The sequence below is a fragment of the Thermus sp. NEB1569 genome, assembly GCF_022385295.1.
Taxonomy (GTDB): domain Bacteria; phylum Deinococcota; class Deinococci; order Deinococcales; family Thermaceae; genus Thermus; species Thermus scotoductus.
Map to the genome: position 1 here is coordinate 1,142,308 of NZ_CP092445.1, position 864,928 is coordinate 2,007,235.

Here is an 864,928-nt window from a genome sequence, read left to right on the forward strand (position 1 = left end):
CCATTACGAAAAGTACGCCCACTACGTGCCAGGTCTCGCCGTCTTAGACAAATACACAGGAATCATTCCCAGGCTTGCCAAGGCTTTTTACAACCGGGTGGAGGTGGTCATCGCCCCCACCGAACCGGTAAAGCGGCTGGCAGAGGGCTACGGCATCCAAAGGCCCATACGGGTTATTCCCACGGGTATTGACAACCGTATCCTGGAAGAAGCACCCCTTCCCTCCCCCTCCCCCTGGCCCGAGGGAAAAAGGCGCCTCATCACCGTGGGCCGGCTGGGTAAGGAAAAGTCCTTTGACGTGGTCCTCAAGGCGGTGGCCGAGATGGCCCGGGAAGAGGATGTCTTCTTGGTTCACATAGGCGAGGGGCCGGAACTGGAAAACCTGAAGCGCTTGGCAGCCCACCTGGGCATACAGGACCGGGTGCGCTTCTTGGGCACGGTGCCCTACCGGTACATCGGGGGCTACTACCGGATGGCGGAGCTCTTCCTCTTCGCCAGCGAAACAGAAACCCAGGGGCTGGTGATCTGGGAGGCCCAGGCCATGGGGGTGCCGGTGGTGGCCGTGGGGGCAGAAGGGGTACTGGAGGGGGTAGTGGACGGCCAGACCGGGTACCTGGTGGCTCCAAAGGACTTCCAAGCCCTGGCAGCCAGGGCCTTGGAACTTCTGAAAGACGAGGAGAAGCGCCGACGCTTCAGCCTCGAGGCCCGAGCCTGGGCCATGGAACGCTCTGCGGAGCGGATCGCCGAAAAAATCGTGGCCGTATACGACGAAGCCAACGAGATCGTGCGGGTGGAACCCCGGAGGCTCATCTTTCCCTTCCCCCGTCTTCCCCAAAGTAGCCTCGAGGATCACCCAGGAGGTTTTTAACCTGCTGGGCCAAAAACCTGCCCCACCCTCCCTTTAACCTTCTGGGCGAGGTTAAGACCAGGGCCTCAGGTACATACCTGACCCTTCCCATCCGCTTGAGCTTCCACCCTAAAAGCACGTCCTCCCGGGCCTCCACCTCGGGAAATCCTCCCACCTCCAGGGCGGCTTCCCGCAAAAACATCATGTTGGCCCCGGCCAGGTTGGGCTTTCCCAGGAAGGCCATGAGGTTCAGGAAAGCCCGGTAGCCCCACTCGGAAACAAAAGCCGTCCAGGGAGAAACCCCATAGAACCGCAACGGACCGTAGAGGGCCACCACCCCTTCCCCATGCCGGGCTAGGGTCTGAAGCCAGGTGGGAAGGGGGATGGAGTCGGCATCGGTCATGGCCACCCACTCCCCACGGGCGGCCAGAAGCCCCGCCTGGCGGGCGTAGGCTACCCCCTTCCGGGGGCAATACACCACCCGCACACCAAATCCCTCCGCCACCTCCCGGGTGCGGTCGGTGGAGGCATTGTCCACCACGATCACCTCAAAAGGCGGCAGCGTCTGCGCCAAAACCGCCTGCAAGGCTTTGGGCAAGAGTTCCTCTTCGTTGCGGGCGGGGATCACCACGCTGATGCGCACAGGTATACTTTAGCGTGTTTCGCTATCTGCCATGGGCCAGGGAGGGGCTTTTCGTATTCCTTCGCCTGGTCCTAGCTGTAGGCCTCATGGAGGGGGTACGAAGCGGTTATTTCGCGGGTCTTCTCCCCTTCTACGCTCCCGAGCACCTGGGGCTCGGCCCAGCGGCCTTCACTCTGGCCTTTACCTTTCACCAACTCTCGGAAAACCTCTCCAAAACCTTTGGCGGCCTCCTGGCGGAAAGGGTGGGGTTCGGGAAAACGGTAAGCCTGGCTGCCTTTGCCGGCTTCCTTACCCTCCTCCTCACCCCCATGGCCCACGCCGCTTGGCTCCTATGGGTCCTGGCCGTACTTTGGGGGCTTAGCATGTCCACCCTATACCCTGGACTCATGACCCTGGCCAGCCGCATCGCCGTGCCCGGGCGGGAGGCACGTGCCCTATCCTTTACCCTGACCCTGGTTATGCCCTGGGTGGGCATCGGCCTGGTGGGGGTGGGGCAGGTGGCCCAGAAAGAGCCGGAAGCCGCCCTCACCCTGCTCATGGTGGCCCAAGGCGTGGTCCTCCTCCTTGCCCTAAGCCTCTTCCCCTTCCGCATCCCCATTCCCAAAGCCGTGCGGGAACCATACCCCTATAAGCGGCTTCTATTCTTTCTGCCCGCCGCCTTTGGCCAGACCTTCGCCCCCGCCTTGGTTTCCCTCTTCATCCTTCGCCTTGCCAAGGAAGAACTGGCCCTAGAACCCATCGCCCTGGGGGGGCTTCTTTTGCTGGGGGGGGCCCTGGCCCTGGGCCTCCTCCCCTTGACCGGCAGACAGGTGGACCGCAAGGGCTACCGGTTCGCCCTGGTGGGCGGGCTTTTCCTCCTGGGGGTGGTAATGGTGTGGTTAGCCTTCACCCCAAGTTTCATGGAGCTAATCCTCCTTGTCCTCCTGGCCGGGGTGGGCTATAGCCTGTTTCTTCCCGGCTGGAATGGCTTTCTGGCCAAAAACCTGCCCCAGGAAAACCGGGCTGCCATCTGGGGCGGGCTGATGACCGTGGAGGGGCTAGGGATAGCGCTGGGACCAGCGGTGGGGGGATTGCTCTGGGAGGCCTTCGGGCTACGGGCCCCGCTCCTCACCGGAAGCGCCGTCTTCTTCCTGCTAAGCCTTTTCTATGCCGTTCTTTTCTGGAGGATGCGATGGAGCTGATCTTTGGCCTCGTTCTCCTCCTCTACGGGGTTTCCGACCTACTCTTTCGCTTTCTGGGCCTCGGAGCCTATGCCCACGCCTCGAGGCGCACCCCCAAGGTGGCCCTGACCTTCGACGACGGCCCCTCGGAGAGGACGGAAGCCCTCTTGGAGCTTTTGCGCCAGCACGGGGTCACGGCCACCTTCTTCCTGACCGGGGAACGGGCCAAGGCCCGGCCGGACCTGGTGGAGGCCATCAAGCGCGAAGGCCACCAGGTGGAGGACCACGGGGAGTGGCACCAGGCCTGGAGGCTTTTCCTGCCCTGGGTGGAGTGGGAGCACATGCGCCGGAACCCCGGGCGCTACTACCGGCCTCCCCATGGACTCCACACCCCTTTTACCCGCCTCTTTGCCCGCCTCCTGGGCAAACGCATCGCCCTGTGGGACCTGGAAAGCAAGGACTGGCTGGACCTTCCTCCTGAGGCCCTGGCGGAAAGGCTTCTTTACTACCTGCGCCCAGGGTCCATCATCCTCCTCCACGACGGGCCGGAGCGCACCCTCAGGCTCCTGGAGCGGGTGCTTCCCGAGATGCTACGGCTGGGATACCAACCCGTCACCCTGGACGGCCTCGCCCCCTTACCCCTCACCCCGAGGCTCGCCCTTATCCGGGGGCTCCAGGGATTTGAGGAACGGTACAACGCCAAGCACCGGGTGGCCCGGGCGGGATACGGTCCCTTCGACCTCTTCCGGGTGGAGAAGAAGCCTTTTCCCGGACCCGATCTACCCGGGCTACCCCGGGGCACCCCCGCCTTGGAGCTCCATCTGGAAAGCCAGCGGAGCATGGAACTCTCCCCCCTCGAGGCCATCCGATACGTGCGAGAAAGCCTCAAGAAGGTGGCGGAACGGGTGGCTCAAGACCCCGAGGTGCGCTTGGTCTACGGCTACAGCTACCTGGCCCAGGGAGCCAGGCTCTTTGGCTTCCACACCCATCCCCTTCCCCCTTGGCCCCGTCTCGCGGCCACCTTGAGCAGCGCCTGGTTCCTTTGGCTGTACCGGGGGGAGCTGCCCAAACCCGACCGCTCCTGGGCCGAGCTGGCCTACCTCAGCCGGGAGGAAATTTTAAGGCGATTCCCACCGTCCACTCCCGCTTCCCCACCCCAGGCACCCGGTGAAGGGCAAACCCCGCCTCCTTGAGGGCCCGGCGGAAAACCCCTTGAGCGGAGTAGGTGGCAAGCCTTCCCCCACGCCGCAAAGCCCGGTGAAGCCCCTTTAGGACAGGCAAGGACCAAGGCCCCGGGTTCACCCGAGGGCTGAAGGGATCCAGGTAAACCGCCGTGGCCCAGTCCTGGGGAAGCTCAAGAGTTTCCACCTCCCCGAAGAAAATGCGAAGCTCACCCCAAGGCCCCACGAAGCTGGCATCAGGCCAGCCCTTAAGGATTTCCGCAAACACCTCCTCCGCCCTGGGAAGAGGGAGGTGCACCCGCGCGAGCACCTCCCAGGGTAGCGGCTCCCGTTCCACGGCCCAATAGCGAAGGTACACCCCCCGACCCAAAGTGCTTTCCAGGGTCACGCGGAAGTTCACCAAAAGCCCCAGGCCCACCTCGAGGACCCTGGGAGCGGGATGCAGATGGGTGAGGCTCTTCTCCAGGTAAAGCCGCCTGGCCTGGAGTAAGGCTCCCTGCCGGGGATGGTAGGCCTCCCCGTACCCTGGGTGGAAGAGGGTGGGGGTTCCATCCTGGGTGAGGATAAGCTTCACTCCCGTAGAATAGCCCCCATGGAGCTCAGCCTTCTGGACAAGCTCTCGGGAACCCTGGCCAACGCCGCCACCGTGACCCTGGGCACAGGGCTTGGCCTCATGCTTCGGGGCCGGCTTCCCGAGCGCATGGCCCGCATCATGGTCCAGGGGGTGGGGCTCACCACCCTTTTTATTGGGATCTCCATGGCCAGCGCCCTGGGGAAAGCCAGGGGTGGGGCCATAGACGGGGTGGTCCTGGGGCTCATCGCCCTGGTGCTGGGAGGGCTACTTGGGGAGTGGTGGCGGATTGAGGAGGCCCTCGAGGGCATCGGCGAAAAGATCAAGCAGGCGGTGAGGGGTGGGGGAAGCTTTACCGAAGGCTTCGTGGCGGCCAGCCTCCTCTTCTGCGTGGGCCCCATGACCCTTCTCGGCTCCATCCAAAACGGCCTCACCGGGGATCCCAGTATCCTTCTTCTTAAGGCCACCCTGGACGGCCTTTCCGCCATCGCCCTCACCAGCTCCTTCGGCCTCGGGGTGGGCTTTAGCGTCCTGGTCATCCTCCTGTACCAAGGAGGCATCGCCCTCCTGGCGGGTACCCTGAGCCAGGTTCTCCCCGACCCCGCCCAGGACCCCCGGGTCCTCCTGGTGACCGGGGTGGGAGGGCTTATGGTCCTGGGGGTGGGGATCAACCTCCTGGGCCTCACCAAGGTGCGGGTGGGCTCCTTTCTTCCCGCCCTTCTCCTGGCCCCCTTGGTCTGGGCTTTGGCCAACTGGCTTTCGTAGGGCTTCCCGAGGGTAAAATGCGGGGCATGGAGCTATCCCTGGAGCTTCTGCGCAAGCTGGAAAGCCTGGCCAAAATCCGGCTTTCCCCCGAGGAGGAAGCCTTGCTGCTATCGGATCTCAAGCGGATCCTGGAGTTCGTGGACGCCCTTCCCCAGGTGGGGGAAGCCTGGGAGGAGGAAGCCCAAGGCCGCCTCAGGGAGGATGAGCCCCTTCCTTCCCTTTCCCAGGAAGAAGCCCTAAGAGTAGCCCCCGAGGCTGAAGAGGGGTTTTTCCGGGTGCCTAAGGTGCTGGAGTAGCCATGGTGGACCTCAAGCATCTCCGCCGCAACCCCGAGGTCTATCGGGAAGCCATCCGCCTGAAGGGGGTGGCCCTGGATCTGGATGCCCTTCTGGCCCTGGACGCCGAGGTACAGGGCTTAAAGGCCCGGCTCCAGGAGCTTCAGACCGAGCGCAACCGCATCGCCAAGGAGGTCCCCAAGGCACCCCCTGAGGCGAGGCCCGACCTGGTGGCCCGCGGCAAGGCCCTGGCGGAGGAGGCCAAGAGGGTGGAGGAAGCCCTGCGGGAGAAGGAAGCCCAGCTCTGGGAACTTCTCCTTAAGGTACCCCTTCCCCCCTGGCCAGGGGCTCCGGTGGGCCCTGACGACTCCGCCAACGTGGAGATCAAGCGAGTGGGAGCCCCACCGGAGTTTTCCTTCCCCCCCCTGGACCACGTGAGCCTCCTGGAGAAAAACGGTTGGTGGGAACCCAGGATCAGCCAGGTTTCGGGAAGCCGCACCTATGCCTTGAGGGGGGACTTGGCCCTTTATGAGCTGGCCCTCATCCGCTTCGCCATGGACTTCATGGTGCGAAAGGGCTACACTCCCTTGACCCTTCCCTCCTACGCCAGGGAGAAGGCCTTCATCGGCACCGGGCACTTCCCGGCCGCCAGGGACCAGGTCTGGCCCATCGCCGGCACGGACCTCTACCTCACGGGCACCGCGGAGGTGGTCTTAAACGCCCTTCATAGCGGAGAGATTTTGCAGCAGGAAGAGCTTCCCAAGCGGTACGCCGGCTACGCTCCCGCCTTCCGCTCGGAAGCGGGCAGCTTCGGCAAGGACGTGCGGGGCCTCATGCGGGTGCACCAGTTCCACAAGGTGGAGCAGTACGTGCTCACCGAGGCGAGCCTCGAGGCCTCGGACCAAGCCTTCCAGGAGCTTTTGCAAAACGCCGAGGAGATCCTTAAGCTTCTGGAGCTTCCCTACCGCCTCCTGGAGGTGTCCACCGGGGACATGGGCCCGGGCAAGTGGCGGCAGGTGGACCTGGAGGTCTGGGTCCCCTCGGAGGGGCGGTACCGGGAAACCCACTCCTGCTCGGCCCTTCTGGACTGGCAGGCCCGGAGGGCAGACCTCCGCTACCGGGACAAGGAGGGCAGGGTGCAGTACGCCTACACCCTGAACAACACGGCTTTGGCCACCCCCAGGATCCTGGTGATGCTTTTGGAAAACCATCAGCTTCCCGATGGACGGGTGAGGGTACCCGAGGCCCTTGTTCCTTACCTGGGCAAGGAGGTGCTGGAGCCATGCGTCTAGAAGCTGCAGAGCTTAGGATCCTGGAGCTACCCCTGAAGTTCCGGTTTGAAACCAGCTTCGGGGTGCAGACCAAGCGAACCATCCTCCTCCTGAGGCTTTTCGGAGAGGGCCTCGAGGGCCTAGGGGAAGGGGTGATGGAGAAGCTCCCCCTCTACCGGGAGGAAACCGTGGCCAGCGCCCGCTACCTCCTGGAGGAGGTCTTCCTGCCCCAGGTTCTGGGAAAGGACTTTCCCAACCCTGAGGCCCTAAGCCAGGCCCTCGCCCCTTTCCGGGGAAACCCCATGGCCAAGGCGGTCCTGGAGATGGCCTTCTGGGACCTCTTTGCCAAGGGCCTGGGGAAGCCTCTTTGGCAGGTCTTGGGCGGGGTACGGCAGGCGGTGGAGGTAGGCGTCTCCCTGGGCATCCAGCCCACAGTGGCGGACACCCTGAAGGCAGTGGAACGGCACCTTTCCGAGGGGTACCGGCGCATCAAGCTCAAGATCAAGCCGGGCTGGGACTACGAGGTGCTGAAAGCCGTGCGCCAGGCCTTCCCGGAAGCCACCCTAACCGCCGACGCCAACAGCGCCTACCGCCTCTCCGACTTTCCCCGGCTGAAACGGCTGGACGAGCTCTTCCTGGATTACATCGAGCAACCCCTGGGCTACGATGACCTCCTGGACCACGCCCGGCTTCAACGGGAGATCGCCACCCCCATCTGCCTGGACGAAAGCCTCACCTCCGCGGAAAAGGCGAGAAAGGCCATGGAGCTCATGTCAGGAAAGGTGTTCAACATCAAGCCGGCCCGGCTTGGGGGCCATGGGGAAAGCCTCAAGGTCCACGCCCTGGCCCAAAGCGCTGGGATTCCCCTTTGGATGGGAGGAATGCTGGAGGCTGGGGTGGGCCGGGCCCACAACCTCCACCTGGCCACCCTGCCCGCCTTCACCAAGCCCGGGGACGTGAGCTCGGCCAGCCGCTACTGGGAGGAGGACATCGTGGAGGAGGCCCTCGAGGCGGAGGAGGGCCTTATGCCCGTGCCCGAGGGTCCAGGTATCGGCGTGCACCTGAAGCTTCCCTTGGTGGAGCGGATCACCCTATGGCAGAGGTACATGTCCGCGAGCTAAAGGGCCCTGAGGAGATGGAGGCCGTGGTGGAGCTCCAGCGGGAGGTCTGGGGCCGTGCGGAAAGCGATCTGGTGCCAAGGGGCCTTCTCATTGCGGTTCAGGATGAAGGGGGCCTGGTGGCGGGAGCCTTCGTGGAAGGGCGGATGGTGGGCTTCGTCTTTGGCTTCCCCACCCAAGACCCCACCCTGCAGCACTCCCACATGCTGGGGGTTCTGGAAGCCTACCGGGGCACGGGGGCCGCGCTTTGGCTAAAGCGCTTCCAGCGGGACTGGTGCCTGGCCCGGGGGATAAAGAAGGTGGTCTGGACCTTCGACCCCTTACGGGGGGTAAACGCCAACTTCAACCTGAGGAAGCTTGGGGCCACCGCCAAAACCTACCTTCCCGACCACTACGGCCCCATGACGGGCATCAACGCCGGGGCCCCCTCGGACCGGCTTCTGGCGGAGTGGGAGCTCCTTTCGGAAAGGGTCTACGCCCGCATCTACACCCCGCCGCCTGAACCCCTGCTGGAGGGGTTGCCCCAGACCAACCGGGTGGAGGCGGAAAAGCCCGTGGAGGCCTTCTTGGACCTCGAGGGCCCCCGTCTCCTTTTCCAAATCCCCGAGGACTGGGGAAGGATCCTGCGGGAAGACCCAGCCCTGGCGCTGGCGTGGCGGGAACATAGCCGCCTGGTCCTAGGCCACTACTTCGCCCAGGGCTACCGGGCCGTGGACTTCGCCCGAAACCCCAACCGCTATGTTCTGGCTAAGGACTGAGCTCTGGACCGCCGAGGTGGTCTACACGGGTTTCGGCACCCCCATGCTCCGGGGGGCCATAGCGGTCCAGGGACCCACCGTGGTGGGCCAGGGAAGCCTGGAGGAGCTTCGGGCGCGCTTCCCCCAGGCGGAAGTGGTCCCCAAGGGAAAGGCCCTCTTCCCACCCCCCGTGAACGCCCACACCCACCTGGATCTTTCCCTACACCCCCTTTACCGGGGTCCCTTTTCCGGCTTCATCCCCCATGTGGTGGCCCATAGGGAAAAGCGGGGCCTCGAGGCGGCAAAGCAGGGCCTGGAGGAACTCCTGCGCTCCGGGGCAGGGGCCTTCGCCGACGTGGTGTTCAAGGATGAGGTCATGGAGTTCCTGCTTCGGGAAAGCCCCCTGCCGGGGGTGGCCTTCTACGAGGTCTTCGCCCCGGATCCCGAGGACGCCGAGGAAGTGTTCCAGCAGGTCCAGGCAAAGGTCAAGGCCTGGCGGCGCCTGGAAGGACGGGTGAGGGTGGGGCTTTCCCCCCATGCCCCCTACTCGGTGAGCGCACCGCTGTTGCGGCGGCTCGCCCAGTACGCCAGGGCTGAGGGCCTTTCCCTCATGATCCACGCAGGGGAAAGCCAGGAAGAAGCAGCCTTCCTGCAAAAAGGAGAGGGGTTTTTAACCCAGATCCACGGACGCTTCAGCCGAACCCCCTTTGAACCCCCGGGCCTAACCCCTATCCGCTACCTTCAGGCCCTTGGCGCCTTGGGCCCCAACACCCTTTTGGTCCACGGGGTGCAGGTGGACGAGGAAGAGGTGAGGATGCTAGCGGATTCCGGCACCAAGGTCATCCTCTGCCCCCGGTCCAACGCTTACCTGCAGGTGGGGGAGGCTCCCATCCACCTCTACGCCCGCCATGGGGTGGAGCTGGCCCTGGGCACGGACTCCCGGGCCAGCAGCCCAGACCTGGACGTGAAAAACGAGGCCCTTTTCCTCTGGGAGAAGGTGGATCCCCGGGTTCTCATTCGGGCCCTGACCCGGGGAGGGTACCGGGCCCTGAGCCTTCCCACCCCCCGCCTGACCCGGGGAAGCCCCGCCAGTCTGGTACACTCCCTCTGATGCGCCCCTTGGGCCGCGGCCCCCAGCTCGGCTTCCCCTCCCTCTGGGACCAGGAGGTCCGGCATACGGGACCTCTCATCCTCTATAGCGCCTTCACCGGAGCCTTGGCCGGGCTCCTCCTGGCCTTTCTGAACGCCTTGCTTAGAGCCTTGACCGAGGCCTTGGGCCTTTTCTTCGGGTACCTGGCCCCCGAACCCCCCGGGGAAGGAGGCCTGGCCCAGGTCTTCACCGGACCATCCCTCTGGCCCCTTGCCTTCCTCCTGCCCCTCCTCTTCGCCCTCACCAGCTTCCTGGGAACCGGCCAGGGGCTTGCCGCCTTTCTTCTCCAGGCCCGGGAGGACCGGCCAAGCCCCCCCTCCTCCCACCTGCGGGCCGTGTTGGGAGGGATACTCCAGCTTTCCCTCTACTCCCCCATGGGGCGCGAGGGTCCCTTTGGGGTGCTGGGGCTTTGGCTGGGCCGGGGGCTGGACCGGCGCTTTCCTCGACTGGGTGGGGGGCTGGCCTTTGCCGGGCTCGCCGCCGGGCTTGGAGCCAGCCTGCACGCTCCCGTGGCCGGAGCCCTCCTGGCCACGGAGATTCTTTACCGGAGCCTGCTCCTCGAGGCCCGGGCCCTTACCCCAGCCTTGATCGGGGCCTTGGCGGGTTTTGCCGTCTACGGGGCCTTCTACGGCTACACTCCCCTTCTACCCTTCCAGGCCCAGGTGGATATGGGTGCCCTCCCCGCCGGCGCCCTGGTAGGGCTGGTGGCCGCTGCCCTGGCCACCCTTTGGGTGGAAGGTTCGCGCTTTCTGGAAGGCCGCATCCGCCCTCTTCCCTACCCCTGGCGCCATGCCCTCCTGGGCCTGGCCTTGGCCCTGGCCCTCCTCATTCTGCCCGAAGCCTTGGGGAGTGGCCTGGGCTGGGTAGCCGTGGCCACCACTCCCCTTCTGCCCCCCCTAGCCGTGCTGTCCCTCCTTTTCGCCAAGCTCCTCCTTCTCCTCCTGGCCAGCGGGATAAGGGCCTACGGGGGCCCCTACACCCCTGCCCTGGTCCTGGGAGGGCTCTTGGGAGCTTTCCTGGCCCATCTGCCGGGCCCGCTGGCCCTTCCTCCTGAAACCCTGGCCCTGGCCGGGGGTGTGGCGGTGCTGGCGGGGGTAGCCCGCGCTCCCTTCGCGGCCACCGTTCTGGCAGCGGAGTGGGGCGGGTACGCCACCTTGCCCCTGGTCCTTCCCGCAGTGCTCTTAGCCTACGTGCTCACCCCTGCCTACAATCCTGCGGAAGGCGTTAGGGAAGAGCAGGCCACGCCGGAGGGGAGTCCGTCTGAAACGCCTCCGCAAAGGGAACCCCCGTCTCCCGACCCCGAAGCCGCCGCTGAGCCCGAAAATCCTCGAGGGTAACCGGCCAGCCATAGAACTCCTGGTAGAAGCGGAACACCGCCTCCGCCACCTCCTGGGTGGTGGAAATGTCCACGTACACATAGGGCCGGCTAATATCCCGCCTCGGGTAGTGGTAAAGGCGCACCGGCTTCCGGTGCGCCTCCCCCACCAGCTTGGGAATCCGGCAAAGCTTCAGGGCGGAAAGCACCGCCCTATGGGTGGCCCGGTGATCAGGGTGCACATCCCAAGGGTCCCAGGTGATGACCGCATCCGGCTGGAACTCGGCCATCAACCGAGCCAAGGCCAGGGCTTCCTCCCTGCCCCCGGTGAGAAAGGTATCGCGAAAGGGTAGAAAACGGTACTCGGCCCCGATCAACCGGGCCACATGGGCCCCGTGCCCCTCCCGTATCTCGGCCACCCTGTCCTCTTCCAGCTCCCCGAACTGGCTCGCCAACTCCCCCTTGGTCATCCAGACCAAAAGCACCCGGTCCCCCCGCCGGGCGTGGAGGGCCAGGGTGCCTGAAGCCCCGATCTCGTCATCGGGATGGGCGAACACCGCCATCAGATTCACAACTCCCAGTCTACCCGTCTTGTGCCAACGGCCTAAACCCCTTAGCATGGAGCCCAACTATGGTCCGGGGCATCAGGGGTGCCATCACCGTGGAGGAGGATACGCCGGAGGCCATCCATCAAGCCACGCGGGAGCTTCTCCTTAAGATGCTGGAGGCAAACGGCATCCAAAGCCACGAGGAGCTGGCAGCCATCATCTTCACGGTTACGGAGGACCTACATTCGGCCTTTCCCGCCGAGGCCGCCCGCCAGATAGGCATGCACCGGGTTCCCCTGCTGTCCGCCCGGGAGGTGCCGGTGCCGGGAAGCCTCCCCCGGGTCATCCGCGTCCTCGCCCTCTGGAACACCGACACACCCCAGGACCAGGTGCGCCACGTGTACTTAAGGGAGGCGGTGCGGCTTAGGCCCGATCTGGAAAGCGCCCAATGAGCCTTGACACCCTGGCCCCTTGGGCGTACCCTAAAAAGGGAGGTGTAGGATGAAAAAGGCATATCTGGCTTGGGGGATAGCGGCGCTTCTCAGCCTAGGAGTGGCCCAGCAGGCGGGGGGCCTCACCCTGGAAAGGGTGGAGGCCCTGCGGCAGGAAGCCCGGAAGGCCTACCCCGTAGGATTCGTGGACCTCGCGCCCTGGAAGCGGGCCTTGGAGGCCGCGGAGGCCCTGGCGAAGCAAAACCCCAACGACCTCCGGGCCCTCCGTCTTTTGGCCGAGATCTACACCGAGACCCAGTGGGCCATCCGCGCCTGGGAGGCCTGGATGAACTATCGGGAAAAGGGGGGCACCTGGGACGAGGCCGCCAGGCAGGCGGCGGCCAAGGTGGCCCGGACCCTGGCCTTCTACGCCAACCAGCGCGGGGACCGGGCCGAGGCCGAGCGCTGGGCAGCCCAGGCCCAGGCGGTGGAGACGGGCCAGTAGGCCTAGGGCAGACGGAAGAGGAGGACCCGACCTTCCCCCCCACTTGTGGCCAAGGTGGGGGTTTGGGGGTGGAAATCCAGCCCGTACACCGGACCGGTATGCCCCACGTAAACCCGCTCCAAAAGGCCCGCCTCGAGGTCGTAGAGGCGCACCTCCCGGTCCTGCCCTCCGGAGGCTAGGTAACGGCCGTCCGGACTGAAGGCCAGGCTCAAGGTCAGGTCCTTGTGGGCGTAGAGGAGCCGGGGTTCAGGCCCGTCCGGGGCCAGGAGGTCCAAAAGCCTCACCCCCCCGTCCGCCGAAGCCACGGCGAGGTAGCGGCCGTCGGGGCGGAAGGCCAGGGCGTAGACCGGCCCTCCCGGGACCCGGATCTCCCCCCGCTTCCCTGGGAGGGTGAGGTCCCACACCTCCACCCGGCCCACGGAAAGCCCCAAGCCGAGAACCCTCCCCCCGGGGCTTTGGGCTGCGGAGAAGAGGTAAGGGCTTAAGGAGCGAGTGGCCAGGACCTTTCCCGTGGCAGGGTCAAACAGGGTGAGGTTTCCGCGGAGCTGGAGGCCGAAGAGGCGGCCCCTTGAGTCAAAGCCCACCTTGAGGAAAGCCGGCCCCTTGCCCAAAGCCCGGAGGAAACGGCCCTGGGCATCGTAAAGGCGCAGCGTCCCATCCCCCGAGGCCGAGGCGAGGTAGCGGCCGTCGGGGCTGAAGGCCAGGTCGCGCACGTAGGAGGCGTGCCCCTTGAGGTCCAGGGGGGGGCGACCCGGGGGGAGGAAGCGGACCTGCCCGGCCTCATCCCCCAGGGCCAAGACCCCCTGGGGACCGTAGGCCAAGGCGTAGACCAAGCCCTTTCCTCCCTTAAGGGCTTCCCCCTGGGGGTCATAGCGCAGGAGTTCGGCGGTGAAGGCCCCCAGGCCCCCTTCCCCCACCTCCACCCGGGCCTCGTAGGCCAGGTAGGTCCCCCCAGGCTCCTCGAGGCGCAGGCGGAGAAGGTGGCGGCCCGGGGCGGCCTGGACCTCGAGGGGGCAGGTCCCCAAGAGGCTACTGTCCCAGAAGACCTGGGCGGGCCTGGCCTCTCCCCGGAAGCGGCAGTCCAGTTGAAAGGCCGGGGCGAGGGTCTGGGCCAGGGCCGGGAGGAGGAGGGGCAAGAGGCCAAGCGCCCTCATCCCAACACCTCCCCCCAGGGGGTGGGCGCCTTGGGGCGCACGTAGCCCGTGTCCATCTGGGCCAGCTGGAGGCGGCCCGAGTACTCCTCGTTCACCGCATGCCAGTAGGTGTACTCCTCTATGACCCAAATCCCGGATTCCCGGGCCCCGTTGCCGCTGGCCTTTACCCCACCGAAGGGCAGGTGGGCCTCGGCGCCCACGGTGGTGTTGTTGATGCTGGTCATCCCCGCCCGGATGCCCACCTTGAAGAGGTACGCCCAGTGGCGGTGGTTGGTGTAAATGGCGCTGGATAGGCCGTAGGGTGTAGCGTTGGCCACCTCGATGGCCTCCTCGATGCCGTCCACCTTAACCAGGTTGATGGTGGGGCCGAAGATCTCCTCGGCGAACTGGCGCATGCCGGGCTTGGCCTCCCAGACCGTGGGCCAGCCGTAAAGACCCGCCTCGGGGTCGCCCTGGAAGCGGGGGTAGGGGTTTTGCCGGGTGATCCGCCCCTTGCCAAAGAGCAAGGTAGCCCCATCCTCCTGCCCCCAGGTGTAGTGTTCCAGCCAGCGCTGGAACAGGCGCTCGTTGATGAAGGGGCCGTAGGTGACCTCGAGGTGGAGAAGAGGGTTTCCTACCACCGTGGCCTCGGTCCTTTCCAGGAAGCGCTTCTTGAACTCCTCGTAGATGGGGGCATCCACCAGGATGTTCCCCGCCGAGGTGCACCGCTGCCCCCCGGTGGCAAAGGCGCTCCACCAGGCCCCTTCCACCGCCAAATCCAGATCGGCATCCCGCATCACCACCAGGGGGTTCTTTCCCCCAAGCTCCAAGGTGGGCCGGATCAGGTTCCGCCCCGCCACCTCCCCGATCCAGCGCCCCACCTTGGTGCTGCCGGTGAAGGCGAACTTGTTGAGGACACCCTCGTCCATGAGCTCCACCAGCCACTGGCCCGTGGAGTCCTTCCCCCCTCCAAAGACCACGTTGATGACCTCGGGAGGGAGGCCCGCCTCCTCAAAGAGCTTGACGAAGATATAGGAAAGAACCGGGGAGTCATCGGAAGGCTTCCAGACCACGGTGTTGCCCGCAAGGACCGCAGGGATCAGCTTCCAGCTGGGCACGGCGATGGGGAAGTTCCCGGCGGTGATCATCCCCACCACCCCCAAAGGCCTGCGGAAGGTGAAAAGCTCCTTATCCCGCATCTCGCTGGGAACGGTCTGGCCGTAAAGCCTCCGGCCCTCGGAGGCAAAGAATATGGCGGTGTCTATGGCCTCCTGGACATCTCCCCCCGCCTCCTTGAAGGTCTTCCCCACCTCCCTGACCATGAGCCGGGTCAGGGTGGGCTTCTCCCGTTCCAGAATCTTGGCCAGGTTGAAAAGCACCTGCCCCCGCACGGACGCAGGGGTCTGGCTCCACTCCTTGAAGGCCTCCCGCGCCTTTAGGGCGGCTTTCCTCAGGGTTTCCTTGCTTCCCTCGGGGAAGCGGGCCACCAGGTCCTCGAGGTCCGAGGGATTCCGCCTCTCCAGAACCCTCCCTTCAAAGACCTCCTCCCCCCCGATGAGGTGACCGAACTCCAGGGTGTTCCCGTACTTGCTGGAAAAAGCCCTCATGACAACCTCCAAGGGGATTTTACCCCTGGCCGAACTTGGCCTTGAGGGCCCTTAGGGTGGCCGGGGGCACCAGCCTGGACACATCCCCCCCGTAGCGGGCGATTTCCTTCACCATGGTGCTGGAAACAAAGGAATAGCGGGTGGCCGCCAGGATGAAGAGGGTTTCCAAGCCCGGCAAAAGCTGGCGGTTCAGGTGGGCCATCTGGAGCTCGTACTCGTAGTCGGAAACCGCCCTCAGGCCCTTGACGATGGCCTGGGCCCCCACCTGCCTCACGAAATCCACCAGAAGGCCGGAAAAGGTGCGGGCCTCCACGTTGGGCAGGTGGGCGGTGGCCTCCCGCACGATGTTGAGCCGCTCCTCGGCGGTAAAGAGGTACTGCCCCCGCTTGTTGGGGTTTTCCAGCACCGCCACCGTAACCCGGTCAAAGAGGCGGCTTGCCCGCTGGATCACGTCCAAATGGCCGTTGGTAAGGGGATCAAAGCTTCCGGGATAGACCACGTGCATCTAAGCCTCCACCAGGGTGAGGGCGTTTTCCCCGTAAACCCGCCGCTCCCCGAAGGGCAGGTGCAGGTCCTTAGGGTGCTGCAGGATGTAAAGGCCCCCCTTCTCCACCAGGCCGCTTTCCAGGAGGGCCTGGAAGGCCTGGACCAGGTCCAGGGGATAGGGCGGGGCCATGAAGGCCACGGTGTAGCGCTCGCCTTTAGCCTTGGCCTCCGGCAGGAAGACCTCCACGGGAAGGGGAACGATCCGGGCCCGAAGCCCCGTGCGGCGGAGGTTTTCCTTAAGGAGGGCCACCGCTTCCTGGTCCTTCTCCACCAGGGTGGCCTCAAAGCCCTCGCTGGCCGCCTCGAGGCCCACCGCCCCGCTCCCCGCATAGAGGTCCAGGAACCGACCCCGCTTGGGGTAGCGCAGGCGCAGGTAGTCAAAAAGAGCCTTCCGCAGGCGCACGGGGGAGGGCCTGGCCGAAGCCGGCACCTTCAAGGGCACCCCCTTGGCCTTGCCGCCCAGGATCCTCACCACGCTTCCTAGCTTAAAGCTCCAGGACCAGGCGGCAAAGCCTGTCCACCCCGCTGGAAACCTCCTCCAGGGTGATGAGGAGATCCAGGTGGGCCAAGGTGGTGGCCCGGCTTTCCGCCCGGCCACTCTCCAAACGGCTCAGGTGGGCCCGGCGCAGGCGATCCAGAAAGGCCGCCACCTCCCTTTCCTCGGACAAAACCCCCTCCGCCAGGGCCTTGTCCCCCGTGGCCAAGGCGGCCGCCATGCGCTCGAGGCGGCCCAGCACCAACCTTCCCGCCTCCAAAAGGTCCTCCTTGCCTTCCGGGCTAAAGGTCAGGCCCTGGGCCCAAAGCTTCTCCGCCTGGCGCACCACCCTTCGCACCAGATCCCCCAGGTGCTCAAGCTCACTGGCCGCCACGAAGAACCGCACCGCCCGTTCCTCCTGGGTGCGGGTGGAAAGCTCGGCGGTGTAGAGGACCACCTCCCGGGTAAGCCGGTCCACCTTGTCCTCCAGCGCCTCGAGCTCCGCCTCGCCCCCTTCCTCCTGGGCCAGGATCCGCACCGCCCGCGCCAGCATGTTCCGCACGGCATCCGCCACCCGGCCAAGCTCCCGCTGCACCAGGGCGTAGGCCAGGCTAGGGGTTTCCAAAGCCTCGGGGGAAAGGTACTTGGGGCTTACGGTGCGGCGGGGAAAGAGACCTTCGGTAAGGCGCAGGTAACGCCCCTGGAGGGGAAGAAAGGCTATGGCGTAGGCCAGGTGGCTTAAGAGGTGGAGCCCCACCACCCCCACGCTCCCAAGCGGCCCAAGCAGAACCAAAAAAGGCAGGGAAAAGAGAAAGCGATGCCCCAAAAGGGCCACCCCCAAGGCCCATCCCTCCCGCCTGCCCCCCAAGGCCGCCAGAAAAAGGGCTCCCGAAACCCCCACCCCCGCCCCCAGGGTCAAGGCCATGCTCCCCCCCTGTCCCAAAAAGGGCATAAGGGCAAGGGCCAAGGCCGCCACCCCGTTGGCGGTTCCCAGGAAAAAGGCCAGGACGATCCCCACCAGGTACAGGGCCCATGGACCCGGATTAAGCAGGCTCAAAAGGGGCGCAAAAGCCTTGGCCCCCTGGCCCATCTCCAAAAAGCCCAGGAAAAGAAGGCCCAAGCCCAAAAGAACCAACCCGCCGCTTCGGCTTCCCCGGAAGAGGAAAAGAGGGAGGCCCAGAGCCAGCAGGACCTCGGCCACCTCCCTTTGCGCCAGGGCCACCACCCCCACCCAGGCGCCGGCCCCGGCGGTGGCAGCCAGGGAAAGGAGGGCGGCCTGCCCCAGGGAAAGTATCCCCCCTTCCAAAAGCCCCAGGGCCAGGAGGGAAAGGCCGGTGCCGCTACCCGAAAGAAGCCCCAGGAGAAGACCGGAAAGCAGAAGGCTCCCCGGCCTGGAAAAGGCCCGGGCCAACAGGTACCTCTTTCCCTTGACCGAGGAAAGCCCTTCCCCGATCAGGTGCAACCCCAAAAGCAAAAGGGCAAGGCCCGCCAGAAAGCCCACGGGAGGAGTATACGAAAAGCCGGCCCGAGGGCCGGCCTTCTGGTCGGGGAGACTGGATTTGAACCAGCGACCCCCTCGTCCCGAACGAGGTGCGCTACCGGGCTGCGCTACTCCCCGTAGCGGAGTTCAGTATAGGGGAGGAGGGCCAAAAGGTCAAAGGGTGTTGACGGCCAAGCCCCAAACCCCTACACTGACCCTTAACCGCGCCGGGGCGCGGCGAAAACCAGCCCGTTCTCTTATCCAGAGCGGTGGAGGGTACGGCCCTGTGAAACCGCGGCAACCTCCCATCCCTTCCGTTTCATGGCCGGATGCGGGTGGGGCTGGTGCCAAGGCCGGCCCGGGTGGGGGAAACGCCCGGGGACGATAAGAGAGGGGGGTAAGCGCCACGCCCAACCCCTTCTAGGCGAGAGAACGGTGCCCTTGCACTTCCCGCCAGAAGGGGCCTTCTTATTGGCCCCTTCCCAAGCGCCCCAGGCGGGTTCTTGGAAAGGAGGCCAAGGATGCGCTTTGAAACCTTGCAGCTCCATGCCGGCTACGAGCCCGAGCCCACCACCTTAAGCCGCCAGGTGCCCATCTACCCCACCACCAGCTACCTTTTCCAGAGTCCCGAGCACGCCGCCAACCTCTTCGCTTTGAAGGAGTTCGGGAACATCTATAGCCGCATCATGAACCCCACGGTGGAGGTGCTGGAACGGCGTCTGGCGGCCCTCGAGGGGGGCAAGGCTGCGCTGGCCACCTCTTCGGGCCACGCCGCCCAGTTCCTGGCCCTCACCACCCTGGCCCAGGCGGGGGACAACATCGTTTCCACTCCGAACCTGTACGGGGGCACCTTCAATCAGTTCAAGGTAACCCTGAAGCGGCTTGGGATAGAGGTGCGCTTCACCTCCAAGGAAGAGCGCCCCGAGGAGTTCTTAGCCCTCACCGACGGGAAAACCCGGGCCTGGTGGGTGGAGTCCATCGGCAACCCCGCCCTGAACATCCCGGACCTCGAGGCCCTGGCCCAAGCCGCCCGGGAAGTGGGGGTAGCCCTTTTCGTGGACAACACCTTCGGCATGGGGGGCTACCTCCTTAGGCCCCTGGAATGGGGAGCGGCGGTGGTAACCCATTCCCTCACCAAGTGGGTGGGAGGGCACGGGGCGGTGATCGCCGGGGGCATCGTGGACGGGGGGAACTTCCCCTGGGACAACGGCCGCTACCCCCTCCTCACCGAGCCTCAGCCCGGGTACCACGGCCTCAGGTTGGTGGAGGCCTTTGGGGACCTGGCCTTCATCGTGAAGGCCCGGGTGGATGGGCTTCGGGACCAGGGACAGGCCCTGGGGCCCTTTGAGGCCTGGGTGGTGCTTCTCGGTATGGAAACCCTTTCCCTACGGGCGGAGCGCCACGTGGAAAACACCCTCCACCTGGCCCACTGGCTTGCGGAGCAACCCCAGGTGGCCTGGGTGAACTACCCGGGCCTCCCCCAGCATCCCCACCACGCCCGCGCCCAGAAGTACTTCCGGGGGAAACCGGGAGCTGTCCTCACCTTTGGCCTGAAGGGAGGGTACGAGGCCGCCAAGCGCTTCATCTCCCGCCTTAAGCTCATCTCCCACCTGGCCAACGTGGGGGATACCCGGACCCTGGCCATCCACCCCGCCTCCACCACCCACTCCCAGCTCTCCCCGGAGGAGCAGGCCCTGGCGGGGGTTTTGCCGGAGATGGTGCGCTTGAGCGTGGGCCTCGAGCATGTGGACGACTTGAAAGCGGAGCTTAGGGAGGCCCTGGCATGAGCGAGATCGCCCTGGAAACCTGGGGGGAGCACGAGGCCCTCATCCTCAAGCCTCCCCGCTCCCCCCTTTCCATCCCCCCTCCCAGGCCCCGCACCGCCGTGCTCTTCCCCAGGCGGGAAGGGTTTTACACCGAGCTTGGGGGCTTCCTGCCCGAGGTGCGCCTGCGGTTTGAAACCTACGGCCGGCTTTCCCGGCTTAGGGACAACGCGGTCTTGGTCTTCCACACCCTCACGGGAAGCGCCCACTTGGCAGGCACCTACGACGAGGCCACCTTCCAAAGCCTCTCCCCCCTGGAGAAGGCCTTCGGCCCCCAAGGGTGGTGGGATTCCCTGGTGGGCCCCGGGCGGATCCTGGACCCTGCTCTCTACTACGTGATCTCCGCCAACCACCTGGGAAGCTGCTATGGCTCCACCGGACCTCTCACCCTAGACCCCCGCACGGGAAGGCCCTACGCCAAGGAGTTTCCTCCCCTTACCATCCGCGACCTGGCCCGGGCCCAGGCAAGGCTTTTGGACCACCTGGGGGTGGAGAAGGCCATCGTGATCGGGGGAAGCTTGGGCGGCATGGTGGCCCTGGAGTTCGCCCTCATGTACCCGGAAAGGGTGAAGAAACTGGTGGTCCTGGCCGCTCCCGCAAGGCATGGCCCCTGGGCCCGGGCCTTCAACCATCTAAGCCGCCAGGCCATCCTCCTAGACCCTGAGTACCATGCCGGTCATCCTGCCCCCAAGGGCATGGCCCTGGCCCGGGGCATCGCCATGATGAGCTACCGGGCACCCAAGGGCTTTGAAACCCGCTGGGGCCAGGAGCCCGAAAAGGGGGAAACCTACCTGGACTACCAGGGGGAGAAGTTCCTTAAGCGCTTCCATGCGGAAAGCTACCTGGTTCTCTCCCGGGCTATGGATACCCACGATGTGGGCCGGGGAAGGGGTGGGGTGGAGGAAGCCCTGAAGCGGCTAAAAAACCTGCCCTCCCTCTTCGTGGGCATAGACACCGACCTCCTCTACCCCGCCGAGGAGGTGCGGCAGGTGGCCCGCTTAAGCGGAGGAAGGTACCGGGAGATCCGTAGCCCCCACGGCCACGACGCCTTCCTGATCGAAACCGACCAGGTGGAGGCCATCCTGGATTCCTTCCTGCCCTGAGGGGCCCGGCTACTTCCCCACGCAGAAATTCTGGAAAACCCGGGCCACCACCTCCTCGGAAACCTCCTTCCTGCCCCTCAAGGAAGCCAGGGCCTTGAGGGCCTCCTCGAGGGCCAATCCCATAAGGTCCTCCGGGAGGTTTTTCGCCTCCAAAAGCCTCTCCCTGGCCTGATGAAGGGCCTCGATCTGCCGCTCACTCAGGAGGTACTCCCCTCCCCCCCTGCCCAAAAACGCCTCCCGGATGGCCTCCTTAAGCTGGCCTAATCCCTCCCCCGTCACGCTGGACACCGGGATAAACTCCGCATCCTCCCAAAGGGGAGGTAGGTCCGCCTTGGTGGCCACCTTCAAGGTCCTTGGGGGTAAGGGAGGAAGGGAAGGCCTGGGAGCCGAGCGGTCGGCCACGTAGAGCACGAGATCGGCTTCCTCAGCAATTCTTAAAGCTCTTTCCACCCCTGCCCGCTCCAGGGGATCCAAGGTGTCCCGAATGCCCGCTGTGTCCACCGCCACCAGGGGGATGCCGAAGAGCTCCAAAGGCGCTTCCAGGTAGTCCCGGGTGGTGCCGGGGATGGGGGAAACCAAGGCCCGCTCGTAGCCCAGAAGGGCGTTTAGAAGCGAGCTTTTGCCCGCATTGGGAGCTCCGATCAAGGCCAGGCGGGCCCCCCGTTGGGCCAGGCGGGAGGACCTTGCCTGGGCAAGGAGGGCCTCCACCTCCTCCAGCACCTCCCCAATCACTCGTCTAGCCTCGAGGGGCTCCACCCCCTCCTCGGGATAGTCCAGAAGGGCCTGGATGTGGGCAAGAAGGGAAAGAAGCCTATCCTCCAAGGCGGCGATTTTCCGGGAGAAGCTCCCCTCGAGGCTCCTCAAAGCCTGGCGGCGGGCCAGGTCCCCTTCCGCCTCCACCAGGGCCAAGACCGCCTCCGCCTGCGCCAGGTCCAGCTTCCCGTTCATGTAGGCCCGGAAGGTGAACTCCCCAGGACCAGCCAGCCGGGCTCCCGCCTTCACCAGGGCCTCCAGGACCCTCCTCAGCACCGCCATCGAACCATGGGTGTGGAACTCGCAGGCATCCTCCCCCGTGTAGGACCTGGGGGCTCGGAAGACCAAAAGCAGGGCTTGGTCCAACACCTCCTCGGTTTCCGGGTCCACCACCTCCCCCAGGGTAAAGCGCCCCCCTTTCAGCTTCCTGGGGTCCTTTCCCCGCCACACCCGGCTTGCCACCTCCAGGGCTCCCTCCCCGGAAAGCCGCACCACCCCGATGGCCCCCTTGCCCAAGGGAGTGGCGATGGCGCAGATGGGGTCCTTCAGGGTCATGGGCTAGAGGGCTTTCTCCAGGGCCTCGAGGGTAAGGGCCACATCCTCCTCCTTATGCGCCACAGACAGAAAGGCCGCCTCAAAGTTGGAGGGCGGCCAGTACACCCCCCGGTCCAACAGGCCGTGGAAGAAGCGCTTGAAGAGCTCCGTATCCGTGCGCCTGGCCTCCTGAAAGGTGGCCACGGGCCCTTCGGTGAAGAAAACCGTGATCATGGAGCCCAGGCGGTTTACCGTGTGGGGAAGACCCTTTTGGGAAAGCACCTCCTTGAGCCCTGCCTCCAGCCTGGCCCCCAGGGTTTCCAGGTACCCGTAGTAGCCGGGATTCCTCTCCAGGATCTCCAGGGTAGCCAGGCCCGCGGCCATGGCCAGGGGATTCCCCGAAAGGGTTCCCGCCTGGTAGACGGGTCCCAAGGGGGCCACCTCTTCCATGATCTCCCGCCTGCCCCCGTAGGCGGCGACGGGAAGGCCGCCTCCCAGGATTTTGCCCAGGGTGATGAGATCGGGCTTAAGCCCAAGCCGCTCCGTGGCCCCACCGAAGGCCAGGCGAAAGCCCGTCATCACCTCGTCGGCGATGAGGAGGATTCCGTACTCCCGGGCCTGGTGCAAGGCCTTGAGGAACTCCTCCGTGGGGATAAGGACCCCGGCGTTGCCCACCACCGGCTCAAAGATGATGGCGGCGATCTCCTCACCCCGTACCCTAAGAAGCTCCCTAAGCCCCTCGGGATCGTTGTACTCCAGGACCAGGGTAAGGCTGGCGTACTCCTCGGGCACCCCGGCGCTGCTGGGCACGCCCAAGGTGAGGGCTCCACTTCCCGCCTCCACCAAAAGGCCATCCGCATGCCCGTGGTAGTTGCCCCGGAACTTGACAACATACTTTCTCCCTGTATATCCCCTGGCCAGGCGCAAGGCGCTCATGGTGGCCTCGGTCCCCGAGTTCACGAAACGCACCAGCTCCACCTGGGGGTAGGCCCGCTTCACCGCCTTGGCCAGCTCGGCCTCGAGGGGATGGGGAGCCCCGAAGGTCAGGCCCTGCTCCGCCACCTCCTTCACCCTCCTGACCACCTCCGGGTGGGCGTGGCCCAGAATCAAGGGCCCCCAGCTCAGCACGTAGTCCACGTACCGGTTCCCATCGGCGTCCCACACGTAGGCTCCCTCCCCCCGCACCAGGAAGGGAGGGGTACCCCCCACCGCCTTGAAGGCCCTAACGGGGCTGGAAACCCCGCCCGGGATGTGGGCTTGCGCCTCGGAAAAAAGCCGCTCGGAAATGGGCCTCTCCATACCCTTCACTTTACGCCAGTGGAAAGCCGTGGCCAAACCCCCCGGCCATGTAACCAAAGGATGCCCAGCCCCTGAACCTACGTGGTAAGGTTCCTTATGAGCATGCGGGGCAAAGATGGCCTTTTCAGGGTCGAAAAGGCCCATACTCCTAGGCTCCTCGTCTACATAGACGGCAGCTGCCCTCTCTGCACCAGAGCAGGGCACTTAATCCTGCGCCTGGACCTTCTTGGCCTCTGCCAGGTTACCTCGTACCGCAAAGACTCAGGCTTCGAAGGCTTCGGCCTCACATCCCAAGCCCTAGATCGAGAAATCCACGTGGTATGGCAAGCAGGGGAGAAACATGAGGTTGCCCGAGGCTTCGACGCCCTCGTCTTGCTGGCCAAATTCCTTCCTCCCCTCTGGCCTTTCCTGCCTGCGCTTGCCCTCCTCAAGTTAACCGGCCTCGGGCCTAAGGTGTACCGCTGGCTTGCGGAAAACCGAACACTTATCCCAGACATAGGATGTAAGGGTGGAGCGTGCACCCCAAAGGACACGCGGTTTCCCCTCGAATAAGGGCACTACCCCCCTGGCTCGTCGGCTCCCCAGCCGCGCCCAAGCCTCTTGAACTGGACCGCCCTAGTAGGTGAGCACCCGCCTTAAGGCCGCCAGCACCCGGCGAGCGTTGGGGCGATAGTGGTGCTCGATGGCGCTGAAGGGAGGATAGGGGGCATCGTAACCCGCCACCCGCACCACAGGAGCCTGGAGGTGGTCGATAGCCCCCTCGGCGATCCGGGCAGCGATCTCGGCCCCAAATCCTCCGGTGCGCATGGCCTCGTAGACCACCACCGCCCGGCCGGTTTCCCGAACGGCTTCCAGAAGGGTGTCCTCGTCCAAAGGGACCAGGGTTTCCAGGTCCACCACCATGACCTCCACACCCTCCCGAGCCGCTACTTCCGCCGCCTCCAGCATCACCTCCACCATGCCCCCGTAGCCGATCAGGGTGGCATGCTTCCCTTCCCGCACCACCCGGGCCCTGCCCAAGGGGAGGGTATAGTAGCCCTCAGGCACCGCGGCCCGGGCTCCCCGGTAAAGCTTGATGGCCTCCAGGAAGAAGACGGGGTCCTCGTCCTCTATGGCGGCGAGGAGGAGGCCCTTGGCCCTTTCAGGGCTCGAGGGAATCACCACCTTAACCCCAGGGGCATGCGCCAAAAGGGCTTCAGGGGAGTCCGCATGCTGTTCGGGAGTGTGCACCCCTCCCCCATAAGGAGCCCGCACCACCACAGGGAGACCCACCCGCCCCCGGGAACGATGGCGCCAGCGGCCCAGGTGGGAAAGGATCTGGTCCAGGGCTGGGTAGAGAAAACCAGCGAACTGGATCTCCGCCACAGGTCGCATCCCTCCCATGGCGAGGCCAATGGCCAGGCCCAGGATGCCGCTTTCCGCCAGGGGGGTATCGAACACCCGGCCCTCGCCGTATTTGGCCTGGAGGCCCTCCGTAACCCGGAACACCCCCCCAAGCCGTCCCACGTCCTCCCCGAAGACCAAAACCCGCTCGTCCCGAGCCAAGGCCAGGTCCAGGGCCTCGTTGATGGCCTGGACCAGGTTCAGCACCCTGGCCTTTTCCGCTACCATAGCTCCTCCACGTGCTTCCCTTGCCTCAAGGCCTCCCAGGCCCGCTTCTGGTCAGGACCCATTTCCTTGTAGACGTGCTCCACAATCCTCTCAGGGCTGGGCTCGGGAGCCTGGTCGGCCAAGGCCAGCTCCCGAGCAAACTCCTCCTCCAGCTCCCTCAAAAGAACCTCCTCCGCATCCCCATCCCAAAGCCCCGCCGCCTCCAGGGCCTTGCGGAGGCGCAGGATGGGATCCTTGGAGCGCCAGGCTTCCTCCTCCTCCCGGGTGCGGTAGCGGCTCGGGTCGTCGGAGGTGGTGTGGGGGGCCAGGCGGTAGGTGAGGGCCTCGAGGAGGGTGGGGCCCTCCCCCTTCCGTGCCCGTTCCACCGCCTTCCTGGCCTCCAGGTAAACGGCCACGGCGTCGTTGCCGTCCACCACCACCCCGGGAATCCCATACCCCTCCGCCCTCCTGGCGATGAAGTCCACCCGCATCTGCCGGCTCCGGGGCACGCTGATGGCGTAGCCGTTGTTCTGCACCAGGAAGAGGACCGGGGCATCAAAAACCGCGGCAAAGTTAAGCCCCTCGTGGAAATCCCCTTCGCTGGTCCCGCCATCCCCGATGGAGGTGGCCACTACCCAGTCCTCCCCCCGGTACCGGCCCGCCAGGGCCAGACCCACCGCCTGGGGAATCTGGGTGGCGATGGGGATATAGGGATTCACCGCCCGTACCTCCTCGGGAAAGCGCCAGCCTGCGGGGTGGGCCCGCCAGTAAAGGATCAGGACGTGGATGGGAAGCCCCCGGGCCAGGAGCAGGGCGGACTCCCGGTAGCTGGGCACCACCCAGTCCCTCTCCCCCAAGGCCAGGGCCACCCCCACCTGGGCCGCCTCCTGGCCCATAAAGGGGGCATAGACCCCAAGCCGCCCCTGGCGCTGAAGGGTCAAGGCCTTCTCGTCGAAAAACCGGGCCCGGCGCATGGCCCGGTAGAGGGCAAGGGCTTCCCCCTCCTTAAGGGGAAGCTCTCCTCTATCCAGGTACTGGACCACCTTGGGTTTCACGCAGGGGAGTTTACCACGGCGGCCAGGCGGCCCAGGGCCAGGGAGATCTCCTCCTCGCTCTTGCAGAAGGCAAAGCGGAAAAGCCCAGGAGGAGGGTCTTCCCGGTAGAAGGCGCTGGCGGGAATCAAGGCCACCCTGGCTGCTTCCACCAGCTGGAAGGCATCAAAGCCGGGAAGCTCGGCCATGAGGAAGTAGGTACCCTCAGGCTCGTAAGCCTTGAGGCCCATGGACCTGAGCCCGGAAAGGAGCAGGTCCCGCCTCTTCCGGTAGCCTTCCCGCAGGGCCTCGTAAAACCCCTCTTTCCGGGCCAGCCTCAAGGCCTCCGCCACCCCCGCCTGCAGGGGGCTTGGAGCGGAGAAGCTGGTCCACTGGCGCATCCCCGCCAGGGCGGGCATGAACTCCTTGGGCCCCACGATCCAGCCCACCCGGTAACCCGTGGCCTCGAGGCGCTTCCCCGCACTCCCCACGGTAAAGGTGCGCTCGGGAGCGAACTCCCTCAGGCGTCTTGGCCTCTGCCCAAAGTAAAGCTCGTCGTACACCTCGTCGGAAACCAGGAAGAGGTCGTGCCTTTGGGCCAAGGTTGCCAGGGCCCTTAGCTCCTCCTCGCGGAAGACCAAGCCCGTGGGGTTCATGGGGGCGTTGACCAGAAGTAGGCGGGTGCGGGGGGTGATGGCTTTCTCCAAGGCAAAGAGGTCCAGACGGAAGCCCTTTTCCCCAAGTTCAAGCCGCACCAGCCTGGCCTCGGCCCCGGCCAGGAAGGCATCGGGCAGGTACACGTCGAAGAAGGGCTCCAGGACCACCACCTCGTCCCCGGGACCCACCAGGCTCTGCAGGAGAACATGTATGGCCTCCGTGGCCCCGGAGGTGACCACCACGTGCTCGGGCTCCACCCCGAACTCTTCCGCCAGGGCTTCCCTGAGCAGGGGAAGCCCCGCCGGGGGAGCGTACTGGTCGTAGCGCCCTAAGGCCTTGCGCACCGCCTCGAGGAGGAAGGCAGGCGGTGGGTTGGAGGGAAAACCCTGGCCCAGGTTTACCGCCCCAAGGCGCTGGGCGAGCTGGCTCATCCTGGGGAAGATGCTCTCCTTGGCCGCCTCGGTGCGGGGGTGGAGGCGCATGGGGATAGGGTAGCGCAAAGTTATGCGCTGGGGGAAGGGCGGGCCTCCCCGAAGAGGTGGAGGAAGAGGGCCTCGAGGCTCGGCGTCCCCCGGGAGACCTCCAACACTTCCACGGGGAGGGTTCCCAAGACCTCCCGCAGCGCCTCCCACGGCCCCAGGAAGAAGAGGACCTCGGGGCCTTCCGCACTCCAGCCGGGGCCCAGGGCCTTGAGGAGGGCCTCCGCCTTGGGCTCGGCGAGGCGCACCCGGTACCCCTCCCCGGCCCAGTCCCGGAGGAGGGCCCGGGTGGGGCCCTGCCGCCGCACCTCCCCCCGGTGGAGGAAGGCCACCCGGTCGCTCACCCGCTCCACCACCTCGAGGTCGTGGGAGGTGAGGAGGATACCCCAGCCCTCCTTCTTAAGCTCCAGGAGGATCCCCTCAAACTCCCTCCGGCTCACGGGGTCCAGGCCCAGGGTAGGCTCGTCCAGGAGGAGGAAGCGGGGCTTGAGGGCCAGGGCCAGGGCCAAGGCCGCCTTCTGCTGCATGCCCCGGGAGAGGGAGGCGAGGGGGGCGTGGAGGCGGTCCTTTAGGCCGAAGCGCTCCAGCCAGGCCTCAAACCGGGGGCGGACTTCCTTTGGGGGAAGCCCCCGGATGCCCCCGAAGTAGAGGGCGTTCACCAGGAGGCTCAGGTTGACGTAGAGGTTGCGGCTTCCCTCCAGGAGGACGCCGAACTCGTGGCCCTGGGGCCTGCGCCGCGCCCCGCCCTCTTCCAGGACCACCTCTCCCGCGTCGGGGAGGAGGAGGCCGAGGACGACCTTGATGAGGGTGGTCTTGCCCGCCCCGTTGGGGCCCAAAAGGCCCAGGATCTCCCCGGCCCCAAGCTCCAGGCTCACCCCCTTGAGGGCCTCCAGCTTGCCGAAGCGCTTGTGGACGTTCTGCACCAAAAGCCGCATCAGTACCTCCCTAATAGGCCCCTCCGCCGCACCGCCGCGTAGACCCAGGCCATGGCGAAAAGCCCCGCCCCGAGAAAGAGGAGGGCCTGCACGAAGGCGAGGAGGAGAAGCCCGGGGAACGCCCCCTCCCCGGTGAGGGCGAGCTTCAGGAGCTGCGTCCCTGGGGCAAAGGGGAGGGGGGTCATCCAGGGAGCGAAGCGAACCAGGGAGAAGAAGTAGGGCAGGAAAAGGAACTGGACGATGGTGAAGAAGCCCTCCACCCGCTTGAAGTGAAGGGCGAGGGCCCCCATGCCCAGAGCGAAGCCTAGGGCGGCGAGGTAGAGAAGCAAAAGGCTCAAAGGCCACCAGGGGGCGGGGGCGAGCCGCACCCCGAGGAGAAGGGCGAGGGGAAGGAGGACAAGAGCGCTTGTGGTGATGCCCTGAAGTCCCCGTACGAGGGCGCGCAGGAGGAGCTGTCGGAGAAGCCCTCCCCGGGCCAGGCCCAGATGCTCCAGGGTGCCTAAGGCGGCCTCGGACTGGACGGAATAGGCGATGGACTGAAAGGTGCCCACCACCAGGTTGAAGGCGGCGAAGACCAGGAGGAGGGGGCCCAGGTCCAGACCTAGGCTCGCCAGCCCCTCGGGGGTCAGGTTCTCCAAGCCGAGGACCATGGAGTAGAAGAAGAGGACGGAGGCCAAAAGCCCCGCCAGGGTGTCAAACCAGTAGCGCCTGGTCAGGTTCCACTCCAGGAGAAACTCGCTCCAGAGTTGCCAGCAGAGCATCACACCTCCTAGAACCTCCCCAATATACCCCGCCTGCGCACCAGGCGGTACATGTAGGCCATGGCCCAAAGCCCCAGGGCGAAGAGGAGGAGCCCTTGAAAGAGGGCCAGGCCCAACAGGCCCCAAGGCGCCTCCGCCCCTGAGAGGCTAAGCCGCAGGAGGTGCACCCCGGGGGCGAAGGGCAGGTGGGCCATCCAGGGCTCAAACCGGACCAGATAAAAGAAGTAGGGCAGGAAGAGGAACTGGACGATGGTGAAAAACTCGTCCACCTGCTTGAAGTACAAGGCAGTGGCCCCCATGAGGAGGCCGAAGCCCAAGGCGGCCAGGAAAAGGGGCAAGAACCCCAAAGGCCAGCGGGCCAGGGGGCCTAGGGTCACGCCGAAGGCCAAGGCCAAGGGTAGGAGGACCAAAAGGCTCCAGAGAACCCCGAATAGGCTTTGCACCAGGGCCCGAAGGAGGAGCTGGCGCAGGAGGCCTCCCCGGGCCAGGGCCATGTGTTCCAGGGTCCCCAGTTGCGCCTCGCCCTGGACCGTGTAGGCGATGGACTGGAAGGTGAACAAGGTGAGGTTGAAGGCCGTGAAGACCAGAAGCAGGGGGCCTGGGTCCAAGAAGCGGGCCTCCTCGGGGGTAAGCCGGCTAAAGCCCAAAAGGATTGCGTAGAAGTAGAGGAGGCTCCCCCCCAGGTTTGCCAGCGTGTTGAACCAGTAACGCCGGGTTCGGGCCCAAGAGAGCAGGAACTCGCTCCAAAGCGGCCAGAGCATGCAGACCTCGCTAAAGATGTGGATGGCAGCAGGAAGTTTCTTGGCACCTGGTAGCCTGCTGCCATCCAGGACTTGGCTACATTAGCCCTATTATCTTTGAGGGCAGGGCGCGGGCATCCTTCCACCGCAACCCGGGTCACCCAAGGGCTGCACCCGGGAAGGCTTTACAATCCACCGCATCTTTCCTCACCTCCTTTCCCTAGCCCGTGCAGGGCCGAGGTGCCGGCTCCGCCTCGCCTGCACGTTCGGCTAGCAAAGTAAAGGTACGCTTCCAGTTCCACTTGAAGGTGGTGCACTCCAGCTCCACCTTCCCCTCAGGCATGGCCTCGGGGAAGACCACCTTCAAGGGGCACCCCCCCATGCACGCAGGAAGCCAGGTGCAACGGGAGCAGGCGAGCTCTTCGGAGAAGGGGTCCCAGGACATCCAGCGCTGGTAAACGGGGTTCTCCGCAAGTTGCAGGGGATCGTATTCCAGGAGGTTGCCCACGGCGAACTCGGGCTGCCCCACTGTGTCCCAACACTTCTGCAGGGTGCCGTCGGGCTCCACCACGAAGCCCTCCGGATGGGCAGCCACGCACCCTCCAAGCTGAAGGGAGGGGTAGGGAAGGGTGGCCAGGCCTAGGCTTTCCGCAAGGGTGAAGTACTCCGGCTCAATCCGGGCGAAGTCCTTGCGGGTAAAGCAGAACCCCTTGACCCCGTGGCTGGGCGGGGCGGTGGAGGTTACGGGGGCAAAGTAGACCCGCAGGTTCTCCTGGTGGGCCAGCCCTTCCTCGGCCAGACGCTTCAAGAGGGCGGGCACACCCTCGCGGTTCCGGACGTCCACGTTGACCCGGATGTGGACGAAGACAGGTTTCCCGAGGAAGAGGCGCAGGTTGGCCAGGATGCGCTCAAAGCTCCCCTCCCCGGTAAGGAGGTGGCGGCGCTGGTCGTGGTAGGGAGCGTCCCCGTCCAGGGTGATCTGGACCAGGTGAATGCGGTAACGGACCATGTCCGCCACCTTCCCTTCGTCCAGGAGGTAGCCGTTCGTGATGAGGCTCGCGCTGTACTCCACGCGGTTCCTCTCGGCTACCTCCAAGAACCCCTGGGATAGCCTCTGGACGACATCCCAGGCCAGGGTAGGCTCACCGCCAAACCAGGTGACGAAGAACTTGCTGAGGCGGGGGGCTTTTTGAGCGAAGACCTCCAGGAGCTTGGCCTGAACCGCTTCGGTCATGCGGCTCACCCGGTGCCGCTGGAAGCAGTAGTCGCAGCCGAAGTTGCAGTCTATGGTGGGACAGATCGTTAGGCTCCAGGCCTCCGTGGTGTAGCGCTGCCGCAGGTGGAGGGTCTTAAGGTAGGCCAGCTCGTCAAAGTTCTCGGGAACGACGAAGCGGCCTTCCACGAGCCCCTGGTCTACAGGGTTCTTGGGGTCCAAGGGCTCCCCCTTGACCAGGGCCGTGTAGCGCGCCCATCCTTCTGAATCCAAGACGGCCAGGCCACCGGAGAGGGAGTTGAAGGCGAGCTTCTCGCCCGTGAGCAGGGTGTGGAAGTGGTTGAAGCGGCTCGGCTTATAGGCTGCCCCTCCCCGGGCTGGTGCCTGGGCGGGTTCATGGAGGTTCACCACGAGTAGCTGCAACATCCCGTCTTGCATGCCCTTTCACCCCTCTCGGCCATCCTCAGGCTGGCCTTAAGGTAGCAAGGGGATGGTAACGCTCGCGTAACTCAGAAGACTCTCATAAAGACCCCAGGGCGTTACGCGGAGGTTACGTAAGCCTGGGTAGCCTTTAAACATGCAGTTCCTGTGGCTTCTCCTCGCCCTCCTCGGGGGCTCTGGGGTCCTTCCCCAGTGCCTCGCCCCCCACTGCCCGCCCCCGGGGCTTGGGCTCTAAGCGCCACTTCGGCTTTGCAACATGGGATGCCCAAGCCGGGGCTGTGGGAATACCTTTTGGGGCCCCCACCGCGGCCAAAGCTGCGGTGGGGTACCTTAGAGGCCCCACTCCCTCCTGAGCCTTTCCACCCGGGCCTGGGCGATGGGAAGGCGGGGGTCTTGGGAGGGTAGCCTCTCCAGGAGGGCCTCCCAGACCCCCAGGTCCTCCCCCAGGCGCTCGGCCAGGAGGAAGAGGCTTTCCACCTCGCCCTGGGCCAAGACCGCCCGCCTCAGGGCCTCTTCCAGCTCCGCCCTCAGGGCCTCCACCCCCGGGGCCTGGCTCTGGGGGAGGAGGGGGCCCCGGTAGCGGGCAAGGGCCCCGCTCAGGTCTCCTTGACGCAGGGCCCCCCATACTTCCAAGAAGTCCGCCTGTAGGGCCTGGGCCAGGCGGTAGGGCCGGCTTTTCACGGCAAGCCCCCGTTGCCTCAGGCGGAGCACCTCCATGCGGAGGGCGGGCCCGTTGGCCTCCCCGTAGAGGGCCAGGGCCAGCTCCTCCCCCCTCCACCCCTCCTTCCGGGCGAGGAGGAGGACGAGGAGCTCCGCCTGGCGCAGGGGGAGGGGCTTGCCCCCAAGCCTTGGCTCTCCCAGGGCCTGGAAGTGGGCCGAGGGGCTTGCGGCCCAGAGGAGCTCCTGCCCCCTCCGGGAGAGCTCTCCCAGGAGGGGGTGGGGCCTTCCCAGGAAGAGGAGGCCCCGCATGGCCTCCTCCGCCACCTCCTCCAGGAGGAGGGGCAGGGTCTTGGCCACCCCTTCCTCGTCCTCCCGGTAGAGCCCTTCGGCCAAGGCGAGGAGGGCCTGGGTGAGGGGCTCCTTGGCCCAGGGCCTCGCCGCCAGGAGGAAGGGGAGGACCTCCTTCCCCAGGAGGCGCACCCCGGCGGGGGCGAGGTAGGGAAGGGCGGGAAGAGGGGCCTCGCCAAGGGCCTTCCGCAGGTAGGCCCTCCCCGAGGCCTCCTCCCCCTGGAGGAAGCGCAGGTGGGCCATGAGGAAGCGGGCGTAGAGCCCCGTGCCCCCCTCCAGGGCCAGGAGTTCCACCTGCCGGAGGAGGTCGGGGAGGGGAGGGTCCTCCTCGGCGAGGAGGGCGAGCCAGGCCCACTCCAGGAGGGCGAAGGGGCCAAAGCCCCGGGCAAGGGCAAGAGCGGCGTAGCCCAGGGCCTCCCTGAGGCGGCCAAGCCCCCTTAGGGCGCGGGCCAGGGCGAAGGCGAGGCGGGCCTCGGCCTTGGGGTCTCCCTGGAAGCGGTGGAGGGCCTCCTCCAGGGCCAGGGCCCCCGCCTTTGGAGGGAGGGCCAGGCCCAGGTGGTAGAGGGTGAGGGGGGTCTGGGCCCTTCGGGCGGCCTCCAGGGCCAGGGCGCGGTAGGCCCGAAGGTTCCCCTTACGGGCCTCTACGAAGCCTAGAAGGGCCAGGCGCTCGGCCTCCGGGAGGCCTTCTTGGGAAGTTTGGAGGAGGGCTTCCGCCTCCCGGTCCCGCCCTTCCTCCAGGAGGCGGAGGGCGGGGGCCAGGGGGCTTGCCGGGAAATCCAGGGCCATGGAGCCATTTTAGACGTGTGAGGGCCTGAGCTTCCGCCCCTGCGGCTCTGACCCTCGAGGTCCGCTGACGACACCTACCATATAAGGTGTACAGTGAAGACATGGAGAAGACGACCCTCTACCTCCCCCCTGAGCTTCACCGCGCCCTAAAGGAGGCCGCGCGGCGGGAGGGCAAAAGCCAGGCAGAGCTCATCCGGGAGGCCTTGGCCGCTTACCTTACCCAGCGCCAAAGACCCGCCTTTCGTTCCCTAGGCGTGGGCGAGGACGAGGAGCTCTCCGGGCGCGCCTCCGAGGGGTGGCTGGAAAGGGTCTGGTCCGAGCGATGATCACTCTGGACACCTCCGCCCTCTTCGCCCTCCTGAACCGGAAGGACCCGGACCACGGCCGCGTTAAGGCGCTCCTTCTTTCTGATCCAGGTCCCTACCTGGTGCCCATGGGCATCCTCGCCGAGATCGCCTACCTCGCGGAAAGGCGCCTGGGCCTTGGGGCCCTCGAGGCCTTCCTCCAAGACCTCGAGGCCGGGGCTTTCTCCCTGGAATGCGGGGAAGAAGACCTGCCCCGGGTCAGGGCGCTCGTGGCCCGGTACCGGGACCTGCCCTTGGGCTTTGCCGACGCCGCGGTCGTCGCCGTAGCCGAGCGGAACGGGGGCCTGGTCCTAAGCTTGGACCGGCACCTTCACGTGGTGGCGCAGGAGGGGACCATCCGGGTACTCCCCTAACCCGCGATCCGGAGGAGGGCGAGGAAGCTTTCAAGCTCCAGGCTCGCCCCGCCCACGAGCCCCCCGTCCACGTTGGGCATGGAAAGGAGATCGGCGAAGTTCTTGGGGTTCACGCTCCCCCCATAAAGGATCCGCACCCTCCTGGCGAACTCCTCGCCGTAAAGCTCGGCCAGGGCCTGCCGGATGGCCTGGTGCATGGCCTCGGCGTCCTGTGGGGTGGCGTTCCGCCCGGTGCCGATGGCCCAGACCGGCTCGTAGGCAATCACCAAGGCCTCAGGACCCGGGGGGTTCACCCCCTCGAGGCTCCCCCTCAACTGGGCCAGGGTATAGGGCACCGCCTCTCCCCTTTCCCTCACCTCCAAGGGTTCCCCCACGCAAAGGATGGGGGTAACCCCCTCCTCCAAAAGCCTTTTCGCCTTCTCCGCCACCAGGGTATCCGTCTCGTGGTGGTAGCGCCGCCTCTCCGAGTGCCCCACGATGGTGTAGCGGCACCCGAGATCGGAAAGCATCCGGGCGGAAACCTCCCCCGTATAGGCGCCTTCCCGGTGGGGGGAGACATCCTGGGCCCCGTAGGCCACCTGGGCACCGGAAAGCACCTCCCTGGCCACGGGAAGCATGGGAAAGGCAGGCAGCACCGCCACCTCGGACTCTAAAGGAGGCAGAAGCCTCCTGAGCTCGGCAAGCCAGACCCTAGCCTCCGAGGGCACCTTGTGCATCTTCCAGTTTCCTGCCACCAAAACCCTGCGCATGCCGCTATCCTACAGGAAAACCCCGCCCCAGGGGGCGTGGCCGGATTAGGTCTTCCTACTCCAGGACCTCAATCCCCGGGAGGGTGCCTTTCTCCAGGTACTCGAGGCTCGCCCCACCCCCGGTGGACACGTGGCTAAACCGGTCCTTAAGGCCCAGGCGGTTCACCGCCGCCACGGAGTCGCCCCCTCCCATCACGGTGAAGGCTCCTTCCAAGGCCGCCACCGCCCGGCCCACCGCCAGGGTACCCTCGTCGAAGGGCGGCACCTCAAAGACCCCCATGGGCCCGTTCCAGAAGACTGTTCTCGCCCCCTTCAAGGCCTCGGCGAAGGCCACCTGGGTCTTGGGCCCGATGTCCAAGCCCATATAGGGCACGGGAATGGCGTCCGCAGGGAAGGTGCGGGTTTCCACCCCAGCCTCAATCCGCTCGGCCGCCACCACATCCACGGGCAGGTGCACCCTTACCCCCAAGGATTCCGCCCGCCGAAGCAGGTCCTTGGCCAGATCCAGCCGGTCCTCCTCCACCAGGCTCTTTCCCACCTCGCCCCCAAGGGCCTTGATGAAGGTGAAGGCCATGGCGCCGCCGATGAGAAGGCGGTCTATGCGGGGAAGGAGGTTTTCTATGACCCCGATCTTGTCGGAAACCTTGGCCCCCCCGATGACCACCGCATAGGGCTTCTCCGGATCCCGGAGGAGCCGGGAAAGAGCCTTCACCTCCTTTTCCATGAGGAGCCCGGCAAAGGAAGGGAGAAGCCTCGCCACCCCCACCACGCTGGCGTGGGCCCGGTGGGCACTACCAAAGGCATCCAGGACAAAGGCCTCCCCCAGCCGGGCGTAGCGGGCGGCAAGATCGGGATCGTTCTTCTCCTCCCCTGGCTCGAAGCGCACGTTTTCCAGGAGGGCCACCTCCCCCGGGGCCAGGGCTTCAACCGCCTGGTGCGCCTGGTCGGAACCGGGGCTATGGGGCACGAAGCGGACGCCGGAAAGGTAGCGGCCCAAAGCCTCCGCCACCGGGGCCAGGGAGTACTTGGGGTCCACCCCCTTGGGCCGGCCCAGGTGGGAGAGGAGGACCAGGGAAGCCCCGGCCTCGAGGAGGTGGCGGAGGGTGGGAAGGCTTTCCTGGATGCGGGTATCGTCCTGCACCACGCCCTCCTTGATGGGGACGTTGTAGTCCACCCGCACCAGGATGCGCTTCCCCCGGGGGTCCAGGTCCTTTAGGGTGCGCATCTAAACCCCCTTCTTCAGCACCAGCTCCACCAGATCCGCCACCCGGTTGGAGTAGCCCCACTCGTTGTCGTACCAGGCAAAGACCTTCACCAGGTTGCCCAGGGCCTTGGTGAGCTTGCCGTCCACGATGGAGGAGTGGGGATCCATCACGATGTCCTGAAGGACGATCTCATCCTCGGTGTAGGCCAGGATGCCCTTCAAAGGCCCCTCGGCCGCCGCCTTGAGGGCGGCGTTCACCTCTTCTGCGGTCACCTCCCGCTTGAGAAGGGCGGTGATGTCGGAGATGCTCCCCGTGGCCGTGGGCACCCTCAAAGCACTTCCGTCGAAACGGCCCTTCAGGGAAGGAAGCACCAAGGCCGTGGCCTTGGCGGCCCCGGTGGTGGTGGGGATGATGTTGATGGCCGCCGCCCGCGCCCGGCGCAGATCCTTGTGGGGCAGATCCAGGACCCGCTGGTCGTTGGTGTAGGAGTGAACGGTGGTCATGAGGGCCTTTTCCACGCCAAAGGCCTCCTCCAAAACCTTCATCACCGGGGCCAGGGAGTTGGTGGTGCAGGAGGCGTTGGAGATGATGTGGTGCCGGGCCGGGTCGTACTGCTCGTGGTTCACCCCCATGACGATGGTGATGTCCTCCCCCTTGGCCGGGGCGGTGATGATGACCTTCTTGGCTCCCGCCTCGAGGTGGGCCTTGGCCTTGTCGGCATCGGTGAACACCCCCGTGGACTCGATGACCACATCCACACCCAGGCTTCCCCAAGGAAGCTCCCTGGGATCCTTGATGGCGGTGGCCCGGATGGCCTTGCCGTCCACGTAAATGTTCTCGTCATCGTAACCCACCTCGCCGGGGAAGCGGTGGTAGATGGAATCGTACTTGAGCAGGTGGGCCAGGGTCCGGTTGTCGGTAAGGTCGTTGATGAGGGCTACCTCCACCCCTCGCCCGTGGAGGATGCGAAACACCTGACGGCCGATTCTGCCGAATCCGTTGATGCCTACCTTCATAGCTTACCTCCCCACGTGGCTCCTCGCCCCCTTACCGTAGAGGTCAAGAGCCATGCCTTCAGTATATCGGCTTTCTCATAAGTGATTGACGGCACTTGCCTTAAGCAAACCCTCCCCCTTGACCCGTCAACCCGAAAAGCGTATTTTCGTTGACGACCACCCCGCGTGGTCCGGGAGGTACGAACGATGAAAACCGAGGTTCTCCCCTATCCACCCCTGGTTAAAACCCTCTGGCCCCACCGCACCCTGGCCCGGGACCTGGCCCTGATCCTGGCGGGTAGCCTCCTGGTGGCCCTGGCCGCCCGGATCAGCCTTCCTTTGCCCTTCACCCCCGTGCCCATCACCGGCCAGACCCTGGCGATCCTCCTGGTGGGAGCAGCGTTGGGAAGCCGCCTTGGCTTCCTGTCCCTCTTGGCCTACCTGGCGGAAGGAGCCATGGGCCTACCCGTCTTTGCTGGGGGTACAGGGGGCTTGGCCAAGATTCTCGGCCCCACCGGGGGCTTCCTCCTGGCCTTCCCCCTGGCCGCAGGCTTGGTGGGGCTACTGGTGGAGCGGTTCGGCCTGGACCGGAGCTTCCTGGGAACCCTTTTGGCCATGCTGGCGGGCAACGCCCTGCTCTACCTGGTGGGGCTTCCCTGGCTTGCCGCCTGGCTCATGGGGGCAGGCAAGTTTGCAGGCACCGGCGCCCTTTTGGCCATGGGGCTTTTCCCCTTCATCCCCGGGGACCTGGTGAAGGCGGTGGTGGCGGCCTTGGTCCTGCCCTCCGCCTGGAAGGTCCTGGGAAGGCGCTAGCGTGCGGCTGGCCCTGGCCCACCTTGGAAGGCAGGAAAGCCTACCCAGGCTTTTAAAGATCCTCGCCCCCCTGGTGCACCAGGCCCGGGAGGAGGGGGCCTTGGCCCTCCTCCTCCCCGAGCTGGTCCTGGGGAGGCAAGGGGAAGAAGACCTTCCCCAAGCCCTCGAGGCCCTGGCCGAGGAAAGCCGCATGAGGGTGGTGGCGGGCTACCTGGCCCAAGGCCCCAGGAACCGGCTTGGCGTCTTCCCCCAGGGCCCCTTCTACGACAAGGTGCATCCCTTCCTGGCCCTGGGGGAGGAAGGGGACGAAGGCGTTGAGCCTGGGGAAGGCCCCGTAATGTGGGAGTTCCAGGGACGAAGGTTCGGGCTTGCCCTTTGCTATGACCTGGATTTCCCCGAACTTTTTCGCAGCTACGCCCTGATGGGCGCCGAGGTTTTTCTGGTGGGCTCGGCCTGGCCCGGGGAGTACCAGGAGCTTCTTGCGGTCCTGGCCCGGGCGAGGGCGGCGGAGAACCAGGCTTACCTCCTCCTCGCCAACCGGGCGGACACGGGAAGCCCCTCCTTCGCCGTGGCCCCGGACGGGCACCTTTTGGGGCTTAAGGATGAGGAGGGGCTTCTGCTTTTTGACCTGGACTTTGCCTTCCTGGAGGCGTACCGCACCCGGTATCCCATCCTCCGCCACCGGCGGCCAGAAGCCTACCGCCTCTGATAGCCGGGGCCCCCACCCTGGCTTTCGCCAGGGTGGGGTGGTATAAGATGGCTTTCGTGCTGGAGAACCGCCGGGCACGGCACGACTACGAGATTCTGGAAACCTACGAGGCGGGGATCGTCCTGAAGGGAACCGAGGTCAAATCCCTCCGCGCCGGTAAGGTGGATTTCACGGGCAGCTTTGCCAAGTTTGAAAACGGCGAGCTTTACCTGGAAAACCTTTACATCGCCCCCTATGAAAAGGGATCCTACACCAACGTGGACCCCAGGAGAAAGCGCAAGCTTCTCCTTCACCGCCACGAGCTCAACCGGTTAAGGGGCAGGGTGGAACAGAAGGGCCTCACCCTGGTACCCCTTAAGATCTACTTCAACGAAAGGGGCTACGCCAAGGTGCTCCTGGGCCTAGCCCGGGGCAAAAAGGCCTATCAGAGAAAAGAAGACGACAAGAAGCGGGCCGTGCGCCGCGCCCTGGAGGAGCTATGAGGTTTTTTGCCCTAGCCCTGGTTTTCCTTCCCGCCTTGGCCCAGGCTCCAAGACCCCTTCTGGTGGGGGGTGAGGTGGGCCAGGCCCTTTACCCAGGGGGGCGGGGCGTGGCCTACGGGGAGGTGCGCTTGATAGCCCGGGGCCTGGGGCTCGCCCTGTGGCAAGGGGAAGGCCAGGTGGCCCTGGGCCTGGGAAGCCGCTACAAGGTTTTCCCCCTGGTGGAAAACGAGGCCCAGGCCGCCGCCCGGGGGGCCGGCTGGAAACGGGGGCAGGAGGTCTTCGTACCCTTGCGGCCGTTAAGCGAGGCCTTGGGCCTGGAATACCGGGCCCAGGAGGGCATCCTTCTCCAACTGCCCTGGGCCAGGCTTTTGGGGGTGGAGCGGAGGCCGCTCCAGATCCTCCTTCGCTTCTCCCGGGAGGTGAACGCCCTGGTGGAGGGCAATAGCGTCCTCTTCCTCCTGGCCCAGGGAGAAGGAGCGGGCCTCAGCCAGGAAGCCCGGGGACTTCGCCTCACCCTGGAAACCCCACCCACTAGGCTTTACTACCCCGGAGGAGGCCAGGTGATCCTGGAGTGGAGCCCCCCAGCCAGACCCAGGCCCACGGTCCTCCTGGACCCCGGCCACGGGGGGAAGGACCCGGGCATCTCGGCAGGGGGGCTTTTGGAGAAGGACCTCACCCTCGACCTAGCCAGGCGGGTGGCCGCCCGCCTGCCCAACGCCCGGGTCTCCCGGCAAGGGGATGAAACCGTGCCCCTCGAGGCCCGCTTGAGCCTGGCCCAGGCAGCCTCGGTGGTGGTTTCCCTCCATGTCACCCAGGGCAGTGCGGTGAACCTCTACCTGCCCAAGGCCCGTTCCACCCCCTTAGCCCAAAACGCCGAGGCCCTCCTGGCCTCAGCCCCGGCAGAGCAAGCCACCTTGCTAAAGGTCTACGCCGGCGACCCACGGCGCCTGGCTGAGGCCCTGGAAAAGGCTTTTTCCGCCCTGGGCATCGTGCTGGCCCGGGCGGAGGGTCCTTACGCCCTCACCGACATTCCCGGTGCGGGGGTGGTCCTGGAGGTGGGGGTGGAACGGTTGAAGACCCCTGAGGCCCGCAACCAGGTGGCGGAGGCCATCGCCCAGGCCATCCGCACCTATCTGGAGTAGCCATGCGCCGACTCTTGACCTTCTGGAACCTCCTTGGCCTCGTCCTCTTTACCTTGGGAGCCCTGGTCTACTGGCAAAGCCAGGGATGGCGGGCTTCATCCGCCCTGCCCTTGCCCTCGGAGGAAGCCTCGGCCGCAAGCAGCCTGCCCATGATCCTCTACCTACCCAACCCGCCCCAGGGCCTCCTGAAGGAAACCCGTACCCTCGAGCTGGCCCCCGGGGATACCCCGGAAAACAAGGTCCTGGCCGCCTGGGCCGAGGCCCTTCAAGCCCCCAAGCCCCGGGCCCTCTACCGGCTGGGCAACCTTTTCGTGGTGGATCTTCCCGCCGACTTTGCCCTGGGTCTGGATGCCAGCCAGGAAGCCCTGCGCCTCTACAGTCTGGCCTATACCCTCCTTTCCACCTTCCCCCAGGCCCAGGAGGTGCGCTTCCTGGTGGAGGGAGAACCCAAGCCGGGCCTAGCCCATCTGGATCTAAGCCAGCCTTTCCGCCTGCCATGAGGGATACCTGGCGCATCGACCGCCTCGTCCTCCAGGGGTTCAAGTCCTTTGCGGAGCGCACCGCCTTGGACTTCCCGGACCCCATCACCGGGATCATCGGGCCCAATGGCTCCGGCAAGAGTAACCTGGTGGAGGCCTTGCGCTTCGTGACCGGAGCCCGCGCCCATGAGCTACGCGGGCAGGAACTGGGCACCTTTCTCTTCCATGGGGGCGAGGGCCGCCCGCCCCAGGCCATGGCGGAGGTCCGCCTGGAGCTTTCCCGGGGAAGGGAAAGGCTTACCGTGGAACGGCGCATCGAAGGGGACCGCTCCCTCTTTCGGGTGAACGGCCGCCCCTTAAGCGCCAAGGCCCTGGCCCTCCACCTTGCGGGCACGGGCCTCGGCCGAGGGGGGTACGCCATCGTGGGCCAGGGGGAGGTGGCCGCCCTCCTGGAAGCCCCCGAGGAAGTCCTGCTGGCCCACCTGGAGGAGGCCGCCGGGCTGAGGCCGGTGGCGGAAGCCGCCCGGGTGGCGGAGAAGGAGCTGCAAGAGGCAAGCCGCCTTCTGGAAGAACGCGAGCGGGAACTCCAGGAGCTTAAGGCCCAGGCAGAACGGCTTAGGGGGGAAGCAAAGCGGGCCAGGCAGGCCCAGGCCCTGGACCTCGAGGCCCTGGCCCTCAAGGTAAGCCTCCTGGAAGCCCGCATGGAGGAAGCCCAAGCCGAGATGGCGAGGGCCGAGGAGCGGCTTAAGACCCTGGCCAGGGAGGAGGAAACCCTGGAGAGGGAGCGCCAAGCCCTGGAGCAAAGGCGCCTGGCCCTGGCCCGCGAAGAGGAATCCCTGCGCCAGGAGCTGGAAGCGGTGCGCCTGCGCCTAAAGGAGCGGGAGGGCTTCGAGCGGGAGCTTAAGGAACTCGCCCGGCTGCAAAGGGCCCTGGACCGTCCCCCTCCTGAAGACCCTGGCCCCCCAATACCCCCTCCCCCCCGGCCCCTCGAGGAGCTTCGCACCCAGCTTAGGCATTTGAAAGCGGAAGAAGCCCGCCTGCTGGCCGCCAAAAAGCGCCACGAGGAAGCCTTCCGCCGGTACCTGACGGAAACCGCCCGCTACGAGGAACGCCTGAAGGCCTACCAGGAAGCCCTGGCGGAACGCACCCGCTTGGAGGAGGAGCTTGCCCAAAGGCTTGAGGAACTTCGGGACCTCGAGGGGAAAATCGCCGAAAGGAAGCGGTTGGAAACCCGCCTCGCCGAACTGCGCGCCCAGGCCCAGGGAGCCCTTAGGGAGGCCGAGCGGCTCAGGCGGCTTCTGGAGGCCGGCAGCGACCTGCACGAGGGACCCCGAAAGGTGCGGAAGCTTCCGGGGGTGCTGGGGGTGGTGGCGGACCTGGTCCGGCCCGAGCCGGGGCTGGAGCTGGCCTTGGAGGTGGCCCTGGGCCCCCGGCTCCAATGGGTCCTCACCCAGGACGAGGAGGCCGCCAAGGCCGCCATCGCCCTCCTGAAACGGGAAGGGGGCCGGGCCACCTTCCTGCCCCTAACCCTTCTGTCCCCGCCACCTCCCCCCTCTCCCCCTCCCGTGCCCGGCCTCCTGGGACCTGCCTTTCGCCTGGCCCGGCTCCGGCAGTCGGGCCTGCCCGAGGAGAAAATCCTCCTGGCCCTCCTGGGGGATACCCTGGTCTTCGCCGACCTGGATGCAGCCCTGGCTTACCGAAGGGCTTCGGGCCGGGAAAGGGTGGTCACCCTAGAAGGCGAGGTGCTGGAACGCCTGGGAGCCCTATCCGGTGGGCGCCTAAAGGGCGGTGGGGAAACCCTCCTCTTAAGGCGGCGCCTGGAGGATCTGGAAACCGAGCAGGAGCAGCTCGCCAGGGAGATCAAAGCCCTGGAGGAAGCCCTGGCCTCCTTTCCTCCCCATCGCCGCCTGGAGGAAGCCCGGGCCCAGGTGGGAGCCCTGCAAGCCAGGCTTCGCTCCCCCCTACCCCCGCCTCCCCAACCCCCCACACCGCCTCAGGAAACCTGGGAGGAGGCCCAGCTTCTGGCCCTGGAGAAGGAAAGAGAGGAGCTGGAAGGAATCCTGGCCCAGGCGGAGGCCCACGAGCGCTGGCGCCTCCTCTCCCAGGCCCGGGAGGCTTGGGCGGCATCCCAGGAGGAAGTGCGCCGCATCCAGGCCAGGATGGAGGAACTGAGGGCCAAACTGGCCGCCACCCAGCCCCTTCTGGCCAAGGCCCAGGAGCTAGAGGAGCGCCTTAAGGCCGTGCGGGCGGAAAGGACAAACCTTGAGGACCAGCAAACCCGGGCCCTCACCCGGGCCAACGCCCTCTTGAGCGAGCGGGAAAACCTCCGCCTGCTCCTGGCCCGCAGGGAAGCCCTCCTGGAGGAACTGGGCCGGGAGAGGGCCTCCCTTCCCACCTTAGACCGTCTGCCCGGCACGCCCAGGGCCCTCCAGGCCAGGCTAGCCCAGGTGGAGCGGGAACGGGCAGCCTTGGGACCCGTAAACGCCCTGGCGGAAAGGGAGCTAATGGAGTTGGAAGCCCGCCTCGAGGCCCAGGTCAAAGAGGTGCAGGAGGCCACGGAAGCCCTCCTTCGCCTCGAGGCCGAGGCCAAAGCTGTGGAAAAAGCCTACGGGGAGAGGCTGAAGGAAAGCTACCAGGTTTTCCAAAATGCCTTTCAAAAATACGCCCTAGCCCTCCTCGGGGCCCGGGCCGAGGTGAAGCGGGAAGGGCAGGGGCTAAAGCTGGTGGTGATTCCGGCGGGAAAGCGCACCCAGGACCTCCGCCTCCTCTCCCTGGGGGAAAAGACCCTGGGAGCCCTCGCCTTCCTCTTCTCCCTGGGTGAACTCCAGGGTGGCCTTCCCTTGGCCGTGCTGGATGAGGTGGACGCCGCCCTTGACGAGGCCAACCTCGTCCGCTTCACCCGCTTCCTCAACTCAGGCAAGCAGTTCATCCTGGTCACCCATCAGAAGCGCACCATGGAAGCCTGCCACGCCCTCTATGGGGTCACCGCCCAAGGGGGCGTGAGCCGGGTGTTCTCCATCCGCAAGGAGGCTAGCCGTGACCCTAAATGAGTACCAGCAGGAGGCCCAGAAAACCGCCCTTTACCCCGAAGCCTACCGGCTTCTTTACCCCACCCTGGGCCTGGCGGGGGAAGCTGGGGAACTGGCCAACAAGGTAAAGAAAATCCTCCGGGACCATGGAGGAAACCTCAGCCAGGCCGCCCGGGAGGATCTGGTGGCAGAGCTCGGGGATGTGCTTTGGTATGTGGCCCAGCTGGCCACCGACCTGGGGGTGGGCCTGGAGGAGGTGGCTCAAGGCAACCTGGCCAAGCTTCGCTCCCGCCTGGAACGGGGGAAACTGGGGGGCTCGGGGGATCATCGCTAGCGCAAGGGCGCCGACCCCTGCGCGAAGAAAGGGAAGACCTCAATCCCCCGGGGTAGGGTCCCCGGGGGATTGGCCTTCAGGCCTAGTCAAAGAGGTCGAAGATTTCCAAGAAGCCCTTTTTCTTGCGGTAGGGCTTCCCCTCCTTTCGGAAGTACGCCTCCCGCTCCTCCTCGTAGGCCCGGTCCACCTCCTTGGCCTCCGCCAGGAGTTTTTCCAGCTCCCCCCTATCCAGCCACACCCCCCCGCACTGGGGGCAGACGTCGATGAGGACCCCCCGCCTTTCCACCTCCTTCATGCCCACCTGGCAGCTTGGGCAAAGGAGAAGGGGCATCTACTCCTCCCTCCGGCCCATGAGGAGGCTGGCGTAGTAGAGGATGGCGGCCAAGGAGCTGGCCAAGGCAGCCACGTAGGTGAGGGCTGCCCAGGTGAGCACCTTTTGGGCAGGGGCCATCTCCTCTCGGGAGAGGAAGCCCATACGCCGCAGGAACTCCAGGGCCCGCCTGGAGGCGTCGAACTCCACGGGGAGGGTCACCAGCTGGAATAGGGCCACCGCCAGGTAGAGGTAAAGCCCAAGCTTGGCCAAACCGATGGCCCCCAGCATCAACCCGCCCACCACCAGGATCGGGCCCAGGTTAGTGCCCAGGCTGGCCGCTGGCCACAGGCTGGCCCGCACCCGAAGCCAGGTGTAGCCATGGGCATCCTGGACCGCATGCCCCACCTCGTGGGCGGCCACCGCCAGGGCCGCTAGGCTGGGCGAGGCGTAGTTGGGCTCGGAAAGCCGCACCGCCTTGGCGTGAGGATCGTAGTGGTCCGTGAGGGCCCCGGGCACCGGCTCCACCCGGACGTGGGTGAGGCCATGGGCATCCAGGATGGCCCGGGCCACCTCAGCCCCCGTAAGCCCCCGGCTGTTGGCCACCCGGCTGAATCGGGCGAAGGTAGCCTGAAGACCGCCTTGAATCACCAGGCTGGCCACGAAGACCAACCCCATGAGCAAGAGCGCCAATATGTCCATTCCCGTCCACCTCCTTCCGAGGAGTAGCAAAAACCAAGGCCACCCATACAGGTGGTCTTGCCATGCGCCCTCAGGCGCCCCAGCCGACCGGGGATTGCTCCCGTACTGACGACCGGCTGGCCCCACAAGGGGCGGCTACTCCCCGCGGTTCCCGTTATACCAGACTCGGCCCTTTCTGGCAAGGAGCGGGGCGGGAATGTGCACGGACCCTCTTTACTCTCACTCGCTCAAGGGTATCCTGTAGGTGGGAGGTGAGGTATGGGCTACGCGCATCCCGAGGTTCTGGTGAGCACGGACTGGGTCCAGGAGCACCTGGAGGATCCCAAGGTGAGGATCCTCGAGGTGGACGAGGACATCCTGCTTTACGAAACCGGCCACATTCCCGGGGCACAGAAGGTGGACTGGCAACGGGATTTCTGGGATCCAGTGGTGCGGGACTTTGTGGACGAGGAGGGGTTTGCCAACCTCATGGAAAGGCTTGGGATCTCCAACGACACCACCGTGGTCCTTTACGGGGACAAGAACAACTGGTGGGCCGCCTACGCCTTCTGGTTCTTCAAATATAACGGCCACCAGGACGTGCGCCTCATGAACGGGGGGCGGCAAAAGTGGGTGGAGGAAGGCCGTCCCCTTTCCACCGAGGTTCCCACCTACCCCAAGGGGAGCTACCGGGTACCCTACCGGGACGAGTCCATCCGCGCCTACCGGGATGAGGTCCTCAAGCACATCCTCAAGGTTAAGGAGGGCGGGGGTGCCCTGGTGGACGTGCGGAGCCCCGAGGAGTACCGGGGGGAGCTCACCCACATGCCCAACTACCCTCAGGAGGGCGCCCTGCGGGCCGGCCACATCCCCGGGGCCAAAAACATCCCCTGGGCCAAGGCGGTGAACCCGGACGGCACCTTCAAGTCCGCGGATGAGCTAAGGGCCCTCTACGAGCCCCTGGGCATTACCCCGGACAAGGACGTGGTGGTCTACTGCCGCATCGCCGAGCGCTCCAGCCACTCCTGGTTTGTCCTCAAGTACCTCCTCGGCTATCCCCACGTGAAGAACTACGACGGCTCCTGGACGGAGTGGGGCAACCTGGTGGGGGTTCCGGTAGCCAAAGGGGAGGAATAGCTCAATCCTCGGAAGCCTCCCCCAGGGCCTGGGCGGCCAGCCGACGCCCCGTGGGGGTGTCCGCCAACCCCCCCAGGCCTGTTTCCTTGAGCTCCAAGGGCAGAAGGCGGCCGATGCCCGCCATGGCCAGGATCACCTCGTCGGGGGGGATCACGCTCCTTATCCCCGCTAAGGCCATGGAGGCGGCGCTCACCGCATGCACCGCATAAAAACCATTGCGCATCACGCAGGGCACCTCCACAAACCCCCCCACGGGATCGCAAACCAGGCCCAGGGTGTTCTGCAGGGCCAAGGCCGCCGCATGGGCAGAGGCCTCCGCACTCCCCCCGAGAAGCTCGGTAACGGCGGCCGCCGCCATGGCCGCCGAGGAGCCGATTTCCGCCTGGCACCCCCCGCTGGCCCCGGCGATGTAGATCTGGCGGTTGATGATCTTGGCCACCCCGGCGGCCAGGACCATGGGCATGAGGAGGTCCTCATCGGGGATGCCCAGGTGATCCGCCACTCCCAGCAAGGCCCCGGGAAGCGTCCCGGCGCTACCCGCCGTGGGAGCCGCCACAATCCGACCCATGCGGGCATTTTCCTCGTTGACCGCCATGGCGTAGGCCTGGACCCGCTTTAGAAGCGGATCCCGCAAGGGATCCGGGGCTTCCCACAAGGTCTTGGCATTCTTCCCCACCATTCCCGCCACGCTGGGGGCATCCGAGGCGAGACCCCTCCGGATGGAATCCCGCATGATGCCAAGGCGCTCCCGAAGCTTATCCAGGATGGTCTCGGGAGCCAGCCCGGTTTCCTCCACCTCCTCGCGGAGCAGGGCCTCCGACGCCCGGCCAGGAAGGGCGGCAAGGTCGTTCAGGGTCAAGGGCATAGCTTAAGTATAGGCTTTGGCCTCGTTTTCACACCGCAGGCCTATGCTAAGAGCCAGGATGGGCAACCCTGGATCCCGCCTCCGCGTGCTGATCGCCGACGACCACCCCCTCTTCCGCCTGGGGCTTAGGGCGGGCCTCGAGGGGGAAGGGCTCGTGGTGGTGGCCGAGGCCCAGGATGGAAAGGAGGCCTTGGAAAAGACCCTGGCCCTGAACCCGGAGGCAGTCCTCCTGGACCTGAGGATGCCCGTATTGGATGGGCTAGAGTGCACCCGAATGCTCCGGAAGAAGGGGTATTCCGGTCTCGTCGCCCTCCTCACCACCTACCAGGAGCCCGCCCTGGTGCGGGAAGCGTTTTTGGCCGGGGCTGACGCCTACTTTTCCAAGGAGCTCTCCGCTCCCGAGCTCAAAAGGCGCCTTCTCCGCGTGGCCCAGGGGGAGGAAAAACTGAAGCCCCCCGACCTGCCCAGCCTCACCTCGAGGGAGGAGGGAGTCCTCCGCCTCCTGGCCCAGGGGCTTTCCGTGAAGGAGATGGCCAAGGCCCTGGGCCTTTCCCCGGACACGGTGAAGGACCACCTGGAAAGCCTCTACGGCAAGCTTCTGGCCCGAAACCGGGTGGAAGCCCTGGAAAAGGCAAGGTCCCTGGGATTCCTGGCGAAGAAATAAGGAAGGGCAGGCAAGCCCACCCTTCCCATAGCCCCCGGTTTACTCGGCGGAGGGTTCCCCTTCGGAAGCCGCCTCTGTAGCGCCCTGGGCAGCTTCCGCCTCCTCCTTGGCCACCCGGGCCCTTTCCTGGTCCTGGCCGATGCGCTTGCGGTCGGCGCGGAGCTTGCGGCGGATCTCCCTTTCGGAAAGCTCGCGGATGAAGTAGAGCTTGGCCCGCCGGGCCCGGCCCCGCTGGACGATCTCGATCTTCTCGATGAGGGGGGAGTTCAGGGGGAAGATGCGCTCCACCCCCACGCCGTAGCTCACCTTACGCACGGTGAAGCTGGTGTTGTACCCGTTCCGCTTGATCTTGATGACGATGCCCTCAAAGTTCTGCACCCGGGTGCGGTTGCCTTCCTTTACCCGGTAGGCCACCCGCACGGTGTCGCCGGGCCGGAACTCCGGGAGATCGGTGCGGGTATACTTGGCCTCCACTACCTTAAGCAGCGCTCCTCGGTTCATGTTCTCCTCCCTCCCAGAGGAACCCCGAGGGGTTCATGGGCAACAGACCTAAGTCTAGCCCTCGCGGTCCATTTCCGCAAGCCAGGCCACCTCGAGGGGCCCAAGCCTGGCCTCCCGCACCAGCTCTGGCCTCACGGCAAGGGTCTTCCTCAGGGCTTCCTGCCTGCGCCAGCGGTCCACCTCCGGGTGGTTTCCCGAAAGGAGAACCTCCGGCACCCGAAGCCCGCGGAACTCCGGGGGACGGGTGTAGTGGGGGTGGTCCAGGAGCCCGCGGACAAAGGAATCCCTCCGGTGGCTTTCCGGATCCCCGATCACCCCCGGAATAAGCCGGGCGGTGGCCTCCAGCACCGCCAAGGCCGCCACCTCCCCCCCCATGAGCACGTAGTCCCCGATGGAAAGGGAGCGGGTCACAAAGGCCTCCACCCGGGCGTCAAACCCCTCGTAGCGCCCGGAAAGAAGGACCAGGTGATCCCTTTGGGCCAGCTCCTCCGCCACCCGCTGGGTGAAGGGTTCCCCCGCCGGGGAAAGGAGGATCACCTCATCCGCAGGCAAAACGGCCTCCAAGGCCGCCACCGCCACATCCGGGCGGATCACCATTCCCGCCCCGCCGCCATAGGGAGTGTCGTCCACGGTGCGGTGCCGCCCCAGGCCATAGGCCCTGAGGTCCACCACCTCCACCTGGATGAGACCCCGCTCCTGGGCCTTCTTCAGGAGGGATTCCGAAAGCCAGGGGCGTATGAGACCGGGGAAAAGGGTGAGGATAGTGTAGCGCATTCAGTCAAAGAGGCCGGGGATGGGCTCCACGTGGATGCCCTCCTCCTCCACCCGCACGTAGGGCGCCTGCAGGGGTACCAGGCGCTCCGTCTGGTCGCGAAGCCTTTCCCCCACGCCCTTGATCACCAGGACATCCTGGGCTCCTGCGTCCAGGATGTCCACCACCTCCCCCATCTTCAAGCCCCCCACGTAAACGGGTAGGCCAATCAGGGCAAAGTAGTAGTACCGGCCCTCCTCGAGGGGGGGAAGTTCCTCCACCTCGGCATACACCCGGAGGCCCACCAAGGGCTCGGCCAGCTCCCGGCTGGAAACCCCTGCCAGGTGAACCACCAGGTCATCCCCCACCTGGTAGAGGTCCTCCACCGCCCGCCAGCCATGCCCTTCCACGTAGACCCGCTCCAGGTGAGCCACCACCGGCTCACCCCGGAACTTCAGACCCCCGCGCAGGGCATAGGGGGCACCGAACCGACCGATTTCCACCAGGCGCATCCCTAATCCATTATGCCAAAGCCCCGCGGGCCTAGCGCACCTCCACCCCCACCTTGCGCTTGGCGTAGGCCCTTACCAGGGTACGGATGGACTCGATGACCCGGCCCTGCTTGCCGATGAGCCGACCCTTATCCTCCGGGACCACCTCCACCACGTAAAGGGGACCTTCCCGGGTACGCCTTTCCTGCACCCGAACCCGCTCCGGCTGGTCCACCACGCTCTTGGCCAAGTACTCCACCAAGTCCTTCATGGCCCCATGTTAAGGCAAAGGCGCCGGGTGGGTACACCCACCGGCGCCCTCAGGGGCCCTAACCCCTAGCCTTCCTTCCGGAAAACCCCCGCCTGCCGGAGAAGCCTCCGGGCGGTGTCCGTGGGCTGGGCCCCCACGGAAAGCCAGTACTTGGCCCGCTCCACGTCCACCTTCAGCCACTCGGGAGTGGTCTTGCGGGGATCGTAGTACCCGATCTTTTCGATGTAGGCGCCGTCGCGCTTTCTGCGGCTATCGGTGACCACGATGCGGTAGTGAGGGTTGTGCTTGGAGCCGAAACGAGAAAGCCGGATCTTTACCATTCTTTCCTACCTCCTGAACATTCCCATGAGTCCCCGGCCCTTGTTCTTCTCCAGGGACTTCATTAGGGCCTTGGTTTCCTCGAAGGCCTTGATGAAGCGGTTGATCTCCTGCACGCTGGTGCCGCTTCCCCTGGCGATGCGCTTGCGCCGGGAGGCGTTTAGGATGCGGGGGTCCTTTCGCTCCTCGGGGGTCATGGAAAGGACGATGGCCTCCAGGCGCTTGATGGCCTTATCGTCCACCTGGACCCCAGCGGGCAAGGCCTTACCCACCCCGGGAAGCATGGCGAGGATCTCCGAGAAGGAGCCCAGGCGCTTCAGGTTTTGCATCTGCTTGAGGAAGTCCTCCAGGGTGAGCTCCTTGGCGGACTTGGGGGTTTCGGCCTCGAGGCCCGCAGCCCGAACCTTCTCCGCCAGGGTGGCCACATCCCCCATGCCCAGGATCCGGCTCGCCAGCCGGTCGGGGTAGAAGGGTTCCAGGCCCTCGGGGCGCTCGGAAACCCCGGCGAAGTAGATGGGCTTCCCCGTCACGTGCCGGGCGGAGAGGGCCGCCCCACCCCGGGCATCCCCATCCAGCTTGGTGAGGATGAGCCCCGTGACCCCCACCCGCTCATCGAAGGCCTTGGCCACCGAAAGGGCCTCCTGGCCCGTCATGGCATCCAGGACCAGAAGCACCTCGTCGGGGTTCATGGCCTTCTTGAGTCGGGCCAGCTCCGCCATCAAGGGCTCGTCGATCTGCAGGCGCCCGGCGGTGTCCACCAGGATGAGGTCGCGAACCTCCTGCCTGGCCCTCTCCTCCACCCTACGGCGGATGGACTCGGGGCTCTCCCCATCCTGAACCTCCAAAACCGGTACCCCGATCTTTTCCCCCAGGATGCGAAGCTGCTCCCGGGCTGCCGGGCGCTGGGTGTCGGCCGCCACCAGCAGGGGCCTCCTTCCCTTCCCCTTGTAGAAAAGGGCCAGCTTGGCCGCGGTGGTGGTTTTGCCGGAGCCCTGGAGGCCCACCAGGAACCACAGGTTCTGGTTCTTCAGGGTGGGGAAGCGGGGTTCCCCGCCCAAGGCCTCCTCTAGGGCCTCGTAGACCGTGGCCAGCACCACCTCGGCCGGGGTGAGGCTTTCCAGGACCTTCTGGCCCAGGGCCTTCTCCCGGACGCTTTCCACAAAGGCCCTCGCCACCTCCAGGTTCACGTCGGCGTCCATCAGGGCCCGACGGATCTCCCTGAGGGTAGCCTTCAGGTCCTCCTCGGTGATACGGCCCCGTCCCCTTAAGCGGTCTATGGCCTCCTGCAGTCTTCCTGCCAGCTTCGCAAACATGAGCCTCCCGGCCGCCAGGCCGGGCTTTAGAATAGGCCAGACCCCTTGAGCGTGTCAACCTCAATTTTTCCCACATTTCTAGTGGGCGCGGTTGACGGCCCCGACCGGGAACCCTAGGCTAAGGAAGGTATGCTAGGGGCTTTGCCCTCGAGTCCTAGGCCCTGAAGGCCGCCCAGCAGGCGGCCTTCGGGTGAAAGGAGGCCGCCTGTGGAGACGAGCCTTTCCCCTCTGCGCCAAGCCCTGCAAGAAGGCGACACCCTGAAGCTACAGAGGCTCCTGGAGGAAACCCATCCCCAGGACCTTTTGGCCGTGTGGGATGACCTCGAGGGGGAGCACCGCTACGTGGTCCTCACCCTCCTTCCCAAGGACCGGGCCGCGGAGGTCTTCGCCAACCTCCCTGCGGAGGAGCAGGCGGAGTACTTGAAGACCCTTCCCCCCTGGCGGGTGCGGGAGCTTTTGGAGGAGCTCTCCCTGGACGACCTGGCCGACGCCCTCCAGGCGGTGGAGGAGGAAGACCCCGACCTGGCCCGCCGCCTTAAGGAGGCCCTGGACCCCGAAACCCGGGCCGAGGTGGAGGAACTTACCCAGTACGAGGAGGACGAGGCAGGCGGCCTCATGACCCCCGAGTACGTGGCGGTGCGGGAGGGCATGACCGTGGAGGAGGTCATCCGCTTCCTGCGCCGGGCCGCCCCCGATGCGGAAACCATTTACTACATTTACGTGGTGGACGAGGCGGGCCGCCTCAAGGGGGTCCTGTCCTTAAGGGACCTCATCGTGGCCGACCCGAAGACCAAGGTGGCGGAGATCATGAACCCCAAGGTGGTCTTCGCCCGCACGGACACCGACCAGGAAGAGGTAGCCCGCCTCATGGCCGACTACGACTTCACCGTCTTGCCCGTGGTGGACGAGGACGGGGTGCTGGTGGGTATCGTCACGGTGGACGACGTGCTGGATGTTTTAGAAGAGGAAGCCACCGAGGACATCCACCGCATGGCGGCGGTGGACGTGCCAGACCTGGTGTACAGCCAAGCCTCCCCCATCGCCCTCTGGATGGCCCGGGTGCGCTGGCTGGTGATCCTCATCCTCACGGGCATGGTGACCAGTTCCATCCTCCAGGGGTTTGAAAACCTCCTGGAGGCCGCCACCGCCTTGGCCTTCTATGTGCCTGTACTCCTGGGCACGGGAGGCAATACCGGCAACCAGTCCGCCACCCTCATCATTCGGGCCCTGGCCACCCGAGACCTGGACCTCAGGGACTGGCGCCGGGTAATGGCCAAGGAAACCGTGGTGGGTAGCCTTCTCGGCCTCACCCTGGCCGCTTTACTCCTGGGCAAGGTTTTTCTGGACGGGCACGCCGCCTTGGCCCCGGCGGTGGGCTTGGCCCTTTTCCTCCTAGTGCTCTTCGCCAACCTGGTGGGGGCCATGCTCCCCGTGGTGTTAAGGCGCCTTGGCGTGGACCCGGCCTTGGTTTCCAACCCCCTGGTGGCCACCCTTTCCGATATCTCGGGCCTCCTCATCTACCTCTCGGTGGCCCGGCTCCTCTTGGATCTGGGATGATGCGGCTTCGCATGGTGGTGGAGTGGAGCAAAGGGAGCCCCTTCCGCTACGCCTGGAAGGAAGGGCACCTGGCCCTGGTGGCCGTGGACCAACCGGCGCCGGTGAACTATGGCCTCATCCCTGGCCTCATCAACCCCGCCGACGGGGAAGAGGTGGATGCGGTCTTCCTGGGACCTCCCCTTTTTCCGGGAACCGAGGTGGAGGGGGAAGTGATGGGCATGGTGTGGCTGGCGGATGGGGACCACAAGATCCTCCTCGAGGCCCAGGGGCAAGGGCCAAGCCCAAGGGAAGCCCAAGAACTCCTCGCCTGGTTCCACCGAAGCCGCAAACCTCTTGTCCTTGGCCCACAGGAGGCCAGGGACTGGCTGGAGAAGTTGCTCAGAGGATAAGCATAGCGTCCCCCAAAGAGTAAAACCGGTACCGCTCCGCCACCGCAAGCCGGTACGCTTCCATGGTCTTTTCGTAGCCCAAAAAGGCGGCCACCAGCATGAGCAGGGTAGAACGAGGTAGGTGGAAGTTGGTGAAAAGAGCGTCTATGACCTGGAAGGCATAGGGCGGGCGGATGAAAAGCCGGGTCTCCCCCATCCCCGGCACCACCCCTATCCCCTCCTGGAAGGCGCTCTCCAGGGCCCGGGCCACGGTGGTGCCCACCGCCACCACCCTCCGGCCCTCCTTCTTGGCCCGGTTGATGGCTTCTGCGGTTTCCTCAGGGATTTCGTAGGGCTCAGGGTGCATCTCGTGCTTCTCGGGATCCCCCTTCACCGGGCGAAAGGTGCCGGGGCCCACGTGCAGGGTCAGGAAGCGGAGCTCCACCCCCATGTCCCTCAGGCGGGCCAGGAGCTCCGGGGTGAAGTGAAGCCCGGCGGTGGGGGCGGCCACGGAACCCGGGCGCCTGGCGTAGACGGTCTGGTAGCGTTCCGGAGGGATTCTGGCCTTGATGTAGGGGGGCAGGGGCACCTCCCCCACCTCCTCCAGGTGGGCCATCAGACCCCCCTGGAAGCGGAGAAGCCGCACCCCATCCTCCTCCACCCCCACCACCTCCGCCTCGAGGTCCGGAACCACGTGGAGGTCCCGGGGAGATAGAAAGCGGAGCCTGGTGCCGGGCTTGGCCTTGCGGCCGGGCCCCACCAGGGCTTCCCAAAGCCCCGGAGCCCGTTCCCGCACCAGAAGCACCTCCACCCTTCCCCCCGTGGGCCTTTGGGCCAAGAGGCGGGCGGGGATCACCTTGCTCTCGTTAAACACCAGCACATCCCCCGAGCGAAGGTATTCGGGAAGGTCCCTGACCTGGCGGTGCTCCGCACGAAAAGGCCCTTCCCTATGGACCATCAGCATCCGGGCCCTATCCCGGGGTTCCATCCCCTCCTGGGCGATGAGTTCTTCGGGTAGGAAGTAATCGTAGGCCTCGAGGCTCATCGCTCGGTGTTCTTGGGCTCCATGAAGGCATTGGGGATATCGGGAAGGTGCACGAAGCGGTCCACGGCATCGATGAGCTTCTGGGCGGTGGTCTCCCGGAAGGCGATCACCTCCACCCGGATGCCCCGTTCCATGAGGACCTCGAGGATCTCCACAAAGTCCCCATCCCCGCTTCCCAGGACCACCACGTCCAGGTGAGGCATAAGCCTCACCATGTCCGCGGCGATGCCCATGTCCCAGTTCCCCTCGTAGATGGGCTTGCCGCCCTCACCCACCTCCTTCACCGTGAGATACATGCGCCGCACCCGGTAGCCGATGGTGGAAAGCTTGTAGATGAAGGGCCAGGCGGAGGTGTCCCCCTCCTTTTCCACCACGTAGGCGGTGGCCCGCACCAGACGCCTTCCCCCCACGGCAAAGCGCAGGAGGCTCTCAAAGTTCACGTTGCGCTCGTAGTAGTCCCGAGCGGAGTGGTAAAGGTTCTGGGTGTCCACGAAAACGCCCACCCGCTGGTCAGGATGCTGGCCAAGCTCCATCGGCCTCCATCTTAACCCGCATTTCTAAGGCCCGCCGCCACCCCCAGGATGGAGAGGAGAAGGGCCTTCTTCAAGGCTTCATCCTCCCGGCCCCCAGGAGCGCGGTAACGGCGGAGAAGCTCCACCTGCACGAAGTTGATGGGGTCCACGTAGGGGTTGCGCAAGGCGATCTGCCTTTCCAAGGTCCTCTGGTTGTGAAGGAGGGGGGCCTGGAAGATGTCCTGCAGGAGGGCCACCGTCTTCTGGTACTCCTGGGCGATGCCGTAGAAGAGGGGATGAAGCCTTTCCGGCACCAGGCGCAAATAAAGCTCCGCCACCCCCAGGTCCGCCTTGGCCAAGGCCATGGCGGCGTTCTCGAGGGTGGTGGCAAAAAAGGGCCATTCCCGGTACATCTGCCTGAGGAGGTCCAAGGGCAGGGTTTCCAAGGCGCTAAGGCCATACCAGCCCGGCAGGAGCAGGCGCACCTGAGTCCAAGCCATCACCCAGGGAATGGCCCTGAGGTCCTGGATCTCCCGCACCCGGCCGTGGCGGTATACGGGGCGGCTGGCGATGGGGAGTTCCCCGATCTCCCGAATAGGGGTGAGGGCCTCAAAGAAGGGGAAGAAGCCCTCCTGGGCCAGGAGGGCCCGGTAGCGGCGCATGCTCTCCTCCCCCGCCTGCCACAAAGCCTCCCGCCACTCGGGTCTAGGCTCCACGCCCTCCCCCAAGGCCGCCTGGGCGAAGTGAAAAAGAAGCTGCTCCAGATGCCGCACCGCCAACTCCGGATGGGCATACCGGTCCGCCAGGGCCTCGCCTTGCTCCGTGAGGCGGATGCGGTGCCCCACGCTCCTGGGGGGCAGGCTGGCGATGGCCCGGCCCGCAGGCCCCCCGCCCCGGGCGGTGGAGGTACCCCGGCCGTGGAAGAAGAAAACCGGCAGGCCGAAGCTCTGCCCCACCTTGGCCAAGGCCTCCTGGGCCTCGTAAAGGGCCAGGTTGGCGGCCAGGAAGCCAGCATCCTTATTGGAGTCGGAGTAGCCGATCATGATCTCCACCCCGCCCCGGCCCCGGGCGTGGGCCAGGAAGACGGGGTTGGCGAGAAGGCGGCCCAAGACCTCCGGGGCCCGCTTCAGGTCCTCGAGGGTCTCAAATAGGGGCACCACGTCAAAGGGCAGGGCCGCCCCAACCCGGTAAAGCCCTACCTCCCGCGCCAGGAGGAACACCGCCAGGATGTCGGCGGGATGGTGGGTCATGGAAACCACATGGGCCCCCTTGTCCCACCAGGCCCGAAAGGCCCCCAACGCCACCCGCAGGGCCTCCCCCTGGGGCTCATGGCCCACGGGCAGAAGGGGACGGGCGCTTCTCAGCTCCTCGGTGAGGAGGGCCTCCTGGGCCTCAGGGGGCAAGGAAAGGAAATCGGGGTGGACCCCCCCAACCCTGAGGAGTTCCGCCGCTGCCTCCAGGAGTTTCCCGGACTCCTCCCTCAGGTCCAAGGGCGCAAGCTCCAGGCCGAAGGCGAAAAGGCGGGCCTCGAGGGGACGGAGGAAGGAGGCCGCCACCTGTTCCAGGCCCACGGAGGCCAGGCCCTCCTCCGCCACCCTCAGGGCTCGCAAAAGCTCCTCCGTGCTCGCCTCACCCTTCTCCAGGCGGGTATAAAGCCTGGCGAAAAACCGCCGGTAGGGCTCCCCGGGGAAGCGCTCCGTTCCCTCCCCTCCCTCCCGCACCCCCCTGGGCACGGGAACTTTAGTTTCGGAAAGGGAAAGGTCCCGCACCAGGTTTTCCAGTTCCAGCAAAAACCGCTCCCGGGCCACCTGGCGGGCATACCGGGCGGCAAAGGCGGTCACCTCAGGGGTGACGAAGGGGTTGCCATCCCGGTCCCCTCCGATCCAGCTCCTGAAGCGCACCGGGCTCTTTAGGCGGGGACGTTTGCCATAGACCTTCTCCAGGGCGGCCTCGAGGCCCTCCACCACTCGGGGTACCGCCTGCCAGAGGGTGGTGGGCAGGTAATAAAGCCCGCCCTTGATCTCGTCCTCCACCGTGGGCCTGGCCTTGCGCACCTCCTCGGTGGCGTAGAGCAGGGCCACCCTGGCCGCCAAGCGGGAACGGTCTTGGGCCTCCAGCTCCTCCTGTAACTTTTCCAGATGGTGCCTTAGGGTTCGCCTGCGGGTCTCTGTAGGATGGGCAGTAAAGGTGAGCCATAGCTCCAGGCGGTTCAGGTGGGCCTCCACCTCCTCCAGGGAAAGCCCCCTTTCCTTCAAGGCCTTGGCTAGGGCCAAGAAGCCCTCGGGCCTCGGGCTCTCCGGGGTTTCCGCCTGGGCCCTAAGGCGGTTCACCCGCACCCGGTGCCTCTCCTCCGCCAGGTTCACCAGGTGGAAGTAATGGGTAAAGGCCCGCACCAAGGCCTCGGCCTCCTCGAGGGAAAGCCCCTCCACCCGCTTCAAAAGGGTGGCCCTCGCTCCTTCGTCCCCCTGTCGTCGGGCCTTGGATAGGAGGCGCACCTCCTCCACAAAGGCGAAAAAACGCTCCCCCGAAACCGCCCGGATGGCCTCGCCCAGAAGGCGGCCTAAAAGGTCCACCTCTGCCCGCAATAGGTCAAAGGTATCCTCCTTCGCAGGCTTCACGGCTCCTCCCACACGTAAGGGCCTATGGAAACCCCTTTGCCGCCCTCCAAAACCAGCTCGGTGGCGTGGAAACGCGCCCTTCCCTGGGCAGCCCGAAAAGGCTGGGGCCTGCCCGTAAGGAAGCGGGCCAGGAAGGTCTCCACCTCCCCGCCGATGATGGATGCATACGTGCCGGTCATGCCCACGTCGGTCTGGTACAGGGTGCCCTTCGGCAGGCGCATGGCATCCAGGGTGGGCACGTGGGTGTGGGTGCCCAGCACGGCCGTGACCCGCCCATCCAGGTAGTGGGCCAGGGCCATCTTCTCGCTGCTGGCCTCGGCATGCACCTCCACCAGGATGTAATCCGCCTTCTCCTGGGCTAAAAGGGCATCCAGGGTGCGGAAAGGATCGTCCAGGGGATCCATGAAGATCCGGCCCATCACCTGCACGAAGAGAAGGCTCTCCCCACCTGCGCTAAGCCGCCACCACCCCCGCCCTGGGGTGCCAGGAGGGTAGTTGAGGGCCCGCACCACGGGTTCCCGTTCCAAGAGCTCGTAGACCTCCTTGTGATCCCAAGCGTGGTTTCCCAGGGACACCAGGTCCACCCCCGCCTCGCGTAGGAGGCGGTAGGAACGCCGGTCCAGACCCTTACCCCGGGCGGCGTTCTCCCCGTTGGCTATGACCAGGTCGTACTGGTCCCGGATGTCCGGCAGGTGGAGGCTCACCGCCCTCAGGCCGGGCTCAGCCATCACGTCGCCGATGAAGAGAACCCGCATGGGGGCATTATACGCACCCATGCGGGTCCTTTCAGGTTCAGCCTACCTTGATGTACGCGTACCCCTTGGCCTGAAGTTCTCCCAAAGCCCCCACCCCGGAAGGCACACACCCTAAGGATAAGCCCAGCCCCTCCAACGGGGGCTGGGCGCTTATTCCGGGTTATCCCCAGGCTTTCCTCGAGCCGCTAGCCTATGCGGTGCGCTTCTGCAATAGATAAACCACACCGTAGCCGATGGCCGCCAGGACCAGCAAGGGGATGGCGAACCGCAAAAGCTCCCAGATGAGGCCGGAAAGGGCCAGAAGCACCCGGCCCAAGAAGGTGAAGACCCATCCCCCCACCCAGAGGGCCAAAAGCACCCCCACCACCACCAAGAGGCCCAAAACCACCCATTCCAGGATGTCGCGCAGGCTCCGTTCCATACTCTCAGCATACACTGGAATGGTGGAGCGGTACCGCCTGGAGGAAGGCATTGTGGTGGGCCGGAAGGCCCTGCTTCAAGGGGACCTCCTTTTGCGGTTCCTCACTCCCAAGGGAAGCCTGGAAGCCGTGGCCCGCAAGGGGGTGCGCCCTTCGGGGCGCTCGGGCAGACTCTCCCTGTTCCACCATGTGCGCTTCCAGCTTTACACCAAGGGGGAGGGCCTTCCCACCCTTACCCAGGCGGAGCTCCTCGGGAGGCTACACGGCCTGGAGGAACCCAGGCGCTTCCTTCTGGCCTCTTTTCTGGCGGAGCTCTCCTACCGCCTGGCCTCCCCGGAGGCCGCCCCCAGGATCTACCCGGTCTTCATCTCCGGCCTGAGGGGCATCGCCAAGCACCCCAGGCCCCTTCTGCCCCTGGTATGGGCGGGATGGCGGGTGGTGAAGGCCGGGGGCTTAAGCCCACACCTCCTGGGGCCTGGCCTATATCTGAAGGCAGGCCGCCTGGTTCACGGGTCCGGCCCGTACGGGGAGGAGGGCATCTACCTGGGGGAAAGGGGCGTGGAGGCCCTCAGGGCCATCCTCCATCTTCCGGGTAGCGAGGCCCTTTCCTACCTGGAAGAAGCTCCCCTGGAAAGGCTATTCCTAGCCTTGAAACACCATGCGGAAGAGGCCCTAGGCCCCCTCAAGGCCACACCTGCGCTTACCGCCGAACTATAGGGGCTTGATCTCCAGGATGGTGTAGACCTGGGCTCCCTTCTTGCCCCTTATCTCCACCACGTCCCCCACCTTCTTACCCAAAAGGGCCTGGCCAAGGGGGGACTCGTCCGAGATCTTGCCGCTGAAGATATCCGCCTCGTGGCTACCCACGATGGCCAACGAAAGCCTTTCCCCGGATTCGGTTTCCAGCTCCACCTGGCAGCCCAGGGCCACCTGGTCGTAAGAGCCGTTCCCCTCCACCACCACCGCCCGGGCCAAGAGGTCTTCCAGCTGGGCAATGCGGGCCTCGTTCTGCCACATGGCCCGGCGCGCCTCGTCGTAACCGGCGTTCTCCCTTAAATCCCCTTCCTCCAGGGCCTGTTCAAAGTCGGCGGAAATCTCCTGCCGCTTGGTGGTCTTCAGGTGATGCAGCTCCTCCTGAAGGCGCCTAAAGCCTTCTGGGGTGAGGTAGACCGGCTTCTTCATCCCATCCCTCCGCGTAAAAAGGGGCACCAGCCCATGGCCATGGGCTGGAGGTACCGCTATTCAGTATAGCAGGCGGGGAGGAAGCGCTCCATCAGGGGAAGCAACTCTTTGGGCAAGGACCCCACCGGCAAAAGCCCCACCCCGCTTCCCGCCAGGAGCAAACTGCCCCTTACCCCTTCCTCCTCCCCTCCCCGGCGGCGCAGGGCCTGGTGGGGGGGAAGAGGAGGGGGCGCAGCCAGGGGAAGCTCCCAGGGGTAAAGCCGCACCCGCTCCACCCTAAGCCCCAGCTCCCGGGCTGCTTGGGCCACTTTTTCCCGGGTGATGCCCTCGAGGCCCCCCTCCAAGAGAAGGAGCGTCCCATCCCGGTAAAGGAGCGGGCTGGTGCGGCTTCCGTCCACCACGTAGCCCTCGCCATCCTGCAAAAGCCCCTCAAAGGCCCCTTGCCCCTCCGCCTCCTTCAGGGCCAGGCGGTAGGGCAGGTAGTTTCCGGTCTTGAAGCGGGCCAGGTCGGGGTGGACCCGGTAAGGGGTGAGGGCCACCTTCACCCCCTCCTCATAGGCCGCCAAGGGGGGCGGGGTATACGGACGAGCCTCGGAAAGCCAGACCCCCTCCCCCGCGGTGAAGCGGAGGCGGAGGCAGGGCAGGTGGGAAAACTCTTTTTTAAGGGCCTCGAGGTCCCGGAGAAAAACCCCATCCCCCGGGTAGGGAAGCCCCAGGGCGGCGGCGTGCCGCCTCAGGCGGTACAGGTGCTCCTCCAGCCAAAGGGCCTCCCCCCTCTCCACCCTCAAGGTGGTGAAAACGCTAAGGCCATGGTATAAAAACCCCTCCGGAAGGGGCTCGCTGAAAGGCTCCCCTTTCAGGAGAACCCGCCTCAGGCCTCCTTGAGAAACCGGGCCAAGAGCTCCATCCCCCACGGGGACAGGATACTCTCCGGGTGGAACTGCACGCCATACGCCCGTCTCCCATCCCCGATGGCCATGGGCACCCTCTCCGCCGTCCAGGCCAGAAGGCGCACCCCTGGGGGGAGGCGCCTCAGGGCTAAGGAATGGTAGCGGGCGAAGGGGAGGGGGTTCGGCATCCCCTGGAAGAGGGCCTCTCCGGCGTGGTGGACGGCATGGGCCTCCCCGTGCACGGGGGCTTCCCGGTAGAGTTCAGCCCCCAGGGCCACCCCCAGGGCCTGGTGGCCCAGGCAAACCCCGAGGAAGGGAACACCCTCCTCCAGGGCCCTTCGGGTCCACTCCAAGACCCTTCCCGCCGTAAAGGGGTCCTTGGGTCCTGGCCCCACCACCAGGTGGCTGAATCCCCGGAGGTTCGGAGGCTCCTCCTGGTCCACCACGACCACCTCCGCCCCCAGGGCCCGCAGGTAGTCCACCAGGTTGTAACTAAAGGAGTCGCGGTTTTCCAGGAAAAGCACCCGGGCCCTCACCCTCCTTGGAGGAGGGGGCGGGACCCAGGAAGCCATGGGCTTGGGAGGCAAAGGCTTGACCCCAGGCCGGCCCCGGTTCAGGGCCAGAAGGAGGCTTTCCGCCTTGTAGAGGGTCTCCTGGTACTCTGCTTCCGCTTCCGAGGCGATGACGATGCCTGCCCCCGCGGAAAAAAGCACCTCCTCCCCCACCTGCTGGAAGGAGCGGATGAGGATGTTGAAGTCCGCTCCCCGGCCCGACACGTACCCCAGGCTTCCCGTGTAGGCCCCCCGGGGTACGGGCTCCAGCTCGCGGATGGCCTCCATCACCGTGGACTTGGGAGCCCCGGTGATGGTCCCCCCCGGGAAGAGGCTGGCGAAAACCTGGCCCAGGGAGGCCCGGGTATACCCCTCCACCTCGGAGACCAGGTGCATCACATGGGCGTAGCGTTCCACCGTAAATAGCTCCCGCACCCTCACCGTCCCCAGCAAGGCCACCCGGGCCAGGTCGTTGCGCAGGAGGTCCACCAGCATGGCGTGCTCGGCCCGCTCCTTGGGGGAAGAAAGGAGTTCCCTTTCCAGGGCCAGGTCCTCCTCCTCTCTCCTCCCCCTTGGCCGGGTGCCGGCGATGGGACGGGCCCGGATGCGGCCACCCACCTTCTGGAAAAGCCTCTCCGGGCTTCCCGAGACCACCGCCCATCCCTCCCCCTCCACAAGCCCCATAAAGGGGGAAGGGTTCAAGGAACGGAGGCGGGCGTAGAGGAGGAGGGGATCCACACTCCCGAGGAGCCGGAAACGGTGGGAAAGGTTCACCTGGTAGACCACCCCGGCCCGGATCCTCTCCTGAACCGCCCGGACTCCCTGCAGGAAAGCCTCCCGGGGGAAATCGGAAACCAAAGGATGCGGGGGCAAAGGTGGAGAGGTGTAAGGTAAAGGCCCAAGGGGCAATGAAGGCCTTTCCACAAGCCGCCCCTGCAAAAGGGCAAATCCCTCGGGATAGTAAAAGAAGGCCGCCTCGGGCAGGCCCGGCAAGGGCCCATGGGTGGCGAGGCCCAAGTGGCGGGCAAACTCGTAGGCAAAAAACCCCATCCAGGCCGGGAAATACCCTTTCCCCAGGCCCTTCTCCAGGTAGGCAAAGATGTCCAGGGCCTCCCCCACCCGCCTCCCATTCAGGTAAAGCCAGCCCTCCCACACCTCGAGGCGGTGCGCTGGCTTTAAGCCCAAAAGGGAAAGCCGGGAAAAGGGCGCCCTTATCCCCAGGGACTCCAGCAGGGCTGGCCGTAGGCCCAGGCTCCTGGCGGCGTGGTAAAGGCCCAGCACGGGGCCAAGTATACCGGGCTTGGGGGGATGGCCAGATTCCGCTTCCCCAGTGAGGCCTACCTCAAGGCCGGGAGCAGGCTCCCCTTTAATCCACGTTGAAATACCGCGCCTCCGGGTGGTGGACCACGATGGCGCTGGTGGCGTGCTCGGGATCCAGCTGGAAGTTCTCCGTGAGGCGCACCCCAACCCTGCTGAAGTCCATGAGCCGGTCCAGCTTGGCCTGGTCCGCCAGGTCCGGGCAGGCGGGATAACCAAAGGAGTAGCGGGCTCCCTGGTAGCCCTGCTGGAAGAGCTTGCGGATCTCCGTGGCGTCCTTCCCGGCGATGCCCCACATCTGGCGCATCCTCTTGTGCCAGTACTCCGCCAAGGCCTCGGTCATCTCCACGCTGAAGCCATGCACGAAAAGGTAGTCCTGGTAGGCCCCAGCCTCAAAAAGCGCCTTGGCCTTCCTGGAAGGCTCCTCCCCCATGGTTACGAGCTGCACCCCCAGGACATCCCTGGCCCCCGCTTCATAGGCGGGAAGCCACCTTTCTTCATCCCCCAAAGGAGGAGCGAAGCGGGGACGGAAGTAGTCCACCAGGCTGAGGCCCCCACCCTTCTGCCGGGGGAAGGCAAAGCGTTCCAAAACCTCCCCGGTCTCGGGGGAGAACACCAAAAGCTCCTCCCCTTCCCGGGCCACGGGAAAGAAGCCGTAGAGGACCTTGGGCCTGAGCCACCCCTCCTCCATGGCCTCCCTAAGCAGCCTCCGGAAGACCGGCTCCGCTTCCCGCTCCACCAAAGCCTGCCACTCTTCCTGGGTGAGGCCCCTGCGGCTGTACCCCCACTGGCCGCGGTAGAGGGCGAGCTTGTTCACGTAGTGGGCGATGGTGGCCAGGTCCAGGTTCTCCTCCACCCGCACCCCGAAGAAGGGGGGGCGGGGAACGGAAGGAGCCTCCCCCACAGGCTTCGCCTTGGGTACCGCCTTGGGAGCCTCCACCCTGGGCTTTTGGGCCTCCTTCCTTACCAAGGTGGCCTCCCCGCTGGTGAGGGCTTCCATGAGCCTAAGGCCCTCGAAGGCATCCTCCGCGTAGTAGACGTTGGGGTAGATGGCCTTAAGCTCCTCCACATAGGAGCGGGTCAGGGCCGCCCCCCCCAGGATCACCGGCAGGGTATACCCCCTATCCCGCATGTACTCCAGGTTCTCCTTCATGACCACGGTGCTCTTAACCAGGAGGCCGGACATGCCCACCGCATGGGGCTTGTGCTCCTCCACCGCCTTCAGGATCTCCTCGATGGGCACCTTGATGCCCAGGTTGATCACCTGGTAGCCGTTGTTGGTGAGGATGATATCCACCAGGTTCTTGCCGATATCGTGCACATCCCCCTTCACCGTGGCCAAGACCATCTTGCCCCGGCCCTCGCCCCGCCGTTCCATGTGGGGCTCGAGGTGGGCCACCGCCCGCTTCATCACCTCAGCAGCCTGGAGGACAAAGGGAAGCTGCATCTTTCCTGCCCCGAAAAGCTCCCCCACCTCCTTCATGCCCGAAAGGAGGGGCCCGTTGATGAGGTCCAGGGGCTTATGGCCTTCCCGCAAGGCCTCGTCCAGATCCAACTCGAGGCCCCCTTTCCTCCCCTCCACCACCCGGTGCTTCAGCCTCTCCAGAACGGGCAGGGCCTGGAAGGCATCCTCCTTGAGGGCCGGGTCCTCCCGGTGGGTTTCAAAGTAGCCCATGAAGGCCAAGAGGGGATCAAATCCCTCCCGCCTCCGGTCATAGATCAGGTCCAGGGCCAGGGCGTAGGCCTCCTCGGGAATCTGGCTTATGGGAAGGATCTTGCCCGCATCCACAATGGCGGCGGTGAGACCCCTTTTTCGGGCCTCGTCCAGGAAGACCGAGTTGAGAACCCGCCTGGCCCTAGGCTTCAGGCCGAAGGACACGTTGGACACCCCCAGGATAAACCCCACCCCCGGAAGCCTCTCCCTAAGCTCCTCCATGGCCAGAAGGGTTTCCTTGGCCAAAGGGCGGCTTTCCTCGTCCCCTTGCGTGATGGGGAAGGTGAGGAGGTCAAAGAGGAGGTCCTCCGGGCGGAAGCCGTGGTGCTCGGTGAGGCGCTCGTACATGCGCAAGGCCACCTGCACCTTCTCCTTCTGGGTCTTGGCCATGCCCTTTTCGTCAATGACGAGGGCCACCAAGGCCGCCCCGTGAGCCTTGGCCAGGGAGGCCACCCGGTCAAACTTCTCCAGGCCGTCCTCGAGGTTAGCGGAGTTCAAAAGGACCCGGCCCGGAAGGTGTTTAAGGGCAAACTCCATGGCCAAAGGGGAGGTGGAGTCCACCATGAAGGGCACGGTGACCGCGGTGGCCAAGTGGGGAAGGAGCCAGGCGAGGTCCTGAAGCTCATCCCTTCCCGTCCAGGCCACGGAAAGGTCCAGGGCGTGGGCACCCTCCTCCACTTGCTCCCGGGCCAGGACCAGGATGCCCTCGAGGTCCCGGGCAAAGAGCATCTCCCGGAAGCGTTTGCTGCCGGTGGCGTTCAGGCGCTCCCCCACCAGGAAAAGGCTGGTTTCTTGCCGAAGGGGAACCGCCTGGTAGAGGGAAGCCACCTGGGGCGGGAAGGCCTCCTTGCGCTTGGGGGCAGGCTTCCCCTTGACCGCCTCCGCCACCTTGCGGATGTGCTCCGGCCCCGTGCCGCAACACCCCCCCACGGCGTTCACCCCGTACTCGGTCACGAACTTGAGGTGCCACCTGGCCAGCTCCTCCGGGGTCAGGTCGTAGACCACCTTGCCCCCCTCGTTCCGGGGCAGGCCGGCGTTGGGCAGGCAGCTCACGAAGCGGGTGGCGTTTTCCGCAAAGTAGCGGATCTTGGAATCCATGAGGTCGGGGCCCGTGGCGCAGTTCATGCCCACCACATCGATGGGCAGGCTCTCCAACGCCGCCAGGGCCGCCTGCTCGTCGGTGCCCACTAGCATGGTGCCCGTGGCCTCCATGGTCACCTGGACCTGCAAGGGTACTTCCCTACCCACCTCGGCCATGGCCTCCCGGGCCGCCAGGACCGCACAGCGCACCTGGAGGATATCCTGGGCGGTTTCCAGAAGGATCAGGTCCACCCCGCCCCTAAGAAGCCCCCGCACCGCCTCCTTGTAGGCGGCAAAAAGATCATCCCAGGTGATCTGTCCCAGGGAGATGAGCTTGGTGCCCGGCCCCAAGGCCCCCGCCACGAAGGCCCCGTAGGGCTCGGCCACCTCCTTGGCGATCCGGGCCCCCAGGTAGGCAAGCTCCTCCGCCTCCTCCTCGAGGCCATACTCCGCCAGCACGTGGCGCAAGGCGCCAAAGGTGTTGGTCTCAATCACCTCGGCCCCGGCCTCCAGGTAGGCCCGGTGGATCTCCTGGATCACGTCAGGCCGGGTGCGGTTCAGGACCTCCGGGCAGCCAAAGTAGGCTTCCCCGCCGTAGTCCTCGGGGGTAAGCTCCCGCTTTTGTAGCTCGGTGCCCATGGCCCCGTCAAAAACCAGGGGTCTCTGCAAGAGGGCCTTGAGGTAAGGGAACTTCTCCGCCCGGGCCTCCTTGTTGTAACCCAGCCGCACTAAGGGGGCATCCCCAAAGCCCGCCCCTCCGAGGTGGTGGCGGCAACCAGGGCTACAGGTGTGGACCTCCACCATATCCCGCTAGTGTAGCGAAAAAAGGCGGGCTATGCTAGGCCCATGGACCCCTTCGGCATCCTCTACACGGACCTTTACCAGCTCACCATGGGCCAGGTTTACTTTAGGCTTGGCCTTCACGAGAAGGAGGCCCTCTTTGAAGCCTTCTACCGCAAGAACCCCGACTATGGGGCCCACCAGGCGGGTTACACCATCTTCGCCGGGCTAGATCCCCTCCTGACCTGGATGGAGGAAGCCCGCTTCGGCGAGGAGGAGCTCGCCGCCCTGAGCGCCCTGAAAAGCCGGAGCGGGAAACCCCTTTTCGCAGAAGACTACCTGCGCTACCTCAAGGGGATAGGGGGCTTCCAGGGCCTGACCCTTAGAGCCCTTCCCGAGGGCCGGGTAGCCCATCCCCAGGTGCCCCTCATCAGCGTGGAAGGCCCCCTCCTGCAGGCCCAGCTCCTGGAAACCGCCCTCTTAAACCGCATCAACTACGAAACCCTCATCGCCACCAAGGCGAGCCGGGTGCGGGAGGCTGCCGGGGAAGCGGTGGTGCTGGAGTTCGGCCTCCGCCGCGCCCCCGCCAAAGGAGGGGAGGCGGCCACCCGGGCTAGCCTCATCGGGGGAGCCAACCGCAGCAGCGCCGTGAGCCTTTCCCACCTCCTTGGGCTTCCCTCCTCGGGTACCCATGCCCACAGCATGGTCCAGGCCTTCTTGGCCCTGGGCCACTCCGAGGAGGAAGCCTTCCAGGCCTTCGCCGAGGTCTTCCCCGACGACACCATCCTCCTGTTGGATACCGTGGGCACCTTGGACTCGGGTCTTCCCAACGCCATCCGGGTCTTTGAGCGGTTGCGGCGCAAGGGGCACAAACCGGTGGGGGTGCGCATAGACTCCGGGGACCTCGCTTACCTGGCCATACAGGTGGCCAGGGAGCTGGACAAGGCGGGCTTCCCCGACACCCTCATCGTCCTTTCCGGGGACCTGGACGAGCTGGCCATCTGGCAGATCAAAAGCCAGATCCAGGAGGAGGCCCCCCGCTACGGGGTGGACCCGGACCGCCTCCTCAAGCGCCTGGTCTACGGGGTGGGGACCCGGATGGTGGTTTCCTGGGGTTATCCGGCCCTGGGAGGAGTCTATAAGCTGGTGGCCATCCGGGAAAACGGCACCTGGGCCCCGGCCATAAAGATCTCCGATTCCCTGGAGAAGGTGCTGAACCCCGGGCACAAGAAGGTCTATCGGGTATACGACCGCCGGGGCCTGGCCACCGCTGACCTTTTGACGGCCCACGATGAGGAGGTGCGGGAGAACCAGCCCCTTTGCCTGCGCCACCCCACGGACCCCACCAAGCGCCGCACCCTCCGCCCGGGGGAGTTCACCCTCGAGCCCCTATTGGAGGAAGCCTACCGGGGCAAGAGGCTCTTTCCGCCGTTAACCCTGGAAGTGCTACAGGAAAGGCGGCGAGGGGACGTGGAACGCCTGGACCCCGGGGTGCGCCGCCTGGTAAACCCCCACGTCTACCATGTCTCCCTCAGCGAGAGGCTCTTCGCCCTGAAGGAGGAACTGGTGGCCCGCCTAGGCCAGGGGTAGCTCCCTAGGAGGCCTGGCGGAGTTTGGCCTCCTCGAGGGCCTTCAGGGGCTGGTCCAAGTGGGGAAGGTCGATCACCAGCTCGCGGACCCCGCTTCCCGGGGCCTCAAACATGAGGTCCACCATGGTCTTCTCCAGGATGGCCCTGAGGCCCCGGGCCCCTGTGCCCCGCTTCAGGGCCCGGCGGGCGATCTCCTTCAGGGCCGCCTGGGTAAAGCGAAGCTCGATCCCCTCCAGGCGCATGAGTTCCTGGTACTGCTTCACCAAGGCGTTCTTCGGCTCGGTGAGGATGCGCACCAGGTCGTCTTCCGTAAGGGGATGAAGCTGGACGATGAGGGGGGCCCGCCCCACAAATTCTGGAATCATGCCGAACTTAACCAGGTCCTCGGGGATAACCTCTAAGGGCTCCTCGTGGGCTTCCTTGGTCTTGCCACGGGTAAAGCCAATGGTGGTGCGCTCGGTGCGGGCCTTGACGATGTTCTCCAGCCCCTCAAAGGCCCCGCCCAGGATGAAGAGGATGTTCTTGGTGTTCACGGGAATGAACTCCTGGTGCGGGTGCTTGCGCCCTCCCTGAGGAGGCACGTTGGCGATGGTACCCTCGATGATCTTCAACAGAGCCTGCTGCACCCCTTCCCCGGAAACGTCCCGGGTCAAGGAGGGGTTTTCCGACTTGCGGGCGATCTTGTCGATCTCGTCGATGTAGACGATGCCCATCTCCGCCCGCTCCACATCAAAGTCGGCGTTCTGCAGAAGGCGGAGGATGACGTTTTCCACGTCCTCCCCCACGTACCCCGCCTCGGTCAGGGTGGTGGCGTCGGCGATGGCAAAGGGCACATCCAGGAAACGGGCCAGGGTTTCCGCCAGGAGGGTCTTACCCGTACCCGTGGGGCCGATGAGGAGGATATTGGACTTACCGATCTCCGCCTCCGGATGGAGGAGGCGCTTGTAGTGGTTGTAGACGGCCACGCTCAAGGCCCTCTTGGCCGCCTCCTGCCCCACCACGTACTGGTCCAGGTGGGCCTTGATCTCCTGGGGCTTGGGAAGGCGTGTTGGCCCCTTGGGCCCCCGCTTCTCCTGGCGCAAGAGCTCCTGGGCCCGCTCCACGCAGTCCTCGCAGATGTAGACCTCGGCGATGGGGCTTTCCAGAAGCCGCCCCGTTTCCGGCGGACGCAGGCCGCAAAAGCTGCAGTAGGGTCTAGGCTTCCTCACGGGTCACCACCTGGTCGATCAGGCCGTACTCCAGGGCCTCCTGGGCCGAGAGATAGTAGTCGCGATCGGTATCCTTCTCCACCTTCTCCAGGGGCTGGCCAGTGTGCTTGGCCAGGATCTCGTTCAAAAGCTTCTTGGCCTTCAGGATCTCCTGGGCCTGGATGGCGATGTCGCTGGCCGTGCCCCGGACCCCGCCCCAGGGCTGGTGGATCATCACCTTGGAGTGGGGCAGGGCGTAGCGCCGGCCCTTCTCCCCGGCGGCCAGGATCACCGCGGCCATGCTGGCCGCCATGCCGATGACGATGGTGGAAACCGGGGCCCGGACGAACTGCATGGTGTCGTAGATGGCAAGCCCGGCATCCACCTCGCCCCCGGGGGAGTTGATGTAGAGGCGGATCTCCTGATTGGGATTCTGGGCATCCAGGAAAAGTAGCTGGGCCACGATGGTATTGGCCACCTGGGAGTCTATGGGGGTGCCTAGGAAGATGATGCGGTCCTTGAGGAGGCGGGAGTAGATGTCGTAGACCCGCTCGCCGCGGGCGGTCTGCTCTATGACGTAGGGTATGACCATACCAGTCCCCATTGTAGCGGCAAGCCCAGGGGGAAAAGCCCCCTGGGCCACCATGACGCTTCTACAGAAGCTTGGCCAAGGCCTCCTTCACGGCTTTGTCCTGGATGTAGGCCGCCCGCAAGCGGGCAAGGCCCCTCTCCCCAAACTCCCGCCTCAGCTCCTGCAAGGAGATTCCGTAGGAGCGGGCCACCGCCTGCAGGTAGGCCTGCCACTCCTCCTCGCTCACCTCGGGCTTGAGCTCCTCCGCCAGGCGCTCCTTGGCCAAGGACCGCTTCACCCGCTTCAAGGCCTCCTGCCTCAGCTCCTCCCGGAACTTCTCAAACTCCCCCTTCTCCTCCAGGGCCTTGAGGTAAGCCTCGAGGGGAATCCCCTGCCGAGCGAGGTCCTCCGCCAGGTGCTCCAGGAGGTGGCGCTCCTCTGCCTCCAGCATGGAAGGGGGTATTTCCGCCTCCAACCCCTCGGCGAGCTTCTCCAGGAAGGCCCGCTCCCGCGCCTCCTGGTACCGGGCTTCTGCCTGGCGCTTTAGGCTTTGGCGCACCTTCTCCCTCAGTTCCTCCAGGCTCTCCGCCTCGAGGGTCTTGGCAAACTCGTCATCCAGCTTGGGAAGCTCGAGGGTCTTCACCTCCAGGATCTCGGTGCGCACCTCCCGCACCTTCTCCCCCTTCTCGTTCAAGACGGGGACCATGACCACCTCCCCCGCCCGCTTGCCCAAAAGGGCCTCCCGCACGTGGGGAAGGGCCTTGGAGAGGTCAATGGGGAACTCCGACCCCTCCTCGGTGCGCACGAAGACGTGGTCCTTCTCCTGGGCCTCCCGGTCCACAGGCACCAGCTCGGCGTAGCGATGGCGGAGCTCCTCCAAGGCCTTGTCCACCATCTCTTCCGTGACCTCCTCCTGGGCCACCTGGAGGTCAAAGCTCCGCCAGTCGGGAAGCTGCACCTCGGGGTAGTTCTCCACCTCGGCCACGTAGCGAAAACCCTCCCCCTCGCTCAGCTCCTCCTCCACCACCCTCGCCGCCACGGGCAAGAGGCCCAGCTCCTGCACCGCAAGGGGATAGGTCTCCTCCACCAGGCGCTCCTTGAGGTCGGACAGGAGCTCTTCCCGCCCGATGCGGGCCTCCACCACCTTCAAGGGGGCCTTTCCCGGGCGGAACCCCGGGATCCTCACCCGCTTGGCCACGTCCCTAAGGAGGGCCTGGTACCTTTCCTCCACCTTCTCCTTAGGTACCTCCACCCGGACCTTTACCCGATAGCCGGAACGTTCCAGGATTTCCGCCACGCCTCACCTCGCGCTTCAAAAAGGGGCCCCGCCCTTGTGGTGCGAGGAGCGGGACTTGAACCCGCACGGGTTACCCCACCGGATCCTAAGTCCGGCGCGTCTACCGGTTCCGCCATCCTCGCAAAAGGAGGGCGAGGCCCCCCTTTAAAATACCACCCCTTGCGGGGTGGCGGGATTGGGGTGAGCGATGGGACTTGAACCCACGACCCCCGGATCCACAGTCCGGTGCTCTAACCAGCTGAGCTACGCTCACCACGCTCAGCATCCGCCATTCTAAGGGCCTAACTACCCTCCGTCAAGGCCTGCAACCCGCCCTCCAGACTTGACCGCTATACCGCATAGAGCCCCAGGAAGCGCAGGGCGGAGAGGGGGTTGAAGGAGAAGGCCTCCAAGGCCGCCTTCTTCTCCCTGACCCCTTGGCGGTGAAGCATGGAGACCAGAAAGGCCCGGAGGGCCGCCAAGACCTGTGCCCCCACCCCCCGCACCTGGCAGGCATCCTCGTGGAGGAGAACGTCCCGTACCCAAAAGGACCGGTTCTCTACCTCCCACCGGTAAAGGAGAAGCTCCCCAAGCCGCCTCGCCTCCGCCTCCTCGGCTCCCAAGCTGGTGAGGGCGTAGCTCACCGTCCGCCGCACCTCCCCCGTCCCCTTGTGCCTCACCTCCCGCTCCATCCGCACCACCTGCCGGCACCCGGGAAAGGCCCGCACCTCTTCCGGCAGGTAGGGGGAAGCCCAAACCCGGTAGGTCCACACCTCCCCATCCCGCACCAGATTCCACACCGCCTCGGTCTCGCCAGGAAGCCGCCTCTCCTCCATGCCCTTGAACACCTCCAAGGCCCACTCCAAAAGTTCCCCCTGGTTAGCCTTCAGGACAAAGAGGTACGCCCCCCTTTTTGCACCACCTTCCCCGCTAACTCCGGGTACAGGTACCCCGCGTCCCCCACCACCACCTTCCCCTTGAGCCCCTCCGCCCCCAGGCGGTCCAGGAGCTCCAAAAGGGCTTGGTCCTCCCTCCCCTCCGCCCGGGCCTGGGCCAGGGTGGTATGGAGGTGCAGGGCCAGGACCTCCACCAGCTTCACCTGGGCGCTTTTCCCCTTGCCGCTTCCCCGCAGGTGCTTCCCGTCTACCACCAGGACTTCCCCAAGGTCGGCTTCGGGGAAGACCTGGAGGAGGGCCGCTTGGAGCTTTTCAGGATCCAGGCGGTGAAGGAGAAGGGTGATGGCGGTGTGGCCTGGGGCCTTGCGCAGGCCCAGGTGGGGCAAGAGGTGGGGGTTGGCGCGGGCGAAGCGTTCCACGCCCCTCAGGGAGTCCACGCGGGAAAGAAAAGCCACCAGGATGAGGGCCAGGAGGCCCCAAAGGGGGTACTGCCGGTTGCGGGCCCGGGGGTCGGGGATCTGGGACAGGGCTTCGCGCAGGGTCATGCCCCCTCTTTACTCCAGGAGCCGCATATAGGTCAAGTCTGACCCGCCCTCCTATGTACACGTCAAAACCTCCATAGGGCATAACCCCAAGGGACTTCCGCGCCTTCCTCCCCCTGCACCCCAGAGGGCAAGCGCCCAAAGGGTGAGCAGGTCCAGCCCCGCCCGGAAGAGGCTCTGTCCCAGCCTCCCGTGCTTCTTGGGCCTCACCGGACGCACCCGGTGCAGCACAAGCCCCGTCCGAAACGCCCACACGAAGGCCAGGCTCAAGGGGACCAAAAGCCGCGAAAGCCTCTCCCCCCGCGTCACGTGCGTGGCCTCCAGGTCAAATCCCCGCCCCTTCAGGGCCCCAAAGAGCCGCTCTATCCCCCACCTGAGCCCGTACACCTCCAGCACCCGGTGAGGGTCCAGGTCCGTAGCCACAATCAGCCACTCCCGGACCCCAAGGCGCAACCCCACCACCCACATGCGCCGCCCGTAGACCCAGTACCGCCGCCTGGGCACCCGGCTCTCTCCCACCTTCAGGGAGGCAAAGAGCTCCCAGGCCCGAGGGCCCGAGCCCAACCGCCACATCCGGGTGTTGGCCTTGATTCGGATGCACCGGGGGATGCCCTTCTCCTCCAGGTACCGGAACCACGCCTCCCCTATGAACTCCCGATCCGCCAGGAACCCCTCCACCCGGAGGTGGGGGAAGTGGGCCCTCAGGAAAGCCAAGGCCCTCTCCATCAGGGCGATGCGTTCGGGGGTGGAGGAGTTGCCGTCGTGGGGAAGGAAGCTCCAGAACAGGGGGACGGCCAGGCCTTGGTACAGGAAGGCCAGCATCAGGAGGTTGACCTTGCTCTTCCCCAGCTCCCACTCGGTCCGGTCCATGACCAGGAGGAGCCCTTGGGGTCGGAGGAGGGCGAAGATGAAGCGGGCATAGCCCTCCCCGTCCAGCCCCGGCCAGGCCAAGAACCGCTGGAACCTTCGGTAGGCGGAGCGGGGGTCAGGGCTGGCTATGGAGCCGAGGGAAAGAGCGAGTCTGGGGCCGCTTGTGGTGCGGGCGGTGACCAGAGCCATCACCAGGGCGGCCAGGAAGGTGAGGCGCCTGAGGTCGGCCTTCCAGTATCGCTTCAAGGCGTTGATGAGTGGGGTAAGCTGTTCCATGGGGACCACCTCCTATGGGTACCTGCCCATCCACGTGGGCGCAGGTCCATCCTAAAGGGGTGGTCCCACGTTTTGACGTGTACTGAGCCCGCCCTCCAGGCTCATGGCCTCGTACCCTTCCGCCTCCAGATACAGGGCCGCCACCTGGCTGATGAGCCCCTTTTCGCACACCAAGAGCAAGGGAACCTTGGGCAGGTGGTGCTCCCCCGCCTGGATTTTCTCCAGGGGCACCCACTCCGCGGGAAAGGGCAAGGGGGTATGGCGCTTGTCCGCCGGGCGGACGTCCACCACCTTCACCCCCTGGTTCAGGAGGGCCGGGAGTTCCTCGGGTTTGACCCTGCGCATACCCTTGATTGTACCAGGCGAAGGCGGGACCTCTGCGCAAAGTTATGCAGTTAAGCCCGGGTACTTTGCATAAGAAGTGGCATTCTCCTTGGACAACCCGGGCCAAGTATGTTATCCTCGCCCATTGGGTACGCGATGCCGCCGAGAAGAGACCTCAAGAAAATCCTCATCATCGGTTCCGGCCCCATCACCATCGGCCAGGCTGCGGAGTTTGATTACTCGGGCACCCAGGCGGTGAAGGCCCTCAGGGGGGCAGGGTACGAGGCCATCCTGGTGAACTCCAACCCCGCCACCATCATGACCGATCCCGAGCTGGCCGAGCGCACCTACCTGGAGCCCCTCACCCTGGAATACCTGGAAAGGGTGATCGCCGAGGAGCGCCCGGATGCCCTTCTCCCCACCTTGGGGGGGCAGACCGCCTTGAACCTCTCCATGGCCCTTCACGAGGAAGGGGTACTTGCCCGCTACGGGGTGGAGCTCATCGGGGCCAAGGCCGAGGCCATCAAAAAGGGAGAGGACCGGGAGGAGTTCCAAAAGGCCATGCGCAAGATTGGCCTCGAGGTGCCTCGAGGCCAGATGGTGGGGAGCGTGGAGGAGGGCCTCCACTTCGCCCGCGAGGTGGGCTACCCGGTGGTGGTCCGCCCCTCCTTTACCCTGGGGGGCACCGGGGGCGGTATCGCCCGGAACGAGGCCGAGCTAAGGGAGGTCCTCGGCCGGGGCCTTCTCCTCTCCCCGGTGCACACCGCCTTGGTGGAGGAATCGGTTTTGGGCTGGAAGGAGTTTGAGCTGGAGGTGATGCGGGACCATGCGGACACCGTGGTCATCATCACCAGCATCGAAAACGTGGACCCCATGGGGGTCCACACCGGGGACTCCATCACCGTGGCCCCTGCTCAAACCCTCTCCGACGCGGAGTACCAACGGATGCGGGACGCCGCCAAGGCGGTGATCCGGGAGATCGGGGTAGACACCGGAGGTTCCAACATCCAGTTCGCCGTGGACCCCAAGACGGGCCGCCAGGTGGTCATCGAGATGAACCCCCGGGTCTCCCGTTCCAGCGCCCTCGCCTCCAAGGCCACGGGCTTCCCCATCGCCAAGATCGCGGCCCTTCTGGCGGTGGGCTACCGCCTGGACGAGCTTCCCAACGACATCACCCGCAAGACCCCGGCCTCCTTTGAGCCCACCATCGACTACGTGGTGGTGAAGATCCCCCGCTTCGCCTTTGAGAAGTTCAAGGACCTCCCCAACACCCTGGGGGAGCTTAAGGACGAGCTCGGCACCCAGATGAAGTCCGTGGGGGAGGTGATGGCCATCGGCCGCACCTTCAAGGAAGCCCTCATGAAGGCCCTGAGGGGTCTAGAACGGGACGTCAGGGCCCTGGCCCAGGTGCGCACGGAGGACCTGGAGAAGAAGCTCTACCCCAACCCCGACCGCATCTATGCGGTCATGGAGCTCCTGCGGCGGGGGATGCCCATAGAGGACCTGTACCAGGCCACCCGCATCGACCCGTGGTTCCTGTACCAGATACAGGAAATCGTCCAGGCCGAGGGGTGGCTCCAGCTTCATCCCCCCAAGGACCGGGAGGACTGGCGCTTCTATAAGGGCCTGGGGCTCACCGATGCCCGCATGGGCGAGCTCCTGGGCAAGGGGGAAAAGGAGGTCCGCCAGGAGCGGAAGGCCCTGGGGGTGGTGCCCGTGTACAAGACCGTGGACACCTGCGCCGCGGAGTTCGAGGCCTACACCCCCTACCACTACTCCACCTACGAGCTGGAGGACGAGGTCTGGCCCTCCAGCAAACCCAAGGTGGTGATCCTGGGCTCAGGGCCCATAAGGATCGGCCAGGGGGTGGAGTTCGACTACGCCACGGTGCATGCGGTCTGGGCCCTGAAGGAGGCGGGGTACGAGACCATCATGGTGAACTCCAACCCCGAAACGGTGTCCACCGATTACGACACCGCCGACCGCCTTTACTTTGAACCCCTGACCCTCGAGGATGTCCTGAACCTGGTGGAGCATGAGAAGCCCATCGGGGTCATCGCCACCCTGGGCGGCCAAACCCCCTTGAAGCTGGCCAAGGGCCTCGAGGAAGCCGGGGTAAAGCTCCTCGGCACTCCCTTCGCCGCCATCCACAAGGCGGAGGACCGCCACGAGTTCAACCGGCTCTGCCGGGAGCTGGGTATCCCTCAGCCTGAGGGCCGGGTGGCAGCCACCCCCGGGGAAGCCCTGGAGCTTGCCGAGGAAGTGGGCTACCCCCTCCTGGCCCGGCCCAGCTACGTCCTGGGGGGGCGGGCCATGCGGGTCCTCCAGAGCCGTGAGGAGCTAGAGCGCTACCTGGAGGAGGTCTACGAGCCCCTTCAGGACAAGCCCTCCATCCTCCTGGACCGGTACCTGGAAGGGGCCTTGGAGCTGGATGTGGACGCCCTTTCCGACGGGGAAGAGGTGATGATCGCCGGGGTGATGGAGCATGTGGAGCGGGCTGGAGTGCACTCGGGAGACTCCGCCACGGTGCTCCCCCCGGTGCACCTTTCCCCGGGTGCTCTGGACAAGGTCAGGGCCTACACCCGGAAGCTGGCCTTGGCCCTGGGGGTGAAGGGCCTTTTGAACGTGCAGTATGCCGTTTTGGGGGAGGAGGTGTACATCCTCGAGGCCAACCCCCGGGCAAGCCGCACCGTCCCCTTCGTTTCCAAAGCCATCGGGATACCCCTGGCCAAGCTGGCCGCCCTCATCGCCGTGGGGAAAACCCTGAGGGACCTGGGGATCCGGGACCTGGACCCCATACCCCCCTACTACGCGGTGAAAGAGGTGGTCATCCCCTGGCTCAAGTTCCCCGGGGTCATCCCGGTTTTGGGTCCCGAGATGCGCTCCACCGGGGAAAGCATGGGCCTGGACGAGGACCCTTACCTGGCCTACTACAAGGCAGAGCTGGGCGCAGGCCAGAGGCTTCCCCTAGAGGGGCGGGTGCGCTTCATCCAAGAAGGGCTTCCCCCCAAGGAAGCCCGTCGGCTGGAAGAACTCCGGCAAGTCTACCTCGAGGCGGGCTTTACCCTCTCCGAAGGGGAATATGACCTCCTCATCAGCCCTGTCCCCCACCCCGAGTTGAGGCGGGCGGTGGAAAAGGGCCTTCCCTTCATCACCACCTTAGAGGGTGCTTGGTGGAGCTTAAGGGCCATTCTGAAGGCCAGGGAAAAAGGCCCCGAGGCCAGAAGCCTACAGGAATGGCACGGCATCTTGCAGAAAGCCTGAGGGCAAGGAGGCCCAGCAGTGTACAATGAAGGCCAATGAAGCTCATCGTGGCCATCGTGCAGGATACCGACGCCCCCGGGCTCACCAAAGCCCTCTTGGAGCGGGGCTTGCAGTCCACCAAGCTGGCCTCCACTGGCGGCTTTCTGCGGGAGGGGAACACCACCTTGCTGATCGGGGTGGAGGACGAAAGGGTCCAAGAAGTGCTGGAGCTGATCCGGGAAAAATGCCGCACCCGCACCCGCCTGGTCACCCGGGGTTTTCCCCTTTCCGAGGCCCCCGACCCGTTCCTGGCCCAGCCGGTGGAGGTGCAGGTGGGCGGGGCCGTGGTCTTCGTCCTGCCGGTGGAAGGGTTTTTCAAGGTGTGAGGGGCTAGGCCCTGTGCCTTGGCCTGTGGGTATCCTTCGTACCCTTGCGGGATCCCACGGGGCTTCCAATCCCTGTGAGCTGGAGAGGGTCCTGGACTCCAGGGCCCTGACCCGCTAAAGTGTTTGGGATGGAAGGTGAGCTCTTTCTTCTTAAGGACGCCAAAGGCCGAGCCTTCCTGATTCACCTTAAGGAGGGTGGAGTCTTCCACCACCACCGGGGCACCGTGCCTCACGAGGAAATCCGCAAGGCCGGCCCGGGGGGAAGGGTGTGGACCCACCTGGGGGAGGAGCTTTCCGTCCACCACCCCACCCTGGAGGAGTACCTCCTCCACATGCGGCGTAGCGCCACCCCCACGTACCCCAAGGACGCCAGCGCCATGGTGACCCTTTTGGATCTGGCCCCGGGGATGCGGGTCCTCGAGGCGGGCACGGGCTCCGGGGGACTCACCCTCTTCCTGGCCCGGGCGGTGGGGCCCACGGGACTCGTGGAAAGCTACGAGAAACGGCCCCAGCACCTGGCCCAGGCGGAGGCCAATGTGAAGGCCTTCTGGCAGGTGGAAAACGTGCGCTTTCACCTGCAAAGCCTGGAGGAGGCCCAGTTGGAAAGGGAAAGCTTCCACGGGGTGGCCCTGGACCTCATGGAACCCTGGAAGGTCCTGGCCAAAGCCACGGAGGCTCTTAAGCCCGATCGTTTCCTGGTGGCCTACCTCCCCAACATCACCCAGGTGCTGGAGCTGGTACAGAGGGTAGAGGGCCTGCCCCTCAAGCTGGAGCGGGTCCTGGAAGTAGCCTGGCGGGAGTGGGAGATCCGGCTTCCCGTGGCTCATCCCCGGTTCCAGCAGGTGGGGCATACCGCCTTTTTGGTGGTCTTTAGAAAATGGAAGGATTGCTGATCCACGCCTTCCTGCGGGAGCTACGAAAGGAGCTTCCCGCTTTAAACCTGGGCCTGGCCTTTCCCGAGGAAGGCAGTCTGGCCATTCTCCTCAAGGGTCAATCGGGCCGCATCTTCAACCTGGTGGCCCGCTACCGCCCCCCGGCCCCCAGCCTGACCCTGGAGGAGGGAAGCCTCTTGGGAGAGCCCAAGACCCCTTTCCAGCGGCAGGTCCAGGCCCGGGTGAAGGGCCCCCTGCGGGAAGCGGAGCAGATCAAGCTGGACCGGGTGGTCCTCTTCCGCTTTGCCGGGGAAAAGGGGTTCGTGGATACCCCACCCGCCACCTTGGTCCTCGAGGCCACGGGGCGGAACGCCAACCTTATCCTTTTGGATGAAGAAGGGATGATCCTGGGGGTAGACCGCCCCATCACCCGCGAGGTGAACCGCTACCGCCAGGTAAAGCCCGGCCTGCTTTACGTGCCCCCACCCCCTTACGAGAAGCTGGATCCCAGGACCCTGACCCTGGAGGAACTCCGGGTCCTTCTGGGAAAACCCCTTAAGGAAGTGGTGCGCCATGTGGATGGGATAGGGCTGGAGCTCATGCGGGAGCTGGCCAAAAGGGCGGCCCTCACCCCGGAAACCCCCTTGGACGAGGCTGGCCTGGCCAGGGTTTTCCAGGCGCTAAAGGATCTTGTGGAGAATCCCGCCCTGGGCACCGCTCTTTCCCAGGAGCTCCGGGAAAAGTGGGCCGAGGAGGAGAAAGAAGCCTTGAGGAAGCCCCTCCTCGAGGCTCTAAAGCAGGAGCAGAAGACCCTTTCGGCAAGGCTTGCCGACTACCACCGGGCCCTCGAGCGCCTGGAGGAAGCGGAAAGCCTGCGGCAGAAAGCCGATCTCCTCCTGGCCCGGCTTAAGGAGGTACCCCGGGGTGCGGAAAAGGCGGTTCTGGAAGGGTTTGACGGCAAGCCGGTGGAGATCCCCTTGGACCCCACCCTATCCCCCCAGGAAAACGCCAGGAAGCTCTACGACCGGGCCCGCCGCCTGGAGGAGCTGGCGGAAAGGGCCCTAGAGCTCATCCCGCAAACGGAGGAGAAGCTAAAGGCTCTGGAGAGGGAGATGGAGCGGGTCAGGCAGGCGGACCTCCAGGAGCTTTTGGACCTTTCCCGAAAACCCAAGGAGGGGAAAGGACCCAGGCTTGGCCTGAGGTACACCTCCCCCTCGGGCTATCCCGTCCTGGTGGGCAGAAACGCCAAGGAAAACGACCTCCTCACCCGTATGGCCCACTCCGAGGACCTGTGGTTCCACGCCCAAGGGGTGCCGGGAAGCCACGTGATCCTTAAGGCGGAGGGAAAGAATCCCCCCCTGGACGACCTTCTCTTTGCCGCCAGGCTCGCCGCCTACTACTCCAAGGCCAGGGGGGAAAACCAGGTCCCCGTGGACTACACCCGCAAAAAGCACGTGTGGCGCCCCAGGAAGGCGGCACCCGGCCAGGTGCTCTACACCCATGCCAAGACCCTCTTCGTGGAGGGGACGCTTCCCAAAGAGGCATCGGAAGGGTAGACTTGGCCTTTGTGAAAAGGGTGATGTTCCACGCCAAGATCCACCGGGCTACGGTTACCCATGCGGACCTCCACTACGTGGGCTCGGTCACCGTGGACCAGGATCTTTTGGATGCCGCCGGCATCCTGCCCTACGAACAGGTGGACATCTACGACATCACCAACGGGGCCCGGCTCACCACCTACGCCCTACCCGGGGCGAGAGGATCAGGGGTGGTGCAGATCAACGGGGCCGCCGCCCATTTGGTGCGCCCAGGGGACCTGGTGATCCTGGTGGCCTACGGCATCTTTGAGGAGGAGGAGGCAAGGAACCTCAAACCCACCGTGGTCCTGGTGGACGAGACAAACCGGATCGTTGAGGTGCGACGGGGATGAGGCGGCTTCGGCTTTATCTAGACCTAATCCGCTTCGAGCACACCCTCTTCGCCCTTCCCTTTGCCTACGGGGGGATGCTTCTTGCGGCGGGGGGCTGGCCGGGCCTTCGCACCTTCCTCCTGGTCACCCTGGCCATGGTGGGGGCCCGGACCATGGCCATGGCCTTAAACCGCCTTATAGACTGGAAGATCGACGCCTTAAACCCCAGGACCCAGAACCGGCATCTGCCCAAAGGACTGGTCAAACCCTGGGAAACCCTTTTTTTGGCCCTGGTGGGCCTCCTCCTGTTGACCCTCGCCGGGCTATCCCTTAATCCCCTCACCGCCCGTCTCCTTCCGGTGGCGGTCTTCTTCCTCACCATCTACAGCTACACCAAGCGCTTCACCTGGCTTTGCCACTACGTGCTGGGCCTCACCATCGGGGCTGCCGCCGCAGGTGGCTGGATCGCCGTCACGGGAAGCTTCCACCCCACTGCCTACTGGCTCTGGGCAGGGGTGGGGCTTTGGATCGCCGGGTTCGACATCCTCTACGCCACGCAGGACTACACCTTCGACCGCGCTTACGGGGTAAAGAGCATCCCGGCCCGCTTCGGCATCCCCTTGGCCCTCTGGATTGCCCGGGCCACCCACCTTACCGCCTGGCTGGCCTTCCTCCTGGCTGGCCTTAGCTACGGGGCGGGAAGCCTCTACTTTTTGGGTCTCCTCTTGGTGGGAGGGCTCCTCTTCTACGAGCACCGCCTGGTGAGCCCCCAGGACCTAAGCCGGGTGGACCTGGCCTTTTTCCAGGCCAACGTGGGGGTGAGCCTGGGGATGTTCCTCTTTATCGTGCTGGATCTCTGGATGTGACGACTCCCCGGACTAAAGTCCGGGGCTTCTCGGGATTGCTCCCGAAGGCCCCGTCCAGGCCCAGAAAAACCTTGACTCCGTATCGGCAGGCGAGCGCAATGCTTCTGGCTCTGCCACGGGTGTTCGTTTGGAGTTTTACCCATCGGACTACCCGATGGAACCCCCTACTCCAAGTTTCAAGGTCCACGGGGAACTTTGTCCCCAAGAACATTGTACCAAATCCGTGTCCACCTGTGGTGGACGTGGGGGAGCTAAGCTCCCTTCGGTCGCATGTAGCTGCAAGGTACGCTGCAAGGTACGCTGCGCGTGACCGCGTGACCGCTGACCCATGTATCCCCGGTTTGAAAACCGGGGGATTATAGCTCCCCCACACCCCCACTTTTCTCTAAAATCGCAGTGGAGGCCAGGTCATGGAGGGCATCCGCAAGGCGGCGGAAAAAGCGATTTTGGAGTTTCTGGACCTCTTCCCCATGCCCAGGGGAAGCCTCTTCGTCCTGGGGGGGTCCACCAGCGAGGTCTTGGGGGAAAAGGTGGGAACGAAGCCCAGTCTCGAGGTGGCCGAAGCCATCCTCGAGGGGCTCCTTCCCCCTCTCCTCGAACGGGGGATATGGATAGCCGTCCAGGGATGCGAGCACCTGAACCGGGCCCTGGTGGTGGAAAGGGAGGCAGCCCGGACCTACAGCCTGGAGGAGGTCACCGTCTTCCCTCATCCCAAGGCGGGAGGGAGTCTGGCCACGGCCGCCTTTCTCCGCTTCCAGGACCCCGTGATGGTGGAATCCCTAAAGGCCCAAGCCCACGGGGGAATGGACATCGGGGGCGTTCTCATCGGCATGCACCTGCGGCCCGTGGCCGTACCCCTTAGGCTTTCCCTGCGCAGGATTGGCGAGGCAGTACTCATCGCCGCCAAAACCCGTCCCAAGTTGGTGGGCGGGGCCAGGGCGGTCTACACCCAGGAGGAGATGCTCAGGAAGCTGGAAGAATATCGGCAAAAGCTTCCCTGAAAAGGGCCGCCACCCCGAGGGCCTCGTAGCGGTTGTAATAACCCATAAGGGAAAGGCGGAATACCCTGCCCTTCAAGGGCCCCTGGCCCCCGGCGATCACCGCCTGCCTTCGGGCAAAGGCCTCCTTCACCTTCTGGTAGGAAACCCCTTCGGGCAGGTAAAAGGCGGCCACCGCCGGGCTTGGCACCTCGGGCACAGGGCTTAATCCCAGCTCCGCCCCAACCCGGTACAGAAGGTCGTTCTGCCAGGCCTTTAAGGCCAGGTGTTCGGGAAGCTTGGGCAACACCTCCTCCAGCACCGCCGCCACCGCTCCCACCAGGTTGATGGCCGGGGTCCAGGCGCTTTCCCCTTCCCTCTGGGCTTTGAGCTCCCGGGAGAGGTTCAGGTAGTAGCCCCGGGGGCGCAAACGTTCCAAGGCCCAAGGGCTTAGGGCCACAAAACCCAGCCCTGGGGGGCACATGAGGCCCTTCTGGCTACCGGAGGCCGCGGCGTCCACTCCCCAGGCCTCGAGGGCCACCTCCCGTACCAGCAAGCTGGTCACCATGTCGGCCCCCACCAGACCCTCGGGGTTGGCCTCCTTAAAGGCTCTTGCCAGGGCGGGCAGGTCCACCATGGCCCCGGTGGAGGTCTCCGAGTGAACCAGCAGTAGCCCTTGGTAACCGGGCCTTGCCACCTGGTCCGGGCTCGGTACCTGCCCGTAAGGGAGCTCCAGCCGGTCCACCTCGAGGCCCCCGCTTTCCGCAATCTCGGCGAAGCGCTCGGAGAACTTGCCGTAGACCGGTACCAAAACCCTTTCCCCTGGGACGAAGAGATTCCACACCAGGGCCTCCATGGCCAGGGTGCCGCTTCCCGTGAGGATGAGCACCTCGCCCTGGGTGCGGAAGGCTTCCCGAAGAAGGCTTCGGGCCTTGAGGAAAAGCGCCCTGGCGGGCTCAGTCCGGTGGTGAAGTTGAGGGCGGGAAAGAGCCTCTAGCGCCTTGGGATGAAGCCGCACAGGACCCGGAGTGAGGAGCCAGTCCATGGCAAGAGCTTAGCGCAAAACCCCCCCTACCAGCCGCTGGGTCATGCGGCCCACCAAAAGCATCAAGCCGTGGAGGATGGCTCGAGGCCTCGGCGGATCCCCAGGCACGTACACGTCCACAGGTACCACTTGGTCCACGCCGGACAGAACCTGGGGACTTCCCACAAACACCCCACCCGAAATGGCCTCGTTCCCCACAGCCACCACCCCCTTGGCCTCGGGCATGGCCTCGTAGGTGCGGCTTAGCGCCTCGGCCATGTTGGGGGTCACGGGGCCGGTGACCAGAAGGGCGTCCGCGTGCCGGGGCGAAGCCACCACCTGGAACCCAAAGCGGCCCATGTCGTTAAAAGGATTGCCAAGAAGGGCGATCTCCGAGTCGGCAATGCCTGTGTCCCCGGCGCTCACCTCGCGAAAGGCCAGGGTGGGTAGGCGAAGCTCTGTCCGAGGGGAAGGGGGAGGGCCTGGGTCCAGAAACCCTCCCCTGTCCAGGTCCACCCGCTGGACCAGGTCCTCCTTACGGGTCACGGCCACCTCCAGGGACCTCATCTCCCCCACGGCCTCCGGGTATGCCAGGGCACACCGCCCACATCCCACGCACCGGGCCAGGTCCAGCTGGAAAACCCCGCCCTCCTCCCGGAAGGCCCCGCTCGGGCAGAGGCGGAGGAGGTGGGCCCGGGCCTTGAAGAACTCCGCCTTGTAGCGGTGGAGGGTGCTAGGCATACTTCTTCCTTTGGCTATATGCATATAGCCACATACTTCCAACCTTAGGCCTCTTCGCCCCCCTGTCAACATCCCCACGTGGTATCATGTCCCGCCGGCGGCCCCTTTATGCCAGAGCCCATGTTTCGCCTCCGCTACCGAAGCCCAGGGCAGGAAACCCTCCTGCTTCCCCTGCCCCAAAGCCTTCCCGGGCAGAAAGTGGGGGACCTCTTCCTCTCCCGGCGGCCCGAGGAGGTGTACGAGGCCCAGGGGAACCTCCTGGCCCGCTTTTCCCTCTCCGAGGGGGAGATCCTCGAGGTGCGCTTCCCCTTGAAGACCGAACCCCTGAAGCACCTCCCCCCCTGGGGGAAAACCCTCCTCTTTGAACCCCCGGAGGCCTGGCCCGGCATCCTGGCCCACAAGGGACACAAGGTAGAAAGGGCCTTTGGCTTTCTCCTCTCCGGCCAACCCCACGCCTGGTACCTGGTGGACGGGCTTCCCCTGGATCCCCTTCTCTACCAAACCCTCCAGGAAAACCCCACCCACCTCCTCCCCTTGGGGGTAGCCCCCGAGCCCCACCTCTACCTGGGGGGGCACGAGGGGAAAAGACTTCTCCTTTTAAGAACCCCCTGGCCAGGAGGGGAGGAACCCCTGTGGCAAGAGCTCCACCCCCTGGGGTTCCAACCCCTGCCCTTCCTTCGGGGCCTGGCCTTCGCCAGCCTGGGGGTTTCCGCCCTGGGCCTGGCCACCGGTCCTTGGTTCTACCTTCCCTACCTGGGGGCGCTGATCCTGCAGCAGGGGCCTGCCCTCAAAAAGCTTTTCCTGCGCACCCCGCGCCACGTTTTGGAAAGCCTGTTCTTCCACGCCTTCGCCCTTTCCGTAACGGTAAACCCCAGGCCGGAGCTCGGCCTGGGGTACCTGGCGCTCTTCCTCTGGAACCGGCTTAGGCCTTCCGCCGCAACTCCGAAAGAATCTCCCGAAGAAGCTTGACCTCCTCTGATGGCTCGGGAGGAGGGGGTGGGGCCGTCTCCTCCGCCTTCTTGCGCCGCTTTTCAATCTCCTGCATGGGCACCACGATCAAGAAGTAGATGGCCACCCCCACCACCAGGAAGTTCACCACGGTGTTGATAAACTTCCCCAAGGCGATGGGCCCCAGCTTGATGGCGGAAAAATCCGGCGCCCCTCCCAAAGCCCCGATCAAGGGGGTGAGGATATCCGCCACCAAGGAGTTCACCACCTGGCCGAAGGCCCCACCGATGACCACGGCCACCGCCAGGTCCACCACGTTGCCCCGCATGATGAAATCTCTAAAACCCTTCAACATACGTACCTCCTTGCACGCTCCCTAACGCCAAACCCGGTCCGAGTTCCTGGACCGACGGCCACCCTACCCGCTCCCTTTGAAAATCTTGTGAAAAGAACCCTCGCCTGAAAGGCCAACCCCGCCCTTCTCCTGCCTTCCAGACCTGGCCCGCTTTGGGAAAGACCCTCACCGAAGGGAGAAGCCCAGGCGGTATATAATGCCCCCGAACCCCCGATGGGCCAAGGTCAGCCCGAAGGGCTGCCTTGCGGGCTCAAAGCGCGGGGCCTAGGAGGTAAAGCATGGCCAAGGTTAGGCTGGAGCACGTTTGGAAGCGCTTCGGCAAGGTAGTGGCGGTCAAGGACTTCAACCTGGAAACCGAGGACGGGGAGTTCGTGGTCTTCGTGGGGCCTTCGGGCTGCGGCAAGACCACCACCCTGCGCATGATCGCTGGCCTCGAGGAAATCTCCGAGGGCCGCATCTACATCGGTGACCGCCTGGTGAACGACGTTCCTCCCAAGGACCGGGATATCGCCATGGTCTTCCAGAACTACGCCCTTTACCCCCACATGAACGTCTATGAGAACATGGCCTTCGGCCTGCGCTTAAGGCGCTACCCCAAGGACGAGATTGACCGCCGGGTGAAGGAAGCCGCCCGCATCCTCAAGATTGAACACCTTCTAAACCGCAAGCCCCGGGAGCTTTCTGGCGGCCAGCGCCAGCGGGTGGCCATGGGCCGGGCCATCGTGCGGGAACCCAAGGTCTTCCTCATGGACGAGCCCCTTTCCAACCTGGATGCCAAGCTCCGGGTGGAGATGCGGGCAGAGATCGCCAAGCTGCAAAGGCGGCTTGGGGTCACCACCATCTACGTGACCCACGACCAGGTGGAGGCCATGACCCTGGGCCACCGCATCGTGGTCATGAAGGATGGGGAGATCCAGCAGGTGGACACTCCCCTAAACCTCTACGACTTCCCCGCCAACCGGTTCGTGGCGGGCTTCATCGGTAGCCCCTCCATGAACTTCATCCGCGCCCAGGTGGAGGTACAGGGGGAGAAGGTTTACCTGGTGGCCCCAGGCTTCCGGGTGCGGACCAACCCGGTCCTGGCCCAAGCGGTGCGTCCCTATGCGGGTAAGGAGGTCTGGATGGGTATCCGCCCAGAGCACCTGGGCCTTAAGGGGTACACGGCGATCCCGGAGGAGGAAAACGTGCTAAGGGGCGAGGTGGAAGTAGCCGAGCCCTTGGGGGCAGAAACCGAGATCCATGTGAGCGTAGACGGCACGGTGTTGGTGGCCAAGGTGGACGGCCACGCTCCGGTGAAGCCCGGGGATAGGGTGGAGCTTCTGGCCGACACCTCCCGCCTCCATGCCTTTGACGTGGAAAGCGACCAGACCATCGGCCACGCCCAGGAACGGGAAGCGGTGGCCCGCTAGGAATAGGCCTTTGGGCGGGGGATGCCCTCCCCCGCCCTTATCATGGAGGGGTGAGCCGGCGGGATAAGCCCTTCATCATAGGCATCGCTGGGGGAAGCGCCAGCGGCAAAACCACCCTGGCCCGCTCCCTGGCCAAGGCCTTGGGGGAACGGGTGGCCCTGCTCCCCATGGACCACTACTACCGGGATCTTTCCCACGTGGCCTTCCCGGAGCGCCTCCAAGCCAACTACGACCACCCGGAGGCCTTTGACCTTCCCCTCTATCTTGAGCACGTGCACACCCTTCTTTCCGGGCAGGCGGTGGAAATGCCCCTTTACGACTTCCGGGCCTATACCCGAAGCCCGAAGACGGAAAGGGTCCTGCCCGCTCCCGTCGTCATCCTCGAGGGCATCCTGGTCCTCTACCCCGAACCCCTAAGGGCCCTTATGGACCTCAAGGTCTTCGTGGATGCGGACGCCGACGAGCGTTTCATCCGGCGGTTGGAGCGGGACGTCCAGGAACGAGGACGTAGCCTGGTAAGCGTGGTGCGCCAGTACTTGGAAAAGGTAAAACCCATGCACCTGGCCTTCGTGGAACCCACCAAGCGGCATGCGGACGTGATCCTGCCCGGTGGCGGGCAGAACCCGGTAGCCTTGGAGATGCTCAAGGCCAAGGCCTTGGCCCGCCTGGCGGAGATGGGGGTAGCATGAAAAGGTTCCTCCACCTTCTCCTCCTCCTGGCCCTGGTGCCCTCCCTCCTGGCCCTTCCACCCCGCCTGCGGGCGGAGCGGCCAGGTCCCGTGGTGCTCCTCCTGGATGCGGAAGCCCTGCAGGAGGAAGCCCAAAGCCAAGGGAAAAGCCTTCTAGAGGTGCTGGAGTCCTACCGCCCCCTGGGGGTCAGAGGGGTGGCCTTCCCGGAACGGCTTGTGAAGGACTGGGTGGGGCAAGGGGAACTTCTTTACCGGAGCGGGAGGGAGCTTTTGGAAGCGGGGCTACCCGCCAAACCCAACTGGTACTACCTCCGGGGCAACCGGGAGCTTCTGGAGCTCTTACAGGCGGCCTATGACCTTCCCCACGAATGGGTGGGTCCTTGGCTGGGCTTCCCCCTGGATGTCCAGGCCTTCCCTGCCTTTTATCCCTTGGAGGAGGTCCGGGCTGCCAAGGAAGCTGGGTTTTTCGTGGCGGTCCGCCCCATCAACCAGCGTTACCGCCGCCTGGATGCTTCCCTGCCCATCGTTCCCAAGGAAGCGGACGCCGTGGTCTTCGCTGGCCTCGAGGCCCTGGGCTACCCCTACCGCCTGGAGGAAGCCCAAGAGCGGGTCCCGGTACCCGTGGCCCTCATTGAGGGCACGCCCCAGCCCGGGCTTGCCGCCTACCGGGAAAAGGGCATCCTGAGGCTTTTCAGCCTACGCTACGAGTGGCAGCTCACCCTGACCCCCGAGGAAGCCGCCGACAAGTACGTTTTGGCCGCCAGGGAACGGGGGCACCAGCTCCTTTACTTAAGGCCCTACCCCTACCGGCAGGACACGGAGCGCCTCCTAGCGCGGATCCAGGAGGGGCTCGCGGCTAGCGGCATCCCCCTGGGTCACCCCAAGCCCCGGGAGTTCACGCCAAGCCCCCTCCGCCTGGCCGCCTGGGTGGGGGTGGTATCGGGGCTAGGGCTTTTGGCCCTGGGGCTATCCGTGTACGGGCCGGGGGTGGCCTTCCTCCTTCTTCTCCTGGCCCTGGGGTATGCGGGAAGCCAGGCGGGAGCCCTTCTAGCTGCTTTGGTCTTCCCCGTGCTGGGCTTTTTGGGTCCCCGGAATGGCCTTTGGATGTGGCTTCGCACCCTGGGCTACGCCCTGGCCGGGACGGTTTTCCTCTCGGCCCTGGGCTCCACCCCGGAGACCATCCTGGGGCTTCAGGCCTTCAAGGGCGTTTCCCTCACCCTCCTGGTGCCTCCCCTCCTGGTGGCCCTCAGCTTCCTGGACAGGAACTACAAGGAAACCCTGACCCGGCTTTTCCTGCATCCCCTGCGCCTGGGGGAGGTGGCCCTGGCAGGGATGGCCCTCGCCCTTCTCCTGTTGGCTCTCCTGCGCCGGGGCAACGAGGCCCCCTTGGTCCCGGACCTGGAGCTAAAGCTTAGGAGCCTCCTCCAGGACCTCATGGTGCGCCCCCGCTTCAAGGAGGTCTTCGGCCACGCCCTCTTCCCCCTGGCCCTCCTCCTTCCCTGGCCGAGGTGGGTGCAAAACAGCATGCTCTTCCTTGCCGCCCTCGGGGTGGCCTCCATCCTGAACACCTTCAGCCACTTCCACACCCCCCTTCCTATCTCCTTCTTCAGGGTGGTGAACGGGGCGCTTTTGGGCGTTTCCCTCGGGCTTCTCGGGGTTATGCTGGTAAGGAGGCTTCGGGCATGGTGGTTGGAGTAGCGGGGTACTACGGGTTTAAAAACGCCGGGGACGAGGCCATCCTCGAGGCCATCGCCCGGGAGCTGAAAGCCCGGGGGCACCAGGTTCTCGCCCTTTCCGGCGATCCCAAACAGACCGCCAAGGAGCACGGGATCCGGGCCGCCCATCGCCTAAACCCCTTGGCTCTTCTCCAGGCGGACCTCTGGCTTCTGGGGGGCGGAGGGCTTTTGCAGGACGCCACCAGCTCCCTAAGCCTTCTTTACTACCTGTCCGTGCTCCGGACTGCCCGCTTCTTCCGCAAGAGGGTGGTGGTATTCAACCAGTCCCTCGGCCCCCTCACCCCCTGGGGGGAAAAGCAGGTGAAACGGGCCTTGCGGGGCGTGCCCATAATCCTTCGCGACCAGGATTCCTGGGAATACGCCAAGAACCTCGGCCTTTCCCCCGCCTTGGGTGCCGACCCTGCCCTCCTCCTCACCCCGCCCCCTGTAAAGCGGGAAGAGGACCTGGTTCTCGTCATTCCTCGGGCTGGGGTGGACCAGGAAGCCCTCACCAACCTCTACATCACCGCCAACCACCTGGTGCACGAGGGAAGAAGGGTGCTGGTCCTCCTCCTCCAACCCGGATACGACGACGAGGTCATCGAGATCTTCCGCCTGCACCGGGTGGAGAAGACCGCCGATCCCAGGCGGGTCCTCTACCTGGCCGCCCAGGCGGGTTACGTGATCTCCATGCGGCTTCACGGGCTGATTCTGGCGGCGGCGGCGGGCACCCCCTTCGCCGCCCTCTCCTACGACCCCAAGGTGGCCGCCTTCGCCAAGGAAACCGGGGCCTACTACCAGGAGCTCCCCGGCGACCCCATCAAGCTTTCCAAGGCCGCCATGTATGGCCGCTACCCCGACTGGGAAAAGGTGGCGGCCCTAAAGGAAAGGGCCCGGCAGAGCTTTGACCTGGCCCTGGGGGAAGCCAGCCTGGTCAAAAAGACCCACGGACGCGGTTCAAGCGGCCCCTAAGCCCCTGGGCAAAGGCCTCCAGGTCCCGAAGGGCCTCCTCCACCTCCTGCCGGAGGAGGAACTCCCCCGGGGAGAGGCGCTTGAGCACGAGGAAGGGAGGCTGGGAAAGCACCTCCACCCCCTGGCGCACCACCTCGGGGATGAGGCCTTCCTCCACGGCCTCCGCCTCCAGATCCGCCAGCAAAAACACCTCCCCCATGGACTTGCGGGAAAGCAAAAGGAGGAAGGCAGCGAAGGCCCCGCGCTCGGAAAGCTCGGCCACCAGCCGGTCCTCCAGGGACTCCACCGCCTCGATGTCCACAAAACCTTCCCGAAGAAGGTCCTCCAGGTCCAAAGGCGAAAGGGGAAAGCGGGCCTTAAGGCGCACCAGGCGGCTCACCGCCTCCGGGGACAGGTATCCCACTCCCTCCGGCACCCCTTCCTTGTGGGATTCCGGCGCCAGGATAACCACGTACGCCCCTTGCTGGCGGTAGGACTTGAGCAGGCTGGGCTCCCCTTCCCCCGGACGCAGCAGCACCAGAAGCACTTGGCGGCGCCCCAAGGGGGCTTTGTACACCCACGGCGGGCCGCCTTCCAGGAGAAAGCCAAGCCGCCTCAAGTCCTCGGTAACCCCAGGGGGCTCCAAGGTCCTTTGCGGCTCGTTGGGGAAAAGCACCTCCTTGGGATAGGGTGTCACCCGCACCCGCCGCTTCTCCGGCCTGGGATCCCCTGCCTCCTTGGATTCCCTCCCGGAAGCAGCCGGCCTCGCCTCCCGCCTCTCGGGCTGGGCAGGTTCCCTGGACTCCGCCTGCCCAAGCCGGGGGAGGCCCCTAGGGGTGGCCTTAAGCTCCACTTCCTCCCCGCGGAAGTGGAGAAGGATGGTCTCGTTCACGGCAAGGCGGCGCTTTTGATAGTAGGGCAGAAGCCCCCGCGCCACCCCCTGTTTCCAGTCCACCTCCACCTCGTACACCTCCCCATCCTCGTCCACGAAGCGCACCCGCTCCTTGCCGAGGAGATGCTGGCGGAGGGAGACGGTTAAGGTCATGGTTCCCGTTTGGATACAGGTGCTGGTCAGCACATAGCGTGCGGTCATATCACCTCCCGAGGTCCACCAAGGGACGGGGAATCCCTGAAGTGAGCATATAATACACCTCGTAGGCCACGGCAAGGGTACGCTCCACATCCCCAAGGGCCCGGTGGGCTTCCCTGGGAGGAAGCTCCAGGACCTGGGAAAGAGCGTCCAGGCCGTAGCGCCTGAGGCCAGGCATGGCCCTTTTGGCCAGGCGGAGGGTGTCCACCACCGGGTTCTCCAGGGAATAGCCCATGCCCTCCAGGGCAGGCCGCAGAAACCCCAGGTCAAAGCTGGCGTTTTGGATCATCAAGGTGGCACCCCGCAAGAGGGGGTAGGCCTTCTCCAGAACCTCCTCGAGGGAAGGAGCCTCCTCCAGCTCCCAAGCGCGAATCCCCGTAAGCCTCTCGATAAAGGGGCTGGGAGGGCGGCTTGGGCGCACCAGGCTCTGAAAGCTCCTGCGCTCTCCCTGCTCCAGCCGCACCAAGCCCACTTCGATCACCTCGTTGAGGCCGGGGGAAAGCCCGGTGGTCTCCAGGTCCAAGACCACCACCGCCTCCCCGGAATAGGGGAAAGGGTAGTGCCACTCCCAAAGCCCCACCTCCTCCCCCAAGCGGAAGCGCCCGTCCAAGAGGGGCCGCACCACGGGCTCCACCGGACCCCTTAGCCCCAGGGCCTCCCCCAGGGCGGGAAGGGGCAAGGGCCTGCCCTCGGCCCTAAGCCTTCGGGCCAGGCGGGTGGCCAGGCGGTGGCGAAAGAAAGCCTCCACTACAAAGCCTCGCCCAAAGGGGTACGAAGGAAAACCCGGTCGGTAGCCTCCTCAAAAGCCAAGGCCGCCTGCAGGAGGAGTTCATCCCCCGCCCAGGGAGCGAAAAGCTGAAGGCCAACAGGAAGGCCATCCTCAAAGCCGGCTGGGAAGGATAGAGCGGGAAGGCCCGCCAGGTTAGCCCCCACGGTGTAGAGGTCCTCCCGGTACATGGCCAGGGGATCGGGCCTGCCTCCCAGGAGAAAGGCAGGATGGGGGGTGGTGGGGAGGAGGAGGAGGTCCACCTCCTGAAAAAGGGCTTGGGCCTCCGCCTTAAGCCGCCTGCGGAAGGCCTGGGCCCGGCCGTAGTAGGCCTCGTAGTACCCACTGGAAAGCACAAAGGTGCCCACCAGGATGCGGCGCTTCACCTCGAGGCCAAATCGGGCCCGCGTCTCCTCCAGCACCCGCCACAGCTCCTCCCCTTCGGCCCGATAGCCGAAAAGGGTCCCGTCGTAACGGGCCAGGTTGGAACTGGCCTCGGCGGGGGCCAGGATGTAGTAGGCGTTTAAGGCCAGGGGCAGGGAAGGCCAGGAGACCTCCTTCACCTGAAGGCCAAGCCCCCGGAAAACCTCCAAGGCCTGCCGCAAAGCCCCCTCCACCCCGGGGCTATTCCCGGAAAGGGCCTCCCGCACCACCCCAAGCCGCAAGGAGGGCAAGGGCTCCGCCAGGGCCTCCTGAAACCGGGGCTTCAGGTTCAGGCTGGTGGCGTCCAGGGGATCGGGACCGGAGATGGCGTCCATGACCAGGGCGAGATCCCGCACCGAGCGGGCCATGGGGCCGATCTGGTCCAGGCTCGAGGCGTAGGCGATAAGGCCATAGCGGCTTACCCGGCCATAGGTGGGTTTAAGGCCATAGATCCCGCAGAAGGCTGCAGGCTGGCGCACGCTTCCCCCGGTATCCGACCCCAAGGCCAAAGACGCCAGATCCGCCGCCACTGCCACCGCGCTTCCCCCGCTGGACCCCCCGGGCACCCGGGTGGGGTCAAAGGGATTCCGGCTGGGGAAAAAGGCGGAGTGCTCGGTGGAGGAACCCATCCCAAACTCGTCCAGGTTGGTCTTGCCTATGACCAGGGCGCCAAGGGCCTTTAGCCGGGCCACCGCCGTGGCCTCGTAAGGGGGCAGGAAACCCTGCAGAAGCCGGCTTCCCGCCGTGGTAGGGATTCCCTTGGTGACGATGTTGTCCTTAACGGCCACGACAAGCCCCGCAAGGGGAAGGGAAGGATCCAGGGAACGGGCCTCCTCCAGCACCCCCTCGTTTACCGTGAGGAAGGCTCCAAGGCCTGGGTCCAAGGAGCGGATCCGCTCCAGGTAAACCTGGGCCACCTCCAGGGGAGATACCTCCCCTTGCGCCACCTTGGCGCGGATCTCGTGGGCCAACATGCCCCTACTATAGCCCGAAGTGGAGATCAAGCCAGTCCCGAAAGCCCCGGTAAGCCTCCTCCCCTCCCCTCGGCAAATAGGTGACGTCCCCGGGTTCGTGGCGGAACCAGGTGTACTGCCTTTTGGCGTAGGCCTTCACCGCCCGGATATCCCGGGCCAGGGCTTCCTCCAGGCTGTACGCACCCTGAAGGTACCCCACCACCTCCTTGTAGCCGATGGCCTGAAGGGCGGTCGGCATGGCGGGGTACCGCTCCAACAGGCGCTTCACCTCCTCCACCAGACCCCGGGCGAACTGGCACCTGGCCCTTTCCTCCAGTTTGGGAAAAAGCCAGGTGCGCTCAGGCCAGAGAACCAGTTTCCTGTAGGCGAACCGGGGTGGGCGAAGGGGAAAGCGGGCAGGGGGCGTTCCCGTGCGCCTTACTACCTCCAAAGCCCGCACCAGCCGCCTAGGGTTCCTATCCACCCGCAGGGCATCCTCCGGGCTAACCCGGGAAAGCTCGGCCACCAAGGCCTCAAGACCCCTTTCCTCGAGCTCCCGCCGAAGGGCCTCTTGGACCTCTGGATCGGGTGGGGGCAGGGTGGGAAGCCCCTGGGAAAGAGCCCGGATGTAGTACCCCGTCCCCCCAACCACCAAAGGCACCTTTCCCCGGGCCAGGATATCGGCGATGGCCGCCTCCGCCAGCTCCACCCAGCGCACCACGCTCAGGGCCTCGGAGGGCTCCAGGATGTCCACCAGGTGGTGGGGAACCCTTTGCCTTTCCTCCGGACTGGGCTTGTCCGTGCCGATGTCCAGGCCCCGATAGACCATGGTGGCGTCGGCGGAAACCACCTCGAGGGGAAGCTCCTCCCCAAGCCTCAAGGCCAGGAGGGTCTTCCCACTCCCCGTGGGGCCCGCCAGGACCGGGATCGCCTTCACATCCCTTATGCTAAGGGCATGCTGGAGCGCTTAGACCGCCTGGAGACCCTGCGCAAGCTGAAAGAGCTACAGGAGCGCATCGCCGAGCTGGCCTACCAGCTCACAGGGGAGGAACCCGCCGCCTGGACCCCCAAGGTGGACCTCCTCGAGGACGAGGACCACTACGTCCTCCTCGTGGACCTCCCCGGGGTGCGCCCCGAGGATTTGGAGCTTCTGGAGGAGGGAAGCCGCATCACCCTGGCCGGGATCCGCCATCCCCTGCCCGGGGTCTACCTCCTGGAGGAACGGCCCATGGGCACCTTCCGCCGCACCCTGGACCTGCCCGGCCCCATCGAGGAGGGCACCGCCCAGGCAAGCCTCCGGCAAGGGGTGTTGGAGGTGCGCTTCAAGAAGCGCAAAGGGGCTCCCCTGCCCCTCTCTCAGTAGCGCACCTGGTGGCAGGCCCGGCAACGGGGCTCGTAGTGCTCCTTGGCTCCCACCAGGATCACGGGGTCCGTGTAGCGGGCGGGCTTCCCGTTCACCAGGCGCTGCGTGCGGGTGGCAGGGGCTCCGCACTGGGCGCAGATGGCCGTAAGCTTCTCCACGAACTCCGCCTGGGCCAAAAGCTCGGGCATGAGGCCGAAGGGCTCACCCCGGAAGTCCAAATCCAGCCCCGCCAGGATCACCCGTACGCCCTGGCAGGCCAGATCCTCCGCCAGGGAGAGAAGGCCGGCATCCAAAAACTGGACCTCGTCCACCGTCACCACCTGGGGCAAGGGGGATAGGTACGCCTTGATTTCCCTGGCATCGCCCACGGGGATGGCCTCCACCCGCTGGCCGTCGTGGCTCACCACCTGGCTTTCGTGGTAGCGGGTGTCCAGCCGGGGCTTGAACACCAAAACCCGCTGCCGGGCGATGAGGGCCCGCTTGACCCTGCGGATGAGTTCCTCGCTCTTGCCCGAGAACATGGGCCCGGTGATAACCTCAATCCAACCCTGACGATGCAGTACCGGGGGCATCCTGGCCCAGATTCTACCCGGGCATAGGATATACTTTCTCCAAAATGGCGGCCTTGGACCGGGTTCGGAGGATGCTGGAGGAAGGCTCTGAGGGGAAGGCCCTGGTCTTTCTTTGCCAACTCCCCTCAACCCCCACGAAGAGGCCCTGGCCCGCGCTTATGACGAATAGCTAGCGGAAGGAGCGATCCTGGGGAAGAGGGGACGATAAAAGCACATCTGCCCCATTCCCCCTATGTACACGTCAAAACCTCCATAGGGCATAACCCCAAGGGACTTCCGCGCCTTCCTCCCCCTGCACCCCAGAGGGCAAGCGCCCAAAGGGTGAGCAGGTCCAGCCCCGCCCGGAAGAGGCTCTGTCCCAGCCTCCCGTGCTTCTTGGGCCTCACCGGACGCACCCGGTGCAGCACAAGCCCCGTCCGAAACGCCCACACGAAGGCCAGGCTCAAGGGGACCAAAAGCCGCGAAAGCCTCTCCCCCCGCGTCACGTGCGTGGCCTCCAGGTCAAATCCCCGCCCCTTCAGGGCCCCAAAGAGCCGCTCTATCCCCCACCTGAGCCCGTACACCTCCAGCACCCGGTGAGGGTCCAGGTCCGTAGCCACAATCAGCCACTCCCGGACCCCAAGGCGCAACCCCACCACCCACATGCGCCGCCCGTAGACCCAGTACCGCCGCCTGGGCACCCGGCTCTCTCCCACCTTCAGGGAGGCAAAGAGCTCCCAGGCCCGAGGGCCCGAGCCCAACCGCCACATCCGGGTGTTGGCCTTGATTCGGATGCACCGGGGGATGCCCTTCTCCTCCAGGTACCGGAACCACGCCTCCCCTATGAACTCCCGATCCGCCAGGAACCCCTCCACCCGGAGGTGGGGGAAGTGGGCCCTCAGGAAAGCCAAGGCCCTCTCCATCAGGGCGATGCGTTCGGGGGTGGAGGAGTTGCCGTCGTGGGGAAGGAAGCTCCAGAACAGGGGGACGGCCAGGCCTTGGTACAGGAAGGCCAGCATCAGGAGGTTGACCTTGCTCTTCCCCAGCTCCCACTCGGTCCGGTCCATGACCAGGAGGAGCCCTTGGGGTCGGAGGAGGGCGAAGATGAAGCGGGCATAGCCCTCCCCGTCCAGCCCCGGCCAGGCCAAGAACCGCTGGAACCTTCGGTAGGCGGAGCGGGGGTCAGGGCTGGCTATGGAGCCGAGGGAAAGAGCGAGTCTGGGGCCGCTTGTGGTGCGGGCGGTGACCAGAGCCATCACCAGGGCGGCCAGGAAGGTGAGGCGCCTGAGGTCGGCCTTCCAGTATCGCTTCAAGGCGTTGATGAGTGGGGTAAGCTGTTCCATGGGGACCACCTCCTATGGGTACCTGCCCATCCACGTGGGCGCAGGTCCATCCTAAAGGGGTGGTCCCACGTTTTGACGTGTACTGAGCCATTCCCCATAGAAGTGCTGGGAATAAGCCGAAGGGAGCCGCCACGGGAAACCCTGTTCCTGACCCTAACCACGGAAACGGCGAGGCCCTTTAAGGCCTCGCCGGAGACCAAAAACCTGCCCTTACCGTCCCTTGCGGTAGGAATCCCCGTAGCGGCGCTGGAAGCGTTCCACGCGGCCTTCCGTGTCCACGAAGCGCTGCTGCCCCGTGTAGAAGGGGTGGCAGTTGCTGCACACTTCCACGTGGATCTCCGGGCGGGTGGAATAGGTGTGGATGACGTTGCCGCAACCGCAGATGATGCGGGCGGGAACCAGCTTGGGGTGGATGCCTTCCTTCACGTTTCGCCTCCTTTCGCACGGTCTTGGCCGTGCGCAAAACCATCTCCTACTCTACCAGGACCCCGGGGCATCCCGCAACCTCAAGGCGGGGGCAGGCGACGCCACCTGGGTCCGAAGAGGCGGCGGCGTAGCCGCTCCCAGGCCATCCAGAACACCCCTACCCCCACGCCCAAAACCGCCAGGAGCCAGAGAATCCCCAAAACCCCAAGCCCCACCAGGGCGAAAAAGAGGAGGAGAAGGGGCAGATACCAGGGAAGCCTCACGCCTTCACTTTACTCCCTAACTGGACTAGAATAAAGGATGCCCCAGGACAGGGGGGCGGTCGCGCCCGGGAGCCGAACCTCCCGGGTGAGGAAAGTCCGGGCACCATAGGGCAGGGTGCCAGCTAACAGCTGGGCGGGGTAACCCGACGGAAAGTGCCACAGAGAAAAGACCGCCAGCGGCCAGGCCAAGGCCTGGTGCGGGCAAGGGTGAAACGGTGGGGTAAGAGCCCACCGCGCCTCCTGGAAACAGGGGCGGCACGGCAAACCCCACCCGGTGCAAGGCCCAGTAGAGGGGAAGGGCTTGCCCGGCCCGCCACAACCCCTGGGATGGGCCGCTTGAGGCCGGCGGCGACGCCGGTCCCAGAGAGATGACCGCCGAAAACAGAACCCGGCTTACGCCCTATCCTGGGGCTCCCCAAGCTTCGGCTTGGGGTTTTTCTTTGCATCCGGGGTGGGAACCAAGTGGGACCTAGGTGGGAGGTAGTGGAAAACTGTGGGGAATCCGTGCTATACTCCTGGGCAAGAACTCCTCTGCGGGTAAGGCTCCAAACCGGACGCCCAAGCCCAGCCAGCCCCAGAGGGTGGGACCAGGTGGGAAATGCCCTTCGGCGAGTATCAGTACAGCCTGGACGACAAGGGGCGGGTGGTGATCCCCGGCCCCTTCCGGGATTTCCTCGAGGACGGCCTGGTGCTCACCCGCGGAATGGAGGGCTGCCTCTACGTCTTTCCCTCGGACCGCTGGCGCAAGATTGAGGAGCAGCTGGTCAACCTCCCCCTCACCGACGCCCAGGCCCGGGCCTTCGTGCGCTTCTTCTACTCCGGGGCCCACAAAACCCGCATGGACAACGCCTCCCGGGTCCTGATTCCCCCACCCCTCCGCCAGTTCGCTGGTCTTCAGGAAGGTGGGGAGGTGGTGATCGCCGGCGCCCCGGGACGGCTGGAGATCTGGAGCCAGGAACGCTGGTGGAAGACCATTGAGGAGATCATGCAAAACCCCCCGGCCCCCGAGGCCCTCAAGGGGCTTATCGGATAGGAGACTATGGACGCCATTACCGAGCACATTCCCGTTCTTTACGAAGAAGTTCTAAACCTCCTGCAAGTCCGCCCGGGGCAGGTGTACGTGGACGCCACCTTGGGGGGGGCTGGGCACACCAAGGGCATCCTGGAACGCGGAGGCCTGGTCATCGGCCTGGACCAGGACCCCGAGGCCGTGGCCCGGGCAAGGGCCCTGGGACTCCCTGGGCTTAGGGTTTTTCAGCGGAACTTTCGCCATCTAAAGGAAGTCCTCCAGGAGGCCGGGGTTAGCCAGGTGGCGGGCATCCTGGCGGATCTAGGGGTGAGCAGCTTCCACCTGGAGGATCCCAAGCGGGGCTTCAGCTACCAGAGGGAAGGTCCCCTGGACATGCGCATGGGGGAGGAGGGCCCCACCGCCTACGAGGTGGTGAACACCCTTCCCTTGGAAGACCTCCGGCGGATCCTGTTGGACCTGGGGGAGGAGAAGCAGGCCCATCGCATCGCCAAGGCCATCGTGGAGAGAAGGCAGAAAGCCCCCATCCGCACCACCCTGGAGCTGGCCGAGGTGGTGCGGCGGGCGGTGGGCTTCCGGAAGGCAGGACACCCCGCCCGTAAAACCTTCCAGGCCATCCGGATGTACGTGAACAACGAGCTGGGTGCCCTGGAGGAGTTCCTCAGGCAAGCCGAGGAGGTTTTGGCCCCTGGAGGAAGGCTTCTGGTCATCACCTTCCACTCCCTGGAAGACCGGGTGGTGAAGCGCTTCCTGAAGGAAAGCAGCCTCAAGATACTCACCAAAAAGCCCATCACCCCAAGCCCAGAGGAGGTAGCGAAGAACCCCAGGTCCCGTAGCGCCAAGCTCAGGGCGGCGGAGAAGGAGGTGGCCTGATGCACCGCCAGGGAAGCCTGGGCACAACCCTTCGCTTCGGCCTCCTCTACCTCCTAGCCCTCCTTCTGGTCTTCGCCGTGGGCCACCGCAACCAAATGGAGAAGGCGCACCTGGCCAAGATGGAAGAGGAGCTCGCCAGGTTCAAAGCCCGGGAGGAAGCCTTGCTCAAGGAGAGGTGGCAGGCCAACGAGCCCCACCGGGTGCTCTCCTGGGCCAAGGAAAAGGGCTTCGTGCCCATGAGCCAAGGGAGGTGGGGGGAGTGACCGTAGGGGTAAGCCGGGTCTCCTGGGTTTTTCTGGGATTCGCCCTCTGGGTGGCCCTCTTCGGCTTGGGCCTTTACAGCCTGATCGCCCGCCCTCCAAGGCTCTCCGCTCCCTTGCCTCCCGCCGCTCCCCCTCGAGGCACCCTGTATGCCCAGGATGGCACCCCCTTGGCCCTGGACCTCGAGGAAGGGCGCTACTACCCCCTGGGAAAAAGCGCCAGCCAGCTCCTGGGCTTCGGGGAACGGGGCACGGGGAAGGGGCTTGAGGGGCTGGAACGGGATTTGAACGGGGCCCTGGAGGCAGGCCGCTCCTTCACCCTCACCCTGGACCCCTGGATCCAAGCCCTGGCGGAGAAGGCCCTCTGGGAGGGCCTGGCGCGAAGCCGGGGAGCCTTTGGCACCCTGCTGGTCATGGACCGGGAAGGCAACCTCAGGGCCGTGGCCAACGGGCCAGCCTTTGATCCCCTAGCCCCCAGGGGGGATCCCAACCGGGACATCTCCTGGCGGAACCACGCCTTTCTCGTACCCCTGGAGCCCGGTTCCACCATGAAGGCCCTCACCGCCGCCATGCTCATAGAAGAAGGAGCGGCCAGCCTCACCACCCCCGTGGAAGCCCCCATGCAGAGAGTGGTGGACGAATGGACCATCCGGGATGTGATTCCCCACCCTTCCGTCCTCACCCTGGCCGAGGTGCTTCGCTACTCCTCCAACGTGGGCATCAGCCTGCTGGCCGAGGCGATGCCCAAGCAGGAGTTTTACCGTTATATGGAACGACTACACCTCACTGACCCCACCCTCCTGCCCGGGGTCAGGGTGGCTAGCCCAGTCGTTACCCCTCCCCGTACCTGGAGCTCCGCCGCCTACGCCAACCACACCTTCGGCCAGGGTTTCCTTATCACTCCCCTTCACCTCACCGCTGCCTTCAACACCCTGGTGGACGGCCTCTACCGCCCACCCAGGCTCTTCGCCCAGCAAGAAGGCCAGCCTGAGCGGGTCTTCTCCCCCGCCACCGCCAGGGCCATCCGCCAGGCCCTGAAAGAAGGCCTTGCTCCCCGTGCCTCCCTAGCAGGGTACCCCTTGGCGGGCAAGACCGGAACCGCCCAGGTGGTGGTAAACGGAAAGTATTCCAAGGAGGTTTTTACCGCCTGGTTCGCCGGGTTCGTTCCCGGGGATGAGCCCCTTTACACCGTGGTGGTGGCCGTACACCACCCCAAGGGGGAGATCAACGGCAGCCAGGTGGCCGCCCCCATCTTCCGGGAGGTGGCCGCCGGGCTCTTGGCGTACCGGGGCATACCCCCCTATGCTGAAGGGCGGTGAGTGGCTTGTGTATCTTCATCATGTTAGGGAAGTAACGCCGGAGTGGGTGGCCAGGGCCACCGGGGGAAGGCTTCACCCTGGGGGAAAAGCCGTGCACGACCTCCACTGGGATAGCCGCGAGACCACCCCCGGCAGCCTCTTCGTGGCCTTGCCCGGGAAACGGGTCCATGGACGGGAGTATGTGGACGAAGCCCGGGCCAAAGGAGCCCACCTGGTCCTCTCCGACCGTCCAGGACCCGCCACGGTGGAGGTGGCGGACACCCACCAGGCCCTTCTCCACCTGGGAAGGGCCTTGCGGGAGCTTTTCCCCGGCCAGGTGGTGGCGGTGGGAGGCAGCTCGGGCAAAACCACCACCAAGGAAGCCCTGGCCCAAGGCCTGGGGTTCCCCGCTCCTCCGGGCAACCAGAACACGGCTCCGCCTCTCGCCCGCTTTCTCCTGAGGCTGGATCCCCAGGCCCCGGGCTGCGTGGTGGAGCTCGGGGTGGATCGGGTGGGCGAGATGGCCGAGCTCATGGGCCTGGCCAGGCCGCACCTTGCGGTACTCACCGCCTTGGGAGAGGAACACCTGGAAGCCTTCGGCAGCCTCCAGGGAGTGGTGGAGGAGGAAGCCGGCCTGCTCTCCGCCCCCCAGGCCCTGGTGAGCCTCCAGGCGGCCGAGGTCCTGGAGCGCTTCGGCCGGGGCCGGGGCCTTCCCACTTACGGCTTTGGCGAGGCCACCTTCCGGGGAGAGGACCTGAGGCTTCTCCTTCACGAAAGCCGCTTCCGCTACGGGGCCCTCGAGGTCCATATCCCCTACCCCGGCATGGGCCCGGCCCTGGCCGCCTTGGCCGCCTTGGGGGTGGCGGAGATGCTGGGCCAGGATCCCAAGGAAGTGGCGGAGAGGCTAGCCCACCTGGTGCTTCCCCCGGGGCGGATGGAGCGGCGGGAAAAGGATGGGGTGGTGTTCTTGAACGACGCGTACAACGCCAACCCCCTTTCGGTGAAAGCGGGCCTGGCCTGGCTGGCCCTGCAACCCGGCAGGAAGTGGGTGGTCCTGGGGGAGATGCGGGAACTGGGGGAGGAAGCCCTAAGGCTTCACCTGGAAGTGGCCCAGGAAGCAGCCCGGCTGGGCCTTAAGCCCCTGTACCTGGGTCCCTACGCCAAGGCCCAGGCCTCCTTAGACGGGGAAGCAGCAGAGGGCCTCGAGGAAGCCGTAGGTTGGCTCAAGGAACGGGTTCAGCCTGGGGACCTGGTCTACCTGAAGGCCTCGAGGAGCGTGGGTCTGGAAAGGATTCTGGAGCTATGGGACGCCTGAACGCCCTGGCCCTTCTCGCCCTCCTCAGCGCCTGTGCTCCCCTCCAGGCCACTGCCCCTGTGCTTTCCTACCCAGGCGGCTTTGCTGAGGGAGGATGGGTGACGGGCCGCTTCTTTGTGGCCCTGCCAGGACCTCCCCTCTTGCTGGATGCTGACCAGCAAAGCCTCTACGCCGCCTACCCGTACCAGCTTCTCATCTACCGGGATGGCTATTGGCAAAGCCTTCCCCTGCCGGGCATCCCACGATTTCTTAGGGCCTCTTCAGGGAAAGTGGTCGTGGGGCTAGGAGAAGGCGTGTACACGGAGGAAGAATTTCTCCCCTACCCTGCCCGGGACGCCGCCTGGAGCCATGAAGGGCTCTTCTGGGTAGGAGAAAAGGGGCTTTACCGGGAAGCCACCCTTCTCCGCCCGGGGGCTTTCTCCCAGGTAGTGGCCTTGGACGCCGGGGTGGTGGCCCTGGGCCAGGAAGCCTACTTCTACCCGGAGGGCCTCCTCCTCCCCCTGCCCCAGGTTGTCCGCAAAGCCCAGCCCGGGGCCTGCGGGGTGGTGGCCCTCATGGAAGGCTGGGTCTACTTGGTGCGGCCTGAGGGAGCCAAACCAGTGGCGGAAGCCCAGGACTTTGCCGCCTGGGGAGAAACCCTCTACCTCACCCCGGGCAGGCGGGTGGTTTCCTGCAAGGAGGTGGTATGGCCCTAGCCCTTCTCCTCTCCTGGTTCCTCACGGCAGTCTGGATCGTGTTCATGAGAAGCCTGGGCCTGGGCAAGAAGGTGCGTACCGACGGGCCTCAAAGCCACCTGGCCAAGCAGGGTACCCCCAGCATGGGGGGTGTGGCCTTTCTCCTGGCCGGCTTTCTGGCCTACAGCCTGATAGGGCGGGACGGGTTCGCCGGCCTTTGGCTCCTGGGCCTGGGCTTCGCCCTCCTGGGGCTTTTGGACGACCTGGGGGGAAGCCTCGCCCGGCCCCTAAGGGCCCGCGAGAAACTCGCCCTGCAGACCCTCATGGCCCTGATCTTTGCCCTTTGGGCGGTGCGGGAGGTGGCCTACACTCCCTGGCCCCTTGCGGATGTGCTCCTCATCCTCCTGGCGGTGGTGGGCGCGGCCAATGCCTTCAACTTCACGGATGGTCTGGATGGGCTTTTAGCCAGCATCGCCGCCGTGCTCCTCCTTCCCTTTTACCCTTACCCCTTTGCCCAAACCCTCCTGGGCGCCCTCCTGGGATTCCTCTGGCACAACGCCCCCCGGGCCAAGGTCTTCATGGGGGACACGGGAAGCCAGGCCCTGGGGGCCATGCTGGCCGGGCTTTTCACCCTTACGGGAAAGCTTTGGCTTCTGCCCTTGGCAGGCATCATCCCCGTACTGGAGGTGCTCTCCGTGGTGGTTCAGGTCCTCTACTTCCGGAGGACGGGGAAGCGCCTTCTGCGCATGAGCCCCCTGCACCACCACCTGGAGCTTTCCGGATGGGAGGAAAGCAAGATCGTCTTCCGCTTCACCGTCCTCACCGCCTTGGCCACGGCCTTGGCCTTCAGCCTGGGGGGAGGAGCATGATCCTGGTCTATGGGCTGGGACGAAGCGGACTTGGGGTTCTGCGCTTCTTGAGGAAGCGGGGACTTCCCGCCCGCTTCTACGACGACTATTCCAAGGAAATAGAGGTGCAGGAGGCTTTGAACCTGGGCTTTACTCCGGACTGGAACCTGGAGGGGGACTACCCGGAGGTGGTGGCCGCCCCTGGGGTACCCTTTTTCCACCCCCACCTCGAGGCCCTGAAGGCCCGCGGGGCCCTGATCCTTGGGGAGGCCGAGCTGGCCTACCGCCTCTCCTCCACTCCCATCATCGGCATCACCGGCACCGCCGGCAAAACCTCCACCACCCTCTTCACCGCCCATCTCCTTAGGGGGCAGGGGCTTAAGGCCCTGGAAGGGGGCAACGTGGATCCCCCCTTGGTAAGCGTGGTGGACGAGGCTGAGGTGGCGGTGGCCGAGCTTTCCAGCTTCCAGCTGGAAAGGATCCACGTCTTCCGCCCCCGGGTGGCGGTCCTCCTTAACCTGGGGGTGGACCACCTGGACCGGCACGGAAGCGTGGAAGCCTACCACCAGGCCAAGCTGAACCTCCTCAAGAACCTCACCCCTGAGGACGCCCTGGTCTACAACGAAGGGGACCCCAAGGTGCGGCAAGCGGCCCTGGCCTCCCCCGCCCGGCTCTACCCCTTTACCCCGGGGAACTCCCCCAGGGAAACCAACCTAAGAGCGGCCCTCGAGGCGACCCGGGCCTACCTGGAACTCCTGGGCCGCCCCTTGAACACCGATCTTCTTCAAGAAAGCTTAAAAACCCTCCCCTCCCCTCCCCATCGCTTCCAGATCTTTGCCCGGAAGGGGGAGGTGGTTTTCATCGATGATTCCATCGCCACCCGCACTCCCTCGGTGGCCGCTGCCCTGGAGGCCGCCCCGGCCCCCATCGCCTGGATCCTGGGCGGGGAGGACAAGGGAGCCGACCTCGAGGCCCTACGCCCTCTCCTTTCCCGGGTACGGGTGGTTTTGGCCACCGGCCGGGATGGCCCCAAGATGGCCGAGGCCTTAGGGGGTGGGGTGGAGGTGGTGGTCCTCCCCCAGACCGATGGACGGGCCGCCCTACGGCAGGCGGTGGCCGAGGCCTTAAAGCGCCTGGAACGGGGAAGCGTCCTCCTGGCTCCCCTGGCCGCCAGCTTCGATCAGTTCAGGGACTACCAGGACCGCGCCCAAGCCTTCCGGGAAGCGGTCTACGCCCTAGGAGGTGAGCCATGGATCCCATCCTCCTCCTAAGCGCCCTTCTCCTCATGGCCTTCGGCCTCCTGGGGGTGGGGGTGGCCGAGCCAACCCTCCTTCCCAACCATCTCCTTCGCATCAGCGTGGCGCTTGGGGCCATGATCCTGGGCCTTCTCCTGCCTCCCGCAAGGCTCCTTCGCCACGCCCGCTTCCTGCTTGCCGCCACCTTCGTTCTCCTCGCGTTGGTCCTCATGGTGGGAAGCGGCCCGGGAGGGGTGCGGCGGTGGTTTTACCTGGGGCCCTTAGCCTTCCAACCCTCGGAACTCGCCAAGGTGGTGCTGGTTTATTACCTGGCTTCCTTCGTGGGGCGGAAGGGAAACGACTACCCCATCGTGGGCGCCGCAGCCCTGGTGGGCCTCACCGCAGGGCTGGTGCTGGTGGAACCCGACTTCGCCACTGCCCTCTTCCTGGTAACCCTGGCTGGCCTCCTCTTTATCCTGGCGGGGGTACCCTGGCGGAGGCTCATCATGGTGAGCCTGGCAGGGACCATGGTCCTAGCCCCCTTTTCCGGGATCTACTTCGCCCGCTTCCGCTATGTGTCCGAGCGCTTTACGGGCTTTGTGGATTACCTTCAAGGTGAAGCCAGCCCCTCCCAGACCGCCTACCAGGTTCTCCAGGCCCAGAAGGCCCTGATCCTGGCCGGTCCCCTTGGCCAGGGTCCTTCCGGCAACCTGCCGCACCTGCCCGAGGCCCACAACGACATGGTCTTTGCCAGCGTGGTCTTCGCCACCGGCTGGCTGGGAGGGTTCATGGTGCTCTTGCTCTACTTCCTTCTCTTCGCCCGGGGGCTCTCCCTGGCCCTCAGGCTCCCTGGACCCTTGGGGTTGGTGGCCCTGGGCCTTACCCTTTACCTCACCCTGCAGGCTGCTTTGAACATCGGGGTGACCGTGGGGTTCCTGCCGGTCACGGGGGTACCCCTTCCCCTGGTTTCCTATGGGGGAAGCTCCCTTTTGGTTTCCAGCTTCGCCGTGGGCGCCCTGATGCGCCTGGCCCGGGAAGCGTCCAGGAAGGGGGTGGAGCCATGGTCCTCCTGACCGGGGGCGGAACCGGGGGGCACCTTTTCCCCGCCTTGGCGGTGGCGGAGGAACTTAGGAGGCGGGGCCTCGAGGTCTTCTACCTGGGAAGCCAAGGGGGCCTCGAGGCCCGCCTCCTCCCCGAGACCTCCCTCCCCCACGCCTTGATCCCCGCAGGCAAGCTGGACCGAAGTGCCTTCAGGCCAAAGGAAGCCCAGAAACTCCTCCTAGGCCTTAGGGCCGCCTGGCGCCTTCTTGTTGGGACAAGGCCCAGGGCCATCCTCTCCACCGGAGGGTACGCCGGGTTTCCCGGGGCCATGGTGGGGGAACTTAAGGGGATTCCCGTCCTCCTCCACGAGCAAAACGCCAAGCTGGGTCTGGCCATAAGGCTCCTCGCCCCCCTGGCCCGGGGTCTCGCCCTCTCCGTGCCGGTAACCCTTTCCCCCGGGCTTGCCCGCAAGGCCCGGGTCACCGGTTACCCCGTGCGGGAGGTACGCTACCCCAAGGCCGAGGCCAAGGCCAGGCTGGGCTTTCCCCCGGACAAGCCCTTGCTCCTCATTCTCGGGGGAAGCCAGGGCAGCCTGGAGCTCAACGAGAAGCTCCCTCCCCTGCTGAAACCCCTACGCCTCCCTGTCCTTCACCAGGTGGGGGAGCGCTGGCTGGAGCGTTACCGGCATCTGGAGGAAGATGGCTACCGGATTGCGGGGTTCGTGGACGCACCCCTGGCCATGAGCGCCGCGGATCTCCTCCTTGCCCGGGCCGGGGCGGGCACCCTGGCGGAGGCTGCCTACCACCGCCTCCCCGCCTTGCTGTTTCCCCTTTCCCCCAGCCTGGACGGAGGTGCCCAGGCGGCCAACGCCCAAGCCTACCGGCAGGCAGGTGGGGCGGAGCTTGGGGATCTGGCGAGGCTTGCCAAGCAGGTGGAAGGGATCCTGGCCCACCCCGAGCCCTACCGGGAGGGTATGGCCCGCCTTTCCCCTGAGGGCGCCGTGGGCAGGCTGGCGGATTGGCTGGAGGAATTCCTATGACACGGGTACACATCATGGGCCTCGAGGGAGTGGGCATGAGCGCCTTGGCCCGCCTCCTACGGGGAGAAGGAATAGAGATAACCGGGTGCGACCTAGCCCCTGGCCGGCGGGCGGAAAGCCTGGGGGTCCCGGTCCATAGGGGCCATGATCCCGGCCATCTCCAGGAGGAGGACACCCTGGTGGTTCCCACTCCCATCCCCCTGGACCACCCCGAGGTGGAGGAAGCCAGGCGCAAGGGGATGCAGGTGCTGAGGAGGATGGAGCTTCTTGCCCATCTGCTAAGGCAAAGACCCTCCTTGGGGGTTACGGGTACCCACGGCAAGACCACCACCACGGGGATGCTGGCCAGCATCCTCCTGGCCGCGGGCCTGGATCCCTGGGTACTCCTCGGGGGCGAGCTTTCCCTCCTACCTGGAAACGCCCGCTTCGGCCTCGGCCCCCGCCTGGCGGAGGTGGACGAGTCCGATCCCCTCTTCCAGGAGGTGGAGGTGGCGGTGGCGGTGGCCACCAACCTCGAGGCGGACCACATCGCTCCCGCCGGGCAAAGGGCCCCCAACTACCATGCGAGCCTGGAGGAGTTGGAAAAAGCCATGCGGGGCTTTTTGAGCAGGGCCAAGACGGTGGTGGTGCCCACCTTCGACCCCAGGCTTCTAAGGCTTTCCCAGGGATTCCCCAGGAAGCTTTTCGGGGAGGGAGGGGATCTTTGGGCCGAGGAAACCGAGCTTGGACCCACGGGAAGCCGTTTCCAGCTCGTGTACCAAGGCCGGACCCTGGGGGAGGCCAGGCTCCAAGTCCCGGGCGCTCACAACGTGCAAAACGCCCTGGCTGCCGCCTTAGCCGCTCTAAGCTTCGGGGTGGAACCCAAGGCCATCCTCGAGGGCCTGGCCCGTTTCCCGGGGGTGGGGCGCCGGTTCCAAAAAATCGGAGAAGTGCGGGGTGCGTGGGTGGTGGACGATTACGCCCACCATCCCACGGAGCTAAAGGCCACCCTGGCCACCGCCAAGCTCCTGGGCCGCCGGGTTCGGGTGCTCTTCCAGCCCCACCGCCTCCTCCGTACCCAGGAGCTTTGGGAAGGCTTTGCCGAGGCCCTATCCTCCGCACACGAAGTGGTGGTTCTTCCCGTGTACACCGCAGGGGAAAAGGCGGGTATCACCCCCGAAGCCCTTTCCCGAAGGATCGCCGAACGGCTTCTGGCCCTGGGGAAATCTGCCCGTTTTCTGGACAAGGAGGAGGCCTTGGCCTACGCCAGGGCCACCGCCACCCCAGAGGACCTCTGGCTCACCCTGGGGGCCGGGGACGTGACGGAGCTCGCCTGGAGGCTCGTCCATGAGGATTGAACAGGTGCTTCTTAAGGACTACACCACCTTAGGGGTGGGAGGCCCGGCGGAGCTTTGGACCGTGGAAACCCAGGAGGACCTCCTTAAGGCCACGGAGGCTCCTTACCGGGTCCTGGGGAATGGCTCCAACCTTCTGGTAATGGACGAGGGGGTGCCCGAAAGGGTGATCCGCCTTGCAGGGGAGTTCGCCACCTATGACCTAAGGGGCTGGGTGGGAGCGGGGGTCCTCCTTCCCCTCTTGGTACAGGAGGCTGCCCGCCAAGGGCTTTCCGGCCTCGAGGGCCTCCTCGGCATCCCCGCCCAGGTGGGGGGTGCGGTCAAGATGAACGCGGGCACCCGGTTCGGGGAGATGGCGGATGCCCTCGAGGCGGTGGAGATCTTCCACGAGGGCCGTTTTCACATCTACCTCCCCCAGGAACTGGGCTTCGGCTACCGCCAAAGCCGCCTCCCCCCCGGGGGCATCGTAACCCGGGTCCGCCTGAAGCTGAAAGAGCGCCCCCTGGAGGAGATAAGGCGGCGCATGGCCGAGGTGGACGCCGCCAGGAAGGGCCAGCCCAAGCGGAAAAGCGCCGGCTGCGCCTTCAAAAACCCCCCGGGCCACTCCGCAGGAAGGCTCATAGACGAACGGGGCCTCAAGGGCCTCAGGGTGGGCGATGCCATGGTATCCCTAGAACATGGAAACTTTATCGTTAATCTGGGACGGGCCACGGCCAAGGACGTGTTGGAACTCCTAAAGCGGATCCAGGAAGAACTTCCCCTGGAGCTGGAGTGGGAGGTGTGGCCTTGAGGTTTAGTGGCTTTTTCACAGGTGGGGATTAAGATGTGGGGGATGAGGCTTCTGCTGGCCTTGCTCCTCGCCGCCACCATATATGTGGCCAGCCTGGTGCTCTTCCCCGTGGAACACATCGTGGTGATGGGCAACCAGCATCTGAAAACCGAGGAGATCCTCGCCCGCACCCAGCTCTATGCGGGCGAGCCCTGGCTTTGGATTCGCTCCGACCGCCTCCAAGGCCTTCGGCGGGATCCCTGGGTGGCGGAAGCCCGGCTGGAGAAGCCCCGAGTAGGAGAGGTTCGCCTGATCCTGAGGGAACGGGAGCCCTTCCTTCCCCTGGCGGACGGCAACGCCTTGGCCACCGACGGGACCGTGCTTCCAGGAGGGGCCCCCATGGCCAAGGGCCCCCGGGTGGAGGGCGAAGGTCCCCTACCGGTCCAAGACCTCCTGGCCTTAGCCCGCGCCTACCCCGAGGCCACCCGGCTTCGCTACACGCCCGCCGGGTTCTGGGTGGAAACACCCCAGGGCGTGGCCTTTGCCCCGGAAGCCCAGCTTCTAATAAAGTATGCCCAGGCGGGCGTACCAAAGGGCAGGGTTTACCTGTATTCTTGGGGGGTGAGTGTAAGCCCATGATTATCGCTGGATTGGACGTCGGCACCAGCAAGGTCACCACCGTGATCGGGGAACTGGCCCCCGATGGCGTGCTGGATATCATCGGCGAGGGCAACGTGCCCTCCCAGGGCTTGAAGCGGGGCGTGGTGGTCAACCTGGAGCGCACCACGGAGGCCATCCGCCAAAGCGTCCACCAGGCGGAGAGGGTGGCCGGGGTGAAGGTGGAGCGGGTCATCCTGGGGGTGGGAGGACCCCATCTCAAAAGCGTGACCAGCCACGGCCTGGCCGCCATCCGCCGGGGTCAGAGCATCAGCGCCGCCGACGCGGAGCGGGCCATCGAGCAGGCCAAGGCCTACCCCTTTGACACCGACCTGGAGCTCCTGCACGCCCTGCCTCTGGAGTTCAAGGTGGACGGCCAGGAGGGCATCCGCGATCCCGTGGGCATGGCGGGAGTGCGCCTCGAGGTGGACGTGCACCTGGTGGCCGCAGGCCGTGGGCCTTTGGCCAACCTGCGCCGGGCGGTGGGGGAAGCGGGTCTGGAGATCGAGGCCCTGGTGGCCCAACCCCTGGCCAGCGGTCTCGGCGTGCTGTCCCCCGAGGAGGAACACATGACCGTACTCCTCCTGGACGTGGGTGGGGGCACCACCGAGGTGGCGGTCTTCCGGGAAGGCCGTCTGGCCCACTCCTCCGTTCTGCCCTTGGGTGGGGATCACGTGACCCAGGACATCGCCCAGCTCCTCAAGATCCCCTTCGAGGAGGCAGAAAGAGTGAAGCGCAAGTACGGGGCAGCCTTGCCGGAGCTGGCGGATCCCGAGCTGGTTCTGGAGATCAACCAGGAAGGAGGGTCCTTGGGCGAGGTGCCCGCCCCCGAGCTCGCCCGCATCATCCGCCCCCGCCTGCGGGAGATCCTGCACCTGGCCCGCCAGTCGGTGGACGAGGCCCTAGGACCCTTGGAGATCAAGGTCAATCGGGTCATCCTCACCGGGGGAAGCGCCCTTCTTAAGGGCTTTGACCTCCTGGCAAGGCAGCAGTACGGCCTTCCCGTGCGGGTGGGTAAGCCCCATGGGGTTTCCGGGCTCACCGACGTGGTGGCCACCCCCGCCCACGCCACCGCCGTGGGCTTGGTCCGGTACGCCACCACCTTGCCCCTCACCGCACCCGAGCCCCGGAGGGCCCGGGAAAGGAGGGAACGGCGTGAGGAAAAGGCTAAGGGTGAGGGTCTTTGGGCGAGGATCAAGGAGATTCTGAATAACCTGTTCTAGTTCTGGATCTATTTGGGGAGAGGAGGCAGAGATGGAGGGAGCGGTTATCAAGGTCATCGGTCTCGGGGGAGCGGGGAACAACGCGGTGAACCGCATGATTGAGGCGGGGCTTTTGGGGGTGGAGTTCATCGCCGCCAACACCGACGCCCAGGTGCTGGCCAAGAGCCTGGCCGACCAGCGGATTCAGCTTGGGGAGAAGCTCACCCGGGGCCTTGGGGCCGGGGCCAACCCCGAGATCGGGGAGAAGGCGGCCCTCGAGGCCGAGGACCTCATCGCCGAAGCCTTGGACGGGGCCGACCTGGTCTTTATCACCGCCGGCATGGGGGGAGGTACCGGAACGGGAAGCGCCCCGGTGGTGGCGGATATCGCCAAGCGGCTTGGAGCCCTCACCGTGGCCGTGGTGACCCGCCCCTTCAGCTTCGAAGGCCCGAAACGCCTCAAGGCGGCGGAAGAGGGTATCAAGCGCCTTAAGGAGCGGGTGGACGCCATGGTGGTGGTGCAAAACGACCGCCTCCTCTCTGCCGTGGACAAGAAGGTAAGCCTCAAGGATGCCTTCCTCATCGCCGACCGGGTCCTCTACCACGGGGTCAAGGGCATCACCGACGTCATCAATCTCCCGGGCCTCATCAACGTGGACTTCGCCGACGTGAAAACCCTTTTGGAGGGGGCAGGCCAGGTGCTCATGGGCATCGGGGCGGGACGGGGGGAAAACCGGGTGGAGGAAGCCGCCAAGACCGCCACCCACAGCCCCCTCCTGGAACGCTCCATTGAGGGAGCCAAGCGGATTCTCCTCAACGTGGTGGGCTCCGAGGACCTCTCCCTTATGGAGGCGGCGGAGGTGGTGGAGCGGGTGCGGGAGGCCACGGGCAACGAGGATGTGGACATCCTCTACGGGGTCACCTATGACGACCGGGCCCAGGACGAGCTCAGGGTGATCCTCATCGCCGCAGGCTTCGGGGAAAGCACCGTGGTGCCCAAGCCGCTTAGGCCCGTGGACTTCCCGACCCACGCCGATCCCTATAACTTCGACATCCCCGCCTTTATCCGCTACGGGGATGCGGACTACCCCCCTAGAAAGGGAAACTAGGAACCTCGAGGCATGGTGGTTTTGGGCATAGACCCCGGCATCACCCATCTGGGGCTGGGGGTGGTGGAGGTGGAGCCCAAGGGCACCCTAAAAGCCCGCCTCCTCCACGGGGAGGTGGTGAGGACCTCCCACAAGGAACCCGCCCAGGAACGGGTGGGGCGCATCCACGCCCGGGTAAAGGAGGCCCTTGCCCGCTTCCACCCCGAGGCCCTGGCGGTGGAGGAGCAGTATTATTACCGGCAACACGAACTGGCCTACAAGGTGGGCTGGGCCCTGGGGGCGGTGCTGGTGGCGGCCTTTGAGGCCGGGGTTCCCGTTTACGCCTACGGCCCCATGCAGGTGAAGCAGGCCCTGGCCGGGCACGGGCACGCCGGTAAGGAAGAGGTGGCCTTGATGGTCCGGGGCATGCTGGGCCTAAAAGAGGCCCCCAAGCCCAGCCACCTGGCGGACGCCTTGGCCATCGCCCTCACCCACGCCTTCTACGCCCGCCTGGGGGCGGCTAAGCCCCTTTGAGCTCAGCAGCGGAGGTAACCGGGCAGGACCTCCTCCAAGGGGGTGAGGCGGGGGAGGAGGTGGGCGGGAGGGGGAAAGGGAGCAGTGTTTCCCTCTTTGAGCATGGCGTACTGGTCCTGGGTCAGGGGGGCAAAGGGGAGGCGGCTCAGGAAGGGGACCACCCGGTCCAGGAGGGAAAGGGGGATGGGGAGGAAGGGCTTCTCTCTCCCCACCACCTGCATCACCAGGGCGAGGAGTTCCCGGAAGGTGTACTCCCTTGGCCCCACCAGGTCAAAGGTACCCTCGAGGCCCCCCTCCAGCGCCTTCACAAAGGCCTGGGCCACATCCCCCACGTAGATGGGCCGGAAGGGAAAGCCCCCATCCCCAAGAAGGGGGATGAAGGGAAGGGGAGAACAGACAAGGCCCTTGAGGACCTTCCCAAAGAACTCGTCCCCGGGCCCGAAGATGAGACTAGGTCGGAAGATGGCGTAGGAAAGGCTACTCTCCCGCACGAGCGCCTCCCCTTCCGCTTTGGTCTCGTAGTAGCGGCTTGGGGTGCCCCGCCTCGCCCCCAGAGCGGACATGTGGAGAAGCCGCCCCACCCCAGCCCTCTTTAGGGCCACAAGGAGGTTCCTCACCCCCTCCACGTGCACGGCCCGGAAGGTCTCCTCCCTCTCCCGGATGATGCCCGCCAGGTAGATGGCGGCCTCCACCCCCTCCAGGTCCGGCACCTCCCGGGTGATGTCCCCGCGGAGGAAGACCGCCCCCGGGGGGAGGTCCCGCGGCCTTCGCGCCAGGACCACGGGGGTGTGGCCCTGCTCCAGGAGAAGGGCCACCAGGGCCCGCCCCACAAAGCCCGTACCCCCTACCAGGAAGACCCGCATCCTAAGCAGCCTCGAGGGCGCCTTCCGCCTCTTCCTCCAAGGCCCTCAGGTCCAAAAGGTAGACCCGGCGGTAGGCGGTGGCGATGAGCCCCTCATGGCGGAGGTCAGAGAGGATCTTAGAGACGGACTCCCGGGTGGAAGCCGTGGCGTCGGCGATCTCCTCGTGGGAGGCCGTGACGTAAAGCCCCCTTTCGTCCCGGAAGGAGGCCGGGGTATCGGCCAGGAAAAGGAGGTAGCGGGCGATCCTGGCCCTGAGCTCCCCCATCTGCAGGTGGGCCTCGTAAGCGTGGACGCGGCGCATCTGCCGGGCAAGGTTTCTCGCCACCTGGCGAAGGGCCTCGTGGTCCATGGCCCTGGGGTCCAGGCCCCAGACCACGGCCTCGGTCATGGCCTCGGCGGTGTAGCGGTACCCCTTGCCCTCCAGGGCCTCCTCTCCAAAGTAGTCGCCGGGAAGGACGTGGCGGAGGGTGAGAAGGCGTCCATCCGGGAGAAGCTCCACGATGCGCACCAGCCCTTCCTCCAGGCGGTAGAGGGTGTTGGCGCTCTCTCCCTTAAGGTAGATGGTCTCCTTGCGGCCGAACCTTTTCATACTCCCTTCCCTTCCCCCCTTTCGGGGCTTTGGAGCTCCTCAGCGAGGGCCTCGAGACCCTCCACAAACCGCGCGCCAAGCCTTTGGGCTTCCTCGGGGCTTGCCCCTTGCCCCCCCAGGTAGACCCTGGGGGCAAGGCGGGAAAGGGCCCCTTGGGGCAGGGCCTTTAAGGGCTCGGAGAGGAGGGCAGAAAGGACCACGGCCCTGGCCTGAAGGCGCTCCCCCAGGCGCTTAAGGTCGGGCAGGGGGGTGTCGGGGCCCAGGTAAAGGGCGGGCAGGCCCCGCCGCCTGAGGCTGTAGGCCGCCAGCATGGCCCCGATCTCGTGCCGCTCCCCGGGCGGGGTGGTCACCAGGATGGGGGCACCAGGGGGAAAGCCCACCAGGTCCAAAAGCTCCTGCAGCCGGGCACGGAGGAAGGTGGTGGTGAGGTGTTCCTCCGCCACCCCTACCTCCCCTTCGTGCCAGGCCTCCCCCACCCGCCTAAGAACCGGCACGAGGAGCCGGTTTAGGGCCCCCTCCGGGCCCAAAAGCCTCACGGCGCGGCGGAAAAGGGTCTCCGCCTCCAAAAGGTCCGCGGAAAGGAGGGCCTGGTAAAGGGGCGCCTCGAGGGCCTCGGGGTGCACCTCCTGAGCAAGGTAGCGCCGGATAGCGGCCTGGGGCGTGGCGCCCTCCTCCAGCCAGCGGCGGATGGTCCTTAAGGCCTCCACCTCTTCCTGGCGGTAGAGGCGGTGGCCCCCAGGGGTGCGCTCGGGCCGGGGGAAGCCGTAACGGCGCTCCCACTGCCTAAGGACCTCGGCGGAGAGACCCGTCATGGCCTCTACCTCGGCGATGGTGTACACCCCGGCACGGGTCATAGCCTTAGCCTAGTGGGTTGTTCATCATTTGTCAAGTCTTTGTAGAGTTTTGCCCAGTGTGGGCGGGGCAAACATCCCATCCCGGGGCTATACTGAAGATAGATTTCATATGGAGCCTGATTGGAAAGCCCTATCCCGGGTAATCCGCCTCTACTCCACCACCTTTTACTGGGGAAGCCTCCTCTTCCCCAAGGAGGAAAGGCGGGGGGCCTGGGCCGTCTACGCCGCCTGCCGCCTAGGGGACGAGGCCGTGGACGGGGAAGGAGGGGGGGAAGGGGCCCTCGCCCGCTGGTGGGCAGGGGTGGAGCGGGCCTATGGGGGAAGGCCAAGGGAAGCCTGGGAACAGGGCTTGGCCTGGGCCCTAGAGCGCTGGTCCATCCCCTTTGAAGCCTTTTTGCATATGAGGGAAGGGTTCTACACCGACCTGGGCCCCGTGCGCCTGGACTCCGAGGCAGAGCTCCTCACCTACTGCTACCGGGTGGGGGGCACCGTGGGCCGCATGATTGCCCCCATCGCCGGAGGGAAAGGGGAGGCCGAGGAAAAGGCCATCCGCTTGGGCCAGGCCATGCAGCTCACCAACATCCTCCGGGACGTGGGAGAGGACCTGGTACGAAACCGCCTCTACCTCCCACGGGCCCTCCTCCAGGCCCATGGGGTGCGCCTGGAGGACCTGAGGGAGGGGCGGGTCACCCCGGGATACCGGGCCCTTATGGCCCACCTCGAGGGGAGGGCCCGTAGCCTCTACCGGGAAGGGTTCTCCGGCCTTCGGCACCTCCGGGTGGGCCGGGCGGCCATCGCCTTTGCCGCCTTGCAGTACCAGGGCATCCTGGACAAGCTCCGACTCCAGGGCTACGACAACCTGCATAGACGGGCCCACCTCAAGCCCTGGGAGCGGCTTTGGCTCCTCCCCAAGGCCCTATGGGCGGTGCGTGGGTGAACCTGGTCTGGCACCGGGCCGACCTCCGCCTTGCCGACCACCCGGCCCTCCTCGAGGCCGCCAAGGGGGGCCGGGCGGTGGGCCTGGTGGTCCTGGACCCCAACAACCTGAGGACCTCCCCCAGGCGGCGAGCCTGGTTTTTGGAAAACGTCCGGGCCCTCCGGGAGGCCTACCGGGCACGGGGTGGGGCCCTTTGGGTCCTGGAGGGCCTCCCCTGGGAGGAGGTGCCCGAGGCGGCACGGAGGCTCAAAGCCCGGGCCGTCTACGCCCTCGCGGGCTACACCCCTTACGGCCGCTACCGGGACCTTCGGGTGAGGGAGGCCCTTCCCGTCCCCCTTTACCTCCTTCCCGCCCCCCACCTCGTCCCTCCCGACCTCCCCCGGGCCTACCGGGTCTACACCCCCTTCGCCCGGCGTTTCCAAGGGGTAGGAACCCCTCTCCCTGCCCCCGAAGCCCTACCCCGGGAGGAGGAGGAAGGGAAGGTGCCCAGGGTCCTAAGCGACATTCCCCTTCCCGAACCCGGGGAAGAGGCGGCCAGGGCAAAGCTTGGGGCGTTTCTTGAGACCAAGCTCGCCCGCTACGCCGAGGAAAGGGACCGGCTGGACGGGGAGGGGGGCTCGAGGCTCTCCCCCTATTTCACCCTAGGGGTCCTTTCCCCGCGGGAGGCCGCCTTCCGGGCCTTGGCCCTGGGGGGGGAAGGGGCGAGGAAGTGGGTTTCGGAGCTCCTTTGGCGGGACTTCTCCTACCACCTCCTCTACCACTTCCCCCACATGGCGGAAAGGGCCCTGGAGGGGCGCCTGGAGGCCCTTCCCTGGCAGGAGGAGGACCTCTTCCAGGCTTGGTACTGGGGGAAGACGGGCGTCCCCCTGGTGGACGCCGCCATGCGGGAGCTCCACGCCACGGGCTTCCTCTCCAACCGGGCGCGGATGGTGACGGCGCAGTTCGCGGTGAAGTACCTCCTTCTCCCTTGGAGAAGGGCCGAGGGGGCCTTCCGCCACCTCCTCCTGGACGGGGACCGGGCGGTGAACCTCCAGGGGTGGCAGTGGGCGGGGGGCCTGGGGGTGGACGCCGCCCCCTACTTTCGCCTCTTCAACCCCGTGCTCCAAGGGGAAAGGCACGACCCCGGAAGGCGCTGGCTAAGGCGCTGGGCCCCGGAGTACCCCTCCTATGCCCCTCAGGACCCGGTGGTGGACCTGGAGGCGGCGAGACGGCGCTACCTCTCCCTGGCCGGGGACCTCCTGGGGAAAGATCCCCCAGCGGCCCCACCTTCCCCTTAGGATAGGCCCATGAAACGCCTCTCCCTAAAAGAGGCCCTGCCCCACCTGAAGCAACTCCAGAAAGATCCCTTAACCGTCCTCTTGGAGTGGGGCCGGGCCCATCCTAGGCTCTTCCTCCCCCTCCCCAGCCTCCCCTTGGCCCTCGTCTTTGACCCCGAGGGGGTAGAGAGGGTACTCCTTGCCGAGGGACCCACCAAGGCCACCTTCCAATACCGGGCCCTGGCCCGGCTCACGGGAAGGGGGCTCCTCACCGACTGGGGGCCCAGCTGGAAGCAGGCCCGGAGGGCCCTCAAGGACCCCTTCCTGCCCAAGGCGGTGGGGACCTACCGGGAGGCCTTAGCGGAGGAGGCCGAGGCCTTCTTTGCCGGGTGGGAGGGGGAGGAAAGGGACCTGGACCGGGAGATGCTCGCCCTTTCCCTGAGGCTTTTGGGCCGCGCCCTCTTCGGCGAACCCCTTTCCCCGACCCTGGCCCAGCTGTCCCTCGAGGCCCTGGACCGGATCATGGCCCGGACGCGAAACCCCCTCGCCGCCTTGCACCTCCTGGAGGAGGCCCGCTTCCAAAGGAACAAGGCCGCCCTCTACCGGGAAGCGGCGGCCCTCCTCCCTTACCCCCCCCTAAGCCGTCTGCCCCGGGAGCGGGCCCTCTCCGAAGCCGTGACCCTCCTCGTGGCGGGGCATGAGACCCTGGCGAGCGCCCTCGCTTGGGCCCTCCTCCTCCTTTCCCACCGCCCGGACTTTCAAAAAAGGGTGGCCAAAGAGGAAAGGGTGGCCCTCGCCGCCTTCCAGGAGGCCTTAAGGCTCTACCCCCCGGCCTGGATCCTCACCCGCAAGGTGGAGGCACCCTTCCCCCTCGGGGAGGAGGTCCTCCCCCGGGGCACCACCCTGCTCCTCTCTCCCTACGTGACCCACAGGCTCTTCTTCCCCCAGGGGGAGGCCTTCCGGCCGGAGCGCTTCCTGGGAGAAAGGGGCACCCCCTCGGGGCGCTACTTCCCCTTTGGCCTGGGCCAGCGGCTCTGCCTGGGGCGGGACCTGGCCCTCTTGGAGGGGCCCCTCGTCCTCCAGGCCTTCTTCCGGCGCTTCCGGCTTGACCCCCTCCCCCTTCCCCGGGCCCTGGCCCAGGTCACCCTGCGGCCAGAAGGGGGCGTCCCCGCCAGGCCAAGGCTATGGGTGAGGGCATGATACCGCCCCCTGCGGGCTTAGGGCCCGCCGGGGGGCCCCGGTAGCAAGCCCTCGTGAAGTTTTTTGGTAACCTAAAGGCGCAGATATGACCTATCTAGAGTTCCACCTCTTCTTCCTCCTGCCTCCCCTCCTCCTTCTCCTCCTCTGGGCGAGGCCCAGGCCCCCCAGGATCTGGGCTTACCTCCTCATGCCCCTCATCGCCCTCCTCTATACCACCCCCTGGGACAACTACCTGGTGTGGAAGGGGGTCTGGGGGTACCCGGAAGGAAGGGTGCTCTTCCGCCTAGGCTACGTGCCCTTGGAGGAGTACCTCTTCTTCCTCCTGCAACCCCTCCTCACCGGGGCCCTCCTCTTCCGGCTGGCGCCTACCCCTCCCCCGGGGGGGCCCGGCCTGGCCCGGGTGGTGGGGGGAGGGGCGTGGCTTCTCCTGGCGGCCCTAGGGGTGATCCTCCTGGCCCTCGGGGAGCGGTTCCTCTACCTGGGGCTCATCTTCGCCTATTTCGCCCCCGTTTTCGTCCTCCAGTGGGCCTACGGCGGAGACCTGCTTTGGGCCTGGAGGAGGCCCCTCTTCCTCGGGGTGGGCCTCCCTACCCTGTACCTGTGGGGGGCGGACGGATGGGCCATCCTCCGGGAGGGCATCTGGTGGATCGCTCCCCAGTACACCCTGGGCCTAGGGGCCTTCGGGCTTCCCCTGGAGGAGATGGTCTTTTTCCTCTTCACCAACCTGGCCGTGGTCCAAGGCCTCCTCCTCGCCTGGCACCCCGAGGCCCTAAGGCGCCTAAGATAGGCCCGTGGCCGAGCTTTGGCCGAACCTGGAGACGAGGCCCACCGGCAGGCTCCTCCGCCTGGCGGTGGAGGCCTTTCTCCTCCGTAGCCTCAAGGGGAGCCTCAGGGGGGTCTACCTCCGGGGAGAGGTACCGCAGGGCCCCTTGGTCCTGGCCCTGAATCACCATAGCTTCTTTGACGGGCACCTGGTTTGGCTTTTGGGGAAGCTCTACCGTAGGCCCACAAGCCTCCTGGTGGCGGAGGAAAACCTAAAGGGCTTCCTTGTCTTAAAGCTTGCCGGGGCCCTCGAGGCGGGCCGGATCCGGGAGGCCCTGCGAAGGCTTAGGCGGGGGGAGTGGGTGGCCCTCTTCCCCGAGGGGGCGCTGGTCTACCCCGGGCCCCTTCGTCCCTTGCGGCGGGGAGCGGGGTGGCTGGCGGAGCGGGCCGGGGTTCCCCTCCTGCCCGTGGCCTTAAGGGTGGTCCTCCGGGGTTTTGAGCAGCCCGAGGCCTTCCTCTGGATGGGAAGCCCCCTGGCCCCAGAGGAGGACCTCGCCGGAGCCTTGGGGGGGCTTTTAGAGGGACTTGACGCCCTCCTCGCCCAAACCCACCCCAGGGAGGTACCCGAGGGCTTCCGCCAGGTGCTTCGGGGAAGGCGGAGCCTGGAGGAAAGGATCCTCCCCTTGGTCAGGCTCTTTCGGCCATGACAGGGGACTTCTTCTTCGGCGTCTTCCTCTTCCTCCTCCTGAGGTGGCTTGCCCTCCTCTTTAACCTCCTGGCCTTCCCCCGCCTTAAGGCCTGCCCCACGCCCCAAAGGCCCACGGCCTCCCTCCTGGTGCCGGCAAGGAACGAGGCGGAAAACCTCCGCAAGACTCTTCCCCGCCTCCTCCGGCAGGGGGCCCTCGAGGTCTTGGTGCTGGACGACCTTTCCGAGGACGGCACCGCCCAAGCGGCCCTGGAGGCAGCGGGGAACCACCCCGCCTTCCGGCTCCTCCGGGGCACCCCCCCGCCCCCGGGGTGGAAGGGGAAGAACTGGGCCTGCGCCCAGCTGGCGAGGGAGGCCCGGGGGGAGGTCCTGGTCTTCACCGACGCCGATGTCCTCTGGGAGGAGGGGGCGTTGGGGGGGGTATTGCAGGCCCTGGAGGGCAAGGGGATGATCTCGGCTTTGCCAAAGCAGGAGGTAGGCCTGGGGGAAGGGGTCCTGGTGGCCTTCGTGATGAACGGGCTCTATTCCTTTCTGCCCCACCCTTTCCTAGAATGCCTACGGTTAGCCAACGGGCAGGTCCTGGCCTTCCGCAAGGAGGCCTACCGGGCCTTGGGGGGGCATGGGGCTGTGAAGGGCGAGGTCTTGGAGGATGTGGCCCTGGCGAGGTGGGCAAGGGCCTATGGGCTTTTCCTGGGCGGGGGACTCTTCCGGGTGCGCATGTACCGGGGCTATAAGGAGGCGGTGGAGGGCTTTGGGAAAAACTTCCTGGACATCCACCTCAAAAACCCCGCCCTGCTCCTAGGCTCGGCCTTTTATCACCTGGCCCTCTACACCCTGCCTTGGCTCTTCGGCCGTTGGGATCTGGGGCTTATGGGGCTATTGGAGCGCCTGGCGTTGCAATGGGTCCTCGGGGGACCCCTCTGGCCCGGCCTTCTCGCCCCCCTCGCCCCCCTCCTCCTCCTTCCCGTGTACCTGCGGGCCCTCCTCCCGGGGAAGCGCTGGAAGGGGCGGGAGGTGTAGGGTCCCGCCCGTAGGCAGCCTGTGTGTGGGCCAAGCCCAACTTGGCAGGGGAGGCATCCTGGTAGACTCCTCCCCATGCGGGCCATTGTCATCGGAAGCGGAGTGGGGGGGCTCTCAGCGGCCATCCGGCTTGCCGCCATGGGCCTCGAGGTCCTGGTCCTGGAAAAGCTCGGGGGCCCGGGAGGGCGGGCCTCCGTCCACCAGGCCCAAGGGTTCACCTTTGACATGGGCCCCACGGTGATCACCGTCCCCCTCTTTCTGGAGGACCTCTTCGCCACAAGGCCCGGCGACCCCAGGCTTTACCCCGACTTCCCCGAGGAGGAGGGCCTGGCCCACACGGAGCGCTACGTAAAGCTCGTCCCCTTGGATCCCTTCTACCGCCTCCACTTTCCAGACGGCACCCACTTTGACTACAAGAATGACCCCGAGCACCTGCAACGGGAAGTGGCCCGCCTCGCCCCCGAGGACCTCGAGGGCTACCGCCGCTTTGAGGCCCACGCCCGAGCCCTTTTCCAGAAGGGCTTCCTGGAGCTCGGCTTCACTCACTTCGGAAGCATTCTTGACCTTCTCAGGGTAGCCCCGGACCTCCTGCGCCTAGACGCGGTGCGGCCCCTTTTTAGCCTGGTCTCCCGCTACTTCCAAAACCCCAAGACCCGGCAGATCTTCTCCTTTGAGTCCCTCCTCATCGGGGGAAACCCTCTCGCCGTGCCCGCGCTTTACGCCATGATCCACTTCGTGGAGCGCCGCTGGGGGGTGCACTTCGCCATGGGGGGAACGGGGGCCTTGGTGCGGGGGCTTTTGAGGAAGCTAGAGGAGCTTGGGGGGAAGGTGCGCTTTCACGCCCCCGTGCGCCGCATCCTCACCAAGAACCGCCGCGCGGTGGGCGTGGTCCTGGAAGATGGGGAGCGGCTCGAGGCCGACCTTGTGGTCTCCAACGCCGACTACGTCCACACCTACGGCGAGCTCCTCCACCCCGAGGACCGTTTCTGGCACGCCGACTGGCGCCTTAGGCGCACGCGGCTTTCCATGAGCCTCTTCGTGGCCTACTTCGGCTTCCGGGCCAGGGGGGACGAGGGAGAAAGGCTTAGGCACCACAACGTCCTCCTCTCCCACCGCTACGAGGGGCTCCTTAAGGATATCTTCCAAAAAAAGATCCTCCCCGAGGACTTCGCCCACTACCTCCACCTCCCCACCCTCACCGACCCTTCCCTGGCCCCCCCGGGCCACCACGCCGCCTACACCCTGGTCCCTGTTCCCCACAACGGGAGCGGCCTGGACTGGGGCAAGATCGGCCCCGGCTACCTGGAAAAGGCCCTCCGCTACCTGGACGAGAGGGGCCTTCTCCCTGGGCTCATGGACCGCCTGGTCTACACCCACTACATCACCCCGGACTACTTCCAGTGGACCCTGAATAGCCACCTGGGCAACGCCTTCGGCCCCGAGCCCGTGCTCTGGCAGACAGCAAGCTTCCGCCCCAAGAACCGCTCGGAGGACGTCCGGGGCCTCTACCTGGTGGGCCAGAGCTACCAGCCTGGGGCGGGCCTCCCCAGCGTCATGATGTCCGCCAAGATGACGGCGAGGCTCATTGCCCATGACCTGGGGCTAGAAAGGATGCCGAAAAGCCTGCAGGAGGGCCTGGCGTGAACACCACGGAGCGGAAGCGGAAGCACCTGGAGGCCTGCCTCCAGGGGGAGGTGGCCTACCAGAGGACCACCACGGGGCTAGAGCGCTTCCGCCTCCGCTACCAGGCCCTGGCGGGCCTGGCCCTTTCCGAGATTGACCTCACCACCCCCTTCCTGGGGAAGACCCTGAAGGCCCCCTTCCTCATCGGGGCCATGACCGGGGGGGAGGAAAAGGGGGAAAGGATCAACCTGGCCCTGGCCGAGGCCGCCGAGGCCCTAGGGGTGGGGATGATGCTGGGCTCGGGCCGAATCGTCCTGGAGCGCCCCGAGGCCTTAAGAAGCTTCCGGGTGAGGCGGGTGGCCCCTAAGGTCCTCCTCATCGCCAACCTGGGCCTGGCCCAGCTCAGGCGCTACGGGCGGGAAGACCTCCTCCGCCTGGTGGAGCTTCTGGAAGCGGACGCCCTCGCCTTGCACATCAATCCCTTACAGGAGGCCGTGCAGAAGGGGGATACGGACTTCCGGGGCCTTCTTGCCAGGCTCGAGGCCCTCCTCCCCCTCCCCTTTCCCGTCCTGGTGAAGGAGGTGGGGCACGGCCTCTCCCGGGAGGCGGCCCTCGCCCTCCGGGGCCTCCCCCTTGCGGCGGTGGACGTGGCCGGGGCCGGGGGAACGAGCTGGGCCCGGGTGGAGGAGTGGGTGCGCTTCGGCGAGGTGCGCCACCCGGAGCTTTGCGAGATCGGGATCCCCACGGCGAGGGCCATCCTGGAGGTCCGGGAGGTCCTGCCCGAACTCCCCCTCGTGGCCTCGGGCGGGGTGTACACGGGGACGGAAGCCGCCAAGGCCCTGGCCCTAGGGGCGGACCTTTTGGCGGTGGCGCGGCCCCTCCTGAGGCCTGCCTTGGAAGGGGCGGAGAGGGTGGCGGCCTGGATCCGGGACTACCTGGAGGAGCTCCGGGTGGCCCTCTTCGCCATCGGGGCAAGGACGCCTAAGGAGGCCCGGGGGCGGGTGGAGGCGGCGTAGGGTGGCGATACCCTTTACTTTTGGTTCCTGCGCTTCCGGGTTCCCCAAACCATGCAGGCCCAAGCCTGCATGGGGTGGCATGAGGGTCTTTCCCGCCTCCCCAGGCCGCCTTCCCCTTTGGCGCCCCCGGAAGGGATACCACCCTCCGGGCCCAGGAGAGGCCCTGAGGTGGGGGCTTGGCCCACCTCAAGGACCGCTTTTCCCCTCCCTCTAGGCCCCGGAAACGCGCATCAGGGTCCGGGGATAGGGCTCCAGGAGGGCCTGGGCCTCCACGTAGGGCTCGGCGAAGCGCCGGGCCCAGGAGGCGAGGAGGGCAAGGGGGGCCTCGAGGGGAAGGCGCTCCTCCCGGAAGTCCAAAAGGAGGTCCAGGAAGTGGGCCTTCTCCCTGGGGGAAAGGGCCCTTTTGTAATGCCCGAAGGCGTGGAGGAGGGCGTCGGCCATGGCCCCGAGGCGGTAGGGCCTATCCGTGGCCCGCAGGAAGCCCTCCTCATAGGCCCGCAAGACCTCGGGGAAGGGCCTTCCCTTGGCTTCGGCGAGGAGCCTGCCCAGGGCCCTCGCCTCCTTCTGGCTGTAGGCCATGAGGAGGAGCTTGTAGCGGGCGTGGAAGGCCTGAAGGCCCGAAAGGTCCTGCGCCTCCCGGAGCCTGGCCAGGCCGAAGACCCGGGTGAGGAACTGGGCCCGGATCCTGGCATTGGTGAGCCGCCCCTCGTCCTCCTTGGGGAGGAGGGGGAAACGCTCCTCCACGAGTCTGGCGAAGAGGCCCGCCCCCTTCCCCACCACCCCGCCCCCTTCGGGATGGGCGTAGACCTTGGCGTCTTTCAGGGCGCAGCTGGGGGAGCGGTTTTTTAAGAGGAAGCCTTCCACCTGGCCCAGGCCCTCGAGGAACCCCCGGGCGAAGGCCTGCATCCTCTCGGTGAGGTCCTCCCCGGTCCGGGGTTGGACCATCCTCGCGCCCTCTTCCCCCCGCACCAGGCGCACCACCGGCCTCGGCACCCCCAGGCCGATCTCCACCTCGGGACAGACGGGAACGAAGTCCACGTGCTCCCGCAGGGCCGCCACCCCCTTGTCGGGGATGAGCTCCCCGGAATAGCGCACAGCGGCGAACCCCAAGCAGGCGCTTACCACCAGGCGAGGCTTGGGCCAGGAGGGCTCCATGGCCCCATGGTACCGGGCGACGGAAGGGGGGCGCGGGCCCTGGCAGCCCCAGACTTGACCTATATGCGGCTCCTGGAGTAAAGAGGGGGCATGACCCTGCGCGAAGCCCTGTCCCAGATCCCCGACCCCCGGGCCCGCAACCGGCAGTACCCCCTTTGGGGCCTCCTGGCCCTCATCCTGGTGGCTTTTCTTTCCCGCGTGGACTCCCTGAGGGGCGTGGAACGCTTCGCCCGCGCCAACCCCCACCTCTTGCCCCACCTGGGCCTGCGCAAGGCCCCAGGCCACACCGCCATCACCCTTCTCCTTCACCGCCTGGATCCTGAAAAGCTCCAAGCGGCCCTCCTCCAGGTCTTCCCCGAAGCCGACCTTGGGGAAGTCCTGGTGGTAGACGGGAAGCACCTGCGGGGAAGCGGCAAGGGGAAAAGCGCCCAGGTGAAGCTGGTGGAGGTCCTGGCCCTGCACCTCCATACCACCCTGGCCCAGGCCCGGGCGGAGGGGAGGGAGGACCAAGCCCTTTTGGAGCTCCTGGACCGCCTGGGGGCGGAGGGGCTCAAGGGGAAGGTGGTGGTGGGGGACGCGGGGTACCTGTACCCGGAGTTAGCGGGGAAGGTGGTGCAAAAAGGGGGGCGTACCTCTTTGTCCTGAAGGCTAACCAGGGGGAACTTTTGGAGTGGGCCTTGGAGGTGTTCAAGGGCATGGAGGAGAGGCGGCTTCCTGGCGAGACCGAGGCGGTGTGGAATCTGGTGCGGGATGGGGAGGTGTGGACCTACCGGGTTTGGGCTTCCCCCTACCTGCCGGAAGAGGTGCGGGCCTTTCCCGGGTGCCGGCAGGTGGTGCGGATGGAGCGGGAGGTGAGGCACAAGGGGACGGGGGAGGTGCGGCGGACGGTGAGCTACGCCCTCACCAGCTTGGGAGCCGAGGAGGCGGAGGCGAGGCGGCTTGGGGAGCTTCTCCTTTACCGGTGGGAGGTAGAGAACCGGTCCTTTTGGGTACGGGACGTTCTCCTCCACGAGGATGCCTGCCAGGTGCGGGGGGTGGGGGCACAGGTCTTGGCGGCCCTCCGGGCCTTTCTGGTCTCCATGCTTCACCGCCAAGGGGTCAGGGAGAAGAAGGCGGCCTTGGAGGCCTTCTCCTTCAACCCCCTCTCCGCCCTGCGCTTCCTGGGGCTCTATGCGGTATAGCGGTCAAGTCTGTGGCAGCCCAAGGCGGCCCCCAGGGGGCTTGGGCAAGGGGTAGAATGGAGAGGTGGCGGAAATCCGCGTGGGCACGGCAAGCTGGACCGACCCCACCCTCCTCGCCTCCGGGTGGTATCCTCCCGAGGTACGCCACCATCCCGAGAAGCGCCTCCGCTACTATGCGGAGCACTTTGACACCGTGGAGGTGGACAGCACCTTCTACGCCCTACCCCGGCGGGAGGTGGTGGCGAAATGGGCAGAGAGGACCCCAGCGGGCTTTCTCTTCCACGTGAAGGCTTTTTCCGCCTTTACCGGGCATGGCCTCGAGGCCGCCACCCTTCCCAAGGACCTTCGCTCCCTTCTCCCCAAAACCGAAGGCCACCTGGCCCAGCGGAAAATCCCCCAAGAGGTTCTGGAGGAAGCCTGGAACCGCTTCTTCGCCGCCATCACCCCTTTAAGGGAGGCGGGCAAGCTGGGGTACCTGCACTTCGGCCTTCCACCCTGGACCGAACCCAAGCCCCGAAGCTTTCGCTACCTGGAGCGCCTGGCGGAGAGGACCCAGGGCTACTGGGTGGCGGTGGAGTTTCGCAACCCCAGGTGGTACGTGGCCTGGGGATTCGTGAGGAAGGAACTGGAGCGGCTCGGCCTCATCCACGTGAGCGTGGATGCCCCACTCCATCCCGAGGCCCCACCCCGGGTCCTGGAACCCACCCACCCCGTGGCGGTGCTTCGATGCCACGGAAGAAACGCAGAGTCCTGGAAAGGCCCTCACCAAAAGCCCTACGAGCGCTTCAACTGGCGTTACTCAGAGGAGGAGCTTCAAGACCTGGCCCAGGCTACCCTGACCCTTGCGGAGAAGGCCGAGACGGTTTTCGTCATCTTTAACAACAACTATGGCACCCAGGGCGTGGAGGCAGCCCTGGGGCTTAAAGGCCTCCTGGGCCTAGGCCCTCCTCCCTGGGCCAAGAAGCTTCTTTAACCCCTAGGGTTTCATGCTACCTTGAGGGGGATGACGCGCCCTCCCCTGTCCGAGGCCCAGGAGGACTACCTGAAGCAGCTTTTCCTCCTGGAGGCGGAGCGGCAAGGCCCGGTGCCCACCCAAGCGCTTGCCGAGCGCCTGGGGGTTAAACCCCCCTCGGTGACGGAGATGCTCAAGAAGCTCACCGCCTTGGGCCTGGTGGAGCATGCCCCCTACCAGGGGGCCCGGCTCACCGAGGCCGGGCGGCGGATCGCCCTGGAGGTCCTAAGGCACCACCGGCTCCTCGAGGCCTACCTGCACCAGGCCCTCGGCTACGGTTGGGAAGAGGTCCACCAGGAAGCGGAACGGCTGGAGCACGTGATCAGCGAGGCCTTTGAGGAAAGGATCGCCGAGCTCTTAGGCCACCCTCCCTTTGACCCCCACGGGGACCCCATCCCCACCAAGGACCTGGCCCTGCCGGAAGCCCCAGCCCTCCCCCTCTCCCAGGCTCCCTTAGGGGAGGCCCGGGTGGTGCGGGCCTTGGCCCAGGACCGGGGCACCCTCAACCTCCTGGCCAAGCTGGGTCTGGTTCCCGGAAAGGTCCTTAGGGTGGTGGAGAAAGGAGACGGGGTGGGCATCGAAATGGCAGGGGAGGTATTGCGCCTTCCCGAGGAGCTGGCCCAGGCCGTTGGGGTAGAGGCCCTTCAGGAAAGGGCCCCGTAAACCAGGGTGCGGAAGGCCAGGCCAAGCCGCTGCCCAAGCCGGGAGTGAAGAGCCCTTTCCGGCTCCAGCACGGAAAGGAGATTGGGGGCCTGGGTGAAAAGCAAGGCGCTCAGTTCCAGGGCGGGATCCACCAGGAAATACGTGCCGGCAAACCCCCACCAGTAGAAGTCCCCGGGGCTTCCCGGCGCCAGACCCCCAGGGCCCAAACGCACCGCCACCCCCAGGCCAAAGCCGTAACCCGGACCTGGGGTGTACTCCAAGCCCCGCCGCAACCCGGCTTCGTAAAGGGGACCCAGGTGGTCCTGGGTCATGAGGCGGCACAGGCTCGGGTGCAACACACCCCGGCCCATGCGCAGGGCCTCCAGGAACCGCAGGTAGTCCCAGGCCGTGCTTACCCCGCCCAGGCCCCCCGCATACCGGGGGGGCTCCGCCTCCACGGGGATCAGGCGGATGGACCTACCCGTTTCCGGGTCCTGGGGGAAGGGCCTTGCCAAACGGGTGGGATCCCTGGCCAGAAAGCCCGAGTTCCGCATCCCCAAGGGGGCGAACACCCGTTCCTCCAAGAGCTCCGCCAGGCTTCTCCCCGAAAGCACCTCCAAAAGATGCCCCAGCACATCGGTGGAAAGCCCGTACTCAAAGGCTTCTCCCGGCTGGAAGCGCAGGGGCAAAGAGGCCAAGCGGGTAAGGAACTCCTCCCGGGGAAGGTCAAACCGATCCACCCCCGCCTCCAGGTAGAGCCGTTTCACCGGGGAGCGGAAGAAGACCCCATAGGTAAAGCCCGCCGTGTGGCGCAGGAGGTCGTAGACGGTGAGGGGCCGCCTAAGGGCCTCGAGGGCCACCTCCTCCCCCACTTCCCGCCCCACCTTGACCCCGGCGAACCCCGGCAGGTACTTTTCCACAGGGTCCAGAAGGGAAAGGCTGCCCTCCTCCACGAAGGTGAGGGCTAGGGCGGAAACCCATGGCTTGGTCATGGAGTAGATGCGGAAAAGAGCGTCTTCCCGCATGGGAAGAGCCCTTTCCGGATTCAGATACCCCCCCACTCCCTGGTAGATCACCTCTCCCCCCCGGGCCACCAGGGCCACGTACCCGGGAAGAAGACCCTCAGCCACCTGCCTTTTCAAGAATTCATCTAGTCGGGAAAAGTCCATGCTCGCCTCTCAAGCGGGAGCAGCGCCGATGGTTCTACCCCCGTCCACGAAGAGGACCTGGCCGGTAATGAAGCTGGACTCATCCGAAACCAGGAAAAGGGCAGCGTAGGCCACCTCAATGGGCTTCCCCGTGCGCCCCAAAGGGGTGGCGGCGATGGCCTTCTCCCGCACCTTCTCCGGCACCTTAGCCGTCATCCGGGTCTCAATGAAGCCCGGAGCCAGGGCGTTCACCCGGATCCCCCACCGGCCAAGCTCCAAGGCCAGGGTCCGGGTCAGCCCCACCACCCCCGCCTTGGAAGCCGCATAGTTGGCCTGCCCCAGGTTACCCAGGTACACCCGGGAACTGGTGAGCACAATGGAACCAGGGTTGCGCTCCCGCATGGCCTCGGAGGCCGCTTTGGCCACCAGGAAGCTTCCCGTGAGGTTCACCCGGATCACGGCCTCCCAGTCCTCGAGGGGCATCTTCCAGTGGAAGTTGTCCCGGGTGATGCCGGCATAGTGCACCAGCCCGTCCAGGCGGCCCATGGCCTGAAGGGCCTCCTGGAATCCCCTCTCCACGGAAAGCGGGTCGGCCACGTTCATGGGAAGGGCCAAGGCCCCCGTGGCCGCCGCCGCCTCCCTTAGGGGCTCCTCCTCCAGATCGCAGGCCACCAGCCTGGCCCCCTCCTGGGCAAACAGCTCCAGGGTAGCCCGGCCGATCCCGTGGGCCGCTCCCGTGATCAGCACCACCTTGTCCTTTAGCCGCATCCGCCACCTCCTGTGTCTGGCGACCGAACGGTCGGTAAGTTCACCCTACCCCGTGGCGGGGTTTCCGTCAAGGGCTTCTTGGCCTCACCCCAGCCGCCAGGCGTAGTAAGGGGTTTCCACAAAGGCCGGAGGCCCTCCCAGATACACCCTGAGCCCCGGAAGGATCAGGGTTTCCCCCTCCCACTCAAAGGCCAAGGGGTCCACCGGCAAAGGGTAGTGGAGAACTCCTTCCCGGGGCAGGCCAAGCCGCAGGCGCTCGGGCAGGGAAAGCTTACCCACCAGGAGGTAGCGGGCCCTCTTGGGTCCGGATTCCGTGTAAAAAGCCACCTCCTCCCCTAGGTCCAGGAGGAAAGCCCGGCCCCGGATGTAGAGCCTAGCCCTATCCGTCCAGGTAGACATGGGGCCTCCCCATGAGGTGGGCCACCCGCACCCCTGGGCCGTAGAGGTTTTGCAGAAGGGCTTCCGTGAGCACCGCCTCCGGCCTTCCTTCCGCCAAAAGCCGTCCCCCTTTCAACACCGCCACCCGTCCGGCCAAAGCCGCCTGGTTGGGGTCGTGAAGGACGGAAAGAATCCCCATCCCCTTGGCAACCAGGTTTTGGAAGAGGGCCAGAAGCCCACCCTGGTATTCCAGGTCCAGGAAGGTGGTGGGTTCGTCCAGAAGGAGGTAGCGGGGCCTAGCCACCAGGGCCCGGGCCAGAAGAACCCGCTGGCGCTCCCCGCCGGAAAGACTGCCCAGGTACCGGCCCCGGAAACGGGAAGCCCCCGTAACCTCCAAAGCCCACTCCACCGCTTCCACATCCTCCCGCCCTTCCCGCCCCCAAAGGCCCAGGTGGGGAAGCCTCCCCAGACGCACCACCTCCTCCACCAAGAGCCCCTCCGGGTAGGGGCCTCCCTGGGGCAGGTAGGCGAGGAGCCGGCCCCGGGCATAGCTTCCATAGGCCCGAAGGGGCTTTCCCTCCAGAAAGACCCCCCCTGCCCTGGGCCGGAGGAGCCCCGCCATAACCCTCAGAAGGGTGCTCTTCCCCGATCCATTGGGGCCCAAAAGGGCCACCCACTCCCCCGGCCTTACGGCCAGGCCCACCCCTAAGAGGGCATAGGGCCCCACGATCCCCTTGGCCTCAAGCCCTTCCACGCCGCCTCCACATCAGGTACAGGAAGAATGGCCCCCCGAGAAGAGTGGTCACCACCCCCACGGGAAGCTCCGCCGGCCGGGTAAGGGTGCGGGCCAGGAGGTCCGCCAGCGTTAGGAGAACCGCCCCGCCTAGGGCAGAAGCAGGCAGAAGCAACCGGTAATCCTCGCCCAAGAGGCGCCGGAGGAGATGGGGGGTAATCAGGCCCACGAAACCGATGATCCCCGCCTGGGCCACGGCAGCAGCCACCAACAGGCTTGCGGCAAGGAGGAGGAGGAGTTTCAAGCCCTCGAGGGGTAGCCCCATACTCCGGGCCACCTCCTCCCCCAGCTGGAGGGCGTTCAACACCCGCCCTAAAAGCAACAGCGGGGGAAGGGCCAGAAGGAAAAAAAGGACCATGGCCTTCACCGAAGGCCAGCCCATGAAGGCCAGGTTGCCCAGGGTGTAGGCGAAGACCGCCCGCACCCGGTCGGCGTCCTGCATCATCAGGTAGGTGGTGGCCCCAGTCAGAACGCTCCCCACCACCACCCCTGCCAGAACCAGCTCCCCCGTCCGGGCCGCCCCCCCTGCCAGAACCAGGGTGAGGAAGCTGGCGGAGAGGGCCCCGAGGAACCCGAAGAGGGTAGCGGAAAGGGGCAGGCTTTGGAAGATGGCGTGCTGGGCAAAGGCGGGGGCCAGGCCCCCCAGCAAGCTGGCCAGAAGGGCCACGGCGAAGGCCGCCCCCGCCGCCGAGCCCATGAGGTAGGGGTCGGCCAAGGGGTTGCGGAAAAGCCCCTGGAAGCTGGCCCCCGCCATCCCCAAGGCCGCCCCCACCAGCATCCCCCCCAGGACCCTGGGAAGCCGCATCTCCGTGACGATGGGATTCTCCTTTAGGCCCAAAAGGGCCTGGAGCACCTCGCCCGGCGGCAGGCTCACCGCCCCCATGGCTACCCCCAGCACCAGGGCCAGGAGGAGCAGGAGGAGGAGCCAGAAAAAGACCAGGCTCCGCCTAAGGGCCAGGGGGAGGGCCCGGGTCATGGCCTAACGCCCATGGAAGCAATCCACCAGAAGCCTAAGCCCTTGGGCCACCCGGGGGCCTGGGCGGGAGAGGAGGCTATCCTGACCCTCGGTAAACACGCAGATGCGCCCTATCTGCACCGCCTTCACCCGGCTCCAGCCAGGCCTGGCCCGGATGGTTTCCAGGGCACCCGGGTAGGTGGCCACGATCACCTCGGGGTTCTTCTCCACCACGAACTCGGGGGCGATCTTGGGGAAAAGACCCAGCTCCTTGGGGATGATGTTCACCCCCCGGGCCTTTTGGATCAGGACCCCGATGAAGCTCTCCGGACCCACGGTGTAGGGAGTGGGGTCGATCTCATAGTAAACCCGGGGCCGGGTCGTGGCCTTGGCCGCACGGGACTCCTCCTGGTACACCTCCCGCTGGATCTGGGCCACCAGGCGCTCCGCCTGGGCCTCGAGGCCAAGAAGCTTCCCCAGGGTACGGGTGGTGCGGAAGATATCCTCGTAGGTCTCAGTGCGCACCGCATACACCGTTAGGCCCGCCCGCTCCAGGGTTTCGTACAAACGCCCGTACTTGGAAACCAGAACCAGATCCGGCTTCAGAGAAACGATGAACTCGGGGTTGGGATTGTAAAGCCCCCCCGCCTTGGGCAGGGCCTTCACCCTCTCGGGCCAGTCGGAGTAGTCGTCGGTGGCCACGATGCGGTCGCAAGCCCCTAGGGCGCAGACCGTTTCCGTCACCGATGGGAGCATGGTAACGATGCGCTTTGGGGGTGCCTTGACCGTGACCGTGCGCCCTAGGTCGTCGGTGAGGGTAAGGGGAAAAGCAAAGGCCAGCGCCAGAAGAACCGAAAGAACCGAAAGAACTCTCCTCATGCCTACCTCCCTAAGGCCGCTAGGGCCAGGCCCGGGGGAGGTAGGGAAAACCCCTGCCGGAAAGCGGCAGGGGCGCAAATGGCTTTGCAAACCCCCATCGCTCCCCCATCCGCGTGAGGTGCCCGCCTCGGGGTCTGGCGGGCGGCCCTGGCAGGTATTCGGGCTTCCGGCCTGCGAAGCTTAAGCCCAAAGCATGGCCGGTTACCGTTGCGGGACAGCGCCGGACTTGCACCGGACTTCCCCACTTTAAGCCTGGACTACGCGCCCAGGCACCAGGGCAACGGACCTGGCTTTGAGGCCCTAGCGGGCCTTAAGGCCAGGCTAAGCCTAATGGGGCAAAAAGGCAAGGGCTTGACACATTCGGGGACGGGTGATTTACTTAGTCCCGAGAACGAACTAAAGGGAAAAGGGAAAGGAACTGGGATGCGCAAAGGGGACACGCGGGAAATCCGCAGGCTCAACCGCCGGGCTATCCTGGCCCACCTGAGGCGGGGCCCCCTTACCCGGGCGGAGGTCGTGTCAAGAGTTATGTGTAAGAGTCTGTGTACGGGGGGCATACCGCTCCTGAAGCATCTTCTCCAGCACCTCCTTCACCTCCGAGAACCCCTTTAGTTTCCGTTCTGCCCACCTCCCTTCCTGCCTCTCCGACTCCAGGTAAAGAAGCTTGTACACCGCCTCTTCCTTAGGAAACTTGTGGTCCCGCACCTTCGTCCCCCGCCGTAGCTCCCGGATAAACCGCTCCATCAGGTTGGTGCTCCGCAGGTACGGCCAAAGCACCTTGGGGTACCCGTAGAACCGCAGGAAGGCCCCCGAATCCTGTACCCAAAGCCCCACCACCCCCGGGTACCGCGAACCCCAGGCGGCCTTCACCTCCTCCAAGGCCCCAAGAGCTTCTTCCCGGCTCTCCGCCCCGTACACCCGCCTCAGGTCCTCCGCCAGCAGGGCCCGGTCCCGGGAGCGCACCTGGGACAGGCTCCACCGCACCCCGTGCACCACGCACCGCTGCCACTCCGCCTGAGGGTAGACCCTGCGGATCGCCTCGGGAAGCCCGGGCAGCCCGTCGGTGATGAAGAGCAATACCCGCCGCAGGCCCCGCTGCCAAAGCTCCCCCAGGACCCCCTCCCATCCCAGGGCGCTCTCCGTGGGCAACAGCCAAAACCCCAGGACCCGCCTCTCCCCATTAGGGGCGATGCCCAGGGCCACATACACGCTTTCCCGTACGATCCCTTCTCCTTCCCTGAAGACCTTTAGGGAAAGCCCGTCCAGGTAGACGAAGGCCATCTCCTCGGGCAAAGGCCGGGTGCGGAAGGCTCCTGCCGCCTCCAGGACCTCGTCCGTCAGGGCGCTCAGGGTCTCGTGGGAGTAGCGGTGGCCTAAGAGCAGGCTCAGTATCTCGGCCGCCTTGCGCTGACTGACCCCGGCGGCGTAAAGGGCTACCGCCACTTCCCCCACGTCCACCAGGCGGCGGACGTAGGGCTTAAGGAAAGCCGGGTAATACCGAGATTCCCGATCCCTAGGGACCTTCAGGTCCACCTGGCCGAAGGCGGTCTCCAGCTTGCGGGGGTAGTAGCCGTTCCTGCGGCCTCCGTGCACCTGCAAGAAGGCCGTCCGGTCCAGCTCCAGAACCGTCTGCAGAACCTCGGCTACTGTCTCCCGCACCGCTTCCCTCAGCAAGATCCGCAAGGTATCCTGGTCCACGGGGCACCTCCTCGTGCTAAGGTGTGCCCCCCTATTAAACACGGACCCTTACACATAAATCCTTACACGACCCGGGCGGACCTTTCCCGGCTTACCGGTTTGGCTAAAAGCGCGGTAAGCCGCCTGATAGATGAGCTTTTACAGGAGGGCCTTCTGGAGGAAGGGGCCTTTACCTCTCCCCCCGTGGGCCGGCCCGGCACCCTCTTGCACCTACGCCCTGGCGCCCGCTTTGCCCTAGGCGCGGAACTGGGGGTGGAGGAAACCGTCCTTCTGGCCCTGGACTGGCGGGGAGAGGTTCTATGGGCCAAGGAATGGAGCCACCCCCGGGAGGCCGGTCCCAGGGAACGTCTGGAACGGCTTCTGCAGGAGATTCTTCCCCATGTACCGGGGCCCTTGGGCCTGGGGTTCACCCTGCCTGGGGTGGTGGTGGAGGACCGGCTCCTCCTGGCCCCCAACCTGGGCTGGAAAAACCTGGACCTCCGGCCCCTGCTTTCCCACTTTCCCCTGCCCACGGCCTTGGAAAACGATGCCAAGGCCTCGGCCCTGTCCGAGGTCTTCTTTCACAGCGAGGCTAACCTCGCCTACCTGGTGCTCAGCACGGGCTTGGGAATCGGGGTGGTATCGGATAGCCGGATCCTGCGGGGAGCGGGTGGGGCCGCTGGGGAGCTGGGCCACTGGCTCGGCCAGGGGCACAAGCCCTGCGCCTGCGGCCGGGTGGGGTGCCTGGAAACCGAACTGGGCCTCGGTGCCCTCTTGGAGCATTACCGGTCCCTGGGCGGAAAGGCGGGGGCCCTCGAGGCCCTGCTCCAGCAGGCCAAGCAGGGGGAGGCTTTGGCCCTCGAGGCCATCCACCACTTGGGCGAGGCCTTGGGCCGCTTCCTGGCCAACCTGGCTGGGGCCTACGACCCGGCCCGGGTGGTCATAGGGGGCAAGGCAGCCGAGTTCTTCCCCTACCTGGAGCAATCCTTGCGCCAGTCCTTGGCGGCCCATGCCTTCCTGGAAGCCCATCGTTCCTTGCCCGTGCAACCTTCCCTTTATGGTCACCTGGCCCCGGCGGTGGGTGGGGCTAGCCTCTTTTTGGTGAGGTTTTTCGAGCTGGGCGGCCTGTGGGCAGAAAGCCCACGTCGCAATGGAGGTAGGTATGAGGAAGTGGCTTTTGGCGATCGGCGTGGCCTTGGGGCTTAGCGCCCTGGCCCAGACGGGCAAGCTGGAGATCTTCTCCTGGTGGGCGGGAGACGAAGGCCCGGCCCTCGAGGCCCTCATCCGGCTTTATAAGCAAAAGCTCAGTACACGTCAAAACGTGGGACCACCCCTTTAGGATGGACCTGCGCCCACGTGGATGGGCAGGTACCCATAGGAGGTGGTCCCCATGGAACAGCTTACCCCACTCATCAACGCCTTGAAGCGATACTGGAAGGCCGACCTCAGGCGCCTCACCTTCCTGGCCGCCCTGGTGATGGCTCTGGTCACCGCCCGCACCACAAGCGGCCCCAGACTCGCTCTTTCCCTCGGCTCCATAGCCAGCCCTGACCCCCGCTCCGCCTACCGAAGGTTCCAGCGGTTCTTGGCCTGGCCGGGGCTGGACGGGGAGGGCTATGCCCGCTTCATCTTCGCCCTCCTCCGACCCCAAGGGCTCCTCCTGGTCATGGACCGGACCGAGTGGGAGCTGGGGAAGAGCAAGGTCAACCTCCTGATGCTGGCCTTCCTGTACCAAGGCCTGGCCGTCCCCCTGTTCTGGAGCTTCCTTCCCCACGACGGCAACTCCTCCACCCCCGAACGCATCGCCCTGATGGAGAGGGCCTTGGCTTTCCTGAGGGCCCACTTCCCCCACCTCCGGGTGGAGGGGTTCCTGGCGGATCGGGAGTTCATAGGGGAGGCGTGGTTCCGGTACCTGGAGGAGAAGGGCATCCCCCGGTGCATCCGAATCAAGGCCAACACCCGGATGTGGCGGTTGGGCTCGGGCCCTCGGGCCTGGGAGCTCTTTGCCTCCCTGAAGGTGGGAGAGAGCCGGGTGCCCAGGCGGCGGTACTGGGTCTACGGGCGGCGCATGTGGGTGGTGGGGTTGCGCCTTGGGGTCCGGGAGTGGCTGATTGTGGCTACGGACCTGGACCCTCACCGGGTGCTGGAGGTGTACGGGCTCAGGTGGGGGATAGAGCGGCTCTTTGGGGCCCTGAAGGGGCGGGGATTTGACCTGGAGGCCACGCACGTGACGCGGGGGGAGAGGCTTTCGCGGCTTTTGGTCCCCTTGAGCCTGGCCTTCGTGTGGGCGTTTCGGACGGGGCTTGTGCTGCACCGGGTGCGTCCGGTGAGGCCCAAGAAGCACGGGAGGCTGGGACAGAGCCTCTTCCGGGCGGGGCTGGACCTGCTCACCCTTTGGGCGCTTGCCCTCTGGGGTGCAGGGGGAGGAAGGCGCGGAAGTCCCTTGGGGTTATGCCCTATGGAGGTTTTGACGTGTACATAGAAGCAAAAGTATCCCGGTGTGGAGGTCATCAACGCCACGGTTACCGGCGGGGCAGGGGTGAACGCCAAGGCGGTCCTGAAGACCCGCATGCTGGGCGGTGACCCGCCCGATACCTTCCAGGTGCACGCCGGACAGGAACTCATCGGCACCTGGGTGGTGGCCGACCGCATGGAGGACCTCACCAGCCTCTTCCGGCAGGAGGGTTGGCTCCAAGCCTTCCCCAAGGGCCTCATCGACCTCCTCTCCTACAAGGGAGGCATCTGGAGCGTGCCCGTCAACATCCACCGCTCCAACGTCATGTGGTACATCCCCGCCAAGCTGAAGGAATGGGGGGTGACCCCGCCCAAGACCTGGGCGGAGTTCCTCGCCACCTGCCAGACCTTGAAGCGGAAGGGCCTTGAAGCACCCTTGGCCCTGGGCGAGAACTGGACCCAGCAGCACCTTTGGGAAAGCGTGGCCCTGGCCACCCTGGGAGCCGACGGCTGGAATAACCTCTGGAGCGGCAAGCTAAAGTTCACCGACCCCAAGGCGGTGGCCGTATGGGAAACCTTTGGCAAGGTGCTGGATTGCGCCAACAAGGACGCCGCGGGGCTTTCCTGGCAACAGGCGGTGGACCGGGTAGTCCAGGGCAAGGCCGCTTTCAACATCATGGGCGACTGGGCCGCCGGCTACATGAGCACCACGCTGAAGCTGAAGCCCAGTGTGGACTTCGCCTGGGCCCCCTCCCCCGGCACCCAAGGGATCTTCATGATGCTCTCCGACTCCTTTGGCCTGCCCAAGGGAGCCAAGAACCGGCAAAACGCCATCAACTGGCTCAAGCTGGTGGGCTCCAAGCAGGGCCAGGACACCTTTAACCCCCTGAAGGGCTCCATCTCCGCCCGGCTGGACTCCGACCCCGCCAAGTACAACGCCTACGGCCAGTCGGCCATGAAGGACTGGAAGTCCAACCGCATCGTGGGCTCTTTGGTGCACGGGGCCGTAGCACCCGAAAGCTTCATGAGCCAGTTCGGCACGGTGATGGAGATCTTCTTGCAAAGCAGGAACCCACAAGCGGCGGCCAACGCCGCCCAGGCCATCGCCAACCAGGTGGGCTTGGGCCGCTAGAACCCCTCGGCCCGTGGGGGCAAAAGCCCCCACGGGCTTTTCCCGGAGGCCTCATGCGCGACCGGATCGTAGCCTTCCTGGTCCTCCTTCCGTCCTTGGTGGCCGTGGGCATCTTCGTCTACGGCTTCATCGGGCAAAACCTCTGGGTTTCCCTCACCGACTGGGGAAAGAACCCAGCCCAGGCCCTGGCCCTGAGGCCAGAGCTCCACTTCGTGGGCCTGGAAAACTACCGTGAACTCTTCACCGGCTTCGTGGACGTGCGTTTCCGCCAAAGCGTGGTCAACCTCATCTTCTTCACCCTCTTTTTCATGGGGGGAAGCCTGGGCCTAGGCCTCCTCCTGGCCATGGCCCTGGACCGCGGGCCCAAGGGGGAAGGCTTTTTCCGCACCGTCTTCCTCTTTCCCATGGCCCTCTCCTTCGTAGTCACCGGCACCATCTGGCGCTGGCTCTTGCAGCCCCAAGGTGGGATCAACGTCCTGCCCACCCTCTTTGGCCTACCCCCCTTCCACTTCCCCTGGCTCACCACCAGGCAGCAGACCTGGGTCTTTGACTGGAACCAACTGCCCTTTTACACCGCCTTGGCGGTGGGCCTAACCCTCTTGTACGTGGCTTGGAAAGCCCACCAGGAAGGGGAAAGGAAGCGGCTTTTCTGGAGCCTGTTGTCCAGCGGGGTCCTCCTGGTTTGGGCCTTCACCCTGGGCAGGACCACCCACCTTCTCCCCTACCCCGAGCCCCACGGCTTCAGCCTAGCCCTGGTGGGGGTGATTCTGGCGGCGGTCTGGCAGATGTCCGGCTACACCATGGCCCTTTATCTGGCGGGTCTAAGGGGAATCCCCGTGGAGGTGCTGGAAGCGGCCAAGGTGGACGGGGCCAGCGAGTGGCAGACCTACCGGCACGTCATCTTTCCCCTCCTCGCCCCCATCACCCTTTCCGCCATGATCGTCCTGGGGCACATCGCCCTGAAGATCTTCGACCTCATCTTCGCCATGGCCGGGCTGGACTACGCCCCCACCGATGTACCCGCCATCTACATGTACCTCCTCGCCTTCCGCGGGAATCAGTTCGCCAAGGGGGCGGCCATCGGCATACTCCTCTTGCTCTTGGTGGCCTTGGTGGTCATCCCCTACCTGGTAAGCCAGCTTCGGAAGGAGGTTAGGCGCTGATGGGCCGGTTCTTCCTGTACGCCTTCTTACTCCTCGCCACCCTCTTCTTCCTTCTCCCCGTCTATCTGGTGATCCTCACCGCCCTGAAGGAACCCGCCAAGATTACCCTGGACACGGTCTGGCGCTGGCCGGACCCCGTGTACTGGGAAAGCTTCAAAATCGCCTGGGATGCCTTCCGGCCCAAGTTCCAAAACAGCGTGGTCCTGGCCCTTTCCGCCACGGCGCTGTCCGCCCTGGTGGGAGCCCTCAACGGCTACGTCCTGGCCAAGTGGCCCTTTAGGGGTTCTAACCTCCTGTTTGCCCTCATGCTCTTCGGGATGTTCATCCCCTACCAGAGCATCCTCATCCCCCTTTTCCAGTTCGTAAAGGCCATAGGCCTTTACGGCACCCTATGGGGCCTCATCCTGGTCCACGTGGTCTACGGCATCCCCATCGTTACCCTTATCTTCAAGAACTACTACAGTGAAATCCCCGATGAGCTGGTGGAGGCTGCCCGCATAGACGGGGCAGGCTTCTTCGGCATCTTCCGCCACGTAATCCTGCCCCTTTCTGCCCCCGCCTTCGTGGTGGTGGCCATCTGGCAGTTCACCCAGATCTGGAACGAGTTCCTCTTCGCCGTGACCCTGACCCGGCCGGAAAGCCAGCCCATCACCGTGGCCCTGGCGCAACTGGCAGGCGGTGAGGCAGTGAAGTGGAACCTGCCCATGGCCGGGGCCATTCTGGCCGCTTTACCCACCCTTCTGGTCTACATCTTCCTGGGCCGGTACTTCCTTCGGGGGCTCCTGGCTGGCTCGGTAAAGGGGTAGACTCCTGCTATGCGCGCCTGGGTGCAAGAACGCCTTCAAGGCCCCATGACCTTTAAGGAGATCCCCGACCCCACGCCGGGCCCGGGAGAGGTAGTGCTGGAAGTGGAGGCGGTGGGCCTGAACTTCGCCGACCACCTCATGCGGCTTGGCGGATACCTCACCCGGATTCATCCGCCCTTCGTGCCGGGCATGGAGGTGGTGGGCCGGGTGGAGGGGCGGCGCTTTGCCGCCTTGGTAGGGCATGGGGCCCTGGCGGAGAAGGTAGCCGTGCCCAGGGAAGCCCTTCTACCCGTGCCCGAGGGGCTCTCCCCGGAGGAGGCCGCCGCCTACCCGGTTTCCTTCCTCACCGCCTACCTGGCCCTGAGGCAGGCGGGGGCCAAGCCCGGGGAAAAGGTCCTGGTGCAGGCAGCGGCGGGAGCTTTGGGAACAGCTTCGGTGCAGGTGGCAAAGGCCATGGGCCTAAAGGTGCTGGCCTCCGCCTCGAGGCCCGAGAAGCTGGATTTTCCCCAGGCCCTGGGGGCTGAGGCCGTCGCCACCTATGCGGAGCTCCCCGAAAAGGCCAAGGCATTCGGCGGGGTGGATATCCTTCTGGAGGTGCGGGGTAACCAGCTGGAGGAAAGCCTTTCCCTTCTGAACCCAGGGGGAAGGCTGGTCTATATTGGGGCCGCCGAGGGAGAGGTGGCGCCCCTGAATCCCTTGCGCCTCATGCGGAGGAACCTCACGGTAATGGGCTTTTGGCTTGCTCCCCTCCTCAGGGAAAAAGCCCTGGTGCAGGAGGCCTTGCGGTTTCTCCTGCCCCGTTTGGGCAGGGAGCTCAAGCCCGTGGTGGGAAGGGTTTTCCCCTTCCCCGAGGCTGAAGCCGCCTTCCAAGCCCTCCTGGACCGGGGCCATGTGGGCAAGATCGTCGTCCGCCTTTAGTCCAAGCCCAGGAGGTGCCGCACCGCCGCCAGGTCAAAAAGGGCGTGGCCCACGCTCTTGAAAAGCACGGGGTCCCCTTCCGACCGCTTGCCCAAAAGGGCTTCCCTTAAGGTCACCACCGGCTTGGAAAGACCCTGAAGCTCCCCGGCCTCCACCAGGGCATCCTCCGTGTCGCAATAAACCGCCGCCCGCTCCACCAAGGCCCTTGGCACCTCGCGCGTCTCCGGGCGGAAGCTCCCCACGGCGGCGATGAAGGTGCCCTCCGGCACCCTCTCGGGTAGGACGGGGGTGGAGCTCGATGTGGCCGTGACGATGAAGGCCACCTCCTCAGGCACCTCAGGGGCCACCCACTCCTCCGCCTCGAGGCCCATACCCCTGGCCTTGGCCAAAAGGGCCTCGGTCCGCTCCCTGCTCCTTCCCCGGATCCACACCCGGCGCAGGGCAAATCCCTCGGCGAAGGCCTCGAGGTGGGCTTCCCCCTGAACCCCAGGCCCCACCAGGAGCAGGGCCCCCTCTTGCCTGGGAGCAAGAAGCCGGGCCGCGAGAAGGGAAAGGGCAGCGGTGCGCCTTTTCGTGATCTCTTCCCCCGGCAGGTGAACAACCTCCCCGGTATCCAGCCTCCTGACCCAGACCTCCGCCTGCACCGCAGGCTGGCGGTGGGCCTCGGGCTGTTCCCTTCGGGAAGCCTCCACCGTGACCAGCTTGCAAAGGGCCACCTCTTGGTCTGCGGCGGGCATCACCAAAAACCGCCCTCCCGGGATGGGAAGGACCTGCCTTCTCGGAACCTCCGCCTTCCGGAGAAGCACCCTTTCTATAGCCTTGGAAAGCGCCAGATAGCCTGCCATGCCTTTAGAATGCCTCACATGCAGGCCCTTCTCAACACGGTTCTTCCCGTGGCCCTGGTGATCTTCTCCGGGTATCTGATGGGAAAGCGCATCCCCATGGACCTCACCACCTTAAGCCGCCTTACCCTCTACCTCCTGGTGCCCGCCCTCATCTTCGACGCCATGTACCGGGCGGAGTACTCCCGGGAAGGCCTGGTGGGCCTTGCCTTGGGCTTTACCCTCACCTACCTCCTCCTCTTTCTGGCCATCACCGGGATGGCCAGGCTCCTTGGCCTCTCCCCCGAGGCCGCCAAGTCCCTTCTCGTCTGCAGCCTGTTCCCCAACTCCGGCAACATGGGGCTTTCCCTGGTCTACTTTGCCCTGGGAGAAGAGGGCCTGAGACGGGCCGTAGTGTACTTCATCCTCTCCAGCGTGGTCATGTTCGGCCTGGGACCGGCCTTCATACGGGGAGGCGGCCTCAAGGAAGGGCTCCTTTTCACCCTGCGCCTGCCCCTCTTTTACGCCCTCCTTCTGGGCCTGCTGCTGAAGACCCTGGGGGTAAGCCTTCCCTTCCGCCTGGACGAGGGCCTACGCCTCATGGGCCAGGCGGCCATCCCCGTTCTCCTCCTCACCCTGGGAATGCAGATGAGCCAGACCCGCTTCCAGGTGGGGGCCTTTGAGGGAGTGGCCAGCAGCCTGCGGCTCCTTGTGGCCCCCCTTCTGGCCTACGGGGTGGGGTTCATCCTGGGCCTTCCCCGCCTGGAGCACCAGGTCCTGGTCCTGCAGTCGGCCACCCCAGTGGCGGTGAACGCCTTCCTCCTCACGCGGGAGTTTGGGGGGGAAGCCTTGCGGGTGGCCAGGAGCGTGGTGGTTTCCACCTTCCTAGCCTTCTTGACCATTCCCCTTTTTCTCCTCCTCATCGGGGTCCGGTAGCCTGGGCATCCCCAGGTCCAGCTGGAAAAGAACCCCCTCCACCCAAAGCCCCACCAGGCGGTGGTAGCCCTGGCTCAAGGGAAAGGAAACCCGGTAGGAGCCCACCTCCTCTAGAAGGAGGGTTTTCTCCTGGAGCAAGGCCTCCTCCCGGAACCACTTGAGGTGAAGGTAGCCCGGGGAAGGAAGGCGCTCCACCCTGAGGACCAGGATGGCCTCCTCCGCGCCCTTCTCCAGGCGGGCCACCACAAAAGGCCTTTCCGGGGGCAGGGGCTTGCCCGGGTCCAGGGGGAGGAAGGTGTAGCGGCAGCCCGCAAGAAAGAGGAGGACCACACCCCCAAGCCAGCCGAAGGTCTTCATCTCCCCTCCCCGGCGGTGCACAGGGCGAGGAGGGCGATGGCTGCCGTTTCCGCCCGCAGAATCCTCTGGCCCAGGAAGACCGGGGTAAAGCCCTTTTCCTGCAAAAGCTCCACCTCCTCCTCCGCAAATCCGCCTTCCGGTCCCACGGCCAAGGCCAGGGACTTCCCAAGGTCCAGCACCTCCCGAACCAGGCTTCTTGCTCCCACATGGGCCACCATACCCTGCTCCACCTTCGGAAGGGCGTTCAGGGGAATGGGAGGCAGGACCTCGGGCACCCTTAGCCTTCCCGACTGTTTGGCTGCCTCCACGGCGATGGCCTGAAGCCTTTTCAGCTTCCCCTCCCCCATCTCCTTGGGCACGGAGTGCCGGGTGACGAGGGGTTGGATGCGGGTGGCCCCGAGCTCCGTGGCCGCGCGCACCACCTCGGCAAGCTTGTCCCCCTTTAAAAGAGCGGGGTAGAGGGCCACCTCCACCCCCACCTCCCGCTCCGGGCGCCGTTCCTCCAGGATGCGGTAGCGCACCGGTGGCCCCAGCTCCACCACCTCCGCCAGGGCCTCCCGGTCCACGTCAAAGACGGTGAACCGGTCCCCCACCTTGGCCCGCAGCACCTCCAGGAGGTGCCGGCTTTCCCTTAAGGGAAGCACCCCGGTAAGGCCTGGGCTATGGGCGCGGTGCGGGCGCATGGCTCAGATCCCGTAGGCCAGCAACACCCACTCCCCTTCCCTCTCCTCCTCCAGGAGGGAGAAGCCTTCCCTGGCCATGGCCTCCTTCACCAGGGAGGCCTTTTCCAAAAGGATCCCCGTGAGGAGGAGCCTCCCCCCAGGGGCCAAGGCCTTTGGATAAAGGGGGGCCAGCTCCCGGTGAAGCTCCGCAAACAGGTTGGCCACCAGGAGATCAAAGGGCCCGTGAGGTAGGGCTTCCTCGAGGCTACCCGGGAGGAAGCAGACCCCGGCCCCGTTTCTTCTGGCGTTCTCCTCCGCCTGGGGAAGCACGGTTTCGTCAATATCTACCCCCAAGGCCTTGCCCCCCAGCTTGGCGGCGGCGATGGCCAGGATGCCCGAGCCCGTGCCCAGGTCCAGCACCCTTTCCCCAGGACGCAGGTGGCGGGCCAAGGCGGAAAGGGCCAGGCGGGTGGTCTCGTGGTGCCCGGTGCCGAAGGCCATGCCGGGCTCGATCACCAAAGGAATCCCCTCCCCCTCCCAGGGGTGCCAGGGAGCCAGCACCACGAAGGGCCCAGCCCACACGGGCTTAAGGTCTCGCCGCCAGGCGGAAAGCCAGTCCTCGTCGGGGAGCTCCTCCCATACTCCCCCAAAGGGGAGGTCCAGAGGAGCAGGGAAATAGGCCCACACCTCCCCCTCCCGCTCCTCGAGGCCCCGGGCCCCCCGGTCGAAGAGATCGGGGATCAAGGGGTCCAGTTCCGCCGCCGTGCCCTTTAGGCGGTAAACCCACACCCCGCTATTCTACCCGGTAGCGGCAACAGCTTCCCCCCTCGGCCAGCCTCTCCTCCCGCACCAGGGGCAGGCCTAAAAGCTCCTGGTAGGCAAGGAGCTCGCTTTGGCAAAGGGCCTCGTGCTCCCGGGAGAGGGCCAGCTTGGGGCAGCGCTTCTGGCAAAGGTACAGCCTTCCCCCTTCCTCCACCACCTCCGCCTCATAGCCCTGCTCCCTCAGGAACTGGGCCAGGCGGGCGAGCCGTTCCCTGAGGGGAAGGGCCTCCAGGTTCAAGGAAGCAAACAGGCTACGGTTCCTTTCCAAAAGGAGGCGCACCACCCCCTCCCGGCCCAGAACCCTCTCCATCTCCCTAAGCACGTCCCCGCAAAAGGCCGCGTAAGGAGCTTCCCCGTCCGAGGCCCGGTACACCCGGTAAGGCCGGCCCCGGCCCGGGCATTTCCGCACCTCCGAGCGCACCAGGCCCCGGGCCTCGAGGTCCTGTAGGTGCTTCAGAACCGCCACCCGGCTTACCCCCAGGGCTTCGGCCAGCTCCTTGGCGGTATAGGGCCTTAGCCTCAGGAGGTCCAAAACCCGTTCCTTGGTGCCTTCCAGAACTAGGGCCATGTCAGGCCATGGGCAAGGCGATAAAGGCCTGCACGCTCAAGGCGGCGGCCAGCTCCCGGGCCGCCCTTCTGAAGGCCTCCGCCTCCGGGCCTTCCGGGTTCTCCACCAGGATGGGCCTTCCCCTATCCCCGCTCTCCCGCAAGGGCATGGTAAGGGGAATCTCCCCTAGGAAGCGGGTCTTGAGCCGTTCCGCAAGCCGCCGGCCCCCACCTTCCCCAAAGATGGGGGTGGGCTTTCCGCAGTGGGGGCAGAGGAAGTGGCTCATGTTCTCCAAAACCCCCAGGATGGGCACCTGCACCTTCTTGAACATATCGGCAGCCCTTTCCGCATCGATTAGGGCCACCTCCTGCGGGGTGGTCACGATCACCCCGCCGGAAACCTTGGTGAGCTGGGCCAGGCTAAGCTGCACATCCCCGGTACCTGGGGGCAGGTCCACCACCAGGTAGTCCAGCTCCCCCCAGTTCACCTCCTCCAGAAACTGTTTGATGGTTCCGTGGAGAATGGGCCCCCGCCAGATCATGGCCTGGCCAGGGGGAACGATGTTGGCGATGGAAAGGACCTTAAGGCCAAAGGCCTCGAGGGGAAGGATCTTCCGGTTCTGGTCCACCTTGAGCCTCTCCCCCTCCAGGCCGAACATCTTGGCCTGGCTGGGCCCGTAGAGGTCAGCGTCCAAGAGGCCCACCCGGGCCCCCTCCTGCAAGAGGGCCAGGGCCAGGTTGGCGGCCACGGTGCTCTTGCCCACCCCCCCCTTGCCGGAGCCCACCGCCACCACGTACTTCACCCCGGGGATGGGGTACTGCTCGGGAGCCTTAACCCCACCGCCGAAACGCACCCGCACCTCCTCCACCCCCAAAGGATGAAGGGCCCGCCTGATGTCCGCTTCTATCTGGCCCTTTAAGGGACAGGCGGGGGTGGTGAGGTTGATGAGGAGGTCCACCCGGCCCCCCTCCAGCCTCACCTCCCCTACCATGCCCAAGGAAACCAGATCCTTGCCCAGCTCGGGGTCCATCACCGTGCGCAGGGCCTCGAGGACCCGCTCTTCCGTAAGCGCCATACCGGGCTCAGGGTATACCCGGATATGGTTTTGGGCAAGGGGGGGACTCACAGTTTTCATCAAAACCCTCCTGAGGCCTGGGCTAATATGGATCTGCATGTACCCTGAGTGGCGGAAGCAACCCTTCTTTGAACTCCACCTGGCCTGGCTGATTCAGGGACCCAGGGGCTACGACCTTCTCTTCAAGATCAACCCCTATAGCCTTTACAAAACCCGTGAGGAAGCCCTGGAGGCCGCCAAAACCCTCCTTAAAGGGGAGAGGCTGGACCAGGATCCCAAGGTGGGAAGAAACCAGGCTCCCGTGCTTCTTTCCCCGGAGGACCGCACCCGCTTCCTGGTCCTTTTGGAAAGCGGGAAGGCCCTCGTGCCCCTGGACCGCTACGCCCTTTTGGGGGAGATCGTCTTGGTGGAGGAGCGCCTTCTCCACCGGGCTCCCTTCCGGGACCCCAGCAACGTCCTCTATAGCCTCGAGGGGCTTCCCGTCCGGCTCCTCCACACACCCGTCAACGACCCCGAAGCGGATTCGAGGGAGGTATCCCAGGGGATCCTCCAGCTGGAACCGGAAGGGATCCGGGTGGGGGAAACCTTCCTGGCCATCCCTGGGGAAACCCCGATAGAGGGCCTGGCCTACGAGGATGCCTTCTTCGACCTGGGGGAGGGCCACTACTACCTCTATGCGCTTTCCAGCTCCACGCCCTCGTAGGGGGCTTCGAGGTCCAAGGCCGCTTCCGGGCAAGGCAGAACTACCCGCCCCACCGCGTAACGCCTCCCACCTGAAGCCTCCTTCCCCCCTACGGGAAAGCTCCAGGCGCGGCTCCCGGGTGCTCACCAGAAGATACGCCTGAGGTTATGGGTCTTGCTGGTCCCGGCCATAGCGTGGGGGAAACCGCCCATCAGCCCATGGCGCACGGGGCTTCCTTCCTCCATTTCTAGGTAGGCAGTGAAGGACATGGGCAAGGCCCGAGCTACTTCCCCCATGCCAACCTCATCCTAACACCCCCTGAACGCACCCCACCCAGCTTGGGTAAACTATCGGACAGCATGGACCTACCCAAGGCCTACGACCCCAAGACCGTGGAGCCCAAGTGGGCGGAGAAGTGGGCGAACAACCCCTTCGTGGCCAACCCCAAAAGCGGCAAGACCCCCTTCGTCATCTTCATGCCACCCCCCAACGTGACGGGAAGCCTCCACATGGGCCATGCCCTGGACAACTCCCTACAGGATGCCCTCATCCGCTATAAGCGCATGCAAGGGTATGAAGCCGTGTGGCTTCCCGGAACCGACCATGCGGGCATCGCCACCCAGGTGGTGGTGGAAAGGCTTCTCCTGAAAGAGGGCAAGACCCGGCACGACCTGGGACGGGAAGCCTTCCTGAAGCGGGTTTGGGAGTGGAAGGAGGAATCGGGGGGTACCATCCTAAAGCAACTCAAACGCCTTGGGGCCAGCGCTGACTGGAGCCGGGAAGCCTTCACCATGGACGAAGCCCGCTCCAAGGCGGTGCGCTACGCCTTCAGCCGCTACTATCACGAGGGCCTGGCCTACCGAGCCCCCCGCCTGGTCAACTGGTGCCCCCGGTGCGAAACCACGCTTTCGGACCTGGAGGTGGAAACGGAGCCCACCCCGGGCAAGCTCTACACCCTGGCCTACGAGGTGGAAGGCGGCGAACGCATCGCCATCGCCACCGTGAGGCCGGAAACCGTCTTCGCTGACCAGGCCATCGCCGTCCACCCCGAGGACGAGCGCTACCGGCACCTTATCGGCAAAAAGGCCCGCATCCCCCTCACGGACATCTGGATCCCCATCCTGGCGGACAGTGCCGTGGAGCGGGAGTTCGGCACCGGGGCCCTCAAAGTGACCCCAGCGCACGACCCCTTGGACTACGAGATCGGGGAACGCCACGGACTCGAGGCCATCTCCGTCATCAACCTGGAAGGCCGCATGGAAGGGGAACGGGTGCCGGAAGCCCTAAGGGGCCTGGACCGGTTTGAGGCCAGGAAAAAGGCCGTGGAGCTTTTCCGGGAAGCGGGGCACCTTCTCAAGGAGGAGGACTACACCATCCAGATGGCCACCTGCTCCCGCTGCGGCACCCCCTTGGAGTACGCCATCTTTCCCCAGTGGTGGCTTTCCATGAAGCCCCTGGCGGAAAAGGTGATCAGGGGCCTGGAACGGGATGAGATCGCCTTCGTACCCGAGCGCTGGAAGAAGGTAAACCTGGACTGGCTGAAGAATGTCCGGGACTGGAACATCTCCCGCCAGCTTTGGTGGGGGCACCAGATCCCTGCCTGGTACTGCCAGGACTGTCAGGCGGTGAACGTGCCCCACCCCGAGCGCTACCTGGAAGATCCCAGCACCTGCGAGGCCTGCGGAAGCCCAAACCTCAAGCGGGATGAGGACGTCTTTGACACCTGGTTCTCCTCGGCCCTTTGGCCCCTTTCCACCCTGGGTTGGCCCGAGGAAACGGAGGACCTCAAGGCCTTCTACCCCGGGGACGTCCTGGTCACGGGCTACGACATCCTCTTCCTATGGGTGAGCCGCATGGAGGTCTCCGGTTACCACTTCCGGGGGGAAAGGCCCTTTAAGACCGTACTCCTCCACGGCCTCGTCCTGGACGAGAAGGGACAAAAGATGTCCAAATCCAAGGGGAACGTCATAGATCCCCTGGAAATGGTGGAGCGCTATGGAGCGGACGCCCTCCGCTTTGCCCTCACCTATCTGGCCACCGGAGGCCAGGACATCAGGCTGGACCTCCGCTGGCTGGAAATGGCCCGGAACTTCGCCAACAAGCTCTATAATGCCGCTCGCTTTGTGCTCCTGAGCCGGGAGGCCTTCCAGGCCAAGGCGGAAGAGCCCACCCTGGCCGACCGCTTCATGCAAAGCCGCCTGAGCCGAGGGGTGAAGGAGATCACTGCCCTTTACGAGGCCCTGGACCTGGCCCAGGCGGCCCGGGAGGTATATGAGCTGGTCTGGAGCGAGTTCTGCGACTGGTACCTGGAGGCCAGCAAGCCAGCCCTCAGGGCAGGGAATGCCTTTACCCTACGCACCCTCGAGGAAACCCTCGCCACCCTCCTGAAGCTCCTCCACCCCATCATGCCCTTCCTCACCAGCGAGCTCTACCAGGCCCTCACCGGCAAGGAGGAGCTCGCCCTCGAGGCCTGGCCCCAACCCAAGGCCACGGACGAGGAAGCCGAAGCCCGGTTTGAAGCCCTCAAGCAGGCGGTAACGGCGGTGCGGGCCCTGAAGGCCGAGGCCGGGCTTCCCTTGGCCCAGGAGGTGCGGGTCTACCTGGAAGGGGAAGCCACGCCGGTGGTGGAAAACCAGGAGGTCTTCCGCTTTCTGGCCCGGGCCGAGCTGTTACCCGAGCGGCCCAACAGGGCCCTGGTGAAGGCCATGCCCAAGGTGACGGTGCGCATGCCCTTGGAGGGCCTTCTCGACGTGGACGAGTGGAGGCGCCGGCAGGAGAAGCGCCTGCAAGAACTCCTGGCCCTGGCGGAAAGGAGCCAGAAAAAGCTTTCCGCCCCCGGCTTCCGGGAGAAGGCTCCCAAGGAGGTGGTGGAGGCCGAGGAGGAACGGCTTAGGGAGAACCTAGCCCAGCTGGAGCGCATCCGGGAGGCCCTCAGCCAAATAGGGTAAGCCGGGGGTCTTGGGCCTCCCCCGGAGCCTCGGCCACCGCCTCGGCCAGGCGCAGGTGCACGGTCACGAAGGGGAAACGCTCCAAGGGCTCCAGCTCCACGATGGGACGGTCGGGGAGGAGGGGGTAAAGGCCCGCCTCCAGGAGGGTTTGGAAGGGCTTGGCCTGGGAAAGGAAGTCAGAAAGCCTGACTCCCCGGGGCAGGAGAAGCTCTCCGGCCAGGAGGTAGTCCCCAAAGAGGAGGGCCAGGCGCCTCTTCTCCAGGAGGGCGGGGCTGGTACGGGGCTCGCTGGGCTTCCCACCCACCACCCACTGGATCCGCTCCTTCCTCAAGGCCAGGAATCCGGTGCTGGCCTTGAGCTCCCCCGCCTCAGGGGGGTGGCGGAACCCCGGGGCGTAGACCAAGGCGCCGGTCACGGGAAGGTAGGCCCTGTCGGCGTTGAGGAGGTCCGCGGTGCCCGCGCCAGGCACCAGGTAGATGAGCCCGTAGACCCGGTAAGCCTGGGTGTAGATCCTGGCCTCATGTACCTCTCGGGGCTGCTTGTACATCCTTCACCCCCTATTCGGCAATGCATCTGCCCTATCGGGCAAAGCCGCCCAGTAGGCCAACAAGGCCTCGCTGAAAAGGGGGGCATGCCCCCTCTGGTAAGCAAAAAGGAGTCTCTGGGCCACCAGGGCCCTAAGCCGCTCCTCGTCCATGGGGAGCATGAGTGGAGCCAGGAGCTTGGCCCGGGCACCCGCCCCCAGGGCCACATACACCGGACCGCGGGGAACCCCCACGGGGATGGGGGGTATCCCTAGCCAAAGCGTAGCTTCCTCAGCGCTTACTAGGCGAAACCCCGCCCTCTTCACATACTCCAGGCCCTCGGGGTTATCCTCGGGAACGTATACCCCCTCCCCCATCCTGGCTCGGGCCAAGGCCTCGGGCAAAGGAATGGGATAGGCAAAGGGCTCCACCCCTCCCTCAAGCTCCCCGGGCTCGCGGAAGTCCAGGGCCTGGGCCTCATAGGACACGGTACCGTTCCAGCGGTTTTCCACCAGTAAGACGGCGGCTTCCAACTCCGAGGGCATAGCGGCCGCCCGCTCCCCCATGCGCCAGGCCACCACCCTAACCCCCTGCAGGCGGAAGGCGAGGTGCTTCCCCTCCCCCATGGACCGGGCCTCCTCCGGGGAGCCTTGGAGAAGGAAAAGGGGCTCGGGATTCCCTTCCCCAAAGGGCTCTAAGGCCAGCAAGGCTTGGTGAAGCTCCGGAAGTGACGTCAAAGGGGGTAAAAGCCCTACAAGGGGCACTTCCCGCACGGGGTCGGGGAAGGAGGCGGCAAAGGCCTCCACCCGCTCCTTAAACCGGGGGAAATAGGCCTCATCCACGGCAAAGCCCGCAGCCTCCCGGTGGCCTCCATAGCGGAGAAGAAGGTCCTCGGCACTCCTTAAGGCCTCCACGGCGCTGATGGGGAGGAGGCTTCGCACCGTGCCCTTCCCCTGGGCCACGATGAAGACCGGGCGCAGGGTGGCCTCGAGGATCCGGCTCGCCACGATGCCCATCACCCCCGGATGCCCCTCGGGATCGTGCAGAACGATGGCCTTGGCCTCGGGATCCGCCTGGGGAAGAAGCCTTTTAAGCATCTCCTCCTCTATGGCCTGGCGGCGGGCGTTCAGCCGGTTCAGCTCCTCCACCAAACCCCTGGCCTCCTCCTCGTCCTCCGTGAGGAGAAGCCTAAGGGCTTTCTCCGCCTCCCCAAGACGGCTTGCGGCATTGATGCGAGGGGCGATGCGAAAGGCCACCTCGCTGGCCTTTCCGGAGTAACCCACGCTCTCGGCCAAAAGCCTTAAGCCCAGGGTAGCGGAGTCCCGAAGGCGCTCCAGCCCTAGCCGCACCAAGGCCCGGTTCCAGCCCCAAAGGGGAGCCACATCGGCGATGGTGCCCACCGCCGCCAGGTCGGCGTACTCCAGGGGCGGGGGCAGGCCCAGCCGCTCATGGAGGGCCCAGAGGAGCAGGAAGGCCACCCCGGCCCCCGTGGGGTGCTCCTTAAGGTCCGGGGTGTAGGCGGGATGGAGAATGACACCCGGCGGCGGGGTATCGCGGGGCGTGTGGTGGTCGGTCACCAGAACCTCCACCCCGTTTTCCACCAGCTCCCGAAGCTCGGCATGGTTGGCGATGCCGCAGTCCACCGTCAGGAACAGATCGGCGGCTTCCAGGTGCTCGGGGATGCGCTTGGGGTGGACTCCATACCCTTCCTCGAGGCGATGGGGGATAAAGGGATGCACCTCCGCCCCCAAGGCCCTGAGGCCCCGCACCAGGATGGCGGTTCCGGTGAGGCCATCCGCATCGTAGTCCCCGTGGATGCGGATGCGCTTCTTCCCCTCTAGCGCCCAAAGGAGAAGCTCCACCGCCTCCTTCAGGCCACTGAGGGGAAGAAGGCCCAGGGAAGGCTTCAGGTCCTCTGGGCGGCGCACCCCCCGGTGCCAGTAGGCTAAGGCAGCCTCCGGCCCCACCCCAAAGGCCTCCATCACCTCCCGCCACTCCTTTAAGGGCGGCAAGGGAAGAAGACGCCAGCGCACCCTGTCTTTCATATAACCCCTTAAGCCTCCCTCCCCTATCCCCCAGAGGGGGAATCGCTACACCTCTTCCCGATCAGGGATTCTGGGAATCTCCTCAATGCGCTCCCGTTTTAAGGCGTTGACCTCGCCCTGAAGCCGCCGCACCTCCCTGAGAAGGGCGCGCCTTTCCCCCACACCCCAAAGCCAAAGAACCAGGGCATACACTCCCCCCACCAAAAACCCCAGGGCATAGGCCCCCGGAAGAAGGTAGTAAAGGGGCCAGGAACCCAAGGGTGTGGGCACCTCCAGGAAGGGGAAAGCCAGGTACAGGTAAAGCCCCGCTCCCGCCACCCCCAGGGTGACGAGGAGAAACACCCAGTGGGCCAGCTTCATGGCCTTAGAATACCCCCTCTTTGTAGTCGGAAAGGCGCACGCGCCCCTCGTATAGGGCCTTGCCCAAAAGGGCACCCTCCACCCCCAGGCGCTTTAAACCCAGAAGGTCCTCCGGGCCAGCGATCCCCCCGCCTGCAATGAGCTCTTGGGGCCAGGCCTCCCGTACCCGGGCCACCACCTCCAGGTCCAAGCCCTTCAGGGTCCCATCCCGCCGCACATCGGTGTAGATCACCGTGCGCACTCCCATGGCTTCCCAACGCCCAAGAAGGTCCAGGGCGGAAAGGGAAGCGGCCTCCTGCCAACCTGAGACCACCACCTCGAGGCCCCGGGCATCCAAGGCCACCGCCAGCCTTTCAGGCCCCACCTCCGCCAACATGGCTTCCAAGAGGGCAGGATGCTTCACCGCCACCGTGCCCACCACCACCCGGGAAGCACCCAGCAGGAGGATCTCCTGGAGAACCTCCAGGGAACGCACCCCGCCCCCCACCTGGAAGGGAATGCGGAGGGCTTGGGCTAGTTGGCGGAGGGCCTCGAGGTTATCCCCCCGGCCCAGGGCCCGGTCCAGGTCCACCAGGTGCAGGAGCCTGGCCCCCTCTTCCTGCCAGCGCAAGGCGGCCGCCACCGGATCCCCGTACGGGGTTTCCCGCCCCGGGTCCCCCTCGTAAAGCCGGACCGCCTTGCCCCCCTTCAGGTCCACGGCGGGAATCAGCAACATGGGGCTATCCTACCAGCGCCCTCAGGGCTTCCTCCAGATCGGGGCTTTTCATAAGGCTGGTGCCGATGAGCACGGCGTCGAAAAGTCCCTCCAAGGGCCTCAGCTCCTCCCGGTTGGAGTACCCCGACTCCGCCACCAGCACCCCCTCAAACCCCTTCTCCCGAGCCAGGCGGCCCAGGCGGGGGGCCGTGGCCAGGTCAATGCGCAGGGTCTGAAGGTCGCGGTTGTTGATGCCTATGATATCCGCCTCCGCCTCGAGGGCCAGCTCCAGCTCCCTTTCCGTGTGCACCTCCACCAGGGCATCCAGGCCAAGGCGCCTCGCCTCCTCCAGGTAGACCCCGGTGAATTCCCCCAAAAGGGCCACGATGAGGAGAACCGCACTGGCCCCGTAGGCCCTGGCCTCCTGGAGCATGAAGGGATCCACCACGAAGTCCTTGCGCAGCAGGGGTAGGTCCACCGCCTGGCGGACCCTAAGAAGGTCCTCGAGGCTGCCCCCAAAGTAATGGGGTTCGGTGAGGACGCTGATGGCCCGGGCCCCGCCCCGCCGGTAGGCGCGGGCGGCCGCCACGGGATCCAGCGCCCTTATTCTCCCTTCCGAGGGGCTCGACTTCTTCACCTCGGCGATCACGGAAAGCCCTGGCTGAAGCAGGGCCTCCCGGAAGGAAGGCACCGTCTTAGGCGCAGGGGGAAGGGGATAGGGAACCACCTCTTCCGCCCGCCTGCGGGCAATCTCCCCTAGCACACCGGGAACCCTACTCAAGTGGGGGCGCATGCCCTCGTTATACCATGCCTTCATACGATGCCTTTTTACGTATAGGATAAGGATTATGCGAGGGGTAGCCTTGGCCTTAGGAGGGGGCGGCGTTCGCGGGTACGCCCACCTGGGGGTGCTGGCGGTTCTGGAGGAAGCCAAAATCCCCATCCGGGGCCTTTCCGGAAGCTCCGCGGGCGCCTTGGCGGCTGCCGCTTACGCCTTTGGCCATAAGGACCCCTGGAAGGTGCACGAGGCCATCTTTGACCGGGAGATCGCCGGCCGCAAGGGAGGAAACCTCCGCACCCTGGCCAGGCTCTTCACCGCCTTCCGGCGCCCCCATCTTTTTGAAGCGGAAAGGATCGCCCTGGGGTTACAGCGCCTCTTCGGAGAGGCCCGCCTCGAGGCCAGCTCCATCCCCTTAGCCATCCAGGCGGCAGACCTCCTCACGGGGGAACGGGTAGTCCTCCGCCAGGGCCCGGTGTGGAAGGCGGTTCTCGCCAGCATGGCCATTCCTGGCCTCTTCCCTCCCGTGCCCTGGGAGGGAAGGCTTTTGGTGGATGGGGACGTGGCGGAAAAGGTGCCGGTGCGGGCGGCCAAGGAGCTTTTCCCCAAGGTGGTGGCCGTGGATGTATCCAACCCTCCACCCAAGGAAGGGCCAAAAACGGCCCTGGAGGCAGCGCTTTTAGCCGGGGAGGCGAGCCGCAGGCGCCTGAAGGACCTGGCCCTACAGGAGGCTGACCTGGTCATCGCCCTTAATCCCCCCATGGCCATAGACACCTTTGACCACGAAAAGCTACCCCTGGTCTACGAGTTGGGCAAGAAACGGGCCCGGGAACGGCTCAAAGAGGTCCAGGCTCTGGCCCGGGTACGGCTTAAGGACCTAGCCTGGGCCTTGCGATTCAGGCCTTAGGCCTTGTTCCGACCCAGCAAAATCCGCTCGGAGCGGCGCCAACTATGCGCAAACCCCAAGGCGCCCAAAAGGAGGAGAAGGAAACCCCAAGGCCAAAGAAGCAATCCCATCACCCCCAGGAAGAAGAAGAGGGCCGCCCCCAAGCCCACCGCCAGCAAGGGAGCCAGGGATTCTTCGGTCCTCGAGGCGGCCTCCGCCTGGGCAAAAAGCCATACACCCCCTGCCAAAGCTAAAGCCCAAAGGAAAGGGTGGGCCGCCCGGGGTAGCAGCCAAGCCAAGAGAAGGAGCGCACCCCCTTGAAGCAGAAGAAGGAAACCCGCGTAGAGCCTGAGCCCCCTAAGGCGCGAGGTTAAGGGGGCCTTGGGGTCTAAAAGGGCTGCCAAAGACTCCCAGGGACCCTGGCCAGACGTAGGCGTGGGCATGGCCTAATGATGGAGCACCCGTTGCAAAAAGGCCTTGGTCCTCTCCTCCCTGGGGGAGGTGAAGATCTCCTCCGGCCTCCCCTCCTCCACAATCTGACCCCCGTCCATGAAGATCACCCGGTCCGCCACCTCCCGGGCAAACCCCATCTCGTGGGTCACCACCAGCATGGTCATACCCCCTCGGGCCAGGTCCCGCATCACGTCCAACACCTCCCCCACCATCTCCGGGTCCAGCGCACTGGTGGGCTCGTCAAACAGCATCACTTTGGGCTCCATGGCCAAGGCCCGGGCAATGGCCACCCGTTGCTGCTGGCCCCCGGATAACTGCCCCGGGTACTTCCTCGCCTGGTCCAGGATCCCCACCCGCTCCAAAAGCTCCAAGGCCTTCCGCTCCGCCCGCTCCCGGGACCAGCCCCTCACCCGCATGGGGGCCAGGGTGATGTTCTCCAGCACCTTCATGTGGGGGAAGAGGTTGAACTGCTGGAAGACCATCCCCACCTCCCGCCGCACCTCCTTGAGGGCCCGCTCCTCCTTCACGTTGTGGCCGTCCACCACCACCTCCCCCTCCTGGAAGTCCTCCAGGCGGTTGATGCAGCGGATCAGGGTGCTCTTCCCCGAGCCCGAGGGACCGATGATCACCAGCTTCTCCCCAGGGGCCACCTCCAAATGGATCCCCTTGAGCACGTGCAGGGTACCGAACCACTTGTGCAGGTTGTGGATACGGATGATGGGGTCCACCGCCTTCATTTTCGCACCCGTTGCATGGCGTAAACCAGGAGGAAGAGGACCAGACCGATGGCATCCGTAAGAAGGCCCGGTATCACCAAGGTGAGGGCCGCCGCCATGAGCAGGGCCCTCTCCAAGAGGGTGGTGCGCTTGTGCAGGAAGCCCACCAGGCTGGCGCTGAAGGCCGTCATGCCCAAGAGGGCGGAAAGAACGATCCACACCCCCTCCGCCACGCTTTCCACCCCCAACAAGAGGAGCTCGGGGTTGAAGAAGAACATGTAGGCGAGGAGAGCGGTGCGAAGCTCGTACACGAAGCCCTGAACCGCCGTCTTCCAGAAATCGGACCTGGCGATGGCGCTGGCCGCGTAGGCGGCCAAGGCCACCGGGGGCGTGGAGTCCGCCATGATGCCGAAGTAGAAGACGAACATGTGGGCGGCCACGGGCGGCACCGCATAGCCCGCTTTCTCCGCCAGCTGAAGCACCACCGGTACCACCAAGGAGGCCATGACGATGTAGTTGGCGGTGGTGGGAAGACCCATGCCGAGAAGGAGGCTGGTGAGCTGGGCCAGGATGAGGACCAGGATCAGATTCCCCCCCGATAAGCGTTCCACGATGTCGGTGAGGCCAAAGCCGATCCCGGTCATGGTGACGATGCCCACGATGACCCCGGCGCTGGCCGTGGCCAAGGCGATGCCCACCATGCCCCGGGCGCCCGCCTCGAGGCCCTCCAGAATGAGCCTTCCCCCCCTAAGAAGGCCGAAGCCGAGCCCGGTTCCCGCCCGATAGGCCCGCCACACCTCCTGGACCAGGATGAGGACCAGCATGAGGAAGATGGTGTTCAAGGCTGCCCGCTCGGGGGTCAGGCGCAGGGCCACCAGGGCGTAGATCAGGTAGACAAGGGGCAGAAGGTAGTGAAGGCCCGAGCGCAGAATAGGACCCACGGGGGGTAGCTCCGACCTGGGTACCCCCTTGAGGCCCAGCTGCAGGGCCTCGAGGTGCACGGTGATGAAAAGGGTGGCGTAGGCCAGAATGGCGGGGATGACCGCGATCAGGATGAGCTGGCTATAGGGGATGCCCAGGAACTCCGCCATGATGAAGGCCGCAGCCCCCATGACGGGAGGCATCAGCTGGCCATTGGAGGAGCTGGCCACCTCCACCGCCCCCGCCTTCTCCGGCGGATACCCCACCCGCTTCATCAGGGGAATGGTGAAGGTACCGGTGGTGACCACATTGGAAACCGAGCTCCCCGAAACCACCCCGGTGAGGGCACTGGCCACCACCGCCGCCTTGGCCGGCCCTCCACGGAAGTGGCCCAGGAGGGAATAGGCCAACTGGATGAAAAAGTGCCCGGCCCCCGCTTTCTCCAGAAGCGCCCCAAAGAGTACGAAGAGGAAGACAAAGGTGGCGGAAACCCCCAAGGGCACCCCCCAGATGCCCTCGGCGGTGGTGTAGAGCTGTCCCATGAGCTGCCCCCACTGGCTGCCCGCATGGAGCTGGAGCCAGGAGGGAAGGGTAAAGGGTAGAAGCCCCTTGGGCCCGGTAAGGGCGTAGAGGACGAACACCGAGGCGATGATGGGCAGCGCAGGCCCCACCACCCGCCAGGCAGCCAGGAAGAGAACCCCAAGGGTCAGGGTCCCCATGAAGACATCCCGCTGGCTGGGGATGCCCCCCCGGAGCTGGGTGATGCCGTAGTAATCCAAGACCACGTAAAGGGCCCCGCCTACCCCCAGAAGGGCCAGGATCCAGTCCAGGAAGGGAATCCGATCCCTGGGTCCCCGTCTTCCCGGATAGGCCAGAAAAGCCAAGGCCAGGGCAAAGGCCAGGTGCACCGCCCTAAGCCGCAGGGGGTCCAGCGTGCCCAGCTCGGTGGCCCAAAGCTGAAAGAGGCTCCAGGCCACCCCCAGGCCGAAGAGCACATACCGGCCCGCCCCCTTGAGCCTTCGCCCCCCTAGCTCGGTTTCCTCCACCAAAAGCGAGGCGTCCTTCTCCATACTTCCTCCAGGCAAAGGGGGCCCCAGGCGGGGCCCCCTGGGCTCAGCCAGGAGCTTACTTGAGGACTCCTACCTCCTTATAGAACCGCTCCGCACCAGGGTGGAGGGGAATGGGCAGACCCTTCGCCGCCTTCTGGAGGCTGAAGAAGCGCTCCAGATTGGGGTGGATCTTCTTGAAGGCCTCCTGGTTGCCGAAAACCGCTTTCATGAACTTGTACACGGTGTCAGCGGACAGCTTTTCCGAGGCGATCAGCATGGCCTGCACCGCCACCGTGGGCGTGGTGACCTCCGCTCCCTTGTAGGTACCCCCGGGGATGTTGAAGCCCACGTAGAAGGGGTACTTCTTGGCGATGGCCTGGATCTTGGCGAGGTCCACCGCCACCAGGGTGATAGGGGTGGTGAGAGCCAGCTGCTGGATGGCGCTGGCCCCCAGGCCCACGGTGTAGAAGAGGGCATCCGCCCGCTTATCCTGCATGAGCTGGATGCCCTGGGTGGCGCTCACCCGGATGGCCTGGCCCAGGTCCTCAAACCGGAGGCCGTAGGCCTCGAGGATCTGCCGGGCATTTTGCTCGGTACCCGAGCCCACATCGCCCACCACCACCCGTTTGCCCTTGAGGTCCGCCACGGTGCGGATGCCGGCGTCGGCCCGGGCCACGATGTGGACCACCTCCGGGTACAAGGCCGCCAGAGCCCGGATACCCTTCACCGGCTTGCCGTCAAAGGCGGTAATGCAGCACCCCTGGAAGGCGTAGTAGGCGATGTCGTTTTGGGCCAAGGCCATCTCAAACTCCCCGGCGGCGATGGCGTTGATGTTGGCGATGCTCCCGCCGGTGGAACGGGCGTTGGCCCGAATGCCCACACCCGCATCGTTCACCAGCTTGGCCATGCCCGTGGCCACGGGAAAGTAGACCCCCGTGGTGGAACCCGAGCCAATGGTGATAAATTCCTGAGCCAGGCCCAGACCTAGGAAGGCGATCCCTGCCAATAACGTATTCCTTAGCCGCATAACCTTACACCTCCTTTATGCCGCAGGCAGTATACCCCTAGCCCCTTCCCCTCCACAAGCCCTACCTCCCCGCCACCTGGAGCCTCCGCTCCAAAAGGTTTGTGAAGAAGGTGAGCACGGTGGTCAGGAGGAGGTAAATGGCCGCCACCGCCAGGTAGACCTCCACGGGTCGGAAGGTAGCCGAGATGATGCGCTGCCCGGAGAGGGCCAGCTCGGTAAGGGCGATGACGCTGGCCAGGGAGGAATCCTTGAGAAGGGCCACCACGTTGTTGACCAAGGGAGGTACCACGATGCGCAAGGCCTGGGGCAGGATCACAAAGCGCATGGTGTCCACCGGGGAAAGCCCGAGGGACCAGGCCGCCTCCCACTGCCCTTTGGGAATGGCCTGGATGCCCGCCCGGACCACCTCGGCGTTATACGCCCCCACGTTGAAGGAAAGGGCGATGAAGGCCGCCCAGTAGGGGGTGAGAACCTGCTGGGCCTCGGGCCAGAGGGGCTGAAGCAGGAGGGGCAAGGCATTGTAGGCAAAGAGGATCTGCACCAAAAGGGGCGTGCCCCGGGTAACCCAGATGTAAAAGCTGGCGGGAAGCCGCACCCACAAACGCCGGGATAGGCGGAACATCCCGGCGAACACCCCGATGACCAGCCCCGCCAGGCTGGAGATCAAGGTGAGCTTTAAGGTGATCTCCGCACCCAAGGCCATGGCCTGGCCCGCGGAAGCCGCCCGGTCAGGTCCAAAGCCGGTAAGAAGGAAGTAGCGCTCCAGCACCACGCCCAAAAGGGCGAACAAGCCGAAATACCCCCCAAGGAGGAGGGCCAGGAGCAAGAAGACCCGCAACCAAGATGGCATCTTCACGGCAGGAAAAGGGCCCAGGGCAACCCCTTCACCCCGGGCCCGGGACTGGCTTACTTACAGCGCACGTCCTCGCCGAACCACTTCTTGCTGATCTGGGCGTAGGTACCGTCCTTCATCAGGTCGGCCAGGGCCTGGTTAAGAGCCTGGAGCACGCTCTTGTTGCCCTTGGCCACGGCCATGGCCACCCTTTCCTGGAAGACCAGCTCTCCAAGCTGGAGGGTATTCTCCAGCTTCCGCTCCTTGATGGCCTCCTTGGCCACGAACCGGTCGGTGATCCAGGCGTCCAGGCGGCCCGAGAGGAGGTCCTGAAGGGCATCGGGGTCTTTCTGGTAGGTGCGGACCTGCTTGATGCCGGGAATCTTCTGAGCAGCTTCCATGTAGGTGGTGCCGATCTGCACCCCCACCACCTTGCCCTGAAGCTCCTTGGCCGTCTTGGGGCCTCCCTTCTTGCTCACGATGATGCCGCCCGTGCAGTAATGGGGGTTGGTGAAGTCCACGGCCTTGGCCCGTTCCTCAGTGATGCCGTGGGAGGCGATCACGAAGTCAAACCGGCCCTGGTTCAGCTGGATGAGAAGGCTATCAAAGGCCTGGGTGATCCATAGGGGCTTCAGCCCCAGTTTTTGGGCTATGGCGTTGCCCAGGTCGATCTCAAACCCCACCAGCTGGTTCTTCTCGTCAAAGTAATTGAAAGGGGGGAAAGCCCCTTCCGTGCCGATGCGGATCTCGCTCGAGCGCTTGATCTGGTCCAAGGTCCGCACCTGGGCGAAGGCCACGGCCAACCCTAGTACCCCAAGCAGCAAAAGAATCCTTTTCATGCTCACCCTCCCTGATGCACGGGCCGATTATACCCTAGGCCCACCGCACCCACTCCACCCGGCCCGTCACGGGATGCCTGAGGGCCATGCGCACCCCGTAGGCGTAGCTTCCCGGCCGGGAAGGGCGGTAGGCCACCTCGAACCATCCCGAGGCCTCCTCCATGGGCACCACTTCCAGCCCCCCGCCTGCGCGGCGCACCACCAGCTGGACCTCGAGGAATGGCCTTAGGGCCTCCGGCACCTCCCCCTCCAGGTAAGCCCGCGCTCGCAAGGGGTCCCCATTCAAGGTCAGGTCCCCTGGAACCTCCACCCGGAGGGCCAGGCCGTAAAAGGCAGGCAGGGCCTGGTGGAAGGCGCGCAGCACCTCCTCTTCCCCTCTGGCCTTCCCCGCCCACTCCTGCCCCCTTTGGTAAAGGGCCAGGTACTCCCGCACCATGCGGGCGGCGCTGAACCTCGGCCCCACGGTGCGGAGGCTTTCGTGGACCATGGAAAGCCACCCCGAGGAGTAGCCCTCGGGCCCCTTGGCGTAGAAAAGGGGGAACACCTCCCCCTCCAGCACGTCGTACAGGGCCTGGGCGTCGGCCATGTCCTGGGCTTCCTCGTTCTCGTAGACCCGTTCGTCGCCGATGGCAAAACCGTTCTTTCCGTTGTAGGCCTCAGCCCACCAGCCGTCCAGGACGCTTAAGTTCAAGACCCCGTTCAACGCCGCCTTCATCCCGCTGGTGCCCGAGGCCTCCATGGGCCTCCGGGGCGTGTTGAGCCAGACATCGCTGCCATGGACCAAAACCCGGGCCAGGTACATGTCGTAGTCCTCCAGGACCACCATGCGGTCCTCGAGGCCGTACTCCTTGATCCTGGCCACCAGCTCCTGGAGGTAAGCCTTGCCGGGCTCGTCCTTGGGATGGGCCTTGCCCGCAAAGACAAACTGCACGGGATAAGGCCCCTGGAGGATGCGGAGGAGGCGCTCGGGATCCTTGAACAGCAACACGGCCCGCTTGTAGGTGGCGAAGCGGCGGGCGAAGCCGATGGTGAGGGCCTCCGGGTCCAGGATGCGCTCCGCCTGGCGGAGGCGGCTTGGGCTTTCCCCGTTCCGGCGGCGTTGCTCGTAGAGGCGGGAGCGCACCTCCCGCACCAGCTCGGCCCTGAGGTCCCGGTGGATGCGCCAAAACTCCTCCCCCAACCCCTCCACCCTCCAGGTGGCGGGGTCCTCAGGATGCCGCAGCCAGCCAGGACCAAACACCTCCGCATAATGGCGGCGGAGCCTGGGGTGGAGGAAGGTCCAGGTGTGGACCCCGTTGGTGATGTGGCCGATGGGCACCTCCTCCCGCAAAAGCTCCGGCCAGAGGTGGTGGAACATCTCCCGGGAAACCTCCCCGTGGAGGCGGGAAACCCCACCCGCTTGGGCGCTGGTCCTAAGGGCCAGGTTGGACATGGAAAAGACCTTGCCCCAGGGCTTCTCCTCGAGGCCCAGGGCGAAAAAGCCCTCCTTGTCCACGCCCAGCTTTTCCCAGAAACCCAAGAGATACCGTTCCACAAGCTCCAAAGGAAAGGCATCGTGCCCCGCAGGCACCGGGGTGTGGGTGGTGAACAGGGCCCCGGCCCGGGCCAGTTCCAAAGCCACCGGGAAGGTGTACCCCTCGGCCACCAGCTCCCGCACCCTCTCCAGGCCCAGGAAGGCCGAGTGCCCCTCGTTCATGTGGAAGACCTGGGGGTTAAGCCCCAAGGCCCGTAGCAGCCTGATTCCCCCGATCCCCAAGACCATCTCCTGCTGGATGCGCATCTCGAGACCGGGAGCGTAAAGCCTGGCGGTGATGGCCCGATCCTCCGGGGCATTTTCCGGTAGATCGGTGGTGAGGAGGTACACGGGTACGGCACCCACCTGTACCTGGAAGGCCCCAAGCCACACCGTACGCCCGGGAAACTCTACCCCCACCCTTAAGGGATGACCCTCCCGGTCCTGCACGGGCAGAAGGGGTAGCTCTTCCGGATGCAGGGTTTCGTACACCTCCACCTGGGCTCCCTCCGGGGAAAGGCGCTGGTGGAAATAACCCTCGTGGTAGAAGATCCCCACCCCCACCAGGTTCAAGCCCAGGTCGCTGGCCGCCTTGATGTGATCCCCGGCCAGCACCCCAAGCCCCCCCGCATAGATGGGTAAGGAACTGTGGAAGCCGTATTCCGCAGAGAAATACGCGGTGAGAGGCCCTTGCTTTACCTCCCGTTCCTTGAGGTAGGCCTCCAAGGCCGCCACCACCGCCTGGACCCGGGCGGGATAGGTGCTTCCCGCCAGGGCCTCGAGGCGGGCGGGGTCCACCTCCAAAAGCAACTTGACCGGATTGCCGCGGAAACGCTTCCAAAGCGAGGAATCGATCTCCTGGAAAAGCTCTGCCGCCTCCGGATTCCAGCTCCACCACAGGTTATAGGCCAGCTTCCTCAAGCCCCTAAGGGCCTCGGGAAGCTCAGGCATGGCGGTAAGGCGCCCCAGTACCCTCATGGGGTGGATTATATACCCTCACCGAAGCCGCCGCCAGAGCTCCGGGCTGAAGAGGAGGACCACGGGAAGGATCTCTATCCGCCCCGCCCACATCTGGAAGATGAGGACCACCTTGGAAACAGGATGGAGTTCCGCATAGGAACCCATGGGGCCCACCGTCCCCAGCCCCGGCCCGATGTTGCCGATGGCCTGGGCGCTGGCGGTAAAGGCCTCCACAAAGTTCCCCTCCAAAAGGGCCAGGGTCAGGGTACCGAAGCCAAAGAGAAGGGTGTAAAGGAAGATGAAAACGGAAACCTGCCGCAAGGCCTCCTCGGAAACCACCCGGTGTCCCAGGCGCAGGGGAAGGACCGCCCTGGGGTGGAGGGTGCGGGTGATCTCCCGCCTGAGAAGCCCGAAAAGCAAAAGCCAGCGCACCACCTTGATGCCCCCCGCCCCCGAGCCCGCGCTTCCCCCCACGAACATGAGGAGCACCAGGATGGCCTGGGCCGGCACCACCCACTGAGCGAAGTCCACGCTGGCAAAACCCGTGGTGGTCACGATGGAGATCACCTGGAAGAAGGCATGGCGGAGGCTGGCCTCGAGGCTGTACATCTGGTGGGTGTAGAGGTAAAGGGAAAGCAGTAAACCCGCAAGGAGCACCAGCAGGGCATAGGCCCGGAACTCCGCATCCCTGAAGAGGGGTTTGACCTCCCGTCCGAAGCACAGCCGGTACTGGAGAAGGAAGTTCACCCCCGCCAGGAACATGAAGAGGCTACCCAGCCACTGGGCCAGGAGGGGGTAGGCGGCAAAGCTTTGCGGGTTGGGGCTGAACCCTCCCGCCGGGGTGGTGGTGAGGGCGTTGGCCAAAGCCTCAAAGACGGGTACGCCCGCCCACCAGTAAGCCAGGAAGGCCAAGGTGGTCAGGGTCAGGTACACCCGCAAGACCGCCTGGGCGGTGTGCCGTAGCCTGGGCGTAAGCCTCTCCTTCTCCACCCCCGTGCTCTCGGCGAAAAAGGCCTGGCGGCCCGCCACCTGAAGCTGGGGAAAGACCACCAGGAAGAGCACCACGATGCCGATACCCCCCACCCACTGGGTGAAGCTTCTCCAGAGAAAAAGGCTCTTGCCAAACTGTCCGAAATCCGAAAGCACCGTGGCCCCGGTGGTGGTAAAGCCGGAAACCGCCTCAAAAAGAGCGTCCAGGTAGTCCAGCCCCCCCGAGATCCAGTAGGGTATCGCCCCCAAGGCGGGCACCAAAAGCCAAAGCAGGGCCACTGCGGCGAAGACCTCGGCCCGGTGCGGCTGGGCCTCCGCATGCCCCACCCCCTGCAGGGCCTTGCCCAACCCCACCCCCAGCACCGTCCCCAAAAGAAACCCCCGGGCGTCCTCCCCCCAGCCCAGGGCCAGGAGGGCAAAGGCCAGCATGAGAAGGCCAAAGCCCTGGTAGGTAAGGCCCAGGAGGTAGAGGCTAGAGCGAAACCCCTGCCTAGCCGACGATGCGGGCCACGGCTTCATCCGCCACCTCCCGGGCTACCACCAAGAAGAGCCGATCCCCGGGGAGGACCTCGAGGTCCTCCCGGTAAAGCATCACCCGGTGATCCCGTTCCAGGGCTATGGGAGCCACCTGGGGTGCCGCCAGGGCCCTTAAGGGTTTGGGCCGGAAGGACCCCGGAAGCTCCACTTCCAAAAGCTCGATGTTCTCGTCCATGGTGGACACATGCTCCACGTTCTCGGGTCCCAGGTAGTCCAAGACCGCCCGCACCGCCGCCTGGCGGGGCGTGAGGGGCAGGTCTATGCCCACCTGCTCAAAGAGCCTTCGGGTTTCCGAGCGGGACACCCGGGTGATCACCTTACCCACCCCAAGCTGCTTGGCCAGGAGGGAGGCCAGGAGGTTCTTCTCGTCGTTGTCGGTCACCGCCACCACCGCATCGGCTTCCTGCAATCCCTCCGCCTCCAGAAGCTCCAGGTCGGTACCATCCCCTTGGATGATGAGGGCACCGGGAAGCTCCTGGGAAAGCCATTCGCACCGCTCGCGGCTGGGCTCGATGATCACCACCTCGAGGCGCCGCCTTAAAAGCTCCTGGGCCACCATGAAACCCACGTTCCCCCCACCGATGACCATCACCCTGCGCACGCCCCGCCCCGTGGCGAAATAGGCCTCCAGCTCAGGGAAAGCCCTTAGGGTGGTAACGAAAAGGATCTTGTCCCCGGGCTCCAGGATGACCTCGGGATACTCCGGGTGGGCGAAACTCCAAAAGGCTCCATCCCGCACCAACCCCACCACCAGGACCCCCTCCGGCCAGGGAAGCTCGGATAGAAGCCGGTGAGCGTAGGGCCCTCCTTCCTTCACCCGGTACTCCACGAAGCGGAGCCGTCCCTCCGCCAGCACCTCGGTGTCCACGGCTCCGGGAACCAGGATCACCTCCACGATCTCCCTGGCCATGGCCCTTTGCGGCCAGAGGACCTTGTCGATGCGGGTACCCAGGATCTCGGCGGTGCGGGGATCGGTGAGCACCTCCACGTACCCTCCCTTGCCCACGAAGCACAGGGTTTCCTTGGCCCCAAGGCCCTTGGCCAGAAGGGAGGCCAGCAGGTTCACCTCATCGGAATCCGTGCTGGCGATGAAGAGGTCCGCCCGGTCCACCCCGGCCTCCCTAAGGGCATCGGGGTCGGTGGCCCCGCCCACCACCACCTTCACGTCCAGATGGGCGAAGCGCTCCTTGGCCTGGGGGTTGCGGTCCAGAACCACCACCTCATGGGCTTTTTCCAGGGTGCGGGCCAGCTCCCCGCCCACCTCCCCGCCCCCGGCGATGACGATGTACATACCGCTCCTATCCTAAACCTGGACCCCGTAAAGGTCGTAGGTATCCGCCCGGGTTATCCGAACCGGGATCCTCTCCCCCACCCGGGCCGTGCCGTCGGTTTCCACGTAGACCAGCCCGTCTATGCCCGGGGAATCCCGATAGCTCCGGCCCACGGCCAAGCCGGGCTCCGGAAGCTCGTCCACCAGGACCTCGAGGGTCTTCCCCACGAAGCTTTGGTTCTTTCGCAGGCTGATTTCCGCCTGCACCTCCATGAGCCTGGCCTTCCGTTCCTCCTTGACCTCCTCGGGGACATGGCCCGAAAGGGCGTTAGCCTCGGCTCCCTCCACCGGGGAATAGGTGAAGACCCCCACCCGGTCCAGCTCCGCCTCCTGCAAAAAGTCCAGGAGGATCTGGAAGTCCTCCTCCGTTTCCCCTGGGAAGCCCACGATGAAGCTGGAGCGGATGGCGAGCTCCGGCACCACCTCCCGCCAGGCCTTTAGGGTCTTCAGGTGGCTTTGGTACCCCCCCGGACGGCGCATGAGGCGGAGGATTCGCTCCGAAGCATGCTGGAGGGGCACATCCAAATAGGGAAGCACCTTGCCCTCGGCCATGAGGGGAAGAAGCTCCCGCACGTGGGGGTAGGGGTAGACGTAGTGAAGCCGTATCCAGGCTTCAAGCTCCGCCATGTGGGAAAGAAGGTCCTTAAGCTCCGCCTTTACCAGGCGGTCACCCCAGAAGCTTTCCCGGTGGCGGAGGTCCACCCCGTAGGCGGAGAGATCCTGGGCGATGAGGAGAAGTTCCCGGGTGCCCGTGGCCACCAGCCGGGCGGCCTCCGCCAGGACCTCCCCGGCGTCGCGGGAGCGCAAACCTCCCCTCAGCTTGGGGATGATGCAGAAGCTACAGCGGTGGTCGCATCCCTCGGAAAGCTTCAGGTAAGCGTAGTGCCGGGGAGTGAGCTTCACCTGGGGCGGGATGAGGTCCAAAAGAGGATTGCGAGGTGCGGGAAGCACCTCCTGCACGGCCTGCAAAACCCGCTCCACCTCCCCCGGGCCGGTGACTTCCAGCACATTGGGGTACCTTTCCCGGATCACCTCGGGCCTGGCCCCCAGGCATCCCGTCACCACCACCTTGCCGTTTTCCCGCAAGGCCTCCCCGATGGCCTCGAGGCTCTCCTCAATGGCCGGGGTGATGAAGCCACAGGTGTTCACCACCACCAGCTCCGCCTCCTCGTAGGTGGCGCTGGTTTCGTAGCCGAGGGCCTTAAGCCGGGAAAGGATCTGTTCCGAGTCCACCAGGGCCTTGGGGCAGCCCAGGCTCACAAAGCCGATCTTCGCCATAGACCTCCAGGAGCCCCATCAGCCCAAAGGGCCATCCTCGGGGCTCCAACGAACCAGTATAGCCCCCTTCCAAGCTTCCGCATCAAGGCGCCTCAAAGCGGCGGGTAAGGGGCTTCCCCGGCTCCCCCAAGGGCCCAAGGTCCTTGCCATCCAGGAAAACCCGCACCGCCCCGGGATTCCCCGAGCGCACCTCCACCGGAAGGTCAAAGCTAAGCTCCGCACCCACCTCGGGGATGCCCTCGTACAGGCTCTTCTCCCCCTGGGTGACCCTGAGCCAGCTCCGGCCCTCGAGGCGAAGCACCAGCTTCCCCGGGGAAACCTCCACTTGGGGATTGGAAGAGGTGGGCGCAGGGGAAGGCCTGGGAACCAGGCGGTAGCTTAAGGAGAGGTTCCGGTCCAGGTTCACCTCCTCCTCCACCGGCTCGTACCCGGGTAGCTCCAGCCTGAGAAGGCGCCTGCCTCCTTCCAGGGGTGGCGAGGCCAAGGGCGTCTGACCCAGGTAGAAGCCATCCAGGTACACCCGGGCTCCCGGGGGCTCGCTCACCACCCGAAGCCCGTAGCGCTCCGGAGGCTTGGGCGGGGGCTCAGGGGGCAGGCTTACCGTCTGCACGGGTGCCGGACGCAGGACCAGGTAGGCCCCGTACCCCAAGGCCCCCAAGAGGGCCAAGGTCAGCAAAAGCAACCAGGGGAAAGGGCGCCGGGAAGCTGGCGGGGGTGGGGGCGGAAGGGTGGGGGCCAAAGGATAAAGGGCCAGAAGGGGCTCGGGATCCAGCCCCAGGAGAAGGGCGTAGCGCCGGAGGTATCCCCGGGTCAAGGCTGGCTCGGGAAGCTCCTCAAAACGGCAGGCCTCGAGGGCCTCCAGCACCTTGGCCTTCAAGGCCAGCCGCGCCGCCGCCTCCTTAAGGGAAAGCCCCTTCTCCTCCCGGGCCCGCCTTAACCTTTCCCCCAGTTCGCACACAAGGCTATTCTAGCCCGGCAAAGGCCAGGGCCACCCGGGCCGCCAGGCGGGCGTTTTCCAGGAGAAGCCTCTCGTTGACCCGGTCGGTCTCCCCTTGGGAAAGCTCGGAAAGGCGCCTCAGGAGGTAAGGGGTGAGGGCCTTGCCAAACACCCCTTCCCTGGCCGCTTGGTGGTTGGCCTCCTCCACCCAAAGGGCCACCTCCTCGTAGGGCAGGCCCTGGGACACCGGGTTCACCAGGAGGACTGCCCCTAAGCCCAGCTCCCGGGACTTGCGGAGGATCAAGGCAGCCTCGAGGGGAGTTTCCACCCGGGCGGGCACGGGGAAGGGGGAAGAAGGGGAAAAGAAGGCGGGCAGGCGGTCCGTGCGGTAGCCCACCACGGAAACCCCCAGGGTTTCCAGGCGCTCCAGGGTGGCCCTCAGGTCCAAGATGGCCTTGGGCCCGGAGGAAACCACCAGGATGGGGGTGCGGGCAAGAGCCCAGAGATCAGCGCTCTCGTCAAAGGGCTCGGGATGCACTCCCCCGATCCCCCCGGTGGCGAAGACCGCTATCCCGTGGCGGTGGGCCAGGTGGACCGTGGCCGCCACCGTGGTCCCGGCGCTTTTCTTCTGGACCAAGAGGGCAGGAAGGTTCCAGAGGCTCGCCTTCTCCGCACCCCCCTGGGCCAAGACCTCCATCTCTTCCGGGGAAAGGCCAAGGCGCACCTCTCCCCGCACCAGGGCGATGGTCTTGGGGATGGCCCCTTCGGCCCGTACCGCCTCCTCCAGGGCTTTAGCGGTGCGCAGGTTCAGGGGGTAGGGCAACCCATGGGTTAGGAGAGCGGACTCCAGGGCCACCAACGCTTCCGCCATGGGGGAAGGATACCATGCTTCACACTTCCGGCCACACCAAGACCTCCTCCCCCACCTGAAGCCCGTGGAAGAGAAGCAGCTCCGGCGCAAGGCGGATCTCCACCCCTAAGCCCTCCGCACCTTCCACAAGAAGGAGTACTTCTTTCTGGGCCTTCGCCCTTACCCGCTGAAAGGGGCCGTAATGCTCCCGCCAAGAGGAAAGCAGCAAGGCATCCACCTGCGCCCCCTGCCGCCCCAGGGCCACCCGAAGCCGGGCCGTGCGCGGCACCCGGGGGAATACCTCCACCAGGCGCAGCCGGGCCAGGTGGCCCAGGCGCCTCAGGACCTCCCCCAGGGACAGGGCCAGGCGGGAGGCCAGGTCCAGGGGGCTTTGGCCACTGCCCAGGGCCAGGAGGAGGGAAAGCTCCACGGGGTCCAGGGTGCTTTGGACCGCCTGGGCCCGGGACCCCGGCCGCACCAGGTCAAAGGGACCCACCTCCACCCGCTCGTCCAGGAGGCGGATCGCTTGCAAGAGGGAGGCCTCGAGGGGGCCTTCCAGGGAACTCAAGGGAGGGCGCACGGCAAGCAAGAAGCGAAAGCGCCCCTCCTTCAACGCCAGCACCTCCAGCAAGGCCTCCTGCCCCACCTTCTCCCCGAACACCGCATGGACGGGCCGGCCCTGCTCCAGGTAAACCTCCCCCCTTCCACCCCCTGCCTCCACGGCAAAAACCCCGGTCTTCCCCCCCTGGGCGAGGAGTTGCAGCCAGTCAATGGGACCTAAGAGGCGGAAATCGCCTTCCATAGGGAACCGAGGTAGCCCTTGCCGAAGAAGTGCACGTGGGCCAGGAGGTAGTAGACCTGGTACTGGGGCAGGGCCTCCTCCACCTCCTCCGGAATGGGGTATAGTGCCTGGTAAGCCTGCCAGAAAACTTTGGGAAACCCTCCGAATAGGCGCATCATGGCCAGGTCCACCCCCCGCTCCCCCACGAAAAAGGAAGGATCCAAGAGGGCAGGTCCCTCCGGGGTAAACCGAAGGTTGCCGTGCCAAAGATCCCCGTGCAGGGGTGCAGGCCCCTCGGCGGGCAGGGGCCTCTGAAAGAGGGCTTCCACCCTGGGACCAAGGCCCTCGAGGCGGTCCCAAGTGGCCTGCAAGAGAGGCTCTATGCGCCGCGAAAAGAAGAACTCCGTCCACTCCCTCCCCTCCCCGCCCGGCAGGGGAAAGGTGCCCAAAAACCCCGCCTCGGCCCGGTAAACCGCTTCGCGCTGGCGGTGTAGCCCCGCCAACATGCGGGCCAGGCCCTCCCAATCGGGTGGTCCTTCCGGCAGATATTCCAGGATCAATCCCTCTTCCGAGGCAAAGAATACCCGGGGCACCCGCACCCCCCGCTCGGCCAGGGCCTTAAGCTCCCGGGCTTCCGCGGGGAAGAGGCCTAAAGGTGGGTTCGGCGCAAGCTTCACCACATAGGCCCCCAGGCGGTATACCCGGGAAATATCCCCACCGTAGAGGGACTGAGGCACACCCTTGGCCTCAAGCCCCGCCCGTTCAAGAAGTTTCCTGGGGTCCATCCTCCCCCAAAAGGCGGTTCAGGAAAGCCCTGGCAGCCGCTTCCACCATCCAGTAGACCTCTTGGCAGTCCTCCAGGTCCCCGTAGTACGGGTCCGGCACCTCCCCCCCGCCCAGGTAGTCCAGGAGGGGGTGGACCTTCTCCCTGGCCTCGGGGAAACGCCTTTGTACCTCCACCAGGTTCTCCCGGTCCATCACCAGGATGTGGTCGTAGTGGAGGGCATCCTCCCGGGTCATCTGCCGGGCCACATGGGGAAAGTAGGCCCCTTCCCGCTCCAGCACCTTGCGGGCCCGGGGATCCATGGGCTCCCCGGCGTGCCAAGCCCCCGTGCCGGCGGAATCCACCTCAAACCGGGCCTCGAGGCCCCGCTCCCGGATGAGTTTGCGGAACGCTCCTTCCGCCATGGGGCTTCGGCAGATATTCCCCAAGCAGACAAAAAGCACCCGTACGGGACGGTCCATGCCTCCCATGATACGCAGGTCCTCAGTAAGGAACCTCCGCCACCACCTCCGTACCCTTTCCCGGCTCCGAACGCACCTGGAAGCGCCCACCCCGGGCCTCCACCCGCTCCCGCATCTGCGTGAGGCCAAACCCACCTAAGCCCTGGGCCTCGGCGTTTTGGAACCCCTTCCCGTTGTCCCGCACCACCAGCCGCGCCCCCCGCTCCCCCAAGGAGAGGAGTTCCACCTCCACCCGGCTGGGCTTGCCGTGCTTGGCGGCATTGGTGAGGGCCTCCTGCAGAACCCGGAAGAGGACCAGCTCGCTGGCCTGGGAAAGCCCCACTCCCTCCGGCAAGGCAAGCTGCACCCGAAAGCCCGCCTGCTCGGCAAAGGCCTGGGCGTAGCGGCGCACGGATTCCAGGAAGCCGTAGCGCTCCAGGTCGATGGGCCTCAGGGCGAAGATGCTCCGGCGCACCTCCCGGATCTGCGCCCTCAGGGTCTCCTTCACCTCGGCCAAGGCCTTCAGGGCCGCCTCCTGGTCCTTGGCAAGAAGCCTCTCCGCCAGATCCAGCTTCAAGGCCATGAAGGCCAGGCTCTGGGCAATGCCGTCGTGGATCTCCCGGGCGATGCGGGTGCGCTCCTCGTTGATGGCCAGCTCCTCCGCCCTGAGGTACGCCTGGGCGTTGCGCACCGCCAAGGCCACCTGGGAGGCCAGGAAGGAGAGGAAAGGAATCCGCCGGGAAAGGCCCTTGCCCTTAAGGACCAGCACCCCCACCGTCTCCCTGGCCTTTAGGGGCAGGGCCAGGGTTTCCTCATCCACGAACACCGGCCCCTCGAGGCTCCCCTTCCAAACGCCATCCGGCAGGAAGGGATGGGAGGGCAGGGCCAGGTTCCGCACCACCCGGGGTACCAAAAACCCCTCCTCGTCCATCAGGAGAACCCCACCCCCCTCCGCCTCCGCCCAGGCCTGGATCCGCTCCAGAAGCCCTTCCAGGAGGCGGTCCAGGTTGGCCTCCGCCTTAAGGGCCTGGTCCACCTCAAAGAGGGTAAGGCGGTCCCGGCTTCGGGCCACCACGGATTGCAGGGCCCCGGCCACCTCGTGGGCCAGCACTTCTAGAAAGACCCTTTCCGGCTCCGGAGGGCAGGCTTCCAGGTACCCTTTCAAACCCGGAAGCTCCACCCGCATCCCCCCGCATTCCTCCCCGGCATGGACCCCCTCGGCCTCGAGGGCCACAGGGTACCCCAGGGTCTCCCCCAAAGCCCGGGCGATGCGGGAGACCGCCTCCTCCAGGTTCTCGCTCTCCAAGGCCTCGCGGAACACCCGCCCTGCCGCCAAAAGGCGGCGGTTAGCCTCCTCCAAAGCCCTTCCCGCCCGCACCTTCTCCAGGGTTTCCTGGGCGATCCACTCCAGCACCGCATAGGTGACCAGAGGCCCCACCAGGCCGTAAAAGCCAAGCCGTAGCCAGAGAAGGCTATCCACGTGCCGGTAGGGCAGAAGGGCCAGCTCAAAGACCACCACCACCGAGGCGATCAGGGGCGGCAAAAGCCGCTGGGCCAGGCGCACCAATCGGTAAAGGCTGTGGCTAACCATCCTTCCCCTTCGTACCCTTCTTTTTCAGGGCGGAGGCTACCGCATACCGGCTTTGATGCAGAAGCCCCCTGAGAAGCTGCACCTCCCCAGGGGAAAGCTGGGCCTTGTGGAAGATGCGCCGCAGGCGGCGCATGGCGTAAGGGTGGCGGTGTTCGTCGGTGAACCCGATCTCCAGCACATACCGCCCCAAATCGGCGAAGAATCCCTCGAGGGCCGCCACATCCGCCAGTTCCCCCTGGGATACCGTACTGCCCTGCTGCAACCAGGCCTGGTAAAGCTCGTAGGCAAAGACCACCACCGCCTGGGCCAGGTTCAAGGAAGGCTGCTCAGGAGCGGTGGGGATGGTCCCGATGAGGTGGGCCAGGTCCAGCTCCTCGTTGGTGAGCCCAAAGGTTTCCCGGCCAAAGACCAGGGCAACCTCTCCCCTTATGGAAAGCACGTGGGCCGGCACCTCCCGGGCCGTCACCACCGGGGCCGGGTAGAGTTCCCGGGGCCTTCCCGTGGTGGCCACCACGAAGCTCACCCCCTGGAGGGCCTCCCCAAGGCTTCCCACCGCCACCGCCCGGTCCAGCACCTCCTCGGCATGCACCGCCAGCCAGTAGGCCTCCCGGGCCCACGGAGGGCCCACCCGGGGCGAGGGATTCACCAGGTAAAGCCGCGAAAGGCCAAAGTTCCGCATAGCCCGGGCCACCGCCCCCACGTTCATGGGCTCCTGGGGTTCCACCAAGACGATGCGCACGCGTTCCAGCACAGCCTCCTCCTCGAGGTCCTCACTGCCCAGGTGGGGGAGTAGGGGAAGCCTCCTCGTTAGAACCCGGAGGGTAGTCCGTAGGCGCCACCCCAGCCGGGGGGGCTTCCTGAAGAAGCCCCGTTCCCTCCGAGGGCGAAGCCTGCAGGGGAAGCACGGGTACCTTCCCCTGGGGGAACCAGACCTTTACCCCTTCCTGGGAAGGCTGGCCTGAGAGGAGATCCATCCCCACCTGCACCAGGCCTGCAGGCGGGGGGAAATCCCCTCCAGGCCTTCCCCTCAGGGCCCCCGCCACGAACTCCCGCCAGATGGGGGGGTTGACCACGGAGCTGGAAGGCTCCCTCCCTCCCATGCGCAAGGGCTTGTTGTCATCCCGGCCCACCCAGACCACTGCGGAAAGCCCTCGAGTCACCCCGGCAAACCACAGGTCCCGGGCCTCGTTGGTGGTGCCGGTCTTTCCCCCCACCACCCGCCCGGGGATGCGGGCCCCTTTGGCCAGACCCTTTTCCCCCAGGTCGTAGACATATCCCTTCAGGAGGTCCCACCCCTGGTAGGCCACCTGGGGATCAAAGAGGCGCTGCCGTTCCGGAAGAGCCTGGTAAAGCACCTGCCCTTGGGCATCCTCCACCCGCTTCACGTAGATGGGAGTAACCCGGTAACCCCCGTTGGCAAAGGCGGCATAGGCCGCCGCCAGGTCCACCGGGGTGATGGAGGCTCCCCCGATGGCGATGGCCAGGGTGGGATACTTCACCGCAAAACCCGCCTGGGACAGTTTTCTCGCCACCTTCTCCACCCCTATGGCCTGGGCGGTGTAGATGGCGGGCAGGTTGAGGGAGAGGTCCAAGGCATAGCGCACGGTGATCTCCCGGTTAAGAAAGGTGCCGGAGAAGTTCTTGGGCCGCCATACCCCTCCCTTCTGGCTGGGATCGGGAAACTCCAGGGGGCGATCGGGAACCAAGGTGGCCTGGGTCCAACCCTCCTCCAAGGCGGTGGCGTAGACAAAGGGTTTCACCGCACTCCCGGGGTTGCGCAGGGCCCGGGTGGCCCGGTTGTACTCATCCCCCTCCCGCCTTACCCCCCCCACCAGGGCCAGCACCTCCCCCGTTTCGGGATCCAGGCCCACGATGGCCAGCTCCGCCCCCTCCGGCAGCCTGGCTCCCTTGGCCGCGGCCTCCGCCGCCCGTTGCATGGCTGGGTCCAAGGTGGTGTACACCTTAAGCCCCCCCTCGCCGTAGACCTTTTCCTTCCCGAAGCGGGCCTCGAGGAAGCGGCGCACCTCGAGGACGAAATGGGGGGCCATCCGGTAGTCCAGCTGCCTGAGGATGCGGGCCTCAGGATCCACCAGCCTGGCCTCCAGGAGGTTTCCCTCCCCGTCGTAGCGCACCTCCCACCCCTTGGGGGCAAGGGGCTCCCGCCAGGCAGCCTCGGCCACCTCCGGGCTCACCCAGCCCTCGGCCACCATCTGGTCCAGAAGCAGGCGCATCCGCTCCCGCACCCCCTTCAGGTCCTGGTAGCGGGCGTTGGGAGCCGGGATCAAGGAGGCCAAATAGAGGCCTTCTGCCAGGGTCAAGGCAGCAGGGTCCTTACCGAAATAGGCTTCCGCCGCCCCCTTGATGCCCACGGCGTTGCCTCCCCAGGGCACCACGTTCAGGTACATCTCCAGGATCTCCTCCTTGGTGTAGCGCCTCTCCAGCTCGAGGGCCAGGGCCCACTCCTTGAACTTGCGCTCCAGGGAACGGGCCTGGGCCAGCTCCTTGAGGAGGGTGTTTTTGATCACCTGGGTAGTGATGGTGCTCCCCCCCTGAAGATCTCCCCGAAGGATGGCGTAGAGAGCCCCTAGAAGGCGCACGAAATCCACTCCATAGTGCTGGAAATACCGGCGGTCCTCCGAAAAAACCACCGCCGCCACCGCCGCCGGGGAAACCTCAGAAAGCCGCACCAGGCTCCGGTGGATGGCCCTTCCCTCCTCCACGCTGGCGATCTGGGCCAAGGGGGTGCCGTCCCGGGCGTAGAGGGTGGAGGTGGCGGTGAGGTGCAGCCGATCAAACTGGGAGAGGTCGGGAAGCTGGCGGGTGTAGGCGTACGCCAGATACCCCAGGGCCAGGCCTGCGCCCGCAAGAAGTCCGGCCAGGGACAGGAGGAGGAAGCGGAGCACCCGCACGGCCCTCAGTTTACATGGGCCTACCCCAAACCCAAAAAGCGGAATAGCTTGTCCCGGGTGAGGGGTTTTTCTATGGCCATCACTCGCACCACCTCGGCGGTAGTCCTAAGCTTTTCGGTGGGCTCTATGAGCACCGCCAAGGGCACCTCCTTAAGCCGGCGCACATGCCGGATGCGCGCGGCCACGGCAAAGGGATCCACGTCCAGATCCTGGTCCAAAAGCACATACCTGGGCGTGTGGTCCAACAGCCAAAAGAGGCCTTCCCGGGCCAGGTTAAAGTGGCGTACGGGCACATCCCGCTCCGAGAGAACCAGGTCCACGTAGGCCCGTAGGGCCTCGTTGCGGCTTAATAGGAGAAGGCCCGGATAATCCGACGCCACGGGGCCAGTTTATGTGACGACTCCCCGGACTAAAGTCCGGGGCTTCTCGGGGTGTTTCCCTGCGGGAAAGCACGCGGGGTCTCCCCCGAAGGCCCCGTCCAGGCCTTTGCCAGGATGTTTTGAGCGGCGGCCACATCCCGGTGGAGAAGCGCCCCACACTGGGGACAGGTGTACGCCCGCACCCAGAGAGGCTTCTTCTCCCTATGGCCGCACACCGGGCAGTCCTGGCTGGTGTACTTGGGGTCTACCTTGATGACTCGCCTACCAGCTTCCGCCGCTTTGTAGGCGAGGATTGCGAGAAACTGGGCCCAGCCCGCATCCTGTACGCCCTTGGCTATATGGGAGCGGGAAAGGGCTTGAACGTTCAGGTCTTCGTGGACGATGGTTCCATAGCGGTTTACCAGCTTTCTGGCCACCTTGTGGTGGAAGTCCCTGCGCTGGTTGGCGATCTTGCGGTGCAGTCTGGCTACCCGCCTTCTGGCCTGACGGCGGCGGTTACTGCCCCGCTTTTTCCGGGCAAGGCTGCGCTGGGCGGTGGCGAGTTTAGCCTGCGCCTTCTGGAAGTACCGAGGGGCCTCGACCATCTCCCCTTCCGAGGTAACGAGGAAGTGGGGGTTGGTGCCCAGGTCTATGCCGATGGCCTCCTCGCTTGGAGGCAAAGGCTTGGGGTCCACCTCGGTGATGAAGATAATGTACCAATGCTCGCCTTCCCGCTTAACCGTCGCCGTCTTGATCTTCCCTTCCAAAGGGCGGTGGAGCTTGACCTTGACGGAGCCAATCCCGTAGAGGAGCACCCGCTTCCCGCCCTCCTGGAGCTTAACCCCGGTTACGTAGGCCTGGGGGAAGGTAAAGGAGTCGTAGCGCCCCTTCCCCTTGAAGCGGGGGTATCCCGCTTTCTGTCCCGCCTTGACCCTACGGAAGAAGCCCTTGAACGCCAGGTCCACCCGTTCGATGACGTTCTGCAAGACCTGGGAATGAATGTGCTTGTACTCCGGCAGCTCGGCCCGTATCTCGGGCAGATACCTCTTCTGTTCGTAGAAGCCGACAGTCCTCCCGGCCTTCTTGTAAGTATCCCTACGCTCCTGCAAGGCCGCGTTGTACAACTGGCGGCACAGTATCAGCGTCTTGTTCAAGTCCCGCTGTTGGGGCTGGGTGGGGTACAGGCGGTATTTGAAGGCTTTGCGCATGGCTGGCTTCTTCTACACAGTACCAAATCCGTGTCCACCTGTGGTGGACGTGGGGGAGTCCATGTATCCCCGGTTTAAAAACCGGGGGATTATAGCTCCCCCACACCCCCTCTTTTCTCTAAGGGTTGCGAAAAGGATGTGAAAAAATCTGGCTGGGGCGCGTGGACTCGAACCACGACCGGCGGATCCAAAGTCCGCTGTCCTGCCATTAGACGACGCCCCAGCGCACAAGGTGCCTGCCCTAAGGGGCAAAGCCACCCAGATTGTAGGGCAAAGAGGACCTCCCGTCAAATCCCCTTTTGAAGTTCGCCTTGACCCAAGTCCGGATGGGATCACACGTTGAAGAGAACGTAGAGGACATCCCCATCCTGGACCTCGTACTCCTTGCCCTCGAGGCGCACCCAACCCCTTTCCTTGGCCTTGGCCCATCCAGAAGCCTCCACCAGCTTGTCCCAGGGAATGACCTCAGCCCGGATGAAGCCCTTCTCCATGTCGGAGTGGATCTCCCCCGCCGCCTCCGGGGCCTTGGTTCCCCGGCGCACCGTCCAAGCCCGCACCTCCTTCTCCCCGGCGGTAAAGAAGGTGATGAGGCCAAGGGCCCTATACCCCGCCTGGGCCAGGCGCTGGAGGCCACTTTCCCTTAAGCCGTAGGCGGCGAGAAGCTCCCGTGCCTCCTCTGGGGAAAGCTCGGCCAGCTCCGCCTCCAGCCGGGCGGAAACCACCACCACCTCGGCCCCCTCGGCCTTGGCCCTTTCCCGCACCGCCTGCACATGGGGGTTGCCCTCCCCCTCGGGTAGGTCCTCCTCACCCACGTTGGCCACGTAGATCACCGGCTTGGCGGTGAGGAGGGGGGTTTCCTTAAGCAGGCGGCGAAGCTCGGCATCCTCTCCCTGCTCTCCGTTTAAGAGGAAGGTGCGGGCGGGCTTTCCCCCTTGCAGGTGGGTGTAAAGGGCCTCCGCCACCTCGAGGGTGGGGGCCAGGTCCCGGTTGGCCCGGGCCTCCTTCCTAAACCGCTCAAGCCGCCTTTCCCAGGTGGCGAGATCGGCCAGGAGAAGCTCGGTTTCCACCACCTCCGCATCCTCCAGGGGATCCACCCGGCCCATCACGTGCACCACATCGGGATCGGGAAAGCACCGGAGCACGTGGGCGATGGCCGCCACCTCGCGGATGTGGGCCAGAAACTGGTTGCCCAGGCCTTCCCCCTTGTGGGCTCCCTTGACCAGGCCCGCGATGTCCACAAACTCCACATGAGTGGGGACAACCGGAGGCTTGCGATCCCCCTTGGCAAATACCTCCTGCAAGGCGTAAAGCCTTTCGTCCTCCAGGGATACCACGCCCACGTTCTTGTCGATGGTGGCGAAGGGGTAGTTGGCCGCCAAAGCCTGTGCCCGGGTTAGGGCGTTAAAGAGGGTGGACTTGCCCACGTTGGGTAGACCGACGATTCCCACAGCCAGCATCTCGACCTCAAAAAAAGCCCCACCAAGGGGCCTCTTTTCATCCTATCACATCCCTTGCGTATGATGGCAGGGTATGGACCTGGCCGCCCACATTGACCACACCCTCTTAAAACCCACCGCCACCCCGGAGGAAATCCTGAAGGTGGCGGAGGAAGCCCTGGAACACGGGTTTTTCGGCCTCTGCATCCCTCCATCCTATGTCCCCCTGGTGCGGGAGCGTTACCCCCATGCTCCCTTTCGCCTGGTAACCGTGGTGGGCTTTCCCCTGGGCTACCAGGCCAAGGAAGTCAAGGCCCTCGAGGCAGCCTTGGCCCTCGCCCAGGGAGCCGATGAGGTGGATATGGTGATCCACCTGGGCCGGGCCTCGGCTGGGGATTACGCCTATATCGAGGAAGAAGTCCGCACCGTGCGCCAGGCAGCACCCAAGGCGGTGCTCAAGGTGATCCTGGAAACAGGCTACTTCACCCCTGAAGCCCAGGGTCAGCCCCGTAGGGGCTATCTTGAAAACCTGGCCGAGGCGGCCATCCAGGGCGGGGCCGACTTCCTGAAAACCTCCACCGGCTTTGGACCCCGGGGGGCCAGCCTGGAGGACGTGGAGCTCCTGGTAAGGGTGGCCCGGGGCCGGGCCCAGGTCAAGGCCGCAGGCGGCATCCGCAACCGGGAAACCGCCATCAAGCTCCTCGAGGCGGGGGCCACCCGGCTGGGTACCTCCAGTGGGGTGGCCCTGGTGAAGGGGGAAGATGGGGATGGGTACTAAAAGACGGCGGAAAAGGCCCACCCTGGCCGGGGTTCCTGGGTATTTAATACTCCTGGTCATCCTCCTCCTTTGGCTTTTCCAGGAGCTCCGTCCAGGCCTCCCCCCACCTCCCCCACAGGCGGAAGCAGGGGGCGTGGAGGTCTACTTCATGCCCCGGGAAGGGGAGGCGGCCAAGGCCCGGCTCATCGCCCTCATGGACGGAGCCAAGGAAAGCCTGGATGGGGCCTTCTACGAGTTTCGCGACCTGGAGATCGCCAAGGCCTTGCTCAGGGCCAAGGAGCGGGGGGTGAGGGTAAGGCTCTACGGGGAAAGCGATTACCGAAACGACTTCCGCCGCTACCTGGTGGGTGGGGCCTTGGGCCAGCAAGGGGAAACCCCCCGCATACCCCAGGCGGCCCTACGGGAGCGCATCCGGCCTTTGTCCCTGGACTGCGAGGAGATCGTGGGGATCCCTGTGTGCTTTGACGAACAGGGAGGCTTCATGCACCACAAGTTCTTGGTGGTGGACAGGCAGGCGGTCTGGACGGGAAGCGCCAACATGACCTGGAATGCCTTCGCCCGGAACAACGAAAACAGCCTCCTCCTGCCTTCTTTCACCCTGGCCCAAGGCTATGCCGGGGAGTTCACCGCCCTCTTCGAGGGCACCAAGGAAGGCCTAGGAAAACCAGTTGCCTTCCACCTTTCCCCGGAAAAGGGCATACCGGCCGAGGGCACCGCCTACTTCAGCCCCAAAGGGGGTGCGCTGGGCCGGGAGGCTCTTCTGGAAAGGCTCAGGGCTGCCAGGAAAGAAATCCTGGTGGCGGCCTTCGTGCTCACGGACCGGGGGGTGGTGGAATCCCTGGTCCAGGCCCAGAAGAGAGGGGTGGGGGTGCAGGTCCTGTTGGAAACCCGCAACCTTGGGGATAGCCGGGAAGAGGACCTCCTGCGGGCCGGCGTGGCGGTACGGAAGGACGGCAACCCCTACACCCTCCACCACAAGGTGATGGTGATCGACGGTACCTTTGTGATCACGGGAAGCTACAATTTCACCGCCAGGGCCTGGCAAGTGAACAACGAGAACCTTCTGATCCTGCAAAGCCCCGCCCTGGCGGAACGCTACCGGGAGGAGATCCTAAGCTTATGGCGGGAAGGGCAACCCCTTTAGTGCTGACCCTGGCCTCGGGAAGCCCCAGGCGCAGGGCTCTCCTCGAGGCATTGTTCGCTACGCGAAGCAGCGAGGCCCTGGGCTTCCCCCTTAAGGTGGTGCCCCCAAGGGTGGAGGAAGCTGGGGAAGACCTTCCCCAAGACCCCAGGGAGCTGGCCCTAGCCCTGGCCCGGCGCAAAGGGGAGGAGGTGCCGGGGGAGTGGGTGCTGGCGGCGGATACCGTGGTGGACCTGGACGGCCAGGTCCTCGGTAAACCCAGGGATGGGGTGGAAAACCACCTCTTCCTCCGCCTCCTCTCCGGGAGAACCCACCTGGTCCACACCGCCATCTACCTGCGCACCCCTCAGGATTTGGTGGTGGAGGTGCACACCACCCGGGTCCGCTTCCGCAACCTTTCCGAAGAAGAAATCGCCTGGTACGTGCAGAGCGGCGAAGGCCTGGACAAGGCAGGGGGCTACGGGGCCCAAGGCCTGGGAATGGCCCTCCTGGAGGGAATCGAGGGGGATTTCTACACGGTGGTGGGCCTGCCCGTGGCCCGGGTCTTCGCCCTCCTCTGGGAAAGGGGGTTCAGGCCGTGAGGGAAGTGGCCTTGCGACGGGGGATCTTCCTCCTCCTCCTGGCCTTGGGCCTGGCGATGGCGGCCCTAACGCGCCCCCTTGCCCCCCGCCTTTCCCTCACCCTTTCCCCCCTCACCGCTCCCCTGCCCGCCCTGGGCCACCGCCTAGGGCAGAACTTGAGGGCTGCCTCCGCCATTCTGCTGAACCGCCAGGACCTCTACGGGGAAAACCGCTCCCTGAAGGCCCAGCTCGCCCAGCTGGAAAGCGAGAATCGAAGGCTTCGCCTCGAGGTGGAACGCCTTTCCCGGGCTCTCAAGGTGCAGGCCTCGCAGGCCCCCGGGGTGGTGGCGGTGGCCCCGGTGGTGGGGGAGGACCTCTCCGGCCTTTACCGCCGCCTGATCCTGGGCCTAGGGGAGCGGGATGGCCTCCGGGTGGGCATGCCGGTGACCGCCCCGGAAGGGCTGGTGGGGCTCATCGTGGAGGTGGAGGAACGCCGGGCCCTGGTGCGCACTCTCCTGGACCCGGAAAGCCAGGTGGGCGTGCGGCCGGAAAAGGCCCCGGGGCGGGGAGTGGCCCGGGGGGTTCCCCCTGACCACCTGGTGGCGGAGTTTCCCCCCACGGTCCAGGTGGCTCCGGGAGACCTCCTGCTCACCGGAGCTCCCTTGGGCCTTTTCCCGGACGGGATCCCCGTGGGCCGGGTGGAACGCCTCGAGCGCGTCCAAGGCGGTTTAAAGCTACGGGCCTGGGTCAAGCCTCTGGTGGAGCTTTCCCTACTGGAGGAGGTTATCGTGCTGAGGCCCTTATGATAGGGATTCTTCTCCTTTTCACCCTTGTGCTCTCCGGATTCCTAGGAGCCCTCTGGCCCCAGGGGTTGATGGCCCCGGACCTCTTCCTGATCCTGGCCCTCCTTTATGCCCGTAGCCTTCCCTATTACCTGGGCCTCCCTTGGGCCTTTTTCCTTGGGCTTGTGCAGGACCTCTTGGGCTACGGGCTTTTGGGCCTCCATGCGGTGGGGCTCCTGAGCGCTAGCTACGCCTTCTATGCGGCAAGCCGCCGCCTGGCCCCCGGTGAGGCCCCCGGGGTCCTCTTCGCCTACCTTTGGGCCTTCCTGGCCAAGTGGGGAGGGTACTTCTTGGTGGCCTACTGGCTCCGCCTCGAGCTTCCTCCCCTAAGCCTTTTGGACCTCCTCCTCGAGGGGCTTTTCACCCTTCCCTTCGCCCTCTTGGCCTGGCGCCTTCTGCCCTCCCCCCGACGACCATGACCAGCCGGCTTTACGCCCTCATGTTCTTCTTTCTCTTGGCCTTCGGCCTCCTGGCCCTCAGGGCCTGGCAGCTTCAAGTATTGGAACACGAGAAATACGCTCTGAGGAGCCAGGGCAACTACCTGAAGACCGAGGGCATTCCTGCCCCCAGGGGCCGCATCCTAGACCGCAAGGGGCGGGTGATCGCCCAGGACCGGCTGGTGGTGGACCTGGTGTACGAGGGAGGCGAGGTGGCCTTCAAGGAAAGGCTCCTCCCCCTCCTGGGCTTGAAGGAACTCCCCAAGGTCCAAGGCCCCACGGTCCTCAAGGCAGGGGTACCCGAACACCTCCTGCCCACCCTGGCGGAGATCGCCGCTGGGCAGAAGAACCTCAAGCTGGTGGAGCGCATCGAGCGCTCCTACCCTAACCCCATCTCGGGCCCCGTCCTGGGGTATGTGCTTCAGGCCAATGCCGAGCAGGTGAAGCGGGGATATAGCCCCGACGAGCAAGTGGGCCAGGCAGGCCTCGAGGCTGCCCTCGAGGCCTACCTCCGGGGCAAGCGCGGGGTGAAGGCGGTGGAGGTCAACGTCCGGGGCGAGCGCCTCAGGGAAACCATCCTGGAGGAACCCACCCCGGGGCAGGATGTGGTCCTCACCCTGGACCTGGACCTCCAGCGAGCAGCGGAAAAGGCCCTGGAGGAAGCCCTGGCCGACATCAACGCCGGGCGGAGGTCCAAGGGTCTTCCCCCCGCCACCCGGGTCAAGGGAGCCATCGTGGCCCTGAATCCCAAAACGGGAGAGGTTCTGGCCATGGCCAGCGCCCCATCCTTCGATCCGAGCCTTTTCGCCAAGCGGCCCGTACCCCAGGAGGTCCAGACCCTTCTTAAGGACAAGGACCTTCCCCTTCTGAACCGGGCGGTGCAACCCTACACTCCAGGATCCACCTTCAAGCTGGCCACCAGCTACACCCTTCTGGAAGAGGGGTACGTGAGCCCCTCCACCACCTTCCGGTGCAGCCCCTACATCGTCTTTGGAGGCCAGGTGCGCCGCAACTGGGCCACCCGGGATATGGGCCCCATGACGGTCAAGGAGGCCATCGCCTGGAGCTGCAACACCTGGTACTACCAGGCGGTGGCCCAGGACCCCCTGGGGGTGGTGGACCGCCTGGCGGCGAGGGCCCGCCTTCTGGGCCTAGGGGAAGCTACCGGGCTGGAAATCGCCGAGCGAACGGGGCTTCTCCCCACCCGGGTATGGAAGCGGGAGACCTTCAAAGAGCCCTGGTACCCGGGGGAAACCCTTTCCCTGGCCATCGGGCAGGGCCCCCTCCTCACCACCCCAGCCCAGGTGGCCCGGATGCTCTCCACCATCGTCAACAGCGGAGAGAAACCCACCCTCCACCTGGTCAAACGCCTCGGCCCAAGGGAGGTGAAACCCCGTCTTGAACCGATTCCCGGACGTTTCTGGACAATCCTTCAAGAGGGCCTACGAAAGACCGTGAAGGAGGGTACCGCCCGCCATATCCTCGGGAACTTTCCCGTGCCCACCGGCGGCAAAACGGGCACCGCAGAAACCCCAGGCAAGCGGGCGGGCCTCGAGCACGCCTGGTACATGGGTTACGGCCCCGCTGAACCTGGCTCCCCCTACCCTCCCCTGGTGGTGGTGGCCTTCTTTGAAAACGGGGGAGAGGGAAGCCGCGTGGCCCTTCCTGCGGTGCGCAAGGTCATGGCCGCCTACTGGCAGGTGGAGGAAGCTCAGGCCAGGTAGAATAGCGTCATGCGCCTCCGCGCCACCCCCAAAGCCTTAGCCCTGCGCCTGGATGGGGGGGAAACCCCGGAAGAAATCCAGAACCTCAAGCTGCCCGAAGACCTTCCCCTCGAGGTGGAGGTGGCCGGGCCTGTATCCGGAAAGGTGCTGGAAGCCCTCCTGGAGCTAGGCCGGCCCCTTACCCTGATCCCTCCCAGAAACCGCCTTCCCGCAGGCACCCTGGTCCTCAGCAAGACCCTGCGTTCCGGCGAACGGGTGGAGCACCCCGGCACCGTGGTGGTTCTGGGCGACGTGAACCCCGGGGCCGAGGTGGTGGCGGGAGGGGATGTCATCGTGGTGGGCAAGCTGCGCGGCCTCGCCCATGCCGGCGCTGGTGGGGACGAGGAGCGCTTCATCTTCGCCCTGGAGCTGGCCGCCAAGCAGGTGCGCATCGGCGCCCACTTGGCCCAGGCACCAGAGGAACAGGACACCCAGAGCCCCGAGATCGCCCGGGTCCAGGAAGGAAAGATCGTGGTGGAGCCTGCTAGAAAGCGATAGTGCCTGTCTCCACCCCGTAGCGCTTCAGCACCAGGTAAATAACCCAACCCGATACAGCCACATACAGCCAAATGGGCACCAACACCCTGGCCCAACGCTTGTGCAGGATGAACTCCCCCCTAAAAGCCCTCCAGATCACGTAAAGGGCCAAGGGGCCGTTGATGGCGGCCAAAAGGGTGTGGGTGATGAGGAGGAGGTAGTAAGCCCCCCGCCAGGCCTCCGGCCCCCCGTAGGCGGTGGTGCCGTAAAGGGCCCACCTGGCAAGATAGAACACCAGGAAAAGGAGGGCCAAGGAAGTGGCCGTCAACATGGCCCGATGGTGGGCCACCCTGTTCCCCTTCTTGATCAGGACGACCCCCGTCACCAGGGCCAACCCGGAAAGCACGATGCTCCAAACCGCCAGGAAACCCAAAAGCTCCTTCACCGCTTTCCCTCCCCTAGCCGCTCACCCAGAAGCCGAACGGGCTCCAGCTTCGCCGTGCGCGCATAGCTATAACCCCTGAGGAAATCCTCCTCCTGGCCCAATAGCTGGTACAGCCTAAGGTAGGCCACGGCCAAAAGTCCATCCCGCTCCCGCCCTGGGGGAAGCCGGTGGAGAAGCCTGACGATCTCGCGGAACCTGGGAACCTGGCTGGCCTCGAGGGAAGTTCCCCTCAACGCCCGGGCCAAGTCCGCCAAGGTATCGCCGTTAGGCCTCATAGCCCCCAGGAGTGTACCACACCCTGCCCCTAGGGAATGCGCCGGCTGGTGCGGTTTCCAGCGGCGTCCACCGCAAGCAGCACAGCCCCGGCCGGCACCTCCGCGGAAAAGGCCACCGTGGCCTCCTTGGGAAGGGAAAGGGGATTAAAACGACCGCCTACCCGCACCACCACCCGGTCCACCTGGACGTTGTCCTCCACCCTTCCATAAACCCGGTACAAGCTCCCCTCCCGCTCCACCCGCTCCACCACGATGCGGGGAGGCGCCGCATCCAGCACCAGGGGGACCCGCTTTTCCCCCCGGTTTCCCCGGGCATCCTCCGCTTCCAGGAGAAGCTCCACCTTCCCGGAGGCCGGGGCCTGCAGGCGGAAGCGAAACTGAGCCAGCCGCTTACCCACCTCCCCAGAGGAAAGGACCTCTTGTCCGTTCGCCCGGACGCTTACCACCCCCGAGGGATCGAAGGCATAGCCCTGCACCCTAACCTCCCTCCCCGGGGCCACCGCTCCGCCCAAGGGCTCGGTAAGCCCCACCTCAGGGGGGGCGGTGTCGGGCCTGGTGCAGGAGGCAAGGGCAAAAACAATAAGAAAATAGAGGGGATGCACGCGCATCTCCTCTATCCTAAAGGGCAAGCGCACTTCAACGCAGAATCACACCCACACGCCCAGCAAAATACGGGGAAAAAGCAGAAGAAGGAAGCACACTGGCGCCAAGCTGACCTTCAAAGTAGAGATTAATGGCTGGATCAGGAAGCTGGACCTCTACCCCTGCAAGAGCGTGGGGGTGAACGCCAAAACCGGATGCGTCCATGTAAACGCTCGCCCCTAAACCCAGTCCGTAGTACCAACTCATCCCAAGGCCCGAAGAGCTAGGCAATGGAGCCTTAGCCAGGATGAAAGCAGCATCTCCCGCAACGCCCCGAAAGCCAAACCCAGCCCCTAGGCGGAGATTGGCGCTCTGGTATTGGAGGCCGATATATGTGGGATAACCCGAATAGAAACCAACGCCTGGGGACTGACCAAAGCCAAAAGATAAAGCAGCGATTCCCAATAAGCCCCAAAGAACTTTTTTCATCGTAAACACCTCCTCTTTAAGGTTAGGAAAACAACCGACGAATGTCAAGTAGTATATAAAGCGTTTATCTTAACGTACCCCTCCGTCAGGTCGCACCCCCAAGCCACCCCTTCCCCCTGACCCTCTCCCAGGTCCACAAAGACCTCCACCTCTTCCACCCGCATGGCCTGGCTAGCCCTTTCCCGGTCAAAGGGGAGGGCCCCGCCCTCGTAGAGGGGGATCCCCTGTAGGGCGATGCGCACCCGAAGGGGATCAAACCGGGCCCCCGAGTTTCCGAGGGCGGCCAGGATGCGGCCCCAGTTGGGGTCGTTCCCGTAGAGGGCTGCCTTCCAAAGGGCGCTTCCCGCTATGGTCCTTGCCGCCCGCCTGGCTTCCTCCTCCGTGCCTGCCCCCACCACCCGCACGGTCATGAGCTTGGTGGCCCCTTCCCCATCCCGGGCGATCCTCCTGGCCAGGTCCTGGGCCACCCCCTCCAGGGCGGAAAAGAAAGCCTTCATAGGCACCTCCCCAAAGGCTCCGTTGGCCATCACCAAGGCCAGGTCGTTGGTGGAGGTGTCCCCGTCCACGGTAACCTGGTTGAAGGTGCGGTCAACAACATTCCGCCAGGCTTCCCGCAAGATGCCTTGGGGAATCGCCGCATCGGTCACTATAAAGGCCAGCATGGTGGCCATGTTGGGATGGATCATGCCGCTTCCCTTGGCGATGCCCACAATCCTGGCCCCCTCCACCTCGGCCTCGCTCACCTTGGTCACCAGGTCAGTGGTGAGGATGGCCTCGGCAAAGGCATCGGCGTAAGAGGTCAGCTCAATCTGGGGCAGGCCCGCCTCCACCTTCTCCAAAGGAAGGGGTACGCCGATGACCCCGGTGGAGGCGGTCAAGACCTCCGCCGCAGGAAGCCCCAGGCGCAAGGCGGCCGCTTCGGCCATACGCCGGTCGTCCGCAAAGCCCCGTTCCCCGGTGGCGCAGTTGGCGTTGCCGGCGTTGACCACCACCGCCCGCAACGCACCTCCTTGGGCATAAAGAGCCCTACCCCGGTGAATGGAAGGTGCGGCAGCCCGGTTCTGCGTGGCCACATAGGCCCAGGAAGCGGGAAGGCCGGAAACCAACAAGGCCAGATCAGGCTTGCCGGAAGGCTTGATGCCCGCCCGGGTAGCCCCGGCGCGAAAACCCCGGGGAAGCCTTACGGCCATAGACCCTCCTTGGGAAGTGCGGTCTCCTCAGGCAGATCCAGCATCAGGTTCAGGTTCTGCACCGCCTGCCCCGCCATCCCCTTCACCAGGTTGTCCAAGGCGGCAAACACCATAACACGCCCCGTTCTCGCTTCAAAAAGAGGCTTCACATCCACCCGGTTGGAAGCATAGGTGCCCTTGGTTTCCGGCAAGGCCTCGGTGACCCGCACAAAAGGTTCCTGGGCGTAGAAGTCCTGGTAAAGCTCGTCCAGGGCCTTCTGGCTCCAGTTCCCTTCCACCTCCGCCTCCACCGTGACCAAGATGCCCCGGGTCATGGGTACCAGGTGGGGGACGAAGGAAAGGCGCACCTCTCCCAGGGGCCCATGGGTGCGCACCGGGTGCCCCTGGGCCAAAAGGCGGCCCAGGTTCCTTTCCATCTCCGGTATATGGCGATGGACACCCCCCACCTTGTAGGGCTTAAGGTTCTCGTTCACCTCGGCAAAAAAGGTACCCTCCCCCTCCCTGCCCGCCCCGGAGACCCCGCTTAAACCCACCACAAAGGCCCCCCGCAGGACACCTTCCGCCGCCAGAGGGGCCAAGGCCAAGGTGGTGGCCGTCACGTAACACCCGGGGTTGGCCACCAGGCGCGCCCCCCCAAGCTCCTTCCGATGCAGCTCGGGAAGGCCATAGACTGCCTCCCGGTAAAGCCCTGAGCTCTTGTGGGGGATCCCGTACCAGGATTCGTAAACCTCCGGAGGAAGCCGGTAGTCCCCGGAGAGGTCTATGACCCGTTTGCCCTCCTTCAAGGCCCTTGGAGCAAGCTCCATGGCAAGCCCGTTGGGCAAGGCCAAAAAGACCACATCCGCCTGCTCCAGTACTTCCTCCAGGGTGGCAAAAAGCCCTTTATCCCATAGCTGGGGCCAGGCGGAGGAAAGGGGTTTCCCCTCGTGTTTGCGGCTGCTAAACCCTACCAGCTCCACCCCGGGGTGGGCCTTAAGCAGGCGAATCAGCTCCCCTCCCCCATACCCCGAGGCCCCGATGATCCCCACCCTTACCACGGCACCTCCAAAGGAATGTCAGGGAAGGCCAAGGGAGCCAGTTTTTCCCCAGGGGAAAGCCAAAGCTGCTCCCGGTAGTGGTCGCCCGCAGGACCCCGGAAGACCAAGAGGCGAGAGGCGTTCAAGTCCACCACCCAGACCTCGAGGATCCCCGCCTCCGCATAAAGAGGTAGCTTCTTCTCCAGGTCATAGGCCAAAGTGGCCTCAGCCACCTCCACCAAAAGCAACACATCCCCCGGCTCAGGCAAGGCTCCTCCATAGTCCTTAGGCCGAAGCAGAAGCAGGTCGGGCTCTACATAGGTATCCTCACCCAAAGCCAAAGGACCCTGGGGCTGTACCAAAGCTTGGGGGAATGTCTGCACCAGGAGCCGGTTGAGCCGGTTGACCATGTACGCATGCCGAGGACCTATGGGTGCCATCTGGTAGATCTCCCCCCTCAAAAGCTCCACACCCCGCTCGGGCAGGGGAAGCCGTAGAAACTCCTCGAGGGAGAAGCGGTAGGGCCGGACCATACCCCTAGCTTAGCAGGCACAGGAGGACGGCCTTAGCGGTGTGAAGACGGTTTTCCGCCTGATCAAAGACCCGGCTCCGCGGCCCGTGCACTGCCTCCTCGGTGGTTTCCTCACCATAGTGGGCCGGAAGGCAGTGGAGAAAAACGCCCTGGGGCCGTAGCAGTTGCAAAAGCTCCCCGTTTACCTGGAATCCATTGAAGTCCCTAAGCCGCCTTTCCCGCTCCGCTTCCTGGCCCATGCTGGTCCAGACATCGGTGTAAAGGGCATGGGCTCCCAAGGCGGCTTCCTTGGGATCATGGGTAAAGAAGGCCCCCGCTTTCTGCAAAAGGCCAGGATCCGGTTCGTACCCCCTTGGCGTGGCCACCCTGATCCCAAGGCCCACCAGGGGAGCCACCTCAAGAAGGGAGTTCAGCACGTTGTTGCCATCCCCCACCCAGGCCACCTCGAGGCCCTCCCATCCCCCGAAGGCCTCCTTCAAGGTGAGGAGGTCCGCCAGAGCCTGCAAGGGATGGGCCCAGTCGGAAAGGGCATTGATCACCGGGATGCGGGCGTGGCGGGCGAGTTCCTCCACGGTCTCGTGCCGGTATACGCGGGCGGCGATCCCCTCCACGAAGCGCTCCAGGTTCTTGGCTATGTCCCTCACAGGCTCACGCTCGCCGATGCCCACCTGTTTCTGGTCCAGGTAGACGGCGTGCCCTCCCAGGTGAAGCATGGCCACCTCGAGGGTAGTGCGGGTGCGCAAGGAGGGCTTCTCAAAGAGAAGGGCCAGGACCTTTCCCTTAAGGTCCTCCCCGCGGTAGCGCTCCCTTTTCAGCCTCTCCGCCAAGGCCAAAAGCGCCTCGATCTCCTGGCGACCGTAGGCCGAGAAGTCCAAAAGATCCTTGGGCCGGGTGAGGGCGTCTCCCACCATGAGGCCTACAGGATACTGCACCCTTGCAAACTTATGCAACCCCGGGCTCTGGTTGACACGGGATGAGCCCGCGGGCTAGCATCCCCTTAGCCTCCGAGCCCGGATAGACCCCATGGGCCTTCCGGGCCGGGCTTATGGCCCCGGGGTGGTGGGGGCAACCCCGCCGCCTGCCGCGGTTGCAAAGGAGGTAAGGGTGAACAAAAAGGTGCTGTTCCTGTCCTCGGTGCTGGCTTTTGCCCCGGCTTGGGCACAGAGGACGGTCCAGGTGGTGGCGGCCGCCGACCTGCAGTATGCCTTGAAAGAAGTAGCCCAAGCCTTTGAGGCCAGGAACCCGGGGACACGGGTCTTTCTAAGCCTCGGTTCCTCGGGAAAGTTCTACACCCAGCTCACCCAGGGCCTCGAGGCGGACCTCTACTTCTCCGCGGAAAGGCTCTACCCCGAGCTCCTGGAAAAAAAAGGCCTGGCGGAGGCCGGAACCCGCAGGCCCTACGCCATCGGGCGCATGGTCATCTGGCTGGACCGGAAGTTAGGCCTTGAGCCTAGCCCCGAGGCCCTCAAGGACCCCAGGATCACCCGGCTGGCCATCGCCAACCCGGTGCATGCTCCTTACGGCCGGGCCGCCGTCACCCTCCTGGAACATTACGGCCTTCTAAGGCGCCGGGCCGATGCCCCGCTTCCCGGCTTGAAGAAACCCTTTCCCAACCTCTCCTGGGAGGAGATTCCCTGGGAACGCCTCTCCCAGGGGGTGGAGGCCTACTGGGATGCCACGCCCCTCCGCCAGGGCAAGCCCCGCTTTGAGTTCGTGTACGGGGAGAACATCTCCCACACCGCCCAGCTGGCCCTAAGCGCCACCCAGGCCGGCATCCTGGCCCTCTCCCTGGCGGTGCACGAAAGCCTTTCCCGCCCCGGGGTGTACTGGCTCGCCCCCTTGGGAAGCCACCTCGCCTTGGAGCAGAACTACGTGATCCTGAAAGGGAGGAAGCGGCCCGAGGTGATGGCCTTCTACACCTTCGTGGGAAGCCCTGAGGCCCGGCGTATCTTCCAGCGATACGGTTTCCTCCTACCCGGGGAGTAGCATGGACCCCTCCTTCTGGATTGCCCTTCGCCTTTCCTTAGAGGTGGCCCTTCTCGCCTCCTTCCTCCTCCTCCTCGTGGGCGTTCCCCTGGCCTGGCTTCTGGCCTTTCGCCGCTTCCCAGGCAAATCCATCCTGGAGGCCATCTTCCTCCTACCCCTGGTCCTGCCCCCCACGGTGCTGGGCTTTTATGTCCTACTCTTTCTGGGCCCCGAGGGACCCTGGGTCCGAATCACCGGCCTCTCCTGGGCCTTCCGCTTTGAAGGCCTGGTCTTCGCCAGCGTCCTTTTCAGCCTGCCCTTTGCCCTCACCGCCTACCGGGAGGCTTTTTTGGCCTTGGACCGCAATCTTCTGGACGTAGCCCGCACCTTGGGAAGCCCCTGGTGGAAGGTCTGGAGCAAGGTGGTGTTCCCTCTCGTGTGGCCCGGGCTGCTATCCGGCACGCTTCTGGCCTTTGCCCACACCTTGGGGGAGTTCGGGGTGGTGCTCATGGTGGGTGGTTCCATCCCCGGGAAAACCCAGATGGTGAGCATCTACATCTACGACCTGGTGCAGGCCCTGCGCTTTGAGGAAGCGGCCCGGGCCTCCTTGGTCCTCCTGGGTCTGAGCCTGGCCCTCCTGGTGCTGGTACGGCTATTGGAAGCTAAGGGGCGGGCATGGAAGTCCACTACCGCATAAGGAAACCTTTAGCCCTCGAGGTCCGCTTCCGCATCCAGGACTTCACGGTGCTCCTGGGGGAAAGCGGGGTGGGCAAGACCACGCTCCTCAAGGCCCTTGCCGGCCTGGTGCCGGCGGAAGGCAGGCCCTATGCGGGCCTACCCCCAGAAAGGCGGCCCGTGGGTTACCTGCCCCAGGACCTGGCCCTCTTCCCCCACATGACCGCTTGGGAGAACGTGGCCTTTCCCCTGGCGGGAGGAAACCGCAAGGCTAGGGCCCTGGCCCTCCTGGAGCGGGTTGGCCTCGAGGAGCACGTCCACAAGCGCCCGAACCAGCTTTCCGGCGGCCAGAAACAGCGGGTCGCCATGGCCCGGGCCCTGGCCAGGGGTCCGGAGCTTTTGCTCCTGGATGAACCCACCAGCGCCCTGGATCCCCTCACCAAGGACCAGGTTCTGGGGGAGCTGGTGGAACTCATCCGTCGGGAAGGAATCCCCACCCTGGCGGTGAGCCACGACCCCATCCTGGCCCGCATGGCCGACTGGCTTGTGGTGATGGGGTCGGGAACCATCCTGCAAGAAGGCCCTCCCGAGGAAGTGCACTCCGCCCCAAGCCAGCTTCTGGTGGCCAGGCTGCTGGGCTACGAAAACCTATTCCCGGCCTGCATAGAACCTGGGGGCGTGGAGGTCAACGGGGTTCATCTCCGCCTTTCCCTCCCCCCCTGGGCCCAGCCCGGGGATACCGCCTGGGTGGGCATCCGGGCCGAGGAGGTCATCGTGGTGCGCCAGGACCGGCCCCCACCCCCGGAAAACATCCTAGAGGGCGTGCTGGTAAGCCTTCATCCCGAAGGCCTCGCCTACCGGGGCGTGTTCCAGGGATCCATCCGCTTGCAGATCCTGCTTCCCAGGCACGTCCAGGCCCGGTTGAACCTGCACCCCGGGCAGAGACTCCAGGTGGTCCTTAAGCCCCATTACCTTCACCTGATGCCGGGCCAGATGGACTAACCCTTCCTCCCCGAGGCCAAACTTGTTGATGACTCCCTTCAGGAAAAAGCGGGCCCGGTCCCGGGAAAACCCCAGGGCCTGGGCCAAGGCCCCCACCCTCGGGGGAATCCCGTTTCCCACCGCCCACAACACGGCCTTTTCCCCTGGAAGGAGCCGCAGGCCCACCCGTCCCTCAAGGCCTGAAGCCAAGGTCCTGGGATCGTCCCGACGGGTGAGGAAGATCATGCCCCAAGGGTCATAGGCCCTAAGCCCCCAAGGGGTAGTCCAAAGAAGCACCTCGCCCTTTTCCATCTGGTCCAGCCCCGCCAGGGCCAGGCCACGGCCTTCCTTCCAGTACACCTTCCAACCCGCTGGGCCAAGCGCCCCGTGCACCAGGGCATAAAGCTGCAAACTTTCCGTGTACACCACTGCTTCCAAGATTCTCCCCTCCTCTTGCCCAAAGAGCCTTTGCCCAACTCAAGCGACGATCTTCAGGGCAAAAGGAGGGGAGCGGGGAGAAAAAGCCCTTCCCTGGGGTTCCGGATAGCCGGGCACGGGGGCAACCCTGGCCCGGAGCTCCCGCACCAGCGCAGGAGGCGCCACCTCCCCTATGGGGGGCAGACCTGGAGAGACCTGCAGGCCACAGAAGAGGGAGTGGTCCACCTCCCTCTCCTCCCCAGGGGCCTGGCAGAGATCCGTCCGGAGGCCGGGGTTTTGCACCTGCATGAGGTACATCTGCAGGGCCACCCCGGTGGAGGCGGTGAGGGTGAGGAGGAGGTAGAGGAATACCAGAAACCCCCGTACAGAACCCCTCGAGGGCATGGCTGCAGTATAGCCTTCGCCCTCGGGTAAAGTGAAGGGGTATGGCCGTGCGCGGCACCAAGGACCTTTTCGGCAAAGAGCTAAGGCTCCACCAGCACATCGTGGCCACCGCCCGCCGGGTGCTGGAGGCGGCGGGGACCCTGGAACTCATCACCCCGGTGTTTGAGGAAACCCAGGTCTTCGAGAAGGGGGTGGGGATCTCCACCGACATCGTCAGGAAGGAGATGTTCACCTTCCAGGACCGGGGTGGGCGTTCCCTCACCCTGCGCCCCGAGGGCACCGCTGCCATGGTGCGGGCCTATCTGGAACACGGGATGAAGGTCTGGCCCCAGCCCGTGAGGCTCTGGATGGCGGGGCCCATGTTCCGGGCGGAGCGCCCCCAGAAGGGGCGCTACCGCCAGTTCCACCAGGTGAACTACGAGGCCCTGGGCTCGGAAAGCCCCATCCTGGATGCGGAGGCCGTGGTGCTCCTGTATGAAAGCCTTAAGGAGCTCGGCCTAAGGCGCCTCACCGTCAAGCTCTCCTCCGTGGGGGACCCCGAGGACCGGGCCCGCTACAACGCCTATCTACGGGAGGTCCTCTCCCCCCACCGGGAGGCCCTCTCCCAGGATTCCCAGGAGCGCCTGGAGCTCAACCCCATGCGCATCCTGGACTCCAAGAGCGAGCAAGACCAGGCCCTCCTTAAGGAGCTCAACATCCGGCCCATGCTGGACTTCCTGGGGGAGGAAGCGAAGGCCCATCTGAAGGCGGTGGAACGCCATCTGGAAAGGCTTTCCGTGCCCTACGAACTGGACCCAACCCTGGTGCGGGGCCTGGATTACTACGTGCGTACCGCCTTCGAGGTGCACCATGCGGAGATCGGGGCGCAGAGCGCCCTGGGGGGTGGGGGAAGGTACGACGGGCTTTCCGAGCTCCTGGGGGGGCCGAGGGTACCCGGGGTGGGTTTCGCCTTCGGGGTGGAGAGGGTGGCCCTGGCCCTCGAGGCGGAGGGCTTTAGCCTCTTGGAGGAGAAGGGGCCCGATGTCTACCTGATCCCCCTGGTGGAGGAAGCCGTGGCCGAGGCCTTTTATCTGGCGGAGGCCTTAAGGCCCCGCATACGGGCGGAGTATGCCCTCAGCTCCAAGAAGCCTGGCAAGGGGGTGGAGGAAGCCCTGAAGCGGAACGCGGCCTTCGTGGGCTTCTTGGGGGAGGATGAGTTAAAGACCGGTGAGGTCACCTTGAAGCGCCTCGCCACTGGGGAACAGGTGCGCCTTCCCCAAAGGGAGGCCCTGGGCTTCCTCCTTTCCGCCCTGGCGTGAGAATCCGTTAAGATTTGGGGGATTATGCGCCGTACCCACTTCGCCGGAAGCCTAAGGGAAGAACACGTGGGGGAGGAGGTGGTCCTCGAGGGGTGGATAAACCGCCGCCGGGACCTGGGGGGGCTCATCTTCCTGGACCTCCGGGACCGCGAGGGCTTGGTCCAGCTGGTGGCCCACCCGGAAAGCCCCGCCTACAAGGAAGCGGAACGGGTCCGCTCGGAGTGGGTGGTGCGGGCCAGGGGCACCGTGCGCCTACGCCCGGAGCCTAACCCCCGCCTGCCCACCGGAGCGGTGGAGGTGGCCCTTACCTCCCTCGAGGTCCTCTCCGAGGCCAGAACACCCCCCTTCCCCGTGGACGCCGGCTGGCGGGGAGAGGAGGAAAAGGAGGTTTCCGAAGACCTCAGGCTCAGGTACCGCTACCTGGACCTGCGCCGGAGGAAAATGCAGGAAAACCTGCGCCTCCGCCATCGGGTCATCAAGGCCATCTGGGACTTCCTGGACCGGGAGGGCTTCATCCAGGTGGAAACCCCCTTCCTGACCAAAAGCACCCCGGAAGGGGCCCGGGATTTCCTGGTGCCCTACCGCCAGCAACCCGGCCTTTTCTACGCCCTCCCCCAGTCGCCCCAGCTTTTCAAGCAAATGCTCATGGTGGCGGGTTTTGACCGCTACTTCCAGATCGCCCGCTGCTTCCGCGACGAGGACCTACGGGCCGACCGCCAGCCCGACTTCACCCAGATGGACCTGGAGATGAGCTTCGTGGAGGTGGAGGATATCCTGGAGCTTAACGAAAGGCTCATGGCCCACGTGTTCCAGGAAGCCCTGGGGGTGGAGCTTCCCCTCCCCTTCCCCCGCCTCACTTACCAGGAGGCCATGGAGCGCTTCGGCTCGGACAAACCCGACACCCGCTTCGGCCTGGAGCTCAAGGAGGTGGGGCACCTCTTCCGGGAAAGCGAGTTTCAGGTTTTCCGGGAGGCGGAAAGGGTAAAGGCCCTGGCGGTGCCCGAGGCCCTATCCCGCAAGGAGATCGCCGACTTGGAGGAGCTGGCCAAGCGCCACGGGGCCAAGGGCTTGGCCTTTGCCCGGGTGGAGGAGGGAGGCTTCGCAGGCGGGGCCGCCAGGTTTCTGGAGCCCGTGCGGCAAAGCCTTCTGGAGGCCACGGAAGCCACTCCGGGGGACACCCTTCTCTTCGTGGCCGGGCCGGCCAAGGTGGCGGCCACCGCCTTGGGGCAGGTGCGGCTTAAGCTGGCGGAGGTCTTAGACCTCCCCAGGGAGGGCTTCCGGTTCCTATGGGTGGTGGACTTCCCCCTTCTGGAGTGGGACGAGGAAAGGGGCCAGTACACCTACATGCACCATCCCTTTACCAGCCCTCATCCCGAGGACCTACCCCTCTTGGATACCGATCCTGGGAAGGTGCGGGCCTTGGCCTACGACCTGGTGCTGAACGGCACCGAGGTGGGGGGCGGCTCCATCCGCATCCACGATCCAAAGCTGCAGGCCAAGATGTTCCGCATCCTGGGCATTGCGGAGGAGGAGCAGCGGGAAAAGTTCGGGTTCTTTCTGGAGGCCCTGGAGTACGGAGCCCCACCCCACGGCGGCATCGCCTGGGGCCTAGACCGCCTCCTGGCCCTCATGACGGCCAGCCCCTCCATCCGCGAGGTCATCGCCTTCCCCAAGAACAAGGAGGGCAAAGACCCCCTTACCGGGGCCCCAAGCCCGGTGTCCGAGGAGCAGCTTCGGGAACTCGGCCTCATGGTGATCGCCCATGGCTAGGATTCCCTATGTGATCGTGGACGCCTTCGCCTCCACCCCGGGAGCCGGGAACCGGGTAGCCATCGTGCTGGACGCCCGGGGCATGGACCTGGAGGAGATGCGAAGCCTAGCCCGGCGCCTGGGCGAACCGGAAACCGCCTTCGTAACGGAAAGGCAAGGGACCCTGTTCGCCGTGCGCTTCTTCACCCCTTCGGGAGAAGTGGAGTTCTCCGGCCACGCCGCCATAGCCCTGGGCCTCACCCTGGTGCGCCTGGGCCTGGCTCCCGAGGGCAGCAAGCGGCTTTTCCTGCACACCCCCACGGAGGCCCTGCCGGTGGAGATCCTGTACGAGGCCGGAGAACCCCGCAAGGCCCTGGTGAGGGGTCCCGCCCCGAGGTTCCGGGACCTGCCCCCTTACCAGGTGCTTAAGGAGGTCCTCGAGGCCCTGGGCTCAGACGAACGTTACCTGCACCGCGGCCTGCCTTACGGCATCGCCTACACCGGGCTTTGGAGCCTCTTCGTCCCCCTTGTTGCGCCCGGGGTGGTGGATGCCCTGGAGCCAGAGATGAAGACCCTGGCCGAACTTTCCCACCAGCTGGAGGTGGCCACCGTCCATGCCTACGCCCCCATGGGCCCGAGGAGCTTCTACGCCCGGGACTTTGCCCCCATCCTGGGCATTCCCGAAGACCCGGTGACGGGCTCCGCCAACGCCGCCTTGGGCGCCCTCCTGGCCCGGGCAGGGGTGGTGCCCAGGCGGGAAGGCCGGGTAGCCCTCACCATCTACCAGGGCCACCGCCTGGGCAACCCAGGGGTGGTGGAGGTGGTGGTGGAGTACAGCCCCACGGGCCAGCCCTACGGGGTGCAGATCGGGGGGGAGGCGGTACAGGTATCCGCTGGGGAAGTTTGATGGTGCGGCTGGTCTTCGTGGACGTGGACGGCACCCTGGTGGGCAAGGAGGGGGTACCCGAATGCGTGTGGCCAGCGGTGGAGGCCTTAAGGGCCAAGGGCATCCGCCTAAGCCTCATCACCGGCCGGCCGGGCCGGGGGCACGCCCTGGCCTACGCCCGCAGGCTGGACCCCATGGGCCTCCACGTGTTCGAGTCGGGGGCGGTGGTCCTGGCGTTTTCCCGGGATCCCCACTCCCCTCCCGCCCACCCCCTCCTGGTGGAAGCCCTGCCCCAAGAGGCGGCCCGGGAAGCCATCCGCCTGGCCCGCAGGCTCGGGCTTCCCCTCGAGGGCTACACCGCCGATGGGGGCTTCTTCATAGAGGGGGATAGCCCTCTCCTAAAGGCCCACCAGGAACTCCTGGGCGTGGTGGCCGAGGAAGCGGACCTGCTAAGGCTTCCTGCCCCTTTGGTCCGCCTCCAGGTACTGGCCGAGGCCCAAGCTCCCCTGGGCGCCCTCATGGACCCCTTGCCCCAGGAACTCCAGGCCCACGTGGCGGAAAGCCCCAGGATGCCCGGGGTGCGCTTCGTCTCCCTGACCAAGCGGGGGGTGAGCAAGCTCTCGGCCGCCCGTTTCGTGGCGGAAAGCTACGGCCTGACCCTGGCCCAATGCGCCATGGTGGGGGATGGGGAAAACGACCTGGAACTCATCCAAGGAGTGGGCCTAGGCATCGCCATGGGGAACGCTTCGCCCCAGGTCAAGAAGGTGGCCCAACGGGTGGTGGCTCCCGTGGAGGCATGCGGTTTGGCGGAGGCTCTTGCCAGCCTATTACCGGCAATACGAGAAGCGCGCCGGGGCCACAATGCGTAACTCCAGGAGGCGAAACCCCGCTCCCTCCCAACTTCCCTCCACCTCCACCGCCATCCCGGGAACCAGAAGGGCCATCCAGGGGGAGGAGCCAAGGAGGGGAACGCCGCCCACCAAGAGCGCCTGCCCATCGCTGAAGGTGACCTGACCGTAGAAGCGTTGCAAGCCCTGGTCGGAAGGAGAAAAGACCAGAAGCTCCCTTTGGACCGTTGCCTCAGCGGCGCGCAACAAAACCCAGTACCCCAGGCCCAGCTGGGCCAGGGCGGAGATCCCCACCGCTACCCCCACCCCGAGGAGCAGCCTATTCCGGAAGCCCCAGGCCATACCCTCCTGCCCCCGCTGACGCTCACGTCCACCAAGGTGCTCCCCGCATGGTGGACCTGCAGGGTTCGCTCCTGGCCGTTCAGGATCAGGGTCACCTGGGTTGCCCCCTCGGCGGACACCCAGGCGTTAGGGTTCACCTCCACCAGGCCCACCACCCGGCCCTCCTTCCAGAAGACGGCCAGCTCCTTCTTGCCCCCCAGGGCCATGCGAAGCTCCGTGGCCACTTGGGACAAAGCCGTTGGACTCTAGACACCGAAGGCCACCGCCAACAACCTAACCAGCCACTGCTTGCTCATACCTTCACCTCCCATGCCCAGGGTAGGGAACAGAGGTAAATGCCAGGCAAACACCTCAAGGCCCCTTTAGGATAGAAGGGTATGCGGGTCTTTATTGATGAGATCGCCAAATACGAGGGCCAGGAGGTGGAGCTAAGGGGCTGGCTCTACCAAAAACGCTCCAAGGGCAAGATCCACTTCCTCATCCTCCGGGACGGCACGGGGTTCCTGCAGGCCACCCTCTTCAAAGGGGAGGTACCGGAGGAAATCTTTGAGCAAGCGGATCACCTCCCCCAGGAAACCGCCCTCAAGGTCCATGGCCTGGTCCGGCGGGACGAGAGGGCCCCCGGGGGCTTTGAGCTTTCGGTGCGGAACCTCGAGGTGGTGAGCCTTCCCCAGGGGGAGTATCCCATCGGTCCTAAGGAGCACGGCATCGACTTCCTCATGGACCACCGCCATCTGTGGCTCCGCCACCGCCGTCCCTTCGCGGTGATGCGCATCCGGGACGAGCTGGAAAGAGCCATCCACGATTTCTTCGCCGAGCGGGGTTTCCTGCGCTTTGACGCCCCCATCCTCACCCCGAGCGCCGTGGAGGGCACCACCGACCTCTTCGAGGTGGACCTCTTTGACGGGGAAAAGGCCTACCTCTCCCAGTCGGGCCAGCTTTACGCCGAAGCCGGGGCCTTGGCCTTCGGCAAGGTCTACACCTTCGGCCCCACCTTTCGGGCGGAAAGGAGCAAAACCCGCCGCCACCTCCTGGAGTTCTGGATGATCGAGCCCGAGGTGGCCTTCATGACCCACGAGGAGAACATGGCCCTACAGGAGGAGCTTTTGCGCTATCTGGTGGGCCGGGTGCTCACGCGAAGGACCAAGGAGCTGGAAATGCTGGAACGCGATCCCAAGGCCCTGGAGCCTGCCGCGGAGGGCCGCTATCCCCGTCTGACCTACAAGGAGGCTGTGGCTTTGGTGAACCGGCTGGCGGAGAAGGACCCCGAAATCCCACCCCTTCCCTACGGGGAAGACTTCGGCGCCCCCCATGAGGCCGCCCTCAGCCGCCAGTTTGACCGGCCCGTCTTTATAGAGCGCTATCCTGCCCGCATTAAGGCCTTCTACATGGAACCCGACCCCGAGGACCCGGAGCTGGTCCTAAACAACGACCTCCTGGCCCCCGAGGGCTACGGGGAGATCATCGGGGGTAGCCAGAGAATCCACGACCTGGAACTTCTACGCAGGAAAATCCAGGAGTTCGGCCTCCCGGAGGAGGTCTACGACTGGTATCTGGACCTGAGGCGCTTTGGCAGCGTGCCCCACTCGGGTTTCGGATTGGGCCTCGAGCGCACCGTGGCCTGGATCTGTGGCCTTAACCACGTGCGGGAGGCCATCCCCTTCCCCAGGATGTACACCCGGATGCGGCCCTAGAGGCCTGCCAGCTCCAGGAAGTAGCGGTGAAGCCTGGGGTCCTGGGTGAGCTCGGGGTGGAAGGCGCTGGCGAGGATCTTGCCCTGGCGTACCAGGACGGGAAGACCATTCAGCTCCGCCAGCACCTCCACTCCTTCCCCCAATTTGCGGAAGGCTGGGGCTCTAATGAAAACCCCGTGGAAGGGACCCAAACCCCGGACCTCGAGGTCCTCCTCAAAGCTTTCCACCTGCCTGCCAAAGGCGTTGCGTTCCACCCATGCCTCCAACACCCCCAAACGGGGTTGCTCAGGGTAGCCCACGATCTCCTTGGCCAACCAGATGGCCCCGGCGCAGGTGCCGAAGAGGGCCAGGGAACCCTCTTCCACCCGCTTGCGCACCTCGTCCTCGATTCCGTATTCCCGGGCCAGCTTGCCGATGGTGGTGGACTCCCCGCCAGGCACGATGAGGGCCTTGAGCCCCTCCAGGTGCTCCCTCTTGCGCACCTCCTTGGCCTCTATCCCCAGCCGCCTTAATGCCTCCTTGTGCTCGCGGAAATCCCCCTGTAAGGCCAAAACGCCAACCACGCCCCTCATCCTGGACTTAGGCTCCCGCCCTGTCAAGGGAAGCCCCCCGCCAGAAGGGAAGCGGAGGGCACCCCCACCTTGGCCTCACTCGCAAGGAACTGCTCCAGAAGCCTGGGATACCTGCGCCTGGGCATGGGTCAACTATACTCTGCTCCTCAGGAGGCGCAAGCTGTTCGCCGTCACCAACACGAGTGCTCCACCGTCCGCCAGCACTGCGGTCCAAAGCCCCGTGTAACCCATGAGGGTGGTGAGGAGGAAAAGCCCCTTGAGCCCCACCGCCAAGGCCACGTTCTGGCGGACCACGCCCAGGGTCAGGCGGCTTAGCCGGAAGGCCCGGGGCAAGGCGGCAAGGCTCAGAAGCCCCACGTCTGCACTCTGCAGGGCCGCTTCCGTGCCCTCGGCCACGGCAAGCCCTACCGTGGCCTTGGCCAGGGCTGGGGCGTCGTTCACCCCATCCCCCACCATGGCCACGCCACCCCTACCTTCCATCTCCTCCACCAGGCGGAGCTTGTCCACGGGAGAAAGGCCAGCCCGGATTTCCTCAGGAAAAAGCCCTATGGCCGTGCCCAAAGCCAAAGCAGAGGTCTCCCGGTCGCCGGTAAGCAGGAGGGGCTTAAGGCCCAGTCGGCGCAGTTCGGCCAAGACTTCCCGGGCCTCGAGGCGGGGGGTATCCTGGAAGGCCAAGAGGGCCAAGGGAACCCCCTCCCTAACCAAGAGGGAAAGGCTGAAGCCTTCCTCCGCCAAGGCCTTCACCTGGGCCTCTACTTCCGGGGGCAGGTCCCAGGCCTCGGGCCGCACCAAACCCACCTCCTTCCCCTCCACCCGAGCGAAGGCCCCGAGGCCCGGCACCGCCCGATGCTCCTCCGAGGGCAAGGCCTTGGGGCCCGAAGCCTCCCGCACCGCCCGGGCTAAGGGGTGGGAGGAACCCTCCGCCACCCCCTTCGCCAGGGCCAAGGCCTCCTCCGTCGAAACCCCAAAGGTAACCACCCGCACCAGCGTGGGCTTTCCCAGGGTCAGGGTTCCCGTCTTGTCCAAAGCCACGTAGCGAACCCCAGCCAAGCGCTCCAGGGCCGCCCCGCTCTTAAAGAGCACCCCCGCCCTGGCTCCCCGGCCCACCCCTGCGGCGATGGCCGCAGGCACCGACACCACCAGAGCGCAGGGACAGGCGATGAGGATAAGGCCCAAGGCCTTGTAGACATGCCCCAGGAAATCCCCCCGGAAAAGGGGAAGGACCAGGGCCACGAAGCCTGCCAGGGCCAGGACCGCCGGGGTGTAGCGGCGGCTAAAGGCATCCACCACCCGCTCCACCTGGCTCTTCTTAAGCAAGGCCTCCTCCGCCAGGCGTTCCATCTCCGCCAGGAAGCCCTCCTCGGGAAGGCGCTCCACCTTTACCACCAAGCTCCCCTCCTGCACCAGACTGCCCCCGTAAACCCGGTCCCCTATCCCCTTGGGCCTAGGCAAGGGCTCCCCGGTGAAGGCGGCCTCCTCCACGGAAGCCTGTCCAGACACCACCACCCCGTCGGCCGGTACCCGCTCCCCCGGGGGCACCCTCACCAGGTCCCCCACCCTCAAGGCCTTAAGGGGTACCTCCTCCACCCCACCCTCCTTCAGGCGGTAGGCCCGCCTGGGAAGAAGCTCGGAAAGGGCGTAAAGGGACCTGCGGGCCTGGGCCACGCTATAAGCCTCCAGCACCTCCCCCACGAGGAAGAGGAAGACCACCAGCGCCGCCTCGGCCTCCGCCCCGATGAGCATGGCTCCCAGGGTAGCCAGCGTAACCAGGGTTTGCATGCTGAAGGGGTTTTGCCGGAACGTAGCCACCGCACGACGAGCCAGGGGGAAAACCCCTATCAAGGCCGCCAGCCGATAGCCCCAAGGGGCTAGGCCGGGGAGGAAGAGCGAAGCCAAAAAGGCCGCCAGGAGAAGCCCTCCGGAAACCAAGGCCCAGCGCCAGGGTCCCAAAACACCCCTGGTCGTGTCCCCTTCAGGCTTCAAACGGTAGCCCAGGGCGGAAACCACCCTTTCCGCCTCCTTCTCCGCCCCGGGAACCTCGAGGTGCAGATACGCCTTACCGCTGGCAAAGCTGACCTGGGCCTGCACCACTCCAGGCACCCCGGAAAGGGCTTTCTCCACCTTTAAGGCGCAGTCGGCGCAGTCCAAACCCTCCACCCGGAACACGCGAACCCTGTGAGCATCCATGTTCCCATGGTAGCATCATTTGAGTAGCTAGTCAAGTGTTCTCTTCCGCGTGCTCCAAAGCCCCCTCAAGAAGCCGTTCCACGTGCTCGTCCGCCAAGCGGTAGTAGACCTGCTTTCCCTCTCTCCGGAAGGCCACCAGCCTTGCCTGGCGGAGAAGCCTGAGCTGGTGGCTCACCCCAGAAACCGAAACCCCAGCGAGGAGGGCTAGATCGCACACGCAAAGCTCCCCCGCCGTCTTCAAAGCCAGAAGAAGGCGCATCCGGGTGGGATCGGCCAGGGCCTTCAGGAGGAGGGCAGCCTCCTTCAAGACCCCTTCCTTGGGCAAGGCAGCCCGGGCTTTTTCCACCTTCTCCAGGTGGATCCCATAGGCCCCGCAGACCACCCGCGACACCATCTCACCAGCCCCGTTTGGCCAGGCGCTCCTCTTCCCTCAGTTGATCCAGGTTAATGCCCACCATGGGCTCGCCCAGGTCCTCGGAAACCTCGGCCAGCACCTCAGGATCGTTGTAGTGGGTCACCGCCCGCACGATGGCCCGGGCCCGCTTCTTGGGGTCCCCGGACTTGAAGATGCCGCTACCTACGAAAACCCCGTCCATGCCCAGGTGCATCATGAGGGCCGCGTCCGCTGGGGTAGCGATGCCCCCGGCGGCGAAGTTCACCACGGGAAGGCGGCCGTGGTGGTGGACCCACCTCACCAGCTCCAAGGGGGCCCCGATCTCCTTGGCGTAGGCCACGAGCTCGTCCTCCCTTAGGGACTGGACGTAGCGGATCTGCTTCCACATGGTGCGGGCGTGGCGGACCGCCTCCACCACGTTGCCCGTGCCCGCCTCCCCCTTGGTGCGGATCATGGCCGCTCCCTCAGCGATGCGCCTTAAGGCCTCCCCCAGGTCCCGGGCCCCGTTCACGAAGGGCACCTTGAACTTCCACTTGTCGATGTGGTGCTCCTCATCCGCAGGGGTGAGGACCTCGGACTCGTCGATGAAGTCCACCCCCAGGGCCTCGAGGATCATGGCCTCCACGAAGTGGCCGATCCGCACCTTGGCCATCACGGGAATGGAAACCGCGGCCATGATCTCCTTGATGACCTTGGGGTCGGACATGCGGGCCACCCCACCCTGGGCCCGGATGTCGGCGGGGACCCTCTCCAGGGCCATCACCGCCACTGCCCCCGCCTCCTCGGCGATCACCGCCTGCTCGGGGGTGGTCACATCCATGATCACCCCACCCTTGAACATCTCGGCGAAGCCCGTCTTGATCTGAAAGGTTCCCTTCTCCATCCCGTCCTCCATCCTCCAGCTTACCGCCCACCGGGTCAAGCCAAAAGAAGCCGGGGGCCCAAAGGCCCCCGGGGGGCACTAAAACTTACTCAAGGCAAATAAGCCAAGGGGTTACGGACCACCCCACCCACCCTCACCTCAAAGTGCAGGTGGGGCCCGGTGGACCAGCCGGTGGAGCCCACGTAGCCGATCACCTGCCCGGCCTCCACCCACTGGCCGGCCCGCACAGCGATGCGCGACATGTGGGCGTAAAGGGTTTCCACCCCGCCCCCGTGGTCCAACACCACATGGAAGCCATAGCCCACGGAGCTCCAACCCGCCACCTCCACCTGCCCCGCCTTGGCCGCCACGATGGGGGTGCCGTACGCTGCAGCTAGGTCAATCCCCGTGTGGAAGCGCTGAAAGACTCCCCGTTCGCCGAAATAGGTGGTGATGCGAAAGCCCGAAAGAGGCCAGCGCATGGCCCCTTCCTGGTAGCTCACCCGGCGCACCTGGGGCCGCTGGGTCTGGGCCTGCTGCACCTGCCGGGTACGTTGCTGGGCCAAGGCCTGCTGCCTCCTCCTCTCCTCCGCCAGGCGCCTAAGCTCCTCCTGGCGCCGGCGCTCCGCCTCGAGGCGGGCCCTGCGCTCCTCCTCCTGTTTGGCGAGAAGCCGCTCATAGGTGGTCTTGGCCTGGATACCGGGGAGGAGGACCAGGTCCCCGGGCCTGAGCTCCGCGGGGTCCTGGATGCCGTTGGCCCGGGCCACCGCCACTGGGGAGAGGCCGAAACGAGCCGCCAGGTCCACCAGGGTCTGCCCCTCGGGCAGGGATACCACCAAGCCCTTAGCTTTTCTTGGAATGTACAGGACGCTCCCCGCCACCAGCCGGTCCAAGCTCTCTAAGGAAGGGTTGGCGGAAACCAGTTCCAGAACGCTTACCCCATAACGGCTCGCCACTCCCTGCAGGGTATCCCCCGGGCGCACGCGGTACACCTCCACCCCCGGGGGTACCCGGGGGGAACGGTCCTCCACGGCCACCAAGGGGATAAGAAGCCTTTGCCCCACCTGCAAGCGATCGCCTTGCAGGTTGCTGGACCACATGATGTGCCGGGGATCCACCCCGTAACGAGCGGCAATCCCCGCCAGGGTATCCCCGGGCTTCACCTCATAGACCACCCATCCCTTTTTGACCGCCTGGCCCACCTCCACCGTGTTCGCGGGAAGAGGAAGGGGGCTAAGAGCAGGCAGCTTGGCGAAGGCCAAAGAGGAAACCAAGAGCCATAAACTTCCCCATACTCCCCGCAATGCTCACCTCCCAAACCCCACCAAAACCTCGCGGGGATTATACCAGGACCAAGCGGGGAAAAGGCAAGGGGCAAAAGGCCTTGGGGGGCGGGCTTTCCGCCCCCCAAGGGAAAATCCCGCCTAACGGGCGGCCAAGGACGCCAGAAACTCCTTGTTGTTCTTGGTCCGCCCCAGGCGGGCCAAAAGCATCTCCATGGCCTCCGCCGGGTCCATATCCGCCAGGACCTTCCTGAGAAGCCACATCTTGTGCACCACCTCCTCGCCCAAGAGGAGCTCCTCCCGACGGGTCCCGGACTTCAGGATGTCGATGGCCGGGAAGATGCGGCGCTCCTCGAGGCGGCGGGAAAGGTGGAGCTCCATGTTGCCCGTCCCCTTGAACTCCTCAAAGATCACGTCGTCCATGCGGCTTCCCGTTTCCACCAGGGCCGTGGCCAGGATGGTGAGGCTACCTCCACCCCGGATGTTGCGGGCCGCTCCCAGGAAGCGCTTGGGGAAGTACAGGGCAGCGGAGTCCAAACCGCCCGACAGGGTACGGCCCGTGGGCGGGGTTACCAGGTTGTTGGCCCGGGCCAGGCGGGTGATGGAGTCCAGGAGGATCATCACATGGCCGCCCTCCTCCACGATGCGCTTGGCCCTCTCATGGACGAACTCCGCCACCCGGATATGGTTCTGAGGCGGTTCGTCAAAAGTGCTGGCGATGACCTCGGCTCCCTGGACGCTTTCCCGGAAGTCCGTGACCTCCTCGGGGCGCTCGTCTATGAGCAAAACGATCACCTTGATGTCGGGTTCGTTCTTCAGGACCGCATTGGCGATCTTCTTGAGGAGGGTGGTCTTACCCGCCTTGGGCGGGGCCACGATGAGCCCCCGCTGCCCCCGGCCGATGGGGGCCAGCAGGTCGATCACCCGGGTGGAAAGCTCATCAGGGGTGGTTTCCAGCTTGATCTGCCGGTCGGGGAACTGGGGGATGAGCTCGTCAAAGCGGGGCCGGTTCTTGGCCGCCTCAGGGTCCAGGTCGTTCACCGCCTCCACCTTGAGGAGGGTGCCGTAGCGCTCGTTCTCCCGCGGAGGTCGCACCCGGCCCACGATGTAGTCCCCGCTCCTCAAGGCATACTGCCGGATAAGGCCGGCGGAGACGATGGCCACACGGGATTCCAGGTTGTACAAGCTCTCGGTGATGAAGCCGTACCCATCCGGACTGATCTCCAGGTAACCCTTGACCAGCTGCAGGCCCTCCCCTTGGGTCTGCCGCTCCAGGAGGGCCATAATGAGCTGGTCCTTCTTCATGCGCTTGTAGTTCTCTATGCCCGCTTCCTGGGCCAGGAGGTGCAGCTCCGGCAGAATCTTGGCCGAAAGCTCCTGGTAAGTGAGGGGCGCTTCTTGTTGGGTATCCGCTTTTCTCCTCATGGCTTGACCTTCTCCCAGTCCTCCATAAAGCGTCTAAGCCCTATGTCCGTCAAAGGATGCTTAAGAAGCTGCTTGAAAACCGTATAGGGCATGGTGGCGATGTCCGCCCCCAGAAGGGCGGCCTCCGTCACATGGCGGGGGTGACGGATGGAGGCAGCGATGACCTTGACCGGCAGGTTCTGGACCTGGATCAGCTCCACGATCTCCCGCAAAAGCTCTCCCCCGTCCCAGGAGATATCGTCCACCCGGCCCAGGAAGGGGGAAACGTAGGCCGCCCCTGCCCGGGCCGCCAGAAGAGCCTGGTTGGCGGAAAAGATCAAGGTCATGTTCACCTTCACCCCCTGGGTGGAAAGGCGCTTGCAGGCCTTCAGGCCCTCCTCGGTGGTGGGCAGCTTGACCACGATGTGAGGGTGGATGGCGGCAAGCCGCAGGCCCTCCTCCACCATGGCCCCTGCCTCCAGCGCGGTCACCTCCGCCGACACAGGTCCCTTCGCCACCTCACATATGGCCCGTAGGTGAGCGAACAGAACCTCCTCGGTCAGCTTTGCTCCTCGGCCCGCATACTCCTTAGCCACCAAGGTGGGGTTGGTGGTCACCCCAGAGAGCACCCCCCAGGCAGCGATCTCCTGTATCTCCTCCAAGTTGGCGGTATCCAAGTACAGCTCCATGGACGCTCCTTTTGCGCGGAAGGGGAACCGGCTTAGCCTGAGTCTAGCAGACCCGATGGGGGCGTTGTCAAGCCAGGGGAAAGGCTGCTAGCATGGGCTTAGCCGCCAACGGGGGATTTTACCCCAGGAGGCGGGAGCTGTAAAGGCGAGGATGGGGAGAGTACCCCTTTCCAATAGCCCCAAGCGAGCCGGGGAGGGTGGAAGCCCGGTGGTGAGGAAAGGCGGGAAGATCACCCCGGAGCCGCGGGAGGAAAGGGGCTAAGGGCCTCGAGTAATGCCCGCCGGGTGCGCCCGTGATCGCGCGCAAATGAGGGCCTGGAGGCTATCTCCAGGAAGCGCGGTGGTACCGCGGAAGCCCTTGCGCTTTCGTCCGCGCCCAAAGGGCGCGGACGTTTCTTTAGGGAGGAGCGTATGTTCAAGGAGGTCGGCGAACCCAACTTTCCCAGGCTGGAAGAGGAGGTTCTGGAGTTTTGGCAGCGGGAGAGGATCTTTGAGAAAAGCGTGGAAAACCGTAAAGGGAGGCCCCGCTATACCATTTACGAAGGCCCCCCCACCGCCAACGGCATGCCCCACGTGGGCCATGCCCAGGCCCGAAGCTACAAGGACCTTTTCCCCCGGTACAAGACCATGCGGGGCTATTACGTACCCCGCCGGGCCGGCTGGGACACCCACGGCCTCCCCGTGGAACTGGAGGTGGAGAAGAAGCTGGGGCTAAAGAGCAAACGGGAGATCGAGGCCTACGGCATCGAGCGTTTCAACCAGGCCTGCCGGGAGTCGGTGTTCACCTACGAGAAGGAGTGGGAGGCCTTCACCGAGCGCATCGCCTACTGGGTGGATCTCAAGAACGCCTACGCCACCCTGCACCCCACCTATGTGGAAAGCATCTGGTGGAGCCTGAAGAACCTCTTCGACCGGGGGCTCCTCTACCGGGACCACAAGGTGGTGCCCTACTGTCCCCGGTGCGGCACGCCTCTTTCCTCCCACGAGCTCTCCTTGGGGTACAAGGAGATCACCGATCCCTCGGTTTATGTACGCCTTCCCCTTAAGGAACCGGAAAAACTGGGCCTGAAGCAGGCTAACCTCCTCATCTGGACCACCACCCCCTGGACCCTCCCCGGGAACGTGGCCGCGGCGGTGCACCCCGAGTACACCTATGGGGCCTTTGCCGTGGGGGAGGAGGCGGTGATCATCGAGGAAACCCTGGGGCGCAGGCTCCTCGGCGAGGAAACCCCCATTCTCAGGACCTTTTCGGGTAAGGAACTGGAGGGCCTGGCCTACGACCCCCCTTACCCCCAGGCCCTGGAGAAGGGGTACCTCGTGGTCCTGGCCGAGTACGTGAGCCGGGAGGACGGCACGGGCATCGTCCACCAGGCCCCCGCCTTCGGGGCCGAGGACCTCGAAACGGCCAGGGCCTACGGCCTTCCCCTCCTCAAAACGGTGGACGAGGAGGGGAGACTCCTGGTGGAGCCCTTTAAGGGCCTCTTCTTCCGCGAGGCCAACCGGGCCATTCTGAAAGACCTCCGTTCCCGGGGGCTTCTTTTCAAGGAGGAAAGCTACCTCCACAGCTACCCCCACTGCTGGCGGTGCTCCACCCCCCTCATGTACTACGCCACGGAAACCTGGTTCATCAAAAACACCCTCTTCAAAGAGGAACTCATCCGCAAAAACCAGGAGATCAACTGGGTCCCGCCCCACATCAAGGAGGGACGCTACGGGGAGTGGCTCCGGAACCTGGTGGACTGGGCCCTAAGCCGCAACCGCTACTGGGGCACGCCCCTTCCCATCTGGGTCTGCGGCTCTTGTGGAAAGGAAGAGGCCATCGGCAGCATCCAGGAGCTGAAGGAAAGGGCCACCCATCCCCTTCCCGAGCCCTTTGACCCCCACCGCCCCTACGTGGACGCCGTGGAGCTCCGCTGCTCCTGCGGGGGCACCATGCGCCGGGTGCCCTACGTGATCGACGTGTGGTACGACTCCGGGGCCATGCCCTTTGCCTCCTTGCACTACCCCTTTGAGAACCAGGAGGAGTTTAAGGAGGCCTTCCCCGCGGACTTCATTGCGGAAGGCATCGACCAGACCCGGGGCTGGTTCAACTCCCTGCACCAGCTTGGGGTGATGCTCTTCGGCTCCATCGCTTTCAAAAACGTCATCTGCCACGGCCTCATCCTGGACGAAAAGGGCCAGAAGATGAGCAAGTCCAAGGGGAACGTGGTGGACCCCTGGGACATCATCCGGGAGTTTGGGGCGGATGCCCTCAGGTGGTACATCTACATCTCCGCTCCCCCGGAGGCGGACCGCCGCTTCGGACCCAACCTGGTACGGGAAACGGTGCGGGACTACTTCCTCACCCTCTGGAATGTGTATAGCTTCTTCGTCACCTACGCCAACCTGGACCAGCCAGACCTTAAGAACCCGCCTCCCGTGGAGAAGCGGCCCGAGCTGGACCGCTGGCTTCTTGCCCGGCTCCAGGATCTGATTCAGAGGGTGACGGAGGCCCTCGAGGCCTACGACCCCACCCAAAGCAGCCGGGCCCTGCGGGACTTCGTGGTGGAGGACCTCTCCCAGTGGTACGTGCGCCGGGGCCGCAGGCGCTACTGGAAAAACGAGGATCCCCTGGACCGGGAGTCCGCCTACGCCACCTTGTACCAGGCCCTGGTCACCATCAGCCAGCTCTCCGCCCCCTTCACCCCCTTCCTGGCCGAGGTGCTTTGGCAGAACCTGGTGCGCTCAGTAAGCCCCGAGGCCCCCCTTTCCGTGCACCTTTCCGACTGGCCCGAGGTGGACCCCTATCTGGTGGACGAGGAGCTGGTGGCCAAGATGCGGGCGGTGCTCAAGGTGGTGGACCTGGCCCGTTCGGTGCGGGCTAGAAGCGGGATCAAGACCCGCATCCCCCTTCCCCTTCTCCTCATCACCGCTCCCACCGCCCTCGAGCGGGAGGGCCTGAGGCACTTCGCCTCCGAGATCGCCGAGGAGCTCAATGTGAAGGAAGTGCGGGTCTTGGAACCAGGGGAAGAGGTGCTCCGCTACCGGGTCCTGCCCAACCTGAAGCTCCTCGGCAAGAAGTACGGCAAGCTTCTTCCCAGGATCCGCGAGGCCCTGGAAAAGGAGGCCTCGAGGGTGGCTAGCCTGGTCCTGAAGGGGGAAAGGGTGCCCCTGCGTTTGGAGGACCAGGAGGTGGTCCTGGAGCCGGAGGAAGTGCTCCTCGAGGCCCAGGCCCCCGAGGGGTACCAGGCCCTGGAAAAGGAGGGGTACGTGGCCGCCCTGGAGGTGCGGGTCACGGAGGAGCTAAGGCTTGAGGGCCTGGCCCGGGACTTGATCCGCCACCTGCAACAGACCCGCAAGGAGATGGGCCTCAAGGTTTCCGACCGCATCCGGGTGGGCTACGAGGCGGAAGGCGCCTACCTGGAAGCCCTGAAACGGCACGGCAGCTGGATCGCCGAGGAGGTCCTGGCCTTAGAGTTTGCTGAAGGCCTCTTCCCCGGCCACACCACCCTCCTGGAGGACGAGGAAGGCCGGGTGCGCTTCAGCTTGGCCAAGCTAGAATAGAGGCCAGCCCGCCCGAAAAGCCCTCAGCCTCGAGGCCTACCTCCAGCTGGAGGAAAAAAGCCCCAGCCGCCATCACCTGGTGGAGGGAAACCAGTGGACCTACCTCCGCCTGGGGCCAGGGGAGAAGCTTCCTCTCCCCTGCCCCACCCTGGAGTTGGCCGTGGACGACCTCTACCGGGGCGTGAATCTAGAAGAGGGTTAACGGGTGGTATAGTAGGCCCCGTGCTGGACCCGAAGACCCTCCTCGATCCCCTAGGGCTGGATGCCCTTTACGTGACCCGTCCCGAAAACGTTCGCTACCTATCGGGCTTTCCCCACCCCGAAGACGCCCAGGTCCTCGTTATCCACGAAGGAGCCTTCCTCCTCACGGATCCCCGCTACCCCGAGGCGGAGCAGGAAAGCCAAATCCCCGCCAGGGTGCTGAAGCGGGAGGAAAAAGAGGAGGTCTTCAAGGGCTTGAAGGGCCGGGTGGGCTTTGAGGCGGAACACCTCCCCTACGCCGCCCTGGAACGCCTGCGGGAGCTTGCCCCCGCGGAGTGGGTGCCCACCAAGGGGGTTATCGAGCGGCTGCGGCTCAAAAAGACACCGGAGGAAGTGGAAAGGATCCGCAAGGCCCAGGCCCTGGCGGAGGAAGCCCTGGCCCACGCCCTTACCCTGCTCAAGCCAGGGGTTTTAGAACGGGAAGTCGCCTTGGAAATAGAGTTCTTCCTGAAACGGCGGGGGGCCGAGGTGGCCTTCCCCCCCATCGTGGCCTCGGGGGTGCGGGGAGCCTTGCCCCACGCCAGGGCCTCGGAAAAAGCCCTCGAGGCGGGGGAGCTTGTCACCCTGGACCTGGGGGCCAGGGTGGAGGGGTACCACTCGGACATGACCCGCACCCTGGCCTTGGGAAGGGTGGACGGGGAACTCAAGCGGGCCTTTGAGGCCACCCTGGCCGCCCTGGAACGGGTTCTTGAAGTTCTGGGCCCAGGGAAGAGCACCAAGGAGATGGACGCCCTGGCCCGGGAGGAGCTTAAGCGCTTTGACCTGGACCGCTACTTCGTCCACTCCCTGGGGCACGGGGTGGGGCTTGCCGTGCACGAGGGGCCGGGGCTTTCCCCCTACACGGAGGAGACCCTCGAGGCGGGCATGGTGGTCACCGTGGAACCCGGGGTCTACCTGCCGGGTATAGGCGGAGTGCGGATTGAGGAGCTCGTCCTCATCCAGGACACAGGGATTGAGCTTCTCTCCCGCTTCCCCCGGGGCTGGCAGGAGGTTTAGTGCGCACCCTCATCCTGGCCCTTTTCCTCTCCGGCGCCCTGGCCCAGACCTACACGGTAAAGAAGGGGGATACTCTCTTCCGCATCGCCAAAGCCCACGGCATGAGCGTGAGGGAACTGAAGGAGCTCAACGGCCTCACCTCGGACCTGATCCATCCCGGCCAGGTCCTGAGGCTTACGGAAAAGGAGCCCCCAGCCAAAACCCGCTTCCTGCAGGAGGGGCTTGCGGTCTGGTATGGCCCCGGCTTCCACGGCAGGCGCACGGCCAGCGGGGAACGCTACGACATGCACGCCCTCACCGCCGCCCATCCCTCCCTGCCCTTCAGCACCCGGGTGCGGGTCACCAACCTGAAAAACGGCAAAAGCGTGGTGGTGCGCATCAACGACCGGGGGCCCTTTGGGGGAAGGTATATCATCGACCTCTCCTACGCCGCGGCCAAAACCATCGGGGCCCTTTCCGCCACCCGGGTACGGGTGGAGGTTGTGGAGGAGGAGTAGCATGGCGCGCTACGGCTTCCACCTCTCCATCGCCGGAAAAAAGGGGGTGGCCGGGGCCGTGGAGGAAGCCCAGGCCCTGGGTCTTTCCGCCTTCCAGATCTTCGCCAAAAGCCCGAGAAGCTGGAAAACCCGAGCCCTCTCCCCAAGCGAGGTGGAAACGTTTCGCGCCCTCAGGGAGATGGCCGGGGAGCTTCCCGGGGTTATCCATGCCTCCTACCTGGTAAACCTGGGAGCGGAAGGGGAGCTTTGGGAAAAGAGCGTGATGAGCCTGGCGGACGACCTAGAAAAAGCCCGCCTACTGGGCCTGGAGTACGTGGTGGTCCATCCGGGCTCTGGAGACCCCAAGCGGGTCAAGGAAGGTCTCCTGAAGGCCCTGCACCTGGCCAGGGTCAGGGAGCGCCCCACCCTCCTGGTGGAGAACACCGCTGGTGGCGGGGAAAAGGTGGGGGCTCGCTTTGAGGAGTTGGCCTGGCTCATAGAGGACACGCCCTTAGGGGTCTGCCTGGACACCTGCCACGCCTATGCCGCCGGGTACGACGTGAAGGGGGATCCAAAGGGGGTTTTGAGCGAGCTGGACCGCCTCGTGGGGCTCGAGCGGGTGCCTGTGGTACACCTGAACGATTCCGTGGGGGGCTTGGCTAGCCGCATCGACCACCACGCCCACCTCCTCCAGGGCCAGATCGGGGAGGGGCTTAAGGGCGTGCTCCTTGACCCCCGGCTGAGGGGCCGGGTCTTCATCTTGGAAACCCCAAGGAGCCCGGAGGAGGACGCCTGGAACCTGAGGATCCTGCGCACCTGGCTAGAGGAAGCCTCCCCCTAGAATAAGGCGCAAGGCGGAAACCACCATCAGCAGAAGCCCGAGCTTAAAGGCCCGCTCCTCTCCCGAAAGCGGGCCGAGCCCTGCGGCCAGAAGGGCCAGGGGCAGGACCACCCAGTTGAGCCAGCCCAAAAGGGGCAGGAGGGCGGGGAGGAGGAGCAGGAGGGCCACCACGGCCAGCACCAGGCTCAGGGTGCGCATGACCCCAGTCTAGCCGAAGAAAAAGCCAAAGAACACCCGCCGGGCCAAGCGCAACACCTCCTGGATAGGCCCCCGCAACACGGTAAGGATCAGAAGAAAGGAAAGCCAGGCGTACTGCTCCAACCGCCACAAAAGGGGTTGCCAAGAAAGGGGAAGAAGGCTCTGCAGGATCTTGGAACCATCCAAAGGGGGGATGGGCAGGAGGTTGAAGACCGCCAGGACCAGGTTAATGGAACTGGCGAAAAAGGCCGCCAGGGCCAGCAGGCCGAGCTCAGTCTGCCCCTCCCCCCGCAGGGTCATCACCACTCCCACGGGATCCAGGGTAAATAGCCCCCGAACCAGGAGGGCAAAGAGCACGGCCAAAACCAGGTTGATGACGATCCCGGCAATGGAAACCACGAAAAGCCCTAAGCGGTAGTGGCGGAAGGCCGGAGGGTAGATGGGCACGGGTTTGGCCCAGCCGAAGCCCACCAGGAGGAGAAGCACCGTCCCCAGGGGATCCAGGTGCCGCAAGGGGTTAAGGGTAAGCCTCCCTTGGCGCTTGGCGGTGGCGTCCCCGAAAAGGTAGGCCGCGTAGGCGTGGCCCAGCTCGTGAAGGACCAGGCTGAACACCAAGATGGCAAAGGTCAAAAGAAAGGCCAGGGGATCCCGCTGCAAAAGAGCGATCATAGCCCGATGACCCGGTATAGCGTGGCCAAGAAGCCCGCAAGCCCTTGGACCACCGCCCCGGTAACCCCGGTATAGGAGAGCACCAGAAAGATCAGGATGAAACCCAGGGGTCCGTAGGCCGCAAGCTGCTCCAGAAAGCGCCGGGCCTCATACCCGCCCACGGCGTAGAGGGCCTTGGCCCCATCCAAGGGAGGCACGGGGAAAAGGTAGATGGCGGCGTGAAGGAGCATGAGCCTTTGGGCCAGCAGAAGTCCTTCGCCAAAGGGATAGGGCAGAAAGCGGGCGAGAAGGCCATAGAGGAAGGCAGCCACAAAAAACCCCAAAGGCCCCATGAGGGCCACCATGGCCCCCTTCCTCCCGGGAAGGTTCGTGGGCACGGTTCTCGGCCATCCGAAACCCAAAAGGAGCAAAAAGACCAGGCCTAAGGGTTCCAGGTGGACCTTTAGGTCCAAGGAGAGGAAACCGTAGCGGCGGGGAGCCGTATCCCCATACCGGTCCGCCAGGTAGGCCTGGAACAGGTTGTGGACCACGAGGCCAAAAACAGCAAAGGCGAAGGCCACCAGGAAGACCGGGGGGTCATTGAGGTACGGAAAAAGACCCATCGCCTATCAGTCTACGGGCTAAGGCCAGTTCCTCCTCGAAGGTCCTTACCTCCCCCCGGGCCCGCGCCTCGGCCACCTGGCGCAGGATCTCCCCCACCCTGGGGCCAGGCTTCAAGCCCAGCTGCAAAAGGTCCCGCCCCATGAGGACCCGCCTTTTTTCCGTAAGCCAGCCCTCTTTCCCGGGGAAGAGGGCCAGAAAAACCCCGCGCAAGGGCTCCTTCCCCAAAGCCTCCTTGTCCACCTCCTCCCAGGAGCCTTTGAGAAGCAGGGCCAAGGCCTCCTGCAACCGCTTGGGAAGCCCCAGGGCCAAGGCCTTTTCCAGGGGGTTTTCCTGGAAGTAGAGGAGAAGGAGGAGGCGAGCTTCCACCCTAGCCCGCCCAGGCGGAAACCCCTCGTCTTCCAGAGGCCCCCACCTAAGCCGTACAAAGGGGTCCCTGGGTGGAAGCTTTAGCCCGTAGAGGGGACCCAAGGCCCCAAGCTCCTCCAAAAGGGAAAGGGCCTCGAGGAAGGTGTCCTCCTCCAGGGTCAAGAAGAGCTCGTCGCGCAGGCGGCTCTTGCTGGCACCCTTGAGCACCTCGGGAAGGAGGGCTGGGGGCAAGGCCTTTAAGGCCTCCTCGGAAAAACGGAAGGCCAACCGGGCAGCCAGGCGCGCCCCCCGGACGATGCGGCTCGGGTCCTCCACGAAGGAAAGGGGATGCAGGGGACGGAGGAGGCGGTTCCTTAGATCCTCGAGGCCCCCATAGGGATCCAAAAGCTCTAAGGTGGCCAAGGACAGAGCCATGGCGTTCACCGTGTAATCCCGCCTCTCCAGGTCCTTGGCGATGGGGGCCGGACGCACCTGGGGCAAGGCGCCGGGATAGGGGTAGACCTCCTCCCGGCTTTCCGCCAGGTCCACGGTAAGGCCAAAACTCACGCGCACCCGGGCGGTGCCAAAGGCATAGTGGAGGCCAAAGCTGCCCCCGAAGCGCTCCACCAGAAAGCGGGCCACCTCCCCCACCCTGACCCCTGGTTCCAGAACCAGGTCCAGGTCGGGGCCCGACCGGTCCAAAAGGGCATCCCGCACCGCCCCCCCCACCAGGTAGATCCCTTGCGGAAACGCCTTCCTAAGGGCCAGGACCACCCGCCTGGCCCCTTCGGGTAAGGCTTCCAGGATCCGCTCCCCCAGAGGCTTCTCCAAAGCGGGCTTCTTGCGGTAGAGGTCGGTACGGGTGAAGATCCCAAGAAGCTTAACGCCCTCCCCCAACCTCTCCCCCACCAGAACCCTTCCCCCTCCCGCCTTCAAGTGGGGCTCCACCTCGGAAAGGGGGGTCTCCGGGGGAAGGACAAGGGCCCGGGCCAAAAAGCCCTCCACGGGATACTCCGCCAGGCCAAGTCTTTCCGCCTTCCTAAGATCCCTTCTCCGGGCCAGGCCCAAGACCCGCACCCTTCCTCCCTCCAGGGGCTCCACCACCGGCATGGCCCCGTACCCCCGCTCCTCCAGGATCCGCAGGGCTTCCCGCACGGTGGTGGGGCGCAGGGTTTCCACAGGCGCGGACATGACCTCGGCTAGGGTGGACTCGGGCTCCAGGTACTGGGGAAGGCTTTCCAGAAGGCGCCGCACCGCATTGCGTACCCCCCGCACCCGGGCAAAGGCCGCCCGGGGGTGCCCCCCACCTCCCACCTGGGAAAGCCAGCGGCCCACATCCAACCGCTCCCGGCTCCGGGCGATGAGGAGGACCTCCCGGGCAAGCCGAAGCACCAGCAACACCCCATGGGCCTCGTGCAGGTCCAAAAGAGCATGGGCGAGGGGGGCCAAGGCCGGCACATAGCCCTCCTCCTGAGCCCGGGCGAGGAGGAGCCGGAACCCCTGCCGTTCCACCACCTTGGCGGTGCGGATAAGGCTCTTCAGGACCTCCCGGGCCTCCTCCCCCAGCTGGGGCCGTACCCACTCCCGCACCCGGGGGATCTCCGCTCCTTGCTGGGCTAAAAAGTAAGCGGCCTCGAGGTCCTGGGGCGTGGTGGAGGGAAAGCTGAACCCCCCGGTATCCTCCCAGATCCCCGCATAGGCCAAGGTGGCCTCCAAGGGTGTGAGGGTCAGGCCCCGCTCCCGGATCAGGGGAACCAGGAGGCTCACCGTGGCACCCACCTGGGCCACCCTCCCCCCCACCGCGGGCACATCCCCCGGTGCCCGCGGGTGGTGGTCGAAGACCAAAAAGGGCACCCGGCCCACCAGGGCCTTAAAGGGACCGATGCGCTCAGGCCGGGCATTGTCCACCAGGACCACCTCGGTCACCCTTTCCACGGGGATCTCCGCAGCCGGAACCAGATCCAGGCGATCCTCCAAAAGGGGGGCGATCTCCTTCAAGGGCCCCTCGAGGCCCCCAATCAAGGCCAGAACGCTTCCCGGAAAGAGCCTTCCCGCCAGGACCATGGAACCCAGGGCGTCAAAGTCCAGGTTCTCGTGGGCCACCACCACCCGCACACCTTCAGCTTACTGAACCCGGACAGACACATGTGAGACTGGACGAGTAAAAATGTGGGGACCACTCCAGAAGAGAGGGGGTCCCCACGGATGCAGCTTACCACGGTTGGCAAAGAGGTTTTGCGGGGAGCGCGGAAGGCCCGGGAACTCCAAGAGGCCGGGGCCGGCGATCCCACGGTTCAGGACCGCTTACGGAAGCTCAAACAGGTGGAGGCGCTCAGGAAATACCGGGTGGGCTGGCCCGAGATCCAGGAGCTTTTGGGGATCAGCCGGGCCACCTATTACCGCTGGCGGAAACGCCTCAAGGAAGAGGGCCTTGCCGGTCTTAAGCCTCGGTCAAGACGTCCTCAGCGCTTGCGGCGGAGGATTTACTGGTCTTCGGATCTGCTGATCCGGGTGGAAGCCCTAAGGAAGGAGAACCCCACCTGGGGCCGCTGGCCGATTTGGCTGACCCTAAGGAAGGAGGGCTTTGCGGTGAGCGAGCGTACCGTGGGGCGGATCCTGGCCTACCTGGAAGCACACGGCTGCGTGGAAAGCGTAGCGGCCTTTCTGGCCCAGGCCCGGCGGGGGAAGGGGGGGCGAAGACCCAGGAGGCCCTATGCGCAAAGGAAGCCCAAGGGATACGAGGTGGGTCACCCTGGCGACCTTATCCAGGTGGATACCCTCACCGTGACCCTGGGCCCTGGGGAGACGATCCAGCACTTCTCGGCCGTCGACCTCTTCACCCGTTTCTCCCTTGCGGAAGTCCACACCCGAGCCACGGCCAACCTGGCGGCCAGCTTTCTTGCCCGCCTGATGGTGCGAGCGCCTTTTCCTATCCGTGCGGTGCAGGTGGATGGGGGCAGCGAGTTTATGTCCGATTTTGAGGAGGTCTGTGAACGTTTGGGCGTTAAGCTCTTCGTTCTTCCTCCGAGGAGCCCCAAGCTCAATGGTCACGTGGAGCGGATGCAGCGGACCTTTAGGGATGAGTTCTACACACGACCGTTGCCTTCACAGATCCCCGAGCTCCAAAGGGAGCTTGACGCCTACCTGGACCACTACAACCGCCGGCGACCCCACCGGGCCTTGGGGGGCCTGGCCCCTTTAGAGTACCTGGCTAGAATACGGGGGGAGGCGGTCCCCACAGAGTCTCAAATGTGTTGACCGACTACACTTACTTGACGATAAAAACGGGCCTTGTTAAACTCAGGCTTGGCACTTGGAGAGGTGCCCGAGTGGCTGAAGGGACACGACTGGAAATCGTGTAGGCGGGCTTAAACCTGCCTCGCGGGTTCGAATCCCGCCCTCTCCGCCAAAGATCCCCTGCCCTTCAGGGCAGGGGATTTTCTACTTGAACCACCCTCCCCTCCCTCCTGGCCTCCTCCGCTAGGAAGGTGAGCCGGTGGGCCTGCACCGCCTCGGAGAAAGGCTCCACAAGGCTTTCGTCCTCCCGGGTTAGGGCCTCCAGGAAGGCCCGCACCAAACCCAGGTCCCCCCCCCCGTGCCCGCTTCGGATGGAGCCCTCCCGTTCCGTCTCCAGGTCAAAGACCCTCTCCCCCTCCCCGAACCGGTAGAGCCTCAGGTACCTCCCGTCCCCAAAGAGCTCCCCCCGGGTGCCGAAGACCCGGGTTTCCCGAAACCGCATCCGGCTTAGGCCCTCCACGTGCAAGCTGGCCGTGCGCCCGTCCCGGTATTCCAGCATCACCACCTGGTGGTCCGCCACGTCGTTTTTCCCCAGGTACACGCACTCCCCGTAGGGGCCTTCCGCCAGGGCCATTACCAGGTTCTCCCAGGTCACCGGGTAGGCCACCACGTCCAGGGGCCAGCCCCTTTCCCCCTTCTCGTAGGCTTCCAGGTAGATGCGCCTGGCGGAGAAGGGGCAGTTCCTCTCCACCTCCTCCGGGCATTCCAGGCATCGGGAGGCCGCCTTATTAGGTCGGTTCTCCGGGCGGAAGTGGAAAAGCCCCCCGAAGGAAGCCACCCGGTTCACCTCCCCCGGCATCACGAAAAGCAGCCAGTCCAGGTCGTGCACGCTCTTGGCCAGGAGAAAGGGGCTGGACTCCTCTTCCCTTCGCCAGTTTCCCCGCACGAAGCTGTGGGCGTAGTGCCAGTGGCCCACGGGTTCCAGGTGCTGGACCGACACCACCTCCCCCACGGCCCCTTCCCTTAAGAGAGCCTTCAGGGCACGGGCGTAAGGGGTGTAGCGAAGCACGTGGGCCACGGCCACCAGGCGTCCGGTGCGTTCCTTGGCCTGGGCCACCCGTTCCACCTCGGCCCAGGTGGGGGCGATGGGCTTCTCCAGGAGGAGGTGGTAGCCCTTCTCCATCAGGGCCACCGCCGCCTCGGCGTGGAGCCGGTCGGGCAGGGCGATGACCGCCGCCTCCCCCAGAAGGGGAGCCTCCAGAACCTCCCGCCAGTCGGCAAAGGTCCACTCCACGGGGAAGGCTTCCCGGAAGGCCTGGAGGCGCTCGGGGCGGGGATCCGCCACCCCGGCGATGCGGGCGCCCAGGGCGTGGGCGTGGTGGGCATAGGCCATGCCGCGGTTGCCCGCTCCCAGGAACACCAGGCTGGGGGCCATGGCTCCATCCTGCCATGGCCCGCCCCCTTTGGAAAAGGCTCGAAGAGCGATTCCAAGGCCTTTTCAACCAACAGCCGCCCGATCGCGCCTAAGGGCCCAAACCCAAGGGCCCCAGCCTGCCGGGGATGGGAGCCCAAAACCAACCCATCCCATAAGCCCTCGCGAAGCAGTAAAAACCACCCCCCGGCCATGCTACCGGGGGGTAAAGCTTTGTGTCCTGGACTTGGTGGAGCGGAGGGGATTTGAACCCCTGACCTCCCGCTTGCAAGGCGGGTGCTCTCCCTCTGAGCTACCGCCCCAAGCCTAGGGGAGTATAGCCCAAAAGGGGGGGTTACGCAAAGCCCCTTTTCCCCCTATAATCGGGAAGGTGTGCCGGGCCAGCCCGTAGGCAGGGGAAGGTCCTGCGGGAAAGAGGACGGCACACAGGAAACGCCAAGCCCAACCTTCCCCGAATGGGAGGAATATGCCTGTAAACATCAGCATCAAGGAGCTTCTTGAGGCAGGGGTTCACTTCGGCCACGAGCGCAAGCGCTGGAACCCCAAGTTCAGCCGCTATATCTATGCGGAGCGCAACGGCATCCACATCATCGACCTGCAGAAGACCATGGTGGAGCTGGAGCGCACCTTCCGCTTCCTCGAGGACCTAGCCATGCGGGGAGGCACCATCCTCTTCGTGGGCACCAAGAAGCAGGCCCAGGACATCATCCGCATGGAAGCGGAGCGGGCCGGGATGCCCTACGTGAACCAGCGCTGGCTGGGTGGCATGCTCACCAACTTCAAGACCATCTCCCAGCGGGTGAACCGCCTGGAGGAGCTGGAGAACCTCTTCGCCTCCCCGGAGATCCAGGACCGGCCCAAGAAGGAGCAGGTGCGCTTGAAGCACGAGCTGGACCGCCTGCAGAAATACCTTTCGGGCTTCCGCCGTCTGAAGCGCCTTCCTGACGCCATCTTCGTGGTGGACCCCACCAAGGAGGCCATCGCCGTGCGGGAGGCCCGCAAGCTCTTCATCCCCGTGGTGGCCCTGGCGGACACCGACTCCGACCCCGAGCTGGTGGACTACATCATCCCCGGCAACGACGACGCCATCCGCTCCATCCAGCTCATCGTCTCCCGGGCTGTGGACCTCATCATCCAGGCCCGGGGCGGGGTGGTGGAGCCCTCCCCCTCCTACGCCCTGGTGGAGGAGGCCGAGAAGGCGGAAGCCCAGGTCGAGGGGGAATCCGACTTCGGCGAGGACGAGGTGGAAGCATGAGCCAGATGGAACTCATCAAGAAGCTGCGCGAGGCCACGGGGGCCGGCATGATGGATGTGAAGAAGGCCCTCGAGGACGCCGGCTGGAACGAGGAAAAGGCCGTCCAGCTCCTCCGGGAGCGGGGGGCCATGAAGGCGGCCAAGAAGGCGGAGCGAGAGGCTCGGGAAGGGGTCATCGGCCACTACATCCACCACAACCAGCGGGTAGGGGTCCTGGTGGAGCTCAACTGCGAGACCGACTTCGTAGCCCGGAACGAGATCTTCCAGAACCTGGCCCGGGACCTGGCCATGCACATCGCCATGATGAACCCCCGCTACGTCTCCGCCGAGGAGATCCCCGCTGAGGAGCTGGAGAAGGAGCGGCAGATCTACATCCAGGCCGCCCTCAACGAGGGCAAACCCGCCCAGATTGCGGAGAAGATCGCCGAGGGTCGCCTGAAGAAGTACCTGGAGGAGGTAGCCCTTCTGGAACAGCCCTTCGTCAAGGACGACAAGATCCGGGTGAAGGAGCTGATCCAGGAGGCCATCGCCAAGACCGGGGAGAACATCGTGGTACGGCGCTTCTGCCGCTTTGAGCTGGGGGCATAGGTCATGCGGGAAACCGGGGCCCTTACCCAAAGGGGCCCCGGTTTTGTTAAATCAGGTTGTGGGGCCAGATAAGCCATGAAGTACAAAAGGGTTCTCCTTAAACTCTCCGGCGAGTTTCTGACCGCAAATGGCTTCGGCATCGAACCCGAGGCCACCAAGGCCCTGGCCAAGGAGATCAAGGCCGCCTACGACACGGGAGTCCAGCTGGCCATCGTGATCGGGGCGGGGAACCTCTGGCGGGGAGCAAGGCAGGGGGTGGGTATGGACCGGGCCACCGCCGACTATATCGGCATGCTGGCCACCATCATGAACGCTTTAGCCCTGCAAGACGCCCTGGAGTCCCTGGGGATCCCCACCCGGGTCCAGACCGCCCTCACCATCACCCAGGTGGCCGAGCCCTACATCCGCAGGCGGGCCCTGCGCCACCTGGAGAAGGAACGCATCGTCATCTTCGGCGGGGGAACGGGCAACCCCTTCTTCTCCACGGACACCGCCGCCGCCCTAAGGGCCCTGGAGGTGGGGGCCGAGGTGGTCCTCATGGCCAAGAACAAGGTGGACGGGGTTTATTCCGATGACCCCCGGAAGAATCCCCACGCGGTCCGCTTTGACGAGCTCACCTACCTGGAGGTCTTGAACCGGGGCCTGCAGGTCATGGACACCACCGCCATCACCCTGTGCATGGAAGCGGGGCTTCCCATCGTGGTCTTTGACATCTTCAAACCCGGCGCCCTGGTGGGTATTATCCAGGGGGAAAAGGTGGGTACCCTGATCCACACCTGAAGGAGGTGCCATGAGCCTGAAAGAGCTTTACGCGGAAACAAGGGCGCACATGCAAAAGAGCCTCGAGGCCCTGGAGCACAACCTGGCGGGCCTTCGTACCGGGCGGGCCAACCCCGCCCTTCTCCTCCACCTCAAGGTGGAGTACTACGGCACCCATGTGCCCCTGAACCAGATCGCCACCGTAACCGCCCCCGACGCCAAGACCCTGGTGGTGCAGTCCTGGGACCAAAACGCCCTGAAGGCCATAGAGAAGGCCATCCGCGACTCGGACCTGGGCCTGAACCCCGCCAACAAGGGGGATGCCCTGTACATCAACATCCCCCCCCTCACCGAGGAGCGGCGCAAGGAGCTGGTGAAAACCGCCCGCCACTACGCCGAGGAGGGACGGATCGCCATCCGCAACATCCGGCGCGAGGCCCTGGAAAAACTCAAGAAGTTTTCCAAGGAACTCCACCTCTCGGAGGACGATACCAAGCGGGCGGAGGCCGAAATCCAGAAGATCACCGACGAGTTCATTGCCAAGGCCGACGAGCTTCTGGAGAAGAAGGAGCAGGAGATCCTAGGCTAGGAAGCCCCTTAGGACCCACCTTTTGTCTGCTGTGGACGGCTTGCCCAAATCTTATGGGCCCCTTACCCGGGGGCCCACGGGAAAGGAGGGGTGATGGAGGGCAGGGACGACCTGCCCACCCGGGTCCTCTCCGCCCTGGTAGGGGTTCTTTTGCTCCTATGGGTGCTGTGGGGGGGACTCGCCCTAATCCTGCCCACCCTAGTTTTCGTCCTGTGGCTGGGGAGCCTGGAGCTTAGGGACATGCTGGCCAAAAGGGGCATCCGGCTGAACCTGCCCTTCCTGGTGGGCGGAGGGGTACTCCTCTTCTTTTTCTCCTTGCCCCAGCTCTACTGGCACTTCCCCCAGGTGCCCTGGCGGGAAGTGGCCCTGGGGCTTTTCCTATTGGGAAGTTTCAGCTATGAGCTGCTCAGAGGAGCCGACCTCACCCGCTTCGCCTTCACCCTCATGGCCTTTTTGTACCTGCCCTGGAGCCTGGGGTATGTCCTCCTCCTGAGGGAGATCCCGGACAGCACCCTGGGCCTTTGGACCCTTTCCCTGCCCCTGGTGGCCAGCTTCGCCACCGACATCGGCGCCTACTTCGTGGGCCGGACCCTGGGCCGTCAAAAGCTGGCCCCGGAAATCTCCCCCGGTAAGACGGTGGAAGGCTCTCTGGGGGGGATTGCGGTAAGCTTCCTGGCCCTGGCCCTCTACACCGGGCTGGTGCGGGAGGTCTTCCCTTTCGGCCTATTGGAACTTTGGCTTTTCAGCCTCCTCCTTTCCCTGGCCGCCCAGCTTGGGGACCTGGTGGAGTCCATGCTGAAGCGGTACTGTGGGGTGAAGGACTCGGGGCACTTCCTTCCCGGCCACGGCGGCCTTCTGGATAGGATCGACAGCCTTCTCTTCACCTTCCCCCTCACCTACTTTTTGGTGGTGCTCTTCACATGAAACGGGTGGTGATCCTAGGCTCCACGGGTTCCATAGGGCGGCAGGCCCTCGAGGTGTGCCGCTGGCGGGGCTACCGGGTGGTGGGGCTTGCCGCCGGGCAAAACCTGGAGGAGCTCTCCCGCCAGATCCAGGAGTGGAGGCCCCTCCTGGTGGCCGCCCACGAAAGCCTCCACGAGGAGCTAAAGGCTCGCTTCCCCGGGCTAAGGCTTGGCACCCCGGAGGAGGTGGCCTCCTTGGAAGCGGAGGTGGCCGTGGCCGCCATTCCGGGCCTTGCGGGGCTTGCTCCCACCTGGGCTGCGGCCAGAACAGGAAAGCGCCTGGCCCTGGCCAACAAGGAGGCCATGGTGGCGGCAGGGCCCCTCCTCTGGCAGGAGGTGGAAGCCCAGGGAGCTGAGATCCTCCCCGTGGACTCCGAGCACTCGGCGCTTTTCCAGGCCCTCCTGGGGGAAAGGCGCGAGGATGTGGCCGAGCTCATCCTCACGGCAAGCGGAGGACCTTTCCTTTGGGAGCCCGAGGATCTCTCCCAGGTTACCCCAGCCATGGCCTTAAACCATCCCCGCTGGTGCATGGGCCCCAAGGTGACGATAGACTCCGCCACCCTCTTCAACAAGGGCCTCGAGGTCCTCGAGGCCAAGGAGCTTTTCCGCTTTCCCCTGGAGAAGATCAAGGTCCTGGTTCACCCCCAGGCCTATGTCCACGGCCTGGTCCGCTTCGTGGACGGTAGCCTCAAGGCCCAACTGGGCCCCACGGACATGCGCCTTCCCATCCAGTACGCCCTCACCTACCCCGAAAGGGCGGAAACCCCTTTGCAGAACCTCCCCTTCCCTGGGGTGCTGGAGTTCTTCGAGCCGGACCTCAACCGCTTCCCCGCCCTGGCGGTGGCCTACGAGGCGGGAAGGCGGGGCGGGGTGGCCCAGGTGGCGGTTTCCGCCGCCGATGAGGTGGCGGTGGAGGCCTTTCTTTCCGGAAAGATTCCGTTTACCGAAATTCCAAAGATCCTGGCCCGGGTCCTGGAAAATACCCCTTCCCTTCCCCTAACATGGGAGAACCTCTTCGCCGTGGATGCCTGGGCCCGGGAAGAGGCCAAGAGGTGGGCATGAGCTTGGTCTGGTTTCTGATCATCATCGGCGTGAGCATCTTCGTGCACGAGCTGGGGCACTACCTGGCAGCACGGGTTCAAGGGGTGCGGGTCAAGGCCTTCAGCCTGGGCTTCGGCCCCGTCCTTCTCAGGCGGCAGGCCTGGGGAACGGAGTGGCGGCTTTCCGCCATCCCCCTAGGGGGGTATGCGGACATCGAAGGCCTCCTCCCCGAGGAGCGGGGCCGGGGGTACGACGCCCTGCCCTTCCTGGGCAAGCTTTTGGTCCTGGTGGCCGGGGTGCTCATGAACATCCTTTTGGCCTGGGGACTCCTTGCCTACCTCTTCAGCGCCCAAGGGGTGCCGGAGGCCACGGGAAGGGCCATCATCCTGGAGGTCCTGCCGGGAAGCGTGGCGGAAGAAGCGGGGCTACGGGCCGGCGACATCCTGGTAGCCATAGACGGCACCCCCCTGGCCCAGGCCCAGGGGATCGAGCGGGTCAAGACCCCAGGGGAACATACCCTCACGGTGCTCCGCCAAGGCCAGGAGCTCACCCTCTCCCTCACCTGGAAAGAGGGCATGGAACGGCTTGGGGTGGTGTACCAGCCCGAGGTAGCCTTCCGCCGGGTGGGACTCCTGGAGGGGCTTGGGCTAGCCGTAAGCCGCACCCTGGCCTTCGGACCCCAGATGGTGAAGGCATTGGTGGGAGGGCTTTTGAGCGTGCTGGCGGGAAATCCCGACAACGGGGTCATGGGACCGGTGGGCATCGTGGCGGAAACAGGCCGGGCAGCCCAGGAAGGCCTTTTCCGGTTGCTGGAGCTTACCGTGGCCATCAACCTCTCCCTGGCCCTCTTCAACCTTTTACCCATTCCTGCCCTGGATGGCGGGCGTGTTCTCCTCCTCTTCCTCTCCCGCTTCCTGCGCATCCGCCCCGAGCAGGAGGCGATGGTCCACTACCTGGGCTTTCTCTTCCTCATCCTTCTGGTCATCCTGGTCACCTTCCAGGACCTAAGGCGGCTTCTCGGGGGCTAAATGGAGGCCACGGTCCTCATCCCTGCCTACAACGAGGAGGCCTCCATCGCAGGGGTGGTGCGGGTGGCCAAGGAGGCAGGTTTCCCCGTGGTGGTGGCCGATGACGGCTCAGAGGACCGCACCGCCCAGGAGGCCGCCAGGGCTGGAGCCCAGGTGGTGCGCCTGCCCCACAACCGGGGTAAGGGCGGGGCCATCGCCGAGGGGCTCAAACGGGTGAACACCCCCTTGGTCCTCCTCCTGGATGCGGATCTTCTGGGTCTTGCCCCGCACCATCTGGAGTCCCTGCTGGACCCTGTGGCAAAGGGGAAGGCGGAGATGACGGTGGGTGTCTTCCAAGGGGGAAGGCTTTCCACGGATCTCGCCATGCGCCTTACCCCCTTTCTCTCCGGACAGCGGGCCCTGAAGACGGAGGATTTGCGAAGGGTGCCGGGCCTCGAGAACGCCCGATACGACTTGGAGCTCCTCCTCACCCGCTACGCTAAAAAGGCGGGCTGGCGGGTCCTCTACCTGCCCCTTCCTGGGGTGAGCCAGGTGATGAAGGAGGAAAAGCGGGGGCTTCTACCGGGATTGTTCCACCGCCTGCGCATGTACCGGGAAATCCTGCGCTACTACCTCAAGGCCAAGGCTTAAGGCCCCTGCCTGGGCGTAAGGGCCTGTGGGAGCCTTAAAAGCTCCACCCAGTCCTCCCCGGTGCGGTAGGCCACCACCCCGAGGCCCGGAACCAGGAAGATCTCCTTGAGGTCCGTACCCCCTTTCTCCGTGGTGTAGGCCACCCGCACCCGGTAGGCGTTGAAGGCCCCGGCCTTTACCCTTACCCCTTCGATTCCCTCCACCCGGGCGGAAAGGGCCACCCGCTGCCCGCGAAACCGGGCGCTTCCCCCCCAGGAAAGCCCCAGGTCCAGCCTCGAGGGATAGAGAAGAAGGGGGGGCGTAAAGGGAAAGTACCCCTCGGGCAGGCCCACCCCCAGGAGAAAAAGCCCCTCGGCACCCCCTTTGAGCCGGTCCTCCCGGAACACGCGCCCCTCCTTCCAGTAGCGGAGGCGATACCCCTCCTGGGTGGGAAGAAGCTCCTGCTGGGTGCCATCGGAGTACAGGTACCGTCCCCCTCCCTGGGGAAAGACCTGGCCCAGGGCCAGGGAAAGGAAAACCGACACCGCCCAGAGGAACCGCCAAAGCCCCCTGCCCTTAGCGCTTTCCATACCCTTACTCCGCCTCTCCCAGCTCGTGCCCGCGCCGGGTGGCGGCCTCCACCGCCTCGTAGAAGGCAGCTCTCAAGGAGCGGGCCTCGAGGGCATGGAGGCCATGGATGGTGGTTCCCCCGGGGCTGGCCACCTCGTCCTTGAGCTGGGCGGGATGGCGGCTTTTCAAGAGCTCCCCCGTGGCCGCCAGGGCCTCCGCCGCCAGGCGCAGGGCCAGGGCCCGGGGCATACCCATCTTCACCCCAGCATCGGCCAAAGCCTCCGCCACCACCGCCAGATAGGCGGGGGCGGAGGCGGACATGGCGGTGAAGGGGTCAAAGAGGTGCTCGGGGATCTCGTACACATCCCCCACGGTGGCGAAAAGGGACCGGGCAAACTCCAGGTCCCCTGCCTCCCGGGCCTCCCTCAAGGCGGTAAGGGCGGTGGAGCTCTCCCCGATCACCGCCGCCAGGTTGGGCATGGCCCGCACCACCCGCCGGGTGTCCAGCCTGCGGGAAAGCACCGCCGTGGATACCCCGGCCATGATGGAGATGTATCCCACCCCGGGGTGGGCGATCTCCGGGGCCAGATGGGGAAAATCCCGGGGCTGGACCGCCAAAAGCACCCGCTCCGCCTGGGCGAGTTCCTTAAGGGCCAAAGGACGAAGCCCAAAGGCCTCGGCCAGCTCCCGGGTGCGCTCCGGGGTGCGGCCCACCACCCCCACCTCCCCGGGCCTGAGGAAACCCCGGTCCAAGGCTCCCTTCAGGATGCTTTTCCCCATCTTGCCCAGGCCCACAAACACCAGCTTCATGATCTAGAGTTTACCTTCCGCAGGCGCAGGTAATAAAACCCATCCAGGCCTCCCTCCGGGGCCACATAGACACCCAGGCCCGACCGAAGCGCGGGAAAGGGGCAGGCTATGGGCTCCGGCACAAACTCCGGGTGCCGGGCAAGAAAGGCCCGGGCCACCCCCTCCCCTTCCTCCTCCGTCAGGGTGCAGACGCTATACACCAGCACCCCCCCTTCCTCCGTAGCCCGGGCAGCGGTCTCCAGAAGCTTAAGCTGCAACTCCGCCATGCGCCTCGGATCTTCTGGAGCCAGGCGGTAGCGGAGCTCGGGATGGCTCCGGAAAGTCCCGGTTCCGGTGCAAGGAGCATCCAGAAGAACCTTTTTGGCCTTCTCGGAAAGAGGTTCCCTCAGGTCCTGGGTGAGGTAGATGACCCTCAGGCCCAGCTTCCTCGCCGTCTTCTCCCCTGCCTCCTGGCGTCTGGGGTTCAGGTCGTAGGACACCACCTCCGCCCCCTTGGCGGCCAGGTAAAAGGCCTTAAGCCCCGCACCCCCGCACAGGTCCAGCACCTTTTCCCCGGGGACAGGGCTAAGAAGCCGGGCGGCAAAGAGGGAAGCGGGGTTTTGGGGCTGGAGGCCTAAAGCAGAAAAGTCGGTTTTCCCTCCCTCCCAGAGGTAGCTATCAGGGATGGGCCCTGGCTTCAATCCCTCCACGGAGCGGTACGCGGTGACGAAGAGGGGAGCGGGCTCGTTGAACCCCTCCGCGAAGGCCACCTGGCCGAAGAATCCTTGCCAGGCTTGGCAAAGCCAGTCGGGCAGGCTGAGGCGTACGCACTCCGGGGCCTCCCGCAGGCTCAAACGACGGAGCACGGCGTTGACCAGGCCGACGAGGCGCGGGGAAACCTTTTTGGCCTCCTCCACCCAGGGGCTCACCCGGGCATGGTCCGCCTTGCCCGCAAGCCACTCCCAGGCCCCCAGGCGCAGGATCCAGCGCACCTGGGGAGGAAGCCTCTCCGGCTTCCTGAGGTGGGGCTCCAAGAGAAAGTCCAAATACCTCAGGCGGCGCAGGACCCCGTACACCAGGTGGGTGGCGTAGGCCCTGTCCCGCTCGGGCCAGGACAGGCGGTCCAGAGCCCGGTCCAAAAGCAGCTGGGCCCTGCCGCCCCGCTCCACCTCGAGGAGGATGCGAACGGCCAGGGCCCTGGGGCTTCCCGGCCTCAAGACTCCAGGGGATGGGCCTTGATGCTGAACTTAAGGGCGGTCCGCTCCTCGTTCTCCAGGTCCAGCTTGACGAAGGCCGGCTTGACCACCAGGTCCAGGTTGTCGGGGGCGATGTACCCCCGGGCGATGGCGATGGCCTTCACCGCCTGGTTCACCGCCTGGGGCCCGATGGCCTGCACCTCCACCTCCCCCTTGGTGCGCAAGAGCGCCGCAATGGCGCCGGCCACGGAGTTGGGGCGGGACTTGGAAGACACGCGCAACGTTTCCACTTTGACCTCCTGAAAGCTCTTGGGCCACCCCGCTTTGGAAGGACATGGGCGGCTTCAGGCCCATGGTAGAGCAAAAGGGCCCTATGTGCAACTAGGAAGCCAGAACCCGTTCCTCCAGGCCCTTAAGAAGGCTTTCTATGTTCTCCTGCATGAGCTTTTGCACCAGCTTCTGCAAAAGCCCCCCGAAGATGGGGATGGTGAGCTCATAGGTCAGGCTCAGGACCACCCGGGTCCCCTCCCCCTCCGGCAGGAAGACCCAGGTGCCCTCGTACCGGTCAAAATCCCCTTCCGGGGAGTAAAAGCGGTTCCTTAGGTTCTGGTCGTCCCACTCCTCCTCCTCCAGCCAGCGCACCTTCTTGCCCATGGCCACCGCCACCCATTCGCTTCGGGTGCGGTTTCCCTCCTGGGAAAGAACCTTTAGGCTTTCCACCTCCTTGAGGTAGGGCTTCAAGCCCTCCAGGTCCTTGGCCAGGGCATACACCTTTTCCGCTGGCGCCTTGATCAAGCGTTCCGCGCGCACCTCGGGCATGGGCTCTTTTTACCCGCTTTCCTCCTCCTTGACAAGCCGGTAGGCCTCTAGGGCCACGGAAAGGGGGAAACCCCGGCCCCGAAGGAAGCGCACCGCCTTGGCCTTGTCCTGGCGGCGGGAGTAGCGGCGGAGGACCTTAAGCGCCGCCTCCAGGCTCTCCTCCTCCCCATAGGCGGCAAGGACTTCCTCCACCACCTCCTCCGGCACCCCCTGGGCTTTCAGGAGAAACCGGAGCTTATGGGGGCCGTACTTCCGCCTGCTGGCCACGAAGGCTTCCGCAAAGGCCCGGTCGTCCAGATAGCCCAGCTCCTCGAGGCGGGCCAGGGCTCCTTCCACCTCCCCCTCGGGAAAGCGGCCGAGAAGCTTCTCCCGCAGGCGGGCCCGGCTCATGGCCCTTTGGGAGAGGAGCCTTAAGGCATAGGTCAGGGCCTCAGCCTTTTCCATACCCATAGGGTACGCTAAAGCCCATGCGGGTCTTCGCCATCGCCGACCCCCACCTCTCCCGCCTGCACTCCAAGCCCATGACCATCTTCGGCCCCAACTGGCAGGGCCACCCGGAGGCCTTCTTCCGGGGCTGGCGGGAGGTGGTGGCGGAGGGGGACCTGGTGATTGTGCCTGGAGACATCTCCTGGGCCATGCGCCTGGGGGAGGCCCTGCCGGACCTCCTGGACCTGGCCGCCTTGCCCGGCAAAAAGGTGCTCCTGAAGGGGAACCACGACTACTGGTGGCCCTCCATAACCCGCCTGAGGGCCGTTTTGCCCGAGGGCATGTACGCCCTGCAAAACGACGCCCTGGTCTTGGATGGGGTGGCGGTGGCGGGAAGTAGGGGCTGGCAGTATCCCCCCGCCACCCCGGAGGACGAGCGGATCTTCGCCCGGGAGGTGGAGCGGCTCAAGCTCTCCCTACAGGACCTCAAGGGCAAACCCTACCGCCACCTGGTGGTGGCCTTCCACTTTCCCCCCTTCGGCCCCAAGGGGGAAGCCACCTCCCTTCTGGAGCTGGCCGCGGAGGCCAAGCCCCAGGCCATCGTCTACGGCCACCTGCACGGGGCCGACCCGGAAAAGCTTCCCAAAGAGTACCGGGGCATTCCCCTCCACCTGGTGGCCGCCGACGCCCTGGCCTTCCGGCCCAAGCTGATCCTGGAGGTAGGATAAAGGGGTGATCACCGCCTTCGTACTCATCCGTGCCCGCGGGGACCGGATCGCCACCCTGGGCGAGGCCATCGCCGAACTCCCCCAGGTGGCCGAGGTCTACTCGGTTACAGGCCCCTTTGACCTGGTGGCCCTTTTGCGCCTGAAGGACCTCGAGGAACTGGACGATGCCGTCACCCAGGGGATCCTGGCCCTGGAAGGAGTGGAGCGCACGGAAACCCTCCTGGCCTTCCGCGCTTACCCCAAGAAGCTCCTGGACCAGGGCTTCGCCCTGGGCGGGGAGTAGGCCTTAAGGCCTTGGTTCCCCCACCCCTGGGCTTCCTCCTGGCCCTCCAAGGAGGGCTACTCCTCCTTGGGGCTTCGGGCATGCTCCTCTTGGGCCTTCCCTTCGGCCAGGCGGGTCCCAAGGAGCTCTTCTATGCCCTGGGCCTCTTCCTGGCCTTGGCCGCTTTGGAAGAAGCCTTCCGGCACCTTTTCCCCGCTTCCTTCCGGGAGGCGGAAAACCTCCACCGGGCCTTGGGAGAAGCCCTGCGCCGGGCTGGGGTAGGACCCGCGGTCCTCCTTCTCCTCGCCCTCCTTTCGGGGGTGGCCGAGGAAGTCTTCTTCCGGGGCCTTCTGCAAAGCCTCCTCATGGCCTGGCTGGGGCCCTCGGGGCTCTTCCTCCAGGCCCTGGCCTTCGCCCTCCTTCACCCCGCCCCCAGGCGGGCCCTCGCCTACCCCGTATACACCGGGCTTGCCGGGCTCCTTTTCGGGCTCACCTACCTTCTCACCGGAAGCCTTCTCCCCGGCATCCTGGCCCACTTCCTCCACAACGCCCGGGGGTTCTACGAGATCTCAAGAAGCTAGGGAAGCTTAGCGCAAATCCCCTTCCCCGGCTAGAACCAGGGCCACATTCTCCGCCCAGAACCTGCTACAATAAAGGCAAAGCTATCAAAAGCCGTCCCTGGCCGGTATGAAGGAGGGCGTCCATAAACGAACTGGAGCGCATCCGTCGCCGTCAAGACCTCGAGGCCTACCGGGCCCTGAGCTGGGGGGGACATCAACTACCGCAAGGTGGCCATCTACGGCTCCGACTCCGACCCCAGGGCCTTCAACTTCGACGGGGAACTCAACATCGCCAACCGGGGCCTGGTGGAGTTCATCGAGATCCTCAAGCTGGACGTGACCTTCCTCTACGACCTCCTCACCGCCAGCCAGGAGCACAAGATCAAGTCCAAGAAGTTCGCCCAGACGGATATAGATGAGATTGTGCTTGGGCACAGGAACGAGCCTGAGTACCGAAAGCTCCAGGCCAACGAGTACATGGAGGCCCTCCGGGACCGCACCATCAAGATCGACGGGCTGGGCCACCTACTGGCACACCCGCCTCCTCCTCCCCCTCCTCTCCCCGGAGGAAGCCCTGGAGTTCGCCGAGCTCCAGGCCGGGCTTCTCGCCCCACACGGCTTTAACCCTTACCGCCTGGGCTACCTGCTCCTAAAGGAGGTGGAGGAACGCTGGGATAAGGGGCGGTTCGGCCCCGAGTACGAGGCCCTGCCCCTAGGGGAGCGGCTCACCTACGAGAGGCCCACCGGCCTGGGGCTCAAGCAGCTTTTCCAGGTGCGCACCGTCCACACGGACCTGAGCTTCCTGGATAGCTTCCTGACCCCCGAGTTCGCCCTCAGGCAGAGGCTCCTCAACCCCGAGGACCTTCCCCGCTTCACCGAGGCCAAGAAGGCCCTCCTCTTCCGCCTCACCAACGGGAGCTACCCCATCGTGGAGCTGGTGGACGCCAACTACGGGAACCGGGGAGAGCTCCTTCTGGAACACGCCTACGAGGGCGTGGAGCTGGACCTGAAAAAGACCCAGGCGGTGCTGGAGAACCTCTACCGCCTGTGGGGCCGGCCGGTGCACCTGAAGACAGTGGTGGGGGAAAAGGAAACCCTGCTTTCCGCGGGAAGCTAGCGCAAAACCCGGAGGTAGCCCAAAAGGAGGGCCTCGGAAAGCTCCCCCAGGTGCCGGGCCACCAGGCGCCCCTCCCGGTCAAAGAAAAAGGTGGTGGGAAGGCCCTGGGTCTTCAGGACCTGGGAAAGCTGGGTTTCCGGATCCAGGAGAACCCACTCGGGGGCCAGCTTCTCTCCCTCTAAAAAGCTCCGCACCACCGCCGGTCCCTCCCCCTGGCTGGCGAAGGCGAAGCGCACCTCGGGGTGCTCCTGGCTCAGGCGCACCATCATGGGTAGTTCCCGCCGGCAAGGAGGGCACCAGGTAGCCCAGAGGTTCAGGACCAAAGGCTTCCCCCGGAAGTCCTGGAGGTTCACCGGGGTACCCCCCAGGGTGGCGAGGGTGACCGAGGGCAGCCGCACCTCCTCCCCCCCTCGCCTCTGCACCTGGAAGACCCCGAAGACCAAGCCTGCCGCCAGTGCGGAGAACAAGGCATACCGCCAAAGGGTCTTGGGCAAAGCCATCAGCGTGTACCCTCCCGCAGCCAGGATACCCCAAAGGGGAGTAAAACCTCCTTGCCAAACGTAAAGGACGGAAAGGGGATCCCGGGTAAAGACCGAAGCGTTTTCCAGCACAAAGCCAAGCCGCGCCCCCACAAAGCCCAGAAGAATAGCATTGTACGCCCAAGGGGCCAGCCGCCGGTCCACCCGACGTGCCGCCACCTCGGCCACCGCCACCAGGGCCAAAAGGGCCAGGAACACCTGGAACCTGACCCAGGGGATGGCGAAGGGTCCTACCTGTACCGCATCCATCAGCGAACCAGAGGAAAACCCGCCCTTTCAATGGCCAAAACCCCGCCCTCCAGGTTGTAGAGGTTGGTGTACCCCTTTTTCTTCAGGTACTCCGCTGCCTGGCGGCTGCGGTTGCCGCTACGGCAGTAGAGGTAGACGGGCTTGTCCTTGGGGAGCTTGTCGGCCCAGGCGGCGATCTCCTGAAGGGGCAGGTTTACCGCGCCCGGCACGTGGCCCTGGGCGAACTCCTGGGGGGTGCGCACGTCCACCACCCAGGCCCCGGACTCGAGGGCCCGGTAAAGCTCTCCTGGATCCACATCCTGGTAGCTCCCCTTGGACCCACAGGCCGCAAGGACCAGGAGGGCGAAAAACCCAACAAGCGCCCGGCGGGTCATGTTAGGCGCTCACCCCCACGGCCTTGCGAATGGCCTGGAGGAACTGGGAAAGGGGCTGGGCCCCGAGAATCCTTTCCTTGCCGTGGTTCACGATGGTGTCGGGAACCCCGTGGATGTGATAGCGGCTGGAAAGCTCGGGAAACTCGTTGGCCTCAATCATCTCGCCCCACACCTTGGGGGAAGCGTAGGCCAGGCGATGGGCCGTGCGCACCGCCTGCGGGCAGTAGGGGCAGGTGGGGGTGACGAAGACCTGGAGCACCACCTCCTCGGGGAGGTTGTTGAGCTCCTCCACCACGTTTTCCGGCAGGCCGTGGCCGTCGCGGCCCAGCATCTCGATGTCCTCGAGGAGGCTTGCGAACTCGTACCCCGCCGGGATCCCCCGGTAGCGGAGGTTAATGGCCTCCGAGCCCTTCTCCCGGAGGATCAGGGTGGGGGCGGCCTCCACCTTGTACACCTGGGCCTTTTCCTTCCCCTCGGGGGTGGCCAGGTCGTAGACCACCAGGTGCAGCTTATCGGAAAGGGCGGAAAGCTCCTCCAGAAGCTGCTTGGTCTCCTTGCAGTACAGGCAGGGCTCCTTGCCCGGGGCGATCAGGGTGGAGGTGTCGGTGAAAAGCACCATCTCCACATCCCGCATCAGGCTGGAAAGCCTCTCGCGCACGATCTCTTGCTCCTTGGGTCCCAAAAGCGCCATGCTTACCTCCAGAATACCCCAGTAGGGGTACATCCAGGTCCTCACCATATCAAAAAAAGGTTTCCCGGGATAGAGCCTTCCTTCACGTTCGCGTGCCTTGACACCATTACCCCCCATGGGTATACTGACCCCCTGAGGGACAAAGCTCCCTCGCTGGAGGTGAAGGGATGATCTTCCGCCAAATCTACGAGGAAGGCCTAGCGCAGATGAGCTACCTTCTGGGCTGCGCCGCCACCGGGGAGGCCTTGGTGGTGGACCCTAGGCGGGACGTGGACGTCTACCTGGAGCTCGCCCAGAACCTGGGCCTCCGCATCACCGCCATCGCCGAAACCCACATCCATGCCGACTACCTCTCGGGGGCCAGGGAGCTGGCCAAGGCCACCGGGGCCACCCTTTACCTCTCCGACGAGGGGGATGAGAACTGGAAGTACAAGGGGCTGGAAGGGTTCTCCTATGTCCTTCTCAAGGATGGGGACGAGTTCAGGGTGGGAAACATCCGCATAAAGGCAGTGCACACCCCCGGCCACACCCCGGAGCACATCTCCTTTCTGGTGGCGGACGGGGCGGTAACCGACGAACCCCTCCTCTTCCTCACCGGGGACTTTGTCTTCGTGGGGGATATCGGCCGGCCCGATCTCCTCGAGGAGGCCGCCGGGATCAAGGGCACCGCCTTGCCCGGGGCCCGGCGCATGTTCCAAAGCCTTAAGGAGAAGTTCCTGACCCTTCCCGACCACGTGCAGGTCTGGCCTGGGCACGGGGCCGGCTCCGCCTGCGGCAAAGCCCTGGGGGCCCTTCCCGCCACCACCGTGGGCTACGAGAGGCGGCACGCCTGGTGGGCGGAATACCTGGAGAGGAACGATGAGGAGGGCTTCGTAAAAGCGCTTCTCGCCGGTCAGCCGGAAGCCCCCACCTACTTCAAGGAGATGAAGCGGCTGAACCGGGATGGCATGCCCATCCTGGGGGGTATCCCGCACCCGGGCCGCCTCACCAAGGCCCAGTTTGACCGCTACCTGGGAGAAGGGGCCATCCTGGTGGACACCCGGGACAAGTTCGCCTTTGCGGGAGGCCACATGCCGGGATCCATCAACATCCCTGCGGGGAAGAACTTTTCCACCTGGGCCGGGTGGCTCCTTCCCTACAACCGGCCCCTCATCCTCCTGGCCCATCCCTCCGAGGTGGAGGCCCTGACCCGGGCCCTGATCCGCATTGGCCTGGACGAGGTGGTGGGGTACATCCCAGGCCTTTCGGGGTATGCGGAAGGGGAGCTGGAAACCGTACCCCAGATTACCGCCAAGGAGGCCCATGCCCTTTGGCAAAAGGGCGAGGCGGTCATCCTGGACGTGCGGGGCCGGGACGAGTACCTGGCGGGGCACATCCCCGGCGCCCTGAACATCCACGCGGGCCGCGTCCTGGCCCACCTGGACAAGCTCCCCAAGGACAAGCCCCTCATCGTCCACTGCGTGGGTGGGGACCGCTCCAGCACCGCCATCAGCGCCCTCCTGTCCCATGGCTTTAGGAATGCCTTGAACCTCACCGGGGGGATCAAGGCCTGGCAGGAAGCCAGCTTCCCGGTGGAGAAGGGCGAGGAGCTGGTAAGCGCCTGAGTGTAGCGCCGGGGAACTGGGGTTCTGCCCCAGTCCCCCAAACATCCCAAGGAGGTAAACATGTACGAAGCCGAGGTCAAGGACCTGAGCCCAGAGGAAGCCAAAGAGCTCTACGACCAGGGCGTGGCGTTCATCGATGTGCGGGAGGTGGAGGAGTACGCCCAGGCCCGGATTCCCGGGGCAGGCCTAGTGCCCCTTTCCGAGTTCATGGCCCGCTACGGGGAGATCCCCAAGGACCGGCCCGTGGTCCTCTACTGCCGCACGGGAAACCGCTCCTGGCAGGCGGCCGCCTGGCTCACCGCCCAGGGCTACGGGAACATCTACAACCTCGAGGGGGGCATCGTCCGCTGGTACAGGGCAGGCCTCCCCGTGGACACCAGCCCGGTGGAGGTGGGCTACACCGCCACCCCGTACCAGGAGGTGGGCCCCCACGAGGCGGAAAAGCTTTTGCAGGAAGCCTTGGTGGTGGACGTGCGGGAGCCCTGGGAGTACGCCGATGGACACGTGCCCGGAGCGGTGAACATCCCCCTCTCCTCCCTGCCGCAAAGGCTTAAGGACCTGCCCAAGGACCGGCCCATCCTCCTGGTCTGCAACTCCGGGAACCGCTCGGGGGTGGCGGCGGACTTCCTGGTGGGCCAGGGCTTCCCCGGGGAACGGGTGTACAACCTCGAGGGGGGCACCTACGCCTGGATGGGCGCGGGCTTGCCGATCGAGCGATGAGTCTGGCCCTTCTTGGCGCTCTTCTCATCGGGGTTTCCCTGGGGCTACTGGGCTCAGGGGGGTCTATTCTTACCGTGCCCGTGCTGGTCTACCTCCTGGGGGAGCCTCCCAAGCAGGCCATCGCCGAAAGCCTCCTCATCGTGGGAGGGATCGCCCTTCTGGGAGCCCTGCCCTACGCCCTAAGGGGCCTGGTGGACTGGCGCAACGTGCTCTTCGTCGGCCTTCCGGGCATGGCGGGCACCTACCTGGGGGCCTGGCTTTCCCGCTTCGTTTCCGGGGAGGTGCAGCTTCTCACCTTCGCCCTGGTGATACTTCTTGCCGCCTACTTCATGGCCCGGCCAAGCCCCCTAAGGGCCGAGGGCAAAGGGTGCCGCAAGCCCTGGAAGATCGTCCTGGACGGGCTAGCGGTAGGGGCCCTCACCGGCTTCGTGGGGGTGGGCGGGGGCTTTCTCATAGTGCCCGCCCTGGTCCTTTTAGGACGGCTTCCCATGCACCTGGCCATCGGAACCAGCCTCTTCATCATCGCCCTCAAGTCCTTCGCCGGCTTCTACAAGTACCTGCACCTTCTGCCCGAGCTGGGCCTGGCCGTCAACTACGGGGTGGCCCTCCTCTTCGTTGGGGTGGGAACCCTGGGAAGCTTCCTGGGTAGCCGGCTGGCGGTGCGGCTACCCCAGGGGGGCCTGCGGCGGGGGTTTGCCCTTTTCCTGGTGGCCATGGGGGCCTTCATCGTGGCCCAGAGCCTGGCCCAGGGGCATTAGACTGAAGGGGTGCGCTTCCGCACCCTCTTGGCCATCCAGGCGGAGGTCAAGCCGGACTTTTATCGCACGGAGGAGGCCTTCCGGGAGCGGGTCTTCTCCTTGCTGGAAAGCCTCGAGGGCACTTCCTCTCCCCGCCTGGTTGCCTTCCCGGAGCTCTTTGGGCTTCCCCTCCTCCTCCACCTGGAGGGGGATTTTCATCCCAGGGACCTCCTGAAAAACCCCCTTCTCCCCTGGAGGCGGGCCCGGCGGGCCTACGGGGTTTTCCAGCAGGTAATGGCGGAGGCCGCCCGGGCCTTCAGCACCTATCTTCTGGCGGGCACCCTGCTCTCCCCGCCCTACGAGGAGGAGCTGGCCCGGGGGCGGTTCGCCCGCACGCCCCTTTTTCAGAACCTCGCCCTTTTCCTCAACCCCGAAGGCCGCTTGTTGGCCCAGGTGCCCAAGATGGAACTCACACCCCCTGAGCGCTGGCTCAGGCGGGGCACCTTCGGCCCCCACCTGGTGGAAACCCCGGCAGGCAGGGTGGGCATCCTCATCTGCCTGGACGGCTTTTTCGAGCGGTACCTGGCCCGGCTGGACGCCCTGGAGGCGGAGGTTCTCCTGCAACCCTCCGCCAACCCCGCCCCCTGGGACCGCCCCTGGCCCTGGGATGGATCCCGAAGGGAAGGGGAGGTCTGGAGGGCTTCCGCCCAGGAGAGGCTTGTGGGCCGGGAACACCTCCGGCTCCTCCTGAACCCCATGCTGAACGGCGAGATTCTGGGCCTCACCTTTGAGGGGCAAAGCGGCATCTACGCCCCCGGGGAGGCCCTAGCCTTGGCCCCTGCCCCAAGGGGGGATGCGGCCCTCCTCCTAACCCTATAGGCGCTCGGGGAAAAGGGTGATGGGATAGGGGCGGATCAGGAACTTGACCAGCCTTTCCCAGGCCTTGTCCTTCACCCCCTGGGCCAGCTCCTCCGCCACCTCCTCCAAGGGGTAGCGGCCCGGGGGTACCAGCCTTTCCAGGAGGATCACGTGGAAGCCAAACTCCGTCCCCAGGGGAGGGGAAACCTCCCCGGGCTTCAGAGCCAGCAGGGCCTTTTCAAAGGCGGGGATGTAGGTGCCTTCCGGCTCGCAGCCGAGATCCCCCCCGGCTTCCTTGGAGCCCGGGTCCTGGGAAACCTCCTTGGCCACCTGGGCGAAGGCCTCCCCCTTGGCCAGGCGGGCCAGGACCTCCTTGGCCGCCTCGAGGGTGGGCACCAGGATGTGCCGGGCGCAGTAGAGGGCGGGGTGGCGGTACTCCGGGGAAAGGAGCCAAAGGGCCTTCAGGGCCGCTGGGGAAACCTTAAGCTCCATGCGGTAATGGGCTTCCAGAGCCTCGAGGGCCATGGCCTCGGCCAGGAGGGTGCGGTAGGTGGCCAGGTCGGGCACCCCTGCCCCTTCCAGGGCCTTCCGCAGGGCCTCCTCCTCGGGAAAGGCCTTCACGAGCTCCGCCACCTGGGCCTCCACGCTGTCGGGTAGGGGCCAGAACCCCTGGCGCCTGGCCAGCAAAAGAAGCGCCCGCTCCTCCGCCAGGGCCTCCAGGTATGGAGCCCGGTACTGAGCCAGGAGGGCGCGGGTTTCCTCCGAGTCGGGGAGGCCAAGCTGCCGGAGTGCGCTTTTGGCGAAGAGGCCAAAGCGCATCTCAAACTGGCTTCTTGTAATGCTTTCGGGCCCCACCTGGGCCACCACGGGGTCCTCCTGGGCCAGGGCTAGGGGGGCAAGGGCCAAGGAAAGGGCGAGGAAAAAGGCGCGCATGCCCCATGCTACCATGGGGGGCGTGAACGACCTCATCCTGAGGGCCGCCCGAGGCGAGCCCACCTCGAGGCCCCCCGTCTGGTTCATGCGGCAGGCGGGGCGCTACCAGAAGGAGTACCAGGAGATCCGGCGGCGCTACACCCTACCGGAGATCGTGCAGAACCCCGAGGTCTGCGCCGAGGTGACCCTTCTTCCAGTGAAACAGCTTGGGGTGGATGCCGCCATCCTCTTCGCCGACATCACCACCCCCCTCTACGGGATAGGGGTGGAGCTGGACCTGGTGGAGGGCAAAGGCCCCGTCATCCACCGGCCCATCCGGGACTCCAAGGGGGTGGAGGCCCTAAGGCCCCTGGAGCCGGAGGAGGCCGTGCCCTTTGTCCTGGAAACCATACGGCTTTTGAAGGGGGAGCTTAAGGTACCCCTTATCGGTTTCGCCGGGGCCCCCTTTACCCTGGCCAGCTACCTTATAGAGGGGGGGCCGAGCCGCCACTTCCAGGAGGTCAAAGCCTTCATGTACCGGGAGGAAGCCCTTTGGCACCGGCTATTGGAAAAGCTAACCGAGGCCATGGCCCGCTACCTGAAGGCCCAGGTGGAGGCGGGGGCCGATCTCCTCCAGGTCTTCGACTCCTGGGTGGGGGCCCTATCCCCCGCGGACTACCGGCGGTACGTGAAGCCCCACATGACCAGGCTCTTCCAGGAGCTAAGGCCCCTTGGGGTACCCGTGATCCACTTCGGGGTGGGGACCATGGGCCTTCTTAAGGAGATGCAGGAGGCCGGAGGGGACGTGATGGGCCTGGACCACCACACCCCCCTTCCCTGGGCCCGGGAGGCGCTGGGGCAAACCCCCATCCAGGGCAACCTGGACCCCGTGGTCCTCTTCGCCCCCAAGGAGGTAATCCGGCGGGAGGTGGAAAGGATCCTTGCGGAAAACGCTGGCCGGCCCGGGCACATCTTCAACCTGGGCCACGGGATCCTGCCCGGCACCCCGGTGGAACACGTGCGCTATGTGGTAGAACTCCTCAAGGAAAAGGAGGAAGCAGCATGAACGTACTCCTCATGGCCTACGGCACCCCCTACACCCCGGAAGAGATCGAACCCTACTACACGGACATCCGCCGGGGAAGGCGTCCTTCCGAGGAGCTGGTGAGGGAGCTGGAAGAGCGCTACCACGCCATCGGCAAAAGCCCCCTGAACGAGATCACCCTGGTTCAGGCCATCAGGCTCCAGGCGCTTTTGAACCTCGAGGCCCCCGCCTACCCCAAGCGCCTCCTGGGCCCCTTCGGCCCCCGCATCCCCCAGGGGCCGGCCCGGGTCTACGTGGGCACCAAGCACTGGCATCCCTCCATCGGGGAGGCCGTCGCCACCATGCACGAGGATGGGGTGAGGCGGGCGGTGGCCATCGTGGCCGCCCCCCATTACTCCCTAAGGAGCGTGGCGGAGTACCAGGAGAAGGTGGAAGCCGCCCTAAAATCCCTCCCCGAGCCCATCGAGATGGTCTGGGTGGAAAGCTACGAGGCCCATCCCAGCCTGATTGCCGCCTACGCCAGGAGGCTTGAAGAGGCCATATGGCGGCTTAGGGAGCCCAGGAAGGCCGCCTACGTCTTCACCGCCCACTCCATCCCCCTCTCGGCGGTGGAACGGGGCGACCCCTACCCCCGGCAGGTGGAGAGGACGGCGGAGCTCATCGCCAAGAGGCTTGCCCTGCCCCGCTTTAGCGTGGCCTACCAGTCCGCAGGGCGCACCCCCGAGCCCTGGCTTGGCCCCGACATCAACGAGCACCTTAAGTCCTTGAGGGAGGAGGGCTTTGAGGAGGTGGTGGTCCAGGCGGTGGGCTTCCCCGCCGACCACCTGGAGGTCTACTACGACCTGGACCTCGAGGCCCAGGCCACCGCCCAGGAGGTGGGATTAAGGCTCATCCGGGCCCGGAGCCTCAACGCCGATCTGGACTACATCCAGGTGCTTAAGGAGCTGGTGGAGGCAGCGTGGCTCAGGTAGCCGTGGTGGGAGGAGGATGGGCGGGGCTTTCCGCCGCCTTGGCCCTGAAGGAGGCGGGGGTGGACTTCCTCCTCCTGGAGGCAAGCCCCCGCCTGGGGGGCAAGGTGCGCACCCACAAAGGGGAGGGCTTCTTAGTGGAAGGGGGGCCGGACGCCAGCGTGCGCTACAAGAAGGAGGTCCTGGAGCTTAGCGAGCGCTTCGGCCTCACGCCCATCGGCACCCTTCCCGCCAAGCCCGCGGCCTACATCCTGCGCAAGGGAAAGGCCCACCCCCTCCCCGAGGGGCTTCTGCAGATCATCCCGGGGGACCTCAAGGGGCTCTCCCGCACCTCCCTCCTCTCCTTTTCCGGGAAGCTCAGGGCCCTATACGACCTTTTCCTCCCCCGGGGGGCCAAGGAGGACGAGAGCCTGAAGGAGTTCGTGGAACGGAGGCTTGGCCCCGAGGTCTTCGCCGCCCTGGTGGCACCCCTGGCGGGAGGCATCTATGGAGGGGAACCCGAGGAACTCTCCATGCGGGCGGCCTTCCCCCAGCTTTTGGACCTGGAGCGGAAGCACCGAAGCCTCATCCTGGGGGCCATGCGGGCGAAAAAAATGCGGGGAAGCCGGGAAGGGGGAAGCCTGTTCTTTTCCTTCCAAGAGGGGCTTTCCGCCCTAACGCGGAAGCTTGCCGAGGAGGTGGTGGAAAGAATCCTCCTGGCCACCCCTTTATTAGCCCTCGAGCCCCTGGGTGGCCGGTACCGCCTCCACACCCCCAGGGGACCCCTGGAGGTGGAGGCAGTGGTCCTGGCCACCCCCGCCCCCATGGCGGCCCACCTCCTAAGGCCCTTCCTCCCCGAGGCCACGGCCCTTCTCAAGGGGATTCCCCACACCCCGGCGGCCACGGTGAGCCTGGCCTTTAACGAAGCGCTTCCCGTATTGGGGCATGGCCTCCTCATCGCCAAGGGGGAGGGCTACAGGGCCAGGGGGTTTACCTGGACGCACCAGAAATGGCCCGGGAGGGCCCCGGAGGGGTTCAGCCTGGTGCGGGCCTACTTTTCCGGGGAGGTGGCCAGGCTTTCCGAGCCGGAGCTTGCCCGGGTGGCCCTCGAGGACCTCCGCCGCTTCCTGGGCCAGGAGGTGCGGGCGGAACGCACCTTTGTCTTCCGCTTCCCCGAGGGCATGCCCGCCTACCGGGTGGGGCACCTGGAGCGGGTGGAGCGCCTGGAGATGGCCCTCCTCAAGGCTCCGGGCCTCTTTCTGGCGGGGAACTACCTCATGGGGGTCGGCCTCCCCGAGGTGGTGGGCTCGGGGAGGAGGGCCGCGGAAAGGGCCCTCGCCTACCTGGCCCTGGCCCCTGAACCCGGACAGACACATGTGAGACTGGACGAGTAAAAATGTGGGGACCACTCCAGAAGAGAGGGGGTCCCCACGGATGCAGCTTACCACGGTTGGCAAAGAGGTTTTGCGGGGAGCGCGGAAGGCCCGGGAACTCCAAGAGGCCGGGGCCGGCGATCCCACGGTTCAGGACCGCTTACGGAAGCTCAAACAGGTGGAGGCGCTCAGGAAATACCGGGTGGGCTGGCCCGAGATCCAGGAGCTTTTGGGGATCAGCCGGGCCACCTATTACCGCTGGCGGAAACGCCTCAAGGAAGAGGGCCTTGCCGGTCTTAAGCCTCGGTCAAGACGTCCTCAGCGCTTGCGGCGGAGGATTTACTGGTCTTCGGATCTGCTGATCCGGGTGGAAGCCCTAAGGAAGGAGAACCCCACCTGGGGCCGCTGGCCGATTTGGCTGACCCTAAGGAAGGAGGGCTTTGCGGTGAGCGAGCGCACCGTGGGGCGGATCCTGGCCTACCTTGAAGGGAGCGGACGCGTGGAGAGCGTGGCCAGTTTTTTGGCCAGGAGGGGAAGGGGAAAGGGAAGGGGAAGGCCAAGGAGGCCCTATGCGCAAAGGAAGCCCAAGGGATACGAGGTGGGTCACCCTGGCGACCTTATCCAGGTGGATACCCTCACCGTGACCCTGGGCCCTGGGGAGAGGATCCAGCACTTCTCGGCCGTCGACCTCTTCACCCGTTTCTCCCTTGCGGAAGTCCACACCCGAGCCACGGCCAACCTGGCGGCCAGCTTTCTTGCCCGCCTGATGGTGCGAGCGCCTTTTCCTATTCGTGCGGTGCAGGTGGATGGGGGCAGCGAGTTTATGTCCGATTTTGAGGAGGCCTGTGAACGTTTGGGCGTTAAGCTCTTCGTTCTTCCTCCGAGGAGCCCCAAGCTCAATGGTCACGTGGAGCGGATGCAGCGGACCTTTAGGGATGAGTTCTACACACGACCGTTGCCTTCACAGATCCCCGAGCTCCAAAGGGAGCTTGACGCCTACCTGGACCACTACAACCGCCGGCGACCCCACCGGGCCTTGGGGGGCCTGGCCCCTTTAGAGTACCTGGCTAGAATACGGGGGGAGGCGGTCCCCACAGAGTCTCAAATGTGTTGACCGACTACAGGGGCTTTCCCTAAAGCGGCCCCTGGGGTATCCTAAGGCAAGGGGCGCTAAGTGCCAACCCCTTATCATCTCAACATGGCGGCCCCACTTCGGATCCAGCTGACCCCTGAGGAGGACCGGCTCCTCCTGGAGCTCTCCCTGGACCCAAGGACCCACAAGAAGACCCGCCTGTGGGCCATGATGGTCCGCCTGGCGGCCGAGGGCTGGACCGCCCCAAAGATCGCCCAGCACTTCCACAAGGACCGCACCACGGTCTACCTCGTCCTCCGGCGCTTCGTGAGGGAGGGTCTCCAGGGCCTCGCCTACCGCAAACCCCCGGGAGCTCCCAGGAAGTTCACCCCCGAGATGGCCGCCTTCGTGGAGGAAAGGCTGGCCGAGGATAGGGTCTGGACCGCCCCGCAGCTTGCGGCAGCCCTAGCCGAGCGCTTCGGGGTCCGCCTGGCCCCCAAGGTGGTGGCCCGGCACCTGAGGGCCATGGGGTACGTGTGGCGACGGACGCGGTACGTGCCTCCGGGAAAGCCCACGGAGGAAGAGGTGAAGGCTTTCGCGGAGGAGGAAGAGGAAGCAAAAAGGGGGCGGAGGAGGGGGTGATGGAGGTGGGGTACCTGGATGAGAGCGGGTTTTCCCTGACCCTTCCCCCTACCTACGCCTGGGGTCGGAGGGGGGAGGCCAAGGGGGTGCCCCGGGCCTGGGGTTCCCGGGGGCGGGTGAACGTGGTGGGGCACTTGGTGCGGGGACGGGAGGGGGAGCGGCTTTTCTTTGCCCTTTTGGAGGGGCCGGTGCGGTGGGAGGTGGTGCGGGGGTATCTGGACCGGGTGGCCGAAGGTTTAGCCAAGCCCCTGAAGGTGTTCATGGACAACGCGCCCTTCCACCGGTCCCGGGAGGTGGAGGGGAGGAAGGAGGCGTGGCGGGAGCGGGGGCTTATGGTGGCCTACCTGCCGCGGTACAGCCCGCATCTGAACCCCATGGAGAGCGTCTGGCGGCGGGTGAAGGGGTTCCTGATGCCAAGGCGGCACTACGGGAGCGTGGAGGAGCTTAAGGAGGCGGTGGCGCAGGCCCTGAAAGCCCTGGGGGGTGTGGAGTTGAAAATCTTGGGGGAGGGTACTTAGCCCCCCAAAGGCACCTCGGAGGCGAGGAAGCCTGCCCTGCAATCTGGGCGCCTGGGGCAGGTGGAGCCAGTGGCGCAACCGGCCGAGGGCGGTTGGGGTTTACCCTTCTTTTCCCTCTGCCGGCCAGGCGCCCAGCCTGGCCCTAAGGTTTTTAGGGCGTTCGGAGGCGAGGAACCGTGAGTCCCAAGATGGGCGCCAAGGGACACGGGGAGCCAGTGGCGCAACCGGCCGGACGCATGGGCTTGCCCCTTTCCTCAACCCCCGCCCCTGCTCCCCGGAAGCCCCTAAGGAGGGGGGGAGCATGCGGGCGTGGATCCTAGGGGTTTTCCTTCTGATAAGCCCTTGGGCCGCCGCCCAGAGCCCCATAGACCACACGGTGAGCCTCCGCATCCCGCCGGTGGCCTACCTGCGCCCGGAGGGAGCGAGAGGAGAGGCCGCTTCAGCCCTGGAGCTGGGGGCTGGCCTTCATGGGGTCCGCCTCCTGGCCAACACCCGGTGGACCCTCTCGGTGGAGGTACGGGGCGAGGCCGTGCTGGCCTCGAGGCCCTTAGCGGAGGGGCTTCACCTTTTCCTGGGCCAAGGCTCCCTTACCCTGACCCTCTGGGTTCCCCCGGGAAGCAAGGTGCGGCTAGAGGTGGAGGTGGGCCCCCCTACGCCCCAGGCCCCGGGAAAAGCCCTTTCAGAGCCCGGATCGTTAGATCCATCCCAGTAGGCGGCGGGCTTTTTCCGAAAGCCTCTCCGGGGTCCAAGGAGGCTCAAAGGTGATCTCCACCTCCACCTCCTCCACCCCGGGAAGCCGGGAGAGGGCCTGCCGCACCGCATCCCCCATGCTGTCGTGCAAGGGGCAGCCCGGGGTGGTGAGGGTCATGCGCACGTAGGCCCGGGGGGGCTCCACCACCAGGTCGTAGACCAGGCCCAGGTTAACCACGTCCAGGCCAAGCTCCGGGTCGTAGACCATCTCCAAAAGCGACCACGCCTGCGCCTCCAGCGGGTTCCTCGCCGTCATCGCCGCATCACCTCCCAAAGGGCATAAACATGGGGGAAAACCCCCAAGAGGTAGACCCAGCCCGCCCCGGGAAAGAGGGGAAAAAGGAAGGCCCCTAGGGCCAACAAGGCCCCTGCCCCATACCCCGCCCCTTCCGGGAGCATTTCCTTCAACAGGGGCACCTTTTCCTTTCCTGCCCTTGGGGCATACCGGTGGGTCCAGACCAGAAAGGGCAGGATCTTGTAGAGCATCCCCGTGACCACCAGCCCCACGAAGCCCAAGGCAAACCAAAGCGCTGCCCATACGGGGTTAAAGGGCAGGGCCAAGAGGGCCAGGCCCAGGAAGAGGAGGCCAAGGAGGTAGTGCCGCACCCCGATATCCAGGGCTTTTTTCATGCGGTTTTTGAGGATGCGCCAGGTGTCGTAGAGAGCCAGGGCGTAGGAAAGAAGAAGAAGGAGATAGCCCAACCTCTCCCCCATGGCCAAACCTAGAAACCCAAGATTGGCCGCAAAGAGGAGAAGCCCCAGAACCCGCTCGTCCACCCCGTGGGTGAGGGTGAACATGGAAAGGAGCTTGTAGCCCACGCCCAGGATGGAAAGGAGGAAAACCCCGCCCAAGCCCGCAAGGAGGTGCCAGGTGAGCCTTTCCGGGTCGTAAAAACCATAGCGCTGGGAAAGAGCCTGCAAAAGCCCTAGAAAGGGGGTGAGGACCAGGTAGAAGACCACCCAGGCCAAGGCGGTGGCCACCCGGTTCCAGCGGGGAGCCTGGCGGAAGGTGAGGTAGACGTGGTAAGCGAAGAAAAGAAGGGCAACCAGGACCAAGCCCCCACCCCAGGGCACAAGGGAAGGAACCCAGGCGAAGCCCGAGGCCAGGAGGACTACCCCCAGGCTCCAAAGAACCATCACCGGATACCCCCACCCCGGGCGGTAAAGGGGAGTCTCCAGGACCACCGGCAGAAGCTGGTGCATGGCCCCAAGGAGCACCCCCACCCCGAAGCCCAGGAGGAAGAGGTGGGCCCCGGCCAAGCCCAAAGGGTGCCGGGGAACGGCAAAGGCCTCGGGATGGAGGGCAAATAGGAGGCTTGCCGCCAGGAAAAAGGCTTCTCCCAGGAAGACAAATCCGGCGGGGATGGAAAGGGGAATCACGCGGTTATGGGCCGTGACCAGCATCGTCTTAATCCTGAGCCTGCTGCCCGGGATTAGCCATGATCCAGGTCATGGCCACCCCCTGGGCGGTCAGCGGCCCGGGGGCAGAAGGGTGAGGAGGTCCCCTTCCCGCAAAGGAGTGGCCAGGCCCTCGAGGTAGCGCACATCCCGGCCGTTGAGAAGCACCGCCCAGCGGGGCCTGAGCCGCCAGAGGGTCTTGGGCTCCAGCCAAAGCCCCACCTCCTCCTCGGCGGCCAGGGCCTCGAGGGCAAGGTCCCTTAAAGCAGGGTTCACGGCAAAAGCCTTGAAGAGAGCTTCCCCCACGCCTCCCGCCCGCAAGGCGAGGGGCCTGGGCAAGGCAGGGTGGGCCAGGCCCAAGGCCTGAAAGCGCACTGCCACCTTCCCCTCCCTGAGGGCAAGGGCGGCGTCAAACCCTTTCCGCATCACCTCCTCCTGGACGGAAAGGTAGACGAGCCAGGGGCGCACATCCCGCACCCTCTCCGCCACATACCGCCCCACCTGGGCGAAGGAAAGCCCCACGTACTCAGGGGGGATCAAGGCCCCCTTGGGGCCCAAGCCTCCGTGCCAGAGGCCCGCCCGGTACACCTCCCGGGCGAACTCCGCCGAGGTATCCACCCCGATGGTGCGGGCCAGCCAGGCGGAGAAAAAGGCCCGCCTTGTGTAAAGCTCCTCCTCCGGCACCCTTCCCTCCCAGCCCAGGGCCCGGGCGGTGCCGGGGTGGCGGCTTAGGTGGTCGTAAACCCCAGCCACAAAGGAAGCCGCTTCCTCAAGGAGCCTTTCCGCATCCAGGCGCATGGCCCTCTTCTCCTCCTCCCCAAGCCCGCCAAAGGCGAGAAGGTCGGCAAAGACCTCCTCGGGCAGGGGCGGAAGATCCAGAACAAGGGCTTCCTCAGGCCGTGAGGACACCTGCTTCATCCTCCCCTCCGCTCCCGCTCCTCCCGAAGCCGCCGCAGCATCTCTGCCGTCAGCACCCGCCTCCCCATGGCGTGGGCGAAGACCAAGGTGGCGAGGACCTGCAAGACCCCGGAAACCCCAAGCCAGGGGCGGAGGCCTGCGTGGCCTGAAAGGGAAAGGGGCTCGAGGACAAGCCGCAGGAGGAGCCCAGTGTTTAAGAGGACGAAGGTGATCCCTTCCAGCCGATCCTGGCGGAGCCCACCCGGCCTCGGCATCATCCAGTAGGCCACCCCCATGACCATCTGCAGGAAGAAGCCCACGAGGCCAGCGTGCACATGGCTTGGGCGGAAGGGACCGACAAGCCCCGGAAAGAGGTAGAAGAGGGTGCCGAGAAGGGCAGTATAGACCAGGTAAACCAGGGCCGCCCGGATGAAGAGATAGTGCCAGAAGCCCACTAGCCCCCCTTGCGGATAAGGAGCTTGACCCTCCCCGGGCCCAGGTCCTTGAGGGCGTAAGCATGCCCCTCCTCCTCCAGGCGGGCCAGGAGGTGGACGGGCCTGCGCACGTGGTGGACCAAAAGCTTCTCCCCCGGCTTAAGGGAGGCCAGGGCCTCGAGGACCCGCATCATGGGGAGAGGGGGTTCCAGGTTCTCCTCGATGGTCACCTCAGCCTGGACCTCTTCCCAATCAGCCTCGGTAAGGGGAGGTGCCTTGGCTAGCCCCTTTTCTGCCGCCGTGCCTTGGCGGTAGAAGTGGGCCCGGTAGTGGCGTTCCCCAACCTTCTCGCACCAGGCGAGAAACCCCTGCTTGGCCAGCACCCGGTAAAGGGGGATGGGCTCAAAGAGTACCTCTAGAACCAGCCTTTCCCCCGGCTTCACCTCCCTGGCCGCGGCCAGGATGCGGGAAAAGGGTTCCCCGCCCGCCTCGAGGATGGGCCGCACGTCTAGGTGGAAGCCCACCGGGGCGGCAAGCCAAGGGGGGGGAGGGGTCCCGAGGAGGCTTTCCGCCCCTCCCCCACCTCCCGGAGGAGCTCCCTCCTTCCCCAGGGCCCGGTTGAGGCGGGCCACCAACTCCTCCGGCTCCAGCCCCCCGATCCTCGCCGCCTGGGCCACGGTCACCAAAGCCGGCATGGTGCGGCGGAGGAGGGGGTTTCTAAGCTTCTGGAAGGCAGGGCTCGCCTCCACCAGAACCTCGAGGAGATGGGGCCAGCGGGCGAGAACCTCCGCCACCTTCATCCCGGGGTGCACTACCTCTTCCCGATCCGCACCCGCCATACCTCGGGGCCCTCCTCCAGGTAGGTCCAGTCCACCTGCCCGGGCCTTTCCGCCATGAGCTGGTAGTAAAGGGGCTTAGGGTCGTGGTCGTTGATGAGGACAAAGGCCTCGCCCGGGGCCAGATCGTCAAAGACACGGAAAATCCTCGGGTGCCTCTCCCTAGGGGGAATCTCGCGTACGTCCAGCTCCATACCGCCTCCAGTTTCCCAGGCCTCGGGCGAGGTAGCCATGACCTGGATCAAGGCGAGTCCCTGGGCGGGGCTTTCCCACCCAGGGACTTTCCCACCTCAGCAGGGCTTCTCTGCCCCCTTGCGGGCATAATAATACCAATTCAGAAAGAGATTAAGGGCATAGAAGACCATGAGTCCGTAGAAGAAGGCGGTGAAGCCCCCGGTGGCCTTCTGGGTGTAGCCCGCCAAGGCAGAAAAGATGAAAGGCCCGTAGGCGGCGATGGCCGCGGTCCAGCCGATGACCCCTCCCGCCTGGCGGGGCGGGAAGATCATGGGTATCTGCTTAAAGGTGCTGGCGTTCCCCACCCCGCTGAAGAAGAAGACCAGGAGCATGGCCAGGAGAAAGAGAGGGAACTGGTCCAATGAGGTGGGCCGGGTGAAGAGGGTCACCAACAGAGCAGAAAAGAAAATGCCAATGGCAGACACCTGGGTAACGATAGCCCCACCAAAGCGGTCGGAAATGGGACCGGCAATAATGCGGGCCAAAGAGCCCACCAAGGGCCCCAAGAAGGCATACTTCAAGGGATCCGGGGCCCCGTCAAACTTCCCGTAGACCTCCCCGATCAAGAGGGGAAAGATGGCGGAAAACCCGGAGAAGGAGCCGAAGGTCATGATGTAGAGGCTGGTCATGACCCAGGTGTGCTTGTCGCGGAAGATGTCAAACTGCTCACGAAGGTTAGCCCGGACCGGAACGCTTCTCAAGTACACCCAGGCCAGCCAAGACCCCACCAGCACAAAGGGCACCCAGATAAAGGTGGCGTTTTGCAGCCAGATGGGCTGGGACACCCCGGGCTTGGGGGTGAAGGTTTGGGGCCCGCCCAGGAGGGAACCAAAGAGGGCGAAGCCGATGACCCAGGGGGTCACGAACTGCACGATGGAAACCCCAAAGTTTCCGATGCCCGCCTGCAAGCCCAAAGCCGTCCCCTGGAGGCGCTTGGGGAAGAAGTAGCTGGTGGAGGGCATAAAACCGGAAAAGTTCCCCCCGCCGATCCCCGCCAGGAAGGCCAGAAGCAGGAGGATCCAGTAGGGGGTGTCCGTCTTCTGCACAGCAAAGCTCCAGCCCAGCAAGGGTATGAGCAAGAGCAGGGTGGAAAAGGTCACCAGGTGCCGGGTGCCCAAGATGGGCGGCAGGAAGGTCCAGATGATGCGCAAGGTCCCCCCCGCCAACCCCGGCATGGCCGTGAGCCAGAAAAGCTGCAGGGTGGAAAGCTCAAACCCCACCTTGGGCAGGCGCACCACCAGGGCGCTCACCACGAACCAGGTGATGAAGGCCAGGGTGAGGTTGAAGGTGGTGATCCAAAGGGTGCGCCAGGCCAAGGCGGGATCCCAGCGCTTGGGGTCCTCCGGGTTCCACTCGGGAATCCAGGTATCCTTGTAGGTCTTCAGCATGGGCGGTCCTCTTTCAGTTCAAAATCGTTTCTTAGGTGCTTGGCCTCCTGCTGCAGGAGTTGCAACACGGTGAGGTGCATCCAGAGGAAGCTGATGGCCGTTAAGAGGAAAAGCACGAAGAAGGTCATCTGGGGGAGGCCCGTCCAGGCCTGGGCGTAGGCAAAGAGGGGTGGCAGGAAGAAACCTCCCAAGGCCCCCAGCATCCCCACCAGGCCCCCCACCGCCCCCACGTCCCTGGGGAAGTAAGTAGGGATGTGCTTGTAGACTGCCGCCTTGCCAATCCCCATCCCCACGCCGACCAGGAAGACCAAGAAGGTGAAGAGCCAGACGTTCATGGTGAACTGCATGACCTCCTTGGTCCCCCCCTTGGTGTAAAGGACGATGTGCCCCTCGGGCATCATGAGGACACCAGTGGCCAGCAGGATGATGCCAAAGGTCCAGTACATGACCCGCCGGGCCCCAAGGCGGTCGGAAAGGTAGCCCCCAAGGGGCCTCAAGAGGCTTGCGGGGAAGATGAAAAGGGCGGTGAGGAGGGCGGCTTCATGAAGGGGCAGGCCGAAGACATCCACGTAGTACTTGGGAAGCCAGGCGCTTAGGGCCACGTAGGCCCCAAAGACCACCACGTAGTAGAGGCTGAAGCGCCACACCCGTACGTACTTAAGGGGCGCCAGCATCTCCAAGAAAGGCCTCCCCTGCCCCGGGCGCTTATCCTCTCTGGGGGTACCGAACCACATGAGGAAGCCCATGAGCACCAAAAGCACCGCGTCTCAGTACACGTCAAAACGTGGGACCACCCCTTTAGGATGGACCTGCGCCCACGTGGATGGGCAGGTACCCATAGGAGGTGGTCCCCATGGAACAGCTTACCCCACTCATCAACGCCTTGAAGCGATACTGGAAGGCCGACCTCAGGCGCCTCACCTTCCTGGCCGCCCTGGTGATGGCTCTGGTCACCGCCCGCACCACAAGCGGCCCCAGACTCGCTCTTTCCCTCGGCTCCATAGCCAGCCCTGACCCCCGCTCCGCCTACCGAAGGTTCCAGCGGTTCTTGGCCTGGCCGGGGCTGGACGGGGAGGGCTATGCCCGCTTCATCTTCGCCCTCCTCCGACCCCAAGGGCTCCTCCTGGTCATGGACCGGACCGAGTGGGAGCTGGGGAAGAGCAAGGTCAACCTCCTGATGCTGGCCTTCCTGTACCAAGGCCTGGCCGTCCCCCTGTTCTGGAGCTTCCTTCCCCACGACGGCAACTCCTCCACCCCCGAACGCATCGCCCTGATGGAGAGGGCCTTGGCTTTCCTGAGGGCCCACTTCCCCCACCTCCGGGTGGAGGGGTTCCTGGCGGATCGGGAGTTCATAGGGGAGGCGTGGTTCCGGTACCTGGAGGAGAAGGGCATCCCCCGGTGCATCCGAATCAAGGCCAACACCCGGATGTGGCGGTTGGGCTCGGGCCCTCGGGCCTGGGAGCTCTTTGCCTCCCTGAAGGTGGGAGAGAGCCGGGTGCCCAGGCGGCGGTACTGGGTCTACGGGCGGCGCATGTGGGTGGTGGGGTTGCGCCTTGGGGTCCGGGAGTGGCTGATTGTGGCTACGGACCTGGACCCTCACCGGGTGCTGGAGGTGTACGGGCTCAGGTGGGGGATAGAGCGGCTCTTTGGGGCCCTGAAGGGGCGGGGATTTGACCTGGAGGCCACGCACGTGACGCGGGGGGAGAGGCTTTCGCGGCTTTTGGTCCCCTTGAGCCTGGCCTTCGTGTGGGCGTTTCGGACGGGGCTTGTGCTGCACCGGGTGCGTCCGGTGAGGCCCAAGAAGCACGGGAGGCTGGGACAGAGCCTCTTCCGGGCGGGGCTGGACCTGCTCACCCTTTGGGCGCTTGCCCTCTGGGGTGCAGGGGGAGGAAGGCGCGGAAGTCCCTTGGGGTTATGCCCTATGGAGGTTTTGACGTGTACATAGGCACCGCGTAGAGGAAGGGAATGAAGCGCCAGCCCCCGGGAATTAAGCCTCCCAGGTACCCTGCCGGCGGGATGCTGGCGATGAGGGCGGGCCCGATGAACTTGGTGACGCTGGCCCCCACGTTCCCTGCCCCAAAGACCCCCAGGGCGAAGCCCTGCTGCTCCTTGGGGAACCAGGCGGAGTTCCAGGCGATGCCCACGCTGAAGGCATTGCCGGCAAAGCCCACCAGGAAGGCGTAAAGAAGAAGCTCCTGGTAGCTTCCCGCCCGGGACACCAGATAGGCGGGGATGGCGGTGAAGAAGAGCATGAGGGTGAAGACCAGCCGCCCCCCGTACCGGTCCGTGAGGATACCGGTGAAAAGCCGCCACAGAGAGCCATTCAGGATGGCTACCGCCGAGAGCCAGGAAAGCTGCACATCCGTAAGGCCAAACTCCTTGCGGATGGGCACCCCCAGCACCCCGAACATCAACCAGACCGCAAACATCACGGTAAAGCCGATGGTGGAGAGCCAAAGCACCCGGAGGCGGTCAGGGCGTTCCTGTTCCAGCTGAACAGGATCGTGGACCATTGGTTCACCTCGCCAGCTTGCGCACCCAGATGACGATCTGCCAAGGCCTTAGCACGTAACCCAGGGGAACGGTGATGATGTGCACCAACCGGGAGAAGGGGAAAACCGCCAGGAAGACCCAGAAGTTAAAGACGTGGAGCTGGGTCCAGAAGGGCAGGTCGGCGAGGAGTTCCGGCCTGGGTTGCAGGGTGAGGATGGACCAGAGGTAAGGGGTCATGACCGCAGGGAACCAAAAGCTGCCGTAGCGGTAAAAAAGGGCGGTGAGGACCCCGGAAAGGGCCGACACGAGGATCACCACCAGGACCACATAGTCCATGGAGGTGGAAGCTGCCCGCACCCGCGCCACGGAAAGCCGTCGAGCAAGGAGCACCCAGGTGCCCACCAGGGCCCAAAGCCCCAGGCCGAGCCCGGTGATCTCCAAGAGGTAAAGCCTTAAGGGCACGGCGTTCCAGAGGAGAAGCCCCTTGGGGATTAAAAGGGCCAGCAGGTGGCCAAGGAGCACCAGAACCAACCCCCAGTGCATGGCGATGGAGCCATAGAAGAGGCGCTTCTGCTCCAGAAGCTGGCTGGACTGGGCGGAAACCGAGAAGGGCCTGTAGACCATGCGGTAGGCGGTGACCACCACCGCCAGGGTGAGGGCGATGTAGGGGAAGATGCCGAAGAGAATCGTATTCCAGTTCATCCTTCACCTCCTCGCCAAATCCCCCTGCAAGGCCTCCTGGACCCCCTCGAGGACCAGGAGGTAAGGGTTCTTGGCATCCAGGGTCTTGAGGGTCTTGTGCATCTCCTGAAGGGCCTTGGGCAGGATCTCCAGAAGCTCGGGAAGGGGGTTTTCACACCGGGCCAGGTAACGGAGAACATTGGCAAGGTGGTCGGGAAGCTCGCTTCCCGGGTCCAGGTTGATCTCCCGGAACGCCCGCACCAAAGCCGCCAGAAGCTCTCCCCGCTGGTAGCTTTCCCCGTAGACGGCAAACCCCACATAAGGGGCGGTGGTGGGGGTGAGGTCCAGGGTGCGGGTGTAAAGCTCCTCCCACTCCCCCAGGGAAAGCTCCTCCACCTGGCGCAGGAAGCGCTCCAGCTTCTGCTTGGCAGGCCCCCGGGGGCAGGCGATCCAGCGCCGCCAAAGTTCCTCCAAGCGCCCCGGCATGGGGTAATCCAGGGCCAGGGCCAGGGTTTCCAAAAGGGTGGCGTTGCGCATGGCTTCCTCCTACTCCCCCCTCAAGGGCGGCTGGATGTAGCCGAAGCCCGTCTCCCCCTTGTGGGCCAAGGGATCCTTCCACACCTCCGCCGCCATCTCCCGGTGGTAGGGGGGCAGGACGAAGCGTTCCTCCAGGGTGGGGAGGGTGGTGAGGCGGTAGATGGCCTCGGCCTCCTCGAGGGTGAGCCCGGCATCCCGCAAGACCTTCCGGGCCTTTTCCGTCACGCCGCCTTCCAGGCTTTCCTGCCTTTTCAGGATGCGCACCGCCAGCATCTTCTTAAGGGCGGGCACGATAAGGCTTTCATTGCCGGCGGTGAAGAGGTTGGCCAGGTACTTCACCGGCATCCTCGCCTTTTCCAGGCTCTCGTACACCTCAAAGTCCAAGTCGGTTTCCGGAAGGTCAAGCCGCACCAGACCCTCCCTCCCCTGGCTAGCCCTTAAGGCCTTCTCCAAGGTGGAGACCACCGGGGAAAGAGGCGGAACGTAGAACATCATGGCCAGGGTGCGGTATTCGGGGTGCAGGGGGAAGGCCAACCCCCAGACCTTCACGAACTTGTAAATGGGGGAGTTCTGGGCGGCCTTAATCCAACCCTCGTCAATCCCCTCAGCCTTGGCGGCGGCGATGACCTCGGGGTCAAAGGGATCCAGGATGATCCCAAGCTGGGACTCCACCAGCCGCTCGTCGGGCACCATGGCCGCCTCGGGGATGCGGTCGGCATCGTAAAGAAGCACCCCCATGTAGCGGATGCGGCCCACGCAGGAGTGGGCGCAGGCCGGGGCCTGGCCCGTCTCCAGGCGGGGGAAGCAGAGGATGCACTTCTCGCTCTTCCCCGTGGCCCAGTTGTAGTAGACCTTCTTGTAGGGGCAGGCGGCCACGCACATCCGCCAGGCTTTGCATTTGTTCTCGTTGACCAGGACCACCCCGTCCTCGGCCCGCTTGTAGATGGCCCCGCTGGGGCAGGCGGCCACGCAGGAGGGGTTTAAGCAGTGGTTGCAGATGCGGGGCAGGTACTGGAAGACCACCCCCTCAATCTCGGAAAGCTGGGCCCGCACCTCGGGGTCCAGCCCCTTTAGGTTGGGGTCGTTGGCCGCATAGAGGGGGCTTCCCGAGAGGTCATCGTCCCAGTTGGGCCCGGCCCCTGGGGTCATGGGCTCCCCCGTGATCATGGAGATGGGGATGGCGGTGGGCTGATCCTCCCCTTCGGGGCTGGTGAAGAGGTCGCTATAGCGGAAGGTGAAGGGCTCGTAGTAGTCGTCCAGGGAGGGCAGAGCGGGGTTGAAGAAGAGGCGGAAAAGCCCCTGGGTGCGGGAGTGCAGGCGGAGGTCCAGGTGGCCATCCTTATACTCCCAGCCCCCCTTGAAGCGCTCCTGGTCCTCCCAGCCCGTGGGGTAGCCGGTGCCGGGGCGGGTTTCCACGTTGTTCCACCACATGTACTCCGCGCCCTTTCTATCGGTCCAGAGGTTCTTGCAGGCGATGGAGCAGGTGTGGCAACCGATGCACTTATCCAGGTGGAAGAGCATGGACATGTGGGCTCTAACCTTCATGGCGTTCCTCCTTTACCACTCCGGGGACTTCTCCAGCTTGCGCACGAAGACCCAGGTGTCCCGGTTCACCCCCACGGGCCCCCAGTAGTTGAAGGCGTAGGTGAACTGGGCGTAGCCGCCCGACATGAGCACGGGCTTGAGGCGGGCCCGGGTGATGGAGTTGTTCATCCCCGCCCGCTTGCCCCGCAAGGGGCTTTTGGGGATGCCCACCGTGCGCTCGGTGGCGTGGTAGACGAAGACCGTGCCCCGAGGAATGCGGGCCGAGACGATGGCCCTTTGCACGAAGACCCCGTTGTCGTTGAAAAGCTCCACCCAGTCGTTGTCCTTGATGCCGAGCTCGGCGGCGTCCTTGTCGTTGAGCCACACCGGGTAGCCGCCCCGGGAGAGGGTCATCATGCGGTGGTTCTCGGAGTAGGTGGAGTGGATGGACCACTTCCCGTGGGGGGTGATGTAGTTGAGGAGCTTACCCTGGGCCTCCTTGGCGCTCTTTTCGGTCTCCTGGAGCATCTGGACGTCGGGCCGGGGCTTGTAGGTGGGCAGGTGCTCGCCGAAGGCCAGGTAGTTGGGGTGGTCCAGGTAGAAGTGCTGCCTGCCCGTGAGGGTGCGCCAGGGGATGAGGCGCTCCACGTTTAGGGTGTAGGGGCTATAGGCCCGGCCCAGGTTGATGATGGCGCTCCAGGTGGGGGTGGTGAGCTGGCGCCGGGGCTGGGCCACCAGGTCTTTGAAGGAGATGCGCACGTGGCGGTTGCCCTCGGCGAGGTCGGCGAGCCTCACCCCCGTTTTCTTCTCCTCGTCCAGGAAAGCCCGATAGGCGAGCTCCCCGTTGGAGACGGGGTCTAGGAAGAGGATGGCCTCCGCTACCTCCCGGGCCTCCTCGAGGCTCGGCCGCTTCTCCCCCTGGAAGAGCCGGGGTTGGCGCTCGGCGAGTTCCTTGTAGAAGTCCTCCACGGGGATGGTGAGCCCGTGCATCCCCACCCCCACCTTCTCCACCACCGGCCCCAGGGTGACCATCTTCTCGTAGATCTGGGTATAGTCCCGCTCCACCACCCGGAACTTGGGCATGGTCTTGCCGGGGATGGGCGCTACCTCGCCCCGCTTCCAGTCCCGGTCCTCGAGCTGGGCCATCTCATCCGGGGTGTCGTGCTGGAGGGGGATCATGACCAGGTCCTTCACCGGGGTGGGCAGGTGCACCCGTGCCAGTTCCGAGACCTTCTTGGCAATGGCCTTGAAGATCTCCCAGTCGGGCTTGGACTCCCAAGCGGGGGGCACGGCCGCCTGCAGAGGGTTGATGAAGGTGTGGAGGTCGGTGGTGTTGATGTCGTCCTTCTCGTACCAGGTGGCGGCGGGGAGAACGATGTCGGAGTAGAGGGCACTGGTATCCATGCGGAAGTTGAGGTCCACCACCAAATCCAGCTTCCCCTCGGGGGCCGGCTTGCGGTAGACCACCTCCGTCACGTGCTCTGCAGCCACCTCCTCGGCGATGGCGTTGGTGTGGGTTCCCAGGTAGTGCTTGAGGAAGTACTCGTGCCCCTTGGCGCTGGTACCGATGGCGTTCCCCCGCCAGATGAACCAGACCCTGGGCCAGTTCTCAGGAGCGTCGGGGTCCTCCACCGCGAACCTCAGTTCCCCCCGCTTAAGGGCCTCCACCACGTACTGGACGATTTCCGCCTCGGTCTTGGCTCCCCTGGCCTCCGCCTCCTTGACCACCTCCAGAGGACTCTTGTTGAACTGGGGGAAGAAGGGAAGCCACCCCTTGCGCACCGCCCGCACCTGGTGGTCTATGGTGTGGTCCGTTAGGCCGGCCGCCGTCTTGTCGTAGGCGGAGAAGCCCCGCTCGTAGCGCCACTGGTCGGAGTGGACGTAGTGGAAGCTCGGGGTGTTCTGCTGCCTTGGGGGGTAGCCCCAGTCGGTGGCGAAGGCAATGGGACCCCAGGAGGCCTGGTTGGCCAGCTTCTCCTGCCCCACGTAGTGGGCGAGGCCCCCGCCGTTCACCCCCACGCTTCCCGTGAGCATCAAAGCCACAATCCCCGCCCGGTACATGAGGTTGTTGTGGTACCAGTGGTTGATGCCAGCCCCGATGATGATGAGGTTTTTCCCCTTGGTCTTGAGGCCGTTTTCCGCCCAGGAGCGGGCGTACTTAAGGAGGGTATCCCGGTGGATCCCGGTCCACTTCTCCTGCCAGGCAGGGGTGTAGGGAAGTTCATCCCCGTAATCCCTGGGGTAATCCCCCGGAAGACCCCGCCCCACCCCGAACTGGGCCATGAGGAGGTCAAAGACCGTGGCCACCGCCACCTTTTCCCCCTCCTTGGTCACCACGTACTTGACGGGCACGCCCCGCTTGAGCTTTTGGTCGGAGGAGAAGTCGTCGAACTCCACAAGAAGGACCTCGTCCTCCGCCCCCAGGAGGCTCAGGCGGGGGTTTAAGGGCTCCCCGGTCCTAGGATCCTCCAGCTTCAGGTTCCACTTGCCCTTCTCCTTCTGCCAGCGGAAGCCAATGGTGCCCCCGGGCATCCTGGGGCCTTTCTCCTCATCCCAGAGGAGGAGCTTGAAGTCCCCGTTCTCCTCCTCGGCGTACTCCGAGAGGCGGTTCGCCCTCAGGTAACGCCCCGGGCGGCCGTCCGTAATCTCCACCAGGAAGGGGGCATCGGTGTAGCGCTTTAGGTAGTCCAGGAAGTAGGGCACCTCCCGCTCGGCGTAGTACTCCTTGAGGAGCACGTGGTTCACCGCCATCCAGAAGGCCCCGTCCTGGCCGGGGTTGATGGGGATCCACCAGTCGGCGTACTTGGAAACCTGGGAGAAGTCGGGGCTAAAGACGGTGAGCTTGGCCCCGGCGTGGCGCACCTCGGCGACGAAGTGGGTGTCGGGGGTGCGGGTCATGTTGAGGTTGGAGCCCATCACCGCGATGAAGCGGGCGTTGTACCAGTCGGCGGACTCGTGAACGTCCGTCTGTTCCCCCCAGATCTCGGGGGAGGCGTTGGGCAGGTCGCAGTACCAGTCGTAGAAGCTCATGGGCACGCCGCCCAAGAGGGAGAGGAAACGGCTACCGGCAGCGTAGGAGATCTGGCTCATGGCCGGGATGGGGGAAAAGCCGATGACCCGGTCCGGCCCGTAGCGCTTCACCGTGGAAACCACGGCAGCGGCGATGAGCTCCAGGACCTCGTCCCAGCTCACCCGCCTGAAGCCTCCCTTTCCGCGGGCCTTCTGGTAGCGCTTGCGCTTATGAGGATCGCTCTGGATGGCCTCCCAGGCAGCCACGGGGTCGGGATGTTGCTTTTTGGCCTCCCGCCAGAGGTCCAGCAGGGCCCCCTTGGCGTAGGGGTACTTCACCCGGATGGGGCTATAGAGGTACCAGCTGAAGCTGATGCCCCGCTGGCAACCCCTGGGCTCGTAGGGGGGCAGGCCCGCCTCGAGGCTCGGGTAGTCCGTAGCCTGGAGCTCCCAGGTAACGATCCCATCCTTGACGAAGACCTCCCAGGAGCAGGAACCCGTGCAGTTCACCCCGTGGGTGGTCCGCACCCTCTTGTCGTGCTGGAAGCGGTTGCGGTAGAACTCCTCCCACTTCCTTTCCGCCGGGCTTTCTATTTCCCTGATCCAATCCTTCATGTTTACCTCCTAAGCTGGCTTTGGATGCGCTCCGCCAGGCTCCTGGGCCTTAGCCGCCAGAGGATGGCCTGGTAAAGCAACAAGAGTCCCAAAAGCACCAATCCCGCCACCAAGAACCGGCCCAGATACAGGGAAGCGGGCCTTGGAACTTCATTGGAGACCTGCACCAAGAAAGCGGCCAAAGCCGCGGCCTCGGCCTCGGTCAAAGGCTTGCCCTTGTAGGCTTCCCGCATCACGGGGAAAGCGGGGTTTTGTAACAAACCGGTAAGCCCCGCCTCGCCCCCCAGGCGCTTGGCGGCATCCGTGAGGTCCTTGCCCAGGGACCCCCCGCCCAGGAAGCCTACGCCCGCCACCGTGTGGCAGGCCTGGCAGGGGGCCCCGCCGTTCTGCAAGGGCTTCTGGCCCAGGTATAGGGCCCGGCCTAAGGCGGGATCCCCTTGGACCTGAGGCGCGGGCGCCGGGGCCTCGGCTTGGGTACCCGATAAACCCTTTAGATACTGGGCGATGGCTTGGGCCTCGGCCTCAGACACCTGGGGCATGGGAGGCATGACCCCGCTATAGCTCACCCCATTTACCTCCAGGGGGCCGGAAAGCCCCTCCCGCACCACCTTCACCACATAGGCCTCGTCCTGTACCCGTGGGTTCCCCGCCAAGGGGGGGATGGCCCCGGGGATACCCTGTGCCTCTGCGCCATGGCAGGAAGCGCAGTACTGGCCGTAAAGGGCCTTCCCCTCCTGGGCAAACGCTGGGAAAAGAGCCAGGAACAAGGCCAGGGGAAAGAACCTTTTGCCCTTCATCCTCACCTCCGGCTTGCAGTTTGGAGGGAGGCACTGGCAGGCACTTTCCGGATGCGGGACATTTGTCCTAAGAGAGGGCCCTTAGGCTTAGGGCAGATGAAGCCCTTGGCCCGGATCCGACTGGATGCGAAGGGCCTGGTGCGGGAGGTTCAGGCCGACCCTTCCTTGGACCTGGAGGGGAACGGCCTCCCCTGCGCCCTTTTGGTCCAAGGACAAGACCCCTTTGGCCGACCCCTTTGTCCCCGCTGCCCCGTGCAACGGGAGCTGAGGAGGGGAGCCTACCGGGCCAGCACCCCATTGCTGGTCAAGGGGCGGCGCCTCCGCTGCCAGGGATACCGGGAAGCGGAGGGCTTCCTGGTGGAGCTTTACCCCGAGCGGGCCGAGCCCCCAGATCTCCTTCTGGAGCTTTCCCGCCTGACCCAGCACCTTCTGCGTAACCCCGAGGGGTTCCCGCAGGCCCTCGAGGACTTCCTCCGCGCCCTACGCCTGGCCCTAGGCATGGAGGCCGCCGAACTCTTTCTGATAGACCCCGAGGGCCATCACCTGATCCTCACCGCCTACGAGGGCCTTCACCGCGAGGCCTTCCTGGAAAGGCCCTGGTTCCAGTTGGGGGAAGGCTACCCCGGGATTGTGGCCCTGAGGCGCGAGCCCCTCGTCACCCACGCCCTGGGGGAAGATCCCCGCTACCTGAGGCAGAAGGTGAAGCAACTGGGCTACCAAACCTATGTCTGTTGCCCCCTGGAGCTTCCCCACAGCCTCATCGGCGTCTTAAACCTCGCCTCCCGCGACCCCCGGTTGGACCACGAGGCCCTTTTAGACAGCCTCGGCCGCATAGGCCCCCTCTTTGCCAGCACCCTCTACACCCTCCTGACCCGCTTGGGGGAGGTAGGGCTCGAGGCCGTCGCCCAGCACCTCCTCCGGGGCGAGGCCTCCGAGGCCCTCCTCACCTTCCTCCAGAAGGTACGCCGCCTCACAGGGGCCACGGGGGTGCAGGTGGTGGCGCGGGAAGGGCGCCGGGTGGCGCTGGGCTGGGTCCCGCCCTGCACCATGAAGAACTGCCCCGCCTGGCGGGGGGAGGTGGCGGGCCTGAAAAACGGTCTCCCCGACTGCCCCGAGGCCGAGGGCCGTCCCCGGATCTGCCTTCCCCTCTGGGCTAAGGGAGAGGTGGTGGCGGTCCAGACCCTCTTCCACGCCCGTCCCCCACGCCCCCCCACAGGCCCCGCGGCCCCTGCCCTCTGGCTGGAGCGGCTGGTCCTTCCCCTGCTCTTTCCAAAAGAGGAGGCCAGGCCCATCCCCGAGCTGGAGGTCTATGCCCTGGGGGGCTTCCGGGTCCGCTACCGGGGGCGGGAACTCGGTCCTCGGGACTTCGGACGGCGGGGAGCGTACCAGCTCCTCAAGCTCCTCCTTGCCAACAAGGACCGGGCCCTGTACGCCGAGGACCTCGCCGAAACCCTCTTCCCCGAGCTCCCTCCGGAGAAGGCCCGGCAGGAGGTCTACACCCTGGTCTACCATCTGCGCAAGGCCTTGCCGGGAATCGTGGAGCGGGAGGGGGAGTACTACCGGCTAAGGCTCCCCGAGAACCGCTTCCTGGACTTTGAGCGCTTTGAGGCCCTGATGCGCAAGGCGGACCTCGAGGAAGGCCTCGCCGCCTTCAAGACCCTGCGCCAGGCCCTGGAGCTCTACAAGGGCCCCCTCTTCGGCGATGACCCCTACGGGGAGTGGGCGGAGGCCGAGCGGGCCTACCTGCAGGAGAGGGCCCTCTCCGGCCTTCTGCGCCTGGGGGAGCTGGCCGAGGCCCTGGGTTACCTGGAGGTGGCCAAGGAAGCCTACGCCAGGGCCTTAAAGCTGGAACCCTTCCTGGAGGAGGCACAAAGGCGCCTGAGCTTCTTGAAGGGGTAAGGAATGGATCTTAAGCAGGTTCCCCTCTTCCGAGACCTGAACCCCGAGGACCTCAAGGCCTTGGAAGGCGAGGCCAGGGCCAGGCGGCTAAAGCGGGGGGAGGTGCTTTTCCTCGAGGGGGAGCCCGTTCATTCCCTCTTTGTGGTGGAGAAGGGCCTCATCAAGGTGTACAAGCTGGACCCGGAGGGGCGCAAGCAGGTGGTCCTGCACGTGGAAGGCCCAGGGCGGGTCCTGGCCGAGGTGGCCCTCTTCCTGGAGCGCCCCACCTACCCCGCCAGCGCCGAGGCCCTGGAGGAAAGCCAGGTCCTGGCCATCCCCAAGGAGCGCTTCTTCCAGCTGGTGGAAGCCCGCCCGCCTTTAGCCCGGACCTTGATCCGGTACCTGGCCCGGCGCCAGGGGCAGCTTCTCCACCTTCTGGACCGTCTGGTCTTCCACGAGGTGCGGGAAAGGCTGGCGGAATACCTCTTGGAAACCCTGGCGACGGAGGGCCAGGGCTTCCTCCTTCCCACCAATTCCGAGCTTGCCGCCCTGCTCGGCACCGTGCCCGAGGCGGTCTCCCGCAACCTGGGAGAGCTCTACCGGCAGGGGCTCATCCGCCTCCAGGGGCGAAGGGTATATGTGGACCGCCTCGAGGACCTAAGGTCCCTCCTCTCCTGAGGCGGGCACCCCCGCGAAGCCCCCGCCCAACGCTTCGCCTCAAGGCCCCTTCCGCCCGATGAACCCCTGGTGCGCCAGGGGCGGGAAACCGGCCTCTCCCCCACCTGCCGCGACCCTGCCCCGGCCTAAGGGCGGGTCTTGGCCACATCCTGGGGCTTTAGGGGGCTCGCCCGAAGCTTCTTCACTTCTTCCGGAGATATGGGCCTCGGGTTCTTGTTGCCGAAGGAGGAGAGGACGTAATTGAGAAGAGCAGCCACCTCCGCGTCGGAGAGCTGGCCGTAGCCCGGCATCACGCCGTTATAGGTGGCGCTACCCACCTTTAGGGGCCCTTGGAGGCCGAAAAGGACCACGCGGATTAGGTAGACCCGCCCCTTTTCCTCCTTGGCCAGCTGGTCTAGGCCCTTGAGGCTGGGGAAAACGCCGGGAACCCCAAGCCCTGTGGGTTGGTGGCAAGCCTGGCAGTACTGGCCGTAGAGCTTGGCCCCCTCCTGGGCCAAGGCCAGACCCAAAAGGCCTAAAGCCGCAAGCGCGCCAACCAAGAGTTTCTTCCTCAGCATACCCTTCACCTCCCGATCACGTGCTTCCCCACCTTCTCCAGCCAGGCCGGGGGCACGTAGGCGCACCGGGGCTCGCTTTGCAGGTAGTCCCCGGTCTCTGCCCAGGCCCGGGCCCGGCTTCCCCCACAGACATAGCGGTACTCGCACACCCCGCACTTTCCCTTGAGGAGATCCTTGTTCCGGAGCTCCTGGAAAAGGGGGCTATTTCGGTATATCTCCAGAAGAGGTTGTTCCCGGATGTTCCCCGCATAGAGGGGCAAAAACCCCGAAGGGGCTACATCTCCGGTGGCGGAGACGAAGACGAAGCCGTTTCCGTCCGTAACCCCTAGCCGGGAGTGCTCCATACCGTCTTGGAAGTATTCCCGATAGAGGCTCTCCCCCGCGGCCAGCGCCCGGTCCTCTACCCCTTCCTCCTGCCGCCTTTGCAGGACCACCCGGCGGAAGTGGTGGGCCTCCGTGGTCTTGACGTGGAAAGGATAGGTCTTGGAAATCTGGTAAAGCCAGTGGAGGACTTCCTCAAACTGTTTGGTGGAAAGCTGCCGAAGAAGCCCTCCCCGGCCCACTGGCACCAGGAAGAAAAGGCTCCAGAGGACCACCCCCTTCTCCGCTAAGAGATCGGGAAGGGCTTGGATCTCGGGCCAGTTATCCCGTGTGACGGTGGTGTTCACCTGGGTGGGAAGCCCCGCCTCCCGGGCCCAGGAGAGGGCCTCGAGGGTCCTTTGGAAGGTCCCCTCCGCCCCGCGGAAGGCATCGTGGCTTTCGGAGGTGGCCCCGTCCAAGGAAAGGGCCAAGCGAGTCACCCCCGCCGCCTTAAGGCGGAAGACCATCTCCCGGGTGAGAAGCGGCGTAGAAGCTGGGGTAAGGCCCACCTTGAGGCCTAAGGCCTTGGCCTTCTCCAGGATCTGAAAAAGGTCCTTCCGGGCCAAAGGATCCCCTCCCGTGAGAAGGAGGAGGGGCTTGGGGTGGTAGGTGGCGACCTCCTCTACAAGCCGAAGCCCCTCCTCCGTCGTCAGCTCCCCCGGAAGAGGGTGAGGCTCCGCCGAGGCCCGGCAGTGCCGGCAGGCCAGGAGGCAGGCATGGGTCATCTCCCAGGCCACCAGGTAAGGGTAACGGGCGAAATCCGTGGTCTCTATCCCGCTGATCTCCATCCACCCCTCCCTCCATCCCCGGCTCATACACTGGGACCTCCAAATCCCTGTTTCCATGACCTGAGTCAAGGAGAGAGGTCCCCGGGCGCTTCGGTTTCCCCGGGGACCCCTACCCGGTTTAGTGGTGATGCCCGGGTTGTGACCCGTTTGCCTGCCGGTCCACGGGCGCGTACACCCGGATGATGCCCTTCATGTAAGGGTGGATGCTACAGATGTAGGTGTACTCCCCGGGCTGGGTAAAGGTGATGCGGTACCGGTCTGCGTGGCCCAGCTTGGGGGTCACGAAGGGCTCGGGTCCCCGGACATCAATCACCACGGCGTCGTGGCGGCCGGTGCGCTCCCCGTCCAACAGGTCAAACACGTCCTCGTTGACAAACTCCACGGTGGTACCGACGGGGATTTCCAGAACCTTGGGATAGAAGGAGTTGCCCACCATCTGCACCCTCACGGGAAGGGACTCTAACGCCCTTGACCCCACAGCCAGGGGTTGGCCCTGGGCCGGGTCGGGAGGCACGCGCACCGTGTGGTCGTGGTCGGGGATTCCCAGGCCGTAGGGATCCAGGACCCGCTTGGCGTCGGCAGGGATGGCGGCTAGGGCCTTAGGCCCTTCGGCCCGGACCTCCTCCACGCGGGGAGCCTCTTTCTTGGCCCGAAGGATGCCCAGAGCCCCCTTGATGGCGGTGTTGAAGACGTGGGTCACCAGGGTGTAGTCCCCTTCTACGGGAGGCACTCGCCACTCTATCACCCAGGAATCCGAAGGTCCCGCCAAGACGGTTTGGCTGCCCTTCATGACGTTGTCGGGGTTCCCCTGGTAGTAGATGTACTCCCAGATGCCGCCCACCACGTGGAAGGTGCTGGTGAGGTTCGGTCCGACGTTCAGGAAGTAGATGCGCACGTAGTCTCCGGGGCGCACGGGGATGGGCTCGTTCACGTAGCGGAGGTTGAAGCCGTTGAAGACCACGTAGGTAGCCCTGCCGTCAAAGAAGTCCCTCCCCGAGGCGTACCACTCGCTTTGCACGATGTAAAGCTTGAGGTCGGGCTGGCGCCCGAGCTCCGCCTCGAGGCGGTACTTTTTCTTGGGCTCCACTACAATCATCCCGTGCTGGCCCCCCATGGTGTGGGTCATGATCCCGTGGCCTCCAGGAGCACAGTGGTACATGAAGACGCCAGGAAAATCCGCAGTGAAGCGGAAGATCCGCTCTTCACCAGGCTGGACGTTGCCCAGGAACTTGGAGGTCTGGGTGTTGGCCGCGTGGATGGAGAGGCCGTGGGCCACGCTATCGGCATTCTTCAGCACAATCTCCACCGTGTCCCCTTCCTCCACCAAAAGCATGGGCCCAGGGCTCATACCGTTGAAGGAAAAGCCCTTGACGTAGACCCCCTCGTCCACCGGGAAAACGCTTCCTTGCGCCACGAGCTCAAAGCGCTTCACCGTAGCCAGGGCAGGCGCCCCTAGGAGCACCGCCGCCATCAGGAAGAACCTCGCACCCTTCATCGCCTTTCCCTCCTTCGGATCCTAACTCGGATCCTTTCGTCCTCGTTTTAGCATCGCCCCCCAAGGACAGATGTCCTTGTGACAAATGTCCCAAACCTGGCCCTCTAGGGACCTGCCGTTTTACCTCTTGCCGCTTTCCCGTTACCATCTGGCTATGACCCCACGAAGCCTTCTGAAGCGGGAGGAGTCTTACGCCCTTCACGCCCTTCTCCTCCTGGCCCAGGAGCCGGGGATCTCCGCCCAGGAGATGGCCACTAAGCTCAAAGCCCCCCCTGCCTTCATGGCCAAGGTTCTCGCCAAGCTGGCCAAGGCGGGCCTGGTGGAAAGCCGGGTGGGCCGGGCAGGCGGGGTACGGCCCAAGCTTCCCCCTGAGAAGGTCAACCTCCTCCAGATCATGGAGGCCCTATCGGGGCCCGTGACCCTGGATCTCTGCGCCACCCTGAAGTGCTGCCCCACGGAGGAGAGGCAGGGGTTCTGCCACCTCAAGCCCCACCTGGCGCGCTTAAACCGGGAGATTCGCCAGGCCCTCGCCTCCCTAACCCTGAAGGACCTCCTGCCCAAGGCCCCTAAGGAGGCTTGACCCAGGTCATGGCGGGGAATCCCCCGGACGGCAAGGCTTAGGGGTATGGAAGGCATCACCTTAAGGACCACGGTGAACGAGATCCTCGAGCGTTTCCCTGAGGCGGTTAGCCTTTTGAGCCAACTGGGCCTGGACACCTGCTGCGGCGGGGCAGAGCCTTTGGAGGAGGCGGCCAAGGCCGCCGGGCGGGACCCTAGGGAGGTTTGGGAGGCGCTGCGCTCCCTTCTAAGGGAGGAGGCCCGGTGAACCTCCTGGAGAGGGCCCGCTATGGGGAAGTCCGGGGGGTGGAGGTCCTTGCCGACCACCCCGAGGTCCGCCTCGTCCTCTTCAGCCTGCAGAAGGGGCAGGAGGTGCGGGGCCGGGGGGAACCCCGGGTCCACCTCCTCTGCCTCGAGGGCGAGGGCACCCTGTGGGCCGGGGAAAGGACGATCCCGGCAAGCCCTGGAACCCTCCTCGCCTGCCCACCCGGTGAACCTCACGGGGCCAGGGCCGGGGAAGGGCGGTTTCTGGTCCTTGGCATCATCACCCCCAGGCCATGATCCTGGCAAGCCGGCTTGCCCTCACCACGGCCCTCCTCTGGTTTGTAGCCGCCAACCTGGTGGGACTCCTGCTCGGCCTGGGTGTCCTACCCTACAATTGGCGCCCTGCCCACGCCCACATGCAGCTTTTGGGTTTTGTGACCCTCATGATCTACGGCGTGGCCTACCACGCCCTGCCCCGTTTCCGCGGCGTGGTCTTCCGCAGGCCCGGGCTCGCCCTCTTTCAGGTAGGCCTTGCCAACCTGGGCCTGTTGGGCATGGCCCTGGCCTGGGGGCTTGGCCTGGGAACGGGCATCTGGGGAGCCTTCGCCGCTCTCTCCTTAGCCGCAGGCCTCCTCTTCACCCTCCTGGCGCTGGAGATCCTCTGGGGCTAAGGAGTCCTGTCCACGTTCTAGGGAGGTGAGTATGCGCACGACCCCAAGCGTGCCCTTAAAGCCGGTAGCCCTCCCCACGGAGCACGGGGGCTGGGGGTTCACCCTCGAGCCTCTCCTCCTCGCCCTCCTCCTCTCCCCTGGGCTCCATACCCTAGGCCTCTTCCTCCTAGGGCTCTTCGGTTTCCTGGCGCGGCACCCTTTGAAGCTCGCTTACCAGGACCTGAGGCGGGGAAAGCGCTACCCGAGGACCGAGCTGGCCCTGAGGGTGGGTGGGATATACCTCGGTTTTGCCCTCTTGGGCCTCCTCCTCACCGCCCTAACCGCTAAAGGGCCCTTTCTCTACCCCCTCGCCCTGGCCTTCCCCCTGGGGGCCTACATGGCCTACATGGATGCCCAAAACCGCTCCCGGGACCTTTTCCCCGAGATTGCGGCCGCCCTCTTCATGGCAGCCTTCGCCCCCGCCGGGGTCTTGGCGGGCGGGCTTCCCGGGGAGGTGGCCCTGGGAAGCTTCCTGGCCCTGGCCCTAAGGGATGTGGCCGCCCTCTACTACGCCAGAACCCAGGTCCTAAGGGCCCGGGGCCAAAGCCCCAAGGTCTATCCCGCCCTCCTCGCCCTCGGGGGTAGCGCCCTTTTGGCCCTCTTCCTTTCCCGGCAGGGCCTCCTTCCCCTCCCTACGCTCCTCGCCCTCCTCCTCCTCGCCTTCTTCGGGGGCTTCACCCTCTTTTTGCCTCCCGTCCCCGCCCGGGTGGTGGGCTGGACCCAGATGGGTTTCGGCCTCCTCATCGTTTTGGCCACTGCCTTGGGCTACACCCTCCAGGGCCTCCCCACGGCCCTTCTTGGCGTGCCCGCCCTTCACCGGGTGCTGGGCCTACCCCTTGTGTTCCTGGCCTTCCCAATGGGCTTCTACCTCCTCTTTCGGCGGGAGGTGCCCCGCCTGGCCCGGGCGCTCCTTGGCCTCTACGACCTGAACGTCCTCCTGGGCCTGGTCTACCTGGCCTTGGTGGGAAGGCTCTCCCCCCACCCCCTCCTGGCCCTCCTGGGGGTAGGCCTCCTCCACCTCCTCCTGAAGCGGCCCTATCCCTGGCCCGGTCTGGGGTTTCTCCTCTTGGGGATGCTTCTCCTCTGGCACTAGGCCGTCCTGGCCGCCAAGGGACCGCTGGCGCCGCACCCTTTGGGAAGGACTTGGGAATCGGGCAAGGGGCTTGGGGCCCGCCTTGACCTGGGTCATAGACGGGGAGGGAGGGTAGGTGAAGGCTGGAGGCCTGGGCGGCCCCCCCGCCTAAAGGAAAGGAGGCAAGATGATTTACCCCTTTGAAGGCAAAGGGCTAGTGAGGCCAGGGGGTCAGGTCCGGTGCCTGGACCTAAAGCCGGGGGAGAAGCAGACCCTGAAGGTGGAGCGGAGCGAAGACGCTCTCCTGGCAGTTCTCAAGGGGGTTATCGTCGTGCGGTTCTGGGGGCGCTCCCTCCGCCTCCAGCCGGGCCGGACCGTGAGGGTCCGGACTGGCCAGCTCCACCTGGAGGCCCCAGAAGGCGGGCGTATCCTCTGGATCACCTTGGGGCTTCCGCCAAGTGAGCTCGCCCGGGACCACAAGGAGCTTGAAGCGCTTCTGGAGGCCCTGCCCTCCCAAGGAGCAGCCGAGGCCCTGGTTCAGAGGCTCCAGGCCCACATCGCCCTGGAGGAGGCCCTCTACTACCCCACCCTAAGCCCCGGAAACCGTCGGGATCGGCTCCTGGAGCACCGGCTTCTCCTGGAACTTCTGGGAGAGCTCCAAAGCTCCCTCCGGGAAGGCCGGCCCGTGGATGGGGTGGTGGAACGCCTCAAGATCGCCCTCCAGGCCCACAGCGAGGCGGAGCTAAGGGCCTAGTCGGGGAGGATCCGCACCCCGGGTTCCCGGAAAAGATAGGTGTAGGCCCAGTCCAGGAAGACCAGAAGGCGGTTGCGGAAGCCCACGAGCTCCCTCAGGTGCACGAAAGCCCAGAGGAGCCAGGCGGGAAGCCCGGCCACCCCGAGGCCCCAAAGCTCCGCCACCGCCCGATTGCGGCCGATAACCGCAAGCTGCCCCCGGTCGCGGTAGCGGAAGGGGAGGGGGTCCTGCCCCCTTAACGCCCGGAGGAGGTTTCGCGCCGCCCACCGCCCCTGTTGCAGGGCCACGGGTGCGAGCTGGGGGAAGCCCAGCCCGTTGAGGTCCCCCACCACGTACACCTCGGGATAACCGACAAGCCGCAGACAGGGGTCCGTGGGCACCCGGCCCCGAGCGTCCGCAGGAAGCCCAGGAAGGGGGTTCCCCCGCACCCCCACTGCCCAGAGGACGAGGTCCCCTTTAAGCCGCTCGCCCCCGGAAAGCCTTACCCATCCCTCCCCCACCTCGGCCACCTGCGCCCCCAGGCGCACCCTCACGCCAAGTTGGGCCAAGGCCCCCTCCGCATACCGGCCGAGGGCCGGCCGGAAAGCGGAAAGGAGCCGGGGCCCCGCCTCCAGCAGGGTGACGGTCCCCGCGGGCACCTCGGGGAAGTCTCTGGGCAGGGCGTAGCGCAAGAACTCGGCCAGGGCCCCGGCGAGCTCCACGCCCGTGGGCCCGCCCCCCACCACGAGGAGGTCCAGGGGGCGCCCCCTGCGGGCCGCTTTTTCCAGGGCCTCGAGGAGGCGGTACCGGACCCTTAGGGCCTGGCCCAGGGTCTTGAGGAAGAGGGCATGCTCCCTCGCCCCCGGCACCCCCAGGTCGCTAGGGAGGCTTCCCGTGGCCACAACAAGGAAGCGGTAGGGAAGCGCATCCCCGCCCTCCAGGAGGAGCCTTTTCCCCTCGAGGTCCACCCGCTCCACCCGGCCGAGGAGAAACCGGCCCCGGCGCAGCAAGGCCCGCAAGGGGTAGGCCACGGCCGGCCCCTCCAGGAAGCCGGTGGCCACCTGGTAAAGGAGGGGCTGGAACAGGTGGTGGTTCCGGGCGTCCAGCAAGAGGTAGGGAACCCGCGCCCTTTCCAAAACCCGGGCGGCGGCAAGCCCTGCGAAGCCCCCGCCCAGGATCACCACCTCTGGCCAAGCCCCGCCCATGCCCGCTTCCGCATTTTAACCCGGCCGTAGCCCCCGGGGGGTCAGAAGGCCTCCTCCAGGATCCTCCGCTTGACCTCGGTGATGAGCCGGTTCACGTCAATGCCCCGCGGGCAGGCCTCGGTGCAGTTGTGGGCGTTGCGGCACCGCCACACCCCGTTTCGCCCGCCGAGCCAACTGGAAAGCCGCTCCTCAGCCCCTCGGTCGCGGGAGTCAAAGAGGAAGCGGTGGGCCTGCACGATGGCCGCCGGGCCGATGTAGTGCCCGTTCACCCAGTAGACGGGGCAGCTGGAGGTGCAGGCGGCGCAGAGAATGCACCGGGTAGCCTCCTCATAACGCGCCCGCTCCTCAGGGCTCTGGAGCCTCTCCCGCTCGGGCGGGGGCTCGTCGTTGATGAGGTAGGGCTTGACCGCCCGGTAGGCGGCAAAGAAGGGCTCGAGGTCCACGATGAGGTCCTTCCGGGCGGGGAGCGCCCGCAGCGGCTCCACGGTGAGGATCCGCCCCAGGTCCTTCACCAGGGTCTTGCAGGCGAGGCGGTTTCGGCCGTTGATGGTCATGGCGTCCGAGCCGCAGACCCCGTGCCCGCAGGAGTAGCGGAAGGCCAAAGTCCCGTCCACCTCGGCCTTGACCCTGAGAAGCAGGTCCAAAACCCGCTCCCGGCCCTCCGTCTCCAGGGAGAAGGCCTGCCAGTAGGGCCCTCTGCCCGGCGCTCGCCTGAGGATGCGGAGTTCCACCCTCACGGCTTCTCCACCAGGAAGCGGTAGTAGCGGAAAGGGAAAATCCCCCGCTGCTCCTGCTTCAGGATGCGGTAGCCGTACTTGCCCGCCCAGGCAGGGACCTCGTAGGGGGCGTAAACATCTTTGGAAAGGAGTTCCAAGACCGCCCCCGAGGGCAGGGCCTCCATGACCTCGGTGGCCCGGATGAGCCCCAGGGCGCAGGGCGTGCCGCGGTTGTCCAGGCGATGGAGGGGTTTCACCTTGAGGTCCTCGAGGCGGCACACTCCCTTGACCGGGGAGCACTGCAGGGGAACCTCCTGCCTTACCTCCACCACCAGGCCGGGCGGCGCGGTCATCGCCCCCCCTCGAGGACGTGCACGTTGGGCAGGGTCTGGGCCCAGGTGCGGTTCTTCTCTATGTAAACCTTCCACTGCTCCGGGACGTCCTCCTCGGGGTAGATGGCGTTCACCGGGCAAGCGGGCACGCAGGCCCCGCAGTCAATGCACTCGTCGGGGTGGATGTAAAGCTGCTCCCCGGCGTCGTAGATGCACTCCACGGGGCAGACCTCTTGGCAGGACCGGTCCTTCACGCCGATACAGGGCTCACAGATCACGTGGGGCATAAGCACCTCCAAGCCCCAGCCTGCCCCCTCGCCTTCCCCTCGTCCATGACCCGGATCAAAGGTTTTTCCCTCAGGCCAACCTCCACCTGCACCGCTGAGGACCGCTCCCGGGAATAGGCTCCTTGCCCGGCATCACACTCTGGAGCTCAAAGGAGGAGGAAACTGTGGCTATGGTCTCCCTGAGAAAACCCCTACCCCCATATGCCCTCCACACCCCAGGGGGGCAAAGGGTGTACCTACCGGACCTCAAGGGAAAGATCCTGGTCTTGCTTTGCGACCTGGATCTGGCCCGGGCCCTGGCCACCCGCCAGGAGGAGCTTTCTGCCCTCGAGGCCCAAGCCTTTTTCCTTTCCCAAGAGGCCCGGGAAAGCCCCTTGCCCCTCCTTCTGGACCGGGAAGGGAACCTGATTCAGGCCATCCCCCACCAGGGAACCTTAATCGCCGACCCCTTCCTGGAGGTCTACCACCTGGGCCCGGTGAAGGATGTGGAGGAACTCCTAGACTGGGTGCGGTTTGTGGGGGGGCAGTGCCCGGAGTGCGTCCTGCCGGAGGCGGAATGGCTCTAAAGGTCAAGGGACCGTGACCCTCCTTTTTGACGCCAAGGAGGAGCGCTGTAACAACCCCAAGGCCCTTCAGGCTCTCCCCCTCGCGGCCACCAAGACCCCTTGACCCAGGTCATGGCGGTCTAGCCCCCCGGGTGCCAGGGTTAAGGGGTATGCTGGAACCTACCTTGAAGAACACGGTAAGCGAGGTCCTCCAACGCCACCCAGAAGCGGTGAGGCTGCTTAACCAGATGGGTTAAGCCTGGGCTGGAGCTATCTTTATGATGCTGGAAGTACCCTTGCGCTAAGGAGCCTACGGCTAAGGCTCATTTGGGAGAACCCTATGCGCACCTCAAGTATCCCACTGAAGTCGGTAGCCATCCCCACGGAGCACGGGGGCTGGGGGTTTACCCTAGAACCCATCCTCCTGAGCCTACTCCTCTCGCCAGGACCCCACACCCTGGGGCTATTCCTCCTGGGCCTTTTCGGGTTTCTGGCCCGGCACCCCTTGAAGCTGGTCTACCAGGACCTAAGGAAGGGCAAACGCTACCCCCGCACCGAGCTGGCCTTAAAGGTGAGCGGGGCCTATTTGGCCCTGGCCCTTCTGGGCTTTCTCCTTACTGCCTTGACCGCCAAAGGCCCCTTCCTCCTCCCCCTTCTTTTGGCGGTGCCCTTGGGGCTCTACATGCTCTGGGCGGATACCTCAAACCGCTCCCGGAACCTTTTCCCCGAGATCGCCGCTGCCTTGGCCATGGCTTCCTTGGCCCCTGCGGGGGTTTTGGCAGGAGGCTTGGAGCCGGGGATCGCTTTGGGAAGCTTTCTCGCCTTGGCCATCAGGGACATCGCCGCCCTCTACTACGCCCGCACCCAGGTGCTTAGGGCCCGGGGCAGAAACCCCAAGCATTACCCCGCCCACCTGGCCCTCTGGACCTCCTTCCTCCTTGCCCTCCTTCTTCAAGGCCAAGGGCTTCTAACTGCTCCCACTACCCTTGCCCTTTTCCTCCTGGCCTTTTATGGAAGTGTCGCCCTCTTGAGACCCCCGGTGGAGGCCAGGATCATCGGCTGGACGCAGATGGGCTTTGGCCTTTTGGTGGTCCTGGCCACCGCTTTGGGCTATACCCTTGAGGGCCTTCCCACCGCCCTTCTGTGGGTGCCGCTTCTGCACCGGTTCCTGGGGTGGACCCTGGTGGGACTGGCCTTTCTGGCAGGGCTTTACCTCCTCCTGCGGAAGGAGGTAAACAGGCCCGTTCGCCTTCTCCTGGGGCTTTACGACCTGAACGCCCTTTTGGGCCTCCTCTACCTGGCCTTTCTCTGGAAGCCCCTCCCTCACGCCCTCCTGGCCCTCATCGGGGTGGTCCTCCTCCACCTCCTCCTGAAAAAACCCCATCCCTGGCCCGGGATTGGCTTCCTCCTCCTGGGATTCCTCCTTCTTTGGCACTGAGGCCCATGGTGGGCGGAACCACCCTTTTCCCCCGCCACCGGGGAAAATGGAAGCATGAGGAAAGCCTGGGGGATCCTCCTCCTTCTTCCCTTGGCCGGGGCCCTCTACGCCCTGTGGAGCCGGCCCGTACAGCTTTGGGGTAGGCCAGAGAAGAACGTAACTTGGGAACTGGCCCAGGCGCCTCCTGAACGCCTGCAGGAGGTCTACACCAGGGCCCATCCCGCCGTCTTGCGCATAGACGGCCCGGAGGGAAGCCGGGGCACAGGGTTCTTTTACCGGGAGGGCCTCGTCCTTACCGCCTACCACGTGGTGGCCGAGGGCGGGCCTTATACCCTGGTGCTCTCCAACCAAAAGCGGGCCACGGCCACCCTTCTCGGTTTCGCCGAGCCCATGGACCTGGCGATCCTAGCCACGGAGGCCCGCGCCCCCGCCCTCCTTTCCCTGGAAACCCAAAGGCGCCCGCAGGTGGGGGAAGCGGTCTTGCATATCGGCAACGGGCGCAACCAGTTCATCGCCCCCCGGTATGGGCGCATCACCCGGCTTTTCGTGGACCCCTCGCCTTTTCTTCCCCAGGGCCTGGTGGGAACCAGCCTCCCCCTTTCCCCCGGGGATTCGGGAGGACCCGTGCTGGACCTCGAGGGAAAGGTGGTGGGGGTGGCGGTGGCCATCGGCCAAACGGAGGAGGGCTTCCGAAGTTTCTTCACCCCGTTGCTGGGCCGGGGCCAGGTCCTGGCAGAGATGGAAGGGGGTAAGCGAAGCTACTGGCCCTACCTGGGCCTGAGGGGTCCAAGGGGCTTAACCCCGGAGCTGGCCCGGGAGCTGGGCCTGCCCCCCGGGGGGGTGGTGGTGGGGGAGGTGGTCCCTGGGGGGGCGGCCCACCAGGCGGGGCTTAGGGGCCTGGAAGCGGGCGGGGTGCCGGATGTGATCCTCGAGGTCAACGGGGTCAAGGTGAACAGCTTCGAGGACCTCCTGCGGGAGGTGCGCCACCACCAGGTAGGGGACAGGATCCGCCTTAGTGTGCGCCGGGGCGGGGAGGTCTTTCAGGTGGAGGTGGAGCTCGCTCCCTTTCCCGGAAGGTGATCAGCCCATGAGGTCCCGGTAAGCGGGAATCCCCGGCGCACTCCCCGAAAGGAGCACCGCCCGAAGGATCGCCCGGGTTACGGCGTCGGCGGCGTAGGCCCCGAGGCGCAAGAGGATGTAGGCATCCACCCCCCTTCCTTCCCCTAGGGCCAGGGCGAAGACCAGGTCCCCGTCCAGGGGCGTATGGGCCGGGCGAATGGCCCGGGCAATCCCGTCCTGGGCCATGATGGCAAGCCTCCTGGTCTGGGCCTTGCTGAGGGGGGCGTCCGTGGCCACCACCGCTAAGGTGGTGTTCTGGCCCAGAAGGAAAGGGTAGCGGTAGTCCTCCGGGCTTCCCCAGTAGCGGGAGCGATCGGGAAGCAAGGCCCGCTCCCCTTCCGCCAGGAACTCCTCCCCGTAAAGCCTTCCCGTAAGAGGGTCAAAGGGGCGGCCCAGGCTGTTCACCGCCACCAGGGCCATGACCCGGTAGCCCTCTTCCAGGGCGTACCCGGCTAGACCCACCCCGCCCTTGACCCCGCCCGCCACCGCCCCGGTGCCCGCCCCCACGCTACCCTCCTCCACCCTTTCCCCTGCGGCCAAGGCTGCCTGGTACCCTGCCTCCACCCCGGGCGGGCGGTGGACCTTTCCCCGGCCCAGGTCGTAGAGGACCGCTGCGGGCACGATGGGCACCACCCCTCCCGGGGTGGGGAAGCCCTTCCCCTTTTCCCGGAGGTAGCGTACCACCCCCTCCGCGGCGGCGAGGCCCAAGGCACTCCCCCCGGTGAGGAGGACGGCCTGGACCCTTTCCACGGTGTTCTCCGGGGCCAGGAGGTCCGTCTCCCGGGTGCCGGGGGCTGCCCCCCGCACGTCCACCGCCCCCACCGCTCCCTCCTCCACCAGGACCACGGTGGAGCCGGTGAGGGCCTCGAGGTCGGTGAAATGCCCCAACCGTAGCCCCGCAAGAAGGGCAGAACTACCCCACAAGGCTTCCGCCATAGGACCAGTATGGGGTAGGCTAAGGACCAGAGCAAGGAGGGCATATGTGGGAGTACATGATCCACGGTGAGCCTTCTCCTAACGTCCGGGCTTTTCTGGAAGGACTGGGGAAAGCCCTGGAGGCCCAGGGGTTTCGCCACAACCCTCAGGCCGAGGCCCCAAACTTGGTACTGAACGCCATTTCCCCGGAAAACCCCCGCCCCTACCGCCGGCGGGCCCAGGCCACCTTCGTGGCCTCGGTGCTGGAGCTTCCCGCCTTCCCCGAAAACCCCCTCCAGGCCCTCTACCCCTACTTGGTCCGGGCTCTTTCCAACGTGCTCCTGGCCTATGTGCCCCACCAGGGGGTCAAGTTCCTCACCCTGGAGCTAGGACACTACGACGAGCCCAACGGGGAGGGGTTTTACGAGAGGGTGGCCGACCGCCTGAAGCCCATCGCCTGTAGCCGCCTGGTCATCAACAACATCTTCCATAGGGACCTCGAGCCCGAGCTCTGGCAAGGGGACGAGCTTACGGAAAGCATGTACCGGGCAGGGAAGAAACTCAAGGAGTGGGACCTCCTTCCTGCTCCCTTCCCCATCGAGGAGATCCTGCCCCCCGAGGACCTGCGGCATGTCAAACGGCTTTACGGTATCGGGGGTCTTTCCTATGGAAACCTCTCCGTGCGCAAGGACGAGCGCCGCTTCTGGATGTCCGCAAGCGGGGTGGACAAGGCCAACCTGAAGGAGATCGGCCGGGACATCCTCATGGTGAAGGACTACGACCCTGAGCAAAACGCCATCCTCCTCTCCGTGCCCCCCCACGTGGAACCCAGGCGGGTCAGCGTGGATGCCATCGAGCACTGGATGATCTACCGGGCACACCCCGGGGTCGGGGCCATCCTGCACGTGCACGCCTGGATGGAAGGGGTTCCCGCCACCCCCTTCAACTACCCTTGTGGCACCTACGAGCTGGCCCAGGCGGTGGCGGAAAAGGTGCGCCAAGCCCCTGACCCCACCCGGGCGGTGGTGGGCTTGAAAAACCACGGCCTCACCATCACCGGGCGCAGCCTGGACGAGATCATGGAGCGGATAGAGGGTAAGCTCATCCGCACCGTGCCCATGTCATGAAGGCCCTCCTCTACACCCCTTCCCTTCCCCGCTTCTTCGCCGCCAGGGTCCTGGGCAAGCGATTTTCCAAGGGCCTCCTCCCCCTAGCCCTCACCCAGGTGCCCCTTCCCGAACGGCAAGGCTTCGTACGGGTGAGGGTCAGGCTAAGCGGGGTCTGCGGCTCGGACCTGGCCCTTCTCTACGGGAAAAGCCCCCCATCCATCAGCCCCTTTTTCTCCTTTCCCGCCGTCCTTGGCCACGAGATCCTGGGGGAGGTGGAGGGAAGCCTGGTGGCGGTAAACCCTCTCCTCACCTGCGCCGACCGCGGCCTTCCCCCCTGCCCAAAGTGCCAGGAGGGCGAGGAAGGCCTATGCCAGAACGTAGCGGAAGGATCCCTGGCCCCAGGGATGCTGGGCTACAACCGGGACCTGCCCGGGGGCTGGGGAGAGTGGATCCTGGCCCGGCCCGAGCGGCTTTACTCCATCCCAGCCCACGTCCCCGAGGAACGGGCGGTGCTCGCCGAGCCCCTGGCGGTGGTGGTGCGGGGCCTTAAGAAGCTGAAGCCCTGGCCCAAGGAGGTCCTGATCCTGGGCATGGGTACCTTGGGCCTTCTGGCCCTCAAGGCCCTTAGGGCCCTGGGGTTTTCCGGAAAGGTCTACGCGGTGGCCAAGTACCCCCACCAGGCGGAGCGGGCTTTGGCCTTCGGGGCCGATGGGGTCTTTGGAAGCGCCAAGGAAGCTCTGGAAGCGCGGGCCAGGCGCTACCGCTACCTCCTCTTCCAGGGGTGGCGGGGTGGGTACGAGGTAGTCATAGAAGCTTCAGGAAGCGGGCTTGGCTTCCGCCAGGCCCTCACCCTGGCCCAAGAGGGGGGCAGGGTCCTGCTCCTAGGGGCCCCTGGGCTGGACTGGGCCGACCTCTCCCCCTTCTGGTTCAAGGAGGTGGGCCTGGTGGGAAGCTACACCTATAGCCTCGAGGAGTTTGCCCAGGCGGTGGGACTCCTTCCCGAGCTGGTGGGCCTCGAGGCCCTCATCGGGGGCATCTTCCCTCTTACCGACTGGCAAAAAGCCCTCTCCGCCAAGGGCAAGGCCCTGTTCCGGCCAAATGTGTCCTGAAGGGGAGTATCCCCTGGCCTGGGGGCTATACTCCAGGGAAACCCTTAGGGGGTGGGCATGGCCTGGGAAGAGGAACCCTTCTTGGCGGCAGGGGAAAGGCTTCGGGCCCTCCTGAAGGAGGTCAAGCGGGTCATCGTGGGCCAGGACCACCTCCTGGAGAGGATGCTGGTGGCCCTTCTCGCCCGGGGCCATGTCCTGATCGAGGGGGTGCCGGGGCTGGCCAAGACCCTGGCGGTGAAGACCCTGGCCCAGGCGGTCGGGGGGGGAACTTCAAAAGAATCCAGTTCACTCCCGATCTGGTGCCCGCCGACCTCCTGGGAACCCGCATCTATAACCCCAAGGAAGGGGAGTTCAAGACCGAGCTCGGCCCCATCTTCGTCCACCTCCTCCTAGCGGACGAGATCAACCGGGCCCCGGCCAAGGTGCAGTCGGCCCTCCTCGAGGCCATGCAGGAGCGCCAGGTGACCCTGGGCAAGGAAACCTACCCCCTACCCAAGCCCTTCCTGGTGCTGGCCACGCAAAACCCCATAGAAAGCGAGGGCACCTATCCCCTGCCGGAAGCCCAGCTAGACCGCTTCCTCCTCAAGGTGGTGGTGGGCTACCCTGCCTTCCACGAGGAGCTCCTTATCGTGGGGCGCATGACCACGGGGGAGGAGATCCAGGTGGCCCAGGTGCTTTCCCTGGAGGAGGTTTTGGAGCTTTCCCGCCTGGCCGACCGGCACGACCTGGTGGGGGTCTTGGTGGAGGACCCCTTGGAACGGGCCCTGCCCCGGGCAGGGGTGCTCTCCTTCGTGGACCCGGAAACCGGGGCCCAGGTGGAGGTGAACACCCTGGACCCAAGGGTGCGGGAAGCCTACCGCCTCCGGGCGGAGGCGGCTTCTCTCCGCCTTGGACCCTGCCTTCCTCCCTGGGCCTAAACCCCTAAGGCCCGCCTGCCCCAGCCACCCAGGCCGCCGAGGCCCCAAGGAGGCCTCCGAAAACCAAGCCCAGAAGAAAAGATTCCTTCGTGTGCTACCTCATATCTCCACCCCAGCCATCTTGAGAAGCACCCGGCTCCGAATCAGGTTGTGCACCAGCAGGATGAGATGGACCCGCGCCACCAAACCCCAATACGACCGCACCTCCATCCGGTGAAGCCCCAAAGACCTCACCATCACGCTAAACCGCGTCTCAATCCAGTTGCGCACCCTCCCCATCCAGGCTCGCCACCCCGTCTCCACCACCTTCCCTCCCCTGAGCCGGTAGGGCGGCGTCTTCACCCCCTGGACCCAGCGAAAACCCCGGTCCCCAAGAACCGCAGGCAAACCCTCAAGGACCTCCCTCCCCCAGGTCTCCCGGGCATTCCCGGGCAGAAGAACCCAGCGGAAAAAGAGGCCCCGCTCGTTCATCACCGGCATGAGGGCGTATCCGCCAAAAGCCCCCAGGGGTCCTTTCCCCACCGCGGCCTCAGGGAGGGAGAGGCTGTGGATGCGCTGTCCGTGGGCCAGGGGAATGGGCTTCAGGTCCACCACCTGTAGCAAGCCTTCTCCTCCGGAGAGCCTGAGGGCGAGGTGGGCCAGGAGCCCATGAGCCTTTTGAAGGACCCGGTAGAAGCGGGAGAGGTGGGGGAGGGAGGGGAAGTAAGGCTTCAGGGTAGTTTTGGCGGCGAGGTAGCCTTTGGCGAGGTCCTGGCCCTGGAGGAGGAGGAAGATGGCGAGGGTTAGGAGCTCTGCCAGGGTGGCCTTTTGGTGCTTTTGCTTTTTTGGGAGCTTGTGACCTTGGGCGACGAGGGCCTTGAGTTCGTCATCCACCCAAACGTAGGTGGCTACGAGAAGGGTTTCTGCGTCAAGATAGTAGAGGGGGTGCTCACGGTTTGGATGCATAGCACCCCCTTTTCTTTCACACCCTAGGGGTCCAGATCAAGTAGCACACGAAGGGATTTCATACCCTTACGGTAGCAGGCCAGGAATCGGGCGCAGGGAAGTGGGCACGTTTCCCCCATGCCCCACCTCGAGCCCACCAGACCGGCCAGCTCCAAGCCATCCCTCAGGGAAGGGGCGTAAGATGTAAGCCATGTATGCCTTGCGCGAGGGCCTGCGGCAGATCCTGCGTCATCCCACGGCCAGCCTCGCCACCTTCTTCACCGCCTTGGTATCCTTTGCCCTCCTGTATTTTCTGGGTCTAGTCCTTTGGAACCTGGAGCGGGTGGTCCAGACCCTGGAACGGGAGCTGGAGGTGGCGGCCTTTCTGCAAAAGGAAGCCAACGTGGAGGCCCTTCTCACCGAGATCCAGGGCTGGACCGAGGTGGGGGAGGTACGGCTCCAAAGCAAGGAAGAGGCTCTGGCCCAGCTGGTCCTGGACTACCCCTACCTGGCCGAGGCCAAGGACCTGGTGGAAAATCCCCTGCCCGACACCCTGCGCCTTAGGCTAAAAGCGCCGGAAGCGGTCCGCACCGTAGCGGAAAGGCTCAGGAAGCTCCCCGGGGTGGAGGGGGTAGAATATGGGGGAGAGCTTACGGAAAGGCTGGTCCAGGTGCTATCCGGAAGCCGGCTGGCCATGGGGGTCCTGGTGGGGCTCCTTCTCCTCAACACCTTCTTCAGCGTCATGGGCTCCATCCGCCTATCCTTAGAAAGCCGCAAGGAAGCCCTGGGCATCATGCTCCTGGTGGGGGCCACCCGGCGGTTTATCCAGGCTCCTTTTGTGGTGGAAGGAATCCTCCTCACCCTTGGGGCAAGCCTCCTGGCGGTGGCCTTCGGTAGCCTCCTCTACCTAGGCTTGGCGCAGGCCCTCCAGGGGCTACTTCCCTTCCTCCCCGTGCTGGGGGTCAAGGACCTCTGGCAGACGGGCCTCATGGTCCTGGCCCTGGCAGTGGTTCTAGGCGCCGGGGGAGCCTTCATGGCCACCCGGGCCTACCTGAGGGAAGTCTAGGATGCGCCCCAGCTGGCTTCTCCTCTTCTTGCTTTTGTGCCAAGGCCTTCTCCCATGGGCCTTGGGCCAGAACGTACCCGCCCAGGAGCGCACCGTGCGCAACCTGGAAGGCCAGCTGAACCGGGCCAAGGCCCTCGAGGAGCAAAGCCAAAGGCGGATCCGGATCCTGAACCAGGAGCTTTCCCGCCTCTCCACCCGGGTGGAGAACCTGCTTAAGGAGAAGGCCCGTCTGGAAGGGGAGATCACCCGGTTGGAGAGGGAACGCGCCGCCTTAAGCCGGCAGATCGCCCAGCTGAAAGAGGAGATACGCCGGACGGAAGGGCGCATCGCCCAGCTGGAAAAGGACCTGGAAAGCCTCAAGGAGCGGCTCCAGGCCCTGATGCGAAGCCTCCACCGGGAAAAGGCGGGCCGCTACCTACCCCTCCTCAGGGCCCAGTCCTTCACCGACCTGGCGGTCCGGGCCCGCTTTGTGGGGTACATCTCAAGGCAGGATGCGGACCTGGTTCGCACCCTCCAGACCACCCTGAAGGCCCTAAGGGAAGAGCGGGAGCGCTTAAGCCTTCTCCTCGCCGACCTCACCGCCAAGGAAAAGGCTCTCGGGGAAACCCAAAGGGCCCTCGAGGAGCAGAAGAAGGAGCTGGAGGCTACCCTCTCCAGCCTGGAGCGGGAAGCCCAGGGCAAACGAGCCCTCCTGCGGGAGGCTCTGCAGGAAAGGCAACGCCTGCAAGCGGAGCTGGCCCAGCTCCAGGCCCGGGTCCTGGCGGAGAGGCAACGCCTCCTGGAGCTCAAGCGCCTGGAGGAGGAGCGGCGAAGGCAGGAGGAGGAACGGCGTAGGCGGGAAGCCGAGCGCCGCCAGGCCGCGGCCCAGCCGGCACCCCGGGAAGCCAGCGTGGTGGTGCCCCCTCCCCCCTTACCCGCCGCCGTGGGCCGGCTGGCCTTCCCCGTCCCCGGGGGCAGGATCCTGGTGCCCTACGGGCAGGAAGGACCTTTCCAGGTCATCCAGGGCCCAGCCCCGGGAAGCCCCGTCCAGGCGGCCGCCGAGGGCTACGTGGCCGGAATCCTCTACCTGCCCAACCTGGGCTACACGGTGATGCTGGTGCACACGGAAACCCTCTCCACCGTCTATACCAACCTGCAAGAACCCCTGGTGCAGGAAGGGCAAAGGGTAGAGCGGGGCCAGCTCCTCGGCTACACGGGGGGAGGCCTTCTCATCCGCCCGGAGGAGCTGGAGTTCAGGGTGGCGGTACGCATAGGCGGAGAGACCCGCTTCGTGGATCCCTCCGCCTACTACTAAGGGCCTTGAAGGCTATGCGGGCTCGATAAGCCCGTAGTTGCCGTCCTTACGGCGATAGATGACGTTGATCTCCTCGGTCTTGGCGTTGCGGAACACGAAGAAGTCGTGGCCCAAAGCCTCCATCTGGAAGGCCGCCTCCTCGGGGTCCATGGGCTTCATCTCGAACCGCTTGACCCGGACGATTTTGGGACCCTCTTCCTCCTCGGGCTTGCGCAGGGCCTCGAGGTCCTGCACCTCGGGAGGCGGAGGCCCCTGGTACGAGTGGCGCTTCCCGATAAAACGGCGCTCCTTAAAGCGCTTGAGCTGGGTTTCCAGGCGGTCCACCATGCGGTCGATGGCCGCATAAAGGTCGGGATCCTCCTCCTCCACCCGGATGAGCCCCCCGGGGAGGTCCACCTGCACCTCGGCCTTGGCCTTGCGGGCCACGTGATTGCTACCCGCCAGGGAGAGAACCACCTTGGCCATGAGCTCCCCGTTCTGGTAGCGGTCCAGGCGGGAAAGCTTCCGCTCCACGTAGTCCCGGATGGCGTCGGTGATCTCCAGGTTGCGACCGATGAGTTTGTAGACGTTCATGCTTCCTCCTTTCCGCCCCGGTCAGGGCTTTCCCTTACCCTTATGCTACCACCTTCCCCCGGACGTTCGTCCCGCACCACCTGCCCGGCCTTCAGGACCACCACCCGCGCCGGATAGGCCTCCAGAAGCTCCCGGCTGTGGGTGGCCACCACCACCGTGGCCCCCCGCTGGTGAGCAGCCTTGAGGATATCCAGTACCTGGAGGGCGTTATCCAGGTCCAGGTTCCCCGTGGGCTCGTCCGCCAGGATGACGGGAGGGTCCAAAAGCAAGGCCCGGGCGATGGCCACCCGCTGGGCCTCCCCCACGGAAAGCTCCTCGGGAAAGGCCCTTTTCTTGTGGGCAAGCCCCACCCGGCGAAGGGCGGTGGCAATCCGCTCCCCCCACTCCCTGGAAGGAATCCCCTGCACCCTGAGCACAAAGGCCAGGTTCTCCTCCACCGTCATGTCGGAAAGGAGGCGGTGGTCCTGGAAGACCATGCCGATCCGGCGGCGGTGCAGGGCCACCTGGTCCCCCCTGAGGAGCTTGAGGTTCTGCCCGGCAAAGTACACCGCCCCCTGGGTGGGAAGAAGGCGGCGGAGGATAAGGGCCAGCAGGGTGGACTTCCCCGCCCCGGAGTGGCCCACCACGTAGACGAACTCCCCCTTCTTCACCTCGAAGCTCACGTTGTAAAGCGCCTTGGTCCCCGTGCGGGGGTACTCCAGGCCCACCCGGTGGAAGGCGATCATGCCCCTACTATACGGAAGGCAGGCCAGACGTTCTTCTCATGGAAAGGCGCTATAGTGGAAGCTAGGTGAGGGAAGAGATGAAAAAACGCGCATGGCTCATCGCAGGGCTTGGGGTGGTCCTGGCCCTGGTATACGCCCAGCTTCCTCGTCCCCAGGCGGAAAACCTCCTGCAAAACCCCAACGGCCAGGCCCTCCTGGAGGTCTACCAGAGGATCCAGCAGGACTACCTGGAAACCCTGCCCCGGGACAAGCTGAACGCCCTCCTAGAAGGGGCCATTGGCGGCATGGTCTCCGCCCTCAAAGACCCCTTCACCAGCTACTCCCCGCCCCAGCGGGCAAGCCTCCGGCAGGAGGACCTCAGGGGAGAGTTCTTCGGCATCGGGGCTACCCTCTCCCCCGCCAACCCCGACGGCACGGGGGCCAAGATCGAAGGGGTCATGAAGGGCCTGCCCGCCCAGCGGGCCGGGATGCGGGCCGGGGATGTGATCCTGGAGGTGGACGGGGAGGATGTGACCGGCCTGCCCCTCCAGGAAGTGGTGGCCAGAATCCGCGGCCAAGAGGGCACCAAGGTCACCATCAAGGTGCGCCGGGAGGGTGTGCCCGCTCCCTTGGTCTTTGAGCTCATCCGGGAGAAGGTGGAGATCGTCTCGGTTTCCACGGGCAGGATCGGGGACATCGGCTACATCGCCTTGGAAACTTTCGCCAACTTCAAGGTGGAGGACCAGCTGAAGCGGGCCATAGACGAGCTTAAGGCCCAGGGCATAAAGAAGCTCATCTTTGACCTTAGGGATAACGGAGGGGGCCTCCTGGACCAGGGTTGCGCCGTGGCCAGCGCCTTCCTGAAGGAAGGGCCCATCGTCTACACCCGCACCAAAAACCTCACCCGGGTCTGGTGCGAAGCCTCGGGGAAGCCTTTATGGGATGGCCCCATGGTGGTCCTGGTGAACGGGAACTCGGCCTCCGCCAGCGAGATCGTGGCCGGGGCCCTCCAGGACTACGGCCGGGCCAAGGTCATCGGGGAGAAGACCTTCGGCAAGGGCGTGGGCCAGACCCCCTACACCCTGGCCAACGGGGGCGAGCTCACCCTGGTCACCTTCGAGTGGCTTACCCCCAAGCGCCGGGCCATCAACAAGGAGGGCCTGAAGCCCGACATTGAGGTGAGGGACACCCGCTTCCCCACCCCCTTCTCCCTGCAAGGGGCCGGGGCCCCGCCGGGGGCCGAGGTCAGCGTAACCCTAAACGGCAAGACCGTGAAGGTGAAGGCCGACGCCGAGGGCAAGTTCACCTACGCCGAACCCCAGCGCCAGCGGCCCCTTCCCGAGGACCGGGGGCAGGCGGTCTTGGACCTGGAGCAGGACGCCATCCTCAAGCGGGCTTTGCAGGAGCTTAACGCCACCCGTTAGCCTGGGAGGCAGGCTAAAGGGGCCGGGAAAACCCGGCCCCTTTTAACCACCCTACCCTAGCTCCGTCATGGTGGGGGCTCAGGTACTTCCCCTACACCCCTCTTGCGCCAAGGGCTATTTCACCACCGCCCCCGGGGGGATCTCCCCCTCCACGGTGACCAGGGTGAGCTTATCCCCTTCCGAAGCCGCCAGGATCATTCCCTGGCTCTCCACGCCCCGGAGCTTGGCGGGTTTCAGGTTGGCCACCAGCACCACCTTCTTCCCCACGAGCTCCTCGGGGCGGTACCAGCGGGCGATGCCGGAAACCACGGTGCGCTCCTCGTTCCCCAGGGAAAGCCTAAGCACCAGAAGCCTGTCGGCGCCCGGGTGCTTCTCCGCCGCCACCACCTCCGCCACCCTCAGCTCCACCTTGGCAAAGTCCTCTATGCTGATGGAGCGATCCTCTGCGCTATCCTCCATTTTGCCCTCCCCGGAGCCCCTGGCCTCCTCCCTGGGAGCCTCCTTGGGAAAGAGAACCCCCGCCTCCTGGGGAAGGGGAAGGGGTTCCGCCAGACCCCAGCGCTCCGCCTCCTCGAGGCGCACCTCCTCCCTCAAGCCCAAAGCCCGGCGCAGCTCGGCCATCTTGTCCGGCATGGCCGGGGTAAGGAGGATGGAGGCGATCCTGAGGCCCTCCACCACCCGGTAAAGCACCGCCTTAGCCTCCCTCGGATCCTCCTTGAATAGCTCCCAGGGACGCTTTTCGTTAATGTAGCGGTTCAGGGCCTTCACATAGGCCATGGTCTCCTCGAGGGCCACGTGGAAGCGGAGGTCCCGCACCAGCCCTCTTAGACGCCCCGCAAGCCGTGTGCCCTCCTCCAGCTCCTCCCCGGGAACCGGCTCGGGGATGCGCCCGTCGGCAAAGCGGAAGAGCATGGCTCGGGTACGCTGGAGAAGATTGCCCAGGTCATCGGCCAAATCCGCCTCGTACCTGGCCCTCAGGGCCTCCTCGCTCACGGGCGTATCCTGGCCATAGGGAATCTCCCGCAAAAGGTAGTACCGCACCGCATCCCGGCCATACTTCTCCGTGAGGGCAAAGGGATCCACCACGTTCCCCAGGGTCTTGCTCATCTTCCGTCCATCCGGCCCCAGCAGAAACCCTCCCACGTTCAGGTGCCGGTACATGGGAATCCCTGCCGCCTTCAGCATGGTGGGCCAGAAGACCGCGTGGGGCTTCAGGATGTCCTTGCCGATCAGGTGCCAAGCCTGCGGCCAGAAGGTGGCGTAGCGGGGATCATCGGGGTAGCCCAGGGCGGACACGTAGTTGAGGAGGGCATCAAACCAGACGTAGGTCACGTGGACTTCATCCCAGGGCAAGGGGATCCCCCAGGGAACCCGGGCCTTGGGCCGGGAGATGGAAAGATCCCCAATGGGCTCGGAGAGCATGGAGAGCACCTCGTTCCTGTACCCTTCAGGACGGATGAGGTCCGGGTGGGTCTGGAGGTAATCTATGAGCCACTCCCGGTACTTCTCCATGCGGAAGAAGTAGTTCCCCTCCCGCCTCCTCTCCACGGGCCGGCCGTGAATGGGGCAGAGGTCCCCTTGAAGCTCCTTCTCCGTGTAGAAGCGCTCGCAGCTTACGCAGTAAAGCCCCTCGTACTCCCCGTAGTAGATGTCCCCGGCCTCGTAGACCCTTTGCAACACCCTTTGCACCACCCGCTTGTGCCGCTCCTCGGTGGTGCGGATGAAATCGTCGTAGGCGATGCCTAAAAGCTCCCAGGCCTTGCGGAAGCGCTGGGATACCCGGTCCACGAAGGCCTGGGGTTCCTCCCCTGCCCTCTGGGCTGCCCGGTACACGGTCTCCCCGTGCTCATCCGTGCCGGTCAGGAAGAAGGTTTGGTACCCGTCCAACCGGTGCCAGCGGGCCAGGAAATCCGCCACCACCGTGGTGTAGGCGTGGCCCAGGTGGGGTTCCGCGTTCACGTAGTAGATGGGGGTAGTGATGTAAAAAACCTTTTCCATCCCTCCTCCAAGAAAAACCGGGGCATGCGCCCCGGGCGGGAAGGACCTTCCCGCCCTAGCCCAAAGGCATGCCCTTCACAACCCCGATTCTACACCCAACCCTAACCTTGCTGCAAAACCCGCTCGACCCAGGCATAAAGCTGCGGCACCTTGTTCCTCACCACGTCCCAGACCAATTCCAGGTCTACACCAAAATAATCGTGGACCACCACATCCCGAAAACCGGCCATCTTCCGCCACTCCACCTCCGGGTGGGCAAGCTTAAAGCCCCCAGGAAGCCGCTTCACGGCCTCCCCAATCACCGTGAGGTTGCGGAGGACAGCGTCTACGGTTCGCTCGTCCTCCAAAAAAGCCTCATACGACATCCCCTCCGTGTAGCGCACAATCCGCTGACATGCCAAGAATATGTCTTCCAACAACAAGGAGGGGTCACGCGACACGCAGGCCTTCCCGCTCCACGATTCGCCGCAAGGAGGGCTTTAGCGCCCTCAAACGAACCACGTCCACGGGTACACCCAAAAGATCTTCCAGGTAAAGCTTCAAAGCCATGAGGCGATCAAAGGAAACCGGCTCTATAAGCTCAACAGCCACGTCCAAATCGCTTCCAGGGCCGGCCTCTTTTCGTACAAAGGACCCAAACAAGAAGAGGTCCTTCACACCCAGGGCCTGCAGTTCGTCCCTATGAGCACGCAAGCGAGCCAGGATCTCCTCGAGGCTCATGGCAGAATCTCCTCCACCCCCATGGGTCCCGCCACCAGGGCCCGGGTGGCAAGCCCCACGAAGATCCCCGTTTCCACCACCCCGGGGATCTCCAAAAGAGCCTTGTGGAGGCCCAAAGGATCCCCAATGGGGCCAAAGCGCACATCGGCGATGAGGTGGCCCCCGTCGGTGAAATAGACCTCATCCCCGTTCATCCTCAGCTCCGGCTCCCCCCCAAGGGCGCGGATGGCCCTTAGGGTGGCCAGGTGGCCAAAGGGCACGATCTCCACCGGCACCACCCCGCGGCCTAATACCGACACCTTCTTGGTGTGGTCGGCGATGACGATGAACTCCTTGGCGTTGCTCTCCACGATCTTCTCCCGCAAAAGAGCCCCGCCAAGGCCCTTGATAAGGGAGAGGTCCGGAGCGATCTCGTCAGCCCCGTCAATGGCCAGGTCCACCCCCTCTGGAGGAAGATCCACCAGGGGGATCCCCTCCCTCAGGGCCAGGTCCTTGGTGGCCTCCGAGGTGGGAACTCCTTTAACCCCTCTAAGCTCCCCTTCCCGGAGGCGCCGGGCCAGCTCCAAGACGGCATACCTAGCCGTGGACCCCGTGCCCAAGCCCACCACCATGCCATCCTGCACAAAGGCCACCGCCGCATGGGCCGCCTCTTTCTTGTAGCTTTCCAAAGGCCTTTCCATCCTCAAGACCCCCTCAGGGCCCGCAGGGCTTCCGCCACCTCCTCGGCGTGGTCCTCCGGGGATACCTTGCGCCAGACTTTGGCAATCCGGCCCTCGGGATCGATCAGGAAGGTCTGGCGCAAAACCCCCTCGTACTCCTTGCCGTAAAGGTTCTTCTTCCCCCAAGCCCCGTAGGCCAGGATGACCTTCCGCTCGGGATCAGCGAGAAGGGGAAAGTTCAAACCGTACTTCTCGGCGAAGCGCTTGTGGCTTTGGACATCGTCCGCCGACACCCCAAGCACCACGGCCCCCAGCTCCTGCAGATCCCCCATGCGGTCGCGGAAGCCGCAGGCCTCCTTGGTGCAACCCGGGGTGTCGTCCTTGGGGTAGAAGTAGAGAACCACCCACTTCCCCCGGTAATCGGAAAGCCGGTGAATCCGCCCCTCCTGGTCCGGCAGGGCAAAGTCTGGCGCAGCAGTTCCAGGCTCCATGAGGGCATCTTACCCCAAGCCCCCAAAGCGGGGATAAGGGGGCGCTAAAGTTTGTAGCCGAAACGGCGGAGAAGGTCCTTGCGCCAGGCCACCTCGGCCTCGTCCTCCACCCCCAGGGGCTTAAAGCCGTCCATGACCCCCAGGATGGCCCGCTGCTCCCCTTCCTCCGCCACCACCACCTTGAGGGGATTGGCGGTGGCGGCATAGATGCGCACCACCTCCGGGCAGGCCTTCACCGCATGGAGCACGTTGATGGGGTAAAACCCCTCCCCTAAAACGATGAGGAAGCTGTGCCCCGCCGCCAGGTTGAGGAGGTTCTTGACCGCAAGCTCGGTAAGCTCGGGATCGGTGCCCGAGCGCCGCACCAGGCGCTTTCCGCTGGCCTCGGAGAAGGCCAGGCCGAACTTGATGCCCGGCACGGCGGTCACCAAAGCCTCGTGCAGGTCCTCCACCGTCTTGATGAAGTGGGCCTGGCCCAGGATGACGTTCAGGTTTTCCGGCTTCTCGATGGGGATTACCTTGAGTTCCATGCCTCCATTTTACCCGTGGCCCAGCCTCCAACCGGCGAAGCCCTAAGGGTGTAGCATAAGGCCCATGGATGTGCTGGAAAAGGCCGTGGCGGGAGAAAGGCTTTCCGAGGCGGAGGTCATGGCCCTCTTTGACCTGCCCCTTCCCGAGCTGGCCGCCGCCGCCCACGAGGTGCGCTTGCAGAAGACCGACCCCGAGGTGGTCACCTTCCTCATAGACCGCAACATCAACTACACCAACGTCTGCACCGTGGCCTGCGCCTTCTGTGCCTTTTACCGCACCCGGCGGCAAGAGGACGCCTACACCCTCACCTACGAGGAAATCGCCAGGAAGGTGGAGGAGCTCTACCAGGTGGGGGGAAGGCGCATCCTCATGCAAGGAGGCGTTAATCCGGACCTGCCCTTGGAGTGGTACCTGGACCTCCTGCGCTACCTCAAGAACCGCTTCCCCGACCTGCGCATCGATGCCTTCAGCCCCGAGGAGATCCTGGGGCTGGAACGGCTTACCGGGCTTAAGGCTGGGGAGATCCTGGAAAAGCTGATGGAGGCTGGCCTGGACGGGATGCCGGGGGCCGGGGCAGAGATCCTGGTGGACGAGGTGCGCCACAAGGCCGCCCCTGCCCGCATCCAGACCGCCGACTGGTACCGCATCGTGGACGCCGCCCAGGCCCTGGGGCTTTACACCCTGGCCAGCATGGTGATCGGTTTCGGGGAAGGCCCAAGGGAGCGCACCCTTCACCTCTTAGGTATCCGCGCCCAGCAAGACAAGGCCCTGAAGCAGTACCGGAATGGCTTTGCCGCCTTCGCCCTTTGGACCCTGCAAGTGGAGCACACCCGCCTGAAGGGCAAGGCTCCCGGGGCCACCGCTCACGAGTACCTGAAAACCCTGGCCATCGCCCGGCTCGCCCTGGACAACTTCGCCCACCTCCAGGCTTCCTGGCCCACTCTGGGGTTCAAGGTGGCCCAAGCGGCGCTTTACTACGGGGCCGACGACTTCGGCAGCACCATGCTGGAGGAAAACGTGGTCTCGGCGGCCGGGGGGCACGGCCGCACCCACGCCACCGTGCGGGAGATCGTGCGGCACATCGTGGACGCAGGCTTCCGACCGGCGGAGCGGGATCCCCTCTACCGCATCCTGCGCTACCCCGACCCCGAGGCCATCCTTAAGGAGCCTGAGCCCTTGGAGCTCCCCCTGGCCTAGGGGCACTGGCGGGACCGGTAAAGGTCGTAATCGCTGTAGACCGAGGCCTGGTAGGGGTCGCCCCCCTTCTGGGCGTCGTACCCGTTCCAGCCGTGCTTCACCTTGAGCTGCTTCGGGCTTCCCACCCAGTAGAGCTTGGTACCGGAGCCGTTGGCGTAAAGGAGGTACTTGTCGCAGGTGTCGCCCAAGACCGTGTCGCCATCGCTGTAGCGGCCGTTGTTGTCATCGTCCCGGTAGGCCACCACCCGGTAGCTCCCTTCCGTGGCCTTCGAGGGAAGCTCCATCAGGTACCCCTTGGTGAGGCTTGGGTCTTTGATCTCCAGCTGGTTGCTGTAGTTCACCCGCCCCTCTGTGGTAAGGCCCACCAGGGCCAGGCGCAGGCCCTGGGCCACGTCGGACCAGTTGCCCTGAAACTGCCCGGAAACCTTAGGCCCCCCAAAACCTGGAATAAGCCCACAGGCTCCGAGGAGAAGGCCGCCTGCCAAAACTAAAGTCCACTGTCGCATAGGTTTGCCCTCCAAGGTTCAGGATAGCGGTTTCTTATTAAAACGAAATTAACCTTCTCTCAAGCCGGGGTTGGCCTCGAGGCGCTGGAGGCCCTGGCGGATCTCCTGGAGAAGGGGCGCAAGGGGCCTCCCTTCTTCCAAGGCCCGCACCAAGGCGCTTCCCACCACCACCCCGTCGGCCACCGCCGCCTGGGCCGCGGTTTCCCGCCCCGAAACCCCAAAGCCCACGGCCACGGGCAAGGAGGTTTTGGCCTTGATCCGCCGCACCAGGTCCCGCACCTCGTCGGGCAGGCGCTCCCGCTCCCCGGTGACCCCGGTGACGGAAACCGCATAGATGAACCCGGTGGCGTAGCCCACCACGGTTTCCACCCGCCGATCCGTGGAGGTGGGGGCCAGGAGAAATACCGTTTCCAGGCCGATCTCCTGCGCCAGGCGCACCAGGGAAGGATCCTCATCGGGAGGAAGGTCGGGCAGGATGAGGCCCGTGGCCCCCGCCTGCTTGAAAAGGCTGAAGAACCGCTCCGGCCCCCAGGCCAGCACGGGGTTCAGGTAGGTCATGAGGAAAAGGGGCTTTTCGGTGAGGGCCCGCACCTCCCGGAAGAGCTCCAAAACGCCCTGGACGCTCATCCCCTTCCTCAAGGCCTCCTCGCTGGCCCGCTGGATCACCGGGCCGTCCCCCAGGGGATCGGAGTAGGGGAGGCCAATCTCCAAAAGATCGGCGTAGGGCAGCACCTCCTTCACCGCCTGCAAGAACCCTTCCCGGCTGGGGAAGCCCGCGGTGAGGTAGGGGATTAAGGCGGCCCGGCCCTCGGCCTTGGCCCGAGCGAAGGCTTCCCTAGTAGTCATAGCTCCCCTCCCAGAAGGCGCATCACCTCGGTCACGTCCTTATCTCCCCGGCCCGAGAGGTTGATGACCACGATCTGGTCCTTGTCCATCTCCGGGACCACCTTGGCGGCGTGGGCGATGGCATGGGCGGATTCCAAGGCGGGGATGATCCCCTCGAGGCGGGCGAGGAGCTTGAAGCCCTCGAGGGCCTCCTCATCCGTCACCCCAGCGTACTCGGCGATGCCCTGGTCGGCATAGTAGCTGTGTTCCGGTCCCACCCCGGGGTAGTCCAGCCCGGCGGAAACCGAGTGGGCCGGGGTGATCTGGCCATCGTGGTCGTAGAGGAGGTACATGTAGCTTCCGTGAAGCACCCCCCGCTTTCCCGCCCCGATGCTGGCAGCGTGCCTGCCGGTGGAAAGCCCTTCCCCGGCGGCCTCCACCCCAATGAGCCGGGGGCGCTCCTTCTCGGGAAGGTAGGCAAAGGGAGCGAAGAGGCCGATGGCGTTGGACCCTCCCCCCACGGCGGCGATGAGGACATCGGGGTAGCGGCCAAAAAGCTTGAGGCTTTGCTCCTTCACCTCCTCCCCGATCACGCTTTGGAACTCCCGCACCATCATGGGGTAGGGGTGGGGGCCCACCACCGAGCCCAGGATGTAGAAGGTGGTGCGCACATGGGTGAGCCAGTCCCGGATGGCCTCGTTGGTGGCGTCCTTAAGGGTACGGCTTCCCGCGACCACGGGCCGCACCTCCGCCCCCAGAAGCTTCATGCGGAAGACATTCAGGGCCTGCCGCCTTACATCCTCCTCCCCCATGTAAACCACGCATTCCAGGCCAAAGAGAGCGGCCACCGTGGCCACGGAAACCCCGTGCTGCCCGGCGCCGGTTTCGGCGATGACCCGCTTCTTGCCCATGCGCCGGGCCAGGAGGGCCTGGCCCAGGGTGTTGTTGATCTTGTGGGCCCCGGTGTGCAAAAGGTCCTCCCGCTTCAGGTACACCTGGGCCCCGCCCCAGTACTCGGAAAGCCTCCTGGCGTGGTACAGGGGAGTGGGCCGGCCGGCAAAGGTCTTGAGGTAGTACTCAAGCTCCGCCAAGAATGCCGGGTCCTTCTTGGCCTCCCTGTAGGCGGCCTCCACCTCCTCCAGGGCCGGGATCAAGGTTTCGGGAACGTACCTTCCTCCGTAAGGACCGAAGCGTCCTCGAGGGTCGGGCAGGGGAAAGTCTGGCAACCTCAACATACTCGCTCCGAAAATGGGCGCACTGGCGCCACAAAGCCTATCCATCCTACATGCCGCAAGCCCTTAGAGCCAAGGTCAAGAGGGCCTGTAGCGCCCGTGCCGCCACTTGTAGGCAAAGGGGGTGCGGACCCGCATGAGCTTAGGGTAGATCCCTTTGGGCCAAAGGGCAAGTAGACTCAAGGACATGGAGATTGCGGTTTTAGACAAGGGGTTCGTGCGCCTGGTGGAGGTGATGGGAAGCGATGCCTCCATCGTCCAGGCAGCCAGGGTTTCCTACGGCCCCGGCACCAAGACGGTGCGGGAGGATGCCGCCCTCATCGACTACCTCATGCGCCACCGCCACACCAGCCCCTTTGAGATGGTGGAGTTCAAGTTCCACGTGAAGGCTCCCATCTTCGTGGTGCGCCAGTGGTTCCGCCACCGCACCGCCAGCGTGAACGAGATCTCCGGTCGCTACTCCGTCCTCAAGGAAGAGTTTTACGAGCCACAAGCGTGGCGGAAACAAGCCCGGCGGAACAAGCAAGGCTCCGAGGGGGAGCTTTCCGATGAGGAAGCCTCCCTTCTCCTCAAAGGGGTGGAGCGGGAAGCCTACCAGGCCTACCAAACCCTTCTGGAAAAGGGGATCGCCCGGGAGATGGCCCGCATGGTCCTGCCCCTAAACCTCTACACCGAGTTCTACTGGAAGCAGGACCTCCACAATCTTTTCCACTTCCTGGCCCTGCGCCTGGACCCCCATGCCCAGTGGGAGATAAGGCAGTACGCCAAGGCCATCGCCGAGATCGTCAAGGCCCATGTGCCCCTGGCCTGGCAGAGCTTTGAGGAGCACGTATTAAAGGGAGCCCATCTCTCCCATACGGAGATTAAGGCCCTCCAGGGGCTTCTCACCCCGGAGCTTTACGAAAAGGCCCTGAAAGAGCTTGGTTTGTCCGGTTCCAGGCTCCAGGAGGCCCTGGAAAAGATCTTCCCACGCAGCCACCAGCTCTAGGAAGCTAAGGTTTCCACAGGCTTCCCCGTGCGCTCCTCTATGAGCCTGTACAGCTCCTCCTCCGTCAAGGTGGGCACCCCCAGGGCCCGGGCCTTCTCCAGCTTGCTTCCAGGGTTCTCCCCCACCACCAGGTAGCTGGTCTTGCGGCTCACGGAATCCGTCACCTTGGCCCCCAGGCGCCTCAAGAGGGCCTTCACCTCCTCCCGGGGGCGGGAAAGCTCCCCGGTGATGACGAAGGTAAGGCCCTTTAAAGCCTCTTCCCCCCGTTCCTTGGCCTCCATCTCCACCCCAGCCTCCTTGAGGCGCCTCACCAGGTCCCGGAAGGCAGGGTCCTGCAGGGTTTCGTAAATCCCCCGGGCAGTGAGTTCCCCCACCTCCTCCACCTGGAGGAGTTCCTCCAGGCTGGCCTCGAGGAGGCGGTCCATGGTGCCGAAGTGGGCTGCCAGGTTGCGGGCCAGCACCTCCCCCACCCCCGGCAGTCCCAAGGCGTACAGGAGCCGCTCCAGGCCCCGGGCCTTGCTCTTTTCAATCTGGCGGAGGAGGTTTTGTGCGCTCTTCTTTCCCATGCGCTCAAGGTCCAAAAGGTCCTCCTCCCGAAGCCGATACAAATCGGCCACATCCTTTACCAGGCCCTTTTCCAGAAGCTTCTCTATAAGCTTCTCCCCTAAACCCCCTATGTCCATGGCCTTGCGGGAGGCGTAGTGGCGGATGGCCTCAAAGCGCTTGGCCGGGCACAAGGGATTGGGGCAGCGGTGCACCTTGCCCTCCTTGACCAGGCGGTGGCCGCACTCGGGACAGGTTTCCGGCCAGCGAATGGGCCTCTCCTCCCCGGTCCTCTTCTCCTTCAGGACCCTGAGGACCTCGGGGATCACCCCCCCCGCCTTGTGGACGAGAACCCAGTCCCCAATGCGCACGTCCAGCTCCTCAATGTAGCTTTCATTGTGCAGGGTAACCCGGCTGACCTCGCTTCCCTCAATGAAGACGGGCTCCAGGATGCCCACCGGCGTCACCCTGCCCGTGCGCCCCACCTGGAAGACCACCTGAAGCAGGCGGGTTTCCTTCTCCTCCGCGGGGAACTTGTAGGCGATGGCGAAGCGGGGGGCCCGGGCGGTGTAGCCCAGCTCCCGCCAAAGGGCAAGGTCGTCCAGCTTCACCACCACCCCATCCGCCTCAAAGGGCAGGCTTCGCCGCTCCTTCAGCCAGCCCTGGTAGATCCTTTCCACCCCCTCTGCCCCTTCTGCCCGGGCGAAGCCGTGCTCCACGGGAAACCCCTTCTCCCTAAGCCAGTGAAGGAGGTCCAGCTGGGTCTTGAGCCCGCTTTCCTCCAGGCCGAGGCCCAGGGCGTAGAAGGTGGCCCTGAGGCCCCTCCTTGCGGTGATCCGGGGGTCCTTCTGCCTGAGGGAGCCGGCGGCGGCGTTTCTGGGGTTTTTGAAGATCTTCTCGCCCTTCTCCTCCAGCTCCTCGTTGAGGCGGAGGAAGGCCTCTATGGGCATGTACACCTCGCCCCGGACCTCGAGGCGCTCCGGTACCCCTTTAAGCCTTCGGGGAATGGTGGGGATGGTGAGGAGGTTCTGGGTGACCTCCTCCCCTGTTTCCCCGTCCCCCCGGGTGGCCCCCCATACCAGAATCCCTTCCTCGTAGTAGAGGTTCACGGAAAGGCCATCCACCTTGTGCTCCACCGTGTACACGAAGGGCCCCTTCCTCCCCAAGGCCCGCTCGATCCGCTCCTCAAAGGCCTTGACCTCCTCCAGGGTGAAGGCGTTATCCAGAGAGTACATGCGGGTGGGATGGCGGATGGGGCGGAAGGTGGCCTCGAGGGGCTTAGCCCCCACCTGCTCCGTGGGGGAATCCGGGCTTTTGAGCTCGGGGAAGCGTTCCTCAAGCTCCTTAAGCTCCCGCAAAAGCCGGTCATATTCGGCATCGGAGATCTCCGGGGCATCCAGAACGTAGTAACGGTAGTTGTGGTAGCGGATGAGGTCCCGGAGCTCGTTGATCCGTTTGCGAGCCTCCTCCAGGGTCATGCCTTGAGTTTACCGAACCGGGTATAATGCCCTACGGCGAAATGCCATAGGAGGTGGCAGATGAAACGTATTGTGGCCCTTTTGGCGGTATTGGCCCTAGGTTTGAGCCTGGCCCAGGTGCGCGTGGGGATCGCCTTTGATGCGGGCGGCAAGTTTGACCGCTCCTTCAACCAGTCCGCTTGGGAAGGAGCCCAGAAGGCAGCCAAGGATTTCGGGGTCAAGCTCTTTGACTTTGAGCCCGCCGACCCCTCCCAGGTGGGCCAGGGCATCCGCACCTTCGCCGAGGAGGGCTTTGACCTGGTGATCGGGGTGGGCTTCGCCAACGAGCCCGCCATCACCGCCACCGCCAAGGAGTTCCCCAAGGTGAACTTTGCGGTGATCGACGCCGTTCCCGGAGAGGGCAAGCTGCCCAACGCCGTGGGCCTGGTCTTCCGGGAGCAGGAGGGAAGCTTCCTGGTGGGCTACATCGCCGGCAAGATGAGCCGCACCGGGGTGGTGGGCTTTATCGGCGGCATGGACATCCCCCTCATCCACAAGTTTGAGGCGGGCTTCCGGGCCGGGGCGGAGTACGCCTTCAAGGAGGACAAGATCCAGGGCAAGGTCCTGGTGGGCTACGTGGGCAACACCCCCGCCGCCTGGAACGACCCCGCCAAGGCCAAGGAGATCGCCGCCAGCCAGGTGCGCCAGGGAGCGGATATCATCTACGCCGCCGCGGGCGGTTCCGGCCTAGGTCTCATTGACTACGTGAAGCAGGCCAAGTGCCTCAAGGAGGGCGGGGCCATCCGCTTCGTGCGCAAGGCCGACCCCTACGCCAAGGTGCCCAAGTACGCCGACTACACCAAGGCCTGCGGCACCGACGGCACCAAGGCTACCCCCCTCTTCTTCATCGGCGTGGACGCCAACCAGAACTACCTGGGGGACACCGACAACAACCCCAACACCCTGAACCACGGCCTCACCTCCATGCTGAAGCGGGTGGACGTGGCCACCTACGAGGTCATCAAGAGCGTGGTGCAGAAGGCCTTTAAGGGCGGGGTGCGGGAGTTCGGCCTGGTCAACAACGGGGTGGACTACGCCCTGGACAAGTACAACAAGGCCCTGATCCCCGCTGCGGTGGTGAGCAAGCTGGAGGTTTTGAAGCAACAGATCATCAAGGGCCAGCTCAAGGTGCCTGAAAAGCGCTAAAAGAAGGGCTCTCTAGGCCGGGGGGTTCCCCCGGCCTTTTTGTATACTCCGGGCGTGGAGGCTAGCGGAACCATCGCAAAGGCCCTGGTGCTCAAGGACATCACCAAGCGCTTCCCCCTGGTCCTGGCCAACGACCACATCAGCCTGGACCTGAACTGGGGCGAGGTCCTGGCCCTGGTGGGGGAAAACGGGGCGGGCAAGTCCACCCTGATGAAGATCGTCTATGGGCTACAACCGCCCGACAAGGGGGAGATGTGGGTGGATGGGAAACCCTACCGCCCCAAGAGCCCCCTGGACGCCATCGCCCACGGCATCGGCATGGTGCACCAGCACTTCATGCTGGTGGAACCCTTTACCGTGCTGGAAAACCTGGTCCTGGGCCTGGAGCCAGGAAGCCCCCTCTTCCTCAACCTGGACGAGGCCAGGAAGCGGGCCACCGCCCTCATGGAGGAGCTGGGCTTCCAGGTGCCCCTGGACGAGCGCATAGAAAACCTCCCCGTGGGCTTGCAGCAACGGGTGGAGATCCTCAAGGCCCTTTACCGCCAGGCCAAAATCCTCATCCTGGACGAACCCACCGCCGTCCTAACCCCCCAGGAGGCAGAGGAGCTTTTCCGCTTCCTTAGGGCCTACGTGGCCAAGGGAAACGCCGCCATCTTCATCAGCCACAAGCTGAAGGAGGTGCTTTCCGTGTCCGACCGGGTCACGGTGATCCGGGATGGAAGGGTGGTGGGCACAGTGAAGACCTCGGAAACCTCCTTGGAGGAGCTGGCCCGGATGATGGTGGGCCGGGAGGTGGTCCTGAGGGTAGAAAAGGGCCCTGCCCGGCCCGGCGAGGTGGTGCTGGAGGTGGAGGGCCTCGAGGCGCCCCCCAGGCTAAGGGGGGTGAGCTTCTTCGTGCGGGCTGGGGAGATCGTGGGCATCGCCGGGGTGGAAGGAAACGGCCAGACCGAGCTGGTGGAGGCCCTGGCGGGCCTGCGCAAGTACCGGGGAACGGTGCGCTACCTGGGCCATCCTCTTCCCCACCTGGCCCTCAAGGTACGGGAGGCGGGCGTGAGCCACATCCCCGAGGACCGGCTTGCCCGGGGGCTGGTCCTGGACTTCTCCGTGCGGGAAAACGCCATACTGGGGGACCAGCACCGCCCCCCCTTCCGGGGCTTCCTGGGCTTCCTAGACGGAAAGGCCATGGAGCAGCACGCCCGGACCCTGGTGGAAACCTTTGACGTCCGCCCTCGCTCCACGGACCTCTCCGCCCGGCGCTTCTCCGGGGGGAACCAGCAGAAGATCGTGGTGGGCAGGGAGCTTTTGCGGGGGCCCCGCCTCCTCATCGCCGCCCAGCCCACCCGGGGCGTGGACGTGGGAGCCATAGAGTTTATCCACCAGCGCCTGGTGGAGGCCCGCGACCAGGGCCTGGCGGTGCTTCTGGTTTCCGCCGACCTTTCCGAGGTGATCAGCCTCTCGGACCGCATCCTGGTCATGTACGAGGGACGCATCGTGGGGGAACTCAGCCCGGAAGAAGCCAAGGAAGAGCGCCTGGGCCTTCTGATGGCGGGCGTGCCCGCCTAGTCGCCGCGGAACTCCCCGGCCACCCCGCCCAGGACCACCACCTCCCCGGTCTTCAGGGCGTAGCGCACCCGTTCCCCCCGCACCACACCCCTTTCGTCCCGGCTTTCCACCTTCCCATACAGGAAGGCGTACCCTTCCTTTTCCCGGAGAAGCGCCCGCTCGGCCCTGGTGGTGCGCCCGCCCTGGGTAAGCTCCACCCCTCCGAGAAGCCAAAGCCGGTCCTCATCCAGAAGATAGCGCAAGGAACCCGCCTTGCCCGAAAGGGGTTTTTCCCCTTCGCGGCGCACTTCCAGAGGACCCTCCAATAGGGCCTCCCCGGTGTCGTTTTGGTAGCGGAGCCTCTGCCCCTCCACCCATACCTGCCCCTGGGCCACCGCCACCTTTCCGGGAGCTGGCCTTAGCTCCAGCCGGCCTTCCTCCTCCAGGTACCGGGCCTCTCCCCCGGAGAGGAAGAGCTCCTCCACTCCACCCCGCTCCACCACCGCCAGGGGCCCCCTGGCCTCCACCTCCTCCCCCAGGCGCACCTCCACCCCCTTGGGGTCAAAGAGGACGAGGCGGAGGTAACGCTCCCCCTTCCCTTCGCCAGCCCTTCGCAAACGCATCAGGTAGGGAAGCCCCTCCTGTTCCCAATCGGGGTTATAGGCCACCTCCACCCTTTCCCCCACCTTCAGCCCCTCCTCCACCGCGCTTCCCAGATCCCGGAAGAAGGCTCGGTTCTCCACCTGGACCCTCTCGGGGGAAAGGGCTTGCAGCTCCCCCACCAGGAGGTCCCCGTAGTCCGCGTAGAAGAGGCTTCCCTCCTCCCCCCTCACCCAGGCCACCACCTTCTTCTCCTTGCGGGTGAGCTCCACCTGGGGGTGGAAGACCTCCTGGGCCAGGGCGAGGAGGCAAAGGGCGGCCACCCCAAGGAGGAACCTTAGGGCATGGCGGCAAGGGCGAGAGGGGAGCACCTTAAACCCCGCTTACTTCTCCCCAAGCTTCCTAAACTCCCCCACGGGCAGGCGGAACTCCTTGCCATAAACCCGCACCTGGTGGCGGTTTACATTGTGCTGGAGCGTGTTCCCGGAAAGCCTGAACCCTTCCTTCTTGTTCTCGCTCACCGCCGGCCTGCCCAAAACGATGGCCTCCCCGGTGGTATCGTCGTAGTAGAGGCTCTCCCCCGTGGTGACCAGATCCCCGTCCTGGAGCCGCACCCCCCCGGTGGCGATGAGCTTTTTGGGTCCGATGAGGCTTCGCACCTCCTTGGCCCGGATCACCAGGTCCCCGTCCTTGCGCTTGCGCACCAGGACCACCTCCTTGGAATCGGTGAACACCGCCAGGCCCTTCTCCTCCTCGTAGTAGACAAAGGCGGCCCGCCCCTCCTGGTTCCCGCTTTTAAGAATGGCGTTTTCGCTGCTGGAGGTGTCCGTGTCCACCTGGAAGGTCATGCGGCTGGCCTCCACCTCCACCGGGTCCTCCCCCGGCTTGGGCTCCTGGCGCATACGGGCCGGGCCCAGAAGCTCTCCCTCCCCGGTCTTCTCCCGGTAGACCAGAACCGGCCCCCTGGCCTCCACCCGGCCCCGGCGCACCACCACCCCCCCCTCAAAGCGGGCCTCCCGCTCCCCTTCCGCCTCCTGCATGGTCTTGCCCTTGGGAGCGGTGAGGGTGGCCTTGGAGGAGCGGATCTCCAGGTCCTTCACCCGGCCCCTCACCTCCCCCTCAAAGGTCCAGGGGCCGTAGCGCAGGTCCCCCGAAAGCCGACCCCCTTCCACCTGAATCACCCGGACGCCGGAAGCGGCTAAGGCCAAACCTAACAGGGACAACCAGACCCACCTTCTCATGAGCTACCTCCTTCCACGGTACAAGGACCAAAGGTGCCACCCGCGGGAAACTCAAACCGCGGGCTTTCCGCTTCTATGCGCTCCATGCCGAAATCCGAGCGAAAGCCCTGGGCCTCTCCCCTAAGGTTAGGAGCCTCAATCCGCACCCAGGGGGCGAAAAACCCCTCCTTCTGACGGATGAGGACCTCCCCCCTGCCCGGGGCGGAGAGCTGGAGGCGGAAGCATCCCTTCAGGATCTCCACCCGGGCGAAAGGAGCCCGCAGGTTATCCCCTGGCTCCACCGCCACCTCGGGGGCGAAAAGGCGCAGGTCCAGCCGGTCCTCCACATAGCGTTCCCCCTTAAGCCCCCCCTGGATGCGGAAACCTCCTCCCTCCTCCACCATCTCCTGGGCGGTGAACCGCCACTCCACCGCCTCCTCTTCGGGGAAAAGGTAGAACTCCACCCCCTTAAGGCGCACGCCTTCCGTGGGCAAGGGCCTTGGCGGGGGCCGGAGGAACCAAAAAACCATACCGAAGACGACAACAAGAAGAAGGAGGAGCCGCACCACCTTCCCACCTTACCCAAGGCCCCTTGAGAAAGATGACAAGACCCGCAAGCCCTTTCAGCCCAGGACATCCCGCGGGTTCCCCCGTACCCGCAGGTTCACCCAGGTCTTGCGCAAGCGCAGGAGAAGCTTCAAGGGACGGTAGAGGGGGGAAAGGGGCAGGGTGTAGGCGGGAAAGTGGACGCGCCTACCCCCAAACCCCTCCTTGAACCGCCATATCCCCTCCGCATGGCTGCCCTCCGGGGTCCTGGGCACGCCCCAGAGGTCGTAGATGCGGTAGCCGCGTCCGATCCCATGGCGGATGGCCGCCAGGTGCATGCCCATGGGAGCCTTGGCCTCGGGGTGGGCGCGGCTGCTTCCTCCATAAAGGTAGTCCACCTTGCCGGCGAAGGCCACAAAAAGCCCCGCCGCCAAGGCCTCCCCACCCTTACGGGCCACGGCCAAGAAGGCCTCCCCATAGGGCTGGTTCATCTCCCTGAGCACCGCCTGGTAGTACTCCTTGGCGTGTTGCAGGAGCTTGGCCCGGCGGTTGGTCTCCTCAAAGAGGCGGAAAAACTCGGGAAAGGCCTCCTCCCCCTCCACGCCAAGCTCCGTGCGCTTGAGGGCCAGGCGGGCGTTGCGGCGGTGCATCTCCTTCATCCCCTTAAGGAGGGCTTCTTCCCCTTGGGTGAGGTCCAGCCAGAGGGAGTAGGCGGGCTGGATGGGTTCTTCCGGTAGCAGGCCGGGAAAGCCAGGAACCGGCTCCTCTGCGGGAAGCCCGGCCTCGGGCTCTAGGACCAGGTGGGTACCCCGCACCCCCTGGGCCAGGGCCTTGGCCACCAGGGGGAGGTCCTCGAGGCGGGAAAGGGCAGGTCCCCTAGGGGCATAGGCCAGGCGGAGGCCGCCGGGCAGGGGGCGCAGCAGCACCTGGGCTGCCCCCAGAAGCCCCTCCTTTCCGTAGACCGCAAACCGTCTGGGCACCCAGCCGGAAAGCCGCTTCACCTCCCCCCAGCCCCAGGACTGCAGGGCGCTGGTGATGGGGAGGCTGGAAACCAGCCGGTTCCAGGCCTCAGGATCGGTGATCTCTAAAAGCTCGGCCACCCCCTAAGCGTACAGGGCCTGGGCCAGCTCTTCCAGAAGGCCATTCCCCTCCAGGGGTAGCCGCTTCTCCTCCAGATAGGCCTCCAGGTGGGAAGCCAGGCGGGGGTCCTGCACCCGGGGGATGCGGGGGTCGTCGTCCACCACAAGCAGCCGCGCCACAAGGGCCATGCTAAGGGAAGCGCCTTTCTCCTGTCTACGGGAAGCGGTAGGATGAAGGGCATGAGGATCGCCTTCCAGGGAACGGAAGGAGCCTATAGCGAGGAGGCCCTGCTCAGGAACTTTCCCGGCTCCACCCCCATAGGCTTTCCCACCTTCCACCAGGTCTTCGAGGCGGTGGAAGCAGGCGAAGCGCATCTCGGGGTGGTGCCCGTGGAGAACACCACCGCAGGCAGCATCAACCAGACCTACGACCTGCTTCTGGAAAGCGACCTCCACGTGGTGGGGGAGATCATCCACCGGGTGGAGCACTGCCTCCTCGCTCCCGAAGGCACCGAGCTCAAAGACCTCAAGGCGGTCAAAAGCCACCCCCAGGCCCTGGCCCAGTGCGACGGCTTCCTGGCCCGCATGCGCCTTACTCCCATCCCGGTTTTTGATACGGCAGGGGCAGCCCGGTCCCTGTCGGAGAACCCCGAGCCCGGGGTGGGGGCCATCGCCAGCCGGCGGGCCGCGGAGCTTTACGGCCTAAAGGTGCTGGCGGAAAACATTGAGGATTACCCCCACAACTACACCCGGTTCTTCGTCATCGGGCGGGAGGAAGCCCCTAAGGGGGAAGGCCCCCACAAGACCAGCATCGTCTTCGCCGTGCGCCACCGGCCCGGGGGGCTTCTGGAGGCTCTTTCCGTGTTCGCCGAGGCCGGGGTGAACCTCACCAAGCTGGAGTCCCGGCCCAGGCGCGATAAGCCCTTCAGCTACCTCTTCTACCTGGACCTCGAGGGCCACCTGGAAGACCCCGGTCCCGCCCAGGCCCTTCTGGGCCTTCTCAGGCGGGCCGCCTTCCTCAAGGTCCTGGGCTCCTATCCCGCCTACCGCAACGGCACCTAACCGGGGCGGACGTCCACCACCCTCTCCCCAGCGGCCCTTAACCGGTCGGGAACCCCCTCCACATCCTCACCCACCACCCTGAGGACCAGGCGCTGATAGCCATCCAGATGAGCGGCGGTGGCGATGGAAACGATGTTGGCCGGGGGAACCGCCCGGGCCATCTGGGCCAGGGCCCCGGGCACATCCGGGATGTCCACGGTGATGCGCAAGCCCCCCATCTTAAGCCCCAACACCTCAATAAAGGCCCTCAGGACATCGGTCACGGTGATGATGCCCACCAGTTTCTCCCCATCCATCACCGGAAGGCCGCCAATCTTCTTCTCCTCCATCAAAAGGGCTGCCTTCTCCAGGGGTGCGTCGGCCTCCACGGTGATCACGGGCTTGGCCATGACCTCCTGCACCGTGAGCTTGGAGAGGAGGTAGTTCATCTCCCAAACGGAAAGGGTGGTGGCCTTGGAGGGCATGGCGTCCTTGAGGTCCTTGTCGGTGACCAGCCCAACGAGCTTCCCGCCCTTCACCACTGGCAAGCGCCGGAAGCCCTTGTTCCTCAAAAGATTGATAGCTTCCAGCACCGGGGTATCCGGGGCCACGGTGAGGGGGTCCTTGGTCATCCAGTCCCTGACCAGCATGGCTTCACCTCTGGTTTTCAGTCTACCCCGTGTCAAAAAGAAAAATGTCCCCGCCCAAAGCTGGGCGGGGGATGAGGGATGGCTTTAGCGCAGATTGGCCCCGATTACCGCGCGAGGGAAGCGGCCTCCACCAAAGGCGTAAAAGTACTCCCCGTCCAGGAAGATCCCCGTGTTGGCATCCAGGAGGAACTCCACCCCCAGGGACAGGTGAAGCCCCACCTCGCCCGCGCCGGCAAAGTACCCGGCAAGCCCGCCGCCAAAGTAGGGGCGTATACCCCTAAGGTCCCGGTCCAGCTGGCCCAGGTCCGGCTTGAAGAGAACCTCCCCCGCCGCCAGGAAACTGGGCCCACCAGGAAAGAGATCCACGAAGCCCCGGAAAGCCAGGTTGCGCTCCAAGGGCGCCTCGAGGCCCAGTCCCAGCCCCGCCGGGGGCAGGGAAAGGCGGAAGGAAACCGCCCGCTGGGCAAAAGCCCCCGTGCCCAAAGCCAACAATGCCAAAACCAGAAGCATCTTGCGCATAATCCACCTCCTCCAGGTATGATACCCCTATCCGGGCCCAAGCGAAAGATAGGCTTCTCTCACACACCCTTCACCCTAAGGCCTTAGGCTTTCTCCTATGAAACGCTTTCCCCTAGTGGCCCTTGCCCTGGCCCTCGGTGCCCTCCTCACCCCCATGCTGGCCCAGAACCGAAACGTGGCCACCCGCGTGGGCTTCGTGGACGCCGATGCCCTGGTCCAGGCCCATCCCGACTATAAGAAAGTGCAAGACCTCCAGGCCCAGGCCCGCAAGGAGCTCACCCCTCTGGAGGAGAAGCTCAAACCCCTGGACCAGAAGGTGCGCTCGGGGCAAGCCACCGCCAAGGAGCGCCAGGACTACGAGGCCCTCCTCAAGACCTACCAGGACACCCTGAAGAAATGGCAGGACCGGCAGAACCCGGTGCTCAAGCCCATCCTGGAGGAGGTGGACCAGGCCATCGCCAAGGTGGCCAAGGCCCAGGGCTTCGCCGTGGTCATGAGCCGCCAGGTGGCGGCCCAGTCGGGGCTGGTGGTCTACGCCGACGAGGACACCGACCTCACCCAGGCGGTGATTAAGGAGCTGAAGAAGTAGCCCCTTAACCTCAGGCCCGGGGGAGGTATGCCCCGGGCTTTCCTTTGCCCTTCCATGCCGCCAGGTTATAATCCTTCCGATGGCGAAGCGGAAACCGGCTAGGCCCAGCCGAAACCGCGACCTCGAGGCCCTGGGTACCGTGGCCTTGGGGGCGGGGGTCTTCTTCGCCGCTCCCCTTCTCCCCTTGCCCACAGGGGCCTTCGGGTCCTTCCTCCGGGAAACCTTCTACCAGACGCTGGGCCTACCCGCCTACCTCCTTCCGCCAAGCCTTTTCCTCCTGGGGGCCTTCCTCTTCCGGAACAAACCCCTAAAGCCTCTTCTTCGCCACCTTCTTTTCCTTTACCTCCTGGCCTTCGCCCTCCTTCCCCTCCTGGGGCAACCCCTTTCGGGCCGGATGGGCGAGGAAGTGCGCTCCTTCCTGGAAGCCAAGGCAGGGGCCTTGGGCTTCCTCCTTCCCCCCATCCTGGCCTCCTTGGTCCTGGACCTCTGGCGGCGAAGACCTCCTTTTCACCTCCTCCTCACCGGCCTGCACCTGGGGGTGGAGGGCGTGCGCCGGATCCGCCACCGCCTGAAAGCCCTTCTTCTCAGGCAAAGGATCGGCTTCCTCGCCCGCCTTTACCCTGAACACACCGCCCTAAAGGCCCTGGCGCAGAACCTCTCCCCTGCGGAACTCCCGGGGGTGGAAAAGGCTTTAAGGGAGTTCCTGAAGGAACGGGCCGCCGAGCTGAAGCGGCAGATGGAAGAGGACCAAAGGCCCCTGGAACCCCGGCTCCAAGCCCTCCTCCAAGGCTTGAAAACCCCTGTGCCGGGGGAAGGTCCCCTGCGGGATGCCCTGGAGGAACGGCGGGCAGCCCTTCACCTCGAGGCCCAGGCCCTTTTATCCCGCTTAAAAGCCCTTCTCACCTTTCCTGCGCCGAAGCCCAGCGTGGGAGGCCTGGTCCAGGGCCTAAGGCTTCGGGAAGAGCGCAAGGCCCGTTGGGAGGAGCTTTCCGGTCTGGTCCTGGACCTCGAGGGGCGCTACGAGGAGCTTTCCTCTTGGCTATCCTTCCTCTCCCGGCATCCCGAGGCCCAGGCCGAGGGGCTCAGGGCCCTCCTCACGGGGAACCCCCCGCCCGCTATTTCTCCCCCACCCGCTGCCCCTGAACCGGAACCCTTTGACCTGGACCTGGTCTTCCCCGAACCCTCCCCAGCCCAGGTCCAGCCGGACCCTCCTTCACCGCCCCGCTCCCGTCCCCAGAGCACGGCCCTGGCCCTCCCCACCCCGGACCTCCTGGACCCCCCGGAGCTCAAGGGAACCGCCCGGGGCCTCGAGGAGGAAGCGGAAAGGCTCAAACGCACCATCGCCGACACCCTCAAGCACTTCGGGGTACAGGCGGAGGTGGTGGGCCATGCCCGCGGCCCCTCCGTGATCCGCTACGAGCTTCTGCCTGCCCCCGGGGAAAAGATCAGCCGCATCCAGAGCCTGCAAAACGACCTGGCCCGGGCCCTGGCGGTGGGGGCGGTGCGCATCGAAGCCCCTATTCCCGGGAAGAACACCGTGGGCCTCGAGGTACCAAACCCCAAAAGGGAGCTGGTGCGCTTCTCGGAGGCGGTCCTCTCCCCTGCCTTCCAAAACGCCAAGGCCCTTCTGCCCCTGGTCCTCGGCAAGAGCATCGAGGGGGAGATCTGGGTGAGGGATCTCGCCAAAATGCCCCACCTCCTCATCGCCGGCTCCACGGGGAGCGGCAAGAGCGTGGCCATCAACGTCCTTATCGCAAGCCTCCTCTTTAAACACCTCCCCACCTCCTTGCGCTTCCTCCTCATCGACCCCAAGATGGTGGAGCTCACCCCCTACGAGGGCATCCCCCACCTGGTGCGCCCCGTGGTCACCAGCCCCGAGGAGGCCGCCGGGGTCCTGCAAGGAGCGGTGGCCCACATGGAACGGCGCTACCGCCTCCTAAGCGGGGTGGGGGCCCGCAACCTGGAACAGTACAACGCCAAGATGGAGAAGGAGGGCGGGGAAACCCTTCCCTATCTGGTCATCGTGGTGGACGAGCTGGCCGACCTGATGATGACCGCCCCCAAGGAGGTGGAATCCGCCATTTTGCGCCTGGCCCAGATGGCTCGGGCCACGGGCATGCACCTTATCCTGGCCACCCAGCGGCCCAGCGTGGACATCCTCACCTCCCTCATCAAGGTGAACATCCCCGCCCGCCTGGCCTTTGCCGTGTCCAGCGGCTTTGACTCCCGCACCATCCTGGACACCCAGGGAGCGGAAAAGCTCATCGGCCAGGGGGATGCCCTCTTCTACCAGCCCGGGCTCACCAAGCCCGTGCGCCTGCAGGTACCCTACCTCTCCGAGGAGGAAGTAGGGCGCCTGGCTGGCTTCCTCAGGGGCCAGAGTTACGAGGACCGCTTCGCCGAGGCCTACGGCCAGGACTTTGAGCCCCCCAAGGGGCCGGAGGGCGCGGGCCCCGGCGAGGTGGACTTCTCGGATCCCCTTCTCAAGAAGGCGGCGGAGATCGTGGTGGAGGAGGGCTACGGCTCCGTAAGCCGCCTGCAACGCCGCCTTTCCATCGGCCACGCCCGGGCCGGGAAGCTGATGGATGCCCTCGAGGCCATGGGCATCGTGGGTCCCTCCAAGGGTTCCAAGCCCCGGGAGATCCTCATCAGCAAAGAACAGCTCAAGGACTTCTTCGGGTAAAGGTGTGCTATCATGGTCCTTTGTGGAAACGGTGCCGGGTGGGCGCTGGGTGGCGGAAATTTATGGCTGCGACCTGGATGTCTTGGAAAACCCCAAGATGGTGGAGGCAGCTCTTTTGGATGCGGTCCTACGCCTGGGGGCACCCAAGGACGCGGCCCAGGCCGTGGTGTACAAGTTCCAGCCCCAGGGGCTTTCCGCGGCGGTGGTAAGCCCGGTGGCGGCGGTGATGATCCACACCTGGCCCGAGGACAACGCCTCCGCCACCTTGGACCTCTACTTCTACCGGGACGGGGTAAACCCCGAGGAGGTCCTGAAGGGGCTTTCCCGGGCCTTTGGGGCCAAGGAGGAGTCCGCCTTTCGCTACTGGCGGGGAGGGGAGCACGCTATCCGGCGCCGGAGCCTTGGCGAAAAGAACGGAGGTTAACCATGGACTACGGCATGTACTTCTGTGAGCACATTACCCCCTTTGAGACCATGGTGCGGCGCATGGAAAGGGTCATTGCCTCGGGCCGCACCCAGTACCAGGACTACTTCCTGTTTGAAACCAAAGGCTTTGGCAAGGTACTGGTCCTGGATAAGGATGTCCAGAGCACGGAAAAGGACGAGTACGTTTACCACGAAACCCTGGTCCACCCCGCCATGCTCTCCCACCCCGAGCCCAAGACGGTGCTCATCGTGGGAGGCGGGGAAGGTGCCACCTTAAGGGAGGTCCTCAAGCACCCCACGGTGGAAAAGGCGGTCATGGTGGACATCGACGGGGAGCTGGTGGAGGTGGCCAAGCGCCACATGCCCGAGTGGCACCAGGGAGCCTTCGAGGATCCCCGAACGGTCCTGATCATCGACGATGCCCGGGCTTACCTGGAGCGCACCCAGGACACGTACGACGTCATCATCATCGACCTCACGGACCCCGTGGGGGAGGACAACCCCGCAAGGCTTCTCTACACGGTGGAGTTTTACCGCCTGGTGAAGGCCCACCTGAACCCAGGCGGGGTCATGGGGATGCAGGCGGGGATGATCATGCTCACCCACCACCGGGTGCACCCTGTGGTCCACCGGACGGTGCGGGAGGCCTTCCGCTATGTGCGGAGTTACAAGAACCACATCCCGGGCTTCTTCCTAAACTTCGGCTTCCTCTTGGCCTCCGACGCCTTCGACCCCGCCGCCTTCTCTGAAGGGGTCATCGAGGCCCGCATCCGGGAGCGGCAGCTGGCTTTAAGGCACCTCTCCGCCCCCTACCTCGAGGCCATGTTCGTTTTGCCCAAGGATCTCCAGGAAGCCATAGACAAGGAGACCCTGGTATCCACCGACCAAAACCCCTTCTACGTGACCCCGGAGGGGGAGGCCCGGCAGGCCCCCTACCGGGGCCAGTAAAGCCTTTTTCTGGCCCACCGGGTCGGGCTTGAGGCTTCTCATCCGGGACGTGGTAGAGTAAGCCCATGCAGCGCGCTATAGTTCTCGTAGTGGTGGCCCTGGCCGTTCTCGGCTTGGGCTGGATCCTTTGGGGTCCCAAGGGGAAAGCCGGGCTGGACCCCGCCCAAGGTGCCCGCTTTGCCCTGGGCGACCCCAACGCCCCCGTGGTGGTGGTGGACTTCTCCAACTACCTCTGCCCCCACTGCCAAAACCATGCCCTAAACGTCCTTCCCCGGCTTAAGGCCGAGTACATAGACACCGGTAAGGTGCGCTACCTCTTCCGCGACTTCCCCTTCCCCGGCCAGGCCAACGTGATCCGGGCCAGCGAGGCCGCAGCCTGCGCCGCCGACCAGGGGCGCTACTACGAGTACCACGAGGTCCTCTTCCGGACAGCCTCCAGCTGGGCAAACCTGCAGGGGAGCGTGTTGGACCGTTACCTGGTGGACCTGGCCGGACAGATGGGTATGGACGAAAACGCCTTCTCCCAGTGCTTGGCTTCCGGAAAGCACCGCGAGGGGGTCCTGGCCGACCAGAAGCTGGCCTCGGACCTGGGCCTCACCGGTACCCCCACCTTCTTCATCGCAGGGGAAAAGCGCACGGGCTTCCTGCCCTACGAGGAGTGGAAGACCCTCTTGGACAAGGCCCTGGCGGAAAAGAAGTAAGCCTTTCGGTGTAGGGACAAGGGGGGGTACACCCCCCTTGTCCCATGTGGGTCTGCTACCCATGGAAGCCATGGAAGCCCTCTGGGTGGCCGCTGCCTTCACCCTGGCCCTAGGGGTGGCGCTTTCCATGGCCCTTTCCGCTCCCCTCGCCCGGTATAGCCATAGCCTTTACAAGCGCCTCGAGGCCCGCCTCCTTCCCCTGGAGCGCAAGGTGGCCCACCCCGACCGGGAACCCGAACGCCTGGATGGGGCCACGGTGCTCATCGTGGGCATGGGGCGCACCGGGGGAGCGGTCTACCGCATCCTGGAGGCAAGGGGGGAACGCCCCGTGGGCCTGGACGCCGACCCCGAGAAGGTGGCCCGCCACCAGGCCAAGGGGCGGCGGGTCCTCTACGGGGATGCGGAGGACCCCGAGCTTTGGGAGCGCCTGGACCTTACAGGGCTTAAGGCAGTGGTCCTGGCCCTGCCGGACCTCGAGGCCAAACTCCTGGCCGCCCGCTGGCTTAAGGAGCGGGGCTTCCGGGGTCTGGTGGCCGCCACCAGCTTCTACCCGGAGGAGGACCCGGCCCTTGAGGGGGCGGGGGTTACCCTCCTTTTCCACCCCTTCCGCGAGGCGGGGGAACGCCTGGCGGAGAAGGTGCTGGAAAGGCTGGCTATAATGGGTGGGGTGAGCCATGGCCGGTCATAGCAAGTGGGCACAGATCAAGCGTAAAAAAGCCGCCAACGACCTCAAACGCGGCAAGATCATCTCCAAGCACCTACGGGCCATCCAGGCGGCTGCCCGGGCGGGGGGAAGCCCCTACCCCGAGGCCAACGTCCAGCTTCGCAACGCCATTGAAGCCGCCCGCGCCGACGATGTCCCCATGGAAAACATCGAGCGCCTCCTGCAGAAGCTGCAAGGGGGAGGGGAAGGAGCCGAGCAGTACGAGGAGATCATCTACGAGGGCTACGCCCCGGGCGGGGTGGCCCTTTTGGTCTACGCCCTCACGGAAAACCGCAACCGCACTGCCGGCGAGGTGCGCCACGTCTTCAACAAGTACGGCGGCTCCCTGGGGGCCACGGGCAGCGTGGCCTGGCAGTTTGAGCGCAAAGGCGTGATCGTCTGCCAGAACACCGAGGCCGCCCAGGAGGCAGCCATAGAGCTGGGGGCCTTGGACCTCGAGGAGGAAGGGGAAAGCCTCACCATCTACACCGATCCCGCCGAGGCCTACCGCATGGCCGAGGAACTTAAAAGGCGGGGCATCCCCGTGGAGGCGGTGGAGGTGGTGCAGCATCCCCAGAACACCGTGGCCCTGCCTCCTGAGGAGGCCGCCAAGGTGATGCGCCTGGTGGAAGCCTTGGAGGACCTGGACGACGTGCAGCACGTCTACACCAACCTGGACCCCGCTAGCCTCCAGGTGGAGGCCTAGCCGAACTAGCTTTCCGGCCCGGGGGTAGTCCCGGGCCGGCTTCCTCACTCCTTCTTGCGCTTCTTCTCCTCCCGCATGAGCCTTCGGCGCTCGGCCCGGGAAAGGCCGGGCTGGGGCGGTGGGGTGGTGGGGCGCTTCTTCTCCACGCCGAAGGGCCGGGCCTCCTCCTGGGGAGCGGGCACGGGCACGTAAGGAGCCTCCCGCACCGGGCGCACCGGCTCCGCCTCCACCTTGAGGCGGAAGAGGAACTTGGCCACCTCCCCCTTGATGAAGCCCACCATGTCGTTGAAAAGCCGGGTGGCCTCGATCTTGTACTCCTGGAAGGGGTCCTTCTGACCATAGCCCCGCAGGAAGATGCCCTGGCGGAGCACGTCCAGATTATGCAGGTGCTCCTTCCAGGCGGAATCCACCACGTTGAGGATCACGAAGCGCTCCACCGCCCGCATCAGAGGAGGGGAAAGCTCCTGCTCCCTGGCCTCGTAGGCCTTCAAGGCCGCCTCCACCAGGCGCTCCACGCCTTCTTCGGGCTTTAAGGTGCGAAGCTCCTCAAAGGGGAAGTCCGCAAGCTGGGGCACGGTGTCCAGGAGGGTGGCCTTTAGGGCATCCAGGTCCCAGTCCTCGGGGTGCACCTGGGGATTCAGGATGTTTTCCGCAATCCCCGCCACCGTTTCCTCCACCATGCCCAAGGCCGCCTCCTTCACCTCCTCATCCGTACCCAGAAGGATCAGGCGGCGCTGGGCGTAGATGACCTCCCGCTGGCGGGCCATCACGTCGTCAAACTGCAAAAGCTGCTTGCGGATGGCGAAGTTGCGGTCCTCCACCCGCTTCTGGGCCCGCTCGATGGAACGGGTCACCATGGGGTGCTCTATGGGCTCGGAATCGTCAAAGCCCATGCGGTCCAGCATGGCGATGACCCGGTCTGAGGCGAAAAGGCGCATGAGGTCGTCGTCAAAGCTCACGTAGAAGCGGCTTCCCCCCGGGTCCCCCTGGCGCCCGGCCCGGCCCCGAAGCTGGTTGTCGATGCGGCGGGACTCGTGCCGCTCGGTGCCCAAAATGAAAAGCCCTCCCAGTTGCCGCACCCGTTCCTCGTCCGCCTTGCACTCCTCCCGGATCTGGCGGATCTTTTCCTGAAGCTCTTCCTTGATCCCCAGCTCCTGGGCCAGGGCCCGGGCCTCCTCCTCCTGGCCCGCCACCATCTTCTTGATGAAGAGCTCCACCTTCCACTCGTACCGGTCAAAGCCCTCCTTCTCCAATAGGGCTGCCGCCAGGTACTCGGGGTTCCCCCCCAGCTTGATGTCCGTGCCCCGGCCCGCCATGTTGGTGGCGATGGTGACCGTCTTGCTCCGGCCCGCCTGCGCCACGATCTCCGCCTCCTTGGCGTGGTGCTTGGCGTTCAGGACCTGGTGGGGAATGCCCTGGCGCAGGATGCCCAGGGTATGCACCGCCCGCTTTAAACCCTCCCAGGCAGCGCGCAGGTTGCCCTTCGGGGGAATGAGGCCCTCAAAGGCTGCAAGGTCCTCATCCTTAAGCTGGGTGGGCTTTTCCAGCAGCTTCCTTAGGCGCTCCCATTCCTCCCCCTGCTGCTTCTGGCTGGCCTTCTTGAAAAGCTCCAGGCGCATCTCCAGCCGGGGCAGAAAGAGGCGGGGCTCCTTGAGCATCTGGGAAAGCCTTTCGGACTTCTCGATGCTGATGGTGCCCACCAGGACCGGCTGGCCCCGTTCGTACTTCTCGGCGATCTCCTCCACCACCGCATAGAACTTTCCCTTTTCCGTCCGGTAGACCACGTCGGGGAAGTCCTGCCGGATCATGGGGCGGTTGGTGGGCACCACCACCACGTCCATGCCGTAGATCTCCTGGAACTCCTTCTCCTCGGTCTTGGCGGTGCCGGTCATCCCGGCCCGCTTCTCGTAGAGGCGGAAGAAGTTCTGGTAGGTGATGGTGGCCAGGGTCTGGTTCTCCCGCTCAATCTTGACCCCCTCCTTGGCCTCAATGGCCTGGTGGAGGCCTTCCCCGTAGCGCCGCCCTGGCATCAGGCGGCCCGTGAACTCGTCCACGATGATGACCTGGCCATCCTGGACGATGTAGTCCCGGTCCCGGTGGTAAAGCTCCTTGGCCCGGATGGCCTGGATGAGCATGTGGGCGAGCTCCATGTTCTCGGGGCTAAAGAGCCCCTCTACCCCAAGGAGTTTTTCCGCCTTGGCAATGCCCTGGAGGGTGAGGTGCACGGAGCGGTTCTTCTCCTCAATGGTGTAGTCCCCCGTGGGCTCCTTGCGCACTCCGGGCTCCGGGGGAAGGCCTCGCTCCAGCTTCTTGGCGATCTCCGCCATCTTGTAGTAGAGGTCCGTGGCCTTCTCCGCCGGGCCGGAGATGATCAAAGGGGTGCGGGCCTCGTCGATGAGGATGGAGTCCACCTCGTCGATGATGGCGTAGTGCAAGGGAGTGTCGTGGCGAAGCACCAGCTGGTCGGGGCTAATGGCCATGTTGTCCCGGAGGTAGTCAAAGCCCAGCTCGGAGTTGGTCACGTAGGTGACGTCGGCCAGGTAGGCCTTGCGGCGCTCCTCGGGGGTGGAGCTGTGCTGGATGACCCCCACCGTGAGGCCCAGGCCCCGGTACACGGGCCCCATCCACTCGGCGTCGCGGCGGGCCAGGTAGTCGTTCACCGTGACCACGTGGACACCCTTACCCCTTAGGGCATTCAGGGCCACGGCCAGGGTGGCCACCAGGGTCTTGCCCTCCCCGGTCTTCATCTCCGCGATCTTGCCCTCGTGGAGCACCGCCCCGCCGATGAGCTGCACGTCAAAGTGGCGCATGCCCAAATAGCGCTTGGCGGACTCGCGGGTCAAGGCGAAGGCCATGGGGAGAAGCTCCTCCAAGCTTGCCCCCTTCTCGTGCTTGTCCTTAAGCTCGGCGTAGGCCGCGGCCAGGTCAGCGATCTTCTCCACCTCCGGCTCCAGCCGGTTGGTGGGCTCCACCACTTGCTTGTAGTAGCGGGCAATCTCCCGCTCGTTGTTGTCAAAAAGCTTCCGTATGAGGCCCAGCATCCTAAGGCCGATTGTACCCCTACAGGATGAGAAAGCCTTCAGGCCTCCTCGAGGGGCCAGTAGGCGGTGGCCCCAAGCGACAGGGGGCTAGGGGGAAAGCCTGCTTCGTAACGGCGCCAGGCGGCCAAGGCCACCATGGCCCCGTTGTCCTGGGAAAGGCCCCTGGGGGGGAAGTACACGGTGAGCCCCGCTTCCTGGAAGCGAGCCTGCAAGGCCCGGTTGGCGGCCACCCCTCCCGCCACCAGAAGCACCCGGTGGCCCGTGTCCTGGGCAGCCCGGATGACCACCTGGGCCAGGTGCTCCACCGCCGCCTCCTGAAACCCCCTGGCCAAGGCCGGGGCGGGATGCCCAGCCTCCACCAGCTGCACCGCCTTGGTCTTGAGGCCGGAGAAGCTGAACTCATACCCCTTCTGGTCCTTGAGGGGGACGGGGAAGGGCACCTTCTCCCTGGCCTCCTGGGCCAGGCGCTCGATCTCGGGTCCCCCGGGAAAGCCCAGGCCGAGAAGCCTCGCCACCTTGTCAAAGGCCTCCCCGGCGGCATCATCCCGGGTAGCCCCGAGAAGCCGGTAGCGGCCCAGGGCCTCCACCGCGAAAAGGTGGGTGTGCCCACCCGAGGCCACCAGGGCCAAGAAAGGGGGGTTCAGGCCAGGAGGCCAGGCAGCGGCGATGTGGGCCTCGAGGTGATGGATGGCATAGAAGGGCTTCCTCAAAGCCCAGGCCAGGCCCTTGGCGAAGGTGTACCCCACCAGCAGGGCCCCGATGAGCCCAGGGCCACGGGTGGCCGCCACCAAGGAAAGATCCTTGGGCCCTATCCCCGCCTCGGCCAGGGCCTTTTCCGCAAGAGGGCGGATGACCTTCAGGTGCTCCCGGCTGGCCAGCTCGGGCACCACCCCGCCGAAAGCCTGGTGCAGGGCCACCTGGCTGGCCACCAGGTTCACCACCACTTCCCCGTCCTTCACCAGGCCCACCCCTGTGTCGTCGCAGGAGGTGTCAATGCCCAAAATCCACATGGTTACGCCTCCCTAGGGTCCACAACCGGGCCTGGGTAGTGGCGGGCATTGGAGCTCACCAGGACCAGACCATGCACTTCCGCTACCGCCCATTGCAGCAGGTCCACCAGAGGGAGTCGGGTTCCCTGGAGCCTACGCTCCCAAAAAAGCCTGGCAGCCCTCTCCGCCACAGGGAAATCCAAAGCCACGAAACCCAGTTCCTGAAGAAGCCGGCGTGGGGCCTCCAAGCGGGCTTCCGGCACACCCGCCAACACCTCCGCCACCGTGATGGGCGTAACCCACAGGGTAGCCCCCTGGGCCACGGTCTGCTGAATCCAGGCCACCACCTTAGGATGGCCCCGCAAGAGGTCTATGACCACGGTGCTGTCCAGGAGATAACGCATCCTAGTGGAGCCCTGCCTCTTCCCTTAAAGTCCGAACATAGTCCAGAACATCCTCCGTCGTAGCCCAGTGAGGAGCCTCTTCGGAGCCCACGGAGCCCGCCACCTCTTCCACCAAGGAGAGAAGCCGCTCCCGCTTCAGGTAGGCCTCGAGGGCCTCCGCCACCACCTCGCTTCGGGAACGCCCCTTCCGCTCCTCGTCCAGGCGCTTTACAAGCTCTTCCGGAAGCCTCAAGTGCACCAGCACCCCGGGCATGGTATCACCTCCTGTTACTCTAGCAGATACCCTCAAGAAGGGACTAGGCTAAGGGCAATGCTTTGGCTCCTCCTTCCGGTGCTCCTCCTCGTCTACCTCCTTTACCGGGCGAGGAGGCCCAGGGTGCGCCCCTGGGCCGGGGTGTGGCTTTGGCAGAGGGGCAGGAGGAAGCGCTTTCGGCCCCGGCTGGACCTAAGGCTTTTCCTCCTTCTCCTGGCGGCCGCCTTGATGGTCTTGGCCCTCGAGGATCCCCCCTTGGGTCCCTCCCCCATGATCTTCGTGGTGGACGCCTCCGCCAGTATGGCCACTCGGGAAGGAGCCAAGACCCGTTTGGACCTGGCCAAGGAAAGGCTTCTCCCCCTTTTGGAAAGAACCCCGGAGGCCGTCTTGGTGCGGGCTGGGGAAAAGCCAGAAGCCTATGGCCCTGCCCCCGGCATCGCCCTGAGGACCCAGCTCCTGGCGCTGGAGGCAAGGGACCGGGAAGCCCGGCTGGAGGAGGCCATCGCCCTGGGACGGAGGCTTCTAAAGGCTCCGGTCCTGGTGGCGAGCGACGGCCCCCCGCCCCCTGGGGCAGAGGGGTACATCGGGGTAGGAAGCCCCAGGGAGAACCTGGGGATCGTGGCCGTGGCCCAGGGGTTTTTGGCCTTAGGGAATAGCGCAAGCCGCACCCTCGTCGCCCAGGTAGAGGTGGGGGGCAGGGTGGAGGAGGTGCGGGTTCCGGCTCGGGGCTTCGCCCAGTTGGAGAACCTTCCCTCCACCTTTACCGCCCGGCTCCTGAATGGAGGTGCCCTGGACCTGGACGACAAGGCGGGCTTCGGCCTAAAGCGGCTTGGGGTGGCCTACCCCAAGGCCCCCGCCTTGGAAAGGCTCTTCCTCCTCCTGGGGGTGGTTCCCGGGGAGGAGGTGCGGGTGCGCATCGGGGTACCCCAGGGGCTTCCCGATAGGCCAACCCTCTACCTGGCCCCCTCTGGGGGAAACCCTATCCCGGTTCTCCTCGCTACGCCTCATCCCCTCCTGGAAGGAGTGGCCCTTTTGGGGGAGCGCCTGCCCCCTCCTCCCCCGCCCCCCAGTTCCTGGCGGCCCCTGGTGGAAGGGGAGGATGGGGTGGGCCTTGTCTACTTCGCGGAAGGAGGGCTTTACCTGCCTCCTTTGGCCGCCATCCAGGAGCGCCCCTTCTTCCCCCTCCTGGTCTACAACTTCCTCAAACCCTACCGGGAGGTGCGCACGGGCCTCCTTGCCCCTGTGGAAACCCTTCTTCCCACCCCCGGACCCAGCTTTCTTCCTCCAAGCCAGGGAGGGACAGGCCGGTTCCTCGCCCTCCTCGCCGCCTTGGTGCTCCTCCTCGAGGCCCTTCTCTTCCGCCCCAAACCCCGGGCCCAGGAAGCATAATGGGCCCATGCGCTTCCGTCCTTTCACCGAGCTGGATCTGCACCTCCTCAACCGGGTGGCGGGTAGCCGGCCCTTGAGCCTGGGCGCCGTGCGCTTTTTCGCCCGCACCGGCCACTCCTTCCTGGCGGAAGAGGGGGAGGAGCCCATGGGCTTCGCCCTGGCCCAGGCGGTGTGGCAGGGGGAGGCCACCACGGTTCTCGTCACCCGGGTGGAGGGCAGGAACCAGGCCGTTCTGGAGGGCCTCCTGGCCGCCGTGGTGAAAAGCGCCTACGACGCTGGGGTCTACGAGGTGGCCCTGCACCTGGACCCCACACGGGAGGACCTTCAGGCGGCCTTACAGGCCCAGGGATTTGCCATCGGACCCTTGGTCCTGGCGGTGAGGGTCCTGGGAAGCCGGGGGCAAAGGGGAGAAACCCGGGGCGTCCTAGAATAGGGACCATGAACCGGGTTCTCATCGGCATCCGGGGAGAACCTACCCCCGAGGGGATGGAGCGGATCCTTAAGGCGCTACGGGACCTCGAGGGCACCTCCCAGGTCCAGGCCACCGGCCCTGCCCAGGTCCTGGTGGAGTACGACCCCCAGGTCCTGACGGTGATGGACCTCCTCCGCACCATCCGGGAAGAGGGCTTTTTGGCGGGGATGCTCTGATACCACCCCACCTTGGCTTTCGCCGAGGTGTCATGAGGGGCTATTCCCCCTCCTCTTCCGGTAAACTGCCCCTCGAGGTGCCCCATGCTGGACTTCTACGCCCTAGAAGACCTCCTCACCCCGGAGGAGAAGGAGATCCAAAAGGCCGCCCGTCGCTTCCTGGAAAAGGAGGCCCTGCCCTATATCCGGGATTGGTGGGAGGAAGGAGTCTTCCCCACCCACCTCATACCCCGGTTCGCGGAGCTGGGCTTCCTAGGCCCCACCCTGCCCCCGGAGTACGGAGGGGCAGGAGTTTCCAGCGCCGCCTACGGGCTCATCGCCTACGAGCTGGAACGGGTGGACTCGGGGCTTAGGAGCTTCGTGAGCGTGCAAAGCTCCCTGGTCATGTACCCCATCTACGCCTTTGGCAGCGAGGAGCAGAAGCGGGAGTTCCTGCCCAAGCTGGCCCGGGGGGAGATGGTGGGGGCTTTCGGCCTCACCGAACCCGATGGGGGGTCGGACCCCTACGGCAACATGAAGACCAAAGCCCGCCTCGAGGGGAACACCTGGGTCCTGAACGGCACCAAGATGTGGATCACCAACGGCAACCTGGCCCATATCGCCATCATCTGGGCCAAGGACGAGGAGGGGCGGGTTCTGGGCTTCATCGTTCCCACCGACACCCCGGGCTTCCAGGCCCAGGAGGTGAAGCACAAGATGAGCCTGAGGGCCTCGGTGACCAGCGAGCTGGTGCTGGAGGAGGTGAGAGTGCCCGAGGCCCTGCGCCTGCCCAAGGCTGAGAGCCTCAAGGCCCCCCTTTCCTGCCTCACCCAGGCTCGCTTCGGCATCGCCTGGGGGGTTCTGGGAGCCTTGGAGGCGGTGTACACCGAGGCAGTGGAGTTCGCCAAAAGCCGGAGCACCTTCGGCGAGCCCATCGCCAAAAAGCAGCTGGTGCAGGCCAAGCTGGCGGAGATGCTGGCGGATCACACGGAGGGGCTGCTTCTCGCCTGGCGCCTGGCCCGGCTAAAGGACGAGGGGAAGCTCAAGCCGGCCCAGGTTTCCCTGGCCAAGCGGCAGAACGTGTGGAAGGCTCTTAAGGCCGCCCGCCTAGCCCGGGACATCCTGGGGGGAAGCGGCATCACCCTGGAGTACCACGCCATCCGCCACATGCTCAACCTGGAAACCGTCTACACCTACGAGGGCACCCACGACATCCACACTCTGGTCCTGGGGCGGGAGGCCACGGGGCTGAGCGCCTTCTAAAGCATGGTCATCGCCTTCACAGGGGATCCCTTTCTGGCCAAGGAGGCCCTCCTCCAGGAGGCCTCCCTTCGGGGCCTCACCCACTTCAGCGAACCCACCCCGGAAGCCCTGGCGGAGACCCTAAGCCCCGGGCTTTTCGGGCAAGCCGGGGCCATGCTGGACCTGAGGGAGGTGAGCGATGGGGAGTGGAAGGCGTTAAAGCCCCTTCTGGAAAACGTCCCCGAGGAGGTGGCCGTGCTTATCCTTGATCCCAAGCCCACCACCGCCCGGGCCGCCTTCTACCGCACCCGGGAGCGGCGGGACTTCCCCACCCCGAAGGGCAAGGACCTCGTCCGCCACCTGGAAAACCGGGCCAAGCGGCTGGGGTTCAGGCTACCCGCCGGCATCGCCCAGTACCTGGCCTCCCTGGAAGGGGACCTCGAGGCCCTGGAACGGGAGCTGGAGAAGCTCGCCCTTCTCCCACCTCCCCTCACCCTGGAGAAGGTGGAACGGGTGGTGGCCCTAAAGCCCCCCGTAAGCGGGTTTGACCTGGTGCGGGCGGTTTTGGAAGGGGAGGCCAAGGCCGCCTTTCGCCACCTAAGGCGGCTAAGGGAGGAGGGGGAGGAGCCCCTAAGGCTCCTTGGGGCCTTCGCCTGGCAGTTTTCCCTTCTGGCCAGGACCTGGATGCTCCTTGAGGAAAACCCCAGGCCCACGGAAGCCGACCTCGCCCGCCTCGAGGCCCATCCCTACGCGGCCAAGAGGGCGCTGGAGCTGGCTCGAGGCCTCTCGAAGGAAGCCCTCGAGGCCAGCCTGGACGCCTTGATCCAGGCGGAGCGCCGGGCCAAGGAGGGCAAGGATCCCTGGCTGGCCCTGGAAAGGGCGGTCTACACCCTCCTCCACCTCACCCCGGCAGAACCTGCGTGAGACTCCCCAAAGGAGTCCTCCAGGGAATTCTTCCCTAAGGAGTTGACCCGCGGGTCAGTCCTGGGTTAGCCTCCTTCCATGCTAAGCCCAGATCTGGTGGAAACCCTCCTGCGGCAAGCCCTAAACGGCGGAGCCGACTTCGCCGAGATCTATGCGGAGCGCTCCCGGAGGCGGCGCATGATCGTGCGTTCGGGCCGCCTGGAGGAGGCCATCTCCGGCCTGGACTATGGGGCGGGCCTCCGCCTCTTCTTCGGCACCGAGGTGGTCTACGCCTACACCAACCAGCTCACCCGCGAAGGCCTTCTGGAAGCCCTGGAAACCCTCCTCCGGGCCAAGGGAGCCCTGGGCCAGGTGGACGAGCGGGGTGCCGGGGGCCTGGACTTCCGCAAGGCTTTGCCCAAGGGCCTTCACACCCCCAGAACGCCCTACGGGGAAAAGGACAAGCACTACCGTCTGGAAAGGCTTCTGGAGGCGGAGGCCGGGGCCAGGATCGCCCCGGAGATCAGGCAGGTGGAGGCCAGCCTCCAGGAATGGGAGCAGGAAGTCCTGATCGCCAACACGGAGGGCACGTGGGCCGAGGAAAAGAGGGTCCGCACCCGGCTTTTCGTGCTGGCGGTGGCCCAAGACGGCACGGAGGTGCAAACGGGCTACGCGGCCCCTGGCAAGAGCGTGGGGCTGGAACTCTTCGACCTCTTCCCCCCCAAGGAGGTGGGGGCCAAGGCCGCCCGCCAGGCCCTCACCAACCTGCGGGCCAAGCCCGCCCCCGCCGGGACCATGCCCGTGGTGGTGGGGAACGCCTTCGGCGGGGTTATCTTCCACGAGGCCCTGGGACATCTCTTGGAAACCACCAGTGTGGCCAAAAAGGCCAGCGTCCTGGCCGATAGGCTTGGGGAGGAGGTGGCAAGCCCCGCGGTGACCTACATCGACGACGGCACCCTCCCCCACGCCTGGGGTTCCACGGAGGTGGACGACGAGGGCCGCCCCACGGAGCGCACGGTGCTCATCGAAAGGGGCATCCTCAAAAGCTACATGGTGGACCGCCTGGGCCACCTTCTCACCGGCTACCCCATGACCGGCTCGGGCCGCAGGCAGGACTACACCTTCGCCCCCACCTCGAGGATGCGCAACACCTTCATCGCCCCGGGGGACAAGGAGGTGGAAGACCTCATCGCCAGCGTGGAGTTCGGCCTCTACGCCAAGGAGTTGGGAGGCGGCCAGGTGAAGCCGGGCTCGGGGGAGTACAACTTCGCCGTGCAGGAGGGATACATCATCCGCCACGGGCGCCTGGAAGAACCCGTGCGCGGGGCCATGCTGGTGGGCAAGGGGCCGGAGACCATCAGGAAGGTGGTGGCCGTGGCCAAGGACTGGGAAAACGCCCCCGGGATGTGCGGGAGCCTCTCGGGAATGGTGCCCGTGGAGGTGGGCCAGCCCCATGTGCTGGTCTCCGAGATCGTGGTGGGAGGTAGGGCATGACGCTGGAGGAAGCCAAGCGGTACCTGTTAAGACGGGCGAAGGAACTGGGCCTCGAGGCGGAAGTCCTCTTCCAGGAGGAGCGGGAGCTTTCCCTAAGGGCCCGGCAAGGTACCCTGGAGGAGATCAAGGAGGCCCGCCAGGGGGGAATCGGCCTCAGGGTGGTGGTCCAAGGCCACGTGGGCTACGCCTACACGGAAGAGCTTGCCCCGGAGGCTTTAGAGTGGGCCCTATCGGAGGCCAGGGATAACGCCCTTCTTGCGGGAAAGGAGGGCTTCATCCCCCCGGGCCAGGCTTTGGGAAGCCACGACCTTCTGGGAGAGGGCCTTTCTGCCCCCCTGGAAGCCAAGAAGCAAAGCGCCCTAGAACTGGAAAGGGCCTTACGGGACGACCCCCGAACCCGAAGCGTCCTCATGGGGGGCTACATGGAAAAGGAGGTCCGGATGGCCCTCTCCAGTACCTTAGGGGCCGAGGGTGCCCTCCGCACTGGACTCGCTGGGCTGGGGGGTAGCCTGGTGATGGGGGATGGCCCAAGCCTCAAGCAAGGCTGGGACTTCAAGCAGGCCAAGGAGTTTCACGCCCTGGACCCCGGCCGCACCGCCTTGGAGATCCGGGAGAAGACCGCGAGGCTTTTGAACGCCAAACCTCTCCCCACGGGCCGCTACCGGGCCTATCTGGAGCCTAAAGCCATGGCAGAGCTTCTCCTGGTGCTTTCCCGCTCCCTTTCCGCCAAAAGCGCCCTCGAGGGCAAAAGCCGCCTCCTGAACCGCTTAGGGGAACGGATCGCCTCGGAGTGGGTCACCCTGGTGGACGACCCCACCCTGGAAAAGGGCCTGGTTTCCCGTCCTTTTGACGCCGAAGGCACCCCGGCCCGGCGCACGGTGGTGGTGGAGAAGGGGGTATTCAAAACCTTCCTCCACAACGCAGAAACCGCCAGGGCCTTGGGCCAGGAGAACACCGGCCACGCCTTCCGCACCTACCGCGGAATCCTGGACGTGGCTCCCACCAACCTCTACCTGGAACCCGTGGGCAACCTGCGCCTGGAAAAGGGGGTCCTGATAACCGAGTTCATGGGCCTCCACGCCGGGGCCAACCCCGTGAGCCTGGATTTCTCCCTGCAGGCCCTGGGGCTTTGGGTGGAAGAGGGAGAGGTGCGCTATGCGGTGGAGAACTTCGCCGTGGCCGGGAACCTTTTGGAGCTTCTCCAGGCCATTGAGGCCGTGGGGGACAAACTGGACTGGGAGGTGATGGGGGCCGCCTACGGAAGCCCCATGGTGGCGGTGGCGGAGCTTTCCTTTGCGGGAGCTTAGCGTAAAGCAAAAAGCGCTTGGTGCTTAGTGCTAAGCTAAAGGCATGGCTACGGTCACCATCAGCCCCAAATACCAGATCACCCTGCCCGCCGAGGTTCGGCAGGCTTTGGGGCTCCATCCCGGGGAAAAGCTCCTGGTGGAAGTGGTGGAAGGAGAAATCCGGCTACGCCCCTGGCGCCCGCCGGTTCGGCAGCTTTTGCGGGAACTTCTCCAAGCCTATCCTGAGGAAGCCGAGGCCGTGGGAAAGACCACGGGGCACAACGCGGTGGGCTATATCCGGAAACTGCGCAAGGGATGATCAGCCTGGACACCAACATTATCCTCTCTGCCCTGGACCCCAAGGATGCCCAACATGAGAAGGCCATCGCCTTGCTGGATGGGCTATCCCGGCAAGCCCTTTTTGTCAGCCCTCCGGTCTACGCTGAACTGCGGGCCGGAAGGGGTTGGCCCTTGATAAGGGCTTTTCTTGACAGCCTGGGTATCCACCTGCGGGAAGGGATGCCCCTTCCGGTCTGGGAACTGGCCGGCGAGCGCTTTGGCCTTTACGCTCAAAAGAGGCGAAAAGCCCACTTGCCCCGCCGCATCCTTGCTGATTTCCTTATCGGTTCCCATGCCCTTTTCCACGGCCTACGCTTGGCCACCTTTGACCCTGGGCCTTACAGGTTGGCATTCCCCGAGCTGGAGGTGGTACCCTGACGCCGAAGGGGAAAATCCTCGTTACCCGGAGCCTTCCGGGAAACGCCTTGGAGCGGTTACGGGAAAAGGGTTACCAGGTTGAGGTCCACGAAGGGCTTTTCCTTCCCCGGGAAGATCTCCTCAAGAGGGTGGAGGGAGCCATAGGCCTCATCCCCACCGTGGAGGACCGCATCGACGCCGAGGTGATGGACCGGGCCCCGGAACTAAAGGTCATCGCCTGCTACAGCGTGGGAGTGGATCACGTGGACCTCGAGGCGGCCAAAGCCCGGGGCATCCGCGTGACCCACACCCCCGGGGTGCTCACTGAGGCTACCGCTGACCTCACCTTGGCCCTTCTCCTGGCGGTGGCCAGGCGGGTGGTGGAGGGAGTGGACTACGCCCGAAGGGGCCTTTGGCGGGCCTGGCATCCCGAACTCCTTCTGGGAATGGACCTCCAGGGCGCCACCCTGGGCATCGTGGGCATGGGCCGTATCGGCCAGGCGGTGGCCCAAAGGGCCGAGGCCTTCGGGATGAAGGTGGTCTATACGAGCCGTGCTCCAAAGCCCCTCCCCTACCCTCACCTTTCCCTGGAGGAACTCCTGGCCACATCCGACATCGTGAGCCTTCACACCCCCTTGACCCCCGAAACCCACCGCCTCATGAACCGGGAAAGGCTTTTCGCCATGAGGCCGGGAAGCATCCTGATCAACACCGCCCGGGGAGGCCTCGTGGACACGGAAGCCCTGGTGGAGGCCCTAAAGGGGCATCTTTTCGGAGCTGGCCTGGACGTCACCGATCCCGAGCCCCTGCCCCCAGGGCATCCCCTTTACACCCTTCCCAACGCCGTCATCACCCCCCACATTGGCTCGGCAGGAAGGCGAACCCGGGAACGCATGGCGGAGATAGCGGTGGAGAACCTCCTCTTTGCCCTGGAGGGCAGGGAGCCACCAAACCCGGTAGTATGAGCCCCATGAGCTTCGTCATCGGCCTTCTCGGTGGGGGCTTTGGGGGGCTCGTGGGGCTTGGGGGAGGCACGGTGATGATCCCCCTGATGGTGGGGATTCTCAGGCTTTCCCAGCACAAGGCCCACGGCACCAGCCTGGTGGCGGTCTTCTTCACCGGGCTCATGGGAGCCCTCACCTACGGGCTCCAGGGGTCCTTGAGCCTCAAGGCCGCCTTGTTTTTGGCGGCTACCGCCATCCTCACCGCCCGCCTAGGGGCCCGCTACGCCCACAGCCTGGCGGAAAAGGACCTCAAGCGGGCCTTTGGGTTTTTCCTCCTTTTTGTTTCCCTTCTGCTTCTCCTGAAACCCTACCTGGCCCCCGTGGGCCTGGTGCGGGGCGAGGTTTGGGAGGATCTCACCCTTCTCCTGGCGGGAGGCCTCACCGGCTTCCTCTCGGGCATGATGGGGGTGGGGGGAGGGACCATCATGGTTCCGGCCATGGTGCTTCTCTTGGGCATGGACCAGCACACGGCCCAGGGCACGAGCCTCCTCGCCATGGTACCCGCCAGCCTGGTGGGGGCCTATACCCACCACCGCCTGGGCAACGTGGATACCCTCCTGGCCCCTGGCCTGGTACCTGGGGTACTCTTGGGCACCTTTTTGGGAGGCGAAGCCGCCCACTTTCTACCCGAGGCCACCCTGCGCGTGGTCTTCGCCATGGTGCTCTTATGGACTTCCTGGCGGTACCTCCGCTCCCCAGCCGGAGAAAGTAAGTAATCTCACTATTTGTTGGACTCAAGGAGGTTAAGCTTCGGTTGGAAGGAGGTGAGGGTGTATGCGGCGTTGGCAGGACTGGGCTAACCTTGTCCTTGGCGTCTGGCTCATCCTTTCCCCGTGGCTTTTGGGCTTTAGCGGCACCCCCGCCGCCATGTGGAACGCGGTCATCGTGGGGGTAGTGGTGGGGCTCATGGCCCTCATGCACCTCCGGGGTGGCCCCTTGTGGGAGGAGTGGGTGAACGTGGTCCTGGGCATCTGGCTCATCCTCTCCCCCTGGATCCTGGGGTTTAGCGGGATGGCCAACGCCCTGTGGAACGCGGTGATCGTGGGCGTTCTGGTAGGGGCCCTGGCCTTGAGCGCCACCCGGGAAACGCCCAAGGTAGCCTAAGCCTAGGCCGCCTGGCCCCTGCCCGGGGTCTCGCTCGGGCGGGGGTTCCCCTTGTCTGGGCGGGTCAGGGGGTGTAAGGTAGGGGTAGCCTTTAAACCGGTCCCGCGAGGCCGGAAAGGGGGAAAATGGAACGATACCAGAACGGCAAAAGAAAGAAGCTGGGCGGAGGCCTTGGCCTCCGCTTCTTTTTGGAGGTGAACCGTGCGCTTTAAGGCCGAGCTTTTAAACGCCGAGGAGATGCGCCGGGCCCTCTACCGCATCGCCCACGAGATCGTGGAGGCCAACAAGGGGGTAGAGGGGCTGGCCTTGGTGGGCATCCATACCCGGGGCATCCCCTTGGCGGAGCGCATCGCCCGGTACATCCGGGAGTTTGAGGGCAAGGAGGTGCCGGTGGGGATTCTGGACATCACCCTCTACCGGGACGATCTCTCCGAGATCGGGGTTAGGCCCCAGGTGCGGGAAACCCGGATCCCCTTTGACCTCACGGGGAAGGCCCTGGTCCTGGTGGACGATGTGCTCTACACGGGCCGCACCGCCCGGGCCGCCCTGGACGCCCTCATGGACCTAGGCCGTCCCAGGCGCATCTACCTGGCAGTCCTGGTGGACCGGGGGCACAGGGAACTCCCCATCCGGGCTGACTTCGTGGGCAAGAACGTCCCCACGGCCAAAAACGAGGTGGTGAAGGTGAAGGTGGAGGAAGTGGACGGGGAGGACCGGGTGGAGCTTTGGGAAAGGGAGGAAGCATGAGGCACCTCCTGGATTTCCAGGGCTGGACCAAAGCCCAGGTGGAAAACCTCCTGGACACCGCCCGGGTCATGGCTGAGGTGCTGGAAAGGCCGGTGAAGAAGGTGCCCGCCCTCCAGGGCTTCACCGTGGCCACGGTGTTCTTTGAGCCCTCCACCCGCACCCGCATCTCCTTTGAACTGGCGGCCCGGCGCATGTCCGCGGATGTGGTGTCCTTCGCGGCCCAGGCCAGCAGCCTGCAAAAGGGGGAAAGCTACAAGGACACCCTGCTTACCCTCGAGGCCATGGGCATAGATGCCTATATCATCCGCGCCGACAGCGCCGGGGTCCCCCACCAGGCCACCCGCTGGGTAAAGGGAGTGGTGGTGAACGGGGGGGATGGCCGCCGGGCCCATCCCACCCAGGCTCTTCTGGACGCCTACACCCTCCTGGAGGCCCTGGGAACCCTGGAGGGCAGGAAGATCGCCATCGTGGGGGATATCCTTCACTCCCGGGTGGCCCGCTCCAACGTGGAGCTTCTCCCTCTTCTCGGGGCTGAGGTGTGGGTGGCAGGCCCCCCCACCCTTCTCCCCCAAAGCCTTCCCGGAGCCAGGCTCACCCCTCACCTGGACGAGGCTTTGGCGGAAGCGGATGCGGTTATGGTGCTGAGGCTCCAGAAGGAGCGCATGGAAGCCGGCCTCATCCACCTGAAGGACTATATTGCCCATTACCAGGTAACGGAAGCGCGTCTGAAGAAGGCCAAACCAGGGGCTTTCCTCCTCCACCCCGGCCCCATGAACCGGGACATTGAGCTGGAAGGCACCCTGGCGGACTCGGAAAGAAGCCTGGTGAACCGCCAGGTGCGGAACGGGGTGGCGGTACGCATGGCGGTGCTTTACCACCTCCTGGTGGGGAGGGAAGGGTAAAAGACCCCTTTGAAGGGAGAGGAAAGCATGCTGCTCATCAAGAATGTCACGCTGGTGGATGCCTCAGGGAAACGGGGTCCTGCGGATGTGCTCATCGGGGAAGGCAGGATCCTTAGCCTAAGCGGTGGGGAAGCGGAAAGGATCCTGGACGGGAAGGGCCTCCTCCTGGCCCCTGGCTTCCTGGACCTGCACGCCCACCTCAGGGAACCTGGCCAGGAGGCGAAAGAGGATCTGGCCAGCGGGCTTTTGGCTGCCGTGCGAGGAGGGTACACGGATGTGGTTTCCATGCCCAACACCACCCCCCCCGTGGACACCCCGGAAGCCGTGCGGGCCCTTAAGAAAAAGGCCCACGCCCTAAGCCTCGCCCGGCTCCACCCCGCGGCCGCCCTGACCCAGGGCCAAGAGGGAAAGGCCCTCACGGAAGCCGGCCTCCTTAAGGAGGCCGGTGCCTCCCTCCTCACCGACGACGGCCACACCAACGAGGATGCTGGAATCTTGGCGGCAGGGCTTCTGCAGGCTTCCGCCTTCGGCCTCCCCGTGGCGGTGCACGCCGAGGATGCCTCCTTGCGCCGGGGTGGAGTCATGAACGATGGCCCCCTGGCCGACCTTTTGGGCCTTCCAGGAAACCCGAAGGAGGCGGAAGCCGCCCGGATCGCCCGGGACCTCGAGGTCCTGCGCTACGCCGTACGCCGAAGCCAAAAGAAACCCCACCTCCACATCCAGCACCTCTCCACCAAACGGGGCCTGGAGCTGGTGCAGGAGGCCAAGAGGGCCGGCCTTCCCGTCACCGCCGAGGCCACCCCCCACCACCTCACCCTCACCGAGGAGGCCCTAAAGTCCTTTGACCCCATCCTCAAGGTGGCCCCACCCCTCCGCACCCAGGAGGACGTGGAAGCCCTTATAGAAGGGCTTCTGGATGGCACCCTGGACGCCATCGCCACCGACCATGCCCCCCACACCCAGGCGGAGAAGGAGATGGACCTTTTGCGGGCACCTTTTGGGATACCGAGCCTCGAGGTGGCCTTTCCCCTTCTATACACCGAGCTTCACCTGAAGCGGGGCTTCCCTCTGAAGCGCCTGGTGGAGCTCTTCACCGACGGTCCCCGAAGCATCCTGGGCCTGAAGCCCATCCATCTGGAGGAGGGAGCCGAGGCCAGCCTTGTCCTCCTGGACCCCAAGGAGCGCCCCGTGGAGCCCAGGAACTTCGCCTCCAAGGCCCGGTTTTCCCCCTGGGCAGGATGGGTCTTAGGGGGGTGGCCGGTCTTAACCCTGGTGGAGGGGCAGGTGGTGCACCAGGCGCTAGAATAGGGGCATGCTAAAAAAACTCTTGGAGGCCGATCAGCTGGGGCTACGCCTGGAATGGGTGGGAGGGCTCCCCCTTTGGGAAGCCCAGCCCACTTACCGGCATCAAAAAGCGGTGGACCGCATCCGGCAGAGCATCCGCCCGAAGGAAGCATCTTCCTGCCCCTGCATCCACGTGGCCGACGTCTACGTGCGCTTTCCCGACGGGTCCTACAAGCGCCCCGACATCGCCCTCTTTTGCCGGGAACCCGAGGAGCTGGACGAGGCCATCACCCTGCTCCCGGAAGCGGTGGTGGAGGTGGTGAGCCGGGGCTACGAGGCCAAGGACCTGGAGATCGCCCCCCGGTTCTACCTGTCCCAAGGGGTCAAGGACGTGGTGGTCTTTGACCCCCACACCCTTCTCGTCCTCCACCTACGCCACGATGGCGCCTGGCGGCACGTATCCCCGGTGGAGCTGGAACTCCTTTGCGGCTGCACCCTCACGGTATAGAGACCCAAAGCTCCGTTAAGCTCCTCACCCCCTCCGCCTCCATAAGCTTCAGCAGGCCCTTCAACACCCGGCGGGGGAAAAGGGGGCCCCCGTAGACGAAGCCCGTGTAGACCTGGACCAACCTGGCTCCTAGCTTCAGGCGCTCCCAGATATCCTCAGGACCCTCCACCCCTCCCACGCTCACCAGGGTGAGGCCCTCCACCCCCGAAAGATGCCGCAGCACCTCTAGGGCCCGTTCCTTCAAGGGCCTCCCCGAAAGCCCCCCAGCTTCCTTGGCCAGGGGGCTTTTGAGGTTTGGGCGCTCCAGGGTGGTGTTCACCGCCACCAGGCCCTCTAACCCATGTTTTCGGCAAAGCTCCACCACCTGGTCCAAGGCCTCAAAACTGAGGTCCGGGGCCATCTTGAGGAGAAGGGGCTTTCGGGTGGCGGGGCGGAGCCGGGAAAGAAGCTCATCCAAAAAGGGACCTTCCTGCAGGGTGCGTAGCCCCGGGGTGTTGGGGGAACTCACGTTGAGGACGAAATAGTCCCCATAAGGCTCCAGGACCTGCAGGGCCCTTAGGTAATCCTCCGCCGCCCCTTCCAAGGGGGTATCCCGGTTCTTGCCCAGGTTCACCCCCACGGGGAAGCGAAGGCCCCTTTCCCGGAAGCGCTTAAGCCTCCTGGCCGCCTCCTCGGCCCCTTGGTTGTTGAAACCCATGCGGTTGATAAGGGCATGGTCCTCCACCAGCCGAAAAAGCCGGGGTCTGGGGTTCCCTTCCTGGGGCCTGGGGGTGAGGGTACCCACCTCGGTGAAGCCGAAGCCCAAAGCCCACCAGGCCCCCAAAGCCCGGGCGTCCTTATCCATCCCCGCCGCCAGGCCCAAGGGATTGGGGAAGTGAAGCCCAAAGGCCTCCACCTCGAGCCTCGAGTCCTCCACCCTAAGAAGCTTCGCAGGAACCTCCAGCAGGGGCCCTCGTTCCGACCAGAAGGAAAGAAGCCTTAAGGTGAGCTCGTGGGCTTCCTCCGGGTCCAGGGCGAAGAGCAGGCGGTGCATACGGGCCCATGGTACCTTGACATAGCCGTCCTTTCCAAGGTATACCTAGCCCATGCGTGAGGGCTTCCGTATCGGCTTGAAGAGCCTTGTCCTAAGCCTTGGCTTTCTGCTTGCCGCCTGCTCCTTTACCGTTACCGTGACTCTCCCCGACCAAACCTTCAGCGCCCAAGCCCTGCCCAATACCCAGTGGAAAATCCTTTACCCAAAGAATCCAGCCACCTTCAACCCACCCCCTGTTTCCCCCAAAAGCGTGCTCATCCAAGGCACCCTCGAGGCCGATCAGCCCTTAAACACCACCCTAGCCTTCTACGTGCGTCTTAAGGATCCCAAAACCGACCCCGGTTGCATGGACCTCAGCATCTTTTACAACATTCCCGCCTACGCTTGTAGCATCGGCCCCTACGACGAAAAATCGGGAGAAGCTTTCTTTAACAACTCTTCCTCTGCCCCCTTAACCCTAACGGGCAGGAACCTCACCCAGGGCATCGCCCAGGGCCAGTTCTGGCTGGGCCTCGAGGTCCAGGGCCTGCCCTCCAGTATGGTGACCTTTACCCTCAAGAACCTCAAGGCCACGGTAACGGTGGGCTTTTGAACAAGCAAACCCACTCCCGGGGGCCTTTGTGCCCCCGGGTTTTTTCTTTGCCCCTGCCGGCGCTATGATAGGGCTAGATGAAGGACGTCTTGCGCCTGGAACTTCCCGTACTTCCCCTGAGGAACACCGTGATCCTCCCCCACACCACCACCGGGGTGGACGTGGGCCGCCCCAAGAGCAAAAGGGCGGTGGAGGAGGCCCTTAACGCCGATCGTTACATCTTCCTGGTCACCCAGAAGGACCCCGAGGTGGACGACCCCACCCCTGAGGACCTCTTCGCGGTGGGCACCCTGGCGGTGGTCAAGCAGGCCATGCGCCTCCCCGATGGCACCCTGCAGGTGATGGTGGAGGCCAGGAACCGGGCCCGCCTGGTTTCCTATGTGGCCGCCCCCTACCTGAGGGCCGTGGGAGAGGTGTTGTCCGAGCCTCCCCTGCAGGACCCAAGCCTCGCCCGGGTCCTGGTGAACGAGGTGCAGGAGGCCTTTGAACGCTACCTGCAAAACCACAAAACCCTGCGCCTGGACCGCTACCAGCAGGAAGCAGTCAAGAGCACCCTGGACCCCGCCATCCTGGCGGACCTGGTCACCCACCACGCCACCTGGAACCTCGAGGAAAAGCAGGAAATCCTGGAAACCCCGGAGGTGGAGGAAAGGCTTAAAAAGGTCCTGGCCCTGCTTCTTCGCGACCTGGAGCGCTTTGAGCTGGACAAGAAGATCGCCGCCCGGGTCAAGGAGCAGATGGACCAGAATCAACGGGAGTACTACCTCCGGGAGCAGATGAAGGCCATCCAGAAGGAGCTTGGGGGCGGGGAGGACTTCCTTAGCGAAATAGAGGAGCTCCGCGAGCGCATTGAGAAAAAGGGCATGCCCGAGGCCGTCAAGGAAAAGGCCCTCAAGGAGCTTAAGCGCCTGGAGCGCATGCAACCCGGCTCTCCCGAGGCCACGGTGAGCCGGACCTATCTGGACTGGCTTTTGGATGTTCCCTGGACTGAGGCTGACCCGGAGGTCCTGGACATCTCCGTCACCAAGCGGGTCCTGGACGAGGACCACTATGGCCTCAAGGATGTAAAGGAGCGCATCCTGGAGTATCTTGCGGTGCGCCAGCTTACCAAGGAGAAGGAGGTCAAGGGCCACGCTCCCATCCTTTGCTTCGTGGGGCCTCCCGGGGTAGGCAAGACCTCCTTGGGCAAGAGCATCGCCCGAAGCATGAACCGCAAGTTCCACCGCATCTCTTTAGGTGGCGTGCGGGACGAGGCGGAGATCCGGGGCCACCGGCGCACCTATATTGGAGCGCTTCCCGGGAAGATCATCCAGGGGATGAAGCAGGTGGGGGTGGTAAACCCCGTCTTCCTGCTGGACGAGATCGACAAGCTCTCCTCCGATTGGCGGGGGGACCCAGCCTCGGCTCTTCTGGAGGTCCTGGACCCCGAGCAGAACCACACCTTCACCGACCATTACCTGGATGTTCCCTACGATCTCTCCAAGGTCTTCTTCATCACCACCGCCAACACCCTAAGCACCATTCCCAAGCCCCTTCTGGACCGGATGGAGGTCATCGAAATCCCAGGCTACACCCTCCCGGAGAAGCGGGCCATCGCCCGTCACTTCCGCTGGCCCTTCCAGGTGAAGGAAGCGGGCATCGAGGGCAAACTGGAGATCACCGACCGGGCCATAGAGCGCATCGTGCAGGAGTACACCCGGGAGGCAGGGGTGCGGAACCTGGACCGGGAGCTTTCCAAGGTGGCCCGCAAAGCCGCCAAGGACTACCTGGAAAGCCCCTGGGAGGGCGTGCGGGTGGTGGACGCCCAGGACCTCGAGGCCTACCTGGGCGTGCCCAAGTACCGCCCGGACCGGGCGGAGAAGGCCCCCCAGGTGGGGGTGGCTCAGGGTCTGGCCTGGACGCCCTATGGCGGTGCCCTTCTCACCATTGAGGCCGTGGCCGTACCCGGGACAGGCAAGGTGAACCTCACCGGCAACCTGGGGGAGGTGATGAAGGAATCGGCCCACGCCGCCCTCACCTACCTCCGGGCCCACCGGGAGGAGTGGGGCCTGCCTGAGGGGTTCCACAAGGAATACGACCTTCACGTCCATGTTCCCGAAGGAGCCACTCCCAAGGATGGTCCCTCCGCCGGCATCACCATGGCCACAGCCCTGGCCAGTGCCCTCACGGGGCGCCCCGTGCGCATGGACATCGCTATGACCGGGGAGATCACCCTCAGGGGCAAGGTCCTGGCCATCGGCGGGGTGAAGGAAAAACTCCTGGCCGCCCACCAAGCGGGCATCTTCCGCGTGGTCCTGCCCAAGGAGAATGAACCCGAGCTCAAGGAGGTTCCGGAGGAAATCCTAAAGGACCTGGAGATCACCTTCGTGGAGGAGGTGGGAGAGGTGCTCAGGCTCCTCCTCCTGCCTCCTAGCCCACCCCCCGTGGCCCCCACGGAAAGACCCCAGCCAGGAGCAGGGGCTTAGGGAAGCTCCTCCTTGCGGTTGGCGTTCAGGAAGACCTGGGCGCCGAAGCGCACCACCACCTCCTCCGCTGGGATATAGGTGGCCCCCAACACCTCCATCACCCGCCTCAGGAGGAAATCCCCTTCCCGGATCTGCAACTCCACCTGGGGAAGGCAGTCCTGGTGGTAGAAGGCCATGAGGGGCTCGAGGTGGCCTTCCGGGTTGTAGGCCACCACCACCGGGTAAGGGGAGGCCAGGGCGTGCTCATAAAGAAAGGCCCAGTATTCCGGCCTCAGAAAGGGCAAGTCCGTGGCCGCCACCGCCACCCAGGGGTAGCGGGCGTGCAAGAGGGCGGAGTGCAGGCCGGAAAGGCTATCCGCCCCCGGAAGCAGGTCGGGATACACGGGCACGCCAAAGCCAGGATAGGGCCTGTTGGTCACGATGAACCGCTCCCCCGCCTCCTGGAGGCTATCCAAAACCCACTGGATCAGGGGCTTTCCCCGATAGGGGTAAAGGGCCTTATCCTCCCCAAACCTGCGGGAAAGCCCCCCGGCGATCACCGCCCCCGAGTACACGGCCTACCATTCTAAGACCTCAAGAAGCCTTTCCCCCAGCCAGGGGGCGTAGAGAAAACCCGTGGAGCCAAAGCCCGTAAGGGCAAAGCCACCTTCCACGGGAAACAGGTAGGGAAGGTCCACACCCCCAGGCGGAAGAGAGGGGTCCAGCCGGAAGCGCACTCCCCGCCATGCGGAGGCCACCGAAGGGCGGTAGCCCAGAAGGTCTTCCGCACCCCTTAGAAGCCATTCCACCTCCCCTTCCGTGGGAGGGGGAGCCTCCGGATCAGAACGATGGGGGAGGTAGCTTCCCCCTAGGGCGCTTCCCGCCAGGTAGACCCGGTAGCTGATGGCCCGGGGGAAGTAATCCAGCAGGAGGAGGACCAGCCCCGGGATGTGCCGCCCCTCCAGGCCCAAAAGATGGGCTCCCTGCCCACCTCCTGCGTAGACCAACACCTCCCCCCTTATCCGCCCTCCTCCTTCCAGGAAGAGGTAGGGAGGCTCCCAGGCCAGAACCCGGGACCTGAGAACGCCAACCCCCTCCGAGAGCTTCTGCAAAAGGGGCCTGGGCTCCAGCCAGAAAGCTTCTTCCAGCAAGACACCCCCTTGGTCCCAGGTGTGCTTCAGCCCGCCAAGCCGAGAGGCCACCTTCTCCCTCTCCCCTTCCGGCACCGGGCGATAGACGCCCAGGTGCAGGGGCACGAAGCGGCTGTAAAAGCGAAGGGCCGCCTCGAGGGCCTCCTCTCCCTTTCTCGCCAGGGTAAAGCGCTTCCCCCGCAAAGGGTTCACCAGAGCCACAGGCACCCGGCTTGCCCCCCCCAGGCCCTGGGCCACCACCCGCACCCTCAGGCCCCTTTCCTTGAGAAGCCAGGCGGCGGTAAGCCCCGCCACCCCGGCTCCCAGGACTACCGCCTCGGCTTCCTCCACCTTCCTCATCCCCTGCGGGGGGTCAGAAGCGAAAGCCCTCCCCCTCCCTCCGGCACAAACCCCTGGCCGCCAGGCCCTCTAGGAGGCGTTCTGCTTCGTCCTGGGGGAGGAAAGCTCCAAGATCCTTCGGACTCAAGAACCCCCCCTTCCGCCAGGCTTCCCTCATGGCCAGGCGCTCCAAGGCTACCCGCGAAGGCCCCTTGGCCAAAAGCCTTCCCTGCCAGCGGAGTAGGCCCAGATACAGAAGATAGGCAAGAAAGGCTGCCAGGACAAGCCCCCAAAGGGCGAAGCGGGAGGCCGCATAAACGAGAAGGAAAAGGGCCAAGGCACCGCTAAAGGGGAGGAAGTGCTGGCGCATGCCGCCTCCTCAGGCCACGGGCAAGGGGATGGGCGCAGGCTCCCTGGCCCCCACCACCTCCCCAAAGAGCAGGTGCGGGGTGGCCTGCTTGATCTCCACCTGGTAGAGCCCCGGGGTGGGAGCCTGGTGGGCGGGAACCAGCACCGGATGGTTCCCGCGGTCGTGCCCCTGCACGTACCCTTCCTCCTTGGCCACCCCACGCACCAAAACCTCCACGGTCTTCCCCACCCACTCCAGGTTGCGGCGGTAGCTCCACTCCTTCTGCTTTTCAATGAGACGCTGGAGCCTTTCCACCTTCACCTCGCGGGGCAGGTCCTGGAAGTGCTTGTAGGCGGGGGTACCGGGCCGAGGAGAGTAGATGAACATGTAGGCCTGGTCGTAGCCCACCTCGTCGTAGAGGGAGAGGGTTTCTTGGAAGTCCTCCTCCGTCTCCCCGGGGAAGCCCACGATGATGTCCGTGGAAAGCACGGCATCCGGCAGAATCTCGCGGATCCTCCCGATTCTTTCCAGGTACTGCGCCCGCCGGTACTCCCGGGCCATGCGCCTAAGCACCCGGTCCGAGCCAGACTGCACCGGCAGGTGGATGTAACGGGTGATGGCAGGGGTTTCGGCAATGGCCTCGATGATGTCGTCGGTGAAGTTCACCGGGTGGCTGGTGAGGAAGCGCACCCTGGGGATGCCCATCTGCCCCACCATCCTCAGGAGTTCGGCGAAGGAGGGGAAGCCCGGCTGGTCCTTGCCGTAGGAATTCACGTTCTGCCCGAGGAGGGTCACCTCCACCACCCCGGCCTTCTTCAGGGTTTCGATCTCCTTCAGGATCAGGTCCGGGTGGCGGGAAACCTCAGGGCCCCGGGTGGTGGGGACGATGCAGTAGGTGCAGTGGTGGTTGCACCCCCGGATGATGGTCACGTGGGCGGAAAGCGCTCCCCTGGGAGGCGGGGGGATGTAGTCCAAAAGATCGTCCTTGAAGGTGAGGTCCCAGAAGCGCTGGTTACCCTTCAAGGCCTCGGGCAAGGAGGTGAGGGCCCCGGGGCCCAGGAGAACATCCACCCCAAACTTCCGGGCCATCTGCTGACCCTCGTCCAGCTGGGCCAGGCAGCCCATGAGCCCGATGAGAAGCCCTCGCCTCTCCTTCTCCTTCCGAAGCTGACCAAGAAGGGAGCGCACCTTCTCCACGGGCTTCCCGCGGACCGCACAGGTGTTCACCAGGACGAAGTCCGCCTCCTCCACGCTCTCCACCAGCTCCCAACCCAGGCTCACCAGCTCGCTGGCCACCAGGTGGGAGTCGTACTCGTTCATCTGGCATCCGAAGGTAATGATGTGGGCGCGCATAAACCTCCTGGGGCAGCCGGGGGGATCCCGGGCCCCGTGGTTTCCAGTGTAGCAACCTCGAGGCCCTCAAGGCCAACCTCGGTCCCTGGATTCCTCAGCCTCGAGCCCCCCAAAAGGCCACACCCCCCGGCCACGTTACCGGGGGGTTAAGCCTCGCATCCCGATGCTGGTGGCGGCGGTGGGACTCGAACCCACGACACCACGATTATGAGGAGCTTACCCCTAGGTCCTCTCCACTCCGCCACCTTCCGATTTGCCCATAAAAAAGGACACTTCCACTTGGTAAAGTGGGGGTTCGTTCCGCCCGTATCCGCCCCATAAGCGAACCATTCGCTAACTCGAGGGTGGCCGGGGTGTTTCACGGAGAGGAAAGAGGCGGACTTTGAAGGATATTCTGAAGGTGGTGGAAGGAAGTGCTCACCCTGTACCTGGTAGACCAGAAGGAAGAGCCCTGGAACGGGCGCAAAGCCCTTTTGGGAGCGGTAGCCTGGGAGTACCCAGAACCCTTTGAGGCCCTCGAGGCCGCCGCTCCCCGGGTAAGCGAAGAAGCCTGGGAATACCTCGGGCGTTTTGCCCATCCCATGAGCCTGGACACCTGGCTTTCCATTCGGGCAAGCCCGAGTGCCAAGGAAGCGGTGGAGCTCCTAGACGCTTGGCGGGCTACCGCATGGAAGCGAGGCAGGCGCTTTCCAAAAGCTTGGGAACCCTGGGCTTACCCCATGCTGGGAATGACCCTCGGCCTGGTCCTGAAGGAGAAGCGTTTAGGCCCGCAGACCCTAGAAGTTGAGGGCAAAACCTTTGCGTTGAAGCCCACAACCTTGGTCGGAGCTTTTTCCTCCTTTCTCTATGGGCGGATTCGCGTCTACCGCGATTCTTCACCACAAGCCTTTTGCCTGGAGATAGAAGACCAGGATTTCGTTAGGCTTCTTATCCTACCCAAAAAAGAGGTGCAGGAAAGGCTCTACGCCCTCTTCTTGGAACAAAGAAGGCGCTTTTTAGAACGAAACCCCCACTTGGCCCGTCCAGACCCCTGGCCCACCAGGGAGCGGGACGTCTTCCTCCTGGCTTGGAAGGAAGTTGAGGGGCTTAGCCTCGAGGCCCTGGCCGACCGGCTCTATGACCGGCTTTTAGACGAGCACCCCACCGCCTGCTTCCTGAGACAAGGAGGGGTAGAAGGCGGGGTGAGCAAAGAGGCAATCAGAAAAGCCTTGGCCGTTGCCCGCGAACGTTTGAAACTGGGGTAGCTCAACTTTTGACCTGGATTTTGACGGAAAACCCCAAGGCTTCCCCCGGTGAAAGTCAAGAACGGGGATTTCTGGCCAACCCCCCCATTTGTGGCCAACCCTTTGGCCACAAATCTTTTTGCGTCCTGGACGGGGTTTTCCCGATTTGTGGCCAAGGGTATAGTAGAGATTAGGGCTCCTCGTACTCCAGGAGGTCTTGGACCCCGTAGGGCCTGCCCGTGAGCTTCCTCAGGGCCCATAAGACCCAGGCGAGAGCCTCGAGGTCGGGGCGGTTGATAGACCCCGAAGCCCAAGCGTAAAGGGTATTGCGGCTCACCTTCCCCGAGAGAACCTGGGCAAGGCGGTAGACGGTCAGCCCCTCCTTAGCCAAAACCTCCCTGAGCTTCCACCGCAAACGAGGCGCTACCATGAGCCCAGCTTACCAAAACACTAGGGCCAACACTATTGATATGCCCATACCTCTTGACCTATGCACAAGACTTTGGTACTATTAGGACACCTAGGGAGGACGTGCTTGGCGGCCAGGCCTCCCTAGGGCTCACCAGGAGGTGAACATGACCACGGTACTCCAGAACAAGGCCCAGGTTCAAGATAGCCCCTTCGGGGCTGACCAAGAGGCAAAGGTGGCGGTGGAGCTCACCGCCCAGCAGGTGGCCGAGCTCTACAACCTCCTCAAGGCGGAAGAGGACTACGGGGACGGCCTCCCGGGGGCCCTCGATGCCCTCCGCCGGGAGCTCAAGGAGAAGGCGAAGGCCCTGGGGCTCACCTTCCGGGAGGGCTACGCCTACCTGAGGTGAAGCGGGGTGGGGGCGGGGAAGGCCCCGCCCCCCTCTCCTTCCCTGGAGGTGCGCGATGGGCACGACTTGGGGCCACACCTTGGAGGCCTACTCCCCCACGGGCTACGACCCGGGTTGCTCCTGGCCTCTCTGCAAAGGGGCCACCGTCTTCCGGGGGCGCTACTACCGGTTGGCGAGTTCCCGCACGGGGCGGGTCATCGAAGCCCGGGTGAACCTTTGCTTGGAGCACGCGGAGCGGTGGGCGGGGAAGCACGGCTTGGAGGAGGCCCTCGAGGCGGGTCTCCGCCAAAGGCTCCTGGCCCGGGGGCTCTTCCTCCACGTAGCAGAGGAACCCGAAGGCAGGGGGTGGCTGGCCTGCCCCGTCCTCAAGGAGAAGCGGCGGCCCCCTTACGCCTGGGGGAAGACGAGGACCGAGGCCATCCTGGCCCTGCTTTGGGAGGTGGGCCGTGCTTAGGGCCTCCGGCCTGGCCCTCCTCCTGGCCTGGCTTTGGCTTGACCTCACCGGGGACAGCTGGGCGGCCTTCTTTGTGGCCTCCTCGGGCCTGGCCGCCTCCCTGGTGGCCTGGACAGCGGCAAAGGAGAAGGAGGTGCGGAATGAGCGCTGAAGCGAAGCGGGAAGCCCTTTGGCACTACGTAGAGGCGCGGCTGGAAGAGGTGGTGCGGGCCCTGGACCTACCGGTCCTCGAGGAGCCCCGGCTCATGGAGGCCCTCGAGGCGGGCTACCTGGCGGCCCTGGAGGACTTCGTTCCACGTCTTCACGAAGCCCTTACTAAGGACTAGCGAGCATGAACGCCCGCCCCCTTTCCTGCTCTGCATCCTATAAACAACCAGGTTGGCGCCAAGCTGGTTGTCGCCGTTGGAGGGGGCGGAGCCCTACACAGGAAACATGGAGCGCTGGGGGACGCCAAGGCTTTTGACGGTGCAGGAGGCAAGGATGGCGGTGGGGCCTGACCGGCTTTCGCGGCATTTGGCCTATGCCCTGGCCCGGGTGGCCGGGGTGCGGGTGGGGAAGCGGCTTCTCGTCCCGTCCCGGGTCGTGGAGGACCTCTTGGATGGCCGCTTGCCCCCGGAGGTCCTCGAGGCGGTCCACCGGGAGGCCCGGAAGCTGGGGGGGAAGGCATGAGGGGCGGTTGTTGGGACGCTGGTCAGGCGGTGGAAGAGGTGGCCCGGGTCTTGCGGGAGTGGAGGCGGGGCTTGGAGGCGGAGGAGGCCCTCGAGGCCATCGAGGAGGCCCTTAAGGAAAACAACTTCTCGGCCCTTCTGGAGGAGGAGGCATGAACGGGAAAGAAGAGCTGGCCGTGCGGTGGACCTTGGAGGACCTCGAGCGGGCGGCGGCCTACGTGGTGAGGTCCGGCCTCTTCGGGGTGCGGAAGCCGGAAGAGGCGGTGGCCCTCATGCTCCTGGCCCAGGCGGAGGGGACGCACCCCATGCGGGCGGTGCAGGAGTACCACATCATCAACGGGCGGCCTGCCCTGCGGGCGGACGCCATGCTGGCCCGCTTCCTGGCCGCCGGGGGGCGGGTGGAGTGGCACGAGCTCAGCGATAGGCGGGCCGAGGCCACCTTTTCTCACCCCCAGGGGGGCACGGTGCGCATCGCCTGGACCCTCGAGGACGCCCAGCGGGCCGGGCTCCTCAGCAAGCCTGGGGGGAACTGGGACAAGTACCCCCGGGCCATGCTCCGGGCCCGGGTCATCTCCGAGGGGGTGCGCACCGTCTTCCCCGGGGTGGCCACCGGGGTCTACACCCCCGAGGAGGTGGCAGAGATGGAACCCATCGAGGCCAAGGTGGTGCGGATGGACAAAAAAGCCCCAGCCCTGGAGGAAAAGGCCGATCTGCCAGAAGCTCAAGCCCTCCCCGCCCCCAAGCCCATCACCGGGGCTCAAGCCCGGGAACTGGTGGAGCTCTTCCGGGACTTGAGCCTCGAGGGGCCTCCCGCCCGGGAGGTGGCAAGCCGCCGGGTGGAGCGGGCGGTGGGGAGCCTGAAGGAGCTCACCTACGAGGAGGCCGAAGACCTCAAGGACTACCTGGAGGGGCTCAGGGAGGCCCTGGAGGGCCTCTCCCCTGAGGAGCGAGGCGAGCGCCTTAGGGTCTGGCTTGCCGCCCACGAGCGGGGCCTGCCCAAGGCGGAGGAGCTCCTGGACCTTGAGGCGGAAGTCCTCTTCGGCGAGGAGGAGGAATGAAAAAGGAACCGGGCCGCCCCGCCCCGACGGCCCGCCTGGTGGTGGAAGTGCCTAAAGGCATCCTACCACAGGCGGGGGGCAGGGCGCTAGAGCATGTATTCGGCCAGCACATTTGAGACAGCTTGGGGAACCGACCCCTCCCGTATCTTAAGTACCCTCCCCCAAGATTTTCAACTCCACACCCCCCAGGGCTTTCAGGGCCTGCGCCACCGCCTCCTTAAGCTCCTCCACGCTCCCGTAGTGCCGCCTTGGCATCAGGAACCCCTTCACCCGCCGCCAGACGCTCTCCATGGGGTTCAGATGCGGGCTGTACCGCGGCAGGTAGGCCACCATAAGCCCCCGCTCCCGCCACGCCTCCTTCCTCCCCTCCACCTCCCGGGACCGGTGGAAGGGCGCGTTGTCCATGAACACCTTCAGGGGCTTGGCTAAACCTTCGGCCACCCGGTCCAGATACCCCCGCACCACCTCCCACCGCACCGGCCCCTCCAAAAGGGCAAAGAAAAGCCGCTCCCCCTCCCGTCCCCGCACCAAGTGCCCCACCACGTTCACCCGCCCCCGGGAACCCCAGGCCCGGGGCACCCCCTTGGCCTCCCCCCTCCGACCCCAGGCGTAGGTAGGGGGAAGGGTCAGGGAAAACCCGCTCTCATCCAGGTACCCCACCTCCATCACCCCCTCCTCCGCCCCCTTTTTGCTTCCTCTTCCTCCTCCGCGAAAGCCTTCACCTCTTCCTCCGTGGGCTTTCCCGGAGGCACGTACCGCGTCCGTCGCCACACGTACCCCATGGCCCTCAGGTGCCGGGCCACCACCTTGGGGGCCAGGCGGACCCCGAAGCGCTCGGCTAGGGCTGCCGCAAGCTGCGGGGCGGTCCAGACCCTATCCTCGGCCAGCCTTTCCTCCACGAAGGCGGCCATCTCGGGGGTGAACTTCCTGGGAGCTCCCGGGGGTTTGCGGTAGGCGAGGCCCTGGAGACCCTCCCTCACGAAGCGCCGGAGGACGAGGTAGACCGTGGTGCGGTCCTTGTGGAAGTGCTGGGCGATCTTTGGGGCGGTCCAGCCCTCGGCCGCCAGGCGGACCATCATGGCCCACAGGCGGGTCTTCTTGTGGGTCCTTGGGTCCAGGGAGAGCTCCAGGAGGAGCCGGTCCTCCTCAGGGGTCAGCTGGATCCGAAGTGGGGCCGCCATGTTGAGATGATAAGGGGTTGGCACTTAGCCAAGAACTCCAGGGGGGCAAGGCCACCCAGGGCCATGTGGGGTCTCCTGCGGTTGTAGTAGTCCAGGTAGGCATTAAGCTCCACCTGTAGCTCGCTAACCCTCGTGGGCAAAGGTCGGGTGTAAAACTCATCCCTAAAAGTCCGTTGCAGCCGCTCCACGTGCCCGTTAAGCCTAGGACTCCGGGGAGGCAGCACAAAAAGAGCGATGCCCAGGCCTTGGCACGCCATCTCAAACTCCGCCATGAACTCGCTACCCCCATCCACCTGCACCGCTCGGATGGGGAAAGGCGCCTGGGCCACCAGTCGGGATAGAAACTCCCCTGCCAGCCTCGCCGTGGCCCGGCTATGCACCTCCCCCAGGGCATACCGGGTAAACAGGTCCACCGCCGAAAAGTGCCGCACCACCTCCCCAGGCCCCAGGCTCACCATCAGGGTGTCCACCTGGATGAGGTCCCCAGGGGCTTGCGGTTGATATCCCCGGGGCTTCCGTCGGGCGTAGGGTCTCCTTGGCCTTCCCCTTCCCTTTCCCCTTCCCCTCCTGGCCAAAAAACTGGCCACGCTCTCCACCCGTCCGCTCCCCTCCAGGTAAGCCAGGATACGCCCCACCGTGCGTTCGCTCACCGAAAAACCCTCCTTCCGGAGGGTCAGCCAGATGGGCCACCGCCCTAAGGTGGGGTTCGCCCTCCGGAGAACCTCTACCCTGACCAGGAGCTCAGGTTTCCACTGCACCTTTCCCCGTGTACGCTTGGGGCGGCGGGACTTGGGCTTTAGTCCGGCTAGGCCCCTCTCCCTCAAGGCCCTTTCCCAGCGGTAGTAGGTGGCCCGGCTGATCCCCAAAAGCTCCTGGATCTCGGGCCAGCCCACCCGGTATTTCCTGAGCGCCTCCACCTGTTTGAGCTTCCGTAAGCGGTCCTGAACCGTGGGATCGCCGGCCCCGGCCTCTTGGAGTTCCCGGGCCTTCCGCGCTCCCCGCAAAACCTCTTTGCCAACCGTGGTAAGCTGCATTCGTGGGGACCCCCTCTCTTCTGGAGTGGTCCCCACATTTTTACTCGTCCAGTCTCACATGTGTCTGTCCGGGTTCAGAGCATCGCGCATCGCGCTACGAAGCCGCCCTGGCCTACGCCTGCCTGGGCTACCGGGTCCTCCCCCTCCACCCGGGGGAGAAGCGGCCCCACGGGGGCCTGGTGCCCCACGGGCTGAAGGAGGCCTCCCGGGAGGAGGCGGTGATCCGGGCCTGGTGGACCCGGGAGCCCGGGGCCGGGGTGGGCATCCTCGCCCCGGAGGAGGTCCTGGTCCTCGATGTGGACCAAGCGGAGGTCTGGGAGCGGCTGAAGGAGGCGCACCCAGCCCTCCTCGAGGCCCCCCGGCAGAGGACGCCCAAGGGCGGGGTCCATGTGTTCCTCAAACTCCCCCCTGGACTGGAAGGGGCCTTGAGCGCCACCGTGCGGCGCTTGGAGGGGGTGGACCTCCGGGGCATGGGGCGGGCCTATGTGGTGGCCGCCCCCACCCGCCTTGCCGATGGCCGGGAGTACCGCTGGGAGGTGCCCCTGGTGAGCCCAGAGGGGCTTCCCCTGGTGCCCCAGGGGCTCCTCGAGGCCCTTCTCCCCCCTCCCCCACCCCGGGAGGTGCGGACCGGGGAGGCCTCCCCCAAGCGGCTTAGGGCGCTTCTAGAAGCCTACGCCGACCGGGTGGCAAGCGCCCCCCAGGGCATCCGGCACAACACCCTCATCGCCTACGCCCGGGCTGCCGGGGGACTCCTCCCCCACGGGCTGGACCCCCACGAAGCGGAGGAAGTCCTGGTGGCCGCGGCCATGCAGGCCGGGCTTCCTGAGAGGGAGGCCCGGGCGGCCACCAGGTGGGGCCTCGAGGCGGGGGCCAGGGCACCCCTCCCCCTGGAGGACCAGGGGGATTTTGGGCCAAAGGGGGCATTTTGGGCCAAGGGGTTGGCCCAAAATCCTGCCCCGTCCTGGACGGCAAAAACCCGATTTCGGGCCAACGAAGCACCACAATATAAGGACCCCAACCCCTGGGGGGAGGAAGGGGGTGCGGGATGGGGGTGAGGCGCCTTTCCCTGCCCCAGGAGCCCCCCGTGGTGGAGTGGTTCGTGGAGGGGCTCATCCCCGCCGGGTACGTGAGCGTCCTCTTCGCCAAGCAAGGGGAGGGCAAAACCCGCCTGGTGGCCTTCCTCGCCGTCCAGGCCCTCCGGCCCCAGGGGGTCTTCGGCAAGCGCCCCGTGCGGCGGGGGCGGGTGCTCATCCTGGACGCGGACGACCCCGGCGGCCTCGGGTACGCCCTCTGGCTCCACCGCTTCCTCCGGGCCTACGAGGACGCAGACACAGCCCTTCTGGACCTCCGGGCGGTGGAAGGGGGGCTAACCCCTGACGACGTGCAGGCCCTGGAGGCGGAGCTCCACCCAGACCCCCCGGCCCTCATCGTGCTGGACGCCTTCTCCTCGGCCTTCCTGGGGGTGGACGTCATCAAGCCCCAGCAGGTGCACGCCCCCATCCGGGCCCTAACCTCCCTGGCCCAGGCCACGGGGGCGGCCCTCCTCCTGGTGGACCACGTGGGCAAGCTGGCCCCCGGCCAGAGCGTGGCAGAGAAGGGGCCCCTGGGCTCCACCGCCAAGCTCTTCTCCCCCCGGGCGGCCTTCGCCTTGGACCGCCTCCCTCCCCGGGAGGTGGAGGGGCGGGACGTGGTGAAGCTCACCTGCGTGAAGCAAAGCTACGCCCCCCTCCCCCCGCCCATTGGCCTCGAGTTGGTGTGGCTTGCGGATGGGGAGGGAGCCTACTTCAAGCCGTATTCGCTTCCCGAGGCCCTCACCCTGGAGGAGCGGGCGGAAAAAGTCATCCTGGAACTTCTGGCAGAAGCCGGGGGGGAGGGCGTCCCCTGGAAGGCCCTCCTGGAGGAAGCGGTCCAGCGGGGCAACGTTTCCGAGCGCACCGCCAGGCGGGCCCTCTCCGGGCTCCGAGAGCGGGGGCTGGTGGAGGAGGTGGCGCTTCCGGGAAGAGGAGCCCCTAAGGTGCTCCGGCTACCCCGCCCTAATCTCTCTATACCCTTGGCCACAAATAGAGAAAACCCCGTCCAGGACGCAAAAAGATTTGTGGCCAAAGGGTTGGCCACAAATGGGGGAGTTGGCCAGAAATCCCCTAGCCCCGAGGAGGGGATGGAACCCCCTAAGCCTTCCCAGGAAGCAGGGGGGGAACCCGGTGCGGAACCTTCCCTCGAGGCGAGGGAAGCAAGCGATATAGGGGTGGACCTGTGAACGCCTGGCAGGCCCTAAGAGCGCACGTGGTGCCCTTGGCGGAGAAGCTCAGGCGGGTGCGCCCCCCCAAGCTTCGGGTGGTGGTGCATGGCGAAGTGGTCTACTGGGCCCTCCTCCTCCCACCGGAGGAGGACCTGAAGGCCCACGCCCAGGCTTGGGGCGGGGTGAGGTCCTGGGAGGAGTGGCTTCTGGACCGCCTGGACCGCCTCGAGGCCGACTTTCCCGAAGCGCTGGAGGTGGAGCTCCTGGGGGTGTGGGCGGGGAGCCCGCCCCGGGTGGAGCCCGTGGCCGCCGCCCGGCCCAAGGGGCGGAAGGAGGTGCGGGAGTATGCCTGAGCTGAGCCGGGTCCTGGAGGAAATCGCCCAGATGGGGGGGCACCTGCGGGTGGAAGGGGGGCGCCTGGTCCTCCTCCTCCCCGAGGAGGCCCCCGCCCTGCGGGAGCGGGCCCTGCGGTGGGGGGAGGCCCTGGCCCTTCTGGCCCTCGAGGCCCCCAAGGGAGAGCTTCCCCCCAGGCTCCTGGCCGTCTTGGCGGAAGCGGTGGCGCGCTGGGGGCTTCCCGGGCCCCTGGCCGTCCTGGAGAAGACCCGGGAGGCCTTGGGGGGTAGCTCCCGGCCCCGGGCCTAGGAGGTGGGGATGGCGGGCGGGAAGGGGCCGAAGCGCAAGGGAACCCGGGCGGAGCGGGAGGCCTTGAAGCTCCTCCGGGAGGCGGGGCTGGAGGCGAAGCGGGTTCCCCTTTCGGGAAGCGCCCCCGGCTACCCCGGGGACCTGGTGGCCCACCTCCCCGGCCTGGGGGAAGTGGTGGTGGAGGTAAAGGCAAGGCGGCGGTTTGGCCTCGAGGGGTGGCTTGAGGGGCGGAGCCTTCTGGTCCTCCGCCCTGACCGGAGGCCTCCCTTGGCGGTGATGCGGCTGGAAGATCTCTTGAAGGCGCTTGGCGCAAAGGAGGAAGCATGACGGGCAAGCTTACGGTGCAGGCCCACCCCCTGGCCCTGGATGGGCCGGAGGTGCTGGTGCGGGTGCAAGGCGGAGGCCCGGCCTGGAGCCCGGAGGCCCTGGCCCGCCTGGGCGTGCGGAGTCTAGTCTTCCTCAAGGATGGGCGGATCGCCCTCTTGGTGCGGGAAAGGGAGCAGGTGAAGGAAGTGGTGCTGGGCCTGGTGGCTTGGGCCCTGAAGCGAGGCCTCGAGGTGGAGGTAGACCCCTTGGCCCGGGAAGAGCTCAGGTGGGGCCCCCGCTTCGCCCCCGAGGAGGCTTGAGGTGCCCAGGCCCAAGGACCTTTACGGCACCCGGGGGAGCCTCCTCCGCAAGCTGTGGAAGGCCGTCAAGGAAACCTCCAAGCTCCTGGACTCGGAGGATCCCCAGGTGGTCCTCCGGGCCACGCACGCCCTGGCCACCATCGCCGCCTCCTACCGGGCGGCCTACGCGGAGTGGGAGCAGGAGCGGACCGAGAAAAACCGCCAGAAGGAAAAGCAAAACCGTCCGCCCTTGACCCGGATTGACCCCTATATCGTCTGGCTCATCAAGCGGGACGTGTACGGCATCGAGGAGCCTCCCCCACCCTTGCCCCAAGACCCGGAAGGCGTCTACTGGGTAAAGAAGGCATCGGCCGACCAGGGGCTCCCCGACCCCTACGAGAACCCGCCCCCCGAAGCCTCCACCCCCTCCGAGCCCTCGCGGCAGGTGTTCACCGTGGAGCCCCTTCCTCCCAAGGGGGCGGAACCCGAGAAGGACGATGAGGCTTGAGCTCCACCACGGGGAGGCCCTCGAGGTCCTGGCCCGCCTCAAGACGGGAAGCGTGGGGGCGGTCATCACGGATCCGCCCTATGGCACGGGAGGGTGGAAGCGCCCTGGAGCGGGGCTGGGAAGCGATCCCCGGGGGTTTTGGACCCGGGAGGCCTGGGATGAGTGGAGCCTGGCGTGGCTACCCGAGGCCCTGCGGGTGAGCACGGGGCCCGTGGTCTTCTTCCTGCCCCAGGAACGCTTGGAGGAGGCCCTGGCCTTTGCCCGGAGCCGGGGGCTTCCCTACCGCCTCCTCTTCTGGGCCAAGCCTGACCCCAGGCCCCGGCCGCAGGGGCCCGCCTACGGCTTCGAGCCCATCCTGGCCATAAGGCCCCTTCCCGGGAAAGGCAAGGACTACCTCCTGGCCTCCTCCCCCCGCCCCGGGAGGGACGGAGAGGCCACGGGCCACCCCCACCAGAAGCCCGTGCGGGTCATGGGCTGGCTGGTGGAGCTGGCCTCGAGGCCCGGCGAAGTGGTCCTGGACCCCTTCATGGGCTCAGGCTCTACCGGGGAGGCGGCCTTGCGGCTGGGGCGGGGCTTCATCGGGGTGGAGCGGGAGGCCTCCTGGTACCAGGTGGCCCAGAAGCGCTTGCAAAGCGCCCTGCTTCAGGCCCCCCTCCTCGAGGCCCCCACCGGAGAAGGCTGAGAAGCCCCACGCCGCCCACGCCCTCTCAGAGGGCGGCCAGGGGACGAAAAGGCTCCAGAAGCTGCTCCAGAAGGGGCACGTGCTTCTCCTTGCCCTCTGCCACAAACGCCGCCTTTACCTCCCCCCCCCCGGTCCAGGAGGTAGCGGGCCACTTCACCCGCCTCCCTGGGGTGGGTTCTGGCCGCCATCCTGAGGGGGGGTAAGAGGTCCTGAAAGGGGCGTTCCCAAGGCCCCCATTCCAGGTTGGTGCGGCCCAGATACTCCCAAGCGAAGGTGGCTCGCCTCCGGGCCGCCAAGAGCGGGTGGTAGGGGTAGAGGAAGCGGCCTTCCCCCTCAAGCCAGGTGCGGTAGCTAGGGGGTAAAGGCCACGGCCACCGCTTCCGGGACACCTCCCGCCCCAAAGCCAAGGCCGCCTCCGCCGTCTCCGGATAGAGGTAGAGGCCGAGAAGGGTGGCCAAGCCCTCGTAGAAGTCCACCTCCCCTTGCGGGGGTGAAGCCTCCTTCAGCTTCTGCCAAAAGGCCTCGAGGTCCGAAAGGCGCGGAAGGGGCGGGGGAAGCTCAAGCCAGTCCGGAGAGCGTAGGGGAATGACCCGGGGGGCCCGCTTGCCCATGTGCACCAGGAGGTTGGAGCGGGCGGCGGGAGAAACCTCCTTTCCGTAGGCCTCAGCGTGCAGGAAGAAGGCCTCCATCCACCCGGGCCAATACTCCACCTCCATGATGAACCAAGGGTAGGTAAAGGCCTCTTCAAAGAAGCGCCTCACGTTCTCCCAGCCGCACCCCTTGCGCCAGGCCGCCTCCAAGAGGTTGAAGAGGTCAATCCAGTCATCGCACCAGAAGGTCAGAAGGTCGCCGTTGCGCATTTCAGGGGTCTCCCCCTCCTCTAGGGGCTCCTCGCAAAGCCCTTTGTAGAAAGCCCAAAGGCTCCAAAGCCAGGCCAAAGTGGTGGAACAGTCCTGCTTCCAGAAGCGATCTCGGTGAAAGTACCAGGGGATACCCACGATCCACCTCCCCAAAAACCCTCATCCCGGCCCCTGGCGGGGCGTGCCAAACCCCTCCCTGAAACGCCCAAAAAGCGCCTCAGGCCTCGAGGGGTATTCGCTTGCCGGCCATAGCCCCAGGGTAGCGGGCTCTCCCCTCTTCGGTCAACGGGAGGCGAAGGAAGGCGAAGGAACCCGAAGGAAGGCGAAGGCGTGGCGGCGGGAGGAGTGGAGGGGCGAAGGTTGGCGTGAGGCGCGATAATGGACTCATGCGGGGCGCTCATCTCCAGCGGGTGCGGCTACCCCTGCGGGTGCGGCTCAGGCTCTTGGGAGTGGAAGCCCTGGGCCCCGAGGAGGAGAGCCGGATGGTGCGGCTACGGGGGCCCGAGCACATGTTCCGGGTCCTCGAGGAGCTCACCCCCAAGGAGCGGGGGGAGGCCATGCTGGCCGGCCTCAAGGCCACGCACTACTGGTTTGACCCCCCGGAGGAGTAGGCGTGAGGCGGCGCGGCGGGAAGGGGACGGGCACGGTCTTCTACGACCGGAGGCGGGGGCGGTGGGTGGCCCAGCTCACCGTGGGCTACGACCGCACCACGGGCCTCCCCCGGAAGATCACCCGGGTCTTCCCCACCCGCAAGGAGGCGGAGGCTTGGCGGGTGGAGCAGGCAGCCCGGCTCCACAAGGGGCTTCTGGGCTCGCCGGAGGCCATCACCGTGCGGGAGTGGGCCTCGAGGTGGCTTGAGGGCAAAGCCCAGGAGGTCCGTCCCCGTACCCTGGACCTCTACCTCCAGGACCTGGGGCACGCCATCCCCTCCCTCAAGGACCCCAAGGCCCCGGACCCTTTCGGCTCCTTGCGCCTCCAGGCGGTCCAGCCCTCCCACATCCGGGGGGTGCTGGAGGGGCTGAAAAAGCGGTACAGCTTGCGCACGGTGCGGGCGGTAAGGCAACGGCTCCACCAGGTTTTTGAGGAGGCCTTGGCCCTCGAGATCATCGCCCGCAACCCCGTGGCCCCGGTGAAGGTGCGGGCCCCCAAAGGGGAGGGGCAGGAAAAGGCGGCCCGGGCCCTGGAGCCCCACGAGGTGGCTGCCTTCCTCAAGGCCCTGGACCACCACAAGGACCCCCGCACCGCCCTGGCCCTCCGCCTCTGCCTGGCCTGCGGCCTGCGGCGGGGGGAGGTTTTGGGCCTGAAGTGGGAGGACCTGGACATCGAGGCGGGCACCCTCACCGTACACCGGGCCTGGACGGAAAACGGCAAGGGGCTCCTCCTGACCGCCCCCAAGACCGCCAAGAGCAGGCGCACCGTGCCCATCCCCCACCAGACCCTGCAGCGGGTGAAGGCTTACCGGGAGATGTGGCTTAGCCAGGGCTTCTCCCCCGAGGAGCTTCGGGACAAGTGGCTTTTCCCAAGCCTTGAAGACGAGGCCCGGCCCATCCACCCCCACAGCCTCAACAAAGCCCTGGAGCGCATCAGGAAGTCCCTGGGCCTCCCCCGCTTCCGGCTCCACGACCTCCGGCACACCTACGGCTCCTTCCTCCTGGCCAACGGGGCCCCGGTGGAGCTGGTTTCCGAGCGCATGGGCCACGCCAACCCCAACATCACCTTGGCCGTTTACCGGCACCTCCTGGAGGAGGAGCGGCGGGGGTGGGTCCTGGACCCCGAGGACGTGGCGGGGCCTCGAGGGGAGGCTTGAAGGGATAAGCTAACTATTCGCTAACTGCAACACCCCCCGGCCATGCTACCGGGGGGTGAAGCTTTGCCTTTACTTGCTGGTGGCGGCGGTGGGACTCGAACCCACGACACCACGATTATGAGTCGTGTGCTCTGACCACCTGAGCTACGCCGCCACGGGCGCACCAGGCAATCCCCATCTTAGGGGAGGGCCCCCAAGCGGTCAAGGTTCAAAGCCGATGTGATCCATGAAGTCGGGGAGGATTTCTTCGGCGAAAAGGTCCAAGAAGGCCCTCACCGCCCCCAGGCTCACCCCTCCCGTGAGGTCCAGGTCCGATTCCACCCACACGGTTCCCTCCTCGTCCAAAAAGACCCGGCTAAAACGGCGGTCCCGGTTCCAGGCGTTCACGGCCTCGAGGTCCGGCACCTCGTCCAGGGTGAATCCGGCGCTTAGGGTCAGAACCCCGCACCGCCCCTCCTGGCAGAAATCCAGGTAGAGCCAGACCTTAGTCAAGCCAGCCATCTCCAGACGGAACTCCTGGGCATCCGTCTTCTCGTAGGCAAGACCCGCCTGCTTGAGAATCCCTTCCACCTCGGCCGGGGTCAAGTCCTTGACCACGGCCTGCCCCAAGGCCAATCCCCAAAACAACAATCCCGCCAGCAATATTCTCATAAAACCCCTCTTCCGTCCCGGTGGGCCCCTAGGCGACCTTGCAGGACACCCCCAGTCTACACGATCCCCTTCTCCTTCAGGAAACGCCCTTCCCGGAAGCGATCCAAGCGGAACGGGGTTATATCCAGGCTCCTCGCCTTCCCGTGGACCACTTCCTCCGCCATAAGCCTCCCCACCATGGCCGCCTGCTGGACCCCGTGGCCGGAAAAACCCGCCGCCACCAGAAGCCCCTCCTCCACAAAACCCAGGATGGGGTTGGCATCCGGGGTCATCTCGTAGTAGCCCCACCAGCTGGCCCTTCGGTCCAGGGCAAGCCCTTCCAGGAAGGGAAAGCGGGAAAGGCCCGCCTCGAGGGTCGGAGCCAGCCATCTCCAGTCCATGCCCTCGGAAAAACCCGGGGGCTCATCCGGGTTGGACCGGCCCATGAGCACCCTCGCCCCCTCCGAACGCAGGTAGAAGCCCGTGGCCAGGTCTATGGCGAGGGGAAAGGCATGGGGAAAGGGAGCGGGGGCCGTGGCGAAGACCATGCGGCGCACGGGCCGGATGGGAATCTCCAGGCCAAGCCTTTTCCCCACCTCCCCCGTCCAGGCTCCGGTGCAAAGGAGGAGAAAGGGAGCCTCGTACGCCGCCAAGGGGGTTTCCACCCGCCATACCCCCTTCTTTCTCCGGGCGGCCACGAGGGGCTCGGAAAAGCGCACCCTGGCCCCAAGCCGCCTGGCCTCCCTGAGGTAGTGGGCGGTAACCCCATGAGGGTCTATGACCCCATCCATGGGACCGAAGGTGGCGTAGGCCAGGCCCTCCTCCCGGAAGGGCACGTGGGATTGGGCCTTCTTTAGGGAAAGCTTCTCCACAGGCACCCCCAAAGCCCGCTGAGTAGCCAAGGCTTCCTCCTGGGCTTCCCTCAGGGCCTCCGGCACCAGGAAGAGGTAGCCGATGGGCCGGTAGCTGGCCTCCGGAATCCTTTGGTACTCCAGGATGGAGTGGTAGGAAAGGAGCACGTTTAAGGGCTCGGAGAACTGCACCCGCACCCCGGCGGCGCTCTTTCCCGTGGAGCCCTGGGCAAAGGTGGCCTCCTTTTCCAGGACCACCACCTTTAGCCCGGCTTCGGCCAAACGGTAGGCGCAGGCCGCCCCCACGATCCCCGCCCCCACCACCAGGGCATCCGGCATGCTCCCAGTCTAGGACACCCTTCCCCCAAAGAGGGGGTATGCTATGGCCCGGAGGGTAGCCATGGGCTACAAACACATCCGTATCCCCGAGGAAGGCGAAAGGATCGGCATCAAGGATGGGGTTCTCCAGGTCCCGGACCAGCCCATCATCGGCTTCATCGAAGGGGACGGGACCGGACCCGACATCTGGCGAGCCGCCAAGCCGGTACTGGACGCCGCCGTAGAAAAGGCCTACGGCGGCAAACGCAAGATCGCCTGGGTGGAGATCTACGCGGGGGAGAAGGCCAACCAAGTCTACGGGGAGCCCGTCTGGCTTCCCGAGGAAACCCTGGACTTCATCCGCGAGTACCTGGTGGCCATCAAAGGGCCCCTGACCACCCCGGTGGGCGGGGGCATCCGCTCCATCAACGTGGCCCTAAGGCAGGAGCTGGACCTTTACGCCTGCGTGCGCCCCGTGCGCTGGTTCAAAGGGGTACCCAGCCCGGTGAAGCACCCCGAGCTGGTCAACATGGTCATCTTCCGGGAGAACACCGAGGACATCTATGCCGGGATTGAGTGGCCTGCAGGCAGCGAGGAGGTGCAAAAGGTCCTGGACTTCCTCAAGCGGGAGTTCCCCAAGGCCTACGCCAAGATCCGCTTCCCGGAGACCTCGGGAATCGGGATCAAGCCCGTCTCCAAGGAGGGCACGGAGCGCCTGGTGGCCGCGGCCATTGACTACGCCCTCAAGGAGGACCTGCCCAGCGTCACCCTGGTGCACAAGGGCAACATCATGAAGTTCACGGAAGGAGCCTTCCGGGAATGGGGCTACGCCCTGGCCCGGGAGAAGTACGGGGCCACGCCCCTGGATGGTGGCCCCTGGCACGTGCTGAAAAACCCCCGCACCGGCCGGGAAATCGTCATCAAGGACATGATCGCCGACAACTTCCTGCAACAGATCCTCCTTCGCCCCGACGAGTACTCGGTGATCGCCACCTTGAACCTCAACGGGGACTACATCTCCGATGCCCTGGCCGCCCAGGTGGGTGGAATCGGCATTGCCCCAGGGGCCAACATCAACTACCAAACGGGGCATGCGGTCTTTGAGGCCACCCACGGAACCGCGCCCAAGTATGCGGGCCAGGACAAGGTGAACCCCTCCAGCGTCATCCTCTCGGGGGAGATGATGCTCCGCTACATGGGCTGGAACGAGGCAGCAGACCTCATCATCCAGGCCATGGAGCGCACCATTGCCAAGGGGCTCGTTACCTACGACTTCTACCGCCTCCTGCAGGCGGAGGGCAAGCCCGCTACCCTTCTTAAGACCAGCGAGTTCGGCCGGGCCTTGATCGAGCACATGTAATACCACTCGCCCACGAGCCTCGTCCAGGAAGGTTCGCAGGCTAGAGAAGGGTGAAGCGGGCCTCGAGGCGAGGGAGGTCCGCCTCCAGAAAGCGGAGGCGGACCTCAGCATCCAGGGGTAGGGGTTTGCTGAGGGCCACCTGGGCAGTCAGGCCCAGCTCCGGCAGGAGGAAAATCCCCTGCCCTCCCCTTTTCTCCACCAGGATTCCCCTTCCCTCGTACCCCTTCTCCATCAGGTAGACCAGGATCCAGTGGAGCTTGCTCTTCCTCTCCGCCTCCCGCACCAAATCGGCCATGGACTCCGCCGCCCCCACCCTCTGCAAAACCTCCTCCTGGGAAAGGGGCTTTTCCCCTTTTAGCCAGGCCCTCAGTTGCTGGTGGGCCACCAAGTCTAGGTAGCGCCTTAAAGGGCTCGTCACCTGGGCGTAGAGGGGAAGGCCCAGGCCCCTGTGGGGTGCGGGCACGGCCTTGAGCTGGGCCCTCTTCAGGGCCTTGCGCTGTTCCCACATGGCGCTCAGGCCCTCCCCCTCCACCCGCCTACTGGGTGCCTCCTGGGTGGCGAAGGGGAAGGGCAGTCCCTCCCTGAGGGCCAGGTGGGCGGCGACATAACCCGCGAGATGCATGGCCTCCTGGACCCAGATGCGGCTTTCGTAGGCCTCGAGGGGACGGATCCTTACCTCCTGGCCCTCCAAGCGCACCTTCACCTCGGGTAGGCGGAGGTCCAGCCCCCCTTGGGCCAGGCGCTTCCGCCGGAAGGCCAAGGCCAGGTCCCGCAAAGGAGCAAGCTCCTCCACCCCCAGGGCCTCCCGGTAGCTGAGCCTCCTCACCCTTACCCAGCTTGGGACAATCTCCTCCTCCAGGATCTCCCCTTCCCCGGAAACCTTGAGGCGAAAAGTCAGGGCCGGGGACACCTCCTTCAAGCCCAAGCCCAGAACCCAGGTGGCCTCCTGGGGCAGCATGGGTACCGTCCCCTCGGGCAGGTACAGGTTGGCCCCCCGGCGCATGGCCTCCTGGTCCAAGGGGCTAAAAGGCTCCACCAAGGCCGCCACATCCGCCACGTGCACCCAAAGCTGGAAACCCTCGGGTACCCTTTCGGCGTAGACGGCGTCGTCCGGGTCCTGGCTTTCCTCGTCGTCGATGGCGTAGGCGGGGAGGTGGGTCAGGTCCACCCGCTTTTCCTGGGGAAGGGCAGGTAGGCGAAGCTCAGGAGGAACGAGGATAAGCCCAAGCCGCCTGGGATGGGGGTTTTGCCGCTGCCACACCCCGAGGCGCAGGAGAAGGCCGTGGGCGGCCTCAGGAGTTTCGGGAAGGCCCAGGGCTCTGAGCACCCGGCTTTCCCTTCTTTCTCCCAGGGCCATGGCCTCCACCTCCTGGATTAAGGGGCGGTCCTCGGGGGCGGGCACCCCTTCTCTAAGCCGCCTTACCCCCTCCTGGAAGCGCCGCTCCTGTTCCTCCCGCTTTCTCCTGGCCTCGAGGAGGGCCTCCACTTCCTCCCGGGTGCGGGCCCGGACCCTTTCCCCCTCCAGGAGGAAGCGCTCCCCCCTTTGTGCCAGAAGATAGGCTCCGTAAGCGGTCTCGGGCGTGTACGACCCGTAGACCAGCTCGGCCAAGTCCTTGAGATCCACCACCTGGCCCTGAAGAAGCTCCCAGGCAGCCTCCTCCTCGCCCTCGGGCGGGTTCAACTCCAGGGAAGCGGGCCCGGGGTGAAGCCAGAGGACATCCTTGGGACGTACCCTTACCCGAGCCCCATCGGGCAGGGTGAGTTCCAGACGGTCCCCCTTTTCCACCGCCAAAGCAGGCCTACCCTTGTAGACCACCAACGCGGCCACGCCCCTAAGGATACACGGGGTATAGTGAGCGGCATGGAGTGGGACCTTTCCGACCTGTACCTTAGCCCTGAGGACCCAAACCTCGAAAGGGACTTGGCCGAGGCTCTGAACCTCGCCAGCAGCCTGGACCCCAAGGACCTCCTCCATCCCAGCCGGGCGGAAGGCCTTTTCCGGCGCTACGAGGAAGCCCTGGAGAAAGCCTATAAGCCCTTGAACTACGCTTCCCTTTACTTCGCCACCCGCACCCAGGACCCCGTGGCCAAGGCCCTTCTGGACCGGGTAAGGAACCGCTACACCGAGGTGCGAAACCGCCTGGTGCCCCTCGAGGTGGCCCTGCGCAAGCTTCCCGAGGAGGCCTTCCAGGCCCTCCTGGAGCACCCCGGCCTTGCCGATCTCCGCCACTTCCTGCAAGGGCAGAGGGCCTTCGCCCCCCACACCCTTTCCGAGCGGGAGGAGGAGCTTCTAAACCTCAAGGGCCTGGTGGGAAGAAGCGCCTGGAGCCAGTTTTACACGGAATACACCGGCCGCTTCCGCTTCCGGGTGGGGGAAAGGGAGCTTACCGAGATGGAGGTGCGGGCCCTGAGGCGGGACCCCGACCCCAAGGTGCGGCGGGAAGCGCACCGGGAGCTATACGGGAAGCTCATGGCCGAAGCCCCCACCCTAAGCGCGGTGTTCAATGCGGTGTTCCTGGACTACCTCCAGGACCTTCGCCTACGGGGTTACCGCCATCCCCTGGAGCCCGTGGCCCTCCGGGACGAGGTGGAGGTAAAGGACATCGAGGCCCTCCTCGAGGCCACAAGGGCCCACTACCGCCTGGTGGAGGCCTACTACCGCTGGAAGGCCCGGCGCCTGGGCCAAGAGAAGGTGCCAAGCCAAGACCTCCTGGCCCCTTTGGGCAAGAAGCCCAAGATCCCCTTTGAGGAAGCCAAGGATCTGGTCCTCACCGCCTTCGGCAACTTCTCCCCGGTGGTGGAGAGAATCGCCCGGGAGTTCTTTGAGAAGCGCTGGATAGATGTGTACCCGAGGCCCGGGAAGCGGGGTGGGGCCTTCTGTTCTGGCGGGCTTCCCTCCACCCACCCCTACGTCCTCCTCAACCACACCGACGACCTGGACGCCGCCCACACCCTGGCCCACGAGCTTGGGCACGGGGTGCACTTCTACCTGGCCAGGAAGCAGCGCCTCCTGAACTTCGGGGCCTCCACCCCCCTGGCGGAAACCGCCAGCGTCTTTGCGGAGATCCTCCTGGACGACCTCCTCTTGGAAAGGCTTTCCCCGGAGGAACGCACCCTGCTTCTGGCCGAGAGGGTGGAGGATGCCATCGGCACCCTCTTCCGCCAGGTCATGTACACCTTCTTTGAGCGAAGGAGCCTCGAGGCCCGCCGGGAAGCCGCCCTTTCCCCCGAGGCCTTCCACGGGATCTGGCAGGAGGAGCAGGGAAGGCTTTACGGGGATGCCGTGGATTGGACGGAGCTGGACCAAGCGGCCTGGGCCGGCATTCCCCACTTCGTCCATTACCGCTTCTACACCTACAGCTACGCCCTCGGGTATCTGGTGGTGCTGGCCCTCTACGGCAAGTACCAGGAGGAGGGAAAGGCCTTCGTGCCCAAGTACCTGGGGATCCTCGAGGCGGGGGAAAGCCAAAGCCCCAAGGAGATCCTGGCCCAAGCCGGGGTGGACCTGGCCTCCGAGGCCTTCTTCCAGTACGGCTTCGGGGTCCTGGAGTCTTGGCTAAAGGCCCTTCTCTAAGGCAAAATAAAGGGATGGACCTGGTCTATCGCCCCGGGCGTTACCCTTACCTCACCCAGGACCTCCCCGGCGTGGGGGGGGTTATCCGCCTTCTCCCCCAGGATTTCCAGGTGGAGGAGGTGCCCGCCTACCTGCCCAGCGGGGAAGGGGAACACCTCTACTTCCTCCTGGAGAAGGAAGGCCTCACCACCCGCCAGGTGGTGGAGTTCCTGCGGGACGAGGTGGGGGTCCCGGAAAAGGAGATCGGGGTGGCGGGGCTGAAGGACAAGCGCGCTCAAACCCGCCAGTGGTTCTCCATCCCCCGCAAACACGAGGATGCCCTCTGCTTGCTGGAAAACCTTAAGGGAACCCGGCTTCTGGAAGCCAACCTGCACACCAACAAGCTGCGCACGGGCCACCTCAAGGGAAACCGCTTCCGCATTCTCATTCGCGGGGCCCACCACGTGGAACAGGCCCGGGCCATCCTGAAGACCCTCGAGGCTAAGGGCATTCCCAACTACTACGGCCCCCAGCGCTTTGGCCTCGGGGGGCAGAACCCGGTCAAGGGCTATGAGCTGGTGAAGAAGGGTAAGGGAAGGGGAAATCCCTGGCTTAAGCGTTTCCTGATTGGAAGCCTGCAAAGCCTTCTCTTCAACGACTGGGTGGCCCTAAGGATGGAAAGGGGGCTTTACGACCGGGTCATCCCCGGGGACTGGGCCAAGAAGCACGCCACGGGCGGGGAGTTTCTGGTGGAAAGGGAGGAAGAAGCGGAAAGGGCCTTAAGGCTTGAGATCAGCGCCACCGGCCCCCTTTTCGGCAAGAAGTACCCGGAGGCTCAGGGGGAGGCCAGGGCCCTGGAGGACAAGATCCTGGCCCGCTATGACCTGAAGCGGGAGGAGTTCCGCGCCCGCCGGGGAGCGAGGAGGCCCATCCGCATCCCCCTTACGGAGTGGACCCTGGAGGAAACCCCAGAAGGGCTTTGGCTAACCTTCTTCCTGCCCAAGGGCAGCTACGCCACCAGCCTCCTAAGGGAGGTGATGAAGGTGGAGGTGGATGCCCCGGAAGAGGAAGAAGCCCTGGGGGAGGGCTAAACCCTCCCCCAGCCCTGGGTAGCCGTTAGAAGCGGTAGCCCACCTTCAGCTGCCCGGCAAAGTTACCCCCGGCGAGGCCCAGGTCCCCGCCCAGGAAAAGGGGGGCCCCCAGGGCGGCCTTAAGGTCATACTCGGCATCGGCCCGGAAGTAGAGGGCGGTATTTGCAAACTGGAAGCCCGGAATGACCACGCCAAGCCCCACCCCGGCCTTTAGACCCTCGGCCACAGGGTAGAGGTAGCGGAAGAGGAAGGATCCGTTCCAGTTGCCGTTCACGTTATAGGCGAGGTCCAGGGCTGGCCGCACCTCCCCCACCGGGGGCTGGAAGAGCTGGCAGTGCCAGGAGGCCTCGAGGCCAAAGCCCTGGCTACCCCCTACCACCGCCAAGGAGGGCTTTAAGTTCTCCACGGAAAACTGCGCCAAGCCTAAGCCCAATACCACCGCCAAAACACCCAGAATCCTCCGCATACAACACCTCCCATGGGCATGTTAATCCATGTTCACGGCCCTTTTCAAGCCCTCATCTAAGGCATCTCCAGAAAACACCCGATACCCCCTATCCCTAAGCACCTCACCCACCGCCTCCCCTATTCCCCGGACCAGGATGGGGGGCGAGCCCAGGTTGAGCATGACCAAAAAGCCCACCACGTACTCGGCCAGCTCCTCCGGGGCCATGGAAGGCCCACCCGTGCGCCCGTAGCCGGGGAGGTCCAAAAGGTAAAAGGTAAACCCTTGGGGAAGCACCTCGGGCCACACCTCGGCCTCCTCCGCCAGGAGGAGCACCGCTGGACCCCTGCCCAGCCGGTCAAAAACCAGGTTGAGCCCATAGAGGTGAAGGTACCCGGTTCGCCTCATAGGGCAAGGCCTCCGGGCAAGGGACGGAAAGCTTCCCCCAGGAGAAAATCCGCCACCAGGTCCACCACCTCCTCCCTAGCCTCCCAGGGCACCAGGTGACCCGCCTCCTCCAGGGTAAAGCGCAAGGCCTCCCCCTTGGCGAAGTCCGCCACCTCCCTGCCGTAAAAAGGCGGGGTAAAGGCATCCCAGGCCCCCTGGACCACCAGGATCCGGGCCTCCGTGCCCCTAAGCCAGCGGCGTTCATCGGAAAGCCCTTCCATAAGGGCCAGCCAGGCCTGCACCCCTTTCTCCGAAAGCCCTTCCCTCCAGGCGGCGAAGATCTCCTCGCTTCCCGCCGCACGGGGGCCAAAGAAAAGAGCCCGGCCCACCCGGGCAAACCCCTCCATCCCTCCCACCTCCAAACCAAAGCGGAGGGCGGCCAGCTTGGCGGAAAGAAGGGCATCCCGCCGCAGGATGGGGGAAAGGAGCACCAGGCTTCTTGCCCCCTCCTGAAAGCCCACCTTCAAGGCAGCAAGGGCCCCTTCCGCAAAGGCGATCAGGTGAAGCCCCTCCTCCGAGGGGAGGTCCAGGAAAAACTCCAGCCCCGCCGGGGGGGAAAGAAGCCCAGGAAAAAGCCGTATCTCGCCCACGCCCCCTTTATACTCCAAGGCATGGAAGGAAAAACCATTCCCCAGCGGGAAACCCTGGATGCCACCTTGGGGGTGCGCTACCTGAAGCTGGAAAAGGAGGAGGTGGTGGCCGAGCTGGAGGTGACCCCCAGGGTGCACCAGCCCTTTGGCTTCCTCCACGGGGGAGCCACGGTGGCCCTGGCGGAAAGCGTGGCCAGCGTGGGGGGATTCCTCAACTGCCCGCCAGGGCATGCCGCCTTCGGCCTGGAGATCAACTGCAACCACATCCGCAAGAAACAGGCGGGGACCCTCCGGGCCATAGGCCGGCCCCTCCACGTGGGCCGCACCACCCAGGTGTGGGAGGTCAAGGTCTACGACGAGGAGGGAAAGCTGGTGGCGGCAAGCCGGTGCACCCTGGCGGTGGTGCCCCTAGAACCAAGAACGTAACCACCGAAGCCAGTTCCTCCCCAGGAAGTCCTCGTCCCCCAAGGCCCTGAGGTCCCGGTGGCGGTCCAGCCCCAGGGGAACCGCCTCGAGGCCAAACCCCCCGTCCCAGTCCGTGCCCAAGGCCACCCTCCTTGGCCCCAATATGGCTTCCGCATGGGCCTTATGGCGGAAAAAAGCCTCCAGGGGAAGCCTGGGATCCCCCCGCTTCCAGCCCCGGTCCAAAAAGGCGTTAAAGGGCACCAGGCCCAAGACCCCTTCCCGCTTCCTTAGGGCCTCCATAAGCCGGTCGGAAAGGTGGCGGGGGGAGGGCACCAGGGCCCGGGCGTTGGCATGGGTGGCGCACACCGGGCCCGAGAAGACCTCCAGGGCCTGGAAGGCGGCTTCCTCCGCTAGGTGGGAGAGATCCAGGGCCATTCCCAGGCCCTCCATTTCCCGCAAAAGGGCTTTTCCCAAGTCGGTCAGGGGAGCCTCCTCGGCGTTGCCCCCTGCGTAGGCATTCCGGGTGGCCCAGGTGAGGGAAAGCATCCTGAGGCCCCTTTGCCGCAACGGAGCCAACTCCTCAGGGGAGGCGAGGGCATGGGCGCCTTCCAGGAGGAGCACCAGGCCCGGGATCCGGTCCTCCCGGTGACGGGCGAGGTGCGCCTCCAGATCCCTTCCGTAGCGGAGGATCCTCACCCATCCCTTGGCCTCCCAGGCCTCGTAGAGGGCCAGCTGGGCGTACACCTCCTCCTGCCAGTCCTCGAGGCCCCCTTCCCTGGGATCCACGAACAAGGTGGCGAAGGCCACCGCCACCCGGGCCTCCCTAAGGCTTTCCAGGGTCACCAAGGGGGTTTCGGGATGGGGGTCCACCTCCCTAAGGCGGTCCAGGGGTAGGGAGAGGTCCCGCTCCAGGATCCGGGCGTTGTAGGCCAAATCCAGGTGGGCGTCCACCATGACGGGCTCCATAGGGGAACTCTACAATGGGAGGCGTGCGGCTTGCCGAGCTTCCTCCTCTCCCTGAGGCCCCTGGGGTCTACCTTTGGAAGCGGGAAGAGGAGGTCCTCTACGTGGGCAAGGCCAAAAGCCTAAGGGCCCGGGTGCGGAGCTACTTCCACGCCGAGGGCAAGGCCAGGCGCATCGCCGAGGAGGCCACAGACCTGGACTTCATCGCCACCCGGGACGAGGTGGAGGCCCTCCTCCTCGAGGCCAACCTCATCAAGGCCCACCGTCCCCCCTACAACGTCCTCCTCAAGGACGACAAGCACTACCCCTTCTTAAAGCTCACCCAGGAGCCCTTCCCTACCCTTTTGGTGGTGCGGCGGGTGGAGGAGGACGGGGCCAAGTACTACGGGCCCTTCCCCGAAGCCAGCGCCCTAAGGCGCATCAAGACCCTGATAGACCGCCTTTTCCCCTTGCGCAAGAACTCCGGCTACCCCATGAAAAAAAGGCGCTATCCGTGCCTCAACTACAGCATGGGCCGCTGCCTGGCCCCTTGCGTGGGCCTTGCCGACCCCAAGGCCTACCAGGAGGTAGTACGCCAGGTGGAGGCGGTGCTGGAGGGGAAGGTGGATGGGCTCCTAAGGGAGCTGGAAGCCAAGATGCGGGAAGCCGCACAGAGGTTAGAGTTTGAGCGGGCAGCGGAAATCCGGGATCAAATGGAGGCCCTAAGGGCCTTCTTCTCCACCGCCCAGCAAGCCTTTGACCCGGAGATGGGGGACCTGGACTTCCTGGGCTTGGCCCAGGCAGGGCCTTTGGCAGTGGTGCAACTGTACCAGGTGCGCTCAGGGCGGATCCTGGGACGCATCAACCGGGTGGTGGAAAAAGAGGAAGCGAGCCCTGAGGAAATCCTCTGGGCCTTCCTGCGGGACTACTACCTGGAGGCTTCCCCCCTACCCCCCCTGATCCTGCTGCCCTTCCCCCTGGAGGACCTGGAAAGCCTAGCAGCCCTGCTTCACCGCCGCGCCGGGCGGAGGGTGGAGCTAAGGGTGCCCAAAAAGGGGGAGAAGGTAAGGCTTCTCGAGCTGGCGGAGAAGAACGCCCGCCTGGCCCTGGAAACCGAGCTCAAGCAACTGGAAAGGCGGGGGGACCACCCCGCCCTAAAGGCCCTCCAGGAGATCCTGGGGCTATCCCAAAGGCCCTATCGCCTCGAGGGGTACGACGTAAGCCACCTCCAGGGGGAGGCCCGGGTCTTTTCCATGGCCGTCCTGGAGGGGGGTAGGCCCAAGAGGGCGGAGTACCGCAGGATGCGCCTGAAGGCGGGAAACGACGACTACGCTGCCATGGAGGAAGGGGTATACCGGCGCTTCACGGGAAGCCTAAAGGACCTGCCCCTCCCCGACCTCCTCCTGATCGATGGCGGGCTAGGCCAGGTGCGGGCAGCAGCCCGGGCTTTGGAAAGGGCCGGCCTGAGCCTTCCCCTGGTGGGTTTGGCCAAGAAGGAGGAGGTCCTCATCACCCCAGAAGGCCGGGAGATCCGCCTCCCCCTCACCCACCCGGCCCTCCAGCTCCTCATCCACCTTCGGGACGAGGCCCACCAGAATGGCCTCCGCTACCACCAGAAAAGGCGTGCCCAGGAGGCCCTTAAGGTCCTGGAGGGCATCCCAGGCATTGGGGAAAGGCGGAGGCAGCTCCTCTTGGAGCGCTACGGGGGGATTAAGGCCTTAAAGGAAGCACCTTTGGAAGAGCTTGCCCGCCTGCCGGGCATGAACCGCAAGGCGGCGGAGGCCCTGAAGGCCGCTTTGGAAGGGGCCCTGGGGTAAGATAACCCCCTGATGGTGCGCCGCGCCCTGGAAGAGGCCATTCACCAAGCCCTCAAGGAGATGGGCCTGGACCTCCGTCTCAAGGTGGCCAAGGCCCCCAAGGACAAGCCCGGGGACTACGGGGTTCCCCTCTTCGCCTTGGCCAAGGAGCTAAGGAAACCCCCCCAGGCCATCGCCGAGGAGCTCAAGGCCCGCCTGGCCCTTCCCCCTTTCGTGGAGGAAGTCATCCCCGTGGGGGGGTACTTGAACTTCCGCATCCGCACGAAGGATCTCCTCAAGGAGGCCCTGAGGCCCAAGGAGCCTTTTCCCAAGAGGGAAGGCCTGGTGCTCATCGAGCACACCTCGGTGAACCCCAACAAGGAGCTCCACGTGGGCCACCTGCGGAATATCGCCCTCGGGGACAGCCTGGCCCGCATCCTGGACTATGCGGGGCGAAGGGTCCTGGTCCTGAACTACATTGACGACACAGGCCGCCAGGCGGCGGAAACCCTTTTCGCCCTAAGGCACTACGGCCTCACCTGGGACGGGAAGGAGAAGTACGACCACTTCGCCGGCAATGCCTACGTGCGCCTTCATCAGGATCCCGAGTACCCCAACCTGCAGGGGGGCATAGAGGAAATCCTTCACGCCCTGGAGCGGGGGGAACTCAGGGAAGACGTCAACCGCATCCTCCTGGCCCAGATGGCCACCATGAAGGCCCTGAACGCTCATTACGACCTTCTGGTCTGGGAATCCGACATCGTTCGGGCGGGGCTTCTGGAAAAAGCCCTGAGGATCCTGGAGCAGAGTCCCCACGTCTTCCGCCCCACGGAGGGCAAGTACGCGGGGGCCTTGGTCATGGACGCAAGCCCCTTCATCCCCGGGCTGGAAGACCCCTACTTCGTCCTGGTGCGCTCCGGGGGAGCCGCCACCTACTACGCCAAGGACATCGCCTTCCAGTTCTGGAAGATGGGCCTTTTGGAGGGGTTGTACTTCCAGCCCTACGAGAACCCCTACTACCCGGCCCTGAGAACCAGCGCCCCCCAGGGGGAACCCTACACCCCCAGGGCCCGGGAAACCATCAACGTCATCGACGTGCGCCAAAGCCACCCCCAGGCCCTGGTGCGGGCGGCTCTGGCCCTGGCGGGGCACCCTGAGCTGGCGGAGGGCGCCTTCCACCTGGCCTATGAAACCGTACTGCTGGAAGGTAAGCAGATGTCCGGGCGCAAGGGCCTGGCGGTGAGCGTGGATGAGGTCCTGGAGGAAGCGGAAAGGCGAGCCCTTGCCGTGATAGAGGAGAAAAACCCCGACCACCCCGCCAAGGAGGAGGCGGCCAGGATGGTAGCCCTGGGGGCCATCCGCTTTGCCATGGTGAAGACCGAGCCCAGGAAACAGATCGATTTCCGCTACGCCGAGGCCCTTTCCTTTGAAGGGGATACGGGCCCCTACGTCCAGTACGCCCACGCCAGGGCCCACAGCATCCTGCGCAAGGCCGGGGAATGGGGGGAGATAGACCTTGCCCAGGCCACCCCGTACGAGCGGGAACTGGCCTTAGCCCTCCTGGACTTTGAGGAGGCGGTGCTGGAAGCTGCCGAGGAGAAAACCCCCCATGTCCTAGCCCAGTACCTGCTGGACCTTTCCGCCAGCTGGAACGCCTACTACAACGCCAAGGAGGACGGGAGGCCCGCCACCCCGGTGCTCACGGCACCCCCGGGCCTGAGGGAACTCCGCCTTGGCCTGGTGAGGAGCCTGCAAGAAACCCTGAAGACGGGGCTTTCCCTCCTGGGTATCCCCGCCCCTGAGGTAATGTAAGGGCATGCGCCTCGTCCTCGCTGCCCTCCTCCTCTCCCTCTTGGCCCTGGGCCAGCGCCTGGTCTCCCCCGAGGAGGTGGCCCGAAGCCAGGTGATCCAAAGGGCCCTGCCCGCAGTGGTCCGGGTCCAGGGCTCCCCAACCGCCCCTGGGGAGAACCAGGTGGTGGGCACGGGGTTCTTCGTGAGTCCCTTCCGGGTGGTCACCAACTACCACGTGGTCCAGGACTTGGCCGACCTCACCGTGCGCCTGGCGGACGGGCGCACCTTTCCTGCGGAGCGCTTCGCCGTGGACCCCGGGATCGATATCGCCCTTCTCACGGTACGCGGCCTCCAGGCTCCTCGGGTGCTGGCCTTCAGCAAGACCCCCAGCACCAGCCTTCCCCTAGGCATGGGGGTGGTGCTGGTGGGGTTTCCCTTCGGCCAGGGGCCCCTGGCCTCCTACGGGATTCTCTCCGGCATAGGCCCCCTCGAGGTTCCCTCCCCCGACCCCAGCGTGGGAGCCGAGGTGGGGGAATACCTCTTCACCGACGCACCCCTCACCGTGGGCAACTCGGGAAGCCCCCTTCTGAACCTGCAAGGGGAGGTGGTGGGGGTGGTGGCGGACGTGGTGGGAGGACCCTCGGGGGTGGGAGGAATCGGGGTGGCCATCCCGGCGGATCTCGTGGCCCAAAGCGTCCAGGACCTGGAGCGGTTCGGCATCCCCCAGCGGGGCTGGCTGGGGGCCAGCCTGATTAGCCTGGACGAACTTCCGCCGGTGCTCCTCAGGGCGGTGGGCCTCACCACCACCCAGGGGGCCATGGTGGACCGGGTGGACCCGGGAAGCCCTGCAGCCCGGGCCGGCCTAAGGGGAGCCCAGCGGGATGCCCAGGGGAGGCTTTTGGCCCTTGGGGATGTGATTCTGGCGGTGAACGGCAAAGCGGTCAAGGACAAGGCGGAGGTGGTCCGCCTCATCGCCCGCTACCGCCCTGGGGACCGGGTGCGGCTAACGCTTTGGCGGGAAGGACGGAGGCTCGAGGTCACCCTCACCATGGTGGCCCGGCCTATCAGGCGTTAGGCTACCTTGCGGAGGTAGGGGTGTACGTAGCCATAGAAGGACCCATTGGCGTGGGCAAAACCACCCTGGCCCGGCTTCTTGCGCAAAGGTTTGGGGCCGAGCCCCTTCTGGAGGTGGTGGAGGAAAATCCCTTCCTGTCCCTTTTCTACCAGGACCGGAAGCGCTACGCCTTCAAGACCCAGGTCTTCTTCCTCCTTTCCCGCTACCGGCAGCTTTCCCGCCTTCGGGAAAGGCCCCTCTTTGGCGGGGTGGTGGCCGACTACCTCTTTGACAAGGACGCCATCTTCGCCAGCCTCAACCTGGAGGGCCCCGAGTGGAACCTTTACTTGGACCTTTACCGGGAGCTTTCCCTGAAGCTTCCCCCGCCCGACCTCACGGTCTACCTAAGGGCCCCGGTGCCAGTGCTATTGGAACGCATCCGGAAACGGGGCAGGCCCTTTGAGGAGGGGATGGACCCCACCTACCTCGAGGCCCTCTCCGAAGCCTACGAGCGCCACTTTGCCCGCTACGCCCATCCCCTTTTGGTCCTCGAGGCGGACCAGCTGGACTATAGCCAACCCGGCCCCGGTCAGGACCAGGTGGTGGCCCTGGTGAAGACCCACCTGGCCCAGGACGGCAGGACCGCCTAAAGAAGGGTCCAGCATGTATCTGGCCATCGCCGGCAACATCGGTAGCGGCAAGAGCTCCCTCACCGCTTTGCTCTCAGAGGCCTTCGGGCTGAAGCCGGTGTACGAGGCGGTGAGCGAAAACCCCTACCTGGAGGACTTCTACCGGGATATGGGGGCCTACGCCTTCCACTCCCAGGTCTTCTTCCTGGCGAGAAGGGTGCGCCAGCACCTTCTGGAGGTGAACGGGGCGAGGGCCGTGGTGCAGGACCGCACGGTCTATGAGGACGCCCTGGTCTTCGCCCAGAACCTCTACCGGGAAGGCCACTTGAAGGAGCGGGACTGGCGAACCTACCTGGACCTCTTCCAGAGCGTGTCCCCAGCCCTTAGGAAGCCCGATCTTCTCATCTACCTCCGGGCGAGCCTCCCCACCTTAAGGGAGCGGATAAAAAAGCGGGGAAGGCCCTTTGAGCAAAACCTCCCCGACCGCTACCTTCTCGGGCTCAACGCCCTCTACGAGCAACTCATCGCCTCCTGGGACCTCTCCCCCGTGTACGTGGTGGAGGCGGACCAGATAGACTTCGTGGAAAAGGCGGAGGACCGCGATAGCCTTCTTGCCGCCCTCCGCTTGTGGATCCAGCCATGACCCTCGAGGAACTCTTCGCCCCCTTTGGCCTTAAGGCCCCGCCCCTTAGGGTCTTAGGCCTCACCCTGGACTCGAGGCGGGTGGAACCCGGTTACGTCTTCGTGGCCGTGCCTGGGGTGCCCCTTCCCCACCGCAAGCCCTTGGACGGGCACGACTTTATCCCCGAAGCCCTGGCCAAGGGGGCCATCGCCGTGGTGGGGGAAAGGGAGTTAAGCCTTCCCGTGCCCTACCTGCGGGTGGGGGACGCCCGGGAGGCCTTGGCCCACCTGGCCCGCCATTTCTTCGGCGAACCGGACCGGAAACTGGCCCTCTTGGGCATCACCGGTTCCAAGGGAAAGAGCACCACGGCAAGCCTCCTTCACCACCTCCTGCAAGCCGGCGAAAAACCCGCCGCCCTCCTCTCCACCGTGGGCCTCCGCCTGGGAGAGGAGGCCCGCCCTAACATCGGCCATTTCACCACCCCCGAGGCCCCCGAGGTGTACGGGTTTTTGCGGGAAGCCGTGGAAAGAGGGCTGGAGGCTGCGGTGCTGGAGGTTTCCAGCCACGCCCTGGCCCTGAAGCGGGTGGAGGGGCTTTCCTACCGCATCGGGGTCTTCGTGAGCTTCTACCCCGACGACCACCTGGACCTGCACGGCACCGCCGAGGCCTACTTTGCCACCAAGGCCCTTTTGGTGGAGCGCTCCCATTTCGCCGTTTTAAACACCCGCCTGCCCCATCTGAAGCGCCTTCTTCCCAGGCCCCATCTTCTCTTCGGACCGGGTGGGGAGGTGTGGGGGGTGGGCTTGCGGGAAGGGGAGGAAGGCCTCCGCTTTACCCTGCATACCCCCTGGGGCTCGGGGGAAGCCTTTTTGCCCATGCTGGGGAGGTACAACCTGGATAACGCCCTGGCCGCTAGCGCCGCCGCCTTGGCCTATGGGCTCTCCCTGGAAAAGGTGCTTCAGGGCCTCGCCACCTTTAGGGGGGTGCCGGGGCGGATGGAGGTGGTGCAGAGAAAGCCCTTCCGGGTGGTCATCGACTTCGCCCACACGGGAAAAAGCCTGGAGGAGGCCCTAAAGACCCTGCGGGCCACCACCCGGGGAAGGCTTCTTCTGGTGGTGGGGGCTGCCGGGGAACGGGATCCGAGGAGGCGGGAGGATATCGGGCGGGTGGCGGCGAGGCTTGCCGACAAGACCTTTTTCACCGAGGAGGACCACCGCACGGAGGACCTCCGGGCCATCCTCGAGGCCCTGGCCAAGGCCGCCAGGGAGGAGGGGAGCCTTTACGAGATCATCCCCGACCGCAAGGAAGCCATCTTCCGTGCCCTTTCCGAGGCCCGGGAAGGGGATACCGTCCTCCTTGCCGGCAAGGGGCACGAGCGCACCCTGGAAAGGGGTACCCTGGCCCTGCCCTGGGACGAGAAGGCGGTGGCCCTGGAGGGGCTAAAGGCCCTGGGCCTAGGTGGAAGCGAGCATCCCTAGGGAAGCCACCCATTCCTCAAAGGCCCTGAGGCCCCTATGGTACATGGCTTCCCGCTTCTCCTTCTTGGCCATCCTTCCCTCCACCGGAGGGACCAGCCCCCAGTTGGCGTACATGGGCTGGAAGCCCTTGGGGTTGGCGGTGGCCAGGAAGCGGACCAATCCCCCCAGCATGCTTTCCTCCGGCGGGGCCACGGGTTTTAACCCCCGGTAGCGCCGGGCGGCGTTCAGGCCTGCCAGGAATCCTGTGGCGGCGCTTTCCAGGTAGCCCTCCACCCCGGCCAGCACCCCCGCGGCGAAAAGCCCTTCCTGCTCCTTAAACTCCAGGGTCTCCTGGAGTAGGAGGGGAGCGTTTAGGTAGGTATTCCGGTGCATCACCCCGTAGCGCACGATCTCGGCGTTCTCCAGGCCCGGGATCATCTGGATGAGCCGCTTTTGCTCGGGCCACTTAAGACCGGTCTGGAACCCCACCAGGCTCCACATCCGCCCCGCCTTGTCCTCCTGGCGAAGCTGCACCACGGCGAAGGGTTCCTTGCCGGTCCTTGGGTCCTTGAGCCCCACGGGCTTCATGGGGCCAAAGAGGAGGGTTTGGTAGCCCCTTCGGGCCAGCTCCTCCACGGGCACGCAGGCCTCAAAGAACTCCCGCTTCTCCCACTCGTGGGGGGTGTGCTCTTCCGCCTCGAGGAGGGCCTGGTAGAACCGCCGGTACTCCTCCTCGGTCAGGGGGCAGTTGAGGTAGTCCGCCTCCTGGCCGTAGCGCCCGGCCCGGAAGCATGTTTCCAGGTCAATGCTCTCGTACAGGACGATGGGGCTTGCCGCATCAAAGTAGCTCAGGAAGTGGTCGCCAAACCGGTGCCGTATAGCCTCGGAGAGGGCGTCGGAGGTAAGAGGCCCCGTGGCCAGGATGGCCAGGCCCTTGGGGATCTCCGCCACCTCCTCCCGCACCACCTCCACCAGGGGATGCCGGGAAAGCCTCTCCGTGATGTACTGGCTAAACTCCTCCCGGTCCACGGCCAAGGCCCCTCCCGCAGGCACCCGGGCCCTAGTGGCTGCCTCCATGACCAGGCTTCCCGCCCGGCGCATCTCCGCCTGCAGTAGCCCCTTGGCGTTCGCAGGCCCTTCGCCCCCCAACGAGTTAGAACAGACGATCTCCGCCAGCCTTTCTGTGGCGTGGGCCGGGGTCATGCGCTTGGGGCGCATCTCATAAAGGCGCACGGGAACCCCAAGCCGCGCCAGGGTCCAGGCGGCCTCGCTTCCCGCCAAGCCTCCGCCCACCACCGTCACCCGTTCCATCCCTTAGATGGTACCACCTGGGCTGGTTTGGGAAAAGGGCGAGGGCGGGTAGAATGACCCTATGGCGGTGCGGCACCGGTTCAAGGTGGAGGAGGTTTCGGCCCTTTCGGCCATGCTGCCGGAAACCCGCCTGGAGCTTTTGGAAGGCGAGGTCTACGAGATGGCGCCCATTTCCAGCGAGCATGCGGGTCTGTTGGACTGGCTGTTGCAGGCTCTGGCCAGCCGCACCCTGGGCCAAGCCCATATCCGGGTGCAAAGCCCCCTTTACCTCTCCCCGGAAAACCTACCCCTCCCTGACCTCCTCCTCCTTAAGCCCCGGGAGGACTTCTACACCCAAAGCCACCCTACCCCCAAGGAGGTCCTCCTTCTGGTGGAGGTGGGTTTTTCCACCTACGCCTTTGACCGGGGGGTAAAGCTGCCCCTTTACGCCCGCCATGGGGTGCCGGAAGTCTGGCTTTGGGGGCCGGAAGGCCTCGAGGTCCACCGAGAACCCCAGGAAACCACCTACCGCCACCGCTTCCTGGTGGAAAGAGGTGAAAGGATCGCCCCTCTTCTCCTCCCCAGGGCAGAAATCCTCTGGACCCCTCCCCTATGAGCCTAGCCAAGCGCATCATCCCCTGCCTGGACGTCCACGCGGGCCGCGTGGTGAAGGGGGTCAACTTCGTAAACCTCCGCGATGCGGGCGACCCCGTGGAAGCCGCCCAGGCCTACGACGAGGCCGGCGCCGACGAGCTGGTTTTTTTGGACATCTCCGCCACCCACGAGGAGCGGGCCATCCTCCTGGAGGTGATGGCCCAGGTGGCGGAAAGGGTCTTCATCCCCTTAACCGTGGGGGGAGGCGTCCGCTCCTTGGAGGATGCCCGGAGGCTTCTTCTGGCCGGGGCCGACAAGGTGAGCGTGAACTCCCAGGCCGTGAAGCAACCCGAGCTCATCGCCGAGCTCGCCGAGCACTTTGGCTCCCAGGCGGTGGTCCTGGCCATTGACGCCCGCTGGAAGGGGGACTTCCCCGAGGTCTACATCGCCGGCGGACGCATCCCCACGGGGCTTCACGCGGTGGAATGGGCCCTTAGGGGGGTAGAGCTTGGCGCCGGGGAGATCCTTCTCACCAGCATGGATAAGGACGGCACCAAAGAAGGCTACGACCTCAGGCTCACCCGCATGGTGGCCGAGGCAGTGAGCGTGCCGGTGATCGCAAGCGGAGGGGCGGGGAAAAAGGAGCATTTCCTCGAGGCCTTCCTGGCCGGGGCCGACGCCGCTTTGGCCGCCAGCGTCTTCCACTTCGGTGAGATCCCCATACCCGAACTCAAGCGATTCCTGGCCGAACAGGGCTTGGAGGTGCGCTTAGATGGACCTATCCCAAGTGAAGTTTGATGAACAGGGCCTGGTGCCCGTGGTGGTACAGGATGCCAAAACGAGCGAGGTCCTGACCCTGGCCTACGCCAACCGGGAAGCCCTGGAAGAGACCCTAAGGACGAGGAGGAGCACCTTCTATAGCCGTAGCCGAAGGACCCTTTGGCGCAAGGGGGAGACCTCGGGGAACATCCAGGAGGTGGTGGAGGTCCTCCTGGACTGCGATGGGGATGCGGTGGTCTACCGGGTCCTTCCCCACGGCCCCGCCTGCCACACGGGGGAGCAAAGCTGCTTCCACCGCCCCCTCCTTCCGGGTGAGCCCTCCCTGGGTTTTGTCCTTTCCCAGGTTTTTTCCACCATCCAGGAACGCCTAAAGACCCTCCCCGAGGGAAGCTACGTGGCCAAGCTTCACCAGGCGGGCCTGGACCGGATCCTGAAGAAGATTGGGGAGGAGGCCGGGGAAGTCATCATCGCCGCCAAGAATCAAAGCCCTGAGGAGGTGCGCTGGGAAGCCGCGGACCTTCTCTTCCACCTCCTCATCGTGCTGGCGGAACTAGGGCTCACCCCGGAGGACCTGGCCAGGACCCTGTGGGAGCGGCACCGGCCCCCAGGCGGCCCTGGGCCCAGCTAAGCACCCCCTTTCCCCCTGGCCTTAGCGCCGCCTCCCCCGGGCGGGAGCGCTCAGCCAGAGCCTTCCTTCCAGAAGGACCACCCTCCCAAAAAGGCGGAGCCATCCCAGGAGGTAGGCGGTGAAGCCCTTCTGCCGCAAGCGCCGGAGATAGCGCCTCCTTAGGCGGAGGAAGCGCTTTTGGGTGGCCTTTCGGTAAAGCCAGGGTCCGTCGGGCACCAAGGCGGTCATGCTTCCAGCTTAGCCCAACCCTTATGATGGAAACATGGAAATAGAGCGCCGACTGGTCCTCGAGGTGGTGCGGGTAACCGAACAGGCCGCCCTGGCGGCAAGCCGCCTGGCGGGCAAGGGGGATAAGGAAGCCGTGGACGAGGCGGGCACCCAGGCCATGCGCCGGGTCCTGAACGAGCTTCCTATAAAGGGCACGGTGGTTATCGGCGAAGGGGAGATGGACGAGGCCCCCATGCTGTACATCGGGGAGGTCCTGGGCCAAGGGGGCCTCGAGGTGGACATCGCCGTGGACCCCGTGGAGGGCACCACCACCGCCGCCAAGGGCCTGCCCAACGCCGTGACCGTGATCGCCATCAGCGAGAAGGGCGGCCTCTTCCACGCCCCCGACATGTACATGGAAAAGCTCATCGTTCCCCCCCCGGCCGCGGGGCTTGTGGATCTTTCCTGGCCGGTTTCCGCCAACCTGAAGGCCTTAGCCCTGGCGCTCCAGCGCTCCGTGGAGGACCTGGTGGTGGTGGTCCTGGACCGCCCCCGCCACGAACGCCTCATCCGGGAGATCCGGGAGGCAGGGGCCCGGGTGAAGCTGATCTCCGATGGGGACGTGATCGCCGCCTTGGCCGCCGCCATCCGGGGCACGGGGGTGCATGCGGTGATGGGGATTGGCGGGGCCCCTGAAGGCGTATTGGCCGCCGCCGCTTTAAGGTGCCTGGGCGGGGAGATCCAGGCCCGCTTCACCCCGCAAAACGAGGAGGAACGAGCCCGGCTCAAGGCGATGGGAGGGGACGAAAACCGCATCTACCGCACCGAGGACCTGGCCCCGGGAAGGGAGATCGTCTTCGCCGCCACCGGCATCACCGACGGGGATATCCTCCAGGGGGTGCGCTTCTTCGGAGGCGGGGCCAGGACCCATTCCATCGTTCTGGGCCACGCCACCCGCACCGTTCGGTTCATAGACTCCATTCATCTTTTTGAAACCGGAGCCCGGGTGACCATTCGGGTTTAGACTAAGGGCGTGCCCCGCTGGTACGCCCGGGAAGAAGCCCTAAGGCTTGCCCTGGATTTCTTCCAGGGCGATGAGCTTAGGGCCTCCGTGTTCCTCCACCGCTACGCCCTAAAGGACCCGGAAGGCAGGCTCCTGGAAGCCACCCCAGAGGAGATGTGGCAGCGGCTCGTCCAAGGAGTCACCCGGGTGGAAAAGGGAGCCACGCAGGAGTTCTCCTGGCTCTTCTCCGACTTTCGCTTTCGCATCAAGGAAGCCGCCTACTGGGAAAGCACCCGCCTGGCAAGGCAAAGGGGTTCCTTCCCAGCTTTTGACCCAAAGGAGCACATAAAAAGCCCCTTCATCCAGTCCCTGCCCGAAGCCCTCATCCAGGCGGTGGAAAAGGGCCTGAGGAACGCTGCCCTTCTTTCCATCGCTCCCACCGGCTCCATCTCCATCCTGGCGGGGGTAACCAGCGGCATAGAACCCATCTTCGCCCTCACCTACCTTCGCCACGCCGGGGGACAGGTGTTTCTGGCGGAACATCCCCTCTTGAAGCGGTACCGCAGGGAACGAGGAGGCGAGGTGCCGGACTGGCCCACGGCCCATACCGTGGATCCTTTCCAGAGGGTACACCTCCAGGCCACCTTACAACGCCACGTGGACCAAAGCATCTCCTCTACGGTGAACCTCCCCCGGGAAACCCCCAAGGAGGTGGTGGAAAACCTCTTCCTCACCGCCTGGAAGGAGGGGTGCAAGGGCATCACCGTCTTCCGGGAGGGAAGCCGGGAGGAAGTCATCGAACCCCTGCCCCCGGTGGGGGTCTGCACCTTCTGCCGGACGGCATGACCCGCTATCGCATCGCCACCCGGCCCTACCTTCCCTACCCGGGAGAGCGCCTGGCCCGCAGGAAGGGCCTGGGAGGCGAGTTTTACGAGCTCCGCCCCTATGCCCCTGGGGACGAAATAAGGCGGGTCCACTGGCGGGCTTACGGGAAGACGGGAAGGCTCTACACCCGCCTGGAAACCACACCCGAGCGAAGCCGCTTCCGCATCTACCTGGACGAAAGCGAAAGCATGCGCCTCTTCGGCAAGCTGGCCTACGGGGAGGAGGTGGCGAGGCTCCTCCTGGGGATCGCCCGCCAGGAGGACGCCCTGGCCCGGCTGGAACGGGGCAGACCGGAAGCCCTTCGCCCGGGCCGGGGCACCCTGGTCTTCATCACCGATGGGCTAGACCCCTTGCCCTGGCCCAGGATCCTTCCGAAACGGGTGGTCTTGGTCCAGGTCCTGGCGCCCCTGGAGCTGGCCCCGCCCCTCGAGGAAGCCTTCCTCAAGGACGTGGAAACCGGGGAAACCCTCCCCGTGGGCCCGGAGGAGGTAAGGGCATACCAAAAGGCCCTCGAGGGGCACCTAAAAGCCCTCCGCCTCCTCGCCCTTCTCCGAGGCCGCTACGCCCTTTTAAAGGTGGGAGAACCTCCCCTTCCCGCCCTCCTCCGCCAAGGAGTGGTGGAGCCCCTTTAGTACGCCTGGGTAAACTCCTCAAGCCCCAGGGCCCTTAGCCTTTCGGGGTCCACGCTTCCCTTCTCCCACCTCGCAAGCCGCCAGTAGGTGCGCACGCCCTCCTGGAAGGCCTCCCTATGCAAATAGGCCTCTGGACTGCCCTTGCGGAAGGACTGGAAGAAGCGCTCGGGCAGGCGGTCCTCCTCCGGACCGATCCCCTCCCGTAGGTTGAAGAGCCGGGTGAGCTGAAGCGTCCTCTCCCCCACCTCCAGCATCTCCTTAGGGGAAAGCCGCCAGCCTGCGGTGGCGTAGATGGCCTCCTGCCACTCCTCTGGGGTCCAGGGCACAAAGTCGCACATCACCAGGCTGTTCACGAAGCCCCGCTCCCGGGTCTTGGTCCAGAGCATGCAGATTTTGGCCTCGGAAAGGTCCTCTGGGGGAAGGGGCGCAAAGTCTTCCCCATAGAAGCGAAGCTCCTTTAGGGCCTTCCCCTCCTTGGCGAAGGCGGTGTCGTGCAGGTTGTGGTTGTGGTCGGCTCCCGTTGGGCTCACCGCATATCCCACCCCCAGGGCCCGCTTGTACCGAGGGTCATGCATGGGCACCTCCTGGCCCTTCACCTGCATGGCCAGCTCCGGATGGCCGATGGCCTCCGAAAGCCGCCTGGACCCCAAGGCCAAGAGCTCCCCAAGCCGCCCCTCCCTCCGGGCCAGCTTCTCTATGGCAGCGATCAAAGCGTCCCCGTTGCCGAAGCGGAGCCCCAGACCCTCGTCGTCCAGATAGCCCTTCTCCACTGCCTCCATGGCCGTGGCGATGGTCACCCCACCCCGATCACTCTAAAGTTTAACCCCTGGGGCCTTGGCCCCAGGGGCAAAGCCTCCCTTAACGGGTCTTACCGGCCAGAAGATCCTCGGCCAGCTTCTGGGCCTTGTCCAGGACCGACTTGGGATCCGCCTTGTTCAAAATGGCCTCCTTGATGGCCTGACCCAGGATGTCAAAGCGGATCTGCTCCCACTCCGCCAAAGCCGGCTCAAACTTGGCGTAGCGGCTTTGGCGCACGATGGTGGCGAAGTGGGGGTTTTCGGTAGCGTAGGTCTGGTAGACCGCATCCTTCAGGGCTCCCTCGGTCACCGGCACGTACCCGGTGGCGGTGGCGAAGACCGCCTGGGCCCTGGGGGAGAGGACAAACTGCAGGAAGTCCTTGGCCACCGCCTGTTCCTCCTTGCTGGCCTGGCGGAAGACCACCAGGTTGGTGCCCTGGACTAGACCAAACCCAGGCTGGCCCTTGGTGCGGCCCGGCAGGGTGGCCACCCCCAGGTCAAACTTGGCCCCCTGGCGATAATAGGTGTAGCCGGCAGAGGTATCCACGCTGAAGGCGTAGGGACCAGAGCCCAGGTTCTGGTTGATGTACCCGGAGGTGATGGCCTTGGCCCACCCCTCCTTCACCCCGTTTTGCAGGAGGGTGAGGGCCTCCACCGCCTCCTTGGAGTTCAGGACCAGCTTGCCGTTTTTCAGGTAGCTCCCCCCCAGGTTGAAGAAGAAGTAGGCGAAGGTGGAGGCATCCGGCTGGAACCAGTAGACAGGTCCTCCTTCCGCCTGGGAAAGCTTCTTGCTCAAGGCCACGAACTCCTCGAGGGTAGCTGGCACCTTGGCCCCGTGCTTCTTCAGGAGGTCCTTGTTGTAGTAGAGGACCTGGATGCTCTTGTTGAAGGGCACCCCGTACACCACCCCCCCGAAGCGCACGGCGTTCAGGAAAGCCAGGTTCACCCCCTGGAGCTTCACCCCCAAGGACTCAATGGGCAGTAGGGCCTTGGCCTCGAGGTACAGGGCGATGTTGTTCTCGTAGGCCTGGGCCATGGCCGGCACCTTCCCCGCGGCGAAGGCCGCCTTGATCTTGGTGGAAAGGTCCCGGTACCCCCCTTGGGGCACGGGACGCACGCACCGGCCCTGCTGGGTCTTGTTGAACTCCACCACCAGGTTCTCCAAGGCGGCCTTGGGGACCCCGCCGGTAAAGCCGTGCCAGAGCTCCGCCACCACCTTGGCCTTGGCGCACTGCTCCTTGATAACCTCCTCGGGCTTGGCCTGCTGGGCAAGGGCTAGCCCCAAAACCGCCGCCAACAAAAGCGCTTTTCGCATACCCAAAACCTCCAGACTAAGTATATCCCTCCTGGTGTCAAGCCAAGGTCAGGCTATTTGAGCCCCGAGCGGGCGATGCCCTGGATGAACTGGCGCTGGGCGAAGAAGTACCCCAGGATCACGGGGAGGATCACGAAGGTGCTGGCCGCCATCAGGGCCCCGTAGTCCGACCCCGCCTCGGAGACAAAGGCCTGCAGGCCCAGCTGGACCGTGCGCATCTCCGGGCTCTGGGTAACGATGAGGGGCCAAAGGAGGGCATTGTAGGCCCCCAGGAAGGTGAAGATCCCGTAGGACACCAATCCCGGAAGGCTTAAGGGCAAGGCGATGCGGAAAAGCTGGGTCAGGTACCCGGCCCCGTCTATGCGGGCCGCATCAAAGAGGTCCTGGGGCAAGGAGAGGTAAAACTGCCTAAGGAGGAAGATGCCAAACACCGAGGCCAGCCAGGGCACGATGAGGGCGTAGTAGGTGTCCAGCCAGCCCAGCCTGGCCAGAAGCACGTAGTTGGGGATGAGGAGCACCTCCCCCGGCACCATCATGGTGGCGAGGATGAGCACGAACACCGCCTCCTTGCCGGGAAAGGGAATGCGGGCCAGGGCAAAGGCCGCCAGGGCCGCCAGGAAAAGCCCCACCGCCACCTGGGTCAAGGCGGTGAAGAAGCTATTGAAGAAGTAGCGCCCCCAGGGAGCCGCATGCCAGGCCTCGAGGTAGTTGTGGAGCACATACCCCAAGGCCCCGGGCACCGCATTCACCCACTCCAGCCGCCAGTACTCCCCCTGGGAGCGGATGGCGTCGGGGGGCAAGGGTGCCGCCAGAGGGACTTCCTTGGGCCAGAGCACCACCAGGGGCAAAAAGCGGAAGGCTTCCTCCGTAGCGTTGGTCAGCCGCACCCGCCAAGCCCCTTCCCGATACACCACCTCCACCCGAGTGCCATCCGCCCGAGGGTCAAAGAAGGCCCCGGGGGTACGGGGTACCAAGGCCCTGGGGGGATGCCCTTCCCTCCCAGGGAAAACCAACTCCACGCTCCGGCCAGGGGCCAAACCACCCCAAAGGGGGCTATCCCCCAGCCTTGCCGCCTTGAGCCAGTTCGCCGGCTTCATGCGCTCGGGAACCCAGATGGGCTTGGCCTGCAGGGCCTCCTGGGGGCTTTTCAGGCTGGTGGCCAGCATCCAGTAGAAGGGGAAGGCCATGACGAGCCCCCCCAGGAGGAGGAGCAGGTGCACGAACAGGACACCGGGCCTAAATCTCATAGTTCACCCGCCTCTCCAACACCCGCCTTTGAATCAGGGTGAGGACCAGGATGAGGAGAAAGGTCACCATGGCGATGGCACTGGCGTAGGAGAAATCCGAGTCGCGGAAACCCTTGTTGTAGAGGTAGAAAGCCAGGGTAAGGGTATCCTGCAACACCCCGCCCGTGGGGGTCAGGACGTAAACCTGGGTGAACACCTGGAAGGCCCCGATGAGCCCCAGGGTGAAGAGAAAGAAGGTGGTGGGGGAAAGAAGCGGCCAGGTGATGAGCCGGTGCTTCTGCCAAAAGCTCGCCCCATCCAGCTCCGCCGCCTCGTAATACTCCTTGGGAATGGCCTGAAGCCCGGCCAGGAGGATCACCACCTGGTATCCCAGAAAGTGCCACACGCTCATGACCATGATGGCCACAAAGGCCAGGCTGGGCCCCGCCCAAAAACCCGGGGGCTGAACTCCCAGGGGCTCGAGGAGCAGGGCGAAGACACCCTTAGGCGTGTTCAGCCAGTCGAGACCCGGGGTACCAAGAAGCCAGTTGAGAAAACCGAACTCCGGGTGGTAGATCCAGCGCCACACCGCCGCCGCCGCCGTGAGGGCGGTGATGTAGGGGAGAAAGTAAAGGGTGCGGTAGAACCCCAGGAAGGCCACCTGGGTGTTCAGGAGGATGGCCACCCCTGTGGCCAGGAGAAGGCCCACCGGCACGGTAAAGACCACGTACCAGAAGGTGTTCCCCAAGGCCTTCCAGAAAAGAGGATCCTGGAGGAGAATACGGTAGTTCTCCAAGCCAGCGAAGGCCGCGGGGCGCAGGAAGTTAACCCGTTCAAAGAGGCTCAGGTAAAAGGCGTAAAAGGTGGGGAAAACATGCCAGACCAGAAGGAGGGCTAAGGCCGGCCAAACCAAGGCCCAGCCGTAGAGGGCTGCCTGCTCCTTTTGCCTCAGGCCCCGGCCAAACAAGAGGGCGAACAAGAGAGGAGCCAGAAAGGCCAGGGGTGGGAACCAGTACGCAAAAAGCCCAAGCCCCAAAAGGGCATGGTGCCGACCGAAACGAAGCCCCCACAGGACGAGAAGGGCGTAAAGCCCAAGCCCCGCCCCCACCCAGGCCCACGGGAGAAAGCCGAGCCGGAAGGCGTACACACCCAGGGCAAGGAGCGCCCCCAAGGACAGAAGGGCATGGAGAGGAAAGGTCCGCATCCCGTGCCAGAGTATATAGGATGGAAGGGTGTGGACCCTCACCCTGGACACCGCCACTCCCTACCTTTCCTTGGGCCTTTTCCGCGGGGAAGAGGGAGTGGGCCGGGTGGTGCGGCTGGGCCGTAAGCACGAGGAAGCCCTGTTCGGCTTACTGGACGACCTCTTAAGGGAAGTGGGCGTGGAGCGGGAGGAGATCGGCACCCTGGTCCTGGGGGAGGGCCCGGGTTCCTACACGGGCCTTCGCATCGCTTTGGCAGCCGGCATGGGCATCGCTTTAGCCCATGGAGCCAAGGTGTTTGGGGTAAGCTCCCTCCTTGCCGCCTGCTGGCCCTTTTTGGAGGAAGGTGGGCCTCCCCTAACCGCCCTTTTCACCGCCAGAAACGGGCTCTACTATGGGGCCACCTATGCCAGGCGTGAGGGGAAGCCGCTTGTGCTCGAGCCTCCCAGGAAGCTCAAAGCCCCAGAGATCTCAAGGGCCCAGCTCCAGGGTAGCCACCTTCTCCTGGACGCGCCCCCAGACCCCAGGGCTCTTTACGAGCTTCTGCCCTTTGCCAGGGATGGGGTGGAGCCCTTGTACCTTTGAAGCGTCCCTGCTAGTCCGCCGCCACTCCTGGCAGCCTGGGCAGACGGTACTCGTAACTGGGAAGGGGTTCTCGGAAAGCGGTTCCCCTAAGCTTTTCCGCCATCAGCACCAGGTTCTCCCCGGCAATGCGGGCATCCTCCATGAGCTCGGTGTTCCCCTTGAGGCTCACGGCACCCCGGTGATGGGCGTAGACCAACCCCAGGGGCGCCAGGACAAACCCCATGTAGGAAAGGGGCAGGAGCATCTGCGAAAGCGCCTGGCTGGCCCCTTCCTCCTCGGCTACCGCCAACAGGACCATGGGCTTGCCCAGGTTTAAGAGGCCCTGGTTCTCCATGGAGGTCATGCGCTCCAAAAGGGCCTTCATCCGGGCGGAAACGCTAAACCAGTAGACCGGCGTGGCGAAAACCACCGCGTCCGCCTGGACGAGCTTGTCCGCTATCTTACCGAAGCCATCCCAGGGTCCCTGCACGCAGGTGTCCGGGCCGCAGGAAGTAGGGTCTTGGGAGTAGTTCCCCACGCAAAAGGGAAAGGGGTACCGCACCAGGTCCAGGCGCTCGGTGGCGGCTCCCCGGCGCCTGGCGGCTTCCAGAACCTCGCCCAACAACTCTGCCGTAAACCCGTCCGTCCGTGCCGATGCGTTGACGCCGAGCACGCGTAGACTCATAAATATCACCCACGCACTAAACCTCATTTAGCATAGCACGCGCACTCCAAGGCCGCCAAGGTCCGGCCACAAACTCCCCATCCCCTAGGCCAGGACGGGGTAGCCCTTAAGCTCCATCACCGGCCCCTCGAGGGGCCACGCCAGCACATACGTGCAGCCCAAGGGGCCTTTCCAGCGGTCCAGGGAAACGAAGTGTAGCCCCACCCCCACCCGTGGAGGGCACAAGCAGTCAACAAGCGGCAAAGCCACTGCATGGGTTCAATCCACACAACCGGTCCGGGTGGCCAGGGTGGGGGACCTCCCATGCTAGATTGAAGACATGGCCCTTTGGCTGGTGCGGGCGGGAAAGAGCGGAGAAACAGAGGCCTTTTGCCTGGAGAGCTACGAACGTCTGCCTGAGGAGCTTAAGGCCGAACTGCCCCTTAAGCGCATCTGGATCCTGGTAGAGGACGAAGAGAACGCATGACCGACACCCACGCCCACCTGGATTTCCTGGAAGAAGCCGAGCTGGAAGACGCCAAAGCCCACTTTCCGGAACTCAGGGCCATCCTCACCCTGGGGGTGGACCCAACCCGCTGGGAAAGGACCCTGGCCCTGGCCCAGGAAAATGTGTACGCCGCGGTGGGCCTCCACCCCACCTCGGCCCATCTGCTTTCCCCCGAGGTGGAAGAGGCTTTAAGGTATTACGCCCGTCACCCCCGGGTGCGAGCCGTTGGGGAAAGCGGCCTGGACTATTACTGGACCCCCGAAACCAAGCCCGCCCAGCTCAAGGCCCTGGAGTTCCAAGCGACCCTGGCCGAGGAGTTCGGGCTACCTTTGGTGCTCCACGTGCGGAGCAAGGATGGGCAAGCGGAGGAAGACCTGGCCGCCTGGCTCCTCGCCCACCGACCCCAAAGGGTGGTCCTCCATGCCTTTGGCGGGCACCCGGCCCTCGAGGCGGCAGGCCTTGCCGTGCAAGCCTACTTCAGCTTTGCCGGCCCCCTCACCTACAAGAAAAACCACGCCCTCCGGGAAGCGGCCCAAAGGCTTCCCCTAGACCGGCTCCTGGTGGAAACCGACACCCCCTTCCTGCCCCCAGAGCCCCACCGGGGAAAGCGCAACCTTCCCCATTACGTGCGGCACACCCTGAATAGGCTTGCGGAGGTGCGGGGAATGACCTTGGAGGAAATGGAATCCATCACCGACCAGAACGCGGAAACCTGCTTCCGCTGGACATAGCCCACCCCCTCTGTTTGCAAGCTTCCTGACCCCCATGTGTCAGAATGAAAGGCGTTATGAGAAAGCTCTTTTTACTTCTCTTCCTCCTCCTAACCGCCTTGGCCGCCCCCAAGTTGGTGGTGGAGCCGGACGATGGGGTCAAGCCGCTACTGGACCTCATCGCCTCGGCCCGGGAGGAGATCCTGGTGAAGATGTACCTCTGGACCCCAAGCCGCCTGGACGTGGTGGACGCCTTGGGGGAGGCTGTGGCCCGAGGCGTGAAGGTAAAGGTCCTTTTGGAGCGGGAGCCCTCCGGGGGACGGGTGGACCTCACGGTGTTTCAGGCCCTAAAGGAACGGGGGGTGGAGGTTAAGCTCACCACCCCCTTCCGCTTCGTCTTCGTCCACGAAAAAAGCCTGGTGGTGGACCGGAAGCTGGCCTGGGTGGGTACCATGAACCTCACGGGAAGCTCCTTCACCGCCAACCGGGAGTACGCCCTCATCCTGGACGATCCCAGGCAGGTGGCGGAGGTGGTGAAGGTCTTTGAAGCGGACTGGGAGGGGAAAAGGCTGGACCTATCCCAGGCCCTTCTCGTCTGGGCCCCAAGCCGCATCCTGGGCGGGGTCAAGGAGGGCAACGCCCGGGAAACCCTCCTCGCCCTGATCCGTGGGGCCAAGAGGGAGGTTTTCCTGGAGCACCAAGCCATGGCCGATCCCGAGGTGGTGGCCGCCCTTAAGGATGCCCTGGCTCGAGGCGTCCGGGTACGCCTGGTGGGAAGCCCGCAGGAGCCCGGGGACACCTACTTCCTGGCAGGAGCGGAGGAGCTAAGGCGGGCCGGGGCGGATCTCCGCTTCCTACCCGATCCCTACGTGCACGCCAAAGCCCTGGTGGTGGACGGGGAGGTGGCCCTGGTGGGAAGCCTGAACCTAAGCGCCAACTCCATAAACGCCAACCGGGAGCTTGCCGTGCGCTTCACCCGCAAGGAGGCCCCCGAGGCCTTCGCCAGGCTCCTTTCCGTGATGGAAAGGGACTTCCAGGCAGGGCTTACCGAAAACCCCTTTGCCCTGCCCCCCCTGGAAGGGATCATCCCTTGGCAGGAAGCCCCCAGGTACTTTGGCCGCATCGCCACCGTGGAAGGCCTCATCCAGCAGGTGGAGGACCGGGGCACCGTGGCCTTCCTCCGGTTTGGCCCCGGGGAAAGCGACCTGAGGCTGGTGGTCTTCCCCAGAAACTACGGCCTCTTCCAACAGCCCTTCCCGCAAAGCTATCTGGGTAAGAAGGTAAGGGCCAAAGGACGCATCGTCCTCTACGCCGGGTATTACGAGATCATACTGGAGGATCCCTCGGCCCTCGAGGTGCTGGATGGAAGCCCTTAAGGCCCTAGGCTACGAGATAAGCCCCATAGAAGGGGGCTTCTACGGGGAGAAGCGCCGGGGGGGCGTGGTCTACCAGGTCTTCTACTCGGAGGCGGGGGACCTTCGCCTAAGGCGCCTCCGCTTCCTGAAGGAAGAGGCCAGGCCCTTAAGCCTGGCCGGGGTGGAAGGGGAGTGGGCGGCCCGGTACCAGCTCGAGGAGAACTTCTTCGCCGTGGTGCCTCAAGAGGACCTTCCCTCCTTGGTCCTGGCCTTTGAACGCCTTGACCTCGGGGCAGAAACCCCCTAAACTCAAGGGCAATATGCGCCCGTCTTGTCTTAATGACGCCTAGACGGGGGGCATAACCGCCTGGCCCCCCCGGTCCCCTATGGCCGGGGGGGCCAAAGCTTAAAGGAGGAGAGATGCGGGTTCTGGTACGGGACTTGAAGAAGCATGCGGGCGAAGAGGTGGAGCTTTTGGGCTTTCTCCACTGGCGGCGGGACCTGGGCAAGGTGCAGTTCCTTCTGCTACGGGACCGAAGCGGCATCGTGCAGGTGGTGACCGGTGGGCAGAAACTCCCCTTGCCGGAAAGCAGCCTGCGGGTAAGGGGCCGGGTGGTGGAGAATCCCAAGGCTCCGGGGGGCCTCGAGGTACAGGCAAAGGAAATAGAGATCCTCTCCCCTGCCCTGGAGCCCACCCCGGTGGAGATCCCCAAGGAGGAATGGCGGGCAAGCCCCGACACCCTTCTGGAATACCGCTACGTCACCCTGAGGGGGGAGAAGGCCCGGGCCCCCCTAAGGGTGCAGGCCGCCTTGGTGCGGGGCTTCAGGCGGTACCTGGACCGGCAGGACTTCACGGAGATCTTCACCCCCAAAGTGGTACGGGCCGGGGCGGAAGGGGGTTCAGGCCTCTTCGGGGTGGACTACTTTGAGTACCGGGCCTACCTGGCCCAGTCCCCCCAGCTTTACAAGCAGATCATGGTGGGGGTGTTTGAGCGCGTCTACGAGGTGGCCCCGGTCTGGCGCATGGAGGAGCACAACACCAGCCGCCACCTGAACGAGTACCTGTCCCTGGACGTGGAAATGGGGTTCATCGAGGGGGAGGAGGACCTCATGCGCCTCGAGGAAAACCTGCTCCAGGAGATGCTGGAAGAGGCTCTTTCGGGAGCCGGAAGCGAGATAAAGCTTTTAGGAGCGGAATGGCCCTCCTTCCCCAAGGACATCCCCCGCCTCACCCACGCCGAGGCCAGGAACATCCTGAAGGAGGAGCTGGGCTACCCCGTGGGCCAGGACCTCTCCGAGGAAGCGGAGCGCCTCCTCGGCCAGTACGCCAAGGAGCGGTGGGGTTCGGACTGGCTTTTCATCACCCATTACCCCCGAAGCCTTAGGCCCTTCTATACCTACCCCGAGGAAAACGGCACCACCAGGAGCTTTGACCTCCTCTTCCGGGGCCTGGAGATCACCTCCGGGGGCCAGAGGATCCACCGCTACCCGGACCTGGTGGAAAGCCTAAAGGCCAAGGGCATGGACCCCGAGGCCTTCCAGGGGTACTTGGAGGTCTTCAAGTACGGCATGCCCCCCCACGGGGGCTTCGCCATCGGGGCCGAGCGCCTCACCCAGAAGCTTCTGGGCCTCCCCAACGTCCGCTACGCCCGGGCCTTCCCCCGGGACCGGCACCGGCTCACCCCTTAGTACCACCCCGGCGAGCCACCCCACTTTGCCTAGCAGCAGGATGGGGACCCCGGTAAACCACCCCACTCTGCCTGACGGCAGAGTGGGGACCCCGGTATAAAGGCCCTCTAGAAGCGGTCAAAGAGGATGGCCCGCTTGACCTCCTCTATGAGCTGGGTTACGGGGATATCCCGGGGGCAGGCCTCGGTGCAGTTATAGGCGGTGCGGCAGCGCCAAACCCCGCTTCCCGAGCCCAGGGCCTTGAAGCGCTCCCTTTTTCCCCGGTCGCGGGAGTCAAAGATGAAGCGGTGGGCCTGCACGATGGCGGCAGGACCCAGATACGTCCCGTTCACCCAGAAGACAGGGCAGCTGGTGGTGCAGCTGGCGCAGAGGATGCACTTGGTACCCTGGTCAAACCGCTCCCGCTCCTCAGGGCTTTGCAGGCGCTCCCGGGCGGGCGGGGGTTCGTCGTTGATGAGGTAGGGCTTCACCGCCCGGTAGGCGGCGAAGAAGGGCTCCATGTTCACGATGAGGTCCTTCTCCACCGGCAGGCCCCGGATGGGTTCCACGGTGATCACGTTCCCCAGGTCCTTCACCAGGGTCTTGCAGGCCAGGCGGTTTCTGCCGTTGATGAGCATGGCGTCGGAGCCGCAGATGCCGTGCCCACAGCTCCGGCGGAAGGCCAGGGTGCCGTCCTGGTCCCACTTCACCTTGTGGAGGAGGTCCAAAACCCGGTCCCACGGTTCGGCCTCCACCTGGTAGGTGTGCCAGGTGGGCTTCTGGTCCTTGGCGGGGTCAAAGCGAAGGATCTTCAGGGTTACCTGCATGGCACCTCCTAGTAGGTGCGGGCCTTGGGCTCAAAGCGGCCCAGGACCACGGGCTTGTAGCGGAAGGTCACCTTGCCGTCGGCCACCTTGTAGGCCAGGGTGTGCTTGAGCCAGTTGGCATCGTCCCGCTCGGGGTAGTCCTCCCGGGCATGGGCCCCGCGGGACTCGGTGCGGTTTAGGGCGGAGTGCACCAGGGCCTCGGAAACCTCGAGGAGATACCCAAGCTCCAGGGCCTCCACCAGCTCGGTGTTGTAGGCATCCCCCTTGTCGTCAATGGAGATGTTTCGGTAGCGGTCCATGAGCTCCTTCAGGATCTCCACCTGCTTGGCCAAGAGCTCCCCGGTGCGGAAGACGGAGGCGTTGTCCATCATGGTTTGCTGGAGCTCGGCCCGGAGCGCCGCCACCTTCTCCTTGCCCGTGGAGTTCTTGATGCGCTCAATGCGCTCGCGGCTTTCGCGCAGGTGCTCCTCGGTGAGCTCGTGGTAGTCGGCATCCTTGGCGAAGCGGGCTGCATGGATCCCGGCGCGCCGGCCAAAGACCACCAGATCCCCCAAGGAGTTGGTCCCCAGGCGGTTGGCCCCGTGCAGGCTCACGCAAGCCGCTTCCCCAGCAGCGTAAAGCCCGGGCACCACGGTGTTGTTCTCGTCCCGGATGACCTGGCCCCAGAGGGTGGTGGGAATCCCCCCCATGGCGTAGTGGGCGGTGGGCATCACCGGCACCGGCTCCTTCAAGGGGTCCACCCCCAGGTAGATGCGGCTGAACTCGGTGATGTCGGGAAGCTTCTTCTCGATGACCTCAGGGGGCAGGTGGGTGAGGTCCAGGAGCACGTGGTCCTTCTTGGGGCCCACCCCCCGGCCCTCCCGCACCTCCAGGTACATGGCCCGGGAAACCATGTCCCTGGGGGCCAGGTCCTTGATGGTGGGGGCATAGCGCTCCATGAAGCGCTCCCCCAGGGCGTTCCTCAGGATGCCCCCCTCCCCCCTGGCCCCCTCGGTGAGGAGGATGCCCAGGGGGTAAAGCCCCGTGGGGTGGAACTGGTAGAACTCCATGTCCTCGAGAGGAAGCCCCTTGCGGTAGAGGATGGCCTGCAGGTCCCCGGTGAGGGTGTAGGCGTTGGAGGTCACCTTGTAGATGCGGCCAAAGCCCCCCGAGGCGATGACGATGGCCTTGGCCTGGAAGAGGTGCAGTTCTCCCGTGGCCAGCTCGTAGGCCACCAGACCCTTGGCCACCCCGTCCTCAACGATGACATCGGTGACGTGGAACTCGTTGTAGAAGGTGATGTTGTGCTTCACGCACTGCTGGTAAAGGGTCTGGAGGATCATGTGCCCGGTGCGGTCGGCGGCGTGGGCCGCCCGGTGCACCGGGGCCTTGCCCCAGTCCTTGGTGTGGCCGCCAAATCGGCGCTGGGCGATCTTGCCGTTGGGGAGCCGGTCAAAGGGAAGGCCCATGTGCTCCAGCTCCAGGACCGCCTCGATCACCTCCTTGGCGAAGACCTCGGCGGCGTCCTGGTCGGTGAGGTAGTCCCCTCCCTTCACCGTGTCGAACATGTGCCACTCCCAGTGGTCCTCCTCCACGTTGCCCAGGGCGGCCCCTATCCCCCCTTGGGCCGCGCCCGTGTGGCTCCTGGTGGGGTAAAGCTTGCTGACCACCGCCACATCCGCACCTTCCCTGGCCGCATAAAGGGCGGTGGCAAGGCCCGCCCCGCCTGCACCCACCACGATGACCTCGTGCTTGTGCGCCATACTACTTCACCCCGAAATCGTGATTGAAAAGCGAAAGACTCCCCAGGAAGAAAAGGAAGGCGATGAGGCTATAGAGCACCACCTTGGTCCAAAAACGCCTCACCGGGTGCCGCACCCAGTCGTCCAGGACATAACGGAGCCCGTTCCCCCCATGGAGGAGGGCCAAGGCCAGGATCAGCCAGTCATAAACCTTCCAGGTGGTCTGGGAAAGTCTCTTAGCCACATAGTTGTAGTCAATCTGGTTCAGGTCTATTAGGATGGCGTTCATCCACATGTGGCCGATGAGGAGGAAGACCAGGACCACCCCGGAGATGCGCATGAAAACCCACCAGTAGAGCTCCAGGTTGGTGCTGGCCTCCAGCTTGGCCTCCTCGTAGCGCCTGGACTTAATCGCCATGGCTACCTCCCAGGATGCCCCCTCCGATCTTCAAAAGGAAGGGAAGGTAGAAGATCACGAAAAGAACCCAGACCCCGTACCAAAGCTGCCGCTGGTAGCGCACCCCCCAGGCGGTGAAGTCCATGAGGATGATCCTGAGCCCGTTGAACCCGTGGTAAAGCACCCCGGCGATGAGAAGAAGGAGCCCTATCTGGAAAACCGGCTGGTGGTAGAACTTCATGAGGGCGTTGGACACCTCCGGGCCCCACATGGCGCTTGCGATGTTGGCCACGTGGAGCATGAGGAAGACCAGAATGCCCAGGCCCGAGATCCGGTGCAGGTAAAACGCCCACTGCCCTTCTCTTCCCCTGTACATGGCACCTCCTTGCCGGGGACATCATACCACCTTTCTTAAGGAAACCACCGTCTGGGGCTTATTTCCTCCCCATCCATACCCCATCCCCGTATAAGAGGCGCATGGAAGGGAGCTTCCCTCCACCTCCCCTTCCCCCCTTCCCCGGGGCCACCCCCAGGGGGAGCAAAAGGGGGTTTTCCCGCCAGGGGACAAGGTATTGACAGGGGGGGGAGGGGGGGGCATAATGGGGGGCGTGCCGCGGGGGATACCCCGGGGGGCACGGGAAGGAGGTGGTCAGGATGGAACTCTTTGGATTCGGACCGCATCTGATGGTGGACGGCTACGACGCCAATCCCGAAAAGCTCCGGGACGCCGAGCTGGTGCGCCGCGTCCTGGACGAGCTCCCCGAGGAGATGGAGATGACCAAGGTGCTTCCCCCCTTCGTCTACAGCTACGGCCCCGAGGGGGAGGACGGGGTGACCGGGGTGGTGATCATCGCCGAAAGCCACATCGCCATCCACACCTTCCCCAAAAAGCGCTTCCTTTCCATCGACATCTTCTCCTGCAAGGCCTTTGACATGGCCCAGGTGCTGAGGAAGCTCACCGCGGTTTTCGAGATCGGCCGCTACGAAACCTACATGATCAACCGGGGCAAGGAGTTTCCCAAGGACCCCGAGCTGGCCCGGAAGATTGTCCTGGGGGAGCGGGAGTACCTCGAGGCCCGGGTGAGCTAGGAAAACTGCCCCCCTTTCCCGGGTTTGCCCCGGGGTTTTCATTTTGGACTCATCCTTCCTCTCTAGCTTATAGGAGGAGGCTTAGGTATGGTGCGCAAGCTACTCACCCTGGTTCTTCTGGGATTCGGCGTGGCCTTAGCCCAAGCCCAGGGCTTTCGCGGTCTTTCCCTAGGCACCTCCTATCCGGAGATCGGGGTGCAACCCGGGGAGAGCGTCAACCTGACCCTCACCCTCAAGAACTATGGCCTTCCCCCCGGGGTGGTGCGGGTCCAGGTGGCCGAGGCCCCGCAAGGCTGGCAGGCAAGCCTCATCGGCGGGGGTCGCCTGGTGCGGGCGGTCTACCTGGCCCCCGACGGGGAGGCTACCCTTACCCTTCGCCTCCAGCCTCCCAAGGAGGTGAAGCCCGGCACCTACCGCTTCCTGGTGCGGGCCGAGGGCCTAGGACAGGTTGCCAACCTTCCCATCGGCCTGGTGGTGGGGCAGGGCCTGCCCCAGAGGCTTAGCCTCGAGGCGGAGCTCCCCATCCTCAAGGGTCCTCCCACCAGCTCCTTCCGCTACCGGGTGACCCTGAAAAACGAGTCCGACCGCGACCTATTGGTTTCCCTGGAGTACGAGGCCCCCAAGGGTTGGCAGGTGACCTTCACCCCCGCCTTCTCCAGCCAGCAGGTGACCAGCCTGCCCATCAAGGCCGGGGAGAGCAAGGACCTGGACGTGGAGGTTTCCCTGCCCAAGGACACCAAGGCCGACACCTACGGCCTCACCCTGAGGGCGGTGGCGGGGGAGGCCAAGGCGGAGCTGGCCTTGACCCTCGAGGTCACGGGCCGGCCCGAGGTGCGCTTCACCACCAAGGAGGGGCGGCTTTCCGGACAGGTGGTGGCGGGCCGGGAAAACGCGGTGAAGCTTGTGGTGAAGAACGAGGGTAGCGCCCCGGCCAAGAACCTGTCCTTCAGCGCCATGGAGCCCTCGGGCTGGGAGGTGAAGTTTGAGCCCGAGAAGCTGGACGCCCTGGAACCCGGCCAAGAACAGGAGGTGACCGCCCGCATCAAGCCCTCCCCCAAGGCGGTGACGGGGGACTACATGGTGACCCTCAGCCTTTCCGGGTCCGATGGCCTTTCCGAGAGCCTGGATTACCGGGCCACCGTGGTGCGCTCCAGCCTTTGGGGCCTGGTGGGGGTGGGCATCATGGCCGTGGCCCTTCTGGTCCTGGGCTTCGCCGTGAACCGCTTCGGCCGGAGGTAGCATGGCGGTCATCGAAACCCATGGCCTCACCAAGCGCTACGGACGGGTGGTGGCCGTGGAGGACCTGAACCTGGAGGTGCAGGAAGGGGAGGTCTTCGGCCTCCTGGGGCCTAACGGCTCGGGGAAGACCACCACCATCCTCATGCTCCTGGGCCTCACCGAACCCACCCGGGGCGAGGCCCGGGTTCTGGGATTGGATCCCATGCGGGAACCCTTGAAGGTGAAAAGCCGGGTGGGCTACCTCCCCGACCAGGTGGGGTTTTACGGGGAACTCACCGCCTGGGAGAACCTGCGCTACACCACCCGCCTTTTGGGCCTCCCCGAGGCCGAGGCCAGGGCCCGCATAGAGGAGGTGCTCAAGCGCATGGGCCTGTGGGAGGTGCGGGACCGGCGGGTTTCCGCCTTCAGCCGGGGGATGCGGCAGCGGCTTGGCCTTGCCGAGGTGCTCCTGAAACGCCCCAAGGTGGCCATCCTGGACGAGCCCACCCTGGGCCTGGACCCCGAGGCCGCCCGGGAGTTTCTGGAGCTCATCAAGGGCCTGAAGGCGGAGGGCATCACCATCCTCCTATCCAGCCACCTCCTGCACCAGGTCCAGGAGGTCTGCGACCGGGTGGGGCTTTTCCATAAGGGGCACCTCGCCCTTTTGGGCACCGTGGAGGAGTTGGCGCAAAGGGTCTTAGGGGGTGGGTACGAGATCCTGGTGGAGGCCAGCCCGGGCCTCGAGGAGGCCTTCCGCCGCCTAGAAGGCGTGGCCCGGGTGGCAGCGGAGGGAGGACGGTACCGGATTCTCTCCAGCCGGGACCTCCGGCCGGAGCTGGCCCGGATAGCCGTGGAGCAGGGCGAGCTTCTAAGCCTCTCCCTCCGCCGTCCCAGCCTGGACGAGGTCTACGCCCACTACTTCAAGGAGGTGGCCCATGCGGCGTGAAGGTTCCCCCTGGACCGGGCTTTGGGCGGTCTTCTTCAAGGAGATGGCCGACCATCTCACGGGCTTGAGGATGCGCATTCTGGAGGGATTGATCCTCCTTTCCGCCCTGGCCGCCGTGTACACCGGCACCCAGACCCTGCGCCAGACCGTGGGGGAGGACCCTTACCTCTACCTGAAACTCCTCACCACCGCCCAGGACCCCCTGCCCTCCTTCGTGGGCTTCCTCTCCTTCTTCGTACCCCTGGCGGCCATTGCCTTGGCCTTCGATGCGGTGAACGGGGAGTACGCCAGGGGAACGCTTTCCCGTATCCTCTCCCAGCCCATCTACCGGGACGCCCTCCTCTTCGGCAAGTTCCTGGCGGGGCTCGGCACCCTGGCCGTGCTCCTCACCGCCCTCTTCCTCCTGGTGGTGGGCCTCGGCCTCTTCACCCTGGGAGTGCCTCCTGAGGGCGAGGAGATGGGGCGGGCCTTCCTCTTTCTCCTGGCCACCTTGGCCTATGCGGGCTTCTGGCTGGCCTTGGGCCTCCTCTTCTCCGTCCTCTTTCGCCAGCCGGCCACCGCCGCCCTAGCCGCCATCGGGGTCTGGCTCTTCTTCGCCGTCTTCTTCCCCATCCTCACCGACCTGGCGGCAAGCGCCCTTCTCCTTCAGGCCGACCCCTTTGACCCGGAAAGCCAGCTCAGGCAGGCCAACCTGGCCCTTTGGATCTCCCGCCTCTCCCCCAACACCCTCTACGCGGAAACCCTCACCGCTGTGCTTAACCCGGCGGTGCGCTCCTTGGGCCCCATCCTCATCACCCAGCTGGAGGGAGCGGTGCTGGGAACCCCCCTTCCCCTCTCCCAAAGCCTCCTCCTGATCTGGCCCCAGCTCACCGGGCTCATGGCCCTGGTGATCCTCCTCTTCACCCTGGCCTACGTGGCCTTCCAGCGGCAGGAGGTGCGCGCCTAGAAAACCCCGCTGGGGCTAAGCACCCCAGCGGGGACCCCAGAAACCGTGACGACTCCCCGGACTAAAGTCCGGGGCTTCTCGGGATTGCTCCCGAAGGCCCCGTCCAGGCCCAGAAAGACCTTGGCTCCGTATCGGCAGGCGAGCGCAATGCTTCTGGCTCTGCCACGGGTGTTCGTTTGGAGTTTTACCCATCGGACTACCCGATGGAACCCCCTACTCCAAGTTTCAAGGTCCACGGGGAACTTTGCCCCCAAGAACATTGTACCCAATCCGTGTCCACCTGTGGTGGACGTGGGGGAGCTAAGCTCCCTTCGGTCGCATGTAGCTGCAAGGTACGCTGCAAGGTACGCTGCGCGTGACCGCGTGACCGCTGACCCATGTATCCCCGGTTTGGTCAGCCTGTGTCACGCGTTAGCGTATCTTGAGGGCTATCTTGGAAACCGGGGGATTATAGCTCCCCCACACCCCCACTTTTCTCTAATCCTCCAGCCACTCGGTGGCGTAGGCGTTGGTCTTGGGGATGACGCAGAGGAACTCCACCGGCTCATCCCCCTCGTTCACATAGGCATGGGGCGTGTCCGGGGGGATGTAAACCGCCTGCCCAGCCGCCACCTCCCTCACCTCGTCGCCCAGGTAGATCTTCATGCGCCCAGAGAGCACGTACTGCTCGTGCTCGATGCTGGGGTGCTTGTGCTTGGGAATCCTTCCCCCCGGCAGGATAGTGAACTTACGGGTGATGAAGTGAGGGGCTCCATCCTCAGGGCCGATGAGCACCTGGATAAAGGCCTTCTCCCCCCGCTCCACGGGACGGGCCTCCACGCTGGCCCCCTGCTTGACCACGGGCTTCATGCCGACCATTGTAGCAAAAGGCCCTCCACTTCCTCATCGGTGACCTCACCGAAGTCCATGAAGTAGGCCCCCACGGCGGCGAAGTCCGGTGGGGTGGAGAGCACCACCACCTCGGCTTGATCCTTCAGCCTCTCCACCGCATCCGGGCTGGCCACGGGCACCGCCACCACCACCCGCCGGGGTTTTTCCGAGAGGACCACGGCCAAGGCCGCCTCCATGGTGGAACCGGTGGCGATGCCGTCGTCCACCAGCACCACATCCCGGCCCCCAAGGGGCACCTTTGGCCTCACCTTCCGGTAGCGCTCGGCCCGCTTGCGGATCACGTCCTTCTGCCGGGCCGCTTCCCGCTCCAGGTAGCTTTGGTCGGCGTACTGGAGGGCATAGGGCTTCAAGACCATGCCCCCCTTTTCCCCCACCGCCCCCAGGGCGAACTCCGGATTTCCCGGAGCCCCCACCTTGCGCACCAGGACCACATCCAGTTCCCCCCCCAGGCCTTTGGCCACCTCGTCGGCCACCACCACCCCGCCTCGAGGGATGCCCAAAACCACAGGGCGTTCTAGACCCAAGGGCTTCAGGGCTTCCACCAGAAGAGCCCCAGCGTGCCTGCGGTCGCGGAAGCGCATAGGAAACCTCCTTATCCATGCTACACCGGCCCATGGTCTTGAACGCGGTATAAACTTTTTGATAAGCTCGTGGCGAAGGAGGTAAGGTATGGACCAAGTCAGCGCCAAGCCTTGGCTCGCCCACTATGACCCCGGTGTGCCCCACGAGGTGGAAGTGCCCCCTATCCCCTTGTGGCGATTTCTGGAAGACGCCGCCAAGCGTTACCCGCAACACACCGCCCTGGAGTTCCTGGGGAAAACCCTTACCTATGCGGAGCTATGGGAGAAATCCCGGCGCTTCGCCGAGGGGCTTAAGGCCCTAGGGGTGAAGCCTGGCGACCGGGTGGCCATCATGCTCCCCAACACCCCCCAGTTCGTCATCGCCTTCTACGGCACCCTTCTAGCGGGAGGGGTGGGGGTCAACGTGAACCCCCTTTACACCCCCAGGGAGCTAAGGCACCAGCTAAAGGACTCGGGCGCAGAGACCCTGGTCATCCTGGACCACCTCCTGCCCCGCTTCCTGGAGGTGGAGGGGGAAACCCCGGTGAAGCGCACCGTGGTCACGGGCATCAAGGACTTCCTCCCCTTCCCCAAAAACCTCCTTTACCCCTTAAAGGCGAAGCGGGACAAGCTACCCCTGGGCTTTCCCAAACGGGAAGGATTCCACGCCTTCTTGGACCTCCTGAAGCATCCCCCCGCCACCCCCCATCCCGCTGATCCTGAGGACCTGGCCCTTTTGCAGTACACAGGGGGCACCACCGGCATCTCCAAGGGCGCCATGCTCACCCACCGGAACCTGGTGGCCAACGTCCTGCAGATCGACGCCTGGGATTCCACCTCCAAGGAACTCCTGGGCAAAGGGGTGATGCTGGGAGCCCTGCCCTTTTTCCACGTCTACGGCATGACCGTGGCCATGAACTACGGCATCTACTCCGGTTACAAGATCGTCCTCCTGCCCAGGCCGGAGATCCATGCCATCGTGGAGGCCATTGAAAAGCACCAGGTCACCCACTTCCCCGGGGTGCCCACCCTCTACGTGGCCTTCAACAACTACCCGGGAATCGAGAAACGGAACGTAAAGAGCATCCGCATCTGCCTCTCCGGAGCCGCTCCCCTGCCGGTGGAAGTGGCCAAGCGCTTTGAGGAGATCACCGGGGCCCGGCTCATCGAGGGCTACGGCCTCTCCGAGGCAAGCCCCGTGACCCACTCCAACCCTGTCCAGGGGGAGATCAAAAAGGGCTCCATCGGTATGCCCCTGCCCAGCGTGGACGCCAAGGTGGTGGACGAGGAGGGTCAGGAAGTCCCCATCGGAGAGGTGGGCGAACTCGTCGTCAAAGGCCCCAACATCATGAAGGGCTACTGGAACCGCCCCGAGGAAACCCAAAAGGCCCTCCAGAACGGCTGGCTCTTCACCGGGGACATGGCCCGTATGGACCAGGACGGCTACTTCTACATCGTGGACCGCAAAAAGGACATGATCATCGCCGGGGGCTACAACATCTACCCCCGCGAGGTGGAAGAGGTCCTCTACGCCCACCCCGCCGTCCAGGAAGCCGCCGTGGTGGGCGTACCCGACCCCTACCGCGGGGAAACCGTGGCCGCCTTCATCGTCCTCAAGGAGGAGTACAAGGGGAAGGTCACAGAAAAGGACCTCGAGGCCTTCTGCCGGCAAAACCTCGCCGCCTACAAGGTTCCCCGCATCATCGAGTTCCGGGACAGCCTGCCCAAAACCAGCGTGGGGAAGATCCTCAGGCGGGAACTCCGCGAGGAGTTTACCAAAAGGCAGCCCTAGCTTTAGGCCCGCGCCCGGGCCACCGCCTCCCTGAAGACCTCCACCGCCCGGTCCACCTCGGCCTCCGTGGTGTAGCGTCCCAGGGAGAAGCGCAAGGAGGCCCGGGCCTCCCTCGGGGAGCGTCCGATGGCCAGGAGGACATGGGAGGGCTCGAGGCTCCCCGCCGAACAGGCCGAGCCCGAGGAAACCGCCACCCCCATGAGGTCCATGGCGAGAAGCAAGGCCTCCCCATCCGCGCCCTTCACCGTCACGTTGACCAGCTTGGGAAGGCGGCGCTCGGGATGACCGTTGAGCTCCACCCCTTCCACGGAAAGCAAGCCCGCCTCGAGGCGCTGCCTCAAGGCGAGAAGCCGGGAGGACTCCTCCGGCAAGAGCCTTAAGGCCTTCTCCAGGGCCACCGCCATCCCATGGGCCAGGACTGGGCTTTGCGTGCCGCCCCGTCTTCCCCCCTCCTGCTTGCCCGGCACCAGGGGGAAGAGGTCCACCCCCTGGCGCACCAAAAGGGCTCCAATCCCCTTCGGCCCATAGAACTTGTGGGCGCTTAGGGAAACCAGGTCCGCCCCCACCTCATCCACCCGGAAAGGCACCTGGCCCACGGCCTGCACGGCATCCGTGTGGAAAAGGGCCCCGTGGGCGTGGGCGATCTCGGCCATCTCCCGGATGGGGTAGAGGGTGCCGAGCTCGTTGTTGGCGGCCATGACGCTCACCAGGATGGTGTCGGGCCTCAGGGCCTCCTCCACCTGCTCCGGGTAAACCAGGCCCAAGCGGTCGGGCCTGAGCCGGGTCACGGCAAAGCCCAGGCGCTCAAGGAGCCGCAAGGCCCCCAGGACCGCGGAGTGCTCCACTTCCGTGCTCACCACATGCCCCTTCCCCTTGGCCAAGGCCACCCCCAGAAGGGCCAGGGCATCCGCCTCGGAACCCGAACCGGTAAAGACCACCTCCCTGGGACGCACCCCCAGGAGGCTTGCGATCCGCTCCCGGGCTCCCTCCAGCACCCTTCTGGCTTCCTGGCCAAAGCGGTGGATGCTGCTCGGGTTGCCGAAGATTCCCTCCACCTCGCGCATGGCCTGCTGGACCTCGGGGTCCAGGGGCGTGGTGGCCGCGTAGTCCAGATAGACCAAAGCCAAGGTTTCCTCCTTGCCCTCCATTCCCTTTGCCAGGGATAAGCCCTGGCAGCCCTTCCTAAGACCCCTTGCCTAGCCTGCGGGCTGGAGCTGGATCAAGCGCTTGGCCTCGATGAGCTTCCGCTCCTCGATGAGGTCCTTCAAGGTGGTGCTCCCCAGGACCTGGCGCATGGCCAGATCCACCCGCTTCCAGAGGAGCTCGGTGGAGCACTGCCCCACCTTGGCGCAGGACTCCGGGTCCTCGATGCAGGAAACCGGGGCCAGGCTGCCCTCGAGGGCCTCCACCACCTCGAGGGCCGTCACCCTCTCGGGGGGACGGGCCAGGCGGTAGCCCCCCCCGGCCCCCCGCACGGAGCGGATGAACCCGGAGCGCCTAAGCTGGGCCGCGATCTGCTCCAGGTAGTGCTGGCTGATGCCCTGGGCCTCCGCCACCTCCTTAAGGGGCACCGCCTCCGGGGCCTTGAGGCCAATCTCCACCAGGGCCCTGAGGCCGTACTGGGCCTTCGTGGACACCCACATGCCCCCAGTATAGCGCAAAGGCATTATTTCCTCACCGAAAATACGGTTTTCACGAAGGCCAGGCCAAACAAGGCCGCCTGCAGAAGCACGATGCTGGCCCCGCTGGGCCAGTCCAGGAGGAAGGAGAGGAAAAGGCCAAGCACCGTGGAAAAGGAGGCCAGGAGGAGGGAAAGAAGGGTGAGCCCGGCAAAGGTGCGGCTCAAGAGCCTGGCCGTTGCCCCGGGAATCACCAAAAAGGCCGCCACCAGGATGATCCCCACCACCTTTACCGCCAGGACCAAGCCCACGGCGATGAAGCCGGAAAGGAGGTAGTCGTGAAGGACCACGGGCACCCGGTCGGAAAGGGCCAGTTCCCGGTCCAAGGTGGCGTAGGCCAAAGGCCCCCAAAGGGGAAGGAGGAAGAGGGCAAAGAGGAGGAGAAGACCCATGGCCCAAAGGTCGCCAGGACTCACCGCCAAGAGGGAGCCGAAGAGGTAGCCCATGGCGTCCCCCACGTACCCCCGGGCCTTGGAGAGGAAAACCGCCCCCAGGGCCACGGAGAGGGCGAAGAAGACCCCGATGGCGGTGTCCTCGGAAAGCTCGGTCTTCTCCTTCACCAGGGTGATGGCCATGGCCACCAGAAAGGTGAAGGGCAGGGCAAACCAAAGGGGCTCCCCCCTTAGGAAAAGCCCCAAGGCCACCCCGGCGAAGGCGGCGTGGGCAAGCCCATCCCCCAGGAAGGAAAGCCGCCTTTGCACCACGAAGGGGGAGAGCAATCCGGAAAGAAGGCTCACCAAAAGCCCTGCGAGGAGGGCCCTCTGGAAAAAGGGATAACCCAGGGCGTCAAGCATGCCCACCCCCCAGGTACAGCCCGTGGGCATGGCCCAGGTGCCCAAAGGCCTGGCGCAGGCACTCCTCGGTGAGGGCCCGCTCCGGCGGACCAAACCCCACCACCCTGCGGTTCATCACCAGGACGTGGCTGGCATGGTGGGCGGCCTCCCAGTCGTGGGTGATCATGAGCACCGTGGCCCCCGATTCCTCCTGGTAGGCCTCCAGGTACCGGTAGAGGTCCACCTCCCCCACCCGGTCTACCCCGGTGGCGGGCTCATCCAAAAGGAGGATCCTCGGCCGGCGAATGAGGGCCCGGGCCAGGTAGACCCGTTGGAGCTGCCCCCCGGAAAGCCGGCCCAAGGGGCGGAAGGCCAGTGCCTCCGCCCCCACCCGCCTTAAGGCGGAAAGGGCTTCCTCCCTTTCCCAGGGGGACAGGCGGAAGGGCCAGCGCCGCCTCAGACCCGTGGCCACCAGTTCCAGGGAAAGCGCCGGGAAGGAGCGGTCAAAGGTCTTGATCTGGGGCACGTAGCCGAACCACAGGGGATCGGTTTCCCTCAAGGAACGCCCCAAAACCCGGACCTCGCCCCGGAAGGGAACAAGGCCCAGGATGGCCTTCAAGAGGGTGCTCTTCCCCGCCCCGTTGGGGCCCACGATGGCCACGAAGGCCCCTTCCGGCACCGCCAGGCTCACCCCTTCCAGGGCCTGGAACTCCCCGAAGCGCACGGATAGGTCCTGGACCTCGAGGGCCATCACACAATAACGGTAATCCATTTTCAACAAATGCGTCAAGCCCAAGCATCGGCATCCATCCCTAGGGGTGGTTTACCGGGACCCCCAGGGTGGGGTGGCATCAAAAGCTGTGTTCCTCCCCTGGGAAAACCCCCTCCCGCACCTCCCGCACGTACTGGGATAGGGCCTCGAGGAAGAGCCTTTCCCCCTCCAGATACCGCTTCACGAACCGGGGCTTGAACTCCCCGTAAAGCCCCACCACGTCGTGGAAGACCAGAATCTGGGCGTCCGTGTGGGAGCCGGCTCCGATGCCCACGGTGTGGATGGATAGCCTCTCCGTAATCTCCTTGGCCAGGTCCTTGGGCACCATCTCCAGCACCACCCCGTAAGCCCCCGCCTCCTCGAGGGCCATGGCCCCTTTTAGGATGCGCTCGGCCTCCTCGGGGCGCCTCCCCTGCAGCCTGTAGCCCCCAAGCTGGCTCGCCGTCTGGGGGGTGAGGCCCACGTGGCCCAGGACCGGCACCCCCGCCCGGCTGAGCCCGAAGACGATCTCCGCCACCTCCTCCCCACCCTCCAGCTTCACCGCATCCGCCCCACCTTCCTTCAGAAGCCGTTCCGCGGCGAAAAGGGCCCGATCCAGGGTGGCATAGGAAAGATAGGGCAGGTCCGCCACCAAGAAGGTGTCCGGGGCCCCCCGCCGGGCCGCCTTGGTGTGGTGGAGCATCTCCTCCAGGCTCACGGGAACCGTGGAGGAATAGCCCAGCACCACCATGCCCAGGGAATCCCCCACCAGGATGGCGTCCACCCCAGCCCGCTCAGCTAGGCGGGCCGTGGGGTAGTCGTAGGCGGTGAGGTACACCAGCCTCTGGCCCTTGGCGTGACGGAACTCCTTAACCGTCCGGCGCATGGGAATAAGGCTATCATGAAAGGGCGTGGAAGTGCACCCGGACCTCGCCCTAAGGCCCAGGACCCTGGACGAGTACATCGGCCAGGAGAGGTTGAAGAAGAAGCTGAGGGTGTACCTCGAGGCGGCCAAGGCCCGGGGGGAGCCCCTAGAGCACCTCCTCCTCTTCGGGCCCCCTGGCCTGGGCAAGACCACCCTGGCCCACGTGATCGCTTACGAGCTTGGGGTGAACCTGCGCGTCACCTCGGGGCCCGCCATAGAGAAACCCGGCGACCTGGCCGCCATCCTGGCCAACTCCCTGGAGGAAGGGGACATCCTCTTCATCGACGAGATCCACCGGCTAAGCCGCCAGGCGGAGGAGCACCTCTACCCGGCCATGGAGGACTTCAAGATGGACATCGTCATCGGCCAGGGGCCGGCGGCCCGCACCATCCGCCTGGAGCTTCCCCGCTTCACCCTGATCGGGGCCACCACCCGCCCGGGCCTCATCACCGCCCCCTTGCGGAGCCGCTTCGGCATCGTGGAGCACCTGGAGTACTACTCCCTGGAGGAGCTGGCCGAAGGGGTCAGGCGGGATGCGAGGCTTCTAGGGGTGGCCATTACCGAGGAGGCCGCCCTGGAGATCGCCAAAAGAAGCCGGGGCACCATGCGCGTGGCCAAACGGCTTTTCCGGCGGGTGCGGGACTTTGCCCAGGTGGCAGGGGAGGAAACCATCACCCAGGAAAGGACCCTGGAAGCCCTAAACGCCTTGGGCCTGGATGAGCTGGGCCTGGAGAAACGGGACCGGGAGATCCTGGAAACCCTGATCCTGCGCTTCGGAGGCGGCCCGGTGGGCCTGCAGACCCTGGCCACCGCCGTCTCCGAGGATCCAGGTACCCTGGAAGAAGTCCACGAACCTTACCTCATCCAGCAGGGGCTCCTGAAGCGCACCCCCCGGGGCCGGGTGGCCACGGAACGGGCCTACCGCCACCTGGGCTATCCCCCTCCCGTGGAACCCCTTCTCTAGGCCATGGTACGGGCCACCCTGGAAGAACTGGACCTGGCGGAACTCCTGAGGGTCCTGGCCGACCACCGCAAAAGCGCCGTGGTGACCTTCCGGGGGCGCCTTTACGGCAGGATCCACCTCCTCCACGGGCGCATCCTCTACGCCCGCACCGAGCCGGGACCCCACCTGGGGGAGTACCTGGTGCGCCTTGGCCACCTTTCCCTGGAGGAAGTTCAGGAGTTGGTGGAGCGCCAGGGGCGGGAAAACCCTGGCACTCCCTTGGGGGCCCTGGCCCTGGAGCTGGGCCTCATCGGGGAAGAGGAGCTAAGGGAGGCCCTCGAGGCCCAGGTCCTGGAGGCCCTGGCCACCCTGCTGGGGGAGAAGGAAGGGGAGATCCTGGCCGAGCCCCTCGAGGAGGGAAGCCAGGTGGCCTTGTCGGAAACCCTGGAAACCAAGGCCACCCTTCTGGAAGCCGCCCGGCGCCTGGACGAGTGGCGCCAGGGCCAGGTGGACCCCGACGAGGTCTTCCACCTGGTGGAGGATCCCACCCGCCACCCCCTCACCCCCGAGGCCTGGACGGTGTTGGAACTCTTGGACGGGGTGCGCCGGGCGAGAAGCGTGGCCCTGCTATCCGGCCTTCCGGAAGAGCAGGTTTACCACATCCTCTTTGAGCTGAAAAGCCGGGGGCTGATCCGCCCTTCCACCCTGCTTGCGGACGACCCCCTGGTCCTGGTCCTGGCGGAAAGCGGGGTGGTGCGGCGGCTTCTCCTCTACCTCCTGGAGGCCCACCGCTACCGGGTGCAGCTTCCCCTGGACCTGAAGATGGCCCTGCGCCTTCTCAAGGAAAGGCCCAAGGCCATCATCCTCCAGGGGGAAAGGGCCCTGGAGATGGCCCGAAAACTCCGGGCCCACCCCGAGGGCAAGCTGGCCTCCTTGTACCTGGTGAGCGAAACCCCCCCGGGGCTTCTCTTCCGTCCCCTCAGGGTTTTGCATCTTCCCAAACCCTTAAAGGCCCAGGAGGTGCTTAAGGCCCTGGCCCCCTTAAGGCGGAGCGGAACCTAGTTGGGCCGCCTCCCCTCCCGCAGGATGGCCTCCGCCCGCTCCCGGTAGGAGAGCAAGGCCTGGTGCCATTCATCGGCGGGATGGACATGGGGCAGCACCGCCTCCGCACGGGCCAGGATCTCCTCAGGAGAGCGGTAGCCCAGCTGGACCAGAGTGTCCACCACCATCTCCTGGGCTCCCACCCACTCCCGGCTTCCCTCCTCGGAAACCTCCGCCGCCTTACGGTAGTGGGCCAAAGCTTCTTCCAGGTGCATCAGGTCGTAGGCGATATGGCCCAGGATGAGCTCCCCTGCCGCCTCCGCCCCCTGGCGCATGGCTCTATGGGCCATTTCCTCCGCCTCCTGGTACCGCCCCTGCCGGTACAAAGCCTCAGCCAGGTCCGCCAGGGCCTGGGCCCGGTAGGGGTAGCCCTCTTCCCGCAAAAGGGCCTCCAGGTGCTCCTCCGCCTCCAGGTAGGCCCCCTGGTCCAAGGCCGCCACCGCCATCTCGTGGAGAACGTATCCCTTCTCCAGACCCTCAGCCCTGGCCAAGGCCTCCCGGTAGGCGGCCATACCCTCGGCGTAACGGCCCAGGCGCCAAAGGATCTGCCCTTCCAGAAGGGGGGTACCGTAGGCCCGATGGCCGCTTTCCTCCTCGAGCCTTAAGGCCTCCCGCACCTCCTCCAGGGCCCGGTTGGGGTTATCCAGGAGAAGATGGGCCCGGGCCAGGAGGTAGTGGCGGGTGGCGGCGTCCTCCACGGGCTCCTCCCCCACGGCTCCCGAGGCCTCCTCGAGGGCCAGAAGGGCCCTTTCCCCCTCCCCCGCCTCCAGCCACATGGCGGCAGCATCCAAAAGGAGCCAGTAGCGCTCCAGCCCCAAGGCCAGCTCCGCCCCCCTCTCGTAGGCCAAAGCGGCCTCCCGGTAACGGCCAAGCCTTTCCAAGGCCCTTCCCTTAAGCCCCTCCGCCCGCCAGGCCAAAAAGGCGGGAAGCCCCTCCTTGAGCGTCCTCAGAACCTCCTCAAACCGGCCCAGGTAGAAAAGGGCCTGGGCCTGATGGTAGCGGGCCCGGGGGTCCTCCGTGGGAAGGAACAGGGCCAGCACCTCCCTTTCCCCCCGGCCCTCGAGGGCCAGAAGCTCCCCCAGAAGGGCCCGGTACAGGGGGTCGTACTCCAGCCCCCCAAGCTCATAGGCCTCCTCCAAGGCCCAGTGGGCCTTCTCCAGCCCCTCCTCCCCGTAGAGGCTGTGCACCTCCGCCAGGAGCAAAAGGGCCTCCCGGGCCTCCCCCTTGGAGCCGAACAGGGCCTTCCGGGTAAGGCGTTCAATGGCGGTATCGTAATCCCCTTGGTGCAGGGCCTCGAGGACCCCCTTCATCGCCGCTAGAGGATACCACACCCCTCAGTCCTCTCACCGCAAAGGCGCTACCATAGGACCAGGGAGGTAGACCTTGCCGCAGCGGATCAACCCCTTCACCCTAGTTTTCTTGCTCCTTCTAGGCTATCTGGCCTATACCGCCTTCACGGGCCCCCCAGCCCCCACCCTTCCCTACACGGAGTTCCGCACCCTGGTGCGCCAGGGCAAAGTGGCGGAGGTGACCCTGGAGGAAACTCGCATCCTGGGCACCTTGAAGGAACCCGAGCGCTTCCCCACCCCGCAGGGGGGAAGCCAGGTGGCCAGGCGCTTCGCCGTGCCCCTGCCCCCGGCCCAGGTGACCGACCCCGAGCTTCTCCGCTTCCTGGAGGAAAACGGGGTGAGGATCGTCACCAAACCCCCTTCCCTCTGGCCCCAGGTCCTCCTCTACCTCGGCCCTACCCTGCTCCTCATCCTTTTCTTCTATTTCTTCTTCATGCGGGCCCAGGGCGGGGCCGGGCAGGTGATGCAGTTCGGGCAGAGCCGGGCCAAGCTTTACGGGAAGGAAAAGCAGGTCAACACCACCTTCAAGGACGTGGCCGGCCACGAGGAAGCCAAGCGGGAACTCATGGAGGTGGTGGACTTCCTCAAGAACCCCAAGAAGTACCTGGAGCTGGGCGCGGAAATCCCCAAAGGAGTTCTCCTGGTGGGCCCTCCCGGAACCGGCAAGACCCTTCTGGCCCGGGCGGTGGCGGGGGAAGCAGGTGTCCCCTTCTTCTCCGTCTCCGCCAGCGAGTTCATGGAGATGTTCGTGGGCGTGGGGGCAAGCCGGGTGCGAAGCCTCTTTGAGGACGCCCGACGGAACGCTCCCAGCATCATCTTCATCGACGAGCTGGACTCCATCGGCCGCAAACGGGGGGCAGGCATCGGGGGTGGCCATGACGAGCGAGAGCAGACCCTGAACCAGATCCTTTCCGAGATGGACGGCTTTGAAAAGGACACCTCGGTGATCGTCCTGGCCGCCACCAACCGCCCGGACATCCTGGACCCTGCCCTGCTGCGCCCCGGGCGCTTTGACCGCCAGGTAGTGGTGGGCCTACCCACCCTGGAGGAGCGCCGGGATATCCTCCTGGTGCACATGCGGGGTAAACCCATCGCCGAGGAGGTGGACGCCCTGGAGCTGGCCCACCTCACCCCGGGCTTCTCCGGGGCCGACCTGAAGAACCTGGTCAACGAGGCAGCCCTGCTGGCGGCCCGGGATGGCGCCAAGAAAATCCGCAAGGAGCACTTCCTGAAGGCCCTGGACAAGATCGTCCTGGGCCTCGAGCGGCCCGCCCTAAAGCTTTCCGAGGAGGAGAAGAGGGCCGTGGCCTACCATGAGGCCGGGCATGCGGTAGTGGGTGAGGTCCTCCCCCATGCGGACAAGACGGAGAAGGTTTCCATCGTCCCCAGGGGCATGGCCTTGGGTGCCCGCTGGAGCAAACCCGAGGAAAGGGTTTTGGTTTCCAAGGACCACCTCATGGACGAACTGGCCGTCCTCATGGCGGGCCGGGTGGCGGAGGAGCTCTTCACCGGCACCGTAACCACCGGGGCCCAGGACGACTTTAAGCGGGCCACCCAGATCGCCAAACGCATGGTCCTGGACTGGGGTATGGGGGAGCACTTCAAGAACATCGCCTGGGGTTCGGACTCCGGCCCCATCTTCCTGGGTGAGGAGATCGCCAAGAAGAAGGACCACTCCGAGGAAACCGCCCGCCTCATCGACCAAGACATCCGCAAGATCCTGGACGAAGCCTACGCCAAGGCCCGCCAGGTCCTCATGGAGCACGCCCCCGCCATGCACAAGATCGCCGAGGAACTCCTTAGGGAGGAGACCATCCCCGGGGAGCGGGTGCGGGCCATCCTCAAGGAAACCCAGGCGGTGCAGAGGGTTTCGGAGGATAAGGCCTAGCAAAGGGCAGGAAGGGCCCTCCTAGCCTCCAGTAGGAGGGCCTGTTTCCTTCCGTCATCCCATCCCAAGAGGGGCGCCATGAGCTCCACCACCCGGGGCAGGGCCTCCTCCGCCCGCTTCCGGTCCAGAAGGGCCAGGCCCAGCCTGCGGGCCAGCACGTCTAGGGGCTTTTGGGCAAGCTCCTCCCTCACCGCCCACACCACCTCCCCCTCCAGGTACGGAAGCCCGGGGAGAAGGGGCCTATCCCCCAAGGCCGCCACCTCGGGAGCCAGGGTGCCGTAGTGGGTGTAGAGGTGCTCGGCCACCCCCTCCGGCAGGGGCAGGGGAGGCCTGGGCCCCGCCCCCAGGAGGGGGGTGCGGTGGCTTGGGGAAGGAGGGAGGGAAAGGGAGAGGTCCCGGGCCAGGCGCTCCAGGAGGTCCAGGGCCATGAGACGGAAGGTGGTCCACTTGCCCCCGGTAAGGGTGTAAAGGCCCTTCTCCTCCACGATGAGGTGGTCCCGCACCAGCCTCTTGGTCTCCCCCTTTCCCACCAGGGGCCTGAGACCCGCCCAGGCCGCCAAAACCCGGCTGGAAAGGTCCCCCAGGTAGGGGCGGATCTCCTCCAAAAGGTAGGCCACCTCCTCCTCCCGGGGCAGGGGGCAGGCGGTGGCCTCGGCGGGGAGGTCGGTGGTGCCCAAAAGGGCCCGGCCCTGCCAGGGAAGGAGGAAGAGCACCCGGCCGTCCCGGGTTTTAGGCAGGAGGAGGCCTACCTGTAAGGGGTAGTCCAGGACCAGGTGGGTCCCGCTGGAAGGGGTGAGGAGGGGAGGAAGTTCCGGGTCCAAAAGCCCGCGCACCCGGTCCGCCTGGGGCCCCGTGGCGTTCACCACCGCCTGGGCCCAGACCTCCACCTCCTTCCCGGTGAGGCGGTCCTTGACCACCGCACCTTTCACCCTTCCCTCCCGTACCAGGAAGCCCGTGGCCTCGGCGTAGTTGAGGGCCACTGCCCCCCGGCTCAGGGCAGAGAGGATGAGGGCTAGGTTTAAGCGGTAGTCGGCGAACTGCCCGTCCTGGTAGAGGATGCCCCCCAGGGTGGGGGGAAGGTCGGGGAAGAGGGCCTGCACCTCCTTGGGAGGAGCGTAGCGGCTTGGGGCCAGCCGCCTCCTTCCCGCCAACCAGTCGTAGAGCTTGAGGCCAAGCCCGTAGTAGGGGATCTCCAGGGGGCGGAAGAGGGGGGTGAGGAGGGTTAAGGACCTGGCCAAGTGGGGGGCGAGCTCCATCACCACCTTCCTCTCCCGGAGGGCGTCCCGCACCAGGCGAAGCTGCCTGGGGTCCCGGTGCCGCACCGCCAGCTCCAGGTAGCGCACCCCCCCGTGGAGGAGCTTGGTGGAGCGGCTACTGGTGCCCGCCCCGAAGTCCCCCGCTTCCACCAAGGCCGCCCTCAGGCCCCTTAGGGTGGCCTCCCACAACACCCCCGCCCCCGTGGCCCCGCCCCCCAGGATGAGGAGGTCAAAGGGCTCCCTCAGCCGTTCCAGAAGGGCTTCCCGGTCCATCCTCCCTCGCAAACCCCTTGGCCCGCTCCACCGCCTCCCGCCCGACGCGTCCGATGCGCTGGCGCCAGCCCCGGTCAGGTGCGGGCGTCCTCGTCCTCTTCACTCGCCCAACGCATCGCCCGCTTCACGGCCTTCTTCCACCCGGCATAGCGCTTCTTCCGCTCCGCCTCGGCCATGGCCGGGACAAAACGCGTCTCGGCCTGCCACCGCGTGGCCAAGGTTTCCTGATCCCACAGCCCGACGGCGCAAGCGGCCAGCGCCGCGGCGCCGAAGGCCGTCGTCTCCACAATGGCCGGCCGCTCGACCGGCACGCCCAGAATGTCGGCCTGAAACTGCATGAGCAGGTTGTTGGCCGCCGCCCCGCCGTCGACGCGCAGCGCAGCGAGGGGCACCCCGGCGTCCTGCTCCATGGCGTCGAGGACGTCTTTCGTCTGGTACGCCAGCGCCTCCAGCGTGGCGCGGATGAGGTGCTCCTTGCGCGTGCCGAGCGTCAGCCCCAAGATGGCCCCGCGGGCATACATGTCCCAGTACGGCGCGCCCAGCCCGGTGAAGGCCGGCACCACGTACACCCCGCCGGAGTCGGGCACCTTAGCGGCAAAGTATTCCGAGTCGGCCGCCGTGTCGAGGATGCGCAGCCCGTCGCGCAGCCACTGGATGGCCGCCCCGGCGGTAAAAACGCTGCCCTCGAGGGCGTAGACCACCTGGCCGCCCACCTCCCAGGCGATGGTGGTGAGAAGCCCGGTCTTGGAGGGGACGGGCTTTGTGCCGGTGTTCATGAGCAGGAAGCAGCCCGTGCCGTAGGTGTTCTTGGCCATCCCCGGCGCAAAGCAGGCCTGGCCAAAGAGGGCGGCTTGCTGGTCGCCGGCCACGCCGGCAATGGGAATGGGCTCACCGAACAGGTCGGGATGGGTGTGGGCCAGCACGGCGCTCGACGGCTTCACCTCGGGCAGCAGGGACGGCGGAATGTCGAGGGCCTCAAGCAGCCGCTCGTCCCAGGCGCGGCGGTGGATGTCAAAGAGCATCGTCCGCGCGGCGTTGGTCACGTCGGTGGCGTGCACCCGGCCCCCGGTGAGGTTCCAGATGAGCCACGCGTCAATGGTCCCAAAGGCCAGCTCGCCGCGCCGGGCCTTTTCCCGAGCCCCCTCCACGTGGTCGAGCAGCCATTTCACCTTGGTGGCCGAAAAATAGGCGTCCACCACGAGCCCCGTCCGCGCGCGGATGTGCTGCTCCAGGTCCGGATCGGCCTTAATCGCGTCGCAGATAGGCGCCGTACGCCGGTCCTGCCACACAATGGCGTTGGCGATGGGCCGGCCGGTCGCGCGCTCCCACACCACCGTCGTCTCCCGCTGGTTCGTGATGCCGATGGCCGCCACCTGGCGCGGATCGACGCCGGTTTGGTACAGCACCTCCCGGGCCACGCCGATCTGCGTCTCCCAGATTTCCAGCGGATCGTGCTCCACCCATCCCGGCTGGGGAAAGAGCTGGGCAAACTCGCGCTGGGCCATGCCCACAAGGCGCCCGTTTTCGTCGAACAGGATGGCCCGCGAGCTGGTGGTGCCTTGGTCAAGGGCTAGCAGGTACCGCATGCAATCACCTCCTGTGCACGGGTTTGGTGAGCAAAACCGTTACCGCCTTTCGACCATGCTGGTTTTCAGGACGCTGACAAGCGCCACCGCCGCCGTGATGCCGCCCAGCGCCACGCCCGGGGCGAGCGCAACGGCGTTGCCCCCGAAGAGCCACGCATAGGTCCAGCCGCCCAACAGGCCGCCGATCACCGGCCCGATCACGGGGATCCACGCGTACGACCAGTCGGAGGGACCTTTGCCGGGGATGGGCAAGAGCGCGTGGGCCAAGCGGGGACCCAGGTCGCGCGCCGGGTTGATGGCATATCCTGTGGTGCCCCCGAGGGACAGGCCGATGCTCACCACCAGCAGGCCCACAAGCAGCGGATTCAACCCTTCGGCCAAACGGTTGGCGCCGATGGCCAGCACGCCAAAGACGAGCACGAAGGTGCCGATGATTTCGCTGAGCAGATTGGCGCTCCAGTCGCGGATGGCCGGACCGGTGGCAAACACGGCCAGCTTGGTCGCCGCATCTTCGGTTTTCTCCCAATGCGGGAGGTAATGCAGCCACACGAGCACCGCGCCGCAAAACGCGCCCAAAAGCTGCGCCAGGAGATAACCGGGCACCTTCTCCCACGGAAAGCTGCCCGTCGCGGCCAGCGCCAGCGTCACCGCCGGGTTGATGTGGGCACCGCTCACCTGCCCCACGGCGTACACGGCGACGGCCACCGCCAGCCCCCACCCCACGGTGATGGCCAGCCATCCGGCTTGCTCGGCCTTGGACTGTCTGAGGCACACGCCGGCGACGACGCCGCAGCCCAGCAAGATCAAAAGCAGGGTTCCCACGAATTCGCCGAGGTACGGGGACACGCTTCCGCCTCCTTTCCGATCAAGAATTGTTATACACACTTTCAGGTCGGTTGGTCAAGGGGGTGTAGTCGGTCAACACATTCCTTCGTGTGCTACCTCATATCTCCACCCCAGCCATCTTGAGAAGCACCCGGCTCCGAATCAGGTTGTGCACCAGCAGGATGAGATGGACCCGCGCCACCAAACCCCAATACGACCGCACCTCCATCCGGTGAAGCCCCAAAGACCTCACCATCACGCTAAACCGCGTCTCAATCCAGTTGCGCACCCTCCCCATCCAGGCTCGCCACCCCGTCTCCACCACCTTCCCTCCCCTGAGCCGGTAGGGCGGCGTCTTCACCCCCTGGACCCAGCGAAAACCCCGGTCCCCAAGAACCGCAGGCAAACCCTCAAGGACCTCCCTCCCCCAGGTCTCCCGGGCATTCCCGGGCAGAAGAACCCAGCGGAAAAAGAGGCCCCGCTCGTTCATCACCGGCATGAGGGCGTATCCGCCAAAAGCCCCCAGGGGTCCTTTCCCCACCGCGGCCTCAGGGAGGGAGAGGCTGTGGATGCGCTGTCCGTGGGCCAGGGGAATGGGCTTCAGGTCCACCACCTGTAGCAAGCCTTCTCCTCCGGAGAGCCTGAGGGCGAGGTGGGCCAGGAGCCCATGAGCCTTTTGAAGGACCCGGTAGAAGCGGGAGAGGTGGGGGAGGGAGGGGAAGTAAGGCTTCAGGGTAGTTTTGGCGGCGAGGTAGCCTTTGGCGAGGTCCTGGCCCTGGAGGAGGAGGAAGATGGCGAGGGTTAGGAGCTCTGCCAGGGTGGCCTTTTGGTGCTTTTGCTTTTTTGGGAGCTTGTGACCTTGGGCGACGAGGGCCTTGAGTTCGTCATCCACCCAAACGTAGGTGGCTACGAGAAGGGTTTCTGCGTCAAGATAGTAGAGGGGGTGCTCACGGTTTGGATGCATAGCACCCCCTTTTCTTTCACACCCTAGGGGTCCAGATCAAGTAGCACACGAAGGCATTTGAGACTCTGTGGGGACCGCCTCCCCCCGTATTCTAGCCAGGTACTCTAAAGGGGCCAGGCCCCCCAAGGCCCGGTGGGGTCGCCGGCGGTTGTAGTGGTCCAGGTAGGCGTCAAGCTCCCTTTGGAGCTCGGGGATCTGTGAAGGCAACGGTCGTGTGTAGAACTCATCCCTAAAGGTCCGCTGCATCCGCTCCACCTGTTTGAGCTTCCGTAAGCGGTCCTGAACCGTGGGATCGCCGGCCCCGGCCTCTTGGAGTTCCCGGGCCTTCCGCGCTCCCCGCAAAACCTCTTTGCCAACCGTGGTAAGCTGCATCCGTGGGGACCCCCTCTCTCCTAGAGTGGTCCCCACATTTTTACTCGTCCAGTCTCACATGTGTCTGTCCGGGTTCAGGGGGGCCTCCCCGTGCCCCTCTCGAACACCAAGGTGGTTTCCCGCTGGTTGGTGAGGCCCAGGGCCACCACCTCCCTGGCCTCCACCCCAGCCTGGCGCAAGGCCTCCTGGGCCACCCCAAGCTGGCTTTCCCAGATCTCCAGGGGATCGTGCTCCACCCAGCCCGGCCTCGGGTAGAGCTGGCGGAACTCCCTCTGGGCCATGGCCACGGGCCTCCCCTCCAGGCTGAAGAGGATGGCCCGGCTGCTGGTGGTGCCCTGGTCCAGGGCCAAAAGGTACTTCATAAGGCCTCCCTTAGGCTTTTTGCTGCTTCCTCGGGCAGGGCGTCCACCACGAAGGTGCCCGCCCCAATCTCCGTGCCCGCCAGGAACTTGAGCTTGTCCTTGGCCCTTTTGGGGGGGTAGAACTCCACATGGAAATGAAAGGTGTGTTCCTCCCCCAAGGGGGCGGCGTGGAAAACCATCACGTAGGGGAAGGGCTCCCCGAAAAGGGCGTCGTACCGGGCCACCACCCGGCCCAGAAGCCGGGCGAAGGCGGCCATCTCTTCCTCGGAAAAGGTCCAAAGCCCTGGGTGGCGCTCCAGAGGAGCCACCCAGACCTCAAAGGGGTAGCGGGCGAAGGGGGGCACGAAGGCCAAAAACCCCTCCTCCTGGTCCACCCGGTAGGGCTCCAGGTGGGGAAAAAGCTCCAGGAGCACGGGCCTTTCCCTAAAGGCCTGGCTTTCCCGCTCCAGGATGGGGGGCACAAAGGGGTAGGCGTAGATCTGCCCGTGGGGATGGTGGAGGGTCACCCCCACCGCCTCCCCCCGGTTCTCAAAGGGCATGACGAACCGGATCCCCAGGAGGGCATACAAGGCCCGGTACCGGTCCCGCCAAACCCAGGCCAGGAGGAGCCTTTCCTCCTCCGTGAGGGTGGCCAGGCTTCCCACGTGGGCCTGGGTATACACCACCACCTCGCACCGGCCCAAAGCCCTCTCCGCGGGAACGGGAAGCCCATCCGGGGGAGGGGTGGGCCTTGGCACCAGGGAGGGAAACCGGTTTTCAAAGACCGCCACCCGAAAACGGTCAAAAGGTATCTCCGTGGGAAAGCCTCCCTCCTGGCTTGGGCAAAGGGGGCAGTGCTCCTTGGGAGGCAAGAAGGTGCGCTCCTGGCGGTGGGCTGCGTAGACCACCCACTCCCCCCGCAAGAGGTGGTAGCGGAGGTGCGGGCTTGGGGAGATGGACCCCGCCTCCTCCGGTACGGAGGGCTCCTCGGCCACAGGCAAGACCTCCACCTCGAGGGGATGAAGCCCGTAAAGGATCAGCTCCCGCCCGTCCTTCTTGCGATGCACATGCTTATAAAAGGAAGGCATAGTCCAACACCTCCTCCCCCACCCGGAAACGGTAGGGGCCAAGGGGCTTTACCTCCTTATCCCGGCTCAGGAAGGCCCAAAGCCTTTCCCTTTCCTCCGGGGAAAGCCAGGAGGGCGGGTCGGAGGTGGCCTTGAAGCCCGTGATCTCCCCCATGGCCTCCTGCAGGCGCATCTCCTCAAGGGACAGCAACGAGAAACGGCTCCGGAAAAAGGCCACGTCCGGGTCCACCTGGACGTTTTCCCGCAGCCAAAGCCGGTGCAGGGTGGTGCGGAGGGCGTTCCTTAGCCCCGGGCCCGTGGGGTCCTGTAGCCAGAAGGAGCGGTCCTCGTTGTCCCAGTAGGGGGCCACATCCGGACCCACCCTGAGGCCATCGGCAAGCCCCAAGGAGGCCAGGATGGGAGCGCCGCAAAAGAGAAGGTAGGCCTCCCCTGCCTCCTCGCGGATCCGCTCCATGGCCTTACAGTACCGCACCTCTCCCTCGGCCCCGGGTAAAGCGGCGGCGTAGAGGAAATCCAGCTTCAGGTAGTCGTACCCCCAGGCCCGCACCTTGCGCACCAAGCCCGCCACATGGTCCAAAACCTCCTCGTTGCCCGAATCCAGGGCGTATAGGGGTTTCCCCCAGTTGAAGCCCGCGGGGATGGGCCTTCCGTCCCCGTCCCGCAGGATCCACTCGGGATGGGCCCGCACTAGGAGGCTATCCGGCGTCACCAAAAAGGGAGCCAGCCATAACCCCGCCCTGAAGCCCTTTTCCCGGATCCTCTCCGCCAAAAAGGCCATCCCCCGGGCGAAGCGCTCGTTGGGTTCCCAGTCCCCAAGGGCCCGCTGCCAGCCGTCGTCGATCTGGAAGACCTCAAAGGGAAGCCCGGCCACTTCCTCCAGCACCTCGAGGAGCAAGGCCTCATGGATCCGGTTGTAGAAGCTATACCAGGAGCACCACAGCCTGGGAGGCCCTTTGGAAAGCCGCCTGGGAAGGAGCCTGCCATAGGCGGCGAACACCTCCGTTGGCTCCCCGTAGCCCAGAAACCACTCCCCCTCCCCCTCGGCGTAGCGGCCCAGGAGGAGGTCCTCGCGCCCCAAGACCCGCGCCCCCACGCCCAGGGCCCCCAGGAGGAGCACCTTCCCATCTGGCCCCTCGAGGGCCCCTAGGCCGCTTCCCCACCACTCGGAAGCCTCGAGGAGGAAGGGGTCGTCCGCCTGGGGCCTACGGACCTCGGGAAGAAGGGGCTTCGGGGGGTACCCCAGGTCCACCCAGGCGGTAAGGCTCCAGCTCTGCCAGCCGTGGCGAAAGAAGCGCCTTGCCGCAAAGGGGGGGAAGGCCCGTACCTCCCGGCCCCGGAGGATCAGGCCTCCCTCCACGGGCCTCTCGTCCTGGGCAAAAAGGCCTACCTCGAGGCCGCCAAGCATCCTCCTCATGCTTCCTCCCAAAGGGCCAGGTCATAGGGCGGCACCATAGGCCCCCCCAAAAGGAACCTCGCCCCCTCGGGCACCGGGGCCTGGGCGGGCTCCGGGCCGTAGTTGAAGGCGAAGACCCACCGCCCCCGCCTGCGAAGCCTCAGGCCCTCGGGCAGGGAAAGGACCTTTAGGCCCGCCTCGGCGGCAAGGGCGGCGAGGAGCCTCCCCGCGAGCTCGGGCGAGGGCCAGGCCGCAAGGTAGAGGTACCGCCCCTCCCGGTAGAGGGCGCCCTTTCCGTCTTGGAAGGTGAGGAGGGGTTCTGTAGCTGCCTCCACCCATTCCCGCCAAAGGCCCAGGGGGAAGCGGCCGAGCCCCCCCTCCGCCACCTCCCGAAGACCCGGGGGAAGGCTTTCCACCCGCACCACCCTCAGGGGGAGGAGAGCTTGGAGGGGGCCCGGGGGGAGCTCCTTAGGAATCTGGAAAGTCTCCGTTTTACTCCCGGAGCGGGGGCCGAAGAGGACGAGCCCCTCCGCCTCCTGGAAGGCCTTCAAAGCCTCTCCTCGCACGATGGGAAGACTTGGGACCACGATGAGGGCGTAGCCTTTTAGGGACGCTCCCGGGGGCACGAAGTCCACGTCCAAGCCGAGCCGCCGTAGGGCGCTGTAAAAGAGGTACACGAGGTCCAGGTAGCTCCACTCCGCCCCCTGGGGCTGGATCTCGTAGACCCAGGCCGCCTCGGGATCGTAGACCAGGGCCACAGGGGCTTGGGCCACCGGAGGCAGGGCGAGGGCGGTAAGCTCCTCGGCCACCCGCCTCGCCTCAAAGAAGCCCTGGTCCGGGGCACCGTCCGGCCGGTGGAGCCCGGCGTGCATCTGCTCTTGGGCGAAGGGCACCTGCCGCCAGCGGAAGTAGGCCACCACCTCCGCCCCGTGGGCCAGGGCCTCCCAGGTCCAAAGCCGCACCATCCCGGGAGCGGGGCTCGGGTTATGGGGGGCCCAGTTCACGGGACCCGGCTGCTGCTCCATCACCCAGAACCGCCCCCGCCCCACCCCCCGGTAGAGGTCATGGTGGAAGGCAGCCACGTCAGGGTGGCCGGTGCGGGTGTAGGGAAGCTTCTCCTCCGGGGGTAGGGGCATGAGGTCGGTGAAGCCCAGAGGGTAGCTGTCCCAGCTCGCAAAGTCCAGGTCCTCGGCCACGGCGAAAGGGTCTAGGTCGGTGAAAAAGCCCATGAAATTGTGGGTGACGAACTTGCCCGGGGCGAGGGCACGGAGAATCCCCACCTGCAGGCGGTTGAAGGCCCTCACCTGGTCCGAGGCGAAGCGGTAGTAGTCCAGGAGGTGGCTGGGGTTAGGCTCGGCCACGGTGAGGTGGGGAAGCTCCACCTCGGCAAAGTCCCGGTAGCGCTGGCTCCAGAAGGCCGTGCCCCAGGCCTCGTTTAAGGCCTCAATGGAACCGTACCGCGCCTTAAGCCACCCCCGGAAGGCCTCCTGACAGCAGGGGCAGTAGCAGCGCACGGTGCCGTGGCAGCCATACTCGTTGTCGGTCTGAAAGCCCGCTACCCCCTCGAGGCGTCCATACCGCTCGGCGAGGAGGGTCACGATGCGCCGGGCCTCCTCCCGGTAGGCCGGGCTGGAAAAGCAGTAGTGCCGCCTCCCCCCGAACCGCCTTCTCCTCCCCTCCCGGTCCACGGGGAGGACCTCCGGATAGCGGTCCACAAGCCACTTGGGCGGCGTGGCCGTGGGCGTGCCCAGGACTACCTTGAGCCCCTCCCCGGTAAGGGTGGCCACGGCCTCGTCCAGCCAGCCCCACTCCAGCCTCCCGGGCTCAGGCTCCAAGAGGGCCCAGGCGAACTCCCCGATGCGCACGTAGGAAAGCCCGAGCTCCCGCATGCGCCGGGCGTCTTCCTTCCAGCGCTCCTTGGGCCAGTGTTCGGGATAGTAACAGACCCCCAGCATCCCTCACTCCTTGGTGGCGCCCAGGGTAAGCCCCTGGATGAAGTAGCGTTGCAGGCCGAAGAAAACGATCAATGTAGGCAGCGTGGCCAGGAGGCTCCCCGCCACGATGAGGGGCCAGTCGGCGATGTACTGCCCCTTCAGGTTGGCAAGCCCTGTGGTGATGGGTTTCAGCTCATCCCGGCTCAGCAGGACCAAACCCCAGAGAAAATCGTTGAAGATCCAGGTGAACTCCAGGGTGGCGATGGCGGCCAGGCCCGGAAGCATGAGGGGCAGAGCAATCCGCCGCCATATGGTCCACTCCCCGGCCCCGTCCACCACCGCCGACTCAAACAGGGAAGCCGGGATGGTGCGCATGAAGTTCCGCAAGACAAAGGTGGCAAACCCGAGCTGAAAGGCCGTGTGGAAGAGGATGGGGGCAAGATAGGTGTCGTAGACCCCAAGCTGGTTGGCCAGGCGGAAGACGGGGAGCATGAGCATCTGGAAGGGAACCATGTTGAAGCCCAGGAAAAGGAGGAAGATGGGGAGGGCGAGGCGAAAGCGGAAGCGGACTAGGGCGTAGGCGGCCATGCTGGAGAGGACCAGGATGCCGAGGAGGGAAGGCAGGGTGATGATGAAGCTATTGAGCAGATAACGGCTTACCCCGGCCTCGGCCCAGGCCCGGACGTAGTTGTCCAGGGTAATCTCTCTGGGCCAGCTCCAGAATCCTCTCAGGGTGAGGTCGTCCAGGGTTCTCAGGCTGACGAGGAAAGCCCCCACCAGGGGAAAAAGCCAGAGGAGGGCCGCAGCCCAAAGCAATCCCACCACGAAGGGAGAGAGTCTAACCTTCATCCCTCCTCCTTCACTTCCTCCTTTACCGCACGCCAGAGGAAAAAGGCAATCGGCACAAAGGTGATGGCAAAGAGGACCACGGCGATGGCCGCCGCGTAGCCCATGCGGTAGTCGTGAAAGGCGGTTAGATACATGTAGTTGGCCAGCACCTCGCTGCTGTGGAAGGGACCCCCCCGCGTCATCACGTAAACGAGGTCAAAGGAGCGGAGGGAGTCCACCGTGCTCACCACCACCACGATAACGGTGATAGGGGCGAGAAGGGGAAAGATGATGCGGCGGAAAAGGGTCCATCCCGTGGCCCCGTCCACCAAGGCCGCCTCCACCACCTGGGGATCCACGGTCTTAAGCCCGGCCAGGTACAGGAGCATCACGTACCCTACCTGGCGCCAACAGGCCGCCCCCAGGATGGCCGCTAAGGCGAGCTTGGGGTCCCCAAGCCAGCCGATGCGGTAGGCGGCCTCGGGGTCCACCTGGAGGCCCAAGGCGGCAAGGCCCTTTAGGACCGCGGCCAGGAGAGCATTGAGGAGCCCTTGCTGGGGATGGTAGATCCAGGACCAGACCACGGCCACCACCGCCGGGGAGAGCACCAGAGGAAGGTAAAAGCTCACCTTTAGGAACCGCTCCCCAGGGACGGGGTGGTTGAGGAGGTAGGCCAGGGCCAGCCCGGCCGAGGTAGGAAGGAGGAGGAAGACCGCGACCCAGATCAGGTTGTTGCGCAGGGCCTGGTGGAAGACGGGGTCACGGAAGAGGCGGGCGAAGTTCTCCAGGCCCACCCAGTTCCAGCGGGGGGACACCCCGTCCCAGTCACTGAAGGCGAGGGCAAAGGTAGCCAGCGTGGGATAAACCACCCAGAGGGCGTAGAGGGCAAGGGGTAACCAAAGAAAGGGGACAGGGCTTGGCCTTCGCATCAAGAAAACCTCCAGCAAGGCCCCCGCCTTTCGGAAAGGCGGGGGCCTAGAACCTAGCGGTTGTCCTTAAAGATCCGGGCCCGCTCCTCCTCCAGGGACTTGAGGATGGCATCGATCCGCCCTGGGTTAGCCATGAACTGCACGAAACCGTTCATGCCCTTGTTGGCCATCTCGGGGTCGGTATCGCGGTCGTAGAACTGGGTGATGTAGGCGGCGGGCTCAATGATCTCCTTAAGCCCCTTCTGGATGTAGGCCGGATAGAGCTTGGGATCCACGTCGTTTCGGGGCACCAGGCGTTTGTACTCCTTCACCGCAAGCTCCATGACCTCCTTGGAGGCCAGGAAGCTCAAGAAGAGCTTGGCGTTTTCCATGTTCGGGGCCTTGGCCGGGATGAAGTACCCGTCCGTGGGGGCTTCCTCCGCCAAGGGCACCTTGGGATCTATGACGGGGAAGCGGAAGAAGTCCAGCTCCTTCTCCTCGCGGTCGTCGGGGTACTGGTCGCGGATGAAGTCGCCGATGAGGTACATGGCCGCCTTGCCCTGGACCATGAGGTTGGCCGCGTCCTGGTGGTCGTAGGAAGCGGGGTTCTCCAGGAAGCACTTGTGGTCCAGGAGCTCCTTCCAGTAGTCAAAGACCCGGCGCACCCTGGGATCGGTATAGGCCACCTTGCCGTCCATGAGGGCCAGGTGGAACTGGGGACCATTCACCCGAAGGTTGAGGTAGTCAAACCACCCGGCGGCGGGCCAGAGGAACTTGGTCCCGATGGCGATGGGGGTAAGGCCCGCGGCGTTCAAGCGGTCGCAGACGGCCACGAACTCCTTCCAGGTCTTGGGCACCGCAAGCCCCAGGCGCTGGAAGAGGTCCTTGCGATAGTAGACGGCCCACCAGTAGTAGCTGGTGGGGAGGAAGGTATAGCGGTCCCCTGTCTTGGAAAGAGCCTGGAAGCCCTTGGGGAAGACCTTCTCCCATCCCTCCTTGCGCCAGAGGTCGGTGATGTCCGCCACGAGGCCCCGCTCGGCGAAGTAGCGCATCCGCTCCCCGGCAAACCAGGTAAGGACATCGGGAGGACGGTTCGAAATGAGATACGTCCGGATCGCCTGCTTAAAATCCTCATGGGCTACGATCGTGTGCGTTACCTGGATCCCGGGGTACTTTTGCTTGAAAAGGGCCACGACTTTTTGGTCAAAGGCCCGCGCTAGCGGGTCGCTCATGTAGGAGTTGTAAACCAGCCTCCCCTGCCCCTGGGCCAAAGCCCAAAGCAGAAGGCCGCACGCCAATACCGCCAGCATCCGCACCACCAAGCGCATATACCACCTCCTGGACCCACCCCAAAGGGTAAGCGCCCACTGTTTTGGGCAGGTCTTCGTCTTTTATTTTAATAAGTTTTTTTTGGTTGTCAAGTCTTACTAAAGCTTTCGTTTGGGCACCCCGAAGGCCGCGCACCCCAGAGGCAGGAATGGCACAATAGGTTCCATGCCCTCCCTCGAGGCCCAGACCCGGCGGGAAAGGATCCTCAGGCTCCTCAAGCAGGACGGCCAGGTGCGGGTGGCCGACCTGGCCAAGGCCCTCGGGGTCTCCCAGGTCACGGTGCGGGCCGACCTCGAGGCCTTGGAGCGGGAGGGGAAGCTCAGGCGTCTGCGGGGTGGAGCTGTGCTTTGGGAGGCCCGGCGGTTTGAGCTCCCCCTCGAGGTCACCCGTACCCTTCACGCCAAGGCGAAGGAGGCCATCGGCAGGCGGGCGGCGGGGCTTGTCAAGGACGGGGATGTGGTGATCTTGGACGTGGGGAGCACTACCACCGAGATGGCCAAGGCCCTTCCCTCTACCCTTAGGGACGTGGTGGTGGTCACCAGCGCCCTCAACATCGCCCTCCTCCTCGAGAGCCACCCGGGGATCACCGTGATCGTCACCGGAGGGAGGCTCAGGCCCCTGCAACACTCCCTGGTGAACCCCTTCGGCACCCTCCTCCTGGAGGAGCTGAACGCCGACAAGGCCTTCCTGGGGTGCAACGGGGTTCACCCGGAGCGGGGCTTCACCAACACCAACTTGGAGGAGGCCGAGATCAAGAAGGTCATGGTCCGGGCGGCCCGGGAGGTCTACTTCCTGGCGGACCACTCCAAGCTCCTCCAGGTGGCCGCGGCCAAGATCGCGCCCCTCTCCGCGGCCACCCGACTCATTACCGACAAAAAGGCCCATCGCGAGACCCTAAAGGCCTTGGAGGAGGCGGGGCTGAAGACAGAGCTGGCCTAGCGAAAGAGGTCGGGCCGCCGCCTCCCCCCCACCTCCACCGCCGGCCAGAAGGGGTCCTCCGTAAGGTTCAGGAGCCCTCCCTCTCTGAGGAGGAAGGTGTCCTCCACCTTGGCCCCCGCTAGGCTCGGGTTCCAGGCGAGGGCCATCCCCGCTTCCAGAACCAAAGGATGCCCCGGCGTGGCCACCGCCTCCCGGGACCGGTACCCCCCAAGACCCCCCTGGTGGTGCTCCTCCCAGGCCCCGGGGAAGCCCACCCGGGCGTAGGCCTCCTGGAGGGCGGCAAAGACCTCCCCTAAGCTGGCCCCGGGCCGGGAGGCGGCAAGGGCCGCCTCCTCCACCTCCAGCACCCTGCGGTAGCGGGCCTCCACCCTGGGATGGCCGGAGGAGACCATCCGGGTCAGGTTCGCCACCAGCCCCCGCCGGGCCGCGCAGACCACTGCCATAAAGGCCCGCCCCAGAGGCCTTTCCTTGGGCAGGGGATGGCGGTGCCGGAAAAGCCGTTCCTCCCCCGCCACCAGGAGGAGAAGGGGCCGGATCCCCTGTCCCCAGAGGGCCTCGGCCAAAGCCCCGGCAAGCTCGCATTCCCGCCACTCCCCCCTCGCCCCCCGCACCACCTCCCCCACCGCCATCGCCGCCTCCCGCCCGAGGTGGATGAAGGCCTCCTGCGCCTCTTGGGAAAGGACCAGGCGGAGGGGGGTGAGGTCGTGCTCCAGGTCGCTTGGGCTTGGGGGCGGAGGAAAGGCGTACCAGGGGTGGACGCGCACGGGAAGCCCCAAGGCCTCCTCCTCCGCCATCCTCGGGTGCTCCACCCGGCTCGTGTGGAGGACCATCTCCTCCCCCACCTCGAGGTAGGCCACGCTCTCCCCCATCCCCAGGGTGTTCTCCCCGCCTACCAGCCAGGCGAAGTTCTCGGGCCGGGCCACGAAGAAGCGGGGAAAGCCCCGCTCCTCCATGAAGCGGCGAAGGCGCCCGTAAGCCTCTCGGTCCATGCCCCAGGCTACCAAGCTACCCCTCCCGGGAGGAGGGGGGAGAGGTACTCCAGGGCCACCTCCTGCCGGGACCAAAGCCTTTCCCCTTCCCAGGCCTCCCCCACCAGGCGGTAAGCCCCTGGGGGGAGGCTCCCCAAGGCTTCCTGGAGGGGAGCGAGGCCGGCCTGGACCTTAAGGGGAGCCTCCCAGACCTCCATGAGGTGGAAAACGCGCCGCACCTCCCCCGCCTCCAGGGCCACCTCCCCCTGCCACAAGTCCAAGCCCACCTCCCCCTCCAGGCGGAGGTGCACCCGAAGCCTCAGGGGCCGGGGCAGGTCGTTCACCAGCCAGGCCTCCATGAGGGGCGGGCCGCCCACCTCCAGGCGCTCCCGGAAGGGCACCAGGGAGAGGAGAACCGGGGAGGAGGCCCGCTTCAGGGCGAAGTACCCCTCCTTGGGCACACGCTCCACATCCAGCACCGCCCAGGTGATCCCCTCCCAGGGCTCCACGAGCATGAACTGGAAGTAGCCCACCACCTTCCCCTTCGCCCTCCGATAAGCGTGGATGGCGAACTCCAGAAGCCTTGCCTGGTAGGCCTGGGAACGCTCCACAAACCCTTCCAGGCTCTCCCCCACCTCCACCCCGGCCACGCGAAAGGTCTCGTGGGGCTGGAAGTTGTGGTAGGCATAGACCTCAAAGTTGGGGGGCCAGGCGGCTTCCCCCAGCACCTTGCGCAAAAGCTCCGCCCGGGGCAGGGCCTGGGCCCCAAACTCGGAAGGCAAGGGGGCTCCGGGAAGGGCCAGGAAGTCCCGGTAGTGCCCCCAGTACCAGCCCGGGTAGGGATGCTCGCGGAAGTCCGAAGCCTCCTTAGCGGGACGGGTGGGGTCGGCTGCCTTGAGCGCCGCCGCCAGGAGGGGGCCCAGGGTGCGGCGGTTGTGGGTGGGCTCGTTCTGGGCGCACCAGAGGTAGATGGAGGGGTGGGCCCCCAGGACCTCCACCATGGCCCGGGCCTGGCGGAGGGCCTCCCGGGCGAAGGCCTCGTCCGGGGCATACCCCCACTGCAGGGGAAAGTCCTGCCAGATGAGCACCCCTTCCCGGTCGCAGGCCCGGTAGAAGGCCGGGTGGGTCACGTGGGCGTGGACGCGCACGGCATTGAGGCCCGCCTCCTTGACCAAGGCCACGTCCTTCTGCGCCAGAGCCTCGGTGTAGCCCGCAAGCCACTGGGTGGGGATAACATTGGTGCCCCGCAGGAAAAGGCGCCTACCGTTCAAAAGGAGCCAGCCCTCCCCGTCCACCTCCACGGTACGGAAGCCCAAGGGAACCTCCAAAGAGGCCCCGGCCAGGCGGGCCTCGAGGCGGAAAAGGTGGGGAAGGCCCCGCTCCCACACCTCCCAAAGGGGCATCTCCGGCAGGTCCCACACCACCTCCCGCCAGGCCCGCCCCGCCTCCCCCTCGAGGGGGACCTCCTTCTCCAGGGCCTCCCCGGGGAAGTTCTCCGGGACCAGGGAGAGGCGCGTCCGCTCGCGGAAGGGCCTTTTGGCATCCACCAGGAGGCGCACCCAAAGCCGCCATCCGGTGGGGGTCTTGACGAGGCGGTGGGCGAGGGAGAGGAGGGCGACCTCCTCCCGCACCCAGACCTCCACCCCGCCCCAAAGCCCTCCGGTGCCCCGCTCCTGGCCCCTTTCCGTGGTCCCTCCGGGGCGGCAGTCGTGCTGGCCGAAAACCCCCTTGATCTGACGCTTAAAGCGAGGCCACTGGCCCAAGGGCTCCTTGGGCGCGGCCACCCTCAGGAGGAGCTCCCCCCCGTTGGGAAGCTCCAAAAGCCAGGGGAAGAAGTACCCCTCATGCCGCCCCAGGTAGACCCCGTTCAGCCAAGCCTCCTGGTAGTAGTCCCCCCATGAGCGGAGGAAGCGCCTCGGTCCCAGGGCAGGAAGCTCCAGGCGGTACCAGCCCACCTCCGCCTCGAGGCCCTCGAGGGTCCACTGGTGGGGCAGGGCCACCTCCCGCCACCCCTCCCCGGGAAGCGCCTCCGGGCCCTCCGCCGGATGGGCCAGGAAGAGAGCCTTTTCCCTCCTCATTCCCTCACCTCATGAGGAAAGAAGGCGGTGAGAAGGTAGGCGAGGAGGATGGCCACCCCCGGCACCACGGAGATGAGGAAGCGGAAGGCGAGGCCCGGGTTAGGCCCCGGGTTCTCCCCGCTCACGTAGCCGAAGAGGGGGCCCAGAAGGGCGAAGGCCAGGCCCACCAAGGCCCCCGAGACCCGGCCCAAAAGCCCCACCAGGCTGTAGTAGGCACCCTCCCGCCGGGTCCCCGTCCTTTCGGCATCCAGGTCAATGACCTTGGCCATCACCACCTCCCCCGTGACCCGCACCCCGGCAAACCCCACCCCCACCAGGGCGCCCACCAAAATGGCGGGAAGGAGGCTTTGGGGAAGGAAAAGGAGCAAGGCCGCCAGGCCCATGAAAAGGTGGGCAAGCCGCCAGGCCCTCTTGCCCCCTAAGGCCCCCGCAAGCCGCCCCCAGAGGAAGACCGAGGGCAGGGCCACCAGGAAAACGGCGGCAAACAGGAAGGTGGTGGCCGCTTCGGGCAGGCCCAGGCTGTGCTTGGCATAGAAGGCCATCCCCGTCTGGATCACCATGCGCCCGAACTCAAAGAGAAGGCCCACCAAAGCCGCCACCCAGAAGGCTCGGTTCGCCAGGACCAGCCGGAAGGACTCTCTTAGCCCCAGGCTACTTTCCGCCCTGGGGTCCTCCTGGATGCCCGGGAAGAACCACGAGAAGGCCATAAGGGCAAGCCCAGCGAAGAGGAGGGCCATGCCCAGAAACCCCACCTGGGCGTAGACCAAGGGGGCCAGGGCGATTCCCAGGATCAGGCCAAAAAGCTCCGTGCCCCGCTTCAAGGCCGCGGCTCTCGCCCTCTCGCCAAGGCCCCGGAACATCTCCGGGAAGAGGGCCCCGTAGTTGGTCCAGACCACGGTGGCCATGGTTTCATAAAGGACGATTCCCACGGCAAAGTAGTAGGGCAGGACCTGAGGGGAGCGGGCCCAGTCCGGCACCCAGAAGACCAGGAGGTAGAAGAGAAGAAACAGGGGAACACCCACAAGAAGCCAGGGCCGCCTGCGGCCCAGCCGGGTCTTGGTGCGGTCGGAGAGGTGGCCGAACAGGGGGTCGTTGATGGCGTCCCAGAAGGCATACACCGTGCGGGCCAGGGCGTAGAAGGCGGCGGAAAGGCCGAGCTTCTCCAGATAGAAGAAGGCCAGATAGGTGCCGAAGCTTTCGGAAACCAGGGTGAGGCCCAGCTGCCCCGAGGCGTAGCGCCACTTTTTCATGACGCCCCCCAAAGGACTTCCCGCACGGCCCGCCAGGTGAGGGGGTAGAACTCGGAAAGGACCCGGCGCACCTCAGGGTGGGCAAGGGCGAAGTAGTCGGCTTCCCGCGTCCTCCAGTCGGGAAGGGCCCGGCCCTCGGGGGTGGGGAGGGCGCTGTGGTGGACCAGGTAGTAAAGGCCCGGGGGGAGGTTGGCCAGGTCCAGGTAAAAGCCAAGCCGCTCCTCCGGGGGAAGGCCATAGGGGTCCAGGAAGCGCACCCTGGGGAAGGGCACCTGGGCCATGAGCCTTTCCAGCTCCGGCAAGAATACAGGCGGGACCCCCAGGCCCTCGAGGCTCTCCGGGATCAAGGGCACCAGGCGGTATTCCTCAGCCAGGCGCACGTAGATCTCCGCCAGGTCGGGGCGAAGGACCGCCCCCTGGTGGGTGTCCAGGTGCGTGGGAGAGAAAAGCCTTTTCGCCGCCTCAATCTGGGCCTTTAGCTCCCGCTCCACCTCCTCGAGGCGGGCATTCTGCCAGAGAACCTCCAGAGAAGAAGGGAAATACCCCGCTTCGTCCCGAAGGCTTTCCCCCGGCGTGAGGGGCCGCATCCTGGGGGCTGGCCACTCGCTGGTGAGGACCAGGTGCACCCCCAGATCCTCCCCCTGGACCCCGCTGGCCCAAGCCCCCGGCACCAGCACGCTCCCCGTGGGAAATCCCAGGGCCTGGTAGGCTCCGTTTTGCGCATGGGTCAGGCCCAGGTCGTCGTGGTGCAGGAGGAGGACCCGCCGCCCAAGAAGCCCAAGCCACTCCAGAAGGTCCATAAAAACCCCCTTTCCCTTCGGATTCCATCCTAGCGCACCGCCAGGGAAAAAAGCAAAAAGGGGCTTGGCCAAGCCCCTTGATGAGTTAAGCCCCTCACTCCAGGGCCAACTCCACCAGACGCCTTAACAGCTCGGGGTAAGGTAGACCCCCGGCGGCAAAAAGCCTGGGGTACATGCTGGTGGGGGTGAAGCCGGGAATGGTATTGATCTCGTTGAGGTAGACCTCCCCTTCCGCCAGGAAGAAGTCCACCCGGGCCATGCCCCGGATACCCAAAAGCCTGTAGGCTTTCAAGGCCAGCTCCTGCACGGTCTCCTGGGTACCGGGGTCCAGGGGTGCAGGGATCAAAAGCTCCGCCCGGCCCGGGGTGTACTTGGTTTCGTAGTCGTAGAAGGCTGCCTGGTAACGCACCTCTCCCACGGGGCTGGCCTCACCAAAGATGTTCCCCAGAATACCCACCTCCAGCTCCCGCACCCCCGAAAGCGCCTGCTCCACCACCGCCTTCTGGTCGTGGCGGAAGGCCTCGGCCAAGGCCTCCTCCAGCTCGGCGTAATGCTCCACCCGGCGGATGCCGATGCTGGAACCCGTGTTGGCGGGCTTCACAAAGAAGGGCGGGTCAAAGGGGATAAAAGGGCGCTCCCCCTGATAAAGGGCCACCCAGGGAACCACGGGAATCCCCGCCTGGGCCAGAATCCTCTTGGAAAGGTCCTTATCCATGCAAAGGGCGCTGGCCGCCACCCCCGCCCCCACGTAGGGCTTACCCAGGATTTCCAAGAACCCCTGGATGGTCCCATCCTCCCCCCACCTTCCGTGAAGCAGGGGGAAGACCACGTCATACCGGCTCCAATCCAAAGGGGGTGGAAAGGCGTGCCGGCCGATAGGGGCCACCTTGGCCCTAAGAGCGGCAAATGCCTCCTCCCCAAGGAGCCACCCGCCGTCCTTGGCGATCACGGCAAGCTCGGTGGGAAAGGGCATGTGCTCCAAAACCCCCTGGGCGGAAAGCAGGGAAACCTCGTGCTCGGGGCTTCTTCCCCCGGCGATGAGGAGGACCTTAGGCGCGGCCATGCCTAAAGCTTAGCCCTTTTCCCCCAAGCCCTGGGAAAGATTCATATGAAATCCTCCCGATCCATTCCCTCAGCATCCCCCCGGCCACCAGTGAAAAAGAGTGTGGCTCCGAATAAGCTCCGGCTGGGTCTGCAAGTAAGCACAGCGGGCCTCCACCCTCTCCCAAAGCTCCTCCTCCGAATCCACCCGCCCATTCGCTACCACCCCGTCCACCAAGGGCCATACCCGCTCCACAGGCTGTAGCTCAGGAGAGTAGGGGGGCAAAAAGACCAAACCTACCCCCTCCGGTACCTCCACCCGCCTGGACACGTGCCATCCCGCCCGGTCCAACACCACCAGCAACCCCTTCCTCCCCCCAGACCCCCGAAGCCGGGCAAACTGCCGAAGCACCTCCGAGAACACAGCCGCATTCACCGTGGGCAAAAGCCAAAACTCGCTCTCCCCCGTACTGGGACGCACGAAACCGTACACGTACAACCACCGGTACCGCGGCCGCACCCAGGCCAGGGGCGTCCTCCCCCGGGGCGCCCACACCCGCCGGTACACCGGCTTCAGCCCCAGGCGGTGCTCGTCCATGGCCCAGAGCTCCAACTCCAGCCAGGGAACGAGGTACTTCAGGAGAAAGACCGTGAAGAAGAGGTTTTTTTGAAGGCCTCCCCCTCGGCCAGGTCCCGCTCCCGGTGCCGGGGACGGGGGCGGAGGGGGGCAAAGCCCAGGCGCTTCATCCAACTCCAGGCCCGCCTTGGGTCCACGGGGCGGCCCAGCCTCTCGGAGAGCCACTCGGCGGCGTTCCTTATAGTCCAAATTCCGTCCCGGGGATGGGGTTGCAGGAGGGCCTGGCGGAAGGCCTCCTGGAGTTCTGGGGGGAGCAAGGGGGGCTGGCCTGGGTTTTGGTGGCGGAGGTCGGCCATGGGCTTGCCTTGGTTGTAGCGGTGGAGGGTGTCCCGGACCCAACGGGTGGAGTAGCCCAGGGTTTGGGCGACTTTTGGGATGGGGTGGCCGGTGGCGAGGAGCCAGAGGGCGTGCCAGCGGGAGCGTTCTATGGGGTCTTGGCTTTCCCGGTACAGGGCGTGAAGGTTATCCGGGTGATGCTGCAGCTTGAGTTGCAGCCGGGGGCGGCGTTGGTGTTTGGCGAGGTCCATGGCCCCATTCTACGGGAGAGGACTAGGGGGATTTCTTATCAGGCCGTTAAAACGGCCCGCACAGGGAGGAAGCCCCTCCTTCACCCAGCAGAGCACGGCTTCCTTGGCCGCCTCGAGGACCCGCTCCACCACCGGCCACTCCTCGGGAAGGAAGGGGGAAAGGACATACGCTGCCCCAAGCTCCCGGGAAGGAGGCTTGCCAATCCCTAAGCGCAGGCGGTGAAAGGCCTCGGTCCCCAGGGCCTGGGCGATGGAGGCCACCCCGCGGTTTCCCGCGGGGCTACCCCCCGCCTTGAAGCGCAAGCGGCCCAGGGGTAGGTCCATCTCGTCGTGGACCACCAGAAGGCGCTCCGGGGGGATCTTGTAAAAGCGCACCAGGGGAGCCACCACCTGGCCGCTCAGGTTGTAGTAGGTGAGGGGTTTGAGGAAAAACCCCTTTTCCCCCTCCACCTCCACCTCGGCCAGGAGGGCCTCCCCCCTTTCCCGAAACTCCAGGCCCAGCCGGTCCAGGACCATGAAGCCCAGGTTGTGGCGGGTCCTGGCGTACCGCTCCCCTGGGTTTCCCTGGCCCACCACCAGGAACATTCCTGCCCTCCGCAAAAAGGGGGCGAAAACGCCCCCCTTCCTTCCGCCAGCGGCCAATCCCCTTCCCGGGGTCCCCGCCCGTCAAGTACAGGGCGGTACTACTCCTCCTCTTCCTTCTTGCCCTTCTTGATCACCTCGGGCTCAGCGGGAGCCTCGAGGGCCTCCGCCGCCAGCTTCTCCACATCCTCAGGCGGCACCACGGCGGCGATGGTCTCCTCGGGGGAAATGGCCAGCTTAACCCCTTCCGGAAGCTTGAGGTCAGCGGCATGGAGGCTATCCCCGATGCCCAGGCCCGAGACATCCACCTCGATGAACTCGGGAATATTCCTTGGGGAAACCCGCACCAGGATGTCCCGGTGCACCTCCTGCAGGACACCTCCTTCCCGCACCCCTTGGGGCGTACCCACAAAGCGCAAGGGAATGTACATCTCCACGGGCTCGTCGGAGAGCACGTAGAAGTCCACGTGCTCGGGACGGCGCCGGCGCTTGTCCAGGTTCACCTGGCGCACCAGGGTGGGCAGTTCCTGGCCGTCGGGGAGCTCCAGAACGATCACGTGGTGGATGGAAGCCTGACGGAAAACCTTATCAAACTCCCCAAGTTCCACGTACACCTTCCGGTTCAGGTGCTTGTTGTAGATGACACCGGGGAGCTTCCCCGCCCGGCGCAAAGCGGCGGGCTTCTCCCCTTCCCGGTACTGGGCCTTCAAACGGTATTCCATGTCTCCTCCTCAACCTCCCAAAAGGCAAAGGCCCCCTAGGGGCACACTATGGGAAAGCTTACCACACCCCCAGGCCCTCCTGCCACCTCAGATCAACGCGCTCACCGACTGGTTGGTGTGGACGTGCCGGATGGCCTGGGCCAGAAGCTCAGCGGTGGAAAGCACCGTGTACCCCCCATCCCTCAAGGGGATGGTATCGGTGAAGATCACCTCACGGATGGCGGGATGGGAAAGGTTTTCCCGAGCCTCCCCTACCAGGACCGGATGGGTGGCCATGACCACCATTTCCGGCAAAGCCCCAGCCAGCAGGAGGGCCTCCACCCCTCGCCTTATGGTTCCCCCCGTGGAAACGATGTCATCGATGATCAAGGGTCTCTTCCCCGCCACCTCCCCGATCACGTAGGTGACGGAGGTCTCCTTCGGTCCATGGCGGCGCTTGGCCAGCATGGCAAAGGGCAGGCCCAGCCTTTCGGAAAGCCGCCTGGCCTCCTCTGCCCGGCCCGCATCCGGGGAAACCACCACGCCGTTCTCCGTATACCCCCTTTCCTGGAGGTAGCGGGCAAAGAGGCGCACCGCCGAGAGGTGGTCCACGGGGATATCAAAAAACCCCTGGATCTGGGGAGCGTGGAGGTCGATGGCGATCACCCGGTGCACCCCCACGGTTTCCAGGAGATTGGCCACCAGCTTGGCGCTCACGGGCTCGCGGCCCTGGGTCTGCTTATCCTGACGGGCGTAGCCGAAATAGGGGATGACGGCGTTGATGCGGCCCGCAGAGCTCCGGCGGGCGGCATCCGCCAGCAGGAGGAGCTCCATCAGGTGGTCGTTCACCGGGGGACTGGTGGGCTGGATGAGGTACACATCATCCCCGCGCACGCTTTCCAAAAGGCGCACCCTCACCTCCCCGTCGGGGAAGCGGTCCACCACCGCCTTTCCCAAGGGAACCCCCAGGGCTTCCGCCACCCGCCGGGCCAGATCGGGGTGGGCGCTCCCCGTGAAGAGTTTGATTTCCATGGACCCCCCCCTTTTCAGTATGCCAAAAGAGCCTGGGCCAGGAAGCCAAGCCGCCTCGAGGCCGCCTGCAAAAAGGCCTGGAAGTCCCTGGCCGCCTCCTCCCCCGCCCCATCGGTCACTGCACGGATCAAGGCCATGGGATGCCGGAAGCGCCAGGCCACCATGAGGGCCGCGGCCCCTTCCATCTCCACCGCCTGGGCCCCGTGGAGCCGGGCCAGCCTCCTTGCCTCCTCCCTATCCGCCAGAAACCGGTCCCCCGTGGCCACCACCCCCCGCCGGGCGGGAAAGCCTAAGGCGGAAGCCGCCACCTCAGCCCGGGCCAGAAGGCCAGGGTCCGAGGGGAAAAAGCGCACCCCAAAGGCCGTCTCTCCTGGCTCCCGACCAAAGGGGGTCAGGTCCACATCCCACTGCACCGCCTTCTCGGCCAAAAGGAGGTCCAGGGCGCGAAGGGAGGGGTCCAGGCCCCCCGCCACCCCCAGGAAAAAGCTTTCCCTGGGAGCAAAGCGGGTGAGGACATGGGCCACGGTCAAGGCCGCCGCCACCTTGCCCACCCCGGTTTCCGCCACCAGCACCCCGGGGGCCTGGTGGAGGGGAAAGGGGGCCTCGAGGGGCTCCCCTGCCCCCAGGGCCTGGCGCAGGGCTTCGGCCTCCTCGGGCTCGGCGGCGAAGAAGGCGGTCAAGCCCCCTCCAGGGGCACCGTGGCCTGCACCCTAAGCCCTTGGCGCAGGACCCGCTCCGCCCAGCCCTTGGCCCCAGGGAGGTCGTGGTCCCGGTAGTTGCCGCACTCCTTGAAGCTTGCCCCGGGGACCTCCCCCTCGTGAGCGAGGACGTCCTTCAAGGACTTGGCGAAGGCCTCGAGGACCTTTTCCTCCCCCACGGGGCCTTCCACCACCAGGTAAAACCCCGTGCGGCAGCCCATGGGGGAGAGGTCAATAACCCCTTCCAGGTGGTCCCGCAGGTAGCCTGCCAGGAGGTGTTCCAGGGTATGCAGGGCCCCCGTGGGCAGGGCTTCCCGGTTGGGTTGGGCGAGCCTCAGGTCGTACTTCTCCACCACGCCCCCCGCGAGGGTCTTCCTCCCCGCCAGGCGCACGTAGGGAGCCCTTACCTTGGTGTGGTCCAGGCTGAAGCTCTCCACCTCGGCCATGCCCCTATTACACCAAAGCCCCGGGGCAAAATAGGAGTATGGACCAGCCTAGGCTACAAAGCGCCATGGAGCTTTCCGCCAAGGCCCCGCCCCTGGAAGGGGTGCCCACGGGGGTGAAGGGCCTGGACGAGCTCTTCTTCACCCTGGACCCCAAGACCCTGAAGCCCAAACCCCTGGGAGGCTTCCCCCGGGGGGCGGCCGTCCACGTGACCGGGGTGTCGGACACGGGGAAAAGCCTCCTCGCCGAGCAGTTTGCCCTAAAGCAGGCAGAGCGGGGCGAAGGGGTGCTCTTCGTCACCACCGAGGCCCCGGCCCCCCTCCTGGTCCAGGGGCTGAAGCTTCGGGCCCGGGCCATGGGCCTTAAGGAGAGGGTGCTGGAACGGATCCTCATCGCGGACGCCGCCACCCACGCCGTGCTTCGGGAGGACCTCCCCACCCTCTTCGCCACCCTCGAGGAGGGGCTCCAAAGCGGGGCCCGGCACCTGGTGGTGGACTCCCTCACGGGCCTCTACGAGGCCAAGGAGATCGCCGCCCGCCAGGTGGTGCGCCAGGTCTACGCCTTCAGCAAGCGCTTCGGCCTCACTGCCCTCATGGTGAGCCAGAAGCGCTCCGGCCACGAGGAGCTCTCCGCCGAGGCGGCGGGCGGCTACGCCGTGAGCCACATCCTGGACGCCACCTTAGTCCTCGCCAAGGTCCTGGTGATGAGCCCCGCCCTGGCCAAGCTCTACCGGGTGGGCCTGGGGGAATTGGTCCGCCTCCTCCGCATAGACGGCTGCCGCCTCTCCGGGCACGACACCCGCACCCACCTCCTCTACATCCGGCCCGAGGGGCTTTTAGAGGTGGGCCCGCCCTTGGGTGAGCATTAGGAAGGCAAATTTCATGCTAATATAGGCCTAGGGGAGGTGAGCGTATGGTGCTAACCCCTAGGTCCTTGGAGGAGCGGGACCTCGAGGCCACCGTCCTCCGCGTCTTCCTCAAGGTGATTGACCTGGTGGGCGGGCCCAAGGCCCTGGCGGAGAAGAAGCGCCTCACCTGGGCGGGAAGCCTCATGACCGCCGCCTACGCCGTGGTCCTCGCCCAGGAGGGGATGAAGGGGGAGGAGACCATCGCCAAGGAGCTCGGCCTTTCCAGCGCCGCCGTGCGCCAGATCCTCCGGGCCGACCCCGAGGCGGCCTTGAAGCGGATCCAGGAGCTTGAGGAAGGGGAAAGGCTCAGGACGCACGTGGCCGGGGGGCTCGCCAAGGCGGCCTACCGGGCCATCCGCCAAGGGCAGGAGGAACCCCGGGTCCTGGGCTACTTCTTGGAGCGCTTTGTGGAGATGATGGGCATCCCCTGGGCCGTCCTGGTCCTCAAGGCGGTGAAGGGCCTAGACTTCCCCGCGGACAAGGAGGCCCTCCTGGCCAGGCTCAAGGGCTTGCGCCTTTTGGACCAGCCCGCCGAGGCCCTCCTGGAGCGCCTGGAGTACCCGGTACGCAGCCCCGCCGACCTCCTGCACCAGCTCAGGCTCCACCTGGAGGCGTAGTAGACTCTTGGCGTGGTCCTGGTCCTGGATTTCGGCTCCCAGTACACGCGGCTCATCGCAAGGAGGCTTCGGGAGCTAAGGGCCTTCTCCCTTATCCTCCCCGGCGACGCCCCCCTGGAGGAGGTTCTGAGGCATAACCCCAAGGCCCTGATCCTCTCCGGGGGGCCAAGAAGCGTCTTTGACCCCGATGCCCCCCGCCCCGACCCCCGGGTGTTCACCCTCGGCCTTCCCACCTTGGGCATCTGCTACGGGATGCAGCTTCTCGCCCAGGAGCTTGGGGGCAAGGTGGAGCGCGCGGGACGGGCAGAATACGGCAAGGCTCTCCTCGCCCGCTACCAGGGCCCCCTCTTCAAAGGCTTGGAGGGCGAGGTCCAGGTCTGGATGAGCCACCAGGACGCGGTAACCGAGCTTCCCCCGGGGTGGCGGGTGGTGGCGGAAACCGAGGAAAACCCCGTGGCGGCCATGGAAGCCCCCGACGGAAAGACCTTCGCCGTCCAGTTCCACCCCGAGGTGGCCCATACCCCCAAGGGGATGCAGATCCTGGAAAACTTCCTGGAGATCGCTGGGGTAAAACGGGACTGGACTCCGGAGCACGTGCTGGAAAGCTTGGTTAAGGAAGTGCGGGAAAGGGTGGGCGAGGACCGGGTGCTCCTGGCGGTTTCCGGCGGGGTGGACTCCAGCACCCTGGCCCTCCTCTTGGCCAATGCCCGGGTGAACCACCTGGCGGTCTTCGTGGACCACGGCCTCCTGCGCCTGGGGGAACGGGAGGAGGTGGAAGGAGCCCTTAAAGCCCTCGGGGTAAACCTCCGGGTGGTGGACGCCAGGGAGCGCTTCCTTAAAGCTCTCAAGGGGGTGGAAGACCCCGAGGAAAAGCGCCGGATCATCGGGCGGGAGTTCGTGGAGGTCTTCTCCCTGGTGGCCCGGGAAGCAGGCCCTTTCCGGTTCCTCGCCCAGGGGACCCTCTACCCCGACGTGATCGAGTCCGCCGGGGAACCGGGAGCGGCCAAGATCAAAAGCCACCACAACGTGGGCGGTATTCCTGAAGATTTGAAGTTCGAGCTCCTCGAGCCCTTCCGCCTTCTCTTCAAGGATGAGGTGCGGGAACTCGCCCTGCTTCTCGGCCTTCCCGACCCTATCCGCCTGCGCCACCCCTTCCCGGGGCCGGGCCTGGCGGTGCGCATCCTGGGGGAGGTCACGGAGGAAAAACTGGACATCCTCCGGCGGGCCGACGATATCTTCATAAGCCTTCTAAGGGAGTGGGGGCTTTATTCCCAGGTGGCCCAGGCCCTGGCCGTCCTCACCCCCGTGCGGAGCGTAGGCGTGGCAGGGGACGAGCGGAAGTACGGCTACGTTCTGGCCTTAAGGGCCGTGACCACCGAGGACTTCATGACCGCCGACTGGGCCAGGCTGCCCCTGGACTTCCTGGACGAGGCAGCCCGGCGCATCACCCGCAGGGTGCCGGAGATCGGCCGGGTGGTCTACGACCTCACCTCCAAGCCTCCCGCCACCATAGAATGGGAGTGATGGGCGAACCCGCCAAGGCCCTGAAACCCCTTTCCTTGGAAGAGTATCTGGAATGGGAGGCCCGGTCCGAAACCAAGCATGAGCTGGTGGAGGGCCTGCCCTACGCCATGGCCGGGGCCAGCCGGGCTCACGCCCTTTTAACCACCAACCTGGCCCTTCTCCTGGGCCCCTTAGCCCGTAGGCAGGGATGCCGCCTCTACGTGGCGGATATGAAGCTCAAGGTGGGGGAAAGGACCGTCTACTACCCGGATCTCATGGTGGTTTGTGCTCCCCCGCCCGAAAACCCCTACTACGAGGAAGCTCCCTGCCTGGTGGTGGAGGTCCTTTCCCCAAGTACCGAAGGTATAGACCGGCGGGAGAAGCTTTGGCGGTATCTTTCCCTGCCTTCCCTGCAAGGGTATGTATTGGCGGATGTCCGGGAAAGGCGAATAGAGCTTTATCAAAAAAAGGCCACGGGCATCCTCTACCAGGTCTTCACAGAAGGGGAGGTACCCTTGCCCTGCCCCCAAGGAACCCTCTCCTTGGAGGAGGTCTATAGCGGTATTTCTCCGGAAATGCCTCAGGAAGACTGGCTCGATTGTCAAACTGGAACTCCTGGGCTATCCTGAGGGGGAAAGGAGGCCAAGATGCCCACCTTTATCGTTCTCAGCACCCTCACGGATGACGGCGCTGAGACCCTGGTGAAAAACCCCGAGCGCATCAAGGAAGTGAACCAGGAGCTGGAGCGGGACTTCGGGGTCAAGGTGGTGGCCCAGTACGCGGTTTTGGGGCCCTATGACTTCGTGAACATCGTGGAGGCAGAGGATGCCCTGGCGGTGGCCCGGGCCATGCTCCACCTCTCGGCCAGGGGAAGCGTGAGGACCTCCACCCTCGAGGCCATCCCCGTGGCCGACCTCATCGCTAAGCTCAAGTAGTGGAGGTTCTGGAAACCGCCGTCTACGCCGAGGATCTGGAGAAGGCCCGGGCCTTTTACGAAGGGGTCCTGGGCCTTCCTTGCTTCCAGTACCAGCCCCCGCGCCACGCCTTCTTCCGGGCGGGAAAGGGGGTCTTTCTGGTTTTCAACCCCCATTACACGGCAAAGGAGGAAAACCTTCCTCCCCACGGGGCCCAAGGAAGCGTCCACGTGGCCTTTAAGGTGGCGGAGGAGGACCTCCCCCTTTGGGCTAAGAAGCTCGAGGAAGCGGGCTTTCCCGTCTGGTGGGCGGACTGGCCCCGGGGGAAAAGCCTTTACACCCGCGACCCCGCGGGAAACCTGGTGGAGCTGGCCCCCGCCGCCATCTGGGGCCTAGAATGAGGGCATGGCCACCCGGTACCGCTTCGGGGTAGAGGAGTTTGAGCGCCTCTTCCAGGGGGTGAAGCACCTCGAGCTCCTCGAGGGGGAGATCTACGAGATGAGCCCGATTGGTCCTAGGCACGTCTTTGCTGTAGCCCAGTTGGACAAGAGGCTCCAGGCTCTATTGGGAGAGGAGGCGGTCATCGCCGTGCAATCCCCCCTGCGCCTTTCCCCCGACTCCGAGCCCGAGCCCGACCTTCAGGTGCTGAAGCCCCCCCTAGAACAGTACAGCGAGCGCCTCCCTGAGCCCCAGGACGTTCTCCTCCTCATAGAGGTGGCCGACACCAGCCTGGACCACGACCGCAGGAAGCTCGCCCTGTATGCCAAAGCTGGTATCCCTGAGGTCTGGATCGTGAACCTGGTGGAAAACCTCCTGGAGGTCTACCGCCACCCCCAAGAGGACCACTACCGCCTTAGGGAGATCCTCTTCCCCGGCGAGGCCAAGGCTCCCCTGGCCTTCCCCCATCGGCCCATCCCCTGGTCGTGAAACAGGTGGAGCTATTCACCGATGGGGCCTGCCTGGGCAACCCCGGCCCTGGCGGGTGGGCGGCGCTTCTGCGCTACGGTAGCCACGAACGAATGCTTTCCGGAGGCGAGCCCTGCACCACCAACAACCGCATGGAGCTCACCGCCCTGCTGCAAGGGCTTAGGGCGCTCAAGGAACCCTGTGAAGTACACCTCTTCTCCGACAGCCAGTACCTGGTGAAGGCCTTAAACGAGTGGCTCCCCGCCTGGGAAAAAAGGGGGATGCGCAGAGCGGACGGCAAGCCCATAGAAAACCGCGACCTCTGGGAAGCCCTTATGCCGGAACTCAAACGGCACCGGGTGGTGCCGCACTGGATCCGGGGGCATAACGGCCACCCGGAGAACGAACGGGTGGACCGGGAAGCCAGGCGCCAGGCCCAGCGGCAAAAGGCCCTGTCCCAAACCCCTTGTCCCCCTGAGGGGGCTACGCTTTTTCCCCGATAAGCAGAAAAACGTTATACTAAGGCCATGCTAGGCCAGCCCACGAGCCGCCTCGAGAGCAAGCTCCGCCCGGAGGAGCGGGAAGGTCCTGTCTACAAGGCCAATAAGGACGCCTGGGTAGCCCTGGTGCGGGACTTCAGGGAAAGCCTGGAGAAGGTGCGCCAAGGGGGCGGGCCCAAGGCCATGGAGCGGCAGCACAAAAAGGGACGCCTCACCGCCCGGGAGCGCATTGCGAGGCTTTTAGACCCGGGCACGGAGTTCTACGAGCTCATGGCCTTTGCCGGGTGGGGGATGTACGAGGAGTGGGGCGGGGCCCCGGCCGGAGGGGTCATCACCGGCCTCGGGCAGATCCAGGGCCAAACCTGGATGATCATCGCCAACGACGCCACGGTGAAGGCGGGGGCCTTCTTCCCCATCACCGCCAAGAAGGTGATCCGGGCCCAGACGATGGCGCTGGAAAACCGCATCCCCACCCTGTACCTGGTGGACTCCGCCGGGGTTTTCCTACCCTTACAGGACGAGGTCTTCCCGGACCAGGACGACTTTGGCCGTATCTTCTACCTCAACGCCCGCATGTCCGCCCTGGGCATCCCCCAGATCTCCGCCATCATGGGCAACTGCGTGGCCGGGGGAGCCTACCTCCCCGTCATGACCGATGTCCTCATCATGACCGAGGGAAGCGGCCTCTACCTGGCGGGCCCAGCCCTGGTAAAGGCGGCCATCGGCCAGGAGGTCAGCAGCGAGGAGCTGGGCGGGGCCCGGATGCACTATGAGGTTTCCGGCACCGTGGACTTCTACGAGCCGAACGACGAAGCCGCCCTAGAAAGGATCCGCCAGCTCATCGCCTTGTACCCGCCCTCCAGGCTCGCCCCCTGGGCAGAAGGGCGCAAGGAACCCAGGGAACCCCTTTACCCCGCCGAAGACCTCTACGGCCTCATCGCTCCTGACGGCAGCCGTCCCTACGACCTTCGGGAGGTGATCGCCCGGCTGGTGGATGGCTCGGAGTTTCTGGAGTACAAGGGGGGATACGGGGAGACTCTGGTCACAGGCTTTGCCCGCATCGGGGGGTTCCCCGTGGGCATCGTGGGCAACCAGCGCCTGATCCTGAAGAAGAAGGGACGGATCGAGGTGGGTGGGGTGATCTACGCCGAGGCGGCGGACAAGGCCGCCCGGTTCATCCTCGAGGTGAACCAGATGAACATCCCCCTCCTCTTCCTCCAGGACGTGACGGGCTTCATGGTGGGGAAGGAGTCGGAGCAGGCGGGGATCATCCGCCGGGGAGCCAAACTGGTCAATGCCGTGAGCAACTCCGTGGTGCCCAAGATCACCCTGATCCTGGGAGGCTCCTTCGGAGCTGGAAACTACGCCCTGGCGGGCAAGGCCTACGCCCCCAGGTTCATCTTCGCCTGGCCCAGCGCCAAGTACGCGGTGATGGGAGGAGCCCAGGCGGCCAAGACCCTCTTGGAGCTGGAGGTGGAAAAGCTCAGGCGGGAGGGGAAGGAACCCTCTGACGAGGAGCTAAAGGAGCTTTACGAGCGCATCAAGGGCCGCTACGAGGAAACCCTGGACCCCCGGTACGCCGCCGCCCGGCTTTGGGTGGATGGGATCCTCCTCCCCCACGAGACCCGGAAGTGGCTCATCCGGGCCCTCGAGGCCTGTGCCTTAAACCCCGAGCGGGAGCCTTTCCGCACCGGAGTCTTCCAAGTCTAGGGGAAGCCATGGCCCAAACCGCCATCCGCTACGTGGAATGCCCCCGGGATGCCTGGCAGGGCTTCCGCCGCTTCATCCCCACCGAGGAGAAGGTGGCTTTTTTGCACCGGCTCCTGGAGGCTGGCTTCCGCCATCTGGACCTCACCAGCTTCGTCTCCCCCAAGTGGGTGCCCCAGATGGCAGATGCCGAGGAGGTGTTAGGAGCCTTACCTCCACCCCAGGGCCGCACCTATCTGGCCATCGTGGCCAACGAAAAGGGCTTGGAAAGGGCCCTTAAGGCCCCAAACCTCACGGCCATCGGCTACCCCTTCTCCCTCTCGGAAACCTTCCAGCGGAAGAACACCAATCGCACCCGGCAGGAATCCTGGCCTCTGGTAAAGGCCATGGTGGAGGCCACAAAAGGAAAGCTTGGCCTGGTGGTCTACCTTTCCATGGCCTTCGGCAACCCCTACGGGGACCCCTGGAGCGTGGAGGGGGTCCTGGAGGACATCGCCAGGCTGCGGGAACTTGGGGTCAGGGAAATCGCCCTGGCGGACACCTACGGGGTGGCGGAGGCAAGCCGCATCCAGGAGGTGCTAGGGGAGGCTGTGGCCCGCTTTGGCCCCGAGGGCCTGGGGGCCCACCTGCACGCCCGCCCGGAAGGGGTCTTGGCCAAGGTGGAGGCGGTGCTGGCGGCGGGCATCCTCTGGTTGGAGGGCACCTTGGCCGGGGTAGGGGGCTGCCCCTTCGCCGGGGATGAGCTGGTGGGAAACCTGCCCACGGAAAAGGTCCTCCCCTACCTGGAAGCCAAAGGCTTCCACATGGGAATAGACCTAAAAGCCCTCCCCGAGCTGGCAGGGGAAGCCGCCCGGCTTAAGCTTCTATACGGTTAGGCGGCCCTTTTCAGGTAGATGCCCGGGTCGGTGGGGTTGGCGATGGCGTTGATCCGCCTCACCAGTTCCTCGGGCGGTAGCTCCAAGAGGGCCGTCATCTCCGCCGGGGACACCACCGCCTCGTAGAACTTCCTGGCCCCAAGGTCCAGCAACAGGCTAACCAGCTCCGAAAGCGCCTCTTCCCCTCCCTGAAAGGCGGGGCCAAACGCGTCAGGGGTGAGGAGGTCCTTCTTGCCCCCGTGGATGAGAAGGGCGTACCGGGCCTGGTGCCGGCGGTCCTGCCAGTCGGTGATGAAATAGACCTTGGCCTCAGGAAAGCGCACGCCCTTAAGGGCTTCCTTGAGGGCCTCGAGGGTAATCCTGGGAGAAGCGCGCAGGCCAACGCGTTCCATGGGAACAGCTTACAGCCATCCCCCGGGGACAGGAGTCCTCAGCCCAGGAGCTTGCGGGCGTAGATGATCTGCCCCGCATGGTGCTGGGCATGCTCCACCAGGTGGTGGAGGATATGGGCCCTGGGAGCCTTAAGACCCTGGGTGCCCACCGGAACCTCCTGGCCAAGTTCCTCCTCCCGTAGGCTCTGGAAGGCGGAAAGGAGCCTGGCCCAAGCCTCCCGGAAACGGGCCTCCACCACCTCCTTGGCCTCGGGCTCCCCCTGGAGCTCCCACTCCCGTCCCTTTTTGGCCCAGTCGGGAAGCTCCTGGGGGAAGGCGTAGGAAAGAAGCCGCAAGGAGCTTCCAGTGATGTGGCGCACCAGGCCCCCGATGGGGTTCAGCCCCTCCTTGGGCCGCCACCAAAAACCCTCATCGGAAAGGTCGAAGGCCCAGCGGTCCAGGTGGAGCTCTACTTCCTTAAGGCCCTTGATCCAGGCGGAAACGGCCGGGGAAACCCCGGGTTCCAGGGTTTGCAGGAAAGGCGCAAGACTGGCCATAAGAAGAGCTTACACTAACCCCTATGGAGGCTTTTGGTCTTCTCATCCTTTCGGGCCTGGCCCTATTACTCGCCTACCGGTTGCGGCAAGCCTCTCCCCAGGCCCGTTGCCCCCGATGCCACCTGCCCAAAGCCCTGGCGGAAGAGGTGGCCCGGTACCGGCGTCACTGCCCCCAGGTGGCCGTGAGAGCCTGCCCCTTCGACCCCAGAAGGGGTGTCTACCGCCTGCGCCGATGAACCCGGTGGAAGCCCATTGGCTGGCCCTCGAGGCGGACTTGGCCGACTACCTGGCCAAGAAGGGGATTACCCCCTCCTGCCGCGCGGGATGCTTTGCCTGCTGCCATGGCCTGGTGACCCTTTCCCGCCTGGAAGGGGAAGCCCTTCTTCCCCACCTCAGCGAGGCCCAGCGCTCCAGGCTCCTTAAGGAAGGCCCTAGGCGGCTTGCCCTTCTCAGGGAAGGCAAGGACGACCCCCACTTCCCAAGCCAGTTCTTTCTAACCCGCACCCCCTGCCCCTTTCTGGAAGAGGGCCTCTGCGGTGTCTATCCCTGGCGTCCGCTTGCCTGCCGGGGGCTTCTCACCCAAGGCGACCCGAGGCTTTGCGAACCCGAGGCGGGCTTGCAACGGGGCCATTTCCTTTCCGCTCCCTGGCGCATGGCCCGCCTGCGCATGGAGGCGGTTTGGGAGGAGGAAAAAAGGCGGTACGGCTTCCTGGTCCTGGGGGAGCTGGCCACCCTTTTGTACCTGCTTCTTTCCGGGTTTCCCGGGGAAAGGAAGGAGGCGGAAACCCTCCTGGAGGCGCTGGGGATCCTCGGGGGGCGGTGGGGGTTCCAGGTGGTATAAAAGCGGCCCTCAGGCCGCCTTTGGCGGAGGGGGCGGGATTCGAACCCGCGAGACCCCTTGGGGGGCCTACCGGTTTTCGAGACCGGCCCGTTCAACCGCTCCGGCACCCCTCCCTGAGCCGGGCAAAGAAACCCTTTAGGAGCTTAGCACACTCCCCTTCCAGGACGCCACCCCTGAGGCCTTCCCCCTGGCCGAACCGGGTCAAGGCCCCTTCCTTCAGGTTCTCCACCCCGTAGACCACCTCCACCCCCGCCTCCCGAAGGGCATGGTGGCACATGCGACACGGCTCCAGGGTCACGTAAAGCCTTCCTCCCCGGGCCCCCCGGCCCACCTCCCTAAGGAGGAGCATCTCCGCATGGGCCGTAGGATCCCGGGTAGCCTCCACCTGGTTGTGAGCCCTGTACACCCTTTCCCCCACCACCAAGACCGCCCCCACCGGCACCTCCCCCTCCTGGAAGGCCTGCCTGGCCTCCTCGAGGGCCAAGGCCATGTACCGCTCCTCCTCGGAAGGGGGATAAAGGCCCAAGACCTCCACCACCCGCTTACCCTCCGCCCTCACCGGCCAAAGGGGCTTGAGCTCCTTAGGCACCCCTTTCTCCGCCAAAAAGTCCACCAGGCGCTTTCTCCCGTAGGGCATGGCCAGGTAGTCCCCCGGCAAGGGGCGGCGGAACCCGGGGGGAAGGGGCAGCCGGGGCTCGGGGGGAAGGAGGAAAAGGGTACCTCCCTTGCGCCTGGCCGTGTAGCCGCCGGGCAGGGTGGCCACCTTGCCCCCTAAAGCCTCCTCCAAAAGGGCGATAAGCCGGGCCTCAGGCCGGAGGTCCAAGGCCTCCAGTATCCAGCGCAAAGCCCTCCGTCTAAGGACCCCGGGAGCCTCCAAAAGGGGTGCCGCCCGGTAGGCAGGCACGAAGAAGCGGGGATCGGGCAGGAGACGAGCCCTAGCCTTCCTCTCCAGGTGGGCCTCCTCCTCCATCCGCACCTGGGCAAAGCGGGAAAGCGCCTCCTTGGCCCCGGGGAACCGCTCCTCCACAAGGGGAAGCACCTTAAGCCTCAGGTAGTTGCGATCCCGGGAAAGGTCCTGGTTGGAGGGATCCTCCCGCCACGCTTCCCCCAGGGCCTTTAGGTACGCCCTTAACTCCTCGCGGCGAAAGGCCAGAAGGGGGCGGACCACAAGCCCCTCCTTCTCCCGGATGCCCAGACCCTGGGCCGTGCCCTGGAGAAGCTTTAAAAGTACCGTTTCCGCCTGGTCGTCCAGGGTATGGGCGGTGAGGATGGCCTTGGCCTTCACCTCCCTGGCCACCCGGTGCAGAAAGGCGTAGCGGATCTCCCTGGCCACCGCCTCGAGGTTCTCCCTCCGTTCCCTAGCCACCCTGGCCACCTCCACCCGCTCGGCGTAGAAGGGATAGCCAAGCCTTTCCGCCAGGGCCTTCACAAAGAGGAGATCCCCCCCGCTTTCCGGGCGCAGAGCGTGGTCCAGATGGGCCACCACCCCCTCCCGCCCAGCCCGCTTCACCAGGTGGGCCAGGGCCACGGAATCCCCGCCCCCCGAGACCGCCAGCACCAAAGGGCCCCGGGGTGCAAGCCGGGCCAGGCGCTTCTGGAAAGCCTCCTCCAATTCCTGCGGGAAGCCCTCAGGCAAGCCTGGCCACCTCCGCCTTCAAGGTAGCAAGGCAGCAACGCCCCCTGGGGTTGCGCTGGTCGCAGGCGCATCGCCTGGCCCTGACCCCCTCCTCCACCTGGGCCACCGGATCCACCCCTTGCCCCAGGGCCTCCACCAATCCCTCCCGGGTCCAGTCAAAGCAGTAGCAGACGAGGGAGGCTCCCTTGTCGTAGATGGGGAAACGCACCTCCCCCAGGGTGTACACGCCTTCCTCCCCGTAGTAGACCACCGGGCAGGCGGGATCCTGGCAAAGGTAGTGGGGGCTAGCGGGGTTAAGCCGCACCAGGGCCTTCCCCGTGAGGAAGTTCTTCACCGTCTTCAAGGGCACCCCGAGGCCCACCCTTCCATTCTGCGGGCAGAGCATACCTCCACTTTATCCTCGGTATCCGGTCGTGTCAAGAGTTATGTGTAAGAGTCTGTGTACGGGGGGCATACCGCTCCTGAAGCATCTTCTCCAGCACCTCCTTCACCTCCGAGAACCCCTTTAGTTTCCGTTCTGCCCACCTCCCTTCCTGCCTCTCCGACTCCAGGTAAAGAAGCTTGTACACCGCCTCTTCCTTAGGAAACTTGTGGTCCCGCACCTTCGTCCCCCGCCGTAGCTCCCGGATAAACCGCTCCATCAGGTTGGTGCTCCGCAGGTACGGCCAAAGCACCTTGGGGTACCCGTAGAACCGCAGGAAGGCCCCCGAATCCTGTACCCAAAGCCCCACCACCCCCGGGTACCGCGAACCCCAGGCGGCCTTCACCTCCTCCAAGGCCCCAAGAGCTTCTTCCCGGCTCTCCGCCCCGTACACCCGCCTCAGGTCCTCCGCCAGCAGGGCCCGGTCCCGGGAGCGCACCTGGGACAGGCTCCACCGCACCCCGTGCACCACGCACCGCTGCCACTCCGCCTGAGGGTAGACCCTGCGGATCGCCTCGGGAAGCCCGGGCAGCCCGTCGGTGATGAAGAGCAATACCCGCCGCAGGCCCCGCTGCCAAAGCTCCCCCAGGACCCCCTCCCATCCCAGGGCGCTCTCCGTGGGCAACAGCCAAAACCCCAGGACCCGCCTCTCCCCATTAGGGGCGATGCCCAGGGCCACATACACGCTTTCCCGTACGATCCCTTCTCCTTCCCTGAAGACCTTTAGGGAAAGCCCGTCCAGGTAGACGAAGGCCATCTCCTCGGGCAAAGGCCGGGTGCGGAAGGCTCCTGCCGCCTCCAGGACCTCGTCCGTCAGGGCGCTCAGGGTCTCGTGGGAGTAGCGGTGGCCTAAGAGCAGGCTCAGTATCTCGGCCGCCTTGCGCTGACTGACCCCGGCGGCGTAAAGGGCTACCGCCACTTCCCCCACGTCCACCAGGCGGCGGACGTAGGGCTTAAGGAAAGCCGGGTAATACCGAGATTCCCGATCCCTAGGGACCTTCAGGTCCACCTGGCCGAAGGCGGTCTCCAGCTTGCGGGGGTAGTAGCCGTTCCTGCGGCCTCCGTGCACCTGCAAGAAGGCCGTCCGGTCCAGCTCCAGAACCGTCTGCAGAACCTCGGCTACTGTCTCCCGCACCGCTTCCCTCAGCAAGATCCGCAAGGTATCCTGGTCCACGGGGCACCTCCTCGTGCTAAGGTGTGCCCCCCTATTAAACACGGACCCTTACACATAAATCCTTACACGACCCGGTATCCTGAAACCATGAAGCTTCGCTTCCGCCAGGATGGGCCCTACGTGATGGACCTGCCCGAGGGAACCCCCTTCCGGCTCAACGGGGAGGAAAGGCGCCTGGAAAGGGCCAAGTTGGCCCTTTGCCGCTGCGGCCATTCCCGGAACAAGCCCTTCTGCGACGGAACCCACAAGGAAGTGGGCTTCCAGGCTGAGGGAGGGGAGATCCAGGTGGAGCCCTAAAGCCTTTGGGAGGAGGGACTGGAAGCCCTTCCATAGCGCGGCCTCGAGGGGTAAACTCGGGGCATGTGGTGGAAGGAAACCGTCATCTACCAGATCTACCCGAGGAGCTTTCAGGACTCCAACGGGGATGGCATCGGGGACCTGGAGGGCATCCGGCAAAGGCTTCCCTACCTGAAGGACCTGGGGGTAGGGGCCATCTGGCTTTCCCCCTTCTACAAAAGCCCCATGAAGGACTTCGGCTACGATGTGGCCGACTATTGCGACGTGGACCCCATCTTCGGCACCCTGGAGGACTTTGACCGCCTTCTAAGGGAAGCCCACGCCCTGGGCCTCAAGGTCCTCATCGACCTGGTTCCCAACCACACCTCGGACCAGCACCCATGGTTTTTGGAATCCAGAAGCTCCCGGGACAATCCCAAGCGGGATTGGTACATCTGGAAAGACCCAGGCCCGGATGGCGGCCCTCCCAACAACTGGCAGAGCTTCTTCGGAGGCCCCGCCTGGACCCTGGATGAACACACCGGCCAGTACTACCTGCACCAGTTCCTTCCCGAGCAACCCGACCTCAACTGGCGCAACCCCGCGGTGCGGGAAGCCATCTACGAGGCCATGCGCTTCTGGCTCAGGCGGGGGGTGGATGGCTTTAGGGTGGACGTGCTCTGGCTCCTGGCGGAAGACCTCCTTTTCCGGGACGAGCCCGGCAACCCCGACTGGCGCCCGGGGATGTGGGACCGGGGCCGGCACCTTCACCTCTTCACCGAGGACCAGCCGGAAACCTACGCCTACGTGCGAGAGATGCGCTACGTTCTGGACGAGTTCAGCCAGCCTGGGCAAGAGCGGGTCATGGTGGGGGAGATCTACCTTCCCTACCCACAGCTGGTGCGCTACTACCAGGCGGGTTGCCACCTGCCCTTTAACTTCCACCTGATCTTCCGCGGCCTCACCGACTGGCGGCCCGAGAACATCGCCCGTATCGTGGAGGAGTACGAAAGCCTCCTCACCCCCTGGGACTGGCCCAACTGGGTTTTGGGCAACCACGACCAACCCCGGCTGGCCTCGAGGCTAGGAGAAGCCCAGGCCCGGGTGGCGGCCATGCTCCTCTTCACCCTGCGGGGCACCCCCACCTGGTACTACGGGGACGAACTGGCCCTGCCCAACGGGGAAATCCCCCCGGATAGGATCCAGGACCCCGCCGCCCTACGGCAGAAAGGGCGCCTGGGCGAGCACGGCCTCCCTCCAGGCCGGGACCCCGAGCGCACCCCCATGCCCTGGGATACCTCTCCTTACGCGGGTTTCTCCACCGTGGAGCCCTGGCTTCCCCTAAACCCCGACTGGCCGGTGCGAAACGCGGCCGCCCAGGAGAAGGACCCGAAATCCATGCTCCATCTGGTGAAACACCTCCTCCGCCTTCGCCAGGATCCCGATCTCCTCCATGGCCGCTACCGCACCCATCAAGCAGCCAACGGCCTCTACGCCTACTTCAGAGGGGAAGGCTTCCTCATCGCCCTAAACTTCACGGACCGGGAAAAGGCCCTGGACCTACCCCAGGAGGGCAGGGTGGTCCTCTCCACCCACCTGGACCGGGAGGAGGCCGTGGGCAACACCCTCCGCCTACGCCCGGACGAGGGAGTGGTAGTCCGGCTAGGCTAGAGCGGGATGGGAAAGGATCCCTTTGCCCCCTTAGCCGAGGCCTACGAGGCCTGGTACGAAACTTCCTTGGGGACCTTCGCCATCGCTGAGGAGGAAAAGGCCCTGAAGGCCCTCCTCCCTCCTGGGGAAAGCCTCCTCGAGGTGGGAGCGGGAACCGGCTACTGGCTTAGGCGCCTTCCCTGAAAAAATAGGGGGCACTGTACCAAAGGCTTGGCCAGGCCCCTGGGGCCTGGCCTTTTGGTGCCGGGGGCGGGACTCGAACCCGCACGTCCTTGCGGACAGCAGATTTTGAGTCTGCCGCGTCTACCGGTTCCGCCACCCCGGCGCGCGCAACCTAAGGATAAGGCCCAAAAGGAAAAGCGTCAACGCCACCCCCACCGCCCAGTCCCCGTAGCGGACGTAAAGGGTACGGCCCTCCTTCAGGCTGTAGGGAGCCAGGAGGTACCCCTCCTGGTGTGGGGGAATCTGCGCCACCACCCGGCCATAAGGGTCTATGCTGGCGGTGATGCCGTCGTTTCCCGCCCGTAAGAGCCAGCGCCCCGTTTCCACCGCCCGCAAGCGCCCTAAGGCAAAGTGCTGTCTGCCCCCAAAGGAAGGCCCAAACCAGGCATCGTTGGTGAGGAGAACCAGCACCCTAGCCCCTTCCCGGGCAAGGGTGCGGGCCACGGAGGGAAAGACGGACTCATAGCAGATCATGGCCCCATAGGGGCCGAGGGGAATCAGCCGGTCCCCTGGCATCCGGTCCGCCAGCTCCCCCAGGCCAAAGGCCCGGAAGAAAAACCCGTACACCCCTCCCAGGGTCTCCCGGAAGGGAAAACGCTCCCCGAAAGGCACCAGGCGCACCTTGTCGTAATGGCCCAGGACCCGCCCCTCCTGGTATAGAACCGCCCGGTTAGGCCCGTAGAGGTTCAGGCCAGTGAGAAGGAACCTGCCTTGAAGCAGGCGCTTCGCTTCCTCAGGGATCTGCCACACCGCCGTTTCCGGCCAGACCACCAGTCGCGCCTCCGGATACTGAGCCAAACCTTCCCTGGTTAAACGAAGGTAGACCTCCTGATCCAACCCCCCTTGCACCTTGGCCAGGGGGTTGACGTTCCCCTGAACCAGAAGGGCTCTTTCCGGCCCTGCTTCCGGAGGCAAGGGAAGAAGCCACAGCACCCCCCAGGGCAAAAGAATCCAGTAGCGCCGTTCCCTAAGGCCCCAGGCCACGAGCAGGGCCAAAAGGGAAAGGAGGTACACTCCACCCCAGGCGGCCAGCACCCGCCCGGGAGCCTCCACCAGGCTGTAGCCCAGGAAACCCCAGGGGAAGGCCAAATCCCCTTGCTCCGTGAGCCACTCCAGCGCCACCCAACCCCCCACCCGGGCCAGAGGCGTGGGGGTGAGGGCGAAAAGGAGGCCGAAGGAAAGAGCCTTGAAAAGCACCAGGGGAAGGAAGGGCAAAGCCCCAAGGGGGCCGAAAAGCTGGGCGAAGCTTTGGGGAAGCCAGATGAGGTGCAAACCCCAAAACCCAAGGCCCAGGAGGAAGCCCGTGCGGAAACCCCCTTGAAGGAGAAAGGCCAGAACCATAGGGGCCAAAAAGCCAAAGGGAAAAGGAGGAAGGGTAAGGGCCAGGAGGAGGCCCAGGAGGAAAGGCCGCACCCTCCTAACATAAAGGGTACGGGCCAGGTTTTCACGGGATTTTCCTAGGGTCTATGAAAGAATGGACCTATGCGCCTGGGGGTCCTCTCGGACATCCACGCCAACCTCCCCGCCTTGGAAGCGGCCCTCGAGGCCCTGCGGGATGAAGGCGTGGACGAGGCCCTGGTGCTCGGGGACCTGGTGGGCTACGGCCCCCATCCCAAGCAGGTCATCCGCCGTCTTCTCAAGGAAGGGCTTCCGGCCATCGCCGGGGCCTGGGACTTAAGGGTAGCCTACCCTCTACCGGGCACCCTGCCCGAAGGCGTGGGCAAGGCCACCCTGGAGTGGACCCGGTCCCAGCTTGCGGAAAAGGAGCTGGACTATCTCCGCTCCCTGCGCCTATCCCACCGCAAAATCTACGGGGAAAGACGGCTTGTGGCCTTCCACGGCACCCCCGGTAACCCCGAAAGCCACCTGGACCTCCTGGGCCCGGCCAACCCGTTTGTGCCGCTTCTGGAACGGTACAGGGCCGCGGTCCTCCTCCTGGGGGGGCGCCACCTGCCCCTTTCTCGCCGGGTGGGCATGGGTCTTGTAGCCGATCCAGGTAGCGTGGGCCTAAGCCTAAGCGGGGAGCCCGGGGCCGATGCCATGATCCTGGACACGGAAACCCTCGAGGTCCGCTTCCTCAAGGTGCCCTACGACCTAGGACCCCTCATCTTTGACCTCAGGGCCTGGGGACTTCCCCCCGTCCTCGAAAAGGTCTACCGCACGGGGCGCTTCCCCAAGGAGGACTGAGGCCTCGGCCCGAATCCCCTCATCGGGATCCCTTAGAAACCTCTCAATCCCCAAGCCAGCCAGAAAAAGGGCATGGAGGGCCGTGCGGCGCACCAAGGGATGGGGATCCTTCGCTGCCTCCCGCAGGAGATCCTCCCCCAGGCCCAGGTTGCTCAGGACGATGAGGGCATTCCGGGCCATGCGGGTCCTCCCTGGACGGGCGAAGGCGGCATCCCCAAACTTCCGCTGAAAGGCTCTTCCCGAGAGGCGGAAGAACTCCTCCAGGTTGGGATGGGCCAGCTCGGGCTCCGGCCTAAAGCCCTGCCACACCTTGCCAAACCGCTCCCAGGGACAGACCTCCTGGCAGAGGTCGCACCCCAAAAGCCAGTCCCCCATTCCCGGCCAGAGGGCCGGGGGAATGAAGTCCTTATGCTCCACGGTAAGGTAGCTCACGCAAACCCGGGCATCCAGGGTGCCGTCCCCTAAAAGGGCCCCTGTGGGGCAGGAAACCAGGCAACGGGTGCAGCGGCCGCAGCGGCCTGGATTCGGGAAAGGTGCCTCCACCTCCAAGGAGGTGAGAAGAACGCCGATGAAGGCGTGCACCCCAAACCCCTGGGAAAGAAACATGCCGCTTTTGCCAATCCAGCCCATCCCGGTGAGGGCGGCCAGGGTTCGCTCGGGGATGGGCCCGTGGTCCACGTACCCCTTGGCCTCTACGCCCAGGCTTCGGGCCAGGCCCTCGAGGGCCCTAACCTCCTCCCCCAGAACCAGATGGTAGTCCCGGACCCAGGCGTAACGGGCCACCCGGCCCACCCGGATTCCCCCTTTGGGTATTCCGGGGTCGGGGTAGGCGTAGGGGGCGAAGACCACCAGGGCGCTTCGCGCCCAGGGAAAGCGGTGCTCCAGGTGGAAACGAGCCTCCACGCCCCGCTCCAAATAGGCCATTCCCCCGTGCCGTCCCTCGGCCAGGAAGCGCCGGAAGCGGCCCTCCGCCTCCTCCGGTATGGCCAGGGGCGCCCAGGCGTAAAGAAGCCCCCGTTCCCGAAGGGCTTCCTCTAGAAGCGGGCGGGCCTCCACGGCTTCACTTTAGGGCAAAGGCCGAGGGGAAGCTGGTATAATCCCCGGCATGGAAGAGGTGAAGATCGCCCTCCTGGGCGGAGGCACCGTGGGTAGCGCCTTTTACACCCTGGTCCAGGAGCGCCTCGAGGACTTCCATGCCCTGGGCTTCTCCCCTCGGTTTCTGGGGGTACTGGTGCGGGAAAGGACCAAGCCCAGGCCCATCCCTGACGAACTCCTGCACACCGAACCCATGGACCTCCTGCAGGCGGACGTGGTGGTGGAAGCCATGGGTGGGGTGGAGGCCCCCCTCAGCTTGGTCCGCCCCGCCCTGGAAGCGGGTATCCCCCTCATCACCGCCAACAAGGCCCTTCTGGCGGAGGCCTGGGAGGCCTTGCGCCCCTTCGCTGAGGAAGGGCTGATCTATCACGAGGCCAGCGTCATGGCCGGCACCCCGGCCCTATCCTTTTCGGAAACCCTCAGGGGAAGCCAGCTTGTAGAGCTCCACGGGATCCTGAACGGCACCACCCTCTACATCCTGCAGGAGATGGAAAAGAGGCGGACCTATGAGGAAGCCCTCCTCGAGGCCCAGCGTCTGGGCTACGCCGAGGCGGATCCCACCCTGGACGTGGAGGGCATAGACGCCGCCCACAAGCTCACCCTTTTGGCCAGGCTTCTGGTGGACCCTGCTTTCCCCTTCCCGGAGGTGAAAACCCAGGGCATTACCCGCCTCACCCCGGAAATCCTCCAAACCGCCCAAGCCCAAGGAGAAAAAGTACGCCTGGTGGCAAGCCTCTACGGGGAAGGTGGGCGCTGGCGCGCGGCGGTGGCCCCCAGGCGCCTGCCGCAGGACCACCCTTTAGCCCGGGCCCAGGGCAACATCCTGTGGGTGCGGGCAAGGCCCCTGGGCGAGGTCTTCGTGACGGGACCGGGAGCCGGGGGCGGGGCCACGGCCAGCGGCCTCCTCGCCGACCTCTTTCGCTTCCTCTCCGGCCACCTGGGCCACCTGCCCGCCCCGGCCCCAAAGCCTCCCACGGAAGAGGGAACCCCCTTCCCCGGGGTAGAATAAGGGCGTGCCCTTTCTGGACCTTCTCCACCCCATGAGCAAGGCTTTCCGGAACCCTTGACGGCTTAGCCCCCTAGGGGGAAACATATCCCCATGCGGCTTCCCCTCATCGAACGGTACCGGGCCCACCTTCCCGTGTCTCTCAACACGCCCGTGATCTCCCTTTTGGAGGGCTCCACCCCCTTGATGCCCTTAAAAGGCCCTGAGGAAGCCCAAAGACGGGGCATACGCCTCTATGCCAAGTTCGAGGGGCTGAACCCCACGGGGAGCTTCAAGGACCGGGGCATGACCCTGGCGGTTTCCAAGGCGGTGGAGGAAGGAGCGAAGGCGGTGGCGGCTGCCAGCACGGGAAACACCGCCGCCAGCGCCGCCGCCTACGCCGCCCGTGCAGGGATAAGGGCCATCGTCATCCTGCCCGCGGGCTACGTGGCCCTGGGCAAGGTGGCCCAGAGCCTGGTCCATGGGGCGCGGATTATCCAAATCGAAGGCAACTTCGACCAGGCCTTGGCCCTTACCAAGGCCCTCACCGAGGCCTATCCCGTGGCCCTGGTGAACTCCTTGAACCCCTACCGCCTGGAAGGCCAGAAGACCCTGGCCTTCGAGGTGGTGGACGAGCTGGGGGATGCCCCCCAGTACCACGCCCTGCCCGTGGGCAACGCCGGTAACATCACCGCCCACTGGATGGGCTACAAAGAATACCACGCCTTGGGCAAGGCGAGCCGCCTCCCCCGGATGCTGGGCTTCCAGGCGGCGGGCGCCGCTCCCTTGGTCCTGGGGCGGCCCGTGGAGAAGCCGGAAACCCTGGCCACCGCCATCCGCATCGGCAACCCGGCCAGCTGGCAAGGAGCCATGCGGGCCAAGGAGGAATCCGGCGGGACGATAGAGGCAGTGACAGACGAGGAAATCCTCCTCGCCTACCGCTACCTGGCCCAGGAGGAAGGAATCTTCTGCGAGCCCGCCTCCGCCGCCGCCATGGCCGGGGTGTGGAAGCTCCTCAGGGAGGATCGGTTGGATCCGGGAAGCACCGTGGTCCTCACCCTCACGGGCCACGGCCTCAAGGACCCGGCCACCGCGGAAAAGGTGGCCGAGCTTCTACCCCCGGTGCCAGCGAACCTCGAGGCGGTAGCCGAGGCCGCGGGGCTATTGTGATAAGCTTGGGCCATGTCCGAGGCCAAAGACGCCCGCAGGAAGCCCAAGGAACCCTTCCCCGGAGCCTACTACCTGGCAGGGGCCATCACCATCGCCCTCATGCTTTTCTTTATGGTCCTGGGAGCCACCCTTCCCCCCGGGATAGCGGGGTTTCTGGTGGCCTTCGTCCTGGGCCTCACCGTAAACCCCAAGTATGTCCCCTTCTTTCTCGTGGCGGGGGTCTTCTCCGCGGTCATGGGCTTTTTGGGGCAGGAGCCCCAGGTGGCCTGGGGCGGGGTAGCCCTGGCCCTTTCCCAGGTGCTGGTCAAACGCTTTAACTGGACCTGATGAACCCTAACCGCCTATCCCAAAGCCTGGCCCTCCTGGGTGTGGCCGCCTACGCCTACTTTCTCTTCCTGCGCCCCAACCAGGAGGGAATGGCCCTGGCCGTGGGCCTCTTCGTGGGCACCATGGGCGTCGCCTATGGGGAGAAGCCCTTTCTTGTGCCCTTCTTTGTGGGGCTTTTCGCCTTGCTCTTCCTCCTTCAGCTCCTCTTCGGCCACCCCATCCCCTTCCTCACAGGGGGTGCCCTGGGGGTAGGCCTTCCCTATCTGGTCTACCGCTTGCGCAAGCCCGCCAGGTAGAGGAGGGCTCCAAGGAGCATCCCCTCTCCCAGGGCCGGCAGGTAAAGGAGGAGTTCCCGGACATCCAGGCGCAGGTAGAGGAGGAGGGGCCAAGGGGTGAGGGCCCAGGCCAATCCCGGCCTGCCGTACCCTGCCGCCAGGAAGATTCCTACACCCAGGCCCCTTAGGTAGGCCAGCCACCCCGAGCCCAGCTCGTTTTGATACACAAACCAGATGAGATTGACCCAGACCCCCAAGGCCCAAAGGGGAAGGCGGTTCTGCCAGCGAAAGGCCAGGAAGAGGAGGAGCAAAAACCCGAGCACCTCAAGCACGGGCCACCTCCCGGGAGCCATGGGCCTCGAGGTAGGCCACCAGGACCTCCAAGGCCTTCTCCACTGCCTCATCCAGATCCTCGCCAGGGATAACGGGAATCCCCTCCTCCTGGGCCCAGCGGAGGAGGTGCTCCTGGATGAGGCGGATCTCGGCGAAGTGGGTGAGGTATTTCTCCTGCGGCCGGGCGTGGGCCGTCTCCCGGTCCCTAAGGAGAAAGCGGTCCCGGTGAAGCTTCTCGTCCTGAAGCACCACCAGCATGGGTACAGTGAGGACCCGCTCCCGGTAAGGATGGTCCAGGTAACGGGGGACCACGTGAACCCCTTCCAGAACGATGGAGGTCCCCTCGAGGGCGCTTCGCTCCTGAATAGCCCGCAAACCCACCGCCACTCGGGCCACCTGGTCCAAAAAGCCCCGCATCACCCGCACCTCATGGCTTTCCTCCCCGCTCAGGTCCAGCAGAAGGGCTCTCCAGGCCTCAAAGGTGGAAAGGTGTAAGGTGGGAAGGAGGTCCTGGGAAAGGGAGGCCCGGAAGACCTCCCGCACGGCATCGGAGGGAACGATGTGGGTGATGCCCAAGCGGTAGGCCAGGGCCGAGGCCAGCACGCTCTTCCCCACCCCGGTTACCCCACCGATGAGGATGTGCACCGGGCGGGCGCTTCGCCTCAGGCTTCTAAGGAGCAGGTACCGCCTGGCCACCTCCTCCCCCGCCTCCTTTAGAAGGGCCTGGTACACCCTTTCCCGAAGCTCATTCCGCCGGATCACCCTCCGCCCCTCCTGGCGCAGGGCCTTTTCCATCTCCCGGGCCAGCCGGTACGCCCGCTCAGGGGAGAACCCAATGCCCATCAGGGACTGGGCCAGGATACCTTTGGAGAAAGGCATCCGGGGTTCGCCGCTTTCCTCCTCCACGAAAAGCTCCCCGGCGAAGGCCTGGCGCTGGAGGTAGCGCCTGCGAGCCCCCTTCCCCAGGGCCCGGCCCACCACCTGGGCCACCATTTCCTCCAGGCGGCGGGCGGAGATCTGCCTGACCCCTTCTTGCCTGAGATGCCCTTCCACTTCCTTGGCCAGGTCGTGGGCTTCCTTCAAGGAAAAACCCGCCTCCTCGAGGCTCCTCGCCAGAAGCCCTTTGGAAAAGGGACGGCGCTTCCTCCCCTGGAGCACCAGGATCTCCTCAAAGGGAAGGGTCTGCCTGGAAAGCCTATCCGCCACCTCCTCCCCCAGGGCCCGGGCCACCTCCTCCAAGAAAACCCGGCGCAAGACCCGAGGGGGCACGGCCAGCTGCCCCTCCGCCTTCAACCTCTCCTCCACGGTGTGGGCCACGGCTTGGGCGGCCTCGAGGGGCACCCCCAAGGGCAAAAGCGCCTCCACCAGAAGCCCCTTGGAAAGAGGCCACCTTCCTCTGCGCAGGCGAACAAAAACCTCAGCCATTCTCTGGCATCATAGCACTTTACTCATGAGAATGGCCTTTCTTGACAGGCCTTTTCCCCGCGTGCTACCATACCTTACGGCTTGGCGCCGTAGCCAAGTGGTAAGGCAGAGGTCTGCAAAACCTCCATTCGCCGGTTCGAATCCGGCCGGCGCCTCCAAAGCATGGGCGCGTAGCTCAGGTGGCCAGAGCACTACCTTGACACGGTAGGGGTCGGAGGTTCAAGTCCTCTCGCGCCCACCAAGAACCCCCGGGGCTGGCCCCGGGGGATTTTCTCATCCCAGGCGCGCCACCGGCGCCAGGGGGTGGAACTCGGCCTCCTCCGGGAGAAGGCGCCGCTTCTTGGCCCGGCGGTACACCCCATCCCACATGCGGCAGAAGGAACACACCGCCCCCGTGGTGGGGTAGCCGCAGCGCTCGCACTCCCGCAGCTGCACCTCCTCGGCCGCCTGCAGGCGGGGCTGGATCCTATCCAGAAACCCCTCCAGGAAGCGCAGCTTGGCCCCGGGCATCTCCCGCTCCACCAGGTTTAGGGCCTCCTTGTAAAGGAGGCTCTTGGCCCCCTTGGCGTTGGGGCACTCCTCGTGCAGGTAGCGGATCCCCCTTAGGAGGGTGTAGGAGAGGACCTCCCGCTCGCTGAAGCGGAAGAAGGGCTTGACCCGGGCGGCCAGGCCCGGCTTTTCGGGAAGCACCGGCCCCTGGCGGACCAGGGCGTCCTCCTGGGGGTTCATGAGGTTGCCGAAGAGGACCGCCGCCTCGTCGTCCAGGTTGTGGCCGGTGGCCACCACCCTAAAGCCCCCCTCCACCGCCACCTGGTTGATGATGTACCGCTTGGAAAGGCCGCAGGCGGAACAGGCCACGCGCCCCGAAAGCTCCGCCAGCTCCGGAACGCCAAAGCCATAGGCCTGGCGCAGGTCCACCACCCAAAGCTCGAGGCCCCGGTCCTGGGCAAAGCTTTGCGTAACCTCAAGGCTCCTTTCCGAGTAAGCCCCGATTCCGAGCTGCAGGTGAAGCCCCACCGCCTCATAGCCGAGCCGCCAAAGCACATCCCAAAGGGCCAGGGAATCCTTACCCCCGGAAACCGCCACCAAAACCCGCTCGCCCGGTTGAAGCATCCTGTGGCGGCGGATGGCCCGCTCGGTTTCCTTGACAAACCACTCCAGGTAGTGCGCCTTGCACAGGGAAAAGCCCCTGCCCCGAAGCTCCACCTGGGCCTTCTCGCCGCAAACCTTACACACCATGGCCGCTTTCACCCCACCCCCCGGAGATGGCGGAGAGGACCTCGAGGGTCTCCCCTTCCCCCACCCTCTCGTCCAGGGTGAGGAGCTCCTCCCCCCGGATCACCACCACCGTTTCCGGGTTCAAGCCCAGCTCCAGGAGGATCTCCTTTAGGGGCCTATCCCCTTTTACCTCCACCTCCTTGCGCTCGGGAAGGCGCAACACCAGCTTCATCCCGCTAGTGTACCAGGTGGGGGCGCACCAACTCCGTGAGCCTTTCCAGGGTAAGGCGGTTCCGCTTCTCTATCTCCTGCCTCCTGGGAATCTCCGGGTAAGGCGCCTCGGGATCGTGCAGGGTGGGGGTCAAGGGCTTCCCCAGCTTGGCTTCCCACTCCCTAAGCCACCCTTCGGGCAGGCGCTCGGCCAGGGGCAATCCCTGGAAGATCAGGTAAAGGAGCGCCCAAACCCTCGCCGTGGCATCCAGGCTGTACCCACCCCCCAGAGTAAAGAGCACCCTGCCCCCCGCGTAGGCCTCGGCATACTCCAGGACAAGGCGGAAGACCCTTTCGTAGGCCCGGGTGGTGAGGAGAAGGTCGGCCAGGGGGTCCAAGAAGTGGGCATCGGCCCCTGCCTGCACCACCAGCACATCCGGGCGGAAGGCCCCAAGAGCCCAGGGCACCAGGGCCTCAAAGACCTCCAGGTAACTCTCGTCCTCGGTGAAGGGCTCCAGGGGCAGGTTGAGCTTCCTCCCCACCCCCTCTCCCCGCCCAATCTCGTGCACGTGCCCGGTACCGGGGAAAAGGTAGCGGCCAGACTCGTGCAGGCTTATGGTCAGGACTTCCTTCTCCTCGTAGTGGATCCACTGCACCCCGTCCCCGTGGTGGACGTCTATGTCCAGGTAGGCTACCCGTAGCCCCGAGCGCACCAGGTGCCGGATGGCCACGGATAGATCGTTGTACACGCAAAAGCCGCTGGAGCGGTCGTACTGGGCGTGATGTAGACCCCCGCCCAGCTGGAGCACCCGCTTCTCCCCCGCCAGGATCCGCCGGGCTCCCTCCAGGGTGCCCCCCACCAGGATCCTGGCCGCCCGGTCCATGCCGGGAAAGACCGGGGTGTCCCCCGTGCCCAAGCCGTAATGCTCCAAATCGGGCACCCCCTCCCCCCGGCTTGCCGCCTCCACCCGCTTCACCAAGCGCTCGGAATGCACGGAAAGCACGTCCTCCCGGGTGGCCTCGGGGGGAGCCAACGGTTCCCGCCACACCCCCAAGGCCTTAAGGAGGGAAGTAAGCATCTCCAGGCGCACCGGGCTGAAGGGGTGGCTAGGACCGAAGTTGTACAGGCGGTACTCGTCCCGGTAGATCACCATGGCTTCTTGGGGGGCCAGAGCACCTCAAACCCCTCCTGGCGTAGCCCCTCCGCAAGAAGGTGGGTTTCCAGGGTGTTCACCCGGACCACGGCCCGCACCACATCCCCGTCCTCCGGGTAGGAAAGAAGGGAGTGGATGTTCACCCCCCGCTTTGCCAGAAACCCCGTAAGCCGGAAGAGCTCCCCCACGCGGTCGGGGAGGCGCACCTCGAGGCGGCCCGAGGGCTCCGTAACCCCGGTGAGCTTAAGGAGCGCGTCCAGAAGGTCAATCCCCGTGACGATCCCCACCAAAGCGCCATCCTCCAGCACGGGCAGGCAGCCGATCTTCCTTTCCCGCATCACCCGGGCGGCCTCTTCCACGGGATCCAGGGGATGGGCGGTGACCACCTCCCGGGTCATCACCTCCCCCACCTGGGCGCACCCAGGGCAAGGCCCCTTGGGGTTTAGGTGGCTGGTGGCCAGGCGGATATCCCGGTCGGTGATGATCCCCACCAGCCTTCCCTCCTCCATCACCGGCAGGTGACGGATGCCCTTCTCCAAAAGGAGGTGGTAGGCCTCCTCGAGGGTCACCCCGGGCCCCACCGTGATCACGGGGAAGCGCATCACGTCCTGGACCAACATGAAAAAAGTATACCCCGGCGGGATCCGCCGGGGCCTTCTCCCTAAAACCTACAAGATGTCGTCCCGGATGCAGGCCTTATAGTGGCCGGGGGCCACCTCCTTAAGCTCCGGCACCACCTGAGCGCACTCGGGGAGGGCGTAGCGGCAGCGGGTACGGAACACGCATCCGGAAGGGGGATTGATGGGCGAGGGAATATCCCCCTGGAGCACGATCCTCTCCCGCTTCACCGTGGGGTCGGGGATGGGCACCGCCGAGAGCAGGGCCTCGGTGTAGGGGTGCTTGGGATTGCGGTAAAGCTCCCGGGAAGAAGCGATCTCCATCACCTTGCCCAGGTACATCACCGCCACCCGGTCGGAGATGTACTCCACCACCGCCAGGTCGTGGGCGATGAAGAGGAGGGTCAGGCCCAGCTCCTCCTTAAGGTCCTGAAGAAGGTTCACCACCTGGGCCTGGATGGATACATCCAAAGCGGAAACCGGCTCGTCCGCCACGATGAAGTCCGGGGCCACCGCAAGGGCGCGGGCGATGCCGATCCTTTGCCTCTGGCCGCCCGAGAACTCATGGGGGTAGCGGCGCATGTGGTCCGGGGAAAGCCCCACCAGCTTAAGAAGCTCCGCCACCCTTTCCGTGCGTTCCTGGGGCGTCTTGCCGATCCCGTGGATGATGAGGGGCTCGGCGATGATGTCCCCCACGGTCATGCGGGGGTTCAAGGAGCTGAAGGGATCCTGGAAGATGATCTGCATCCGGCGGCGGTAGGGGCGGAGTTTGTCCTTGGGCAGGTCCGTGATGTCCTGTCCGTCGAAGAGGATGCGCCCCCCCGTGGGCTCGATGAGGCGGAGCAGGGTCCGGCCCACCGTGGTCTTGCCGCTTCCCGACTCCCCCACCAGGCCCAGGACCTCCCCCTTCTTGATGGCAAAGGAAACCCCGTCCACCGCCTTGACGCTTCCCACCACCCGGGAGAGGATCCCGCCGCGGATGGGGAAGTGCTTCTTCAGGTCCCGGATTTCCAGGAGGACATGGTTGCCGTTCATGCCCGCACCTCCCGGATCTCCCGCCAGCGCACGCACCGCACCTGGCGGCCGTCACCCGTGTCCTCCAGGGGTGGCACCTCCCGGTCGCAAAGGCCTTCCACGTAGTGCTTGCACCGGGGGTGGAAGGCGCATCCCGGGGGCAGGTACAAGGGGTTGGGCATATTGCCGGGGATGGCCTCGAGGCGCTCCCTCCGCTCCGCCGCCAGGTCCAGCCGGGGCACGGAGTGCAGAAGCCCCCGGGTGTAGGGGTGGAGGGGATCCTTGAAAATGGGGACTACCTCCGCCTGCTCCACCACCCGCCCGGCATACATCACCACCACCCGGTCCGCCATCTCCGCCACCACCCCCAGGTTGTGGGTGATGAAGAGGATGGCCATCCCCAGCTCCTCCTGGAGCCTCTTCATCAACTCCAGGATCTGCGCCTGGATGGTCACGTCCAAAGCCGTGGTGGGCTCGTCGGCGATGAGCAAGGAGGGATTGCAGGAAAGGGCCATGGCGATCATCACCCTTTGCCGCATTCCCCCGGACATCTGATGGGGGTAGTTGGCAAGCCGCTTCTTGGGCTCGGGAATCCCCACCAGGTCCAGCATGTGGGCCGCAAGCTCCATGGCTTCCCTGCGGCTTTTCCCCTGGTGGAGCATGATGGCCTCGGCGATCTGGTCCCCCACCGTGTACACGGGGTTTAAGGAGGTCATGGGCTCCTGGAAGATCATGGCGATGTCGTTGCCCCTGATCCTCCGCATCTCCGCCTCGGAAAGCCGCGTGAGGTCCTTCACCTGCCCGTCCTTCCCCCGAAAGAGGACCTGACCCCCCACGATCCGGCCGGGAGGCGTGGGAATCAGGCGCATGATGGCCAAAGAGGTCACGCTCTTGCCCGACCCCGACTCCCCCACCACCGCCAGGGTTTCCCCTTTGTCCACATGGAAGGAAACCCCGTCCACCGCCTTCACCACTCCGTCATCGGTGAAGAAGTGGACTTTAAGGTCTCTCACCTCCAGTAACCGCTTTTCATCCATGCGTACTCCTTTGAGCACCGCCGTCTAAACACCTCATCCGTTATACGCCATACCGGGTCAAAAGAGAAGGGCCTACTGCCTCCGCCTGGGATCCAAGGCATCCCGCAGGCCATCGCCCAGGAAGTTCCAGGACAGCACGGAAAGGAAGATGAAGAACCCGGGCCACAGCACCCAGGGCCGGTCGGTGAAGGAGGCAAACCCCCCCTGCTGGGCCGATTGCAGGAGAAGCCCCCAGCTGGTGTAGGGCTCCGTGACCCCAAGCCCCAGGAAGGAAAGCCCGCTTTCCCCCAGGATGAAGCCGGGTATGGTCAGGGAGAGGCTCACGATCACATAGCTGGCAGTGGCAGGCAGGATGTGGCGGGCGATGATGCGCCCATCCGAAGCCCCCAAGGCCCTGGCCGCCTGCACGTAGTCCATCTCCCGCACGGAGAGGACGATCCCCCGCACCACCCGGGCCAATCCCCCCCAGCCGATGAAGCCCAAAAGCCCCACCACCAGGTAAAAGGTGATGAGCGGATCAATGTTGGTGGGAAACACCGCCCGCAAGGAGATGAGGAGGAAAAGGCTGGGAATGGCGGCGATGATCTCCACGGTGCGCATGATGAGGTCGTCAGGATCGAGCTTCAAAGGCTCCCGGAAAACCTTCCAAAGGATAAGAAGGGCTCCCCCAAAACCCAGGAGCAGGACGACCCCATCCACCGCCAGGGAAAAGACACCCTTGCCAGGGCTGAGCCGCACAAAGGACCAGGCCAAGAAAAGAACGCCAGCGGCCACTGCCAGCCAGAGAAGAAGGCCCACAAGCCCCAGCACCCCGCTCCAGCCGCGCCAGGCTCGAGGGGGGAGGGAAAGGGCAAAGGGCCGCCCCGAAAAGTAGCCGGCGATGCCCCCCAGCAAGAGCCCCAGGGCGAAGGAAACCAAAGCGGAAAGGATACCGATGGTAAGGGATACCTGCCCCCCGTAGACGATCCGGCTGAAGAGGTCCCGGCCAAAGTTATCCGTACCCATAAGGAAGATGCGCCCCGGGGGATCCACCCCAATGAGCCTTAGGTCGGAGCGGAACACCTTGAAGACGGTGTAGGGCTGGTCGGGGGTTCGCACGAAAAAGCGCAGGTAGAACTTGCCCTGGGATGGATCCTCCTCGTAACGGGGCTGGAGGGTTACCGGATCAATGCTGCGTTTGGTGGCGTAGACAAAAGGCCGACTGAGCCTTCCCGTTTCGGGGTCCACAAAGTGGATTCGGGTGGGCGGGTGGTTCCCCTTGGGGGGATAGAGCTCATAGTAGTTGGGATCGTAGGGGCTGAAAAACCCGGCGAAGGCGGCCATCAGGTAAAGCACCAGAAGAATGCGCCCGCCCCAGACCGCCAGGCGGTGCTTGCGAAACTGGCGCAAAACCAGCTGGGTGCGGGCGGTAGAAGACGAAAGGCGTTCCACAGATCACCCCTATTCGTAGCGGATCCTGGGGTCCACCCAGGCCAGGAGGAGATCGGAGATGAGGTTGCCGATCATCAAGAGGACCAGGCTCACCGTGAGAAAACCGGCGATCACGTAAAGGTCCTGGTTGGCGATGGCGTCCAGGAAAAAGGGGGTAATACCCGGCCAGGCCATAACCACCTCCACGAACCCCGCTCCCGAGATCAGGCTGGGAAGAAGCCCGCCCAAGGTGGCCACAAAGGGAATCACCGCGTTGCGAAAGGCATGCTTGTACAGGACCACCCGCTCGGCCAAGCCCTTGGCCCGGGCGGTCCGGATGTAGTCCTGCCCCAAGACCTCTAGCATCTGCCCCCGCATGAGGCGGGAAAGCCCGGCGATATCGTTGGCGGTGGCCACCAGCACAGGCACCACCGCATGCCAGGCGATGTCCAAAAGCTGCCTTAAGGGGGGTAGCTGCTCAAAGCCGCTGCTGGTCATGCCGGAAACCGGAAAGATAAGGGTACCCGTGCGGAACTTGATCTGGAGAAGCACGTAGATGGCGATGAGCGCCAGGAAAAAGCTGGGCACGGAAAGCCCGATATACGCCAGAAAGGAAAGGATCCTGTCCCCCAAGGAGTACTGGCGCACCGCCCCGTAGACCCCGATGGGAATGGCCACCAGGTACAGAAGAAGGGTGGAGGGGATGACGATTACCATGGAGTTCACCACTCGAGGCCAGATGATCTCCAGAACCGGCGCTTGGAAAGCGAAGGAGTAGCCCAGGTTGAGGTGGAGGAGGTTATTCATCCAGAGGAGGTACTGCTCGTAGATGGGCCGATCCAGGCCGAACTGGGCCCTAAGGCGGGCGATGGTCTCCGGGGTTACCTTGGGATCCAGCTCCAGCTGGGTCAGGTAATCCCCCGGGGCCAGCTGGATGATGAGGAAGGCCAGGAAGGTAGCCCCGAAGAAGGTGGGGATCAGGTACAGGATTCGGCGAAGGATGTATGCGGTCATGGCTTCCCAAAGTATCCCCGGGGCCGATAGACCCCGGGGATACTCTACAGCTAGCTCATTTCTTGATGAAGGTCAGCTCCAGCTCCCGCTGGCCCCAGATGCTGCTGATGATGGCATCGGGGTGCTCCCCACCCAGGCGGTTGTTCCAGGCGGGGTGGTAGTTGGGCCCGGCGATGTAGATGACGGGAAGGAGCTGGGCCTCAATCTCCTGCATGCGGTAGCCGATCTCCACCCGCTTCTTGAAGTCCAGCTCGGTGCGGCCACGGGAGTAGAGGGCATCCAGCTGGGTCTCCCTGGGGTCCAGGCACTGGCCCGACTTGTTCCACATGTGCAGGTTACCCTTGCAGGGCACCACGTTGGAACCGAAGGGCCAGTCCAGGCCACCGCCGCTAAGGCCAATGATGATGGCGTCAAAGGGCCGGTCGGGTCCGGAGGAGAGAAGCTGCCCCACCAAGGTGTTGAAGTCAATGGCCTGGAAGTTCACCTTCACCCCCACCTTCTTGGCCTCGTCCACAATGAGCTTGGCGATCTGCTCCCGCTGGTTGTTTCCGGCATTGGTGGCCAGGTTGAACTCCAGGCGGCGCCCCTTGCTGTCCACCAGGTAGCCGTCCTTGTCCTTTTTGGTGAAGCCCAGCTCGGCCAAAAGCTTCGCCGCCTGCTTGGGGTTGTACTCGTACTTGGGCACCTTGGGGTTGATCCACTGGGTGAGCACGGGGTAGACGCTGGTGTACATGGGGGTGCCCAGGCCACCGTAGACGATGTCAATCACCGCCTGGCGGTTGACGATGTGGCTCATGGCCCGCCGGAACTTGTCGGAGCGGAAGAGGCTTTGCTTGAAGGGATCCGAGGCCTTGTTCCAGTTGAAGACCATGAACTGGCTGGTGGCCACCGGGGAGGCGTTTACCTTAATGGTGGCGTCCAGGCGGCCCTGCTGGATGGCCTGGCGAATCTGAGAGATGTGGTCCACGGTGGCGGGGGCCATGAGGTCAATGTTGCCTGCCAGGAACTCCGCCAGCTGGGCGTTCACGTCCTTGACGATCTTGATCTCGTAGCGGTCCAGGTAGGGAAGGGGGTTGCCCGCCTCGTCCTTGTTCCACTCCCCGAAGGCGGGGTTGCGCTTCAGAACCAGGCGCTCCCCGGGGCGGTAGCTCTCAATGAGCCAGGGCCCGCCGGAAACAATGTTATTCGGCTTCTCGTTCAGGGTCCACATCTTCTTGATGCCCTCGGCCCCTTCCTTCTGGTAGACGGGCCCGAAGATGTGGGCTGGCCAGGGCGCAAAGATGGCCACGGCAAAGGCTTCCGCATCCGTCTTGGGATAGATGAAGCGGAGGGTGTAGTCGTCAATCTTGCGCAGGGTGATAGGCTTGCCGTCAATAAAGAAGGAGTCGTAGCTGTTGGACCCCACCGCCTTATCCGTGTGGATGCGCCAGGTCATGATCCAGTCGTCGGCGGTGATGGGCTTGCCGTCGGACCACTTCATCCCCCGGCGGATCTTGAAGGTGATCTCCAGCTTGTTGGGGCTTACGGTAAAGGACTCCGCCATGTAAGGGATCCAGTCCCCGGTGGTGGGATCCCGGGTCACCAGGCCCCTATCTCCGGAGATGATGTCAGGAACGTTCCCCGCCTCTGCGGCGATAAAGGGGTTAAAGGTCCGGTAGTCGGAGATAACCGCTGCCCGCAGGGTACCGCCCCTCTTGACCTCAGAGGGCTTGGCCACCGTCCACTTCTGCGGCCAGACAAAGGTTTGGGCGCTGGCCACTCCTGCCAGGGCTACAAGGCCGACCACAACTGCCAGGGCTTTTCTCATATCGTCTGCCTCCTCTGCTGCCTTACGCTGGACAAGGTACCCGGTTATTCTGGTCTCTGTCAAGAGTGTGTAGTCGGTCAACACATTTGAGACTCTGTGGGGACCGCCTCCCCCCGTATTCTAGCCAGGTACTCTAAAGGGGCCAGGCCCCCCAAGGCCTGGTGGGGTCGCCGGCGGTTGTAGTGGTCCAGGTAGGCGTCAAGCTCCCTTTGGAGCTCGGGGATCTGTGAAGGCAACGGTCGTGTGTAGAACTCATCCCTAAAGGTCCGCTGCATCCGCTCCACGTGACCATTGAGCTTGGGGCTCCTCGGAGGAAGAACGAAGAGCTTAACGCCCAAACGTTCACAGGCCTCCTCAAAATCGGACATAAACTCGCTGCCCCCATCCACCTGCACCGCACGAATAGGAAAAGGCGCTCGCACCATCAGGCGGGCAAGAAAGCTGGCCGCCAGGTTGGCCGTGGCTCGGGTGTGGACTTCCGCAAGGGAGAAACGGGTGAAGAGGTCGACGGCCGAGAAGTGCTGGATCCTCTCCCCAGGGCCCAGGGTCACGGTGAGGGTATCCACCTGGATAAGGTCGCCAGGGTGACCCACCTCGTATCCCTTGGGCTTCCTTTGCGCATAGGGCCTCCTTGGCCTTCCCCTTCCCTTTCCCCTTCCCCTCCTGGCCAAAAAACTGGCCACGCTCTCCACGCGTCCGCTCCCTTCAAGGTAGGCCAGGATCCGCCCCACGGTGCGCTCGCTCACCGCAAAGCCCTCCTTCCTTAGGGTCAGCCAAATCGGCCAGCGGCCCCAGGTGGGGTTCTCCTTCCTTAGGGCTTCCACCCGGATCAGCAGATCGGAAGACCAGTAAATCCTCCGCCGCAAGCGCTGAGGACGTCTTGACCGAGGCTTAAGACCGGCAAGGCCCTCTTCCTTGAGGCGTTTCCGCCAGCGGTAATAGGTGGCCCGGCTGATCCCCAAAAGCTCCTGGATCTCGGGCCAGCCCACCCGGTATTTCCTGAGCGCCTCCACCTGTTTGAGCTTCCGTAAGCGGTCCTGAACCGTGGGATCGCCGGCCCCGGCCTCTTGGAGTTCCCGGGCCTTCCGCGCTCCCCGCAAAACCTCTTTGCCAACCGTGGTAAGCTGCATCCGTGGGGACCCCCTCTCTCCTAGAGTGGTCCCCACATTTTTACTCGTCCAGTTTCACATGTGTCTGGCCGGGTTCAGCCCCTCTTTCCCAGGGTAGGGGAGAGGCCTAGGCCAGCACCGCGACCCCCTGGGCCTTGGCCTGGTACATGCGGGTGTCGGCGGCGGAGAGGAGCTCGTCCGGCGTTTTCCCGTCCTCGGGGAAGGTGGCCAGGCCGATGTTCGCCCCGAGGCAGAGGCCGTCAAAGCAGAGTTTGGCGATGGCCTTGGCGTAGCGGAAGGCGGCTTTGATGGCCCCTTCCTTCCCGGTGTGGGGAAAGAGGGCGGCAAACTCGTCCCCGGCCCAGCGGAAGACCTTGTCCCCGTTGCGCCGTTCCCCCAGGAGGGCCTCGGCCACCTTCATGAGGGCCTGGTCCCCCACGGCGTGCCCCAGGCGGTCGTTCACCAGCTTGAAACCCGTAAGGTCCAGGAGGGCCAGGGAAAGAGGGTAGCCGTAGCGCTCGGCCCGCTTCAGCTCCTCCAGGAAGGCCTGCTCAAAGGCCCGGCGGTTGGGGAGGCCCGTGAGGGGGTCGGTGAGGGCGGCCTCCTCCAGGAGCTTGCGGGTCTGGCTCTCGTGGAGCAGGGTGGCGAGGGGGGCGGCGAAGAAGCGGGCCGCTTCCAGGGAATCTTCGCCAAAGGCCTGGGGATCGTGGAGGTTGTCCAGGTTCAGGTAGGCCAGGACCTGGTCCTTATGGGGAACCGGGAGGCAGAGGTTGGCCTGGATTTCCCGGACCCGGCCCGCGGTGTCCATGACCTCGGGGGGTGCGGTCTCGTGGCTGATCTCGGCGATGGGGTGCTCCGCGGCGCTTAAGACCCGGGGCTCGCCCCTTAGGGCCCCCTCCTTGCCTCGGCCGTACCAGAGGAGCTGGGCCTCGAGGCCGAAGGCCGCCCCCTCTAGGCCCTCCAGGTCGTATCCCACCGCCGCCCGGAAACGGTAGACGCCCCCCTCCAGCACGAGGAGGCTCCCTGCCTCCGCCCTGGGCACATGCCGGACCGCCACCTCCAGGACCTCCGGGTAGAGCGCCTCCAGGGGCTTTTCCAAAAGGTCCAGGAAGAGGCGGTTCACCGCTTGGTGCCGGGCTCTCTCCGTGAGGCGCTCCAGCCCCAGACCCAGGGTGCGGCAGGCGGAAAGGAGGAGGTCCACCTCCGCCTTGGGCCAAGGGCGCTCTTCCCGCTGGCCCAAGACCAGCACCCGGCGGCTTCTCGGGGCGCCTTGGGAGGGGACGGGCAGGGCGGCGAAGGTGCGCCAGCCCAAGGCCTTGAGGGCGGCAACCCCCTGGCTTTCCTCGGCGTAGTGGGCGGCGAAGAAGGGGCTCCCCGTCTCGTAGACCCGCCAGGCGAGGCCCACCCCAAAGGGCAGGCCCTCCTCCAGCACCCGGAGGAGGCTTGCCTCCCGCACGCCGTGGGAGGCCAGGGCCTGCATCCGCGCGCCCCGGACTTCCCAGAGGGTCCCCGACTCCAGGCCTAAGGAGGTTACGAGAAGGGCGAGGGCTCCCTCTGCCGCCTCCTCCAGGGTCTCGGCCCTCGCCAATCCTTCGGCAAGCTCGGCCAGGATTCTCCGCTCCTTAAGGTCCGCCAGGCGGGAAAGCTGGAGGCTGACCGCCTGGGCAAAGCGCCTAAGGCCCGCTACCTCCTCGGGGAGGAAGGGTTTTCGGCGCTCCAGGTTGAGCACCGCCACCGCGTCCCCCCGCTCAAAGAGGGGCAGGGCGAGCTCGGAAAGCACCTCCTGACCGGGGGGAGCGATGTAGGCGGGTTCTTTGCGCACGTCGGGGATGTAAATGGGCCGCCCCTCCCGGAAGGCCCGGCCCACCACCCCGGTTTCCGGAATCCAGTCCAAGCCTATGGGCGGTCGGCTGGCAAGCCGGCGAAACCCACCCCCCTGGGGCACCCAGACCCCCACGTGCCCCCTTTCCCCCAGGGCCAAGAGGCGCTCCGGGAGGCTTTGGAGAAGGGCCTCCCGGTCCTCCGCCTGGGGGAGGGCCTCGAGGGCCGAGGCCAAAAGCCTCTCTACCCGGGCCAGGCTTCGGGCGCGGCGGTGGGCCCTGCGCAGGCTTTTCCCCACCTGGTGGGCGAGGAGGGCCGAGAGGAGGAGGAGGGCCAGGGCTACCCCGCTGAACTGGGGGAAGAGGGCCAGGGCGCTTGCGGCGAGGGCGCTGGCCAGAAGCCCCCAGGGGAGGCCGTGCACGCTGGCCACCACCGCCACCGCGATCATGAACCAGGGGAGGACGTAAAAGCCGGGGTAGCCGAGGAGCCCCAGGAGCAGCCCCACGAGAAAGGAGGCCAGGGCGGTGTAGTCGGTCAACACATTTGAGACTCTGTGGGGACCGCCTCCCCCCGTATTCTAGCCAGGTACTCTAAAGGGGCCAGGCCCCCCAAGGCCCGGTGGGGTCGCCGGCGGTTGTAGTGGTCCAGGTAGGCGTCAAGCTCCCTTTGGAGCTCGGGGATCTGTGAAGGCAACGGTCGTGTGTAGAACTCATCCCTAAAGGTCCGCTGCATCCGCTCCACGTGACCATTGAGCTTGGGGCTCCTCGGAGGAAGAACGAAGAGCTTAACGCCCAAACGTTCACAGACCTCCTCAAAATCGGACATAAACTCGCTGCCCCCATCCACCTGCACCGCACGGATAGGAAAAGGCGCTCGCACCATCAGGCGGGCAAGAAAGCTGGCCGCCAGGTTGGCCGTGGCTCGGGTGTGGACTTCCGCAAGGGAGAAACGGGTGAAGAGGTCGACGGCCGAGAAGTGCTGGATCGTCTCCCCAGGGCCCAGGGTCACGGTGAGGGTATCCACCTGGATAAGGTCGCCAGGGTGACCCACCTCGTATCCCTTGGGCTTCCTTTGCGCATAGGGCCTCCTGGGTCTTCGCCCCCCCTTCCCCCGCCGGGCCTGGGCCAGAAAGGCCGCTACGCTTTCCACGCAGCCGTGTGCTTCCAGGTAGGCCAGGATCCGCCCCACGGTACGCTCGCTCACCGCAAAGCCCTCCTTCCTTAGGGTCAGCCAAATCGGCCAGCGGCCCCAGGTGGGGTTCTCCTTCCTTAGGGCTTCCACCCGGATCAGCAGATCCGAAGACCAGTAAATCCTCCGCCGCAAGCGCTGAGGACGTCTTGACCGAGGCTTAAGACCGGCAAGGCCCTCTTCCTTGAGGCGTTTCCGCCAGCGGTAATAGGTGGCCCGGCTGATCCCCAAAAGCTCCTGGATCTCGGGCCAGCCCACCCGGTATTTCCTGAGCGCCTCCACCTGTTTGAGCTTCCGTAAGCGGTCCTGAACCGTGGGATCGCCGGCCCCGGCCTCTTGGAGTTCCCGGGCCTTCCGCGCTCCCCGCAAAACCTCTTTGCCAACCGTGGTAAGCTGCATCCGTGGGGACCCCCTCTCTTCTGGAGTGGTCCCCACATTTTTACTCGTCCAGTCTCACATGTGTCTGTCCGGGTTCAGAGTGCTACCCCTTTAGCCAGACTTGACCTATATGCGGCTCCTGGAGTAAAGAGGGGGCATGACCCTGCGCGAAGCCCTGTCCCAGATCCCCGACCCCCGGGCCCGCAACCGGCAGTACCCCCTTTGGGGCCTCCTGGCCCTCATCCTGGTGGCTTTTCTTTCCCGCGTGGACTCCCTGAGGGGCGTGGAACGCTTCGCCCGCGCCAACCCCCACCTCTTGCCCCACCTGGGCCTGCGCAAGGCCCCAGGCCACACCGCCATCACCCTTCTCCTTCACCGCCTGGATCCTGAAAAGCTCCAAGCGGCCCTCCTCCAGGTCTTCCCCGAAGCCGACCTTGGGGAAGTCCTGGTGGTAGACGGGAAGCACCTGCGGGGAAGCGGCAAGGGGAAAAGCGCCCAGGTCAAGCTGGTGGAGGTCCTGGCCCTGCACCTCCATACCACCCTGGCCCAGGCCCGGGCGGAGGGGAGGGAGGACCAAGCCCTTTTGGAGCTCCTGGACCGCCTGGGGGCGGAGGGGCTCAAGGGGAAGGTGGTGGTGGGGGACGCGGGGTACCTGTACCCGGAGTTAGCGGGGAAGGTGGTGCAAAAAGGGGGGCGTACCTCTTTGTCCTGAAGGCTAACCAGGGGGAACTTTTGGAGTGGGCCTTGGAGGTGTTCAAGGGCATGGAGGAGAGGCGGCTTCCTGGCGAGACCGAGGCGGTGTGGAATCTGGTGCGGGATGGGGAGGTGTGGACCTACCGGGTTTGGGCTTCCCCCTACCTGCCGGAAGAGGTGCGGGCCTTCCCTGGGGCCAGGCAGGTGGTGCGGATGGAGCGGGAGGTGAGGCACAAGGGGACGGGGGAGGTGCGGCGGACGGTGAGCTACGCCCTCACCAGCTTGGGGCCGGAGGTGGCGGAGGCGAGGCGGCTTGGGGAGCTTCTCCTTTACCGGTGGGAGGTAGAGAACCGGTCCTTTTGGGTACGGGACGTTCTCCTCCACGAGGATGCCTGCCAGGTGCGGGGGGTGGGGGCACAGGTCTTGGCGGCCCTCCGGGCCTTTCTGGTCTCCATGCTTCACCGCCAAGGGGTCAGGGAGAAGAAGGCGGCCTTGGAGGCCTTCTCCTTCAACCCCCTCTCCGCCCTGCGCTTCCTGGGGCTCTATGCGGTATAGCGGTCAAGTCTGCCCCTTTAGCTTGACCCCGTTGCCAGCACGTGGAAAAATCTCCTCCATAAGGAGGCGGTGATGAAAGCAGTGGTCATGGAGGCTCGAGGGGGCCCAGAGGTCTTAAAAGTAGCGGAAATGCCCACCCCTGAGCCTGGCCCCAAAGAGGTCCGCATCCGGGTAAGGGCTGCAGCCCTCAACCACCTGGACATCTGGGTTCGCAAGGGAGTGGCCAGCCCCAAGCTTCCCTTACCCCACATCCTGGGAGCCGATGCCTCGGGGGTGGTGGACGCAGTGGGGCCTGGGGTAACGGGCTTTGCCCCTGGGGACGAGGTGGTGGTCAACCCCGGCCTTTCCTGTGGCCACTGCGAGCGGTGCCTGGCGGGGGAAGATAACCTCTGCCCCAAATACGAGATACTGGGCGAACACCGCTTTGGAGCTTACGCCGAGTACCTGGTGGTACCCGAGGTGAACCTCCTCAAGAAGCCACCAAACCTTTCCTTTGAAGAGGCCGCTGCCATTCCCCTCACCTTCCTCACCGCCTGGCAGATGGTGGTGGACAAGCTCCAGGTGCGCCCCGGGGAGGACGTCCTGGTGATGGCCGCAGGAAGCGGGGTCAGCGTGGCCGCCATCCAGATCGCCAAGCTCTTCGGGGCCAGGGTTATCGCCACCGCAGGCTCGGAGGAAAAGCTCAGGAAGGCCAAGGAGCTGGGAGCCGATGAAACCGTGAACTACACCCACCCCGACTGGCCCAAGGAGGTGCGCCGCCTAACCGGCGGGAAGGGCGCCGACAAGGTGGTGGACCACACCGGGGCCCTTTACTTTGAAGGGGTGATCCGGGCCACGGCCAATGGGGGCAGGATTGCCATCGCCGGGGCTTCCTCGGGATACGAGGGCACCCTTCCCTTCGCCCATGTGTTCTTCCGGCAACTTTCCATCCTAGGCTCCACCATGGGCTCCAAAAGCCGTCTTTTCCCCATCCTGCGCTTTGTGGAACAGGGAAGGCTAAAGCCCGTGGTGGGGCAGGTCCTTTCCTTGGAGGAGGCTGCGGAGGGACACCGCCTCCTGGAGGAGCGGCGCGTCTTTGGAAAAGTGGTGCTACGGGTGGACTAGTCTTCTCCAGGCGGGAGAAAGATCCCACCTCCGTAGTAAACTGGCGGACCATAGGGCGAAGATTATGGGATAGGGTCAAGACCTTTGTCCCTAACCGGAAGTCGCCGCCCATAGGGTTTCCTTAAGGGTAGAATGCAGGGCGAGGTGAGGCCATGGAGCACACCGACGTGATCATCATTGGTGCGGGCCCCGCTGGGCTTTTTGCGGGTTTTTACGTGGGCATGCGAGGGCTTTCCTTCCGCTTCATCGACCCCTTGCCCGAACCCGGGGGACAGCTTTCCGCTTTGTATCCGGAGAAATACATCTACGACGTGGCGGGCTTTCCCAAGGTGTATGCCAAGGACCTAGTGAAGGGCTTGGTGGAGCAGGTGGCTCCCTTCAACCCCATTTACAGCCTGGGGGAGCGGGCGGAAACCTTGGAAAAGGACGGGGATCTTTTCAAGGTGACCACCTCCCTGGGCAATACCTATACCGCCAAGGCCGTAATCATCGCCGCTGGCGTGGGTGCCTTTGAGCCCAGGCGCCTGGGTGCCCCGGGGGAAAAGGAGCTGGAGGGCAAGGGCGTTTACTATGCGGTGAAGACCAAGGCCGAGTTCCAGGGCAAGCGGGTCCTCATCGTGGGAGGTGGGGATAGCGCCGTGGACTGGGCCCTGAACCTTCTGGGCACCGCTAAGGAGATCACCCTGATCCACAGGAGGCCCCAGTTCCGGGCCCACGAGGCCAGCGTGAAGGAGCTTTTCAAAGCCCATGAGGAAGGGCGCCTTACCGTGCTCACCCCCTACGAGGTCCGGCGGATTGAAGGGGATACCCAGGTGCGCAAGGCGGTGATCTTCCACAACGGAACCCAGGAGGAAAAGGAGCTAGAGGTGGACGCTGTGCTGATCCTGGCGGGCTACCTCACCAAGCTGGGGCCCCTGGCCAACTGGGGGCTGGAGCTGGAAAAGAACAAGATCAAGGTGGACACCACCATGGCCACCAGCATCCCCGGGGTCTACGCCTGCGGCGACATCGTCACCTACCCGGGGAAGCTTCCCCTAATCGTGCTGGGTTTCGGCGAAGCCGCCATCGCCGCCAACCACGCCGCCGTCTACGCCAACCCCGCCCTCAAGGTGAACCCCGGGCACTCCTCGGAAAAGGCCGAGGAGAAAGCACCGGCCTGAGATTCCTCTCCGCTACTCACGGGCCCCGGAGTAGCCCGGGGCCTGGCTTTGTCCTAAGATGGGAGCATATGCGGGTTGCCCTTTTCATTGACGGATCCTACATGTACCTTGCCACCAAGCGCCTGGGCTGGAACGTGGACCACCGCCGGGTCCTCACCCAGTTCGCCACCCCGGAGCAGCTTTACAACGCCTTCTACTACGTGCCCATCACCGATCCCGAGGACGAGCGCCAACAGCGCTTCATAGATGCCCTGGTCTTTATGGGCTACACGGTCCGGAGCCGCTTGGTCCGGGGAGAAGCCCGGTTTGAGGCCATGATGGCCACGGACCTCCTCACCACCGCCCCCCGCTGGGACCGGGCCATCGTGGCCAGCGGTTCGGGAGAACTGGCCCACACCTTCAGCGCCCTAAGGGCCATGGGGAAGGAAATCCACCTCCTTGGCGTGCACGAGCTTGCGGACCTCGAGCTCCGCAACCAGGCAGACCGCTTCCTGAACCTCCCCGAGTGGCGGGAGGTGCTGGAGAGAACCCTGGGGGGCCGCCGCATCTACGCGGGCTACCCCGTGGAGGCCACGGTGGAGGTGCCCCCCGCCCCGGTGGAAGACGCCCAGTCCTGACCTATGCCCCCGGGCCCCTGGCTGGTGCTGCTGGCAGCGGGCCTTTTCTACCTGGCCCTTCCCATCCCCCCTACCCTACCCCCCTCCCCAAGCCTCAGGGATCTTCTCCCCTACCCAAGGGAAGAGCGGGAGGCTTGGGTGAGCCTCCACCTGAGCTTGAAGGCCAGCCTGCACCTGCTTTTAGGGGAGAAAGTGGCCCGGGCCTACGACCGCCTGCTCCGTCTCGAGCTCAAAAACCAGCGCTCCGGCAAGCGCGCCGCATACCCCGAAGCCAAAAGCGCCCTCCTGGCGGCCAAGCGCTGGGTGGAGGCCATCGGCCAGGCCAAGCGGGGCCAGAAGGTGGACCTCGAGGGCCTGCCCACCGCCCCCCACCACGTACTTCCCTACGCCCGGGAGATCCGCGCCGCCGCCTCCGCCCTCGGCATTCCTTATGGGGTGCTGGCCGCCATTGTGGATAACGAGCAGTACGGGGGGGACAAGGCCTTGGGGCTTTCCCGGGGGGTGCGGGAAGCGGCGGACGGCTTAGCCCAAGGTCTGGCCGAGGTCCAAGGCCACGCCCCCTTGAGCCGCACCCTGGGCCTGGCCCAGATGAGCTGGGAGGATGCCCTCAAGCAACAGGACCGCCTGCGACTCTTCGGGGCCTGGGATCCCGCAAGACCCTTCCCCAAGACCGAGGCCGAGGCCAGGAAGGCCCTCGAGGATCCCTACCTCAACCTCCTCTTCACCGCAAGCCGGCTTAGAGGCTACTTCAACGCCCTCCTCGGCCTCCCCCCACGGGATACCCGCCTTCTGGATGACCCCTGGCTCTACTACCTGGGCCCCGCCTGGCACAACTACCCCTTGCGGGCCCAGAACCTGGAAACCTGGGAGGATAGCTTCCACGGCTTTTTCAAGGGCCTTTTCTACCAGGTAGCCCTGGAAGGACGCTGGCACCTGGAAGGCCGCACCCTCCTGCCCCTTAAAGCCTGGGGGCCTGGGGCACAGGACCCAGCTCCCTCCTCCGTCCCCGCCCTAACGCCCTAGATCCGTTCCATCCAGGGAAGGGGCTCCCCGGGGGGTAAAACAGGCCAGCGCCCCTCTTTCATGTGGCGGAAAATGGCCTCCACCGCCTTTTCCGCCTCCTCCACCCAAAGCCTGGGGTAAAGGGAGCGCTTGGCCAAAAACTCCTCCCGGTCGAAGACCTGGCAGGTATGGTCGGCCTGGCAACGCACGTCCAGCTCGAGGTCGTACTGGCGAAAACCCCTTCCCGTCCACTCTGCCGGGGTTTGCACGTTCCAGTAATACTCCAGCACCCGGCCCTCCCTCACATCCGGTCCCCCGGAGTACCAGGCCCCAGGGAAAAAGGCCACATAGGCATCGTGGTCCAGCACCACCGCCTTCCCCTTGGCCACGTGGTGAAAGGTCCCGCCCTGGGGGAGCAAGGTCAGGACGCCTTCCGGGCGTACCTCCACCACCCGGGCCTGCCAAAAATAGTGCAGGCTATCCCCCGGGAACTTGCAAAACTCCACCCGCACCAGGTCCCCGGGGGAAAGAGGCCAAGCCAGGGCCTCCATGCAGCGGGTTTACTTCTTGGTGCTGATGCCCAGGGCCTTATAGAGGGCGCAGAAGCCGGTGACCGCCGTGAAGAGGAGGACCACCCCCACGATCCCCAGGATCCAGTTCCAGGGGGATGCCGACTGGAAAGCGAAGTAGAAGAGGACCAGGGCCAGAATAAAGCGAATCACCCTATCGGTGGTGCTCTCGTTTACGGTCATAGGCTTCACCTCTAAATGGAAGTATACACCCTAAAGCGCGGTCCCTTGTCCTGCCTTGTGCTACAATGCTTTTCTGGCGTGGGCCGTTAGCTCAATCGGTCAGAGCGGCCGGCTCATAACCGGTTGGTTGCAGGTTCAAGTCCTGCACGGCCCACCAGCGCCCTATCTGCAAGAGTCCCGCCTCCTCAAGAGGCGGGAAACGTGTTTGTACCAGCCCCTTCCTCTGGCAGAATCTAGCTATGGAGGCCCTGCAAGCCTTTCAAATCCTGGATCTGCGCATCGGCCGCATCTTGAAGGCCGAACCCCACGAGAAAGCCCGCAAACCCAGCTACAAGCTCTGGATCGACCTCGGGCCCTTAGGGGTCAAACAGAGTTCCGCCCAGATTACCGAGCTTTACCGCCCCGAGGACCTGGTGGGCCGCCTGGTGGTGTGCGCGGTGAACCTGGGAACCCGCTCCATCGCAGGCTTTCCCTCCGAGGTGCTGGTCCTGGGGGCTAAGGATGCCGAGGGCCGGGTGGTCCTCCTCACCACAGAGCGGGAGGTACCCCTGGGGGAAAGGGTCTTCTAGCGGGTCCGGGTCACCTTGGTGAGGTGCCGGGGCCGGTCCGGATCCAGGCCCCGGGAGCGGGCCAGGGCCTCCGCCTTGGGATAGAAGGCCTGGGCCAGGAAAAGAGGGGTGATCTCGGGCACGGAGGCCACGGGAAGCGCCAGGGGAGAATCCGCCAGGGCCAAGGCATCGGGTTCCGGGGAGAGAACGAGAAGATGAGCCCCTTTCGCCTTTAACCCCTCGAGGGTGGAAAGAAGGGCCTCCAAGGCCTCATCCTTTTGCACCAAGGCCAGCACCGGAAAGCCAGCCTCCAAAAGGGCCTGGGGACCGTGGAGGAACTCCGCCGCCGAAAACCCCTCCGCATGAAGCCCCGCCACCTCCTTCAGCTTCAAGGCCGCCTCGAGGGCCACGGGGTACGTGAACCCCCGCCCCAGGACGAAAAGGTTTTCCGCATCTTCCAGGTAATCCAGCTCCCCCGAGGCCTCCAAGGCCCGGTGCAAGGCCTCGGGTAAGGCGGGAAGGACCTGGCGCAGGCGGCTTTCCTCCACCAGCTGGGCCAGGAGGTGGAGGGTGGCGGCCAGCATGGCGAGGAAGCTCTTGGTGGCGGCCACCGCCTTCTCCTCCCCGGCATGGAGGGGAAGGACCACCTCCGCCATCCGGGCAAGAGGGCTCTCCTCCCGGTTCACCAGGGCCACGGTGAGGGCTCCCTGGGAGCGGTAGGCGCTTACCACCTCCAAAAGGTCGGGGCTTTCCCCGCTTTGGCTAAAGGCGAGAAGAAGGGAGGGAAAAGGCACCCTGGGCCTAGCCCGGTAAAGGGTGAGGACGGAAGGGGCCAAGGAGAGAACCGGCCACTCCAATCGGGCCTCGAGGAGGTACTTGGCAAAAAGGGCGGCGTGGTCGGAACTCCCCCGGGCCACGGTAAGGGTGAGAGCCGGGGGGCGCTTCCTCAGGAAGCGGGCCAAGCTCCTCACCTCGCCCTCGTTCTCCCTAAGGAGGCGCTCTATGACCTTGGGGGCTTCCTCCGCCTCGGTACGCATCCAAGAGGCCATAGGTTCACTATAGGGCACGGGAAGCCCCCCCCTGCCACCTGGTCCTTCCCAGAAGGTAGTGGTATACTTCCACGGATGGACCGCATCGTCATCCGGGGGGCACGGGAGCACAACCTCAAGAACATCAGCCTGGAGCTCCCGCGGGGCAAGTTCATCGTCATCACCGGGGTTTCCGGCTCGGGCAAGAGCACCCTGGCCTTTGACACCATCTACGCAGAGGGGCAGCGGCGCTATGTGGAAAGCCTCTCCAGCTACGCCCGCCAGTTCCTGGGGGTCATGGACAAGCCCGAGGTGGAAAGCATCGAGGGCCTCTCCCCCGCCATCTCCATCGACCAGAAAACCACCAGCCACAACCCCCGCTCCACCGTGGGCACGGTGACGGAGATCCACGACTACCTCCGCCTTCTTTATGCCCGCATCGGCACCGCCTACTGCCCGGAGTGCGGCCGCCCTATTGAGAAGCAGTCTGCTAGCGAGATCACCGACCGCCTCCTGAAGAACCCCCCGGGCACCCGGGCCATCCTCATGGCTCCTTTGGTGCGGGGGAGAAAGGGGGAGTACCGCAAGCTTTTCCAGCAACTCATGAAGGAAGGCTACGCCCGGGTGCGGGTGGATGGGGTCATCTACCTCCTGGAGGAGGCCCAGAACCTAAACCTGGAAAAGTACGAGAAGCACGACATTGACCTGGTGGTGGACCGGGTGGTCCTTAAGGAGGAGGAACGCCCCCGCATCGCCGAGGCAGTGGAGCTCGCCCTCCTTAGGGGCGAGGGGCTCATGCGGGTCCTTTACCCGGATTCCGGCCAGGAGGAGCTTTTCTCCGAGAAGTTCGCCTGTCCCGAGCACGGAAGCGTCCTGGAGGAGCTCGAGCCCCGCATCTTCTCCTTCAACGCCCCCTACGGGGCCTGCCCTGCCTGCTCGGGTCTGGGTTACAAGCAGGAGTTTGACCCTGAGCTCATCGTGAACCCCGAGCTCTCCCTGGCCGAGGGGGCCATCCTGCCCTGGGCCCGGGGGCGGGACACGGGGCGAAGCTACCTCTGGGACCGGCTTCGGGCCTTGGCAGAACACATGGGCTTCGACCTCAAAACCCCCTTCAAGGACCTGCCGGAGGAAGCCCAGCAGGCCGTGCTCCACGGCCTTCCCGAGCCCTTTGAGGTGGTCTTCCGCCGGGGAGGCAAGGAAACCTTCCGGGTGGAGGTCCACTACGAGGGGGTCATCCCCTGGCTGCAGAAGCGGTACCAGGAGGCGGAGTCCGAAGGGGTCAAGGAGGCGCTGGAAGGCTTCATGTCGCAGAAGCCCTGCCCGGTGTGCGGCGGCACCCGCTACAAGAAGGAAGTGCTCTCCGTAAGGGTGGCGGACAAGAACATCGCCGAGGTTTCGGCCCTGCCCGTTCGCGAGGCCCTAGAGTTTTTCCGGAACCTCGAGGCCTATCTCTCCCCCTTCCAGGCCCAGATCGCCCGCCCCATCCTGCGGGAGATCGTGGAGAGGCTGGGCTTCCTGGTGGGGGTGGGGCTGGACTACCTCACCCTGGACCGAGCCGCCAACACCCTCTCCGGAGGGGAGGCCCAGCGGATCCGCCTGGCCACCCAGGTAGGAAGCGGCCTCACCGGGGTGCTTTACGTGCTGGACGAGCCCAGCATCGGCCTCCACCCCAGGGACAACCAGCGCCTCATCCAGACCCTGAAGCGCCTCCAGGGGCTTGGAAACACCCTGATCGTGGTGGAACACGACGAGGAAACCATGCGGGCCGCGGACTGGATCGTGGACATGGGACCGGGGGCCGGCATCCACGGAGGAGAGGTGGTGGCCCAAGGACCCCTGGAGGAGATCCTTAAAAGCAAGGAGAGCCTTACCGGGGCCTACCTGCGGGGGGAGAAGCAAATCCCCGTGCCCAAGGAGCGTAGGAAGGGAAACGGCAAGTGGCTGGTGCTCAAGGGGGCCCGGGAGCACAACCTGAAAAACATCACCTTGAAAATCCCCTTGGGCCGCTTCGTGGCGGTGACCGGGCCCTCCGGTTCGGGAAAGAGCACCTTGGTCCACGATGTCCTCTACGCCGCCTTGGCCCAAAAGCTCATGCGGGCCAAGACCACCCCTGGAGCCTACGAATCCCTGGAGGGAGTGGAGCACCTGGACAAGGTGATCGAGATCGACCAGTCCCCCATCGGCCGCACCCCTCGCTCCAACCCCGCCACCTACACCGGCATCTTTGACGAGATCCGGGACCTCTTCGCCAAGACCCCGGAGGCCAGGAAGCGGGGCTATGGCCCGGGTCGCTTCTCCTTCAACGTGAAGGGGGGGCGGTGCGAGGCCTGCGGGGGCGACGGCACGGTGAAGATCGAGATGCTCTTTTTGCCCGACCTCTACATACCCTGCGAGGTGTGCAAGGGCAAGCGCTACAACAAGGAGACCCTCGAGGTGAAGCTAAGGGGCAAGAGCATCGCCGACGTCCTGGACATGACCGCCGAGGAAGCCCTGGAGTTTTTCCAAAACGTTCCCACCATCGCCCGCAAGCTCCAGCTCATGGTGGACGTGGGCCTGGGCTACATGCGCCTGGGCCAGCCCTCCCCCACCCTTTCCGGAGGCGAGGCCCAGAGGATCAAGCTGGCCACGGAGCTGGGCCGTAAGGCCACGGGCCGCACCCTCTACATCCTGGACGAGCCCACCACCGGCCTTCACTTTGACGACGTGGCCAAGCTTCTGGATGTGCTCCATCGCCTGGTGGATGCCGGCAACACCGTGGTGGTCATCGAGCACAACCTGGACGTGGTGAAGACCGCCGACTGGGTGATAGACCTGGGCCCCGAGGGGGGCGACCGGGGCGGGGAGATCGTGGCCGAGGGTACCCCGGAGGAGGTGGCCCTCACGGGTAGCCCCACAGGGGTCTTTTTGGCCAGAATCCCCGAGATCGCCCAAAGGCTGAAGGTGGCCGCGGACTAAGCCTTGGCTTTGGCGGATTTCCTGGAAACCTGGGTGGGCTGGCTTCGGGCCAGAATCCCTTCCAGGGCCAAGGACAGGGATTTCTCTACCTCCTCCCCGAAATCCCGGTTAGGGGTATAGGCCGCCCAGCGCAAGGCGGCGAGGAAGTAAAGGTCGGCCAAGGTGCGGCCCATCCGCTCCAGGGAAAGGTCCTGCCGCACCACCCCCTTTTCCCGCAAGGGCTTCAGGACCTCGGCGATCAAGTCCCCCAAAGGCAGGGCCAGGAAGGCGGCCTTGGCCCGGACCGGATCGGGGTTTAAAAGCTCGTAGAGAAGGGGCAAAAGAAGGTCCTTCTCCGCCTGGGTAAAGGCGGCAAGCCTCTGGAAGAGGAAGCGGAGGAGGGCCATGGGATCCTCCTTCTGGGCCAGGCGCCGCCTTACCTCCTCTCTGAGGTCCGCAAGAAGCAGGCTCCCGTACTCCAGGAGCACGGCTTCCTTATAGGGGTAGTAGTTGAAGAAGGTACCCCGGGACACGTGGGCGGCCTTGGCGATATCGGTGGCGGTGGTTTCCCGGAAACCCTGCTGACGGAAAAGGGCCATGGCTGCCTGGAAGATGCGCTCCCGACGCCGCTTTTTCTGATACTCCCTCACGGTCATGGGGGTAGTGTACTACCGTATAAACTTAAAGCTCAATCGCTTTTTGCGCCCAATCCTCTAAAGCCTTAAGCAGGGATAACCCCCCCAGGGTGGTATAGACCTTGGCCTCCCGGTGGAAGGAACCATCCGCCACCTGGTAGCCCTGCTTGGTCAAGCCCTGGGCCACCTCCCCTGGGGCCGCCACCCGAGAAGGAAGCCTGCCCACCTCGGCCAGGAAGAGATGGGCGTTAAAGCCTAGAAACACAGCCTCTAACCCCTCCCAGATCTCCTCCACGAAGGCCACATAGGAGGGATCCCGGGCCATCCGGCCTGGCCTTTTGGCCCCGGGGATGAGGAGGGCTTCCGGGGGCGGGGCCGCGGGAAAGGCGTAGGTGGGAGTCCAGACGGAGCCCGCCAGGGCCGGGGTTCCCTTACGCCCCTTGGCCACGGTGTAAGCAGGGTATTCCAGGCGCCGGGCTGCCTCGAGGGCTAGGGCCGCCTCCAGCTCGGAGAACTCGGGGAGGAGCAAGATGGCTAGCACTTTAGACTATTATGGCAGAAGCCGGTAGAGGAGAAGGGCCGCCTCCCCCCGCGTCACGGGATCGGCACCCGAAAGCTTACCCTCCCCCAACGCCTGCAAGAGCTGGTTCAGGGCGAACCGCTTCAAGGGCTTTTGCAGCTCTTCCCGGAAAAGCTCCCTGGCCTTCAGCACCACCCTAAGGCGCTCCTCAGGCCCTTTTGCCCGGTAGTAGTGCTCCAGGTTGGCCAAAAAATCCCCCAGGAGAATGGGTTCAGAAAGGCCCAAGGAGCCTTTTAAATAGTAGGGTCCGGCGAAGAGCCCGCGCCTCAGGAGGGCCACCGCCTCCCGGTACCCTGGCCTTTCCGCCTCCACCCGGCCTCCCTCCGGGGAGGAAAGCCTGGCCCCCCTTTGGGCAAGCCGCTTGCGCAGCGCCTCGAGGGCCTGCCCGCTTGCGGCCAACTCGTGAAAGTCCGCCAGGGGCACTTTCATAAGCCCTGCTTGCGGCGCCCGCCGAAGGAGGGCCACCGCCACCCCTGCCGCCTCCCCCAAGGCCATCTGCAAGGGAACCACCCGCGCGGAAAAGGCGGCCACGCTGTCAAAGCCCGCCGCCTGGGAAACCACCAAAAGGTTCTTAAGCTCCCGGGGCACCAGGCTGCGAAAGGGCACCCCGTAGGGTGCCGGAGTACCCAGGAGGTAAGGGGTTTCCCCAGGGAAATAGGCCTGGCCGTCCAGGGGGTACCCCCCCAGGGCCACGGCATCGGGGAAGCTCCGGCCCAGCAGAACCTCCTCCGCTTTGAGGCGGTAAAGGGCCTTTAGGTGACGGCTTTCCCGGATGTAAAGGGCAGGGGCCACCCCCGCCAGGCGGGCGGTGCCAAACACCAAAGGGTCCTTTTCCCGCAAATAGGCCACCACCCGCTCCGCCTCCAACGCCACCTCCTGGCGAAGGCGCTCCAACTCGTAGGCATCCACCCTCTCTACCCCGAAGACGAGAAGGGCGTTCACCAGGACACTGCCGTCATCCTGGCGGGCCAGGTTCAGGCCCCGGAGGGTATAGCGGCTGGGATCGGAGGGAAGGTATCCCCGCACCAGCTCCCCGAAGCCCCAGCCGCTTCTCCCCCAGGCCCCCGCCCCCGTGCGCCGCACCTGGCCCTCGTAGTTGAGGGCCAGAAAGACGGCACCCCAGGGAACCCCCTCCAACCGGAAGACCAAGGTGGCCGCCATGCTCCGCTGGTCCAGACCCGTGTCCTCCCTCCCCTGGGTGAAGCTGGCCCCGGCACGGAAGGCCAGGTCCGCGGTATCGGTGGCATCCACAAAGTAAGGAGCCCCCACCGTGCCCATAGGGGTCTCCAAGAGGGTTAGCCGGCCCGCCTCTACGCCTACCCGGTCCAAGGGCACCTCGAGGCGCACCTCCACCCCTGCCTCCCGGAGCATAGCCCAGAAGGCCTGCTCGGCCTGCACCACGTCAAAGGAGGCCTCTTTCCCGATGCGGCGATAAAAATCCCGAAAAAGCCCCCCTTGCAAAAGGCCCTCCCGGTCCTCGGCCAGGTCCAGGGTGGCCAGCCACCCCCGGGTAAGCACACCCCCCACCCCCCGGCTGGGCTCCAGCAGGAGCACCTTAAGACCTTCCTGCGCCGCAGCCACCGCTGCCGTCACCCCTTGGGGGGTGGCCCCGTAAACCACCAGGTCGTACTGGGCGTAGGTCAAGCCCAGGGAGAGGATAAAGGGAAAGAAGATGCGCAAGGCGGTAAGCATCTTGGCGAAAACCCCCGATATGGAATCAGGGCAGGCTTTGCTTGGCTTCCTGGTACTCGGCCACCAGCCGGGCCACCACCTCCTTGGCGGAAGGGAGATCCCGGATGAAGGCCACCCCGTGCCCGGCGGAATAAACTTCCTTCCAGGCCTTGCCCCCACCCTGGCGGAAACGCTCCAGGGATTCCTTTAGGAAGTTGGCGGGCACCCCGGTAACCTCCGGGGTGTACTGGATGTCCTCAGGAGTGGCCCTCAAAAGGGCTTCCTTGTACTCCAGGGGAGCCTCGGACTCCAGGGTGGCGATGAAGCGGGTACCGATGTAGGCCCCGTCCCCCAGGGCCAAGGCGGCGAGAAGCTGCCTTCCCGTGGCGATGCCCCCGGCGATGAGCACGGGCACCCCGAGTTCCTCCCTAAGCCAGGGCCCGAGGACAAAGGGGCTCACCATCCCCGCATGCCCCCCAGCCCCAGCGGCCACCGCCACCAGGGCGTCGGCCCCAGCCTCCACCGCCTTTCTCCCGTGCCTTAGACCCACCACATCGCACCAGACCACGCCGCCATAGGCCTTGACCCGCTCCACCACCCGGGTAGGATCCCCCAAGGAGGTGACCACCAAGGGCACTCGGCGTTCCACCACGGCCTTTAGGTCCTCCTCGAGGCGGGGGTTGTCCTTGAGGATGAGGTTCACGCCGAAGGGCACCTGGGGAAAACTCTCCAGGAACTCCCGGAAAGCCGCATGGGTTCGGAAGTTCAAGCTGGGGATGACCCCGATGGCCCCAGCCTCGGCCACCGCCTTAAGGAGCCTAGCCCCCGAGACCAAAAACATGGGGGCCGCCACGATGGGGTAGCGGATACCCAGCATGCGGGTGATAGCGGTTTCCATGGGAGAGATTTTACTGGGTTCAAGGATAATCATGGGGTGGAACCGGAACGCTCCCTAAGGCTTTCCATCTGGGAAGGAGCCCTGGCCATCCTCTTCCTCAACTGGAGCACAGGGGTGATCGTCACCGGGTATGCCCTGGCTCTGGGGGCCTCCCCCCAGGCCTTGGCCCTCCTGGGGGCCCTTCCCTTCCTGGCCCAGCTCCTGGCTCCACTGGCCCTTTTCCTACGGGGAAGCCGCAAGGCCCTAGTGGTGCGGCTGAACTTTCTAGCCCGCTTGCTCTTTCTGCCCGCTGTCTTGGCTGGCTTTCTTCCGGAGGACCTAAGGGTACCGAGCCTTCTCCTCTTTGCCGGGCTTTCCCAGCTTCTAGCCGCTCCCGTGGGCGTGCTTTGGCTCTCCTGGATGGCCGATCTGGTGGCGGAGGGAAGGCGGGGGCGCTACTTCGGCTTCAGGAATGCCCTCTTGGGCCTGGTGGGTACCTTGGGGAACCTCATGGGAGGCATGGTGGCCGATCGCCTCCCGCCCCCCACGGGCTACCAAGTCATCCTCCTTGTGGGAGTAGGCGCAGGCCTTCTTTCCGTCTTGCTTCTCCGCCTGCAATCCGAGCCCCCGGAGTCCCCACCTCCCCCGGCCTGGAAGGCCCTCGGGATAGCCTGGCGGGACCTAGCCTACCGGCGGTACCTGGTCCTCGTCTTCCTGTGGTATGGAGCAGTTATGGTTGGGGGGCCCTACGTGGTGCCCTATTTCATAAGGGTTGGCGGTTTGTCAATGACCGAAGTGGGCCTATGGACGGTGATCTCCGCCACCAGCGGCCTCTTGTTCGGTCCCATGTGGGGACGGGTAGCCGACCGCGAGGGGCACAAGGCGGTCCTCTTCCGCACGGGAATGGTGGCAGCCCTTATGCCCGGCCTTTGGCTTTTGGGCTCCGCGGCCCTCCCCTGGCCCATATGGCTTTCTGCCCTCGCCGACGCCCTGGCCTGGAGCGGCCTGGGCACCGCTTTGGCCAACGCCGTTTTAGCCCAGGCTCCCCGGGAAGGTCGGAACGGCTACCTCGTCCTCTTCTGGCTAGCCATGGGTCTAGGCGGACTTGCCGGAAGTGTGATAGCGGGAGGCGTTGCCAGCCTGGGCGTGGGACCAAGCCCTTATCATCTCCCTATCCTGCTCTCCTTGGTCCTACGGTTAGGCGTGGTCCTTCTCCTGCGAAGGCTCTAGCCCCTTCCTTCTCATCTCCCCCCAAACCCCCCGCTTGCGCCACACCTGAAAGGTGGCCAAGAAGCGCTCCAGGGCCAGGACCTGCCGGTAGCCCAAGACCTCGAGGAAGGGCAGGAGGAGAAGCCTCAGGCGCTCCCCCAGGCTAGGGTAGCGCTTAAGGAGGAGGGTCTCCACCCCCACGGCCAGGTGGGAGAGCAAAACCCCATACCCCAGGGCGAAGAGAAGGAAGAGGAGGGCGAAAGGGGGGTTAAGGAGGCCTAGGGCAGCAAAAAGGGGTAGGCTCACATACCCCAGAACCTCCACCACCGGACCCAAGGCCTCAAAGAGGAGGAAGTAGGGCATGGCCACCAGGCCCAGGCGGCCGTAGCGGGGGTTGAAGAGGAGCCTGCGGTGGGCCCAAAGGGTCTCCCAAAGCCCCCGGTGCCAGCGGTTGCGCTGCCGCCTTAGGGTGCGAAGGTCCGAGGGGACCTCCGTGTAGCAGATAGGGTCGGGGAGGTAGAGGATGCGGTAGGGGCGGCCCTCCTCCCGGGCCCAGCGGTGGAGGCGGACCACCAGCTCCATATCCTCCCCCACGGTGTCGGTGCGGTACCCCCCCACCCTCAAGGCCTCCTGCCGCCGGAAAAGGCCAAAGGCCCCGGAGATGATGAGCAAGGCTCCCATGGCGCTCCATCCCGCCCGCCCCATGAAGAAGGCCCGGGCGTACTCTATGACCTGCATACGCTCTAAAAACCCCTGGGGAAGGCGCAGCATCTCCACCACCCCCTCCCGCACCACCGCACCGTTTAAGGGCCTTATGGTCCCCCCCACCGCCAAAACGCGGTCATCTTCCAAAAAGAAGCGGCTCGCCCGCAAGAGGGCCTGGGCATCCAAGAGGCTATCCGCATCCACGGCGCAGAAAAGGGGGTAGCGGGCCAGGTTGAGCCCGGCGTTCAAGGCGTCGGCCTTACCCCCGTTTTCCTTATCCACCACAATGAGGTTGGGATAGACCAAAGAGCGGTAGAGGTCGTGTAAGGATTTATGTGTAAGGGTCCGTGTTTAATAGGGGGGCACACCTTAGCACGAGGAGGTGCCCCGTGGACCAGGATACCTTGCGGATCTTGCTGAGGGAAGCGGTGCGGGAGACAGTAGCCGAGGTTCTGCAGACGGTTCTGGAGCTGGACCGGACGGCCTTCTTGCAGGTGCACGGAGGCCGCAGGAACGGCTACTACCCCCGCAAGCTGGAGACCGCCTTCGGCCAGGTGGACCTGAAGGTCCCTAGGGATCGGGAATCTCGGTATTACCCGGCTTTCCTTAAGCCCTACGTCCGCCGCCTGGTGGACGTGGGGGAAGTGGCGGTAGCCCTTTACGCCGCCGGGGTCAGTCAGCGCAAGGCGGCCGAGATACTGAGCCTGCTCTTAGGCCACCGCTACTCCCACGAGACCCTGAGCGCCCTGACGGACGAGGTCCTGGAGGCGGCAGGAGCCTTCCGCACCCGGCCTTTGCCCGAGGAGATGGCCTTCGTCTACCTGGACGGGCTTTCCCTAAAGGTCTTCAGGGAAGGAGAAGGGATCGTACGGGAAAGCGTGTATGTGGCCCTGGGCATCGCCCCTAATGGGGAGAGGCGGGTCCTGGGGTTTTGGCTGTTGCCCACGGAGAGCGCCCTGGGATGGGAGGGGGTCCTGGGGGAGCTTTGGCAGCGGGGCCTGCGGCGGGTATTGCTCTTCATCACCGACGGGCTGCCCGGGCTTCCCGAGGCGATCCGCAGGGTCTACCCTCAGGCGGAGTGGCAGCGGTGCGTGGTGCACGGGGTGCGGTGGAGCCTGTCCCAGGTGCGCTCCCGGGACCGGGCCCTGCTGGCGGAGGACCTGAGGCGGGTGTACGGGGCGGAGAGCCGGGAAGAAGCTCTTGGGGCCTTGGAGGAGGTGAAGGCCGCCTGGGGTTCGCGGTACCCGGGGGTGGTGGGGCTTTGGGTACAGGATTCGGGGGCCTTCCTGCGGTTCTACGGGTACCCCAAGGTGCTTTGGCCGTACCTGCGGAGCACCAACCTGATGGAGCGGTTTATCCGGGAGCTACGGCGGGGGACGAAGGTGCGGGACCACAAGTTTCCTAAGGAAGAGGCGGTGTACAAGCTTCTTTACCTGGAGTCGGAGAGGCAGGAAGGGAGGTGGGCAGAACGGAAACTAAAGGGGTTCTCGGAGGTGAAGGAGGTGCTGGAGAAGATGCTTCAGGAGCGGTATGCCCCCCGTACACAGACTCTTACACATAACTCTTGACACGACCGCGGTAGATGCCCCGGACAGGCTTGGTGGGAAGGGCCCGCCGGTAGACCCATTCCACCTCCACCAGGCGGAACTCTTCTTTCAGCACCTCCAAGGTGCGGTCCTTGGGACCATCCGCCACCACGATCACCTCAAACTCTGGGTAGTGCAGGCCCAAAAAGGAGCGCACCGAGTGGGCGATGGTCTTCTCCTCGTTATAGGTGGGCACCAGGATGGAGACGGGCAGGTACGCCTCCCGCTCCAGGAGGTCCTTAAGGGTCTGCTCGGAAAGCTCCCGGGCATAACGGGCCACCATCCCTAAGCCAAAGAAGGCAAACAAGGCATAAAACAGGTTGAGAAAAGCGAAATACCACAAGACAACGAGCTGATAAAGGAACAAAAGCTCCATGAGCACACTCATGCCGCCTCTCTGAGAACCTGTTGGGCCATGGCCTTCCCGTAGGGGTCAGGATGCGCCTCCGCCGCCCGGACGAGAAGGTCTCTATTCGCCAGAAGAAGGCCCTCGGCGGCCGCCCGGCGAACGTAAAAGGAGGGATCGGCAAGCGCCTTCCACAAAGCCCTCTGGGCCAGCTCGTTGTTCAAAAGGGCCAAAAGCCGGGCCGCATGCACCCGCAAAAACTCCTCTGGGTCCTTCAGGGCACCCAGCAAAACCCCTTCGTACCCCTGGGGCAGGTACCGCAAGCGGTAAAGGGCGCGCATGGCCGCAGCCCTCAGCTCCGGGTCAGGGTGGTCCAAGAAGGCGAGAACCTTCTCCGCCAAGGAAGACAATTTCATCCTACCCACCGCCTCCAGGGCGGCCCAGACCTCCTCCTGTCCACCTCGGGTCAGGAAATACTCCACCACCGGCCCCCCACGGTCCTCCAGAAGGAGGAGTACCTCCAAAAGAGCACCACGGGGCAAGGCGGCTTCCAAGAGGGCGTTAGCCAAGTCTAAGACCCCATCCCCCTGGGCCACCCGCGCCCCGGCCCGGGCCGCCGCCAAGCGCAGGACAGGATCCGGGTGGGCCAGGTAGGGAAGAATAACCTCCAGGGTCTCGGGTAAGCGGGCTTGGGCCAGGGCCTCGAGGGCCTCGAGCCGCAGGGGCCTGGAGGTGAGGCGGGCCCTCAGGATGCGGGGCCAAGGGAGGTTTGCCTGGCGAAGCCATTCCGTTATCCGTTCGGAAAACTCCCCCTTGAGTATCTCCCGTAGGTTCAAAAGGGCTTCCAGGGCGGGCCTGGGCCAAGGAGGGCGTGGAGGAGCCTCCCCGGCAAAGAGGGCCTCGGTGAACCGGGTGAGCCAGGTCTCGTAGAGTTTGCGCTCGTAAGACTCACGGCTTGCGGTATAGGCGTGGTAGAGCAAGATATATGCGGAAAGAAGGCTCAGGGCTACACCGGTGAGGAGGAGGGCGCAAAAAAGCGCTTGGTAGGCCACGGGGTAACCGAAGAGGTTGAAAAGCCTTCCCGAGAAAACCGCCACCAAGCCTCCCAAAGCCAGGCTTTCCAGGACCACCACCAGGAAGACCAGAAGGGCATAAAGCCTCTCACCGCGCCGCCACATACTTCTCCAGGCGCTTCAGGAGGTCACTGGGACTGAAGGGTTTGGTGAGGTACTCCTGGGCCCCCAGGGCCTGGGCTTCCTTTAGGCTCCGCTCTTGCTTCAGACCCGAAAGAACCAGGACGGGGGTGGCCTTGTGAAGCTCTTTTCGCAAGTAGCGAAGAAGGTCCAAACCAGAACCCCCCGGCAGGTTGATGTCCAAAACGATGGCGTCCCAATCCTCGGCCAAAGCTGTCTTGGCCGTGGGATAGTCTTTGGCCAGATGGGGTTGGTATCCTTGCCGCATAAGGGCCATGGTCAAAACCCTAGCCACGGCAGGATCGTCCTCCACCACAAGGATGCGCTTCCCCATCCCCCTCCACCTCAGGGAACCCGCTTTAGCAAAGCCTCCACCTCAGGGTCTGGATTTCGCCTAAGCTCCTCCAGCAAAAGCCCCCTGGCCTCGGCTGCCTTCCCCTGTTCCAAAAGGGCCTTGGCCAAGGTGAAGCGGGCCAGGGGATAGTTGGGCTCCACCGTTAACACCTGCCGGGAAAGGAGTTCCGCCTCCTTGGCCCGGCCCAAGGCCAGGGCCACCTCCGCTAACCCCCAGCGGGCATCCAGGTTGCCGGGGTCTTCCGCCAGCACCTTCCGGTAGCTCTCCTCCGCCTCCCCATGGCGCTTCATATGGTAAAGGAGACGAGCATACCTAACCCGGGTATCGGGGCTATCCAGAAGGGCCAAGGCCTTCTCGTAAAGGGGCTTGGCCTCCGCGTGGCGGCCTTGCAGGTAGAGGGCAAAGGCCAGCTCCCCCAGGGCCTCGGCATCATCGGGAAAGGCAGCGACCGCCCGGCGCAGAAAGGCCTCCGCCCCCTTAGGATCGTGGGGAAGTCTCTTTTTGCCCTCGTAAAAGCTTTTCCTCTCCCTAAAGGGCACGGGGTCAGAGGGGTAGCCCTCGAGGCCCACCTCATCCAAGGCCATGGCCCGCACCTGGCTCAAGCGGTCCGCCTGCGGCACATAGCGGAAAATATTCCCCTCCACCCGCTGGGAAAGGACCACCTCTTCCCCGCTTCGCACCTCTACCCGGAAACCCCGCCCACCCTCGGGACCCAGCATGCGCAAGACCACTTCCCCTTCGGAGCCCGGCTCCGGGCGCACCAAGGGAGCAGGCAAGAGCTTCCGCTTTATCCCCTGGCCCAAAACCGCCCCTTCCCCGGCGGGAAGCGTCTTTTCTCCCAGGCTTACCCTTCCTTGATAAAGGGAGAGGAGAGCCTTTTCGTCCCGAGAAAGGCGCAGGTGGGTCCCGGTGGGACGCACCTGGCCCTCAGGGGTGGAAAGGGCCAAGGGCACAGGGGCCTTCCGCACCACCTCCACCCCTCCCCTTTGCAAACGCACCTGCACCCGCTCTCCCCCACCCCAAAGGCTTCGCCAACGCCGGGCCTCCCCTTCAGCCTTGGGGCTGAAGGCCAGCTCCAAGCCGGAAAGCTTCACCACCTCCCCCTCTGGGACCTCCCCGAAGGCCTTAGAACCCAAAGGGGCTGGGAAAATGGGCAGGCGGGCCAGGGCGATCAAGGCCACCATAAGGAGAAGAAGCCGTCCCACGGGAGCCCTCTGGCCTGGGCGTGGCCGGGGCAGGAGGAGAAAGAAAGTGCTACCCCGGCCCAGACGGCTCCTTAAGCGCACCTCGCCCCCGTGGGCCTCGAGGACCCGCTTCACCAGGGCAAGCCCAAGCCCCGTACCCTCCGCTTCGCCCCGGGTGGAGGCCCGGTAAAAAGGCTCAAAGACCCTGGCCTGCTCCTCCTGGGGAATACCTGGACCCGTATCGGAAATAGCCATCCCATACTGGTCCTGCCCCACAAGAAGGCGCACTGCCACCCGCCCCCCTTCCGGGGTGTATTTCACCGAATTGTTAAGGACGTTCAGCACAGCCTGGTAAAGCCATTCCCGGTCCCCATACACCCAGGCCTCCCGTTTCGGCAGGACCAAGCGGAGCTGGATTCCCTTCCTGCGGGCCAAAGGCCGTATCTCGTCGGCCACCTGGCGGAGAAGGGCCTTTAGGTCTACCCGCTCGCTTTTGAGCCGAACCCCCTGGCCCAGGCGTAGGTATTCCTGAGCTTTCTGCAGAAGCTCTTGAATACGACGGGCACTCTTTTCGGCAATGGCCAGAAGTTCCTTGCCTTCCTGGGGAAGACCTTCGGTCTCTAAGGCAAGCTCCAAGGCTCCCAGAACGCTCATCAAGGGGTTCTTGATCTCGTGGAGGAGGAGACCCAGAAGCCTTGCGCTTTCCTCCTGGCTTCTTAAGAGGGCGAGCTCCCGCTCCTTTAGCTCCAAAACCTCCCGAAAGACCTGAAGGAGAAGCCGCAGGGCCTCCTGGACCTCCCGGGAAGGGGGCGGTCCTTCCCAGTAAAGGGCGAGGTCCCCTTCTTCAAAAAGTTTCTCGCCCCGCAAGGGCCCCTCGGGAAGGACCTCACCCCGGAAGAAAACCCGCACCGGGTAGCGGCGGAGGACCTCCGCCAAAAACCCCAGGTCCGCGGGCAGGGCTTTGAGCATCTGGATAAGCCTACTCCAGGGCCTTGAAAACCCTGTGAAAGGTTAGGGCCTTGGGGCCATCACCACCAGGAGAAGGGCGGGGTTGGCCGACTCGTTGCGCACGCCGTGGGCCTCCCCTGAACGGGCCAAAGCCGCCATCCCCGGGGCCAAAAGGGCCTCCTCATCCCCGATGCGCACCACCACCTCGCCCTCAAGAACGTAGTACACCTTATCGGAGCCCTCGTGGGCGTGCACCTTCTGGGCCTGGCCCGGAAGAAGGGCGTAGAGATCAAAAAACATCTTGTCCGAGGAAAAGACGGGGATTTTCGCCATCTTTTCCGGGTTGTACTGAACCAGACTCTTCAGGTCCTTGATCTCCATGCCCACAAGTCTACTTGACGGGAACGAGGCGGCGCACTAGACTAACCTTTGCGCGCCGGGGAGTAGCGCAGCCTGGTAGCGCACACGCTTGGGGTGCGTGTGGTCGTCGGTTCAAATCCGGCCTCCCCGACCAAAAACCCCCGCCCACACGGGCGGGGTTTTGCCTTTGGCGTCCCTGGCGGTCCGGGGTCCCCACCCTGGCACAGCCAGGGTGGGGTGGCTTAGGCCCGGCCCACCGTGCCCATCAGCTCAAACTTCTCCCGGATCACCTGCTTGAGGTAGTCCCGACCCTTCCCGATGATCTTCCGGGGGTCAAACTCCTTGGGATTGCCCACCACCACCTCGCGGATCCCCAGGGTCATGGCCAGGCGCAGGTCGGTGTCGATGTTGATCTTGGCGATGCCGTTGGGGATAGCTTTCTTGATATCCTCGTCGTGGATGCCCGTGGCCTCCTTAAGCTCCGCCCCCGTGGCCAAGAGTTTCTCCTTAAGCCAGGTGGGCACCCCGCTCGCCCCGTGGAGCACCAGGGGAATGGAAACCCGCTTGCTGATCTCCTCGAGGCGCTTGTGGTCGATGTAGGGCCGGCCCTTCCCCTTGTAGGCCCCGTGGCTGGTGCCGATGGCGATGGCCAGGTAGTCGATCCCCGTTTCCGCCACGAAGCGCTCCGCCTCATCGGGGTCGGTGAGGAAGGCCTCCGCCTCGGACACCTGGATGTTGTCCTCAATGCCCTGAAGCCGGCCCAGCTCCGCCTCCACGCTCACCCCCACCGCGTGGGCCGCCTCCACCACCTTTTTGGTCTCCCGCACGTTCTCCTCAAAGGGGTGGTGGCTGGCGTCGATCATCACGCTGGTGAAGCCCGCCCTCAGGGCCTGCATCACCATCTTGAAGTCGGCCCCGTGGTCCAGGTGGAGGACCACGGGCACCTTGGTGCGGCTCGCCATGTCCTTCACCAGGTTGGCCAGGTTCTCCATCCCAGCGTACTTCCTGGCCCCGTCCGAGATCTGGATGAAGACCGGGGCCCGCACCTCCTCGGCCACCTCCAGAATGGCCTGGGTGATCTCCAGGTTGTTGGTGTTGAAGCCGGGTACGGCGTAGCCTTCCCGCCGCGCCTTGTCCAAAACCTCTTTACCTATCGCCAAGGGCATAGAGCACCTCCTTTAGCTCCTTTAGGTTATCAGCCACGGGCCGTCTGTTGAAAAGAGCGCTTCCCGCCACGGCCACGTCCGCACCCGCCCGGTACACCTCGGCCACGGTATCCCGGTTCACGCCCCCATCCACCTCAATGAGGCAGGAGGGGTTCAGCCTATCCCGCATCTCCTTGAGCCGGCGAAGCCTTCCCGTGGAGGTGGGAATATACCTCTGCCCCCCAAACCCCGGGTTCACGCTCATGAGGAGGGCCAGGTCCAGCTCGGGCAACAGGGGCTCAAAGGTCTCGAGGGGCGTGGCGGGGTTGATGGCAAGCCCCGCCTTCTTCCCCAGCTCCTTCACCTTCTGCACCGCCCGGTGGGCGTGGGGCGTGGCCTCAAAGTGCACGGTGATGACGTCGGCCCCGGCACGGGCGAAGTCCTCCAGGTACCTCTCCGGCTGCACGATCATCAGGTGCACATCCAAGGGCAAGGAGGTAACCCGCCGCACCGCCTCCACCAGAAGGGGCCCGAAGGTGAGGTTGGGAACGAAAACCCCGTCCATGACGTCCAGATGGATCCAGTCCACCCCAGCCGCCTCGGCCTCCTCTATCTGGTCCTTAAGCCTCGCCAGGTCCGCCGTGAGGATGGAGGGCGCAAACTTCAGCATCCTTTCCCCCTAGGCCACCCGCAGGTGCCCCCGCTCGATGGCCAGCTCCCGCATCTTAACCAGATAGTAGGCGATGACGAGCTGGGCCAGGGCCAGGGGATAGCTCTGCCCGGCCTTGTCCAGGAAGGTGCCCACCAGCCTCGGGTCAAAGTGCTCCACGTGATGGCCCAGATGGTCCCAGATGATGCGCTCAAAGGCCTGGGCCTGCTCGGGGGTCACGTTGCCCGTGATGTCCAGGATGTCCGCCTCCTTCCGGGTTTCCAGGCGGATCAGGGCCTCGTCCTCGTAGGCGGAGTGGAGCACCTCGGAAAGATCCAGGCGGGGCAGGGTGTGCTTGAGGGTGATCCTCACGTTCAGAGTGCTGGGGTTTTCCGGATCGTAGCCAGCGGGCCGGTAGAAGCGCACGATGATGTCCGCATGCTCCTTCTGCGGCCAGATAAAGGCCCGGTGGAGGACCAGGGGGACGGGAAGCTGGCCCAGCTCCTCCAAAAGGGGCAGGTTCAAGCGCACCGGCCCCTTGTGCAGGCCGTGGCGGGTGCCGATGCTTACCGCCAAAGCATCCACCCCGGTTTCCTCCAGGTAGCGCCTGGCCTCCACGGGATCCGTGTAGGCCACCGGTTCCTGGGAAACCTCCCCCCCGTAGCCTCCCGGTACCGCCCCCACCGCCCGGCCCTTCTCCGGCAGAACCTCCCGCAAGGTGGCCAGCATCCCTCCCCCTAACCTCCAAAGACCATGCCCTCACCCCGCATCCCCAAGAAGCGCGGGACAACCGCATGGACGTCCACCCGGGCGCACTCGGCCACATCCTCCCCCAAACCCACCCCCACCAGGGCCTTGGCGGCCTCGCTGCTGGAAAGGACAGGGAACGCAGGATTCTCCGCCAGGAAAAGGGCCAGATGGGCCATCTCCCCTTCCGGGGAAAACCCCAGGCCCTTCAGGCGCTTTCCGATGACCCCGGCAGTATAGAGATCGTCCAAGGCCATCTGGCCCTCCTTCCCCGCGCAGACCAGGTGCACCTCCTCCCCTGTTTCCCTGGCTTTCTCCGCCACCGTCCGGGCATTTTGCAGGGAACCGAGAAGGATGTGCCTGGCTCCCAGGGCGGCATGGGCAGCCCGGGTGCCGTTGGTGGTGGCCATGACCACGGCCTTCCCCGCCACCCTTTCTACCTCCCGGGGGGAGTTGCCCAGGTCAAACCCCTCCGGGGGAAGCCCTCCCACCTCCCCGGCCAGGATTTCCCCCTCCTGGCGCAAAGTCCGGGCTACCTCCACCCCTGGGGCCAGGATCAAAGCCTTGGCCCCAGCCCTTAAGTACAAGCCTGCGGTGGTGGTGGCCCGGATCACATTCACCACGATGGCCGTGCCCCGGTAGGTGCCGGGAAGGGGCAAGGGATCCACCCTAAACCTCATAGGAGTTCTTCCAAGGCCCCCGCCACCCTTTCCGGGGTGAAGCCCAGCTTCTCGTAGACCTCAGGGTAAGGGGCGCTGGCGCCGAAGCGGTCCAGACCCACCACCTTGTGGGCGTACCGCTCCCAGCCCAGGGTAGCCCCCGCCTCCACCGCCACGGTGGGGAGGCCTGGAGGAAGCACCTCCCGCCTATACTCCTCCGGCTGGGCGGCAAAGAGTTCAAAGGAAGGCAGGCTCACCACCCGCACCCGGCGGCCCTTCTCCGCCAAAAGGGCCCTGGCCTTCAAGGCCAGGTGCACCTCGCTTCCCGTGGCCACCAGGACCCCCTCAGGATTCTCCACATCCTCGAGGATGTACCCTCCCTTCAGGGCTCCCTTGGCCTTTTCTGGGGAAAGGAGGGGAACTGCCTGGCGGGTGAGCACCAGGGCGGTAGGGCCCTCCTTGCGCTTTAAGGCCACCTGCCAGGCGTAGAAGGTCTCATAGGCATCGGCGGGGCGGATGACCCAGAGGTTGGGCATGGCCCTCAGGCTCATGAGGTGCTCCACGGGCTGGTGGGTGGGGCCATCCTCCCCCAGGGCGATGGAGTCGTGGGTGAAGACGAAGACCGTGGGGGTGCCCATGAGGGCCGCCAGGCGGATGGCCGGGCGCATGTAATCGGAGAAGACCAAGAAGGTGCCTCCGTAGGCCCGGTAGCCCCCGTGCAGGTTCAAGCCGTTCAGAATGGCCCCCATCCCATGCTCCCGCACCCCGTAGTGGATATAGCGCCCGGTGGGGTTTTGGGGGGAGAAGTCCGCCATGCCCTGGGCCTGGGTGTTGTTGGAAGAAGTGAGGTCAGCGCTCCCACCAAGAAGCTCGGGCATCCTGGGGGCGATGGCATCCAGAGCCTTACCGCTGGCTGCCCGGGTGGCCACGGGCTTGTCAAAGGCTGGGGGTTCCTCGGGAAGGGAGGGAAGGTGGCCCTTTAAGCGGCGCAAAAGCTCCTGGTGCAGATCGGGGTAGGCCTTAGCGTAGGCCTCCATAAGCTGTTCCCAGGCGTCCTGCCAAGCCCTTCCCTTCTCCCGCATGTTCATGTGCCGGTAGACCTCCTCGGGCACTTCAAAGGGCGGGTAGGGCCAGCCCAGGTTCTTGCGGGTGGCCTCCACCGCCTCCGGACCCAAGGGCTCCCCGTGGGCCTTGGGGGAGTCCTGCTTGGGGGAGCCATAGCCGATGTGGCTCCGCACGGCGATGAGGGAGGGCCTTTCGTCCAGCTGGGCCAGGCGGATGGCGTGGCGGAGAGCCTCGAGGTCGTTGGCATCCTCCACCCTCTGGGTGTGCCAGCCATAGGCCCGGTAGCGGGCCAAAACGTCCTCAGTGAAGGCCAAATCGGTGGGGCCGTCAATGGAGATATGGTTATCATCCCAAAACACGATGAGCTTGGAAAGTCTCCAGTGGCCCGCCAAAGAGCTGGCTTCCCCGGAAACCCCCTCCATCAGGTCCCCATCCGAGGCCAGCACGTAGGTGTAGTGGTTCACCACCTCGTAGCCCGGGCGGTTGAACTCCGCAGCGAGCTTCCTCTCCGCCAGGGCCATGCCCACGGCGGTGGATATACCCTGGCCCAGGGGGCCGGTGGTTACCTCCACCCCTGGGGTATGGCCGTACTCGGGGTGGCCCGGGGTCTTGGAGCCCCACTGGCGAAAGCGCTTGAGCTCCTCGAGGGGAAGGTTATAGCCCGTGAGGTGGAGGATGGCGTAGAGAAGCATGGACCCATGCCCTGCGGAAAGGACAAAGCGGTCGCGATCCGGCCAGTTCGGGTCCAGGGGATTGTGGCGCATGATCTCCCGATACAGAAGATAGGCCAGGGGAGCCATGGCCATGGGCATGCCGGGGTGGCCGCTTTTGGCCTTTTCCACGGCATCTATGGCCAAAAACCGTATGGCGTTCACCGAAAGGCGGGTGAGGTCCTTGGTCTCGGTCATGTTGCCTCCAGGGTACGCCCCCGTGAAGGAGGGCACAAGCGGAGCCAGGGAGCCCTACTATAAGCCGGGGCTTATGTAGAACCCCGTTTCCCCCGGTGAAAGACTATACCCTCTTCCGCCCCCCTTCCTCCTTGCCGAGGCTCCGGGCCAGCTTTCAGGGGAAACCCCGAGTGCCCATAGTCTGCTGGCTAAGGCCACCACCTCCTGATCTCTCAACCCAGGGGCCAGCTCAGCCACGTACAGGACCTCGTGGCCCTCAGCCCGTAGCCGTGCCACAATCGGGGCGTCTACCCCTTCGTCAGCGACAATCTTCACGCCACCTTATCAGGGACCGGGTAGTACACCTCTGCCCCGAGGGTTTCGGCTGCATAGAGCAACGCTGCCCTCAGACCCTCTGGCGTAAGGCGGGGGTGGGCAGCTAGAACCTCCTCGGGTGTTTCCCCAGCAGCCAAACGGCGGAGGATCTCCTCCACGGTGATCCGGGTACCGGCCACCACGGGCTTGCCCAGCATCACCTCGGGATCCCTGATGACCCAGGCTTCCATATGTCCTCCAGTATACCACCCCGAACCTCTCGGCAGCGGATAGCAAAGGTGTTTTCCAAATCGCTCCCTTACCCGAGGACCATCCGCTTGCCTTGGCCCCCCAGGGCTGCTAGAATCCTTGAGTGTGTTTGCCCTACGGGCAAAGCACCTAGGTGTGGGCGCCCGTAGCTCAGCAGGATAGAGCGGGGGCTTCCTAAGCCCTAGGCCGGGGGTTCGAATCCCTCCGGGCGCACCAAGAAAGCCCGCCCCCCTGGGGCGGGCCCTTGATTTTTGCCGGGGCCCCCGCCCTGGCTTCGCCAGGGTGGGGTGGTATTAGAAGCGGCTGGTGCGGCGACCTCGAGGCGATCCCCCCCGGGAGGCAGCACCCGCATAGGCTTCAGGGAGAACCTCCACCCGCTTAGCCCTTTCCAGCTTCACCCCCTGCACCTCGGAAAGCCTCGGCAGGTCCTGGGGGCGGAGGTCCACGTAAAAGCCCTCCTCTCCCTGGGCGATCTTGCCCACCTCGAGGCCCGCTTCCTTCAAGAGGGCCACCAGCCGGGGCAGGGTGAGCCTGGGCCCCGTGGCCTTGAAGGTAAGCCAGCCCTCCTCGCCGGTAAGAAGGCTTTTCTCCTTGGGTGCCCCGCCCAGGAGAAGGGCCATGAGGGCCGCCACCACCTCCACCCGCCCCTCGGCGAACAGACGGCTGGCGAAATCCTGGTACAGCTTGTAGTCCCTCTCGGGTACCCGGGCCAGACGGGCCAGGAGATGATGCCACTTGGCCTCGAGGACTTCCTCGGGCGTGGGGGGATTCACCCGCTTGAGGGTGCGACCCACCGCTCTTTCCAGCTCGGAAAGCTCTCTTCTTTCCCGGGGGCCGTAGAGGATCACCACCTCACCCCCCCGCCCGGCCCTGCCCGTGCGCCCCGAACGGTGCTGGTAGGTCTCCGGCTTGTCGGGGAAGCGGTAGTGCACCACCAGGTCCACCTCCGGGATATCCAGGCCCCGGGCGGCCACATCCGTGGCCACCAGAACCCTTACTTCCCCTTCCCGAAAGGCCCTCATGACCCTTTCCCGGTCCGTCTGGGAAAGATCCCCGTGGATGGCCCGCGCCGGGTGCCCGAGGCGAAGAAGCCCCGTGGCCACCTCCTCGGTTTCCGCCTTGGTACGGGTGAAGACGATGGCCCGCTTGGGGGCTTTGACAAAAAGGACATCGGACAGGAGGGAAAGGCGGTCCCCAGGGGCGGGAATAGCCTCCTCCTGGTAGGTGATGCCCTCCTCCCGCACCACGTTGATGACCACCGGGCTTTTCATGTACCGCTCCGCCAGCTTCTTGGCCCAAGAGGGCAGGGTGGCGGAGAAGAGAAGGGTCTGGCGCTCCTTGGGGGTGGCGGAGAGGATGGCCTCCACCTCCTCCTCAAAGCCCATGGAGAGCATCTCGTCGGCCTCGTCCAAGACGGCGATCCGCACCTGGGAAAGGTCCAAGGCCCCTTGCCGCAAGTAGTCCAGGGCCCGCCCCGGGGTGGCCACCACCACATCGGCTCCCCGGGCCAGCTCCTCCTTCTGCTTGCCGTAGCCCGTGCCCCCGTATACGGTGACCACCTTGAGGTGGGGGGCCACCGCCTGCAACTCCCCGGAAACCTGGAGGGCCAGCTCCCGGGTGGGGGTCAGCACCAAGGCCCTGGGGAGGCGGCCCCGCTCCTTGGAGGCCTCGAGGCCTTGCGCGATGGGCAGGGCAAAGGCCAGGGTCTTGCCGGTGCCCGTGCGGGCCTGGCCGATGAGGTCCTTGCCCTCGAGGGCCAGGGGCAAGGCCGCCGCCTGGATGGGGGTGGGGGCGGTGATACCCCGGCGCAAAAGAGCTTCCTTAATCTCGTCCTTCAGGGGAAAGTCTTTGAACTCCATTCTCTCTCGCTTCCCGGGCCCCACCCGCGCCCGAAAAGGAGGGGCAAAGCCCGTAAACCTTTCAAGTTTAGTGAACTAGAGCACGAATGTCAAGGGAATGACCTCCACCCTTTCCCCTTCCCTGGCATCCCGGTCGGGGGGGAGGACCACCAGGGCGTTGCCCAGGGCCATGGAGCGCAAGACCCCGCTGGACTGGCTCCCGGTGGTGCGCACCACAATCTCCCCCTCAAAGGAGAGCACCCCGCGGCGGAAGACCTTTTTGCCCTGGGCGCCCTTAAAGGGGGTAAGGACCCTGGCCTCGAGGGAGCGGTAAGGGGAGTCGGTGCGGCGCTGGAGCCGGAAAAGGAAGGGTCTGCCGTAGAGGAAGAAGGTAACCATGCTGGAAACCGGGTTTCCCGGAAGCCCAAGGATGGGAAGCCCACCCAAACGGGCCAGGAGCAGGGGCCCCCCAGGCTGCTGCTTCACCTTCCAGAAGACCACTTCCCCCGCTGTCTCCAAAACCTTACGCACCACATCGTACTCCCCCATGGATACCCCCCCGGAGGTAAGGAGAAGGTCCAGGGGCCCTGCCGCCTCCAGCTTCTCCAACACGGTTTCCGGCCTGTCCTCCACCTTGCCCAAAAGGACGGGCTCACCTCCCGCCTCCTTTACCAGTCCCAGAAGGCTATAGGCATTGGAGTTATAAACCCCCCCGAAGGGCAGTGGCTCCCCTGGCTCCACCACCTCATCCCCCGTGGAAAGGATGCCCACACGGGGGCGCCGGAAGACCTTAAGGCGCGGGTAGCCCATGGCCGCCGCCAGGCCCAGCCTTCCCGGGGTGAGGAGGTCCCCCCGGCGCAGGTACACTTCTCCCTTCCTTAGGTCATCCCCCTGGGGCCGGATGTCCTTGGGGCTCGCCGGGGCGAAGAGGAGCACGTAATCCCCTTCCCGCCGGGTGTCCTCCACCCGGATAACGGCATCCGCGCCCTCCGGAATGGGAGCCCCGGTGTAGACGGCCACCGCCTCCCCCCTCCCCACCCGTCCGGCAAAGGGCCTTCCCGCCGGCGACTGCCCGATGACCCTGAGGCGCACCGGGTTCTCCCGGCTCGCCCCCAGGGTGTCCTCCTCTCGGCAGGCGTAGCCATCTATGGCGGTGTCGTCCTGGTCGGGGTGGTTCACCAAGGAAACGAGGTCCTCCGCCAGGACACGGCCATAGGCTTCCTTCAGGGGTACCTCCTCCACGGGAAGCTCCCCTTTGGCCTCCGCCAGGACCAGCTCCAACGCTTCCTCTACGGTAATCCCCGTCCGCATAGGCCCAGTCTAGGACAAAGCCGAGGGCCTCAGGAAGAAGGCTTCCCATAGGCCCTTCGCAAACGGCCAAAAGCCCAAGGCCAAAGGGCGATCCCCAGGGCGTATAGACCCAAGGTGGCGGCAAAGAGGTAGTGGAAGGCCTTAAGGCCCAACGCCTCCTGGACCATGCCGGAAACGGCGCTCCCCAGGGAAAAAAGAAGGCTCCAGAGGGCGGACTCCATCAGGAAGAAGCCTGGGCGCTCGTCTTCCCCCAGGTAGTCCATCACCAAGGCGGCGTACACAGGCCCGGCAGCGTTCATAAGGGCTCCCCGGATGAGGAGGGCCACGGTAACCAGGGGTAGCCAAGGGACCCAGGCCAGGATGGCCATAAAGGGCAGGGACAAGGCCTGCACGAACACGATGGCCCCCAGTTTCCCAAGCCGGCGCACCAGAAGGGGCTGGAGCAACATGGCCACCCCAGTAGCCAAGGCGGAAAGGGCGAAGACCAGCCCCGTGGTTCCGTAGCTGAGGCCAAACTTTTCCCGAAGGTACAGGTTCAAGAAGGGGATGACCAGCCCGGCCCCAAACCCGATCACCGCCTGGGGCAAAAAGAGGCGCAGCCAAATCCCAAACCGCCCCGCAAGCCTCGGGGGCGTTCCCTGCCCTTCGGGAAGGCCAACCAGAAAGGGAAGCGTCAGGAGGAAAAAGGGAAGGGCGAAGAGGATCACCCACCTGGCCCCTACCCATTCGGAAAGGAACCCGGCAAGCAAGGTGGAGAAAAACCCCGAGGCAGCGGTCAAGGCCGCCTGCAGGCTGAAAAGGGAAACCCGCCTCTCGGCAGGGATCAACCGGGCCATGAGAGGTGCCCCCGCCCCCTGCACCAAAGCCCCGGCCAGACCATACCCTGCCAAAGAAGGAAACACCATAAGGCCAAACCCCAAGAAAAACCCGCTCCCCACCGCCAGAGCTAAGGCCAGGATCAGGCTTTTTCGGTAGCCCAGGCGCGGGATGAGGTAGGCCAGAGGCAGGGCAAAGACCACGCCCACCAGGAGCAAAAGGGCCTGGGCGAACCCAATGGCCTGGCGGCTAAAGCCCAGGGCCTCGAGGTGGAAGTTCAGGAAGAAGTAGACGAGGTTGGCCCCGAAGGACCAGAGGAAACTGGCGAGGACAAAGCGGTAGGCGGGTGCAAGCGGGGAGGTTTTCATAAAAATCCTTTTGGTGGGCCCAAACCCCCTCAGCCCTCCTGACGGCTAGGGCAGTGGGGTGCCAGGACGCAGGTAGCGCACTTGGGCTTCCGGGCGGTGCACACGTAGCGGCCGTGGAGGACCAAGGCGTGGTGGACGAAGACCCAGTCCTCCCGGGGAAAAAGGGCTTGCAAATCCGCCCCAATCCGCTCAGGGCTCTTGGCCTCTGAAAGGCAAAGCCTCCTGGCTACCCGGGCCACATGGGTGTCCACGGCGATACCCGGCACGCCGAAGGCCGCTCCCAGGACCACGGTAGCCGTCTTCCAACCCACCCCGGGCAACTTCATCAGGGCCTTTTTATCCCTCGGCACCTCCCCCCCATGCTCCTCCACCAGCCTCCGGGCCAGGGCCACCAGGTTTTTGGCCTTAGTGCGGTAAAGACCGATGCGCCGGATATAGGGCTCCACCTCCTCGGGAGTCGCCTTGGCTAGGGCCTGGGGATCGGGGAAACGGGCAAAGAGGGCCGGGGTGGCCTCGTTTACGCTTTTGTCCGTGGCCTGGGCAGAAAGCACCGTGGCCACCAAAAGCTGGAAGGGGTTATTGTGCTTTAGCTCCGTTTTAGCCCCCGGATACGCCGCCTTCAGGGCCTTCAGGATGGCCAAGGCCCGCGCTTTCTTCTCCTTTTGCCCTTCCTTAGGGCAACCCACGGGGTCTACTCTACAATGAAGGCGTGGAAAAGCCCAAGCTGGGCCTCATCGTGCGGGAGCCCTACGCCAGCTTCATCGTGGACGGAAGGAAGACCTGGGAGATCCGCAAACGCCAGACCCGACACCGGGGTCCCTTGGGGATCATCACCGGAGGGTATCTCATCGGCCAGGCGGACCTGCTGGACGTGCAGGGCCCCTTCACCGTGGAGGAGCTTCTGGCCCACCCGGAAAAGCACCTGGCGGAGGAAGCCTTTCTCAGGGCCTATGCCGGGGAACAGCCCCTTTACGCCTGGGTTTTGCACAACGCCTTCCGCTACGAAAAACCCCTCCTCATACCCAAAAAGCCCGGTAGGGTCATGTTCGTGGATCTTTCCGAGGTATGGCCATAAGCCCCCCGTACCCCACGAAGACCAGGAGGTCGGGATCCAAGGAAGCGATCACCTCCTGGCGGTGGGTGGCCACCACCAGGGTGATCCCCGCCTGGCGCACCAGCTTCCCAAGACCCAGGGCCACCCGCCTGGCGGTGGGCACGTCCAGGTGAGCGGCAAACTCGTCGATCAGGAGGAGGTCGGGGCGCTGGGCCAGGAGGAGGGCCAAGCGGTAGCGCTCCCGCTGGCCCGTGGAAAGCTCCTTCGGCCTGGCCCGGTAGAGCACGGCGTCGGAAAGCCCCACCCGGTTTAACACCTCAATGGCCGCCCCCACATCCTGAAGCTGGCGGTAAAGCCGCTCCAAGAGGGGCTCCTGGCCCAGGTCCACCTCCCGCTCCCCAGGGATATAGGCCACCCGCCTGCCCTCGGGTACCTCCACCTCTCCCCCATCCGGGGGCTCCCCCAGGAGGAGGCGAAGGAGGGTGGTCTTCCCCGCTCCGCTGGCCCCGGCCAGGGCCACCACGCTGCCCGGGGGAACCTCGAGGTCCGCCTCCCTAAGGATCGCCCGCTCCAACACCCGGGCCTTGACCCCGAAGGCGGCAAGGGTTTCCTGCACCTCTGGGGAAAGGTCAGAAAGGTCCAGGTGGCTCCGGTAGCTTTTACGAACCCCCACCAGCCGGATGGACCCCGGAAGCCCCCTCACCCTCCCGAAACGGGAAACGAAAAGCCTTCCCCCATGAGCCCTGGCGTAAGGGTCTTCCTTCAAAAACCGATCCAGGTAGTGCTCCGCCTCCTCCGTAAGGGGATAGGCCAGCACGGGCCTTCCCGAGGCGGTGTCGAAGAGGTAGCGGAAGCCCACCTTCTCAAAAAAGGGGTGGTAGCGGGCCATCTGGGCGATGGTGTAGACCAGGTGCTTCTGCCGCCTCCCTTCAGGCGCCCCCCGCTCCCTTGCCCACTCCAGGGCCATCCGTACGAGAAGCGCCCCGAAGCCCTCGGAGCGGTAATCGGGGTGCACCACCACCCGGGCGATGCGGCTGGCGGCGGTGTGCACCCGGTCCAGAGCGCTTTCCCAGTCCTTCCCGCCCTCAAAGGTCGGGTGGAACCAGTCCTTGGGAAAGATCCGCTCCCGGATGTCCCGCTCCACGCCCTCGGGGGTTCTTCGGTGCATCCGGGGGATGGGGGGGTCTAGGCGCAGGTAGCCGAGGATTCTGGGTTCAAAGGGAAGCCTCTCCGAAAGCTCCAGCACCAGAAAACGGCTTGCCGGCGTGGAGCCCCGGATCTCCTTAAGCCGCGCCTCCCCGCCGCAGGGGCAGAGGGGCTTGGCGTTGGCGGGGAGGATCTTGTGGCACCGGGTGCAGATCCAAAGCGCCACCACCTCCTTCTCCGAGGCATAGTGGTACTGCTCCAACTCGGCGATGGCCTCGAAATCGGCCTCATACATGGCCTCCCGCGCACGGAGGCGGTAGCGGTACACCTCGCCCCCTAAGGGGCTTTCCCTCACGTGGTCCAGCGCCCTGGAAAATAAAGGCCACAAGGGGAAAGCCCCCTCGAGGGCGTACTCGTCAAAGCCGAGGACGGGCTTCTTGAACTCGGTGCGAAGCCTCACCCTATCCCCGGGCCTCAGCCACTTGGCCACGTCCCCGGTCATGCGCAAGGTCACGCCCCCCTCCAGGAGGACCTCCCCGTACCAGCGCCAGTAGACCCTCCGCCCCAAGACGCGCATCGTGCCCCCATGGTACCCCACTTAATGCCTTCGTGTGCTACTTGACCTAGACCCTCGGGGTGTGAAAAAAGAGGGGGTGCCATGCGGCAAGATCGTGAGCACCCCCAGAACGTAGCCTTTGGCTGACCTACTATCTTGACGCAGAGACCCTTCTGGTGGCTACCTACATCTGGGTAGATGACGAACTGAAGGCCCTGCAGGCCCAAGGCTTCAAGCTCCCCCCAAAGCAAAAGCACCAGAAAGCCACCCTGGCCGAGCTCCTGACCCTCGCCATCTTTTTGCTCCGCAAGATGTTCCCCTACGGGGAAGCAGCCAGGGCCAGGACCTCGCCAAAGGCTACCTCGCGGCCAAGACTACCCTGAAGGCTTACTTCCCCTCCCTCCCCCACCCCAAGATGTTCCCCTTCGGGGAAGCAGCTCTCGCTTCTACCGGGTCCTTCAGAAGGCCCAGGGGCTGTTGGCTCACCTGGCCATGAGGCTCTCCGGGGGAAAAGGCCTCCTGCAGGTGGTGGACCTTAAACCCATCCCCCTGGCTCACGGCCACCGGATTCACGGCCTCTCTCTTCCTGAGGCCGCGGTGGGGGTGGGTCCCCTGGGAGCCTTTGGCGGGTACGTCCTTGTGCCGGTGATGAACGAGCGGGGCCTCTTTTTTCGTTGGGCCATTCTCCCCGGCAACGCCCGGGAGACCTGGGGGAGGGACCTGCTGGACGGTCTGCCCGCGGTCTTGGGGGACCGGGGCTTCCGCTGGGTCCAGGGGGTCAAGACCCCGCCCTATCGGGTCAGGGGAGGGAAGGTGGTGGAGACGGGGTGGAGAGAGTGGGTCACGCGTCAGCGTAGCTTGTTGGGGAGGGTCAGGAACTGGATAGAGACCCGCTTCAGCGTGATGGTCCGGTCTTTGGGGCTTCATCGGATAGAAGCGCGGTCCTACTGGGGTCTGGTGGCCCGGGTGAACCTCATCCTGCTGGTCCACAACCTCATCCGTAGCCGGGTGCTCCTGAAGATGGCCGGGGTGGAGCTATGAGGTAGCACACGAAGGAATGTTAAGCTCATACCATGAAACGATCCCTTGCCCTGATTCTGGCCTTGTTCAGCCCGTTGGCCCTCACCCAGTCCCCCAAGGAAGCGGTGGAATCCGCCCTCAAGGCCGCCTTCGGCGACTGGAGGGGCAAGACCTACCAGGGCCTGGACCGGGTAGTCTACTTCACCCCCGAGGGCCAGGAAACGCAGGTCTTGCGGATCCGGACCTACCTTGACCTCGGCGGTTGCCGCCTTCGCCTGGAGATCGCCCCCGAGGGCGAGAAGGCGCCCGCCACCCTGGTCTACACCCGGGAGCGCCAGTTCCTCCGCCTCCCGGACGGCAGGGAAACCCCCCTGGACGACCGCCTCTTCCTGGAGCTCATCTTCGCCTGGCAGACAGGCTTCACCGGGGCCGCCTTCGGTTATGACGAGGTGGCTTCCCTGGGGAAAGTGACCCTCCCCGATGGCAGCGAGGCGGAGGCCTACCGGGTGGCGCGCCGGTCCCACGCCTGTCTCCCCAAGGGAGTGCTGGAGGCTAAACCCTACGAGGGAGAGGTCTACGTACAGGAAGGGAAGGTGGTGGGGGAGGGGCACTTCTCCCCCGTGCTCGGGATGGAGACCCTGACCCTCTACCGGGACCTTCGGAAGGAGGGGAGCGCGGGCTATCCCGTGAGGTCGGAGGGCTACCTCCGGACGGGGGACCGGTGGGTCCTCTTCTCCCGGGGAGAAACCCTGGAAGCCCAGGTGAGCCTCCCCCTGGAGGAAGCCCTATTCCGCTGAGGCTAGAGGGGGCCCGTGAGTTCCAGGCCTAGGGCAAAGCCCCCGTCGCCGTACCTTACCCACACCCCCACCTCTCCCTTCCCTTCGGGGTCCAGGGCGTACCCCGCCCGCAGGAGGAGGGCTCCCCCGGGGGGCTCCAGCCCCAGAGGCAGGGAGAGGGAGGTCCCAAGCCCTAGGCTCCACACCTCGTTGGCCACCAGGGATAAGCCCAAGCCCAGCCCCAGGAGAGGCACACCGCCCCGGGGGTAGGAGACCCCCAGGGCCCAGGTGGCCACCACCGGATCCCTGAGGAGGCTCCCACTGGCCTCCCCTTCCAGGGCCCAGGGGTACCCCAGCCCCAGGCGCACCCGGGGGCGGCCCCAGAGGTCGGGAAACCGGTAGGCCAGCCCCACCCCAAGGGAAGGCCTGCCCTCCCCTCGCCAGAGGACTTCCCCTGCCTCCCCGTAGTCCCGCCTCTCCCCAAAGAGGGTGTAGCCGCCCCCCAGCCTGCCCTCCAGGAAGAGGTCTGGAGCCACCCGGTAGCTGAGACCCAAGGACAGGCTCAATCCGTGCCCCACCCGCAGGAAAGCGTAGGGACCCCGTTCGTCCGCCCCCACCCCTTGGAGGGCAGAGGGGGCGTAGGAGAGGGTGAGGCGGTAGCCCAGGGGGGGCTCCTCCGCCGGGCGCAAGGGGTCCACCTGGGCCAGGGCCCAGGCGGCGAAGGCCAGGAAGAGGGGCAGAAGCCTCAAGGCCACCTCCCCCCGAGGGCCTCCAGCCGGCGAAGCCGGGAAAGCGCCCAGGAGAGCTCCGCCTCCTGGTTGGCCCTTACCCGCCCCATCTGGGCCGCCGACCGGGGAAGGGCCAGCAGGATGACCCCGGAGAAGCCCTTCTCCGTCACTAGGGCCTCTATGGGTACGATGCGCCGCCCCACGAGGAGTCGGCGAGGAGCACCTGGGCAGGGCCGCCCCCGGGCGGGTCCACGAGACCCGCGATCACCAGGAAGTGGAGCTGGGGCTTGGTGACGTGACCGATGACCGGAAGCCCGCCCCAGCGGAAGTAGTCAGCGAGCTGCTCCAGGTTCACCCTGTAGGCCCTCACCTCGTACCCCCGCCCCTCCAGGTACCGCTTCAGGGAAAGGGCGGTAAGCCCCTCCCGCGGGTCCTTCCCCGAGGCCTCCGTCTCACGCACGGCCACCTTTAGGACCTCGCCTTCCGTGGCCGGGTCGTCATAGTAGTGGGTGAGCAGCGTGGCCACCGCCGCCGCGCCGCAGGTGTACCAGTCCGTCTGGCCGACGACGTGGGTGTAGCGAAGGGTGCGATAAGAAGACAGGGCACTTGCTTCGGCAAAAAACACCCAGAAGAGAAGTGGGAGGATGAGATGCAATATAGGAGCCGCGGGGACACAAGCCATCTTTTGACTTACGCCTTCCTGTGTTACCTCTTAGCTCCACCCTAGCCATCCTGAGTAGAACCAGCCTGGTGTTCGATCTGACAAGAAAATCATCAAAGGCTAAGGCTCAGTATCCGCGGGAGTAGAAAAGAACAACAAGAAATGCTCAGTACACGTCAAAACGTGGGACCACCCCTTTAGGATGGACCTGCGCCCACGTGGATGGGCAGGTACCCATAGGAGGTGGTCCCCATGGAACAGCTTACCCCACTCATCAACGCCTTGAAGCGATACTGGAAGGCCGACCTCAGGCGCCTCACCTTCCTGGCCGCCCTGGTGATGGCTCTGGTCACCGCCCGCACCACAAGCGGCCCCAGACTCGCTCTTTCCCTCGGCTCCATAGCCAGCCCTGACCCCCGCTCCGCCTACCGAAGGTTCCAGCGGTTCTTGGCCTGGCCGGGGCTGGACGGGGAGGGCTATGCCCGCTTCATCTTCGCCCTCCTCCGACCCCAAGGGCTCCTCCTGGTCATGGACCGGACCGAGTGGGAGCTGGGGAAGAGCAAGGTCAACCTCCTGATGCTGGCCTTCCTGTACCAAGGCCTGGCCGTCCCCCTGTTCTGGAGCTTCCTTCCCCACGACGGCAACTCCTCCACCCCCGAACGCATCGCCCTGATGGAGAGGGCCTTGGCTTTCCTGAGGGCCCACTTCCCCCACCTCCGGGTGGAGGGGTTCCTGGCGGATCGGGAGTTCATAGGGGAGGCGTGGTTCCGGTACCTGGAGGAGAAGGGCATCCCCCGGTGCATCCGAATCAAGGCCAACACCCGGATGTGGCGGTTGGGCTCGGGCCCTCGGGCCTGGGAGCTCTTTGCCTCCCTGAAGGTGGGAGAGAGCCGGGTGCCCAGGCGGCGGTACTGGGTCTACGGGCGGCGCATGTGGGTGGTGGGGTTGCGCCTTGGGGTCCGGGAGTGGCTGATTGTGGCTACGGACCTGGACCCTCACCGGGTGCTGGAGGTGTACGGGCTCAGGTGGGGGATAGAGCGGCTCTTTGGGGCCCTGAAGGGGCGGGGATTTGACCTGGAGGCCACGCACGTGACGCGGGGGGAGAGGCTTTCGCGGCTTTTGGTCCCCTTGAGCCTGGCCTTCGTGTGGGCGTTTCGGACGGGGCTTGTGCTGCACCGGGTGCGTCCGGTGAGGCCCAAGAAGCACGGGAGGCTGGGACAGAGCCTCTTCCGGGCGGGGCTGGACCTGCTCACCCTTTGGGCGCTTGCCCTCTGGGGTGCAGGGGGAGGAAGGCGCGGAAGTCCCTTGGGGTTATGCCCTATGGAGGTTTTGACGTGTACATAGCAAGAAATGATAAACCCACAACAATTAAGGCGACCAAGGAAAGAACGCCCAAAGCACGCCATTCGCCAACCTTTTTCACCCAAGAGAGTGTGGCATGATACAGGAAACTGAAGAAAAAGGCCTGCAACAGTAGCCCAGGAGCTTCTCTAGCCTCTACTCTTTTGTCGAGCACCAACGTAAACAGGTTAATGAGTCCAAAGAAAGCTAAAGCCACAAGAAGAAAGGATTGCCAAGGCCTAAGTTTCCACATCATCGCCATGGTCGTGTCAAGAGTTATGTGTAAGAGTCTGTGTACGGGGGGCATACCGCTCCTGAAGCATCTTCTCCAGCACCTCCTTCACCTCCGAGAACCCCTTTAGTTTCCGTTCTGCCCACCTCCCTTCCTGCCTCTCCGACTCCAGGTAAAGAAGCTTGTACACCGCCTCTTCCTTAGGAAACTTGTGGTCCCGCACCTTCGTCCCCCGCCGTAGCTCCCGGATAAACCGCTCCATCAGGTTGGTGCTCCGCAGGTACGGCCAAAGCACCTTGGGGTACCCGTAGAACCGCAGGAAGGCCCCCGAATCCTGTACCCAAAGCCCCACCACCCCCGGGTACCGCGAACCCCAGGCGGCCTTCACCTCCTCCAAGGCCCCAAGAGCTTCTTCCCGGCTCTCCGCCCCGTACACCCGCCTCAGGTCCTCCGCCAGCAGGGCCCGGTCCCGGGAGCGCACCTGGGACAGGCTCCACCGCACCCCGTGCACCACGCACCGCTGCCACTCCGCCTGAGGGTAGACCCTGCGGATCGCCTCGGGAAGCCCGGGCAGCCCGTCGGTGATGAAGAGCAATACCCGCCGCAGGCCCCGCTGCCAAAGCTCCCCCAGGACCCCCTCCCATCCCAGGGCGCTCTCCGTGGGCAACAGCCAAAACCCCAGGACCCGCCTCTCCCCATTAGGGGCGATGCCCAGGGCCACATACACGCTTTCCCGTACGATCCCTTCTCCTTCCCTGAAGACCTTTAGGGAAAGCCCGTCCAGGTAGACGAAGGCCATCTCCTCGGGCAAAGGCCGGGTGCGGAAGGCTCCTGCCGCCTCCAGGACCTCGTCCGTCAGGGCGCTCAGGGTCTCGTGGGAGTAGCGGTGGCCTAAGAGCAGGCTCAGTATCTCGGCCGCCTTGCGCTGACTGACCCCGGCGGCGTAAAGGGCTACCGCCACTTCCCCCACGTCCACCAGGCGGCGGACGTAGGGCTTAAGGAAAGCCGGGTAATACCGAGATTCCCGATCCCTAGGGACCTTCAGGTCCACCTGGCCAAAGGCGGTCTCCAGCTTGCGGGGGTAGTAGCCGTTCCTGCGGCCTCCGTGCACCTGCAAGAAGGCCGTCCGGTCCAGCTCCAGAACCGTCTGCAGAACCTCGGCTACTGTCTCCCGCACCGCTTCCCTCAGCAAGATCCGCAAGGTATCCTGGTCCACGGGGCACCTCCTCGTGCTAAGGTGTGCCCCCCTATTAAACACGGACCCTTACACATAAATCCTTACACGACCCATCCTGGTCGTGTAAGGAATTATGTGTAGGGGTTTGTGTATAAAAGGGGGGTACCAGGATTAGGAAGGAGGTACCCCGTGGACCAGGATACCTTGCAGGTGATGCTAAGGGAAGCGGTGAGGCAGACGGTGACCGAGGTCTTGCAGATTCTCCTGGACGCCGACCGGGAAGCCTTCTTGCGCCAGCACGGGGGACGCAAGAACGGCTACTACCCCCGCAAGCTGGAGACCGCCTTTGGCCAGGTGAAGCTGGCCATCCCCCGGGATCGGGAAGGGAAATACTATCCCAGCCTCCTTCAACCCTATGCCCGCCGTCAGGTGGACGTGGGGGAGGTGGCCATTGCCCTTTACGCCGCTGGGGTGAGTCAACGCAAAGCAGCGGAGGTGATGAGCCTCTTGCTGGGCCACCGGTACACCCACGAAACCATCAGCGCCATCACCGACCAGGTGCTGGAAGCGGCCGAGGCTTTCCAGAAGCGGCCTTTGCCGGAGGAGATGGCCTTTGTTTACCTGGATGGCTTTTTCTTGAAGGTGCTCAGGGAGGGACTTGGGGTGGAGAGGGCGGCCGTATACGTGGCCCTGGGGGTGACCCCCAAAGGGGAGAGGCAGGTTCTGGGCTGCAAGATAGCCTTCGGCTGACCTGGCTCCTTCCCACGGAGAACGCCCATGCCTGGGGGGAGGTGCTGAAGGAGCTTTGGGAAAGGGGGCTAAGGCGGGTGTTGCTGTTGGTCACCGATGGTCTACCTGGGATAGAGGAGGCCATCAGGAGGGTTTATCCCATGGCGGGGTGGCAGCGGTGCGTGGTGCACATGGTGCGCTCTAGCCTGGGGCAGGTGCGTTCCCGGGACAGGGCTCTTTTGGCCCAAGACCTGAAGGGGGTGTACATGGCGGGGAGCCGACAGGAAGCCCTGGGTGCTTTGGAGAGGCTGAGGGAGGCCTGGGGTGCCAGGTACCCTTCCCTGGTGGCCTCCTGGTGGGAGAACTCGGGGGCTCTGCTCCGTTTCCACGATTACCCCCAGGTGCTCTGGCCCTATCTGCGGAGCACCAACCTGATGGAGAGGTTCATCCGGGAGGTGAGGCGTGGGACGAAGGTGCGGGATCATAAGTTCCCCCGACCCGAGTCTGTGTTTAAGCTCCTTTACTTGGAGGCGGAGCGTCAGGAGGGGAGGTGGTCTGAGCGGCGATTGAAGGGCTTTGCTGAGGTGCGGGAAGTGCTGGAGAAGATGCTTCTGGAGAGGTATGCCCCTCGTACACAGACGCTTACACATAAATCTTGACACGACCCAGGATGTGCCCCTGCGCCCTAGCGCCCAACGGGGCATAGGCCAAAAGCCCAAAGGCCATCAGCACCAAGAGGAATTTGCGCATGGCTCAACCCCCTCAAGGGTGGGGTTACCACGCCCCCCCCCTTCCTGTCAAGAAGCTTTCAAGAAGGCGCAATCCCCCACCCCGCCCGTCCGGGACTGGCGAGAGGGGAGAAGGCACCGAGAAGCTTAGTACGCCTTGGCGAAGACCACCCGCTTGCCGTAGGCGGAGGGCCTACCGCAACGGACGCAAAAGCCTTCTTCGGGTTCGGCCTCAAAGGGCACGCAGCGGGTGGTGGCGGTGGTCTCCTCTTGGATGGCCTTTTCGCAGGCCTTATCCCCGCAGTGGAAGGCCAGGGCGAAGCCCTCCTGCACCGCCTCCTTGAAGGCCTCGTAGGTGTCCACCTTGCGGGTGTGGGCCTCCCGGAAATCCAGGGCCCTTTGATAGAGGGCTTGGTGGAAGGCATCCAGCTTCTCGGGTAGCACGGTGGGAAGAGCCTCCAGGGAAACACGCTCCTTCCCCCCCAGGCGGCTGGCCAGCACGGCCTCGCCCGCCTCGAGGTCCTTGGGTCCAAGCTCCACGCGGAAGGGAACCCCTTTAAGCTCCCACTCGTGGAACTTGTACCCGGGGGTGTGCTGGTCCCGGTCGTCCAAATGCACGCGAAGCCCCGCCTGGAGAAGGCGCCTTTTCAGGTCAAGGGCCACCTCCAACACCTTCTCCCGGCTTTCCTCCCGGTAAATGGGCACGATCACCACCTGGATGGGAGCCAGGCGGGGAGGCAGGATAAGCCCTTGGTCGTCCCCGTGGGTCATGATGATGGCCCCGATGAAGCGCCAGGAAAGCCCCCAGCTGGTGGTGTGCACGTACTTCACCTGGAGGTCCTTGTCCTGGAACTTGATGTCAAAGGCTCGGGCGAAGTTCTCCCCCAGGTAGTGGCTGGTACCCGACTGCAGGGCCTTGCCATCCCGCATCAAGGCCTCGATGGTGGTGGTGTAAACGGCCCCGGCGAACTTCTCCTTTTCCGTCTTTATGCCCTCCACCACCGGGATGGCCGCGTACTCCCGGGCCAGCTTGGCGTAAATCCCCAGCATCCGCCGCACCTCCTCCTCCGCCTCCTCCCGGGTGGCATGAGCGGTGTGCCCTTCCTGCCACAAAAACTCGCTGGTGCGCAGGAAGGGCCGGGTGCGAAGCTCCCAGCGCACCACGTTGCCCCACTGGTTCAAAAGCTGGGGCAGGTCCCGGTAGCTTTTGATCCATTTGGACCACATGTAGCCGATCACGGTTTCGGAGGTGGGACGCACGGCCAAGGGCTCCTCCAGCTCCTCGCCCCCTGCGTGGGTCACCACGGCCAGCTCCGGGGAAAAACCCTCCACATGCTCGGCTTCCTTCTTTAAAAAGCTCATGGGGATGAAGAGGGGGAAGTAGGCGTTTTGGTGGCCGGTTTCCTTGAACATGCGGTCTAAGACCCCCTGGATGTTTTCCCAAAGGGCATAGCCATAGGGACGCACCACGATGGTGCCCCGGACCGGTCCGTAGTCGGCGAGCTCCGCCTTCTGGATGACCTCGAGGTACCACTCGCTGAAGTCCTGGCTTTGCGGGGTTAGGCCCTTCTCCTTCGCCATACCCGCCTATCTTAACAGGGCAATAAAATGGTGGCATGGACCTTTTTGCTGTCCTAAGGAAGCTTCAACAAAAAAGCGAGGCCAAGATCCTCCTGGTGGTTTTGGACGGGGTGGGGGGGCTTCCCCTGGAACCAGGCGGTCCCACGGAGCTGGAAGCGGCCCGGACCCCCAACCTAGACCGCCTGGCGGAGGAGAGCGCCCTGGGCCTCCTCACCCTCGTCTACCCTGGCCTTACCCCAGGCTCCGGCCCAGGCCACCTCGCCCTCTTCGGCTACGATCCCTTCCGCTACGTGGTGGGGCGGGGAGCCCTAAGCGCTTTGGGCCTCGGGGCCGACTTTCGGGAGGGGGACGTGGCCCTAAGGGGGAACTTCGCCACCTTAGACCCCGAGGGCAAGGTGGTGGACCGCAGGGCGGGAAGGCCCTCCACGGAGGAGAACCAGAGGGTCATCGCCAAGCTCAAGGAGGCCATCCCCCGGATAGAGGACGTGGAGGTCCACTTCTACACGGAAAGCGAGCACCGCTTCCTGGTGGTCCTCCGAGGCGAGGGCCTGGGGGATGGCCTCACGGACACCGACCCCCAGAAGACCGGCCTCCCTCCCCTCGAGGCCCAGGCCCTGGACGAAGCCTCCAGGAAAACTGCCCGGGTGGTGAACCTCCTTTCGGCGCGCATCCGGGAGGTGCTCAGGGACGAGCCCAAGATCAACGGGGCGCTTTTCCGGGGCGCCTCAAGAAGGCCTTCCTTTCCCAGCATGACGGAGGTCTACGGGGTCAGGGCGGCCGCCATCGCCAGCTACCCCATGTACAAGGGCCTGGCCAGCCTGGTGGGCATGGAGGTCCTGCCCGTGGAAGGGGAAGGCGATGCCCACGAGGGGAAGCTTAAGGCCCTAAGGGAAAACTGGGAGGGCTACGACTTCTTCTACCTTCACTTCAAGAAGACCGACGCCAAGGGGGAAGATGGGGATTTCCCGGGCAAGGTGGCGGAGATCGAGCGCTTCGACGCCCTTCTTCCGGAAATCCTTGCCCTAAAGCCGGACGTTCTGGCCATCACCGGGGACCACTCCACCCCTGCCCTTCTAAGGGCCCACTCCTGGCACCCTGTGCCCCTCCTCCTCAAGGCCCCTTACCTGCGAAGGGATGCTGCCCAGCGCTTCACGGAAAGCGAGGCTACCAAGGGAAGCCTGGGCCACCTGAGAGGGATGGAGCTCATGCCCCTCCTCCTCGCCCATGCGGGAAAACTTCTCAAGTACGGGGCCTAGATCCTGGTAAACTGGGAGAACATGGTTCGCCACCGCATCCGCAAGGAGGAGTTTGAAGCCCTCCTTAAGGAGGTGCCGGAAGGGGTGCGGCTTGAGCTCCTGGACGGGGAGGCCTTTACCGCCTAAAGCGCCTGGTGAAACCAGGAGAGGAGGTGGCACCCGAGGGCCTAGGGGCCCCCTCCCTCGTCTGGCGCCCCCCCGGGCCCTAGAGGTACCCTGCCCGCCGAAGCTCTTCCGCCACCGCCTCGAGGACCAGCTCGTAGGCCCGGTCCAGGTCAACGTCCTTTAAGGTGGCCCCGGCAGCGGGCACATGCCCCCCACCCCCAAGCTTCAGGGCGATGTTCTGGGCGGAAACCCCACCCCGGGAGCGGATGGACACCTTCACCCCTTCCTCCCGCTTGCGCAGGAAGACGGAAACCACGCTCCCCTCCACGTAGCGGATGAGCCCCACGAAGTCGTCGGAGTCCTCCTCCTCCCGCTTGGCATCCTCGGGAAGGTGGGCGGTGACGAGAAGCCCCCCAAAGTGGAAGGCCACGGTGGAAAGCACCTGTCCCATGAGGCGGAAGTAGGAGGGGGGGCGGAACTGAAGCCGATCCGTAAGCTCGGCCAGCTTCACCCCGTACCCCACCAACTCCGCCGCCACCCGCAGAACCTCGGGGGTGGTGTTGGCGAAGCGGAAGTTGCCGGTGTCGGTGAGGATGCCGGTGAGAACGGGGGTAGCGATCTCCGCCGTCCACTCCACCCCCAGGAGATCAATGAGGTCCTTCACCATCTGGGCGGTGGCTGCCTTGGAGGGATCCACCACGGCGATATGCCCGAAACGGGGATTGGTGCCGTGATGGTCAATGTTGATCACAAAACCCTCCACCGGCACCCCCACCACCCGGCTAGGCTCGGCGCTGTCCAGGGCCACCAAGGTAGCCCCCACGGGAAGCTTGTCCACGGGATCCGAGTACTCCTCCTCCTTCGGCAAAAAGCGCAGGAACCTAGGGGGCTCGGCCACCCAGTAGGCCTCTTTGCCCAGGGCCTTAAGGGACCGGTATAAGCCTAAGGAGCTTCCTATAGCATCCCCATCGGGGTCCACGTGGGTGGCGATGTAGATGGGGCCTTCCACCGCCTTCAAGACCTCGGCCACCAGGCGCATCTTTTCCCAGTACCTGGGATCGGGAGCGTTCCCGTCCATAGGCTATACCCTACCACGCATGGCGGGCCACCTCCGGGGAAAGGGGGGCTTGGAGCTTACGGGTGGTGACCACGTAAAACTCCTGGAGCACTTGAAGGGGGTATGCCCCCGGCATCCAGGATTCCCTGACGCATCCAGGAAAGTTGACGGCTAAAGGCCTCTTCTAGACCCTCCTCCCGCTCCACCTCCTTCTCCAAAAGCTCCGCCACCCAGGCGTTTAGGCTCAAGCCCCGCTTCAGGGCCAAGGCCCGGGCCCGGCGCACCAGCTCTGGGGAAAGCCTTAAGGTTAAGTTTCGGCCCATGCCCTCATGGTTAGAGAAAAGTGGGGGTGTGGGGGAGCTATAATCCCCCGGTTTCCAAGATAGCCCTCAAGATACGCTAACGCGTGACACAGGCTGACCAAACCGGGGATACATGGGTCAGCGGTCACGCGAAGCGTACCTTGCAGCTACATGCGACCGAAGGGAGCTTAGCTCCCCCACGTCCTGAACCCGGACAGACACATGTGAGACTGGACGAGTAAAAATGTGGGGACCACTCCAGAAGAGAGGGGGTCCCCACGGATGCAGCTTACCACGGTTGGCAAAGAGGTTTTGCGGGGAGCGCGGAAGGCCCGGGAACTCCAAGAGGCCGGGGCCGGCGATCCCACGGTTCAGGACCGCTTACGGAAGCTCAAACAGGTGGAGGCGCTCAGGAAATACCGGGTGGGCTGGCCTGAGATCCAGGAGCTTTTGGGGATCAGCCGGGCCACCTATTACCGCTGGCGGAAACGCCTCAAGGAAGAGGGCCTTGCCGGTGTTAAGCCTCGGTCAAGACGTCCTCAGCGCTTGCGGCGGGGGATTTACTGGTCTTCCGATCTGCTGATCCGGGTGGAAGCCCTAAGGAAGGAGAACCCCACCTGGGGCCGCTGGCCGATTTGGCTGACCCTAAGGAAGGAGGGCTTTGCGGTGAGCGAGCGCACCGTGGGGCGGATCCTGGCCTACCTTGAAGCACACGGCCGCGTGGAAAGCGTAGCCGCCTTTCTGGCCCAGGCCCGGCGGGGGAAGGGGGGGCGAAGACCCAGGAGGCCCTATGCGCAAAGGAAGCCCAAGGGATACGAGGTGGGTCACCCTGGCGACCTTATCCAGGTGGATACTCTCACCGTGACCCTGGGCCCTGGGGAGACGATCCAGCACTTCTCGGCCGTCGACCTCTTCACCCGTTTCTCCCTTGCGGAAGTCCACACCCGAGCCACGGCCAACCTGGCGGCCAGCTTTCTTGCCCGCCTGATGGTGCGAGCGCCTTTTCCTATCCGTGCGGTGCAGGGGTCGTGTCAAGAGTTATGTGTAAGAGTCTGTGTACGGGGGGCATACCGCTCCTGAAGCATCTTCTCCAGCACCTCCTTCACCTCCGAGAACCCCTTTAGTTTCCGTTCTGCCCACCTCCCTTCCTGCCTCTCCGACTCCAGGTAAAGAAGCTTGTACACCGCCTCTTCCTTAGGAAACTTGTGGTCCCGCACCTTCGTCCCCCGCCGTAGCTCCCGGATAAACCGCTCCATCAGGTTGGTGCTCCGCAGGTACGGCCAAAGCACCTTGGGGTACCCGTAGAACCGCAGGAAGGCCCCCGAATCCTGTACCCAAAGCCCCACCACCCCCGGGTACCGCGAACCCCAGGCGGCCTTCACCTCCTCCAAGGCCCCAAGAGCTTCTTCCCGGCTCTCCGCCCCGTACACCCGCCTCAGGTCCTCCGCCAGCAGGGCCCGGTCCCGGGAGCGCACCTGGGACAGGCTCCACCGCACCCCGTGCACCACGCACCGCTGCCACTCCGCCTGAGGGTAGACCCTGCGGATCGCCTCGGGAAGCCCGGGCAGCCCGTCGGTGATGAAGAGCAATACCCGCCGCAGGCCCCGCTGCCAAAGCTCCCCCAGGACCCCCTCCCATCCCAGGGCGCTCTCCGTGGGCAACAGCCAAAACCCCAGGACCCGCCTCTCCCCATTAGGGGCGATGCCCAGGGCCACATACACGCTTTCCCGTACGATCCCTTCTCCTTCCCTGAAGACCTTTAGGGAAAGCCCGTCCAGGTAGACGAAGGCCATCTCCTCGGGCAAAGGCCGGGTGCGGAAGGCTCCTGCCGCCTCCAGGACCTCGTCCGTCAGGGCGCTCAGGGTCTCGTGGGAGTAGCGGTGGCCTAAGAGCAGGCTCAGTATCTCGGCCGCCTTGCGCTGACTGACCCCGGCGGCGTAAAGGGCTACCGCCACTTCCCCCACGTCCACCAGGCGGCGGACGTAGGGCTTAAGGAAAGCCGGGTAATACCGAGATTCCCGATCCCTAGGGACCTTCAGGTCCACCTGGCCGAAGGCGGTCTCCAGCTTGCGGGGGTAGTAGCCGTTCCTGCGGCCTCCGTGCACCTGCAAGAAGGCCGTCCGGTCCAGCTCCAGAACCGTCTGCAGAACCTCGGCTACTGTCTCCCGCACCGCTTCCCTCAGCAAGATCCGCAAGGTATCCTGGTCCACGGGGCACCTCCTCGTGCTAAGGTGTGCCCCCCTATTAAACACGGACCCTTACACATAAATCCTTACACGACCAGCTCAATGGTCACGTGGAGCGGATGCAGCGGACCTTTAGGGATGAGTTCTACACACGACCGTTGCCTTCACAGATCCCCGAGCTCCAAAGGGAGCTTGACGCCTACCTGGACCACTACAACCGCCGGCGACCCCACCAGGCCTTGGGGGGCCTGGCCCCTTTAGAGTACCTGGCTAGAATACGGGGGGAGGCGGTCCCCACAGAGTCTCAAATGTGTTGACCGACAGACTTGACCGTTATACCGCATAGAGCCCCAGGAACCTGAGGGCGGAGAGGGGATGGAAGGAGAAGGTCTCCAGGGCCGCCTTCTTCTTCCGCACCCCCCTGCGGTACAGCAGGGACACCAGAAAGGCCCGGAGGACCGCCAAGACTTGCGCCCCCACGCCCCGCACCTGGCAGGCGTCCTCATGGAGGAGGACGTCCCGTACCCAAAAGGACCGGTTCTCCACCTCCCACCGGGAAAGGAGAAGCTCCCCAAGCCGCCTCGCGTCCGCCTCCTCGGCTCCCAAGCTGGTGAGGGCGTAGCTCGCCGCGCGCCGTACCTCCCCCGTCCCCTTGTGCACCACCTCCCGCTCCACCCGCACCACCTGTCGGCACCCGGGAAAGGCCAAGAGTGCATCCGGCAGATAAGGGGAAGCCCAGACCCGGTAGGTCCACACCTCCCCGTCCCGCACCACCTCCCAAGCTGACTCCGTCTCCCCGGGAAGCCGCCTTTCCTCCATCCCCTTGAATACCTCCAGAGCCCACTCCAGCAGTTCCCCCTGGTTGGCCTTCAGGACGAAGAGGTATGCCCCCCTTTTTCCACCACCTTCCCCGCCACCTCCGGGTACAGGTACCCCGCGTCCCCCACCACTACCTTCCCTTTGAGCCCCTCCGCCCCCAGGCGGTCCAGGAGCTCCAGAAGCGCTTGGTCCTCCCTCCCCTCCACCCGGGCCTGGGCCAGGGTGGTCTTGAGGTGCAGGGCCAGGACCTCCACGAGCCTGACCTGGGGGCTCTTCCCCTTGCCGCTTCCCCGGAGGTGCTTCCCGTCCACCACCAGGACCCCTCCCAGGTCCACCTCGGGGAAGACCTGGAGGAGGGCCTCCTGGAGCTTCTTTGGGTCCAGACGGTGAAGGAGGAGGGTGAGGATGGTGTGGCCCGGGGGGTTGCGCAGGCCCAGGTGGGGCAAGAGGTGAGGGTTGGCCCGGGCGAAACGTTCCACGCCGCGCAGGGAGTCCACGCGGGCGAGAAAGGCCACCAAGATGAGGGCCAACAAGCCCCACAAGGGATACCGCCGGTTGCGGGCCCTGGGGTCGGGGACTTGGGACAAGGCCTCGCGTAGGGTCATGCCCCCTCTTTACCCCAAGGCCGCATATCGGTCAAGTCTGGTTGACCGACTACACGTCCACCACAGGTGGACACGGATTTGGTACAATGTTCTTGGGGACAAAGTTCCCCGTGGACCTTGAAACTTGGAGTAGGGGGTTCCATCGGGTAGTCCGATGGGTAAAACTCCAAACGAACACCCGTGGCAGAGCCAGAAGCATTGCGCTCGCCTGCCGATACGGAGTCAAGGTTTTTCTGGGCCTGGACGGGGCCTTCGGGAGCAATCCCGAGAAGCCCCGGACTTTAGTCCGGGGAGTCGTCACCACAACATGATGTGCATTTGGGTAGGCTAGACCCAAACAAGAGGTTCTTCCGGGGCCCCCACCCTGGCAAAGGCCAGGGTGGGGTAGCCCTAGAGGTTCCACCCCCCCGCCACCTCGAGGACCTGCCCGGTCACGTAGGGCTCCCGCACGAAGAAGAGCACCGCCCGGGCAATCTCCTCGAGCAGGGCCAGACGGGCCATGGGGATCTCCTGAAGGGGTTTGGACACGGAGTTTTCCGCCACCCCCGGGGCCACCACGTTGGCGGTAATCCCCGCCTGGGCAAACCGCTTGGCGATGGCCTTGGTGTAGAGGATCACCCCGGTCTTGGCGATGGCGTAGGGAGTGATGTGAGTCCGGGCGAGAAGGTTCTGGGCCCCGGCGTAGCCCAGGTTCACGATGCGCCCATACCCCTGGGCCACCATGAGGGGAAGGACCTTCTGGGTGAGGAGGAAGGTGCTGGTGAGGTTGGAGTCCAGGATCCACCGCCACTCCTCCAACGAAACCTCCTCTATGGGCTTATAGAGGTAATCCCCCACGTTGTTCACCAAAACGCCGATCCCCCCCAGGTGGTAGCGCACCTCCTCCACCAGGGCCAAGACCTCCTCCTCCCGGGTGAGATCAGCCCGCACCTTGATGGCCTTAACTCCCAGGGCCTCCGCCTCGAGGCGGGTGGCCTCCGCCAGGCCCTCCGAGGTGCGGTAGTGCACCGCCACGTGAAAACCCTCCTTGGCCAGGGCCAGGAGGATGGCCCGGCCAATGCCCTTGGCGCTTCCCGTGACCAAGGCAACCCTCATCTCCCCCCTTTTACCACCAGGTAGGTTTCCAGCAAAACCCGGGTGAAGCTATTTAGCGGAAAGGAAAAGCCCTCTTCCGGCCTTACCCAGGCCCACTCCAGAATCTCCTCGCCCGGCCGCACCTCCCCTTCCCCTTGGGCAAAGTAGTTGAAGAGGAGCATGTGGGTGGGCTTGTAGAACTCCGGGCTGAAGATGGCCTCCTGCACCAGGGCGAAGCGCGCCTCCCTAAGGTCAAGGCCCACCTCCTCCCGGAACTCCCGCCTTAAGGCCTCCTCGAGGCTTTCCCCCCACTCCACCTTTCCCCCAGGCACCCCCCATAGCCCCCGCCACTTCGGGGTGCGCACCAGAAGCACCCGGCCCCCCTGTTCCACCAGGGCCCCTACCGTGGGGATGGGATGGCGCGGAGGATTCTCCATAGATACCAAAGGACAAGATACAGGGCCTGAAGGAGCACGAAGGTGAGGTAGGCCTCAGGGCTTTGGAAAAGCAAAAAGACCCCCAGGAAGAAAAGCTGGGTGGTGAGGCCCAGGTTCACCACCCCCGCCAAAGCCCATTCGTCCCAGAAGCGCTCGGGAACAAGGCGAAAACGCCGAAGCACAAAGCCCTCCAGGGCCCTTATGCCCCGGTCCTGGGGGAGGAAGAGGAAGCGGTACACCCCCCGCAGGAAGGCGAGAAGCAGAGTGGGGGGATCCCGGTCCTCAGTGGGCAGGGGAAGACCCCGGGCTTCCCGGTAAAGCCTCTCCAGGTTGAAGTCGTAGGACTGGACCACGGTGAAAACCAAGAAGGCTGCAAAGGCCAGCTCCCAGGCCCCGGTGCGCGCCCCCAGGGCCAGGAAGAGGAAGAGGTTCCCCAAAAGGTCCAGCTCCGTGTCCAGGAACCGCCCGTGCTCCGTGACCTCCCCCTTTAGGCGCGCCAGCTGGCCATCGGCGTTGTCCAAAACGGTTTTTAGCTGGAGAAGAAAGGCTGCGGGCACATCCTGGCCCAGATGGATCAACCTGGCGGCGAGCAGGGCCAAGAGCGTGTGGAAGAGGACCAGGTGGTGAGGCCTAACGCAGGTGCGGTACAGCAGGAGGACCACCAGGTGGGCCAAGGGGCGGAAGAGAAGGACGTTAAGGAACTCCTGTACCGGCCTTTCCTTGGCTCCCGGTACCATGATCAGTCCTGGATGTGGGAGAGCACCCGGGCCACCACCTCCTCGAGGGTCATCCCGCTGGTATCAATCACGATGGCCTCGGGAGCAGGGGCGCTTTGGGCCCGGTCTAGCTCGTCCCGCCGGATCAACTCCTTCAGCACCTCCTGGTAATCCTGTGGCCGCTCCAGGGTGCGCCGCCTGGCCCGCACCTCCGGCGTGGCCGTGAGGTAGAACTTGTGGGGCGCCTCGGGGAAGACCGCCGTACCCATGTCCCGCCCCTCGGCCACGAAGGGAGGCGGCACTTCCCTAAGCCTCTCGTTCACCCAGGCCCGCACCCCGGGATGGCGCGCCACCTGGGAAACCACGCGATCCACCTCCGGGGTGTGGAGGTAAGGGGTCAGGTCCTCCAAAGTGGAAGCCTTCTCGGCCACCACCCGGTTGCCCTGAACCTCGGGGAGCAAACGCACCCGGTAAGTTTCCAAAAGAGCCAGGATACCCGGCTCATCCCCGGGGTCCACCCCCACCCTCCGGGCCAGGTAGGCGGCGGCGCGGTAGAGGAGGCCGCTACTCAGGTAGGGCACCCCCAAGGCCTCCGCCACCTTTTTAGCCACGGAGCTTTTCCCCGAGGCGGAAGGCCCGTCGATGGTCACGATGCCCCGCATAGCCGCTTCAGGTCCTGGAAGAACCCAGGGTAAGAGATCTCCGCCCAATGGGGCTCCCAAATCCTAACCCCCACGGGGAGCGCCGCCACGGCGAAGGCCATGGCGATGCGGTGGTCGTGGAAGGGCTCCACCTCCCCCGGCTTCACCCCACCGCCTTGGATCCTAAGCCAGTCCGGCCCCTCCTCCACCCCCACCCCTAAAGCCCTGAGGTTATGGGCGATGGCGGCAACCCGGTCCGATTCCTTCACCCGTAGCTCGGAAAGGTTTGGAATATAGGTTTCCCCTTCCGCCCAGGCGGCCGCCGCCGCCAGGATGGGGACCTCATCCACCATGAGGGGGATGAGCCCGGGATCCACGGGCACCCCCTTCAAGGGGCTGTACCGGGCCCTTATCCAGCCCACGGGCTCCCCCGCCTCCCCCTCCAGGACCTGCCATTCCAAATCCGCCCCCATCTCTTTAAGCACCCTTAGGAGGCCGGTGCGGGTGGGGTTGAGCCCCACACCCTCCACCGTGACCTCCGAATCCGGAACGATAAGGGCCGCCACCAGGAAAAAGGCCGCCGAGGAGAAGTCCCCGGGAACGGTAAGGTCCTTGGCGGGAAAGGGTTCGGCCCTCTGGGTACGGATGCGCGGGCCCTCGGTCTTGAGAGGCAGGCCGAAGTGGCGGAAAAGCCTTTCCGTGTGGTCCCGGGTGGGAACAGGCTCCACCACCTCCGTGACGCCCTCGGCAAAAAGCCCGGCCAGGAGAAGGGCGCTTTTCACCTGGGCGCTGGGCACGGGAAGGGTGTAGGAAACTCCCTTTAAACCTCCGCCCCGCACCGCCAGGGGGGCCTTCTTACCCCCTTCCCTTCCGTCTATAGAGGCCCCCATAGCCCGGAGAGGCTCCACCACCCGGCCCATGGGACGGCGGCGCAAGGAGGCGTCCCCCGTCAAAACGGCAAAAAGGCCCTCCTGCCCGGAAAGGATGCCCAGAAGGAGGCGCATGAGGGTGCCGGCGTTGCCGCAGTCCACCACGTCCTCGGGTTCCCTCAAGCGTAGCCCCTGCCCCCGTACCCGGAAGTGGGGGCCCTCCTCGAGGACCTCCGCCCCCAAGGCCTGCATGGCCCGGGCGGTGGAAAGGGTGTCCCCCGCCTTCAAAGGGTAAAAAAGCCTTCCCTCCCCCTGGGCCAAGGCGAGGAGCATGAGGCCCCGGTGGGTCACGGACTTGTCCCCGGGGACCCTCAGGCTCCCCCGCAAGGGGCCGCAGGGGGCAAGGTCCAGAAAAGGTCGGTCCATGCCCCCTAGTCTTGGGGCGAAGAAGGGGTTTGGTCAAGGCCGGAGCTAGCCCAGAAGGGAGGCCGAGCCTATGCGTGCCCTCCTCCGGAGCCTTCAGGGCTAGTCCCCAGGAGAAGGCCTGCCCCTTCCAGGAGGGCTTCCTCCCCCGGCTCCAGAAGCAAAGTGGCGAAGGGGTGGAGAACCTCATCCCCCAAGCGGGCTTCCCCCGCAAGGAGGGTGAGGATAAGAGGGGCCCCCGGCCTTAGGGCCAGCCGCTCCTTCAGGGAGTAGCGGTAGAGGCGGAAGTAGGGGGTGGAAAGGAGGACCTCCCCCCCGGGCACGGGCTTAGGAGCAAAGGAGGGAAGGGGGGTGGGCTCCAGGAGGGCCACCTCCAGGGCCTTCTCCAGGTGGAGCTCCCGGGGGCGGCCGTAATCGTAAAGCCGGTAGGTGAGGTCCGAGGGCGTCTGCACCTCGTAGACCCTCACCCCCGGGCCCAAGGCATGCACCACCCCGGCGGGCAGGTAGAGCACCTGGCCTGGGGCCACGGGAATCCGGTTCAGGATAGGGTCCAGGTTCCCGCTGGCCACAGCATCCCTAAGCTCCTCGGGGCCCACCCGCCGGGAAAAGCCGTAAACCACCTCCCCCGGGGTGAGCACGTACCAGGCCTCGTATTTGCCAGGCCTCCCTTCCTTCTCTAGGGCATAGGCATGGGGCGGGTGAACCTGCACGGAAAGCCATTCCGCTGGGTCCAGGATCTTCACCAGGAGGGGCTCCTCCGAAAGCCACACCTCTCCCACCCCTGGGCCGAAGCCCAGGGCACCTCCCCCCCAGGGACGCAGCACCGGCTTAGGACGGAAAAGCCGCACGAGGGTTAGCATAAGGGGTATGCGCGACCTGGACCGCGAGGAAACCTATCTCTCGGACCGCCGGGGCCTGGCCCTGGAGCTTCGCGACCTGGTAGGCACGGGTCCCGTGCCCACCAGGTCCTACCCCGCACCCCACGCCGCCTTGGGCTATGGGGAGGGTCACTTCGCCGCCCGGCTGTCCGGCCTCCCCGACTGGACGGAGGAGGGAACCCTGTTCGTGCTGGAAGGAGGGTACGACCTGGGAGAGGCCGCTGCCCTTTCCCTTCTGGCAGAAACGGAGCGGGTGCAGGTGGTCAAGGTGGGCCTCCGCCCCGGGGTGGAGGTCTATCTGTCCCCTAGCCCCCTGAACCCTTACCGCTACCTGCGCTTCCTCCTTCTGGCCACAGGACAGGAGGAAGCCCTCTCGGAGGTGGACAGGGCTTTGCTGGAGGAACGAAAACGCCTCACCCCGGAAATCCCCCTCGGGGAGAACCCCGCCAAGTTCCTGGCCTATACCCTGGTGGAGCGGATCCCCCTCCTCTACGCTCCCTTTCACCGCCCCTTGGAGGAAGCGGCGCAGAGCCTTTTTGCCCGCATCGGGAAAAGCCTGGCCCTCACCCCACCCCATAGCGCCCTGGAGTTTTTCCTCACGGGCCTCGAGGCCCGCCACGAGCAGGGGGACCCCCTGGCCGCCCTCCTTCTGGGAGAAGGGGAAGCGGTACGGCTGGCCAAGGAAATCCTGGAAACCCGGGTGGACGCCATCGCCGAGGTGCCCGCTCCCACGGGAAGCCGCCTGGCCCAGGCCATGGCCCTCTGGTACCGCCTAGCCTGGACCGCCTACTACCTGGCCCTCCTCTACGGGGTGGATCCCTCCGACCCCGAGGTCCTAAAGCGCCTGCGGGAGGCCACCTAACCCCCCCCCGGAAAGCCCATGGCGCCCTTCCCCAAGCCCAAAGACCTGCAAACGGCCATGGCCCTGCAAAGAAGCCTGGCGGAGAGGGTGGTGTTGGAAGGAAGCCTCGAGGGTGTCCGGCGGATCGCCGCTTTGGACGCCTCCCACCGGCGGGGCAAGCCCCTGGTGGCCGTGGCTGTGCTTTACCACCTGGAAAAGGGGCTCCTCTGCGTAGGCCTAGGGGTGGTACCCGAGGAAGCCCTCTTCCCCTACATCCCCGGCTTCCTCTCCTTCCGCGAGGCTCCTGCCTATCTCCAGGCTTTAGAGGCGCTTCCCGAGCCACCCGAGGCCCTTTTGGTGGATGGCCAAGGCATCGCCCATCCCCGAGGCCTGGGCATCGCCAGCCACCTGGGGGTGCACCTGGACCTCCCTAGCATCGGGGTGGCCAAGAGTTTGCTCTACGGTCGCCTCGAGGCTCCCTTGCCCCTGGAGGCGGGAAGTGCGGTAAGGATTCTCTCCCCGGAAGGCCGCCCCCTGGGCTACGCCTACCGCAGCCGAAAAGGGGTCAAGCCCCTTTTCATCTCCCCGGGGCACCGGGTGGGCCTGGAGGAAGCCTTGGCCTTCGTGAAGCACCTTCCCACCCGCTTCCGCCTGCCGGAACCCTTGCGCCTGGCCCACCTCGAGGCGGGCAAGGCCCTCCGCCAGCTGGACCCGTAAACTGGAACCCGTGGAGGCACACCGGCCGAATCCCGTCTACCGGGCCGCCTGGTATCTGGCCCGGTTTCTCCTGCACCTTCTCTTCGGCTACCGGGTGGAGGGAGCGGAAAACATTCCCCGGGAAGGTCCTGTGATCCTGGCGGCCAACCACCTTTCCATCCTGGATCCCATCGCCGTGGGGGCCGGGGTGCGACGTCCCGTGAGCTTCCTGGCCCGGGCCGACGTCTTCCGCCTGCCCTTCCTCTCCTGGCTTTTACCCCGGCTTTACGCCATTCCCGTGGAGCGGGGGCAAAGCGACCTTTCCGCCATCAAGGGCGCCATCCGCGCCCTTGAACGGGGCATGGCCTTCGGCATCTTCCCGGAAGGAACTAGAAGCCGCACGGGCAAGCTCCAGCCCTTCAAGACGGGCGTGGCAGCCATTGCCCTGCGCACCGGGAGCCCGGTGGTACCCGTGGCCGTGGTGGGCACCGACCAGGCCTGGCCCGTGGGCCGAAAGCTCTTCCGTCTGCGCAGGCCCATCCGGGTGATCTACGGCAAACCTATACCGGTTCCGAGGCTCTCCCGCTTTACCCACCAGGAGCTGGAAAGCCTGACCCGGGAGATAGAGGCCCGGGTACGGGAACTCCTGCCACCCCAGTACCGCTAGAGTCAATACTTTCGCTATCACACATTGCTATACATAGGTATACAAATAGGTCAGAGTATTGCGTGGCTGCATTCAGGCGTGCTATAGTCCTTGCGGAAGGGGAAAGAGGAAGGAGGTGAAGAATGGCAGCAAAGAAAACAGTCACCAAAGCGGATCTGGTGGATCAGGTGGCTGCCGCCACGGGCCTCAAGAAGAAGGACGTGAAGGCAGTGGTGGATGCGTTCCTCTCCAAGGTGGAAGAGGCCCTCTCGGGGGGGAACAAGGTCCAGCTCACCGGCTTCGGCACCTTTGAGGTGCGCAAGCGCAAGGCCCGCACCGGCGTGAAGCCCGGCACCAAGGAGAAGATCAAGATCCCCGCTACCCAGTATCCCGCCTTCAAGCCGGGCAAGGCCCTCAAGGAAAAGGTCAAGAAGTAAGGTATTCCCTTCCCCCGGGGGGCTAAAGCCCCCCGGGTTTATTTCGCCTCCTACCCTTTCTCTCTCTGCCGTGCCCCTAGGTATCCCAGAACACCGCGGGGGCGAGGATTTTCCGGGGCCCCCACCTGGGCTTTCGCCAAGGCGAGGGGGTATCAAGCTCCGCCCAGGGCTCCCCCTGGTTTGACCTTGGGCACCACCCGGGGGGTTTCCTTTTCCGGGCGCTCCTGGGGGGTGCTTTCCTCCTCCTCCAGGGGCAGGCCCTCCACCACCTTCTGGAACTCCTCGGCGGTGAGGGTTTCCCGCTCCAAGAGGGTCTCCGCCACCCGCTCCAGGATCTCCCGCTTCTCCTGAAGGAGATTCTTCACCCGCTGGTACTGCTCCTCAATGAGACGGCGCACCGCCTCGTCGATGCGCTTGGCGGTTTCCTCAGAGTACTGGCGCACGTCGTACCCGCCCAGGTAGGTATCCTCCCGCACGGCGTAGGCCACCGGCCCGAACTCAGGGTGCATGCCCCACTCGGTGATCATGCGCCGGGCCAGCTCCGTGGCCTGGCGGAAGTCGTTTTCTGCCCCCGTGGTCACGTCCTCAAAGATGAGCTCCTCCGCCGCCCGCCCGGCCAGGGCCACGGCGATCTGGTCCAGAAGACGGTTTCGGCTCCAGTGGAGCATATCCTCCCGCCTGGGCATCATGAAGCCCAAAGCCCGGCCCCTGGGCACGATGGTCACCTTGTGCACCCCGTCGGCATGCTCCAGGAAGTGGGCGGCCAGGGCATGCCCCGCCTCATGGTAGGCGGTGATCTTGCGGTCGCGGGGGGTGAGGACCAGGCTCTTCTTAGCCGGCCCCATCATCACCCGGTCGGCGGCTTCCTCGAGGTCCTTCATGGTGATCTTCTTCCGGCCTTCCCGGGCCGCGAGGAGCGCCGCCTCGTTCAAGAGGTTTTCCAAATCCGCCCCCACGAAGCCCGGGGTGCGCTTGGCCAGAAGGGCCAGGTCCACATCCTCCGCCAGGGGCTTACCCCGGGCGTGGATGCGGAGGATCTGCTCCCTACCCCTCACGTCAGGGACATCTATGGCCACCTGGCGGTCAAAGCGCCCCGGGCGGAGCAGGGCGGGGTCCAGGACGTCGGGGCGGTTGGTGGCGGCCATGACGATGATGGTGGAGTCCTTCTCAAATCCGTCCATCTCCACCAGAAGCTGGTTCAGGGTCTGCTCCCGTTCGTCGTTGCCGCCCCCTACCCCGGCACCCCGCCTACGGCCCACGGCGTCAATCTCGTCAATGAACACGATGCAAGGGGCATGCCGCTTGGCGGTCTCAAAGAGGTCCCTGACCCTGGCCGCCCCCACCCCCACGAACATCTCCACGAAGTCGGAACCGCTTGCGGTGATGAAGGGCACCTTGGCCTCCCCGGCCACCGCCCGGGCGATGTGGGTCTTCCCCACCCCAGGGGGGCCCACCAGCAGGACCCCCTTGGGGATCCTGGCCCCCATCTCGTGGAAGCGGGCGGGGTTCTTCAGGAACTCCACGATCTCCTTGAGTTCCTCCTTGGCCTCCTCGGCCCCGGCCACGTCCTTGAAGGTGACCTTGGGGGCCTCGGTGAGGACCTTGGCCCGGCTCTTGGTGAAGCTGAAGGCGGAGTCCGAGGGCCCGGCGCGCCCGCTCCGGGAAAAGTAGAAGAGGGCCCCGATGAGGAGGCCCACCAGCAACAAAGGCCAGAGGAACCCCAGGGGGCTTTGTCCCCGGGGAGGCTCCACCCGCACGCTCACGCCCCTTTTGGTCCAGGCCTCGAGGGTCTGGTTATCCGGGGGGCTGGCGGCGTAGGTGGTAAAGGTGGAGCCGTCGGTAAGGGTGCCCTGGATGCGGGTATCCCCGGCCCGCACCACCACCTCCTTCACCCGCCCTGCCTGCAGGTCCTCGAGGAAGGTGGTGTAGTTCACCCCACCCCCGGGGTTCCCCGCCGTGCCCGCCAGGCTAAAGGCCCAGGCCAAAAGGAGCAGGCCCAACACGAAGACCAAGAAGTTCAAGGGAAGCCGGGACATGTCTTCTCTTAGGGTACACGCCCCCGGGGAAATCCGGGTAGCCCAGGGCACCATGATATGGGTGTGCTCAAGTCTCTTGACTTATCCATGTAGCATGGTCTATGCTTGAAATGAGAGGTGTAGCTATGACCAAGGCAGTGGGCATTGACCTGGGCACCACCAACAGCGTGATCGCCGTCATGGAAGGCGGCAAGCCGGTGGTTCTGGAAAACGCCGAGGGGGAAAGGACTACCCCCAGCGTGGTGGCCTTCCGGGATGGCGAGACCTTGGTGGGGCGCATGGCCAAGCGCCAAGCGGTCTTAAACCCCGAGGGCACCGTCTTTGAGATCAAACGCTTCATCGGCCGCCGCTGGGAGGAGGTCCAGGAGGAGGCCAAGCGGGTCCCCTACAAGGTGGTCCCGGGGCCCGATGGCGGCGTGCGGGTGGAGATTAAGGGCAAGCTCTACACCCCCGAGGAGATCAGCGCCATGATCCTCCGCAAGCTGGTGGAGGACGCCTCCAAGAAGCTCGGGGAGAAGATCACCAAGGCGGTGATCACCGTGCCCGCCTACTTCAACAACGCCCAGCGGGAGGCCACGGCCAACGCCGGGCGGATTGCGGGCCTCGAGGTCTTGCGCATCATCAACGAGCCCACCGCTGCCGCTTTGGCCTACGGCCTGGACAAGAAGGGAAACGAAACCGTCTTGGTCTTCGACCTGGGGGGCGGCACCTTTGACGTGACGGTGCTGGAGATCGGCGAGGGGGTCTTTGAGGTGAAGTCCACCTCCGGGGACACCCACCTGGGCGGCAGCGACATGGACCACGCCATCGTGAACTGGCTGGCCGAGGAGTTCAAGCGGGAGTACGGGGTGGACCTCAAGGCGGACCGCCAGGCCCTCCAGCGACTCATCGAGGCGGCGGAAAAGGCCAAGATCGAGCTTTCCAGCACCGTGGAGACCACCATCAGCCTGCCCTTCATCGCCCTGGATCCCGCCAGCAAGACCCCCTTGCACCTGGAGAAGAAGCTTACCCGGGCCAAGTTTGAGGAGCTCATCGAGCCCCTCCTGAAGCGCCTCAGGGGCCCGGTGGAGCAGGCCCTGAAGGACGCCGGCCTGACCCCGGCTCAGATCGACGAGGTGATCCTGGTGGGCGGGGCCACCCGGGTGCCCGCGGTGCAGAGGGTGGTGAAGGAGCTCTTGGGCAAGGAGCCCAACCGCTCCGTGAACCCCGACGAAGTGGTGGCCATGGGCGCGGCCATCCAGGCGGGGGTTCTTATGGGAGAGGTGCGGGATGTGGTACTCCTGGACGTCACTCCCCTCTCCCTGGGCGTGGAGACCAAGGGCGGGGTGATGACCGTGCTCATCCCCAGGAACACCACCATCCCCACCCGCAAGTGCGAGATCTTCACCACCGCCGAGCACAACCAGACCGCGGTGGAGATCCACGTCCTCCAGGGCGAGCGCCCCATGGCCGCGGACAACAAGAGCCTGGGCCGGTTCCGCCTCGAGGGCATCCCCCCCATGCCGGCAGGGGTTCCCCAGATCGAGGTCTGCTTTGACATCGACGCCAACGGCATCCTCCACGTGACCGCCAAGGAGAAGTCCACGGGCAAGGAGGCCTCCATCACCATCCAGAACACCACCACCCTCTCCGAGGAGGAGATAAAGCGGATGATCGAGGAGGCCCAGCGCCACGCGGAGGAAGACCGGCGCCGCCGGGAGCACGCCGAGCTCAAGAACACCCTGGACTCCACCCGCGTCCAGGCGGAGAGGATCCTCCAGGAGAAGCAAAGCACCCCCGAGGCCAAGGCGCGCCTCGAGGCGGCCATCGCCAGGGCCAAGGAGCTTTCGGAGAAGGATGCCTCCGACCCCGAGCTGAAGGCCGCCACGGAGGAGCTTCTGAAGGCAGTGGAGGCCTACGAGAAGGCCGCCACCGCCGGGACCACCGGGGCATCCAGCCGTGGCCCTGACGACGTGATCGACGCCGACTACAAGCCCGCCGACTAAAGCCCCCCTGCCCCGGCCCCTGCCGGGGCAGGGGCTTCCCCTTACCCCCTCTTGGAGGAAGCATGGAGAAGGAACGTGAGGAAACCCAACCGGAGCAGGCCGCCCAGGTGGAGCAAGACCTGAAGGCGGTGGGCGAGGAGGCCCTAGCCCTGGAACAACGCCTCCTGGCCATGGAGGAGGAGCTTCGAGCCCTGAAGGACCGGTACGTGCGCCTCCTTGCCGACTTTGACAACTACCGCAAGCGCATGGAGGAGGAGCTAAGGCTTAGGGAACGGGAAGGGATCCTCAGGGCGGTCAGGGCGCTCCTCCCCGTTCTGGACGACCTGGAGCGGGCCTTGGAGTTCGCCGAGGCCAACCCGGACAGCATCCTCAAAGGGGTTAAGGCGGTGCGGGAAGGCTTCTTCCGCATCCTGGCGGGGCTTGGGATCGAGGAGGTGCCCGGGGAGGGGGAGGCCTTTGACCCCCGCTACCACGAGGCCATCGGCCTCCTTCCCGGGGAGCCCGGCAAGGTGGCCCGGGTCTTCCAAAGGGGCTTCCGCCTGGGCGAGGCCCTGGTGCGCCCAGCCCGGGTGGCGGTGGGCGAGGAGAAAAGCCCCGAAGAAGAGGGCGTGGAGTAGGCCATGAAGGACTACTACGCCATCCTGGGGGTACCGAGAAACGCCACGCAGGAGGAGATCAAGCGGGCCTACAAGCGCCTGGCCCGCCAGTACCACCCCGATGTGAACAAAAGCCCCGAGGCCGAGGAGAAGTTCAAGGAGATCAACGAGGCCTACGCCGTCCTCTCCGACCCGGAAAAGCGCAAGGTCTACGACACCTACGGCACCGCCACCCCTCCTCCACCCCCGCCCCCTGGGGGGTACGACTTCTCCGGGTTTGACGTGGAGGACTTCTCCGATTTCTTCCAGGAGCTCTTTGGCACGGGGCTCTTCGGGAGCATGGGGCGGAGGAGGCCCAGGAAAGGCCGGGACCTCAGGGCCGAGCTTCCCCTTAGCCTCGAGGAGGCCTTCCATGGAGGCGAACGGGTAGTGGAGGTGGGGGGAAGGCGGGTTCCCGTGAAAATCCCCCCGGGGGTGCAGGAAGGGAGCACCATCCGCCTGGCAGGCTTAGGGGGCCCGGGAGACCCTCCCGGGGACCTCCTCCTCACGGTGCGGCTCTTGCCCCACCCCGTCTTCCGCCTCGAGGGCCAGGACCTCTACGCCACCCTGGACGTCCCTGCCCCTATCGCCGTGGTGGGCGGCAAGGTGCGGGCCCCCACCTTAGAGGGCCCCGTGGAGGTCACCATCCCCCCCAGAACCCAGGCGGGCAAAAAGCTCCGGCTCAAGGGCAAGGGCTTTCCCGGTCCCGGGGGGCGGGGAGACCTCTACTATGAGGTGCGGGTGGTGATCCCCGAGCACCTGACGCCTGAGGAGGAGGAGCTTTGGCGGAAGCTCAAGGAGGTGCGCTATGCTGGCGCGTAGCTCCTATGTATCCTTAGAGGCCCTGGCGGACTATGGCCTCTCCCTGGGGGTGGTGCGGGCCTACGTGGAGATCGGCTTCGTGGAGCCCCTGGAGGTGGGGGGTGCCTGGTACTTCCGGGAGGAAGACCTTCTGCGCATGGCCAAGGCGGAACGCATCCGCCGCGACCTCGGGGCCAACCTGGTGGGGGCGGCCTTGGTGGTGGAGGTCCTGGAGCGCGGCTAAGCACCCTTTAGGCCAGGGCCTCCAGGCAGCGGGACATCCTTCCCAATCCCTTCCCGTATAATCCAATCAAAGCGCGTTGCTCTCCCCCCCATTTGGCGAACCTCGATCGGGGCAGGTGGCTGCGTTAGGTGTTCATCTACACAGATATCTTGACAACGTTCATGTCAAGCGATATGATTTAGACAGTAGGGGGCAAGAGGTATGAACCTGGAACGCTGGACCCAAGCCGCCCGCGAGGCCCTGGCCCAGGCCCAGGTCCTGGCCCGGGAGATGAAGCACCAGGCCATCGACCTGCCCCATCTATGGGCGGTCCTCCTGAAAGACCCGACGGGCCTGGCCTGGCGGCTTCTGGAGAGGGCAGGGGGTAACCCCAAGGCCCTCAAGGAGAGTGCCGAGCGGGAACTGGGCCGCCTGCCCAAGGTGGAGGGGGCCGAGGTGGGCCAGTATCTATCCCAGAGGCTTGCCCGGGCCCTGGACCGGGCCGAGGCCCTTATGGCCGAGCTCAAGGACCGGTTCGTGGCGGTGGACACCTTGGTGCTGGCCTTGGCGGAGGCCTCGAGGGCCGAGCCCTCCTTGCAGGTGGGTATTCCCGAAGAAGGCTCCTTAAGAAAAGCCCTGCAGGAACTAAGAGGAGGTAAAACCGTGCAGACGGAACATGCGGAAAGCACCTACAACGCCCTGGAGCAGTACGGCATCGACCTCACCAAGCTGGCCGCCGAGGGCAAACTGGACCCGGTGATCGGCCGGGACGAGGAGATAAGGCGCACCATCCAGATCCTCCTCCGGCGCACCAAGAACAACCCGGTACTCATCGGCGAGCCCGGGGTGGGCAAGACCGCCATCGTGGAGGGGCTGGCCCAGCGCATCGTGAAGGGGGATGTGCCGGAAGGCCTCAAGGGCAAGCGCATCATCTCCTTACAGATGGGCTCCCTCCTGGCCGGGGCCAAGTACCGGGGTGAGTTTGAGGAGCGCCTGAAGGCGGTGATCCAGGAGGTGGTGCAAAGCCAGGGGGAAATCATCCTCTTCATCGACGAGCTCCACACCGTGGTGGGGGCGGGCAAGGCCGAGGGGGCCGTGGACGCCGGCAACATGCTGAAGCCCGCCCTGGCCCGGGGGGAGCTTCGGCTTATCGGCGCCACCACCCTGGACGAGTACCGGAAGATCGAGAAGGACCCCGCCCTGGAAAGGCGCTTCCAGCCCGTCTTCGTGGACGAGCCCACGGTGGAGGAGACCATCTCCATCCTCCGGGGCATCAAGGAGAAGTACGAGGTGCACCATGGGGTCAGGATCTCCGACCCCGCCCTGGTGGCGGCGGCGGTCCTCTCCCACCGCTACATCACGGAAAGGCGCCTTCCCGACAAGGCCATCGACCTCATCGACGAGGCCGCAGCCCGCCTGCGCATGGCCCTGGAGAGCGCTCCCGAGGAGATCGATAGCCTGGAGCGGAGGAAGCTCCAGCTGGAGATTGAAAGGGAAGCCCTCAAGAAGGAGAAGGACCCGGATAGCCAGGAGAGGCTCAAGGCCATTGAGGCCGAGATCGCCCGCCTCTCGGAGGAGATCGCTAGGCTCAGGGGGGAATGGGAGAAGGAGCGGGAGATCTTGCGCGCCCTAAGGGAGGCCCAGCAGCGCCTGGACGAGGTGCGGCGGCAGATTGAGCTGGCCGAGCGCCAGTACGACCTGAACCGGGCCGCCGAGCTCCGCTACGGGGAGCTTCCCCGCCTCGAGGCCGAGGTGGAGCGCCTGTCCCAGGCCCTTAAGGGGGCGCGCTTTGTCCGCCTCGAGGTCACGGAGGAGGACGTGGCCGAGATCGTGGCCCGCTGGACGGGGATCCCCGTGGCCAAGCTCCTGGAAGGGGAAAGGGAAAAGCTCCTCCGCCTGGAGGAGGAGCTCCACAAGCGGGTGGTGGGCCAGGATGAGGCCATCCGGGCCGTGGCCGACGCCATCCGCAGGGCCAGGGCCGGGCTTAAGGACCCGAACCGCCCCATCGGGAGCTTCCTCTTCCTTGGGCCCACGGGGGTGGGGAAGACGGAGCTGGCCAAGGCCATCGCGGCCACCCTCTTTGACACGGAGGAGGCCATGGTGCGCATTGACATGACGGAGTACATGGAAAAGCACGCGGTCTCCCGCCTCATCGGGGCCCCTCCGGGCTACGTGGGGTACGAGGAAGGGGGCCAGCTCACGGAGGCCGTGCGGCGGAGGCCCTACACCGTCATCCTCTTTGATGAGGTGGAGAAGGCCCACCCCGACGTCTTCAACATCCTCCTGCAGATCCTGGACGACGGCCGTCTCACCGACTCCCACGGGCGCACCGTGGACTTCCGCAACACGGTGATCATCCTCACCTCCAACCTGGGAAGCCCCCTGATCCTCGAGGGCATCCAGAAGGGCCTGCCCTACGAGCGCATCCGGGAGGAGGTCTTCGCCGTGTTGCAAAAGCACTTCCGCCCCGAGTTCCTGAACCGCCTGGACGAGATCGTGGTCTTCAGGCCCCTCACCCGGGAGCAGCTGCGGGAGATCGTGGAGATCCAGCTCCAAAGCCTCAGGGCCCGCCTGGCGGAAAAGCGCATCACCCTCACCCTCACCGAGGCCGCCAAGGACTACCTGGCCGAGCGGGGCTACGACCCCGTCTTCGGGGCCAGGCCCCTGAAGCGGGTGATCGCCCGGGAGCTGGAAACCCCCCTGGCGGTGAAGATCCTGGCCGGGGAGATCAAGGAGGGGGACGCCGTGGTGGTGGACGCCGGGCCCACGGGGCTGGTCTTCCGCACCCCCGAGCGGGTAGAGGCCTGAGAAAGGAGGCGGCATGAGCGTGGTGGAAGTCCTGCAAAAGGCCTACCAGGATGAGCTCCTGGATGCCCTGCGGGCGGAGCGGGCGGCGGAAAGGGTGCCCTACCCCCACCTCCGGGCCCTCCTGGAGGAGGTGGCCCGTAGGGAGCGGGCCCATGCCGAGGCCATCGCCGAGGCCCTCCGCCGCCAAGGCGCCTCCCTCCCCCCGATGCCCCAGGTGGAGGAGGAGGGCTGGGAGGCGCTCCTCCGCCTTCTTTCCGAGGAAGGCTTTGACCGGACCTACTACCTGGAAAGCACCTTTCCCGAGCCGGACCTCGAGGCCCTCTTCACCCGGCTGGGCCACGAGGAAAGGCTTAACCAAGAAGCCGTGCGCAAAGCCGTGGCCCTTTTAGGAGGTGGCCTATGATCGGAAAGGAAGAAATCCAGCGCATCAAGGAAACCCTGGCTATCGCAGAGGGGCCCATCCTCTCCCTCTACCTGGACATCAACCCCGCCAAGCCGGAAAACGCCAACCGGGCCTATGCCCTAAGGGCCAAGGACGCCATGAAGGCCCTGGGGGTACCCCAGGACCTGCAGGATAGGGTCCTGGAAGTGTTGAAAAACCAGGTTCTGGAGGCCAAGACTGCCGTCTTCTTCGCCAAGGACAAGCTCTTTGAAACCCTCCTGCTCCAGGTGGAGCTGCCCCTGGTCTCCAGCCTCAAGACCACCTTCCTGGGGGAAAAGGAAAGCCGTTTCCTCACGGACGGGGCCTTAGCCCACTACGGCGAACCCTTCCTCCTCCCCCTCATCTACGCCCTGGACGAGTACGAGCGCTACGGGGTGGTCTACCTGGACCAGGAGCGCTGGCGGGTGTTTGAGATCTTCCTGGGCGAGGTGCAGGAGGTCAGCGACGCCTTCCTCGCCCTGGATACCGAGGCCTGGCGGCGGCTTTCCCTGGACGCCCCGGGGCGCCGCTTCAACCTGGCGGGGATCTCCCGGGGCGGGGCGGGGCAGGACCTCTTCGCCAAGCGCCTGGCCGCTTGGGAGGAGCGCTTTTACAAGACCCTGAGCCACGAGCTGGAGAAGCTGGTGGAGGAACGGGGGTTCACCCGCCTGATCCTCATGGGCCCCGAGGAGCACACCAAGCTCTTCCTGGGTTACCTGCCCAAGCGCCTTAAGGAGAAGCTGGTGGCCCTGCTTCCCTCCCTGCCCCACCCCGGGGCCAGTCCCGGCCAGGTGCTCAAGCGGCTGGAGCCCGTCCTGGAGGAGATCGAACGGAAGGGGGAGGTGGAACTTCTCAAGAAGCTGGAGGAAGCCTACCCCAAAGCGGTCTTCGGCCCCGAGGTGCTGGAAAGGGTGCAGGAGGGACGGGTGGAGCTCTGGGTGCTTCCCTGGCACCTGGACCAGACCGTGTACGCCTGCGACGGGGTTTTCTTCCCGGACGAGGCCCGGGCGCTAGCCACCTGCGAAAAACCGGAGGCCAAGCCCCTGGCCGTGGTCCTGCCCGAGCTGGCAGCAGGCTACGCCGCCAAGCTGGAGTTCGTGCGGGGCGAAGCGGAAAAGCAGCTTCTGGAGCGCGGGGGCATGGCCGCGCTCCTGAGGTGGTGAAAGGAGGTGAGGAGGATGATGCGGTTTGATCCCTTCAGGGAGTTGGAGGAGTTGCAGGAGCGTCTGGCAAGGGCCTTCGGCGCCACCCCCCAGCAGGGGCCCAGGGTGTACGCCCCTCCGGTGGACGTGATGGAGGATGAGGCTGGGCTTCACGTGCTGGTCTACCTTCCCGGGGTGGACCCGGAGAAGGTGGAGGTGGTGGCCGAGGAAGGCGTGCTTTCCGTGAAGGCGGAGCGGCCCTTCGAGAAGCGGGAGAACGTGGCCTACCACCGCCTCGAGGGCCCCTACGGCACCTTCGCCCGGAGCTTCAACGTGCCCAGCACCTTTGACCTCTCCCGGGTCCAGGCCCGCTTCCGCCACGGCGTCCTGCACCTTTTGGTACCGAGGGCCGAGGCCACCAAGCCCAAGAGGATCCAGGTGCAGGTGGAATAGGAGGTGAGGTATGCGGCGGACCACGCGGTACATCCTGGCCACTTCCAACCCCATGGGCGACCTCGAGGCCCTGGAGAAGCTGGTGAAGCTGGCTCCCGACACGGGGGCGGATGCCCTGGCCATCATAGGCAACCTCATGCCCAAGACGGCCAAAAGCCGCGACTACGCCGCCTTCTTCCGCATCCTTTCCGAGGCTCATCTCCCCATCGCCTACATCCCCGGGCCCCAGGACGCCCCCATCTGGGAATACCTCCGGGAGGCCGCCAACATCGAACTGGTACGGCCCGAGATGCGCAACGTCCACGAGACCTTCACTTTCTGGAAGGGTCCCTACCTGGTGGCGGGCATCGGCGGGGAGATCACCGATGACGGCGAGCCCGAGGAGGGCGAGGCCCTGCGCTACCCCGCCTGGGTGGCGGAGTACCACCTGAAGACCCTCTGGGACCTCAAGGACTACCCCAAGATCTTCCTCTTCTACACCAATCCCTACCACAAGGGCCTTGGGGAAGGAGGGTCCCATGAGGTGGCCCACCTGGTCAAGACCCATAACCCCCTCCTGGTGATCACCGCCGGCAGGGGCCAGAAGCACGAGATGCTGGGGGCAAGCTGGGTGGTGGTGCCGGGTGACCTCTCCGAGGGTGAGTACAGCCTCCTGGACTTAAAGGCCCGTAAGCTGGAGGCAGGGAACGTGCGCTAAGCCCGCCCCACGGTTCCCAGGGGCATCCCAAGAGGAGGTGGATCATGGAAAAGGAAAAGCTCATCCAAGGGTTGAACGAGGATCTGGCCCACGAGTACCAGGCCATCATCCAGTACATCACCTACGCGGCCACGGTTGCGGGGATCCATCGGCAGGAGCTTAAGGAGTTCTTCCTGGCGGAGGTCCAGGACGAGCTCCGCCATGCCCAGCTCCTGGCGGACAAGATCACGGCCCTGGGGGGGAAGCCCACCACCCAGCCAGCCCCCGTGCCCGAGGCCGCCACGCCCCGGGCCATGCTGGAAGCGGTGCTCCAGGCGGAGAAGGAGACCATCGCCCGCTACGTGGAAAGGATGAAGCAGGCCGAGGCCTTCGGGGACTACGGCCTCGCCAACGACCTCCAGGAGATCATCTCCGAGGAAACGCGGCACAAGGAAGAAACGGAGAAACTTTTGAAGGGAACCTGGCAGGAATAAGGAGGCAGGCTATGCGCTTCCCGGAGCTTGCCCGTCGTTTCCTGGAACTGGAGCCCAAGCTGGCCGAGGGCCCGGAGAAGGAAGCCCTTTCTCTCCTCCACGCCATGCTCCAGGAGCTCTGGCGGGAAGTGGGGGCAAGGCCCGGTGAGCGGGAGGGCCTCGAGGAGCTCCGCAACCTCTACAAGAAGGCCCCCAAGATGGAGGCCCCCCGGGTGGCCCCAGGGCTTGCCGTGGGGGAGAAGGCTCCGGACTTCGCCCTTCCCGACGCGGAGGGCCGGCTTGTCCGCCTTTCCGACTTCCGGGGCCGCCCGGTGGTTCTGGCCTTCTACCCTTTGGACTGGAGCCCAGGGTGCAGCCAGCAGCTGGACCTCTACCAGGCGGAACTGGAGGAGTTCCATAAGCGAGGGGCGGTCCTTTTGGGGATCTCGGTGGACTCCCTTTACTCCCACGGGGCCTGGGCCTTTGTCCGTGGCCTCACCTTTCCCCTCCTCTCCGACTTCCACCCCAAGGGGGAGGTGGCCCGGCGCTACCGGGTCTGGCGGGAGGTAGACGGCTTTAGTGAGCGGGCCCTCTACGTGGTGGACGGCGAGGGGGTCATCCGCTACGCCCACGTCTCCCCATACCTGCACCACATCCCCCCGATCGAGGAGCTCTTCCAGGCCCTGGACGCCTTGAGGGGAGGTTAGGGATGGAGCCGGTGGTGCTCTACGGGACTTCCTGGTGCGCCCAGACCCAGCTTCTGCGCCGCTACCTGGAGAGGCTCGGGGTGCCTTACCGCTACGTGGACCTGGAGCTCCACCCCGAGGTCCACCCGACCCTCCGCTTCCTCACCGGGGGGCGGCTTTCCCACCCCGTGGTCTACGTGGGGGGTGAGGTCCTGGTGGAGCCCACCCTGTCCGAGTTGGAGCGGGCCCTTTGGCGCAGGGGGTACCTGTGGCGTCCGTGGTGACCTGTCCCCGTTGCGGGGCCCAAAACCGTATCGGAAAGGCCCCAAAGGGCACCTTCCCCGTCTGCGGGGCCTGCAAGGCCTCCCTGCCCTGGGTGGTGGAGGCGGACGAGGAGAGCTTCGCCCAGGAGGTGGCGGGGGCGGCCCTGGTCCTGGTGGACTTTTGGGCTCCCTGGTGCGGCCCCTGCCGCCTCCTTTCCCCCGTGCTGGAGGAGCTTGCCCGGGAGCATGCGGGCAAGCTGAAGGTGGTCAAGGTCAACGCGGACGAGAACCCCCGTCTAGCGGGCCAGTACGGGGTGATGAGCCTCCCCACCCTGGTTCTCTTCCAAAACGGGCACCCGGCGGCCACCTGGGTAGGGGCGAGCCCTAGGCGGGTTCTGGAGGAAAGGCTTAGGCCGTATCTGGAAAGGAGGTGAACCATGCTGGAGAAGCTTTGGCCCTTCGGCCGGAACCGGGTGCGCAAGGCCTTTGAGGAAGCGCTAGAGAAGGTTTTCAAGGAGGAGGGCGAAATCCTGGAGCCCCTCTCCGAACTCTCCGAACATGAGGACCACTACCTCCTCCGGGTGGAGGTCCCAGGCCTCGGCCCGGAAAACCTGGAGGTCCGCCTGGAAGGGGACCAGCTGGTGGTGGAAGGGGAGAAAAAGGAGGAAAAGCGCACCAAACACCTCTCGGAGATCGTCTACGGGCGCATCTACCGCGCCTACCTCCTCCCCAAGGACGCCAAGAAGGAAGGCATTGAGGCCAAGCTCCACAAGGGCGTGCTGGAGGTGAGGATCCCCCGGGAGAAGCGCCCGCCCGAGCCCCCCGTGAGGATCCCCGTGCAGGAGGGGTAAAGACCCCACCAACCCTTGGCCTTCCGCCTTGGGTTGGTTGATTTTTTATCAGGTCTCTTGACAATGCCATTGTCAAGTCTTACCCTGGTGTGAGGAGGTGAGCGGGTATGCTGATGAAAATAGCCGAGTTTGAGAAGCTCTTCCGCCTGGCTGCGGGCCTAGACGTGGACAAGAACGACCTTAAGCGCCTTTCGGACTTTCTCCGCAACAAGGTCTACGACCTGCTGGTGGTAGCCGAGCGTCACGCCAAGTACAACGGCCGGGACATCATCTTTGAGCCGGATGTGCCCATTACCAAGGGGCTTCAGGAAACCCTCAAGGAGTTCCGCGCTATGGACACCACCTTGGAGCTCAAACCCGTTCTGGACACTCTGGCTACCCTTCCCCCTTTGGACCTGGAGCTCTCCGAGGACGTGCGGAACCTACTTCCCGAGATCGTGGGGGCCTTGGTGGTGGCCTACGCCCGGGTGCTGAAGGAGCTGGACCCCAGGCTTAAGAACCCGCAAACCGAACACCATGAGCGGGCTGAGCGGGTCTTTAACCTCCTTCTCTGAGGATGAGCCAGGATCTACCCCTTTCTCTCTACCGCCGGGCCATCCGGCTGGTCTTCAATCTGGTGCTGGTGGCCCTTCTTATCGGGCTTTTCGTGGGGGTGGGGCGCACCTTCTTGGAGCTGGGCCTTACCCTCAGCGAGCCCACGGTACGCCTGGGCCTCAAGGAGCTGATCACCAACGTCCTTAGCCTGGTGGTCGTCCTGGAGCTGGCCCGGGTCTTCGTGGAGTACTTTGAGTTTGAAAGGGTGCGCCTCGAGGTCCTCATGGAGATCGGCGTGGCCCTGGCCCTGCGGGAACTTCTTCTCCTCCTCTTCGCCGAAAAGCTCTCCGGGCTGGACCTCTTCTTCTGGACCCTGGGCATTTTGGCCCTGGTGGCCGGGCGCACCCTGGCCGTGCAGTTTTCCCCCAGGAGGCAGGCATGAGGGTAGAGGAAGCAATCCTTCCCGGCGTGGGGCGGAAGTACACCATCACGGTTCAAAGCGGCGACCGGATCGTCATCGTGGTCCACCACTCGGGGAAACGGGAACTGCAGTACTTTGAAGCCGGAGGCGAGGGGGATGAACCCGCCATGGCCCTGGACCTGACGGATGAGGAGGCCCGGGAGCTGGGGGCCATTCTGGCGGGGGTGCTCTTCCACCCCGAGGCGGTGGGGGACACCCAGAGCAAGCTTGGGCAGAAGGTCATTGAGTGGATCAAGGTCCTGCCCGGTTCCAAGCTCGCGGGCAGGCGGGTGGGGGACCTCCACCTGCTCCCCGGGGCCCATCTCCTGGCCGTGGACCGCCCCGGGGCCCCCCTTATGCCGCATCCCTCCCAGGAGACGGTCCTCGAGGTGGGGGACACCCTGGTGGTGGCGGGGAGCCGGGAGGCGGTGGAGGCCCTGAAGCGGAGCCTGTGATGCACCCCTCCGTGGAGGCCTTCGCCCTGGCCGCAGGGCTTTTGGCCCTGGGGGCGGCTTTAGTCCACCGCTTTGGCTTTCCCCCCTTGCCCGTCTACCTCCTCACGGGGTTGCTGGTGGGCCAGCGCCTGCCCGTGCAGGACCTGGAACCCTTACCCTCCCTAGGCCTTCTCCTTCTCCTTTTCTCCGTGGGCCTGGAGTTCGGCCCCGACCGGCTTAAGGGGCTCTCGGGGAAAGCAGTCCAGGCGGGTTTTTACGATGCCTTGGCCCTGCCCCTGGGCTTCCTCCTGGGGCTTTTGGCGGGGCTGGACCTCCGCGGCGCTGCCCTTTTGGCCGGGGCCATCTACGTGAGCTCCAGCGCCGTCATCGCCAAGCTCATCGTGGATCTCCGCCGGGCCGCCAATCCCGAAAGCGAGGTGGTGCTGGGGGTCTCGGTGCTGGAAGACCTGGTGATCGCCTTCCTCCTCGCCCTCCTCGGCGGCCAGGGCCCCGGGGGCGTGCTGGCGGGAGCGATCCTGGCCCTGGCCTACTTCGCCTTCGCCCGCTATCTGGGCCCCCCCCTTTTGCGCTTCATGGAGGGGATCTCCGACGAGCTCGTGCTCCTCATGGGCGCGGCCTTCACCACAGGAACCGCCCTCCTCTTCCAGGCGGCAGGCACCTCGGAGGGGCTCGGCGCCTTCCTCTGTGGGGTCATCGCCGCCTCCTTGGGCTTGAGGGAGCGGCTGGAGCGCCTCTTTGGGCCAGTGCGGGACCTGGGGGTGGCCCTTTTCTTCCTGGTGGTGGGGGCCAGCGCCCGGGATCTCTTCCAAGGCTTGACCCCGGCGCTGGTGGTCTTGGCCCTCCTGGGCCTTTTGGTCAAGCTTCCCCTTAACTTCCTGGGAGGGGCCCGGGCAGGGCTTTCCCGCAAACGCCGGCTCTATAGCGCCTTGTACCTGGTACCCCGGGGGGAGTTTAACCTGGTCCTGGGAAGTCTGGCCCTGGGACAGGGATATCCCCTGGTGGCCCAGGTGGCGGTGCTCTTGGTGCTTCTTTCCATCCCCCTGGGGGCCCTCCTCATCCGGTTTGCCCCCGAGATCGGCAGGCTACTTCTGCGCGAAGCCCCAAGGCCCCGCCGCCCGGCCCGCTCCTCTTAGCGCCACCTGCTATATACTCCTCCTATGGACATCTTTTTTCAGCTCTTTTGGCTCTTTTTTATCCTTTCCGTCCTCACCCCTTACCTGCAACAGCAGATGCTCCTGGGGGCGCGGGCCAGGAAGATGGCCGAGCTGGAGCGCAAACGGAAAAGCCGGGTCATCACCCTCATCCACCGCCAGGAAGCCGTAAGCTTCCTGGGCATCCCCATCAGCCGCTTCATCAACATCGACGACTCGGAGCAGGTCCTAAGGGCCATCCGCCTCACCGACAAAAACGTGCCCATAGACCTCATCCTCCACACCCCAGGGGGCCTGGTCCTGGCGGCGGAGCAGATCGCCGAGGCCCTCTTGCGCCACCCCGCCAAGGTCACGGTCTTTGTGCCCCACTACGCCATGTCCGGGGGAACCCTCATCGCCTTGGCTGCCGACGAGATCGTGATGGACGAAAACGCCGTCCTCGGTCCCGTAGACCCCCAGCTTGGGCAGTACCCCGCGGCGAGCATCCTCAAGGTCTTGGAGAAGAAGCCCATCCAGGAGATCGACGACCAGACCCTGATCCTGGCCGACATAGCGGAAAAGGCCCTGAAGCAGGTGAAGGCCACGGTGAAAAACCTGCTTTTGAAGCGCATGCCTGAGGAGAAGGCGGAGGAGGTAGCCACCCTCCTCTCCCAGGGCACCTGGACCCACGACTACCCCATTGACGTGGCCCAGGCCCGGGAGATGGGTCTTCCCGTGAGCACGGAGATGCCCCTCGAGGTCTACGAGCTCATGGACCTCTACCCCCAGGCCCAGGGGGGTAAGCCCAGCGTGCAGTACGTGCCCGTACCCTATCGTCACCAGCAGCCCGGGAGGCCTTAGGGTGTTTCCCCTCTACGACATCAACCACGCCCGCCGGCCCGCTTTCGTGGTCAAGGGCCTGGTGTTCTTTAACGCCTTAGCCTTTTTGTGGCAACTTTCCGTGGGCCTGGAGTGGTCTGCCCAGGCCTACGGCTTTATCCCTGCCTTGTTCTTTCAGGACCCTGTGGGCCAAGGCTACCGCCTCCTCACCAGCATGTTCCTCCACGGGAGCTTTTTTCATATTCTTTCCAATATGTGGTTCCTCTGGGTCTTCGGGGACAACGTGGAGGACCGCATGGGCCACGGGCGCTTCCTCCTCTTCTACCTCCTGGGGGGGCTAGCCGCCGCCTTGGCCCAGGGGCTTTTCTCCCTCACCTCCACCATCCCCATGATCGGGGCCAGCGGGGCGGTCTCGGCGGTGCTGGGGGCGTATTACATCCTCTTCCCCAGGGCCTACGTGGTCTCGGTGATCCTCTTCGTCTTCCCCCTCTTCGTCACCTTCCCCGCGGGGTTCTACATCGGGTACTGGGCCTTTCTTCAACTCTTCCAGGGGCTTTTGGGCCTACCCGGGGTGGCCTGGTGGGCCCACCTGGGAGGCTTCCTCTTTGGCCTCCTCCTGGCCCGGCGGTTCCTTCGCCCATAAGCATTCCACCCAACCCCCTAGGTAGGATTCCCAGCCGGACCCAGTACTCCCCTTGCCTCGAGGGCTTTTCCGGAACACCGCCTTAGCTTGGGCCAGGGAGGGGTGGCCTCACTCTTCCTCCCGTCCACGAAGCTCATCCACGTGGGTACCCTGCCACAGGGGCACCCCTAAGCGGTAGGCCGCCCTGCCCAGAAAATGGGCCCCTATGGGCGCGGTGGAAAAAAGGAACACCACCAGCAAAACCGCCTTAAAGGCCACCAGCCCCTCCCCGAAACCCACGGCCACGCCTAAAAGGATCAGACCTAATCCCAGGGTGGCCGCCGTGGTGGAGGCGGACATGCGGATATAGAAGTCCGGGAAGCGCAAAAGACCCAGGGCTGCCACCAAAAAGACCAAGGTTCCTATGAGGAGCAAGAGGTCCGCAAGAAGGCTCATCCGCGGCTCCTTTCCATAAAGCGGGCGAAAGCAATGGTGGCCAAGAAGGAGACCAAAGCCAACACCGTAGCTACATCCACGAAAAAGGATTGTCGGGTAATCAGGGCGTACACCAAGGCCAGGCCCATGAACCCAAAGCCCACCATCTCCAGACCCAACACCCGGTCCGCCAAGGACGGACCCTGAAGGAGACGGTAGAGGGTTAGAGCCAGGGCCAGGGTGAGAAGGAGAAGAGCCAGTTCCTTCACCGGGTCACCTCCAGCACACGTCTTTCAAACTGCTCCTTCAGCTCCACCTTGGCCGCGGAGGGGTCCTCAGCGTACATACTGTGTACGAAAAGAAACTTTCGGTCCCGGGAAACGTATAGGCTCAAGGTCCCAGGGGTAAGGGTGATCATGTTGGCGAAGAGGGCAATCTCCAGGTCGCTTTCGGCATCCAAGGGCACCGCCAAGATGCCCGGCCGCATACGGAAACGGGGGGAGAGGACCTCCCGGATCACCCGCAGGTTGGAAAGCACCACCTGCCAGAGAAAGTAGAGGATTAGCCAAACCGCCCGCCACACCTTCACCGCCCACCTCCCAGGACCGCCTTTATGTAATCCGAGGGGTCTAGAAGCTCCCATGCCGCCCGCTCCGCCAAGGCAAAACCGTAGCCCGCCCCCAGGCCGATAAACACGGTGATAAAGGAAAGCAAAGCGGTACCCACCACCATGGTGCGAGGTACGGAGGCCCGCAGCAAGGCCTCCTGTCTTTCTTGAGGGAGGGGTTTCCAGAAGGCCTCACGCCAGATCTTCATCATGGACATCAAGGTAAAAAGCCCTACCAGGAGCGAAACCCCCACGATAGCATACTCCCCGATTTCCATTCCTCCCACCACCAGGAACAGCTTGGCAAAAAATCCAGAGAAGGGGGGAACCCCCGCCAGGGAAAGCGCGGGGACAACGAAGAGAAGGGCGAGATAGGGCCGAAACCGGTAAAGGCCCCCCAGTTCCTCCAGGTGGAAAGAGCCCAAAAGCCTTTGCGCCAGGCCCGCTACCAGAAAGAGAGCTGCCTTGACGAAGATGTGGTGGACGATGTAGAAGATACCACCCGCGATCCCCAAGGGGGTAAAGAGCCCAAGCCCCATGATCATGTAACCAATCTGGCTGATGATGTGGAAGGAGAGAAGGCGGCGCACCTCCATCTGGGCCAAGGCTCCCAAAACCCCGGTGACCATGGTAAAGCCGGCAATCCAAAGGATAAGGCGGTGCCAAAGCTCAGGCTCCTGATAAAAGAGCACGGTAAAAAGCCGAAAGAGGGCGTAAACCGCCACCTTGGTGGGCAGGGCAGCAAAGAAGGCCGCCACCGGCAAGGGAGGCGTGTGGTAGGAAGCAGGCAGCCAAAAGAAAAGAGGGAAAAGGGCAGCCTTTATAGAGAGGGCCAGGAGGAAAAACCCTGCCACCACACTTGTCCGGGTGGGCTCCACCTGGTCAATGCGGAGGTGGAGGTCCGCCAGATTTAAGCTTCCCGTCAAACCGTAAAGCAGGCCCGCACCCATGAGGTAAAAGAGGGAAGAGAGGAAGTTAAGGGCAAAGTACTTGAAGCCGCCCAAAAGCTGGGCCCGCTCTCCCCCCAGGGTCAGGAGGACGAAGGAGGATAGGAGCATGACCTCGAGCCACACATAGAGGTTGAAAACATCCCCCGTGAGGAAGGCACCCTGTACGCCAAAAAGCATGAACTGGAGAAAGCCAAAATAGCCCAAGGATTTCCGCCCCGGATCTATGCCCCTGAGGGAGTATAGGGTAACAGCAAGCCCTACCAAGGCCGCGGTGAACACCATGAGGGCTGCAAAGGTATCCAAGACCAACACAATGCCAAAGGGGGCCGGCCAGCCACTTAAGGCCGTGGACTGGATACCTTTCACCTGCACGTAACCTAGGAGGAAAACTCCAAGCCCCAACTGGGCCAGGGCTGAGGCCAAAGCCACCCCATCTCCCAAGGGCGAGCGCCGCAGGAAAAAGGAGAGAAGCCCGCCCAAAAGAGGCAGAAGAAGAGGGAGTACCAGCAGGAGGTCCTTCATCGGTCCGTCCCCCGAAGCTCGTCCAAATCATCGGTACCCAGAACCTGGTGTACCCTGTAGGCCAGCACTACGGCAAAAGCCAACACCCCCAGTCCGATGACAATGGCCGTAAGGATCATGGCCTGAGGCAGGGGATCCGCATAGGGAGGCTCCAGAACCTTGGCCCCCAGGGGGATGATTGGGCTATGCCCCCGCACCAGGCCAGGACTCAAAAAGACAACCAGGTTGGCGGCATTGGATAGAAGAGCCAAGCCCAAGAGGAAGCGGGCCAGGCTCCCCTGAAGTACAAGGTAGACTCCAACACCCACCAAAACACCTACCAAGAAGGCTAGGAGGACCATCATTTTCGCACCCCTTCCTCTTCCTGGGCCCAAAGAACCGCCAAAACCGCTCCGACCACCCCCAGATACACCCCCAGGTCAAATAAAAGGGGAGTGCCCAGTTTTTGGCCCAAAATCTCTACCCAAAGACCGGCGAGGAAGGGCAGCCCGTGCCAAAAGGCTGGGAAGCCGGATAAAAGGGCAACCACCACGCCCAAGGCCGCCAGCTCAGGAGGGGCCAGGGGTAAAAGTGCCCGGGCCCGCCCTACCCCGAAAGCCAAGGCATAGACGTGGAAACCAGAAGCGGCCACCAAACCACCAATAAACCCACCCCCGGGAAGGTTGTGACCCCGGTAGAACAAATACAAGGAGAAAAGAAGCATCAGAAGGAGAATCCATCGGGCAAGACCTCTAAGTACGGGGGTTTCCATTCTTCCTCCTGAGGAGAGCGAAGGCTCCAAGCCCCGCCAACACCAGCACCACCACCTCGCCCAAGGTGTCCAGGGCACGGAAGTCCACCAGGATCACGTTGACCACATTGCGCCCAAAGGCACTCACATAGCTTTCCTCTGCAAAAAACTGGGAAACCGGGGGCAGCTTGGCTTGCCCTGAGGTAAGCAGAATCCCCCAGGTTACAGCCATGCCTACGCCTACCCCCAAAAGGGCCTTCCACGGTACCGTCTTCTCCTTAGCAAAGCGAGGCATGGCGGCAAAGACAAAAGCGAAAACCAAGACAGTAAGGGTTTCCACTAAAAGTTGTGTCATGGCCAGGTCGGGGGCCCCGTAGAACAAGTAGATTAAGGCTATGCCATACCCCACCAGTCCTAAGGCCACCACGGCGAAGATAGGAGAACGGCTCCGCGCGGTGTAAAAAGCGGCCACAGCCATGAGCAAGAGAACCAGAGCCTCGTAAGGGCGGACCCCACCAAAAGAGGGCCACTCCACCGGCAAGCGAAGGGCCGGAAGCAACGTAACCAAAAGACCTGCACCGAGTACCGTGGCCGTGTAGAGGCGCACATACCCATGCTGCAAAAGGGTAGTCTGCCACTTGGCCAACCTTTCCAGGCCCAGGATAAGGCGGTCATAGGCTTGGTCGGCCCCCCAAGGAAGGGACAGGCGACGGAGGCTACCCCGAAGGGAAAAAGCCCCTACACCTGCCAACACCGTGGCTAAGGACAGGAAAAGAACCGGGTTGAGCCCACCCCAAAGGTAGACCCGTACGGGAACCTCCCTTCCCGCGACGTCCGCCACCGCAGGGGCCACCAAGAGGCGGCCTACCTCGGAGGCGCCAAGGCCTAAGACCAGACCCGCCAGGCCCAGCACCAGGGGGCCGGACCATAAGGGCCAAGGAGACTCGTGGGGAGAAAGATGGGCGGGCTTTTTGCCAACGAAGGGCTTGACCCCAGCGAGAAGGGCCACTCCTACCAGGAGGAGGCTGGTCAGGAAGGCAGCGACAAGGAGGAGGGTCCCTTCGAGGGCCTTGTAGAGAAACTCCTTAGCCACAAAGCCCATGGTAGGTGGCAGGCCCACCATAGAAGCGGCGGCCAACAACCCCCCCAGGGCAGTCCAGGGCATGGCCCCAGCAAGACCCCCCAGGTTTTCCACTTTTTTCTCCCTCGCCCCATGATCTACCGAACCCGCCACCAGAAAGAGGGCTCCCTTATACAGGGCATGGGCCAAAAGCACCAACACCATGGCCTTTATCGCCCCTTCCGAACCCACCCCCAGGAGAAAGGTGAGGAGCCCCAAGACGCTCACCGTGGAATAGGCCAGCACCCGCTTGATCTCCTGGGAGGTAAGGGCGGAAAAAGCACCGAGGAGCATGGTCACACCCCCAACAGCCGTCAAAAGCCCATGCCAGACCTCTGTACCCCCCAGGACGGGATGGAAGCGGGCAAGAAGGTAAACCCCCGCCTTCACCATGGTGGCGGAGTGCAGGTAGGCGCTCACAGGGGTGGGAGCCTCCATGGCATTGGGCAACCAGAAGTGGAAGGGAAACTGAGCGGATTTAGCAAAGGCTCCAAGGGCCAGGAGGAGGAGAATGGGGAGATAATAAGGGTGCTCCGTGAGATCCTGAGCAAGGAGGGCCTCCAGACTGTAACTCCCCCCGGCCAGGGCCAAAAGAACCAACCCTCCCAAGAGGAAAAGCCCACCAAAAACCGTCACGAAAAGGGCTTGAAGCGCCGCTCTTCTAGCAGAAGGTCTCTCGTGCTCCAAGCCCACCAGGAGGAAGGAGGTGAGGCTGGTGAGTTCCCAGAAGACAAAAAGGGTGATCAGGTCCCCGGCCAACACCAGCCCCAGCATGGACCCCATAAAGGCCAGGATGAATACAAAAAAGCGGTCCTGATAGGGGTGGCTCTCCAGGTAGCTGGCTCCGTAGAGGAGGACAATAGCTCCGATGCCTGAGATCAGCAAGGCAAAGAGCAGGCTGAAGCCATCCAGGTAAAAGGCGAAGGCGATCCCCAGTCCTGGCACCCAGGACCAAGCCTCCCGCACCCGCTCCCCTGCCAAGAGCTCGGGTAAGAAACGCAAAAAGTAAAGGAAAAGGCCAACAGGAAGGAGAAAAAAGAGGTACACCACCCGCTGCCCTAAAGTGCGCATAAGAAAGGGAGCCAAAGCTCCCAACAGGAAAGGGGCTAAGGAAGCGAAAACCACGGCTTCCAATATACCCAAGGGGTTAAGAAAGGGCAAGTTCAGGGCAAGGTCAGGTACGCGGCGTAAGCGGAAAGGACCTTGGCCAGGTACTCCCGGGGCTCGTCCCTCTCCTGGAAGCGGAGGAAGGCATAGAGGTTCCCTTCCCGGGCGATGCCCCTTAAGGTGTAGCCGATCCCGCCGTTATAGGCGGTGACGGCGCAGGCTACTTGCTCCAAGCCCCCGTAGGCGGCGCACCGTTCCATAAGCCAGCGCAGGTAGCGGGCGGCGTAGCGGATGCTGGCCTCGGGGTCAAAGGGATCGGCAGGAGGCTCTCCCAGCATCCGGGCCACATCCTCCCAGGTGCTCCTTAGGAACTGGCCCAGGCCCAAGGCCCCCGTGGGGCTTACCGCCAGGGGGTCAAAGCGGCTTTCCACGTGGAGGAGAGCATAGAGCAGGTTGGGGTCCAGGCCTTCCCTCCTGGCATACCCCTCCACCCACTCCCGGTAAGGGCGGGGATAGGCCAAGGCCGTGGGCCAGGCGGCCCGGATGCCCTCCCGGTAGGCCCCCAGGCGGTAAAGGAGAGGGACCAGGGCCGGCCATTCCTGGGGCCTTTGCCAAAGGGCGTAGCGCACCACCCCCCGGGCCCAGGCCTCCTTGCCGAAAGCCACCAGGGCCTCCACCAGGGAAGCCTCGGGAGGCGGCGAGGAAGAAGGGGCCGGGGGTGGAGGAAGAGGCTCCTTCCCCAGAAGAAGGCCCAGCCCACCCTGCACCAGGTTCAGGGCTTCCCTCCGGGATTCGGCTAAGCCCAGCTCCCCCGCCAGGAGGTAGGCCCGAAGGGCAGCGTCATCGGCATAAGGGCTACCCCCCCGGCCTAGGTCCAGGTAGAGGGCCAGGGCTTGGCGCACGAGGCCTTGGCGCTCCAGGATTCCCGCGGCCCGCCAGAGGCCTTCTGGGGTGCTTCGCCGGTAGGCCTCCACCGCCTCGAGGATCCTTCCCATTTCCTCCAGGATCCGCCCCTGGGCGTAGCGGCTTTCCGGGTGGTCATAGCGGGCCAAGGCCTCCAGGGCCTCCTCGAGGTGTTCCCCTGACGGGGAAGCAGCCCTTCGCCCAAGCCGCCACAGGGCGTAACCCAGGCCCAGGTACCCCCTGGGGTCCCGCCTGGCCCACTCCCGGTAAAAGGGCAAAGCCTCCCCATAGCGCCCTAGCCGGAAAAGGGCCTGGGCGCGGAGGTCGGGACGCACCCCCAGGGGAAGAACCTGCAAAAGAGCCTCGTAGGCCCGCCCCTGGAAGAGGGCTTCCCAAAGCCTCTCCCCCTCCCCCAGGGAAAGGAGGGCGGCCACCGCCTCCCTTTCCGGAAGAAGCCTCTCCCAGGCGGAAAAGGCCCGGGGGTCTTGGGCTTCTAGGAGAAGGCGGGCCGCCTTTCGCCAAGCATCCTTGGCCTCCCAGCCCGGCTCAAAGGCCTTAACCCCCTCCAGGAAGAGGGCGTAGCGCCAGGCGTACTCCGCCCGTTCTGCCAGGGGCACCTCCTCCCGGTCCACAAGCAACCAGCCCGAAAGCATCCGGGCATACCCTTCACCGCCCAGGGCCACCTGGCGCACCTCCTCCGCCACGCCCCTTTCCAGGCTGGCAAAGGGCTCAGGCAAAGCCTGGCTCCGGCAAGAGGTAAAGGCAATCCAGGAAAGGACCAGAAGCCACCGCACACCCCCACCCTAAGGGAAAAAGGTGAGAAAACCAAAGGCCTTGGCAAGCCAAGGCTTCCCTTAGGTATAGCCCCCTGGCAAAACCCGGGGGGGTGGGCGTAGCCTGGTAAGGCCTATGGGTATGGAAGGCCGTATTCCCCCCCACAACCTCGAGGCGGAACAGAGCGTCCTGGGGGCCATTCTCCTGGATTCCGATGTGCTGGACGAGCTGGAAGGCCTCCTCCCCTCCCCCGAGGCCTTTTACGCGGAGGCCCACCGCAAGATCTACGCCGCCATGCAGACCCTCAGGTCCCAGGGGAAGCCCGTGGACCTGGTGACCCTGGCGGAGGAGCTATCCCGCCGGGGGGAGCTGGAAGCCCTGGGAGGGGTCAGCTACCTGGTCCAGCTTTCCGAGGCCACCCCCACTGCCGCCTACGCGGAGCACTACGCCCGCATCGTGGCGGAGAAATGGACCCTACGAAAGCTCATCCAAGCGGCAGGCGAGGCCATGCGCCTGGCCTACGAGGAGGCGGGAAGCCTGGACGAGATCCTGGACACCGCGGGCAAGAAGATCCTCGAGGTGGCCCTCACCCAGACGGAAACCGAGGCCCGCTCCATCCGGGAGCTGGTCCACGAAACCTTTGAGCACATCGAGGCCCTCTTCCAGAACAAGGGGGAGGTCTCCGGGGTCCGCACCGGCTTCAAGGAACTGGACCAGCTCATCGGTACCTTGGCCCCGGGCTCCTTAAACATCATCGCCGCCCGCCCCGCTATGGGAAAGACCGCCTTTGCCCTCACCATCGCCCAGCACGCCGCCTTGAAGGAAGGCATAGGGGTAGGCATCTACTCCCTGGAGATGCCCGCCTCCCAGCTCACCCTGCGCCTCATGTGCTCGGAAGCCCGCATCGACATGAACCGGGTGCGCCTGGGCCAGCTCACGGACCGCGACTTCTCCCGCCTGGTGGACGTGGCGGGAAGGCTTTCCGAGGCCCCCATCTACATCGACGACACCCCAGACCTCACCCTGATGGAGCTCAGGGCCCGGGCCAGGCGGCTTAGAAGCCAGTACGAGGTGGGCCTTCTCATCATCGATTACCTCCAGCTCATGTCCGGACCCGGGGCGGGCAAGCAAGGGGAAAACCGGCAGCAGGAGATCGCCGCCATCTCCCGCGGGCTTAAGGCCCTCGCCCGGGAGCTCAACGTGCCCGTGATCGCCCTAAGCCAGCTTTCCCGGGCGGTGGAGGCCAGGCCCAACAAGCGCCCCATGCTTTCGGACTTGCGAGAGTCGGGTTGCTTGGCTGGAGACACCTTAGTCCAGCTGGCCGATGGCTCAAGAAAACCCATACGTGAACTGGTAGGCAGGTCCGGGTTTCACGTTTTGGCCCTTAACGAAGCCACCATGAAGCTGGAAGCAGCCATGGTAAGCCGGGCCTTTGCCACAGGGGTAAAACCGGTCTTCGCCCTCACCACGCAACTGGGACGCCAAATCCGCGCCACCGCCAACCACAAGTTCCTAACCTCAAAGGGATGGAAGCGCCTGGATGAGCTTCGGCCTGGGGATTGGGTAGCCTTACCTCGGAGGCTAGATGTGGCCACCCAACAAACCCTTGGGGACGAGGAACTCGCCCTTCTCGGGCACCTCATCGGGGATGGTTGTGCCCTACCCCGTCACACCCTGCAGTACACAACGCGAGACCTAGACCTTGCCCAGGGAGTAGTTCAACTGGCTAGGACCGTGTTTGGGGACGCACTCAATCCCCGGATAAAGGCTGAACGGGGGTGGTTCCAGGTCTACTTGAGCGCAAGCCGTCGTCTTGGGAAGGGTATCCGCAATCCCCTAGCGGAGTGGTTGGAGGAACTAGGTATCTGGGGACTAAGGGCTCACGAAAAGCGGGTGCCGGAACCGGTATTCACTCACCCTCCCCTTGCTATCGCTCGATTCCTTCGTCACCTCTGGTCCACCGATGGGTGTTTTCACATGTCAAGGGGGGAAAAACCTTACCCAAAGGTCTACTACGCCACAAGCCAGATGGCTACCAGCGATGTTTACTGGGACAAGGTAGCCTCCATCCAGCCAGACGGAATAGAGGAAGTATTTGACCTCACTGTCCCTGGCTTACACAACTTCATTGCCAACAACATCATCGTCCACAACTCCATCGAGCAGGATGCGGACCTCGTGATGTTCATCTACCGGGACGAGTACTATAACCCCCACTCGGAAAAGGCGGGGATCGCCGAGATCATCGTGGGCAAACAGCGAAACGGCCCCACGGGCACGGTGGAACTCCAGTTCCACGCCGCCCACGTGCGCTTCAACGACCTGGCCCGGGAGCCCTAGGAGTAGCCCGCCTGCAAAAGGGCAGCCGCCCCTTGGGCCAAGGCCTCCTTCAGGTCCCGGTGGCCCAGGGAAAGGCCCAAGGCAAGGGCCTCGAGGTAGCTTTCCTCAATAAGGGCAATCTCTATGGCGATGATCTTCTCAAAAGCCTCCACCGCGCTGTAGACCTCCGGGCCACGGAGGGCGGTGCGCAGGTGCTCGAGGGAGAGTTCCTGCACGATGCCCATGGCGGGGATCATGGCCCGGGGGCCGATGCCCAGCCTGGCGTGCACCAGTCCAATGCGCCTCCGCCCTTCCGCATAGGCCCGGTCGTAGGTGCCCCCGAAGAGCTCGGCATACCAGCGGGCAAAGGTGCCATAAAGCCGCTCCACCCTTCCGGGCACGGCATAGAGGGTCTCCGCCAGCTCCTTATCCCGGCCCAGGTAGTCGTAAAAGGCCAAGGCCACCTCGGGGGCCAAAGGGGTCATGGTGGTTCCAAGCTCCCTTAACAAAGCCGCATGGGCCTCGGTGAATCCGGTGCGGCGCTTGAGGAGATCCAATAGGTCCCCGAGGTCCACGGGACAAATGTACCTCCCCAGGCCGCCCTTCGTCTAGGGCGAGGGCTTTTACCCCCAGGACCTCGAGGTCCTGGGAAAGCCCATGGATCCTTTCAACGAACCACCCTGGGAGCTTCCCTTTGAGCCCTACTCCGTGCTCACCCCCTGCTCCACCTGCTGGTTCACGGGCTCCACCATGCGGAAGTGCTGGGCAGGATCCTCCAGAAGCTTCTCCAGGCGGGCCGCCTTCTCCTCCCGCTTGGCCTCCTTGAGGACCCGGATGTAGGCGGAAAGAAGCTCCCGCACATCCTCTATCCCCCTCAGGTCCAGGGGCTTCACCGCCACCTTGGCCCCCTTGGCCAGGCGGCGCTTCATGGCCTCCTCCGTGAGGCCCATCTCTGGCCAGTGGCGGAGGTAGACCCGCCCCCCAGTCATGCCCGAGCAGATCCAGGGCCCGGGGTCCCCCAGGACCAAGGCCCGCCCCCGGGTCATGTACTCAAAGGCAAACCCCTTGGCCTGGGCCCGGGCCGCCAGGTTGCCGAGCTCGTCCCTCAGGGGCCTTTCCGGCTCCCCGCCCAGGATGACATCCGCCCCGGAAAGCCGGATGCAGAAGCGGCTATCCGCCACCCCCTCCACGATGAGGAGGCCCCCTATGGCCCCGTAGGCGAAGCTCTTGCCCACGGAGCCATCCACATAGGCCCCGTAGGGGTTCCGGCCCTTGAGGATGGCCACGGTGCCCCCAAAGGCGCTCTTGGCCACCCCGTCCTGGGCCCCTCCTTCCACCACCACCTTCATGCCCTCGAGGTTAAAGGCCGCCAGGCCATTCCCGGCCACGCTTCCCGCGTCAAAGCGGAGCTCCACCTCGGCGTCAAATCCCTTGCCGTAAAGCCGCCTTCTTGCGATCTCCCCTGCCAGGTGGGCCCCCAGGGCGCGGTCGGTGGAGTTCACCGGCCCCTCCTGGAAGACCAGCTTGCGGCTTCCCTCCCCATAAGCCCCCATCACCACCTCAGTGATGGTGCGGGTGAGCTGGTTCAAGGGCTTCCTGAGCACATGGGCCGAGGTGTCCTTAAGCCACTCGGGCTCCTCCACGGGCAGGAAGAAGTAGGAAAGGTCCAGCTCCTCCAGGTGGTCCCGCTGGTAGAGGAGGTCCACCCGGCCCCTCAGCTCCCTAAGGGAGCGAGCCCCCAAGGCGGCCACCAGCTCCCTTAGGGCCTCCCCCTTGGCCTCAAAGAAACGGGTGAGGTGCTCCACCGCCCGGTCCAGGTCCTGGGGCACGAAGCGCTTTAGCCCGTGGGCCAAAGCCTCCTCCAGCGTCTCGATCTGGGTGGTGATGCCCACGTGGCAGGTATCCAGCTGGCATCCCCGGCAGATGGTGCAGCCGATGGCCACCATGGCCATGGTGGCCATGCCCACCCGGTCCGCTCCCAGAAGGACCATGCGGAGCACATCGTAGGCGGTCTTAAGGCCACCATCCGCCCAGATCTCCACCCGGTCGCGAAGCCCGGCCCGCACCAAGGCCCGGTGGGCCCGCCGCACCCCGATCTCCACGGGAAGCCCCGCATACTTGAGGGCATGGAGCCTGGCCGCCCCCGTCCCCCCCTCAAACCCCGAGAGGGTGATGACATCCGCCCCCGCCTTGGCGATTCCCACGGCGATGGTGCCGATCCCGGGGATGACGGGCACCTTCACGGAAACCAGGGCCTTGGGGTTCACCGTCTTCAGCTCTTCGATGAGCTGGGCTAAGTCCTCGATGGAGTAGAGGTCGTGGTTGTTGGAAGGGCTGATGAGGTCCACCCCGGGCACGGCGTTGCGGGCAGCGGCCACCTTGGGGGAAACCTTCTTCCCCGGCAGGTGCCCTCCCTCCCCCGGCTTGGCCCCCTGGCCGATCTTGATCTCGATGACCGTGGCGGAGTTCAGCATGTAGGCGTGGACGCCAAACCGGCCCGAGGCCACCTGCTGGCCGCGCCAGTGGGTGTACTTGCCCAGCATATCGGGGATCTCCCCACCTTCCCCGTTGATGCAGAGCATGTTGAGGCGCTTGGCCGCCTCCACATAGGCGCGGAAGGAGGCCTCCCCTTGGGAACCGAAGCTCATGGCGCTGATCAGGAAGGGCAAGGAGTGGCCCCCCACGGAGAGGTCCACCTCCTCGGCGGAAACCTCGCTCCTTTCGGGGAAGCGCACCTCCAAGAGTTGCCTAGCCGCCACCGGGCTTTCCCGCTCCAGGGAGCGGACCTTTTCCTGGAAGTGGCTATAAGGGGCCTGGCCGCTTGCCACCTCCTGGGCCGCCTTGTAGATCCTGGGGTTGAAGCGGAAGTCCTTGGCGGGCAGGACCTTTTCCGCTCTCAGGAAGCCCTCCCGCTCCAAAAGGGTGCGCTCCAGCTCCAAAAAGCCGTATCCTCCGGTCTCCGAACCCAGGAAGTTCCGGGTGCCAAAAAGCTCGGCCAGCTCCGGCTTGAGCCCGATGGCGCTGAAGATCTTCCCGTAGCCCCGAAGCTCGTGGATGCCCATGGTGGAGGTGACCTTTTCCAAACCCTTGCGCAGGGCCTCGAGGACACCCGCCACCCCCTTCCTCCCCTCCAGGGCCCGGGCCTTCTCCTCAAGAAGCCAGGGGGCCACCGCCTCCGCCCCCAGGCCCAGGAGGAAGGCCACGTCGTGAAGGTTCCTCACCCCTCCGGAGTGCACCAGGATGGAGGTACGCCGCCTCAGGGCGACTCCCTCGGCATCCCGCTTCATGAGGGCCCGGTTCACCGCCGCCACCGCCAGGCCGATATCGATCCAGATCCCACCCTGGAAGGCCTCCCGGTCGGAGAGGATGAGGACCTCGGCCCCTTCCTCCACCGCCTTAACCGCCTCCTCCTCCAGGCGCTTAAGCCCAAGAAGAAGCCCCTCCTCCACACCGAACTGGGGCACGAGGGTGGCGGTCTTGAAGCGGGATTTCACCTCAGCCAGGGTCAGGGTGCCGAAGCTTTCCGCAAGGCCCTGGTCCTCCTCCAAGACGATGGGCAAAAGAAGCTCCTCCACCCTTCCCCCACCCCGTCCGTCGGGAAGAGGGCGCCGGCCCAGGAGGGTGCGGGTGGAGAAGTGTTCGATCTCCCGCTCCCGGTCGATGGCCGGGTTGGTCACCACCGCCACGGTCTCCTTGAAGAACTCGGAAAGGTTGGGCTTCTCCGGGTTCAAGGCGGCCAGGGGACCGTCGTAGCCCAGAGAGCCGATGGGTTCGTTGCCAGTCTTGGCCAGGGCCTCGAGGTAAGCTCCATCCCACCGGTCCCAGCCGAAGGCCCGCTCCAAGCCCAACGGGGGCGGGGCCGGCTTCTCCTCCACCTGGGGCTCGCTCCCCCCGGCCACGGGGGGCGGAGCCTGGCGGATGGGCCCCGAAAGGTGGACCCGGTACCCTGCCACCGGGGTGCGGGCGGCGATCCGCTCCAGCACCAGGCGCTGGTGGCGGTCAAAGGGAAGGACCCGGGGGCCCTCCGGGGTCAGGCGCAGGTAAACCTTTTCCCCGGGAGCCAGGGGCTTGGGTTCGCCCACAAACTCCTCGGCGTTGAAAACCCCCCTTTCGGAGGAGAAGACGATCTCGTAAGGGGTTTCAAACTGCCACAGGGGGCGCAGGCCCATGGCGTCGGTGGCGAAGACCGCCTCGTCCCGGTGGCGGCTCACGATGGCCGCGGGGCCCTGGGCCAGGGGGCCAAAGCGCTGCCTTAAGGCCATGTAGAGGTCCTGGAGGTCCTCGGGCAGGGCCTTGATCTCCCCCAAAACGGGGGGGAAGACCAGGTCCATGGCCTCGGGCAGGGTGAGGCCAAAGCGGTAGATGAGCCCCTCCAGCATGCGGTTCAGGTCCTGGGAGTCCGACCCCCCGGTGCGGGGGATGCCCAGGTAATCCAGCTCCCGCCTGAGGCGCTCGATGGTATTGATCTCCCCGTTGTGGCCGATAAGGCCGAAGGGCTGCACCTGTTCAAAGGTGGAGAGGGTGTTGGTGGAGTAGCGGTTGTGCCCAAGGGCAATGGCGCTCTTAAACTCGGGGCGGGAAAGCTCGGGGTAGTAGCGCTTCAAAAGCTCCGCCGCCCCCCGCACCTTGTAGACCACGCTGTAGGTGGAAAGGGAAACCACGTGGACGGGGAAGCTGGCCTCGAGCCTCAGGCCCAGCTCCCACAGGGGAGCGTCCCCATCGGGGCTAAGCCCCGCCACCTGGAGGAAGATGGGCTCCGTGCGACGGCCCACGGGGCCCAGAACCTCGCTCACCACCTCCCCCCGGCGGAAGAGGACCGGGCGCACCCCAAGGGGCTGGCCCTCCCGCCTCAGGAGCTCGTAGAACTCCTCGAGGCGCCCCGCCTCGGTTTTGGGCAGGAAAAAGTGCCCCACGAAGAAGCGGGGGTTAAAGGCCAGCTCCGGCTCCAGTCCCGCCCCCTCCAGGAAGCGGGCCCATAGCTCCCGGGGGATATCGGTCTGGATGCCTGTCCCATCCCCTTCTCCCCGGATGGCCCCTGCCCGGTGGGCCATGCGGTACAGGCTTTCCAGGGTCCTCCGCACGATCCGGTGGGAGGGCTTGCCGCTTTTCTCCGCCATGGCGATGATGCCGCAGGCATCCTGGCCTAGGGGGATATCCGGGTAGGCTTCCTTCCAGGTCATCTTGGGGCTCCTTCTTTACGCTTGGGGTTTGGTGTAGGCAAAGGTATGCACGTCGTTCCTGGGATTATACACCCCCCTGGGGGTAGGGTCAAGGCGTTTGTTCCAACCCCCGCGAGCAGTCAAGCCCCCTTGGTCTGGCCAAGCCGTTAGTATAGGGGCAAATGCGGGTAGCCCTCTTCATCACCTGCCTGGCCGATCAGTTCTACGCGGAAGCGGGGGTGGCCACGGTACGCCTCCTGAGGGCCTTAGGGGTGGAGGTGGACTTCCCCAAGGAGCAGACCTGCTGCGGCCAGCCTGCCTTCAACGCCGGCCACTGGAAGGAAGCCCGGTCCCTGGCCCAGCGGACCGTAGGCATCTTCCAGGATGCCGAGTACGTGGTCCTGCCCTCGGGAAGCTGCGCCAGCATGGTGAAAAACCACTACCTCGAGCTTCTTCCCGGGGACGGGGAAGCCCTTAGGCTTTCGGAGAAGACCTACGAGCTATCCCAGTTCCTGGTGCGGGTGCTGGGCGTGACCGAGCTGGGGAAGGGGCTTCAGGGGAAAACCATAGCCTACCACCACGGCTGCCACGCCTTAAGGGAGCTTGGGGTCAAGGAGGAACCCCTTTTGCTCCTGAAAAACAGCGGGGCGGAGATCCTCCCCTGGGAGGCGGCGGAGGAGTGCTGCGGCTTTGGGGGGCTCTTCTCGGTGAAGCTTCCCGAGGTCTCCCTGGCCATGGCCGACCGCAAGATCTCCACCCTGCCCAAGGCGGATGCCCTCACCTCCACGGACGCCGGGTGCCTCCTCCACTTAACCGGGCGCATGGGCACGCAGGGAAGGAACATGCGGGTGGTTCCCCTGGCCACCCTTCTATGGGAGGCGTATGCAGGTTAAGGCCAAACTCTACCCCAAGGAAGCCGCCAGGCTCTTAAGGGAACACCCCGGGGTGCGGGAGGCGGTCACCGGAGCCACCCTGCACTTCGAGGAAGGTCGCAAGAGAGCTTACCAGGAGATCGATGCCGAGGCCTGGCGGGAAAGGGCCAGGAGGGTCAAGGACCACCTCCTCACCCACCTGGACCATTACCTGGAGCTGGCGGAAAAGCGGCTACAGGAAAAGGGCGTCCGGGTGCACTGGGCGGAAGGCCCCGAGGAAGCCCACCGCATCCTGAGGGAGATCGTGGCCCGCCACGGGGTGAAGCGGGTGGTGAAGGCCAAGAGCATGCTCACGGAGGAGCTGGGGGTGAACCCTCTTCTGGAGTCCCTGGGGGTGGAGGTGTACGAAACCGACCTCGGGGAATACCTGATCCAGCTCCTGGGGGAACCTCCAAGCCACATCGTAGGCCCGGCCATCCACCTGGCTCTTCCCGACATCCAAAGGCTTTTCCACCAGCGCTTCGGTACCCCCGTGGACGCCTCCCCCGAGGCCCTGGCCGCCGTGGCCAGGAAGGTCCTGCGGGAAGCCTTCCTCACCGCCGACCTGGGCATCAGCGGGGCCAACTTCCTGGTGGCGGAAACCGGCACCCTGGCCCTCATGGAGAATGAGGGGAACATCCGCCTTTCCACCAGCCTCCCCAGGGTGCACGTGGCCTTCGTGGGGATCGAAAAGCTTCTCCCCCGCTTCGCCGACCTGGCCCTCTTCCTCCCCCTCACCGCCCGGGCCGCCACAGGGCAGCGGCTTTCCACCTACGTTTCCCTCATCCAGGGCCCGGCGAAGGAGGGAGAGGAGGGGCCTAAGGAGGTCCACGTGGTCCTGGTGGACCACGGCCGCACCACCCTTCTCCACGACTCCGAGGCCTGGGAGGTCTTGCGGTGCCTCCGCTGCGGAGCCTGCCTGAACGCCTGTCCCGTCTACCGCCAGACTGGGGGGCACCCCTACGGCTACGTCTACTCGGGGCCCATCGGGGCGGTTCTGGACCCCGGGCTTTTGGGCCTCGAGGACACCTACCCCCTTCCCTACGCCTCCACCCTCTGCGGAGCCTGCTACGAAGCCTGCCCGGTAAAGATTCCTATCCCCAAGCTTCTCCTCACCTGGCGGCAGAGAGCGGTGGAGCGGGGCCTCGCCCCCACCTGGGAAAAAGGTGCCATGCAGGCCTTTTCCAAGGTGATGCAAAGCCCAAGCCTCTACCGGCTTTTCTCCAAGGCCCTAAGGGGCCTCCCCCTGCCCCAGGACCTCCTTCCCCTTCTTAAGGCCTGGACCGAGGGACGGGGTCCCTTACGGCCCAGCCCCAAGCCCTTCCACGAGCTTTGGCAGGAACTCAAGGAGTAAGGCCATGGACGCCAAATCCCGCATCCTAAGCCGCATACGGCATGCCCTTAAGGAAAGGCCCAAGGCCCTTCTCCCCGAACATCCCCACCCGGCTTTTTCCCAAGATCCCCTGGAGCTTTTCCTGAAACGCCTGGCGGAGAATGGGGCTGAAGGCCACCTTGTGGATAAGGAAGGAGCCAGGAAGCTTCTTGCCGACCTGGCCCAGGGGCTTTCCGGAGCCGCTTACGGCAAAGGGGTACCCGACGCCCTCCGCCTCCTGCCGGAGCTTCCTCCCGAAGAGGCCCCCTTAGGGGTTTCCCGGGCCCTTTTCGCCGTGGCGGAAACGGGTACCGTGGCCCTCTCCTCGGAGGATGGCAGGAAGGCCCAGCTCTTGCCCCCCGTTCACCTGGTCCTGGTGGAGGAAGAGCGGCTTTATCCCAGCCTCCTCGAGGCCTTTTTGGACCTGAAATCCCTTCCCAGCGCCATAGGCCTTCACTCCGGGCCCTCCAAAAGCGCCGACATTGGCCAGGTGATGGTCAAAGGGGTGCACGGCCCCGGCCGGTTGGTGGTGGCCGTGCTTCAGGGCACCTGGTAGGCGGGGGGTGGGGAAAGCCTCCTCAGGTTCAGGCGAATCCCCCCTTCTTCCCGCACGAAGATGGGCCACCACACGAAGCTGGCCCTGCCGGCGATGGCCTCCAAGGGTACCGGACCAAAGGTGCGGGAGTCCTCAGAACCCCCCAGGGTACGGTTATCCCCCATGACGAAGTAGTACCCCTTCTTGAGGCGGATTTTCCCCACCTCACAGGCCTCGGTGAGGCGGCTTCGGGCCAGGACCTCCTGCGAAGGGGGCAGAAGCATCTCCCTTAGGGGTTTCAAGTAGGCGGGAAGAAGCTCCACGGGGAAATCCCCTTGCTGGGTGAGGATTCGGGTCATGCGCCCGTCCTTGTAGCAAACCCCGGGAAAGGAGTCGGGCCAAGGGGCGATGTGGTCGGTGATGTGCCTTTCGTCCAGGGGCTTCCCGTTGACGTAGACCACCCCCCGCTCCACGTAAACTTCATCCCCGGGTACCGCCACGATGCGCTTGATGAAGAAGGCCCTGAAGCTAAAACCCAGTACGGGAAAGCGGGCAGTGGCGTTGGGGGTTCCTTCCGGAGGCTTAAGGATGGCGATCTCTCCCCTTTTCCACTCCATCAGGCCAAAGCGCACCAGCCAGGTTTCCCACTTGGGCACCAAAACCCGCTCCCCGTTTTTCAGCGTGGGAAACATGCTCTGCCCCACCACCCCCACGGTGGTGAAGACAAAGGTGGTGACCAAAAACGCCACCAGCAGGGCTTCCCCCACCTGGCGGAACCACTCCTTGAAAAGATACTCCCAAAACGCCTTCATACCCCTCCTACTTTACCGGCAATCGCCTTTTTCGCCGCCTCGCGCCCAGCCTGCACTATTTCCTCCAAGCGACGGAAGTCCTCTATGCCCACCCCGGGCAGGCTGGGCCTGACGTACACCTCCGGGGCGTACAGGGTAAGGCGGACGGAGGTGAGGTGAAGTTGCATGAGGTCCACCGCCCGCCGGGCCAGGGCCAGAAGGCCCCTGGGAGCCCCTGCCACCTCCCGCTCCGGCGTGACATCCACGACCCAGACCTCTGTGGCCCCCAAAAGGCGGGCGGCGTCCACCGGCAGGTTGTCCAGGACCCCCCCATCAAAGAGGATTTGCCCCTCCCGCTCCACCGGGGCAAGAAGCCCGGGATAAGCGGCGGAGGCCAGGACGGCGCTTGGCAGGTCCCCCTGGGTGAGAAAAAGAAGCCTCCCCGAAACCACGTCCACGGTGGTGACCGCCAGGGGCTTCTTCAGCGCGTCAAAGCTCTTGGGCAGGTGTTCCGCTAGGAAGTCCAGAAGCTTTCGCCGCGAAAATATTCCCTCCCGGGGGGAGAAGCCCAAAAGGCCAAGCCAGGGGGTCCGGCGGGCTAGGGCCAGCATCTCCTCCGGGGTCTTGCCCGCGGCGTAAAGGGCCCCCACGATGGCCCCCATGCTGGTTCCCGCCACCACCTGGAAGTCCAAACCCGCCTCCAGGAAGACCTCGAGGGCCCCGATATGGGCAAGCCCCCTAGCCCCTCCACCGGAAAGTGCCAGGCCACGCACGCCAAAATCCTAACGGCTTCTTTAGTGAAAGAGGTGAAGGCTGGATATAGTGGAGGCGGTGAGCCTGGCGGGGAAAGTCCTCCTGAACCGATACCGCGTGGTGCGCCCCCTGGGGCACGGAGCCTTGGCCACCGTCTACCTGGCCTTTGACCGCTTTGGCACCCCTTACGCCCTCAAGGTCTTCCCCAAGGGGGCCGAGGCCAGGCGCAACCGGGAGTTCTGGGTAGGGAAGCAGCTTTCCCACCCCAACCTGAACCCGGTTCTGGAAAGCCTGGACCTCGAGGAAGGCCCCGCCCTCCTCCTGGCCTACGCCCCTGGGGAGGAGATGGGGCGCTGGATGGGGCGCCGCCCCGAGCGCCCTCGGGCCTTATACGTCTTCCGCCAGCTCCTCATGGCCTTGGCCCACATGCACGCCAAGGGCCTGGTGCACCGGGACGTGAAGCCGGAAAACTTCATCGTGGCGGGAACGGACGAGGCCAAGCTGGTGGACTTTGACCTCTCAGGGCCGGCCCTCGAGGCCTTCCGAAAACCCCTTAGGGTGGGCACCCTACCCTACCTGGCCCCCGAACAGGTCCTGGGGCAAAGCCCCGGCCCCGAAGCCGATGTGTACGCGGCGGGCATCATCCTCTACTGGATCCTCTCCGGGGAACATCCCTTTGTGGGTGGGCCGGAGGAGGTCCTCCTGGGGCATCTTCAGGAGCCCGTGCCCCCCATCCCCGGCCTGGCCCCTCCGCAGCAGGCCTATTTGGAGCGCCTCCTGGCCAAATCCCCCAAGGAACGCTTCCCCTCGGCAAAGGAGGCCCTCGAGGGGTTTCCCTTCCCTTGAAATGGCTTCCTGCTGGATCCTCTCCACCCTTCTGGGCTCCGCCCTTTAAACCTGTGGCCTGGGATCCCGAACCCACTCTAAGGCTCAACGCCTGCCCTCCTGGCCCCGATCCCAAACCGGACTGAGCCTTCCCTTCCCCCTCCCTAGCCCTCAGCGGGCATAGGCCCCGTTGGCCAAAAAGGTGAGGATGCCCGAAAGAAGCCCCTGGGCCACCTTCTCCCGGTAGGTGGGGTCGGCAAGCCGCCTTCCCTCCACCGGATGGTCCCCGAAGCCCATCTCCACCAAGACCGCCGGTACCTTGGCGTAGCGAAGCACGAAGAAGTCGCCCGGGAAGGTCCCCCGGTAGGTGCTTCCCGAGGCCTGGGAAAGATGCCGCCCCAGGGTTTCCGCCAGGCGCTGGCTGTAGCGCTGGTTGGCCTGGGCCACAATGTCAAAGAGAATCCTCTCCGCCACGGTGCGGGCTTCCTGGGTAAGGCGCTTTCCCAACTCCCCGCCGCCGTTTTCCCGGATCACTTGGGTCAAAACCCGGGCATCCTGGGCCCGGCCAAAGTAAAACACCTCCACCCCTTGGGCGGTGCGGGTGGGCGTGGCGTTCACGTGGAGGGAGATAAAAAGGTTCACCTGGGAGCTATCCGCCAGGGCCGCCCGCCGGGAAAGGTCCTCCCGCTTGTCCGGGGACAGGTGCATATCCCGGTCCCGGGTGAGGCGCACCTCTATTCCCTCCCTTTCCAGCAGGCGCTTGAGGCGAAGGGCCACATCCAGTACCACCTCTTTTTCCACCACATACCCCACCATCCCCGGGTCCACCCCCCCGTGGCCAGGGTCCAGGAGGACCACGGGTTTGGGCGGCTTGGGGGGTCGGTTGCGGGGGGGGTCCGAAGCAGGCTTGGCCGGGGAAGCGGCCTCCTTCTTGAGCGTTAAGTCCACCACCAACCGATCAGGGTCGGTATAGCGCACCACCTTGGCCTCCACCGGCCCCTTCAGGCGCACCACCACCCGCACCCCTTCCCCCTCCGGGATGGTCTCTATGGAAACCACCTCCGGGGAGTTCACCACCTGGTCCAAGGGAGATGCCTTAACCCCCTTCAAGACCAAAACCAGTTGGCCGTTTTCCTGAGAAAGGGTATGTTGTACCTCCTTAGAGGGCAGGTCAAAGACCAGGCGGGTAAAGCCCTCGTGCACCCCCACGCGGGGAAAGGCCCAGGCCAGGCTCCATACCAAGGCAAAAACCAGAAGCAATACCCGCATCTACGCCCATTCTAGCGGGAAAGGTTAAAGCCTGATAAAATCCGGCTCATGACGAAGAAGGTCGTGATCCACCATCTGGTAGGCCACCGCTTCCTGGGAATGAACGAGCAAGGGGACAAGGTGATGATCGACGGAGACCAGCCCGCCACCGGCCCCCGTCCCATGGAGCTCCTCCTCATGGCCCTAGGGGCCTGCACTGCCTACGACGTGGTGGACATCATGAAGAAGAAAAAGCAGCCCCTGGCCCGCTACCGGGTGGAGGTGGAGGGCATCCGGGCGGAAACCCACCCCAGGCGCTACACCCACATCACCGTGACCCACATCGCCTCAGGGCCCAACGTGACCCTGGAGGCCCTCGAGCGCGCCGCCCACCTTTCCCACACCAAGTACTGCTCCGTTTCCGCCAGCCTCAACGCCGAGATCACCGTCAAGGTGGTGCTGGAGCCCTGGGAAGAAGGCCAAGAGACCCAAGGCTAAGCGCCATGCTCCTGGCCATAGACATCGGCAACACCTCCACCGCCCTTGGGGTCTTCTCCGGGGAGGAGCTCGTCGCCCACTTCCGTATCCACACCGATCGGATGCGCATGGAAAGCGAGTACCGGGTAATGCTAAGAAATCTCTTCGCCCTGGAAAACCTCCCCCCTCCCAATGCCGCCCTCCTCTCCAGCGTGGTGCCCCCCGTGGAGAGGGAGATGAAGGAAGCCATAGAGAAGCTCTTCAGCATCAAAGCCCAGGTGGTGGATGCCGGGGCCACAGGGCTCGAGGTATGCATAGACAACCCCAAGGAAGCTGGCACCGACCGCCTGGTGAACGCCGTGGGCGCTTTGGGCTACGAAAGCCCCACGGGCCGCTACATCGTGGTGGACTTCGGCACCGCCACCACCTTTGACCTGGTAGAGGCCCCCAACCGCTACCTGGGCGGGGCCATCACCATCGGCCCCCAGACCGCCGCCGACGCCCTGGCGGCCAGGACCGCCAAGCTCCCCCGCATAGACCTGGTCCCTCCCACCCAGGTGGTGGGCAAGAACACCCTGGACGCCCTGCGCTCGGGCCTGGTCCTGGGCTATGCCGCCTTGGTGGAGGGCATGGTGCGCCGCTTCAAGGAGGAAGCCGGAGAAGCCCTGGTGATCGCCACCGGGGGCTTTGCGGAAACCCTAAGGGATCTCTGCCCTTCCTTTGACGTGGTGGACGAGGACCTAACCCTTAAAGGCCTTCTTCGCATCCACAAGGGGCAAGGGTAAACCAGTACACCCACCGACCCTCCTCAGGGAGAAGGCTGTACCGGTGACCTTCCACCCGGTAGCACCCCAGGTCCCGCCAGAGACCGGGCCGCTCCCGGAGGAAGACCCTAAGCGGGGTGCCTCTTTTCTGGGCCAAAAGCAGGCAAAGATTTCCCCCAACGGGCTCCTGGTTTCCCCGCTTGCCCTCCCCCTGGTAGAGGATGCGGCCATCGGGCAAGAAAACATTCCGGTACCCCGACTCCCCCCGGTCCACCAAGAGGCTACGCTTCCCTATGCCCTTCCGGGTCCTGTGGTAGGCGAAGACCTCGCTCCAGCTTAAGCTTGACACCGCCCTTTCCCCCGGCTATCATCCTAAGTGCCCGGTCGGACGCCCCCGACCCGGCAACAACCTAAGGCCCCGTGGTGTAGTTGGTTAACACACCCGCCTGTCACGTGGGAGATCGCGGGTTCGAGTCCCGTCGGGGCCGCCAGGCCGAGGTAGCTCAGTTGGTAGAGCATGCGACTGAAAATCGCAGTGTCGGCGGTTCGATTCCGCCCCTCGGCACCAGGGAGAAAGCCAAACCGCCCTCCTGAAGAGGGCGGCTTTCCTTTGTTCCTACCCGGGATTGACCCTTTTGCTACACTACCCCTCAAGGGGGTGGGAACCTGGAAGGAAACCCTACGGATTCCGGGTGGGCATTCAGATAAAAGATTTCTCGGCACAGAAGGCATTGATTTTTAGGATATTGCCGATGAATTTACGGGGTGTATTCCAAAAGGTGTATTGGGCAGGCCGTGGGAGCAGGGGCTCCACGGCCTCCCTGTTTTTTTAAGGGCATTCCCCCCAACCCGGAAGGTCCCCCCTCGCTCCCCAGGGTACTACCCAGCTGGCCAGGGATGTGCTAGGCTGGGTAGTGTAAATTTGATTTTATCCAGAAAATTGTTGGTGGAGTGCCTATTTTTGCCGTGTACATACCTATTCTTTACCTCTTGACAGTATTGACAGACCCCCCTAAAGTGAAAGACAAGCAAACGGGGCCAACCCCCCGGAAGCTCTAGGAAAAGGAGGGATGAAGATGAAGAAGCTAATCGCTAAGGTTCTGGCGCTTCTCGGCTCTCTGGTGGCTTTGGGGCTGGCGGCTGGGGCTACCGTGCACTGGAAGTAACGAACGGCCACAAGCTGGCCGTTTTTTCTTTGGCCCCCTAGAGGGGGCCTCGTGTTATGCTTAGGCCAGTATGCGGCAAAGGCTTCGCGGCCTGGACCTGCCCCCACCCCGGGTGCTGGTCTATGTTCTCAGCGTCTTCGCAGCCTTCCTCCTAGCGGAGGGCTACCTCCTTTTGCGCCACGGGTTCAGCCTTCCCCCGCCCGGGCTAAGCTGGTTAGACCTCCTCTTCTGGGCCGGCTTGGTCTTCTGGAGCGTGCGGGTGGAGATCCGCCTGCCCCTCAATGCCAGCGTAAGCCACCTTTTCCTCTTCGCCCTGGCCCTGGTGGCCCTGGCTCCCCCTTGGCTGGCCCCCCTTTGGGTCTTCCTCTTTCAACCCAGCGATAACGTGTGGTACAAACAGCTCTTCAACCGCTCCCAGGACGCCCTGGCCACCCTGGCCGCCGCCCTGGTCTGGGGGTTTTTCCAGGCCAACCCCCTCCTTCTGGGAACCCTGGACCTAAGTGCCGGAATGGGTATTGGCTTGGCGACAATGGCGCTTTTCTTCGTCAACACTAGCTTAGTTTCCCTGGCTATCCACTTAGCCAGCGGTACCCCCTTGAGGGAGGTGTGGAGAAAAAACTTCGGTTGGCTTACGGTCAGCTACCTCTTCCTCTCCCCCATCGCCCTCCTCCTGGCCCGGGCCTACGAAACCCCATTGTTGGGCGGCTGGGGAGGGTGGACGGTCCTTTTCTTCCTGATACCCCTCCCCCCCTTTCGGATATTCAATGCATACCCCCTTGACAAGCCAAAGGAAAAGGGGGCGCTTGGTGAGCTGTGGAAGAACACCAGACGCCCCCTTCCATCCTACCCCTGCCCCTGGAGGAACTGGTCCCCCTGCTCCAGGCATGGCTCCAAGCCCGCTTGCCAGAAGGGGAGAGAAAACCCGGCAGGCCCAGGACCTTCTCCGACCTCAGCCTCTTTCTCTTCCACCTGGTCCGCGCCCTCCTGGGCTTCTCCAGCGAACGCATGCGCCGGGAACTGGCCCGCAACCCTAGGCTCCGCAAGCGCCTCGGTCTAGAGCGCGTTCCCTCCTCTGCCACCCTCAGCGAGCGGAGCCGGAAGCTACCCTGGCCCCTCCTGCGGGGAGGGAAGCGGGTGGGCCGGGGGAGGCGGGTGCTGGCCATGGACGCCACCCTTCTCCCCGCCCAGAGGTCGGATGGGGAGGCGGCTTGGGGCGTGGGCTCGGATGGGGGCTGGGTTTATGGGTACAAGCTCCACCTCCTCGTGGACCTGGACACGGGGGAGGTGCTGGCCCTACGGGTGACCCCGGCCTCATGGCACGACTCCCCGGTGGGGCGGGGGATGCTCTGGGGGGTGGAGAGGTTTCCTGGGGAGAAGCCCCCCGTGGTGGTGGCGGACGCGGCCTACGAGGGGGAAGCCAACTTTCGGTTGGCGAGGAGGCGAGGGATGCTTCTGGTGACGGGGCATAACCGGAGACGGGGAAGGCCAAAGGGGAGGGGGCGGCTTTTGAACCTGCGGCGGCGGGGGAGAGGTGCGTACCGGAGGCTTTTGGGGCGGCGGTGGGAGCTGGAGACGGTTTTTGGTCTGCTGAAGGGGCCGATGGGGCTGGTGGGGGCGGTGGGGAGGGTACGGGGGCTGAAGGCGGTGGCCCTGCAAGTGGAAGCTTGGGTGATGGCCTGGAGCGTGGTGGCCCAGCTTCTTGGGCAGGCGGGTCTGCCCATCACCCGGGTGTTGCGGGTGGTGGCGTGAGGTGAGTACGCAGGTGAATATCCGAAAAGGGGGCTGATACCCCTCTACTATAGCCGCTTCTACTGGGACGAGAAGGTGCGCTTGGAGCAAGCTTTTGACGCCACCCTGGAAGTCCTCATGCACGCTTTGGAGGCCAAGGAACCGGAAACCCGCTTGCACTCCGAGCGCGTGGCCGACATCGCCCGCGACCTGGCGCGGGCCCTCTACAAGGATGAGGCCAAGGCCCAGGAAATCTACCGGGCCGCCCGGCTTCACGACATCGGCAAGATCGGTATTCCGGAAGCCCTTCTCTTAAAGCCGGATAAACTCACCCCAAAGGAGTACCAGATTGTGCAAAGCCATACCACCAAGGGGGCCGAGCTCCTGAAGCCGGCGCAAAAGGTGGCCTTTGGCCCCGTGGTCTATAACGTCATCCTCCACCACCACGAGCGCTGGGACGGCCGCGGCTACCCCAAGGAACTTGCCGGTCACGAGATCCCCGAGGAGGCCCGCATCGTGGGCCTGGCCGATGCCTACGAGGCCATGACCGCAAGCCGCCCCTACCGCCCGGCCAAATCCTCAGAGGAGGCCCTAAAGGAAATCCAGGATCTTTCCGGCATCCAGTTTGACCCCAAGCTGGTCAAGCTCTTCACCCAGCTCTGGCACCAAAACCCCTTGTGGCGCGACCGCCAGGCTTACCTGGACGCAAAGGAGGGATCGGTATCACGCTCTACCTTGCCGCTGCTCTTTTCGGAATCGGCCTCGCCCTCGCCCTCGGAGCCAGGGCAAAGGACCTCGGAGCAATAGAGCTAAGGGCTTCCTGGGCCTTTCTCCTGGCCGCCCTGGTGGAAGGGGGCTTGGCCTACGGCACCTACCGGGGCCTGTTCCGACCCGAGTGGGCAGGTCCTCTAGCCAAGGTGTTGGTCCTCTTCCTGGTGGGGTACGGGCTTTACCGGAACCGGCACCTGAAAAGCCTCTACCCGGTGCTTTTCGGCCTCCTTCTGAACACCCTGGTCATCTTTGCCAATGGGGGTCACATGCCGGTAAGCCTGGACACCCTTAAGAAAGCAGGCATAGAAGGCTGGGAGGAGCTTCTAAAAACCAGGGCCGACGCCGTGCATAGCCTTTTGGATGAATCCACCCGCCTTCCCTTCCTGGGGGACGTCATTCCTCTTCCCCCCTTGCGCAAGGCGGCAAGCCCGGGGGACCTCTTCATCCTGGCGGGAATCGCCGGGGTGGTGGTGGAAGGAGCCTTGAGGGCAGGGGGAAGGCGGCTTCCCAGGCGCCAGGCAGCCCTTAGGGTGCTGGCCTTTCTCCTGCTGGTCTTTCTTCTACTTGCCCTTCGCATTTGAGGCCGGCACCATCTAGGCCCGGTGTAGTGTATATTCCCAAGGAGGGGGCTTACCCCTAAGTCCGGAGGCAATATGGCGTATCGCATCTGCTTGATTGAGGGCGACGGTATCGGCCACGAGGTGATCCCGGCGGCCAGGAAGGTCTTGGAAGCCACCGGGCTTCCCCTGGAGTTCGTGGAGGCCGAAGCGGGCTGGGAAACCTTTGAGCGAAGAGGGGTTTCCGTGCCCGAGGAAACCGTGGAGAAAATCCTTTCCTGCCAGGCCACCCTCTTCGGGGCTGCCACCAGCCCCACAAGAAAGGTGCCGGGCTTCTTCGGGGCCATCCGCTACCTCAGGCGCAGGCTGGACCTCTACGCCAACGTGCGCCCTGCCAAAAGCCGCCCCGTGCCGGGAAGCCGGAGCGGAGTGGACCTCATCATCGTGCGGGAGAACACCGAGGGGCTTTACGTGGAGCAGGAACGGCGCTACCTGGATGTGGCCATCGCCGATGCGGTGATCTCCAAGAAGGCCAGCGAACGCATCGGCCGCGTGGCCTTGAAGATTGCGGAAAGCCGCCCCCGCAAAACCCTGCACATCGCCCACAAAGCCAACGTGCTCCCCGTGACCCAGGGGCTTTTCCTGGATACGGTGCGGGAGGTGGCCAAGGACTACCCCTTGGTGAACGTGCAGGACATCATCGTGGACAACTGCGCCATGCAGCTTGTCATGCGCCCCGAGCGCTTTGACGTGATCGTCACCACCAACCTCCTGGGGGACATCCTCTCCGACCTCACTGCTGGCTTGGTGGGGGGCCTGGGCCTTGCGCCTTCCGCCAACATCGGGGATACTGCGGCGGTCTTTGAGCCCGTGCACGGTTCCGCCCCCGATATCGCCGGCAAGGGGATCGCCAACCCCACCGCCACCATCCTCTCCGCGGCCATGATGCTGGAGTACCTGGGAGAGAAGGAGGCGGCCAAGAAGGTGGAAAAGGCCGTGGACCTGGTGCTGGAAAAGGGCCCCCGCACCCCGGACCTGGGGGGAACCGCCACCACGGAAACCTTTACCAAGGCAGTGGTGGAAACGCTAAAGGCCCTTTAAGGCCTTCACCTGAGCGCCCCTCGAGGGGAGGTCCTCGAGGGGATCTGCGCTTTTGCAGGCGTGCAACAATCAAGTGCACTCCTAAGGCATTCTTCCCAATCCACGATAGAACGTGTATGCTGCGCGTAGGTTAGCCTATGGCGTATAGCAGCTACACCGCCCCGTGTTAAGGAGGCAACGTGTTTTCGGGTTTTAGCAAGCTATTCAAACCCCGCGTGGAGGCGCTGGGCCTGGAGATCGGCACCGCCAACCTAAAGCTGGTGGAGCTCTCCGGAAATCCCCCCGCCCTCAGAGCCCTGGCCACCCGGCCCACTCCCCCAGGAATGCTGGTGGAAGGGGTGATCGCCGAACCCCAGGCCCTGGCCCAGGAACTTAAGGAACTTCTCGCCGAAGCCCGGACCAAAAAGCGCTACGTGGTGACTGCCGTGCCCAATCCCAGCGTGATCCTGCGCACCCTTCAGGTGCCCAAGATGCCCCTCAAGGAGATGGAGGAGGCGGTTCGCTGGGAAGCGGAGCGGTACATCCCCTTCCCCATTGACGAGGTGGTCCTGGACTTCGCCCCCCTGGATCCCCTGGCCGAGGTAGCCGATGGGGAGCAGGTGGAGGTCATGGTGGGGGCCGCCCGGCAGGAAGCAGTGGCCTCCTTGCTGGAAGCCCTGCGGGGAGCAGGTCTGACCCCCATCATCTTGGATGTGAAGCCCTTTGCCGGGCTTTATCCCCTGGAAGCCCAGCTCAGCAGCGACCCGGAAGGGGTTTCCGTGGCCGTAGAAATCGGGGCAGAAAGCACCAGCCTGGTTCTCCTTAAGGGAGACCGTCCCTTGGCGGTGCGGATCCTCACCCTCTCCGGCAAGGACTTCACCGAAGCCATCGGGAAAAGCTTTGGCCTGGACTTCCTCACCGCCGAGGAGGTGAAGCGCACCTACGGCCTCGCCACCATCCCCACCGAGGACGAGGAGCTTCTTTTGGACTTTGACGCCGAAAGGGAGCGGTACAGCCCCGCCAAAATCTACGATGCCATCCGGCCCATCCTGGTGGAACTCACTCAGGAGATCCGTCGGAGCCTGGAGTTTTTCCGCGTGCAACTGGGTGACATACAGCCGGAGGTAGGGTACCTCTACGGCGGGGGAAGCCGGCTTAGGGGCCTGCCCACCCTGCTTACCGATACCCTGGGGGTCAACTTCACCGTCCCCGACCCCTGGCAGGGCATCCAGGTGGATCCCAGGCGCTTTGACCTGGAAAAGCTAAAGGAGCTGGGACCGGAGTTCATGGTGCCCGTGGGCCTGGCCTTACGGGGGGTGATGCCCCTTGATTAGGCTTAACCTTCTCCCCAAAAACCTGCGCCGCCGCATTGAACCGGGTTGGTGGCGCCTGGCGGCGGGGGCCTTTGCCCTGCTGACCCTTTCCTTTTTGGGCTTTCTCCACTACACCGCCTACACCGAACTTACCCTGGCCAAGCAGGAAAGGGATGCCCTGAAAGCTGAGGTAGAGGCCCTAAAACCCTTTATTGCCGAACAAAACCGCCTGGTGCAGGAGAGGAAGGCCCTCGAGGCCCTCCTCGCCATCCGGGAAGGCCTTAAGAAGAACTTCGTCCCCTGGTCCGAGTACCTGGCGGCCTTCATCCGCCAGGTACCCCAGGAGGGAGGGCGGCTTCCTGTGGCCTTGCGCTCCGTGGGTACCCGGGCCATTCCCGAGGACGAGGCTAACCGGATGGCTCAAGCCGGGACCTATGATGGCAAGAAGGTGCAGGTGGAGTTCACCGTGCAGGGGGAAGCCCTGAACCAAAACGCCCTGGTGAACTTCGTGCGGGCTTTTGAAACCTCACCCCGATTCGGCATAGAGTTCCAGGGGGCTTCCCTGGACCAGAACCGGGGGCTTTATACCTTCAGCGCCCGGGTGGGCCTGGTGGGAGGTGGGGAAAGTGCTCGCTAGACTTGGACAGCGGGAATGGGCCCTGATCGCCATCGCCCTCACCTTGGTGGTGGCCCTCCTCTGGTACTTCCTCCTCATCGTTCCCATGCGCCAGGAAACGGAAAGCGTGCGCCAGGAGATCAACGCCCTTATTCCCGAACGGGATAAAGGAAGGCAAGCCCAGCGCGCCCTTCCAGAACTCCGGGCCACCATCGCTGAGCTACAAGCCGAGCGCCAAGCCTTTCTGAGGGCGCTTCCCAAGGAGGAACGGCTTTCCCAGGTCCTGAACGAGATCCTGACCGAAGCCCTAAGGAGCGGGGTCACGGTGCGTTCCTTCACCCGCTCCCCCACCTCGGCCCCGGTGCCGGAGGTGCGGGCGGTGAACCTGGCCCTTTCCCTCGAGGCCCCCTTCCCCGAAACCTACGCCTACCTACAGCGTCTGGAAGGGCTTTCCCGCTTCAGCTCCATCTCCGGGCTGAACCTGAGCGTCCAGGGTCAGGAGGTTAACCCAAGCCTCAACACCAGCCTGACCCTCACCCTCTACGTTCTGGCCAAAGACCTAGGCCAGTCTGAAGGAACCACAAAGACGCAAGCAACCCCATCGCCGCAAACAGGCCAAGGAGGTGGTCGGTGAAAGCCCTTCTAGCGCGCCTGGCCACGGCTTGGCGCAACCTACCCCAGTCCACCAAGCTCCTCCTGGCGGGCCTTCTCCTGGTGAGCGCCGTGGCGCTTTGGTATGTGGGTTTCTACCTGCCCGCCCAGGCACCCATGGAGGTGCAACCCACCCCCGGCCAACCTCAGGTGCCCAGCCAGGGAGCGGAGGCTCCCAAGGCCATAGAAGCTCCACCCATCCCGCCCCTTGCCGAAACTGCCCCCCAAGACCAAGCGGCGAAGCCTAGCCCCGAGGCTTCTCCTTCCCAGAAAGCCCCTAAAGCAGGCGAGCCCGTCTTGACCACAGCCTTGCCCATCCCCAAAACGCAACAAGAGGCCCCGCTTCCAAACCCCTTTGTGCCCCTGGTGGTGGAAGCTCCACCTTCTCCCCCCGTGCCCTCCCCTGCCCCGGCACCTAGGCCCACCCCCGTACCCACAGGGGCCCCTGTCCGGGTAACCCAGGGAACACCCTTGCCCACCCCAAGCGTTCAAGCTTCACCCCGGCCTCTCCCGGGAAGCCAGGGAGCCCTGCCCGCTCCCAAGGTGCTTACCCCTGCTTTCCAGGTGGAAACCCCCAAAGCCCAGGTGGACACTCCACCTCCCCTCACCCCACCCGCTGGCCTTGTGGAGGCTCCTTTACCCAGGGCACCCCAAACTCCAGAGGGAGGAAAAACTGAATCTTCCCCCACCACTTCCCCCAAAACCCCCTTGCAGACCCTGGTGGAGGAAAGGGGTCTCAAGCTAACCGGCACCCTTCTGGGTCCGGTGAGCGTGGCTATCCTGGAAAGCAAGGAGGGTTACTTGGTGCTACCCGTGGGTAGCCTTCTTCCAGGTAGCGAGGCAGTGCTTCGCCGCATAGAAAGCGACCGGGTGGTGTTGGCCTTGAAGGATGAAAGCCTTGAGATTGTCCTAGACAGCATGCAAGCAGGAGGTGGCCAGTGAGAAAAGCCCTTATGAAACTTCTGATCCCCACCCTTTTGGCCCTGGGTGCCGGGGCATGGGCGGGAAGCCTTCCCCAGGAACCCCGCTTTGACGCCAAGGTGGACCTGAAGGTATCCGAAAGCCAGGTGCGGGCCGGGCTCACCCTGCCTCTGGATGTGGTCCTGGAAGCCCTAGCCCGGAGCGTGGGCCTTCAGCCCCTTATCTACCGGGCCTACGATGCTTCCGGCGATCCAGCCAAGGCCCAGCCCCCCTTACCCAACATCAAGTTGGACTTCCAGGGCAAACCCTTCCGGGAAGTCTGGGACCTCCTCTTCGCCACCTACGGCACCCAGTTCAACCTGGACTACCTCTTCCTGCCTCCCGACGTGGTGGTGGTGGCCCCCACCCAGGTGATCACCGCCTTGGTGGACGCTCCAAGCCGCACCGGGGCCATGGAGCGGAAGCCCTACCTGGTGGCCATCCCCGAGATCGCCTATCGGCGCACGGAAACCGACGCCCAGGGCCAGGCCCGCACCGTGGTGAACATAGATGGGGCCAAGGCCTGGGTGCAAAACGATCTCCTGCCCTTCCTTTCCCGGGAAGCCAGCGGGCTTAGCGTGAACTGGATTGTGGTGGAGGAAGGGGGCAAACTCAGAGCCCTTCTCTCCGTTCTAGCCACTCCCGAACAGCATACTCGCTTCTCGGACATCCTGCAGCGGGCAGGGATTGACTTCCGCCCCTTGCCCGCCCTCACCCTGCCCAAGCCTCGGGTAGAGCGCACCTACACCCTCACCCATGCCACCTTCCCCGAACTCCTCGCCTTCCTGCAAGGCCAGGTGCCCAACGCCCAGATCGCCGTGGTCCCCACCGACCCCAAACGGGCCCTTATCACCGCCACCGAGGAGGACCACGCCCGCATCGCCGAACTCCTGAAGGTGGCCGATGTACCCAAGCCCACTCCCGTGGTGCGCCGGGTCTACGCCTTGCAGAACCTCACCTTCCAGGAAGCCCAGGAAAGGCTTAAGCCCGTCCTGGAAAGGGAGTTGAAAGGGGCCCGCCTGGAAGGTGTCCCGGGTAACCCCAAAGCCCTTCTCCTGGAGGCTACCGAAGCCGATCAGGCCTTCTTCGCCGAGATCCTCAAGGCCGCCGATGTGCCTCCCCAGGTGGCCCCGCCCACCCAGGAGGCCACGGTGCGGAGGCTCTACCCCTTGCGCTTCGCCGATGCTGAAAAGGTAGCTCCCTTCCTGGCTCGGGAGGTGCCGGGGATCGTGGTACAGACGGTGCCCGGGCAACCGGTCCTCTCGGTGCGGGGCACGGAAAAGCAACTTTCCGAGGTGGAAACCCTCCTGGCCCAGATCGACCGGGCTCCGGAGCAAGGTCCCCCGGTGTTCCAGCGTTCCTACCAGCTCTCCAACGCCAAGGCCGCCGACCTGGCCAAGGTGCTCCAGGAGGCCTTGCAAGCCCGGCAGGCCCAGGTTCCCCAGAGCCAGGCCCAGCCCCAAGCCCCCACACGCCAGGCCACGGTGGTGGCGGACGAGCGCACCAATACCCTGATCGTCACGGGCACACAGGAGGATCTGGCCCTGGTGGAAGGCCTTATTCCCAAGCTGGACCAGGCGGTGCCCCAGGTGAACCTGAGGGTGCGCATCCAAGAGGTGCAATCCAACTTCAGCCGAAACCTGGGTCTCAAGTGGAACACCATTGCCGGGGGAAATGTGGCGGCCAGCATCCTGGACTCTGGGCTTTCCCTGATCTTTGACAGCACCCGGAGCCTGGCTGCCCTGAACATCCTGGCCACCCTCGAGGCCCTCCAGCGCCAGGGTCTTTCCCGGGCCCTCAGGGATGTGAACCAGACCGTCCTCAACAACCAAACCGCCCGCCTGCAGTCCGGGGAGACCTTCCTCATCCGCCGGGTGGTGGATGACCGGGTGGAGCGGGTACCCTTTGACATCGGCATCATCGTGGAGGTGACCCCCCAGATCACCGCCGACGGGCAGATCCTCCTCAACATCAAGGCGGAGGTTTCCGGAAACGTCCAGCGCAACCCGGTGGATGGGGATGTGGACCGCTTCACCAAGCAGGTGGTAACCACCACCTTAAGGGTGCGGGACGGGCAGACCGTGGTCCTCGGGGGCCTCACCTCCCAGGAAAACACCCAGGTGCAACAGGGCGTGCCCCTTCTCATGGATATCCCCCTGATTGGGGAACTCTTCAAGCAAAGGAGCCAGGAGACCACCGACCGGGAGCTACTGGTGGTCATCACCGCCGACATCTTGAAGGAAACCGCAAGCCGCTAAGCTCCTTTACCCCTCCCAGCCAGGGGAGGCAAGCCTGCAAAGCTGGGCTTTGCTGATCCCCTGGCTTGGGTCCATCCCAGGTCGCTTGCCCTACAATGGGCCCATGAGGTTCCTGACCGCAGGCGAGTCCCATGGCCCTGAGCTTCTCACCATCATTGAGGGCCTGCCCGCCGGCATCCCCCTCACCGAGGAGGACATCAACCCCTGGTTGGAACGGCGTCAGAAGGGCTATGGCCGGGGAAGGCGCATGGTCATAGAAACGGACCGGGTGGAGTTCCGCGCCGGCGTCAGGGCGGGGCGTACCACGGGAGCCCCGGTGGCCCTGGCCATCCGAAACGCCGACTACCGGAACTGGGTGGAGATCATGGACCCCGCCCCGGGGAACGAGCCCCGCAAGAAGGCCCTCACCGCCGCCCGCCCCGGCCACGCCGACCTTTCTGGAGGCATCAAGTACGGCCACAAGGACCTACGGGACGTGCTGGAAAGGGCCAGCGCCCGGGAGACCGCCATGCGGGTGGCGGTGGGAGCGGTGGCCTTGAAGTTCCTGAGCCTTCTTGGAGTTGAGGGAACTGGGTACGTGCCGGGTATGGCGGGGGTGTGGGCCCAGGTTCCCTTCTCCTGGGACCTGGTACCCCGCATAGAGGAAAGCCCCTTGCGCATGACCGATCCCGAGGCCGAGGCCGAGGTTATCCGCCGCATAGACCAGGCCAAGGCGGAAGGGGACACCCTGGGTGGGGTGATCGAGGCCCGCTTCCGGGGCCTGGTGCCGGGCCTGGGAAGCCACGTGCAGTGGGACCGCAAGCTGGATGGCCGTCTGGCCCAGATGGCCCTTTCCATTCCCGCGGTGAAGGGGATGGAAATCGGCCCCGCCTTTGAAAACGCCATGAAGCGGGGCTCGGAGGTTCACGATCCCATCTACTGGAGCCCGGAGAAGGGGTTCTACCGCACCACCAACCGGGCGGGGGGCCTCGAGGGAGGCATGACCACCGGGGAGGAACTCATCCTCAGGGCTGCCTTAAAGCCCATCGCCACCCTGATGAAACCCCTCCCCACCGTGGACGTGGTGACCCACCAGCCCGCCGATGCCGCCAGGGAACGCTCCGACGTCACCGCCGTGCCCGCCGCCAGCGTGATCCTCTGCGCCCTATCCGCCATCGTCCTGGCCCAGGCTTACCTGGAGAAGTTCGGCGGGGACACCATGGAGGAGATACAGGAACGGGTGGAGCGGTACAAGGCTCGGGTCCTAACCTACTAAAGGCGTAGGATGGCTCCATGACCCGCCTGGAGATTCCCCGCCCCGCCACCTTCATCAGCCTCACCGGTTTCATGGGGGCGGGGAAAAGCCGCATCGGTAGGGAGCTGGCCCGCACCCTCATGCTCCACTTCATCGACCTGGACCGCTACATAGAAAGGCGCACGGGGCTATCCATCCCCGATATCTTCCGCCACCTGGGGGAAGAGGCCTTCCGGCAGATGGAGAGAGAGGCGGTGCAGGAGCTTCTCGGCAAGGAGTACCTGGTTCTCTCCTTGGGCGGGGGTACCTTCGTGGATCCGGAAAACCGCAGGAAGCTTTTGGCCAGAGGCCCGGTGGTGGCCCTCTGGGCCAGCCCGGAAACCATCCTGGAGCGCACCCTGCGCAAGCCAGGGGAAAGGCCCCTTTTGCAAGGGGAAAACCCCCTGGAAAGGATAAGGACCCTCCTCGAGGCCCGCACCCCCATCTACCGGGAGGCCCACGTGCACGTTTCCACCGACAACCGGAAGGTGGAGGAGGTGGTGGAGGAGATCGTGGAGAAGCTTTGGAGCTATGCGAAGGCTCATCGTCCGTAACCCTGTTTCCTACCCCATACTGATTGGGGAAGGCGTGCTCGAGGAGGTCCGGACCCCCGAAGGTCCTTCGGCCCTTCTTTACGACCGGCGGGTGGAAGGCTTTGCCCTGAAGCTGGCAGAACGCCTCGGGGTTCAACACCAGCTAGGTCTGGAAGGGGGCGAGGGAGCCAAGACCCTGGCCGTCTACGGTCAAGTCCTCTCCTTCCTGGCGGAAAAGGGCCTACCCCGGAACACCACCTTGCTGGTGGTGGGGGGAGGGACCCTCACCGACCTGGGGGGGTTTGTGGCCGCCACCTACCTCCGGGGAATCCCCTACCTCTCCTTCCCCACCACCACCCTCAGCGTGGTGGACGCCAGCGTGGGGGGTAAGACCGGCATCAACCTTCCTGAGGGGAAAAACCTGGTGGGAGCCTTCCACTTTCCCCAAGGGGTGTATGCGGAGCTCGAGGCCCTCAAAACCCTCCCCCCCTTCACCTTCAAAGAGGGCCTGGTGGAAGCCTTCAAGCACGGGATCATCTCCAGGGAGGAAGGGCTTTTGGAGGTGGAGGACCTCACGCCGGAAAGCCCCCGCCTCGAGGCCTATCTGGCCCAGGCGGTGGCGGTGAAGGTGAGGATCACCGAGCAGGACCCCACGGAAAAGGGGGAAAGGAGGCTATTAAACCTGGGCCACACCCTGGGGCACGCCCTGGAGGCCAAGACCCGCCACGCCCTCCCCCACGGGGCAGCGGTGGCCTACGGCCTCCTCTACGCTGCCCTTCTCGGCAAACTCCTGGGAGGGGAGGACCTCACCCCCCTGGTCCTCCGCCTCCTGAGGTGGCTTTCTCCTCCTCCCCTCCCCCGGGTTTCCTGGGAGGACCTCCTTCCCTACCTCCTTAGGGACAAAAAGAAGGTTTCCGAAAGCCTCCACTGGGTGGTGCCCCTGGCCCCAGGCCGCCTTGTGATCCAGCCCCTTTCCGAGGAAACCCTAAGGGAGGCCTTCACCGCATGGCGGGAGGTCCTCGAGGGCCTGGGTCTGGTTGACCAAATAATATAGATGGGGAAGCCTTCCACGCCCCCTTGCCGGAGGAGGAATACCGGCCCGGAAGGGCTAAAGCCCCACCCCCACTGGCCGGAGCACCCCGGCCTTGGCCTTGCCGAAATCCAAGGGAAACTCCCCTACCTCCGTCCTTAGGACCAGAAGGGCTAGCGGAAGGTCCTCCCCTTCCCACGCCACGCCTGCCCCCGTGGCCAGGGCTAAGGCCCGGGGGTCCTCTGGGGGGAAGGCCACCCGGGGAAGACGAGACCAAGGAAGGCTAGCCCCGAAGGCCAGGGCGAGGGCCTTGGCCGGGCGGAAGCGTCCCTTTTGCACCAGACCCAGGTAAAGCCCGGGGGCTGGGGCCTTAAGGCCAGCCAGGGAGGGAAGCTCCTCCGGAACCAAGTAAAGATGGCCTGAGCGCTCCCAGATGGGTCCTTCCAGGTCCAAGCCCGCTTCCCCCAGAAAGTTCGCAAGGGCCTTCCGGGCCTCCTGGCTCAAGGGGGGAATGCGTTCCTTAGGTGGCGTGCCCCAGCTACCCCCCTCCTTGCGGAGGCGGGCCAGGAAGTGCCCCTCCCCCTCGAGGCGGTGAGGCCAGAGGCGGGCGGTCTTCCTGAGCTCGGGGTTTCCGTTCCCCCACTCCGGCACCCCGGGAGCAAACAGGGGATGGTAGCGGGCATCCTCCAGGTGGAACTCCGGATGCTCCCGTAGGAAGTGAGCCACCACCCCCTCGTTCTCCTCCGGGGCGAAGGTACAAGTGGAGTAGACCAAAACCCCTCCCGGCCCCAAAAGCCTTGCCGCCTGGGAGAGAAGCCCCTTTTGCACCTCGGAAGCCCGCCTGGGGGCCCCAGGACCCCAGTGGCGGATGGCCTCGGGGTCCTTGCGGAACATTCCCTCCCCGGAGCAGGGAGCGTCCAGGAGAACCCGGTGAAAGTACGGCCCAAAGGCCTCCGCAAGAGATCGGGGAGGGGCCTGTACTACGGCGAGCCTGCCCCCCCAGCGCTCCACGTTTTCCAAAAGGCCCCGGATCCTCTTACCGTCCACCTCGTTGGCCAAAAGAAGACCCCTTCCCCCCATGCGGGCCAGGAGGTGGGTGGTCTTCCCCCCGGGAGCCGCCGCCAGGTCCAAAACCCGCTCTCCAGGTTGAGGGTCCAATAGCACCCCTACCGCCTGGGCGCTTGGCTCCTGGATGTAGTAAAGCCCGGCGTAGAAGAAGGGGTGGGGTCCCGGCCGAGCCTCCTTTGGGTAGTAGAACCCCTCCGGGCACCACGGGATGGGTCTCAAGGACCAGGGGGCGATCCTTGTAAAGTCTTCCGGCGTTATCTTCAGGGTGTTCACCCTAAGGCCATAGGTCCTTTCCCCTTCCGTAAGGGACCTGAGGAAAAGGGGAAACTCCTCCCCCAAAAGCTCCGCCATGCGGGAGAGGAAGGCCTTGGGCAACACCCGAGTACCCTAGCACGAAAAAACCTCTGGCTCAAGGAGCCGGGCTAAAATGGCCCTATGGCTCCTGTGGCGGAAAGGCTTGCCCCAGGGGCTTACCGGGCCCTCAAAGAAAAGAAGCGCCTGGGGTACCGGGAAGGCCAGCTCCTGGCCATGGCGGGGGAAAGCCCAGAACCTTACCTCCCATGATTCAAGCCATCGGTACCGATTTGGTGGAAATCGACCGGGTGCGAAGGCTCCTGGGACGGCACGGGGCAAAGGCCCTAAAAAGGCTTTTCACCGAGGAGGAGTTAACCTACGCCCTCCGCCACCAGGACCCTGCCCCAAGCCTTGCCGCCCGAATCGCCGCCAAGGAAGCCTTCCAGAAATGCTGGCCCGAAAGCCTTTCCTGGAAGGAAGTCTGGGTGGGGATGGAGGGGAGGAAACCGGTCTTGCGCTTTGCCCCAAAGGTAAGGGCCCGCCTCGAGGCGGAAAACCTTTTCGCCCACCTCTCCCTAAGCCACGAGAAAAGCCACGCCCTGGCGGTGGTAATCCTGGAAGCTAGGGCACCAGGCGCAGGATAAGGACATAGGCATAGGTCCCTCCCCTGCCGGCTGCCAGGGCTCCTTGGATCATGTTCCAAAGGACCAGGACCACCAGGGCAAAGGCCAGGGGAACCGCTATCACCAGCCCCACCACGGTCATCGCCAGAAGAAGGAGAGCCAAGCCGTAGAGGGTGTAGCTGATCTGGCCGTTTAGGGACTCCTTGGCGTGGGCCTGGACGAAGGCGCTTTTCGGACCCCAAAGCAGGATGGCCAAGGGCAGAAGGATCTGGCCTATAAGGATGAAGTACCCCACCAGGGGAGCCAGGTGAACCACCGCCGCCCAGGTCCGGTCCGCATCCGTCAAAGAGGTGGGTTGTTCCATAAAGCCAGTTTATCAAGAAGATGGGCCAGAGGCTAAGTACCCTCCCCCAAGATTTTCAACTCCACACCCCCCAGGGCTTTCAGGGCCTGCGCCACCGCCTCCTTAAGCTCCTCCACGCTCCCGTAGTGCCGCCTTGGCATCAGGAACCCCTTCACCCGCCGCCAGACGCTCTCCATGGGGTTCAGATGCGGGCTGTACCGCGGCAGGTAGGCCACCATAAGCCCCCGCTCCCGCCACGCCTCCTTCCTCCCCTCCACCTCCCGGGACCGGTGGAAGGGCGCGTTGTCCATGAACACCTTCAGGGGCTTGGCTAAACCTTCGGCCACCCGGTCCAGATACCCCCGCACCACCTCCCACCGCACCGGCCCCTCCAAAAGGGCAAAGAAAAGCCGCTCCCCCTCCCGTCCCCGCACCAAGTGCCCCACCACGTTCACCCGCCCCCGGGAACCCCAGGCCCGGGGCACCCCCTTGGCCTCCCCCCTCCGACCCCAGGCGTAGGTAGGGGGAAGGGTCAGGGAAAACCCGCTCTCATCCAGGTACCCCACCTCCATCACCCCCTCCTCCGCCCCCTTTTTGCTTCCTCTTCCTCCTCCGCGAAAGCCTTCACCTCTTCCTCCGTGGGCTTTCCCGGAGGCACGTACCGCGTCCGTCGCCACACGTACCCCATGGCCCTCAGGTGCCGGGCCACCACCTTGGGGGCCAGGCGGACCCCGAAGCGCTCGGCTAGGGCTGCCGCAAGCTGCGGGGCGGTCCAGACCCTATCCTCGGCCAGCCTTTCCTCCACGAAGGCGGCCATCTCGGGGGTGAACTTCCTGGGAGCTCCCGGGGGTTTGCGGTAGGCGAGGCCCTGGAGACCCTCCCTCACGAAGCGCCGGAGGACGAGGTAGACCGTGGTGCGGTCCTTGTGGAAGTGCTGGGCGATCTTTGGGGCGGTCCAGCCCTCGGCCGCCAGGCGGACCATCATGGCCCACAGGCGGGTCTTCTTGTGGGTCCTTGGGTCCAGGGAGAGCTCCAGGAGGAGCCGGTCCTCCTCAGGGGTCAGCTGGATCCGAAGTGGGGCCGCCATGTTGAGATGATAAGGGGTTGGCACTTAGCTTCTGCCTAAGCCACCTCCTCCACTTCCTCGCGGATGCGGATGGGGCCTTGCCTCTCGGGCCTCAGACCCACCTTGTCCTGGTAAAAGGCCCGGATGACCTCAAAATCCTGCTTGAGGTTTCCGGTAGGCCAGAGGTAGCCCCCGATCCCCACCTCCTTTTTCCGGAAGTCCACGTAGCCGAGGGCAATGGGCACCCCAGCCTTCAGGGCCATGTAGTAAAAGCCGCTCCGCCAGTAAGGTGCCTTCCCCCGGGTGCCCTCCGGGGTGATGAGGATGGCGATCTCCTTCTCCTGTTGAAAAACCTCCGCCACGCTGTCCACCAGGTTGTTCCGGCGGGAGCGGTCCACGGGGATACCCCCAAGAAGCTTTAAGAGCCAGCCCAAGGGGGGCCGGAAAAGCTCCTTCTTCCCCAACCACCGGGCCCGAATCCCCAAAGCCCATAGGGCCAGGAGGCCCACCGGGAAATCCCAGTTGGAGGTGTGAGGGGCACCGATCAGCACGTACTTCCGGCTGGGAGGAGGCGGCATATGGTACCGCCACCCGAGGCTTCGCAAAACCAGGCCTGCCAGTTTCTGCATACCCTGAAAGTATACCCCCTGTGGTAGACTGGTCAAAGGCGGGGTGGGGGCTTCCCCCACCCCAGTTTGCTGGGGTGAGGATGCATAAGGTAGTCATCGTAGGCCGACCCAACGTGGGCAAGTCCAGCCTCTTCAACCGCCTCCTGGGCAAAAGGAGTGCGGTGGTGGCCGATGTCCCCGGGGTTACCCGCGACCTCAAGGAGGGGGTGGTGGAAAGCGAGAAGGGCCGCTTCCTCCTGGTGGACACCGGGGGGCTTTGGTCGGGGGACCGCTGGGAAAAGAAGATCCAGGAAAAGGTGGACCAGGCGTTGGAGGACGCCGAAGTGGTCCTCTTTGCCGTGGACGGCCGCTCAGAGCTCACCCAGGCGGACTATGAGGTGGCGGAGTACCTGCGGAAGAAGGGAAGGCCCGTGATCCTGGTGGCCACCAAGGTGGACGACCCCAAGCACGAGCACTACCTGGGCCCCCTCTACGCCCTGGGTTTCGGCGATCCCATCCCCACCTCCAGCGAGCATGCAAGGGGCCTCGAGGAACTCCTGGAAGCCATCTGGGAAAAGCTTCCTGTTCGGCACATCGAGTCGGAGCCGGAAGTGGCGGGCATCAAGCTCGCCATCGCGGGCCGACCCAATGCCGGAAAGAGCAGCCTCCTGAACGCCATCCTGGGGGAGGAACGGGTCATCGTGTCGGAGGAGCCCGGCACCACCCGGGACGCCATCGACGTGCACTTCACCTTCCGCGGCCAGCCCTTCGTCCTGGTGGACACCGCCGGCATCCGCAAGCGCCCGGAAAGCCTGGTGGAGGAGCTGGCCATCAGGCGGAGCCTTAAAGCGATAGAGGAAGCCGACGTGGTTCTTCTGGTCGTAGACCCGTTCCAGGTGGGGGACCGGGAGCTCAAGCTGGCCAACCACGCCCTGGAATCGGGCAAGCCCGTGCTCCTGGTCATCACCAAGTGGGACCTGGTAAGGAAGGAGGAGGCCCCCAAGGTGCGCCGGGAGCTCAAGGAAAAGCTTGCGCACCTGGAGCATCTTCCCCGGGTCTACACCTCGGCCTTCACCAAGCAGAACCTGGATAAGATCTTCAGCGAGGCGGTGCGCCTATTCGAGCTCAACCACACCCGCATCCCCACCGCCGAGCTCAACCGCTGGCTTTCCGTCTGGACGGCGAAGGTGCAGCTTCCCAACTTCAAGGGAAAACCCTTGAAGATCTTCTACGCCACCCAGCCCGAGGTGGCCCCACCCACCTTCGTCTTCTTCGTAAACCACCCGGAGTTCGTGACCCGGGCCTTTGAGAACTACCTGAAAAACCGTATCGGTGAGGACCTGGGTCTTAAGGAAGTGCCCTTCCGCCTGGTCTTCCGCGGACGTCGGGAAGAAGGCTAGGGACGGCTTTCCCGGCGCGCGGAAGCCAGGAGGCCCGCGTCCACCATAAACCCCACCACCACCCCTAAAAAGCACCTTCCATCCAGAAGAAGCATGAGAAAGGCCCAGATGGCTGCCTCCCCAAAAGCCTCCGGTGCCAGCTTCTGGGCGTAGTAGAAAGGGGCGAAGGTGACCGGTACTTGCAGGAGCATGGAAAGGCTTTTCTTGGGATAGCGAAGGAGAAGCACCAGACTCCCCACCGCCCAACTCCAGGCGACACCTTCCGGCACCAGCCCCGCCCCCACCAGGTAGGCCAAGCCCGCCCAAGCGAGCCCGGCATCCAGGGGATAGTCTCAGGCGGCCAGGGGCGAAGGCCGCCTCGAGGCGCGGGCCAGCCAACCATCCAGAACATCCAGGGTCCAGCCCAGAAGCAAAAGGCGCACCACCCCGGCCAAGGCCTCGGGTCCCTCCCCCACCCGGAGGAGAACCAGGGCTACCACTCCACCCCGGGCCAAGGTGGCCAGATCAGCCAGAAGCCGAAGGAAGGGCTCCACTTTCCCCATATCCCAGCGCCTGTAAACCCTCCACCGCCCCCATGCGCAAGGAGAGGTGGGCCAAGGGAGTAAGGGGGGTGGGTTCAGGATTGACCTCAATCAGATAAGCCCCGCCAGTGAAGGCAATGCGTCCCAAGGAAGCCGCAGGCTCCACCTCAGCACTGGTGCCCACCACCAGGGCAACATCCGCCTCGGCAAAGGCTTTTTCCGCCTTCTCCCACGCTCCCTCGGGCAAAAGCTCCCCAAACCAGACCACATCGGGCCGGGCCCTATGTCCACACAGGGGGCAGAAGGGTGGAGGGGTGAAAGGGTCGGGGAGCAAGAACCGGTGCCCGCAAGCCTCACAGCGGGCTCGGAGGATATTGCCGTGGAGCTCCACCAGGTTCCGGCTTCCCGCCAAGGCGTGGAGGCCGTCCACGTTCTGGGTCACCAGGAGGAACGCCCCCCCTCGCCCAAGCACCTCCTCTTCCAGCCGCACCAGGGCCAGATGGGCGGGGTTGGGCTTGGCTTCCCGCACCCTGGCGATGCGCCAGGCATACCATTCCCAGACTCTTTCCGGGTTCCTGGCATACGCTTCCGGGGTGGCATAGTCCAGAGGGTTAAACTCCTTCCAAAGCCCCTCGGCATCGCGGAAGGTGGGAATTCCCGAGGGCTTGGAAATGCCCGCCCCCGTCAGGACCGCCACCCGCCTGGCTTCCTTCAGCCTTGACCGGGCCTCCTCTAAACCCATAAGCCCATGCTACCAGGAGTATTCTGGGGTTCATGACCACCTCCCTGCGGCTCTTCACCCCCGAGGCCATGCGGGAAGCCGATCAGAAGGCGGTGGAAATGGGCTACCCCTCCCTTCTCCTCATGGAATGGGCGGGGATGAAGGCAGCACGGGTCTACCAGGAGCTTTTCGGCCACCGCCCCGCCGTGGTTCTCGCCGGCAAGGGGAATAACGGCGGGGACGGGCTGGTGTTGGCCCGGCACCTCCACCTGGCCGGGGTGCCGGTACGGGTCTTTGCCGCCGAAGGCCAGGGCGGGGATGCCCTTTTGGCCCGGAGGGCCCTCGAGGCCCACGGCCTGGAGATCCGCCCCCTGGAGGAAGCCATCTGGAACCGGGAAGAAGTGCTGGTGGATGCCCTCTTCGGCACCGGGTTGAAAGGCCCTTTAGAGGGTTTCCATGCAGGTTTGGTGGAACGGATGAACGCCTCCGGGCTTCCCATTTTGGCCCTGGACCTGCCCTCGGGGCTTCCCTACTCCCCCCACGTGCAGGCCACCGCTACCGTGGCCTTTGCTGCTTTTAAGACGCCCCACTTCCTCCACCGGGAAGCCTGCGGAAAGCTCTTCCTGGCGGATATCGGCCTGCCCAAGGCCCTTTTGGAGCGGGAGGACCTTCCCGAGATCGCCACCCCCGAGGGGCTTCTTCCCCTTCTTCCCAAGCGTCCCCTCACCGCCCACAAGGGAAGCGTGGGCCGGGTGGGAATCCTGGGGGGCTTTCGGGGCGAAGGCCTCCGCTACGCCGGGGCCCCGGTACTGGCCGCCTTGGGAGCGTACCGCATGGGGGCGGGGTTGGTGCACCTGGTGGCCCCGGAGGGCATTCCCTTGGAGCCCCTCGAGGCGGTCTTCCACCCTGTCCAGGCGCCTGCCTTGCCGTCCATGCGGGTGGAGGCCCTGGCGGTGGGCATGGGCGGGGGACCTTGGGGACGGGAATGGGCCCTAAAAGCCCTGGAAGCCCGGCTTCCCACGGTGCTGGACGCCGATGCCCTGCACCTCGAGGTGGCCGAAGCCTACCGCCAAGCAGGCATCCCTGCCGTCCTCACCCCCCATGCGGGCGAGGCGGGAAGGCTTCTAGGCGTGCCCCCTGAGGAGGTGGCCAAGGACCCCCTCGAGGCCGCCCGGGCCCTGGCGGAGAAAACGGGGCTCACCGTGGTGCTCAAGGGTAACCCCACGGTGGTGGCCCAAGGCACGCGGCTTTCCCTAAACCCCACCGGCAACCCCGCCCTGGCCACCGGGGGCACGGGGGACGTGCTCTCCGGGGCCATCGCCACCCTTCTGGCGGCAGGCCTTGCCCCCTTTGACGCCGCCCGGCTTGGGGTCTTCCTCCACGGCCTGGCGGGGGACCTCCTGGCGGAGGAAAAGGGCGTTGGCCTCCTTGCCCGCGAGGTGGCGGAGGCCCTGCCCCGGGCGCGGAGGCTTTTGGAAGGAGGGCAGGCGCCCTGGCCCTTTTCCCGGGTATGAGCGCCTCCTCCTGCCCTCATTCAGCGGATAACCTTACCCTCGGCCTTGCTATATGAGTAGAAAAGGAACTCGCCCAGGAAAAGCCCCAAAAAATACGGGGTACCGGCGGGTCCTTGAAGGAAACGGGTCCAGTACCCCGGGCTAACCAGCTCAACGAAATAACCAACCGCCAAAGTGGCTGCTAGGAGAGCCACCACTTCTTTCCTGTTCGTTAAGCGCACCTGCCCAAGGGAGACATAGTCCAACAGGGCCCCGGAGATAACCCCAAGGGCAAAGGTAGCGGGTCCGAGGACACCCTCAAACCGGAGGGCTAAGAGCCCTAGCCCAACAGAAATGCCCAAGGCTAGCGTTCTCTTTGCAAAACCCCAAAGCCTTTGAAATCTATCCATAGCAGCACCTCCTACCTACAAACATTTTGGCAAACCTCGGTACAAACAATTCGCGAAACGGCCTCGCAAGACCACGCACCCCCAACGCGCCTACAAGCATACTCAACAACCGGTCGGCAAACCTGTCGACAGACAAGGAAGCAGACAGGATTGAGGCTTGATCCACCTCCGCCACCCCCGCCATCCCCCGGATCCAGACAAGGCTGGGCGCCACAGCTGAGGGGCGAAACCTGCTCCTCCACCCCCGCTTTCTCAAAAGGTTTCACCATCTCATCGCCCGGCAATGGGCAAGAAGGCCCTTCATGAGGGAAGGGCATGGCCTGAGCCATGGCCACCGGCAAACCCAGGATTAGAAGCACAAGCCCTCCTAGAATGGCCAGCCTCATTATATCACCTCCATTCCAAGGATAGGGCTTCTTCTTCTTGTCAAGACCCCAGAAAGCTCCTGGTATTCTGGGGGCGGTGTAGGACTTATGGGACACCTAGCCCGCCTCTATGTCCCCGCCACCCTGGCTAACCTGGGCTCGGGGTTTGACGCCTTGGGGGTGGCCCTGGACCTCTACCTGGAGGTGGAGGCCGAGCCCGGCCAGGAGGACGCCTTTCTTTACGAGGGAGAAGGCCAGGTGGAAGGCCCGGACAACCTCATCCACCAGGGCTACCGGGCGGGGATGGAGGCCCTGGGACTCCATCCTGAGTCCTTGACCATCCGAGCCTTCAACCCCATCCCCCTGGCCCGGGGCATGGGGAGTTCTTCGGCAGCCCTGGTGGCCGGGGTGGCTCTGGCGGACCGGTTCTCCGGGGGAAAGCTGGGACGTGAGGGGGTCTTTCGGGTAGCCGCCAGCTTGGAAGGCCACCCCGACAACGTGGCCCCAGCCGTCTACGGGGGGTTTGTGGCCGCCCTGGCAAGCCCCCCCTTGGCCATCCCCTTGCCCAGGCCCCAAGGGGTCTATTTCGTTCTGGCCGTGCCCCCTTACGAGGTGCCCACCCCCTTAGCCCGGGCCGCCTTACCCGAGGTGGTCCCCTTAAAGGATGCCGTGTTCAACCTGGCCCGGAGCGCTCTCTGGCCTGCGGCTCTTTGTTCAGGAAGGCTTGAGGCCTTACGGGAAGCCTGCCGGGACCGCCTCCACCAGCCCCACCGGGCCCACCTGATGCCCGGGGTCCTGGAAGCCATTGAAGCCGCCTTGAAAGCCGGGGCCTTGGCGGCCTTCGTGGGCGGGGCCGGACCCACCTTGGCCGCCTTGGTCCGGGAAGAGGATATAGAAAAAGTAGCTGGGGCCCTCGAGGCCTACCGGGGAGAAGGGCGTACCTTGGTCTTGCGGATAGGGGAGGGACTCTTTTGGAAGGAAACCTGAAGGCTATCCCTCTGGTGGAGCTTCTGGAGCTTATTCACGGCCATCGGCGCTCGGGAATCCTGGAGCTTTCCGTAGGCCCCCTGCCCCTCTCCTTGCGGTTTTCCGGAGGGGAGGTGGTGGGAGCTGCCATCCTGGATTGGGAGGGCCTCGAGGCCCTCTTCAGCTTCCCCCTGCATCCCCAGGAAGGGGTTTTCCGCTTCGGGGTGACCCCGCCCGCCGCGGACAAACCCCTCATGCCCTTCTCCACCCTCCTGGGGGAGTGGGCCCGGGTCAACGACGAGTGGGACCGGTTCCGCACCCTGGTGGACTCCCCCAGCCGGGTCCTCGAGGCCATCCGCCCCCAACCTCCCTACGAGGTATTCCAGGGTGGGAAGAGCGTGCGGGCCGCTGCCAAAGCCTGGGGTGTTCCCCTCCTCATCGCCATGGAACGGGCCTACATGGGAGTAAGGGAAGGGGACCTTTACCCCCTTCGCCGCTATGCCTGGTACGCCCTAAGGATCAAGTACACGGGAAGGAAGGGGAAGACCCTGGGGGAGTTCGGCCAGCTTCAGGCCCTCCTGGACGGCACCCGCAACCTGGGAGAGGTGATCGCCTCGGGAGTGCCCATCGGCCTGGTGCGCCGGTACCTGGTGCAGGCCCTGGCCTCAGGAGAACTCACCCCCCCGGGCCGGGGCTGGCTTCTCAGGGACCTCACCTGGGAGATGGAAAAGGAAGAGAGTACCTAGAGGAAACCCCCTAGGCCCTCGGCCTCCAAGAATCCCACCCCCTGGCTCCGCCCAAGGGGGTGGTCCTACTTCTTCTTGCGCGGACGGTACTTGCCGTAGGTGCCCCGCCAGATCTTACCCCTACGGGTGCGACGGTCGCCTTTGCCCATCCCCGTCCTCCTAGGCGCTCACCGCGGAGAGGTACTTCTGCACCTTGCGCATAAGGCGCGACTTCCTCCGAGAAGCGGCGTTCTTGTGCAGGGTGGACCCCTTGGCCGCCTTATCGATAAGGCTCTGCGCCATGCACATGATCTTCAAGGCTTCCTCGGCCTTGCCCTCCTGGGCCAGAAGCACGGCCTTCTTGCTCAGGGTCTTGATGGCCGACTTCTTGGCCTTGTTGCGAAGCCTGCGCTTCAAAGACTGCCGGTGCCGCTTCAGAGCGGAAAGGTTCTTCTTGGGCTTCTTCTCTGCCATCGTTTTCCCCTCGTGCCCCTTAGGGGCAGACCAGGCCTAAGTGTAGCATACCCCGCCTCAAGGGGCAAACTTGGTGGTGACCCAGTCGTAGCGCACCCGGCCCTTGGCTCCTTGAAGCTGGAAGCGGAGGAGGTACTCCCCGGGGCTTACGGGAAAGCGCACGTCCTCTTGGAAGTTGCCCGCATACACCTTCTCCCCCAGGGACCGGCCCTCCTTGAGAAGGGCCACGGAAAGCTGGCCCTCCCGCAGGCTTCCCGTCACCTTGACCTTCACCGCATCGTAAAGGCCGCTCACCCGGATGGGGTACTGGGCCTCCCCGGTGTACTTCCAGTAGAAAACCGGCAGGAAGGGTGGGTAGCCCACGGCCAGGCCATACCGCTCCGCATACCAGTAAAGGCCAAGGGCCAGCAGGGCCAAAAGGAGCAGGGTCCGCATTGTCTTAAGTATACTTGGGCTCATGGCAGGCGCCGACACCAAGCCTTCTCCGGAAGAAGCCTTGGCCCTCCTCAAGCGGGGGGCCGAGGAGATCATCCCCGAGGAGGAACTCCTCCTAAAGCTAAAGGAAGGCCGCCCGCTGGTGGTCAAGCTGGGGGCCGACCCCACCCGGCCCGACCTGCACCTGGGGCATGCGGTGGTCCTGAGGAAGATGCGCCAGTTCCAGGAGCTTGGGCACAAGGTGGTGCTCATCATCGGGGACTTCACGGGCATGATCGGGGATCCCTCGGGGCGGAGCAAGACCCGGCCTCCCCTGACCCTCGAGGAAACCCGGGAAAACGCCAGAACCTACGTGGAGCAGGCGGGGAAGATCCTCAGGCAGGAACCCCACCTCTTTGAACTCCGTTACAACTCCGAGTGGCTGGAAGGCCTCACCTTCAAGGAGGTGGTGCGCCTCACCTCCCTCATGACCGTGGCCCAGATGCTGGAGAGGGAGGACTTCAAGAAGCGCTACGAGGAGGGCATCCCCATCTCCTTGCACGAGTTCCTCTACCCCTTCGCCCAGGCCTACGACTCCGTGGCCATCCGTGCGGACATCGAGATGGGGGGCACAGACCAGAAGTTCAACCTCCTGGTGGGCCGGGAGGTGCAACGGGCCTACGGCCAACCCCCCCAGGTGGCCTTCCTCATGCCCCTTTTGGTGGGCCTGGACGGGCGGGAGAAGATGAGCAAGAGCCTGGACAACTACATTGGGGTGGCGGAGCCCCCCGAGGTGATGTTCAAGAAGCTCATGTGGGTGCCCGACGCCCTTCTGGAAAGCTACTTCCGCCTCCTTACCGACCTGGAGGAGGCCGAGATCCAAACCCTTCTAAAGGCGGGTCCCGTCCCCGCTCACCGGGTCCTGGCCCGCCTCCTCACCGCCGCCTACGCCCTCCCCACCATCCCTGCCCGCATCGACCGGGCCTTTTACGAAAGCCTTGGCTACAGCTTTGAAGCCCTGGGCAAGGACAAGGAAGCCGGGCCGGAAGCCGTGCGCCAGGCGGAGGCACGCTACGACCAGGTGGCCAAGGGAGCCATTCCCGAGAACATCCCCGAGGTGGTCATCCCCGCCTCCGAGCTCAAGGAGGGGCGCATCTGGGTGGCGAGGCTTTTCACCCTGGCAGGCCTCACCCCTTCCAACGCCGAGGCCCGAAGGCTCATCCAGAACCGGGGCCTCAGGCTGGATGGGGAGCTTATAGAGGATGCGGGCCTCGAGGTGGACCTCTCCCGCCCCCGCATACTCCAGCGGGGGAAGGACCGCTTCGTGCGAGTACGGCTTGCCGACTAAGAACCCTCCATGGGCCTCAAGGGCACCTCGTGCCCCGTGGCGTAGAGGGTGTCCCCTTCCGCCTCGAGGCGCAAGCGGGGCAGGGGGTAACGGGGGGGGCCGTACACTGCCTTCCCCCCAAGGAGAGGGTCAAAGGCCCCGAAGTGGCACGGGCAGCCCAAAAAGGGTCTTTCGTAGCGGAAGTTGTAGAGGATAGAAGCCGCCTCGGGGTCGGGCACGAAGTTCACCGTACACCCCTGGTGGGTGCAGATGCGGCTTACGGCCAGGTAGTGTTCCTCCCCCAGGGAAAGCCCTCCCAAAACCGGCTCGGGCAGGCGGAGGAGAAAGGCCTTCAAGGGCCCTAAGGGCAAGGGGTACTCAAAGGGCTTCACCTGCCACACGGCAAGCTCCCCCCGCCGGGCCACCGCCACCTTCGGCCCCTCCTTCCACACGGGCTCCCCTACCCCGGGCCTTGGGCGGAAGCGGAGGTTATAGGTGCGCACCCCAAGCCAAGCGAAAAACCCTCCCGCCACCGCCACGGGGGCGTAGAAAAGGAGATCCCGCCGCTTCATGGCTAAAGCGTACCCAAAAACTCCAGGAGGACCTTGAGCTCCTCCTCGGAGAGGGGAATGGCGGGCATCGTCCCCCGGCCCCTCAGGACGATCTCCCGCACGGCCTCGGGGGACTTGAGCACGGGGTTGCCCTGGAGCCTAGGCCCCACTCCCCCCTCCCCCGTAAGGCCGTGGCAGGCGGCACAGCGGGCCTGGTAGACCGTTTTCCCGTCCGTTCCCCCCTGGGCCTGGGCGCGGGCCATGGCGATGAGGCCCTCCACCCTTTCCCTGGCCTCCCCGCCTACCTCCAGATACTTTTCCCAGGCGGCGATGGCCTCCTTCGCCTGGCCCCTCTGGAAGTAAATGTTCCCGAGGAAAAGCCAGCCCTCCGCAGCCTTGGGGTCAGCGTGCTGGGCGATCTCCAAAAACATCTGGGCCTCCTCCAGCCGCCCCCCCATGAAGAGGAGGATCCCCACCCGGCGTACCGCCTCCACGTTGGTGGGCTCCTTCTTGAGGACCTCCAGGTAGGCCTCCGCCGCCTGGTCGAAGGCCTGAAGCTCATAGGCCCGCCTTCCCCAGGCCAGGAGGTCCGCCACCTCCCCGGTGCGCTTGGCCTTGTCCTGAAGCGCCTTAAGCTCCCGGGCCTCGGCCCGGGCGGTCACCGTGGTCTCCCCGGGAAGCCTGGGCAGGGTGTAGCGCCAAAGCCCCACGCCCAGGAGGACCACCACCCCTAAGGCCAGGGCCACGGGCCAGGGATTGAAGGGACGAGGCTCGGGGGGGCGCCAGCCTTCCAAGGCCCTTTCCAGCTCCACCACCCGGGCCAGAGCCAGCTTTTTCTCTTCTCCTTCCAGGTTCTGCACCTCTTCCTTGAGGACCTCGAGCTCCCTCAAAAGCTCTTCCCGCCTGGGGGGCTCGGGAAAAGGCTCCTTGGGGCCCCAAACCGGCCTCAAGGCCAGAAGCAACACCGCCAGGAAAAGAACCAGGAAAATAACGGTGGCCATCGTTAAGGCTCCTTTAGGCGACGCTCCGCCTCCTCCAAAAGCTCAGGAGGCAAGGGCTTCTTGGGGCGGAAGTAGGCGAATAGCCCCAGGCCCAAGAGGGCTAAGCCCAGAACCGGCAGCAGCCAGACCCACAGGGTTATCCCCTGCTTGGGGGGCTCGTAGAGAATCCACTCCCCGTAGCGCTCCACGAAGAAGGCCTTGATCTCGTCCCTGGTTTTACCCTGCTGCAACATCTCGGCGATGATCCGCCGCATCTCCGTGGCCACCCCGGAGTTGCTCTCCGCTGCCGACTCCCCCTGGCACACGGGGCAGCGGAGCTCCCGGGCGATGGCGAAGACCTCGGGGGAGAGATCGGGGGGTGGGGAGGCTGGCTTTTCCTGAGCCCAAACCCCTAGGACCAGGAAGAACAAAAGCGCCCAAACCCTCACGGCAACACCTCCTTCAGGTACCTCTCCAGGGTGGCCTGGTCAATGGTCCCGGCGTGGCGGACCACCACCCGGCCCTCCCGGTCTATGACGAAGGTTTCCGGCACCCCGTACATGCCGTAGTCCACCCCTACCCGCCCCCGGGGGTCAAAGACCTGGGGAAAGGTCAGGCCGAACTGGGCGATGAAGCGCAGGGCATCCGCCTCCTTGTCCTGGGTGTTGATTCCCAGGAAGAGAACCCGATCCCGATAACGCCGCCAGGTGGCCTCCAATACCGGGGCCTCCTCGTAGCAGGGGAGGCACCAGCTAGCCCAAAAGTTGAGGACGACGGGCTTCTTCCCCAGGTGGTCGGAAAGCCTAAGGGTCTCCCCCCAGTCTTCCCGGTAAGGGGGCAAGACCGGCAAGGTGAAGTCGGGGGCCGGGCGGCGCTCCTTGGCCAGCACCGAGGGAAGCTCCTTGGGGTTTCGCTGCATCCCCCAGTAGAAAAGCCCCCCCAGGGCCAAGACCACAAGGAGCCATAGCCAGCTCCTCAAGGTGTTCCCTGCGGGAAACCTCACGCTGGGCTCACCCCCTTAACCTCCTCCCGCCCCGCCGCCGGCCAAAGGATGTACAGGGTTCCCAGGGCCAGAAGCCCCCCCGCCACCCACATCCAGAAGACCAGGGGGGTAACGATGAGGCGGAGGGAGGCCCACTCCCCCTTCTCCCGGTCAAAGTCCATGAGGAGGAAGTAGTAGTCGTTGCCCGGGGTGTAGACCACCTTGGGGGCCGGTAAGGGGGAGTTCATCTGCGGGTAAAAGTGAAGCCTTGGCCGCACCTCCCCGAAGCGGTCCGTGCGCAAGGAAGCCTCCACGGCAAACCGCCTCCCCTCGTCCAAGGCCCGCACCCCCAGGAACTCCATGCGCACTCCGCCCACCTCCCAGGCCTGCCCCCGGTACAGGGTCTTCTCACTTTCCAGGCGGTAGGTCTGGCTGAAGGCGATGCCGAGGCCCATGAGGGCCACGGCGAAGTGGACCAACAGGCTTCCCACCCGCCTGCGGTTTTCCAAAAACCCCCAGGGGGAAAGCCCCGCCCTAAGGCGGGCCAGCACCCCCTCCCGCACCAGGAGGAAAATGGCCGCGGTGTTGTAAAGGAAGAGCCCCACCGCCAGGGAAGCCCCGAAGGTGTAGCCCCGAAGAAGCCCAAGCAGGGTACCCAGGAGAAGGACAGCCAGGAGCATGTAGAGGTTTCGGAAAACCTCCGCCCTAGGCCTCCGCCAGGGTAAAATGGGCCCTACCCCCATGAGGAGGAGGATACCCACCCCAATGGGAGCGGAAACCTGGTTGAAGAAAGGGGCCCCCACGCTCACCTTAGCCCCGGTGAAGGCCTCCACCAAAAGGGGATAGAAGGTGCCGAGCACCACCACCAAGGCCCATCCGGCGAAGAAAAAGGCCCCGAGGAGAAGAGCCCCTTCCCGGGAAAGGAGCCGGAAAACCACGGTGTCCCGCACCTCCCGGCTGACCCGGGAAAGAAGGCCAAGCCCCAAGCCAGTAACCAGGAGGAAGAAGCCCAGGAAGGCAGGCCCCACCGGCCCCTCGGCAAAGGCGTGCACCGACTGGATCACCCCGCTCCGGGTGAGGAAGGTGCCCAGCACCGTGGCGGCGAAGGCCAGGGTGACAAAGGCGAAGTTCCAAGCCTTGAAAGCCCCCCGGGTTTCCTGGACGATGGCGGTGTGCAAAAAGGCGGTGGACAACAGCCAGGGGATGAAGCTGGCGTTTTCCACCGGGTCCCAGGCCCAGTATCCACCCCAGCCCAGGACCTCGTAGCTCCACCACATCCCCGCCACCTTACCCGCGGTGAGGAAACCCCAGGCGATCAGGGTCCACCACCGGGTCTCCCCCACCCAGGTCTGGTAGCGGCGCACCACCATGGCCGCCACCGCATAGGCGAAGGGCACGCTCAGGCCCACGAAGCCCAGGTACATGAGGACCGGGTGGACGGCCATCATCCAGTGGTTCTGCAAGAGGGGGTTAGGCCCATTGCCATCCGCTGGCGGGTTGGGCAGGGTTTCAAAGGGGCTTGCGATGGTGGCCATCACCCCGAAGAAGAAGACCTGGATGCCAAAAAGCACCGCCAACACTAAAGACGCCCGCCACGGGTCCACCGACTTGCGGCTAGCCAAAAGCGTGTAAAGGGTCTGGAGGAGGCCCCAAAGCAGGATGCTTCCCTCCAAGGCTGCCCAAGGCGTCACCAGGGTCACCCATAAAGGGTCCTGGGCCGAGTGGTTGCGGGCCACGTAGGCCAGGCTGAAGTCGTGGGTGAGAAGGGCCCATTCCAGGGCCAAGAAGGCCGTCAAGGCCGCCAGGAAGGCGGGAAGGACCAAGGCCTTGGCCCCTTTCAGGAAGCGCCCGTCCCCCTGGTGGTAGGCGAGGAGAGAAAGAGCCAGGCCCAGAAGGCTAAAGGCCAGGGCCAGGCTGACACCCAGGTTGCCCAGCAGAGCAGGGGTCATTTGGCCTCCTCAATAAGCTTGCGCACTTCCTCCGGGGTCCAGCCCGCCTTGGGAGCCTGGTAGGTCTCGGAGTGTTTCACCAGGAGGTTGGTGCCGTGGAAGACCCCTTCCCGGAAGCGGCCCTCCACCACCACCCCCTGCCCCTCCTTGAACATGCCCGGGGGCGTGCCCTTGTGCACCACGGGCACCTCCGCCACCCCATCGGTGAGGATGAAGCGGAGCTCCAGCTGATCCTTGTCGTAGTGCACCGTACCCTGCTTGACCAAGCCCCCCAGGCGCACGGGACGGTTCTGGTAGCGCCCCTGGTCCTGCAGGTACTCGGAGGGGGTGAGGAAGTAGACCAGGTTCTGCCCCAGGCCGCCGAAGATGAGGTAGGCCAAGGCCCCCAGGATGACCCCGAGTCCGATCAGGTACTTGGCCCTCATTTCGCCCTCCGGTAGCGCCAGAAAAGGTAGGCCAGGTAGCCGAAGACCGTGAGGTAGGTGAGGGCATAGACCCAGGTGACGAAGACCTCGCTCATGCCTCCTCCTTCCTGGCCTCCAAAGCGGCCAACAGGGAGCGGAAGCGCACGAAGCCCAGGTAGAGGAGGGTGAAGACGAGGAGGTTGAAGAGGAGGGCCTGGAGCATGGCAGGGTCCATGTGGATCTTCCCCGTGGTGAGGTCGATGGACTGGGTCTGGTGCAGGCTCCGCCACCACTTCACCGACATGTAGCTGATGGGCACGTTGATGAAGCCCAGGATGCCCACCGCCGCCGCCGCCTTCCGCCTGAGCTCGGGGTCCTCTATGGCCCCCCTAAGGAGGAAGTACCCCACGTAAACGGCAAAGAGGATGGCGGTGGTGGTGAGCCTGGGCTCCCAGGTCCAGTAGACCCCCCAGGTGGGCCGGGCCCAGAGCATCCCCGTCACCAGAGCCAGCCCCATGAAGACCAGGCCGATCTCGGCGCTTGAGCTGGCCACCCGGTCGTGGCGGGGGTCCTGGCGGAAGAGGTAGAGGAGGGAGTAGAGGAAGGTGACGAAGAAGGCCAGATAGCCAAGCCAGGCCCCGGGCACGTGCAGGTACATGATGCGGGCCAGATACCCCTGGTTCACGTCGGGGGGAGCGGAAAGGGCCAGGTAGAGCCCCACGGGGAGGAGCAGAAGCCCCAGCCCCAGGAAAACCCAGGTGAGGGCGTCCGGGCGGTCGGGTTGCGCAACCTTCAGCATGCTTGTACCTCCATGACCCCTAGCATAGCCAAGGGAAGGGTTAAAAATCTGTGGCCTCCATACCGCCAAACCTAACCTTCCATAACCACCGGGAAAAGGAGGGCGCTGGCGGTGAGGTAGACCACATCAAAGACCAAAAGAAGCTGCCACCAATCGGAGATCTCCGCCACGGGAAGGCCCTCCGCCAGGCCCGTGGTGGCCCGCACCGAGGCCAGGACCACGGGGACCACCAAGGAGAAGAGGAGCAGGGGCAAAAGCACCTCCCGTCCCCGGAGCCGGGCCAGGAGGCCGGCGTAAAAGGTGGCCACGCTGGCGTAGCCCAAGACCCCCAGGACCAGGGTCAAGAAGAGGGGGAAAAGGCGCTCCAGGGGCAGGTAGAAGAGGCCCGCCGCCATCAAAAGGGCAAGGGCAGCCAGGGGTAGGAGAAGGAGCATCTGGAAAAGAAGCTTGCCGAAGTAGATCCACTCCTTGCCCCCGGGAGCCAGGAGGAGGTCGTCCAAGGTGCCCTCCTCCACCTCGAGGGCAAAGGCCCGGGTGGAAAGCAGGGTGCTCCCGAAGGCCAAGGCCACCCAAAGCACCCCGGGGGCAGCCCGGCGCAAGGGCTCCTCCTCAGGCCCCAAGGCCAAGGCCATGATGAAGAGCATCACCGCAAAAAAGGCCAGGATGGAAAGAAGCCCCGAGCGGTCGCGCACCTCGAGGCGAAGATCCCTTAGAGCCAACAACACCACCCGGCGCACCACCCCTACCCTACCCTGCCCGGCAGCCTCGGGCCACCCCTCCACGGGAAGCTTCATGCCACCCCCAGCTCCAGGGTGCGGTCCGCCACCCGCTCGGCCAGGGTCCGGTCGTGGGTGGCCAGCACCACCCCCGCCTTCTTCCGGGCCTCGGCCAAGGTGGAAAGAAGAAGCTCCCTTCCCCCTTTGTCCAAGGCGGTTTCGGGCTCGTCCAACAGCCAGATGTCGGGGAAGAGAAGGGTAAGCCGGGCCAAGGCGAGCCTCTTCTTCATGCCGCTGGAGAAGGCGTAAAGGGGAAGGTCCCCGGGCAGTCCAAAGCGATCCAGAGCTTCTTCAGGTTCTTTACCCTGGTGGTGGAAGGCCAGGTCGTAAAGGAGGTGCTCCCGGGCGGTAAGGTGGCGGTGGAAGGCCGGGGGGTTGGGCAGGAAAAGGGCCCTGCCCGCCCGTTCCACCTGCCCCCGGGTGGGCTTGAGAAGCCCGGCCATGAGGCGCAAGAGGGTGGTCTTCCCCGAGCCGTTGGGCCCCAAGAGGGCCACCACTTCCCCCCGCTCCAGGGTAAAGGAAAGGTCCCGGACCACCCAGTCCCGGCCGAAGCGCTTGGAGATCCCCTGCAAGCGAAGCAGCATGCCTATACCAGTTTAGGGGTATCCTCGAGGGCCATTTGTCCCTCTTAGAGGAAAAGACCCCCGAGGTTCCCTCACCCCTACAGGTTCTTCTGCAGCCACTCCGGCGTAATCCGGAGGAAAAAGGAGTTCAAGGCGGTGTAGGTCCCCGTGACAAGCAAAACCCCCACCACCAGGAGCACCACCCCCGCCAGCAACTCCACGTAGTGGGAAAGCCGCCCGGCCCTCCTCGGCCACCCCTTAAGCCGGTCGGCGAAAAGGGCCACCAACAAAAAGGGCACCGCCAGGCCCAGGATATAAGCCAAAAGAAGCTCCACTCCGCCCCCCACCGCCGTCAGGGTGAGAATGGCCCCCAGGATGGGCCCGATGCAAGGAGTCCAACCCAGGCCCAGGGTAGCCCCGAGGAGGAGGGCCCCTAAGGGGCGTGCTGTCTCCCCCTCGTACCGGAGGTTTACCCCCCACCGGGGCCTCAGGCCCAGCATGTAAAGGCCAAAGAGGATTAGAACCACACCTCCTACCCGGGCCAAGGTCTGGCGGTGTTCAAAGAGAAGTCCCCCCAGAAGGGTAAAGGGTAAGCCCAAGAGGAAGAATATCACCCCGAAACCCAGCACGAAGAAGAGGGCGTTAAAAAGGGGGCGCCCCCTTTCCCCCCCTAGGTAGAACAGGTAAGTGGGCACCAGGGAAAGAACGCAAGGGGAGAGGAAGGAGAGCACCCCCGCCAAAAAGGCTGCTGCCAAGGAAACGCTCATGCCTCCATCCTAGGGCAAGGTGAGCCAGGGAAAACGGCGCTTGGTCTCAGGGTCCAGATCCAAAAGCTCCCGAGCGGGCATCCTCAGGGCAGGGGCTCCCCGAGGCCTTCCCGCCCCTGGCCGGACATGTGTCCGATATCCTGTCCAAACAGGGCGGGCGGGAGTACCTGATCAAGGTGCTCCTCTGGGGCCTCCAGGGACCGATTGAAGTAAAGGGCATGAAGTACAATGGGGCGATGCCTGCCTATAACGGCCTCAAGGACGAGGAGATCGCCGCCCTTCTCAACCACATCGCCACCGCCTGGGGCGACGACAAGAAGGTCAAGGGCTTCAAGCCCTTCACCGCCGCCGAGGTCAAGGCCCTGCGGGAAAAGAAGCTCACTCCCCAGCAGGTGCTGGAGGAACGGAAAAAGCTGGGTCTGAAGTAAGGCGGGCCCGCAAGGAACCCGGGGCGTGCCCCGGGTTCCTTGTTTAATGGAGGGGTGCTGGAGCTTGCCCTGGAAAAGCGCTTTCCCGGTTTCCGACTGGCCCTAGATCTTGCTGTCCAGGAAGGAGAGGTCCTGGCCCTCCTGGGACCCTCGGGTAGCGGAAAGAGCACCCTGCTGAAGCTCATCGCCGGCCTCCTTTCCCCCGACCGGGGTTTCGTGCGCTTCCGCGGGCAGGACCTCACCCCCCTGCCCCCGGAAAGGCGGGGGGTAGGATTTCTTTTCCAGGACTATGCCCTCTTCCCTCACCTCACCGTGGCGGAAAACATCGCCTTTGGCCTGGTGGAGGCCCGTTGGCCTGGGAAGGAGCGAGAGGCACGGGTGAAGGAGCTCCTTGAGCGCATGGAGCTCACCCCCCATGCCCAAAAGCGCCCCCAGGAGCTTTCCGGGGGAGAACAGCAACGGGTTGCCCTGGCCCGGGCCCTGGCACCAAGGCCAAGGCTTCTCCTCCTGGACGAGCCCCTGGGAGCCCTGGACTTGAGGCTACGGGAGGAGCTCCTCTTCTTTTTGCGCAGGACCCTCCGGGCGGAAGGGGTGACCACCCTGGTGGTCACCCACGACCAGGGGGAGGCCTTCCTCCTGGCCCACCGGGTGGCCCTCCTGCGTCAGGGAAGGCTCGTGCAGGTGGGGCTTCCGGAAGAGGTGTACGCAAGGCCCAAGGACCTCTGGACTGCCCGTTTCCTCGGGCACAAGAACCTCCTCTCCCCGGAGGAAAGCCAGGCCCTGGGCTTGCCTGCTAAACCCCACCTTCTTCTGCCCAAAGCCCTCCGCCTGGGAGGGGAGCACCCAGGGGTGGTGGAGGAACGGCTTTTCTTCGGGAACAGGGTGGGGCTTTGGGTGCGGCTTGGGAAGGTGCGGCTTTACCTCGAGGCCCTGGAAGGCCCCCCGGAGGGAGCCCAGGTCCACCTTCACCTGGATCTTTCCCAGGCGGTACCCTTGGAGGGATGAGGCGTTTTGCCCTGCTTCTGGGTGGCCCCCTTCTGGTTACGGAAGGGTTAAGGCAACGCCTAAAGGCCTACCGCCTCCTGGCAGCGGACTCGGGAGCGCGGCACGCCCTGGCCCTGAGGCTTCCCTTGGAACTATGGCTTGGCGACTTCGACTCAAGTCCCCCTTGGCTCCAGCAAATCCTTCCCGCCCCCAAGGAGGTGCTTACCCGGGATAAGGACCTTACGGACGGCGAAGCCCTGGTGCGAAAAGCCCTGGAACTGGGGGCCGAGGAAGTCCTCCTCCTAGGGGGCATTGGGGGCCGCCTGGACCACACCCTGGCCCACCTGGAGCTGGCCTTTCTGCTGGCGGAAAAGGGGGTAAGGGTAGAACTCACCGACGGGCTTACCTGGGCCTTCCCCCTCCTGGCAGGGCTTCACACCTTCCCCCTGGAGAAGGGTACCCCCTTCAGCCTTCTTCCCTTCCCCGAAGCCACCTTGGGGGTGGAGGGTGCCCGCTGGGAGCTCCCTTCCACCCCCTTAAAGGCCACCACCCTCACCCTGGAAAATCAGGCCCTGGGACCCGTCCGGATCCGGGTGGAAAGGGGAAGGGCGGCGCTTTTCCTGCTGCCTGAACCCGGACAGACACATGTGAGACTGGACGAGTAAAAATGTGGGGACCACTCCAGAAGAGAGGGGGTCCCCACGGATGCAGCTTACCACGGTTGGCAAAGAGGTTTTGCGGGGAGCGCGGAAGGCCCGGGAACTCCAAGAGGCCGGGGCCGGCGATCCCACGGTTCAGGACCGCTTACGGAAGCTCAAACAGGTGGAGGCGCTCAGGAAATACCGGGTGGGCTGGCCCGAGATCCAGGAGCTTTTGGGGATCAGCCGGGCCACCTATTACCGCTGGCGGAAACGCCTCAAGGAAGAGGGCCTTGCCGGTGTTAAGCCTCGGTCAAGACGTCCTCAGCGCTTGCGGCGGGGGATTTACTGGTCTTCCGATCTGCTGATCCGGGTGGAAGCCCTAAGGAAGGAGAACCCCACCTGGGGCCGCTGGCCGATTTGGCTGACCCTAAGGAAGGAGGGCTTTGCGGTGAGCGAGCGCACCGTGGGGCGGATCCTGGCCTACCTTGAAGGGAGCGGACGCGTGGAGAGCGTGGCCGCCTTTCTGGCCCAGGCCCGGCGGGGGAAGGGGGGGCGAAGACCCAGGAGGCCCTATGCGCAAAGGAAGCCCAAGGGATACGAGGTGGGTCACCCTGGCGACCTTATCCAGGTGGATACCCTCACCGTGACCCTGGGCCCTGGGGAGACGATCCAGCACTTCTCGGCCGTCGACCTCTTCACCCGTTTCTCCCTTGCGGAAGTCCACACCCGAGCCACGGCCAACCTGGCGGCCAGCTTTCTTGCCCGCCTGATGGTGCGAGCGCCTTTTCCTATCCGTGCGGTGCAGGTGGATGGGGGCAGCGAGTTTATGTCCGATTTTGAGGAGGTCTGTGAACGTTTGGGCGTTAAGCTCTTCGTTCTTCCTCCGAGGAGCCCCAAGCTCAATGGTCACGTGGAGCGGATGCAGCGGACCTTTAGGGATGAGTTCTACACACGACCGTTGCCTTCACAGATCCCCGAGCTCCAAAGGGAGCTTGACGCCTACCTGGACCACTACAACCGCCGGCGACCCCACCGGGCCTTGGGGGGCCTGGCCCCTTTAGAGTACCTGGCTAGAATACGGGGGGAGGCGGTCCCCACAGAGTCTCAAATGTGTTGACCGACTACAGGTGCTTGACATATCCCCTTCTTCCCGCTATAGTTAAGGATGGCGACGCGGGGTGGAGCAGCCTGGTAGCTCGTCGGGCTCATAACCCGAAGGTCGCGGGTTCAAATCCCGCCCCCGCAACCAAACCAAACCCCGGGCACACGGGTGCCCGGGGTTTTCCCTTACCCTTAAGGCATGGACTGGGAAACCCGGCAAAACCCCGAGCGCCTGGTCAAAACCTTCCGCTTTGCCAACTTCCAGGAGGCGATGGTCTTCGCCAACAGGGTGGCCGAGTTGGCCGAGGCCAAGGGCCACCACCCCCGCCTCACCGTGGAGTGGGGACGGGTCACGGTGGAGTGGTGGACCCATAGCGCCGGTGGCATCACCGAGAAAGACCGGGAGATGGCCCGCCTCACTGACCTTCTCCTGGGGTAGCCTGGGAAAGGTATGGAGGCACGCACCTTAGAGCTCGTCTTCCCCGAGCACACCAATCCCCTGGGGGCTGCCTTTGGCGGCTTCGTGCTGGGCCTTATGGACAAGGTGGGTTCCTACGCCGCCGCCCGCAGGGCAAGAAAGCCCGTGGTAACCGTGGCGGTGAGCAGCGTGGAGTTCAAGGTACCCATCCGTACCGGGGACCTCCTGGAGGTGGTGGCCAAGGTGGTACGGGTGGGGCGCACCTCCTTGACGGTGGAGGTGGAGGTCTATAAGGAGCGCTTCGGCCAGGAAGATGGCCGCGTGCTGGCCACCAAGGGGGAACTCACCTACGTGGCGGTGAACGAGAAGGGCCAGCCCGTGCCCGTGGACTAGACCCCATGCCCGAGCTACCGGAGGTGGAAACCACGAGGAGGAAGCTTCTTCCCCTCTTTGTGGGCAAGAGGCTTCTCCAACTGGAACACCGGGATCCCAGGCGCTACCGCCACACGGAACGGGCGGAAGGCCAAAGGGTAGAGGGAATCCGGTGCCGGGGGAAGTTCCTCCTCTTCGCCCTCACGGAAGGGTGGGAGATGGTGGTCCACCTGGGGATGACGGGGGGCTTTCGCCTGGAAAGGAGCCCCCACACCCGGGTGGCCTTCCATCTGGAGGACCAGGAGGTCTTCTTCCACGACCCCAGGCGCTTCGGGCGCATCTGGGTGGTGAGGAAGGGGGATTACCAGAAGATCCCCCTTCTCCTTCAACTGGGCCCGGAGCCTCTTTCGGAAGATTTCCGGTTCCACGAGTTCTGGCTGGGGCTAAAGGGAAGCCAGAAGCCCCTCAAGGCCCTCCTTCTGGAACAGCGTCTGGCCGCCGGGGTGGGGAACATCTATGCGGACGAAGCCCTTTTTAGAGCCCGCCTCTCCCCTTTCCGCCGGGGACGGGAGCTTACGGAAGCAGAAGCGCAAAGGCTTTTCGCAGCCCTTAAAAAGGTGCTCGCCGAGGCCCTCCTCTTGGGAGGAAGCACCCTTTCCGACCGCACCTACCAGCAGCCCGATGGCCTACCGGGAAGCTTCCAGATGCGCCACGCCGTCTACGGCCGTACAGGGCTTCCCTGCCCGGTTTGCGGCACACCCATCGCCAAAAGAGTGGTGGCGGGAAGAGGCACCCACTTCTGCCCCCGGTGCCAGGGATTCTAGCCCAGCCGCCCTCTTCCCCGGTCCAGGAGATAGAAGGCAAGCCCCGAGAGAAGGGCCAGAAGGGCGGCTATGGCCAAGGCCTCCCGGAAGGGAGCCTCCCCGGGTCGGCCCAGGCGCTCATAGATGGCCAGGGTCAGGGTGGTCCACTCGGGCCGCCAAAGCACCAGGGTGGCTCCAAACTCCCCCAAAATGGCCGCCAAGGCCAGGGCCAGCCCGGATTGCAAAGCGGGAAAGACCAGGGGGATCTCCACCCGCAAAAACGCCCGAAGGGGCGTGGCCCCCAGGACCCGGGCCGCCTCGAGGAGGCTTGGGGAAAGGCTTCTTAAAGCAGGCAGGAGGGCCCGGGCAAGGAGGGGGTAGGCCAGGAGGGCATAGGCGACAAGCAAAAGGAGCAAGGAGCCCCGGAGGTTCGGGTAAGCCAAAAGGTAGCCGAGGCCCACGGCCACCGGGCTCAGCATAAGGGGGAAAAGCCCCAAGAGGTCCATGAGGGGGCTCCGGCGGGCTGCTGCGGCATAAGCCACTCCCAAAGGAAGCGCCAGGGCCAGGGCCAAGAGGGTGAAGCGGAGGCTATTCCCCAACGCCACGGAAAGGGGAGTGAAGTCCTCCGAGGCCCAGGCGGCGGCCAAGGCCCCTAGGTCCAGGCGCAGAAAAAGCCCCCACAAGGGGGCAAAAAGGAGGAGAAAAAGGACGCCTAGGCCCAGGGTATAGGCCCAAGGAGGAGGGGGAAGAAGCCCTCCGGGGGACAGGGGGTAAGGCCGGAGGCGCAGGTAGAGGGCCACGGCGAGGCCCAGGGTGAGGATCTCCAAAAGCATGAGGGCGCTGGCCTCGGGGAAGGCCAGGCGGTAGGCCAAAAGGGTGTAGACCTCCACCTCGAGGGTGGCGTACCGGGGCCCCCCCAGGAGGAGAGGAACCCCGAAGGCGGAAAAGGCGTAGATGAACACCAAAAGCCCCGCAGAACCCAAGGCGGGGAGGAGGAGGGGAAGCCCTACCCTTAGAAAAGCCCTGGGGCTCGAGGCCCCCAGGACCCGGGCCGCCTGCAAGGGGCCCTCCAGGTTCAAGGCCACCGGCAGGAGGACCCTGAGGGCAAGGCCCAGGTTGTAGAACACAGCCGCCAGGAAGAGGAGGGTTTTGGTGCCGTAAAGGTCCACCCCCAAAAGTCCCCTGGGGCCCAGGAGAGCTAAAAACCCCAGGGCCACCACCGGGGTAGGGAGGACGAAGGGCAAGGTGGAAAGAGCCAGGAAAACCCCCCTAAGGGGGAAGCGGCGGCGAAAGAGGAAGGCCAGGGGCAAGGCCAGAGCCAGGGTGAAGAAGGCGGAAAGAAGCCCGTATTCCAGGCTCCAAAGGTAGCGCTCCCAGTAGTAGGGGTTCGCCAAGGCCCTGGCCAAACCCTCCCCTAACCCCAGGGCCAGGATGCGCCCCAAAGGGTAGAAAAGGGCCAGGCCCAAAAATAAGAGGACGAAAAGGACCCCGTAGGCCATGGCCCCTTAAACCTAACCCCAGAAGGCGTTAGCGCCGGGAACGGCGCACCGCCTCGGGGCTTTGCCCCTGGAGGACCACCTTGGTCCACTCCTCAATCCAGCGCTCCCGGTTCTGGGCCATAACCTTGGGATCCAAGCGCACGCTGCCCACCGGCTCTGGGGCGAAGCGGAAGACCTCGGGGAGCCTGGCATCCCGGCGGGCCGGGTACATCCACATCTCCGTGGGAAGGTTCTCCTGGACCGGCTTGGAAAGGAGCCAGTCCACCACCTTCCTGGCCCCCTCCAGGTTCTTGGTCCCCTTCAGGATCCCCACGAACTCCACCTGGAAGAAGGCGAGCTCGGGGAAGAGGTTCCCCGTGGGCGGCTCTTGGTACTTCCCCTCGGAATAGTAGACCTCGGCGGCGGGGCTGGTGGTGTAGGAGACCACCAGGGGCCTATCCCCCTTGTAAAGGGTGAAGTGGGTGTAGTAGGCCTCGCTCCAGCCCTTGGCCACCCGCACCCCTCCATCCCTGAGCTTGGCCCAGAAGTCCAGGTAGCCATCCTCGCCGAAGCGGGCCACCGTGGCCATGAGAAAGGCCAGGCCCGGGGAGCTGGTGGCGGGGTTTTGCACCACCAGAAGCCTGCCATACTCGGGCCGGGCAAGGTCGGCGGGGGACTTGGGCAAGGGACGGTCCTTGAAGTAAGCCCGGTCGTAGTTGAGGCTTACCCAACCATAGTCCACGGGAAGGGCGCGGAAGGTAGGGTCCAGAAGCAAGGTGGCCTTCAGGTTTTGGATCTCGGGGCTACGGTAGGGCAAGAGGATATCCGCCTCGAGGGCCCGGGAGAGGAAGGTGTTGTCAAAGCCGTAAATCACGTCGGCGATGGGGGCTCCCTTGGTGAGGATGGCCCGGTTTAGGGTCTCCCCGGCATCCCCCCCTTTAAGGAAGCGAAGCTTCAGGCCGGTTTCCCGCTCAAACCGGGCGATGAGCCCCTTATCCAGGGAAAAGCTGCTGTGGGTGAGGACGGTGATCTCCTGGGCGAAGCCGAAGGCCAGAAGGACCAGCAGGGCAAAGATCCTCAACATAAAACCCCTCCTTGTCACCGGGAGGGGCCTTGGTCACCTTCCCTACGCCGGCATTACCCGGATCAGGTTCCAAGGGTATCTCTCAGCCCCATAAGAGGGCACCCCCGGTGACGCCCTGAGTTTACCACCCTTCCTGGCCCTGGAAGGGCATCCCTCACACCCTCCAGGGAGCCAGCAGGCCCTCGAGGACCTCCCGGAAGGTCTCGCCAAAAGCCTCCGGCTGGTCGATCCAGGGGTAGTGCCCGGCCCCGGGTATCACCCGGATGGGGGCTTTGAGGCGTTCCGCCACCTCCTCGGCATAGGGGTAGCTGGTGCCGTCCTTCTCCCCCACCACCAGGGCCACTGGCTTGCGGCTTGGGGAGAGGTAGGGAGTGTAGTCCAGCCGCCAGAGGCCGTTTTTCCAAAAGGCCAAGGCCGGGGTATCCGGCCCCAGGATGCCCGAGCCCTCCGCCACCCACTCGTACTCCAGGCGGCCATGGGGGGTGGGGAACATGAGACGGTCGAAGAGGAGCTTGGGCTCCGCCTTCTCCAAGGCCGCCCTCAGGTTCGCCTCGGGGTCGGCCAAAGGTTCAAGCCCCGCCGCCTCCACAAGCCTTGCGGAAAGCCAGGGGAAGCTCACCCAGGGGGAAAGGAGCACCGCCCCCAGGACCTCCGGGTAGCGGCGGAGGAGCTCCAGGGCCACCAGGGCTCCGAAGCCGTGGGCCAGAAGATGAAACTGCTCCAGCCCCAGGGCCTCGGCCAGGGCCACGGTATCCTCCACCAGGGCATCTATAGTGAAAAGCCTGGGGTCCTGGGGAAGCTCCAGGCTCCGGCCGGAACCCCGCTGGTCGAAGTAGATGACCCTGAACCCTTCCAGGTAGTCCTGAAGCCCTTCCCTGAGGGCGTAGGCGTTCCCCCCAGGCCCCCCGTGGAGGACCAGGAGGACCGGGGCATGCTCGTCCCCCACGTCCTCCACGTAAAGCTCCGCCTCCCCTACGGGGATGTAGCCGATTTCTTCCCGCATCCCCTATAGACTACCCCATCCTCCAGGGCAAAGGCCCAAACCTTAACCCCGGGCAGGGCCCTGGCCTTGGCCATGGCTTCCTCCCCGGCGCCAAACACCTCCAAAAGCCAAATCCCTTCCCCCGCAAGAAGCCAGTAGGGATGGGGAAGCTCCCGGGCCAAGCCCAAAAGGGCCTCCTTTTCCTTGCCCTCCACAAAGAGTACCCTCATCCCTTCCCCCAAAGGCGGTAGTAGAAGAGGATCTCCGCGCTTTCCTCCAAGGCGGTGAGGAGGCTATAGGCCTCCAAAAGGGCTTCCTCCGGCTTCTCCTTAAGCCCTATGGCAAAGGCCCCGTGGCCCCTTAACAGGCAGGCTCGGTGCTCCTTAAGGCCCTCCGCCACGGCCAAAGCGGCCTCCAGGGTGGCGCTTGTGGTCTTGGGGGCGAGCACGGGAACCTCCTTCAGGTAGTACTGGCCCTCGAGGTCCAGGGGAACAATCCGGTCCAGGTGCAAGGAAAGAGCCACCGCCACCCGGGGATGGGCATGGACGATGGCCCGGGCCGGGGTCGCCCGGTACACCTCCCGGTGGATCACGCTCTCCACGCTGGCCCCTTCCGGGAAAGGGCCCTCGAGGGGCACCTCCACCAGGTCCTCGGGGGTCAGGCGGGCCTTCTGCACCCCGCTTTTGGTAATGAGAAAGCCCTCCTTGGTGCGCACGGAAAAGTTGCCCGCGGTGGCGGAGATGAGCCTCTGGTGGAAAAGATCCTCCCCCACCTGGCGAAAGGCGGTGTAGATCCGCGCCAGCATGGGCCCATTATGGCCCAAAAGCCCTTCTGGGGGCGGCGCTTAGGAGCCCCCACCCTGGCATAGCCAGGGTGGGGTGGCCTTAGGCTTGCTTCCCAGGCTGCTCGCGGCGGCCAGGGCGGCGGAGGGCAGGCTCCTTCTCCTTGGCCTCCACCGCCTCCTTCCTGGCTTCCTCGATGGCCTTGAGGGTCTTCTGGTCCACCACCTGGGTGAAGCGCACGAAGTCGCTACCCGTGCCCGCGGGGATGAGGCGGCCCAGGATGACGTTTTCCTTAAGGCCAATGAGCTCGTCCTTCTTGCCGGCGATGGCCGCCTCGGTGAGCACATGGGTGGTGTTCTGGAAGCTGGCGGCGGAAAGCCAGCTCTTGGTGGAGAGGGCGCTCTTGGTGACCCCCATGAGGAGGGGCTTCCAGGCCACCGGGGTCTTGCCCTCGGCGATGAGCCGCTCGTTCAGGGCCTCCACGTCCCACTTCTCCAGGACCTGGCCCTCCAGCAGGCGGCTATCCCCGGGATCGGTGACCTCCACGTACTTGAGCATCTGCCGCACCACGATCTCGATGTGCTTGTCGTGGAGCTTCACCCCCTGGGCCCGGTAGACCTTCTGGATCTCGTCCACCAGGTAGCGCTCCACCGCCTCGGGGCCCTTGGCCTCCAGAAGCTGGTGGGGATCCACGGCCCCGCGGGTCAAAGGCTGGCCCGCCTCCACGTAATCCCCATCCTTCACCACCAAGCGGGCATCCTTGGGAAGCTTGTACTCCTTGGAGAAGCCCTCGGATTCCACGAAGACGGAAAGCTTCTCCTCGGTTTCCTCGATGCGCACCACCCCGTCGATCTCGGAGATCACCGCCTTAGCCTTGGGCCTGCGGGCCTCAAAGAGCTCGATGACCCGGGGCAGACCCTGGGTGATGTCGGTGCCCACCGCCACGCCGCCCGTGTGGAAGGTGCGCATGGTGAGCTGGGTGCCGGGCTCGCCGATGGACTCCGCCGCCACCACCCCCACCGCTTCCCCGATGGACACGGGCCTGGCCATGGAGAGGTCGTAGCCGTAGCACTTCTGGCACACCCCGTAGCGGGTCTGGCAGGTGAGGGGGCTACGCACGGGCACCTCCTTGATCTCCTCGGCCTCCGCCGCCTTGATGATGAGCCCCACGTCCTCGAGGGTCAGGTAGCGCCCTTCCTCCAGGCGCTGGCCCAGAACCTCCACCTCCCGGGCCAGAACGCGGCCATAGAGGCCGGACTCGATGTCCGAGCGCTTCCTGAGGCGCAGGGTGCGGGTCACCTCGTCGGGCTGGAAGAGGGGGACGGAGATGAAGTTGGTGGTGCCGCAGTCCGCCTCCCGGACCACGATCTCGTGGGCCACGTCCACCAGCTTCCGGGTGAGGTAGCCCGAGTCCGCGGTCCTGAGGGCGGTGTCCGCCCCACCCTTCCGGGCCCCGTGGCTGGAGATGAAGTACTCCAGCACGGTGAGGCCTTCCCGGAAGGAGGAGCGCACCGGCACCTCGAAGGTCTCCCCCGAGGGCTTTTGCATGAGGCCCCGCATGCCGCAAAGCTGGCGGATCTGCTGGGGGTTACCCCGGGCCCCGGACTGGGCCATCACGTAGAGGGGGTTGAAGGGGTAGTTCTCCTCAAAGTTCTTGAAGACCGCCCGGGTGACCTTCTCCGTGGTTTCGGTCCAGAGCTGGATCACCTGGTCGTAGCGCTCCCGGTCGGTGAGGAAGCCTATCTCGTAGGCCTGCTCAATCTGCCGAAGCTTCTTGTCGGCCTCCTCCAGGTACTTTTGCTTCTCGGGAGGGATGACAGCGTCGTCGATGCCGATGGTGATCCCGCTGGTGGTGGACAGGGTGAAGCCGTAGTACTTGAGGGCATCCAAAAGCCTTGCGGTCTTCTCAATGCCCAGGCGCAGGAAGGACTGGTAGACCAGGTCTTTTAGGGAGTTTTTCTCCTGGGGTACGTCCATCTGCAGAAGTTCCTGGGCCACCTTCTCGTCCCCCACGGCCTCGCCCACGATGCGGGCGAAGAGCACCCGGCCCGGGCTGGTTTCCAGGCGCTTGCCCAGGTAGCGCACCGTCACCACGTCCTGCAGGTCCAGAAGGCCATGGGCCACCGCCAAAAGGGCCTCGTCGGGGCTTGCGAAGACGAACTTCAAGCGGCCCACGCTGGTTTCCTTGCCTGCCACCTTGATGGGAGCGTTCAAGGCCACCTCGCCCCGGTCGTAGGCGGCCAGGGCCTCCTCGGGGGTGGCGAACTCCCGGCCCGCCCCCTTCTTCTCCCGGCGCACCTGGGTGATGTAGTAAAGGCCCAGGATGATGTCCCGGCTGGGCTTGGCCAGGGGCTCGCCGGAGGCCGGGGAGAGGAGGTTGTGGGCGGAGAGCATCTGGATGCGGGCCTCCGCCTGGGCGAAGGAGGAAAGGGGCACGTGCACCGCCATCTGGTCCCCGTCGAAGTCGGCGTTGAAGGCCTCGCAGACCAGGGGGTGGAGCTGGATGGACTGGCCTTCCACCAAAACCGGCTGGAAGGCCTGGATGCCCAGGCGGTGGAGGGTGGGGGCGCGGTTTAAGAGGACCACCTTGCCGTGGATGACCTCCTCGAGGGCGTCCCACACCTCATCCTTGATGTCCCGCTGCCTTTCCAGCATCTTGCGGGCCGCTTTCACGTTGTGGGCGATGCCCTTTTCCTCCATCTTTTTGAGGAGGAAGGGCTTGAAAAGCTCCAGGGCCATGCGTTTGGGCAGGCCGCACTGGTGGAGCTTGAGCTGGGGACCCACCACGATCACGCTCCGCCCCGAGTAGTCCACCCGCTTGCCCAAGAGGTTCTGGCGGAAGCGGCCCTGCTTGCCGGAGAGGATGTCGGTGAGGCTCCTAAGAGGCCGTTCGGAGCCCGGGTTGGTGACGGGGGAGCCGCGGCGGCCGTTGTCGATGACCGCATCCACCGCCTCCTGCAGCATGCGCTTCTCGTTGCGGATGATGATCTCCGGGGCCCCCTGGGCCAGGAGCTTCTTCAAGCGGTTGTTGCGGTTGATGAGGCGGCGGTAGAGGTCGTTGAGGTCGCTGGTGGCGAAGCGGCCCCCGTCCACCTGCACCATGGGGCGGAGGTCGGGAGGCAGGACCGGCACCGCATCGAGGATCATCCACTCCGGGCGGTTGCCGGAGTCCAGGAAGGCCCGGACCACCTCGAGGCGCTTCCTGGCCTTGGCCCGCCGGGCCCGGGAGGGGTGCTTCATCTCCTCCAAGAGCTCGGCCTCCAGCTTCTCCAGGTCCAGCTCCTTCAAGAGGGCCTGGATGGCCTCGGCCCCCATGCGGGCGTCGATGTCGTAGGATTCCACCACCCGCACCACGTTCCGGACCAGGTCCACCTCCACCCGGCCGTAGATCTCGCTCTTGACCTTCCCCCCATCCGCCAGGACATCCCCCGGGGCCACCCGGTCCCCGGTGGTCACCTCCACATCGTCCTCAAAGGGGTAGAGGCGGGCCTTCATCACCACGATGCTGGCGGGCTCGTGCAGGTGGACGATGCCCTCGGCCTCGGCGATCACCTCCTCCTCGGGGTCAATGGCCGCCACCACCTTCTCCCCCGCCTGGACGTGGGCTCCTTCCGGCACCACCACGTTCATGTGGGGAGCCACCCCATAGTCCTTGGGCTCCGTCCACTCCAGGAAGAAGGTGAGGTAGACGGTATCCCCTTCCTCCTCCGCCTCCACCTCCTTAGCGGTCATGTGGCGGGGCATGCGCAAAAGACCCCGCCCCTCGGCCAGGGGCTGGCCCTTTTCCACCACCTCCCCGTGGACCACCAAGGGGGTCAACCCCACGGGCAGGAAGTAGCGGGCCACGGCCTCCTCGTCCTTGAGGAGGGTGAGGAGGTGGCCCTCCTCGAGCTCCTTAAGCTCCACCACCCCCTCCTCCTCCGACCGGAAGAGGTAGGGCTCGGGGAGTTCCGCCAGGATCTCTCCCGGCCTATAGCCCTCCCTCTCCACCCAGGCGGAGAGGGGCAGGCGGAGGCCCGCCCGCTCCCTGCGCAGGTAGTCGATCCGCACTCGCCGGGGGAAGCGGTAAAGGGCCACCCCATCCATGCGGCTCACCACCCCGGGAGCCAGCTCCTGCCCCTTCACCACCTCCTCCCCGTCCTTGACCAGGGCATCCACCCCTTGGGGCAGGGGGTAAGTTTCCTGCTTGCCGTAGCGGAGCTCCCGGTACTCCTCGTCCGTGAGGAGCTGGCGCTTCTGCACCGGCACCCCATCCAGCACCGCCCCCTTGGGGTCCAGGACGATGTACTTGCTGAAGTACAGGACCTGCTCCAGCTCGGTGGCGGAGAGGTCCAGGAGGGTGCCGATCTTGGAGGGCACATCCTTCACGAACCAGATGTGGGCCGCCGGGGTGGCCAGCTCGATGTGCCCCATGCGGTAGCGGCGCACGATGCTCTTGGTGACCTCCACCCCGCAGCGCTCGCACACCTTGCCCTCAAAGCGCTGGCGCTTGTACTTGCCGCAGGCGCACTCGTAGTCCTTGGTGGGGCCGAAGATGCGCTCGTCGAAAAGCCCATCCCGCTCGGGCTTCAGGGTGCGGTAGTTGATGGTTTCGGGCTTCTCCACCTCCCCGTAGCTCCAGGAGCGGATCTTTTCCGGAGAGGCCAGGGCGATGCGAACCTTGCGAACTTCCTTTTTCATTCCTCCTCCACTTAAGGGCAATCCCGCTTCTGCGGTGCGGCTTACCGCTTGGATGCCAGGCCCTCAAAGATGTCCACGGGGTTATCCCGCTCGTCCAGGGTCTGCACATCCAGGGCCAAGGCCTGAAGCTCCTTTACCAGCACGCGGAAGGACTCGGGCACGCTGGGCTCGGGCACGTCCTCGCCCTTGATGATGGCCTCGTAGGCGGCGTTGCGGCCCTCGATGTCGTCGGACTTCAAGGTGAGCATCTCCTGCAGGGTGTGGGCAGCTCCGTAGGCCTCGAGGGCCCACACCTCCATCTCCCCGAAGCGCTGGCCGCCGAACTGGGCCTTACCGCCCAAAGGCTGCTGGGTGATGAGGGAATAGGGGCCGGTGGAGCGGGCGTGCATCTTGTCCTCCACCATGTGGTAAAGCTTCATGATGAACATCTGCCCCACCACGATGGGGCCCTCGATGGGCTCGCCGGAGCGGCCATCGTAGAGAACCACCTTGCCCTGGGTGAAAAGCTCCCGAAGCTGCTCCTCCGGGCTTTTGCCGGGGCTCACCAAACCCAGCTTCTCCGCCCGGGCCAGGACCTCGAGCTCCCTCTTGTCCACCCCGAAGCCCTCCTCCTTCCGCTTGCCGAAGTAAAGGTCGAAGGCCTCGGCCAAAAGGGCCTTGATCTCGGGCTCCGTGGCCCCGTCAAAGACCGGGGAGATGTAGCGCTGGCCCAGGAAGAAGCCCGCCAGGCCCAGATGGGTTTCCAGGATCTGGCCCAGGTTCATACGGCTCGGCACGCCCAGGGGGTTCAGGATGATGTCCACGGGGGTGCCGTCGGGCAGGTGGGGCATGTCCTCCACGGGGAGGATCTTGGCCACCACCCCCTTGTTCCCGTGGCGGTTGGCCAGCTTGTCCCCCACTTGGAGCTTGCGCTTCTGCGCCACGTAAACCCGCACCACCTCCCGCACCCCGGGCTTCAGCTCCACCCCGGGATCCCCACGGCGCAGGCGGAGGGTACCCACCACGATGCCCCCCTCGCCCGGGGGCACCCGGAGGGAGGTGTCCTTCACATCCCGGGCCTTATCCCCGAAGATGGAGCGCAGAAGCCTCTCCTCCGGGGAGGGCTCCTGCTCCCCCTTGAAGCTGGTGCGGCCCACCAGGATGTCCCCGGGCTTCACCTCGGCCCCGATGCGCACCACCCCCTCCTCGTCCAGGTCCCTCAGGGCCGCCTCGGAGAGGTGGGGGATATCCCGGGTGATCCGCTCCGGACCCAGCTTGGTGTCCCGGGCCTCGATCTCGTAGCGCTCGATGTGGATGGAGGTGTAGAAGTCCCGCTTTAAAAGCTCTTCGCTGATGACGATGGCGTCCTCGAAGTTGTAGCCGTCAAAGGGCATGATGGCCACCAGGACGTTCTGCCCCAGGGCCAAAAAGCCCTCCTCGGAGGCCGGGCCATCCGCCAGGAGGTCCCCCTTCCTCACCCTCTGGCCCACGGTCACCCGGGGGCGCTGGTCCAGGGCGGTACCCTGGTTGGAGCGCACGAAGCGGCGCAGGGTGTACTCCACCAAGCGGCCATCCTCATAGCGCACGGCGATGCGGCGGCCATCCACCGCCACCACCTCCCCGTCCTCCTCGGCGTAGACCGCGGCCAGGGAGTCCCGCACCACCCGCTCCTCGAGGCCGGTCATCACCACCGGGGCCTGGGCCCGGATAAGGGGCACCGCCTGGGTCTGCATGTTGGAACCCATGAGGGCCCGGTTGGCGTCGTCGTGCTCCAGGAAGGGGATGAGGTTGGTGTTCACGGAGAAGACCTGCTTGGGGCTCACGTCCATGAACTCCACCTCCTCCGGGCCCACGATCACCGGCTCACCCCGGCGCCGGGCCACCACCCGGTCGGTGGCGATGCGGTTCCCCTCGAGGGGAGTGTTGGCCTGGGCGATGGTGTACCGGTCCTCCTCGGTGGCGGTCATGTAGACCACCTCGTCGGTGACCACCCCGTTCCTCACCCGGCGGTAGGGGGTGCGGATGAAGCCCAGCCCGTCCACCCGGGCGTAGGCGGCCAGGGAGGTGATGAGGCCGATGTTGGCGCCTTCCGGGGTTTCCACCGGGCAGATGCGGCCATAGTGGGTGCGGTGCACGTCCCGCACGTCAAACCCCGCCCGCTCCCGGGTGAGGCCCCCAGGACCCAAAGCGGAGATGCGCCGCTTGTGGCGCAAGGAGGAAAGGGGGTTGGTCTCGTCCTTGAACTGGGAAAGCTGGCTACGGCTGAAGAACTCCCGGATGGCCGCCTCGAGGGGCCGGTTGTTCACCAGCTTGGCCGGGGTAAGGGTATCGGCGGAGCCCATCACCATCCTCTCCCGCACCCCGCGGGCCAGGCGGCTTAGGCCCACCCGGAACTGATCGGCCATGAGCTCCCCCACGGTACGGATGCGACGGTTGCCCAGGTGGTCGATGTCGTCCACCTCGTGCCCGGGAACCCCGGCCATGAGGGCGAAGAGGTAGCGCAGGGTGGGCAGGAAGATCTCGTCCTTAAACTCTCCGTCCTCAAAGCGCGCCAGGGTGCGCCCGGAAAGACGCACGCCCAGCTTCTCCTCCGCCTTGTACCGCCCCGCCTCCCCCAGGTCGTACCGCCTTGGGTCGGCCAAAAGGCCAAAGAGGTAGGCCAAGGCCTTGTCCTTCTTGGGGGGGTCGCCGGGACGGAGCAGGGTGAAAAGGCGCACCAGGGCCTCCTCCGGGCGCATGGCAAGCACCGCCTCGTCCAGAAGGCCCCCCAAAAGCTCCCCGTAGGCCCCAAGCTCCCGGTTCAGGGTTTCGGCGTCGTAGCCCAGGACCCTGAGGAGGAGGATGAGGGGGAACTTGCGCTTGTTGACCTTCATGGATACGGTGCCGTTTTGCTCCACCTCCAGGTCAATCCAGGGTCCCCGCTTGGGCAAGGGGATGATGCTGGCCACAAACCGCCCGGGGCGGGCGGGGTCCGGGGTGAAGTAGACCCCCGGTGAGCGATGGATCTGGGAAACGATCACCCGGTCGGCCCCGTTGATGATAAAGGAGCCGTCCTCGGTCATGAGGGGGATGTGGCCCAGGAAGACCTCGTCCTCCTTGATGAGGCCCGTGTCCTTGTGGATGAGCTGGAGGCGGGCATAGAGGGGAGCCTGGTAGGTTAGGTCCTTCTCCCGGCACTCGTCCTGGGAAAAAGGGGGCTCCCCGATGCGGTACTCCAGGAAGTCCAGGACCATACCGCCCTTGCCCTTGTCCCCCTCCTCCACGGGGAAGGTTTCCTTGAAGGCCGCCTGGATGCCCACGTCCTCCCGCTTATCCGGGGGAACATCGGCCTGAAGGGCCCTCTTGTAGGATTCCACCTGGATTTCCGTCAAAGGGGGAAGGGGTATAACCTCTCGGATGCGACCGAACCGCTTAATCTCCATGCGTCACCTCAAGGATGGGAAAGCGGGCCGCCCGAGGTAAGCTAACAGGGTTCTTCCGCGGGACCTCGCGCCCCGCGGCGGCTGGCTCTTACCGTGCTCCCTTGGCCCGACCAAAGAGCACAAACCTTAGCTTATAGGGCAACCCCTTAAGCCGTCAAGCCTACCTAACAGGACTTTACCCACATCTCCGTTTCGTGGTAAATCTCCCCTTGCGGGCGCAGCCCGTATCTGGTACCGGGGGTGATCCATGGACATGCTCAAGGTGGCCGAGGCCAGGCTCCAGGAGTTCACGGGCCGTTTTGCGAGCGTTTTCCCCCGATAAGCGCCTCCACCGACGGTTTGAAGAGGTGGTGCGGGGCGCCTTGGCCGCAGGCTCAGCCCGGGTGAGCGAGATGGTGGCCTCGCTCCCTTCTCCCCTCCAGAACCGCTTCCACCAGGCCAAAGCCCTTTACCGCTTCCTGTCCAACCCACGGGTGGAGGCAGAAGCCCTCCTTGACCGGGTCTATCAGGAGAGCGCGACTGCCCTGGAGGGTGAGGAGGTTCTGGTCCTCCTGGACCTGAGCCCGGTGGCCAAGCCCTATGCCCGGGCCCTGGAGGGGATAGCCCGGGTGGGGAAGGATAGGCGGCCCGGGTACGAGCTCCTCACCGCCCTGGGGTTGGACCCCGCGGGGCGGCTGGCCCTGGGGTACGCCCACCTGGTGGCCTACGGGGAGAGGGGGTTTGCCAGCCTGCCCAAGGAGGTGGAGGGAGCCATTGAGGCGGCCCGGGAGCGATTGGGGGGCGTGGGCAGGAGGCTGGTGTATGTGGCGGACCGGGGGTTTGACGACCGGAAGGTGTTTGGGCAGGTGCTGGCCCTGGGGGAGGAGTTCGTGGTGCGGGTCTACCGGGACCGGAAGCTTGGGGAGGGGGGTTCTCTGGCGAAGGTGGCTTCTTCCCTGGCCCTTCCCTGTGGGGAGGAGGTGGAGCTGAGGGTAGGGGGCAGGTACCAGCGGGTGCGGCTCCACTTCGGATGGAGGGAGGTGGAGGTGGAGGGGAGGCGGCTCCACCTGGTGGTCTGCCGGGTGCCAGCCCTGGGGCGGCGTGGGGAGTGGTGGCTACTGACCAGCTTGCCGGTGAGGGGGAGGGAGGAGGCGGCGCAGGTGGTGGAGGCGTACCGCAGGCGGTGGGAGGTGGAGCGGTTCTTCCGGCTTTTGAAGACGGGGCTGGGGCTTGAGACCTTCCAGGTGCGGGGGCTTGCCCGGATCCGGAAGGTGGTGGCGGTTTTGCTGGGGCTGGCGGTGTTCCTTTGGGAAGTTGAGCGGTTGGGGGATCCGTTCAAGGGGTTTCTTTTGCAGCTCGGGGGCAAGCTGGGGCTGCCCAGCGAGAGGGATGGTCCGTACCTGCTCCTGAGGGGCCTGGTTCGCCTGCTCAACTATGAAGTCACCCAAGAACTCTTGAAGCAGGCTAAGGGAGGGCGAGGAAGGAGTTTTGGGTAAAGCCCTGTACCTAACCCTTCTCTTCTTGTCGCTACCGTTCCACCTCCACCTTGATTTTATAGTTTCCCCGCCTGGTTTCGCCAAGTACCTCCAGGAGCCTTAGGCTTCCCAGACCCTCCGCCAAAAGGGTGTCCCCGGGAGCCATCTCCTCCTTGGGGGAAGCCACCTTGCCCCTTAGCCGCACCTTCCCCGCCCTCACCCCCTGGACGAAGTAGCTGCGGGAGACCCCGAAGCCCTTAGCCCCCACGGTATCCACCCGCAAGGAAGGCACCACCAGGGTCCGCACCCGTTCGCTGGTGGCCCTTAAGGCCCCCTCCGGGGGTGGGAAAAGGGTGTAGCCCGCTTCCTCCAAGGCCCTCCTTCCCTTGGCGGACACCGCCACCAGGTAACCCTCGCCAAAGGCCTCCAAATCCCCCATGGCCTCCCCCAGATCCGGGGGTTCCTTCTCCAGGAAGACCACCTCCACCGGGTCGTGGACGGAGGGAACCTCCGGGGGATACAGCACCGCAAGCCTCCTCTCCGCCAGGGGGAACCCCCCGAAAAAGGCTACCTTAAGCCCCTCTCCCCGGGCCTTTTCCTCCAGAAGGGCCTGCTCCTCCGGGTCCAGGAAGCCGGTTTCCACCACCCGTCCCCCCCGGGCCCGCTTCAGGTAGGCCATGAGGTCCGCCATAAGGAAAGATGATACCGTGACGACTCCCCGGACTAAAGTCCAGGGCTTCTCGGGCATGGTATTGCTACCCCCGAAGGCCCCGTCCAGGCCCTAGCCAGGATGTTCTGCGCTGCCGCCACGTCCCTGTGCAGGAGCGTACTGCACTGTGGGCAGGTGGACACCCGCACCCACAGGGGGCGTTTTTCTCTGTGCCCGCACACCGGGCAGTCCTGGCTCGTATGTTTGGGGTCAACCCCCACGACCCGCCTACCAGCTTCTTCCGCTTTGTAGGCGAGGATTGCGAGAAACTGGGCCCAGCCCGCGTCGTGTATGCCTTTGGCAACGTAGGAGCGGGAGAGAGCAAGGATGTTCAGGTCCTCGTGGACGATGGTTCCATAGCGGTTCACCAGCTTTCTGGCCACCTTGTGGTGGAAGTCCCTGCGCTGGTTGGCGATCTTGCGGTGGAGCTTGGCTACCTTGAGCCTGGCCTTCTTCCTGCGGTTGCTTCCCTTCTTCTTCCTGGAAAGCTCCCTTTGGGCCTTGGCCAGCTTCTCCTCGGCTTTCTGGAAGTGGCGGGGAGCCTCTACCATCTCCCCCTCCGAGGTAACGAGGAAGTGGGGGTTGGTGCCCAGGTCTATGCCGATGGCCTCCTCGCTTGGAGGCAAAGGCTTGGGGTCCACCTCGGTGATGAAGATGATGTACCAATGCTCCCCTTCCCGCTTAACCGTCGCCGTCTTGATCTTCCCTTCCAAAGGGCGGTGGAGCTTAACCTTGACGGAGCCAATCCCGTAGAGGAGTACACGCCTTCCCCCATCCTGGAGCTTGACCCCGGTAGTCCCCGCCTGGGGGAAGGTAAAGGAGTCGTAGCGCCCCTTCCCCTTGAAGCGGGGGTATCCCGCTTTCTGTCCCGCCTTGACCCTACGGAAGAAGCCCTTGAACGCCAGGTCCACCCGTTCGATGACGTTCTGCAAGACCTGGGAATGAATGTGCTTGTACTCCGGCAGCTCGGCCCGTATCTCGGGCAGATACCTCTTCTGTTCGTAGAAGCCGACAGTCCTCCCGGCCTTCTTGTAGGCATCTCTACGCTCCTGCAAGGCCGCGTTGTACAACTGGCGGCACAGCATCAGCGTCTTGTCCAAGTCCCGCCGTTGGGGCTTGGTGGGGTAAAGGCGGTATTTGAAGGCTTTGCGCATGGCTGGCTTCTTCTACACTGTACCAAATCCGTGTCCACCTGTGGTGGACGTGGGGGAGTCCATGTATCCCCGGTTTAAAAACCGGGGGATTATAGCTCCCCCACACCCCCTCTTTTCTCTAAGGGAAGTGGAAAGGCTTAAAGAAGCCATCCGCCTTCTGGTGGAGGAACTGGATCCCCTCGGAATCTACCTCTTTGGCTCCGGAGCCCAAGGCCTTTTGACCCCAGAAAGCGACCTGGATCTGGCCATCCTGGGCTCCAAGCCTTACCCTCCGGAGCACCTTTTTGCCCTGCGTGCCCCCTTGAGCCTGCTTGTGGGGCGGGAAGTGGACCTGATAGACCTTCGCCAGGCCCCCCTTCCCCTACAGGCGCAGGTGGCCGCTTTTGGCGAACCCCTGTATCGAAAGAGCCTCGAGGCGGACCGCTTCCTGGACCTCGCCCTTAAGGCCTACGCCCGCCTCAACGAGGAAAGAGCGGAAATCCTCGGGGATATTCAGAAACGGGGAAAAGTCTATGGATGAGGTCCTCCTACAAATTCGCAATGTGGCGGTGCATGACTACCAAGCCCTTTCCCTCCCCATCCTGCGCCAGATCCTGGAGGAACGGCTTCCCGACTTCCTGGAGTTCAGCGCCACCCTACTCCGCACCCTCCCGAACCACGAAGCTTAAACGGGCGCTGGCCCTCTCCTCCCCCTCCACCATGGCCCTAACCGCCACCTTGCCCAGGCCTCGGCGGAAAAGGAGAAGCTCCCCCTCCAGGATCAGGGTATCCCCCGGCACCACGGGCTTTTTGAAGCGGGCCTCCTCCACCCCCACCAAAAAGACCAGGCCCCCGGGCTTGAAACCCGGCTGCTTGGCAATGCTGCCCACCGCCGCCTGGGCCATGGCCTCGAGGATCAGCACCCCCGGCATGATGGGGTAACCGGGAAAATGCCCCTGGAAGTGGGGCTCGTTGAAGGTAACGTTCTTCAAGGCCCGGAAGGTTTTCTCGTCGGCGTGAAGGACCCGGTCGATGAGCAAAAAGGGGTAGCGGTGGGGCAGGAGGGCCAGGATCTCCCCGATCTCCACGGCTCACCTCTTCAGGACGTCGTCCGAAGACAGGATGGTGTCCTCCAGCACGTGGAGCATCTCCAAGGCCTTACCCGTGCCCAAGGCCACCGCCTCAATGGGGTTCTCCGCCACCACCACCGGCACCCCCGTGGCCTCCTGCAGGGCCACATCCAGGTTCTTTAGCAGGGCACCACCCCCGGTAAGGAGGATGCCCCTCTCGTAAATATCCGAGGCCAGCTCGGGGGGCGTGGTTTCCAAAACCGCCTTCACCCCCTGGAAGATCTTGTCCAGGGGCTCCCTCAGGGCTTCCACCACATCCTCGGCGGGGATCCCCGCCGTTCGGGGGAGGCCCGTGACCAGGTCCCGGCCCCGCACCTCGGCCACCTCCTTCTCCTCCCCGGGAAGGACCTTGGCCCGCCCCAGCTGGATCTTGAGCTCCTCGGCGGTACGCTCCCCGATGAGGAGGTTGTACTTTTGCCGCACGTAGCGGATGATGGCCTGATCCATCTCGTTGCCAGCGATCCTAAGGCTCTCGGAGCGCACGATACCCCCCAGGGAGATGACGGCGATGTCCGTGGAGCCTCCCCCGATGTCCACCACCATGCTGCCCGTGGGCTCGGCCACGTTGATCCCCGCCCCGATGGCGGCCGCCAGGGGTTCCTCGATGAGGTAGACCTTGTGGGCCATGGCGGACACCGCCTGCACCACCGCCCGCCGCTCCACGTCCGTGACTCCGGAGGGCACTCCCACCATGACCCGCGGCCGGAAGAAGCGGCTCATGGGGGAGAGCACCTTCTGCAGAAAGAGGAGGAGCATGCGCTCCGTTAAGGCATAGTCGGCGATAACCCCATCCTTCAGGGGCCGCACCGCCACGATGTTCCCCGGGGTGCGCCCCAGCATGCGGTAGGCCTCGGCCCCCACCGCCTTGACCTCCCGCTTCCCTTGGACCACCGCGATCACGGAGGGCTCGCGTAAAACGATCCCCTTCCCCCGCACGTAAATGAGAACGCTGGCCGTTCCCAGGTCAATCCCGATGTCCTCGCCCCTCAGCATAACCGCCCCATTCTAGCCTACTTAGCGTACTCCACCGCCCGGGTCTCCCGCACCACCGTCACCTGCACCTGGCCGGGGTAGTTCATCTCCCGCTCGATGCGGTTAGCGATTTCCCGGGCCAGAAGGGTGGCCTTGGCATCGGTGATCTTATCGGGTTTGACGATGACCCTCACCTCCCTCCCCGCCTGGACGGCGAAGGCCGTCTCCACGCCGGGGAAGGAAAGGGCGATGCGCTCCAGGGCCTCGAGGCGCTGCAGATACTCCTCCAGGCTCTCCCGCCTGGCCCCTGGCCGGGCGGCGGAAAGGGCGTCGGCGGCCGCCACCAAAACCGCATACACGGTTTCCGCATTCTCGGGATCGTGGTGGTGGGCGATGCCATCTATGACCTCCGCCGGTTCCCCGAAGCGGCGGGCCAGGGCGATGCCGATCTCCACGTGGCTTCCCTCCACCTCCCGGTCCACGCTCTTGCCGATGTCGTGAAGGAGCCCCGCCCGCCGGGCCAAGGCGGCATCCAGGCCCAGCTCCGCGGCCATGATCCCAGAAAGGTGGGCCACCTGCACCGAGTGCTTGAGGACATTCTGGCCATAGCTGGAGCGGAAGTGGAGCCGGCCCAGAAGCTGGATGAGGCCAGGCTTTAACCCCACCACCCCAGCCTCGAGGGCAGCTTCCTCGCCCCGTTCGTAGATGAAGGTCTTCATCTCCTGCTTGGCCTTCTCCACCACCTCCTCAATGCGGCTAGGGTGGATGCGCCCATCCCTGAGAAGCTCCTCCAGGGCCATGCGGGCGATCTCCCGGCGGATGGGGTTGAAGGAGGAGAGCAAGACGGCCTCCGGGGTGTCGTCGATGATGAGGTCTACCCCCGTCAAGGCCTCAAAGGTGCGGATGTTCCGCCCCTCCCGCCCGATGATCCTGCCCTTCATGGCATCGGAGGGAATGGGCACCACGGAAACCGCCAGCTGGGCGGCGGTTTCCGAGGCCTGGCGCTGCATGGCCTGGGCCAGGATCTTCTGGGCTTCCTTGCGGGCCTCGAGGCGCGCTCTTTCCAAGGCTGCCCGCACCCTCTGGGCCTTCTCCTCCTCCAGCTCCCGGTCCAGCCTCTCCAGGATGAGGCGCCGGGCTTCCTCCGGGGAGAGGCCTGCCACCTCATGAAGCCTCCGTTCCACCTCGCGTTCCTTCTCCTGCAGAAGGGCCTCCTGAGCCTTAAGCGCCTCCTCCCGCTTGGAAAGGGCCTCCTCCAGGGCATCCAGCTTGAGGACCCGGGCGTCCAAGGCCTCGCCCCTCTTGGATAGCCTTTCGGCCTCCCGCCGGAGCTCCTCCCGCTCCCCCTTAAGGCGCTCCCTCTCCGCCTTAAGCTCCTCCTGCAAGGCCCTAAGCCTCTCCCGCTCGGCCTTAAGCTCCTCCCGCTCGCTCCTCAGGCGCTCTTCCGCCTCCTGCAAGCGCTTTTTGGCCTCGGCCTCCAAGGCCTCCGAGCGGCGCTTAAGCTCCGCCTCCAGCTCCTGGCGCAAGGCCTTGGCCCGCTCCTCGGCCTCCTGGCGCAGGGTCCTGGCTTCGGCCCGGGCGGCCTCGAGGATCTCCTTGGCTTCCTTCCGGGCCGCCTCGAGGGCCTCCTTGGCCTCCTCTCTGGCCGCCTCCAGAAGCCTTTTGGCCTCTACCCCCGCGCGGTCCTCCCCCTTGCGCCTAAGGAACAGGGCCCCCAAGAGGACCAAGACCAGGAGAAGAAGCCCCAGGTCCAAAAGGGTCAGGGCCATCTACTCCTCCCCTTCCTCGCTTCCCGCGAGCACCACCTCGTGGGCCCTCTCCAGCACCTTGGCCCGGATCTCCTCCAGAAGCTCGGGCCGCTCCCGCAGGTAGTCCGCCGCCTTCTCCTTCCCCTGACCCAGGCGGTGTTCCCCGTAGGAGAACCAGGAGCCGGCCTTCTCCACCACGCCCGCCGCCACCGCCACGTTCACCAGGTCCATGACCGGGTCCAGGCCCCTGCCGAAGTAGATCTCCAGCTCCGCCTCACGGAAGGGTGGGGCCAGCTTGTTCTTCACCACCTTCACCTTGACCTTGATCCCCACCGCCTCGTTCCCCACCTTGATGGGCTGGCCGCTTTTGCGCACATCCAGGCGCACGCTGGAGTAGAACTTAAGGGCCCGGCCGCCGGGGGTGGTCTCGGGGTTGCCGTACATCACCCCCACCTTCTCCCGCACCTGGTTGATGAAGATGGCGGCGGTGTTGCTCTTGGAAAGGACCGCGGTGAGCTTGCGCAGGGCCTGGCTCATGAGCCTGGCCTGCAAGCCCACGTGCTGGTCCCCCATCTCCCCCTCGATCTCCGCCTTGGGCACCAAAGCGGCCACCGAGTCCACCACGATGACATCCACCGCCCCCGAGCGGGCGAGAAGCTCCACGATCTCCAGGGCCTGCTCCCCGGTGTCGGGCTGGGACACCAGGAGGTCCTCCACCTTGACCCCCAACTTCTGGGCGTAGAGGGGGTCCAGGGCATGCTCCGCATCCACGAAGGCCGCCACACCCCCCTGCTTCTGGGCCTGGGCGATGATGGTGAGGGCCAAGGTGGTCTTCCCCCCGGACTCGGGGCCGTAGATCTCGATCACCCTTCCCCGGGGAATGCCCCCGATCCCCAAGGCCAGGTCCAAGCCCAGGGAGCCCGTGGGGATCACGTCCACCTGAAGCCTGGGCATCTCCCCCAAGCGCATCACCGCACCCTTGCCGAACTCCTTTTCAATGGTCTTTAGGGTGTTCTCCAGTGCTTTCTTCTTGTTCTCGTCCATGCTCACCTCGCAAAGGGAACTTTTCTAAAATGGTATAGACGGGCCCCCTGGGCTTAAGCTCCGAGCGCACCAGGGCGAACTCCGTCACCGGCCACTCCACGCCGAAGACCACCGGGGGCACCCGGGGGGCAGGGGCCTTGCGCCGGGCCAGGGTGATGTGGGGCTTGAAGGGCTTATCCCCGCCTGCCAGAAGCGCCTCCTCCCCCAGGAGTTCCCGCACCCCTTCCCGAAGCCCTTCCGCCAAAGGGGCAAACCCCTCCCCTTCCGCCTTGGCGAACCAGACCCTGGGGGTGCCCTCGTTGGGGAAGTAACCCGTGCCCCGGATGCGGGCGGTGAAGGGAGGATGGAGCCGGCCCAGCCGGTGGCCCAGGGCCAAAAGGTCCTCCAGGTCCTCCTCCGGCCTTTCCCCCAGGAAGAGAAGGGTAAGGTGGAGCTGGTGGGGAACCACCTCCTTCCACCCCTTGTAGCGGGCCACCCGCTCCTGAGCCTCCACCAAGGCCCGCTTCACCTCTTCAGGAAGGAAGATTGCGTAGAAGAGCCTCATGTTAGGAGCAAGGCCAAGGCGGCATAAACGCTTCGGAGCCGCACCACCTCTCGGTCCCCGGGGAAGCGGTAGCGGCGCACCTCCGTCCCCTTAGGCCCCGCCAGGGCCACGAAGACCGTGCCCACGGGCTCGCCCTCCAAGGGGTCCGGTCCCGCCACCCCCGTGGTGGAAAGGGCATAGGTGGAACCGAAAAGCACCCGGGCGGCCTCCGCCATGGCCTTGGCCGTCTCGGCGGAGACCGTCTTGGCGAGGAGTTCCTCCGGCACACCGAAGCGGGCCTTGGCCCCTACCGAATAGGATATCACGCCCCCCAGGTAGATTTGGCTCGCTCCCGGCACCCGGGTGATCTCCGCCCCGAGAAGCCCCCCGGTGAGGCTCTCCATGGTGGCAAGGGTGGCCCCTTCCAGCTCCAGGCGACGCTTCACCGCCTCGGCCAGGGTCATCTCCCCTTCCCCCCAGACCTCCTTTAGGAGGCGCTTCTTGATCCTCTCCGCTAGCTCCGCCACCAGGTCCTCCCGGCCCCGAATCACCACCTCCACCCCCTGGAGCTTGGGGTAGGTGCCCACCTCCACCTCCTTATCCCGCTTAAAAAGCTCCCCGAGCCGCTCCACGATCTCCGATTCCCCTATGCCCCAGGTCTTCAGGACCCGCTTGGCATAGGGGCGGCGGGGGAGGTTCAGCTTGGGCAACACCTCCTCCCACATGGGCCGCCACTCAGGGGGAGGCCCGGGCAGGAGGATCAGGTCTTTCCCCTCCTTCCGCACCCACCAGCCGGGGGCGGTGCCCCTGGGGTTTTTAAGCCAGGTGGCCGAAGGGATCCTCATGGCCTGCTTGCGGTTGGCCTCGGGCATGCTCCGCCCCCGGGCCCGGAAGAGGGTCTCAATCTCCGAAAGCATCTCCTCGTCCAACACCAAGGGCTCCCCCAAGGCCTCCGCCACCGCCTCCCGGGTCACGTCGTCGGGGGTGGGGCCTAGGCCCCCGGAAAGCACCAAAAGCCTCGCCCGCTTCCAAGCCTGGCCCACCTCCCGGGCCAAGGGGAGGGGCTCGTCCACCACCCTGAGGGTCCTTTCCACCTTGAGGGCGTAGGCCTCGAGGCTCCTGGCGATCTCCGCCGTGTTGGTGTCCAGGGTCTCCCCGTAGATGAGCTCCGTGCCTACCCCGATGATCTCCGCCCGCTCCATGCCGCCTCCTCGAAGGGCAGGGGCTCCACCCGAAAGCGCCCCCCACCCCCCTCCACCACCGCCCCTAGGGGAACCTCCTTACGCATCACGGCAAGGCCCAAAACCCCGAAGGGCGTTTCCATCACCCGCTTGGCCTCCCCTACCTTGCGCCCCTCCAGCAGGAGGTCAAAGGGGGCTTCCTGGGCAGGGGAAAGCCCCCTTAGGCCCACCAGGTGATGGTGCACCTCCTTCCCCTCGAGGCGGGCCATGATCTCCTGGCCCACATAACACCCCTTGCCGTAGTCCACCAGGTGGAGAAGCCCCACGCTCTGGGGAAGCTCCCCACGAATATCGGAAAGGAGCGGGAGGCCCTTAAGCAAGGTGTAAAGGGGATAAACCCCAGCGGGATGGGCCCCCTCCCCGCTTTCCGCCACTTCCTCCCGCCCATCGGCATGCAGGCGCCGGTAAAGGGGAAGTTCCAGAAGCTCCACCTGGTCAAAGACGATGTAGCGCTTAAGCCGTTTCCTTAGGCCCTCCAAGGTGCCCCAGGGAGCCAGAAGAAAGCCTTCCTCGTGCACGAACACCGTGGCCGCTTCCTCTATCTGCCCCCGGTGGTTGAGGAACAGGGCCCCCACGGGCCCGGAAAGCCTTCTGAGGTCCCGGGTAGCCTGGCCTTGAAGGAAGGAAAGGGCGTCGGGCCCCCGCACCAGCAAAAGGCCAGGAAAGGCAAAGTACCCCTCGCCCGCCAAAGCCTTTTCCAGGGCCTCCTCCATCCCCTCCATTATTGACCAAAGGGTCAGTTAGGGGAAGAATAACGGACGTGCGCTTTTTCTGGGGCTCCTTCCTGGCGCTTTTCCTCGTGGGGGTGATCGTGGCCCTGCCGGGGGCGGCCCTGCCCGTTTGGCGGGGGCGCTACGGGGTGGGAGAGGAGGTTTCCTGGTTCTTCACCGCCCTTCTCCTGGGCCTCCTCCTGGGGGTGCGCCTGGCCCAGGGGGATAAACGTCACCCCCTTCTTCCCGCCGCCATGGGGCTTGCGGGCTTGGCCCTATGGGGGGTGGCCCTGGCCCCTTCCTTCCCCTTGGTGGTGGCCCTGGCCTTCCTCCTGGGTTTGGGGGAAGGGGTGATGAACGTCCACGGCAACAGCCTGGTAGGCGAGCTTGACCCCAAAAGGCGGGTGGAACTCCTAAACCGGGTGAACGTGGCCTTCGGCTTGGGAGCGGTCTTCACCCCCTTCGCCCTCACCCTGTTACCCTACGGCACCGTGTTGTTTCTGGCGGGTTTCCTGGCCTGGATAGGGGCCCTTCTCCTCTGGGAAGCCCCTCAGGTAACCCAGGTGCCCAAGGAGCAAGGGCGGGGGCTTTGGCCCTTCCTCCTGGCCGTGGCCATCTACACCGGTCTGGAGGGAGCCCTGGCCACCTGGAACCGGGTCTGGCTGGAACACCTGGGCCACCCCACCCCTATGGGAGGGGTGCTGCTCTCCCTGTACTGGCTCTTTCTGGCCCTGGGCCGCCTTTTCCTGGCCAAACCGGTGGCACAAAAGCCCCTGGCTGCCCTGAGGAGCCTCCTCCTCGGAGTCCTCGCCCTCCTTTTTCTCAACCTCCTGCCCCCCACCGCCCTCCTTTTTCCCTTGGCTGGCTTTCTCCTGGGTCCCCTCTTTTCCACCCTTTTTGCCCTGGTGCAGGCCCGCTTCGGCCACCGAGCCCTGGGGGGTTTGCTTTATGCGGGCGCCACGGGAAGCACCTTGATCCCGGCCCTCTTTGCCCTTTTGCCCACACCCGGCATCCCCTATGGGCTTCTCGGCCTGGCCCTGGGCCTTTTCCTGATGGTTTCCAGCTTGGAGCGGAGGGCCGTCCATGCTTAAGGCCCTTCTCTTTGATCTGGACGGCACCTTGGCCGACACCGACCCCCTGCACCTTCTGGCCTGGCGGGAGGTCTTGGCGCCCTATGGCCTCGAGGTGAACGAGGACTTCTACCGAAAGCGCATCTCCGGCCGCCTTAACCCCGAGATCGTCAAGGACCTTTTAGGGTTGGAGGGAGAGGAAGCCCGAAGGCTCATCGAGGCCAAGGAAGCCCGCTTCCGAGAGCTGGCCCTGAACCTCAAGCCCATGCCCGGCCTTGAGGAGCTTCTGGAAAAGGCCCGGGCCAGGGGCCTCACCTGGGGGGTGGTCACCAACGCTCCCCGGGAGAACGCCCGCCATGTGTTGAAGGCCCTGGGTTTGAACCCGCCCCTTTTGGTCCTGGCGGAGGAAGTGGGCCGGGGCAAGCCCGACCCCTTGCCCTACCGGGTGGCCCTAAGGCACCTGGGCCTCACCCCCCGGGAGGCCCTGGCCTTTGAGGACTCGCCCTCCGGGGTGAGGAGCGCCGTGGGGGCGGGGATACCCACCTACGCCCTGCTCACGGGGCACAAGGAGGAAGCCCTCCTCGAGGCGGGAGCCTGGGGGGTCCTCCAGGACTTCAGGAAGGCCATGGAGCTACTCTAGGGTATACCGCCGAAAGGCCCCCTCGTCAAACCGCGCCTCCACCAGGTCCTCCCAGTAAAGCCACCCCTGGCGGAAGGTGGGGAAGTCCAGGAACCCCCCTTCCGCCTTGAGGTGGAAGGCCAGCTCGTTGGGTTCGGTGACCCCTTGCTGGAAGGCCAAAAGGGCCGACTGGTAGGCCCCAAAGGAACTCTGCGCCTGGCTTCCCACCATGGCCCTTTTGCCCTCTTCCCGGGCTAAGGCCAGCATCTCCAGCGTCCAGGTGACCCCGGTGCGGGCGGGCTTCAGGTTCAGGATGTCAAAGGTGTCCAGAAGAAGCTCCCGGCGAAGGTCCTTGGGGGTCATGGCCGAGTCGTCGGCGATTAGGGGGAGGATTTTCTTCTCCCTTAGCTTCCTCCTGGCCTCCACCTCCTCAACGGGCAGGGGCTCTTCCACGTAGAGGAGGCCCATTTCCTTCCAGGCTAGGAGGTAGCGCTCGGCCTCCTTGGGGGAAAGGGTTTCGTTGGCGTCGGCGTAAAGCTCGGCGTCGGGGAGGGCTTCCCTAAGGCGGCCGATCTTCCGGCCATCCTCCTCCAGGTCCCGGCCCACCTTCACCTTGAAGACCCGCACCCCCGCCTCGTAGGCCATGCGGGCATCTAAAAGCATCTCCTCCTCCGAGGCCATGCCCAGAATGTAGGAAACCCGCACCCGGTGCTTGGCGGGCTTCAATACCTGATAAAGCTCCTCCCCCTCGCTTCTCGCCCAAGCCTCCCAAAGGGCGAGGTCCAGGGCTCCTTTAAGGCCCAGGTTGCAGGGAAAAGACTCCAGCACCGCCCGAATGGCTTCCTGGTCGTCCGCCTCGAGGCCCAAAAGCCGGGGCTTCAGATACTCCAGCCCCGCCCGCACGCTTCCCAGGGTTTCCCCGTAGATGGTGGGGCGGATGGCCACCTCCGCCTGGCCCAGGGAGCCATCGCTGAGCTCCACCTGCAAAAGGGCATGCTCCAGGGCCGCCATCTCCGAGGCCTTACCCCAGCGCAAAGGAGCCCTTAAGGGGATGCGGAAAGGAACCAGCCTGAGGTCGCGGATGGTCGCCATGAGGCCATTTTAGAGGCCAAGCCGCCTGAGGAAGCCCCTAACCGCCTCCACCTCCTCCTCGAGGGAAAGCCTCTCCGTGTCCAGGATGAGGGCCCGGGGGTGGTCCTCAAGGAGGCGCAAGGGGCCCAGGGGATTGTAGTTTCTCTTCTCCTCGGCCACGATTTTGAGCTTGGCCAAGACCTCTTCCCAGGGAGCCAGGGCCAGGGCCTCCTCCAGCTCCCCTGGGGAAAGAACCCCTTCCGCCAACGCCCTTAGCTCCGCCCTCTCCTCCGGGCGAAGCTCCACCCGGTCAAAGGCATCCTGGCGGGAAAGTAGCCTTTTAAGCCGGGTGGCCTCCCGGGCGTGAAGGACCACGAAAAGCGCTTTGGGCAGATGCTCCAACGCATAGGCCACCTCCGCCTCCCCCCTAAGCCCGTCGAAGAGAAGGGGGAAGCGGGGCTCCACAAACCCCCGGGCCAGGACCTCCGCCACCCCTCCCGGGAACTCCTCCCGGAAACGCCGGGTCAGGAGAAAGCGCTCCTCCCGGGGAATGGGGAGGTTGACCCCGTAGCGGGGAAGGACGTAAAGGTCCACCAGCTCCCTGCGGTCAGGAAGCCGGGAAAAGCCCAAGGCCTCCACCAAAGTGCTCTTCCCCACCCCGGTGAGGCCCACCAGGATGAGGAGGGGGTGGTCCTTTACGGGAACTAGGTTGGGACGGGGCTCGAGGGCGAAAGCAACCGCCGCCATGAGGAGATTGTACGGCTTCTAGGGGGTGGAACCTAAATCCCAGGGAAAAGGCAACCGGAATCCCGCCTGCTAAGATAGGGGGGATATGAAGCGCCTAGTCGCCCTTTCCCTCCTGGCCCTCAGCCTGGCCCTGGCCCAGATGCCCGCTTATCCGGAGAACACCCTGGGGCTAGGGTACGCCCCCGATAAGGGCGTCTACCTGCAGGGAAGCGCCCTTTTGCCCTTCAGTCCCTTGGGGATCGACACGGGACTGGATGTGCAGGCCCTCCTTTCGCAAAACCCGGAGGTCTTTGCCCTCTTCAAGGCCAACCTCTTCCCGGGCCTGGTCCTGGCGGACCTCTACACCTCCGTGGGCCTGGGCCTGGACCTGCGGTATCCCTTTGGAGCGCACCTGGGACCGGTGGTGAGCCTCGAGGTGCCAGGAGGAGCCCTTTCCGCCTACGGGGGACTCGGCTACCAAAGCGGGTTCCACCTGGCCTGGGGAGCCGGGTTCAGGCTCTACCTGGAACCCCTGGCCCTGGAGGTTTCCGCCTCCGACCGGTATCCCTTCCTGCTGAGCTTTCTTTACCTCTGGTAACCCGTGCGGCGCCTTCCCCTTTTCCTCTTCTCCCTTCCCGCCCTCCTCACCCTGGGGGTGTTCATCCTCTACCCCTTTTTGGATGTGATTCGCTTTTCCACCTGGGACTGGTCGGGGCTTTCCGAGCCCAAGCCGGTGGGGCTCAAAAACTACCGGGATCTTTTCCAAGACCCCGCCTTCTGGGGAAGCCTCTGGGTGACCCTGAAGTTCATGCTCCTGGCCCTGCCCCTTTTCGTGGGGCTTTCCATCGCCCTGGCGGTGGCTTTGGAAGGGGCACCCTACGAGCGGTTTGCCAAAAGCCTTCTCTTCCTGCCCGGGCTCGTCACCCTGGGTGGGGCCACCCTGAGCTGGTACACCCTCTTCACCCCCGAGTACGGGGCCTTGGCCCAGTTTCTGCCCATCCCCCCTTGGGACCGGGAGGGGTTTTGGGCCTTGGTCATGGTGGTCCTCTTCACCCTGTGGCGGCACCTGGGGTATGGGGTCCTGGTGGCCTCGGCCCGGCTTAAGGCCATCCCCAAATCCCTTCTGGAGGCCGCCTATGTGGACGGGGCAGGGCCCTTGGAAGCCCTCCGCTACATAGTTCTTCCCCTCATGCGCCCGGCGGTGGCCTTTTTGGTGGTGGTGGGCACCATCCTCTCCCTGCAGTCCTACTCGGCGGTCTTCCTCCTCACCCGGGGCGGGCCCTACGGGGCCACCCGGGTCCTGGGCTACTACCTCTATGAGTCGGGGTTTGAGAACTTCCGGGTGGGGTATGCCGCCGCGGTCACCGTGGTCATCCTCCTCCTCACCCTCCTCTTCGCCTACGCCCAGCTTAGGCTTCTGCGTCACGGGGAGGAATAGCGGTGTAGGCGGAGGTCCTCGAGGTGGGCCTCGAAGCTGGTGTTGAGGAAAAGCTCCCCCTTGGCGTGGAAGAAGTAGAGGTAAGGGCGCCCCTTGGGGTCGGTGCGCACGGGATTGAGCACGGCAAGGAGGGCCTCCCGCCCCGGGTTGCCGATGGGCCCCGGGGGAAGCCCGGCGTAGCGGTAGGTGTTATAGGGGGAATCATGGGCGAAGTCCCCCGCCTTCCGGGAAAGCTCGGGAAGCCTTTTGCCCAGGGCGTAGGCCACGGTGGGATCCGCCTGGAGGGGCATGCCCCTTTCCAGCCGGTTCAGGAAAACCCCGGCGATGTAGGGCATCTCCTTCTGACTCCCCGCCTCCACCTGGACGATGGAGGCCAGGGTCACCCAGGCGTGAACGGAAAGCCCCCGCTCCTCCAAAAGGCGCCTCACCGGGGGCGTGAGCTCGGCCTCGAAGCGGCGTAGGAGGGCCCGCACCACCTCCTCGGGGGCAACCAGGAGGTCAAAGGTGTAGGTGGCGGGGAAGAGGTAGCCCTCCAGGGACCTGCCCTCCACGTACGGGGGGCGCAGGGCCCCAGGCTCCTGGACAATCCTTAGAAAACCATCCCCATCCAAGCCCGCCTGGGAAAGCCTTTTGGCGTAGTCCACCGCCCTTTCCCCCTCGAGGAAGGTGAGGGTGACCGTGAGGGGCTTCTCTCCTCCCGTGAGGGCCCTGGCCAGGCGGAAGGCCCCATCCCCCTTTAGGCGGTAGACCCCGGGGACCAGCTTCCTGGCCTGGCCGGAGAAGCGCAGGTAGGCGGAAAAGAGGTACCCGGAGCGCAAAAGCCCGGCCTCCTCCAGGATCCTGGCCACCTCCTGCCCCGTGGCCCCCCGGGGAATGCGCACCGTGGCCTCTTTTCCCGTGGGGCCCAAAAGCCAGAGGGCGTAGAAGAGGAGAAGGGCGAAGGTGACGAAAAGGGCCACCACCCCCCGCCACAGCCAGCGCCTAGAGCCTTCCCGCAAGGTAGCCCTCCAGAAGCACCACGGCGCTCATCTCGTCCAACCGACCCTTCTCCCGGCGGATCCGTTTGGGGGCGTGTTTCAGGCGCCGGGCTGCCGCCTGGGTGGTGTAGCGCTCGTCCACAAGCTCCACCTCCACCCCCTTGGCCCTAAGCGCCTCCACCAGGGGAAGGACCCTCTGGGCCTGGGCGCTTTCCTTGAGGTCGGTGCGCAAGGGAAGGCCCACCAGAAGCTTTCCCAACCCCTCCCGGCGCACGAAGTCCAGGAGGGCGGCCACGTCCTCTTCCAGGCTCCGCCGCACCAGATAACCCCGGCCGTAGGCGAAGGGGCTTCCTTCCTCCCCCACCGCCAGGCCGATCCTGGCCTCTCCCACGTCAAGCGCGCCCAGACGCATACTGTACGCTGCGATCCGCCAAGACCACCCCCAGGTAGAGCAGGGCAACCCCCATGGCCCCGGTGAGGTACCAAAGCCGATAGAGAAGGGGATTCCAGGCGCCCAGGAGCTTGGCCAAAAGCTCGGCGGAAACCGCCAGGGCGAAGAGAAGAAGGCCCAGGGAGTAGAGGGCGTTGTGAAGGGAGGGACGCCCCCGGTACCGCCCAAAGGTGGGGCCGAAAAGGGCCCAGGAAAGGGCCACCGCCACCAGGCTCAGCAACATGGCCATGGGCTCATTTTACCGGGGAGGGTGTCCCCTGCCAGGCACCCCGGCAAGGCCAGGGGCCTCCCTCAAGGAAGCAGGTCGGGAAGGGCCGCCCGGGCCTTTTCCGGGGAAAGCCCTGCCCCCTGGGCTAGGGCTCCCTTCCCACCCCCCCGGCCTCCCGCCCGCTCCGCAAGGGCCCGGAAAAGGGCCCCTGCCTCAAGGCCCCTTTCCTGGGCCTTTGGGGAAAGCTTCAGCACCGCCTGCCCCCCGCTCAGGACCAGGGCCACATCCGCTCCCCTCTGCACCAGATCGTCCGCCGCCTGGCGCAAGGTGGCCATATCCACCCCGGAAAGCTCCAGCACCCCGTAGCGCAGGCCCCCCTTCTCCGAAAAGGCGACCTCCTTCTTAAGCTCCGCCTGCACCAGGCGCGCCTTAAGGCTTTCCACCTCCTTTTCCTTGGCCTTGAGCTCCTGCAAGAGCCTCTCCAGCCGCTCCTCCAGGTTGGCCTCCCCCACGGAAAGCCTCTCGGCCAAAGCCCTCATGCGGTTCAAAGCCCCGCGGGCGAAGCGCACCGCCCATTCCCCGGCCACCGCCTCGAGGCGCCTCACCCCGGCGGAAACCGCCTCCTCCTTCTGGATGAGGAAGGCCCCGATCTCACCAGTCCGGCGCACGTGGGTGCCCCCGCAGAGCTCCTTGGACTCGAGGCCCAGCAAGGGGCTTCCCTCCACCCGCACCACCCGTACCACCTCCCCGTACTTCTCCCCGAAGAGGGCCATGGCCCCTTCCCGCTTGGCCTCCTCCAGGGGCATATAGCGCCAGGTGACGGGGAAGTCCGCCATGATCCAGCGGTTCACCAAAAGCTCAATCCGCTCCAGCTCCTCCTGGGTCAGGGGCTCGGGGTGGGTGAAGTCAAAGCGCAGGCGGTCCGGGGCCACCAGGCTCCCCGCCTGGCGCACATGGGGGCCCAGCACCGCCCTCAAAGCGGCGTGGAGGAGGTGGGTGGCGGTGTGGTGGCGCTCCGTGTCCCGGCGGGCGGGGTCCACCACCGCCCGCACCCTTTCTCCCACCCGGAGGGTGCCCTCCTCCACCTTGGCCCGGTGCAGGAAGATCCCCCTTTCCGTCTTGAGGGTGGTTTCCACCCTGGCCCGGCCCGAGGGCCATTCCAGGTGGCCGAAGTCCCCAATCTGTCCCCCCCCTTCCGCGTAGAAGGGAGTCCGGTCCAAGACCACCTGGACCTCGGTCCCGGGGCCCGCCTCCTCCAGGCTTTGGTCCCCCGCCAGAAGGGCCAAGACCGTGCCCTCCGCCTCCAGGGTCCCGTAGCCCAAGAACTCCGTGGCCCCCCGTTCCGCGTAGAGTTCCTCCAGCACCTGGGCGCTCTTCTTGAAGATCTCCCGCTCAAAGGCCATGGCCGCCCGGGAACGCTCCTGCTGCTCCTCCATGGCCCTTTTGAAGCCCTCGGTGTCTACCCCGAAGCCCCTTTCCGCGGCGATCTCCACCGTGAGGTCCAGGGGGAAACCATAGGTGTCGTAGAGGCGGAAGGCCTCCGCCCCCGGAAGCACCTCGCCGGGCCTAAGGCCCGAAAGCAGGGTGTCCAGCCGCTTCAAGCCCCCTTCCAGGGTTTCCAGGAAGCGCTCCTCCTCGAGGCGGATCTGCTTCTCCACCGCGGGAAGGTTCTCCCGCATCTCCGGGTAGAAGTCCCCAAGAAGCTCCGCCACCACCGGGGCCAGGCGGTGAAGGAAGGGTTCCTCCAGGCCCAAAAGGTAACCGTGGCGGAGGGCCCGGCGAAGCAACCTGCGGATCACGTAGCCCCGGCCGGTGTTGGAGAAGGTCACCCCGTCGGCCAAGGCCGCCACCACCGCCCGGATGTGGTCGGCGATGACCCGGTGGCTCACCGAAGCCTTCCCCTCGTAGGGCTTACCGCTAAAGAGGGCCACCCTTTCGATGATGGGGTAGAAGGTGTCCGTGCGGTAGAAGTCCTCCACGTCCTGCAGGATGGCCGCCACCCGGTACAGGCCCATGCCGGTGTCGATGTTCTTCTGGGGCAGGGGCTTGAGGATCCCGGGGCCGGGGATGGGGCCTTGGCGGTCGTACTGGGTGAAGACCAGGTTCCAGATCTCCACGAACCGGTCCCCGCTTCCCGTGTTGGGACCGGTTTCGTCCGGGGTGCCGAAGGCCGGGCCCCGGTCGTAGAAGATCTCCGAGCAAGGGCCCGAGGGCCCATTGGGCCCGTGGGTGATGGCCCCTCCCGGCCAGTAGTTCTCGTCCTCCCCGAAGCGGCCGATCTTTTCCTCGGGCACCCCCACCAGGTCCCGCCAGATGGCGTAGGCCTCGTCGTCGTCCTCGAAGACCGTGACCCAGAGCCGATCCGGATCCAGGCCCAGCCACTTGGGGTCGGTGAGGAACTCCCAGGCCCAGAGGATGGCCTCCTTCTTGAAGTAGTCCCCAAAGGAGAAGTTGCCCAGCATCTCGAAGAAGGTGTTGTGCCGGGCGGTTCTCCCCACGTTTTCTATGTCCCCCACCCTGAGGCACTTCTGGCAGGTGGTGATCCTTCGCCACTCCTTGCCCCCGAAGATGGGCTTGGCCCCCAGGAAGTAGGGCTTTAGGGGAGCCATGCCCGCCGAGGTGAAGAGGAGGGAGGGGTCGTTCTCGGGGATGAGGCTAAAGGAGGGAAGGCGCAGGTGCCCTTTGCCCTCAAAAAAAGACAGGTACTTCTCCCGGATCTCCGCCGTGCGCATGCCTTTGATTATAGGGACTCAACGCGCTGGCCTTCACCCCTTTGACGTCAAACCCTCATGCCGTCAAAATGGTGGCATGGCCAGGCGCAAGACCACCCTGTACCTGGAGGAAGAGGTGCTCCGGGCCGCCAAGGTGCGGGCGGCAAGCCTGGGCGTGACGACTCCCCGGACTAAAGTCCGGGGCTTCTCGGGGTTTCCCCCGAAGGCCCCGTCCGGGCCCAGAAAGACCTTGACTCCGTATCGGCAGGCGAGCGCAATGCTTCTGGCTCTGCCACGGGTGTTCGTTTGGAGTTTTACCCATCGGACTACCCGATGGAACCCCCTACTCCAAGTTTCAAGGTCCACGGGGAACTTTGCCCCCAAGAACATTGTACCAAATCCGTGTCCACCTGTGGTGGACGTGGGGGAGCAGACCAGACTTGACCGTTATACCGCATAGAGCCCCAGGAACCTGAGGGCGGAGAGGGGATGGAAGGAGAAGGTCTCCAGGGCCGCCTTCTTCTTCCGCACCCCCCTGCGGTACAGCAGGGACACCAGAAAGGCCCGGAGGACCGCCAAGACTTGCGCCCCCACGCCCCGCACCTGGCAGGCGTCCTCATGGAGGAGGACGTCCCGTACCCAAAAGGACCGGTTCTCCACCTCCCACCGGGAAAGGAGAAGCTCCCCAAGCCGCCTCGCGTCCGCCTCCTCGGCTCCCAAGCTGGTGAGGGCGTAGCTCGCCGCGCGCCGTACCTCCCCCGTCCCCTTGTGCACCACCTCCCGCTCCACCCGCACCACCTGTCGGCACCCGGGAAAGGCCAAGAGCGCATCCGGCAGATAAGGGGAAGCCCAGACCCGGTAGGTCCACACCTCCCCGTCCCGCACCACCTCCCAAGCTGACTCCGTCTCCCCGGGAAGCCGCCTTTCCTCCATCCCCTTGAATACCTCCAGAGCCCACTCCAGCAGTTCCCCCTGGTTGGCCTTCAGGACGAAGAGGTATGCCCCCCTTTTTCCACCACCTTCCCCGCCACCTCCGGGTACAGGTACCCCGCGTCCCCCACCACTACCTTCCCTTTGAGTCCCTCCGCCCCCAGGCGGTCCAGGAGCTCCAGAAGCGCTTGGTCCTCCCTCCCCTCCACCCGGGCCTGGGCCAGGGTGGTCTTGAGGTGCAGGGCCAGGACCTCCACGAGCCTGACCTGGGGGCTCTTCCCCTTGCCGCTTCCCCGGAGGTGCTTCCCGTCCACCACCAGGACCCCTCCCAGGTCCACCTCGGGGAAGACCTGGAGGAGGGCCTCCTGGAGCTTCTTTGGGTCCAGACGGTGAAGGAGGAGGGTGAGGATGGTGTGGCCCGGGGGGTTGCGCAGGCCCAGGTGGGGCAAGAGGTGAGGGTTGGCCCGGGCGAAACGTTCCACGCCGCGCAGGGAGTCCACGCGGGCGAGAAAGGCCACCAAGATGAGGGCCAACAAGCCCCACAAGGGATACCGCCGGTTGCGGGCCCTGGGGTCGGGGACTTGGGACAAGGCCTCGCGTAGGGTCATGCCCCCTCTTTACCCCAAGGCCGCATATCGGTCAAGTCTGCGTGGGGGAGTCCATGTATCCCCGGTTTGGTCAGCCTGTGTCACGCGTTAGCGTATCTTGAGGGCTATCTTGGAAACCGGGGGATTATAGCTCCCCCACACCCCCACTTTTCTCTAAAAAGACCCAAGTTCCGGGACTACGTGAGCCTCGAGGAGGTCCAGGACTACCTGGCCTTCCTGATCCGTTGGGGGGAGGTGGCCCCCGACCCCCCAGAAACCCCCGGCCTCTCGCCGGATCCCGGGGACGATTACCTGGTGGCCTTGGCCCGGGCCTCGAGGGCCAGGGTCTTGGTATCGGGGGACCGACACCTGCTCGGGCTTGCCCACCCGGAACCCCCGGTGCTGTCGCCTAGGGCCTTCTTGGAGCTGCTGGAATCCTTGGATCCTTAAGGGTAAGCTTGGACCATGACGGTCCAGATGCGCCGCTACCGGATCAAGGAAGGGACCAGGGAGGCTTTTCAGAAGGTGTTCTTGGAGGTCATCGTCCCCTTGCGCCAGGCCACGGGCTTCCAGGTCCTGGGGGCCTACTGGACTGGGGAAAGGGAGTTTTTGTGGTTCGTGGGCCACGAGAACTTTCAGGAGGCGGAAAAGGCCTACTACCAGCACCCCGAGCGCAAGAAGGTGGACCCCAGCCAGTTCCTGGAGGAAATAGAAACCCGCTTCGTGGAAAGACTCATCTAGAAGGCCATCCCCGGTGTTTGGCCCTCTGTGGGCCCCGGCACGTCCGCTTTCCGCACCAGGAATAAGCTTGAGAAGATGGAAATCCTTTCCATGGTCCTCCGTAACCTCCTGGCCCGCCCCGTGCGCAGCCTCCTCACCCTCCTGGGGGTGCTCATCGCCACCACCAGCATGGTCCTCTTCCTCTCCTTCGGGGAAGGCTTAAGGCGCTCCCTGGCCCAGGAGCTCACCCGGGTGGGCCCCGCCATCCAGCTGGTCCCCGAGGGCATGGAGGGCCTGGGGTTTTCCGGCTACCCCGAGATCACCCCCGAGGAGTACCGGCGGGCGGTGGCAGCGGGGAAGGAGCTGGGGGTGAGGAGCATCATCCCCACCCTCTTCCTGGCCCGGGGAGGGTTTGACCCCCAAACGAGCTTCTTTTTCCAGGGCCTCCCGCAAGGCGTGGCCCCCGACCTCCTCTACCCCGGGGTGAAGGTCCGGGAAGGCCGGCTTCTGCCCTCGGCCAAGGGAGCCATCGTGGGGGCCAAGGTGGCCAAGCGGAGCCAGCTTTCCTTAGGAAGCCCCCTCAGGCTTTCCCCCAGGGTAGAGCTACGGGTGGAGGGCATCCTGGAGGAAAGCGGGGGGCTTGCCGACAACCTCATCTTCGTTCCGCTAAAGCCCTTGCAGGAGGTCTTGGGCACGCAAAACTACACCGCGCTTCTCGTGGCCCTGAACCCCGGGCAGAAGGCGGAGGAGGTGGCCCGGGCCCTCGAGGCCAGCCTCCCCGGCCTCAAGGCCCAGACCACGGGGGACGTGATGCGCTTTGCGGAAAGGGCCTTGCGCATCAGCGACCTGGTGCGCTTCGGCATCAGCCTGGTGGCCCTCATCGTGGGGGGGCTTCTGGTGGCCAACACGGTGATGATGTCCGTGTACGAGCGCACCCGGGAGTTCGGGGTCATGCGCGCCCTCGGGGCCAAGCGGGGCTTCATCTTCCGGCTGGTGGTGCTGGAGGCCCTCCTCCTCTCCTCCTTGGGGGGGCTACTGGGCCTCCTCCTGGGAAGCGCGGTTTCCCAGGCCATCAACCTCTACACCCTGGAGCAGGTGGGCTTAGCCCTTTCCGCCGTCACCTTTAGGCTTTCCCTTTTCGCCCTTCTCGTGGCCCTGGGGCTTGGGCTTTCCGCGGGGATCCTTCCCGCCTACCACGCCAGCCGGATTCCCGTGGTGGAGGCTTTGGGGAGGGTGTGAGACTGCCTTGGCTTCCCCAGGAATAAGCCCCCTTCTCGGGGGTAGTTCCGGAGCAGCCAAGAGATAGGAAAGGATATGACGAGCGTCCTACGGGCGGAAAACCTGGGCAAGCGTTACCGGCAAGGGGAGAAGGAAGTGGTGGCCCTGGAAGGATTTACCTTCGCCTTCCCCCAAGGAAGCACCGCGGTGGTGGGGCCCTCGGGTAGCGGCAAAACCACCCTGCTAAACCTCCTTGCGGGCTTTGACCTGCCCACAGAAGGAGGGGTGTACCTGGGGGAGCTGGCCTTAAACCGGCTCTCCGAGGACCAAAGGGCCGAGGTGCGCCTTCAGCACATGGGCTTCGTCTTCCAGCAGTGGAACCTCATCCCCACCCTCACCGCCTGGGAAAACGTGGCCTTTCCCCTCCTCCTTGCGGGCCTTCCCCCTAAAGCCCGCAAGGAAAGGGCCTTGGAGCTTCTGGAAAGGGTGGGGCTTCTGGAAAGGGCCCACCACCTGCCAAGCCGCCTTTCCGGCGGGGAACAGCAACGGGTGGCCTTGGCCCGGGCCCTGGCCCTGGACCCTCCCATCCTCTTCGCCGACGAGCCCACCGGCAACCTGGACGCCGCCTCCCGGGAGCAGGTGGCATCCCTGCTATTTGAAGCCGGGAAAAAGCGCACCCTGATCCTGGTCACCCACGACCTGGAGCTGGCAAGCCAGGCGGACCGGATCCTGCACCTCAAGGGAGGCCGGCTGGTGCGGGTAGCCACCCCGGCGCCAGGCTGACCCCCCTTATGGGACATCTGGCCTGGAAGGCCGTGGCACAATACCCCCTATGGGCAAGCGGCTTGTGGTCATCGGAGGGGTGGCGGGTGGGGCCTCCGCCGCCGCCAAGGCCAAGCGGGAAAACCCCGAGCTGGAGGTGGTGGTCTACGAAAAATCGGGCTGGGTTTCCTACGGGGCCTGCGGCCTGCCCTATGTGCTTTCCGGGGAGATACCCCGCCTGGAAAAGCTGGTGGCCAGGACCCCGGAGGAGTTCCGGAAGCAGGGGATCCACATCCACGTCCACCACGAGGTGGTGGACGTGGACCCCGAGCTTAGGACCCTCACCGTCTTTGACCACCAGGAGGGACGCACCTTCCAGGACCGGTACGACTACCTGGTCCTGGCCACCGGGGCCAAACCCATCCTTCCCCCCATCCCGGGCACGGAGCAGGAAGGGGTCTACACTCTAAGGAACATGGAGGATGGCCAAAAGCTCCTCAAGGCCTTGGAGGGAGCCCAAAGGGCTGCCATCCTGGGGGCCGGGTACATCGGCCTCGAGGTGGCCGAGGCCTTCCGCAAACGGGGCCTCGAGGTGACCCTCCTGGAGCTCAAGGACTGTCCCCTACCCCACTGGGACCAGGAGGTGGGGAACCTCCTCAAGGAGGAGCTGGAACGGCACGGGGTGGAGGTCTGGACCCGGGTGGAGGTGAAGGCCCTAAGGGGCCAGGGCCGGGTGGAGGCGGTGGAGACCTCGGAAGGCGTGGTGCCCGCCGACCTGGTGCTGGTGGCCACGGGGATCAGGCCCAACACCCTTTTGGCCCAGGCCATGGGGGTAGCCTTAGGCCCCACAGGGGCCATCGCCACCGATGAGAGGATGCATACCAACCTGGAGGGAGTGTATGCCGCCGGGGATGTGGCGGAAAGCTTCCACCAGGTGCTGAAGCGCCCCTACTGGCTTCCCCTGGGGGACGTGGCCAACAAGCACGGCCGCACCGCCGGGGCGGTGATCGCCGGCAAGGAGGCCCGCTTCGCCGGGGTGGTGGGCACCGCCATCTTCAAGGCCTTCGGCCTGGCGGTGGCCACCACCGGGCTTTCCCAGGAAGCGGCCTTAAGGGAGGGTTTCCAGGCCAGGAAGGTCTTCATCCAAAGCCGGGACGGGGCCCACTACTACCCGGGAAGCCAGCCCCTTTGGGTGGAACTCATCTACGAGGAGGGCACGGGAAAACTCCTGGGCGGGGCGGTGGTGGCCCATGGGCACGGGGCCTTGCGCATCGATGTCCTGGCCGCCCTCCTGCACCAGGGGGGCACGGTGGAGGACCTCCTGAGCCTGGATCTGGCCTACGCCCCACCCTACAGCCCTGTCTGGGACCCCCTCCTCATCGCTGCCCAGCAGGTGAAATAAAATGGTGTAGCTAATAGGAGAACACACCACTACTGAGTGTCAAGTCCCCAACCTTACACCCTACACTGTAACTCCTCCCACCTCCAAACTGATCTTTGGAGGTGAGGGATGGATCCTCTGAGCGTGTTGACCCCAGAGATGCGGCAGGAGGCGGAGGAGCTTCGGCGGGATTGGGCGACCAACCCCCGGTGGAAGGGCGTGAAGCGGGACTACCGGCCCGAGGACGTGGTCCGGCTTCGCCCCAGCGTGAAGGTGGAGTACACCCTGGCCAAGCGAGGAGCGGAGAAGCTCTGGCAGCTTTTGCACGAGCGACCCTACGTGCACACCTTCGGGGCCTACACCGGGGCCATGGCGGTGGAGATGGTGCGGGCCGGCTTGGAGGCCATCTACCTCTCCGGCTGGCAGGTGGCCGCCGACGCCAACCTGGCCTGGCAGACCTACCCCGACCAGTCCCTCTACCCCTATAACTCCGTGCCCCAGATCGTGAAGCGCATCAACAACGCCCTGATGCGGGCGGATATGATCGAGCGCTCCGAGGGCAAGGTGACCCGGGACTGGTACGTGCCCATCGTGGCCGATGCCGAGGCGGGCTTCGGCGGGGCTTTGAACGTCTTTGAGCTCACCAAGGCCATGATCGAGGCGGGGGCTGCCGGCATCCACTACGAGGACCAGCTGGCCTCCGAGAAGAAGTGCGGCCATCTGGGGGGCAAGGTCCTGGTGCCCACCTCCCAGCACATCCGCACCCTGCAGGCCGCCCGCCTGGCAGCGGACATCATGGGGGTGCCCACGGTGATCATCGCCCGCACGGACGCCGAGGCCGCCACCCTCATCACCAGCGACATCGACGAGCGGGATCGGCCCTTCATCCTGCCCGGGGAACGCACCCCCGAGGGCTTCTACCGGGTGAAAAACGGCCTCGAGGCGGGAATCGCCCGGGCCCTGGCCTACGCCCCCTACGCCGATGTCATCTGGATGGAAACCTCCAAGCCCGACCTGGAGGAGGCCCGCAAGTTCGCCGAGGCGGTGAAGAAGGAGTTCCCGGATAAGCTCCTCGCCTACAACCTCTCCCCCTCCTTCAACTGGAAGAAGTTCCTGGACGACGAAACCATCGCCAAGTTCAACCGGGAGCTGGGGGAGATGGGGTACAAGTTCCAGTTCATCACCCTGGCGGGCTGGCACACCGTGAACTACTACACCTGGGAGCTGGCCAAGGGCTACAAGGCCCGGGGCATGCCCGCCTTCGTGGAGCTCCAGCAGAAGGAGTTCCTGGCCCAGGCCCAGGGCTTCACCGCCGTGAAGCACCAGCGGGAGGTGGGGGCGGGCTACTTCGACGAGGTGGTCCTGGCCCTCACCCAGGGGGAGGCCTCCACCCTGGCCCTCAAGGGCTCCACCGAGGAGGCCCAGTTCAACGAACCCGTGCACTAGGTTTAGGGGACGCCTGCTCTGCCGCCCTCCAGGTTCGGGGGGCGGCAGGTTACTTTTCCGTGGTAGGTCGAAGGCACACCAAAGCTGATATAGTGTAATCACCATGCCAGAGGCCAATACACCCTGGCTACGCTACCTGGAAGACCTCCGTCCCCACCTTAAGGGCCGGGACCATCGGGGCAAGCGGGGCTCCCTAAGGTGGCTCGAGGCCCTCATGGCCGAGCGGGGCGGGAAGGCGGGGACCGTGCGCAACATCCTCTACAAGGACCTGGGGAGCCCCGAGGAGAAGGAGAGGCTTTACAGGGTCATCGCCGACCTGTACCAGGAGGCGGGCCTCCCACCCCCCCCTCCCCCGGCGGAGCTTTTTCTGGAAAGCGCCCGCAAGACCCTTGGCCGGGACAAGCGCCGCATCTTTCGCCGCTTTCTGAAGGAGCTGGAAGCCGGGGGGAGGCCCCAGATGGTGGTGGTGGGGGGACCGGCCACGGGTAAGGGAGTCCTCTTGGCGGCCTTGAGCCGTGCCCTATCCGCTTTGCCGGGTAAGGAACCCTTCCTCCTCAACCTGGGAGGGGAGCTGGCCCAGGCCTTGGTCCCCTTGGCCGAGGGCCTAGGAATAGGGGAGGAGGTGCGGTCCCTTCTGGCCCAGCTCTCCCCGACCCAGCCCTACATCCTGCAGGGAGCCTTGGAACACGAGGTGCTGGCCCTTTTGGCCCGGGGCCTGAACCGGGAAGGCCGTCCCCTACTGCTTCGGGCCGAGGCGGAAGGAACCCTGGAAGGCCTTCCCCTGCGGGGTCCAGACGGCGCCCAACGGGGGCTTGCCGCCTGGCTGGAACCTTTCTTGAAGGCCCTGACCATCCCCTACGTGGCGGCCTTAAGCGAGCCACCCCCCACCCTGCCCCACCAGCCCCTTTCCCCCCCGAGCCGGGAGGAGGCCAGGCGCTTCGTGCGGGAACGGCTTCCCCATCTGCCCCCGGAAAGGCTGGAGGCCCTGGTGAACCAAGCGGGGCGCAACTTCGGGGAGCTTTCCCGCCTGGTCCTCCTGGAGGCCGCCAAGCACGATCCCAGGACCCCCCTTCAGGACGACCCGGCCCTGAAGCCCCTGCTCCTGGCCCTCTCCGCCTTCAGCCCCGAGGCCGATCCCACGTTTCCCGCGGAGCTTTTAGAAGGAGCCCTGGGCAAGCCTCTGGAACGCCTTTCCCAGGCGGAAAGGGCCCTTCTGGACTGGGTGGGGGAAGGCTTGGTGCGCCCCGCCCTAAGAAGCCTCCTTCCCCAGGAAGCCCCCAGGGAACTCCACCGCCTGGCCCTCGCCTACTTCCCCAAGGAAAACCTCTTCCGCAAGCTCCATCACGCCTACAAGGCGGGGGAAACCCGGATACTTCTGGACCTTCTCCAGGAGGATCCCGCCCGGCTGGCCCTCCTTCCAGGACTCTGGCAGGAAGCCCAGGCCTGGCCCCGGGAGGACCTCGAGGCCCTGGCCGCGGTGGTGGTGCGCTACCGGGCCGTCTTGGGCCAGTACGCCCATCCCGAGGCGGAGGAAGCCCTCAGGGTCCTCTCGGAGGCCCAAAACCCCTCCTTGCGCACCTGGGCCCGCATCAAGGCGGCGGAGGCCAAGGCGGACGCCGCCCTTTACAAGGAAGCGGAGGAGCTTCTGCCCCCCAAGGAGGACCTCAAACTCCTGGACGACACCGCCCAGGCGGAGGGGCTTTTGGTCATGGCGGCGGTGGAGCGCTGGAAGGGGGATTACGAGAAGGCAGCCCACTTTGTGAAGGAGGCGCAGGGGCTTCCCGTGGCCCCCTTCCTGCAGGACCGGGTGTACCTGTGGCGGGGCCTGGTGGCCAAGGACCTCGGCCGCTACCCGGAGGCCCTGGAGGCCCTCTCCCGGGTGGGCCACGACCCCCTCCTCCTGGGAAGGGCCCGCTACCAGATGGGGGACCTCCTCATGCGCTTAGGAAGCCTGGAGGCCAAGCCCCGCATGGAGGAGGGTCTGAAGGCCCTGGAGGAAGCAGGAGCCCCCAAGGACGAGGTGGCCCGGGTGCGGGCCCGCTACGCCACCCTCCTCCGGCGCCTGGGCCTGTACGAGGAGGCAGGAAGGGCCATTGAGAAGGCCCTGGCCGAAGCGGAGGACCCCTTCACCCGGGCCCGGGTGGAAAGCGAGGCCGGGATCCTCGAGGCGGCCCGCGGCCGCCCCTTTGCCGCCCTCAACCTTCTGGTCCCCGCCGAGGCCTACTTCCGCTCCACGGAGGAGAGGCCCAAGGAAGCCCGCTACCGCCATCTGCGCACCCTCTTCCGCCTGGGGGCCACCTACCTCCTTTTGGAGGCGGGGCAGCCCTACCGAGCCCCCTTCCTGGGAGGGCTTCACGCCCCCACGGCCCAGCGCCTCCTCGAGGACCTCCTGGAGCAAATCCCCTGGGAGGCCACGGATCGCTACACCGCCTTGCGGCTGGACACCGCAAGCCTCCTGGCCCTCCTCCTTTCCCCCGCCGAGGGAAAGGCCCTCCTAAAGCCCCTTTTGGATGTGGAAAACCCCTACCTCAGGGCCCAGGCCCGCCTGAGCTACGCCGAAACCCTGGTCCGCGAGGGCAACCTGGGGGAGGCCCTGGCCCAGGTGGTGGCCCTCCCTCCCCTGGAGGACCCTGGCCTTTTAGCCCAGGCCCGGGCGGTGGAGGTGCTGGCCCTCTTGGGCCTGGGGGAGAAGGAGGCCGCCTGGCAAAAACTTTCGGAGGTGAGGAGAAGCCCTCTCCCCGAACCCTTCCGCTTCCAGCTGGGCCGGGCTTTGGGCCGCTTCTGCCCCGAGCTGCAAAGGCGCCTTCCCCCCACCCCCCTGGCCCTTCCCGAAGCCCTGGGCTTCCACCTGGCAAATCCCGACTAAATCACTATACTTTAGGGGGTGGAGGGGTTATACTCTTACTGCGAATGGGTCGCAGTAAGAACCCGACCCGGCATCAGGAGGCAGAACGATGAACCAGCTGGAAATCCGCGACCTCTGGGCTTCCATTGACGGCGAAACCATCCTAAAGGGCGTGAACCTGGTGGTCCCCAAGGGCCAGGTGCACGCCCTCATGGGCCCCAACGGGGCCGGGAAGAGCACCCTGGGCAAGATCCTGGCCGGGGACCCCGAGTACACGGTGGAACGGGGGGATATCCTCCTGGACGGGGAAAGCATCCTGGATCTATCCCCGGACGAGCGGGCGAGGAAGGGCCTCTTCCTGGCCTTCCAGTACCCCGTGGAGGTGCCGGGGGTCACCATCGCCAACTTCCTGCGCCTGGCCCTGCAGGCCAAGCTGGGCCGGGAGGTGGGGGTGGCGGAGTTCTGGACCAAGGTAAAGAAGGCCTTGGAACTCCTGGACTGGGATGAGAGCTACCTCTCCCGCCACCTCAACGAGGGCTTTTCCGGCGGAGAGAAGAAGCGGAACGAAATCCTCCAGCTTCTGGTCCTGGAACCCGCCTACGCCGTCTTGGACGAGACCGACTCCGGGCTGGACATCGACGCCCTCAAGGTGGTGGCCCGGGGGGTGAACGCCATGCGGGGGCCCAACTTCGGCGCCCTGGTCATCACCCACTACCAGCGCCTACTGAACTACATCGTCCCTGACCGGGTTCACGTGATGATGGACGGGCGCATCGTGGCGGAGGGCGGCCCCGAGCTGGCCCTGGAGCTGGAGGCCAAGGGTTACGAGTGGCTCCGGGAAAGGGTGAAGGAGGAAGCATGAGCGAGGCCGATCTGAGGGCACTGGGCGAAGAGTACAAGTACCACTTCGTGGACGAGGTCAAGCCGGTCTTCGTGGCCGAGCGGGGCCTCACCCGGAGGGTGATCGAGGCCATCAGCTACCACAAGGGGGAGCCCGAGTGGATGCTGAAGTTCCGCCTGCGGGCTTTGGAGATCTTCCAGAAGAAGCCCATGCCCACCTGGGGCCCGGACCTCTCGGGCCTGGACCTGGACAACCTGGTCTACTACGTGAAGCCCGCAGAGGTGAGGGACGCCAAGAGCTGGGAGCAGATCCCGGAGGAGATCCGCCGGACCTACGAGCGCCTGGGCATCCCCGAGGCCGAGCGCAAGGTGCTCGCCGGGGTGGGGGCCCAGTACGACTCGGAGATGGTCTACCACCGGGTCAGGGAGGAGCTGGAGCGGCAGGGGGTCATCTTCGTGGCCATCGAGGAGGGGATGAAGAAGTACGAGGACCTCTTCAAGGAGTACTTCGCCAAGGTGGTCCCCCCGGAGGACAACAAGTTCGCCGCCCTGAACTCCGCCGCCTGGTCCGGGGGCTCCTTCGTCTACATCCCCCCCGGGGTGAAGGTGGAGCTTCCCCTGCAGGCCTACTTCCGGGTCAACACCCCCGAGTTCGGCCAGTTTGAGCGCACCCTGATCATCGTGGACGAGGGGGCCGAGGTGCATTACATCGAGGGCTGCACCGCCCCCATGTACTCCACGGAAAGCCTCCACACCGGGGTCATCGAGATCGTGGTGAAGCGGGGGGCCAGGAGCCGCTACACCACCATCCAGAACTGGTCCACCAACATGTACAACCTGGTGACCCAACGGGCCCTGGTCTATGGGGATGCCTTCCATGAGTGGCTGGACGGCAACCTAGGCTCCAAGGTCACCATGAAGTACCCTTCCAGCTACCTCCTGGAACCCGGGGCCCGCACGGAGATCCTCTCCATCGCCTTTGCCAAGACCGGCCAGCACCAGGACACCGGGGCCAAGATCATCCTGGGAGCCCCCCACACCTCGGGCACCATCGTTTCCAAGAGCATCTCCAAGGGGGAGGGCCGGGCCAGCTACCGGGGCCTGGTGAAGGTGCTGGAGGGAGCCAAAGGCGCCAAGGCCAACGTGGAGTGCGACGCCCTTCTCATCGACCCGGAGAGCCGCACCGACACCTACCCCTACATCGAGATTGAGGAGGACACCGCCCACGTGGGCCACGAGGCCACGGTGTCCAAGATCAACGACGAGCAGATCTTCTACCTGCAAAGCCGGGGCCTCAAGGAGGACGAGGCCGCAGCCCTCATCGTGCGGGGCTTCATCGAGCCCATCGCCAAGGAACTGCCGCTAGAGTACGCGGTGGAGCTGAACCGGCTCATCGAGCTGGAGATGGAGGGCTCCGTAGGCTAAGGGCTTCCGTCAAGGGTCTTAACCTTTGCGCTAGGAGGATTCATGCAGGTACTGGACAAAACGCAGGTGGAAGCCATCTCCCGGGCCCTAAAGGAGCCGGGCTGGCTGCTGGAGAAAAGGCTAAAGGCCCTCGAGGCCTTCGCCCGCCTCTCCTATCCCAGCAAGAAGGACGAGGCCTGGCGCTACACGGATCTCTCTGAGGCTCCCCTGGAGCAGGAGGTGGAAACCCCCAAGGGGCTTAGCCTCTCCCGGGATGAGCTTCCCGAGCTGGTAAAGCGCCGCCTGGAGAAGACCGATGTTTCGGGCTTTCTGGTCTTCGTGGGCCCGGATCTGGTTTACGCCGAGGTGCCGGAGGAGCTTTCCGCCAAGGGCCTGGTCTTCACCAGCCTGGCCGAGGCCTTGAAGACCCACCCCGGTAAGGTGGAGGCCACCCTCTTCCGGGGGGTCTACGTGGAGGACAAGTTCGCCGCGGAAAACTCCGCCTTCTTCACCCACGGGGCCTTCCTCTACGTACCCGCGGGGCTCGAGGTGGAAAAGCCCCTGGGGGTCTTCAAGGTGCTGGAAGGGGGCAAGGCCTCGGCGGGCCGGAGCCTCATCTTCCTGGAGGACAACGCCAAGGCCGCCTACATCGAGGAGTACCTCTCCTTGGACCTCCCCCCCACCCTGCACCTCTCCGCCACGGAGATGGTCTTGAGGCCTGGAGCCCGGCTGCGCCACGCCCACGTGCAAACCCTGGGCGACGGGGTCTGGCACTTCCACCGGCAAAGGGCCCTGCTGGAGCGGGATGCCGCCTTAAACGACCTGGTGGTCAACCTGGGCGGGCGCTACGCCAGGAGTGAGGTGGCCTCGGAGCTATTGGGCCCGGGAGCGGAAAGCGAGATGCTGGGGCTTTACTTCGGCCACGGCCTCCAGCACTTCGACCACTACACCCTGCAGCACCACGTGGAGCACCATACCCGAAGCGACCTCCTCTACAAGGGAGCGGTGAAGGACGAGGCCCGGGCGGTCTTTTCCGGCCTCATCAAGCTGGAACGGGGGGCCCAGAAGACCGACGCCTACCAGGCCAACCGCAACCTCATCCTCTCCCCCACCGCCCGGGTGGACTCCATCCCCCAGCTGGAGATCGGGGCCAACGACGTGCGTTGCACCCACGGCAGCACCACCGCCCCCGTGGACGAGATGCAACTCTTCTACCTGCAGTCCCGGGGGCTTTCCCGTAGCCTCGCCCAGGAGCTTTTGGTCAAGGCCCACCTGGCGGACGTCCTTAACCGCATTCCTCTAAAGGCCTTAAGGGCCCACCTCGAGGCGGTCATCGAGGAAAAGGTGCGCATCTAAGCCATGTGGACCCCGGTAGCCCGGCTGAGCGAGCTACAAAACGGCCGCCTGGTGGTGAAGCGGCCCGAGCACAAGAAGCCCATCCTCCTCCTCTACACCGGGGAGGAGGTCTTCGCCCTGGAGGACATCTGCACCCACGACGACGGCCCCCTCCACGAGGGGGATGTGGAAGACGGCCAGATCGTCTGCCCCCGGCACGGGGCCCGCTTTGACCTGAAGACGGGCCGGCAGACCCTGCCCGCCCCCAAGCCGGTAAAGGTATTCCCCGCCAAGCTGGAAGGGGATACCATCCTCCTGGACCTTTAATACGTTTCTTTTCCGAAGCCTTCCTCACTAGCTGTTTTCCCGTCACGGAGGCAACCAGGGACCACAAAAGTAGCCTTGTCAAAGCAGAGCCGGAGCCCCCAGCCTGCCTAGCGGCAGGCTGGGGTGGTTTACCGGGGCCCCCAGCCGGACTTGCGCCAAGGTGGGGTGGTACAAACCGGGCCAGACTTGACCGCTATACCGCATAGAGCCCCAGGAACCTGAGGGCGGAGAGGGGATGGAAGGAGAAGGTCTCCAGGGCCGCCTTCTTCTTCCGCACCCCCCTGCGGTACAGCAGGGACACCAGAAAGGCCCGGAGGACCGCCAAGACTTGCGCCCCCACGCCCCGCACCTGGCAGGCGTCCTCATGGAGGAGGACGTCCCGTACCCAAAAGGACCGGTTCTCCACCTCCCACCGGGAAAGGAGAAGCTCCCCAAGCCGCCTCGCGTCCGCCTCCTCGGCTCCCAAGCTGGTGAGGGCGTAGCTCGCCGCGCGCCGTACCTCCCCCGTCCCCTTGTGCACCACCTCCCGCTCCACCCGCACCACCTGTCGGCACCCGGGAAAGGCCAAGAGCGCATCCGGCAGATAAGGGGAAGCCCAGACCCGGTAGGTCCACACCTCCCCGTCCCGCACCACCTCCCAAGCTGACTCCGTCTCCCCGGGAAGCCGCCTTTCCTCCATCCCCTTGAATACCTCCAGAGCCCACTCCAGCAGTTCCCCCTGGTTGGCCTTCAGGACGAAGAGGTATGCCCCCCTTTTTCCACCACCTTCCCCGCCACCTCCGGGTACAGGTACCCCGCGTCCCCCACCACTACCTTCCCTTTGAGTCCCTCCGCCCCCAGGCGGTCCAGGAGCTCCAGAAGCGCTTGGTCCTCCCTCCCCTCCACCCGGGCCTGGGCCAGGGTGGTCTTGAGGTGCAGGGCCAGGACCTCCACCAGCTTCACCTGGGCGCTTTTCCCCTTGCCGCTTCCCCGCAGGTGCTTCCCGTCTACCACCAGGACTTCCCCAAGGTCGGCTTCGGGGAAGACCTGGCCAAGGGCCGCCTGGAGCTTCTCAGGATCCAGGCGGTGAAGGAGAAGGGTGATGGCGGTGTGGCCTGGGGCCTTGCGCAGGCCCAGGTGGGGCAAGAGGTGGGGGTTGGCGCGGGCGAAGCGTTCCACGCCCCTCAGGGAGTCCACGCGGGAAAGAAAAGCCACCAGGATGAGGGCCAGGAGGCCCCAAAGGGGGTACTGCCGGTTGCGGGCCCGGGGGTCGGGGATCTGGGACAGGGCTTCGCGCAGGGTCATGCCCCCTCTTTACTCCAGGAGCCGCATATAGGTCAAGTCTGCAAACCGGGCCTAGGTCCTTGACAGCAGGAAGGGAAAAGGGTAGGGTGAGAGTACCCACCCCACCTGGGGTGGGGGGAGGTAAGGGATGCTGAAGCTCAAGGTAGAAGGCATGACCTGCAACCACTGCGTGATGTCGGTGAAAAAGGCGCTTCTTAAGGTACCCGGGGTGGAGAAGGTCGAGGTGAGCCTGGAACGGGCCGAGGCCCTGGTGGAGGGCAAGGCGGACCCTGAGGCCTTGATCCGGGCCGTGGAAGAGGAAGGCTACCGGGCCGCCTTGGCGGGCTAAGGAGGCCCTGTGCCCCGCCACCCCCTCCACCTGGACCCCAAGGTGCGCGAGGAAGCCAAAAGGCGCCTTCTCTCCGCCAAGGGCCACCTCGAGGGCATCCTGCGCATGCTGGAGGATCCCCACGTCTACTGCGTGGACGTGCTGAAGCAACTCAAGGCGGTGGAGGGTGCCCTGGACCGGGTGGGGGAGATGGTCCTAAGGGCCCACCTCCGGGACCACGTGGCCACCGCCCACGAGCGGGGAGACGTGGAGGAGATCGTGGAGGAACTGATGGAGGCCCTCAAGTACCGTTGATCCCACCCGGTCCAGGGCGGGGCAGAAGCCCAAGGGCACATCAGCCCGGGGAAAGCAAAGGGGTTTCCGCTAGGGGGTATGAAGCTATGGCATTGGAAGTGAAGGTAGGGGTAAAGGGCATGACCTGCGCCTCGTGCGTGGTGCGGGTGGAAAGGGCCTTAAAGAGGGCCCCGGGCGTGGAGGAAGCCCGGGTCAACCTCACCACCGAGGAAGCCTTTTTGCGCCTCCAGGAAGGCATAGACCTCAAGGAGGTCCTGAAGCAGGTGGAGGAGGCCGGCTACGAGCCCGTGGTGGCCCGGGCGGAGATCCCCATCCGGGGCATGACCTGCGCCGCCTGCGTGGCCCGGGTGGAAAGGGCCTTGAAGAAGCTACCCGGGGTGCTTTCCGCCCACGTGAACCTGGCCACGGAGAAGGCCTTTGTGGAGTACCTCCCGGACACCGTGACCCTGCCCCGCCTGCGCCAGGCCATCCGGGATGCAGGGTACGAGCCCCTGGAGGTGGTCCAGGAGGAAAAACGGGCCCCCGCTTATCCCTTGGACCTCCTCATCGCCCTGCCCTTTGCCTTCCTCACCCTTCTCCTAGCCATGGGGCCCATGCTTCTTCCCCTTCCCCACCTTCCTCCTCTCTTCCAGGTCCTCACCGCCCTCCCCGTCCTCTACGCCGGCCGGCGCTTCTTCCGCCAGGCCCTGGCGGAGATCCGGCACCGCTCCCTGGGCATGAGCACCCTGGTGGCCCTGGGGGCAGGAAGCGCCTACCTCTACTCCTTTTTGGTCCTCCTCTTCCCCACCCTGTTCCCGGAGGAGGCCCGCCATCTCTATCTGGAAGCAGGAGCGGTGATCCTGGCCCTGATCCTCTTGGGCAAGCACCTGGAGGAAAAGGCCAAGGGGAAGGCCTCGGAAGCCATCCGCAAGCTCCTGGCCTTGAGGCCCAAGACCGCCCGGGTGGTGCAGGAAGGGGAGGAAAAGGAGATCCCCGCCGAAGCCCTCATCCCTGGCGACCTGGTGCGGGTGCTTCCCGGGGAGCGCATCCCCGCAGATGGGGTGGTGGTGGAGGGGTTCAGCCATGTGGACGAGGCCATGCTCACCGGGGAGCCCATCCCCAAGGCCAAAAAGCCCGGGGACGAGGTGGTGGGGGGTACGGTGAACGGGGAAGGAGCCCTCCTGGTGCGGGTCAGCCGGGTGGGGGAGGCCACGGTCCTGGCCCAGATGGCCCGCCTGGTGGAGGAAGCCCAGGCCTACAAGCCCCGGGTGCAGGAGGTGGCGGACCGCATCGCCAGCGTCTTCGTGCCCATCGTGCTCCTCATCGCCCTTATCACCTTTACCCTTTGGATTCTCTATGGCCCCGGCCTCTCCTACGCCTTCATGGCCCTCCTTTCCGTTCTCCTCATCGCCTGCCCTTGCGCCATGGGCCTCGCCACCCCGGCGGCCATCGCTGTGGCCACGGGGCGGGCGGCCCAGCTCGGCCTCCTCTTCCGCAAGGGCCAGGCCATCGAAGGCCTCGCCCGGGCGGATACCGTGGTCCTGGACAAGACCGGGACCCTGACCCAAGGGAAGCCCACCCTCACGGAACGCCTGGGGTTTGCCCTAAGCCCTGAGGAGGCCTTGCGCCTCGCCGCCGCCTTGGAGCGGGGAAGCGAACACCCCATCGCCAAGGCGGTTCTGGAGGCAGCCAGGGATCTCAGCCTGCCCGAGGCCGAAGGGGTGCGGGCCCTGCCCGGGGAGGGCATCGAGGGAGTGGTGGAGGGGAAGAAGCTTTACCTGGGGGGTCCAGCCCTGATGGAGAGGCTTGGGGTGGCGCTTCCCAAGGAGGCCTGGGAGCTATCCGAAAAGGGCTACACTCCCCTTTACCTGGCGGATGGGGAGAGGCTTTTGGCCGCCTTCGGGGTCTTTGACCCCCCCAAGCCCGAGGCGCGAAGGGTGGTGGCCGCTTTAAAGGCCCTGGGCCTCAAACCCGTCCTCCTCACCGGGGACCACCCCATCCCGGCCAGGCGGGTGGCCGAGACCTTGGGCATAGAGGAGGTGCTGGCCGGGGTGCGCCCTGAGGGTAAGGTGGAGGCCATACGGCACCTCCAGGCCCAGGGGCGGAAGGTGATCTTTGTGGGGGACGGCATCAACGACGCCGCCGCCTTGGCCCAGGCCGATGCGGGCATTGCCCTGGCCACGGGCACGGACATCGCCGTGGAGGCAGGGGATGTCATCCTGCTTTCTCCGAGCCTGGAAAGCTTGGTGGACGCCATCCTTCTGGCACGGCGTACCCTTCGGACCATCTACCTCAACTTCTTCTGGGCCTACGCCTACAACATCCTCCTCATCCCCGTGGCGGCCGGGGCTCTTTACCCCTTCACCGGGCTTCTTCTGAACCCCATGCTGGCGGCCGGTGCCATGACCCTCTCCAGCCTCTTCGTGCTCAGCAACTCCTTGAGGCTAAAAGGGTTCCAGCCAAGGAGCTTTACCGTAGCTTAATCTGCCGAGGCTAAGCTGGAACTAGGAGGTGAAAGGTATGTGGTGGTGCGACCACGGTGGGTACCTGGGCTGGTGGGGGCCCCTCTTAAGCCTCCTTTGGTTCGCCCTCCTAGGCCTCTTGGTCTACTGGATCGTCAGGACCTTAGCCCCTGAGCGGCGGGACCGGGCCTTAGAGGTGCTAAGGGAGCGCTACGCCAGGGGGGAGATCGACAAGGAAACCTTTGAGCGAATGAAGCGGGACCTGGCATGAAGGTCCTCCTGGCGGACGACGACCCGGCCCTCCTCGAGGTCCTGGGGGTCTACCTAAGAGGAGCGGGGTTTGAGGTTTTGCAGGCCGAGGATGGGGAAAGGGCCCTCGAGCTTTACCCCCGGGCCGATCTCATCATCCTGGACCTCATGCTGCCCAAGCTGGATGGCTTCCGGGTTCTGGCGGAGGTCCGCCGGGAAAGGCCCGAGCTTCCTATCCTCATGCTGACCGCCAGGGGGGAGGAGGAGGAAAGGGTTAAGGGGCTGGAGCTAGGGGCCGACGACTACGTGGTCAAGCCCTTCAGCCCCAAGGAGGTGGTGGCCCGGGTCAAGGCCCTCCTAAGGCGGGCCGGCCTCAAGGAGGAGCTCTGCTATGGCCCCTTGCGCCTTCTTCCCAAGGAGCGGCAGGCCTACCTGGAGGGCAAGCCCCTTCCCCTTTCCCAGCTGGAATTTGACCTCCTCCTCACCCTGGCCCAGCATCCGGGGATGGTTTTCACCCGGGAAAGGCTCTTGGAAAAGGTGTGGGGACCGGACTTCCCGGGCATAGACCGGGTGGTGGACGTGCACATCGCTGCTTTGAGAAAAAAGCTCATGGACGATCCGGAAAACCCCCGGTTCATCGAAACGGTACGGGGGGTGGGGTACCGCTTCCGGGAAGGCGATGCGCCTCTTCGCTAAGCTCTTCCTCAGCCACCTTCTGGTGGCCCTCCTGGCCCTGTTCCTCTTCTTCCTCCTGGCGGAGACCCTGGCCCCCTCCTTCTACCGGGAACATGTGGAACGCATGTACCACGCCCTCTCCATGATGGGGGGGCTCATGATGGGCGAGGCCTTAAGGCGGGACCTCGAGGAAGGCCTCCGCTCCACCCTCACCACCGCCCTCCTCGCCGCCCTTCCCCTCTCCGTGGCCGGGGCTGCCCTTTCCGCCTCCTTCGCCAGCCTGCGCTTCTCCCGCACCGCCAGGCTTCTGGCCGAGGGAAGCCGCCGTATGGCCCAGGGGGAGTACCGGGTGCGCCTTCCCCTCCTGGAACGGGACGAGTTCGGCGAGGTGGCCCTTCACTTCAACCGCCTGGCCGAAGCCCTGGAACGAGTGGAACAAAGCCGGGTGGAGCTCATCGGCACCGTGGCCCACGAGCTCAGGACTCCCCTGTCCGCCCTGCAAGCCTACGCCGAGGCCCTGGCGGACGGGGTCATGGAGCCCGAAAAGGCAGCGGAAAGGATTCAGCAGGAAGTGCGGGCCTTGAGCCGGCTGGTCCGGGATCTCTCCCTGGTTTCCCAGGTGGAGTCGGGGGCAGTGGAGCTTCACCCCGAGCCCCTGGATCCCCAAGAACTCCTGGGACAGGCGGCGGAACGCTTCCGCCCCGCCTTCCAGGCCAAGGGCGTGGCCCTGGAGGTGGCGACCCCCTCCTTGCTTCCCCGGGTCTGGGCCGATGCGGAACGGACCCTCCAGGTGCTCGCTAACCTGCTTTCCAACGCCCTTCGCCACACCCCGGAGGGAGGAAGGGTGAGGCTTGGGGCGGAAAGGACAGGCCAGGCAGTGGTCTTCAGCGTGGAGGACACAGGACCCGGCATCCCCGAGGAACACCTTCCCCGCATCTTTGAGCGCTTCTACCGCATAGACCCCTCCCGCAGCCGTCAGGACGGGGGAACCGGAGTGGGCCTCACCATCGCCAAGAGCCTGGTAGAAGCCATGGGGGGAAGGATCTGGGTGGAAAGCCAGCTGGGCCGGGGAAGCGTTTTCCGCTTCACCCTACCCCTTTACACAGGCTTAACAGGCAGGGCTTAGGGTGAGAGCCATGAAGAAGCTTCTGGCGCTTGCCCTAGGCGTGGCTTTAGGCCTGGCCCAGACTCCCTCCCCCGAGGCCCTCAAAGGCCTGAAGCCCGAAGAGGCTCTGGCCCTGGCCAAGCGGTGGCGGGAGGAAGGGCAAAGGGTGGTGAGCTACGTGACCCCCGAGGCCTTCTTCTTCGAGTTCCCGGACGGCCGCAAAACCCAGGTGGCCCTCAAGGACCGCTTCCTTCTGGCGATAGCCCCCTACGTGAGCCGTACCCATCCCTGCCAGGTCCACTACTTCTCCAGCTGCACGGGGGAACTCCAGGAGGAGGTCTTTGAGGTCCGGGTGCTGGAGGGGGAAAAGGAGGTGCTCAAGACCCAGGTCAGATCGGGGAAGGACGGGTTCTTTGAGCTCTGGTTGCCCCGCAACCGCCGCTACACCCTGGAGATCCGCTGGGGGAACCTGGCGGCCACCGGCTCCGTGGCCACCTTCAGCCAAAGCCCCACCTGCCTTACCGGCTTCCGCCTCGCCTCACGGTAGAACGCCATGCGCCCTTTCACCTTTTTTACCCTCTTCCTCGGCCTCGCCCTGGCCCAAACTCCCCTGGGTCCGGTGCCCACGCGGGACGTTCACGCCCTTTTGTGGCACCCCTCGGGAGCCCTGCTCCTGGGCCACCACGACGGCATCGTTGCCTGGAACAACAGCACCCCCCAGGACCTGGTGCGGCGGCGGGACTGGGACGCCATGAACCTGGCCTGGGACGGTGAGCGCCTCCTGGTAGCCGGGCACTGGATCTATGCGGAAAGCCGGGACCTGAAGCGCTTCCGCGACCTAAGGCCCAAGGGCCTTCCCGCCCTGGACCTCCACGCCTATGCCATCGATCCCAGGAAGCCTGAGGTCCACTACACCCTCGAGGCCACCTACGGCTACTTCCGCAGCCGGGACGGCGGGCAGACCTGGGCAAAGCTTCCCGCCCGGGGCCTGCCCAAAGCGGGGATGGCCTTCTTCCTGGTGGACCAAAAGGGCCGCCTCTGGGCTTCCCTTATGGAAAGGGGGCTCTTCCTGAGCGAGGATGGGGGCGAAAGCTTCCGCCCCATTCCCTCCCCTGACCCCGCCCCGGGACCCCTGGTCCTCTCCCCTTCGGGCACCCTGTACCTGGGAGGAAAGCTCGGCCTCTGGCAGCGAACGGAAGCGGGGTGGCGCAGGATCTGGCAGGGAGCGGTGTTGGCCCTGGCTGCCCATCCCCAGGAGGAGGGTTGGCTGGCCTGGGTGGACGAAAGGGGCACCCTCTGGCAGGGGCGCTGAGGGCTATCCCTTCCAGGCCACCCCGGCCACATGGGGGGCCACCAGGGGAAGGGGCAGTTCCAAGGCCTCCGCCTCCACCCGGGCAAACCCCGCCTCCCGAATAAGGGCTAGGGTTTCCCGGTTGGGATGGCAGCCGTCCCCCCAAAAACCCCATAAGGGGCAAAGGAGGTCCTGGAACCGGCGCAGGGAGGAACCCCGGGGAGCGGCTACGTGTTCCAAAAAGACCAAACGCCCCCCGGGCTTCAACACCCTGAGGATCTCTGCCAAGGCCGCCCTGGTATCCTCCACCGAGCAAAGGACCAGGGTGGCCACCACGGCCTCCACGCTTTCCTCCGGCAGGGGGATGGCCTCTGCCTGGCCCAAAAGAACCTCACCGGAAAGCCCCCTCAGGCTCAGGGCCTGCTTAAGGTGGGGGTGGAAGTAGGGATTGGGCTCGAGGCCCAGCCAGTAGACGCCATCCGGCAGATAGGCCAGGTTAACCCCTGTCCCCGGGCCGATCTCCAAAACCTTCCCCGCCAGGCTTCCCAGGAGTTTCTTCCGCCAGGGTTCGCTCAAGCCCACGTGCTCCCGGGAAAGGGCGGGAAGGAGGGCGGCGAAAAACCGAGCCCTTAAGCCCCTCTTCATGCCCTTGCCTCCCATGCTAGAGGTTCCAGTAAAGCACCGTGTCCAAAATCCCCAGGGCCACGAAGACTGCCCCTGCACCCCTTAGAAGATGGCTTCCCACGTGGCGCATTCCCTTGAGGGCCTGGCCCCGGCCCATGCGGGCGAAAAGGAGGAGCAGAAAACCCAGGGGAAAGCCCGTCCCCAGGGCGAAGAGAAGGGGAAAGAGAAACCCAAAGGAAGAAGCCAGGGCCAAAGGGAGTAGAAGCCCGAAGAAAAGCCAGAAGAGGGTAGGGCAGAAGGCCAAGCCGTAAACCCCACCCAAAGCCAAGGGCCCAAGAAGCCCACCCCACGCCCCCACCCGGGCCACCCAGCCCTCCGGTGCCGCCCAGGCCAGGGGCCAGCGCACCACTCCCAAAAGGCCCAGGCCCACCAAGACCATAAAGGGCCCAAGGGCCAGCCGCACCGGGCGGAAGATGGCCCCGGGGTTGTCCAGGGTCCCGCCCAAAACGAAGAGAACCACCCCGGCGAGCACCAGGTAGGTGAAGGCCTTCCCCAGGAGAAAGGCCAGAAACCTGGGCCAGACCCTTCCCTCGAGGGCGGAAGGAGCCAGATAGGCCAGGGCGCTGGCCCCAGTGGTGATCTGGCAGGGGGCAAAGGCCGCCAGGACTCCCAGGAGAAAAGCGGAAAGCCAAGGGACCCCCACCTCCCGCCTCAGGCCATCCACCCAGGGGGCCAGGAGAGCGTACAGGGTGTTGGCCGTTCGGTAAAGGCTTCGGGAAACCTCCTCCAGTAGCCCACTTCCCAGGGCCAACCCCACCAGGCCCAGGACAGCAAGACCAAGCGCCAGTAGCCCTCTTCGCATGTCCATCAGCTTAAGGGCCAAACGTTAAGCGCCGGTAAAACCCCTTTATGCCAGCTTAACAATACCGGCCTAGGGTACAACAGATGGAGGTGGATCGTGGGCATGATGGGTTGGGGCGGCATGGGTTTCGGGTGGTTCTTCGGGCTTCTCAACATGCTCCTCATCCTGGCCCTCTTGGCTGGCCTCTTTTACCTGGGGCTTCGGGCCTGGGGGGGAGGCGGCGGGCCCAAAAAGGATGAGGCCCTGGAGGCCCTGCGCCTCCGGTACGCCAGAGGCGAGCTGGACGAGGAAAGCTACAGAAGGCTTAGGAAGGAACTGGAAAGGGGAGGTGAAGCATGAAACGCTACGGTATGGTCTTAGGAGTTCTGGGCCTTTTGCTCTTGGGCCTTGCCCTCACCCAAGGCATGATGGGGGGTTTTGGTCCGGGGATGATGGGCTACGGCCCGCAGTACGGCCCGGGGATGATGGGCTACGGCATGATGGGCGGCCACGGGATGATGGGCATGATGGCGGTCTACCCTCCGGAAGCCCGGCCCATTCCCCAGGCAGAAGCCAAAGCGCGGATGGAGGCTTACGCCAAGCGCCTCTACCCAGGGGCACGCCTTAAGGACTTCATGGCCTTCAGCCAAAACTACTACGCCCAGGTGGTGGACGAGAAAGGGCAGGGGCTTTTTGAGCTCATCGCCGATCGCTACACCGGGGTGGTTTCCCCGGAACCTGGCCCCAACATGATGTGGAACACCCGTTACGGCATGATGGGCGGGCCCGTGCAGACTCCTGTCCGCTTCCCCTTGGCGGAAGCCAGGAAGCTGGCCGAGACCTTCCTGAAAGGCTACCTCCCGGGTGCCCAGGTGATGGAAGCCGGGGCTTTCCCCGGGTACTACACCTTTGACTTCGGGCGCAAGGAGGTGGAGGGCATGCTTTCCGTGAATGCCTACACGGGGGAGGTCTGGGTCCACACCTGGCATGGCTTCTTCCTGGGAGAGTGACCCCGGTAGGGCCCTTGCCCGGGGCAGCTGCCCCGGGCGGGGCCCAGGGCCTTTCCTATACCCCCCAAAACTCCTCAATACAACTTTCACGAAAGGCCTTTTCTCTCAGGTTCCGCTACCCTTTAGGTAGGGAGGGTACCATGACGGACTTAAGGAAAACCCTGAAGACCAGCCTGGCCGAGGCCCGGGCCCGGTTGGAAACCGCGCTAAGGGAAGAAGGTTTCGGCATCCTCACGGAGATCGACGTGGCCGCCACCCTCAAGGCCCGCCTGGGCCTGGAAAGGCCCCCATACCTCATCCTGGGGGCCTGCAACCCCAGCCTGGCGGCCAAGGCCCTCGAGGCCGAGCCCGATATCGGCCTCCTCCTCCCCTGCAATGCGGTGCTCAAGGAGGGGCCAGAGGGCGTGGAGGTCCTCTTGCAGGATCCCAGGGAGATGTTCCGGATCCTTCCTACAGAAACCCAGGAGGCGCTCAAACCCGTAGCCGAGGAGGCGAGAAACCGGCTGGAGAAAGCCTTGGCCAAACTCTAGGGGGTTCTGGAGGGACCTTTATACTTCCTTTACAAACCCCCCTTATCCTCATAAGGGTATGAATACCGACCGCCGAGCCCTTCTTAAGCTCACGGCAGGCCTTCTTCTATCTCCCCTGGCCCGGGGCCAGGCCTCCTTTCCCGAGCCCCCGGTGCTCAAAAGCCGGGACGGCCTCCTGCAGGTGCGGCTGAAGGCCGCCCCCACCCCCGTTACCGTAGCCGGGCGGGAGGCGCGGCTTTGGACCTATGGGGGCAGCTTCCCAGGGCCTACCCTCAGGGTGCGCCCTGGGGATACCGTGCGCCTCGAGCTGGAAAACCTCCTTCCCGAGTCCACGAACCTGCACTGGCACGGGCTTCCCATCCCTCCTAAGGTGGACGATGCCCTCCTGGAGATACCCTCCAAGGAAACCTGGCGCTACGAGTTCACCGTTCCCCGGGACCTGGCGGGCACCTTCTGGTACCACCCCCACCTGCACGAACGGGTGGCCCCCCAGCTCTTCGCCGGACTAGCGGGGGCCATTGTGGTGGAAAGCCCCGTGGACGGGATTCCCGAACTCCGGGAAGCCGAGGAGCACCTTTTGGTCCTCAAGGACCTGGAGCTCGCATCGGGCCGTCCCGCCGCCCATTCCCCCATGGACTGGATCAACGGCAAAGAGGGCAGCCTGGTCCTGGTGAACGGGGCCTCCCGCCCCACCTTGCGGGCCGGCAAGGCCACTTTACGCCTCCGCCTCCTGAACGCCAGCAACGCCCGCTACTACCGGCTCCAGTTGGAAGGGCATCCCCTTTACCTCATCGCCAGCGACGGGGGCTTCCTGGAGGAACCCTATGAGGTCCCCGAACTCCTCCTGGCCCCCGGGGAACGGGCAGAGGTCCTGGTGCGCTTCCAGAAGGAAGGGGCTTTCCGCCTCCTCGCCCTTCCCTACGACCGAGGGGTCCACATGATGGGCGGGATGGAGCCCATGGGCCACGGAGGAATGGCCATGGGAACAAGCCAAAGGCCCCAAACCCTCCTCACCCTGGTGGCCCCGCCCCGCCCCAAACCCCTCCCCCTGCCCAAGGCCCTGGCCAAACTGCCCGCCCTCAGCCCCAACCAGGCCAGGGTGACCCGGCGCATCACCTTCACGGAGGACATGATGGCCGGGCGCTTCTTCATCAACGGCAAGACCTTTGACCACCGTCGGGTGGACTTCCGCGGGCGGGTGGGCGACCTCGAGGTCTGGGAGTTGGAAAACCAAGGGGACATGGACCATCCCTTCCACCTCCACACCCATCCCTTCCAGGTCCTCTCCGTGAACGGCAAGGCCTTCCCTTACCGCGCCCTTAAGGACGTGGTGAACCTAAAGGCTAAGGAGGTGGTGCGCCTCCTGGTTCCCCTTAGGAACCTGCCCGGGAAAACCGTCTTCCACTGCCACATCGTGGAGCACGAGGACCGGGGCATGATGGGGATGCTGGAGGTGGGCTAGTGCATCCCCACCGCCATCCTCCCCACGCCCCTCCCTCCCAGGTCCAGAACCGGCATGCGGGCCTCATCCAAGACAAGACCCCGAGGCCATGTTCCGGGTTCTCCCCGAGGCCACCCAAAGGGCCCTGGCCCCCGTGGCCGAGGAGGCCCGGACCAGGCTCTCCCGCGCCCTTTCCCGGCTCTAAAGACCCATTCTCGCTTTTTCCTCCACCCCTCTCCTCAGGGGGAGGGGTGTAAAATCTCCTTAAGAAGGAGGTGCCCAGATGAAGGACAATCGCACCCACCACGCGCACGAGCACCATCACCACCCCTCTCCTTCCGAACCCAAGCACGCCCACCCCTCCGGGGAACACGCTTCCCACACGGGCCACGACAAGCACGCCGGGCACACCCCGGAGATGTTTCGGGACCGCTTTTTCGTAAGCCTCCTCCTCACCCTCCCCATCCTCTACTTCTCCGAACAGCTCCAAGATTGGTTCGGCTACCGGGCAGCCCAGTTCCCGGGAAGCGCCTGGGTGAACCCCGTCTTGGGGACGATCCTCTACTTCTACGGCGGCCTGGTCTTCCTAAAGGGGGCGCTTCGCGAGCTTCGGGCGCGCACCCCCGGGATGATGACCCTCATCGCCCTGGGGATCACCGCGGCCTACGGCTACAGCCTGGCCGTCTCCTTGGGCCTTCCGGGAATGCCCTTTTACTGGGAGCTGGCCACGCTCATTGACGTGATGCTCCTCGGGCACTGGCTGGAGATGGCCTCGGTGCAGGCAGCAAGCCGGGCCCTGGAGGAACTCTCCAAGCTCATGCCCACCACCGCCCACCGGATCGTGGGCGACCGCATAGAAGACGTACCCGTCTCCGCCCTCAAAGAGGGGGACCTGATCCTTATCCGCCCCGGGGAGCAGGTGCCGGCGGACGGGGTGGTGGTGGAGGGCGCTTCCACGATGAACGAGGCCTTCCTCACCGGGGAGTCCCGGCCCGTGCCCAAAGAACCGGGAGACGAGGTGATAGCCGGGGCGGTGAACGGGGAGGGCGCCCTCAAGGTCCGGGTCACCCGCACCGGGGAGGCCACCACCCTAAGCCAGATCCTGCGACTGGTACAGGAAGCCCAAGCCTCCCGGAGCCGCTTCCAGGCCCTGGCAGACCGGGTTGCGGGGTGGCTCTTCTACATCGCCCTTACCCTCGGCACCCTCACCTTCCTCGTCTGGCTCGCCCTGGGACAGGACTTCAACTTCGCCCTCTCCCTGGCAGTAACCGTGGTGGTCATCGCCTGCCCCCACGCCCTAGGCCTCGCCATCCCCCTGGTCATGGTGAACGCCACGGCCCTGGCTGCCCGGCACGGCATCCTGGTCCGGAACCGGGAAGCCTTTGAACGCGCCCGGGAGATCCGCTTCGTGGCCTTCGACAAGACCGGGACCCTCACCGAGGGGCGCTTCGCCGTTCGGGCAATATACGCTGAGGAGTTTTCCGAGGAAGAGGTGCTTTCCCTAGCTGCGGCCCTCGAGGCTTTCTCGGAACACCCCTTGGCCCAGGCCATCGTGGAAGCGGCGGAAGGCAGGGGGCTTCCCCGCCCTGAGGTCCGGGACTTCCAAGCAGTCCCCGGCAAAGGCGTGGAGGGCACCCTCGAGGGTAAACGCTACCGGGTGGGCCGGCCCGAGTGGGCGGAAGAGCTTGGGCTAAGGGTGTCCGAGGCCCTAAAGCGAGGCCTCCGGGAGGCCGAAGGCCGGGGGGAAAGCGTCGTTGCCCTCATGGACGAGGAGCGGGTTTTGGCCTACTTCGCTTTGGCCGACCGCATCCGTCCCTCCGCCAAGGAAGCCGTCCAACGGCTGAAGGCCATGGGCCTCACCCCCGTGATGATCACGGGGGACGCCGAGGCCGTGGCCAAAACCGTGGCCCAGGAGCTGGGAATTCAGCGGTACCACGCCCGGGTCCTACCCCAGGACAAAGCCCGGATCGTACGCGAGCTCAAGACCCAAGGCCCCACCGCCTTCGTCGGCGACGGCATTAACGACGCCCCCGCTCTCCTCGAGGCCGACCTGGGCATCGCCATCGGGGCGGGGACCAACGTGGCCATCGAGTCGGCGGATCTTGTTCTGGTGGAAAGCGACCCCCTGGACGTGGTCCGCGCCCTCCTCCTCGCCCGGGCCACCTACGCCAAGATGGTGCAGAACCTCTTCTGGGCCACGGGCTACAACGCCATCGCCCTGCCCTTGGCCGCCGGGGTGGCCTACCCTTGGGGCATCGTCCTCTCCCCGGCGGTGGGGGCGCTTTTCATGAGCCTCTCCACGGTGATCGTGGCCCTAAACGCCATGCTCCTCAGGCGGGTGCGCCTGGACTAGACTGAGGGCATGGACCTAAGCACCCTAAGGGTGGACTTCCCCCTGATCGCCGGGCGGCCCGACCTCGTCTATCTGGACTCCGCCGCCACGAGCCAAAAGCCAAGGCGCGTCATTGAGTCCCTGAAGCGCTTCTACGAGACCCTGAACGCCAACGTCCACCGGGGGGCCTACCGGCTTTCCGCCGAGGCCACCGAGGCCTACGAGGAGGCCCGCAAAAGGCTTGCCCGCTTCCTGAACGCAAACCCCCAGGAGATCGTCTTTGTGCGCAACACTACCGAGGCCATGAACCTGGTGGCCTACGCCTGGGGCTTGAGAAACCTTAAGGAAGGGGACGAGGTCCTGGTCACCGAGATGGAGCACCATGCGGGCCTCGTCCCCTGGCACCTGGTGGCGGGCCTCAAGGGGGCGAAGGTGAAGGCCATCCCCCTCACGGAGGAGGGAAGGCTGGACCTCTCCGCCCTGGACCGCCTCCTCACCGAGAGGACCAAGGTGGTCTCCCTGGTGCACATGTCCAACGTCCTCGGGACCATCAACCCGGTGGCGGAGATCGCCCGAAAAGCCAAGGAGGCGGGGGCCTTGGTGGTGGTGGACGGGGCCCAGTCCGCCCCCCACCTCCCCGTGGACGTGAAGGCCCTGGGGGCGGACTTCTTCGCCCTCTCTGGCCACAAGATGTTGGGGCCCACAGGGGCCGGGGTGCTTTGGGGGCGGTATGAGGTCCTGGAAGGCATGGGACCCTTCCTGGGAGGAGGGGAGATGATCCGCGAGGTCCACGTGGACCGCTCCACCTACGCCCCCCCGCCCCAGCGCTTTGAGGCCGGCACCCCCCCCATCGCCGAGGCCATCGCCTTGGGGGAAGCGGCCAGCTACCTGATGGAGATCGGCATGGAACGGGTCTTCGCCCATGACCGGGCCCTTTTGGAATACGCCCTAAAGCGCCTGGCCGAGGTGCCGGACCTCAAGGTGTACGGCCCCAAGGGGGAGGACCGGGGCGGGGTCATCCCCTTCACCTTAGGCCGCCTTCACGCCCACGACCTCGCCACCTTCCTGGACCAGGAGGGGATCGCCGTGAGGGCGGGCCACCACTGCGCCCAGCCCCTCCACCGGAAGCTCGGCCTTGCGGCCACGGCCCGGGCGAGCTTCTACCTCTACAACACGAAGGAAGAGGTGGACCGCTTCGTGGAAGCCCTTCTAAGGATAGAGGCCAAGTACCGGGCCTGGCTATAATGGACCAATGAGCGTCCTTGACGAGCTTTACCGGGAGATCCTCCTGGACCACTACCAGAGCCCCAGGAACTTCGGGGTCCTGCCCCAGGCCACCAAGCAGGCCGGGGGGATGAACCCCTCCTGCGGGGACCAGGTGGAGGTGATGGTGCTCCTAGAAGGGGACACCATCGCCGACATCCGCTTCCAGGGTCAAGGGTGCGCCATCAGCACCGCAAGCGCCTCCATGATGACCGAGCTGGTGAAGGGGAAGAAGGTGGCGGAGGCCCTGGAGCTTTCCAGGAAGTTCCAGGCCATGGTGGTGGAAGGAGCCCCCCCCGACCCGGCCCTTGGGGATCTCCTGGCCCTTCAGGGGGTGGCCAAGCTCCCCGCCCGGGCGAAGTGCGCCACCTTGGCCTGGCACGCCCTCGAGGAGGCCCTGCGGTGAGGCGTTACCCCGCCCACAAGGTGACCCCTTTGCTGGTCCAGTACCCCGACCTCATGGAGGCCTGGAAGGAGGCCGCCAAGGCTGGGCTCCTTTGGGCGGAGAGCCAGGATGGGCGCAACTATGTGGTGGTGGAAGACCCAAGCCTCATCGCCCGGCTCAAGGCCTTGGGCCTCGAGGGGGAATCCGTGAAGGAGGCCTAGATGCGCGGCGTGGTGTTTCTGCACGCTTTCCCCTACAACCCCCGGATGTGGGAAGAGGAGATGGGCTACTTTCGGGGAAGGCTTCCCGTCCTGGCCCCCCATTACTTAGGGCTATCCCTTTCCCAGGCAGCGGATAAGGTGCTGGGGGAGATGGATGAGGCAGGCCTCGAGGAGGCCGTCTTCGTGGGGCTTTCCATGGGGGGCTACCTCATCTTCGAACTTTGGCGCAGGGCCCCCGAGCGCTTCCTGGGCCTGGTGCTGGCGGATACCCGCGCGGGGGCCGACACCGAGGAGGGCAGGAAGAACCGCTATGCCCTAAGGGAAAGGGTTCTGGCGGAAGGGGTGGCCTTCCTCCCCGAAGCCCTCCTCCCAAGCCACCTGGGCAAGACCACGCAGGAGGAGAAGCCTGAGGTGGTGGCAAGGGCCAAAGCCCTCATCCTGGAGGCCAGCCCCGAAGAGGTGGCCCAAAGCCTCCTGGCCCTGGCGGAACGGCCCGACTCCACCCCCCTTCTTCCCGAGATGCGCCGCCCGGCCCTGGTCCTGGTGGGGGAGGAGGACACCCTAACCCCCCCGGAGGAGGCCAAGCGGATGGCCAGGGCCCTGCCCGACGCCCGCCTGCTCATCCTTCCCGAGGCCGGGCACCTGGCCAACCTGGAAAACCCCAAGGCCTTCCGCACGGCCCTTTTGGGCTTCCTGGCCGAGCTCTTCTAAAGGCGGAAGGCTTCCTCATAGTATGGGTTTGCTGGGGCTTAAGGGGCTACTCCCCCTTGGGTTCGCGGGCCATGAGGGCAGAAAGGGCCTTTAAGGGATCCAGCCCCTTGTAGACCACCCCGTACACCGCCTCAGCAATGGGTAGCTCCAGTCCCTCCTTCTCCCGCCAGACCATGAGGGCCTTGACCGCATAGAGACCCTCCACCACCCCCCGGTCCTCGAGGCGCTCCAAAGCCTCGCCCCGCACCAGCCTCTCCCCCGCTCCCCGGTTCCGGGAGTGGAGGCTATAGGCGGTGGCCAGGAGATCCCCCAGGCCGGAAAGCCCATAAAAGGTAGCCTCCTCCCCCCCCAAGGCGGTACCGAAGCGCACCATCTCCCTAAGGCCCCGGGTGAGGAGGGCCGCCTTGGCGTTATCCCCCAGGCGGAGCCCGTCCACCATCCCCGCCGCCAGGGCCAGGATGTTCTTCAAGGCCCCGCCCAGCTCCACCCCCCGCCGGTCCTGGCTGGTGTAGACCCGGAAGGTGGGCCCGGAGAAAAGCTCCTGTACCCTTTTGGCCAGCTCCAAGGGACCCGCCGCCACGCTGGCGGTGGGGAGAAAGCGGGCCACCTCCTCCGCGTGGTTGGGACCGGAAAGGGCGGCCACGGACCTGCCAGTCAAGGCTTCCACCACCTCGCTGGGGGTGCGAAGCCTTCCTTCTTGAAAGAAAAGCCCCTTGGTGGCCGAAAGGTACCAAGGGGCCAGGGGCAAGGCCCTTAGGGTTTCCTCCAAGGCCTTGGAGGGCAGGGCCACCACCGCCAGCTCCACTCCCTCCAAGGCCTCCTCGGGGTCGGCGGTGGGGTACAGGTAAGCGGGGAGGGCCACCCCCGGCAGGTAGTCCTTGTTCTCCCGGCTGGCCCTGAGGGCCTCCGCCTGCTCCTTCCTCCTGGCCCAAAGGGCCGTGGGAATCCCCTTGCTGGCCAGAAGGACCGCCAAGGCGGTGCCCCAGGCCCCAGCCCCCAGGATAGCCACCTTCATAGGAGCACGCTCACCTCCCAGGCCTCATACCAGGCCGCCAAAAGCAGGAAAAGAGCCCCCAGGTAGAAGGTGAGGAGCAAGGCCCTAAGCCCCTTCCTGTACCCCTCCCCTCCCGCCGTCTTGGCCAAAAGCACCAGCCCCCCGAAGGTGACCAGGATGTAGGCCTGAAGTTCCAAGACCAAGGTGGGCAGGTGGACCAGGAAGAGAGACCCCAAAAGGGCCGGGGAAAGGGCGAAGCCGAAGACCAGATAGCGAAGGGCATTGAGAAGAAAAGCCGGAATCCCCAGGAGTAGGGCGGGAATCAAGCCGGTAAGGAAAAGCCCCTGGCTGAAGTTCCAGTGGAAGATCACCCCGGCCAGGACCAGGATCCCCCTCCCCATGGCCTCCTCCAGGCCGATGGCCTCGAGGGCCCCGCCGAAAAGGGCCTGCACCGCCTTGGCCATCTCCGGCATCCCATAGGCCAAAAGGGCCCCCAGGCCAAAAAGGCCGTAAAGGAAGAGGTTGGTGAAGAGGTAGAGCCCCCTATAACCCCGGAGGAGGACAAGGGCTTCCAGAAGCCAAGCGCGGAAGGGGGACGGTTGGAAGAGGAGGAAGATCCAAAAGACCGAAAGGAGCAAAAACCCCCATCCCGCCGCTGGGGTGAGGAGGTACCCGGGGAGGGAAAGGCCTTCGGGGCGGAAGTAGACCCGCTTCACCTCCCGGCCCTCCAAGACCACCACCACCTCCCCTACCCTATCCCCCACCGCCGCCGGGAAGAGGACCCGGTTCCCTTCCACCTTGGGGCTATCCAGGTTGAGGGTAAGGCCTTTGGGAGGGGCTGGGAAGAAGGCGTAGCGCTCTAAAAGCCTAGGAGCCTCCTCCGGAGGGGCCCTTAAGACCTCCTCCAGCCTAGGGGAGAGCTCCCCCTTGGCCCAGGCCTCGGCAGCCCCTTTGGCCACCTCCACCTGCGGGGCAGCCCAGGCCCAGGATGCGTTCCCGTTGGGGAAACACCCTAAGGCCAGGAGCCAAAGACCAAAAAGAAGGCGCACGGCCCTACACCTCCTCCAAAGGCACACCCTCCCGGCACAGGGGGCAGGCTTCGGGAAGGTACTGGGGCACCTCCAGCTTCAGGAGGGCCCGGAACGGCACCCCGAACGCCGCCTTCCCTCCGCTTCGGTCCACGATGGCTCCCACCCCCACCAAAACCCCTCCCCTGGCCTCCGCCGCCTGGATGGCCTTGCGCACGCTCTCCCCTGTGGTCACCACATCCTCCACCGCCAAAAAACGGTCGCCTGGGTTCACGGTGAGGCCCCTGCGCAGGGTCATGCCTCCCTGGCCATCCTTCTCGGCGAAGAGGGCCCTGGCCCCTAAGGCGCGGGCCACCACGAAGGACAGGATCACCCCGCCCAGGGCCGGGCCGATGACGAAATCCACCTTCTCGTCTTCAAATAGCTTGCCTAAGGCCTCCCCCACCGCCTCCGCATAGAGGGGATGCTGCAAGAGGGCAGCGGATTGCAGGAAGATGGGCGAGTGCAACCCCGAGCGCAGGAGGAAGTGCCCTTCCAGAAGGGCTCCCGTCCTGCGGTAGAGCTCCAGGACATCCATCCCCCCTACTCTACCAAAGCCCTATGGAAGTCCTCCGCCGCCCGTAAGGCTCCCTCCAGATCCGGCCTGCCCCCCGGATAGAAAAGGGCGCGGCTTGCGGTGTTCAAAAGGCCGGGGCCCTTCAAAGGCCTTCCCCCCTGGGCCCCTACGCCGGGGAGGAGGAAGGGAGCATGGGGAGCCTTTTCCCGCACCGTTAAGACCACCTCCGGGTAGGTGGCCCCCACCACCATGCCCACGCGGCTCCACTCCCCTTCCCGGTATCCCTCCCCCTCCCGGGCCAGGGCCTCCACCAGGCGAAGGTAAAGGGGCCTTCCCTCCACCAGAAGATCCTGCAAAAACCCTGATCCTGGGTTTGAGGTCTTGACCAGGACGAAAACCGCCCCCTGGCTTTCCCGGGCCGCCTGGAAGAAGGGCGTGAGGGTATCCAGGCCCAGGTAGGGGTTCACGGTAAGGGCGCTTCCGGGAAAGCGCAGAAGGTAGGCCCGGGCGTAAGCCTCGGCGGTGGAACCGATATCCCCCCGCTTCCCGTCAAAGATCACGGGCAAACCCATGACCCGTGCGGCGCTAGCCAGCTCACAAAGAAGCCCGAACCCCTCCGGGCCCAGGGCCTCAAAGAAGGCCAGCTGGAACTTGACTGCAGCCAGCTTGGGCGCCAAGGCTTCAAACACCTCCAAAGCGTAGCGCCTCAGGTGGGAAAGGGGCTCGGGCCCGTGAAGCTCGGGCCTGGGATCCACCCCCAGGACCAAGGGCGGTCGGGAGAGGGCCAGGAGGAAGTCCATGGCTTCCACTATAGGCCTTGGCAACCCGGGCTCACAGGGCATAGAGTTGGCGGCGTACCACAAGGAGGGAGTATGAAAAAGCTCATCCTGGAACTCCTCCACCACCAGCTACAACACCATCAGCAGCACCTCCATGGCCAGCCCCCATGTGGCCGGGGCCGCCGCCATCGTGCTTTCCCTTTACCCCAGCTACACCCCGGCCCAGGTGAAGCAGGCCCTCCTGCAGAACGCCGAAAGCACCGCAAGCTGGCAAAATACCTCCGGCAAACCCCATCCCGAGCCCTTCCTGAACGTGAGGGGATTCTAGCCTCTCCACGAAAACCCCCCGCCCTAGGGCGGGGGGTTGGTTTTTACCTGGAAAAAAGAAAACCCCCCATAGGGGGTTGCACCGGCTTGGACCGCGGGGTCTTGAAAGCGCAGGAACGGGCTTCATGCTCCTTAGAAAGGAGGTGATCCAGCCGCACCTTCCGGTACAGCTACCTTGTTACGACTTCGCCCCAGTCACGAGCCCTACCCTCGGCGCCTGCCCTAAGGCTCCCGGCGACTTCGGGTAGAACCCGCTCCCATGGCGTGACGGGCGGTGTGTACAAGGCCCGGGAACGTATTCACCGCGGCATGGCTGATCCGCGATTACTAGCGATTCCGGCTTCATGGGGTCGGGTTGCAGACCCCAATCCGAACTACGCCCACCTTTTTGCGATTCGCTCCCCATCACTGGGTCGCCTCGCTCTGTAGTGGGCATTGTAGCACGTGTGTCGCCCAGGCCGTAAGGGCCATGATGACCAGACGTCGTCCCCGCCTTCCTCCTGCTTTCGCAGGCAGTCCCCTTAGAGTGCCCGGCCCAACCCGCTGGCAACTAAGGGCAGGGGTTGCGCTCGTTGCGGGACTTAACCCAACATCTCACGACACGAGCTGACGACGGCCATGCAGCACCTGTGCTGGGGCTCCCTCGCGGGCACCCCAGGCTTTCACCCAGGTTCCCCAGCATGTCAAGGCCTGGTAAGGTTCTTCGCGTTGCTTCGAATTAAACCACATGCTCCACCGCTTGTGCGGGCCCCCGTCAATTCCTTTGAGTTTCAGCCTTGCGGCCGTACTCCCCAGGCGGCGCGCTTAACGCGTTGGCTTCGGCCCCCAGATAAACCCAGAGACCTAGCGCGCATCGTTTAGGGCGTGGACTACCCGGGTATCTAATCCGGTTTGCTCCCCACGCTTTCGCGCCTCAGCGTCAGAAGTGGACCAGGTGGCTGCCTTCGCCATCGGCGTTCCTCCCGGTATCTGCGCATTTCACCGCTACTCCGGGAATTCCACCACCCTCTCCCACCCTCTAGCCTGAGCGTATCCCACGCTCCTCCACGGTTGAGCCGTGGCCTTTCACATGGGACGCCCCAGGCCGCCTACACGCCCTTTACGCCCAGTAAATCCGGGTAACGCTCGCGCCCTCCGTATTACCGCGGCTGCTGGCACGGAGTTGGCCGGCGCTATTACCTGGGTACCGTCATCCCCCTACACAGGGCTTTCGTCCCCAGTTCAGGAGTTTACACCCCGAAGGGCTTCCTCCTCCAAGCGGCGTCGCTCCGTCAGACTTCCGTCCATTGCGGAAGATTCCTAACTGCTGCCTCCCGTAGGAGTGGGGCCCGTGTCTCAGTGCCCCTGTGGCCGGCCATCCTCTCAGACCGGCTACCCGTCGTCGCCTTGGTGGGCCTTTACCCCACCAACTAGCTGATGGGACGCGGGCCCATCCGGAAGCGGGTCGCCCCTTTAGTCCTACCCCACAGGATAGGACCACATGGCGGATTAGCCTGGGTTTCCCCAGGTTGTCCGCCTCTTCCGGGTAGGTCACCCACGCGTTACTCACCCGTCCGCCGCTGAACAGGTATAAACCTGCCCCGCTCGACTTGCATGTCTTAGGCACGCCGCCAGCGTTCACCCTGAGCCAGGATCAAACTCTCCAATAAAATTAACGCCCGAAGGCGTTTGGTTTCGTGCGTTGCCCTATTCCTGCGCTTTCAAGATCCCCCGCCGGTCCAACCGGCGCAACATTGAATGTACCAGGCAGGGGCATTTCTGTCAAGATGGGGGCATGCTGGACCTCTTGGTGGTGGTCCCCCATCCCGACGACGAAAGCTTTGGTGCCGGTGGGGCGCTCCTCCTCGCCAAAAGGGCCGGGCTCAGGACGGGCATCCTCACCCTCACCCGAGGGGAGGCGGGGAGAACCCTGGGGCTTTGCCCCCCTGAGGAACTGCCCAGGGTGCGGACCCAAGAGCTTGAGCGGGCAGCGGAGATCCTGGAGGTGGACTTCCTCGAGGTCCTCTCCTTCCCCAACGCCCTACCCCAGGCGGTTCACCTGGAGTCCAGGGGCCCCAAAGAGGCGGCGGAGGGACCCCGCGGCCTGGCCTCGGGAAAAGGCCTCCTCGACCACCCCGAGGCGGAAGCAGCCATCCGGGAAAGGCTTCTTGCCCAAGGGCCCCGCTATGTCCTCACCTTTCCCCCAGACGGCATCAACGGCCACCCCGACCACGTGGCCACAAGCCGCTACGCCACCAGGGCGGCGGAGGGCCTGGCCCGGGTGGTGTACTTCGTGCGGCCCGAAGGCCCCTGGCCCGTCACCCACCGCCTACACCTACCCGAATGGGCCCTGGCCCGGAAGCTCAAGGCCCTGGCCCAGCACCGGACCCAGGCCCTGTCCCTGCTGGATTTCATGGAAAGGTATCCGGAAAGGCTCTGGACGGAAACCTTCCACCTCCCCGGAACGGAGGGCACCCAGGAGGGGCCATGGTGGTGAAGCCCCTGGACCACACCGCCGACGTGGGGTTCCTCCTGGAGGCGGAAAGCCTCGAGGGCCTCTTTGAGGCCGCCCTTAAAGGGCTTCTCCAGGTGATGTTCCTCTTTCCCCCAGAAGGGGGAAGTCGGCGCAGGCGCCTTTCCCTGGAGGCGGAGGACCTGGAAACCCTTTTGGTACGCTTTCTCAACGAGCTCATCTACCTGATCCAGACCAAGGGCTTCGTGCCCGGGAAGGCACGGGTACGGGTGCAAAAGGAAGCCGGAGGCTACCGCCTCACCGCCACCCTCTGGGGTGAGCCCTTCCAGGAGAGCTTTGGCTTCCAGGGAGAAGTGAAAAGCGCCACCTTCCACGGCCTGCAGGTGAGCCGGGAAAACGGGGCATGGAAAGCCCAGGTGATCCTAGACGTGTAGGGCGGAAAGACCCGCCCGCACCCGGTCCATAAGCCCCGCCCCCACCAGGGCCCTGGCCCTAAGAAGGGCGTTTTTCACCGCCAGGGCATCGGCGGAGCCATGGCCGATGAAGACCGCCCCTTCCACCCCCAGTAGGGGCATGGCCCCGTACTGGGAAGGGTCCACCCTCTCCTTCAGCTTGCGCAAGGCCCCCCGGGCCAAAAGAGCCCCCAGCCGGGCCAAGGGGCTTCCGGTAAGGGCTTCCTTGACCCAGCCCAAAAGCACCTTGGCCTCCCCCTCCGCCAGCTTCAGCACCACATTCCCGGTGAAGCCATCGGTGACCACCACCTCCGTGGTGCCCAGAAAGATATCCCGCCCCTCCACGTTGCCGAAAAACCGCTCCCTCAAGGCAGCCTTCAGCAAAGGGTAAGTTTCCAGCACCAGGGCGTTGCCCTTTCCCTCCTCCTCGCCGATGGAAAGAAGGCCCACCTTTGGGTCCTTTAGGCCGTTGGCCTCGGCGTAGGCCAGGCCCATGGCGGCAAACTGAACGAGAAAGGAGGGGCGGCAGTCGGCGTTGGCTCCCCCGTCCAGGAGGAAGGTGCGTCCCCTTTGGCTGGGGAACTCCACCAAGAGGGCAGGCCTTTCCACCCCCTTGACCCGCCCCAGGGTGAAGAGGGCTGCGGCCATGGTGGCCCCGGTGTGGCCCATGGACACCACCGCCTGGACCTCGCCCCGCTTTAGAAGGTCCATGGCCACCATGATGGAGCTTTCCCGGCGCTTCCTCACCTCGGTGGCATGCTCCTCCATGGGAATCCAGTCTGGAGCATGGTGGATGGGCAAGGAAGTCCCCAGGCGGGCAAGCTCGGCCCGCAGGCGGGCCTCCTCCCCCACCAAAAGGACCTCCACCCCTTCCTTGGCGGCCAGGAAGGCTCCCTGGACCGTAACCCCGGGGGCCCGGTCCCCCCCCATGGCGTCCAGGGCGATCCTAATGCTCACGCGCTGGCAGGGAGGTGCTTCTGGATTTTGGCCTCAAAGTTGCGCTTGGGCTGGGCCCCCACCAGGACCTCCACCGGCTGGCCGTTTTTGAAGAGGATCACCGTGGGGATGCTCATGACCCTAAAGCGCATGGCCGTCTTGGGGTTCTCGTCCACGTCCAGCTTGGCCACCAAGAGCTTCCCCTCGTACTCCCTGGCCAGCTCCTCCAGGATGGGAGCGATCATGCGGCAGGGAGCGCACCACTCCGCCCAGAAGTCCACCAGGACCAGGGGGTGTCCGCCTAAGGTCTGGTCAAAGTTGGCGTCGGTAACCTCTATGGGCTTCACCATACCCCATCACTTTAAAGCAAAACCCCGGGGGCATACACCCCCGGGGGGAACCCTTTGGGGTTAACGCTTTTTCTTGCCGCCCTTCTTGCCCCCCTTGCCGCCAAAGCCCCCGGTGCCCCGGAGGAAGCTTTTGAGCTTGTTCTCAAACTCGGGGGACTGCTTGGGCAGGCGCCTGGGCCTGGGGGGTGGGGCTCCCTCCGGGGCAGGGGTAAGGTCCTTGATGGAAAGGTCCAGACGCCCCTTGGCGTCCCGGCCCTTCACCATCACCTGGACGATGTCCCCCTCGTTGAGGAAGTCCCGCACGTTCCTCACGAACTCGTGGGCGATCTGGGAGATGTGCACCAGGCCCTGCTCGCCCCCCGGGAGCTCCACAAAGGCGCCAAAATCCGTAACCCGCACCACGCGGCCCTCTACAACGCTTCCAGCTTCTAGCTCCACTTTCCTTCTCCCTTTGCGCGGCTAGGATCCGCGATGCCCCCACTATAGCACAAAGGGCCGCACCCCCTTTCGGTCCAGGGGGGCGAGGAGTTCGGCAAAGGTGCGCCCGAGCACCGGGTGGCGCCCCTCCGGGACGAGGTCGGCCAGGGGCACCAGGACGAAGGCCCGCTGGTGGAGCCTGGGATGGGGCACCTCGAGGCCCACCTCCCTCAGGACCAGGTCCCCGTAGAGCAGGAGGTCCAGGTCTATGGTCCTCGGCCCCCAGCGCTCCTTCCGCTCCCGCGCAAGGCTTTGCTCTATATCCAAGAGGGCCTCTAAAAAACCCCTTGGAGGGAGCTTTGTGTCCACCTCCGCCACCAGGTTCAGGTAGGGGGGCTGGGGTGGGCCCATGGGCTCGGTTTCGTACACGGGGGAAAGGCGCAAAAACCGGGTTTCAGGAAGCCGGGAAAGGAGGGAAAGGGCCTGCAAAAGGTAGCCCGCCCGGTCCCCCAGGTTGGAACCCAAGCCCACATAGGCCAGCACCTCCCCAGTCTATCCGTTGACAAGGTGGTCCCGCCCCCCTACCCTGAAGGGGAGATGGCCGCCCGGGGCAAAACCTGATGGGGCCTGGGAAGCCTGGCTTCCCGGGCCCGCCCGGGGGCTTTTCTTTTGGAGGTGAGGATGGTTGGGGTAAACGGGGTAAATGTGGAATGGACCCTTCTGGAAGCGGAGAAGAGCCTGGATACTGGCGTCTACACCAAGCACGACCTCCTTTTGGTACGGGGGCAGGGAGCCCGGGTCTGGGATGCCGAGGGCCACGAGTACATCGACTGCGTGGGGGGCTACGGGGTAGCCAACCTGGGCCATGCCAACCCCGAGGTGGTGGAGGCCATCAAGAAGCAGGCGGAAACCCTCCTCTCCATGCCCCAGACCCTGCCCACCCCCATGCGGGGGGAGTTCTACCGCACCCTGGTAAGCCTCCTTCCCCCCGAGCTCAACCGGGTCTTCCCCACCAACTCCGGCACCGAGGCCAACGAGGCCGCCATCAAGTTCGCCTGGGCCCACACCAAGAAGCGGAAGCTGGTGGCCGCCATGCGGGGCTTCTCCGGGCGCACCCTGGGAAGCCTTTCCGTCACCTGGGAGCCCAAGTACCGGGAACCCTTCATGCCCCTCTTGGGCCCCGTGGAGTTCATCCCCTTTAACGATGTGGAGGCCCTGAGGAAGGCGGTGGACGAGGAGACCGCGGCGGTGATCCTCGAGCCCGTGCAGGGGGAAGGAGGGGTGCGCCCCGCCACCCGGAAGTTTCTGGAGGCTGCCCGGGAGATTACCCGGGAAAAAGGAGCCCTGCTGATCCTGGACGAGATCCAGACCGGCATGGGGCGCACGGGAAGGCGCTTCGCCTTTGAGCACTATGGGGTGGTACCCGACATCCTCACCCTGGCCAAGGCCCTTGGGGGCGGGGTACCCATCGGGGTAGCGGTGATGCGGGAGGAGGTGGCGAAAAGCATGCCCAAGGGGGGCCACGGCACCACCTTCGGGGGGAATCCCCTGGCCATGGCCGCCGGGGTAGCCGCCCTGCGCTATCTGGAGCGCACCCGGCTATGGGAGAGGGCCGCCGAACTCGGGCCCTGGTTCATGGAAAAGCTGAGGGAGATCCCCTCCCCCAAGATCCGCGAGGTGCGGGGGCTTGGGCTCATGGTGGGCCTCGAGCTCAAGGAAAAGGCTGCCCCCTACATCGAGCGCCTGGAAAAGGAGCACCGGGTGCTGACCTTACAAGCCGGCCCCACGGTGATCCGCTTCCTTCCCCCTTTGGTCATCGAAAAGGCGGATCTGGAGCGGGTGGTGGAGGCGGTGCGGGCTGTGCTAACCTAACAGGATGAGGCAACGCTACCACATAGAAGTGGAACGGGACGAGGAAGGCTACCTGGTGGCCCATGTCCCGGAGCTTCGGGCCCATACCCAGGCCAGGAGCTTCGCAGAGTTGCTTGAACGCTTGCAGGAGGCCATAGCCGTTTCCTTGGACACGGAAGAAGAGGTTTCCGTGCTGGGGTTTTCCGGCGATCTGGAGATCGAAGCCGCGTGAGCCCCCGCCTAACCCCCATCGCCGGGAAGGAGCTGGTCCGCCTCCTACAGGAAGAAGGCTTCCAGGTGGTGCGCGTACGGGGAAGCCACGTGCGCCTAAAGCACCCGGATGGACGAGCCACCACCGTACCCGTGCACGGAGGTGAACTCCTTCGCCCCGGAACCCTTTTGGGAATCCTACGCGATGTGGGGTGGAGCAAGGAAGAGTATGAGCACAAGCGCCTTGGACCCCGTTGAGTTCCTCAAAGGGGCCCTGGAGATCCCCTCCCCTTCAGGGCAGGAGCGCCTGGTGGCGGAGTACCTGGCGGAGGGAATGGAAAAGCTGGGCCTCAAGGCCTTCGTGGACGAGGCGGACAACGCCCGGGGCCAGGTGGGCCATGGCCCCATCCAGGTGGTCCTCCTGGGGCACATCGACACCGTGCCCGGAGTGGTGCCGGTACGCCTGGAGGGCAACAAGCTCTTCGGCCGGGGAGCGGTGGACGCCAAGGGCCCCTTTGTGACCATGATCTTCGCCGCCGCCGGGCTTTCCGAGGAAGCGAGGAAACACCTTACCGTTCACCTGGTGGGGGCCACGGAGGAGGAGGCCCCCAGTTCCAAGGGAGCCCGCTTCGTGGCCCCAAGGCTCAAGCCCCACTACGTCATCATCGGGGAGCCCTCGGGCTGGGAGGGCATCACCCTGGGGTACAAGGGAAGGCTTCTGGTGAAGGCCAGGCGGGAAAAGGACAACTTCCACTCTGCCCACCACGAGCCCAACGCCGCCGAGGAGCTCATCAGCTACTTCGTGGCCATCAAGGCCTGGGCGGAGGCCATGAACGTGGGGCAAAAGGCCTTTGACCAGGTGCAGTACACCCTAAGGGATTTCCGCATCCAGCCTGCAGAGCTCAAGCAGGTGGCGGAGATGTTCTTTGACCTGCGCCTTCCCCCGAGACTCCCCCCGGAGGAGGCCATCCACCACCTCACCGCCTACGCTCCCCCGACCATAGAGCTGGAGTTCTTCGGCCGGGAAGTACCCTACCTGGGTCCCAAGGACACCCCCCTCACCCGGGCCCTCAGGCAAGGAATCCGCAAGGCTGGGGGAAAACCCGTCTTCAAGCTGAAGACTGGGACCAGCGACATGAACGTCCTGGCCCCCCACTGGAAGGTGCCCATGGTGGCCTACGGCCCCGGGGACTCCACCCTGGACCACACCCCTCACGAGCACATAGGGGTGGAAGAGTTCCTGAAAGGGATAGAGGCGCTTAGGGAAGCCCTCGAGGCCCTGGCCAAAGCGCACCCACCGGAGCCAGCCTTGGGCTAAACTGTGGCCGTGGCCGCCTATGGGTTAGGGCTTCTCGCCCTCCTTCGGGTGAACGACACCTACGGTCACCCCGTGGGGGACGAGGTGCTTAAGCGCCTGGGGCGCATTCTCCAGACCAGCGTCCGCCAGGAGGACCTGGCTGTGCGCTACGGGGGGGAAGAGTTCCTCCTCCTCCTCTTCGGAGCCGACCGCCAGGCGGCCAAGGAGGGGGTGAAGCGCATCCGCGAGCGCTTCCGCGCCGAACGCGTGGACCCGATCCCCCACCCCCTCACCCTTTCCGCAGGGGTGGCGGGAGGGGAGGTACCCCAGGACCCGTCCCAGGTGGAGGAGTGGGTCCTCCGGGCAGACTACGCCCTCCTGCGGTCCAAGGAGGCGGGGCGGGACCGGGTGACCATGGCGTAACACCCCGTTGCAGCCCTTGCCGCAACGGGGTCTTGAAGACTCTCTAAGCCGCTACTTCTTGGGCATCATCTTGGCCATGAGGGCCTCCAGGGCCTTCATGTCCTCGTTCAGGTGTCCAAAGGCCTTGCCCAGGGCCTTGAGAAGGAGGAAAAGCACCCCCAGGGCCTTCTGCACCTCGGGGTCGGAAAGCTGTTTCAGGATCCCCGCCAAGCCCACCCGGGGTGGATCCCGCATCACCTCGGGGGTAAAGGTCTCCCCCAGGCCGCGTTGCAGGGCCGAGGCCATCATGCCGATGGTAGCCGGCTCTATCCGGGAAAGGATGTCCAGAACATTGGCCCCGTGGGAGAAAAGCCTGAGCACCTGGGGCTCCATGAGCATCCCCAAGCCCTCCCCGAAGTTCTCAGAGAGGTGGCCCAGGAAGGCTAAGGCCCCGGATCGTTCCAGCTTCTCCAGGGTATCCGCCAGCTTCTCCAAGGCCTCCGCCTGATCCAGGAAGCGGGCCAGCAGGGAAACCATCTGGAGGTTCTTGGGCTCCATGAGGAGACCCAGGTTCTCCGCCAGGGTCTCCCCGGCCCCCACCTGGGCCAGGAGGCCTAGCCCGCTCTTTTCCAGGACCTCCTCTATGCGGGCCAGCCTTTCTTCCACTGTAAGCGTCTTCTCCATGGCCCCTCCTACTCGATCAAGGTGGCGAACCAGAAGCCCTCAAAGAGCATCTTGGTCACCCGCACCCACTTGCCCACGGCCATCACGCCGCAGGAGGGCATCCCCGTGCCCGCCAGAATCCTTTCAAAGGAGCACTGGGGCAGAAGGGCGTTATCCCCGAAGTCCATGATGCACATGGCCACGGGGTTAAAGGGCTCGCCGATGTAGGCTCCCTTGAGGTCGGAGGCAATGACCCCGGCCACGTACTCCCCTTGGAAGTGGGCCACCACCCCGGCGGGGGGCAGCATGAGGGAGGGATTCACCGTGTCCCCGATGACGAAGACGTTGGCGAACCGGGTGGAGCGGAAGGTCATCTTGTTCACCTCGGGGAAGCCCTGGGGCCCCGCCAGGGGGGATTCCCGCACCACCCGGTTGGGGGCGAAAGGAGGCGTGAGGATGAGGAGGTCGTAAGCCAGCTCCCGCCCGTCCTTGGCCCTGACCTTGCCCCCTTCAAAGGAAACGGGTTCAAACTCCCCGTGGAAGGCGATGCCCTTGGAGCGGAGGATCTCCATGACCTTCCCCGAGATCACCGGGCCCATGCCCGCCAGGGGCAGGGGGTTTAGGTGGAAGACCTCCACCGTGCTTTTATCCCGGATCCCCTTGACCTTGAGGGCGAACTCCACCTGCCCCGCCACCTCGTAGGGCGCAGGCGGGCAGGGGTAGTAGGGGGAGGAAACCCCCACCACCACCCGGCCCCCCTTGAAGTTCTTGAGGGCTTCCCTCAGCTTCAAGGCTCCCTCGAGGCTCCAGGGAGCGTAGCTGTCCTGGGCGGGAGAGGGCAATGCCTCCGCTCCCAGGGAAACGATCAGGTAGTCGTAGGAAAGCTCCCCGGCGCTGGTCTTCACCCGGTTGTTAACGGGGTCTAAGGCCTCCACCGTGGCCTGAAGGTAGGTGATGCCCCGCTTTTCCAGGTTGGCCAGGGGCCTGCGCACCTGCTCGGGCTCCCGCATGCCGAAGGCCACCCAGGGATAGGCGGGCATGAACTCGTGGTAGGCGTTCTTGTCCACCAGGGTGACCTCCACCTCCCTCCCCAGGAGCTTCTTCACCTTGTTGGCCGCTACCAGGCCACCCGAGCCGCCTCCCAGAACCAGAACCCTCGTTGCCATCTTCCACCTCCTGGGTACCCTTACCGTGTACCCCTAACTCCAGGATGCGCCCACCCCTTTTGTGAAGGTAGGTGCAAATGCCCCGCCCTCACGGGCGGGGGCATCCCTGGCTTAGAGCATCCTCAGGAGGGGTTCCGCAGGCGCTGGAGGAAGAAGAGGCCAAGGCCCAGGAAGCCCAGCACCTCCCCGATTCCCACCCCCCGCCCCAGGGCGGGGAGCACGTACCAGGCCAGGTGCAGAAGGCGGAAGAGGGGAATCCAAAGGGCCACGGGCAGGAGATACCGGGCCTCCCGCTTCGGGAGGTTGGTGAGAAGGTAGAGGAAGGGCAGGAGGAAGCCCCCTACCACCCATAGGGCGGCCACCGTGCCCCAAGGGCCTTCCAGGCGCTTCAGGTAAAACTCCACCTCATGGGGCAGATCCCCTCCCCAGATGATGATCAAGGTTGTGGCCTCCACGTAGATCCAGATGATGGAAAGGGCCAGGAGGAGGTTGGTGTGGTTCTGGGCCTGGCCCATGAGGGCGGGTGTCCCCTTGCGGGCCGCCAGGGCCATGGCCACGGCCAGGGCTAAAACCGCTGCGGAAAGAAGGAGGATGGCCCCAAAGGAGGCGGAGTAGAAGTGGGCCTCGAGGGCCATGAAGAGGTCATAGGTGAGGAAGGTGGCGGCGGCAAAGGCCAAGGGCAGTCCCCAGGCCCCCACCTCCGCCCGGTGCTCCCCGGGTTTCAGCTTCAAGAGGATCCAGGAAAAGAGGGTGAAGAAGAGGACGTAGCGAAGAAGTATGAAGGGAGCGTTCAGGTACCCCGAGCGATGAGCCAGAATCGGGTCCAACGCGGCCCCGGGCCGGGCCCAGGGGAAAAGCTCCGACAGGAAGAGGAAGAAGGGCAGGCCCAAAAGCCCCATGAGGGGAAGGAGGCGGGCCAGGGGGTAAAGGTAAGGCTCCAGGGGCACGCCCCAGCGGCTCCTTAAGGCGTTGTGCAGGAGAAGCACCAGAAGCGCCCCCAAGGAAAGGAGAAGGAAGAAGGCGAAGGGAAAGTAAGCGGCCGGAGCCCCAAAGAGAAAGGCTAGAGCGTAAAGAACCAGGCCCAGGAACAGGAAACCCGAACGGCTTGCCTCAATAGACCTCTGCATTCACCACCTCCAGCGGGCAGACCTCCTCCTGCAGGCACCGCTTGATGTAGTGGGCGATGAGCCAGCGCTCCCTCTCCGGGATGCGGCTTTTGTAGGAGAACATGCGGCCAAAGCCGTTGGTGGCCGCAAAGTAGAAGTAGCCCTCGGGCATGGCCTTCACCCCCGGGTCCAGGAAGGAGCGGGGCTTGGGCATCCCCAAGGGGATCACCCTCCCATCCCCTTCCCCGTTCAGCCCGTGGCAGATGGCGCAGAAGGAGCGGTAGAGGACCTTGCCCCGCACAAGCTCCCCGTCCGTGAAGGCGTAGGGGTTGTCGGCGAACCCCCCCTCGGGCTTCAGCCCGGTGCGCACCTCCAGGTTCAGGTTCTCCCCGAAGCGCACCCGTTCCGGGGCCACCTGGACCTGGAGGGGTGCTTCCCGGAAGGGCCTCACCTTGGGCTGGTCCCACATCCATCCGCAGGCGGAAAGAAGGGGGAGCAGGAGAAGAAGCCACCTAGTCACGCCGCACCTCCTCCACCTCCGCCCCCAGTTCCCAAAGCAGGGCCTTGGTGCTCTCCAGGTCGAACCGGGGGTCCGTGGCGTAGACGAAGACCCCGTACTCGTTCAGAAGGACCCGCACGTACTCCTTGGCCTTCACCGCGGGGTGGGCGGCCAGGGGGAGGCCGTTCATGTACAGAAGGAAGAGGAAGATTCCCACGGTGATGGTGAGGATGGTGAGCTCAAAGGTCACGGGGATGAAGGCAGGCCAGCCCAAAAGGGGCTTGCCCCCGGCGTTGTGGGGATAGTCCAGGGTGGTGTAGATCTGGAGGAAAAGCCCCAGGCCCACCCCCAAAACCCCCAGGCCGAAGGCGATCCAGGGAATGCGCCCATCCCCCCCCAGGACCTCCTCGATCCCCTCCACGGGGTTTGGGGTGAGGGCCTCGAGGTGGCGGTATCCCCTTCCCTTGAGCACCCTTAAGGCCTCTAAAAGCCTTTCCGCCGAGTCAAAGTAGGCCATGAGTCCATACAGCATGGGCCCCTCCTAGTGCTTTCTCAGGCGGTGGAACAGGTGAACCATCTCCGCCACGGCGATGGGAGGGAAGATGCGGATGAAAAGGGCAAGGCCGAAAAGGAAGAAGCCGATGGTCCCGAGGAAGAGGGTCCAGTCCACCCAGGTGGGGTAGTAAAGGTGGAAGTTCCCGGGCAAGAAGTCGTGGGACAGGCTGATGATGACGATCACGAAGCGCTCCAGCCACATGCCCACGTTGGCCAGGATGGAGAAGATCAAAAGCCAGGTGAGGTTCTTGCGGAAGCGGGGGAACCAGAGGGTCTGGAGAAGGACCACGTTGATGAGCATCATGGCCCAGTAGTAGGGGGCGTAGGGGCCGGTCATGCGCCAAAGCTGCTGGGCCCACTCCGCAGGCTCCCCCGCATACCAGGCGATGAAGATCTCCAGGAGGTAGATGTAGGCCACGCCGAGGCCCGAGGCCAGGGTCACCTTGGCCATCCAGTCCAGGTGGCGGTCGGTGATCACCCCCTCCAGCCGGTACCACTTCCTGAGGGGAATGATCAGGGTAAGGGCCATGGCGAAGCCCGAGTAGATGGCCCCGGCGGCGAAGAAGGGGGGGAAGACCGTGAGGTGCCAGCCCGGCACCAGGCCGTAGGCGAAGTCCATGCTCACCACCGAGTGCACGGAGATCACCACCGGGGTAGCCAGGCCCGCCAAAAGCACATAGACCGCCCTATAGCGCTGCCAGTGGACGGCATTGCCCGTCCAGCCCAGGGAGAGCCAGCCGTATAGCTTCCGCCGCCAGCCCTTGCTCCTCTCCCTGAGAAGGGCCAGATCCGGGATCAAGCCCAGGTAGAGGAAGAGGGTGGAGATGGTGAGGTAGGTCATGATGGCCAGCACGTCCCAGGAGAGAGGGCTTTTGTACTGGGGCCAGAGGGCTATGTGGGTGGGGTAGGGCATGACCCAGTAGAAGAGCTGGGGCCGGCCCATGTGGATGAGAGGGTAGGTGGCCGCCGCCAGCACGGCAAACAGGGTCATGGCCTCGGTGACCCGGTTCAAGGAGTCCCGCCAGTTCTGGCGCATGAGGACCAGGATCGCACTGATCAGGGTCCCGGCGTGGCCGATGCCGATCCACCAGACGAAGTGCACGATGTCAAACCCCCAGGCCACCGGCTGGTTGATGCCCCAGGTGCCGAGGCCCTTCACGAAGGTTACGAAGATGGCATAAAGCCAGGCTAGGGTCAAGGCCCCCCCCACGGCCAAGACCACCCTCCAGGGCCTGGGAGCTGGCTTCTCCACTGGCTCCAGAAGCTTTTCCACCAAGGTCTTCTCCGTCCACTCCCCCTGGATCAGGTCGTGGTCGGGATGGGGTTCCTTATGCGCCATGCTTCCCCTCCTTCAGCTTGGGATTGGGGTTTTTCAGGTGGGCCAGGTAGGTGGTGCGGGGCCAGGTGTTGGCCTCCTCCAGAAGGGCGTAGTGCCGTCCCTCCTTCCGGTGGGCCTGGATGGGGTCTTCAGGATCCAAGAGGTCCCCGAAGTGGATGGCCTTCCCCGGGCAGGCCTCCTGGCAGGCGGTCTTGATCTCCCCGGTGCGGATCTTCCGCCCCTCCATGGCCGCCTTGGCCCGGGTGCTTTCGATGCGCTGCACGCAGTAGGTGCACTTCTCCATCACCCCGCGGCTCCGCACCGTCACCTCGGGGTTCATGAGGAGGGCCAGGGGGCTTTCCTGGGCCCTGCGGGGGTCCCCCTTGCCCACGAAGGCCTCCCCGTAGGGGAAGAAGTTGAAGCGCCGGGCCTTGTAGGGGCAGTTGGCGGAGCAGTACTTGGTGCCCACGCAGCGGTTGTAAACCATGAGGTTCAGGCCCTCGCTGGAGTGAACGGTGGCGGCCACGGGGCAGACCGCCTCGCAGGGAGCCTTCTCGCAGTGCTGGCACATGACGGGCTGGTGGAGCACCCCTTCCTCGGCAAAGTAGCGGTCCACGCGGATCCAGTGCATCTCCCGGCCCTTCTTCACCTCCTCCTTGCCCACCACGGGGATGTTGTTCTCCACCTGGCAGGCCAGGGTGCAAAGCCCGCACCCCAGGCAGCGGGTGAGGTCCACCGTCATGGCCCAGGCGTGTTCCCCTTGGGGCCAGGGGGGGTAGAAGGAGACCCGCTTCTCCTTTTCTGGCTCGGCCTCGAGGGCCTCGGCCTCCTCCATCACCTTCACCGCCTCCACCTCCCCCAGGTACCCGTGGTACTGGGTGGAAACCAGGGGATAGTCCCGGCCCGTGGGAGAAACCTCCGCGGGCCAGACCACCCCTTCGGGGTGGAAGAAATGGGAAAGGGGGGCCACGCCGCTGCCCTTGGGCAGGCCGGGAAGAGGCCAGAGGGGAAGGAGGGCCTCCCTTTCCCCGGCCTTGACCCGCAGGAGGGGCCTTTTGGGATCCGCCCGGCGCTCCCGGGCCCGGATATCCTCAAGAAGGCCTAGGTCCTCGGTATCCTCCTCCCCCAGGAGCAGGGCCCCATCCCACACCAAACGGCTTAAGGGCCGGGGAAGCTCCTCCAGGTAGGGGTTCTCCCGGTAGCGACCGTCGTACAGGCTGGCATCGGGGCGCAGGGTGATCTCCAGAGGCGCTTCTTTCCGTAAGGGGGGAAGGCGGCCCTCGAGGCCAGGGCGCACCTCCAGGGAAAGGGCCTGGGCCCGGGCCAGGGGTCTTCCCTCCACCAGGGCCCGTTTCTCCTCGGGGCTCAGGGCGGGCACCTCCTCCCCCACAAGGCCCGCCACCACCTCCTCCAGGGTCTTCCCGCCCCAAAGGGGCTGGATAAGGGCCTGGGCGGGCCAAAGCCGTCCCTCGGCATCCAAGTGCTGGCCGGAGGCCTCGAGGGGATGGGCCAAGGGCAGGCTCCACGGGGCTTTCTTGTTGGGATAGAGGGAAAGCGCCGCAGCAAAGGCCTTACCCGAGAGGTTGGGCAAAGGACCCTCCGCCGCCCACACAAGCCTCTGGGCCCCTTCCGCCTGGGCAAAGGCCCGGGGCGTGGCCGCCTCCCGATCCGGGGGCTCCACATACCCCACCGGGGCCTTAAGGACCTGGTTGATGGCCATGGCCAAAGCCTGGGCCCCGGGGGAAAGCTGGGGCCCAGCGAGAAGCACCCCACCCCTCCTCAGGTCCTCCGCCAGAGCGGGAAGGAACCCCCCGTACTCCGAGGCCGGGCTTCCCGGGAGCACCCCCAGGGCCTGGGCCAAGGCCAGGAGGAAAGCCTCCACCTGGCTGGGCTTTAGGGCCAGGCGGTGGTCGGCCATGCTACCCAAAAGGCTGGCTCCGCTCTCCACCGCATAGATGCGGTTCATGGGGGGCACACGCCTTCGGCTTAGGGCCTCCCACCAGAGGTACCCCGCCGGATGCTCGTGCAGGTCCACATCCAAAAGGAGCACCGTCTCCGCCTTTTCCGGCGTGTAAACGGGCCAGGCCCTTCGTCCCAAGGCCAGCTCCGCACCCAAGTAGATGTTCTCCAGGCTCCAGGCCTCAAACCGGGCCACCTGCAGGTTGGGAAAACGGGCCCGGGCCCTTTCCAAGAGACCCTCGAGCCTAGGGGAGGTGGTGCGGGGCAGGACCAAAAGGGTCTCCCCTTCCGCCAGAGCCTTCCGCCAGGCGGCGTAAAACCCCTCCCAGTCCGGGGCCTTACCCTGGCGGGCCGGGTCGTAGAGGGCGTAGAGGCCCGCCAGGGGATAGGGGCTCATGGCCCTCTCCAAAGGCGCCATGAAGAGGGGCCTTTCCTGGTACACCTTCACCCGCACCGGCTCGGCGAAGCCGGCATGGGAAATGGCGGTGACGAACTCCGCCTCTCCCCCCTCCACCACCCATTCCGGCTGGCGTACGTAAGGTACCCCCTGGCGCCGCACCACCGGGGTACAGGCCGCTAGGGACAAAAGCCCCAAGGCCAAAACCCCCCGCCGGGTTACGGGCCCAAAGGGAAACTCCTCACGGAAGAGCTCCCGCTCCAAAGCTTCTTCATAACCGCGCCGTTCCTTCATGAAGCCTCCTAGCGGTGACAGGTGTTGCAGCTGGTAAGGGCCTCCGCCGAACGCACCTGGTAGATCTCCTTCAGCTTCTTACCCAGCTCGGGATCCGGGGTGTAGGCCATGTTGAAGACCTGGTCCTTAGGCCTGAGGCGGGCCTCGGGGTTGCGGTGGCAGTCCAGGCAGAACTTCATGGTGAAGGCCTGGGGCTGGTAGACCACGGGCATCTGGTCCACCCGGCCGTGGCATTCGGCGCACCCCACCCCCTTGGCCACGTGGGCCGCATGGTGGAAGTAAACGAAATCCGGAAGGTTGACCACCCGGTTCCAGCGGATGGGCTCCCCCGTCTCCCAGCTCTTGCGCACCAGGGCCAGGTTGGGGCTATCGGGCTTGATAAAGGTATGGCAGGTCATGCAGGCCTCCGTGGGGGGCAGGCCCGCGTAGGCCGCCCGCTCCACGCTGGAATGGCAGTAGCGGCAGGAAAGCCCCAACCCTCCGGCGTGGAAGGCATGGCTGAAGGGCACGGGCTGCTCCACGGGCTGGGTGCGGTACTCAAAGGCCCCCACCGCCACCCCGGAGAACACCACCACCAGGAGAGCGAACACCCCTAGAACCGTTCCCCAAAAGAAGGTTTTCACCCATCGGTTGCGCCGCCGCATGCCACCTCCGGTCTTAAGGGCCAAGGCTACGGGCAAAGGGGCAAGGGGTCGATCAAGGGGCGCGGGTCTTTTCATAAGCGAATGAGCCCTACCCGTGCCTACCCTTTAGCAAGGTCTTCTCATGGGTATACTATCGGAAAGGGGAAGGGACAAATGTCCCAAACCCCGGCAAACCTTGACAAGGAGGAGGCTTTTGTTAAACTAAGGCTTGCGCGTGAGGCGCGCCCTGCCGGGATGGTGGAACTGGTAGACACGCCATCTTGAGGGGGTGGTGCCCGCAAGGGCGTGCGGGTTCAAGTCCCGCTCCCGGCACCAAAGAGGCCCTAAGGGGCCTTTTTCTTTATGCGGCTCCTCTTAGAGCGTACCCTTACGACCCTCGAGGACACCCAGGCCCTGGCCCGGGAAGCCCTGGCCCTTTTCCCCCCGGGGGCCCTGGTGGTCCTGGGGGGTCCCTTGGGTGCGGGCAAGACCACCTTCGTCCGCTTTCTGGCCGAGGCCTTGGGCTTTACGGGAAGAGTAACGAGCCCCAGCTACACCCTGATCCACACCTACCCCACCCCAGAAGGCCCTGTGGTGCACGTGGACCTCTACCGCCTGCAAGATCCCAAACTCCTCCTCCCCCACCTGGAAGCGGCCCGGGAAGGGGCCCGCCTCCTTCTGGTGGAGTGGGGGGATCCAGAAACCCTGGAGGCCGACTTCCTCCTTCGCCTCCTCCCTCAAGGAGAAAAGCGCCGGGCGACGCTATGGCAGCTCCGCCCCGACCAGGAGGAGGGCATCCAGCAAGGCCTCCCGCCCGGCCCGCCCGGCGAATAGGGCCACCACCCTGCCCTCGCCATCCACTACGAAGGTCCAGGGCTGGCCCAGCACCTTGAAGCGGTTGGCCACCTCGTGGGGCTTGTCCTTATCCGAGGCCAGCAAGGGAATGAACCGGGGAAAACCCTTCATGTACTCCAGCACCACCTCCTTGGTGTCCTTGGGCTCCCGGCTGATCACGTAGAAGGGCACCCGGGTTTCCTCCGCCACCCGGTGAAGCCCCGGGAACTCCGCCTTGCACACCGCGCACCAGCTGGCCCAGAAGACGATGACCGCAGGCTTCTTCATGGTGGCGGGGGTGACGAGGTTACCCTTGGGATCCAGAAGGGCGAACTCGGGCAGGCGCTGGCCCGGCTGCACCGCAAGGACCACACCCAAAAGCAGAAGGAACCCCATACATCGCCTTAGCATGCTTCCATTGTTTACCCTAGCGGGGATGGGTATGTAGACCACCTCACCTTGGCCGCCGCAAGCGCTTAAGGTCGTGGTCGGGCCAGATGCCATCCGCCACCAGGTGGAGCCACTGGGAAAGGTAGTAGCCCAAAAGGGCAAAACCCCAGACCTCCCAGGGCCAGGAGGGAAGCTTAAGGGAAAACCCCATCCCCAGGTATTTGGCAAGCCCTTGGGCCAGGTACCCCAGGGCCAAAAGAAGCCCCGCCAGGTAACCCAGGCGGGTCAAGGGTCCTAGCACCCAGGTATGGGAAAGCCCCCGGTGGCGGAAAAGCCAGCCGTAAGGACGCCAGAAAGGGCCCAAAAGGCCCCAGCGGCGCTGGGACCGCGTGCCCTTCTCCGCCAGGTCCAGATCAGGGGAAAGGAGGAAGGTACCCGCCAGATAAGCCAGGGTGAAGGCCAAGCCCTGGGGGTCCTCCGGCGAGCCCCCGTAGGCCAGGAAGACCACCGCCCCCCCGCCCAGGACCGTCAGGTTAATGGCCTCGTGCACCCGCCCCGAGGGCATAGGGCCATGTTACCGGAGAAGGGAACCCCGCCCTCCTCAAAGGGCGGGCAAGGAGAAGCGCTCCCCCGCCGAGAGGACGTCCACCTTAAGCCCCTTCACCCCCCGGCCCGTGTACTCCGCCCCCCCGGCATCCACCAGGGTCACCCCTCCCACCCAGACCTCCCCCAAACCCCTAAGAAGGCGCAGGGCGGTGTTCTCCAAAAGGCCAAGGCCCACCAGGTCGGGATTGTCGGCCACCAGGCGCGAGAGAGCCAGGAACCGCCCCCGTTCCTCCACCCGGGGGAGGAAGACCAGCCCCCTCAAGAGGGCCAGGCCCAAGGCGGCCTTAATCTCCCCCTCCAGGGAGTAAAAGGCGGCCTCGCCCAGAAGGCCCGCCGCCTCCCCCAAGGCCACCACCCCACCCCCCTGGCGGTGGACCTCCAATAGGGCCTGGAGAAGGAGACTTCCCCGGATGAGATCCAAAAACTCCGGTAGCCCCTCGGCGGCCAGAAGCACCAGGGGGCTCGCCGCCACCGCCTGGGCTATCTCGGGGTCAAAGGCCTCCTCCCGCCGCCTGAGGTAGAGGACCCTCCCCCGCTTCAGGCCCAGGCTCCGGTAAGCGAGCCGCCAGGCCTCCGCCAAGTCCCGCAAAGGATAGGGCACGAGAAAAAGGGCCTCCCCCCTGGCCTCCTCCAGGAGCCTGGCCTCCACCGGGCGCAAGGCCCCCCGAAGGGGATCGGCGGTCAGCAAGGCGAAAAAGCCCTGACGCATACCTGACCTCCTATACCTTATAGGGTAATCCCCTCCTCATGAAAGGAAAAGGGTGGTGTGGTAGACTTAAGGGCGTGGCCGCGATGGTATCCCCCCCGGGGGCGCTCTCCAAGGATAAAAAGAGGGCCATCCTCGAGGCCACCTTGGAAATCCTCCGGGAGATGGGGCTTTCCGGGCTCAAAATGGAGGAGGTGGCCCGGCGGGCGGAGGTGGGTAAGGGTACCATCTACCTCTACTTCCGCGACAAGAAGGACCTCCTGAAAAACCTGGTGGAGGAACGCACCTGGGCCTTTTACCGGGAGGTGGAGGAGGTGGTGCGCCAAAAGGCGCCCTTTTTTGTGCGTCTGGAAGCCCTCTTGCAAAAGCGCCTGGCCTGGATCGCCGAGTGGCGGGGCCTGTGGGCGGCGGTAGCCCGGGAGGCCATGGAGGACCCCACCCCCTGGCTCAAGGGGCTCCACCAGCACTACCTAGACCTCCTGGAGGAGCTGGTGCGAAGCGGCCAGGAAGAAGGGGCCGTGCGCCCCGAGCTTTCCCCCAGGGCCACCGCCCACGTGATCGCGGCCTTGGGGTGCACCCCCCAGCTGGAGGTGGAGGCTTATTTGGAGCACCTCATGGAGGTGCTCCGGAAAGGAGTCGCGCCGTGAAAGAGTTCCGTCCCGGCGACAAGGTAGTCCTGCCCCCTTACGGGGTCGGCGTGGTGGCGGGCATAGCCCAGCGAAGCGTGAGCGGCATCAGCCGGGCCTACTACCAGGTGGACTTTCCCGGTTCCCGCTCCAAGGCCTACGTGCCCGTGGAGGCTCCCCAAAGCGTGGGCATGCGCAAGGCCCTTGCCCCGGAGGAGGTGCCGGTCATCCTTGACCTCCTGAAGAACGGGCGCATGCCCCTGCCCAAACAGTGGGCCGCCCGGCACCGCAAGACCAGCGAGATCCTGGCGGATGGAAACCCCTACCACATCGCCCAGATGGCCGGGCAGCTCAGGGCCTGGGAGCTGGAACGGGGCCTACCGGACCTGGACCGCCAGGCCCTCAGGCGGGCCATCTACCTCCTGGCGGAGGAGGTTTCCCAGACCCTGGAGATCACCGTGCAGGAGGCCAAGCGTCTCTTCGAAGAGGCCTGGGGCGAAGAGCTGAACTGAAGGCCCTGGGGCTAGCCAAGGCCCCGGGGTTCCGGGGCCTTTTTCCCTCCCACCCCGGATTCCTCAACCGCCAAGAACGGGCCTAAAGCAGCAGGCTCCAGGGTCGTGTCAAGAGTTATGTGTAAGAGTCTGTGTACGGGGGGCATACCGCTCCTGAAGCATCTTCTCCAGCACCTCCTTCACCTCCGAGAACCCCTTTAGTTTCCGTTCTGCCCACCTCCCTTCCTGCCTCTCCGACTCCAGGTAAAGAAGCTTGTACACCGCCTCTTCCTTAGGAAACTTGTGGTCCCGCACCTTCGTCCCCCGCCGTAGCTCCCGGATAAACCGCTCCATCAGGTTGGTGCTCCGCAGGTACGGCCAAAGCACCTTGGGGTACCCGTAGAACCGCAGGAAGGCCCCCGAATCCTGTACCCAAAGCCCCACCACCCCCGGGTACCGCGAACCCCAGGCGGCCTTCACCTCCTCCAAGGCCCCAAGAGCTTCTTCCCGGCTCTCCGCCCCGTACACCCGCCTCAGGTCCTCCGCCAGCAGGGCCCGGTCCCGGGAGCGCACCTGGGACAGGCTCCACCGCACCCCGTGCACCACGCACCGCTGCCACTCCGCCTGAGGGTAGACCCTGCGGATCGCCTCGGGAAGCCCGGGCAGCCCGTCGGTGATGAAGAGCAATACCCGCCGCAGGCCCCGCTGCCAAAGCTCCCCCAGGACCCCCTCCCATCCCAGGGCGCTCTCCGTGGGCAACAGCCAAAACCCCAGGACCCGCCTCTCCCCATTAGGGGCGATGCCCAGGGCCACATACACGCTTTCCCGTACGATCCCTTCTCCTTCCCTGAAGACCTTTAGGGAAAGCCCGTCCAGGTAGACGAAGGCCATCTCCTCGGGCAAAGGCCGGGTGCGGAAGGCTCCTGCCGCCTCCAGGACCTCGTCCGTCAGGGCGCTCAGGGTCTCGTGGGAGTAGCGGTGGCCTAAGAGCAGGCTCAGTATCTCGGCCGCCTTGCGCTGACTGACCCCGGCGGCGTAAAGGGCTACCGCCACTTCCCCCACGTCCACCAGGCGGCGGACGTAGGGCTTAAGGAAAGCCGGGTAATACCGAGATTCCCGATCCCTAGGGACCTTCAGGTCCACCTGGCCAAAGGCGGTCTCCAGCTTGCGGGGGTAGTAGCCGTTCCTGCGGCCTCCGTGCACCTGCAAGAAGGCCGTCCGGTCCAGCTCCAGAACCGTCTGCAGAACCTCGGCTACTGTCTCCCGCACCGCTTCCCTCAGCAAGATCCGCAAGGTATCCTGGTCCACGGGGCACCTCCTCGTGCTAAGGTGTGCCCCCCTATTAAACACGGACCCTTACACATAAATCCTTACACGACCGGCTCCAGGTTTTCTTCTCCATCTCCAGGATGCGGGCCAGGTAATGCTCCAGGACCCCCGGATCCAGCCCCTCCACCTGGCCCTGGGCCATGACCTCCAGGTCGAAGAGCACCGCCTGGAACTCGGGGGCCGACCAGTGCTCGGCAAGCTCCTGCCAGGGTCCATCCCCCTCCACGTGGGCGTTCCAGGCCTCCAGGAATAGGCGGTTCAGGAAGTAGAAGAATACCAGGCGGTAAGGGTAGGGAAACCCCTCCATCTCCTGGAGCAGGGCGATGTACTCCTGCCGCACCGGGTGAACCGGTTCCCTGGGATCCGCCCCCTGGGAAAGAAGCCAGTCCAGCTCCTCCACCGTGGCCATGAGAGCCTGGACCAAAGGAGCCCGGTGGGGATGGGGGGCCTCCCTAAGAAGCCCCACCTGAAAGCGGTACAGGGCTTCCACGAAGGGGAAATCCTGCTTAAGCCAGAAACTGAACCGCTCCTCGTCCCAGCGGAGGGGCAAGGACTTGATCTCCTCCAAGGCATCCGGGCAACAACCAAAAAACTCCCTAAATAACTCCATACCCTCCCCCCAGAATTCCGTGCCGGGCATAACCGCTATGCCTCAGGGCCCCCACCGCCTTCTTGGCCTGGGCCTCGTCCTCCGCCAGGCCGAAGAAGGCGCTCCCCGAGCCGGACATTAAAACACCCCTCAAACCCAAGGCCTTAAGCCGGGCCTTCACCTCCTTCAGCTCCGGATGAAGGCGAAAGGCAGGGCCCTCGAGGCTATTCCAATAGGGTGGCTCCTCCCCTTTCTCCAGGGCCTCGAGGATCTCCGAAACCGGAAGCTCGGGCCCGAAATCGTGGGGCTTCACCTCCCCATACACCCTGGGGGTGGGAAGCCGCAGGCCCAAGGAGAAGACCACCACCGGCAAAGGGGAAAGGGAAAGGGGCCTAAGCCTCTCCCCCACCCCCCGGGCCTCCGCCACCCCTCCCTGGAGGAAGAAGGGCACATCGGCCCCCAGGGAAAGGGCCAAGGAGGATAGGTCCACCTCCGCCGGGTAGAGCTCCTTCAGGCCCAGAAGCACCTGGGCGGCATCCGAACTCCCCCCGCCAAGACCCGCCCCCTCGGGCAGGGCTTTTTCCAGGACAATCCGCACCCCCCCGGGCCAGCCCGCCCTTTCCAGGTAGGCCGCCGCCGCCCGGTAGGCCAGGTTCCTTTTCCCGTACCGCCCGCGGAACTCGATCCCCTCGGGGATGGGCTCCAGGAAAAGCCGGTCCCCGAAGGATAGGCTGGCGAAGAGGGTGTGGAGCTCGTGGTAGCCATCCGGCCTCCTCCCCAGGAGGGAGAGGCCCAGGTTCACCTTAGCCACCGCTAGGCGCTCCATACCCTCGCCAAAGCCTCCGCCAGGGGCAGGTCCTCGGGGTAGGTGATCTTGAAGGCGGCCCTCTCCCCCTCCACCAGGGCCACGGGATAGCCCAGGGCCCTCACCAGCTGGGCGTCGTCGGTGGCGGAAAGCCCCCGCTTCCTGGCGTAGGCGTGGGCCTCCCGCAAGAGGGCGGTGAAGAAGCCCTGGGGGGTTTGGACCAGGCGCAGGGCCTCCCGGGGTACCACCTCCCCATACCCCTCCCCTTCCGGCCGCATGAGGGTATCCGGCAGGGGCAGAACCGGCACCGCCGCCCCCGTGGTGCGGGTGGCCTCGAGGACCCGCCCCACCAGCCTCTGGCTCACGAAGGGCCGGGCCACGTCGTGGACCACAACCAGAGGGAGGCTTGCCGCCTCCAGGAGGCGGGAAACCGACTCCTGCCGGGTTCTGCCCCCCTCTAAAAAGGTGGCGCGAAGCCCCTTGGGGACAGGAGCTCCGGGGGGCAGGGCCACCAGGACCTCCGCCGCCTCCTTGAAGGCCTCCACGGCCCACTCCAGGAGGGTCTTCCCCCCCACCCGCAGGAAGGCCTTGGGCCCAAGGCCCAGCCGCTCCCCGTTCCCGGCGGCGGGGATCAGGACGGAAACCATCCGGTGTTCGCTTGTCAGCGAAGCACCCACGATTCCCATGGTAGCATGGGCCCCATGAGCCTTTGGGAAGCCCTTCTCTTAGGGGTGGTGGAGGGGCTCACGGAGTTCCTGCCCGTTTCCTCCACCGGCCACCTAACCCTCCTCTTCCACCTCCTGGGCCTGCCCATCCAAGAGGATCCCTTCCTCAAGACCTTCCTCATCGCCATCCAGCTGGGGGCCATCCTGGCCATCCTCCTCCTTTACGGAAGGCGCTTTGCGGTGGACCGGGCCCTCTGGCTCAGGATCGGAGTGGCCTTCCTGCCCACCGCGGCCATGGGCTTCCTCCTCTACCCCCTCATCAAGGGGAAGATCCTGGGAAACGACGGCATCGTGGTCTTCTTTCTGTTCTCCGTGGGCTTGGTCCTCCTCCTGGCCGACCGCCTGGCGGAACGGGCCCGCTATGGGGATGTGCTGGAGCTCCCCCTAGCCCAGGTGGCCTTAATCGGGGTCTTCCAGGGCCTGGCGGCCCTCTTCCCCGGCACCAGCCGGAGCGGGGCCACCATCCTGGGAGGCCTCCTCCTGGGCTTGAGGCGCAAGGCAGCAGCGGAGTTCAGCTTCCTCCTGGCCCTTCCCACCATGCTGGCCGCCGTGGGCTACGACCTCCTGAAAAGCGCTCCCGCGGTGCCCCAGGGGGGCTGGAACCTTCTTGGGATGGGCTTCCTCGCCGCCTTGGTCACCGCCCTCCTCACCGTGCGCTGGATGCTTTCCTTCGTGGAGCGCCACGGCTTCAGGCCCTTCGCCTATTACCGCATGGCCCTGGCCTTGGTCTACGCCTACTTCTTCCTACGCTAGGGCCAGAACCCTATCCAGGGTTTCCAGGAACTCCTGGTAGGCCTCCCTCCGGGCTCCTTCCCCCATGAGGCCGAGCCGCAAAACCTGCCCCCGGGTGGGCCCGATTCCCCCGGCCACCGCCACCCCCTGGGCGTAAAGGGCCTTCACCAGGCGGTCCGCCTCCACCCCCTCAGGCGGGCGCACCACCAAGACCGTGGGCAGGGGGCTGGCCTTGGGGTAGGGGCGGAAACCCCGTTCCCTTAGCTCCCCAAGCAGCCAGGCGTAGACCTCCTTCGCCCTTCGTTCCCGGGCCTCCATCCCCTCCTCCAGGACCAGGTTGAGGGCCTCCAGCAGGGCGTAGTGCAGGAGGACCGGGGTGGTGTGGTGGTAGCCGCCCCGCTCCCAGTGCTCCGCCACCCGGGCAAGGTCCAGGTACCAGCCCCGCCTGCCGGTGAAGGCCTTGCGGGCCTCGAGGCTTACGGCGATGGGGGCCAGGCCCGGGGGAGCGGAGAGGCACTTCTGGCTGCCCGTGAAGGCGTAGTCCACCCCCATCTCCCGCATGGAGAAGGGAAGCATCCCTAGGGTGGTGACGGCATCCAGGAAGAAAAGGGCCCCGGCCTCCTTGGCCAGGGCCCCGATCTCCCGGGCCGGGTTCAGCACCCCGGTGGAGGTCTCCCCGTGCACCAAGGCCACCATGCGGTAGCGCCTCACCTTTAGGGCTTTGGCCACCGCCTCCGGGTCCACGGGCTCGCCCGGAGGGAACTCCAAAACCGCGGGCTCCAGGCCGTGCACCTGGGCCATCTCCGCCACCCTCTGGGAGAAGGCCCCGTTCACCAGCACCAGGACCGGGCCCCGGTCCAGATTGGCGAGGCCGGCCTCCATGCCCAGGCTTCCCGAGCCCGCCAAAGCCGCCAGCAGGGCGCCTTCCCCGGGGTCAAAAAGCCGGGCAAGCCTCTCCTGAATGGCTCGGTTCACCACCAGCACCTCGGGGTCCAGGTGGCCCCGCATGGGACGGAGAAGAACCTTTTGCACGCGCTCGGGGATGGGGGTGGGTCCAGGGGTCAGAAGCAGCATCTTGCCTCCTCTACTCCCGCCGGAAGCGGGCATAAGAAAAGCCCCCGCGGCGATACCGGGGGGGCCCTTCCCGAAGGAAGGGGCCCCCTACCGGATAGCTCGCAGGAGCCTCATTGAGGCCCACTTTAGCCCAAGGCCCCTTTCCTTGTAAAGTGCTACCTGGATGAAGGACTACTACGCCATCCTGGGGGTGGGCCGGGAGGCCACCCAGGAGGAGATCAAAAAGGCCTACCGCAAACTGGCCCTCCAGTACCACCCCGACCGCAACCCCGGGGACAAGGAGGCGGAGGAGCGCTTCAAGGAGATCAACGAGGCCTACGCCGTCCTTTCCGACCCCGAGAAGCGGGCCCAGTACGACCGGGGGCTTTTAGGGGCACCGGAGCTCCGCACCGAGGACCTCTTTGACCTCTTCGCCCAGGTCTTCGGCTTCCGCCCGGGGCGCACCGCTCCCAGGGGGGAGGACCTCGAGGCCCAGGTGGAGGTGGAGCTTAAGGACCTCCTGGAGGGGAAGGAGGTGGAGGTGGCCTACACCCGGCTGGTGCCCTGCGAGGCCTGCGGAGGCCAGGGGGGGAAGCGCACGGCCTGCCCCACCTGCGGGGGTAGGGGGGTGGTGGAAACCTATCGTCAGGGTCTTTTTGGCGGGTTCCTGACCCGCTCCACCTGCCCCCACTGCAAGGGGCAAGGCCATCTCCTGGCGGAGGCCTGCCCGGTATGCCGGGGCCGGGGCCGGGTGGCCAGGGAGGAAAGGGTACGGGTACGCATCCCCCCGGGCATGGACGAGAACCACCTGCTTCGGGTACCGGGTTACGGCAACCTGGGACCCGGCGGTCCCGGGGACCTGTACGTGCGCTTGAAGATCCGCCCCCATCCCCACCTGGAGCGGGAAGGGGCGGATCTGGTCTACCGGCTCAAGCTCGGCCTGGCCCAGGCGGCCCTGGGTACCCGGGTGGAGGTGCCCGGGCTTTCGGGCCCCATCCCCTTGGAGATTCCCCCGGGCACCGGGCACGGGGAGGTGTTTGAGCTTCCCGGGGAAGGCCTTCCCTACCCTGGGGGCCGGGGAGCCTTAAGGGTGGTGGTGGAGCTTTCCGTGCCCAAAAACCTTAGCCCCAAGGCCAAGGAACTCCTCAGGGCCTACGCCAAGGAGGTGGGAGAGGAAGTGGCTCCCGAAGGCTTCTTTGAAAGGCTACGGGGGTTCTTCCGCAAGTAGGCCCCTCGTGGTATAGTGAGGCATTCCGGGTCGCTATAGGGTGGCCCCTTGGGTCTAAAGCAACCCCTAAGGCCCCGGATACGAGCTCTTGGGGCTCGGAAGAGAAGGAGCAGTATGCAGAAGGGTCGGGTCAAGTGGTTCAACGCGGAGAAGGGCTACGGCTTCATTGAGCGCGAGGGCGACACGGATGTGTTCGTCCACTTCAGCGCCATCAACGCCAAGGGGTTCCGCACCCTGAACGAGGGCGACATCGTCACCTTTGACGTGGAGCCGGGCAAGAACGGCAAGGGCCCCCAGGCGGTGAACGTCACCGTGGTGGAGCCGGCCCGCAGGTAAAGGGCAACCCGGACCGCCGTGGGTTTCCCCCACGGCGGTTTCCTTTTGGGGAAGCTATCACCCCTTTCTCAGACCCCAGCCGGTAGCATGGGAGGGATGCGGACCCTTAACCTGAGCCTACGTCCAGTGCTCCCAGAGGACGCTTCCCTCCTGCACCAGCTCTTCCTGCGAAGCCCCGGGTACTTCGCCTTGATCGGCATGGAACCCCCGGCCCTCGAGGACGTGGCCCGGGACCTTTCCACCCTGGAGAAGGACGAGCGCCGCCGGGCCTTCCTCCTCTTCCAGGAAGCGGAGGCGGTGGGCTACCTGGACTACAAGCTCCGCTACCCCGAGCCCGAGGACGCCACCCTAAGCCTCCTCCTCATCCGGGAAGACCGCCAGGGGCAGGGCCTGGGACGAAGGGCCCTGGAGCACCTTTTAACCCACCTCACGGGGGCCGAGCGGCTTTATGCGGTGGTCTACGGCAACAACGCCCGGGCCAAGGCCTTCTTCCAGGCCCAGGGTTTCCGCCACGTGAAGGACGGGGGCCCCACCCTGAGCTGGTACGTGCGGGAACTATAACCCATCACCCCACCCGGGCGAGAGCCCAGGTGGGGTGCACCCGAATCCTAAGCCCGCTCTGGGCCAAAACTCCTAGCCCAAACCGGCCAGCTTGCGGTTCTTCTCGATGTAGGACTTCCACTGCTCGGGAACATCCTCCTCGGGGAAGATGGCGTTCACCGGGCAGGCGGGTACGCAGGCCCCGCAGTCGATGCACTCCTCGGGGTGGATGTAGAACTGATCCCCCCCGTCGTAGATGCACTCCACGGGGCAGACCTCCACGCAGGACTGGTCCTTTACGCCGATGCAGGGTTCACAGATCACGTGCGGCATCCTTCACCTCCTAAGCCACCCTCCCCCCTATTTTAGGGGATAAACCCTCCTGTCAAGGGGCTAGGCCCCCAAGTAGCGGAAGAAGGCCTCCCGGGAGATGGCCCCCACCACCTCTTCCCCCTTCACCACCAGGACCAGGGGTTGCCTCAGGAAGAGGGGGGAGAGCTCGCTGACCGCCACCTCAGCCTCCACGCTGGGGACCTCCTCCAAAGGGAGGATGTGGTCGGAAAGGCCCAAAAGCCCCACCGGGCGCCCTTCCTGCACCAACAGGGCCACCCCCCGGCCCTCGTAGGCCTCGAGGGCCTCCACCCGGGGCAGGGGCCTCGCCAGGCGGCGGGCCGGGGTGGGCCAGAGGAGCCCGGCGGTGAGCAGGGTGGTGCAGGGCACCCGCACCGCCTTCTTGGCCACGTAGAGGGCAAAGGTGAAGAAGAGGAGAAACCCCAGCCCCTCCAGGAGGCCGGTAAAGTTAAAGCTCTCCCACCCCAGCCTGCCCCCACCCCCGAGGAGGGAGTGCAGGAGGTAGGAGAAGAGAAGGCCCAGCACCAAGGCGGCCAGATAGGCGAAAAGCCCGGCCAGGCGGAGTTCCTTCACCGTGCGCATGGGCTTAGCTTACCAGTTCCTCCTCCCGGTCCACGTCCACCCCCACCTCGGGGTAAGGGGTGATGAGGGCCTTGGCCTCCACCCCCAGGATCCTCCTGGCCCTTCCCTCCAGCTCGGGGAGGGAAAGCCGACTCAGAAGAAGCTTGAGGAGGATATCCAGACCGATGAGCCGTGCCAGGGCCAAGGGGCTTTTCCTCAGGACCACCACCTTTTTGGCCAGGGGCAGGGCCTGGTAGAAAAGCCCCTTATCCAGAAGCACCAGGTTCCCCCCGGTGAAAACCCCCTCCCGCAGGCGGGCGTAGGTGCGCCGGGTGTGGGGAAAACGGGCCTCCACCGCCTCCTTGGGCACGATGGGGTAGACGAGGGCAGCCTCCGGGGCCTTTTCCAGCACATAGCGCACCGCCTCCGGGGTGAGGTGGGGGATGTCGGCGGTGGCCACCAGGACCCTTCCCTCCACCTGCTCTAAGGCTGCCTCCAGGTTCCCAAGCAGGCTTCCCCTGTCCGGCAAGGTCAAGCGAGGAGAGGGGTTTAGCCCCGGGTTCTCCCCCACGTAGACCACGGAAAGCCCCGCCTCCTTCAAGGCGGAAAGCACCCACTCCGCCATGGGCCTTCCCCGGTAGGGCACCAGGGCCTTGCTCCGCACCCCATACTTTCGGGCCCACGCCTCCTCGCCGCCTCCCAGAACAATGGCCTCCACGCCCCTATGGTGACGACTCCCCGGACTAAAGTCCAGGGCTTCTCGGGGTGTTTCCCTGCGGGAAAGCACGCAGGGTCTCCCCCGAAGGCCCCGCCCAGGCCCTAGCCAGGATGTTTTGAGCGGCGGCCACATCCCGGTGGAGAAGCGCCCCACACTGGGGACAGGTGTACGCCCGCACCCAGAGAGGCTTCTTCTCCCTATGGCCGCACACCGGGCAGTCCTGGCTGGTGTACTTGGGGTCTACCTTGATGACCCGCCTACCAGCTTCTTCCGCTTTGTAGGCGAGGATTTGGAGAAACTGGGCCCAGCCCGCGTCGTGTACGCCCTTGGCTATATGGGAGCGGGAAAGGGCTTGAACGTTCAGGTCTTCGTGGACGATGGTTCCATAGCGGTTTACGAGCCTCCTGGCGAGTTTGTGGTGGAAGTCTTTGCGCTGGTTGGCGATCTTGCGGTGGAGCTTGGCTACCTTGAGCCTGGCCTTCTTCCTGCCGCTCTTTCCCTTCTTCTTCCGGGAAAGCTCCCTTTGGGCCTTGGCCAGCTTCTCCTCGGCTTTCTGGAAGTGGCGGGGAGCCTCTACCATCTCCCCCTCCGAGGTAACGAGGAAGTGGGGGTTGGTGCCCAGGTCTATGCCGATGGCCTCCTCGCTTGGAGGCAAAGGCTTGGGGTCCACCTCGGTGATGAAGATGATGTACCAATGCTCGCCTTCCCGCTTAACCGTCGCCGTCTTGATCTTCCCTTCCAAAGGGCGGTGGAGCTTAACCTTGACGGAGCCAATCCCGTGGCTGCTTTCCCGCCAGGGAAACACCTTGAGGAGTACACGCCTTCCCCCATCCTGGAGCTTGACCCCGGTTTCGTAGGCCTGGGGGAAGGTAAAGGAGTCGTAGCGCCCCTTCCCCTTGAAGCGGGGGTATCCCGCTTTCTGTCCCGCCTTGACCCTACGGAAGAAGCCCTTGAACGCCAGGTCCACCCGTTCGATGACGTTCTGCAAGACCTGGGAATGAATGTGCTTGTACTCCGGCAGCTCGGCCCGTATCTCGGGCAGATACCTCTTCTGTTCGTAGAAGCCGACAGTCCTCCCGGCCTTCTTGTAGGCATCTCTACGCTCCTGCAAGGCCGCGTTGTAGAGGTGGCGGCACAGCGAGAGGGTGCGCTCCAGGTCTTTTTGTTGGGGCTTGGTGGGGTAAAGGCGGTATTTGAAGGCTTTGCGCATGGCTGGCTTCTTCTACACAGTACCAAATCCGTGTCCACCTGTGGTGGACGTGGGGGAGTCCATGTATCCCCGGTTTAAAAACCGGGGGATTATAGCTCCCCCACACCCCCTCTTTTCTCTAAAGGTTTTGCCGGGGCCCCCACCCCGGCGACGCCGGGGTGGGGTGGCATCAGAGGGGCCTAAGGGTATACCGGAGCACCTGGTTCCCCGTGATGCGTACCGTTTCCACCAGGGTGCGGTACCCAGGGGCCACCAAGGTAAGTTCATGCTCGCCAAAGGGCGCCTCGAGGCGCAGGTAACCGCCCTTGGCCACCCCCACTTCCTTCCCATCCAGGAAGACCCGGGCCTCCACGTTCAGGTAAAGCTCCAACACCGCCCGCACCGGAACGAGTTCCACATAAAGCCTGACGCTTTCCCCGGGGCGCACCTCCACCTGGGCCCGGTACTCCCCGTACCCTGGGGCCACCACCCGCACCTCATGGAGACCGGCCTCGAGGGTCATCCTTAAAGGCGCCCGGCCCATCAAACGGCCGTCGATGTAGACCTCAGCCCCCTCGGGCCTGGCCTCCAGATAAAGCTCCCCCGTGCGGATGGGCCTCAAGGTGGCGGAAACCCGGGTTTCCCGGCCCCGTTCCACCCGCACCGTGGCCCGGTAGGGCTCGTAACCCGGGGCCTTGAGCTCCACCTGGTAGGTTCCCTCCTCCAGCACCAGGCGCAAGGGGGTACGGCCCCGCAAGGTGCCGTTCACGTAGGCCTCGGCTCCCGTGGGGCTGGACTCCAGAAGAAGGATGCCGGTGCGAGAGACAGGGTTCAGGCGCACGTCCAGCCGGGTGGTCTCGCCCCTTCGCACCTGGACCGTGGCCTGGTAGGGCTCGTAGCCCGGCGCCCTAAGCTCCACCGCATACCGCCCCTCGGGCAGGCTTAGGGAAAGGGGCGTGCGGCCCCTGAGGGTTCCTTCCACGTACACCTCGGCCCCGGAAGGGCTGGAGGTGACGGCCAGGGTCCCCTGCCTGGCCTCCGGCACCAGCTGGGCGAAGACCTGGACCCTTTCCCCGGGCCTGGGGTTCACCGTCACCCGGTAGGGCTGGTAGCCGGCAAGCCTAAGCTCCACCTCGTGCCGGCCCGGGTTCACCTGGAGGCTAACAGGAGTGCGCCCGCTCATCCGCCCGTCCAGGTAGACCTCGGCGCCAGCGGGCCTCGAGTCCACCACCAGGGTGGCCGTGGCCGGGGTCGGCGGGGGAGCCGTGACCCGGCCCACGAAGTAGCGGGCCACGTCGGTGACCCAGTCCTTGTCGGGGATGGGCTCAATCACGATGGAAAGCGCCCGGGCTAAGCCCTCCGCCCCCTGGACCCGCACCTGATTGCGCTCCACATCCAGGATCTCCCCCAGGGAAAGGGGGCGCTTGCTGGCCACCGCCAGGATGCGGTCCTCACCCTCGGGACCCGTCACCGTGTAGCGGTAGCGGGCCCCTTCCGGGGGAAAGCGCCGGGTTTCCCCGGCCCGGAGGAAGTTGTTCCGTTCGAAGGCGTTGGGCAGGATGGGATCAATCCTGCCGTCGGCATTGATGTTGAAGAGGTAGACGTAGGCATCCTGGTTCACGTTCACGTAGATGAAGATGGGCTCACCAATCTGGTAAACCGCACCTCCCCGTTTCCCGGGGTCCTTGTCCACCCAGACCTTCACCTGAAGGTCGGTGGGCGCGGGATTCACAATGATCCCCTGGGGGCTTATCTGCTGGGCCAACGCCGCCCCAAAACCCAGGATGGCCAAAAGGAGCTTCCGCATAATCCTCACCTCCGCCCTCAGGCTAAAGCCTCCCTGTGAAAATCCTGAGGGAAAAGGGACAAGGCCCCTTAAGACTCGGCGTAGGCCCCAAGGGTGCGGAAGCGGCGGTAACGGTCCCGGTAGAGCTCCTCCGGGGAAAGCCCTTTGAGCTCCTCGAGGGTCTTCAGAAGGGCTTCCTTGATGTTGCGGATGGCCTGCTCGGGGTCCTTGTGGGCTCCGCCCTCGGGCTCGGGGACAATGGCGTCCACCACCTTCTGGGCCAGGAGGTCCCTTGCGGTGAGCTTCAAGGCCTCGGCGGCCTTGGGGGCCTCCTTGGCATCCCGCCAGAGGATGGCGGCGCAGGACTCGGGGCTGATCACCGAGTACCAGGCGTTTTCCATGATGAGGACCCGGTTGGCCACCCCGATGGCCAGGGCCCCCCCGCTACCCCCCTCCCCCAGGATGAGGGCGATGGCGGGTACCTTCAGGCGGCTCATGCGCTGGATGCTCTGGGCGATGACCCAGGCCTGGCCTCGCTCCTCCGCGGAAACCCCCGGGTAGGCCCCCGGGGTGTCGATGAAGGAGAGGAAGGGATAGCCGAACCGGTCCGCCAGGTCCATGAGGCGCATGGCCTTGCGGTACCCCTCGGGGTGGGGCATGCCGAAGTTACGGTGGAGGTTTTCCTTGGTGTCCCGCCCCTTCTGGTGGCCCACCACCACCACCTTCTGCCCCTCCAAGTAGGCGAGCCCTCCCACGATGGCGGGATCGTCGGCGAAGGCCCGGTCCCCATGGAGCTCCAAAAAGTCCTGGAAGGCCTTCTCCAGGACGTCCAGGGTGGTGGGGCGGCCCTGGGCCCGGGCCAGCTGCACCCTCTGCCAGGCGTTGAGGCTCCCGTAGACCTCCTCCTTGAGCCTGGCCAGGCGGTCCTCCAAAAGGCGAATCTCCGCCTCGAGGTCCACCCCCGTGGTGCGGGCCGTCTCCCTTAGCTCGGCGATGCGTTTTTCCAGCTCCAGGATGGGCTTTTCAAACTCCAACGGCATAGGGAACTCCAGGGTGCAGATGACGAAGGGCCCGGACCAGCTCGCCCTTGAGCTTCCTGCGATCGGTAACCCGGTCCACCATCCCGTGCTTCAGCAAAAACTCCGAGCGCTGGAAGCCCTCGGGCAGCTCCTGGCGGATGGTCTGGCGGATGACCCTGGGCCCGGCAAAGCCGATCAGGGCCCCGGGCTCGGCGAAGATCACGTCGGCCAGGGCGGCGAAGCTGGCGGTGACTCCCCCGGTGGTGGGATCGGTGAGGATGGAAACATAGGGAAGGCGCTTCTCCCAGAGGCGGTCCAGGCTCATCACCGTCTTGGCCATCTGCATGAGAGAAAGGGCCGCCTCCTGCATCCTGGCCCCGCCCGAGGCGGCCACGATCACCAGGGCCCGGCCCTCCGCCGCCGCCCGTTCCGCCCCCCGGGCGATCTCCTCCCCCACCACGCTCCCCATGGACCCCCCGGCGAAGGCGTAGTCCATCACCAGAAGGACCGCAGGCACCCCGCCGATGGTGCAGGTGCCCCCCAGGATGGCGTCCTTGCGACCGGTTTCCTCCTGGTAGGCCCTGAGCCTTTCCGCATAGGGCTTGGTGTCCACGAAGCCTAAGGGATCCAGGGGCCTAAGCCCGGTGATCTCCTGGAAGGTGCCGGCATCCGCCAGCATCTCCACCCTTTCGGAAGCGGGCACCCGGTGATGGTGGCCGCACTTAGGGCAGACGTAGAGGTTTTCCCGGAACTCCTTCTTGTAGAGCTGGGCCCCGCAGGCCTCGCACTTGGTCCAGAGCTCGGGGACATCCCGGTTTTCCCCGCTGGGCCTCTTCTTGCGGAAAAGCCGCTCTAGGGCCACGCTTATGCCTCCTTGGGAGCCTCGAGGGCCCTGGTCTCCCCCGCCAGGCTCTGGCCGATGAAGACCGCTCCCGCCTCCACGTCCAGGGCCTGGGCCCGCACCGTGCCGGTGAAGCGGGCCGTCTTGGAAAGGCTCACCTTCTGGGCCACCAGGTCCGCCTTCACCTCCCCGTGGATCTGCACGCTCCCTGCCTCCACCTTCTCCCCTTCAACCCGGCCGGTGCGGCCCACCTCCAGCTCCCCTTCCACGTAGACCGAGCCTTTGACCAGGCCGTCGATGCGCACCTGGCCCTTGGCCTTCAGGTCCCCCAGGACCTCGGTTTCCGGCCCCAAATAGGTGAGGGCCCCCGCCTGCCTTCTCCCCAGCATCCGCCCCATTTTAACGGGAGGCCCAAAGGGGGTCTAGGTAGGGCCTCGGGTCCACGGGGGACCCGTAGCGGTAGACGCCGTAGTGGAGGTGGGGACCGGTGGAGCGGCCCGTGGAGCCCACGTACCCCAGGACCTGCCCCTTCTCCACCCTCTGCCCGGGACGCACCAGGATGCGGGAAAGGTGGCCATAGAGGCTCTGGTACCCCTCGGCGTGGTCCAGGAGGACGGCGAGGCCATAGGCCCCCATCCAGCCAGCCCGGGCCACCACCCCGCTTCCCGTGGCGTAGACGGGGGCGCCGTAGGGAGCGGAGAGGTCCAGGCCGTCGTGGAACTCATACCCCGGGCCAAAGGGGTTCTTGCGCATGCCGAAGTAGGAGGTAACCCCCTCGTAGCCCCTTAGAGGTAGGCCCCGGGGGAGGCTTCGCTCCACCTCCAGGGTCCTTTCCAGGGCCGGCACCACCTCCTTAAGCTGGTTCCTTAGGTCCAGGGCCTCGGCCCGCACCTCCGCCCAGCCCGCCAGGGACTCCTCGGAGGAAGCCACAGCCCCACCCCCCTGGCCCCCTTCCTGGTAGCGCACGGGAAGGGCGTTTAAAGGGGAAAGCCCCGCCCGGCGGCGGAGCTCCTCTATGGCCTTCTTGATCTCCTCAAGCTCCTTCTTGGTGCGCCTGGCCTCCTCCGAAAGGGCCCCGTTTTTGGCCCGCTCCGCCTCGAGGGCCAAGGAAAGCCTCCTGGCCTCCTGGGAAAGGGCCTGGAGGCGAACCTCCAGGGTTCGGGCCTCCCGGCTCTTATGCCAGAGGTAGAGGTTAGCCCCGGTCCAAAGAGTTAGGAGGGCCAAGAAGAGGGCCACGGCCCACCCCGGCAGGGACACCGCCCGGCTCCCCCCGCCGCTTCGGGCGAGGAGAAGGGTATAGCGCAAGGGCCTTCTAGCCTGCCGCTTCATCCGGAAGAGTATACCCTGTACACCCCATCCCTCCGCCACCTGCCCCGCGCAACCCTATCGCGGCCTCAAGGCACAGCATCCAGGACCAGGGGCAGGGGGCTTGCCGAAAGTCCCAGCTGGAAGGCCTCCCTTAAGTGGGCCAGGGCTTCCTCCAGGCCCTTCCCGCGGTGGTAGACCAGGGCCAGAACCTCTCCCCTTTCCACCCGGTCCCCGGGCTTCTTCAGGAGATAGACCCCCACCCCGTGGTCGATGGCCTCCCCCTTCTTCCTACGCCCGCCCCCCAGGGCCAAAACCGCCAGGCCCACCCGGTAGGCATCCACCTCCTGCACCACGCCCTCCTTCTCCGAGGCGAGGGGAAGCTCCTCCCCCAGGGGAAGCAGGGAGAAGTCCTCCACCACCCGGGGATTTCCCCCCTGGGCCTCGAGGAAGGCCTGGAACCTTTCCAGCGCCTTGCCGCTTTCCCAGGCCCTACGGGCCAGGCTTGGGTCCAGCCCCTCAAGCCTCAAGGCCTCCTCCGCAAGGCGCAGGGCCACCTCCAAAAGGTCCTCCGGTCCCCTTCCCTTCAGGGTCTCTATGGCCTCCCGGACCTCTATGGCGTTCCCCACCGCCCGACCCAGGGGGGCCTCCATGCTGGTGAGGAGGGCCCTAACCCTTCGCCCCGCCCCCTGGCCGATCCCCACCATGGTCTTGGCGAGAAGCCGGGCTTCCTCCAGGGTCTTCATGAAAGCCCCCTTGCCCACCTTTACGTCCAAGACGATGCTCCTGGCCCCGGCCGCCAGCTTCTTGCTCATGATGGAGCTGGCGATCAAGGGGATGCTCTCCACCGTGGCCGTGACATCCCTTAGGGCGTAGAGCTTGCCGTCCAAGGGGGCCAGGTCCGGGCTTTGGGCGGCTATGACCAGGCCGATACGCTCGGCCCTTTCCAGAAACTCCCCTTCCGTCATCTCCCCCCGCCAGCCTGGAACCGATTCCAGCTTGTCGATGGTCCCCCCGGTGTGGGCCAGGCCCCGGCCCGACATCTTGGCGAAGGTGCACCCCGCCGCCGCCAGGATGGGCCCCACCACCAGGCTCACCTTGTCCCCCACCCCCCCGGAGGAGTGCTTGTCCACGGGGTGGGGCAGGTGGGAGAGGTCCAGGACCCTCCCCGAGTAGGCCATGGTTTCCGTAAGCCATAGGGTTTCCTCCGGGTCCAGGCCCCTCAGGAAGGCAGCCATGAGCCAGGCGGATACCTGGTAGTCCGCCACCTCTTCCTTCAGGTAGCCCTCGAGGAAAGCCTTCAGGTCCTCCCGCCTGTGCTTCAGGCCCTCCCGCTTCTCGCGGATGAACTGCACCGGGTTCATGCCCCCATGCTACGCTAGGGCCATGGCCCAGCGGTACCGGTTTGGGATCGAGGAGTTCGAGCGCCTCTTCCAGGGGGTCACGGGGGTGGAACTTTTGGACGGGGAGGTGTACCAGATGAGCCCTATCGGTCCGAAGCATGCCGAGGTGGTGGCCTGTCTGGTTAATGTGGTGACGACTCCCCGGACTAAAGTCCAGGGCTTCTCGGGGTGTTTCCCTGCGGGAAAGCACGCGGGGTCTCCCCCGAAGGCCCCGTCCAGGCCTTTGCCAGGATGTTTTGAGCGGCGGCCACATCCCGGTGGAGAAGCGCCCCACACTGGGGACAGGTGTACGCCCGCACCCAGAGAGGCTTCTTCTCCCTATGGCCGCACACCGGGCAGTCCTGGCTGGTGTACTTGGGGTCTACCTTGATGACTCGCCTACCAGCTTCTTCCGCTTTGTAGGCGAGGATTTGGAGAAACTGGGCCCAGCCCGCATCCTGTACGCCCTTGGCTATATAGGAGCGGGAAAGGGCTTGAACGTTCAGGTCTTCGTGGACGATGGTTCCATAGCGGTTTACCAGCTTCCTGGCTACCTTGTGGTGGAAGTCTTTGCGCTGGTTGGCGATTTTGCGGTGCAGTCTGGCTACCCGCCTTCTGGCCTGACGGCGGCGGTTACTGCCCCGCTTTTTCCGGGCAAGGCTGCGCTGGGCGGTGGCGAGTTTAGCCTGCGCCTTCTGGAAGTACCGAGGGGCCTCTACCATCTCCCCCTCCGAGGTAACGAGGAAGTGGGGGTTGGTGCCCAGGTCTATGCCGATGGCCTCCTCGCTTGGAGGCAAAGGCTTGGGGTCCACCTCGGTGATGAAGATGATGTACCAATGCTCGCCTTCCCGCTTAACCGTCGCCGTCTTGATCTTCCCTTCCAAAGGGCGGTGGAGCTTGACCTTGACGGAGCCAATCCCGTGGAGGAGTACACGCCTTCCCCCATCCTGGAGCTTGACCCCGGTTTCGTAGGCCTGGGGGAAGGTAAAGGAGTCGTAGCGCCCCTGCCCCTTGAAGCGGGGGTATCCCGCTTTCTGTCCCGCCTTGACCCTACGGAAGAAGCCCTTGAACGCCAGGTCCACCCGTTCGATGACGTTCTGCAAGACCTGGGAATGAATGTGCTTGTACTCCGGCAGCTCGGCCCGTATCTCGGGCAGATACCTCTTCTGTTCGTAGAAGCCGACAGTCCTCCCGGCCTTCTTGTAAGCATCCCTACGCTCCTGCAAGGCCGCGTTGTACAACTGGCGGCACAGCATCAGCGTCTTGTTCAAGTCCCGCCGTTGGGGCTGGGTGGGGTACAGGCGGTATTTGAAGGCTTTACGCATCGTCATCCACCTGATGCTTTCGCTGCTCCTGGATGTAGCGCTCTATCACCCCAGCCGAGATGTTCCCAGCGCTGCCCACATAGAACGAGGGTGTCCACAGATGACCGCTGCCCTCGCCCCCACGAAGCCCGGGAAACTCCTTCAGGATGCGCCGGGCCGATACGCCCTTCAGTATCTTCGCCACGTCCGAGGGTGCCCACTTGGGCGGCACGGACACGAAGATGTGGGCGTGGTCGGGCATGACCTCCATGCCCAAAACTATCCAGTCCCTCGTCAAGCAGGTCTCCCGGAATACCTGCATCAACTTTTCCCGCACTGCGCCATGAAAAAGATGCCTGCGATACTTGGGGGTGAACACAAAATGGTAGTTCAAGTTGTAATGCGAATGGCGTGTAGTGCGCTCCTGGGGCACATGCATATGATAGCATATCCGCTGCCCACTATGCTATGTGCTCCTTCGGAGCACGTGGAGGAGTCCATGTATCCCCGGTTTAAAAACCGGGGGATTATAGCTCCCCCACACCCCCTCTTTTCTCTAATATGCTTTTATGCGCACCACCCTGGACCTCCCTGACCCACTGTACCGCCACCTCAAACTCCAGGCAGCCAAGGAGGGGAAAACCCTACGGGAGCTGGTGATCCGCTACCTGGAGGAGGGCCTTCGCCGCCAGGCCCAGCGCCAGCCCCGTCCTTTACCCAAGATCCCCCCGGCTGGCCGCCAGATTCCCTCCTGGACGGGGACAGAACTTTGGGAGCTTTTAGAGGATGGACCTCCCGGACCTTAACCTTTGGTTCGCCCTCTTGGTGCCGGAGCATCCCTTTCACCCCGAGGCCCAGCGCTACTGGGGGGTAGCCGCGGAACCTGTCCTGGTCCGCGTGACCGCCTTGGGGCTTTTGCGCCTCCTCACCAACCCAAAGGCCATGGGAGGAAAGCCCCTGGAGGTGGGGTGTCTACCGGGAGCTACGGGGCCCCGCGGGCGTTCCCGTGGTGGAGGAGCCTGAGGGTTTGGAAGACGCCTTGTCCTTCTTGGTGGCCCAGGGTTTTGGCTACCGTCATTGGACCGACGCCTATCTGGCTGCCTTTGCCCTTGCCGGGGGATACCGACTGGTTACCTTTGACCAGGACTTTCTCCGTTTCCCGGGCCTTAACCTCCTCCTCTTAAAGTCGTGACGACTCCCCGGACTAAAGTCCGGGGCTTCTCGGGGTTTCCCCCGAAGGCCCCGTCCGGGCCCAGAAAGACCTTGACTCCGTATCGGCAGGCGAGCGCAATGCTTCTGGCTCTGCCACGGGTGTTCGTTTGGAGTTTTACCCATCGGACTACCCGATGGAACCCCCTACTCCAAGTTTCAAGGTCCACGGGGAACTTTGCCCCCAAGAACATTGTACCAAATCCGTGTCCACCTGTGGTGGACGTGGGGGAGTCCATGTATCCCCGGTTTGAAAACCGGGGGATTATAGCTCCCCCACACCCCCACTTTTCTCTAAGCCACCTTCTCAGTACGCCTGTCCCGTGGCCTTGGTGAGGAGGAGCCTGAACTCGTGGGGGCTGGTGGCGGCGGAGAGGGCATCCTCCAGGGAGATGAGCCCCTGGGTGTAGAGCTCCACCAAATGCTGGTCAAAGGTGCGCATCCCGTGAATGGAGCCCTCCATCATGGCCTCCTTGATCTGGGGGGTCTTGTCCTCATCCTTGATGAGCTCCCGCACGTAGGGCGTGGCGATGAGAACCTCGAGGGCCAACACCCTCCCCTTCCCGTCCGCCCGGGGGAGGAGGCGCTGGGAGAGGATGCCGAGAAGGGATTCTGAAAGAAGGATGCGCACCTGCTGGTGCTCGTGCAAGGGGAAGAACTCGATGATGCGGTTGATGGTCCGCCCCGCGTCCAGGGTGTGCAGGGTGGAAAGCACCAGGTGCCCGGTCTGGGCCGCCATGAGGGCGGCCTCCACCGTCTCCTTGTCCCGCATCTCCCCGATGAGGATCACGTCCGGGTCCTGGCGCATGGCGTACTTGATGCCCGAATAGAAGCTATCCGTGTCCAGCCCCACCTCCCGCTGGACCACCAGGCTCTTCTTGTGCTTGTGCAAGAACTCTATGGGGTCCTCTATGGTGATGATGTTCTTGGCGTAGTGCAGGTTGATGTGGTCGATGATGGCAGCCAAGGTGGTGCTTTTGCCACTTCCGGTAGGACCCGTCACCAGGATGAGCCCCCGCTCCTTGGCCGCCAGCCCCTCCATCACCTCCCGGGGCAGGCCCAGGGCCTCAAAGCTGGGGATGACCTCGGAAACCACCCGCATCACCAGACCGAAGCTTCCCCTCTGCCTCAGGAGGTTGCAGCGGAAGCGGGCCACCCCGGGGATGGTGTAGGCGAAGTCCAGCTCCTTGCGGTACTCCATCTCCTCCCATTGCTCCGGGGTGAGGAGGGCTTTGGCGATGGCCTCCGTGTCCTTGGGGGATAGGGGGCGGTTGCCGAAGGGCTTCAGCTTGCCGTCCACCCGGATCACGGGGGGAGCCCCGGCCTGCAGGTGGATATCCGAGGCCCGGGCCTGGACCATGGCCTTGAACATCTCCAAAAGGCTGTGCCTGCCCTCCTGGGAAGAAGCCTCCCTAGCCGACCTAGCCCCTTCGGAGCCCTTCTCCTCGCTCATGGATGGACCTCTAGGTTGTCGATCAAGCGCACCTCGGGAAAGCGGCCGGCCACGATCCCCCTGGCTCCGGGCACAAAGCGGGAAAGGGGCAAAAGGGTTTGGGGGTGGACGATGGCCAAATAGTCTGGCCGAAACTCCGGAGCTTCCCTAAGCACTTCCTCACCCCTTTCCAAGGCCTCGGCCACACCCTCACCCCTTAGGGCCGCTTCCCGCATGGCCAAAAGGGCCCGGTAAAGCACCGTGGCCTCCTTGCGCCTTTCCGGGGAAAGGTACACGTTGCGGCTGGACAGGGCCAGCCCATCCTCCTCCCGCACCGTGGGCACCCCCACCACCTCCAGGGGAAAGCCCATGTCCCGGACCATCTTGCGGACCACCAGAAGCTGCTGGTAATCCTTCTCCCCGAAGTAGGCCCGGCTTGGCCCCACCAGGAGGAAAAGCCTGGCCACCACCGTGGCCACCCCCTGAAAGTGACCGGGGCGCACCGCCCCCTCCCAAAGGGCCGTGAGGGGACCCTCCACGCTGACCCAGGTGGAGAAGCCCGCCGGGTACATCTCCTCCACGCTGGGGGCGAAGAGGAGGTCCACCCCCGCCTCCTCCAAAAGGGTCTGGTCCCGCTTCAGATCCCTGGGGTAGCGGTGGTAGTCCTCCCCAGGGCCAAACTGCAGGGGGTTCACGAAGATGGAGACCACCACAAAGGGGTTCTCCTTCCGGGCCCTTTCCACCAGGGCCAGGTGCCCCCGGTGGAGGTAGCCCATGGTGGGGACAAACCCCACCCCCTCCCGGGGGAGGGCCTGCCTTAACTCGGCCACGGTGTGCGCCACCTTCACGGGGCTCAGTATACTTTCCCCGTGGGCAAGAAGAAGCGCGAGGAAAAGCTCAAGAAGAAAGCCCTGAAGGAATGGGAGGAAAGGCGGCCCAAGACCTTTCGGGAAGCCCTTAAATACTTTCCCGGGGTCTTCCTCCGCACCACCTTGGTTATGGTGGCGGCCACCTTCCTCATCCTGTTTACCGGTGTCCTGGGCCTTGCCTGGGCCCAGAGCATGTGGTTCCAGCTCCTCGTCTACCTGGGGTTTTACCTCCTCTTCCAGCGCTTCATCATGGGGCCTTTAGCCCCACCCCGGATAAAATGAGGGCAGATGGCCGAGCCCGCGGAAGTCCAGCGCCCCCTGACCCTCGAGGCCTACCTGGAGGAGGAGGCCCGAAGCCCTGTGCGCCACGAGCTGGTCCGGGGCTTCCCGAGAGCCATGGCCGGGGCCAGCCGCCGCCACAACCTCCTGGTGGTGGCCCTGGTGGCGGCCCTTTTCCCCCGGGCCCGGGAAAAGGGGTGCCGGGTCCATGCGGAAACCTTTAAGCTCAAGGTGGCCCCCGACACCGTCTACTACCCCGATCTCATGGTGGTTTGCGGCCCTCCAGGGGAAAACCCCTTTTTGGAAGAACGCCCCTGCCTGGTCCTGGAGGTCCTCTCCCCTTCCACGGAGGCCCAGGACCGCTGGGAGAAGATGCGGGCCTATCTGAATCTGGAAAGCCTCCAGGCCTATCTGCTCCTGGACCCGGAAAGGAAGGGCCTCGAAGGGTATTTCCGCGAGGGGAAGGGCTTCAGCCTGAAGCGCTACGCCGGCGGCCAGGTGCCCCTGCCCTGCCTGGACATGTCCTTGGACCTAGAAGCCATCTACTCGGCCCTGGACTAGGCGCAGGGCCTGGGTCCTCATATCCTCTCGGCGTCCGCCCAGAACCCCTCCAGGTCGTAGTACTCCCGGGCCTCAGGGGTCATGAGGTGGACCACCACCTCCCCGTAGTCCAGGACCACCCAGCGGGGGCTCTGCCCCTCCGTGGGCCTGGGGCGAAGCCCCTCCTCCTCCAGCTTCTCCTGCACGTGGCGCTCCAGGGCCTGAAGATGGGGGGTGCTGGTGGCGCTGGCTAGGACGAAGTAGTCCAGGCTTTCCGAAACCGCCCTCAGGTCCAGGGCCACCACCTTTTCCGCTTTCTTTTCCCAAAGGAGATCCTTGATCCTCGCTACCAGCTCCACTGCCTCTTGCTTACGCAAATCTAGCCCTTCGTGCTGACCGAGGGTCTTTACCATCTACCCCTATTGTACCAGGTCCCGCCCGAGCTCCACCACCACCCCGGGAACCGGCCCGTGGGGCGCAAGAAGGGGCAGGTGGAAAAGCTCGGCGAAGTAGCTTCCGGCCTCGAGGTCCTTGGTGTAGACCGCGCTCTGCGCCACCTCCGCCTCCTCCACCTGGGCCTCGATTCCCTCCCGGGCAAGAAGGGCTTGGCCCCAAAGGATCAGGCTCCTTTCCCCCTTTAGGCGCACGGGCACTTGGGGCGGAGAGGAAGGCAGGGCCATCCCCATCCATTGGGCCAGGACCTGGGCCCGGGCTTCCTCGTCCACCAGGAGGAAGGTCCCCCTCCCCTCGCGGGTGGGCAGGGTGGCCACGGAAAGCCTCAGGCCCTGGACCCCGGGCAGATAGGCCAAAACCTCATCCAGGGAAAGATCGGTGTCCAGCTCCCGCCAGGCCTCCCTTAGGGCCAGGGCCAAGGCCGGCCAGGTGCGGGGGTCCTGGGCCTTCTTGAGCACCTGGGATACCACCCCCTTGATGCGGTCCAGCCGGGCATAATCCCCCAGGGCGTCGTGGCGGAAGCGCATGTACTTCACCGCCTCCTCCCCGTTTAGGTGAAGCCTTCCCGCGGGGAAGTCGATGAAAAGCCTCGCCGCCCGGTCGGTGTAGCGCATGGGGCGCTCCAGGTAGACCTCCACCCCCCCCACGGCGTCCACCACCCGGGCCACGCTTTCCAGGGTGAGGATGAGGTGCCTTTCCACCACCAGGCCCGTGGCCTCCGCCACCGCCCGCTTAAAAAGCTCCGCCCCACCCCGGGCGTAGGCGGCGTTGATCTTGCCCCCCACCACCGGGCTATAGAGGTCCCGGGGAATGGCCAAGGCCCTGGCCTCCCCTCCCCTAAGGCGCACGTAGAAGATGGTGTCCGTGCGGCTTCCCGGGCCGCATGGGGTGTGGTAGCCGCAGTACTCGATGTCCCGGGCCGCCACCACCACCCCCATCTCGGGCAAGGCCCCAGCCCTCCTGGGCCGCATTCCTTCCTCCTCTCCCGGCCGCGGCCAGGAGAGCACCCCCCCGAGGGCGAAAAGGGCCAGGGAAAGGAGGAGGAGGGAAAGCCTAGGGCGCATCCTGCAAGCGGCGGTACACGGCCAGGGTCTTAGGGTGCAGGGGAATGCCCTTGGCGGTGAGGTAGGCCACCTTGTTCCCCACCGCCAGGCGGTAGGCCTCGAGGAGTCTCCCCGAAAGGGCGAGCTCCCGGATCTCCTCGTTCACCCCCCGGCCGGGCTCGGAGATGTCGGCGATGTAGAGGGCCATGCCCAGGCCGTTTTGGGGGTCCACCCCGTACACGTGCCCCTCCACCGCCTCCAAAACCTCCTCGTCCTTTACCCCCCAGGCCTCGGCCAGAACCCGGGCCGCCCGGCCGTGGAGGGAAAGGGGATGAGCCCTTTCCACCTCGTTCTCCGGGGGGGCCAGTCTAAGGAGCTCCTCCTCCCCCAGGTCCCGGGCGGCGTCGTGGAGAAGCCCCGCCAGGTAAGCCCGCTCCCCATCCAGGCCGTTTTTAAGGGCGATCTCCTGGGCCAGGGCCGCCACCCTCTGGATGTGCGCCCACCTTTCCGGCCGGACCAAGGCCTTTACCCTCTCCTCCAGCTCAGCGGTAGAGACCGTGCTTTTCAAGGTACACCTCCACGGGCCTGGGCACCCAGAAGCGGATGCTCTCTCCTTCCCGGATCCGCCTCCGGATCTCCGTGCTGGATATCCCCACCTCGGGCACCAGCAAAGGCACCACGGGCACCGGCATCCCCTCCAAGGGGTAGCCGGGCCGGGCCACGGCCACTAAGGTGGCCAGCTCATGAAGCCGGTGCCCTTCCTTCCAGGTGAGGATATCCCGGTAGGCATCGGCCCCGGTGATGAAGAAGAGCTCATCCTCCGGGAAAAGCCTCCTGGCCTCCCTTAGGGTGTCCACGGTGTAGCTTGGGCCCGGCCGGTCCAGCTCCAGCCTCGAGGCCAAGAACCCCTTCTCCTCCGCCGTGGCCAGGAGGACCATCTCGTAGCGGGCCTCCGCCGGGGCCACCGGGGTCTTGTGGGGGGGGCGGGCCGCCACCACAAAGAGGACCAGGTCCAGCCCCAAGGCTGCCCGGGCCTCCGCCGCCGCCCAAAGGTGCCCCAGGTGGATGGGATCGAAGCTCCCGCCGAAAAGGCCTATGCGCAAGGTTCAACCTCCGTGGTCAAGCCGCCTTTACCCCGGGATGTACTCAAACTCCCGCCCCGCAATCCGCACGATATCCCCCGCCCGCACCCCCTTGGCCTTGAGGGCCGCCTCCACCCCCTGGCGCCGGAAGACCTCCTGCAGGTAGCCCGCCGCCTCGGAGAGATCCCCCTTGAGCCGGCTCAGGTACCGCTCCAGGGCAGGGGAGCGCACCTCGTACACTCCTTCCTCCACGGGCACCACCTCCACCCCTGCCTCCACGAGAACCCTGGGGGCTGGCCTGGGAAGCTCAGGGGCCGGGGTGGCCTTCACCAAGCTGAGGAGGGCTTCCTTCAACGTCGCCAAACCCTCCCCCGTGAGGGCGCTCACCGGGAGGACGGGAAGCCCCTCCTGGGCCAGCTCCGCCACCCTCTCCTCCACCTCCTTGGGGGTGAGGAGGTCCACCTTGTTCAAGGCGATGAGGCTAGGCCGCCTGAGGAGAGCGGGGTCGTAAGCCTCTATTTCCTTGCGCAGGGTGCGGAAGGTTTTTAAGGGCTCCTCGGCGGCGTCCAGAACGTAGAGCAACACCCGGGTGCGGGCGATGTGGCGCAGGAACTCCAGGCCCAGGCCCTTCCCCTGGCTTGCCCCCTCGATGATCCCGGGGATGTCCGCCAGGGTGAAGCGCTCCCCCTCCTCTTCCCCCACCTCCACCACTCCCAGGTGGGGGCTTAGGGTGGTGAAGGGGTAGGGGGCGATCTTGGGATGGGCCCGGGTGGTGGCGGCAAGCAGGCTGGACTTGCCGGCGTTGGGGTAGCCCACCAGGCCCACGTCGGCGATGAGCATGAGCTCGAGGCGAAGCCTCCTCCTCTCCCCCTCCTCCCCCGCCTCGGCGAACCGGGGAGCCTGGCGGGTGGGGGTGACGAAGTGCATGTTCCCCCGGCCTCCCTCCCCCCCCTTGGCCACCAGGAGGACCTGGCCCTCCTCCGTGAGGTCCCCAAGAAGCTCTCCGGTATCCGCATCGAAGACCCGGGTTCCCCGGGGCACCTCTATGTAAAGGTCCTGCCCGGCCCGACCGTGCTGGCCGCTTCCCCTGCCGTGCTCCCCGTCCTCCGCCTTGTAGGTGCGCTTGGAAAGCTCCGAGAGGGAGTCCACGCTTCCCCTGGCCCGGAGGTAGACGCTACCCCCGCGCCCCCCATCCCCCCCGTCGGGACCTCCCTTGGGCACGAACTTCTCCCGGCGGAAGGAAATGGCACCGTCGCCCCCCTTACCGGCGGCGACGGTGATGGTCAGGACATCCCGGAACATCCAAGCCGTCCCTTGGGTCTACGCCAAGGGACGCACGTGCACGTAGCGGCCCAGCCGCCCCTTATCCTGGAACTCCACCACCCCGTCCACCAGGGCGAAGAGGGTGAAGTCCCGGCCCATGCCCACGTTCTTGCCGGGTTTGAACTGGGTGCCCCGCTGGCGGACCAGGATGTTCCCGGCCCTCACCACCTGGCCCCCATACCGCTTCACCCCAAGGCGCTTGGCCTGGGAGTCCCGGCCGTTTTTGGTGGAACCCAAACCCTTTTTATGTGCCATGGCTCACCCCTGAATCTCCTTGATGAGGATCTCCGTGTAGGGCTGGCGGTGGCCCTTCTTCCTCCGGTACTGCACCTTGGCCTTGAAGCGGGAGATGGTGATCTTCTTGCCCTTGCCGTGAGCGAGCACCTCCGCCACCACCTTGGCCCCCTCCACGAAGGGAGCCCCCACCACCGTCTTCTCGCCCCCCAGGAGGAGGACGGGAAGCGTGACCTCGCTTCCGGGCTCGGCCTCGAGCTTCTCCACCCTAAGCTTCAGCCCAGGCTCCACCCGGTATTGCTTGCCACCGGTCTTGACGATCGCGAACATGGCTTCCCCTTCCCAAAGCCCCCGAAGGGGCTACCGGCTTTCTACTATACCCAACTCGGCCCACTCCTTCAATAGAGCCTCAAGAAGACGGGTGGCCTCTCAGGCCTTGAACCCATGCCTGTGCCCGCGCCTCCCTTTCCGCCGCCTCTCCCGGGTAGGCGACCTTTACCTTGAGCCGACCGAAGAGGTTCTCCAAGGGAACCTCTTGCCTGGGCCGGAGGAAGACTTGCCCGCCTCGGATTACAAACTCCACCTCACCCCCCGGCTCTACCCCTAAAACCTCCCTCACCCTTTGGGGAAGCGTTATCCGGCCCTTGCTACTGACCCGGCTTCTCACCCTACACCCCTTGCGGGGAACCCCTACCCCGCTGCCTCCGCCCGGGGCGGCCTCAGGGCCTCCGCCACGAAGGCGGCCATCACCCCGAGCATGAGGCCCAAGGCTAAGGCCAAGGCCAAGAGGAGGCCCCGCTTGGGGGCCACCTTCTCGTAGACAGGGTAGGCAGGGGCCAGGACCGAGGCCCAGGCCTCCTGGTTGCTGGCGATCTGGATTTGCAGGTCCGTGCGCTTCTGGGTGAGGGCCAGGTAGGCGTTCTTGGCCAGGTCCAGGGCCTGGTTCACCGTGTCCTGCTCCACCTGGGCCTTGGCCACCCGGTCCTTGAGGAGCCCGAGACGGGCCTCCACCTGGGCGATGCGGGCCTGCAGGGCCGCCTTGCGGGCAAGGAGCCTCGCCTCCTCGGCCTGGGCGTCGATAAGGACACCCCGGAGGCGCTGGTACTCGGGGTTAGGGTTGTCAAAGATGAGGTCCCGGGCGGTGAGGCTTGCGATTTGGTCGTACCGGGCGCGGAAGGCCTCGTAGGCCGCCTTCTTGGCGGCATACTCTAGGGTGATCGCCTCCTTTTCCCGCTCCTGAGCGGCCAGCTTGGCCTTACGGTCCCGAATCCGGCTGTCCAGATCGGCCAGATTGCGCCTCAGGGCTGCCTCCTCCGCCTCGAGGCCCACGATCTCCGCCCTCAGGCCTACCACCCGGTCCCGGTAAGCCAGGACGTCGGGGCTCACCTCCCGGAGCACCGTGTCCGGCCTGGCCGCAAGCTTCTTCAAACCCTCCGCATACCGGTAAATGGCGTTGTAGATGTCCCGCGCCGTTTCCAGCTCGGTGAGAAGCCTAGCCCGCCGCGACTCTTCTTCGGCGATCCGCCGCTGCAGGTCCTGCACTAAGGGCGCAAGCTTCCCCTCCTCCCCCTTGAGGGCATCCTCCTCCCGATCCAAAGCCGCTAGGTCCGCCCTAAGGTCCAAAACCGTGCCGAGGAGCTTTTGGTGCGTGGGGTTCAGTTCCTGGTTTTTGAGCTTTAGACCCAGCAAGGCTTGGAGGTTTCCCCCCTGGGCGATGACCGTGGCCACCGCCGGGTCGGCGGTGATCTCGCGCTCCAGGGTGAGGAGCCTGGGCTCCTTGGCGAGCTCCTTTTCCGCCTCCTGGAGGCGGGTTTCCTTGAGGGCCCGCTCCGTGGTCAGGCTCTCCAGCCGCTGCCGGATAGAGGCCACCCGGTCGGCGTACCCCCCAAGCTGCCGCTTCCACACCTCCAGCTGGCTTGCCCGCTGGAACTCCGTCCAGGCCCCCTCCGCCTGCTTCAAGCGGGCATCCGCCTCCTTCAGGCGCTCCGCCACCAAAGCCTCCGCCTCCCTCACCGTCATCCCCGCCACCAGGTTCTCTATGGAAAGGCTAGGGAGCTGGGCCTTGTACTCCGCCAGGCGGGCCTCGGCATCCTGGAGGAGGGCCCTTTTTTGGGCGAGGTCCTTCTGAATGCCGATGAGGCGAGCCTGGGCGGAGGCGTAGGCCTCCGTGTAGGCGCCAAGCTCGGCCTGCCACACGGGGATCTGCTCCCGGCCCTTGAAGGCCTCCAAGGTCCTAGCCGCCGCCATATAGGCCTGGCGGGCCCTCTCCACCTCCTGCTTGAGGGCCGCCTGGGCCTCCTGGAGACGTTTGTTGATGACGGCAAGCTGCTCGGGAGGCGTTCCGATGGGCACGATAGCCTCCTGCCTTCGCACCTCGGCCAGGGTGGCCTGGATGCGCCCCTGCACGGCGGCCAGGTCCCGCTCCAGCCCTGCAAGCTCCTGGTCCAGGCTTACCCGCTCCGCGGTCTTGGCGTCCAGCTCCGCCTTATCCTGCGCAAGGGTGGTGGTTTTGCTGAAGGCCTCCCAGCGGGCCTGGGCCTCCCGGTAGGCCTTCTCGGCGGGGGCGATCTGCTCCTCCAAGGCCTTAAGGCTGGCCTCGAGGCGGGCAAGGGGTATGGCGTTCACCCGCCTTTGCACCGCTTCCACCCAGAGGTTGGCCGCCTTGGCCGCCACCTGGGGGTCTGGGGCATTCACGGTGAAGCTGGCCACGACGGGGGGCACCTGGTTAGGATTGACCGCCTGGAGCTTGGGGGAGATGTCCTTGACCTTCAGGTCTCGTATCATCCGCTCTATCCCCCGCAGGCTCCCCTGGTCCTGCCAGCGGGTGGGAAGCCTGCCCTCTTTCCGCAGGGCCTCCCACACCCCTCCCACCGTCTCCTCGGAAAGGGCCAGGGCCCTTAGCCCCTCAAAGGTGATGGGGGTAGCCTGCTGCACCTGGATCCTTTGCTCCAGCTGGGCCTGCACCTGCACCGGGGCCACGCTTAAGGTGGCGGTGGAGGCGTAGGTGGGCTCGGCGATGAAAAACCCGTAGATGAGAGCCAGAACACCCAACAGCACGGGCAGGGCAAGGAGCCAAACCCACTGGCGCTTCAAGGTTTCTAGGATGTCCCTGAGGGAAAGCTCATCAGCGGGGGTTTCCACCATACCTGGTCCACCATATCACAAGGAAGCCCCCCTTTCGGTTATTCACTCCGAGGCCCTTCACGCTGCCACCCTGGCCACCCAGGTGGGAGGCAAGCCCTCCCGGGCTAGAACTTGGGCCACAAAGGAAAAGGCCGTCACCACCGCCGTCACCTGCCGACTAACCGCCTTAAGGTAGCAAAGCGTAAACGGGTCGTAAGCAAGGGGCGGGGCTCAAGGCCCCGCCCCCAGGTCCTTATGCCTAGCGGCCCTTAAGCTCCACCTTCTCTGCGGCGATGGTGGTTCCGGAAAGAGTCCCTTTTACCTCCACGCGGTCTCCGTTCTGCAAGAGGGTGAAGAAGTCCGCCCGGCTATAGGTTTGGTCGCGCCACTCAAAGCGGGTAGCCTCTGTGGTGGTCACGGTGTATCCCAGTAGCTGGAAGGTGTAACTGGTGGCATCCAGGTGGGAAACTGGGCCCCCCCACTCCTCCATCCCCTCGCCGTCCTGGTTGGTTTTCACCTCCACCCTGACGGCATAGTAGCGCATGTCGGCATCGGTCCGGGTGGGGTCGTACTGCACCTCCACGTAGTCCCCCACCTGGATGTCGGCGAAGGCGATGGGGCCGTCGGGGTCATCGCGTTTGAGGACGGTGTTGGCGTCCACGTAGAAGCCAAGGCTCCCCAGGGAGAAGGTATTGCCCTGGTGATCTATGGCGCTCACCGTTCCCTTGGCCTCCGCCTTGGCCGGGTAGCTCTTGGGGTACTTTACCTTCACCAGTTGGGCGTGGAAGAGGGTAGGGTCGTTGGCATCCACCTGGCCCTTGGCCTCCACGTAGGCCCCGTCGACCAAAGTGCCCACCACGTTGGCGGCGCTATAGTCCACGGTGTAGCCAAGGAGCTGGAAGGTCTTTTGGGTGGGATCGAGCCCGAGGATGGGTCCTTCCAGCTCCACCCGCCTCGAGGCTCCGAACTGGTTGTTCCCCGAGGTCTTGAACACCACCTTTGTAGCCTGAATGAGGGTACCGGAAAGGGTTCCCTTCACCTCCACCCACACCCCCTCCCTGGGGGTTCCCACCACATGGGCTTGGCCGTAGTCCACCGTGTAGCCGTTCAGGGTGAAGCGCTTGGCCGGCTCATCCAGGTTGGTGGCCCGGCCTTCCAGCTCCACCTCGTTGTCCAGCCCCACCTCGTTGTTTCCCCTGGGGTGGCGTTCAATATAAGTGGCGAGGATGCCGGTTTCTGTAGCGGTTCCCTGGACCTCCACCACATCTCCTATTGCGAGATCGGAAAGGAGCAGGGTGCGGTAGGAACCCCCCACCTTTTCATAAATCCGGGTGTTGGCATCGGTGAGGACCTGTTGGCCAAGGACCGTGAGGGTTCCGGCGTTCACGTCCAGGGCAGCGATGGGGCCTTTGAGTTCTACCTGCACCTCGAGGCTCTGGAGGCGGAGGGTGTTTCCCTGGTCGGTTCCCTGAGCCACCACCACCATGCCCGGCAGGACCGAGCCGCCATAGGGTTCCCCCTCCTTGGTCAGGGATGTTCCTTGCAGGTCCAAAGGCTTGCCCAGAAGGGTGGGCTTGGTTTCCGTGCCCCCCACCACCCCCGCCACCTGGACTGCCTGGGGAGTGGACCCCGAGGGGTTCATCTGGCAGGACGCCAGGATGGCTAGGCCCAGCGCCAGCCAGACCAGCCGCGAAAAGCGCACCTCCTTAGCCATGGTTCACCTCCGGTAGCCATTCTAACCCATCCCCGTAAACGGAGCGTAAACGTCCCCCCCGTGAGGCTGATGCCTGGGGGGGGCTTTACGACTTAATCTTACCACGGCCCCCTTTTCGGATATTCACCTGCGTACTCACCTCACGCCACCACCCGCAACACCCGGGTGATGGGCAGACCCGCCTGCCCAAGAAGCTGGGCCACCACGCTCCAGGCCATCACCCAAGCTTCCACTTGCAGGGCCACCGCCTTCAGCCCCCGTACCCTCCCCACCGCCCCCACCAGCCCCATCGGCCCCTTCAGCAGACCAAAAACCGTCTCCAGCTCCCACCGCCGCCCCAAAAGCCTCCGGTACGCACCTCTCCCCCGCCGCCGCAGGTTCAAAAGCCGCCCCCTCCCCTTTGGCCTTCCCCGTCTCCGGTTATGCCCCGTCACCAGAAGCATCCCTCGCCTCCTCGCCAACCGAAAGTTGGCTTCCCCCTCGTAGGCCGCGTCCGCCACCACCACGGGGGGCTTCTCCCCAGGAAACCTCTCCACCCCCCAGAGCATCCCCCGCCCCACCGGGGAGTCGTGCCATGAGGCCGGGGTCACCCGTAGGGCCAGCACCTCCCCCGTGTCCAGGTCCACGAGGAGGTGGAGCTTGTACCCATAAACCCAGCCCCCATCCGAGCCCACGCCCCAAGCCGCCTCCCCATCCGACCTCTGGGCGGGGAGAAGGGTGGCGTCCATGGCCAGCACCCGCCTCCCCCGGCCCACCCGCTTCCCTCCCCGCAGGAGGGGCCAGGGTAGCTTCCGGCTCCGCTCGCTGAGGGTGGCAGAGGAGGGAACGCGCTCTAGACCGAGGCGCTTGCGGAGCCTAGGGTTGCGGGCCAGTTCCCGGCGCATGCGTTCGCTGGAGAAGCCCAGGAGGGCGCGGACCAGGTGGAAGAGAAAGAGGCTGAGGTCGGAGAAGGTCCTGGGCCTGCCGGGTTTTCTCTCCCCTTCTGGCAAGCGGGCTTGGAGCCATGCCTGGAGCAGGGGGACCAGTTCCTCCAGGGGCAGGGGTAGGATGGAAGGGGGCGTCTGGTGTTCTTCCACAGCTCACCAAGCGCCCCCTTTTCCTTTGGCTTGTCAAGGGGGTATGCATTGAATATCCGAAAGGGGGGACAAGGAAGGCGTTAACGTTGCCCTCAACTACTTCGCACCGAAGCCCGTGAAGACAACCCAAATGGTCCGCACCAAAATCCGAAGGTCAAGCCATAGGGAGAAATGCTTCAGATAGTAGAGGTCATAACTGAGCTTCTCCCAGGCTCCATCCTTGCCCTCCGCATAACCATGGTGCACCTGAGCCCATCCAGTAAGCCCAGGCCTTACGACATGCCGCAGGGCATACAGGGGCATTTCTTGGGAATACGCATCCACCAAGACCTTTTGCTCAGGTCTGGGCCCAACTAAGCTCATGTCTCCCCTGAGTACGTTCCAAAGCTGTGGCAGCTCGTCAAGCCGAAAGCGCCTCAAAAACCGTCCCAAAGGCGTAATCCTATCCGCCTCGCTTCCCGCATAGAGCCCCTCTCTGGGCAGACCGCGCATGGTGCGAAACTTGTAAACCCTAAACACCCTCCCCCCAAGCCCTACCCGTTCCTGGGCGAAGAGGACGGGCCTCCCCAGGTCCAGGTAGACCGCCAGGGCCACGAGGAACCCCACGAGGAGGGCGAGGGGAGAAAGGAGGAGCACAAGCCCCACCTCCCAGGCCCGCTTGAAAAGGGGGTAAAGGCCCCGGTCCCGCTCTGCCAGGGCAAAAAGCCCTTCGGCGAGCTCCAGGGGAACCCGGCCCGTGTAGCCCTCGTACACATTGGCGGCGTGGAGGATGGGCAGGCCGCGGAAGGCGGCCTCGGCCAGGAGGGGAAGGACTTTGGGGTCCAGCCGGTGCAGGTCGGCCACCACCCCCTCCACCCCCTCGAGGCCCCTCAAGGGGGGAAGCTCCCTGCCCAGGGCCCGAAGAAGGCCATCGGCCACACCCCCGGGGAGGAGGGCGAGCCTCATCGGAGGGAGACCCCTCAGGTAAAGGAGAAGAAGAAGGAAGGCCAGGAGGGTGGCGGCAAGGAGGTAGCTCCTGGAGTAGTACAGCCGCCCCATGGCCAAAACGGCCACCAGGAAGAGCGTAAAGAGCAATAGGTTAAAGCCCGCCAGGCTCCAGGACTCCTGCCCCGGGTAGCGGGCCATCCGCTCCGTGGCCAGGAAGGCGAGGAGGTGGGCTAGGGCAGTAAGCCCTACCAGGAGCCAGACTTCCCTTTCCCAGGCAGCAGCCCCAAAAAGGAGGGGCCCGGAGACCAAGGAGGGCAAGGGTGCCAGGACCCAAGCCAGGCCTGACCGGGACCGGGTCTGGGCCAAACGGTGGGGGATACGTAGCTCCAACGCACTCACGTCCGTCATCTTACCCAAGAAGGCATGAACGGAGCATGAAAAGCCCTAACCCAGGACCTCCTCATAGACCCTCCAGGTCTCAAGGAGCATCCTCTCCAGGGTGAAGGCCTCCTCGTACCGCCTTCTTCCTGCCTCGCCCATGGAGGCCCGTAAAGCGGGGTTCTCTAGGAGAAGGGAAAGCTTTTCCCTTAAGCCTGCTTCATCCTTCCGCCCCACCAAAAACCCCGTCTTTCCCTCCACCACCGCTTCCCCCACCCCGCCTACGTCTGTGGCCACCACGGGAAGCCCTGCCCGCATGGCCTCCAGCACGGAAAGGGGAAGGCCCTCCCAGTTGGAGGTGAGGACGAAGACCTGGGCTTCTGCCAAAACCGCCGCCACGTCCCGCCTCGGCCCCAGGAAACGCACCCGCTCGGTAAGGCCAAGCTCCCCGGCAAGCCCCCTCGCCTCCTCAAGGAGGGGCCCCTCCCCCACGAGGTCCAGGGTCCAGGGAAGCCCCTTTAGGCCCGCAAGGGCCCGGAGGAGGAGGGCGTGGTCCTTTGGAGGAGCGAAACGGGCCACCATGACGAGCCTCGGGGGATGGGCCTCGGGGCAGGCCCGCAAAGGAGTGTCCGGCACGCCGTTTGGCACCACCCGGAGCCTCTCCGGAGGGACCACCCGGTGGCGGAGGGCGAGGTCTTGGTCGTAGCGGGACACGGCGATCACCCGGTCAGAAAGCCTGCCCGCCAAGCGCTCCATGGCGAGGGCCAGGACCCTACGCCCCTTCGGCACCCCCTCGGTAAAGGCCCAGCCGTGGGCGGTGTACACGCTTTTCACCCCCAAGGCCCTCGCCGCAAGCCTTCCCAAAAAGCCTGCCTTGGAAGAGTGGGCGTGGAGGAGGTGGGGGTTTACCCGCTTTAAGAGGCTGGCCACCTCAAAAAGCCCAAGGAGGTCTTCGTGGGGGCGGATGGGGTGGAGAAGGTGCTTGAGGATGTGGACCTGCACCCCGAGGGCGCGGGCCTCCTCGATGAGAAACCCATCCCGGTCTTCCCCCACCCCCAGGTGGAGCTCGGCCCGGTCCTTAAAGCCCCGAAGGAGCTCCAGGAGGTGCACCTGGGCTCCACCGGGTTCACTGCGGGTGATGAGGTAGAGGAGGCGCATGTTTCCTAACCCTGAGTGAGGCTACCACTATGGGGCCGTGGGTCGTGTCAAGATTTACGTGGTAAGCGTCTGTGTACGGGGGGCATACCGTTCCTGAAGCTTCTTCAAGGTGTTCCCCTAGCGGGGAAGCAGCCCTGGGGTTGGAGCTTTAGGGGGTGGCCTGTCCCTACGCGGAGATGCGGGGGTCTGGGTGCGGGAGGGGGAGAAGGTGCTGGAGATTCCGCGGGAAGGTGGGTTCAAGCCCCTGTCCAAGTGGGTGGAGCGGATCTTCGCCTGCATAGGGCAAAACCGAGGGCTGGGAAAAGATTACGAGTACCCTCCTTCCTTAGGTAACGGGAGTCTGGGTAGGCATGATACGCTTGCTGGTGAAGCGGCTGGCCAGGGTCGCATAAGCTGGAGATAACCAAAGACCACCCCCCCTTTCGGATATTCAATGCATACCCCCTTGACAAGCCAAAGGAAAAGGGGGCGCTTGGTGAGCTGTGGAAGAACACCAGACGCCCCCTTCCATCCTACCCCTGCCCCTGGAGGAACTGGTCCCCCTGCTCCAGGCATGGCTCCAAGCCCGCTTGCCAGAAGGGGAGAGAAAACCCGGCAGGCCCAGGACCTTCTCCGACCTCAGCCTCTTTCTCTTCCACCTGGTCCGCGCCCTCCTGGGCTTCTCCAGCGAACGCATGCGCCGGGAACTGGCCCGCAACCCTAGGCTCCGCAAGCGCCTCGGTCTAGAGCGCGTTCCCTCCTCTGCCACCCTCAGCGAGCGGAGCCGGAAGCTACCCTGGCCCCTCCTGCGGGGAGGGAAGCGGGTGGGCCGGGGGAGGCGGGTGCTGGCCATGGACGCCACCCTTCTCCCCGCCCAGAGGTCGGATGGGGAGGCGGCTTGGGGCGTGGGCTCGGATGGGGGCTGGGTTTATGGGTACAAGCTCCACCTCCTCGTGGACCTGGACACGGGGGAGGTGCTGGCCCTACGGGTGACCCCGGCCTCATGGCACGACTCCCCGGTGGGGCGGGGGATGCTCTGGGGGGTGGAGAGGTTTCCTGGGGAGAAGCCCCCCGTGGTGGTGGCGGACGCGGCCTACGAGGGGGAAGCCAACTTTCGGTTGGCGAGGAGGCGAGGGATGCTTCTGGTGACGGGGCATAACCGGAGACGGGGAAGGCCAAAGGGGAGGGGGCGGCTTTTGAACCTGCGGCGGCGGGGGAGAGGTGCGTACCGGAGGCTTTTGGGGCGGCGGTGGGAGCTGGAGACGGTTTTTGGTCTGCTGAAGGGGCCGATGGGGCTGGTGGGGGCGGTGGGGAGGGTACGGGGGCTGAAGGCGGTGGCCCTGCAAGTGGAAGCTTGGGTGATGGCCTGGAGCGTGGTGGCCCAGCTTCTTGGGCAGGCGGGTCTGCCCATCACCCGGGTGTTGCGGGTGGTGGCGTGAGGTGAGTACGCAGGTGAATATCCGAAAAGGGGGCCGTGGTAAGATTAAGTCGTAAAGCCCCCCCCAGGCATCAGCCTCACGGGGGGGACGTTTACGCTCCGTTTACGGGGATGGGTTAGAATGGCTACCGGAGGTGAACCATGGCTAAGGAGGTGCGCTTTTCGCGGCTGGTCTGGCTGGCGCTGGGCCTAGCCATCCTGGCGTCCTGCCAGATGAACCCCTCGGGGTCCACTCCCCAGGCAGTCCAGGTGGCGGGGGTGGTGGGGGGCACGGAAACCAAGCCCACCCTTCTGGGCAAGCCTTTGGACCTGCAAGGAACATCCCTGACCAAGGAGGGGGAACCCTATGGCGGCTCGGTCCTGCCGGGCATGGTGGTGGTGGCTCAGGGAACCGACCAGGGAAACACCCTCCGCCTCCAGAGCCTCGAGGTGCAGGTAGAACTCAAAGGCCCCATCGCTGCCCTGGACGTGAACGCCGGAACCCTCACGGTCCTTGGCCAACAGGTCCTCACCGATGCCAACACCCGGATTTATGAAAAGGTGGGGGGTTCCTACCGCACCCTGCTCCTTTCCGATCTCGCAATAGGAGATGTGGTGGAGGTCCAGGGAACCGCTACAGAAACCGGCATCCTCGCCACTTATATTGAACGCCACCCCAGGGGAAACAACGAGGTGGGGCTGGACAACGAGGTGGAGCTGGAAGGCCGGGCCACCAACCTGGATGAGCCGGCCAAGCGCTTCACCCTGAACGGCTACACGGTGGACTACGGCCAAGCCCATGTGGTGGGAACCCCCAGGGAGGGGGTGTGGGTGGAGGTGAAGGGAACCCTTTCCGGTACCCTCATTCAGGCTACAAAGGTGGTGTTCAAGACCTCGGGGAACAACCAGTTCGGAGCCTCGAGGCGGGTGGAGCTGGAAGGACCCATCCTCGGGCTCGATCCCACCCAAAAGACCTTCCAGCTCCTTGGCTACACCGTGGACTATAGCGCCGCCAACGTGGTGGGCACTTTGGTCGACGGGGCCTACGTGGAGGCCAAGGGCCAGGTGGATGCCAACGACCCTACCCTCTTCCACGCCCAACTGGTGAAGGTAAAGTACCCCAAGAGCTACCCGGCCAAGGCGGAGGCCAAGGGAACGGTGAGCGCCATAGATCACCAGGGCAATACCTTCTCCCTGGGGAGCCTTGGCTTCTACGTGGACGCCAACACCGTCCTCAAACGCGATGACCCCGACGGCCCCATCGCCTTCGCCGACATCCAGGTGGGGGACTACGTGGAGGTGCAGTACGACCCCACCCGGACCGATGCCGACATGCGCTACTATGCCGTCAGGGTGGAGGTGAAAACCAACCAGGACGGCGAGGGGATGGAGGAGTGGGGGGGCCCAGTTTCCCACCTGGATGCCACCAGTTACACCTTCCAGCTACTGGGATACACCGTGACCACCACAGAGGCTACCCGCTTTGAGTGGCGCGACCAAACCTATAGCCGGGCGGACTTCTTCACCCTCTTGCAGAACGGAGACCGCGTGGAGGTAAAAGGGACTCTTTCCGGAACCACCATCGCCGCAGAGAAGGTGGAGCTTAAGGGCCGCTAGGCATAAGGACCTGGGGGCGGGGCCTTGAGCCCCGCCCCTTGCTTACGACCCGTTTACGCTTTGCTACCTTAAGGCGGTTAGTCGGCAGGTGACGGCGGTGGTGACGGCCTTTTCCTTTGTGGCCCAAGTTCTAGCCCGGGAGGGCTTGCCTCCCACCTGGGTGGCCAGGGTGGCAGCGTGAAGGGCCTCGGAGTGAATAACCGAAAGGGGGGCAAAGACCACAACCGTACGCCTATTCATGCCTTTATCGTCTTCCCTCCGATAAAGCGCTACTGATGTGTCTGGCAAATCGGTTCGCCGAATGCCCAGTCCGTCCATGTCCTTACCGTCCTTCAACGCAGAATCCCCAGATAGCACGGTAGGCCTCCGTCATCCGCTCTATGCTGAAGCGCTCCGCCACCCGCTGCCGTGCCGCTTGTTGCCGCAGGCCCCATCGGCCTTTCTGGCGCGACCACTCGGTCCATGCTGCTTGGATGGCATCCGCCAAAGCATCCGGGTCGCGCGGCGGGACCACCCAACCCGTTTCGCCAACGATCTGCGCCGCGTCCCCGACATCCGTCGCCACACACGGCGTGCCGCAGGCCATAGCCTCGGCCAGGACGTTCGGAAAGGCCTCTCCGTAAGAGGACAGCACGTGCACATCGAGAGCATTCATCACGGCGGGGATGTCTGTGCGCTGGCCCAAGAGGCGCACGTTTTCGCCGAGTCCATGCGCGGCGATCTGCTGCGAGATTGAGGGATTGTCGGGCAGCAAGTCCTTGCCCACCAGAACGCAAACAAAGGGCATGCCCCTTTGCGTGAGGCGGCTCAAGGCGGCGATAAGGTTTCCGTGATCCTTTTGTGGATCGAAGCGCCCCACCATACCGATCAGAAACGTGCCGTCCGCGATTTGCCACTCCCGGCGCAGCCGCTCCCGCGCCTCCCGGTCGGGGCGAAATTGCCCGAGGTCATACCCGTTGGGAATCACTACCATCTTGTCCGCGGCATAGCCCAAAGCCGCATGCACTTCGCGCGCCTTTTCCGCACAGCACACGATCGCGTGCGGCACCCAGCGCGAAAGCCTCGCGTTAAGGTGGGCGATCCAAATGGTGGTTCGGGCCGACTTGCCGGGTTCTAGTGTCGTGTGGTGAATACCCCAACACACCCGACGCACGCCGGCGAGCCGGGCGATCACCCCACCCACGAGATCGCCGTGGTACATCCACGTTTGAACGACATCCGGGCGGTCGGTGCGCAGCAGACGCCAGAGGCGCCAAAGCCCCTTGAGCGTCAACCGCCTGCGGGGCATGTTAAGACAGGTGACCCGGGCCCCAGCTTGCCTGAGGAGGGGGCCGTACTTGCCCTCGTCCATCAGCGACACGACATGATGGCGCTCCGGCCCGTCGTGGCACACGAGACGATAAAGGACGGCTTCTGCGCCGCCGTCGTTGAGGCCGGTGGTGATGTGGAGAACCTTCATACGACCCCTCTCTCATTGGGAATCCTGGCGACATGGTAAAGGCGATCCCCCCATACTCTCAACCTCGGTAAGCGAAGCGTGCCAAGAACAATCAACATCGCGATGATCCCGCCTCATGTCGCCGCTTAATCACGATTTCCCACCCATCATTCCTGGATGACTCCCGGCCACAAGAAGGTAACCCCAGAAAAAGGTGTGAAAGTCGTAACGCAGGATTGATCCCTCAGCCAGCTGGTTAACCAGCAGTGAGACCAATATTGCAGATACTGCTGCCAGCGGCGTTACTTGCCCCGACGACCAGGCCTTGGCCATCCTTCTCCAGGCAGTCATCAACACAAGCAAGCAGGTTGCGAGGAAGAGCAAATATCCTGGTAGTCCGGTCTCGACCAGTATTTGTAAATGGGCGTTGTGTCCAGCCCGATCTATGCCACTAGGTAGCAAAACCGCTTCGTTCGAAACACCAAACCCAACCCCCGTAATTGGTTTCTCCAGGAAGGAGCTAATGAGTGAGGCCCAGATGTCATCCCGCATGTTGAGGTCAAAGGCCGATGACTCAACAGATGTTGTATCTCGAGCGGTGAATACAGCGATTCCAAGAATAACCACCAGCACGCCCCAAAATAGCCGTTTGAGGCTCTCACTTACGCTCCCTCCTGACCAAAGGGAGTAGAAACCAACCCCAATAATAGTTGCTATTATTCCTGTTCGCGAAAACGTAAAGAGGAGGGCTGTGAATTGCAAGCCAAGAAGCAGCATCCCTATGAGTCGGCCTAACTGCCGGTTATGCAACAGGTAAATCGTAAGCACGGTACCAACGAAAATCCACATCGCCAGCGTATTGGGATTGCCGGTAAGGGAACTTATTCGCAAAAACGGAGGCACGCCATATAAAGCTTGCGATAGGGCTACTGGACCCAGGGAGAGAGTCTGTACTCGAACGCCCTCCAGCACCACTTGGGTGCCCAAAAAGTACAAAAGTAAACCTATAACCGAAAGTGAAGACGCGAAAGCCACCAAACCGCGACTAACGAGGGTAAACGTCGCTTTCGGATTCGGGTCGGACCAAGACAACAGGACAACCAACAACAAGGGAACAAAGACCAGCAGTGAGCGCTGTGCCACCAAATCCGGGTAAGAGCTCCAGTAGGCGGTGCTGAATGATAGCATGAACAAGAAGCCTAGGAGCAAAAAGGTGGCTAGCACAGGTTGATACTCCTTACTCAAGCGAAGGCGGACGTGCCCTAGAGCCGTGATAGCAAACGTCAACTGTAGAGCAAGCATGAAGTAGGGCGCATAGGGTATTAGCTCCTCCCCAGTGGGGGTGCGCAAAGATAGCAGGGCAGTGCCCATAAATATAGCAAAGAGGGTAATGCCTTCTAGGGAGACTTCACGTTTAGACGCCAAGGACTGCCTCATATCTCTCTAGACTTTTCTCGAGAGTGAATTCGGCTACTCTGCTTAAATCACGGTAAGGCGGCTCATCCATCGTTTTGAGAATGCTTTCGGCTAGGCTTTTCACATCGCCTACCGGTACAAGCCTACCGTACTTTCCATGGTCCAAGATCTCCCGTGGCCCGCTCGGGCAGTCGGTGCTGACCACCGGCGTACCGCAGGCCATGGCTTCGACAAGAACGTTACCAAAACCCTCCCACCGAGACGAAAGGACGAACACCGCCGCCCGGGCCATGTAAGCATACGGGTTCTCCACAAACCCCGGCAGTGCGACGTCGTCCTGCAGGCCCAGCTCATGCACGAGCGCTTCCAGTTGAGGCCGAAGCTCCCCTTCGCCCAAAATCATCAACCGCGCCGGGCGTTGCGCTCGCACCAAGGCAAACGCCCGGATAAGGGTCGGAAAGTCCTTTTCCTCGGTCAGGCGCCCGACACCCAAGATCACCGGCGGCTCCCCGGAGGCCAACCACGGGTGGTCCAAAGGTTCCCTGGCCTTGGCGAAAAGTTCCGGAGTCACCACAGGATTGTAGATCACCTGAATCTTCTCCCGGGGAAGGCCGGTAAGGTGTATCAGGTCCTCGGCCACTCCCTGGGATACAGCGATTACCGCGTCCGCCCAAGGGTAGGTCCAGCGCATGAACCACAGCAGAAGGCGCTCACGGGCGTTCTTCGGGCGCGACGCCGATAACGTGTTGTGCTCGCTAATCACGAGCCAGCTCGGCACCCGCGCCAAGCGGTGAGCCAAGCAGACGATGACGTTAGCGTGATCTAAGGCAGAGAGCAAGGCATGGGGTCGCTCCTTCCGGAGGTAACGTACCAGGCCCGGCAGAGAAAATAGCACGCGGGAGGCTCTTAAGTCCACAACGCGCACGGAAGGCGGCACCTCGGCCAGGTAAGGTCCCTCCGCCTTAGCCAGCACCAGGTCTACCTGGAAGCCCCGTTCGGCGAAGCCCCGCGCCAGATGCACCATCACCCGCTCGGCGCCGCCGCCGCGAAGTGAGGGAAGAAAAAGAGCAAGGCGACGTGTTTCATCGTACCGCATGCCTTAGCCTCCTAAGAAGTCCTAACATTTTGGAGCGCAGCCCGCCTACATCAAGGAGAAGTAGCCAAACACCGTAAACGACAGCGGCTCCCATACCAGCACCAACCCAGGCGAACCAATTCTCGGAGGTTCGTCCAACCAGAAGAATTGGCAACATGACCGCAGTGGCAAATGTAACTTTCCCAACGGACCTCCAGTTCACAGGGACGGCAAAAATTCTTCGTCCTAAATACGCGCTCATCAGCAGGGCGGCGGCGTAAGCGACCACTGTGGCCCAAGCCGCGCCCAACAAGCCAAACGCAGGTATCCACCAAAGATTCAGCAAGACGTTGAGAAGGGCAGCGCCACCCATCACCCACACCTGACCTAAAGTGCGCCTACCAAGCTGAAATGCCAGGTCAAAATGATAGGCGCGAATGCCTGAAAGTAGGGCTGCCATAGCCACGAGAAGGATAAGGTGGGGAGCCTCCTGTTGAAACTCCGTATCCAAAAAAACAACGGCAATTCCGGGCGCCAGCGTAGCCAGACCTACCGCACACGGCAAAGCCACGGCCAACAACAGTTCCCCATTTTCCATGAGTTGTTGCTTAGCAGCCAATTCGCCCCGAACCTCCAATGCGCGCACCGCCAGAGGATAAGCGGCGAGGTTTACAACTGTCATCAATAATGTAAGTGACTGTTGTGCGAGGTCGTAAGAAGCTGCGTAGACACCCGCCGCTCCCTCACCCAGGAACCACGCGATGAGAAAGCGGTCCGAGCTGCTCACAACAAACGCTAAGGCAAAGTTGGCCGTAAGGGGTACACCGTAAGCTAAGATCGGCTTCAGGCGGCTTATGGATATTTTCGGGGCGACCCCCTTCCACCTAGATCTACCCCAAAGAAGGGAGGCGACGAGGAATCCAACGAGCAGCCCTAAGAGAGGCCCCTTTGCCCCAAGCCCCCAAAGGACTGCGAGGGCACCCAGAAAAAGGGCGCTTACCGCCTTGACGCTGCTCATCAGCCCATAGCGCCCTGGCTGCAACTGGCTACGGGCCACTTCCAAGTTGAGCTCGAACCAGGCTTGAGCCCATAACACTGGGAGCGCCACTAGAAGCAGACTGCGCCACGTGGGATCGGGCCAAAGACTCCCGGCCAATAATCCCAATGCGCCGGTCAGTAGGATCATGCCAGAAAACCCAGTTAGAATGGCAGAAAGCAGGGGCGTGGGGTCGTCGCGATGGGCGGGAAGAAAACGCAGTAAAGCGAGCTTAAGCCATTGGAAAAAGACGGCATTGAAGAGCCCAACTCCTGCAATTACCAGTGCATAGCGCCCATACTCCTCAGCGGAGAGCAGCCGGGTGTAAATGGCGATGGCGAGGAAGTTTACGAGCCCAGGCACTCCCGTGGCCACCAGGTACATGGCGCTATGCCGTAACAGCATTCTTGCAAAGCCTCCCTACGAACTGATGCACGCCCGTTGCAGACTGCGTCTTGGGCCTGAGAACCTCGGCTTGCTCTCCGCCATACGCCCCCATGATACCTCAACTCACAACATGATACCTCAACTCACAACTTGCACCCATGCTCCCGGCCTCTGATTCCTTCGTGTGCTACCTCATAGCTCCCCCCGGATGCCCCAGGCGCCGCACCATGTATAACCCCCCCGCCCCGGAAAGGGGCCTTATCCGCTTAGGGACTATACCAGAGGCAGAACCCGGATCAAGGGCCAAGCCGGTTAGAATGCCCCTATGTGGTTCCTATTCTTCCTCCTCTTCCTCGCCCTGGCCCAGGACTGGGGGCTCACCCAAAGCCAGACCCTCACGGCGGGGGGGCGCCAAGGCGTGGCGGTACAGCCTAAGTCCCGGGGGCGAGGAGGCCCGGGCCCTGTGGGAGGCCCTCTCCCTCCAGTACCGGGACCTCCTAAGGGCAGGGTACCGGGTGGACCTGGGAGGATGGCGGCTTTACTTCCTTGGGGGGAGGCTCCACCTGGAAAGGCACTGCCAGGCGGTGAACCCCGCCTGCTTCACCTTCGGAGCCCTGCCCGTGGACAAGGCCCGGCAGGACCGCTTTTTGATGGAGCTTTCCCACCTCCTGGAGGAGGCCCTCGCCCGGGCGAAGCGCACCGGGGGAAGCGTAAGCCTAAGCCGCCTTTTCCGGAGCGAGGTAAAGCGGGGCGAGGCACCTCCCTACGCCGCCTCTCCCTTAGGCTGGAAGCCATGAGGGCCCTAAAGCGCGCCCTTTCCCTAGTCGGCTTCCTCTTCCTCCCCGCCTTGGCGGGGCCCTGCGAGGGGAGGCCCTACACCCTGGAGACGGAAGCGGGCCTCCTCGGGGGGGAAGAGCTGAGCTATGATGGCGAGGTCCTGGTCTTTGAGGGAAGGGCCTGCCTGGAGCGGGAAGGGTTCTATCTGGAAGCCCCCCGCCTCCGCTACCAGGAAGGAAGCTTCCAGGCGGAAGGCCTAAAGGGCGAGGCCGAGGGCTGGCGGGTGGAGGCCAGGGTGCTCTTGGGAAAGGAGCTCAAGGAGGTACGCCTGGCCCAGGGGCAGCTGAAGGCGGAGGTGGCCTCGCTGGCCCTGGGAACTCCCTTGAAGGGAAGGGGCATCCTTCTGGAAAGCCCCGCCTACCGGGTGCGGGCGGAGGAAGCCACCTTCACCCGGGAGGAAGCCCAGCTCAAGGGCTTCCTGGCCACCCCCTGCCCCTGCGGGGAGGATGTGCGCCTGGCCATGGAAGAGGCCACCTTCCTGGTGCGAACCGGGGAGCTTAAGGGAGACGCCACCTTGGGGCTTTGGGGCCTCGAGGTTCCCCTGGAGGAAGCCCGGGCCAACGTGAACCGGAGGCCCGACCTCAAAAACCCCTTGATCCTTTCCAGCTCGGATACCGGGGGCTGGACCCTGGGCCTACAGGACTTTCCCCTCCCCAGGCCTGGCGATGAGATCGGGCAGTGGCCAAGAAGGTTCACCCTTCTGGCCTCAGGCCTGGGCACTTCCCAAGAAGCCCTGCGCCTGGGCCTACGGGAAGGCGGCCGGGGTGCCGAGGTGCAGCTGGGCTACGCCCCCGGGGTTAAGGCCTACTGGGACGACCTCCTCTTCGCCGCAAGCCCCAACCCTCCCGACACCGACACCCCCAGGCTGGAAGCCCGCTACACCCCCACCTTCCGTTTGGGAAACCTCACCCTAAGGCCCTTCCTGCGCTATGCGGAAACGGCAAGGAGCCAGGGGACCACGGTGGGCCTCGAGGGGGGGTACCGGGAAACCCTGAAGGAGGGGCCCTTTAGCCTTACCTTTAGCCCCAGCCTCCTATTCGCCTTTTACCCCTTCACCCCTTACGCCCCCTACCTGGCCCTGGGGGGAAGCCTGGAAGGCCTGTTCCGGGAAGGGGACCTCAGCCTGCGGGCCAGCTATGCGGGGAGGCTCGAGCCCCTTTCCCCCATGCCCCCTTTCACCTTTGAGCACCGGGACGAGTTCCAGCGCCTAAGCCTGGAGGGGCGGTATGGACCCTTTGGCCTTCGCTACACCCTGAAAAACCCCTTGGGCCAGCGCCTGGACCGGCTGGAAGGGGAGTTCCAGGACCCCGGCCTCGGCACCCTCCGCCTGGGGTATGTGCGGGGTAGCCTGGAGGAACTCCGCCTGGGCTACGCCATGCCCCTTCCCGAGCGCACCTGCTGCCAGGCCCTTTGGCTTTCCCCCGAGGTGGGGCTCAACCGGGAGGGCATCACCCGCCTGGGCCTCACCTTCCGCTACTATGACGGGTGCTTCGCCTACGAGGTACGCTGGCAGAATATCCTGAAGGGCCAGTACGGCGAGGCCACGGGGCAAAGTCTTTCCTTCGGCCTCTCCCTACGCTAGACTGAGGCCATGCCCGAGGTGGAGGGGGAGCGGTTAGGGGAAAGGCTTGAGAAGCTGGAGGGGGTGGTGGAGGCCACCATCCGGGTCCTCCCCCCTTTGGTCCAGGACCTTTCCCGCCGCATCGATACCCTGAGGGAAGAGGTCAAGGCCGAGCTTAGGGAAACCCGGGGCCACATGGAAGCCCGGCTCGGGGCGCTAGAGGAACGCTTGGCCCAGACGGAAAACAAGCTGGAGGCCCGTATCCAGCAGGTAGAAAACAAGCTGGAAACCCAAATCCAGCAGGTAGAAGCCCGGTTGCAAAGCCAAATCAGCGAACTGGACGCCAAAATCTGGGAAACCGAAGGTAAGCTGGAGGCCCAAATCCAGCACGTAGAAAACAAGCTGGAGACCCGCATCCAGCAGGTAGAAAACAAGCTGGAAGCCCAGATCCAGCAGGCAGAAGTCCGGCTGCAAAACCGGATCCAGCAGACCGAGGAGAAACTGGAAGCCCAAATCCACCAGGCAGAAGCCCGGCTGGAAAACCAAATCCGGGAAACTGAGGAAAAGCTGGAGGCCCAAATCCACCAGGCAGAAGCCCGGCTGGGAAACCAACTCGACAGACTGAACGCCAAACTACAGGAGACCGAGGAGAAGCTGGAAGCCCAGATTCAACAAGTCCGGGGTGAGCTAGAGTCCAGGGTCCAAAGGGTGGAGGAAAAGCTAGAAGCCCTCAGGCAAGAGGTTAAGGTGGAGATCAACACCGCCTTCAACAAGGCCATGCTGGTGTTTGCCGCCATCGGCGTAGTCCTGGCCCTCCTGTCCCTTCTTCGCTAGCGCTCCACCCGCAAGGCCCTAAGGAAAAGGTTCCGGTCTTCGGGCGGCTGGTAGAAGTCATTGGTGAAGGCCAAGGCCAGGGTCCCTTTCCCCGTGGTCCTGACCCAGACCTCCATCACTCCCCGCACCTCCCCTTGCCAAAGGACGTGGCTCCCCTCCACCACCAAGGCATTGGGCCCTTTCCCTTGGGCCAGGGTGCCCTCGAGGACCAACCCCACCCGCGCCCTTCGGCAAAGGGGGATCTCCACCACCCCATTGCTCCATAGCTCCGCCCTCTCCGGTAAAGGCCCGGGAACGCAAGCTTCCCGGGTGAGGGGGGCCAGGCGGAAGGCCTGGTCCAAGGACCAAAGGGCCAGGGAAAGCCCGAGGGCAAAGGTCCCGAGGCCCAAAAGCCAAGCCAAGGCCCTCACCAGCGCACCTCCTTCTCCAGCACATAGCGGGGCCTGAGGGCCAGGCGGTGCTGGCTGAGGAGGAGCACCCGAAGCCGGTACTCCCCTTTGGGCAGGTCCTGGGGAAGGGGAAAATACATAGGCTCATCCCCCCGCCACTCCCAGCCCACACGCTGGCAGTCCTTCTGGCAAAGCCACACCTGGACCCGGTACCCCTGGGCCCCCACCAGGCGCAAGAACCCCACCCCCTCCTTGGGGAAGGCCAGGTAGGCCAGGGAAGGAGGGGGCGTAGGTGGCCTGGTGGCCAGGTAGAGGAAGGGCAAGGACCAAAGGAGGGCCGCCGCCCCCGCCAGGCCCAAGGTGGCGGGAAGCCTCACCCCCCGGGCCAGGGCCATCCCCCCCACCAGGAAGAAGATCTCCCCCCGGAAGGGGCTCGGAACGCTGAAGGGATTATCCGTCATCCCCATGGCCACGAAGGCCAGGAGGAGGGAGAAGAGAAGCCCTTCCCCCCAGGCCGCCACCAAAAACCCCCCCACCAGGAGGAGAAGCCCCACCCCACCAAAGATCCCGCTTTCCCCCAGGGCCTGGAGGAGATGGTTGTGGGCGAAGCTCCAAAGCCCCCCCAAAGGCTTAAGCCAGCTGGGGCAGGTGAGGCCGCGGGCCTCGAGGAGGGGAAAAAGGAAGCACTCCCCAAAGAGGGTTCCCTTCAGGTAATCCCCCAGCACATAGGGCCCTACCCCCGTCCAGGGATGAGCCTGGTAGACCTCGTGGGCCCTGAGCCATAACCCCTCGCGCCCCGAGAGGTGGGCTTGGAAGAAGCGCTCGGAGATAGGGGTATCCAGGGTGGAGGCGGCGAAGAGGACAAGACCCGCAAGCCCCAAGGCCCAAAGGCCCCGCCCCCGGAAAAGAAGCCCCCCGGCTCCCCCGACAAGCAGGGCCAGCATCCCCCCGCGGCTTGCCGAAAGGAGCAGGACCGCACCCCCAAGAAGGCCCAAAAGGAGGCGGAAGGGCCAGGGGTAGCGGAGATACACGGCAAGGAGCACCCCCATAGCCCCCATAAACCCCAGGCCCACCGGGCTATGGAAGGAATGCATGAGCCTCTGCTGCACCGCCTGGTCCCCAAAGGTGAAGTAGGTGGCCACGAAGGCCGTTATGTAGAGGAGAAAAAGCCCATATCCTAAGGGCTTCAAAGCCTGGGTAGGGGAAGAGGATCCCGCGTAAAGGGCCACACCGGCGCCCACCAGGCCCAGGACGTAAAGGACCCGGCCCAGGGCCAAGGGAAAAGCCAAAGGCTCTGGGGCCCCAAGGGCGGGAAGGAGGACGGAAAGGGCATAGACCCCCAACAGGCCCAGCGCCCAAGGGGAAAGCCGCCGCAGGTGGCCCAAAAAGAGGGGGGCCAAAAGGGCGAGAGGGGGAAAGAGGGGAGCCAGGGCCAAGGCGAAAGGCAAAAGGCGCACGGGGGACAATATACGCCAAGGAAGCCTTAAGGCGCTCCTCAGAACTCTCGGGTAAAGTACGTGCCATGAACGGGCTTAGCCGCCTTCTTCTCACGGCCATCCTTTTCCTGGCCGTTGCCCTGGGGGCCCGCTTCGCCGCTTTCAGCGTGGAACCCTTCGGCACCCAGCGGGTCAACCTGGATACCGGCGTCACCACCCTGCCCCAGGGGGGGGTCCTCACCGACCACGAAAACGGCCTCCGCCTCAAAGGGAGCTACATAGAGTATAAGGAGGGAAGCTTTGTGCGGGCCAGGAAGGTGGAGCTTCTTTCGCAAAAGGAGACCTTCTTGGCGGAAAGCCTGGAGCACGACATCCCCAAGCAGGAGGCCCGCTTCATCGGCCTTTCCTTCAGCAACCCCGACTTCAAGGGCCTGAAGGCGGAAAGGGCCCTAGCCCTCTTCGCCGAGAACATCGTGGTCCTGAAGGGCAGGGTCCAGGCGGAAAGCCCCAGGCTCCAGGCGGAAACCCTGGTGGTGAACCTTAAGAGCCGGGAGGCCTTGGCCCTAGGAAGCTTCACCTACCAGGAGGGGAAGGCCACCCTGAGGGGCCAGGGGCCAAACGCCCGGCTATACCTGCGCTTTGCCTCGGGAAAGGTCCAGGCCAGCACCAAGGTGCCCCCTAGCGCAAGCCCCCTGGCCCAGTACGCCGCCCGCCTCCCATGACCCTTTACCGGCACATCCTGAAAGAAAGCCTCCCCGTTCTGCTCCTGGCCCTTCTCTTCCTCACCGCCGTCTACCTCTTCGGCTTCTTCTACGCCGGGGCCCGCTGGCTGGAGGGGGTGCCCCTCATCAAGGTGGCCCGCTGGCTCTCCTACCACGTGCCCGGGGTTCTGGTGCAGGTCTTCCCCATCGCTTTGGTCACCACCACGGTCCTGGTCTTCGGCAGGCTTTCCGCGGAAGGGGCCCAGTTCGCCCTCCTCTCCGGGGGGGTTCCCCTTTGGCGGGCGGCCCTGCCCCTAGTTGGAATAGGCGCTTTGCTGAGCGGGGTGGCCCTTTACCTCCAGGAGAGGCTGGTCCCCCACTACAACGAAAAGGTGCGGGTGGCCTGGTGGGACGAGATCCACACCCAAGGGGCGGGGCTTTTCCGCCTAAAGGGCCTACAGATCCCCATCGGCAAGGGGCGAAGCCTCTACTTCGAGGACTTCGACATGGAGAAGAAGGAGATGGTGGGGGTGCGGATCGCCTCCTTCCAAGGGGAAGAGGGCACCTTCCTCTTCGCGGAAAGGGGAAGCTGGGAGGACAAGCGGATCACCCTGAGGGACTACCGCTTCTTTCGCATCGACTTCCAGGAGATCCCCCGGCTGGAAACTGCCCCCGACCTCCTGGCCCAGACCCGCAAGGTCTTCCGGGTGGTGAGCCAGGGCAAGATCATGGAGGTGGAGTCGGACCTCTCCCGGGCCCGGGCCATCGCCGACTATGCGGACACCTTCAGCTTCGGCCAGGATAGCCTCTCGGAGGCCTGGGCCAAGATCCAAGACCCCTTCTTGGCCCCCTTGGAGAAGTGGCGGGCCCGGCTGGAGTTCCACTCCAAGCTGGCCCTGCCCCTGGCCAACCTGGTCCTGGTCCTCCTGGCCGCGGCCATGGCCTTGAGGTATGGCCGGAGCACCGGGCTTGCCTTGGGCCTAAGTGTGGTCCTGGCCCTGGGGTATTACGGGGTCTTCTTCCTGGGACGCTCTTTGGCGGGGATCGGGGCCATCCCCCCGGAGGTGGGGGCCTGGGGGGCCAACCTGCTCTTCCTCCTTTTGGGGATAAGGGCGTTGCGTTAAAAGCCTAGCCCCCTGGGTTTCCCCAGGGGGGTTCCTGGTGGAGCCGAGGGGATTCGAACCCCTGACCTCCTCAATGCCATTGAGGCGCGCTCCCAACTGCGCCACGGCCCCAAGCAACGCCTATGGTACCGAGGGGGAAGGCTTTTGTCAACGGGTCCAGAGGCCGATCACCAGGGCCAGGGCCACGAAGATGACCCCGAGGATCACCGTCAGGCGGTAAAGCCCCCCCGTGACCCCGCGGGCGGAAAAGAGGTCCGCGGAAGCCCCCATGAGGTCCCCGGCGCCCTGCTTGGGCTCCTGCACCAGGACCAGGTAGACCAAAAGCCCCGCCACGCCCAGGTAAAGAAGGATGACCAAGGTGTAAAGGAAGTCCATACCCCTACCACTTTAGCGCGGAGCGAAGGGCGTGTCCACCCGGGCGCGGTATAAAGGGACCAGTCCCGGCCTAGGGGGATGAGGCTCCTCGGCGTGTCCACCCGGGCGCGGTATAAAGAGGTGTGGAGCTTACCGAGATCCATGCCGCCTACCAGCGCATCCGCCCCTACATCCACCGCACCCCCCTCCTCACCTCGAGGCTCATGGATGAGCTACTGGGCAAGCGCCTCCTCCTCAAGGCCGAGCACCCGCAAAAAACCGGAAGCTTCAAGGCCCGGGGGGCCCTTGCCAAGGCCCTGACCCTGGAAAACCCCAAGGGGCTTCTTGCGGTGAGTAGCGGCAACCACGCCCAGGGGGTGGCCTACGCCGCCCGGATCCTGGGGGTCAAGGCCCTCATCGTCATGCCCGAGGAGGCAAGCCCCTACAAGAAGGAGGCGGCCCGGGCCTACGGGGCTCAGGTGGTGGACCAGGGGGTCACGGTGGAAAACCGGGAGGAGGTGGCGAGGGCCCTTCTCCTGAAAACCGGCTACGCCTTCATCCACCCCTTTGACGATCCCTTGGTCATGGCCGGCCAGGGCACCGCCGGGCTGGAGCTCATGGCCCAGGCGGGGGAGATGGGCCTTTTCCCGGAGGCCGTCCTGGTCCCGGTGGGGGGAGGAGGGCTCATCGCCGGGGTAGCCACGGCGGTGAAGGCCTTCTCCCCAAGCACCCTGGTCCTGGGGGTGGAGCCGGAAGGGGCGGACGACGCCCGAAGGAGCCTGGAAAAGGGTGAGATCGTGCGCCTCTCCCAGGCCCCCCAAACCCGGGCGGACGGGGTAAGGACCCTGGCTTTGGGCCAGCACACCTTCCCCATCCTGAAGAGGAAGGTGGACGCCATCCTCACCGTGAGCGAGGAGGCCATCCTGGAGGCCGAGGGCCTCCTCTTCACCCGCACGAAGCAGGTGGTGGAGCCCACCGGGGCCCTACCCCTGGCGGCGGTGCTGGAGCATGGGGAAAGGCTTCCTCAGGTTCTGGCCCTCCTCCTTTCGGGGGGAAACCGCGGGTTTCCCGCCCTCCCCTAGGGCGGGGCTTATCCTTGAAAATCTGACATTACGATGCTATATTTTCAAGGGTGATCCCCCGCCGCCTGCAACCGGTCCTCGAGGAGCGCCTAGGCCAGGTACCCGTGGTGGTGCTCACGGGAGCCCGGCAGGTGGGAAAGACCACCCTGGCCTTGGCGGTGGGGAATCGGCTTGGGGCCTTGTACCTGGACCTCGAGTCCGAAAGGGACAGGGCCAAGCTTACCGCGCCCGAACTCTACCTGGAAGGGTATCTGGACCGCCTGGTCATCCTGGACGAGGTGCACCGGATGCCTGAGCTTTTCCCCGTCCTCAGGAGCCTGGTGGACCGGGCCCGGCGAAGGGGAAAGAGGTCCGGCCTCTACCTCCTCCTAGGGTCCGTGTCCCCGGAGGTTTCCCGCCAGGCAGGGGAAAGCCTGGCCGGCCGGGCCAGCTACCTGGAACTCGCCCCCCTGGATCCCCTGGAAGTAGGGCCGGGGGAACTGGAGCGCCTCTGGCTCCGGGGGGGCTTCCCCGAAAGCTTCCTGGCACCCAGCGACGCCCAAAGCCTCCGCTGGCGGCAGGATTTCCTTCGCACCTATCTGGAGCGAGAAATCCCCGCCCTGGGCGGCAGGCTGCCTGCGGAAACCCTTCGCCGCTTCCTCACCATGCTGGCCCACCTGCAGGGGGAAACCCTCCACCTCTCCCGCCTAGCGGGGAACCTAGGGCTGGATGGGAGAACCGTAGGCCGCTACCTGGACCACCTGGTGGACCTCTACCTCTTAAGGCGCCTCCCCCCATACGAGGCCAACGTGGGTAAACGTTTGGTGAAAAGCCCCAAGCTCTACCTGCGGGATAGCGGCCTGGTCCACGCCCTCCTCGGCATCCACGACCGGGAAAGCCTCCTGGGGCATCCCGTGGTGGGCGCCAGCTGGGAAGGGTTTGTGGTGGAAAACCTGCTCCGGGTGGCGCCGGAGGGCGTACTGGGATTTTTCTACCGTACCCATGCGGGAGCGGAGATAGACCTCCTGCTCCTCTTCCCCTCGGGGGCCCTCTGGGCCATAGAGGTGAAGCGTAGCCTGGAGCCCAAGCCCTCCCGGGGATTCCATCAGGCCCTGGCGGACCTAAAGCCCCAGGCCGCGTTTGTGGTGTACCCAGGGGAGGAAGCCTACCCGCTGGCCCCGGGAATCCGGGCCACCCCTTTGCCAGAGCTGATGCGGAACCTCTGGCACCTAGCCACCCAAGGCGGGACTTCCTTCCCTGGAAAGGCGGAGTAAGCTTAGCCCGTGATCGTCAAGGAAGCGCTTCTACCCATAGAGGAAGTGGCCGGCAAGCTGGGCTTAAGCCGGGATAGGCTCTACCTCTACGGCCCCCACATGGCCAAGGTCCTGGGGGAACCCCCTAAGGCCAAAGGAAAGCTGATCCTGGTCACCGCCATCACCCCCACCCCGGCCGGGGAGGGCAAGACCACCACCGCCATCGGCCTGGTGGACGCCCTATGGCGGCTTGGGAAAAGGGCGGCCTTGGCCCTCCGGGAGCCCTCCTTGGGCCCGGTTTTCGGGGTGAAGGGCGGGGCCACGGGAGGCGGCCGGGCCCGGGTGGAGCCCCGGCACGAGATTAACCTGCACTTCACCGGGGACTTCCATGCGGTAACCAGCGCCGTGAACCTCCTGAACGCCCTCCTGGACAACCACCTGCACCAGGGAAACGAGCTCGGGATCGACCCCAGGCGCATCGAGCTCAAGAGGGCCATCGACATGAACGACCGGGCCTTAAGGCACATCGTCCTAGGCCTGGGGGGCAAGGCCCACGGGGTGCCCCGGGAGGGAGGGTTTGAGCTCACCGTGGCCAGCGAGGTCATGGCCCTCATGAGCCTGGCCCGGGACTTCAAGGATCTAAAGAGGCGCCTGGGAAGGATCCGGGTGGGCTTCACCTACGGGGGGAAGCCCGTCTACGCCCAGGACCTGGGGGCGGTGGGGGCCATGGCCGCCCTTTTACGGCAGGCCTTCCTCCCCAACCTGGTGCAGACGGCGGAGGGGAACCCCGCCTTCATCCACATGGGGCCTTTCGGCAACATCGCCCACGGCACCAACTCCCTAAGGGCAAGCCTCTTCGCCCTGGGCCTGGCGGACTACGTGGTGCAGGAGGCGGGGTTTGCCACGGATCTCGGCATGGAGAAGTTCATGAACGTGGTGGCCCGCGCGGGAGGCCTGGTCCCCGAGGCGGTGGTGCTGGTGGCCACCCTCCGGGCCCTCCGCTACCACGGGGGGCAGGATGCCTACGAGATGCCGGACCCCCAGGCGGTGGCCAGGGGCCTCGCCAACCTGGAAAAGCACGTGGAGAACGTGGAGCTATTCGGCTTCAAGCCGGTGATCGCCCTGAACCGCTTCCCCACGGACGCCGAGGAGGAGATCGCCCTGGTGCGGGAGTTCGCCCGGGAACGGGGCCTGCCCTTCGCCCTAAGCGAGGTCTACGCCAAAGGGGGGGAAGGAGGGTTGGAGCTGGCGGAGAAGGTCCTCGAGGCCCTTTCCCTGCCCCACGCCTACCGGCCCCTCTATCCCCTGGAGATGCCCCTCGAGGACAAGGTGGAAACCATCGCCACCCGCATCTACGGGGCGGAGGGGGTGGAGTGGAGCGAGGAGGCCAGGAAGGCCCTCAAGGCCGCCAAGAAGGAAGGGTGCGAGGCCCTCCCCGTGGTCATGGCCAAGGCGGCCACCTCCCTTTCCGACAACCCCAAGCTACGGGGAAGGCCCCAAGGCTTTAGGGTGCGGGTCACGGACCTGAAGTGCCGGTTCGGGGCGGGGTTTGTGGTGGTCTACATGGGAGGGATTGAGACCCTGCCCGGCCTGCCCAAGGTACCCCAGGCCCTGGGGATCGACGTGGACGAGGAGGGGAACATCCGGGGGATGGACTACTGAGACCGCCCCGGCCTGGAAACGGAAGGGCCGGGCTAAACCCCGTGCCCGTCCGCCCGTTGCTTCTCCACGGGAAGCCCCGTGGCCCCGTGGAAGGCCTCCACCTCCTCCAGGAAGCGGCGGAAGAGGTAGAGGGCGTCGTGGGGGCCGGGGGCGGCCTCGGGGTGGTACTGCACGGAGAAGACGGGATAGCGGGCGTGGGCCATGCCCTCGAGGGTCCCGTCGTTCAGGTTGATGTGGGTGGGCTTGAACTCCTTCAGGGAGTCGATGTCCACCGCGTAGCCGTGGTTCTGGCTGGTGATCTCGATCTTCCCGGTGAGGAGGTTCTTCACCGGGTGGTTGGCCCCCCGGTGGCCGAACTTCATCTTGTAGGTGCGCCCCCCCGCGGCCAGGGCCAGGAGCTGGTGCCCCAGGCAGATGCCGAAGGTGGGAAGTAGCCCCATGAGCTTCCAGATGGTCTCGTGGGCGTAGCGGGGCATGGAGGGGTCCCCGGGGCCGTTGGAGATAAAAAGCCCGTGGGGCTCCAGGGCCATGATCTGGCTCGCCGGGGTCTTGCCCGGCACCACCAGGATCTCGAAGCCCAAAGCCGCCAGGTTCTCCACGATGGCGTGCTTGATGCCGAAGTCCATGACCACGATGCGCCGCCCCGACTTCAGGGTGGGCCAGGCGTAGGGCAAGGGGGTGGAGACCTCGGGGGTCATGTCCCGCCCGTCGATGTCCGTCCAGGCCTTGGCCTCCTGGCGGAGGGCCTCGAGCTCCTCGGGGGTGAGGGCGTGCTGGGGATCCCCGAAAAGGCTGGCGTGGGCGATGGTACCCTTGAGCACCCCTCCTTCGCGGATCTTGCGCACCAGGGCCCGGGTGTCGATCCCCTCGATCCCCACCACCCCGTAGAACTCCATGAACTCCTTAAGGGTCTGCTGGGCCCTGGGGTTGGAGGCGATGCGGCTGAACTCCTTGGCCACGAAACCCTTCACCCAGGGGCGGTTGGACTGCATGTCGTAGACGTTGACCCCGTAGTTGCCCTGGTGGGGGTAGGTCATAACCACGATCTGCCCGTGGTAGCTGGGGTCGGTCATGATCTCCTGGTAGCCGGTCTGGGCGGTGTTGAAGACCACCTCCCCCACCGTCTTCCCCCGGGCCCCGAAGGCGTAGCCGTGGTAAACGGTGCCGTCCTCCAGGACCAAAACCGCCCGTTCCTTTACTCCAGCCATTCCTCCTCCTCGATGCCCGCTTGCTTTAGGATGCGCTTCAGAAGGTCCACACCAGCTCCCTCCGGGAAACCGGCCTAAGCCGCCTCGCCATGGGGCAGTTCGATGCGAACCTCGCCCAGGGGCGGAGGGGCCTCGCCCCGGGAGATCAGGAAGAGAAGCCAGTCCTCCAAGGCGGCCTGCAGGTTGGCCTCGCATTCCCTTAGGCTTTTGCCCGTGGCCCAGACCCCGGGCAGGTCCGGAACCTCCCCGTAGTAGGGCTCCTCGTCCTCTATGAGCTCGTAGCGGGCCCGGGCCATGGCCTCCTCCAAGTAGCGGGTCAGAGTGCCCATCCCATCCATTCTAGCCCCCGAAGGCCCCCGGGGAAAGGTGCTTGATGACGGCGATCTCCCGGCAGTTCTCGTAGAAGGGGCAGGCGTTGCACTCGCTCCACACCTTGGGGGGCAGGGCCTCCCGGGTGGTGACCTGGTAGCCCAAGGAGCGGAAGAAGCCCACCTGAAGCGTCCAGGCGAAGACCCGGGGCAGGCCCAGATCCCGGGCCTCCCGTTCCGCCCCCAGGACCAGCCAGCGCCCAAGCCCCTCCCCCTGCCTGTTGGGGTGCACCGCCAGGCCCCTGATCTCCGCCAGATCCCGCCAGAGCACGTGCAGGGCCACGGTGCCCACGATGTTCCCGTCCTCGTCCTCGAGGACCTGGAAGTCGCGGATGTTCTCGTAGAGGTGGCTGTGGCTCCGGACGAGCATCAGGCCCTTCTCCGCCCAGTAGCGGATGATCCAGTAGATGGCGTCCACATCGCTCAGCCTGGCCTTCCTGAGCTCCACCGCGAGAGAAGGGCGCACCTCGGGCAAGGAAACCGTGGGTAGCTCTATCCGGGCTTCAAGCAAGGCCCACCTCCTTCTTAGCCTCCAAGATCCTTTCCCGCACCGCCATAGGGGCCGTGCCCCCGAAGGAACCCCGCCGGTGGATAGCGGATTCCAGCTGGAGAAGCGGCAGGGCATCCTCGGCGAAGAGGGGGTGGTGGGCCTTAAGCTCCTCCAGGGTCAGGCCCTTCAAGGCCCTACCCTCCTCCACAAGCCTCCGCACCAGGCGCCCCACCACGTGGTGGGCCTCCCGGAAGGGAAGCCCCTTTTCCGCCAGGTAGTCGGCGAGCTCCGTGGCCAAGGCATAGCCCTCCTCCGCCGCCCGCCACATCCTCTCCCGCCGCCACCTAAGCCCAGGAAGAAGGGCGGTGAGGAGCTTAAGGCTATCCCGGTAGGTGGCGAAGGCATCCAGAAGGGGTTCCTTGTCCTCCTGCAGGTCCTTGTTGTAGGCAAGGGGCAGGCCCTTCACCACGGTGGAGAGGGCCACCAGGGCCCCTAAGACCCTTCCCGCCTTGGCCCGGATGAGCTCCAGGATGTCCGGGTTCTTCTTCTGGGGCATGATGGAAGAGCCGGTGGCGAAGGCATCCGGGACCTCCACGAAGGCGAACTCCTCGGTGCTATAGAGGATGAGTTCCTCCGCCATCCGGGAGAGGTTCAGCATGCCGATGTTGAGGGCGGAAAGCACCTCCAGGGCGAAGTCCCGGCTCGCCACCGCGTCCAAGGAGTTCCGCATGGGAGCGGCAAAGCCAAGCTCCCGTGCGGTGTAGTGGCGGTCTATGGGGAAGCCCGTCCCCGCCAGGGCCGCGGCCCCCAGGGGGCTTTCGTTAAGGCGCTCCCTGGCGTCCCTCAGCCTTCCTGCATCCCGGAGAAACATCTCGTAGTAGGCCAAAAACCAGTGGGAAAGCAAGATGGGCTGGGCCCGTTGCAGGTGGGTGTAGCCGGGAAGGACGTAAAGGGGCTCGAGGTGCCGCTCGGCCTCCCGCACCAGAACCCGGCGCAGGTCCAAAAGGAGGGAGAGAAGCTCGTCTATGGCCCCCCGGAGGAAAAGCCGGAGATCAGTGGCCACCTGGTCGTTCCGGCTCCTCGCCGTGTGGAGCTTGCCCCCCGGTGGACCCACGAGTTCGATGAGGCGGGCCTCCAGGTTCATGTGTACATCCTCAAGCTCCTCCCGCCAGGGGAAGGTGCCCGCCTCGATCTCCCGCTCGATCTGGTCCAGGCCCTCGAGGATGGCCCTTAGCTCCTCCTCGGTGAGAAGGCCCACCCGGTGGAGCATCCGGGCGTGCACCCGGTTCTGCCAGAGGTCCTCCCGCCAAAGGGCCCGGTCGAAGGGAAGGGAAGCGTTAAAGCGAGCCGCCAGCTCGCTTGGGCCCTCGGCGAAGCGGCCACCCCAGGTCCTATGCGCCATGGCCCTTCCCTTCCCCCTCGTTCCCTGACGGCAAAGCCTCCACCAAGGCCCGTACCCTGAGCCTCAGGGCGTTGATCTTGATGAAGCCCTCGGCGTCCTTCTGGTCGTAGCCCCCGAGCTCGTCGAAGGAAACCAGGTCCTTCTGGTAAAGGCTTTTGGGGGCCTTCCTCCCCACCACGTAGACGTTTCCCTTGTAGAGCTTCAGCCGGGCCACCCCGGTGACCGCCTGGGCCACGTGGTCGAAGTAGGCCTGGAGGGCCTCCCGCTCCGGGGCGTACCAGAAGCCGTAGTAGACGAGCTCGGCGTACTTGGGGGCAAGCTGGTCCCGCTGGTGGAGCACCTCCCGGTCCAGGGTGAGGCTTTCCACCGCCCGGCGGGCGTGGTAGAGGAGGGTCCCCCCCGGGGTTTCGTAGACCCCCCGGGACTTCATGCCCACGAAGCGGTTCTCCACCAGGTCCACCCGGCCCACCCCGTGGCGGCCTCCGATCTCGTTGAGCCTTTGCAGCAGGGCTGCCGGGGAGAGCCGTTCCCCGTTCACCGCCACGGGATCCCCCCGCTCAAACTCCACCTCCACGTACTCCGGGGCATCGGGGGCTTCCTCGGGGTCCACGGTCATGCGGAACATCCCCTTGGGGGGTTCGGCCCAGGGGTCCTCGAGGACCCCTCCCTCGTAGGAAATATGCAGGAGATTGGCGTCCATGGAATAAGGTTTCTCCTGGGTCACGGGAACGGGGATGCCGTGGGCCTCCGCATAGGCGATCATCTCCTGCCGGCCCTTGAAGCTCCACTCCCGCCAGGGGGCGATCACCCGGATGTCGGGCTTCAGGGCGTAGGCGGTGAGCTCAAAGCGCACTTGGTCGTTGCCCTTGCCCGTGGCCCCGTGGGAGATGGCCTCCGCCCCTTCCTCCTCGGCGATCCTCACCAGGTACTTGGCGATGAGGGGCCGGGCGATGGAGGTGCCGAGGAGGTAGTACCCCTCATACACCGCGCCCGCGCGGAACATGGGGAAGACGAAGTCCCGCACGAACTCTTCCCTTAGGTCCAGGGCGATGGCCTTGGAGGCCCCGGTCCTGAGGGCCTTTTGCCGGGCCTCCTCCACCTCCTCCCCCTGGCCGATGTCCACGGTGAAGGCGATGACCTCGGCCTTGTAGGTTTCCTTGAGCCACTTGAGGATGATGCTGGTATCCAGCCCGCCGGAGTATGCCAGGACGATCTTCATGCTGACCTCGAGTCCGCCCCCTAGGGGGCATGAATAAGTATACACACTGTAGGGCAACCCCTGAACCCGGACAGACACATGTGAGACTGGACGAGTAAAAATGTGGGGACCACTCCAGGAGAGAGGGGGTCCCCACGGATGCAGCTTACCACGGTCGGCAAAAAGGTTTTCCGGGGAGCACAAAAGGCCCGGGAACTCCAAGAGGCTGGGGCCGGCGATCCCACGGTTCAGGAGCGCTTACGGAAGCTCAAACAGGTAGAGGCGCTCAGGAAATACCGGGTGGGCTGGCCCGAGATCCAGGAGCTTTTGGGGATCAGCCGGGCCACCTATTACCGCTGGCGGAAACGCCTCAAGGAAGAGGGCCTTGCCGGTCTTAAGCCTCGGTCAAGACGTCCGCTTTGGGGCCCCTACCCCAAATGAACCGCAGCGCTTGCGGCGGAGGATTTACTGGTCTTCCGATCTGCTGATCCGGGTGGAAGCCCTAAGGAAGGAGAACCCCACCTGGGGCCGCTGGCCGATTTGGCTGACCCTAAGGAAGGAGGGCTTTGCGGTGAGCGAGCGCACCGTGGGGCGGATCCTGGCCTACCTGGAAGCACACGGCCGCGTGGAAAGCGTAGCCGCCTTTCTGGCCCAGGCCCGGCGGGGGAAGGGGGGGCGAAGACCCAGGAGGCCCTATGCGCAAAGGAAGCCCAAGGGATACGAGGTGGGTCACCCTGGCGACCTTATCCAGGTGGATACCCTCACCGTGACCCTGGGCCCTGGGGAGAGGATCCAGCACTTCTCGGCCGTCGACCTCTTCACCCGTTTCTCCCTTGCGGAAGTCCACACCCGAGCCACGGCCAACCTGGCGGCCAGCTTTCTTGCCCGCCTGATGGTGCGAGCGCCTTTTCCTATCCGTGCGGTGCAGGTGGATGGGGGCAGCGAGTTTATGTCCGATTTTGAGGAGGCCTGTGAACGTTTGGGCGTTAAGCTCTTCGTTCTTCCTCTTTGGGGCCCCTACCCCAAATGAACCGCCGAGGAGCCCCAAGCTCAATGGTCACGTGGAGCGGATGCAGCGGACCTTTAGGGATGAGTTCTACACACGACCGTTGCCTTCACAGATCCCCGAGCTCCAAAGGGAGCTTGACGCCTACCTGGACCACTACAACCGCCGGCGACCCCACCGGGCCTTGGGGGGCCTGGCCCCTTTAGAGTACCTGGCTAGAATACGGGGGGAGGCGGTCCCCACAGAGTCTCAAATGTGTTGACCGACTACAACCCCTTGACGGCATCCCAAAGGCCAGCATATAGTCCTTCCGGAAAATCTCCTAGCGAGGAGGTGCGCGTTATGGCAAATCCCTATCGGCCACTCAACCAGCCAAGGTCCTTTTCCTCCACAACCACCTGCAGGAGGGTAGCATGAGGCTTGCCAAAGGCGTCCTGTGGGCGTTAGCTAGCCTGGGACTCTGGCTGGCTGGATGTTCGCCAGCCCCAGATACTCAAAAGCCCACCATCACCATCACCCAACCCCAGGACGGGAGCACGGTCAACACCCCCCAGGTCACCGTCCAAGGCTCCGCCCAGGACAACACCCAGGTGGCCCGCATCACCTATCAGCTCAACGGCGGCCAGGAACAGCAGATCACCATCACCCCCGGACCAAACGTCTCCTTCCAGTTCCAAGTCACCCTCCAGCAGGGCCAAAACACCATCACCGTCCACGCCTACGACCAGGCCAACAACAAGGGTAGCGCCACAGTCCAGGTAACCTACGACCCGACTGCTGTACACAACCTTTCTGGTACGGTGGTCAGCGAGTACGCCGGCGGGCCCGTGGCCGGAAGCACGCTCAAGCTCTACAAAAACGGCAACCTGGTGGCCACGACCCTCTCCGGAGCCGATGGGAGCTTCAGCTTTGGCACCCTGGCCCCCGGCACCTACCGCCTCGAGGCCCAGAAGCCCGGCATGGCGGGAAGCGTTCTGGAGGGCATCCGGGTGCCGGAGATGACCAGCGTCACCCTCATTCAGCGCCAGGCCTTCGACGCCACCGCCACCACCACCCCGCCCACCCTCCTCATCACCCAGGACGGCACCCAATCCCTGGAAGGGGGTACCTTCACCAACACCATCCCCTTCCGCGTCCAGGTGGACACCACCAAGGACTACGTCCGTCCCATGCGCTACATCTACGTGGCCCTGGGCCGCACTCCGGGGTCGGCCTTCATCACCAACAGCCCCACCTGGACCCGCCAGGTGTTCAGCAACGTGGAGGACACCGGCAATCGCGCCCTCAGCGGTGCCAATGTGGCCGGCTTCGGCAGCGCCAGCGGGGAAACCGTTTACGTGGAGGTGGTGGCCTACGACTTCAACCTGAACCGCAGCCACTACCTGATTCCCATCACCTTTAAGAACACTTCGGCCAACCAGAACAACAACGTGAGCTCCCCCACCAGGGTGGCCGCCACCGCCATCACCCTGAGCCAGGCGGTGGGCTTCTTCAGCGTCAAGAGCCCAACTACCCTTAAGGTGCCGGTAGCCAAGGGCACAATGGGCGAGCTCACCCTGGACCCTGAGGCGGTACCGGAGGGAAGCAACCTCTACGTGGAGGTGCGCTGGTGCTACACCGCCACTGCCACCCCCTTCGCTTTTGACATCGAACGCTCCACCGACGGGACCAACTGGACCCGGGTGGGCACCGTGGGTGGGGCTAGAAGCAGCAGTTGCCCCGACAACCCTCTGGACCGCCCCTTCTTCTTCCGCGACGCCTCCCCTGACCTCACCCCTGGCCAGACTTACTCCTACCGCGTCGTGGCCCGGGGCACCAACCGTGCTGAAAGTGCGCCTAGCACCACCACGCCCTTGCCTCCCTTCTTCGCCCCCCTGATGAGCCCCGCGGACGAAAGCACCGGTGTTCCCCTCACGCCCAACTTCACCATCGGCCACCCCCAACTTGGCATCGGCGCGGACGGCGCCGCCTACAACCTGGTCTTGTGGGACACCCTTACCGGGGACAGCGTGGCGTGGCAGACCCTGGCCGGGTACAACCTCCTGGTGGAGTTCGGCACTCCGGAAAACGGTATCCCCGAAGGAGAAGCCCTGGTTTACGGGTTCCACCCCACAGTCAACGATGTCGTGATCTTCACCGATACTGCAGGCGTGGTTGCTCCCACTAAACCCAGCCTGGTCCCTGTAAATGTACCTCAGGGCACCGTCACCATGCCCTACAACTTCGATGGCCTAGCCCAGCTTTCCGCCCTCCAGGCCCTGCGCACCTACGCCTGGCAGCTTTACGTGAGCTACGCCTACAAGTACAACCCCGCAGAGGGTTACCGGATCTCGGCCTACAGCATCCAGACCTGGCCCAGCTCCACGTCCTTCATCCGCATCACCCGTCCAGGCACTCAGGTCTTCGACTTCACCACGGGGCAGTAAGGAGGAACCATGAAGACGCTCCGCTTGCTTTTCCTCGGCCTCACCGCCTTGCTGGCCGCTTGCTCCCAAGCTCCCCGCACGGCCACCCCGCCGGCCAACCCCGGCCTCCTCGTGAGCTCCGAGGGCATCCGCCACTTCCAGGGGCAGGTGGTGGTGGGGTATCAGGACGAGACCGCTCTCCAGGAAATCGTGGCCAAGCTCGGGGCTAAGGAGCTGGCCCGCATCCCCGAGCTCAAGGCCGCCCTGCTCCAGGTTCCCGGGGATGCCCTCAAGGCCAGCCGTGCCCTAAAGGGCCTGCCGGGCTTGCGCTACGCCGAACCCCACCTGGCCCAGGTAGTCCCGCCCAAAGACGACCCGGTGGAAATCCCCAGGACTCGGGCCAGCGACCTCTCGCCCTTGGGCAACCCCGCCGATCAGCTTCTGGACGCTCTGCCCCAGTACGCCCTGGACCCGCGCCATCTGGACGCTAAGCGGGCCTGGGACCTGGGCTTTGAGGGAGAAGGGGTTACGGTGGCCATCATCGACGACCCGGCCGATGTTACCCACCCTGACCTGGCCGCCAACTGGGCAGGCAAGGCCTACGACCCCGTGACCAACACCACCTACACCAGCGCCAGTGCCTGGTTGGCCTTCATCAACAACAACCCCAACATCTACCACGGCACCTTCGTGGCCTCCACCGTGAGCGCTCCCCGGGATGGCCAGGGCATCGCGGGTCTGGCTCCCAAAAGCAAGTTCCTCCCCGTGGCCATCTTCCAGCCCGACTATGTGGGCGACTTCTACGTGGCTCGGGGCATCGTGTGGGCAGTAAATAATGGCGCCCAGGTGCTGAACAACTCCTGGGGCGGCCTGGGCTACGGGAACCTGGTAAAGGAAGCCTTTGACTACGCCCTGGCCAACGGGGTGGTGGTGGTAGCCAGCGCCGGCAACTCCTCCAAGGACGAGGTGCGCACCCCCGCCGGCTACCCGGGCATCATTGCCTCGGTGGCGGCGGACGGCAACCGCAACAAGACCGACTTCTCCACCTACGGCCGCCACGTGTCCAGCGCCGCTCCCGGCTTGGACGTGCTGCTGGCCAACCCCACCTGGCTAGGAGGGGGCTACGGCCTGATTTCCGGCACCTCCTTCTCTGGCCCCTATACGGCCGCTGCTGCCGCCTTGGTGAAGCAAGCCTGCCCGGGCGCCACCCCCTACCAGGTGCGCCGGTCCCTGGAAACCACCACCTGGGAGAGAACTTTCTCCCGGGAGAAGGGCTTTGGCCACCTGAACGCCGGAAACCTGGCGGATCTCCTCCGCCGGGGCTGCGCCGACTTGCCGTCCAAGGGTGCGGTGGTGCGGGTGAAGGTGGAGTACTTCAACGAAAACGGCCTCTTCCCCGGCCTCCTGGCGGACGTGATCCTCCGCGGCAAGGGCCTGCGGCCTGGAGACGCCGCCGACCCCACCCCGGTCTACTGGGCCCGCACCGACCTCAGTGGGGAAGCCTGGTTCTACGAGATCGCCCCCGGGGAGTACGACATCTACGTGGCTGGGGCCGACCTGTCCCTCACAGGCGGGCTCCCCGAGGAGCGGGGCACCTTCGTGGGCACCCTGATAGCCACCTCCGGCTCCACAGCAGCTAACCCCGTCTTCAAGCTGGTGCGCCTGAACGCCACCGAGGTCAACCTCAACCCCACCGACCCCTACGAGCCCAACGACAGCCCATCCCAAGCCACGCCCATCGCCTACGGGATCACTACCCAGCTCGCCTACATCTTCAGCCAGCCCAGGGACTTTGACTTTTTCGCCTTCACCGGGACCGCAGGCGACGAGATTCGAGCCCGGGTCTACGCCAAGTCCAGCATCGGCGGCACCTTGGACTCCTACCTCTTCCTCCTGGACGCCGCGGGGAACGTCTTGGAGGAGAACGACGACCTGGTACCCGGCCAGATCACCGACTCCGAAATCACCTTTTCCCTGCCCGCAAGCGGCACCTACTACCTGGTGGTGACCAGCTACACCATCGCCTCTGATCTGGCAGCCTCGGACAACAGCCCCTTCAACAAGTACCGCCTGGAGCTGGTCAAGACAAACTGAGCCACAGCAAAGCCCCGGCCAGGCTCTCCTGGCCGGGGTCACGCTTTTCCCTAAAGGTGAATGGGCTTCTCCCAAGCCGCCAAAGCGGCCTCCTTGAGGATCTCGGAGAGGGAGGGGTGGGCGTGGGGGGCACGGCCCACGTCCTCGGCGCTGGCCTTGAAGAAGATGGCCAGGGCGGCCTCTGCCAGGATGTCCCCCACCCGGGCCCCGATGCCGTGAACCCCCAGGATGCGGTCGGTCTTGGCGTGGGCCAGGACCTTGACGAAGCCCTCGGTCTCCCCCATGGCCCGGGCCCGGCCCGAGGCGGAGTAAGGGAAACGGCCCACCTTGTAGGGAACCCCTTGGGCCTTTAGCTCCTCCTCCGTGTACCCCACCCCCGCCACCTCGGGGTGGGTGTAGACCACGCTGGGGATGGCCTGGTAGTCCAGGTGGGCGAAGCCCTTCGCCATATGCTCCACGGCGGCGATCCCTTCCTCGCTGGCCTTGTGGGCCAGCATGGGCCCGCGGACCACATCCCCGATGGCGTAGATGTGGGGGACACGGGTCCTCAAGTGCTCGTCCACAGGTATCCTCCCCCGCTCGTCCGTGGAAAGCCCGGCGTTTTCCAAGGAAAGCCCCTCGGTGTAGGGCCTGCGCCCCACGGCCAGCAAAACCCGGTCCGCCTCGAGGACCTCCCCCCCCGCCAGTTCTACCCGGGCCCCCTTCCCCGCGGGAAGGACAGCGGTGACCCGCACCCCGGTGCGGATCTCGAGGCCTTCCTTTTTGAAAACCCTTTCCGCCGCCCGGGAGACCTCCCCGTCCATGGTGGGTAGGATCCGGTCCAGGTACTCCAGAATGGTCACCTCCGCCCCCAGGCGGTGCCAGACCACCCCAAGCTCTAAGCCGATCACCCCACCCCCCACCACGATGAGGCGCCCCGGCACCTCGGGGAAGGAAAGGGCCTCGGTGGAGGTCACCACCCTTTCCCCGTCCACCTCCGCCCAAGGGGGGATGAGGGGGGCGCTTCCCGTGGCGATGAGGATGAAGCGGGCTTCTAGCTCCTCCCCCGTCTCCTCCACCAAAACCTTGCGCTCAGAGAGGAAACGGGCCGTGCCCAGGTGGCGGGCGATGCCGTTTTTCTTGAAGAGGAACTCAATGCCCTGGGTGTTGGCCTGGACCACCTTGTCCTTGTGGGCGAGAAGGGCGGGGAGGTCCACCTCGAGGCCCTGCACCCTAGCCCCGATCAAGCCCTTTTTCACCTCGTAGATGCGCTCGGTGGTTTCCAAAAGGGCCTTGGAGGGAATGCACCCCACCCGCAAGCAGGTGCCCCCCAGGGCCTTCTCCTTCTCCACCACCCCCACCTTCATCCCCAGCTGGGCGGCCCGGATGGCGGCCACATACCCCCCGGGCCCCGCCCCGATCACCAAAAGGTCGTAACTGTACATGCTAGACCTCCAACAAGAGGCGCACGGGGTTTTCCACCAGTTCCTTGACCCGCCTCAAAAAGGTCACCGCCTCCCGGCCGTCCACGATGCGGTGGTCGTAGGAAAGGGCCAGGTACATCATGGGCCGGACCATCACCTGCCCCTCCCGGGCCACGGGCCTTTCCTGGATGGCGTGCATGCCCAGGATGCCCACCTGAGGGGGGTTGAGGAGGGGAGTGGAGTTGAGGGAGCCGTACACCCCCCCGTTGGTGATGGTGAAGGTGCCCCCCATGAGCTCATCGGGCTTCAGCTTCTTGGTGCGGGCCCTTTCGGCGAAATCGGCGATCTGGCGCTCGATCTCGGCGAAGGAAAGCCGGTCGGCATCCCGGATCACGGGCACCACCAGCCCCTCCCCACCCCCCACGGCCACCCCGATGTCGTAGTAGCGGTGGTAGAGGATGGTGTTGTCCCGGATCTCGGCGTTGAGCTCGGGAATCTCCTTGAGGGCCTGGACCACCGCCTTCACGAAGAAGCTCATGAAGCCCAGCTTCACCCCGTGCTTCTTCTGGAAGGCCTCCCCCAGCTCCCTCCTCAAGGCGATGATGGCGGACATATCCGCCTCGTTGAAGGTGGTGAGCATGGCGGTGGTCTGCCGGGCCAGGAGGAGCCTTTCCGCAATGCGGCGGCGCAAGGGGCTCATGGGCACCGCCTCGCTCACCCGCCAGGGGCGGTCGGCCGGGGGTTGGGCGGGAAGCGGCGCAGGCTCCGGCATCCGGGAAGGCACCGCCTGGGGTGGGGCCTGCCTGGCCCTCTCCTCCAGGTGGCGCTCCACGTCCTCCTTGAGGATCCGCCCGCCCAGGCCCGTGCCCACCACCTCCCCGGGGGATACCCCCGCCTCCCGCAAAACCCGCTCCGCGGCGGGCATGGCCAGGGGCTCTTGGGGCTCGGGTGCCTGGGGTACCACAGCCTCGGGCTCAGGCCGGGGAAGCCCCTCTCCCAAGGCCTTAAGAAGGGCGATGGCCTCCCCCACCCTGGCGGTTTCCCCGGTGCGCTTCAGGATCCGCTCCAGGGTTCCCGCAAAGGGGGCGGGAAGCTCCAGGGTGGCCTTGTCGGTGATGAGCTCCACCAGGGGCTCATCCTGGGCAAAGCTTTCCCCTTCCTTCTTCAGCCAGGCGCCGATCTCCACTTCCACGATGGACTCGCCCACGGAGGGCACTTTCAGTTCCTGCATCGTCTACCTCCTCACTTAAAGGCTTCCTCAAGAAGCGCCTCCTGCTCTTCCTTGTGCACCTTGGAAGAACCCACGGCGGGGCTTGGGGACTCCGGCCGGGCCACCACGCTGAAGGGGTGGCCGTAGATCTCCCCGCAGAAGCGGGCGGAGAGGTACCACCAGGCCCCCTGGTTCACCGGCTCCTCCTGAACGTAGACCACCGGGGTCTTCCTGGGGTAGAAGCCCAGGGCCTCCTTGAGCTCGGCCTCGGGGAAGGGGTAGAGGAGTTCCAGCCGGATCAAGGCCACGTCCTCCGCCCCCACCTCCCTCCGCTTTTGCAGGAGGTCGTAGTAGACCTTCCCCGAGGTGAGAAGGACCTTCCTCGCCCCCTTGACCCTTTCCGGGATCACCTTCTGGAAGCGCCCCTGGGCAAGCTCCTCCAGGCTGGAGACCACCTCGGGGTGGCGGAGGAGGCTTTTGGGGGTGAGGACCACGAGGGGCTTGCGGATGGGGCGCTTCACCTGGCGGCGGAGGAGGTGGAAGAACTGGGCGGGGGTGGTGGGGTAGGCCACCTGGAGGTTGTCCTTGGCCCCAAGCTGCAAGAAGCGCTCCAGCCGGGCGGAGGAGTGCTCGGGGCCCTGGCCCTCGAGGCCGTGGGGCAGGAGGAGGACCAAACCGGAAAGCCGGTTCCACTTGGCCTCGGCGCTGGCCAGGAACTGGTCGATGTAGACCTGGGCCACGTTGACGAAGTCCCCGAACTGGGCCTCCCAGAGGACGAGGCCCTCGGGGTAGTCCAGGCTGTAGCCGTACTCAAACCCCAGCACCCCGGCCTCGGAGAGGGGGGAGTTGTAGATCTCCACCTCCGCCTGGCCCTCGGCCAGGTGCTGCAAGGAGATGTAGGGCCTTCCCGTCTGGTAGTCGTACAGGGCGGCGTGGCGCTGGGTGAAGGTGCCCCTTAGGGCATCCTGCCCCGTGAGGCGCACCCGGTGCCCCTCGGCGGCCAAGGAGGCGAAGGCCAAGGCCTCGGCCGCCGCCCAGTCCAGGGGGCGCTTAGCCTCGGCCATCTCCTTTCGGGCCTCGAGGAACCGCTTCAGCTTGGGATGCACCTGGAAGCCCTCGGGCACGGCGCTCAGGCGGAGAAGGAGCTCCTTTAGCGCCTCCAGGGGCACCCCGGTATCCACCTCGGGCACCAGGTGGTCGGGCCCACCCACGTACCCCTGCCAGATGCCGGAAAGGCCGTGGGGCACCACGGGGCCCGGCTCCGCCTTGACCCGGGCGAACTCGCTCTCCAGGTTCGCCAGGTAGGCTTCCTCCTTGGCTTTAAGCTCCCCCTCCGCCACCACCCCTTCGGCAAGGAGCCTCTCCGCATAGACCTTCCAGGGCTCGGGCTTCTTGGAGATGAGGGCATACATGGGGGGCTGGGTGAAGGTGGGCTCGTCCGTCTCGTTGTGGCCCCGGCGGCGGTAGCCCACCAGGTCGATGACCACGTCCTTGCCGTAGCGCTTCCGGTACTCCAAGGCCAGGCCCAAGACGAACCAGAGCTCGTCCAGGGCCTCGGCGTTCACGTGGAAGATGGGGACCGAAAGCATCTTGGCGATGTCCGTGGGGTAGCGGCAGGAGGTGTACTCCTCGGGCAGGGTGGTGAAGCCCAGCTGGTTGTTGGCCACCACATGGAGGGTCCCCCCCACCCGGTAGCCGGGAAGCCGGGAGAGGTTCAGGGTCTCCTGGACGATGCCCTCCCCGATGAAGGCCGAGTCCCCGTGGACCAGGATGGCCAGCCCCCGCTTGCGCTCCCGGTCCTGAAAGCGGTCCTGCTTGGCCCGAAGCCTCCCCAAGGTCACGGGGTTCACGAACTCCAGGTGGCTGGGGTTGAAGTTGAGGGAAACGTGCACCTTCCCGTAGGGGGTGGTGAGGTCGTTGGAGAAGCCCAGGTGGTACTTCACATCCCCCGAGTAGCCCTCGGGGAAGATCTCCTCGAACTCGCGGAAGATGCGTTCAAAGGGCTTGCCCACCACGTGGGCCAGGACGTTGAGCCGCCCCCGGTGGGCCATGCCCAGGACCACCTCCCTGACCCCGTGGCGGGCGGCTTCCTCCACCGCCTCCAAGAGAAGGGGGACCAGGCCTTCCAGGCCCTCGAGGCTGAAGGTCTTGGCCCCCAGGTACTTGCGCTGCAGGAAGGCTTCAAAGAGGCTCGCCTGCATGAGGCGCTCCAGCATGCGCCGGCGCACCTCGCGGGGAGGCTTGGGCCAGGGGGCCTCGATGTGGGCAAGAAGCCAGGAGCGCTCCTCCGGTTCCATGTGGGAAAGCTCAAACCCCACCGGGCCCAGGTAGATGGCCTCCAGCCTTTCCCAGAGGCTTCCCAGTGTGGCCGCCCCGAAGAAGGGGGGAAGGGGCTTAGGAAGGTCTTCCGGGGAAAGGCCATGGGCCTCGAGGGTGAGTTCCCTGGGCCTAGGACGCTCCCTTCCCAAGGGGTCTATGCGGGCCGCCAGGTGGCCGAGCTCCCTGTAGGCCTGGACCAGGCGCTCCACCTTGAGGAGGAAGGCCAGGTCCACCGCCTCGGCCAGGGGAGGGGTGGCTCGTCGGCCGTCCTCGAGGGGTTCTCTTCGGGAACCCTCCAGGGCGAGGGCGGAAAAGTAGCGGCGCCACTCCTCCGGCAGGGAGAAGGGATCCTCCAGATAGGCCCGGTAGAGGGCCTCCAGGTAGCCTTGGCTTTCCAACGTGAGCTCCATCCTACCTCCCAAGAAGGGGGCGTATACCCCCTTCATCTACGCTACACCAAAAAGCGGTGTAGGTGCTTTAGGAGTTCCCCCTTTTATTCCCTTCTATCCCCCCAGGGTTCGGAGCAGGTCGGGAAAGCCCTTCAGGTAAGGGTTCTTCCCCCACACCTGCTCCAGGGCGGCACTCCTTCCGCCCGGTATCCCGGGTCTCAGCCTTGACCCGGGGCGAGACCTCTCCGCATACCTCCGCAGAAGCAGGCGAAGGGTCTCCCTTTTCGGGGTGAAGGTGATGACGGACTCCTCCGGAGAACTTCTCCGGAGAAGGTTTCTGGCCGCGTTCACCTGGGCGTTGCCCCTGTGCCCACAAGCCTGGCAGACAAAGGTCTGGGTATCCCTGCGGTTCCTGGGGTCCACGTACCCGCACCGTGAGCACGCTTGGGAGGAGTACGCGGGATTTACCTCCACCACCTTGATCCCGTAAAGCTCCCCGAGCCGGGCCAGTTTCTCCTTCAGGTAGCGCCTCCCGAAGTTGGAGAGAAGACGGTTCATCCGGCGGGAAAGCTCGGGAGAACGCAGGTCCAGTCTTTCCACCACCAGCACCGCGGGTGCGTGCAGTGCCACCAGCCGGTTGAGAAGGCGGTTCACCTCGTTTTTCAGGAATCCCCGGAGTCTTCCCATCGCTTCCCGGTACTCGGGTACCTGGGAGAGCTTTCGGCCTTCCCTTTGTGCTCTTTTGGCTATGGTTTGGATCTCGGTATCGTAGGCGGCAAGAAGGCGCAGGAAACCCCGGCCCAGGAGGTCCCCGCGATCCGTGGCGATAAGGGGGGAAAGCCCGATATCCACCGCCAGGCGTTCAGTTCTGGGAGTGTAAGGCTTAGGGCTCAGGGCCTTAACCCTACGGATCTGGACCCTTCCATTCTCCTCTCCGACCTGAAAGAAATCCCGCCACTCTCCCTTACGGCCCTCGGCATAAGGGTTCTCCCCCAGGGGGATGGCCACCCTCTTCCCCTTCTCCAGGGTGGCCAGATGGAGCCAGGCGGGGAAGTGGGTGGCTTGTTTCCCCCTTCCCCTTCCCCTGGGCTCGTAGCGGACCACCTTCCCATCCAGGTGCATCTGGATGCGGTGCATGCCGGGCCAGGTAAGTTCCTTCCTGGCCCGGCGGAACAGATGGAGTAGGAGGCGCAGGTCCTCGGGGGTGGCCTGGAGGGTTTTGGTCCTTTCCCTGCCGCTCTCGTCTTTCCGTACAACCTTAAAGACCAGCGGTTGCCCTTCGGCCAGGGCCTGGCGCACCTCGGGCTTCAGCCAGGCCTCCCGGGAGTTGAGAAGAAGGAGCACCTCCCGCTTCTCCCTGGGAAGGGAAGAGCCAAGAAGAATCTCCCGTACCCTGTTCTTCAGGTGCTCCAGGTGCCCCTTGAGCATGTCCACCACCTGCTGGGAGCACACCCACAGGTAGCGGTCGGAGAGGGGGCTTTCAAGGTAGCCCCCTTGGGGCTGACCAACGCTTGTGGGGTCCAGGAAACGGGAGAGGCTACCTTCCTCAAAGAAACGGCGCAGGTGGAGGCGTTGGATCCCTTCCGCCGCCCTGCGGTACTGGCGGAGCACCTGAAGAACCTTCTCCTCCTTCCCCCGGTTCATGGCGTGGGGGAGGAGGTAGCTTCCGTAGATTTCATCCGTTCGCTTCCCGCGCTTCATCCACCAGCTCCGAGACGATCTTGCGGGCTTTCCTTTTCCCCCTCAAACCGTACAGCCTTGCGGCAAACGAGTAGATCACCGCCACGAAGTCTTCAATGAGATCCGCCCTGGGAGTGTCCGCCTCGTTCACCACCTCCACCCGCTTCCCCTGCTCATGGAGAAGCAGTTCCAGATAGTGAAAGCCGAAACGGGTCAGGCGGTCCCTGTGCTCTACCAGGAGCACCCCGTAGTCTTTCTCCAAAAGCAGTTTTTCCAGACGAGGCCTGCGATCGTTCAGACCCGAAGCCACTTCCTTCACCACCCGCACCACCCGGTAACCCCTGGCAGCGGCGTAGTCCTGGAGCCTCTGGACCTGGCGTTCCAGGTCGTCCCTGGCCTCGTGCACCGAGACCCGGGTGTAGATGGCCGCAGCATCCTGGGGGAGCCTAACCTCTTCCTCTTCCTCAAGAACCAGGATGGTGCCCGTGGGTAGCTGGATGGCCCTGGCAGGCAGAATCCCTTGCTTGAACCACTTCCAGGCGGTGCGGTAGGGAATCCCGTGCTTTCTGGCCCAATGGGACAGCTTCACCCCTATCTCTCCGCCTTTACCTTAACACAGAAGAGGATAGACGTCAATAACAGACCACAACTTTGGCAACCGGTATCAGGACCTTTACAATAGGGCCATGGTCCTGAAGGAGAGACAGGAAGGCGTCCTTATCCTCAGCCTAAACCGGCCGGAAAAGCTGAACGCCATAACCGGTGCCCTGCTGGACGAACTCTACCAGGTCCTAAAGGAGGCCCAGGAAGACCCCGGGGTCCGGGCCCTCCTCCTCACGGGAGCCGGGCGGGCCTTCTGTGCGGGGCAGGACCTCTTGGAGTTCGGGGAGGGCAAGCCCGACTACGAGGCCCACCTCCGCCGCTACAACCGGGTGGTGGAGGCTCTGGCGGGGCTGGAGAAGCCCCTGGTGGTGGCGGTGAACGGGGTGGCGGCGGGAGCGGGGATGAGCCTGGCCCTTTGGGGCGACCTGCGCCTGGCGGCCCTGGAGGCCAGCTTCACCCCCGCCTTCGTGCGCATCGGCCTGGTGCCGGACTCGGGGATGAGCTTTATCCTGCCCCGGCTGGTGGGGTTCGCCAAGGCCCAGGAACTCCTCCTCCTCTCCCCCAGGCTTTCCGCCGAGGAGGCCCAGGCCCTGGGCCTGGTGCACCGGGTGGTGCCGGGGGAAAGGCTTTTGGAGGAGGCCCTGGCCCTGGCAAAGGAGCTGGCCCAGGGGCCCACCCGGACCTACGCCCTCACCAAGAAGCTCCTTTTGGAAACCTACCGGCTTTCCCTGACGGAGGCCCTGGCCCTCGAGGCCATCCTCCAGGGGGAGGCCGGGCGCACCCAGGACCACGAGGAGGGGGTAAGGGCCTTTAGGGAAAAACGCCCGCCCAGGTTCGTGGGCCGATGATCCGCTACCTCCGGGGCACGGTCCTGAAGAGGGAGGAAGGGGGGTTTCTCCTTCTGGTGAACGGGGTGGGCTTCCTGGTGCAAGCCCCCCAGACCTTTCTGCAAAGCCTCAAAGAGGGCCAGGAGGTGGCGGTCCACACCCACCTCCAGCTCCGGGAGGAGGGCCTGTTTCTCTATGGCTTTCCCGACGAGGAAAGCCTCCTCCTCTTTGAGCTCCTCCTTTCCGTGAGCGGGGTGGGGCCCAAGGTGGCCCTCTCCCTTCTCTCCGCCCTCACCCCCAGGCTTCTGGCCCAGGCCCTGGCCCAGGGGGACCTGCGCCTCCTCACCGCGGCAAGCGGGGTGGGAAGAAGGCTCGCCGAGCGGATCGCTTTGGAGCTCAAAGGGAAGGTACCCCTAAGCCTCCTCAGCGGGCAAAAGGTGGAAAGCCAAAAGGCGGAGGAGGCCATCCTGGCCCTCACCGCCTTGGGCTTCAAGGAGGGCCAGGCCCGGGGGGTGGTCCTGGACCTCCTGGCCAAGCGCCCCTCGGCCAACGCCCAGGAGCTCATCAAGGAGGCCCTGAAGCGGTTACGCTAGGCTAGAGTTCGTCCAACGCCTCCCTGGGGGTGCGGCGGGCGGCCAGGTAACCCCCCTCCCTCAGAACCAGGGGGAAGAGGACCTCCCAGGGCCCCTCGAGGGCCAAAAGCCCCTCCCCCTGGAAGACCCTCGCCCCCTCGGGCGGGCCTCCCTCCAGGCCGAAGGGGAACAGGGCCAAAAACCCCTCCCCTGGCTCCCCCTCCCCCCGGTCCAGGTAAAGGGCCACGGGCTCCAGAAACCCCATGAGGCGGGTGCGGTGCATCTCCCGCCTCAGGGCCTGGAGGGCCCTGGGGTGCGAGGCCCCCTGCCAGAGGAGGAAGTCGGCCTCGGGGGAAAGCCCCACCAGGCTGTAGACCCGGAGGAAACCCTCCTTTTCCTGCCAGCGGGCCAGGAACTGGGCGAACTCCTCTTTAAGGTGCTCCTGGTGCTCGGCCTCGAGGCGGCGGAACTCCGGCAAAAGCCTATAGAGGCTGAACCCCCAAAGGCGCGGCATGCCTCACCCCACCTCCAGGAAACGGGCCAGGGCCTCTTGGCTGAGGCGCTTGCCCACGTAGAAGGGCCCGAACTCGCCAAAGCGGGCGGAGACCTCGTCAAAGCGCATCTCGTACACGATCTTCTTGAACTGGATGGGGTCCTCGCTGAAGAGGTCCACCCCCCACTCCCAGTCGTCCAGGCCCTGGGCCCCGCTGATCACCTGCAAGACCCTGCCCTGGTACTTCCTTCCCGTTTCCCCGTGGGCCTTCATGAGCTCCGCCCGCTCCTTGGCGGGGAGGAGGTACCAGTTGTCCTGGCCCTGGCGGCGCTTGTTCATGGGGTAGAAGCAGACGTAGCCCGTCTTGGGCACCCTGGGGGTCAGGCGGGGCTTGATGTAGGGGGCCTCGGGATCCAAGGGCCCGGTCTGGCTTCCCAGCTCCACCACCGAGTAAAACCCGTAGGCGGGGCTTAGGTAGCGGGCGAAAAGGCTCCTGTTGAGCCTGGCCTCCACCTCCAGGAGGGCATCCAGGTTCTCCCTCAGGTTCAGGAAGAGGAGGTCGGCCTTGGAGGTGATCACCTGGTACACGCCAAAAGACCCCTTCCCCTCCGCCTCCACCTTCTCCCACTCCTTAAGGATCTCCGAAAGCTCCCCCCAGGCGGCCTGCCGTTCCTCCTTGGGGGCGGAGAACCAGGCGGCATGGTCCAGGCGGCGGAAGTCGTGAAGAATGTGCCAGCCCTCAAGGGTAAAGGTGGGCTCAGGAATGTAACCTCCCATGCCCCCAATATACCCGGGGATATACTCCCACCATGGTGGCCCTACACGTAGCCCTCGCCCTCCTTCTGGTCTGGCTTTTAGGCCTCTACGGAGCCAGGGCCCTGAACGCCCTGGGCCGCCTCACCCCCACGGAGCGGGACGACCGCTTCTTCCGGGTCCTCGGCTTCCTCTGGTGGGGGGTGGTGGTCCTCCTGGCCCTGAGCTACCTGGCCCACGCCCTCGCCTGGCCCCTGGAGCCCCTGGCCACCTGGGGGAAGGCCCTCGCCCAGTGGCTGGGAAGCCGGGGCCTGGCCATTTTGGCGGTGCTGGGCCTCACCCTGGTGGCCTACCGCCTGGTGCCCCTCCTCCTCGCCCGGCTTCCCGAGCCCGAAGAGGAGCTCACCCGGGAGGCGGTGCGGCGCAAAACCCTAAGGGCGGTGGCGGAGTCGGTGCTAAGGGTAAGCATCGTGGTGATCGGCGGCCTCTTTGTGCTCTCCAACCTGGGCTTCAACGTCACCGCCCTCCTGGCGGGGGCCGGGGTGGTGGGCCTGGCCATCAGCTTCGCCGCCCAGAACCTGATCCGGGACTTCATCAACGGGTTTTTCATCCTCCTGGAGGACCAGTACGGGATGGGGGATATCGTGCTCATCAACGGGGTGGGGGGGAAGGTGGAGCGCTTCAACCTGCGCCTCACCGTCCTCCGCGACCTGGAAGGCCGGGTCCACTTCATCCCCAACTCCGAGGTGCGCCAGGTGACGGTACTGACCCAGGAGTGGAGCCGGGCGGTGGTGGACGTGGGCGTGGCCTACAAGGAGGACCTGGACCGGGTTTTGGCGGTGTTCCAAGACGAGGTGGCCCGCTTCCACCAGGACCCCGAATGGCAAGATAGGTTCACGGAAGCCCCTGAGGTCCTGGGGGTGCAGGATCTTAGGGAGAGCGGTGTGGTGATCCGGGTCCTCTTCAGCACCAAGCCCGCGGAACAGTGGGCCGTGGCCCGGGAGTTCCGCCGCCGCATCAAAAACCGCCTGGACCGCGAGGGCATAGAGATCCCTTATCCCCACCAGAAGCTCTACTTCGGCGAACCCCTTAGGCTGGAAAAAGGAGCGTAAGGATGCCGGACGTCTACAAAACCATCCTGGAGGCCATCCACCCCCACCTGGGCGCCAGGGCCGTGGCGGTGCTGGAGGAAGGGCTAAAGCGCCTGGGCAAACGGCCTTCCGAGCTCACCCCGGAAGACGGGGCCCACCTGCTGAAGGGCTTGGTCTACCGCGAGCTTCAGGCCCGCATGCGCCCGGAGGAGGCCAGGCAGCTGGTGGAGGGGGTCCTGGCCCAAATGGAAGGGCAGGGGGCCAGGCTGGCCAAGCTGGAACAGGGCTTGAAGCGCTTCGGGCTCTATGTGGACTGGCCGGAGGTGGCCCGCCTCCGGGCCCTGGTCAACCGCCTGCGCCAGGCCCCGGACCCCGGGCTTTTGGCGGAGGGGGAGGAGCTTGTAGAGGCCCTGGAGGAGAAGCTGGAGGAGGCCCTCCTGCGCCAGGCCAAGGACCTAGCCCACCTGGAGGAGGCCCTGGAAAGGGTGCGCCACCTGGGTGGGCCCAAGGTGCGGCGGCTGGAAAGCCTGGTGGAAACCATCCGCCAGGCCCAGAGGGAGGGCATCCTGGCCCAGGCGGAGGTGGAGCGGGCCCGGAGCCTGGCCCTGGAGCTACGGAAGTTCCTGGAGTCCAGCGCCGTCAAGGCCCCCACCCTGCCGGAGATCGTCTTTGAGACCCAGGAAACCCCTCCCCCTTCCCACCTCACCGACGAAGTCTTCCTCACCGTGGAGGAGGCCTCTGAGCTGGAAGGGGAGCTTTTGGTGGACCTCGAGGCCCTTTCCCAGGAAGCCAGCCAGCGGATCCTGGCCCTGGAGGTGGAGGAGGAAAAGCGCAAGCTGGAAGCCCTCCTCTCCCGCTACGCCCCCCTGGTGGAAAGGGCCACGGTAAGCCCCCTTCTCGCCGAGGTCCAGGCCCTTCTGGATGCGGGCACCCCTGTGGGGGAAAAGCTCCAAACCCTGGAAGAAGCCTTCCAGGAGGCCGAGAGGAACCTCCGGGCCGAGAAGCGGGCCCGCCTGATCCAGCTTTCGGAGGCCCTAAGGCAGCTTCCCCTTCCCGAAGAGGCCAAGGACCCTGTGCAAAAGGCCCTAGAGCTGGCGGAGGAAACCCTGGAAGAGGGAGGCTACCCCGACCTCCTTCCCCTGGAGGAGGAGCTCAGGCGCCTGGAGGAGGCGGCCCGGCGCAAGGCGGAGGAGGAAAAGCGCCTCCTCCAGGAAAAGGAAGCCTTGGTGGCGGAGCTAGAGGAAAAGGGAGAAGCCTTCCGCCCCCTCCTGGAGGAACTGAGGGCGCTCCCCCTGGAGGCCCTTCCCCAAAGGCTTCCCGAGGTGCGGGCCCGGTATGCCGAGCTCCTCAAGGCCCAGGGGGAGGAGGCCGCCTTAAGGGCCAAGCTCGCCGAGGCGGCCAAGGCCCTGGAGGCCCTAAAGCCCGAGGCCCTGGCCCTGGGTCTAAAGGAGAAGGTGGCGGAGGCGGAAGCCCTCCTGGCCCAGGGGCACCTTCCCGACCTGGGGTCCTTACGGAAGAGCCTGGAGGACGCCAAGGCTCAGGCCCGGCAGGAAGCCCTTCTGGAGCTCTCCCGCCTCCAGGCCCTGGCGGAGCGCTTCCGCGGCTTCGGCGGGGAGGGGGTCCTACGGGCCATCGCCGAGGAGAAGGGCAAACCCCTCCCTGACCCCACCCCCATCGCCCGGGCTTTGGAGGCCTTGAAGCGGCGGATGGAGGTCAAGCGGGAGGAACTCACCACCCGGCTCACCGCCTTCTTCCAGGCCCATGCCCGCCTGGAGGGCTTCCAAAGCGAAACGGGCCGCCGCCTAAAATCCCTCCTTCCCGTGCTAAGAAGCGCCCAGGAGAGACTGCCCCGCCTGGGCCCCCAAGGCCTTCTCCAGGTGGAGAAAACCCTCACCCAGGCGGAAGGCCTACTAAGGGAGCTGGAAAAGGAGGCGGAGGCGGCCAAGGCTGTTCTTAGGGAAATCCAGGGAGCCGACCTCGAGGCCCTCCTTGGGGTCTTCGACCAGGGGGGGGCCCCTGCCCGGGCGGCTCCGCCCGGATCAGAGGCGGCTTCCTTGGGGGAACAGCCGGCGGACCTCTCCCCCCTGCGCCTGCCCGGGGTGGAGGTCCTGGGGTACCTGGAGGCGGCCTTGCCCCTGCCCAGGGAACCCCTGAAAACCCTGGTCCAGGCCCTGGAGCAACTGGACAGGAGCCTGGGCCAGGCCCGCGGGCCCGTGGCGGTTCTCTTTGGCGAAAAGGCCCTGGTGCTTGCCCCCTTTAGGGGTCGCACCCTGGTGGCCCTTATGGACCGGACCAGCCTTTCCGCCTTCCTCCTGGAGCTGGCCTCCTGAAGGTGCTACACTGAAAAATAGTGATAACTGCCTCGGCCCTTTGGGATAAACTTGAATCCCTTCTTGATTACCTCCCACCCCAAGACCGCGAGAAGGTAAGGGAGGCCTACCGGTTTGCGGAGGAGGCCCACCGGGGCCGGCTGAGAAAAAGCGGGGAGCCCTACATCACCCACCCGGTGGCGGTGGCCGAGATCCTGGCCTCCTTGCGCATGGATGCGGACACGGTGGCCGCAGGCCTCCTCCACGATACCCTGGAGGACTGCGGGGTGGCCCCCCAGGAGCTGGAAAGGCGCTTTGGCCTGGCGGTGCGCAAGCTGGTGGAGGGGGAGACCAAGGTCAGCAAGCTCTACAAGCTGGCCAACCTCGAGGGGGAGGAAAAGAGGGCCGAGGACCTCCGCCAGATGTTCATCGCCATGGCGGAGGACGTGCGCATCATTATCGTGAAGCTGGCGGACCGCCTTCACAACCTCCGCACCCTGGAGCACATGCCCCCCGAGAAGCAAAGGCGCATCGCCCAGGAAACCCTGGAGATCTACGCCCCCCTGGCCCACCGCTTGGGAATGGGGCAGCTCAAGTGGGAGTTGGAAGACCTCTCCTTCCGTTACCTCCACCCCGAGGCCTACCACGCCCTCCTTTCCCGCATCCAGGAAACCCAGGAGGCCCGGGAGCGCATCGTCCAAAAAGCCATGGCCGCCCTGGAGGAAGCCTTGCGGAAGGACGAGCTTCTCCAGGCCCAGCTCCAGAGCTTTGAGGTCACCGGCCGGCCCAAGCACCTCTATTCCATCTGGAAGAAGATGGAGCGGGATAAAAAAGCCCTGGAACAGATCTACGACCTCCTGGCGGTCCGGGTCATCCTCGACCCCAAGCCCGCCCCCACGGAGGAAGGAAGGGCCTTGAGGGAAAAGCAGGTCTGCTACCACGTCCTGGGCCTGGTCCACGCCCTCTGGCAGCCCATCCCGGGAAGGGTCAAGGACTACATCGCCGTGCCCAAACCCAACGGCTACCAGTCCCTCCACACCACGGTTATCGCCCTGGAAGGGCTTCCCCTGGAGGTCCAGATCCGCACCCGGGAGATGCACCGCATCGCCGAGTACGGGATCGCCGCCCACTGGCTTTACAAGGAGGGCCTCACCGATCCCGAGGAGCTGAAGAGGCGGGTTTCCTGGCTTAAAAGCATCCAGGAGTGGCAGCAGGAGTTCAGCAGCTCCCGGGAGTTCGTGGAGGCGGTAACCCGGGACCTCCTCGGGGGCAGGGTCTTCGTCTTCACCCCCAAGGGGCGGATCATCAACCTGCCTCGGGGGGCCACCCCCGTGGACTTCGCCTACCACATCCACACCGAGGTGGGGCACCACATGGTGGGGGCCAAGGTGAACGGGCGCATCGTCCCCCTTTCCTACGAGCTGCAAAACGGGGAGATCGTGGAGATCCTCACCGCCAAAAACGCCCACCCCTCCAAGGACTGGCTGGAGTTCGCCAAAACCCGGAGCGCCAAGAGCAAGATCCGCCAGTACTTCCGCACCCAGGAGCGCCAGGAAACCCTGGAGAGGGGGCAAAACCTCCTGGAGCGCTACCTGAAGCGCCGGGGCCTCCCCAAGCCCAGCGACAGCCAGCTGGAGGAGGCCGCCAGGAAGCTGGGCCTCACCCCTTCCCCCGAGGAGCTCTACCTGGCCCTGGCCCTAAACCGCCTCACCCCCAAGCAGGTGGCGGAGAAGCTCTACCCCAAGGCCCTTCTCAAGCCGGAAAAGCCCAAGGCCCCCCCCAGGAACGAGTGGGGGATCCGCCTGGAGCAGGACCTCCAGGCCCCCATCCGCCTGGCCTCCTGTTGCGAGCCCATGAAGGGGGACGCCATCCTGGGCTTCGTCACCCGGGGCCGGGGGGTCACCATCCACCGGGCGGACTGCCCCAACCTGCGCCGCATCCTCCAGGGACCGGAGGCGGACCGGGTCATCGGGGCCTACTGGGAGGGGGTGGGGGGCAAGGTGGCCACCCTCGAGGTCCTGGCCCAGGACCGCGCTGGCCTCCTGAGGGACGTGATGCAGGTGGTGGCCGAGGCGGGGAAGAGCGCCTTGGGCTCGGAAACCCGGATCCTCGGACCCCTGGCCCGCATCCGCCTCCGCCTCACCGTGCAGGACGGGGAGCGGGAATCCCTGGTCCAGGCCATAAAGAGCGTGAAAAGCGTGCAGGAGGTGCGCTGGGTCTAGGCGGGCCCGGCTAGAGGAGCCTGACCCACACCTCCCGCATCCTCGGCCCGTCGAACTCCGCCAGAAAAACCTGCTGCCAGCGGCCAAGCCGAAGCCTCCCCCCCTCGGCGGGAAGGAGGAGGTGCACCCCGGTGAGGAGGCTTTTCAGGTGGGCGTGGGAGTTTCCCTCTGCATGCCGGTCCTTGGGATGCACCCTGGGGGCCAGCTCCTCCAGGCGGGCGAGAAGGTCGTGGGCCACATCGGGATCCGCCCCCTCCTGCACGGTAAGGCCACAGGTGGTGTGGGGAACGAAGAGGTACACCAAGCCGGTGTGCCCGGCCAAGACCTCCTCCACCTGGCGGGTGATGTTCACCAAACCTTCCTTGGGGGTGGAAATGCGGATGGCCTTCATCCTTTAAGCATATAGGGCCACGAAGATAGATCCCTTAAGCAAGGGCTTAAGCGTGGCCCTGCCAGGATGGGGTGGTATCAGGCCATGCGGGTGGCCCGCAGGGTAAAGCTCCGTTCCAGGGTGAAGGAGCGGTCCAAATCGCCGAACTCCCCCTGGGCCCAGGCCCAGAGCCCAGGCATGATGCGCTCGTGCACCTCCTCGGGAACCAGCTGGGTGAAGGAGTAAAGCCTTTCCTCCAGGGCCTCGAGGGCCTGGCGCAGGGTGCGCTCCTCCCGCCACTGGACCACCTGCTTGGTCTTCGGCCTGAGGCCAAGCCGTTTTAGGGCTTCCTCCACCTCCTCGAGGCGCTTTCTGTGCAAGCCCCGCACCACCCCCACGTCCTCCGCCTCCACCAGGGAGCGCCACCTTTCCTGGATCAGGCGCTCCTCCTCCGCCTCCATCTCATCCCAGCCTTCCAGAAGCACCCCTCCCGGCTTCAGCACCCTCAAGGCCTCCGCCAGGGCCTTGGGCCAGTCGGGGAGGAGGTGCCAAAGGTGGACCACGATCACCCCGTGCACGCTCTCATCGGGCAGGGGAATGGCCCGGGCATCGGCCTCTATAAGGCGCACCTTGCGCATAACCCCCGCCGCCTTCTGGCGGAAGACCTCCAGCATGCCGGGATCCTTGTCCAGGGCCAGGTAGCGGTATCCCCGGGCGATGAGGGGCAGGGCGATGCGCCCGGTACCCACCCCAAGCTCCAGGAGCACCGCCTCCTCCCCCCGCACCCCCAGGGCATTCCCTATGGCGGTGGCGATGCGGCCCGCCACCTCCGGGGGGTAGGCCCGGAGGCGGTCGTAGGCGTAAGCCATGCGCACGGAGGCCTTGGGCATCCTTCTCCTCATTTTACGGGGTATACTTCCCGGCGTGAAAGGACTCATTCTGGCTGCCGGACGGGGCACCCGGCTCCGTCCCCTCACCCACACCCGGCCCAAACCCGTGATCCGGGTGGCGGGAAGGCCCATCCTCCACTACGGCCTGGAAAACCTCCTGCAAGCGGGGATAGAGGAGATCGGGGTGGTGGTTTCCCCGGAAACGGAAAAGGACATCCGGGAGGCCCTTTCGGGCTACCACGTGCGCTACATCCTGCAAGAGGAGCCCCAGGGCCTGGCCCATGCGGTGGCGGTGGCCAGGGACTTCCTGGGCCAAAGCCCCTTCGTCCTCTACCTGGGGGATAACCTCTTCCAGAAGGGAATCGCCCGCTTTTTCCAGGCCTTTACCCCGGGGGTGAGTGCGGTGATCGCCCTGGTGCGGGTGGAAAACCCCAGCTCATTTGGGGTGGCGGTGCTGGAAGGGGAAAGGATCGTGCGCCTTCTGGAAAAACCCAAGGAGCCGCCCTCAAACCTGGCGGTGGCCGGGGTTTATGTCTTCACCCCGGAGGTGCTGGAGGTCATCGAGGGGCTCAAGCCCTCCGCCCGGGGGGAGTACGAGATCACCGACGCCATCCAGGGCCTCATCGACCGGGGGAAGAGGGTGGTGGGGGTGGAGGTGGAGGGGTGGTGGAAGGACACCGGCCGCCCCCAGGACCTCCTGGATGCCAACCGCCTCATCCTGGAAGAACTGGAACCCCGGGTGGAGGGGGAGGTGGTGGAAAGCCAGCTCACCGGGCGGGTGGTGGTGGAGAAGGGGGCTAGGGTACGGAAAAGCACCGTGATCGGCCCCGCCTTCATCGGGAAGGGAGCGGTGGTGGAAGGAGCCTACATCGGGCCCTTCACCTCCTTAGGGCCCGGGGCCAAGGTGGTGCGCTCGGAGGTGGAGTACTCCATCCTCGAGGACCACGCTATCCTGGAGGACGTGGCCTTACGCCTGCAGGAAAGCATCCTGGGGGTGGGCGTCCAGGTGAAAAACCGCGATGGCCTCCCCCGGGCCCACCGCCTGATCCTGGGGGATCTCTCCCAGGTGGAGCTGGCCTGATGCCTGGCCTTCTGGACCTTCTCACCGAGGACCACCAAAGCGGCGAGGCCCTGGCCCAGCGCCTAAAGGTAAGCCGCCAGGCGGTTTCCAAGAAGGCAAAAAAGCTTCTCGCCGAGGGCTTCCCCGTGGAGATGAGCCGGAAGGGCTACCGCATCCGGCCCGGCACTCCCCTTCCCCACCTCTTCCACCCCCCAGGGCGCCTCGGCCGGCCCTACCGCTACCTGGGGCGGGTGGGAAGCACCCAGGATGTCCTAAGGGCCTGGGCGGAGGAAGGAGCTGAGGAGGGAGCCCTGGTCCTGGCGGAGGTGCAGGAAAGGGGCCGCGGCAGGCGGGGAAGGCCCTGGGAAAGCCGCCCGGGGGAAAGCCTCACCTTCTCCCTCCTCCTCCGCCCCACCCTTCCCCTTTCCTCCATGGGCCTCCTTCCCCTTCTCGCCGGCCTGGCCCTTTGGCGGGCGGTGGGGGTGGGGGGGATCAAGTGGCCCAACGACCTCCTGGCCCCCGATGGCCGGAAGCTGGCCGGGGTCCTTTTGGAAGCCAAGGCCGAGGGAGAGGAGGTGGCCTACGTCCTCCTGGGAGTAGGGGTGAACGTGGACTGGGCTCCCGAGGGCGCCGCCGCCTTGAGGGAGTTCTCTCCCCTTTCCCGGCGGGAGGTGCTTTCGGGCTTCCTCCTCCACCTGGAAAGCCTCCTCCCCCTTCTGGAAAGCCCGGAAACCCTCCTCTCCCTCTACCGGGAGGCCTCCTACACCCTGGGCCGAAGGGTGCGGGTCCAAACCCCTAAGGGGGTGGTGGAGGGGGTGGCGGAGGCCATCCTCCCCGACGGCAGCCTCCAGGTGGAGGGGGTCAGGATCGGCGCGGGCGAGGTGGCCCTCGTGTCCCCCCTCCGGACCGGGGAGTCCGACCCTTGAGTATTCCAGGCTTAAATTTCCCAAAGCGTTTGTGCTAGGACTCAGTACACGTCAAAACGTGGGACCACCCCTTTAGGATGGACCTGCGCCCACGTGGATGGGCAGGTACCCATAGGAGGTGGTCCCCATGGAACAGCTTACCCCACTCATCAACGCCTTGAAGCGATACTGGAAGGCCGACCTCAGGCGCCTCACCTTCCTGGCCGCCCTGGTGATGGCTCTGGTCACCGCCCGCACCACAAGCGGCCCCAGACTCGCTCTTTCCCTCGGCTCCATAGCCAGCCCTGACCCCCGCTCCGCCTACCGAAGGTTCCAGCGGTTCTTGGCCTGGCCGGGGCTGGACGGGGAGGGCTATGCCCGCTTCATCTTCGCCCTCCTCCGACCCCAAGGGCTCCTCCTGGTCATGGACCGGACCGAGTGGGAGCTGGGGAAGAGCAAGGTCAACCTCCTGATGCTGGCCTTCCTGTACCAAGGCCTGGCCGTCCCCCTGTTCTGGAGCTTCCTTCCCCACGACGGCAACTCCTCCACCCCCGAACGCATCGCCCTGATGGAGAGGGCCTTGGCTTTCCTGAGGGCCCACTTCCCCCACCTCCGGGTGGAGGGGTTCCTGGCGGATCGGGAGTTCATAGGGGAGGCGTGGTTCCGGTACCTGGAGGAGAAGGGCATCCCCCGGTGCATCCGAATCAAGGCCAACACCCGGATGTGGCGGTTGGGCTCGGGCCCTCGGGCCTGGGAGCTCTTTGCCTCCCTGAAGGTGGGAGAGAGCCGGGTGCCCAGGCGGCGGTACTGGGTCTACGGGCGGCGCATGTGGGTGGTGGGGTTGCGCCTTGGGGTCCGGGAGTGGCTGATTGTGGCTACGGACCTGGACCCTCACCGGGTGCTGGAGGTGTACGGGCTCAGGTGGGGGATAGAGCGGCTCTTTGGGGCCCTGAAGGGGCGGGGATTTGACCTGGAGGCCACGCACGTGACGCGGGGGGAGAGGCTTTCGCGGCTTTTGGTCCCCTTGAGCCTGGCCTTCGTGTGGGCGTTTCGGACGGGGCTTGTGCTGCACCGGGTGCGTCCGGTGAGGCCCAAGAAGCACGGGAGGCTGGGACAGAGCCTCTTCCGGGCGGGGCTGGACCTGCTCACCCTTTGGGCGCTTGCCCTCTGGGGTGCAGGGGGAGGAAGGCGCGGAAGTCCCTTGGGGTTATGCCCTATGGAGGTTTTGACGTGTACATAGGTGCTAGGATAAGGCTAGGTATGTTTGCCCGCATCTTCACCAAGGAAGAGGCCGATGCCCTCTTGCCCGAGATCCAGCGGGTCCTCTCCCAGATGCGGCAGGCCCGGAAGGAGCTTTCCGAGGTGCAGGCCCAGCTTCCCGAGGCCCGCGGGCTGGAACGAAGGGCCCTGGAGGAGGAGGCCCGCTTCCTCCTGGGCTCCTTGGAAGCCGACGCCCGTTACCTGGCCTCCCTGGGCGTCTTCCTCAAGGACTTGGACCGGGGCCTGGTGGACTTCCCCAGCCGGGTGGGCGGCGAGGTGGTCTTCCTGTGCTGGCAGGAAGGCGAACCCGAGGTGGCCCACTACCATCCCCTGGCGGGGGGGTTTGCCGAGCGGCGCCCCTTAAAGGGAGAACCTAATGGCCTTCTCCCCCAGGCCTCCCGCCCCGGCGAAACTCGGCCAGGCGCCTAAGGTCCTCCCGCACCAGGTCGTCCTGGCCCGCCAAGGACTCCAGGTGGTGCCTTAACTCATGGAGGAGGGTTTCCCAGACCTCTTCCTCCCAGTCAAACCCCGGCCCCGCCACCTTTTGGAAGGAACCGTAGTAGAGGGCGATGTGCCGCCCGAGCCCCTCAAATCCCCGGAAGGTGGAAGGAGGGCCGGGGTCCAGATATTCCCCAAGCCGCCACACCCCCTTTAGCCCGGGCTCCGGCTTGGCCTGGGGAAGGACGTGCACCCCCTGAAGCTCCCGCTTGAAGGCCTCGGGGATCTCCGCCCAAAGCCTTTCCACCAGCGCCACAAAGGCCTCGTAGGTCATGGCCGATGGTAGGGATGCCCGGCCCTCAGGGTAAGGATCCGGTAGAGCTGCTCCATGAGGACCAAAAGGGCCAGCTCATGCTGCAGGGTAAGGGGGGAAAGGGAAAGGAGGAGGTCGGCTCCCTCACGTACCCCCTCAGAGTACCCCTCGGCGCCCCCCACCAAAAAGGCCACCCGTTCCCCCTCCCAGCGCCTCAACTCTTCCCAAAGGCCCTCCGTGGTGAAGAGCTTTCCCCTTTCGTCCAGGACCACCTTGCGGTGGCCCTCCGCCTTGGGCAGGAGGTCCTGGGCTTCCTTGACGAAGTGAACCTCGAGGGAAGCATATTTCCGGATGCGCATCGCATACTCTTCCACTCCCAGCCGGGCGTAATCCAGCCTGGGTTTGCCCACCGCCACCACCCTTAGGCGCACCCCCCCATTTTAGGGCCAGGGTATACTCAGGGCGAAGGGAAAGTGGGACCTCACCCACCCCGATAAAGGAGCCCCAGGCCCTTACCCAGGGCAGGCTCTACAGGCGCCAAAAGCGCCGGAAAAGGAGGGTTTATGGTAAAGGACACCCACCGGTTTCAGCCCTTCACCCCCGAGCCCATAAGGCTCATGGGGGAGAAGGGGGAGTGGCTGGGGGATTTCCCCTTGGATCTGGACGAGGATAAGCTACGCCGCCTGTACCGGGACATGCTGGCGGCCCGGATGCTGGACGAGCGCTACACCATCCTCATCCGCACGGGCAAGACCAGCTTCATCGCCCCCGCCGCCGGGCACGAGGCCGCCCAGGTGGCCATCGCCCACGCCATAAGGCCGGGCTTTGACTGGGTCTTCCCCTACTACCGCGACCACGGCCTGGCCCTGGCCCTCGGGATCCCTCTCAAGGAGCTCTTCGGCCAGATGCTGGCCACCCAGGCCGACCCCAACAAAGGCCGCCAGATGCCCGAGCACCCCGGCTCCAAGGCCCTTAACTTCTTCACCGTGGCGAGCCCCATCGCCTCCCACGTCCCCCCCGCCGCGGGCGCCGCCATCAGCATGAAGCTCCTGCGCACGGGCCAGGTGGCGGTCTGCACCTTCGGGGACGGGGCCACGAGCGAGGGGGACTGGTACGCTGGGATCAACTTCGCCGCCGTGCAGGGGGCGCCGGCGGTCTTCATCGCCGAGAACAACTTCTACGCCATCAGCGTGGACTACCGCCACCAGACCCACAGCCCCACCCTCGCCGACAAAGCCCACGCCTTCGGCATTCCCGGCTACCTGGTGGACGGGATGGACGTGCTGGCGAGCTACTACGTGGTCAAGGAGGCGGTGGAAAGGGCGCGAAGGGGGGAGGGCCCAAGCCTCGTGGAGCTCAGGGTCTACCGCTACGGGCCCCACTCCTCCGCCGACGACGACAGCCGCTACCGCCCCAAGGAGGAGGTGGAGGCCTGGCGGAAACGGGACCCCATCCTCCGCTTCCAGCGCTTCCTGGAGGGAAGGGGCCTCTGGAACCTGGAGTGGGAGGAGGACCTGAGGGCGGAGATCCGCGCCGAGCTGGAGCGGGGCCTGAAGGAAGCCGAGGAGGCCGGCGCTGTACCCCCCGAGTGGATGTTCGACGACGTCCTTGCGGAAAAGCCCTGGCACCTAAAGCGCCAGGAGGCCCTTCTCAAGGAAGAGCTTTAAGGAGGTCCCCATGGCCCCCATGACCATGGTGCAAGCCCTGAACCGGGCCCTGGACGAGGAGATGGCCCTGGACCCCCGGGTGGTGGTCCTGGGGGAGGATGTGGGGAAAAGGGGCGGGGTCTTCCTGGTGACGGAAGGCCTTTTGCAGAAGTATGGCCCCGACCGGGTTATGGACACCCCCCTTTCCGAGGCCGCCATCGTGGGAGCTGCCCTGGGCATGGCCGCCCACGGCTTAAGGCCCGTGGCCGAGATCCAGTTCGCCGACTACATCTTCCCCGGCTTCGACCAGCTGGTGAGCCAGGTGGCCAAGCTCCGCTACCGCTCCGGCGGGCAGTTCACCGCCCCTTTGGTGGTGCGGATGCCCTCCGGGGGCGGGGTCAAGGGGGGGCACCACCATTCCCAAAGCCCCGAGGCCCATTTCGTCCACACCGCCGGGCTCAAGGTGGTGGCGGTTTCCACCCCCTACGACGCCAAGGGCCTTTTAAAGGCAGCCATCCGCGACGAGGACCCCGTGGTCTTCCTGGAGCCCAAAAGGCTTTACCGCTCGGTGAAGGAGGAGGTGCCGGAGGAGGACTACGTCCTGCCCCTGGGCAAGGCCGCCATCAGGCGGGAAGGGAAGGACCTCACCCTCATCGGCTACGGCACCGTCATGCCCGAGGTGCTCCAGGCGGCGGAGGAGCTGGAAAAGGCGGGGGTTTCCGCCGAGGTCCTGGACCTCCGCACCCTCATGCCCTGGGATTACGAGGCGGTGATGAACTCCGTGGCCAAAACAGGAAGGGCCGTGCTGGTATCCGATGCCCCCCGGCACGCCAGCTTCGTCAGCGAGGTGGCGGCCACCATCGCCGAGGACATCCTGGACATGCTCCTCGCCCCTCCCATCCGGGTGACGGGGTTTGACACCCCGTACCCCTACGCCCAGGACAAGCTGTACCTGCCCACCGTCACCCGCATCCTGGGCGCCGCCAAGCGGGCGTTAGACTACTGACTGAAGGGAGGCTTTATGCGGCTAAAGGTGGTCCTGGAAAAGAGCGAGGAGGGAGGGTACACCGTCTACGTGCCTGCCCTTCCTGGTTGTATTAGCGAGGGGGACACCTTGGAAGAAGCTTTGGCCAACATCCGTGAGGCCATCGCCCTCTACCTGGAACCGCTAGAGGAAAAGTTGCCGGAGAACGCTGAGCTGGCCGAGGTAGAGGTTTGAAGGTCCCCTCCTTGTCCTACAAGCGGGTGATCAAGGCTTTAGAAAAGGCAGGCTTTCAGGTGGTGCGCCAACGGGGAAGCCATATCCGGATGGAGAGGCAGCTGGGAGAAAAGCGGATCATCGTCATCGTGCCTGCGCATATCCCCATAAAGCGCTCCACCCTAGCCCACATTCTCAAAGATGCGCAGATCTCCCTCGAGGAATTTTTAGATTTGATCTAGGAGGCCTATGCCCAAGGAAATCCTCATGCCCGAACTGGCGGAAAGCGTGGTGGAAGGCGAGATCCTCAAGTGGCTGGTGGAGGAAGGGGACTACCTCAAGAAGGACCAGCCCTTCGTGGAGGTGATGACCGACAAGGTCACGGTGGAGCTACCCTCCCCCTACGAGGGGGTGCTTTTGAAAAAGCTGGCCAAGGAAGGGGAGGTGGTCAAGGTCCACGCCCCCATCGCCCTCCTGGCGGAGCCCGGGGAGGCCGTGGCTGGGGTAAAGGAGGTAAAGGAGGAGGCTCCGCCCGTGCAAGCGGTGGAGGAGCGCTCCATCGTGGAGCCCGGGCTTCCCCCAAAGGAGGAAAAGGAGGATCTCTCCCTTTTCAAACCGGACACCACCCAGGTGGCGGTGAAGAACCCCTTCTTAAGAGACCAAGCGGAGCAGGCTCCCAGGGAAGGCCAGGCTCCAGGCCGCATCCTGGCGGTGCCCGCCGCCCGGAAGCTGGCCCGGGAACTGGGGATTCCCCTCGAGGCCATCCCCGGCTCCGGCCCCATGGGCCGCATCCGGGTGGAGGACGTGCGGGCCTATGCCGAACAGCTTAAGGCCCAGGCCGCACCCCCGCCCCCAAGCCCCAAGGAGGCCCCAGCACCCCTTCCCTCAGGCTTCCCGCCCCCACCCCGCTACACCCCCCCCAAGGGCTACGAGCACCTGGAGGAGCGCATCCCTCTAAGGGGCATCCGCCGCACCATCGCCCAGGGGCTTTGGCAAAGCCACCTCTACACGGTGCGCACCCTGAACGTGGACGAGGCCGACCTCACGGAACTGGTGGCCCTGAGGGAGCGCCTGAAGCCCGAGGCCGAACGCCAGGGGGTGAAGCTCACCTACCTCCCCTTCATCTTCAAGGCGGTGGTGCGGGCTTTGAAGAAGTACCCCATGCTGAACTCCAGCCTGGACGAGGAAAGGCAGGAGATCGTCTACAAGCGCTACTACCACCTGGGCCTGGCGGTGGCCACGGAACGGGGGCTCATCGTGCCCGTGGTGCGGGACGTGGACCGGAAAAACATCCTGGAGCTCGCCCAGGAGATCGCCGAGCTCTCCGCCAAGGCCCGGGAAGGAAGGCTCTCCCCCGAGGAGGTCACGGGTTCCACCTTCACCATCACCAACATTGGCTCCGTGGGAGCCCTCATGAGCTTCCCCATCATCAACGTACCCGAGGCCGCCATCCTGGGGGTGCACTCCATAAGGAAGCGGCCCTGGGTGATGCCGGATGGCTCCATCCAGGCGAGGGATATCATGTACCTCTCCCTCTCCTTTGACCACCGCCTGGTGGACGGGGCCGAGGCCGCCCAGTTCACCCGGGAGGTGATCCGGCTCCTGGAAAACCCCGACCTGCTCCTTCTGGAGATGTAGGATGGACCCCATGAAGACCTACGACCTCATCGTGATCGGCACCGGACCCGGCGGCTACCCCGCCGCCATCCGGGGGGCGCAACTGGGGCTTAGGGTTCTGGCCGTGGAGGCCGCCGAGGTGGGTGGGGTTTGCCTCAACGTGGGATGCATCCCCACCAAGGCCCTCCTCCACGCTGCGGAAACCCTCCACCACCTAAAGGTGGCCGAGGGCTTCGGCCTAAAGGCCAAGCCCGAGCTGGATCTGAAAAAACTTGGTGCCTGGCGGGATGGCGTGGTGAAGAAGCTCACCGGGGGCGTGGCCGGGCTACTTAAGGGCAACAAGGTGGAGCTTTTGCGGGGCTTCGCCCGCTTTAAGGGCCCCAGGGAAATAGAGGTCAATGGGGAAACCTACGGGGCCCAAAGCTTCATCATCGCCACGGGAAGCGAGCCCATGCCTCTAAAGGGCTTCCCCTTCGGGGAGGACGTGTGGGACTCCACCCGGGCCCTAAGGGTGGAAGAGGGTATCCCCAAGCGCCTTTTGGTGATCGGGGGCGGGGCGGTGGGGCTCGAGCTTGGCCAGATCTACCACCGCCTGGGCTCGGAGGTGACCCTGATCGAATACATGCCGGAGATCCTCCCCGCAGGCGACAGGGAAACCGCCGCCCTCCTGCGCAAGGCCCTGGAGAAGGAGGGGATAAGGGTGCGCACCGGCACCAAGGCGGTGGGTTACGAGAAGAAGCAGGATGGCCTCCACGTGCTCCTCGAGGCCGCCCAGGGAGGCAGCCAGGAGGAGATCGTGGTGGACAAAATCCTGGTGGCGGTGGGCCGCAGGCCCCGCACGGAAGGGCTCGGCTTGGAAAAGGCCGGGGTCAAGGTGGACGAACGGGGCTTCATCCAGGTGAACGCCCGCATGGAAACCTCGGCCCCCGGGGTCTACGCCATCGGGGATGTGGCCAGGCCCCCCCTCCTTGCCCACAAGGCCATGAAGGAGGGCCTGGTGGCCGCGGAAAACGCCGCCGGCAAAAACGCCCTCTTCGACTTCCAGGTGCCCAGCGTGGTCTACACCGGCCCCGAATGGGCGGGGGTGGGGCTCACGGAGGAGGAGGCAGAGAAGGCGGGGTATAAGGTCAAGGTGGGGAAGTTTCCCTTTTCCGCCAGCGGCCGGGCCCTTACCCTGGGAGGGGCCGAAGGTCTCATCAAGGTGGTGGGGGATGCGGAGACGGACCTCCTCCTGGGGGTCTTCATGGTGGGGCCCCAGGCGGGAGAGTTCATCGCCGAGGCCACCTTGGCCCTGGAGATGGGGGCCACGGTTTCCGACCTGGGCCTCACCATCCACCCCCACCCCACCCTTTCCGAGGGCCTCATGGAGGCGGCGGAAGCCCTCCACAAACAGGCCATCCACATCCTGAACCGTTGACCCAACAGGTTTCTTGGGAGTTCCCGGTGGGGCAGAAGCCCCACCGGACCCTTAAAAGCCCAGGGCCCCGAGAAGCCCGTAAAGCCCTGCCCCCAGGAAGACGGCCACGCCCAGGTTCCCGGTGAGCTTAAGCCCCAGATAGGTGCCAAGAAGGGCCAAGGCCGCCCGGACCCACTCGGAAGAAGGAGGCGGGCTAAAGGCGGAGACCAGGAAAAGGGCCACCACCAAGGCGGGCCCTGCCTGGCCCGTCTTCAGGCTTTTTTCCCCCCGCCAGGGCAGAAAGCGGAGGAGAAAGGTGCCCAAAGCCAGAAGGAGAAGGGCCAGGGTCATGCCTTCCTCCCTTTCCAGGGCTCCTTCCAAAGGAGCCCCACCACCCCTGCCAGGAATAGACCCCAGGCCGTCTGGCCCAGGAGGTGAAACCCCAGGGCCACCCCGCCCGCCAGGAGGGCCACCGGGTTCCTGAGGTGGGGCAGGGCCAGGAGGAGAAAAAGGGCCGGAAGGGCAAAGGCAAGGGCCTCCCCCAACCTGGGCCAGGCCAAAAGCCCCTTGGCCCCCAAGGCCCCCATGGCCGTGCCCAGGTTCCAGGAAAGGTACGCTCCCAAACCCAGGCCCAGGAAGTAGCCCCGCCTCTTTTCCGGGGAAAGGCCGGGAAGCGTCCTTAAGGCCAGGGCGAAGACCTCGTCGGTGAGGAAAAAGGCCTCCAGGGGGCCTCCTTTCAGGTAGGGCCTGAGGGCCGGGCCGTAAAAGGCGTGGCGCAGGTTAAGGAGAAGGCCCAAGGAGGCCGCCAAAAGGGGCGGCACCCCCTGGGCCAGAAGCCCCACCAGGGCGAACTGGCTGGCCCCGGCGAAGACCAGAAGGGAGGTGAGCTGGATCCAAAGGTAGCCAAGCCCCGCCTGGGCCCCCAAAGCGCCGAAGGCCATGGCCACGGGGAAATATCCCAAGGCGATGGGCCAAGCCGCACGAAGTCCCTCCTTCATCTAGGCCTCCTGAGCAGGAAGAGGTGGGTGCCCCCGCCCCAGGGGTGGCTTCCATGGGTGGCGAACAAGCGCCGGTGATCCTCCAGCTCAAAGCCCACGGCAAAGGCTAACTCCAAAAAACGGCGAGGGTAGGTCTTGGTCTCCACCTCGTAGTCCAGCCCAGCCAAAAGAGCCTCGAGCTCTATACGAGCAAAGGCCGCCAGGGGGTCGGACCGCGCCTCAAGGCCTTGCAAGGCTTCTTCCGCCAACCTCCTAAGGCCTCGAGACTCTCCCTGGAGGGCGAGAAGACGCAAAGCCCAAAGCGCCTCGGGTTCTTCCAAGGGGAAGGGGACCAGGTAGGCCGTATGGTGAAGCACCAGGTTCCGAGCCCGCTCCTCCCTGGTGGAAAAGGGGCTCAAAAACTCATCCGCCACCGCCAGAAGGCCCCCGGGGCGCAGAAGCCGGTAGGCCTTTTCCAAAAGGCGCCACGTGGACATGTGGTGGCTGGCCCCCACGCAGACGATCAAGGGAAAGGCTTCCCCTGTGGACAAAAGGGTGAAGTCTTCGGGCCATACTTCCACACCTGGGAGGAGCTGGGCCAAGGCCTGCCTCGAGGCCGGGCTGGGTTCCACCGCCACCGGCTCCAAATGGGGCAGAAGCTCCAAGAGCAAGAGGAGATGATGCCCAGGCCCCGTGCCCACATCCAAGAACCTTCCCTCCTCCAGGCCTGCGGCCTGCAACCCATGGGCTAGGAAAAGGGGCTGTCGGGCGTAGCCAGGGTGGAGGAGTTCCACCTGGGCGTAGAGATCTACGGAGATGCGGCTTGCCCATTCCCCCTCCTCCGGGCTGGCAGGAAAGCGCGTAGCCTTGAGGAGAAGAGGGGCCGGATCGGCCACCTCCCCCTTAAGGAGCAACCCCTCCCAAGCCAGGGTCCGCAGAAGGAGGCTTGGGTTTTGCTGGTAACGCCTCAGGCCTTCTAGAGGTGCGTGGAGAAGGGCCAAGGCCTCGCCCAAAAGCCCCTGGCCCCCCAGACGGGGTAGGGGCGCCAAAGGAAGGCCGAAAAGATAGGTACGGTTCCCACTCCAACGCACGAAAACCCCCTCCAGAAACCCTGGCGCAAGCCAGCGGCCTTCCAAGGCCAACCCTCCCACCCCCAAGCTCACCTCCCGCAGGACCAAGGTGGCTTTCTCTGGGCTCCCGGCCTCCCCTTTGGGCCGGGGAAGCGGGGGGTAATGCAGAAAGACCAGGAGGCTAGCCCCCTCTTCGCTGGCGTACACGTGGGGTTCGTCCCCGGAAAACTCCACCTCCTCTCCGGATCCCACCTCCCTACCCGGAGGCGGTCCCACCCGGGCCTTGCCCTTCAAACCGATGACCCGCTCGCGGAGGCCAGGCTCGTGGGCCTCCGCCCAACGCACGGAACGGGGGAGGAGGTCCATGCGGTACACCTCCAGCCGCTCCCCCACCCGCCCCCAGGTTTGTTCAATAAGATGAACCATCACGCCCTCATCCCCCACAGGACGGGCCTGGACCAGTTCGCCGAAGGGCACTTCCAGGGCTCGGGCCAAGGCCCAAAGGGTGGCCAAGGTAGGGTTAGCGCGTCCCGCTTCCAAGGCGTGAAGAAGGGATTTGGCTATCCCAGCCTTAGCCGCCAAACCAGAAAGGGTAAGCCCCCGCGCCTGGCGCAGGCGGCGGAGGTTTTGTCCTACTTCGTAGGATAATTCGTTTTTCATATAGAACAGACTAGGGGGAGGCTGCCCGAAGGTCAACCCTCCCCCGGCGCTTCGCCTCAGGGGATGGCCTTCAGGAGCCGCCTAGCCTTTCCAGCAGGCCAAAGCCGAGGAGCTCCTTCCTGCGCCTGGCCCCGGAAATCCCGAACCTTTGGTCGGGGCAACCTCAGCGGATCTCTACTCCGCCCCAGCGCTCCAAAAGCCTCAGGGCCTCCACGTGGTCCGCCTCAGGGCCGAGCTCGCGCTTGGCCATCTCATAGACCTCCCGGGTGAGGCGGAGGAGGGGGCTTGGCGCCCTCTCCCCATCCAAAACTCCCATGGCGATGCCCAAATCCTTTACCAGGAGGCCCAGGGCAAAGGTCTTGGGGAAGGCCCGGGTGACCACCCTTTGGGGGATCAGGTTCTCCGTGGCGTTAGAGCGGCCGCTGGAGGCGTTAATGACCTCGAGGGCCTTCTCCGCGGAAACCCCCTGCCGCACCAGGGCGATAAGCCCTTCCCCCGCCGCCCAGAGGTTCACCGCCAAAAGGGCGTTGTTGATGGCCTTCACCGCATGCCCTGCCCCCACGGGCCCCACGTGGACCACCTTGGCGGCGTAGGCCAGGTAGGGCTTCACGTATTCCACGGCCTCAGGGGGCCCTCCCAGCATCACCGTGAGGGTGCCTTTTTCCGCCCCTAAGGTCCCGCCGGAAACCGGGGCGTCCAGGTAAACCACGCCCTTTTCCAAAAGGCGCTCCGCCAGTTTGCGGCTTCCCTCGGGTTCCCCGCTGGTGGCGTCCACCCAGTAGGTGCCGGGCCTCAGGTGGGGCCAAAGGGCCTCCGCCACCTCCACCACCTCCTTGGTGGTGGGCAGGCAGGTGAAGATCACCTGGGCCTCCGCCACCTTTTCCAGGGGCACGGCCACGGAGCCGAACTCCTCCTGGTGCCTTAAGGCCTTGGCAAAGGTGCGGTTCCAGACCAGGGTGGGGAAGCGCTTGGCCAGATGGCCGGCCATGGGGTAGCCCATGGCCCCAAGGCCGAGGAAGGCCACCTTCAGAGAACCTAGCGGCTGACCCATGTCCCCTTTTTACCAAAGCCTCAGGAGCTTGGCGAGGCCCCGGAAAAGGAGGAGGAAGAGAAGGCTAAAGGCCATGGCCACGCCCAGGAAGACGAAAAACCCCGGGCCAAACCCCTCCCCTAGGATCATCCCCCTAAGCCAAAGCCCCGCGGGGACCGCCAAAAGCCAGCTGAGGAGGAGGCTGGACCAGCTCGGCCGGCGGTAGGTGCCGAGGAAGGGGCTGAGGAGAAGCCACACGAAGAGGATGGGGAGGACGTTCCGGGCTAGGCCCTCGAGGCTTACGGGAAGGCCATGGGACCTGAGGCCCACCCAGGCGAAAAGGAGGAGGGCAAGGAGGTCCAGGAAGAAAAGCCTCATCGGGCCTTGGCCTCCAGGAAGACCCGGTCCGCCCGGTAGGAGCTCCGCACCAGGGGCCCGGCGAAGACCTCCTTAAAGCCCAGCTCATACCCCCAGGCCTCGTAGCGCTTAAAGTCCTCCGGGGGTACGTACCGCACCACGGGCAGGTGGGCCGGGGTGGGGCGCAGGTACTGGCCCAGGGTGAGGATATCCACCCCCGCCTGGCGCAGGTCCCGCATGGCCTCGAGGATCTCCTCCTCCGTCTCCCCCAGGCCCAGCATGAGGCTGCTTTTGGTAAGAACGTCAGGCCGATAGCGCTTGGCGTGGGACAGGACCTTAAGGGTCTGATCGTACCCCGCCCGGGGATCCCTTACCCTGGAGGTAAGGCGGCGCACGGTTTCCAGGTTCTGGGCATAGACCTCCGGGCCCGCATCCAAAACCGTCTCCACCGCCTTCAGGTCCCCCTGGAAGTCGGGGGTAAGGGCCTCCACCAAGACCCCAGGGGCCTTCTCCTTGATGGCCCGGATGGTGGCGGCGAAGTGGGCCGCCCCGCCATCGGGAAGGTCGTCCCGGTCCACGCTGGTGAGGACCACGTAGCGGATATTAAGCCGGGCGATGGCCTCAGCCACCCTACGGGGCTCCTCCGGGTCCACAATGCCTCTGGGGTTTCCCGTGTCCACGGCGCAGAACTTGCAGGCCCGGGTGCAGATGCTTCCCAGGATCATCACCGTGAGGGTGCCGTGGCTCCAGCACTCTCCCACGTTGGGGCAGAGGGCCTCCTGGCAGACGGTGTGGAGCTTGAGCTCGTTCACCGTGGCCTTCAGGGCCTGGTACTTGGCCCCCGTGGGCAGGGTGGCCCTGAGCCAGGCGGGCTTATTCCGATCCACAGGCTCGGGCCGGGCCTGGGCTAGGCCATGCTTCACCACCTTGAGCTCCACCACCTCCCCGGTGGGGGCAAGGAGCTCCACGGTTTCAAACTTGGGCTTCACGATGATCCTCCTTTACACGGGGGTCCATTCCGAAAACCTCGGCGAAGGCCCGCACCACCCTGTCCTTTACCTCCGGCATGGGAACCTTGCGGCCCAAAAGCCGCTCCAGGGAGGTGACCCCTTTCCCCTTTAGCCCGCAGGGGATGATGACGGAGAAGTCGTTTAAGTCGGTGTTCACGTTGAGGGCAAAGCCGTGGAAGCTCACCTCCTCCTTCACCGCCACCCCGATGGCGCAGAGCTTGTCCTCCCCCACCCAGACCCCCGCGTACCCCGGGGTGGGGTAGGCCTTCAGGCCATAGGAGGCCGCCACCTTGACGATGGCCTCCTCTATCTGGCGAAGGAAGCGGCGCACCTCCCGGCCCACGGGAAAGATGGGATAACCCACCAGCTGCCCGGGCCCATGGTAGGTGACGTCCCCACCCCGCTCCACCCAGTAGACCTCAAAGCCGTTTTCCCGGTACCAGCTTTCGGGAAAAAGGAGGTTCTCCCCCGTGGCCTTTCTCCCTAGGGTGATGACCCGGGGATGCTCCAAAAGCAGCAGGGTGGGGGGGCGCTCGCCCCGCACCACCTCCTTGTGCACCTTTTTCTGGTACTCCCAGGCTTGGGGGTAGGGCAAAAGGCCCAGGTCCTCCACCAGAAACTCCACGTCCTTAAGCATACGTCAGGGGAAGCTCCCTTAAAGTATCGGGCTTCACCGAGCCCAGCTTCGCTGGCTTGCGCAAGCATGTTGCAAGGTAGCCCTGACCGGCCTCTGACCCCAGGGACCTAGGCTAGGGGCATGAACTTGGAAACCCGGCTGGAGATGCCTTTGGCGCTTGACCCCGAGGCCTTGGACCCTGGGCTTGTGGAGAGGCTGATGGATGAGGTGCTGGGGGTTTTCCGCCAGCACCTTCCCGTGCGGAGCCTCGAGGGCATCCTGAAGCGGCAGGAGGGCCACTTGATCCTTCTGGTGAACCTGGAGCTGGCCTAGGCCAGAAAGCGGGCCAGAAGCCGGTCCCGTAAGGCCTCAGGGAGGTGGCGGAGAAGAAGGGTCTGCCACCCCCTAGGGGCCACCAGGTAGCGGGCCCTGGGCCTTGGGTCTTGGAGGGCCTTAAGCACCACCTCCGCCACCCTCTCGGGGGGCAGGCCCCTTCTGGCGCTGGCCCGGGCCGCCCTGCGGGCCACCTCCAGGTAGCGGCCGTACACCCTTTCCGTACCGGAAGGAGGAGGTTCCAAGTAGCTTTCCGCCCAGCGTTCCGAACGTTCCCAGATGGGGGTGGCCACGGGCCCCGGTTCCACCAAGACCACCCTCACCCCAAAGGGAAGGAGCTCCACCCTCAGGGCATCCGCCAGGGCCTCGAGGGCGAACTTGCTGGCGGCGTAGGGTCCCGCCAGGGGCAGGGCTACCAGGCCGGAAACCGAGCCCATGAGCACCACCCGCCCCCGGGTCTTTCGAAGAAGGGGCAAAAAGGTCCTCACCGTGGCGAAGGCCCCGAGGACGTTCACCTCCAGCACCTGGCGGAAGACGGAAGGGGGAATAAGCTCCAAGGGCCCCGCCACGGCAATCCCCGCATTGGCCACCAGTCCCTCCAACCCCTCCCCCTCCAGAAGCCTCCTGGCCTGCACAAGGCTTTCCTCCTGGGTTACATCCAGGAAAAGGGGCACCACCCCCAGGGCGCGAAGGGCCTTTGCATCCTCGGATTTGCGCACCCCGCCATAGACCCGAAAACCCCTTTCCGCCAAGAGCCGGGCCGTGGCCAGGCCAATGCCGCTACCCGCTCCCGTGATGAGCACAGCCCCCATAGGAAAAGCTTAAGGACCCCCGGCATCCCAGGGGTCCCAAGGCAGCCTGCCGGATCCCCAGGCCCCTACTGGGCCACCACGCTCACCTTCAAGGCGATCGGCACCTCGGGGTGGGGCTTGTAGGTGAGGACGTACTCCCCCAGCTCCTTGATGGGCTTTTCCAGCACCAGGCGCTTGGGATCAATGGTGATGCCGTGCTGGCGCGAAAGGGCCTCGGCGACATCCTTGGCGGTCACGGAGCCGTAGATCTTGGTCTCCCCCGCCCGCACCGGAATGGTGAGGGTGAGGTTCTCCAGGATCTCCTTAAGCCTCTCCGCCTCCGCCTTCCTTTCCGCCAGGCGCTTGGCCTGGGCGCGGATCTTGGCCTCGAGGGCCTTCAGGTTGCTCTCCGTGGCCAAGACCGCCAGGCCCCGGGGCAGGAGGTAGTTCCTGGCGTAGCCGGGCTTCACGTTCACCACCTGGCCCACATCGCCCAGGTTCTCCAGGGGTTCAAGCAGGATGACCTTCATGTCCACCCCCTATTTGCGCACCAGCTTCTCCGTGAAGGGAAGAAGCCCAAGAATCCTCGCCCGCTTGATGGTGCGGGCCAGGATGCGCTGCTCCTTGGCGGTAAGCCCCGTGCGGCGGCGGGGAAGGATCTTCCCCGTCTCCGACAGGAACCGCTTCAGCACCTCCACGTTACGGTAATCCTTAAGGTCAAACTCCCCCAGGCTGGCCTTGACCTTGGCCTTCCTGGAAGGGCGCTTCTGCGCCTCCTTCTTGGGTTTAGCGTTCTTCGTGCTCAAAACGGCAAATCCTCCTCCGGCGGGAAGTCTTCCAGTCCTTCGTCAATGTCCACCCCACCCGTCTGGACAGAGCGCTCTGGCTCTTGGGGCCTGCTTCCGCCGGTCCTTTCAGGCCCACGGGTGGGTCGCTCCAACCGGAGGGCTTCCACACGGGTCTGGAAGCGCCTCTCCCCGGTGGAGCTCGTCCAGGAGTCGTTCACCAAACGGCCGATCACCAAAAGCCCCTCGCCCCGCTTGAGTTCCCCGGCCCACTCGGCCAGGTCGCGCCAGGCCTGAACCTCTATGAAGTGGGTCCTCTCCCCGTCCGGTCCCTGGCCCGGGCGGCGCTCGTTGATGGCTAAGCCCAGCCGGGCTACCGCCGTCCCCTGGGGAGTGTAGCGCAGATCGGGATCGCGGGTGAGGTTGCCCATGAGGATCACCTGATTTAGGGCGTGGCGAAGCCTGGGCTGGCCCCGGGCGTCCTCGAGGGTCTCGCGGCCCCGCCCCTCCAAGGGATCGATGAAATCCGCCCGGATCTGGACCTCGCTCCGCTTCTCCCCTTCCCGCTCCCACTGCCGGTATTCCAGCCGGCCTTCTACAAAAATCAGCTGGCCCCTTTCCAGGATGTCCCCCCACATCTCCGCCTGCCGGCCCAGAAGGCGCACCCGGTGGTACCAGGGCACCTCCCGCTCCTGGCCGGAAGCATCCAGGAGGGTATCCTGACCCGCCAGGTTCAGGTCCAGAATGGCCATCCCCCCCGGGGTGTAGCGCATGTCCGGACGGGCGGTAAGGGTACCGATGAGGAAAACGCGGTTCAGGCCTCTTGCCATGGGAACAGTCTACGCCTTGGTGAGGAGGGGCTCCTGGGTTTTCACCACCATGACCCGGCGCACGTTATCGCGCAGGCGGAGCTCCCGGGCCAGGTTGTTCACCCGGTCTTCGGGCATCTCCACCTGGTACCAGAGGAAGTAGCCCTGGGTGTCCTTGGCGATGGGGTAGGCCAGGCGGCGCATTCCCCATTCCTCCACCTTCTCCACCCGGGCACCGAAGGCCTCGAGGGCCTTCCCGATGATCTCCTTCTCCAGGGCGAGCTGGCTCTGGTCCAGGTTGGGGTTCAGGATGATGTTCACCTCGTACTTGCGCATCTACACCTCCTCTCCGGGCCCGGCAGGCCGCACGAAGGATGATTATACCCTCTTCCCCTCCCCAAAAAAAGACCCAGGGGGCCCTAGGGCCCCCATCTGGCTCCGCGGGCAGGACTCGAACCTGCGACCAACCGGTTAACAGCCGGCCGCTCTACCTGCTGAGCTACCGCGGACCGACCGCAGAGAGCACTATACCAGGGGCAAGGCAGGCGGTCAAGAAGCTGTATTCGGCCAGCACATTTGAGACAGCTTGGGGAACCGACCCCTCCCGTATCTTAGCCAAGAACTCCAGGGGGGCAAGGCCACCCAGGGCCATGTGGGGTCTCCTGCGGTTGTAGTAGTCCAGGTAGGCATTAAGCTCCACCTGTAGCTCGCTAACCCTCGTGGGCAAAGGTCGGGTGTAAAACTCATCCCTAAAAGTCCGTTGCAGCCGCTCCACGTGCCCGTTAAGCCTAGGACTCCGGGGAGGCAGCACAAAAAGAGCGATGCCCAGGCCTTGGCACGCCATCTCAAACTCCGCCATGAACTCGCTACCCCCATCCACCTGCACCGCTCGGATGGGGAAAGGCGCCTGGGCCACCAGTCGGGATAGAAACTCCCCTGCCAGCCTCGCCGTGGCCCGGCTATGCACCTCCCCCAGGGCATACCGGGTAAACAGGTCCACCGCCGAAAAGTGCCGCACCACCTCCCCAGGCCCCAGGCTCACCATCAGGGTGTCCACCTGGATGAGGTCCCCAGGGGCTTGCGGTTGATATCCCCGGGGCTTCCGTCGGGCGTAGGGTCTCCTTGGCCTTCCCCTTCCCTTTCCCCTTCCCCTCCTGGCCAAAAAACTGGCCACGCTCTCCACCCGTCCGCTCCCCTCCAGGTAAGCCAGGATACGCCCCACCGTGCGTTCGCTCACCGAAAAACCCTCCTTCCGGAGGGTCAGCCAGATGGGCCACCGCCCTAAGGTGGGGTTCGCCCTCCGGAGAACCTCTACCCTGACCAGGAGCTCAGGTTTCCACTGCACCTTTCCCCGTGTACGCTTGGGGCGGCGGGACTTGGGCTTTAGTCCGGCTAGGCCCCTCTCCCTCAAGGCCCTTTCCCAGCGGTAGTAGGTGGCCCGGCTGATGCCCAAAAGCTCCTGAATCTCCCCCCAGCTCCTCTTGCCCTCCCGCAGGGCTTTCACCAACTTCACCTTGCGCAGGCGTCCCTGGACATCCGGGTCGCCTGCCCCGGCCTCGGCCAGTCTTGCCCCTTGGCTAGCTCCTTTCCATATCGTTCGGCCAACCGTGGTAAGCTGCATATGGGGAACCTCCTCTCTCGGGTCGGTTCCCCATCTTTTTATCCCATTCAGCGTCTCACATGTGTCTGTCCGGGTTCAGAAGCCCCCTGACCCCAAGGGAAGTGCCCCCCGGCCAAACCCGGGGGGCGCATGGGGCAGCGGACCGCTAGAGCCGCTTCAGGGCTTGGATCAACTCGGTCAACACCTTCTGGGCATCCCCGTAGAGCATGCGGGTGTTGTCGGCGTAGAAGAGCTCGTTTTCTACCCCGGCAAAGCCCTTGCCCTGGCCCCGCTTGATGACGATGACGTTCTTGGCCTTGTCCACGTCCAGGATGGGCATGCCGTAAAGGGGGCTTCCCGGGCGGCGGGCGGCAGGGTTCACCACGTCGTTGGCCCCGATGACCACCGCCACGTCCACGGTGGGGAACTCGGGGTTGATCTCCTCGAGGTCCTTGAGCTTGTCGTACTCCACCCCAGCCTCCGCCAAAAGCACGTTCATGTGCCCGGGCATCCGCCCCGCCACCGGGTGGATGGCGAACTTCACCTCCACCCCCTTGCTCTCCAAAAGGTCCGCCAGCTCCTTCACCTTGTGCTGGGCCTGGGAGAGGGCCATGCCGTAGCCGGGCACGAAGACCACCTTACTGGCGTAGGCCAGCATGACGGCGGCGTCCTCCACGTCGATGGGCTTGAGGCTTCCCTTGACCTCCCCCGCCTCCTGCTCCACGCCAAAGCCCCCTACCAGGACACTCCACACCGAGCGGTTCATGGCCCTCGCCATGAGCACGGTGAGGAGGGTACCCGCAGCCCCCACCAGGGTACCCGCCACCATCAAGGCCGGGTTCCCCACGGCGAAGCCCTCAAAGCCCACGGCCATACCGGTGAAGGCGTTGTAGAAGCTGATGGCCACCGGCATGTCCCCGCCCCCGATGGGCAGGGTCATGAGGATACCGAAAAGGAGGGCCAGGAGGAAGAAGAGCACGATGCTCAGGGTGGGGTCGTTCCAGAGCAGGGAAAAGCCCAAAAGCACCGTGATGAGGAGCGCCAGGGTGTTCACCACCTTCTGCCCGGGGAAGAGGATGGGCCGGCTTTTCATGATGCCCTGGAGCTTGGCGAAGGCGATGAGGCTTCCCGTGAAGGCCACGCTCCCGATGAGGCCGCCCAGGATGGCCAAGGCCATGAGGCCCGGGTTCTCAAAGGCTCCCTTCAGGAGCTCCACCGCCGCGATGGTGGCGGCCGCACCCCCACCCATGCCGTTGTAGATGGCCACCATCTGGGGCATGTCGGTCATGGCCACCTTGACGGCCGCCCACCAGGCCACCACGGAGCCCACCAAAAGAGCGATGAGCATGAGGCCAAAGTTCTGCATCCCCGGCCAGAAGAAGGTGGCCAGAACCGCCAGGGCCATGCCCCACCCAGCCCAGACGATGCCGCTTTTGGCGGTGGTGGGATGGGCCATGCGTTTTAAGCCCACGATGAAGAGGATGGCCACCACGAAGTAGGCTGCCTGGATGAGATCCATTACTGACCACCCCCCTTGCCCGGCTTCTTCTCAAACATCTCCAGCATGCGCACCGTGACCGCATACCCCCCGGCGGCGTTGGCCGCCCCCAGGATGACCCCCAGGAAGCCGATGAGCTTCTCCAAACCGGTTTCCGCATGGCCCAGGACCACCATGGCCCCCACCACCACCACCCCGTGGATGAAGTTGGACCCGGACATGAGGGGGGTGTGGAGGATCACCGGCACCCGGGTGATGAGCTCATAACCCAAGAAAGCCGTGAGCACGAAGATGTAAAGGGCAGACCAGAAGCCAAACTCCATCACGCACCTCCCACGAGGGCCTTGGTGGGCCCGTGCAGGATCTCGCCTTCCTTCATGAGAAGCGCCCCCTGGATGATCTCGTCCTCCCACTTGGGGGCAAACTCGCCCTTTTCCATGAGCAGGCTGGAAAGGTTGAAAAGGTTTTTGGCGTACATCTCCGAGGCGTGCACGGAAAGCTCGCTGGGGAGGTTCAAGGGGCCAAAGATCCTCACGCCCTTCACCTCCACCACCTCTCCGGGCTGGGTGAGGACGCAGTTGCCCCCCGATTCCGACGCCAGGTCCACCACCACCGTGCCCGGCTTCAGGCGCTCCACCATGTCCTCGGTGAGGAGGATGGGGGCCCGACGGCCTGGCACCTGGGCGGTGGTGATGATGGCGTCCATCCCCGCCACGTGTTCCCGCAGGGCCTCGTGCTGGATGCGCTTCTCCTCCTCGGTGAGCTCCCGGGCGTAGCCGCCCTCCCCTTCCGCGCTGATGGGAAGCTCAATGGGCTTGGCCCCCAGGGAGAGGGCCTGCTCCACCGCCGCCTTGCGCACATCGTAGGCAAAGACCTGGGCCCCCAGGCGCTTGGCGGTGGCGATGGCCATAAGCCCCGCCACCCCCACCCCCATGACCATCACCTTGGCGGGGCGGATGGTGCCCGCCGCCGTGGTGAGCATGGGGAAGAAGCGAGGGGATAGCCTTGCGGCGTGGATGGCCGCCAGGTACCCCGCCACCGTGGCCTGGCTGGAGAGGGCATCCATGCTCTGGGCCCGGGTGATGCGGGGGATGAGCTCCATGGCGATCACCGTGGCCTTTTTAGCCGCCAGGGCCTTCACCAGGTCCAGGTTCTTGTGGGCCTGGACAAACCCCACCACGATAGCCCCGGGCTCCAGGGCCCCGATCAGGTCTTCAGGAGGCGGCTGAACAGTGAAAAGCAGGTTGGCATCCTTCAGGAGCTCCCCTCGCTCCACCACCTCTGCCCCAACTTCCTGGTAGGCGGTGTCGGGATAGTAGGCACCTTCCCCGGCACCCTTCTCTACCCGCACCCTGGCCCCCTGCTTCACCAGGCGGGCCACCACCTCGGGCACCAGGGCCACCCTTCTTTCCCCTGGAGCCCTTTCCTTGGGAACCGCTATGGTCACCATAGGACCTCCTTCCGCGCCAGTATACCAATGGGGCCACGAGCATCTGTCCTTGCCCTCGAGGGTGACCCGCTGGTCAGAAGCGAATCCTTATGGAAGAATGCCTCCATGCGGCCCTCCGGGCTCAAGATCGCCTCCGTACTGCTCCTGGGCATCTTCGCCATCAGCTTCGGCAGCATTCTGGTGCGCTTGGCCCTGGCGGCCTCCGGGGATAGAAGCCTGGCCTTCAGCCTGGTGATGAGCGCAGGACGGATGGGCCTTGCGGCCTTGCTCCTCCTCCCCAGCTGGCGAAGACCTCTGGCCAGCCGAAGGGGGCTTCCCTATGCGATGGCCGCCGGGGCTTCCCTGGCCCTGCACTTTGCCCTTTGGATCACCTCCCTCTCCTACACCTCGGTGGCGGCCAGCACCGCCTTGGTCACCACCAACCCGGTCTGGGTTACCCTCTTCGGCTGGCTTTTCTTTCGGGAAGCTCCCTCTGGCCTTACTCTCCTGGGGATTGCGGTAGCCCTTTTGGGAGGGCTTTTGATCGGCCTGGGGGATGCGCAAGGGGGAAACGGGGGAACCAACCCCCTCCTCGGGGACCTCCTGGCCCTCCTGGGAGCGGTGGCCGCCTCCCTCTACTTCCTCCTGGGGCGGGAAGCCCAGAGGCGGGGGCTTTCCATCTTGGAATACATACGGGTGGCTTACACCGCCGCCGCCCTTCTCCTCCTTCCCCTTCCCTACCTCTTTGGAGGTGGGTATGGAGGCTATCCCCTGGCGGTCTACGGCTACATCCTCCTCATGGCCCTCTTACCGCAACTTGTGGGCCACACCAGCTTCAACTGGGCCACCCGGCACATCCCCCCGGTCCTGGTGACCCTGGCCATCCTCTTTGAGCCGGTGGGGGCAAGCCTCCTAGCCTTCCTCCTCTTTGGGGAGCTTCCCGGGGTTCAGGTGCTCCTGGGAGCCCTGGTCCTCCTCCTCGGGGTGGGCACGGCCATGGTGGGGGCACGGCGATGATCTACGTGGCCCTGGCTGCACTTCTATGGGGCCTGGGTGGGGCCCTGGCCGGACGGTTCATGGGGGAGATTCCCCCCTCGGTCCTCATCCCCTTGCGCTTTCTCCTAAGCTTCTTCCTGCTTCTCCCCCTGGTGCTCCGGTTTCCCCCAGCCGCCAAGGAGTGGCCCCGGCTCCTTCGGGTGGGGCTCGCCCTCTCCGGGGCCCAGGCCTTCTACTACCTGGCCATCCACGCCACCACCGTGGCCACCGGGATCTTCCTCCAGTACCTGGCCCCTGCCCTCCTCACCCTCTATGCCCTCCTAAGGGGGGAAAGGCTTCCCGGCAAGGCCCTTTTGGGGGTAGCCGTGGCCCTTTTGGGAGCCTACGTGCTGGTGGTGGGGTCCAAGGGTTTCACGGCAAGCCCCCTGGGGGTGGCCTACGGCCTCCTCTCCGCCCTTTCCTTCGCCCTTTACGCTGCCTTCTCCCACGGGCTCAAGACCCCACCCCTGGTGAGCCTGGGGGTGGCCACGGGGGTAGGAAGCCTCCTCTCCCTCCCCATCCTTATGGGCAACCTCCCCCGGGTTTGGACCCTGGACCCAGGGGACTGGGGGGCGGTGGCCTACCTGGTCATCCTGGGAACGGTGGTGCCCTTTAGCCTCTTCCTCTTGGGGGTGCGCACGGTACCCGCCCGGAACGCCACCCTAACCGCCATGCTGGAGCCAGTGGCCGGGGCAATCTTCGCCTGGCCCCTGGCGGGAGAACCCTTGAGCCTCGAGGGCCTTCTGGGCGGTACCCTCATCCTCCTGGGAGTGGCTCTGAACCGGAGGTGATATGGCAGCGCGGGTTTTTCTCCTCTTCACCCTAGGCTACTTCCTCTCCTACTTCTACCGGTCGGCCAATGCGGTGCTGGCCAAGGACCTGTCCCAGGACCTGGGCCTGGGCCCGGCGGAGCTAGGGTTTATGACCAGCCTCTTCTACCTCTCCTTCGCCGCGGTACAGCTCCCCTTGGGAAGCCTCCTGGACCGGTACGGTTCCAGGATCATCACCCCGGCCCTCCTCCTGGTGGCTTCCCTGGGAAGCGTGGTCTTCGGGCTGGCGCAAGGCTTCCCCACCCTGGCCCTGGGCCGGGCCCTCATCGGCATGGGGATGGCCGCCGCCCTTATGGGCTCCCTAAAGGCCTTTAGCCTCTGGTTCCCCCGGACCTACGCCACGGTTTCCACCCTCCTGGTGGGCCTGGGGGCCACAGGGGGGCTTTTGGCGGCCACCCCCCTGGCCCTCCTGAAGGAGGCCATGGGCTGGCGGGGGGTCTTCCTCCTGGGGGCAGGGGTGGTGGTCCTGGTGGCCCTTCTCATCTACCTGGGGGTGCGGAACACCCCCCCTGGGGTTCCCTGGCCCAAGGGTGGGGGAGGCGGAGGGCTAAGGGAAGTCCTGGGCAATTCCAGGCTCCTGCGGGTGGCCTTTTTGGCCTTGGCCTTTGCGGGAAGCTTCCTGGCCTTGCAAACCCTCTGGGCTGGGGCCTACGCCTACGCCCTGGGCCTTGAGGCGGTGAAGGTGGGGAACCTCCTCCTCCTCTACTCGGGAGGCGCGGTCCTAGGCTTTCTGGTATCCGGCTACCTGGCCGACCGCCTGGGCACCGCCAGGGTGCTGGTGGGAGCGGCCCTGCTCTTCGCCCTAGGCCTCCTCCTCGCCCTCTTCAAGCTTCTTGCCCTCGCCTACCCCGTCATGGGATTCTTCGGAGCCTTCAACATCCTCACCCTTACCCAGGCCCGGGAGCTGGTGCCCCCTCACCTGGTGGGCCGGGGCACCACCCTGGTGAACCTCTTTGGCATCGGGGGCACTTTCCTTTTGCAATGGGGCGTGGGGGTGGCGGTGGGAACCCTGGGATACGCCTTCGCCTTCGGCAGCCTTCTTGGCCTTCTTCTTCTGGCCCTTTTCCTTTACCGCCCCCTTCTCGGTCCAAGGGTCTCCGGGTGAAACAATAGGCGCTGTTGCTCCCGGACTTTATTCGGCCAGTCGAGGCGTTCTGGGGGAAGAGGATCGGGCAAAAGGGGGGGACGCTCCCGGGTCCCCAGGAAAAGCCAGGGATGGGAGAGCAGCTGGACCCTACCTCCTGGGCGGTAGACCGCAAGCCTGCGGCGATTCACCCACACATAGGCTTGTGCCCGGTTTACCCCGAGGTCGCGAGCCACCTCCTCCATGGGCTTTAGGTCCGCATACCGCAGCAGGGCCAAGCCCAAGACGGTTTCTAAGCGGTCCACCAGAGCCTCCCCTAGCACACAGGCCAGGGGTTGCCACTCCCCTTCGTCCAAGGCCCTAAGCAAAGCCGAAGGATCAGGGGGAGGAAAGCCCACGTGAAAAGCCTTATCCGCCCCCTCCAAAGCTCGGTAATACCGTTCCCTTTCCTCCTTCTCTAAGCCTTTGATGGCAATGGGGGGTAGTCCCTTCCATAAGGCCATGTAGTTAAGGACCAAGCGGCCTACCCGACCGTTGCCGTCCCGGTAAGGGTGAATGGCCTCAAAAAGCACATGGGCCTTGGCTAGGGCCTCGAGGGGCTCCCGCTCCTCCATGAGCCGTGGGACTAACCGGGCAAAAGCCCTAAGGTAATCGGTGGCCTCCAGAGGGGGCTGCACCTTAGCCCCACCAATAACGCGGTCCACCCCATCCGCAGGCCTTCCCCGAAAAGCCTCCAAAGGGGTATCCCGGAAGAGTTGCCCGTGAAGGTTGTTGATAAAGGACACATTTAAACGGAACTCTCCCTCCTTGGCATCCTGCAATGCCTGCTCGTAGGCAAACTGGGCTGTGCGGAAGTAGTTTAGAATCTCTACAGAAGCCTTGGAGCCCCGCAGAACCTCGTCAAGTTCCGCCTCCGAGAAAAAGTACCCTTCTATAGCCAAGGAGTGGCGGCTATCCTCGCGAAGCATGTAAAGCCACTCCTGGTTGGCCACCTGCACCAAGGCCAAATCCAAGCCGCCCAAACGCCGGAGCAAATCCCAACGCTCCTTCACCCAGCGGCGATATTCCTTCGTGTGCTACTTGATCTGGACCCCTAGGGTGTGAAAGAAAAGGGGGTGCTATGCATCCAAACCGTGAGCACCCCCTCTACTATCTTGACGCAGAAACCCTTCTCGTAGCCACCTACGTTTGGGTGGATGACGAACTCAAGGCCCTCGTCGCCCAAGGTCACAAGCTCCCAAAAAAGCAAAAGCACCAAAAGGCCACCCTGGCAGAGCTCCTAACCCTCGCCATCTTCCTCCTCCTCCAGGGCCAGGACCTCGCCAAAGGCTACCTCGCCGCCAAAACTACCCTGAAGCCTTACTTCCCCTCCCTCCCCCACCTCTCCCGCTTCTACCGGGTCCTTCAAAAGGCTCATGGGCTCCTGGCCCACCTCGCCCTCAGGCTCTCCGGAGGAGAAGGCTTGCTACAGGTGGTGGACCTGAAGCCCATTCCCCTGGCCCACGGACAGCGCATCCACAGCCTCTCCCTCCCTGAGGCCGCGGTGGGGAAAGGACCCCTGGGGGCTTTTGGCGGATACGCCCTCATGCCGGTGATGAACGAGCGGGGCCTCTTTTTCCGCTGGGTTCTTCTGCCCGGGAATGCCCGGGAGACCTGGGGGAGGGAGGTCCTTGAGGGTTTGCCTGCGGTTCTTGGGGACCGGGGTTTTCGCTGGGTCCAGGGGGTGAAGACGCCGCCCTACCGGCTCAGGGGAGGGAAGGTGGTGGAGACGGGGTGGCGAGCCTGGATGGGGAGGGTGCGCAACTGGATTGAGACGCGGTTTAGCGTGATGGTGAGGTCTTTGGGGCTTCACCGGATGGAGGTGCGGTCGTATTGGGGTTTGGTGGCGCGGGTCCATCTCATCCTGCTGGTGCACAACCTGATTCGGAGCCGGGTGCTTCTCAAGATGGCTGGGGTGGAGATATGAGGTAGCACACGAAGGTATTTGTTATATGGCTCCAGCCACCCCCTAGGCATCCAGCACGATCATAAGGCAACAAACGCTATGTTAGCAAAACTGGGGGTACTAGGCGAAACTAACAGTTTCATGTTAAACTTCCTCCATGCTATCCCAGGTGCGGAGCTATACCCTCTTCGGCCTGGACGCGGTTCCCGTCACCGTGGAGGTGGATGTCAGCCCCGGGCTTCCCAGCTACGCCCTGGTGGGGTTGCCGGACAAGGCGGTGGAGGAAAGCCGGGAGCGGGTCCGGGCCGCTCTGAAGAACTCGGGCTTCCCCTACCCCCAGGCCCGGGTGGTGGTGAACCTGGCCCCGGCGGAACTCCGTAAGGAAGGAAGCCACTTTGACCTGCCCATCGCCTTGGGGCTTCTGGCCGCCCAAGGGGTGGTGCCCTTGGAGGCCCTTGCGGGCCTGGCGGTGGCCGGGGAGCTGGGCCTGGATGGCGCCTTGCGCCCGGTGCCCGGGGCGGTGAACCTGGCTTTGGGGGCCTTGGGCGAAGGGAAAAAGCTCCTCCTGCCCCTGGAAAGCGCCAAGGAGGCCGCCTTGGTGGAGGGGGTGGAGGTCTACGGGGCGGAAAGCCTCCTGCAGGCGGTGGCCTACCTGAGGGGAGAAGAGGAGCCCAGAAGGGTGGAACCCGACGATCCCGTGGCCGCCCTGGAGGCTTTGGACCTCCGGGACGTGAAGGGCCAGGCCAAGGCCAAAAGGGCCCTGGAGATCGCCGCCGCTGGTTACCACCACCTCCTTATGGTGGGAAGCCCGGGCTCGGGAAAGACCATGCTGGCCAGGCGCCTTCCCTTTCTGCTTCCCCCTCTGAGCCAGGAGGCCGCCCTCGAGGTAAGCCGCATCCACTCCGCCGCCGGGCAGATCCTTAAAGGCCTGGTGCGCACGCCCCCCTTCCGCGCCCCCCACCACACGGTGAGCTACGCGGGCCTCATCGGGGGCGGGGCCATCCCCAAGCCGGGGGAGGTTTCCCTGGCCCACCGGGGGGTGCTTTTCCTGGACGAGTTCCCCGAGTTTTCCCGGGATGCCCTGGAGGCCCTCCGCCAGCCCCTCGAGGACGGGGTGGTGACCGTCTCCCGGGCCAGGGCCAGCCTCACCTTCCCCGCCCGCTTCCTCCTGGTGGCGGCCATGAACCCCTGCCCCTGCGGCTGGTACGGGGACCCGGAAAGGGCCTGCACCTGCACCCCGGCAAGCCGCCAGCGCTACGTGGGGAAGATCTCTGGACCCCTTCTGGACCGGTTTGACCTGGTGGTGGAGGTGCCCCGCTTAACCCCAGCCGAGCTCGCCCGCGCCCCCGAAGGGGAAGGCACCGAGGCTGTGCAGGAAAGGGTCCTAAGGGCCCGGGAGAGGATGCTCGCCCGGCAGGGCAGGCCCAACGGGGAGCTTGCGGGAAAGGCCCTGAGGGAGCACGTGCGCTTAACCTCGGGGGCGGAAAACCTCCTCCAGGCGGCGGCCAAGCGGATGCTCCTTTCCGCCAGGAGCTACGACCGCCTCCTCCGGGTAGCCCGCACCATCGCCGACCTGCAGGGAGCGGAGAGCGTGGAGGAAAACCACGTGGCCGAGGCCTTGGCCTACCGCAAGACTCTTTAACCCACCTGGGCAGCTAGCCAGGGAACAAGGGCCTCCGCCGCCTCGAGGTTGGTGGCCAAGGGCACCCCGTGCACGTTGCACACCCGCATGAGGGCCTGCACGTCGGGCTCGTGGGGCTTGGGGGTGAGGGGATCCTGGAAGAAGAGCACGCAAAGTACCTTTCCCTCAGCCACCCTGGACCCGATCTGCATATCCCCTCCCAGGGGACCGGAAAGAACCCGCTCCACCTCGAGGCCGGTGGCCTCCTGGATGCGTTTCCCCGTGGTGCCCGTGGCCAGGAGGAGGAAGCGGGAAAGAAGCTCCCGGTGCCGTTGGCAAAAGGCCACCATATCGCCCTTCTTGGCATCGTGGGCAATGAGGGCCAAGACCTTCATGGGGCCATTGTATGCTCCTTTCCATGGAAACCCTCACCTTAAAGGAAGCCCAGAGGCAGGTGGACGCCTGGATCAGCCAGTTCCAGGAGGGCTATTTCCCGCCTCTTCTCATGCTGGCTCGCCTGACGGAGGAGCTAGGGGAGGTGGCCCGGGTCCTGGCCCACCGCCATGGGAAGACGCCCAAGCCAGGGGAGGAGGAAGGGGATCTGGCCATGGAGCTCGCCGACCTCCTCTTCGTCCTCATCTCCCTGGCCAACCGGGAGGGGATCGATCTGGAGGAAGCCTTCCTCAAGGCCATGGCCAAGTACCGGGACCGGGACGGGGAGCGCTGGACCCGGAAAGGAGGCTAGGATGGAGCGCCCCTTCCTGGAAGCCCAGGGCCTGCACAAGCGCTTCGGGGCCCTCGAGGCCGTGAAAAACGTCCACCTTACCCTACGACCTGGCGAGATCCTGGCCTTCCTGGGGAAAAACGGCGCGGGCAAAAGCACCACGGTGAAGATGCTTTCGGGCCTCCTCCTTCCCGATGAGGGAGAGGTGCGCCTTTTGGGGAAGAACCCCTTCCGGGAACCCCTCGCTTTGAAGCACCTGGGAGCGGTCCTGGAGGGGAACCGCAACACCTACTGGCGGCTTACTCCCCTGGAAAACCTGGTCTACTTCGGGGTGGCCCGGGGCCTCCGCCTTGCCGCCGCCAGGAAGCGGGCCTTGGAACTCCTGGAGGAGTATGCGCTCCTGGAAAAAGCCCACACGGAGGTGCGCCACCTCTCCCGGGGAATGCAGCAGAAACTGGCCCTCCTCCAGGCCCTGGTCCACGACCCTGAGGTGCTCCTGCTGGACGAGCCCACCCTGGGCCTGGATGTGGAAACCGCCCTGCTGATGCAGCAAAAGATCCGGGCCCTGGCCCAGGCGGGCAAGGCCATCCTCCTCACCACCCACCAGATGGAGGTGGCCGAAGCTCTGGCCGACCGGGTGGCCATCATCCACCGGGGCGAGGTGATCCTGGAGGAAACGAAGGAGCGCCTCCTGGCCCGTTTCTCCGGGGAATACTACGTGTTGGAGCTGGAAAAACCACCTCCCCTCGAGGTGCTCCAGCACCTGCGGGCCTTGGGCATAGAGGGCGAAAACCCCTTTTTCTTCCGCGGCGACGGGGAGGCCATCTGGCAGGTTTTGGAAGCGGTAAAACCCCTCCCCTTAAAACGGGTGGCCAAGGCCGAGGCAGATCTCCTGGAAGTTTTCCTGAAGGTGGTGAACCATGTTTGACCTGTTCCTGGCGGAGTTTTGGCGGCACCTCCTGGCCCTGCGCCGCTACCCCCTGGAACTTTTGGGTGCGGTGGTCAGCCTAAGCCTCATCTTCTACCTCCTCTTCCTGGGAGCGCGCTTTCTGGCCGGGCCGGGGGCAGAGTTTGGGGGCAGGCTGGAAGCCGTCTTGGTGGGGTACTTGCTCTGGTCCTTCACCCTGCTTTCCTATAGCAGCCTCTCCTTTGGCCTCACCGAGGAGGCCCAGACAGGCACCCTGGAGCAGGTCTTCCTTACCCCCTATGGGCCGATTCCCCTTTTTCTGGTGCGTAACCTCTCCGGGCTCCTCATCCAGGGGCTCCTGGTCTTTCTCATCGCCTTGGTGCTCATGGCCCTCACGGGAGCCCGCCTTTCCTTCAATCCCTGGGTGGTTCTCCCCTTCCTGGCCGTTCTCCTGGGGGGGTATGGCCTCGGGTTTGCCATGGGCAGCCTGGCCCTTTTATACAAGCGCATCGGCCAGCTTCTGGGCCTTTCCCAGTTCCTCTTGCTCTTTCTCCTGCAAGCCCCAGGCCAGGGGCTTTTTCTCCTCCTGCCCATGGTTCCCGGGGCCGCCTTAGCCCGGAGCATGCTGGCGGAAGGAGCCCCCCTGGACCCCCTGTTCCTGCTTCTGGCCTTCCTGAACGGCTTCCTCTACCTGGGCCTGGGGCTTTTCCTCTTCAAACTGGCGGTACATCGGGCCAAGAAGCTGGGGCTTTTGCATGGCTATTAGGCTTGTCCTCCTCGCCCTGGGACCCGCCCTGGCCCTGGGCCTGGGACGGTTCGCCTACGCCCTGGTCCTGCCCCTCATGCAAAGCGCCTGGGGGCTTTCCTACGTCCAAGTGGGGATCCTGGGAAGCGCCAACACCCTGGGCTATTTGGTGGGGGCTTTTTTCAGCCACCGCCTCCTGGGCCGGGTGGGCTACCGGAAAGGGTTCTTTCTGGCCCTCCTCCTGCAGGGCCCCATCCTGGCCCTCACGGGGATGGAAAACCTCCCCCTGGTCTTCAGCCTGCGGTTTCTCCAGGGTTTTCTGGGCGCCCTGGTCTTCGTGGGAGGGGCGGCCCTCCTCATGGCCCTGGGTAGCTCCGGGCGATCCCTGGGGATCTACTATGGGGGCGTGGGCCTGGGGCTTCTTCTGGCCCCGTGGCTCCTATGGGGAGCCGCCGAGCCCACGGGGGCCTGGGCCAGGCTGGGCCTGTATAGCCTCCTGCTGGGCCTGCCCGCCCTCCTCTCCTGGCCTCTTCTGAAAGAACCCCCACCCCCCGTCCAGGGCGAGGGAAGCCTCTGGCCCATCCTTCCCCTACTCCTGGCCTACGGCCTTTACGGGGCGGGGTACATCGGCTACATGACCTTCGTGGCGGCGGTGGTGGGGGACTCCCTGGTCCTCTTCGGCCTCCTGGGCCTGGGAGCCCTTCTCACCGGACCCGTCTGGGGGCCCTGGGTGGAGCGGGTAGGGGGGAGAAAAGGGCTTTTCCACGTGCTTCTGGTGCTCTTCCTGGGAAGCCTTCCACCCCTGGCCCTGCACCTTCCCGCCCTAAGCGCCCTCCTCTTCGGCCTCTCCTTCCTGGGGGTGATCACCGCACTCACCCAGGCCTTCCGCACCCTCCTTCCCCCTTCCGCCTGGCCCCGGGCCATGGGGCTTTCCACGGCCGCCTTCGCCCTGGGGCAGGCGGTGGGACCTGCCGTGGCCGGGTTCTTCGCGGAGATGACGAGGCGGGGGGAGGGAGCGCTTTGGGCGGCCAGCGTCCTCCTCTTCCTGGCCCTCCTCCCCACCTGGTCCCGCCCTCAGAAACCGTAAAGGGCCCGGTACTTCTCCTCCAGGTAGGCCAGAAAGGGCCGGGCGCTGGGGGGCGTGCCGGTCACCCGCTCCACCAAGGCCTTGGGGCGGAAGCGGCTACCCTCGGCGTGGATGTTCCTACGGGTCCAGTCCAAAAAGGCATGGAACTCCCCCCGGCGGAACTGGCCCTCGAGGTCCCCAAGCTCCTCCTGGGCCTTTTGGAAGAACTGGGCGGCGTAGAGGTTGCCCAGGGTGTAGGTGGGGAAGTAGCCGAAAAGCCCCCCGGACCAGTGCACGTCCTGCATCACCCCGTCCTTGTAGTCCCTGGGAGCCACCCCCAGGTAGGCCCGGTACTTTTCCGCCCAGGCCCCGGGGAGGTCCTCCAGGGCAAGCTCTCCCCGGAAGAGGGAAAGCTCCAGCTCCAGGCGCACCAGGATGTGGAGGTTATAGGTGACCTCGTCCGCCTCCACCCGGATGAGGGAGGGCTCCACGGCGTTGATGGCCCGGTGGAAATCCCCAAGGGCCACGTCCCGGAGGCTTGGGAAGTGCTCCTTGGCCCGGGGGAAAAACCACTCCCAAAAACCCAGAGAGCGGCCCACCAGGTTCTCCCAGGTGCGGCTTTGCGACTCGTGAACCCCCAGGGAGACCGCCTCCCCCCTTGGGGTCCCCCAGTGCTCCTTGGGCAGGCCCTGCTCGTAGAGGGCATGGCCCATCTCGTGCAGGGTGCCGAAGATGCCGGCGTTGAAGAAGTCCTCGAAGTAGCGGGTGGTGATGCGCACGTCCCCGGGCCCGATGGAGATCTCAAAGGGATGGGCAGTGGGGTCCAGGCGGCCCGCCTCGAGGTCGTAGCCGCAGGCGGCGAGAAGCTCGAGGGCAAAGGCCTTCTGGGCCTCCTTGGGATAGGAACGGTGCAGGATGCCGGTATCCGGCTTCTTCCCACTTCCCAAAATCCGATCCAAAAGCCCCTGAAGCCCCTCCCTCAGCTGGGCGAAAAGGGGCAGAAGCTCCCCCGAGCGCATCCCCGGTTCGAACCCGTCCAGAAGGGCATCGTAAACCTCCCCATAGGGCGGGTCCCCGGGGGCCACGGGAAGGCTATAGAGGATCTCCGCCTTCTCCTTGGTGAGGGCAAACACCCGGCGCAGGTAGGGCAGAAACCCCTGCCAGTCGTCCCTGGGACGGGCTTCCTCCCAGTAGCTTTCCGCCTCGCTTTGCGCCTGGGCCAGCTCCACCATGAGCCGCTCGGGAATGGCCCGGGTGCGCTCGTAGGCCTGCCGCCACTCCCGGACGTTGACCGCCGCATCGGATAGGGGATCCTGCACCAGGTGGGAGCCCTCCACCGCCGAAAGCCATTCCCCAACCCTGGGGTCGGTGGCCCGCTGGTGGAGGAGGCGGGCCAAGGCGGCCATCTGCCTTGCCCGGTGCTCGTGCCCCTTCTTCGGGATCATGGTGCGCTGGTCCCAGGCGGCAAGGGCGCCTAAAGAGGCCAAGTAGGCGGTTTCCCTCTGAAACTCCAAGAGCTTCTGGTAGGCAGCTTCGGGCGTCACGGGAAAATCCTACACCTCTCCGCCAAAACCCTGTGAAAGCCGGGCCACCGTAGAATGCCCCTATGTGGTCCCTCTTCGCCCTGCTTTTGGGCCTTGTGGTGGGGTCTTTCTTAAACGTGGTGATCCACCGTATCCCCCGGAAGGAGTCCATCGCTTTCCCTCCCTCCCGCTGCCCCCACTGCGGCCACCCTTTGGGCCCCCTGGACCTCGTCCCCATCCTCTCCTACCTCCTCCTTAAGGGGCGGTGCCGCTACTGCCGAAGCCCCATCTCCCCCCGCTACCCCCTGGTGGAGGCCCTGACCGGGGGGCTTTTTCTCCTGGCCAGCCGCTTTTATCCCCCAGGGGTGGAGGCCCTCCTGGTTTTCGCCTTCCTGGCCTTCTTGGTGGCCCTCTCCTTCCTTGACCTGGACACCTTTGAGCTTCCCGATACCCTCACCTACGGCCTCCTCTTCCTAGGGCTCCTTTCCGCCTACCTCCTTTCCTTCCCCCGACCCTTTGCCGAGGCCCTGGACGGGGCCTTGATCGCCGCCGGGGTCCTGGGGCTGGTGGCAGGGTACGGAGGGCTTTTCCTGAGGCGCTTCCGCGAGGCCAGGGCGGAGGTGCCCGTGGGACCCCACCAGGTGCACATGGCAGCCCTTTTCGGTGCCCTCCTGGGCCCGGGGGTGGGCATGGCCCTGGCCTTCCTCACCTGGGCCCTTTCGGGGCGCACGGGAAAACCCGTGGTGCTCCCCGATCGGATCACCCTTCCCCTTCTGCCCTTGGCCTGGATCCTGGCCCCCTACCTGGGGGCCGACCTCCTCAGCACCTTGAAAGGGTCCTTCCTGGCGGCAGGGGGATTGGCCCTGGCGGGAGGGCTTTACTGGGCCTTCAAGCCCCAAGGGGAAACGGAGGAAGAGCCCATAGCCATGGGCTACGGGGACGTGAAGCTCCTTGGGGCCCTTGGGGCCTGGCTTGGGCTTTATAGCCTTCTCGCCCTTTTCCTGGGGGTGCTCTTCGGGGCCCTGGTTGGCCTGGCCTTCCGGCAACGGAAAATCCCCTTCGGCCCCTACCTGGCCCTGGGGGGGATTGTGGCTTTCTTCTACGGGGAAGCCTTGTGGCGGGCCTATCTGGCCTGGCTCGGGCTATAGTTAAGGGGATGCCGCTGGACCTCTCTCCCATCCTGGCCCAAAGGCGGAGCGTGCGCCGCTTCAAACCGATGCCCATCCCTGAAGGAGACCTGGAAAAGCTCCTCTTCGCCCTGCAAAGAGCCCCCACCGACGCCAGCGCCCAGCTGTATAGCGCCATCCGGGTAACGGATCCCGAGTTAAGGGACAAGGTGGCCCAGCTTTCCGGTAACCAGGAGCACATCCGCCAGGCGGCGGAGTTCTTCGTTTTCCTGGCGGACGTCCATCGCCTGGAAAGGCTTCTCGCCCACCGGGGGGAAAGGATGGCCTTCTGGCCCAGAACCGCCTTGCACTTTGCCCTCTTGGATGCGGGGCTTGCCGCCAGCTACCTGGCCCTTACCGCCGAGGCCCTGGGCTACGGGGTCTGCTTCATCGGAGGGGTGCTGAACGGGGTGGAGGAGCTCATCAACCTCCTGGAGCTTCCCAGAGGGGTCATCCCCGCGGTGGGCCTGGCGGTGGGCGTTCCGGATGAGGAAGGCCCCCCCAGGCCCCGGCTTCCCAGGAGCCTGGTGGTGCACGAAAACCGGTACCGGCCCTACAGCCCAGAGGACCTCGAGGCCGCCTTCCAGGCCATGGCCCCCTATAGCCGGGTGGGCGACTGGGGAAGGGTCCTGAGGCGGTACTTCGCCCAAGGGGGAACCATGGAGGAAAGGGAAACTTCCTACGGCCGGGCCCTGGCCCGGCAGGGCCTGGACCCGGACCTACCTCCCGGGGCCCCCTTCTACTCCCTGGGTGCCCTGCTGGCGGAGGCCCTGGGGGAAGCCCGGGCCGTGCTCTTCCGCAAGGGGGAGGCCTGGCTGGAGCGGGAAACCGAAGCCTTCCGAGGGGAAGGAAGCCCAGGGGAGGCCCTCCTCACCGCCCTAAGGAAGGCCCGGGGGGAGATGAAGGACTGGCCCTGAACCCCGGCGCAGCCTATCTCAAGGCCTCCTGCACCACCCGCCGGGCACCCCGGTAGGCCTTCTGGTAGAAGGGAGCCTCGAGGCTCTCGATCACCACCCGGCTCCCGTAGCTGCTGGCGTGGGCGAAGACCCCCCGGCCCAGGTAGAGGCCCACGTGGTCTATATCCTTTCCCCCAAAGCTGAAGAAGACCAGGTCCCCCGGGCGCAAGGACTCGGCGGCGGGAAAGGCCTGAAACTGCTCCCGGGTGGTGCGGGGTAGGGCTATGCCCAGCTCGGCGTAGACCTGGGCTACAAAGGCTGAGCAGTCCAGGGAGGTGGGCGAGTTGGCCCCGTACTTGTAGGGCACCCCCAGGTAGCGGAGGACGATCTTGAGAAGCGGGCTTTCCGGGTCGTAATCCTCGCCCACCCCCAGGGGGGATTCCCCCGGGTCACGGGTATGGCCTCCACCCTGGGGCGAGGGAGGGGATTCCGGGGAGGCTTTCCCCCTGGATCCATCCTCCCCCCTGGGGGCCGGGATCCTCAGGGTCTGGCCCACCTTAAGCCCCGGCGTGGAAAACCCGTTGAGGCGCATGAGCTCTTCCACCGTGGTGCCGTAGCGGCGCGCCAGGGAGAAAAGGGTATCCCCGGGGGTCACCACGTGGATGCGCTCCCCCCCTTGGGGAAGCCTGAGCACCTGCCCCGGCTGGATGAGGAAGGTATCCAGGCCATTGAGGCGCATGAGCTCCTCCACCGTGGTGCCGTAGCGCCGGGCGATGGAGAACAGGGTATCCCCTGGGGCCACGGTGTGCGATAGGGCAGGCCCTTCCAAAGAGCCCCCTTGGGGAGAGCTCACCTGGGCCAGGGCCCAGGGGAAAAGCAAACATAGGACCGCCAGGGCCAACCTGCGGGGCATGGCCCCATTCTACAGGAAGCGCCCCTGAACCCGGACAGACACATGTGAGACGCTGAATGGGATAAAAAGATGGGGAACCGACCCGAGAGAGGAGGTTCCCCATATGCAGCTTACCACGGTTGGCCGAACGATATGGAAAGGAGCTAGCCAAGGGGCAAGACTGGCCGAGGCCGGGGCAGGCGACCCGGATGTCCAGGGACGCCTGCGCAAGGTGAAGTTGGTGAAAGCCCTGCGGGAGGGCAAGAGGAGCTGGGGGGAGATTCAGGAGCTTTTGGGCATCAGCCGGGCCACCTACTACCGCTGGGAAAGGGCCTTGAGGGAGAGGGGCCTAGCCGGACTAAAGCCCAAGTCCCGCCGCCCCAAGCGTACACGGGGAAAGGTGCAGTGGAAACCTGAGCTCCTGGTCAGGGTAGAGGTTCTCCGGAGGGCGAACCCCACCTTAGGGCGGTGGCCCATCTGGCTGACCCTCCGGAAGGAGGGTTTTTCGGTGAGCGAACGCACGGTGGGGCGTATCCTGGCTTACCTGGAGGGGAGCGGACGGGTGGAGAGCGTGGCCAGTTTTTTGGCCAGGAGGGGAAGGGGAAAGGGAAGGGGAAGGCCAAGGAGACCCTACGCCCGACGGAAGCCCCGGGGATATCAACCGCAAGCCCCTGGGGACCTCATCCAGGTGGACACCCTGATGGTGAGCCTGGGGCCTGGGGAGGTGGTGCGGCACTTTTCGGCGGTGGACCTGTTTACCCGGTATGCCCTGGGGGAGGTGCATAGCCGGGCCACGGCGAGGCTGGCAGGGGAGTTTCTATCCCGACTGGTGGCCCAGGCGCCTTTCCCCATCCGAGCGGTGCAGGTGGATGGGGGTAGCGAGTTCATGGCGGAGTTTGAGATGGCGTGCCAAGGCCTGGGCATCGCTCTTTTTGTGCTGCCTCCCCGGAGTCCTAGGCTTAACGGGCACGTGGAGCGGCTGCAACGGACTTTTAGGGATGAGTTTTACACCCGACCTTTGCCCACGAGGGTTAGCGAGCTACAGGTGGAGCTTAATGCCTACCTGGACTACTACAACCGCAGGAGACCCCACATGGCCCTGGGTGGCCTTGCCCCCCTGGAGTTCTTGGCTAAGATACGGGAGGGGTCGGTTCCCCAAGCTGTCTCAAATGTGCTGGCCGAATACAGCCCCTTGGCCTTTTCCCGGGGGTGTGCTACAATCCCGGAAGGCGGGGGCCGTTAGCTCAACTGGCAGAGCACCGGTCTCCAAAACCGGGGGTTGGAGGTTCGAGTCCTTCACGGCCCGCCATGCCAGCCCAAAGGGCTAGGTTTAAGGCCCCTCGAGGGCCTTTTTTTAAATCCTTCCGCCTGCCATGCAGGATTACCAGGTGCTCATCGTGGGGGCGGGCTTTGCGGGGAGCGAGGCCGCCTACCGTTTAGCGCAAAGGGGGGTGCGGGTGGGCCTCCTCACCCAGAGCCTGGACTCGGTGATGATGCCCTTTTTGCCCCCAAAGCCCCCTTTCCCGGAGGGGAGCCTCCTGGCCCAAGTCTACCACCCGGCCGATCCCCGGCTTTGGGCCTTCCACGCCCGGGCCAAGTACCTCCTGGAAAACCAGCCCAACCTGCATCTTTTCCAGGCCACCGCCACAGAGCTCCTCCTCGAGGGGGATAGGGTGGTGGGGGTAGCCACCTGGGAAGGCCCCCCCGCCAAGGCCCCCCGGGTGGTGCTGGCCGTGGGAAGCTTTCTGGGGGCCAGGCTCCGCATGGGCGAGGTGGAAGAGGAAGCAGGCCGGCTCTCCGAGGCCAGCTACCCGGACCTCTTCCTTCACCTCCAGGCCTTGGGCTTTGGCTTTGAGCAGCGGGAGGGCCAGGTACCCGAAACCCCTGGCACCCCCGGCTACGGGGTTTCCTACCATGCCTTCCGGCCGGAGGAGTGGGAGGAGGCCACCTTCCGCCTGAAGAGGCTAGAAGGGCTTTACGCCGTGGGCCTTTGCGTGCGGGAAGGAGAGTATGCCCTCATGAGCCAAGAAGGCCTGCGCCTGGCGGAGCACCTTCTCCATGAGCTTGGGTAGGGGTTTTTCCCCCGGATCCACAAGCTGTTCCCTTCGGGAAGCCGCCCCTTCCCCATCCCAAGGAGCCACGTACACCCCCACCCGCAGCCTGCGGTGGGTGAGGGTGTGGTGCACCTCCCCGGCGAAGCGGGGATCCACCCCAAAGCTTCGCACCCTCCGGGGAAGTTCCTCCTGGGGAAAGAGCGGCACCCCGTAAAGCCCGGCGAAACGCCCTTCCAGCCTCTCCAGGTAAACCCCTTCCCTCCCCCAAAGGACCAGGGCCGCCAGGGCTTCCTCCCGCACTTTTCGCCTCCTGGCCCCTGGGTAACGCCCCGGGTCCACCCGCCCCTGGCAGAAGGGGGCGACGGGGCACTTCGGGCAAAGGGGCCTCCGGGGTAGGCACACCGTGGCCCCCAGGTCCATGAGGGCTTGGTTCCACTCCCCCGAGGCTTCCCCTTGGGGCAGAAGGCCTTGGGCCAGGTTTCGAAGCATCCTGGGGGCAGGGTTTTCCAGGGCAAAAACCCGGGAAAGCACCCGCCTCACGTTTCCGTCCACCGCCGCTACCCTTTCCCCAAAGGCCAGGGAGGCCACCGCCGCCGCCGTGTACGGACCCAGGCCGGGAAGCTTAAGAAGCTCGGCGTAGCTGCGGGGCAGGGCCTCCACCTCCTGGGCCAGGCGGTGGAGGTGAAGGGCCCGGCGGTAGTAGCCCGCTCCCTGCCAGGCCTTAAGCACCTCCTCCAAGGAAGCCTCCCGCAAGGCCTTCAGGGTAGGGAAACGGGCAAGGAAGCGGTGGTAGTAAGGGATGGCCTGGGCGGTGCGGGTTTGTTGGAGGAGTACCTCGGCCACCAGGATGCGGTAGGGGTCCTTCTCCCCCCGCCAGGGAAGGGAGCGGGGGTTTTCCCGGTACCAGGCGAGCAGAGCTTCCTGAAACTTCTCCATGCTCAGTGGACCCCGAAAAGCCTTCGGTGCTCCACCATGAGACAACGATCGGCCACCACGGGAATGCCCGCTTCCTTTAACGCCTCTTCAAAGCCCGGATGGCGGATGCCGGTCTGCAGCCACACCAGGCCCGGCCTCAGGGCCAAGACCTCCGGCAGGTGGGCCAAGAGGGCCTCCGGAGGGCGGAAGACCTCCAGGATATCCACGGGCTCGGCAATCTCCTTCAGGCTCGCCACCACCCGCATCCCGAAAAGCTCTTCCCCGGCAAAGCGAGGGTTAACGGGCAGGATGCGGTACCCCTTCTCCCAGAGGTACCGGGGCACGTAGTGGGCGGGGCGGGAAGGATCCTTGTGAGCCCCAAGAACGGCTATGGTCCGCGCCCGGCTTAGGTAAGCTTTGAGTTCTTGGTCGCTCATGGCCGGTAGTCCAGGGGCCTCAGGTAAAACTCCCCGATGGCCGTGGAGGAAAGGAGGGCCACGGTGGGAAGGGCCCGCTTCCAGTGGGTGCGGTTTACCCGCTCCTTAACCCGCCCTATCTCCTCCTGGGTGTAGCCCAGGCTCTCTATGTAGGCATCGGGGTAGCCCTTCAGATAATGCTCCAGGATCACATCCGCCCGAAGGTAGCGCACCCCTAGATCGGCCTCGTCCGTCTGGCCCGGGATGAGATCCGCGGTGGGGACCTTCTCCACCACCGCCTGCGGCACCCCGAGAAAGCGGGCCAAGCCCCAGACCTGGGTCTTGTAGAGGTCCCCCAAGGGGTTCACGGGGGGGGTGTCGTCCCCGTGCCAGGTGAAGTAGCCGAAAAGCCTTTCCGTCTTGTTGCCCGTGCCCAGGGGAAGGGCCCGGTAGGCCTGGGATTTGTCAAAGAGGATCATCATCCGCACCCGGGCCATGACGTTCCCCTTGCGGTGGGGGGTGAGGTCCGGGGTCATGGCGGCATAGCCCTCCACCATGGGGGTAATGTCCACCTCCTCCAGGTCCACCCCGAAGGTCTCCGCCACCAGGTAGGCGTGCTCCCGGGAAAGGGGGCTGGAGTCCCGGTGGGGCAGGAAGAGGGCATGGACTTGCTTTCGCCCCAGGGCCCGCACCGCCAGGGCCAAGGTGGTGGCGGAGTCCACCCCTCCGGATACCGCCACGATGGCCTTCTCGTAGCCCCGCCAGGAAAGCTCCTCCTTAATGAAGCGGGTGAGGAAGTCCGCCACCAGGGGCCAGTTAAGCTCCAGGCTTTCCTGGGCTTTGGGCGCCTGAACGATCCTCATCCTCCCTCCTTTCCAAGAACCCTCTCCAGGTCCGGGAGAAGAAGGGGGAGGGCCGCCTCGAGGTCCGAAAGCAGGGGGCTATCGTAGCGCACCGGGGGAATGCGCTCCCGGTCCAGGTCAAAGAGCAAGGCCGCCTCCTCAAAGAGGGGGGCCTCGGCCAGGATGCGCCCCTCCGGCCCCACCACCAGGCTCCCCCCGCTCATCCCCTTCCCCCCCTCAAACCCCACCAGGCTGGAGAGCACCACGTACACCCCGTGCTCCGCCGCCACCGCCCGGGCGAGGGTGCGCCAGCGCTCCACGTTCTCCGGGCGTTCCCCCTGGAAGCCCCTGGCCGGGCTTGCCGCGAGCACGTAGATCACCTCCGCCCCGTCCAAAGCGGCGATGGTGGCGGTGATGGAGTGCCAGAAGTCCTCGCAGATCAGGATAGCTGCCTTTCCGAACCGGGTGGGGAAGGCCTCCACCCGCCTTCCCCGGGCCAAGTAGCGCTCCTCGTCAAAGACCCCGTAGGTGGGCAGGAAGACCTTGCGGTGCACGTGAACCACGCGGTGGGGAAGCTCGAGATAGGCGGCGCTGTTGTAATAGGCCCCCTCATCCCGCTCATAGAAGCCCACCACCACGTCCAAAAGCCCCTCCCACCCCACGGCCCGGTGCACCCCTGAAAGGAGCTCCAAAAGCTCGTGGCGGGTCAGGGCCAGTTCCCGCACCCCTCCCTGCAGGAAATACCCGGTCAGGGCGGCCTCGGGAAGGACCACCACCTCGGGGGCATGGGGACGGAGGGCCTCGAGGCGCTCCGCCAAGCGGGCCAGGTTCTCCTTAACCCTGGCCTTCTCCGGACGAAACTGCAAGATGGCGTGCCGGATCACGGATCTAGCCTACACCCCCATGAACCGTAGCGCTGGGCTCCAGGTAAAGCCTGGGGTCCGCCTCCGGGAAGGGGTTATCCCGCTCCTCCAGGGCCTTAAGCTCCTCGGGGGAAACCCCTCGGAGGAGCTGAAAGAAGGCCTCGGCGTGCCCCTGGTAACGTTCCTTGGCGTATTCCACCGCCTGGGCGGTGTCTATGAGGAAGGGCCAGTCGGAGGCCTCGAGGAGAAGAAGCTCCCGCATGGCCTGCTGGAGCACCCTGGAGGGCAGGTTGCCGTGGCGCACCGCCTCCCGCATGGCCCCTTCCGCCCGGTACACCGTGCGCCAGTAGTCCCAGGTGGCCTCGTTGAGCCAGACCCTATGGTCCCCACCCCGGCCCCAGGAACCCTCGGGCAAGGCGGAGCGCACCGCCTTGCCCTGGACCGCCTCCTTCGCCGTCACCGCCTGCGCCCCCCTCCTTTGGGCCAGAAGCCTCAGCACCTCCTCCAGCCAAGCCACCCCCTCGTACCACCAGTGGCCGAAGAGCTCGGCGTCGTAGGGGGCCAGGATCACCCCATCCGGGTGCTCCCGGGAAAGCCGCTCTACCAAATCCACGAAGTGAACGGCATGCTCCTTCACCTTGAGAAAGGCCGCCTCGGGATCGTAGGGCGCCTTGGCCGAGAGGTCCGCCTGGCGGTGGGTCACCCGCCAGTGGTGGAGGCCGGAGATGGGGTCCTTGCGGTGGAACTCCCGGTAAAGCCCCTCCCCCGGGTAGCCATAGTCGGCGCTCCAGACCTGCAAGGAGGTCTCCAGGTTGCGGGCCAAAACCCTCAGGCCCGACTCCAGCTCGTGGACGTAGTAGGTGGCCTCAGCGCTTTCCACCGGACCCAAGGAGGCCTCCCCGTAAGGGGAAAGGGGCCTTCCCCCCTGAACCAGGTGGGCGTCCACGAAGGTGTAGCGGATCCCCGCCCGCATGAGAAACTCGTCTACCCCCGGCCTGACCCCTTCCGGGGCCCCCTCCACAGGGGGCTTCCAGGGGCCCCTGGGCCGGTAGGCCATCTCGGGAAGCCAGTAGCCCGTGGGATCCTTGGCGAAGTGGCGGCGGTAGGTGGCCACGCCGGTCTTAATCTGGGCCCAGAGGGCTTCGTCGTAGCCCAGAAGGGGGGAGTAGCCGTGGGTGGCGTTGGAGGTGAGAAGCTCCACCTGGCCCCGGTCCTGGGCCCGGCGGAAGGCGGCAAGGAGGTCCCCCCTCAGGTGGTGGAAGTGATCCAGGGTGAGTTCCCAAAAGGCCACCTGGTGGAGGGCGCTGGCCTCGAGGTCCGTCCCCTGGTAACGGAGATAATCCCCCTGGGCCCGCTCCAGCCGGTCCTTGGCATACGCCCAAAAGCCTTCCCTCACCTTGGCATCCGTCAGCTGCTCCGCCAGGATGGGGGTGATCCCCAAAGTAAAACGGGCCTCCACCCCTTCGGCATAAAGCCTCTCCAGGAGCCTAAGAAGCGGCAGATAGGTTTCCGCCATGGCCTCGTAGAGGGTTTCCTCCCCAAAGGGCCACATCCCATGGGAGCGCACGTAGGGGAGGTGGGCGTGGAGGACCAGGGCAAAGCGCGCCATAGGTCTAGCGTACCACGGTGCCTTCCCCGCCCAGGGCCCGCCGGATGGGGTTCTCCACCCGGGCATCGGCGAAAATGACCCGCTTCACTCCCCCCTTCACCGCCTCCACCGCCCCCATCACCTTCCGCTTCATCCGCCCCTGGGCCAGGGAAAGGTACTCGGGGTCCTCCACCCTATCCACGGGGATTTCCCGCACCAGGCTGGTCTCGTCGGGGTAATGGGCCAGAAGGCCCGGCACGTTGGAGAGGTACACCAGGGCCTCCGCCTGGTAGACGCTGGCGAGAAGGGCCGCCACCTGGTCCCCGTCGGTATTGATGGCCTCCCCCTCGTAGCTGAGGGCGGGAGGGGTGATGACCGGGAGATACCCCGCCCCCAGGAGAAGGTCCAATAGATCCCGGTTCACCCGCTCCACGGTGCCCGTGTAGTCCCCGCGGTGGATCTTGATCTTTCCGTCTTCCACATACTTCACCGCGGTCTTGCGGCGGCCCTCCAGAAGCCTTCCATCCAGCCCGGAAAGCCCCAGGGCGTTGGCCCCTTCCCTTTGCAAAAGCTCCACCAGGCGCTTGTTCACCAGGCCGCAGTAGACCATCTCAAAGATCTCCAGGGTCCTGCGGTCGGTGAGGCGGCTCACCTGCCCCCCGGGGTGGGTGAGGAAGCGGGGCGGGTGGCCCAGGGCCTCCGCCACCTTGTTGGTTTCGGCGCTCCCCCCGTGGACCAAAAGAAGCCTCACCCCCTCCTTCCACAAGGAGGCGGCATCCCTGGCCACCGCCTCGTAGTTGATGCCCTCGGCACCCCCTACCTTGACCACGATCACGGCAACCCCCCTTGCCCCTACGGGTGCAGTCCCGGGAAATCCAGGCCCAGGGTCTCGGGCCAACCCATGCGGAGGTTTAGGGCTTGCAGGGCATGCCCGGCGGTACCCTTCACCAGGTTGTCGATGGCGGTCATCACCACCAGCCTCCCCGTGTCCTCCTCCAGCTCAAAGCCGATGTCCGCATAGTTGGTGCCCTGGACGAAGCGGGGGTCGGGATAGCGGTGAATGCCCTTTTTCTGCTTGACGATACGGATGAAAGGCTCACCCCCATAGGCCTCCCGGTACGCCTGCCAGACATCCCGCTCGCTCCAGCCATCCTGCAAAAAGGCCTGGGCGGTCATGAGGATGCCCCGCACCCGGTCGGTGGCGATGGCGGTGAGGTGCACCTCGGGCTTGCCGGGAAGGTTCTCCACCACCTCGGCGGTGTGGCGGTGGCCCGTGGGCTTGTAGACCCGGATGGAGCCGGCCCGCTCGGGATGGTGGCTGGCAGGGCTGGGCTCGGCCCCCGCCGCCGAGGTGGAGATGAGGAGGGTGACGAAGATGGGTCCGGGCTTCAGCACCCCTCCTTTAAGGAGGGGGTACAGGCCCAGAAGCGTGGCGGTGGCGTTGCACCCGGCCCCCGCCATCCAGTCCGCTTCCTTAAGCCTCTCCCGGTAAAGCTCGGGCAGGGCGTAGACAAAGCGGCCGAGAAGCTCGGGCCTGGGATGCTCCCCGTAGTACTTGCGGTAGAGGTCCAGGTCCTTAAGGCGGAAGTCCGCGGAAAGGTCGATGAGGATGGGGGCTAGATCCGCATAGCGCTCAAACTCCTGGGCGAAGACCCCGTGGGGCAGGGAAAGCACCAGGATGTCGGCGGGCTCCAGCTTTTCCGGGGGGATGAACTTCAGGTTGGTTCTCCCCCTCAGGTTGGGATGGACGAAGGCCACGGGCTCGCCGGCAAAACGCCTCGAGGTCACCTGCTTCACCTCGAGGTGAGGGTGGGAAAGAGCCAGACGCAAAAACTCCCCCCCCGCATACCCCGAGGCCCCCACGATGGACAAGGTCTTTTTCCCGGCGCTCATGAAGCCGTCCTCCCTTGCTCCCACGTGTACCGGAGGATCTCTCCCGGGATGTCCACCCCCGTGGTGTGCACGGAGTTCTTGAACTCCATGGTGTGGTTCACCTCGTTCACCAAAAGGCCCCGCTCGGACTCAAAGAGGTCGATGGCCACCACCCCGCCCCCCACCGCCTGGGCCGCCCGCACGGAAAGCTCCGCGATCTCCGGGGTTACGGGGCAGTTTTCCGCCTGCCCTCCCCGGGCGGTGTTGGTGATCCAGTGCTGGCTCCTCCGGTAGATGGCGGCGATGGCCCTATCCCCCACCACGAAGACCCGTATGTCCCGCCCCGGCTTCCTCACGTACTCCTGCAGGTAAAGGAGCTGGTGCTGAAACCCCCCCAGAACCTCCTTGTGCTCCAGGATGGCCTCGGCGGCCTCCCGGTCGGTGATCTTGGCGAGAAGCCTTCCCCAGCTCCCGATCACCGGCTTCAGCACCACGGGATAGCCCCATTCCTCCATAAGCTTCAGGGCCTCCTCCGCATCGGTGAGGAGGGCGGTTCTGGGCTGGGGCAGGCCATGGCGCTCCAGGGCCACGCTGGTGGCCCACTTATCCCCGCAGGTTTCCATGACCTCGGGCCGGTTCACCACGGGGATGCCTAAGGCGGTGAGGTAACGGGCCACGGCCAGGCCCCGGGTCTGGCTCACGCAGCGCTCCAGGGCCACCGTGACCTCCTCCAGCTCCTTGGGCCTCTCCCCCAGGACCAGGCGCAAGGCGGGAACATAGACCTTCCTGTAGGGAATGCCCAGGGCCTCAGCCCTCTCAAAGAGCATCTTCTCGTCGGGGCGGATGCGGTCGTACAGGATGGCCAGCATGGCGATGGCTCTTCCCCTTCCAGGAATCCCCGGACCGGGCTGAAGCCCGGCCCAGGGCCTCGAGGCTCCCTACCCTAAGGGGATGGCCTCACTCTCCCCAGTCCTCCGCCTCCTCCGGAGCGGGCTCCAGGCGAAGGGGGTCCAGCCCCACCACCTCCAGCTCCGCGCCGCAGTCCTCGCACACCACAAGTTCCCCCAACTCGGGGTTTGCCAGGGTCAGCTCCGCACCGCATTCAGGGCAAGTGGCTACCATTCCTCGTCCTCCTCCTCGATCTCACTCCAGTCGGGGATGAACCGGAAGCCGCACTCCGGGCACTCCACCTCTTGGCCTTGATCCTCCTCGGATACCTCAAAGGTGTAGCCGCAACGGGGGCAGTCCACGAAGAAGGCCTCGAGGCCCTCCTCCGTCACCTCCACCTCGAGGGGATCCAGGGAGACCACCTCCAAAAAGGCCCCGCAGGCTTCGCACTCCAGCACGTCCCCTACTTCCAGGGTCTCCATGTCCTCGGCCAGCACTACGCTGGCCTCGCCGCACACCGGGCAGGTGATCTCCAGGTCCTCCATAGGCTTAGTTTACTCCCCCGGGAAGCGGCCATACTTCTTGTAGTAGTCCAGCAGGGAACCCTCCCTCAAAGCCTCCAAGAGGAAGGGCGGCGGGGGACGAAGGGCGAAGCGCTCTCCTCCCCGCACCAGAACCCCCGTTTCCAGATCCAGGTCCACCGTATCCCCGTCCTCTAGCGCATCCACCACCTCCTCCGACTCGAAGGGAATGATCCCCAGGTTCACCAGGTTGCGGAAGAAGATGCGGGCGTAGCTCTTGGCGATAACCACCCGGATGCCCAGCTTGCGCAGGGCCTCCGGGGCGTACTCCCGGCTACTGCCAAGCCCGGCATTCCTTCCGAAAACCAGGATGTCCCCGGGTTTCACCTCCTTGGCGAACTCGGGCCGCAGGTGGGCGAAGGCGAAGGTGTGGAACCGGTCCTCCCCCACCATGAAAGGAGCGTACTTGCCGGGAAGGATGTCGTCCGTGTTGATGTGGTCGCCAAACTTCCAAACCCTAGGCATGGGCTTCCTCCTGAGGCAAAGAGGCTAGGTCCTCGGGGGTGGCGATATACCCGGCCACGGCGCTGGCCGCCGCCACGCGGGGGCTTGCCAGGTAGATCTCGGCGTCGGGAGCCCCCATCCGCCCCCGGAAGTTGCGGTTGCTGGTGGACACGCACACCTCCCCCGGGGCCAAAACCCCCATGTGCCGCCCCATGCAAGGACCGCACCCAGGGGTGCCGATGGTGGCCCCGGCCTCCAGCAGGGTGAGCAGGGTGCCATCCCGGGTGGCCTCCTCCAAAACCTGGGAGCTTGCGGGAATCACCAAAAGGCGCACCCCGGGGGCCACCTTCTTCCCCTTTAACACCTCGGCGGCCGCCCTCAGGTCCTCGAGGCGCCCATTGGTGCAAGTGCCGATGAACACCTGGTCCACCCGCTTGCCCCGGACGGCGGCCACCTCCTGCACGTTGTCCACGTAGAAGGGTACGGAAACCCTGGGGGAAAGGGTGGAAAGGTCGATCTCCACCTCCCGGGCATACCGGGCGTCGGGGTCGGGGTAGAGCCAGTCGGGCACCCGGTAGAGGTCCAGGATCTCCCCCGAGGGCACCACCAGCCCCGCCTTGGCCCCGGCCTCCACGGTGAGGTTGGCCAGGGTCATGCGCTCACCCCGGCTCAAGGACTCCGCCCCGTCCAGGAGGTGGATCTCCACCGCCATATAGGTGGCCCCCTCGGCGGTGAGGAGGCGCACCATCTCGAGGGCCGCATCCTTGGCGGTAACCCCCTTGGGAAGCCTCCCCCGGAAGGTCACCTTGACGCTTTCCGGCACCCTGAACCAGGTGCGGCCGCTGGCGGCGGCCAGGGCGATATCCGTGGCCCCCATGCCCGTGCCGAAGGCCCCCACTGCCCCGTAGGTGGTGGAGTGGGAATCCGACCCCACCACGATCCAGCCCGGCTGGGCCAGACCCTCCTCGATGAGCACCTGGTGGCACACGCCTCTTCCCACGTCAAAGACCCGGATGCCGTGCTTCCTTCCCCATTCCCGGATCTCCTTCTGGGCCTTGGCCACCTCGAGGTTGGCTGCCGGGGCCACGTGGTCGATGACAATGGAAACCCTTTCCGGGTACCGGGGGGTGGCCTCCAGGTAAGCCAGGCGCTTGAAGAAGCTTCCGGCGATGGAGTCCACCACCATCACCTGGTCCACCTCCACCACCACCAGCTCCCCGGCCCGCACCTCTCTTCCCGCCTTCCTGGAAAGTATCCTTTCCGCCAAGGTCATGCCCATGCCCGCCTCCTATACTGAGGGTATGACCTACACTGCCCTCGTCTACGAAGACCCTGAAACCCCGGGCACCTGGATCGCCGAGTTCCCCGCCATCCCTGAAGCCCATTCCTTTGGCCGGACCCCCGAGGAAGCCTTGGCCCACGCCAAAGAAGCCTTGGAGCTGGTACTGGCCTACCTGAAGGAAACAGGCCGCCCTCTTCCCCCAGACGTCCGCACGGTGCAGGTGGGGATAGATGCCGCCTAGACCCGAGGAAGTGGCCAGAAAGCTTCAGCGCCTGGGGTTTGTGGAGCGCATGGCCAAAGGAGGGCATCGGCTTTATGCCCACCCCGATGGCCGGATAGCCGTGATCCCCTTCCACAGCGGAGAGCTTCCCAAGGGCACCTTCAAAAAGATCCTGAAGCAAGCCGGCCTCACCGAGGAGGAGTTCCGAAACCTTTAGCCTCATGCCGTGATCCACTCCCTTAAGATGCGGTCCAGCTCCTCGAGGGTAAGCTCCCCCCGGTCCGCCAGGGCCTTGATGTGCTGGGTGATGCGGGCCAGCTCCTCCTCCCCGTAGTGCAGGCCAAGTTCCTCCGCCCGGGCCTTGATGGCATGCCTGCCCGTGAGCTTGGAGGCGATGATGAGCTTGCGCTTCACTCCAAAGACCTCTGGCGGATAGGGCTCGTAGGACTCGGGGTTAAGATAGATGGCCTTGAGGTGCATCCCCGCCTTGTGGCTGAAGGCGGTTTCCCCGGTGATGTAGTTGTTGAAGGGGATCTCTATCCCCACCATCCGGGCCACCATGCGGTCCAGCTCGGGAAGCATCTCCAGCTTGTACTTCCGGCGCACGTACTCGGGTTGCAGGGTGTACATGCGGGCCAGAAAACCCCCTAAAGGGGTGATCCCGTTCCGCTCCCCGATCCCCAGGATGGTGGTGTCCACATGGGTGGCCCCCGCCTCTATGGCCTCAAAGGCATTGGCGATGGCGCAGCCCGTGTCGTTGTGCCCGTGGAACTCTATGTCCACGTGGGGGCCCACCACCCGCCTGACCTCCCGCACCAGGGCGAAGACCTGCCTGGGGGTGGCGATGCCCACGGTATCCGCCAGACCCACCCGGTCCACATAGGGGGCGATGGCCTGGTAGATCTCCAAAAGATCGTGCTCATCGGAGCGGAAGGTGTCCTCGGCGGAGAAGCGCACCTCCACGTGGGGGGCCTTCTCGCGGATGTAGCCAATGACCTCCTTAGCCTCCTCGATGATCCGGGGGATATCCCGCCCGTGGGCGGCCCTGAGGTACTTGCTGGTACCGAAAAGGAGGTCTATGCCCTGCACCCCGGTTTCCACCGCCACCTTGGCCGCATCCAGCCGGGTCTGGATGTGGGTCACCACCTTGGCCCTCAGGCCCAAGGAAGCCAGGACCTCCGCATCCTTGCGGGACTGGGGGGAGGCCATGGGGGTAGTGACCTCGATGTACTCCACGCCGAACTCGTCCAGGGCCTTGGCGATCTCGATCTTGTCCTGGGTGGAAAAGTTGGCCCTTTCAAACTGCTCCCCTTCCCTTAAGGTGGAATCGATAATCTTCCATTCCCGCATGCGCTCCTCCCCAAAAAGAAAACCGGCCCGAACTCGGGCCGGGGGATAAGGAACCCTTAGGGGCTACCCTACCCCCCGGCGGCCGAGTTTTTTCTCAAGGGCCAGCATCTTGCCTGTAAGGGTATACGAAACCCTCCTTTTTGTCAACGCCCAAACCGCCTTTCGCGGGCCTGGTAGCTCCTCAGAGCCCTCAAGAAGTCGATCTTCCGGAACTCCGGCCAGAGCACGTCGGCGAAGTAGAACTCGGAGTAGGCCGACTGCCAAAGGAGGAAGCCGGAAAGCCGGATCTCCCCCGAGGTGCGGATGATGAAGTCGGGATCGGGAAGGCCTGCGGTGTAGAGGTGGCGGGCGATGTCCTCAGGGGTAAGCCCCTCCGCAACCTCCTTGAGGGAAAGGCCCCTTTCCCAAGCCTCCAGAAGAAGCCTCTTCACCGCGTCCACGATCTCCTCCCGCCCCCCGTAACCCAAGGCGATGTTCAGCACCATGCCCTGGTGGTGCTGGGTCTTGGCCTCGAGGCGCTCCAGCGCCCTCAGGACCTCCTCGGAGAATCCCTCCCGCCGCCCGATGAAGCGCACCCTCACCTGGTGCTCCAGGATGCGGTGGTCCTCCGCCATCCTTTCCGCCTCCCGCACGAAAAGGCGCATGAGCTCCTCCACCTCCTCGGGGGGGCGCTTGAAGTTGTCCGTGGAGAAAACCCAGACCGTCACGGTTTTTATGCCCATCTCCAGGCACCATTCCAGGACCTCGTAGGCCTTCTGGACCCCGAACTCGTGCCCCTTCACGGGGGATAACCCCAAGGCCCTGGCGTAGCGGCGGTTCCCATCCAGGATGAGGCCTAGGTGCTTGGGAACCGGGCCTCCTTTCACCTCCTTAAGGAGGCGCTTTTCGTAAAGCCAGTAGAGGGGCCGGGTGAGGGAAAGGAGGCGGCGGACCATACCCTTTCCACCCTAAGGCGGGAGGATGAGAAAGGGAAGGCCCTAGGCCAACTACCGGTAAAGCTCCCGGGCAATGACGTAGCGCTGGATCTCCGAGGTGCCCTCGTAGATCTCCGTCACCTTGGCGTCCCGGTAGTAGCGCTCCACCCGGTAGTCCCGGTGGTAGCCGTAGCCCCCCAGGACCTGCACTGCCTCCCGGGTCACCTCCACCGCCACGCTGCTGGCGAAGAGCTTGGCGGCGCTGGCCTCGAGGGTGAACCGCTCCCCGGAATCCTTTTTCCTGGCGGCCTCCAGCACCAAGGCCCGGGCGGCGGCGATTTTCACGTGCATGTCAGCGATCTTGAAGGCGATGGCCTGGTGCTCCCGGAGTTTCCTGCCGAACTGCTCCCTCTCATCGGCATAGGCCTTGGCGATCTCAAAGGCCCCCCGGGCGATGCCCACCGCCTGGGCCGCCACCCCGACCCTGCCCGAATCCAGGCCCGCCAGGGCGTAGGCCAAGCCCCTTCCCTCCTCGCCCAGAAGGTTTTCCTCGGGCACGAAGATCTCCTCGAGGCGAACCTCGGCGGTGTGGGCGGCGTGGAGGCCCATCTTCGCCTCCGGGGGGCCAAAGGAAAGGCCCGGGGTGTCCTTTTCCACCAAAAAGGCGCTGATGCCCTTCTCGCTCCGGGCCATGACCACGTAGAGGTGGGCCTGGCCTGCGGAGGTGATCCAGCTTTTCAGGCCGTTCAGCACGAAACCCCCGGGCACCCTTCTGGCCTCCGTGCGGATGCTGGCGGCATCGGAACCCGCCTGGGGCTCGGTGAGGCAGAAGGCCCCGATCCACTCCCCCCGGGCCAGGGGCACCAGGTACTTTCTTTTTTGCGCCTCGGTGCCGAAGCGAAGGAGCATGTACTGGGGAAGGCCGCTGGTCACCGAAAGGACCACGGCCACGCTGGGATCGGCGGCGGCAATCTCCTCGAGGGCCAGGGCCCAGGTCACGGAATCCAGGCCCACTCCTCCCCATTCCTCCGGGGTGGTCATGCCCAAAAAGCCCAGCTCCGCCAAAGCCTTCAGCTGGGGCCAGGGGTATTCCCCCGTGCGGTCGTACTCCGGGGCCAGGGGGTAGAGAACCTCCTTGGCCACCTGCCGTACCGTGTCCAGCGCCAGTTTCTGCTCGGAAGTGAGGGTCATCAGGGATATCGTATCACCGCACTTGGGCAAAAAAACGTCATGTATGCGGGAGGCTATGGGCGGGCAAGGATGGACCATCACCCCTCACCCAGGCGCAAAGCCCTTTTCGGCTGTCAGGAGGGGGGCTCACCCCAGCGGGGAGCCCGTTCGGCGCTCAAGCCCAGGTGGTCCAGGATGCGCTGGGTGATGAAGCCCAAAAGGTCCCGGATCTCCTTGGGTCGGTGGTAGAAGCCAGGGCTCGCCGGGAGGATCAAGGCTCCGGCCTCCGTCGCCTGCACCATGGCCCTAAGAGTGGGAAGGGGCAGGGGAGCCTCCCGGGGCACCAGGATCAGGGGGCGCCGTTCCTTCAGGTGCACGTAGGCCGCCCGGGTGAGGAGGGTATCCGCCAGGCCCAGGGCGATCTTGCTAAGGGTGGTGGCGGAACAGGGCACCACCACCATGCCCTGGGTACGGAAGGAACCCGAGGCGATGGGGGCACCGAGGTCGCCGTCCTTGTACACCCGGCTGGCCAAGGGGTAGAGGTCCTTCGGGCTCAGGCCCATCTCCTCCCACAAGACCCGTTTGGCCCCCTGGCTTAAGACCAGGTGCACCTCGGCAAGGCCCTGCAGGGTTTCCAAAAGGTCCAGGGCGTAGGGCATGCCGCTCGCCCCCGTCAAGCCCACCACCACCCGGGGAAGTTCCGCCATGGCTTCCATGCTATCCCCTATTCCGAAGGCTTCCCGTGGTTTCCCATGCAAAAACCCCAGGCCCTTTGGGCCTGGGGGGCACCCCGTGGAAGCGGAGGGTTACTTGAGCTCCACCACCGCGCCCACGGCCTCGAGCTTCTTCTTGATCTCCTCGGCCTCGGCCTTGGGGATGCCCTCCTTGATGGGGCCCCCCTTCTCGGCCAGGTCCTTGGCCTCCTTGAGGCCCAGGCCGGTGATGGCGCGAAGCTCCTTGATGACCTCCAGCTTTTTGGCCCCGGCGTCCTTGAGGATCACGTCAAACTCCGTCTTCTCCTCCACGGGAGCCGCGGCCTGGGCCGCAGCAGGAGCCGCCGCCACCGCCACCGGGGCCGCCGCCGTCACGCCCCAGGTCTCCTTGAGCACGTCGATGAGCTGCTTGAGTTCCAAAACCGTAGCCTGAGAAAGCTCTTCCTTAATGCGTTCGATGTCCAAAGCCATCTTCCACCTCCTATGCCGCCTTCTTCTCCGCGTACGCCTCCAGGATGCCTACCAGCTCGCGGGCCACACCGCCCAGGACCCCCACCAGCTCCGCCATGGGCGCCTGCAAGACGCCCAAAAGCTCTGCCCTGAGTTCGTCCATGGTGGGAAGCTCCGCCAGGGCCACCACGTCCTTGGCCGAAAGCACCTGGCCCTGCAAAAGCCCGCCCTTGGCCTCAGGGATGCCCTTGGGGTTCTTCTTGGCGAACTCCGAAAGGGCCTTGGCCGCCGCCACCGGGTCCTGGTAAAAGACCACGGCGCTGGGCCCCTGAAGGCCATCCAGCTCGGGCAGGCCCAGCTCTTTCAGGGCGATGCGGATCAGGGTGTTCTTGGCCACGAAGAGCCTGGCCCCCTTTTCCTTCAGGGCCTGTCGCAGGGCATGGGTTTCCTTGGCGGAAAGCCCCTGGTAGTTCACCAGGAAGAAGGAGCCATGGGCCCGCTCAAGGTTCTCCTTGAGGGCGGCAAGAAGCTCAACGTTACGCTTATTGGGCACGCCTTCCTCCCTTTGGGGCAGGGGAACCCCAGCCGACTTTTCGGGATTTCTGCGAAACGCTCCCCCTGCAAGCGCCTCGGCGGGATGTTTAAGGCCTGAAGCCCCCCGCTGTCTTTGGCCTGGGCGCCGTAGCGCCCGGGGTGCCATAGAGGAGTTTAAAAGGCAGGAGGCCTGGCGTCAAGCCAGGCCCCAAGAAGGCTGCTCTCAGGAATGCGGGTTGATGCGGATGCTGGGCCCCATGGTGCTGGTCACGTAGACCGAGCGCAGGAAGGTGCCCTTGGCCGCCTCGGGCTTGCTGGCCTCGAGGGCCCGGATGAAGGCCCGGATGTTGTCGGCAATCTTCTCCGGAGGGAAGCTGGCCTTGCCCACGGGGGCGTGGATGGCCCCGGTCTTGTCGTTCCGGAACTCAATCCGTCCCGCCTTGATCTCCTTGATGATCTCCCCGATGTTGAAGCCCACGGTGCCCGCCTTGGGGTTGGGCAGAAGCCCCCTCGGACCCAGAATCCGGCCCAGCTTGGAGCCCACGGCCCCCATCACGTCGGGGGTGGCCACCACCGCATCGAAGTCCATCCAGCCATCCAGGATCTTCTGGATGATCTCCTCCCCGCCCACGTAGTCAGCCCCGGCCTCCTCGGCCTCCTTGATCTTCTCCCCCTTGGCGATGGCCAGAACCCGCACCTGCTTGCCCAGGCCGTGGGGGAGGGAAACCGTGCCGCGCACGTTCTGGTCGGACTTGCGGGGATCGATGCCCAGCTTGGCGTGGACCTCCACGGTCTCGTCAAACTTGGCCGTGGCCAGCTCCTTCACCAGCCGGGCGGCCTCGTCGATGGTGTAGATCCGGGTGGGGTCCACCTTTTCCAACAGGGCCCGGTAGCGCTTGCCGTGCTTAGGCATCCTTCACCTCCGGGGCGCCCACCACCTCCACCCCCATGGAGCGGGCCGACCCTGCGATCATGCGGGCGGCGGCCTCGAGGTCGGTGGTGTTCATGTCGGGCATCTTCTGCTTGGCGATCTCCAGAACCTGCTGCCAGGTGATGCGGCCCACCTTCTCCCGGCCGGGCTTATGAGCCCCCTTCTCCAGCCCCGCCGCCTTGCGGATCAGGTAGCTGGCGGGCGGGGTCTTGGTGATGAAGGTGAAGGAGCGGTCGGCGTAGATGGTGATCTCCACGGGGACGATGGCGTCCCCCATGTTGGCGGTGGCCGCGTTGAAGGCCTTCACAAACTCCATGATGTTGGCCCCATGCTGGCCCAAAGCCGGGCCCACCGGGGGCGCAGGCGTGGCCTTACCCGCTGGCAACTGAAGCTTTACTACCGCAACTACCTTCTTCATTTTTCCCTCCTAGGCTCCCCCCAAGTTGGGGGTACGAACGCCTCTTAGGCCTTGACCACCTGGGAGAAATCCAGCTCCACCGGGGTCTCGCGCCCAAAGATGGTGACCATGACCTTGACCTTTCCCTTCTCCGGGTTGATCTCGGTCACGGTACCGGTAAAGTCCGCAAAGGGGCCGGAAACCACCCGGACCTGATCCCCTTCCCGGAAGGCCACCTGGGCCTTGGGGGCCTCCTTCTTGCCCAGAAGCCCTGACACCTCCAGGATGTGCCGCACCTCATCCGGGGAAAGGGGCACCGGCTTATGCCCTGCCCCCACGAAGCCGGTGATCCCCGGGGTGCCCCGCACCACCTCCCAGGCCTCGTTGGGCTCCTCCTCGTCCCCCAGGTCCATCTGCACGAAAAGGTATCCGGGGAAGAGCTTCTTCTTGACGACCTCCTTCTTGCCCCCCTCGCGGAGTTCCACCACCTCCTCCGTGGGGATCAACACCTGGAAGATCTTGTCCTCCATGCCGAAGGCCTTAACCCGCTTCTCCAGGTTAGCCTTGGCCTTCTCCTCCTGCCCCACGTAGGTGTGGACCGCGTACCATTCAATGCTCATCGCACAAGCCCTATCAGGAACCGGAAGACAAGATCGTAGAATCCCAAGATCACCATGGCCACCACGGTGAAGACCAGGATGGCCTGGGTACCCTCCACGATCTGCTCCCGCGTGGGCCAGGTAACCCGGGCGAGCTCGGCCCGGGCTTCCTGGAAGTAGCGAACAATCCGGGTAAACATCAGACTTTCACTTCCTTGTGCACCGTGTGCTTATCGCACCAGGGGCAGTACTTCTTCAGCTCCAGCTTGGTGGTGGTGTTGCGCTTGTTCTTCTCGGTGGCGTAGTTGCGGCGCTTGCATTCGGTGCACTCCAGGAGGATTTTGATGCGGACTTCGCTGGCCATGGTTCACCTCCTTTCCTCGAGGGGCGGCTAGCCGCCCCCAAGCTTACTCCAGGATCTTGGTGACCACGCCGGCACCCACGGTCCGCCCACCCTCACGAATGGCAAACCGCAATCCCTCCTCCAACGCCACCGGCTTGATCAGCTCCACCGTAAACGTCACGTTGTCCCCAGGCATCACCATCTCCACACCCGAGGGCAACTCCACCACCCCCGTCACATCCGTCGTCCGAAAGTAAAACTGCGGACGGTACCCAGAAAAAAACCCCGTGTGCCTACCCCCCTCCTCCTTCTTCAAGATGTACACCGAGGCCTCAAACTTCGTGTGCGGCGTAATGCTCCCAGGCTTCGCCAGCACCTGGCCCCGCTCCACTTCCTCCCGGCTTACACCCCGGAGCAACAAACCTACGTTGTCCCCAGCAATCCCCTCCGAAAGCGTCTTACGGTGCATCTCCACACCCGTCACCACCGTCTTCCGCGTCTCAGGAGCCAAACCCACAATCTCCACCTCGTCCCCAACCTTCACCTTCCCACGCTCAATACGACCCGTGGCCACCGTCCCACGACCCGTGATCGTAAACACGTCCTCCACCGGCATCAAGAACGGCTTGTCCACGTCCCGCACCGGCGTGGGTATGTACTCGTCAATCGCGTCCAACAACTCCCAAATCTTATCCACCCACTCGTTCTCCCCACGCTTCGTCTGGGGATTCTTGTGCATCTGCTCAAGCGCCAAAAGCGCGCTCCCGCGAATCACCGGAACCTCGTCCCCAGGAAATTCGTACTGGTTCAGGAGGTCCCGCACCTCCATCTCCACCAGGTCCAAAAGCTCCGGGTCGTCCACCATGTCCACCTTGTTCATGAACACCACGATGTACGGCACCCCCACCTGGCGAGCCAGCAAAATGTGCTCCCGCGTCTGCGGCATCGGTCCGTCCGCCGCCGACACCACCAGAATCGCCCCGTCCATCTGCGCCGCACCCGTGATCATGTTCTTGATGTAGTCCGCGTGCCCGGGGCAATCCACGTGCGAATAGTGCCGCTTCGCCGTCTCGTATTCCACATGCGCCGTGTTGATGGTAATCCCCCGCGCACGCTCCTCCGGCGCCTTGTCAATCTCCCCGTAGTCCTTCACCTCCACGTTCGGGTTCTCCGCCGCCGCCACAAACGTCAAAGCCGCAGTCAGCGTCGTCTTCCCGTGGTCCACGTGCCCAATCGTCCCCACGTTCACGTGAGGCTTCGTACGGATAAACTCGCCCTTGGCCATGGTTCCTCCTTCTTTTCTGCACGCAAAAGCCGCCCTGGGGGCCTTAAGCCCAGGGCAGACAAAAAGATGGAGCTCGCGGCCGGGCTCGAACCGGCGACCTCACCCTTACCAAGGGTGTGCTCTACCTGCTGAGCTACGCGAGCTCGTGGAGCGGGAGACGGGACTCGAACCCGCGACCCTCGGCTTGGGAAGCCGATGCTCTACCAACTGAGCTACTCCCGCATGGGGTGTGCTTTGGCACACCTTTGGTGGGCAGGGCTGGATTCGAACCAGCGAAGGCGTGCGCCAACGGTTTTACAGACCGTCCCCTTTGGCCGCTCGGGCACCTGCCCACGCCCGCTTGGAGCCACCCAGGGGAGTTGAACCCCCAACCCCCCGATTACAAGTCGGGTGCTCTGCCTGTTGAGCTAGGGTGGCAGGACGGGGGATAGGACCCTGTCCGAGGGAATAGGCTAGCACACCCACCGGTGAGTGTCAAGATAAAGGCATGCGCATCGTACCTTTTGGCGCCGCGCGGGAGGTCACGGGAAGCTGCCACCTCCTCTTGGCCGAGGGCAGGAAGGTCCTCCTGGACTGCGGCATGTTCCAGGGGCGCGAGGAAGAGAAGAACCACACCCCCTTTGGCTTTGACCCCCAGGCGGTGGACGCCGTGGTCCTGACCCACGCCCACCTGGACCACGTGGGCCGTCTGCCCAAGCTTTTCCGGGAGGGGTATAGGGGGCCGGTCTACGCCACCCAGGCCACCTTCTTGTTGATGCAGATCATCCTCCAGGACGCCCTAAAGGTCATGGAAACCCCCTTTTTCGAGGAGGAGGATGTGGAGGAAGCTCTCCGCCACGTCCGCCTCCTGGAGTTTGGGGAATGGCTCAGGCTGGGGGACCTTACCCTCACCTTTGGCCAAGCAGGGCACCTTCCGGGAAGCGCCTTCGTGGTGGTCCAGGGGGAGGGGAAGACCCTGGTCTATAGCGGGGACCTGGGCAACCGGCAAAAGACCGTCCTCCCCGACCCCTCCCTGCCTCCCAGGGCGGATCTGATCCTCTGCGAGGGCACCTACGGGGACCGGCCCCACCGCTCCTTCGCCGCCACGGTGCAGGAGTTTTTGGAGATCCTGGAACGAACCCTGGGCCAAGGCGGCAAGGTCTTCATCCCCTCCTTTGCCGTGGAGCGCGCCCAGGAAATCCTCTTCCTCCTCTACGAAAACGGCCACCGCCTGCCCCAGGCCCCCATCTACCTGGACTCCCCCATGGCCGAGCGGGTCCTTGACCTCTATCCCCGGCTGGTGCGCTACTTCAGCGAGGAGGTGCAGGCCTACTTCCTGGCGGGGAAGAATCCCTTCCGCCCCCGGGGGCTTCGGGTGGTGGAAAGCGTGGAGGAATCCAAGGCCCTAAACCGCGAGCCCGGCCCCATGGTGATCATCGCGGGAAGCGGCATGCTCACCGGGGGGCGGATCCTCCACCACCTGAAGCACGGCCTTTCCGATCCCAAGAACACCTTGGTCTTCGTGGGCTACCAGCCTCGAGGGGGCCTGGGAGCCGAGATCATCCAAAGGCCCGAGCGCATCCGCCTCCTGGGGCAGGAGATACCCCTTAGGGCCAGCGTCCACACCCTGGGCGGCTTCTCGGGGCATGCGGGGCAGGATGAGCTATTGGACTGGCTCCATGGCCAGCCCCGGGTGATCCTGGTCCACGGGGAGGAGGAAGCGCTCCTGGCGCTGGGCAAGCTCCTAGCCCTGCGGGGGCAGGAGGTGGGCCTGGCGCGCCTCGGGGAGGGGGTGGAAGTTTAGGCCGGTTTAAAGCCCAGGCGCTCCAGAACCCTACGGGTGGCGGGGCTTCGGTTAAGGGTGTAGAAGTGCACCCCCTCCACCCCAGCCTCCAAAAGCTCGGCCACCTGGCGGGTGGCGTGCTCCACCCCGATCTCCAGGATGGCCTTCGGGTCCTCCTGATGCCTTTCCAGCTTGGAGAGGAGGGGCCCGGGGATGCTGGCGCCGCAGACCTCGGTGAAGCGGCGGAGCTGCGGGTAGCTGGTGATGGGCATGATGCCGGGGAGGATGGGGATTTCTATGCCCATCCTCCTGGCCCTTTCCAGGAAGCCGAAGTAGTGGGCGTTGTTGAAGAACAGCTGGGTGATGGCGAAGTCCAGCCCCGCCTCCACCTTGGCCTTGAAATGGCGCAGGTCGGCCTCGAGGCTTTCGCTTTCCGGGTGCCCCTCCGGGTAGGCGGCCCCCCCCACGGAAACCCCTTCCCCATAGCGGCTCCGGATAAAGGCCACCAGCTCCATGGCGTAGCGGAACCCCTGGGGATGGGGTCTAAACACCCTCTCCCCTTGGGGAGGGTCGCCACGGAGGGCCAGGATGTTCTCCACCCCGGCCTCCACGAACCGGTCCAAGACCCCCGCCACCTCCTCTTGGCTCTGCCCGGCCACGGTGAGGTGGGCCAGGGCGTTCAGCCCCAGGTCCAGGATGCGCTTGGCCCAGAGGACGCTCCTTTCCCGGGTGCTCCCCATGGCCCCGTAGGTGATGGATACGAAGGCCGGCCGGAAAGCCTTAAGCTCCTCCATGGTGCGAAAAAGGGCCTCCTCCCCTTCTGGGGTTTTGGGGGGGAAGAACTCAAAGGAGAAAAGCGGCCCTTCTTGCGCCTTCAGGAGGTCCCGTATTTTCATGCGCTAGAGTGTAGCCCCTCCCCTCCCCCTGGTCAAGGTGGCAAAATAAGGATATGGTAGAGGTTCCGGAAATCCCCAAGGTGGAAGGCCTGGAGCTTCCCGCCAGGGAAACCGCTTTGATCGTGGTGGACATGCAAAACGACTTCGCCCACCCTCAAGGTGCCCTTTTCGTGCCCGATGCTCCCAAAAGCGTTCCGGCCATCCGGCTTCTTCTGGAAAGGGCGCGGCAGGCAGGGGCAAGGGTGGTCTACACCCAGGACTGGCACCGGGAGGACGACCCCGAGTTCCAGATCTGGCCCCGGCATGCGGTGGCGGGCACCTGGGGGGCAGAGATCCTGGAGGACCTCCGCCCCGAGCCGGGGGACCTGATCATCCAGAAGGTGCGCTACGATGCCTTCTACGGTACCCCCCTGGACCATTACCTCCACCTTTGGGGGATCAGGAATGTGGTGGTGACGGGCACCGTGGCCAACATCTGCGTGCTCCACACCGCGGGCTCCGCCGCCCTTCGCTGGTACCGGGTGGTCCTCCCGGAGGACGCCACCAGCGCCCTCACCCCCTTTGACCTTCAGGCCGCCTTGCGCCAGGTCACCTTCCTCTACCAGGGCCAGGTAACCCGGGCCGAGGGAGTGCGCTTTGTTTGATCACCCGGTCCTGATACCGGTTGCCAAAGTTGTGGTCTGTTATTGACGTCTATCCTCTTCTGTGTTAAGGTAAAGGCGGAGAGATAGGGGTGAAGCTGTCCCATTGGGCCAGAAAGCACGGGATTCCCTACCGCACCGCCTGGAAGTGGTTCAAGCAAGGGATTCTGCCTGCCAGGGCCATCCAGCTACCCACGGGCACCATCCTGGTTCTTGAGGAAGAGGAAGAGGTTAGGCTCCCCCAGGATGCTGCGGCCATCTACACCCGGGTCTCGGTGCACGAGGCCAGGGACGACCTGGAACGCCAGGTCCAGAGGCTCCAGGACTACGCCGCTGCCAGGGGTTACCGGGTGGTGCGGGTGGTGAAGGAAGTGGCTTCGGGTCTGAACGATCGCAGGCCTCGTCTGGAAAAACTGCTTTTGGAGAAAGACTACGGGGTGCTCCTGGTAGAGCACAGGGACCGCCTGACCCGTTTCGGCTTTCACTATCTGGAACTGCTTCTCCATGAGCAGGGGAAGCGGGTGGAGGTGGTGAACGAGGCGGACACTCCCAGGGCGGATCTCATTGAAGACTTCGTGGCGGTGATCTACTCGTTTGCCGCAAGGCTGTACGGTTTGAGGGGGAAAAGGAAAGCCCGCAAGATCGTCTCGGAGCTGGTGGATGAAGCGCGGGAAGCGAACGGATGAAATCTACGGAAGCTACCTCCTCCCCCACGCCATGAACCGGGGGAAGGAGGAGAAGGTTCTTCAGGTGCTCCGCCAGTACCGCAGGGCGGCGGAAGGGATCCAACGCCTCCACCTGCGCCGTTTCTTTGAGGAAGGTAGCCTCTCCCGTTTCCTGGACCCCACAAGCGTTGGTCAGCCCCAAGGGGGCTACCTTGAAAGCCCCCTCTCCGACCGCTACCTGTGGGTGTGCTCCCAGCAGGTGGTGGACATGCTCAAGGGGCACCTGGAGCACCTGAAGAACAGGGTACGGGAGATTCTTCTTGGCTCTTCCCTTCCCAGGGAGAAGCGGGAGGTGCTCCTTCTTCTCAACTCCCGGGAGGCCTGGCTGAAGCCCGAGGTGCGCCAGGCCCTGGCCGAAGGGCAACCGCTGGTCTTTAAGGTTGTACGGAAAGACGAGAGCGGCAGGGAAAGGACCAAAACCCTCCAGGCCACCCCCGAGGACCTGCGCCTCCTACTCCATCTGTTCCGCCGGGCCAGGAAGGAACTTACCTGGCCCGGCATGCACCGCATCCAGATGCACCTGGATGGGAAGGTGGTCCGCTACGAGCCCAGGGGAAGGGGAAGGGGGAAACAAGCCACCCACTTCCCCGCCTGGCTCCATCTGGCCACCCTGGAGAAGGGGAAGAGGGTGGCCATCCCCCTGGGGGAGAACCCTTATGCCGAGGGCCGTAAGGGAGAGTGGCGGGATTTCTTTCAGGTCGGAGAGGAGAATGGAAGGGTCCAGATCCGTAGGGTTAAGGCCCTGAGCCCTAAGCCTTACACTCCCAGAACTGAACGCCTGGCGGTGGATATCGGGCTTTCCCCCCTTATCGCCACGGATCGCGGGGACCTCCTGGGCCGGGGTTTCCTGCGCCTTCTTGCCGCCTACGATACCGAGATCCAAACCATAGCCAAAAGAGCACAAAGGGAAGGCCGAAAGCTCTCCCAGGTACCCGAGTACCGGGAAGCGATGGGAAGACTCCGGGGATTCCTGAAAAACGAGGTGAACCGCCTTCTCAACCGGCTGGTGGCACTGCACGCACCCGCGGTGCTGGTGGTGGAAAGACTGGACCTGCGTTCTCCCGAGCTTTCCCGCCGGATGAACCGTCTTCTCTCCAACTTCGGGAGGCGCTACCTGAAGGAGAAACTGGCCCGGCTCGGGGAGCTTTACGGGATCAAGGTGGTGGAGGTAAATCCCGCGTACTCCTCCCAAGCGTGCTCACGGTGCGGGTACGTGGACCCCAGGAACCGCAGGGATACCCAGACCTTTGTCTGCCAGGCTTGTGGGCACAGGGGCAACGCCCAGGTGAACGCGGCCAGAAACCTTCTCCGGAGAAGTTCTCCGGAGGAGTCCGTCATCACCTTCACCCCGAAAAGGGAGACCCTTCGCCTGCTTCTGCGGAGGTATGCGGAGAGGTCTCGCCCCGGGTCAAGGCTGAGACCCGGGATACCGGGCGGAAGGAGTGCCGCCCTGGAGCAGGTGTGGGGGAAGAACCCTTACCTGAAGGGCTTTCCCGACCTGCTCCGAACCCTGGGGGGATAGAAGGGAATAAAAGGGGGAACTCCTAAGCCACCTGGCCCGGTACCTATGGCGAACCCCGGACTGATCCCCTTGGCCCAGGCGGAAGGCCGGGGGGAGGTTTCCCTCCTGAAGCGAGCCCAGAGCCTGGGTTTCCCCGTGGCGGAAACCTGGGTGGTGGGGCTTTGGGAGGAGTTCGCCCGCCTCAACAACCTTCCCGAGCGCATCGAAAGGCTCTTCCAGGGTGTGTTCGGCGTGCGTATAGATGAGGAACGCCTCCTCCTGGCGGCGGAAGAGGCGGAAAGGGCCGTGCGGGAAAGCTACCTCCTGCCCGAACGGGCCGAGGCCTTCCTGGAGACCCTCAAGGGAAAGGGGCCCTTCCTCCTCCGCCAGCCGGGGGAAGGAACCCACCACCTGGCCCGGAACCCACAGGAGGCCCTATTCGCCCTGAAGCGGCTTTGGGCGGAGGTCTTTCGGGTGGAGGCCATCCTGGAGCGCCACCCCCTCCTCTTCCCTCCCTCGGTTCCCGTTCTGGTCCAGGCCCTGGGTATCCCCGGAGAGGATACCGTGCCCGAGGCCCAGGAAGACCCCCTTCTCTCCTTGGATCTCTCGGAAGCCTTGGGGGAAAGGGTGGTGGTGTTCGCCTCTCGAGGCCTGGTCTTGCGGATAGAATCCCAGCATGGTGGATAGCCACCTCCATACCCCCCTTTGCGGCCATGCCCAAGGGGCCCCCGGGGAGTACCTCTTCCACGCCCGGAAGGCTGGGCTAAAAGGTGTGGTCTTCACCGACCACAGTCCTATGCCCTCCTGGTACGACCCCGAAAGCCGCATGCGCCTCGAGGCCCTGCCCTTTTACCTCCTGGCCCTGGAGAAAATCCGGGAAGATCACCCGGATCTTTACGTGGGGATCGGCCTCGAGGCCGACTTCCACGAGGGCACGGAGGAGTTCGTGCGGACCCTGCTTAAAGGCTACCCCTTCGACTACGTGATCGGCAGCGTCCACTACCTGGGGGCCTGGCCCCTGGACCATCCCGACCACCAGGAGGAGTACCGCTGGCGGGACCTGAAGGAGATCTTCCAGGCCTACTTCCAGGAGGTGGAAAAAGCGGCAAGAAGCGGCCTCTTTCACGCCATCGGCCACCTGGACCTGCCCAAGAAGTTCGGCCACCGCCTTCCAGAAGAAGCCCTTGTGGAGCTGGCCGAACCCGCCCTTAGGGCCATTGCGGAGGAGGGGCTTCTCCTGGACGTGAACACCGCCGGGCTCCGGAACCCGGCCCAGGAGATCTACCCGGCCCCCGCCCTCCTGCGAAGGGCCCGGGAGCTTAGCATTGGGATCGTCCTGGGCTCCGACGCCCATGCTCCCGAGGAGGTGGGTTTCGCCTTTCCCGAAACCCGGGCCCTCCTCGCCGCCTTAGGTTTTCAGGAGGCCTACTACTTCCGCGAGGGCAGGCCGGTGGCCTACTCCCTGTCCAGGGCCTCGTAGATCTGGTCCCGCCTTGCCCCTAAGGAGAGGTCCTCCCGGCGCCCCCCGGCGGCCTCGTAGGCCCGCACCGCCCTCAGAAGGCGCAAAAAGGCCTCGGCGCAGGGGTCAGGAGCGGGGGCCTCGTACTCCATAAAGGTTACCCGCTCGTACTCCTCCCGGTACTCCGCCTCCTCCCGCTCCACGCAGTCCTCGTAGGCCTTTAGGGCCTCCTCCACCTCGAGGCGGGCAGGTTCCAGGGCTGGCATAGGCACCTCCTTAAGTTTTAATATATCAGGTTTTTCTGAATCTCAAGCTGGCGGCGGGGATGGGGCCCTCCTGGAAGCGCTCCTCTCGCCAGGGATCCCCCCGCCAGTGGTACCCCATCCTCTCCCAAAAGCCGAGCTCCAGGTGGTCCAAAAGCTCAATGGTCCGCACCCACTTGGCGCTCTTCCAGGCGTAGAGGTGGGAAACGAGGAGGCGCACCGGGCCACCCCTCTCGCGGGGAAGGGGCTGGCCAAAGAGGGTGTGGGCCAGGAGGACATCCTCCTTAAGGAGGTCCTCCAGGAGGAGGTTGGTGGTGTAGCCGCCGTAACTCTCCACCCGGGCAGCCACGGCTTCGGGCCTGGGACGGGCCTGCTCCAGGAGGTCCCGCACCCTCACCCCCCGCCAGGCCACGTCTAGCCGGCTCCAGCGGGTCACGCAGTGGAAGTCCCGGGTGAGGTCCACCTGGGGCAGGGCGAGAAGGGCCTCGTAGGTGAGGGTCAAGGGCTCCTGCACCAGGCCCCTAAGGGTGAAGCGCCACTCCTCCGGGGAGACCTCCGGCTCCTCCCCGTAGGTGAGGATGGGGAAGCGCTCGGTGAGGATCTGGCCTGGGGGCACCCGGTCCATACCCCCAGGGTAGGCCAAGGCCCCCCGAGGGAAAAGGGTCTAGGGCACCTAGCTCCGGTAGCGGATCACCTCCACCCTTTCCAGGGTCACCAGGCCCTCCCGCATCATCCCCTCTAGCACCGGGAGGAAGTCCCGGATCCGCTCCTCCTCGTCCACGATTTCCACCATCACGGGCAGGTCCTCGGAGAGCTGAAGCACCTTGGCGGTGTGGATGCGGGAGTGGGCACCGAAGCCCATGAAGCCCTTGAACACCGTGGCCCCGGCCAGGCCCTGGCGCTTGGCCTCGAGGACGATGGCTTCATAGAGGGGCCTCCCCCCATGCCGGTCCGACTCCCCCACGAAGATGCGCAGGAGCTTGGCCTCCCCTTCCAGCTTCATACCCCTAGGCTACCAGGGCCCCACCCAGGCGGTAGCCCAGGAGCACCAGGAGATACCGCTCCACCCCCAAAGTATATTGGGACCATGAAGCCCAAGACCCTCTCCCCCATCCTTACCGCCAAAGGGGTACGCCTGGCCATCGCCGTGGGCCGCTTCAACGAACGGGTGACCAAACTCCTCCTGGAAGGGGCCCTCGAGGCCTACGCCCGCCTGGGCGGGGACCCCGCCGAGGTTCTGGTGGCCTGGGTGCCAGGTTCCTTTGAGCTACCCCTGGTGGCCAAGCGCCTGGCCCTGCGCCCCGACGTGGATGCGGTGGTGGCCTTAGGGGCCGTGGTGCGGGGGGAAACCCCCCATTTCGAGTACGTGGCCGCCCAGGCTGCTTCGGGCCTCATGCAGGCCATGCTTCAGACGGAAAAACCCATCGTCTTCGGCGTTCTCACCACCAACACCCCGGAGGAAGCCCAGGAAAGGGCCGGGGGCAAGGCGGGGAACAAGGGAGCCGAGGCGGTCTTCACCGCCATCGAGATGGTGCGCCTTCTGGAGGCTATTTCCCGGTGATAAGGGCCCGGGCGTAACGCAGGTGCAGGTAGAGGAAGCAACCCAGGCAGAAGCCAAAGGCCAGGTTGACGAAGGCCAGAAGGGCCACCACCAGGGCCAAGGTGTACCCCACCCCCTTGAGCCCGAGAAGGAGGAAGAGGGAGGAAAGCCCCAAAAACACCGCCCCCAAGGTACGGGCGAAGCGGTGAGGCCTGGGGTCCTCCTCCACCAGCCTGGCCGGGATGCCCAGGGCCCGCTTCAGGGCCACCATCAGATCCCAGGGGGTGTGCTGGCTTACCATGAGGAGGAAAAGGAGATAGACCAGAAGGGGCAGGTCCAAAAACGCCGCCAGGGGGAGAAGAAGGGTGAGGAGAACCTGGTTGAAGCGGAGCTGGTTCCGGTCCGTCTTCATGGGGGTATAGTATACACCTGAGCCTGTGAAGAATAGGGGTAAAGGCACGCTTTGCGGAACCCCAGGGCACAATAGAGGCATGGTTCCCCTCCTCACCACCCCCTTGCCCGTGCCCCATGGCTTCACCACCCGCCTGGGCGGGGTTTCCCAAGGCCCCTTTCAGAGCCTGAACCTCTCCGCAGCCACCGGGGACGACCCCGAACGGGTGGCCGAGAACCAAAGGCGGGTCCTCTCCCGATTCGGCCATCCTCCCGTGGCCGGGCTCAAGCAGGTGCACGGAGTAGAGGTCCACCTGGTGAAAGGCCCTGGCGTCTGGGAAGGGGATGGCCTCCTCACAAAGACCCCCGGCCTTCTCCTGAGGGTGGGGGCGGCGGACTGCTACCCCCTTCTCCTCTACCACCCCGAAGGGGTGGTGGGGGCCCTGCATGCCGGCTGGCGGGGCGTGGTAGGGGGGATCCTCCCTCGAGCCTTAGAGCTTCTGGAAGAAATGGGGCTGGATCCCAAGCAGGTTCACCTGGCCATGGGCCCAGGCATTGGGGGCCGGTGTTACCAGGTGGGGGAGGAGGTGGCGGAACGCTTCGCCCAAGCGGGACTAAACACCTTTACCCCGGACCCAAAGGCCCCGGGTAGGTACCTCCTGGACCTGGAAGGGGCCCTCCTTCTCCAGGCGGAAAGGGCTGGCCTCCTTCGGGAGAGGATCTACCAGGTGGGCCTCTGCACCCACTGCGAACCCACTCTCTTTTCCCACCGCCGGGACCGGGGAAAGACGGGACGGATGTGGGGGCTTATCATGCTCCCCCGTTAAGGGCCCCTTCCCGCCGTGGCACAATGGAACCATGCTCTTCCCCCGGGCGGTCCTGCCCTCCCTCCTCCACCTCACCCCAAAGTGGCTGAAGGAGCGGGGCCTTCAGGGGGTGATCCTGGACCTGGACAACACCCTCCTGCCCTATGGGGAGGAGGAACCCTCGCCCGAACACCGGGCCTGGCTGGAAGCGCTCAAGGCCGAGGTCCCCATCTACCTTCTATCCAACGCCCTACCCGAGCGCTTCGCCCGGATTCAAGGAAGGCTTGGCCTCCCCGGCCATGCCCCCGCCTTGAAGCCCTGGCTGGGGTTCCGTCGGGCCCTGAAGGCCTTAGGACTTTCCCCCCAGGAGGTGGCGGTGGTGGGGGACCAGATCTTCACCGACGTCCTTGGGGGCAACCTGGTGGGGGCCTACACCGTTTTGGTGCCCCCCTTGCGGGAGCGGGAGCTTTTTTACACGCGTTTCATACGGATGCTGGAGACTCCGTTTAGGAAACCCCGGTCGCGCGGAAGCGTGCCTTAGAGAGAGGATTAGGATGAGCGTGCTCACCATCGGGGACAAACGGCTAGGTGCCATCCTATTGGATGCCGGCCTCCTCACCGATGAGGAGTTGCAGATGGCCCTGGAGAAACACCGGGAAGTGGGAGGCTCCTTGGCGGAAGTCATCGTGGACTCGGGCCTCCTCTCCGAAAGGCGCATCGCCCAGGCCATCGAGGACCACTTCGGCATCCCCTTGGTGGAGCTTCACACCCTGGAGATCCCCCCCAAGGTAAGGGCCCTTCTGCCCGCGGAAAAGGCCAAGGAGCTCCAGGCCATCCCCTTCGCCGTGGACGAGGAGGCGGGCGTGGTACGGGTGGCCTTCGTGAACCCCCTGGACACCCTGGCCCTCGAGGAGGTGGAGGACCTCACCGGAATGGTGGTGGAGCCCTACCAGGCCACCAAAAGCGCCTTCCTTTACGCCTTGGCCAAGAACTACCCGGAGCTGGGCCTAACCCCATCCCCACCCCCCACCGGCCCCAGCCGGGAGGAACTGAAGGTGGGGGAGCTTCTGGTGAAGAGGGGTCTTTTGGACCGGAACACCCTGGAGGAAGCCCTGGTGGAGCAGGAAAAAACCGGGGATCCCTTCGTGTGCTACTTGATCTGGACCCCTAGGGTGTGAAAGAAAAGGGGGTGCTATGCATCCAAACCGTGAGCACCCCCTCTACTATCTTGACGCAGAAACCCTTCTCGTAGCCACCTACGTTTGGGTGGATGACGAACTCAAGGCCCTCGTCGCCCAAGGTCACAAGCTCCCAAAAAAGCAAAAGCACCAAAAGGCCACCCTGGCAGAGCTCCTAACCCTCGCCATCTTCCTCCTCCTCCAGGGCCAGGACCTCGCCAAAGGCTACCTCGCCGCCAAAACTACCCTGAAGCCTTACTTCCCCTCCCTCCCCCACCTCTCCCGCTTCTACCGGGTCCTTCAAAAGGCTCATGGGCTCCTGGCCCACCTCGCCCTCAGGCTCTCCGGAGGAGAAGGCTTGCTACAGGTGGTGGACCTGAAGCCCATTCCCCTGGCCCACGGACAGCGCATCCACAGCCTCTCCCTCCCTGAGGCCGCGGTGGGGAAAGGACCCCTGGGGGCTTTTGGCGGATACGCCCTCATGCCGGTGATGAACGAGCGGGGCCTCTTTTTCCGCTGGGTTCTTCTGCCCGGGAATGCCCGGGAGACCTGGGGGAGGGAGGTCCTTGAGGGTTTGCCTGCGGTTCTTGGGGACCGGGGTTTTCGCTGGGTCCAGGGGGTGAAGACGCCGCCCTACCGGCTCAGGGGAGGGAAGGTGGTGGAGACGGGGTGGCGAGCCTGGATGGGGAGGGTGCGCAACTGGATTGAGACGCGGTTTAGCGTGATGGTGAGGTCTTTGGGGCTTCACCGGATGGAGGTGCGGTCGTATTGGGGTTTGGTGGCGCGGGTCCATCTCATCCTGCTGGTGCACAACCTGATTCGGAGCCGGGTGCTTCTCAAGATGGCTGGGGTGGAGATATGAGGTAGCACACGAAGGGATCTCTTGGGCCGCATCCTGGTGCGAAAGGGGCTCTCCGAGGAGGTGCTATACCAGGCGCTTTCGGAGCAAAAGGGGCTTGAATTCCTTCCCTCCACCGAAGACCTAAACCCCGACCCAGTGGCCACCTCCCTCCTCCTCCGCTCCGACGCCCTGCGCTATAGCGCCGTGCCCGTAGCCTTCCGGGACGGGGAGGTGGAAGTGGTGCTGGCCGATCCCCGGCACAAGGAGGCGGTGGCGGAGCTCCTGGGCCGGCCTGTCCGCTTCCTCCTCACCCTTCCCAAGGAGTGGGAAGCCCTTTTCCACCAGGCCTATCCGGAAAAAAGCCGCCTGGGGGAGGTCCTGGTCCAGGAGGGGCGCCTGAGCCGGGAGAAGTTAAGGGAAGCCCTCGATGTGCAACGGCGCCTACCCAAGGCCAAGCCCCTGGGGGAGATCCTGGTGGAGCTGGGCCTGGCCCGGCCTGAGGACGTGGAGGAGGCCTTAAAGAAGCAACGCCAAGGCGGAGGCCGCCTGGAGGACACCCTGGTGGCCTCGGGGAAGTTAAAACCCGAGGCCTTGGCCCAGGCGGTGGCGGCCCAGCTGGGCTACGCCTACATCAACCCTGAGCAGACCCCCCCTGACCCTGGGGCCGCCCTTCTCCTCCCCGAGGACCTCTGCCGCCGCTACGGCATCTTCCCCCACCACGTGGAGGGAAATCGCCTAGTCCTCCTCATGAAGGACCCCCGGAACATCCTGGCCCTGGACGATGTGCGCCTAGCCCTCAAGCGCAAGGGCCTAGCTTACGAGGTGGTGCCCGCCGTGGCCACGGAGGCCGCCATCACCAAGCTCATCGAACGCTTTTACAGCAGGGAGGAGCTGGGCGAGATCGCCAAGGAGCTATCCAAGGGCTACCAGGAAGAGGAGGCCGTCACCCCCGAGCTGGACGAAAGCGCTGCCCAAAAGTTCGTCCGGCAGGTGATCCGGGAGGCCTACCTCCAGGATGCCTCCGATATCCACATAGAGCCCAGGCAGTCGGACGTTCTGGTGCGCCTAAGGATTGACGGCACCCTGCGCCAGTACACCACTTTGTCCAAAGGGGCCCTAAACTCCATCATCAGCGTGGTCAAGATCATGGGCGGCCTCAACATCGCGGAAAGACGCCTCCCCCAGGACGGACGGGTGCGCTACCGGGAAGGGGCCATCGACGTGGACCTCCGCCTCTCCACCCTGCCCACGGTCTACGGGGAGAAGGCGGTGATGCGCCTTTTGAAAAAGGCCGCCGACATCCCCGAGATCGAGGGTCTGGGCTTTGCCCCAGGCGTTTTTGAGCGCTTCCAGGAGGTGATCTCCAAGCCCTACGGCATCTTCCTCATCACCGGGCCCACGGGCTCGGGTAAGAGCTTCACCACCTTCTCCATCCTAAAGCGCATCGCCACCCCCGACAAGAACACCCAGACCATCGAGGATCCCGTGGAGTACGAGATTCCTGGCATCAACCAGACCCAGGTGAACCCCCAGGCGGGCCTCACCTTCGCCCGGGCCCTGAGGGCCTTTTTGAGGCAGGACCCGGACATCATCATGGTGGGGGAGATCCGGGACTCAGAGACCGCCAAGATCGCCACCGAGGCCGCCCTCACCGGGCATTTGGTCATCGCCACCCTGCACACCAACGATGCCGCCCAGGCCATTACCCGTCTGGACGAGATGGGGGTGGAGCTCTTCAACATCTCCGCCGCCCTCATCGGGGTCCTTTCCCAGCGCCTGGTGCGAAGGATCTGCGACCACTGCAAGGTGGAGGTGAAGCCCGATCCCGAGGTCCTGCACCGCCTGGGTCTGAGCGAAAAGGAGCTCCAGGGGGCCAAGCTCTTTAGGGGCATGGGGTGCGAGCGTTGTGGCGGTACCGGGTACAAGGGACGCTACGCCATCCACGAGCTCTTGGTGGTGGACGACGAGATCCGCCACGCCATCGTGGCCGGCAAGTCGGCCACGGAGATCAAGGAGATCGCCCGCAGGAAGGGGATGAAGACCCTGCGGGAGGACGGCATCCAGAAGGTCCTCCAGGGGATTACCACCCTCGAGGAAGTCCTGGCGCGTACCATTGAGTGAAGGAGGTAGGTATGGCCAAAACACCCGACATCGTGGACCTCTTAACCCTGGCCGTGGAGCGGAGGGCCAGCGACCTGGTGATCACCGTGGGCCTTCCCCCCATGATCAAGGTGGACGGGGAGTTCCACCCCACGGAGTACGAGCCCCTCTCCCCCCAGGACACCCGCCGCCTCATGTACGCCCTCATGGACGAGAAGCAGCAACGGATCTTTGAGGAGGAAAAGGAGCTGGACTTCTCCTTCAGCCTCCCGGGAAAGGGCCGCTACCGGGTCAACGTCTTCCTGCAACGGGGAAGCGTGGGCGGGGTCCTTAGGGTGGTGCCCGCCACCATCAAGAGCTTTGAGGAGCTGGGCCTGCCCAAGAACATCGCCGAGATCGCCTTAAGCCCCAGAGGCCTGGTCCTGGTCACGGGGCCCACCGGGTCGGGGAAGAGCACCACCTTGGCCTCCATGATCGACTACATCAACGAGCGCAAGCCGGTGCACATCGTGACCATCGAGGACCCCATTGAGTTTTTCCACAAGCACAAGAAGGCCATCGTCAACCAGCGGGAGATCGGCTCCGATACCCACGGGTTCCACAAGGCCCTGAGAAGCGTTCTTCGCCAGGCCCCGGACGTGATCCTGGTGGGGGAGATGCGGGACTACGAAACCATCGCCGCCGCCATCACCGCTGCGGAAACCGGGCACCTGGTCATGGGCACCCTGCACACCAACTCCGCCCCCGAGACCATAGACCGCATCATCGACGTCTTCCCCGAAAACCAGCAGGAGCAGGTGCGGGTGCAGCTTTCCAACAACCTGGTGGCCGTTTTAACCCAGCAGCTCCTGCCCAAGGCCTTTGGGGGCGGGCGGGTCTTGGCCTACGAGCTCATGATCGCTACCCCTGCGGTAAGGGCCCTGATCCGGGAGGGGAAGAGCCACCAGCTTAGGAGCGTCATCCAGACCGGGGGCCAGTACGGGATGATCACCATGGACGCTTGCCTTGCTGACCTTTACAAGCGCAAGCTGATCACCTACGAGCTGGGCCTTTCCCGGGCGGTGGATCCCAAGGAGTTCATGCGTTTGAGCGGGGTGCAGGAGGGAGCCAAGCGCCCCTAGATCCAGCTGGTAAACTTTAGGCCATGTATGAGGCGGTCATCGGCCTCGAGGTCCACCTGCACCTGAAGACCCGGACCAAGGCCTTCTGCGGCTGCGAAGCCGACTACTTTGGCGCTCCCCCCAACACCCACACCTGCCCCGTCTGCCTAGGCCTGCCCGGAAGCCTCCCCGTGCCCAACAAAAAGGCAGTGGAGTTCGGCCTAAAGCTGGCCCTGGCCCTGGGAAGCCGGGTTCCGGAAAGGCTCGTTTTCCACCGCAAGAACTACTTCTACCCCGACCTGCCCAAAAACTACCAGATCAGCCAGTACGACCTCCCCTTGGGCCAAGGGGGAGGGCTGCCCCTGGGGGAAAGAACCGTGCGCATCAAGCGCCTCCACCTGGAGGAGGATGCCGGGAAAAGCCTCCACCTGGAGGACCGCACCCTTCTGGACCTGAACCGGGCAGGAAGCCCCTTGATCGAGCTTGTCACCGAACCCGATCTCAAAAGCCCCGAGGAAGCCCGGCTTTTCCTGCAACGCATCCAGGCCCTGGTCCAGACCCTAGGCATCTCCGAGGCCAGCCCCGAGGAAGGGAAAATGAGGGCCGACGTGAACGTTTCCGTCCGCCGCGCGGGGGAGCCTTTGGGCACCAAGGTGGAGATCAAAAACCTGAACTCCTTTAAGAGCGTGCAGAGGGCCTTAGAGTACGAGATCCGCCGCCAGACGGAGATCCTAAGGCGCGGGGAGCGGGTGAAGCAGGCCACCCTGGGCTTTGAGGAGGGAAGCGGCAAAACCTACCCCATGCGCACCAAGGAGGAGGAAGCCGACTACCGCTACTTCCCCGAGCCCGACATCCCCCCGGTCCCCATCCCCCGGGAATGGCTGGAGGAGATCCATAAGGGGTTACCGGAACTCCCCTGGGAGAAGGAAAAACGCTACCAGGCCTTGGGGATCAAGGCCCAGGACGCCGAGGTCCTGGCCTACACCCCTTCCCTGGCCCGCTTCCTGGACCAAGCCCTAAGCCTGGGCCAAGCCTCCCCTCAGGCCCTGGCCAACTGGCTTTTGGCGGATGTGGCCGGGCTCTTAAACGAACGGGGCCTTTCCCTGGAGGAAACCCGCCTTACCCCGGAGGACCTTTCCCGGCTGGTGGCCCTCTTTGAACGGGGGGAGATCACCAGCCGGGTGGCCAAAGAACTCCTTCCCGAAGTCTTGGAAGGGCAGGATCCCGAAACCTTGGTGCGGGAGAGGGGCCTAAGGGTGGTGGCAGATGCGGAAGCCCTCAAGGCGGTGGTAGCCGAGGTTATCGCCGCCATGCCCGAAGCGGCAGAAAGCGTGCGCCAGGGGAAGCTCAAAGCCCTGGACGCCCTGTTGGGCCAGGTGATGCGGAGGACCAAGGGCCAGGCCAAGCCCGATCTGGTGCGAAGGCTTCTCCTCGAGGCCCTTGGGGTAGGATGAGGCCGATGCGTTACGAGGAAGCCGGGGTGCACATCGAGGCCAAGGCGGAAGCCCTGAAAAGGGCCAAGGAGGCCATCGTCGCCACCTATACCCCCAAGGTGTTACGGGGGATTGGAGCCTTTGGAGGGCTTTTCGACGCCGGCGGGCTAAAGGAAATGAAGGAGCCCGTCCTGGTGGCCACCACGGACGGGGTGGGCACCAAGACCCTTTTGGCCCTCCAGGTGGGCAATGTGTCCGGGCTGGGCTTTGACCTGGTGAACCACTCCGTGAACGACCTCCTGGCCCAGGGGGCCCTGCCCCTCTTCTTCATGGACTACCTGGCGGCAAGCCGCCTGGAGGAGGAGGTGCTCTCCGCGCTCCTCACCTCCCTGGCCGAGGCCTGCAAGGCCCTGGGCATTCCCCTTCTGGGCGGGGAGACCGCCGAGATGCCCGGGGTCTACCGGGAAGGAGCCTGGGATGTGGTGGGCACCCTGGTGGGCGTGGTGGAGAAGGAGGAGATCCTGGGCCCGGAAAGGGTCCGGGAAGGGGATCTCCTTCTGGCCCTTCCCTCCTCCGGCCCTCACACCAACGGCTACTCCCTGATCCGGAAGGCGGTGGAGGGGCTGGACCTCGAGGCGCCCGTACCCGAGCTTGGGGAAAGCCTAAAAGAAGCCCTCCTCCGCCCCCACCGGGCTTACCTCAAGGAGTTCCTAACGCTTAGGGAAGCTGGGGTGAGGATCCACGCCATCGCCCACATCACCGGGGGCGGCCTCCCGGAAAACCTGCCCCGGGCTCTTCCCGAGGGCCTGGGAGCGGAGATCCGAAAGGGAAGCTGGCCCATTCCCCCCATCTTCCCCTACCTGCAACGCCTAGGAGGTATCCCGGAGGAAGAGATGTACCGGGTCTTCAACATGGGCCTTGGGCTTATCCTGGTCCTGCCGGAAAAGGAGGCCCAGAGGGCCCAAGCCCTGGTGGAAAGCTTCCCGGTGGGAAGGGTAGTGGCAGGCTCCGGGGTTCGGCTGGTATGAAAGAGCTCTGGCTCATCCGCCACGGGGAAACCGAGTGGAACGTCAAGAAGCGCTTCCAGGGCCACCTGGATGTACCCCTCTCCCCTGCGGGGATCGGCCAGGCCTTCCGCCTGGCCCAGCGCCTTTCCCGAAGCCACCTTCCCTTTCACGGGCTTTACGCCTCCGATCTCCGCCGGGCCCGGGAAACCGCCGAGCCCCTGGCGGCGGTTCTGGGCCTTCCCTTGGAAACCACCCCCCTTTTGCGGGAAATCGACGTGGGCGCCCTGGCCGGCCTGAGCCGGGAGGAAGCGGAGGCCCGGTACCCCGAGTTCATCCGGGCTGCCCAAAGGGATCCCTGGCATACCCCCCGTCCTGGTGGGGAAAGCATGGCAGACTTAGCCCGGCGCCTGGAGGCTTTCCTCGAAACCCTCCCAGCCGGCCGGCACCTCCTGGTGACCCATGGGGGCGTGATCCGCGCCGCCTTGAAGATGGCCCTGGACCTCGAGGGCGACGCCTGGCGGCGCTTCCACATCCCCAACACCTCCATCACCCGGATCCTTCTGCCCGAGCGGGAGGTCCTCGCCGTTTCCGATAGCGCCCATTTGGAAACCTGGGCCGACTGGCTTTCCGACGAAAGCGTCAAATGAAAAACCCCCAGGCCTAGGCCTGGGGGTTGATGTGGAGCGGGAGACGGGACTTGAACCCGCGACCCCGACCTTGGCAAGGTCGTGCTCTACCAACTGAGCTACTCCCGCAAGGAAAAATCCCCCGCACCGACCTACTCTTCCAGGACCCTGCGGTCCCAGTACCATCGGCGCTGGCGCGTTTCACTTCCGTGTTCGGAATGGGAACGGGTGGTTCCACGCCGCTATGGGCACGGGGGATTCTCGTGTTTTGTTTTTCAAAATCCCACGCCGCCTTCAAGCGGCAGGGGATCCAAGCTGGGGTGGTCATCAGGGCAAAAGGGTCAAGACCTCGGACGATTGGGACCGGTCAGCTCAACGCCTCACGGCGCTTACACCTCCGGCCCATCCACCGGGTAGTCTTCCCGGGTCCTTACCGGCTTCACACCGTGGGAGGCCTCATCTTGGGGCGGGTTTCCCGCTTAGATGCTTTCAGCGGTTATCCCTCCCGCACATGGCTACCCAGCTTATGCCCCTGGAGGGACAGCTGGGAAACCAGAGGTGCGTCCCTTCCGGTCCTCTCGTACTAGGAAGAGCCCCCCTCAAGCCTCCTGCGCCCGTGGCGGATAGAGACCGAACTGTCTCACGACGTTCTGAACCCAGCTCGCGTGCCGCTTTAATGGGCGAACAGCCCAACCCTTGGGACCTTCTTCAGCCCCAGGATGCGACGAGCCGACATCGAGGTGCCAAACCTCCCCGCCGCTGTGGACGCTCGGGGGAGATCAGCCTGTTATCCCCGGGGTAACTTTTATCCGTTGATCGATGGCCCTTCCACACGGGACCACCGGTTCACTAGGCCCGGCTTTCGCCCCTGCTCGGCTTGCAGGCCTCACAGTCAGGCTCCCTTCTACCCTTGCGCTCTCCGGCGGATTTCCGTCCCGCCTGAGGGAACCTTTGGGCGCCTCCGTTACCCTTTAGGAGGCGACCGCCCCAGTCAAACTGCCCGCCAAGCGCTGTCCCCAATCCCTTGGGTTAGGCCCCCAGCCGCATCAGGGTGGTATTTCACCGGCGCCTCCACCGCCCCCGAAAGGGCGGCTTCACAGGCTCCCACCTATCCTACGCAGACGCGACCAAGAGCCAACACCAGGCTGCAGTAAAGCTCCACGGGGTCTTTTCGTCCTGCCACGGGTAGGCCGCATCTTCACGGCCAGTTCAATTTCACCGGGTCCCTCGCCGAGACAGCGCTCCGGTCGTTACGCTTTTCGTGCAGGTCGGAACTTACCCGACAAGGAATTTCGCTACCTTAGGACCGTTATAGTTACGGCCGCCGTTCACCGGGGCTTCGGTTCAGGGCTTGCACCCCTCCCCTTGACCTTCCGGCACCGGGCAAGCGTCGCTCCCTATACCTCCTCTTACGAGTTCGCAGAGAGCTGTGTTTTTGGTAAACAGTCGCCAGAGCCTGTTCACTGCGGCTCGCCCAAAGGCGAGCACCCCTTCTCCCGAAGTTACGGGGCTAACTTGCAGAGTTCCTTGGCGAGGGTTATCCCGCGCGCCTGAGTGCTCTTGCACCCGCCCACCTGTGTCGGTTTGCGGTACGGGTTCCCGCAGGTTGTGCTTAGAGGCTTTTCTTGGCTCCCTGGCTTCGGGGGGTTGTCACCCGTACGGGCTTCCCCACCACGCAGAGCTTGTTGGGAGGCGGATTTGCCTACCTCCCACCCTGCGCTTCTGGCCGGGCTCGTCCATGGCTCCGGTCCCCCTAGCCTAGAGCGTCCCCCCATCGCACCTGCGGGAAGGGCCGGAATATTAACCGGCTGTCCTTCGGCTACGCCTCTCGGCCTCACCTTAGGCCCCGCCTAACCCTACGCTGACGACCATTGCGTAGGAACCCTTGGGCTTACGGCGACAGGGATTCTCACCCTGTTTATCGTTACTCATGCCGGCATTCGCACTTCCCTTACCTCCAGCCGCCCTCGCGGACGACCTTCATCGGCATCGGGAACGCTCCCCTACCGCCTGAGGGATCACCCCTCAGACCCGCAGCTTCGGCGCTGGGCTTAAGCCCCGATCATTTTCGGCGCAGCGTCACTCGACCAGTGAGCTATTACGCACTCTTTAAAGGATGGCTGCTTCTAAGCCAACCTCCTGGCTGTCTCAGCAACGCCACATCCTTTCCCACTTAGCCCAGACTTCGGGACCTTAGCTGGCGGTCTCGGTTGTTCCCGCGCTTGGACACGGACGTTATCGCTCGCGCCCTCACTCCCAGGCTCCACCTTAGACCCTTCGGAGTTTGACAGGGTTTGGTAGGCTGGTGGGCCCCCTAGCCCTATCAGTGCTCTACAGGCCCCAGTCAGCACCTGAGGCTGACCCTAAAGTCATTTCGGGGAGAACCAGCTATCTCCGGGTTCGGTTAGCTTTTCACTCCTAACCCCAGCTCATCCGAGGGGTTTGCATCCCCCACCGGTTCGGGCCTCCACTGGGCTTCACCCCAGCTTCACCCTGGCCAGGGCTAGCTCACCCGGTTTCGGGTCCACGGCCGCGGACTAACGCCCTATTCGGACTCGGTTTCCCTACGCCTCCGCCTCAACGGCTTAAGCTCGCCCACGACCGTGAGTCGCCGGCTCATGCTTCAATAGGCACGCCGCAACCCCTAAAGGGGCCGCGACTGCTTGTAAGCCCACGGTTTCAGGCTCTATTTCACTCCCCTCCCGGGGTTCTTTTCACCTTTCCCTCACGGTACTGGTTCACTATCGGTCACCCGGAGTACTTAGCCTTAGGCGGTGGTCCGCCCAGATTCCCCCATGGCTCCACGAACCACAGGGTACTCGGGTACCCTCACCTATCCCCTCCCCTTTCGCCTACAGGGCTTTCACCTTCTCTGGCGCTGCTTCCCAACAGCTTCGGCTAGAGTCGGGGATTCGGTATCCGAGGGCCCCACTACCCCGCCCGGACAAGCCAGACGGTTTAGGCTCTTCCCCTTTCGCTCGCCGCTACTCAGGGAGTCGCTTTCGCTTTCCTCTCCTCTGGGTACTGAGATGTTTCAGTTCCCCAGGTTCCCCCCGCCAATCGGCGGTGACCCGTGTTCCCACGGGCCGGGTTCCCCCATTCGGACATCCAGGGATCCACGCCCGCTACCGGCTCCCCCTGGCTTATCGCAGGTAGCCACGTCCTTCATCGGCTCGGGTGCCAAGGCATCCACCGTGGGCCCTTAGCATCTTGACCCTCAAAGGCCGCTCATCACGACCTCTAACTACCTATCCTCCACCCCAGCTTTCAAGATCCCCCGCCGCCCCTTCAGGCAGCGCAAAGAAAAAACTACCAGACCAACACAAGACTGTCAAGGGGGGTGGAGGCTTTTCGGGTAAGCTAAGGGCGTGCGCGGCCTGCTGGTACGGCTTCTCCTCAACACCCTGGCCCTTTGGGTGGTGAGCCTGGTGTACCCGGGGGTTTCCTTCGCCCGGGAGGCAGGGCTTTTGGACTACTTGGTGGCGGGTGCGGTATGGGGGCTGGCCAATGCCTTACTGCGGCCCCTTCTCCTTTTCCTGACCCTGCCCTTAAACCTCATGACCCTGGGGCTCTTCACCCTGGTGGTCAACGGCATCGTGCTTTACCTGGTGGCCGAGGCCACGGCCCTTCAGGTGCCGGGCTTTGCTGAAGCCCTCATCGGGGCCTTGATCCTTTCCCTGGTAAGCCTTCTTCTCAGCTGGCTTTTCCGCGACTAGCGGTTTTCCATCACGTAGCGGGAAAGCTCCTCGATCAGGACCTCCTGCTCGGTGATGATGGCCTTGACCGCATCCCCGATGGAAACTACCCCGACCACCCTGCCTTCCTCCAAGACAGGAAGATGCCGCACCCGGTGCTCGGTCATCAGGCGCATGGCCTCTTGCAAGGTGGTTTCGGGAGTCACCGTGATCACCTCGCGGGTCATGACCTCCTCCACCAGGGTGTCCTTGGAAAACCGGCCCAGGAGGACCAGTTTCCGGGCATAGTCCCGCTCGGAGAAAATCCCGAGAAGCCCCTCCCCCTCCATGACCAGGAGGGCCCCGATGTCGTGCTCCGCCAGCTTGCGCAAAGCCTCCAGCACCGTGGCCTGGGGGTGAACGCTATAGACCCCTCCCCCCTTGCGCAACAGGACCTGCCGAACGGTCATAGAACCCCCTTTCCTTTAGGGGTTCATTATACCAGACCGGGCAAGCGCTTATCGCACGGTGAGGACCGGCCCCACCGCATGGCGCACCACGTATTCGGCGGTGCTCCCCAGGACCAGGCGGCGCACCGGCGCTCCCAGGGCCAGAAGATCCGAGGGGGTTTGCAAGGACAGAAGATGCTCTGCGGGATCGCCCGAGAAGGCCAGGGACTCCACCCGGATCCCCTGGTCCTGCAGGTAGGTCTGCGCCTCGAGGGCCCAGGCCCCTGCCTGCACCGGGTCATCGTGGACGCTCACCACCCGAACCGCAAGCCCCAGGGGCTTGGCCAGCAGGGCCAGGGTATGTAGGGCCCGCACCGCACTTTCCGAAGCGTTATAACCCAGGATGGCCCTCTCAATCTCCACGAAATCGGTGGGGGCCACCAGAACCGGGGTAGGCGAGGTTCTTAAAACCCTATCCACGGTGCTTCCCAACCCTACGAAACTACCCCCATGGGCTTCCCCGCTTCGGCCCATGACCAGGAGGTCTGCGGTGCGGGCATGGCGCAGGATCACCTCGTGGGGTAACCCGGTTTCCATGAAGACCTCCACCTGAAGCCCCGCCTCCTCGGCGCTCTTGCGAATGCGCTCCAATAAGGCCTCGCCATGGGCGGAAAGGGCCTTTTCCAGCTCTTCCCGGTAGGCGGGCACGGGCACGGTAAGGGCCCCAAAGTCCATGAGCTCCAGCACCCGGATGAGGCGGGAATCCCGGACGTAGAGGGCCACCAACTTGGCGGAAAGCTTGTAGCAAAGCCACTCCGCCAGCACCTCCGCCCCCCGGGCCTGGGGCGAGCCATCTGTGGCCAGAAGGATCCTCATGGAACCATCTTAACGCCCCTGGCCGTGCGCCAGGCCCGGCTCCCTTACCCCTTGGGCCAAGGCCCAGGCGGGCAGGATCAAGGCCCCCAGGGCCAGGAGAACCGGCATCACGCCAAAGACCTCGATCCAGTGGCCTATGGGGGCGTAGAAGAGCCCGGCGAAACCCCAGGTGAAGCCCATGAGAAGCCCAGAAACCGTGGCCGTTTGGCCCGGTTCCAGCTCCTGGGCCAAGGCCACGGCCACCGGGATCCCCGCGTTCATCAAAGCCCCGGTCAGGCCCAGAAGGACCAGGTAGGGCGCACCCCCGGGAGGCAGGAAAAGAAGGCCCAGATACAGGGGAAGCCCAAAGGCCAGGGTCCCCACCAAAACCGCCTTCCGCCCCAGGCGGTCGGAAAGGGTGCCCCCAAGGAAGGCGCCCAAGGTGGCGGAGAAACTATAGATGGAAAGGCTCAGGGCAATATAGGCATCGGAGAGACCCCTTTGGGTGAACCAGTAGGGCAGGGTGGTGGAAAAACTCATGAAGACCAGGCTCCTCAGGGTGGCCATCCCCCAAAGCCGGGCCACATCCCCGCGAAAAACCCGCACGAAGTCCCTAAAGCCCGCAGGCTTCCCTTGCCGCTGCACCGGGGGCATGCGGAGAAGCAGTAAGGCCGGCAGCCAGGCCAAAGGCGTAAGCCAGAAGAGGCCTTTAAGCCCAAAGGTGCTCACGGTGAACAAGGCCACCACCGGCCCCAGAGAAAGGCCCAGATACCCCGCCGACCCGAAAAAGGAAAGCCAAAAACCCCTTCGCTCCTTGGGGGCAAACTCCCCCACCAGACTGGCCCCGGAGGCGTGGAAGAGGGCCGAACCCAGGCCCGCAAGCCCCAACACCAAAAGCAAGACTTCGAAACGGGGCCATAGGCCCAAGGAACCCATGCCCAAGGCCACCAAGACCGGCCCAAAAGCCGCAAGAAGCCTGCGGTCCAGGCGGTCGGCAATGAGGCCCGCAAAGGGCTGGAGAAGGCTCCCCGTGAGGGAGTACACGGACACCAGAAGCCCCACCGTACCCAACCCCACCCCAAAGTGGGCCATCAGCTTGGGCAAAAGGGGGGTGAGGAAGTTGGAGAAGAGGTCGTTGACCGTGTGGAGCCAGGCCAGAAGGAGAGGCAGCACCCTCCCATGCTAAACCCTTTCTCATGGGGAGTGTGTTACAATCTCTTCGTGCTTGTGGGCTTTCCGGTTGGCGGGGGAAAAAGAAAAATGGCGCGCCCGAGAGGACTCGAACCTCTGACCTTCGGCTCCGGAGGCCGACGCTCTATCCAGCTGAGCTACGGGCGCACTCAGCGAGAAGCATCCTAACACGCTAAGGAGGAGGCGGTCAAGTGTTCGGTATCAGCAAGAAAGCCATCACCATCCTTTTCGGTCTTCTGGCCTTGGCCTTCGCCGTGGGGGCCATCCTCCTCTTCACCCCGCAGGCAGGACAGCAGGCACGGGGCAAACCCGTGCTGTGGGTGAACGGGAAGGCGGTTTACGAGTTGGACCTGCTCCGGCTTCAGGGGAATGACCCCCTCTACGCCGCAAACCCCCAAGGGTTACTAAAGACCCTGGTGGACACCCACTTCCTGGAGCAGGTCATCCTTACGGAGGCCCTCAAGCAGGATGCCGCGCGGATCCGGGTGGGCAGTGCGGAGGTGCGCAAGGAAGTGGACCGCATCCGGGAGCAGCTTGGCCTAAAGGACAAGAAGGCCTACGAGCAGTTCCTGAACCAGGTGGGGTACACGGATGCCCAGCTCAGGAGTGAGATAAAAACCCAGCTCCAGATCCAGAAGCGCCTCGAGCAGATCCGCTCCGCGGCCAAGCCCACCCCGGAAGAGGTGCGGTTTTACTTTGAGGTGCACCAGGAGGATTACAAGGGTGAGCCCCGGGTGAAGGCCCGCCAGATCGTGGTGGACGATGCCAAACTGGCGGCGGAGCTTCTGGCCAAGGCCAAGGCTGGGGAGGACTTTGCCGCCTTGGCCAAGCAGCACTCCAAGGTGGGGGCCGAGCAAGGTGGGGCCTTGGGGGCAGACCCAGGGGAAAGCGAGTCCAAACCCGTGACCAAGGTGGTCTTCCCCGAGAAGGTGGCGGAGGCAGTCTTCGCCAAGCAGGGGCCTGGCCTGGTGGGACCCATAGAGGCTGGGGGCAGGTACTACCTGGTGAAGGTGGAGGAGTACCTGCCCCCCAAGGTGCCCACCTTTGAGGAGGTGAAGGAGCAGGTGGAGAAGGATGCCCAGGAGGCCAAGGGGAACGGGGCCCTCGAGGCCTACCTGGAGAACCTCCGCCAGAAAGCCCAGGTCCGTTTCGCCGAGGACAGCCCCTTTAGCTACAAAAACCTTCCCGTGGCCAAGGTCAATGAGCAGGAGATCCTCCTGGCCCAGGTCCTCCAGCCGGTCTTCTCCAACCAGCAGACCGCAGCCCTCATCCAGCAGGGCCTGGGGGAGCTGGCGGTCCAGTTCTTCCTGCCCCAGACCCTGGAAAGCCTGATCGACCGCGAGCTCCTGGTGGAGGCCGCCAAGAAGAGCGGCAAGCCCTTCATCGGCTCCAAGGACCAGATCGCCCAGGCGTACCTTCTCTACGAGACCCGGGGGCTCACCGCCACCGAGGAGGAGGCCCGCAGGTTCTATGCAGAAAACCCCGCCCTCTTCACCATCCCCGCCAGCGCCGAGGTGAGGGGGGTAGTCTTTAAGGCCGAGGCCAAGGCCAAGGCCTTCCGTGAGGCGGCTTTAAAAGGCGGCGATCTTCAGGCCCTGGCCAAGGCCCAGGAGGGTAGCGTCACCGAGTACGGCACCGTGAACCCCAACCAGCTCCCCGCCGTCTTAGACCGCCTGGTCTTCAAGGTGAAGGAAACCTTCCCCAAGGGTCCTATGGGGGAAGTCAGCGAAGTGGTGAAGCTGGAAGACGGCACCTTTGCCGTGCTGATCATCAAAGACCGCAAGGCGGAGGTGCTCAAGCCCTTCGCGGAAGTGGTGGAGCAGGCTAAGGAAGGGGTCATCAACCGGAAGCGGCAGCAGCAGGCCCAGGCCCTCATTCAGGAGCTCCGTAAGGCCGCCAAGATAGAAAACCGCCTGAGCCAGGTGCTGGCGGAACTCACCCCCAAAACCCAGGAGCCGGCGAAATCCCCTACACAGGAGGCTCCCAAGGAAGCGCCTTCCAAGCCCTAGGCCGGAATAAACCCACAGGGAGGCCCCAGGCGCCTGGGGCCTCCTGGGTTTTTTAAGATGGAAACATGGACCTCCTCAGGCTCCTCACCCTTTACTACGAGGAACGCCCTGACCCCCAAAACCCTCTCCAACGGGTAGCCTTCGGCACCAGCGGCCACCGGGGCACCAGCCTCAAGGGCACCTTCACCGAGGCCCATGTGCTGGCCATCACCCAGGCCATCGCCGACCTCCGGGCCTCCTTCGGAGCCACCGGACCCCTCTTCCTGGCCAAGGACACCCACGCCCTCTCCGAACCTGCCTGGGCTACGACCCTCACCGTCCTCGCCGCCAACGGCATAGAGGTGCGCCTCGAGGAGGGCTACACCCCCACCCCCCTGGTTTCCCTGGCCATCCTGGAGCACAACGCCCACCACCCCGCCAAGGCGGATGGCATCCTCCTCACCCCCAGCCACAACCCCCCCGAGGACGGGGGGCTCAAGTACAACCCCCCTACCGGCGGCCCCGCCGACACCCGCATCACCAAGGCCATAGAGGAAAGGGCCAACACCCTGCTTGCGGAAGGGCTAAAAGGGGTAAAGCGCCTTCCTTTCCGGGAAGCTTTGCGGCAGGCAAAGCCCTTTGACTACGTGGGCCTTTATGTGGAGAAGATCCGGGAGGCCGTGGACCTCGAGGCCATAAAGGTAGCTGGCTTGCGCCTCGGGGTGGATCCTTTGGGCGGCGCCAGCCTAAGAGTGTGGGAGCGGCTTGCCGAGGCCTACCATCTCAATTTGGAGGTGGTGAACCCCACCGTAGACCCCACCTTCCGCTTCATGCCCCCTGACCACGACGGCAAGATTCGCATGGACTGCTCAAGCCCCTACGCCATGGCGGGCCTTCTGGCGCTGAAGGACCGCTTTGACCTGGCCATCGGCAACGATCCCGACGCCGATCGCCACGGGATCGTCACTCCAAGGGGCCTTATGAACCCCAACCACTACCTAGCGGCCGCCGTCTTCCACCTCTACACCACCCGCACCTGGCCGGGGGCCAAGGTGGGCAAGACCGCGGTGACCAGCGCCCTTCTGGACCGGGTGGCCAAGGCCTTGGGGCGGGAGGTTTACGAAACCCCGGTGGGCTTCAAGTACTTCGTGGACGGGCTTCTTCAGGGCTGGTTGGGATTCGGCGGGGAGGAAAGCGCTGGGGCCAGCTTCCTGCGCTTCGACGGCAGGCCCTTCTCCACCGATAAGGACGGCATCCTCCTGGGGCTTTTGGCAGCGGAGATCCTGGCCAAGCGGGGCAAAGCCCCCGACGAACTCTACGAGGAGCTGGCTGCGAACCTGGGCCGGCCCTTCTACGCCCGCAAGGACCTTCCCGTCACCCCCGAGGCCAAGGCCAGGCTGGCCCGCCTTTCCCCTGAGGATGTAAAGGAAAAGGAACTGGCAGGGGAGCCCATCCTGGCCATCCTCACCCGGGCTCCCGGAAACGGGGAGCTCCTAGGGGGCCTCAAGGTGGTGACGGAAAACGCCTGGTTCGCCGTCCGCCCGAGCGGCACCGAGGACGTGGCCAAAGTGTATGCGGAAAGCTTCAAGGGGGAGGAGCACCTAAAAGGGGTCCTGGAAGCCGCCATGGCCCTGGTGCGCAAGACCCTGGGCTAAGCCCTTATCCCTTGACGGCCCCAGCGGTTAGCCCTGCCACGATCCGCTGCTGGAAGATGAGCACCAGCACCACTAGGGGCACGGTGACCACCACGCTGGCCGCCATGATGGAACCCCAGGGGATCTCAAAGGGCGTGGCCCCCCCAAAGCTGGCGATGGCTGGAGGCACCGTCTTCACCTTGTCCCCCACGGTGAAGGTGAGGGCGAAGAGGTACTCGTTCCAGGCGGCGATGAAGGCGAGAAGCCCCGTGGTCACCAAACCGGGGCCCGTAAGGGGAAGCATGATGCGCACCAGGGTCTGCAAGGGCGTGGCCCCGTCCACATAGGCTGCCTCCTCCAACTCCCTGGGTAGACCCTTGAAATAACCCACCAGCACCCAGACGGTAAAGGGCAGGGTGAAGAGAAGGTAGCTGAGGATGAGACCCAGGTGGGTGTTGAATAACCCCGCTTGGCGTAGCAGCATGAAAAGCCCCCCCAAGACCGCGATCTGGGGAAACATGGTCATGGCTAAGACCAAGTAGAGCACGGCATTCTTGGGAGGGAAAGGGAGCCTGCCCAAGGCGTAGGCCGCCAAAACCCCCAAGGTCAGGGAAAGCAGGGTCGCCCCCCCGGCCACTATCAGGGAGTTCAGGAGGTTTCGGCCAAAGTTGGCCTGGATGAAAACATTCCGGTAGTGGTCCAGGGTAAAGGGAAGAGGCAAGAGGCTGGGATTACTGGCGAAAAGGGCATCGGAAGGCTTAAAGCTGGAGATCACCGCCCAGTAAAACGGAAACACGCTATACACCACCACGAAGACCACCAGCAGGTAAAAGAGCAAGCGATTCCCCATGCGCAGAAAAGCCCTCATCGCAAGGCCTCCCTCCCCAAGGTGCGCATATAGACCACCACGAAGAGAAAGATAAGGAGCAAAATGGCCACGCTTATGGCCGACCCATACCCCAGGTCCTGGAAGTCGATCAGGGTCTGGCGGTTGTACACGGCCAGGGTACGGGTGGCGGGGTTCACCCCGCTCATGACGAAGATCACGTCAAACACCCTCAAGGCATCCAGGGTGCGGAAGATGAGGGCCACCACCAAGGCAGGGGTAAGAAGGGGGAGGGTGATGGCCCAAAACTGCTGCCAACGGTTAGCCCCGTCGATGCTGGCCGCCTCGTAAAGCTCCTCGGGAATCATCTGCAGACCAGCCAGAAGCAGGAGGGCCATAAAAGGCGTGGTCTTCCACACATCCACGGCGATGATGGCGGGCAGGACCAGCTCGGGCCGGGCAAGGAAGGCCACCTTTTGCGAGAGGATACCCAGCTTTACCCCCAGGATGTTGATGATTCCATAGACGTCGTGGAGCATCCACTGCCACATCTTGGCGGAAACCACTGTGGGAATGGCCCAGGGAATGAGGATGGCGGTGCGTACCAGGCCCCGACCCTTGAAGTTGGAGTGAATAATCAAGGCGATGGCCAAACCCAAAAGGGTCTCTAGGCTAACGGAGACCACCGTAAACTTCACCGTGTTCCAAAGGGCCTGGCGAAAATCGGGGTCCTGAAGAAGGTACAGGTAGTTTTTGAAGCCCACAAACTCCGGGGGTTCCACAAAGGCGATGTCCGCCCGAAAGAAGGACCAGTAGAAAACCTGGGCCAGAGGATACCCCGCCACCAGCACCACCACCAAGAGGGTGGGGAGGACCAATAGCCAGGCCAGGCGTACCTGCCGTTGCGTCAACATGGTTTGCGGATAAGCCCCCGGAGGGAATCCCCCCGGGGACGGGAGGAAGGTTAGCGGAGGATGCGGCGGAGGCGCCCCTCGAGGTCCCGCACCGCCGCTTCCCCGGTCTTCTTTCCGGTGAGGACGCTGTGTACCTCGGTCCAGATGGCCTCGGATACCTGGTTGTACTTGGCCCCGGCCACATCGGAGGGCCGGGAAACCGCATTCTGGAAGACGGGAAGGAGGTCGCGGAACCAGGGGTTCCTGGCCAGGACATCCCGGTCGGTGTAGAGGGCCGGGCGGGTGGGCAGGCGGGAAAGCCGGATGGCGTTGTCCTTCTGCACCTCGTAGGAGGCCAAGTACCGCACCAGGTCGGCGGACTCCTTGGGATAACGGCTGTAGGCGGAAACCATGAGCTGCCAACCTCCCAAGGTGGCGGCGTTTGGGGCATCGGCTCCGCCCTTGGGAAGCACCGTGACCCCGAACTTGCCGCGGATGGCGCTTCCCTCCGCCTGGCCAAGGGCGTAGGCGTAGGGCCAGTTGCGCATGAAGAGGCTATTGCCCTGCTGCCAGACGTTCCTCGCCTCCTCCTCGGCATAGCTGGTGACCCCCGAGGGGGCAATGGTGCCCACAAAGCGGCGCACGGTGTTCAGGGCCAGGGCCGCACGACCGTTGTTGATGCTGATGGTGCCATCGGGCTCTATGATGCGCCCGCCCCTATGGGAGTAGATCCATTCCAGAGCATCGCAGGTAAGGCCCTCATAAGCCTTGCCCTGGAAGACAAAGCCCCAGAAGTCACGGTTGCCTGCCTTGCGCTCGCCCTCCATCACCTTCTGGGCCATCTGCTCCAGCTCGGCCCAGGTGCGGGGTGGGTTCTTGAAGCCGTATTTGGCCAGAAGGTCTTTGCGGTAGTAGAGGATGCCCGCATCGGTAAAGAAGGGAATGGAGGTGAGCTTTCCCCGGATGGTGTTGTTCTGGACAATGCGGGGGAAGAACTCCTTGAGCTCATTATCCGAGAAGTACTGCTTAAGGTCGGCGGCATGGGGAGCCACGATGCCCGGCCAGATGACGTCGATCATGTACACGTCCACATCCGGGCTCTTGGCCGCCCAGTACTGCTGGTAGAGGGCCAGGCGGTCGTTGGTGTCTGCAGGGGAGTCGATGTACTCCACCCGGGTGCCCGTCTTCTTGCCCCAGGCCTCCACCATCTCCTTCATCCAACGGCCGCCCTCCCCCACCGCGGTGGAGTCCCCGGCCACCCGGATGACCGGGCCCGCCTGGGCCCGCACCAGAGCTGATCCCCAGAGAGCGCTGGCCGCCAACCCGACCCCTGCCTTCTTGAGAAACTCCCTACGCCTCATACAAACCTCCTGTGGAAGCTTTTCCAGGAGGATTTTAAACCTGGTCCACCCGGCCTGTCAAGCCCTTGTATCAGGGCTTTACCCAAAACTCCTTCCTCGCCCTCCCTTAGCCTGCTTCAAGAGTTCTTGGGTGACTTCATAGTTGAGCAGGCGAACCAGGCCCCTCAGGAGCAGGTACGGACCATCCCTCTCGCTGGGCAGCCCCAGCTTGCCCCCGAGCTGCAAAAGAAACCCCTTGAACGGATCCCCCAACCGCTCAACTTCCCAAAGGAACACCGCCAGCCCCAGCAAAACCGCCACCACCTTCCGGATCCGGGCAAGCCCCCGCACCTGGAAGGTCTCAAGCCCCAGCCCCGTCTTCAAAAGCCGGAAGAACCGCTCCACCTCCCACCGCCTGCGGTACGCCTCCACCACCTGCGCCGCCTCCTCCCTCCCCCTCACCGGCAAGCTGGTCAGTAGCCACCACTCCCCACGCCGCCCCAGGGCTGGCACCCGGCAGACCACCAGGTGGAGCCGCCTCCCCTCCACCTCCACCTCCCTCCATCCGAAGTGGAGCCGCACCCGCTGGTACCTGCCCCCTACCCTCAGCTCCACCTCCTCCCCACAGGGAAGGGCCAGGGAAGAAGCCACCTTCGCCAGAGAACCCCCCTCCCCAAGCTTCCGGTCCCGGTAGACCCGCACCACGAACTCCTCCCCCAGGGCCAGCACCTGCCCAAACACCTTCCGGTCGTCAAACCCCCGGTCCGCCACATACACCAGCCTCCTGCCCACGCCCCCCAATCGCTCCCGGGCCGCCTCAATGGCTCCCTCCACCTCCTTGGGCAGGCTGGCAAACCCCCTCTCCCCGTAGGCCACCAGGTGGGCGTACCCCAGGGCCAGCCGCCCCGCGGGGTCCAACCCCAGGGCGGTGAGGAGCTCGTACCCGGGCCGCCTATCCTTCCCCACCCGGGCTATCCCCTCCAGGGCCCGGGCATAGGGCTTGGCCACCGGGCTCAGGTCCAGGAGGACCAGAACCTCCTCACCCTCCAGGGCAGTCGCGCTCTCCTGATAGACCCGGTCAAGGAGGGCTTCTGCCTCCACCCGTGGGTTGGACAGGAAGCGGTAAAGGGCTTTGGCCTGGTGGAAGCGGTTCTGGAGGGGAGAAGGGAGCGAGGCCACCATCTCGCTCACCCGGGCTGAGCCTGCGGCCAAGGCGCCCCGCACCACCTCTTCAAACCGTCGGTGGAGGCGCTTATCGGGGGAAAACGCTCGCAAAACGGCCCGTGAACTCCTGGAGCCTGGCCTCGGCCACCTTGAGCATGTCCATGGATCACCCCCGGTACCAGATACGGGCTGCGCCCGCAAGGGGAGATTTACCACGAAACGGAGATGTGGGTAAAGTCCTGCTTGTATTCGGCCAGCACATTTGAGACAGCTTGGGGAACCGACCCCTCCCGTATCTTAGCCAAGAACTCCAGGGGGGCAAGGCCATGTATTCGGCCAGCACATTTGAGACAGCTTGGGGAACCGACCCCTCCCGTATCTTAGCCAAGAACTCCAGGGGGGCAAGGCCACCCAGGGCCATGTGGGGTCTCCTGCGGTTGTAGTAGTCCAGGTAGGCATTAAGCTCCACCTGTAGCTCGCTAACCCTCGTGGGCAAAGGTCGGGTGTAAAACTCATCCCTAAAAGTCCGTTGCAGCCGCTCCACGTGCCCGTTAAGCCTAGGACTCCGGGGAGGCAGCACAAAAAGAGCGATGCCCAGGCCTTGGCACGCCATCTCAAACTCCGCCATGAACTCGCTACCCCCATCCACCTGCACCGCTCGGATGGGGAAAGGCGCCTGGGCCACCAGTCGGGATAGAAACTCCCCTGCCAGCCTCGCCGTGGCCCGGCTATGCACCTCCCCCAGGGCATACCGGGTAAACAGGTCCACCGCCGAAAAGTGCCGCACCACCTCCCCAGGCCCCAGGCTCACCATAAGGGTGTCCACCTGGATGAGGTCCCCAGGGGCTTGCGGTTGATATCCCCGGGGCTTCCTGTGGGCGTAGGGTCTCCTTGGCCTTCCCCTTCCCTTTCCCCTTCCCCTCCTGGCCAAAAAACTGGCCACGCTCTCCACCCGTCCGCTCCCCTCCAGGTAAGCCAGGATACGCCCCACCGTGCGTTCGCTCACCGAAAAACCCTCCTTCCGGAGGGTCAGCCAGATGGGCCACCGCCCCCAGGTGGGGTTCGCCCTCCGGAGAACCTCTACCCTGACCAGGAGCTCAGGTTTCCACTGCACCTTTCCCCGTGTACGCTTGGGGCGGCGGGACTTGGGCTTTAGTCCGGCTAGGCCCCTCTCCCTCAAGGCCCTTTCCCAGCGGTAGTAGGTGGCCCGGCTGATGCCCAAAAGCTCCTGGACCTCATCCCAGCTCCTCTTGCCCTCCCGCAGGGCTTTCACCAACTTCACCTTGCGCAGGCGTCCCTGGACATCCGGGTCGCCTGCCCCGGCCTCGGCCAGTCTTGCCCCTTGGCTAGCTCCTTTCCATATCGTTCGGCCAACCGTGGTAAGCTGCATATGGGGAACCTCCTCTCTCGGGTCGGTTCCCCATCTTTTTATCCCATTCAGCGTCTCACATGTGTCTGTCCGGGTTCAGCCCTGGAGCAGGCCCTTCCCTCAAAAACGAAACCCCGGGGGTTCCACCCCCGGGACAACCAAGCCAGGGATTAGATGGCAGGGAAGGCGAAGCTTTCGTAACCCAGCTCCGCCACCGCAAACCAGCGGTACTGCTCCTCCCGGAACTTCTTCCAGGCGGTGTAGACCTTCCGGTAGGTGGCGTCCTTGGCCGCCTCCTCCTCGTACCAGTCAAAGGCTGCCTTCTGGGCCGCCTTCATTACGTCAGCGGGCCACTTGCGCAACCGCACCCCCGCCTTGATGAGCCGCTGGAGGGCAGGGGGGTTCACCTGGTCGTACTTGGCCAGCATGGACAGGTTGGCCTCGGCGGCCGCCACCTCGAGGGCCTGCTGGTACTCCTTGGGTAGCTTCCTCCACTCGTTCAGGTTCACGTAGAAGGAGAGCTGGGGACCGGGCTCGTGCCAGCCAGGGTAGTAGTAGTACTTGGCCACCTTGTAAAAGCCCAGCTTCTCGTCGTCATAGGGGCCCACCCACTCGGCGGCGTCCACCACACCCCGCTCCAGGGCCGGGTAGATGTCCCCACCCGCCAGCACCTGGGGCACCACCCCAAGCCGGCTCATCACCTGGCCGCCCGGGCCGGGGATACGCATCTTGAGGCCCTTGAGATCGGCCACGCCCTTGATCTCCCTGCGGAACCAGCCCCCCATCTGGGCCCCGGTGTTGCCGCCGGGGAACTGGATGATGCCAAAGTCGGCAAAGATGGGGCGGAAAAGCTCAATACCGCCGCCATAGTACATCCAGGCGTTCTGCTGCCGGGCGGTGAGGCCGAAGGGCACTGCGGTGTCAAAGGCGAAAACCGCTGCCTTGCCCACGAAATAGTAGCTGGCGGTGTGGCCGATCTCCACCGTGCCCTGCTGCACGGCGTCCATCACCTGGAGCCCAGGCACGATCTCCCCCGCCTGGTAGATGCGGATCTGGAAACGCCCGCCGGTGAGGGCACTTACCCTCTCAGCTAGCACATCCGCCGCTCCGAAGATGGTGTCCAGGCTCTTGGGGAAGCTACTGGCTAGCCGCCACCTCACGCTGGGCTGGGCCTGGGCAAAGACTGGGCCCTCAGTACACGTCAAAACGTGGGACCACCCCTTTAGGATGGACCTGCGCCCACGTGGATGGGCAGGTACCCATAGGAGGTGGTCCCCATGGAACAGCTTACCCCACTCATCAACGCCTTGAAGCGATACTGGAAGGCCGACCTCAGGCGCCTCACCTTCCTGGCCGCCCTGGTGATGGCTCTGGTCACCGCCCGCACCACAAGCGGCCCCAGACTCGCTCTTTCCCTCGGCTCCATAGCCAGCCCTGACCCCCGCTCCGCCTACCGAAGGTTCCAGCGGTTCTTGGCCTGGCCGGGGCTGGACGGGGAGGGCTATGCCCGCTTCATCTTCGCCCTCCTCCGACCCCAAGGGCTCCTCCTGGTCATGGACCGGACCGAGTGGGAGCTGGGGAAGAGCAAGGTCAACCTCCTGATGCTGGCCTTCCTGTACCAAGGCCTGGCCGTCCCCCTGTTCTGGAGCTTCCTTCCCCACGACGGCAACTCCTCCACCCCCGAACGCATCGCCCTGATGGAGAGGGCCTTGGCTTTCCTGAGGGCCCACTTCCCCCACCTCCG

At 65.1% G+C, this 864,928-nt stretch carries 917 protein-coding genes, 27 tRNA genes, 3 rRNA genes, 1 other RNA gene, 24 pseudogenes, 6 riboswitches and 1 other annotated feature (2 of these 979 running past the window's edge); of the genes and pseudogenes, 453 read left to right on the forward strand and 519 right to left on the reverse strand.

Annotated elements, in window-relative coordinates:
* Positions 1–868: the 3' portion of a glycosyltransferase family 4 protein gene (locus MI302_RS06620; protein ID WP_239725265.1), read on the forward strand. 344 nt of this gene lie to the left of the window's left edge; the window shows 868 of its 1,212 coding nt (coding positions 345–1,212); its start codon lies beyond the left edge, outside the window; it ends in the stop codon at positions 866–868.
* Here MI302_RS06620 and MI302_RS06625 read toward each other — a convergent pair.
* On the reverse strand, positions 807–1,490 hold the full coding sequence (locus MI302_RS06625; protein ID WP_239725266.1) for a glycosyltransferase family 2 protein: 684 nt from the start codon (positions 1,488–1,490) through the stop codon (positions 807–809). The two genes, MI302_RS06620 and MI302_RS06625, sit on opposite strands and share 62 nt — an antisense overlap.
* A gap of 14 nt (positions 1,491–1,504) precedes the next feature.
* On the opposite strand from MI302_RS06625, the gene MI302_RS06630 reads away from it, so the two are divergent.
* Both MI302_RS06630 and MI302_RS06635 read left to right on the forward strand, forming a co-directional pair.
* The gene (locus tag MI302_RS06630; RefSeq protein ID WP_126209942.1) at positions 1,505–2,671 is read left to right on the forward strand and encodes an MFS transporter; all 1,167 of its coding nucleotides are present in this window, start codon (positions 1,505–1,507) and stop codon (positions 2,669–2,671) included.
* Complete coding sequence (locus MI302_RS06635; protein WP_126169895.1) at positions 2,662–3,843, forward strand: polysaccharide deacetylase family protein; 1,182 nt, start codon at positions 2,662–2,664, stop codon at positions 3,841–3,843. The genes MI302_RS06630 and MI302_RS06635 overlap by 10 nt, the downstream gene beginning before the upstream one ends.
* On the opposite strand, the gene mnmD is transcribed toward MI302_RS06635, so the two are convergent.
* On the reverse strand, positions 3,752–4,405 hold the full coding sequence (gene mnmD / locus MI302_RS06640) for a tRNA (5-methylaminomethyl-2-thiouridine)(34)-methyltransferase MnmD (RefSeq protein ID WP_126164483.1): 654 nt from the start codon (positions 4,403–4,405) through the stop codon (positions 3,752–3,754). The genes MI302_RS06635 and mnmD overlap by 92 nt on opposite strands.
* An 18-nt stretch (positions 4,406–4,423) precedes the next feature.
* Between mnmD and MI302_RS06645 the strand changes: the two genes are divergently transcribed.
* From MI302_RS06645 to MI302_RS06675, 7 genes are read left to right on the forward strand one after another with little or no spacing between them, the layout of a single operon-like run.
* Positions 4,424–5,167, forward strand: a complete 744-nt coding sequence (locus MI302_RS06645; protein ID WP_239725267.1) for a DUF554 domain-containing protein — start codon at positions 4,424–4,426, stop codon at positions 5,165–5,167.
* Between the two features lie 26 nt (positions 5,168–5,193).
* Positions 5,194–5,463, forward strand: a complete 270-nt coding sequence (gatC, locus tag MI302_RS06650) for an Asp-tRNA(Asn)/Glu-tRNA(Gln) amidotransferase subunit GatC (protein ID WP_239725268.1) — start codon at positions 5,194–5,196, stop codon at positions 5,461–5,463.
* A gap of 2 nt (positions 5,464–5,465) precedes the next feature.
* A complete protein-coding gene (gene serS / locus MI302_RS06655; protein WP_038069386.1) occupies positions 5,466–6,734 on the forward strand; it encodes a serine--tRNA ligase in 1,269 nt (422 codons plus the stop codon).
* Complete coding sequence (menC, locus tag MI302_RS06660) at positions 6,725–7,834, forward strand: o-succinylbenzoate synthase (protein ID WP_038069387.1); 1,110 nt, start codon at positions 6,725–6,727, stop codon at positions 7,832–7,834. Before serS ends, menC begins: the two co-directional genes overlap by 10 nt.
* Positions 7,807–8,589 (forward strand): GNAT family N-acetyltransferase, encoded by a 783-nt coding sequence (locus MI302_RS06665; RefSeq protein ID WP_026328914.1) that lies wholly within the window; start codon positions 7,807–7,809, stop codon positions 8,587–8,589. Before menC ends, MI302_RS06665 begins: the two co-directional genes overlap by 28 nt.
* Complete coding sequence (locus tag MI302_RS06670; RefSeq protein WP_239725269.1) at positions 8,570–9,679, forward strand: amidohydrolase family protein; 1,110 nt, start codon at positions 8,570–8,572, stop codon at positions 9,677–9,679. Before MI302_RS06665 ends, MI302_RS06670 begins: the two co-directional genes overlap by 20 nt.
* A complete protein-coding gene (locus MI302_RS06675; RefSeq protein WP_019550183.1) occupies positions 9,679–11,055 on the forward strand; it encodes a chloride channel protein in 1,377 nt (458 codons plus the stop codon). The genes MI302_RS06670 and MI302_RS06675 overlap by 1 nt, the downstream gene beginning before the upstream one ends.
* On the opposite strand, the gene MI302_RS06680 is transcribed toward MI302_RS06675, so the two are convergent.
* Entirely contained in the window at positions 10,943–11,596 is a 654-nt protein-coding gene (locus MI302_RS06680; protein WP_239726508.1) for a PIG-L deacetylase family protein, read from the reverse strand. The genes MI302_RS06675 and MI302_RS06680 overlap by 113 nt on opposite strands.
* 68 nt (positions 11,597–11,664) lie before the next feature.
* On the opposite strand from MI302_RS06680, the gene aroH reads away from it, so the two are divergent.
* Both aroH and MI302_RS06690 read left to right on the forward strand, forming a co-directional pair.
* Entirely contained in the window at positions 11,665–12,033 is a 369-nt protein-coding gene (gene aroH / locus MI302_RS06685; RefSeq protein WP_126164481.1) for a chorismate mutase, read from the forward strand.
* A 49-nt stretch (positions 12,034–12,082) separates the two neighbouring features.
* Positions 12,083–12,517: a hypothetical protein gene (locus MI302_RS06690; protein WP_019550180.1), complete on the forward strand. Its 435-nt coding sequence runs from the start codon at positions 12,083–12,085 to the stop codon at positions 12,515–12,517.
* Positions 12,518–12,519: 2 nt separating this feature from the next.
* Here the strand turns inward: MI302_RS06690 and MI302_RS06695 are convergent, their stop codons facing one another.
* From MI302_RS06695 to MI302_RS06720, 6 genes are all read right to left on the reverse strand, one after another.
* A complete protein-coding gene (locus MI302_RS06695; protein WP_239725270.1) occupies positions 12,520–13,671 on the reverse strand; it encodes a WD40 repeat domain-containing protein in 1,152 nt (383 codons plus the stop codon).
* The gene (locus tag MI302_RS06700) at positions 13,668–15,257 is read right to left on the reverse strand and encodes an aldehyde dehydrogenase family protein (RefSeq protein ID WP_239725271.1); all 1,590 of its coding nucleotides are present in this window, start codon (positions 15,255–15,257) and stop codon (positions 13,668–13,670) included. The genes MI302_RS06695 and MI302_RS06700 overlap by 4 nt, the downstream gene beginning before the upstream one ends.
* A 19-nt stretch (positions 15,258–15,276) precedes the next feature.
* The gene (gene coaD / locus MI302_RS06705; RefSeq protein WP_019550177.1) at positions 15,277–15,762 is read right to left on the reverse strand and encodes a pantetheine-phosphate adenylyltransferase; all 486 of its coding nucleotides are present in this window, start codon (positions 15,760–15,762) and stop codon (positions 15,277–15,279) included.
* Positions 15,763–16,278, reverse strand: a complete 516-nt coding sequence (locus tag MI302_RS06710) for an RsmD family RNA methyltransferase (protein ID WP_239725272.1) — start codon at positions 16,276–16,278, stop codon at positions 15,763–15,765. It lies immediately after the preceding gene.
* Positions 16,279–16,288: 10 nt separating this feature from the next.
* The gene (locus MI302_RS06715; RefSeq protein ID WP_239725273.1) at positions 16,289–17,779 is read right to left on the reverse strand and encodes a PhoU domain-containing protein; all 1,491 of its coding nucleotides are present in this window, start codon (positions 17,777–17,779) and stop codon (positions 16,289–16,291) included.
* Positions 17,780–17,819: 40 nt separating this feature from the next.
* Positions 17,820–17,896: transfer RNA gene (locus MI302_RS06720), tRNA-Pro, on the reverse strand.
* Positions 17,897–18,012: 116 nt separating this feature from the next.
* A riboswitch (SAM riboswitch) is annotated at positions 18,013–18,149 on the forward strand.
* A gap of 130 nt (positions 18,150–18,279) precedes the next feature.
* Here MI302_RS06720 and MI302_RS06725 point away from each other — a divergent pair.
* Both MI302_RS06725 and metX read left to right on the forward strand, forming a co-directional pair.
* Positions 18,280–19,545 carry an O-acetylhomoserine aminocarboxypropyltransferase/cysteine synthase family protein gene (locus MI302_RS06725; protein ID WP_239725274.1) on the forward strand — a complete coding sequence of 422 codons (1,266 nt, stop codon included), beginning with the start codon at positions 18,280–18,282 and terminating at the stop codon, positions 19,543–19,545.
* Complete coding sequence (gene metX, locus MI302_RS06730; RefSeq protein WP_239725275.1) at positions 19,542–20,684, forward strand: homoserine O-acetyltransferase; 1,143 nt, start codon at positions 19,542–19,544, stop codon at positions 20,682–20,684. The genes MI302_RS06725 and metX overlap by 4 nt, the downstream gene beginning before the upstream one ends.
* Before the next feature lie 9 nt (positions 20,685–20,693).
* Here metX and mnmE read toward each other — a convergent pair whose 3' ends face one another.
* Positions 20,694–21,992, reverse strand: coding sequence for a tRNA uridine-5-carboxymethylaminomethyl(34) synthesis GTPase MnmE (gene mnmE / locus MI302_RS06735; RefSeq protein WP_239725276.1), 1,299 nt, complete (start codon positions 21,990–21,992; stop codon positions 20,694–20,696).
* 3 nt (positions 21,993–21,995) lie between these two features.
* On the reverse strand, positions 21,996–23,270 hold the full coding sequence (hemL, locus tag MI302_RS06740) for a glutamate-1-semialdehyde 2,1-aminomutase (RefSeq protein WP_239725277.1): 1,275 nt from the start codon (positions 23,268–23,270) through the stop codon (positions 21,996–21,998).
* Between the two features lie 102 nt (positions 23,271–23,372).
* On the opposite strand from hemL, the gene MI302_RS06745 reads away from it, so the two are divergent.
* Entirely contained in the window at positions 23,373–23,822 is a 450-nt protein-coding gene (locus tag MI302_RS06745) for a DCC1-like thiol-disulfide oxidoreductase family protein (RefSeq protein ID WP_239725278.1), read from the forward strand.
* A gap of 63 nt (positions 23,823–23,885) precedes the next feature.
* Here the strand turns inward: MI302_RS06745 and MI302_RS06750 are convergent, their stop codons facing one another.
* The 8 genes from MI302_RS06750 to MI302_RS06785 all read right to left on the reverse strand — a co-directional run bounded on the left by MI302_RS06750 (position 23,886) and on the right by MI302_RS06785 (position 32,911).
* Complete coding sequence (locus tag MI302_RS06750; RefSeq protein ID WP_038030600.1) at positions 23,886–24,881, reverse strand: alpha-ketoacid dehydrogenase subunit beta; 996 nt, start codon at positions 24,879–24,881, stop codon at positions 23,886–23,888.
* Positions 24,875–25,915: a pyruvate dehydrogenase (acetyl-transferring) E1 component subunit alpha gene (gene pdhA / locus MI302_RS06755; protein WP_126169695.1), complete on the reverse strand. Its 1,041-nt coding sequence runs from the start codon at positions 25,913–25,915 to the stop codon at positions 24,875–24,877. Before pdhA ends, MI302_RS06750 begins: the two co-directional genes overlap by 7 nt.
* Complete coding sequence (locus MI302_RS06760; protein ID WP_239725279.1) at positions 25,912–27,030, reverse strand: pyridoxal phosphate-dependent aminotransferase; 1,119 nt, start codon at positions 27,028–27,030, stop codon at positions 25,912–25,914. Before MI302_RS06760 ends, pdhA begins: the two co-directional genes overlap by 4 nt.
* A 20-nt stretch (positions 27,031–27,050) precedes the next feature.
* Positions 27,051–27,962, reverse strand: coding sequence for an ABC transporter ATP-binding protein (locus MI302_RS06765; RefSeq protein ID WP_015717243.1), 912 nt, complete (start codon positions 27,960–27,962; stop codon positions 27,051–27,053).
* The gene (locus tag MI302_RS06770) at positions 27,962–28,723 is read right to left on the reverse strand and encodes a hypothetical protein (RefSeq protein WP_019550167.1); all 762 of its coding nucleotides are present in this window, start codon (positions 28,721–28,723) and stop codon (positions 27,962–27,964) included. The genes MI302_RS06765 and MI302_RS06770 overlap by 1 nt, the downstream gene beginning before the upstream one ends.
* Positions 28,724–28,731: 8 nt before the next feature.
* Positions 28,732–29,484 carry an ABC transporter gene (locus tag MI302_RS06775; RefSeq protein WP_015717245.1) on the reverse strand — a complete coding sequence of 251 codons (753 nt, stop codon included), beginning with the start codon at positions 29,482–29,484 and terminating at the stop codon, positions 28,732–28,734.
* 199 nt (positions 29,485–29,683) lie between these two features.
* Positions 29,684–31,102, reverse strand: coding sequence for a radical SAM/SPASM domain-containing protein (locus MI302_RS06780; protein WP_018112301.1), 1,419 nt, complete (start codon positions 31,100–31,102; stop codon positions 29,684–29,686).
* Positions 31,103–31,447: 345 nt separating this feature from the next.
* The gene (locus MI302_RS06785) at positions 31,448–32,911 is read right to left on the reverse strand and encodes a hypothetical protein (protein WP_015717249.1); all 1,464 of its coding nucleotides are present in this window, start codon (positions 32,909–32,911) and stop codon (positions 31,448–31,450) included.
* 101 nt (positions 32,912–33,012) lie between these two features.
* On the opposite strand from MI302_RS06785, the gene MI302_RS06790 reads away from it, so the two are divergent.
* Positions 33,013–33,237, forward strand: a complete 225-nt coding sequence (locus MI302_RS06790) for a CopG family transcriptional regulator (protein WP_008632330.1) — start codon at positions 33,013–33,015, stop codon at positions 33,235–33,237.
* On the forward strand, positions 33,234–33,629 hold the full coding sequence (locus MI302_RS06795) for a type II toxin-antitoxin system VapC family toxin (protein ID WP_008632333.1): 396 nt from the start codon (positions 33,234–33,236) through the stop codon (positions 33,627–33,629). Before MI302_RS06790 ends, MI302_RS06795 begins: the two co-directional genes overlap by 4 nt.
* Here the strand turns inward: MI302_RS06795 and tpiA are convergent.
* The 3 genes from tpiA to gap are packed head-to-tail and all read right to left on the reverse strand — an operon-like array spanning position 33,626 to position 36,599.
* Entirely contained in the window at positions 33,626–34,378 is a 753-nt protein-coding gene (gene tpiA / locus MI302_RS06800; protein ID WP_239725280.1) for a triose-phosphate isomerase, read from the reverse strand. The two genes, MI302_RS06795 and tpiA, sit on opposite strands and share 4 nt — an antisense overlap.
* A gap of 55 nt (positions 34,379–34,433) precedes the next feature.
* Positions 34,434–35,603, reverse strand: coding sequence for a phosphoglycerate kinase (gene pgk / locus MI302_RS06805; RefSeq protein ID WP_239725281.1), 1,170 nt, complete (start codon positions 35,601–35,603; stop codon positions 34,434–34,436).
* Positions 35,604–36,599 (reverse strand): type I glyceraldehyde-3-phosphate dehydrogenase, encoded by a 996-nt coding sequence (gene gap / locus MI302_RS06810; RefSeq protein ID WP_126188029.1) that lies wholly within the window; start codon positions 36,597–36,599, stop codon positions 35,604–35,606.
* A 186-nt stretch (positions 36,600–36,785) separates the two neighbouring features.
* Between gap and MI302_RS06815 the strand changes: the two genes are divergently transcribed.
* From MI302_RS06815 to MI302_RS06845, 7 genes are read left to right on the forward strand one after another with little or no spacing between them, the layout of a single operon-like run.
* Positions 36,786–37,391 (forward strand): biotin transporter BioY, encoded by a 606-nt coding sequence (locus tag MI302_RS06815; protein ID WP_239725282.1) that lies wholly within the window; start codon positions 36,786–36,788, stop codon positions 37,389–37,391.
* Position 37,392: 1 nt separating this feature from the next.
* The gene (locus MI302_RS06820) at positions 37,393–38,100 is read left to right on the forward strand and encodes a carbon-nitrogen hydrolase family protein (RefSeq protein WP_239725283.1); all 708 of its coding nucleotides are present in this window, start codon (positions 37,393–37,395) and stop codon (positions 38,098–38,100) included.
* Positions 38,101–38,147: 47 nt separating this feature from the next.
* Positions 38,148–38,582, forward strand: a complete 435-nt coding sequence (gene smpB, locus MI302_RS06825; protein ID WP_126164271.1) for an SsrA-binding protein SmpB — start codon at positions 38,148–38,150, stop codon at positions 38,580–38,582.
* Positions 38,579–39,724, forward strand: a complete 1,146-nt coding sequence (locus MI302_RS06830) for an N-acetylmuramoyl-L-alanine amidase (protein WP_239725284.1) — start codon at positions 38,579–38,581, stop codon at positions 39,722–39,724. Before smpB ends, MI302_RS06830 begins: the two co-directional genes overlap by 4 nt.
* A 2-nt stretch (positions 39,725–39,726) precedes the next feature.
* Positions 39,727–40,224 carry a GerMN domain-containing protein gene (locus MI302_RS06835; protein WP_239725285.1) on the forward strand — a complete coding sequence of 166 codons (498 nt, stop codon included), beginning with the start codon at positions 39,727–39,729 and terminating at the stop codon, positions 40,222–40,224.
* The gene (locus MI302_RS06840) at positions 40,221–43,253 is read left to right on the forward strand and encodes a chromosome segregation SMC family protein (RefSeq protein ID WP_239725286.1); all 3,033 of its coding nucleotides are present in this window, start codon (positions 40,221–40,223) and stop codon (positions 43,251–43,253) included. The genes MI302_RS06835 and MI302_RS06840 overlap by 4 nt, the downstream gene beginning before the upstream one ends.
* Positions 43,240–43,566: a nucleoside triphosphate pyrophosphohydrolase family protein gene (locus MI302_RS06845; RefSeq protein ID WP_239725287.1), complete on the forward strand. Its 327-nt coding sequence runs from the start codon at positions 43,240–43,242 to the stop codon at positions 43,564–43,566. Before MI302_RS06840 ends, MI302_RS06845 begins: the two co-directional genes overlap by 14 nt.
* A gap of 82 nt (positions 43,567–43,648) precedes the next feature.
* On the opposite strand, the gene MI302_RS06850 is transcribed toward MI302_RS06845, so the two are convergent.
* Both MI302_RS06850 and MI302_RS06855 read right to left on the reverse strand, forming a co-directional pair.
* Entirely contained in the window at positions 43,649–43,897 is a 249-nt protein-coding gene (locus MI302_RS06850; protein ID WP_015717260.1) for a zf-TFIIB domain-containing protein, read from the reverse strand.
* A complete protein-coding gene (locus MI302_RS06855; protein ID WP_126209288.1) occupies positions 43,898–44,578 on the reverse strand; it encodes a zinc metallopeptidase in 681 nt (226 codons plus the stop codon).
* A 258-nt stretch (positions 44,579–44,836) separates the two neighbouring features.
* On the opposite strand from MI302_RS06855, the gene MI302_RS06860 reads away from it, so the two are divergent.
* Positions 44,837–45,694: a sulfurtransferase gene (locus MI302_RS06860; RefSeq protein WP_239725288.1), complete on the forward strand. Its 858-nt coding sequence runs from the start codon at positions 44,837–44,839 to the stop codon at positions 45,692–45,694.
* Position 45,695: 1 nt separating this feature from the next.
* Here MI302_RS06860 and sdaAA read toward each other — a convergent pair whose 3' ends face one another.
* Complete coding sequence (gene sdaAA, locus MI302_RS06865; protein ID WP_015717273.1) at positions 45,696–46,559, reverse strand: L-serine ammonia-lyase, iron-sulfur-dependent, subunit alpha; 864 nt, start codon at positions 46,557–46,559, stop codon at positions 45,696–45,698.
* A 43-nt stretch (positions 46,560–46,602) separates the two neighbouring features.
* Between sdaAA and MI302_RS06870 the strand changes: the two genes are divergently transcribed.
* The gene (locus MI302_RS06870; protein WP_239725289.1) at positions 46,603–47,223 is read left to right on the forward strand and encodes a response regulator transcription factor; all 621 of its coding nucleotides are present in this window, start codon (positions 46,603–46,605) and stop codon (positions 47,221–47,223) included.
* A 39-nt stretch (positions 47,224–47,262) separates the two neighbouring features.
* Here MI302_RS06870 and rplS read toward each other — a convergent pair whose 3' ends face one another.
* From rplS to ffh, 6 genes are all read right to left on the reverse strand, one after another.
* On the reverse strand, positions 47,263–47,724 hold the full coding sequence (gene rplS, locus MI302_RS06875; RefSeq protein ID WP_015717275.1) for a 50S ribosomal protein L19: 462 nt from the start codon (positions 47,722–47,724) through the stop codon (positions 47,263–47,265).
* A gap of 54 nt (positions 47,725–47,778) precedes the next feature.
* On the reverse strand, positions 47,779–48,498 hold the full coding sequence (gene trmD, locus MI302_RS06880; RefSeq protein ID WP_038031466.1) for a tRNA (guanosine(37)-N1)-methyltransferase TrmD: 720 nt from the start codon (positions 48,496–48,498) through the stop codon (positions 47,779–47,781).
* Positions 48,499–48,987 (reverse strand): ribosome maturation factor RimM, encoded by a 489-nt coding sequence (gene rimM / locus MI302_RS06885; RefSeq protein ID WP_019550148.1) that lies wholly within the window; start codon positions 48,985–48,987, stop codon positions 48,499–48,501. It lies immediately after the preceding gene.
* A 31-nt stretch (positions 48,988–49,018) separates the two neighbouring features.
* Entirely contained in the window at positions 49,019–49,237 is a 219-nt protein-coding gene (locus tag MI302_RS06890; RefSeq protein WP_239725290.1) for a KH domain-containing protein, read from the reverse strand.
* Positions 49,238–49,302: 65 nt separating this feature from the next.
* The gene (gene rpsP, locus MI302_RS06895) at positions 49,303–49,557 is read right to left on the reverse strand and encodes a 30S ribosomal protein S16 (RefSeq protein ID WP_015717279.1); all 255 of its coding nucleotides are present in this window, start codon (positions 49,555–49,557) and stop codon (positions 49,303–49,305) included.
* Positions 49,558–49,563: 6 nt separating this feature from the next.
* Positions 49,564–50,868 (reverse strand): signal recognition particle protein, encoded by a 1,305-nt coding sequence (gene ffh / locus MI302_RS06900; protein WP_239725291.1) that lies wholly within the window; start codon positions 50,866–50,868, stop codon positions 49,564–49,566.
* 207 nt (positions 50,869–51,075) lie between these two features.
* On the opposite strand from ffh, the gene mgtE reads away from it, so the two are divergent.
* Together mgtE and MI302_RS06910 are read left to right on the forward strand one after the other, a co-directional pair.
* Entirely contained in the window at positions 51,076–52,425 is a 1,350-nt protein-coding gene (gene mgtE, locus MI302_RS06905; protein ID WP_126170744.1) for a magnesium transporter, read from the forward strand.
* Positions 52,422–52,814: an inorganic diphosphatase gene (locus MI302_RS06910; protein ID WP_126170743.1), complete on the forward strand. Its 393-nt coding sequence runs from the start codon at positions 52,422–52,424 to the stop codon at positions 52,812–52,814. The genes mgtE and MI302_RS06910 overlap by 4 nt, the downstream gene beginning before the upstream one ends.
* On the opposite strand, the gene queA is transcribed toward MI302_RS06910, so the two are convergent.
* The 5 genes from queA to MI302_RS06935 form a co-directional block, all read right to left on the reverse strand.
* Positions 52,804–53,838 (reverse strand): tRNA preQ1(34) S-adenosylmethionine ribosyltransferase-isomerase QueA, encoded by a 1,035-nt coding sequence (gene queA / locus MI302_RS06915; RefSeq protein ID WP_239725292.1) that lies wholly within the window; start codon positions 53,836–53,838, stop codon positions 52,804–52,806. The genes MI302_RS06910 and queA overlap by 11 nt on opposite strands.
* Complete coding sequence (locus tag MI302_RS06920; protein ID WP_038069464.1) at positions 53,835–54,371, reverse strand: NYN domain-containing protein; 537 nt, start codon at positions 54,369–54,371, stop codon at positions 53,835–53,837. The genes queA and MI302_RS06920 overlap by 4 nt, the downstream gene beginning before the upstream one ends.
* Before the next feature lie 11 nt (positions 54,372–54,382).
* A complete protein-coding gene (locus MI302_RS06925) occupies positions 54,383–56,968 on the reverse strand; it encodes a phosphoenolpyruvate carboxylase (RefSeq protein WP_239725293.1) in 2,586 nt (861 codons plus the stop codon).
* Positions 56,965–57,723 (reverse strand): TIGR00282 family metallophosphoesterase, encoded by a 759-nt coding sequence (locus MI302_RS06930; RefSeq protein ID WP_019550141.1) that lies wholly within the window; start codon positions 57,721–57,723, stop codon positions 56,965–56,967. The genes MI302_RS06925 and MI302_RS06930 overlap by 4 nt, the downstream gene beginning before the upstream one ends.
* 190 nt (positions 57,724–57,913) lie before the next feature.
* Positions 57,914–58,144 (reverse strand): hypothetical protein, encoded by a 231-nt coding sequence (locus tag MI302_RS06935; protein WP_015717287.1) that lies wholly within the window; start codon positions 58,142–58,144, stop codon positions 57,914–57,916.
* Positions 58,145–58,163: 19 nt separating this feature from the next.
* Here MI302_RS06935 and MI302_RS06940 point away from each other — a divergent pair, with 19 nt between their 5' ends.
* A complete protein-coding gene (locus MI302_RS06940) occupies positions 58,164–58,859 on the forward strand; it encodes a DNA repair protein RecO (RefSeq protein WP_126169775.1) in 696 nt (231 codons plus the stop codon).
* Here the strand turns inward: MI302_RS06940 and greA are convergent.
* From greA to metH, 4 genes are all read right to left on the reverse strand, one after another.
* Positions 58,854–59,324 (reverse strand): transcription elongation factor GreA, encoded by a 471-nt coding sequence (greA, locus tag MI302_RS06945; protein WP_015717289.1) that lies wholly within the window; start codon positions 59,322–59,324, stop codon positions 58,854–58,856. The genes MI302_RS06940 and greA overlap by 6 nt on opposite strands.
* A 56-nt stretch (positions 59,325–59,380) precedes the next feature.
* Positions 59,381–60,199 (reverse strand): aminotransferase class IV, encoded by an 819-nt coding sequence (locus MI302_RS06950; RefSeq protein ID WP_239726509.1) that lies wholly within the window; start codon positions 60,197–60,199, stop codon positions 59,381–59,383.
* On the reverse strand, positions 60,196–62,046 hold the full coding sequence (locus tag MI302_RS06955; protein WP_239725294.1) for a chorismate-binding protein: 1,851 nt from the start codon (positions 62,044–62,046) through the stop codon (positions 60,196–60,198). Before MI302_RS06955 ends, MI302_RS06950 begins: the two co-directional genes overlap by 4 nt.
* 85 nt (positions 62,047–62,131) lie before the next feature.
* The gene (metH, locus tag MI302_RS06960) at positions 62,132–65,680 is read right to left on the reverse strand and encodes a methionine synthase (RefSeq protein ID WP_239725295.1); all 3,549 of its coding nucleotides are present in this window, start codon (positions 65,678–65,680) and stop codon (positions 62,132–62,134) included.
* 42 nt (positions 65,681–65,722) lie between these two features.
* Here metH and MI302_RS06965 point away from each other — a divergent pair, with 42 nt between their 5' ends.
* Positions 65,723–67,246: a nicotinate phosphoribosyltransferase gene (locus tag MI302_RS06965; protein WP_239725296.1), complete on the forward strand. Its 1,524-nt coding sequence runs from the start codon at positions 65,723–65,725 to the stop codon at positions 67,244–67,246.
* 4 nt (positions 67,247–67,250) lie between these two features.
* On the opposite strand, the gene clpX is transcribed toward MI302_RS06965, so the two are convergent.
* The 9 genes from clpX to MI302_RS07010 all read right to left on the reverse strand — a co-directional run bounded on the left by clpX (position 67,251) and on the right by MI302_RS07010 (position 73,208).
* Complete coding sequence (clpX, locus tag MI302_RS06970) at positions 67,251–68,453, reverse strand: ATP-dependent Clp protease ATP-binding subunit ClpX (RefSeq protein ID WP_126165476.1); 1,203 nt, start codon at positions 68,451–68,453, stop codon at positions 67,251–67,253.
* A complete protein-coding gene (gene clpP, locus MI302_RS06975; protein WP_038057014.1) occupies positions 68,440–69,024 on the reverse strand; it encodes an ATP-dependent Clp endopeptidase proteolytic subunit ClpP in 585 nt (194 codons plus the stop codon). The genes clpX and clpP overlap by 14 nt, the downstream gene beginning before the upstream one ends.
* Positions 69,025–69,085: 61 nt before the next feature.
* Entirely contained in the window at positions 69,086–70,300 is a 1,215-nt protein-coding gene (gene tig, locus MI302_RS06980) for a trigger factor (protein WP_126165477.1), read from the reverse strand.
* 37 nt (positions 70,301–70,337) lie between these two features.
* Positions 70,338–70,422 (reverse strand) — tRNA-Leu (locus MI302_RS06985).
* A gap of 54 nt (positions 70,423–70,476) precedes the next feature.
* Positions 70,477–70,553, reverse strand: a tRNA-His gene (locus MI302_RS06990).
* Positions 70,554–70,629: 76 nt separating this feature from the next.
* A complete protein-coding gene (locus MI302_RS06995) occupies positions 70,630–71,145 on the reverse strand; it encodes a DDE transposase family protein (RefSeq protein WP_239725297.1) in 516 nt (171 codons plus the stop codon).
* A 20-nt stretch (positions 71,146–71,165) separates the two neighbouring features.
* Positions 71,166–71,720, reverse strand: coding sequence for a transposase family protein (locus MI302_RS12115; protein ID WP_014629763.1), 555 nt, complete (start codon positions 71,718–71,720; stop codon positions 71,166–71,168).
* Between the two features lie 51 nt (positions 71,721–71,771).
* Positions 71,772–72,863: an IS4 family transposase gene (locus MI302_RS07005; protein ID WP_014514485.1), complete on the reverse strand. Its 1,092-nt coding sequence runs from the start codon at positions 72,861–72,863 to the stop codon at positions 71,772–71,774.
* 51 nt (positions 72,864–72,914) lie between these two features.
* On the reverse strand, positions 72,915–73,208 hold the full coding sequence (locus MI302_RS07010) for a rhodanese-like domain-containing protein (protein ID WP_239725298.1): 294 nt from the start codon (positions 73,206–73,208) through the stop codon (positions 72,915–72,917).
* A 135-nt stretch (positions 73,209–73,343) separates the two neighbouring features.
* Here MI302_RS07010 and carB point away from each other — a divergent pair, with 135 nt between their 5' ends.
* The 7 genes from carB (at position 73,344) to MI302_RS07045 (ending at position 81,464) form a co-directional block, all read left to right on the forward strand.
* Positions 73,344–76,451, forward strand: a complete 3,108-nt coding sequence (gene carB / locus MI302_RS07015) for a carbamoyl-phosphate synthase large subunit (protein ID WP_239725299.1) — start codon at positions 73,344–73,346, stop codon at positions 76,449–76,451.
* Positions 76,452–76,486: 35 nt separating this feature from the next.
* Positions 76,487–76,816 carry a cyclic-di-AMP receptor gene (locus tag MI302_RS07020; protein WP_015717299.1) on the forward strand — a complete coding sequence of 110 codons (330 nt, stop codon included), beginning with the start codon at positions 76,487–76,489 and terminating at the stop codon, positions 76,814–76,816.
* 128 nt (positions 76,817–76,944) lie between these two features.
* The gene (locus MI302_RS07025; protein ID WP_038044467.1) at positions 76,945–77,709 is read left to right on the forward strand and encodes a tRNA (adenine-N1)-methyltransferase; all 765 of its coding nucleotides are present in this window, start codon (positions 76,945–76,947) and stop codon (positions 77,707–77,709) included.
* Positions 77,694–79,244: an NFACT family protein gene (locus tag MI302_RS07030; protein ID WP_239725300.1), complete on the forward strand. Its 1,551-nt coding sequence runs from the start codon at positions 77,694–77,696 to the stop codon at positions 79,242–79,244. Before MI302_RS07025 ends, MI302_RS07030 begins: the two co-directional genes overlap by 16 nt.
* Positions 79,245–79,267: 23 nt before the next feature.
* Entirely contained in the window at positions 79,268–79,618 is a 351-nt protein-coding gene (gene panD, locus MI302_RS07035; protein WP_026328906.1) for an aspartate 1-decarboxylase, read from the forward strand.
* Positions 79,615–80,463: a menaquinone biosynthesis prenyltransferase MqnP gene (mqnP, locus tag MI302_RS07040; protein ID WP_015717303.1), complete on the forward strand. Its 849-nt coding sequence runs from the start codon at positions 79,615–79,617 to the stop codon at positions 80,461–80,463. Before panD ends, mqnP begins: the two co-directional genes overlap by 4 nt.
* Positions 80,464–80,873: 410 nt before the next feature.
* Complete coding sequence (locus MI302_RS07045) at positions 80,874–81,464, forward strand: TIGR01440 family protein (RefSeq protein ID WP_015717304.1); 591 nt, start codon at positions 80,874–80,876, stop codon at positions 81,462–81,464.
* Here MI302_RS07045 and MI302_RS07050 read toward each other — a convergent pair.
* Together MI302_RS07050 and MI302_RS07055 are read right to left on the reverse strand one after the other, a co-directional pair.
* Positions 81,427–82,485: an alanine--glyoxylate aminotransferase family protein gene (locus MI302_RS07050; RefSeq protein WP_126170638.1), complete on the reverse strand. Its 1,059-nt coding sequence runs from the start codon at positions 82,483–82,485 to the stop codon at positions 81,427–81,429. The two genes, MI302_RS07045 and MI302_RS07050, sit on opposite strands and share 38 nt — an antisense overlap.
* Positions 82,486–82,494: 9 nt before the next feature.
* Complete coding sequence (locus MI302_RS07055; protein WP_239725301.1) at positions 82,495–83,205, reverse strand: NADH-quinone oxidoreductase subunit B; 711 nt, start codon at positions 83,203–83,205, stop codon at positions 82,495–82,497.
* Between the two features lie 120 nt (positions 83,206–83,325).
* On the opposite strand from MI302_RS07055, the gene MI302_RS07060 reads away from it, so the two are divergent.
* Positions 83,326–84,174 (forward strand): hypothetical protein, encoded by an 849-nt coding sequence (locus MI302_RS07060; protein WP_019551106.1) that lies wholly within the window; start codon positions 83,326–83,328, stop codon positions 84,172–84,174.
* Here MI302_RS07060 and mscL read toward each other — a convergent pair.
* Entirely contained in the window at positions 84,128–84,508 is a 381-nt protein-coding gene (gene mscL, locus MI302_RS07065; protein WP_239725302.1) for a large conductance mechanosensitive channel protein MscL, read from the reverse strand. The genes MI302_RS07060 and mscL overlap by 47 nt on opposite strands.
* A gap of 278 nt (positions 84,509–84,786) precedes the next feature.
* On the opposite strand from mscL, the gene MI302_RS07070 reads away from it, so the two are divergent.
* From MI302_RS07070 to csaB, 4 genes are read left to right on the forward strand one after another with little or no spacing between them, the layout of a single operon-like run.
* The gene (locus MI302_RS07070) at positions 84,787–85,917 is read left to right on the forward strand and encodes an ABC transporter ATP-binding protein (RefSeq protein ID WP_126177485.1); all 1,131 of its coding nucleotides are present in this window, start codon (positions 84,787–84,789) and stop codon (positions 85,915–85,917) included.
* Positions 85,918–85,967: 50 nt separating this feature from the next.
* Positions 85,968–86,606, forward strand: coding sequence for a uridine kinase (udk, locus tag MI302_RS07075; protein ID WP_239725303.1), 639 nt, complete (start codon positions 85,968–85,970; stop codon positions 86,604–86,606).
* Positions 86,603–88,303: a DUF5693 family protein gene (locus tag MI302_RS07080; RefSeq protein WP_239725304.1), complete on the forward strand. Its 1,701-nt coding sequence runs from the start codon at positions 86,603–86,605 to the stop codon at positions 88,301–88,303. Before udk ends, MI302_RS07080 begins: the two co-directional genes overlap by 4 nt.
* On the forward strand, positions 88,288–89,292 hold the full coding sequence (csaB, locus tag MI302_RS07085) for a polysaccharide pyruvyl transferase CsaB (RefSeq protein WP_038069504.1): 1,005 nt from the start codon (positions 88,288–88,290) through the stop codon (positions 89,290–89,292). Before MI302_RS07080 ends, csaB begins: the two co-directional genes overlap by 16 nt.
* Here csaB and MI302_RS07090 read toward each other — a convergent pair.
* Genes MI302_RS07090 through miaA form a run of 4 tightly spaced genes read right to left on the reverse strand, consistent with a single transcriptional unit; the run spans position 89,255 to position 93,440 of the window.
* Positions 89,255–90,364 (reverse strand): hypothetical protein, encoded by a 1,110-nt coding sequence (locus tag MI302_RS07090; RefSeq protein ID WP_239725305.1) that lies wholly within the window; start codon positions 90,362–90,364, stop codon positions 89,255–89,257. The genes csaB and MI302_RS07090 overlap by 38 nt on opposite strands.
* Before the next feature lies 1 nt (position 90,365).
* On the reverse strand, positions 90,366–91,109 hold the full coding sequence (locus tag MI302_RS07095) for a PolC-type DNA polymerase III (protein WP_239725306.1): 744 nt from the start codon (positions 91,107–91,109) through the stop codon (positions 90,366–90,368).
* Positions 91,109–92,524: an Asp-tRNA(Asn)/Glu-tRNA(Gln) amidotransferase subunit GatA gene (gatA, locus tag MI302_RS07100; protein WP_239725307.1), complete on the reverse strand. Its 1,416-nt coding sequence runs from the start codon at positions 92,522–92,524 to the stop codon at positions 91,109–91,111. Before gatA ends, MI302_RS07095 begins: the two co-directional genes overlap by 1 nt.
* 7 nt (positions 92,525–92,531) lie before the next feature.
* Positions 92,532–93,440, reverse strand: coding sequence for a tRNA (adenosine(37)-N6)-dimethylallyltransferase MiaA (gene miaA, locus MI302_RS07105; protein WP_126170632.1), 909 nt, complete (start codon positions 93,438–93,440; stop codon positions 92,532–92,534).
* Between the two features lie 18 nt (positions 93,441–93,458).
* On the opposite strand from miaA, the gene MI302_RS07110 reads away from it, so the two are divergent.
* Positions 93,459–93,866 carry an Hsp20/alpha crystallin family protein gene (locus MI302_RS07110; RefSeq protein ID WP_015717323.1) on the forward strand — a complete coding sequence of 136 codons (408 nt, stop codon included), beginning with the start codon at positions 93,459–93,461 and terminating at the stop codon, positions 93,864–93,866.
* On the opposite strand, the gene MI302_RS07115 is transcribed toward MI302_RS07110, so the two are convergent.
* The 4 genes from MI302_RS07115 to MI302_RS07130 form a co-directional block, all read right to left on the reverse strand.
* Positions 93,860–94,438 carry a thymidine kinase gene (locus MI302_RS07115; protein WP_239725308.1) on the reverse strand — a complete coding sequence of 193 codons (579 nt, stop codon included), beginning with the start codon at positions 94,436–94,438 and terminating at the stop codon, positions 93,860–93,862. The two genes, MI302_RS07110 and MI302_RS07115, sit on opposite strands and share 7 nt — an antisense overlap.
* A gap of 230 nt (positions 94,439–94,668) precedes the next feature.
* Positions 94,669–95,760: an IS4 family transposase gene (locus MI302_RS07120; RefSeq protein ID WP_014514485.1), complete on the reverse strand. Its 1,092-nt coding sequence runs from the start codon at positions 95,758–95,760 to the stop codon at positions 94,669–94,671.
* Positions 95,761–95,970: 210 nt separating this feature from the next.
* The gene (rpmE, locus tag MI302_RS07125) at positions 95,971–96,186 is read right to left on the reverse strand and encodes a 50S ribosomal protein L31 (RefSeq protein ID WP_015717326.1); all 216 of its coding nucleotides are present in this window, start codon (positions 96,184–96,186) and stop codon (positions 95,971–95,973) included.
* A gap of 80 nt (positions 96,187–96,266) precedes the next feature.
* On the reverse strand, positions 96,267–96,449 hold the full coding sequence (locus MI302_RS07130) for a hypothetical protein (RefSeq protein WP_019551117.1): 183 nt from the start codon (positions 96,447–96,449) through the stop codon (positions 96,267–96,269).
* 43 nt (positions 96,450–96,492) lie between these two features.
* Between MI302_RS07130 and rnpB the strand changes: the two genes are divergently transcribed.
* The 17 genes from rnpB to MI302_RS07215 all read left to right on the forward strand — a co-directional run bounded on the left by rnpB (position 96,493) and on the right by MI302_RS07215 (position 111,642).
* An RNA gene (gene rnpB, locus MI302_RS07135) (RNase P RNA component class A) lies at positions 96,493–96,861 on the forward strand.
* A gap of 186 nt (positions 96,862–97,047) precedes the next feature.
* Positions 97,048–97,482, forward strand: a complete 435-nt coding sequence (gene mraZ, locus MI302_RS07140; protein WP_038028266.1) for a division/cell wall cluster transcriptional repressor MraZ — start codon at positions 97,048–97,050, stop codon at positions 97,480–97,482.
* A gap of 6 nt (positions 97,483–97,488) precedes the next feature.
* Positions 97,489–98,349 (forward strand): 16S rRNA (cytosine(1402)-N(4))-methyltransferase RsmH, encoded by an 861-nt coding sequence (gene rsmH / locus MI302_RS07145; RefSeq protein WP_019551119.1) that lies wholly within the window; start codon positions 97,489–97,491, stop codon positions 98,347–98,349.
* Positions 98,349–98,612: a hypothetical protein gene (locus MI302_RS07150; RefSeq protein ID WP_239725309.1), complete on the forward strand. Its 264-nt coding sequence runs from the start codon at positions 98,349–98,351 to the stop codon at positions 98,610–98,612. Before rsmH ends, MI302_RS07150 begins: the two co-directional genes overlap by 1 nt.
* Entirely contained in the window at positions 98,609–99,928 is a 1,320-nt protein-coding gene (locus tag MI302_RS07155) for a penicillin-binding protein 2 (RefSeq protein ID WP_239725310.1), read from the forward strand. Before MI302_RS07150 ends, MI302_RS07155 begins: the two co-directional genes overlap by 4 nt.
* Entirely contained in the window at positions 99,912–101,222 is a 1,311-nt protein-coding gene (gene murF / locus MI302_RS07160) for a UDP-N-acetylmuramoyl-tripeptide--D-alanyl-D-alanine ligase (protein WP_239725311.1), read from the forward strand. The genes MI302_RS07155 and murF overlap by 17 nt, the downstream gene beginning before the upstream one ends.
* The gene (locus tag MI302_RS07165) at positions 101,210–101,917 is read left to right on the forward strand and encodes a hypothetical protein (protein ID WP_019551123.1); all 708 of its coding nucleotides are present in this window, start codon (positions 101,210–101,212) and stop codon (positions 101,915–101,917) included. Before murF ends, MI302_RS07165 begins: the two co-directional genes overlap by 13 nt.
* On the forward strand, positions 101,908–102,765 hold the full coding sequence (locus tag MI302_RS07170) for a phospho-N-acetylmuramoyl-pentapeptide-transferase (protein ID WP_038028286.1): 858 nt from the start codon (positions 101,908–101,910) through the stop codon (positions 102,763–102,765). Before MI302_RS07165 ends, MI302_RS07170 begins: the two co-directional genes overlap by 10 nt.
* Positions 102,762–104,015: a UDP-N-acetylmuramoyl-L-alanine--D-glutamate ligase gene (gene murD / locus MI302_RS07175; protein WP_239725312.1), complete on the forward strand. Its 1,254-nt coding sequence runs from the start codon at positions 102,762–102,764 to the stop codon at positions 104,013–104,015. Before MI302_RS07170 ends, murD begins: the two co-directional genes overlap by 4 nt.
* On the forward strand, positions 103,994–105,052 hold the full coding sequence (locus MI302_RS07180; protein ID WP_239725313.1) for an FtsW/RodA/SpoVE family cell cycle protein: 1,059 nt from the start codon (positions 103,994–103,996) through the stop codon (positions 105,050–105,052). Before murD ends, MI302_RS07180 begins: the two co-directional genes overlap by 22 nt.
* Positions 105,040–106,059: a glycosyltransferase gene (locus MI302_RS07185; RefSeq protein ID WP_239725314.1), complete on the forward strand. Its 1,020-nt coding sequence runs from the start codon at positions 105,040–105,042 to the stop codon at positions 106,057–106,059. The genes MI302_RS07180 and MI302_RS07185 overlap by 13 nt, the downstream gene beginning before the upstream one ends.
* On the forward strand, positions 106,056–107,396 hold the full coding sequence (gene murC, locus MI302_RS07190; protein ID WP_239725315.1) for a UDP-N-acetylmuramate--L-alanine ligase: 1,341 nt from the start codon (positions 106,056–106,058) through the stop codon (positions 107,394–107,396). Before MI302_RS07185 ends, murC begins: the two co-directional genes overlap by 4 nt.
* Entirely contained in the window at positions 107,386–108,183 is a 798-nt protein-coding gene (locus MI302_RS07195; RefSeq protein WP_239725316.1) for a UDP-N-acetylmuramate dehydrogenase, read from the forward strand. The genes murC and MI302_RS07195 overlap by 11 nt, the downstream gene beginning before the upstream one ends.
* Positions 108,184–108,216: 33 nt before the next feature.
* Positions 108,217–108,801, forward strand: coding sequence for an FtsQ-type POTRA domain-containing protein (locus tag MI302_RS07200; RefSeq protein WP_239725317.1), 585 nt, complete (start codon positions 108,217–108,219; stop codon positions 108,799–108,801).
* The gene (ftsA, locus tag MI302_RS07205) at positions 108,798–110,042 is read left to right on the forward strand and encodes a cell division protein FtsA (protein WP_019551131.1); all 1,245 of its coding nucleotides are present in this window, start codon (positions 108,798–108,800) and stop codon (positions 110,040–110,042) included. Before MI302_RS07200 ends, ftsA begins: the two co-directional genes overlap by 4 nt.
* Positions 110,043–110,073: 31 nt before the next feature.
* Positions 110,074–111,129 (forward strand): cell division protein FtsZ, encoded by a 1,056-nt coding sequence (ftsZ, locus tag MI302_RS07210; RefSeq protein ID WP_239725318.1) that lies wholly within the window; start codon positions 110,074–110,076, stop codon positions 111,127–111,129.
* Positions 111,130–111,141: 12 nt separating this feature from the next.
* Positions 111,142–111,642 carry a crossover junction endodeoxyribonuclease RuvC gene (locus tag MI302_RS07215; protein WP_239725319.1) on the forward strand — a complete coding sequence of 167 codons (501 nt, stop codon included), beginning with the start codon at positions 111,142–111,144 and terminating at the stop codon, positions 111,640–111,642.
* Between the two features lie 2 nt (positions 111,643–111,644).
* Here the strand turns inward: MI302_RS07215 and MI302_RS07220 are convergent, their stop codons facing one another.
* The 3 genes from MI302_RS07220 to MI302_RS07230 are packed head-to-tail and all read right to left on the reverse strand — an operon-like array spanning position 111,645 to position 113,948.
* Positions 111,645–112,505 carry a complex I NDUFA9 subunit family protein gene (locus tag MI302_RS07220; protein ID WP_239725320.1) on the reverse strand — a complete coding sequence of 287 codons (861 nt, stop codon included), beginning with the start codon at positions 112,503–112,505 and terminating at the stop codon, positions 111,645–111,647.
* 1 nt (position 112,506) lies between these two features.
* Positions 112,507–113,094 carry a Crp/Fnr family transcriptional regulator gene (locus tag MI302_RS07225; protein WP_239725321.1) on the reverse strand — a complete coding sequence of 196 codons (588 nt, stop codon included), beginning with the start codon at positions 113,092–113,094 and terminating at the stop codon, positions 112,507–112,509.
* Positions 113,091–113,948 carry a MerR family transcriptional regulator gene (locus tag MI302_RS07230; RefSeq protein WP_239725322.1) on the reverse strand — a complete coding sequence of 286 codons (858 nt, stop codon included), beginning with the start codon at positions 113,946–113,948 and terminating at the stop codon, positions 113,091–113,093. The genes MI302_RS07225 and MI302_RS07230 overlap by 4 nt, the downstream gene beginning before the upstream one ends.
* Before the next feature lie 109 nt (positions 113,949–114,057).
* Between MI302_RS07230 and MI302_RS07235 the strand changes: the two genes are divergently transcribed.
* The 8 genes from MI302_RS07235 to fni all read left to right on the forward strand — a co-directional run bounded on the left by MI302_RS07235 (position 114,058) and on the right by fni (position 122,468).
* Positions 114,058–114,885: a phytoene/squalene synthase family protein gene (locus tag MI302_RS07235; RefSeq protein WP_239725323.1), complete on the forward strand. Its 828-nt coding sequence runs from the start codon at positions 114,058–114,060 to the stop codon at positions 114,883–114,885.
* On the forward strand, positions 114,867–116,162 hold the full coding sequence (gene phr / locus MI302_RS07240; protein WP_239725324.1) for a deoxyribodipyrimidine photo-lyase: 1,296 nt from the start codon (positions 114,867–114,869) through the stop codon (positions 116,160–116,162). Before MI302_RS07235 ends, phr begins: the two co-directional genes overlap by 19 nt.
* 9 nt (positions 116,163–116,171) lie before the next feature.
* Complete coding sequence (locus MI302_RS07245; RefSeq protein ID WP_239725325.1) at positions 116,172–117,341, forward strand: cytochrome P450; 1,170 nt, start codon at positions 116,172–116,174, stop codon at positions 117,339–117,341.
* An 85-nt stretch (positions 117,342–117,426) separates the two neighbouring features.
* Positions 117,427–118,128: a lycopene cyclase domain-containing protein gene (locus MI302_RS07250; RefSeq protein ID WP_239725326.1), complete on the forward strand. Its 702-nt coding sequence runs from the start codon at positions 117,427–117,429 to the stop codon at positions 118,126–118,128.
* Positions 118,129–118,132: 4 nt separating this feature from the next.
* Complete coding sequence (locus tag MI302_RS07255) at positions 118,133–118,810, forward strand: lysophospholipid acyltransferase family protein (protein WP_239725327.1); 678 nt, start codon at positions 118,133–118,135, stop codon at positions 118,808–118,810.
* Positions 118,807–119,829: a glycosyltransferase family 2 protein gene (locus MI302_RS07260; RefSeq protein WP_239725328.1), complete on the forward strand. Its 1,023-nt coding sequence runs from the start codon at positions 118,807–118,809 to the stop codon at positions 119,827–119,829. Before MI302_RS07255 ends, MI302_RS07260 begins: the two co-directional genes overlap by 4 nt.
* A gap of 75 nt (positions 119,830–119,904) precedes the next feature.
* Positions 119,905–121,473 (forward strand): phytoene desaturase family protein, encoded by a 1,569-nt coding sequence (gene crtI / locus MI302_RS07265; RefSeq protein WP_239725329.1) that lies wholly within the window; start codon positions 119,905–119,907, stop codon positions 121,471–121,473.
* Positions 121,470–122,468, forward strand: a complete 999-nt coding sequence (gene fni, locus MI302_RS07270) for a type 2 isopentenyl-diphosphate Delta-isomerase (RefSeq protein WP_239725330.1) — start codon at positions 121,470–121,472, stop codon at positions 122,466–122,468. The genes crtI and fni overlap by 4 nt, the downstream gene beginning before the upstream one ends.
* Positions 122,469–122,678: 210 nt before the next feature.
* Here the strand turns inward: fni and MI302_RS07275 are convergent, their stop codons facing one another.
* Complete coding sequence (locus MI302_RS07275) at positions 122,679–123,623, reverse strand: DUF523 and DUF1722 domain-containing protein (protein WP_239725331.1); 945 nt, start codon at positions 123,621–123,623, stop codon at positions 122,679–122,681.
* Between the two features lie 90 nt (positions 123,624–123,713).
* Between MI302_RS07275 and MI302_RS12120 the strand changes: the two genes are divergently transcribed.
* From MI302_RS12120 to mntR, 4 genes are all read left to right on the forward strand, one after another.
* A complete protein-coding gene (locus MI302_RS12120) occupies positions 123,714–124,268 on the forward strand; it encodes a transposase family protein (protein ID WP_014629763.1) in 555 nt (184 codons plus the stop codon).
* A gap of 20 nt (positions 124,269–124,288) precedes the next feature.
* The gene (locus tag MI302_RS07285) at positions 124,289–124,804 is read left to right on the forward strand and encodes a DDE transposase family protein (RefSeq protein ID WP_239725297.1); all 516 of its coding nucleotides are present in this window, start codon (positions 124,289–124,291) and stop codon (positions 124,802–124,804) included.
* A 64-nt stretch (positions 124,805–124,868) separates the two neighbouring features.
* Entirely contained in the window at positions 124,869–125,777 is a 909-nt protein-coding gene (locus MI302_RS07290; protein ID WP_239725332.1) for a DUF72 domain-containing protein, read from the forward strand.
* A gap of 30 nt (positions 125,778–125,807) precedes the next feature.
* Positions 125,808–126,479 carry a manganese-dependent transcriptional regulator MntR gene (gene mntR, locus MI302_RS07295; RefSeq protein WP_019551136.1) on the forward strand — a complete coding sequence of 224 codons (672 nt, stop codon included), beginning with the start codon at positions 125,808–125,810 and terminating at the stop codon, positions 126,477–126,479.
* Here the strand turns inward: mntR and MI302_RS07300 are convergent.
* The 7 genes from MI302_RS07300 to MI302_RS07330 all read right to left on the reverse strand — a co-directional run bounded on the left by MI302_RS07300 (position 126,461) and on the right by MI302_RS07330 (position 133,119).
* Positions 126,461–127,627, reverse strand: a complete 1,167-nt coding sequence (locus MI302_RS07300) for a serine hydrolase (protein WP_239725333.1) — start codon at positions 127,625–127,627, stop codon at positions 126,461–126,463. The genes mntR and MI302_RS07300 overlap by 19 nt on opposite strands.
* A gap of 9 nt (positions 127,628–127,636) precedes the next feature.
* On the reverse strand, positions 127,637–128,374 hold the full coding sequence (locus MI302_RS07305) for an SDR family oxidoreductase (protein ID WP_239725334.1): 738 nt from the start codon (positions 128,372–128,374) through the stop codon (positions 127,637–127,639).
* A gap of 84 nt (positions 128,375–128,458) precedes the next feature.
* On the reverse strand, positions 128,459–128,773 hold the full coding sequence (locus tag MI302_RS07310; RefSeq protein ID WP_015717361.1) for a hypothetical protein: 315 nt from the start codon (positions 128,771–128,773) through the stop codon (positions 128,459–128,461).
* Positions 128,754–129,506: an ABC transporter ATP-binding protein gene (locus MI302_RS07315; RefSeq protein WP_239725335.1), complete on the reverse strand. Its 753-nt coding sequence runs from the start codon at positions 129,504–129,506 to the stop codon at positions 128,754–128,756. Before MI302_RS07315 ends, MI302_RS07310 begins: the two co-directional genes overlap by 20 nt.
* Positions 129,493–130,521 carry an iron ABC transporter permease gene (locus MI302_RS07320; RefSeq protein ID WP_038028851.1) on the reverse strand — a complete coding sequence of 343 codons (1,029 nt, stop codon included), beginning with the start codon at positions 130,519–130,521 and terminating at the stop codon, positions 129,493–129,495. The genes MI302_RS07315 and MI302_RS07320 overlap by 14 nt, the downstream gene beginning before the upstream one ends.
* Before the next feature lie 3 nt (positions 130,522–130,524).
* On the reverse strand, positions 130,525–131,379 hold the full coding sequence (locus tag MI302_RS07325) for an ABC transporter substrate-binding protein (RefSeq protein ID WP_239725336.1): 855 nt from the start codon (positions 131,377–131,379) through the stop codon (positions 130,525–130,527).
* A gap of 131 nt (positions 131,380–131,510) precedes the next feature.
* Positions 131,511–131,671: riboswitch (cobalamin riboswitch) on the reverse strand.
* 227 nt (positions 131,672–131,898) lie between these two features.
* Positions 131,899–133,119 carry an IS256-like element ISTth4 family transposase gene (locus tag MI302_RS07330; RefSeq protein WP_239725337.1) on the reverse strand — a complete coding sequence of 407 codons (1,221 nt, stop codon included), beginning with the start codon at positions 133,117–133,119 and terminating at the stop codon, positions 131,899–131,901.
* Between the two features lie 57 nt (positions 133,120–133,176).
* Here MI302_RS07330 and MI302_RS07335 point away from each other — a divergent pair, with 57 nt between their 5' ends.
* From MI302_RS07335 to MI302_RS07365, 7 genes and pseudogenes are all read left to right on the forward strand, one after another.
* Positions 133,177–134,262: an ROK family protein gene (locus MI302_RS07335; RefSeq protein ID WP_239725338.1), complete on the forward strand. Its 1,086-nt coding sequence runs from the start codon at positions 133,177–133,179 to the stop codon at positions 134,260–134,262.
* Positions 134,219–134,359: pseudogene (locus MI302_RS07340) on the forward strand (carbohydrate ABC transporter substrate-binding protein); the annotation flags it as partial. The gene MI302_RS07335 and the pseudogene MI302_RS07340, both read left to right, overlap by 44 nt.
* An 87-nt stretch (positions 134,360–134,446) precedes the next feature.
* Positions 134,447–135,538 (forward strand): IS4 family transposase, encoded by a 1,092-nt coding sequence (locus MI302_RS07345; RefSeq protein WP_014514485.1) that lies wholly within the window; start codon positions 134,447–134,449, stop codon positions 135,536–135,538.
* Positions 135,539–136,642, forward strand: a pseudogene (locus MI302_RS07350) (ABC transporter substrate-binding protein); the annotation flags it as partial.
* Between the two features lie 53 nt (positions 136,643–136,695).
* A complete protein-coding gene (locus MI302_RS07355; RefSeq protein ID WP_239725339.1) occupies positions 136,696–137,805 on the forward strand; it encodes a carbohydrate ABC transporter permease in 1,110 nt (369 codons plus the stop codon).
* Positions 137,805–138,611, forward strand: a complete 807-nt coding sequence (locus MI302_RS07360) for a carbohydrate ABC transporter permease (protein WP_019551145.1) — start codon at positions 137,805–137,807, stop codon at positions 138,609–138,611. Before MI302_RS07355 ends, MI302_RS07360 begins: the two co-directional genes overlap by 1 nt.
* Positions 138,612–138,620: 9 nt before the next feature.
* Entirely contained in the window at positions 138,621–139,529 is a 909-nt protein-coding gene (locus MI302_RS07365) for an NADPH:quinone oxidoreductase family protein (protein WP_239725340.1), read from the forward strand.
* Here MI302_RS07365 and MI302_RS07370 read toward each other — a convergent pair.
* Positions 139,526–140,374, reverse strand: a complete 849-nt coding sequence (locus MI302_RS07370; protein WP_054391509.1) for an ornithine cyclodeaminase — start codon at positions 140,372–140,374, stop codon at positions 139,526–139,528. The two genes, MI302_RS07365 and MI302_RS07370, sit on opposite strands and share 4 nt — an antisense overlap.
* A 9-nt stretch (positions 140,375–140,383) precedes the next feature.
* Between MI302_RS07370 and MI302_RS07375 the strand changes: the two genes are divergently transcribed.
* The gene (locus MI302_RS07375; RefSeq protein ID WP_126200997.1) at positions 140,384–141,286 is read left to right on the forward strand and encodes an AEC family transporter; all 903 of its coding nucleotides are present in this window, start codon (positions 140,384–140,386) and stop codon (positions 141,284–141,286) included.
* Here MI302_RS07375 and MI302_RS07380 read toward each other — a convergent pair.
* From MI302_RS07380 to MI302_RS07400, 5 genes are read right to left on the reverse strand one after another with little or no spacing between them, the layout of a single operon-like run.
* Positions 141,236–141,643 (reverse strand): hypothetical protein, encoded by a 408-nt coding sequence (locus MI302_RS07380; RefSeq protein ID WP_239725341.1) that lies wholly within the window; start codon positions 141,641–141,643, stop codon positions 141,236–141,238. The genes MI302_RS07375 and MI302_RS07380 overlap by 51 nt on opposite strands.
* Positions 141,640–142,326, reverse strand: coding sequence for a 16S rRNA (uracil(1498)-N(3))-methyltransferase (locus MI302_RS07385; protein WP_019551454.1), 687 nt, complete (start codon positions 142,324–142,326; stop codon positions 141,640–141,642). The genes MI302_RS07380 and MI302_RS07385 overlap by 4 nt, the downstream gene beginning before the upstream one ends.
* 3 nt (positions 142,327–142,329) lie before the next feature.
* Complete coding sequence (locus MI302_RS07390) at positions 142,330–143,094, reverse strand: 50S ribosomal protein L11 methyltransferase (protein WP_038028864.1); 765 nt, start codon at positions 143,092–143,094, stop codon at positions 142,330–142,332.
* Between the two features lie 4 nt (positions 143,095–143,098).
* Positions 143,099–143,695: a metalloregulator ArsR/SmtB family transcription factor gene (locus MI302_RS07395; RefSeq protein WP_239725342.1), complete on the reverse strand. Its 597-nt coding sequence runs from the start codon at positions 143,693–143,695 to the stop codon at positions 143,099–143,101.
* A 1-nt stretch (position 143,696) separates the two neighbouring features.
* Positions 143,697–144,749, reverse strand: a complete 1,053-nt coding sequence (locus tag MI302_RS07400) for an Mrp/NBP35 family ATP-binding protein (RefSeq protein ID WP_239725343.1) — start codon at positions 144,747–144,749, stop codon at positions 143,697–143,699.
* A 97-nt stretch (positions 144,750–144,846) separates the two neighbouring features.
* Here MI302_RS07400 and MI302_RS07405 point away from each other — a divergent pair, with 97 nt between their 5' ends.
* On the forward strand, positions 144,847–145,452 hold the full coding sequence (locus MI302_RS07405) for a hypothetical protein (protein WP_126170496.1): 606 nt from the start codon (positions 144,847–144,849) through the stop codon (positions 145,450–145,452).
* 122 nt (positions 145,453–145,574) lie between these two features.
* On the opposite strand, the gene MI302_RS07410 is transcribed toward MI302_RS07405, so the two are convergent.
* Positions 145,575–145,727, reverse strand: coding sequence for a hypothetical protein (locus MI302_RS07410; RefSeq protein WP_019551449.1), 153 nt, complete (start codon positions 145,725–145,727; stop codon positions 145,575–145,577).
* 63 nt (positions 145,728–145,790) lie between these two features.
* Here MI302_RS07410 and MI302_RS07415 point away from each other — a divergent pair, with 63 nt between their 5' ends.
* The gene (locus tag MI302_RS07415) at positions 145,791–148,379 is read left to right on the forward strand and encodes a valine--tRNA ligase (RefSeq protein ID WP_239725344.1); all 2,589 of its coding nucleotides are present in this window, start codon (positions 145,791–145,793) and stop codon (positions 148,377–148,379) included.
* Here the strand turns inward: MI302_RS07415 and MI302_RS07420 are convergent.
* The 5 genes from MI302_RS07420 to trpC are packed head-to-tail and all read right to left on the reverse strand — an operon-like array spanning position 148,363 to position 152,795.
* Entirely contained in the window at positions 148,363–148,926 is a 564-nt protein-coding gene (locus MI302_RS07420) for a hypothetical protein (protein WP_239725345.1), read from the reverse strand. The genes MI302_RS07415 and MI302_RS07420 overlap by 17 nt on opposite strands.
* A gap of 3 nt (positions 148,927–148,929) precedes the next feature.
* Positions 148,930–150,948: a DHH family phosphoesterase gene (locus MI302_RS07425; protein ID WP_239725346.1), complete on the reverse strand. Its 2,019-nt coding sequence runs from the start codon at positions 150,946–150,948 to the stop codon at positions 148,930–148,932.
* A gap of 45 nt (positions 150,949–150,993) precedes the next feature.
* The gene (locus tag MI302_RS07430; protein WP_038069621.1) at positions 150,994–151,308 is read right to left on the reverse strand and encodes a LapA family protein; all 315 of its coding nucleotides are present in this window, start codon (positions 151,306–151,308) and stop codon (positions 150,994–150,996) included.
* A 4-nt stretch (positions 151,309–151,312) separates the two neighbouring features.
* Positions 151,313–152,023 carry a 1-(5-phosphoribosyl)-5-[(5-phosphoribosylamino)methylideneamino]imidazole-4-carboxamide isomerase gene (hisA, locus tag MI302_RS07435; protein WP_239725347.1) on the reverse strand — a complete coding sequence of 237 codons (711 nt, stop codon included), beginning with the start codon at positions 152,021–152,023 and terminating at the stop codon, positions 151,313–151,315.
* A gap of 4 nt (positions 152,024–152,027) precedes the next feature.
* Positions 152,028–152,795 (reverse strand): indole-3-glycerol phosphate synthase TrpC, encoded by a 768-nt coding sequence (trpC, locus tag MI302_RS07440; RefSeq protein WP_239726510.1) that lies wholly within the window; start codon positions 152,793–152,795, stop codon positions 152,028–152,030.
* A 55-nt stretch (positions 152,796–152,850) separates the two neighbouring features.
* Here trpC and MI302_RS07445 point away from each other — a divergent pair, with 55 nt between their 5' ends.
* Positions 152,851–153,687, forward strand: a complete 837-nt coding sequence (locus MI302_RS07445) for a patatin-like phospholipase family protein (protein WP_239725348.1) — start codon at positions 152,851–152,853, stop codon at positions 153,685–153,687.
* On the opposite strand, the gene MI302_RS07450 is transcribed toward MI302_RS07445, so the two are convergent.
* From MI302_RS07450 to ychF, 22 genes are all read right to left on the reverse strand, one after another.
* A complete protein-coding gene (locus MI302_RS07450) occupies positions 153,684–154,109 on the reverse strand; it encodes a hypothetical protein (RefSeq protein ID WP_026329105.1) in 426 nt (141 codons plus the stop codon). The genes MI302_RS07445 and MI302_RS07450 overlap by 4 nt on opposite strands.
* Before the next feature lie 3 nt (positions 154,110–154,112).
* Positions 154,113–154,856, reverse strand: a complete 744-nt coding sequence (locus MI302_RS07455) for an amino acid ABC transporter ATP-binding protein (protein WP_019551440.1) — start codon at positions 154,854–154,856, stop codon at positions 154,113–154,115.
* The gene (locus MI302_RS07460) at positions 154,853–156,826 is read right to left on the reverse strand and encodes a TRAP transporter permease (RefSeq protein WP_239725349.1); all 1,974 of its coding nucleotides are present in this window, start codon (positions 156,824–156,826) and stop codon (positions 154,853–154,855) included. Before MI302_RS07460 ends, MI302_RS07455 begins: the two co-directional genes overlap by 4 nt.
* Before the next feature lie 55 nt (positions 156,827–156,881).
* On the reverse strand, positions 156,882–157,832 hold the full coding sequence (locus MI302_RS07465; RefSeq protein WP_239725350.1) for a TAXI family TRAP transporter solute-binding subunit: 951 nt from the start codon (positions 157,830–157,832) through the stop codon (positions 156,882–156,884).
* A gap of 61 nt (positions 157,833–157,893) precedes the next feature.
* Positions 157,894–158,682 carry an amino acid ABC transporter permease gene (locus tag MI302_RS07470; RefSeq protein ID WP_239725351.1) on the reverse strand — a complete coding sequence of 263 codons (789 nt, stop codon included), beginning with the start codon at positions 158,680–158,682 and terminating at the stop codon, positions 157,894–157,896.
* Between the two features lie 56 nt (positions 158,683–158,738).
* Positions 158,739–159,503: an ABC transporter substrate-binding protein gene (locus tag MI302_RS07475; protein WP_239725352.1), complete on the reverse strand. Its 765-nt coding sequence runs from the start codon at positions 159,501–159,503 to the stop codon at positions 158,739–158,741.
* 34 nt (positions 159,504–159,537) lie between these two features.
* A complete protein-coding gene (glgP, locus tag MI302_RS07480; RefSeq protein ID WP_239725353.1) occupies positions 159,538–161,994 on the reverse strand; it encodes an alpha-glucan family phosphorylase in 2,457 nt (818 codons plus the stop codon).
* 18 nt (positions 161,995–162,012) lie between these two features.
* On the reverse strand, positions 162,013–163,485 hold the full coding sequence (locus MI302_RS07485) for a TrkH family potassium uptake protein (protein ID WP_239725354.1): 1,473 nt from the start codon (positions 163,483–163,485) through the stop codon (positions 162,013–162,015).
* A complete protein-coding gene (gene trkA, locus MI302_RS07490; protein WP_239725355.1) occupies positions 163,457–164,794 on the reverse strand; it encodes a Trk system potassium transporter TrkA in 1,338 nt (445 codons plus the stop codon). The genes MI302_RS07485 and trkA overlap by 29 nt, the downstream gene beginning before the upstream one ends.
* A gap of 12 nt (positions 164,795–164,806) precedes the next feature.
* The gene (rimO, locus tag MI302_RS07495; RefSeq protein WP_239725356.1) at positions 164,807–166,111 is read right to left on the reverse strand and encodes a 30S ribosomal protein S12 methylthiotransferase RimO; all 1,305 of its coding nucleotides are present in this window, start codon (positions 166,109–166,111) and stop codon (positions 164,807–164,809) included.
* Positions 166,112–166,193: 82 nt separating this feature from the next.
* Positions 166,194–167,069 (reverse strand): RodZ domain-containing protein, encoded by an 876-nt coding sequence (locus MI302_RS07500; RefSeq protein WP_239725357.1) that lies wholly within the window; start codon positions 167,067–167,069, stop codon positions 166,194–166,196.
* A gap of 4 nt (positions 167,070–167,073) precedes the next feature.
* Positions 167,074–167,919, reverse strand: coding sequence for a pseudouridine-5'-phosphate glycosidase (locus MI302_RS07505; protein WP_126165432.1), 846 nt, complete (start codon positions 167,917–167,919; stop codon positions 167,074–167,076).
* A gap of 19 nt (positions 167,920–167,938) precedes the next feature.
* Positions 167,939–168,700: a DUF4388 domain-containing protein gene (locus MI302_RS07510; protein WP_239725358.1), complete on the reverse strand. Its 762-nt coding sequence runs from the start codon at positions 168,698–168,700 to the stop codon at positions 167,939–167,941.
* The gene (locus tag MI302_RS07515) at positions 168,676–169,464 is read right to left on the reverse strand and encodes a fructosamine kinase family protein (RefSeq protein WP_239725359.1); all 789 of its coding nucleotides are present in this window, start codon (positions 169,462–169,464) and stop codon (positions 168,676–168,678) included. Before MI302_RS07515 ends, MI302_RS07510 begins: the two co-directional genes overlap by 25 nt.
* Positions 169,442–169,933, reverse strand: a complete 492-nt coding sequence (locus MI302_RS07520) for a low molecular weight protein-tyrosine-phosphatase (RefSeq protein WP_239725360.1) — start codon at positions 169,931–169,933, stop codon at positions 169,442–169,444. The genes MI302_RS07515 and MI302_RS07520 overlap by 23 nt, the downstream gene beginning before the upstream one ends.
* 13 nt (positions 169,934–169,946) lie before the next feature.
* Positions 169,947–171,494: a sensor histidine kinase gene (locus MI302_RS07525; protein ID WP_239725361.1), complete on the reverse strand. Its 1,548-nt coding sequence runs from the start codon at positions 171,492–171,494 to the stop codon at positions 169,947–169,949.
* A complete protein-coding gene (locus MI302_RS07530; RefSeq protein WP_126204467.1) occupies positions 171,487–172,242 on the reverse strand; it encodes an RNA methyltransferase in 756 nt (251 codons plus the stop codon). The genes MI302_RS07525 and MI302_RS07530 overlap by 8 nt, the downstream gene beginning before the upstream one ends.
* 22 nt (positions 172,243–172,264) lie before the next feature.
* The gene (locus tag MI302_RS07535; RefSeq protein ID WP_239725362.1) at positions 172,265–174,403 is read right to left on the reverse strand and encodes a transglycosylase domain-containing protein; all 2,139 of its coding nucleotides are present in this window, start codon (positions 174,401–174,403) and stop codon (positions 172,265–172,267) included.
* A 20-nt stretch (positions 174,404–174,423) separates the two neighbouring features.
* The gene (locus MI302_RS07540; RefSeq protein ID WP_019551305.1) at positions 174,424–174,783 is read right to left on the reverse strand and encodes a hypothetical protein; all 360 of its coding nucleotides are present in this window, start codon (positions 174,781–174,783) and stop codon (positions 174,424–174,426) included.
* 29 nt (positions 174,784–174,812) lie between these two features.
* Complete coding sequence (locus tag MI302_RS07545) at positions 174,813–175,970, reverse strand: transposase (RefSeq protein WP_239725363.1); 1,158 nt, start codon at positions 175,968–175,970, stop codon at positions 174,813–174,815.
* Between the two features lie 149 nt (positions 175,971–176,119).
* Positions 176,120–176,193, reverse strand: a tRNA-Gln gene (locus MI302_RS07550).
* Positions 176,194–176,302: 109 nt separating this feature from the next.
* On the reverse strand, positions 176,303–177,427 hold the full coding sequence (gene ychF, locus MI302_RS07555; RefSeq protein WP_239725364.1) for a redox-regulated ATPase YchF: 1,125 nt from the start codon (positions 177,425–177,427) through the stop codon (positions 176,303–176,305).
* Between the two features lie 73 nt (positions 177,428–177,500).
* Between ychF and deoC the strand changes: the two genes are divergently transcribed.
* Genes deoC through minC form a run of 7 tightly spaced genes read left to right on the forward strand, consistent with a single transcriptional unit; the run spans position 177,501 to position 183,425 of the window.
* Positions 177,501–178,184 (forward strand): deoxyribose-phosphate aldolase, encoded by a 684-nt coding sequence (deoC, locus tag MI302_RS07560; RefSeq protein WP_019551303.1) that lies wholly within the window; start codon positions 177,501–177,503, stop codon positions 178,182–178,184.
* Positions 178,174–179,328 carry a phospholipase D-like domain-containing protein gene (locus tag MI302_RS07565; protein ID WP_239725365.1) on the forward strand — a complete coding sequence of 385 codons (1,155 nt, stop codon included), beginning with the start codon at positions 178,174–178,176 and terminating at the stop codon, positions 179,326–179,328. The genes deoC and MI302_RS07565 overlap by 11 nt, the downstream gene beginning before the upstream one ends.
* Positions 179,304–179,906 carry a nucleoside triphosphate pyrophosphatase gene (locus tag MI302_RS07570; RefSeq protein ID WP_026329087.1) on the forward strand — a complete coding sequence of 201 codons (603 nt, stop codon included), beginning with the start codon at positions 179,304–179,306 and terminating at the stop codon, positions 179,904–179,906. The genes MI302_RS07565 and MI302_RS07570 overlap by 25 nt, the downstream gene beginning before the upstream one ends.
* A complete protein-coding gene (gene mreC, locus MI302_RS07575) occupies positions 179,903–180,691 on the forward strand; it encodes a rod shape-determining protein MreC (RefSeq protein ID WP_239725366.1) in 789 nt (262 codons plus the stop codon). The genes MI302_RS07570 and mreC overlap by 4 nt, the downstream gene beginning before the upstream one ends.
* The gene (gene mreD / locus MI302_RS07580; protein ID WP_239725367.1) at positions 180,688–181,146 is read left to right on the forward strand and encodes a rod shape-determining protein MreD; all 459 of its coding nucleotides are present in this window, start codon (positions 180,688–180,690) and stop codon (positions 181,144–181,146) included. Before mreC ends, mreD begins: the two co-directional genes overlap by 4 nt.
* Positions 181,143–182,888, forward strand: a complete 1,746-nt coding sequence (locus MI302_RS07585) for a penicillin-binding transpeptidase domain-containing protein (RefSeq protein WP_239725368.1) — start codon at positions 181,143–181,145, stop codon at positions 182,886–182,888. The genes mreD and MI302_RS07585 overlap by 4 nt, the downstream gene beginning before the upstream one ends.
* Before the next feature lie 9 nt (positions 182,889–182,897).
* A complete protein-coding gene (minC, locus tag MI302_RS07590; RefSeq protein ID WP_015717412.1) occupies positions 182,898–183,425 on the forward strand; it encodes a septum site-determining protein MinC in 528 nt (175 codons plus the stop codon).
* Here minC and MI302_RS07595 read toward each other — a convergent pair.
* Genes MI302_RS07595 through argF form a run of 8 tightly spaced genes read right to left on the reverse strand, consistent with a single transcriptional unit; the run spans position 183,412 to position 188,844 of the window.
* Positions 183,412–183,849 carry a DUF420 domain-containing protein gene (locus MI302_RS07595; protein WP_239725369.1) on the reverse strand — a complete coding sequence of 146 codons (438 nt, stop codon included), beginning with the start codon at positions 183,847–183,849 and terminating at the stop codon, positions 183,412–183,414. The genes minC and MI302_RS07595 overlap by 14 nt on opposite strands.
* Positions 183,846–184,124, reverse strand: coding sequence for a hypothetical protein (locus MI302_RS07600; RefSeq protein WP_015717414.1), 279 nt, complete (start codon positions 184,122–184,124; stop codon positions 183,846–183,848). Before MI302_RS07600 ends, MI302_RS07595 begins: the two co-directional genes overlap by 4 nt.
* A gap of 29 nt (positions 184,125–184,153) precedes the next feature.
* Positions 184,154–184,732, reverse strand: a complete 579-nt coding sequence (locus MI302_RS07605) for a hypothetical protein (protein WP_239725370.1) — start codon at positions 184,730–184,732, stop codon at positions 184,154–184,156.
* 28 nt (positions 184,733–184,760) lie between these two features.
* Positions 184,761–185,195: a hypothetical protein gene (locus MI302_RS07610; protein WP_239725371.1), complete on the reverse strand. Its 435-nt coding sequence runs from the start codon at positions 185,193–185,195 to the stop codon at positions 184,761–184,763.
* 44 nt (positions 185,196–185,239) lie between these two features.
* Positions 185,240–186,385: a bifunctional glutamate N-acetyltransferase/amino-acid acetyltransferase ArgJ gene (gene argJ / locus MI302_RS07615; protein WP_239725372.1), complete on the reverse strand. Its 1,146-nt coding sequence runs from the start codon at positions 186,383–186,385 to the stop codon at positions 185,240–185,242.
* Entirely contained in the window at positions 186,376–187,413 is a 1,038-nt protein-coding gene (argC, locus tag MI302_RS07620; protein ID WP_239726511.1) for an N-acetyl-gamma-glutamyl-phosphate reductase, read from the reverse strand. Before argC (MI302_RS07620) ends, argJ begins: the two co-directional genes overlap by 10 nt.
* Positions 187,414–187,415: 2 nt before the next feature.
* On the reverse strand, positions 187,416–187,934 hold the full coding sequence (locus tag MI302_RS07625; RefSeq protein WP_239725373.1) for a Uma2 family endonuclease: 519 nt from the start codon (positions 187,932–187,934) through the stop codon (positions 187,416–187,418).
* Between the two features lie 4 nt (positions 187,935–187,938).
* On the reverse strand, positions 187,939–188,844 hold the full coding sequence (gene argF, locus MI302_RS07630; protein WP_239725374.1) for an ornithine carbamoyltransferase: 906 nt from the start codon (positions 188,842–188,844) through the stop codon (positions 187,939–187,941).
* Between the two features lie 79 nt (positions 188,845–188,923).
* Positions 188,924–189,047, forward strand: a riboswitch (molybdenum cofactor riboswitch).
* Here argF and modA point away from each other — a divergent pair.
* From modA to MI302_RS07645, 3 genes are all read left to right on the forward strand, one after another.
* A complete protein-coding gene (gene modA / locus MI302_RS07635; RefSeq protein ID WP_239725375.1) occupies positions 189,038–189,919 on the forward strand; it encodes a molybdate ABC transporter substrate-binding protein in 882 nt (293 codons plus the stop codon). Its footprint overlaps the riboswitch before it by 10 nt.
* Before the next feature lies 1 nt (position 189,920).
* Positions 189,921–190,595 (forward strand): molybdate ABC transporter permease subunit, encoded by a 675-nt coding sequence (modB, locus tag MI302_RS07640; RefSeq protein WP_019551291.1) that lies wholly within the window; start codon positions 189,921–189,923, stop codon positions 190,593–190,595.
* A complete protein-coding gene (locus MI302_RS07645; protein ID WP_239725376.1) occupies positions 190,574–191,575 on the forward strand; it encodes an ABC transporter ATP-binding protein in 1,002 nt (333 codons plus the stop codon). The genes modB and MI302_RS07645 overlap by 22 nt, the downstream gene beginning before the upstream one ends.
* 456 nt (positions 191,576–192,031) lie before the next feature.
* On the opposite strand, the gene MI302_RS07650 is transcribed toward MI302_RS07645, so the two are convergent.
* A complete protein-coding gene (locus MI302_RS07650; protein ID WP_015717424.1) occupies positions 192,032–192,376 on the reverse strand; it encodes a hypothetical protein in 345 nt (114 codons plus the stop codon).
* 41 nt (positions 192,377–192,417) lie between these two features.
* On the opposite strand from MI302_RS07650, the gene hisS reads away from it, so the two are divergent.
* Genes hisS through MI302_RS07670 form a run of 4 tightly spaced genes read left to right on the forward strand, consistent with a single transcriptional unit; the run spans position 192,418 to position 197,178 of the window.
* The gene (gene hisS / locus MI302_RS07655) at positions 192,418–193,674 is read left to right on the forward strand and encodes a histidine--tRNA ligase (RefSeq protein ID WP_239725377.1); all 1,257 of its coding nucleotides are present in this window, start codon (positions 192,418–192,420) and stop codon (positions 193,672–193,674) included.
* A gap of 24 nt (positions 193,675–193,698) precedes the next feature.
* The gene (aspS, locus tag MI302_RS07660) at positions 193,699–195,444 is read left to right on the forward strand and encodes an aspartate--tRNA ligase (protein ID WP_239725378.1); all 1,746 of its coding nucleotides are present in this window, start codon (positions 193,699–193,701) and stop codon (positions 195,442–195,444) included.
* Positions 195,437–196,330 (forward strand): PhzF family phenazine biosynthesis protein, encoded by an 894-nt coding sequence (locus MI302_RS07665; RefSeq protein ID WP_239725379.1) that lies wholly within the window; start codon positions 195,437–195,439, stop codon positions 196,328–196,330. Before aspS (MI302_RS07660) ends, MI302_RS07665 begins: the two co-directional genes overlap by 8 nt.
* Positions 196,330–197,178 (forward strand): HAD family hydrolase, encoded by an 849-nt coding sequence (locus tag MI302_RS07670; RefSeq protein WP_038032347.1) that lies wholly within the window; start codon positions 196,330–196,332, stop codon positions 197,176–197,178. The genes MI302_RS07665 and MI302_RS07670 overlap by 1 nt, the downstream gene beginning before the upstream one ends.
* Here MI302_RS07670 and MI302_RS07675 read toward each other — a convergent pair.
* Both MI302_RS07675 and MI302_RS07680 read right to left on the reverse strand, forming a co-directional pair.
* Entirely contained in the window at positions 197,137–197,499 is a 363-nt protein-coding gene (locus tag MI302_RS07675) for a hypothetical protein (protein ID WP_019551284.1), read from the reverse strand. The genes MI302_RS07670 and MI302_RS07675 overlap by 42 nt on opposite strands.
* Positions 197,454–197,732, reverse strand: a complete 279-nt coding sequence (locus MI302_RS07680) for a hypothetical protein (protein ID WP_126164782.1) — start codon at positions 197,730–197,732, stop codon at positions 197,454–197,456. The genes MI302_RS07675 and MI302_RS07680 overlap by 46 nt, the downstream gene beginning before the upstream one ends.
* A 144-nt stretch (positions 197,733–197,876) precedes the next feature.
* Between MI302_RS07680 and asnS the strand changes: the two genes are divergently transcribed.
* Positions 197,877–199,193 carry an asparagine--tRNA ligase gene (gene asnS, locus MI302_RS07685; RefSeq protein WP_239725380.1) on the forward strand — a complete coding sequence of 439 codons (1,317 nt, stop codon included), beginning with the start codon at positions 197,877–197,879 and terminating at the stop codon, positions 199,191–199,193.
* Here the strand turns inward: asnS and pdxT are convergent.
* The 7 genes from pdxT to fsa all read right to left on the reverse strand — a co-directional run bounded on the left by pdxT (position 199,190) and on the right by fsa (position 206,584).
* Entirely contained in the window at positions 199,190–199,765 is a 576-nt protein-coding gene (gene pdxT, locus MI302_RS07690; protein ID WP_239725381.1) for a pyridoxal 5'-phosphate synthase glutaminase subunit PdxT, read from the reverse strand. The genes asnS and pdxT overlap by 4 nt on opposite strands.
* A gap of 132 nt (positions 199,766–199,897) precedes the next feature.
* Positions 199,898–201,952, reverse strand: coding sequence for a cation-translocating P-type ATPase (locus tag MI302_RS07695; protein ID WP_239725382.1), 2,055 nt, complete (start codon positions 201,950–201,952; stop codon positions 199,898–199,900).
* A 31-nt stretch (positions 201,953–201,983) separates the two neighbouring features.
* The gene (locus MI302_RS07700) at positions 201,984–202,346 is read right to left on the reverse strand and encodes a helix-turn-helix transcriptional regulator (RefSeq protein ID WP_239725383.1); all 363 of its coding nucleotides are present in this window, start codon (positions 202,344–202,346) and stop codon (positions 201,984–201,986) included.
* A 1-nt stretch (position 202,347) separates the two neighbouring features.
* Positions 202,348–203,229: a pyridoxal 5'-phosphate synthase lyase subunit PdxS gene (gene pdxS / locus MI302_RS07705; RefSeq protein WP_071677891.1), complete on the reverse strand. Its 882-nt coding sequence runs from the start codon at positions 203,227–203,229 to the stop codon at positions 202,348–202,350.
* Between the two features lie 89 nt (positions 203,230–203,318).
* On the reverse strand, positions 203,319–204,470 hold the full coding sequence (locus MI302_RS07710) for a peptidoglycan DD-metalloendopeptidase family protein (RefSeq protein ID WP_370687324.1): 1,152 nt from the start codon (positions 204,468–204,470) through the stop codon (positions 203,319–203,321).
* Between the two features lie 162 nt (positions 204,471–204,632).
* Complete coding sequence (gene rho, locus MI302_RS07715; protein ID WP_126204448.1) at positions 204,633–205,916, reverse strand: transcription termination factor Rho; 1,284 nt, start codon at positions 205,914–205,916, stop codon at positions 204,633–204,635.
* On the reverse strand, positions 205,913–206,584 hold the full coding sequence (gene fsa / locus MI302_RS07720) for a fructose-6-phosphate aldolase (protein WP_126205008.1): 672 nt from the start codon (positions 206,582–206,584) through the stop codon (positions 205,913–205,915). The genes rho and fsa overlap by 4 nt, the downstream gene beginning before the upstream one ends.
* Positions 206,585–206,723: 139 nt before the next feature.
* Positions 206,724–206,961, forward strand: a binding site (T-box leader).
* Between the two features lie 34 nt (positions 206,962–206,995).
* Here fsa and ileS point away from each other — a divergent pair.
* From ileS to nfo, 5 genes are all read left to right on the forward strand, one after another.
* A complete protein-coding gene (gene ileS, locus MI302_RS07725; RefSeq protein ID WP_239725384.1) occupies positions 206,996–210,127 on the forward strand; it encodes an isoleucine--tRNA ligase in 3,132 nt (1,043 codons plus the stop codon).
* Between the two features lie 79 nt (positions 210,128–210,206).
* Positions 210,207–210,329 (forward strand): hypothetical protein, encoded by a 123-nt coding sequence (locus MI302_RS12125; protein ID WP_255721607.1) that lies wholly within the window; start codon positions 210,207–210,209, stop codon positions 210,327–210,329.
* A 23-nt stretch (positions 210,330–210,352) separates the two neighbouring features.
* Positions 210,353–211,384 (forward strand): Xaa-Pro peptidase family protein, encoded by a 1,032-nt coding sequence (locus tag MI302_RS07730; protein ID WP_239726512.1) that lies wholly within the window; start codon positions 210,353–210,355, stop codon positions 211,382–211,384.
* Entirely contained in the window at positions 211,384–211,881 is a 498-nt protein-coding gene (locus MI302_RS07735) for a septal ring lytic transglycosylase RlpA family protein (RefSeq protein ID WP_239725385.1), read from the forward strand. Before MI302_RS07730 ends, MI302_RS07735 begins: the two co-directional genes overlap by 1 nt.
* Position 211,882: 1 nt before the next feature.
* On the forward strand, positions 211,883–212,701 hold the full coding sequence (gene nfo, locus MI302_RS07740; protein ID WP_038029593.1) for an endonuclease IV: 819 nt from the start codon (positions 211,883–211,885) through the stop codon (positions 212,699–212,701).
* Here nfo and MI302_RS07745 read toward each other — a convergent pair.
* The 4 genes from MI302_RS07745 to MI302_RS07760 are packed head-to-tail and all read right to left on the reverse strand — an operon-like array spanning position 212,681 to position 216,631.
* On the reverse strand, positions 212,681–212,899 hold the full coding sequence (locus MI302_RS07745) for a hypothetical protein (protein ID WP_239725386.1): 219 nt from the start codon (positions 212,897–212,899) through the stop codon (positions 212,681–212,683). The genes nfo and MI302_RS07745 overlap by 21 nt on opposite strands.
* A 9-nt stretch (positions 212,900–212,908) precedes the next feature.
* Positions 212,909–213,568 (reverse strand): site-2 protease family protein, encoded by a 660-nt coding sequence (locus tag MI302_RS07750; protein ID WP_038029595.1) that lies wholly within the window; start codon positions 213,566–213,568, stop codon positions 212,909–212,911.
* Positions 213,565–214,170, reverse strand: coding sequence for a membrane protein (locus MI302_RS07755; protein WP_015717455.1), 606 nt, complete (start codon positions 214,168–214,170; stop codon positions 213,565–213,567). Before MI302_RS07755 ends, MI302_RS07750 begins: the two co-directional genes overlap by 4 nt.
* A complete protein-coding gene (locus tag MI302_RS07760) occupies positions 214,145–216,631 on the reverse strand; it encodes a CBS domain-containing protein (RefSeq protein ID WP_239725387.1) in 2,487 nt (828 codons plus the stop codon). Before MI302_RS07760 ends, MI302_RS07755 begins: the two co-directional genes overlap by 26 nt.
* A gap of 90 nt (positions 216,632–216,721) precedes the next feature.
* On the opposite strand from MI302_RS07760, the gene MI302_RS07765 reads away from it, so the two are divergent.
* Together MI302_RS07765 and MI302_RS07770 are read left to right on the forward strand one after the other, a co-directional pair.
* On the forward strand, positions 216,722–217,774 hold the full coding sequence (locus MI302_RS07765; protein ID WP_239725388.1) for an integrase core domain-containing protein: 1,053 nt from the start codon (positions 216,722–216,724) through the stop codon (positions 217,772–217,774).
* 57 nt (positions 217,775–217,831) lie between these two features.
* Positions 217,832–217,925: transfer RNA gene (locus MI302_RS07770), tRNA-Ser, on the forward strand.
* Between the two features lie 15 nt (positions 217,926–217,940).
* On the opposite strand, the gene MI302_RS07775 is transcribed toward MI302_RS07770, so the two are convergent.
* Both MI302_RS07775 and MI302_RS07780 read right to left on the reverse strand, forming a co-directional pair.
* On the reverse strand, positions 217,941–219,188 hold the full coding sequence (locus MI302_RS07775) for a Gfo/Idh/MocA family protein (protein WP_239725389.1): 1,248 nt from the start codon (positions 219,186–219,188) through the stop codon (positions 217,941–217,943).
* A gap of 224 nt (positions 219,189–219,412) precedes the next feature.
* A tRNA-Ala gene (locus MI302_RS07780) sits at positions 219,413–219,487 on the reverse strand.
* 164 nt (positions 219,488–219,651) lie between these two features.
* Here MI302_RS07780 and rpsB point away from each other — a divergent pair.
* The 8 genes from rpsB (at position 219,652) to MI302_RS07820 (ending at position 226,036) form a co-directional block, all read left to right on the forward strand.
* Positions 219,652–220,440: a 30S ribosomal protein S2 gene (gene rpsB / locus MI302_RS07785; RefSeq protein WP_239725390.1), complete on the forward strand. Its 789-nt coding sequence runs from the start codon at positions 219,652–219,654 to the stop codon at positions 220,438–220,440.
* Positions 220,437–221,027 (forward strand): translation elongation factor Ts, encoded by a 591-nt coding sequence (gene tsf / locus MI302_RS07790; RefSeq protein WP_019550673.1) that lies wholly within the window; start codon positions 220,437–220,439, stop codon positions 221,025–221,027. Before rpsB ends, tsf begins: the two co-directional genes overlap by 4 nt.
* Positions 221,028–221,102: 75 nt before the next feature.
* Positions 221,103–221,807: a UMP kinase gene (gene pyrH, locus MI302_RS07795; protein ID WP_015717577.1), complete on the forward strand. Its 705-nt coding sequence runs from the start codon at positions 221,103–221,105 to the stop codon at positions 221,805–221,807.
* A 10-nt stretch (positions 221,808–221,817) separates the two neighbouring features.
* On the forward strand, positions 221,818–222,375 hold the full coding sequence (frr, locus tag MI302_RS07800; RefSeq protein ID WP_038069921.1) for a ribosome recycling factor: 558 nt from the start codon (positions 221,818–221,820) through the stop codon (positions 222,373–222,375).
* A gap of 93 nt (positions 222,376–222,468) precedes the next feature.
* The gene (locus MI302_RS07805) at positions 222,469–223,299 is read left to right on the forward strand and encodes a phosphatidate cytidylyltransferase (RefSeq protein ID WP_126216131.1); all 831 of its coding nucleotides are present in this window, start codon (positions 222,469–222,471) and stop codon (positions 223,297–223,299) included.
* A complete protein-coding gene (gene dxr, locus MI302_RS07810; RefSeq protein WP_239725391.1) occupies positions 223,296–224,399 on the forward strand; it encodes a 1-deoxy-D-xylulose-5-phosphate reductoisomerase in 1,104 nt (367 codons plus the stop codon). Before MI302_RS07805 ends, dxr begins: the two co-directional genes overlap by 4 nt.
* Entirely contained in the window at positions 224,396–225,406 is a 1,011-nt protein-coding gene (locus tag MI302_RS07815; protein WP_239725392.1) for an RIP metalloprotease, read from the forward strand. The genes dxr and MI302_RS07815 overlap by 4 nt, the downstream gene beginning before the upstream one ends.
* Positions 225,407–226,036: a glycosyltransferase gene (locus MI302_RS07820; RefSeq protein WP_019550668.1), complete on the forward strand. Its 630-nt coding sequence runs from the start codon at positions 225,407–225,409 to the stop codon at positions 226,034–226,036. It begins immediately after the preceding gene.
* Here the strand turns inward: MI302_RS07820 and MI302_RS07825 are convergent.
* From MI302_RS07825 to MI302_RS07850, 6 genes are all read right to left on the reverse strand, one after another.
* Positions 226,033–226,605, reverse strand: coding sequence for a hypothetical protein (locus MI302_RS07825; protein ID WP_052037927.1), 573 nt, complete (start codon positions 226,603–226,605; stop codon positions 226,033–226,035). The genes MI302_RS07820 and MI302_RS07825 overlap by 4 nt on opposite strands.
* A gap of 4 nt (positions 226,606–226,609) precedes the next feature.
* Positions 226,610–227,395 (reverse strand): pyrroline-5-carboxylate reductase, encoded by a 786-nt coding sequence (gene proC / locus MI302_RS07830; RefSeq protein ID WP_015717584.1) that lies wholly within the window; start codon positions 227,393–227,395, stop codon positions 226,610–226,612.
* Positions 227,392–228,591, reverse strand: a complete 1,200-nt coding sequence (locus tag MI302_RS07835) for an RsmB/NOP family class I SAM-dependent RNA methyltransferase (RefSeq protein WP_239725393.1) — start codon at positions 228,589–228,591, stop codon at positions 227,392–227,394. Before MI302_RS07835 ends, proC begins: the two co-directional genes overlap by 4 nt.
* Positions 228,588–228,860 carry a stage V sporulation protein S gene (locus MI302_RS07840; RefSeq protein ID WP_014515944.1) on the reverse strand — a complete coding sequence of 91 codons (273 nt, stop codon included), beginning with the start codon at positions 228,858–228,860 and terminating at the stop codon, positions 228,588–228,590. The genes MI302_RS07835 and MI302_RS07840 overlap by 4 nt, the downstream gene beginning before the upstream one ends.
* A gap of 91 nt (positions 228,861–228,951) precedes the next feature.
* Entirely contained in the window at positions 228,952–229,389 is a 438-nt protein-coding gene (locus tag MI302_RS07845) for a type II toxin-antitoxin system RatA family toxin (RefSeq protein ID WP_015717586.1), read from the reverse strand.
* A gap of 9 nt (positions 229,390–229,398) precedes the next feature.
* Positions 229,399–229,839 carry a regulatory protein RecX gene (locus MI302_RS07850; protein ID WP_126178430.1) on the reverse strand — a complete coding sequence of 147 codons (441 nt, stop codon included), beginning with the start codon at positions 229,837–229,839 and terminating at the stop codon, positions 229,399–229,401.
* A gap of 17 nt (positions 229,840–229,856) precedes the next feature.
* Between MI302_RS07850 and MI302_RS07855 the strand changes: the two genes are divergently transcribed.
* The 5 genes and pseudogenes from MI302_RS07855 to MI302_RS07875 all read left to right on the forward strand — a co-directional run.
* A complete protein-coding gene (locus tag MI302_RS07855; protein WP_038029614.1) occupies positions 229,857–230,543 on the forward strand; it encodes a metallophosphoesterase in 687 nt (228 codons plus the stop codon).
* Between the two features lie 4 nt (positions 230,544–230,547).
* Complete coding sequence (locus MI302_RS07860; protein WP_019550662.1) at positions 230,548–230,826, forward strand: Lrp/AsnC family transcriptional regulator; 279 nt, start codon at positions 230,548–230,550, stop codon at positions 230,824–230,826.
* A gap of 11 nt (positions 230,827–230,837) precedes the next feature.
* The gene (locus MI302_RS07865; protein WP_019550661.1) at positions 230,838–231,386 is read left to right on the forward strand and encodes a CPBP family intramembrane glutamic endopeptidase; all 549 of its coding nucleotides are present in this window, start codon (positions 230,838–230,840) and stop codon (positions 231,384–231,386) included.
* Between the two features lie 186 nt (positions 231,387–231,572).
* Positions 231,573–231,878, forward strand: a pseudogene (locus tag MI302_RS07870) (serine protein kinase); the annotation flags it as partial.
* Positions 231,877–232,482 (forward strand): annotated as a pseudogene (locus MI302_RS07875) (SpoVR family protein); the annotation flags it as partial. The pseudogenes MI302_RS07870 and MI302_RS07875, both read left to right, overlap by 2 nt.
* On the opposite strand, the gene MI302_RS07880 reads toward MI302_RS07875, so the two are convergent.
* The 3 genes from MI302_RS07880 to MI302_RS07890 are packed head-to-tail and all read right to left on the reverse strand — an operon-like array spanning position 232,479 to position 234,335.
* Entirely contained in the window at positions 232,479–233,270 is a 792-nt protein-coding gene (locus MI302_RS07880) for a TlpA disulfide reductase family protein (RefSeq protein ID WP_239725394.1), read from the reverse strand. The pseudogene MI302_RS07875 and the gene MI302_RS07880 overlap by 4 nt on opposite strands.
* A complete protein-coding gene (locus MI302_RS07885) occupies positions 233,270–233,644 on the reverse strand; it encodes a rhodanese-like domain-containing protein (protein ID WP_239725395.1) in 375 nt (124 codons plus the stop codon). Before MI302_RS07885 ends, MI302_RS07880 begins: the two co-directional genes overlap by 1 nt.
* A 1-nt stretch (position 233,645) precedes the next feature.
* Positions 233,646–234,335 (reverse strand): thioredoxin family protein, encoded by a 690-nt coding sequence (locus MI302_RS07890; RefSeq protein ID WP_239726513.1) that lies wholly within the window; start codon positions 234,333–234,335, stop codon positions 233,646–233,648.
* 167 nt (positions 234,336–234,502) lie between these two features.
* Between MI302_RS07890 and MI302_RS07895 the strand changes: the two genes are divergently transcribed.
* The 4 genes from MI302_RS07895 to MI302_RS07910 are packed head-to-tail and all read left to right on the forward strand — an operon-like array spanning position 234,503 to position 238,275.
* On the forward strand, positions 234,503–235,939 hold the full coding sequence (locus MI302_RS07895; RefSeq protein WP_239725396.1) for a rhodanese-like domain-containing protein: 1,437 nt from the start codon (positions 234,503–234,505) through the stop codon (positions 235,937–235,939).
* A gap of 60 nt (positions 235,940–235,999) precedes the next feature.
* Positions 236,000–236,659, forward strand: coding sequence for a rhodanese-like domain-containing protein (locus MI302_RS07900; protein ID WP_038029631.1), 660 nt, complete (start codon positions 236,000–236,002; stop codon positions 236,657–236,659).
* A complete protein-coding gene (locus MI302_RS07905) occupies positions 236,656–237,417 on the forward strand; it encodes a sulfite exporter TauE/SafE family protein (RefSeq protein WP_239725397.1) in 762 nt (253 codons plus the stop codon). The genes MI302_RS07900 and MI302_RS07905 overlap by 4 nt, the downstream gene beginning before the upstream one ends.
* 9 nt (positions 237,418–237,426) lie before the next feature.
* Positions 237,427–238,275 (forward strand): carbon-nitrogen hydrolase family protein, encoded by an 849-nt coding sequence (locus MI302_RS07910; protein ID WP_126217314.1) that lies wholly within the window; start codon positions 237,427–237,429, stop codon positions 238,273–238,275.
* Here the strand turns inward: MI302_RS07910 and MI302_RS07915 are convergent.
* Complete coding sequence (locus tag MI302_RS07915; protein WP_126203337.1) at positions 238,270–239,187, reverse strand: peptidylprolyl isomerase; 918 nt, start codon at positions 239,185–239,187, stop codon at positions 238,270–238,272. The two genes, MI302_RS07910 and MI302_RS07915, sit on opposite strands and share 6 nt — an antisense overlap.
* A gap of 13 nt (positions 239,188–239,200) precedes the next feature.
* Between MI302_RS07915 and hemE the strand changes: the two genes are divergently transcribed.
* From hemE to MI302_RS07945, 6 genes are all read left to right on the forward strand, one after another.
* Positions 239,201–240,232, forward strand: coding sequence for a uroporphyrinogen decarboxylase (gene hemE / locus MI302_RS07920; protein ID WP_239726514.1), 1,032 nt, complete (start codon positions 239,201–239,203; stop codon positions 240,230–240,232).
* A complete protein-coding gene (gene hemH / locus MI302_RS07925) occupies positions 240,229–241,182 on the forward strand; it encodes a ferrochelatase (RefSeq protein ID WP_239725398.1) in 954 nt (317 codons plus the stop codon). Before hemE ends, hemH begins: the two co-directional genes overlap by 4 nt.
* Positions 241,170–242,552, forward strand: a complete 1,383-nt coding sequence (hemG, locus tag MI302_RS07930; RefSeq protein ID WP_239725399.1) for a protoporphyrinogen oxidase — start codon at positions 241,170–241,172, stop codon at positions 242,550–242,552. The genes hemH and hemG overlap by 13 nt, the downstream gene beginning before the upstream one ends.
* 40 nt (positions 242,553–242,592) lie before the next feature.
* Positions 242,593–243,645: an integrase core domain-containing protein gene (locus MI302_RS07935; RefSeq protein ID WP_239725400.1), complete on the forward strand. Its 1,053-nt coding sequence runs from the start codon at positions 242,593–242,595 to the stop codon at positions 243,643–243,645.
* 84 nt (positions 243,646–243,729) lie between these two features.
* A protein-coding gene (locus tag MI302_RS07940; protein ID WP_239725401.1) for an IS630-like element ISTth6 family transposase occupies positions 243,730–244,763 on the forward strand; the annotation gives its coding sequence in 2 pieces (ribosomal slippage) (positions 243,730–244,219 and positions 244,219–244,763; 1,035 coding nt in all).
* 8 nt (positions 244,764–244,771) lie between these two features.
* A riboswitch (cyclic di-GMP riboswitch) is annotated at positions 244,772–244,856 on the forward strand.
* 60 nt (positions 244,857–244,916) lie between these two features.
* A riboswitch (cyclic di-GMP riboswitch) is annotated at positions 244,917–245,002 on the forward strand.
* Positions 245,003–245,064: 62 nt separating this feature from the next.
* Complete coding sequence (locus MI302_RS07945) at positions 245,065–245,475, forward strand: hypothetical protein (RefSeq protein ID WP_239725402.1); 411 nt, start codon at positions 245,065–245,067, stop codon at positions 245,473–245,475.
* Here the strand turns inward: MI302_RS07945 and MI302_RS07950 are convergent.
* From MI302_RS07950 to MI302_RS07985, 8 genes and pseudogenes are all read right to left on the reverse strand, one after another.
* A complete protein-coding gene (locus tag MI302_RS07950) occupies positions 245,458–245,769 on the reverse strand; it encodes a metal-sulfur cluster assembly factor (RefSeq protein WP_239725403.1) in 312 nt (103 codons plus the stop codon). The two genes, MI302_RS07945 and MI302_RS07950, sit on opposite strands and share 18 nt — an antisense overlap.
* Positions 245,766–246,917 carry a hypothetical protein gene (locus MI302_RS07955; protein ID WP_126187064.1) on the reverse strand — a complete coding sequence of 384 codons (1,152 nt, stop codon included), beginning with the start codon at positions 246,915–246,917 and terminating at the stop codon, positions 245,766–245,768. Before MI302_RS07955 ends, MI302_RS07950 begins: the two co-directional genes overlap by 4 nt.
* Positions 246,918–246,983: 66 nt before the next feature.
* Positions 246,984–247,829 carry a protoglobin domain-containing protein gene (locus MI302_RS07960; protein ID WP_126247535.1) on the reverse strand — a complete coding sequence of 282 codons (846 nt, stop codon included), beginning with the start codon at positions 247,827–247,829 and terminating at the stop codon, positions 246,984–246,986.
* Positions 247,826–248,263 (reverse strand): hypothetical protein, encoded by a 438-nt coding sequence (locus MI302_RS07965; RefSeq protein WP_019550646.1) that lies wholly within the window; start codon positions 248,261–248,263, stop codon positions 247,826–247,828. Before MI302_RS07965 ends, MI302_RS07960 begins: the two co-directional genes overlap by 4 nt.
* On the reverse strand, positions 248,263–249,081 hold the full coding sequence (locus MI302_RS07970; protein WP_239725404.1) for a DUF2249 domain-containing protein: 819 nt from the start codon (positions 249,079–249,081) through the stop codon (positions 248,263–248,265). The genes MI302_RS07965 and MI302_RS07970 overlap by 1 nt, the downstream gene beginning before the upstream one ends.
* On the reverse strand, positions 249,054–249,272 hold the full coding sequence (locus tag MI302_RS07975) for a DUF2249 domain-containing protein (RefSeq protein ID WP_126177379.1): 219 nt from the start codon (positions 249,270–249,272) through the stop codon (positions 249,054–249,056). Before MI302_RS07975 ends, MI302_RS07970 begins: the two co-directional genes overlap by 28 nt.
* 96 nt (positions 249,273–249,368) lie before the next feature.
* Entirely contained in the window at positions 249,369–250,700 is a 1,332-nt protein-coding gene (locus tag MI302_RS07980) for an MFS transporter (RefSeq protein ID WP_239725405.1), read from the reverse strand.
* A pseudogene (locus tag MI302_RS07985) lies at positions 250,694–251,464 on the reverse strand (nitrate/nitrite transporter); the annotation flags it as partial. The gene MI302_RS07980 and the pseudogene MI302_RS07985, both read right to left, overlap by 7 nt.
* Before the next feature lie 89 nt (positions 251,465–251,553).
* On the opposite strand from MI302_RS07985, the gene MI302_RS07990 reads away from it, so the two are divergent.
* On the forward strand, positions 251,554–252,645 hold the full coding sequence (locus MI302_RS07990) for an IS4 family transposase (RefSeq protein WP_014514485.1): 1,092 nt from the start codon (positions 251,554–251,556) through the stop codon (positions 252,643–252,645).
* A 1-nt stretch (position 252,646) separates the two neighbouring features.
* Here MI302_RS07990 and MI302_RS07995 read toward each other — a convergent pair.
* From MI302_RS07995 to MI302_RS08020, 6 genes and pseudogenes are all read right to left on the reverse strand, one after another.
* Positions 252,647–253,213 (reverse strand): annotated as a pseudogene (locus MI302_RS07995) (nitrate/nitrite transporter); the annotation flags it as partial.
* A gap of 4 nt (positions 253,214–253,217) precedes the next feature.
* Positions 253,218–253,895, reverse strand: a complete 678-nt coding sequence (narI, locus tag MI302_RS08000) for a respiratory nitrate reductase subunit gamma (protein WP_126205146.1) — start codon at positions 253,893–253,895, stop codon at positions 253,218–253,220.
* A 3-nt stretch (positions 253,896–253,898) separates the two neighbouring features.
* Positions 253,899–254,411 carry a nitrate reductase molybdenum cofactor assembly chaperone gene (locus MI302_RS08005; protein WP_015717628.1) on the reverse strand — a complete coding sequence of 171 codons (513 nt, stop codon included), beginning with the start codon at positions 254,409–254,411 and terminating at the stop codon, positions 253,899–253,901.
* A 9-nt stretch (positions 254,412–254,420) separates the two neighbouring features.
* Positions 254,421–255,956, reverse strand: a complete 1,536-nt coding sequence (narH, locus tag MI302_RS08010; protein ID WP_126248841.1) for a nitrate reductase subunit beta — start codon at positions 255,954–255,956, stop codon at positions 254,421–254,423.
* A gap of 12 nt (positions 255,957–255,968) precedes the next feature.
* On the reverse strand, positions 255,969–259,559 hold the full coding sequence (locus MI302_RS08015; RefSeq protein ID WP_239725406.1) for a nitrate reductase subunit alpha: 3,591 nt from the start codon (positions 259,557–259,559) through the stop codon (positions 255,969–255,971).
* Between the two features lie 2 nt (positions 259,560–259,561).
* The gene (locus MI302_RS08020) at positions 259,562–260,356 is read right to left on the reverse strand and encodes a cytochrome c (RefSeq protein ID WP_054391718.1); all 795 of its coding nucleotides are present in this window, start codon (positions 260,354–260,356) and stop codon (positions 259,562–259,564) included.
* Between the two features lie 96 nt (positions 260,357–260,452).
* Here MI302_RS08020 and MI302_RS08025 point away from each other — a divergent pair, with 96 nt between their 5' ends.
* Both MI302_RS08025 and MI302_RS08030 read left to right on the forward strand, forming a co-directional pair.
* Positions 260,453–262,255, forward strand: a complete 1,803-nt coding sequence (locus MI302_RS08025) for a GAF domain-containing protein (protein ID WP_239725407.1) — start codon at positions 260,453–260,455, stop codon at positions 262,253–262,255.
* A 3-nt stretch (positions 262,256–262,258) separates the two neighbouring features.
* Complete coding sequence (locus MI302_RS08030; RefSeq protein WP_239725408.1) at positions 262,259–262,912, forward strand: Crp/Fnr family transcriptional regulator; 654 nt, start codon at positions 262,259–262,261, stop codon at positions 262,910–262,912.
* Between the two features lie 125 nt (positions 262,913–263,037).
* On the opposite strand, the gene MI302_RS08035 is transcribed toward MI302_RS08030, so the two are convergent.
* The 3 genes from MI302_RS08035 to MI302_RS08045 all read right to left on the reverse strand — a co-directional run bounded on the left by MI302_RS08035 (position 263,038) and on the right by MI302_RS08045 (position 266,112).
* Positions 263,038–263,469, reverse strand: a complete 432-nt coding sequence (locus tag MI302_RS08035; protein WP_126187423.1) for a cytochrome c — start codon at positions 263,467–263,469, stop codon at positions 263,038–263,040.
* 5 nt (positions 263,470–263,474) lie between these two features.
* The gene (locus MI302_RS08040; protein WP_370687327.1) at positions 263,475–264,644 is read right to left on the reverse strand and encodes a TIGR04053 family radical SAM/SPASM domain-containing protein; all 1,170 of its coding nucleotides are present in this window, start codon (positions 264,642–264,644) and stop codon (positions 263,475–263,477) included.
* Between the two features lie 91 nt (positions 264,645–264,735).
* A complete protein-coding gene (locus MI302_RS08045; RefSeq protein ID WP_239725409.1) occupies positions 264,736–266,112 on the reverse strand; it encodes a multicopper oxidase domain-containing protein in 1,377 nt (458 codons plus the stop codon).
* A 154-nt stretch (positions 266,113–266,266) separates the two neighbouring features.
* Between MI302_RS08045 and MI302_RS08050 the strand changes: the two genes are divergently transcribed.
* From MI302_RS08050 to MI302_RS08075, 6 genes are all read left to right on the forward strand, one after another.
* A complete protein-coding gene (locus MI302_RS08050) occupies positions 266,267–266,692 on the forward strand; it encodes an Rrf2 family transcriptional regulator (RefSeq protein WP_126165532.1) in 426 nt (141 codons plus the stop codon).
* Positions 266,693–266,737: 45 nt separating this feature from the next.
* On the forward strand, positions 266,738–266,938 hold the full coding sequence (locus tag MI302_RS08055; RefSeq protein WP_126165533.1) for a DUF542 domain-containing protein: 201 nt from the start codon (positions 266,738–266,740) through the stop codon (positions 266,936–266,938).
* Entirely contained in the window at positions 266,935–267,231 is a 297-nt protein-coding gene (locus tag MI302_RS08060) for a cupin domain-containing protein (RefSeq protein WP_126165534.1), read from the forward strand. Before MI302_RS08055 ends, MI302_RS08060 begins: the two co-directional genes overlap by 4 nt.
* Positions 267,228–267,605: a hypothetical protein gene (locus MI302_RS08065; RefSeq protein WP_126165535.1), complete on the forward strand. Its 378-nt coding sequence runs from the start codon at positions 267,228–267,230 to the stop codon at positions 267,603–267,605. Before MI302_RS08060 ends, MI302_RS08065 begins: the two co-directional genes overlap by 4 nt.
* 31 nt (positions 267,606–267,636) lie before the next feature.
* Positions 267,637–268,737: a YwiC-like family protein gene (locus MI302_RS08070; RefSeq protein WP_239725410.1), complete on the forward strand. Its 1,101-nt coding sequence runs from the start codon at positions 267,637–267,639 to the stop codon at positions 268,735–268,737.
* Positions 268,738–268,903: 166 nt separating this feature from the next.
* Positions 268,904–269,470, forward strand: a complete 567-nt coding sequence (locus MI302_RS08075) for a hemerythrin domain-containing protein (protein WP_126165537.1) — start codon at positions 268,904–268,906, stop codon at positions 269,468–269,470.
* Here the strand turns inward: MI302_RS08075 and MI302_RS08080 are convergent.
* The 4 genes from MI302_RS08080 to MI302_RS08095 are packed head-to-tail and all read right to left on the reverse strand — an operon-like array spanning position 269,467 to position 271,989.
* Positions 269,467–270,654 carry an NAD(P)/FAD-dependent oxidoreductase gene (locus MI302_RS08080; protein ID WP_239725411.1) on the reverse strand — a complete coding sequence of 396 codons (1,188 nt, stop codon included), beginning with the start codon at positions 270,652–270,654 and terminating at the stop codon, positions 269,467–269,469. The two genes, MI302_RS08075 and MI302_RS08080, sit on opposite strands and share 4 nt — an antisense overlap.
* Positions 270,655–270,695: 41 nt before the next feature.
* Complete coding sequence (locus tag MI302_RS08085; protein ID WP_239725412.1) at positions 270,696–271,391, reverse strand: succinate dehydrogenase iron-sulfur subunit; 696 nt, start codon at positions 271,389–271,391, stop codon at positions 270,696–270,698.
* Positions 271,388–271,723, reverse strand: a complete 336-nt coding sequence (locus MI302_RS08090; protein WP_239725413.1) for a sulfurtransferase TusA family protein — start codon at positions 271,721–271,723, stop codon at positions 271,388–271,390. Before MI302_RS08090 ends, MI302_RS08085 begins: the two co-directional genes overlap by 4 nt.
* Positions 271,720–271,989: a ferredoxin family protein gene (locus tag MI302_RS08095; RefSeq protein WP_239725414.1), complete on the reverse strand. Its 270-nt coding sequence runs from the start codon at positions 271,987–271,989 to the stop codon at positions 271,720–271,722. The genes MI302_RS08090 and MI302_RS08095 overlap by 4 nt, the downstream gene beginning before the upstream one ends.
* A gap of 230 nt (positions 271,990–272,219) precedes the next feature.
* Here MI302_RS08095 and MI302_RS12190 point away from each other — a divergent pair, with 230 nt between their 5' ends.
* From MI302_RS12190 to MI302_RS08110, 3 genes are all read left to right on the forward strand, one after another.
* Complete coding sequence (locus tag MI302_RS12190) at positions 272,220–272,555, forward strand: hypothetical protein (RefSeq protein WP_244922429.1); 336 nt, start codon at positions 272,220–272,222, stop codon at positions 272,553–272,555.
* Between the two features lie 319 nt (positions 272,556–272,874).
* Entirely contained in the window at positions 272,875–273,972 is a 1,098-nt protein-coding gene (locus MI302_RS12195; RefSeq protein ID WP_304653890.1) for a YwiC-like family protein, read from the forward strand.
* A 54-nt stretch (positions 273,973–274,026) separates the two neighbouring features.
* Positions 274,027–275,052 carry a S1C family serine protease gene (locus MI302_RS08110; RefSeq protein ID WP_239725415.1) on the forward strand — a complete coding sequence of 342 codons (1,026 nt, stop codon included), beginning with the start codon at positions 274,027–274,029 and terminating at the stop codon, positions 275,050–275,052.
* Here the strand turns inward: MI302_RS08110 and MI302_RS08115 are convergent, their stop codons facing one another.
* Entirely contained in the window at positions 275,053–276,027 is a 975-nt protein-coding gene (locus tag MI302_RS08115) for a P1 family peptidase (protein WP_239725416.1), read from the reverse strand.
* A gap of 44 nt (positions 276,028–276,071) precedes the next feature.
* Here MI302_RS08115 and MI302_RS08120 point away from each other — a divergent pair, with 44 nt between their 5' ends.
* The 3 genes and pseudogenes from MI302_RS08120 to MI302_RS08130 form a co-directional block, all read left to right on the forward strand.
* Entirely contained in the window at positions 276,072–277,133 is a 1,062-nt protein-coding gene (locus MI302_RS08120) for a class II aldolase/adducin family protein (protein WP_239725417.1), read from the forward strand.
* A complete protein-coding gene (locus tag MI302_RS08125) occupies positions 277,130–278,224 on the forward strand; it encodes a zinc-binding dehydrogenase (protein ID WP_239725419.1) in 1,095 nt (364 codons plus the stop codon). Before MI302_RS08120 ends, MI302_RS08125 begins: the two co-directional genes overlap by 4 nt.
* A 57-nt stretch (positions 278,225–278,281) precedes the next feature.
* A pseudogene (locus tag MI302_RS08130) lies at positions 278,282–278,940 on the forward strand (AAA family ATPase); the annotation flags it as partial.
* 300 nt (positions 278,941–279,240) lie between these two features.
* On the opposite strand, the gene MI302_RS08135 reads toward MI302_RS08130, so the two are convergent.
* Positions 279,241–280,086, reverse strand: a complete 846-nt coding sequence (locus MI302_RS08135; RefSeq protein WP_038032087.1) for a transposase — start codon at positions 280,084–280,086, stop codon at positions 279,241–279,243.
* A 190-nt stretch (positions 280,087–280,276) separates the two neighbouring features.
* On the opposite strand from MI302_RS08135, the gene MI302_RS08140 reads away from it, so the two are divergent.
* Positions 280,277–281,131 carry an ABC transporter permease gene (locus MI302_RS08140; protein ID WP_239725420.1) on the forward strand — a complete coding sequence of 285 codons (855 nt, stop codon included), beginning with the start codon at positions 280,277–280,279 and terminating at the stop codon, positions 281,129–281,131.
* A 1-nt stretch (position 281,132) separates the two neighbouring features.
* A complete protein-coding gene (locus tag MI302_RS08145; protein WP_239725421.1) occupies positions 281,133–282,425 on the forward strand; it encodes a murein hydrolase activator EnvC in 1,293 nt (430 codons plus the stop codon).
* 12 nt (positions 282,426–282,437) lie between these two features.
* Here the strand turns inward: MI302_RS08145 and hpf are convergent, their stop codons facing one another.
* Both hpf and ftsE read right to left on the reverse strand, forming a co-directional pair.
* Complete coding sequence (hpf, locus tag MI302_RS08150; RefSeq protein WP_126212691.1) at positions 282,438–282,998, reverse strand: ribosome hibernation-promoting factor, HPF/YfiA family; 561 nt, start codon at positions 282,996–282,998, stop codon at positions 282,438–282,440.
* A complete protein-coding gene (gene ftsE / locus MI302_RS08155) occupies positions 282,995–283,723 on the reverse strand; it encodes a cell division ATP-binding protein FtsE (protein ID WP_239725422.1) in 729 nt (242 codons plus the stop codon). Before ftsE ends, hpf begins: the two co-directional genes overlap by 4 nt.
* 77 nt (positions 283,724–283,800) lie before the next feature.
* On the opposite strand from ftsE, the gene MI302_RS08160 reads away from it, so the two are divergent.
* Complete coding sequence (locus MI302_RS08160; RefSeq protein ID WP_239725423.1) at positions 283,801–285,126, forward strand: S41 family peptidase; 1,326 nt, start codon at positions 283,801–283,803, stop codon at positions 285,124–285,126.
* A gap of 114 nt (positions 285,127–285,240) precedes the next feature.
* Here MI302_RS08160 and metG read toward each other — a convergent pair whose 3' ends face one another.
* From metG to MI302_RS08190, 6 genes are all read right to left on the reverse strand, one after another.
* A complete protein-coding gene (metG, locus tag MI302_RS08165) occupies positions 285,241–287,124 on the reverse strand; it encodes a methionine--tRNA ligase (RefSeq protein ID WP_239725425.1) in 1,884 nt (627 codons plus the stop codon).
* 101 nt (positions 287,125–287,225) lie between these two features.
* Positions 287,226–287,507, reverse strand: coding sequence for a DUF86 domain-containing protein (locus MI302_RS08170; protein ID WP_239725426.1), 282 nt, complete (start codon positions 287,505–287,507; stop codon positions 287,226–287,228).
* Between the two features lie 46 nt (positions 287,508–287,553).
* The gene (locus MI302_RS08175; RefSeq protein ID WP_038069996.1) at positions 287,554–287,844 is read right to left on the reverse strand and encodes a nucleotidyltransferase family protein; all 291 of its coding nucleotides are present in this window, start codon (positions 287,842–287,844) and stop codon (positions 287,554–287,556) included.
* The gene (gene rpiA / locus MI302_RS08180) at positions 287,841–288,524 is read right to left on the reverse strand and encodes a ribose-5-phosphate isomerase RpiA (RefSeq protein ID WP_038030278.1); all 684 of its coding nucleotides are present in this window, start codon (positions 288,522–288,524) and stop codon (positions 287,841–287,843) included. Before rpiA ends, MI302_RS08175 begins: the two co-directional genes overlap by 4 nt.
* 2 nt (positions 288,525–288,526) lie before the next feature.
* The gene (gene bcp / locus MI302_RS08185; protein WP_026329114.1) at positions 288,527–288,994 is read right to left on the reverse strand and encodes a thioredoxin-dependent thiol peroxidase; all 468 of its coding nucleotides are present in this window, start codon (positions 288,992–288,994) and stop codon (positions 288,527–288,529) included.
* Positions 288,995–289,038: 44 nt separating this feature from the next.
* Entirely contained in the window at positions 289,039–289,524 is a 486-nt protein-coding gene (locus MI302_RS08190; protein WP_239725427.1) for an adenosine-specific kinase, read from the reverse strand.
* Between the two features lie 64 nt (positions 289,525–289,588).
* Here MI302_RS08190 and mqnC point away from each other — a divergent pair, with 64 nt between their 5' ends.
* Positions 289,589–290,722 carry a cyclic dehypoxanthinyl futalosine synthase gene (mqnC, locus tag MI302_RS08195; protein ID WP_019550973.1) on the forward strand — a complete coding sequence of 378 codons (1,134 nt, stop codon included), beginning with the start codon at positions 289,589–289,591 and terminating at the stop codon, positions 290,720–290,722.
* Here the strand turns inward: mqnC and MI302_RS08200 are convergent.
* The 3 genes from MI302_RS08200 to trpB are packed head-to-tail and all read right to left on the reverse strand — an operon-like array spanning position 290,719 to position 293,288.
* Positions 290,719–291,228 (reverse strand): hypothetical protein, encoded by a 510-nt coding sequence (locus MI302_RS08200; protein WP_239725428.1) that lies wholly within the window; start codon positions 291,226–291,228, stop codon positions 290,719–290,721. The two genes, mqnC and MI302_RS08200, sit on opposite strands and share 4 nt — an antisense overlap.
* A 48-nt stretch (positions 291,229–291,276) precedes the next feature.
* Positions 291,277–292,074 (reverse strand): tryptophan synthase subunit alpha, encoded by a 798-nt coding sequence (trpA, locus tag MI302_RS08205; protein WP_019550971.1) that lies wholly within the window; start codon positions 292,072–292,074, stop codon positions 291,277–291,279.
* Positions 292,071–293,288: a tryptophan synthase subunit beta gene (gene trpB, locus MI302_RS08210; protein WP_239725429.1), complete on the reverse strand. Its 1,218-nt coding sequence runs from the start codon at positions 293,286–293,288 to the stop codon at positions 292,071–292,073. The genes trpA and trpB overlap by 4 nt, the downstream gene beginning before the upstream one ends.
* A 184-nt stretch (positions 293,289–293,472) precedes the next feature.
* Here trpB and thyX point away from each other — a divergent pair, with 184 nt between their 5' ends.
* The gene (thyX, locus tag MI302_RS08215; protein ID WP_239725432.1) at positions 293,473–294,273 is read left to right on the forward strand and encodes an FAD-dependent thymidylate synthase; all 801 of its coding nucleotides are present in this window, start codon (positions 293,473–293,475) and stop codon (positions 294,271–294,273) included.
* On the opposite strand, the gene ligA is transcribed toward thyX, so the two are convergent.
* Positions 294,270–296,294, reverse strand: coding sequence for an NAD-dependent DNA ligase LigA (gene ligA, locus MI302_RS08220; RefSeq protein ID WP_239725433.1), 2,025 nt, complete (start codon positions 296,292–296,294; stop codon positions 294,270–294,272). The genes thyX and ligA overlap by 4 nt on opposite strands.
* A 60-nt stretch (positions 296,295–296,354) precedes the next feature.
* Between ligA and MI302_RS08225 the strand changes: the two genes are divergently transcribed.
* Together MI302_RS08225 and MI302_RS08230 are read left to right on the forward strand one after the other, a co-directional pair.
* On the forward strand, positions 296,355–297,479 hold the full coding sequence (locus MI302_RS08225; protein ID WP_126187183.1) for a BMP family protein: 1,125 nt from the start codon (positions 296,355–296,357) through the stop codon (positions 297,477–297,479).
* Between the two features lie 72 nt (positions 297,480–297,551).
* Complete coding sequence (locus MI302_RS08230; RefSeq protein WP_126170232.1) at positions 297,552–299,042, forward strand: ABC transporter ATP-binding protein; 1,491 nt, start codon at positions 297,552–297,554, stop codon at positions 299,040–299,042.
* Here the strand turns inward: MI302_RS08230 and MI302_RS08235 are convergent.
* The 5 genes from MI302_RS08235 to MI302_RS08255 are packed head-to-tail and all read right to left on the reverse strand — an operon-like array spanning position 299,039 to position 302,646.
* Positions 299,039–299,992, reverse strand: a complete 954-nt coding sequence (locus MI302_RS08235) for a hypothetical protein (protein ID WP_019550965.1) — start codon at positions 299,990–299,992, stop codon at positions 299,039–299,041. The two genes, MI302_RS08230 and MI302_RS08235, sit on opposite strands and share 4 nt — an antisense overlap.
* Before the next feature lie 12 nt (positions 299,993–300,004).
* Complete coding sequence (locus MI302_RS08240; RefSeq protein ID WP_239725434.1) at positions 300,005–300,862, reverse strand: LptA/OstA family protein; 858 nt, start codon at positions 300,860–300,862, stop codon at positions 300,005–300,007.
* Positions 300,859–301,410, reverse strand: a complete 552-nt coding sequence (locus MI302_RS08245; protein ID WP_370687329.1) for a hypothetical protein — start codon at positions 301,408–301,410, stop codon at positions 300,859–300,861. The genes MI302_RS08240 and MI302_RS08245 overlap by 4 nt, the downstream gene beginning before the upstream one ends.
* Positions 301,411–301,464: 54 nt before the next feature.
* Complete coding sequence (locus MI302_RS08250) at positions 301,465–302,487, reverse strand: peptidoglycan bridge formation glycyltransferase FemA/FemB family protein (protein WP_239725437.1); 1,023 nt, start codon at positions 302,485–302,487, stop codon at positions 301,465–301,467.
* Between the two features lie 3 nt (positions 302,488–302,490).
* Positions 302,491–302,646 carry a hypothetical protein gene (locus MI302_RS08255; RefSeq protein ID WP_239725438.1) on the reverse strand — a complete coding sequence of 52 codons (156 nt, stop codon included), beginning with the start codon at positions 302,644–302,646 and terminating at the stop codon, positions 302,491–302,493.
* Positions 302,647–302,706: 60 nt separating this feature from the next.
* Between MI302_RS08255 and pheA the strand changes: the two genes are divergently transcribed.
* Positions 302,707–303,528 carry a prephenate dehydratase gene (gene pheA, locus MI302_RS08260; protein ID WP_172958082.1) on the forward strand — a complete coding sequence of 274 codons (822 nt, stop codon included), beginning with the start codon at positions 302,707–302,709 and terminating at the stop codon, positions 303,526–303,528.
* Here the strand turns inward: pheA and MI302_RS08265 are convergent.
* Both MI302_RS08265 and MI302_RS08270 read right to left on the reverse strand, forming a co-directional pair.
* Positions 303,525–304,157: a CBS and ACT domain-containing protein gene (locus MI302_RS08265; RefSeq protein ID WP_126201582.1), complete on the reverse strand. Its 633-nt coding sequence runs from the start codon at positions 304,155–304,157 to the stop codon at positions 303,525–303,527. The genes pheA and MI302_RS08265 overlap by 4 nt on opposite strands.
* An 84-nt stretch (positions 304,158–304,241) precedes the next feature.
* Positions 304,242–304,676 (reverse strand): hypothetical protein, encoded by a 435-nt coding sequence (locus MI302_RS08270; protein WP_239725440.1) that lies wholly within the window; start codon positions 304,674–304,676, stop codon positions 304,242–304,244.
* A gap of 97 nt (positions 304,677–304,773) precedes the next feature.
* Here MI302_RS08270 and MI302_RS08275 point away from each other — a divergent pair, with 97 nt between their 5' ends.
* From MI302_RS08275 to MI302_RS08305, 7 genes and pseudogenes are all read left to right on the forward strand, one after another.
* Positions 304,774–305,265: an OmpH family outer membrane protein gene (locus MI302_RS08275; protein WP_239725441.1), complete on the forward strand. Its 492-nt coding sequence runs from the start codon at positions 304,774–304,776 to the stop codon at positions 305,263–305,265.
* A 79-nt stretch (positions 305,266–305,344) separates the two neighbouring features.
* Positions 305,345–307,948 carry a DNA translocase FtsK gene (locus MI302_RS08280; RefSeq protein WP_239725443.1) on the forward strand — a complete coding sequence of 868 codons (2,604 nt, stop codon included), beginning with the start codon at positions 305,345–305,347 and terminating at the stop codon, positions 307,946–307,948.
* 22 nt (positions 307,949–307,970) lie between these two features.
* A complete protein-coding gene (gene speD / locus MI302_RS08285; RefSeq protein WP_239725444.1) occupies positions 307,971–308,372 on the forward strand; it encodes an S-adenosylmethionine decarboxylase in 402 nt (133 codons plus the stop codon).
* Positions 308,373–308,374: 2 nt separating this feature from the next.
* Positions 308,375–309,322: a polyamine aminopropyltransferase gene (gene speE, locus MI302_RS08290; RefSeq protein ID WP_126169967.1), complete on the forward strand. Its 948-nt coding sequence runs from the start codon at positions 308,375–308,377 to the stop codon at positions 309,320–309,322.
* Positions 309,323–309,387: 65 nt separating this feature from the next.
* Positions 309,388–310,023 carry a DsbA family protein gene (locus MI302_RS08295; protein WP_239725445.1) on the forward strand — a complete coding sequence of 212 codons (636 nt, stop codon included), beginning with the start codon at positions 309,388–309,390 and terminating at the stop codon, positions 310,021–310,023.
* A gap of 37 nt (positions 310,024–310,060) precedes the next feature.
* Positions 310,061–310,711: pseudogene (locus MI302_RS08300) on the forward strand (NAD-binding protein); the annotation flags it as partial.
* On the forward strand, positions 310,698–311,432 hold the full coding sequence (locus MI302_RS08305; protein WP_239725446.1) for a YebC/PmpR family DNA-binding transcriptional regulator: 735 nt from the start codon (positions 310,698–310,700) through the stop codon (positions 311,430–311,432). The pseudogene MI302_RS08300 and the gene MI302_RS08305, both read left to right, overlap by 14 nt.
* 44 nt (positions 311,433–311,476) lie before the next feature.
* Here the strand turns inward: MI302_RS08305 and secA are convergent, their stop codons facing one another.
* Genes secA through MI302_RS08325 form a run of 4 tightly spaced genes read right to left on the reverse strand, consistent with a single transcriptional unit; the run spans position 311,477 to position 316,119 of the window.
* Positions 311,477–314,473, reverse strand: coding sequence for a preprotein translocase subunit SecA (gene secA, locus MI302_RS08310; RefSeq protein WP_126201094.1), 2,997 nt, complete (start codon positions 314,471–314,473; stop codon positions 311,477–311,479).
* Between the two features lie 38 nt (positions 314,474–314,511).
* Positions 314,512–315,483, reverse strand: coding sequence for a tRNA (adenosine(37)-N6)-threonylcarbamoyltransferase complex transferase subunit TsaD (gene tsaD / locus MI302_RS08315; RefSeq protein WP_126170512.1), 972 nt, complete (start codon positions 315,481–315,483; stop codon positions 314,512–314,514).
* A 2-nt stretch (positions 315,484–315,485) separates the two neighbouring features.
* Positions 315,486–315,866: a type II toxin-antitoxin system VapC family toxin gene (locus MI302_RS08320; protein WP_126165340.1), complete on the reverse strand. Its 381-nt coding sequence runs from the start codon at positions 315,864–315,866 to the stop codon at positions 315,486–315,488.
* 1 nt (position 315,867) lies between these two features.
* Complete coding sequence (locus tag MI302_RS08325; protein ID WP_126165341.1) at positions 315,868–316,119, reverse strand: ribbon-helix-helix domain-containing protein; 252 nt, start codon at positions 316,117–316,119, stop codon at positions 315,868–315,870.
* 57 nt (positions 316,120–316,176) lie between these two features.
* On the opposite strand from MI302_RS08325, the gene MI302_RS08330 reads away from it, so the two are divergent.
* The 16 genes from MI302_RS08330 (at position 316,177) to MI302_RS08405 (ending at position 329,305) form a co-directional block, all read left to right on the forward strand.
* Entirely contained in the window at positions 316,177–317,508 is a 1,332-nt protein-coding gene (locus tag MI302_RS08330; RefSeq protein WP_239725447.1) for a VWA domain-containing protein, read from the forward strand.
* 7 nt (positions 317,509–317,515) lie between these two features.
* Positions 317,516–317,941 carry a DUF1999 family protein gene (locus MI302_RS08335; RefSeq protein ID WP_015717698.1) on the forward strand — a complete coding sequence of 142 codons (426 nt, stop codon included), beginning with the start codon at positions 317,516–317,518 and terminating at the stop codon, positions 317,939–317,941.
* A gap of 5 nt (positions 317,942–317,946) precedes the next feature.
* The gene (locus MI302_RS08340) at positions 317,947–318,156 is read left to right on the forward strand and encodes a hypothetical protein (RefSeq protein WP_019550950.1); all 210 of its coding nucleotides are present in this window, start codon (positions 317,947–317,949) and stop codon (positions 318,154–318,156) included.
* An 84-nt stretch (positions 318,157–318,240) separates the two neighbouring features.
* Entirely contained in the window at positions 318,241–319,398 is a 1,158-nt protein-coding gene (locus MI302_RS08345) for an acyl-CoA dehydrogenase family protein (RefSeq protein ID WP_126186998.1), read from the forward strand.
* 3 nt (positions 319,399–319,401) lie between these two features.
* Entirely contained in the window at positions 319,402–320,301 is a 900-nt protein-coding gene (holA, locus tag MI302_RS08350; protein ID WP_239725449.1) for a DNA polymerase III subunit delta, read from the forward strand.
* A 78-nt stretch (positions 320,302–320,379) separates the two neighbouring features.
* Positions 320,380–321,774: a TldD/PmbA family protein gene (locus MI302_RS08355; RefSeq protein ID WP_239725450.1), complete on the forward strand. Its 1,395-nt coding sequence runs from the start codon at positions 320,380–320,382 to the stop codon at positions 321,772–321,774.
* Entirely contained in the window at positions 321,771–323,081 is a 1,311-nt protein-coding gene (locus MI302_RS08360) for a TldD/PmbA family protein (protein WP_239725452.1), read from the forward strand. Before MI302_RS08355 ends, MI302_RS08360 begins: the two co-directional genes overlap by 4 nt.
* Before the next feature lie 43 nt (positions 323,082–323,124).
* Positions 323,125–323,379, forward strand: a complete 255-nt coding sequence (locus MI302_RS08365; protein WP_239725453.1) for an AbrB/MazE/SpoVT family DNA-binding domain-containing protein — start codon at positions 323,125–323,127, stop codon at positions 323,377–323,379.
* Positions 323,376–323,777: a type II toxin-antitoxin system VapC family toxin gene (locus tag MI302_RS08370; protein ID WP_239725454.1), complete on the forward strand. Its 402-nt coding sequence runs from the start codon at positions 323,376–323,378 to the stop codon at positions 323,775–323,777. The genes MI302_RS08365 and MI302_RS08370 overlap by 4 nt, the downstream gene beginning before the upstream one ends.
* Positions 323,774–324,721, forward strand: a complete 948-nt coding sequence (locus tag MI302_RS08375) for a D-glycerate dehydrogenase (RefSeq protein ID WP_239726516.1) — start codon at positions 323,774–323,776, stop codon at positions 324,719–324,721. Before MI302_RS08370 ends, MI302_RS08375 begins: the two co-directional genes overlap by 4 nt.
* Before the next feature lie 5 nt (positions 324,722–324,726).
* Positions 324,727–325,476, forward strand: coding sequence for a sulfite exporter TauE/SafE family protein (locus MI302_RS08380; protein ID WP_239725455.1), 750 nt, complete (start codon positions 324,727–324,729; stop codon positions 325,474–325,476).
* Between the two features lie 58 nt (positions 325,477–325,534).
* On the forward strand, positions 325,535–325,864 hold the full coding sequence (locus tag MI302_RS08385; protein WP_239725457.1) for an SPW repeat protein: 330 nt from the start codon (positions 325,535–325,537) through the stop codon (positions 325,862–325,864).
* 201 nt (positions 325,865–326,065) lie between these two features.
* The gene (gene pyrR, locus MI302_RS08390; RefSeq protein ID WP_060384556.1) at positions 326,066–326,611 is read left to right on the forward strand and encodes a bifunctional pyr operon transcriptional regulator/uracil phosphoribosyltransferase PyrR; all 546 of its coding nucleotides are present in this window, start codon (positions 326,066–326,068) and stop codon (positions 326,609–326,611) included.
* Positions 326,608–327,513 carry an aspartate carbamoyltransferase catalytic subunit gene (locus MI302_RS08395; protein WP_239725459.1) on the forward strand — a complete coding sequence of 302 codons (906 nt, stop codon included), beginning with the start codon at positions 326,608–326,610 and terminating at the stop codon, positions 327,511–327,513. Before pyrR ends, MI302_RS08395 begins: the two co-directional genes overlap by 4 nt.
* Positions 327,514–327,540: 27 nt before the next feature.
* On the forward strand, positions 327,541–328,821 hold the full coding sequence (locus tag MI302_RS08400) for a dihydroorotase (RefSeq protein WP_239725460.1): 1,281 nt from the start codon (positions 327,541–327,543) through the stop codon (positions 328,819–328,821).
* 4 nt (positions 328,822–328,825) lie between these two features.
* Positions 328,826–329,305 (forward strand): Uma2 family endonuclease, encoded by a 480-nt coding sequence (locus MI302_RS08405; protein WP_126164814.1) that lies wholly within the window; start codon positions 328,826–328,828, stop codon positions 329,303–329,305.
* Here the strand turns inward: MI302_RS08405 and MI302_RS08410 are convergent.
* Complete coding sequence (locus tag MI302_RS08410; RefSeq protein WP_239725461.1) at positions 329,295–330,338, reverse strand: quinone-dependent dihydroorotate dehydrogenase; 1,044 nt, start codon at positions 330,336–330,338, stop codon at positions 329,295–329,297. The genes MI302_RS08405 and MI302_RS08410 overlap by 11 nt on opposite strands.
* A gap of 52 nt (positions 330,339–330,390) precedes the next feature.
* Here MI302_RS08410 and MI302_RS08415 point away from each other — a divergent pair, with 52 nt between their 5' ends.
* Positions 330,391–330,930, forward strand: a complete 540-nt coding sequence (locus tag MI302_RS08415; RefSeq protein WP_239725462.1) for a hypothetical protein — start codon at positions 330,391–330,393, stop codon at positions 330,928–330,930.
* A 77-nt stretch (positions 330,931–331,007) separates the two neighbouring features.
* The gene (gene lon, locus MI302_RS08420) at positions 331,008–333,395 is read left to right on the forward strand and encodes an endopeptidase La (protein WP_239725463.1); all 2,388 of its coding nucleotides are present in this window, start codon (positions 331,008–331,010) and stop codon (positions 333,393–333,395) included.
* Here lon and MI302_RS08425 read toward each other — a convergent pair.
* Genes MI302_RS08425 through miaB form a run of 4 tightly spaced genes read right to left on the reverse strand, consistent with a single transcriptional unit; the run spans position 333,392 to position 336,545 of the window.
* Positions 333,392–333,949 carry a molybdenum cofactor guanylyltransferase gene (locus MI302_RS08425; RefSeq protein ID WP_239725465.1) on the reverse strand — a complete coding sequence of 186 codons (558 nt, stop codon included), beginning with the start codon at positions 333,947–333,949 and terminating at the stop codon, positions 333,392–333,394. The genes lon and MI302_RS08425 overlap by 4 nt on opposite strands.
* A gap of 3 nt (positions 333,950–333,952) precedes the next feature.
* Positions 333,953–334,864 (reverse strand): FAD-binding oxidoreductase, encoded by a 912-nt coding sequence (locus MI302_RS08430; protein WP_239725467.1) that lies wholly within the window; start codon positions 334,862–334,864, stop codon positions 333,953–333,955.
* 13 nt (positions 334,865–334,877) lie between these two features.
* Positions 334,878–335,213 (reverse strand): hypothetical protein, encoded by a 336-nt coding sequence (locus MI302_RS08435; RefSeq protein ID WP_038030561.1) that lies wholly within the window; start codon positions 335,211–335,213, stop codon positions 334,878–334,880.
* Positions 335,214–335,222: 9 nt separating this feature from the next.
* A complete protein-coding gene (miaB, locus tag MI302_RS08440) occupies positions 335,223–336,545 on the reverse strand; it encodes a tRNA (N6-isopentenyl adenosine(37)-C2)-methylthiotransferase MiaB (RefSeq protein ID WP_239725473.1) in 1,323 nt (440 codons plus the stop codon).
* Positions 336,546–336,958: 413 nt separating this feature from the next.
* On the opposite strand from miaB, the gene MI302_RS08445 reads away from it, so the two are divergent.
* Positions 336,959–337,789 (forward strand): hypothetical protein, encoded by an 831-nt coding sequence (locus tag MI302_RS08445; RefSeq protein WP_239725474.1) that lies wholly within the window; start codon positions 336,959–336,961, stop codon positions 337,787–337,789.
* A gap of 169 nt (positions 337,790–337,958) precedes the next feature.
* On the opposite strand, the gene MI302_RS08450 is transcribed toward MI302_RS08445, so the two are convergent.
* Positions 337,959–338,198 carry a helix-turn-helix transcriptional regulator gene (locus tag MI302_RS08450; protein WP_038029522.1) on the reverse strand — a complete coding sequence of 80 codons (240 nt, stop codon included), beginning with the start codon at positions 338,196–338,198 and terminating at the stop codon, positions 337,959–337,961.
* A gap of 145 nt (positions 338,199–338,343) precedes the next feature.
* Here MI302_RS08450 and MI302_RS08455 point away from each other — a divergent pair, with 145 nt between their 5' ends.
* The 7 genes from MI302_RS08455 (at position 338,344) to MI302_RS08485 (ending at position 340,766) form a co-directional block, all read left to right on the forward strand.
* Positions 338,344–338,586 carry a hypothetical protein gene (locus MI302_RS08455; protein WP_038029524.1) on the forward strand — a complete coding sequence of 81 codons (243 nt, stop codon included), beginning with the start codon at positions 338,344–338,346 and terminating at the stop codon, positions 338,584–338,586.
* Positions 338,587–338,641: 55 nt separating this feature from the next.
* Positions 338,642–339,040 (forward strand): hypothetical protein, encoded by a 399-nt coding sequence (locus MI302_RS08460; RefSeq protein ID WP_239725475.1) that lies wholly within the window; start codon positions 338,642–338,644, stop codon positions 339,038–339,040.
* The gene (locus MI302_RS08465) at positions 339,033–339,191 is read left to right on the forward strand and encodes a hypothetical protein (protein WP_156919415.1); all 159 of its coding nucleotides are present in this window, start codon (positions 339,033–339,035) and stop codon (positions 339,189–339,191) included. The genes MI302_RS08460 and MI302_RS08465 overlap by 8 nt, the downstream gene beginning before the upstream one ends.
* The gene (locus MI302_RS08470) at positions 339,181–339,366 is read left to right on the forward strand and encodes a hypothetical protein (RefSeq protein WP_038029528.1); all 186 of its coding nucleotides are present in this window, start codon (positions 339,181–339,183) and stop codon (positions 339,364–339,366) included. The genes MI302_RS08465 and MI302_RS08470 overlap by 11 nt, the downstream gene beginning before the upstream one ends.
* Before the next feature lie 106 nt (positions 339,367–339,472).
* Positions 339,473–339,709 (forward strand): hypothetical protein, encoded by a 237-nt coding sequence (locus MI302_RS08475; protein WP_038029529.1) that lies wholly within the window; start codon positions 339,473–339,475, stop codon positions 339,707–339,709.
* Positions 339,706–339,864: a hypothetical protein gene (locus tag MI302_RS08480; RefSeq protein ID WP_156919416.1), complete on the forward strand. Its 159-nt coding sequence runs from the start codon at positions 339,706–339,708 to the stop codon at positions 339,862–339,864. The genes MI302_RS08475 and MI302_RS08480 overlap by 4 nt, the downstream gene beginning before the upstream one ends.
* A complete protein-coding gene (locus tag MI302_RS08485; RefSeq protein ID WP_038029531.1) occupies positions 339,861–340,766 on the forward strand; it encodes a hypothetical protein in 906 nt (301 codons plus the stop codon). Before MI302_RS08480 ends, MI302_RS08485 begins: the two co-directional genes overlap by 4 nt.
* Positions 340,767–340,913: 147 nt before the next feature.
* On the opposite strand, the gene MI302_RS08490 is transcribed toward MI302_RS08485, so the two are convergent.
* Together MI302_RS08490 and MI302_RS08495 are read right to left on the reverse strand one after the other, a co-directional pair.
* Positions 340,914–341,947 (reverse strand): IS630-like element ISTth6 family transposase gene (locus tag MI302_RS08490; RefSeq protein ID WP_239725401.1). Its coding sequence is split into 2 segments (ribosomal slippage): positions 340,914–341,458 and positions 341,458–341,947, totalling 1,035 coding nucleotides; the frame shifts between segments, so codons are not numbered across the junction.
* Complete coding sequence (locus MI302_RS08495) at positions 341,920–342,981, reverse strand: integrase core domain-containing protein (protein WP_239725477.1); 1,062 nt, start codon at positions 342,979–342,981, stop codon at positions 341,920–341,922. Before MI302_RS08495 ends, MI302_RS08490 begins: the two co-directional genes overlap by 28 nt.
* Before the next feature lie 122 nt (positions 342,982–343,103).
* On the opposite strand from MI302_RS08495, the gene MI302_RS08500 reads away from it, so the two are divergent.
* Genes MI302_RS08500 through MI302_RS08535 form a run of 8 tightly spaced genes read left to right on the forward strand, consistent with a single transcriptional unit; the run spans position 343,104 to position 347,657 of the window.
* Positions 343,104–344,036: a bifunctional DNA primase/polymerase gene (locus MI302_RS08500; protein WP_370687362.1), complete on the forward strand. Its 933-nt coding sequence runs from the start codon at positions 343,104–343,106 to the stop codon at positions 344,034–344,036.
* Complete coding sequence (locus tag MI302_RS08505; protein ID WP_239725478.1) at positions 344,027–345,238, forward strand: AAA family ATPase; 1,212 nt, start codon at positions 344,027–344,029, stop codon at positions 345,236–345,238. The genes MI302_RS08500 and MI302_RS08505 overlap by 10 nt, the downstream gene beginning before the upstream one ends.
* Positions 345,235–345,573, forward strand: a complete 339-nt coding sequence (locus MI302_RS08510; RefSeq protein WP_239725479.1) for a hypothetical protein — start codon at positions 345,235–345,237, stop codon at positions 345,571–345,573. The genes MI302_RS08505 and MI302_RS08510 overlap by 4 nt, the downstream gene beginning before the upstream one ends.
* Positions 345,566–345,862 carry a hypothetical protein gene (locus MI302_RS08515; RefSeq protein WP_239725480.1) on the forward strand — a complete coding sequence of 99 codons (297 nt, stop codon included), beginning with the start codon at positions 345,566–345,568 and terminating at the stop codon, positions 345,860–345,862. Before MI302_RS08510 ends, MI302_RS08515 begins: the two co-directional genes overlap by 8 nt.
* Before the next feature lie 9 nt (positions 345,863–345,871).
* On the forward strand, positions 345,872–346,189 hold the full coding sequence (locus tag MI302_RS12200) for a hypothetical protein (protein WP_038029533.1): 318 nt from the start codon (positions 345,872–345,874) through the stop codon (positions 346,187–346,189).
* Positions 346,186–346,488, forward strand: coding sequence for a hypothetical protein (locus tag MI302_RS08525; protein WP_126200760.1), 303 nt, complete (start codon positions 346,186–346,188; stop codon positions 346,486–346,488). Before MI302_RS12200 ends, MI302_RS08525 begins: the two co-directional genes overlap by 4 nt.
* A 1-nt stretch (position 346,489) precedes the next feature.
* Complete coding sequence (locus MI302_RS08530; protein WP_239725481.1) at positions 346,490–346,975, forward strand: hypothetical protein; 486 nt, start codon at positions 346,490–346,492, stop codon at positions 346,973–346,975.
* Positions 346,965–347,657: a site-specific DNA-methyltransferase gene (locus tag MI302_RS08535; protein ID WP_239725482.1), complete on the forward strand. Its 693-nt coding sequence runs from the start codon at positions 346,965–346,967 to the stop codon at positions 347,655–347,657. The genes MI302_RS08530 and MI302_RS08535 overlap by 11 nt, the downstream gene beginning before the upstream one ends.
* Here MI302_RS08535 and MI302_RS08540 read toward each other — a convergent pair.
* Entirely contained in the window at positions 347,618–348,517 is a 900-nt protein-coding gene (locus MI302_RS08540) for a hypothetical protein (RefSeq protein ID WP_239725483.1), read from the reverse strand. The two genes, MI302_RS08535 and MI302_RS08540, sit on opposite strands and share 40 nt — an antisense overlap.
* 386 nt (positions 348,518–348,903) lie before the next feature.
* On the opposite strand from MI302_RS08540, the gene MI302_RS08545 reads away from it, so the two are divergent.
* The gene (locus tag MI302_RS08545; protein WP_038029541.1) at positions 348,904–349,128 is read left to right on the forward strand and encodes a hypothetical protein; all 225 of its coding nucleotides are present in this window, start codon (positions 348,904–348,906) and stop codon (positions 349,126–349,128) included.
* Positions 349,129–349,130: 2 nt separating this feature from the next.
* Positions 349,131–350,324, forward strand: coding sequence for a site-specific integrase (locus tag MI302_RS08550; RefSeq protein WP_239725486.1), 1,194 nt, complete (start codon positions 349,131–349,133; stop codon positions 350,322–350,324).
* Positions 350,325–350,401: 77 nt separating this feature from the next.
* Here MI302_RS08550 and MI302_RS08555 read toward each other — a convergent pair.
* The 3 genes from MI302_RS08555 to MI302_RS08565 form a co-directional block, all read right to left on the reverse strand.
* Positions 350,402–350,478, reverse strand: a tRNA-Met gene (locus tag MI302_RS08555).
* A gap of 47 nt (positions 350,479–350,525) precedes the next feature.
* Positions 350,526–350,975, reverse strand: coding sequence for a YbjN domain-containing protein (locus MI302_RS08560; RefSeq protein ID WP_239725488.1), 450 nt, complete (start codon positions 350,973–350,975; stop codon positions 350,526–350,528).
* A gap of 56 nt (positions 350,976–351,031) precedes the next feature.
* Positions 351,032–352,144, reverse strand: a complete 1,113-nt coding sequence (locus tag MI302_RS08565) for an FAD-binding oxidoreductase (RefSeq protein WP_239725489.1) — start codon at positions 352,142–352,144, stop codon at positions 351,032–351,034.
* A 61-nt stretch (positions 352,145–352,205) separates the two neighbouring features.
* Here MI302_RS08565 and icd point away from each other — a divergent pair, with 61 nt between their 5' ends.
* Positions 352,206–353,483 (forward strand): NADP-dependent isocitrate dehydrogenase, encoded by a 1,278-nt coding sequence (gene icd, locus MI302_RS08570; protein WP_239726518.1) that lies wholly within the window; start codon positions 352,206–352,208, stop codon positions 353,481–353,483.
* 40 nt (positions 353,484–353,523) lie between these two features.
* Here the strand turns inward: icd and MI302_RS08575 are convergent, their stop codons facing one another.
* Entirely contained in the window at positions 353,524–355,311 is a 1,788-nt protein-coding gene (locus tag MI302_RS08575; protein WP_239725493.1) for an RNB domain-containing ribonuclease, read from the reverse strand.
* A gap of 33 nt (positions 355,312–355,344) precedes the next feature.
* Here MI302_RS08575 and MI302_RS08580 point away from each other — a divergent pair, with 33 nt between their 5' ends.
* Positions 355,345–357,057, forward strand: a complete 1,713-nt coding sequence (locus tag MI302_RS08580) for a M3 family oligoendopeptidase (protein WP_239725495.1) — start codon at positions 355,345–355,347, stop codon at positions 357,055–357,057.
* Positions 357,058–357,071: 14 nt separating this feature from the next.
* Entirely contained in the window at positions 357,072–358,127 is a 1,056-nt protein-coding gene (gene truD / locus MI302_RS08585; protein ID WP_239725496.1) for a tRNA pseudouridine(13) synthase TruD, read from the forward strand.
* 25 nt (positions 358,128–358,152) lie between these two features.
* Here truD and MI302_RS08590 read toward each other — a convergent pair whose 3' ends face one another.
* From MI302_RS08590 to MI302_RS08600, 3 genes are read right to left on the reverse strand one after another with little or no spacing between them, the layout of a single operon-like run.
* Entirely contained in the window at positions 358,153–358,593 is a 441-nt protein-coding gene (locus MI302_RS08590) for a hypothetical protein (RefSeq protein WP_126200426.1), read from the reverse strand.
* A gap of 21 nt (positions 358,594–358,614) precedes the next feature.
* Complete coding sequence (locus MI302_RS08595) at positions 358,615–358,980, reverse strand: alpha/beta fold hydrolase (RefSeq protein WP_038029744.1); 366 nt, start codon at positions 358,978–358,980, stop codon at positions 358,615–358,617.
* Entirely contained in the window at positions 358,977–359,609 is a 633-nt protein-coding gene (locus MI302_RS08600) for an alpha/beta fold hydrolase (protein WP_038029747.1), read from the reverse strand. The genes MI302_RS08595 and MI302_RS08600 overlap by 4 nt, the downstream gene beginning before the upstream one ends.
* Positions 359,610–359,630: 21 nt before the next feature.
* Here MI302_RS08600 and MI302_RS08605 point away from each other — a divergent pair, with 21 nt between their 5' ends.
* Positions 359,631–360,035, forward strand: coding sequence for a PaaI family thioesterase (locus MI302_RS08605; RefSeq protein ID WP_239725497.1), 405 nt, complete (start codon positions 359,631–359,633; stop codon positions 360,033–360,035).
* Here MI302_RS08605 and MI302_RS08610 read toward each other — a convergent pair.
* Complete coding sequence (locus tag MI302_RS08610; RefSeq protein WP_239725498.1) at positions 360,018–360,980, reverse strand: dipeptidase; 963 nt, start codon at positions 360,978–360,980, stop codon at positions 360,018–360,020. The two genes, MI302_RS08605 and MI302_RS08610, sit on opposite strands and share 18 nt — an antisense overlap.
* 14 nt (positions 360,981–360,994) lie before the next feature.
* On the opposite strand from MI302_RS08610, the gene uvrC reads away from it, so the two are divergent.
* From uvrC to MI302_RS08640, 6 genes are read left to right on the forward strand one after another with little or no spacing between them, the layout of a single operon-like run.
* Positions 360,995–362,773 carry an excinuclease ABC subunit UvrC gene (gene uvrC / locus MI302_RS08615; protein ID WP_239725501.1) on the forward strand — a complete coding sequence of 593 codons (1,779 nt, stop codon included), beginning with the start codon at positions 360,995–360,997 and terminating at the stop codon, positions 362,771–362,773.
* Between the two features lie 12 nt (positions 362,774–362,785).
* Positions 362,786–364,564 (forward strand): arginine--tRNA ligase, encoded by a 1,779-nt coding sequence (locus MI302_RS08620; RefSeq protein ID WP_015717744.1) that lies wholly within the window; start codon positions 362,786–362,788, stop codon positions 364,562–364,564.
* Between the two features lie 4 nt (positions 364,565–364,568).
* Positions 364,569–365,618, forward strand: a complete 1,050-nt coding sequence (locus tag MI302_RS08625) for a S1C family serine protease (protein WP_239725502.1) — start codon at positions 364,569–364,571, stop codon at positions 365,616–365,618.
* A gap of 20 nt (positions 365,619–365,638) precedes the next feature.
* Positions 365,639–366,247, forward strand: a complete 609-nt coding sequence (locus MI302_RS08630) for a deoxynucleoside kinase (protein ID WP_126208992.1) — start codon at positions 365,639–365,641, stop codon at positions 366,245–366,247.
* Positions 366,248–366,260: 13 nt separating this feature from the next.
* A complete protein-coding gene (locus MI302_RS08635; RefSeq protein ID WP_239725505.1) occupies positions 366,261–366,869 on the forward strand; it encodes a deoxynucleoside kinase in 609 nt (202 codons plus the stop codon).
* Positions 366,866–368,326, forward strand: coding sequence for a Mur ligase family protein (locus MI302_RS08640; protein ID WP_239725506.1), 1,461 nt, complete (start codon positions 366,866–366,868; stop codon positions 368,324–368,326). The genes MI302_RS08635 and MI302_RS08640 overlap by 4 nt, the downstream gene beginning before the upstream one ends.
* On the opposite strand, the gene trmFO is transcribed toward MI302_RS08640, so the two are convergent.
* Positions 368,303–369,616, reverse strand: a complete 1,314-nt coding sequence (gene trmFO, locus MI302_RS08645; protein ID WP_239725508.1) for a methylenetetrahydrofolate--tRNA-(uracil(54)-C(5))-methyltransferase (FADH(2)-oxidizing) TrmFO — start codon at positions 369,614–369,616, stop codon at positions 368,303–368,305. The genes MI302_RS08640 and trmFO overlap by 24 nt on opposite strands.
* Positions 369,617–369,677: 61 nt before the next feature.
* Here trmFO and MI302_RS08650 point away from each other — a divergent pair, with 61 nt between their 5' ends.
* The 3 genes from MI302_RS08650 to hisIE are packed head-to-tail and all read left to right on the forward strand — an operon-like array spanning position 369,678 to position 371,597.
* On the forward strand, positions 369,678–370,211 hold the full coding sequence (locus tag MI302_RS08650; protein ID WP_038029770.1) for a Uma2 family endonuclease: 534 nt from the start codon (positions 369,678–369,680) through the stop codon (positions 370,209–370,211).
* Positions 370,208–370,987, forward strand: a complete 780-nt coding sequence (gene hisF / locus MI302_RS08655; RefSeq protein ID WP_239725511.1) for an imidazole glycerol phosphate synthase subunit HisF — start codon at positions 370,208–370,210, stop codon at positions 370,985–370,987. Before MI302_RS08650 ends, hisF begins: the two co-directional genes overlap by 4 nt.
* The gene (gene hisIE / locus MI302_RS08660) at positions 370,962–371,597 is read left to right on the forward strand and encodes a bifunctional phosphoribosyl-AMP cyclohydrolase/phosphoribosyl-ATP diphosphatase HisIE (protein ID WP_239725516.1); all 636 of its coding nucleotides are present in this window, start codon (positions 370,962–370,964) and stop codon (positions 371,595–371,597) included. The genes hisF and hisIE overlap by 26 nt, the downstream gene beginning before the upstream one ends.
* A gap of 21 nt (positions 371,598–371,618) precedes the next feature.
* On the opposite strand, the gene MI302_RS08665 is transcribed toward hisIE, so the two are convergent.
* A complete protein-coding gene (locus MI302_RS08665) occupies positions 371,619–371,825 on the reverse strand; it encodes a hypothetical protein (RefSeq protein WP_038029776.1) in 207 nt (68 codons plus the stop codon).
* Between the two features lie 34 nt (positions 371,826–371,859).
* On the opposite strand from MI302_RS08665, the gene glpX reads away from it, so the two are divergent.
* Genes glpX through MI302_RS08680 form a run of 3 tightly spaced genes read left to right on the forward strand, consistent with a single transcriptional unit; the run spans position 371,860 to position 374,324 of the window.
* Entirely contained in the window at positions 371,860–372,828 is a 969-nt protein-coding gene (gene glpX, locus MI302_RS08670; RefSeq protein ID WP_255721625.1) for a class II fructose-bisphosphatase, read from the forward strand.
* A gap of 9 nt (positions 372,829–372,837) precedes the next feature.
* On the forward strand, positions 372,838–373,653 hold the full coding sequence (locus MI302_RS08675) for a hypothetical protein (RefSeq protein ID WP_126164959.1): 816 nt from the start codon (positions 372,838–372,840) through the stop codon (positions 373,651–373,653).
* Complete coding sequence (locus tag MI302_RS08680) at positions 373,650–374,324, forward strand: DUF58 domain-containing protein (protein ID WP_054392263.1); 675 nt, start codon at positions 373,650–373,652, stop codon at positions 374,322–374,324. Before MI302_RS08675 ends, MI302_RS08680 begins: the two co-directional genes overlap by 4 nt.
* Here the strand turns inward: MI302_RS08680 and MI302_RS08685 are convergent.
* The 4 genes and pseudogenes from MI302_RS08685 to MI302_RS08700 form a co-directional block, all read right to left on the reverse strand.
* Positions 374,321–375,124 (reverse strand): annotated as a pseudogene (locus MI302_RS08685) (aldehyde ferredoxin oxidoreductase C-terminal domain-containing protein); the annotation flags it as partial. The gene MI302_RS08680 and the pseudogene MI302_RS08685 sit on opposite strands and share 4 nt — an antisense overlap.
* Before the next feature lie 58 nt (positions 375,125–375,182).
* Positions 375,183–376,436 carry an ABC transporter substrate-binding protein gene (locus MI302_RS08690; protein WP_126203463.1) on the reverse strand — a complete coding sequence of 418 codons (1,254 nt, stop codon included), beginning with the start codon at positions 376,434–376,436 and terminating at the stop codon, positions 375,183–375,185.
* A 53-nt stretch (positions 376,437–376,489) separates the two neighbouring features.
* Positions 376,490–377,683 carry a carbohydrate ABC transporter permease gene (locus MI302_RS08695; protein WP_239725520.1) on the reverse strand — a complete coding sequence of 398 codons (1,194 nt, stop codon included), beginning with the start codon at positions 377,681–377,683 and terminating at the stop codon, positions 376,490–376,492.
* Complete coding sequence (locus tag MI302_RS08700; RefSeq protein ID WP_126170715.1) at positions 377,673–378,866, reverse strand: carbohydrate ABC transporter permease; 1,194 nt, start codon at positions 378,864–378,866, stop codon at positions 377,673–377,675. The genes MI302_RS08695 and MI302_RS08700 overlap by 11 nt, the downstream gene beginning before the upstream one ends.
* Positions 378,867–378,894: 28 nt before the next feature.
* Here MI302_RS08700 and tsaB point away from each other — a divergent pair, with 28 nt between their 5' ends.
* Positions 378,895–379,449 carry a tRNA (adenosine(37)-N6)-threonylcarbamoyltransferase complex dimerization subunit type 1 TsaB gene (gene tsaB / locus MI302_RS08705; protein ID WP_239725527.1) on the forward strand — a complete coding sequence of 185 codons (555 nt, stop codon included), beginning with the start codon at positions 378,895–378,897 and terminating at the stop codon, positions 379,447–379,449.
* Between the two features lie 10 nt (positions 379,450–379,459).
* Here the strand turns inward: tsaB and MI302_RS08710 are convergent, their stop codons facing one another.
* Positions 379,460–380,113 (reverse strand): flavodoxin family protein, encoded by a 654-nt coding sequence (locus tag MI302_RS08710; protein ID WP_239725530.1) that lies wholly within the window; start codon positions 380,111–380,113, stop codon positions 379,460–379,462.
* An 84-nt stretch (positions 380,114–380,197) separates the two neighbouring features.
* Positions 380,198–380,317, reverse strand: a complete 120-nt coding sequence (locus tag MI302_RS08715) for an AttH protein (protein ID WP_239725532.1) — start codon at positions 380,315–380,317, stop codon at positions 380,198–380,200.
* A gap of 115 nt (positions 380,318–380,432) precedes the next feature.
* On the opposite strand from MI302_RS08715, the gene MI302_RS08720 reads away from it, so the two are divergent.
* The 5 genes from MI302_RS08720 (at position 380,433) to aspS (MI302_RS08740) (ending at position 384,354) form a co-directional block, all read left to right on the forward strand.
* Entirely contained in the window at positions 380,433–380,579 is a 147-nt protein-coding gene (locus MI302_RS08720) for a hypothetical protein (protein WP_019551072.1), read from the forward strand.
* Positions 380,576–381,331 carry a TatD family hydrolase gene (locus MI302_RS08725; RefSeq protein ID WP_239725533.1) on the forward strand — a complete coding sequence of 252 codons (756 nt, stop codon included), beginning with the start codon at positions 380,576–380,578 and terminating at the stop codon, positions 381,329–381,331. The genes MI302_RS08720 and MI302_RS08725 overlap by 4 nt, the downstream gene beginning before the upstream one ends.
* Positions 381,332–381,387: 56 nt before the next feature.
* A complete protein-coding gene (locus MI302_RS08730) occupies positions 381,388–382,686 on the forward strand; it encodes a phospholipase D-like domain-containing protein (RefSeq protein ID WP_239725535.1) in 1,299 nt (432 codons plus the stop codon).
* Positions 382,673–382,972 carry a hypothetical protein gene (locus MI302_RS08735; RefSeq protein ID WP_126187828.1) on the forward strand — a complete coding sequence of 100 codons (300 nt, stop codon included), beginning with the start codon at positions 382,673–382,675 and terminating at the stop codon, positions 382,970–382,972. Before MI302_RS08730 ends, MI302_RS08735 begins: the two co-directional genes overlap by 14 nt.
* Positions 382,973–383,085: 113 nt before the next feature.
* The gene (gene aspS / locus MI302_RS08740) at positions 383,086–384,354 is read left to right on the forward strand and encodes an aspartate--tRNA(Asn) ligase (RefSeq protein ID WP_239725537.1); all 1,269 of its coding nucleotides are present in this window, start codon (positions 383,086–383,088) and stop codon (positions 384,352–384,354) included.
* A gap of 107 nt (positions 384,355–384,461) precedes the next feature.
* Here aspS (MI302_RS08740) and MI302_RS08745 read toward each other — a convergent pair whose 3' ends face one another.
* From MI302_RS08745 to sdhC, 4 genes are read right to left on the reverse strand one after another with little or no spacing between them, the layout of a single operon-like run.
* Entirely contained in the window at positions 384,462–385,160 is a 699-nt protein-coding gene (locus tag MI302_RS08745) for a succinate dehydrogenase iron-sulfur subunit (protein WP_015717774.1), read from the reverse strand.
* 8 nt (positions 385,161–385,168) lie between these two features.
* Positions 385,169–386,902, reverse strand: a complete 1,734-nt coding sequence (gene sdhA, locus MI302_RS08750) for a succinate dehydrogenase flavoprotein subunit (protein WP_126200859.1) — start codon at positions 386,900–386,902, stop codon at positions 385,169–385,171.
* A 1-nt stretch (position 386,903) separates the two neighbouring features.
* Entirely contained in the window at positions 386,904–387,299 is a 396-nt protein-coding gene (locus MI302_RS08755) for a succinate dehydrogenase hydrophobic membrane anchor subunit (protein WP_126200858.1), read from the reverse strand.
* Complete coding sequence (gene sdhC / locus MI302_RS08760) at positions 387,289–387,654, reverse strand: succinate dehydrogenase, cytochrome b556 subunit (protein WP_015717777.1); 366 nt, start codon at positions 387,652–387,654, stop codon at positions 387,289–387,291. The genes MI302_RS08755 and sdhC overlap by 11 nt, the downstream gene beginning before the upstream one ends.
* Positions 387,655–387,932: 278 nt before the next feature.
* On the opposite strand from sdhC, the gene speD (MI302_RS08765) reads away from it, so the two are divergent.
* From speD (MI302_RS08765) to MI302_RS08780, 4 genes are all read left to right on the forward strand, one after another.
* A complete protein-coding gene (speD, locus tag MI302_RS08765; RefSeq protein ID WP_015717779.1) occupies positions 387,933–388,367 on the forward strand; it encodes an adenosylmethionine decarboxylase in 435 nt (144 codons plus the stop codon).
* Positions 388,368–388,454: 87 nt separating this feature from the next.
* Positions 388,455–389,606 (forward strand): NEW3 domain-containing protein, encoded by a 1,152-nt coding sequence (locus tag MI302_RS08770; RefSeq protein WP_126170363.1) that lies wholly within the window; start codon positions 388,455–388,457, stop codon positions 389,604–389,606.
* A 1-nt stretch (position 389,607) separates the two neighbouring features.
* A complete protein-coding gene (locus MI302_RS08775) occupies positions 389,608–390,531 on the forward strand; it encodes an ABC transporter ATP-binding protein (protein ID WP_239725539.1) in 924 nt (307 codons plus the stop codon).
* Positions 390,521–391,477: an ABC transporter permease gene (locus MI302_RS08780; protein ID WP_019551061.1), complete on the forward strand. Its 957-nt coding sequence runs from the start codon at positions 390,521–390,523 to the stop codon at positions 391,475–391,477. The genes MI302_RS08775 and MI302_RS08780 overlap by 11 nt, the downstream gene beginning before the upstream one ends.
* Before the next feature lie 477 nt (positions 391,478–391,954).
* Here MI302_RS08780 and MI302_RS08785 read toward each other — a convergent pair whose 3' ends face one another.
* Both MI302_RS08785 and MI302_RS08790 read right to left on the reverse strand, forming a co-directional pair.
* Positions 391,955–392,335 (reverse strand): cupin domain-containing protein, encoded by a 381-nt coding sequence (locus MI302_RS08785; RefSeq protein ID WP_015717783.1) that lies wholly within the window; start codon positions 392,333–392,335, stop codon positions 391,955–391,957.
* Positions 392,323–392,949 carry a phosphoribosyltransferase gene (locus MI302_RS08790; protein ID WP_239725541.1) on the reverse strand — a complete coding sequence of 209 codons (627 nt, stop codon included), beginning with the start codon at positions 392,947–392,949 and terminating at the stop codon, positions 392,323–392,325. Before MI302_RS08790 ends, MI302_RS08785 begins: the two co-directional genes overlap by 13 nt.
* Positions 392,950–393,037: 88 nt before the next feature.
* Between MI302_RS08790 and MI302_RS08795 the strand changes: the two genes are divergently transcribed.
* On the forward strand, positions 393,038–394,720 hold the full coding sequence (locus tag MI302_RS08795; protein ID WP_239725543.1) for a long-chain fatty acid--CoA ligase: 1,683 nt from the start codon (positions 393,038–393,040) through the stop codon (positions 394,718–394,720).
* Positions 394,721–394,722: 2 nt separating this feature from the next.
* On the opposite strand, the gene MI302_RS08800 is transcribed toward MI302_RS08795, so the two are convergent.
* The 5 genes from MI302_RS08800 to panB all read right to left on the reverse strand — a co-directional run bounded on the left by MI302_RS08800 (position 394,723) and on the right by panB (position 398,809).
* A complete protein-coding gene (locus tag MI302_RS08800) occupies positions 394,723–395,868 on the reverse strand; it encodes a cysteine desulfurase family protein (protein ID WP_054392285.1) in 1,146 nt (381 codons plus the stop codon).
* 48 nt (positions 395,869–395,916) lie between these two features.
* Positions 395,917–396,363, reverse strand: coding sequence for an Rrf2 family transcriptional regulator (locus tag MI302_RS08805; RefSeq protein WP_026328925.1), 447 nt, complete (start codon positions 396,361–396,363; stop codon positions 395,917–395,919).
* A gap of 23 nt (positions 396,364–396,386) precedes the next feature.
* On the reverse strand, positions 396,387–397,193 hold the full coding sequence (locus MI302_RS08810; RefSeq protein WP_239725545.1) for a metal ABC transporter permease: 807 nt from the start codon (positions 397,191–397,193) through the stop codon (positions 396,387–396,389).
* The gene (locus MI302_RS08815; protein ID WP_239725547.1) at positions 397,186–397,926 is read right to left on the reverse strand and encodes a metal ABC transporter ATP-binding protein; all 741 of its coding nucleotides are present in this window, start codon (positions 397,924–397,926) and stop codon (positions 397,186–397,188) included. The genes MI302_RS08810 and MI302_RS08815 overlap by 8 nt, the downstream gene beginning before the upstream one ends.
* A 97-nt stretch (positions 397,927–398,023) precedes the next feature.
* Positions 398,024–398,809, reverse strand: a complete 786-nt coding sequence (gene panB, locus MI302_RS08820; RefSeq protein WP_239725548.1) for a 3-methyl-2-oxobutanoate hydroxymethyltransferase — start codon at positions 398,807–398,809, stop codon at positions 398,024–398,026.
* A 31-nt stretch (positions 398,810–398,840) separates the two neighbouring features.
* On the opposite strand from panB, the gene ruvB reads away from it, so the two are divergent.
* Both ruvB and MI302_RS08830 read left to right on the forward strand, forming a co-directional pair.
* Positions 398,841–399,812, forward strand: a complete 972-nt coding sequence (gene ruvB / locus MI302_RS08825) for a Holliday junction branch migration DNA helicase RuvB (protein ID WP_038044496.1) — start codon at positions 398,841–398,843, stop codon at positions 399,810–399,812.
* A gap of 3 nt (positions 399,813–399,815) precedes the next feature.
* Positions 399,816–400,853 carry a DUF4388 domain-containing protein gene (locus tag MI302_RS08830; RefSeq protein ID WP_239725549.1) on the forward strand — a complete coding sequence of 346 codons (1,038 nt, stop codon included), beginning with the start codon at positions 399,816–399,818 and terminating at the stop codon, positions 400,851–400,853.
* On the opposite strand, the gene MI302_RS08835 is transcribed toward MI302_RS08830, so the two are convergent.
* Positions 400,850–402,202 (reverse strand): tetratricopeptide repeat protein, encoded by a 1,353-nt coding sequence (locus tag MI302_RS08835; RefSeq protein ID WP_239725550.1) that lies wholly within the window; start codon positions 402,200–402,202, stop codon positions 400,850–400,852. The genes MI302_RS08830 and MI302_RS08835 overlap by 4 nt on opposite strands.
* A 73-nt stretch (positions 402,203–402,275) precedes the next feature.
* Here MI302_RS08835 and ftsH (MI302_RS08840) point away from each other — a divergent pair, with 73 nt between their 5' ends.
* A complete protein-coding gene (gene ftsH / locus MI302_RS08840) occupies positions 402,276–404,129 on the forward strand; it encodes an ATP-dependent zinc metalloprotease FtsH (RefSeq protein WP_239725551.1) in 1,854 nt (617 codons plus the stop codon).
* Here the strand turns inward: ftsH (MI302_RS08840) and MI302_RS08845 are convergent.
* The 12 genes and pseudogenes from MI302_RS08845 to MI302_RS08900 all read right to left on the reverse strand — a co-directional run bounded on the left by MI302_RS08845 (position 404,126) and on the right by MI302_RS08900 (position 417,225).
* Complete coding sequence (locus tag MI302_RS08845) at positions 404,126–405,658, reverse strand: FAD-dependent oxidoreductase (protein WP_239725552.1); 1,533 nt, start codon at positions 405,656–405,658, stop codon at positions 404,126–404,128. The genes ftsH (MI302_RS08840) and MI302_RS08845 overlap by 4 nt on opposite strands.
* A gap of 74 nt (positions 405,659–405,732) precedes the next feature.
* Positions 405,733–407,244: a glycerol kinase GlpK gene (gene glpK / locus MI302_RS08850; RefSeq protein WP_239725553.1), complete on the reverse strand. Its 1,512-nt coding sequence runs from the start codon at positions 407,242–407,244 to the stop codon at positions 405,733–405,735.
* Between the two features lie 39 nt (positions 407,245–407,283).
* Positions 407,284–408,090: an MIP/aquaporin family protein gene (locus MI302_RS08855; RefSeq protein ID WP_304653891.1), complete on the reverse strand. Its 807-nt coding sequence runs from the start codon at positions 408,088–408,090 to the stop codon at positions 407,284–407,286.
* A 97-nt stretch (positions 408,091–408,187) separates the two neighbouring features.
* On the reverse strand, positions 408,188–409,033 hold the full coding sequence (locus MI302_RS08860; protein ID WP_038032087.1) for a transposase: 846 nt from the start codon (positions 409,031–409,033) through the stop codon (positions 408,188–408,190).
* Positions 409,034–409,049: 16 nt separating this feature from the next.
* A pseudogene (locus MI302_RS08865) lies at positions 409,050–409,288 on the reverse strand (integrase core domain-containing protein); the annotation flags it as partial.
* Positions 409,289–409,485: 197 nt separating this feature from the next.
* Positions 409,486–409,767 (reverse strand): annotated as a pseudogene (locus MI302_RS08870) (FGGY family carbohydrate kinase); the annotation flags it as partial.
* Positions 409,764–410,834: a galactose-1-phosphate uridylyltransferase gene (gene galT / locus MI302_RS08875; protein WP_239725554.1), complete on the reverse strand. Its 1,071-nt coding sequence runs from the start codon at positions 410,832–410,834 to the stop codon at positions 409,764–409,766. The pseudogene MI302_RS08870 and the gene galT, both read right to left, overlap by 4 nt.
* Positions 410,818–412,248, reverse strand: a complete 1,431-nt coding sequence (locus tag MI302_RS08880; RefSeq protein ID WP_239725555.1) for a glycoside hydrolase family 36 protein — start codon at positions 412,246–412,248, stop codon at positions 410,818–410,820. Before MI302_RS08880 ends, galT begins: the two co-directional genes overlap by 17 nt.
* Positions 412,245–414,182, reverse strand: a complete 1,938-nt coding sequence (locus MI302_RS08885) for a beta-galactosidase (RefSeq protein ID WP_239725556.1) — start codon at positions 414,180–414,182, stop codon at positions 412,245–412,247. The genes MI302_RS08880 and MI302_RS08885 overlap by 4 nt, the downstream gene beginning before the upstream one ends.
* Before the next feature lie 3 nt (positions 414,183–414,185).
* The gene (locus MI302_RS08890; protein WP_239725557.1) at positions 414,186–415,010 is read right to left on the reverse strand and encodes a carbohydrate ABC transporter permease; all 825 of its coding nucleotides are present in this window, start codon (positions 415,008–415,010) and stop codon (positions 414,186–414,188) included.
* Positions 415,007–415,918: a carbohydrate ABC transporter permease gene (locus MI302_RS08895; protein WP_239725558.1), complete on the reverse strand. Its 912-nt coding sequence runs from the start codon at positions 415,916–415,918 to the stop codon at positions 415,007–415,009. Before MI302_RS08895 ends, MI302_RS08890 begins: the two co-directional genes overlap by 4 nt.
* 53 nt (positions 415,919–415,971) lie before the next feature.
* On the reverse strand, positions 415,972–417,225 hold the full coding sequence (locus MI302_RS08900; RefSeq protein ID WP_239725559.1) for an ABC transporter substrate-binding protein: 1,254 nt from the start codon (positions 417,223–417,225) through the stop codon (positions 415,972–415,974).
* 166 nt (positions 417,226–417,391) lie between these two features.
* Between MI302_RS08900 and MI302_RS08905 the strand changes: the two genes are divergently transcribed.
* Entirely contained in the window at positions 417,392–418,165 is a 774-nt protein-coding gene (locus tag MI302_RS08905; RefSeq protein WP_038059059.1) for a DeoR/GlpR family DNA-binding transcription regulator, read from the forward strand.
* On the opposite strand, the gene MI302_RS08910 is transcribed toward MI302_RS08905, so the two are convergent.
* From MI302_RS08910 to MI302_RS08965, 12 genes are all read right to left on the reverse strand, one after another.
* Positions 418,162–419,154 carry a Xaa-Pro peptidase family protein gene (locus tag MI302_RS08910; RefSeq protein WP_239725560.1) on the reverse strand — a complete coding sequence of 331 codons (993 nt, stop codon included), beginning with the start codon at positions 419,152–419,154 and terminating at the stop codon, positions 418,162–418,164. The genes MI302_RS08905 and MI302_RS08910 overlap by 4 nt on opposite strands.
* A gap of 8 nt (positions 419,155–419,162) precedes the next feature.
* Positions 419,163–421,211, reverse strand: coding sequence for a glycoside hydrolase family 2 TIM barrel-domain containing protein (locus MI302_RS08915; RefSeq protein WP_239725561.1), 2,049 nt, complete (start codon positions 421,209–421,211; stop codon positions 419,163–419,165).
* Positions 421,208–422,461 (reverse strand): MFS transporter, encoded by a 1,254-nt coding sequence (locus tag MI302_RS08920; RefSeq protein WP_239725562.1) that lies wholly within the window; start codon positions 422,459–422,461, stop codon positions 421,208–421,210. Before MI302_RS08920 ends, MI302_RS08915 begins: the two co-directional genes overlap by 4 nt.
* Positions 422,458–423,261, reverse strand: coding sequence for a ChbG/HpnK family deacetylase (locus MI302_RS08925; RefSeq protein WP_239725563.1), 804 nt, complete (start codon positions 423,259–423,261; stop codon positions 422,458–422,460). The genes MI302_RS08920 and MI302_RS08925 overlap by 4 nt, the downstream gene beginning before the upstream one ends.
* A 94-nt stretch (positions 423,262–423,355) precedes the next feature.
* Positions 423,356–424,324, reverse strand: coding sequence for a D-alanine--D-alanine ligase (ddl, locus tag MI302_RS08930; RefSeq protein ID WP_239725564.1), 969 nt, complete (start codon positions 424,322–424,324; stop codon positions 423,356–423,358).
* Positions 424,325–424,393: 69 nt separating this feature from the next.
* Positions 424,394–424,900: an IS630 family transposase gene (locus tag MI302_RS08935; protein WP_008633626.1), complete on the reverse strand. Its 507-nt coding sequence runs from the start codon at positions 424,898–424,900 to the stop codon at positions 424,394–424,396.
* A 38-nt stretch (positions 424,901–424,938) separates the two neighbouring features.
* The gene (locus tag MI302_RS08940; protein ID WP_019551665.1) at positions 424,939–425,466 is read right to left on the reverse strand and encodes a winged helix-turn-helix domain-containing protein; all 528 of its coding nucleotides are present in this window, start codon (positions 425,464–425,466) and stop codon (positions 424,939–424,941) included.
* Positions 425,467–425,475: 9 nt separating this feature from the next.
* Positions 425,476–426,051 carry an aminoacyl-tRNA hydrolase gene (gene pth / locus MI302_RS08945; RefSeq protein WP_239725565.1) on the reverse strand — a complete coding sequence of 192 codons (576 nt, stop codon included), beginning with the start codon at positions 426,049–426,051 and terminating at the stop codon, positions 425,476–425,478.
* Positions 426,052–426,149: 98 nt separating this feature from the next.
* Positions 426,150–426,770 carry a 50S ribosomal protein L25 gene (locus MI302_RS08950; protein WP_126164403.1) on the reverse strand — a complete coding sequence of 207 codons (621 nt, stop codon included), beginning with the start codon at positions 426,768–426,770 and terminating at the stop codon, positions 426,150–426,152.
* Positions 426,771–426,857: 87 nt separating this feature from the next.
* Positions 426,858–427,781 (reverse strand): ribose-phosphate pyrophosphokinase, encoded by a 924-nt coding sequence (locus MI302_RS08955; RefSeq protein ID WP_126170484.1) that lies wholly within the window; start codon positions 427,779–427,781, stop codon positions 426,858–426,860.
* A gap of 14 nt (positions 427,782–427,795) precedes the next feature.
* Positions 427,796–428,461, reverse strand: coding sequence for a 5'-methylthioadenosine/S-adenosylhomocysteine nucleosidase (gene mtnN / locus MI302_RS08960; RefSeq protein WP_239725566.1), 666 nt, complete (start codon positions 428,459–428,461; stop codon positions 427,796–427,798).
* On the reverse strand, positions 428,458–428,925 hold the full coding sequence (locus MI302_RS08965) for an S-ribosylhomocysteine lyase (RefSeq protein ID WP_239725567.1): 468 nt from the start codon (positions 428,923–428,925) through the stop codon (positions 428,458–428,460). The genes mtnN and MI302_RS08965 overlap by 4 nt, the downstream gene beginning before the upstream one ends.
* A 38-nt stretch (positions 428,926–428,963) precedes the next feature.
* On the opposite strand from MI302_RS08965, the gene MI302_RS08970 reads away from it, so the two are divergent.
* Genes MI302_RS08970 through MI302_RS09015 form a run of 10 tightly spaced genes read left to right on the forward strand, consistent with a single transcriptional unit; the run spans position 428,964 to position 436,852 of the window.
* Positions 428,964–429,791, forward strand: a complete 828-nt coding sequence (locus MI302_RS08970; RefSeq protein ID WP_093006904.1) for a KaiC domain-containing protein — start codon at positions 428,964–428,966, stop codon at positions 429,789–429,791.
* Positions 429,792–429,835: 44 nt separating this feature from the next.
* Positions 429,836–430,447, forward strand: a complete 612-nt coding sequence (locus tag MI302_RS08975) for a KaiC associated regulatory domain protein (protein ID WP_239725568.1) — start codon at positions 429,836–429,838, stop codon at positions 430,445–430,447.
* Positions 430,448–430,459: 12 nt separating this feature from the next.
* Entirely contained in the window at positions 430,460–431,971 is a 1,512-nt protein-coding gene (gene guaA / locus MI302_RS08980) for a glutamine-hydrolyzing GMP synthase (protein WP_239725569.1), read from the forward strand.
* A complete protein-coding gene (locus MI302_RS08985) occupies positions 431,971–432,579 on the forward strand; it encodes a Uma2 family endonuclease (protein WP_239725570.1) in 609 nt (202 codons plus the stop codon). The genes guaA and MI302_RS08985 overlap by 1 nt, the downstream gene beginning before the upstream one ends.
* A gap of 18 nt (positions 432,580–432,597) precedes the next feature.
* The gene (locus MI302_RS08990) at positions 432,598–432,885 is read left to right on the forward strand and encodes a glutamine synthetase/cystathionine beta-lyase binding protein (protein ID WP_019550282.1); all 288 of its coding nucleotides are present in this window, start codon (positions 432,598–432,600) and stop codon (positions 432,883–432,885) included.
* Positions 432,885–433,265 (forward strand): VOC family protein, encoded by a 381-nt coding sequence (locus MI302_RS08995; protein WP_019550283.1) that lies wholly within the window; start codon positions 432,885–432,887, stop codon positions 433,263–433,265. Before MI302_RS08990 ends, MI302_RS08995 begins: the two co-directional genes overlap by 1 nt.
* A gap of 4 nt (positions 433,266–433,269) precedes the next feature.
* Complete coding sequence (locus MI302_RS09000) at positions 433,270–433,791, forward strand: Uma2 family endonuclease (protein ID WP_015717816.1); 522 nt, start codon at positions 433,270–433,272, stop codon at positions 433,789–433,791.
* The gene (gene rnhA, locus MI302_RS09005) at positions 433,788–434,273 is read left to right on the forward strand and encodes a ribonuclease HI (protein ID WP_015717817.1); all 486 of its coding nucleotides are present in this window, start codon (positions 433,788–433,790) and stop codon (positions 434,271–434,273) included. Before MI302_RS09000 ends, rnhA begins: the two co-directional genes overlap by 4 nt.
* A 24-nt stretch (positions 434,274–434,297) precedes the next feature.
* Positions 434,298–435,980, forward strand: coding sequence for an acyl-CoA carboxylase subunit beta (locus MI302_RS09010; RefSeq protein WP_239725571.1), 1,683 nt, complete (start codon positions 434,298–434,300; stop codon positions 435,978–435,980).
* A gap of 8 nt (positions 435,981–435,988) precedes the next feature.
* Positions 435,989–436,852, forward strand: a complete 864-nt coding sequence (locus MI302_RS09015) for a hydroxymethylglutaryl-CoA lyase (RefSeq protein ID WP_239725572.1) — start codon at positions 435,989–435,991, stop codon at positions 436,850–436,852.
* On the opposite strand, the gene MI302_RS09020 is transcribed toward MI302_RS09015, so the two are convergent.
* Together MI302_RS09020 and MI302_RS09025 are read right to left on the reverse strand one after the other, a co-directional pair.
* Positions 436,849–437,244: a DUF3197 domain-containing protein gene (locus tag MI302_RS09020; RefSeq protein ID WP_019550287.1), complete on the reverse strand. Its 396-nt coding sequence runs from the start codon at positions 437,242–437,244 to the stop codon at positions 436,849–436,851. The two genes, MI302_RS09015 and MI302_RS09020, sit on opposite strands and share 4 nt — an antisense overlap.
* Positions 437,245–437,282: 38 nt before the next feature.
* Positions 437,283–437,780, reverse strand: coding sequence for a DinB family protein (locus tag MI302_RS09025; RefSeq protein ID WP_156101100.1), 498 nt, complete (start codon positions 437,778–437,780; stop codon positions 437,283–437,285).
* Positions 437,781–437,803: 23 nt separating this feature from the next.
* Between MI302_RS09025 and MI302_RS09030 the strand changes: the two genes are divergently transcribed.
* On the forward strand, positions 437,804–438,016 hold the full coding sequence (locus tag MI302_RS09030) for a hypothetical protein (RefSeq protein WP_015717822.1): 213 nt from the start codon (positions 437,804–437,806) through the stop codon (positions 438,014–438,016).
* A complete protein-coding gene (locus tag MI302_RS09035) occupies positions 438,013–438,621 on the forward strand; it encodes a YkgJ family cysteine cluster protein (protein WP_015717823.1) in 609 nt (202 codons plus the stop codon). Before MI302_RS09030 ends, MI302_RS09035 begins: the two co-directional genes overlap by 4 nt.
* A 21-nt stretch (positions 438,622–438,642) precedes the next feature.
* Here MI302_RS09035 and MI302_RS09040 read toward each other — a convergent pair.
* The 4 genes from MI302_RS09040 to MI302_RS09055 all read right to left on the reverse strand — a co-directional run bounded on the left by MI302_RS09040 (position 438,643) and on the right by MI302_RS09055 (position 441,894).
* A tRNA-Ser gene (locus tag MI302_RS09040) sits at positions 438,643–438,734 on the reverse strand.
* Complete coding sequence (gene tilS / locus MI302_RS09045) at positions 438,713–440,257, reverse strand: tRNA lysidine(34) synthetase TilS (protein WP_370687334.1); 1,545 nt, start codon at positions 440,255–440,257, stop codon at positions 438,713–438,715. The genes MI302_RS09040 and tilS overlap by 22 nt, the downstream gene beginning before the upstream one ends.
* On the reverse strand, positions 440,250–440,642 hold the full coding sequence (locus MI302_RS09050) for a hypothetical protein (RefSeq protein ID WP_239725573.1): 393 nt from the start codon (positions 440,640–440,642) through the stop codon (positions 440,250–440,252). The genes tilS and MI302_RS09050 overlap by 8 nt, the downstream gene beginning before the upstream one ends.
* A 31-nt stretch (positions 440,643–440,673) precedes the next feature.
* Positions 440,674–441,894, reverse strand: coding sequence for an IS256-like element ISTth4 family transposase (locus MI302_RS09055; protein ID WP_239725337.1), 1,221 nt, complete (start codon positions 441,892–441,894; stop codon positions 440,674–440,676).
* A gap of 45 nt (positions 441,895–441,939) precedes the next feature.
* Between MI302_RS09055 and MI302_RS09060 the strand changes: the two genes are divergently transcribed.
* The 3 genes and pseudogenes from MI302_RS09060 to MI302_RS09070 form a co-directional block, all read left to right on the forward strand.
* Positions 441,940–442,149, forward strand: coding sequence for a CDGSH iron-sulfur domain-containing protein (locus tag MI302_RS09060; RefSeq protein ID WP_015717826.1), 210 nt, complete (start codon positions 441,940–441,942; stop codon positions 442,147–442,149).
* A 63-nt stretch (positions 442,150–442,212) separates the two neighbouring features.
* Complete coding sequence (locus MI302_RS09065) at positions 442,213–443,799, forward strand: alpha-amylase family glycosyl hydrolase (protein WP_015717827.1); 1,587 nt, start codon at positions 442,213–442,215, stop codon at positions 443,797–443,799.
* Positions 443,800–443,805: 6 nt separating this feature from the next.
* A pseudogene (locus tag MI302_RS09070) lies at positions 443,806–443,976 on the forward strand (methyltransferase); the annotation flags it as partial.
* A gap of 61 nt (positions 443,977–444,037) precedes the next feature.
* On the opposite strand, the gene MI302_RS09075 reads toward MI302_RS09070, so the two are convergent.
* Together MI302_RS09075 and lnt are read right to left on the reverse strand one after the other, a co-directional pair.
* Positions 444,038–444,124: transfer RNA gene (locus MI302_RS09075), tRNA-Leu, on the reverse strand.
* Entirely contained in the window at positions 444,103–445,434 is a 1,332-nt protein-coding gene (lnt, locus tag MI302_RS09080; protein ID WP_239725575.1) for an apolipoprotein N-acyltransferase, read from the reverse strand. The genes MI302_RS09075 and lnt overlap by 22 nt, the downstream gene beginning before the upstream one ends.
* A gap of 69 nt (positions 445,435–445,503) precedes the next feature.
* On the opposite strand from lnt, the gene MI302_RS09085 reads away from it, so the two are divergent.
* Complete coding sequence (locus MI302_RS09085) at positions 445,504–446,208, forward strand: metallophosphoesterase (protein ID WP_019550293.1); 705 nt, start codon at positions 445,504–445,506, stop codon at positions 446,206–446,208.
* Here MI302_RS09085 and queG read toward each other — a convergent pair.
* Positions 446,116–447,264, reverse strand: a complete 1,149-nt coding sequence (gene queG / locus MI302_RS09090; RefSeq protein ID WP_239725576.1) for a tRNA epoxyqueuosine(34) reductase QueG — start codon at positions 447,262–447,264, stop codon at positions 446,116–446,118. The two genes, MI302_RS09085 and queG, sit on opposite strands and share 93 nt — an antisense overlap.
* Positions 447,265–447,313: 49 nt before the next feature.
* On the opposite strand from queG, the gene MI302_RS09095 reads away from it, so the two are divergent.
* From MI302_RS09095 to MI302_RS09110, 4 genes are all read left to right on the forward strand, one after another.
* Positions 447,314–448,312 (forward strand): homoserine dehydrogenase, encoded by a 999-nt coding sequence (locus MI302_RS09095; protein ID WP_126248697.1) that lies wholly within the window; start codon positions 447,314–447,316, stop codon positions 448,310–448,312.
* 90 nt (positions 448,313–448,402) lie between these two features.
* Complete coding sequence (gene thrC, locus MI302_RS09100) at positions 448,403–449,458, forward strand: threonine synthase (protein WP_019550296.1); 1,056 nt, start codon at positions 448,403–448,405, stop codon at positions 449,456–449,458.
* A 12-nt stretch (positions 449,459–449,470) separates the two neighbouring features.
* Positions 449,471–449,785 carry a hypothetical protein gene (locus tag MI302_RS09105; protein ID WP_015717834.1) on the forward strand — a complete coding sequence of 105 codons (315 nt, stop codon included), beginning with the start codon at positions 449,471–449,473 and terminating at the stop codon, positions 449,783–449,785.
* A complete protein-coding gene (locus MI302_RS09110) occupies positions 449,785–450,081 on the forward strand; it encodes a hypothetical protein (protein WP_015717835.1) in 297 nt (98 codons plus the stop codon). The genes MI302_RS09105 and MI302_RS09110 overlap by 1 nt, the downstream gene beginning before the upstream one ends.
* Here the strand turns inward: MI302_RS09110 and MI302_RS09115 are convergent.
* Together MI302_RS09115 and MI302_RS09120 are read right to left on the reverse strand one after the other, a co-directional pair.
* Positions 450,054–450,392, reverse strand: coding sequence for a hypothetical protein (locus MI302_RS09115; protein WP_239725577.1), 339 nt, complete (start codon positions 450,390–450,392; stop codon positions 450,054–450,056). The genes MI302_RS09110 and MI302_RS09115 overlap by 28 nt on opposite strands.
* Positions 450,385–451,818, reverse strand: a complete 1,434-nt coding sequence (locus MI302_RS09120) for an ATP cone domain-containing protein (protein ID WP_126178545.1) — start codon at positions 451,816–451,818, stop codon at positions 450,385–450,387. Before MI302_RS09120 ends, MI302_RS09115 begins: the two co-directional genes overlap by 8 nt.
* 83 nt (positions 451,819–451,901) lie before the next feature.
* On the opposite strand from MI302_RS09120, the gene MI302_RS09125 reads away from it, so the two are divergent.
* A tRNA-Cys gene (locus MI302_RS09125) sits at positions 451,902–451,976 on the forward strand.
* 6 nt (positions 451,977–451,982) lie between these two features.
* A tRNA-Val gene (locus MI302_RS09130) sits at positions 451,983–452,059 on the forward strand.
* A 32-nt stretch (positions 452,060–452,091) separates the two neighbouring features.
* Here MI302_RS09130 and MI302_RS09135 read toward each other — a convergent pair.
* From MI302_RS09135 to MI302_RS09190, 12 genes are all read right to left on the reverse strand, one after another.
* The gene (locus MI302_RS09135) at positions 452,092–453,057 is read right to left on the reverse strand and encodes a TIGR00269 family protein (RefSeq protein WP_015717838.1); all 966 of its coding nucleotides are present in this window, start codon (positions 453,055–453,057) and stop codon (positions 452,092–452,094) included.
* On the reverse strand, positions 453,047–453,268 hold the full coding sequence (locus MI302_RS09140) for a MoaD/ThiS family protein (protein ID WP_015717839.1): 222 nt from the start codon (positions 453,266–453,268) through the stop codon (positions 453,047–453,049). The genes MI302_RS09135 and MI302_RS09140 overlap by 11 nt, the downstream gene beginning before the upstream one ends.
* 4 nt (positions 453,269–453,272) lie before the next feature.
* Positions 453,273–454,400 carry an acetoin utilization protein AcuC gene (locus MI302_RS09145; RefSeq protein WP_126203552.1) on the reverse strand — a complete coding sequence of 376 codons (1,128 nt, stop codon included), beginning with the start codon at positions 454,398–454,400 and terminating at the stop codon, positions 453,273–453,275.
* Positions 454,394–455,020 (reverse strand): CBS and ACT domain-containing protein, encoded by a 627-nt coding sequence (locus MI302_RS09150; protein WP_239725578.1) that lies wholly within the window; start codon positions 455,018–455,020, stop codon positions 454,394–454,396. Before MI302_RS09150 ends, MI302_RS09145 begins: the two co-directional genes overlap by 7 nt.
* Positions 455,021–455,068: 48 nt before the next feature.
* Positions 455,069–456,052 carry an ABC transporter ATP-binding protein gene (locus tag MI302_RS09155; RefSeq protein ID WP_126200073.1) on the reverse strand — a complete coding sequence of 328 codons (984 nt, stop codon included), beginning with the start codon at positions 456,050–456,052 and terminating at the stop codon, positions 455,069–455,071.
* Positions 456,049–457,068 (reverse strand): ABC transporter ATP-binding protein, encoded by a 1,020-nt coding sequence (locus MI302_RS09160; RefSeq protein WP_239725579.1) that lies wholly within the window; start codon positions 457,066–457,068, stop codon positions 456,049–456,051. Before MI302_RS09160 ends, MI302_RS09155 begins: the two co-directional genes overlap by 4 nt.
* A gap of 72 nt (positions 457,069–457,140) precedes the next feature.
* Positions 457,141–458,499 (reverse strand): ABC transporter permease, encoded by a 1,359-nt coding sequence (locus MI302_RS09165; RefSeq protein WP_054391950.1) that lies wholly within the window; start codon positions 458,497–458,499, stop codon positions 457,141–457,143.
* 9 nt (positions 458,500–458,508) lie between these two features.
* Positions 458,509–459,492 carry an ABC transporter permease gene (locus MI302_RS09170; RefSeq protein WP_239725580.1) on the reverse strand — a complete coding sequence of 328 codons (984 nt, stop codon included), beginning with the start codon at positions 459,490–459,492 and terminating at the stop codon, positions 458,509–458,511.
* A 55-nt stretch (positions 459,493–459,547) separates the two neighbouring features.
* Positions 459,548–461,299 (reverse strand): ABC transporter substrate-binding protein, encoded by a 1,752-nt coding sequence (locus MI302_RS09175; protein WP_239725581.1) that lies wholly within the window; start codon positions 461,297–461,299, stop codon positions 459,548–459,550.
* A gap of 77 nt (positions 461,300–461,376) precedes the next feature.
* On the reverse strand, positions 461,377–462,429 hold the full coding sequence (locus tag MI302_RS09180) for an integrase core domain-containing protein (RefSeq protein ID WP_008633893.1): 1,053 nt from the start codon (positions 462,427–462,429) through the stop codon (positions 461,377–461,379).
* Between the two features lie 106 nt (positions 462,430–462,535).
* On the reverse strand, positions 462,536–464,770 hold the full coding sequence (locus MI302_RS09185; protein ID WP_370687336.1) for a diguanylate cyclase domain-containing protein: 2,235 nt from the start codon (positions 464,768–464,770) through the stop codon (positions 462,536–462,538).
* Complete coding sequence (locus MI302_RS09190) at positions 464,764–465,816, reverse strand: integrase core domain-containing protein (RefSeq protein WP_239725388.1); 1,053 nt, start codon at positions 465,814–465,816, stop codon at positions 464,764–464,766. Before MI302_RS09190 ends, MI302_RS09185 begins: the two co-directional genes overlap by 7 nt.
* A 136-nt stretch (positions 465,817–465,952) precedes the next feature.
* Between MI302_RS09190 and MI302_RS12130 the strand changes: the two genes are divergently transcribed.
* From MI302_RS12130 to MI302_RS09220, 6 genes are all read left to right on the forward strand, one after another.
* Positions 465,953–466,507, forward strand: coding sequence for a transposase family protein (locus MI302_RS12130; RefSeq protein ID WP_014629763.1), 555 nt, complete (start codon positions 465,953–465,955; stop codon positions 466,505–466,507).
* A gap of 20 nt (positions 466,508–466,527) precedes the next feature.
* Positions 466,528–467,043, forward strand: a complete 516-nt coding sequence (locus MI302_RS09200) for a hypothetical protein (RefSeq protein WP_015716433.1) — start codon at positions 466,528–466,530, stop codon at positions 467,041–467,043.
* Between the two features lie 72 nt (positions 467,044–467,115).
* Positions 467,116–468,147: a zinc-binding dehydrogenase gene (locus MI302_RS09205; RefSeq protein WP_239725582.1), complete on the forward strand. Its 1,032-nt coding sequence runs from the start codon at positions 467,116–467,118 to the stop codon at positions 468,145–468,147.
* A gap of 152 nt (positions 468,148–468,299) precedes the next feature.
* Positions 468,300–469,307 (forward strand): NAD(P)/FAD-dependent oxidoreductase, encoded by a 1,008-nt coding sequence (locus MI302_RS09210; protein ID WP_239725583.1) that lies wholly within the window; start codon positions 468,300–468,302, stop codon positions 469,305–469,307.
* 68 nt (positions 469,308–469,375) lie between these two features.
* Positions 469,376–469,924: an NYN domain-containing protein gene (locus tag MI302_RS09215; RefSeq protein WP_019550306.1), complete on the forward strand. Its 549-nt coding sequence runs from the start codon at positions 469,376–469,378 to the stop codon at positions 469,922–469,924.
* 3 nt (positions 469,925–469,927) lie between these two features.
* The gene (locus MI302_RS09220) at positions 469,928–470,947 is read left to right on the forward strand and encodes a hypothetical protein (protein ID WP_239725584.1); all 1,020 of its coding nucleotides are present in this window, start codon (positions 469,928–469,930) and stop codon (positions 470,945–470,947) included.
* Here the strand turns inward: MI302_RS09220 and MI302_RS09225 are convergent.
* Positions 470,944–471,477 carry a DUF402 domain-containing protein gene (locus MI302_RS09225; protein ID WP_239725585.1) on the reverse strand — a complete coding sequence of 178 codons (534 nt, stop codon included), beginning with the start codon at positions 471,475–471,477 and terminating at the stop codon, positions 470,944–470,946. The genes MI302_RS09220 and MI302_RS09225 overlap by 4 nt on opposite strands.
* A 9-nt stretch (positions 471,478–471,486) precedes the next feature.
* Positions 471,487–471,678, reverse strand: a complete 192-nt coding sequence (locus MI302_RS09230) for a DUF2892 domain-containing protein (protein WP_126165514.1) — start codon at positions 471,676–471,678, stop codon at positions 471,487–471,489.
* An 80-nt stretch (positions 471,679–471,758) separates the two neighbouring features.
* Between MI302_RS09230 and MI302_RS09235 the strand changes: the two genes are divergently transcribed.
* Positions 471,759–471,835: transfer RNA gene (locus tag MI302_RS09235), tRNA-Ile, on the forward strand.
* A gap of 82 nt (positions 471,836–471,917) precedes the next feature.
* Positions 471,918–472,247, forward strand: coding sequence for a tRNA-binding protein (locus MI302_RS09240; RefSeq protein ID WP_015717854.1), 330 nt, complete (start codon positions 471,918–471,920; stop codon positions 472,245–472,247).
* On the opposite strand, the gene MI302_RS09245 is transcribed toward MI302_RS09240, so the two are convergent.
* On the reverse strand, positions 472,244–473,275 hold the full coding sequence (locus tag MI302_RS09245) for an SIS domain-containing protein (protein WP_172957234.1): 1,032 nt from the start codon (positions 473,273–473,275) through the stop codon (positions 472,244–472,246). The two genes, MI302_RS09240 and MI302_RS09245, sit on opposite strands and share 4 nt — an antisense overlap.
* A 75-nt stretch (positions 473,276–473,350) precedes the next feature.
* Here MI302_RS09245 and uvrA point away from each other — a divergent pair, with 75 nt between their 5' ends.
* Positions 473,351–476,209 (forward strand): excinuclease ABC subunit UvrA, encoded by a 2,859-nt coding sequence (gene uvrA, locus MI302_RS09250; protein ID WP_239725586.1) that lies wholly within the window; start codon positions 473,351–473,353, stop codon positions 476,207–476,209.
* Here uvrA and MI302_RS09255 read toward each other — a convergent pair.
* Genes MI302_RS09255 through MI302_RS09270 form a run of 4 tightly spaced genes read right to left on the reverse strand, consistent with a single transcriptional unit; the run spans position 476,206 to position 479,972 of the window.
* Positions 476,206–476,844 carry a TetR/AcrR family transcriptional regulator gene (locus MI302_RS09255; protein WP_038070276.1) on the reverse strand — a complete coding sequence of 213 codons (639 nt, stop codon included), beginning with the start codon at positions 476,842–476,844 and terminating at the stop codon, positions 476,206–476,208. The two genes, uvrA and MI302_RS09255, sit on opposite strands and share 4 nt — an antisense overlap.
* A 25-nt stretch (positions 476,845–476,869) precedes the next feature.
* On the reverse strand, positions 476,870–477,364 hold the full coding sequence (locus MI302_RS09260; protein ID WP_239725587.1) for a hypothetical protein: 495 nt from the start codon (positions 477,362–477,364) through the stop codon (positions 476,870–476,872).
* Between the two features lie 9 nt (positions 477,365–477,373).
* Positions 477,374–479,095, reverse strand: a complete 1,722-nt coding sequence (locus MI302_RS09265; protein WP_239725588.1) for an FAD-dependent oxidoreductase — start codon at positions 479,093–479,095, stop codon at positions 477,374–477,376.
* Positions 479,096–479,120: 25 nt separating this feature from the next.
* Positions 479,121–479,972, reverse strand: a complete 852-nt coding sequence (locus tag MI302_RS09270) for a nitronate monooxygenase family protein (RefSeq protein WP_239725589.1) — start codon at positions 479,970–479,972, stop codon at positions 479,121–479,123.
* Between the two features lie 36 nt (positions 479,973–480,008).
* On the opposite strand from MI302_RS09270, the gene MI302_RS09275 reads away from it, so the two are divergent.
* Positions 480,009–481,181 (forward strand): MFS transporter, encoded by a 1,173-nt coding sequence (locus MI302_RS09275; RefSeq protein ID WP_239725590.1) that lies wholly within the window; start codon positions 480,009–480,011, stop codon positions 481,179–481,181.
* On the opposite strand, the gene MI302_RS09280 is transcribed toward MI302_RS09275, so the two are convergent.
* Complete coding sequence (locus MI302_RS09280; protein ID WP_239725591.1) at positions 481,149–482,150, reverse strand: glycosyltransferase family 2 protein; 1,002 nt, start codon at positions 482,148–482,150, stop codon at positions 481,149–481,151. The two genes, MI302_RS09275 and MI302_RS09280, sit on opposite strands and share 33 nt — an antisense overlap.
* Before the next feature lie 62 nt (positions 482,151–482,212).
* Here MI302_RS09280 and MI302_RS09285 point away from each other — a divergent pair, with 62 nt between their 5' ends.
* A complete protein-coding gene (locus MI302_RS09285) occupies positions 482,213–483,433 on the forward strand; it encodes an IS256-like element ISTth4 family transposase (RefSeq protein WP_239725337.1) in 1,221 nt (406 codons plus the stop codon).
* Here MI302_RS09285 and MI302_RS09290 read toward each other — a convergent pair.
* From MI302_RS09290 to MI302_RS09310, 5 genes are read right to left on the reverse strand one after another with little or no spacing between them, the layout of a single operon-like run.
* The gene (locus tag MI302_RS09290) at positions 483,417–483,839 is read right to left on the reverse strand and encodes a glycosyltransferase family 2 protein (RefSeq protein WP_239725592.1); all 423 of its coding nucleotides are present in this window, start codon (positions 483,837–483,839) and stop codon (positions 483,417–483,419) included. The genes MI302_RS09285 and MI302_RS09290 overlap by 17 nt on opposite strands.
* Positions 483,836–484,975, reverse strand: a complete 1,140-nt coding sequence (locus MI302_RS09295; RefSeq protein ID WP_239725593.1) for a HEAT repeat domain-containing protein — start codon at positions 484,973–484,975, stop codon at positions 483,836–483,838. The genes MI302_RS09290 and MI302_RS09295 overlap by 4 nt, the downstream gene beginning before the upstream one ends.
* On the reverse strand, positions 484,959–485,324 hold the full coding sequence (locus MI302_RS09300; RefSeq protein WP_239725594.1) for a response regulator transcription factor: 366 nt from the start codon (positions 485,322–485,324) through the stop codon (positions 484,959–484,961). Before MI302_RS09300 ends, MI302_RS09295 begins: the two co-directional genes overlap by 17 nt.
* An 11-nt stretch (positions 485,325–485,335) precedes the next feature.
* The gene (locus tag MI302_RS09305) at positions 485,336–487,498 is read right to left on the reverse strand and encodes an ATP-binding protein (RefSeq protein WP_239725595.1); all 2,163 of its coding nucleotides are present in this window, start codon (positions 487,496–487,498) and stop codon (positions 485,336–485,338) included.
* 42 nt (positions 487,499–487,540) lie between these two features.
* Positions 487,541–487,858: a cupin domain-containing protein gene (locus tag MI302_RS09310; RefSeq protein ID WP_126200946.1), complete on the reverse strand. Its 318-nt coding sequence runs from the start codon at positions 487,856–487,858 to the stop codon at positions 487,541–487,543.
* A 56-nt stretch (positions 487,859–487,914) separates the two neighbouring features.
* Here MI302_RS09310 and MI302_RS09315 point away from each other — a divergent pair.
* Positions 487,915–487,991: transfer RNA gene (locus MI302_RS09315), tRNA-Pro, on the forward strand.
* Between the two features lie 88 nt (positions 487,992–488,079).
* Here MI302_RS09315 and fba read toward each other — a convergent pair.
* From fba to MI302_RS09345, 7 genes and pseudogenes are all read right to left on the reverse strand, one after another.
* Complete coding sequence (fba, locus tag MI302_RS09320) at positions 488,080–489,003, reverse strand: class II fructose-1,6-bisphosphate aldolase (RefSeq protein WP_239725596.1); 924 nt, start codon at positions 489,001–489,003, stop codon at positions 488,080–488,082.
* Entirely contained in the window at positions 488,984–489,652 is a 669-nt protein-coding gene (rpe, locus tag MI302_RS09325) for a ribulose-phosphate 3-epimerase (protein ID WP_239725597.1), read from the reverse strand. Before rpe ends, fba begins: the two co-directional genes overlap by 20 nt.
* Positions 489,653–489,661: 9 nt before the next feature.
* Positions 489,662–490,315: pseudogene (locus MI302_RS09330) on the reverse strand (class II fructose-bisphosphate aldolase); the annotation flags it as partial.
* Positions 490,316–490,368: 53 nt separating this feature from the next.
* A complete protein-coding gene (locus MI302_RS09335; protein WP_239725599.1) occupies positions 490,369–491,058 on the reverse strand; it encodes a 2-phosphosulfolactate phosphatase in 690 nt (229 codons plus the stop codon).
* The gene (gene tkt, locus MI302_RS09340; RefSeq protein WP_239725600.1) at positions 491,055–493,010 is read right to left on the reverse strand and encodes a transketolase; all 1,956 of its coding nucleotides are present in this window, start codon (positions 493,008–493,010) and stop codon (positions 491,055–491,057) included. The genes MI302_RS09335 and tkt overlap by 4 nt, the downstream gene beginning before the upstream one ends.
* 57 nt (positions 493,011–493,067) lie before the next feature.
* Positions 493,068–493,325 (reverse strand): DUF5615 family PIN-like protein, encoded by a 258-nt coding sequence (locus MI302_RS12255; RefSeq protein ID WP_158305236.1) that lies wholly within the window; start codon positions 493,323–493,325, stop codon positions 493,068–493,070.
* Positions 493,322–493,555: a DUF433 domain-containing protein gene (locus MI302_RS09345; RefSeq protein ID WP_015717872.1), complete on the reverse strand. Its 234-nt coding sequence runs from the start codon at positions 493,553–493,555 to the stop codon at positions 493,322–493,324. The genes MI302_RS12255 and MI302_RS09345 overlap by 4 nt, the downstream gene beginning before the upstream one ends.
* Positions 493,556–493,713: 158 nt before the next feature.
* On the opposite strand from MI302_RS09345, the gene MI302_RS09350 reads away from it, so the two are divergent.
* Positions 493,714–493,790, forward strand: a tRNA-Arg gene (locus tag MI302_RS09350).
* Positions 493,791–493,867: 77 nt separating this feature from the next.
* On the opposite strand, the gene MI302_RS09355 is transcribed toward MI302_RS09350, so the two are convergent.
* From MI302_RS09355 to nth, 4 genes are all read right to left on the reverse strand, one after another.
* Positions 493,868–495,433 (reverse strand): DEAD/DEAH box helicase, encoded by a 1,566-nt coding sequence (locus MI302_RS09355; RefSeq protein WP_126217334.1) that lies wholly within the window; start codon positions 495,431–495,433, stop codon positions 493,868–493,870.
* Positions 495,434–495,508: 75 nt separating this feature from the next.
* Positions 495,509–496,723: a gephyrin-like molybdotransferase Glp gene (gene glp, locus MI302_RS09360; RefSeq protein ID WP_239725601.1), complete on the reverse strand. Its 1,215-nt coding sequence runs from the start codon at positions 496,721–496,723 to the stop codon at positions 495,509–495,511.
* A gap of 29 nt (positions 496,724–496,752) precedes the next feature.
* Entirely contained in the window at positions 496,753–497,907 is a 1,155-nt protein-coding gene (locus MI302_RS09365; protein WP_239725602.1) for an MFS transporter, read from the reverse strand.
* A gap of 29 nt (positions 497,908–497,936) precedes the next feature.
* Complete coding sequence (gene nth / locus MI302_RS09370; RefSeq protein ID WP_239725603.1) at positions 497,937–498,593, reverse strand: endonuclease III; 657 nt, start codon at positions 498,591–498,593, stop codon at positions 497,937–497,939.
* Positions 498,594–498,616: 23 nt separating this feature from the next.
* On the opposite strand from nth, the gene MI302_RS09375 reads away from it, so the two are divergent.
* Positions 498,617–498,982: an ASCH domain-containing protein gene (locus tag MI302_RS09375; protein ID WP_239725604.1), complete on the forward strand. Its 366-nt coding sequence runs from the start codon at positions 498,617–498,619 to the stop codon at positions 498,980–498,982.
* On the opposite strand, the gene MI302_RS09380 is transcribed toward MI302_RS09375, so the two are convergent.
* On the reverse strand, positions 498,948–500,684 hold the full coding sequence (locus MI302_RS09380; RefSeq protein ID WP_239725605.1) for a GNAT family N-acetyltransferase: 1,737 nt from the start codon (positions 500,682–500,684) through the stop codon (positions 498,948–498,950). The genes MI302_RS09375 and MI302_RS09380 overlap by 35 nt on opposite strands.
* Positions 500,685–500,839: 155 nt before the next feature.
* Between MI302_RS09380 and MI302_RS09385 the strand changes: the two genes are divergently transcribed.
* The 3 genes from MI302_RS09385 to MI302_RS09395 all read left to right on the forward strand — a co-directional run bounded on the left by MI302_RS09385 (position 500,840) and on the right by MI302_RS09395 (position 502,480).
* Positions 500,840–501,046 (forward strand): hypothetical protein, encoded by a 207-nt coding sequence (locus tag MI302_RS09385; protein WP_239725606.1) that lies wholly within the window; start codon positions 500,840–500,842, stop codon positions 501,044–501,046.
* Positions 501,047–501,155: 109 nt separating this feature from the next.
* Positions 501,156–501,704: a hypothetical protein gene (locus MI302_RS09390; protein WP_239725607.1), complete on the forward strand. Its 549-nt coding sequence runs from the start codon at positions 501,156–501,158 to the stop codon at positions 501,702–501,704.
* Positions 501,705–501,736: 32 nt separating this feature from the next.
* A complete protein-coding gene (locus MI302_RS09395; protein WP_018111708.1) occupies positions 501,737–502,480 on the forward strand; it encodes a hypothetical protein in 744 nt (247 codons plus the stop codon).
* A gap of 2 nt (positions 502,481–502,482) precedes the next feature.
* Here MI302_RS09395 and MI302_RS09400 read toward each other — a convergent pair whose 3' ends face one another.
* From MI302_RS09400 to MI302_RS09410, 3 genes are read right to left on the reverse strand one after another with little or no spacing between them, the layout of a single operon-like run.
* Positions 502,483–503,214, reverse strand: coding sequence for a hypothetical protein (locus tag MI302_RS09400; RefSeq protein WP_019550327.1), 732 nt, complete (start codon positions 503,212–503,214; stop codon positions 502,483–502,485).
* A complete protein-coding gene (locus MI302_RS09405; RefSeq protein WP_239725608.1) occupies positions 503,205–503,357 on the reverse strand; it encodes a hypothetical protein in 153 nt (50 codons plus the stop codon). Before MI302_RS09405 ends, MI302_RS09400 begins: the two co-directional genes overlap by 10 nt.
* 8 nt (positions 503,358–503,365) lie before the next feature.
* Positions 503,366–503,812 (reverse strand): C39 family peptidase, encoded by a 447-nt coding sequence (locus MI302_RS09410; protein ID WP_239725609.1) that lies wholly within the window; start codon positions 503,810–503,812, stop codon positions 503,366–503,368.
* A gap of 288 nt (positions 503,813–504,100) precedes the next feature.
* Here MI302_RS09410 and MI302_RS09415 point away from each other — a divergent pair, with 288 nt between their 5' ends.
* The gene (locus tag MI302_RS09415; protein WP_014514485.1) at positions 504,101–505,192 is read left to right on the forward strand and encodes an IS4 family transposase; all 1,092 of its coding nucleotides are present in this window, start codon (positions 504,101–504,103) and stop codon (positions 505,190–505,192) included.
* A gap of 266 nt (positions 505,193–505,458) precedes the next feature.
* Here MI302_RS09415 and MI302_RS09420 read toward each other — a convergent pair whose 3' ends face one another.
* Complete coding sequence (locus MI302_RS09420; protein ID WP_239725337.1) at positions 505,459–506,679, reverse strand: IS256-like element ISTth4 family transposase; 1,221 nt, start codon at positions 506,677–506,679, stop codon at positions 505,459–505,461.
* Between the two features lie 132 nt (positions 506,680–506,811).
* On the opposite strand from MI302_RS09420, the pseudogene MI302_RS09425 reads away from it, so the two are divergent.
* Positions 506,812–507,986 (forward strand): annotated as a pseudogene (locus MI302_RS09425) (IS256 family transposase).
* 216 nt (positions 507,987–508,202) lie between these two features.
* Here the strand turns inward: MI302_RS09425 and proS are convergent.
* Complete coding sequence (proS, locus tag MI302_RS09430) at positions 508,203–509,636, reverse strand: proline--tRNA ligase (protein WP_239725610.1); 1,434 nt, start codon at positions 509,634–509,636, stop codon at positions 508,203–508,205.
* Positions 509,637–509,671: 35 nt separating this feature from the next.
* Between proS and MI302_RS09435 the strand changes: the two genes are divergently transcribed.
* Entirely contained in the window at positions 509,672–510,892 is a 1,221-nt protein-coding gene (locus tag MI302_RS09435) for a 2,3-bisphosphoglycerate-independent phosphoglycerate mutase (protein WP_239725611.1), read from the forward strand.
* 205 nt (positions 510,893–511,097) lie between these two features.
* On the opposite strand, the gene MI302_RS09440 is transcribed toward MI302_RS09435, so the two are convergent.
* Together MI302_RS09440 and MI302_RS09445 are read right to left on the reverse strand one after the other, a co-directional pair.
* Positions 511,098–512,075, reverse strand: coding sequence for a bifunctional oligoribonuclease/PAP phosphatase NrnA (locus tag MI302_RS09440; RefSeq protein WP_019550979.1), 978 nt, complete (start codon positions 512,073–512,075; stop codon positions 511,098–511,100).
* A 56-nt stretch (positions 512,076–512,131) separates the two neighbouring features.
* Positions 512,132–512,377: a toxin-antitoxin system HicB family antitoxin gene (locus tag MI302_RS09445; RefSeq protein WP_051909132.1), complete on the reverse strand. Its 246-nt coding sequence runs from the start codon at positions 512,375–512,377 to the stop codon at positions 512,132–512,134.
* A 261-nt stretch (positions 512,378–512,638) separates the two neighbouring features.
* Between MI302_RS09445 and MI302_RS09450 the strand changes: the two are divergent.
* A pseudogene (locus MI302_RS09450) lies at positions 512,639–513,379 on the forward strand (helix-turn-helix domain-containing protein); the annotation flags it as partial.
* 8 nt (positions 513,380–513,387) lie between these two features.
* Here MI302_RS09450 and MI302_RS09455 read toward each other — a convergent pair.
* Entirely contained in the window at positions 513,388–514,608 is a 1,221-nt protein-coding gene (locus MI302_RS09455) for an IS256-like element ISTth4 family transposase (RefSeq protein ID WP_239725337.1), read from the reverse strand.
* 29 nt (positions 514,609–514,637) lie between these two features.
* Here MI302_RS09455 and MI302_RS09460 point away from each other — a divergent pair.
* Positions 514,638–514,888, forward strand: a pseudogene (locus MI302_RS09460) (transposase); the annotation flags it as partial.
* On the opposite strand, the gene MI302_RS09465 reads toward MI302_RS09460, so the two are convergent.
* The 8 genes from MI302_RS09465 to MI302_RS09500 all read right to left on the reverse strand — a co-directional run bounded on the left by MI302_RS09465 (position 514,876) and on the right by MI302_RS09500 (position 520,986).
* Entirely contained in the window at positions 514,876–515,361 is a 486-nt protein-coding gene (locus tag MI302_RS09465; protein WP_239725711.1) for a DDE transposase family protein, read from the reverse strand. The pseudogene MI302_RS09460 and the gene MI302_RS09465 sit on opposite strands and share 13 nt — an antisense overlap.
* 50 nt (positions 515,362–515,411) lie before the next feature.
* The gene (locus tag MI302_RS12205) at positions 515,412–515,966 is read right to left on the reverse strand and encodes a transposase family protein (protein WP_038031536.1); all 555 of its coding nucleotides are present in this window, start codon (positions 515,964–515,966) and stop codon (positions 515,412–515,414) included.
* Positions 515,967–516,356: 390 nt separating this feature from the next.
* Positions 516,357–517,061 (reverse strand): bifunctional dihydropteridine reductase/dihydrofolate reductase TmpR, encoded by a 705-nt coding sequence (tmpR, locus tag MI302_RS09475; RefSeq protein WP_015717885.1) that lies wholly within the window; start codon positions 517,059–517,061, stop codon positions 516,357–516,359.
* On the reverse strand, positions 517,058–517,477 hold the full coding sequence (locus MI302_RS09480; RefSeq protein ID WP_015717886.1) for an NUDIX domain-containing protein: 420 nt from the start codon (positions 517,475–517,477) through the stop codon (positions 517,058–517,060). Before MI302_RS09480 ends, tmpR begins: the two co-directional genes overlap by 4 nt.
* A complete protein-coding gene (locus MI302_RS09485; protein ID WP_239725612.1) occupies positions 517,441–518,214 on the reverse strand; it encodes a CDP-alcohol phosphatidyltransferase family protein in 774 nt (257 codons plus the stop codon). Before MI302_RS09485 ends, MI302_RS09480 begins: the two co-directional genes overlap by 37 nt.
* Positions 518,215–518,216: 2 nt before the next feature.
* Positions 518,217–518,855, reverse strand: a complete 639-nt coding sequence (cmk, locus tag MI302_RS09490; RefSeq protein WP_239725613.1) for a (d)CMP kinase — start codon at positions 518,853–518,855, stop codon at positions 518,217–518,219.
* Positions 518,840–520,129, reverse strand: a complete 1,290-nt coding sequence (aroA, locus tag MI302_RS09495; protein ID WP_239725614.1) for a 3-phosphoshikimate 1-carboxyvinyltransferase — start codon at positions 520,127–520,129, stop codon at positions 518,840–518,842. The genes cmk and aroA overlap by 16 nt, the downstream gene beginning before the upstream one ends.
* Positions 520,130–520,197: 68 nt before the next feature.
* A complete protein-coding gene (locus MI302_RS09500; RefSeq protein WP_370687337.1) occupies positions 520,198–520,986 on the reverse strand; it encodes a class I mannose-6-phosphate isomerase in 789 nt (262 codons plus the stop codon).
* A gap of 7 nt (positions 520,987–520,993) precedes the next feature.
* Between MI302_RS09500 and MI302_RS09505 the strand changes: the two genes are divergently transcribed.
* The 4 genes from MI302_RS09505 to MI302_RS09520 all read left to right on the forward strand — a co-directional run bounded on the left by MI302_RS09505 (position 520,994) and on the right by MI302_RS09520 (position 523,624).
* On the forward strand, positions 520,994–521,866 hold the full coding sequence (locus MI302_RS09505; protein WP_239725616.1) for an SIS domain-containing protein: 873 nt from the start codon (positions 520,994–520,996) through the stop codon (positions 521,864–521,866).
* Between the two features lie 18 nt (positions 521,867–521,884).
* Positions 521,885–522,562 (forward strand): endonuclease V, encoded by a 678-nt coding sequence (locus tag MI302_RS09510; protein ID WP_239725617.1) that lies wholly within the window; start codon positions 521,885–521,887, stop codon positions 522,560–522,562.
* Positions 522,563–522,572: 10 nt separating this feature from the next.
* Positions 522,573–523,208: a 1-acyl-sn-glycerol-3-phosphate acyltransferase gene (locus MI302_RS09515; RefSeq protein ID WP_038031076.1), complete on the forward strand. Its 636-nt coding sequence runs from the start codon at positions 522,573–522,575 to the stop codon at positions 523,206–523,208.
* Positions 523,209–523,330: 122 nt separating this feature from the next.
* Positions 523,331–523,624, forward strand: a complete 294-nt coding sequence (locus MI302_RS09520; protein WP_239725618.1) for an HU family DNA-binding protein — start codon at positions 523,331–523,333, stop codon at positions 523,622–523,624.
* 152 nt (positions 523,625–523,776) lie between these two features.
* On the opposite strand, the gene ftsH (MI302_RS09525) is transcribed toward MI302_RS09520, so the two are convergent.
* Entirely contained in the window at positions 523,777–525,660 is a 1,884-nt protein-coding gene (gene ftsH / locus MI302_RS09525; RefSeq protein WP_015717896.1) for an ATP-dependent zinc metalloprotease FtsH, read from the reverse strand.
* A gap of 125 nt (positions 525,661–525,785) precedes the next feature.
* Between ftsH (MI302_RS09525) and dnaK the strand changes: the two genes are divergently transcribed.
* From dnaK to MI302_RS09625, 20 genes are all read left to right on the forward strand, one after another.
* Positions 525,786–527,645 (forward strand): molecular chaperone DnaK, encoded by a 1,860-nt coding sequence (gene dnaK, locus MI302_RS09530; RefSeq protein ID WP_239725619.1) that lies wholly within the window; start codon positions 525,786–525,788, stop codon positions 527,643–527,645.
* Between the two features lie 62 nt (positions 527,646–527,707).
* Complete coding sequence (gprE, locus tag MI302_RS09535) at positions 527,708–528,262, forward strand: nucleotide exchange factor GrpE (RefSeq protein ID WP_239725620.1); 555 nt, start codon at positions 527,708–527,710, stop codon at positions 528,260–528,262.
* A 3-nt stretch (positions 528,263–528,265) separates the two neighbouring features.
* Positions 528,266–529,102, forward strand: coding sequence for a DnaJ C-terminal domain-containing protein (locus MI302_RS09540; protein WP_126170021.1), 837 nt, complete (start codon positions 528,266–528,268; stop codon positions 529,100–529,102).
* Entirely contained in the window at positions 529,089–529,325 is a 237-nt protein-coding gene (locus MI302_RS09545; RefSeq protein WP_126170022.1) for a chaperone modulator CbpM, read from the forward strand. Before MI302_RS09540 ends, MI302_RS09545 begins: the two co-directional genes overlap by 14 nt.
* Before the next feature lie 201 nt (positions 529,326–529,526).
* Positions 529,527–532,112 (forward strand): ATP-dependent chaperone ClpB, encoded by a 2,586-nt coding sequence (gene clpB / locus MI302_RS09550; protein ID WP_239725621.1) that lies wholly within the window; start codon positions 529,527–529,529, stop codon positions 532,110–532,112.
* 13 nt (positions 532,113–532,125) lie between these two features.
* A complete protein-coding gene (locus tag MI302_RS09555) occupies positions 532,126–532,515 on the forward strand; it encodes a ferritin-like domain-containing protein (RefSeq protein WP_126170024.1) in 390 nt (129 codons plus the stop codon).
* Positions 532,512–533,696: a VLRF1 family aeRF1-type release factor gene (locus tag MI302_RS09560; RefSeq protein WP_126177825.1), complete on the forward strand. Its 1,185-nt coding sequence runs from the start codon at positions 532,512–532,514 to the stop codon at positions 533,694–533,696. Before MI302_RS09555 ends, MI302_RS09560 begins: the two co-directional genes overlap by 4 nt.
* A 15-nt stretch (positions 533,697–533,711) precedes the next feature.
* The gene (locus MI302_RS09565; RefSeq protein WP_239725622.1) at positions 533,712–534,128 is read left to right on the forward strand and encodes an Hsp20/alpha crystallin family protein; all 417 of its coding nucleotides are present in this window, start codon (positions 533,712–533,714) and stop codon (positions 534,126–534,128) included.
* A 10-nt stretch (positions 534,129–534,138) separates the two neighbouring features.
* The gene (locus MI302_RS09570) at positions 534,139–534,825 is read left to right on the forward strand and encodes a heat-stable protein (RefSeq protein ID WP_126177826.1); all 687 of its coding nucleotides are present in this window, start codon (positions 534,139–534,141) and stop codon (positions 534,823–534,825) included.
* A gap of 44 nt (positions 534,826–534,869) precedes the next feature.
* Positions 534,870–535,298, forward strand: coding sequence for a bacterioferritin (locus MI302_RS09575; RefSeq protein WP_239725623.1), 429 nt, complete (start codon positions 534,870–534,872; stop codon positions 535,296–535,298).
* 11 nt (positions 535,299–535,309) lie between these two features.
* Positions 535,310–535,984 (forward strand): peroxiredoxin, encoded by a 675-nt coding sequence (locus MI302_RS09580; protein WP_239725624.1) that lies wholly within the window; start codon positions 535,310–535,312, stop codon positions 535,982–535,984.
* Between the two features lie 2 nt (positions 535,985–535,986).
* Complete coding sequence (locus MI302_RS09585; RefSeq protein ID WP_126170029.1) at positions 535,987–536,247, forward strand: glutaredoxin family protein; 261 nt, start codon at positions 535,987–535,989, stop codon at positions 536,245–536,247.
* Complete coding sequence (gene trxA, locus MI302_RS09590) at positions 536,232–536,660, forward strand: thioredoxin (protein WP_026329041.1); 429 nt, start codon at positions 536,232–536,234, stop codon at positions 536,658–536,660. Before MI302_RS09585 ends, trxA (MI302_RS09590) begins: the two co-directional genes overlap by 16 nt.
* Positions 536,661–536,663: 3 nt before the next feature.
* Positions 536,664–537,077, forward strand: a complete 414-nt coding sequence (locus tag MI302_RS09595) for an Hsp20/alpha crystallin family protein (RefSeq protein WP_126165096.1) — start codon at positions 536,664–536,666, stop codon at positions 537,075–537,077.
* A gap of 107 nt (positions 537,078–537,184) precedes the next feature.
* A complete protein-coding gene (locus MI302_RS09600; RefSeq protein WP_239725625.1) occupies positions 537,185–537,631 on the forward strand; it encodes a DUF1931 family protein in 447 nt (148 codons plus the stop codon).
* 2 nt (positions 537,632–537,633) lie between these two features.
* Positions 537,634–538,053 carry a phosphate-starvation-inducible PsiE family protein gene (locus MI302_RS09605; protein WP_239725626.1) on the forward strand — a complete coding sequence of 140 codons (420 nt, stop codon included), beginning with the start codon at positions 537,634–537,636 and terminating at the stop codon, positions 538,051–538,053.
* Positions 538,050–538,526: a cation:proton antiporter regulatory subunit gene (locus MI302_RS09610; protein ID WP_239725627.1), complete on the forward strand. Its 477-nt coding sequence runs from the start codon at positions 538,050–538,052 to the stop codon at positions 538,524–538,526. The genes MI302_RS09605 and MI302_RS09610 overlap by 4 nt, the downstream gene beginning before the upstream one ends.
* Positions 538,526–539,659: a cation:proton antiporter gene (locus MI302_RS09615; protein WP_239725628.1), complete on the forward strand. Its 1,134-nt coding sequence runs from the start codon at positions 538,526–538,528 to the stop codon at positions 539,657–539,659. The genes MI302_RS09610 and MI302_RS09615 overlap by 1 nt, the downstream gene beginning before the upstream one ends.
* 24 nt (positions 539,660–539,683) lie before the next feature.
* Positions 539,684–540,517 carry an ATP-dependent Clp protease proteolytic subunit gene (locus tag MI302_RS09620; protein WP_126217265.1) on the forward strand — a complete coding sequence of 278 codons (834 nt, stop codon included), beginning with the start codon at positions 539,684–539,686 and terminating at the stop codon, positions 540,515–540,517.
* A 1-nt stretch (position 540,518) separates the two neighbouring features.
* Positions 540,519–541,139: a rhomboid family intramembrane serine protease gene (locus MI302_RS09625; protein WP_239725629.1), complete on the forward strand. Its 621-nt coding sequence runs from the start codon at positions 540,519–540,521 to the stop codon at positions 541,137–541,139.
* A gap of 108 nt (positions 541,140–541,247) precedes the next feature.
* On the opposite strand, the gene mnhG is transcribed toward MI302_RS09625, so the two are convergent.
* The 8 genes from mnhG to MI302_RS09665 all read right to left on the reverse strand — a co-directional run bounded on the left by mnhG (position 541,248) and on the right by MI302_RS09665 (position 548,286).
* Positions 541,248–541,574, reverse strand: coding sequence for a monovalent cation/H(+) antiporter subunit G (gene mnhG / locus MI302_RS09630; protein WP_239725630.1), 327 nt, complete (start codon positions 541,572–541,574; stop codon positions 541,248–541,250).
* On the reverse strand, positions 541,571–541,822 hold the full coding sequence (locus MI302_RS09635) for a monovalent cation/H+ antiporter complex subunit F (protein WP_019551013.1): 252 nt from the start codon (positions 541,820–541,822) through the stop codon (positions 541,571–541,573). The genes mnhG and MI302_RS09635 overlap by 4 nt, the downstream gene beginning before the upstream one ends.
* A complete protein-coding gene (locus tag MI302_RS09640; protein WP_019551014.1) occupies positions 541,819–542,142 on the reverse strand; it encodes a Na+/H+ antiporter subunit E in 324 nt (107 codons plus the stop codon). Before MI302_RS09640 ends, MI302_RS09635 begins: the two co-directional genes overlap by 4 nt.
* Complete coding sequence (locus tag MI302_RS09645) at positions 542,139–543,632, reverse strand: proton-conducting transporter membrane subunit (protein ID WP_019551015.1); 1,494 nt, start codon at positions 543,630–543,632, stop codon at positions 542,139–542,141. Before MI302_RS09645 ends, MI302_RS09640 begins: the two co-directional genes overlap by 4 nt.
* A complete protein-coding gene (locus tag MI302_RS09650; RefSeq protein ID WP_019551016.1) occupies positions 543,629–543,976 on the reverse strand; it encodes an NADH-quinone oxidoreductase subunit K in 348 nt (115 codons plus the stop codon). Before MI302_RS09650 ends, MI302_RS09645 begins: the two co-directional genes overlap by 4 nt.
* Positions 543,973–544,383, reverse strand: coding sequence for an MnhB domain-containing protein (locus MI302_RS09655; protein ID WP_026329043.1), 411 nt, complete (start codon positions 544,381–544,383; stop codon positions 543,973–543,975). Before MI302_RS09655 ends, MI302_RS09650 begins: the two co-directional genes overlap by 4 nt.
* The gene (gene mbhE / locus MI302_RS09660) at positions 544,364–546,553 is read right to left on the reverse strand and encodes a hydrogen gas-evolving membrane-bound hydrogenase subunit E (RefSeq protein ID WP_155984161.1); all 2,190 of its coding nucleotides are present in this window, start codon (positions 546,551–546,553) and stop codon (positions 544,364–544,366) included. The genes MI302_RS09655 and mbhE overlap by 20 nt, the downstream gene beginning before the upstream one ends.
* A gap of 92 nt (positions 546,554–546,645) precedes the next feature.
* Positions 546,646–548,286, reverse strand: coding sequence for a transglycosylase SLT domain-containing protein (locus MI302_RS09665; protein WP_239725631.1), 1,641 nt, complete (start codon positions 548,284–548,286; stop codon positions 546,646–546,648).
* Between the two features lie 121 nt (positions 548,287–548,407).
* Between MI302_RS09665 and MI302_RS09670 the strand changes: the two genes are divergently transcribed.
* Positions 548,408–550,606, forward strand: coding sequence for a replicative DNA helicase (locus MI302_RS09670; protein ID WP_370687338.1), 2,199 nt, complete (start codon positions 548,408–548,410; stop codon positions 550,604–550,606).
* On the opposite strand, the gene MI302_RS09675 is transcribed toward MI302_RS09670, so the two are convergent.
* Both MI302_RS09675 and MI302_RS09680 read right to left on the reverse strand, forming a co-directional pair.
* On the reverse strand, positions 550,603–551,160 hold the full coding sequence (locus tag MI302_RS09675; RefSeq protein WP_239725633.1) for a protoglobin domain-containing protein: 558 nt from the start codon (positions 551,158–551,160) through the stop codon (positions 550,603–550,605). The genes MI302_RS09670 and MI302_RS09675 overlap by 4 nt on opposite strands.
* Before the next feature lie 126 nt (positions 551,161–551,286).
* Positions 551,287–555,765, reverse strand: a complete 4,479-nt coding sequence (locus MI302_RS09680; RefSeq protein WP_239725634.1) for a glutamate synthase-related protein — start codon at positions 555,763–555,765, stop codon at positions 551,287–551,289.
* Between the two features lie 161 nt (positions 555,766–555,926).
* Between MI302_RS09680 and MI302_RS09685 the strand changes: the two genes are divergently transcribed.
* The 3 genes from MI302_RS09685 to MI302_RS09695 are packed head-to-tail and all read left to right on the forward strand — an operon-like array spanning position 555,927 to position 558,583.
* The gene (locus MI302_RS09685; RefSeq protein ID WP_019551725.1) at positions 555,927–556,637 is read left to right on the forward strand and encodes a (Fe-S)-binding protein; all 711 of its coding nucleotides are present in this window, start codon (positions 555,927–555,929) and stop codon (positions 556,635–556,637) included.
* Positions 556,627–558,009, forward strand: coding sequence for a LutB/LldF family L-lactate oxidation iron-sulfur protein (locus MI302_RS09690; RefSeq protein ID WP_019551726.1), 1,383 nt, complete (start codon positions 556,627–556,629; stop codon positions 558,007–558,009). The genes MI302_RS09685 and MI302_RS09690 overlap by 11 nt, the downstream gene beginning before the upstream one ends.
* Before the next feature lie 4 nt (positions 558,010–558,013).
* The gene (locus MI302_RS09695; RefSeq protein WP_019551727.1) at positions 558,014–558,583 is read left to right on the forward strand and encodes a lactate utilization protein; all 570 of its coding nucleotides are present in this window, start codon (positions 558,014–558,016) and stop codon (positions 558,581–558,583) included.
* On the opposite strand, the gene lepB is transcribed toward MI302_RS09695, so the two are convergent.
* Together lepB and MI302_RS09705 are read right to left on the reverse strand one after the other, a co-directional pair.
* A complete protein-coding gene (gene lepB / locus MI302_RS09700; RefSeq protein WP_054392312.1) occupies positions 558,568–559,374 on the reverse strand; it encodes a signal peptidase I in 807 nt (268 codons plus the stop codon). The two genes, MI302_RS09695 and lepB, sit on opposite strands and share 16 nt — an antisense overlap.
* Positions 559,371–560,126 (reverse strand): patatin-like phospholipase family protein, encoded by a 756-nt coding sequence (locus MI302_RS09705; protein WP_239725635.1) that lies wholly within the window; start codon positions 560,124–560,126, stop codon positions 559,371–559,373. Before MI302_RS09705 ends, lepB begins: the two co-directional genes overlap by 4 nt.
* 49 nt (positions 560,127–560,175) lie before the next feature.
* On the opposite strand from MI302_RS09705, the gene MI302_RS09710 reads away from it, so the two are divergent.
* The gene (locus MI302_RS09710) at positions 560,176–560,952 is read left to right on the forward strand and encodes a serine/threonine-protein kinase (RefSeq protein WP_239725636.1); all 777 of its coding nucleotides are present in this window, start codon (positions 560,176–560,178) and stop codon (positions 560,950–560,952) included.
* Positions 560,953–561,102: 150 nt separating this feature from the next.
* Here MI302_RS09710 and MI302_RS09715 read toward each other — a convergent pair whose 3' ends face one another.
* Positions 561,103–562,200, reverse strand: a complete 1,098-nt coding sequence (locus MI302_RS09715) for an N-acetylmuramoyl-L-alanine amidase (RefSeq protein ID WP_239725637.1) — start codon at positions 562,198–562,200, stop codon at positions 561,103–561,105.
* Positions 562,201–562,248: 48 nt separating this feature from the next.
* Here MI302_RS09715 and MI302_RS09720 point away from each other — a divergent pair, with 48 nt between their 5' ends.
* A complete protein-coding gene (locus MI302_RS09720; RefSeq protein ID WP_026328999.1) occupies positions 562,249–562,677 on the forward strand; it encodes an OsmC family protein in 429 nt (142 codons plus the stop codon).
* Between the two features lie 5 nt (positions 562,678–562,682).
* A complete protein-coding gene (locus MI302_RS09725; RefSeq protein ID WP_019550794.1) occupies positions 562,683–563,441 on the forward strand; it encodes a type III pantothenate kinase in 759 nt (252 codons plus the stop codon).
* Here MI302_RS09725 and MI302_RS09730 read toward each other — a convergent pair.
* The gene (locus MI302_RS09730) at positions 563,404–563,769 is read right to left on the reverse strand and encodes a hypothetical protein (RefSeq protein WP_126165298.1); all 366 of its coding nucleotides are present in this window, start codon (positions 563,767–563,769) and stop codon (positions 563,404–563,406) included. The genes MI302_RS09725 and MI302_RS09730 overlap by 38 nt on opposite strands.
* Before the next feature lie 65 nt (positions 563,770–563,834).
* Between MI302_RS09730 and MI302_RS09735 the strand changes: the two genes are divergently transcribed.
* From MI302_RS09735 to MI302_RS09805, 15 genes and pseudogenes are all read left to right on the forward strand, one after another.
* Positions 563,835–563,911: transfer RNA gene (locus MI302_RS09735), tRNA-Asp, on the forward strand.
* A 1-nt stretch (position 563,912) separates the two neighbouring features.
* Positions 563,913–563,988: transfer RNA gene (locus tag MI302_RS09740), tRNA-Phe, on the forward strand.
* A gap of 668 nt (positions 563,989–564,656) precedes the next feature.
* Complete coding sequence (locus tag MI302_RS09745; protein WP_370687340.1) at positions 564,657–565,643, forward strand: hypothetical protein; 987 nt, start codon at positions 564,657–564,659, stop codon at positions 565,641–565,643.
* Positions 565,592–566,335: a transposase gene (locus MI302_RS09750; RefSeq protein WP_135260897.1), complete on the forward strand. Its 744-nt coding sequence runs from the start codon at positions 565,592–565,594 to the stop codon at positions 566,333–566,335. Before MI302_RS09745 ends, MI302_RS09750 begins: the two co-directional genes overlap by 52 nt.
* Positions 566,336–566,368: 33 nt before the next feature.
* Positions 566,369–567,121, forward strand: a pseudogene (locus tag MI302_RS09755) (HD-GYP domain-containing protein); the annotation flags it as partial.
* 50 nt (positions 567,122–567,171) lie between these two features.
* Entirely contained in the window at positions 567,172–567,666 is a 495-nt protein-coding gene (locus MI302_RS09760; RefSeq protein WP_239725639.1) for a DUF5317 domain-containing protein, read from the forward strand.
* A 72-nt stretch (positions 567,667–567,738) separates the two neighbouring features.
* A complete protein-coding gene (locus MI302_RS09765) occupies positions 567,739–568,743 on the forward strand; it encodes a homoisocitrate dehydrogenase (RefSeq protein ID WP_054392201.1) in 1,005 nt (334 codons plus the stop codon).
* A 179-nt stretch (positions 568,744–568,922) separates the two neighbouring features.
* Positions 568,923–570,056, forward strand: coding sequence for a type IV pilus assembly protein PilM (pilM, locus tag MI302_RS09770; protein WP_239725640.1), 1,134 nt, complete (start codon positions 568,923–568,925; stop codon positions 570,054–570,056).
* The gene (locus tag MI302_RS09775; RefSeq protein WP_239725641.1) at positions 570,049–570,672 is read left to right on the forward strand and encodes a flagellar protein FliT; all 624 of its coding nucleotides are present in this window, start codon (positions 570,049–570,051) and stop codon (positions 570,670–570,672) included. Before pilM ends, MI302_RS09775 begins: the two co-directional genes overlap by 8 nt.
* Entirely contained in the window at positions 570,662–571,285 is a 624-nt protein-coding gene (locus MI302_RS09780) for a type 4a pilus biogenesis protein PilO (RefSeq protein ID WP_015717936.1), read from the forward strand. The genes MI302_RS09775 and MI302_RS09780 overlap by 11 nt, the downstream gene beginning before the upstream one ends.
* Positions 571,282–572,244: a competence protein gene (locus MI302_RS09785; RefSeq protein WP_239725642.1), complete on the forward strand. Its 963-nt coding sequence runs from the start codon at positions 571,282–571,284 to the stop codon at positions 572,242–572,244. Before MI302_RS09780 ends, MI302_RS09785 begins: the two co-directional genes overlap by 4 nt.
* Positions 572,245–572,255: 11 nt before the next feature.
* Positions 572,256–574,520 (forward strand): secretin N-terminal domain-containing protein, encoded by a 2,265-nt coding sequence (locus tag MI302_RS09790; protein ID WP_239725643.1) that lies wholly within the window; start codon positions 572,256–572,258, stop codon positions 574,518–574,520.
* 103 nt (positions 574,521–574,623) lie between these two features.
* On the forward strand, positions 574,624–575,775 hold the full coding sequence (gene aroC, locus MI302_RS09795; RefSeq protein ID WP_019550802.1) for a chorismate synthase: 1,152 nt from the start codon (positions 574,624–574,626) through the stop codon (positions 575,773–575,775).
* A gap of 17 nt (positions 575,776–575,792) precedes the next feature.
* On the forward strand, positions 575,793–576,347 hold the full coding sequence (locus MI302_RS09800; RefSeq protein ID WP_015717940.1) for a shikimate kinase: 555 nt from the start codon (positions 575,793–575,795) through the stop codon (positions 576,345–576,347).
* The gene (locus MI302_RS09805; protein WP_239725644.1) at positions 576,325–577,380 is read left to right on the forward strand and encodes a 3-dehydroquinate synthase family protein; all 1,056 of its coding nucleotides are present in this window, start codon (positions 576,325–576,327) and stop codon (positions 577,378–577,380) included. Before MI302_RS09800 ends, MI302_RS09805 begins: the two co-directional genes overlap by 23 nt.
* Before the next feature lie 54 nt (positions 577,381–577,434).
* Here the strand turns inward: MI302_RS09805 and rsmF are convergent, their stop codons facing one another.
* Entirely contained in the window at positions 577,435–578,802 is a 1,368-nt protein-coding gene (rsmF, locus tag MI302_RS09810) for a 16S rRNA (cytosine(1407)-C(5))-methyltransferase RsmF (RefSeq protein WP_239725645.1), read from the reverse strand.
* Positions 578,803–578,859: 57 nt separating this feature from the next.
* Between rsmF and MI302_RS12135 the strand changes: the two genes are divergently transcribed.
* Positions 578,860–578,988: a hypothetical protein gene (locus MI302_RS12135; protein WP_255721633.1), complete on the forward strand. Its 129-nt coding sequence runs from the start codon at positions 578,860–578,862 to the stop codon at positions 578,986–578,988.
* Entirely contained in the window at positions 578,985–579,362 is a 378-nt protein-coding gene (gene acpS / locus MI302_RS09815) for a holo-ACP synthase (protein WP_126170861.1), read from the forward strand. Before MI302_RS12135 ends, acpS begins: the two co-directional genes overlap by 4 nt.
* Here the strand turns inward: acpS and MI302_RS09820 are convergent.
* The 3 genes from MI302_RS09820 to MI302_RS09830 form a co-directional block, all read right to left on the reverse strand.
* Positions 579,340–579,705 carry a DUF4870 domain-containing protein gene (locus MI302_RS09820; protein WP_038070359.1) on the reverse strand — a complete coding sequence of 122 codons (366 nt, stop codon included), beginning with the start codon at positions 579,703–579,705 and terminating at the stop codon, positions 579,340–579,342. The genes acpS and MI302_RS09820 overlap by 23 nt on opposite strands.
* Positions 579,706–579,737: 32 nt before the next feature.
* Positions 579,738–580,771, reverse strand: a protein-coding gene (locus MI302_RS09825; RefSeq protein WP_239725401.1) for an IS630-like element ISTth6 family transposase whose coding sequence is annotated in 2 segments (ribosomal slippage) — positions 579,738–580,282 and positions 580,282–580,771 — 1,035 coding nt in all. Because the reading frame shifts where the segments join, the coding sequence is not laid out codon by codon here.
* Between the two features lie 35 nt (positions 580,772–580,806).
* Complete coding sequence (locus MI302_RS09830) at positions 580,807–581,379, reverse strand: lysophospholipid acyltransferase family protein (protein WP_126170860.1); 573 nt, start codon at positions 581,377–581,379, stop codon at positions 580,807–580,809.
* 80 nt (positions 581,380–581,459) lie between these two features.
* Between MI302_RS09830 and der the strand changes: the two genes are divergently transcribed.
* Positions 581,460–582,758 (forward strand): ribosome biogenesis GTPase Der, encoded by a 1,299-nt coding sequence (der, locus tag MI302_RS09835; RefSeq protein WP_239725646.1) that lies wholly within the window; start codon positions 581,460–581,462, stop codon positions 582,756–582,758.
* On the opposite strand, the gene MI302_RS09840 is transcribed toward der, so the two are convergent.
* From MI302_RS09840 to MI302_RS09850, 3 genes are read right to left on the reverse strand one after another with little or no spacing between them, the layout of a single operon-like run.
* On the reverse strand, positions 582,755–583,054 hold the full coding sequence (locus MI302_RS09840; RefSeq protein WP_239725647.1) for a hypothetical protein: 300 nt from the start codon (positions 583,052–583,054) through the stop codon (positions 582,755–582,757). The genes der and MI302_RS09840 overlap by 4 nt on opposite strands.
* A gap of 36 nt (positions 583,055–583,090) precedes the next feature.
* Entirely contained in the window at positions 583,091–583,291 is a 201-nt protein-coding gene (locus MI302_RS09845) for a hypothetical protein (protein ID WP_015717950.1), read from the reverse strand.
* On the reverse strand, positions 583,263–584,021 hold the full coding sequence (locus tag MI302_RS09850) for an NAD-dependent deacylase (protein WP_015717951.1): 759 nt from the start codon (positions 584,019–584,021) through the stop codon (positions 583,263–583,265). Before MI302_RS09850 ends, MI302_RS09845 begins: the two co-directional genes overlap by 29 nt.
* A gap of 44 nt (positions 584,022–584,065) precedes the next feature.
* Here MI302_RS09850 and MI302_RS09855 point away from each other — a divergent pair, with 44 nt between their 5' ends.
* Positions 584,066–585,514 (forward strand): NAD(P)H-hydrate dehydratase, encoded by a 1,449-nt coding sequence (locus tag MI302_RS09855; protein ID WP_239726522.1) that lies wholly within the window; start codon positions 584,066–584,068, stop codon positions 585,512–585,514.
* A 20-nt stretch (positions 585,515–585,534) separates the two neighbouring features.
* On the opposite strand, the gene MI302_RS09860 is transcribed toward MI302_RS09855, so the two are convergent.
* Positions 585,535–585,903 (reverse strand): hypothetical protein, encoded by a 369-nt coding sequence (locus MI302_RS09860; RefSeq protein WP_239725648.1) that lies wholly within the window; start codon positions 585,901–585,903, stop codon positions 585,535–585,537.
* Between the two features lie 473 nt (positions 585,904–586,376).
* Between MI302_RS09860 and thrB the strand changes: the two genes are divergently transcribed.
* A complete protein-coding gene (gene thrB, locus MI302_RS09865) occupies positions 586,377–587,255 on the forward strand; it encodes a homoserine kinase (RefSeq protein ID WP_126170266.1) in 879 nt (292 codons plus the stop codon).
* The gene (locus MI302_RS09870) at positions 587,240–587,980 is read left to right on the forward strand and encodes a DUF4388 domain-containing protein (protein WP_239725649.1); all 741 of its coding nucleotides are present in this window, start codon (positions 587,240–587,242) and stop codon (positions 587,978–587,980) included. The genes thrB and MI302_RS09870 overlap by 16 nt, the downstream gene beginning before the upstream one ends.
* A 65-nt stretch (positions 587,981–588,045) precedes the next feature.
* Here MI302_RS09870 and MI302_RS09875 read toward each other — a convergent pair whose 3' ends face one another.
* The 3 genes from MI302_RS09875 to MI302_RS09885 are packed head-to-tail and all read right to left on the reverse strand — an operon-like array spanning position 588,046 to position 588,868.
* Positions 588,046–588,129 carry a 30S ribosomal protein THX gene (locus MI302_RS09875; protein ID WP_008632889.1) on the reverse strand — a complete coding sequence of 28 codons (84 nt, stop codon included), beginning with the start codon at positions 588,127–588,129 and terminating at the stop codon, positions 588,046–588,048.
* Positions 588,130–588,139: 10 nt separating this feature from the next.
* Positions 588,140–588,433: a 30S ribosomal protein S20 gene (gene rpsT / locus MI302_RS09880; protein ID WP_239725650.1), complete on the reverse strand. Its 294-nt coding sequence runs from the start codon at positions 588,431–588,433 to the stop codon at positions 588,140–588,142.
* A 57-nt stretch (positions 588,434–588,490) separates the two neighbouring features.
* Positions 588,491–588,868: a hypothetical protein gene (locus MI302_RS09885; protein ID WP_126177787.1), complete on the reverse strand. Its 378-nt coding sequence runs from the start codon at positions 588,866–588,868 to the stop codon at positions 588,491–588,493.
* A 22-nt stretch (positions 588,869–588,890) separates the two neighbouring features.
* On the opposite strand from MI302_RS09885, the gene tyrS reads away from it, so the two are divergent.
* A complete protein-coding gene (gene tyrS, locus MI302_RS09890; protein ID WP_015717957.1) occupies positions 588,891–590,195 on the forward strand; it encodes a tyrosine--tRNA ligase in 1,305 nt (434 codons plus the stop codon).
* Here tyrS and MI302_RS09895 read toward each other — a convergent pair.
* The 11 genes and pseudogenes from MI302_RS09895 to MI302_RS12260 all read right to left on the reverse strand — a co-directional run.
* The gene (locus MI302_RS09895; protein ID WP_239725651.1) at positions 590,192–590,746 is read right to left on the reverse strand and encodes a ubiquinol-cytochrome c reductase iron-sulfur subunit; all 555 of its coding nucleotides are present in this window, start codon (positions 590,744–590,746) and stop codon (positions 590,192–590,194) included. The genes tyrS and MI302_RS09895 overlap by 4 nt on opposite strands.
* Positions 590,747–590,748: 2 nt before the next feature.
* The gene (locus MI302_RS09900) at positions 590,749–591,726 is read right to left on the reverse strand and encodes a cytochrome c (protein ID WP_239725652.1); all 978 of its coding nucleotides are present in this window, start codon (positions 591,724–591,726) and stop codon (positions 590,749–590,751) included.
* A 2-nt stretch (positions 591,727–591,728) separates the two neighbouring features.
* Positions 591,729–592,154 (reverse strand): cytochrome c-type biogenesis protein CcmH, encoded by a 426-nt coding sequence (locus MI302_RS09905; RefSeq protein ID WP_019550814.1) that lies wholly within the window; start codon positions 592,152–592,154, stop codon positions 591,729–591,731.
* Positions 592,151–592,684: a TlpA disulfide reductase family protein gene (locus tag MI302_RS09910; protein ID WP_239726523.1), complete on the reverse strand. Its 534-nt coding sequence runs from the start codon at positions 592,682–592,684 to the stop codon at positions 592,151–592,153. Before MI302_RS09910 ends, MI302_RS09905 begins: the two co-directional genes overlap by 4 nt.
* A 20-nt stretch (positions 592,685–592,704) precedes the next feature.
* The gene (locus tag MI302_RS09915) at positions 592,705–594,636 is read right to left on the reverse strand and encodes a heme lyase CcmF/NrfE family subunit (protein WP_239725653.1); all 1,932 of its coding nucleotides are present in this window, start codon (positions 594,634–594,636) and stop codon (positions 592,705–592,707) included.
* Positions 594,633–595,061: a cytochrome c maturation protein CcmE gene (gene ccmE / locus MI302_RS09920; protein ID WP_015717963.1), complete on the reverse strand. Its 429-nt coding sequence runs from the start codon at positions 595,059–595,061 to the stop codon at positions 594,633–594,635. The genes MI302_RS09915 and ccmE overlap by 4 nt, the downstream gene beginning before the upstream one ends.
* 91 nt (positions 595,062–595,152) lie before the next feature.
* Positions 595,153–595,839, reverse strand: a complete 687-nt coding sequence (gene ccsA / locus MI302_RS09925) for a cytochrome c biogenesis protein CcsA (RefSeq protein ID WP_126206466.1) — start codon at positions 595,837–595,839, stop codon at positions 595,153–595,155.
* A 71-nt stretch (positions 595,840–595,910) separates the two neighbouring features.
* A complete protein-coding gene (locus MI302_RS09930; protein WP_239725654.1) occupies positions 595,911–596,633 on the reverse strand; it encodes a heme exporter protein CcmB in 723 nt (240 codons plus the stop codon).
* Complete coding sequence (locus tag MI302_RS09935; RefSeq protein WP_019550820.1) at positions 596,630–597,199, reverse strand: ABC transporter ATP-binding protein; 570 nt, start codon at positions 597,197–597,199, stop codon at positions 596,630–596,632. Before MI302_RS09935 ends, MI302_RS09930 begins: the two co-directional genes overlap by 4 nt.
* 77 nt (positions 597,200–597,276) lie before the next feature.
* On the reverse strand, positions 597,277–597,945 hold the full coding sequence (gene ccdA, locus MI302_RS09940; RefSeq protein ID WP_239725655.1) for a cytochrome c biogenesis CcdA family protein: 669 nt from the start codon (positions 597,943–597,945) through the stop codon (positions 597,277–597,279).
* Between the two features lie 9 nt (positions 597,946–597,954).
* Positions 597,955–598,038: pseudogene (locus MI302_RS12260) on the reverse strand (cytochrome c); the annotation flags it as partial.
* Between MI302_RS12260 and MI302_RS09945 the strand changes: the two are divergent.
* The 8 genes and pseudogenes from MI302_RS09945 to MI302_RS09980 all read left to right on the forward strand — a co-directional run.
* Positions 598,029–598,373, forward strand: a pseudogene (locus tag MI302_RS09945) (cytochrome c); the annotation flags it as partial. The pseudogenes MI302_RS12260 and MI302_RS09945 sit on opposite strands and share 10 nt — an antisense overlap.
* A gap of 54 nt (positions 598,374–598,427) precedes the next feature.
* Entirely contained in the window at positions 598,428–599,378 is a 951-nt protein-coding gene (locus tag MI302_RS09950; protein WP_019550822.1) for an ABC transporter ATP-binding protein, read from the forward strand.
* Positions 599,375–600,022 carry a thiamine diphosphokinase gene (locus MI302_RS09955; protein WP_239725656.1) on the forward strand — a complete coding sequence of 216 codons (648 nt, stop codon included), beginning with the start codon at positions 599,375–599,377 and terminating at the stop codon, positions 600,020–600,022. Before MI302_RS09950 ends, MI302_RS09955 begins: the two co-directional genes overlap by 4 nt.
* Positions 600,023–600,062: 40 nt before the next feature.
* On the forward strand, positions 600,063–601,115 hold the full coding sequence (locus MI302_RS09960) for an integrase core domain-containing protein (protein WP_239725657.1): 1,053 nt from the start codon (positions 600,063–600,065) through the stop codon (positions 601,113–601,115).
* 55 nt (positions 601,116–601,170) lie between these two features.
* Positions 601,171–601,247 (forward strand) — tRNA-Met (locus MI302_RS09965).
* A 51-nt stretch (positions 601,248–601,298) separates the two neighbouring features.
* Entirely contained in the window at positions 601,299–601,538 is a 240-nt protein-coding gene (locus tag MI302_RS09970) for a 4a-hydroxytetrahydrobiopterin dehydratase (protein WP_015716352.1), read from the forward strand.
* A 12-nt stretch (positions 601,539–601,550) separates the two neighbouring features.
* Positions 601,551–601,910 carry an acyl-CoA thioesterase gene (locus MI302_RS09975; RefSeq protein WP_239725658.1) on the forward strand — a complete coding sequence of 120 codons (360 nt, stop codon included), beginning with the start codon at positions 601,551–601,553 and terminating at the stop codon, positions 601,908–601,910.
* 5 nt (positions 601,911–601,915) lie between these two features.
* Positions 601,916–602,713 (forward strand): DNA-formamidopyrimidine glycosylase, encoded by a 798-nt coding sequence (locus MI302_RS09980; RefSeq protein ID WP_239725660.1) that lies wholly within the window; start codon positions 601,916–601,918, stop codon positions 602,711–602,713.
* Here MI302_RS09980 and MI302_RS09985 read toward each other — a convergent pair.
* The 7 genes from MI302_RS09985 to MI302_RS10015 all read right to left on the reverse strand — a co-directional run bounded on the left by MI302_RS09985 (position 602,710) and on the right by MI302_RS10015 (position 615,099).
* On the reverse strand, positions 602,710–604,191 hold the full coding sequence (locus MI302_RS09985; protein WP_239725662.1) for an iron ABC transporter permease: 1,482 nt from the start codon (positions 604,189–604,191) through the stop codon (positions 602,710–602,712). The genes MI302_RS09980 and MI302_RS09985 overlap by 4 nt on opposite strands.
* Before the next feature lie 28 nt (positions 604,192–604,219).
* Entirely contained in the window at positions 604,220–605,254 is a 1,035-nt protein-coding gene (locus MI302_RS09990; RefSeq protein ID WP_126204943.1) for a thiamine ABC transporter substrate binding subunit, read from the reverse strand.
* Between the two features lie 21 nt (positions 605,255–605,275).
* Positions 605,276–605,370: riboswitch (TPP riboswitch) on the reverse strand.
* A 38-nt stretch (positions 605,371–605,408) separates the two neighbouring features.
* Entirely contained in the window at positions 605,409–606,257 is an 849-nt protein-coding gene (locus tag MI302_RS09995; RefSeq protein ID WP_239725663.1) for an alpha/beta fold hydrolase, read from the reverse strand.
* Positions 606,227–606,466 carry a hypothetical protein gene (locus tag MI302_RS10000; RefSeq protein ID WP_019551511.1) on the reverse strand — a complete coding sequence of 80 codons (240 nt, stop codon included), beginning with the start codon at positions 606,464–606,466 and terminating at the stop codon, positions 606,227–606,229. The genes MI302_RS09995 and MI302_RS10000 overlap by 31 nt, the downstream gene beginning before the upstream one ends.
* Positions 606,463–607,041 carry a fuculose-1-phosphate aldolase gene (locus MI302_RS10005; protein WP_038071404.1) on the reverse strand — a complete coding sequence of 193 codons (579 nt, stop codon included), beginning with the start codon at positions 607,039–607,041 and terminating at the stop codon, positions 606,463–606,465. The genes MI302_RS10000 and MI302_RS10005 overlap by 4 nt, the downstream gene beginning before the upstream one ends.
* A 79-nt stretch (positions 607,042–607,120) precedes the next feature.
* Complete coding sequence (gene rpoC / locus MI302_RS10010; protein WP_239725665.1) at positions 607,121–611,698, reverse strand: DNA-directed RNA polymerase subunit beta'; 4,578 nt, start codon at positions 611,696–611,698, stop codon at positions 607,121–607,123.
* A 41-nt stretch (positions 611,699–611,739) separates the two neighbouring features.
* Complete coding sequence (locus MI302_RS10015) at positions 611,740–615,099, reverse strand: DNA-directed RNA polymerase subunit beta (protein ID WP_126178321.1); 3,360 nt, start codon at positions 615,097–615,099, stop codon at positions 611,740–611,742.
* 350 nt (positions 615,100–615,449) lie between these two features.
* Here MI302_RS10015 and MI302_RS10020 point away from each other — a divergent pair, with 350 nt between their 5' ends.
* A complete protein-coding gene (locus MI302_RS10020; RefSeq protein WP_008632315.1) occupies positions 615,450–616,574 on the forward strand; it encodes a transposase in 1,125 nt (374 codons plus the stop codon).
* Between the two features lie 31 nt (positions 616,575–616,605).
* Here the strand turns inward: MI302_RS10020 and MI302_RS10025 are convergent, their stop codons facing one another.
* Both MI302_RS10025 and MI302_RS10030 read right to left on the reverse strand, forming a co-directional pair.
* Complete coding sequence (locus MI302_RS10025; RefSeq protein WP_015716341.1) at positions 616,606–617,244, reverse strand: RNA-binding protein; 639 nt, start codon at positions 617,242–617,244, stop codon at positions 616,606–616,608.
* 32 nt (positions 617,245–617,276) lie between these two features.
* Complete coding sequence (locus MI302_RS10030) at positions 617,277–618,416, reverse strand: transposase (protein WP_239725666.1); 1,140 nt, start codon at positions 618,414–618,416, stop codon at positions 617,277–617,279.
* On the opposite strand from MI302_RS10030, the gene MI302_RS10035 reads away from it, so the two are divergent.
* Positions 618,415–618,936 carry a nucleotidyltransferase domain-containing protein gene (locus MI302_RS10035; RefSeq protein WP_126208659.1) on the forward strand — a complete coding sequence of 174 codons (522 nt, stop codon included), beginning with the start codon at positions 618,415–618,417 and terminating at the stop codon, positions 618,934–618,936. The genes MI302_RS10030 and MI302_RS10035 overlap by 2 nt on opposite strands.
* A gap of 22 nt (positions 618,937–618,958) precedes the next feature.
* A complete protein-coding gene (locus MI302_RS10040) occupies positions 618,959–619,084 on the forward strand; it encodes a DUF86 domain-containing protein (protein ID WP_239725667.1) in 126 nt (41 codons plus the stop codon).
* On the opposite strand, the gene fabZ is transcribed toward MI302_RS10040, so the two are convergent.
* The 7 genes from fabZ to MI302_RS10075 are packed head-to-tail and all read right to left on the reverse strand — an operon-like array spanning position 619,052 to position 625,766.
* A complete protein-coding gene (gene fabZ / locus MI302_RS10045; protein ID WP_126169708.1) occupies positions 619,052–619,483 on the reverse strand; it encodes a 3-hydroxyacyl-ACP dehydratase FabZ in 432 nt (143 codons plus the stop codon). The two genes, MI302_RS10040 and fabZ, sit on opposite strands and share 33 nt — an antisense overlap.
* A gap of 3 nt (positions 619,484–619,486) precedes the next feature.
* Positions 619,487–620,518 (reverse strand): rod shape-determining protein, encoded by a 1,032-nt coding sequence (locus MI302_RS10050; protein WP_239725668.1) that lies wholly within the window; start codon positions 620,516–620,518, stop codon positions 619,487–619,489.
* A gap of 17 nt (positions 620,519–620,535) precedes the next feature.
* Positions 620,536–622,260: a ribonuclease Y gene (rny, locus tag MI302_RS10055; protein WP_239726524.1), complete on the reverse strand. Its 1,725-nt coding sequence runs from the start codon at positions 622,258–622,260 to the stop codon at positions 620,536–620,538.
* Positions 622,261–622,266: 6 nt separating this feature from the next.
* A complete protein-coding gene (gene recA, locus MI302_RS10060) occupies positions 622,267–623,289 on the reverse strand; it encodes a recombinase RecA (RefSeq protein ID WP_019551637.1) in 1,023 nt (340 codons plus the stop codon).
* Entirely contained in the window at positions 623,240–623,833 is a 594-nt protein-coding gene (thpR, locus tag MI302_RS10065) for an RNA 2',3'-cyclic phosphodiesterase (protein ID WP_126208656.1), read from the reverse strand. Before thpR ends, recA begins: the two co-directional genes overlap by 50 nt.
* On the reverse strand, positions 623,830–625,014 hold the full coding sequence (locus tag MI302_RS10070) for a CinA family nicotinamide mononucleotide deamidase-related protein (RefSeq protein WP_239725670.1): 1,185 nt from the start codon (positions 625,012–625,014) through the stop codon (positions 623,830–623,832). Before MI302_RS10070 ends, thpR begins: the two co-directional genes overlap by 4 nt.
* Positions 624,987–625,766, reverse strand: coding sequence for a folate-binding protein YgfZ (locus MI302_RS10075; RefSeq protein WP_239725671.1), 780 nt, complete (start codon positions 625,764–625,766; stop codon positions 624,987–624,989). Before MI302_RS10075 ends, MI302_RS10070 begins: the two co-directional genes overlap by 28 nt.
* A 38-nt stretch (positions 625,767–625,804) precedes the next feature.
* On the opposite strand from MI302_RS10075, the gene MI302_RS10080 reads away from it, so the two are divergent.
* Positions 625,805–626,854 (forward strand): sugar MFS transporter, encoded by a 1,050-nt coding sequence (locus MI302_RS10080; RefSeq protein WP_239726525.1) that lies wholly within the window; start codon positions 625,805–625,807, stop codon positions 626,852–626,854.
* On the forward strand, positions 626,847–627,473 hold the full coding sequence (locus tag MI302_RS10085; protein ID WP_015716330.1) for an HAD family phosphatase: 627 nt from the start codon (positions 626,847–626,849) through the stop codon (positions 627,471–627,473). The genes MI302_RS10080 and MI302_RS10085 overlap by 8 nt, the downstream gene beginning before the upstream one ends.
* On the opposite strand, the gene MI302_RS10090 is transcribed toward MI302_RS10085, so the two are convergent.
* A complete protein-coding gene (locus MI302_RS10090) occupies positions 627,465–628,544 on the reverse strand; it encodes an enolase C-terminal domain-like protein (protein WP_038028796.1) in 1,080 nt (359 codons plus the stop codon). The two genes, MI302_RS10085 and MI302_RS10090, sit on opposite strands and share 9 nt — an antisense overlap.
* Before the next feature lie 9 nt (positions 628,545–628,553).
* Positions 628,554–629,270, reverse strand: a complete 717-nt coding sequence (locus MI302_RS10095; RefSeq protein ID WP_239725673.1) for an AAA family ATPase — start codon at positions 629,268–629,270, stop codon at positions 628,554–628,556.
* A gap of 85 nt (positions 629,271–629,355) precedes the next feature.
* Between MI302_RS10095 and MI302_RS10100 the strand changes: the two genes are divergently transcribed.
* Entirely contained in the window at positions 629,356–629,847 is a 492-nt protein-coding gene (locus MI302_RS10100) for a bioflim formation protein (RefSeq protein WP_126164976.1), read from the forward strand.
* Between the two features lie 3 nt (positions 629,848–629,850).
* A complete protein-coding gene (locus tag MI302_RS10105) occupies positions 629,851–630,687 on the forward strand; it encodes a carbohydrate ABC transporter permease (RefSeq protein ID WP_239725679.1) in 837 nt (278 codons plus the stop codon).
* On the opposite strand, the gene mltG is transcribed toward MI302_RS10105, so the two are convergent.
* From mltG to alaS, 4 genes and pseudogenes are all read right to left on the reverse strand, one after another.
* The gene (mltG, locus tag MI302_RS10110) at positions 630,672–631,685 is read right to left on the reverse strand and encodes an endolytic transglycosylase MltG (RefSeq protein WP_172957791.1); all 1,014 of its coding nucleotides are present in this window, start codon (positions 631,683–631,685) and stop codon (positions 630,672–630,674) included. The two genes, MI302_RS10105 and mltG, sit on opposite strands and share 16 nt — an antisense overlap.
* Positions 631,669–632,076 (reverse strand): Holliday junction resolvase RuvX, encoded by a 408-nt coding sequence (gene ruvX / locus MI302_RS10115; RefSeq protein WP_239725684.1) that lies wholly within the window; start codon positions 632,074–632,076, stop codon positions 631,669–631,671. Before ruvX ends, mltG begins: the two co-directional genes overlap by 17 nt.
* 28 nt (positions 632,077–632,104) lie before the next feature.
* Positions 632,105–632,338, reverse strand: a pseudogene (locus MI302_RS10120) (hypothetical protein); the annotation flags it as partial.
* A 68-nt stretch (positions 632,339–632,406) separates the two neighbouring features.
* Positions 632,407–635,055: an alanine--tRNA ligase gene (gene alaS / locus MI302_RS10125; RefSeq protein WP_239725689.1), complete on the reverse strand. Its 2,649-nt coding sequence runs from the start codon at positions 635,053–635,055 to the stop codon at positions 632,407–632,409.
* A 76-nt stretch (positions 635,056–635,131) separates the two neighbouring features.
* Between alaS and MI302_RS10130 the strand changes: the two genes are divergently transcribed.
* Entirely contained in the window at positions 635,132–635,494 is a 363-nt protein-coding gene (locus MI302_RS10130; RefSeq protein WP_239725690.1) for a hypothetical protein, read from the forward strand.
* Here the strand turns inward: MI302_RS10130 and MI302_RS10135 are convergent.
* Together MI302_RS10135 and MI302_RS12210 are read right to left on the reverse strand one after the other, a co-directional pair.
* Positions 635,482–635,967, reverse strand: coding sequence for a DDE transposase family protein (locus MI302_RS10135; protein WP_239725711.1), 486 nt, complete (start codon positions 635,965–635,967; stop codon positions 635,482–635,484). The two genes, MI302_RS10130 and MI302_RS10135, sit on opposite strands and share 13 nt — an antisense overlap.
* Positions 635,968–636,017: 50 nt before the next feature.
* Complete coding sequence (locus MI302_RS12210) at positions 636,018–636,572, reverse strand: transposase family protein (protein WP_038031536.1); 555 nt, start codon at positions 636,570–636,572, stop codon at positions 636,018–636,020.
* Positions 636,573–636,752: 180 nt separating this feature from the next.
* On the opposite strand from MI302_RS12210, the gene MI302_RS10145 reads away from it, so the two are divergent.
* The 11 genes from MI302_RS10145 to MI302_RS10195 all read left to right on the forward strand — a co-directional run bounded on the left by MI302_RS10145 (position 636,753) and on the right by MI302_RS10195 (position 648,829).
* Positions 636,753–637,001: a putative toxin-antitoxin system toxin component, PIN family gene (locus tag MI302_RS10145; RefSeq protein ID WP_239725692.1), complete on the forward strand. Its 249-nt coding sequence runs from the start codon at positions 636,753–636,755 to the stop codon at positions 636,999–637,001.
* Between the two features lie 15 nt (positions 637,002–637,016).
* Positions 637,017–637,292, forward strand: coding sequence for an NIPSNAP family protein (locus tag MI302_RS10150; protein WP_019551352.1), 276 nt, complete (start codon positions 637,017–637,019; stop codon positions 637,290–637,292).
* 75 nt (positions 637,293–637,367) lie between these two features.
* Positions 637,368–638,510 carry an ABC transporter permease gene (locus MI302_RS10155; RefSeq protein WP_126165471.1) on the forward strand — a complete coding sequence of 381 codons (1,143 nt, stop codon included), beginning with the start codon at positions 637,368–637,370 and terminating at the stop codon, positions 638,508–638,510.
* A gap of 75 nt (positions 638,511–638,585) precedes the next feature.
* Positions 638,586–639,272: an ABC transporter ATP-binding protein gene (locus tag MI302_RS10160; protein ID WP_239725693.1), complete on the forward strand. Its 687-nt coding sequence runs from the start codon at positions 638,586–638,588 to the stop codon at positions 639,270–639,272.
* Positions 639,273–639,321: 49 nt separating this feature from the next.
* Positions 639,322–640,653: an FAD-dependent oxidoreductase gene (locus MI302_RS10165; protein WP_239725696.1), complete on the forward strand. Its 1,332-nt coding sequence runs from the start codon at positions 639,322–639,324 to the stop codon at positions 640,651–640,653.
* A gap of 108 nt (positions 640,654–640,761) precedes the next feature.
* Positions 640,762–642,078, forward strand: coding sequence for an isocitrate lyase (aceA, locus tag MI302_RS10170; protein ID WP_038071360.1), 1,317 nt, complete (start codon positions 640,762–640,764; stop codon positions 642,076–642,078).
* A gap of 103 nt (positions 642,079–642,181) precedes the next feature.
* Entirely contained in the window at positions 642,182–644,944 is a 2,763-nt protein-coding gene (locus MI302_RS10175; protein ID WP_239725700.1) for a tetratricopeptide repeat protein, read from the forward strand.
* A gap of 88 nt (positions 644,945–645,032) precedes the next feature.
* Entirely contained in the window at positions 645,033–645,785 is a 753-nt protein-coding gene (sufC, locus tag MI302_RS10180) for a Fe-S cluster assembly ATPase SufC (RefSeq protein WP_239725705.1), read from the forward strand.
* Positions 645,782–647,188 carry a Fe-S cluster assembly protein SufB gene (gene sufB / locus MI302_RS10185; RefSeq protein WP_038028764.1) on the forward strand — a complete coding sequence of 469 codons (1,407 nt, stop codon included), beginning with the start codon at positions 645,782–645,784 and terminating at the stop codon, positions 647,186–647,188. Before sufC ends, sufB begins: the two co-directional genes overlap by 4 nt.
* A 42-nt stretch (positions 647,189–647,230) precedes the next feature.
* The gene (gene sufD, locus MI302_RS10190) at positions 647,231–648,523 is read left to right on the forward strand and encodes a Fe-S cluster assembly protein SufD (protein WP_019551343.1); all 1,293 of its coding nucleotides are present in this window, start codon (positions 647,231–647,233) and stop codon (positions 648,521–648,523) included.
* Between the two features lie 3 nt (positions 648,524–648,526).
* Positions 648,527–648,829: a Rieske 2Fe-2S domain-containing protein gene (locus MI302_RS10195; protein ID WP_126200933.1), complete on the forward strand. Its 303-nt coding sequence runs from the start codon at positions 648,527–648,529 to the stop codon at positions 648,827–648,829.
* A 193-nt stretch (positions 648,830–649,022) separates the two neighbouring features.
* Here the strand turns inward: MI302_RS10195 and MI302_RS10200 are convergent, their stop codons facing one another.
* Positions 649,023–649,508, reverse strand: coding sequence for a DDE transposase family protein (locus MI302_RS10200; RefSeq protein ID WP_239725711.1), 486 nt, complete (start codon positions 649,506–649,508; stop codon positions 649,023–649,025).
* A gap of 50 nt (positions 649,509–649,558) precedes the next feature.
* On the reverse strand, positions 649,559–650,113 hold the full coding sequence (locus tag MI302_RS10205; protein WP_239725712.1) for a transposase: 555 nt from the start codon (positions 650,111–650,113) through the stop codon (positions 649,559–649,561).
* A 127-nt stretch (positions 650,114–650,240) separates the two neighbouring features.
* Here MI302_RS10205 and MI302_RS10210 point away from each other — a divergent pair, with 127 nt between their 5' ends.
* From MI302_RS10210 to MI302_RS10245, 8 genes are all read left to right on the forward strand, one after another.
* The gene (locus MI302_RS10210; protein ID WP_008633461.1) at positions 650,241–650,441 is read left to right on the forward strand and encodes a heavy-metal-associated domain-containing protein; all 201 of its coding nucleotides are present in this window, start codon (positions 650,241–650,243) and stop codon (positions 650,439–650,441) included.
* Positions 650,442–650,450: 9 nt separating this feature from the next.
* A complete protein-coding gene (locus MI302_RS10215) occupies positions 650,451–650,735 on the forward strand; it encodes a metal-sensitive transcriptional regulator (RefSeq protein WP_015716307.1) in 285 nt (94 codons plus the stop codon).
* An 86-nt stretch (positions 650,736–650,821) separates the two neighbouring features.
* Complete coding sequence (locus tag MI302_RS10220; RefSeq protein WP_239725713.1) at positions 650,822–653,197, forward strand: heavy metal translocating P-type ATPase; 2,376 nt, start codon at positions 650,822–650,824, stop codon at positions 653,195–653,197.
* Positions 653,198–653,234: 37 nt separating this feature from the next.
* On the forward strand, positions 653,235–653,447 hold the full coding sequence (locus MI302_RS10225; RefSeq protein ID WP_019551341.1) for an SHOCT domain-containing protein: 213 nt from the start codon (positions 653,235–653,237) through the stop codon (positions 653,445–653,447).
* Positions 653,444–654,121 carry a response regulator transcription factor gene (locus tag MI302_RS10230; RefSeq protein WP_239725714.1) on the forward strand — a complete coding sequence of 226 codons (678 nt, stop codon included), beginning with the start codon at positions 653,444–653,446 and terminating at the stop codon, positions 654,119–654,121. Before MI302_RS10225 ends, MI302_RS10230 begins: the two co-directional genes overlap by 4 nt.
* A complete protein-coding gene (locus tag MI302_RS10235; RefSeq protein WP_239725715.1) occupies positions 654,105–655,226 on the forward strand; it encodes a cell wall metabolism sensor histidine kinase WalK in 1,122 nt (373 codons plus the stop codon). The genes MI302_RS10230 and MI302_RS10235 overlap by 17 nt, the downstream gene beginning before the upstream one ends.
* 10 nt (positions 655,227–655,236) lie before the next feature.
* Entirely contained in the window at positions 655,237–655,752 is a 516-nt protein-coding gene (locus MI302_RS10240) for a CueP family metal-binding protein (protein WP_239725716.1), read from the forward strand.
* 6 nt (positions 655,753–655,758) lie between these two features.
* Positions 655,759–656,517 carry an S-layer protein gene (locus MI302_RS10245; RefSeq protein WP_239725717.1) on the forward strand — a complete coding sequence of 253 codons (759 nt, stop codon included), beginning with the start codon at positions 655,759–655,761 and terminating at the stop codon, positions 656,515–656,517.
* Positions 656,518–656,520: 3 nt separating this feature from the next.
* Here MI302_RS10245 and MI302_RS10250 read toward each other — a convergent pair whose 3' ends face one another.
* Together MI302_RS10250 and MI302_RS10255 are read right to left on the reverse strand one after the other, a co-directional pair.
* Positions 656,521–657,141, reverse strand: coding sequence for a class I SAM-dependent methyltransferase (locus MI302_RS10250; RefSeq protein ID WP_239725718.1), 621 nt, complete (start codon positions 657,139–657,141; stop codon positions 656,521–656,523).
* A 16-nt stretch (positions 657,142–657,157) separates the two neighbouring features.
* Entirely contained in the window at positions 657,158–657,988 is an 831-nt protein-coding gene (locus MI302_RS10255; protein WP_370687341.1) for a sulfite exporter TauE/SafE family protein, read from the reverse strand.
* A gap of 96 nt (positions 657,989–658,084) precedes the next feature.
* On the opposite strand from MI302_RS10255, the gene MI302_RS10260 reads away from it, so the two are divergent.
* The 9 genes from MI302_RS10260 (at position 658,085) to MI302_RS10300 (ending at position 665,854) form a co-directional block, all read left to right on the forward strand.
* The gene (locus MI302_RS10260) at positions 658,085–658,321 is read left to right on the forward strand and encodes a hypothetical protein (protein WP_172961948.1); all 237 of its coding nucleotides are present in this window, start codon (positions 658,085–658,087) and stop codon (positions 658,319–658,321) included.
* Positions 658,318–658,971, forward strand: coding sequence for a hypothetical protein (locus MI302_RS10265; RefSeq protein WP_038032549.1), 654 nt, complete (start codon positions 658,318–658,320; stop codon positions 658,969–658,971). Before MI302_RS10260 ends, MI302_RS10265 begins: the two co-directional genes overlap by 4 nt.
* Before the next feature lie 140 nt (positions 658,972–659,111).
* Complete coding sequence (locus MI302_RS10270) at positions 659,112–659,501, forward strand: DUF302 domain-containing protein (protein ID WP_239725720.1); 390 nt, start codon at positions 659,112–659,114, stop codon at positions 659,499–659,501.
* Between the two features lie 58 nt (positions 659,502–659,559).
* Positions 659,560–660,963: a multicopper oxidase family protein gene (locus MI302_RS10275; RefSeq protein ID WP_239725721.1), complete on the forward strand. Its 1,404-nt coding sequence runs from the start codon at positions 659,560–659,562 to the stop codon at positions 660,961–660,963.
* 262 nt (positions 660,964–661,225) lie between these two features.
* On the forward strand, positions 661,226–663,295 hold the full coding sequence (locus MI302_RS10280; RefSeq protein WP_019551554.1) for a heavy metal translocating P-type ATPase: 2,070 nt from the start codon (positions 661,226–661,228) through the stop codon (positions 663,293–663,295).
* A gap of 9 nt (positions 663,296–663,304) precedes the next feature.
* Positions 663,305–664,519: an aminotransferase class V-fold PLP-dependent enzyme gene (locus MI302_RS10285; RefSeq protein ID WP_239725722.1), complete on the forward strand. Its 1,215-nt coding sequence runs from the start codon at positions 663,305–663,307 to the stop codon at positions 664,517–664,519.
* Positions 664,520–664,526: 7 nt separating this feature from the next.
* The gene (gene sufU, locus MI302_RS10290) at positions 664,527–664,943 is read left to right on the forward strand and encodes a Fe-S cluster assembly sulfur transfer protein SufU (RefSeq protein ID WP_239725723.1); all 417 of its coding nucleotides are present in this window, start codon (positions 664,527–664,529) and stop codon (positions 664,941–664,943) included.
* A complete protein-coding gene (locus MI302_RS10295) occupies positions 664,940–665,143 on the forward strand; it encodes a hypothetical protein (RefSeq protein WP_239725724.1) in 204 nt (67 codons plus the stop codon). The genes sufU and MI302_RS10295 overlap by 4 nt, the downstream gene beginning before the upstream one ends.
* Positions 665,144–665,854, forward strand: a complete 711-nt coding sequence (locus tag MI302_RS10300) for an alpha/beta fold hydrolase (protein ID WP_239725725.1) — start codon at positions 665,144–665,146, stop codon at positions 665,852–665,854.
* A gap of 46 nt (positions 665,855–665,900) precedes the next feature.
* Here the strand turns inward: MI302_RS10300 and MI302_RS10305 are convergent, their stop codons facing one another.
* From MI302_RS10305 to pyrF, 4 genes are read right to left on the reverse strand one after another with little or no spacing between them, the layout of a single operon-like run.
* A complete protein-coding gene (locus tag MI302_RS10305) occupies positions 665,901–666,869 on the reverse strand; it encodes an NAD(P)H-dependent glycerol-3-phosphate dehydrogenase (RefSeq protein WP_126247932.1) in 969 nt (322 codons plus the stop codon).
* Positions 666,866–667,897, reverse strand: a complete 1,032-nt coding sequence (locus tag MI302_RS10310; RefSeq protein ID WP_370687342.1) for a hypothetical protein — start codon at positions 667,895–667,897, stop codon at positions 666,866–666,868. The genes MI302_RS10305 and MI302_RS10310 overlap by 4 nt, the downstream gene beginning before the upstream one ends.
* A gap of 4 nt (positions 667,898–667,901) precedes the next feature.
* Positions 667,902–668,453, reverse strand: coding sequence for an orotate phosphoribosyltransferase (gene pyrE, locus MI302_RS10315; RefSeq protein ID WP_239725726.1), 552 nt, complete (start codon positions 668,451–668,453; stop codon positions 667,902–667,904).
* Positions 668,454–668,458: 5 nt separating this feature from the next.
* A complete protein-coding gene (gene pyrF / locus MI302_RS10320; RefSeq protein ID WP_026329120.1) occupies positions 668,459–669,232 on the reverse strand; it encodes an orotidine-5'-phosphate decarboxylase in 774 nt (257 codons plus the stop codon).
* A gap of 133 nt (positions 669,233–669,365) precedes the next feature.
* On the opposite strand from pyrF, the gene MI302_RS10325 reads away from it, so the two are divergent.
* The gene (locus MI302_RS10325; RefSeq protein WP_304653892.1) at positions 669,366–669,539 is read left to right on the forward strand and encodes a S8 family serine peptidase; all 174 of its coding nucleotides are present in this window, start codon (positions 669,366–669,368) and stop codon (positions 669,537–669,539) included.
* Positions 669,540–669,674: 135 nt separating this feature from the next.
* Here the strand turns inward: MI302_RS10325 and MI302_RS10330 are convergent.
* Positions 669,675–671,187: ribosomal RNA gene (locus tag MI302_RS10330) — 16S ribosomal RNA — on the reverse strand.
* Between the two features lie 125 nt (positions 671,188–671,312).
* Here MI302_RS10330 and MI302_RS10335 point away from each other — a divergent pair.
* Together MI302_RS10335 and MI302_RS10340 are read left to right on the forward strand one after the other, a co-directional pair.
* Complete coding sequence (locus MI302_RS10335; protein WP_172955484.1) at positions 671,313–672,014, forward strand: PIG-L deacetylase family protein; 702 nt, start codon at positions 671,313–671,315, stop codon at positions 672,012–672,014.
* A complete protein-coding gene (locus MI302_RS10340) occupies positions 672,005–672,424 on the forward strand; it encodes an archease (protein WP_038071308.1) in 420 nt (139 codons plus the stop codon). The genes MI302_RS10335 and MI302_RS10340 overlap by 10 nt, the downstream gene beginning before the upstream one ends.
* On the opposite strand, the gene plsX is transcribed toward MI302_RS10340, so the two are convergent.
* From plsX to folK, 4 genes are read right to left on the reverse strand one after another with little or no spacing between them, the layout of a single operon-like run.
* Positions 672,413–673,393 carry a phosphate acyltransferase PlsX gene (gene plsX, locus MI302_RS10345; RefSeq protein ID WP_239726527.1) on the reverse strand — a complete coding sequence of 327 codons (981 nt, stop codon included), beginning with the start codon at positions 673,391–673,393 and terminating at the stop codon, positions 672,413–672,415. The two genes, MI302_RS10340 and plsX, sit on opposite strands and share 12 nt — an antisense overlap.
* A gap of 2 nt (positions 673,394–673,395) precedes the next feature.
* Positions 673,396–673,728, reverse strand: coding sequence for a thioredoxin (gene trxA / locus MI302_RS10350; protein WP_019551696.1), 333 nt, complete (start codon positions 673,726–673,728; stop codon positions 673,396–673,398).
* Between the two features lie 60 nt (positions 673,729–673,788).
* Positions 673,789–674,166, reverse strand: coding sequence for an RNA-binding protein S1 (locus MI302_RS10355; RefSeq protein WP_015716279.1), 378 nt, complete (start codon positions 674,164–674,166; stop codon positions 673,789–673,791).
* 42 nt (positions 674,167–674,208) lie between these two features.
* Positions 674,209–674,688, reverse strand: coding sequence for a 2-amino-4-hydroxy-6-hydroxymethyldihydropteridine diphosphokinase (gene folK / locus MI302_RS10360; RefSeq protein WP_239725727.1), 480 nt, complete (start codon positions 674,686–674,688; stop codon positions 674,209–674,211).
* Positions 674,689–674,826: 138 nt separating this feature from the next.
* Here folK and lysJ point away from each other — a divergent pair, with 138 nt between their 5' ends.
* The 5 genes and pseudogenes from lysJ to MI302_RS10385 form a co-directional block, all read left to right on the forward strand.
* Positions 674,827–676,017: a [LysW]-aminoadipate semialdehyde transaminase LysJ gene (gene lysJ, locus MI302_RS10365; protein WP_239725728.1), complete on the forward strand. Its 1,191-nt coding sequence runs from the start codon at positions 674,827–674,829 to the stop codon at positions 676,015–676,017.
* Positions 676,018–676,021: 4 nt separating this feature from the next.
* Positions 676,022–676,228 carry a type II toxin-antitoxin system HicB family antitoxin gene (locus tag MI302_RS10370; RefSeq protein ID WP_015716276.1) on the forward strand — a complete coding sequence of 69 codons (207 nt, stop codon included), beginning with the start codon at positions 676,022–676,024 and terminating at the stop codon, positions 676,226–676,228.
* Positions 676,225–676,464: a type II toxin-antitoxin system HicA family toxin gene (locus tag MI302_RS10375; RefSeq protein WP_038071298.1), complete on the forward strand. Its 240-nt coding sequence runs from the start codon at positions 676,225–676,227 to the stop codon at positions 676,462–676,464. Before MI302_RS10370 ends, MI302_RS10375 begins: the two co-directional genes overlap by 4 nt.
* A complete protein-coding gene (locus tag MI302_RS10380) occupies positions 676,436–677,524 on the forward strand; it encodes a [LysW]-lysine hydrolase (RefSeq protein WP_038071296.1) in 1,089 nt (362 codons plus the stop codon). The genes MI302_RS10375 and MI302_RS10380 overlap by 29 nt, the downstream gene beginning before the upstream one ends.
* Before the next feature lie 48 nt (positions 677,525–677,572).
* Positions 677,573–677,926: pseudogene (locus MI302_RS10385) on the forward strand (GGDEF domain-containing protein); the annotation flags it as partial.
* Between the two features lie 51 nt (positions 677,927–677,977).
* Here MI302_RS10385 and MI302_RS10390 read toward each other — a convergent pair.
* The 8 genes from MI302_RS10390 to MI302_RS10425 form a co-directional block, all read right to left on the reverse strand.
* The gene (locus tag MI302_RS10390) at positions 677,978–678,589 is read right to left on the reverse strand and encodes a DUF1641 domain-containing protein (RefSeq protein ID WP_172955505.1); all 612 of its coding nucleotides are present in this window, start codon (positions 678,587–678,589) and stop codon (positions 677,978–677,980) included.
* An 8-nt stretch (positions 678,590–678,597) separates the two neighbouring features.
* On the reverse strand, positions 678,598–679,734 hold the full coding sequence (locus MI302_RS10395; RefSeq protein ID WP_126247617.1) for an NAD(P)/FAD-dependent oxidoreductase: 1,137 nt from the start codon (positions 679,732–679,734) through the stop codon (positions 678,598–678,600).
* Between the two features lie 122 nt (positions 679,735–679,856).
* Positions 679,857–680,861, reverse strand: coding sequence for a hypothetical protein (locus MI302_RS10400; RefSeq protein ID WP_239725729.1), 1,005 nt, complete (start codon positions 680,859–680,861; stop codon positions 679,857–679,859).
* Positions 680,845–681,360 (reverse strand): cytochrome c, encoded by a 516-nt coding sequence (locus tag MI302_RS10405; protein WP_239725730.1) that lies wholly within the window; start codon positions 681,358–681,360, stop codon positions 680,845–680,847. The genes MI302_RS10400 and MI302_RS10405 overlap by 17 nt, the downstream gene beginning before the upstream one ends.
* On the reverse strand, positions 681,353–681,871 hold the full coding sequence (locus MI302_RS10410) for a DUF3341 domain-containing protein (protein WP_239725731.1): 519 nt from the start codon (positions 681,869–681,871) through the stop codon (positions 681,353–681,355). The genes MI302_RS10405 and MI302_RS10410 overlap by 8 nt, the downstream gene beginning before the upstream one ends.
* Positions 681,872–681,880: 9 nt before the next feature.
* Positions 681,881–683,233: an NrfD/PsrC family molybdoenzyme membrane anchor subunit gene (gene nrfD / locus MI302_RS10415; protein WP_239725732.1), complete on the reverse strand. Its 1,353-nt coding sequence runs from the start codon at positions 683,231–683,233 to the stop codon at positions 681,881–681,883.
* Complete coding sequence (locus tag MI302_RS10420; RefSeq protein WP_239725733.1) at positions 683,223–685,862, reverse strand: 4Fe-4S dicluster domain-containing protein; 2,640 nt, start codon at positions 685,860–685,862, stop codon at positions 683,223–683,225. The genes nrfD and MI302_RS10420 overlap by 11 nt, the downstream gene beginning before the upstream one ends.
* Before the next feature lie 8 nt (positions 685,863–685,870).
* Positions 685,871–686,506: a cytochrome c3 family protein gene (locus MI302_RS10425; protein ID WP_239725734.1), complete on the reverse strand. Its 636-nt coding sequence runs from the start codon at positions 686,504–686,506 to the stop codon at positions 685,871–685,873.
* Between the two features lie 228 nt (positions 686,507–686,734).
* On the opposite strand from MI302_RS10425, the gene MI302_RS10430 reads away from it, so the two are divergent.
* Both MI302_RS10430 and tsaE read left to right on the forward strand, forming a co-directional pair.
* Positions 686,735–686,821: transfer RNA gene (locus MI302_RS10430), tRNA-Leu, on the forward strand.
* Positions 686,822–686,848: 27 nt separating this feature from the next.
* Entirely contained in the window at positions 686,849–687,319 is a 471-nt protein-coding gene (gene tsaE / locus MI302_RS10435; RefSeq protein WP_239725735.1) for a tRNA (adenosine(37)-N6)-threonylcarbamoyltransferase complex ATPase subunit type 1 TsaE, read from the forward strand.
* Here the strand turns inward: tsaE and MI302_RS10440 are convergent.
* From MI302_RS10440 to MI302_RS10450, 3 genes are read right to left on the reverse strand one after another with little or no spacing between them, the layout of a single operon-like run.
* Positions 687,248–687,715: a TlpA disulfide reductase family protein gene (locus MI302_RS10440; RefSeq protein WP_239725736.1), complete on the reverse strand. Its 468-nt coding sequence runs from the start codon at positions 687,713–687,715 to the stop codon at positions 687,248–687,250. The two genes, tsaE and MI302_RS10440, sit on opposite strands and share 72 nt — an antisense overlap.
* A gap of 58 nt (positions 687,716–687,773) precedes the next feature.
* Positions 687,774–688,274 (reverse strand): metal-binding protein, encoded by a 501-nt coding sequence (locus MI302_RS10445; RefSeq protein WP_239725737.1) that lies wholly within the window; start codon positions 688,272–688,274, stop codon positions 687,774–687,776.
* 36 nt (positions 688,275–688,310) lie between these two features.
* Entirely contained in the window at positions 688,311–689,024 is a 714-nt protein-coding gene (locus MI302_RS10450; protein WP_239725738.1) for a cyanophycinase, read from the reverse strand.
* 74 nt (positions 689,025–689,098) lie between these two features.
* Between MI302_RS10450 and MI302_RS10455 the strand changes: the two genes are divergently transcribed.
* Positions 689,099–689,668, forward strand: coding sequence for a TetR/AcrR family transcriptional regulator (locus tag MI302_RS10455; protein WP_216640768.1), 570 nt, complete (start codon positions 689,099–689,101; stop codon positions 689,666–689,668).
* Positions 689,665–690,159, forward strand: a complete 495-nt coding sequence (locus tag MI302_RS10460; protein ID WP_126170195.1) for a CarD family transcriptional regulator — start codon at positions 689,665–689,667, stop codon at positions 690,157–690,159. The genes MI302_RS10455 and MI302_RS10460 overlap by 4 nt, the downstream gene beginning before the upstream one ends.
* Before the next feature lie 108 nt (positions 690,160–690,267).
* On the opposite strand, the gene MI302_RS10465 is transcribed toward MI302_RS10460, so the two are convergent.
* The 4 genes from MI302_RS10465 to ispD are packed head-to-tail and all read right to left on the reverse strand — an operon-like array spanning position 690,268 to position 693,508.
* Positions 690,268–691,488, reverse strand: a complete 1,221-nt coding sequence (locus tag MI302_RS10465; RefSeq protein WP_239725337.1) for an IS256-like element ISTth4 family transposase — start codon at positions 691,486–691,488, stop codon at positions 690,268–690,270.
* Positions 691,481–692,077 (reverse strand): hypothetical protein, encoded by a 597-nt coding sequence (locus MI302_RS10470; RefSeq protein WP_239725739.1) that lies wholly within the window; start codon positions 692,075–692,077, stop codon positions 691,481–691,483. The genes MI302_RS10465 and MI302_RS10470 overlap by 8 nt, the downstream gene beginning before the upstream one ends.
* Entirely contained in the window at positions 692,064–692,882 is an 819-nt protein-coding gene (gene ispE / locus MI302_RS10475; RefSeq protein ID WP_239725740.1) for a 4-(cytidine 5'-diphospho)-2-C-methyl-D-erythritol kinase, read from the reverse strand. The genes MI302_RS10470 and ispE overlap by 14 nt, the downstream gene beginning before the upstream one ends.
* Entirely contained in the window at positions 692,870–693,508 is a 639-nt protein-coding gene (gene ispD / locus MI302_RS10480) for a 2-C-methyl-D-erythritol 4-phosphate cytidylyltransferase (RefSeq protein ID WP_239726528.1), read from the reverse strand. Before ispD ends, ispE begins: the two co-directional genes overlap by 13 nt.
* A gap of 45 nt (positions 693,509–693,553) precedes the next feature.
* Here ispD and MI302_RS10485 point away from each other — a divergent pair, with 45 nt between their 5' ends.
* Complete coding sequence (locus tag MI302_RS10485) at positions 693,554–694,339, forward strand: undecaprenyl-diphosphate phosphatase (protein ID WP_126165544.1); 786 nt, start codon at positions 693,554–693,556, stop codon at positions 694,337–694,339.
* Here MI302_RS10485 and MI302_RS10490 read toward each other — a convergent pair.
* Positions 694,331–695,392, reverse strand: coding sequence for an aminotransferase class V-fold PLP-dependent enzyme (locus tag MI302_RS10490; protein WP_239725741.1), 1,062 nt, complete (start codon positions 695,390–695,392; stop codon positions 694,331–694,333). The genes MI302_RS10485 and MI302_RS10490 overlap by 9 nt on opposite strands.
* 163 nt (positions 695,393–695,555) lie before the next feature.
* On the opposite strand from MI302_RS10490, the gene MI302_RS10495 reads away from it, so the two are divergent.
* The 3 genes from MI302_RS10495 to MI302_RS10505 all read left to right on the forward strand — a co-directional run bounded on the left by MI302_RS10495 (position 695,556) and on the right by MI302_RS10505 (position 697,496).
* Positions 695,556–696,599, forward strand: a complete 1,044-nt coding sequence (locus tag MI302_RS10495) for a DnaJ C-terminal domain-containing protein (protein WP_239725742.1) — start codon at positions 695,556–695,558, stop codon at positions 696,597–696,599.
* Between the two features lie 114 nt (positions 696,600–696,713).
* The gene (locus MI302_RS10500) at positions 696,714–696,935 is read left to right on the forward strand and encodes a cold-shock protein (protein ID WP_014516375.1); all 222 of its coding nucleotides are present in this window, start codon (positions 696,714–696,716) and stop codon (positions 696,933–696,935) included.
* Positions 696,936–697,022: 87 nt separating this feature from the next.
* Positions 697,023–697,496, forward strand: a complete 474-nt coding sequence (locus tag MI302_RS10505; protein WP_239725743.1) for a GNAT family N-acetyltransferase — start codon at positions 697,023–697,025, stop codon at positions 697,494–697,496.
* A 72-nt stretch (positions 697,497–697,568) separates the two neighbouring features.
* On the opposite strand, the gene MI302_RS10510 is transcribed toward MI302_RS10505, so the two are convergent.
* The 10 genes from MI302_RS10510 to MI302_RS10555 form a co-directional block, all read right to left on the reverse strand.
* Complete coding sequence (locus MI302_RS10510) at positions 697,569–697,808, reverse strand: ferredoxin (protein WP_015716251.1); 240 nt, start codon at positions 697,806–697,808, stop codon at positions 697,569–697,571.
* A 60-nt stretch (positions 697,809–697,868) separates the two neighbouring features.
* Complete coding sequence (locus MI302_RS10515; RefSeq protein WP_126169691.1) at positions 697,869–698,408, reverse strand: hypothetical protein; 540 nt, start codon at positions 698,406–698,408, stop codon at positions 697,869–697,871.
* A gap of 4 nt (positions 698,409–698,412) precedes the next feature.
* On the reverse strand, positions 698,413–699,105 hold the full coding sequence (locus MI302_RS10520; protein ID WP_239725744.1) for an NTP transferase domain-containing protein: 693 nt from the start codon (positions 699,103–699,105) through the stop codon (positions 698,413–698,415).
* A gap of 25 nt (positions 699,106–699,130) precedes the next feature.
* A complete protein-coding gene (locus MI302_RS10525) occupies positions 699,131–700,315 on the reverse strand; it encodes a transposase (protein ID WP_239725745.1) in 1,185 nt (394 codons plus the stop codon).
* A gap of 169 nt (positions 700,316–700,484) precedes the next feature.
* The gene (locus MI302_RS10530) at positions 700,485–702,101 is read right to left on the reverse strand and encodes a PEGA domain-containing protein (protein WP_239725746.1); all 1,617 of its coding nucleotides are present in this window, start codon (positions 702,099–702,101) and stop codon (positions 700,485–700,487) included.
* A 68-nt stretch (positions 702,102–702,169) separates the two neighbouring features.
* Complete coding sequence (locus MI302_RS10535) at positions 702,170–703,120, reverse strand: acetyl-CoA carboxylase carboxyltransferase subunit alpha (protein WP_239725747.1); 951 nt, start codon at positions 703,118–703,120, stop codon at positions 702,170–702,172.
* Positions 703,104–703,961 carry an acetyl-CoA carboxylase, carboxyltransferase subunit beta gene (accD, locus tag MI302_RS10540; RefSeq protein ID WP_239725748.1) on the reverse strand — a complete coding sequence of 286 codons (858 nt, stop codon included), beginning with the start codon at positions 703,959–703,961 and terminating at the stop codon, positions 703,104–703,106. The genes MI302_RS10535 and accD overlap by 17 nt, the downstream gene beginning before the upstream one ends.
* A 2-nt stretch (positions 703,962–703,963) precedes the next feature.
* Positions 703,964–704,329, reverse strand: a complete 366-nt coding sequence (locus tag MI302_RS10545; RefSeq protein WP_239725749.1) for a polymer-forming cytoskeletal protein — start codon at positions 704,327–704,329, stop codon at positions 703,964–703,966.
* 10 nt (positions 704,330–704,339) lie between these two features.
* The gene (locus MI302_RS10550) at positions 704,340–705,269 is read right to left on the reverse strand and encodes a M23 family metallopeptidase (RefSeq protein WP_239725750.1); all 930 of its coding nucleotides are present in this window, start codon (positions 705,267–705,269) and stop codon (positions 704,340–704,342) included.
* Between the two features lie 65 nt (positions 705,270–705,334).
* Complete coding sequence (locus MI302_RS10555; RefSeq protein WP_239725751.1) at positions 705,335–706,609, reverse strand: thymidine phosphorylase; 1,275 nt, start codon at positions 706,607–706,609, stop codon at positions 705,335–705,337.
* Positions 706,610–706,631: 22 nt separating this feature from the next.
* Here MI302_RS10555 and MI302_RS10560 point away from each other — a divergent pair.
* A pseudogene (locus tag MI302_RS10560) lies at positions 706,632–706,748 on the forward strand (Uma2 family endonuclease); the annotation flags it as partial.
* Between the two features lie 46 nt (positions 706,749–706,794).
* Here the strand turns inward: MI302_RS10560 and MI302_RS10565 are convergent.
* Together MI302_RS10565 and tnpA are read right to left on the reverse strand one after the other, a co-directional pair.
* Positions 706,795–707,952 (reverse strand): transposase, encoded by a 1,158-nt coding sequence (locus MI302_RS10565; protein WP_239725752.1) that lies wholly within the window; start codon positions 707,950–707,952, stop codon positions 706,795–706,797.
* Positions 707,945–708,370: an IS200/IS605 family transposase gene (gene tnpA / locus MI302_RS10570; RefSeq protein ID WP_239725753.1), complete on the reverse strand. Its 426-nt coding sequence runs from the start codon at positions 708,368–708,370 to the stop codon at positions 707,945–707,947. The genes MI302_RS10565 and tnpA overlap by 8 nt, the downstream gene beginning before the upstream one ends.
* 130 nt (positions 708,371–708,500) lie before the next feature.
* Between tnpA and MI302_RS10575 the strand changes: the two genes are divergently transcribed.
* The 3 genes from MI302_RS10575 to MI302_RS10585 are packed head-to-tail and all read left to right on the forward strand — an operon-like array spanning position 708,501 to position 709,123.
* Entirely contained in the window at positions 708,501–708,737 is a 237-nt protein-coding gene (locus MI302_RS10575; RefSeq protein ID WP_019551189.1) for a hypothetical protein, read from the forward strand.
* Positions 708,718–708,954: a hypothetical protein gene (locus tag MI302_RS10580; RefSeq protein WP_239725754.1), complete on the forward strand. Its 237-nt coding sequence runs from the start codon at positions 708,718–708,720 to the stop codon at positions 708,952–708,954. Before MI302_RS10575 ends, MI302_RS10580 begins: the two co-directional genes overlap by 20 nt.
* 4 nt (positions 708,955–708,958) lie before the next feature.
* A complete protein-coding gene (locus MI302_RS10585; RefSeq protein ID WP_239725755.1) occupies positions 708,959–709,123 on the forward strand; it encodes a PIN domain-containing protein in 165 nt (54 codons plus the stop codon).
* 324 nt (positions 709,124–709,447) lie between these two features.
* Here the strand turns inward: MI302_RS10585 and MI302_RS10590 are convergent, their stop codons facing one another.
* Together MI302_RS10590 and panC are read right to left on the reverse strand one after the other, a co-directional pair.
* On the reverse strand, positions 709,448–710,593 hold the full coding sequence (locus MI302_RS10590; RefSeq protein WP_239725756.1) for a type IV pilus twitching motility protein PilT: 1,146 nt from the start codon (positions 710,591–710,593) through the stop codon (positions 709,448–709,450).
* Positions 710,590–711,420: a pantoate--beta-alanine ligase gene (panC, locus tag MI302_RS10595; protein ID WP_239725757.1), complete on the reverse strand. Its 831-nt coding sequence runs from the start codon at positions 711,418–711,420 to the stop codon at positions 710,590–710,592. Before panC ends, MI302_RS10590 begins: the two co-directional genes overlap by 4 nt.
* A gap of 21 nt (positions 711,421–711,441) precedes the next feature.
* On the opposite strand from panC, the gene MI302_RS10600 reads away from it, so the two are divergent.
* Positions 711,442–711,723, forward strand: coding sequence for a hypothetical protein (locus tag MI302_RS10600; RefSeq protein WP_239725758.1), 282 nt, complete (start codon positions 711,442–711,444; stop codon positions 711,721–711,723).
* Positions 711,724–711,729: 6 nt separating this feature from the next.
* Positions 711,730–712,281 carry a Uma2 family endonuclease gene (locus MI302_RS10605; RefSeq protein WP_015716237.1) on the forward strand — a complete coding sequence of 184 codons (552 nt, stop codon included), beginning with the start codon at positions 711,730–711,732 and terminating at the stop codon, positions 712,279–712,281.
* Between the two features lie 17 nt (positions 712,282–712,298).
* Here MI302_RS10605 and rsfS read toward each other — a convergent pair whose 3' ends face one another.
* From rsfS to MI302_RS10670, 13 genes are all read right to left on the reverse strand, one after another.
* Positions 712,299–712,673, reverse strand: coding sequence for a ribosome silencing factor (rsfS, locus tag MI302_RS10610; RefSeq protein ID WP_015716236.1), 375 nt, complete (start codon positions 712,671–712,673; stop codon positions 712,299–712,301).
* 6 nt (positions 712,674–712,679) lie between these two features.
* Positions 712,680–713,777, reverse strand: a complete 1,098-nt coding sequence (locus MI302_RS10615) for an LCP family protein (RefSeq protein ID WP_038030764.1) — start codon at positions 713,775–713,777, stop codon at positions 712,680–712,682.
* Positions 713,767–714,324: a bis(5'-nucleosyl)-tetraphosphatase (symmetrical) YqeK gene (yqeK, locus tag MI302_RS10620; protein WP_126212742.1), complete on the reverse strand. Its 558-nt coding sequence runs from the start codon at positions 714,322–714,324 to the stop codon at positions 713,767–713,769. Before yqeK ends, MI302_RS10615 begins: the two co-directional genes overlap by 11 nt.
* Positions 714,299–714,859: a nicotinate-nucleotide adenylyltransferase gene (gene nadD, locus MI302_RS10625; RefSeq protein WP_239725759.1), complete on the reverse strand. Its 561-nt coding sequence runs from the start codon at positions 714,857–714,859 to the stop codon at positions 714,299–714,301. The genes yqeK and nadD overlap by 26 nt, the downstream gene beginning before the upstream one ends.
* A 27-nt stretch (positions 714,860–714,886) precedes the next feature.
* Positions 714,887–716,140 (reverse strand): GTPase ObgE, encoded by a 1,254-nt coding sequence (gene obgE, locus MI302_RS10630; protein ID WP_239725760.1) that lies wholly within the window; start codon positions 716,138–716,140, stop codon positions 714,887–714,889.
* Positions 716,141–716,158: 18 nt separating this feature from the next.
* A complete protein-coding gene (gene rpmA / locus MI302_RS10635) occupies positions 716,159–716,416 on the reverse strand; it encodes a 50S ribosomal protein L27 (protein WP_015716231.1) in 258 nt (85 codons plus the stop codon).
* Between the two features lie 3 nt (positions 716,417–716,419).
* Positions 716,420–716,725 (reverse strand): 50S ribosomal protein L21, encoded by a 306-nt coding sequence (gene rplU / locus MI302_RS10640; protein ID WP_015716230.1) that lies wholly within the window; start codon positions 716,723–716,725, stop codon positions 716,420–716,422.
* Positions 716,726–716,804: 79 nt separating this feature from the next.
* Positions 716,805–717,062, reverse strand: coding sequence for an AbrB/MazE/SpoVT family DNA-binding domain-containing protein (locus MI302_RS10645; RefSeq protein WP_370687343.1), 258 nt, complete (start codon positions 717,060–717,062; stop codon positions 716,805–716,807).
* Positions 717,063–717,085: 23 nt separating this feature from the next.
* On the reverse strand, positions 717,086–719,539 hold the full coding sequence (locus MI302_RS10650) for a Wzz/FepE/Etk N-terminal domain-containing protein (protein WP_239725762.1): 2,454 nt from the start codon (positions 719,537–719,539) through the stop codon (positions 717,086–717,088).
* A gap of 238 nt (positions 719,540–719,777) precedes the next feature.
* Complete coding sequence (locus MI302_RS10655) at positions 719,778–721,232, reverse strand: DUF5666 domain-containing protein (protein ID WP_239725763.1); 1,455 nt, start codon at positions 721,230–721,232, stop codon at positions 719,778–719,780.
* A gap of 140 nt (positions 721,233–721,372) precedes the next feature.
* A complete protein-coding gene (locus MI302_RS10660; protein WP_239725638.1) occupies positions 721,373–722,308 on the reverse strand; it encodes a transposase in 936 nt (311 codons plus the stop codon).
* 96 nt (positions 722,309–722,404) lie between these two features.
* Complete coding sequence (locus MI302_RS10665; protein ID WP_239725764.1) at positions 722,405–723,643, reverse strand: sugar transferase; 1,239 nt, start codon at positions 723,641–723,643, stop codon at positions 722,405–722,407.
* A gap of 36 nt (positions 723,644–723,679) precedes the next feature.
* On the reverse strand, positions 723,680–724,771 hold the full coding sequence (locus MI302_RS10670) for a glycosyltransferase family 4 protein (protein WP_239725765.1): 1,092 nt from the start codon (positions 724,769–724,771) through the stop codon (positions 723,680–723,682).
* A 482-nt stretch (positions 724,772–725,253) separates the two neighbouring features.
* On the opposite strand from MI302_RS10670, the gene MI302_RS10675 reads away from it, so the two are divergent.
* Positions 725,254–726,189, forward strand: coding sequence for a transposase (locus MI302_RS10675; RefSeq protein WP_239725638.1), 936 nt, complete (start codon positions 725,254–725,256; stop codon positions 726,187–726,189).
* Positions 726,190–726,329: 140 nt separating this feature from the next.
* On the forward strand, positions 726,330–727,784 hold the full coding sequence (locus MI302_RS10680) for a DUF5666 domain-containing protein (RefSeq protein WP_239725763.1): 1,455 nt from the start codon (positions 726,330–726,332) through the stop codon (positions 727,782–727,784).
* Positions 727,785–727,847: 63 nt separating this feature from the next.
* Here the strand turns inward: MI302_RS10680 and MI302_RS10685 are convergent, their stop codons facing one another.
* From MI302_RS10685 to MI302_RS10705, 5 genes are all read right to left on the reverse strand, one after another.
* Positions 727,848–728,024: a hypothetical protein gene (locus MI302_RS10685; RefSeq protein WP_239725766.1), complete on the reverse strand. Its 177-nt coding sequence runs from the start codon at positions 728,022–728,024 to the stop codon at positions 727,848–727,850.
* A gap of 82 nt (positions 728,025–728,106) precedes the next feature.
* Complete coding sequence (locus MI302_RS10690; protein WP_126209399.1) at positions 728,107–729,243, reverse strand: glycosyltransferase; 1,137 nt, start codon at positions 729,241–729,243, stop codon at positions 728,107–728,109.
* 129 nt (positions 729,244–729,372) lie between these two features.
* A complete protein-coding gene (locus tag MI302_RS10695; RefSeq protein WP_239725767.1) occupies positions 729,373–730,659 on the reverse strand; it encodes an O-antigen ligase in 1,287 nt (428 codons plus the stop codon).
* Positions 730,637–731,734 carry a glycosyltransferase gene (locus MI302_RS10700; RefSeq protein WP_239725768.1) on the reverse strand — a complete coding sequence of 366 codons (1,098 nt, stop codon included), beginning with the start codon at positions 731,732–731,734 and terminating at the stop codon, positions 730,637–730,639. Before MI302_RS10700 ends, MI302_RS10695 begins: the two co-directional genes overlap by 23 nt.
* Positions 731,721–733,133, reverse strand: a complete 1,413-nt coding sequence (locus MI302_RS10705) for a lipopolysaccharide biosynthesis protein (RefSeq protein WP_239725769.1) — start codon at positions 733,131–733,133, stop codon at positions 731,721–731,723. The genes MI302_RS10700 and MI302_RS10705 overlap by 14 nt, the downstream gene beginning before the upstream one ends.
* Before the next feature lie 518 nt (positions 733,134–733,651).
* Between MI302_RS10705 and MI302_RS10710 the strand changes: the two genes are divergently transcribed.
* Genes MI302_RS10710 through MI302_RS10720 form a run of 3 tightly spaced genes read left to right on the forward strand, consistent with a single transcriptional unit; the run spans position 733,652 to position 736,368 of the window.
* Positions 733,652–733,933, forward strand: a complete 282-nt coding sequence (locus MI302_RS10710; protein WP_239725770.1) for a hypothetical protein — start codon at positions 733,652–733,654, stop codon at positions 733,931–733,933.
* Positions 733,930–735,555 carry a hypothetical protein gene (locus MI302_RS10715; protein WP_239725771.1) on the forward strand — a complete coding sequence of 542 codons (1,626 nt, stop codon included), beginning with the start codon at positions 733,930–733,932 and terminating at the stop codon, positions 735,553–735,555. The genes MI302_RS10710 and MI302_RS10715 overlap by 4 nt, the downstream gene beginning before the upstream one ends.
* A gap of 9 nt (positions 735,556–735,564) precedes the next feature.
* Positions 735,565–736,368: an ATP-binding protein gene (locus MI302_RS10720; protein WP_239725772.1), complete on the forward strand. Its 804-nt coding sequence runs from the start codon at positions 735,565–735,567 to the stop codon at positions 736,366–736,368.
* Here MI302_RS10720 and MI302_RS10725 read toward each other — a convergent pair.
* Entirely contained in the window at positions 736,365–736,769 is a 405-nt protein-coding gene (locus tag MI302_RS10725; protein WP_172958111.1) for a hypothetical protein, read from the reverse strand. The two genes, MI302_RS10720 and MI302_RS10725, sit on opposite strands and share 4 nt — an antisense overlap.
* A gap of 5 nt (positions 736,770–736,774) precedes the next feature.
* Positions 736,775–738,214, reverse strand: a complete 1,440-nt coding sequence (locus tag MI302_RS10730; protein ID WP_239725773.1) for an O-antigen ligase family protein — start codon at positions 738,212–738,214, stop codon at positions 736,775–736,777.
* A 65-nt stretch (positions 738,215–738,279) separates the two neighbouring features.
* On the opposite strand from MI302_RS10730, the gene MI302_RS10735 reads away from it, so the two are divergent.
* A complete protein-coding gene (locus tag MI302_RS10735; RefSeq protein ID WP_239725774.1) occupies positions 738,280–738,915 on the forward strand; it encodes a hypothetical protein in 636 nt (211 codons plus the stop codon).
* Complete coding sequence (locus MI302_RS10740) at positions 738,912–740,018, forward strand: LptF/LptG family permease (protein WP_239725775.1); 1,107 nt, start codon at positions 738,912–738,914, stop codon at positions 740,016–740,018. Before MI302_RS10735 ends, MI302_RS10740 begins: the two co-directional genes overlap by 4 nt.
* Positions 740,019–740,053: 35 nt before the next feature.
* Here MI302_RS10740 and MI302_RS10745 read toward each other — a convergent pair.
* A tRNA-Ala gene (locus MI302_RS10745) sits at positions 740,054–740,129 on the reverse strand.
* A 36-nt stretch (positions 740,130–740,165) separates the two neighbouring features.
* A complete protein-coding gene (secG, locus tag MI302_RS10750) occupies positions 740,166–740,393 on the reverse strand; it encodes a preprotein translocase subunit SecG (protein WP_239725776.1) in 228 nt (75 codons plus the stop codon).
* A gap of 122 nt (positions 740,394–740,515) precedes the next feature.
* Here secG and MI302_RS10755 point away from each other — a divergent pair, with 122 nt between their 5' ends.
* From MI302_RS10755 to MI302_RS10765, 3 genes are read left to right on the forward strand one after another with little or no spacing between them, the layout of a single operon-like run.
* Positions 740,516–741,454 carry a threonine/serine dehydratase gene (locus MI302_RS10755; protein WP_239725777.1) on the forward strand — a complete coding sequence of 313 codons (939 nt, stop codon included), beginning with the start codon at positions 740,516–740,518 and terminating at the stop codon, positions 741,452–741,454.
* Positions 741,455–741,504: 50 nt separating this feature from the next.
* Positions 741,505–742,707 (forward strand): ATP-binding protein, encoded by a 1,203-nt coding sequence (locus tag MI302_RS10760; RefSeq protein WP_239725778.1) that lies wholly within the window; start codon positions 741,505–741,507, stop codon positions 742,705–742,707.
* A gap of 9 nt (positions 742,708–742,716) precedes the next feature.
* Positions 742,717–744,348, forward strand: coding sequence for a formate--tetrahydrofolate ligase (locus MI302_RS10765; protein WP_239725779.1), 1,632 nt, complete (start codon positions 742,717–742,719; stop codon positions 744,346–744,348).
* A gap of 32 nt (positions 744,349–744,380) precedes the next feature.
* Here MI302_RS10765 and carA read toward each other — a convergent pair whose 3' ends face one another.
* The 5 genes from carA to MI302_RS10790 all read right to left on the reverse strand — a co-directional run bounded on the left by carA (position 744,381) and on the right by MI302_RS10790 (position 749,035).
* The gene (gene carA, locus MI302_RS10770) at positions 744,381–745,556 is read right to left on the reverse strand and encodes a glutamine-hydrolyzing carbamoyl-phosphate synthase small subunit (RefSeq protein WP_239725780.1); all 1,176 of its coding nucleotides are present in this window, start codon (positions 745,554–745,556) and stop codon (positions 744,381–744,383) included.
* A 74-nt stretch (positions 745,557–745,630) separates the two neighbouring features.
* Positions 745,631–745,894, reverse strand: a complete 264-nt coding sequence (locus MI302_RS10775) for a type II toxin-antitoxin system HicB family antitoxin (protein ID WP_126202903.1) — start codon at positions 745,892–745,894, stop codon at positions 745,631–745,633.
* A gap of 1 nt (position 745,895) precedes the next feature.
* Entirely contained in the window at positions 745,896–746,435 is a 540-nt protein-coding gene (locus tag MI302_RS10780) for an N-acetyltransferase (RefSeq protein WP_370687345.1), read from the reverse strand.
* A complete protein-coding gene (gene argH / locus MI302_RS10785; protein ID WP_239725782.1) occupies positions 746,428–747,816 on the reverse strand; it encodes an argininosuccinate lyase in 1,389 nt (462 codons plus the stop codon). Before argH ends, MI302_RS10780 begins: the two co-directional genes overlap by 8 nt.
* Positions 747,806–749,035 (reverse strand): argininosuccinate synthase, encoded by a 1,230-nt coding sequence (locus MI302_RS10790; protein ID WP_239725783.1) that lies wholly within the window; start codon positions 749,033–749,035, stop codon positions 747,806–747,808. The genes argH and MI302_RS10790 overlap by 11 nt, the downstream gene beginning before the upstream one ends.
* Before the next feature lie 138 nt (positions 749,036–749,173).
* Between MI302_RS10790 and MI302_RS10795 the strand changes: the two are divergent.
* From MI302_RS10795 to MI302_RS10805, 3 genes and pseudogenes are all read left to right on the forward strand, one after another.
* Positions 749,174–750,437: pseudogene (locus MI302_RS10795) on the forward strand (integrase core domain-containing protein).
* Entirely contained in the window at positions 750,434–752,446 is a 2,013-nt protein-coding gene (locus tag MI302_RS10800) for a carboxypeptidase regulatory-like domain-containing protein (RefSeq protein WP_239725784.1), read from the forward strand. The pseudogene MI302_RS10795 and the gene MI302_RS10800 overlap by 4 nt, the downstream one beginning before the upstream one ends.
* A 9-nt stretch (positions 752,447–752,455) precedes the next feature.
* Entirely contained in the window at positions 752,456–754,519 is a 2,064-nt protein-coding gene (locus MI302_RS10805) for a S8 family serine peptidase (protein WP_239725785.1), read from the forward strand.
* A gap of 50 nt (positions 754,520–754,569) precedes the next feature.
* On the opposite strand, the gene lpdA (MI302_RS10810) is transcribed toward MI302_RS10805, so the two are convergent.
* The 5 genes from lpdA (MI302_RS10810) to MI302_RS10830 all read right to left on the reverse strand — a co-directional run bounded on the left by lpdA (MI302_RS10810) (position 754,570) and on the right by MI302_RS10830 (position 762,115).
* Positions 754,570–755,943 (reverse strand): dihydrolipoyl dehydrogenase, encoded by a 1,374-nt coding sequence (gene lpdA / locus MI302_RS10810; protein WP_239725786.1) that lies wholly within the window; start codon positions 755,941–755,943, stop codon positions 754,570–754,572.
* A 1-nt stretch (position 755,944) separates the two neighbouring features.
* Entirely contained in the window at positions 755,945–757,153 is a 1,209-nt protein-coding gene (gene odhB / locus MI302_RS10815; protein ID WP_239725787.1) for a 2-oxoglutarate dehydrogenase complex dihydrolipoyllysine-residue succinyltransferase, read from the reverse strand.
* An 11-nt stretch (positions 757,154–757,164) separates the two neighbouring features.
* Entirely contained in the window at positions 757,165–759,861 is a 2,697-nt protein-coding gene (locus tag MI302_RS10820; protein ID WP_239725788.1) for a 2-oxoglutarate dehydrogenase E1 component, read from the reverse strand.
* A gap of 93 nt (positions 759,862–759,954) precedes the next feature.
* Positions 759,955–761,541, reverse strand: coding sequence for a zinc ribbon domain-containing protein (locus MI302_RS10825; RefSeq protein ID WP_015716192.1), 1,587 nt, complete (start codon positions 761,539–761,541; stop codon positions 759,955–759,957).
* Positions 761,516–762,115 carry an IS607 family transposase gene (locus MI302_RS10830; RefSeq protein WP_172958042.1) on the reverse strand — a complete coding sequence of 200 codons (600 nt, stop codon included), beginning with the start codon at positions 762,113–762,115 and terminating at the stop codon, positions 761,516–761,518. The genes MI302_RS10825 and MI302_RS10830 overlap by 26 nt, the downstream gene beginning before the upstream one ends.
* A gap of 91 nt (positions 762,116–762,206) precedes the next feature.
* On the opposite strand from MI302_RS10830, the gene MI302_RS10835 reads away from it, so the two are divergent.
* Positions 762,207–762,971 carry an enoyl-CoA hydratase-related protein gene (locus MI302_RS10835; RefSeq protein ID WP_019550415.1) on the forward strand — a complete coding sequence of 255 codons (765 nt, stop codon included), beginning with the start codon at positions 762,207–762,209 and terminating at the stop codon, positions 762,969–762,971.
* Positions 762,968–763,543 carry a Holliday junction branch migration protein RuvA gene (gene ruvA, locus MI302_RS10840; protein ID WP_019550416.1) on the forward strand — a complete coding sequence of 192 codons (576 nt, stop codon included), beginning with the start codon at positions 762,968–762,970 and terminating at the stop codon, positions 763,541–763,543. Before MI302_RS10835 ends, ruvA begins: the two co-directional genes overlap by 4 nt.
* A 1-nt stretch (position 763,544) precedes the next feature.
* Here ruvA and MI302_RS10845 read toward each other — a convergent pair whose 3' ends face one another.
* Positions 763,545–764,036 carry a chlorite dismutase family protein gene (locus MI302_RS10845; protein WP_019550417.1) on the reverse strand — a complete coding sequence of 164 codons (492 nt, stop codon included), beginning with the start codon at positions 764,034–764,036 and terminating at the stop codon, positions 763,545–763,547.
* A 3-nt stretch (positions 764,037–764,039) separates the two neighbouring features.
* Complete coding sequence (gene hemQ / locus MI302_RS10850) at positions 764,040–764,792, reverse strand: hydrogen peroxide-dependent heme synthase (protein WP_239725789.1); 753 nt, start codon at positions 764,790–764,792, stop codon at positions 764,040–764,042.
* A 32-nt stretch (positions 764,793–764,824) separates the two neighbouring features.
* Between hemQ and MI302_RS10855 the strand changes: the two genes are divergently transcribed.
* The 3 genes from MI302_RS10855 to MI302_RS10865 are packed head-to-tail and all read left to right on the forward strand — an operon-like array spanning position 764,825 to position 770,390.
* Positions 764,825–765,880, forward strand: coding sequence for a mechanosensitive ion channel family protein (locus MI302_RS10855; RefSeq protein WP_239725790.1), 1,056 nt, complete (start codon positions 764,825–764,827; stop codon positions 765,878–765,880).
* Positions 765,881–765,882: 2 nt separating this feature from the next.
* Positions 765,883–768,189, forward strand: a complete 2,307-nt coding sequence (locus MI302_RS10860; protein WP_239725791.1) for a hypothetical protein — start codon at positions 765,883–765,885, stop codon at positions 768,187–768,189.
* Positions 768,190–768,209: 20 nt separating this feature from the next.
* Positions 768,210–770,390: a bifunctional (p)ppGpp synthetase/guanosine-3',5'-bis(diphosphate) 3'-pyrophosphohydrolase gene (locus tag MI302_RS10865; RefSeq protein WP_239725792.1), complete on the forward strand. Its 2,181-nt coding sequence runs from the start codon at positions 768,210–768,212 to the stop codon at positions 770,388–770,390.
* A 10-nt stretch (positions 770,391–770,400) separates the two neighbouring features.
* Here MI302_RS10865 and MI302_RS10870 read toward each other — a convergent pair whose 3' ends face one another.
* Positions 770,401–770,781, reverse strand: coding sequence for a secondary thiamine-phosphate synthase enzyme YjbQ (locus tag MI302_RS10870; protein ID WP_015716171.1), 381 nt, complete (start codon positions 770,779–770,781; stop codon positions 770,401–770,403).
* 77 nt (positions 770,782–770,858) lie between these two features.
* Positions 770,859–771,650 (reverse strand): class I SAM-dependent methyltransferase, encoded by a 792-nt coding sequence (locus MI302_RS10875; RefSeq protein ID WP_026328941.1) that lies wholly within the window; start codon positions 771,648–771,650, stop codon positions 770,859–770,861.
* Positions 771,651–771,684: 34 nt separating this feature from the next.
* Between MI302_RS10875 and MI302_RS10880 the strand changes: the two genes are divergently transcribed.
* From MI302_RS10880 to MI302_RS10895, 4 genes are all read left to right on the forward strand, one after another.
* A complete protein-coding gene (locus tag MI302_RS10880; protein WP_239725793.1) occupies positions 771,685–772,731 on the forward strand; it encodes a glucose-1-phosphate thymidylyltransferase in 1,047 nt (348 codons plus the stop codon).
* A complete protein-coding gene (locus MI302_RS10885; protein ID WP_239725794.1) occupies positions 772,731–773,636 on the forward strand; it encodes a biotin--[acetyl-CoA-carboxylase] ligase in 906 nt (301 codons plus the stop codon). The genes MI302_RS10880 and MI302_RS10885 overlap by 1 nt, the downstream gene beginning before the upstream one ends.
* Positions 773,637–773,763: 127 nt before the next feature.
* On the forward strand, positions 773,764–774,855 hold the full coding sequence (locus MI302_RS10890) for an IS4 family transposase (protein ID WP_014514485.1): 1,092 nt from the start codon (positions 773,764–773,766) through the stop codon (positions 774,853–774,855).
* A 20-nt stretch (positions 774,856–774,875) separates the two neighbouring features.
* Positions 774,876–775,304, forward strand: a complete 429-nt coding sequence (locus MI302_RS10895; RefSeq protein WP_239725795.1) for a DUF2203 domain-containing protein — start codon at positions 774,876–774,878, stop codon at positions 775,302–775,304.
* On the opposite strand, the gene MI302_RS10900 is transcribed toward MI302_RS10895, so the two are convergent.
* Positions 775,249–775,647: a metallopeptidase family protein gene (locus tag MI302_RS10900; protein WP_028494709.1), complete on the reverse strand. Its 399-nt coding sequence runs from the start codon at positions 775,645–775,647 to the stop codon at positions 775,249–775,251. The two genes, MI302_RS10895 and MI302_RS10900, sit on opposite strands and share 56 nt — an antisense overlap.
* A complete protein-coding gene (locus MI302_RS10905) occupies positions 775,644–776,057 on the reverse strand; it encodes a 23S rRNA (pseudouridine(1915)-N(3))-methyltransferase RlmH (protein WP_038030704.1) in 414 nt (137 codons plus the stop codon). The genes MI302_RS10900 and MI302_RS10905 overlap by 4 nt, the downstream gene beginning before the upstream one ends.
* Positions 776,058–776,189: 132 nt before the next feature.
* Here MI302_RS10905 and MI302_RS10910 point away from each other — a divergent pair, with 132 nt between their 5' ends.
* The 6 genes from MI302_RS10910 to lpdA (MI302_RS10935) are packed head-to-tail and all read left to right on the forward strand — an operon-like array spanning position 776,190 to position 781,504.
* Positions 776,190–777,293 carry a thiamine pyrophosphate-dependent dehydrogenase E1 component subunit alpha gene (locus MI302_RS10910; RefSeq protein ID WP_239725796.1) on the forward strand — a complete coding sequence of 368 codons (1,104 nt, stop codon included), beginning with the start codon at positions 776,190–776,192 and terminating at the stop codon, positions 777,291–777,293.
* A gap of 10 nt (positions 777,294–777,303) precedes the next feature.
* On the forward strand, positions 777,304–778,278 hold the full coding sequence (locus MI302_RS10915; RefSeq protein ID WP_126169771.1) for an alpha-ketoacid dehydrogenase subunit beta: 975 nt from the start codon (positions 777,304–777,306) through the stop codon (positions 778,276–778,278).
* A gap of 15 nt (positions 778,279–778,293) precedes the next feature.
* Complete coding sequence (locus MI302_RS10920) at positions 778,294–778,491, forward strand: type II toxin-antitoxin system HicB family antitoxin (RefSeq protein ID WP_018111076.1); 198 nt, start codon at positions 778,294–778,296, stop codon at positions 778,489–778,491.
* A gap of 11 nt (positions 778,492–778,502) precedes the next feature.
* Entirely contained in the window at positions 778,503–778,712 is a 210-nt protein-coding gene (locus MI302_RS10925; protein ID WP_019550432.1) for a type II toxin-antitoxin system HicA family toxin, read from the forward strand.
* A 7-nt stretch (positions 778,713–778,719) separates the two neighbouring features.
* Positions 778,720–780,108 (forward strand): dihydrolipoamide acetyltransferase family protein, encoded by a 1,389-nt coding sequence (locus MI302_RS10930; RefSeq protein WP_239725797.1) that lies wholly within the window; start codon positions 778,720–778,722, stop codon positions 780,106–780,108.
* 10 nt (positions 780,109–780,118) lie between these two features.
* Complete coding sequence (gene lpdA, locus MI302_RS10935; protein ID WP_239725798.1) at positions 780,119–781,504, forward strand: dihydrolipoyl dehydrogenase; 1,386 nt, start codon at positions 780,119–780,121, stop codon at positions 781,502–781,504.
* 51 nt (positions 781,505–781,555) lie between these two features.
* On the opposite strand, the gene MI302_RS10940 is transcribed toward lpdA (MI302_RS10935), so the two are convergent.
* The 7 genes from MI302_RS10940 to lipB all read right to left on the reverse strand — a co-directional run bounded on the left by MI302_RS10940 (position 781,556) and on the right by lipB (position 787,212).
* On the reverse strand, positions 781,556–781,834 hold the full coding sequence (locus tag MI302_RS10940; protein WP_239725799.1) for a branched-chain amino acid transport: 279 nt from the start codon (positions 781,832–781,834) through the stop codon (positions 781,556–781,558).
* Complete coding sequence (locus tag MI302_RS10945) at positions 781,831–782,481, reverse strand: AzlC family ABC transporter permease (RefSeq protein WP_239725800.1); 651 nt, start codon at positions 782,479–782,481, stop codon at positions 781,831–781,833. Before MI302_RS10945 ends, MI302_RS10940 begins: the two co-directional genes overlap by 4 nt.
* Positions 782,478–784,190 (reverse strand): helix-turn-helix domain-containing protein, encoded by a 1,713-nt coding sequence (locus MI302_RS10950; RefSeq protein ID WP_015716157.1) that lies wholly within the window; start codon positions 784,188–784,190, stop codon positions 782,478–782,480. Before MI302_RS10950 ends, MI302_RS10945 begins: the two co-directional genes overlap by 4 nt.
* Before the next feature lie 163 nt (positions 784,191–784,353).
* Positions 784,354–785,241, reverse strand: a complete 888-nt coding sequence (locus tag MI302_RS10955) for an NAD(P)-dependent oxidoreductase (protein ID WP_239725801.1) — start codon at positions 785,239–785,241, stop codon at positions 784,354–784,356.
* A gap of 9 nt (positions 785,242–785,250) precedes the next feature.
* On the reverse strand, positions 785,251–785,598 hold the full coding sequence (locus MI302_RS10960) for a DUF3054 domain-containing protein (RefSeq protein WP_239725802.1): 348 nt from the start codon (positions 785,596–785,598) through the stop codon (positions 785,251–785,253).
* Positions 785,595–786,566: a lipoyl synthase gene (gene lipA, locus MI302_RS10965; protein ID WP_239725803.1), complete on the reverse strand. Its 972-nt coding sequence runs from the start codon at positions 786,564–786,566 to the stop codon at positions 785,595–785,597. The genes MI302_RS10960 and lipA overlap by 4 nt, the downstream gene beginning before the upstream one ends.
* Positions 786,550–787,212 (reverse strand): lipoyl(octanoyl) transferase LipB, encoded by a 663-nt coding sequence (gene lipB, locus MI302_RS10970; protein ID WP_026328944.1) that lies wholly within the window; start codon positions 787,210–787,212, stop codon positions 786,550–786,552. The genes lipA and lipB overlap by 17 nt, the downstream gene beginning before the upstream one ends.
* Positions 787,213–787,344: 132 nt before the next feature.
* On the opposite strand from lipB, the gene MI302_RS10975 reads away from it, so the two are divergent.
* Positions 787,345–787,536: a hypothetical protein gene (locus tag MI302_RS10975; RefSeq protein ID WP_239725804.1), complete on the forward strand. Its 192-nt coding sequence runs from the start codon at positions 787,345–787,347 to the stop codon at positions 787,534–787,536.
* Here MI302_RS10975 and MI302_RS10980 read toward each other — a convergent pair.
* From MI302_RS10980 to MI302_RS11025, 10 genes are all read right to left on the reverse strand, one after another.
* Positions 787,533–788,348: an SDR family NAD(P)-dependent oxidoreductase gene (locus MI302_RS10980; protein ID WP_019550442.1), complete on the reverse strand. Its 816-nt coding sequence runs from the start codon at positions 788,346–788,348 to the stop codon at positions 787,533–787,535. The genes MI302_RS10975 and MI302_RS10980 overlap by 4 nt on opposite strands.
* 65 nt (positions 788,349–788,413) lie before the next feature.
* Positions 788,414–788,857, reverse strand: a complete 444-nt coding sequence (gene rplI, locus MI302_RS10985; protein ID WP_019550443.1) for a 50S ribosomal protein L9 — start codon at positions 788,855–788,857, stop codon at positions 788,414–788,416.
* Between the two features lie 9 nt (positions 788,858–788,866).
* Positions 788,867–789,133 carry a 30S ribosomal protein S18 gene (gene rpsR, locus MI302_RS10990; RefSeq protein WP_015716149.1) on the reverse strand — a complete coding sequence of 89 codons (267 nt, stop codon included), beginning with the start codon at positions 789,131–789,133 and terminating at the stop codon, positions 788,867–788,869.
* Positions 789,130–789,942, reverse strand: a complete 813-nt coding sequence (locus MI302_RS10995; protein WP_015716148.1) for a single-stranded DNA-binding protein — start codon at positions 789,940–789,942, stop codon at positions 789,130–789,132. The genes rpsR and MI302_RS10995 overlap by 4 nt, the downstream gene beginning before the upstream one ends.
* A gap of 9 nt (positions 789,943–789,951) precedes the next feature.
* The gene (rpsF, locus tag MI302_RS11000; protein ID WP_038071088.1) at positions 789,952–790,257 is read right to left on the reverse strand and encodes a 30S ribosomal protein S6; all 306 of its coding nucleotides are present in this window, start codon (positions 790,255–790,257) and stop codon (positions 789,952–789,954) included.
* A gap of 97 nt (positions 790,258–790,354) precedes the next feature.
* Positions 790,355–790,430, reverse strand: a tRNA-Asn gene (locus tag MI302_RS11005).
* On the reverse strand, positions 790,421–791,542 hold the full coding sequence (locus MI302_RS11010) for an integrase core domain-containing protein (RefSeq protein WP_239725805.1): 1,122 nt from the start codon (positions 791,540–791,542) through the stop codon (positions 790,421–790,423). The genes MI302_RS11005 and MI302_RS11010 overlap by 10 nt, the downstream gene beginning before the upstream one ends.
* 145 nt (positions 791,543–791,687) lie before the next feature.
* The gene (locus MI302_RS11015) at positions 791,688–793,040 is read right to left on the reverse strand and encodes an NAD(P)(+) transhydrogenase (Re/Si-specific) subunit beta (protein WP_239725806.1); all 1,353 of its coding nucleotides are present in this window, start codon (positions 793,038–793,040) and stop codon (positions 791,688–791,690) included.
* A complete protein-coding gene (locus MI302_RS11020) occupies positions 793,040–793,342 on the reverse strand; it encodes a proton-translocating transhydrogenase family protein (protein ID WP_008630585.1) in 303 nt (100 codons plus the stop codon). Before MI302_RS11020 ends, MI302_RS11015 begins: the two co-directional genes overlap by 1 nt.
* On the reverse strand, positions 793,342–794,469 hold the full coding sequence (locus tag MI302_RS11025; protein ID WP_239725807.1) for an NAD(P) transhydrogenase subunit alpha: 1,128 nt from the start codon (positions 794,467–794,469) through the stop codon (positions 793,342–793,344). Before MI302_RS11025 ends, MI302_RS11020 begins: the two co-directional genes overlap by 1 nt.
* A 105-nt stretch (positions 794,470–794,574) precedes the next feature.
* Here MI302_RS11025 and MI302_RS11030 point away from each other — a divergent pair, with 105 nt between their 5' ends.
* Genes MI302_RS11030 through MI302_RS11040 form a run of 3 tightly spaced genes read left to right on the forward strand, consistent with a single transcriptional unit; the run spans position 794,575 to position 797,418 of the window.
* The gene (locus tag MI302_RS11030) at positions 794,575–795,465 is read left to right on the forward strand and encodes a DMT family transporter (RefSeq protein ID WP_239725808.1); all 891 of its coding nucleotides are present in this window, start codon (positions 794,575–794,577) and stop codon (positions 795,463–795,465) included.
* Positions 795,462–796,274: an EamA family transporter gene (locus MI302_RS11035; RefSeq protein ID WP_015716143.1), complete on the forward strand. Its 813-nt coding sequence runs from the start codon at positions 795,462–795,464 to the stop codon at positions 796,272–796,274. The genes MI302_RS11030 and MI302_RS11035 overlap by 4 nt, the downstream gene beginning before the upstream one ends.
* Position 796,275: 1 nt before the next feature.
* Positions 796,276–797,418: a nitrate/nitrite transporter gene (locus MI302_RS11040; RefSeq protein WP_239725809.1), complete on the forward strand. Its 1,143-nt coding sequence runs from the start codon at positions 796,276–796,278 to the stop codon at positions 797,416–797,418.
* Here the strand turns inward: MI302_RS11040 and MI302_RS11045 are convergent.
* On the reverse strand, positions 797,382–798,431 hold the full coding sequence (locus MI302_RS11045; RefSeq protein ID WP_239725810.1) for a Fic family protein: 1,050 nt from the start codon (positions 798,429–798,431) through the stop codon (positions 797,382–797,384). The two genes, MI302_RS11040 and MI302_RS11045, sit on opposite strands and share 37 nt — an antisense overlap.
* A gap of 86 nt (positions 798,432–798,517) precedes the next feature.
* On the opposite strand from MI302_RS11045, the gene MI302_RS11050 reads away from it, so the two are divergent.
* Entirely contained in the window at positions 798,518–799,363 is an 846-nt protein-coding gene (locus MI302_RS11050) for a transposase (protein WP_038032087.1), read from the forward strand.
* Positions 799,364–799,499: 136 nt separating this feature from the next.
* Positions 799,500–800,984, forward strand: a complete 1,485-nt coding sequence (locus tag MI302_RS11055; protein WP_239725811.1) for a YifB family Mg chelatase-like AAA ATPase — start codon at positions 799,500–799,502, stop codon at positions 800,982–800,984.
* Here the strand turns inward: MI302_RS11055 and mgsA are convergent.
* The gene (gene mgsA / locus MI302_RS11060) at positions 800,981–801,358 is read right to left on the reverse strand and encodes a methylglyoxal synthase (RefSeq protein WP_239725812.1); all 378 of its coding nucleotides are present in this window, start codon (positions 801,356–801,358) and stop codon (positions 800,981–800,983) included. The genes MI302_RS11055 and mgsA overlap by 4 nt on opposite strands.
* A gap of 23 nt (positions 801,359–801,381) precedes the next feature.
* Here mgsA and MI302_RS11065 point away from each other — a divergent pair, with 23 nt between their 5' ends.
* The 4 genes from MI302_RS11065 to MI302_RS11080 are packed head-to-tail and all read left to right on the forward strand — an operon-like array spanning position 801,382 to position 804,426.
* Positions 801,382–801,708 (forward strand): nucleotide pyrophosphohydrolase, encoded by a 327-nt coding sequence (locus MI302_RS11065; protein WP_026328946.1) that lies wholly within the window; start codon positions 801,382–801,384, stop codon positions 801,706–801,708.
* 1 nt (position 801,709) lies between these two features.
* Positions 801,710–802,615 (forward strand): ABC transporter ATP-binding protein, encoded by a 906-nt coding sequence (locus MI302_RS11070; RefSeq protein ID WP_239725813.1) that lies wholly within the window; start codon positions 801,710–801,712, stop codon positions 802,613–802,615.
* The gene (locus tag MI302_RS11075) at positions 802,608–803,360 is read left to right on the forward strand and encodes an ABC transporter permease (protein ID WP_239725814.1); all 753 of its coding nucleotides are present in this window, start codon (positions 802,608–802,610) and stop codon (positions 803,358–803,360) included. The genes MI302_RS11070 and MI302_RS11075 overlap by 8 nt, the downstream gene beginning before the upstream one ends.
* On the forward strand, positions 803,350–804,426 hold the full coding sequence (locus MI302_RS11080) for a YbfB/YjiJ family MFS transporter (protein ID WP_239725815.1): 1,077 nt from the start codon (positions 803,350–803,352) through the stop codon (positions 804,424–804,426). The genes MI302_RS11075 and MI302_RS11080 overlap by 11 nt, the downstream gene beginning before the upstream one ends.
* On the opposite strand, the gene MI302_RS11085 is transcribed toward MI302_RS11080, so the two are convergent.
* Complete coding sequence (locus MI302_RS11085) at positions 804,414–805,949, reverse strand: carboxypeptidase M32 (RefSeq protein ID WP_239725816.1); 1,536 nt, start codon at positions 805,947–805,949, stop codon at positions 804,414–804,416. The genes MI302_RS11080 and MI302_RS11085 overlap by 13 nt on opposite strands.
* Before the next feature lie 62 nt (positions 805,950–806,011).
* On the opposite strand from MI302_RS11085, the gene MI302_RS11090 reads away from it, so the two are divergent.
* Together MI302_RS11090 and MI302_RS11095 are read left to right on the forward strand one after the other, a co-directional pair.
* Positions 806,012–807,076, forward strand: coding sequence for an A24 family peptidase (locus MI302_RS11090; protein WP_239725817.1), 1,065 nt, complete (start codon positions 806,012–806,014; stop codon positions 807,074–807,076).
* A gap of 8 nt (positions 807,077–807,084) precedes the next feature.
* Entirely contained in the window at positions 807,085–808,011 is a 927-nt protein-coding gene (locus MI302_RS11095) for a nitroreductase family protein (RefSeq protein ID WP_370687347.1), read from the forward strand.
* A 13-nt stretch (positions 808,012–808,024) separates the two neighbouring features.
* On the opposite strand, the gene MI302_RS11100 is transcribed toward MI302_RS11095, so the two are convergent.
* Positions 808,025–808,903, reverse strand: coding sequence for a C40 family peptidase (locus tag MI302_RS11100; RefSeq protein WP_239725818.1), 879 nt, complete (start codon positions 808,901–808,903; stop codon positions 808,025–808,027).
* A gap of 103 nt (positions 808,904–809,006) precedes the next feature.
* On the opposite strand from MI302_RS11100, the gene MI302_RS11105 reads away from it, so the two are divergent.
* From MI302_RS11105 to MI302_RS11115, 3 genes are all read left to right on the forward strand, one after another.
* Positions 809,007–810,125 (forward strand): integrase core domain-containing protein, encoded by a 1,119-nt coding sequence (locus MI302_RS11105; RefSeq protein ID WP_239725819.1) that lies wholly within the window; start codon positions 809,007–809,009, stop codon positions 810,123–810,125.
* Positions 810,116–810,191, forward strand: a tRNA-Trp gene (locus MI302_RS11110). Before MI302_RS11105 ends, MI302_RS11110 begins: the two co-directional genes overlap by 10 nt.
* 64 nt (positions 810,192–810,255) lie before the next feature.
* A complete protein-coding gene (locus MI302_RS11115) occupies positions 810,256–810,954 on the forward strand; it encodes an FAD-dependent oxidoreductase (protein WP_239725820.1) in 699 nt (232 codons plus the stop codon).
* Here MI302_RS11115 and MI302_RS11120 read toward each other — a convergent pair.
* From MI302_RS11120 to MI302_RS11175, 12 genes are all read right to left on the reverse strand, one after another.
* Positions 810,847–811,872, reverse strand: coding sequence for an A/G-specific adenine glycosylase (locus MI302_RS11120; protein ID WP_239725821.1), 1,026 nt, complete (start codon positions 811,870–811,872; stop codon positions 810,847–810,849). The two genes, MI302_RS11115 and MI302_RS11120, sit on opposite strands and share 108 nt — an antisense overlap.
* A 2-nt stretch (positions 811,873–811,874) precedes the next feature.
* Positions 811,875–812,288: a CoA-binding protein gene (locus tag MI302_RS11125; protein ID WP_019550465.1), complete on the reverse strand. Its 414-nt coding sequence runs from the start codon at positions 812,286–812,288 to the stop codon at positions 811,875–811,877.
* Positions 812,285–813,130 (reverse strand): NAD+ synthase, encoded by an 846-nt coding sequence (locus MI302_RS11130; RefSeq protein WP_239725822.1) that lies wholly within the window; start codon positions 813,128–813,130, stop codon positions 812,285–812,287. Before MI302_RS11130 ends, MI302_RS11125 begins: the two co-directional genes overlap by 4 nt.
* Positions 813,127–813,993, reverse strand: coding sequence for a nitrilase-related carbon-nitrogen hydrolase (locus MI302_RS11135; RefSeq protein WP_239725823.1), 867 nt, complete (start codon positions 813,991–813,993; stop codon positions 813,127–813,129). The genes MI302_RS11130 and MI302_RS11135 overlap by 4 nt, the downstream gene beginning before the upstream one ends.
* A gap of 4 nt (positions 813,994–813,997) precedes the next feature.
* A complete protein-coding gene (locus MI302_RS11140; protein ID WP_239725824.1) occupies positions 813,998–815,581 on the reverse strand; it encodes a 1,4-alpha-glucan branching protein in 1,584 nt (527 codons plus the stop codon).
* Between the two features lie 4 nt (positions 815,582–815,585).
* Positions 815,586–816,395 carry a [LysW]-aminoadipate kinase gene (locus tag MI302_RS11145; RefSeq protein ID WP_239725825.1) on the reverse strand — a complete coding sequence of 270 codons (810 nt, stop codon included), beginning with the start codon at positions 816,393–816,395 and terminating at the stop codon, positions 815,586–815,588.
* Positions 816,396–816,412: 17 nt separating this feature from the next.
* Positions 816,413–817,453 (reverse strand): N-acetyl-gamma-glutamyl-phosphate reductase, encoded by a 1,041-nt coding sequence (gene argC / locus MI302_RS11150; protein WP_015716123.1) that lies wholly within the window; start codon positions 817,451–817,453, stop codon positions 816,413–816,415.
* Positions 817,450–818,301, reverse strand: coding sequence for a lysine biosynthesis protein LysX (gene lysX, locus MI302_RS11155; RefSeq protein ID WP_026328949.1), 852 nt, complete (start codon positions 818,299–818,301; stop codon positions 817,450–817,452). Before lysX ends, argC (MI302_RS11150) begins: the two co-directional genes overlap by 4 nt.
* A gap of 88 nt (positions 818,302–818,389) precedes the next feature.
* On the reverse strand, positions 818,390–818,554 hold the full coding sequence (lysW, locus tag MI302_RS11160; protein ID WP_015716121.1) for a lysine biosynthesis protein LysW: 165 nt from the start codon (positions 818,552–818,554) through the stop codon (positions 818,390–818,392).
* Complete coding sequence (locus MI302_RS11165) at positions 818,548–818,865, reverse strand: paraquat-inducible protein A (RefSeq protein ID WP_239725826.1); 318 nt, start codon at positions 818,863–818,865, stop codon at positions 818,548–818,550. Before MI302_RS11165 ends, lysW begins: the two co-directional genes overlap by 7 nt.
* Before the next feature lie 9 nt (positions 818,866–818,874).
* Complete coding sequence (locus tag MI302_RS11170; protein ID WP_239725827.1) at positions 818,875–819,366, reverse strand: homoaconitate hydratase; 492 nt, start codon at positions 819,364–819,366, stop codon at positions 818,875–818,877.
* Positions 819,359–820,624, reverse strand: a complete 1,266-nt coding sequence (locus MI302_RS11175) for a 3-isopropylmalate dehydratase large subunit (RefSeq protein WP_015716118.1) — start codon at positions 820,622–820,624, stop codon at positions 819,359–819,361. Before MI302_RS11175 ends, MI302_RS11170 begins: the two co-directional genes overlap by 8 nt.
* A gap of 22 nt (positions 820,625–820,646) precedes the next feature.
* Between MI302_RS11175 and MI302_RS11180 the strand changes: the two genes are divergently transcribed.
* Positions 820,647–820,868, forward strand: coding sequence for a type II toxin-antitoxin system HicB family antitoxin (locus tag MI302_RS11180; RefSeq protein WP_015716117.1), 222 nt, complete (start codon positions 820,647–820,649; stop codon positions 820,866–820,868).
* Positions 820,858–821,064 (forward strand): type II toxin-antitoxin system HicA family toxin, encoded by a 207-nt coding sequence (locus MI302_RS11185; RefSeq protein WP_015716116.1) that lies wholly within the window; start codon positions 820,858–820,860, stop codon positions 821,062–821,064. Before MI302_RS11180 ends, MI302_RS11185 begins: the two co-directional genes overlap by 11 nt.
* Before the next feature lie 2 nt (positions 821,065–821,066).
* Here MI302_RS11185 and lysS read toward each other — a convergent pair whose 3' ends face one another.
* The 16 genes from lysS to MI302_RS11265 form a co-directional block, all read right to left on the reverse strand.
* The gene (lysS, locus tag MI302_RS11190; RefSeq protein ID WP_239725828.1) at positions 821,067–822,197 is read right to left on the reverse strand and encodes a homocitrate synthase; all 1,131 of its coding nucleotides are present in this window, start codon (positions 822,195–822,197) and stop codon (positions 821,067–821,069) included.
* A 143-nt stretch (positions 822,198–822,340) separates the two neighbouring features.
* Positions 822,341–823,132: an isoprenyl transferase gene (locus tag MI302_RS11195; protein WP_038029248.1), complete on the reverse strand. Its 792-nt coding sequence runs from the start codon at positions 823,130–823,132 to the stop codon at positions 822,341–822,343.
* Positions 823,133–823,183: 51 nt separating this feature from the next.
* Positions 823,184–824,302: an acyl-CoA dehydrogenase family protein gene (locus MI302_RS11200; protein WP_126204853.1), complete on the reverse strand. Its 1,119-nt coding sequence runs from the start codon at positions 824,300–824,302 to the stop codon at positions 823,184–823,186.
* 113 nt (positions 824,303–824,415) lie between these two features.
* Complete coding sequence (locus tag MI302_RS11205; RefSeq protein WP_172955578.1) at positions 824,416–824,997, reverse strand: UbiX family flavin prenyltransferase; 582 nt, start codon at positions 824,995–824,997, stop codon at positions 824,416–824,418.
* A gap of 90 nt (positions 824,998–825,087) precedes the next feature.
* A complete protein-coding gene (gene rplL, locus MI302_RS11210) occupies positions 825,088–825,465 on the reverse strand; it encodes a 50S ribosomal protein L7/L12 (protein WP_015716111.1) in 378 nt (125 codons plus the stop codon).
* 10 nt (positions 825,466–825,475) lie between these two features.
* Positions 825,476–825,997, reverse strand: coding sequence for a 50S ribosomal protein L10 (gene rplJ, locus MI302_RS11215; protein ID WP_015716110.1), 522 nt, complete (start codon positions 825,995–825,997; stop codon positions 825,476–825,478).
* A gap of 204 nt (positions 825,998–826,201) precedes the next feature.
* Positions 826,202–826,891, reverse strand: a complete 690-nt coding sequence (gene rplA, locus MI302_RS11220) for a 50S ribosomal protein L1 (protein ID WP_019550478.1) — start codon at positions 826,889–826,891, stop codon at positions 826,202–826,204.
* Positions 826,884–827,327 (reverse strand): 50S ribosomal protein L11, encoded by a 444-nt coding sequence (gene rplK / locus MI302_RS11225; RefSeq protein WP_015716108.1) that lies wholly within the window; start codon positions 827,325–827,327, stop codon positions 826,884–826,886. The genes rplA and rplK overlap by 8 nt, the downstream gene beginning before the upstream one ends.
* 44 nt (positions 827,328–827,371) lie before the next feature.
* The gene (gene nusG, locus MI302_RS11230) at positions 827,372–827,926 is read right to left on the reverse strand and encodes a transcription termination/antitermination protein NusG (protein WP_038029241.1); all 555 of its coding nucleotides are present in this window, start codon (positions 827,924–827,926) and stop codon (positions 827,372–827,374) included.
* Positions 827,923–828,105: a preprotein translocase subunit SecE gene (gene secE / locus MI302_RS11235; protein WP_015716106.1), complete on the reverse strand. Its 183-nt coding sequence runs from the start codon at positions 828,103–828,105 to the stop codon at positions 827,923–827,925. Before secE ends, nusG begins: the two co-directional genes overlap by 4 nt.
* Positions 828,105–828,269: a 50S ribosomal protein L33 gene (gene rpmG, locus MI302_RS11240; RefSeq protein ID WP_015716105.1), complete on the reverse strand. Its 165-nt coding sequence runs from the start codon at positions 828,267–828,269 to the stop codon at positions 828,105–828,107. Before rpmG ends, secE begins: the two co-directional genes overlap by 1 nt.
* Positions 828,270–828,312: 43 nt before the next feature.
* A complete protein-coding gene (tuf, locus tag MI302_RS11245) occupies positions 828,313–829,533 on the reverse strand; it encodes an elongation factor Tu (RefSeq protein WP_019550494.1) in 1,221 nt (406 codons plus the stop codon).
* Between the two features lie 67 nt (positions 829,534–829,600).
* Positions 829,601–829,676: transfer RNA gene (locus MI302_RS11250), tRNA-Thr, on the reverse strand.
* A 3-nt stretch (positions 829,677–829,679) separates the two neighbouring features.
* A tRNA-Gly gene (locus tag MI302_RS11255) sits at positions 829,680–829,755 on the reverse strand.
* 24 nt (positions 829,756–829,779) lie between these two features.
* Positions 829,780–829,865, reverse strand: a tRNA-Tyr gene (locus MI302_RS11260).
* Between the two features lie 9 nt (positions 829,866–829,874).
* Positions 829,875–829,950: transfer RNA gene (locus tag MI302_RS11265), tRNA-Thr, on the reverse strand.
* 70 nt (positions 829,951–830,020) lie between these two features.
* Here MI302_RS11265 and MI302_RS11270 point away from each other — a divergent pair.
* Positions 830,021–831,316, forward strand: a complete 1,296-nt coding sequence (locus tag MI302_RS11270; RefSeq protein WP_239725829.1) for an MBL fold metallo-hydrolase — start codon at positions 830,021–830,023, stop codon at positions 831,314–831,316.
* Here MI302_RS11270 and metF read toward each other — a convergent pair.
* The gene (gene metF, locus MI302_RS11275; RefSeq protein ID WP_239725830.1) at positions 831,313–832,191 is read right to left on the reverse strand and encodes a methylenetetrahydrofolate reductase [NAD(P)H]; all 879 of its coding nucleotides are present in this window, start codon (positions 832,189–832,191) and stop codon (positions 831,313–831,315) included. The genes MI302_RS11270 and metF overlap by 4 nt on opposite strands.
* 53 nt (positions 832,192–832,244) lie before the next feature.
* Between metF and MI302_RS11280 the strand changes: the two genes are divergently transcribed.
* From MI302_RS11280 to MI302_RS11300, 5 genes are all read left to right on the forward strand, one after another.
* Positions 832,245–832,835: a nicotinamidase gene (locus MI302_RS11280; protein ID WP_239725831.1), complete on the forward strand. Its 591-nt coding sequence runs from the start codon at positions 832,245–832,247 to the stop codon at positions 832,833–832,835.
* 83 nt (positions 832,836–832,918) lie between these two features.
* Positions 832,919–833,518 carry an IS607 family transposase gene (locus MI302_RS11285; RefSeq protein WP_172958042.1) on the forward strand — a complete coding sequence of 200 codons (600 nt, stop codon included), beginning with the start codon at positions 832,919–832,921 and terminating at the stop codon, positions 833,516–833,518.
* Positions 833,493–835,079, forward strand: a complete 1,587-nt coding sequence (locus tag MI302_RS11290) for a zinc ribbon domain-containing protein (protein WP_015716192.1) — start codon at positions 833,493–833,495, stop codon at positions 835,077–835,079. Before MI302_RS11285 ends, MI302_RS11290 begins: the two co-directional genes overlap by 26 nt.
* Before the next feature lie 45 nt (positions 835,080–835,124).
* Complete coding sequence (locus tag MI302_RS11295; protein WP_019551480.1) at positions 835,125–835,745, forward strand: hypothetical protein; 621 nt, start codon at positions 835,125–835,127, stop codon at positions 835,743–835,745.
* Positions 835,735–836,538, forward strand: coding sequence for a histidinol-phosphatase HisJ family protein (locus MI302_RS11300; protein WP_126204372.1), 804 nt, complete (start codon positions 835,735–835,737; stop codon positions 836,536–836,538). Before MI302_RS11295 ends, MI302_RS11300 begins: the two co-directional genes overlap by 11 nt.
* Here the strand turns inward: MI302_RS11300 and MI302_RS11305 are convergent.
* From MI302_RS11305 to MI302_RS11315, 3 genes are read right to left on the reverse strand one after another with little or no spacing between them, the layout of a single operon-like run.
* Positions 836,514–836,783 carry a hypothetical protein gene (locus MI302_RS11305; protein ID WP_126178015.1) on the reverse strand — a complete coding sequence of 90 codons (270 nt, stop codon included), beginning with the start codon at positions 836,781–836,783 and terminating at the stop codon, positions 836,514–836,516. The genes MI302_RS11300 and MI302_RS11305 overlap by 25 nt on opposite strands.
* Before the next feature lie 25 nt (positions 836,784–836,808).
* Positions 836,809–837,405, reverse strand: coding sequence for a sulfite oxidase-like oxidoreductase (locus tag MI302_RS11310; protein ID WP_239725832.1), 597 nt, complete (start codon positions 837,403–837,405; stop codon positions 836,809–836,811).
* Between the two features lie 48 nt (positions 837,406–837,453).
* Positions 837,454–837,783, reverse strand: coding sequence for a DUF190 domain-containing protein (locus MI302_RS11315; protein ID WP_126205059.1), 330 nt, complete (start codon positions 837,781–837,783; stop codon positions 837,454–837,456).
* A gap of 84 nt (positions 837,784–837,867) precedes the next feature.
* On the opposite strand from MI302_RS11315, the gene ribH reads away from it, so the two are divergent.
* Complete coding sequence (ribH, locus tag MI302_RS11320; RefSeq protein ID WP_015716093.1) at positions 837,868–838,341, forward strand: 6,7-dimethyl-8-ribityllumazine synthase; 474 nt, start codon at positions 837,868–837,870, stop codon at positions 838,339–838,341.
* On the opposite strand, the gene MI302_RS11325 is transcribed toward ribH, so the two are convergent.
* On the reverse strand, positions 838,328–838,732 hold the full coding sequence (locus tag MI302_RS11325; RefSeq protein WP_026329111.1) for a DUF4395 family protein: 405 nt from the start codon (positions 838,730–838,732) through the stop codon (positions 838,328–838,330). The genes ribH and MI302_RS11325 overlap by 14 nt on opposite strands.
* 79 nt (positions 838,733–838,811) lie before the next feature.
* Between MI302_RS11325 and pgeF the strand changes: the two genes are divergently transcribed.
* The 9 genes and pseudogenes from pgeF (at position 838,812) to MI302_RS11370 (ending at position 847,822) form a co-directional block, all read left to right on the forward strand.
* Positions 838,812–839,537 carry a peptidoglycan editing factor PgeF gene (gene pgeF, locus MI302_RS11330; RefSeq protein WP_019551474.1) on the forward strand — a complete coding sequence of 242 codons (726 nt, stop codon included), beginning with the start codon at positions 838,812–838,814 and terminating at the stop codon, positions 839,535–839,537.
* Between the two features lie 31 nt (positions 839,538–839,568).
* On the forward strand, positions 839,569–840,057 hold the full coding sequence (locus MI302_RS11335; protein ID WP_126178010.1) for a YqeG family HAD IIIA-type phosphatase: 489 nt from the start codon (positions 839,569–839,571) through the stop codon (positions 840,055–840,057).
* A 13-nt stretch (positions 840,058–840,070) separates the two neighbouring features.
* Positions 840,071–840,655 (forward strand): annotated as a pseudogene (locus MI302_RS11340) (type II/IV secretion system protein); the annotation flags it as partial.
* Positions 840,656–840,710: 55 nt separating this feature from the next.
* Positions 840,711–841,556, forward strand: coding sequence for a transposase (locus MI302_RS11345; RefSeq protein ID WP_038032087.1), 846 nt, complete (start codon positions 840,711–840,713; stop codon positions 841,554–841,556).
* 21 nt (positions 841,557–841,577) lie between these two features.
* The gene (locus MI302_RS11350) at positions 841,578–843,656 is read left to right on the forward strand and encodes a type II/IV secretion system protein (protein ID WP_370687348.1); all 2,079 of its coding nucleotides are present in this window, start codon (positions 841,578–841,580) and stop codon (positions 843,654–843,656) included.
* A gap of 11 nt (positions 843,657–843,667) precedes the next feature.
* Positions 843,668–844,756 (forward strand): type IV pilus twitching motility protein PilT, encoded by a 1,089-nt coding sequence (locus MI302_RS11355; RefSeq protein WP_239725833.1) that lies wholly within the window; start codon positions 843,668–843,670, stop codon positions 844,754–844,756.
* A 23-nt stretch (positions 844,757–844,779) separates the two neighbouring features.
* Entirely contained in the window at positions 844,780–846,189 is a 1,410-nt protein-coding gene (gene gatB, locus MI302_RS11360) for an Asp-tRNA(Asn)/Glu-tRNA(Gln) amidotransferase subunit GatB (protein WP_239725834.1), read from the forward strand.
* 5 nt (positions 846,190–846,194) lie between these two features.
* On the forward strand, positions 846,195–847,196 hold the full coding sequence (purM, locus tag MI302_RS11365; protein ID WP_126200626.1) for a phosphoribosylformylglycinamidine cyclo-ligase: 1,002 nt from the start codon (positions 846,195–846,197) through the stop codon (positions 847,194–847,196).
* A complete protein-coding gene (locus MI302_RS11370) occupies positions 847,193–847,822 on the forward strand; it encodes a histidine phosphatase family protein (RefSeq protein WP_126169942.1) in 630 nt (209 codons plus the stop codon). The genes purM and MI302_RS11370 overlap by 4 nt, the downstream gene beginning before the upstream one ends.
* A 32-nt stretch (positions 847,823–847,854) precedes the next feature.
* Here MI302_RS11370 and MI302_RS11375 read toward each other — a convergent pair.
* From MI302_RS11375 to MI302_RS11385, 3 genes are all read right to left on the reverse strand, one after another.
* A tRNA-Gly gene (locus MI302_RS11375) sits at positions 847,855–847,930 on the reverse strand.
* A 10-nt stretch (positions 847,931–847,940) separates the two neighbouring features.
* Positions 847,941–848,057 (reverse strand): 5S ribosomal RNA (gene rrf / locus MI302_RS11380).
* Positions 848,058–848,138: 81 nt separating this feature from the next.
* Positions 848,139–851,017 (reverse strand): 23S ribosomal RNA (locus tag MI302_RS11385).
* A gap of 152 nt (positions 851,018–851,169) precedes the next feature.
* Here MI302_RS11385 and MI302_RS11390 point away from each other — a divergent pair.
* Positions 851,170–851,517: a phage holin family protein gene (locus tag MI302_RS11390; RefSeq protein WP_015716084.1), complete on the forward strand. Its 348-nt coding sequence runs from the start codon at positions 851,170–851,172 to the stop codon at positions 851,515–851,517.
* Here the strand turns inward: MI302_RS11390 and MI302_RS11395 are convergent.
* The 4 genes from MI302_RS11395 to MI302_RS11410 form a co-directional block, all read right to left on the reverse strand.
* Positions 851,514–851,945 (reverse strand): CBS domain-containing protein, encoded by a 432-nt coding sequence (locus MI302_RS11395; protein ID WP_239725835.1) that lies wholly within the window; start codon positions 851,943–851,945, stop codon positions 851,514–851,516. The two genes, MI302_RS11390 and MI302_RS11395, sit on opposite strands and share 4 nt — an antisense overlap.
* Positions 851,946–851,993: 48 nt before the next feature.
* A complete protein-coding gene (locus MI302_RS11400) occupies positions 851,994–852,800 on the reverse strand; it encodes a universal stress protein (protein ID WP_126208692.1) in 807 nt (268 codons plus the stop codon).
* Positions 852,801–852,809: 9 nt separating this feature from the next.
* Positions 852,810–853,952 (reverse strand): MFS transporter, encoded by a 1,143-nt coding sequence (locus tag MI302_RS11405; protein WP_239725836.1) that lies wholly within the window; start codon positions 853,950–853,952, stop codon positions 852,810–852,812.
* 88 nt (positions 853,953–854,040) lie between these two features.
* Positions 854,041–854,117: transfer RNA gene (locus MI302_RS11410), tRNA-Arg, on the reverse strand.
* A gap of 44 nt (positions 854,118–854,161) precedes the next feature.
* On the opposite strand from MI302_RS11410, the gene MI302_RS11415 reads away from it, so the two are divergent.
* Positions 854,162–855,979 carry a peptidylprolyl isomerase gene (locus MI302_RS11415; RefSeq protein WP_239725837.1) on the forward strand — a complete coding sequence of 606 codons (1,818 nt, stop codon included), beginning with the start codon at positions 854,162–854,164 and terminating at the stop codon, positions 855,977–855,979.
* A gap of 65 nt (positions 855,980–856,044) precedes the next feature.
* Positions 856,045–857,613 carry a phosphoglucomutase (alpha-D-glucose-1,6-bisphosphate-dependent) gene (pgm, locus tag MI302_RS11420; protein ID WP_239725838.1) on the forward strand — a complete coding sequence of 523 codons (1,569 nt, stop codon included), beginning with the start codon at positions 856,045–856,047 and terminating at the stop codon, positions 857,611–857,613.
* A gap of 4 nt (positions 857,614–857,617) precedes the next feature.
* Here the strand turns inward: pgm and MI302_RS11425 are convergent, their stop codons facing one another.
* The 6 genes from MI302_RS11425 to MI302_RS11450 form a co-directional block, all read right to left on the reverse strand.
* Entirely contained in the window at positions 857,618–858,460 is an 843-nt protein-coding gene (locus MI302_RS11425; protein WP_239725839.1) for a carbohydrate ABC transporter permease, read from the reverse strand.
* On the reverse strand, positions 858,457–859,332 hold the full coding sequence (locus tag MI302_RS11430) for a carbohydrate ABC transporter permease (protein ID WP_239725840.1): 876 nt from the start codon (positions 859,330–859,332) through the stop codon (positions 858,457–858,459). The genes MI302_RS11425 and MI302_RS11430 overlap by 4 nt, the downstream gene beginning before the upstream one ends.
* A gap of 50 nt (positions 859,333–859,382) precedes the next feature.
* The gene (locus MI302_RS11435; RefSeq protein ID WP_239725841.1) at positions 859,383–860,672 is read right to left on the reverse strand and encodes an ABC transporter substrate-binding protein; all 1,290 of its coding nucleotides are present in this window, start codon (positions 860,670–860,672) and stop codon (positions 859,383–859,385) included.
* 78 nt (positions 860,673–860,750) lie between these two features.
* Positions 860,751–861,875 (reverse strand): transposase, encoded by a 1,125-nt coding sequence (locus MI302_RS11440; RefSeq protein ID WP_008632315.1) that lies wholly within the window; start codon positions 861,873–861,875, stop codon positions 860,751–860,753.
* A 106-nt stretch (positions 861,876–861,981) separates the two neighbouring features.
* Complete coding sequence (locus MI302_RS11445; RefSeq protein WP_239725842.1) at positions 861,982–863,205, reverse strand: integrase core domain-containing protein; 1,224 nt, start codon at positions 863,203–863,205, stop codon at positions 861,982–861,984.
* Positions 863,206–863,354: 149 nt separating this feature from the next.
* Positions 863,355–864,413 carry a TRAP transporter substrate-binding protein gene (locus tag MI302_RS11450; RefSeq protein ID WP_239726530.1) on the reverse strand — a complete coding sequence of 353 codons (1,059 nt, stop codon included), beginning with the start codon at positions 864,411–864,413 and terminating at the stop codon, positions 863,355–863,357.
* A 48-nt stretch (positions 864,414–864,461) separates the two neighbouring features.
* On the opposite strand from MI302_RS11450, the gene MI302_RS11455 reads away from it, so the two are divergent.
* A protein-coding gene (locus MI302_RS11455; protein WP_014514485.1) for an IS4 family transposase crosses the window boundary here: on the forward strand, positions 864,462–864,928 show its start. The gene runs 625 nt beyond the window's last position; only the first 467 of its 1,092 coding nucleotides appear in the window; its start codon is at positions 864,462–864,464; its stop codon lies off the right edge, out of view.

Coding starts and splice junctions, on each gene's coding strand:
- MI302_RS10775 (WP_126202903.1), bottom strand. CDS start 745,894: ATGGATGGGATGGGCACTCTGACCCGCTACTTGGAGGAGGCCATGGCC.
- MI302_RS09565 (WP_239725622.1), top strand. CDS start 533,712: ATGATGCGGTTTGATCCCTTCAGGGAGTTGGAGGAGTTGCAGGAGCGT.
- MI302_RS10980 (WP_019550442.1), bottom strand. CDS start 788,348: ATGGGGGCTGTGCTCATCACGGGAGCGGGTAGCGGCATTGGCCTGGCC.
- mnhG (WP_239725630.1), bottom strand. CDS start 541,574: ATGAGCCTTCTTGCGGACCTCTTGCTCCTCATAGGAACCTTGGTCTTT.
- MI302_RS08605 (WP_239725497.1), top strand. CDS start 359,631: ATGGAAGGAAAAACCATTCCCCAGCGGGAAACCCTGGATGCCACCTTG.
- MI302_RS10250 (WP_239725718.1), bottom strand. CDS start 657,141: ATGAAGAGGGGCTTAAGGGCTCGGTTTTTCGCCGCCCTCCTTCCCGCC.
- MI302_RS11165 (WP_239725826.1), bottom strand. CDS start 818,865: ATGGAGGACCTGGAGATCACCTGCCCGGTGTGCGGCGAGGCCAGCGTA.
- argJ (WP_239725372.1), bottom strand. CDS start 186,385: ATGGCCGTAAGGCTTCCCCGGGGTTTTCGCGCCGGGGCTACCCGGGCG.
- MI302_RS12135 (WP_255721633.1), top strand. CDS start 578,860: ATGGCTCCTGTGGCGGAAAGGCTTGCCCCAGGGGCTTACCGGGCCCTC.
- MI302_RS08700 (WP_126170715.1), bottom strand. CDS start 378,866: ATGCGGACCTTTCCTCTCCATGCCCTTCTGTCCTTGGGGGCGCTCCTT.
- trkA (WP_239725355.1), bottom strand. CDS start 164,794: ATGTACATCGTCATCGCCGGGGGCGGGGAGGTGGGCGGGGAGCTGGCC.
- MI302_RS07310 (WP_015717361.1), bottom strand. CDS start 128,773: ATGTCTACCTGGACGGATAGGGCTAGGCTCTACATCCGGGGCCGGGCT.
- MI302_RS06780 (WP_018112301.1), bottom strand. CDS start 31,102: ATGTTGCAGCTACTCGTGGTGAACCTCCATGAACCCGCCCAGGCACCA.
- MI302_RS07450 (WP_026329105.1), bottom strand. CDS start 154,109: ATGCCCACGCCTACGTCTGGCCAGGGTCCCTGGGAGTCTTTGGCAGCC.
- MI302_RS06665 (WP_026328914.1), top strand. CDS start 7,807: ATGGCAGAGGTACATGTCCGCGAGCTAAAGGGCCCTGAGGAGATGGAG.
- MI302_RS09690 (WP_019551726.1), top strand. CDS start 556,627: ATGCAGGTTAAGGCCAAACTCTACCCCAAGGAAGCCGCCAGGCTCTTA.
- MI302_RS08320 (WP_126165340.1), bottom strand. CDS start 315,866: ATGCGTTATCTCCTGGACAGCACCGTGGTCATAGACCTCTTGCGGGGC.
- MI302_RS09955 (WP_239725656.1), top strand. CDS start 599,375: ATGAGGCGTTTTGCCCTGCTTCTGGGTGGCCCCCTTCTGGTTACGGAA.
- MI302_RS09695 (WP_019551727.1), top strand. CDS start 558,014: ATGGACGCCAAATCCCGCATCCTAAGCCGCATACGGCATGCCCTTAAG.
- greA (WP_015717289.1), bottom strand. CDS start 59,324: ATGAAGAAGCCGGTCTACCTCACCCCAGAAGGCTTTAGGCGCCTTCAG.
- MI302_RS09435 (WP_239725611.1), top strand. CDS start 509,672: ATGGACCTTTTTGCTGTCCTAAGGAAGCTTCAACAAAAAAGCGAGGCC.
- MI302_RS11280 (WP_239725831.1), top strand. CDS start 832,245: ATGGTAGAGGTTCCGGAAATCCCCAAGGTGGAAGGCCTGGAGCTTCCC.
- MI302_RS07185 (WP_239725314.1), top strand. CDS start 105,040: ATGGTCCTCCTGACCGGGGGCGGAACCGGGGGGCACCTTTTCCCCGCC.
- MI302_RS08835 (WP_239725550.1), bottom strand. CDS start 402,202: ATGAAGGGGGTCCTCGAGGCCCTGCACCAAGGGGATTACGATACCGCC.
- MI302_RS06725 (WP_239725274.1), top strand. CDS start 18,280: ATGCGCTTTGAAACCTTGCAGCTCCATGCCGGCTACGAGCCCGAGCCC.
- MI302_RS07320 (WP_038028851.1), bottom strand. CDS start 130,521: ATGACCCGGGCCCTCCCCCTGGCCCTTAGGCGGAGCCTGGTCTTTTTC.
- MI302_RS09650 (WP_019551016.1), bottom strand. CDS start 543,976: ATGATGGTCCTCCTAGCCTTCTTGGTAGGTGTTTTGGTGGGTGTTGGA.
- lysW (WP_015716121.1), bottom strand. CDS start 818,554: ATGGTAGCCACTTGCCCTGAATGCGGTGCGGAGCTGACCCTGGCAAAC.
- MI302_RS12130 (WP_014629763.1), top strand. CDS start 465,953: ATGACCCTGCGCGAAGCCCTGTCCCAGATCCCCGACCCCCGGGCCCGC.
- MI302_RS09215 (WP_019550306.1), top strand. CDS start 469,376: ATGCGGGTTGCCCTTTTCATTGACGGATCCTACATGTACCTTGCCACC.
- MI302_RS06930 (WP_019550141.1), bottom strand. CDS start 57,723: ATGCGGGTTCTCTTCATCGGCGACGTGATGGCTGAGCCCGGCCTGAGG.
- MI302_RS11185 (WP_015716116.1), top strand. CDS start 820,858: ATGCCGCCTAGACCCGAGGAAGTGGCCAGAAAGCTTCAGCGCCTGGGG.
- MI302_RS09255 (WP_038070276.1), bottom strand. CDS start 476,844: ATGACCGTGAGGGAGTATCAGAAAAAGCGGCGTCGGGAGCGCATCTTC.
- proS (WP_239725610.1), bottom strand. CDS start 509,636: ATGGCGAAGGAGAAGGGCCTAACCCCGCAAAGCCAGGACTTCAGCGAG.
- miaB (WP_239725473.1), bottom strand. CDS start 336,545: ATGCGCGCCCACATCATTACCTTCGGATGCCAGATGAACGAGTACGAC.
- MI302_RS08470 (WP_038029528.1), top strand. CDS start 339,181: ATGAGCGCTGAAGCGAAGCGGGAAGCCCTTTGGCACTACGTAGAGGCG.
- MI302_RS10805 (WP_239725785.1), top strand. CDS start 752,456: ATGAAGACGCTCCGCTTGCTTTTCCTCGGCCTCACCGCCTTGCTGGCC.
- MI302_RS11355 (WP_239725833.1), top strand. CDS start 843,668: ATGGCCAAAACACCCGACATCGTGGACCTCTTAACCCTGGCCGTGGAG.
- pgeF (WP_019551474.1), top strand. CDS start 838,812: ATGGTTCCCCTCCTCACCACCCCCTTGCCCGTGCCCCATGGCTTCACC.
- MI302_RS10910 (WP_239725796.1), top strand. CDS start 776,190: ATGGTAAAGGACACCCACCGGTTTCAGCCCTTCACCCCCGAGCCCATA.
- MI302_RS07695 (WP_239725382.1), bottom strand. CDS start 201,952: ATGGATGCTCACAGGGTTCGCGTGTTCCGGGTGGAGGGTTTGGACTGC.
- MI302_RS09355 (WP_126217334.1), bottom strand. CDS start 495,433: ATGGAGTTCAAAGACTTTCCCCTGAAGGACGAGATTAAGGAAGCTCTT.
- MI302_RS08110 (WP_239725415.1), top strand. CDS start 274,027: ATGAGGAAAGCCTGGGGGATCCTCCTCCTTCTTCCCTTGGCCGGGGCC.
- galT (WP_239725554.1), bottom strand. CDS start 410,834: ATGCCTTCCTTTTATAAGCATGTGCATCGCAAGAAGGACGGGCGGGAG.
- icd (WP_239726518.1), top strand. CDS start 352,206: ATGGGCTACAAACACATCCGTATCCCCGAGGAAGGCGAAAGGATCGGC.
- MI302_RS09465 (WP_239725711.1), bottom strand. CDS start 515,361: ATGGAGGAAAGGCGGCTTCCCGGGGAGACGGAGTCAGCTTGGGAGGTG.
- MI302_RS08560 (WP_239725488.1), bottom strand. CDS start 350,975: ATGAGAATATTGCTGGCGGGATTGTTGTTTTGGGGATTGGCCTTGGGG.
- MI302_RS07360 (WP_019551145.1), top strand. CDS start 137,805: ATGGGCCGGTTCTTCCTGTACGCCTTCTTACTCCTCGCCACCCTCTTC.
- MI302_RS11030 (WP_239725808.1), top strand. CDS start 794,575: ATGCGGCCCTCCGGGCTCAAGATCGCCTCCGTACTGCTCCTGGGCATC.
- MI302_RS09140 (WP_015717839.1), bottom strand. CDS start 453,268: ATGAAGCTGGTGTTGCGCCTTCCCGAGCGCAAGGAGGTGGAGGTAAAA.
- rplU (WP_015716230.1), bottom strand. CDS start 716,725: ATGTTCGCGATCGTCAAGACCGGTGGCAAGCAATACCGGGTGGAGCCT.
- MI302_RS10580 (WP_239725754.1), top strand. CDS start 708,718: ATGGACCTCCCGGACCTTAACCTTTGGTTCGCCCTCTTGGTGCCGGAG.
- MI302_RS11295 (WP_019551480.1), top strand. CDS start 835,125: ATGGCGAACCCCGGACTGATCCCCTTGGCCCAGGCGGAAGGCCGGGGG.
- MI302_RS08695 (WP_239725520.1), bottom strand. CDS start 377,683: ATGAGATTTAGGCCCGGTGTCCTGTTCGTGCACCTGCTCCTCCTCCTG.
- MI302_RS11345 (WP_038032087.1), top strand. CDS start 840,711: ATGCATCCAAACCGTGAGCACCCCCTCTACTATCTTGACGCAGAAACC.
- MI302_RS06700 (WP_239725271.1), bottom strand. CDS start 15,257: ATGAGGGCTTTTTCCAGCAAGTACGGGAACACCCTGGAGTTCGGTCAC.
- MI302_RS07745 (WP_239725386.1), bottom strand. CDS start 212,899: ATGCGCACCCTGAGCCTGGTGCTGGCCGTGGTGGCCCTCCTGCTCCTC.
- rpsB (WP_239725390.1), top strand. CDS start 219,652: ATGCCTGTAAACATCAGCATCAAGGAGCTTCTTGAGGCAGGGGTTCAC.
- MI302_RS08830 (WP_239725549.1), top strand. CDS start 399,816: ATGGTACGGGCCACCCTGGAAGAACTGGACCTGGCGGAACTCCTGAGG.
- MI302_RS09030 (WP_015717822.1), top strand. CDS start 437,804: ATGGAGGCTTTTGGTCTTCTCATCCTTTCGGGCCTGGCCCTATTACTC.
- MI302_RS08455 (WP_038029524.1), top strand. CDS start 338,344: ATGACCACGGTACTCCAGAACAAGGCCCAGGTTCAAGATAGCCCCTTC.
- MI302_RS07405 (WP_126170496.1), top strand. CDS start 144,847: ATGTACCCTGAGTGGCGGAAGCAACCCTTCTTTGAACTCCACCTGGCC.
- MI302_RS10245 (WP_239725717.1), top strand. CDS start 655,759: ATGCGCCCTTTCACCTTTTTTACCCTCTTCCTCGGCCTCGCCCTGGCC.
- MI302_RS07180 (WP_239725313.1), top strand. CDS start 103,994: ATGGATCCCATCCTCCTCCTAAGCGCCCTTCTCCTCATGGCCTTCGGC.
- MI302_RS10575 (WP_019551189.1), top strand. CDS start 708,501: ATGCGCACCACCCTGGACCTCCCTGACCCACTGTACCGCCACCTCAAA.
- MI302_RS11090 (WP_239725817.1), top strand. CDS start 806,012: ATGTGGTCCCTCTTCGCCCTGCTTTTGGGCCTTGTGGTGGGGTCTTTC.
- MI302_RS07380 (WP_239725341.1), bottom strand. CDS start 141,643: ATGAAGACCTTCGGCTGGCTTGGGGGTGTGGTCCTCCTCTTTCTTGCG.
- modB (WP_019551291.1), top strand. CDS start 189,921: ATGGACCCCTCCTTCTGGATTGCCCTTCGCCTTTCCTTAGAGGTGGCC.
- MI302_RS08565 (WP_239725489.1), bottom strand. CDS start 352,144: ATGCCGGATGCCCTGGTGGTGGGGGCGGGGATCGTGGGGGCGGCCTGC.
- aspS (WP_239725537.1), top strand. CDS start 383,086: ATGCGGGTTCTGGTACGGGACTTGAAGAAGCATGCGGGCGAAGAGGTG.
- gatA (WP_239725307.1), bottom strand. CDS start 92,524: ATGTTGGCCCACGAGATCCGCGCCAAGGTGGCGCAAGGGGAGGTATCT.
- MI302_RS07030 (WP_239725300.1), top strand. CDS start 77,694: ATGGAAGGATTGCTGATCCACGCCTTCCTGCGGGAGCTACGAAAGGAG.
- lepB (WP_054392312.1), bottom strand. CDS start 559,374: ATGAAGGCGTTTTGGGAGTATCTTTTCAAGGAGTGGTTCCGCCAGGTG.
- MI302_RS07345 (WP_014514485.1), top strand. CDS start 134,447: ATGGAACAGCTTACCCCACTCATCAACGCCTTGAAGCGATACTGGAAG.
- obgE (WP_239725760.1), bottom strand. CDS start 716,140: ATGTTCCGGGATGTCCTGACCATCACCGTCGCCGCCGGTAAGGGGGGC.
- tkt (WP_239725600.1), bottom strand. CDS start 493,010: ATGACCGAGACCAAGGACCTCACCCGCCTTTCGGTGAACGCCATACGG.
- MI302_RS09510 (WP_239725617.1), top strand. CDS start 521,885: ATGGCGCCCTTCCCCAAGCCCAAAGACCTGCAAACGGCCATGGCCCTG.
- MI302_RS07370 (WP_054391509.1), bottom strand. CDS start 140,374: ATGGCAGGCTATCTGGCGCTTTCCAAGGCTATAGAAAGGGTGCTTCTC.
- MI302_RS10510 (WP_015716251.1), bottom strand. CDS start 697,808: ATGCCGCACGTGATCTGTGAACCCTGCATCGGCGTAAAGGACCAGTCC.
- MI302_RS11035 (WP_015716143.1), top strand. CDS start 795,462: ATGATCTACGTGGCCCTGGCTGCACTTCTATGGGGCCTGGGTGGGGCC.
- MI302_RS07005 (WP_014514485.1), bottom strand. CDS start 72,863: ATGGAACAGCTTACCCCACTCATCAACGCCTTGAAGCGATACTGGAAG.
- MI302_RS10680 (WP_239725763.1), top strand. CDS start 726,330: ATGGCTAAGGAGGTGCGCTTTTCGCGGCTGGTCTGGCTGGCGCTGGGC.
- MI302_RS07470 (WP_239725351.1), bottom strand. CDS start 158,682: ATGCCATCTTGGTTGCGGGTCTTCTTGCTCCTGGCCCTCCTCCTTGGG.
- gap (WP_126188029.1), bottom strand. CDS start 36,599: ATGAAGGTAGGCATCAACGGATTCGGCAGAATCGGCCGTCAGGTGTTT.
- MI302_RS10500 (WP_014516375.1), top strand. CDS start 696,714: ATGCAGAAGGGTCGGGTCAAGTGGTTCAACGCGGAGAAGGGCTACGGC.
- mnmE (WP_239725276.1), bottom strand. CDS start 21,992: ATGACCCTGAAGGACCCCATCTGCGCCATCGCCACTCCCTTGGGCAAG.
- menC (WP_038069387.1), top strand. CDS start 6,725: ATGCGTCTAGAAGCTGCAGAGCTTAGGATCCTGGAGCTACCCCTGAAG.
- MI302_RS09095 (WP_126248697.1), top strand. CDS start 447,314: ATGGAAGAGGTGAAGATCGCCCTCCTGGGCGGAGGCACCGTGGGTAGC.
- MI302_RS07900 (WP_038029631.1), top strand. CDS start 236,000: ATGTACGAAGCCGAGGTCAAGGACCTGAGCCCAGAGGAAGCCAAAGAG.
- MI302_RS08720 (WP_019551072.1), top strand. CDS start 380,433: ATGGCCCTTTGGCTGGTGCGGGCGGGAAAGAGCGGAGAAACAGAGGCC.
- narI (WP_126205146.1), bottom strand. CDS start 253,895: ATGAACTGGAATACGATTCTCTTCGGCATCTTCCCCTACATCGCCCTC.
- murD (WP_239725312.1), top strand. CDS start 102,762: ATGATCCTGGTCTATGGGCTGGGACGAAGCGGACTTGGGGTTCTGCGC.
- MI302_RS09875 (WP_008632889.1), bottom strand. CDS start 588,129: ATGGGCAAAGGCGACCGTCGCACCCGTAGGGGTAAGATCTGGCGGGGC.
- lpdA (WP_239725798.1), top strand. CDS start 780,119: ATGAAGACCTACGACCTCATCGTGATCGGCACCGGACCCGGCGGCTAC.
- glpK (WP_239725553.1), bottom strand. CDS start 407,244: ATGCGGTACCTGCTAGCCCTTGACCAAGGCACCACCAGCTCGCGGGCC.
- MI302_RS09520 (WP_239725618.1), top strand. CDS start 523,331: ATGGCAGCAAAGAAAACAGTCACCAAAGCGGATCTGGTGGATCAGGTG.
- MI302_RS08355 (WP_239725450.1), top strand. CDS start 320,380: ATGCTAAGCCCAGATCTGGTGGAAACCCTCCTGCGGCAAGCCCTAAAC.
- MI302_RS11435 (WP_239725841.1), bottom strand. CDS start 860,672: ATGAGGCGTAGGGAGTTTCTCAAGAAGGCAGGGGTCGGGTTGGCGGCC.
- hisS (WP_239725377.1), top strand. CDS start 192,418: ATGGCCGTGCGCGGCACCAAGGACCTTTTCGGCAAAGAGCTAAGGCTC.
- MI302_RS08120 (WP_239725417.1), top strand. CDS start 276,072: ATGTGGGAGTACATGATCCACGGTGAGCCTTCTCCTAACGTCCGGGCT.
- ychF (WP_239725364.1), bottom strand. CDS start 177,427: ATGCTGGCTGTGGGAATCGTCGGTCTACCCAACGTGGGCAAGTCCACC.
- mbhE (WP_155984161.1), bottom strand. CDS start 546,553: ATGCGCACTTTAGGGCAGCGGGTGGTGTACCTCTTTTTTCTCCTTCCT.
- mqnC (WP_019550973.1), top strand. CDS start 289,589: ATGGATGTGCTGGAAAAGGCCGTGGCGGGAGAAAGGCTTTCCGAGGCG.
- MI302_RS09575 (WP_239725623.1), top strand. CDS start 534,870: ATGGAAAAGGAAAAGCTCATCCAAGGGTTGAACGAGGATCTGGCCCAC.
- MI302_RS09585 (WP_126170029.1), top strand. CDS start 535,987: ATGGAGCCGGTGGTGCTCTACGGGACTTCCTGGTGCGCCCAGACCCAG.
- MI302_RS09895 (WP_239725651.1), bottom strand. CDS start 590,746: ATGAAGCGGCGGGATCTCCTTTTCTACGCCCCCGTGGCGGTGGCGGGA.
- MI302_RS08895 (WP_239725558.1), bottom strand. CDS start 415,918: ATGCGAAGGCCAAGCCCTGTCCCCTTTCTTTGGTTACCCCTTGCCCTC.
- MI302_RS08735 (WP_126187828.1), top strand. CDS start 382,673: ATGGAAGCCCTTAAGGCCCTAGGCTACGAGATAAGCCCCATAGAAGGG.
- MI302_RS10390 (WP_172955505.1), bottom strand. CDS start 678,589: ATGGAGAAGACGCTTACAGTGGAAGAAAGGCTGGCCCGCATAGAGGAG.
- MI302_RS11055 (WP_239725811.1), top strand. CDS start 799,500: ATGCTATCCCAGGTGCGGAGCTATACCCTCTTCGGCCTGGACGCGGTT.
- MI302_RS09085 (WP_019550293.1), top strand. CDS start 445,504: ATGCGCCTGGGGGTCCTCTCGGACATCCACGCCAACCTCCCCGCCTTG.
- ffh (WP_239725291.1), bottom strand. CDS start 50,868: ATGTTTGCGAAGCTGGCAGGAAGACTGCAGGAGGCCATAGACCGCTTA.
- MI302_RS07420 (WP_239725345.1), bottom strand. CDS start 148,926: ATGTACAAGCAGCCCCGAGAGGTACATGAGGCCAGGATCTACACCCAG.
- MI302_RS10025 (WP_015716341.1), bottom strand. CDS start 617,244: ATGGCGGACCTCATGGCCTACCTGAAGCGGGCCCGGGGGGGACGGGTG.
- MI302_RS10395 (WP_126247617.1), bottom strand. CDS start 679,734: ATGGCAACGAGGGTTCTGGTTCTGGGAGGCGGCTCGGGTGGCCTGGTA.
- MI302_RS10470 (WP_239725739.1), bottom strand. CDS start 692,077: ATGGAGTTATTTAGGGAGTTTTTTGGTTGTTGCCCGGATGCCTTGGAG.
- murC (WP_239725315.1), top strand. CDS start 106,056: ATGACACGGGTACACATCATGGGCCTCGAGGGAGTGGGCATGAGCGCC.
- MI302_RS08395 (WP_239725459.1), top strand. CDS start 326,608: ATGAGGCACCTCCTGGATTTCCAGGGCTGGACCAAAGCCCAGGTGGAA.
- panB (WP_239725548.1), bottom strand. CDS start 398,809: ATGCGCCGGACGGTTAAGGAGTTCCGTCACGCCAAGGGCCAGAGGCTG.
- ccmE (WP_015717963.1), bottom strand. CDS start 595,061: ATGAGGGCCAAGTACCTGATCGGACTCGGGGTCATCCTGGGGGCCTTG.
- MI302_RS07850 (WP_126178430.1), bottom strand. CDS start 229,839: ATGGGTATGGAAAAGGCTGAGGCCCTGACCTATGCCTTAAGGCTCCTC.
- ispE (WP_239725740.1), bottom strand. CDS start 692,882: ATGGAGCGCCTAGCGGTGGCTAAGGTGAACCTGGGCCTCTCCCTCCTG.
- MI302_RS10845 (WP_019550417.1), bottom strand. CDS start 764,036: ATGCCGCGCCTTTGGGGGTTCAGCCTCTATAGGCTTTTGCCGGAGTTC.
- MI302_RS08485 (WP_038029531.1), top strand. CDS start 339,861: ATGAACGGGAAAGAAGAGCTGGCCGTGCGGTGGACCTTGGAGGACCTC.
- MI302_RS10545 (WP_239725749.1), bottom strand. CDS start 704,329: ATGCTGGGGAGAAGGCAGGCGGGGGCCCTCACCTATTTGGGGCCGGAA.
- pyrF (WP_026329120.1), bottom strand. CDS start 669,232: ATGGACTTCCTCCTGGCCCTCTCCCGACCGCCCTTGGTCCTGGGGGTG.
- MI302_RS11010 (WP_239725805.1), bottom strand. CDS start 791,542: ATGCAGCTTACCACGGTTGGCCGAACGATATGGAAAGGAGCTAGCCAA.
- MI302_RS08890 (WP_239725557.1), bottom strand. CDS start 415,010: ATGAAGGTTAGACTCTCTCCCTTCGTGGTGGGATTGCTTTGGGCTGCG.
- MI302_RS06675 (WP_019550183.1), top strand. CDS start 9,679: ATGCGCCCCTTGGGCCGCGGCCCCCAGCTCGGCTTCCCCTCCCTCTGG.
- MI302_RS08385 (WP_239725457.1), top strand. CDS start 325,535: ATGCGGCGTTGGCAGGACTGGGCTAACCTTGTCCTTGGCGTCTGGCTC.
- MI302_RS07250 (WP_239725326.1), top strand. CDS start 117,427: ATGACCTATCTAGAGTTCCACCTCTTCTTCCTCCTGCCTCCCCTCCTC.
- MI302_RS09600 (WP_239725625.1), top strand. CDS start 537,185: ATGCTGATGAAAATAGCCGAGTTTGAGAAGCTCTTCCGCCTGGCTGCG.
- MI302_RS09025 (WP_156101100.1), bottom strand. CDS start 437,780: ATGGCCAGTCTTGCGCCTTTCCTGCAAACCCTGGAACCCGGGGTTTCC.
- MI302_RS10220 (WP_239725713.1), top strand. CDS start 650,822: ATGGCATTGGAAGTGAAGGTAGGGGTAAAGGGCATGACCTGCGCCTCG.
- panD (WP_026328906.1), top strand. CDS start 79,268: ATGTTCCACGCCAAGATCCACCGGGCTACGGTTACCCATGCGGACCTC.
- metH (WP_239725295.1), bottom strand. CDS start 65,680: ATGGTGGAGGTCCACACCTGTAGCCCTGGTTGCCGCCACCACCTCGGA.
- recA (WP_019551637.1), bottom strand. CDS start 623,289: ATGGACGAGAACAAGAAGAAAGCACTGGAGAACACCCTAAAGACCATT.
- ftsA (WP_019551131.1), top strand. CDS start 108,798: ATGATTATCGCTGGATTGGACGTCGGCACCAGCAAGGTCACCACCGTG.
- hisF (WP_239725511.1), top strand. CDS start 370,208: ATGAGCCTAGCCAAGCGCATCATCCCCTGCCTGGACGTCCACGCGGGC.
- MI302_RS09830 (WP_126170860.1), bottom strand. CDS start 581,379: ATGCAGAAACTGGCAGGCCTGGTTTTGCGAAGCCTCGGGTGGCGGTAC.
- MI302_RS10305 (WP_126247932.1), bottom strand. CDS start 666,869: ATGAAGGTGGCTATCCTGGGGGCTGGGGCCTGGGGCACCGCCTTGGCG.
- MI302_RS10535 (WP_239725747.1), bottom strand. CDS start 703,120: ATGCCGTTGGAGTTTGAAAAGCCCATCCTGGAGCTGGAAAAACGCATC.
- MI302_RS11050 (WP_038032087.1), top strand. CDS start 798,518: ATGCATCCAAACCGTGAGCACCCCCTCTACTATCTTGACGCAGAAACC.
- MI302_RS07020 (WP_015717299.1), top strand. CDS start 76,487: ATGAAGCTCATCGTGGCCATCGTGCAGGATACCGACGCCCCCGGGCTC.
- pheA (WP_172958082.1), top strand. CDS start 302,707: ATGAGGATCGCCTTCCAGGGAACGGAAGGAGCCTATAGCGAGGAGGCC.
- mraZ (WP_038028266.1), top strand. CDS start 97,048: ATGCCCTTCGGCGAGTATCAGTACAGCCTGGACGACAAGGGGCGGGTG.
- MI302_RS09860 (WP_239725648.1), bottom strand. CDS start 585,903: ATGGATAGATTTCAAAGGCTTTGGGGTTTTGCAAAGAGAACGCTAGCC.
- MI302_RS11025 (WP_239725807.1), bottom strand. CDS start 794,469: ATGGTGACCATAGCGGTTCCCAAGGAAAGGGCTCCAGGGGAAAGAAGG.
- MI302_RS10950 (WP_015716157.1), bottom strand. CDS start 784,190: ATGAAAAACGAATTATCCTACGAAGTAGGACAAAACCTCCGCCGCCTG.
- MI302_RS10975 (WP_239725804.1), top strand. CDS start 787,345: ATGAACTTGGAAACCCGGCTGGAGATGCCTTTGGCGCTTGACCCCGAG.
- MI302_RS09560 (WP_126177825.1), top strand. CDS start 532,512: ATGATCGGAAAGGAAGAAATCCAGCGCATCAAGGAAACCCTGGCTATC.
- MI302_RS09725 (WP_019550794.1), top strand. CDS start 562,683: ATGCTCCTGGCCATAGACATCGGCAACACCTCCACCGCCCTTGGGGTC.
- MI302_RS09060 (WP_015717826.1), top strand. CDS start 441,940: ATGAAGCTTCGCTTCCGCCAGGATGGGCCCTACGTGATGGACCTGCCC.
- MI302_RS09105 (WP_015717834.1), top strand. CDS start 449,471: ATGTCCGAGGCCAAAGACGCCCGCAGGAAGCCCAAGGAACCCTTCCCC.
- clpP (WP_038057014.1), bottom strand. CDS start 69,024: ATGGTCATACCCTACGTCATAGAGCAGACCGCCCGCGGCGAGCGGGTC.
- MI302_RS08140 (WP_239725420.1), top strand. CDS start 280,277: ATGTATGCCTTGCGCGAGGGCCTGCGGCAGATCCTGCGTCATCCCACG.
- MI302_RS07700 (WP_239725383.1), bottom strand. CDS start 202,346: ATGGTGTCGCGGGTGGTCTGCGGGGCCTATGGGATCCACCTGGAGAAG.
- MI302_RS09445 (WP_051909132.1), bottom strand. CDS start 512,377: ATGGGCCGAAACTTAACCTTAAGGCTTTCCCCAGAGCTGGTGCGCCGG.
- MI302_RS08775 (WP_239725539.1), top strand. CDS start 389,608: ATGGCGGTCATCGAAACCCATGGCCTCACCAAGCGCTACGGACGGGTG.
- MI302_RS09205 (WP_239725582.1), top strand. CDS start 467,116: ATGAAAGCAGTGGTCATGGAGGCTCGAGGGGGCCCAGAGGTCTTAAAA.
- MI302_RS07165 (WP_019551123.1), top strand. CDS start 101,210: ATGGGACGCCTGAACGCCCTGGCCCTTCTCGCCCTCCTCAGCGCCTGT.
- MI302_RS07235 (WP_239725323.1), top strand. CDS start 114,058: ATGGAGCCTGATTGGAAAGCCCTATCCCGGGTAATCCGCCTCTACTCC.
- MI302_RS07895 (WP_239725396.1), top strand. CDS start 234,503: ATGATCTTCCGCCAAATCTACGAGGAAGGCCTAGCGCAGATGAGCTAC.
- trmFO (WP_239725508.1), bottom strand. CDS start 369,616: ATGGAACGGGTGACGGTGGTGGGCGGAGGCTTGGCGGGAAGCGAGGCC.
- MI302_RS08295 (WP_239725445.1), top strand. CDS start 309,388: ATGCAGCGCGCTATAGTTCTCGTAGTGGTGGCCCTGGCCGTTCTCGGC.
- aroC (WP_019550802.1), top strand. CDS start 574,624: ATGAGGTTCCTGACCGCAGGCGAGTCCCATGGCCCTGAGCTTCTCACC.
- MI302_RS11430 (WP_239725840.1), bottom strand. CDS start 859,332: ATGTTGACGCAACGGCAGGTACGCCTGGCCTGGCTATTGGTCCTCCCC.
- MI302_RS06775 (WP_015717245.1), bottom strand. CDS start 29,484: ATGCTCTGGCCGCTTTGGAGCGAGTTCCTGCTCTCTTGGGCCCGAACC.
- MI302_RS07060 (WP_019551106.1), top strand. CDS start 83,326: ATGTTTCGCCTCCGCTACCGAAGCCCAGGGCAGGAAACCCTCCTGCTT.
- lpdA (WP_239725786.1), bottom strand. CDS start 755,943: ATGTACAGTTACGACCTTTTGGTGATCGGGGCGGGGCCCGGGGGGTAT.
- MI302_RS08400 (WP_239725460.1), top strand. CDS start 327,541: ATGCTGCTCATCAAGAATGTCACGCTGGTGGATGCCTCAGGGAAACGG.
- MI302_RS08325 (WP_126165341.1), bottom strand. CDS start 316,119: ATGCCCGGGGTGCTGGTGCACTTGAGGCTTCCGGAAGAGCTTGTAAAG.
- speD (WP_015717779.1), top strand. CDS start 387,933: ATGGAACTCTTTGGATTCGGACCGCATCTGATGGTGGACGGCTACGAC.
- MI302_RS10940 (WP_239725799.1), bottom strand. CDS start 781,834: ATGACCCTGGCCCTTCTCCTTCTGGCTTTGGGCACCTTTCTCCTCCGC.
- rpsF (WP_038071088.1), bottom strand. CDS start 790,257: ATGCGCAAGTACGAGGTGAACATCATCCTGAACCCCAACCTGGACCAG.
- secA (WP_126201094.1), bottom strand. CDS start 314,473: ATGCTGGGCCTCATACGGAAGCTTTTTGACAACAACGAGCGGGAGATT.
- MI302_RS10565 (WP_239725752.1), bottom strand. CDS start 707,952: ATGCGTAAAGCCTTCAAATACCGCCTGTACCCCACCCAGCCCCAACGG.
- MI302_RS11195 (WP_038029248.1), bottom strand. CDS start 823,132: ATGGTCCGCCGCCTCCTTTCCCTCACCCGGCCCCTCTACTGGCTTTAC.
- smpB (WP_126164271.1), top strand. CDS start 38,148: ATGGCTTTCGTGCTGGAGAACCGCCGGGCACGGCACGACTACGAGATT.
- ftsH (WP_015717896.1), bottom strand. CDS start 525,660: ATGTCCCGGCTTCCCTTGAACTTCTTGGTCTTCGTGTTGGGCCTGCTC.
- pdxS (WP_071677891.1), bottom strand. CDS start 203,229: ATGGAGAAGGGAACCTTTCAGATCAAGACGGGCTTCGCCGAGATGTTC.
- MI302_RS09335 (WP_239725599.1), bottom strand. CDS start 491,058: ATGAGGTTTAGGGTGGATCCCTTGCCCCTTCCCGGCACCTACCGGGGC.
- trpB (WP_239725429.1), bottom strand. CDS start 293,288: ATGTTGAGGTTGCCAGACTTTCCCCTGCCCGACCCTCGAGGACGCTTC.
- MI302_RS09110 (WP_015717835.1), top strand. CDS start 449,785: ATGAACCCTAACCGCCTATCCCAAAGCCTGGCCCTCCTGGGTGTGGCC.
- MI302_RS11335 (WP_126178010.1), top strand. CDS start 839,569: ATGCTCTTCCCCCGGGCGGTCCTGCCCTCCCTCCTCCACCTCACCCCA.
- MI302_RS10400 (WP_239725729.1), bottom strand. CDS start 680,861: ATGCAGAGGTCTATTGAGGCAAGCCGTTCGGGTTTCCTGTTCCTGGGC.
- MI302_RS09765 (WP_054392201.1), top strand. CDS start 567,739: ATGGCGTATCGCATCTGCTTGATTGAGGGCGACGGTATCGGCCACGAG.
- MI302_RS08030 (WP_239725408.1), top strand. CDS start 262,259: ATGGATCTTAAGCAGGTTCCCCTCTTCCGAGACCTGAACCCCGAGGAC.
- glpX (WP_255721625.1), top strand. CDS start 371,860: ATGGAAATAGAGCGCCGACTGGTCCTCGAGGTGGTGCGGGTAACCGAA.
- rpsP (WP_015717279.1), bottom strand. CDS start 49,557: ATGGTAAAGATCCGGCTTTCTCGTTTCGGCTCCAAGCACAACCCTCAC.
- MI302_RS10690 (WP_126209399.1), bottom strand. CDS start 729,243: ATGAAGGTTCTCCACATCACCACCGGCCTCAACGACGGCGGCGCAGAA.
- MI302_RS08070 (WP_239725410.1), top strand. CDS start 267,637: ATGCGCACGACCCCAAGCGTGCCCTTAAAGCCGGTAGCCCTCCCCACG.
- rimO (WP_239725356.1), bottom strand. CDS start 166,111: ATGGCGAAGATCGGCTTTGTGAGCCTGGGCTGCCCCAAGGCCCTGGTG.
- MI302_RS11100 (WP_239725818.1), bottom strand. CDS start 808,903: ATGCCCCGCAGGTTGGCCCTGGCGGTCCTATGTTTGCTTTTCCCCTGG.
- MI302_RS09170 (WP_239725580.1), bottom strand. CDS start 459,492: ATGACCGCATACATCCTTCGCCGAATCCTGTACCTGATCCCCACCTTC.
- MI302_RS07855 (WP_038029614.1), top strand. CDS start 229,857: ATGCGGGTCTTCGCCATCGCCGACCCCCACCTCTCCCGCCTGCACTCC.
- MI302_RS08790 (WP_239725541.1), bottom strand. CDS start 392,949: ATGCGCTTCCGCGACCGCAGGCACGCTGGGGCTCTTCTGGTGGAAGCC.
- MI302_RS09300 (WP_239725594.1), bottom strand. CDS start 485,324: ATGGGGAAGCGCATCCTTGTGGTGGAGGACGATCCTGCCGTGGCTAGG.
- ispD (WP_239726528.1), bottom strand. CDS start 693,508: ATGGTTTCCGTCCTGATCCCCGCCGCCGGGAACGGGGAGCGGCTGGGC.
- rho (WP_126204448.1), bottom strand. CDS start 205,916: ATGAGGAGAAAAGCGGATACCCAACAAGAAGCGCCCCTCACTTACCAG.
- MI302_RS09440 (WP_019550979.1), bottom strand. CDS start 512,075: ATGGACGGGAACGCTCCCGATCCCAGGTACTGGGAAAAGATGCGCCTG.
- MI302_RS07080 (WP_239725304.1), top strand. CDS start 86,603: ATGAAAAGGTTCCTCCACCTTCTCCTCCTCCTGGCCCTGGTGCCCTCC.
- MI302_RS08745 (WP_015717774.1), bottom strand. CDS start 385,160: ATGCAGGTAACCCTGAAGATCCTTCGCTTTGACCCCGCCAAGGACCAG.
- MI302_RS07565 (WP_239725365.1), top strand. CDS start 178,174: ATGGGTACTAAAAGACGGCGGAAAAGGCCCACCCTGGCCGGGGTTCCT.
- MI302_RS11205 (WP_172955578.1), bottom strand. CDS start 824,997: ATGGAAGCCATGGCGGAACTTCCCCGGGTGGTGGTGGGCTTGACGGGG.
- MI302_RS09065 (WP_015717827.1), top strand. CDS start 442,213: ATGTGGTGGAAGGAAACCGTCATCTACCAGATCTACCCGAGGAGCTTT.
- MI302_RS09995 (WP_239725663.1), bottom strand. CDS start 606,257: ATGCGGGAAGAAATCGGCTACATCCCCGTAGGGGAGGCGGAGCTTTAC.
- MI302_RS10225 (WP_019551341.1), top strand. CDS start 653,235: ATGTGGTGGTGCGACCACGGTGGGTACCTGGGCTGGTGGGGGCCCCTC.
- MI302_RS08770 (WP_126170363.1), top strand. CDS start 388,455: ATGGTGCGCAAGCTACTCACCCTGGTTCTTCTGGGATTCGGCGTGGCC.
- deoC (WP_019551303.1), top strand. CDS start 177,501: ATGGACCTGGCCGCCCACATTGACCACACCCTCTTAAAACCCACCGCC.
- MI302_RS10030 (WP_239725666.1), bottom strand. CDS start 618,416: ATGCGCAAAGCCTTCAAATACCGCCTTTACCCCACCAAGCCCCAACGG.
- coaD (WP_019550177.1), bottom strand. CDS start 15,762: ATGCACGTGGTCTATCCCGGAAGCTTTGATCCCCTTACCAACGGCCAT.
- pdxT (WP_239725381.1), bottom strand. CDS start 199,765: ATGAGGGGCGTGGTTGGCGTTTTGGCCTTACAGGGGGATTTCCGCGAG.
- sdaAA (WP_015717273.1), bottom strand. CDS start 46,559: ATGCCCTTGACCCTGAACGACCTTGCCGCCCTTCCTGGCCGGGCGTCG.
- MI302_RS10485 (WP_126165544.1), top strand. CDS start 693,554: ATGGGCCCCATGAGCCTTTGGGAAGCCCTTCTCTTAGGGGTGGTGGAG.
- MI302_RS09485 (WP_239725612.1), bottom strand. CDS start 518,214: ATGGTACCGGGAGCCAAGGAAAGGCCGGTACAGGAGTTCCTTAACGTC.
- MI302_RS09240 (WP_015717854.1), top strand. CDS start 471,918: ATGGAGGCCCTGCAAGCCTTTCAAATCCTGGATCTGCGCATCGGCCGC.
- MI302_RS10265 (WP_038032549.1), top strand. CDS start 658,318: ATGAAACGCTACGGTATGGTCTTAGGAGTTCTGGGCCTTTTGCTCTTG.
- MI302_RS10930 (WP_239725797.1), top strand. CDS start 778,720: ATGCCCAAGGAAATCCTCATGCCCGAACTGGCGGAAAGCGTGGTGGAA.
- MI302_RS09975 (WP_239725658.1), top strand. CDS start 601,551: ATGGAGGCACGCACCTTAGAGCTCGTCTTCCCCGAGCACACCAATCCC.
- MI302_RS08020 (WP_054391718.1), bottom strand. CDS start 260,356: ATGAAGGGCAAAAGGTTCTTTCCCCTGGCCTTGTTCCTGGCTCTTTTC.
- MI302_RS09805 (WP_239725644.1), top strand. CDS start 576,325: ATGCGAAGGCTCATCGTCCGTAACCCTGTTTCCTACCCCATACTGATT.
- MI302_RS07225 (WP_239725321.1), bottom strand. CDS start 113,094: ATGAAAAGGTTCGGCCGCAAGGAGACCATCTACCTTAAGGGAGAGAGC.
- MI302_RS11425 (WP_239725839.1), bottom strand. CDS start 858,460: ATGAGGGCTTTTCTGCGCATGGGGAATCGCTTGCTCTTTTACCTGCTG.
- rpmA (WP_015716231.1), bottom strand. CDS start 716,416: ATGGCACATAAAAAGGGTTTGGGTTCCACCAAAAACGGCCGGGACTCC.
- MI302_RS08055 (WP_126165533.1), top strand. CDS start 266,738: ATGGAAGGCATCACCTTAAGGACCACGGTGAACGAGATCCTCGAGCGT.
- MI302_RS06750 (WP_038030600.1), bottom strand. CDS start 24,881: ATGGTAGCGGAAAAGGCCAGGGTGCTGAACCTGGTCCAGGCCATCAAC.
- MI302_RS08095 (WP_239725414.1), bottom strand. CDS start 271,989: ATGCCCCACGTGATCTGTGAGCCCTGTATCGGCGTGAAGGACCGGTCC.
- MI302_RS10005 (WP_038071404.1), bottom strand. CDS start 607,041: ATGCTGGCGCGGATCTACACCGCCTTTCGCCAGGTGGGGGAGGATCTT.
- MI302_RS09015 (WP_239725572.1), top strand. CDS start 435,989: ATGGCCCAAACCGCCATCCGCTACGTGGAATGCCCCCGGGATGCCTGG.
- nusG (WP_038029241.1), bottom strand. CDS start 827,926: ATGAGCATTGAATGGTACGCGGTCCACACCTACGTGGGGCAGGAGGAG.
- MI302_RS07510 (WP_239725358.1), bottom strand. CDS start 168,700: ATGGAAGGCGATTTCCGCCTCTTAGGTCCCATTGACTGGCTGCAACTC.
- MI302_RS09935 (WP_019550820.1), bottom strand. CDS start 597,199: ATGCTGCTTCGCTTGCAGGGGATCTCCAAGCGCTTCGGCCGGGACTGG.
- MI302_RS10260 (WP_172961948.1), top strand. CDS start 658,085: ATGATGGGTTGGGGCGGCATGGGTTTCGGGTGGTTCTTCGGGCTTCTC.
- MI302_RS12195 (WP_304653890.1), top strand. CDS start 272,875: ATGCGCACCTCAAGTATCCCACTGAAGTCGGTAGCCATCCCCACGGAG.
- MI302_RS07775 (WP_239725389.1), bottom strand. CDS start 219,188: ATGGCCCCCAGCCTGGTGTTCCTGGGAGCGGGCAACCGCGGCATGGCC.
- MI302_RS09390 (WP_239725607.1), top strand. CDS start 501,156: ATGAGGCTCTCCGGGGGAAAAGGCCTCCTGCAGGTGGTGGACCTTAAA.
- MI302_RS06770 (WP_019550167.1), bottom strand. CDS start 28,723: ATGCTCTGCTGGCAACTCTGGAGCGAGTTTCTCCTGGAGTGGAACCTG.
- MI302_RS07430 (WP_038069621.1), bottom strand. CDS start 151,308: ATGAAGCTGGCCCACTGGGTGTTTCTCCTCGTCACCCTGGGGGTGGCG.
- MI302_RS09210 (WP_239725583.1), top strand. CDS start 468,300: ATGGAGCACACCGACGTGATCATCATTGGTGCGGGCCCCGCTGGGCTT.
- MI302_RS07935 (WP_239725400.1), top strand. CDS start 242,593: ATGCAGCTTACCACGGTTGGCAAAGAGGTTTTGCGGGGAGCGCGGAAG.
- MI302_RS08970 (WP_093006904.1), top strand. CDS start 428,964: ATGGACCAGCCTAGGCTACAAAGCGCCATGGAGCTTTCCGCCAAGGCC.
- MI302_RS08435 (WP_038030561.1), bottom strand. CDS start 335,213: ATGCGCCAGCACTTCCTCCCCTTTAGCGGTGCCTTGGCCCTTTTCCTT.
- MI302_RS08785 (WP_015717783.1), bottom strand. CDS start 392,335: ATGGTCGGCATGAAGCCCGTGGTCAAGCAGGGGGCCAGCGTGGAGGCC.
- uvrA (WP_239725586.1), top strand. CDS start 473,351: ATGGACCGCATCGTCATCCGGGGGGCACGGGAGCACAACCTCAAGAAC.
- MI302_RS10175 (WP_239725700.1), top strand. CDS start 642,182: ATGCCAGAGGCCAATACACCCTGGCTACGCTACCTGGAAGACCTCCGT.
- MI302_RS10700 (WP_239725768.1), bottom strand. CDS start 731,734: ATGCGGTACGATGAAACACGTCGCCTTGCTCTTTTTCTTCCCTCACTT.
- MI302_RS06860 (WP_239725288.1), top strand. CDS start 44,837: ATGGGCTACGCGCATCCCGAGGTTCTGGTGAGCACGGACTGGGTCCAG.
- MI302_RS08080 (WP_239725411.1), bottom strand. CDS start 270,654: ATGGGCGGGGCTTGGCCAGAGGTGGTGATCCTGGGCGGGGGCTTCGCA.
- MI302_RS08620 (WP_015717744.1), top strand. CDS start 362,786: ATGGTGCGCCGCGCCCTGGAAGAGGCCATTCACCAAGCCCTCAAGGAG.
- MI302_RS07455 (WP_019551440.1), bottom strand. CDS start 154,856: ATGAAGGCGGTGGACCCCATCATCCGTATCCACAACCTGCACAAGTGG.
- ccsA (WP_126206466.1), bottom strand. CDS start 595,839: ATGCTGAAGGTTGCGCAACCCGACCGCCCGGACGCCCTCACCTGGGTT.
- MI302_RS09850 (WP_015717951.1), bottom strand. CDS start 584,021: ATGGGTTTAGAGGAGGCCCGGTCAAGGCTGAAGGAAGCCAGGCGGGTG.
- MI302_RS08885 (WP_239725556.1), bottom strand. CDS start 414,182: ATGCTGGGGGTCTGTTACTATCCCGAACACTGGCCCAAGGAGCGCTGG.
- MI302_RS07885 (WP_239725395.1), bottom strand. CDS start 233,644: ATGACCCGCCGGGCGCTTGTTGGGTTTTTCGCCCTCCTGGTCCTTGCG.
- MI302_RS07460 (WP_239725349.1), bottom strand. CDS start 156,826: ATGGAGAAGGACGCCTCGCTTTTGGTGGAGGAAACCGAGCTAGGGGGG.
- MI302_RS08800 (WP_054392285.1), bottom strand. CDS start 395,868: ATGGAGGGCAAGGAGGAAACCTTGGCTTTGGTCTATCTGGACTACGCG.
- MI302_RS08190 (WP_239725427.1), bottom strand. CDS start 289,524: ATGGAACTCAAGGTAATCCCCATCGAGAAGCCGGAAAACCTGAACGTC.
- MI302_RS06815 (WP_239725282.1), top strand. CDS start 36,786: ATGAAAACCGAGGTTCTCCCCTATCCACCCCTGGTTAAAACCCTCTGG.
- MI302_RS08950 (WP_126164403.1), bottom strand. CDS start 426,770: ATGGAATACCGTTTGAAGGCCCAGTACCGGGAAGGGGAGAAGCCCGCC.
- MI302_RS08985 (WP_239725570.1), top strand. CDS start 431,971: ATGGGCGAACCCGCCAAGGCCCTGAAACCCCTTTCCTTGGAAGAGTAT.
- lysJ (WP_239725728.1), top strand. CDS start 674,827: ATGGTTGGGGTAAACGGGGTAAATGTGGAATGGACCCTTCTGGAAGCG.
- MI302_RS10490 (WP_239725741.1), bottom strand. CDS start 695,392: ATGCTGCTTCTGACCCCTGGACCCACCCCCATCCCCGAGCGCGTGCAA.
- ddl (WP_239725564.1), bottom strand. CDS start 424,324: ATGGCCGCGCCTAAGGTCCTCCTCATCGCCGGGGGAAGAAGCCCCGAG.
- tsf (WP_019550673.1), top strand. CDS start 220,437: ATGAGCCAGATGGAACTCATCAAGAAGCTGCGCGAGGCCACGGGGGCC.
- MI302_RS10205 (WP_239725712.1), bottom strand. CDS start 650,113: ATGACCCTGCGCGAAGCCCTGTCCCAGATCCCCGACCCCCGGGCCCGC.
- MI302_RS08340 (WP_019550950.1), top strand. CDS start 317,947: ATGAACCGGGTTCTCATCGGCATCCGGGGAGAACCTACCCCCGAGGGG.
- rplS (WP_015717275.1), bottom strand. CDS start 47,724: ATGAACCGAGGAGCGCTGCTTAAGGTAGTGGAGGCCAAGTATACCCGC.
- MI302_RS09605 (WP_239725626.1), top strand. CDS start 537,634: ATGAGCCAGGATCTACCCCTTTCTCTCTACCGCCGGGCCATCCGGCTG.
- MI302_RS10095 (WP_239725673.1), bottom strand. CDS start 629,270: ATGGCGGCGGTTGCTTTCGCCCTCGAGCCCCGTCCCAACCTAGTTCCC.
- MI302_RS10130 (WP_239725690.1), top strand. CDS start 635,132: ATGGCCAGGCGCAAGACCACCCTGTACCTGGAGGAAGAGGTGCTCCGG.
- asnS (WP_239725380.1), top strand. CDS start 197,877: ATGCGGGTCTTTATTGATGAGATCGCCAAATACGAGGGCCAGGAGGTG.
- MI302_RS11300 (WP_126204372.1), top strand. CDS start 835,735: ATGGTGGATAGCCACCTCCATACCCCCCTTTGCGGCCATGCCCAAGGG.
- aceA (WP_038071360.1), top strand. CDS start 640,762: ATGGATCCTCTGAGCGTGTTGACCCCAGAGATGCGGCAGGAGGCGGAG.
- MI302_RS09790 (WP_239725643.1), top strand. CDS start 572,256: ATGAAACTTCTGATCCCCACCCTTTTGGCCCTGGGTGCCGGGGCATGG.
- thyX (WP_239725432.1), top strand. CDS start 293,473: ATGGAGATTGCGGTTTTAGACAAGGGGTTCGTGCGCCTGGTGGAGGTG.
- MI302_RS07845 (WP_015717586.1), bottom strand. CDS start 229,389: ATGCCCGAGGTGCGCGCGGAACGCTTGATCAAGGCGCCAGCGGAAAAG.
- ligA (WP_239725433.1), bottom strand. CDS start 296,294: ATGACCCTGGAGGAGGCTCGCAAACGGATCAACGAGCTCCGGGACCTC.
- alaS (WP_239725689.1), bottom strand. CDS start 635,055: ATGCGCACGGCGGAGATCCGGGAGAAGTACCTGTCTTTTTTTGAGGGC.
- MI302_RS06890 (WP_239725290.1), bottom strand. CDS start 49,237: ATGAAGGACTTGGTGGAGTACTTGGCCAAGAGCGTGGTGGACCAGCCG.
- MI302_RS10705 (WP_239725769.1), bottom strand. CDS start 733,133: ATGTACCTGGTGGCCACGGGAGTGCCTGGGCTCGTAAACTTCCTCGCC.
- MI302_RS08090 (WP_239725413.1), bottom strand. CDS start 271,723: ATGACCGCGCCGCCCGGCCTGGTGGTGGAGGTAAGGCAGGAGGTTCCC.
- MI302_RS11020 (WP_008630585.1), bottom strand. CDS start 793,342: ATGGAGTTTGGCTTCTGGTCTGCCCTTTACATCTTCGTGCTCACGGCT.
- MI302_RS10200 (WP_239725711.1), bottom strand. CDS start 649,508: ATGGAGGAAAGGCGGCTTCCCGGGGAGACGGAGTCAGCTTGGGAGGTG.
- MI302_RS08880 (WP_239725555.1), bottom strand. CDS start 412,248: ATGAGGAGGATGCTTGGCGGCCTCGAGGTAGGCCTTTTTGCCCAGGAC.
- MI302_RS09120 (WP_126178545.1), bottom strand. CDS start 451,818: ATGGCTGAGGTTTTTGTTCGCCTGCGCAGAGGAAGGTGGCCTCTTTCC.
- MI302_RS09595 (WP_126165096.1), top strand. CDS start 536,664: ATGCTGGAGAAGCTTTGGCCCTTCGGCCGGAACCGGGTGCGCAAGGCC.
- MI302_RS10605 (WP_015716237.1), top strand. CDS start 711,730: ATGGCCGAGCCCGCGGAAGTCCAGCGCCCCCTGACCCTCGAGGCCTAC.
- murF (WP_239725311.1), top strand. CDS start 99,912: ATGCTGAAGGGCGGTGAGTGGCTTGTGTATCTTCATCATGTTAGGGAA.
- MI302_RS09750 (WP_135260897.1), top strand. CDS start 565,592: ATGCGCCGGGAACTGGCCCGCAACCCTAGGCTCCGCAAGCGCCTCGGT.
- MI302_RS10735 (WP_239725774.1), top strand. CDS start 738,280: ATGAACGGGCTTAGCCGCCTTCTTCTCACGGCCATCCTTTTCCTGGCC.
- MI302_RS11395 (WP_239725835.1), bottom strand. CDS start 851,945: ATGACCGTTCGGCAGGTCCTGTTGCGCAAGGGGGGAGGGGTCTATAGC.
- tmpR (WP_015717885.1), bottom strand. CDS start 517,061: ATGAGGGTTGCCTTGGTCACGGGAAGCGCCAAGGGCATTGGCCGGGCC.
- sufD (WP_019551343.1), top strand. CDS start 647,231: ATGCAGGTACTGGACAAAACGCAGGTGGAAGCCATCTCCCGGGCCCTA.
- MI302_RS06795 (WP_008632333.1), top strand. CDS start 33,234: ATGATCACTCTGGACACCTCCGCCCTCTTCGCCCTCCTGAACCGGAAG.
- MI302_RS09505 (WP_239725616.1), top strand. CDS start 520,994: ATGCGCGACCTGGACCGCGAGGAAACCTATCTCTCGGACCGCCGGGGC.
- MI302_RS08635 (WP_239725505.1), top strand. CDS start 366,261: ATGTATCTGGCCATCGCCGGCAACATCGGTAGCGGCAAGAGCTCCCTC.
- MI302_RS09035 (WP_015717823.1), top strand. CDS start 438,013: ATGAACCCGGTGGAAGCCCATTGGCTGGCCCTCGAGGCGGACTTGGCC.
- aroA (WP_239725614.1), bottom strand. CDS start 520,129: ATGGACCGACCTTTTCTGGACCTTGCCCCCTGCGGCCCCTTGCGGGGG.
- MI302_RS08515 (WP_239725480.1), top strand. CDS start 345,566: ATGCCTGAGCTGAGCCGGGTCCTGGAGGAAATCGCCCAGATGGGGGGG.
- pyrH (WP_015717577.1), top strand. CDS start 221,103: ATGAAGTACAAAAGGGTTCTCCTTAAACTCTCCGGCGAGTTTCTGACC.
- MI302_RS08525 (WP_126200760.1), top strand. CDS start 346,186: ATGACGGGCAAGCTTACGGTGCAGGCCCACCCCCTGGCCCTGGATGGG.
- MI302_RS09175 (WP_239725581.1), bottom strand. CDS start 461,299: ATGAGAAAAGCCCTGGCAGTTGTGGTCGGCCTTGTAGCCCTGGCAGGA.
- MI302_RS09000 (WP_015717816.1), top strand. CDS start 433,270: ATGGCCACCCGGTACCGCTTCGGGGTAGAGGAGTTTGAGCGCCTCTTC.
- rpiA (WP_038030278.1), bottom strand. CDS start 288,524: ATGGAAAGGCCTTTGGAAAGCTACAAGAAAGAGGCGGCCCATGCGGCG.
- rsfS (WP_015716236.1), bottom strand. CDS start 712,673: ATGGTAAAGACCCTCGGTCAGCACGAAGGGCTAGATTTGCGTAAGCAA.
- MI302_RS07365 (WP_239725340.1), top strand. CDS start 138,621: ATGCGCGCCTGGGTGCAAGAACGCCTTCAAGGCCCCATGACCTTTAAG.
- sdhA (WP_126200859.1), bottom strand. CDS start 386,902: ATGGCGCACAAGCACGAGGTCATCGTGGTGGGTGCAGGCGGGGCGGGC.
- hemQ (WP_239725789.1), bottom strand. CDS start 764,792: ATGGGAGGTTACATTCCTGAGCCCACCTTTACCCTTGAGGGCTGGCAC.
- proC (WP_015717584.1), bottom strand. CDS start 227,395: ATGAAGCTGGTGTTTGTGGGCCTGGGCAAGATGGGGAAAAGCATCCTG.
- glp (WP_239725601.1), bottom strand. CDS start 496,723: ATGCGGACGGGGATTACCGTAGAGGAAGCGTTGGAGCTGGTCCTGGCG.
- sufC (WP_239725705.1), top strand. CDS start 645,033: ATGAACCAGCTGGAAATCCGCGACCTCTGGGCTTCCATTGACGGCGAA.
- MI302_RS10270 (WP_239725720.1), top strand. CDS start 659,112: ATGACGGACTTAAGGAAAACCCTGAAGACCAGCCTGGCCGAGGCCCGG.
- MI302_RS11325 (WP_026329111.1), bottom strand. CDS start 838,732: ATGAAGACGGACCGGAACCAGCTCCGCTTCAACCAGGTTCTCCTCACC.
- MI302_RS10530 (WP_239725746.1), bottom strand. CDS start 702,101: ATGCGGAAGCTCCTTTTGGCCATCCTGGGTTTTGGGGCGGCGTTGGCC.
- MI302_RS10035 (WP_126208659.1), top strand. CDS start 618,415: ATGGCTGGCTTCTTCTACACTGTACCAAATCCGTGTCCACCTGTGGTG.
- MI302_RS11175 (WP_015716118.1), bottom strand. CDS start 820,624: ATGGGCATGACCTTGGCGGAAAGGATACTTTCCAGGAAGGCGGGAAGA.
- MI302_RS07090 (WP_239725305.1), bottom strand. CDS start 90,364: ATGACCGCACGCTATGTGCTGACCAGCACCTGTATCCAAACGGGAACC.
- ruvA (WP_019550416.1), top strand. CDS start 762,968: ATGATCCGCTACCTCCGGGGCACGGTCCTGAAGAGGGAGGAAGGGGGG.
- MI302_RS09155 (WP_126200073.1), bottom strand. CDS start 456,052: ATGAACGGCAACCATGTCCTCCTGGAAATCCGGGACCTGAAGAAGCAC.
- bcp (WP_026329114.1), bottom strand. CDS start 288,994: ATGGAGCCTGGAACTGCTGCGCCAGACTTTGCCCTGCCGGACCAGGAG.
- MI302_RS08430 (WP_239725467.1), bottom strand. CDS start 334,864: ATGAGGAAGGTGGAGGAAGCCGAGGCGGTAGTCCTGGGAGCCGGGGTG.
- MI302_RS07520 (WP_239725360.1), bottom strand. CDS start 169,933: ATGGGAGGCATGGACCGTCCCGTACGGGTGCTTTTTGTCTGCTTGGGG.
- MI302_RS06830 (WP_239725284.1), top strand. CDS start 38,579: ATGAGGTTTTTTGCCCTAGCCCTGGTTTTCCTTCCCGCCTTGGCCCAG.
- MI302_RS09500 (WP_370687337.1), bottom strand. CDS start 520,986: ATGCTAACCCTCGTGCGGCTTTTCCGTCCTAAGCCGGTGCTGCGTCCC.
- MI302_RS10960 (WP_239725802.1), bottom strand. CDS start 785,598: ATGAGGCTTTTCTTCCTGGACCTCCTTGCCCTCCTCCTTTTCGCCTGG.
- MI302_RS09010 (WP_239725571.1), top strand. CDS start 434,298: ATGCTAGGCCAGCCCACGAGCCGCCTCGAGAGCAAGCTCCGCCCGGAG.
- MI302_RS08625 (WP_239725502.1), top strand. CDS start 364,569: ATGCGCCTCGTCCTCGCTGCCCTCCTCCTCTCCCTCTTGGCCCTGGGC.
- queA (WP_239725292.1), bottom strand. CDS start 53,838: ATGAGCCTCGAGGCCTACGATTACTTCCTACCCGAAGAACTCATCGCC.
- glgP (WP_239725353.1), bottom strand. CDS start 161,994: ATGAGGGTACTGGGGCGCCTTACCGCCATGCCTGAGCTTCCCGAGGCC.
- lon (WP_239725463.1), top strand. CDS start 331,008: ATGAAGGACGTCTTGCGCCTGGAACTTCCCGTACTTCCCCTGAGGAAC.
- MI302_RS06850 (WP_015717260.1), bottom strand. CDS start 43,897: ATGCCCCTTCTCCTTTGCCCAAGCTGCCAGGTGGGCATGAAGGAGGTG.
- MI302_RS07045 (WP_015717304.1), top strand. CDS start 80,874: ATGGAGGGCATCCGCAAGGCGGCGGAAAAAGCGATTTTGGAGTTTCTG.
- MI302_RS08580 (WP_239725495.1), top strand. CDS start 355,345: ATGGAGTGGGACCTTTCCGACCTGTACCTTAGCCCTGAGGACCCAAAC.
- MI302_RS08405 (WP_126164814.1), top strand. CDS start 328,826: ATGCTAAAAAAACTCTTGGAGGCCGATCAGCTGGGGCTACGCCTGGAA.
- MI302_RS06835 (WP_239725285.1), top strand. CDS start 39,727: ATGCGCCGACTCTTGACCTTCTGGAACCTCCTTGGCCTCGTCCTCTTT.
- MI302_RS08280 (WP_239725443.1), top strand. CDS start 305,345: ATGGCGAAGCGGAAACCGGCTAGGCCCAGCCGAAACCGCGACCTCGAG.
- MI302_RS06790 (WP_008632330.1), top strand. CDS start 33,013: ATGGAGAAGACGACCCTCTACCTCCCCCCTGAGCTTCACCGCGCCCTA.
- MI302_RS06910 (WP_126170743.1), top strand. CDS start 52,422: ATGATGCGGCTTCGCATGGTGGTGGAGTGGAGCAAAGGGAGCCCCTTC.
- mqnP (WP_015717303.1), top strand. CDS start 79,615: ATGAGGCGGCTTCGGCTTTATCTAGACCTAATCCGCTTCGAGCACACC.
- MI302_RS09345 (WP_015717872.1), bottom strand. CDS start 493,555: ATGGAAGCCTGGGTCATCAGGGATCCCGAGGTGATGCTGGGCAAGCCC.
- MI302_RS06785 (WP_015717249.1), bottom strand. CDS start 32,911: ATGGCCCTGGATTTCCCGGCAAGCCCCCTGGCCCCCGCCCTCCGCCTC.
- MI302_RS08925 (WP_239725563.1), bottom strand. CDS start 423,261: ATGGACCTTCTGGAGTGGCTTGGGCTTCTTGGGCGGCGGGTCCTCCTC.
- MI302_RS08380 (WP_239725455.1), top strand. CDS start 324,727: ATGAGCTTCGTCATCGGCCTTCTCGGTGGGGGCTTTGGGGGGCTCGTG.
- MI302_RS08940 (WP_019551665.1), bottom strand. CDS start 425,466: ATGGACCTCGCCAAACACCAACGCCGCCCCCGGCTGCAACTCAAGCTG.
- MI302_RS07410 (WP_019551449.1), bottom strand. CDS start 145,727: ATGGGGGAAGTAGCTCGGGCCTTGCCCATGTCCTTCACTGCCTACCTA.
- MI302_RS08505 (WP_239725478.1), top strand. CDS start 344,027: ATGGGGGTGAGGCGCCTTTCCCTGCCCCAGGAGCCCCCCGTGGTGGAG.
- MI302_RS08330 (WP_239725447.1), top strand. CDS start 316,177: ATGCTTTGGCTCCTCCTTCCGGTGCTCCTCCTCGTCTACCTCCTTTAC.
- MI302_RS11200 (WP_126204853.1), bottom strand. CDS start 824,302: ATGACCCTCACTTCCGAGCAGAAACTGGCGCTGGACACGGTACGGCAG.
- MI302_RS09745 (WP_370687340.1), top strand. CDS start 564,657: ATGCGGCAAAGGCTTCGCGGCCTGGACCTGCCCCCACCCCGGGTGCTG.
- MI302_RS10615 (WP_038030764.1), bottom strand. CDS start 713,777: ATGCGCCCTAGGCTTTCCCTCCTCCTCCTTTCCCTGGCCCTTTTCGCC.
- MI302_RS09555 (WP_126170024.1), top strand. CDS start 532,126: ATGAGCGTGGTGGAAGTCCTGCAAAAGGCCTACCAGGATGAGCTCCTG.
- ribH (WP_015716093.1), top strand. CDS start 837,868: ATGAAGCCCAAGACCCTCTCCCCCATCCTTACCGCCAAAGGGGTACGC.
- cmk (WP_239725613.1), bottom strand. CDS start 518,855: ATGCGGGGCATCGTGACCATCGACGGGCCTTCCGCCTCGGGGAAAAGC.
- MI302_RS09295 (WP_239725593.1), bottom strand. CDS start 484,975: ATGTGGCGGCGCGGTGAGAGGCTTTATGCCCTTCTGGTCTTCCTGGTG.
- MI302_RS08225 (WP_126187183.1), top strand. CDS start 296,355: ATGAAACGTATTGTGGCCCTTTTGGCGGTATTGGCCCTAGGTTTGAGC.
- MI302_RS10165 (WP_239725696.1), top strand. CDS start 639,322: ATGGGCAAGCGGCTTGTGGTCATCGGAGGGGTGGCGGGTGGGGCCTCC.
- MI302_RS07220 (WP_239725320.1), bottom strand. CDS start 112,505: ATGCGGGTCTTCCTGGTAGGGGGTACGGGCTTTGTGGGGCGGGCCCTG.
- rpe (WP_239725597.1), bottom strand. CDS start 489,652: ATGCTGAAGTTTGCGCCCTCCATCCTCACGGCGGACCTGGCGAGGCTT.
- MI302_RS07970 (WP_239725404.1), bottom strand. CDS start 249,081: ATGGCGGGTGCGGATCGGGAAGAGGTAGTGCACCCCGGGATGAAGGTG.
- MI302_RS08535 (WP_239725482.1), top strand. CDS start 346,965: ATGAGGCTTGAGCTCCACCACGGGGAGGCCCTCGAGGTCCTGGCCCGC.
- MI302_RS07395 (WP_239725342.1), bottom strand. CDS start 143,695: ATGGCCCTAGTTCTGGAAGGCACCAAGGAACGGGTTTTGGACCTCCTG.
- MI302_RS09380 (WP_239725605.1), bottom strand. CDS start 500,684: ATGCGCGTCTTGGGGCGGAGGGTCTACTGGCGCTGGTACGGGGAGGTC.
- sufU (WP_239725723.1), top strand. CDS start 664,527: ATGAGCGTCCTTGACGAGCTTTACCGGGAGATCCTCCTGGACCACTAC.
- MI302_RS08045 (WP_239725409.1), bottom strand. CDS start 266,112: ATGAAGGGTGCGAGGTTCTTCCTGATGGCGGCGGTGCTCCTAGGGGCG.
- MI302_RS10335 (WP_172955484.1), top strand. CDS start 671,313: ATGCTGGACCTCTTGGTGGTGGTCCCCCATCCCGACGACGAAAGCTTT.
- MI302_RS08040 (WP_370687327.1), bottom strand. CDS start 264,644: ATGAGCCGGGGATGGAGGGAGGGGTGGATGGAGATCAGCGGGATAGAG.
- MI302_RS09985 (WP_239725662.1), bottom strand. CDS start 604,191: ATGGCCTACGGGGTCCTTTTCGTCCTCTTATTTTTGGGCCTGGCCCTT.
- MI302_RS10000 (WP_019551511.1), bottom strand. CDS start 606,466: ATGAGGGTACTCTTTGTGGAGGGCAAGGAAAAGGAGGCCCTTTTGGGC.
- MI302_RS07195 (WP_239725316.1), top strand. CDS start 107,386: ATGAGGATTGAACAGGTGCTTCTTAAGGACTACACCACCTTAGGGGTG.
- MI302_RS08125 (WP_239725419.1), top strand. CDS start 277,130: ATGAAGGCCCTCCTCTACACCCCTTCCCTTCCCCGCTTCTTCGCCGCC.
- MI302_RS08015 (WP_239725406.1), bottom strand. CDS start 259,559: ATGAAGGATTGGATCAGGGAAATAGAAAGCCCGGCGGAAAGGAAGTGG.
- MI302_RS08265 (WP_126201582.1), bottom strand. CDS start 304,157: ATGCTGGTCAGGGACTGGATGACCAAGGACCCCCTCACCGTGGCCCCG.
- rpoC (WP_239725665.1), bottom strand. CDS start 611,698: ATGAAAAAGGAAGTTCGCAAGGTTCGCATCGCCCTGGCCTCTCCGGAA.
- MI302_RS08540 (WP_239725483.1), bottom strand. CDS start 348,517: ATGCGCAACGGCGACCTTCTGACCTTCTGGTGCGATGACTGGATTGAC.
- MI302_RS10155 (WP_126165471.1), top strand. CDS start 637,368: ATGGAAATCCTTTCCATGGTCCTCCGTAACCTCCTGGCCCGCCCCGTG.
- MI302_RS10890 (WP_014514485.1), top strand. CDS start 773,764: ATGGAACAGCTTACCCCACTCATCAACGCCTTGAAGCGATACTGGAAG.
- MI302_RS06940 (WP_126169775.1), top strand. CDS start 58,164: ATGGTGGAGCGGTACCGCCTGGAGGAAGGCATTGTGGTGGGCCGGAAG.
- MI302_RS07980 (WP_239725405.1), bottom strand. CDS start 250,700: ATGCTGAAGACCTACAAGGATACCTGGATTCCCGAGTGGAACCCGGAG.
- MI302_RS10515 (WP_126169691.1), bottom strand. CDS start 698,408: ATGCGCACGGTGAAGGAACTCCGCCTGGCCGGGCTTTTCGCCTATCTG.
- rimM (WP_019550148.1), bottom strand. CDS start 48,987: ATGCGCCTGGTGGAAATCGGTCGGTTCGGTGCCCCCTATGCCCTGCGC.
- crtI (WP_239725329.1), top strand. CDS start 119,905: ATGCGGGCCATTGTCATCGGAAGCGGAGTGGGGGGGCTCTCAGCGGCC.
- MI302_RS10445 (WP_239725737.1), bottom strand. CDS start 688,274: ATGCCCTCGGGGCGGGTGCACGAGGCCATTAACCTGACGGTCCTGGGC.
- MI302_RS06855 (WP_126209288.1), bottom strand. CDS start 44,578: ATGGACATATTGGCGCTCTTGCTCATGGGGTTGGTCTTCGTGGCCAGC.
- MI302_RS09680 (WP_239725634.1), bottom strand. CDS start 555,765: ATGACCTGGAAGGAAGCCTACCCGGATATCCCCCTAGGCCAGGATGCC.
- MI302_RS06920 (WP_038069464.1), bottom strand. CDS start 54,371: ATGGAGCTTGGCCAGCATCCTGACCAGCGGGTGGGCGTTTTCGTGGAC.
- MI302_RS10050 (WP_239725668.1), bottom strand. CDS start 620,518: ATGCTGAGGGGCGAGGACATCGGGATTGACCTGGGAACGGCCAGCGTT.
- ccdA (WP_239725655.1), bottom strand. CDS start 597,945: ATGAGCGTTTCCTTGGCAGCAGCCTTTTTGGCGGGGGTGCTCTCCTTC.
- pgk (WP_239725281.1), bottom strand. CDS start 35,603: ATGCGCACCCTAAAGGACCTGGACCCCCGGGGGAAGCGCATCCTGGTG.
- MI302_RS08175 (WP_038069996.1), bottom strand. CDS start 287,844: ATGAGCCTCGAGGAGATCCTGGCTCGCTTGCGTGCTCATAGGGACGAA.
- MI302_RS08360 (WP_239725452.1), top strand. CDS start 321,771: ATGACGCTGGAGGAAGCCAAGCGGTACCTGTTAAGACGGGCGAAGGAA.
- MI302_RS11115 (WP_239725820.1), top strand. CDS start 810,256: ATGCAGGATTACCAGGTGCTCATCGTGGGGGCGGGCTTTGCGGGGAGC.
- secG (WP_239725776.1), bottom strand. CDS start 740,393: ATGGACTTCCTTTACACCTTGGTCATCCTTCTTTACCTGGGCGTGGCG.
- MI302_RS07070 (WP_126177485.1), top strand. CDS start 84,787: ATGGCCAAGGTTAGGCTGGAGCACGTTTGGAAGCGCTTCGGCAAGGTA.
- MI302_RS07050 (WP_126170638.1), bottom strand. CDS start 82,485: ATGGACTGGCTCCTCACTCCGGGTCCTGTGCGGCTTCATCCCAAGGCG.
- MI302_RS08135 (WP_038032087.1), bottom strand. CDS start 280,086: ATGCATCCAAACCGTGAGCACCCCCTCTACTATCTTGACGCAGAAACC.
- MI302_RS09820 (WP_038070359.1), bottom strand. CDS start 579,705: ATGGAACAACCCACCTCTTTGACGGATGCGGACCGGACCTGGGCGGCG.
- MI302_RS07465 (WP_239725350.1), bottom strand. CDS start 157,832: ATGCGGCTAAGGAATACGTTATTGGCAGGGATCGCCTTCCTAGGTCTG.
- MI302_RS06695 (WP_239725270.1), bottom strand. CDS start 13,671: ATGAGGGCGCTTGGCCTCTTGCCCCTCCTCCTCCCGGCCCTGGCCCAG.
- mscL (WP_239725302.1), bottom strand. CDS start 84,508: ATGTTGAAGGGTTTTAGAGATTTCATCATGCGGGGCAACGTGGTGGAC.
- rsmH (WP_019551119.1), top strand. CDS start 97,489: ATGGACGCCATTACCGAGCACATTCCCGTTCTTTACGAAGAAGTTCTA.
- MI302_RS09180 (WP_008633893.1), bottom strand. CDS start 462,429: ATGCAGCTTACCACGGTTGGCAAAGAGGTTTTGCGGGGAGCGCGGAAG.
- lysX (WP_026328949.1), bottom strand. CDS start 818,301: ATGCTGGCCATCCTGTACGACCGCATCCGCCCCGACGAGAAGATGCTC.
- MI302_RS08640 (WP_239725506.1), top strand. CDS start 366,866: ATGACCCTCGAGGAACTCTTCGCCCCCTTTGGCCTTAAGGCCCCGCCC.
- dxr (WP_239725391.1), top strand. CDS start 223,296: ATGAAACGGGTGGTGATCCTAGGCTCCACGGGTTCCATAGGGCGGCAG.
- MI302_RS07385 (WP_019551454.1), bottom strand. CDS start 142,326: ATGCGCCCGCACCGCGCCCATAGCCCAGGCCTTACCGGGGTGCTTCCC.
- MI302_RS10015 (WP_126178321.1), bottom strand. CDS start 615,099: ATGGAGATTAAGCGGTTCGGTCGCATCCGAGAGGTTATACCCCTTCCC.
- MI302_RS08755 (WP_126200858.1), bottom strand. CDS start 387,299: ATGGCGATTAAGTCCAGGCGCTACGAGGAGGCCAAGCTGGAGGCCAGC.
- MI302_RS11310 (WP_239725832.1), bottom strand. CDS start 837,405: ATGGACCGGGTGCCCCCAGGCCAGATCCTCACCGAGCGCTTCCCCATC.
- MI302_RS06635 (WP_126169895.1), top strand. CDS start 2,662: ATGGAGCTGATCTTTGGCCTCGTTCTCCTCCTCTACGGGGTTTCCGAC.
- trmD (WP_038031466.1), bottom strand. CDS start 48,498: ATGCGCTACACTATCCTCACCCTTTTCCCCGGTCTCATACGCCCCTGG.
- MI302_RS10945 (WP_239725800.1), bottom strand. CDS start 782,481: ATGAAGGAGGGACTTCGTGCGGCTTGGCCCATCGCCTTGGGATATTTC.
- purM (WP_126200626.1), top strand. CDS start 846,195: ATGCGTTACGAGGAAGCCGGGGTGCACATCGAGGCCAAGGCGGAAGCC.
- MI302_RS10860 (WP_239725791.1), top strand. CDS start 765,883: ATGCCGGACGTCTACAAAACCATCCTGGAGGCCATCCACCCCCACCTG.
- MI302_RS10325 (WP_304653892.1), top strand. CDS start 669,366: ATGGCCAGCCCCCATGTGGCCGGGGCCGCCGCCATCGTGCTTTCCCTT.
- minC (WP_015717412.1), top strand. CDS start 182,898: ATGCGCCTCCGCGCCACCCCCAAAGCCTTAGCCCTGCGCCTGGATGGG.
- MI302_RS10275 (WP_239725721.1), top strand. CDS start 659,560: ATGAATACCGACCGCCGAGCCCTTCTTAAGCTCACGGCAGGCCTTCTT.
- acpS (WP_126170861.1), top strand. CDS start 578,985: ATGATTCAAGCCATCGGTACCGATTTGGTGGAAATCGACCGGGTGCGA.
- serS (WP_038069386.1), top strand. CDS start 5,466: ATGGTGGACCTCAAGCATCTCCGCCGCAACCCCGAGGTCTATCGGGAA.
- MI302_RS08005 (WP_015717628.1), bottom strand. CDS start 254,411: ATGCGCAACGCCACCCTTTTGGAAACCCTGGCCCTGGCCCTGGATTAC.
- MI302_RS07120 (WP_014514485.1), bottom strand. CDS start 95,760: ATGGAACAGCTTACCCCACTCATCAACGCCTTGAAGCGATACTGGAAG.
- MI302_RS09220 (WP_239725584.1), top strand. CDS start 469,928: ATGCCCCCGGGCCCCTGGCTGGTGCTGCTGGCAGCGGGCCTTTTCTAC.
- MI302_RS08115 (WP_239725416.1), bottom strand. CDS start 276,027: ATGGCGGAAGCCTTGTGGGGTAGTTCTGCCCTTCTTGCGGGGCTACGG.
- ftsZ (WP_239725318.1), top strand. CDS start 110,074: ATGGAGGGAGCGGTTATCAAGGTCATCGGTCTCGGGGGAGCGGGGAAC.
- MI302_RS10820 (WP_239725788.1), bottom strand. CDS start 759,861: ATGGAGCTCACGTTGGAAAGCCAAGGCTACCTGGAGGCCCTCTACCGG.
- MI302_RS11015 (WP_239725806.1), bottom strand. CDS start 793,040: ATGGATCTCATCCAGGCAGCCTACTTCGTGGTGGCCATCCTCTTCATC.
- MI302_RS11445 (WP_239725842.1), bottom strand. CDS start 863,205: ATGCAGCTTACCACGGTTGGCCGAACGATATGGAAAGGAGCTAGCCAA.
- rpsT (WP_239725650.1), bottom strand. CDS start 588,433: ATGGCAGAGAAGAAGCCCAAGAAGAACCTTTCCGCTCTGAAGCGGCAC.
- MI302_RS08065 (WP_126165535.1), top strand. CDS start 267,228: ATGATCCTGGCAAGCCGGCTTGCCCTCACCACGGCCCTCCTCTGGTTT.
- MI302_RS10685 (WP_239725766.1), bottom strand. CDS start 728,024: ATGAATAGGCGTACGGTTGTGGTCTTTGCCCCCCTTTCGGTTATTCAC.
- sufB (WP_038028764.1), top strand. CDS start 645,782: ATGAGCGAGGCCGATCTGAGGGCACTGGGCGAAGAGTACAAGTACCAC.
- thpR (WP_126208656.1), bottom strand. CDS start 623,833: ATGAGGCTCTTCTACGCAATCTTCCTTCCTGAAGAGGTGAAGCGGGCC.
- MI302_RS10835 (WP_019550415.1), top strand. CDS start 762,207: ATGGTCCTGAAGGAGAGACAGGAAGGCGTCCTTATCCTCAGCCTAAAC.
- MI302_RS11080 (WP_239725815.1), top strand. CDS start 803,350: ATGGCTATTAGGCTTGTCCTCCTCGCCCTGGGACCCGCCCTGGCCCTG.
- MI302_RS08900 (WP_239725559.1), bottom strand. CDS start 417,225: ATGCGCTTGGTGGTGCGGATGCTGGCGGTATTGGCGTGCGGCCTTCTG.
- MI302_RS07955 (WP_126187064.1), bottom strand. CDS start 246,917: ATGCTGGTCACGGCCCATAACCGCGTGATTCCCCTTTCCATCCCCGCC.
- tnpA (WP_239725753.1), bottom strand. CDS start 708,370: ATGCATGTGCCCCAGGAGCGCACTACACGCCATTCGCATTACAACTTG.
- argF (WP_239725374.1), bottom strand. CDS start 188,844: ATGGTGGGAGACGCCCTCACCCGGCCCAAGGATCTTTTGGACTTCTCG.
- MI302_RS09885 (WP_126177787.1), bottom strand. CDS start 588,868: ATGCGGACCCTGCTCCTTTTGGCCCTGCTGGCCCTTGGCCTTTACTGG.
- MI302_RS10695 (WP_239725767.1), bottom strand. CDS start 730,659: ATGAGGCAGTCCTTGGCGTCTAAACGTGAAGTCTCCCTAGAAGGCATT.
- hemE (WP_239726514.1), top strand. CDS start 239,201: ATGGGGGGCGTGAACGACCTCATCCTGAGGGCCGCCCGAGGCGAGCCC.
- MI302_RS07990 (WP_014514485.1), top strand. CDS start 251,554: ATGGAACAGCTTACCCCACTCATCAACGCCTTGAAGCGATACTGGAAG.
- MI302_RS07200 (WP_239725317.1), top strand. CDS start 108,217: ATGTGGGGGATGAGGCTTCTGCTGGCCTTGCTCCTCGCCGCCACCATA.
- MI302_RS07375 (WP_126200997.1), top strand. CDS start 140,384: ATGCCTCACATGCAGGCCCTTCTCAACACGGTTCTTCCCGTGGCCCTG.
- nrfD (WP_239725732.1), bottom strand. CDS start 683,233: ATGGCGCATAAGGAACCCCATCCCGACCACGACCTGATCCAGGGGGAG.
- MI302_RS07975 (WP_126177379.1), bottom strand. CDS start 249,272: ATGGAGCTGGACGTACGCGAGATTCCCCCTAGGGAGAGGCACCCGAGG.
- MI302_RS09615 (WP_239725628.1), top strand. CDS start 538,526: ATGCACCCCTCCGTGGAGGCCTTCGCCCTGGCCGCAGGGCTTTTGGCC.
- MI302_RS07300 (WP_239725333.1), bottom strand. CDS start 127,627: ATGGACTTTTCCCGACTAGATGAATTCTTGAAAAGGCAGGTGGCTGAG.
- MI302_RS10555 (WP_239725751.1), bottom strand. CDS start 706,609: ATGAACCCGGTGCAGTTCATCCGCGAGAAGCGGGAGGGCCTGAAGCAC.
- MI302_RS10340 (WP_038071308.1), top strand. CDS start 672,005: ATGGTGGTGAAGCCCCTGGACCACACCGCCGACGTGGGGTTCCTCCTG.
- MI302_RS09395 (WP_018111708.1), top strand. CDS start 501,737: ATGAAACGATCCCTTGCCCTGATTCTGGCCTTGTTCAGCCCGTTGGCC.
- MI302_RS09245 (WP_172957234.1), bottom strand. CDS start 473,275: ATGGCCTCTTGGATGCGTACCGAGGCGGAGGAAGCCCCCAAGGTCATA.
- MI302_RS09645 (WP_019551015.1), bottom strand. CDS start 543,632: ATGAAGGACCTCCTGCTGGTACTCCCTCTTCTTCTGCCTCTTTTGGGC.
- MI302_RS07820 (WP_019550668.1), top strand. CDS start 225,407: ATGGAGGCCACGGTCCTCATCCCTGCCTACAACGAGGAGGCCTCCATC.
- MI302_RS08035 (WP_126187423.1), bottom strand. CDS start 263,469: ATGCTGAGGAAGAAACTCTTGGTTGGCGCGCTTGCGGCTTTAGGCCTT.
- MI302_RS07010 (WP_239725298.1), bottom strand. CDS start 73,208: ATGCGCAGGGTCAAACCCGAGGAACTCCCGGCCCTCCTGAACCAGGGG.
- trpA (WP_019550971.1), bottom strand. CDS start 292,074: ATGACTACTAGGGAAGCCTTCGCTCGGGCCAAGGCCGAGGGCCGGGCC.
- MI302_RS08345 (WP_126186998.1), top strand. CDS start 318,241: ATGCTGGACTTCTACGCCCTAGAAGACCTCCTCACCCCGGAGGAGAAG.
- MI302_RS10790 (WP_239725783.1), bottom strand. CDS start 749,035: ATGAAGATCGTCCTGGCATACTCCGGCGGGCTGGATACCAGCATCATC.
- MI302_RS10100 (WP_126164976.1), top strand. CDS start 629,356: ATGAAGCGCCTAGTCGCCCTTTCCCTCCTGGCCCTCAGCCTGGCCCTG.
- MI302_RS07905 (WP_239725397.1), top strand. CDS start 236,656: ATGAGTCTGGCCCTTCTTGGCGCTCTTCTCATCGGGGTTTCCCTGGGG.
- MI302_RS07110 (WP_015717323.1), top strand. CDS start 93,459: ATGCTGGAGCGCTTAGACCGCCTGGAGACCCTGCGCAAGCTGAAAGAG.
- aspS (WP_239725378.1), top strand. CDS start 193,699: ATGCGCCGTACCCACTTCGCCGGAAGCCTAAGGGAAGAACACGTGGGG.
- ileS (WP_239725384.1), top strand. CDS start 206,996: ATGTTCAAGGAGGTCGGCGAACCCAACTTTCCCAGGCTGGAAGAGGAG.
- MI302_RS08545 (WP_038029541.1), top strand. CDS start 348,904: ATGCGGGGCGCTCATCTCCAGCGGGTGCGGCTACCCCTGCGGGTGCGG.
- MI302_RS08370 (WP_239725454.1), top strand. CDS start 323,376: ATGATCAGCCTGGACACCAACATTATCCTCTCTGCCCTGGACCCCAAG.
- MI302_RS10885 (WP_239725794.1), top strand. CDS start 772,731: ATGCCTGGCCTTCTGGACCTTCTCACCGAGGACCACCAAAGCGGCGAG.
- MI302_RS11180 (WP_015716117.1), top strand. CDS start 820,647: ATGACCTACACTGCCCTCGTCTACGAAGACCCTGAAACCCCGGGCACC.
- MI302_RS06690 (WP_019550180.1), top strand. CDS start 12,083: ATGAAAAAGGCATATCTGGCTTGGGGGATAGCGGCGCTTCTCAGCCTA.
- MI302_RS08450 (WP_038029522.1), bottom strand. CDS start 338,198: ATGGTAGCGCCTCGTTTGCGGTGGAAGCTCAGGGAGGTTTTGGCTAAG.
- MI302_RS10670 (WP_239725765.1), bottom strand. CDS start 724,771: ATGCGCCTCCTCTACCTCATCACCCGCAGTGAACCCGGTGGAGCCCAG.
- MI302_RS11130 (WP_239725822.1), bottom strand. CDS start 813,130: ATGAGGATCGTTCAGGCGCCCAAAGCCCAGGAAAGCCTGGAGCTTAAC.
- MI302_RS08480 (WP_156919416.1), top strand. CDS start 339,706: ATGAGGGGCGGTTGTTGGGACGCTGGTCAGGCGGTGGAAGAGGTGGCC.
- truD (WP_239725496.1), top strand. CDS start 357,072: ATGGACCTGGTCTATCGCCCCGGGCGTTACCCTTACCTCACCCAGGAC.
- MI302_RS07755 (WP_015717455.1), bottom strand. CDS start 214,170: ATGGGTCTTTTTCCGTACCTCAATGACCCCCCGGTCTTCCTGGTGGCC.
- MI302_RS10075 (WP_239725671.1), bottom strand. CDS start 625,766: ATGGAGGAGGCCCTGGAAAAGGCTTTGGCGGGCGAGGGGTACTTTGCC.
- MI302_RS08690 (WP_126203463.1), bottom strand. CDS start 376,436: ATGCGAAAAGCGCTTTTGTTGGCGGCGGTTTTGGGGCTAGCCCTTGCC.
- MI302_RS07260 (WP_239725328.1), top strand. CDS start 118,807: ATGACAGGGGACTTCTTCTTCGGCGTCTTCCTCTTCCTCCTCCTGAGG.
- MI302_RS09685 (WP_019551725.1), top strand. CDS start 555,927: ATGCGGGTAGCCCTCTTCATCACCTGCCTGGCCGATCAGTTCTACGCG.
- mgsA (WP_239725812.1), bottom strand. CDS start 801,358: ATGAAGGTCTTGGCCCTCATTGCCCACGATGCCAAGAAGGGCGATATG.
- clpB (WP_239725621.1), top strand. CDS start 529,527: ATGAACCTGGAACGCTGGACCCAAGCCGCCCGCGAGGCCCTGGCCCAG.
- MI302_RS08610 (WP_239725498.1), bottom strand. CDS start 360,980: ATGGAGCCCGTCATGGTGGACGCCCACCTGGATTTGGCCTACAACGCC.
- MI302_RS08990 (WP_019550282.1), top strand. CDS start 432,598: ATGCCCACCTTTATCGTTCTCAGCACCCTCACGGATGACGGCGCTGAG.
- MI302_RS11305 (WP_126178015.1), bottom strand. CDS start 836,783: ATGCCAGCCCTGGAACCTGCCCGCCTCGAGGTGGAGGAGGCCCTAAAG.
- MI302_RS08845 (WP_239725552.1), bottom strand. CDS start 405,658: ATGGACCGGGAAGCCCTTCTGGAACGGCTGAGGGAGCCCTTTGACCTC.
- MI302_RS09270 (WP_239725589.1), bottom strand. CDS start 479,972: ATGGAAACCGCTATCACCCGCATGCTGGGTATCCGCTACCCCATCGTG.
- fba (WP_239725596.1), bottom strand. CDS start 489,003: ATGCCCTTGGCGATAGGTAAAGAGGTTTTGGACAAGGCGCGGCGGGAA.
- MI302_RS10420 (WP_239725733.1), bottom strand. CDS start 685,862: ATGAAGGAACGGCGCGGTTATGAAGAAGCTTTGGAGCGGGAGCTCTTC.
- MI302_RS08075 (WP_126165537.1), top strand. CDS start 268,904: ATGATTTACCCCTTTGAAGGCAAAGGGCTAGTGAGGCCAGGGGGTCAG.
- MI302_RS08050 (WP_126165532.1), top strand. CDS start 266,267: ATGACCCCACGAAGCCTTCTGAAGCGGGAGGAGTCTTACGCCCTTCAC.
- MI302_RS09620 (WP_126217265.1), top strand. CDS start 539,684: ATGGACATCTTTTTTCAGCTCTTTTGGCTCTTTTTTATCCTTTCCGTC.
- ftsE (WP_239725422.1), bottom strand. CDS start 283,723: ATGATCGCCTTCCACCGGGTGGGCCTGGAGTACCCCCGCACGGGGACC.
- sdhC (WP_015717777.1), bottom strand. CDS start 387,654: ATGTACAGGGGAAGAGAAGGGCAGTGGGCGTTTTACCTGCACCGGATC.
- MI302_RS10855 (WP_239725790.1), top strand. CDS start 764,825: ATGGTGGCCCTACACGTAGCCCTCGCCCTCCTTCTGGTCTGGCTTTTA.
- MI302_RS08025 (WP_239725407.1), top strand. CDS start 260,453: ATGAAGCCCTTGGCCCGGATCCGACTGGATGCGAAGGGCCTGGTGCGG.
- MI302_RS10090 (WP_038028796.1), bottom strand. CDS start 628,544: ATGGCGACCATCCGCGACCTCAGGCTGGTTCCTTTCCGCATCCCCTTA.
- MI302_RS09670 (WP_370687338.1), top strand. CDS start 548,408: ATGGAAGGCCGTATTCCCCCCCACAACCTCGAGGCGGAACAGAGCGTC.
- uvrC (WP_239725501.1), top strand. CDS start 360,995: ATGGGAGGCGTGCGGCTTGCCGAGCTTCCTCCTCTCCCTGAGGCCCCT.
- MI302_RS06760 (WP_239725279.1), bottom strand. CDS start 27,030: ATGCGCCTCCACCCCCGCACCGAGGCGGCCAAGGAGAGCATCTTCCCC.
- MI302_RS09310 (WP_126200946.1), bottom strand. CDS start 487,858: ATGGAGATCAAGGACCTGAAGAGTCTGGTTCAGTACAACCCGGAAAAG.
- MI302_RS06840 (WP_239725286.1), top strand. CDS start 40,221: ATGAGGGATACCTGGCGCATCGACCGCCTCGTCCTCCAGGGGTTCAAG.
- MI302_RS10665 (WP_239725764.1), bottom strand. CDS start 723,643: ATGACGGACGTGAGTGCGTTGGAGCTACGTATCCCCCACCGTTTGGCC.
- mreD (WP_239725367.1), top strand. CDS start 180,688: ATGATAGGGATTCTTCTCCTTTTCACCCTTGTGCTCTCCGGATTCCTA.
- MI302_RS07275 (WP_239725331.1), bottom strand. CDS start 123,623: ATGGAGCCCTCCTGGCCCAAGCCTCGCCTGGTGGTAAGCGCCTGCTTG.
- MI302_RS11400 (WP_126208692.1), bottom strand. CDS start 852,800: ATGAGGATCCTTCTGGCCACAGATGGCTCGCCCCAGGCCCGGGGGGCG.
- MI302_RS10525 (WP_239725745.1), bottom strand. CDS start 700,315: ATGCGCAAAGCCTTCAAATACCGCCTTTACCCCACCAAGCCCCAACAA.
- MI302_RS07665 (WP_239725379.1), top strand. CDS start 195,437: ATGGCTAGGATTCCCTATGTGATCGTGGACGCCTTCGCCTCCACCCCG.
- MI302_RS09305 (WP_239725595.1), bottom strand. CDS start 487,498: ATGCTCAAAGCCCTGCCCGCGGACCTGGGGTTTTTGGCGGAGGTCCTC.
- MI302_RS11290 (WP_015716192.1), top strand. CDS start 833,493: ATGAAGCGCGGGAAGCGAACGGATGAAATCTACGGAAGCTACCTCCTC.
- MI302_RS07670 (WP_038032347.1), top strand. CDS start 196,330: ATGGTGCGGCTGGTCTTCGTGGACGTGGACGGCACCCTGGTGGGCAAG.
- MI302_RS11125 (WP_019550465.1), bottom strand. CDS start 812,288: ATGAGCGACCAAGAACTCAAAGCTTACCTAAGCCGGGCGCGGACCATA.
- MI302_RS10505 (WP_239725743.1), top strand. CDS start 697,023: ATGGGAGGGATGCGGACCCTTAACCTGAGCCTACGTCCAGTGCTCCCA.
- MI302_RS09715 (WP_239725637.1), bottom strand. CDS start 562,200: ATGCGGGTATTGCTTCTGGTTTTTGCCTTGGTATGGAGCCTGGCCTGG.
- MI302_RS10870 (WP_015716171.1), bottom strand. CDS start 770,781: ATGAAGGCCATCCGCATTTCCACCCCCAAGGAAGGTTTGGTGAACATC.
- MI302_RS07355 (WP_239725339.1), top strand. CDS start 136,696: ATGCGCGACCGGATCGTAGCCTTCCTGGTCCTCCTTCCGTCCTTGGTG.
- pth (WP_239725565.1), bottom strand. CDS start 426,051: ATGTTCCTGGTGGTGGGCCAGGGAAACCCAGGGGAGCGGTACGCCAGG.
- MI302_RS10875 (WP_026328941.1), bottom strand. CDS start 771,650: ATGCCCAAGGCCTCCGTGCGCATGGCTTACGCCTACGACCGCCTCCGG.
- MI302_RS08460 (WP_239725475.1), top strand. CDS start 338,642: ATGGGCACGACTTGGGGCCACACCTTGGAGGCCTACTCCCCCACGGGC.
- MI302_RS10240 (WP_239725716.1), top strand. CDS start 655,237: ATGAAGAAGCTTCTGGCGCTTGCCCTAGGCGTGGCTTTAGGCCTGGCC.
- MI302_RS07475 (WP_239725352.1), bottom strand. CDS start 159,503: ATGAAAAGGATTCTTTTGCTGCTTGGGGTACTAGGGTTGGCCGTGGCC.
- hemL (WP_239725277.1), bottom strand. CDS start 23,270: ATGGAGAGGCCCATTTCCGAGCGGCTTTTTTCCGAGGCGCAAGCCCAC.
- rplA (WP_019550478.1), bottom strand. CDS start 826,891: ATGCCTAAGCACGGCAAGCGCTACCGGGCCCTGTTGGAAAAGGTGGAC.
- MI302_RS08965 (WP_239725567.1), bottom strand. CDS start 428,925: ATGGCCGAGGTGGAGAGCTTCAGCCTGGACCACACCAAGGTAAGGGCT.
- pgm (WP_239725838.1), top strand. CDS start 856,045: ATGGACCTCCTCAGGCTCCTCACCCTTTACTACGAGGAACGCCCTGAC.
- MI302_RS06765 (WP_015717243.1), bottom strand. CDS start 27,962: ATGCGGCTTTTGGTGCAGAACGTCCACAAGCGCTTCGGCAAGCTGGAG.
- MI302_RS08475 (WP_038029529.1), top strand. CDS start 339,473: ATGGAGCGCTGGGGGACGCCAAGGCTTTTGACGGTGCAGGAGGCAAGG.
- MI302_RS11040 (WP_239725809.1), top strand. CDS start 796,276: ATGGCAGCGCGGGTTTTTCTCCTCTTCACCCTAGGCTACTTCCTCTCC.
- der (WP_239725646.1), top strand. CDS start 581,460: ATGCATAAGGTAGTCATCGTAGGCCGACCCAACGTGGGCAAGTCCAGC.
- MI302_RS10150 (WP_019551352.1), top strand. CDS start 637,017: ATGACGGTCCAGATGCGCCGCTACCGGATCAAGGAAGGGACCAGGGAG.
- MI302_RS08415 (WP_239725462.1), top strand. CDS start 330,391: ATGCGTGAGGGCTTCCGTATCGGCTTGAAGAGCCTTGTCCTAAGCCTT.
- thrB (WP_126170266.1), top strand. CDS start 586,377: ATGGGACACCTAGCCCGCCTCTATGTCCCCGCCACCCTGGCTAACCTG.
- thrC (WP_019550296.1), top strand. CDS start 448,403: ATGCGGCTTCCCCTCATCGAACGGTACCGGGCCCACCTTCCCGTGTCT.
- tuf (WP_019550494.1), bottom strand. CDS start 829,533: ATGGCCAAGGGCGAGTTTATCCGTACGAAGCCTCACGTGAACGTGGGG.
- MI302_RS09930 (WP_239725654.1), bottom strand. CDS start 596,633: ATGAAGCTTCCCGTGGAGGGGTGGCCCGAGGCTGCCGGGCAGGGTAGG.
- MI302_RS09480 (WP_015717886.1), bottom strand. CDS start 517,477: ATGGAGAATCCTCCGCGCCATCCCATCCCCACGGTAGGGGCCCTGGTG.
- MI302_RS10720 (WP_239725772.1), top strand. CDS start 735,565: ATGCCCGAGGTGGAGGGGGAGCGGTTAGGGGAAAGGCTTGAGAAGCTG.
- MI302_RS10895 (WP_239725795.1), top strand. CDS start 774,876: ATGTTTGCCCGCATCTTCACCAAGGAAGAGGCCGATGCCCTCTTGCCC.
- MI302_RS11140 (WP_239725824.1), bottom strand. CDS start 815,581: ATGGCGCGCTTTGCCCTGGTCCTCCACGCCCACCTCCCCTACGTGCGC.
- MI302_RS07230 (WP_239725322.1), bottom strand. CDS start 113,948: ATGACCCGTGCCGGGGTGTACACCATCGCCGAGGTAGAGGCCATGACG.
- MI302_RS10920 (WP_018111076.1), top strand. CDS start 778,294: ATGCGGCTAAAGGTGGTCCTGGAAAAGAGCGAGGAGGGAGGGTACACC.
- MI302_RS10070 (WP_239725670.1), bottom strand. CDS start 625,014: ATGGAGCGGGCGGAGATCATCGGGGTAGGCACGGAGCTCATCTACGGG.
- MI302_RS07625 (WP_239725373.1), bottom strand. CDS start 187,934: ATGGTCCGGCCCTACCGCTTCTCCCTCGAGGAGTTTCTACGGCTTCCC.
- lysS (WP_239725828.1), bottom strand. CDS start 822,197: ATGCGGGAATGGAAGATTATCGATTCCACCTTAAGGGAAGGGGAGCAG.
- MI302_RS08805 (WP_026328925.1), bottom strand. CDS start 396,363: ATGTGGGTGTCCACGAAGGCCCAGTACGGCCTCAGGGCCCTGGTGGAG.
- MI302_RS07650 (WP_015717424.1), bottom strand. CDS start 192,376: ATGCCCTCGAGGGGTTCTGTACGGGGGTTTCTGGTATTCCTCTACCTC.
- MI302_RS07515 (WP_239725359.1), bottom strand. CDS start 169,464: ATGGACCCCAGGAAACTTCTTGAACGGGCGGGGCTTGAGGCCAAGGGT.
- MI302_RS10550 (WP_239725750.1), bottom strand. CDS start 705,269: ATGAAGCGGCAGGCTAGAAGGCCCTTGCGCTATACCCTTCTCCTCGCC.
- MI302_RS08975 (WP_239725568.1), top strand. CDS start 429,836: ATGGTGCTAACCCCTAGGTCCTTGGAGGAGCGGGACCTCGAGGCCACC.
- MI302_RS09655 (WP_026329043.1), bottom strand. CDS start 544,383: ATGGAAACCCCCGTACTTAGAGGTCTTGCCCGATGGATTCTCCTTCTG.
- aroH (WP_126164481.1), top strand. CDS start 11,665: ATGGTCCGGGGCATCAGGGGTGCCATCACCGTGGAGGAGGATACGCCG.
- speE (WP_126169967.1), top strand. CDS start 308,375: ATGGACTACGGCATGTACTTCTGTGAGCACATTACCCCCTTTGAGACC.
- MI302_RS08160 (WP_239725423.1), top strand. CDS start 283,801: ATGAAAAAACGCGCATGGCTCATCGCAGGGCTTGGGGTGGTCCTGGCC.
- pyrE (WP_239725726.1), bottom strand. CDS start 668,453: ATGGATGTCCTGGAGCTCTACCGCAGGACGGGAGCCCTTCTGGAAGGG.
- argH (WP_239725782.1), bottom strand. CDS start 747,816: ATGGCGCATAGGACCTGGGGTGGCCGCTTCGCCGAGGGCCCAAGCGAG.
- MI302_RS07445 (WP_239725348.1), top strand. CDS start 152,851: ATGCGAGGGGTAGCCTTGGCCTTAGGAGGGGGCGGCGTTCGCGGGTAC.
- MI302_RS09800 (WP_015717940.1), top strand. CDS start 575,793: ATGACCCGCCTGGAGATTCCCCGCCCCGCCACCTTCATCAGCCTCACC.
- MI302_RS06870 (WP_239725289.1), top strand. CDS start 46,603: ATGCTAAGAGCCAGGATGGGCAACCCTGGATCCCGCCTCCGCGTGCTG.
- MI302_RS08905 (WP_038059059.1), top strand. CDS start 417,392: ATGCCCTCCCTCGAGGCCCAGACCCGGCGGGAAAGGATCCTCAGGCTC.
- tpiA (WP_239725280.1), bottom strand. CDS start 34,378: ATGCGCAGGGTTTTGGTGGCAGGAAACTGGAAGATGCACAAGGTGCCC.
- MI302_RS09970 (WP_015716352.1), top strand. CDS start 601,299: ATGGACTGGGAAACCCGGCAAAACCCCGAGCGCCTGGTCAAAACCTTC.
- ruvX (WP_239725684.1), bottom strand. CDS start 632,076: ATGCGTCTGGGCGCGCTTGACGTGGGAGAGGCCAGGATCGGCCTGGCG.
- metF (WP_239725830.1), bottom strand. CDS start 832,191: ATGAAAATACGGGACCTCCTGAAGGCGCAAGAAGGGCCGCTTTTCTCC.
- MI302_RS07880 (WP_239725394.1), bottom strand. CDS start 233,270: ATGGATGCGGTACAGGTAGGACCCTTCGCCATCCCCTGGGTCAGGTTC.
- rpmG (WP_015716105.1), bottom strand. CDS start 828,269: ATGGCCAGCGAAGTCCGCATCAAAATCCTCCTGGAGTGCACCGAATGC.
- MI302_RS07645 (WP_239725376.1), top strand. CDS start 190,574: ATGGAAGTCCACTACCGCATAAGGAAACCTTTAGCCCTCGAGGTCCGC.
- MI302_RS07950 (WP_239725403.1), bottom strand. CDS start 245,769: ATGACGGCGAGGAACCCGCTGGAGGCGCAGGCGTGGTCGCTTTTGGAG.
- MI302_RS07915 (WP_126203337.1), bottom strand. CDS start 239,187: ATGCGCGCCTTTTTCCTCGCCCTTTCCTTGGCCCTTGCCCCCCTAGCC.
- MI302_RS08795 (WP_239725543.1), top strand. CDS start 393,038: ATGGACCAAGTCAGCGCCAAGCCTTGGCTCGCCCACTATGACCCCGGT.
- MI302_RS09990 (WP_126204943.1), bottom strand. CDS start 605,254: ATGTTGAGGATCTTTGCCCTGCTGGTCCTTCTGGCCTTCGGCTTCGCC.
- MI302_RS08495 (WP_239725477.1), bottom strand. CDS start 342,981: ATGCAGCTTACCACGGTTGGCAAAGAGGTTTTGCGGGGAGCGCGGAAG.
- MI302_RS09150 (WP_239725578.1), bottom strand. CDS start 455,020: ATGTTGGTCCAGGACGTGATGCGCTTCCCCGTGATCACGGTGGGGCCC.
- gprE (WP_239725620.1), top strand. CDS start 527,708: ATGGAGAAGGAACGTGAGGAAACCCAACCGGAGCAGGCCGCCCAGGTG.
- MI302_RS10235 (WP_239725715.1), top strand. CDS start 654,105: ATGCGCCTCTTCGCTAAGCTCTTCCTCAGCCACCTTCTGGTGGCCCTC.
- MI302_RS11070 (WP_239725813.1), top strand. CDS start 801,710: ATGGAGCGCCCCTTCCTGGAAGCCCAGGGCCTGCACAAGCGCTTCGGG.
- MI302_RS06680 (WP_239726508.1), bottom strand. CDS start 11,596: ATGGCGGTGTTCGCCCATCCCGATGACGAGATCGGGGCTTCAGGCACC.
- MI302_RS07890 (WP_239726513.1), bottom strand. CDS start 234,335: ATGGCGCTTTTGGGACCCAAGGAGCAAGAGATCGTGCGCGAGAGGCTT.
- MI302_RS12210 (WP_038031536.1), bottom strand. CDS start 636,572: ATGACCCTACGCGAGGCCTTGTCCCAAGTCCCCGACCCCAGGGCCCGC.
- MI302_RS10900 (WP_028494709.1), bottom strand. CDS start 775,647: ATGACCTACGAGGCCTTTGTGGCGCTGGTGGAAAGGCTTTGGGCGGAG.
- MI302_RS08730 (WP_239725535.1), top strand. CDS start 381,388: ATGAGAAAGCTCTTTTTACTTCTCTTCCTCCTCCTAACCGCCTTGGCC.
- MI302_RS11075 (WP_239725814.1), top strand. CDS start 802,608: ATGTTTGACCTGTTCCTGGCGGAGTTTTGGCGGCACCTCCTGGCCCTG.
- MI302_RS06670 (WP_239725269.1), top strand. CDS start 8,570: ATGTTCTGGCTAAGGACTGAGCTCTGGACCGCCGAGGTGGTCTACACG.
- MI302_RS09135 (WP_015717838.1), bottom strand. CDS start 453,057: ATGGTGTGTAAGGTTTGCGGCGAGAAGGCCCAGGTGGAGCTTCGGGGC.
- MI302_RS08270 (WP_239725440.1), bottom strand. CDS start 304,676: ATGCGCAAGATGCTTCTGGTTTTGGCATTGTTGGCTTTGGGCACGGGG.
- tsaE (WP_239725735.1), top strand. CDS start 686,849: ATGCGGCTCCTCTTAGAGCGTACCCTTACGACCCTCGAGGACACCCAG.
- MI302_RS07305 (WP_239725334.1), bottom strand. CDS start 128,374: ATGCGGCTAAAGGACAAGGTGGTGCTGATCACGGGAGCGGCCCACGGG.
- rplK (WP_015716108.1), bottom strand. CDS start 827,327: ATGAAGAAGGTAGTTGCGGTAGTAAAGCTTCAGTTGCCAGCGGGTAAG.
- MI302_RS07425 (WP_239725346.1), bottom strand. CDS start 150,948: ATGAAAGACAGGGTGCGCTGGCGTCTTCTTCCCTTGCCGCCCTTAAAG.
- MI302_RS09545 (WP_126170022.1), top strand. CDS start 529,089: ATGCTGGCGCGTAGCTCCTATGTATCCTTAGAGGCCCTGGCGGACTAT.
- MI302_RS07215 (WP_239725319.1), top strand. CDS start 111,142: ATGGTGGTTTTGGGCATAGACCCCGGCATCACCCATCTGGGGCTGGGG.
- MI302_RS08710 (WP_239725530.1), bottom strand. CDS start 380,113: ATGAGTCTACGCGTGCTCGGCGTCAACGCATCGGCACGGACGGACGGG.
- metG (WP_239725425.1), bottom strand. CDS start 287,124: ATGGAAAAGGTTTTTTACATCACTACCCCCATCTACTACGTGAACGCG.
- MI302_RS06965 (WP_239725296.1), top strand. CDS start 65,723: ATGGACCCCTTCGGCATCCTCTACACGGACCTTTACCAGCTCACCATG.
- MI302_RS07245 (WP_239725325.1), top strand. CDS start 116,172: ATGAAACGCCTCTCCCTAAAAGAGGCCCTGCCCCACCTGAAGCAACTC.
- MI302_RS11315 (WP_126205059.1), bottom strand. CDS start 837,783: ATGAAGCTGGAAGGGGAGGCCAAGCTCCTGCGCATCTTCGTGGGGGAG.
- MI302_RS09020 (WP_019550287.1), bottom strand. CDS start 437,244: ATGGAACGCGTTGGCCTGCGCGCTTCTCCCAGGATTACCCTCGAGGCC.
- MI302_RS11370 (WP_126169942.1), top strand. CDS start 847,193: ATGAAAGAGCTCTGGCTCATCCGCCACGGGGAAACCGAGTGGAACGTC.
- gatB (WP_239725834.1), top strand. CDS start 844,780: ATGTATGAGGCGGTCATCGGCCTCGAGGTCCACCTGCACCTGAAGACC.
- MI302_RS07115 (WP_239725308.1), bottom strand. CDS start 94,438: ATGCCCCCGGTACTGCATCGTCAGGGTTGGATTGAGGTTATCACCGGG.
- narH (WP_126248841.1), bottom strand. CDS start 255,956: ATGAAGGTTAGAGCCCACATGTCCATGCTCTTCCACCTGGATAAGTGC.
- MI302_RS09050 (WP_239725573.1), bottom strand. CDS start 440,642: ATGCTCTGCCCGCAGAATGGAAGGGTGGGCCTCGGGGTGCCCTTGAAG.
- MI302_RS07675 (WP_019551284.1), bottom strand. CDS start 197,499: ATGGCCTGGGGCTTCCGGAATAGGCTGCTCCTCGGGGTGGGGGTAGCG.
- holA (WP_239725449.1), top strand. CDS start 319,402: ATGGTCATCGCCTTCACAGGGGATCCCTTTCTGGCCAAGGAGGCCCTC.
- MI302_RS08590 (WP_126200426.1), bottom strand. CDS start 358,593: ATGCGGAGGATTCTGGGTGTTTTGGCGGTGGTATTGGGCTTAGGCTTG.
- MI302_RS07815 (WP_239725392.1), top strand. CDS start 224,396: ATGAGCTTGGTCTGGTTTCTGATCATCATCGGCGTGAGCATCTTCGTG.
- dnaK (WP_239725619.1), top strand. CDS start 525,786: ATGACCAAGGCAGTGGGCATTGACCTGGGCACCACCAACAGCGTGATC.
- MI302_RS08860 (WP_038032087.1), bottom strand. CDS start 409,033: ATGCATCCAAACCGTGAGCACCCCCTCTACTATCTTGACGCAGAAACC.
- MI302_RS09145 (WP_126203552.1), bottom strand. CDS start 454,400: ATGGTGATCTACCGGGACGAGTACCGCCTGTACAACTTCGGTCCTAGC.
- carB (WP_239725299.1), top strand. CDS start 73,344: ATGCCGCCGAGAAGAGACCTCAAGAAAATCCTCATCATCGGTTCCGGC.
- argC (WP_015716123.1), bottom strand. CDS start 817,453: ATGAGCGCCGGGAAAAAGACCTTGTCCATCGTGGGGGCCTCGGGGTAT.
- MI302_RS07600 (WP_015717414.1), bottom strand. CDS start 184,124: ATGAGGCCTAACGGCGATACCTTGGCGGACTTGGCCCGGGCGTTGAGG.
- MI302_RS07570 (WP_026329087.1), top strand. CDS start 179,304: ATGGCGGGAAGGGCAACCCCTTTAGTGCTGACCCTGGCCTCGGGAAGC.
- rplI (WP_019550443.1), bottom strand. CDS start 788,857: ATGAAGGTCATCCTGCTTGAACCCCTGGAGAACCTGGGCGATGTGGGC.
- MI302_RS08920 (WP_239725562.1), bottom strand. CDS start 422,461: ATGAAAAAGTGGCGCTACGCCTCGGGGCAGCTGGGCCTCACCCTGGTT.
- MI302_RS11105 (WP_239725819.1), top strand. CDS start 809,007: ATGCAGCTTACCACGGTTGGCCGAACGATATGGAAAGGAGCTAGCCAA.
- MI302_RS10195 (WP_126200933.1), top strand. CDS start 648,527: ATGTGGACCCCGGTAGCCCGGCTGAGCGAGCTACAAAACGGCCGCCTG.
- mntR (WP_019551136.1), top strand. CDS start 125,808: ATGACGCGCCCTCCCCTGTCCGAGGCCCAGGAGGACTACCTGAAGCAG.
- MI302_RS09980 (WP_239725660.1), top strand. CDS start 601,916: ATGCCCGAGCTACCGGAGGTGGAAACCACGAGGAGGAAGCTTCTTCCC.
- MI302_RS08680 (WP_054392263.1), top strand. CDS start 373,650: ATGACCCGCTATCGCATCGCCACCCGGCCCTACCTTCCCTACCCGGGA.
- MI302_RS11270 (WP_239725829.1), top strand. CDS start 830,021: ATGCGCATCGTACCTTTTGGCGCCGCGCGGGAGGTCACGGGAAGCTGC.
- secE (WP_015716106.1), bottom strand. CDS start 828,105: ATGTTTACCCGGATTGTTCGCTACTTCCAGGAAGCCCGGGCCGAGCTC.
- MI302_RS10370 (WP_015716276.1), top strand. CDS start 676,022: ATGAGGCAACGCTACCACATAGAAGTGGAACGGGACGAGGAAGGCTAC.
- MI302_RS07150 (WP_239725309.1), top strand. CDS start 98,349: ATGCACCGCCAGGGAAGCCTGGGCACAACCCTTCGCTTCGGCCTCCTC.
- MI302_RS07485 (WP_239725354.1), bottom strand. CDS start 163,485: ATGAAGCCGTGGCCCGCATCGTCGGCTAGGCAGGGGTTTCGCTCTAGC.
- MI302_RS10085 (WP_015716330.1), top strand. CDS start 626,847: ATGCTTAAGGCCCTTCTCTTTGATCTGGACGGCACCTTGGCCGACACC.
- trpC (WP_239726510.1), bottom strand. CDS start 152,795: ATGCGCCCCCACTTGAGTAGGGTTCCCGGTGTGCTAGGGGAGATTGCC.
- MI302_RS10915 (WP_126169771.1), top strand. CDS start 777,304: ATGGCCCCCATGACCATGGTGCAAGCCCTGAACCGGGCCCTGGACGAG.
- MI302_RS09415 (WP_014514485.1), top strand. CDS start 504,101: ATGGAACAGCTTACCCCACTCATCAACGCCTTGAAGCGATACTGGAAG.
- MI302_RS10495 (WP_239725742.1), top strand. CDS start 695,556: ATGAAGGACTACTACGCCATCCTGGGGGTGGGCCGGGAGGCCACCCAG.
- MI302_RS07400 (WP_239725343.1), bottom strand. CDS start 144,749: ATGGCGCTTACGGAAGAGCGGGTCCTCGAGGCCCTGCGCACGGTGATG.
- MI302_RS08955 (WP_126170484.1), bottom strand. CDS start 427,781: ATGGAAATCAAACTCTTCACGGGGAGCGCCCACCCCGATCTGGCCCGG.
- trxA (WP_019551696.1), bottom strand. CDS start 673,728: ATGGTGAAGCCCATAGAGGTTACCGACGCCAACTTTGACCAGACCTTA.
- MI302_RS10450 (WP_239725738.1), bottom strand. CDS start 689,024: ATGCGTCAGGGCTTTTTCGCCTTGCTGACCGCCGATCCCCTTCGGGGG.
- MI302_RS12205 (WP_038031536.1), bottom strand. CDS start 515,966: ATGACCCTACGCGAGGCCTTGTCCCAAGTCCCCGACCCCAGGGCCCGC.
- MI302_RS10380 (WP_038071296.1), top strand. CDS start 676,436: ATGAGCACAAGCGCCTTGGACCCCGTTGAGTTCCTCAAAGGGGCCCTG.
- MI302_RS07605 (WP_239725370.1), bottom strand. CDS start 184,732: ATGCGCGTGCATCCCCTCTATTTTCTTATTGTTTTTGCCCTTGCCTCC.
- MI302_RS08665 (WP_038029776.1), bottom strand. CDS start 371,825: ATGACCGCCTTGGTGCCCGACGGACCCTGGCTTTACCGAAAGGCCACC.
- nfo (WP_038029593.1), top strand. CDS start 211,883: ATGGCGCGCTACGGCTTCCACCTCTCCATCGCCGGAAAAAAGGGGGTG.
- MI302_RS10655 (WP_239725763.1), bottom strand. CDS start 721,232: ATGGCTAAGGAGGTGCGCTTTTCGCGGCTGGTCTGGCTGGCGCTGGGC.
- carA (WP_239725780.1), bottom strand. CDS start 745,556: ATGGCTGGAGTAAAGGAACGGGCGGTTTTGGTCCTGGAGGACGGCACC.
- MI302_RS07805 (WP_126216131.1), top strand. CDS start 222,469: ATGGAGGGCAGGGACGACCTGCCCACCCGGGTCCTCTCCGCCCTGGTA.
- MI302_RS10255 (WP_370687341.1), bottom strand. CDS start 657,988: ATGGACATGCGAAGAGGGCTACTGGCGCTTGGTCTTGCTGTCCTGGGC.
- MI302_RS08145 (WP_239725421.1), top strand. CDS start 281,133: ATGCGCCCCAGCTGGCTTCTCCTCTTCTTGCTTTTGTGCCAAGGCCTT.
- MI302_RS06745 (WP_239725278.1), top strand. CDS start 23,373: ATGCGGGGCAAAGATGGCCTTTTCAGGGTCGAAAAGGCCCATACTCCT.
- hpf (WP_126212691.1), bottom strand. CDS start 282,998: ATGAACGTCTACAAACTCATCGGTCGCAACCTGGAGATCACCGACGCC.
- MI302_RS12200 (WP_038029533.1), top strand. CDS start 345,872: ATGGCGGGCGGGAAGGGGCCGAAGCGCAAGGGAACCCGGGCGGAGCGG.
- MI302_RS06645 (WP_239725267.1), top strand. CDS start 4,424: ATGGAGCTCAGCCTTCTGGACAAGCTCTCGGGAACCCTGGCCAACGCC.
- MI302_RS07415 (WP_239725344.1), top strand. CDS start 145,791: ATGGACCTACCCAAGGCCTACGACCCCAAGACCGTGGAGCCCAAGTGG.
- fsa (WP_126205008.1), bottom strand. CDS start 206,584: ATGGAGCTGTACTTGGATACCGCCAACTTGGAGGAGATACAGGAGATC.
- MI302_RS10740 (WP_239725775.1), top strand. CDS start 738,912: ATGACCCTTTACCGGCACATCCTGAAAGAAAGCCTCCCCGTTCTGCTC.
- MI302_RS10135 (WP_239725711.1), bottom strand. CDS start 635,967: ATGGAGGAAAGGCGGCTTCCCGGGGAGACGGAGTCAGCTTGGGAGGTG.
- MI302_RS07610 (WP_239725371.1), bottom strand. CDS start 185,195: ATGAAAAAAGTTCTTTGGGGCTTATTGGGAATCGCTGCTTTATCTTTT.
- frr (WP_038069921.1), top strand. CDS start 221,818: ATGAGCCTGAAAGAGCTTTACGCGGAAACAAGGGCGCACATGCAAAAG.
- MI302_RS12115 (WP_014629763.1), bottom strand. CDS start 71,720: ATGACCCTGCGCGAAGCCCTGTCCCAGATCCCCGACCCCCGGGCCCGC.
- MI302_RS07585 (WP_239725368.1), top strand. CDS start 181,143: ATGACCAGCCGGCTTTACGCCCTCATGTTCTTCTTTCTCTTGGCCTTC.
- MI302_RS08365 (WP_239725453.1), top strand. CDS start 323,125: ATGGCTACGGTCACCATCAGCCCCAAATACCAGATCACCCTGCCCGCC.
- MI302_RS12120 (WP_014629763.1), top strand. CDS start 123,714: ATGACCCTGCGCGAAGCCCTGTCCCAGATCCCCGACCCCCGGGCCCGC.
- MI302_RS09230 (WP_126165514.1), bottom strand. CDS start 471,678: ATGACCGTAAACGAGAGCACCACCGATAGGGTGATTCGCTTTATTCTG.
- MI302_RS07825 (WP_052037927.1), bottom strand. CDS start 226,605: ATGGAAAGCGCTAAGGGCAGGGGGCTTTGGCGGTTCCTCTGGGCGGTG.
- MI302_RS09290 (WP_239725592.1), bottom strand. CDS start 483,839: ATGAGTGTGCTCATGGAGCTTTTGTTCCTTTATCAGCTCGTTGTCTTG.
- MI302_RS10285 (WP_239725722.1), top strand. CDS start 663,305: ATGGACCTAAGCACCCTAAGGGTGGACTTCCCCCTGATCGCCGGGCGG.
- MI302_RS07960 (WP_126247535.1), bottom strand. CDS start 247,829: ATGAAGCAGGTGTCCTCACGGCCTGAGGAAGCCCTTGTTCTGGATCTT.
- MI302_RS08810 (WP_239725545.1), bottom strand. CDS start 397,193: ATGCTTGACGCCCTGGGTTATCCCTTTTTCCAGAGGGCCCTCCTCGCA.
- MI302_RS10210 (WP_008633461.1), top strand. CDS start 650,241: ATGCTGAAGCTCAAGGTAGAAGGCATGACCTGCAACCACTGCGTGATG.
- MI302_RS08725 (WP_239725533.1), top strand. CDS start 380,576: ATGACCGACACCCACGCCCACCTGGATTTCCTGGAAGAAGCCGAGCTG.
- MI302_RS10955 (WP_239725801.1), bottom strand. CDS start 785,241: ATGGGTCAGCCGCTAGGTTCTCTGAAGGTGGCCTTCCTCGGCCTTGGG.
- metX (WP_239725275.1), top strand. CDS start 19,542: ATGAGCGAGATCGCCCTGGAAACCTGGGGGGAGCACGAGGCCCTCATC.
- MI302_RS11095 (WP_370687347.1), top strand. CDS start 807,085: ATGCCGCTGGACCTCTCTCCCATCCTGGCCCAAAGGCGGAGCGTGCGC.
- MI302_RS08240 (WP_239725434.1), bottom strand. CDS start 300,862: ATGAGAAGGTGGGTCTGGTTGTCCCTGTTAGGTTTGGCCTTAGCCGCT.
- MI302_RS11065 (WP_026328946.1), top strand. CDS start 801,382: ATGGAAACCCTCACCTTAAAGGAAGCCCAGAGGCAGGTGGACGCCTGG.
- MI302_RS07765 (WP_239725388.1), top strand. CDS start 216,722: ATGCAGCTTACCACGGTTGGCAAAGAGGTTTTGCGGGGAGCGCGGAAG.
- MI302_RS10160 (WP_239725693.1), top strand. CDS start 638,586: ATGACGAGCGTCCTACGGGCGGAAAACCTGGGCAAGCGTTACCGGCAA.
- MI302_RS07325 (WP_239725336.1), bottom strand. CDS start 131,379: ATGAGGAGAGTTCTTTCGGTTCTTTCGGTTCTTCTGGCGCTGGCCTTT.
- hisIE (WP_239725516.1), top strand. CDS start 370,962: ATGGACCTATCCCAAGTGAAGTTTGATGAACAGGGCCTGGTGCCCGTG.
- MI302_RS09720 (WP_026328999.1), top strand. CDS start 562,249: ATGACGAAGAAGGTCGTGATCCACCATCTGGTAGGCCACCGCTTCCTG.
- MI302_RS10590 (WP_239725756.1), bottom strand. CDS start 710,593: ATGAGCGAGGAGAAGGGCTCCGAAGGGGCTAGGTCGGCTAGGGAGGCT.
- rplL (WP_015716111.1), bottom strand. CDS start 825,465: ATGGCTTTGGACATCGAACGCATTAAGGAAGAGCTTTCTCAGGCTACG.
- MI302_RS08410 (WP_239725461.1), bottom strand. CDS start 330,338: ATGCACCGCCTGCTCTTCGCCCTGGACCCGGAGGAAGCCCACGAGCTC.
- MI302_RS08910 (WP_239725560.1), bottom strand. CDS start 419,154: ATGGACCGAGAGGCTTACGGGCGCCTTCGCCGCTTCATGGAGGAGCGG.
- MI302_RS07055 (WP_239725301.1), bottom strand. CDS start 83,205: ATGCCTAGCACCCTCCACCGCTACAAGGCGGAGTTCTTCAAGGCCCGG.
- MI302_RS10800 (WP_239725784.1), top strand. CDS start 750,434: ATGAGGCTTGCCAAAGGCGTCCTGTGGGCGTTAGCTAGCCTGGGACTC.
- MI302_RS09570 (WP_126177826.1), top strand. CDS start 534,139: ATGCGGCGGACCACGCGGTACATCCTGGCCACTTCCAACCCCATGGGC.
- MI302_RS10825 (WP_015716192.1), bottom strand. CDS start 761,541: ATGAAGCGCGGGAAGCGAACGGATGAAATCTACGGAAGCTACCTCCTC.
- MI302_RS10280 (WP_019551554.1), top strand. CDS start 661,226: ATGAAGGACAATCGCACCCACCACGCGCACGAGCACCATCACCACCCC.
- gatC (WP_239725268.1), top strand. CDS start 5,194: ATGGAGCTATCCCTGGAGCTTCTGCGCAAGCTGGAAAGCCTGGCCAAA.
- MI302_RS07750 (WP_038029595.1), bottom strand. CDS start 213,568: ATGATCGCTCTTTTGCAGCGGGATCCCCTGGCCTTTCTTTTGACCTTT.
- MI302_RS08275 (WP_239725441.1), top strand. CDS start 304,774: ATGAAACGCTTTCCCCTAGTGGCCCTTGCCCTGGCCCTCGGTGCCCTC.
- MI302_RS09225 (WP_239725585.1), bottom strand. CDS start 471,477: ATGGAGGCCCTGGCTTGGCCTCTTTCCCCCGGGGACCTGGTGCGGGTG.
- MI302_RS10300 (WP_239725725.1), top strand. CDS start 665,144: ATGCGCGGCGTGGTGTTTCTGCACGCTTTCCCCTACAACCCCCGGATG.
- MI302_RS08335 (WP_015717698.1), top strand. CDS start 317,516: ATGCGCTTCCGTCCTTTCACCGAGCTGGATCTGCACCTCCTCAACCGG.
- MI302_RS10440 (WP_239725736.1), bottom strand. CDS start 687,715: ATGGGGTTCCTTCTGCTTTTGGGTGTGGTCCTTGCGGTGCAGCCGGGC.
- MI302_RS09365 (WP_239725602.1), bottom strand. CDS start 497,907: ATGAAAACCTCCCCGCTTGCACCCGCCTACCGCTTTGTCCTCGCCAGT.
- MI302_RS07170 (WP_038028286.1), top strand. CDS start 101,908: ATGGCCCTAGCCCTTCTCCTCTCCTGGTTCCTCACGGCAGTCTGGATC.
- MI302_RS09540 (WP_126170021.1), top strand. CDS start 528,266: ATGAAGGACTACTACGCCATCCTGGGGGTACCGAGAAACGCCACGCAG.
- odhB (WP_239725787.1), bottom strand. CDS start 757,153: ATGCAGGAACTGAAAGTGCCCTCCGTGGGCGAGTCCATCGTGGAAGTG.
- MI302_RS08650 (WP_038029770.1), top strand. CDS start 369,678: ATGGCGGTGCGGCACCGGTTCAAGGTGGAGGAGGTTTCGGCCCTTTCG.
- MI302_RS10230 (WP_239725714.1), top strand. CDS start 653,444: ATGAAGGTCCTCCTGGCGGACGACGACCCGGCCCTCCTCGAGGTCCTG.
- MI302_RS10650 (WP_239725762.1), bottom strand. CDS start 719,539: ATGGTGGAAACCCCCGCTGATGAGCTTTCCCTCAGGGACATCCTAGAA.
- MI302_RS09580 (WP_239725624.1), top strand. CDS start 535,310: ATGCGCTTCCCGGAGCTTGCCCGTCGTTTCCTGGAACTGGAGCCCAAG.
- MI302_RS09960 (WP_239725657.1), top strand. CDS start 600,063: ATGCAGCTTACCACGGTTGGCAAAGAGGTTTTGCGGGGAGCGCGGAAG.
- MI302_RS08935 (WP_008633626.1), bottom strand. CDS start 424,900: ATGGACGAGCACCGCCTGGGGCTGAAGCCGGTGTACCGGCGGGTGTGG.
- MI302_RS08915 (WP_239725561.1), bottom strand. CDS start 421,211: ATGAGGAGGGAAAAGGCTCTCTTCCTGGCCCATCCGGCGGAGGGCCCG.
- MI302_RS09190 (WP_239725388.1), bottom strand. CDS start 465,816: ATGCAGCTTACCACGGTTGGCAAAGAGGTTTTGCGGGGAGCGCGGAAG.
- MI302_RS09915 (WP_239725653.1), bottom strand. CDS start 594,636: ATGACCCCTGCTCTGCTGGGCAACCTGGGTGTCAGCCTGGCCCTGGCC.
- csaB (WP_038069504.1), top strand. CDS start 88,288: ATGGTGGTTGGAGTAGCGGGGTACTACGGGTTTAAAAACGCCGGGGAC.
- MI302_RS10410 (WP_239725731.1), bottom strand. CDS start 681,871: ATGCTGTATGGACTCATGGCCTACTTTGACTCGGCGGAAAGGCTTTTA.
- MI302_RS08595 (WP_038029744.1), bottom strand. CDS start 358,980: ATGAGGCGAACCGGGTACCTTCACCTCTATGGGCTCAACCTGGTTTTT.
- phr (WP_239725324.1), top strand. CDS start 114,867: ATGGGCGGTGCGTGGGTGAACCTGGTCTGGCACCGGGCCGACCTCCGC.
- MI302_RS09265 (WP_239725588.1), bottom strand. CDS start 479,095: ATGCTTACCGCCTTGCGCATCTTCTTTCCCTTTATCCTCTCCCTGGGC.
- MI302_RS06935 (WP_015717287.1), bottom strand. CDS start 58,144: ATGGAACGGAGCCTGCGCGACATCCTGGAATGGGTGGTTTTGGGCCTC.
- tsaD (WP_126170512.1), bottom strand. CDS start 315,483: ATGTGGATTTTGGGCATTGACACCTCCTGCGACGACACAGGGGTGGGC.
- MI302_RS10715 (WP_239725771.1), top strand. CDS start 733,930: ATGAGGGCCCTAAAGCGCGCCCTTTCCCTAGTCGGCTTCCTCTTCCTC.
- MI302_RS07025 (WP_038044467.1), top strand. CDS start 76,945: ATGGAAGGTGAGCTCTTTCTTCTTAAGGACGCCAAAGGCCGAGCCTTC.
- MI302_RS07505 (WP_126165432.1), bottom strand. CDS start 167,919: ATGGCGGAAGCGTTGGTGGCCCTGGAGTCCGCTCTCCTAACCCATGGG.
- MI302_RS10995 (WP_015716148.1), bottom strand. CDS start 789,942: ATGGCAAGAGGCCTGAACCGCGTTTTCCTCATCGGTACCCTTACCGCC.
- MI302_RS11120 (WP_239725821.1), bottom strand. CDS start 811,872: ATGGAGAAGTTTCAGGAAGCTCTGCTCGCCTGGTACCGGGAAAACCCC.
- MI302_RS10425 (WP_239725734.1), bottom strand. CDS start 686,506: ATGCGGCGGCGCAACCGATGGGTGAAAACCTTCTTTTGGGGAACGGTT.
- tyrS (WP_015717957.1), top strand. CDS start 588,891: ATGGCAGGCGCCGACACCAAGCCTTCTCCGGAAGAAGCCTTGGCCCTC.
- MI302_RS09900 (WP_239725652.1), bottom strand. CDS start 591,726: ATGGCCACCGTTATTTTCCTGGTTCTTTTCCTGGCGGTGTTGCTTCTG.
- MI302_RS11170 (WP_239725827.1), bottom strand. CDS start 819,366: ATGCCTAGGGTTTGGAAGTTTGGCGACCACATCAACACGGACGACATC.
- hisA (WP_239725347.1), bottom strand. CDS start 152,023: ATGTTGCTGATTCCCGCCGTGGACCTGAAGGGGGGCAAGGCGGTCCGG.
- MI302_RS07545 (WP_239725363.1), bottom strand. CDS start 175,970: ATGCGCAAAGCCTTCAAATACCGCCTGTACCCCACCCAGCCCCAACAG.
- MI302_RS07945 (WP_239725402.1), top strand. CDS start 245,065: ATGCGGGCGTGGATCCTAGGGGTTTTCCTTCTGATAAGCCCTTGGGCC.
- MI302_RS08780 (WP_019551061.1), top strand. CDS start 390,521: ATGCGGCGTGAAGGTTCCCCCTGGACCGGGCTTTGGGCGGTCTTCTTC.
- MI302_RS09160 (WP_239725579.1), bottom strand. CDS start 457,068: ATGGATGAAAAGCGGTTACTGGAGGTGAGAGACCTTAAAGTCCACTTC.
- MI302_RS07525 (WP_239725361.1), bottom strand. CDS start 171,494: ATGGTTAGCCACAGCCTTTACCGATTGGTGCGCCTGGCCCAGCGGCTT.
- MI302_RS08305 (WP_239725446.1), top strand. CDS start 310,698: ATGGCCGGTCATAGCAAGTGGGCACAGATCAAGCGTAAAAAAGCCGCC.
- hemH (WP_239725398.1), top strand. CDS start 240,229: ATGAACGTACTCCTCATGGCCTACGGCACCCCCTACACCCCGGAAGAG.
- MI302_RS08200 (WP_239725428.1), bottom strand. CDS start 291,228: ATGCGACAGTGGACTTTAGTTTTGGCAGGCGGCCTTCTCCTCGGAGCC.
- MI302_RS09610 (WP_239725627.1), top strand. CDS start 538,050: ATGAGGGTAGAGGAAGCAATCCTTCCCGGCGTGGGGCGGAAGTACACC.